Source organism: Nocardioides marinisabuli (assembly GCF_013466785.1).
Taxonomy (GTDB): Bacteria; Actinomycetota; Actinomycetes; order Propionibacteriales; family Nocardioidaceae; genus Nocardioides; species Nocardioides marinisabuli.
Map to the genome: position 1 here is coordinate 3,105,894 of NZ_CP059163.1, position 902,761 is coordinate 4,008,654.

Sequence of the window (902,761 nt, forward strand, 5' to 3'; positions counted from 1 at the left end):
GGAGGTCCTGGCCCTGCTCGAGCTGCGCCAGCAGGCGCTGTCGGGCCGCTGGGACGTCGTGGTCGTCGACTGCGCGCCCACCGCCGAGACGCTGCGGCTGCTGGCCCTGCCGGAGGCGCTGGGCTGGTACATGCAGCGCGTCTTCCCCGCCGAGCGGCGCATCATCAAGGCCCTCAAGCCGGTCCTCACCCGCAGCGTGGGGGTGCCGATGCCCGGCGACAACGTCTTCGACGCCATCGAGCGGCTGCACGCCGAGCTCGACGAGGTCCGCACCCTGCTCTCGGGGCCCGAGGCGAGCGTGCGCGTGGTGCTGACCCCCGAGAAGGTCGTGCTCGCCGAGGCCCGGCGCAGCTGGACCCACCTGTCCCTCTTCGGCTACCGCGTCGACGGCGTGGTCGCCAACCGGGTCTTCCCCGCCGCCGAGGGCGACGACTGGCGCGCGGGCTGGGTGGCCGCGCAGGCGGGCGTGCTCGAGGAGGTCGACCAGTCCTTCGCCGGGCTGCCGGTCTGGCGCTCGGAGTACCGGCCCGAGGAGCCCGTCGGCGTCGAGGCGCTGCGCCGCCTCGCCGAGCAGGTGTACGCCGGCACCGACCCGCTGGCCGTGCCCACGGGCCAGGGCCCCTTCAGCGTCGAGCGCACCGTCGGCGGCGCCGTGCTGCGCCTGGCCCTGCCGCTGGTCAGCCGCGCCGAGGTCGACCTGGCCCGCAACGGCGACGAGCTGGTGCTCACCGTGGGGTCCTACCGCCGGCTGCTGACCCTGCCCGCCGGCCTCGCGCGGCTGCGGGTCGCGGGCGCCCGGGTGGTGGCGGGCGGCCTCCAGGTGCGCTTCGTCGAGCCCGACCAGCCGGGCCAGCCCACCCAGCCGGCCCAGCCGGCCGCGCCCACGGGCGACGTACGACGGGAGGCGGCGCGGTGAGCGGCGAGCAGCCCCCCGGCGGCCCCGAGGACGTCGGCTCCCTGGCCGAGGAGGCCGCGAAGCTCTTCGGCGCGCTCACCGACTGGGCCCAGGACCAGGCCGGCGACCACCTCGGCGACCTGGGCGACCTGGGCGACCTGGGCGACCTCGGCGCCGCCGGCGCGCGCGCCGCGCAGGGCGACCTGGACGACCTCGGTGCCCACCTCGCCGGGCTGGCCGGCCACGCCGTCGACGCGGCCGCGCAGGTGCGGGCCCACCTCGGCGAGGCGCTCGACGACAACCTCGCCACCGGTGCGCCGGAGTGCCGCTGGTGCCCGGTGTGCCGCGGCGTGCACGCGGTGCGCCAGGTCAGCCCCGAGGTCCGCGCCCACCTGGGGGCGGCGGCCTCGTCGCTGGTGCAGGCGGCCGCCGCGATGATGGCGACCACGCCTCCGTCGGGCCGCGGACGCGACGTGGAGACGATCGACCTCGACGAGGATTGGCCCGACGACGAGCCCGCGTCCGAGACTTCTCCGGACCCGTCCGACACCCAGCCCGACCCCGGAGACCCCACATGAGCCTGACCTGCGGCATCGACATCGGTGGCACCAAGATCGCCGGCGGCGTCGTCGACGAGCAGGGCACCATCCTCGAGGAGCTGCGGGTGGTGTCGCCGGCCAGCTCGGAGGAGGCCATCGAGGACGCCGTCGCCGGACTGGTCCACGAGCTGGGCTCGCGCCACGACGTGAGCGCCGTCGGCGTCGGCGCCGCGGGGTACGTCGACCGCTCCCGCTCGGTGGTCATGTTCGCCCCCAACATCGCCTGGCGCGACGTCGCGATGCGCGCCGACCTCGAGCGTCGCGTCGACCTGCCGGTCGTGATCGAGAACGACGCCAACGCGGCCGCGTGGGGCGAGTTCCGCTTCGGGGCCGGCCACGACGTCGAGGACCTCCTGCTGGTCACCGTCGGCACCGGCGTCGGCGGCGGCATCGTCCTCGACGGCGCGCTGCACCGCGGCGCCTTCGGCGTCGGCGCCGAGATCGGCCACATGCGCGTGGTCCCGCACGGCATCCTCTGCGGTTGCGGCAACCGCGGCTGCTTCGAGCAGTACGCCTCCGGCTCGGCGCTGGTGCGCGAGGCCCGCGCCGCGGCGTCGGGCGGCTCGCTGCTGGCCCGCGGCGTCCTCGACCTGGCCGGCGGCGACCCCGAGGCCATCACCGGGCCCCTCATCACCGAGGCCGCTCGCGCCGGCGACCCCTTCGCGATCGAGCAGCTCGCCGAGCTCGGCCGCTGGCTGGGCGAGGGCATCGCCTCGCTCACCGCCGTGCTCGACCCGGCCGCCGTGGTCATCGGCGGCGGCGTCAGCGAGGCCGGCGACCTGCTGCTCAACCCGATCCGCGCCGCCTTCGCCGCCCAGCTCACCGGGCGCGGGCACCGCCCCACCCTCGAGATCCGCAAGGCCCGCCTGGGCAACCGCGCCGGGCTGATCGGCGCCGCCGACCTCGCCCGCCTCTGAGCGGGCACACGTCGCCGTGACGCTCACGCCGGCCGGGTCGGGTGCGCTGCGCCCCGTCGTCATCGGGGTCGACGTCGGGGGCACCAAGGTGATGGCCGCCGAGGTCGCCATCGACGGCACCGTCACCCGGGTGGCGCGCCGCGCCACCCCCGGACGACGCGTCGACGTCGCGCTGCTCGAGGACGCCCTGAGCGAGGCCGTGCTCGAGGTCGCCGACGGACGCCGGGTCGCCGGTGTCGGCCTGGCCGCGGCCGGGTTCGTCGACGCCGCGGGGGAGCGGGTCGCCTTCGCCCCGCACCTGCCCTGGCGCGGCCACCAGGTCCGGGCCCGGCTCACCGACCGGTGGGGCGTGCCGGTCTTCCTCGACAACGACGCCAACTGCGCCGCGCGGGCCGAGTCGGCGCACGGCTCGGCGCTGGGCGCGGCCGACGCGCTCGTGCTGACCCTCGGCACCGGCATCGGTGGTGCCCTCGTGGTCGGCGGCGCGCTGCACCGCGGCCGCAACGGGATGGCCGGCGAGTTCGGGCACACCAGGGTCGTGCCCGATGGGCGCGACTGCGAGTGTGGCGGGCACGGCTGCTGGGAGCAGTACTGCAGCGGCAACGCCCTGGTGCGCGCCGCCCGCGCCGCGATGGCAGCCGACGGCCCGTTGGCCTCGGCCTGCGCCGGCGACCCGGCCGCGGTCACCGGGCCGATGGTCACCGACGCCGCGCACGCGGGCGACCCGGCCGCGCTGGCGGCGTACGCCGAGATCGGGGAGTGGCTCGGCATCGTGCCGCCAACCTCGTCGCCTGCTTCGACCCCAGCGTGGTGGTGGTCGGCGGCGGGGTGTCGGCCGCGGGCGACCTGCTGCTCGAGCCCGCCCGCGGCCCTGGGCCGCTCGCTGGTGGGGGCGCCGCACCGCGTGGTCCCACCGCTGCTGCGGGCCCGCTACGGCCCCGAGGCCGGTGTGGTCGGCGCCGCCGACCTGGTGCGCGAGGGCCTGGGCCGCCACGCGCGACCGCGCGCCTGAGCCCGGCGTACGGCGCCGCGGGCGCGCCGCCCGGCGCCCCGGTCAGATGCGGGAGCCGTCGTCCCAGGGGTCGCGGGGCTCGTGGGGCATCTGGCGCACCAGGTAGACGAACCCACCCACGAACCAGGCCACCATCAGCCAGCCCACCCAGCGCGGCAGGTCGATGCCGACCAGCAGCGAGACCAGCAGCACCACGGGCGCGCCGAAGACGCCGATCCAGGCGATCCCGCGGTCGGGCGCGGGCACCGGGAGCGGGCCGGGGTCGGGCGGCACGAAGCGGTCCTCGTCGTCGACCGGCGGGGTCGGCTCCGGGGTCGGCTCCGGGGTGGGCTCGGCGGCGGCGCCCGGCTCGGGTCGCGCGGGGCGGACCAGGTCCTCGTCGGGGCCCTCGGCACCCTCAGGGCTCTCGGGGCGTGCGCGCTCGTCGTGGCCGGGAGCGGGCTCGCCGTCGTCGAGATCGGCGCGCTCGCCGAAGTTCTCGACGATGGCGCGCCAGGCCTCGTCGTCGTCCTCGCGGTGCACACTGCGAGCGTAGGTGGTGGCCCTCAGTCCGAGGTCACCCGGGCGACGAAGGCGGCCGACTCCTCGATGAGCAGCGGCAGGTCGTTGTCGAGGGTCGCCACGTGGTAGCTCTCCTCGAGCCGCAGCACGCTCACGTCGCGCGAGGAGACCCGCGAGGTGATCAGGGGCTCGGAGGACTCGTCGACCACGTGGTCGACGCTCGAGCGGGCGTAGAGCAGGGGAGCGGTGACCTGGGGCAGGTCGGCGACCAGGCCGGGCCACGCCTGCATCATCGAGTGCACCGCCTTGAGCGGGGTGCGGGTGTAGCCGTGCTCGGAGACGCCGGGCTTCTTGATGTCGTCGGCGATGCCGGGGAACGAGGCCACCACGTGCTTGAGCACCGGCAGCAGCTTGACGTCGAGGCGCTTGCTGGAGACCGCGGGGTTGACCACGACCACCCCGGCCACCTCGGTCGCCGAGGCGGTGTCGGCGGCCAGGCGCAGCACCAGCGCGCCCCCCATCGACAGCCCGGCCAGCACGACCCGGTCGCAGCGCTCGACGAGCCGGCGGTGCGCCTCGCGCAGCTCGGCGTACCAGTCGTCCCAGCGGTAGGTGTTGAGGTCCTGCCAGGTGGTGCCGTGCCCGGGCAGGCGCGGCACCTCGACGGCGTACCCCTTCTCGGCCAGGGCCTCGGCCCACGGGCGCATCGAGGCCGGCTGGCCGGTGAAGCCGTGGCTGAGCAGCACGCCGACCCGGCGCCCGCCGGTCAGGTCGGGCCGCGGGTCGGTGGCGAACGGGGAGGCCAGCGGGTGCACGGGCGGTGCCGACGCATCAGTCATGCGCGAGATCATGCCCTAGGCTGAGCGCGCGCCGCAGGAGGCTCCTGCGGCGGTCGTCGGTTCGCGGTCGGGAGGCTGTCTCGGTGTTCTACTGGTTCCTGAAGTGGGTGGCTCTCGGCCCGCTCCTGCGCATCGTCTTCCGCCCCCAGGTCGAGGGCTGCGAGCACGTGCCCGACGAGGGCCCGGCGATCCTGGCCAGCAACCACCTCTCCTACGCCGACTGGCTGTTCATGCCGCTCACGCTCTCGCGTCGGGTGACCTTCGTGGCCAAGGCCGAGTACTTCACCGGCACCGGGCTCAAGGGCTGGCTGCAGAAGACCTTCTTCTCCGGCTCGGGCCAGGTGCCCATCGACCGGGCCGGCGCCGACGCCGCGGCCGGTGCGCTGCTGTCGGCCAAGCGGGTGCTGGGCGAGGGCGGCCTCTTCGGCATCTACCCCGAGGGCACCCGCTCCCACGACGGCAGGCTCTACCGCGGCAAGACCGGCGTCGCGCGGCTCGCGCTCGAGACCGGTGTGCCGGTCGTGCCGGTCGCCGTCGTCGGCACCGACGTGGTGGCCCCGCCGGGCAAGAAGTTCGGCACCTTCACCCGCCCCGTGGTCCGCTTCGGCAAGCCGCTGGACTTCTCGCGCTACGAGGGTCTCGAGAACGACCGCTACATCCTGCGCTCGATCACCGACGAGATCATGTACGAGATCATGCGCCTCTCCGGCCAGGAGTACGTCGACATGTACGCGACCCGGGCCAAGGAGGAGTCGAAGAAGGCGGACGCCGCCGCCGCCAAGGCAACCGAGCAGAAGAAGGCGTCCTGACCCGCCTCGCCGAGGCTTTCCGGGGGGCCACCGACCCCGCCGCCGTCGCCGTGGAGGACCGCCTCCTCCAGGCGCTGGCCTGGCTGCGCTGGGTGGTGCTGGCCAACGCGGTGGTGCTCAACGTCTACCGCTACGACAACTTCGAGCGGCCGCTGCTGGGCATGGGCGTGGTCGCGGTGCTGGTGCTGTGGACGCTGCTGGCCGGGCACTGGTACGCCGACCACGCCCGCCGCGGCTGGCCGCTGCTGGTCGCCGACCTGGCGGTCGCGGTCGCGGCCATGGTGGCCACCCCGCTGGTCAAGGGCGCCGACTTCAACGCCTCGGTGCCCGGCTTCTGGGTGATGGCGGCGCTGCTGGCCTGGGCCGCGCACCTGCGCTGGCAGGGCGGGCTGGTCGCGGCGGTGGTGCTGGCCGGCACCGACCTGGCCGTGCGCCAGGACGTCAGCCAGTCGGTCTACGGCAACGTCTTCCTGCTGCTCATCGGCGGCCCGATCGTGGGCTACCTGGCCGCCTCGCTGCAGCAGATGGCCACCGAGCGCGACCGCGCCGAGCGAGCGGCCGCGGCCGCCGCCGAGCGCACCCGCCTGGCCCGCGCGGTCCACGACGGGGTGCTGCAGGTGCTGGCGCGCTGGTGCAGCGCCGCGGCCACGAGCTCGGCGAGCAGGGCGAGGAGCTGGCCCGGCTGGCGGCGAGCAGGAGAGCGTGCTGCGCGGGCTGATCCGCACCCAGGACGCGGTGGGCCGGTCCCCGGCGCCGTCCCCGGTGCGCCGGGGGCAGCGGGTGCGGCGCGCGTGGTCGACCTGGCCGCCGAGCTGACGCTGCTGGGCGCCGTCCGGGCGTCGAGGTCGTGGTGCCGGCCGGACCGGTGCGCCTCGAGTCCGCCGCTGCACCGAGCTGGCCGCGGCGGTCGCTGCCTGCCTCGACAACGTGCAGCGGCACGTGCCGCCGGGTGACGACGGCGCGCCGCCCCGGGCGTGGTCCTGCTCGAGGACCTGCCCGACCGGGTCGAGGTGTCGGTGCGCGACGAGGGCCCGGGCATCCCCGAGGGCCGCCTCGAGCAGGCCGAGGCCGAGGGCCGGATGGGCGTCAGCGGCTCGGTGCGCGGGCGCCTGCACGACCTCGGCGGCAGCGCCACGCTGACCACCGGCTCCTTCGGCACCGAGTGGGAGCTGGTGGTGCCGCGATGACCATCCACGACTCGCACCCCTTCGCCGACCCCGACCCCGACCCCGTACGCCGGCTGCGCGGGCGGCTCGGCGGCGCCGTCACCCTGTGGGCCGCGGGCGAAGGAGCGCTGCGCGACGGGCTCACGGTCACCTCGCTGATGCTGGCCCACGGCGAGCGGCCCAGCCTGCTGGCGCTGCTCGACCCCGACGCCGACCTGACCGGCACCCTGCTGGACACCGGGCGCGCGGCGGTCTCGCTGCTGGCCTGGGAGCACCGCTACCTCGCCGACGCCTTCGCCGGCACCGCACCCGCGCCGGGCGGGCCCTTCCGGCTGACCGACTTCGAGCAGACCGACTGGGGCCCGCGGCCGGTCTCGGCACCCACCTGGGCCGGTGTCGAGGTGGAGGACCAGCGCCAGGTCGGCTGGTCGCTGGAGGTGACCTGCCGGCTGGCGCACGTCGTGGTCGGCGAGGACGACGGGCCCGGTGGGGCGCTGGGCCACCGCCGGGGGCGCTACCTGCGCCTCGGTGTGCCCGACGACACGACGACCTGAGCGCGGCATAGGGTCGGCGCCATGAGCGCCGTCACACCTCCCGCCACCGCCGCGCTGCGCGTGATGGTGGTCGACGACCACCCGATGTGGCGCGACGCGGTGGAGCGCGACCTCGCCGCGGCCGGGCACCACGTCGTGGCGGTCGCCGCCACGGGCGACGAGGCGTTGGCACGGTTCCCGGCCGCCCGGCCCCAGGTGGTCGTCCTCGACCTGCAGATCCCCGGGCCCAGCGGCGTCGAGGTCACCGCCGGGGTGCTGGCGGTCGACCCGTCGGCGCGGGTGCTGATCCTCTCGGCCTCCGGCGAGCAGGCCGACGTGCTGGCCGCGGTCAAGGCGGGCGCCACCGGCTACCTGGTCAAGTCGGCCTCGAAGGCCGAGCTGCTCGCCGCTGTCGCGGCGGTCGCCGTCGGCGACCCCGTCTTCACCCCGGGCCTGGCCGGGCTGGTGCTGGGGGAGTACCGCCGGCTCTCCGACACCCCCGACGACGACCCGGGCGCCGGGCACCCCGAGCTCACCGAGCGCGAGACCGAGGTCCTGCGGATGGTCGCCAAGGGCTGGTCCTACAAGCAGATCGCCGAGCGCCTGGTGCTCTCGCACCGCACGGTGCAGAACCACGTGCAGAACACGCTGCGCAAGCTGCAGATGCACAACCGCGTCGAGCTGACCCGGTGGGCGATCGAGCGCGGCCTCGACGATGAGTGAGGAGGCCGACGCGCCGTCGCTCCTCGACCTGGCCGAGGACCTCTACGGGCTGCCGCTGGGCGAGTTCACCGCCTCGCGCGACGCCCTGGTCAAGCAGCACCGCGGCAGCGCCCTGGCCCGCGACCTCAAGGCCCTGCGCAAGCCGACCACCGCCGCGTGGGTCGTCGACCTGCTGGTGCGCCACGAGACCGAGCAGGTCGAGCAGGTGCTCTCGGTCGGGGCCGCGCTGCGCGAGGCCCAGGCCTCGATGTCGGCCGACGAGCTGCGCACGCTGACCAAGCAGCGCCGCCAGCTCACCGCCGCCGTCACCACCACCGCCCGCGGACTGGCCCGCGAGCACGGGCTGCGCGTCACCGAGGCCGTCGCCGAGCAGGTGCAGGCCACCCTGACCGCGGCCATGGTCGACGCCGACTGCGCCCGCGCCGTGCGCAGCGGGCTGCTCGTGGCGCCGCTCGAGACCACCGGCGTCGACGACGTCGACGTGGCCGCGGCGCTGGCGCTGCCGCAGGCGCTCGGCTTCGAGGCCCGCGCCGCCGCCCCCGCCGAGGCGCCCCCGCGGCCCGAGCTGCACGTCGTACCCGACCCGGAGGCGCAGGAGCGCGCCCGGGCCGAGGCCGAGGAGGCGCTCGAGGCGGCCGACGAGGAGCTGGCCCGGGCTCGCGAGGCCCGCGAGGAGGCCGGCGCGCGGGTCGAGGAGCTCGAGGCCCGCGGCCTGCAGGTGCAGTCGGAGATCGACGAGCTGCGCCGGCGCCTGGCCGAGCTGGAATCGACCAGCGAGGACGTCGACGACGAGCTGGGGGAGGCCGAGGACGAGCGTGACGAGGCCCAGGCCGCCCTCGAGGAGGCCGAGGCCGAGCGCGACCGCGCCGCCCGGGCCCTCACCCAGGCCTCCCGCTGACCCGGCGCAAATCTCACGCTGACCCGGCGCAAACCTCCCACCGACCCGGCGCGAATCTCGCGCTGACCCGGCGCAAACTTCCCACCGACCCGGCGCGGACCCGCCCGGGTTCTGCTTCGGGCGGGCGCGACCGGGTCAAGCGGAGGAGCCAGCCGGGTCGACGAGAGATTCGGGCCGGGTGAGTGGAAGATCTGCGCCGGGTCAGCGCGAGATATGCGCCGGGTCAGCGCGAGATATGCGCCGGGTCAGGGTGGGGCCTGGTCACAGGAGGGCCCAGCCCTTGGAGCGCTCGACCGCCTCGCGCCAGCGGGCGTGCTCGGCGTCGGCGCGCTCGCGGTCGCCGCGGGGGGAGAAGCTGCGGTCGAGCTGCCAGGTCTCGCGCAGGTCGTCGGTGGAGCTCCAGACACCGGTGCCCAGGCCCGCGAGGAAGGCGGCGCCGAGCGCGGTGGTCTCCGACAGCCGGGGGCGCTGCACCTCGAGGCCGAGCTGGTCGGCCTGGACCTGGCAGAGCAGGTCGTTGGCGCAGGCCCCGCCGTCGACGCGCAGGGAGGTGCGGGCCGGAACGGTGCCGTGCATCGTCTCGAGCACGTCGCGCACCTCGAAGGCGATCGCCTCGAGGGTGGCGCGCACGATGTGGGCGCGGGTGGTGCCGCGGGTCAGGCCGTGGATGGTGCCGCGGGCGTGCGGGTCCCAGTCGGGGGCGCCCAGGCCGGTCAGGGCCGGCACGAACACAACCCCCTCGGAGCTGTCGACGGTCGCCGCGATCGCCTCGGTCTCGGCGGCCGAGCCGATGATCTGCAGGCCGTCGCGCAGCCACTGCACCGCAGCTCCCGTGACGAAGACGGCGCCCTCGAGCGCGAAGGTGTCGGTGCCGTCGGGGGAGCGCCACGCGGCGGTGGTGAGCAGGCCGGCGTCGGAGCGCACCAGCTCGCCGCCGGTGTTGGTGAGGATGAACGAGCCGGTGCCGTAGGTGCACTTGGCGTCGCCGACGTCGAAGCAGGTCTGGCCGAAGAGCGCCGCCTGCTGGTCGCCGGCGATGCCGGCCACCGGGAGCGAGAGGCCCAGGAACGAGCGCGGGTCGGTGGTCGCGACCTCGCCCCAGCTGGGCACGATCTCGGGCAGCGCGTCCACCGGCACCCCGAAGAGCGCGCACAGCTCGGCCGACCAGTCGCCGGTGGTGAGGTCATAGAGCAGCGTGCGGCTGGCGTTGGAGACGTCGGTGACGTGCTCGAGGCCGCGGGTCATCCGCGCGACCAGGTAGGAGTCGACGGTGCCGACGGCGTACCGGCCCTCCTCGACCAGCGCCCAGGTGCGCGGCTCGTGCTCGGCCAGCCAGGCCAGCTTGGTGCCGGAGAAGTAGGGGTCCAGCCGCAGCCCGGTCAGCTCGGCGACCCGCGGCTCGTGGCCCTGCTCGCGCAGCCGCACGCAGATCTCGGCCGTACGCCGGTCCTGCCAGACGATGGCGCGCCGCGGGGAGCCCAGGGTCTCGCGGTCCCACAGCAGCACCGTCTCGCGCTGGTTGGTGATCCCGATCGAGGTCAGCTCGGCGGCGTCGACCTGGCCCAGCACCGCGCGCACCGACTCCAGGGTCGCCTGCCAGATCTCCTCCGGCGCGTGCTCGACCCACCCGGGGTGCGGGAAGTGCTGGGCGAACTCCTGGTAGCCGCGGGCCCGGACCTGGCCCGAGGCGTCGACGACGACCGCGGTGACGCCGGTGGTGCCGGCGTCGATCGCCAGGACACAGCTCACGCGGAGGCCTCGTCGGTGCCCCCGCGCACCACGGCCAGGACCCGCCGGTCGATCCAGGACAGGTCGGGCGCCACCCGCATCTCGTAGTTCTCGGTGCCGACCCACGCGTGGAAGTCGCGGTGGCCGCCCTCGGCGGCGAACCGCTCGAGCTCGGCCTCGAGCTCGGGGGTGACGGCCACCTTCTCCTCCTCGGTGGAGGCGGTCAGGTAGAGCTCGTTGAGGTCGAGCAGGCGGGCGAGCTCGACCACCGGGTCGGCGTGGTCGTCGACGCGCAGGTCGACCTCGATGTCGTCGAGACCGCCGTACCCGGCCTCGTCGCGCACCACCAGCAGCGCCGCCGACTGGCGACCGCGGCGGTCGCCGCCGGCCCGGTCGCCGGCATGCAGCGCGGCCAGCAGCCGGGTGCCGAGCGGGGCTCCCGGGTCGGAGCCGAGGAACGCGGTCTCCATCGCCTCGAGGACCTCCTCGCCGGCGAGCACGTTGCCCTGCAGCGCGTAGCCGTCGCCGCTGCGCCCACCCGCCCAGTCCAGGCACAGGGGGCCGGTGAAGGTGGCGGCGCCGCCGTCGACGTCGACGATGCCGACCTGGCGGTGGTCGCGGCCCTCGTCCTCCTCGAGCAGCCGGTCGAGGGCGACCGCGGCGGTGGCGCCCTCGTCGAGGTGCGAGAGCGCCAGGCCCTTGAAGGCGACGTTGGCGTCGGCCTGGGTGGCGATGGCGCCGACCTGGGCCACCGCGGCGGGCACGGCGCTGCCGACGGCCAGGAACTTCGAGGCCACCGCCACCCCCCAGGACTCACCGTCGGCGGAGCGGGCCACGATCGAGAAGGTCATGCCGGGACTGTAGCGATCCGGGGACGGGTCGACGCCCGAGCCACCGCACTGTGAGGATGCTCCGCGTGCCGCACACGACCACCTGGGCCGAGCGCCTGGGCTGGCCCTCTCTCGGGGACCACCGCCGCTTCGTCACCGCGATCGCCATCGACGCGGTCGGCAGCGGCGTCTTCATGCCCGTCTCGGTGCTGTACTTCCTGGCCACCACGTCGCTGGGGCTGGTCGAGGTCGGTGCGGCGCTGTCGCTCTCGGCGCTCCTGGCGCTGCCGGTCGGGCCGCTGCTGGGCGGTGTCGTCGACCGCTTCGGCGCCAAGGTCGTGCTGCTGGCCGGCAACGCGCTGCAGGGTGTCGGCTTCCTGGCCTACCTGCTGACCGAGTCGTCACCGCGGTCGTCGTGTGGACCGTCGTGGTGACCCTGGGGCGCACCGCCTTCTGGGGCTCCTACGGCACCATCGTGGCCGCCATCTCCCGGCCGGGGGAGCGGGAGCGCTGGTTCGGCTTCCTGGGGCGCGCTGCGCAACGTCGGCTTCGCGCTCGGCGGGCTCGCGGCCGGGCTCGCCATCACCATCGGCACCCCGTCGGCGTACGCCGCCATCGTGGTCGTCAACGCGGCGTCGTACGCCGTGGCCTTCCTGCTGCTGCTCTCGGTGCCGGCCACGGCCTCGAGCGGCCACCGCCCCGAGCCCGGCTCATGGGCCACGGTGCTGCGCGACCGGCCCTACCGGCTGCTGGTGCTGGGCCAGCTGTGCTTCGCGATGTCGATGATGGTGCTCAACGTGGTGCTGCCGGTCTACGCCACGACGGTGCTGGGGCTGCCCGGCTGGGTCACCGGCACCGTCTTCACGCTCAACACGGTGCTGGTCGGACTGGGCCAGGGGCTGGTGGTGCGCGCGATGACGGGCGCGCGCCGCTGGCGGGTGCTGCTGCTCGCCCACGCCACCTTCGCGGCGGCGTACGCCGTCATGGCGCTGGCCGGTGCGCTCCCGGTCGCCCTCGCGGTGGTCGCGCTGCTGCTCGGCTCGGTCGTCTACACCGCCGGCGAGCTCCTCGGCGGGCCGGTGCACGGCGCCCTGTCGGCCGAGGCGGCGCCCGAGCACCTGCGCGGTCGCTACCTCTCGCTGGTGCAGCTGGCCTGGGGCGTGGCGGGCGCGGTCGCGCCGGTGACCTTCGCGTGGCTGCTCGACCGAGGCGTGTGGCCGATCTGGGCGGCGCTGGGTGCGATCGCCCTCGCGGGCGGCCTGGTCGCGCTGCGGCTGGGCCGGTGATGCCGCTGGCCACCGACCGGGTCAGCACCCGCTCCGAGGTGCTGGCGGTCTGAGCGGCCGCGCCGGTCAGCGCGCCGCCGGCCGGCGTCGTACGACGAGCAGGGCGGCGGCGCCGAGCGCCAGCAGCCCGGCCAGCGCCAGCACGCCCGGGACGGCGCCCCACGCGCCGAGGCCGACGAGCGGGGCGGGCAGCCGCGGGGCGGTCTCGACGGCCACCGCGGTCTCGTGGACCGTGCTGCCCCCGCCCCCGGTGCAGGTCACCTCGACCGTCGCCGAGGCCGGTTCGAAGGAGGCGGTGCCGGTCCAGTCGCCGGGGCTGCCGCCCTCGCGCCGGTAGGAGGCGTCGAGCGGCGCCATCGGCAGGTCCCGGCCCGTGGTCGTGTCGACCGCCGAGCAGTCCGGCGTCGCGTCGGGCTCGTAGGTCCACAGCACCGCCGTGCGGTCGTCGGCCAGCCGTACGTCGTGGGGTCGCCCGTCGGCCGGGACGAACGACGCCTCGTCCCAGCGGTAGCCATCGAGGTGGGACGCGGCGAGGCCGGCCCAGGAGGCGGCGGCGGCGAGCAGCAGGGCCACGCCGGAGGCGAGCAGGCGGACGGTCATGGCGCGCATGCTCGCACGCCGCCGGAGGTGATGGCCGTGCGACGCGCTCGCGACTAGGGTCGAGGTCATGCGAGTGGGAGTGCTGACCGGAGGCGGGGACTGCCCTGGCCTCAACGCCGTCATCCGTGCCGTGGTGCGCCGTGGGGTGCGCGACCACGGCTTCGAGCTGATCGGCTACCGCGACGGCTGGAAGGGCCCCCTCGAGGGGCTGAGCTTCCCGCTGGGCATCGAGCAGTGCCGCGGCATCCTGCCGCGCGGCGGCACCATCCTCGGCTCCTCGCGCACCAACCCGTTCGCGATCGACGACGGGGTGGAGCGGATCCGCGCCAACCTGGCCGCCGACGGGGTCGACGCCCTGGTCGCGATCGGCGGCGAGGACACCCTCGGCGTGGCCACCAAGCTGGCCGAGGCGGGCGTCTCGGTCGTCGGGGTCCCCAAGACCATCGACAACGACCTGTCGGGCACCGACTTCACCTTCGGCTTCGACACGGCCGTCAACATCGCCACCGACGCGATCGACCGGCTGCACACCACCGCCGAGTCGCACCACCGGGTGCTGGTGGTGGAGGTGATGGGCCGCCACGCCGGCTGGATCGCCCTGCACGCCGGCATGGCCGGCGGCGCCAGCGCCATCCTGATCCCCGAGCAGCCCTTCGACATCGACGCCGTCTGCGACCACGTGCAGACCCGCTTCGAGAGCGAGTACGCCCCGATCATCGTGGTCTCCGAGGGCGCGGTGCCCAAGGACGGCGGCGACATGACGCTCTCCTCGGGGGAGAAGGACTCGTTCGGCCACGTGCGCCTGGGGGGCATCGGCGACCGGCTGGCCAGCGAGATCGAGCACCGCACCGGCAAGGAGGCGCGGGCGGTCGTGCTGGGCCACATCCAGCGCGGCGGCACCCCCACCGCCTTCGACCGGTGGCTGGCCACCCGCTTCGGGCTGCAGGCCGCCGACGCGGTCGCCGACGGCGACTTCGGCACGATGATGGCGCTGCGCGGCACCCGCATCGACCGGGTCCCCCTGATCGAGGGCACCGGCGAGCTCAAGACCGTCAGCCCCGCCGAGTACGCCGAGGCCGAGGTCTTCTTCGGCTGAGGTCCCCGCGCCCGCAGGTTTGGCCGGGGCGCCGCGGGGCAGGACTCCTCCCAGCACCACGACCCGGGAGGCAGCATGGCCACGCAGAGCACCACCCGCCCCGACCCGGCGGAGCAGCGTGACGAGGGGGCGGGGGGCGAGCTCAAGCGGGCCATCGGCCCGCGGCTGCTGCTGTTCTTCATCGTCGGCGACATCATCGGCGCCGGCGTCTTCGCGATCACCGGCGACGTGGCCGGCGAGGTCGGGGGCGTGGCCTGGGTGCCGTTCCTGGTCGCCTTCGCCGTGGCCGCCCTGACCGCGCTGTCCTACCTCGAGCTGGTGACCAAGCACCCGCAGGCCGCCGGGGCCGCGCTGTTCGTGCACAAGGCGTTCAACGTGCACTTCCTGACCTTCCTGGTGGCTTTCGCGGTGGTCTGCTCGGGCATCACCAGCGCCTCGACGTCCTCGGGCCTGGTCGCCTCCAACCTGCTCCTCGGCCTCGACGGCCTCGTCGGCGGCGTACCCACCGGCGACACCGCGACCCTGCTCGTCGCGCTCGGCTTCATGGTGCTGCTCGCGCTCGTCAACCTGCGTGGCGTCGGCGAGAGCGTGCGGTTCAACGTGGTGCTGACCTCGGTCGTGGTGCTCGCGCTCGGCGTCATCATCGCCATCGGCTTCTGGGCGATGGCCACCGACGGCGACGTGGGCCGGGTCGTGGTCTTCGAGTCGCCGGGCGACAAGAACGTCTTCGCGGCCATCACCATCGCCACCACGGTGGCGTTCTTCGCGATGGTCGGCTTCGAGGACTCCGTGAACATGGTCGAGGAGGTCGAGGACCCGGGCCGGACCTTCCCCCGCATCATGCTCACCGGCCTGGGCGTCTGCGCGGTGATCTACGTGCTCGTCGCGATCACCGTGGTCGTGGTGATCCCGCCGGGCGACATCACCGACCCGGTCAACCCCGAGGCCGGCATCCTGCTCGACGTGGTGCGGGTCGGTGCGCCGGGCCTGCCGATCGACGACATCTTCCCGTTCCTGACCGTCTTCGCGGTCGCCAACACCGCTCTGATCAACATGCTGATGGCCAGTCGGCTGATCTACGGCATGGGCAAGCAGGACGTGCTGCCGCGCTCGCTGTCGGCGGTGCTGCCGGGGCGCCGCTCCCCGTGGGCCGCGATCCTCTTCACCACCGCCATGGCGCTGGGCCTGATCACCTTCGTGCGGCTGCGCTCCGACAGCGACGTCGTGGTGGCGCTGGCCGGCACCACCGGGCTGCTGCTGCTGGTCGTCTTCACGGTCGTCAACATCGCCTGCCTGGTGCTGCGCCGCGACACCCGCACCGAGCCGGTCTTCCGCGCCCCGACCTGGGTGCCGTACGTCGGTGCCGCGACCGCCGCCTTCCTCGTCGGGCCGTGGGCGCGCAACGAGGACGACCACATCCAGTACTCCATCGCCGGGGTGCTGCTGCTCATCGGCGTCGGCCTGTGGGTGCTGACCTGGGCCACCAACCGGGGGGTGCGGGCCAAGCGCACCGGCTTCCGTGACATCGACCACCTCGAGGGTCTGTGAGCGTCCCACGCCCGAGCCGCGAATCGGAGGGGCGCCCCGCACGGACGTAGTCTGGTCGGGTGAGCGCCATCCCCGATCTCGAGAGCCTGCACGCCCGCGGAGCAGCCCAGCAGCCGTCGTACCCCGACCGTGCTGCCGTCGACGCCGCCGTCACCAAGCTGCGCACGATGCCGCCGCTGGTCTTCGCCGGTGAGTGCGACGACCTGACCGACAAGATCGCCGCGGTCACCCGCGGCGAGGCGTTCCTGCTGCAGGGCGGCGACTGCGCCGAGACCTTCGCCGGCGTCACGGCCGACAACGTGCGCAACAAGCTGCGCGTGCTGCTGCAGATGGCGGTCGTGCTGACGTACGCCGGCTCGGTGCCGGTGGTCAAGGTCGGCCGGCTGGCCGGGCAGTACGCCAAGCCGCGCTCCTCCGACAACGAGACCCGCACCGTCGACGGCGAGGCCGTCACGCTGCCGGCCTACCGCGGTGACGCGGTCAACGGCTTCGAGTTCACCGAGGCCTCGCGGGTGCCCGACCCGCAGCGCCTCGTCGACGTCTACAACGCCTCGGCCGCCACCCTCAACCTGGTGCGCGCCTTCGTGACCGGCGGCTACGCCGACCTGCGCCAGGTGCACACCTGGAACACCGACTTCGTGCGCTCGAGCCCCATCGGCCAGCGCTACGAGTCGATGGCCGCCGACATCGAGCGCGCGCTGACCTTCATGAAGGCCATCGGCGCCGACCCCGACGAGTTCCACCGCGTCGACTTCCACTCCAGCCACGAGGCGCTGGTGCTGGAGTACGAGCACGCGATGACCCGCATCGACTCGCGCACCGAGGCGCCGTACGACGTCTCGGGGCACTTCGTGTGGATCGGCGAGCGCACCCGCCAGCTCGACGGCGCCCACGTCGAGCTGCTGAGCAAGATCCGCAACCCCATCGGTGTGAAGCTCGGCCCGACCACCACCGCCGACGACGCGATCGCGCTGGCCGCCAGGCTCAACCCCGACAACACGCCCGGGCGCCTGACCTTCATCACCCGCTTCGGTGCGGGCAAGATCCGCGACGGCCTGCCCGACCTGGTCGAGAAGGTCACCGCCGCGGGCCTGCAGGTCGCCTGGGTCTGCGACCCGATGCACGGCAACACCTTCGAGGCCTCCTCGGGCTACAAGACCCGCAAGTTCGAGGACGTCATCGACGAGCTGCAGGGCTTCTTCGACGTCCACCGCGCGCTGGGCACCTGGCCCGGCGGCATCCACATCGAGCTCACCGGCGACGACGTCACCGAGTGCGTCGGTGGTGGCGAGGAGCTGGCCGAGATCGACCTCGGCAACCGCTACGAGTCGGTCTGCGACCCGCGCCTGAACCGGGTGCAGTCGCTGGAGACCGCCTTCCTCGTCGCGGAGATGCTCAAGAAGGCCTGAGGCAGCAGCCCGTCAGCCCGCGAGCCGGCGCTACTTCCTCGCCGAGTCGGCGCCAGTTCCGGAACTGGCGCCGACTCGCGCGTGAACTGGCGCCGGCTCGGCGTGTGCGCCGACCCGGCCGGTTCGAACCGGCCGGGTCGCGGGTGTGAGGATGCCGGGGTGATCGACCTGCGCTCCGACACCCTGACCCAGCCCACCGAGTCGATGCGTGCCGCCATGGCGCGCGCCGAGGTCGGCGACGACGTGTACGGCGAGGACCCGACCGTCCTCGACCTCGAGGAGCACGTCGCGGGGCTGCTGGGCCACGAGGCGGCGCTCTTCACCCCCACCGGGTCGATGGCCAACGTGCTCGCGGTGCGGGCCCTGGTCGAGCCCGGTGAGGAGGTGCTGTGCGAGGCCTCCGCCCACATCGCGCGCGCCGAGCTCGGCGCCCACGGCGCGATCTCGGGGGTCACGATGCGCACCTGGCTGCACCCGCGCGGCCAGCTCGACCTCGACGTCGTCGGCGGCATGCTCGCCCCCGACATGGGGCCGTTCTTCGTCCGCACGGCCGCGGTCTCGGTCGAGAACACCCACAACTTCGCGGGCGGCACGGTGCTGCCGATCGGCGACCTGCGCGACCTGCGCGAGCTCGCCGACGGCGCCGGCATCGCGGTGCACGTCGACGGCGCGCGGCTCTGGAACGCGCACGTGGCGACCGGCACGCCACTGGCGGAGTACGGCGCGGTCGCCGACACCATGGCGGTCTGCCTCTCCAAGGGCCTCGGGGCCCCGGTGGGCTCGCTGATGGTCGGCAGCGCCGACGCGATCAGCGCGGCGCGGGTGCGCCGCAAGCGGATGGGCGGCGGGATGCGGCAGGTCGGCATCCTGGCCGCCGCCGGCCGGCACGCCCTCGACCACCACCTCGACCGCCTCGCCGACGACCACGAGCACGCCCGCCTGCTGGCGGAGGCCTGCGGGGTCGACCCGGCCGGCGTGGACACCAACATCGTGGTGGTGCCCCACGACGACGCACCGGGCTACGTCGCACGCGCGGCCGAGGCCGGTGTGCGCGTGGCGGCCGTGGGGCCGCGCACGGTGCGCCTGGTCACCCACCTCGGCGTCGACCGCGCGGCCGCCGAGCGGGCCGCGGCCGTGCTGGCCCGCCTCTGAGCCAGCCGACCGGCAGGAGCCGTCACATCAGGTCGTGCTCGAAGGCGAACGCCGCTGCGGCGGTCCGGGAGTGCACGTCGAGCTTGGTGAAGATGTTGCTCAGGTGCCGGGCCACGGTCTTCTCGCTGAGCACCAGCTCGTCGGCTATCTGCGCGTTGCTGCGCCCGGCGGCCACCAGCCGCAGCACCTGCGCCTCGCGCCCGGTCAGCCCGGCGGGCAGCACCTCGGGAGCCATCAGGCGCCCCACCTGGGCCAGGTCCGGCGCGGCCCCCAGGGCGGCGAAGGTGCGGCGGGCAGCCTCCAGCTCGACACGTGCCGAGTCGTGGTCGCCCATCGAGCGCAGGGCCCGGGCCAGCTGCACGCGCACCCGCGCGACCTCGTGGGGGCCGTCGAGGGCGACCCAGGCGGCGTACGCCTTGCGCAGGTAGGGGAGCGCGCCGGCCGGGTCGCCGACGGCGAGCTCGACCGCACCGTGCGCGGCCGCGGCCGTGGCCAGCAGCCCGGCGCAGCCGAACTCCGCGGCCAGGCGGTCCAGGTCGTCGACCAGGTCGCGGGCGGCGCCCTGGTCGTCGCAGGCGAGGAGCACGTCGACGGCCGGGCCGAGCAGGCGCGCCCGCTGCACGGGTCCGGCCGCCTCGGTGAGCAGTCGGCCCACCGCCGCCCGTGCGGCGCCCGTCCGACCGCGCGCCACCCAGAGCAGGGCGAGCCCGGGCTGCGGCTCGTAGCCGTGGTCGGAGGCCCGGTCGAAGGCGGCCTCGGCGTCGGCGTGCTGACCGAGCAGCCGCAGCACCTCGCCCCTCTCGTACGACGCCAGCCCCACCGCGTCGAGGGCGTGCACCTGGCGGTAGCGCCGCTCCGCGTCCGCGAACTCCGCGAGGGCACCGGGCCAGTCCCCGTGCAGGCGCAGCAGCTGGCCACGGTGCACGGCGCACTGCCCGGTGAAGGCCAGCAGGTCCGGCTGCCGGGCGCACCAGCGTTCGAGTGCGGCTGTCCACTCCGCGACGCGGGCCAGGTCGCCGACCTCCTGGCAGCCCTCGATGGCGGTGCAGTAGACGTGGCCGGCGATCACGGGCGAGGTCTCCCCGGCCACCACCCGGACCATCGACTCGTCCAGCAGCGCCAGCCCGGCGGGCACCCGCCCGGCGTACATCGCGAACCGTCCGCGCGCGCAGGTGGCCATGGCGACCAGGTCGGTGTCGTGGTGTCCTCGTCCCACGGCCGCCGCACGGTCGGCGCACGCGCCCGCCTCGTCGAACGCTCCGGCGCCGAGCGCGCGGAACATCCGCAGCATCGCCACCCAGCCGTGCTCGACCGCGTCGTCGTCGAGCGTGTCGAGGAGCTCCTCGACACGCGCGGCCCACCCTGCGGACAGCGCCGGCTGGCTGTGGGCGGCGGTGGTCATCGCCAACCGGAAGGCGCAGTGGACGGCCCGGGGGAGCTCCCCGCCCTCGAGGGACCGCGCGAAGGCGTCCTGCAGCGCCGCCACCGCCTCGGTGTGGCGCCCGAGCAGCTCGGCCGCGGTGGCGAGGTCGGCGAGGTCCTGCACCGACAGCGTGCCCGGTGCCGAGGCCACCCAGCCCGCGTGGGCGGCGGCCCAGTCGCCGCGCTCGAAGCCGGCCCGGGCCCGCTCGAGCTCGCCGACGCCCATCGCAGGAACCTCCCCGGGCAGCGTACGGCGGCTCAGGCCGCGGTCGCGAGCCCCGCGCGGTCCCGGTGCCTCTCGGCCACCCGGGCGGCGACGAACCCGGCGTCCCGGTCGGCGCCGGCCAGCAGCATCGAGGTGAAGGAGTACTGGAAGGCCAGGCCGCAGAAGAAGAGCCCGGGGGCGTCGGTGGCCACCCCGCGCAGCTCGCGGGGCCAGCCGTCGTCGCCGACGACCGACAGGTGGATCCAGTCGAAGCCCTGCCGGAACCCGGTGGCCCAGACGACGGTCGCCACGTCCCGGGGGGTGCCGTCGACGACCGGTCTCCCGTCCTGGACCGACTCCACCCGTGAGGTCACCCGCTCCACGCCGCGCGCGGCCAGGTCGGCGCGCTTGACCCGGAGCATCGGGCCGCCGTGGTGACGCAGGTGCGGCATCATCCGGCGCCCGACCGGGGTCCGACGGTTGAGCACGTGCTTCCACACCAGCATCAGCACGGGGAACAGCAGCCGCATCCTGCGGGACTCCAGCCGGGGCGGGATCTGCCCGCAGTCGCGTCCGGCCAGGATCGTGGGGTGGCTCTCGGCGGCCTCGTAGGCGATGTCTGTGCCGGAGTGGCCGGCCCCGACCACCAGCACGGGCCCCTCGCGCAGCTGCCCGGGGCGGCGGTACTCGCTGGAGTGCAGCTGCAGGATCCCGGGGTCGAGCTGCGCGGCGATGCCGGGCCGGTACGGCGCCCGCCCGAACGTGCCCGTGGCCACCACCACGCTGCGGCAGCGGTAGGTGCCCGCGTCGGTGCGCACGGCGTACCCGTCGCCGTCGGGGTCGACGGCGAGGACCCGGGTGCGCAGCCGGACCGGGAGGTCGAGGTGCCGGGCGTAGGAGGCCAGGTAGTCGGCCACCTGGTCCTTGTCGGGGTAGGACCACGGCGGGGCCGGGAACGCCATCCCCGGCAGTGCGTCGTAGCGGGCCGGGGAGTAGAGGCGCAGCGAGTCCCACTGGCGGCGCCACTGGTCCCCGATGTGCTCGGCGGCGTCGAGGACCACGAGGTCGATCCCTCGGCGCCGCAGGTGGTAGGCGGTCGCCAGGCCCGACTGGCCGGCGCCGACGACGACGACGTCGGTGGACGTCTCGGAGGTGCTGTCGCGGAGGGTGTCGCTCATGACTGCTCCAGGTGGGTGAGGGTGGCCCCCACGCTAGGAGCCGCCCGCCCTCCCACGCGTCGGTCGCAGCACCCATCCTCCGCGGCGGGGGTGGGTGTTCCTACCCACCGCCGGCCGCGTCCGCGACGATCCCCTCGAGCACCACGTCGCTGATCGCGGTGGTGTCGCGGGCGGCCGGCCCCGAGCCGGGCTCGGTGACCGACTCGATGCGCAGCCGCACGGTGTCGGTGGTGACCGCACCGACGTCGAGGACCTGCGGGTCGCGGGTCTCGTCGAGCTCCTGGCGCACCGGTGGCGCGTCGCCGAGCAGCCAGGTGACCGCGGTGACCCGCCGCCCGCCGGCGTAGAGGTCGTAGGTGGTCCCCTCCGAGACCGACGTCTTGGCGTAGCCGTTGACCAGCCCGACGGTGGTGAGCGTGACCTCCTGGTCGAGGCGCAGCACCAGCTCGGTGCCGACCGCGGCGCCGGGCACCCGCCACGCGGTGCTCGGGTCGTCGTCGAGCAGGTTCGCGGCGGCGTACGTCGTCGTCTCGCCGGTGGCGATGTCGACGCTGTCGTCGTCCTGGGCGGGCGCCGAGGCCTCGGCCAGGTCGAGCAGCGGCCGCGGCTCGCCCGACGCCGCCGACCCCTCGGTGGCGGGGGAGCCGGTGCCCTGGTCGCGGCTCCCGAGCCACGCACCCCCGGCCACGCAGACCAGGGCGAGCAGGAGGAGGGCCAGCAACCACCCGAGCCCCCGCCGGCGGCGCGGCCGCTGCACCGGTGCCGCGGGGGCAGACGGCACAGGCGACAGGTCGGTCTCGGTCGGCTGCACCCAGGCGTCCTGCGCTGCGGCTGCCTCGGGGGCGGGTCGGGGGTCCGCGTCGACGTAGAGCGGGTAGCGGGCCGGACCCGGGCGCCCGCCCACGGCCGGTGGCGCCGCCACCTCGGGGGCGTCGGGCCGTGGCTGGCCACAGCTCGTGCAGTAGCGGCCGACGTCGACCAGTGGTGCCCCGCAGGCGGCGCAGTGCGCGGTCACGTCCCTCCCGGCGCCGGCCCTGGGCCCCTCCCCGGTCGGCCGGTCCAGCCTAGCGAGGTGGTCCAGACCGGTCGGTGCCGGTCGCGAGGGCCGGGACGGGGCTCAGGCGGTGCGGATCCGCTCGCCGGCGTCGACCCGGCCCAGCACCGGGGGCAGTCGTCGTACGGCGGCCGCGAGCTCGCGCAGCTCGGTGCCCAGCAGCGCCTGCGGGCCGTCGCACAGCGCCGACTCCGGGTCGGGGTGCACGTCGACGATGATGCCGTCGGCCCCGGCGGCGATCGAGGCCCGCGACAACGGCACGACCAGGTCCTTGCGGCCGGCGGCGTGCGAGGGGTCGGTGATCACCGGCAGGTGGCTGGTGGCCTGCACGACCGGCACCGCGGAGACGTCGAGGGTGTTGCGTGTGGCGGGCTCGAAGGTGCGGATGCCGCGCTCGCACAGCACGATGTCGAGGTTGCCGCGCTGGGCGACGTACTCGGCGGCCATCAGCCACTCCTCGACGGTCGCGGTCATGCCGCGCTTGAGCAGCACCGGTCGGCCGGCGTCGCCGACCGCCTGCAGCAGGCCGAAGTTGGCCATGTTGCGGGTGCCGACCTGCAGCATGTCGGCGTGCTCGGCGACCACCGCGACGTCGCGGGCGTCGACGACCTCGGTCACCACCGGCAGCCCCGTGGCCCGGCCCACGTCGACCAGGATCTCGAGGCCGCGCAGGCCCAGCCCCTGGAAGGCGTACGGCGAGGTGCGCGGCTTGAAGGCCCCGCCGCGCAGGATCGTGGCCCCCGCGGAGGCCGCCATCTGCGCGGCCTCGAGGGTCTGCGCCGCGGTCTCGACCGCGCAGGGCCCGGCCATGAACGTGAAGGTGTCGGGGCCGATCGGCACCTGTCGTCCCGGCGGGCCGACCCAGACGGTCGAGCGGTCGGGGTGGTGCTGGCGGCTGACGAGCTTGTAGGGGTCGGAGATGCGGTGCACGTCGGCGACCCCGCGCATGGTGCGCAGGTTGAGGTGGTGGAAGGAGTCGATGTCCCCGACCAGCCCGATGATCGTGCGCACCACGCCCTTGCTGACGAAGGCCTCGCCACCGACGCCCTCGACCCGCGCGACGACGTGGGCCACGTCCTCGTCGGTGGCGTCGGGGGACATGACGACGACCATGCGAGGAGACTAGGCGGCGCTCGTCACACCACCGGGGGCTTCCCAGCTGGCGAGACCCCCGCTCACACCGCCAGGTGGGTGACCTGGCCCTCGATGGGTCCGTCGTCGGGGTCGGGCCGCGGCCCGGGCGGGTGCTGGCTGCGCGGCGGGCGCAGCTCGACGACGAGCATCGCGGTCAGCACCATCAACCCGCCGCCGACCATCCGCGCCGTGGTCGCCTCGCCGCCGAGCCAGACCGCGAAGGTGGCGGCGAAGACCGGCTCCATGCTCATGATCAGCGCGGTGCGCGTGGGCGGCAGGTGCGCCTGCGCCCAGGTCTGGGCGAGCATCGCCAGCGCCCCGGCGACCAGCGCCATGTAGACCACCGACGCCCAGTCGGCGCCGGTGCTCGGCAGCACGATCCCGTCGGGGGCGGTGGCCAGCGTGCAGACCAGCGCGATCACGCCGATCTGCACGATCGACATGCCCAGCGCCTGGCGCGCGTCCGACCACGCGCCGAGGCCGACGATGTGCAGGGCGTAGAGGATCGCGGAGACGAAGGTGATCGCCTCGCCGTAGCCGACCGACAGCCCGTCGAGGCTGAGCACCGCCAGGCCCGCGGTCGCCAGCGCCACCGCGGCCCAGGTCGTCGCCCCGATCCGGCTGCGCAGCAGCACCGCGGCCAGCAGCGGGGTGAGCACGACGTACATGCCGGTGATGAAGCCCGAGACGCTGGCCGGGGTGTGCGCCAGGCCGGCGGTCTGCAGGATCTGGGCCAGGCCGTAGACCAGGCCGAGCACGACGGCGTGGCGCCGCGACTCGCGGCTCAGCCGCGACAGCGCGCGCGGGGCCACCACGACCATCGCCACGGTGGCCACGGCGAAGCGGACCGCGAGGAAGTCGAGGGTCGGCACCCGCTCGAGCAGGTCCTTGATGAGGAAGAAGGTGCTGCCCCAGCTCGCCGTCATCGCCAGCAGCGCGATGGTGGCCAGCGCCGAGGTGCGGCGCGAGGTCGCCGGCAGGGTGGTCGTCACGCGACGGAGCCGTGGGCCTCGGCGCGCAGCCGCTTGAGCAGCGCGATGTCGGGGTTGTCGTCGTCGCGCGAGCCGGGGGTCTCGAGCACGAAGGGCACGCCCTCGGTCGCGGGGTGGGCGAAGAGCTCGCCGAAGGCGGCGGCACCGATGTGGCCCTCGCCGATCCGCTCGTGGCGGTCCTTGAAGGCGCCCCGCACGTCCTTGGAGTCGTTGGCGTGCACCAGCCGCAGCCGCCCCGGGCCGCCGATCTCGACGATCCGCTCGAGGGTCGCGGCCGCGCCGCCCGGCTCGTCGAGCGGGGCGCCGGCGGCGAAGACGTGGCAGGTGTCGAGGCAGATGCCGGCGCGCGGGTGGTGCTCGAGCACGTCGAGGTAGGCCGCCAGGTCCTCCACGCCGGCGCACAGCGAGCGGCCCTGGCCCGCGGTCGGCTCGAGCAGCAGCCACGGGCCGTCGTCGCCGAGCGCCTCGAGCAGCGGCAGCAGGCCCTCGCGCACCTGGCGCAGCGCGGCCGCGTGGCGCTCGGCCGCACCGGCCGGGTCGCCCTGCGGGTCGACGTACGAGCCGGTGTGGACCACGACGCCCTCGGCGCCGGTCTCGGCGGCGCGGCGCAGGTTGTGGGCCACGACGGCGACGCTGTTCTCGTAGGTCTTCTGCGTCGGGGAGCCGAGGTTGACCAGGTAGGGGGAGTGGATGAACGTGCGTATCCCGCGCTCCGCGGTCGCGGCGCGGAAGGCCTCGTCGTCGGCCGGTCGGCCGGGGCTCAGCGCCCACCCGCGCGGGTTGCCGACGAAGACCTGGAGGGTCTCGCAGCCCAGCCGCTCGGCGTCGACCAGGGCCCCGGCCGCCAGGCCCTTGCCGACCAGGACGTGGGTGCCGATCGGGTTGCGCTGCGCGACGTCGTGGGTGCTCACGCGAGCACGCTAGGGAGCCGCTGGCGCGGGCAGCCAATCCGCGGGTCTGTGGCGGCCCTCACGCGGAGGTCGCCGTCGCCTCCCAGTCGTCGGGCGGAGGCCGCCACGAGCGACGGTGCGCGACGGCCACGGCCTGCAGCTGCGAGCTGACGCCGAGCTTGACGAGGATCGCGCGCACCTGGGCACGGACCGTGGAGGGCCGCACCCGCCGGCGCGCGGCGATCTCGCCGACGGAGTGGCCGGCCACCAGGTGGGCCAGCACCTGCGACTCGCCCGGGCTCAGCAGGCGCAGTCCCTGCACCTCGCGGCGGCGCTCGGGTGCGCGGACGGCGTCGCGGCGGCGGGCCGCGTCGCGATCGGCCGGCGACATCAGGTCCTCTCCGGCCGCGGCGCGTCGCAGCGCGGCGAGGATGTCGGCCAGGCCCATCGTCTTCGGCAGCACCGCGAGCGCCCCCTGGGCGACCGCACGGTCGTGGCGGGCGGGGTCCTCGATGCCGGTCACGACCAGGACCCTGGCGCCGGCCCGGCACAGGGCGGCGACGAGGTCGGCGCCGTCGACACCGCCGCCGAGGTCGAGGGCGAGCAGCACGAGCCGGGGCCCGCCACCGCAGGCCGCAGCCACGAGCTCGTCGAGGCCGTCGGGGTCCTGGAGGTCGCCCCACTCGCTGTCCGCGACGTCGACGGGGTCCACCTCGAAGCCCTCGGCGCGCAGCACCACCTCGAGCCCGTCGACCAGCAGCCGGTGACGCTCGATGATGCTGATGCGCGGGCGAGGAGCAGGACTGGACGGGCTCGGCGGCGCGGTGGCCGGGTCATGGCGGTGGGTCCTCATGGCGTACCTCGGTGCGGCTGGTCGGCGCGGCCCCGAGCAACCGTGGCCGTCGATCCTGCCGCATCCGAGCGGCCTCCGCCATGGCACGTGCGGGTCATGACGTCGCTCGGTCCCGGAGGTCCGTCGGCACCCGCTCGCCCCCGGCCGGCTGCCGTTCGCGGTGCGCAGGGTGGGGAGCCGGGACGTCGCGTGGCGCCGCCGGCAGGGTGGCCAGGAAGCAGCACCCGGGTCCGGATGCCTCCAGGCGCAGGTCGCCGCCCAGCTCGCGCAGCAGCTGTCGCGAGACGTACAGGCCCAGGCCGGTGCTGAGGTGGTGGCCGCCGTGCGTGCCGCGCTCGAAGACCGACGCCGCCAGCCCGGGACGCATGCCGGGGCCGTCGTCACGCACCCTGAGCTCGAGCCGGTCACCGACCACCGCGCTGGTGATCTCGACCGCGGCTCCCGGGGCGTGCCGCATCGCGTTGACCAGCAGGTTGCCCAGCACCGTGGCCAGGTCGCCCCGCGACCCGTGCGCGCGCCCGTGGACCCCGTCGGTGCGCACCCGCAGGCCGGCGACCTGGCGGGTCAGCGCCACGTCGCGGACCACCTCGCGCACGTCGAAGTCGACCGTCCCGGCGCCGTCCGGTGCCGGCGGCGCGGGCTCGCGCAGGCGGATCAGCTGCTCGAGGTGGTCGACCTCGCGCAGCGCCGCCGCCTGGAGCCGGTGGGCCAGGCTGCGGTCGAGCTGCTCGTCGTAGCGCTCGAGGGTCGAGAGGGCCGACCGCAGCGCCCCCAGCGCGCTGCGGGCGTCGTGCTCGACCTCCTCGGCCCGCGCCTCGTGCTGGGCGCGGACCCGGGCGGCGTCGACCAGGGCCGCCTCGAGGACCGCGCGGTGCCCGTCGACCACGCGCCCGGCGGCGCGCCACTCCAGGAGCCCGACGACCAGGACCAGCAGCAGTGCGGAGACGGCGACGGCCGGGTCGCTGAGCCGGGGCTCGCGCTCCAGGGCCAGGGGCAGCAGCCCCACCGGGACCACCACGGCGACCGCGGCCCCCGCGGCGGCGAGCAGGGCGTGCGGGTCGCGCCACGGACCCCGCCGCGCCGGTCCCGCTGCACCCCCGCCCGGGCCGCGTCCGGCGTGCCTCGTCGTGCGTTCTCGACCTCGAACCATGGTGGGTCCCCCCCTGGTGCCGCCCTCCCCTGGGCACGGACCCCGGTGTCCGTCCCTCGATCGTCCTACCCGATCGGCCGCGGCGACATAGCCCGCACTGCCCACCCGGGCTGGTCAGAAGTGACTACGCGCCCGCTCGGACGAGGACGCTCAGACGAGGAAGAGGGTGATGGTCGAGCCCTTCGGCACCAGCTCGCCCGCCCCGGGGTCGGTGCGGAAGACGTAGCCCAGCCCCAGGTAGTCGGAGATGTTCTCGACCTGCACCACGAAGCCCAGCGACTCCAGCTGCGCCCGGGCCGCGTCGACCCCCTGGGCCCGCACGCCGGGCACCTCCACCAGCTCGGGCCCCTTCGACACGGTCAGGGTGACGGTGTCGCCCTTGAAGAGGGTGCCGCCCGTGGGCTCCTGGGCGACGACGTCACCGGCGGCGACGTCGTCGGAGAAGACGTCCTCGTTGCGCTGCACCACCAGGCCCTTGCGCTCCAGCGTGCGCTGCGCCTCGTCGGCCGGCTCACCGACCCAGTCGCCCACGTTGACCGGCTTGCGCCCCTTGCTGACCACGAGGTCGACCGCGGCGCCCGGACGCAGCTCCTTGCCGGGGCCCGGGGTGCTGCGCACGACCTGGTCGTCGGGCACGGTCTCGGAGAACCGTTCCTTGACCCGGCCGACCTCCAGCTCGACCTCGGCCAGCGCGGAGCGCGCCTCCTCGAGGGTGCGCCCGGCCAGCTCGGGCACCGGGTACTGCTCGATGCCCAGGCTGAGCACGATGGTGACCTCGTCGCCCTCCAGGGCGCGGCTGCCGGCGCCGGGCTCGGCGGTGACGACCCGACCCTCGGGCACCCGGTTGCTGTAGACGGCCTCGCCGAGGACGACCTCGAACCCGGCGTCCTCCAGCTCGGCGACCGCCGAGGCGCGCCCCTGCTCCAGCACGCTGGGCACGGTCGAGTAGCGCGCCCAGCCGTACCACCAGGCGCCGATCCCGAGGGTGGTGGCGAGCAGCACCGCGAGCAGCACCGCGACCGGGCCCCTCCAGCGGCGACGGCGGGCGGGGCCGGCGGGTCGGGCAGGGCTGACGGCGGACGCGGGTGCGTCCGGCTGCGGCCCCCGCGGGTCGGGCAGGCCGGGCAGGCCGGGCAGTGCAGCGGCGCGCACCGGGGAGTCGGGCGCCGAGACCGTGCGCAGCATCGAGGTGGGCTCGTGGTCGCCGGTGGCGCCCGGGTCCACGCCGGGCCCGGGGGGCCGGGCCGGCCCCGGTTCCTCGACGACGATCTCGCCGGTGTCGGGGTGCAGCAGCAGCGGGGCCAGGTCCTGGGTGAGCTCGGGGTCCTCGCGCACGCCCTCGGCCAGCGCGTGCGCCACCCGGTGCACGTGGTGCAGCAGCACCCCGGCGTCGGCCGGGCGCAGCCCGCGGTCGCGGGAGGTGGCGCGGGCGACCAGCGCGTCGACGTACCCCGGGAGCGAGGGGACCAGCCGCGAGGGGGGCGCCACGTCCTCGTGCACGTGCTTGTAGGCCACCTGGATCGGGCTCTCGCCCTCGTGCGGCTTCGCGCCGGTGAGGAGCTCGTAGAGCAGCACCCCGACGGCGTAGACGTCGGCGCGCGCGTCGCTGATGCCCTCGGAGACCAGCTCGGGGGCCAGGTAGGAGACGGTGCCGATGAGCACGCCGCCGGTCGCGGTGTGCTGGGTGTCGGTCCCGACCGCCTTGGCCAGCCCGAAGTCGGCGACCTTGACCCGCCCGTCGTCGGCGATCAGCACGTTCTCGGGCTTCACGTCGCGGTGCACGATGCCTGAGCGGTGCGCCGCGGCCAGGGCGGAGACCACCGGCTCGACCAGCGCGAGCGCCCGCGACGGCGACATCGGGGCCTCCTTGGCGATCACGTCGCGCAGGGTGTGCCCGGGGACCAGCTCCATCGCCAGGAAGACGGTGCCCTGGTCGTCGCCCTGGTCGAAGACCGCGACGACGTTGGGGTGCGAGAGCCGGGCCGCGGCGCGGGCCTCGCGCACGAAGCGGGCCGCGAACTCCTCGTCGTCGCCGAGCCCGACGTGCATCACCTTGACGGCCACGACGCGGTCGAGCCGCAGGTCGGTGGCCTCGTAGACGCTGGCCATCCCGCCGCGCGCGATGCGCGGCCCGATGCGGTAGCGACCGTCGAGGACGCGGCCGGTCACGGGGTCGGCGAGGCCACCGGACGTGCCCTGTCGGGCAGGCCGGGCGACCTCGTGCGGCTGCCGGTCTGTCGGCACAGCGACCTCCTGCGTGGCCGGACGGGGAAGGTTCCGGCGGAGCCCATCGTAGGCGGGCGGACCCGCCGGGACGGGCACCGACGGCCCGCAGGCGGGTCGGGGCGGCGTACGCCCCACCCTCACGGTTGGGCGGGCCTGGTGCGGGGTGGGAGCATGGAGCCATGAGCGAGACTTCCCTGGCAGGGCACGACCTGGCCGTCCTGGTCGACGACTGGATCGACTGGGCCGAGGCCGCGAGCCGGCTCGAGGTCAGCGTCGGCAAGGTCCGCACGATGATCCGCACCCACGAGCTGGCCGCCGCCGTGCCGGTGCCCGGCGAGGGGCAGAAGATCCCGGCCCTGTTCATCGACGACGAGCTGCGCCTGCCCGTCAAGGGCCTGCCGGGGCTGCTGACCGTCCTGCACGACGGTCGCTACGACGACCGCGAGTGCATCGCCTGGCTCTTCCTCGACCTCGGCCTCCCGGGGCGCCCGATCGACGCGCTGCGCGAGAACCGTGGCTCCGAGGTCAAGCGCCGCGCCCAGGCCATGGCCCTGTAGGACCTCCCGGGGGGTCGTCGTGGTCTACCGCATCTCTCCCGAGAACGTCCGGCCGCCGCGGGGCGGCCCCTCCGGCGCGCTCGCGATCGTCGTGGTGATCGGCCTCGCGCTCGGCATCTGGCTGCTGGCCGGGCGCGACCCCGGCAGCTCGACCTTCAGCAGCGTCGACGACCCCGGCCGCAGCGACGCCCGCGCACCCGACGACCCCGTCAGCGGACTGCCCTACGTGGCCCCCATCGACCTGCCGGCCCGGGTCGCCGAGGTGCTGCGCGACGTCGACGCCGGGGGAGAGCTGCCCGCCGGCGTCTCCCGGCGGCCCTTCCTCAACGGCGCGGGCCTCCTGCCGGTCCAGCGCACCACCGGCTACTACAGCCAGTACGCCCTCGGCGCCGGCTCGCTGCTGGTGGCCGGCGCGGGCGGCGAGCGCTACTACAGCGACGACGACGGCGCGTCGTTCTCACGCATCGGTCCCTGAACCGGACGCGTCGAGCGAGGACAGCCGCTCGTGCAGGTGCCTGGACTCCGCGCCCGCGGGGCACCACGCCAGGGCGTCGAGATAGGCGGCGCGCGCCTGGTCCACGTGCCCGCCGCGGCGCAGCAGCTCCGCCCGCGCCGTCGCGACCCGGTGGTGTCCGGGGAGCCGTTCGTCGAGGCCCTTCAGCAGGGCCAGCCCCGCCATGGGCCCCGAGAGCTCGGCCAGCGCGACCGCTCGGTTCAGCCGCACGAGCGGGGACCCCGTCAGCTGCTCCAGGCGCAGGTAGGCGGCCGTGATCGTGCGCCAGTCGGTGTCGCCGGCACTGGGTGCGAGTGCGTGGCAGGCGGCGATGACGGCCTGCAGACGCAGCTCCTCGCCGTAGCCGGTGGTGGGCGGGAGCCGGGCCAGGCGCTCGACCGCGGCATCGATCTCCTGCCGGTGCCACCGCGACCGGTCCTGGTCGGCCAGCAGCACGAGCCGGCCTTGCTCATCGGTGCGCGCGTCGCGGCGAGAGTGCTGGAGCAGCAGCAGTGCGGACAGGCTGGTCAGGACCCGGCGGTCGTCGGGCACGATCCGCTCCGCCAGGAGCGCGAGCCGCACGGCCTCGCCGGCGTCGCGTGCCCGTACGACCTCGACGCCGCCCGGGGCGTACCCGGTGGTGAAGGCGAGGTAGATGGCGCGGGCGGCTCCCACCACCCGTTGCGGCCAGGCGGCCGGGTCGGGGACGGCGAACGGGATGCCGGAGCCGGCGAGGCGCTTCTTGGCGCGGGTCAGCCTGGCCGCCATGGTCGGGCCAGGGACCAGGAACAGTCGCGCGATGGTCTCGGTCGGCACGCCCATCACGAACCGCAACGCCAGGGCGGGTCGTACCTCCGGAGCCAGCGCGGGGTGGGTGCACATGAAGATCAGCGCCAGGCGGTCGTCGACGTCCTGGCCGAGCTGGGCGCCCCCCGGACCGTGCGCCTGCTCGTGGACCGGCTCGTGCACCGGGGTGCCCGGCTGCCCACCCGGTCGTCCGCCCGGCTGGGCACCGGGGGCGACCAGGTGGGCTCGGTCCCGAGCCACGGCCTCCCGGCGCAGGCTGTCCACGACCCGGCGGTCGGCGGCGGTACGCAGCCAGCCCGCCGGGTTCGCGGGCACTCCCCGGTCGGGCCAGACCTGCGCAGCCTGGGCGAACGCCTCGGCCAGCGCGTCCTCGACCAGGTCGGGGCGTCGGTGACGTCGCAGCAGTCCGGCCAGCAGGTTCCCCCAGTCGTCCTGCATCGTCTGTGCCAGGGCGACCGCCGCGGCGTCCCCCGACTCACTCGTACTCGACAACCGGCCTGATCTCCATGTCGTAGGGGGGCAGGAGACGCAGCAGCTCGACGAGCGTGTCCAGGTCGGGGGCCTCCACGACGTAGAACCCACCCAGGCCCTCGAGCACCTCGGCGTACGGGCCCTCCGTGAGCGTCGTGGTGCCGTCCGCCCCGGTGCGCACGACGGTGGCGGTGTCCGGCCCGTCCAGCGCTTCTCCTGACACCACCGACACCTCCGGGTGCGCCGTGCAGGCGGCGTCGAACTCGCCGAACCGGGCCATCGCGGCACCCTGTTCCTCGGGCGTCATCGTCGGCCAGGGCTTCTGGGGACCGTCGCCGACCAGCAGGACCATGTACTTCATCGTCGCTCCTCTTCTCCGTCGTGTGGCCTCGTGCCACTCAACCCTCTGTCGTCCGGCTCCCGTCGAGATCGACAGCTCGAGCGAGATCCTGGGCGAGATCTTGCGCGAGGAACAGTGCAGCGGGAGGTAAAGCTGCGCGCCACGGGCCCACCGATCGCCTCGTGGCCGGCACCGACGGCGCGACCGGCCGGTGTCCGCAGCGTCCCGACGGGGCTGGCGGGCCGTGCTCAGACGAGACGCTGGGTCGCGGCCGTGGCGAGCTCGGTCAGCACGGTGCGCGCTGCGGGGTCGAGGCCGCTGCGGTCGAGCGAGTGCGTGGCGCGCTCGGTCAGTGCGGTGATGACCTCCTCGACCTGTTCCCGGGCGCCGGAGGTCGTGAAGATCGTGCGCAGCCGCTCCACCTGCTCGTCGTCGAGGGGGCGGCCCAGGGCACGGTCGAGCAGGGCGGCGTCGTCGTCGGAGGCGGAGTCGAGGGCCAGCGCGACCAGCACGGTGCGCTTGCCCTCGACCAGGTCGTCGCCGGCGGGCTTGCCGGTGGTCGCGGGGTCGCCGAAGACGCCGAGCAGGTCGTCGCGCAGCTGGAAGGCCTCACCCAGGGGCAGGCCGAAGGCGCTGAGCTGCTCCATCGTGGCCGGGTCGGCCCCGGCGAGGGCGGCGCCGACCTGCAGCGGCCGCTCGATGGAGTACTTCGCCGACTTGTAGCGCAGCACCGTCATGGCGGCGTCGACGTCGGCGCGCCCACGCGCCTGCACCGAGACGTCGAGGAACTGCCCGGCGATCACCTCGGTGCGGCACAGGTCGAGCACCTCGAGGGCCGCCACGACCCGCTGCACCGGCAGGCCGCAGCCGCGCAGCAGCTCATCGGACCAGGAGAGCAGCAGGTCGCCGAGCAGGATGGCCGCGGCGGCGCCGTACTGCTCGGGGTCGCCGCGCCAGGCGTCGGCGCGGTGCTCGCGCTCGAAGACGCGGTGGGTGGCCGGGCGACCCCGCCGGGTGTCGGAGGCGTCCATCAGGTCGTCGTGCACCAGCGCGCTGGCGTGCAGCAGCTCCAGGGCGGCACAGGCCCGCACCAGGGCCTGCTCGTCGACGGGGGCCGCCACCGCGAGGTGGCCCCACCAGCAGAAGGCCGCCCGCAGCCGCTTGCCGCCCGAGATCATCGCGCGGGCCTCGGCGAGCAGCCGCTCGGCGTCGGGGCCGAGCGGGGCCAGGCGGTCGGCCTGCCGGTCGAGGAACTGGTCCAGGGCCGCCTGGACCTGGTCGCGGAAGCCGTCGGCGTCCCAGTCGGAGGCAGGCGTCGGGGCTGGGGTCTCGCTCACCGGATCACAGTAGGAGACGTACCCACAACTGGCGCCGTTGGGTGGACGCCCACCCCCGGGTGGCCCGGGCGTCCTTAGAATCGTGGCCATGACCATCGGCCGTGGGCGCGCGCTCACCGACCTCATCGCAGCCGGCGAGCGCTCGTTCTCGTTCGAGTTCTTCCCGCCCAAGGACGAGGCCGGCGAGACCCAGCTGTGGGACGCCGTGCGCGCCCTCGAGCCCTACCGCCCCACCTTCGTCTCGGTGACGTACGGCGCCGGCGGCAGCAGCCGCGGCACCACGGTGCGCCTGACCGGGCGGATCGCGCGCGAGACCTCGATGCTGCCGATGGCCCACCTGACCTGCGTGGGCCACACCCGCGGCGAGCTCGAGCAGATCCTCGACGAGTACGCCGCCGCCGGCGTGCACCACGTGATGGCGCTGCGCGGCGACCCCGAGGCCGGCCCCCGCGCCGAGTGGACCTCCACCGAGGGCGGCCTCGACCACGCCGACGAGCTGGTCGAGCTGGTCGCCGCTCGCCGCGAGTTCCGCATCGGCGTGGCCGCCTTCCCCGAGCGGCACCCCTCGTCGGCCTCGCTCGAGCAGGACGCCGACGTGCTGGCCGCCAAGGCCCGGGCGGGCGCGGAGTTCGCGGTCACCCAGATGTTCTTCCGCGCCTCCGACTACTTCTCGCTGGTCGAGCGGGTGCGGGCGCGCGGCGTCGACCTGCCGATCCTGCCGGGCATCATGCCGATCCTGAACCTGCAGGCGATCCGCCGCCAGGGCGAGCTGATCGGCACCGACGTGCCCGCCGACGTGGTCGAGCGGATCAGCGCCCACGAGGGCGACCCGGTCTCGATGCGCGCCGAGGGCATCACCCAGGCCGCCGAGCTGTGCCAGGAGCTGCTCGACGGGGGAGCGCCGGGGCTGCACTTCTACACCCTGAACAGGTCGAAGGCCACGCGCGAGATCTTCGAGAAGCTCGACGTCACGCCCTGACGGGCGGGTCGGGTCAGGCGGGCCCGACGCGCTGGGCCACCAGGGCCGCCGAGAGCCCCACGAAGGGCAGCCCCGCGCCCGGGGTCGCGTGCGCGCCGGCGGCGTACACGCCGGGCACGGGCGTGTCGGGGCCGAGCCGGCGGCGCACCGTCGAGCGGCCCTGCCACAGCACGCCCAGGGGGGAGCCGCCCCACGCCTCGACGAGGTCGCGGGGCGAGCGGTCGACCCGGGTGACGACCTGGGCGCGCACGTCGATGCGGTGCCGGGCCAGCGCGAGCAGCACGTCCTCGGCCAGGCGGCCACGCCCCTGCACCGTCCACGCGGCGCCGCCCTCGGGCGCGCTGCCGCCGGTGCGCACCACCAGGCCTGGGTCGCCGTGCAGGACCAGCTCGTGGGGCACCTCCGGCAGGTCGCCGACGAGCCCGACGTGGCAGACCACCGGTGGGATGGCCGGCATCGTGCGCTTGACGAGCTCGGCGAGCGCCGGCAGGCGGCGCGGGTCGATGGCGCAGACGACCACCTCGGCGTCGACCTCGCCGGCGTCGGTCCTGACCGCGACGGCGCGCCCGCCGCGCACGACCACGTCGTGCACGCTCGTGCCCAGGCGCACGTCGACGCCGCGGGTGCTCATCCGCCCGGCCAGCACCTCACCCACCTTCGCCATCCCGCCCGGCACGGTCCAGGAGCCGAAGCGCTGCTCGAGGTAGGCCACCAGACCCATCCAGGCCGGCACGTCGCGGGGGGCGTGGCCGTCGGCGACGAAGGGGTGCGCGGCCACGTCGCGCAGCCGGTCGTCCTTGAGCGTGCGGCGCAGGCGCCGCTGCAGGCTCTCGCGGGAGTCGAGGCGCTCGCGCAGGTCACGGGGCAGGGCGGTGCGGTCCCAGGGCTCCTCGAGGTAGCCGCGGCGCAGCACCTCCCAGTCCTCGGTGTAGGCCGCGACGTGGTCGAGCCAGCGCTGCCCCTCGCCGGGGGACAGCTCCTCCACGGCCCGCCGCTGCGCCGAGCGCGACCCGCCGGGCAGGGCGAGCTCGGAGCCGTCGACGAAGCGGTGCGTGCGCACGGTCTCCAGCGGCACCAGCTCCAGCTCGCGCTCCAGCGGCCGGCCGGTCTTGCGGAACAGGTCGCGCAGCACCGCCGGCAGCAGGGTCGAGGTCGGCCCGGCGTCCCACCGGTAGCCGTCGGCCTCGACCGAGCCCAGGGCGCCGCCCAGGGCGTCGCCGCGCTCGAGGAGGGTGACGTCGTGGCCGGTCTTGGCCAGGCGGGCGGCCGTGGCGAGGCCGGCGTACCCGCCCCCGACCACCACGACCCGCGCCACGCGCACACCCTAGGGGGTCGTGCTCCTAGGCGGGGCTCTCGACGTCGACCACCTCGGCGCCGGTGAGCTCGAGGAGCTCGCCGAAGGAGGTGGAGAAGACCGCCGCGGGGTGGCCCGCTGCCGCCCACACGACCTCGTGGCGCGCCAGCCACTCGTCGAGGTACGTCGGCACCGGCGCGGGGTGGGCGAGCGGGGAGACCCCGCCGATCACCTGCCCGGTGTGCTCACGCACGAAGTCCGGGCTGGCGCGCGCGAGGCGCTCGACCCCGATGCGCCCGGCCACGGCGCGCACGTCGACCCGGTGCGCGCCCGAGGTGAGCACCAGCACCGGTGTGCCGCCGGCGTCGAAGAGCAGGCTGTTGGCGATCGCGCCCACCTCGCAGCCGAGGGCCTCGGCGGCCAGTGCCGCGGTGTGCACGGCGTCGGGGAGGACCACGACCTTGCCCCGGCCGCCGCGGCGGACCAGCTCGGCACGGAAGGCCGCGATGCCCGGGTGCTCGGTGCTCATGGCTGCGACCCTAGAGTTCGCTCCGAGATCGTGCACGGGAGATCACGCACGAGATCAGGCTCCAGAACACGCACGAGACCACCCACGAGAGGGCCGTCATGGACGACCGGCTGGAACGACCGCGCGCACTGAGGCTGTGCCTGCAGCTGCACCTGGTCCTGCTGGCGCTGGGCACGCTGACCGTCGTGCTGACCGCCGTGCTGCGCGACGACCTGGTGCTCAACTGGGCGCGGGGGCACCGCTCGGCCGGCGAGATCCTCGAGCGGCAGGGGCTGGACTACCTGATCGAGGAGCAGCCGATCGCGGTCCCGCAGTTCTTCCCGGTCGCGGCGGTGCTGTTCGTGGTGATGGCGATGCTCATCGGGGTGCTGATGGTCTTCTTCCGCAACGGCCACCACTGGGCGCGGGTCTGCCTGGCGGTGCTGGTGGTGATGACGGCGGTCGCCACCCTCAGCGGCATCCGGGTCGAGCCGCCGCAGGTCTTCGTGGTGCTCAGCTACCTCTCGCTGGTCGTCGAGGTCGCGATCCTCGTCACGATGTTCCACCCCGACACCGACCGCTACCTCAGCGCCACCCGCGAGCGGATCGCCGCCTCCTGAGGCTCTCCCCGGCCCCGTCCACAAGGGTCCGTCACGACCCTTGACCCACTGTCGGTGGGGGCGTGTACCTTGGGACCAAGTTCGAACACAGATTCGAACACGCTCCCGGCGGGGGCGACCTCGACCCCGCCCCCGTCGGGGGTTCCAGGCGGACCTGGCGCCCCGGCGCCGGAGAGGTGGCAGTGGTGGAGCTGATGCGACGGTACGACGAGCCCGTCGAGGTCCGGTGCGGCGTGCTGGCCGGCACCGAGACGACGGTCCCCGAGCAGTTCCTGTGGCGCGGACGGCTCTGGAAGGTCCGCTCGGTGCTCGAGCACTGGGTGGAGACCGGCGAGTGGTGGCGCCACGCCGGGGTGCGTGCGGTGCTCGGCTCCGAGGAGCCGGCCGACGCCTCCACCGCCGAGCGGCCCGCCCGGCCCCGCCCGCTGGAGGAGCTGCTCGCCGAGCGCGCGGTCTGGCGGGTGGAGGCCGGCCGGGGTGCCGCGGTGCGCGGCGCCGAGGACACCGGCGGGGTCTTCGACCTGGCCCTCGACGTCGACGGCGGGCGCTGGCAGCTCGTCGGCTGCGCGGACTGAGGGTGGTGGCCACGATGGCGCGCACCCGCACCCGCACCCCTGCCGCGGTCCCCGCACCGCACCCGCAGGCCCTCCCGGCGACCACGCACTCCTACCTGGCCCGCGCCGCCGAGTCGTTGAGCGAGGCGATGGCCACGCCCGAGGTCCCGGCCCGCTACGCCTGCGCCCACGTCTCGGCGCTGCGCTCGGCGGCCGCCCTGCTCTCGGCGCGCGCCCGCCCGGCCGGGCCGCGGCGCCGCCCCCAGAAGAACGCCTGGGTGCTGCTGGCCGAGGTCGCCCCCGAGCTGGGCGAGTGGGCCACGTTCTTCTCCGCGGGCGCGGCCAAGCGCGCGGCCGCCGAGGCCGGCTCGACCCGCGCCGTCACCGAGCGCGAGGCCGACGACCTGGTCCGCGACGCCGACCGGTTCCTGGCCGTGGTCGAGCAGTGCCTCGGGCTCGTGCCGCACCCGCCGGTCCAGGAGCGCATCGCGCGCGCCGGGTGAGGCAGGCTGCTCCCATGGCACTCTCGCCCGCCCTGCGCCCACCGCGGCTCGCTGCCGTCCTCCTCGTCGGGGTCCTCGGGGTGCTCCCGTCCTGCGCGGGCGCCGACGACGCGGCGCAGCCGGGGGAGGGCGGGACCGCGCGCAGCACCCTGCTCGGCTCCGGCTCGGAGGCCGCGAGCCAGGCGCTGGAGGGGGCGGTCAGTGTCGCGCAGGCGCTGACGATGCCCGACGGTGCGTCGTTGCGGGTCCGCGGCCACCTGGTCGGCCAGCCCACCGCGCCGGGCGCCGTGGTGCGCGGCTCCTTCCCCGACGACCTGGCGCTCGCGGTGGCCGACGACCCGCAGGAGCGCGACCCCTCCCGGATGCTGCTGGTGCAGCTCCCCGAGGAGCTGCGCGGCACCTGGGGGCTGGCCTCCCACCCCGCGCTGCTGGGCGCGGAGGTGGTGCTGGACGGCGAGCGGGCGGCGTACTTCTCGGCGCCGGGGCTCAAGCGGGTGACCGCGGTCGCGCTGGTCGACGCGGCGGCGCCGAGCGGTCCCGGCGCGCCGGCCCTGACGGACCTGCCGACCGACCTGCCGGCCGAGCTGGTCGGCTACTACGCCGACGCGGAGGGTCGCACCGGCGAGGACCTCGCCCGGGCGCTGCACGAGATCATCTCCACCGACGTCGACCGGCTGCGCTACGACGAGCTGTGGGAGGCCCTGCGCGACACCGACGCCGACCCCGACGCCCCCGGCCGGGTGATCGAGCTCTACACCGGCGACAGCGTGCCGGGCGAGGCCAACGGTGGCGATCCCGACGAGTGGAACCGCGAGCACGTGTGGCCGCAGAGCCGCGGCGGCTTCGGCACCAGCGCCGGGCCGGGCACCGACCTGCACCACGTCCGCCCGGCCGACGTGAGCGTCAACGCCGACCGCTCCAGCCTCGACTTCGACGACGGCGGCAGCCCCCAGGGCGAGGCCGACGACACCTACCGCGACGCCGACTCCTGGGAGCCGCGCGACGCGGTGAAGGGCGACGTGGCCCGGATGGTGCTCTACATGGCGGTGCGCTACGAGGGTGGCGACGGGTACGCCGACCTCGAGGTCTCCGAGGAGGTGGGCCGGCGCGACCTCGACGCGCTGGGCTACCTGGGTCGGCTCTCCACGCTGCTGCGCTGGCACGAGCAGGACCCGCCCGACGCCTTCGAGCGCGCCCGCAACGACGCGATCCACGAGACCTGGCAGGGCAACCGCAACCCCTTCGTCGACCGGCCGGAGTGGGTCTCCGCGATCTGGTGAGGGTGGGTTGGCGCACGCGGCGCGACGGGGTTAGGCTGGTGCCTCCTCGAACATGAGTTCGAGAGATTCTTCGTCAGGGTCGAGCCGACGCGAGAGGTGGTCCGACCCGTGCCCGACCCGTTCCCGCACCTGCACGTCGCCTCGGGCTACTCCCTGCAGCACGGCGCCTCGCTGCCGCACCTGCTGGTGCAGCGCGCCGCCGACCACGGCATGGACCTGCTGGCGCTCACCGACCGCGACGGCACCTACGGGGCGGTGAAGTTCGCCAAGGCGTGCCTGCAGGCCGGGATCAGCCCGGTGCTCGGGGTCGACCTGGCCTACCGGCCGGGCAGCCCCGGGGCGCCGGCGCCCGTGCCGGGGCGCGGGCGCACCCCGGTGCGGGGCGGCGCCTTCCGCGACCCGCGGCTGCCGCGGGTCACCCTGCTGGCCCACGCCGCCGGGCCCGGCGGCGGACGGGGCGGCTGGGCCGCGCTGTGCCGGGTGCTCTCGACCACCCACCTCGCCGGCGAGCGCGGCACCCCGGTCCTGGACCCCGAGGCCCCCGAGGTCGCGGCGCTGCTCGCCTCCGGCGACCTGGTCGTGCTGCTCGGCCCGGCCTCCGAGGTCGGGGCCGCCGCGGCCCAGCGCCGCCGCGACCACGCCCGCGCCGCCCTGGAGCGCTGGAGCGCCCTGGTGCCCCGCGAGAACCTGCAGGTCGAGGTGGTCTCGCACCGCCTGGCCGGCGACGGCCCCGGCTCGACCCGGCACGCCGCCCGGATGCTCGCGCTGGCCCAGGAGGTCGGTGCGGGGTCGGTGCTGACCAACGCCGTGCGCTACGCCGACCGCAGCGACGCCGCCACCGTCGACGTGCTCGACGCCGCCCGGCGCCTGGTCGCCCTCGACCGTCGCCACGTCGACCGCGGCAACGCCGAGGGGCACTTGAAGTCCGGGCCCCAGATGCGCGAGGTGGCCCACGAGGTCGTGGCCCGCGCCGGCGCCGGCACCGGGCGCGAGGCGCTGCGCCTGCTGGCGCGCACCCGCACCCTGGCGGAGCGCTGCGCGCTCGACCCGCGCGCCGACCTGGGCCTGGGGGAGGTGCACTTCCCCGAGTTCAGCCTCTCCACCGACCACCCCAGCGCCGACGTCGCGCTGCGCGCGCGCTGCGAGGGCGCCATCGGCGACCGCTACGGCAGCGGCGGGCTGGCGGTGGTGTGGAAGCGGCTCGAGGACGAGCTCGCGGTGATCGGCGAGCTCGGCTACGCCTCGTACTTCCTGACCGTCGGCGACGTCACCGACCTGATCAAGCAGATGGGCGTGCGGGTCGCCGCGCGCGGCTCGGGGGCCGGCAGCCTGGTCAACTACCTGCTCGGCATCTCCGGGGTCGACCCGATCCGCCACCAGCTGCTGATGGAGCGCTTCCTCTCCCCGCTGCGCCAGGCGCTGCCCGACATCGACGTCGACGTCGAGTCCGACCGGCGCACCGAGGTCTACGAGCGCATCCTCGACCGCTACGGCGGCGAGCGGTGCGTGTGCGTCTCGATGATGGACACCTACCGGGTGCGCCACGCCGTGCGCGACGTCGGCGCCGCGCTCGGGATGCCCCCGGCCGAGACCGACGCCATCGCCAAGGCCTTCCCCCACGTCCGGGCCCGCGACGCCCGCGCCGCGCTGGCCGAGCTGCCCGAGCTGCGCGCCAGCGGGCTGGGCGAGGCCCGCCTCGACCTGATGTTCCAGCTCGTCGAGCGCCTCGACGGGCTGCCGCGCCACGTCGCGGTGCACCCCTGCGGGGTGCTGCTCTCCGACGCGACCCTGCTCGACCGCACCCCCGTGGAGGCATCGTACGCCGGCTTCCCGATGAGCCAGTTCGACAAGGACGACGTCGAGGACCTCGGCCTGCTCAAGCTCGACGTGCTCGGCATCCGGATGCAGTCGGCGATGGCGCACGCCCTCACCGAGGTCGAGCGCGTCGAGGGGGTGCGCATCGACCTCGAGGACAACCAGCAGGTGCCCTTCGACGACCCCGCGACCTACCGGATGATCTCCGCGGCCCGCACCCTCGGGGTCTTCCAGATCGAGTCGCCGGGCCAGCGAGAGCTGGTCGGCAAGTCCGGCATCGAGACCTTCGAGGACATCATCACCGACATCTCGCTCTTCCGGCCCGGGCCGGTCAAGAGCGACATGATCACGCCCTACCTCGAGGTCAAGCACGGCTGGCGCGAGCCGCGCTACCTCCACGACGACCTGCGCCCGATCCTGGCCCCGACCCGCGGCGTGGTGGTCTTCCACGAGCAGGTCATCGAGATCATCGGCTGCTTCACCGGCATCTCCTACGCCGAGGCCGACGAGAAGCGCCGGGCCCTCGGCGACGCGGAGGGGATGGCCGAGACCCGGGCCTGGTTCTTCCCGCGCGCCCTGGGTCGCGGCTACCCGCTCGGCGTGGTCGAGGAGGTGTGGGGCGTCCTGGAGGCCTTCGCCTCCTTCGGCTTCTGCAAGGCCCACGCGGCCGCGTTCGCGCTGCCGACCTACCAGTCGGCCTGGCTCAAGGCGCACTGGCCGGCGCACTTCCTGTCCGGGGTGCTGACCCACGACCCGGGGATGTACCCCAAGCGGCTGATCCTCGAGGACGCCCGCCGCCTCGGCGTGGCGGTGCTCGGCCTCGACGTCAACGCCTCCGAGCGGGCCTACGTCGTCGAGCGGGTCGAGCCCACCGGCGCCCACCCCGGCCCCGACGTCCCCGACGGGCGGCCGTGGGGCATCCGGCTGGCGCTGGCCGAGGTCAAGGGCATCAGCGAGGTCGAGGTCTCGCGCATCGTCGCGGCCCGGCCCTTCCACTCCCTTCCCGACTTCTGGCAGCGCGCCCGGGTCTCGCGCCCGGTGGTCGAGCGGCTGGTGCTGGCCGGTGCCTTCGACAGCACCTACGGGATCGGGTCGGCCGCCGGCAGCGACGTACGACGTCGCGGGGTGCTGACCCGCCGCGACCTGCTGCTGCAGGTCGCCGAGCTCGACCGGCAGGGCCGCGCGCTCGAGCGGGCCTCGCGCGGACGCGGCCTGGCGGCCCGCAAGTCCTGGAGCGGGGCCACCACGCGCGCCCGCCAGGTCGCCGACGCCGCGGCCGCGCGCAACAGCACCGACCTCTCGGTGCGCGAGGGCGCAGGCGGGGGAGAGCGTCGCCGAGGCCGACCGGCGCCGCGACCGGCGACCCGGCGACCAGGCCGAGGACTACCGCGACGACCGGGGGGCGCCGGTGCGCGAGGGCGTGTGGGGGCGCTCGCAGGCCCAGGCCCGCACCGCCCCGCCGCCGCCCCCGGTCGACTCGGTCCAGCTGAGCCTCGACCTCGGCGACGCGCCGGGGGAGGGCGGGGTCTCGGGGCTGCCCGAGATGACCGGCGAGGAGCAGATGCGCGCCGAGCTCGAGATCCTCGGCCTCGACGCCAGCCGCCACGTCGTCGACACCTACGGCCCCTTCCTCGACGCGCTCGGGGTGACCCGCAGCGAGCAGCTGCTCGCCCAGCGCAGCAAGGCCGAGCTGCTGGTGGCCGGGGTCAAGGTCGCCACCCAGACCCCACCGATCCGCTCGGGGCGCCGGGTGGTCTTCCTGACCCTCGACGACGGCACCGGCCCGGTCGACGCCACCTTCTTCGAGGACGCCCAGGGCCCCTACGCCGCCACCGTCTTCCACTCCTGGCTGCTCGTCGTGCGCGGCGAGCTGCGCCGCACCGGCCACCGCGGCGTCTCGCTGCGCGCCACCGGCTGCTGGGAGCTGCCGGTCCTGCACCAGCAGTGGCGCAGCGGCGGCATCGAGGCGGTGCGCGAGCAGATGGCGGTGGTGCCCCAGGGGTTCGGCGGCGTCGGCGTCGAGCTCGCCGGGCAGGGCGCGGCCGAGAGCCGGGCCCCGCGCCCGGTCATGGCCCGCCCCGACGGCCCGGGCGCCGCGGGCGGGATGGGTCGGCGCCGGGTGCTGGTGCACTCCAGCGGCTTCAGGCTCTCGCCGTACGCCGACATCAAGCCGGCCGGCGAGGAGACCCGCGACGTGGCGCGCAAGCTGTGGCACCGCAGCTCGGGGAGCCCGGGATGAACGGCGTGCCCGTGGCCCTAGGGTGGGTCCCATGTCCGCCAGCGAGCGCCCCAGCGACCGACCCAGCGAACGTCTCGCCGAGCGTCCCAGCGAGCGCCGGGCAGCAGCCCGCACCGCCGTGGTGTGGGACGCCCTGCGCCCGCTGCTCGAGCAGTCCGGGCCCCTCGACGTCCTCGACATCGGCGGCGGCACCGGCGGCTTCGCCGTGCGGGTGGCCGAGCTCGGGCACCGCGTCACCGTCGTCGACCCCAGCCCCGACGCCCTCGCCTCGCTCGGGCGCCGCGCCCGCGAGCGCGGCGTCGAGGTGGCCGGCCTGCAGGGCGAGGTCTCGAGCCTGCTCGACGTCGCCGGCGCCGACAGCGCCGACCTGGTGCTGTGCCACGGCGTGCTCGAGCACGTCGGCGACCCCGCCACCGCCCTCGGGGTGCTGCGCGAGGCCGTGCGCGACGGCGGCACCCTCAGCCTCCTGGTCGCCCAGCGCCACGCGGCGGTGCTGGCGCGCGCCATGGCCGGGCACTTCGGCCAGGCCCTCGCGCTCCTCGAGCCCACCGTCGACCCCGGTCGCGCCGGGCACCGCTACACCAGCGACGAGCTCGTCGCGCTGCTGGCCACCGCCGACCTGCACGTCGAGCAGGTCCACGGCGTCCGGGTCTTCGCCGACCTGGTCCCCGGCACCCTGCTCGACCTCGAGCCCGGTTCCACCGCCGCCCTCGTCGAGCTCGAGAAGGCGGTCGCCACGCGTCCCGAGTACCTCCCGCTCGCCACGCAGCTGCACGTGCTCGCCCGCTGACGCCGAGTCGGCGCTACTTCACGTTCCCCCGCTTCGCTCCTCCCGTGAAGTAGCGCCGACTCGGCTCCTTCTCACGTGCTGTGGTGGAGGATCGGCGTGACCTCCGCTGGCGCTTCGGTCACGCCGATCCTCCACATCGACATGGACGCCTTCTACGCCTCCGTGGCGGTGCGGGAGCGGCCCGAGCTGTGGGACGTGCCGGTCATCGTGGGCGGCGGGTACCGCGGCGTGGTGCTCTCGGCCAACTACCTGGCCCGCGAGCACGGCGTCCGCTCCGGCATGCCCGCCACCCGGGCCCGGCGGCTGTGCCCCCAGGCCGTGGTGGTGCCGCCCGACCACGAGCTCTTCGGCAGCGTCTCGACCGCCGTGGTCGAGACCTTCCGCCGGGTCACGCCGCTGGTCGAGGTGGTCTCCCTCGACGAGGCCTTCCTCGACGTCAGCGGGTCCGTGCGCCGCCTGGGCCCGCCCGCCGAGATCGCCGAGCAGGTGCGCGCCACCATCCACGACGAGCAGGCGATCACCTGCTCGGTCGGGGTGGCGGCCACCGTCTCGGTGGCCAAGCTGGCCAGCAGGCGCGCCAAGCCCGACGGCGTGGTGGTGGTGCCGCCCGAGGAGATCACCACCTTCCTGCACCCGCTCGACGTCGGCGAGCTCTACGGGGTGGGGGAGAAGACCCGCGCGATGCTGCACCGCCTGGGCCTGGTCACCGTCGGCGACGTCGCGCACACGCCGGTGCGCACCCTGCAGCGCGCGGTCGGCGACCACCTCGGGCGCCACCTGCACGAGCTGGCGTGGGGCGACGACCGGCGCGAGGTCGTGGCCCGCACCACCGGCGCCTTCGGGCTCGGCGGCGGCGAGCCCGACCGGTCGATGGGCGCGCAGGAGACCTTCGGGCGCGACGTCGACGACCGGGCGGTGGTGCTGCGCGAGCTGCTGCGCCTGACCAGCACCGTCACCGGGCGGATGCGCGTGGCCGGCGTCGCCGGGCGCACCGTGACGCTGACGGTGCGCTTCGCCGACTTCACCACCATCACCCGCTCGCGCACGATGAGCGAGGCCACCGACGTCACCCAGGAGGTCTACCGCACCGCCACCGCCCTGTACGACGCCCTGGGGCTGCAGCGGGCCCGGCTGCGGCTGGTGGGGGTCCGGGTCGAGGGGCTCGCGCCCCGCGAGAGCGTGCACCACCAGCACGTGCTGGGCGAGCGCGAGCACGGCTGGTCGGAGGCCGACCGGGCCGTCGACCGGGCGACGCGCCGCTTCGGCTCGGCCGCGGTACGACCGGCCAGCCTGCTCTCCTGAGCGCTCCGAGAGGCCATCGTCACCCAATTTGCATGAGCCGCCTACCGTGACGGCGAGGGCCTGCCTAGACTTGACCCGCCGACATCGCCGCGATGTGACGGTGCGTGTGTGACCCCTTGGAGGAACGGTGCCACTCTCGGAAGAGGAGCTGCGACTGCTCGAGCAGATGGAGCGTGCCCTCTCCGAGGAGGATCCGAAGTTCGCCTCCACCCTGCGCGGCACGTCGCTGCGCCGGGTCGCGCGTCGTCGCGCCATGCTCGCCGGGGCGGTCTTCGCCCTCGGCATCGTCGTCCTGATGACCGGTGCGATCTCGCAGATCTGGGCGATCGGCATCGTCGGCTTCGTCGTGATGCTCGGCTCGGCCACCTTCGGGCTCAACGCCCTGCGCAACCAGGCGCAGGCCGGCCCCGCCGCCGAGACCGGCGCGCCGCACGCCGACCAGGGCTCCCGGGCCTTCACCGTCATCGACGGCGGGCGCCGCACCCGTTCGCGCCAGCGCCGCAGCGGCGCCGGTGGCGCCGGGTTCATGGACCGCATGGAGGAGCGCTGGCGCCGCCGCCGCGAGGAGAACGGCGGCTTCTGACCCGACCCGGCCGGTTCGAACGAGCCGGCTCGCGACGGGCTGCGCTCAGGGGCGCAGCAGCTCCAGGTCGCGCCCCCAGGCGTCGATGACCGGTCCCAGCACGGGCCGGGGTCGCCGGGCGTCGTGGGCCCGGCAGCGCGAGTCGACCTCGGCGAACGTCGTCCGGAGGGCGTCGGGGTCCCCGTCGAGGGTGCCGGTGACGAGCCCGAGCAGCTCGTCCGCGTCCCACCCCGGCAGCGGGTGCGTGCGCAGCTCCCACGGCAGGTACTTGTGGTACGGCCGGACCCGGCCGGCCAGGGAGAAGACGACGTCGAGCAGCCAGGGCAGTGACTCCGCCGCGTCGAGGCGCCGCTCGAGGCCGCGCCCGTCACGGTCGTTCTTGAGCGCGCGGTAGGCGTAGTTCAACCACCCGTCGAGCCGGTCGTGCTCGAGGAGGACGGACTCGGCCTCGGCGACGTCCACGACGGCCTGCCGGCGGACCGCGGCGCCCACCCGTCCGGCGCTGCGGTCCATCAGCACCGGGGCCCAGGCGAAGGACCACCGGGAGTACCACCACTGCGTCCCGAAGACCGGCACCTCCTCGAGCTCGGCCACCGAGACCGGGATCTCGTCGACGGTCTCGGAGCGGCGCGTGGTGCGTCGGCGCGCACCCTCGTCGGTGAGGACGACGTAGACGTCGACGTCGGAGCGGGGCGTGGTCATCCCGCGAGCCGCGGAGCCGGTGAGGACCATCGCCACGAGGTCGTCCCCGTGCTCCGCCAGGTTGCGCTCCGCGACCTCGGCGAGCAGGCGCCGGTGCTCCGGGGACACGTGGTCGGGGAGGCTGAGGGCCGGGCGGGGTGCGGTCACCGTCCGCACTGTCCACGAACGGCCATCCCTGCGGCAACGGGTTTGCGCGCGCGACCCGGCCGGTTCGAACCGGCCGGGTCGGGGTCAGCCGACGTGGTCGACGACCCCGCCGCGGTAGCCCAGCGACTCCGTGTCGGGCCCCGCCGCCGCGCTCGTACGACGCGTGGGCCGCAGCAGGGTGCGGGGCAGCCAGGTGGCGCGGCGCCGGGCCCGGGGCGTGGTGCCGTCGAAGAGGGCCTGGACCACCCGCTGGCCGTCGTCGTGGCGGTGCGCCGGGTCGGCGGCGCCGGCGGGGGCGTAGCGCAGCCGCTCGAGGTCGGCCACCAGCCGGTGCAGCGAGGCGACGGCCTCGGGTGCCTGCCCGGCACCGTGGCCGGGGCGCAGGCGGTCGTCGAGCGGGCTGCCGAGGTGGCCCACGAGACCGGCGCCGGTCTCGCGGGGCGAACGGCCCCCGGCGTAGGGCAGCCCGAGGTCGCGGGCGGTGTCGCGCAGCTCGTCCCAGATCTCCTCGGGCCCGGCCGCCAGACGGTGCTCGCGGCGGCGACGTCGCAGCGCGCCGGGCGCGAGCGCCAGGCCGACCAGCGCGAGCGCGCCGAGCAGCACACCGAGCAGGGTGCCCCAGGGGAACCCGCCGTCCGTGCTGCCGGCCGCGGCACCGGTCTCGGGGTCCAGCTCCTCCTCGGGGGCGGCGCTGGGCTCGCCGTTGCGGTCGGGCAGCTGGTCCTCGGCGCGCCCGCTCGGGCCGCTGGGCTCGGGCTGCTCGAGGTCGACGGCCTCGCGGGTGTAGGACGGCACGGCCCCGGCCCGCGCGGGGGGAGTGGGCTCGAAGCGGACCCAGCCCGAACCGGCGATGAAGAGCTCGGGCCAGGCGTGCAGGTCGTCGGAGGAGTACTCGTAGACGCCGTCGGCGATCCGCTGGGGCGTCAGGAACCCGACCGCGACGCGGGCGGGGATGCCGAGCTGGCGGGCCATGACGGCCATCGCGCTGGCGAACTGCTCGCAGTAGCCGGTGCGGGCGTAGTCGCCCTCGGTGCTCAGGAACTCCTCGAGCTCGTCGGTGCCGTTGCCGGGCGGCACGTTGCGCAGCGAGTACTCGAACTCCTGGCGGAACCAGTCCTGCAGCGCCACGGCCTTCTGGAACCGGGTCGGGGCGCTCGCGGTGACCTGGTTGGCCAGCTGGCGGATCAGCGGCGGCATGCCGTCGGGCAGGTCGGTGTAGGACGCCGAGACCATGCCGACCGAGGACGGGGCGTCGGCGAGCTCCTGCGCCGAGAGGTCGAGGTCGACGCCGGTCATCGACCACCGGGTGCCGGTGAGGTCGAGGTCGGTGTCGCCGGCGAGGAAGTCCATCGTCGACTCGTCGTAGCGCCAGTCGCCCTCGGCCTCGACCCGGCTGACCGGTGCGAAGGTCGGCAGCCAGCGCGACGAGAACGTCTCGTAGGCCTCGATGCTGTAGTCGAGGGTGCGGCGCGGCACCGACTGGCTGACCCCGGTCAGGCTGGGCATCTCGCCGTCGGGACGGTTCTCGAGGGGGATCTCCCGGTCACCGGGGCTCCACTCGTTCTCGGAGAAGCGGTTGAGCACCGAGATCCGCAGGTACTCGGGCTCCACCTGCTCGCTGCGCACGGCCAGCAGCGGGGTGTCCTCGGGTCGGTTGAGGTCGCGCACCAGGTCGGTCATCGGGTTGTCGACGCTGATCTCGGTGTCGCCGCCCGGTCCGCGCCCGATGTCGAGCAGGTGCACGTCGAGGGTCGGGACCGCCAGCGGCACCACCACGGCCAGCGCGGTCGCGACGCCGCCCACGGCGAGCGCGTTGACCCGCACGGTCGCGGTGTGCACGCCCAGGCCCGACGGCTCGGCCAACGGAGCGGTGAGGTCGTCGTTGCCGAGGCTGCGCCCCCAGCGCGCCACCTGCTCGCTCTCCTGGAGGTAGAGCATCGCGACGAAGCCGAGGGCGGAGAGGGCGAAGACCCACCACGTCAGGTCGGTGGCCAGCAGGCTGACCGGCACGCTGTAGACGGCCAGCAGCGGCAGGCCGGCCAGGGGCACCCGGCGCAGCCCGCAGGCCAGCAGGTCGACCAGCACCAGGCAGGCCAGCCCGCCGGCGAGCAGCAGCGGCTCGACCGCGGCCTCCGCGGTCGGCACGGGCGAGGCGTAGACGACGGCGCCCTCGCGCGCGTCGGCCAGCGCCACCAGCAGCGCGTCCCACGTCGCCCCGACGGGCAGCGGCGAGCCGACGACGACCCAGCTCAGCGCCATCGCGCCGCTGAGCAGCTGCAGCAGCAGCACCGAGAGCGCACCGAGGCGCGACCAGCGCCCCACGGCACCGACGGCGGCCACCAGCAGGGCGAGGCCGAGCAGGGGGGAGAGGAACAACGAGGGCGCGTCGGTGAAGCCGCGCCACGACAGGATGCAGATCCACGTCGTCAGCGCCGCCACGGTGGAGAGGGTCAGGCCGGCGCCCGGGCTGCTGCGCGTCCGCGAGGTCATCGCCCCACCTCCGTCGTACGCCGCTCGGGCGCGGCGCGCCGGGCACCGGACCGGGCGCCGGCCCCGAGCTCCTGCCAGCGCGCCTCGAGCCGGTCGCGCGGGCCGAGGGTGGTGACCCGCCAGCCCTGCTGGGCCAGCAGCCCGGTCGCCGGGGCGGTGCTGGCGCCGGTGGCGCCGACCCAGGCCTCCACGTCGAGGGCCAGCGCGAGCGCGCTGCCCTGGTGGGACTGCATGCGGCGCAGCACCGGGGCGTCGTGCTGCTGGACGGCGCCGAGCACGGCGACGACCAGGCCGCCGTGGCCGGCCTCGCCCAGCCAGGCGGTGTCGAGGCGGGGCGCCGGGGTCGGGCGCAGCACGGCCAGCGACTCCAGCAGGGGGGCCGTGCTCGGCTCGGCGCCCCGCTCGTGCCAGCCGCTCGAGCGGTCCTCGCCGGCCGCGGTCACCAGCCGTACGGCGAACCCGCGCCGGGTCAGGTGCACCGCCACCGACGCCGCGGCGCTGACGGCGGTCTCGAGCGAGGAGGCGATGCCCTCGCCGCGGTGGGCGACCTCGCGGTTGTCGAGGAAGACGGTGGCGCGGGAGTGCCAGGGCTGCTCCTCGCGGCGCACCATCAGCTCGCCGACCCGCGCCGAGCTCGGCCAGTGCACCCGGCGCAGGTCGTCGCCGCGGCGGTACTCGCGCACCGTGACGTCCTCGGCGCTGCCGGTGGCGAAGGCGCGGGGGCGGTTGTCGCCGGAGCCGCTCTCGGAGCCGCCGAGCGGGATCGCCGGCAGCGCGACGGTGCGGGGGGTGACGGTGAGCGCGGAGGTGGTGCGGAAGGCCCGGCCGAGCTCGACGAGGCCGAAGGGGTCGCTGACGCGCACCGACATCGGGCCGACCTCGAAGCGGCCGCGCACGTCGGAGCGCACCTGGTAGCCGACCTGGCGCTGCCAGCCGTGGCCGATGCCCTCGAGCACGAAGCGGGGACGGGTGCCCAGCACGTAGGGCACGTGGTCCTCGAGCAGCAGCACGCCGCTGGGCGTGCGGCCCTCGTTGCTCAGCGAGAGCGTCACGCGGGCCTGCTGCCCGGCGGTGACCAGCGGCGGGGAGACCGTGCGCACCAGCGCCAGGCGGTAGCGGCTGCGACCCAGCACCAGCGCGGTGACCAGGGGCAGGGCCAGCACCAGCACGCCGACGCGGGTCAGCGCGGGCTGCCCGAGCAGGACGGCGCAGACCACGGCGGTGACCCCGGCGGCCACGAACGCGCGCCCGCGCACGGTCAGCCCGGCCAGCGCCTCCCTCACGACGTCCTCCCCACGACCGCGGCCTCAGCCGCGGGTGCCGTCGGGCACCGGCACGGCGGCGACGAGGCGCTCCAGGATCTCGTCGGTGCCGCGCCCGTTCATCGAGGCCTCGACGCTGGGCAGCAGCCGGTGGGTCAGCACCCGGGGCGCCAGGGCGCGCACGTCGTCGGGCAGCACGTAGTCGCGACCGTGCAGCGCGGCGTACGCCTTGGCGGCGCGCACCAGGTGCAGGGTCGCGCGCGGCGAGGCGCCCAGCACCAGCTCGTCGGTACGCCGCGTGGCCGAGGTGAGCGCGACGGTGTAGCGCTGCACGGCCTCGGCGACGTAGACCTGGCCCACGATGGCGGTGAGCTTGCGGATCTCGGCGGCGTCCGTGACGTGCTCGAGGTCGTCGAGCGGGTTGCCGCCGGTGTGGCCGGCGATCATCGCCAGCTCGGCGGCCTCGACGGGGTAGCCCATCGAGGTGCGCACCATGAAGCGGTCGCGCTGCGCCTCGGGCAGCGTGTAGGTGCCCTCCATCTCCACCGGGTTCTGGGTGGCGATGACCATGAAGGGCGTCTCGAGCTGGTAGGTCGCGTTGTCGACGGTGACCTGGCGCTCCTCCATGCACTCCAGCAGCGCCGACTGGGTCTTGGGGGAGGCGCGGTTGATCTCGTCGCCGACCACGATGTTGGCGAAGACGCCGCCGGGGCGGAACTCGAACTGGCGGGTGTCCTGGTTGAAGACCGACACGCCGGTCACGTCGGAGGGCAGCAGGTCGGGCGTGAACTGGATGCGTCGCACGGTCGAGTCGATCGAGCGGGCCAGCGCCTTGCTGAGCATCGTCTTGCCGACGCCGGGCACGTCCTCGATCAACAGGTGCCCCTCGGCGAGCAGCACCACGAGCGCCGAGCTGACGACCTCGGGCTTGCCCTCGATGACGCGCTCCACGTTGGTGCGCACGCGCTCCATCACGCGCGCCAGCGTCTCGAGGTCGGCGCCTCCAGCTGTCGGAGATCCCACGAGCGGTCCCTTCCAGGTCGTGCCGGTGCCCGGCAGTGGGTTTCCACCGTATGCCGTCGCGGCAACACCGCGCCCCCACAGGTGCGGGCCAGGTGCGGGCCGGTGGTGGGGAGGGTCCAGCGGCGCGGGGGAGCGGAGGGGGTGGAAGGGGGCGGAATGTGGTTGACGGTGGAGCGTTGTGGAGTAGAGTGGTGGAAAGTGGAGCAAGTGACCGTCCCGGGGCTTGTCGACGTGGAGGTGCGATGTGTTCTTCATGGGCACCTACACCCCCAAGGTCGACGAGAAGGGACGCCTCTTCCTCCCGGCCAAGTTCAGGGACGCACTGTCGGAGGGGCTCGTGATCACGCAAGGACAGGAGAACTGCCTGACCGTGTGGCCCGAGGCGACGTTCATGGCCGAGGCACGGCGGGCCCAGGAGACCCCGATGACCAACAAGGACGCGCGCGACTACCGGCGCGTGCTGTTCGCGGGGGCCGAGCAGGGCACGCCCGACAAGCAGGGGCGCATCGGCATCTCGCCGATCCTGCGCGCCAGCGCCGGCATCGAGCGCGACGTGGTCGTGGCCGGCGTCGGTGACCGGGTCGAGATCTGGAACCCCCAGCGCTGGGCGGAGTACTCCGCCGGCGCCCAGGCCAAGTTCGCCGAGCTCGACGAGACACCCCCGCTCTGACCAGCACCACCTCGCTCCACCCCGCACCACCACAACAGGACAGCGATCCGCAGGGCCCGGTCTCGGCCCGCTCCCCACCTCGTCTTCTGGGACACCTTCCCCGGCCCCAGACGGCACCCGGCTCTGTAGCACCTTCCCCGGTTCCAGAGCCCCACGAAGCACCGGCGAGCGGGCAGGGACCAGACCCTGCGGATCCCCCACCACCACTCCCAGCACCAGCCACGCAGCAATCTCCCGATGGGGTCGAGACCATGAGCAGCACCCAGGTCGACGGACTGACCGGCGGCGCCCCCGGCGCCCGACCGGCCCCCGGCGCCCCCGCGCCCCGGGTGCGCCACCAGGCCCAGGACGCGCTGCGGCTGATGGCCTTCTCGGCGGCGATGTCGCTCAGTGCCGCGGTCGCCTTCACGCTCCTGACGAGCCTGGGCCGCTGACGTGGCCGGCCCCTCGCACGTCCCGGTGCTCCTCGACCGGGTCGTGGCACTGCTCGCTCCCGCGCTCGACCACCCGGGCGCCGTGCTCGTCGACTGCACCCTGGGTCTCGGCGGCCACTCCGAGGCGGTCCTCGAGCGCCTCCCGCAGGCCAGCGTCATCGGCATCGACCGCGACCCGGCCGCCCTCGAGCTGGCTGGTCGGCGGTTGGCGGCGTACGGCGACCGGTTCCGCGGCGTGCACGCGGTCTACGACGAGATCCCCGAGGTGCTCGACGAGCTCGGCCTCGACCACGTCGACGCGGTGCTCTTCGACCTCGGCGTCTCCTCGATGCAGCTCGACGTGCGCGAGCGCGGCTTCGCCTACGCCGAGGACGCCCCCCTCGACATGCGGATGGGCAGCACCGGCCCCACCGCCGCCGACGTGCTCAACACCTACTCAGCGGCCGAGCTGACCCGGGTCCTGCGCGACTACGGCGAGGAGAAGTTCGCCCGCAAGATCGCCGGGGCCATCGTGCGCCGCCGCGAGAGCGAGCCCTTCACCACCTCGGCCGCGCTGGTCGAGCTGCTGTACGCCGAGATCCCGGCGCCCGCGCGCCGCACCGGCGGCCACCCGGCCAAGCGGACCTTCCAGGCGCTGCGCATGGAGGTCAACGACGAGCTCGCGGTGCTGCGCCGCGCGGTGCCGGCGGCCATCGAGGCCATCGGGGTCGGCGGCCGGGTGGTGGTCGAGTCCTACCACTCGTTGGAGGACCGGCTGGTCAAGCAGGCCTTCACCGCCGCCACCCGCTCGGAGGTCCCCGTCGACCTGCCGTTCGTGCCGGAGGGCAGCGAGCCCGCCCTGCGCCTGGTCACCCGCGGCTCCGAGAAGGCCGACGCGGCCGAGATCGAGGCCAACCCGCGCGCCGCCTCGGTGCGCCTGCGCGCCGTCGAACGCGTGCGACCCACCACTGACACCACCACCGGAAGGGGAGCAGCCCGATGAGCAGTCTCTACAGCCCGCAGGGCACGGCCCGGAGCCGGGTGCCGCGCATCGCCGGCGCCGCGGTCGAGCGCGCCCGCCTCAGCGTGGTGCCGGTCGCGCGCACCCGCGCGGCCAGGGTCCCGTTCGTCAGCCTGGTGACCGTGCTGCTGCTCGGTGGCGTCGTGGGCCTGCTGCTCTTCAACACCTCCATGCAGCAGTCGGCCTTCGCCGCCACCTCGCTCGAGCAGCGCGCCACCGTGCTCTCGGCCCGCCAGGAGGCGCTGGCCACCAAGCTCGAGCGGCTGCGCGACCCGCAGGAGATCGCGCGCAAGGCCCAGCGGATGGGCATGCAGGTGCCGGCCGCACCGCTCTTCCTCGACCTCTCCGACGGCTCGGTCTCCGGCGACGCCAGCGGCGCCACCCTCGGTGCCCGCGTCGCGCTCGACCCGCTGCCCCCGCGCGGCCCTCCGAGCTCGACCCGCCGGCCACGGTGGTGACCCCGCCCGAGGGCGTGCTGGCCGACCCGCGTGGCGGCGGCTCCGGCGGCGGCGACGGGAGTAGGAACGAGCAGGACGAGAAGAAGCAGACCAAGGCCGAGAAGAAGGCCGAGAAGAAGGCTGAGAAGAAGGCTGAGCGCAAGGCCGAGAAGGCCGAGAAGAAGGCCGAGCGCAAGGCGAAGAAGAACGAGTCCGACCGCGGCTGAGCCGCGACCCGCCCCACCGACCCCCGCACCGCACCCAGGGAGGAGCCCTCGTGCCCACCACGCGCCCGACGCCGAGCAGCGAGGTCGCCGCTCGCCGCGGCCAGCCGCACTTCCGACTGCGCGTCGGGTTCGTGCTGATCGCGATGGTCCTCTCGGTCTTCGCCGGGCGCCTGGTGCAGCTGCAGGGCATCGACCCCAAGGCGTACGCCGAGATGGCGGCGGCCGAGGGCGTCGACGAGATGGTGCTGCCGGCCGAGCGGGGCGCGATCCTCGACCGCAACGGCGAGCCCCTGGCCGAGTCGGCCGACGGGCTGATGGTGGTGGCCGACCCGGCGCTGGTGAACACCGACGACGAGGGCCGCGAGGTCGACCGGGCCCCGGAGGTCGCGAAGTTCCTCTCCAACAAGCTCGACGTCGACTACTTCACGATCCTGCAGCGGCTGCGCACCGAGAGCCGCTTCCAGTACGTCGCCCGCGGCGTGCCGGCGGCCACCGCGACCAAGGTCGTCGACCGCGCCGAGGAGCTCGGCTTCTCGGGGCTGTCGACGTGGCGCGACCCGGTGCGCGAGTACCCGGCCGACGACGTGGCCGCCAACCTGGTCGGCTTCCTGGGCACCCCGCTCGCCGACGGCACCCCCCAGCCGCTCGCGGGCTTCGAGCGCACCTTCGACGAGCTCCTCTCCGGCACCGACGGCTCGGCGCGCTACTCGGTGGCGGCCGGCAACAAGCTGCCGCTGGGTGAGAGCACTGTCGTCGAGGCGCAGGACGGCGAGGACCTGACGCTGACCATCGACCGCGAGCTGCAGTGGTACGCCCAGCGCGTGGTGCGCCAGACGGTGCAGCAGTCGCGCGGCGACTCCGGCCTCGCGGTGGTGATGGACTCGCGCACCGGTGAGGTGCTGGCGCTGGCCGACCACCCGACGTTCGACGCCAACGCGCCGCTGGCCTCCGACGAGGCCGACCTGGGGTCGCGGGCGATGAGCGACGTCTACGAGCCTGGCTCGGTCTCGAAGGTGCTGACCATGGCCGGCCTGCTCGACGCCGGCAAGGTCACCCCGCGCACCCGCCTGACGGTGCCGGGCTCGCTGGCCCGCCAGGACCGCACCATCGGCGACTGGTTCCCGCACGACACGATCCGGCTGACGCTGGCCGGGGTGCTGGCCAAGTCCTCCAACATCGGCACCGTGCTGGCCTCCGACAAGTTCGAGGACGGCCAGATGCGCCGCTACCTCGCCGCCTTCGGGCTCGGCTCCGCGACCGGGGCGGGGGTGCGCGGCGAGTCGGCCGGGATCCTTCCCGACCCCTCGCTGTGGACCAGCCAGGCCCAGGACCGCATCGCCTTCGGCCAGTCGGTCTCGGTCAACGCCCTGCAGATGGCCGCTGCGATCAACACCGTGGCCAACGGCGGGGTGCGCATCGACCCCAGCCTGGTGCGCGGCAGCGCCACCACCGACGCCGGCGAGCAGGTCGGCACCGACCAGGCCACCACGACCCAGGTCATCAGCGCCGAGGCCGCCCGCAAGACCGCGCTGATGATGGAGCGGGTGGTCGACCCCGAGGCCGGTGTCGCCCCGGGCGCGCAGGTCCCCGGCTACCGGGTCGCGGGCAAGACCGGCACCGCCCAGCGGGTCGGCGAGGAGTGCCGCTGCTACGACGGCACCTTCACCGTCTCCTTCGCCGGCTTCGCCCCCGCCGACGACCCGCGCTTCACCGTCTACGTCGTGGTGCAGAACCCGCGCAACGGCGGCGGCGGCGGCTCGGTCGCCGGCCCGGCGTTCGCCAAGATCACCGGCTACGCGCTGCGCCGCTACGCCGTGCCCCCCACCGGCACCCCCGCCTCGGACCTCCCCGTCGAGTGGTGACCCGGCGCAAATGTCTCGCTGACCCGGCGCAATTCTCACGCTGACCCGGCGCAGATGTCGCGCCGACCCGGCGCGAATGTCGCGCTGACCCGGCGCGGATCTCGCGCTGCTAGCCTCCCGCCATGCCTCGCCCCGACGTCCCCCGACCCGCCCCGTCGACCCGCCGCGGACCCCCCTGGCCGAGCTGGCCGGGTGGGCGCGCCACGCGCTGGCGATGGTCGAGCACCGCGGCGACGACCCGGTCGTCACCGGCATCAGCCTCAGCAGCCAGCGGGTGCGCCCCGGCGACCTGTACGCCGCCCTGCCGGGCGCCCGCGCGCACGGCGCCGACTTCGCCGCCGAGGCGCTCGAGGCCGGGGCCGTGGCGGTGCTGACCGACCCGGCCGGCGCCGAGAAGGTGCCCGCGGGGGTGCCGCTGCTGGTGACCGACGACCCGCGCCGGATCCTGGGCCGCCTCTCGGCCAGGGTCTACGGCGACCCCGCCCGAGCGGCTCACGATGATCGGGGTCACCGGCACCCAGGGCAAGACCACCACCACCCGGCTGCTGGAGGGCGGGCTGCACGAGGCCGGGCTGGTGGGCGCGGTGATCGGCACCGTGGGCACCCGCGTGGCGGGCCGGGACGTGCCGACCACGCTGACCACGCCCGAGGCCCCCGACCTGCACGGGCTGTTCGCCGCCATGGTCGAGCAGGGCGTCGACGTCTGCGCGATGGAGGTCTCCAGCCACGCCCTGGTGCTCGGGCGGGTCGACGGGGTCGTCTTCGACGTGGCGGTCTTCCTCAACCTCGGGGCGCGACCACCTCGACTTCCACGACACCGTGGAGGAGTACTACGCGGCCAAGGCCTCGCTGTTCACCCCCGAGCGCGCGCGCCGGGCCCTGGTCAACGTCGACGACGAGCACGGCCGGCGCCTGACCGGCGAGACCGGGCTGCCGGTGGCGACGTTCTCGACCGAGGGCCGCGAGGCCACCTGGGGCGTCGTCGACGTCGACGCCTCGCCCAGCCGCTCCGACTTCCGGGTGCTGGGCCCGGGCGACCGGGCCTTCGCCGGCGGGGTGCCGCTGGCGGGCGGCTTCAACGTCTCCAACGCCCTCGCGGCGGTGGCCGCGGTGGGCGAGGCCAGCCCCGGCGACGTCGACCCGGTCGACGTCGCCGCCCAGGTGGCCGCCGGCATCAGCGCGCTGCCGGGCGTGCCCGGGCGCCTCGAGAGCGTGGTGGCGGGCCAGGACTTCGAGGTGGTCGTGGACTACGCCCACAAGCCCGACGCGGTCGAGGCGGCGCTGGGCGCGCTGCGCCCGCTGACCACCGGTCGGCTGGTGCTGGTCATCGGCGCCGGCGGGGACCGCGACACCGGCAAGCGCCCGGTGATGGGGGAGATCGGCGCCCGGCTGGCCGACGTGCTCGTCGTGACCGACGACAACCCGCGCTCCGAGGACCCGGCGGCCATCCGCGCGGCGGTGCTGGCCGGCGCCGCGCAGGTGCCGGGGGACCAGCGCGCCGAGGTGCTCGAGGTCGCCGGGCGGCGCGAGGCGATCGCCGAGGCGCTGCGCCGCGTCGGCACCGGCGACATCGTGCTGGTCGCCGGCAAGGGCCACGAGACCGGCCAGGTCGTCGACGGCGTGGTGCACCCCTTCGACGACCGCGAGGTGGCCGCCGAGCTGCTGCGCGAGCGCGCCGGTGAACGGGCGGGCGAGCGGGCCGCGGAGGACGCCGGCGGGGCGTGATGATCGACACCCGCCCGGCGAGGCGTGGTCGAGCCGTCCGCCGGCATGGGCCAAGATGAACGGTGCCGGTGAGCCGGCCCGGTCGGTGACGCACGTCGTCGGCGAGGCGATCTGCGAGCGGAACGAGGTGCAACGGCGGTGAGGGCGATCCTGCTGGGCGGAGGCCTGGCCCTGCTGATCTCGCTGATCGGCACCCGCTTCGCGATCAGGCAGTTCACGCAGTGGGGCTACGGCCAGGAGGTCCGCGACGACGGGCCCACCACCCACCACGTCAAGCGCGGCACCCCGACCATGGGCGGCGTCGCCATCATCGGCGCCACCGTGCTCGGCTACTTCGGGGCCAAGCTGATCACGCTGTCGGCGCCCACCGCCTCGGCGCTGCTCCTGCTGCTGCTCTTCGTCGGCATCGGCGCCGTCGGCTTCCTCGACGACTTCATCAAGATCTACAAGCAGCGCAGCCTCGGCCTGCGCAGCAAGGCCAAGATCGTCGGCCAGACCGTCGTCGGCCTGACGTTCGGCATCCTGGCGCTGAGCCCGATGCTGGAGGACGACCGCGGCCAGCGGCCGGCGTCGTTCTCGCTGTCCTTCATCCGCGACCTCGACAGCTTCGTGCTGCCCGCGGCCGCGGTGGTGGCACTGATCCTGGTGATGGTCATCGCCACCAGCAACGCCACCAACCTCACCGACGGCGCCGACGGCCTGCTGACCGGCTGCAGCATGATGGTCTTCGGCGCCTACACGATCGTGAACATCTGGCAGAACAACCAGTGGTGCGGCCAGTCCGACATCACCTACGGCAAGTGCTACGAGGTGCGCGACCCGCTCGACCTGGCGATCGTGGCCGCCGCCATCACCGGCGCCTGCTTCGGCTTCCTGTGGTGGAACGCCTCGCCGGCCCAGATCTTCATGGGCGACACCGGCTCGCTGGCGCTCGGCGCCGCGCTCGCCGGCCTGGCGGTGCTGACCCGCACCGAGCTGCTGCTGGTGATCGTCGGTGGCGTCTTCGTCATGGAGACGGTCTCGGTGATGCTGCAGGTCTCCTGGTTCAAGCTCAGCCGACGCCTCACCGGCTCGCCCAAGCGGCTCTTCCGGATGGCCCCGATCCACCACACCTTCGACATGGCCTGGGGCGAGGTCACGATGGTGATCCGGTTCTGGATCCTCACCGGCCTGTGCGTCGCCGGCGGCCTGGGCATCTTCTACGCCGAGTGGGTGGCGGGCACGTGAGCGCACCGCGCGGGCTCGACGGGCTCGACCAGACCAGCTCCTGGGACGGCGTGCGCGCCGTGGTCGCCGGCTTCGGCGTCTCCGGCTTCGCCGCCGCCGACAACCTCAACCACCTCGGTGCCTCGGTGACCGCCCTCGACGAGTCGGCGACCGGCAAGGAGGAGAAGGCCGAGCTGCTCGAGGTGCTCGGCGCGACCATCCGCCTCGGCGAGGGCGCCACGGCCACGCTGCCCGACGACGTCGACGTGCTGGTCACCTCGCCCGGCTGGCGCCCCGACGCGCCGCTGCTGGCCCAGGCCCGCGAGCGCGGCGTGCCGGTCTGGGGCGAGGTCGAGCTCGCCTGGCGGCTGCGCCACCCCGAGCACGCCGCCCCGTGGCTGGCCGTGACCGGCACCAACGGCAAGACCACCACCGTGCAGATGCTCGAGACCATCCTGCGCACCGCCGGGCTGCGCACCGTCGCGGCCGGCAACGTCGGGCTGCCGATCGTCGAGGCGGTGATGGACCCGACGCCGTACGACGTGCTGGCCGTCGAGCTGTCCAGCTTCCAGCTGCACTACACGAGCTCGATGAGCGCCGAGTCGGCCGCCGTGCTCAACATCGCCGAGGACCACCTCGACTGGTACGCCTCGATGGCCGAGTACGCCGCCGACAAGGGTCGCGTCTACGAGCACGTCCAGCGCGCGTGCGTCTACAACGTCGACGACCCGCAGACCGAGGCGCTGGTGCGCGAGGCCGACGTGGTCGAGGGTGCCCGCGCCATCGGCTTCACCCTCGGCATGCCCGGGGTGGGGATGCTCGGCCTGGTCGAGGACATCCTGGTCGACCGCGCCTTCATCGAGCAGCGCTCCGACTCGGCCGCCGAGCTGGTCACCGTCTCCGAGCTGGCCAGCAGCGCGCCGCACTACGTCGCCAACGCACTGGCCGCCGCCGCGCTGGCGCGCGCCCACGGCGTCTCCCAGCAGGCGGTGCGCGACGGGCTGCGCTCCTTCCGCCCCGACGGGCACCGCATCGCCGAGGTGGCCCGCCACCGCGACGTGACCTGGGTCGACGACTCCAAGGCCACCAACCCGCACGCCGCCCTGGCCTCGCTGCGCGCCTACGACAGCGTCGTGTGGGTGGCCGGCGGGCTGGCCAAGGGCGCGCGGTTCGAGGAGCTGGTGGCCGCCGTGCGCGACCGGCTGCGCGCCGTGGTACTGCTGGGGCGCGACCGCGCGGTGATCGCGGAGGCACTTGCGCGACACGCACCGGATGTACCCGTGATCGAAGTTGAGGCGCACGAGACTGGTGTGACTGACGATGAGCACGGGCCGATGGGTCGTGTCGTCGAGGCCGCCGCCGGTCTCGCCCAGCCGGGCGACACCGTGCTGCTGGCCCCGGGATGCGCCTCGCAGGACATGTTCACCGACTACGGCGCTCGCGGCGACGCGTTCGCCGCCGCCGTACGGGCCCGCACCGGACCCCAGGAGTAGCACCCGCAGGACCAGGAGAGGGGCCGAGGTGACCACAGCAGTCCCGGACGACATGGGGCTCCCTCGGCGGCTCGGTCACCTGCGCGCCTCGGTGGCCAGCGCCCGCGAGGCCTTCGACCGGCCGCTGACCTCCTACTACCTGCTGGTCGGCGCCTCGGCGCTGCTGCTGACCATCGGCCTGGTGATGGTGCTCTCGGCCTCGAGCGTGTGGTCGTTCAAGGTCTACGACGGCGACTCCTACGCCGTGGTGCGCCGCCAGCTGATGTGGCTCTCGCTCGGCCTGCCGGCGGCCTTCATCGCCAGCCGGATGTCGCTGCGCTGGGTGCGCGCGCTGGCCTACCCGGCCTACCTGTTCTCCCTGGTGCTGCTGCTGGCCACGGCCTTCGTCGGCACCACCGTCAACGGCAACCAGAACTGGCTCGGCGTCGGCTCGCTGGCGATCCAGCCCTCCGAGGTCGCCAAGCTGGCGCTGGTGCTGTGGGCCGCGCACATCTACGCCAACAAGGAGCGGCGCCTGCACAGCCTGCACCAGCTGGTGGTGCCGGTGGTGCCGGGCCTGCTGCTCGCGACCCTGCTCGTCGTGGCCGGGCGCGACCTGGGCACCGCGCTGATCTTCTTCGCGATCCTGCTCGGCATGCTCTGGGTCGTCGGGGCCCCGGCCCGGCTGTTCTGGCTGGCGATCTCGCTGGTCAGCGTCGCCGCGATCGGCCTGGCCGCCACCGACACCGAGCGCGTCGCGCGGATCACCAACTTCGCCGACCCCTTCCAGGACTACCTCGACACCGGCTGGCAGCCCGCCCACGGGCTCTACGCCCTGTCCTCGGGCGGCTGGTTCGGCCAGGGCATCGGCGCCAGCCAGCAGAAGTGGGGCGACCTGCCCGAGGCCCACACCGACTACATCTTCGCGGTGCTGGGCGAGGAGCTCGGGCTCGTCGGCACCCTGCTGGTCGTCGCGCTGTTCCTGACCATCGCCCTCGCGGCGCTGCGGGTGGCCCGCCACACCCAGGAGCCCTTCGTGCGCTACGCGAGCTTCGGCATCGTCGTGTGGCTGGTGGGCCAGATGATCATCAACGTCGGCATGGTGCTGGCGCTGCTGCCGGTCATCGGCATCCCGCTGCCGCTGATCTCGTACGGCGGCTCCTCGCTGCTGCCCTCGCTGGTCGCGCTCGGCCTGCTGATCGGCTTCGCGCGCCACGAGCCCGAGGCCGCCCGCGCCCTGGCCGCGCGCCGCCGCGGCCGCGCGGCGGGCGTCGCGGCCGGTGCCTCGCACAGCAGCCACAGCGCCTAGATTGACCCTGATGCGCATCCTGCTCGCCGGCGGCGGCACCGCCGGCCACACCTCGCCCCTGCTCGCCACCGCCGACGCCCTGCGGCGGCTCGACCCGTCGGTCGAGATCACCTGCCTGGGCACCCCGCGCGGCCTCGAGAACACCGTCGTGCCCGCCGCCGGCTACCCCCTCGAGCTGGTGCCGCCGGTGCCGCTGCCGCGCAAGCCCGGCGCCGACCTGCTGCGCGTGCCCGGCCGCATCCGCGACGCCGTGCGCCAGACCCACGCCGTGCTCGACCGGGTCGACCCGCAGGTCGTCGTCGGCTACGGCGGCTACGTCTCGGTGCCGGCCTACCTGGCCGCGCGCAAGCGCGGCCTCCCGGTCGTGGTGCACGAGCAGAACGCGCTGCCCGGGCTCGGCAACAAGCTCGGCGCCCGCGTCGCCGCCCGGCGCGGCGGACGCGTCGCCGTGAGCTTCCCCGACACCCCGCTGCCCGGCGCCGAGTACGTCGGCCTGCCGATCCGTCGGATGATCTCCACCCTCGACCGCGACGCCCTGCGCGCCGAGGCCCGCGCGTTCTTCGGCCTCGACGCCGACCGGCCCACCCTGGTGGTCACCGGCGGCTCCCAGGGGGCGCGCCGGCTCAACCAGGCCGTCTCGGGCGCCGCCCGCCAGCTCGGCGAGGCCGGGGTGCAGGTGCTGCACGTCGTGGGGCCCAAGGGCGAGGCCGACCCCGCCGCGACGACCGCGACCGGCACGCCGTACGTCGTGGAGCACTTCGTGGACCGCATGGACTACGCGCTGGCCGCCGCCGACCTGATGATCTGCCGCAGCGGTGCCAACAGCGTCGTGGAGGCCGCGGCCACCGGGGTGCCGGCGGTCTTCGTGCCGCTGCCGATCGGCAACGGCGAGCAGGAGCTCAACGCCCGGCCCGTCGTCGACGCCGGGGGAGCGCTGCTGGTGCGCGACGAGGAGCTGACCACCGACTGGGTCGTGGCCAACGTGGCGCCGCTGGCCACCGACGCCGCCCGACTGGCCACGATGAGCGCCGCCGCGCGCCACCTGGTGCCGCGCGACGCCGACGAGGCCCTGGCCCGCATCGTGCTCGAGACCGGGGGAGCGGCCCGATGAGGCTGCCGGTCCCCGAGGTCGTGCCCGGCGTGGCCGAGCTGGGTCGGGTCCACTTCGTCGGCATCGGCGGCGCCGGGCTGTCGGCGATCGCGCGCATCATGGCCGCGCGCGGCGTCGAGGTCACCGGCAGCGACGACCACGACACCCCGTTCCTGCCCTCGCTGCGCGAGCTCGGCGTCACCTGCCACCTCGGCTACGACCCCGCCCACCTCGGCGACCTCGGCCCCGGCGACAGCGTCGTGGTCACCACCGCGGCGCGCGAGGACAACCCCGAGGTGCTCGAGGCGCGCCCGCCGCGGCCTGCGGCTGCTGCCCCCGCTCGGCCGGGCTCGCCTCGGTGATGGCCGACCGGCGCGTGCTGGCCGTCGCCGGCACCCACGGCAAGACCACCACGACCTCGCTGCTCACCGTCGCCCTGCTCGCCTGCGACGCCGACCCGACGTACGCCGTCGGCGGGGTGCTCTCGGCGACCGGGCGCAACGCCGACGCCGGGGCCGGCGACCTCTTCGTCGCCGAGGCCGACGAGAGCGACGGCGCCTTCCTGGTCTACCGCCCGCACGCCGCCATCGTGACCAACGTCGGGGCCGACCACCTCGACACCTGGGGCACCGAGGAGGCCTACCGGGCCGCGTTCGCCGAGTTCGTCGGCACCATCGACGCCGACGGGTTCCTGGTGGCCTGCGTCGACGACCCCGGCGCGGAGGCGCTGCGCCCCCTGGCCGCCGCCCGCGGGCTCGAGCTCGTCGGGGTCGGCGAGGGTGAGCACGCCGACCTGCGCGCCGTCGACGTCGTCCTCGAGGGCACCACCTCCTCCTTCACCGTCGTCGACCGGGGCCACGAGCTGGGCCGGGTGCGCCTGGCGATCCCCGGGCGCCACTACGTGCTCGACGCGCTCGCCGCCCTGGGCGTCGGGCTGCGGCTCGGACTGCCCTTCGAGGGGCTGCGCACCGGGCTCGAGGGCTTCGGCGGCACCGGGCGGCGCATGGAGTCCAAGGGCGAGGCCGGCGGGGTGCGGGTCTACGACTCCTACGCCCACCAGCCCATCGAGATCGCCGGCGACCTCGAGGCCGCCCGCTCGGTGGCGGGGGAGGGGCGCGTCGTCGTGGCCTTCCAGCCCCACCTGGTCTCGCGCACCCGCCTCTTCGGCGCCGGCATGGGCGCCGCGCTGGGCGCGGCCGACGAGGTCGTCGTGTGCGACGTCTACCTGGCCCGCGAGGACGCCGACCCCGCCGTCACCGCGCCCTGGTCGCCGACCACGTGCCGCTGGCGCCCGAGCGGGTCGCCTTCGTGCCCGACCTCGACGACGTGCCCGCCGCCCTGGTGGCCCGGCGCGCCCCGGCGACCTGGTGCTGACCCTGGCGCCGGCAGCATCACCGAGGTCGGCCCGCGCGTGCTGGCGCTGCTGCGGGAGGGGTCCGGTGGCTGAGCCCGCCGTGGCGTCCTCCCGGCGGCGCTTCGTGCGCCGGCAGTGGGAGCGGCGCTGGGTGCGGCTGCGCTACGTGGTCGTCGGCGTGCTGGCCCTCGCGCTGCTCGGGGTCGCGGTGTGGTCGGTCTGGTTCTCCTCGCTGCTGGCCGTCGAGCGGGTCGAGGTCGTCGGCTCCGAGGTCCTCACCGAGCAGGAGGTCCGCGAGGCCGCCTCGGTGCCCGTGGGCGACCCGGTGGCCCGCATCGACCTCGACGCCGTCCGGGCGCGGGTCGAGGCGCTGGCGGTGGTCCGCTCCGCCGACGTGACGCGGGCCTGGCCCGACGGGGTGCGGGTCGAGGTGGTGGAGCGCGTCGCCGTCGCGGTGGTGCGCATCGGCTCGACCCTGCGCGGCATGGACGCCGACGGCGTCGTCTTCCGCGACTACGAGGACACCCCCACCGACCTGCCCCGCGTCGACGCCCTGACCGGCGTGACCAGCGAGGCGCTGCGCGAGGGCGCCGCCGTGGTCTCGGCCCTGCCCGAGGGGCTCGCCGCCGACGTCGACCACGTCGAGGTCGGCACCGTCGACCAGATCCGCCTGCTGCTGCGCGACGGCCGCGAGGTGGTGTGGGGCAGCGCCTCCGACTCCGAGCAGAAGGCCCGGGTGCTGGAGATCCTGCTCGAGCAGGACGGCCGGGTGCTCGACGTCTCCGTCCCGGCCACCCCCACCACCCGCAGCTGACCCGTCGCAGATCTCGCGCCGACCCGTCACGAATCTCGCGCCGACCCGGCCCGAATCTCGCGCCGACCCGCCCGGACCGGCGTACGCCGCCGCGGTGTGAGTGGGCGCACGCAGATCGGTGCAGAAATCAGTGCGGCGCGCGGTGTGTCGGCGCGGTGCGGCCGAGCGGGCTGCCTACTGTCGTGACCACGACGAGGTTGACATAACTATAACCCTCTACCTGAGGGTCAGAGTTGAGAAACACGCCGACCGGTCGTCCCAGACTCCGCAACACCCGGCAACACCCAGCAGCACCCAACCAACCGAAGTACTCAGCGAGAGGCGAGCCGCCGTGGCAGCAGCACAGAACTACCTGGCCATCATCAAGGTCGTGGGCATCGGTGGTGGTGGTGTCAACGCCGTCAACCGGATGATCGAGGTCGGTCTGAAGGGCGTCGAGTTCATCGCCATCAACACCGACGCGCAGGCGCTGCTGATGAGCGACGCCGACGTCAAGCTCGACATCGGCCGCGAGCTCACCCGCGGCCTCGGTGCCGGCGCCAACCCCGAGGTCGGGGCGCGCGCCGCCGAGGACCACGCCGACGAGATCGAGGAGGTGATCAAGGGCGCCGACATGGTCTTCGTGACCGCCGGCGAGGGCGGCGGCACCGGCACCGGCGGTGCCCCGGTCGTCGCGCGCATCGCCCGCTCGCTCGGTGCGCTGACCATCGGTGTGGTCACCCGCCCGTTCGCCTTCGAGGGTCGTCGCCGCGCCAACTCCGCCGAGGAGGGCATCGCCGGGCTCCGCGAGGAGGTCGACACCCTGATCGTGATCCCCAACGACCGGCTGCTCTCGATCAGCGACCGCAACGTCTCGGTCCTCGACGCCTTCAAGCAGGCCGACCAGGTGCTGCTGCAGGGTGTCTCGGGCATCACCGACCTGATCACCACCCCCGGCCTGATCAACCTCGACTTCGCCGACGTGAAGTCCGTGATGGCCAACGCCGGCTCGGCCCTGATGGGCATCGGCTCGGCCCGGGGCGAGGACCGCTCGGTCGCGGCCGCCGAGATGGCGGTCAGCTCGCCGCTGCTCGAGGCCAGCATCGACGGCGCCCACGGCGTCCTGCTCTCGATCGCCGGTGGCTCCGACCTCGGCCTGTTCGAGATCAACGAGGCGGCCGCGCTGGTCGCCCAGGCCGTGCACGCCGAGGCCAACATCATCTTCGGTGCCACCATCGACGACGCCCTGGGCGACGAGGTGCGCGTCACCGTCATCGCCGCCGGCTTCGACGGGGGTACGCCGAAGCGCCGCGACGAGGGCACCGTCCTGCGCCGCGAGCCGCGCGAGCAGCAGAGCCAGGACGAGACGCGCGAGGCGGTGCGTGCCGCGGCCAACCGTCGCGAGGAGCCCGCCCGGGTCGAGGCCGGCGCCCGCCAGGGATCATCCCAGGGGTCCCAGGGCTTCCAGGGCTCGCAGGGTTCCCAGGGCTCCCAGGGTGAGCGGCCCTCGGTCACGCCCCAGCAGACCTTCCACCCCTCCACCCCGGCGGCCCCGCAGGCCCCCAAGCCGGCTCCGCGCCAGGTCCAGTTCGACGACGACGACCTCGACGTGCCCGACTTCTTGAAGTGAGCCCCTGCCCTGTTCAGCTTCCGTGACCACCGTGAGGGCGACGTCCGTGTCGACGTCGCCTTCACCGACTCCACCGTCGACCTGCAGGGCCTGCGGCCCGGCTTCGTCGACGAGCTGCCCCGGGTCGAGGAGGCCTGCGGCGTCCGCTTCGCGCGGATGAACCAGGTGCACGGCGACGAGGTGCTCCTGGTTGACGAGCCCGGCCCCGCCCCGACGGAGCAGGTGCCGACCGCCGACGCCCTCGTCACCGCCACGGTGGGCCTGGGCCTGATGGTCCGGGTGGCCGACTGCCTGCCGGTGCTGCTGGCCGACACCGGCTCCGGTGTGGTCGGCGCCGTGCACGCGGGCCGTGCGGGCGTCGCGCTGGGCGTGGTGACCCGGGCGGTGGAGCGGATGCGCGAGCAGGGCGCCGGCGAGCTGCACGCGTGGGTCGGACCCCACGTGTGCGGACGCTGCTACGAGGTGCCCGAGCAGATGCGTGAGGAGGTGGCGGCCGTGGTCCCGCAGACCTGGGCCGAGACGAGCTGGGGCACACCCGCCCTCGACCTCGGTGCGGGCGTGCGTGCCCAGCTCTCCGCGCTGGGCGTCGGCCTCACCGAGGTGGGCCGCTGCACCCTGGAGGACCCGGCGCTGCACTCGCACCGCCGCGACGCCGCCGCCTCCGGGCGGATGGCCGGGCTGGTGTGGACCTCGTGAACCGGCGCGAGGAGCTGGAGGCGGGGCTCGCGGCCGTGCGGGCGCGGATCGAGGCGGCCCGCTCGGGCGCCGGGCGCGACGGCCCCCACGACCCAGGGGTCGGCCTCGTCGTGGTGACCAAGTTCTTCCCCGCCTCCGACGTGCGCCTGCTGGCCGACCTCGGGGTCCGTGACGTCGGCGAGAACCGGCACCAGGAGGCCGAGGCCAAGGCCGCCGAGTGCGCCGACCTCGACCTGGTGTGGCACTACATCGGGGCGCTGCAGAGCAACAAGGCGACCGCCGTCGCCCGCTACGCCGACGTCGTGGAGTCCCTGGACCGCCCCAAGCTGGTGCGCGGCCTCGACCGCGGCGCCGCCGAGCGCGGCCGACCCCTCGACGTGCTGGTGCAGGTCAGCCTCGACCCGCCCGGCAGCCAGCACCGCGCCGGCGCCGCGCCCGACGACGTACCCGCGCTGGCCGAGGCCGTGGAGGCGGCCGAGCACCTGCGCCTGCGCGGGCTGATGGCCGTCGCACCCCTCGGCGAGGAGCCCGCAGCGGCCTTCGCCCGGCTGGCCGCGGTGCGCGAGCGCCTGCTGGCCGACCACCCCCGAGCAGACCGGCTCTCCGCCGGGATGAGCGGCGACCTCGACGAGGCCGTCGCCGCCGGCGCGACACACGTGCGCGTCGGCTCCGCAATCCTCGGTTCGAGGCCTGCGGTCCGTTAAGTTCAGACCACCAGGCGTCCGTCACCGGACGCTTCAGATCCGGAGGGCACCACCATGAGCGGCGCGATGCGCAGGATCGGCGAGTACCTCGGCCTCGTCGAGGACACCGGCCGGTACGACGGCGACCACGGCGAGTACGACCCCAGCGACGACTACACCGCCGAGACCCGTCCCGTGGCCGCCCCCGGCCCGTCCCGACACGAGCGTGCGCGCGAGCAGCGCCCCGCACCCGTGGCCGACCTCGCCGAGCGCCGTCGTCCGGCGCCCGGCCCGACCGGAGTGGTGGCCGAGCTGTCCCGCATCACGACCCTGCACCCGAGCACCTACAACGAGGCCCGCACCGTGGGGGAGAACTTCCGCGAGGGCGTGCCGGTGATCATGAACCTCTCGGAGATGGACGACGCCGACGCCAAGCGCCTCGTCGACTTCGCCGCTGGTCTGGTCTTTGCCACGCGTGGCACCATCGAGCGCGTCACCAACAAGGTCTTCCTGCTCTCGCCCGCCAACGTCACCGTGGCGGCCGAGGACAAGGAGCGCATGGCAGAGAACGGCTTCTTCAACCAGAGCTGAGGCTCGCGTGACCCGACCCGGGGCGCGGTCCCGGGTCACTGAACAGGAGACAGACCGACGTGCAGGTCGCCGGTTCGATCATCTACATCATCTTGACGATCTTCTGGATCTTCTTGTGGATCCGTTTCGTCGTCGACTGGGTGATGGTCTTCGCGCGCGACTGGTCGCCGCGGGGTCCGGTGCTGGTGGTGCTCGAGGCCGTCTACTCGGTCACCGACCCGCCGATCAAGGCGCTGCGCCGCGTCGTGCCGCCGCTGCGGCTGGGCAGCATCGCCCTGGACCTCAGCTTCCTGATCGTCTTCATCAGCGTGTGGATCCTGCGCAGCGTCGTCGCGAGCACGCTGCTGTGAGCCGGGGGAGAACCCGGCTGTCACACCTGCCCCACTGATGAGGCTATTGTTCGATCCGACAGGTCGAGGACGCAGTCGGGTCCTCGGGACAACCACGACTACGAATGGGTGAGGTCATGCCGTTGACGCCCGAGGACGTGAGCAACAAGCGCTTCACTCCGGTCCGTCTCCGCGAGGGGTACGACATGGGGGAGGTCGACCAGTTCCTTGACGAGGTCGAGGCCGAGCTCGCTCGTCTGACCAAGGAGAACGAGGACCTGCGCGCCCGGCTCGCGTCGGCCCAGACCGGTGGCGACACCGGCCAGCAGCCCGCCGTGGCCGCTGCGCCGACGCCGGCTCCCGAGAAGGCCCCGGAGAAGGCTCCCGAGCCGACCCCGGCGCCCGAGCCCACCCCGGCCCCGGTCGCGGCTGCCGCCTCGAGCCCGGTCGAGACGATCCGCGTCGAGACGGTGCCGCAGGCCTCCAACGCGGCCGCCCGCCTGCTCGAGATCGCCACGCGCAACGCCGACGAGCTCGTCGACGAGGCCAAGAACGACGCCGACAAGATTATCGGCGAGGCCCGCACCAAGGCCGAGCGTCTCGAAGCCGAGTCGAAGTCGAAGGCCGACCGCCTCGAGTCCGACGCCCGCACCCGTGCCCAGATGCTCGACTCCGAGACCGCCGAGCGCCGCCAGCAGATGTTCGGCGACCTCGAGCGCGAGCGCGACAAGCTCAGCAGCGAGGTCGAGAACCTCCGCTCGTTCGAGCGCGAGTACCGCTCGCGGCTCAAGAGCTACTTCACCCAGCAGCTCGAGGCGCTCGCCGGTTCCGGCGACTCGGGCTCGGAGGAGAGCCCGCAGCCCAAGCGGTTGCGCTCGATCCTCGGCGAGGACGAGGGCTGAACCAGCCCTCCCCACAGCAGCACCACGACGCGGTCGACCCCGATGGGGTCGGCCGTGTCGTGCGTCCTCCCCGGTGTGGCGGTTTTGAGGGGTGGGGTGCAGGGGCTACTCTCCGTGCCACCGCGGTGGTCCGGGAGGCGGACCACGGCAACTGACGGGTCCCCGCAGGGGGCGCCGGAGGGAGGCGGGCTCGATGGCTCGTGGCACACGCGCGCTCGCCGGCCAGGCGGTGACGGCGGCACGCCGGGCCCTGGGCCTCCAGCCGGGGGACACGGGCGACGACCCGGCCCCCGTCGAGCAGCCCGCGCCGGCGACGAGGTCGACCTCGGCCACGAAGAGGACCGCCGCCAAGAAGTCGGCCCCGGCCGCGAAGAAGACCGCGGCCAAGAAGACCGCGGCGAAGAAGACCGCCGCCAAGAAGACCGCGGCGAAGAAGACCGCTGCCACGAAGACCCAGCAGCCCCGCACCACCACCCCGACGGCCCCGGAGAAGAAGGCAGCGCCCGTGACGACCTCACCTGCGAAGAAGACGGCGACCAAGAAGGCCGCCCCGAAGAAGAGCGCTGCGAAGGCCCCGGCCGACTCGCTGGTCGTCAAGGCCGACGAGGAGGCCTGGACCCCCGCCGAGCTCGACGAGCTCATGGCCGAGCTCCACGAGCAGCGCGACCACAGCGCGACGGTGGTCGAGGAGATGGAGGCCGAGCTCGACGGGCTGATGCGCGACTCCGGTGACGGCGCGGGCCAGGACCAGGCCGACGTCGGTGCGACGAGCTTCGAGCGCGACCACGAGATGAGCGTGCTCAACAGCGAGCGCGACAAGCTCGCCCAGATCGACCGGGCCCTCGCCCGGATCGCCGACGGCAGCTACGGGCAGTGCGAGTCGTGCTCCCAGCCGATCGGCAAGTTGCGGCTGATGGCCTTCCCCCGTGCCACACTGTGCATGCCATGCAAGCAGCGCGAGGAGCGGCGATAGACCCGGCCGCAGCACCCGAGGACCGACCGACCCGACGACGTACGTGGGCGGTCTTCGCCCTGGTCGCCCTCACGGGCTACGCGCTCGACCTGAGCACCAAGGTGCTGGCGGTCAGCCGCCTCGAGGGCGAGCCCGACGTCCCGGTCGTCGGTGACCTGCTGGTCCTGCGCCTGGTGAAGAACCCGGGTGCGGCCTTCAGCACCGGCACCGAGTACACCGTGGTGCTCAGCACGCTCTCGATCGTCGCCGCCGTCGTCGTGGCCTACCTCAGCATCCGCCTGCGCAGCCGGTTGTGGGCGCTGGGCCTGGGCCTGCTGATGGCCGGTGTCCTCGGCAACCTGACCGACCGCCTGTTCCGCGAGCCGGGGCCCATGCGCGGGCACGTCATCGACTTCCTGATGCTGCCGAACTGGCCGGTCTTCAACGTGGCCGACATGGCCATCAACGGCGCCGCGGCGCTGATCCTGGTGCAGGCCTTCCGCGGCGTGCGCCTCGACGGCACCCGTGACCGCGACCACGAGCCGGGCCCCGCACCCGGCGACGAGCAGGAGGAGGGGCGAGCATGACCCAGGTGTCCGACGAGCGTGCCCTCACCGTCCCCGACGCCCTGGCCGGTGAGCGGGTCGACGCCGCCATGGCGAGGCTGTTCGGCCTCTCGCGCAGCCGTGCGGCCGAGCTGGTGGCCCAGGGCCACGTGCTGCTCGACGGCAGCGTGCCCAGCAAGAGCGACCGGGTGCTGCCCGGCTCGCTGCTGGAGGTCTCCATCCCCAGCGCCGTCGACCCGCTCGAGGTGCGCCCCGAGATCGTCGAGGGGATCAAGATCATCCACGACGACGACTCCATCGTCGTGATCGACAAGCCGGTCGGCGTCGCCGTGCACCCCTCGCCGGGCTGGAGCGGCCCGACCGTGGTCGGCCACCTGGCCGGCGCCGGTTTCCGGATCGCCACCAGCGGCGCCTCCGAGCGCCAGGGCATCGTGCAGCGCCTCGACGTCGGCACCTCCGGCGTGATGGTGATCTGCAAGTCCGAGCACGCCTACTCGGTGCTCAAGAACGCCTTCCGGCACCGCACGGTCGACAAGACCTACCACGCGGTCGTGCAGGGCCACCCCGACCCGCTCGAGGGCACGATCGACGCCCCCATCGGGCGCCACCCCAAGGCGGACTACAAGTTCGCGGTGATGGCCGACGGCCGCGCCTCGGTCACCCACTACGAGACCCTCGAGGCGCACCGCTTCGCGAGCCTGCTCGAGGTGCACCTGGAGACCGGGCGCACCCACCAGATCCGGGTGCACATGAGTGCGCTCAAGCACCCCTGCGTGGGTGACCTGACCTACGGCGCCGACCCGGTGCTGGCCAAGCGGTTCGGGGTCGAGCGGCAGTGGCTGCACGCGGTGCGCCTGGGCTTCGAGCACCCCGACACCGGCAAGCAGGTCCAGTACGAGTCGTCGTACCCCGACGACCTGGCGCGCGCCCTCGACACGATCCGCGATGCCCACTGACGCCTCGGCCGACCTGTGGCTGCGCCCGGCCGAGCCGGGGGAGGGCGCGGCCCTCGCCGCGGTGCACCTCGCGGCCCGCCGAGCGGCGCCGATGCCGGAGCCGGTGCACGACCCCGCCGACGTCACCCGGTGGCTCTCGGGCCGCCTGGAGAGCGACGAGGTCTGGGTCGCCGACCTCGCCGGCCACGGGGTGGTCGGCTACGCCCGGCTGACGCCCGGCTGGCTCGACGACCTGTACGTCGCCCCGGTCGCCGCCCGACGCGGTGTGGGCAGCGCGCTGCTCGACCTGGTGAAGTCGCGGCTGCCCGAGGGCTTCTGCCTGTGGGTCTTCGCCTCCAACGCCCCGGCGCGGGCCTTCTACGCCCGCCACGGCCTCGTCGAGCTCGAGGCCACCGACGGCTCGGCCAACGAGGAGGGCGCTCCCGATGTACGCATGGCCTGGCCCGGCGCGGACCCGCTGCGGTTCCTGCGCGGGCTGGTGGACGACGTCGACGCCCAGCTCGGTGACCTGCTCGCCCGCCGTGCCGCGCTGACCCGCGCCATCCAGCCCTTCAAGGGCTCCACGCGCCGCGACCCCGGCCGCGAGCGTGCCGTCGCCGAGGCCCTCGCGGCCCGCGCGCCGGAGCTGGGCGCCGAGCGCCTGGAGCGGATCGCGCACGTCATCATCACCGAGTCCCTCGAGGCGGCGGCCGAGCGACCCTGACGGCCCCGGTTGTCGGTGCGCCCTGGCACCCTGACGGAGTCGGTCGCGTAGGCTGACGTCCTTCCCCCAGGATCGACGTCCGACCCCGGTGCCCAGCGCTGGTCGCGGTCGATGCTGCCCGCCCGCACCGATCCCGAAGGGACGCATTCCGCGACCATGGCGACCTCGTCGGACTCCTTCGTGCACCTGCACGTGCACACCGAGTACTCCATGCTCGACGGCGCTGCCCGCCTCGGCGCGCTGACCGAGCGCGCAGCCGAGCTCGGCATGCCCGCCATCGCGATGACCGACCACGGCAACGTGTTCGGCGCCTACGAGTTCTACTCCAAGGCCAAGGCCGCCGGCGTCAAGCCGATCATCGGCATCGAGGCCTACTTCGCCCCCAACATCTCGCGCTTCGAGCGCAAGGGCGTCAACTTCTACGGCGGCGGCCCCGACGACGTGTCGAACCGCGGCGCCTACACGCACATGACGCTGCTCTCGGAGTCGACCGAGGGCATGCACAACCTCTTCCGGCTCTCCACCGGGGCGTGGCGCGACGGGTTCTTCAAGCACCCCCGCATGGACCGCGAGCTGCTCTCCCAGCATGGCAAGGGGATCATCGGCACCACCGGCTGCCCCTCGGGCGAGATCCAGGTGCACCTGCGCCACGGCAACTACGCCGCCGCCCGCCAGGCGGCCGGCGACTTCCAGGAGATCCTCGGCAAGGAGAACTACTTCCTCGAGCTGATGGACCACGGCCTCGACATCGAGAACCGGGTGCGCGACGGCCTGCTCGAGCTCGGGCGCGACCTCAAGATCCCGCTGCTGGCCACCAACGACTCGCACTACGTCATGCGCGAGGACGCCAAGAGCCAGGAGCACCTGCTGTGCATCAACTCCGGCTCGACGATGGACATCCCGGCCGGTGACGGCCCCGGTCAGCGCTTCGCCTTCTCCGGCGACGGCTACTACATCAAGTCCGCCGAGGAGATGCGGGCGCTGTGGGCCGACCGGTACCAGCTGCGCGAGGCCTGCGACAACACGCTGCTGATCGCCGAGCGCTGCGACGTGGAGTTCTCCGAGGGCGTGGGCAAGTACATGCCCAAGTTCCCCTGCCCGCCGGGGGAGAACGAGGACTCCTGGCTGGTCAAGGAGGTCGAGCGCGGGCTGCAGTTCCGCTACCCGAACGGCATCCCCGACGAGGTCCGCAAGCAGGCCGAGTTCGAGCTCGGCGTGATCACCCAGATGGGCTTCCCCGGCTACTTCCTCGTCGTCGCCGACTTCATCAACTGGGCCAAGAACAACGGCATCCGCGTCGGGCCGGGTCGCGGCTCGGGCGCGGGCTCGATGGTCGCCTACGCGCTGCGCATCACCGACCTCGACCCGCTGGTCCACGGCCTGATCTTCGAGCGGTTCCTCAACCCCGACCGCGTCTCGATGCCCGACTTCGACATCGACTTCGACGAGCGTCGGCGCAGCGAGGTGATCCGCTACGTCACCGAGAAGTACGGCGACGACCGGGTCTCCTACATCGTCACCTACGGCACCATCAAGGCAAAGCAGGCCGTCAAGGACTCCTCGCGCATCCTGGGCTACCCCTTCGCGATGGGCGACCGGATCACCAAGGCGATGCCCGCGGCGGTGATGGGCAAGGACGTGCCGCTGCAGCAGATCTTCGACCCCGAGCACGCCCGCTACGGCGAGGGCGGGGAGTTCCGCCAGCTCTACGACTCCGACAACGACGTGCAGAAGGTCGTCGACACCGCCATCGGCATCGAGGGCCTCAAGCGGCAGTGGGGCGTGCACGCGGCCGGCGTGATCATGTCCAGCGAGCCGCTCGAGGACGTCATCCCGCTGCTCAAGCGGCCCGCCGACGGCGCAATGATCACCCAGTTCGACTACCCCACCTGTGAGGGCCTCGGCCTGATCAAGATGGACTTCCTGGGTCTGCGCAACCTCACCGTCCTCGACGACGCGATCAAGAACATCGAGGCCAACCGGGGCGAGACCGTCGTGCTCGAGGACCTCGAGCTGACCGACGAGAACACCTACGCGCTGCTCCAGCGCGGCGACACCCTGGGTGTCTTCCAGCTCGACGGCGGCCCCATGCGCGCGCTGCTGCGCTCGATGCGCCCCGACACCTTCGAGGACATCTCCGCGGTCGGCGCGCTCTACCGGCCCGGCCCGATGGGCGCCGACTCGCACAACAAGTACGCGCGCCGCAAGACCGGTCGCGAGCCGGTGGAGCCGATCCACCCCGAGCTGGCCGAGGCGCTCGAGGACGTGCTGGGCGAGACCTACGGCCTGATCGTCTACCAGGAGCAGGTGATGGCGATCGCCCAGAAGCTCGCGGGCTACACGCTGGGCCAGGCCGACATCCTGCGGCGCGCGATGGGCAAGAAGAAGAAGGCCGAGCTGGACAAGCAGTTCGCGGGCTTCTCGGGCGGCATGAAGGAGCGCGGCTTCTCCGACGCCGCCATCAAGACCCTGTGGGAGGTCCTGCTCCCGTTCTCCGACTACGCCTTCAACAAGGCGCACTCCGCGGCGTACGGCGTGGTGTCCTACTGGACCGCCTACCTCAAGGCCAACTACCCGGCCGAGTACATGGCCGCGCTGCTGACCTCGGTGAAGGACGACAAGGACAAGTCGGCGATCTACCTCAACGAGTGCCGGCGGATGAAGATCCAGGTGCTGCCGCCCGACGTCAACGAGTCGGCGGCCAACTTCACCCCCGTCGGCAACGACGTGCGCTTCGGGCTCACCGCGGTCCGCAACGTCGGCGCCAACGTCGTCGACGGGATCGTGGCCGGCCGGGAGGAGAAGGGCCGCTACACCGACTTCAACGACTTCATGGACAAGGTCCCGGCGCTGGTGTGCAACAAGCGCGTCATCGAGTCGCTGATCAAGGCCGGCGCCTTCGACGAGATGAAGCACCGGCGCCGAGCGCTGGTGGCGATCCACGAGACCGCGGTCGACCAGTACGTCGACATCAAGCGCAACGAGGCGATCGGCCAGGACTCGCTCTTCGGCGGGATGGACGACGACGCCGGCGGCTCCTTCGGGATCTCGGTGACGGTGCCCGACATCGACGAGTGGGACAAGACCACGCTGCTGGCCCACGAGCGCGACATGCTGGGTCTCTACGTCTCCGACCACCCGCTGCTCGGGCTCGAGCACGTGCTGGCCAACGGCTCCGACTGCACCATCGGCCAGCTGATGCTCGACGAGGACCGCACCGACGGCTCGCCCATCACCATCAGCGGCCTGGTCACCTCGGTGCAGCGCAAGATCACCAAGCGCGGCGACGCGTGGGCGATGATCACGCTCGAGGACCTCGACGGCGGCATCGACGTGCTGCTGTTCCCCAGCGCCTACCAGCTCGCCTCCACGCTGCTGGTCGAGGACGCCATCCTCACCGTCAAGGGCCGCCTCTCGCGCAGCAAGGACCAGCCCGAGATCCACGGCCAGGAGGTCTCGGTCCCCGACATCTCCGACGGCCCCTCGGGCCCCGTCGTCATCTCCATGCCCTCCACGCGCTGCACCGGTCCGGTCGTCGAGCAGCTCAAGGACGTGCTGGGCACCCACCCTGGGATGACCGAAGTACGGTTGCGCCTGATGACACGCGAGGCGACGAAGGTGATGAGGCTCGACGACCGGCTGCGGGTGACCCCGACGCCGGCGCTGTTCGCCGACCTCAAGGCGCTCCTGGGTCCCGGATGCCTGACCAGCTGACCCACTCGTCCTCCGCGCACCCCTACCCGTTCGGTGGCCACGCCGCGCAGCCGCACGCCGACGACGTACGCCGGCCGCGGCCGGGGCTGCGCTCGAGCCTGCTCCAGTCGCTGGCTGTCGTCGTGGTCTTCGTGCTCGTCGGCGCGGCCCTGGGGTGGGTCTGGGAGCGCTGGTGGGAGCCCTCGACGGGCACCGTCTTCCGCAAGGAGTGGTTCCCCGTCGACGCCGAGGGGCGCTACGACCTCGACGCGCTGCGCAACGAGTTCGCCGGCACCGCCCAGTACGTCGTGCTCGCGCTCGGCGGGGGAGTGGTCCTCGGGGTGCTGGCCAGCCTGCTGCTGGCCGGGCGTGAGTTGCTGGCCCTGCTCGTGGTGGGTCTGGCCTCGGTGCTCGCGGCGCTGGTGATGTGGCAGGTCGGCGTCGCGCTGGGCCCGGCCGACCCCCAGGAGCTCGCCGCGACCGCCGGCCGCGGCGCGACCCTGCCCAGCGACCTGAGCCTCGACAGCCTCGGCGCGCTGCTGGCCTGGCCGCTGGCCGCGCTGGCGGGCACCGGCAGCGTGTACCTGCTGCTGCCGAGCCTGCACCCCCGCAGCCCGCGGTAGCCACCTCGGCGCACCACGCCCGCGCGGTAAAGTGCCGGCCGTGGACCAGACCCCCCAGCAGCGCCCCGACGACGCCCCGCAGCCCGAGCTCCTCGAGTCGGGCGGAGGCGGACCGATCACCCCCGAGGCGCGCGCCGGGCGGCGTCGCGCCGGCGTGGTGGCCGGGCTCGGTGTGCTGGGCCTCGGGCTCGTCGGCGGAGCAGCCTTCGGCGCCTACTGGTACCTCGCGGACGGCGCCCAGGCGGCCGAGGCGTTCCCGGCCGACTCGGTCGGCTACGTCGGGCTGACCCTCGACCCCAGCGGCCAGCAGAAGCTGGCCGCGCTCGAGACCCTCCAGGAGCTCCCGACCCTCGCCGAGGAGCTCGACCTGGAGGGCCCGGTCGACGAGATCGACGTCAAGCGCAGCATCGCCGAGGCGGTGCTGGCCGACGCGCCCTGCGACATCGACTACGCCGGCGACGTCGAGCCGTGGCTGGGCGAGCGGTTCGGGGTCGCGGCGGTGCCGGCGGGCGAGGCGCTGCCCTCGATGGTCTTCGCCGTCGAAGTCACCGACGCCGAGGCCGCCGACGCGGGCCTGCGGGCGCTGCTCTCCTGCGACGGCGGTGACGCCGAGAGCCTCGCCGGCTGGGTCGTGGAGGGCGACTGGATGGTGGTCGCCGAGACGCCCGAGATCGCCGAGGACGTCGTCGACGCCGCGGCCGAGGGGTCCCTGGCCGACGACGACGACTTCCAGCGCTGGACCGGCGAGGCCGGCGACGAGGGCGTGCTGACGGCGTACGCCGCGCCCGAGGCGCTGGGCGTGCTGGCCGACCTGGGCAGCGAGTTCTTCGGTGGTGAGCTCCCCGGCGCCGACGAGCTGGTCGAGCTCGACGACGCCGTCGAGGACTTCGAGGGCATGGCGGCGGTGCTGCGCTTCGGCGAGGGCAGCGTCGAGGTGGAGGCCGCGGGCGCGGCCGGTGACCAGACCGACGTGCTGGGTGGGGGAGCGGGCGAGCTGGTGAGCGGTCTGCCCGACGACACCGCCCTGGCCGCTGCGGCCGGGCTCGTCGAGGGCTGGACCGAGGGGCTCGAGGAGGAGACCGCGTCGCTGCCCTTCGACGTCGAGGCGCTGCTCGGCGACGTCGCGGCCCTGGCCGTGGGCCCCGACCTCGACCCCGACGCCCTGCTCGGGGCGTTCTTCGCCGGTGACCTGAGCCGGGTCCCCGTCGCGCTGGTCACCGGTGGCGAGCTGGGCGACGCCGAGCAGGCGCTCGCCGAGGCCGGCCCGCTGGCCGCCTCGCTCGAGGCGCGCCAGGCCGGCGACCGGGTGCTGGTGGGCCCGACCGGTGCGTGGCTCGACGCGGTGGAGGCGGGCGGCACGCTCGGCGACACCGACCTCTTCAGCGCGGTCGTCCCCGACGTCGACGGCGCCCAGTCGGTGTTCTTCCTCGACCTCGGCGTGGTGGCCGACCTGGTCGGCGACGAGGTGGCTGCCAGCGGCACGGGCGACGACGACGTCCTCGCCGACCTGCAGCAGCTGGGTGCCGTGGGCGCCAGCGCCCGGGTCGACGGCGACGTCGCCCGCGCCGTCCTGCGCCTGACCCTCCGCTGACCCGTCGCGAATCTCACCCTGACCCGTCGCGAATCTCGCGCTGACCCGGCCCGAACTTCCCGTTGACCCGGCCAGGACCGACGTACCCGGCGGGGACTGCAGGTATGAGCCGGGTCGGCGCGACATATGAGCCGGGTCGGCGCGAGATATGGGCCTGGTCGGCGCGAGATATGCGCCGGGTCAGCGGGCGATGGGGGCGGTGGTGGCGCCGGTGACCGAGACGAGGTCGGCGGGGGTCAGCTCAAGGTCGAAGCCGCGCCGGCCGCCGGAGACCAGCACGGTGGGGTGCTCCAGCGCCGAGACGTCGACGACGGTGGGGTGCGGCCGCTTCTGGCCGAGGGGGGAGATGCCGCCGACCACGTAGCCGGTGGCCCGCTCGGCGGCGGCCGGGTCCGCCATCGCGGCCCGGCCGGCCCCCAGCGCCCGCGCCAGTGCCTTGAGGTCGAGCTGGCCGGCCACCGGCACGACCGCGACCGCCAGGCGTCCGTCGACCTCGGCCACCAGGGTCTTCAGCACCCGTGCGGGGTCGATGCCCAGCACCTGCGCCGCCTCCAGCCCGTACGACGTCGCGCGCGGGTCGTGCTCGTAGGGGTGCGGGGTGAAGCCGACGCCGGCCCGGCCCAGGGCGAGGGTCGCCTGGGTGGCGGGGGAGCGGTCGCGGGAGCGGCGCGCCACGAGCCGGCCTAGTTGGGCGACCAGCGCGTGCGCGCCACGTCGGTCGCCGGCAGCGAGGGGATGACGTTCATCGCCCGCAGCTCGGTCTGCAGCAGGTCGGTGACCAGCAGCAGCCGCTCGGTTGTGTCGTCGGCCTCGAGCAGCGCCTGCCGCTCGGGCATCGGCAGCGGCGCGCAGGCCGCCAGCGTCCACGACAGGTACGTCGGGTCGCGGGGCAGCGCGCCGGAGTAGGGGTCGGCGCGCAGCTCGGCCAGCGCGGCACGGTAGGCGGTGAAGACGCCGCGGGCGCGCTCGACGACGTGGTCCTCGACGACCCCCTCGGGCTCGGGCCGGTCCTCGACGTGGCCGACGGGGAAGAGGCCGGTGGTGTCGAGGCGCTCCAGGGCGATGCGCTCGAGGCCGACGGCGACGCAGGAGAAGGTGCCGTCGTCGTGCGGCTCCACCTCGGTGAGCAGCACCTTGACCCCGATCCGGTAGAGCGACTGGGCCCCGTGGTCGCCCACCTCGTAGCCCTCGCGGATGCCGACGGTGCCGAAGAGCCGCTGGGTGGGGTCCTCCACGCGCAGCAGGTGGTGCACCAGCGCGCGGTAGCGGTCCTCGAAGACGATGAGCGGCACGCTGACGCCCGGGAACAGCACCGAGCCCAGCGGGAACATCGGCAACGTGTCGCTCACACCCCCAACCTAGCGGTGGGGCGGCGAGGCGTGTGCTGTCCACCACCCGCTGCCGGCTGGGTGCGCGGGCCCGGCGCTCGTAGACTCGAGGGCATGATCCGCCGCATCGACCTGCGCAGCGCCGCCACCGGCCGCTCGGCCACCGAGCCGTTCGACTACCGCACGGCCCTGCCCCGCGCCGACTTCGACATCGAGGCGGCGGTCCCGGCGGTGCATGCGATCACCGAGGCGGTGCGCACCCGCGGCCTGGAGGCGATCCAGGAGATGTCGGCGAAGTTCGACGGCGTGGAGCGCGAGGACGTGCGCGTGGCCCCCGAGGCGATGCGCCGCGCCCTCGAGGAGCTCGACCCGGCCATCCGTGCCGGGCTCGAGGAGTCGATCGAGCGCCTGCGCCGCACCTGCGAGAACGAGCTGGAGCGCGACGCGGTGACGGACCTGGGCCCCGGTGCCCGCGTGACGCACCGCAAGGTGCCGATCGACCGGGTCGGGCTCTACGTGCCCGGCGGCCTCGCGCCGCTGGTCTCCAGCGTGCTGATGAACGTGGTGCCCGCCCAGACCGCCGGCGTGCGCTCGCTGGCGCTGGCCTCCCCGCCGCAGAAGGACTTCGGCGGCGAGGTGCACCCCACGATCCTCGCGGCCTGCGCGATGCTCGGCGTCGAGGAGGTGTACGCCGTCGGCGGCGCCCAGGCGATCGCGATGTTCGCCTACGGGGTCGGCCCCTGCGAGCGCGTCGACATGGTGACCGGCCCGGGCAACATCTACGTCGTCACCGCCAAGCGGCTGCTCAAGGGCGTCGTGGGCATCGACTCGGAGGCCGGCCCCACCGAGATCGCGATCCTGGCCGACGAGACCGCGGAGGCGGCGTACGTCGCGGCCGACTTGATCAGCCAGGCCGAGCACGACCCGCTGGCCGCCAGCGTGCTGGTGACCACGTCGGAGAGCCTGGCCGACGAGGTCGACGCCGAGCTCGACAAGCAGGTCTCGGTGACCAAGCACGTCGAGCGCATCCGCACCAGCCTCACCGGCCGCCAGTCGGGCACCGTGCTGGTCGACGACCTCGAGCAGGGGCTCGAGGTGGTCAACGCCTACGCCGCCGAGCACCTCGAGATCCACACCGCCGACGCCGCGGGCGACGCCGCCCGGGTGCGCAACGCGGGCGCGATCTTCGTGGGTCCGCACGCCCCGGTGAGCCTGGGCGACTACTGCGCCGGCTCCAACCACGTGCTGCCCAGCGGCGGCTGCGCCTGCCACTCCTCGGGCCTGTCGGTGCGCGCGTTCACCAAGTCGGTGCACGTCGTGGACTACTCGCGCGAGGGCCTGGCCGACGTGGCCGACCACGTGGTCACGCTCGCCGAGGCCGAGGACCTGCCCGGTCACGGCGCCGCCGTGCGCGTGCGCTTCGAGCGGTAGGGCGGCGACATGGTCTTCCCCCCGCTCCGCGAGGAGCTGCAGGGGCTGGCGCCGTACGGCGCGCCCCAGGTCTCCCTCGAGCGCGCCCCGGTGCAGCTCAACACCAACGAGAACCCCTACGGCCCGTCGCCGGCCTGCGCCGACGACGTCGCCGAGTCGGTGCGCCGCGCCGCGACGACGCTGAACCGCTACCCCGACCGCGAGCACGTCGAGCTGCGCGCTGCCCTGGCGGCGTACCTCACGCGCGACACCGAGCCGACCCGCGGCTTCGCCATCGACCCGGCGCAGGTGTGGGCGGCCAACGGCTCCAACGAGGTGATGCTGCAGCTGCTGCAGGCCTTCGGGGGCCCGGGGCGGCGCGCGCTGAGCTTCGCGCCGACGTACTCGATGTACCCCGAGTACGCCCGCGACACCTCGACCGAGTGGGTGCAGGGGCGCCGTGAGGACGACTTCACCCTCGACCTCGACGCGGCCCGCGCGCTGGTGCTCGAGCAGCGCCCGAGCGTCATCCTGCTGCCCAGCCCCAACAACCCCACCGGCACCGCCCTGGCGCCCGAGGCGGTGGGGGTGCTCTGCGAGGCGGCGGCCTCCTACGAGCCGTGCGGCCTGGTGGTCATCGACGAGGCGTACGGCGAGTTCCGGCGCGCCGGCACCCCGAGCGCGCTCGAGCTGCTGCCCGAGCACCGCAACCTCGTGGTGACCCGCACGATGAGCAAGGCGTTCGCGCTGGCCGGGGCCCGGCTGGGCTACCTGGCCGCCGACCCGGCGATCTGCGACGCGATCCGGGTGGTGCGCCTGCCCTACCACCTCTCCGCGGTGACGCAGGCGGTCGCGCTGGCCGCGCTGCGCCACGCCCCCGAGCTGCTCGGCAAGGTCGACGACCTGCGCGCCGAGCGCGACCGCACCGTCGAGTCGCTGCGCGCCAAGGGCCTCACGGTCGCCGACAGCGACGCCAACTTCGTGCTGTTCGGCACCTTCGCCGACCGGCACGACACCTGGCAGCGGCTGCTCGACCGGGGCGTGCTGGTGCGCGAGACCGGCCCCGAGGGGTGGCTGCGCGTCTCCGTCGGCACCCCGGAGGAGATGATGGCCTTCGACACCGCCCTGGACGACGTGCTGGCCCACGAGCCGGCCCCGGGGACCCGCAACGAGGAAGTGAGCACGCGATGAGCCGCACCGCACGCATCGAGCGCCGGACCAGCGAGTCCAAGGTGCTCGTCGAGGTCGACCTCGACGGGTCGGGCCGCCACGACATCTCCACCGGCGTCGGCTTCTACGACCACATGCTCACCGCCTTCGCGCGCCACGCGCTGGTCGACCTGACCGTGCAGGTCGACGGCGACGTGCACATCGACGCCCACCACACCGTCGAGGACGCCGCGATCGCGCTGGGCCAGGCGCTGCGCGAGGCGCTGGGCGACAAGGTCGGCGTACGCCGCTTCGGCGACGCGACCGTGCCCCTCGACGAGGCGCTGGTCCAGGCCGTCGTCGACGTGTCGGGCCGGCCCTACTGCGTGCACACCGGCGAGCCCGAGGGCCAGCAGTACGTCTCGCTCGGCGGCAGCGGCGTGGGCTACCTCGGGTCGCTGACTCGCCACGTCTTCGAGACCATCGCCTTCCACGCCCACCTCGCGCTGCACGTGCGGGTGCTGGCCGGCCGCGAGCCGCACCACATCGTGGAGACGCAGTTCAAGGCGTTCGCCCGGGCCTTCCGCGACGCGGTCGCGATCGACCCGCGCGAGAGCGGCATCCCCTCGACGAAGGGCGCGCTGTGAGCGATCGCCCGACGGTGGCGGTCCTCGACTACGGCTCGGGCAACCTGCGCTCGGTGGTGCGCGCCGTCGAGCGCGCCGGCGCCGAGGTCGAGCTGACCTCCGACTTCGACACCTGCCTGGCCGCCGACGGCCTGCTGGTGCCCGGGGTGGGGGCGTACGCCGCCTGCATGGCCGGCCTGCGCGAGGTCAAGGGCGAGCGGATCATCGGCCGCCGGCTGGCCGGCGGCCGCCCGGTGCTGGGCATCTGCGTGGGCATGCAGGTGCTCTTCGAGCGCGGCATCGAGCACGGCGTCGAGACCGAGGGCTGCGACGAGTGGCCCGGGCTGGTCGAGCGGCTGCAGGCGCCGGTGGTGCCGCACATGGGCTGGAACACCGTCGAGGCGCCCGAGGGCTCCGCGATGTTCGCGGGCGTCGAGGGGGAGCGGTTCTACTTCGTGCACTCCTACGGCGTGCGCGACTGGAGCCTGGTCACCAACGACCGCACCCGCGCGCCCCTGGTCACCTGGGCCGAGACCGGCCCCGCGGACGCCGGCGGCGACCGGTTCGTGGCCGCGGTCGAGAACGGTCCGCTGTGGGCCACCCAGTTCCACCCCGAGAAGTCGGGCGACGCCGGCGCGGCGCTGCTGCGCAACTGGGTCGCCACGCTGCGGCGCTGAGCCCACCGACCGGAGACGAGCGAGGATGAGCAAGGAGCGGGCGCGCCGGCGCGAGGAGCGGCTGCGCGAGCAGGCGGTGCTGACCGCGGCGCGCGCGGCCGAGGCCGAGCGCCGCGAGCGGCGGGCGGCGCGCCGCCGGGCGCTGGCCTCCTGGCTGCCCGAGCGCTCCTCGCGCACCGGTCGTCCCTCGGGCGTCATCGCCGAGCGCGAGCGCCGTCAGCGCACCACCACCGTGGTGCTGCTCGTGGTCCTCAACGTCCTGGTCGCGATGCTCACCGACGGCTGGGCCTGGCCCGCCCTCTCGCTCGTCGTCTCCGCCCTGGCCGCCCCCGTCCTGCACACCCTGCTGTTCCGCCGCTGAGGCGGCCCCACCACCGGAAGGTCCCATGAGCGACTACCTGCAGCTCCTCCCCGCCGTCGACATCACCGAGGGGCGCGCCGTCCAGCTCGCCCAGGGCGTCGCCGGCTCCGAGCGCGTGTACGGCGACCCGGTCGCCGCCGCGCGCCGCTGGCAGGACGCCGGGGCCGAGTGGCTGCACCTGGTCGACCTCGACGCGGCCTTCGGCCGCGGCACCAACCGCGAGCTGCAGGCCGAGATCGTCGGCGCCCTCGACATCGACGTCGAGATGTCGGGCGGCATCCGCGACGACGAGTCGCTGGCCGCCGCGCTGGCCACCGGCTGCCGCCGCGTCAACATCGGCACCGCCGCGCTGGAGCAGCCGGAGTGGTGCGCGAAGGTGATCGCCGAGCACGGCGACCGGATCGCGATCGGTCTCGACGTGCGCGGGCGCACCCTCGCGGCACGCGGCTGGACCCGCGACGGCGGCGACCTCTACGACGTCCTGGCCCGCCTGGACGCCGAGGGCTGCGCGCGCTACGTGGTCACCGACGTCAACAAGGACGGGATGCTCCAGGGCCCCAACCTGCAGCTGCTGCGCGACGTCTGCGCGGTCACCGACCGCCCGGTCATCGCCTCGGGCGGAGTCACCGAGCTCGCCGACATCGAGGCGCTGATGGCGCTGGTCCCCGAGGGCGTCGAGGGCGCGATCGCCGGCACCGCGCTCTACGAGGGCCGCTTCACCCTCGAGGACGCGCTGGCCCTCACCAAGGGCGCCTCGTGAGCCTCGCGGTCCGCGTCATCCCCTGCCTCGACGTCGACGGCGGCCGGGTGGTCAAGGGCGTGAACTTCGAGGGCCTGCGCGACGCCGGCGACCCCGTCGAGCTGGCCAAGCTCTACGACGCCGAGGGCGCCGACGAGCTGACCTTCCTCGACATCTCCGCCTCCCACGAGGGCCGCGCGACCACGATGGAGATCGTCTCGGCGACCGCCGAGCAGGTCTTCATCCCGCTGACCGTGGGCGGTGGCGTCCGCTCGGTCGCCGACGTCGACCGGCTGCTGCGCGCGGGCGCCGACAAGATCGCGGTCAACACCGCCGCGATCCGCCGTCCCGAGCTGGTCGCCGAGATCGCCGACCGCTTCGGCAACCAGGTGCTGGTGCTCTCGGTCGACGCCCGGCGCGCCGCCGGCACCGACTCCGGCTTCGAGGTCACCACCCACGGTGGCCGCACCTCCTCCGGTCTCGACGCCGTCGAGTGGTCCCACCGGGCGGCCGGTCTGGGGGCGGGGGAGATCCTGCTCAACGCCATGGACGCCGACGGCACCCGCGACGGCTTCGACCTCGAGCTGATCGAGGCGGTGCGCCGCGAGGTCACCATCCCGGTGATCGCCTCGGGCGGGGCCGGGGCGCCCGAGCACTTCGCGCCCGCGGTCGACGCCGGCGCCGACGCCGTGCTGGCCGCCTCGGTCTTCCACTTCGGCACCCTGACCGTGGGCCAGGTCAAGGACGCGCTGGCGCAGGGCGGCCACCCGGTCCGCTGAGCGGGTTCCGCGCACACGTACCCGGGGTACGGCATGATGGACGCCGTGACCGATGACACCACCCCCGACGGGGACGGCAGCACGCCGCCCTGGGGCTGGTCGGCGGTCCGTGAGCGCCCCACCGGGGAGCAGCCCCAGCGGGTGCTGCCCTCCGTGGTCGGCGCCGAGATGACCGCGGGCCTCGGGCCCCCGGTGGTGCCCGGCCCCGCGCCCGGCGTCGAGGGCGCCGCGGTGCGTCGCGACCGGCGTACGACGTGGGGCCTGCGGGTCGCCGGGCTGGCGTTCCTCGCGCTCGCCGGGGGTGGCCTGCTCAGCACCGACATCGGGGCCGGGCTGCGTGACGACGTGCTCGCCCAGCTGCCCGACCTGCTGGTGCCCGGGTCCGGCTCCGAGCCCGACGAGCCGACGGACGGCCTCGAGGCGGAGCCCGCGCCCGCGGAGGCCGCCGACGCGCCGCAGCCGCAGCCGGCCGCGGTGGTGCCGGGCACGCTGCTGACGCCCTCGGTGCCCTCGTCCGGCCCGTCGACCGACCCGGGCGCCGAGGGGCCCGGGACGCCCGACCCGCCGGTCGACCCGCCCACCGAGCCGCCGGTCGACCCGGGGCCGCCGTCGCCGCCGCCGACCCGGCCCGGCACCGTCTCGAGCCTGCTCGACCCGGTCGTGTCGGGTGTGGCCGGCCTGGCCGACGACGTGACAGGTGGCACGACCGACCCGGTGATGGGCGTCGTGGTGCCGGCGACCGACGGCATCACCGACGTGCTCGACGGGGTGGTCGACCCGGTGCTCGACCTGCTGGGCGGCGTGGCTACAGGTCGCTGACGACCACGTCGAGCTGGGTGCCCCGCGGGCCGGGCTCGCCGACCTCGGTGTGCCAGCCCAGGTCGCGCAGCGCCTCGGCCAGCCGGGCGGGGGTGCGCGGGTGGGCGCCGTCCTCGAGCAGCGCACGCACCAACCGGCCCTTGGTGGCCTTGTTGAAGTGGCTGACGACCTTCCGGGTGCCGCCGACCTCGTGCAGCACCCGCACCGTGGCCACGCGCGCGGCCAGGTCGGGCGTGGGCCGCCAGAAGGCGGCGTACGTGCTGGAGCGCAGGTCGACCAGGAGCCCGCCCCCCAGGGCGTCGGTGACGGCCTCGCCGAGCACCTCGCGCCAGGCGCCCGCGACCGGGCCCAGGCCGGGCAGGGTGGTGCCGCCGGAGAGCCGGTAGGCGGGGATGCGGTCGCCGGGGCGCACCAGGCCGAAGACGCTGGAGGTCACCGCCAGGCGGGCGGTGGCGCGGCGCCGGGCGGCGGGGCTGAGGGTCGTCACGTCGAGCGCGTCGTAGACCACGCCGGCGTACACCGCGTCGGCGCGGGCCGTGGGGTTGGTGCGCAGCTCCCGGTCGAGGTCGACCAGGTCGAGCTGGGTGCTGCCGACGTCGAGGACCCGCGCGGCCTCCTGCGGGTCGCCGGAGCACAGGTCGACCAGGGCGTCGAGCACCCGCTCGCGGGTCGGGGTGAGCGTGGGGAACGACAAGGTGGCCAGGTCGAGCGGCTTGCCGCGGCGGGGAGCGGTCTTGCCCTCGCTGGGGGGCAGCAGGATCAGCATGGTGGTCGTTATGGTGCCTGCATGCCCAGCAACCGCGTGCTCCGGGTCCGTTCCCACGACGACGGCGTCGCCGCGCACCGCCTGCGCGACGGTGTCGAACGACTGCGCGAGGAGCTGGGGGTCACCCCCGACTTCCCGCCCGAGGTCGAGGAGGCCGCGGCGCGCGCGGCCGCGGCGCCCCGCCTGCCCGACCTCGACCGCACCGACCTGCCGATGCTGACCATCGACCCCGAGGGCGCGCGCGACCTCGACCAGGCGATGCACATCGAGCGCGACGGCGACGGGTACGTCGTGCACTACGCCATCGCCGACGTGGCCGCCTTCGTCACCGCCGGCGACCCGGTCGACCTCGAGGCCAACCGGCGCGGCGAGACGCTCTACGCCCCGGACTCGAAGGTGCCGCTGCACCCGCCGGTGCTCAGCGAGGACGCCGCCTCGCTGCTGGCCGGGCAGGTCCGGCCCGCGCTGCTGTGGACCATCCGGCTCGACGCCGAGGGGGAGGGCACCGACGTCACCGTCGAGCGGGCGCTGGTGCGCTCCACCGCCCAGCTGACCTACGAGCAGGCGCAGGCCGCCCTCGACGACGGGTCCGCGCCCGAGACCCTCCGGCTGCTGGCCGAGGTGGGGCCGCTGCGCCTGCTCCGCGAGGCCGCGCGCGGCGGGGTGTCGCTGCCGCTGCCCGAGCAGGAGGTCGACGTCGAGGGCGAGCACTGGCGCCTGACCTTCCGCGAGCGGCTGCCCATGGAGGACTGGAACGCCCAGATCTCGCTGCTCACCGGCTACGGCGCCGCCGACCTGATGGTCTACGCCCGCGTCGGGCTGCTGCGCACGCTGCCGCCGGCCGACCCGCGCGACGTGCAGCGGCTGCACCGCACCGCCCGTGCGCTCGGCATCGAGTGGCCCGCCGAGATGCTCTACCCCGACTTCATCCGCACCCTCGACCCGCGCGTGCCCGCCCACGCCGCGATGGTCGACGCCAGCACCCGACTGCTGCGCGGCAGCGGGTACGTCGGCTTCGACGGCGAGCTGCCCGAGCAGCCGCTGCACGCGGCCCTGGCCGCCGAGTACGCCCACGTCACCGCGCCCCTGCGTCGCCTCGGCGACCGCTACGCCGGCGAGATCTGCCTGGCCCTGTGCGCCGGCACCGAGGTCCCCGGCTGGGTACTCGAGGCGCTGCCCGGGCTGCCCGAGACGCTGCGCGAGTCCGCGCGGCGCGCGGGTGCGTACGAGCGCGGGGTGCTCGACCTGGTCGAGGCCGGTGTCCTCGAGGACCGCGTCGGTGAGGAGTTCGCCGGGGTCGTCGTCGACGTCGACGAGAAGGAGCCGACCCGCGGCTCCGTGGTCGTGCAGTCGCCCGCCGTCGAGGGCCGGCTCACCAGCGACGGTGCCGAGCTGCCGCTGGGCACCGACGTGCGCGTGCGGCTGGTCGTGGCCGACGTACAGGCCCGGAAGGTGGCGTTCGAGCTGGTCGCGGAGGCCTGAGCGCCGCCCGCCCGGTCGTGGCCCGGGTGGTGGCTTGGGTCGTGGTCCGGGTCGTGGTCCGGGTCGTGGCTTGGGTCGTGGTCTGTGGACGCGGTATGGCGCGTCCGTGGGCACACGACCCGGACCACGACTCCGACCACGACCCGGACCACGACCCCCTTCAGCTCGGGTGGTCCGCGAAGTCGCGCAGCGCGCGCCCGGGGTCGGCCCAGGCGGCGCGGAAGCCGGCGTGCAGCGGCAGGTCGTCGACCTCGTCGACCGGCACCCACCGGTGCCCGTCGGACTCCGCCAGGTCGCGCACAGCGAGGTCGCGCGGGGCGCGGGCCAGCAGCGTCTCGTAGCTCCACCCGCCGCAGGTGGCGACGTACGACCCGGTGACCCTGACGACGGCGGGGTCGATGCCGAGCTCCTCCTCGGCCTCGCGCAGCGCCGCAGCCTCGGCCGACTCGCCCCGCTCGCGGGCGCCGCCGGGGATCGACCAGGTGCCGCCCTGGTGGGCCCACCGGGCGCGCAGCTGCAGGAGCACCGCGCCGTCGGCCGCGACCAGCAGGCCGGCCGCGCCGCGCGGGCCCCAGTGGTGGTGGCCCCGCGCGCACCTGGCCCAGCTCATGGGTTCATCGTGCCGGGTGGGCGGTGAGCTCCTGGGCGAGCCGGTCGGGGTCGGCGACGGTGAGCGTCACCCCGGGGTGCACGATCCGGCCGGTCGGGTCGATGCCCTTGACCGGGGTGCCGAGCTCCAGGCACACGGCGGCCTCGCCGTTGGTGGCGAAGGTGACGCCCTTGTCGCTGAACGACAGGTGCGGGGGACCGACGGTCTTGAGGTAGGCGAAGCCACCGCTGCGCTGCACGCCGGTGATGTTGGCGACCGGGGTGCGCAGCCGCCACAGCCCGAAGCGCACCCGCAGCTCCGGTGCCGCGGCCTCCGGGTCGTCGAGCTCGACCCACGCGGTGCGCGGGGTGATCCCGAGGGCCAGCGCGGGCAGCCGGTACGTCGGGGCGAAGGTGAACTCGTGTCGGGTGACCATGTGGCCATCACACCAGCCGGCGGCCCCCTGGCCCACGCCCGGGCGGGGGAGCGGGCGGGACCTTGGCCCGGACCCGACGGGACGTGCGCCCCTGGTGGGTCGCGGCGGGCCGGCCCCCTCAGCGCAGCAGCACGTCGCCGAGCGCGCGCCGGGGGCTGGGCGCAAGCGGGTCGCGGGAGGTCTCCTGCCACCCGACCCGGACCAGCAGCTGGGGGTGCAGGGAGGTGGCCAGCACCTCGTGCCGGAGCGCGTGCCGGGTCGGCGGGGCCTCCACGACGTGGCTGAGGGGGACCAGCGACAGCAGCTCGCTGGTAGCGCTCAACCACAGCCTGCTCAGGGCCTCGCCCGTGACCAGGTGGTCGAGCGGCTCGTCGGTGGGGGTGGCCAGCACCAGGACCCCGTCGGCCCGCTCGATGCCGCCCGGGTCGAGCACCGGCTCGTCGTCGAAGCGTGTCGCGGGGCCTTCGAGCGCCTCCTCGGGCACCCCGTCGGCACCGCCGCGACCGGTCCAGGCGCGCTGCTCCCCCCACCGGGCGGGGTCGCCGGCCAGGCCCGCCCGCGCCTCCTCGACCAGCTCCTCCAGCCGGTGCCGCTGGTGGGGGTCGGTGACGGCGGCGACGGTGCAGCCCTGGCGGGAGGCGAGTGACGCCAGGTGGTCCAGGCGCTGCTCGGGCACCGGCCACGAGGTGAAGCGGCGGCGGTCGGTGACGCGGGCCGCGACCGCCTCCAGGTCGCGGGCGCTGTCCTCCAGGTCCCGGCGGTGGGCCTCCTCGCTCCGGCCCTGCCCCTCCGGGTCGGTGGTGCCCAGGACGACCCGGGCCAGCAGCGTCGAGCGCGGGCCCTCGGGCAGGCGGGTCACGGTGCAGGAGCGTCCCTGCCCCCGGGCCGCCACCTGCAGGTGGTGCAGGGCGGCGCCGCAGCTGATCAGCATGTTGCGCCCGTCGGGGTCGGAGGCGGGCAGCAGCCGCGAGGGGTCGGCGTACAGCTCGACGAAGGGGCCGTCGACGCGCCAGAGCCACGGCTGGGTGTTGTGCACGCTCGGGGCGCGGCAGGCCGTCTCGAGCAGGCGCCGCTCGTGAGGGGCGAGCCCGGCATGCTCCGTCGACTGCGCCGTCGGTTGCGCCGTCGACAGGCTGCGTACGACGTCGCTGCGGCTCACCACCCCGACGAGCAGGCCGTCGGGGTCCACGACCGGCAGGATCGGCACGGACACGGAGGTCAGCAGGTCCACGGCCGTGGCCAGGTCGGTCTCGGGCCCGACGCTGGCCCGCAGCGGTTCCATGACGTCGGCGACCAGGGCGGGCGCCCCGCCGGCGCCGGTGGGCCGGTCGGTGTGCGGCACCCGCCCGCGGATCACGTCGGCCTCGCTGAGCAGGCCCTCGAGCCGGCCGGCGTCGTCGACGACCGGCAGCGCGGTGATGCCGTGCTCCACGAGCACCCGCAGGGCCTCGGTGACGGCCACGTCGCCCCGGGTGGTCACGGGTGGGATGGTCATGAGCTCAGCGACGTGCATGGTCGGCTCCTTCGTCGATCGGTCCGGGGCGGGCGAGCAGCACGGGGCAGGCCGCCCACGGCAGCACCGCCCGCGCCACGGGACCCAGGAAGGTCGCGTGCTCGCCGTGCCGCCGGCGCCGGCCCAGCACGAGCAGGTCGGCCGTGGCCGCCGCCTCGAGCAGCTGCGAGGCGGGGTGGCCGGAGGTCACGTCGACCTCGACGTCGCAGGCGTCCCCGCCGGCCTCGTCGAGCGCTGCCAGTGCCCGGCGCCGCAGGACGTCGTCGCTCTCCGTGGGGTCGGGGGCCAGCGACCCGGGCCGGCACACCAGCACCCGCAGCGCGGCGCGCTGCAGGCGGGCCCGGCGTACCGCCTCGGTGAGGGCCCGGTGGTCGTGCCCGTCCGGGGTCAGGCCCACGTCCACCACGCCGTGGCTCGACGAGGTCCACGACGGGGGCACCACGCAGACCGGGAGGTCGAGGCGCCCGGCCAGCTGCGCCGAGACCGAGCTGGTGGAGTGCCACGAGGTGCTGCTGCGCCGCCCGGTCACCACGAGGCGGGCGTCGTGGCACGCCTCGGGCAGGGCCGCGCCGGGGTCGCCCACGACCTGCTGCTCCTCGATGCCCACCCGGTCACCGACCTCGTCGCGGCAGGCGGCCGCCGCGAGGCGCAGCGCCTCGCGGCCCTGCGCGAGGGCCGGGTCGTGCGGCGCCACGTGCAGCAGCCGCACGGTGGCGCCGGTGCGAGCGGCCTCCCGGGCGCCCCACCGGGCGGCGGAGCCGGGGTCGGAGCCGCCGACGGCCACCACGACGCCGGCGCCGGTCGTGGCGTCCGGCCGGACCGGGGAGCTCGTGGGGGAGCCCGAGGGCGAGTTCATCCACCCACGGTGCCGCGCCGGCGCCGGGCGCCGGCAGGGCCCGAGGTCTGCGCACGGAGGGACGGAGGTCCTGACCCGTCCGGGTCGTGGTCCGCTCGCCGAGCCGGCCGGTTCGAACGGGCCGGCTCGGTGTGCCCGGCCCGGGTGCGGACGGGCTGGCCTGTAGGCCGGGTTCTGTCCCCGGGCCTCTCGGACCGGGGGGCGACCATCCATCTAGGCCCACCGTTGCCGGTGGGCTCCAGCGGTCTACCCGCGTGCTCGGGCGGGCCGCCCTCGAGCGCACGCGCGCCACCACGAGTGGTGGCTTCTTGACCTTGCTCCAGGTGGGGTTTGCCTAGCCGTCCGGGTCGCCCCGGACGCTGGTGGTCTCTTACTCCACCGTTTCACCCTTGCCCCGCCCGGCCGGAGCCGGTCGTGGCGGTCTGTTCTCTGTGGCACTGTCCCGCAGGTTGCCCCGGGTGGGTGTTACCCACCACCTCGCCCTGTGGAGCCCGGACCTTCCTCGGCGCACCTCGAGAGGTACGACGCGGTCGCCCGGCCAGCCCGTCCGCGTGACCAGGGTAGCGGAACACCGCGCCGGCCCGGCTTGTTGCACCACCATGAGCGAGGAGTCCCCGATCCAGGCCCCGCCGCTGCTCTTCCCCGGGCAGTGGGCGCCCGAGTCCGCCTACCGCACCGCCTACGACCTGCTGGCCCGCAACGCCCCGTCGCAGGCGCTCGACGTCCTCGAGCCGGCGCTGGAGCGCGAGCCCGGCAACCGCGGGCTGCGCTCGCTGCGCGCCTGGGCCTTCCTGGCCCGCGCCCAGCTGCAGCGCGCCGAGGACGACCTGCGCCTGCTGGTCGAGGAGCGCCCGGACGACGTGTGGGCCTGCCACGCGCTCGGGCGCAGCCTCGAGCGCCAGAGCCGGTACGCCGAGGCGCTGGGCTTCCTGCGCCTGGCCGCGGTGATGAGCGACGACTACGACCACCAGGCCGACGTGCTGCGCGTGCAGCGCCGCCTGGCCGACAGCCAGCACTGAGCCGCGCTCAGGGGTTCGTCAGCACCTCGGCGCCGTCGGCGGTCACCAGCAGCGTGTGCTCGAACTGCGCCGAGCGGCGCAGGTCGGCGGTCACGACGGTCCAGCCGTCGTCCCACATCTCCCACTCGTGGGTGCCCAGGTTGAGCATCGGCTCGATCGTGAAGGTCATCCCGACCTCGATCAGGTCGTCGTGCTGCGGGTCGTCGTAGTGCGGCACGATCAGCCCGGAGTGGAAGTGCGTGCCGATGCCGTGGCCGGTGAACTCGCGCACCACGCCGTAGCCGTGCCGCTTCGCGAAGGACTCGATGACCCGGCCGATGACGTTGATCCGGCGCCCCGGCTTGACCGCCCTGATGCCGCGCTCGAGCGCCTCGCGGGTGCGCTCGACCAGCAGCCGCGACTCCTCGTCGACGTCGCCGGCGAGGAAGGTGGCGTTGGTGTCGCCGTGCACGCCGTCGAGGTAGGCGGTGATGTCGATGTTGACGATGTCGCCGTCCTCGACGACCCGGCTGTCGGGGATGCCGTGGCACACCACCTCGTTGACGCTGGAGCACAGCGACTTGGGGAAGCCGCGGTAGCCCAGGGTGGAGGGGTAGGCGCCGTGGTCGCAGAGGAACTCGTGGCCGATCCGGTCGAGCTCGTCGGTGGTGACGCCGGGCGCGACGTGGCGACCGACCTCCTCGCGGGCCTGCGCGGCGAGCCGGCCGGCGACCCGCATCTTCTCGATGGTCTCGGCGTCCTTGACCTCGGGCCCGGTGTACGGCGCCGGCGCGTCGCGGTCGACGTACTCGGGCCGCACGACGTGGGCGGGCACGGGTCGGCGGGGGGAGAGGGTCGCGGGCGCCACGGGAGTCACGTCGAGCGAGTCTAGGCGGCGTCGCGAGGCGTTAGTGTCGGGGCATGAGCGAAGGCGGCAACCCCGACCAGTACTGGTTCTGCGTCAAGCACCACCGGGTCGAGACGGTCGACGACCTGTGTCCCGGCAAGCACCGGATGGGCCCCTACGACTCGCGCGAGGCCGCGGCCAACGCGCTCGAGATCGCCCAGGCGCGCAACGAGGAGTGGGACGAGGAGGACGAGCGCTGGGACGAAGCCGGCCTCGAGGACTGAGCCGGAGAGGACCGAGCACGCCGATGGCACGTCGACGGACCCGCCCTGCCCCGCGCCCCGACGCGGCCGACCCGTGGCCCTTCGTGGGCATGGTCGGGATGGCCACGACCTTCTTCCTGTACGCCGCCAGCGCCCCCTTCACGCCCTGGTGGGTGCAGGCGCTGATGCTGCTGTGGTGGGCCTTCTGCCTGCTGGTGGCCTCGGCCTGGTTCACCCTGCACCCGCGCTGGGTGCCGTGGGTGGCGGTGGTCTCCGCGGTGACCTGGTTCCTCGTGGTGGTCCCCGGCGGGATCTGGCTCGACTGGGACTGATCCCCGCGTGCGCCGACCCGTCACCCAGGACTCGCTGACTGGTCGATGGTGCGGGAGTGACCGGTCGATGGTGCAGAAGTGACCGCTCGGCTCACTCCTGCTCGGCCTGCGGGACGGGGTGCACCTCGAGGCGGGTGATCCGGTGCCCCTCGACCCGCACCACGACCAGCTCGGCGTCGGCCAGCCGCACCCGGTCGCCGACGTGGGCGACCCGGCCCAGCTGGTGCAGCACCAGGCCGGCCGCGGTCTCGTAGGGACCGTCGGGGAGCACCAGGCCGGTCGCGGCACCGAAGTCCTCGATGCTCAGCCCCGCGTCGAGCGCGGGGTCGGCCCCGGCGGTGCCGGCCCGCGCCGCGGTGAGCGGCACGTCGTACTCGTCGTGGATCTCCCCGACGAGCTCCTCCACGAGGTCCTCGAGGGTGACGATGCCGTCGGTGCCGCCGTACTCGTCGACGACCACGGCGATGTGGGTGCGGTGGTCGCGCAGCCACGTCAGCGTCGGCAGCACCTTGTTGGTGCCGGGCAGGAAGACGATCTCGCGGGCCAGCGAGGAGACCCGCGCCTGCGGGTCGGCGCCCAGCAGGTCGCGCACGTGCAGGAAGCCGCGCACGTCGTCGGGGCCGCGGCCCACCACCGGGTAGCGCGAGAACGGGTGGGCCAGCACCGTGGCGAGCGCCTCCTCGATGCGGGCCGCGGCAGGCAGCACCACCACGTCGCCGCGCGGCCGCATCACCTCGCGCAGGGTGCGGTCGCCGGCGTCGAAGACGTCGACGAGGATCTGCCGCTCCGCGGGCTCCAGGCCCTCGTGCTGGTCGACGAGGTAGCGCAGCTCCTCGTCGGACATCTCCTCGGACGCGGCGTGCGGGTCGCCGCCGAGCAGCCGCACCACCGCGTTCGTCGAGGCCGACAGGAACCACACGACCGGTCGCATCAGCGTGGCGAAGCGGTCGAGGGGCGGGCCCACCAGCAGCGCCACCCCCGCGCTGCGCTGCAGCGCCATCCGCTTGGGCACCAGCTCGCCCAGCACCAGCGAGGCGTAGGCGATCGCCAGGGTCAGCGCGATCAGCGAGACCGTGTCGGCCGCCCCCGTCGGCAGCCCCAGCGCCACCAGCGCGGGCGCGAAGTCGGGCGCGAGCGTGGAGGCGCCGTACGCCGCGGAGAAGAAGCCGGCGACCGTGACGCCGATCTGCACCGCGGCCAGGAACCGGTTGGGGTCGCGCGCGACCGCGGCCACGCGGGCGCCGCGCCCGCCCTTGCGCTCGAGCTGGTCGAGCTGCGACTCGCGCAGCGAGACCAGCGCGATCTCGGTGCCGGCGAAGACACCCCCTACCACGACGAAGAGCAGCACGAGGCCGAGGTTGAGCAGGGTCTGGGTGTCCAACGGGGCTCCTGGTCGAGGTGGTCGGCCAGCATCGGGCACCCGGTTGAGGGGAACCTGAGAAGGCCCCCCCGGGCGCCCGGCGCCGGTCAGAAGGTGTGCTCGGGCCCGGGGAAGGTGCCGCCCTTGACGTCCTCGGCGTAGGCGCGGGCGCCCTCGAGCAGCACGCTGTGCACGTCGGCGTACTGCTTGACGAAGCGCGCCATCCGCCCGGTGCGCAGCCCGAAGGCGTCCTGCCAGACCAGCACCTGGCCGTCGCAGCCGGCCCCGGCGCCGATGCCGATGGTGGGGATGTCGAGCTCACGGCTGATCTGGGCCGCCACGTCGCCGGGCACCATCTCCATCACCACCGCGAAGGCGCCGGCCTCCTGCACCGCCTGCGCGTCGCGGCGCACCCGCTCGGCCGCCTCGCCGCGGCCCTGCACCCGGTAGCCGCCCAGGGTGTGCTCGGACTGCGGGGTGAAGCCGATGTGGGCCATCACCGGGATGCCACCGCGGGTGAGCTTCTCGATCACCGGCACCATCTCGACGCCGCCCTCGAGCTTCACGCAGTGCGCGCCGGCCTCCTTCATGAACCGCACCGCGGTGAGGTAGCCCTGCTCGGGCGAGGCCTGGTAGCTGCCGAAGGGCAGGTCGCCCACGACCATCGCGCGGCGCGCCGCGCCGGCGACCGCGCGGGTCAGCGGCAGCAGCTCGTCGACGGTGACCGGCAGGCTGGTCTCGTTGCCGAGCACGTTGTTGGAGGCGGAGTCGCCGACCAGCAGCAGGTCGATGCCGGCCTCGTCGAAGGTGGCGGCGGTGAACATGTCGTACGCCGTCAGCATCGTGATCTTGTCGCCGCGCTCCTTCATCTCGCGCAGGTGGTGGGTGCGCACCCGCTTGACGGGGGCCTGCGCGGCGGAGGCGGGCGCGGGGGTGCCGCTGCCGTAGGGGGCGGTCTCTTCGCTCATGGCCGAGCTCCTCGTGGTGCATCTCGCGGCTCCCTGCTGGAGTCCACGGACTGCCCCCAGGCTAGGCCCGGGGGCACGCCGGGGCCGATGTGGTGCTGCTCACGCGCCGCGCCGCGGCGGCGGCGCGGCGACGGCGTACGCCGCAGGGGTGAGCGGGCGGCGCCGGTCTGGGCGTCCGGGCCGGGCGCGGGTTAGGTTGCGCCCATGCGCGTCCTGGTCTCCGGCGGTGCCGGCTACATCGGTTCTCACACGGTCCTCGCCCTCGTCGAGGCCGGTCACGACATCCTGGTCGTCGACGATTTCTCCAACGCCAAGCCCACCGTGGTGGGCCGGCTGGAGGCGCTGTCGGGGCGCCACATCCCCGTGCACGCCTTCGACCTCACCGACGTCGACAAGACCGCGCACCTCTTCGCGACCGAGGAGATCGACGCGGTCATCCACTTCGCGGGCTACAAGGCCGTCGGCGAGAGCGTGGCCAAGCCGCTGGACTACTACGAGAACAACCTCGGCTCGACCTTCTCGCTGGTGCGCGCGATGCAGCGCCACGGCGTGCACAAGCTGGTCTTCTCCTCCAGCGCCACCGTCTACGGCACCGACCAGGCCGGCGCCACCGAGGACCGCCCCACCTTCGCGACCAACCCCTACGGCTGGACCAAGGTGATGCAGGAGCAGATCCTCTCCGACATCGCCGCCGCCGACCCCGAGTCGCGCTTCGCGCTGCTGCGCTACTTCAACCCCGTCGGCGCGCACCCCTCCGGCACGATCGGCGAGGACCCCAGCGACGTGCCCAACAACCTGATGCCCTACATCGCCCAGGTGGCGGTGGGCCGGCGCGAGAAGCTGCAGGTCTTCGGCGACGACTACGACACCGTCGACGGCACCGGGGTGCGTGACTACATCCATGTCGAGGACCTCGCCGCCGGCCACGTCGCCGCGCTCGAGGCCCTCGGGCGCACCACCGAGCCGGTCAGCACCTGGAACCTCGGCTCGGGGCGCGGCACCAGCGTGCTCGAGCTGCTGCACGCCTTCGAGCGCGCCGTGGGCCGCGAGCTGCCGTACGAGGTCGTGGCGCGGCGCGCCGGCGACGTGGCGGCGTCGTACGCCGACCCCTCGAAGGCCAACGCCGAGCTCGGGTGGCGCACCGTCAGGACCGTCGACGAGATGTGCGCCGACACCTGGCGCTGGCAGTCGCAGAACCCCGACGGCTACCCCGACTGAGCCCTCCCGCCGGCCGGCGGGCCCGGCCCGCCGGGACCACCCGGCTGGTCGTCCCGGCCGGGCCGGGCGGCTGACACACTGCGTGCCGTGGACTTCTACAACGCCTACGCGCACGGATTCGCCCGGGTCGCGGCCTGCACGCTGCCGGTGGCGATCGCCGACCCCGCCACCAACGCCGAGCGGGTGCTCGAGCAGGCCCGGCTCTGCCACGACGACGGGGTCGCGGTCGCGGTCTTCCCCGAGCTGTGCCTCTCCGGCTACTCGATCGAGGACCTGCTGCTGCAGGACGTGCTGCTCGACGCCGTCGACGAGGCCGTCGCCACGGTGGTCGCCGGCTCCGCCGAGCTGACCCCGGTGCTGGTGGTCGGGGCGCCGCTGGTCGTCGACGGCCGGGTGCTCAACTGCGCGGTCGTGGTGCACCGCGGCGAGGTGCTCGGCGTGTCGCCGAAGTCGTACCTGCCGACCTACCGCGAGTTCTACGAGCGCCGGCACTTCGCGCCCGGCGACGACCGCCGCGGCGGCACCGTCACCGTGGCGGGCCGCTCGGTGCCGTTCGGGCCCGACCTGCTCTTCGACGCCGTGGACGTGCCGGGGCTGGTGCTGCACGTCGAGGTCTGCGAGGACATGTGGGTGCCGGTGCCGCCGTCGGCCGAGGCCGCCCTGGCGGGGGCCACGGTGCTGGCCAACCTCTCGGGCAGCCCGATCACAGTGGCCCGCGCCGAGGACCGGCGGCTGCTGGTGCGCTCGGCCTCGCACCGCTGCAACGCGGCGTACGTCTATGCGGCCGCCGGCCAGGGCGAGTCGTCGACCGACCTGTCGTGGGACGGGCAGACGATGATCTACGAGGTCGGCGAGGTGCTGGCCGAGGGGGAGCGGTTCGTCGACGGCGCCCACCACGTCGTCGCCGACGTCGACCTCGACCACCTGCGCCAGGAGCGGCTGCGGATGGGCACCTTCGACGACAACCGGCGCACCCACGCCGAGCGCAGCGCCGGCTTCCGCACCGTGCGCTTCGAGCTGGCGCCGCCCTCGGGCGACCTCGGGCTGCGGAGGAAGGTCGACCGCTTCCCGTTCGTGCCCGACGACCCCGAGCGGCTCGCGCTGGACTGCTACGAGGCCTACAACATCCAGGTCTACGGCCTCGAGCAGCGGATGCTGGCGATGAGCAGCGAGCGCTGGCAGCCCAAGGTCGTCATCGGGGTCAGCGGCGGCCTCGACTCCACCCACGCGCTGATCGTCGCCGCGAAGGCGATGGACCGCGCCGGCCGCCCGCGCAGCGACATCCTCGCCTTCACGATGCCCGGCTTCGCGACCGGCAGCGAGACCAAGGACTACGCCACCCGGCTGTGCGGGTCGCTGGGGGTCTCGTTCGAGGAGATCGACATCCGCCCGGCCGCCGAGCAGATGCTCGACGACCTCGACCACCCCTACTCCGAGGGCGAGCAGGTCTACGACGTCACCTTCGAGAACGTCCAGGCGGGGCTGCGCTACGACTACCTCTTCCGCCTGGCCAACCACCGCGGCGGCCTGGTCGTCGGCACCGGTGACCTCTCCGAGCTGGCGCTGGGCTGGTGCACGTACGGCGTCGGCGACCAGATGTCGCACTACAACGTCAACGCCGGGGTGCCCAAGACGCTGGTGCAGCACCTGATCCGCTGGGTCGCGGACAGCGAGCAGTTCGAGGCCGAGACCAACGACGTGCTGCGCGAGATCCTCGAGCTCGAGATCACCCCCGAGCTGATCCCGGCCACCGAGGACGAGCCCGAGCAGCGCACCGAGGACACCGTCGGGCCCTACTCGCTGCAGGACTTCACGCTCTACCACGTGCTGCGACGTGGCTACCGGCCCAGCAAGATCGCGTTCCTGGCCTGGCACGCGTGGCGCGACGCGGAGGCAGGAGAGTGGCCGCCGGGCTTCCCCGAGGACAAGCGCGGCGCCTACGACCTGGCCACGATCCGCGGGTGGCTCGAGGTGTTCGTGCGGCGCTTCTTCGCCAGCCAGTTCAAGCGCTCCGCGCTGCCGAACGGCCCGAAGGTCAGCGCTGGCGGCACGATGTCGCCCCGCGGTGACTGGCGGATGCCCTCCGACGCCGCCCCCACCGCCTGGCTGGCCGAGATCGAGGCGAACGTCCCCCGCACCTGACCCGGCGCAGATCTCGCACTGACCCGGCGCAAATGTCGCACCGACCCGGCGCAAATGTCGCGGCGACCCGGCCAGGATCTCCCGGGTCCGGGCCGGGTGCAGGTCGGCGCCGGGTCGGCGAGAGATATGCGCCGGGTGGGCGCGAAGTATGCGCCGGGTCGGCGCGAGGTTTGGGCCTGGTCAGCGGCGGCGTACGGCGGCCTTGGCGCGCTCGGCCGCGGAGATGGCGGTCGCCTTGGCGCGGTCGGCGCCGGGGCGGGTGCCGGGGGCGGTGGGGGTGAGCCCGGCGCGGCGCAGGTAGGAGTTGGCGCGCAGCACCCGGGCCTCGTCGGCGAGGGCGCGGCTGCGCCAGGTGACCGACAGCGAGATCGACAGCGCCGGGCCGTTGACGACCTTGTGCTGGGTGTACGGCGGCACGTAGATGCCGTCGCCGGGCTGCAGGTGGTGCTCGACCGGCTCCTGGACGTCGTGGTCGAGGTTGCGGTGCCCGCCACCCACCAGGCGCTCGGCCTCGTCGGCGCGGGCCTCGGGGCTGGCCCAGCGGCCGGTGACCATCGTCTTGGTGCCCTGCACCTGCAGCAGCACGTTGTGCTCGGGGTCGATGTGCGAGGGGGTCATCGAGCCGGGCGCGGAGAGGAAGACGAACCCCTCGCGGTGGTAGGCCCGCCCCGGCCCGGAGACCAGGTCCTCGATCTCGTCGAGGCAGGAGTCGAGCAGCGCGCTGTAGCGCGGGTCCTGCTCGACGTTCTTGACCACGCACCACGCGCCGTTGGTCTCCAGGCCCAGGATCATCTCGCGCAGCTCGAGGTCGAGGGTGGGGGCGCGGCCGTCGGCGACGACGTCGGGCAGTGCGCCGACGTTGTGCTCGATGCTGTCGGCGGGCAGCGAGACCGCGAGGTCGGCCAGCGCCTCGAGGGTCAGCAGGTCGTGCGAGCGCAGTGCGTGGGTCACCTCCTGCGGCTCGCCGGTCTCGCCGGCGGTGCGCAGGGCGCGCACGGACTGCTCGTCGAGGTGCAGCAGGTCGCTCATGGGTGGTCCTCTCGTGGGGCGGGTGGGCGGCGGTGGCGGCGCACGGCCGCGGCGGTCCTGGTGGTGGTCTGCGCCCAGCGCACCGCCGGCGCGCCGCGACGCGGGCCGAGGCCGACGGCCAGGGTGACCAGGGTCCGGTCGTCGCCGTGCAGGCGTCGGGCCATCGGGTGGTCGGGGGCCGCGCAGGTGTCGACGAGCGAGGCGCCCGAGGCGTGGAAGAGCGAGAGCTGGTCGAGGTAGAGCAGCAGCCCGGGGGAGCGCGCGGCGTGCTGCTCGTCGTAGGCGATCTTGAAGGTGAACTGGGTCGCGCCGTCGCGCAGCACCACCGCCATCGCGGCGGCCCCGCCCGTCCGGCCGCGCAGGGCCAGCAGCTCCAGGCGCCCCTCGGCGGCCAGCGCGCGGCAGGCCTCGAGGAAGAACGCCCGCTCGGCGGGTCGCGCGGCCATCGCGCCGCCGTCGGCGCCCTTCCAGCCGGAGGCCTCGAGGGCCAGGAACTGCGCGAGCGCGGCCTCGAGGTCCGACGGCGAGGCGCCGTCGGCGAGGTCGACCAGCGCCAGCCCGCCGCCGAGGTCCTCCTCGAGCCGTCGGCGCACCCGGCGCAGCTCCTTGCGCCGCCGGCCGCTCAGGCGCCGCTCGGCGTAGTCGTCGCGCTCGCGGCGGTGGGTGACCGGACGGGTCTGCTCCTCCAGGCGCCGGGTCAGCAGCCCCGACGCAGCGGCGGCCGACTCCACCTCGCGCACCACGTCGAGGTCGGTGTGGGGCAGCAGGAACCAGGCGTCGCCGGCGGTCGCAACCGCTGCGAGCGCCGCCCGCCAGCCCCGCTGGTCGAGCGTGGGGGAGACGAGCGGCGTACCCAGGAAGTGGTGGGTGTGCGCCCAGGCGACGCTCGCCCGCACCGGTGTTCGCCGCACCCGCTGGTGCGCGGCCACGGGGAGGAGCAGGTCGAGGCGCCCGGGCGCCCCCACGGTCAGCAGGCGTACGTCGTCGCCCCCCGCCAGGTGGCGCAGCGCGGGCAGCAGCACCGCGGGGCCGAGGAAGGGGTTGGCGTGGCGGGCCGAGGCGGCGAGCCGGCCCCAGGCCGCGACGACGGCGGGGTCGCCGACCAGGTCGTGCGGGGCCAGCAGCGTGGCAGCCGAGCGCTCCGCGCCGGAGGGCGCGGCGTGGTCGACGGTGGCGCTCACGGGGCTCCTGGTCGCTGTCGACGGCGGGCGGGCGCGGGAGCCGCACGGGCGCGCGGGCGCGCGCCGACCCCCGCAGGTCTGGTGCCCGCGGGGAGCGGCGGCAAACCACGACGCAGGCGCCGCGACAGGTGGTCCAGACCAGCAGTGGCGGCGCGACGTCGTGCAACCGCGCGCCGCCGCCGGGCGTAGAGCAGACGACCATCCACCCGCAGCACCCACCGCCCGCAGGAGGCACCCCGTGCGTCGCTCCACCCTCGCCACCCTGGCGACCCTCACCACCGTCACCGCCGGCCTCACCGCCGGCCTCACCAGCGGCGTCGCCGCCGGCACCCAGGCCGGCAGCCGGTCCGACCCCCAGGCCGGCACCACCCGCGTCGTGCTCCCCATGGACGACTGCCGCGGCTGCCGCGTGCAGGTCTACTCCGGCCTCGCCACCGACGACCCGGCCGAGCCGCGGCTGTGGGCCTCGCTGGAGAAGCGGGTGCGCGACGGCAGGGTCGCCTTCGCGGTGCCGCACTCGCGCACCCCCGGCATGCAGGTCGTGGTCCGCGCCCCCTGGGAGGGCCACACCGGCTACGACACCTCGGTCGTCTTCCGCTACGCCGGCCTGGGTGCGGGCGAGCGGGTCGACACCGACGTCGCGCGCACCAAGAACCGGGCCAGCGGCTGCTTCGAGGGCACCTCGCGCGACAAGGTCACCCTGCCCGTCGTCGTACGACGCGTGCAGGTGCCGGGCGTGCACGGCCCGGTGGCCGGCACCCTGGCGCACCTGGAGACCACGACGCCGTGGCTCTCGCCGATGCGCCGCGCCCACGAGGGGGTCCTCGGCTCGCAGGACGTCACCGTGTGCCGGTGAGACCCGGGTGAGACCCTCCGACCGGCCGGGGGCGCCCACCACTAGGCTCTGGCCATGGGCAAGCAGGAAGACTTCGTTCTCCGCGCTCTCGAGGAGCGCGACGTCCGGTTCGTGCGGTTGTGGTTCACCGACGTGCTGGGGTCGTTGAAGTCGGTGGCGGTCGCCCCGGCCGAGCTCGAGAACGCCTTCGACGAGGGCATCGGGTTCGACGGCTCCGCGATCGAGGGCTTCGCGCGGGTCTTCGAGGCCGACATGCTGGCCAAGCCCGACCCGTCGACGTTCCAGATCCTGCCGTGGCGCGAGGAGGGCCCCTCGACGGCGCGGATGTTCTGCGACATCGAGATGCCCGACGGCACCCCGTCGTACGCCGACCCCCGCCACGTGCTCAAGCGCACCCTGGGCAAGGCCGCCGAGCAGGGCTTCTCCTTCTACACCCACCCCGAGATCGAGTTCTACCTCTTCAAGGGCCTGCCGGGCGCCGGTGACGAGCCGGTGCCGGTCGACCGCACCGGCTACTTCGACCACACCGCGCAGTCCGAGGGCGCCGACTTCCGCCGCGAGGCGATCACGATGCTCGAGCAGATGGGCATCTCGGTGGAGTTCAGCCACCACGAGGCCGGCCCGGGCCAGCAGGAGATCGACCTGCGCTACGCCGACGCGCTGACCACGGCCGACAACATCATGACCTTCCGCACCGTGATCCGGGAGGTGGCGCTGAGCCAGGGCATCTGGGCCAGCTTCATGCCCAAGCCGTTCACCACCCACCCCGGCTCGGGCATGCACACCCACCTGAGCCTCTTCGAGGGCGACGAGAACGCCTTCTACGAGGCCGGCGCGCAGTACCAGCTCTCCACCACCGGGCGCCGCTTCATCGCCGGCGTCCTGCACCACGCCCCGGAGATCTCCGTGGTCACCAACCAGTGGGTCAACTCCTACAAGCGGATGATGTTCGGCGGCGAGGCGCCCTCCTACATCTGCTGGGGCCACAACAACCGCTCGGCGATGATCCGGGTGCCGATGTACAAGCCGCTCAAGGGCCAGTCGACGCGTGTCGAGCTGCGCACCATCGACGCCGCCTGCAACCCCTACCTCGCCTACGCCGCGGTCCTGGCCGCGGGCATGAAGGGCATCGAGGAGGGCTACGAGCTGCCCCGCGAGGCCGAGGACGACGTGTGGTCGCTGACCGAGCGCGAGCGCACCAGCCTCGGCATCAAGCCGCTGCCCAAGAACCTCAACGACGCGATCAGCGTCGCCGAGGACTCCGAGCTGCTGGCCGAGACCCTGGGCGAGCAGGTCTTCGACTTCTTCCTGCGCAACAAGCGCGCCGAGTGGGACGAGTACCGCGGCCAGGTCTCGGCCTTCGAGCGCGACCGCATGCTGCCGGTCCTCTGAGCGTGCCCCGCGTGGCCCGGGTGCTGGTGGTCCAGCACGAGGACGACTGCCCGCCGGCCCTGGTCGGCGGGTGGCTGGCCGAGGCCGGGTGCGAGCTCGACGTGCGCCGGCCCTACGCCGGCTACGCGCTGCCCGGCGACCCCGCGGCGTACGACGCGCTGCTGGTGCTGGGCGGCTCGATGGGCGCCGAGGAGGAGTCCGCGCACGCCTGGCTGGCCCCGACCAAGCAGCTGCTGCGCGACGCGGTGGGCGCCGAGGTGCCGACCCTGGGCATCTGCCTGGGCCACCAGCTGCTCGCCTCGGCGCTGGGTGGTCGGGTCGAGGTCAACCCGCGCGGTCGCACGGTCGGGCTGGTGCCGGTCGAGTGGAGCGACGCAGCCGCCGACGACCCGCTGGTGGGGGCCCTGGCCACCCCGCGGCGCGGGGTGCACTGGAACAACGACGTGGTCACCGTGCTGCCGCCGGGGGCGCTGCTGCTGGCCAGCACGCCCCAGGGCGACGCCGAGGTGGTGCGCCACGCGCCGGCTGCCTGGGGCGTGCAGCTGCACCCCGAGGTCGACGCCGCCGTGGTGGCCCGCTGGGCGGCCTCCGACGACAAGCCCGCGCCCGGCGTCGACACCGCGGCCGAGGTCGCCCGCGTCGACGCGGCCCGTCCCGAGCTCGACGAGGCCTGGCGCCCCCTCGCGCTGTCCTTCGCGCGGCTGGCCGGGGAGCGAGCGCTCCGGTGAGCCGGGTGGCGACCACCAAGGGCCAGCTCCTGCGGCTCGGCTTCAGCGACGCCGAGGGGTCGCTGGAGCGGCTCGGGGAGGTCGGTGCCGCCGCCGACGAGCTGTTGCCGCTGCTGGCGCGCACCGCCGACCCCGACCACGCCGTCGCCGGTCTGGTGCGGCTCCTGGAGGCCCTGCCCGAGGGGCCCGGCGGGGCCGAGGAGCTGCTCGAGCGGCTGCTGGCCGACGAGGGCACCGCCAGCCGGCTGCTCGCGGTGCTGGGGGCCAGCGAGGCGCTCAGCGACCACCTGGTGCGCCACCCCGACCAGTGGCGCGAGCTCGACGACGACACGCTCGAGTGCAGCCGCCCGGCGGCGTACGCCGTGCGCGAGGCGATGCTGCGCGCGGTCGGGGCCGACCCGGGCGAGCCCGCGCCGGTCGCCGAGGGCGACGACGCGGCGCTGGTCGACGTGCTGCGCGTGGAGTACCGCCGGGTGCTGCTGCGCCTGGCCGCGCGCGACCTGGCCCACGGGGTCGGCGTCGACGACGTGGCCGCCGAGCTCTCCGACCTCGCGGCCGCGACCCTGGAGGCGGGGCTGGCCATCGCGCGCCAGCGGCTGGGGGAGAAGGCCGACCTGGCGCGGCTGGCGGTCGTGGCGATGGGCAAGTGCGGCGCCCACGAGCTCAACTACGTCTCCGACGTCGACGTCATCTTCGTCTACGAGCCGGCCGACGGCGCCGACGACCACGCCGCCAACCGGGCGGCCTCCCAGCTGGCCGCCCACCTGATGCGGATCTGCTCCGAGCCGACCGGCGAGGGCGAGATCTGGCCCGTCGACGCCAACCTGCGCCCCGAGGGCAAGTCGGGCCCGCTGGTGCGCACCCTGGCCAGCCACCAGGGCTACTACGAGAAGTGGGCCAAGACCTGGGAGTTCCAGGCGCTGCTCAAGGCCCGCCCGGTGGCCGGCGACGCCGAGCTGGGCCGCGAGTACGTCGACATGGTCGCGCCGATGGTCTGGAGCGCCGCGGAGCGCGACGGGTTCGTCGAGGACACCCAGGCGATGCGCCGCCGCGTGCTCGACCACATCCCCAGCAAGGAGGCCGAGCGCCAGCTCAAGCTCGGAGCCGGCGGGCTGCGCGACGTCGAGTTCGCCGTCCAGCTGCTGCAGATGGTGCACGGGCGCGCCGACGAGACGATCCGCGCCCCCACGACCCTCAGCGCCCTGGCCGACCTGACCCGCGGCGGCTACATCGGCCGCGAGGACGGCGAGCAGCTGCACGACGCCTACGCGTTCCTGCGCACCCTCGAGCACCGCATGCAGCTGCACCGGCTGCGGCGCACCCACGTGATCCCCGACGACCCCGACGCGCTGCGCCGGCTGGGGCGCAGCATGGGCCACCTCAAGAACGCCGTCGACGGGCTGCACAAGGAGCTCGAGCACCACCGCCGCGAGGTGCGCCGGCTGCACCAGAAGCTCTTCTACCGCCCGCTGCTGGCCGCGGTGGCCCAGCTGCCCGGCGACCAGGCCCGGCTCTCGGCCGACGCCGCGCGCGACCGCCTCGCCGCGCTGGGGTACGCCGACCCGCGCGCCGCGCTGCGCCACCTCGAGGCGCTGACCAGCGGCGTGACCCGCTCGGCCAACATCCAGCGCACGCTGCTGCCGGTGCTGCTGGAGTGGTTCGCCGACGGGCCCGACCCCGACGCCGGGCTCTTCGGCTTCCGACGCATCTCCGAGGCGCTCGGGGAGACCCCGTGGTACCTCACCACGCTGCGCGACGAGGGCCAGGTCGCCCAGCGTCTCGCGCGGGTGCTCTCCACCTCGCGCTACGCCACCAGCCTGCTCGAGCGCGAGCCGCAGGGGGTGCGGATGCTCGGGCAGTCGCTGGCCCCGCTGGACGCCGAGTCGCTGACCGCCGAGATGCGGGCGGCCGCGGCGCGCCGCGACGACGTCGAGAAGGCGGTGCGGGCGGTGCGGGCGGTGCGCCGGCGCGAGCTGTTCCGCATCGCCTCCGGCGACCTGCTCGGGCTCACCGACGTCGAGGACGTCGGGGCCGGGCTGTCCCGGCTCACCGACGCCACCCTCGAGGTGACCCTCGAGGTCGTGGGGGAGTCGGTGCGCCGCTCGAAGGGCCTGGAGCAGGCGCCGACCCGGATGGCGATGGTGGCGATGGGGCGCTACGGCGGCTTCGAGCTGTCCTACGGCTCCGACGCCGACGTGCTGTTCGTCCACGAGCCCGTCGGCGGGGCCGACGGCCACGAGGCGGCGACGTACGCCCAGGCGGTGGCCAACGAGCTGCGCCGGCTGCTCGCGCTGCCCGGCTCCGACCCGGCGCTGCTGGTCGACGCCGACCTGCGCCCCGAGGGCAAGCAGGGCGCGCTGGTGCGCACCCTCGACTCGTACGCCGCCTACTACGAGAAGTGGTCGGTGGTGTGGGAGGCGCAGGCGCTGCTGCGCGCCGACGCCGTCGTCGGCGACCTCGACCTGCGCCGGCGCTTCGAGGACCTCATCGACCCGCTGCGCTACCCCGAGCGGGGCATCGGCGACGACGACGTGATCGAGGTGCGCCGCATCAAGGCCCGCGTCGACCAGGAGCGGCTGCCGCGCGGGGCCGACCGCAAGACCCATCTCAAGCTGGGCCGCGGCGGCCTGGCCGACATCGAGTGGACCGTGCAGCTGCTGCAGCTGCGCTACGCCGGGCAGGTGCCCGGCCTGCGCACCTCGCGGACCCTGCCGGCGCTGGCGGCCGCCGAGGAGGCGGGTCTGCTGGCCAGCGAGGACGCCTCGCTGCTGGCCCAGGCCTGGCGGCGCGTCAGCCGCACCCGCAACGCGGTGACGCTGGTGCGCGGCACCCCCAGCGACCAGCTCCCCTCCGACCTGCGCGAGCGGGCGGCGGTGGCGGCGATCCTGGGCTACCCCGAGGGCACCTCCGAGCAGATGGTCGACGACCACCTGCGGATGACCCGGCTGGCGCACGCCGTCGTCGAGCGGGTCTTCTGGGAGTAGGCACCGCTCCGGGACCTTCGTCCACGCCTGGGTGGGACCTTCGTCCGTGGAGGCGCGGGCGCGGTCGTGGCCATGCTGGTGGTGGCCACGCTGGCGGACCAGGGTGGCGACGGTCTGTCGGGACGGCGAGGTGAGGACGATGCACGCAGCGGTCGGGGACCGGTTGGTCGTGCACAGCGCGCACGTGGGGGCCAAGGAGCGCGAGGGTGTGGTGGTGGAGGTGCGCCACGACGACGGCTCGCCGCCGTACCTGGTGCGGTGGTCCGACACCAACCACGAGTCGCTGGTCTACCCCGGACCGGACGCCGAGGTGCGCCACCAGGAGCACCCGCACGCCTCGTGAGGCCGGCCCTCGGCGGCTCCCGCGCCGGGTGGTCGACCCCGGCGGGCGGGCGCCCTAGGGTGTCGTGATGAGCGCACTCCAGGACAAGGCCACGCACCTGCTCGGGCTGCACCGCGACCCGACGCTGCTCACCGTCGTCAACGTGTGGGACGTGATCAGCGCCCGCGTCGTCGCCGACGGGATCGGCACCACCGCGCTGGCCACGGCCAGCCACTCGATCGCCGCCTCCTACGGCTACGAGGACGGCGAGCACATCCCGGTGGACCTGATGATCGAGGCGTGCGGCCGCATCGCCGCGGCCACCGACCTGCCGGTCAGCGCCGACCTCGAGGCCGGCTACGGCCACCCCGTCGAGACCGTGCGCAAGGCGATCGGGGTCGGCATCGTCGGCGCCAACCTCGAGGACCAGATGCGCCCCCTCGTCGACGCCGCCACGATGATGGAGGACGTGATGGCCGCCGCCGACGACGAGGGCATCGACTTCGTGCTCAACGCCCGCACCGACGCCTTCCTGCGCGCCGGCGACCGCGACCGCGGGGCGGTGCTCGGCGACGCGATCGAGCGCGGGAAGGCCTTCCTGGACGTCGGCGCGCCGGCCGTGTTCGTGCCGGGCAGGCTGAGCGAGGAGGAGGTCGTCGCCCTCGTCGACGCCTTCGGCCCCCAGCGCCTGACCATGATCGGCGTGCCCGGCAACCCCTCCCTCGACCGCCTCGAGGAGCTCGGCGTCGCCCGTGTCTCCTACGGTCCGATGCCCCAGCGCGTCGCCCTCACCGCCCTCCAGGAGCTGGTCGAGGAGGTGCACCGCGGCGGCGGTGTCCCCGCCTCCATGCGCCCCCTGAACTGACGCGACCCGGCTGGTTCGAACGGGCCGGCTCGCGAGCTGGCGTGAGTTCCTGCGCGAGCCGTCGTGAGTTCCTCCGCGAGCCGTCGTGAGTTCCTGGTGTGTGCGGCGTACGGCGTGGTGGGTGTGGAGCCGGCTGGTTCGAACGGGCCGGGTCGCGGGAAGTGGCGCCGGCTCGGCGGGGAAGTGGTGCCGGGTCGGGGTCGGCTGTGGCGCGAGCCGTCGTGAGTTCCTGCGCGAGCCGTCGTGAGTTCCTGGTGTGTGCGGCGTACGGCGTGGTGGGTGTCGGGTCGGCTGGTTCAAACGGGCCGGGTCGCGGGAAGTAGCGCCGGGTCGGTGGGGAAGTGGCGCCGGCTCGGTGGGGAAGTGGCGCCGGGTCGGTGGGGAAGTGGCGCCGGGTGGGTGGGGAAGTGGCGCCGGGTGGGTGGGGAAGTGGGGTCGGGTGGGGGGTCTTGCGGATTGCTTGAGGCAACGTCGGGTCTTTGCCGGGTGGTGGCTTGAGGTGGGGGGCGCAGAGTTCTGCTCATCACCCCGACCGGCCCGCTGGCCGGCTCCAGACAAGGACTCCCCTCATGGCCTCGAACACCTCCTCCCGCAAGTCCCTGACCCGCGTTGCTGCCTCGGTGGCCCTGGTCGCCGGTGCGACCGCGGTCGCTGGTCTGGGCACGTTCGGTTCGTTCACGTCCTCGACCGACGCCGCCGAGGTGGTGTCCTCGGGTGAGACGAAGATCGAGCTGGCCGGCCAGGGCGCGCAGGGCCTGGACGTGGCGGCGGTGAACCTGGTCCCCGGTGACACCGTGGAGCGTGCGGTGCAGCTGACCCGGGCCGGGACCACCGAGGGCTTCGGGTCGGTGGCGCTGAGCACGACCTCGGCGGCCGCGACCCCCTCGATCCTGACCACGAACGCCAAGGACGGTCTGCAGCTGAGCATCGACCAGTGCGCCACCCCGTGGGTCAAGGCCGCCGACTCCAAGCGGATGACCTGCGCCGGGCCGGTGACCTCGGTGCTGTCCTCGGTGCCGGTGATCGCCGCGAACCGCGACCTGGCCAAGGTCACCGAGACCCTCAACGGCGAGACCAAGGTCTCCAACCTGCGCATCACCCTGGCCCTGCCCCAGGCCGCGAACAACGACTTCCAGCTCAAGACCGACACCGTGAAGTTCGTCTTCGACGCCACCCAGCGCGCCGCCGAGGCCCGCTGACCCGGGCCACCACCCGAGCTCCTCCCGGGCCGGGGCGCCGACATCCGGCCCGGGGGGACACCACAGCCAGGTTCCGTGCTCGCACGGGGCCTGGCTCTGTCATCATGCGCTCGTGCGCCGCCAGGAACCGCCGGGGACCGACCCCGCGCTGCTGCTCCTGCGCGGCGCGCTGCTGTCTGCGGTCACGCTCTTCCTGGGGGTCGCCGGCCACGTGACCGGCGGTGGCCTACTGCCGGGGATCTCGGCGCTCGCCGTGCTGGTCGTCGCCACGACCGCGTCGAGCCTGGCGCTCCTGGTCCGGCCCGCCAGCACCACCCGGCTCGTCACCCTCCTGGTCGCCGGCCAGGGACTGGTGCACCTCGTGCTCAGCCTCGCCGGCGGCCACCACGGCGAGACCGGGGCCAGCGCTGCGCCGCCCGGCCTCGTCACCGCGCCGTCCTCGGCGCTGCCGAGCGTCGAGGGCCGTCGTACCGGCTCGTTGATGGACTCCTACGTCGACCACGTGCCCGCCGGCCACGACCTCGCGCTCGGCCTGCCCCTCGGCGGCCTGCTCGACGACCTGGCCGCGCACGCGCCGATGATGGTGGCCCACATGGCCGCCGCCGCGCTCGTCGGCCTCTGGCTGGCGGTGGGGGAGCGGGCCCTGTGGACCCTGGTCGCGCTCGCCTGCCGCGCGGTCGCGGCCCGGCTCGGTGACCTCGTCGGCCTCCTGGTGCCGCGACCGGTGGCCCGCGCCGCTCGCGTGCGTCGTACGCCGCTGCCGCCCCGGCCGCGGTTCCACCGGGTGCTCGCCCGGGCCCTGGCCCGGCGCGGACCGCCCCGCTCCTCGCCTGACCCGACGCGGTCAGGAGACGACGTCCCCGCCCGACCGGTCCCGTCCGGTCGGGCCGTCCTGCGCGCACCCAGGGTGCGCGCTGTCCCGAGGAGCACCCGCATGACCGATGTCCACGCGCCCGAGCGCGACCCCGCACGACCTGAGCAGCAGCGCCGTCCGGCCCGCGCGACCGGCCTGTTCCGCGCCGCCTGGCGCTGGCACTTCTTCGCCAGCTTCCTGGTCGCCCCCGTCCTGCTGCTGCTGGCCGGCACGGGGCTGATCTACCTGTTCCGCTTCCAGCTCGAGCCGCTGCTGCACGCCGACCTGATGCGGGTCGAGGTGCCGGCCGACGCCCAGGCGGCGGCCACCACCAAGACCTGGGAGACCCAGTTGGAGGCGGTGCGGGCGTCGTACCCCGACGCCGCGGTCGTCTCGATGACCGAGCCGGCCGAGGCCGACCACAGCAGCCGCTTCTCGATGTCGCTCGACGACGGCAGCACCCGCGACGCCTACGTCGACCCCTACACCGGCGAGGTGCTCGGGGCGCTCGACCCCGACACGACACTCTCGGGGGTCGCGGTGCGCCTGCACGGCGAGCTGATGACGGGCAGCCTCGGCGACCTGGTCATCGAGCTGGCCGCCTGCTGGGCGGTGGTGATGGCGCTGACCGGCTACTACCTGGTGGTCAAGGGGCGCAAGGCCCGGCGCCGCTCCCGGGAGAAGGGCCAGCCGGGGTCCCGGCTGCGCTCGCGGCACGCGAGCGTCGGCCTGGTCGCCGGGGTCGGGCTGCTCTTCCTGCTCGTCTCGGGGCTGCCGTGGACCGGCTTCTGGGGCGCGAAGGTGCAGGAGCTGGCCACCGACCGGGGCACGTCGCTGTGGTCGACCGACCCGGGAGCGGTCTCCGAGCCGACCTCGCGCCTCGACGAGTCGCTGCCGCACAGCCACGCCACCGACGTCCCGTGGGCGCTGGGCGGCTCGGAGGTCCCGACCTCGACCGGGGACGGTGAGGGCTCGGTCGCGAACCTCGACACCGCTGTCGTCCAGGCCGACCGCGAGGGGCTTCGCCACCCCTTCACGGTCGCGCTCCCAGCCGCCGACCCGAGCGAGCCGGGGGTCTACTCGGTGATCGGCTACGCCTTCGACGCGCCGTCCGACGAGCGCACCCTGCACGTCGACCGGTACGACGGCGAGGTGGTCGCGGCGTACGGCTACGACGACTACCCGGCGCTGGCGAAGGTCGTCTCGCAGGGCATCGGGCTGCACGAGGGCCGCAGCCTGGGCCTGGTGTCCTTCTGGGGCGCGGCGGCGATGTGCCTGGCGGTGGTCTTCACGAGCGTGACCGGGCCCTTGATGTGGTGGCGCCGTCGCCCGCGCGGCGCCGCCGCGCTGGGCGCGCCGCGGGGGCGGATGCCGCTCAGGGCCACGCCGGCGCTGCTGGTCGGTGTCGTGGCCCTCGGGGTGCTGCTGCCGCTCTTCGGGCTCTCGCTGCTCGCCGTCCTGGTCCTCGACCAGGTGGTCCTGCGACGGGTCCCGGCGCTGTCGCAGTGGTTCGCCACGAGCTGAGGGGCCGCGTCTTGCGAGTTCCTTGAGGCAACGTCGGGGTTCTCCCGACGGGTGGCTTGAGGTGAGGGGAGCAGAGTTCTGCTCATCGGTCGGACCGGTTCGCCGGCCCGGCCACGTGTGGCCGCCGCGGAGGGAGCGGCGGCCGCACGGCACCACCTCCCTCACCCACCGCCCGCCCCACCACTTGCAGGAGCCGGATCGATGAGCAGCCCCGCCGTCCCCCTGGTCGTCGGTCGCCACCGCGCCACCGGCCCCACGGTGCGCGTTCCCGCTCCGCACCGCGGCGCCACGTCGGGTGTCACCCGCGGCGCCCGGCCCCGGCCCCGGCGCCGCAGCGGCCCGTACGTCGTACGGCGCGGGTGCTGCGCGGCCTCGGCCGGGTCGTGACCTCCCTGCTGGTCGTCGTCGCCCTGGCCTTCTTCCTGTTCTTCGCCGTCGGCCCGCACGTGCTGGGCTACCGCACCGCCACCATGCTCACCGGGTCGATGGAGCCCGGCATCATGGTCGGCGACGTCGTCGTGACCGCCGAGCGGCCCGCCGCCGACGTCGAGGTCGGCGACGTGATCACCTACCACATCCCGGTCGAGGACCACCGCGTCGAGACGCACCGCGTCACCGAGGTCATCCGCGGCGACGACGGCTCGGTCGCCGTCCGCACCAAGGGTGACAACAACCCCAACGTCGACCCCTGGCTCGCGACCCTCGAGGGCGACAGCGTGTGGGAGGTGCAGGCCGTCATCCCCCAGGTCGGCTCGGTCATCCGCGCCCTGCGCACCCCGGTGGTCAACGACGTCATCCTGTACGGCGCCCTGGGCGCCGTCCTCCTCCTCGGCCTGGGCCGCATCTGGTCCAGCGACGACGAGGACGAGCCCGCCGGCGAGGCCTGAGCGGCATCCGCCGAACGCCCACGACACAGCACCGCCCGGGACCGACCAGGTCCCGGGCGGTGCTGTCTGTCGTGACCCGGTGGGCTCCCGCGCGAGTCGGCGTCGTGAGCCGCGAGCCGGCTGGTTCGAACGGGCCGGCTCGCGGGAAGTGGCGCCGGCTCGGTGGGGAACTGGCGCCGGGTCGGGGTCGGCCGTCCCGCGAGTCGTCGTGAGTTCCTGCGCGAGCTGTCGTGAGTTCCTGGTGTGTGCGGCGTACGGCGTGGGGGGTGTCGGGTCGGCTGGTTCAAACGGGCCGGGTCGCGGGAAGTAGCGCCGGGTCGGTGGGGAAGTGGCGCCGGCTCGGTGGGGAAGTGGCGCCGGGTCGGTGGGGAAGTGGCGCCGGGTGGGTGGGGAAGTGGCGCCGGGTGGGTGGGGAAGTGGGGTCGGGTCGGGGTGTCTTGTGGGTGGGTGGGGGGTCTTGCGGATTGCTTGAGGCAACGTCGGGACTTTGCCGGGTGGTGGCTTGAGGTGGGGGGCGCAGAGTTCTGCTCATCACCCCGACCGGCCCGCTGGCCGGCTCCAGACAAGGACTCCCCTCATGGCCTCGAACACCTCCTCCCGCAAGTCCCTGACCCGCGTCGCTGCCTCGGTGGCCCTGGTCGCCGGTGCGACCGCGGTCGCTGGTCTGGGCACGTTCGGTTCGTTCACGTCCTCGACCGACGCCGCCGAGGCGGTCTCCTCGGGCGAGACGAAGATCGAGCTGGCCGGCCAGGGCGCGCAGGGCCTGGACGTGGCGGCGGTGAACCTGGTTCCCGGTGACACCGTGGAGCGTGCGGTGCAGCTGACCCGGGCCGGGACCACCGAGGGCTTCGGGTCGGTGGCGCTGAGCACGACCTCGGCGGCCGCGGCCCCCTCGATCCTGACCACGAACGCCAAGGACGGTCTGCAGCTGAGCATCGACCAGTGCGCCACCCCGTGGGTCAAGGCCGCCGACTCCAAGCGGATGACCTGCGCCGGGCCGGTGACCTCGGTGCTGTCCTCGGTGCCGGTCATCGCTGCGAACCGCGACCTGGCCAAGGTCACCGAGACCCTCAACGGCGAGACCAAGGTCTCCAACCTGCGCATCACCCTGGCCCTGCCCCAGGCCGCGAACAACGACTTCCAGCTCAAGACCGACACCGTGAAGTTCGTCTTCGACGCCACCCAGCGCGCCGCCGAGGCCCGCTGACCCCCAGCGCCCGGCCCAGGGGGGACACCAGGGCCGAGCAGCGTGTGGCCGCCGCGGAGGGAGCGGCGGCCACACGACACCTCCCACGTCCTCACCCCAGCACCCAGAACCCAGCCAGCGACCGCCGAAGGAGCCCCACCGATGAGCATCCTCGACGCCGCTGTGATCACCCAGCTGGGCACCGACCTCGGTGACCCCGCCTTCGTGCAGCGCCTCGTCGGGACCTACCGACAGATGCTCCCCGGCCGGGTCGAGCGGGTCGTCGCAGCCCTCGAGGCCGACGACCACGACGACCTGATGGACGCCGTGCTCAGCCTGCGCACCTCCGCCACCACGATGGGCGCCACCGCCCTCGCGTCACTGGCCGGCGACGTCGAGCAGCACGTGCGCCTCGCCGACACCGTCGCGGCCCGTCGCGCCGTACGACGCCTGCCCGGCACCGCGCGGCAGACCTGCCAGGCCCTGGCACTCACCGCCAGCTGACCGCCCGCCGCCGACGCCCCTTGCGTCTTCCTTGAGCAAACCCACCGCCTGGGCGCGGCCTTCCCTGCGCCCGGCTTGAAGCCGCGGCGGCAGAGTTCCTCCCACCAGCCCCCCGCCTCTCGCCTGGAGCCACCTCATGACCCGCCCCGGATCGCACCGCCGCCCCAGCCCCCGCCGCCGCGCCACCCGCGCCCGCAGCGGCGCCGGCAGCCGGCTCGCGGCCTCGGTGGCGCTGGTGGCCGGAGCGGCGGCGGTCGCCGGCCTCGGCACGTACGGCTCCTTCACCTCCACGACCTCCGCGACCGAGTCGGTCTCAGCGGGTCGGATCGTGCTCGGGCTGGCCGACCAGAACCAGGGCCTGGCCGTCGCCGCGAGCGGCATGCTCCCGGGCGACACCGCCCAGCGCGCCGTCCAGCTCACCCGCGCGTCGGGCAGCGAGGCCTTCGGGTCGATCACGCTCAGCGTGAGCGGCGGTGGGGTGCTGGCGAGCGACGCCAACGGGCTCAAGCTCACCGTCGACCAGTGCACCGTGCCCTGGGTCAAGTCCGGCACCGGCTCAGCCGCTTCGGCGATGACCTGCTCGGGCACCAGCACCACGGTCCTGAGCCAGCGTGCCGTCACGATGACGGGTCAGGTGCTGCCGGCAGGTGTGCTGAGCGCCCTCAACGGCACCGGTGCCTCCGCCAACCTGCGGCTCACCCTGACGCTGCCGAGCGAGGCCGGCAACAACCTCCAGGGCGCCAGCGGCACCCTCAATCTCACCTTCGACGCGACCCAGCGCGCCGCCGAGGCACGCTGAGCGTGAGGCCGTCGGCCTAGGCGGGCAACGTCTCCATCCGGTAGCCGACGCCCCGCACCGTGCGGATCAGCTTGAGGCCCTTCTGGCCGTTCTCGATCTTGCGGCGCAGGTTGCCGACGTGCACCTCGACCAGGTGCGTGTCGGTGGCCCAGTCGGTGCCCCAGACCGAGCGCAGCAGCGCCTCGCGGGTCCAGACCCGCGCGGGGGTGCGCATCAGCTCGGTGAGCAGGTCGAACTCGGTGCGGGTGAGCGTGAGCTCGGTGTCGCCGTGGAAGGCCCGGCGCCCGTCGACGTCGACGCGCAGCACGCCGTGCTCGAGCAGCTCGTGGTCGGGCAGCGCCGGCGCGGGGGCGGGGGGAGGCTCAGGGGGTGTCGCCCCGTCGACGGGGTCGCCCGGCGCGGCGAGCGCAGGTGCGGCGAGCCCGCGCGGCTCGACCCGGCGCGGACGGCGGAACAGCGCGTTCACGCGGGCCTTGAGCTCGCGCACCGAGAACGGCTTGGTCAGGAAGTCGTCGGCGCCGGTCTCGAGCCCCAGCAGCCGGTCGATCTCGTCGTCGCGCCCGGTGATCATCACGACGTAGGCGTCGGTGAGCTCGCGCAGGCGCCGGCAGGTCTCGATGCCGTCGATGCCGGGCAGGCCCAGGTCGAGGGTGATCAGGTCGGGCTCCTGCGCCCGCACCACCTCGATCGCCTTGGGCCCCGAGTCGACCGCGGTCACCGCGAAGCCCTGCGTGCCGAGGGTGAACTCGATCAGCGAGCGGATGTCCTCGTCGTCCTCGACGACCAGGGCTCGGCGCTCGGGGGCGTCCTGGGTCATGGCGCGTTCCTCCTGGGCTTCGAGCCGTGGGGGCGGCTCGACGGGCTTGCGGAAACCTTGCGGTCAAGCACGTCGGGGCTTGAGCCGGTGACGACAGAGTAGGACCTGTTCCGGTGCACACCCGACAAGTACCCGACAGGAGAGCAGATATGTCCGCGTTCGACCGCGTACGGCGCGTCGTCACGGTGCTGCTCGTGGCCGCCACCCTGCTGGTGGCGCCCCAGGTCGCCCACGCGGGGTTCTCGCGGACCGTCGGGGGCTCGATGGAGGTGTCCACGGGGACGGTGCCGCAACCGAACGTGACGGGGACCTGGCAGTGCAGCAGGTCCCTGGCCGGGGGCGAGGGCCCGCGCATCACGATCACGGCGACCGCCACGCCGTCCGCGGGCCTCGCAGCCGGCGTGCCCACCTACGGGTGGACGCTGAGCGCGACCGGCGTCGCGACGGTCACGGCGACCGGCCCGGTGGTGCTGCTCGACGCCACGCGGGTGGCGAAGGAGGACACCACCTGGACGCTGGCGACGACGCTTCGTCCGCCGGGCTCGACCTGGACCAGCGCTGCGACGGTGCGGACCCTGACCTGCGACAAGAACGGCAACGGCGGCGGGGTCCTCTGACGCTGACCCTGACCCTGGCTCTGACCCTGGCTCCGACGCAGCCCGCGCCCGAGATGCGGGCTGCGTGAGTGGAGGCTGGGCCCGAGGCCCAGTCGTCCTTTACCCAGCCACCGCGAGGGGTCAAACCTCCGGCATGATGCACGGGTGGCCCGCACCCTGCTCGACCTGCTCTACGACGAGGCGCCGCGCGAGGAGTTCGACCGCCTCGTCGAGGCGGGCGGCGACGACCCCGAGACCCGGCGTGCGTACGACGTCGCGCTGCGCCTGCGCGAGCTGATCGCGCGCCAGCGCTCCCGCGAGGCCGAGCTCTCGGCCCTCTACGACACCGCCGGCGACCTCACCGCGATCCGCGACGTCGACACCATCCTGGCCGCGATCGTGCGGCGCGCGCGCCAGCTGCTCAAGGCCGACATGACCTACCTGTCCCTCAACGACGAGGCGGAGGGGGCCTCGTTCATGAAGGTCACCGACGGTGCCCTGTCGGCCGAGTTCCGCACCCTGCGTCTCCCGCTGGGCACCGGTCTGCTGGGCCTGGTCGCCCAGACCGGCGCCCCCTACTTCACCTCCGACTACCAGCACGACGAGCGCTTCGTGCACCGCCGCTTCGTCGACGACGCGGTGGGGAACGAGGGCATCCGGGCGATCCTGGGGGTGCCGCTGGTGCTCGAGGGCCGGGTGATCGGGGCGCTGATGGCCACCCACCGCACGGTGCGCCCGTTCCCGCCCGAGGAGGTCTCGCTGCTGACCTCGTTCGCCGCCCACGCCTCGGTCGCGCTCGAGAACGCGCGGCTCTTCGCCGACCTCGACGAGGCCAACACCCGGCTGCGCGAGCAGGCCGACGCGGTCGAGGAGGCGGCCCGCGTGCACGACCAGCTCACCGGTCTGCTGCTGCACCGCAGCAGCCTCGCCGAGGTCGTCGCCGTGCTCGGGGAGGTGCTCGGCGGCGGCCGGGTCGCGGTGCTCGACGCCGACGGCCACGTGCTGGCCGGTGACCCCGCTCCGGGGCCGGGGCCCAGCCGCGCCGCCCTCGCCGAGGCGGTCGCCTCGGGGCACTCGGTGGCGGTGGCCGGCGGCTACCTGGCGCCGGCGCTGGCCGGTCAGGAGCACCTGGCCACGGTGCTGGTGCACGGCGGCCCCGACCTCGACCGGGCCGGGCGCCGCACCCTGGAGCGCGGCGCGATCGTCGCCGGGCTGGTGCTGCTCTTCGCCCGGTCCGTCGACGAGGCCGAGGAGCGCCTGGGCGGCGCCCTGCTCACCGACCTGCTCGAGGGCAGCGACGCCGACCCGGCCCGTCTGCGCCAGCGCGCGCGGGGCCAGCGGCTGCGCCTCGACGCCGGCTGCGTGGTGACGGTGGCCGAGGTGCCAGCGGGGGAGCGGCACCGCGCGGTGCGCGCCGCGGCGCGCCTGGCCCGCGCGGTCGACGGGCTGGCCGTGGAGCACCGGGGCCGCCCGGTGCTGCTGGTGCCCGCCCACGACGACCCGCTGACCACCGGGCAGCGGCTGCGCGCCGCCCTGGCCGAGACCTGCGGCGAGCCGGTCACGCTGGGGGTCGCGGCGGGCCCGGCGCACCCCACCGACGGCGCCCTGCCGGCGGCGTACGACGAGGCGCGCCGCTGCCTCGAGGCGCTCCTGGCCCTGGGCCGCACGGGGGAGTGCGCCGACCCGGCCGCCCTGGGGGTGACCCGGCTGCTGCTCGGCACCAGCGGACCCGGCGACCTGGAGGACTTCGTGACCCGCTCCCTGGGCCCGGTCCTCGAGCACGACCAGCGTCGCGGCACCGAGCTGGTGGCCACCCTGGAGGCCTGGTTCGCCGAGGGCGGGCGGTCGCGGGCCACCGCCGAGCGGCTGCACGTGCACCCCAACACCGTCGCCCAGCGCCTCGACCGCGTCACCGACCTCCTGGGGCCGCGCTGGCGCGAGCCCGACGCGGCTCTCGACCTGCAGCTGGCGCTCCGGGTCGCCCGCCTGCGCTCGCCGCAGGACCAGGACTGAGCCCGCCGGGCCCCACACCCACCGCTGTGTGCGTCAGGCACACCCTGGCCGCAGCACGGTGGGTGACCCGCACATGGTCCGGCGGGCCCGGTCGTCCTACCGTGTCGCCATGAGCTCTGTGACCGCCACCACGCCCGCGCCCCTGGAGGGCCGCCGCGCCCTCGTCACCGGCGGCGCCGGCGGCATCGGCGCCGCCGTCGTCGAGGCCCTCGCCGCCCAGGGCGCCCACGTCGTGGTGGTCGACCGCGACGAGGACGCCGCCGCCAAGGTCGCCGCCCGCGTCGGCGGCAGCGCCGTCGGCGTCGACCTGACCGACCCCGCGGCCATCGACGGCCTCGACCTCGACGTCGACATCCTGGTCAACAACGCCGGCGTCCAGCACGTCGCGCCCGTGCACGAGCTCGACCCCGCCAAGTTCCAGCAGGTCCACGACCTGATGCTGCGGGCCCCCTTCCTGCTGGCCCGCCGCGCCCTGCCCGGCATGTACGAGCGCGGCTGGGGCCGGCTGGTGCACGTCTCCAGCGTCCACGGCCTGCGCGCCTCGGCCTACAAGTCGGCCTACGTCTCGGCCAAGCACGGCCTCGAGGGCTTGTCGAAGGTCCTCGCCGTCGAGGGCGCCGGCAAGGGCGTCACCTCCAACACCGTGTGCCCCGGCTACGTGCGCACGCCCCTCGTCGAGGGCCAGATCGCCGACCAGGCGCGGGTGCACGACCTGCCCGAGGACCGGGTCGTCGACGAGGTCCTGCTGGCCCGCACCCCCGTCAAGCGCCTCGTCGAGCCCGAGGAGGTCGCCGGCCTGGTGACCTGGCTGTGCGGCCCGCACGCCGCCTCGGTCACCGGCACCTCCCACGTCATGGACGGCGGGTGGACGGCGACGTGAGCCGCCCCGCGCCCGTACCCTGGCTCCGCCCCTCCAACCAGACAGGTCGGTGAACAGCAGATGATCGACAAGACGTTCGGGTCGGCGGCGGAGGCCGTCGCCGACATCGCCTCCGGCTCCACGCTCGTGGTCGGTGGCTTCGGCCTCTGCGGCATCCCCTCGGTGCTGATCCAGGCCGTCCTCGAGGCCGGCACCGACGAGCTCGAGCTGGTCTCGAACAACGCCGGTGTCGACGACTGGGGCCTGGGGCTCCTGCTCGGCGCCGGGCGCGTGCGCCGCATGGTCGCCTCCTACGTGGGGGAGAACAAGGAGTTCGCCCGCCAGTACCTCTCGGGCGAGCTCGAGGTCGAGCTGACCCCGCAGGGCACGCTCGCCGAGCGGATGCGGGCCGGGGGAGCGGGCATCGGTGCGTTCTTCACCCGCACCGGCGTCGGCACCCAGGTCGCCGAGGGCGGGCTGCCCTGGCGCTACGCCGCCGACGGCAGCGTCGCGATCGCCTCGCCGGCCAAGCAGACCCAGGTCCTGCCCACCCCCGACGGCCCGCAGGAGCACGTGCTCGAGCACGCGATCCACGCCGACTTCGGGCTGGTGCGCGCCTGGAAGGGCGACCGGCACGGCAACCTCGTCTACAAGGACGCGGCGCGCAACTTCAACCCGCCGGCCGCCATGTGCGGGCGCACCACCATCGCCGAGGTCGAGCACCTCGTCGAGCCCGGCGAGATCGACCCGGCCGACGTGCACACCCCCGGCGTGTTCGTGCAGCGGGTGGTCGAGCTGACCCCCGAGCAGGCCGCCGACAAGCGGATCGAGAAGCGCACCGTGAAGGAGGCCAGCTGATGGGCTGGAGCAGGGACGACATGGCCGCGCGTGCCGCGGCCGAGCTGGAGGACGGCTCCTACGTCAACCTCGGGATCGGGCTGCCCACCAAGGTGCCCGACCACGTGCCCGACGGCGTCGAGCTGGTGCTGCAGTCGGAGAACGGGATCCTGGGCGTCGGGCCCTACCCGGTGGCCGGCACCGAGGACCCCGACCTGATCAACGCCGGCAAGGAGACCGTCACGCTGCGCCGCGGGGCGTCGTACTTCGACTCCGCCACGTCGTTCGCGATGATCCGCGGCGGCAAGGTCGACGCCGCGATCCTGGGCGGCATGCAGGTCGCCGGCAACGGCGACCTGGCCAACTGGATGGTGCCCGGCGCGATGGTCAAGGGCATGGGCGGCGCGATGGACCTGGTGCACGGCGCCCGCCGGGTCATCGTGCTGATGGAGCACACCGCCCGCGACGGCTCGGCCAAGCTGGTGCGCGAGTGCTCGCTGCCGCTGACCGGCAAGGCCGTGGTGCACCGGGTCATCACCGACCTCGGCGTTCTCGACGTGACCGGCACCGGCTTCCGGCTCGTCGAGCTCGCGCCCGGCGTGAGCGAGGACGAGGTGCGCGAGCACACCGACGCCGACCTCGAGGTCGCGCTGGGCTGAGCCCGCCCACGAGGTGAGACGGCTCAGCAGCGGTGGGGCCACGCCCAGGCGTCGCCGCTGGGCAGGCTCCGCCGCGCAGGCACCCGGTTCTGCTCGGGTAGGCCCAGGGGTCGGCGGTGACCCAGCAACCGTCCGGCGCCCGCGCCCGGTTGCTGACGCACCGCCCACCCGGGTCGCTGGGGAAGTGGCGCCGGCTCGCTGGGGAAGTGGCGCCGGGTCGCTGAGGAAGTGGCGCCGGGTCGCTGAGGAAGTGGCGCCGGCTCGCTGAGGAAGTGGCGCCGGCTCGCGGTCGGATCCTCGGCTCGGGTCAGTGGCGACGCTCGGCGATGAACGCCAGACGGCGCAGCGTCTCGGTGTTGCGCCAGGCCAGCGGCAGGTCGCGCAGCGGCTTGGGCACCAGCCTGCCGGGGCCGCTGCGGGCGTCCTCCTCGATGGTGACCCGGGTGCGGGTGCCGCCGTCGAGCGGCTCGAGGCGCAGCGTCACGCCGGCCTCGCCGCTGGGCCACGCCTTGGCGTGCACCCGCAGCAGCTCCACGGGGCGGCACTCCACGACCTCGGTCTCGTCGTCCAGCAGCAGCGGCCAGCTGCCCACCGAGTGGTGCAGGCGGGCGCCCACGGCGGGCCAGTCGTCGTCGACCTCGCGCATCCGCGAGGCGCCCACCACCCACAGCGGGTAGAGCCAGCCGTCGGCCAGCACCGCCCACACGTCGTGCGGCGTCGCGGAGATCTCTCTGGTGTTGGTGCTCACGAGACCTATCGTGACCACCATGGTGGCTGCGCAAACCGACCGCGGGGGTGAGCACCCCGCCGACCGGCACGACCTGATCCGGGTGCAGGGGGCGCGGGTCAACAACCTGCGCGACATCGACGTCGAGGTGCCCAAGCGGCGGCTGACGGTCTTCACCGGCGTGTCCGGGTCGGGCAAGAGCTCGCTGGTGCACGGCACCATCGCCGCGGAGTCGCAGCGGATGATCAACGAGACCTACAGCGCCTTCCTCCAGGGCTTCATGCCGAGCCTGGCGCGCCCCGACGTCGACGTCCTCGAGGGGCTCACCACCGCGATCGTCGTCGACCAGGAGCGGATGGGTGCCAACCCGCGCTCGACGGTCGGCACCGTCACCGACGCCAACGCCATGCTGCGCATCCTCTTCAGCCGCATCGGCGAGCCGCACGTCGGCCCGCCGACCGCCTTCGCGTTCAACGTCCCCACCCGCACCGCCAGCGGTGTGATGAAGACGCAGAAGGGCGGGAGCGAGCAGCGCACCGTGGTCCGCGAGGCGGTCTACCAGGGCGGCATGTGCCCGCGCTGCGACGGCACCGGGCGGGTCAGCGACATCGACCTGACCGCGCTGTACGACGACTCCCGCTCGCTGGCCGAGGGCGCCCTGACGGTGCCCGGCTTCAGCATGGACGGCTGGTACGGCCGGATCTTCAGCGGGGCGGGCCTGCCGATGGACAAGCCGATCGCCAGGTTCAGCGACGAGGAGCTCGACACGCTCCTGCACGCGCCGCCGACCAAGATCAAGGTCGACGGGGTCAACCTCACGTTCGAGGGGCTCATCCCCAAGATCCAGAAGTCGATGCTCTCCAAGGACCGCGAGGCGCTGCAGCCCCACGTGCGCCGCTTCGTGGAGCGCGCCGCCACCCAGCAGACCTGCCCGGAGTGCGGCGGCACCCGGCTGCGCCGCGAGGCGCTGTCGTCGCGGATCCGCGGCCGCAACATCGCCGAGCTCTGCGCGATGCAGATCAGCGACCTGGCCACGTGGCTGCGCGACCTCGACGAGCCCGGCGTCGCGCCGCTCGTCGGCAGCCTGCGCCACCTCGTCGACTCCTTCGAGGAGATCGGGCTGGGCTACCTCTCCCTCGACCGCCCCTCCGGGACCCTGTCGGGCGGGGAGGCCCAGCGCACCAAGATGATCCGCCACCTCGGCTCGTCGCTGACCGACGTCACCTACGTCTTCGACGAGCCGACGATCGGCCTGCACGCCCACGACGTCGAACGGATGAACCGGCTGCTGCTGCGCCTGCGCGACAAGGGCAACACGGTGCTGGTCGTCGAGCACAAGCCCGAGGCGATCGTGGTCGCCGACCACGTCGTCGACCTGGGGCCCGGTGCCGGCTCGCAGGGCGGCACCATCTGCTTCGAGGGCAGCGTCGAGGGGCTGCGGTCCAGCGGCACCGTCACCGGGCGCCACCTCGACGACCGGGCCCGGCTCAAGGACACCGTGCGGACCGCGACCGGCGTCATAGAGGTGCGCGGGGCCGCGACCCACAACCTGCGCGACGTCGACGTCGACATCCCGCTCGGGGTGCTGTGCGTGGTCACCGGGGTGGCGGGCTCCGGCAAGACCTCGCTGGTGCACGGCTCGGTCGCGGTGCGCGACGACGTGGTGGTCGTCGACCAGGGCCCGATCAGCGGGTCGCGGCGCAGCAACCCGGCGACGTACACGGGCCTGCTCGACCCGGTCCGCAAGGCTTTCGCCAAGGCCAACGGCGTCAAGCCGGCGCTGTTCAGCTCCAACTCCGAGGGGGCGTGCGGGGCCTGCAACGGCGCCGGGGTGATCTACACCGAGCTCGGCATCATGGAGACCGTCGAGTCCACCTGCGAGGAGTGCGAGGGCCGCCGCTTCGACCGCGCGGTGCTCGAGCACACCCTGGGCGGCCGCGACATCGCCGAGGTCCTGGCGATGTCGGTCGACGAGGCGGCCGGCTTCTTCGCCGAGGGGCCGGCGCGCACCCCGGCGGCGCTCGCCGTGCTCCAGCGCCTGGTCGACGTCGGGCTCGGCTACGTGCGCCTGGGCCAGCCGCTCCCCACGCTCTCGGGCGGCGAGCGGCAGCGCCTCAAGCTCGCGACCCACCTCAAGGACAGCAGCGGCGTGCTGGTGCTCGACGAGCCCACCAGCGGCCTGCACCTGGCCGACGTCGAGCAGCTGCTGGCGCTGCTCGACCGGCTCGTCGACGACGGGCGCTCGGTCGTGGTCGTCGAGCACCACCAGGCCGTGATGGCCCACGCCGACTGGATCGTCGACCTCGGGCCCGGGGCCGGTCACGACGGCGGCCGGGTCGTCTTCGAGGGCACCCCCGCCCAGCTGGTCGCCGACGCCGGCACGCTCACCGGCCGGCACCTCGCGGCGTACGTCGGCGGCGAGCCGGCGCGCCGCTGACCAGCCAGAACCCTTCCTGAGGGTGGTGGTCGGGCCCCGGTGCCCGGTGGCTTGATGGGCAGCGGGCGCGGTCCCACGCAGCAGCGGACCGCAACCGGACACGGGGGACCGCACCCACGGCCCGGCGGCAGCACGCCTGTCGCCGGGTCGAGTGCGGTGCCGGGCCGCCACCAGGGCAGGATCGCCCCCGTGGGCACCCTGGTCGTCGTCGCGCTCGCGGCCGTGGCGATCTTCGCGCTGGCAGCCCTGGCCCAGGCCGCCAGCGGCTTCGGCTCGGCGCTGGTCGCGGTGCCCCTGCTCAGCTTCGTCGTCGGCCCCGGCGACGCACTCGTGGCCGCGACCCTCGCCGGGCTGGTCCTCACCGGCGGCGCCTGGCGCCGCGAGCACGGCCACACCGACGCGCCCGTCGTACGACGGCTGACCGTGGCGGGGGCCCTGGGGATGCCGGCCGGGCTGGCGGTGCTGCTGCTGGCCTCCGAGCGGGTGCTGACCACGGTGATCGCGGTGGTGCTGCTGCTCACCGTCGCGCTGCTGGCCGCGGGGGTGCGGCTGCCGACCGGCCGCCGGGCCCAGTGGGGCGCAGGCGCGACCAGCGGCGCGCTGCTGACCTCGACGGGCATGAACGGCCCACCGCTGGTGCTGGTGCTGCGCGACGAGTCTCCGCACCGCTTCCGGGCCACCCTGCAGGCCACCTTCTGCCTGCAGGACGCGGTCGCGGTGGTGGCCTTCGTGGCGCTGGGACAGGTCGGGGCGCCGGTGCTGGTGGCCGCCGGGGCCGGGGTGCTCGGGATGCCGCTGGGCTGGCGGCTGGGCGACGCGGTCTTCCAGCGGCTCTCGCCGCAGCGGTTCCGGGTGCTGGTGCTGGCCGGTCTGGTCGTCACGGGCGTCGTGGCCCTCGCCAAGGCGCTGGCCTGACCGCGAGCCGGCGCCAGTTCCGCGCCGAGCCGGCGCGAGTTCCGCGCCGAGCCGGCGCGAGTTCCGCGCCGAGCCGGCGCGAGTTCCTCGCCGAGCCGGCGCCAGTTCCGGACGTCGGCTCCGTGCCCGGACCCGTCGTCGTCTAGGTTCCGGGGTGTGAGCGCACAGGCCCCCTCCGCCGTCATCCTCGTCCGAGCCGAGAGGTTCGTCCCCAACCCCGCGACCGCGGCCGACAACGCCTTCCAGGCCGACGTGCCGTCGGGGCAGAGCGACGCCGAGACCTCCGCGGCGGCGCTGGCTGAGATGGACGCGGTCGCCGAGACGCTGCGCGAGGCCGGGGTGCGCGTGCACGTCTTCGCCGACAGCGACCACACCCGCCCCGACAGCGTCTTCCCCAACAACTGGCTCTCCACCCACGCCGGCGGCCAGGTCGCGGTCTACCCGATGTACGCCTCCAACCGGCGCCACGAGCGACGCTCCGACGTCCTGGAGATGCTCAAGTCGTCGTACCGCGTGCAGACGATCGTCGACTACTCCGGGCTCGAGCCCGACGGCATCTTCCTCGAGGGCACCGGCGCGATGGTGCTCGACCACGTCTCGCGGGTCGCCTACACCGCGGTCTCGCACCGCGCCGACACCCACGTGCTCGAGCGGTTCTGCACCGACTTCGGCTACGAGCCGATGGCCTTCGACGCCTTCGACTCCGCCGGCGTGCCGGTCTACCACACCAACGTGATGGCCTGCATCGGCACCGACGTGGCCCTCTTCGCCCTCGAGATGATCCCCGACGAGGTGCGCCGCGAGGCGGTGCGCGAGCGGCTGACGGTCAACGGGCGCCGGGTCGTGGAGCTGACCGAGGAGCAGGTGCGTGAGTTCGCCGGCAACGCCGTCGAGCTGTGCGGCCGCACGCCGGACGGCCGGCGCCGCTACATCATGGTGATGTCGGCGCGGGCCCGGCGCAGCCTGCGCCCCGACCAGGTGGCGGCCATCGAGGAGTCGTGCGAGATCGTCGCGGTCGAGATCCCGACGATCGAGCTGGCCGGCGGCTCGGTGCGCTGCATGATCGCGGGGGTCCACCTCGACCGCCGGCGCCCCGGCCTCGAGCCCGAGCGCACCCCGGCGGTCGAGGCGATCGACGAGGACCCGCACACCCCCGACGGCCGCGACGTGGCCGGCGACGACTGATCAGCCGGTGATGGCGTCGACGGCGCGCCCGGCAGCGGCCAGCGCCCCCTCGACGTGCCCGGCGTACGACGTCGCGGTCTCGGTCGAGGCCCAGTGCAGGCGGCCGTCCAGCGCCGGCGCGCTCAACAGCGGGTGGCCGTAGCGGGAGCGGTCGGCCGGCCGTGCGGCCGCGTCGGCCGGGCTGGTCCACCGCTCGCGGCTCCAGTCGGCGATGGTGAGGCTGCGGGGCTCGGCGCCGCGCGGGCCGAAGAGACGCCCGAGCTGGGCCCGCACCTGCGCCTCGGCGTCGGGACCCAGCAGCGCCGCGGGGGCGAACCCGAAGATCGCCGCGGGGTCGCCACCGGGGCCGGACAGGTCGTGCACCTCCTGGAGCGGCCCGAGCCGGCTGGCCGCGGCGCCGGCCAGCCCGGCGTGGCGCCAGAACGGCTCGTCGTAGACGGCCACGACCTTCGCGACCTGGCCCATCCACACCGGCACCGTCGCCGCGAGGCGCGCCACCGCCCCGGGCAGGTCGGGCAGGTCCACGGTGTCGACGGCGACAGACGGGGGCAGCGCGAGCACCACGTGGCGGGCCCGCCACCTCCGGCCGCGCGCGCCCACCTCGAGCCGGCCCCCGGCGCCCACGACGACGCGGTCGACGGGGTGCTCGAGCAGCAGGCTGCCGGCCGGCAGCCGACGGGCCAGGGCGTCGGTGAGGCCGGCCGCACCGCCGGCGTAGCGGTGCGCGGGCACGTCGATGAGGTTGCCGGGGTGGCGCAGCACCCCGCCCAGGTCCTCCACGACCGTGTCGCCGGCCAGGTGCTGGGCGTACGTCGCCACGCCGAGGCGCCGGGCCAGCGTCAGCACGCGCGCCTCGCCGTCCCAGCCCCACGAGGCCCCCAGGTCCAGGCCCTCGGGCGTGCTCAGCAGCCGGCCACCGGTGCGGGAGCGGGCCTCGAGGACCACCACGTCGGACCCGGCGCCGGCCAGGGCCTCGGCGGCGGCCAGCCCGCTGATGCCCGCTCCGACCACCACGACGTCGGTCTCCTGCGCCTCGCTCACCCCGTGAGTCTCCCCGGGCCGGGCGGACGGCCCCGGGCCGGGGCTGGCCGCAGATGCCCCGGATGGGGCATGGCCGGGCGGTGCCTCCGGGCGTAGCGTGCGGTCATGGACGGCGCAGCACCCGTCGTGCTCGGCCCCGAGGACGGCGACATCTCACCCGAGGGCCGGGTCCGGGACCGCTTCCTGCTGGAGGCGCACCAGACCGGCGGCCACTTCGCGCTCGTGGAGCACCGCTTCGAGCCGCACTCGCTCGCCGCGCCGATGCACCGGCACTCCCGCGAGGACGAGTACACCTACGTCGTGCGGGGCCGGATCGGCGCGATCACCGACGGCCGCGAGGTGCTCGCCGAGACCGGCGACCTGGTGCACAAGCCGCGCGGGCAGTGGCACACGTTCTGGAACCCCGGCGACGAGGAGGCGCGCGTCCTCGAGCTGATCTCGCCGGGCGGCTTCGAGCAGCTCTTCCGCTGGATGATGACCCACCCGGTCGAGGACCCCGCCGAGCTGGCGGTCGAGGCGGCGTCGTACGGCGCGGAGGTCGACATGGAGGCGACCGTGCGGCTGCTGCAGGAGCACGCGGGCGAGTTCGACTTCTGAGGACGACCAGGCACCTGGGGAGGACGGGCGTGGAGGAGCTGGACGCGGGGGAGTGCTGGCGGCTGCTGGGCGAGGCCGCGGTCGGCCGGCTGGCGTGGTGCGAGGCCGACGGGCCGGTGCTGATCCCGGTCAACCACGCCGTGGCCGACGGCGTCCTGCTGCTGCGCACCGCCCCCTGGACCTCGTTGGTGACCCACGTCGACGACAGCCCGGTCGCCTACGAGGTCGACGGCAGCGACCCGGGGACCCGCACCGGCTGGAGCGTTCTGGTGCGCGGGCGCGCCGAGGTGTCGTACGCCGCCGACCGCCACGCGAGCGACTCGCACGCCCCCGATCCTTGGCCCGACCCGTGGCCCGACCGCTCGCACGCCGCCCTGGTGCGCATCCACCCCGACGAGGTCGCCGGGCGCCGCCTCACCCGCTGACCCGGCCCATATCTCTCGCTGACCCGGCCCAAACTTCGCACCGACCCGGCGCGTACCCGCGCCCCGGCACCCTGCCGGATCCGCCCGGGCCCCCTCTCTGGGATGCTTGCCCGTCGTGTGCGCAGGCTAGAGCGGGCCGAAGCGGGGCCGGGGCAGGTCGAGGAGGACGAGGCAGTGAGCGAGATCGCGAGCGAGCTCGCCCGGGTCAAGGGCGCCTTCTCCCAGCCCACGCTGACCCTGCTGCACCAGCGCCAGGCGCCGGTGGTCATCACGATCTTCCGGGCCGTCTTCGGCCGCGACAACCGGCCGGTGCCCACCGCCCGGCTGCACGCGCAGGTCGAGGAGCAGCTCGCCCAGATCCGCCAGGCCGGCGAGGTCGAGGTGCCCAACGGCAGCGTGCGCGACCTGTGCCACCGCTGGATGCGCGGGCAGTGGCTGGTGCGCTCGCTCGACGAGCGCGGCCAGGAGGTCTACACGCTGACCTCGCACGCCCAGCAGGCGCTCCAGCTGGTCAAGAACCTCACCCGCGACCGCGCGACGCTCAGCGAGCACCGCATCGCCACCCTCCTGGGCACGGTGCGCCGCTTCAACGCCGAGGCCAACCCCGACCGCACCGCGCGCGTCAGCATCCTCAACGGCGAGATCGCGCGGTTGCAGGCCGAGCGCGACCGGCTCGTCGACGGCGCCGAGATGCCCAGCCCGACCGAGGACTACATGCTCGAGGGCTTCACCGAGCTGCTCTCGCTGGTCTCGGCGCTGCCCAGCGACTTCGCGCGCGTCGAGGAGCGCTTCACCCAGATCCGAGGCGAGATCCTGGCCGCCTTCCGGGCCGAGGACCGCCCGGCCGGCGAGGTGATCGACGACTACCTGGCCCGCGCCGACGCGCTGATGACCGCCACCCAGGAGGGCCGGGCCTTCGAGGGCGCCTTCGCCCTGCTGCGCGACGACGCGCTGGTCACCCGGCTGCGCGAGGACCTGGGCGCGCTGCTCGACCACCCTCTCTCCGAGCGGCTGCTGGGGGAGGCCGAGCGCGCCGAGCTGCGCGGCACGGTCCGCCTGGTCCGCGAGGGCCTCGACCGGGTGCTCTCGCAGCGCTCGCGGGTCACCGCGACCCTCAAGGAGTACATCGTCTCCCACGACGCCGTGCGCGACCGCCAGCTCGAGCAGACGCTGCGCCAGGTCGAGTCCGAGCTGATGACCTGGATGGCGTCGACCGGGCCGCGCGCCACCCACGACGTGCCCCTGCTGCCGGCCCGGGTCACCCTCGACCACCTGCGCGAGCGCTTCCACGACCCGGCCGACGACGTGCTGCCCGACCGCATCACCACCGCCGACCCCGACGACGCGCCCCCGGTCTCGCTCGACGAGCTGCTCGCCCAGGGCGGCCCGCAGCTCTCGGTGCTGCGCGGGCGCCTCGACGAGGCGCTGGCCGACCTGGTGCCGGCGGGCTCGCTGGGCGAGGTCTTCGACTCCCTCGCCCCCGCCCTGCGCCGGCCGGTGGAGATCTTCGGCCTGCTGCACCTGGCCGCCGACCGCGGCTGGCTCAGCGACGAGGGCCTCGAGGCGTACGCCGCCGTGCGCCCCGACGGCTCGACGCGCACGTTCACGGTGCCGCGCACCCCGCTGCCCGACCCCGACCTCGAGAGCGAGCACCACCGATGAGCACCTACCTCGAGCACGACCCGGGCGACGTCGAGGCGCTGGGCGAGGAGGACCTCGAGGCAGGCTCGGTCTCCCTCTTCGAGGGTGACGAGGGCGGTCTCGACCTCGGCCAGCGCCACGCCCTGGTGACCCTGCTCAAGCAGCGCTTCATCTCGGCCCGCACCCACCCGCGCGACTGGGCGGTGCTGGTGGAGCACGAGCGGCTGCTGCGCTCGCGCCTCAACGACCTGTTCCTCGACCTGGCCGTCGACCGCTCCCGCGAGGTGGCCTGGAAGCGCCAGGCGATCTCCGAGACCGGCAGCCGCTTCCCGACGCTGCTCTACGACGCCGCCTGGTCGCGCGAGGAGACGCTGGTGCTGATCCACCTGCGCGACCGGCTGCGCAGCGGCCTGGCCGGCGGCGAGACCCGGGTGCACGTGGACCGCGAGGACGTCGTCGACTACGTCGCCAGCTTCCGCCCCGCCCACGCCACCGACGAGTCCGGTGACGAGAAGCGGGCCCGCAACGCGGTGGCCAGCATCGTCAAGGCGGGCCTGCTGATCGGCGCGGTCGGCGACGACCGCTACGAGGTCAGCGAGGCCGTCGAGCCGCTGCTGCCGCTCGAGGTGCTCCAGCAGCTGCTCGAGTCGCTGCAGCGCGCCAACAGCGGCGAGCAGGCCGCCGACGACGAGACCCCCGACTCCGACCTCTTCGAGCCCGACGCCCCGAGCAACGCCACCACCGGAGGCCAGTGAGCATGTCCATCGACGAGACCGAGCAGCTCGACGAGAGCACCGGTGGCCTGTTCGAGCACCAGCTGGTCGCCACCCCCGGCGACGACACGATGCAGTGGCGGGCCGGGCTGCTGCAGATGGTCAACTGGGGCGGCTTCGCCGGCCTGACCACGGTGCCGCTGGGCGGCGACGCGACGATGATCTCGGGTGCCTCCGGCGTCGGGAAGTCCACCATCCTCGACGCCTACACCGCGCTGATGATGCCCTCGGACACCAAGTTCAACGGTGCCTCCAACGACGCGGTCAGCGGCCGCGCGCGCGGCGTGGGCCAGCGCAACCTGCTGTCCTACCTGCGCGGCGCCGTCGACGTGGTCGACGACCCGCGCACCGGCCGGCCGGTCGAGAAGCTGCTGCGCGGGCGCGGCGTCGACACCTGGGGCGCGGTCGCGATGACGTTCGTCAACGACCGCGGCGGCTCCTTCACCGCGCTGCGCACCTACTACGTGCCGCGTCGCGCGACCCGCTCCAGCGAGGTCCAGATGCAGCTGGTCAGCCACGAGGGGCCGCTCGACCTGGCCTCCCTCGAGGTCGCGGTCGCGGAGCGCTTCCACGCCAACACCCTCAAGAAGCTCTACCCCGGGGTGCGGGTGCACCGCACCTACGCCGAGTACGCCGAGGTGCTGCACGCCCGGCTCGGCATCGGGGCCGGTGGCGACGGCGCCAAGGCGCTGCGGCTGCTGGCGCGCATCCAGGCGGGCAACCAGGTGCGCAGCGTCGACGAGCTCTACAAGGACATGGTGCTCGAGCGCCCCGCGACGTACGCCGCCGCCGACCGCGCCATCGAGCACTTCGACGACCTCGACGCCGCGCACGCCGCGATGCGCACCGAGGAGGAGAAGCTGGCGCTCCTCGAGCCGGTCACCGGCCTGCAGGAGCGCCGCGTGGCCGCGGCGCACCGGCTCGCGCAGCTGGACTCCTACGGCGTCACCGCGCCGGGCGACACCCCGCTGCGGCTGTGGCTGCTGCGCACCCACCGGCGCCTGATCGAGGCCGCCGTCGAGCGCAACCGCGACGAGCGGGCCGCCACCTCCGAGGCGCTGGCCGGCGCCCGGTCGGCCGAGGCCGCGCTGGTCGCGGACTTCGAGGCCGCCAAGGACGCCCACCGCGACGCCGGTGGGGGAGACCTCCAGGCGCTGGCCGCGCAGGTCGAGCACGAGCGGGCCATCCGCGAGGAGCGGGCCGCGCGGCTGGCCGAGCTCGAGGAGCGGGTCTACCCGCTGGTCGGGCAGGACGACGCGCCCGACCTCGACTCGGCCCTCGACTCGGCCGAGGGCTTCGCGGCGCTGCAGCTGCACGCGCGCAAGCAGCTCGCCGCCGGCGACGACGCCCGTGCCCGGCTGCGCGCCGAGCGTGACGAGGTGCGCGACCAGCTGGTGCCGCTGAAGGAGGAGCAGGCCGCGCTGCGGCGCGAGCGGGCCTCGCTCGAGAGCCGCGCCGGCCGGGTGCCGTCGTACCTGCACGAGCTGCGCGCCGAGGTCGCCCGGGCCGCGGGCATGTCGCCCGAGGAGCTGCCCTACGTCGCCGAGCTGCTCGACGTGGCGCCCGAGGAGTCGCGCTGGCGCACCGCCATCGAGACCGTGCTGGGCGGCACCGCCCGCACGATGCTGGTGCCCCTCGACCGGCTCGCGCACTTCTCCTCGGCGATCGACGGGCTGCGCCTGCGCACCCGCTTCACCTTCCAGGGCGTCGAGCTCGACCTGCCCGGCACCGGCCCCTCCGACCCCGAGCGGGTCGCGGGCAAGCTGCTTTTCAAGGACTCGCCGTTCTCGGGCTGGGTGCAGCAGCACGTCGCCGAGCCGTCCCGCAACGCCTACTGCGTGGAGACCGCGGCGGGGCTCGACGGCCCCGGCTTCCGGGTCACCGAGGCCGGGCAGACCCGCAACGGCCGCCGCGGCGCCCACGGCCGCGGCGAGCAGCGCAGCATCATCGGCTTCTCCGGCGAGGAGGCCGTCGAGGAGGTCGACGCTCAGCTGGCCCGCCTCGAGCGGCGGATGCTCGAGGTCGACGACCGGCTCGCCGCGCTCGACCGCCGCGCCGGTGTGCTCGAGCAGCAGCGCTCGGCGTACGACGCCGTGGCGATGGTGCGCCACGACGACGTCGACGTGACCGGCTGCGACCGGCGCATCGCCGAGCTCGAGCAGCGCCGCGAGGCGATCCTGACCGCCGACGACCGGTTGCAGGTGCTGCAGGAGCAGATCGACGACCTGACCGCTCGCCTCGACACCACCCGCCAGCAGCGCTTCGCCCTCGAGCAGCAGCAGCGGGCGCTGGGCTCGCGGCACGGCGAGCTCGTCGAGGCCGAGGACCACGTCAACGACCGCCTCGACGCCACCCCGCGGCCCGAGGGCCCGGGCAGGACCGGGCTCACCGACGAGCAGGAGGTCGCGCTGGGCGCCGAGCTCGCCGCGGCCGCCGCCCCCGCCGACCCCGACGACCTCGACCGGTTCGCCGAGAACGCCAAGCGGCTCGAGGCCCGCCTGCACGCCGCCGTCGCCGACGCGACCGCCGAGGTGCAGCGGGTCGAGGACGACCTGGCGGCCGTGTTCCGCCAGTACAAGTCGCGCTGGGACTCGCCCAATCTCGGCGCCACCGCCGACTCCTACCCCGACTACGAGCGCATCCTCGAGGAGATCCGGGGCAAGGGCCTGGCCGACCGCCGCTCGGAGTGGCGGCGACGCCTGACCGAGTGGAGCGGGCAGGACCTCGTGCCGCTGGTGGGTGCGATGGCCGCCTCGGTCGAGGAGATCGAGGACCGGCTGGTGCCGATCAACGCGATCCTGCGCCGGCTGGAGTTCGGCGGCGCCGGCGACCGGCTGCGGATCAAGCTGCGACGCCTCTCGCCGGTGCACGTGCAGTCCTTTATGAAGGACCTGCGGGCGCTGTCGGCGGGCAGCGGGTCCACGGCCCCGCTCGAGGAGGCCGACCTCGAGCGCCGCTTCGCCGAGCTGAGCCGCTTCATGGAGCAGCTGCGCCCGCAGGCCCCCGGCGGGGCCCCCACCGACCGCGACCGGCTGCTCGACGTACGCCGCCACGTGGAGGTCAGCGCCGAGCGCTACGACCACCTCAGCGGCGAGCTGCGCGCGACGTACCGGACGCTGGGGGAGAAGAGCGGCGGCGAGAGCCAGGAGCTGGTGGCCTTCATCGTCGGCTCCGCGCTGCGCTTCCGCCTCGGTGACGAGATGCGCTCGCGGCCGCGCTTCGCGCCGGTCTTCCTCGACGAGGGCTTCGTCAAGGCCGACTCGGAGTTCGCGGGAAGGGCGGTGCGGGCCTGGAAGGGCCTGGGCTTCCAGCTGGTGATCGGCGTGCCGCTCGACAAGGTCACGGGTCTCGAGCCGCACATGGACGAGCTGCTCGCGATCACCAAGAACGCGACCACGCACCAGGCGTGGATCACCCCGATCACCGACGCCGCCGCAGCGCAGGGGAGCGCCGCGAGCGACGCCTGAGGCCCCGGTCCGCCGCCGGCAGGGCCGCGCGCGGCCTCAGTCGGCCATCGTGACGACCGACAGCGGGAGGCCCTCGATGGCGTGGGCCGACCCGGAGGTCCGCCAACCCTCGGGCAGCAGGTCGCCGCACACGTGGTGGCCGCTGTTGCTGGACAGGATGCGGCCGTCGTCGTTGACCACGGCGAGCCGGGCCCGCGCGGCGCACAGCGGGGGGAGCAGCAGCTGCTCGGCGCGAGGCACGGCGATGTCGGCGCCGACGACGCCGGCGAACCGGCCGCCGGTCGTGATCGGGGTGGTGAAGGTGAGGGTGTACTCCTCGGTGCACAGGTAGTCGACGTAGGGGCCGGTCACGTGCGGGTGGCCCGAGTCGCGCGGCACGACGTACCAGGGGAGCGACTCGTAGTCGTAGAAACCGATGCCCTGCGGCTCCGAGTGCGTGACCAGCCGCTGGACCCGTCCCTCGGCGTCGGCCGCGAACCACTCCAACCAGTAGGCGGCGTCCTCGAGCAGGCCGACGGCCGCGACGAAGCCGGCGCCCTGCACCGGGTGCGCCGGGTCGCCGAGGACCGGCTGCACCAGCCGCTCGACGGCACCGAGGTGGCTGCGGCGCGGGGTCGCCTCGGTCTCGAGGGCGGTGGTGAGCTCGGCGGCGACGCGACCGGTCAGCTCGAAGGCGTGCCGGGCGAGGTCCTGGACGGCGGCGCGCACCTGGGCGAGCTCGGCGGCGGAGGGCTGCTGGGTCATGGGCGGTGCTCCCGGAGTCGGTAGTCGATCAGGCGCGCGGTCGAGTCGGCGACCCGCCCCTCGGCGGCCTCGCGGGCCGCCGGGGGGTCGCGGCGCTCGATCGCGGAGACGACGGCACGGCAGCTGTCGACGAGCTGGGCGTGGCTGGTGTCGTCGCCGAGGGCGATCCACAGCAGGGTGCCGAACTCCGCCTGCAGCCGCACCTCCTCGTGGTAGAGCCCCGGGGACTGCGAGGCGGCCGCCATCTCGATGTGGAACTGCGCGTCGGCGCGGCGCCGGGCGTCGGGGGTCTCGGCGCTGGCCAGGACCTCCGCGACCCGGCTCAGCCGGTCGACGTCCTCGCTGCTCGAGCGCCGGGCGGCGAGGGCTGCGCTCGCGCCGCTGATCGCGGCGTACACGTCACCGAGGTCGCGCAGCTCGCTGAGCGCGAAGCCGTCGAGCCGTCGTCGGGCGAGCTGGACGATGCCGTCCTCGGGGGTCCGGACGAAGCTGCCGCCCCCGCGCCCCCTCCGCGTCTCGATCAGCCCCTCGCCGCGCAGCACCGAGAGGGCCTCGCGGACCGTGACGGTCGAGACCCCGAAGATGCTGGCGAGGTCGGTCTCCCCGGGCAGCTGCTCGGCGTCGGGGAGGAGCCCCAGGGCGATGGCGTCGGTGAGCCGGCGCACGACGAGCGCGGAGCGGCTCATCGACTCCAGCGGCGAGAAGACCGCCGCCGACGCACGCCCGTAGAACGGCACCGCCACGTCGAGCACTCCCTCTCGTGTTTCCGCCCGATGACAATTCGGGTCCATCCTGCCCGAACCCTTGTAACTATGAACTATGAAGTCATATGTTTCGAGAACTCCACGGCGTTCGACGAAAGGCAGCTGCGATGACCGTCCCCACCAGCGCTCCCGCGGAGGTGCGGTCCGCAGCCGGCACGCAGCCCGCGATCTCGCTGCGCGGCCTGCGCAAGACCTTCGGTGAGGTCGCCGCCGTCGACGGGGTCGACCTCGACATCGACGACGGCGAGTTCTTCTCGATGCTCGGTCCGTCGGGCTCGGGCAAGACCACGGTGCTGCGCCTGATCGCGGGCTTCGAGTCCGTCACGGCCGGGACGGTGGAGCTCGACGGCGTCGACGTGACCCGGGCGGCGCCCTTCGAGCGCGAGGTCCACACGGTCTTCCAGGACTACGCGCTCTTCCCGCACATGAGCGTGCTCGACAACGTCGCCTACGGCCTGCGGGTGCGCAAGATGGGCAAGCGCGACCGACGGGAGCGGGCCCGGCAGGCGCTGGAGACCGTGCGGCTCGACCACCTCGGCGACCGCAGCCCGGCCCAGCTGTCGGGGGGCCAGCGCCAGCGCGTCGCCCTCGCCCGGGCCGTGGTCCTGCAGCCGCGGGTGCTGCTGCTCGACGAGCCGCTCGGCGCCCTCGACCTGAAGCTGCGCGAGCAGATGCAGGTCGAGCTCAAGCAGCTGCAGCGCGACCTCGGCATCACCTTCGTCTTCGTCACCCACGACCAGGAGGAGGCCCTGACGCTGAGCGACCGGATCGCGGTCTTCGACCAGGGCCGGATCCAGCAGCTGGGCACGCCGCGCGAGATCTACGAGCACCCCACGTCGGCGTACGTCGCGGGCTTCGTCGGGACCACCAACCTGCTCGACCCGGAGACCTCGCAGCGCCTCCTCGGGGTGCGTGGTGACCACGCCGTGCGACCCGAGCGGCTGCACCTCTCGCCCGTGGGCGAGCACACCGACGTCTCCGCCGACGAGGTCCGCCTCGAGGCCGCGGTGGTCGAGAGCATCTACCTCGGGACCGGGCACCGCGTGCACCTGCGCACCGAGGAGGGTCTCGAGCTCGTCGTCCTCGAGCAGGCCGCCGGAGCGCTCGACACCCGCGGCCACCGGGGCGACACCGTGACCGTGCGGTTCGCCCGCGCCGACGTCGTGCCCCTCTCCACGTCCACCTGACCCCGACTTCCCCGACCTCCACCGCTGCGACCACGCAGCGGAGCCCCACCCCACCCCCTCACAGAGAGCGACACCCCACATGAACTCCCACTTCCGACGCGGCCGTCTCGCCGCGACCTGTCTGTCCCTCATGGCGGTCACGGTCCTGACCGCCTGCGGTGCCGGTGACGACGACAAGACGACCGAGGCGGTCGAGGAGCTCGGCGAGATGGAGGGGCAGGTCTCCATCCTGGCCTGGCCGGGCTACGTCGAGGACGGGAGCAACGATCCCGACGTCGACTGGGTCTCGGCCTTCGAGGAGGAGACCGGGTGCCAGGTCACCAGCAAGGTCTACGGCACCTCCGACGAGGCGCTGAACCTCGCCAAGTCCGGTGAGTACGACGTCATCGCGGCCTCGGGCGACCTGTCGCTGCGCCTCATCAGCTCCGGCGAGGCGCAGGAGGTCAACACCGACCTGGTGCCCAACTACGACCAGGTCTTCGACTTCCTCAAGGACAGCGAGTGGAACACCCTCGACGGGGTCAACTACGGGGTCCCGCACGGCTACGGCGCCAACCTGCTCATGTACAACGAGAAGAGCTTCGACACCGCCCCGACCTCGTGGGGGGCCGTCTTCGAGGAGGAGGAGCTCGAGCGCAACGCGGGCAAGGTGACCGCCTACGACTCGCCGATCTACATCGCCGACGCCGCGCTGTACCTGATGAAGACCCAGCCCGAGCTGGGGATCGAGAACCCCTACGCGCTCGACCAGGAGCAGCTCGACGCCTCGGTGGAGCTGCTCAAGCAGCAGCGTGAGTACGTCGGGGAGTACTGGTCGGACTACCTCAAGGAGATCCAGGCCTTCGAGACCGGCGACTCGGTGGTCGGCACCACGTGGCAGGTCATCAAGAACAACATCTCGAACAAGGACGTCGCCGTCACGCTGCCCGAGGAGGGCGCCACCGCCTGGAACGACACCTGGATGCTGTCCTCGCAGGCCGAGAACCCGAACTGCTCCTACGCCTGGATGGACTACATCCTCAGCCCCGAGGCCAACGCCCAGGCGACCGAGTACTTCGGGGAGGCGCCGAACAGCCCGGCCGCCTGCGAGGAGACGACCAACCCCGAGCACTGCGACATCTTCCACGCCGGTGACGAGGAGTACGCCGAGCAGCTGTGGTTCTGGCGCACGCCGATCAAGGACTGCCTCGACGGCCGCGACGTCGAGTGCACCGACTACGCCGACTGGACCCAGGCCTGGACGGAGATCAAGGGCTGAGCATGGCCGCCACCTCCCACGTCACCGAGACCGGTCCCGGCCGGGCCGCCGACCCCGCGCTGCGGGCGTCGGCGGCCCGGCCGGGCTCCCGGCTCCTGCACCGTCGCCCCTGGCTGCGCCTGGCGCTGCTGCTCTCGGCCCCGCTCGCGTGGATGCTGCTGGTCTACGTGCTGGCACTGGCGGCGCTGCTGATCACCTCGCTCTGGTCGGTGGACAGCCTGACCAGCGAGATCGACCGGTCGTGGACGTTGGAGAACTTCCGGACGCTGGTGGAGAACGAGGTCTACCGCAACGTCACCCTCCGCACCCTGGGCGTGGCCCTGGCGGTCACGGTCGTCGACGTCACGATCGCGCTGCCCATCGCCTTCTACATGGCCAAGGTCGCGACACCGCGGGTGCGCAACATGCTCGTCGTCGCCGTGCTCACCCCGCTGTGGGCCAGCTACCTGGTCAAGGCCTTCTCCTGGCGCGTGGTGCTGTCCGAGGGCGGGCTGGCCGAGTGGAGCGGCATCGGCTCGCCGGGCTACGGGCTGACCGCCGTCGTGATCACCCAGTCCTACATCTGGCTGCCCTACGTCATCCTCCCGGTCTTCGCCGCCCTCGACCGGGTGCCCGACTCCATGCTCGAGGCGGCGGGGGACCTCGGTGCCCCCACCGGGATGGTCCTGCGCACGATCGTGCTGCCGCTGCTCGTGCCGGGCATCGTGGCCGGGGCCATCTTCAGCTTCTCGCTGACCATGGGCGACTACATCACCGTCAACATCGTGGGCGGGGCCAGCCAGATGCTCGGCAACCTCGTCTTCGTCAACGCGGGCGCCGCCAACAACCTGCCCCTCGCGGCCGCCATCGCGATGATCCCCATCGTGGTGACGCTGGTCCTGCTGGCTGCCATCCGCCGCACGGGTGCCCTGGAGAACCTCTGATGAACCTGAGCCTCGCCGCCCGCCGCACCCTCGCCGGGGTCACCGTGGGCGTCCTCGCCCTGATCTACCTGCCGCTGTTCGTGGTGCTGGTGAACTCGGTGAACCCGAGCCAGACCATGACCTGGCCGCCGAGCGGGGTGACCTTCGAGTGGTGGCGTCGTGCGGGCCAGAGCGCCGGGGCGCGCGAGGCGCTGCTGACCAGCGTGCAGGTGGCGCTCATCGCGACGGCCATCGCCCTGGTGCTCGGCACCCTGCTGGCCATGGCGCTGCAGCGCTACTCCTTCTTCGGCAAGCACTCCGTCAACCTGCTGGTGATCCTGCCGATCGCCCTCCCGGGCGTGGTGACGGGCATCGCGCTCAACAACGGCTTCCGGGGGATCCTCGGCATCGACCTGTCGCTGTGGACCATCGTGGTCGCGCACGCCACCTTCTGCATCGTCACCGTCTTCAACAACGTGCAGGCCCGCCTGCGCCGGTTGGGCACCAGCCTCGAGGAGGCCTCCGCCGACCTCGGCGCCGGCGTCTTCACCACCTTCCGCCTGGTGACGCTGCCGCAGATGCGCTCGGCGCTGCTCGCCGGCGGGATGCTCGCCTTCGCCCTGAGCTTCGACGAGATCATCGTGACCACGTTCACCGCCGGCGGCGGCGCCAACACCCTGCCGATCTGGATCCTCAACAACATGTTCCGGCCCAACCAGGCGCCGGTGGTCAACGTCGTGGCCGTGGTCCTGATCGTGGTCTCCATCGTCCCTGTCTGGTTCGCCCAGCGGCTGTCGAACGACGTCGACCCCAGCCGCTGACCCCACCGTCGACCCCACCGTCGCCCCCACACCGCACCGTCCCCGAGGAGAGAGCCATGATCGAGTACGCCGTCCGCAACCCCGCCACCGGTGAGCTGGTGGAGACCTTCGAGGCAGCCACCGACAGCGAGGTCGCGGCCGCGGTCGACGCCGCTGCCGCGGCGTACGCGTCGTGGGGGAGGGCCTCCACGGTGGCCGACCGGACGGCACTGCTGCACCGGGTGGCGACGCTGCACCGCGAGCGCCGCGACGAGCTGGCGCGGACCATGATCGAGGAGATGGGCAAGCCGCAGGCCGACGCCGACGGCGAGGTGGACTTCGCCGCCGACATCTACGACTACTACGCCACCCACGCTGCGGACTTCCTCGAGGACGAGGTGATCGAGCTGGGCGCCGGCGAGGGCACCGCCCTGGTGCGCCGCGGGCCCGTCGGGGTGCTGCTCGGGATCATGCCGTGGAACTTCCCGGCCTACCAGGTCGCCCGCTTCGTCGCCCCCAACCTCGCCCTGGGCAACACCATCGTGCTCAAGCACGCACCCCAGTGCCCGCGCTCGGCCGCGCTGCTGCAGCAGGTCTTCCGCGACGCCGGCTTCCCCGACGGCGCCTACGTCAACGTGTACGCCACCCACGAGCAGGTGGAGGGGATCATCGCCGACCCGCGGGTCCAGGGCGTCTCCTTGACCGGCTCCGAGCGGGCCGGTGCGGCGGTCGCGGAGCTCGCCGGCCGGCACCTGAAGAAGGTGGTCCTCGAGCTCGGGGGCTCCGACCCGTTCGTGGTGCTCGGCTCCGCCGACCTCGATGCCACCGTCGAGGCCGCGGTGGCGGCCCGGCTGGAGAACACCGGCCAGGCGTGCAACGCCGGCAAGCGGTTCATCGTGGTCGACGAGCTCTACGACGACTTCGTCGCCCGCTTCGGCGAGGCGCTGCTCGCGGCCTCGCCCGACGCGCCGCTGTCCTCCGAGACCGCCGCGGAGCGCCTGGCCCAGCAGGTGGGCGCCGCGGTTGACGGCGGTGCCGTCCTGTCGAGCGCCGGCGAGCGCGCCGGGGCGTTCCACCCGGCGGGGGTCCTCACCGAGGTGGCCCCCGACAACCCGGCGTACCGGGAGGAGCTCTTCGGCCCGGTGGCGATGGTCTTCCGGGCCGCCGACGAGGACGACGCGGTCCGCCTGGCCAACGACACCCCGTACGGGCTGGGCTCCTACGTGTTCTCCGACGACCCGGACCAGGCGCAGCGGGTCGCGGACCGGATCGAGGCGGGCATGGTCTTCGTCAACGGGGTCGGGCTCGACGCCGCCGAGCTGCCGTTCGGTGGCGTGAAGCGGTCCGGGTTCGGACGCGAGCTGGGTCGCTACGGCATGGAGGAGTTCGTCAACAAGAAGCTGATCCGCACCGTGGGCTGAGCGCGGTGTGGCCGGGCGGCCCGGCGGGCATGCTCGACGCATGACCTCCGGCGACGCCCCGCCCGTCCACACCACCGCGTTCGTGCTCTCGGGCGGCGGCAGCCTGGGCGCGGTCCAGGTCGGGATGCTCCAGGCGCTGGCCGCCGCCGGGATCGAGCCGGACCTGCTGATCGGCACCTCGGCCGGTGGTCTCAACGCCACCTGGGTGGGTGCGCGGGGCACGTCGCCGCAGTCCCTGGACGAGCTGGCCCGGGTGTGGACCGGGCTGCACCGGCGCGACGTCTTCCCGTTCCGGCCGCTGCAGGTGCTCGGGGCGCTGCTGGGGCGACGTCGCGGACTGTTCCCCGGCGAGGCGCTGGGCGACCTGGTCGAGGAGCGGGCCGGCATCCAGGACCTCGGCCAGGCACGGATCCCCGTGCACCTGCTGGCCACCGACCTGCTGACCGGCTCCGACGTGCTGCTCTCGTCGGGCCCGGTGCGCGCGGCGGCCCGCGCCACGGCCGCGATCCCGGGGGTGCTGCCCCCGGTGCACCTCGACGGCCGGTGGCTCGTCGACGGGGCCATCGCCACCCGGGCCGGGGTCTCGCACGCGGTCGAGCTCGGCGCCACCCGCGTGGTGGTGCTGCCGGCCGGGGTGCCCTGCGCGATCGACGAGCCGCCACGCTCGGCGATCGGGATGGCCGTGCACGCGCTGTCGCTGCTGATCGAGCAGCAGCTCGTGATCGAGGTGTCCCAGCCGGTCGAGGGCGTGGACGTCGGGCTGCTGCCGCCCCCGTGCCCGCTCTCGGTCTCGCCCGGCGACTTCAGCCGCGCGGCCGAGCTCATCGAGCACGGTCACGCCGACGCCGCCGCCTGGATCGCCGACGGAGGCCTGGAGCGGCCCGACCCGGCCCGCTACCTCGCGCCCCACCGCCATGCCCACGACGTGCACCGCAGGCGCTGAGCGCGGCCGGGCTCAGTCCTCCGGCAGGTCGGCGAAGGCCTGCTTCATGTCCCGGTACCACCCCAGCGAGCGCTTGGGGTGGCGCCAGCGTGACTTCATCTCGTCGCGTGCCGGCTGGTGGCTGGCGTCGCCCGCCTTCTCGGCCTCCTTGAGGTGCCGGTCCTGGGCGTTGATCACGTCGTCGGCGCTCTCGCCGTGGTGGGCCAGGTCGCAGGGTCCGCCCAGCTGGTGGCAGGTCATGGTCTTCATCTCGGTCCTCTCGTGGTGGGGTGGCGGCGCGAGGTCCGCGCCAGCACGGTCGGGTCGGCCCGGAAGTCGATGCGCTGCACCAGGCCGTCGACGACCGTGAAGTCGAAGAGCACGCGGGCCGTGCCGCGGTCGTACCAGGCGGCGCCGGGTCGTCCGTCGACGAGCACCGGCAGCGCGGCCCGGGCCGCGCCGTCGAAGAACGCCGCCACCTCCCGGCGCCCGGCGATCCGCGCGGGCGTGCCGATGCCGACGGCCGCCTCGTCACCGACGACGACGGCGTCGGGGGCCAGCAGTGCCAGCAGCCGGGTGAGGTCACCGCCCCGGGCGGCGCCCATGAAGGCGTCGACGACCTCCCAGTCGGCCAGCGCGTCCTCGGGTGCGGGCTGGGCCACCTTCGCCCGGGCCCGGGAGGCCAGCTTGCGAGCGGCGGCCGGCGTGGTGCCCAGCGTCGCCGCCACGGTCTCGAAGGGGAAGCCGAAGCTGTCGTGCAGCACGAAGGCCACGCGCTCGCGGGGGCTGAGCCGGTCCAGCACGACCTGCAGGGCGACCCCGACCGTCTCGGCCAGGGCGACCTCGTCGGCCGGGTCCGCGGGCGGGTCGCCCCGACCGCCGCCCCGACCGTCCACGAGGTCGTCCGACCCGAGGTCGGCGTGCGGCAGCGGCGTGCGCGCTCGCAGGCGGTCGAGGCACAGGCGGCCGGTCACGGTCGTCAGCCAGCCGGCGAGGTTCTCGATCTCCGCGTCGGTGCGGTGCAGCCGCAGCCAGGCCTGCTGCACGACGTCCTCGGCCTCGCCCGGGTCGCCGAGCACCCTGGTCGCCACGGCCACCAGGCGTGGGCGTTCGGCCTCGAACTGCTCGGTCCGGTCCACGGCCCCCACCCTCTCATCGACGTTCCTCTCCCTCCTGACGTCCGGCGGCCCCGGGTTGTGACGGTCGCGGGCGCGGGGCGCGGCACTAGGGTGACCGCGTGGATCTGGGAGCGGTGCTGGGACGGGCCTTCGGGGGCGGGGCGAGCGGGGTGCCCGACGACGCGACGGCGACGAAGATCCTCGACGCGGCGGTCGCGGCCTGCGCCGCACAGGGGATCGGGGCGGTGACGATCGACGGGGTCGCGCGGCGTGCGGGGGTCAACCGGGTCACGGTCTACCGGCGCTTCGGTGACCGTGACGCGCTGCTCCAGGCGATGACGCTGCGCGAGGGCGAGCAGATGGCGCAGGGGATCCTCTCCGCGCTGGAGGGGTTCGACGACCCGGTCGAGCAGCTGGTCGAGGGCTTCGCGGCCGCGCTGCGGCTGGCCGAGGCGCACCCGGTGATCCGGCGCACCGCCGAGCACGAGCCGCAGGACCTCATCGCGGCCGGCCTCGCCGACGACGCGGCGCTGCTGAGGATGGGCAGCGCCTTCGCCGCGGCCGGCGTACGACGCCTGCAGGCCGACGGTCGCGCCACCCACCTCGACGCGGACGCGGTGGGGGAGACGATGGCGCGGCTCTTCGCCTCCTTCGTGCTGCTGCCGGCGCAGCACGCCATCGACGTGCGCACCCAGGAGGGGGCGCGGGCCTACGCGCGCCGCACGCTGGTGCCGTTGCTGCTCGGGTGAGCGCGCCGCACCCTTGACCTGATGTAACACTTGCGTCACTCTGTGTTGCATGACGCGCATCGAGCACCAGCCCCTCGACCACGGCATCTTCGGCCCCGGTTCGGTGACCTGGAAGGTCTACCGCTGCCCGACCTCGATGACGGTCGGCTTCGCCCGCACCGCGCTGACCGAGATGTTCGACCCCCTGGTCGTGGCCTCGGTGGCCGGCACCGGCTCGCTGCGCGAGCGGGCCTCCGACCGCTACGACCGCACCCTGGAGTACGCCGGCGCGCTGGTGCTGGGCGACAGCGCCACGGCCGCGCGGATGGCCGACACGTTGATGCGCATCCACTCGCGGGTGGGCGGCACCGACCCGGTGACCGGCCAGGACTACGACCCCAACGACCCTGCCGGCCAGCTGTGGATCCACCTGACCCAGTGGCAGTCGGTGCTGCACGTCTACGAGCGCTTCGGCCCCGGCCCGCTGAGCGAGGAGGAGGAGCGCCAGTACTGGGCCGAGTGCGCGATCGCCGCGAAGTTCCAGACCATCGACCCCGCCGACGTCCCGCGCGACCGCGCCGAGATGCGCGCTTATTACGAGCGGGTGCGCCCGCACCTGGTCGTCAGCGACGTCGCCGTCGAGCACGCGCTGCTGGTCCTCGAGGGCGGCAACCTCGCCAGCCGGCTGCCGGGGCGCCTGCGGGTGCTCAGCCCGCTGGTCCACCGGGTGCTGCGCCGGGCCACGATCGCCACGCTGCCGCGCTGGATGCGGGAGGCGATCGGGACCCGCCAGGGCCCCGTCGTCGACGCCCTGGTCACCGCCGTCGTCCGCCCGGCCCTGCGGCTCGCGGCCCGGCGGCCGCAGGCGCTGGCCCGGGTGCTCGCCGAGTCCTCACCCCGGGCCTACCCGGTGCTGGCCCCCGCAGTGCTCGACATCGAGCCCGAGCGTGCCGAGACCGTGACGGTCGAGGAGGCGTTCCGGCGCCTGGGGCGGCCGATGCCGCGCGAGCAGCACCTGGGCCGTGTCTAGGGCCCGTCGGGGCCTGCCGCCTCCGGCAGCGTCTCGGGTGCCCCGAGCCACGGCAGGAGCGCGACCAGGCTGACCAGGGCGGTGGTCGCCAGCGCCCACCCGAAGCCGGCCTGGTCGGCGATCACCCCGACCAGGATCGGCCCGACGATCGCTCCCGAGTCCTGCGCCATCTGGAAGGCCGCCAGCACCTTGCCCCCGCCGCGCTCGTTGCCGACGACGTCGGCCACGGCCGCCTGCTGCCCGGGGTTCACCAGGCCGGCGCCGAGCCCGGAGACGGCGGAGAGCACCAGCAGCACCACCAGGTCGTCGGCCAGGCCGAGGAGGCCGAAGCCCAGCGCGGTCACCGCGAGCCCGGAGATCACCAGCGGTCGCCGGCCCAGGCTGTCGGCGACCCGGCCGGCGACCTGCAGGCTCAGCGCGGTGCCGACGGCGGCGACGCCGAGGGCCGCCCCGGCGACCCAGGGCCGGTCGTGGACGGTGATCGCGAACTGGGGGAGCACCGCCACCCGCACCCCGAAGTTGCACCAGCCGTTGGCGAAGCCCGAGGCCAGCGCCGCGCGGTAGGCAGGGTGGGCCATCGCCTCGCGCACCGGCATCGGCGGGCGCTGCGGCTGGTCGGCGGCGGGCCGCAGCCGGGCCCCGCTGAGCCGGGTGCCGACCACGACGACGGCGACGACCAGCGCGCCGGCGTACACCACGAAGGGCACGCGCAGCCCGAGCGAGGCCAGCAGTCCGCCGAGCACCGGGCCGAGCATGCCGCCGACCAGGAACGCGCTGGCGTACGCCGACGACACCCGGCCACGGATGCTGGGCGGTGCGAGGCGCACCAGCAGCGCCATCGCCGAGACGGTGAACATGGTCGAGCCGAGCCCGCCCAGCCCGCGGAAGACCAGCAGCTGCCAGTAGGACTGGGCGAAGGCGGTCGCGAGCGACGACGCGGCGACCACCAGCAGGCCCGTCAGGTAGACCGGGCGCTCGCCCAGCCGCGAGACCAGCGCGCCGCCGGCCGGGGCGAAGACCAGCCGGAAGAACGCGAACGCCGAGACGACCACCGACGCGGCTGCCACGCCGACGTCGAAGGTGCGCGCGTACGCCGGCAGCACCGGCGCGATCAGGCCGAAGCCGATCGCGATCACGAACGCTGCACCGATCAGCACCCAGATCTCGCTGGGGATCGGTGGGCGTGCGCCGCCCCGCGGGCGTCGTGCTGTCCTCATGCGTCCTGCGCCCCGTGCTCCACGCGCAGACCCTACGCAGCCCGTTCGCACGGGGACGGGGCAGTGGTGCCGCCTAGGCTGGTCGGTGCCCACCGAGGACGGAGCACGACACCGAGGAGGAGAGCGTGTTCGAGCTGGTGCTGACCATCGTGGTGCTGCTGGGCGTGGCCCTGGCGATCCTGCTGTTCGAGCGGCCCCGGGCGCGGCGCATCGAGCGCGACCTGCGCGACCAGGCCGCCGAGCGCCGTGGGCCGGGCCCCGAGGCGGAGGCGGGGCCCGATGACCCGCCGGACCGTCACTGACGGGCTCGGTCGTCCAGCGTCGTGCAGCGTCGTCCAGCGCCCGTCAGCGTCGCGCGACGTAGTAGGCGTTGATGAAGTCCGTGGGGACGGACTCCACCCGGACGTCGGTGAACCCGGCCTCCGCGAGCATCTGCTGGGCCAGCTGGGTGCCCCACACGGTGCCCAGCCCGTCGCCGCCCAGCGCCAGGGAGACCGGCATGCAGTGCATCGTGGAGACGGCGTAGAGGAACGGCGCCCACGGGATCTCGACGTTGTCGTCGACGTCGCTCGAGGCGCGGATGTCGACCATCAGGAAGACCCCGTCGGGGGCGAGGTGCTCGGCGACCTGGCGCAGCACCCGGCCGGGGTGGGCCTGGTCGTGGACGGCGTCGAAGGCGGTGACCGCGTCGAACGTCCCGGTGCCGCTGAGGTCGGCGACGTCGCGCACCTCGAAGTGCGCGTTGGTCAGCCCCCAGGACGCCGCCTCCGCGCGGCCGACCGCGACCGCGTCGGTGGAGAAGTCGTAGCCGACGACCTCGCTGTCGGGGAACGCCCGGGCGATCAGGTTGACGGCGTGTCCCTGGCCGCAGCCGATGTCGGCCACGCGGATGCCGGACTCCAGGCGCTCGGTCAGCCCGGGCACCAGGGGCAGGATCGTGTCGACGAGGGAGGCGTCGTTGGTCTGCGCGCTCTGCTCGGCCATCAGCTGGTGGAACCGGTGGTAGGACTCGTAGCCGACCCCGCCGCCGTGGACGAAGCTGCCGACCACGGCGTCCTCGACCTGGGCGAGCAGCGGGATGAACTGCATGAGGGAAGCCATGTTGTGCGGTCCCGCGGCCCGGGTGAGCAGTGCGGCCTGCTCGAGGGGGAGACGGTAGGTGTCCGCGGCCGGGTCGTGCTCGACGATCCCCGCGGTGGTCATCGCGCCGAGCCACTCGCGCACGTAGCGCTCGTGCAGGCCGGCGGCCTCGGCGACCCGACCGCTCGTCGAGGCCGGCAGCGACGCCATCGTGTCGAAGAGGCCCGTGCGGTGCCCGAGGCTCAGCATGAGCGCGGTGGCGCCTGCCGTCAGCGTGGCGAACAGCTCGCCCGCGACCGCCTCGACGCGGTCGGCATCGGGCTGCGTGCTCCCCGGCGCGGTCGTCGTGCCGGTCTCCATCCTTCTCACCCTCCTCGTGTCACTGTCACCTCCTTCGCAGGCTAGGCAGCCAGGACGAGGCCGCGCATCGACCAGGTGGTGTAGCCCGGGCGTCCGGACCCGGTCGTCACCCGCGGTCGGGCTCCACCGACACGACGTCCCACTGCAGCGCCCGGGTCGGGCGGACGGCCCGGCAGGTCAGGCGAGCCTCCGGGCGGCGGGTGCTGTCCACGACCACGCGCACCCGCGACGGGAGCGGGGGCCGCCCGGCGACGTCGACGGTCCAGCGGCCCGCGTCGAAGGTGCCGACCTGCTCGACCAGACGAGGAGCCGGGGCCCCGACCGGGGCCGGGCCCCACCTCTCGAGCACGGTGCCGAGCGCCACCTGCTCGGCGGGGTGCAGGCCGGCGACGCCGCGCAGCCGGGTCGCGTCGACCCGCCCGGCGAGGTGCGACCCGACGGTGGTGACGGCCTCGTCGGGGCCCAGGCCGCCGTAGCAGGCGAGGTCGGGGAGCAGCAGCAGGTTGGGGGCGAAGCGGTCGCCCCCCACGTGGCTGCACTCGTACGTCGCCTCGGGCCACCGCTCGGCCAGCGCCCGCGCGACCGGGCGACCCTTGACCGCGCAGCACAGGTCGTGGCCCCCGTGGGTGCAGACCAGGAGCAGGGGAGCGTCGTACGTCTCGCCGGCATCCGGGCGCAGGCTGACCAGCAGGTCCTCGGGCCGCTGCCAGAGCCCGGTGCGCAGACCACCGGCGTCGCACCGGTACCAGCGCCGCGGCCCGGTCAGCCGGTCCGCGGCGCCGTCGCGGCCGTGGCGTCGGATGAAGAGGGTGCGCAGCTGCGGGTGCCCCAGCTCCTGCAGCAGCGGGGTGGGCAGGTCGGCGCCGAAGGGGGCGGTGACCGGCCACGGCCCGGGGTGCTCGACCAGCAGCCAGTCGTGCTGCGGGGGCGCGGTCCCGAGCATCGGGTCGTGGCGTGCCGCGGCCTCGTCGGAGCAACGGCTCGTCATCCGGCGACGACCAGTCCCGCCTCGACCAGTCGACGGGCGCGGTCGAGGCCCAGGTCCGCGGCGGTGACGGCCCCACCGGCCAGGAGCCTCTCCAGCGCGGCGTCGGGCACGCCAGCCACGGGCACGCTGCCGGCGCGGGTGGTCAGGGTTCCTTGCACGAGGGTGGCCTCGAGGTGGGCACGCAGCCGCACCGCGGTGTCGTCGGTCAGCGACGTGGCCAGCGCGTGCTGGGCGAGGGGGCCGACGGGGGCCGCGCGCTGGGCGTCGCGGCGCCGCGAGCGCAGCCGCTCGGCGACCTCGTCGGGATCGATCGACTCGAGCGCGTCGCGCAGCCGCTTGCCGACCAGGTCGAGGTCGAGCTCCTCGCCGGTCAGCGAGGTGCCCAGCCCCAGGGAGGCGCGTGCCTCCTCGTCGTCGCCGAGCCGCTGCAGGGCCAGGGCCACGAGCTCCTCCGCGACGGCGTACCTGGTCCAGCTGTGCACGCCGAGGGTGAGGTGGACGGTGACGCCGCCCAGCGCGGTGGCCGAGTGCAGGTAGCCGCGGGGCAGGTAGAGGACGTCGCCCGGCTCGAGGACGGCCTCGATGACCGGCTCCCGCTCGGCAGCGCGTCGTACGGCGTCGCGATGGTCGGTCCACGGCTGGTCGCGCAGCGGCGAGGGCAGCACCGGCGCGTGGATCGACCACTTCTTGCGCCCCGCGACCTGCAGCACGAAGACGTCGTGCACGTCGTAGTGGTCGTCGAAGCCCTGGTTCTGCGGTGGCGTGACGTAGGCGTTGGCCTGCACCGGGTGGCCGAAGTCGGCGGCCAGCTGCTGGCAGAAGTCGATGACCGGCGGCCAGACCCGGTGCAGCCCCTGCAGGACGAGGGTGGCGCCGGCGGCGAAGAGCGCGCTCAGCTTGTCGTCGCTGACCTGGTCGGCGATGCCGGCGCCCAGGCCACCGGGTGCGGTGAAGGCGCCGTGGGGGAGCGTCGAACCGGCCTTGGCGACCCGCAGGAACGGGGTGCGCAGGCCGCGCTCGGAGACCAGCTCGTCGACCGCCCGCTCGGTGAGCAGGTCGTCGAAGCCGGCCGCTCCCGCCGCCACCTTGGCGGTGTGGCGCAGCAGCGGCTCGCGGGCCCACGACGCCTCGGCGAACCGGTCGACGTCACCGACCAGGCGGGCCAGTGCCGGACGGGCGGGGACGGCAGGCCCCGCGGTGGGGGGCCTGCCGTCCTGGGGCTGGTGCGACATCAGGCGGAGCTGTCCGCCCCACCGTCGGCGCCGCCGTCCTGGACGCCCGGGGTGCCGTCGGCGCCACCGTCGGCGGGACCCTCGGCCCCACCGTCCGCGCCCCCGTCCTGGACGCCCGGGGTGCCCTCGGCGCCGCCGTCAGCGGGGCCCTCGGCACCCGAGTCGGCACCGCCGTCGGCGCCGCCGTCGTGCACGCCCGGGGTGCCCTCGGCACCGCCGTCGGCCGGGCCCTCGGTCTCGGACTGGCTCATGTCGTCTCCCTTGCACGTCAGGGCCGCGCGGGCCCGGTCACGCGGCGCCGGTCGACGCCGTCCCCTCGTGTATAGCCAGTTCCGCGACCGGTGCCCACCCCCCGAGGGTGGCGGTCCCGATCAGCCGGCTCCGGCAGGGGCGCGGACCCACGCCCCCCGGGACAGGACGCCGGTGACGGCGAGCCCGTCGTCGAGGACGACGGCGTCCGCGGGCGCACCCACGCGGAGGCCGGCCTCGGGCAGGTGCAGCGCCCTCGACGGGACGATGGAGGTCTGCCGCACGGCGGCGAGCAGGGCCGTGTCGAGGTCCGGGCCGGCCTGCGACACCGCGAAGCGGAACAGGGCGTCCATCGTGGCGGTGCTGCCGGCGAGCGTGTCGCTGCCGACCAGCCGGGCGGCTCCCTCGACGACGTGCACCGCGAGACCACCCAGCTCGTAGGCACCGTCCGGCATGCCGGAGGCCGCCATGGCGTCGGTGACGAGGGAGACGCGGTCGCTGCCGGCTCGGCCCAGCACCTCGCGGTAGAGCGCGGGGTGCAGGTGGATGCCGTCGGTGATCAGCTCGACCGTCACCCTGTCGTCCTCGAGCAGGGCGAGGACCGGGCCCGGCTCCCGGTGGTGCACCGGGCGCATCGCGTTGAAGAGATGGGTCGCGACGGTGGCACCGGCCGCGACGGCGAGGCGGGTCTGGTCGTAGGTGGCCTCGGTGTGCCCCACCGCGGCCACGGCGCCGGCGTCGACGACCTGCCTGATGGCGGCCGTGGCGCCGTCCAGCTCCGGGGCGAGGGTGACCATGCGGATGGTCCCGCGCCCGGCGGCCAGCAGCGCGGCGAGCTCGTCGGGGTCGGGGTCGCGCAGGGCCGACGGCTCGTGCGCACCACATCGCTGCGGCGACAACCACGGCCCCTCGAGGTGGACCCCGCGGACGAGCCCGTCCTCCACGTGCCCGGCGAGCCTGTCGACCTGACGCAGCAGCGCCTCCGGCGGAGCAGCCACCAACGACGCGACCATCGAGGTGGTGCCGTGGTGGCGGTGCAGGTCGGCGGCCGCACGTGTCGCCTCGCGCGTGGCGTCGGAGAAGGCCCCGCCACCACCGCCGTGCACGTGGGTGTCGACGAACCCGGGGACGACGGTCACGTCGCTGAGCGGGGTGTCCGCCGCCCGGGGTGGGAGGCCGGCGCCGAGGGCGACGACCCGGTGGTCGGCGACCTCGACCCACCCGGGCCGCAGGACCTGCTCCCCGGTGACGATGCAGTCGGCGGAGATCATCTGGGGAGCCCGTGTCACAGTCCCTGCCACCCCGGTTTGGCCGCGTACGTCTCCCGGTAGTAGCCGGCCATCCGGAGGTGGCTGGCGGCCCCGTCGTCGAGCAGCACGCTCACGTGCGGGTGGTGCTGCAGGACCGTGGCCGGCCACGACGCGCTGACCGCCCCCTCGGCTAGCTCGTGCACGGCCCGGGCCTTCTCCTCCCCGGTGGCGATGAGCACGATGTGCCGTGCGGCCATGATCGTGCCCAACCCCTGGGTGAGGCAGTGGGTGGGCACCGCGTCGAGGTCGCCGCCGAAGAACCGCGCGTTGTCGAGCCTGGTCTGCCGGGTCAGGGTCTTGATCCTGGTGCGCGAGGCCAGCGACGATCCCGGCTCGTTGAAACCGATGTGCCCGTCGGTGCCGATCCCGAGGATCTGCAGGTCCACCCCGCCCGCCTCGGCCATCGCCTCCTCGTAGGCCGCGCAGGCCGCCGGGACGTCCTCGGCCAGGCCGTCCGGCCCGTGCACGGCATCGCGGGCGATGTCCACGCGTGAGGTGAACTCGCGGTCGATGACGTTGCGGTACCGCTCCGGGTGCTCGGCGCCCAGGCCGACGTACTCGTCGAGGGTGAACCCCCGCGCCTCGGCGAGGCTCAGCTCGCCCCGCGCACAGCGGGCTGCGACCTCGTCGTAGAGCGACAGCGGTGACGAGCCGGTCGCCAGCCCGAGCACGGCGGCGGGCTTCTCGTGGAGGAGCGCGGCGATGGTGTCGGCCGCGAGTCGTGCGATCGCCCCGGGGTCGTCGAGGATCACGATCTCCATGGTCGGTGCGTCCTTTCGCGGTGGGTGGTCTCGGTCGATGGGCTGCGTGTCGTCGGTCGTGGGGACCTCACACGCGTGAGCGCTCGTCCGACGTGGGGTTCGAGGCCAGCGGCGCGTCACCGGCGTGGCGCAGCGAGAGCAGCCCGCCGACGACCAGGGTGACGACCACCCCGACCAGCGGGTACCACTGCCAGGCCACGATCACCTGCGGGACACCGTCGACGGCGAGCACCCACTTCTCCAGCACGAACATGGTCGTGGTCGTGGCGGCGGCGCAGACGAAGGCGACGTTCGCGTCCGCGGCCCGGGCGCGCTTGTTGACGATGCCGAGGGCAAAGGCGCCCAGCAGGGCGCCGTAGGTGATGCCCGCGATCCCCAGCGCCAGGACGACGATGCTCCCCGAGTCGCTGGTGAAGAAGGCGGCCGGGGCGATGAACGCCAGGCCCCAGCCGACCGTGGCCCAGCGGCCGACGCGCAGACCCTCCTCGTCGGTCATCGGGGTCTTGCGGATCAGCGCGTAGGCGTCGGTGACGGTCGAGGAGGACAGCGCGCTGAGCGACGACGACAGGGTGCTCATCGCGGCGGCGAGGATGCCGGCCAGCAGCAGGCCCGACACGCCGGCCGGGAGCCCCTCGATGATGAACTTGGGGAACACCTCGTCGTTGCGGGTCAGGCCCAGCTCCTCGGGGCTCTGCTGCCCGAAGTAGCCCCAGAGCGCCAGCCCCACGACGAGGAACACCGCGAACTGCAGGAGCACCACGACACCCGAGAAGACGACGGCCTTCTGGGCGTCGACCTTGGTGCGGCAGGTGAGCAGGCGCTGGACGATGATCTGGTCGGCTCCGTGGGAGGCCATGGCGAAGATCGCGCCGCCGATCAGCGACGGGACGAGGGTCGAGGCGTCCGTGATCGGGTTGCCCTGGAGCACGAGGAGCTGGAGCTTGTCGGCGCTGGCGGCCTCACCGATCCAGCCCCATCCGATGTCGCTGGTGATGACGATGATGGACAGCAGTCCGCCGACGACGTAGAGCCCCATCTGGGCGACGTCCACCCACACCACCGCGCGGATGCCGCCGATGAACGTGTAGACGATGGTGACGACGGCGAGGCCGACGATGATCGTGAAGTAGCTGAGGTCGACGCCGATCCCCGCGAAGATCAGCTTCAGCGGGATCGCAGCGGCCAGCACCCGGATGCCGTCGGCCAGCAGGCGGGTGAACATGAAGGTGACACCCGCCGTCGACTGGGTGCTCCTGCCGAACCGCTGGCCGAGGTAGGCGTAGGCGGTGACCATCTCGCCGTTGTAGTAGCGCGGCAGCATCAGGGCCGCGACCACGATGCGTCCGAGCAGGTAGCCGACGGCGACCTGGAGGAACGAGATGTTGCCGACGAAGCTCATGACCGGGATGCCGACGACGGTCAGCGCGCTGGTCTCGGTGGCGACCACCGAGAGGCACACCGCCCACCAGGGCAGGTCGCGCCCGCCGAGGAAGTAGTCGTTGAGTCCCGTCTGCCTGCCACTGAGCCTGAGGCCGAGGAAGGCGGTCGCGACGAGGTAGATGACGATGACCGCCAGGTCCAGGGGTTGCAGCATCACAGTTCTCCTTCGGTGGGTGCCTGGGGCACGGGGGTGTTCTTCGGTCGGAGGCGTTCGGGTGGTGCGACTCGCGGCTCGGGCAGGCGGAGCAGCTGGTGCCCGGGAGTGATCCGGCCGGCGACGGTGCCCCGCGAGGCGCCGGTGCAGCTGGGCAGGGTCGCGGGGAGCCCGTGCCAGCTCAGCCAGCCGACGAGCGCCATCAGGACCGCTTCCTTGGCGTCGCCCGGCAGGCCCAGGCTCGTCGTGTCCTCCAGCACGACGCCGTCGTCCAGGCTCCGTGCCAGCTCGGCCATGAGCACCGGGTTGCGGGTGCCGCCACCAGAGGCGACCACGCGTGCCACCGCGTGCCGGCGGCACTCGGCCGCCACGGTCTCGGCGCTCAGCCGGGTCAGCGTGGCGACCACGTCGTTCGCGGCGAGGTCGGGTCGGGTGGACAGCGCCCGGTCGAGGTACCCGGCGTGGAAGAGCTCCTTGCCGGTCGACTTGGGGGCCGGCTGCCGGTAGTAGGGCTCGTCGAGCAGCTGGGCGAGCAGCTCGGTGTCGACCTCGCCGGCGGCTGCCATCGCGCCGCCCCGGTCGAATCCCCTCGGGTCGCCGGAGATGCGTCGGGCCATGACGTCGATCAGCGCGTTGGCGGGGCCGGTGTCGTAGGCCAGCGGGTCGGCGCCGGGTGCCACCACCGTGAGGTTCGCGATCCCGCCCAGGTTCAGCGCCGCCGTCACCTCCGCGGGGTCGGCGAGCAGCAGGTGGTCGAGCATGCTGGCGAGCGGGGCGCCCTGGCCGCCGGCGGCCACGTCACGGGCCCGGACGTCGGAGAGGACGGGGCACCCGGTCCGTTCGGCTATCCAGGCCGGTTGACCGATCTGCAGCGTGGCCCGCACCTCGCCCCCGGCGAGGAGGTGCTGCACGGTCTGGCCGTGCGAGACCACGAGGTCGCAGTCGACACGGGTCTCTGCGAGGACCTGCCCGATGGCCTCGGCGCTGAGGATGCCGAGGCGGCTGTCGACGTCGGCGACCAGGCTCAGTGGGACCGGTCCCGGCTCCAGGAGGCGGAGCAGGTCCCGACCGAGGTCGTCGGGGAACGCCACCTCGCGGTGGTCGAGCAGCTCCATCGTGAGCTCGTCGCCGGGGGCGTCGTCCGGGGTCGTGAAGTCCACGAGAGCGACGTCCAGCGCGTCGGCCGAGGTCCCCGTCATCAGTCCGGCGACGATCATGGCTGCTCCTCGAGGAGACGTCCGAGGTGCCCGCCGGTCGCGGTGAGGCGGGCGGCGGCCTCGACCGCCGGCACCTGCAGCAGCAGAGCCGCGATCGCGGTCTTGGCGTGCCCGTCGGCGTCCGCCAGCACCCGCCGGGCCTCGTCCGCGTCGACGCCGGTGGCCTCGCAGACGATGCGCACGGTGCGGGCGCGCAGCTTCTCGTTGGTGGCGACGACGTCGACCATCAGCGTGCCGTGCACCTTCCCGAGCTGGACCATGGCGATGGTGGAGAGCATGTTCAGGACGCGCTTCTGGGCCGTCCCGGCGTTGAGACGGGTGGAGCCGGTGACGAACTCGGGTCCCGTCAACGTCTCGATCGGCAGGTCGACGGCCGCGGCGAGGGCCGTCCTCGGGTTGTTGGTGACGCAGACGGTGGCCGCACCCGCCGCGCGCGCCGCCTCGATCGCCCCCAGCACGTAGGGGGTGCGTCCCGACGCGCTGATCCCTACCACCACGTCGCCTGCGTCGATCTCCGCGCGGCGTACGTCGGCGGCGCCGGCCTCGGCGTCGTCCTCGGCGCCCTCGACGGCCTGGGTGAGGGCGACGTCCCCGCCCGCGATCACGGCATGCACGACGTCGGGGCCGACCCCGAAGGTGGGCAGGCACTCGGCGGCGTCGAGGACCGCCAGGCGCCCGGGGGTCCCGGCTCCGAGGTACACCATCCGTCCACCGGCGCCCAGCCGGGCGACCACGGCGTCCAGGGCCGCCGTGATCTGGTCGGCCGCGGCGTCGACGGCGTCCGAGACCCGTCGGTCGCACTCGAGCTGGGCGGCCACCAGCTCACCGGTGCCCAGGCGCTCCAGGTGGACGCCGGGGCGCGAGGCCTCGGTGTCGAGGGCGGCGAGCTCGTGGCCCAGCCGTGCTTCGGCGGTCATCGGACGTCTCCTTGTGGGTGGCGGTCGGGGAGGAGCTGGTGGTGCGGGAGGTCGGGCCGCAGTGCCATCAGGTGGCCGCCGGCCAGGGCGTCGCCCTCGGCCGGCTGCCGGGTGGACCCGGGCAGCAGCGACTCCAGGTGGTGGTCGAGGGGGTCGGTGAGCACAGCACCGGCGTGCAGCAGCCCACCCGTGGTGGCCAGGACGACCGGGGGGCCGAGCCGCGCTCCGAGAGCGGCGGCGGCCACCGAGCCGGCGAGCTGCTCGGCGGCCTCCTCGCAGATGTCGCGGGCTGCGGGGTCGCCCTCCCGCGCGGCGTCGAAGACGTCGCGGGCGAAGGAGGCGACCAGTCGCGCCGGGTTGGCCGAGCCCTGGACGAGCCCGGGGATCCGGCGCGCCTGGCCCCACCGGGCCTCGGCCCTGGCCAGCAGGGCCTCGCTGCCGCCGCGACCGTCGTGGCGCCGCAGCGCCTGGTCGAGGCCGGCTCGACCGATGGCGTACCCGCTCCCGGCGTCGCCCAGCAGGTATCCCCAGCCGTCCACGAGGTGGAACCGGCCCTCCGCGGAGAGGGCGAGCACACTGACCCCGGTGCCGGCCGCCAGCACCACCCCCGCCCGTCCGGCGAGCGCCCCGGCGTGCGAGGTGATCGCGTCGCTGGTCAGGACGACCCGGGCGCCGGGGTACCGCTGGGCCAGGCTGGTCCGCAGCCGCGGGGCGTGCTCGACGGCGCTCAGCATCCCGGCCAGGCCGGCCACGACCGTCTCCACGGGACGCGTGGCCTCCGGAGGCGTCTCCAGCGTGGCCTCGGCCTCGGCCATCCGGGCCAGCGCCTGCTCCACCCCGGCCGGGTCGGCGAGGCCCGAGGGGCCGGGACCCTCACCGCGCGCGACGCAGGACCCGTCGACCCAGAGACCGACCCGGCAGCCGGTCTTGCCGGCGTCGAAGACGAGGACGGTGGACATCAGGGAGTCGTCCCGCGAGCGGGCTCGGCGACCTGCGGCACCGAGAGCTCGGTCCGGATCTGGTAGCGGTCGCCGCGGTAGATCGACCGGACGAACTCGACCACGGCCCCCTCAGCGGTCCAGGAGGTCCGCTCGAAGAGCAGAGCCGGCGAGTGCAGCGGCACCCCGAGCTTGTCGGACTCCTCCTCGTCGGTGACCGTGGGCTCGATCGTCTGGACGCCGCGAGCGATCGTCACGTCGTAGCGGGTGCGCAGCATGTCGTAGTAGGAGGCGTTCTCGAGGTCCTCCGGGCTCAGCCCGGGGACCGTCCCCTCCGGGATGTACAGCGCCTCGATCGACATCGGCTCGTCGTCGGCGAGCCGGAGGCGGGTGACGTGGACGACGTCGGCGGCCGGCGAGACCTCGAGCCGCCGGCCGATCCTCGCCCCTGCGGCGCGTCGCTCGAAGGACAGGATCGCCGACCCCGGGCGCAGCCCGCGAGCCCGCATGTCCTCGGTGAAGGACGTCGCCGACAGTGCGGTGTCGAGCTTCGGGCCGACGGCGAAGACGCCGGCACCCGGGCGGCGTCGCACCACTCCGCTGGCGACCAGCTCGTCGGTGGCGCGGCGCAGGGTCATCCGGGAGACCCCCAGCTCGCGGACCAGGACACGCTCGGGAGGCAGCTGCTCGCCGGGAGCCATGGTGTCGAGGCGGTCCAGCAGCTGGTCGCGGATGGCGTGGTACTTGGTCACCGGGTCATTCAGTCATGACACCGCGCCAGAAACAAGACCATTGGACTAGAAATTTGGACCAATGAGAGGACGAATCGAGGCCAATCGTCGAGCGACGGACGACCTGCCTCCCGGTCGTCACCGCGCGACGTGCCTCGCCGACGGTCACGGGTCGCGCAGGCCGGTCCCCTCCGGGGGTGGGTCCGGGAGCGTCGGACCGCCGGGACAAGGTCTTTGCAAGGTCGCCCGGTGAGCGTGGGGCCATGTCTTCGTCCCCAGGTCTCCGGGCGCCGCTGGCGGCGCGTCTCCGCACGGCGCTGGTGGCGACCGCGGTCACCGCCTGCGCCGTCGCCTCGGGCACGCTCGGCGCCGGCCCGTCCGGTCCACCAGGCCCGTCCGGTGCCTCCGGCGAGGTCGTGGAGGGCGCGCTCCGCTCCGACGTGCGCGGCGTGGCGCTCCCGAGTGCGGGCAGCCCGGTCGTCCTGCCCGCCGGGAAGGTCGCCGGGAGCGGCGTGACCAGGCCGGTGCGAGGGGTCGGCGCCGCCGGGGGAGAGGGCGTCGGCAGCATCCCGCCGGTCGCCCTCCTGGCCTACCAGCGTGCCGACACCGTGCTGGCCGAGGCCGCCCCGGAGTGCGGCGTGCCCTGGAGCCTCCTCGCAGCGGTGGGCCGGGTCGAGTCCGACCACGGCCGGCTCGGGGGCGCCGAGCTCGACGAGGACGGGGTCTCGCGGCCGGCGGTCGTGGGTACGGCGCTCGACGGCACCGGGGGGACGTCCGTCGTCCGCGACACCGACGCCGGCCAGGTCGACGGCGACGCGGTCTGGGACAGGGCGGTGGGGCCGATGCAGCTGCTCCCGTCCACCTGGAGCGTCGTGGCGGTCGACGGGGACGCCGACGGCGAGCGGTCCCCGGACGACATCGACGACGCGGCCCTCGCCGCGGCGGTGTTCCTCTGCTCCGACAGGTCCGGGCTCGACTCGCGGGACGACGTGCGAGCGGCTCTGCTGCGCTACAACCGCTCCCGCGACTACGTCTTGCTCGTGATGTCCTTCGCCCGTGGGTATGCCGCCAGCGCGGCTCCGGAGCCGTTCGCCCCCTCCCCGACGGTCCGCGCGCTCGCCACGCCCCCGGCGAGCAGCGAGCCCCGAGCCGGTGACGACCCGGGGGTTCCCGGCCGGGGGCCTCGGCGGGACGGCTCCGCGAGCGACTCCGGCGCAGGGGTCCGAGCTGGTGCGGCCCCCGCACCAGCGGGTCCCGTCGAGGACGGGGGTGCGCCCGGGACGCCAGGACCGAGTGCGGCTCCCAGCTCGTCCGCGACCGCGTCCCCGACCGCGCAGGAGACGGCCCCGGGAGCAGCGCCGCCCTCGAGCGCCGGACCAGCGCCGGAGACCGGGGCGCCGCCGCCGGGGACCGCCACGCCTGCACCGGAGACCGGGGCGCCGCCGGAGACCGCGACGCCGGAGCCGTCGGCGACCCCGGAACCGGAGCCTGCGCCGTCGCCCCAGGTGGTCGAGGGGCTGTGGACCGAGTGCGCTGCGGGTCGGTGCCTCGACGGTCAGCCGCTCGTCCTGGGCATCCCCGACCCGGTCTGCGAGATCAACGACTACGACGGTGACGGGGTCGCCGAGCCGACCTCGGGCGAGCTCGACGGGCTCGCCGGCCAGACGGTGGCGCTCACGGTGCTCCCGGACCCGGCGGGGTGGCTGGTCCTCGAGATCCGCGGGCTGACCTGGATCTCCAGCACCGCCCCGCAGCCGACCGTGTCAGGCTGCAGCCCGGTGCCCTGAGCGCGGAGCGCTCAGAAGGAGTGCGGGCCGAACCGGCCCCAGGCCACGACGGCCGCCAGGACCAGCAGCACCCCGTTGACGACCACCGCCTGGTTCTCCTTGCGGCGTGCGTGCGTGATGGCGGCACCGACCATCAGCAGCGCCAGGCCGGTGGCGGCGAGGGGGACCAGCACGGTAGCCACGTCGAGGACCGCGGGGACGACCAGCCCGACCGCCGCCAGCACCTCGAGGGCGCCGATCGCCTTGATCGCGCCGGCGGGGAGGTTCTCCACCGCTTCCATGCCGGACGTCGTGAGCTGGTCCTTGGGCTGGGCGAGCTTCTTGGCACCGGCGGCCAGGAACACCAGGGCGAGGGCGACGGCGATGATCCACAGGACGATGTTCATGTGACTTCCTTGCATTGACTTAAAGGTTGAAGCAATACTAGGAGCCATGACTTCAAGGTGCAATTCATGCCCGCGACGGCACCCCGCCACCGACCGTGGTCGGTAGTCTCGGGCCGTGGACGACGAGACCCCCTGGTTGACGGCGGAGGAGCAGGACGCCTGGCGGGCGCTCGTGGGGGTGCTGGCCAGGCTGCCGCACGCGCTGGACTCCCAGCTGTCGCGCGACGCCGGCCTGCGGCACTTCGACTACGGGGTGCTCTCGCGCCTGTCGGAGGCGCCGGCCAGGACGTTGCGGATGGGCGAGCTCGCCGGGGCCGCGGAGGGGTCGCTGCCGCGGCTGTCGCAGGTGGTGGCCCGGCTCGAGAAGCGGGGCCTGGTCCGGCGCACCCCGGATCCGGCCGACGGGCGCTACACCCTGGCGACCCTGACGGACCAGGGGTGGGAGGCGGTGGTGGCGGCCGCTCCCGGCCACGTCGCCGAGGTGCGCCGCCTCGTCTTCGACGCCCTGGAGCCGGCCATGGTCGCGCAGGTCGCCGAGATCGGCAGCCGCATCCTGCAGCGCGTCGACCCCCAGAACCGGAGCGTGTGAGGGTCGTCCTCGCGCCGAGCCAGGAGCCGGGTGCCCTCAGGCCGGGTCGAGGGGGACCAGCTCGCCGGCCGTGCGTACGCCGCCCCAGCGGCGTACCTCGCCGGGCAGGTCGAGGTGCTCGACCGGTGCGGCGTTCTCGTAGACGCCCCACTCGGCCCTCGGCAGCATCCACATGACCTCGAACTCGTTGCCGTCGGGGTCGGCGGCGTAGACGCTCTTGGTCGCGCCGTGGCTCGACTCACCGCTCAGCGCACCCAGCTCGGCCAGGGTCAGGCGCGCCGCCTCGAGGTCCTCGATCGTGTCGACCTGCCAGGCCAGGTGGTAGAGCCCGAGTGCGCCACGGGGCCGGGGTGACTGGGCGCCGACCCCGAAGAGCCCGAGGTCGTGGTGGTTGCCCGAGCGGGGTAGGCGCAGGAAGGCGGCGCGCGCTCGTGGCTCGCGGGCAACGACCTCCATGTCGAAGGCGGCCCGGTAGAAGTCGACGCTGCGCTCCAGGTCGGCGACGAAGAGCACGGCGTGGTTCAGGCGGACGGCGCTGACGGTCATGACGCGCTCCCTCGTAAGTGATTGTTCTTTCAATCATAACCCCCCGTGAACCGCTCCCGCGGGTCAGTCCTCGCAGGTGAACCCGCAGCAGCGGTGCGCCAGCAACCGGAAGTGGTCGACGGATGGTTGCTGGCCCACCGCTGACCCCGGGCATGCGACGAGGGCCCCGGCGCAGCCGGGGCCCTCGTCCTCGAACGATGCGTTCGAGCTCTACGTGCACACGTGACTAGATGTCGTAGTACTGGTGCCCTTGTGGCGCTGACCTGCGAAAACGCGCCTACACGAGCGCGGTGGGGTGCATCTGGTACGCACAGGATCGAGAACAAATTGCTCACGTCACATCGTGCGGGCACGTGACGTTGAGTGCTTCTTGCAAGTGAAGATGGGCAGGTGTGCCGTCTTGGGCCGCGCGCGGTCAGTGGAGCGCGGATCGTCCTGCATTGACCTGACCAACGCGACCGTGTGCATCTCGTCGGCACCCTCGTAAGCGAGCACCGAATTCATGTGGTCGTGTCGCGGATCACGGGGTACGCCAAGGAGATTCGCTCGCGCCCAGGGCGGTCCGTGACGTCCGGCAGATGTCGATCCGCCCACACGCTGAGCGTCTGAGGCTCCCCTCCCGCCAAAGCAACCGGCCGTCGCCGTAGCACGCCACGGGCTGCAGGCGGGCATACCTGCGGCCATCGATACTGGAAGTGATCTTTTCAGAAGGTCATACGGTGGCCGTGATTCCTCGGTCGACGACGAGCGCCCCGCATGTCATGTAGGACGAGGCCGGATACGCAAGAGGCAAGAGCGCCGCGTCCAGCTCGTCCTGTTCGCCGAAGCGGTTAAGGACGCTCGAGTGGCAACCATCCTGCGCATTCCGCGCCATGGGCCTGTGCTTTACCAAGCGCTGGAAGACCCGGGCGCCAGTCGGGGGATTGCTGGCGCCCGGGTCGACGGGGGACGCTCCGAGCGTCGGGGGGAGATGCTGGTCAGGTGGGCTGTCCGGCGAGGCCGTAGGCCTCTGCAGGGTCGGCGTTGGGAATCTGCATCTCGAAGGTGTCGGTCACGACGGTGTAGTCGAAGTAGCCCATCCGGGCGATCGGCTTGATGCGGGGGATGTCGAGCCTGCCGTCGGGTGTCAGCACGTTGTCATCGATGTGGATCCGTTCGACCTTGGCGAAGACGATGTCGATGGTGCCGACGTTGGAGTCACCGGTCATGCGGTGGGTGGAGAGGTAGCGGCACTCGAAGTGCACCGGGCTCTCGGCCACGAGAGGGATCGGCGCGAGCTCGGCGTATCCCTTGGTAACCCCGCAGCGGTCGAACTCGCTTTCGTGCGGGGGCAGTGCCATGGCGCTGATGTTGACTGCTTCGCGCAGGTCCCAGGTGGCCATGTTCCAGACGAACCAGCCGGTCTGTTCGGCGTTGAGGACCGTGTCCTTGCGTCGGCCGTCGGGGTACTGGTTCGCGGAAAACATCACCATCGGGGGGTCGAAGGTGAGGTTCTGCCACTGGCTGTACGGGGCGAGGTTCTCCACGCCGTCGGGGGAGACGCTGGAGAGCCAGCCGATGGGACGCGGGACGGTGCAGCTCTTGAACGGGGAGAAGGGCAGCGGGCTCTTCTCGGTGGCGGGGTCAAACTTCATGGTGGAGGTCCTTGCTGGGTAGAAGTCGCGGTCAACGCTGGTCGGCGCGTCTGTCAGCGCTGGGTGGCGAGGACGCGGCGTGCGGCGATCTCGTTGCGGACGCGGCCGGAGAAGGCGTAGTAGAGGCCGCCGGCGACGACGAGGCCGAGGAGCCAGGAGATCTCTGCGCCGCCCATCCAGTCGGCGATGGGGCCGACGTAGAAGGTGCTGTTCATGAAGGGGATCTGGATGAGCACGCCGACGGCGTAGGCGAGCATGGCGCCCTTGTTGAAGCGGCCGTAGATGCCGTCGGGGTTGAAGAGTGCGTCGACGTCGTACTGCTCCTTGCGGACCAGGTAGTAGTCGACGAGGTTGATCGCCGACCACGGGGTCATGAAGTAGAGCAGGAAGAGCAGGAAGTCGGTGAAGGAGGCGAGGAAGTTGTCGGTTGCGGCGAGCGCAATGGCCAGGGCGGCTGCGGAGATCAGGGCAATGTAGATGACGCGGTGGCGTGGCTCGATGCGGGACTGGCGTGTGAGGCTGGTGACGATGGTGGCCACGGACATGTAGCCGCCGTAGGAGCTGAGCGTGTTCCCGGTGAGCTTGCCGCAGATGACGGCGAGCAGCACGACGACGGAGAACGCCCCGCCGAGGTCGGCCAGGAAGCCGACCTGGTTGCCGAGGAAGCCGACCCCACCCAGGGCGGCCGCGAGAGCGCCCAGGATCATCGCGGCCGAGGCGCCGACGACGCTGCCGAGGAAGGTCCAGCCGATGGTGGCGGACTTGGGGGTGTCCTCGGGCAGGTAGCGGGAGTAGTCGGCGATGTAGGGGCCGAAGGTCAGCTGCCAGGAGGCTGCCAGTGAGATGCCGAGGATGAAGGGTGCGGCCGCGAACGTGGTGTCGGACAGCGCGTCCCCGGTGGCGGGCTCGGTGAGCATCTTGATGAACAGGCCGGTGAAGACGACTCCGCTGAGCACGGCCGCGACGTGCGAGAACCGGTGGATGTGGCGGTAGCCGAAGATCGCGAGCGCGGTGGACATCAGGGCGAACAGCACCGAGCCGACCTCGGGGGAGATGTGCAACAGACGTGACATCGCCTGACCGCCGAGGACCAGGCCGGTGGCGTAGAACCCGAGGAAGATCATCAGCGCCAGGACGAGGGGAAGGATCGCGCCGAAGTAGCCGAACTGGGCGCGGCTCTGGATCATCTGCGGCACCCCGAGGCGGGGCCCCTGGGCGGAGTGCAGCGCGGTGAAGAATCCACCCACCACGTTGCCGAGGAGGATCGCCGGGATCGCCCACAGCGCGGTGTTGCCCAGGATGACGAACAGGGCTCCCGTCACCACGGCGGTGATGGAGGTGTTGGCGGCGAACCACACGAAGAGCAGGCTGCGGGGGGAGCCGTGGCGCTCGGCGAGGGGGATGTGGTCGATGGAGCGTTGTTCGATGGTCGAGGTCGTAGCCATGTCGGCTCCCTAGTGGTGGGCGTTCACGGTCGCATGAGCGCGGGAGTGTGAGCGGCGTCTCAGTGGTAGGCTCCGTATGCAACCAGTATATTGGCTGCATATCAAGGGTCGATAGAAAAATTTCGCCGTTGTCCTCAGTTGGGATCGCGGAGGCTGGTGGCCGGACACCTAGGATTCGGCAGAACGAAGGAGGCCGGGCAATGACCGAGATCGGCAAGGCAGCGCAGGCCTACCGAGACATCGAGCGCATGGTGGTGTTCGGCCAGATCGAGCCGGGCTCCCTGGTGTCCGAGTCGTTCCTTATGGAGCAGACGGGGTTGGGGCGCACGCCGGTGCGGGAGGCGTTGCAGCGGCTCTCGCGCAACCGGATGGTGGAGATCCACCCGAACAAGGGCGTACTCATCCCTTCCACGTCGGTGGAGGCGCAGCTGCGGATGCTGGAGCTTCGACGTGTGCTCGAGGCGCTCGCCGTGCGTCTGGCGTGCGAGCGGGCCGTTCCCGCCGATCGCGTCGGGATGGAGGAGATGGTGGAGCGCCTCGAGCACGGGGGTTTCGACCTCAAGGGCTACGCGGAAACCGTGCGCGGCACTCATGACCTGATCGTGGCGGGAGCTCATAACGAGTACCTCGCGGACGCGATGGCACCCCTCCAAGGCCTGTCTCGGCGGTTCTGGTTCACCCACGTCACCGACGTGGACACCGAGATCAAGGCCGGCGCAACCCTCCATGTGGCCATCTTGAGGGCGATCCTCGGACGCGATCCGGACGCCGCCGAAGCGGCCGCCTTGGATCTGAACGACTACCTGGTCGATTTCGCCTACGGCACGCTCAGTCCCCGGGGCAGGCGCCGGTGAGGGGGGGGCAGCCGTGCTCGGCGCGGACTGGTCGGCACGATAGGAGCACGCGTGGCGCAGGTTCCTGCGGGAGCTCACACGTTGAAGCTCTTGACCTAGTTGGCGCAGCAGGTCACGCCCGTGGCGGCGTCCATGTCCCGCGACCTGGCGTTGCCGCGCTCGGGCACCTATCACCTGCTCGACACCATGATCGACGCCGGTTACGTGACGCACTACCCAGATCAGCGGTCTACGGTCTGGGGCTCTCGGCCTACGAGCTCGCTAGCGGTTACATGCGTCAGGAGTCCGTTCAGCGTCTTGCTCGCCGACCACTGGCGGACCCTGCCGACCGCAGTGGGCACAGCGCCCATCTGTCGGTCCTCCATGGGCGCGAGATCGTGTACGTCATCGAGGAGCGCGCGCGGGGCGGGTACGGCTTATCACCGTTGTCGGGGCCAGGCTTCCCGCACACACGACGGCCTCGGGCCGCGCCATGCTGGCAGAGCTGCCACCGGCGCAGGTGCGGGCGCTGTACCCGAGTGCAAAGGACCTGCTTGGCAGTGCGCTGTCAGGCCCGCGGACACCGATCGAGCTGCGACGAGCGCTGAGCGACGTACGAAGCGCTGGTGTCGCCAGCGACGAGGGGGAGGTCACTCCGGGCCAGGCATCCCTGGCCCGCGACGGCCAACCGATCACGGCGCAGCTCACGGAGGAGCCGTCCCGCACCGCGGTCGCCGAGCAGAAGCTGGGCATGCGGCGACCGGCCGTACCCGTCCTGGTCACCGAGAACGTCCTCGACGACGTTATCCCGTATGCCGTGGGACGAGGGGTCGCCGAGCGTTGGTGGGACCGGGGCGCGACGGTGAGGTTGGCGACCAACACTGCTCCGACCCGCGTCGGCGGGGCGTTGCTGCTTTCCCGAGTCGTTCGCCTTCCTCGAGGCCCGCTTCGCCGGACTGCCCGCGATCAACAGCTGCTGGCGGATCTGAGCCAAATGCCCCCGCAGTTCGAGATGACGGGAGCGCTGAAGCGGGATTGCCGGGGGACGACGTATCCGAGGTCTCGACTGTCTGCCGATCCAGATCACCTCATCCCGACGCCGAGTCGGCCTCATAGCCGAGCTCAGATCCGTCGACGACGTACCAGCCCGTGCGGTCGGTGTCCTCCGCCGAGAACTGCCTCGTCGAGGTAGAACTGCCTCGTCGAGGTCGCTCTTGCGAGCGAGGAGGGGTAGAAGCCGTTGTCGTTGTCGACCCGGTGGACGAGAGTCGCGGGACCATGCAGGCAAGGGCGCGCCTGTCATCGGCTCCCGGCTGCGGCCAGCATGAGCCAGGTGTCGACGACGGTGTCGGGGGTGAGTGACATCGACGCGATGCCCTGGTTGAGCAGCCACGCGGCGAGGTCAGGGTGGTCGCTAGGGCCTTGGCCGCAGATGCCGACGTACTTGTCGGCGTCGCGGCACGCCTTGATGGCGCGTTCGAGCATGAACAATACGGCGGGGTCGCGCTCGTCGAAGGAGCCTGCGACGAGCGCTGAGTCGCGGTCGAGGCCGAGCGTCAGCTGGGTCATGTCGTTGGAGCCTATGGAGAAGCCGTCGAAGCGCTCGAGGAACTGCTCGGCCAGGATGGCGTTGGAGGGGACCTCGCACATCATGATGACCTGGAGGTCGTTCTCGCCGCGGACCAGGCCGTGCTGGGCGAGCAGGGAGATGACGCCGTCGGCCTCGGCGAGGGTGCGCACGAACGGGATCATGATCTTGACGTTGGTCAGGCCCATGTCGTCGCGCACGAACTTCAGTGCTTCGGCTTCCATGGCGAAGCAGTCCGCGAAGTCCTCCGACAGGTACCGCGAGGCGCCGCGGTAGCCGATCATCGGGTTCTCCTCGTCGGGCTCGTAGAGCTCGCCGCCGGTGAGGTTGGCGTACTCGTTGGACTTGAAGTCGCTCATGCGGACGATGACCGGTTCGGGGGCGAAGGCTGCGGCGAGCATCGAGACGCCTTCGGCGACCCGTTGCACGAAGTAGTCGCGGGGGCTCGGGTAGGCCTTGATGGTCGTGGCGATCTGGGAGCGCAGGGGCTCGTCAAGGGTCGTGTGGTCGAGCAGGGCCTTGGGGTGGATGCCGATCTGTCGGTTGATGATGAACTCCAGCCGGGCGAGGCCGACGCCGGCGTGGGGGAGCCGTGCGAAGGCGAATGCCTGCTCGGGGGTGCCGACGTTCATCATGATCTTGGTGGGGATGCCGGGCATGGAGGCCAGCTCGGTCTCCTCGACGGTGAAGTCGAGCCGGCCGTCGTAGACCAGCCCGGTGTCGCCCTCGGCGCAGGAGACGGTGACCTCGCGTCCGTCGGCGAGCTCGCGGGTGGCGTCGCCGGTGCCGACGACGGCGGGGATGCCGAGTTCGCGGGCGATGATCGCGGCGTGGCAGGTGCGTCCGCCGCGGTTGGTGATGATCGCGGAGGCCCGCTTCATGATGGGCTCCCAGTCGGGGTCGGTCATGTCGGCCACGAGGACCTCGCCGGGGTTGAAGTCGTGCATCTGGTCGATCGAGGTCATGACACGTACGGCGCCGGCACCGATCTTCTGGCCGATGGCGCGGCCTTCGACGACCACCGTGCCCGTGTCGGTCATCCGGAACCGCTGCTGCTTCCCGGCTCGCGACATCACGGTCTCGGGGCGGGCCTGGAGGATGTAGAGCTGTCCGTCGAGGCCGTCCTTGCCCCACTCGATGTCCATCGGACGGCCGTAGTGCTCCTCGATGGTGAGCGCGTGCCGGGCGAGCTCCTCCACCTCGGCGTCGGTGAGGCTGAGCAGTCCGCGTTCGGTCGGGTCGGTGTCGATGAAGGCGGTGGTCCTGCCGACCGAGGGGTCGTCGGTGTAGACCATCTTGGTGGCCTTCGACCCGACTCCGCGCTTGAGGATCGCGGGACGTCCGGCGCGCAGGGCCGGCTTGTGGACGTAGAACTCGTCGGGGTTGACCGCGCCCTGGACGACGGCCTCGCCGAGTCCGTAGGAGGAGGTCACGAACACCGCGTCGTCGAAGCCGGACTCGGTGTCCATCGTGAACATCACCCCCGACGCCCCGATGTCCGAGCGCACCATCTGCTGCACGCCTGCCGAGACCGCGACGCTGTCGTGTTCGAAGTCGTGGTGCACGCGATACGTGATGGCCCGGTCGTTGTAGAGGGAGGCGAAGACCTCGCGGATCGCCTGGAGCACGCTGTCGATGCCGGTGATGTTGAGGAAGGTCTCCTGCTGGCCGGCGAAGGAGGCGTCGGGGAGGTCCTCGGCGGTGGCGCTGGAGCGTACGGCGAACGAGACGTCGTCGCGCCCGTTCACCAATCTCTCGTACGCGGCACGGATGTCGGCCTCGAGGTCCTCGGGGAACGGCCGGTTGGCGACGGACTCGCGCAGGGACTTGCCGACGCGGGCGAGCTGTTGGGTGTCGTCGATGTCGAGACCCTTGAGGGCGTGGGAGATCTCCTCGGCCAGGCCGGTGTCGCCGATGAAGCGTCGGAATGCGTCGGCGGTGGTGGCGAATCCGTCGGGGACGTTGACGCCCAGCGAGGCGAGGTTGCTGACCATCTCGCCCAGGGAGGAGTTCTTGCCGCCGACCTGTTCGAGGTCGCCCAGGCCGAGCTCGGCGAAGGGGCGGACGTGGGGGGACTCGCTCATGGACGGCTCCTCGGGGTGGACCTGCGTGGGGCAGGGGAGTGCGGGGGACGGGCGACGGAGGGGGGTATCGAGTTCATCGTCTTGAGTCGCTGCAGGATGATGGTCGAGATCTCCTCCACCGACTTGGTCGAGGAGTCGACGACCGGCAGGCCGTGGCGCTGGAACATCTCGGCGGTGCGGCGCAGCTCGAAGCTGCACTGGTCGAGGGAGGCGTAAACCGAGTCGGGGCGACGTTCCTGACGGACCGCGGCGAGCCGCTGGGGTGTGGTGATCAGGCCGAAGCACCGCTCGCGCAGGCGTCGGACAGGTCGGGGCAGCTCGGTGTGGTCGAGGTCGTCCTCGACGATCGGGTAGTTGGCCACGAACAGGCCGTGCTGCAGGGCGAGGTACATCGAGGTGGGGGTCTTGCCGCAGCGTGAGGGTGCCACCAAGATCACGTCGGCCTCCTCCAGGCCGCGCACCCTCTGGCCGTCGTCGTGCTCGATGGTGTACTCGATGGCCTGCATCCGGCTGTTGTAGCGCTGGATGTCCCCGACGCCGTGCAGTCGAGCGGGCAGTCGTACTCCGCGGGTCGCCAGTATCGACTCCACCGACCGCATGTGCAGGTCGAAGAAGTCGATGACCGGGCAGCGGGTGCGCCGCAGCTCCAGACGCACCTCGTCGCTTGCGGCGGTGGTGAACACCAGTGGGGTGCGGGGGCTCTCGTCCAGGGCGCGATCGAGGCGGGCCACGACGTCACGAGCCTCTTGGACGGTGGAGATGAACGGGATCACGGTCCGGTCGAAGCGCAGGTCGGGGAACTGGATCAGCAGCGCGTTGCCCATGGTCTCCGCGCTGATGCCCGTGCTGTCCGAGAGGAAGAACACCGGCACCACGGCGCTCGCCGACCCGTGGTGCGCCTCCTCGCGCGTCATCACGCCGGCGGCAGGGGATGGTCGGTGCTGACAAGCAGGACGTGCAGGGTCCGGGGTCCGTGCACGCCCTCGACCCGCTCCAGCTCGATGTCACTGGTGGCCGAGGGGCCGCTGATCCACGTCAGGGGCCGGCCGGCGTCGACGGCGTGGCGAAGCGGCGCGATTGACTCGGGCACGTCGCCGACGAGCTGCGACTCGCGCACGACGCACACGTGCACGTCGGGCACCAGCGAGAGCGCGCGGCGGCCCTGGTCGGGGCCGTGGTCGAGCACGATGGTGCCGGTGACGGCGATGCCCACCGCGGCGGCGGTGACAACCGCGTCGAAATGGTCCAGTTCGTCGGGGGACAGGTCTCCGTCGTCGGCTACCACCTCCGCGCCGTCGAGGGCGGCTACCCACTCGCGCGGCAGCCCGGGCGGTACGACGACGCGTGTGGCTCGGGTCAGAGTTGCGGCCACAGCCGCAGTGATGCCTTCGGGATTGACCCGCTCGACGACGGCACGGTAGTCCTCGACGCGTTCGACGAAGGTCGCCGCGATGTCGGGGAGCGGGGTGGTGGCGCCGTACTCGCGCTGGGGTGGCGGTATCCGGTCGGCGCCCTCCAAGGCGGCGGCGATCCGGGTGAGCATGTCATCTCGGGTGCTCATCGGGGGTCTCCCTTCTCGCGCTTCCACCAGGATCGGAAGGACTCGGCGGGAGGTGTTGGTGCGTCGCGGGCGTCGCTCCAGGCCGAGAGTGGCCCGGGGAGGCGTCCGATGGTGTCCTTCTTGCCGAGGGCCCGGCCGCTCAGCTCGGCGCCCTTCTGGGCCTTCTCCCAGCGGCGGTGGTCGGAGAACATCCAGGCGGCTCCCTTCATGGCGATCTGCTCGCCCGAGGGGATGCCGCCGCGGTGCTCGTCGACCACGCGGGTGCGCAGGTGCACGAGGAGCTCGGGGATCTCGATGTTGACGGGGCAGACGTCGCCGCAGGCGCCGCACAGTGACGAGGCGTAGGGCAGTGACTGGTCCACGTCGCTGGTGGTGCCACGTAGCTGGGGGTTGAGGATGGCGCCGATGGGTCCGGGATAGACCGAGCCGTAGGCGTGGCCACCGACGCGTTGGTAGACTGGGCAGACGTTGAGGCAGGCCGAGCAGCGGATGCAGCGCAGGGCCTGTCGGCCGACCTGGTCGGCCAGCGCGTCGGTGCGTCCGTTGTCGAGCAGCACCACGTGCACGTCCTGGGGGCCGTCGCCGGGGGTGATGCCGGTCCAGGTGGAGGTGTAGGGGTTCATCCGCTCGCCGGTGGAGCTGCGGGGCAGGAGCTGCATGAACACCTCGAGGTCCTCCAGCGTCGGCAGTACCTTCTCGATGCCGACGACGCTGATCAGGGTCTCGGGCAGGGTGAGGCACATGCGGCCGTTGCCCTCCGACTCGACGACCACGAGGGTCCCGGTCTCGGCGATCGCGAAGTTCGCCCCCGAGATGGCGACCTTGGCGCGCAGGAACTTCTCGCGCAGGTGCACCCGCGCGGCCTCGGCGAGCTCGCGGGGGTTGGAGGTGAGCCCGGTGGGGGGCGGGGTGCCGACCTGGCCCATCTCGCGGAGGAAGATCTCGCGGATCTCGGCTCGGTTGCGGTGGATGGCCGGGACCAGGATGTGGCTGGGCTTGTCGTGCCCGAGCTGGACGATGAGCTCGGCGAGGTCGGTCTCCCAGGCGTTGATGCCAGCCACTTCGAGGGCCTCGTTGAGGCCGATCTCCTGGGTCGCCATGGACTTGACCTTGACGACCTCCTCCGCGCCCGTGGCCCTCACCAGTGAGGTGACGATGCGGTTGGCCTCCTCGGCGTCGGCCGCCCAATGCACGGTGGCGCCGGCTTGGGTGAGGGACTCCTCGAGCTGGACCAGGTAGGTGTCGAGGTGGGACAGGACGTTGTCCTTGATCGCCGCTCCCGCCTGGCGGAGCTCGTCCCAGTTGTTGAGCTCGTCGACGACCCCGGCCCGCTTGCGGCGGATGGTGCCGGTCGCGTGCTGCAGGTTGCGGCGCTGCTGGGAGTTGCCCAGCGCCTCCTTGGCCGCGGTCTGGAACTTCGGCATCCCGATGAACGTGCCGCTCATGCCGTCACCTCCTCCTCAGTGGGCCGGTCGGTGGGCTGGTTGGTGGGGTTGTCGCCTGCTGTGCCGAGCTCGTTCTCGGCGGCGAAGTCGCGTTCGGTGGAGGCGAGTACCTCGGCCAGGTGCATGACCCGGATGCCGGAGCGTTGCCGGGTGAGGAGACCGCCGATGTGCGCCAGGCAGCTGTTGTCGCCGGCGACCAGCACCTCGGCGTGGGTCTCGCGCACGTGCTGTGCCTTGTCGGCGCCCATGGCCACCGAGGTGTCGGCGTTCTTCATCGCGAAGGTGCCGCCGAACCCGCAGCACTCCTCGGCCTCGGGCAGGTCGACGAGGTCGATGCCGCGGACCTCCCGCAGCAGCTGTAGCGGTTTGTCGGCCACCCGCAGCATCCGCAGGGAGTGACAGGTGGGGTGGTAGGTGACGCGGTGCGGGAAGGTTGCGCCGACGTCGGTCACGCCCAGCACGTCGACGAGCAGCTCGCTGAACTCATATACCTTGCGGGCAGTCGTGGTGGCCTGGTCGGCGAGCGCCGGTTGTCCGCACCCCCGGGCCACGGTGGCGTGCTGGTGCCGGACGCTGCCGACGCAGGAGCCGGAGGGAGCGACGACGGCGTCGTACTCGCTGAAGACGTCGGCGAAGCGTTCCACCAGCGGCAGGGCCTCGCGGGCGTAGCCGGTGTTGGTGAACATCTGCCCGCAGCACGTCTGCTCCAACGGGAACTCCACGGTGACCCCGAGGCGCTCGAGGACGGTGACAACCGCCTTGGGCGTCTCGGGCCACATCGTGTCGTTGAAGCAGGTCGCGAAGAGCGCCACACGCATGCCGTGGCCGGGAAGCGAGGTCATCTGGGTCACACCATCCAGGAGAGCACGGTGGACTGCAGCCCGACCAGCAGGCACAAGGCCAGCAGCAGCCCGAGGCTCCAGAAGATGAGCTTGCGGAAGATGTCGGACTCCCGCCCGGCCAGGCCGACCGCCGCAGCGGCGATGGTGAGGTTCTGGGGACTGATCATCTTGCCGACCACGCCGCCGGAGGTGTTGGCGGCCACCATCAGAGTCGGGTCGAGGCCGGCCTTCTCCGCCGCGCTCTGCTGCAAGGTCGCAAAGAGCGCGTTGGCGCTGGTGTCGGAGCCGGTCACCGCGGTGCCCAGCCATCCCAGGATGGGGGAGAGGAACGCGAACGCGGCACCGGTGCCGGCGATCCAGTGGCCCATCGTCTGGGTCTGGCCCGACAAGTTCATCACATAGGCCAGCGCCAGCACGGAGGCAACCGTGAGGAACGCGAAGCGGAGCGTCTTGACAGTCTCGAGGAACGTGGTGGCGATACGTGCGACCTTCACGCCCTGCACCAGCCCGACGATGAGCGCGGAGATGACGAGCAGGGTGCCGGGGGAGGAGAGCCACTGCCACTTATAGACGGTGGAGGCCGACTCGACGGCTCCGTGCAGACCGGGCCACTCGACCAATCGGTCGGTCACGGCCAGGAAGTCGGTGACCGGGGGGACGAGCTTGGCGGTGGAGAAGACCGCGATGACCAAGAGGTAGGGGAACAGCGCCATCGTGATGCGACCGGGCGTGAGGAGAGCGGCACGCTGCGCGACCTGGTCGATCTCCTTCTTCGCCTGGACCGCGACGTTCCCGTCGCCGCCGAGCCCGCTGGCCTCAGCGTCGTCTGCACGCATGCTCGTCAGCCGCTCCGCGGCCTCGGTCGACCCCTTGGGCTGCCACACGCGGAGCATCGCCACCGCGGCGGCCAGTCCGGCGAGCGAGGCGATGATGTCAGTGAGCTCGACGGAGATGAAGTTGGAACTGACGAACTGGGCGAGACCGAAGACTGCGCCCACGGCCAAAGCCAACGGCCAGACCTCGCGAACGCCGCGACGACCGTCAGCCACGAAGACGAGAATGAGCGGAACGAACAGGGCGAGGAACGGCGTCTGGCGGCCGACGATGGCGCCGATGTCCTCGTACGGGATCCCGGTCAGGGTGCCGGCGGTGATGATCGGGATGGCCATCGCGCCGAAAGCCACCGGTGCGGTGTTGGCGAGCAGGACGACCATCGCGGCGCGCAGCGCGGGGAAGCCAACCGCGACCAGCATGACGCCGGAGATGGCGGCGGGGGCACCGAAGCCGGCCAACGCCTCCAGCAGGCCGCCGAAGCAGAAGGCGATGATGATTGCCTGGATGCGCGGGTCGTCGGAGATCAGGTGAAAGGTGGCGCGGAGATCCTCGAATTTCCCGCTCACGACCGTGAGCTGGTGCAGGAATAGGGCGCCCAGGACGATCCACATGATCGGGAAGAGACCGAAGACAGCACCCTCGGAGGCCGAGAGCAGAGCCAAATCCACCGGCATGCCGTACGCCACCACGGCCACCGCTACGGCCACCGCGACCGAAGCGAGGGCGGCGAAGTGGGCCTTCCATCGCAGCCAACCCAAGGTGACGAAGATCGTCATGAGCGGGAGCGCAGCCACGAGCGACGACCAAGCGAGGCTGTCTCCGATCGGGGCGAGATCGGGCACATACATGGGAACCTCCACAGGGCGATCAGTCGAAGATACTGGCCACGGTCGACCTCTGTGTGGTCTGACCATAGAGAGGACTGTAGAGTGACGTCCATCACCCGTCAAGAGTGGAAGGTCGCCGATGAGCGAGCGCGCATCGTTTGAGAACGTCCCGGGCAGCGATCAGGGGTCGTGGCAACCCATCGCCCGCAGTCGCTCACATGAATTGGTTGTGGACCAGATCGAGGAGCAGATCCTCGCGGGGACGCTGCGGGTGGGTGACCGGCTGCCGGGCGAGCGAGACCTGGCCAGCCACCTGCAGGTCAGCAGAGCCGCCGTGCGTGAGGCCATCCGCAGCCTGGAGGCCCAAGGGGTGGTGCGGTCGGCGGTCGGATCGGGCAAGGACTCCGGCACCCTCGTGTCAGCGATGCCCAGCGAAGCCCTCACCCGCCTGCTGCGGCTGCACGTTGCCCTGGCCAACTTCCCCATGGACGACGTCGTCGATGCCCGCGTCATGCTGGAACGCTCCAGCGCCACCCTAGCCGCGCACAACGCGGCTCCAGCGAATCTCCACGCTATGCGTGAGGCGCTGAACGGAATGGATAGTCCCGGCGTCGATCAAGAGACGTTCAACGACCTTGACACGGCATTCCACGTCGCGATCGCCGAGGCCAGTGGAAACCGACTGGTGGCGGACATGACCATCGCGCTGCGCGACTCCATGCGGCGCCCCATCCTGCAGGCGCTGCATGCGCTCGGTCCGGACTGGGAGGGGGTCGCCGATCAGCTGCGCGCCGACCACCGCGCCATCTACGCCGCCATCGAAAGCGGGCAAGGCGAGACCGCGGCCGAACTCGTCGACCAGCACATCCGGTCCGCCCGTGCCGCGCTGCCCATTGCGGGCACGGCCGGAGCGGTCCACTCGCCAACGCCGACGCACAGTCGCCGACCACGGTCCTGAGTTCGCTGTCCAAGAAATGTCCAGTGGGCCAGCGGGCATAGAGTGCGTAGCGATGCGGGGTTGGCGTGGGTGGTGGACCGGCCGGCCGCGAAAGTAGCCGTCGCTGTGCGGGTCTTCCACCGGGATCCGACGCCCAGCAAACCGTTGACCCAGGGCAGGCTCGCCAACCAGGTTCGCGGATTTCAGCGGCGACTGTGCATCGTCCACATCAGGTTTGCGTCGACGGTCCGACGGACCCTATTGACTCAGTCGAGTTCCGCGGCGGCCTGATCCTTGGCTTCGGTGAACCGCTGCCCGAGGTCGCTGAGCTGTTGGTTGGTCGCTGCGTCAGCGAATGCCGGGAGGATCTGTTCCTCCTCTTCCTCCACGTGGTGCCGTACCTCGCCGATCATCGCGGCGAAGAGTCCGTCCACGCCAGGGGCCTCCGATCCGCCGCCAGCAGTTCCTTGAGCGTCTCCTCGACGTGCTGGTGCTCGGCGAGCCCGTCATCGACGTCGGATCCTTCAGTCGGCACCAAACGCTTGATCGCGAAGTAGACGACCTGCTCCTCGGCTTTCGAGTGTGGGATGAGCAGCCGCGTGAACCGCCCTGGGTTGGTTGGAGTCTCCATCGTTTGGAAACGAGGATGGACTCATGCCCAAGGACACCACCCCAGGGAAGCCGACCACGCGTCGCTACAGCCCTGAGGAGAAGGCCGCTGCAGTGCGGATGGTCAGGACCCTGCGTGCCGAGCTCGGCACCGAGCACGGCACGGTCCAGCGCGTCGCCTCTCAACTCGGCTACGGCACCGAGTCGGTGCGCTCGTGGGTGCGCCAGGCCGATATCGACGAGGGCCACGTGCCCGGCGTGAGCACGAGCGACGCGGCGAGGATGAAGGCCCTGGAGCAGGAGGTTCGTGAGCTCAAGCGGGCCAACGAAATTCTGAAGCGGGCAGCCAGTTTCTTCGGGGCGGAGCTCGACCGCCAGCACAAGAGGTAGCCGCGTTCATCGACGCCAACCGCGACGATGTCGTCGCGGGCCGGCGGCTGGGGGTCGAGCGCATCTGCAGCGTGCTGCAGGTGGCCCCGAGCAGCTACTACGAGTTCAAGAACCGCCAGCCCTCGACGCGCTCGCAGCGCGATGAGGTCATGGGCCCGGTGGTGCGCCAGCTGTGGGAGGACAACTTCCGCGTCTACGGCGCACGCAAGGTCTGGAAGGCCGCCCGACGCGCCGGTCACGACCTCGGCCGCGACCAGGTCGCTCGGCTGATGCGCACTGCTGGCATCGAGGGGGTCCGGCGCACCAAACGGGTCCGCACCACCAAGCCCGAAGCCGGCGTGCCCCGCCACCCCGACCTGGTGGGCCGCGACTTCACCGCCACGGCCCCCAACCAGTTGTGGGTCACCGACCTGACGTTCGTGCCGACCTGGGCCGGGATCGCCTACGTCTGCTTCATCATCGACGCCTACTCGAGGATGATCGTGGGGTGGCGGGTCGCCTCGCATATGCGCACCACGATGGTCCTCGACGCCATCGAGATGGCCCGGTGGTCACGCGGCACGACCCTGACCGGGTTGCGGTGTCACAGCGATGCCGGCAGTCAATTCACATCGATTCGATACGGCGAACGCCTCGCCGAGATCGGCGCGGTCCCCTCGATCGGCACCGTCGGCGACTCCTACGACAACGCGCTGGCCGAGACCGTGAACGGCTACTACAAGGCCGAGCTGATCCGCGGCCCTGCACGCGAGGGGCGCCCCTGGAAGACGGTCGAGGACGTCGAGTTCGCGACCCTGTCCTGGGTCCACTGGCACAACCATGACCGCCTGCACGGCTACCTCAACGACGTCCCTCCCACAGAGTTCGAAGAGACGTTCTACGCTCAGACACGGACCGACCAACCCCTGGTCGAAATCCAATAGCCCGAGCCTCCATCAGACCCAGGGCGATTCACACACGCCGTGGCAGGCGGTGCGGTGCTGGTCAACATCATCAGGCCGTGGGGTGCACTGGGTACGCACAGCAGCGAAAAACGGCGCCTGACGCTGGAAGACGTCGGAAGACGTTTTCGCAGGTCAGGCGCCGTTTCAGGCACCTATCCGCAGGTCAGCGAGACCCAGGGATCAGATGTCGTAGTACTGACTGACTGACCCATGCTGACCTGCGCAAACGTCGAGGTTGGCCGGCTGTTTGTACCGGATGTGTAACAGGCTACCGCGTTGCTCTGGGCGTCCCCGGATGAGTGGGAGCGCCTAGATTGATCTAGATGTCAGCCGCTTTCTAGATCGGCTGAACGTCGCCAGCCCGGGGAGTCGCGCAGATCAATGAGAGCCATCCGTGCGCCGAGCGCTGATCCAGGTGAACTGCTGCTCGGAGCCGCCGGGGGTGCGGTGGATCCGCGTTTCGGCATGGGTAAAGGTGAAGGCACGCGCGACGAGGGCGGCGAGGTCCTCGGCGGAGTGGCGGGCCGTCGGCAGGCCCGAGCAGGACGTGGGTCCGTCGGGGCCGAATGTGGCCAGGACCAGCAGGCCGCCGAGGGAAATGGTGCGGGCGGCCAGGTCGACGTACGCCGCTTGGTTGGCCGGCTCGGTGAGGAAGTGGAGTACGGCTCTGTCGTGCCAGGCGTCGTAGGTGCGCGAGGGTTCCCAAGACAGGACGTCGCTGACGACGTAGGCGACCCGCCCTTCCGCGGAGCCGAGCCGTTCGCGCGTCACTGCGAGCGCTTCGCGGGAGATGCCGAGCACGGTGATGTCCTCGCGACCGTCGGCGGGGAGCGCGTCGGGGAGCCGGGACGCGCCGGCTCCGATGTCGATCACCGAGCCGGCCTGTTGGCGCAGGAGCTCAACGGAGTGGGTTGGCGTCTCTTCGAACCACGACACCTGTCGAGGTCGCGCGACGCGAAGACAGCATCCCAGTGGTGAGAGCCGTCGTCGCTCATCGGAAGGCGCACCCGCTGCTGACGCCGAGCCGGCGGAAGATGACGGCCGCGGGGCAGAAGCCGGTGATGGACGACTGGAGCAGGTTGAGCCCGACGAAGGCGGTCAGCAGCAGCCACCACGGTGATACGAGGGCCACCAGCAGGACGCTGAGCAGGGTCATGGTGCCGGCGAGGAGGAGAACGGCGCGGTCGAGGTTCATGCCTTGCCTCCGAAGATGCGGCTGAAGAACCCGGTTCCGGCCTCGCGGGGGTGGCCGGCGCACCGGTCGGCGCGTGGGACGCGGGCGAGGACCTGGTCGACGTGCTGGCCGCAGCCGGCCCAGGTGGTCTTGCCACACTTCTTGCAGGTGACTGCTCGGCACATGGTGGGGGCTCCTTCGGTTCGAGGTGATCGTGCAGAAAAAGTGAAGGTGACGCGAGGTGTGGTCCGGACACCCGCGGGGGACGGGCGCCCGGACCACGTGCCGCGGCTTAGGGGGCACGCCGCGGCGGTCGAGGGGTGATCAGCCGTGCGAGAACGTGATGGTCGGCAGCACCTTGCGCAGCCAGGCCGGCGACCACCATGCCGCCTTGCCGGTGAGGCGCAGCATGACCGGCAGCAGCACGAGCCGCACGAGGAAGGCGTCGAGGAGGACGGCGACGCCGAGCACGATGCCCATCTCCTTGGGCGGCAGGGGGCCGGAGAGCGCGAAGGTGAAGAACACCGCGACCATAACCGCGCCAGCGGCGAAGATGACCCGTCCTGAGTGGGCCAGCGAGCCAACCATCGCGTCCTTCGGGTCTCCGGAGTGCTCGTAGTGCTCCTTGGCCGATGCCAGCAGGAACACCGTGTAGTCCATCGCGATCGCGAAGATCATCGCGAAGAAGAACACCGGAGCCCACGCGTCAAGGAAACCTTGGCTCTCGAAGCCGAAGAACTCGGCGCCGAAGCCCTCCTGGAAGATCAGCCGTGCCACGCCGAAGGCCGCAGCCGTCGACAGCAGGCTGGCCAGCGTCCCGAGCAAGGAGATCAGTGGAGCCTGGAGCGCGACCAGCAACAGCAGGAACCCGAGCACCAGGACCACGGCGATCACCAGCGGCGTGGACTCGTCGAGCTGGGCCTTGAGGTCGAGGTTCTCCACCGCCGCGCCTCCGACCAGCGCGCTCGGCGGCAGGTCGGCGCGCAGCCGGTCGACGGTGTCGTTGAGGGCGGGGTCGGAGGGGTCGACGGTCGGCACGGCCTGGATGAGGACCAGCCCGCTGTCGTCGGCTGCCGGCATGGCCGGCATCGCTCCGGCGATGCCGGAGTCGGAGGAAAGCACGGTGCTCGCGGCCTCGGCGTCGGAGGCCTTCATCACGATCTGCAGCGTGCCGGGTGCACCTTCACCGAACGACTCCTGCACCAGGTCGTAGCCGATCCGGGCGCTGGCGTCCTCGGGCAGGACCTTGATGGAGGGCATAGCGGTCTTGAGGCCGATGACCGGTGCGGCGAGCGCGAGCAGCACGATGAGCGCGCCCAGGCCCCAGACGACGGGGCGCTTCCAGAGTCGCTCGCCCCACGCGGCGAACTTCGGGGAGCGGTGCTCCCCGGTCTTGACCCAGGGCAGGGACAGCTTGTTGATCTTGTGGTCGAGCTTGAACAGCACCAGCGGCAGCAGGGTGAGTGTGGCGGCCAGGACGAAGACGACCGAGAGCATGATCCCGCCGGCCATCGAGCGGAACGAGGGCGAGGGCACGAGCATCACGGCTGAGAGCGAGATCAGGACGGTGGCGCCGGAGAGCAGGACGGCCTTGCCGGCGGTGTCCATGGTCTCGGCGATGGCCTGCTTGGCGGAGTTGCCCGAGCCCATGCGGGAGGCGCGGTAGCGGACGACGAGGAAAAGCGCGTAGTCGATGCCGAGCGCGAGGGCGAACATCATCGCGAAGTTCATCGCCCAGATGGAGACCGGGACGAGCTCATTGATGAGGACAAGCGAACCTGCGGAGGCGACCAGTCCTGCGAGAGTCAGGATCAGGGGGAGGCCGGCGGCGACCAGAGCGCCGAAAGCGAGCACCAGGATCGCCATGGTGACGGGCCAGGAGACCATCTCGGACTTCAGCATCGCCTCAAGGTTGGCCTCGTTGAAGTCCGACCAGAGCAGCGAGGAGCCGGTCGGGTTGACCTGGATGCCCTCGACGGAAAGGTCCTGGAGGTCGCCCTTGAGGTCGGTGGCGACACGGACCATCTCGTTGGTGTCGGCACCCGCGCCCGCGAGGATGATCGCGGTGCTGCCGTCCTGGCTGAGGGTCGCGCCGGGCATCGGCTGGATCACGTCAGCGATGCGTGGTTCGGCTTCGAGCATCCGGGTGACCTGGGCGATGACCTCGGCGCCGGGACCCTCGGTAACGGGTCCGTCGGTGGAGTGCACGACGACCTGGATGGCCGAGGAGGCGTTGCCGCCGAAGCTCTCCTGGGCGAGCTCGCGTGCGGCGACGGACTCCGATCCGTCGGCCTGCCAGCCGGCGCCGGACAGGTTGTGCTCGACCTGGGGGGCGAAGGCGCCCAGGCCGACGATCAGCAGCAGCCAGACGCCGGTGACGAGCTTGGCGTGGTCGGTGACCCACAGGCCGAGGCGGCCGAGGGGGCCTGGGCGGAAGCCGGGAGTGAAGTCGGGGGAGGCGCCCTTCGATCGGGCGGGGGTAGTGCTCATGAGTGTTCCGTTCGATGAGGGTTGAGCGGTGGGTGTGATCAGAGAAGGGCGGGGACCGCGCGGGCTGCCGTGTAGACGGCGACGCCGAGGACCAGGACGGCGAAGGCGGCCTGGAGGCGGTTGGTGCCGACACGGTCGGCGAGGCGTGCCCCTACAACGGCTGCTGCCGCCGACGTCGCGGTGAGGACGGCGACGGACGTCCAGTCCGGCGCGGCGTTAGAGCCGGCCCGGACGGCCAGCGCTGCGGCGCTGGTGATGGTGATGACCACCAGTGACGTGCCGGCGGCGTACTCCATCGGCAGCGCGAGGGCGAGCAGGAGGGCGGGAACGACGAGGAAGCCGCCGCCCACGCCCAGGAAGCCGGTCAGTGCCCCGACGACGGTCGCGGTCACCAGCACCTTGAGCGCCCGGGGGCACTGGCAGGCGAAGGTCGGGCTGAACGTGATGATCGGGTCGTCCAGGGTGGGCCGCGCGACGTGCCGAGGGTCGTCTCCGCGACGGTGACGTAGCTGGCGCCAGGCCAGCATCCCGCCGACCAGCAGCATCAAGGCGGCGAAGGCGGCCAACAGGATGTCCTCGGGGACCCGGGTGGACGCCTCCGCTCCCGCCACCGCCCCGCCGATCGCGACCAGGCCGAAGACCAGGCCGCGGCCGAGCAGCACGTTGCCGGCGCGGTGTGCGGCGATCGCCCCGAACAGGGAGGTGACGCCGACGACCACCAGCGACCCGGTCGTCGCCTGGGAGGCGGACTGATCGAGCAGGTACACCAGCACCGGCACCGCCAGGATCGAGCCGCCGCCACCGAGTGCCCCCAGGGACAAGCCGATGAAGACGCCGGCGGCGACGGCGAGGAGCAGTGTCATCTCAGGCGTCGGGCCCGTCGGCACCGTCGGTGGTGTCGCCCTCGGGGCTCACCAGGTGCAGGCCGACCTTCTCGGCGTTCTCGAAGGAGTCGTCGACCGCGACCGGGGTGCGGCCGGCGGCGGCGACGAACGAGGCGGCGACCGAGGCGCGGTAACCGCTGGCACAGTGCACCCACACCTCACCGTCGGGCACATCACCGACGCGGAGGGGCAGCTCGTGGATGGGGATGTTGATCGCCCCGGCGATCGCTGCGCCCTCGTACTCGTCGGCGCGGCGCACGTCGAGCACGACGACGTCGCGGTGGTGTCGCACCTGCGCCAGGTCGGCGAAGGTGGCGGTGGGGAAGGTGCCGAGGTCGCCGTCGGTCCAGTCCTTCGGTCCGCCGGTGGCTTGGGCTGCGGGCCGGTCGATGCCGATCCTGACCAGCTCGCGCTGGGCGGTGGCTACGTCCTCGGCGGTCTCGCCGAGCAGGGTCACGGCGGTGCCCCACTCGATCAGCCAGCCCAGGTAGGTCGAGAAGGCGCCGTCGAGTCCGAAGTTGAAGGTTCCGGGGGCGTGCCCGGCGGCGAAGGCCTTGCGGTTGCGCAGGTCCACTACCCACTCGCCCGCCTCGATCCGGCGTCGCAGCTCGGTTGCGTCGGCCTCCTGCACCGGGGAGAGGTCGGGCGCGGAGGGGCCAGCGGCGTTGGCGGGTCCCATGTGCACGTAGTACGCCGGCCAGGCGCCGAGACCCTCTAGCAGCTCGCGGACGTAGGTTTCCTCGTCTTGGGTCAGGACCGGGTTCGAGCGTTTCTCGTCGCCGATCGTGGAGGCGGTGGCGTCGGACTGGGTGGCCGAGCAGAAGGACCCGAACCCGTGGGTCGGGTAGACCTCGGCCTCGTCGGGCAGCTGCTGGGCGAGCTTGTGTGCCGATGCGTGCTGGTGGCGCACCAGGGCGTCGGTGTGCTCCTCGCCGAGCAGGTCGGGTCGTCCGGTGGCGCCGTAAAGCAGCGAGCCGCCGGTGAACACGGCGTACGGCTCCTCGCCGTCAGGGCCGTCGACCGAGAGCGCGTAGGACAGGTGGGTGAAGGTGTGGCCGGGGGTGGCGATGGCGCGGACGCGCATCCGGTCGCCGACCTCGACGACCTCGCCGTCGGTGATCGGGGTGCGGTCGAAGGACACCTCGTCCTCGCCGTTGACCAAGTAGGCCGCTCCGGTTGTTTGCGCGAGCGCCAGGCCGCCGGTGACGTAGTCGTTGTGGATGTGGGTTTCGAAGACGTGGGTCAGTTGGACGCCGTCGGCCTCGAGCACCTCCACTACCCGGTCGATGTCGCGCTGCGGGTCGATCACGAGGGCGACCGCGCCGTCGTGAACCACGTAGGTGCGGTCTCCGAGCGAGGGGGTCTCAAGGGTGCGTACGGTCAGCCCCTCGGCTGGGTGCTGCTGCGTCTCCTCGGTCGCCGAGGCTGGCGCGGGTGTCTCGGTGGTGGTGTCGTCGGTCATGTTCGCCTCACTTCTCGATCGGTCGCCCGGAGCGGATCCAGGCGCTGGTCCCGCCGGCGACGTTGATCGCGTCGAAGCCGTTGGCGGTCAGGACGTCGGCCATCGCGCTGCTGCGGTTGCCCGAGGCGCACACCACGTGCACCGGTCGGTTCGGGTCGATCTCGCCCAGACGGGCGGTCAGCTGACCCATCGGGATGTTGGTCGCACCGGGCACGTGCCCCTCGCGGAACTCCGCAGGCTCACGGACGTCGACGACAGGCGCGCCCTGGTCGAGCGCTGCAGCGAGCTGGTCGACGGTGGTCTCACGCATAGATGGACTCCTTCGTTGGCTTGTCGATCTGCACAACATAACCCCCGGGGGGGTTATGCCCCGGACGTTAACACATCCCCCAGGGGGGTTGTATAGTTGTGGATGCAGGCCAACCACGGACCTCGTGATCGGTACCCGGGAGGGAATGACCTATGACGCAGTACACGCTCAAGACCACGGTGCGTCGGCCCTACGACGAGACGGTCGAGGCGGTGCGTGCCGAGCTCTCGGCCGCGGGATTCGGCATCCTCACCGAGATCGACCTGAAGGCCACGTTGAAGGCGAAGCTCGACGTCGACGTCGCACCCCAGGTGATCCTGGGGGCCTGCCGTCCCGAGCTGGCCCACCAGGCGCTGCAGGCGGAACCCTCGATCGCCGCGTTGCTGCCCTGCAACGTCGTCGTCCGCGCCGTCGACGACACCACCACCATCGTCGAGGCCTTCGATGCCGACGCCATGATGTCCTTCGCTGCTGATGACCGGGCCGGCGACACCCTCCGCACCGTCGCGACCCACGCAAGACAGCGGCTGACCGCGGCGCTAGCCGCACTGGAGAACAACTGATGGACCTCGAACCCACCGAGATCAAGGCGATCATCACCCGCATGAAGCGCGCCAACGGCCACCTCGCCAGCGTGATCCGCATGATGGAGGAGGGGTCGGACTGCGAGTCCGTCCTCACGCAGCTGGCCGCCGTCAACAAGGCGCTCTCCCGCGCCGGCTACGCCATCGTCGCCACCGGTCTGCAGCAGTGCCTCAACGAGTCCGACGAGGGTCTCGACGACGTGGACGTGAAGAAGATGGAGAAGCTCTTCCTCGCCCTTGCCTGAGACGGTCCACCCGGAGCGCTGGGGTGCTATCGGGAGCGCAGCTCCTCGTCGATCCGCTCGTGTGTCGGGGTAGACGCCGGGCCGTCGCTCCTCGAGCTGCCGCGTCGTCGGCGCCAGGCCACCACCAGTGCCGCAAGCAGGATGACTGCGGGCAACAGCCAGTCCGGCGCCGCGGCGGCCCACTTCGCGACTGCCTGCTGGGCGGTGAACTCCAGGTCGACGGTGTCGCCGATGCCGAAGGCCCCGGTGATGCCGGCGGTGCCGTCATAGCGGAGGAACACCACGCCGATGATCACGAAGAGGACTCCGGCGGCGGCAGATGTCGTGTGGACGCGCAGCGGCCCGCAGGTCAGGGTGCGCCCGCGCAGCCAGCGGCGGCGGCCGAGATCGAAACGATCCCAGATGGCGGCGAGCACCAGCAATGGTGCCGCCATCCCGAGTGCGTAGACCGCGAGGAGGGCTCCGCCTCGCCACGGCGAGCTCTGGGTGGCGGCAACTGTCAGAATGGCGCCAAGCACCGGACCGGAGCAGAAGCCCGCAAGACCGTAGACCGCCCCCAGGATCAGGGTCGAGACCCATCCCTCGCTCCCGCGAGTGGCAGACCAGGTCTGAAGGCGGCTAGCGAACGGCAGCGCGAAGCCCTTACCGACCAGCTGCAGGAGGCCCAGTCCGATGATGGTCCAGCCGGCGACCGCGATCAGTAGCGGTCGGTGGCCGTAGATCAGTCGCGACGCGGCTGCCGCGCCCGTGCCGAGCGGGACCAGGGTGATCAGCAGGCCGACGTAGAAGACCAGCGTCCTAGTCACCAGCGCGCGCTTGGTGGCGAACGCGTAGGCGAAGAACGACGGCAGCAGCAGTGCGCTGCACGGTGAGAGGAGCGCGAGGACCCCGGCGGCGAACGCCGCGACGACGCCGATCTCGATCATCCGGCAGCGGCTTCCTCGATGATGTCCTCGAACACTTGGGTCGGCTGGGCGCCGATGACCGGGACACCGTTGATCAGGAACGACGGGGTCCCCGTGATGCCCAGCGCCTGGCCCTCCTGGAAGTCGGCGTCCACCTGCTCCGCCGTCGCCTGGGACTTCATGTCCGCACGGAACTGCTGCACGTCCAGGCCGAGCTCCTCGGCGACTACCTCGACGTACTTCTGGTCCAGGTTGCCGCTGTTCGGGGGCAGCTGGTCGGCGTACATCGCGTCGTGGAACTCCCAGAACGCCCCTTGTGCGCCGGCCGCGCGACCGGCCAGGGCGGCGGTCGTCGACTCCGACCCGAGGTAGGGGAAGTCGCGCCACTCGATCCGCAGGGTGCCATCGGCGACGTACTTTTCCTCAAGGGCCGGGGCGGTGTCGCGAGCCCACTTGCCGCAGAACGGGCACTGAAAGTCGGAGTAGGCGATGAGGACGACGGGGGCGTCGACGTCGCCCTTTGCCATCGGGTCGTCGGCCTGGCGTCGTGCCAGAGAGTCACCGCTCGTGCTCGACTGCTGCGAGTCTGTTGAGGACTCGACTGATCCGTCGGCTTCGTCCTCGCCGGAGAACGCGCCGGCGAGCGCTGCGATCAGCGCGACGGCGGCAGCGAGCGCGACGATTACCGGCAGGATGGGGCTCTTGCGGGCGGGATGCGACTCAGGCATGAACTTCCTTCAGATCGGTGGGACAGGAGATCTCGCCGAGCAGACGTCGCCGTAGCGCCCAGGCGAGGACAGCGACCGCGGCAACTTGCAGCAGCGGCTGAATGGGCTCGAACCAGGTCATCGCTCCCGCGCTGCCGAGAGCGAGGAGCACGAGCTTGTTGCATACCGGGCAGCCGACGGCGAAGTACGTCAGCGCGCTGCCTATCCATCCACCGCGCCGGGCCCGGCGGTCATCGCCAATACGTGCCGGGGCCACCACATAGGACCCAACCAGCAGTCCGGCCAGGACCGAGGAGAGAACGAGGGAGGGCCAGGCCCACCACGTAGGAGGAACCTCACGGCCGAAGATCGGTGTGTCGACCAGGTCGGTTGGAATCGCCACGACAAAGACGAACGCGGCACTAGCAGCGAGTGCCGTCAGCCATCGCCGAGCAGGCCAGAGGCGTAGCGCCGATATCACGCGCCGACCTCCACCGGGAGCGCGTGAGTACGCCACTCCAGCATCCCGTCCTCCAAGCGGCGGGCGTGGATCCCTTCAGTCGCCAGCAACCGGACTGCATCGTGCGCAAGCACGCAATAGGCGCCCCGACAGTAGGTGATCACGTTGCCGGCGGACCGCAGTTCGGCCACAGCGTTAGTCAGCTCCCCGAACGGGAGGCTGCGGGCGCCCGGGATATGGCCCGCGGCGTACTCCTCCGACGGCCGGACGTCTAGCACCGCGGCTTGGCCACCCTCGAGTAGTTCGAGCAGCTCTTGCCGAGTCACGATGTCGACCTCACCTGAGCCTGGAACGCCAAGGTAGGCCGCCAACGCCTGCTCCACATCGGCCGACCGCGTCCGTGCGACGGTCAGCATTGCGCCGTACAGCGCCACCACGTCATCGCCCGCCAGTCGGTAATAGACGCGCGTACCGTCCCTACGCGTCCGCACCAGGTTCGAGGACTTCAACACCTGGAGGTGAGCCGACACCGTGCTGACCCCCATGTCGGCTGCACGGGCCAAGCCCTCGACCGTACGCTCCCCTTGAGCGAGCAGGTCCACCAACTCGAGGCGCTTGGGGCTACCGAACGCCTTACCGACCACTGCCAGCTCGGCAAACAACCCGTCCTTCGCGTCGCTCATCCAATCCTCCAAAGATCATTGGAGGAGGAGCGTAGCGGACGCTGGCTCGCCTCAATGCGGGCACCCCGACCAGCCGCCCGTAGCCGATCTCCGCGAGTGCGAGCACGAAGATGATGGAGGGTCGTGCGACGCGCCCCTGCTAGCCCTCCGGCTTTGCTCGCTCGCAACGAGGCAGTGACGCAACGAGGACCCCGGCGACGCCGGGGCCCTCGTTCGTCGAGCGGTGAGTTCGAGCAATACCTAAGAAGTGACTACAGGTCGTAGTAGTGACTGACTGACCCATGCTGACCTGCGCAAACTCTAGGAGAACTTGGCTATTTGTGCCACGCTTGTAACGGAGGGCGGTTTCTTCTCGGGCGGCGCCGGGTTGGCGTCGTCATCGATGGTTGCACCCCGAGGCGCGAATCTAGTTCGAACAGGGTGTCCGCCATCAGAAGGCGGCACCTACGTAGCGTTCGATCAGTTCTCGCTCGGTGGTGGGGTCGTCCACGGGCCAAGTGATCATGCTGAGTACGACTCGAATGAGCCATTCGGCGCCGAGATCGTGTTCTTCGCCGAGGTCCATCAGAGACGCAGCGAGACGGTTCAGCATTTCGGAGTGGGTGAAGTAGGTGTCGTCGAAAGCCGGGGGTGACTTGACGAACTCAGCCAGGGTGCGGTCGCTGCGAATCGCTTGGACTCCGGCAAGGATCGACTCGATGACCAGTTGTTTGCCCTGCATCCCGCGAGTCTGCGTTCGCACCTGTTCGACCACGGTAGTCGCGGCTAGGCCTACCAGTGTGTCCACAAGGCTGCGCTTGTTGCCCACGAACCGGTAGACGGTCGCGCGTGAGCACCCTGCTCTGCGGGCGACCTCTTCCAAGCTGAACGTCTTGGGACCGCGCTCGCGCAGGACGTCGCTGCCGGCTGCGTAGATGCGTTCCAGGGCGGCTTCCCTTCGACTGCCAGGAATGAGCCATGCGTCGGAATCTGGCATTTTGTACCCTGACGTTACTGAGCGATTTAGTCTCACGGTGAGACGATTGTAAGGCTAGCGAAGACCCCGGTCCCGGGCGGCCTGGTGGCCTCCAAGAGGCGGCGCGCTTGGTCTGAGACGGCCTCCCGATGACTCGTCCCCGCCAGGCGTCTCAGTCATTCAAGAGGCCTTGTGGGTGCACGTCTCCGCGGTTGAGGATTGCTCCTGAGACGGAGGATCGTGATGACAACCCGCACACGCACAGACGGTGCCCCTGACCTGTTCAAGGTGGTCGGCACTGCAGCATGGCTGAACTTCGAGGGTGCCGCGCGCACCGTGATCCGCGGCCGTCGCGGCTGGGTGGGGGCGGTCAATACCGACTACGATCCCTTGGATCCACGGACGGCGGCCCAGCCGCATGCGGCGTATCGACGCCTTCATGAGACGGGGCGGGTGCACTACAACCCGCGTCGGGCCATGTGGGTCCTCTCGCGCCTCGACGACGTCCGCGCCACACTGAGAGCCACCGACAAGGTGACCAGCAGTCAGGGGGTCACCCGGTTACGGATCCAGGCGCCGCTCGTCGTCCTCACTGACGGCGAGGAGCACGCCCGGCTACGCAAGCAGATACAGCCCATGTTCACCACAGGTGCGATGGCCTCCTGGCGCGCGATGGCGGAGAAGCTGGCCTCCGAGATGGTCGACGAACTCGTGCGTGCTCCCGGCTCGGACGTGATGACGACACTGGCCACTCCGCTACCGATGAGCCTGATCGCTCACATCATGGGTGTCTCCGATGGCGACTTCGACGACTTCCGCCGATGGTCGGAGACGACGGTGCGCATCATGGACGCGAATGCGACGCCGCTGGGCATCCGGCACGCACGAGATGCCGCGACAGGCCTGGCGTCCCTGCGGCGGTACTTCACCGAGCAGTTCGACGCTGGGAGGATTCGGGAGTCTGACTCGGCTCTCGGTCGACTCATGAACCACAGTGAGAACGGTGCTCTCACCGGCAACGACCTGTTCATGATCGCGATGCTGCTCCTCGTGGCTGGTAACGAGACCACGACGAACCTGCTGGGCGGGATGTTCGAGACGTTTGCTCGCAATCCGGAGGAGTACGACCGCGTTCGACAGGATCCTGGTCTGGTCCCGATGGCGATCGAGGAACACCTGCGGTTCTCCAGCCCCATCCAGAATCTGTACCGCTACACGCGCGCTGACTACGACATCGCCGGTGTCACCATCCCGCGAGGGTCCAGGGTGTTGCTGTCCTTCGGTGCTGCGAATCGGGACCCCGAGGCGTTCGAGGAGCCCGACACCTATCGGGCTGACCGCAACCCCAGGATGCACGTCGGGTTCGGGCACGGCGCACACCTGTGCGTCGGAGCACCGCTCGCTCGGATGGAGGCCCATGTCGTGCTCACCGAGCTCCTCGGTCGCGTCTCGAGGATCGAGCTGTCCGGTGACCCGACATGGTCGACCAACAGCTCGTTGCGCGGGCCCACCAGACTCCCCGTTCGACTGGTCACCACGTGATGCGCCTCGCCTGTCGCCGCTTCGCGGATAGCCCGCTCCGGTCGTAGACGTGGCGCCGAGTGCGCCGAGCTAAGGGCGGCCGCTCCCGCTCAGGACGGCCGACCCCCCTGGTCCGAGGCGCCCCACGTTGCGGAACTCGCTCGGCGACTGCCCGGTCCAGCGCTTGAAGGCGTGGGAGAAGTTCCCAGGATCGCCATAGCCGAGATCGACCGCGATCTGACTGATCGTCAGGGAGTGGTCGAGAAGCAGCACGATGGCTCTCTCGCGCAGCAGGGACTGTCGGACCTGACGGAATGTCGTGCCCTCGTCCTCGAGCCGTCTCTTCATGGTGCTGGTGGAGACGTCGAGGAGTGCGGCGATGTCCCGGCTGCTCGACCGTCCTGGGTCCTGCTCGAGCAGTCGTCGCACCCGCTCCGTCACGCTGGTGGCACTGGTACTGCGGTCGAGCATGCGGCGCAGCTCGGCGATGGCCAAGCCGTAGGCGACCGGGTCCGGGAACCGGCAGCGGACACGAAGGGCCTCGGCCGGCACGTCGATGAAGGACGTGTGCGCGTCGAAGTCCAACCGTTCGCTCATCAGGTCGGTGCGAGTCTCCACAACTCCGGGGGCAGGCCATGCCAGCTGCAACGTCACCCCTGGTAGCGGGCCGGCCAGCAGGTCGAGTAGTCGAAGCAGCGCCGCACCACCGTAGGTGATGACCAGGCAGTCGAGATCGGGATCGCCGGTCTGACCGCTCAGCCCCACTGTCAAGCCGTGCTCGCCCGGGTGGAAGTGAGGGCGAAGAGCGCCGGAGATCACGGGCAGATACCCCAGCAACTGGAAGATCTCGTCCACCGAGCCAGCGCTGACCAAGGGCAGGCTCAGCGGGCCGAACGAGGTCAGCTGGGCCTTCTCGGCGAAAGCGAGCCCGAGGTAGGTAGCACCGTCGGGGTCGAGGTCCGGGTAGACCTCGCGGAACCATCGGATGGGCACTTGCCGGTCGCGCTGTACCAGCTCGACCTCCGAAGTGCCCTGGAGTTCGATGATCCGACGGAAGTGCGCGACGGCGCTGGGCTCAAGCGCGTCGCTGTTGAGGAGCTGGACGAACGCCAGCGGAGGCACGCCGGGTTCGGGAACTCTCACTGCACCTCCTGAGCCGAAATCACAATATATTGACGTAGGTGACCATAGCCACAGCCTGACGGGGAGACACAGGATTGAGGGCCGGTCTACCAAGGAGTTTCTTCATGTCCGTTGTCACCTTCATCTCCCACGACGGGGAGAAGCACGAGACACCGCTGGAAGAGGGTGTCTCGCTGATGCAGGTCGCCGTCGACAACATGGTTCCTGGAATCGACGGGGACTGCGGCGGCGAAGCCGCCTGCGGTACGTGCCACGTGGTCGTCGAGGACGGATGGATCGACCAGGTCGGCCGTTCGGGTCCCGTGGAGGAAGAGATGCTCGCCATGAACCCCGAGCGCGAGCCGAATTCCCGGTTGTCGTGCCAGATGCGGTTGAGCGACAGCCTGGACGGCCTCGTCGTCCGGCTCCCCGAGTTCCAGCTGTGACTGTCGAGAGGAACATCGCACCATGACGACCCTGACCACCGTGACCGACGCCATGACCGAGCGAGCTCAGTCCATCGTCCCCATGAGCATGCAGATCCGCGGGGCGCACCTGTACGACCGGGCGCGTCGCTTCGTGACCCGTACCAACGGGCAGAAGATCTTCGTCGAGAAGCCGATCCCCCCCGTGGAGGAGGTTGCCCTGGTCGACATCGACCTGAGCAACCCGTTCCTCTATCGGCAGGGCAAGTGGCAGTCGTACTTCGAGCGGGTGCGCAACGAGGCTCCCGTCCACTTCCAGGCCAACAGCCCGTTCGGTCCCTTCTGGTCGGTCACCCGCCACGCTGACATCATCGCGGTCGACAAGGACCATGAGACGTTCTCGGCTGAGCCGTTCATCATCATCGGCGAGCCGCCGCGGTTCATGGATGTCGCCATGTTCATCGCCATGGACCCGCCCAAGCACGACCGGCAGCGCGCCGCCGTCCAGGGCGTCGTGGCTCCGAAGAACCTGCGCGAGATGGAGAGCCTGATCCGCTCGCGGGTCCAAGAGGTGCTGGACGACCTCCCGATCGGTGAGCCCTTCAACTGGGTCGACCGCGTCTCCATCGAGCTGACTGCGCGGATGTTGGCGACACTGCTGGACTTCCCCTACGAGCAGCGCCGCAAGCTCGTCGAGTGGTCGGACCTGGCCAGCTCCATGGAGCAGGCCAACGGCGGCCCCTCGGACAACGACGAGGTGTTCCGCGGATTCGTCGACGCAGCGCAGGGGCTGAGTGCTCTGTGGCGCGACAAGGAGGCGCGGCTGGCGGGGGGAGAAGAGCCTGGCTTCGACCTGATCACGATGCTGCAGCGCAACGAGGACACCAAGGACCTCATCGATCGTCCCATGGAGTTCCTGGGCAACCTCGTCCTGCTCATCGTGGGTGGCAACGACACGACGCGGAACTCCATGAGCGGTGGGATCCTCGCCATGAACCGGTTCCCGGACCAGTTCGAGAAGCTCAAGGCCAACCCGGACCTCATCCCCAATGCGGTCTCGGAGATCATCCGGTGGCAGACACCTCTGGCCTACATGCGGCGGGTCGCCAAGAAGGACACGGTGCTCAACGGACAGTTCATCCGCAAGGGCGACAAGGTCGTCATGTGGTACGCCTCGGGCAACCGTGACGAGCGAGTCTTCGACCGGCCCGACGACCTGATCATCGACCGCAGCAACGCACGCAACCACATCTCCTTCGGCTTCGGAGTCCACCGCTGCATGGGCAACCGGCTGGCGGAGATGCAGCTCAAGATCCTCTGGGAGGAGCTGCTGCCGCGCTTCGAGAAGATCGAGGTCGTCGAAGAGCCTGAGTACGTCCAGTCCAACTTCGTGCGCGGCATCAGCAGGCTGATGGTCACCCTGACGCCGAAGACCCAGGCGTGACCGAGGGGAGGGCGCTGGTCGTTGGCGCCAGCCACGCCGGTGTCCAGGTGGCCGCCGGCCTGCGGCAGCAGGGCTGGTCAGGAGAGGTCGTCGTGGTCGGCGACGAGCCAGCGCTGCCCTACCACCGTCCTCCCCTCTCCAAGGCCTACCTCGCCGGCACGAGCAGCCTGCAAGACCTCGCTCTGCGCAAGGCGGAGTTCTACGCCAAGCACGACATCCGCCTGGTGCAGTCGACGGTCACGCAGGTCGATCGTGCCGCGCAGCAGGTGGGGCTGAACGACGGCACCACGATGGGCTACACCCATCTCGCCCTGTGCACGGGTGGCCGGGTGCGCACCCTGGACGTGTCCGGTATCGACCTGCCCGGGGTGTTCTACCTTCGGACCTTCGCAGACGTCGAGTCGATCCGGGCCTTGGCGGCTTCCGGCAGCCACGCCGTCATCGTGGGCGGCGGGTACGTCGGCTTGGAGACAGCCGCGTCCCTGCGCGCTCTCGGCCTGGACGTGACAGTCCTGGAGGCCGCCGAGCGCGTGCTCGAGCGGGTCACAGCACCCGAGGTCTCGGCGTTCTACGAGCGGGTCCACCGCGACGCCGGCGTCGTGATCCGGACGGGCGCCCAGGTCAGCGCCATGGCCGGCGACCAACGCGTGCGTGAGGTGGTCCTGCGGGGTGGTGAGCGGATCCCGGCCGATCTCGTCGTCGTCGGGGTGGGCTTGGTTCCCAACACCGAGCTGGCAGCCGAGGCTGGCCTGTACGTCGAGAACGGGATCGTGATCGACGACCTGGCTCGCACCAGCGACCCCCGCATTGTCGCCGCCGGCGACTGTGCCAGTCACCGGATGGCTCGCTACGACCGCCTCGTGAGGTTGGAGTCCGTGCCCAGCGCCGGGGAGCAGGCGAAGACGGCCGCCGCGACACTGTGCGGCAAGGAGAGGCCGATCGCAGCGCTGCCTTGGTTCTGGTCCGACCAGTACGACCTCAAGCTGCAGATCGCGGGGTTGAATCTCGGCTACGACGAGCTTGTGCTGAGCGGCGACCCCTCTCGAGATCGCGACTTCACCTGCTACTACCTCCAGCAGGGACGGCTACTGGCCGCGGACTGCGTGAACCGACCGCGGGACTTCCTGAAGGCCAAGCAGCTGATCAGCCAGGGCCTCGGGGTCGACCGAGCCCAGCTCGAATCTGCCGCGGCCGCATCCTGACGACCCCTGTCCCCCGTCTTCCGGGTCCACCCGACGCGCTGGCCGACCGGCCGCGTCCCTGCCCCCGAACAGCTTCGATACCCAAGGAACCCCCATGCAGAGCACCATGATGAACGTCCCCCTCACCACCGCCGCTATCCTGCGGCACGGTTCGCGCGTGCACCCCACGGCCCGTGTCCGGACGATGCAGCCGGACGGCTCGGTCAAGGTCGGCACCTTCGCGGACGTCGCTCGCCGCTCGGCGCAGCTGGCTCACGCCCTGCGCGACTGCGGCGTCACGGGCGACGAGCGGGTGGCGACCCTGATGTGGAACAACCAGGAGCACGTCGAGGCGTACTGTGCAGTGCCCTCGATGGGCGCGGTCCTGCACACTCTCAATCCCCGCTTGACCCCTGAGCAGCTGATCTACATCGCCAACCATGCCGACGACCGGGTGGTCATCGTCGACGGCACGCTGGCTCCCCTTCTGGGGGCGGTCCTGCCGCACCTCGCCGGAGTGCGCACGGTCGTGGTGACGGGCGCCGTCGACCTGGCGCCACTGCAGCGTGAGGGCCTCAACGTGGTGGCCTACGAGGAGTTCATCGCCGGCCGGCCGGAGACGTTCGACTGGCCGGAGCTCGACGAGTTCTCGGCCGCGGCCATGTGCTACACCTCTGGCACGACGGGCAACCCCAAGGGCGTTGCCTACAGCCACCGCTCGACGTACCTGCACTCGATGGCGGCATGTGCCGCCGACGGGCTGAGTGTTACCGGTGACGACGCGATCCTGGCAATCGTCCCGATGTTCCACGCCAACGCCTGGGGTCTGGTCTACGCAGCGCTGATCGCTGGAGCGGATCTGGTCATGCCTGACAGGTTCCTCCAGGCGGAGCCGTTGGTCCGCCTCATCGCCAGCGAGCGCCCCACGATCGCCGGCGCGGTGCCGACGATCTGGAACGACGTGCTCCACTACCTCGAGGCCAACCCCGGGTCTGACATCTCCTCGCTGGGGCTGGTGGCGTGCGGGGGGTCGGCTGTGCCGCTGCACCTGATGCAGATCTTCCAGGAGAAGTACGGCGTGCAGATCGTGCAGGCATGGGGGATGACCGAGACCTCGCCGCTGGCTGCCATCGCCCGGCCTCCGGCGTCGGTGAGCGAAGAGGAGCACTGGACGCTGCGCGCCTCCCAGGGCAGGCCCGTCGCGGGCGTCGAGCTGCGGCTGGTGGACGACGAGGGCAACGAGGTACCGCACGACGGTGAGTCGGTCGGGGAGATCCAGGTGCGCGGTCCGTGGATCACCGGGGCGTACGTCGGCGGTGAGGAGACGGACAAGTTCGACAACGGGTGGCTGCGGACCGGGGACGTCGGTCGCATGGACGATCGCAGCTTCATCACCCTGACCGACCGCACCAAGGACGTCATCAAGTCAGGCGGGGAGTGGATCTCGTCGGTGGAGCTCGAGCTGCTGCTCGCCGGTCACCCCGCCGTGCTGGAGGCAACAGTCATCGGTGTGCCGGACGAGAAGTGGCAGGAGCGCCCTCTCGCGGTGATCGTGACGCGGGAGGGCGCCGACGTGACCCCCTCGCAGCTGAGGGACTTCCTGGACGGCAAGGTGGCCAAGTGGTGGCTGCCCGAGCGGTGGTGCTTCGTGCCCGAGGTCCCCAAGACCTCGGTTGGTAAGTTCGACAAGAAGGTGCTCCGTGCCCAGCACGCAGCCGGCGCCCTCACGGTCGTGGATATCTGAACTGCACCCCCTTGGCGGCGAGATCTACGCGAACGTGAATGCGCGGGCGGCCGTCCCCACTCACGCAGCAAGGGTCTCGGCGACAGATCAGGGCGCTAGCACTGCCGTCAACACCAAGCAGCCACGACCACGGTCTGCCCCGGGTCTACTCATCGCTGCTGTCCTGGAGGCCGCGTGAGTGAAGCCCATGAGCGCAGGCACCCCGGAGGGCCATGACTCGGTTGGCCGTGACGATAATCCCGGTCACGGCGCCAACTGCCCATTGTGGCTCAGTTCCAAGTGGCGCAAGGCGAGGGCCACCTCGCTGCTCGTCGGCCCCAGATCGCGGCCGAGGAGGGTGGTCGCCTTCTGGAGCCGGTAGCGAATGGTGTTGCGGTGCACTGAGAGTTCAGCTGCCGTCCGATCGATGCTGCCGCCCAGAGCCAGATACCTCGCGACGGTCTTCCGGAGGCTGACCTCATGGACCGCATGGCCGGCCAAGTTGCCTAGTGTGCGCCGCATGAAGTCGTCCACCTCCTCGTTGCATCCGAGGAGCACGAGGGCTTCGTGATGAGCGTGGAGGAAGACGCCCCGCTTGTCGGGATGCACGATGTCCAGTGTCCTCCGAGCCAGTTGATGAGAGGACGCGAAACCAGCCAGCCCAGGTCTACTCGGCCCTACAAGGACACGCAGATCGCCAACAGGGCTGTTGGACAGCGTCAGCTCCGCGTCGGGGGTCAGCTGTCGACTGGTCGAAGTCCACATCCAGGCCTGACGGCCGCCCGGACGCACTACCAGCGGCGGCCGCAGCCCCGCCTCCGCCGCCAGATGTCGGCACGATTCCTCGAGCGACTCGACAGCATCCTGCTCCTCGCCGGCTGCCAGGATGAAGGCAGTGTGGTACCCCGTCATGGGATATCCCCCCAGCTCGGCAGAGAGTCGCCGGATGTCCAGCGCCTCTCCGTCCAGCACCCGTGACACCGTTTCCATCCAGCGCGCGTTCTGCCCGATCTCAATGCGACGGCGCGCCTCGTGGTAGATCCGACTGGTCTCGTTGATGGAGCGATCGATCCAGTCGGACGCTCGCTCCCACAGGAAAATCAGCAGTTCTGTCCGCTCGGATCGGGCATCGTCGATCTCGGCGATCAGATCTGTGACATAGCCCCACGTGCTCTGCTGTGCGATGCGGTATACGCGATTGAGGGTCTCGAGCGGGAGCGACGTCTGTGCCGATTCGCGCGCGATGTGTACGGCGGTAGGAACCAGGACGAAGGCCGTTTGCGGCTGCGTCAGTTGGTCGAGGAAGCCGGTCCAGTGTTCGCGGATCGCTGCTTCGATCCCCTCGGGCAGGCCGGGTCGGGAAGCCAGTTCCGGGACCTCCTCCAGGATCGTGTAGGCGGTGCGCTCCACCCAAGCCTCAACCTGGCTGGCGCTCGACTCTTCGAGGACAAAGAGTGTCACCCATTCCTCGACCCACGGCAGTGGACGTGTCGGCATCTGGCTCCTGTGGTCGAGTCGACGGCTTAAGAACCGCCATGATTGTGCAAAGATACAAGAACTAGTCGCGCGTTGGGCATCATTGACGAGACATACGCCCCGCCCTCTCTGTGTAATCGCGGTCACATCGTGAATCGGAAGGGTGAGCGCATGGGGATGCGGGGTGGACCTGCCGCGACAGAAGCGTCGCCGAGGGCTGTTCGAGTGTTACCAGTTCAGCGGGGGTGTTGTTCGGTGGGCTTACATCAGTCGCCCCACGGTCTCGACGACCCTTCGTGGGCTGAGAGCATCCCGGGCCGCGTCGCACGATGGTGACGGCGACTACCCCCCGGGACGCGGTCCAGCGGCCCGGACCGTCCGGCTTGACGCCGAGCTCGCGAAAGATGGCCAACGAGGCCATGAGTTCGAGCGTGTTCGTCCAGGCGCTGAGCACGTTCGGCGACTTCTATTCGTTCACCGGCAATGTCTTCAAGCAGATGTTCACCCGTCGCTTCCAGTTCCGCGAGTTCGTCTCCCAGGCATGGTTCCTCACGACCGTCTCCTTCGCGCCGGCCATCCTGGTCGCCATCCCCTTCTGCGTCGTGATCATCTTCCAGGTCAACCAGTTGCTGATCCAGATCGGCGCCGTCGACCTGGCTGGAGCGGGCGCGGCCGTGGCGGTGGTCCGTGAGATCGGACCCATCGTGAGTGTTCTGGTGGTGGCCGGCGCCGGTGCCACCGCGATCTGCGCCGACCTCGGCTCGCGCAAGATCCGGGACGAGATCGATGCCATGGTGACCCTCGGCATCGATCCCATCCAGCGACTCGTCGTTCCGCGCGTCCTTGCCTCCATGCTGGTCGGCGTCGCGCTGAACGGAGTGGTGACCGTCGTCGGCATCGTGGGGGGCTACATCTTCTCGGTTGTCCTCCAGGGAGCCACGCCCGGTCTGTACGTCTCCGACCTGACCCTGCTCGTCGGTCTCGCGGACTTCATCACCTCCGAGATCAAGGCCGCTGTCTTCGGCATGTTGGCCGGTCTGACCGCGTGCTACCTCGGGCTGAATGCCAAGGGCGGCCCCAAGGGCGTTGGAGACGCCGTCAACCAGACCGTCGTCTTCGCCTTCATGCTGCTGTTCGCCGCCAACAGCGTGATCAGCGCCATCTTCCTCCAGATCAAGTTGGGAGCCTGACATGGCGGTCCACGCCACCACGCCGCGTCCGAGGCAGCGAGCGCTGCGCCTGGGCCACGTGGCGAGTCGACCGGCCCAGGGGCTTCGAAATCTTGGCGACCAGCTCGGCTTCCACACCTCGGCCTATCGTGCGATGCCGCGCGCGATCCGAAGCTACCCCAAGGAGATCATCCGGCTGCTCGCCGAGGTGTCCCTCGGCTCGGGTGCCCTGGCCCTGATCGGCGGCACCGTGCTGGTCATCGGCTTCCTGACGGCCGCATCCGGAATCGAGGTGGGGCTGCAGGCCTACACCTCTTTCGACAACATCGGGGTCTCCGCGCTGTCGGGCTTCTTCTCGGCGTACTTCAACACCCGTGAGGTCGCCCCCATCATCTCCGGCATCGCGCTCACCGCCACGGTCGGCGCCGGTTTCACCGCCCAGATCGGAGCGATGCGGGTCAGCGAGGAGATCGACGCGATCGAGGTCATGGCTGTGCCTCCCATCCCGTACCTCGTCACCACCCGCATCATCGCCGGCTTGATCGCCGTCGTGCCGTTGTTCACGATCGCCCTGATGTCCTGCTGGCTGGCCACCGAGCTCGTGGTGACGGTCGGTTACGGCCAGGCGTCCGGCACCTACGAGCACTACTTCGACACCTTCCTCGTGCCCACTGACCTCTTCCTGGCCGGCATCAAGGTCCTGATCATGGCGCTGGTCATCGTGTCCGTGTGCTGCTTCCACGGGTTCCGTGCCAGTGGAGGGCCGGCTGGAGTGGGTCAGGCGGTGGGGCGGGCGGTCCGCTCTGCGCTGATCGCCACCATGTTCGTCGACCTGATCTTCGCGCTCGCCGTCTGGGGCGGGCCGTCGGTCCACATCGCGGGGTGAAGACCATGGTGCAAGCTCGAGGGATCGACCGGCAGTTCCTGTCCGGCCTGACCATCATCGTCCTGCTGGCGGCGGTCGTCGTGGGAACGCTCATGCAGTACAACGGGGTCTTCCGGCCCAGCGTCGACGTCGTGGTCGAGGCGGACCGCGCTGGGATCACCATGGCGCCGGGGGCGCCGGTGAAGCTGTACGGCGTCGAGGTCGGCGCCGTGAGCGACGTCGATATCGACGGCGACCGTGCCGAGATCACCCTCGAGCTGGAGCCGGACCAGGCCGACTCCGTGCCACGCGACGTCACCGCGCAACTCGTGCCGCCGACCGCATTCGGTGCCAAGTACGTCCAGCTGACTGTCCCGGAGGGAGCGAGCTCGGAGTCGATCGAAGCCGGCGACGTCATCCCGGCGAGCGCCACCACGGTGGAAGTGGACGAGGCATTCACCAATCTCAGCGCCGTCCTCGAGGCTGCACGCCCAGCCCAGGTCAGCGAAGCCTTGAGCGCTGTGGCGGGGACTGTGGACCAGCGTGGTGAGATGCTGGGAGAGCTCATCACCCTGACCGATAACTACTTGACGTCCTTCAATCCCTCGCTCCCGGCCCTCAGCGAGGACCTGCGGCGCCTCGACGACGTGGCCGCGGTGTACGACCTGGCCCGGGACGATCTCATCACCACCTTCGATGGTGCGGCCACGACGTTGGAGACGGTGGTCGAGCAGCAGGCGTCGCTGCGCGCCCTGGAGCTGAGCCTCACCTCCTTCAGCAGCGAGGGCGATGCCCTGTTGAGGGACAGCGGTCAGGGACTCAGCACCTCCTTGCGGTTGCTCGATCCCGTGACCCGGTCACTGGCCCGGTACTCCCCGGAGCTGCCGTGTCTCATCGAGGGCCTGGCCCAGGGCAACGAGCTCGCGGAGCTCGCGGTGGGAGGCACCAATCCGGGCATCACCACCTTCACCCACGTGGTCCGCGGTCGGGAGCCCTACCAGTACTCGTCCGACCTCAAGCTGCTGGGCGAGAACCGGGGTCCCAACTGCTTCGGCCTGCCGTACGTGACGCCGGAGGAGGCGTCGCTCACCTATGAGCCGACCTTCGCGACCGGGGTGAATCCGTTCACACAGTCATCCGAGGGAGCCCCTGGCTCCGCCGACGTGCTCGATATTTTGGGAATAGGGGGTCGCTGACGTGGCGACGAGTCCAGTGCGAGCCAGGGAGCGGGCCGATCTGCTCAGGCTCGTCTCCTTCCTGGTGGTCGCCGCGCTCGTGACGTTCTGGGTGGGTGCCGTGACCAGCGAGTACCGCTCCGGGGGAGCGGCGCCTTACCGAGCCGCCTTCGCCGACGTGTCGGGTCTTCGTCAGGGAGACCAGGTCCGGGCCGCGGGCGTCAGGGTTGGCGAGGTGACGGACATCGACGTCCGGCCGGACAGCACGGTGGTCGTCTCCTTCGAAGTCGATGACGCCCTCGTCCTCGACGAATCGACCACGGCCACGATCGAGTACCGCAACCTCATCGGCGACCGGATCGTTCAGCTGGCCACGACCGGCGGAGCCAGTGCGGCCGAGCTGTCACCGGGAGGAATGATCTCGATCTCCAACACCGCCTCAGCGCTCGACCTCGACACCCTGCTCAACGGATTCAAGCCGCTGTTCGCCGGCCTCAACCCCGCCCAGGTCAACGATTTGTCGCAGCAGCTGGTGCAGGTGCTGCAGGGTCAGGAATCGGCCGTCGAGACGTTGACGACCCGCGTCGGCTCGTTCACCTCCGCGATCGCCCAGCGCGAGCAGCTGATCACCCAGGTGATCGGCAACCTGAACGAAGTCCTGGAGACCGTGGATGGGCGTCGCGACGAGCTCGGGCAGGTGATCGACGCGCTCGACATCGTGCTGACCCGCTTCGACGAGCAGGACACCGAGATCCTGATCGCGGCCGACAAGATCGATCGATTCGCCCGTGAGGCATCGGGACTGCTCGCCCGAGCCCGCGGCGACCTCACTCCCGACCTGCGTGCGCTGACGGTGGCGGCGCGCGGTCTGAACCTGGAGAAGGAGGAGCTGGTCGCCGTGCTGCAACAGCTTCCCCGTCACTATCGCAAGCTGCAGAACGCCGGTTCCTACGGCAACTTCTTCAACTTCTTCCTGTGCGGTGTCCGGGTCCAGACCGACGTCGTGGCCGGTGCCCCGGTCCTGACGCCCTGGATCAACTCCGATGCCGAGAGGTGCCAGGCATGAATGGCTTGCTTCGTGGTCGTGCTCGCCGCGGACTTGTGGGCACGGTGGTGATCGTGCTGGTGGTCCTGGCCAGCCTCAACTTGAACCGGTTGCCCCTGGTGGGCAACAGCGACGTCATCCATGCCCGGTTCGCTGAGGCGGGCGGTCTGCGCGGGGGGGACTCGGTGATGGTCTCCGGAGCCGAGGTCGGCAAGGTGCGCGACGTCGTGCTCGAGGGCGGCGTCGTCGAGGCTGACCTGGTCCTCACCGACGCCGATGTCGAGCTCGGCGACCTGACCGAGGCCCGCATCGTCACCACCACGCTCCTGGGGCGTGCGGCGGTCGAGCTCGTGCCCGCCGGAGACGGGGCACTCGAGGCGGGGGACACGATCCCCGTCGAGCGCACCGATGCGCCCTACAGCATCACCAGCGCTCTCAATCGGCTCACCACCGAGAGCGGGGAGATCGACAAGGCCGCCCTCCAGCGCGCCATCGACCAGGCCTCGGGCGTCCTCGAGGGTTCGCGGGACTCCGTCGGCCCCGCCCTACGCGGCATCACCGACATCTCCCGTGCGATCGCTGCCAACGACGAGCAGCTGGCCACCTTGTTGGATCGTGCCACTCGGGTCACCGACGTCCTGGCCGATCGCGACCAGGAGATCGCGTCACTGCTGACCGCGGGTGAATCGCTCTTCGCCGAGCTGGACGCGCGTCAGCGTGTCATCGAAGCGCTGCTGGAGAGTGCCCAGATGCTCGCGGATCAGCTGCAGGGCGTCCTGGAGGAGAACACCCAGGTCATCGGTCCCGCGCTGAGGCAGCTCAACAGCATCGTCGAGGTCCTGAACCGCAACCGCAAGGCGATCCAGGACACCCTGGTCGGTCTGCGGGGCTACGCCACTGCGTTCGGCGACGCCGCGTCGACCGGTCCGTGGTTCGACGCCTACATCCAGAACCTCACCGACCCTGCCACCTTGGCGCCCATCCTGTCTGGAATCCTGCCGTGACCGACATCTCCAAACGCGGCCTCGTGCGCCGCCTCGCCGTCCTCCTCGTCCTGGGCCTGCTCGTGGTATCGACCGCGACGCTCATCCGTGGCGGTGACACGACGATCAACGCGACCTTCACCAGTGCCGAGGGGCTCTACGTCGGAGACGACGTACGAGTGCTGGGCGTCCCAGTGGGCACCGTCAGCCAGATCACCCCGTCGGAGACGGGTGTCGAGGTGGAGCTCATCATCGAGGATGACCAGCCGATCCCGGCCGACGCACGGGCGGCCATTGTCTCGCCCAGTCTGGTCAGTGGGCGGTTCGTCCAGCTGGAACCCGCCTACGTCGGGGGCCCGCAGCTGTCGGACGGTGCTGAGATCAGCGTTGAACGCACCGCGGTCCCCGTCACCTTCGACGACGTCAAGCAGCAGCTGACCGACCTGACCGGCGCACTCGGACCCCAGGAAGGTGCCGATCGCGGCGCCCTGGGGCGTGCTGTCGTCGCGCTGGACGGGAGCCTGGCGAATGGCAACGCCCTGGAGCTGCGACGAGCCATCGCGGGGCTGCGAAACGCTACCGCGGCCCTGTCTGACCCCAGCTCCGACCTCTTCACCACCGTGGCTAACCTCGACACTTTCACACGTGCCCTGGCAGTGAACGACCAGGCCGTGCGTGGGTTCGCCGAAGAGATCGACGCCGTAGGTGAGGTCCTCGAGCGCAACCGGTTGACGCTGACCGCGGTGCTACGCGATCTTTCGGCGACGCTGCGGACCACGCGCGACTTCCTCGACACCAACCGAGCGGGCATCTCGACCGCGGTCCGCCGGGTGAACCTGCTCTCGGCAGCCCTGGCCGACCGCTCGGACGCGCTGGCGGGGTCCCTCCACCTCGGCACCAACGCGCTCATCAACCTGGCGAACATCGTCGAAGGATCCGCGCTGAAGGGGCGCGCCACCCTCAGCGCGCTGGACAGCCTTCCGCAGCTGCTGTGCGGGGCGATCCTGGGTGCGGGGGGCACCGCAGCTCAGTGTGACAAGGTGCTCAGTCCGATTCTCGAGGCTCTGGGTCTGGAGAGCTTGGACCAGGGCCTGGTCCCGGGCATCAACGTGGGCGAGCCTGGTGACGGTGACGACGTCCCGATCCCCGGGCTGGCGGGCGTCGAGATCGACCTCTTGCAGACCCTCGGAAGTCTGCTCACCGGCACCAACGGAGGCACGCCATGACGACCCGCTCCATGCTCAGGCGACGAGGCGCACACATGCGGCTGACCGCCGCCGGTACGCTGCTCGCCTGCCTGGCCACGGGATGCTCGCTCCAGCCGAACGAGAACACCTTGCCCGGCCAGGTGGCCACCGGGTCCGACGGCTACGGGGTCACCGTGCGCTTCGAGGCCGTGGAGAATCTCGTCCCGAACTCCCAGGTGCTCCTGGACGACGTCGTCGTGGGAACGGTGACGGCCATCAGGGTGGATGACTGGCACGCCGTGGCCGACCTCCGGCTCTTGGACTCGGTCCCGATCAGCGACCGGGCCAGGTTCACCATCGGACAGAAGACGCTGTTGGGCGCGCAGTACGTCGACATCGACTCCCCGCCCGTCGATGCCGCCGCCTCGCCCGTGGGACTGCTCGGTGACGGGGACGAGGTGCCCTTGTCTCGCACGGGCCAGGCTCCGGGCACCGAGCAGGTCCTCGCCGGCGTAGCCCTGCTGCTCAACAACGGCGGCCTCTCGCAGATCAGCACCATCACCAGCGAGCTGACCACGGCGCTGGACGAGCGGCAGCTGGACGCCCGCGACCTCGTCACGCGGTCCAACGAGCTGTTGACAGTGCTCGATGACACCAAGGGAGAGATCATCAACACGCTGGAGTCGCTCGAGAGCCTGAGTCGGGGCCTTGCCGACGACCGCGAGGTCATCGCGCGGGCCATCGACGAGGTGGGTCCGGGTCTGGAGGCGTTGGAGCAGGAGCGGGCGCGTCTGGTGGACGCCGTCACCACCTCGGGGCGAGCCAGCACGAGAGCTGTCGGTGTGATCCAGGCCAGCCAGGAGGCGATCCTGGCCAACCTCGACTCCCTGGGGCCCATCCTCAGTCAGCTCGGCAAGACGGCGACCCGACTCCCCGAGGCGCTCAAGATCGCGATCACGGTCCCCTTCCCGGCCATGACCACGGAGAAGACGCTTCGAGGCGACTACTCCAATCTCTTCGCCACGATCGACGTCAGCGCCCAGAGCCTCGCCGACCTGCTGCTCGGCACTGGTCAGCTCCCGTCCCTCCAGTCAGGGGATCCGTTGACTGACCCCCTGCAGCAGTCTGGAGGCAACGGCAACAGTGGTCAGGGAGGCCCGCGCGCCGAGGACGCCGAGGGGGGCAGCGGGTCGGGCGCCGACGGGAAGCCCCCCGTTGAACCGGACGATGGCCGCGGCGAGGGCGACGGGGCCTGCCTGCTCGGACTCCTGGGTGACTGCTGATGATCCTGACGACCCTGATCAAGCGACAGCTCCGGATCTTCGCGGTCCTCACGCTCGTGGCGCTGTTCTTCGCCGTGGTGGTCTACGCCCGCGTGCCGGCCCTGCTAGGTGTCGGCGTGTACGAGGTGCGCGCCGAATACGCTGACGCCAGCGGGCTCTACCCGAAGGCCATCGTCACCTATCGAGGCGTCCAGGTCGGCGAAGTGGCTGACCTCGAGGTGGGGGACGGCGGCGCGGTGGCTGACCTGCGCATCGACGACGAGCATGACATCCCGGCCACCGTGGTCGCGGAGCTCCACAGCACCTCCGCCATCGGGGAGCAGTACGTCGACCTGGTGCCCGCGCCCGGGGAGGACGCCGGGGAGGACTCCGCCTCGTTGGGGGAGGGAGATGTGATCCCGGTGGAGCGGACCGTAGAGATGCCCCAGATCACTCCGGTGCTGGAGTCCGTCAACGACCTCCTCGCGTCCGTGCCCCGCGCGCGGACCCGTCGCGTGCTCGACCAGGTCGACCAGGGTCTGGCCGGGAGCGGTCCCGACCTGGCCGGCACGATCGAGAACGCCGACAGCCTCCTCCGCACCGCGCAGGATCGACTGGCTGTCACGACGTCCCTCATCAGGACTGCCCAGCCGGTCCTGGGTACCCAGCAAGCCCTGCGGGGGACCACCCTCAGCTATGCCCAGTCCCTCGCGGCCTTCACCAGCGAGCTCGCTGGGCGGGATCGTGACCTCCGCGCCCTGCTGTCGCAGGGGCCGGCCGGGCTGCGAGCCGCCACCGAGCTGGTGAACGACCTCCAGCCGACGCTCCCTCTGCTGGTCACCAACCTCACGACCAACGCTGAGGTGCTCAACACCTACCTGCCGCAGATCCAGGAGGGTCTGGTGTACTACCCGGTGACCGTCGCGCGGCTGCAGTCCGCCATCAACCCGCGCGCAGAGTTCGGTGACGTCAACCTCGACCTGCGCGCCAACGTGAACAACCCGCCGGCCTGCTCACAGGGCTACCTGGCGGCGTCGGAACGTCGCGATCCCTCGGTCGCGCAGTTCCGTGACGTCGACCTCCTGGCCCACTGCACGGTGCCCGAGGCGGACCCCAAGTCCGTGCGCGGGGCCCGGTTGCTGCCCTGCCCCCAGGGAGGCGGGCGCGGACCCCTGCCCTCCTCGTGCGGCTTGGACTTCGGGAAGGGGGTCTGGCCGGAGGGCGCCGGCCCTTCGGGCCGACGTGACCTGAGCCGCGGCGTGACCGTCGGTGGCGACGCCTCCATGGAGCTGCCGGCCGAGCAGGGATGGCAGGCGCTCGTCCTCGGCCCGGTGAGCGTGCGATGACTGAAGAGCGGGACGGTTCGGAGCTCACGCCCTCAGCAGACTCCAGGCCTCGCGGGCGGCGCACCGCCATCGTGAGGACCTTACTGAGCGCAGTCCTGGTCGCCGCGCTCGCACTCGCGGTCGAGCGGGGCCTCGCCTGGCGTGACGCTGAGCGGCGCGAGCAGGCGCGCGCCGATGTGGTGGAGGCAGCCGGGGACGAGGTGGTGGGTCTGATCACCATCAGTGCTCGTACGACGGACGAGGATCTCGAGGAGCTGATCGAGGGGGCCACAGCGACTTTCCAGGACGACCTGCGTGAGCAGGCCGACCGCCTGCGTCAGGAGGTCGTGGAGAACGAGGTGGAGGCGACCGGCGAGGTCGTCTCGGCCGGCGTGGTGAGTCTGGAGGACGAGGAGGCCACGGTGATCGTGGCGGCGCGTGGCACGGTTGACAACCGCAGTGCTCGGCAACCCGAGCCGCGGAGTTACCGCCTCGAGGTGGAGCTGCAGCGCGTCGAGGACTCGTGGTTGGTCTCGGCATTGAGGTTCGTCGCATGACCTCGCGCGCACATACGAGGGATGCCCCCTCACTGTCCCTCGCCCCGGGTGCCGGCCGCCCGCCGCGTCGTCGAGTGGAGCTGCTTCTCGTGGTGCTGGCTGTGGTGGTCGCGACCGCAGCGGGCGCGGCCGCCTGGCGCGTCGACCAGCTTGAGGACCGCGACTCCGCCGCCCGTGACGCTGTGGCCGCCGTCCGCGAGCGCGTGCCGCTGCTGCTGAGCTATCGCTACGCCACGCTCGAGGAGGACCTTGACACGGCGTTGGACCAGACGACCGGTGCCTTCACCGACGAGTACGGCGACCTCATCGACGAGGTCGTGCGCACCGCGGCGACGCAGCGTCGGATCATCACCGAGGCGAACGTCAACGCTGCTGGGGTCGTCTCGGTCGACAGCGACGAGGAGGTCGTGGTGCTCGTCTTCCTGACCCAGTCCACCACGAGCCGAAGCTCGCCCGATCCAGTCGTCAGCGGAAGCAGGGTCGAAGTCACCATGCGTCGGGTGGGCTCCGCCTGGTTGGTCGCAGGACTCGACACCCGATGACGGTGGCCACTCCGGTGGTCCTCACCACCACCGAAACGATGGGAGAACGCTGACATGGGCGTGGAGATCAAGGTCGAGCACCTGAGCAAGTCTTTCGGCAAGCAGCTGATCTGGGGGGATGTCTCGCTGACGATCCCGGCTGGGGAGATCAGCGTGATGCTGGGTCCCTCCGGCACCGGCAAGTCGGTGCTGCTCAAGACCATCATCGGGCTGCTGAAGCCCGACCAGGGCTCGATCATCATCGAGGGCACCGACCTGGCCACGTGCTCGGAGAAGGAGCTTTACGAGATCCGCAAGCTGTTCGGGGTGCTGTTCCAGGACGGTGCGATGTTCGGCTCGATGAACCTCTACGACAACATCGCCTTCCCGCTGCGTGAGCACACCAAGAAGTCGGAGTCGGAGATCCGCGCCATCGTGATGGAGAAGCTGGACCTGACCGGTCTGCTGGGGACCGAGGACAAGCTGCCCGGCGAGATCTCCGGCGGCATGCGCAAGCGTGCCGGCCTGGCCCGAGCGCTGGTGCTGGACCCCGAGATCGTGCTCTTCGACGAGCCCGACTCCGGCCTCGACCCGGTCCGCACAGCGTTCCTGAACCAGCTGATCATCGACCTCAACGCCCAGATCGACGCCACGTTCCTCATCGTCACCCACGACATCAACACCGCGCGCACCGTGCCCGACAACATCGGCCTGCTCTACCACAAGCACCTGGCGATGTTCGGCCCGCGCGAGATGCTGCTGGCCTCGGAGGAGCCGGTGGTGCGCCAGTTCCTCAACGCCCAGCGCGTCGGCCCGATCGGCATGTCGGAGGAGAAGGACGCCGACGAGCTGGCGGCCGAGGTCGGCCAGGAGCTGCCGCCGTTGCCGCCGATCCCGATGCAACTCGAGCCCTCCAACGGCATCCCCCGGCGCTCCCAGCGCGAGCCGGGCGCCTGGTGCCGCGAGCACGGCGTGACCCCCCCGCCGGGCTCCTTCGACAGCGAGGTGGCGACGGCCTCAGACCCTCGCACTCCAGCGGAGGCCACTCGACGCACCAGCGGTCGACCTACGCCCGCCGTCGTCTGACGGCACAGCAACCAGGCCTCTCCAGACACCGTCACCAACCTAGAGGAATGCTCATGAATGCCCCTTCGGTCTCCACCCTGGAGATCCGCCGCCCCGCCGACGGCCGTGCACTCCGATCGATTCCGATCGTCGACGGCGACCGCGTGCGCTCCGCGGCCCTGGAACTGCGTGAGGCACAGGTCGCGTGGCACGACATCGGTCCCGCGGCGCGCGCCTCGTGGCTTCGCAAGTGGCGCGGATGGATCCTCGACCACACCGACGAGCTCACCGACCTGCTCGTCGAAGAGACCGGCAAGGTCCGCCCGGATGCCCTGGTGGAGACGACCGGCTCGTGCGAGTTCATCTCCTTCTACGCCGATCATGCAAAGGAGTTCCTCGCCCCTGAACGAGTCGGGGCAGGGGGGTTGCTCAGCCTCCCGAAGCGATTGACCCGCAGTTATCGACCCTACCCGTTGGTCGGACTGATCATCCCGTGGAACTTCCCGATCACTCTGTTCCTGATGGACGCAGCGCCCGCGCTCGCAGCAGGGTGTGCGGTGCTCACCAAGTCCTCGGAGATGACCCCGCTGACCTGCGCGCGCGTCATCGAGGGGTGGCAGGAGATCGGGGCCCCGCCGGTCCTGCGACACGTCGCCGGGGCGGGGGAGACCGGTGAAGCCGTCGTAGAGGCCGTCGACTTCGTCCAGTTCACCGGCTCGACGTCGACCGGCCGCCGGGTGGCGACGCGTTGCGCCGAGCTGCTCAAGCCGGTCAGCCTGGAGCTGGGAGGCAAGGACGCAGCCATCGTGCTCGAGGACGCCGACCTGGATCGGGCCGCACACGGGATCGTCTGGGGCGGGATCTTCAACTCCGGTCAGGTATGCATCTCGGTCGAGCGGGTCTACGTAGTGGACGAGGTCTACGACCGGTTCGTCGAGAAGGTGTCCGCGGCGCTCGAATCGTTGAAGCAGGGGTCTCGGGCCCGCGACGACGTCGGTGCCATGGTGACCCTCGGGCAGGTCGACACGGTCGAGCGGCACGTACGGGAGGCCGAGCAGTCCGGCGCACGCGTGCTCGTGGGCGGGGCGAGGGGCAAGGACGGGAACTTCTTCGCTCCCACGCTCCTCGTCGACGTCGATCACAGCATGACGTGCATGACCGAGGAGACCTTCGGGCCGACGCTGCCTGTCATGCGAGTCTCCGACGAGGCCGAGGCCGTAGCCCTGGCCAACGATTCCGAGTACGGGCTCTCGGCGACCGTGTGGACACGTGACGTCGCCCGCGGCCGCCGTATCGCCGCCCTGCTCGAGGTCGGCGCGGTCAACATCAACGACGTCTTCAGCAACCTCTTCGCTGTGGAGCTACCCCACAGTGGCTGGAAGTCCTCGGGCCTGGGAGCACGCCTCGGCGGCGCGCAGGGTCTGCGCAAGTACTGCCGGGTCCAGGCCATCACCGAGCCGAGGTTCCCGCTGACCACCAAGGAACTCACCTGGTACCCGTACTCCGCACGGCGTACGGCAATCGCCGCCCGAGTGCTGCGCCTGGCCGCCGGCCGTGGTCTGCGCCAGCGACTCGGCCTTTGAAAGGAACAGCAGCCATGACGACAACGAACGCGCGACGAGTGGTCGCCATCACCGGGGGTGCCCGGGGAATCGGCTACCACACCGCAGAAGAGCTCATCCGGCGCGGACACCGGGTGGCTATCGGCGACATCGACGAGCGCCAGCTCAAGGTGGCCGCTGAGGAGCTGGGCCTCGACGTCGCGGTGCGTCTTGATGTGACCGACCCGGCGTCCATCGAATCGTTCCTCGACGTGACCGAGGAGGCGCTGGGGTCCGTCGACGTCCTCATCAACAACGCGGGAGTCATGCCGACGGGTCACGTGCACGAGGAAGCCGACGAGGTCACTCGTCGGCAGGTGGAGATCAACGTGCTGGGAGTCATCTTCGGTACCAAGATCGCCTTGCAGCGGATGCTGCCCCGGCGCCACGGCCACATCATCAATACTGCCTCATTGGCCGGGGAGCTCCCGGTCCCGGGGCTCGCGACCTACTGCGGCACCAAGTTCGCAGTCATCGGGTTCACAGAGGCCGCCCGGCAGGAGTACCGCAGGTCGGGCATCACGCTGTCCACGGTGCGTCCGACCTTCACCAACACTGAGCTGGTCTCGGGGACGAGCGGGGCGAAGGGCATGCGCAACGCGGAGCCGCAGGAGATCGCGCGCGCTACCGCAGACCTCATCGAACGCCCGCGACCTTTCGTGCGAGTCACACGTGTTGCGGGGACGATGGTGGCGGCGATGAAGTTCGTCCCTGAGCGGATCGCGACCCAGCTCGGGACGATGCTCGGAACCGACACGGTCTTCCTCGACCGCGTGGACACCGCGGCGCGTCAGGCCTACGTGGAGCGGGTCGGTCGCAGCTGATGCCACCGGCGTAATCTCGCGCCACGGAGCCATCCGGGACGACCGCGAGCGGCGTGAGCCGCTCGCGGTCGTGTTCGTATGCTGCCCTGGGCTCACGCCGGGTGCTCACGCTCGTTACTGGTCGCGCTCGTCGACGGACGCTTCGGGGTGGGGCAAGGCCGGCCGCTCCGGCTCGATGGCGGAGAGCCGCTGGTAGTCGGCGCCCAGCGGGGGACGTGGGTCCGACTGGCCCTTGTTGGGCCACAAGGAGGCGGCCCGCTCGGCCTGCGCGGTGATCGTCAGCGAGGGGTTGACGCCCAGGTTCGCCGAGATGCTGGAGCCGTCGACGACGAAGATCCCGTCGTGGCCGTAGAGGCGGTGGTAGGGGTCGATGACCCCCGTGTCCGGGGTGTCCCCGATGGCGCACCCGCCGATGAAGTGAGCGGTCATCGGGATGTTGGCGATCTCCCCCGTGGATCCGCCGGCCACGCCGTTGATCTTTTCGGCGACGCGACGGGTGGCCTCGTTGCCCACGGGGATCCAGGTGGGGTTGGGTGCTCCGTGGCCGGGTCCCGAGGTGATCGTGTGGCGACCGAGGAGGTTCCTCTTCGACCGCACCGTGATGGAGTTGTCCAGCGTCTGCATCACCAGCAGGATCACCGTCCGCTCCGACCACCGTCGTGGACTGAACCAGGTCAGGTGCGAGGGCTGGGTGGCGATCGTTCGCAGCCAGCGCCACCACCGGGGGCCGCGGCCGTCCCCATCGGTGAGGGCGGTCTGAAGCAGGGACATGGCATTGCTGCCTTTGCCGTAGCGAACCGGCTCGATGTGGGTGAACTCATCGGGGTGGATCGAGGATGTGATGGCCACGCCACGCGTGAAGTCGCTGGATGGATCGCGGGACTTCGCCCCGAGGATTGATTCGGAGTTGGTGCGGGTCAGCGTGCCTAGCCGGTCGGAGATGTTCGGCAGGGAGCCAGTGGCCTTGAGTCGGTGGAGCAGCTTTTGGGTGTTGTAGGTGCCCGCTGCGAAGACGACCTGGTTGGCCGTGAATGACTGCCGGTTGCGGCGCCGGCGCACGGACCTGCCGGTGCGGACGGCGTCGACGACGTACCCGCTTCCCCTGCGCGGGCGCACGTCGACCACGGTGGTCAGGGGATGTAGTTCAGCCCCGAGCTTCTCCGCGAAGTACAGGTAGTTCTTGTCCAGGGTGTTCTTCGCCCCGACCCGGCACCCGGTCATGCACGACCCGCACTGGGTGCAGCCGGTGCGGCGCGGCCCCGCCCCGCCGAAGAACGGGTCGGGCACCTCTTTGCCGGGCTCTCCGAAGAAGACGCCGACGGGGGTGAGCGTGAAGGTGTGCTCCACACCCATGTCGCGCGCGACCTCGCGTAGCACCTCGTCCGAAGGCGTCACGTGGGGGTTCTGCGTGACACCCAGCATCTGCCGTGCCGTCCGGTAGTGCGGATCCAGCTCGGCGTGCCAGTCGGTGATATGCGCCCACTGTGGATCGTTGAAGAACGGGGCAGGGGGTTGGTAAAGGGTGTTCGCGTAGTTGAGCGACCCTCCACCGACCCCGGCGCCCGCCAAGATGACGACGTCGCGCAGCAGGTGGATACGCTGAATGCCGAAGCAGCCGAGCCGTGGCGCCCAGATGAACCGACGGGTGTCCCAAGACGAGGCGGGCAGGTCGTCGGTGTCGTAGCGCTTGCCCGCTTCGAGCACCCCGACGCGGTATCCCTTCTCCGCCAAACGCATGGCGGTTACCGAGCCGCCGAAGCCGGAGCCGATGATCAGCACGTCGTAGTGGGTCGAGGTCATGGGATGTGGAACCTTTTCGTGAGGGGGCGACATGAGCGGCGCACGAGAGCGGAAGGTCCGCCGATCTGACGGATCTGCGTGCAGTCAGGCAGTTGCTTCCGCCTACGAGAGCAGAGTGAAGCCGAAGGGATCGGGCAGCAAGCGCCGACGGCTGCAAGACCCATGTGGGTCACCCCCGACGCGGGGAGCGGCGACGCGGATGGCACACCCGGTAGAAGAAGTCGACTCGCTGGTTCATGTCACTCCTTTCAGACGATGACTGTCGAGGCTGTCACGCCGGCGGAGTCGGCGTCTTGTGCTCTCGTCCAACGCTGAGGCCCCCGGCGGGGCTCGGCGCACAACACCCGGCCCGCCGGCTCCCGCTCCGGCGGTGCCGCCGGAGCGGGGCCAGTCCTCACAGGGACCGGCTGATGATCTCCTTCATGATCTCGGAGGTGCCGGCGTAGATCTGCGAGACGCGCATGTCGGCCCAGATGCGGGCGATCGGGTACTCGTTCATGTACCCGTAGCCGCCGTGCAGCTGGAGGCAGGTGTCGGCGACGCGCTGCGCCCGCTCCGAGCACCACAGCTTCACCATGGCAGCGGTGGGGATGTCCAGACCCCCGGCGAGGTGGAGCTGGATGCACTCGTCGACGAAGGACCGTGCGACGCGAGCCTCGGTGGCAACTTCCGCCATCTTGAACTTGGTGTTCTGGAACCCCCAGATCGGCCGACCGAAGGCGCTCCGGTCATGCACGTAGGTCATCGTCTCGGCCAGGCAGAACTCCATGGCGGCGACGTTCGAGACCCCTACGAGCAGCCGCTCCTGGGGGAGCTGCTGCATGAGCTGTAGGAAGCCCTGGCCCTCGGTGAGGCCAAGCAGGTTGGTGACCGGGACACGAACGTTGTCGAAGAAGAGCTCCGAGGTGTCCTGTCCCTTCATCCCGATCTTGTCCAGCACCCGACCGCGGGAGAAACCCTCCGCGCTGGTGGGGACGAGCATCAGCGAGATACCGGCGGCGCGGTCGTCGGGATCGGTCTTGACCACGGTGAGCACCAGGTCGGCCTGCGAGCCGTTGGTGATGAAGGTCTTTGAGCCGCTGACAAGGTAGTCGTCACCCTCGCGCACCGCCTTGGTCTTGATGTTCTGCAGGTCCGAGCCGGTCCCGGGCTCGGTCATCGCGATCGCTCCGACGACCTCGCCGGACGCCATCTTGGGCAGCCAGTGCTGTTTCTGCTCCTCGGTGCCGTATGCGAGCAGGTAGTGGGCGACGATCCCGTTGTGCAGGGACGCTCCCCAAGAGCTGTCGCCGACCCGTGCCTGCTCCTCGATCAAGATGGCCTCGTGGGCGAAGGTGCCACCGCCGCCGCCGTACTCCTCGGGGATCGACAGGCAGAGCAGACCGACGTCACCAGCGCTGTTCCACAGTTGCCTGTCGACGTGCTTGTCGGCGATGAAGGTCTCGATGTGTGGCTTGATCTCCTTCTCGCAGAACGTGCGTGCAAGGTCACGGACGTCGTCGAGGTCGTCGTCCATCCAGGGGGAGCGGCGAGTGATCACGGGGAGCCTCCAGCGAATCGGGTACAGGATGTACCCATTCGACCATGGCGATGGTGCTGGGTACAAGGTGTCCCATTGACGCAGCCCGACCTGGTCAGGTCCGGCCCCTCGGCGCCCCCGGGCGTAGGCTGCGGTCTGTGGTCGAGGTAGGGCGATGGGTGGATTCGACGGTGCGGCGCCGGTCTTCCCGCGATGATGAGGTCCGCGACCGCCGGCGGCGTCACGTGGCCAACGCTGCTCTGCAGGTCGTCGACGAGACGGGCGCGGACGCGGGCACGGCACTGATCGCCGAGCGGGCTGGGATCCCGAGGCCGCACGTCTACCGCTACTTCGCCAGCCGCGAGGACCTCGATAACGAGGTGGCCCGCCTCGCCGCGCAGGACCTCATCCAGCGGGTCCGCCCGCACCTGGCTCGGCGGGGAACGCCCGGACAGGTCGTCGAGGGGCTGGTGCGCGCCTGCGCGACCTGGGCCGACGCCCACCCTCATCTCTACCGCTTCCTGGCGGCTCGGGGGCAGAGCCGGACCCTGCATCGCGCTCGGATGGGTCGTTCGCGTCTGCTGGACGAGATCGCCGTAGCGGCACGAGGGTACACCAAATCGGGGGACGAGTTGTTCCCTGAGGGCATCTTGGTTGGCGTGATGGGCATGGTCGACGCCACGGTCATCTGGTGGCTCGACCAGCGCGACGAGACCCTGGACGTGATGGTGCGTCGTCTCTCGCGCCACGTCACCCTGGTGCTCCAGGACGCCCTGGCCTCCCACGGCATCCACCTCGACCCGACAGTCGAGTTGGAGCCTTTCATCGGCGAGTGAGCTCCTAGCGCTTTGCGGAACTGCCCTGCTCGAAGTGCTCGACGTCCACGGTGACGAACGTCGCGTGCGCCGTCGCCACCTGCCGGCCGTCTTCGTCGGTGGCCGCAGCATCCACGTGGAGCCGCCGTCCCGTCCGGTCTCGGACATAGGCTGTGAACCCGTAGTCCAGCCCCAGCAGCACCGGACGGAGGTACTCCACGGTCAACGACCTGGTCACGGCGAGTTCGCCGACGCGGTAGAGGAGAAACCCGAACAGGTCGTCGAAGGCGGCGGCGACCAGGCCGCCGTGAGTGATCCCCGGTGCTCCCTCCTGGCGATCGTCGAAGCGGTGCACCGCGCTCACGCCGTGCTCGGTGGCGTCGACCTCTAGGGCGAGTCCGGCGGGATTGTCCTTGCCGCATCCCGCGCAGGTGGGGGAGTGCGAGGGCAGGCGGCCCACCGCCGTCGGCGCGGGCCGCGACATGGACCGGATCCATGCATCCAGCGTCGACGCAGTGCCGCCGTCGAGACGCATCTCTCGGTCCGGGGTAGGGGGCTCGGTGTCGTAGTCGCCTACCAGCGCATCACTCATCGGGGGCTCCTCGGGCTCCAGGACCACAGTGGCATCGAAACATTCTTGCATGTTTGTCCGCACGAGCGACGTAACGGCCATCAATGTCTACAATGGCTGAGATGCGAACGACCTTGGCCGTCCAGCGCCGCCCGATCCCTCATGACCGACGTGGCCTCGCCTGGTGGCTGGCGGTGGCGGTCTGCAAGCCAATCCTGGTGGTGCTGCGTCGCCCGGACTGGCGCGGGGTCGCGGGCATCCCCCGGGTGGGCGGAGCGGTGCTGGCCGCCAACCACATCTCGCACCTCGACCCGTTGCTGGTCGCGGAGATGGTGCTGGCCGAGGGGCGCGTGCCGCGGTTCCTGGCCAAGGCCAGCCTCTTCAGCGGGCCGGTCGTGGGCAAGTGGTTCCGTGCTGCCGGCCACGTCGAGGTCGACCGCGTCGCGGGACGCGCGGGGTACGACAACGCTGTGAGCGCGGCACGCGACGGGCGACTCCTCCTGGTGTACCCCGAGGGTTCCATCACCAAGCGGGAGGACGGTCTGCCGATGACGATGAAGTCGGGGGCGGTGCGGATCGCTCTGGAGGCATCGGTACCGCTCGTGCCGGTGGCTCAGTGGGGGGCGCAGGAGATCCTGCCCGCCTACAGTGGGCAGGTGCGCTGGGGGTGGCGGCGGCGGGTGAGCGTGCTCGTCGGACCGCCGATCCCGCTGGACGACCTGCGGGACCTGGAGCCTGCCCGTGCCATCGAGGTGGGTCGTCGACGGCTCGAGGACACCCTCTCCGCGATGGTGTGCGAGCTGAGCGGAGCCGACACGCTGCCGCAGTGAGTTGGGCCTTCACGCCCGGAAGCGGGGATCCTGGGGGCGCGGGGTGTCGGAGCCACGCACCATGGCGGGACCGTAGGTCTCCAGCAGCGTTGCCATGAGGTCGTCGAACGGCAGGTCCACGAACATGCCCCGTTCGCGGACGTACTCCATGTGACGTCGGCCGGCGCCGTCGGCTGCATGGAGCAACGCGTCCTGCGATCCGTCGAACTCCAACGGGGGTACTCCGAAGCGACGGCACAGCTCGGAGTTGAAGGCCGGCGACCCCTTGCGCCACTGGCCGTCGACGTACACCGCGCTCCACCCGTGGAACACGAACAGATCCGTGCCCATCAACTCCAGCAGCGCGGCGCTGTTGAGGTGGTTGCGAACGTCGGAGAATCCGAGCACTGAGGGGATCCCCGCAGCGCGCAGACTCGCGGTGAGCAGTACCGCCTTGGGCACACACCACGTGGGGCCACCGTCGAGGATCGCGCTGGCCTGGTAGTCAGGGGGTTCGGCGGTGACGCTGTAGGGGTCGTAGCGGAGCCGGTCCCGGACCGCAGTGAACAGCAGTCCCGTCCGTTCTCGCGGGTCCCGGATGCCACCCACGACGGACTCGGTGAAGTCCCGGACGTCAGGGTGGTCGCTGTCGACGAACCGGCTCGGGGCCAGGGCCTGCCGAGGATCGAGCTCGCCCCTCATCAGGTGGGGGTCCCGAGGTTCTGGCGCGCCCCCGCGATCTCAAGGGCGGTGACGAGGTCCCGCTCGAGGGAGGGGAGTGCGGCGGCCGAGCGAGCTGCCTGCTCCACCCGTCCTCGTGCTGGGCCGTCCTGGCGGGCCAGCGATGCGACCAGGGACCATGTCTCCGCGCACAGGTGCGCGGCGGCGGCAACCTCGTTCGCCCGCGCGTCCCCGGTCAGGCGCGCGATGTCGCCGGCGCCGCTGGACAGCAGTCGGCGAAACAGCCCGCCGCCGGTGCCGGCCTTCTCGACGAAGGCGCTGAGTCCTTGGAGGACCAGGTCCAGGATGTCGTCGGGGAAGACCTCCGGCCATTTTGCGAGGTCCTCGGCGAAGAGGTCGACGGCGGCCAGCCCGGTGGCCCCGACCGCCGAATCCCTCCCGGTGACGATAGAGCTGCCGGTGGAGGTGGTCATCGCCTCCGCCGCCTGGGCGAACGCCGTCTGCGCGATCTCGGCCAGGTCGGGCAGCCGGTCGGGCCAGGCGATGTCGAAGTAGGTGTGACGCGTCGGGACCGGGAACCCCTGGGAGGAGCGGGCTCGGGCCAGTGCCGAGTAGGGCACGAGCTGCACCTCGTCCCGGTCGTTGTCGACGACGTGCGCGACCTGCTGCTCGTCGTCGTAACCGATGACGACGATGTCGTGGCGACTCATCTGCAGGCGTACGCGGAGGTAGGGAAGCTCCGCGATGTCGGCCCACACCAAGGCGGGACGGCCCTCGCGCACGGCGTCGCGCACCCACGCCCAGCCCTCCTGTGGGTCATCCGTCGCATGCACGGAGACCTCGGCGCCCAGTCGCGTCGGGAGGTCCGTCTCCAAGTCGCCTCCCCGCCCGACGAGGTACACCGGTGGCATGAGTGCCGCGTCCCTGACGTACGCGAGATCCAAGGCGCCGCTCAGGGCAAAGACGAGGCCCTCGGCTGGGGGGCCGTCCCACCCCAGTCCGGCCCATTCCAGGAGGTCCCGCATGGCCCCCGAGCCGCAGTGCCCGCCGCGTCGGTGCGGGTACTCGACCACTTCGGTGTTGCTCGAGTTGACCATGAGGCTTCCTTCTGGAGACAACTAGTGACTTTTGTTCAAACCTAAGTCACCGCGCTGAGAATGTCATCACCGCGGTTCGGCTGACGCGTGTCCGCAGTCGGACAATGTCGATACTCTGTCCACCATGTCGTCCCCCTCCATGCGAGAGCGCTACCGCGAGCACGTCCGTGCAGCGGTGCTGGAGACTGCCCATGACCTGATCGCTGAGCGGGGCTGGGAGCGGGTGCGCATGGGCGAGATCGCCGAGGCGGTCGGCGTCTCGCGGGCACTGCTGTACAAGGAGTTCGGCGACAAGCCCGGTTTGGGAGAAGCCGTCGTCCTGAGGGAGGCGGCGCGATTCATCGAGGGCATCGAGAGCGTGCTCGCGCAGCACGGCTCCGACGCTTCAAGCGGCCTCGCGGCGTCGGTGGGCTTCGTGCTGGAGGAGGCCGAGAACAGTCCCTTGCTTAGAGCGGTCCTGATCTCCAACCGCGATTCCCCACCACCCGCCACGGGCATCCTCCCCCTCCTCACCACGTCGGCGCAGCTGTTGGAGCTCGCTTCCGGCTCCCTGGCCCGATGGCTCACCTCCCACGTGGCCGGTTTGCGGGCGGATGAGGTGTCCGACGCCGCCGAAGCCCTGGTGCGGCTCACCGTGAGCCACCTCGCCCTACCGACCAGGTCCCGGGCGGACACCGCCCGGAAGATCACTGAGGTGGGACTCAGGTGCCTCGGGCTTCCCATCACGCCGAAGCAGGGAATCGCGACGTGACGGTTGCTCAGGTTGCGGGATCGCCGGCGACCCCGAGGACCAGTAGTTGGTCAATGGCACGGTCGCGCCCAGGGGTGGCCCGGGGACTCGCTGCTGCCGCGGTTTCGCCGAGTGCGCGGCTGAGGCTGTTCTCCGGTGGTGCGGTGGCCCGCCAGCAGTCCCTCGGGGATCAGCTCTGCAAGTGAATCGCCTGGGTCTGGTAGAGGTTCTGGGGTGCCCCTCGGATCTGTCGTGATTGAGAGCCATGGCAGCGCCCAGGCGCACCACGACAAGCCTCGGGAAGCGCGCTACCGGGATGGCGGTCGATGCGCGGATGAGCCCGGTTATCAGGCTCTTATTACCTGAGGTGGGGGCTGGCGAGTCCGCCCCCGATCAGCAGCATCCGAAGGCGGTAGCTCTCGCGGTTGCGGAACCCGCGGGCGACGCGGTGGAGCTCGATGAGGCCGTTCATGGCTTCGGTGCCGCCGTTGTTCGAGCGGGCGGTGTCGAAGTAGGCCAGGAACGCCTGCCGCCAGCGCTTCAACGTGCGGCCCAGGCGGGCGATCTCGGGGATCGGGCAGGACGCGAACGTGGCGAGGACCTTCTCGGCGATCTTGCGGCCCTCGGCGGTGTTGGGGTGGCGGTAGGCCGAGCGGAGCTGCTAGGCGCACGACGCAACGTAGACGACCAGGTGTTCCTCGAGGCGGGCGGCGATCGCGTTCTCGAACCTGGTCCATTGCTTGTCGGTGAGCTTCTCCGCACCGGCGCGTAGGAGCTTCTGGATGCCGTAGAGCGGGTCGCCCTTGCGGCCACGGTGGCCGAGGGTCTCCTGCTGGACCCGGCGGCGGCACTCATCGACCGCGGCGGTGCCGAGCTTGACGACATGGAAGGCGTCGAGGACTGCGACGGCGTCCTCGAGCTGGTCATCGATCGCGCTCTTGTAGCCCTGGAACGGGTCCAGGGCCGCGATCTTCACACCGGCGCGGAACCCCTGACCGCGCTCAGCGAGCCAGTCGGCGTAAGCCTTCCCGGATCGTCCCGGGACGAGGCGAGGAGCCGGGCGCGGACGCGTCCGTGCTGGTCACGGCTCAGGTCGACCATCCCGGTCAGCTCCTTCGGCCCACGTCCACCCTGGTCGACGGGCTTGGTCGAGACGTGGTGCCAGATGTGCTCATCGACGCCCAAGACCTCGACGTTGTCGAACCTGGTCGGGTCGGCGGCCATCTGTTCGAGCAGGGGCTTGATCGAGCGCCACACCGTGCGCCACGAGGTGCCCAACTGGCGGGCGAGACCAGCCACCGAGGCGTGCTCGCGACGGATCTGAGCGATCGGCCACCAGCACGCCCGCACCGTGAGCAGCGCCCGCGGCCGGGCCAACCCGTCGTGCTGCTCGCTCCACCCGCCGGCCCTGCACTTCGGCTCAACGCAGCGCCAGGTCCGCTTGCGCCACACAAGTCGCACCGGGCGGCCGAAGGAGGGCACGTCGACCAGGCGGACCTCGCGCCGGCCATGGCTCGCGGCGATCACACCGCACGCGTGGCAGCCCGCCGGTGCGGGGTCGGACTCGACCACCACGCGTAGATGACGCAGCTGCTCGGTGACCTCGATGACGTGGAACCCCTCCAGGCCCACGAGGAGATCGCAGCGCTGTGAAGTGCCCCCGGTTCCCCGGACTACTGGGGTTGGGTGGATCTGATCATGCAGCGGTCTCGCTTGGGGGTCCAGCAGGCGTCCTCAATGCGTGCTGGGTCTCGTAGTCGGCGGGGCTGAGGTAGCCGAGCGTCGAGTGACGCCGGCGCGGGTTGTAGAAGCCGTGACGAAGCTGAAGATCGCGTTCGCCAGGACTTCACGGGTCGGCCAGGTCGGGCGGTCGAGCAGCTCGGTCTGCAGGGTCGCGAAGAAGCTCTCGGCCACGGAGTTGACGCCCCTATAGGTCAAGACTTCGGTGGGGTGCCTGCGTCGTGACGCTCTGGCGGGCGCGGTGGTCGGTCAGGACGGCTTGGTAGACCTCGCGGGCGAGGTAGCGCTTGAGGCAGCGGATGATGTCGCGTTTGGACAGGCCCTCGGCTGTGGGTCGGGCGACATAGTCGATGGTCGGCTGGTGGAACCTCATCCTGACGATGACGGCTCGGTAGAGCGCCGCGTTCGCCTCTCGGTGGCCAGCTCGTGAAAGCCGGTGGCGGTTCGTCATCCCCGATGAGGCTGGGACGGGGCTGGTGCCGCAGAGCTTGGCGAACGCGGCCTCTGAGCGGACGCGTTCGGGGTTGTCGCCGAAGACAATGAGCACCTCGGCTGCGGTGTCAGCGCCGATGCCCAGCCCTTCACGCAGCGTGGGTGCGTGGGCACGGGTGAGGTCGTCGAGGATCGCGTCGTGACCACGGATCTCAGCGTCCAGTGCCTGGTGACGCTTCGCCAGCGTCCGCAGCGCGTGCTTGGCGCTCGCGGTCGGGGAGGTGACCGCACCCGGACGTAGCGAGGCGCAGCGGTCGATGAGCACCTTGTCGGAGGTACCGGCCAGGTGCTCGCGCAGTTCCGCGGGAACGGTCACGATGAGCGCCTTGAGCGTGATGATCGCGCTGGTGCGTGCTTTGCGTGCGGTGTCGCGGGCGATCTTGATCTGCCGGATCATCTCCGCAGTGCCGTCAGCCGACTTCGGGATCGCCGTGGCCTGCCCGCCGAGCACTGCCCGTGCGGCGGCCTCGGCGTCGAGGGTGTCGCTTTTGCCGTTGCTGCGCCGGCTGCGGCGATCGCCGCGGTTGACTTCGATGACGCGGTGGCCGGTGCGGCGCAGGAAGCTGGCTAGACCCACGCCGTAGCTGCCGGTGCCCTCGACGCCGTAGGCCAGAACTCGACCGTTGCCGGCCAGTGAGGCGGCCCAGGCCTCGAGTTGCGCGTAGCCCTCGCGGTTGGCCGCGACGTGCTGAGCGCCCAGTCGGGAGCCGAGGTGGTCCAAAGCGACGGCGACGTGGGCGTACTTGTGGGTGTCGACGCCGATGATGACCTGCCGGCTGGCTACCTGCTCGGCGGGTTCGACGGTCATGCTGGTCATGGCTGCCCTTCCTGATGGCTGGGTTGTCGATGCCAGCTGGTCGGGCGGGTAGGACAGGACTGTGATGGGTCAGGTTTGGCGATCAGGCCCCTATTCGGTCACCGCACTCCCGGCCAGCCGGTGTGTGCGTTGATCGCCACCTGGCCGGCGCCGACAGATCAACGCCAAGGCACCACGGCCAGTCGTAAGCAAGGGTCAGGCCCCGACCAGGCAGCCCCTGATTCTGCTCACAGTCGAAACAGTCGCCGATCGTGCCCATCGATCCGAGCAACCCTGCTTCGCGCAGCCGGTGACCGAAGGCCCAGCTGGTGTAGGTCGACCCGTGGTCGCTGTGATGGACCGCCCCGGCCGGTGGGCGACGGTTCCAGATCGCCATCTGCAACGCATCGACCACCAGCTCGGAGCGGATGTGGTCCGCGATCGACCAGCCCACGACGCGGCGGCTGAAGCAGTCGATGACGACCGCGAAGTACAACCACCCCTCACCTGTGCGGTGCTGGGTCACGTCGGCGACGTAGAGCCTGTCTGGGGCATCGGGGCGGAAGTTCCGCTCGACCAGGTCCTCCGATGGTGTCGCGGCCTGATCGCGGCGGGTGCAGCCCCGCAGCCTGCGTCGGTGCACGCCCTGCAGGCCGGTGGAGCGCATCAGTCGCTCGACACGGCCGTGGCTGACCTCCAGACGCCGGCCCATGGTCAGCTCGGCATGTACCCGGCGGTGGCCGTAGGTGCCGTAGGAGGCGGCGTGCACGTCGTGGATCGCGGCCATCAGGTAGGCCTGCTCGAGGTCACGACGGCTCGCTCGGCGCCGCGCCCATTCGTAGTAGCCCGAGGTCGAGACGTTCAGCACCCGGCAGGTCACCGCGACCGGAACACCGTCCGCGGCAAGCTCCTGGACTACCGGGAACACTATTTTGGGAGCACGTTCTCCCGAGCGAAGTAGGCACTGGCCCGCTTCAAGATCTCGATCTCCATCTCGAGCACCCGCTTGTCACGGCGCAGCTGGACCAGCTCGGCCCGCTCATCAGAGGTCAGGCCGTCTTGGACGCCGTCGTCGATGTCGGCCTGCTTCATCCAGCGACGCAGACCGGACTCGGCAATGCCGAGATCCTTCGCGATCTGAGCGATCGGCTTCTCACGCAGCCGCGCCAGCTCGAATGCTCGACGACGGAACTCAGGACTCTTCGGTGCAGGCACAGAGACTCCTCTCGGGCGACCATCGTCGCCTCACTCAAGGTGTCCGGGCTAGCGGGGGCACTTCACTGGCAGTAGGACGGATCTGGACACGAACGCGCGCGATCGCACGCCGTAGGCTGCGACATCGTCGAGGCCTTCCGGTTCGGTTGCTTGGTCGCACCAAACTTTGGAAGGTCTCGACCCATGGTCAAGTCCCTGGGCGTGGTGTACGAAACGAATCCTTCGTCGGGCGTGTCGTTAGGCGCTGATGGCGACCTCCTTGTTGATCGGTGATTCGTCGGCAGGGTTGGTGATCAGGCTCATCCGGGAGCGGGCGAGGACGTCGAGTCCGAGGTAGCGGCGACCTTCGGCCCATTCGTCGTGCTGCTCGGCCAGGACGGCGCCGACGAGTCGGATGATGGCGTTGCGGTCGGGGAAGATGCCTACGACGTCGGTGCGCCGCCGGATCTCGCGGTTGAGCCTCTCGTTGGGGTTGTTCGACCAGATCTGTCGCCAGATCTCCTTCGGGAAGCCGGTGAAGGCCAGGATCTCGTCGCGGGCACTGTCGAGGTGCTCGAGGACTGCGGGCAGCGAGGTGACGAGCTCGGAGTCGAGGAGCTTGTCGAACTGCGCGTGGACCGCGACAGCGTCGGGCTGGTCGTAGACGCTGTGCAGCATCGCCTTCACCCCGGGCCACGCCGACTTCGGGCACACCGCCATCAGGTTCGCGGCGTAATGCGTACGGCACCGCTGCCAGCCCGCCCCGGGCAACGTGGCGTCGATGGCCTCAACGAGCCCGGCGTGGGCATCTGAGGTGACCAGTGCGACGCCGGACAGGCCGCGGGCGACGAGGTCGCGGAAGAACCCCAGCCAGCCGGCGTGGGTCTCACCGGTCGCGACCTGGATCCCGAGGATCTCGCGGTGTCCATCGGCGTTGACGCCGGTGGCGACCATGACCGAGACGTTCCTGACCCGGCCGCCTTCACGCACTTTCATGGTCAGGGCGTCGGCAGCGACGAATGTGTACGGACCCTGATCGAGGGGTCGAGTGCGGAAGTCCTCGACGTGAGCGTCGAGATCGGCGGCCATCACCGAGACCTGCGACTTCGACAGACCGGTGATGCCGAGCGACTGCACGAGCTTGTCCATCCGCCGCGTCGAGACGCCCAGGAGGTAGCAGGTCGCCACCACGCTCGTCAGGGCCGCCTCGGCGCGACGTCGTCGCTCGAGGAGCCACTCAGGGAAGTACGTCCCCGTGCGCAGCTTGGGGATCGCGACATCGATGGTGCCGACGCGGGTGTCGAGGTCGCGGTGGCGGTAGCCGTTGCGAGAGTTGACCCGCTCGGGCGCACGAGAGCCGTAGGCGGCTCCGCACACCGCGTCGGCCTCGGCACCGAGCAGCGAGTTGATGAACGTTGCGAGGAGCTCGCGCATCAGGTCCGGGGACGCCTGGGCGAGTTGCTCGTGGAGGAACTCGCCCGGGTCGAGCGTCTTGATCAGGGCAGGGTCGACCTGGTTGATACTGGATGAAGCGGTCATCGTGATGGCTCCGTTCGAGAGTGCTGTGAGAGGTTCACTCGAAGGATTCACCCGGTGGCCGCGCCTACGTTGGAGGCACGCGCTCACTCAGGTCGTCGTACACCACTCTGCTGGACTCCGCTCGACCCCCATCTCCGGGTCAGCTCAGCGGCGCGTGTCGCCTACCCCCACCGCAAGTACCAAGGGCCCCATTTCCTACACGACCACAGCGACTTCCGAGGGCTAGTGGTGCGCGTCGTAAGTTCCTGAACGGTTTGTGATCTGAAATCATGGCGGGGTGGCGAACCACCCTGCTCCTGCCCTGGCCCTGCGTGATGGCGATCGTGAAGAACTCGATGCGTGGCTGCGGTCGAGGTCGGTCTCAGCGGGACTGGCGAAGCGGGCTCGGATGATCCTGCTGGCCGCAGATGGGGTCGCCAATCAGGAGATCGCCGACCGTGTGGGCGCCTCGCGCACCACGGTCATCGAGTGGCGCGGGCGATATGAGGAACGAGGGTTGGCCGGGCTCGGCGACAAGGAGCGCTCGGGCCGGCCGCGGGAGCTGGATCACCGCAAGATCGTGGCCGAGACTCTGATGCCGCCGCCGAAGAAGCTCGGGGTGACGCACTGGTCGAGCCGGCTGTTGGCGGATCGGTTGAAGGTCTCGGCTACGGCGATCCAGCGGGCCTGGAAGGCTTACGGGGTCAAGCCGTGGAAGGCGGAGTCGTTCCGGTTCTCCACCGACCCCGAGCTGGTCGGGAAGGTCACCGACATCTGCGGGCTCTACCTGGGCACCAACGAGGACGTCCCCGCTAACGCGATCGTGCTCAGCGTCGATGAGAAGTCCCAGATCCAGGCACTGGACCGCACCGTGCCGATCCTGCCGATGCAGGAAGGCCGCATCGAGCGGCGCTCACACGACTACTACCGCCACGGCACCACCACCCTGTTCGCTGCTCTCGAGATCGCCACCGGCCAGGTCACCGCGGCGCTCAAGCCCAAGCATCGCCATCAGGAGTTCCTCGCTTTCCTGCGCCAGCTCGAGCGGACCTACCGCCACGCTGTCGACGAGGAGACCGGGGAGCCGGTCGAGCTGCACCTGGTGATGGACAACTACGCCGCTCACAAGCACAAGAACGTCCGCGACTGGTTGGCTGACCATCCCCGCTTCAGGGTCCACTTCACCCCAACCCACGCCTCCTGGATGAACCTGGTCGAGGTCTGGTTCGGGCTGGTCGAGCGCCAAGCCGTCCGACGCGGGGTCTTCAAGTCCGTGCCCGACCTCAACGCCAAGCTCCGCGCCTACATCGAGGGCTGGAACAAGCGCGCCCACCCGTTCGTGTGGACCAAGACCGCCGACGAGATCCTCAAGAAGGCCAACCGTCCAACAACTTCAAATCCGCGCCACTAGTCTCCAACACACGCCGAGCAGCTAGGCCTTGCGTCCCTACGTCGTCCCTACGTGCGTCACCATCGATCGGAGGACACTCGGCATGACTTGCAACGGCGCCACGGACTCTGGTCACGACAAGGCGGGGCGTGCTCTCCGGGACCACGGCCACGAACTCGGGCGCGGTCGAGGGCATGGCGCCGGCGCCCCGCTCCTTCGTGATCCGCTTGGCGGAGGTCAGCAGCAGTAGATCGGTGCGCCGCGCCGTTGTCAGGTGAACTGCTGGTCGGCGCCGCCGGGAGTGCAGTGCATCGCGTCTCCGCACGGGCCAAAGGGGAAGGCGGGCGCGAAGGAGACGGCGAGGCCGTCGGCCAAGTGACGGGCCGTTGGCTGGCCCGAGAAAGACGGGGTCCCGTCGGGGCCGAACGTGGCCGGGACAAGTAGGCCACCGGGGGAGAGGGCGCGGGGCACTGCCAGAGCCTGCTGCCAGCGCCAGCAGATGGCATTGTCCGCGGTCCGTTACCTAGCAACGGCTTTCGGCACGGTGTCTGGCGCGCTAGAAGTGCGAAGGCGAGGACTGCTCCACCTAGATGTTCTGACCACGGACGTTAGGTACGGCGGGTCGGCTGGACCATGACGAAGACCTCCGGGTGAGGTGTGGAGCTACCACAGCAACCACATCCACCACGGAGGTCTTCATGACCCACGCTAACGCCACCCTCACCCCAGCCGGGCGACTGCGTCTGGCCCAGCTCGTCGTCGACCACGACTGGACCTACGCCCGTGCCGCCGAACGGTTCTCCGTCAGCATCACCACCGCCCGCCGCTGGGCCCTGCGTTACCGCGAATCCGGCAGGGCCGGCATGGTCGACCGGTCCTCACGACCGCACCGCTGCCCAAACCAGCTGCCCCGACGAACCGAGCGTCGGATCGTGAGCCTGCGAGTCACCCGGCGCTGGGGACCGGCCCGGATCGCCTACCACCTCGGGCAGAACCCCTCGACCGTCCACCAGGTCCTGCGCCGCTACGGCTGCCCACGGCTGAAGTGGACCGACCCCGCCACCGGCACCCGGATCAAGACCTCCTCGCGGGACAAGCGACGCTACGAGCACGCCGCACCGGGCGATCTGGTCCACGTCGACATCAAGAAGCTCGGCAAGATCCCCGACGGCGGCGGCTGGCGCGTCCACGGCCGCGGATCAGCCCAAGACCGCAGCGCCGGCGCCACACGCGACCGGGCCGCCCGCTCCGGTGCCACACCCTCGCGCGGCTACGTCTACCTCCACCACGCCGTAGACGACCACTCCCGGCTGGCCTACTCCGAGATCCTCACCGACGAACGCAAGGAGACCGCCGCAGGGTTCTGGCAACGCGCCCGCGCCTACTTCGCCGAGCACGGCATCGCGGTCAGCGCCGTCTTGACCGACAACGGCTCCTGCTACCGATCACGGCTCTGGGCCGCGACCCTGGGCCAGGACGTCAAACACCGCCGCACCCGCCCCTACCGGCCCCAGACCAACGGCAAGGTCGAACGCTTCAACCGCACCCTGCTCGAGGAATGGGCCTACGCCTGCGCCTACACCTCAGAAGCCGACCGCGCGTCCGCCTACCCGGAGTGGCTCCATCACTACAATCACCACCGCGGCCACACCAGCCTCAAAGGCAAGTCACCCATCGACCGCGTGCCCAACCTCCCCGGGCAGAACACCTAGAGCGCATACATGCATGTATGTATGTACAGTGTTCAACATGACCGCTGGCATGCAGGATCGACAGGTTCGGGCGGTCGCAACCCGCCGGCTGCTGCTGGACACCACGGTGGCTTGCTTGGCGGAGCTGGGGTACGCGGGGACCACTGGCCCTGCCGTGGCCGAGCGAGCTGGCTTGTCGCGAGGCGCTCAGCTCCACCACTTCGGCACGCGAGACCAGATGGTCGTGGCGGCGGTCGAGCATTTGGCTCAGCAACGTCTCACGCATGTTCAAGACAGTCTCGAGCTATGGATCGGAGACAGTCTGGCCCCCTCGGCTCAACCGACCAGAGCGGCAGCGCTGGCGGCCCTGGAGCTCCTCGCTGAGGCGTTGTCCGGGCCGCTGTACGGAGCCACGTTGGAGTTATGGGCCGCGGCACGCACCGACGAGGACCTTCGACGCCAGCTGGTTCCGGCGGAGGAGCGGGTGCACGCCGAGCTTCGGGAGGTATGTCGCGTCTGGATCACCACGGATCCGGTTCTGATCCAGTTGACGCTGGATCTCCTGTTAGGTCGAGGAGTGAGCGGGATGCTCGTCCCGCACCCTTCTAAGTGGCAGCGTGATGTCCTCGAACGCTGGATCGACACTGTCATGGCAGGCGGGGTAGCGGGATGAGTCGATTTGACGACCTGATCGCGACGTTTGCAGAGAAGTTCCGTCCTCCTGACGACGGGGCTCGCCTTGCCTCACACCACGCCAACTGTCTGGGCTGCGGTGAGGACAATCCGCATGGTCACCATCTCGAGGTGCGACGTGCGGGGGACGGCGTGGTCGCTGCGCACGCCTTCGACCGCCGGCACGAGGGCGCGCCGGGGATCGCTCATGGTGGGGCGTTGGCGACGGTCATCGACGACCTCTATGGATTCCTCCAGTACTTAGTTGGCGGCCCGGCGGTGACTCGACGCCTCGAGATCGAGTACCTGCAGCCTGTCCTCTTGGACGTCACCTATCGGTTGGAAGCCCACCTCACCGGTCGCGATGGGCGTCGACTTCAGGTTGAAGCCACCATCACCGACCCGGAGGGGCAGAGGGTGCTCACCTCGACCGCCATGTTCGTGCTCGTTGACGTCGCCCACTTCGCTGCTGCGTACGCACGGACCCTGGAGAGCGCCATCACCAAGACCGCCGAGGAGACCGGCGGTCCGAGAGGCGTTGAGAGAGAGCCGAGGCCGTGATCGTTCAGCGAGCAGAGGTTGACTGCTACCGATCACCGTCCGACACGCAGGCTCGGATGCGAAAGACGGCTTCATGACTACTAGTCATGCCGCCGCACAGGTGTCGCCCTACCCGCATCGGATCGGTGGGCACTGTGGGTCCGGCGCTCTGCGAGACCTGCTGGAGTGGGCCGGACTCGGATGGGACGGCCCTCCCAGCGAAGGTCTGGTGTTCGCTCTCGGCGGCGCGCTCGGTCTCTCCTATGTGCGCTCGGTAGGCCTTTTCCCACCCCTGTACCTGGTTGGCCGTGGCGGAGAGCTCGAGCTGGATCTGCCTCGGGCAGTGCCCCGCGGGGTGGTGGGCTTTGAGGTGATCCTCGGTGCCTACATGTCGCTGCTCTCGATGGCGGCGACGGGCTCAGTATCGCTGGTCTTGTAGAGCTTGGCCATGGAGCCCTCGGAGAGATAGTGGCGGTCGCCGGCGATCCACTCGTCGTGCATGTCGATCAGCACCGCGCCGACCAAGCGGATGACCGCGGCGGCATTGGGGAAGATCCCCACGACACGGCTACGGCGCTTGATCTCCTTGTTGATCCGCTCGAGCGGGTTGGTCGACCAGATCTTGCGCCAGTGCTCGCGCGGGAGGCCGGTGAAGGCGAGGACCTCGGCCTTCGCGCCGTCCATCAGCGGACCGAGCTTGGGGAACCGGGTAGCGAGCTCGTCACGGGTCTTGTCCCACGCCGCGTCGACATCCTCAGGGGTCGGTTGGGCGAAGATCATCCGGAACGCCGCGGCCACGTAGTCGGCCTGCCCCTTGGGCACGTGGGCGAGCAGATTGCGGGCGAAGTGGACCCGGCATCGTTGGTGCGCGACACCCTGGAAGGCCCGCTTCAACGCCTTGACCAGGCCTGCGTGCTGGTCGCTGATCACGAGTTTCACGCCGGTCAGGCCGCGCTGCTTGAGCGACAGCAGGAAGGCGCGCCAGAAGACCTCGTCCTCGCTGTCGCCGACGTCGAGGCCGAGGATCTCGCGTTCACCGGTGGCGGTGACACCCGTGGCCACGACCACGGCCATCGAGACGACCTGTCCGCCCTTGCCGGGGGCGTTGCGGACGTGGAGATAGGTCGCGTCCAGGTAGACGTAGGGGAACTCGACGTGGTCCAGGGCACGGGTGCGGAACGCGCCGACGGTCTCGTCCAGCCCCGCGCAGATCCGCGAGACCTCAGACTTCGAGACCCCGGTGCCGCCCATCGCTTCGACGAGGTCATCGACGCTGCGCGTGGAGATCCCCTGGACGTAGGCCTCCATCACCACCGCGTACAGCGCCTGGTCGATGCGACGGCGGGGCTCGAGGATGATCGGGAAGAACGACCCCTTGCGCAGCTTGGGGATCCGCAGTTCGACGTCGCCGGCCTTCGTGGTCAGCATCCGCGGTCGGTGACCGTTGCGCTCGGTCACACGCTCCTCGGTGCGCTCATAAGGCGCAGCACCGATGCGTTCGGCTGCCTCGAGCTCGATGAGCTCCTGCAACGCGACACGGACTGACTCACGGACCAGGTCGACGCCCTCACCGGCGCGGAACGCCTCGAGCAGCTCGGACAGGGCAGACTGGGGTAAGGCCATCGGTGTGGTCTCCTTCAGTGCGATTCTTGGTCGTTTCACACCGAAGATCCCGCCGGTGGCCGCCTACGTCACGCAGCCCCGCCGCTGACCCTCAAAACCCCACCACTCCACGGGACGTACCTGCGAGCCAGGTCTTGAACACCTTCTTGGACCGGCCCTCGACCATGTCCAACAACCGTGCTGGACCGGTGCCGGCGCGCACCGCGGTCAGGTCGATGACCACGGTGACGTACTTGTCGCCGCGCCTGGTGTGGCGCCACACGTGCTCATCGACCCCGATCGCGGTGACACCGTCGTAGCGGTGCTCGCCTTCGATCAGCACGCGTCTGCCTTCGGCCAGGACGGCGTTGTTGGCGGTGCCCCACGCGACCGCGAGGGCCTCGGCGACGCGGCTCATGGACAGGTGACCGACCACGATCGCCTCTAGTGCCCACCGCAGCCCGCGGCGCGAGAGCTTCGCCCGGGGCTCGGCAGCACGGCTGGTGTCTTGACGCCACACGCGACCGCATCCGGTGCAGCGGTAGCGGCGCACGGTGATGCGCAGCGTGGTGGGGCGCCACCCGAACGGCTCGTGGGCCAGCTCGCGGGTCACGGTGTCGCGCGGACGGCCTTCGGCTCCGCAGCGACGGCACCACCGTTCCAGGGAGCCTTCGGGTTCGACGACCTTGCAGGCCAGGACCGCCCGCTTCGGTTCGAGGCGTTGTCCGGTCACCACCAGCCCTAGCTCATCGAGGCGGCAGAAGGTCGTCAGATCAGCGCAGGCGAAGGCGCCCGCACGGGTAGCGTCGTGCACGTCGAGGTCTTTCGGGTGGCTGGCGTAGGAACCGCCATCTTCGAAAGACCTCGACCTCTATCCCGGCATCGACGCGCCGACCCCAGCCGCGTCGTCCGCTACACCCTCATCTGCGAAGAGCCACTAACCGGGCCGGAAAGTCCAGGTTGTCCGCTGGGTGAAGGGTCTGTTCCCTCCGGCAGATGAGGTCGACGCGCATCACGGGGTGGCGAAGAGATCGCAGCCTCTTGCTCCGCGGCCTTCTCCGCGCAGCGGATCCTGGAGCGCGAACCCGGCCGAAGCACGACGCACCTTTGGCGGTCTGTTCTCCATCAGCCTGGGATCTTGATGTCCTATCGGTCAGTGACTCCGGCCTGCTCGTCGAGCATGGTCAGGAGCTTGTCGCCCTCGATGTCGAGGTCCGGCAGTAGCCGGTCGAGCCAGGGGGGAAGCCACCATGCTCTGTCGTCGAAGACGGCCATGAGCGCCGGTACGAGGGTCAACCGGACGATGAATGCGTCGATCAGGATGCCGGCGGCGAGTGCGAAGCCGACCTGCTTGATCATGATGTCGTGGCTGAAGATGAAGCCGGAGAACACCGCGACCATGATGATGGCGGCTGCGACGACGACCCGGCTGGCGTGGTCGAAGCCGTGGACGACGCTTGGTCGCGCTGCCTGGCCGTGGATGTGTGCCTCGCGCATCGAGGAGACCAGGAAGACCTCGTAGTCCATGGCGAGTCCGTAGAGGATGCCGGTCACGATGATCGGCATGAAGCTCATGAGCGGACCGCCGGTGTCGAAGCCGAAGAGTTCGCTGACCCAGCCCCACTGGAAGACTGCGGTGGTGGCACCGAAGGTGGCCAGGATGCTGAGCAGGAAGCCGGCTGTGGCCTTGATCGGGACGACCACCGAGCGGAAAACGACCATCAGAATCAGGACGGAAAGCACGATGATGATGCCGAGGTAGAGCGGAAGCACGCTGGCGATCTTGTCGGACATGTCGATTCCGATGGCGGTGAAGCCGGTCACGCCCAACTGCACCTGGTTGTCCTGGGCGATCGCGCTGTCGCGCTCGCGAAGTGACTTCACGAGGTCGCTGGTCGCCTCGTCGCTGGGGCCTGAGGTGGGGATGATGCTGAACACGGCGAGGTCGCCGGCCTCGTTGATGCCGACGGGGGTGGCCAGCACGATGTCGTCTCGGTCCTGGAACCCAGTGATCAGTTTCGCGGTCAGCTCGGGGGTGACACGTCCTGCGGTGCCGGTGGGCTCTGCGGTGACTAGGAGGGGGCCGTTGAATCCCTCACCGAAGCCTTGGGAGACGGCCTCGTAGCTCTGCCGAGCGGCGGTGTCCTGGTTCGCGGTCGCGCCGGAGGGGATGCCCAGGTTCATGCTGGCTGCGGGGATCGCCATCACGCCCAGGATCGCGACCACGCCGGCGATGACGGGCCACCTGAACCTGATCACAGTCTTCACCCAGTGGTCGGCGACGCTGTGCGACTCCGCGTCCTCCTTGGCGCGGCGCCGGCCTCGGGCCTTGTCCGAGCAGATCCGCTCCCCGACTAGGCCTAGCAGCGCGGGCAGCAGGCTGAGGGCGATGAGCACTGCCAGGGCCACCGTGGACGCAGCGACCAGGGCCATAGTCGACAACGTCGCGATGCCGATGACGGTCAGGGCGGTCAGCGCGATGAGGACGGTCAGGCCGGCGAAGAACACGGCGCTGCCCGCAGTGCCGACTGCTCTGCCGGCTGCCTCCCGGGCGGTGAGCCCTCGGTCGAGGATCAGCCGTCGCTGCCGGTTGACGACGAAGAGCGCGTAATCGATGCCGACCGCGAGGCCGACCATGAGACCCAGGACGGGGGTGGCGGAGTTCATCTCGAAGACCGTCGAGAGCGCGTAGGCGCCACCCACGCCGATTCCGACCCCGACGAGCGCTGTGATCAGGGGCAGGCCGGCCGCGATCAGGGAACCCAGGGTGAGCACCAGCACGAGGGCAGCGACGGCGAGACCGATCACCTCGCCGATGCCGACGGGGATCTCGAGTGCCTTGAGCGAGTCGCTCGGGAGAACGGTGATCCCCGTTCCCTGCTCGGCGCGCTCTACCACCTCGACCACCGAGGAGACGTCGTCATCGGTCAACGAGGTCGAGGCGACCGTGAACTGGAACTGGAACAAGGCGACCTGTCCGTCCGAGGACACCAGCACGCCAGGCACTGGGGCCCCGTCCACCACGAGCGGCTGATACGGAGGCGCCTGCTGGTCCGACCCGGCTTGGGGATCGACCGGTGCATTCTTTCGCGGAGTGTCCGCTGGGTCCTCTTCAGCGCCACCCAGCGCGGCGTCGAGGGGGTTGACGACCTTCTCGAGGTCGTAGACGTCGCTGACGGTGCCGCTGATGACCGCGAGTCGCTTTGGAGTGTCCAGGCGCTCACCGTCCGGTGCAGTGAAGACCACGCTGGCCTGACCCCCCGAGGCCTCAGGGAGCTCATCGGCCACGCGGTCGAGCACGGTCTGGGCCTGGGTGCCCTCGATCTTCATCTCGGAGCTGACGCTCACGCCGTTGATTGCCACGGCACCGACGACCGCGGCGAGGACCGCGACCCAGCCCGCGATGAAGAGCCACGGCCTGCCGAACGCGGTTTGTCCGAGCCGGTACAAGATGGTGGACATGGGTCGGGTTCTCCTTGGGGGCGAGAAGCGGCGGGCGTCTAGAGGCCGTGGCGCAGGTAGTCGAAGGTGAGGTCGAGGAACGAGCTGTAGTCCATCGACGTAGGGGTGGCGTCGCTCTCGCCGTCCAGGTGCACGTCGAGAGTTCCTTCCAGGGCAGCCATGACAGCGCCGTACACGGCGCCGAACAGCAGAGGTACGTAGACGGCGGGGTACCGGTCCCCGGCTGTCGACCCCAAGAGTTCCTGGGCAGTGTGGCGCATGCGTTGCTGAACGCCTAGGACGTAGGGCTCCAGGGTCGGGTACTCCCGCGCCATCGCCATCAGCTCGCGCATCCTCACCAACGTGTCCGCAGTGAGCTGATCCTTCATGACGGCCAGGAGGGCATCGAGCAACGGCAGATCCGCGGGCAGGCCGGCCAGGATCGCGCTGGCGTCCTCGACACCACCGAACGCGACTGACGCGACTGCCTCCTCCTTGCAGGAGAAGTGGTTCGCAAACGTGCGACGCGAGTAGCCAGCACGCTGCACGAGATCCGCGGTGACGAACCCGAACAGCCCGCGCTCACGGGTCAGCTCGAAGGCGGCTTGGGCGAGCGCCCGTCCCGTCGCCTCGCGCTTGAGGTCCCGCAACCCACGATCCATGCCCTGAGTATGACGCCTGTTGCCCAATAAGCAACATTGCCTATTGAGCAGTTAGATACCCATTGTTGCCGCTGGCCCAGCAGTTGTCCGTCGAGGGCAGGCCGGTAGCGTGACGCCACATATGGTCGCCGATCGCCCTCGGCGCCGGTGTTGTCAATGAGTGGCCATGGACTACGGGAGCTCGTATGGGTGCTGGTGGTGAAGTGGTCAGTGCGGACAGCGGAAGCCAGTTCGCTGATGCGGTGCTGGCTCTGCTCGCGGTCGCGCGGCGGACCAGGGGACGCCTGCAGCCGCTCTGCGAAGACGTCACCGTGCCGCAGTTGGTCTTGCTGGATGCTGTGCAGATCTGCGGCCTTGAGGGCATCGGCGCCATTTCGACGTACACGCTGTTGAGCCAGCCGACGGTGACCCAACAGGCGGCCAGCCTGGAAAGCGCAGGTCTGCTGCGCCGCATCCCGGCTGAGGACGACCGCCGACGGCGGGTGCTGACGCTCACCGAACGAGGCCAGTCCGGCTGCGATGGCCATGGCAGCCCAGTCGTTACGAGCGGTGGCCAGCACGGCGTGGGCAATGACGTCGGTGGGCGGGTCCCCCGCCATCTCGTCTATGACTTTGCGTACGCCCGAGTAGATCCGGGAGGCGTGCCGCCAGGCTTCGATGACGGCCTCCCTGCGGTCTTCAGGGTCGTCGACGAGGCCGCGTTCTAGGGATGCCACGAGACGGGTGTGCCAGCGGAGCAGGAGCGCGTTCGCGAGGTCCTCCACATTGTTGAAGTAGGTGTCGGTGCCTTCGATGTTGGTGGGGATTTGCCCATCGTTTCGGGTGAGGATGGCCTCGATCAGATTGTGGAGGACTGTTGCGCGGCTCGGCTTGGGTCGGTCCTTCGCGGGTACTCTTTCGTGGGACTGGATGGTGAGTGGCTGACCTACTGAATGGGTAGCGATGCGAACCCGCGGATCGGGCCTGAGCGGAGTCGGACCGCGGAGTCGATGTCGACATCCCAGTCACGGCGGCGGGTGAGGAGTGCTCGCAGAGCGATGCGTGCTTCGAGGCGGGCCAGGGATGCGCCGAGGCAGAAGTGGATGCCGCGCCCGAACGCGACTTGTCGTTCGGGGCCACGGTGGATGTCGAAGTGGTCTGCGTCGGGGAACGCGTGGTCGTCGCGGTTGGCTGAGCCGAAGAGCAGCAGCGCGGTGTCGCCGGCTGCCATAGCCTGCCCGTGCAGATCGACCTGTCGGGTCAGGGTGCGTGCCAGGCCCTGGACCGGTGAGTCGTAGCGAAGCAGCTCTTCGACGGCTGCTGGCACGAGTTCGGGCTCGTCGGCCAGAGCGCGTCGGTCCTCAGGGTGTTGGGCGAGGATGACAGCGCTGTTGGACAGCAGGTTGGTCGTCGTTTCGTGCCCGGCGACGAGCAGCAGCAGGCAGAAGCCGAGAAGTTCTTCCTCGGTGAGGTGCTCGCCGTCCACCTCGGCTTGGACGAGCGCTGTCATGAGGTCGTCTTGGGGGTGCGCGCGTCGGTCAGCGAGGAATGCGGAGAAGTACTCGTAGAGGGCTGCAGCGGCGTCCAGCCCGGCGCCGAATTCGCCTCGCACCGGGTTGGACTGGATCAGGGTGGTGGACCAGGTCCGAAAGCGGTCGCGGTCTTCACGCGGCACGCCGAGCATGTCGGCGATCACGATCGCGGGCAGAGGTCCGGAGAACTCGGAGACGAAGTCCCAGGTGCCGGTCTCGGGGGTTGTGGCGAGGAGGTCGTCGACAAGGGTCTGGATGTGTCCTTCGAGCCCTGCGATGCGACGCGGGGTGAAGGCCTTGCTGACGAGTTGGCGCAGCTGCGTGTGCCGGGGTGGGTCGCTCATGATGAGCATGGGCAGGAACAGCTCGGTCATGTCCACGCCGGGTGGGGTGGGGAAGATGCCGGACGCCGAGGAGTACGTCGTTGGGTCGGCCAGGGCCGCCGAGACGTCTTCGTGCCTGCTGAGCACCCAGGTGCTTGCCTCCGGCGACCAGTGCGCCGGGGCGTGATCGCGAAGCTGCCGATAGACGGGGTAGGGATCCTCCATCACTGTGGGGTCGAACGGGCTGTAGGTGAGCTGCTGGCTAGTCATGACTTCTCTCTGGTCATCGGGTTCACGGGTGCCTGGGAGGTGTTGGGGCTGGCTCTACGGCTGCCGGTGCGTGGGCCGGCCGGGGGTGTGGCCACCAGCTGCCCTCCTCGAACAGCGCGGCGCAAGCCGGGACGACGAGAGTGCGCACGACGAACGTGTCGAGAAGGAGCCCGGCCGCGACAGCGAAGCCGGTCTGGGCGAGCGCATCGACCGGTGAGAACAGCAGTCCCGGCCCGATCGTCTCGACTCACTGAACACAACCGATCGTCTAGATCACTGGTTTGTACTTCCAGTACAACATACGATGTGCACGACGTCGATACCGCACGGCCGCACCGGCGGGCGGCAGAGAACAGAGGTGCGTGATGAGGAAGCTGCCGGCGAAGCTGGCCAGCCAGTTGTACGGCGCGGCCGAGCTGATCGCGGAGCGCGGTCTGGACGGCACCAAGATCGAAGACATCGCCGAGGCCACCGGCATCCCGAAGGCCACGATCTACTACCACCTCGACGGCAAGAACGCCGTGCTGGAGTTTCTCCTCAGCGACCTGCTGGACATGATCGCCGGCGCCGTCGGCGTTGCCGTCTTGAGCGCCGAGGATGCGCGGACTCGACTCGAGGCCGCTGTCGTGGCGCAGCTGGGGGTAATGCTCGAGCACCCGTTCCTGTGTCGGGCACTGGTCGGCGACCTTGGGCGCGCGACTCGGCTGCCCGAGCTGGCGCTGGCATTGCGGGCTGCGTTCTACGAACCGATCGAGCAGTTGTTGGCCGACGGCGTGGCTGATGGGTCGCTACGCCAGGTCCCCAACCCGGGCGCCGTGGCCTTGAGCGTCTTCGGTGCCATCACGGTCGCCGGCCTCACTGCGGCGGTGGAGGGGCCATCTGACGACCCGTCCGCAGACGCAGTGCGCTTGTCTGCGTCGATCAGCGAGTTGATCTTCGACGGCCTGGCGACGCGTCCCCGTCGCGCTGACGACAAGCCCCAGTGACCAACCGGAGTGATCTCCGCACGTTATCGACAGCGGAAGCGGCTTCCGTGCGCTCCGGCCGGAAGGGCTTTCCAGGCAATGACCGGGCCTTCGTGCAGGACAGGTGCGGGCGCGCATGCTGGTCGGAGGACTTGTCCATGCGAGTCGCGGAGGCGACCAGGTCAAACCGAGCTACGAGCACCGAGCCGAGTCGCATATAGTAGGCGTATCGCGGCGCCGGGCGTTCGTTCGGGCCGAGGTGCTTCAGGATCCGGCCGGTCGAGTCAGCTGTGCGCAGCGTGATGGGCACCCGTCCGTCGAGTTGGGTGGCGTTCCAGTTCATCTTGGAGAGAGTGGAGTCCAGCAGAGTGGTGTACGACGACCTGAGTGAGCGCGTGCCTCCAACGTAGGCGCGGCCACCGGGTGAATCCTTCGAGTGAACCTCTCACAGCACTCTCGAACGGAGCCATCACGATGACCGCTTCATCCAGTATCAACCAGGTCGACCCTGCCCTGATCAAGACGCTCGACCCGGGCGAGTTCCTCCACGAGCAACTCGCCCAGGCGTCCCCGGACCTGATGCGCGAGCTCCTCGCAACGTTCGTCAACTCGCTGCTCGGTGCCGAGGCCGACGCGGTGTGCGGAGCCGCCTACGGCTCTCGTGCGCCCGAGCGGGTCAACTCTCGCAACGGCTACCGCCACCGCGACCTCGACACCCGCGTCGGCACCATCGATGTCGCGATCCCCAAGCTGCGCACGGGGACGTACTTCCCTGAGTGGCTCCTCGAGCGACGACGTCGCGCCGAGGCGGCCCTGACGAGCGTGGTGGCGACCTGCTACCTCCTGGGCGTCTCGACGCGGCGGATGGACAAGCTCGTGCAGTCGCTCGGCATCACCGGTCTGTCGAAGTCGCAGGTCTCGGTGATGGCCGCCGATCTCGACGCTCACGTCGAGGACTTCCGCACTCGACCCCTCGATCAGGGTCCGTACACATTCGTCGCTGCCGACGCCCTGACCATGAAAGTGCGTGAAGGCGGCCGGGTCAGGAACGTCTCGGTCATGGTCGCCACCGGCGTCAACGCCGATGGACACCGCGAGATCCTCGGGATCCAGGTCGCGACCGGTGAGACCCACGCCGGCTGGCTGGGGTTCTTCCGCGACCTCGTCGCCCGCGGCCTGTCCGGCGTCGCACTGGTCACCTCAGATGCCCACGCCGGGGGCTCGTTGAGGCCATCGACGCCACGTTGCCCGGGGCGGGCTGGCAGCGGTGCCGTACGCATTACGCCGCGAACCTGATGGCGGTGTGCCCGAAGTCGGCGTGGCCCGGGGTGAAGGCGATGCTGCACAGCGTCTACGACCAGCCCGACGCTGTCGCGGTCCACGCGCAGTTCGACAAGCTCCTCGACTCCGAGCTCGTCACCTCGCTGCCCGCAGTCCTCGAGCACCTCGACAGTGCCCGCGACGAGATCCTGGCCTTCACCGGCTTCCCGAAGGAGATCTGGCGACAGATCTGGTCGAACAACCCCAACGAGAGGCTCAACCGCGAGATCCGGCGGCGCACCGACGTCGTAGGCATCTTCCCCGACCGCAACGCCATCATCCGACTCGTCGGCGCCGTCCTGGCCGAGCAGCACGACGAATGGGCCGAAGGTCGCCGCTACCTCGGACTCGACGTCCTCGCCCGCTCCCGGATGAGCCTGATCACCAACCCTGCCGACGAATCACCGATCAACAAGGAGGTCGCCATCAGCGCCTAACGACACGCCCGACGAAGGATTCGTTTCGTACACCACGCCCAGGGACTTGACCGTCCGACGGCGGCATGGGAGCGATCACGTCGGCGGAAACGATGTGGCAGCAAGATGACTCGGGCATCGCGGCGGTGGTTGCCCAACTGTGCGATGCCAGGCTGGTGGCTCGGGCAACCGACCCGGGCCGCGACCTACCCGAAGAGTCCCCTGAGGACCGTGTGGCAGGAGATGGCGCTACCCAAACTGGTACCGGATTTGTAACAGACGAGCGGCTACCAACAGCAAACGCCGCCGAACGACCGAAAGGTCGTTCGGCGGCGTTTGTGCAGGTCAGCGCCTGTTCTTTGCGGTCGTTCGGCGTTCCTGAATGACCGCAGCCGGAGGCCCGGTTAGATGTCGTAGTACAGCTCGAACTCGTGCGGGTGCGGGCGGGCCTGCACCGGCGCGATCTCGTTGGTGCGCTTGTAGTCGATCCAGGTCTCGATCAGGTCGGGCGTGAAGACGTTGCCGGCCGTCAGGAACTCGTGGTCGGCCTCGAGGGAGTCGAGGACGGCGTTGAGCGAGGTCGGGACCTGGTCGATGTCGGCCATCTCGTCCGGCGGGAGCTCGTAGATGTCCTTGTCGACCGGGGCGGGCGGCTCGATCTTGTTCTTGATGCCGTCGAGGCCGGCGAGCAGCAGCGCCGAGAAGGCGAGGTAGGGGTTCGCCGACGGGTCGGGGCAGCGGAACTCGACGCGCTTGGCCTTCGGGTTCGAGCCGGTGATCGGGATGCGCACGCAGGCCGAGCGGTTGCGCTGGGAGTAGACCAGCGAGATCGGGGCCTCGAAGCCGGGGACCAGGCGGTGGTAGGAGTTCACCGTCGGGTTGGTGAAGGCCAGCAGCGACGGGGCGTGCTTGAGCATGCCGCCGATGTAGTAGCGCGCCATGTCGGACAGGCCGCCGTACCCGGTCTCGTCGTAGAACAGGGGCTCGCCCTCGTTCCAGATCGACTGGTGCACGTGCATGCCCGAGCCGTTGTCGCCGAAGATCGGCTTGGGCATGAAGGTCGCGGTCTTGCCGTTGCGCCAGGCCGTGTTCTTGATGATGTACTTGAACTTCATCACGTCGTCGGCGGCCTTGAGCAGCTCGTCGAAGCGGTAGTTGATCTCCGCCTGGCCGGCGGTGCCGACCTCGTGGTGGGCGCGCTCGACCTGCAGGCCGGCCCGCTCGAGCTCGATGACCATCTCGTCGCGCAGCTCGCCGAAGTGGTCGGTGGGGGCGACGGGGAAGTAGCCGCCCTTGTACTTGACCTTGTAGCCGCGGTTGTCGTTCTCGAACGCGTCACCGGTGTTCCAGGCGCCGGCCGAGGAGTTGATCTCGTAGAACCCGGCGTTGGCCTTGGTCTCGAAGCGCACGTTGTCGAAGACGTAGAACTCGGCCTCGGGGGCGAAGAACGCCTGGTCGCCGATGCCGGTGGTGGCCATGTAGGCCATCGCCTTGCGGGCGATGTTGCGCGGGTCGCGCGAGTAGGCCTCGCCCGAGATCGGGTCGTGGATGAAGAAGTTCACGACCAGCGTCTTCGCGGCCCGGAAGGGGTCGATGTAGGCCGTGGTCGGGTCCGGGAACAGCGACATGTCGGACTCGTGGATGGCCTGGAAGCCACGGATGGACGAGCCGTCGAAGCCGAGGCCGTCGTCGAAGACCGACTGGTCGAAGGACGACACCGGGACCGTGAAGTGCTGCATGACGCCGGGCAGGTCGCAGAAGCGCACGTCGACCATCTCGACGCCCTCGTCCTTGATGTACTTGAGCAGCTCCTCGCTGTTCTGGAACATTCGTCCTCCTTGGCCGTCCCCGTCGGACGACCGGCAGATCTGAGAGTGGACACCCGCGGCGACGATGCCTCGGACGATGCGCTCACCCTACGAGTGAGGCAGTTTCCAGACCGTATCGGACGTGTTTCCCCCATGTAACAGACGTCCAAGTCTCCCGCCCGGTCCGAGCCGCGGCACCGGTCTCTAGGCTGGGCGGGTGAGCCCCACCAGCGCGCCGAGCGTCGAGACCGCCTCCTGGACCCGCCGCGTCGTCGCCCTCGTCGTCGACTGGGCCGCCTGCACGCTCGCGGTCACCCTCTTCACCCCGGTGTACGGCGCCGACGCCGACCCGGCGTCCGGCTTCTACGTGCTCGGCGTCTTCGTGCTCGAGTCGGCGCTGTTCACCGCGCTGCTCGGCGGCTCCTTCGGCAAGATCGTGACCCGCCTGCGGGTGGTGCGCTCGTACGGCGACCCGCGGCCCCCGGCGCTGCTGCCCGCGCTGGCCCGCCAGCTGCTGGTGGCCCTGGTCGTCCCGCCCCTGGTCTTCCGCCCCGACGGCCGGGGCCTGCACGACCTCGCCGCCGGCACCTCCACCGTCACGATCGAGACGTTTCGCCGCCTGGCCGGACGGTGAGACTCTGGGGACAGCACCCCCTCCGAGAGGCACACCATGAAGCGCACCCCGACCTGGCGGCGTACCGCTGCCGCCGCCGTCCTCCCGCTGGCCCTCACCGGCCTGGCCGCCTGCGGCGGTGACGACGAGGCGGAGAACGCCGAGGACACCAGCGCGTCGGCGCAGATCGAGGACGAGGCCGACGAGGAGGCCGGCGAGGAGGTCGGCGACCTCGTGGCGGGGGAGACGGTGCCCAACCAGGAGTTCGTCGACCTGATGACCTCCTCCTTCGAGGACTCCACCACCGCCCGCACCACCATGACCTCCGAGACCGCCGGCGTGGAGGTCAGGGCCGAGGGGGTCGTCGACTACACCAGCGGCACGCCGGCGGTGCAGATGACGATGACCAGCGCCGAGATGGGCGACGAGCCGATCGAGATGATCATGGTCGACAACGTGATCTACATGCAGGTGCCCGACCTGGGCGGCAAGTACCTGTCGATGGACCTCGACGAGCCGGGCAACCCGCTGGGCCCGATGATGACCGACTCGATGGACCCCTCGAAGCAGGCCGAGATGATGGAGGCCGGGCTCGAGAGCGTCACCTTCGTCGGTGAGGAGGACGTCGACGGCGAGTCGATGGAGCGCTACACCGCCGTGGTCGACCCGAGCGCCACGCTCCGCGACATGGAGGGCCTCGAGGACCTCCCGCAGGACATGCTGCCCGAGGAGATGTCGTACGACGTGTGGTTCGACGACGAGGGCCACATGCGGAGGATGGTCGTCGAGATGGGCGACCTCGGCGCCACCGACATGCGCATGGACGACTGGGGCACCGAGGTCGACATCGAGGCGCCGCCGGCCAAGCAGGTCACCACGATGAAGGACATGATGGGCGGCTCGAGCCAGATGGGCTGAGCCCGTCGGGGCGACCCGAGGACGACGAAGGGCGGCGAGGTCGATGACCTCGCCGCCCTTCGCTGCGTCTTGCTGGTGCTGCCGGCGTCGTACGACGCTCAGCGCCCGCGCATGTTCTGGCGCATGCCCTTCATGCTGGTCGGCACCGGGCCCTTGGGCAGCGGCACCGCGGGGCGGCTGGCGTCGAGCGCCTTGAGCCGGGCACGGATGTCGGTGATGTCGGCGGGGCGGACCTCGCGCTTCATCTTGCGCAGCTTCTTCATCAGCTGCGGCAGCGGCACCTGGCCCTCCTCGCGGCCCACGACGATCTCGTGGACGGGGGTCTCGGCGACGACCCGCTCGTGCTTGCGCCGCTCACCGGCCATCAGCGCGCGCAGCCGCGAGCCGTTGCCCTCGCCGACCAGGATGATGCCCGGAGGGCCCACGACGCGGTGCACGACGTCCTGCTGGCGGTTGAAGGCCACGGCGGTCTCGGTGTGCCAGCCGCGCTTGAGCATGTTGAGCGAGGCCGCGGCGGCGCCGGGCTGGCCCTCCATCTGGCTGTACGCCGAGGCCTGGGCGCGGCGGCTGAAGAGGATCAGCGCGCCCAGGGTGCCGAAGAGGATGCCGCCGATGACGGAGAGCACCCACTCGATCGCGCCGCTGCCCGGCAGGATCTTGAAGACCAGGAAGCCGAGGGCGCCGGTGACGAGGAACGTCAGCAGGAGCCACAGCCCGATGCGCGGGTCGGTCCTCTTGGTGATCCGGTAGGTCTCGGCGAACTGCTGGCGGCGGTTCATCGACGACGCGTCGGTCTGCTTGGCCATGCGGAAGCGTGCCTCACTCGGGTCGGCCCGGGGACGTCCCGCGGGCGGGGTTCAGACGGCGGCGCCCTCTCGCGCCTCCATCGCCTGACGGTACAGGCGCCCGGCCCGGTACGACGAACGGACCAGCGGTCCGGACATGACGCCGGAGAACCCGATCTCGTCGGCCTCGTCCTTGAGCTCGACGAACTCCTCGGGCTTGACCCACCGCTCGACGGGGTGGTGGCGGGCCGAGGGGCGCAGGTACTGGGTGATCGTGATGAGCTCGCAGCCGGCCTCGTGCAGGTCGCGCAGGGCCTGGCTGACCTCCTCGCGGGTCTCGCCCATGCCCAGGATCAGGTTCGACTTGGTGACCAGGCCGAAGTCGCGGGCCTGGGTGATGACGTCGAGGGAGCGCTCGTAGCGGAACGCGGGACGGATGCGCTTGAAGATCCGCGGCACCGTCTCGACGTTGTGGGCCAGCACCTCGGGACGGCTCTCGAAGACCTCCTGGAGGAGGTCGGGCTTGCCGTTGAAGTCGGGGATCAGGTTCTCGACGCCGGTCTCGGGGTTGAGCTCGTGGATCACCTTGACGGTCTCGGCGTAGAGCCAGGCACCGCCGTCGGGCAGGTCGTCGCGCGCGACCCCGGTGATGGTGGCGTAGCGCAGCTGCATCTTCTGCACCGACTCAGCGACCCGGCGCGGCTCGTCGCGGTCGAGCGGCTGGGGCTTGCCGGTGTCGATCTGGCAGAAGTCGCAGCGCCGGGTGCACTGGTCGCCGCCGATGAGGAAGGTGGCCTCGCGGTCCTCCCAGCACTCGAAGATGTTGGGGCAGCCGGCCTCCTGGCACACGGTGTGCAGGCCCTCGCCCTTGACGAGGTTCTGCAGCTCCTTGTACGCCGGGCCCATCTTGGCGCGGGTCTTGATCCACTCCGGCTTGCGCTCGATGGGGGTCTCGGCGTTGCGGACCTCGAGTCGGAGGAGCTTGCGGCCTTCGGGTGCAGGTGCCTCAGTCACGCGCTCGACTCTACGCCGCCGCCCCAGCAGCGGCCGAGTCGGCGTGCGCTCGGGGCACCCGGCGCTCAGGGCACGTCGCGGCGGCGGTAGGAGACCAGCGAGACCACGCCGGCGCCGAGCAGCAGCACGCCCAGGTAGGCGCCGCCGTCGGTGGCGGTCAGGACCCGCTCCCCGTCGCACTCGAGGCCCCGGCCGCCCCGGCGCGAGAAGCACTCCTCGGGCAGGCTGCTCTCGTCGTAGTAGCGCAGCTCGTTGGTCACGAACGCCACCAGGTTGAGCTGCGGCTGCCAGCGCTCGGTGCTGCCGCCGCCGCTGCCGAGCAGGCCGATCAGGGTGCCGCCCAGCACCGAGACCGCGAACAGCACGCCGATCGTGGCGACGGTGCTGCGGAAGAGCATGGTGAGGGCGTAGCCGCCCAGCGCGGCGGCCGCCGCGAGCACGGTGCCGCGGGCGACCAGCTCGAAGCCGTCGCCGACGACGCCCTCGCCGACGGGGAGGCCGCGGGACCCTGCGAGCGCCCACAGGCCCGCCCAGTACGCGGCGAGCACGACGCCGGCGACCAGCAGCCCGGTGAGCGTGACGACGACGGCCTTCGCGGCCCACACCCGGGAGCGGCGTGGCTCGAAGAGCAGCTGGTTGCTCATCGACCCCGAGCTCCAGTCGTGGCCCACGAAGGTGGTGCCCACCAGCAGCATCAGCAGGCTCACGACGGCGACCACGCCGAGCACCGAGCCCTCGCGGGTCTCGGCGTCGAGGCGCAGCGTCGGGCGGCCGCCGTACCACTCGAGGACCTGGGCGCGGCAGGCCTGCTCGACCAGCGCCGTGTCGGTGGAGGCGGGCGCGGGGTAGAGGTAGTTGCCGGGGTCGCGCCCGCAGCGGCGCACCTCCTTGGCGGCGTACCGCTCGGAGAGGAGTCGCTCCTGCTCGGCCTCGGAGACCGGTCGGGTGTCCCAGGCGGTGGCCGCGAGGACCAGCGCCGGCACCCCGACCGCGGCGACGAGCAGCAGCACGACCGCGCGGCGCCAGCGCAGCCGGGTGGCCTCGACCGCGACCAGCGCCCTCATGCCGCACCGCCCGTGGTGGCCTGCCCCAGCGTGTCGTCGGCGGTCAGCTCGAGGAAGTAGCTCTCGAGGTCCTGGCGCTGGGCGGAGAGCCCGGCCAACCAGATCCCGGCCTCACCCAGCAGCCGGGTCACCTCCGCCGGGGCCTCGGTGTCGACCAGCAGGGAGTGCTCGTCGGGGCCGGGGCGGGTGGTGTGGCCGGCCGCGTCGAGCAGCCGCCGCGCCTCGCCGGGCGAGGCCACGTCGACGCGGTACGCCGACCCGCCGGCCAGCAGGTCGGCCACGGTGCCCGAGGCCAGCAGCCGGCCGTTGCCGATGATGGTGGCCGAGGTGCAGACCTGCTGGACCTCGGCGAGGATGTGCGAGGAGAGCAGCACCGTGACGCCGCGCTCACCCAGGTCGCGGATGGTGTCGCGGATCTCGCGGATGCCCGCCGGGTCGAGACCGTTGGTCGGCTCGTCGAGGATCAGCAGCGCCGGGTCCTTGAGCAGCGTCGCGGCGATCGCCAGGCGCTGCTTCATGCCCAACGAGTAGGCGCGGAACCGGTCGCCGTCGCGGCCGGTGAGCCCGACGGTCTCGATGGCCTCGTCGACGCGGGCATCGGGCCCGCCGATGGAGCGGGAGAGCAGCAGCAGGTTCTGCCGAGCCGTGAGGTTGGGCGAGAACTTCGGCGACTCCACCACCGCTCCCACCCGTCCGATGACGGCCGGCAGCTCGTCGGGCACCGGGCGCCCGAAGAGACGCATGGTGCCGCTGGTGGCGGCCGCCAGGCCCAGCAGCATCCGGATGGTGGTGGTCTTGCCCGAGCCGTTGGGGCCCAGGAAGCCGTGCACGCCACCGGCCGGCACCGCCAGGTCCAGGCCCTGCACCGCCACGCGGGTCTGCCCCTTGCGGGTGCGGAACTCCTTGCGCAGCGCGGTGGTCTCGATGATCAGGTCGTGCCGGGTGTCGACGACCCCGAGGTCGCTCGTGGTGCTCACCAGCGGAGCGTGGCAGAGCCTCGTCCCTTTACCCGGGCGACGCGCCGGACCGGCTCAGCCGCCGGGGGTGACCAGCTCGATGCGCGGAGCGCGGCCCGGCTCGGGGCGCGGCTCGTAGTCGGGGGTGGCGGTGTAGTCGCCCCAGGCGAGCATCTCGGTGAGGTGGTCCTGCAGCACCGGCAGGGCCTCCTGGACGCCGACGCGGCGGCCGGTCTCGAGGCTCAGGGTCGTGACCCCGGCGTCGGCGATCCCGCAGGGCACGAAGCGGTCGTACCAGCCCAGGTCGACGTCGCAGTTGAGGGAGATGCCGTGCATGGTCACGCCCCGGCTGACCCGGATGCCGATCGCGCCGATCTTGCGCTCGCCGGCCCGCTCGTCGGCGCGCAGCCAGGCGCCGCTGCGGCCCGGGACGCGGGCGGTCTCGACCCCGAAGTGCGCGCAGGTGGCGATCATCGCCTCCTCCATGCGGCGTACGAAGTCGACGACCTTGACGTGGTCGGGCAGCGCGACGATCGGGTAGGCCACCAGCTGGCCGGGGCCGTGGAAGGTGATCTTGCCGCCGCGGTCGACGTCGATGACGGGCGCGCCGCCGGGGTCGAGGGGACGCTCGTGGGCGTCGGTGCGCTTGCCGGCGGTGTAGGTCGGCGGGTGCTCGAGGAGCAGCACGGTGCCGGGCCGCTCGCCGGCCACGACCTGCGCGTGCACCTCGCGCTGGAGCTCCCAGGCGGCCAGGTAGTCGACCGCGTCGGGCCCCAGCCCGGCCACCTCGAACTGCACGCTCTCCTGCTCGCTCATGCCGGCGAGCCTACGCCTGTGGACAGCGTTGTTGGCCGCGGGCTCGGCCGGGTAGGAGGTGGGGCATGGGTCCCCTCGCCGCGCTCGTCCGCGCCTGCTCGCCGCTGCTGCTGACCGTCGTCCTCGTCGGCGTCGGCACCGCTCCCGCCGCCGCGGTGCCGGGTGGCCCGGAGGTCCGGGCGGTCCCGACCCGGGGAGCGGCACGCGCGCTCGGTGCTGGCCGCGTGGGACGAGCAGCGGGCCGCCGCCTGGGGCAGCGGTGACGGCGCCGCCCTCGCCCGGCTCTACGTCGCGGGCTCGGGGGCCGGCCGGCGGGACCGGCAGATGCTGGCGGCCTGGAGCGGGCGGGGCCTGCGGGTGCGCGGGATGGCCACCCACGTGCTGGCGCTCGACGTGGTCGAGCGGCGCCCGGCGTACCGGCCGAGGCTGCTGCGGTTGCGGGTCACCGACCGGCTGGTGGGCGCGGTGGCCGTCGGCGGCGGCGTACGACGGGTGCTGCCGACGGACCGGGCGACGACCCGGTCGGTGGTGCTGCGGCGCAGCGGGGGAGCGTGGCGGGTGGAGTCGGTGCGGCTGCTGGGCTGGTGAGGGCTGGTGAGGGCTGGTGGACGCCCTCAGTCGCGGGCCGCGAGACCGGAGGACACGACCGCCGCGACGTCGGGGTCCTGGAAGCCGTAGCCGACCTCCCGCAGCGCCGCGGGGCTGACGTTGAGCGAGCCCAGCAGCTCGGGGGCCATCTTGCCCGCGGCGACCCGCAGCAGCGGTGCCGGCACGGTCGCGAAACTGGGCCGGCTCAGCGCCGAGGCCAGGGTCTCGGTGAACTCGGCGTTGGTCGGCGTCGTCTCGCAGCACAGGTTGAACGGCCCCGAAGCGCTCTCGTGCTCGGCCAGGTGCACCACGGCGCCGATCCAGTCGCGCAGCGAGATCATCGCCATGTGCTGGCGCCCGCTGCCCAGCCGGCCGCCCAGGCCGAGCTTGAAGAGCGGCACGAGCTGCTTGAGGGGAGGGCTGCGCCGGTCCATCACCGGGGAGGTGCGCAGCACGCAGACCCGCGAGCCCGCGGCGGCCGCGGGCTCGGTGACCTCCTGCCACTCGCGGCTGACCTGGGTCAGCAGCGCGTCGCCGCGGCTGTCGGAGGCCTCGGTCAGCGGCTGGTCGCCGTGGTCGCCGTAGAACGCGATCCCGTTGCCGGCCAGGAACGCCGGCGGCTCGTCGGCCCCGGCGATCACCTCGGCGAGCAGCCGGGTGGTGCGCACCCGGCTCTCACGCACCTCGCGCGCCCACTTCTGCGAGTGCACGTTGCCGATCAGCGGCGCGCCCGCCAGGTTGACCACCACGTCGGCGCCGGCGACCAGGTCGCGGTCGACCACGCCGGCGTACGGGTCCCAGGTCGACGCGTCGGGCTTCTCGCTGGGACTGCGCACCAGGCGGGTGACGCGGTGCCCGCGCTCGCGCAGCGCGGCGGTGAGGTGGGTGCCGAGGAAGCCGGACGACCCGGCCATGACCACATGCAGGCTCATGCCCCGAGCCTGCCACGCCTCGTCGCCACCCACCCTCACCCGGCCCAAACTTCCCACCGACCCGGCCCATACTTCCCACCGACCCGGCCCGAACTTCCCACCGACCCGGCCGAAACTTCCCACCGACCCGGCCCAAACTTCCCGCTGACCCGGCCCGAACTTCCCGCCGACCCGGCCCGAACCTGCCGTCCGGAGGTTCGGGCCGGCTCGACGCGAGATTCGAGCCGGGTCGGGGTGAAGTCTGGGCCTGGTCAGCGTGAGATCTGCGCCGGGTCAGCCGGCGAGGTGGCGCCAGCGGGGGGCCAGCTGCGACCAGGGCCCGCTGGCGGCCACGGTGCCGTCGACCAGCACCACGACCCGGTCGGCGCGGGCCAGGGCGGCGGTCTTGGAGGTGGCGCCGACGACGGTGGTGCCGCGCTCGCGCAGCGACTCCCACAGCTCGACCTCGGTGGCCGCGTCGAGCGCCGAGGACACGTCGTCGGCCAGCAGCAGCTCGGAGTCGCAGGCCAGCGCCCGCGCCAGCGCGACGCGCTGCACCTGCCCGCCCGAGAGGCGTACGCCGCGGTGCCCGACCAGCGAGTCGGGCCCACCGGCCTCCTCGACGTCGCGGCCCAGGCGGGCGGCCGCGATGGCGGGCTCGACCTGCCGGTCGGGGTGGTCGAGCCGGATGTTGTCGCGGAACGTGCCCGACAGCACCCGGGGCACCTGCGCCACGTGGGCGACCCGGCCGGGTCGCAGCTCGGTCTCGGGGTCGTCGAGCAGCCGGTCGTTCCAGCGCACCTCGCCGCGGGTGCTGACCAGCCCGGCCAGCGCCGCGAGGAGGCTGGACTTGCCGGAGCCGACCTGACCGAGCAGCAGCACCAGCTCGCCCCGCTCGACGCGCAGGTCGATGTCGTGGGCGCCGACGGTGCCGTCGTCGTGCACCGCGGTGAGCCCGCGCACCTCCAGGGTGCGCAGCTCTCGCGGCCGCCGCGGCGGGGGCGGGGGAGACGCCGGCGACCAGGTCGACGCCCGGCGGCTCGGCCATCAGGTCGCCGCCGCCGGCCAGGCGGCTGGTCTCGTGCATCCAGGCGCGGGTGCCCGGGGCCTCGGTGACCACCGAGCCGGCCACCCGGCCGAACCAGTCGAAGCCGGCGACGGCGTTGGCGACCAGCAGCGCGGTGGCCAGCCCCCAGCCCTCGGCGACGTAGACGCCCCACGCGGCGACCACGCCGAGCTGGACCATCACGATCGGGACGCCGTCGAGCAGCGCCTGCACCCGGTGCTCGCGCACCGCGGCCTCGACGCGCCCGGAGTCGACCTCGCGCAGGTGCTGGTGGACCGCCGGGGTGGCGGCGGCGAGCTTGACGGTGCGCACCGACTCCAGCGCCGAGACCAGCGAGCGGCCGAAGCGCGCCCGGGCGGCCGACGACGCGGCGGCGGAGCGACCGGCGACCCGGCGCCCAGCGAGGAGGCCAGCGCCGAGGCGACCATACGGTCAGCAGCACCCCGCCGGCCAGCAGGCTGCGGGCGAGCGCCGCGGTCAGCGCCACGATGATCAGCCCGTTGACCAGGTCGACCCAGCGGTCGGCGTAGCGCGCGAGCCGGTCGGCGTCCATGGCGCGGGCCACCACCTCGCCCGGCGGCGTGCGGGTCAGCCGTCGCTGCTCGGTCTGGCCCTGCAGCACCGCCGCGCGCACGCGCAGCATCACCGCGACCCACCAGCGTGGGTAGACCTTGAAGGCCAGGGCCAGCAGCAGCGGCGCGACCATCAGCGAGGCCACCAGCGCCACCACCAGCCCGAGCGGGCGACCGCCCTGCTGCAGGTCGGTGACCAGCAGCCCCCAGACCCACCCGGTGACCGCGCCGAAGGCACCGGTCAGCGCCGAGACCGTGAAGAGCCCGGCGCCGACGAGGCCCCAGCGCGGCTCCACCAGCAGCGCGTTCCAGATGGTGCGGCTCAGGCTGGGCAGCGGTCGCAGGGTGGGCGCCTCCGGCGCCTGGCCCGTACGCCGCGCGCTGCCGATGTCGGCGTCGCGTGCGGCCTGGTGGGCCGCGGCGTGGCTGTCGTCGAGGTCGTGCTCGTGCGCCTGCTCGGTGGCCGAGGCCTCGAGCAGGTCGCGGAACGCGCCGGGCTCGCGGGCCAGCACGGCCCGGGGGCCCTGCTGCACGACCCGGCCGGCCTCGAGGACCGCCACCTGGGAGGCACGCTCGGTGGTGCCGAGGCGGTGGGCCACCAGCAGGCCGGTGCGACCGGTCAGCAGCCGGTCGGCGGCCCGCACCACCCGGGCCTCGGTGACCGGGTCCATCCGGGCGGTGGCCTCGTCGAGCACCACCACCCGCACGTCGCGCACCAGCAGCCGCGCGAAGGCGACCAGCTGCTCCTCGCCGGCGGACAGGGTGGTGCCCCCGGGGCCCAGCGGGGTGTCGAGCCCCTGGGGCAGCCCGGCGACCCAGCTCTCCAGCCCGAGCTCGGTGACCGCGGCCTCGACGTCGGCGCGCGAGCCGTGCGCGAAGAGGGCGATGTTCTCGGCGAGGGTGCCGGCCAGGATCTCGGTGCGCTGGGTGACCACGCCGACGGCGCTGCGCAGCGCCTGCAGGTCGAGCTCGAGCACGTCGCGCCCGCCGAGCAGCACGCTGCCGGGCTCGGGGTCCACGGCGCGCGAGACCAGCGAGGCGAGCGTCGACTTGCCGGAGCCGGTGCGGCCCACGAGCGCGCAGGTGGTGCCGGCGGGCACGGTGAGCTCGACGCCCTGCAGGGCGAACGGGCCGGTGCCGTAGGAGAAGTGCAGGTCGCGCAGGTGCAGGTCGAGCGGGCCCGGCGCCAGCGCCGCGCCGCCGGTGGGCTCGGCCTCGGCCCCGAGCAGCTGGCGCAGGCGCAGCACCGCGCCGTAGCCGGCCTGCAGGTCGGGCAGGTGCCGGGCGAGCTGGTCGACCTGGCCCACGAAGGTGGTGGTGACTAGGAACAGCGTGACCAGCGCGGCGGTGCTGAGCCGGTCGTCGAGCACCAGGGCGACGCCGACGACGGCGGTGCCGGCGAGCATGGCGTGCAGCAGCGTGCCGGTGCGGCGACCGACCTGGCTCTCCAGCGTGAGGACCTCGGCGAAGCGGGCGTGCACGGTCGCGGCGAGCTCGGTGCAGCGGCGTACGAGGTGGGCTTGGCCCAGCGTGGTGCGCAGGTCGTCGCGGGCGGCGATGCCCTCCTCCATCGCGGCCGCGTGGTCGGTCCAGGCCATCTCCTCGACGACCTTGCGCTCGGAGATCTGCGGCAGCAGCGGGCGCACCACCGCGACGGCGGCGACCCCGGCGAGCGGGAACAGGATGAACGCCGGCCACCAGGTCAGGCCGGCGACCAGCCACAGCGGCCCCGAGGCCAGCAGCGTGCGGATCGCCATCCACACGCTCTGGCGCAGCAGCGAGCCGACCTCGTGGGTGTCGTCGTCGACCCGGTCGAGCACCTCGCCGACCGCCTGCTCGTCGAGCGCGGCCAGCGGCTGCAGCATCGCGGCGTCGAGCAGGTCGGCGCGCAGGCGGCCCTCGGCCCGGTCGGTGACCCCGGCCCAGATGGTGCGCCCCACCGAGTCCAGCACCGCCGCGCCGACCACGCAGAGCGCCAGCAGCCACACCAGGGGGACCGTGGCCTCCTCCGCGAGCCGGCCGGCGACGGCCGAGCCGACCGCCGTGCCGACGGCGCCGAGCAGGGAGCCGAGCAGCGCGAGCACCGCCCACGGGCTGCGCATCCGGCGCCAGTCGACGGGTCGTCGCTGGGCCGGCGGGCTGGTGGGCGGAGGGGTCTGGGTAGGCGCGGGGTGGGCGCCGAGATCGGTCACAGTCACGGTGCCCCCGACGGTATGCCCTGACCGGCCCGGGGCGCCTCTCAATTTCAGGGCACCGCCCGTCTGCGACGAGAGCCGTCCGGGGCCGCTGGGACGCACCACGCCCCGCCCGGGTGGCCCGGGCGGGGCGTGGTGGGTGCTGCTGGGTCGTGCTGGGGAGCGGTGCTCAGACCTCGAACTGGCCGCTCTCGAGGCGCTGCTTGACCTCCTGCAGGAACCGGCCGGCGTCGGCGCCGTCAACCAGGCGGTGGTCGTAGGTCAGCGCCAGGTAGACCATGTGGCGCACCGCGATGGTCTCGCCCAGGTTGGGGTCGTCGATGACGACCGGGCGCTTGACCACGGCACCGGGGCCCAGGATCGCGACCTGCGGCTGGTTGATCACGGGGGTGTCGAAGAGCGCCCCCACGCTGCCGAGGTTGGTGATCGTGAAGGTGCCGCCCGACAGCTCGTCGGGGCCGATCTTGTTGGTGCGGGTGCGCTCGGCCACGTCGCCGATCTTGCGGGCCAGGCCCGAGATCGACAGGTCGCCGGCGTCCTTGACCACCGGGGTGATCAGGCCCTTCTCGGTGTCCACCGCGAACGCGAGGTTCTCGCGGTCGTAGTAGGTGACCTCACCGGCCTCGGTGTCGATCGTGGCGTTCAGCGAGGGGTGCTGCTTGAGCGCGTCGACCGTCGCCTTGGCGAAGAACGGCAGGTAGGACAGCTTGACGCCCTCACGGGCCAGGAAGTCGGCCTTCTTGGCGTCGCGCAGACGGGCGATGTTGGTGACATCGACCTCGATGACCTGCGTGAGCTGGGCCGAGACCTGCAGCGACTCGACCATGCGCGAGGCGATGATCTTGCGCAGCCGCGAGAGCTTCTCGGTCTTGCCGCGCAGCGGCGAGGGGCTCGAGGGCGCCGGGGCGCCGCCCGAGGACGCCGCCGGGGCGGCGGGGGCCGACGAGGCGGCCGGGGCGACCGGCTCCTCCTTGGCCTTCGCGGCCTCGAGCACGTCCTGCTTGCGGATGCGCCCGCCGACACCGGTGCCGGTGACGTCGTTGAGGTCGACGCCGTGCTGGCCGGCCAGCTTGCGCACCAGCGGGGTCACGTAGCCGGGACCGTCGCCGGAGCTGCTCGAGGAGCTGCTCGAGGAGCTGCTGGTGGAGGAGTCGGGCTTCTCCTGCTCCTTGGTCGGCTCGGGCGCCTTCTCCTGGGCCGGCTTCGCCTCCTGCTTCGGCTCGGGCTTCTTCTCCGGCTCGGGCTCCGGCTCGGGCTCGGGCTCGGGCTCCGGCTCGGGCTCCGGCTCGGAGTCGCCGCCGGCGGACCCGTCGCCGATGACGGCGAGCTCGGCGCCGATCTCGACGGTCTCGTCCTCGGAGACCTTCACCTCGAGCAGCGTGCCGGCCACGGGGGAGGGGATCTCGGTGTCGACCTTGTCGGTGGAGATCTCCAGCAGCGGCTCGTCGACGGCGACCTCGTCACCGACCTGCTTGAGCCAGCGGGTCACGGTGCCCTCGGTGACCGACTCGCCCAGCTCGGGCAGGGTCACCGTGGTGCCGCTGCCGCCGGACCCCGACCCCTTGGTGGCGGCGGCCGGCTTCTCGGTCTCCTCGAGCGGCTTGTCGTCGGACTTGGCCGACTCGGGGGTCTCGTCGCCGGGGGGCAGGTCGCCGGTCTCCTCGGCGACCTCCTCCTCCTGCTCGGCCTTCTTCTCGGCCTCGTCGTCGTCGGCGGGCTCCGCCTCGGGCGTGGCGGTGTCGTTGCCGGAGTCGCCGGCCGACTCGCCCTCGTCGCCGATCACGGCCAGGAGCGCGCCCACCTCGACGGTGTCGTCCTCCTCGGCCTTGATCTCGAGCAGCGTGCCCGCGACCGGGCTGGGGATCTCGGTGTCGACCTTGTCGGTGGAGATCTCCAGCAGCGGCTCGTCGACGGCGACCGTGTCGCCGACCTGCTTCAGCCAGCGCGTGACGGTGCCCTCGGTGACGGACTCACCCAGTTCCGGGAGGTTGACTTCGGTGGCCAATGCAGTTCCTTCGCTCGCGGTCTTCGATGGGGTGCTCGGTGTGGCGGGGTGGTGCGGGTGTGGCGGGGTGTGCCGGGCTCCAGGCTAGGAGGCGGTCACGAGTGCGCGTGCAGCGCCTTGCCGGCCAGGGCGAGGTGCGCCTCGCCGAGAGCCTCGTTCTGGGTGGGGTGGGCGTGCACCAGCGGGGCGACGTCCTCGGCGTGGGCCTCCCAGCCGTAGATCAGCTGTGCCTCGCCGATCAGCTCGCCGACCCGGTCGCCGACCATGTGCACTCCCACGACGGGCCCGTCGGTGACGCGCACCAGCTTGACGAAACCCTGGGTCTTGAGGATCTGGCTCTTGCCGTTGCCGCCCAGGTCGTAGGTCAGCGTCTCCACGGCGTCCTCGCCGTACGTCGAGCGCGCGGTGGCCTCGTCGAGACCGACCGAGGCGACCTCGGGGTGGGAGTAGGTGACGCGGGGGATGCCGGCCTCGTCGATGGGCGCGGGGTCGAGCCCGGCGATGTCCTCGGCGACGAAGATGCCCTGCTGGAAGCCGCGGTGGGCCAGCTGGAGCCCGGGGACGATGTCGCCGACGGCGTACACGCCCTCGAGGTTGGTGCGGCAGCGCTCGTCGGTGCGCACGAAGCCGCGCTCCATCTCGACGCCCTGCTCGTCGTAGCCCAGGCCGTCGGTGACGGGGTTGCGACCGACGGCGACGAGCAGCAGCTCGGCCTCGATGGTCTCGCCGCCCTCGACGGTCACGACCACGCCGTGGTCGGTGGTCTTCACGCTCTCGAAGGGGGTGCCGGTGCGGGCCTTGATGCCGCGCTTCTTGAAGGTGCGCTCGAGCACCTTGGAGGAGGCCTCGTCCTCGGCGGCCACCAGCCGGGGCAGCGCCTCGACGATGGTGACCTCGGCGCCGAAGGAGCGCCACACGCTGGCGAACTCGCAGCCGATGACGCCGCCGCCGAGCACCACGACCGAGGACGGCACGCGCTCGAGGCGCAGCGCGTGCTCGGAGGTGAGGACGCGCTCGCCGTCGACCTCGAGGCCGGGCAGCGAGCGGGAGTAGGAGCCGGTGGCCAGCACGACGTGGCGACCGGTGTAGGCGGTGCCGTCGACGGTGACCTCGCGCGGCCCGGTGAGGCGGCCCTCGCCGGCGACCACGGTCACGCCACGGCCCTTGACCAGGCCGGTGAGGCCCTTGAAGAGCCGCGAGACGACGCCGTCCTTGTAGGAGTTCACCCCGGCCATGTCGATGCCCTCGAGCGTGGCGCGCACGCCGAACTGCTCGGAGTCACGCGCCGAGTCGGCGACCTCCGCGGCGTGCAGCAGCGCCTTGGTGGGGATGCAGCCCACGTGCAGGCAGGTGCCGCCGAGGTCGCCCTTCTCCACCAGTGCGACCCGCATGCCGAGCTGGGCGGCGCGCAGCGCGCACGCGTACCCCCCCGAGCCAGCGCCGAGAATGAGTACGTCGAAGTCGGTGTCGGCCACCGTGGTCCTTCCGTGGGTGATCCATGTCTCGGGGCTCATCCTTGCACTTCCCCCGGACGTGTCCACACCGACCTTCGGGTGGCCGGTGCGGGGTCTCTTGGCAGACTGGTGCCCATGGGACTCATGGACCGCTTCCGCCGGGGCTCGAAGCAGCGCATGCGCAAGCCCGCGCGCGACGCCGCGCGCACCGGCTCGACGAGGGTGCGCGCCTCCGACGCCGTCGACCGCGAGCACCTCAGCTCGTGGGTCTCCGAGCGCCGCGGTGTCGAGGGGTTCGTCGAGCCCCGCACCGCGGTCAGCGACGTGACGCTGCTGCTGGTCGCCCACGACGGTGAGTGGACCCGGCGCCGGGTGCCCTCGATCGACTGGGCGCACGACTTCTGCAACCGCTTCCAGGTGCCGTCGTACGACGCCGGGCTGGTGGGCATCCCGCAGCGGATGCGCGACTACAACAGCCGGGTGAAGAAGCAGGGCCGGCAGGACCCGTAGGTCCCGCCGGCCCCGCTGGCCCCCGCTGGCGCCCCGTGGTGGTGGGGAGCGCTCAGGCCAGGCCGCGCGCCAGGTCGACGAGGGTCGACACCGCGAAGCCGGTGCCGCCGTTGGTCAGGTGGCCGTCGGGGCCGCCGGCGTTGAACGACGGGCCGGCGATGTCGAGGTGCGCCCAGGGGCGCCCGTCGGTGAACTCGCGCAGGAACGCGCCGGCGAAGAGCCCGCCGCCCCAGCGCACCCAGTCGTGCTGGGCGAGGTCGGCGATCTTGCTGGAGGTGACGCGCTGCTTCATCTCCTCGGGGATCGGCATCGCCCAGATCGGCTCACCGGCGCTGGCGCCGGCCTCGACGACCTTGGCCACGACCTCCTCGGAGCCCATCACGCCGGCCATCTTGTTGCCGAGCGCGACGACCATGGCACCGGTGAGCGTGGCGACGTCGACGATCAGGTCGGGCTCGGTCTCGACGGCGCGCACCAGCGCGTCACCGAGCACGAGACGACCCTCGGCGTCGGTGTTGAGCACCTCGACGGTCTTGCCGCCGTACATGCTCAGGATGTCGCCGGGCCGGGTCGCGTCGCCGGAGACCATGTTCTCGGCCATCGGCGCGAAGCAGGAGACCTTGACCGGCAGGCCGAGCTCGGCGATGGCGAAGGTGGCCTGGATGACCGCGGCGGCGCCGGCCATGTCGGACTTCATCTCGTGCATGCCCTGCGCGGGCTTGATCGACAGGCCGCCGGAGTCGAAGGTGATGCCCTTGCCGACCAGGGCCAGGTGGGTCGTCGCGCCCTTGGGCGTGTAGCTGATCTCGACCAGGCGCGGCGGGGCGGAGGAGCCGACGCCGACGCCGAGGATGCCGCCGCAGCCGAGCTCGGCGAGCTCGACCTCGTCGAGGACGCGCAGCGTGATCTTGGGGGCGCCGCGGCCCTTGCCGAGCTCCTTGGCGCGCGCCTGCGCGGCCTCGGCGAACGCTGGCGGGCGCAGGTCGCCCGGGGGAGTGTTGACCCAGTCGCGGGTGGCCGCGACCGCCCGGGTGACGACCTGGGCCTCCTCGAGGGCGGCGACGACCTGCTTGTCGCGTGCGGCGCTGCTCAGCAGCACCACCTCGCCGGCGGTGGTGGCGTCCTTGGCGGTGTCCTGCTTGTACGTCGTGAACGTGTAGGCGCCGAGCGCCCAGCCCTCGGCCACGGCCCGCACGTCGGCGGCGGTCTCGGCCGGCAGCGCGAGCGCGACGTCGGCGGCGTTGGTCACGGCCCGGGAGGCGGCACCGGCGGCGCGGCGCAGGTCGGCGGGCTGGGGGTCCTTGCCGAGGCCCACGAGCACCAGCAGCGGTGCGCCGATCGTGCCCGAGGTGGGCACCCGGGTGACCTCGCCGACGGAGCCCTTGACGTCGAGGGAGGCCAGCAGCGGGCGCAGCTTGCGGCCGTAGGCCCTGGCGACGTCCTCGGCGCCGGCGGCGAGCTCGAGGACCGGGCCGTCCTCCTTGCTCGCGCGGCGGCCGGTCGGCTCGCTCTGCACGACACCGACGACGACGGCGTCGGTCTTGGTCTTGGCGGGGCTGGCACTGCTCAAGGTAAACGAGGTCACCGCGCCACACTAACCATGGCACCGCCACCCCGCGGCGCGACCCACGTCACCCCCGGTGGGGCTGCCGCGGCTGGGGTAGGTTCGCGCCATGGCCGACCTGCTGACCTCGCCGCTGCACGACCGTCACCTGGCGCTGGGGGCCAAGACCGCCCCGTTCGGCGGCTGGGAGATGCCGCTGGAGTACCCCACGGGCGTCGTGGCCGAGCACACCGCGGTCCGCTCGGGCGTGGGCGTCTTCGACGTCAGCCACCTCGGCAAGGCCGAGGTCACCGGCCCCGGCGCGGCGGCGTACGTCAACGCCTGCCTGACCAACGACCTCGACCGCATCGGCCCCGGCCAGGCGCAGTACACGCTGTGCTGCGACGACGAGACCGGCGGCGTGGTCGACGACCTGATCGTCTACCGCTACTCCGACGAGCGGGTGCTGCTGGTGCCCAACGCCGCGAACACCGCCGAGGTCGTGCGCCGCCTGGCCGCCACCGCCCCCGCGGGTGTCGAGGTCGTCGACCGGCACCGCGACCTGGCCGTGCTGGCCGTCCAGGGCCCCCTCAGCGACGAGGTGATGACCGCGATGGGGCTGCCGGTCGACCACGACTACATGAGCTTCGTGGAGGCGACGTACGCCGACGCCACCGTGGTGGTGTGCCGCACCGGCTACACCGGCGAGCGCGGCTACGAGCTGCTGGTGCCCAACGAGGCCGCGGGCGCGGTGTGGGACGCGCTGCTCGCGGCCGGCGCCGAGCACGGCGTCGCCCCGTGCGGGCTGGGCGCGCGCGACACCCTGCGCACCGAGATGGGCTACCCGCTGCACGGGCAGGACATCTCCCTCGACGTCACGCCGGTGCAGGCGCGGATGGCCTGGGCGGTCGGCTGGGACAAGCCGGCCTTCTGGGGCAAGGACGTGCTGGTGCGCGAGCGCGCCGAGAAGCCCAAGCGGGTGCTGCGCGGCATCGTGGCCACCGGCCGGGGCATCCCGCGACCGGGCATGAGCGTCTCGCTGAGCGCCGACGTGCTGGTCGGCGAGGTCACCTCGGGCACCTTCAGCCCCACGCTGCGCAAGGGGGTCGGGCTGGCCCTGGTGGCCGCGACCGTGCACCCCGAGGCGGAGGTCGGGGTCGACATCCGCGGCCGCCGCGAGATCTTCCAGCTCACCAAGCCCCCGTTCGTCGACCCGTCGGTGAAGGAGTCCTGATGAACCTGCCCGAGCAGCCCCCCACCTTCCGCCCGCCCTCGCCCAGCGAGCGCCCCTGGTGGTGGCGTCTCGAGGACGCCGCCGGCAACGAGGTGGCCGTCGAGGGCGAGCTGGCCGACCAGCGCTTCACCAGCCAGGCCGACGCCGAGTCGTGGGTGGGCGAGGCCTTCGCCGACCTGGCCGACGAGGGTGTCGACGCGGTGGTCCTCTTCGAGCTCGAGCGCCGGGTCTACGGCCCGATGTCGCTGCATCCCTGACCCGCCTGGCCCACCCTCCCTCCCCGTGCGCGCCGTCGACGAGCAGGACTTCGCGGCGTACGTCGCCGCGAGACGCACCGCGCTGGTGCAGGCGGTGGCGGTGCTGGGCAGCCCACCGGGCCACGCCGCCGCGCTGACCGACCGGGCGCTGGCGCGCGCCGGGCGCGAGTGGCACGACCTGCGGGAGGGGCCGGGCCCCGACCTCGAGGTGTGGCGGCTGGTCCTGGAGGAGCGGGCCCGCGACCGCACCCCCTGGTGGCGCCAGGAGCCGACGCCGCTCGCGCCGCTGCTCGACCGGCTCGAGCCCGACCGGCGCACCTGCGTGGTGCTGTCGGCGGTGGCCGGGCTGGCCGACGAGGAGGTGGCCGCTCTCTCGGGCTGCTGGCTCAGCCCCGGTGACCCCGCGACGCCCGGCCTCGAGCAGGAGGCCCGCGAGCTGGCGGCAGGAGTGGAGGTGGTCGGGCGGCCGGCCGCCGACATCGCGGCGCAACGCCCGGCCCGGCGGGTGCCGCGCGGGCTCGTGGCGCTGCTGGCGGTCCTCGCGGTGCTGGTGGCCGTGGGCACGTGGCGCGCAGGTGGGCCCGACGGGGCGCCCGACGGGGCGCCGGGGGACGAGGCCCTGGGCCCGGCGCAGGTGCGCGAGCTGGTCACCTCGGTGCCGCTGCCGTGGTCGGCGGCCGGCGACCTGGTGATCGGCGACCGGGCGCTGCGGGTGCCGGGGGTGCGCCGGCTGGTGGGCCTCGGCAGCCGGCTCGACGTGGTCGTCTACGGCGACTCCGAGGGACGGGTGGTGCGCGCCGAGGCCACCGGTGAACGGCTGCTGCTGGGGCGCTCGGCCCCCGGGGCGACGCTCGTCGGGGAGCGGGAGCGCGGCTGGGTGGCCTGGGTCGAGGCGCCGAGCGGCGACCTGGTCGTCGTCGACACCGCCGACGGAGCCGAGCTGGGCCGGCGCCCCCTGGTGCCGCTCGGGCCGGGCGACGAGCCGCCGGCCGGCGTCGGGCCGCTCTCGCTGGAGGGCCCGACCCTGCACTACGTCGACGGCGCCGGGTCGCACGAGTGGCGCCCGCTCGACGACCCGAGCGGTGAGCAGGTCCCGGCCGCGGGCCCCGCGACGCTGCTCGACGTCGACGGGCTGACCACGGTGGTGCAGAGCAGCCCGACCACCATCACCTTCGACGGTCCCTTCGGGCCGGCCGTCACCCGGCGTGGGGTGGGCGCCCACCTCTCCCCGGGTGGCGGCTACGTGCTGACCCGGGTGGGGCCGGGCGGCACGGCGCCGGTGCGGGTCTACGACACCGACGACGGGCGGCGCGGCCGGCCGGGGTGCGTGGCGGCGAGGTCGCGCTGGACGCCGTCTTCAGCACCACCGGCGCGATCACCTACGTCGTCGGCGACGGCACCCAGGTGCCGGGGGCGGGCGAGTTCCGTCGGCTCTCGGAGGCGCGCGGCTGGCTGCTGCGCACCTGCTTCACCGGCTCGGGCTCCTGCACCGACCACGTGCGGGTCTCCAGCGCCGACGGCGAGCCGGTGCTGGCCCGCTGAGGCACCCGGCCGCAGGCTCCCGGTTCCGCCGCTGTCCAGAGTCGGCCTAGGGTCGGGGCCGTGCGGATGAGCCAGGTCGACGTGTTCAGCACCGAGCCGCTGCTCGGCAACCCGGTCGCGGTCGTCCACGACGCCGACGACCTGACCACCGAGCAGATGGCGGCCTTCGCGCGCTGGACCAACCTCTCGGAGACCACGTTCCTGCTGCGGCCCACGCTGCCCGGCGCCGACTACCGGTTGCGGATCTTCACCCCCGGCGAGGAGCTGCCCTTCGCCGGCCACCCCACCCTCGGCTCCGCCCACGCCTGGCTCGAGGCCGGAGGGCGGCCCCGGGGCGAGCGGGTCGTGCAGGAGTGCGGCGCCGGTCTCGTCGCCGTACGCCGCGACGGGGAGCGCCTGGCCTTCGCCGCGCCGCCGCTGGTGCGCTCGGGCCCCGTCGACGAGGCCGACCTGGCCCGGGTGCGTCGCGCGCTGGGGGTCGCGCCCGACGAGGTCGTGGCCTCCGCCTGGGTCGACAACGGCCCGGGCTGGGTGGCGGTGCTGCTGCGCGACGCCGACGCGGTGCTGGGCCTGCGCCCGGACTGGTCGGCCTTCGACGACCTCGAGATCGGCGTCGTGGGCGCCCACGCGCCGGGCTCGGAGACGGCGCTCGAGGTGCGTGCCTTCTGCCCCGGCATCGGCGTGCCCGAGGACCCGGTCACCGGCAGCCTCAACGCCGGCCTGGCCCAGTGGCTGCTGGGGGAGCGGGTGCTGGGCGAGCGCCTCGCGTCGTCGTACGTCGCCGCGCAGGGCACCGCGATCGGCCGCCGCGGCCGCGTGCACGTCGACCGCGTGGGTGACGGCGACGACGACGAGGTCTGGGTGGGCGGCGCGACCCGCACCACCATCACCGGCGAGCTCGACCTGCGGCGCTAGGGTCGAGGCGTGCAGGCCTACCTCGACCTCCTCCGCCGCATCCTCGACGAGGGTGTCGAGAAGTCCGACCGCACCGGCACCGGGACGCTCAGCGTCTTCGGCCACCAGATGCGCTTCGACCTGCGTGCGGGCTTCCCGCTGGTGACGACGAAGAAGGTGCACACCCGCTCGGTCTTCGGCGAGCTGCTGTGGTTCCTGCGCGGCGACACGAACGTGGCGTGGCTGCAGGAGCGCGGCATCAGCATCTGGGACGAGTGGGCCGACGAGAACGGCGACCTCGGCCCGGTCTACGGCCACCAGTGGCGCTCGTGGCCCACGCCCGACGGACGCCACGTCGACCAGCTGGCGCAGGTCGTGGAGCAGATCCGCACCAACCCCGACTCGCGGCGCCACATCGTCTCGGCCTGGAACGTCGCCGACGTCGACGACATGGCGCTGCCGCCGTGCCACACGCTCTTCCAGTTCTACGTCGCGCCCTCGCCCGACGGCGGGCCCGGCCGGCTCTCGTGCCAGCTCTACCAGCGCTCGGCCGACACCTTCCTCGGCGTGCCGTTCAACATCGCCTCCTACGCGCTGCTCACGCACATGGTCGCCCAGGTGACCGGCCTCGAGGTCGGCGACTTCGTGCACACCCTCGGCGACGCGCACCTCTACACCAACCACCTCGAGCAGGCGCGGCTGCAGCTGACCCGTGAACCGCGGGCCCTGCCGACGCTGCGCCTGGACCCCACGGTCACCGCGCTCGACGCCTTCGAGCTCGAGCACATCGCCGTCGAGGGCTACGACCCGCACCCGGTCATCAAGGCACCGATCGCCGTATGACGCACCCCTCCCTGCGGCCCGGCCAGCGGGTGGTGCTGGTGGCGGCGTACGGCCGCAACCGCGTCATCGGCGCCGACGGCGACATCCCCTGGCGGATCCCGGAGGACTTCGCGCACTTCAAGCGCGAGACGCTCGGCCACACGCTGGTGATGGGCCGACGCACCTGGGACTCCATCGGCCGGCCGCTGCCGGGACGCACCACCGTGGTGCTGACCCGCGACCCCGGCTTCGACCCCGGCTTCGAGGGCGTGCGTGTCGTGCGCAGCCTCGACGAGGCGCTCGAGGTCGCGGCCGGCCTGCCCGGCGACGTGGTGGTCGCCGGGGGAGGGGAGGTCTACCGCCTGGCCCTGCCCCTGGCCACCCACCAGGTCCTCACCGAGGTCGACCTGGAGCCCGCGGGCGACGCGACCTACCCCGAATTCGACGCCGAGCAGTGGGTCGAGACCCGTCGCGAGCCCCGCCCCGACCTCGGTCTCGACTGGGTCTGGTGGGAGCGCCGGTGAGGCGCATCGGCCTGATCGGCGGGATGAGCTGGGAGTCGACGGCCGAGTACTACCGGCTGCTCAACACCCTGGTGGCCCAGCGCCTCGGCGGGCTGCACTCCGCCGACCTGCTGCTGGCCTCGGTCGACTTCGCGGTGGTCGAGCAGATGCAGTCGCAGGGGCGTTGGGACGACGCGGCGGCGCTGCTGGTCCGCGAGGCGCGGGTGCTCGAGGCCGGCGGCGCCGACTTCCTGGTGCTGTGCACCAACACGATGCACAAGCTCGCCGACCGGGTGCAGGCGGCCGTGGGCATCGACCTGCTGCACCTCGCCGACGCCACGGCCGAGGCGGTCGTGGCGTCGGGCGTGCGCCGGGTCGGGCTGCTCGGCACCCGCTTCACGATGGAGCAGGACTTCTACACCGACCGGCTGCGCGGGCACGGGCTCGACGTCGTGGTGCCGGGCGCCGACGACCGTCGGCTCGTCGACACCGTCATCTACGACGAGCTGTGCCGCGGCGTCGTGCGTGAGCAGTCACGGCGCGAGTACGAGCGGGTGGTCGCCGCGCTGGTCGACGAGGGCTGCGCGGCCGTGGTGCTGGGCTGCACCGAGATCGAGCTGCTGCTCGACCCGTCGGAGCGCCCCGCTGGCGCGCCGCTCTTCGCGACCACCCGGCTGCACTGCGAGGCCGCCGTCGACCGGGCCCTGGCCCCATGACTGCGGAGTGCATCGTCGTCGCAGCGGTCGCCTTCGTGCGCGACGGGCAGGTGCTCACCGTGCGCAAGCGCGGCACCACGCGCTTCATGCTCGTCGGCGGCAAGCCCGAGCCCGGCGAGTCGGCGTACGACGCCGCGGTGCGCGAGACCCGTGAGGAGGTGGGGCTCGACGTCGGCGGCCCCGGCGCGCTCTCCCCGCTCGGCGTCTACCTGGCCCCGGCCGCCAACGAGCCGGGTCGCGAGCTGCACTCGACGGTCTTCACCGCCTCCCTGCCGGGGGAGCCCCGAGCCGCCGCCGAGATCGCCGAGCTGCGCTGGATGTCGCTGGACGGCGAGGGTCACGACGACTTGGCGCCCATGCTGGAGCACCACGTGCTGCCGGCCCTGCGCGCCCTGGAGGCGTCCGCGACCGCCGTCCGCACCCACCCCTCCTCCTGAGTTCGTCGATCGGTCGACCAACGGCTCGCCGCGTTGTTCAACCGATCGACGAATCGGTGATGCGGGGTGCGAGACAGCGGATGACAAGCACGCTTGACAGGCTCGGTGCGAGTCAAGCACCCTTGACAGGTGCAGAACACCGTCCGGTCCCTGCGCGTGCAGCGGGGGCTCTCCCAGGGCGACCTGGGTGCGGCCCTGGCGGTCTCGCGCCAGACCATCAACTCGATCGAGACCGGTCGGTACCTGCCGTCGCTGCCGCTGGCGATGGCACTGGCCCGGTACTTCGAGACCACCGTGGAGGAGATGTTCGATGACGAGGAATGACACCGTCCGCACGCGCCGCTCGGGCGCACGCTGGCTGGTCCCGGTGGTCGCGGCCCTGATCGGCCTGGCCTACCTCGTGGCCGGGCTCGTCGCGGGTGACGAGGTCTTCGGGATCGGCGGGCTCGTGCTGATGCTCGGGCTGGGGGGCGTGCTGCTGCTGCTCAGCGGGCGCAGCGAGACGATCGCCGGTCTGCTCGACCGCCGCGACGAGCGCATCAACAAGCTCGACGCCGACGCCAGCCTCTTCTCCGGCATGACGCTGGTCGCCGCGGTGCTGGTGATGTTCGTGGTCGAGATCGCACGCGGGCAGGACGGTGCGCCGTACTACCAGCTCGGCGCACTGGCAGGGGTCTCCTACGTGGTGGCGCTGGTGCACCAACGCCTGCGCGGCTGACGAGGGCCGGTCGCCGACCTGGCAGGCTGGGGGCCATGGAGCTGCGCATCTTCACCGAGCCCCAGCAGGGCGCCACCTACGACGACCTGCTGCGGGTGGCCCAGGAGGCGGAACGACTCGGGTTCGGGGCGTTCTTCCGCTCCGACCACTACCTGGGCATGGGCACGCCGGGCCTGCCCGGACCCAGCGACGCCTGGATCACGCTGGCCGGGCTGGCCCGGGAGACCAGCACCATCCGCCTGGGCACGATGATGACCAGCGCCACCTTCCGCCACCCCGGGCCGCTCGCCATCTCGGTCGCCAACGTCGACCAGATGAGCGGTGGGCGCGTCGAGCTCGGCCTGGGAGCCGGGTGGTTCGAGGCCGAGCACCAGAAGTACGCCATCCCCTTCCCGCCGCTGGGGGAGCGCTTCGACCGGTTCGAGGAGCAGCTCGCGGTCGTGACCGGGCTGTGGTCCACCGAGGGCGGGTTCACCTACGAGGGGCGCCACCACTCGGTGCTCGACTCGCCCGGCCTGCCCAAGCCGGTCCAGCGCGACGGGCACCGCGGTGGCCCGCCGGTGCTGATCGGCGGGCGCGGCCACCGACGCACGCCGGCCCTCGCGGCGGCGTACGCCGACGAGTTCAATCTGCCGTTCGTGCCCTTCGAGGAGGGGCTGGCCCAGCACGACCGGGTGCGGGCGGCCTGCGAGGCGATCGACCGCGACCCGGGGTCGCTGGTGTACTCCGCGGCCCTCGTGCTGTGCGTCGGCGAGACCGACGCCGAGGTGGCGCGCCGCGCCGCGGCCATCGGTCGTGAGCCCGACGAGCTGCGGGCGAACGGGCTGGCCGGCACGGTGGAGGAGGTCGTCGACACGATCGGGCGCTACCGCGACTCCGGGCAGTCCCGCCTCTACCTGCAGACCCTCGACCTGGGAGACCTCGACCACCTGCGCCTGGTCGCCGAGCAGGTCGTGCCGCTCGCTGGTTGAGGAGGCGCGCAGCGACCCTCTCGAAACCAGCGATAACCTGCTCCCATGACCTCGACCCCCGCGCCGACCCCCGCGCCGTTCGGCCGAGTCCTCACCGCGATGGCCACCGCGTTCCACGCCGACGGGAGCGTCGACCTCGACGCCACGGCGCGCATCGCCGTCCACCTCGTCGAGCACGGCAACGACGGGGTCGTCGTCTCCGGCACCACCGGCGAGTCGCCGACCACGACGGTCGCCGAGGACGGACGGATCCTCGCCGCGGTCAAGGACGCCGTGGGCGACCGCGCGGTCGTCATCGCCGGGGTCGGCACCAACGCCACCGCCCACTCGATCGAGCTAGCCCAGCAGGCCGAGAAGATCGGCGTCGACGGGATGCTGCTGGTCACCCCCTACTACAACAAGCCCGGCCCGGCCGGCGTCCTGCACCACTTCCGCAGCGTCTCGCAGGCCGCCGACCTGCCGGTGATGCTGTACGACGTGCCCGGCCGCACCGGCACCACCATCGACATGGCGACCTACGAGGAGGCCATCACCTGGCCCACCGTGGTCGCGGTCAAGGACGCCGTGGGTGACCTGGTGCGCGCGGTGCGCCTGGGCCAGCTGGGCTACGCCGTCTACTCCGGTGACGACGAGGCCAACCTCGGCTTCCTGGCGCACGGTGCCGTCGGCTTCGTCAGCGTCGTGGGCCACGTCGCCGGGCGCGAGCTGCGCGCCATGGCCGACGCCCACGCGGCCGGCGACAACGCCGGTGCCCTCGAGATCTTCACGCGGCTGCTCCCCGCGATCGACGCCGTGATGGGCGTCGCCAACTACGGAGCCACCACCGCCAAGGCCGCGCTGCAGCTGCTGGGCGTGCTCGAGAACCGCAACGTCCGCGCGCCCCTGGTGGCGCTCGACGACGACGAGGTCGCGGCGCTGCGCGTCGGTCTCGTGGCGGCCGGGCTCCTGCCGGCCAGTGCGACCGAGGCCTGACGCACCGGACAGGACCTGCATGTCTCACCCCCACCCCGAGCTCTCCGCACCCCCCGCACTGGCCGACGACGGCCTGCGGGTCATCCCCTTCGGGGGACTCGGCGAGGTCGGGCGCAACATGACCGCCTTCGAGCACCGCGGGCGCCTGCTCATCGTCGACTGCGGGGTGCTGTTCCCCGAGGACCACCAGCCCGGCGTCGACCTGATCCTGCCCGACTGGTCCTCGATCCGGGACCGGCTCGACGACGTCGAGGCCCTGGTGCTCACCCACGGGCACGAGGACCACATCGGCGCGACGCCGTACCTGCTGCGCGAGCGCGGCGACATCCCGCTGGTCGGCTCCGAGCTGACCCTGGCGCTGCTCGGCTCCAAGCTGCGCGAGCACCGGCTGCGCGAGACCGTGCACCACGTCGTCACCGAGGGCGACCGGATCACCTTCGGACCCTTCGAGCTCGAGTTCGTGGCGGTCAACCACTCCATCCCCGACGCGCTGGCCGTGGCGATCCGCACCAGCGCCGGGATGGTGCTGCACACCGGCGACTTCAAGATGGACCAGCTGCCCCTCGACGGTCGCATCACCGACCTGCGCGCCTTCGCGCGGCTGGGGGAGGAGGGCGTCGACCTCTTCCTCACCGACTCCACCAACGCCGAGACCCCCGGGTTCACCCCCACCGAGAAGGCCATCACCCCGGTCATCGACCAGGTCTTCCGCGAGTCCGAGCAGCGGATCATCGTGGCCTGCTTCGCCTCCCACATCCACCGGGTCCAGCAGGTCCTCGACGCGGCGTACGCCCACGAGCGCCAGGTGGCGTGGGTGGGGCGCTCGATGGTGCGCAACATGGGCATCGCCCGCGACCTGGGCTACCTCAAGGTGCCGCCCAACACGGTGGTGGAGGCCAAGCAGCTCGCGCAGCTGCCGGCCGAGCACCAGGTGCTGATCTCCACCGGCTCGCAGGGCGAGCCGATGAGCGCGTTGAGCCGCATCGCCCAGCGCAACCACCACATCGTGCACATCGAGGAGGGCGACACCGTCCTGCTCGCCTCCAGCCTGATCCCCGGCAACGAGAACGCGGTCTACCGCGTCATCAACGGCCTGGCCCGCTGGGGCGCGCGGGTCGTGCACAAGGGCAACGCGATGGTCCACGTCAGCGGCCACGCCTCGGCCGGCGAGCTCCTCTACTGCTACAACATCGTCAAGCCGCGCAACGTGCTCCCGGTGCACGGCGAGATCCGGCACATGCAGGCCAACGCCGCCCTGGCCCGGATGACCGGCGTCCCCCACGTGGTGATCGCCGAGGACGGCGTCGTGGTCGATCTCGTCGACGGGGTCGCCGAGATCGTGGGCAAGGTCGACTGCGGCTACGTCTACGTCGACGGTTCCTCGGTCGGCGACGTCACCGAGTCGGACCTCAAGGACCGCCGCATCCTCGGTGAGGAGGGCTTCATCTCCGTCATCGTGGTGATGGACTCGGTCACCGGCAAGGTCGCCAGCGGCCCCGAGATCCACGCCCGCGGCAACGCCATCGAGACCGCCAGCTTCGAGGAGGTCAAGCCCGCCATCATCGAGGCCCTCGACCTCGCCGTGGCCGAGGGCAACACCGACACCTACCAGCTGCAGCAGACGGTGCGCCGGGTGATCGGGCGCTGGGTCTCCGGCACCCACCGCCGCCGCCCGATGATCATCCCGGTGGTCATCGAGTCCTGAGGGCGGCCGCGGCTCGGGGTGGTCGCGGGAGTTTCATCGGGTCCCCGATGAAGGTGGCGGCACCCGGCTGAAGTTTCAGCCAGGTAGCGCGAGTTCCATCGGGTACCCGATGAAACTCCCGCAGCGCACAACCCTCAAGCGACACGTGAGGGTGGGACGGGTGTTAATCCCTGGGACGGGAGAGGCGTTCGCCTAGGGTGGCCAGCATGGCGACCCGTACGTCTTCCCCGCCGGGGTCGCGGAGCACGAGCACGTCCACGAACGGGTCCTCGACCCGGTCCGGCAGCTCAGGCACCCGACCTCGGAGTACCTCCACCACCAGCGCTGCGCGCGCGAGCTCGACCGGCAAGCGCCCGTCGACCTCCAAGCGCACCCCGACCAAGAAGAGCAGCACGGCCAAGCGGCCGGCCCCGCGCGCGGTGCGCAGCGGGCCCAGCCCGGTGCTGCTGACGCTCGGCGCGATCGCGCGCGGCATCGGTGCCGTGTGGCTCGCCGTCGCGCACGCGATCGGTGCGGTCGCCCGGGGGATCGGGCGCAGCGCCCGCGACCTCGACCCCGAGCACCGCCGCGACGGCGCCGGTCTGCTGCTGCTGGCGCTGGCGGTCGTGACGGCCGGTGCGGTGTGGTTCCAGATCCAGAGCCCGGTCACCGACCCGGTGCGCACCGCCGTGGCCGGCTCGGTCGGCAAGCTCGGCTGGTTCGTGCCGATGGCGCTGGTGTGGGTCGGGTGGCGCACGATGCGCGACCCGGTCAGCAACGGCCCCGCCGGCCGGCAGGTCATCGGGTGGACCGCGCTCGCCTTCGGCCTGCTCGGCATCGTGCACATCGCCAACGACAGCCCCCAGCCGGTCGCCGGCGACGCGACCCCGCTGCAGGCCGGCGGGGGAGCCGTGGGCTACGTCGTCTCCTCGCTGCTGCTCGACCTGCTCCGCTCGACGTACGTCGTCGTGCCGCTGCTGCTGATGCTCGTGGCCTTCGGCGTGCTGGTGGTCACCGCCACCCCCGTCTACCAGGTCCCCGACAAGCTGGCCGCCCTGCGCGACCAGGCCCTGGGCCGCCACCTCGACGAGGACGACCGGGCCCCGGGCGGGCGCGCTCGCCGGGGCGACGACGAGATCGACCCCGACATGGGCGACCCGGCGTACGACACCCCGGTGCTCAGCGACCGCGAGATCGACAAGCGCAAGCGCAAGCGGGAGCGCGACGCCCTCGACGTGGCCCTGGACGAGGACCTCACCGTCGAGCAGCAGGCCGCGCGCGGCGAGCGCGAGGACAGCAGCGTCGGCGTCGACATCTTCGCCCCGGCACCGCCCCCGGTCGTCGCCGAGCCCGCGGCCGCGAAGGAGGAGCTCGAGCCACCGCCGCACTCGCCGCTGCCCCCGCGCGTGGAGCAGCTCTCGCTCTCGGGCGACATCACCTACTCGCTGCCCGCCAACGAGGTCCTCAAGCCCGGCTCGGTGCACAAGGCCCGATCGAAGGCCAGCGACGACGTCGTCGAGCGGCTCACCGGGGTGATGGACGAGTTCGGCATCGACGCCCAGGTGACCGGCTACACCCGCGGACCGACCGTGACCCGCTACGAGGTCGAGCTCGGCGCCGGCATCAAGGTCGAGAAGGTCACCGCGCTCAGCAAGAACATCGCGTACGCCGTCGCCTCGGCCGACGTGCGGATCCTCAGCCCGATCCCCGGCAAGTCCGCGATCGGCATCGAGATCCCCAACATCGACAAGGAGATCGTCAGCCTCGGCGACGTGCTGCGCTCGGGCGCCGCGCGCGGCGACCACCACCCGATGGTCTGCGGCCTGGGCAAGGACGTCGAGGGCGGCTTCGTGGTCGCGAACCTCGCGAAGATGCCGCACCTGCTGGTCGCCGGTGCCACCGGCTCGGGCAAGTCGAGCTTCATCAACTCGATGATCACCTCGATCCTGATGCGCTCCACGCCCGACGAGGTGCGGATGATCATGGTCGACCCCAAGCGGGTCGAGCTGAACGCCTACGAGGGCGTGCCGCACCTGATCACCCCGATCATCACCAACCCCAAGAAGGCCGCCGAGGCGCTGGCCTGGGTCGTGCGCGAGATGGACATGCGCTACGACGACCTGGCCAACTTCGGCTTCCGCCACATCGACGACTTCAACAAGGCGGTGCGCGCCGGCAAGGTCGAGGTGCCCCCGGGCAGCGAGCGCGAGCTCTCGCCCTACCCCTACCTGCTGGTCATCGTCGACGAGCTCGCCGACCTGATGATGGTCGCCCCGCGCGACGTCGAGGACGCGGTCGTGCGGATCACCCAGCTGGCCCGCGCGGCCGGCATCCACCTGGTGCTGGCCACCCAGCGCCCCAGCGTCGACGTGGTCACCGGCCTGATCAAGGCCAACGTGCCCAGCCGGCTGGCCTTCGCCACCTCCAGCCTCTCCGACAGCCGGGTCATCCTCGACCAGCCGGGTGCGGAGAAGCTGGTCGGGCAGGGTGACGGGCTGTTCCTGCCGATGGGCGCCTCCAAGGCGGTGCGCGTGCAGGGCTCGTGGGTCACCGAGGCCGAGATCGCCCAGGTCGTCCAGCACTGCAAGACCCAGCTGGAGCCGACCTACCGCGAGGACGTCACCGCCCCGGCGGCCGCCAAGCGCGACCTGGACGACGACATCGGCGACGACATGGACCTGGTCATCCAGGCCATCGAGCTGGTCGTCTCCACCCAGTTCGGCTCCACCTCGATGCTGCAGCGCAAGCTCCGTGTGGGCTTCGCCAAGGCCGGTCGCCTCATGGACATCATGGAGTCCCGTGGCGTGGTCGGTCCCTCCGAGGGCTCGAAGGCACGTGACGTGCTGATCAAGCCCGATGAAGTCGACGGACTGATCGCGATCCTGCAGGGGGAGATGTGAGCGAGCACCAGATGGACCCGACCCGCACCGACGAGGCCACCACCGAGGAGACCAGCGGTCCCACCGTCGTCGAGGTGCGCCGCGACGTGCGCGTGGCCGCCCCGCTCGGCGTGGTCGCCGCGCTGGTGGCGGCGGCGTACGTCGCCCGCGTCGCCGGCGGCGGCAGCCCCCTGGACTGGGCGCTGCTCACGCTGGTGGGCGCGATCGCCGCGGTGCACCTGGCCACCCTGGCTGACAGTCGGGCGCCGCTCTTCGTGGCCGACGAGCACGGGGTGCGGCTGCGCCGCGGACGCACCTGGCACGGCCTGCCCTGGACGGACATCGACGCGGTCGAGGTGCTGCCGCGCCGCAGCTGGTGGCGCGACGGGTCGCTCGACGTGCTCGCCGGCGAGGACGAGCCGCGCAGCGTGCCCCTGGCGATGTCGACGACCGTGACCGGCGTGACCGAGGGCTCCGACCTGGTCGCCGCGCTCGACGAGCTGGCCGGCGGCGCGACCGAGGTCGCCCAGATCGAGGGCTACGAGTACGTCGACGAGGACGAGTGGGCCGCCACCCGCGCCGACGTCGAGCCGGAGTCAGAGGTCGTCGACGTCGACGACCAGGTCGCTCTCGAGGCCGACGTGAAGGACGCGACCGAGGTGGTCGCCGACGAGGAGACCGAGCCGGCGCGCCACCACCTGCCCGACCCGCGGCCGCTGCTGGCCCACGCCATCGAGCGGGTCGCCTCCGGCCTGCCCGACCGGTTCCGCCCCGGTGCCAGCCCCGCTGGGGTCCCGGCCGCCGGTACGGCCACCGGGAGCGAGCCGGCGCAGGCGCCGGCGGCGTCGTACGCCAGCGCCACCCCCGCGCCCCTGCGCGACCCGGTGACCGCGGTGCGGGCCGAGATCCGCAGCGACGTGACCGTGGCCCGCGACGACCAGGACCAGACCCAGGTCTTCGGGGCCAACGCGCTGCGCCTGGACGCCCACGCGAGCGACGACACCGCGCTGCGGCTGCCCGAGGCCCGTGAGCTGCGCCGCCCGGGCAGCGTCTCGCTGGTCGAGGACACCGTGCAGTGGAGCCAGCGCGACGGGCGCGTGCGCCCGATCGCCACGGAGGGCTCGGCCGTCGAGCCGATCGTGCTCGACGACCTGGGCGAGCCGGCCGCCGACCCGGTCGTCGGCCCCGAGCTGGCCGCAGCGCGCACCCGGCTGGGGCTCACCGTCGACCAGCTGGCCGACCGCACCCGCATCCGGCCGCACGTGATCGAGTCGATCGAGGTCGACGACTTCGCGCCCTGCGGCGGCGACTTCTACGCCCGCGGCCACCTGCGCACGCTGGCCCGCGTGCTCGGCATCGACGCCACCCCGCTGCTGGCGCACTACGACGAGCGGTACGCCGACGCCCCGATCAACCCGCGCCGCGTCTTCGAGGCCGAGCTCGGCTCGGGCGGCGCGATCCGCGCCACCCGCGGCGGCCCGAACTGGTCGGTGCTGATCGCCGCGGTGATGGCGCTGGTGCTGGCCTGGTCGGTCGCGCGCCTGATCACCGACAGCCCGGTCGAGCTGCGCGACCCCGTGCCGCAGCTGTCGACGGCGGGCTCGACGAGCGCCGGCGACCCGGTGCCCGTGGTGCTCACCGCGGCGGGCGGCGGCGCCGAGGTCGTCGTGCGTGACGGCGTCAACGAACTGGTCTACAAGGGCGCCCTGTCCTTCGGCGAGACCAAGGTGCTGACCAAGGTCTCGCAGCCGGTGCGCGTGCAGTCCAGCGACGGCTCGCTCGAGGTCAGCGTCGACGGCGTCGACCAGGGGGCGCTGGGCAGCACCGGCCAGGAGGCGCAGAACACGTTCGTCGCCGGTCGGTGAGCGCTGGTTCGCGCCGCTGGGCGCCCGGCCGCCATACTCGAGGCAGCCATGAGCACCCAGACACCAGCCGCCCCTGACCAGACCGCCGCCACCGACCACGCAGGCCCCGACCTGCTGTCGGTGGCGATGGTGACCCTCGGGTGCGCACGCAACGAGGTCGACTCCGAGGAGCTCGCCGGCCGGCTCGAGGCCGGCGGGTTCCGGCTGGTCGACGACGCCGCCGAGGCCGACACGGTCGTGGTCAACACCTGCGGCTTCGTCGAGGCGGCCAAGAAGGACTCCGTCGACACCCTGCTCCAGGCCGCCGACCTCAAGACCGAGCACGGCGGCAGGGCGCAGGCCGTGGTGGCCGTGGGCTGCCTGGCCGAGCGCTACGGCAAGGACCTGGCCGAGTCGCTGCCCGAGGCCGACGCGGTGCTCGGCTTCGACGACTACCCCGAGATCGCGGCGCGGCTGCGCTCGATCGTGGCGGGGGAGACCCACCAGGCGCACACGCCCCAGGACCGGCGCCGGCTGCTGCCGATCAGCCCGGTCGACCGCGCGGCCACCGAGCTGGCCGTGCCCGGCCACGGCGACGTCACCACGGTCGGCCAGGGCGGTCCCGCGACCGGTCCGCGCGCCGTACGCCGCCGGCTCGACTCGGGCCCGATGGCACCGCTCAAGCTGGCCTCGGGCTGCGACCGGCGCTGCTCGTTCTGCGCCATCCCGGCCTTCCGCGGCTCGTTCGTCTCGCGGCGGCCCGCCGACGTGCTGGCCGAGGGCCGGTGGCTGGGCACCCAGGGGGTGCGCGAGCTGTTCCTGGTCTCGGAGAACTCCACGTCCTACGGCAAGGACCTCGGCGACCTGCGCCTGCTCGAGACGATGCTGCCCGAGCTGGCGGCGATCGAGGGCGTCGACCGGGTGCGGGTCTCCTACCTGCAGCCCGCCGAGACCAGGCCCGGGCTGATCGAGGCGATCGCCACCACGCCCGGCGTGGTGCCCTACTTCGACCTCTCCTTCCAGCACGCCAGCAACGCGGTGCTGCGCCGGATGCGTCGCTTCGGCGACCCCGAGAGCTTCCTGGGCCTGCTCGAGCAGGTCCGCTCCTTCGCCCCGCTGGCCGGGGTGCGCTCCAACGTGATCGTCGGCTTCCCCGGGGAGAGCGAGGACGACCTCGAGACGCTGTGCGACTTCCTGGTCGCCGCGCGGATGGACGTCACCGGCGTCTTCGGCTACTCCGACGAGGACGGCACCGAGGCGGCCCGCCTCGACGGCAAGCTCGACGAGGACGAGGTGCGCGCGCGCACCGAGCACGTCACCGCCCTGGTCGAGCAGCTCAACGCCGAGCGCGCCGAGGAGCGCATCGGCGAGCGCGTCGAGGTGCTCGTCGAGGGCCTCGTCGACGAGGACGGCGACCCGCTGGTCGCCGGCCGCGCCGCCCACCAGGGTCCCGAGGTCGACGGCACCACCTACCTGCCCGACTCCACCGGGCTGCGCATCGGCGACCTGGTGCCGGCCCTGGTGACCGGTACCGACGGCGTCGACCTGATCGCGGAGGAGATCCGATGACCGAGCCCACCAGCGAGCAGGCGGCGCCCCCCAGCAACTGGAACCTGCCCAACGCGCTGACCACGCTGCGCATCGTGATGGTGCCGTTCTTCGGCGCCGCGCTCCTGGTCGACGGGGGCGACTCCGCCACCTGGCGCACCGTGGCCTACGTGATCTTCGCGCTGGCGATGATCACCGACAAGATCGACGGCGACATCGCCCGGGCCCGCAACCTGGTCACCGACTTCGGCAAGATCGCCGACCCCATCGCCGACAAGGCCATCACCGGCATGGCGCTGATCGGCCTCGCGATCGTCGGTGACATCTGGTGGTGGGTGGCCATCGTCGTGCTGCTGCGCGAGTGGAGCGTCACCCTGATGCGCCTCTCGATCGCCAAGCGGGTCGTGCTGGCCGCCAAGGACCTCGGCAAGTGGAAGACCACGGTGCAGGCGCTGGCGCTCGGTGGCCTGACCCTGCCGCTGCGCGACCCCGACCTGCCCTCGGCCCTCGAGGTGCCCGGCGAGGTGCTCTTCTACGTCGCCCAGGTGCTGCTGGCCGTGGCCGTGGCGCTGACCCTGTGGTCGGGCTGGGAGTTCTTCCGCGACGTGTGGAAGCAGCGCCACACGTTGCGCGGCCCCCGCGCCTGAGAGGGCTCTTTGCCCGCCAGGGCCATGGTGAGAACTGTCGATCCTGACCGGTCGATTTGGCACTGGTTGACCGGATTGCGCCAAAGCACGCCCTGGACACGTGTGGTTCATGTGGCGGTCGTGATTCTGCGAGCCCAGGGGGATACCTTGCGCTCGTCGTATCCGGTAAACCGTAAGGACCCTCACACGTGTCGTCTCGCACATGGGCAGGGCGGGCCACCCGCCCCCTCGCTGCTGGGCTCGGGCTCGGCCTCGCGGCCAGCGCCCTGACCCTCACCACCTCCACGGCGGCCTACGCCGCCGACTCCGTCACCATCACGCTGCTGAACATCAACGACTTCCACGGTCGCATCGACGCCAACACCACCAAGTTCGCCACGACGATCGAGCAGATCCGTGCCGAGCAGGGCGAGGCGAACACCCTCTTCCTCTCCGCCGGCGACAACATCGGTGCGTCGGTCTTCGCCTCGAACGTCCAGGACGACGAGCCGACGATCGAGGTCCTCAACGTCCTCGAGCTCGCCTCCTCCGCCGTGGGCAACCACGAGTTCGACAAGGGCTTCGACGACCTCACCGGTCGGGTGGGCGCGCTCGCCGACTGGAACTACCTCGGCGCCAACGTCTACGCCGAGGGCACCCAGACCCCTGCCATGCGCGAGTACGACACGTTCGAGGTCGACGGGGTCACGGTCGGTGTCATCGGCGCCGTCACCCAGGAGACGCCGACCCTGGTCAGCGCCAGCGGCGTGGCCGGGCTCGAGTTCGGCGACCCCGTCGAGGCCGTCAACCGGGTGGCCGAGCAGCTCTCCGACGGCGACGAGACCAACGGCGAGGCCGACGTGATCGTGGCCGAGTTCCACGAGGGCGCCGGCGCCGGCATCCCCGACGGCTCCTCGCTCGAGGAGGAGGTCGCGGCCGGCGGTGCGTTCGCCGACATCGTGAACGAGACCGACGCCGAGGTCGACGCCATCTTCACCGGGCACACCCACAAGCAGTACGCCTGGGACGCCCCCGTCCCCGGTGAGGCCGGCACCCGCCCGATCGTCCAGACCGGTTCGTACGGCGAGAACATCGGCCAGATCGACCTGAGCGTCGACCCCGCGACCGGCGACGTCACGGCCTCGACGGGCACCAACGTGGCCCGTGCCGCCGAGGAGGACCTGTCGTTCCCGCGGGTCGCCGAGGTCAAGGAGATCACCGACGCGGCCCTCGCGTTCGCCGCCGAGGTCGGCAACCAGCCGGTCGGCCAGATCACCGACGACATCACCACCGCCTTCGGCGGCGGGTCCTACGTCGACGGTGAGTGGACCGGCGGCGGGCGCGACAACCGTGCCGAGGAGTCGGCCATGTCGCACCTGGTCGCCCAGGCGCTGCTCGACGGGCTGCCGTTCGGTGAGCCGGACATCGGCCTGACCAACCCCGGTGGCCTGCGCGCGGACTTCCGCTTCGCCGGCAACACTGCCGAGAACCCGCAGAACACCGACGGTGTCGTCACCTTCGCCGAGGCGAACTCGGTGCTGCCGTTCGGCAACACCATCGTCACCGCGGAGCTCAGCGGCGCCGACCTGATCACGATCTTCGACCAGCAGTGGCAGACCGCCGAGACCCCGGAGGACCCGGCTCCGAGCCGTCCCTACCTGGCGCTCGGCGCCTCCGAGAACGTCGACGTGGTCGCCGACCCCACCGCGGAGACCGGCGAGCACATCCTGTCCCTGAAGATCGACGGCGAGGAGGTCGACCCTGAGGCGACGTACTCGGTGGCGACCTTCAACTTCCTGGCCGAAGGCAACGACAACTTCCGCGCCTTCCGCAACGCCGAGGTCACCGACTCGGGAATCAGCGACGCCGAGCTCTTCCGCGACTACATCGCCGACAGCTCGCCGATCAGCCCCGACCACGACCAGCGCCAGATGCTCGTCGACACCGACGAGAGCGGCGTCAACGCCGGTGCCACCGAGACCATCGAGGTGTCCAAGCTCGGTCTCACGTCCCTCGGGTCGCCCGAGGACTCCTCGGTGACCGTGACGGGTGGCGGCGCCGAGCTCGGCACCTTCCCGGTCACCGACCGCAGCGCCAGCATCGTCGTCGACGTCCCCGTCGAGCTCGCCGGGGACTCGATCACCCTGACCAGCGAGCAGGGCGTCACCGCGGAGCTCCCCGTCGTCAAGGCCCAGCCGACGCTCAAGCTCAAGCGCAAGCCCGGCAAGGTCGTGGCCCGCAAGACCAAGATCAAGGTCATCAGCCGGGTCCTCGTCGGTGACGAGGCCGCCGACGGTCGCGTCCGGGTCCGCGTCCCGGGCGGCCAGACGTTCGCCGGCCGCCTCAACGACAACGGTCGCGTGGTCATCAAGGTCACCAAGACCTTCGGCCAGCCCGGCAGCAAGAAGGTCGTCGTGACCTACCTCGGTGACGACACCACGGAGTCGGTGGCGCAGAACCTGCGCTTCACGGTCCGCAAGTAGCTCGGTCGGGGGCCCGTCGCCACACCGGCGGCGGGCCCCTCGTCCATCCCCCCGGCGGCTTGACGCCGCCCCTCCCTCCTCGGAAGGCTTCTCCATGCCCATCTCCACCCGGGCCGGCCGTCGGCTGGCACCGCTGCTCGCCGGTTCGCTGGGCCTCGCCGCCCTCGCCACCGGCGTCGGCACCGCACCGGCGTACGCCGTCAGCACCGGCCTCGTGATCAGCGAGGTCTACGGCGGCGGCGGCAACTCCGGCGCCTCCTACACCCACGACTTCATCGAGCTCTTCAACCCCACCGACGAGGCGATCTCGGTCGACGGCTGGTCGGTCCAGTACCGCTCGGCCTCGAGCACCAGCACCGCGCAGACGACACCGCTGACCGGCTCGGTACCGGCCGGTGAGCACTACCTCGTCCGGGGTGCCGGTGGCAGCACCGGCGCTGAGCTGCCGGCCCCTCAGGCCTCCGGGTCCCTCAACCTCTCCGCGACCAACGGGCAGGTCTTCCTCGTCGACTCGACCGCTGGCCTGACTCCCGCCGACGTCCCTGCCGGCAGCGTGGCCGGTAGCCAGGCCTTCGTCGACATGGTCGGCTACGGCACCGCCAACGTGTTCGAGACGACTGCCGCCCCGTCGCCGGGTGGCAACGTCGCTTCCTTGAGCCGCGGCGACGAGACGTCGGACACGGACGTCAACTCCGCCGACTTCTCGGTGACGCAGTCCCCGACCCCCAGCGCCGCGACCGCGGAGCCCGAGCCGGAGCCGGAGCCGACCGCGGTCTCGATCCCCGAGATCCAGGGCGACGGCGCGACCTCGCCGCTCGACGGCGACGCCGTCACCACCACCGGCGTCGTGACCGCGGCCCCGCAGTACCTCTACGGCTTCTACGTGCAGGACCCCGAGGGCGACGGCGACGCCGCCACCTCCGACGCCGTGTTCGTGTACTACCCGCAGGGCTCGGGCAGCATCACCGTCGAGCCCGGCGACCACGTCGAGGTCACCGGTGAGGTCGACGAGTACGCCGGCCAGACCCAGGTGGTCTCCTCCGCCGCCGGCACCGTCGAGCTCACCGAGGCGGCCGGCCCCGTGGAGGCGTACGCCGGTGAGTGGCCGGCCACCGACGCGGCCAAGGAGTCGCTGGAGGGGATGCTCTTCAGCCCGCAGGGCGAGTTCACCGTCACCAACACCTACTCGACCAACCAGTACGGCGAGGTCGGCCTCGCGGTCGGCGACAAGCCGCTGATCCAGCCCACCGAGGTCGCCGACGCCCAGGACACGGACGCGATCGCCGCGGTCGAGGCCGACAACGACGCGCGCGCCATCACCCTGGACGACGCCTCGAGCACCACCTACACCAGCAACAGCTCGCTCACGCCGCCGTACGTCTCCAACGAGGCGCCCGTGCGCGTCGGGGCGTCGGCGACGTTCACCGAGGACGTGATCCTCACCCAGGGCGGCTCGCCGAGCTCGCCGACGTACCGCTTCCAGCCGCTGGTCACCGTCAGCGGCCCGGACTACACCGCCACCTCGCCGGCGACGTTCGAGAACACCCGCACCGAGGCCCCCGACGCCGAGCAGCTCGCGGCCGACGGCACCCCGGACCTCAAGGTCGCCTCGTTCAACGTCCTGAACTACTTCACGACCCTGGGCGACGCCGACGACGACAACGTCGGCGACGACGGCTGCACGTCGTACAACGACCGGGACGGCGACGGCACCACCGTGCGCGGCGGCTGCGACCTGCGCGGCGCCTGGGACCCCCAGGACCTCGCGCGCCAGCAGGAGAAGATCGTCGCGGCGATCAACGCCCTCGACGCCGACGTCGTGGGCCTGATGGAGATCGAGAACTCGGCCGCGCTGGGCGAGGAGGCCGACGAGGCCACCCAGACCCTGGTCGACGCCCTCAACGCCGACGCCGGCGAGGGCACCTGGGCGGCCAACCCGTCCTCCGACGAGCTGCCCGCCGCCAGCGAGCAGGACGTCATCACCAACGCCCTGATCTACAAGCCGACCGCCGTCGAGCGCGTCGGCGAGGCCCGGGCCCTGGGCGACCAGAGCGCGAGCGGGCAGGCCTTCGGCAACGCCCGCGAGCCGATCGGCCAGGTCTTCGCGCCGGTCGGCGGCGGCGAGGACGTCCTCGTCGTGGTCAACCACTTCAAGTCCAAGGGCTCCGGCACCGATGACGGCACCGGCCAGGGCAACGCCAACCCCGACCGCGTCGCGCAGGCGACGGCGCTCGAGGAGTGGGTGCCCACGGTCCAGGACGAGACCGGCACCGAGGCCGTGCTGCTCGTGGGCGACTTCAACTCCTACTCGATGGAGGACCCGATGCAGGTCCTCTACGAGGGCGGCTACACCAACGTCCAGGAGCTGTCGCCGGTGCAGGAGTGGTCCTACTCCTTCAGCGGTCTGTCGGGCTCGCTCGACCACGTGCTCGCCAACGACGCGGCGCTCGAGCTGGTCACCGGCACCGACATCTGGAACATCAACTCGGGCGAGTCGATCGCGCTGGAGTACAGCCGCTTCAACATCCACGGCACCGACTTCCACGCCCCGGGGCCCTTCCGCTCCAGCGACCACGACCCGGTCGTGGTCGGTCTCGACGCCACGGCCGACGCCCCCGAGCTGCTCGACGCCGACATCGCCGTGAAGGTGGCGCCCAAGCGTCCGCGCGCCGGTCAGCACCGGGCCACCTTCAAGGTCGTCGTCACCGCCGAGGGCGCGACCCCCGGTGGCCGGGTCGTGGTCGACCTGCCCGGCAAGCAGGACCTCGTCGGCGAGCTCAACGCCGCCGGCAAGGTCGTGCTGAAGATGGTCAAGCCCTTCGGCAACGCGGGGGAGAAGACGGTGGTCGTCAGCTACGCCGGTGACGACTCGGTGGCACCCGCCGACCTCACCACCGCCCTCGAGGTCCGCGAGGCGAAGAAGAACAAGAAGAAGTAGCAGCACTCCGCGTCACCCACGACCCGCCCGGGCCTCCTGGGCGGGTCGTGGTGCGTCCGGCCCCAGCCGGCCGAGCAGTCACTTCTGAACCACCGAGCGGTCAGTTTGGAACCCTCGACCGGTCACTTCCGCGCTCTCGAAAAAGTTTTCGATCCGCCTGTGGAAAACGGGGTTTGACCTGGTGCTTTGTCGGTGGACCCTGAGATACTTCACTCATGTCCACCACCGCCGCGCACCCCGTCGGGAGTGCTGTCGCGCGGGCCCATGCGCTCCTCGACGAGGCGGCCGGGGTGCAGTTGTGGTCGATGAGCCAGAGCGAGACCGCGCAGGCGTTGGTGGAGGCCTCGCGGCTCCAGGCACGGCTGGCCGCAGTGCAGTCCCGGCTGCTGGAGCACGCCGAGACCGTCGCGGTGCACGAGCGCAACGCCTCCGCGTCGTTGGCGGTGTGGCACTCCAACGTCACCAGGACCACCAAGCGGGAGTCGTTCCGCCAGGTACGCCTCGCCGAAGGGCTCGCCCGACACGTGCTGGTGCGCGAGGCGCTCGGGTCTGGGGACCTGATCGCGGAGCAGGCCTCGGTGATCTGTACGTCGCTGGATGCGCTGCCCGACGACCTCGAGGCGTCGATCCTCGAGCAGGCCACGACAGCGCTGGTCGAGTTCGCGCGGGTGCACGACGCGAAGGCGCTGCGGGTGCTCGGGCGTCGGATCCTCGACGTCGTCGCACCCGAGGTCGGTGAGGCGTGGGAGGCCGAGCTGCTGGACCGTGAGGAGCGCGAGGCGGAGAAGTCGTCGGTGTTCCGGATGCGTGAGGACGGCCACGGCCGCATCAAAGGCTCCTTCACCGTCCCAACCCTCGTGGGGCAGATGCTCGAGAAAGCCCTGATGGCGTTCGCCGCCCCCAAACACCAGATCGCCAACCGGGCAAGCACGGACGAGGTGTCGGAGCCGGTACGCCGGCCGACCGCGCGGCGGCTGGGGGATGCGTTTGTCGAGCTCATCGAACGACTCGACCCCAAGCGACTGCCCCGCGCTGGTGGGGTCAACGCGACCGTGGTCGTCACCATGACCCTCGCCTCGTTGCAGGGTGGGCTGGCGGCGGCTGCGCTGGACACCGGCGGCCGGATCAGCGCCGGGGCCGCGCGCCGGTTGGCGTGCGAGGCCGGCATCGTCCCCGTCGTCCTCGACGGGGAGAGCAAACCCCTCGATGTGGGTCGGGCGAAGCGGTTCTTCACCAAGACCCAGCGGATCGCGATGGGGATCCGCGACGGCGGCTGCACCGCCAGGGGCTGCGACGCCCCACCCGCGATGTGCCACGCCCACCACGACGACCCCTGGGCCCACCACGGCCTCACCGACCTGGCCCGCGGCCGCCTGCTGTGCCCGTACCACCACCGGCGCATCCACGACCCGGACTACGAGACCAGCATCGGCGCCGACAACCAGGTCACCTTCCACCACCGCACCTAGACCCCGCTCTTCCCTGCGCGAACACCCAGGACGGCGTACGCCCCGAGCCGTCCGGTTCAAACGAGCCGACTCGGCGTACCGCCGTGGGTCGAGCGACCGTCGAAACCCGGTGACCCCACTGCGTACAGCGAGGTCCGCGCGGTTCTTGCGGGGTCTCGGCGACGCGCGTCGCTGGCGCTCCTTGCTGCTCGACCAACGGGGCGATGTATGCCCCCCCGCCGCGAGTCGGCCGGTTCGAACGAGCCGACTCGGCGCTCGACTAGCTGCTCGACCACGGAGCGACGTACGACGTGAGCGGGCGCCGGCTCGTCCGGGGGAGGCGTCAGCCGGCGCCGTGGCGGGCGAGCGCGAAGGCGGCCTGGGTGAGGGTCAGGTGGCTGAAGGCCTGGGGGAAGTTGCCGACCATGCGCCCGGTGGCGGGGTCGTACTCCTCGGCGTAGAGCCCGACGTCGTTGGCCAGGCCGACCAGGCGGTCGTAGAGGGCGGTGGCGTCGTCGAGGCGACCTGCGGCGGCGTACGCCTCGACCAGCCAGAAGGAGCAGGCCAGGAACGGGTGCTCGTCGCCGTCGAGGCCGTCGACCCCTGAGCTCGTGCGGTAGCGCAGCACCAGGCCGTCGCGCAGCAGGTCCTCCTCGACCGCCTTGATCGTGCCGAGCATCCGCGGGTCGTCGCCGTCGACGAGCCCGAAGGAGGCGAGCACGAGCAGCGAGGCGTCGACCTCGTCGGTGTCGTAGTGCTGGGTGAAGGTGCCGCGCTCCTCGTCGTAGCCGCGGGTCAGGACCTGCTCGCGCACCTCGTCGCGCAGTCGCCGCCACTCCTCGACCGGCCCCTCGAGACCGTGCTCCTCGACCGCGCGCACGGCCCGGTCGAAGGCCACCCACACCAACGCCTTGGAGTGGGTGAAGTGCTGCAGGTCGCCGCGCATCTCCCAGATGCCGCAGTCGGGCTCGTCCCAGTTCTCGGCCAGGCTCGAGAGCAGGGCCTTCTGCAGCTCCCACGCGTTCGCGTCGGGCTCGTCCATCACCTGGCGGACCTTCTCGAGGGCGTCCATCACCTCGCCGATCACGTCGTGCTGCAGCTGGTCGACGGCACCGTTGCCGATGCGCACGGGCAGCGAGTCCTCGTAGCCCGGCAGGTGTTCGAGCTCGTGCTCGACCAGGCGCCGCGACCCGTCGACGGCGTACATCACCTGCAGGTCGTGCGGGTCGCCGGCCACCGCGCGCAGCAGCCAGTCACGCCACAGCATCGCCTCGTCGGTGTAGCCGGCCTCGAGCAGCGAGCCCAGGGTCAGTGCCGCGTCGCGCAGCCAGCAGTAGCGGTAGTCCCAGTTGCGCGAGCCGCCGAAGGTCTCGGGCAGCGACGTCGTCGGCGCAGCCACGATGCCACCGGTCGCCTCGTGGGTCATCAGCCGCAGGGTCAGCAGCGAGCGCTTGACCGCCTCGGGGTGACGCAGGTCGGTGCGGCACAACCGGGCCCAGTCCTCGTCCTTGTCGATCGTCTCGCGGATGCGGTCCTCGAGGTCGCCGAGCTCGTCGAGTCGGCTGTGCGAGGGCACCCAGGTCATCGAGTACGTCAGCTCGTCGCCGGCCTCGACGTCGAACTCGTCGTTGTGCGTGTGGTCGCGCGCCTCGGGCATCCGGGGGCCGCGCAGGACCAGCCGGTCGGGTCCCGCGACCGCGGTGATGACCTTCTCGCCGCCGATCTCCTCGCGGCGCACCCACGGGGTCACCTCGCCGTACTCCATCCGGACCCGCCACTGCAGGCACAGCCGCACCGTGCCCTCCACGCCGCGGATGCGGCGCACCAGGTCGGCGCGCCCGTCGCCGCGCGGCATCAGGTCGGTCAGGGTCACCGTGCCGGTCTCGGTGCGGAAGGTCGTCTCGAGCACCGACGACGCGGACAGGTAGCGGCGGCTGGTCTCATAGTCGCCCTCCGGCTCGATCTGCCAGTGCCCGTGCTCCTCGGTGCCGAGCAGGGCCGCCATGCATGCGGCGGAGTCGAAGCGGGGCAGGCACAACCAGTCGATCGATCCGTTGCTGCCGACCAGGGCGGCGGTGCGCCGGTCGCCGATGAGGGCGTAGTCCTCGATGCGCAGAGCCATGCCGTGACACTACGTGTGCCACGCTCACCTGCATGGACGAAGAGCACGACCGGGCGGAGCGCCCAGCGGCGGCGCTGCACGCCGTCCTGCGCTCGCGCGGGGAGACGCTGGCGACCGCCGAGTCGCTAACGGGCGGGCTGCTCGCCGGGCTCCTCACCGACGTGCCCGGCGCCTCCGCGACGTACGTCGGCGGCCTGGTCACCTACGCCACCGAGCTCAAGCAGGGGCTGCTCGGTGTGCCCGCCGAGCTGGTCGCGGAGCACGGCGTCGTGTCGGCGCCCTGCGCGGAGGCGATGGCCGGGGGAGCGCTCGCGGCGACCGGTGCGACGTGGGCGCTGAGCACCACCGGGGTCGCGGGCCCCGACCTCCAGGAGGGGCACCCGGCCGGCACGGTCTTCGTCGGGGTCGCGGGGCCGGGGGTGCTCCGGTCGGTGCGCCTGCAGCTCGACGGCGGGCGCGCCGAGGTGCGCCGCGACTCCTGTGCGGCAGCGGTGTCGGTGCTCACCGACATCCTGGAAGGGTGTGGCGGGGAAGAACGGGTGCTCCGCTAGTGTTGGCCCCCACGAACGCCGGACCTCCGAGGTCGGGCACTCGCAGTCAGGAGATCCGCATGGTGCTGTTTCGTCGGTTGCTCGGCGACGTGCTCCGCGCGCAGCGCGTCGAGCGCGGGATGACCCTGCGCGAGGTCTCGGCGCAGGCGCGCGTCAGCCTCGGCTACATCTCCGAGATCGAGCGCGGCCAGAAGGAGGCCTCCTCCGAGCTCCTGGCCTCGCTGTGCGGCGCGCTCGACGTGCCGTTGTCGTCGGTGCTGCGCTCGGTCTCCGACGCGGTGGCCCTCGAGGAGGCGCTGAGCGCCGCCACGCCGATCGTGCCGCGCCCCGCCGCCGCGAGTGCCGCCGCCGGCCGTTCCCGCGACGACGTCGTCGCCTCCGCCGCCTGAGCAGGCGGGTCCTCCGGCGCCCCGTCGCGGCGCCACGGTAAAAACTGGCCGGCTCGACGCCGGATCGGTGCGATCTCCCACCTGGTCACGCGTGACCGGGTGGACTGGTGCCTCGTTGTCGGACCGGCGGCTCCTCGGGGTCGTCGCTGCGAGCGCGTCGCCGGGCGCGCCGCTGACGAGAGGACTCCATGCGTCGTCGTTCCATGACCCTGCCCTGCGTGCTGACGGCGGGGGCGCTGGCCCTCGGGGTCGGCGCCGCCCAGCCGCCGGCCTCCGCCTCACCGGGGTCAGGGATGTCAGGGGCCTCGCACTCCGCGTCCGTCGTCTCGACGGTCGTCGTCGCCGGTGGGCTCTTCGAGGAGCTGACGGGCTTCGCCCTGCCCGAGGGCGTGGACGCCCCCGTGCGCGTGCGCCCCGAGGAGTTCAGCGCCTACGACGTCGACGTCGCCGCGCTCGGGGCCCGGCTGGCCCAGGCGCCCTCCCCGCGCGCCGCGCGCCGCGGTGCCGAGCCGCTGGTCGTCCGGCTGCCCGACCCCGACGGCACCACCCGGGCCTTCGAGGTGGTCGAGGACCCGGTCCTGCAGAGCGGCCTCCAGGCGGCCCACCCCGAGATCCGCACCTTCGCCGGCCGTCAGTCCGACGACCCGACCCGCACGGTGCGCCTCGACGTCACGCCGATGGGCGTGCACGCCTCGGTGCGCGGCCTGGCCGGTCGCGACACCTGGTACCTCGACCCCGTGGTGACCGCTCCCGGCACCACCGAGCACCTGAGCTACCACCGCTCGGCCCTGCCCGAGACCCCGCACCTCGAGGAGTCACCGTTCGTCGAGTCCCTGCTCGAGGACACCGCTGTGGCGCCCACGGCCGCCGCCCAGGCGCGCACCGAGCCCGGTGCGGCGGTCACCCGGCGCACCTACGCCCTGGCCCTCGTCACCGACCCGGCGTACGCCGCCTACTTCGGCGCCGACGGGCAGCCGGGCGACCCGCAGGTGGTGCTGGCCGAGAAGGCCACGCTGATGAACCGGGTCAACCAGATCTACAACGACGACATGGCCATCCACCTCGAGATGGTCGAGGGCAGCGAGGACCTCAACCTCGACACCGCCGCCAAGGCCACCGAGCCCGACGGGCCGTGCGGCGAGAGCGCCTGCTTCGACCCGGCCGACCTCGACCCCGAGACCGGCGGCTGCACCGGCACCCTGCTCGACCGCAACATCTTCGTCACCGGCCAGATCATCGGGGCCGACCGCTTCGACATCGGCCACATCATGCTCGGCATCAACGGGGGCGGCGTGGCCTACCTCGGCGTGGTGGGCGAGCAGCTCAAGGCCGGCGGCTGCACCGGGCTGCCGTTCCCCGAGGGCGACTTCATGGCCGTCGACTACGTGGCCCACGAGATGGGTCACCAGTTCGCCGGCAACCACACCTTCGACGGCGCCGAGGGCGCCTGCTCGGGGCTCAACCGCAACCAGGGCACCTCGGTCGAGCCGGGCTCGGGCTCGTCGGTGATGGCCTACGCCGGCATCTGCGACACCGACGACCTCCAGCCGCACACCGACCCCTACTTCTCCCAGCGCACCATCGACGAGTTCACCGCCCACGTCACCGCCGCCCCCAGCAGCTACAGCGAGGAGCAGACGCTCACCTTCGACGGCTTCGACACCAACGGCGACACCGTCAACCTGCGCTACCAGGGCCGGGTGGCCTCGATCGTGCGCGGCACCGCCTCCTACAACGTCCTCAACGTGACCCAGCAGATGCGCACCCTGACGGGCGCCAACGTGAGCGTCGCGGGCTACGACGGCAGCGCGCTGAGCCTCAACGACGGCGGCTTCACGGTGCGGTGGCCCGACGCCACCGACCACCCCCGCATCGTCGTCACCGACGTGAGCGACGCCGGCGGCGACCCGCTGTCGGCGTACGTCGGCGTGCCGGTCGAGGGCGGCCCCGCGACCAACCAGGGCTCCACGACCAACGTCACCACCAACCACGCCCCGACGGTGACCGCGCCGGCCGACCGGACGATCCCGGTCCGCACGCCCTTCACCCTCACCGGCTCGGCCACCGACGTCGACGGCGACGAGCTGCTCCACCTGTGGGAGCAGAACGACACGGGTGGCACCACCGGCACCGCGCTGACCAGCAGCGGCCGCACCTCCGGCCCGCTGTTCCGGGTGTTCGGCACCTCCGCCGACGTGTCGCTGGAGGAGTCGCTGGAGTACGAGTCGCCGGGCCAGAACCTGGCCACGACCAGCCCCTCGCGCACCTTCCCCGACCTGGCCCAGGTCGTCGCCGGCACCACCAACGCCGCCACCGGGTCGTGCCCCGCGGTCACCGGTGACGTGGTCGAGCCGGCGGTCCTGGACTGCTACTCCGAGCTGCTGCCCACCGCCGCGCGCACGATGCGCTTCCGGCTGACGGCGCGCGACCAGTTCCCGACCGGCGGCGGCACCCAGTACGACGACGTCGTGCTCACCGTGGGCTCCGCCGGCCCCCTCCAGGTCGCCTCCCAGCCGGCCGACGTGGTCGGCGGCAGCACCGGCACCGTCACCTGGGCCGTCAACGGCACCGACGCGGCCGCCTACGCACCCCAGGTGCGGATCAGCCTGTCCACCGACGGCGGCCTGACCTTCCCCACGGTGCTCGCCCAGAGCACCGCCAACGACGGCAGCCACCAGGTCACCTGGCCCCAGGAGCGCACCGAGCGCGCCCGGGTGCGGGTCGAGGCGGTCGACAACTACTTCTTCGACGTCGACGACGCCGACTTCGCCATCGAGCCGTCGCTGGAGCTGAGCGCCTCCTCGAGCGCCGTGGAGGTCCAGTACAGCGACTCCCTCGACGCCCCCGTCGAGGTGCGGCTCAGCGCCGCCCGCACCGACGGCGACCAGCTCGCGCTCGACGTCACCGGGCTCGCCGGCCTGGGCGCGACCCTGGTCTCGGCCAGCGCTGACGGCGTCCGGCCCGGCACGGCCCGCTTCGAGGTCGACGGCCCGGTCACCGGGCCCGTCGGCGAGCAGGCCGTCACCCTGACCGCCACCGCCGGCACGGCGCCGGGGGCCGAGCAGGTCACCGCGCCGCTGCAGGTCACGGTCCTGCCCGAGGACGCGACCGTCGCCTACACCGGGCCCACCACCGTGCGGGCCACCCAGGACCCCCAGCCGGTCGCCCTCAGCGCGACCGTGGCGCAGGCCGCCGACGGCGAGCCCGGGGACCTGGGCCTGGCCCGGGTGGCCTTCGTCGACCGCGACAACGGCGAGGTGCTGTGCACCGACACCCCCGACGCCTCGGGCGCCGCGGCGTGCGGCGCGCTGCTCGACGTCGACGGGGCCGCCACGTCGTACACGGTGGGCACCACGCTCGTGGACCGCTTCGCCCGCGACGAGCGCTCCGACGACGCGGTCGTCACGCTCCTCACCGAGGACGCCGCCGCGCCCGGCACCACCATCAGCAGCGGCCCGGGCGAGGGCTCCTTCCCCCGCACGGACACCGTCACCTTCGAGCTCTCCTCCGACACCGTGGGGGTCACCTACGACTGCACCCTCGACGGGGTGGGGGTCGACTGCGCCGACGGCGAGGTCACGCTCGACGGCCTGACCCAGGGCACCCACCGCTTCAGCGCCGCCGCCCGCGGCGAGGGCGGGGCCACCGACCCGACGCCGGCGACCCGGACCTTCGGGACCCCGTTCTCGGCCGACCGCCTAACCGAGGAGACCGACGGCTGGACGCTGCGCCGCGGCGGGCGCTACTACGACAAGCGGTTCCTGCGCACCGACCGGCGCGCCGAGGTGCTCGGTCTCGACGTGACCCGCGCGACCTCGATCGTGCTGGTGGCCACCAAGGCCCCCGACCACGGCCGGGTCCGGGTGTTCCTCGACGGCCAGAAGCTCAAGAAGGCCAACCTGGCGCGCTCGCGGACCAGGAACGGTGCGGTGGTGAAGGTCGTCGAGAGCAGCAGCCCGCTCACCGGTCGCCTCACGATCAAGACCCTGCGCAACCGCACGGTCAAGATCGAGGGCGTCGGCGTCATCAGCGCGGCGCCGGCCCGCCCGGTCCGCGACGCGGGGGTGTGACCGGCTCGGGCTGGCAGCGCGGGCACCAGTAGATCGCGCGCTCGCGTCCGGGTGGGCCCTGGCGGTCCACCCGGATCGAGGTCGCGCAGCGCCGGCAGGGGGACCGCTCGCGCCGGTAGACCCAGGTGCGCTCGCGCTCCCGCAGGTCACCGGTGGTCGACTGGACGGCCCGCTCCTTGTTGAGCTGGAGCATCTGGCGGCCCCGGCGCACCGCGCGCGCCAGGTCGGGCACGTCGCCGACCGGCAGCCGCGGGTGCAGCCCGGAGACGAAGCACAGCTCGGCGACGTACATGTTGCCGAGCCCCGCGAGCCTGGTCTGGTCGCGCAGCGCGTCGCCGACCTCGCGCTCGGGCTCCTCGCGCAGCCGGCGCAGCGCCTCCTCCTCGTCCCAGTCGGGACCCAGGAGGTCGGGGCCCAGGTGGCCCACCACCTCGTGCTCGTCGGCGGTCGGCAGCAGCTCGACCACGCCCAGGGAGAAGCCGACGGTGGTCACGGTGTCGTCGCCGAGGACCGCCCGCGCCTGGTAGGCGGGGCGCGGCCAGCGCCGACCGGGCGCCAGGGCGCGCCACGCGCCCTCCATCTTCAGGTGGGTGTGCAGCGTCAGCGGGGGACCGACGGGCGGGTGCAGCCGGGTCAGCAGGTGCTTGCCGCGCGAGACGGTGCCCTCGACCCGCGAGCCCACCAGGTCGGCGGTCGCGTGCTGGGGGACCCGCAGCTCGGCGACGGTCAGCACGTGGCCGGCCAGCGCCCGGTCGAGCAGCCGGGCGGCCCGGTAGACGGTGTCGCCCTCAGGCACGACCGCTCCTGAGCCGCAGCCCGCGCGGGGTGGAGACGAAGCCGGCGGAGGTCAGCGCCTCGCGCAGCGGGGTGTCACCCCGGCCGAGGAGCTGCTCGCCGTCGGCCTTCTCGACGGTGAGGCGGCCCAGCGCCCCGCGACGACGGCCTCGGCCAGGGCGGCGGTGGCCGGGCCGAGCAGCGCGGGCTCCTCGCTCCAGGTCAGCAGCGTGCGCCCGCCGCGCTCGACGTAGAGCACCAGGCGCCCGTCGACCAGCACCACCATCGCCCCCGCCTTGCGGCCGGGCCGGTGGCCGCTCTCGGACTCCTCCGCGCGGGCCAGCCCAGCGCCGCGCCGTAGGGGTTGGCGGGGTCGGTGGCCGCCAGTGCGATCGCCACCGGCTCCTGCTCGGCCCCCGGGAGCGCGCCGGTCTCGGCGCCCACGGCCCCGTCGGCGAAGGTGCGCAGCCGGTCGACCGCGCCGGCGGTGCCGAACTGGGCGGCGCCCAACCTGTCGACGAAGTACCCGCGCCGACAGCGACCGGTGTCCTCGAAGGCCGAGAGCACCTTGTAGACGGCCGCGAAGCCGCCCGGCACCCGCTCGCTCACCACGGCCCCGCGGGTCACGACCCCGTGGCGGTCGAGCAGCCGCTCGGCGACGGCGTGGGCGCGCCTGGTCGGGTCGGGGTCGACGCCTGGCAGCAGCGACCACCGCCCGGCGGTCTCCGGCGGGCCGGTGCGCGCCGTCGCGAGCCGGGCCCCGGCCCCGGTGGTCGAGGCCATCCGCGGCGAGCCCATGCGGGCGCGCGGCGGGGGACGCCGGGTGCGGTGGCTGGCGGTGCCGGTGCGGGTCAGGGCGCGCAGCGGCGTGAGCGTGTCGTTGCTGACCCGGCCGGCCCACACGAGCTCCCACAGCGCGGCCGACAACGCCTGGTCGGTGACCTCCACCCCGGCCCCGCGCACCGCGTCGGCGAGCTGGCGGAAGAAGTAGGCGCCGCCGCCGGCCAGCGCGTCGAGCACCGCCTGGCCGGCCTCGGAGTGCTCGGGCGCCTGCGGCTCGGGCAGCGTCAGGTCGGCGGAGTCGGCCAGGTGCAGCGAGACCCAGCCGTCGGAGCCCGGCAGCGTGCCGTGGCCGGCCCACACCACCTCGCCCGAGGCGGTCAGCTCGTCGAGGTACGACGTCTCGTAGTCGCGGACCCGGGCGGCGAGCACCAGCGGCTCGAGCGCCGAGGCCGGGACCGGGCAGCCGGCCAGCTGGTCGATGGCCGACAGGACGCCGTCGACCCCGCGCAGCCCGCCGCGGGCACCGCCCGCCCGACCGCCCGCGGAGGGCGCGGCGGCCCAGACGTGCTGCCAGGCCCCGAGGAAGCGACCGAGCGCGTCGGGCTCGACCGGCTCGACCTCCTTGCGCAGCCGCGCCAGCGACCGGCGGCGCAGCTTGCGCAGCACCTCGGCGTCGCACCACTCGGTGCCCGCGCCGGAGGGGCGGAACTCGCCGTCGAGCACCCGCCCCTGGGAGGCCAGGCGCTGCAGGGTCTGGCGCACCACGGCCGAGCCCAGGCCCAGACGCGCGGCCACGTCGTCGACGGTGAACGGCCCGTGCGTGCGGGCGTGGCGCGAGACCAGGTCGCCGATCGGGTCGTCGACGGGGTCGGTGAACGCGTCGGGGGTGCCCGGCGGCACCGGCACCCCGAGCCCGTCGCGCAGGCGCCCGACGTCCTCGATGGCGCTCCAGCGCTCGGTGCCGCCCATCCGCAGCGCGACCACGCGCCGGGCGGCGACCAGCTCGGCGGCCCATGCGTCGACGTCGGCGTCGGGCACCGAGCGGGCCACCACCTCCTCGCGCGAGAGCGGGCCGAGCAGGCGCAGCAGGTCGGCCAGGCCCTCGGCGCTGCGGGCGCGTCGCTCGTCGGTGAGGCGCTGCAGCTCGGCCTCGACCTCCTCGAGCACCGCCGGGTCGAGCAGCTCGCGCAGCTCGGCGCGCCCGAGCAGCTCGGCGAGCAGGCCCTGGTCGAGCGCGAGCGCGGCGGCCCGGCGCTCGGCGATGGGGGAGTCGCCCTCGTAGACGAACTGGGCCACGTAGCCGAAGAGCAGGCTGCGGGCGAACGGCGAGGGGGCGTGGGTGGTCACGTCGGCGACCTGGACCTCGCGGCGGTCGACGCGGCGCATCAGGCCGATGAGGCTCGGCAGGTCGTAGACGTCCTGCAGCACCTCGCGCACCGCTTCGAGCACGATCGGGAACGAGGGGTAGCGCGAGGCCACCTCGAGCAGCGCCGCCGAGCGCTGGCGCTGCTGCCACAGCGGCGAGCGGCGCCCGGGGTCGCGGCGCGGCAGCAGCAGGGCCCGGGCCGCGCACTCGCGGAAGCGCGAGGCGAACAGGGCCGACCCGCCGACCTCCTGGGTGACCAGGTCGTCGATCTCGTCGGGCTCGAAGACGAACACCTCGGCGCCCGGGGGCTCGGCGTCGGTGTCGGGGATGCGGATCACGATGCCGTCGTCGGAGGCCACCGCCTGGCCGTCGACGCCGAGCCGCTCGCGCAGGCGGGCGTTGATGGCCAGCGCCCAGGGTGCGTGCACGGGGGTGCCGTAGGGGGAGTGCAGCACCAGTCGCCAGTCGCCGAGCTCGTCGCGGAAGCGCTCGACGAGCAGGGTGGTGTCGGTGGGCAGCAGGTTGGTGGCCTCGAGCTGCTCGTGCAGGTAGGTGACCAGGTTGCCGGCGGCGTAGTCGTCGAGCCCGTTGGCCCGGGCGCGCGCCTCCGCCTTGGCCCGCGGCATCGAGCCGAGCTCGCGGGTGAAGGCGCCGATCGCCTCGCCGAGCTCGGCGGGTCGACCGAGGCTGTCGCCCTTCCAGAAGGGCAGGCGCCCCGGGATGCCGGGCGCCGGGGTGACCAGCACCCGGTCGTGGGTGATGTCCTCGATGCGCCAGCTGGTCGCGCCGAGCGCGAAGACGTCGCCGACGCGCGACTCGTAGACCATCTCCTCGTCGAGCTCGCCGACGCGGCGCCCGGGCCCCTCGCCACCGACGAGGAAGACCCCGAAGAGCCCCCGGTCGGGGATGGTGCCGCCGCTGGTGACCGCGAGCCGCTGCGCCCCCGGACGGCCGGTCAGCTCGCCGGTGACCCGGTCCCACACGATGCGCGGGCGCAGCTCGGCGAACTCGTCGCTGGGGTAGCGCCCCGCCAGCAGGTCGAGCACGCCGTCGTACGCCGAGCGCGGCAGCCCCGCGAAGGACGCGGAGCGCTTGAACAGCTCGAAGAGCTCGTCGACGCCCCACGGCTCGAGCGCGGTGGCGGCGACCACCTGCTGGGCCAGCACGTCGAGCGGGTTGGTCGGCACCCGCAGCGACTCGATCGCGCCGGCGCGCATCCGCTCGACCGCCACCGCGGTCTGGGCCAGGTCGCCGCGGTGCTTGGGGAACAGCACGCCGCGGGAGACCTCGCCGACCTGGTGGCCGGCCCGGCCGACCCGCTGCAGCGCGCTGGCGACGCTGGGCGGCGACTCGATCTGCACCACGAGGTCGACGGCGCCCATGTCGATGCCGAGCTCGAGGCTGCTGGTCGCGACCACGGCGGGCAGCCGGCCGCGCTTGAGGTCGTCCTCGATCAGCGCCCGCTGCTCCTTGGAGACCGAGCCGTGGTGGGACTTGGCGATCACCGGAGCGCCCTCGGCGGTGGTGTCGACCGTCTTGTCGCCGGGCGCGGGCTCCACCCCGGCCCGCTCGGCCGCGATCTCGTTGAGCCGTGCGGTCAGCCGCTCGGAGAGCCGCCGCGAGTTGGCGAAGACGATGGTCGAGCTGTGCTGCTCGATCAGGTCGACGACCCGCTCCTCGACGTGCGGCCAGATGCTCGAGACCCGCTCGCCTGCGCTCTCGTCGTCGCCGTCGGCGGAGTCGTCGAAGGCGCCGCCGGGGCTGGTCATGTCCTCGACCGGCACCACGACCGTGAGGTCCCACTGCTTCTCGCTGGGGGGCGAGACGACCTCGACCGGCGCGGTGCCGCCGAGGTAGCGCGCGACCTCCTCGACCGGGCGCACCGTGGCGGAGAGCCCGATGCGCTGGGCGGGCCGCTCGAGCAGCGCGTCGAGCCGCTCGAGGGAGACACCCAGGTGGGCCCCGCGCTTGGTGCCGGCCACGGCGTGCACCTCGTCGACGATGACCGTCTGCACACCGCGCAGCGCCTCACGGGCCTGCGAGGTCAGCATCAGGAACAGCGACTCGGGGGTGGTGATCATGACGTCGGGCGGCGCGGTGACCATCTTGCGCCGGTCGGCGGCGCTGGTGTCGCCCGAGCGCACCCCGACCCGCACCTCGGGCAGCTCGGTGCCCAGGCGCGAGGCGGTGTGGCGGATGCCGGTCAGCGGCGCGCGCAGGTTGCGCTCGACGTCGACGGCCAGTGCCTTGAGCGGGGAGACGTAGAGCACCCGGCAGCGCTGCTGCTTGTCCTCGGGCGGCGGGTCGGTGAGCAGCCGGTCGATGGACCACAGGAAGGCGCTGAGCGTCTTGCCCGAGCCGGTCGGGGCGACGACCAGGGCGTGGCGCCCGGCCCCGATCGCCTCCCACGCCCCCTCCTGGGCCGGCGTGGGCTCGGCGAACGCGGCCGCGAACCAGGTGCGGGTGGGCTCGCTGAAGCGCTCCAGCGCGCGGTGGGGGGCGACGACGTCGGGCACCCGCCAAGTCTGGCCCACGCCACCGACAACCGGGCCCACCCTCAGGGCCCACCCGTCGGGGCCCTCAGCCCAGGTGCAGCTTCATCCCGTCGTGCGAGGCGACGTAGCCCAGCCGCTCGTAGACCCGGCGCGCACCGGCGCGGGAGCGGTCGGTGGTCAGCTGCACCATGCCCGCGCCGTGGCTGCGGGCGTAGCCGGTGACCCACTCGAGCAGCTGGGTGCCCAGCCCCAGGTGGCGCACCGCCGACGCGACGCGCACGGCCTCGACCTGCAGGCGCAGCGTGGCGCCGCGCGAGAGCCCCGGCAGCATCGTCAGGTGCACCGTGGCCACGACCTCGTCCTGGGGCGAGCGCACGGCGACGAGCAGGTGGTCGGGGGAGCGGTCGATGCGCGCGAAGGCCCGCAGGTACGGCTCGAGGTCGGCGTGCTCGCGCTCCCGGCCCAGCTCGTCGTCGGCCAGCAGCGCCACCAGGGCCGGCACGTCGGCGCGCCGCGCGCGGGTGACGGCGTACGCCGTGCCGTCGACGTGGAGGGTCGCCAGGCGGGAGGCGTCGTCGGTGATGCCCATCAGTCGGTCTCCTCGGGGGTGCGGTCCACCCGCGCGAACCTAGTCGCTCGGGGCCGCGGTGTCTGTCCGGGCCGGTCGGCTGGTTGTGCCTAGAGTGACGGCGTGAGCGACCTCCCGCCCGACCGCACCGCCGTCGCGGACCCGATGATCGAGGCCCGCGGCCTGCGCAAGAGCTTCGACGGGTTCGAGGCCGTGCGCGGCATCGACGTCGACGTGCGGCGTGGGGAGGCCTTCGGCTTCCTGGGCCCCAACGGGGCGGGGAAGTCCTCGACGATGCGGATGGTCGCGGCCGTCTCGCCCGTCACCAGCGGGCGGCTGCGGATCCTGGGCCTCGACCCCGCGGTCGACGGCCCCGCGATCCGGGCCCGGATCGGGGTCTGCCCCCAGGAGGACACCCTCGACACCGAGCTCTCGGTGCGCGACAACCTCTACGTCTACGGGCGCTACTTCGGGATGGGGCGCCGCGAGGTGCGCGAGCGCGTCGCCGAGCTGCTCGACTTCGTGCAGCTCTCCGACAAGGCCGATGCCCGGGTCGAGGGCCTGTCCGGCGGCATGAAGCGCCGCCTGACGATCGCCCGCTCGCTGGTGAACTCGCCCGAGCTGCTGCTCCTCGACGAGCCCACCACCGGGCTCGACCCGCAGGCGCGCCACGTGGTGTGGGAGCGGCTCTTCCGGCTCAAGCAGCAGGGGGTGACCCTGGTCCTGACCACGCACTACATGGACGAGGCCGAGCAGCTCACCGACCGGCTGGTGGTGATGGACAAGGGCCTCGTGGTCGCCGAGGGGTCGCCGCTGCAGCTGATCCGGGAGCACTCGACCCGCGAGGTCGCCGAGCTGCGCTTCGGTGTCGCCGAGCCCGGGGCGGGCCACGAGCGGCTCGTCGAGCGGGTCGCCGACCTCGCCGAGCGGGTGGAGGTGCTGCCCGACCGGCTGCTGCTCTACACCGGCGACGGCGAGGAGACCCTGGCCAAGGTGCACGAGCGCGGGCTGGAGCCGGTGGCCACGCTCGTGCGGCGCGCCTCGCTGGAGGACGTGTTCCTGCGCCTGACCGGACGGACGCTGGTCGAGTGACGAGCAGCGCACCGACCGGCACCCTGGACGGCGCCCTGCGGCTGGTCGACTACTGGGCCACCGTCTACCGCCGCACCTGGCGCGGCAGCATCGTGACGTCGTTCGTCACACCGTTGCTCTACGTGCTGGCGATGGGCGTCCTGCTGGGCGGCTTCGTCGAGGCCGACGCCGAGGTGCTGGAGGGCGCGACGACGTACCTGGCCTTCGTGGTGCCGGGCATGGTGGCGGCGACCACGATGACCACGGTGGTGGGCGAGGTGACCTACCCGGTGATGGCGATGGTGAAGTGGAACAAGACCTACTACTCCATGACCGCCACCCCGCTCGCCGTGCCCGACATCGTGCTGGCCCACCTGGGCTTCGTGGCCTTCCGCGTCACCGTCACCGCGGCGGTCTTCCTGGCCGTCACCGCGCCCTTCGGGGTCTACGAGTCGCTGCCCGGGGTGCTGGCCGCGCTGGTGGTGCAGGTGCTGCTCGGGATGGCCTTCGCGGCCCCGGTCTACGCGTTCGCCGCCGGGCTGCGCGACGAGACCGCCTTCGCGCTGGTCTTCCGGCTCGGGATGATCCCGATGTTCCTCTTCTCCGGCGCCTTCTTCCCCGTCGCCAACCTCGACGCGCCCCTCGAGGCGCTGGCGCGCGCCACGCCGCTGTGGCACGGCGTCGACCTGACCCGGATGCTGGTGCTGGGCGTGCCCGACTGGTCGATGGTGCTCGTGCACGTGGGCTACCTGCTCGCCCTCGTGGCGCTCGGCTGGTGGTGGGCCCTGCGGCGCCTGACCCGGAGGCTCGCCCAGTGATGGTGACCGCGAGCACCGGGCTCATCCTGCAGCGCAACTTCCTGGCCTACCGGAGGGTCTGGTGGATCTTCGCCACCGGCTTCCTCGAGCCGGTGCTCTACCTGTTCTCGATCGGCGTCGGCGTCGGCGCGCTGATCAGCGGCTTCGAGGTCGGCGGCCGCGAGATCGCGTACGCCGAGTTCGTCGCCCCCGGCATGCTCGCGGCCTCGGCGATGAACGGCGCGGTGCTCGACTCGACGTTCAACTTCTTCTTCAAGCTCAAGTACTCCAAGCTCTTCGACCAGATGCTCGCCACCCCGCTGACCACCAGCGACATCGCCCGCGGCGAGCTGGCGTGGTCGCTGCTGCGCGGCGGCCTCTACTCGCTGGGCTTCCTGCTGGTGATGCTGGCGATGGGGCTGGTCTCGTCGTGGTGGGCGGTGCTGGTGCTGCCGGCGGCGCTGCTCATCGGGCTGGCGTTCGGGGCCGTGGCCATGGCCCTGACCACCTTCATGCGCTCGTGGCAGGACTTCGAGCTGGTGACCCTGACGACGCTGCCGATGTTCCTGTTCTCGGCGACCTTCTTCCCGGTCACGACCTACCCGGGCGCGCTGCGCTGGGTGGTGGAGGCGACGCCTCTCTACCGGGGCGTGGTGCTGTGCCGCGAGCTCACCACCGGTGCCGTCTCGTGGGACTCCGCGGTCTCGGTGGTCTACCTGGTCGCGATGGGCCTGGTCGGCCTGGTGGTCGCCCGCCGGCGGCTCGACTCGCTCCTGCTGACCTGAGCCACGCACAATGAGCCCGTGAGGCACACGGAGTTCTGGGCACGGCTCGACGAGGCGCTGGGCAGGGAGTCGGCGGGCTCGTGGGCCGAGCTGTTCGTGCTCCAGGAGCTGGGCAGCCGCACCACCCGGCAGGCGCTCGACGCGGGCGTCCCGCCCAAGCAGGTCTGGGCCGCGGTCTGGCGCGCCCTCGAGCTGCCCGAGCGCTACCGGTGACCGGGGTCGTCCCGCAGTCGTCCTCGACGGCGGCCGCGCAGCGCCGCACGGTCGCGACCCTGGTGCTGACCCAGGCCGTCGGCGCGGTCGGCATCACCATCGGCATCGCCACCGCCTCGCTGCTGGCGCGCGACATCTCCGGCAGCGAGGGGCAGGCCGGCCTCGCGCAGACCTTCCAGGTGCTGGGCGCGGCGCTGGCGTCGTACGTGCTGGCGCGGGTGATGGCGGTGCGCGGGCGCCGCCCGGGCCTGACGACCGGCTACCTGCTGGGGGCCACCGGGGCGGTCCTCGCCGTGGTCGCCGGCAGCATCGGCTCGATGCTGCTGCTCCTGGTCGGCGCGGTGCTGCTGGGCTCGACCACGGCGGCCAACAACGCCGCCAGGTACGCCGCCACCGACCTCGCCGAGCCCGCCCAGCGCGGCCGGGCCCTCGCGGTCGTGGTGTGGGCGACCACCATCGGCGCGGTCGCCGGGCCCAACCTGACCGGCCCGGCGGCGGCGCTGGCGCGCTGGCTGGGCCTCCCCGAGCTGACCGGCCCGTTCGCGCTGGGCAGCGTGGGGATGCTGCTGGCCGCCGCCGTGGTCAGCACCTTCCTGCGCCCCGACCCGCTGCTGCTGGCCCGCGAGGTCGCCGGCACCGCCGGGCAGGTGCCGGCCGGCACCTCCTGGAGCCGCGTGGAGGCCGCGGTGCGCGAGCGCCCGGTCCTGCTGGCCGCGGTCGTGGCGCTCGCGGGCGCGCACGCCGCGATGGTCGCGGTGATGGTGATGACGCCGCTGCACATGGAGCACGGTGGGGCCGAGCTGCGGGTGATCGGTGTCGTCATCAGCGTGCACGTGCTGGGCATGTTCGCCTTCGCGCCGCTGGTGGGCTGGCTCGCCGACACCGCCGGTCGCCCGGTCACCCTGGGCGCCGGGGGAGTCGTCCTCGTCGTCGCGCTGGTGCTCTCGGCCGCCGCCCCCGAGGGGTCCTCGCCGCAGATCTTCGGGGGGCTCTTCCTGCTCGGGCTGGGCTGGTCGTTCGCCACCGTCGCGGCCTCGACGCTGATCGCCGACCACGCGCCCCTCGAGGCGCGCGCCGACGTGCAAGGCTCCGCCGACCTGGTGATGAACCTGGTGGCCGCCGCCGGCGGCGGCCTGGCCGGGGTGGTGGTCGCGCTGGCGGGCTACCCCGCGCTGTCGCTCGCCTCCGTCGTGCTGGCGCTGGCCGTCCTCGGCGCCGGGGTCGCCGCGCACCGCCTCACCCCCGTGGCGGGCCCGGGCGCCCTGCCGGACCTGACAGAGTGAGCGCCATGAACGAGACGCGTGCTGACGTCGCCGTGATCGGCGGCACCGGCTTCTACTCCTTCCTCGAGGACCCCGAGACCGTCCGGGTCGAGACGCCGTACGGCGACCCCTCGGCGCCGGTCTCGATCGGCACGGTCGCCGGTCGACGGGTGGCCTTCCTGCCCCGCCACGGCACCGCCCACGAGTACGCGCCGCACACCATCCCCTACCGCGCGAACCTGTGGGCGCTGCGCTCGCTGGGCGTGCGCCAGGTGCTGGCCCCCTGCGCCGTCGGCGGGCTGCGCGACGAGGTCGCCCCCGGCGACGTGGTGGTGCCCGACCAGATGGTCGACCGGACCTACCGCCGGGTGCCGTCGTACGTCGAGGGCGGCGCGGTGCACCTGCCCTTCGGCGACCCCTACTGCGACCGCCTGGCCGGCGCGGTGACCGGCGCGGCCGACGACGTGCGCCACGGCGGCACGATGGTCATCGTCGAGGGCCCCCGCTTCTCCACCCGCGCCGAGTCGCGCCACTACGCCGACCAGGGCTGGTCGCTGATCAACATGACCGGGCACCCCGAGGCGGCGCTGGCCCGCGAGATGCTGCAGTGCTACACCCCGATCGCGCTGGTCACCGACATGGACGCGGGGGCCGAGAGCGGCGAGGGGGTCGGCCAGGCCGAGGTCTTCGCGCGGTTCAAGGCCAACCTCGAGCGGCTCACCGGCCTGCTCACCGCCGCCATCGAGGCGCTGCCCGACCCCGAGGGCTGCTCCTGCTCGACCTGGGCGGACGACATGGAGCTCACCTACCAGGTGCCCGGGCTGTGAAGGTCCTGCTGACCGGTTCGGCCGGCTTCATCGGCGGCGCGGTCGCCGAGCGGCTCGAGGCCGACGGCGACGAGGTGGTGCGCGTCGACCTGATGCTCGACAAGGCGCACGGCGCCAGCGCCGCACCCGAGGGCACCCACCAGCTCGACGTGCGCGACGCCGACGGCTGGGGCGACCTGCTGCACGGCGTCGACGTCGTGTGCCACCAGGCGGCGATGGTCGGCGCCGGCGTCACGGTCGCCGACCTGCCGCTCTACGCCGGCCACAACGACCTCGGCACCGCCATGCTGCTCGCGGCGATGCACGAGGCAGGGGTGCACCGGCTGGTGCAGGCCTCGAGCATGGTCGTCTACGGCGAGGGCCGCTACACCTGCCCCGAGCACGGCGAGCAGGTGCCGGCCACCCGCCCCCGCGAGGCGCTCGAGGCCGGCCGCTTCGAGAACCCCTGCCCGGTGTGCGGCGAGCCGCTGGGCTGGGCGCTGGTCGACGAGGACGCCCGGCTCGAGCCGCGGTCGAGCTACGCCGCCAGCAAGGTCGCCCAGGAGCACTACGCCATCGCCTGGGTGCGCCAGGCCGGCGCCGCCGCGGTGTCGCTGCGCTACCACAACGTCTACGGCCCGCGGATGCCCCGCGACACGCCGTACTCCGGGGTGGCGGCGATGTTCCGCTCCTCGCTCGAGCGCGGCGAGGCGCCCCAGGTCTTCGAGGACGGACGCCAGGTGCGCGACTTCGTGCACGTCGACGACGTGGCCCGGGCCAACGTGGCGGCGCTGCACGCGGTCCGCGAGGCGCCCGAGGGGCACCACCGGGCCTACAACGTGGCCTCGGGCCACCCGGTCGGCATCCGCGACGTCGCGGCCCTCGTCGCGCGTGGCACCGGCAGCGACATCGAGCCCGAGGTGACCGGCGGCTACCGCCTCGGCGACGTGCGGCACGTCGTGGCCTCGCCCCAGCGGGCCACCGACGAGCTCGGCTTCACCGCGAGCGTGCACCCCGACGAGGGGCTGCCCGCCTTCGCCACCGCGCCGCTGCGCGACTGAGGGGAGGCCCGAGGGGGGGCACCGGGCCTCCTCACCAGGACGTGTAGAGCAGGTGCTGGACCACCAGCGCCCAGCCCACCTGCAGCCCCAGGCCCCAGCGCCGCCAGGCGCCGGGCAGCAGGGCCGCGGCGATGGTCAGCCACGGCATGAACGGCAGCCAGATCCGCTCGACCTCCGACTTGCTCATCCGCGACAGGTCGGCGACCGCGACCGCGACCACCGCCCCGAGCACCAGCACGGCCACGGTGCGGGTGCCCGGCCCCAGCGCGTCGTCGCGCAGCAGCCGCGCCCGGGCGCCGGCGTGGGCCAGCGCGGCGCCCACCAGCGGTCCGGCGCTGACCGCGAGCGCGGCCAGGTTGCCCCACATCCAGTACCAGGCCGGCCGGTCGCCGGCGATGCCGTCCCAGTAGCGCTCGGTGAGCACCGGGTAGGCCTCCCACCACGCGAAGCCGGCCGCGGCCATCGCCAGCACCGGCACCAGCGCGGCGAGCACGGCCACGGGCAGCGGGCGCCACGAGCGGGCCGCGACGAGGACCGCGAGGGCGACCGCGCCCATCAGCCCCATGCCGTAGGAGAGCAGCACGCTGCAGCCCAGCACGAGGCCGGCGGCCGCCGACCAGCCGATCCAGGCCCGGCCGCCGGCCACCGCCCCGCGGGCCAGCAGGGCGAGCCCGGCCGCGGTGATGGCGGTGAAGACGGCGTCGGCCGAGACGGCCATGAAGACGGCCGTGGGGGAGAGGACCAGGAAGGGGGCCGCGCGGCGTGCCAGCGCCTCCGCGTCGAGGGTGCGCAGCAGCGCCAGCACCGACAGCGCCGTCGTGGCGCCCACGAGCGTGACCACCATGCCGGCGGCGAAGGAGCCGCCCAGGCCCACGCGCACCAGCCCGACGAAGAACAGCAGCGCCAGCGGCGGGTGGCCGGCCGCCTGCGTGGGCCAGTTGTCGGGGTGGCTGTAGGGGATCCGGTCGACGTAGGTGCGCAGCATCTCCGGCACGTCGTCGACCTCGCGGGCGCTGGGCAGGTACTCCGAGGAGTGGTCGAGCACCCGGGCGACACCCTCGGTGCCGTCGACGAACGCGAGCGAGAGCATCCACGCCAGCGCGACGGCGTACGACGCCACGAGCAGCCGGCCCCACGACGCCGTCGCGGCGAAGCGGGGGAACCAGCCCAGCCCGACGACGGCGACCAGGACGGCCGGGGCGGTGCCGGGGCCGAGCAGCTTGGGGTCCCAGAAGCCGTGCAGCGGCGGTGAGGCCCACGGGTGCGCCGAACGGCTCGCCCGGCTCCAGGTCTCCCAGTCGAGCAGGACCGGCAGCGCGAAGGCCGCCACGACCAGCACCAGCGTCAGCACGAGCCCCGTGGAGGCGGCGCGGGAGCGCTGGGCGGGCTCGGTGGCTCGGGTGGGCATGCCCAGACCCTAGAGGCGCGGCCACGAGGGGGGTGGGACGCGCCCGTCTAGGCTCCCAGCCATGCCCCTCGCCGACCTCGTCCTGCCCTGCCGCGACGAGGCGCCCGCCCTCGAGGCGCTGCTGCCCCGCGTGCCGTCCGAGTTCGCGGTCGTCGTCGTCGACAACGGCTCGCGCGACGCGACCGCCGAGGTCGCCGCGCGGCTGGGGGCCACGGTGGTGCACGAGAGTGTGCCGGGCTACGGCGCCGCGGTCCACGCCGGCCTGCTCGCCGCCACCCACGACTACGTCGCGTTCATGGACGGCGACGGCAGCTTCGACCCCGACGAGCTGCTGGTGCTGCTCGACGACGTGGTCTCCGGTCGGGCCGACGTCGCGGTGGGGCGGCGCCGACCGGTCACCCGGGGGGTGTGGCCCTGGCACGCGCGGATGGGCAACGCTCTGATCGTCGCCTGGCTGAGACGGAGGATCACGATGGACGCGCACGACATCGCCCCCATGCGGGTCGCCCGCCGGCAGGCGCTGCTCGACCTCGGCGTCGAGGACCGTCGCTTCGGCTACCCCGTCGAGCTGCTGCAGAAGCTCACGCTGGCCGGCTGGCGCGTCAGCGAGCACGACGTCGCCTACCACCCCCGCGCCGAGGGCACCCGCTCGAAGGTCTCCGGCTCGGTCAAGGGGACCCTGCGCACCGCCCGCGACTTCTGGCGGGTGCTCTCGTGACCGGCGGGGCGCCGCTGCGGGTCCTGGTCGTCGCCAAGGCCCCGGTCGCGGGTCGCGTCAAGACCCGCCTCGGTGCCGACGTGGGCGACGACGTGGCCGCCGAGGTCGCCGCCGCCTGCCTGCTCGACACCCTCGAGGCGGCCAGCGCCGCCGTCGGCGCCGAGCACTGCCACCTCAGCCTCGCCGGCGACCTAACGGGGGCCGTGCGCGGCGAGGAGATCCTCGCCGCCACCCGCGGATGGCGCACCACCGCCCAGGTCGGCGACGGCTTCGACGAGCGCCTCGCCCACGCGCACGCCGCGGTGGCCGCCAGCGGACCCGGCCCGGTGGTCCAGGTGGGCATGGACACCCCCCAGGTCACCGCCGGGCTGCTGCTAGACGCTGCCGCACCGCTCGCCACGCACGACGCCGTGCTCGGGCCCGCCGACGACGGCGGCTGGTGGGTGCTCGCCCTGCGCGACCCGGCCGCCGCCAGCGTGCTGGCCGGCGTCGAGATGTCCACCCCGACGACGTACGACGACACGCGGGCGGCGCTGGAGGGCGCCGGGCTGTCCGTGGGCGGCACCCGGGTGCTGCGCGACGTCGACACGGTCGACGACGCCGAGGCCGTGCTGGGCGAGATCGCCCCCGGCAGCCGGTTCGCCGGCGCGTGGCGGGGGCTGGTGGCGCCGTGAGCGTGCGCGACGAGCCCTTCACCAGCGTCTTCGCGATGGCGCTGCAGGGCACGCCCTGCCGGGTGGTGGGCCTCGACGGCGGGCCCTCCGACCTGCCGATGGGCGAGTGGACCCGGGAGGCCGACGCCGACGACCTGGCCCTCCTCGCCCTGTGCCAGGGCCCCACCCTCGACATCGGCTGCGGGCCCGGTCGGATGGCCGCGGCCCTGGCGCGCCTGGGCCACGCCGTGCTCGGCATCGACGTGGTGCCCGAGGCCGTCGAGCAGACCAGGCGTCGCGGGGCGCTGGCCATGCTGCGCGACCTCTACGACGACCTCCCCGGCGAGGGGCGGTGGCACACGGCCCTGCTGGCCGACGGCAACGTCGGCATCGGTGGCGACCCGGTGGCGCTGCTGCGCCGGGCGGGCGCGCTGCTCGGCCCCGGTGGCCGCGTCGTGGTCGAGGTGGCGGCGCCCGGGGTGGCGCTGAGCACCCGGTGGGTCAGCCTCGAGACCGGCGAGGCGCGCAGCCGACCGTTCCTGTGGTCGGTGCTCGGCGTCGACGACGTCCACGACGTCGCCGCGCAGGCAGGCCTGCGGGTCGAGTCGTGCCGGTCGGTCGGCAGCGGGCGGCGCTGGGCCGCGGTGCTGCAGGCCGACCGATGACCCCGCCGCGGCTGCCGAGCCCGGCGGCACTGCCCGACGAGACGTCGTTCTCCTCGCGGCTGCGCAGCGCAGCGGTCTCGGCGCGGGTGGGCACCGTGCTCGGCGTCTGCTTCGCCGTGGCCTTCCTCACCGGCCTGGTCAGCCACTACGCGCAGAACCCGTCCCAGCCGGTGCCCTTCCCGACCAGCCCGGCCTGGGGCTACCGCCTCACCCAGGGCCTGCACGTCATCAGCGGCACCGCCGCGGTGCCGCTGCTGCTGGTCAAGCTCTGGACCGTCTACCCGCTCCTGCTGGCCCGGCCCTCGCTGCGGCTGCGGCGCCTGGTCGTCGAGCTCGCCGAGCGCCTGTCCATCCTGCTGCTCGTGGGGGCCGCGCTCTTCCTGCTCGTCACCGGGCTGCAGAACGTCAGCCACTGGTACCCCTGGGCCTTCTCCTTCCGCTCCACCCACTACGCGATGGCCTGGATCGCCATCGGGGCCCTGGTGCTGCACGTCGCGGTGAAGCTGCCGGTCATCCGGCACGCGCTGGGCCACGACGTCGACGACACCACCCACGACCGCAGCGAGCACGGCGACCACGAGGGCCGGTTGAGCCGCCGCGGGCTGCTGCGTGCGACCTGGGTGGCCACCGGGGCGGTGGTCCTGGCCACGGCGGGCTCGACCGTGCCGTGGCTGCGCCGGGTCTCGGTCCTGGCCGTCCGCTCGGGCGAGGGCCCGCAGGGCGTGCCCGTCAACAAGACCGCGGAGGACGCGGGCGTCACCGACCTGGCGCGCGACCCCGGCTACCGCCTCGAGGTCGTCAACGGCGCGCGCAGCGTGTCGCTGACCCGCGAGGACCTGCTGGCCCTGCCGCAGCGCAGCGAGGAGCTGCCGATCGCGTGCGTCGAGGGCTGGAGCGCCTCGGGCACCTGGAGCGGGGTGCGCCTGCGCGACCTGCTCGACCTGGTCGAGGCGCCCCCGGGCTCCGAGGTCGTGCTCCGCTCGCTGCAGGAGTCCGGGCCCTTCCGGGTGACGCTGCTGCCGGCCAACTTCGCCGACGACGACCGCACCCTGGTCGCGCTGGGGCTGGCGGGGGAGGAGCTCGACATCGACCACGGCTACCCGGCCCGGCTGATCGCCCCCAACCGTCCCGGGGTGCTCCAGACCAAGTGGCTGGGCACGATCGAGGTGCGCACGTGAGCGGGGTGCGCGCGGTGGGCCCGGGGCGCCTGGTGCTCGGTGCCCTCGGTGCTGCCGTGACGGCGTACGGCGCCTGGCTGCTGTGGTCGCGCCGCGAACCGGCCGACGTGCTCGACGCGGCCGTGTGGGCCGGCGGCGCGGTGCTGGTGCACGACGTGCTGCTGGCGGCGGTGCTCGTGGTGGCAGGCTTCGTGCTGGCCCGCCTGGTGCCGCGCGTCGCGCGGGGGCCGGTGGCGGCCGGGGGCGTGGTGCTGGGCAGCCTGACGCTGGTGGCGGTGCCGGTGCTGGGCGGGTTCGGGCGGCGCACCGACCCGACCAACGAGACCCTGCTCGACCGCGACTACGTCGCCGGCTGGCTGGTGCTCGCGGGGCTGGTGGTGCTCGTGGTGCTGCTGGTGGTGGCGGCCCGCGTGCTGGTGACCCGGCGCACGCGACGCGGCGGCGACACGCCGACCTGACGTCCCACCTCGAACAGGTGTTCGGCATACTGTGGTCGTACAGGTGGCGTGTGGGACACCGTTCTCCACAGGCCCGGGTCGACAGGTCCGGGCTTGTCGGTGGGCCCCTCTAGCGTCGGCCACGACGACAGACAACTGGAACGACCGCGGTGCCGCAGGCGCCGCCCACGGACGGAGACATCATGGCTGGTGCAGACCGCGACAAGGCGCTCGACGCCGCACTGCTCAACATCGAGAAGCAGTTCGGCAAGGGGTCGGTGATGCGCCTCGGTGACGAGACGCGCGCCCCCCTCGAGGTGATCCCGACGGGCTCGATCGCCCTCGACGTGGCCCTGGGCCTCGGTGGCCTGCCGCGCGGGCGCGTGGTGGAGATCTACGGCCCGGAGTCCTCGGGCAAGACGACGGTCGCCCTGCACGCGGTGGCCAACGCCCAGCGTGCCGGCGGCATCGTGGCCTTCATCGACGCCGAGCACGCCCTCGACCCCGAGTACGCCAAGAACCTCGGTGTCGACACCGACGCCCTGCTGGTCTCCCAGCCCGACTCCGGTGAGCAGGCGCTCGAGATCGCCGACATGCTGATCCGCTCGGGCGCGCTCGACCTGATCGTCATCGACTCGGTCGCGGCGCTGGTGCCCCGCGCCGAGATCGAGGGCGAGATGGGCGACAGCCACGTCGGCCTCCAGGCCCGCCTGATGAGCCAGGCGCTGCGCAAGATGACCGGTGCCCTCAACAACTCCGGCACCACCGCGATCTTCATCAACCAGCTGCGCGAGAAGATCGGCGTGATGTTCGGCTCGCCCGAGACCACCACCGGTGGTCGCGCGCTGAAGTTCTACTCCTCGGTGCGCCTCGACGTGCGCCGCATCGAGACGCTCAAGGACGGCCAGGACATGGTCGGCAACCGCACCCGCTGCAAGGTCGTCAAGAACAAGGTCGCGCCGCCCTTCAAGCAGGCCGAGTTCGACATCATGTACGGCAAGGGCATCAGCCGCGAGGGCGGCCTGATCGACGTCGGCGTCGAGGCGGGCCTCGTGCGCAAGGCCGGTGCCTGGTACACCTACGACGGCGACCAGCTGGGCCAGGGCAAGGAGAACGCGCGGACCTTCCTGCGCGACAACCCCGACCTGGCCAACGAGCTGGAGAAGAAGATCCTCGAGAAGCTGGGCGTCGGCCCGCAGGTCGACGCCGAGGCGCCCGCCGAGGCCGACCCGGTGGGCGTCGACGACTTCTGAGCCGGAGGCACGACGACGTGGGTGACCTGCGCGAGGACCGTCCGCCGCCCGACTGGGCGGGGGACGTGTCCCTCGGCGTGGACGCCTGGACCCAGCGCGAGGAGCCGGCGGGCCCACCACCGGCGGTGCCGGCCGACCCGGCCGCCGACGGCCCGGAGGCCGACCCCGAGTCGGTCGCGCGCACCATCCTGCTCGACCAGCTGACCGGGCGGGCGCGCAGCCGCAAGGAGCTGGCCGACAAGCTGGCCGCCAAGCTGGTGCCCGAGGAGATCGCGACCCGGCTGCTCGACCGCTTCGAGGAGGTCGGGCTCGTCGACGACGAGGCCTTCGCCCGGGCCTGGGTCGCCGCGCGCGGGCCGGGGGAGCACGCGACGGGTCGGCGGCTGGCGCCGCGGGCCCTGGCCCAGGAGCTGCGCCGCAAGGGTGTCGACGACGCCCTGGTCAAGGAGGTGCTCGAGGACGTCGACCCCGACGACGAGGAGCAGTCGGCGCGGGTCCTGGTGCGCAAGAAGCTGCGCTCGGTGGCCCGGGTCGACGACACCACCGCGACCCGACGCCTGGTGGGGATGCTGGCCCGCAAGGGCTACGGCTCCTCGCTGGCCTTCTGCGTGGTGCGCGAGGAGCTCGCCGGGCGCGAGCGCCCCGACGAGCAGCAGCCGGACCAGCCGGAGGAGTGAGACGGCAGGTGGCAGGATGCCCCGCGTGATCGCCGAGCACCTGCGCCTGTCCCCGGGCCCCGTCGACCTGACCGCGCTGCCCACCGACGCCACCCCCGGCTTCGACGGCGGCAAGTCCGAGGGCAAGGAGGCGCTCGAGGAGCTGGGCTCCGAGCTCAGCGACCTGCAGGAGCGCCTCTACGCCGAGGGCCGCAGCGGCGGCACCCGCAGCGTGCTGCTGGTGCTGCAGGGCATGGACACCTCGGGCAAGGGCGGGGTGGTGCGCCACACCGTGGCGCTCGTGGACCCCCAGGGCATCGAGGTCACCGCCTTCGGCCCGCCGACCGAGGAGGAGCTGGCCCACGACTTCCTGTGGCGGGTGCGACGGGCGCTGCCGGCCCCGGGCCGCATCGGCGTCTTCGACCGCTCCCACTACGAGGACGTGCTGGTGGCCAAGGTGCGCGGGCTCGTGGAGGCCGACGAGGTCGAGCGGCGCTACGACGCCATCAACGAGCTCGAGGCCGAGCTGCTCGCCCAGGGCACCCCGGTGCTCAAGTGCTTCCTGCACATCTCGCCCGACGAGCAGCGCGAGCGCCTGCTCAAGCGTCTCGACCGGCCCGACAAGCACTGGAAGTTCGACCCGGTCGACATCGACGACCGCCAGCTCTGGCCGCAGTACCGCGCCGCCTACGAGACGGCGCTGGAGCGCACCAACACCGAGGTCGCGCCCTGGTACGTCGTCCCGGCCGACAAGAAGTGGTACCGCAACCTCGCCGTCGGGCTGCTGCTGCGCGACACGCTGGTGCACCTGGGCCCGACCTGGCCCGACGCCGACGTCGACGTCGAGGCCCAGCGCCGGCGGCTGCTCGACGAGGAGCCGGTGAGGTGAGCGGGCTGTCGCGGGTGGCGGTCTCGCGCTACGTCACGCCCCTGCGGGAGGGCGGCAGCCTGCCGGGCATCGTGGAGGCCGAGGACCTGGGCACCTACGTGTGCAAGTTCCGCGGGGCCGGTCAGGGCCTGCGGGTGCTGGTCGCCGAGGTGGTCGTCGCCGAGCTCGCCCGCCGGGTCGGGCTGCGCACCCCGCGACTCGTGGTGCTCGACCTCGACGAGGAGCTGGCCCGCTACGAGGCCGACGAGGAGGTCCAGGACCTGCTGCGGGCCAGCGTCGGGGCCAACCTGGGTGTCGACTTCCTGCCCGGCTCGTTCGGCTTCGACGGCACCCTGCCCTCGGGGTCCGGGCCCGACGAGGCCGCCCGCGTGCTGTGGCTCGACGCCTTCACCGCCAACGTCGACCGGTCCTGGCGCAACCCCAACCTGCTGGTCTGGCACGACGACCTGTGGGTCATCGACCACGGCGCGTCCCTCTACTTCCACCACGGCTGGCCCGGCGGCAGCCTCGAGCGCGCCGGTGCCGCCGAGCGCTTCGCCCAGCAGCCCTGGAACGTCGACGACCACGTGCTGCACGAGCACCTCGACCGTCTCGCCGCGGTCGACGAGGCGGTGCGCGCCGAGCTCGGCGCCGACGACCTGCCCGAGGTGCTCGCGCAGGTGCCCGACGAGTGGCTCGAGCCGGTGCCGGGCGCGCGGACGCCGGCCGAGGTGCGCGCGGCGTACGTCGAGCTGCTCACCGCCCGGCTCGCGACGCGTGCCTGGCTGCCGACCGCGGTGGGGGGCGCCCGATGAGCCCGACCGGCCCCGTCGCCTACCAGTACGTCACGCTGCGCTGCGTGCCGCGCGTGGACCGCGAGGAGTTCCTCAACGTCGGCGTCGTCGTCTACGCCCAGGCCCACGACTACCTCGACGCGGCCTGGCACGTCGACCGCGAGCGCCTGGCCGCGCTCGACCCCGGTCTCGACCTCGACCGGGTGTGCGAGGCGCTCGAGACCGTGCGCGGGGTCTGCGCCGGTGACGCCGCGGCGGGCGCGGCGGCCGGCCACCCGCTGAGCCAGCGCTTCGGGTTCCTCAAGGCGCCCCGCAGCACCGTGCTCCAGCCGGGGCCGGTGCACGGTGGCCTGACCCGCGACCCGGCCCGCCAGCTGGAGCACCTGCTGGAGCGGCTGGTCCGCTGAGCTGCGCCCCGCCGCGAGGCACGGGTCAGCGGTGAGCCGGCCACCGTTCGGTCGTCGAGAACGGTTGCCGGCTCACCGCCGGCGCTCAGACCGGGACGAGCTCGACCGCGCCCACGGCGTAGCGCGCCAGCACCGTGCGGGCGATCTCGGGGTGGGCGCCCAGCGGCTCGGAGACCGCGATCGCGCCCGCCTCGAGCGACAGCTCGGCGGCGCGGTCGGGCAGGAAGCCGGGGGCCAGGAAGAGCGAGGCGACGGCGATGTGGCGTCGGCCCTGGGCGCGGAAGGCACGCACTGCCTCGCCGGCGGCCGGCGGGGCGGCCGAGGCGAACGCCGCGGTCACCGGCAGCTTGTGGTGCGCGCCCCACAGCCGGGCCATCCGGGCGACGCTCTGGTTGGCCAGCGCGTCGCTGGAGCCCGCGGCCGCCAGCACCAGGGCGTCGAGCTCGCGCACCCGGGAGCGCTTGAGCGCCTCGCGCATCCGCACGTCGAGGACCTCGAGGAAGGAGCTCTCCAGGCCCAGCACCTTGGTGGCGCGGATCCGCAGGTGCGGGTGCCGCGCGGTCGCGGCCTCGATGACGGCCGGCACGTCGACCGTGGCGTGGTGGGCCTCGGTGAGCAGCAGCGGGACGACCACGATCTCGTCGTGGCCGGCGCGCACCAGCTTGTCGACGACGGTCTGGAAGGAGGGCTTGGCCAGCTCGAGGAAGGCCTTCTCGATGCGCAGGTCGGGGCGCGAGGCCCGGACCTCGTCGACGAGGGCGCCGATCGTCGCGGCGGAGCGGGGGTCGCGGCTGCCGTGGGCCAGGGCCACCAGGGCGGGAGCGGTCATGCGAGGGACCTCCTCGGGTCGGTCGTGCGGTGCTGGAGCGCGGGGTGGCGGGGGGTCATACGTGGATCCCGCACTCGGTCTTGGTGGTGCCGGCCCACCGGCCGCTGCGGGCGTCGTCGCCGGGGGCGACGCGCCGCGTGCAGGGCCAGCAGCCGATCGAGGGGTAGCCGTCGTGGACCAGCGGGTTGACCAGCACGCCGTTCTCGGCGATGTAGGTCTCGACCTGCTCGTCGGACCAGCGGGCGATGGGGGAGACCTTGACCTTCTGCTTGCGCGCGTCCCAGCCGATGACCGGGGCGATCACGCGGTCGTGGGTCTCGGCGCGGCGCAGCCCCGTGGCCCAGGCGTCGTACGACGCGAGCGTGCGGCGCAGCGGCTCGACCTTGCGCATCGCGCAGCAGCGGTCGGGGTCGGTGCGGAAGAGGTCGGCGCCGTGCTCGGCGTCCTGCTCGGCGACGCTGAGCTCGGGGTGCACGGTGCGCACGGTGACGTCGAGGGTGGCCTCGACGGCGTCGCGGGTGCCGATGGTCTCGACGAAGTGGTAGCCGGTGTCGAGGAAGACCACGTCGATGCCGGGCACGACCTTGGAGGCGAGGTGCGCCAGCACCGCGTCCCCCATCGAGGAGGTGATCGCGAAGCGGTCGCCGAAGGTGGCCGCGGCCCACTCGATGATCGTCTCGGCCGGGGCCAGCTCGAGCTCGGCCCCCCAGTGCGACACGATCTCGCGCAGCTGCTCGGGGCTGCGGCCCTCGGTGCTGGTGGCGCGGTTGGCCCGCGCGGCACGGGTGGCGGCGGTGCTCACGAGGGGCCGCCGTCGACGAGCGACTCCGGGCGCAGCTGGCCGATCATCTTGAGCGAGAAGGCGCGCAGGCAGGAGCGGCAGGCCCACTGCCCGTGCGGGGAGCTCACGGTGCCGTCGGCGTCGACCACCTCGTGCGGGCGCAGGTCGTCGTCGCCGCAGTAGGGGCACTGGTAGGGCACCGCGCGCTCGCTCATGCGGGCACCTCGGGGGCGTCCCCGCGCAGCCTGGCCTCGTCGGCGCGCGCCACCCAGTCGGCGAACGGCTCGGTGGGGCCGGTGCGGTCGAGGAGGTAGTGCGAGACGACGTTGACGACGTAGTCGCCGAGCCCGGCGCTGGTGACCTTGTGGGCGCGCAGCTTGCGCCCGAAGTTGGCGCCCAGCCCGGTGGCGCCGCCCAGGTGCACCTGGAAGCCCTCCACCTGGGCGCCCTCGTGGGTGACCAGCTGGCCCTTGAGCCCGATGTCGGCGACCTGGGTGCGCGCGCAGGCGTTGGGGCAGCCGTTGACGTTGATGCTGATCGGCACGTCGAGGTCGGGCAGGCGCTGCTCGAGCTCAGCGACCAGGTCGCGGGCGCGGTTCTTGGTGTCGACGATGGCCAGCTTGCAGAACTCGATGCCGGTGCAGGCCATCGTGTTCTGGCGCCAGCCCGACGGGCGCGCCGAGAGCCCGATGGCGTCGAGCCGGGCCACGAGGTCCTCGATCCGGGCCGGGTCGGCGCCCAGCAGCACGATCTTCTGGTAGGCCGTGAGACGGGCGCCGGCGAGCCCGAACTCCTCGATGACGTCGGCGAGCTCGACCAGCGTGGTGCCGGAGATGCGGCCCACGACCGGGGCCACGCCGACGTACTTGAGCCCGTCGACCTGGTCGTGCACGCCGATGTGGTCGCGGTGGGCCCGCGGGGTCTGCGGCGACTCGCAGTCGACGAGGCGGCGGTGCAGGTACTCGTTCTCGAGGACCTCGCGGAACTTCTCGACGCCCCAGTCGGAGACCAGGAACTTCAGCCGGGCCCGCGAGCGCAGCCGGCGGTAGCCGTAGTCGCGGAAGACCGCGGCGACGCCGGCCCACGCGTCGGCGACCTCGTCGAGCGGGATCCACACGCCCAGCTTCTGGGCCAGCATCGGGTTGGTCGACAGGCCGCCGCCGACCCACAGGTCGAAGCCGGGGCCGTGCTCGGGGTGCACGGTCCCGACGAAGGAGATGTCGTTGGTCTCGGGGGAGACGTCGTGCGAGGGGTGCCCGGTCAGGGCGGTCTTGAACTTGCGCGGCAGGTTCGCGTACTCGGGGTCGCCGATGTAGCGGCGGTTGATCTCGGCCAGGGCCGAGGTGCCGTCGATGATCTCGTCGGCGGCCACGCCGGCCAGCGGCGAGCCGAGGAAGGGACGGGGCGAGTCGCCGCAGGCCTCCAGCGTGCTGAGCCCGGCGGCCTCGAGCCGCTCCCAGATCTGCGGCACGTCCTCGATGCGGATCCAGTGGTACTGGATGTTCTGGCGGTCGGTGACGTCGGCGGTGTCGCGGGCGAAGTCGACGCCCACGCTGCCCAGCGCCCGCACGGCCTCGGCGCCCAGCAGGGTGCCGTCGGTGCGCACCCGCATCATGAAGAAGCGGGCGTCGAGCTCCTCCTCGGACAACGTCGCGGTCTTGCCGCCGTCGAACCCGGGGGCGCGCTGGGTGTAGAGGCCCATCCAGCGGAACCGGCCGCGCAGGTCGGCGGGGTCGATCGAGTCGAAGCCGCGGCGCGAGTAGGTGTGCAGGATGCGGGCCCGCACGTTGAGCGGGTTGTCGTCCTTCTTGGCCTGCTCGTTCTTGTTGAGCGGCTCGCGGTAGCCCAGGGCCCACTGGCCCTCGCCGCGCTTGGGCCGCGGGCGAGCAGGAGAGGCCGGGGGAGTGAGGAGCTCGGTCATCAGGTTGTCCTTCGGGAGCGGGGTGCGCGGCCGACGTGGGGGCTGCGCGGGAGTGGGGCGGCTCAGGAAGGTCGACACATGGCGCTGCGGGTGCGCCCGAGGTCCACGTGGCGGCGGACCACCAGGTAGATGTGGGTCTCGGCGAGGCTCATGGCAGACAGTCTCAACTTCTGGACCCTGGTCTCACAAGACGAAATCTCATGCAGTGAGATGGCGATCCCGACATCTGGACTCCACGCCCGGCGGTTGCGCTCAACGGGCGCCCGACTGCGGCGCAGGTCACACTGCCGGGACCGCCGTACGCCGCCGGGCCGCGAGCCCGCGCCCCGCGCGCTGCGTAGGCTGTGGGCCATGACCGACGACCTGTCCCGCCTGTCCAGCAGCGCCTACTCCCAGGCACTCGAGGTCATCGCCTCGGTGGAGCCGCGGATCGCCGAGGCGACCCGCGCCGAGCTCGCCGACCAGCGTGCCTCGCTCAAGCTCATCGCCAGCGAGAACTACGCCTCGCCGGCCGTGCTGATGACGATGGGCACCTGGTTCAGCGACAAGTACGCCGAGGGCACCGTCGGCCACCGGTTCTACGCCGGCTGCCAGAACGTCGACACCGTCGAGTCGATCGCCGCCGAGCACGCCCGGGAGCTCTTCGGTGCCGAGTACGCCTACGTGCAGCCGCACTCGGGCATCGACGCCAACCTGGTCGCCTTCTGGTCGATCCTGGCGCACCGCGTCGAGGGCCCGTGGCTGGAGAAGGCCCAGGCCAAGAATGTCAACGAGCTCACCGACGCCGACTGGGAGGAGCTGCGCCGCGAGCTGGGCAACCAGCGCCTGCTCGGCATGAGCCTCGACGCCGGGGGCCACCTGACGCACGGCTTCCGCCCCAACATCAGCGGCAAGATGTTCCACCAGCAGCAGTACGGCACCGACCCCGGGACCGGGCTGCTCGACTACGACAAGGTCGCGGCCAAGGCGCGCGAGTTCAAGCCCCTGGTGCTGGTGGCCGGCTACTCCGCCTACCCCCGCCGGGTCGACTTCGCGAAGATGCGCGAGATCGCCGACGAGGTCGGCGCGACGCTGATGGTCGACATGGCCCACTTCGCCGGCCTGGTGGCCGGCAAGGTGTTCACCGGCGACGAGGACCCCGTCCCGCACGCCCACATCGTCACCTCGACCACCCACAAGTCGCTGCGCGGCCCGCGCGGCGGCATCGTGCTGGCCACCGAGGAGTACGCCCCCAGCGTCGACCGCGGCTGCCCGATGGTGCTCGGCGGCCCGCTCTCGCACGTGATGGCCGCCAAGGCCGTCGCCTTCGCCGAGGCCCGCCAGGACTCCTTCCGGGGCTACGCCCAGCAGGTCGCCGACAACGCCAAGTCGCTGGCCGAGGGGTTCCTGACCCGCGGCACCGACCTGGTCACCGGCGGCACCGACAACCACCTGGTGCTGGTCGACGTCAGCAAGTACGGCCTCACCGGCCGCCAGGCCGAGTCGGCGCTGCTCGAGGCCGGCGTGGTCACCAACCGCAACTCGGTGCCCGCCGACCCCAACGGCGCCTGGTACACCTCGGGCATCCGCCTGGGCACCCCGGCGCTGACCACCCGCGGCTTCGGCCACGACGAGTTCGACGCCGTCGCCGACCTGATCGTCGAGGTGCTCTCGAACACCCAGCCCGGCACCACCAAGGCCGGCGGGCAGTCCAAGGCGTCGTACGTGCTCGCCGACGGTGTCGCAGACAAGGTCAAGGCACGCTCGGCCGAGATGCTCGACAAGCACCCGCTCTACCCGGGCCTCGAGCTGAGCTGACCCGAGCTGACCCGGGCTGACCCGGGCTGACCACCCCGGCCCCGGGCTCAGCCCAGGGTCGGGGTGGTGCGCTCCACGACCGCGCGCAGGTCGCCGCCGTCGAGCGCACCCAGCACGCCGTCGTACGACGGGCTGAGCCGGGAGGCGCAGAAGATGTCGGCCACCTCGGGCGGGGCGAAGCGCACCAGCAGCGAGCCCTGCAGCACCGCGGCCATCCGCGAGGCCAGGCGGCGTGCGCCCCGCTCCATCGCCTCCGGCTCGCCCATCAGTGAGCCGATCAGGGCCAGGGTGTCCTCGATGGCGCGGTCGAGGCGCGCGTCGCCGCCCCGGGCCCGGCCGACCTCGGTGATCCAGGCGTCGAGCACCTCGGGCTCGCGGCCCAGGGCGCGCAGGACGTCGAGGGCGTTGACGTTGCCGGAGCCCTCCCACACCGAGTTCAGCGGCGCCTCGCGGTAGAGCAGCGGCATCACCGACTCCTCGACGTAGCCGTTGCCGCCCAGGCACTCGAGGGCCTCGGCGACCATCATCGGGGTGCGCTTGCAGACCCAGAACTTCGCCAGCGGCAGCGCGATGCGCCGCAGCGCCGCCTCGTGCGGGTCGGCCAGGCCGTCGACGGCCGAGGCCAGGCGCAGCGCCAGGGCGGTGGCGGCCTCCGACTCCACGGCCAGGTCGGCCACGACGTTCTGCATCAGCGGCTTGTCCACCAGCCGCGAACCGAAGGCCGAGCGGTGGGTCACGTGCCAGGAGGCCTCCGAGACCGCGCGGCGCATCAGCGAGGCCGATCCGAGGACGCAGTCGAGGCGGGTGGCGGCCACCATCTCGATGATGGTGCGCACGCCGCGGCCCTCGTCACCGAGGCGCACCGCGACCGTGCCGTCCATCTCCAGCTCGGAGGAGGCGTTGGAGCGGTTGCCGAGCTTGTCCTTGAGGCGCACCACGTCGAGCTGGTTGCGGGTGCCGTCGGGCAGCACCCGCGGCACCACGAAGCAGGTGACCCCGCCGTCGGTCTGGGCCAGCACCAGGAAGACGTCGTTCATCGGCGCCGAGGTGAACCACTTGTGCCCGTGCAGCGTGTAGGTGCCGTCGAGGCCGCCCGAGGGCTGCGCCCGCGTCACGTTCGCGCGCACGTCGGAGCCGCCCTGCTTCTCGGTCATGCCCATGCCCGCCAGCGCCCCGAGCTTGTCGCTGGGGTTGCGCACGCCCGGGTCGTAGCGGCGCGAGGCCAGCAGCGGGGTCCACTCCTTGGCGATCGCCTCGTCGGCGCGCAGCGCCGGCACCGCGGCGTACGTCATCGAGATCGGGCAGCCGTGGCCCGGCTCGGTGTGCGACCACGCCATGAAGCCGGCGGCGCGGCGCAGGTGGGCGTGCTGGGCGCCCTCGGCCTGCTCCTCCCACGGGGTGGCGGCCAGGCCGTGGCCCACGGCGCGCTCCATCAGCCAGTGCCACGAGGGGTGGAAGGCGACCTCGTCGATGCGGTGGCCGTAGCGGTCGTAGGGGACCAGCTCGGGGTGGTGCTCGTTGGCGAGCTGGCCGTGCTCGCGGGCCTCGGCCGACCCGGCCTCGGCGCCCAGACCCACGATGCTGTCGAGCGTCTCCTGGGTGCCGTGGCGCAGCACGCCCTCGGTGAGGGCGGCGTCGGCGGTGACCACGTTGTGGCCGGTGAGCGGGGGAGCCTGGTTGGTCACGACGCGCAGGTCCGCGCGCGCGCTGCTGGAGGTCTGCATGCGGATACCGTAGGCGCATGGCCTCGCAGACCGGTGGGACCTTCCAGCTGCGCGAGGCGCTCGAGGCCCGGGCACGACGGGTCGCCCACCTCGTGTGGCGTCTGGTGGTCACCACCGCCGGCGCCTGCCTGCGCTACCGGGTCACCGGTCTGGCGGCGGAGGCGGCCTTCTTCGCGGTGCTCTCGGTGCCGCCCCTCATCTTCGCCCTGGCCGGCGGCGTCGGCTACGTCTCCGACCAGTTCACGCCCGCGCAGGTCGAGGACGTGCGCCGGGCGATCCTCGAGGTCTCCTCGCGGCTGCTCACCGAGCGCGCCGTCGAGGACGTCATCGCCAAGACCATCGACGACGTCCTGGAGGGCGGCCGCTTCGACGTCATCTCGCTCGGCTTCGTGCTCGCGCTGTGGTCGGGCTCGCGGGCGCTCAACGTCTTCGTCGACACCATCACCGTGATGCACGGCCTGGGCGGGCACCGGGGGATCGTGAAGACCCGGGCGCTGTCCTTCGTGCTCTACGTGCTGGCGATGCTCACCGGCGTCATCTCGCTGCCGCTGGTGGTGGCGGGGCCGACCATGGTGCGCCAGGTGCTGCCCAACCGCGTCGACGTGCTGATGGCCTTCTACTGGCCGGTGGTGGTGGCGGTGTGCATCTGCTTCCTGGCCACGCTCTACCACCTCTCGGTGCCGGTGCGGACCAACTGGAGCTTCAACCTGCCCGGGGCCACCTTCTCGCTGCTGGCCTGGATCGGCGGCTCGTACCTGCTGCGCTGGGTGCTGACCGTCACCGCGGCCGAGTCGCGCTCGATCTACGGTCCGCTGGCGGCCCCGATCGCGGTGCTGCTGTGGCTCTACCTGCTGGCGCTGGCGGTGCTGATCGGCGCGGCCGTCAACGCCGCCTTCGACACCGTCTTCCCGCAGTCGGCGACCACGCGCGCCCGCCTCGAGCTGGTCCAGCGGCTGCGGGCCCGCATGTCGCGGGACCGCCTCGCACCGCTGGAGGAACCCGTCGAGTAGGTTCGCCCGTGTGACCGAGCAGCCCCGTGACCCCACCGAGGGCCGCGAGCGGGGGACCATCTCCCTGCCCGAGCCGGTCCGCTCGCCGTGGTTCGAGCTGTCGCGACGACTCCTGGCGGCGCTCGCGATCCTCGTGGGCACCGTCCTGCTGGTCTACCTCGACCGCAAGGGCTACCGCGACGGCACCGGTCCCGACCCCGGCATCAGCCTGATCGACGCGATCTACTACACGACCGTCACCCTGAGCACGACCGGCTACGGCGACATCTCGCCGGTCACCGACTCGGCGAGGCTGATCAACGCCTTCGTCATCACCCCCGCCCGCATCGCCTTCCTGGTCCTGCTGATCGGCACGACCATCGAGGTGCTGGCATCGCAGGGCCGCGAGATGTTCCGCGTCGCCCGTTGGAGGAACAAGATGGACCACCACGTCGTCGTCATCGGCTACGGCACCAAGGGCCGCAGCGCGGTGCAGACCCTGCTCAACAACGGTCTGCAGCGCGAGGCGATCGTCGTCGTCGACCCCAGCGAGGTGGCGATGCAGGACGCGCACGCCGACGGGCTGGCCGTCGTCTCGGGCGACGCCACGCGCCGCGGGGTGCTGCGCCGCGCCGGCGTCGCCGACGCCGAGCAGGTCATCATCACCACCGACCGGGACGACTCCAACGTGCTGGCCACCCTGACGGTGCGCCAGCTCAACCCCGACGCCTACATCGTCACCGCGGTCCGCGAGCACGAGAACTCCCCGCTGATGCGCCAGTCCGGCGCCGACTCGGTGATCACCTCCTCCGACGCGGTGGGGCGCCTGCTGGGCCTCTCCAGCGTCTCCCCGACGCTCGGCACCGTGATGGAGGACCTGCTCAGCTACGGCGACGGGCTCGAGGTGGCCGAGCGCGAGCTGCTCGTCAGCGAGGTCGGCCGCCAGCCGCAGTCGCTGCCCGACCAGGTGATCTCGGTCGTGCGCGACGAGAAGGTCTACCGCTACTTCGACCCGGTGGTCAGCCAGCTGGCCCGCGGCGACCGCCTGATCGTCGTGCGCCCGGCCAAGGAGCTGCCGTGGGCACCGCGCCCGGGCACCCACAACGAGGACGCCGCCACCGACGCGGAGTGAGGCCTCAGCAGGTGGGGACGCGGTCCCAGGAGAAGTAGGTGAACCGCTTGGAGCCGTGGTGGGTGCGCATCTTGACCCGCACCTTCTGCTTGGCCAGGTCACCGGTGCTGCTGAAGCGGGCGAACACCTTGCGCTTGCCGGCCGCGGCCCAGCCGCTGTGCGCCGCCGCCGTCCAGAAGGGAGCGGTCGAGGCGTCCTTGACCCAGACCTCCACGCGGCGCTCGGAGGTGCGGTGCTTGTTGTTCATCCGCACCAGCAGGTGGGAGTAGCCCTCGGCCGTCGCCGGTCGGCAGGCCTGGAGCTTGGCGCGCTTGTAGGTCTTCATCGTCGACCAGCTCTTGCCGCCGGCGGCGACCCGGTCGATCTCCCGGGTGCGGTCGTCGGGGGCGTCGTCGGAGGTCGCCAGGCTCGGCACGACCAGCACGGCCGCGACCAGCAGCGCCACCGCGACGGGGGCCAGCCAGGTGACCGCACGGGTCGGGTGGGGTGTGCTCGGCACGGGTGTTCCTCCGCTGATCGGGTCTGTCGGCTCGGTCGGCTCGGGGCAGGACGCCACCGACGGTATCGGACCGGTCGCGCGGTCCACGGACCGCCCCGAGGGTCGAACGCACGTTCGATCTTGTGGGAGGATCGGGGGATGGCCGGCGGGATGAACAAGCGGGGGAGCGGGGTGCCGCTCGGGGAGCGCCGACGCAGCGACCGCGCCGCTCCCGCGGCCGCCCCCGCGCGGCGTACGCCGACCTCGCCCTGCCCGGCGCGGCACTGCTGGGTGGGCGACCCGCTCGACGAGGAGGGCGAGAAGCGGCCCGGGCTGCTGCTGGAGTGGCGGCAGAGCCCCGACGGCTGGCAGGGCCTGGTCGTCTACGCGGCCCGGGTGCGGCCGGGCTCGTGGGGCCTGGTGCAGGAGTGGCTCCCGGGCTCGAGCCTCACCCCGTTGTGAGCCTCAGTGGCGCCGGCCGCGCCGGCACGTCGGCACGTCGCTCCAGCGCAGCGAGCGCGCGGGGCTCACGTCGTGGCGGGTGCGCAGGCGGACCCGGAACCGCTGGGTGACCAGTCGGCCGGTGGTCGAGACGTGCGCGAGCGGGGCGGCTCGGCCGGCGCGCACCCACGGGGTGCGGCTGTCGCCGCTCCAGGGCAGCGAGTAGGCCCGGTCCTTGAAGGTGACCTCGGCGCGCCGCAGCCGCTTGTCGTGGGCGTTGCGCAGGCGCAGCACGAGGCGACGGAACGCGCCGTCACGCGGCGGTCGGCAGCCCTCGAGGATCGCGCGCCGGTACGTCGTCAGCTCGGCCCAGCCGCGGTCGTGCCGCGCCTTGGCGCGGACGGGTGCCATCGAGGTCGCCATCGAGGTCGCCATTGCGGTCCCTGGGAGTGCCGGGGCGGGGGCCGCCATTGCGGTCGGTGCTGCCGGCGCGAGGCTGAGCGCCACCGCGGCGGCGGTGGTGGCGAGGGTGGTGCGGAGCGCGGTGGACCTGGGCATCCCCGCAATGTAGTGCGTGGTGTGACTCAAGTGACGCATGTGACTGGCGCGGTGCAGCTGTGTCGGCCTCGATGGCCGACGGGCCACGAGCGCTGACCCGTCTCCGGCGGGGACGCGCCGGAGACGGCCGGGTGAGCGCCTCGGACCGCTACCACCAGGGGGGACTGTGGTGGCGGCGTCGGCACCGATCCTCACCCGTCGGTGCCGTCCCGCGCAGGGAGTTCTCCACCTCGACGGCAAAATCCAGGGAGCTGTCCAGACGGCCTCGCGGCTCGCCAACGTGCACCGGGGCCGGCGCCCACCCTGTGGGCAGCCAGGGCCCGCCGTACGCCTCTGACAACTCCCTCTCGGTTAGGGAGAAGCCCTTGTGGTCGAACATTTGTTCGAGTAAAATCGGGTCATGGACCAGCCCAGCCACGAGCAGCTCTCCGAGGTCGACGACCTCGACGCTGACCGGCTGCTCGAGGTGGCCCGCGAGGCCGAGGTCGAGGTACGTCGCGCCGAGCGCCGCCGGTTGCGGCTGGTGCTGCGCTGGTGCGACCTGCACCCCGCTCTCGACGACTCCCAGCGGCTCTCGTGGGGCGAGCAGGACCGGGTCTGGGACTGCGATGCCTGGATCGGTGGCGAGGGGGTCCCGGCGGTGGCGGAGTTCACCGCCGAGCCGTTGGCGGCGGTGATGCGGATGTCACCGGCCGCGACCACCTCGCTGATGGGCGAGGCGCTCGAGCTGCGGCACCGGCTGCCCAGGATCCACGCCCGGGTGGAGTCCCTCGACGTCGCGCTGTGGCGCGCGCGTCGGGTCGCGAAGGCCACCCAAGGCCTCTCGGTCGAGGCCGCCGCGCACGTCGATGCGGTCCTGGCACCCCTCGTGGACTCCGTGGGCCCCACCCGCATCGACCGCGCGGTCGCCGAGGCGGCCGCCCTGTACGACCCCGAGACCCTCACCGACGCCGAGGAGCACGCCCGGGTCCACGAGTGGGGCATCACGCTGCGCCACCACCGCGCCGGTGAGGGCCGCCAGTGGGCCGGGACGTCCTGGCTCGCGATCACCGGCGACACCCCGACCCTGCAGCGCCTGCACGACCTGATCACCGACACCACCGCCCCACCCGCAGACCCCGACGCAAACCCCGACAGTCAGCGCGACCTCGGCGTACGCCAGATCCGGGCCCTGGCCGAGGTCCTCGACGGCCTCGGCGCACCCCGCCCCCGGGTACGGCTGGCCATCGACATCACCACCGACGACCTCACCGGCGACCTCACCGGCCACAGCGCCCAGGTCGGGCGGGTGCTCGGGCTGGGCCCCGCCACCCTCGCCACGATCCGCGACTGGCTGGCCGGGGCCTCGGTCACCGTGCTGCCGGTCCTCGACATGGCCCGCACCGACGCCATCGACGCCCACGACCCGCCCCGGTGGATGCGCGACCTGGTCACCCGCCGCGACACCCACTGCGTGCACCCCTTCTGCGACACCCCCGCCACCCGCTGCGACCTCGACCACATCACCGCCTACATCCCCATGGACGAAGGCGGCCCACCCGGCCAGACCCACCCAGCCAACCTGGCACCCCTGTGCAGGCACCACCACCGCAACAAGACCCACGGCCACTGGACCTACCACCGCACCAACCACGGCGACTACCTCTGGCACGACCAGCACGGACACACCTACGCCGTCACCCGCCAAGGCACCCTCGAGCTCGAGACCCGCTGACCGCTGCCGGTGGTAGGGGTGTCTCAGTGCCCGGCGGTGGTCGTCAGCAGCACGACGCTGTCCTCGCTGGCGGCGACGCTGTGCGCCGCAGCAGGGACGACGGCGTGGTCGCCCGTGCGCAGCCGCACCGTCTCGTCGGAGGTCACCAGGTCGACGGTGCCGTGCACGACCTGGAGGGTGGCCTCGCCGGTGTGGCGGTGCTCGTCGAGCCCGTGCCCGGCCGCGAGGGCGATGAGGGTCTGGTGCAGGGCGTAGCCCTGACCGCCGTGGACGGTGACGCTGCTGCGTCCGGCGGTCGCGCCGGCGGCTCTGCTGAGGTGCTCGTGGCCCAGTCGGACGAGGGAGACGGCTTCCATGCCACCAGTCTCGGACGGCCTCGCCTCGAGGGGCTCGGGTCGGAGGGCACCGGGTGGCGGGACCAAGGTCCAGGAACAGCAGACCCAGCTCGTGTCAGGGACTGCTCCAGCCGGGGTGCCAGGGGCTCGCCATCATCCCGGGTGCTGGGCCCGTCCCGAAGCGTTGTACCTGCTCGGACGGAGGCTGTGAAGACCGTCCTTCTGTGCCTCGTCCACTGACGTCGCCCTCCTCGGCGCAGCTGACCTCTACGAGGGGAGGCGGTCAGGGATGCTGCCTGCCTGAAGGTGAGGTGCGCGCGACCTCGAACCGTCTAGTAGGCCTTGACCAGCTTGCCCGGCAGGGCCTTGGCGCCAACTTGCGCCGCCGACTTGTTCCCGTTCCTGGCTGTGACGAGTGCTCCCTTGCCGTTGGCCCACCAGTGATCACTGGGCAGAGCCACCTTGGCCGCACCGTTCCACTCACCCTGCTGCACTGCGCCCTTGAACGTGATGACGTTGACGCGTTTGCCCTTGAGCCAACAGACGCCCGAGTCCTTGTTGAGCTCGCCGCCCCCGTTGCCGGAGAACTTCTTGCATCCGATGTGCTTTGCCACGCTGCGTGCGGAGTCGCCGTAGTAGTTCGCGTGATGAGCCTGCGCGACGCCGTTCGTGCTGGCGACGATGGAGGTGGTGAAGATGAGTGAGGCCCCCAAGGTGGCCATGCGGCTACGCGTCATAAACGTACGGTAAAGCCTGAGGGGTCGACGACGTGCTTTCGCTGAGTGGACCGCCGGCGTGATCGTGCGTGGCCTTGATGTGACCTCGAGGGTGTGGGTCAGCTGGCACAGGAAAAGCAGAAGGCCGGCATCCCGAAGGAGACCGGCCTCTGTGTGGAACTGGTGGGCGATACTGGGTTTGAACCAGTGACCTCTTCCGTGTCAAGGAAGCGCGCTACCGCTGCGCCAATCGCCCGAGGTGGAGACGGGATTTGAACCCGTGTAGACGGATTTGCAGTCCGTTGCCTCGCCTCTCGGCCACTCCACCACGGAGGTCTAACCAAGAGAGAGACCTCTCCGAGCGGACGACGAGGCTCGAACTCGCGACCTCAACCTTGGCAAGGTTGCGCTCTACCAACTGAGCTACGTCCGCTTGCCGCCTGGGGTTTCCCCCGGGCTGCGACAGGAACATTAGCCCAACCCCCAGGACGTGCCAAATCCGGGTGTCGGCGGCGTGGCGAGCCGGCCAACAACGCCCGTGGAGCGGGCTTCTGCTCCCTGCAGGGGCGCCTACAGTGGCTCTTGTGCGCGCCTGGGTGAACGGACATCAGCTCGCTGACCCCCACCAGCCGGTGGTGCAGGTCAGCGACCACGGCTTCACGGTGGGGGACGGGGTGTTCGAGGCCGTCAAGGTCGTCGACGGCCGGCCCTTCGCCCTCGACCGCCACCTGGCGCGCCTGCGGGTGAGCGCTCTCGGGCTCGGGCTGCCGGCCCCCGACGACGCGCTGGTGCGCCAGGGGATCGCGGCCGTGCTGGAGGGCGAGCCGCTGCCGCTGGGTCGCCTGCGCATCACGGTCACCGGGGGCCCCGGACCGCTCGGGTCCGGCCGCGGCGACGCCGAGCCCACGGTCGCGGTCGTCCTGGTGCCCCTCGAGGAGGCCGCACCGGCCGCCCGGGTCGCCACGGTGCCCTGGCCCCGCAACGAGCGGGGGGCGCTCGCCGGGCTCAAGACGACGTCGTACGCCGAGAACGTGGTGGCGCTCGCGGAGGCGAAGCGGCGCGGGGCCGACGAGGCGGTCTTCGCGAACCTGGCCGGACACCTGTGCGAGGGCACCGGGTCCAACGTCTTCTACGCCGTCGGCGGCGAGCTGCGCACCCCCACGCTGGCCAGCGGCTGCCTGGCCGGTGTCACCCGGGCGCTGGTCATCGAGTGGGTGGGCGCCCGCGAGGTCGACGAGCCGATCGAGGTCCTCGCCGAGGCCGAGGAGGTCTTCCTGGCCTCCACGACCCGCGACGTCCAGCCCGTCTCCCACTGGGACGGGCGCGACCTGGGCGCGCCGGGACCGCTGACGCTGGCGGCCGCGGCGACCTGGCGCAGGCGCGAGCCGGAGCTGCTCGACCCGGATGTGAGTGCCTCGCCCGGCATGCGCTAAAGTCTGCGACCGCACCCCCGGGTGCATCCGGCGGAGCGATCCGTCGGGCAGAAGGGCGATTGGCGCAGTGGTAGCGCGCTTCGTTCACACCGAAGAGGTCACTGGTTCGAACCCAGTATCGCCCACCTCAACACGATCCCCTCCGACCTCGTCGGAGGGGATCGTCTGTTCTGTGGCCCTGCTCGTCCACCACGCTGGACTCGCCGGCGACTCACCGAACCTGCATGATGCGTCCGTGGGAATCGAGCTGCTCCCCCTGGCCCAGGGGCCGGCGCGGCCCGAGGACACGCTGGTCCACGAGCTGGCCGACGTGCTGAGGGACTGCGTCGACGGCGGGGCCAGCGTCGGGTTCGGGCGTCCTCTCGCCCTCGACCGGGCGCTCGACTGGTGGCGTACGTCGCTGTGCGCACCCGCGACCCGGACCTGGGTGGCTCGCGGGGGAGCGGGCCGCATCGAGGGGTGCGTGCAGCTCTCGCTCGCCGGGCAGGACAACGCCCGGCACCGTGCCGAGGTGGCCAAGCTGCTGGTGCACCGCAGGAGCCGCGGCTCCGGGCACGCCGCGGCGCTGATGGGCGCCCTGGAGCAGCACGCCCGGCACGTGGGGCGGACCCGGTTGCTGCTCGACACCCAGACCGGCAGCGTCGCCGAGCGCGTCTACGAGCGCTGGGGGTGGGTCCGGGTCGGGGTCGTGCCGGACTACGCCGCGGACCCCGACGGGGTGCTCGCGCCGACGACGTTCATGACCAAGGACCTGCGCTGAGAGGCGTGGGTCCGGTGCCGCGCGACGCGGGCCGGATTCACGCCGCCGACGTACGATGGCACCACATCACTCACGGATGGGTGATCTCATGTGGTGGTTGTTCTGGCTGGTGACAGCGGTAGTCCTCGGCGTGGCCGAGTTCTCCACGCTGACGCTGGTCTTCGGCCTCCTGGCGGGCTCGGCCCTCGTCGCCGCCGTCGTGGCCGGGCTCGGGGCGTCGTTCCCCCTGCAGCTCCTGGCCTTCGCCGCCACCGGCGGAGTCGGGCTCGTCGCGCTGCGCCCGGTCGCCAAGCGGCAGCTGACCCGGCCCCCGCCCACCCGTGACGGCAGCGACGCCCTGGTGGGCCGGTCGGCGTACGTGACCCGCGAGGTCAGCGCGACCGGGGGACTGGTGCACCTCTCGGGGGAGGACTGGTCGGCGCGCGCCTACGACGAGGACCTGGTCATCCCGGCAGGGGTCCGCGTCGACGTCCTCCAGATCGAGGGCGCCACCGCCCTCGTGCACCCGCGCGACCCACTGCCCGACCCACTGCCGGAGCCGCTGCCGGAACCCGAGCACAGAGAAGAGTGAGACCGATGGACCTGCTGATCCCGATCGCCGTCCTTGCCGCCCTCGTCGCCTTCGTGGTGGCGTCGTCGATCCGCATCGTCCCGCAGGCCCGGCGCTACAACATCGAGAGGTTCGGCCGCTACCAGCGGACCCTGCAACCGGGTCTGAACCTGCTCATCCCGATGGTCGACCGGGTCAACACCAAGCTCGACGTGCGCGAGCACGTCTACTCCTCCGACCCCAAGCCGGTGATCACCGAGGACAACCTGGTCGTGGCCATCGACACGGTCCTCTACTACCAGATCACCGACCCGCGGGCGGCGGCGTACGAGGTGGCCGACTACCTGCAGGCCATCGACCACCTCACGGTCACCACGCTGCGCAACCTGATCGGGTCGATGGACCTCGAGAGCACGCTCACCTCCCGCGAGACCATCAACTCGCGGCTGCGCGAGGTGCTCGACGAGGCCACCGGGCGCTGGGGGATCCGCGTCAACCGGGTGGAGATCAAGGCCATCGACCCGCCGAGCGGCATCAAGGAGGCGATGGAGAAGCAGATGCGCGCCGAGCGCGACAAGCGCGCGCTGATCCTGCACGCCGAGGGCGAGCGCCAGTCGCTGATCCTCACCGCCGAGGGCCGTCAGCAGGCCAAGATCCTCGAGGCCGACGGCGAGGCGCAGGCCCTGGAGCGGGTCTTCCGGGCCGTGCACGAGAACCAGGCCGACCCGCAGGTGCTGGCCTACAAGTACCTCGAGATGCTGCCCCGCCTCGCCGAGAACGGCAACGGCTGGTTCGTGATCCCGGGCGAGCTCACCGAGGCGGTCAAGACCGTCACCTCCGCCTTCGCCGCCGACCACGCCCGGGAGCAGCGCGAGGTCGAGCCCCGACCCGAGCCCGGTGTCGAGCAGGTCCAGACCCGACGGGCGGGCTGAGGGGCGGGTCGAGGGCAGGGTCGAGGGCTGGGCAGCTCATCGCCGGCCGGTGACCAGGTAGGCGCGCATGGTTGCGGTCACCGGACCGGCGCCCAGCAGCTCCTCGGTGACCGCGGCGACCTCGTCGGTCAACCCGGTCAGGTCACCGCGCTCCTCCAGCGCCACCCGCAGGGGGCTGCCGGTGCACACGCCCAGCGCGACGTCGCGTGCCGAGCCAGCGGTCCCGCTGAGCTCGACCGGCTCGACGCTCACCGACCGCAGCCCCGCTGCGCACGCGTCGGCCTCGATCTGACCGGGGTCGTGGTAGCCGTGGGGCACCCGCACCACGAAGGTCGGCGGGTCGTCCAGGACCCGCTCCAGGGCGGTGACGACGGCGTGGGCGAAGGGGTGGGTCTCGACGGAGTCCCAGGTCGTCAGCAGCGCGGTGCCCCCGGGCACGAGGACGCGGACCACCTCGGCCAGGGCGCCGACCCGGTCCGGGAAGAACATCACGCCGAAGGAGCAGACCACCGCGTCGAAGCGACCGTCCTCGAAGGGCAGCGACAGCGCGTCGGCCTGCTGCCAGCTGGCCCCCGGCACCCGGCTCGCCCCGAGCGCCACCATCGCGGGGTTCAGGTCGGTGGCCACGACCTCTGCCCCGGGCAGCGCCGCGACCAGCGCACCGGTCACCCGACCGGTGCCGGCCGCGAGCTCGAGCACCCGGCGCGGGGCGAGCGGCACCAGCGCGGCGGCGAGGTACTCGCCGTACGGCGCGAAGAAGACCGGGCCGAGGTGCCGGTCGTAGGCGGCCGGCATGTCGGCCACCCACGTGCTGTCGGCGTCGGGGGCCACCCTCGAGACAGTAGTCCCGGCGAGGGCCGCTGGGAACGGGCGCGCAGCGTCGAGAGACCGGTGCGCGCCCACCGAGGTCTCCGAGCACCCACCACCTGCCGTCTACCGTGACGAGATGACCTTGCACCACGTACGACGCGGCACGGGCGCGCCGCTGCTCCTCGTCCACGGGCTCGGCGCGGGCTGGCGCTCGTGGGAGCCGATCATCGACGCGTTGGCGGCCGAGCGCGAGGTGATCGCGGTGGACCTGCCCGGCTTCGGCCAGAGCCCGCCCCTCGCCGCGCTGTCCATCGCCAAGCTCGCCGACGCCGTCGCCGACTTCATCGAGGAGCAGGGGCTCGGCGAGGTCGCGACGACGGGACAGTCGATGGGCGCGCGGATCGTGCTCGAGCTGTCTCGCCGCGGCGTCGGGGGTGACACCGTGGCCCTCGACCCGGGCGGCTTCTGGACCGATCGCGAGCTGGCGCTCTTCGGCGCCACGCTGCGGCCCTCGATCGCCCTGGTCCGCGCCCTGCGCGGGGCGCTGCCCTCCCTGCTCGCCACCCGCGTCGGCCGGACCGCCTTCCTGGCGCAGCTCTCCGCGCGGCCCTGGGCGTTGGACGCCGACACCGTGCTGCCCGACGTGCTGGGGCTGGCCGACGCCCCGTCGACCGACGCGGCCCTGGACGCCCTCACCAAGGGACCCAAGCAGGAGGGCGCGCCCGCGGGGACCGTCCCCGGCCTGGTCACGATCGGCTGGGGCCGCCGCGACCGGGTCACCCTGCCGCGTCAGGCCGAGCGCGCCGTCCGTGCCTTCCCCGACGCCGAGCTGCACTGGTTCGAGAAGTGCGGGCACTTCCCGCAGTGGGACGCGCCCGACGAGGCGGTCCGGCTGATCCTCGACCGCACCTCCTGAGGGTCCCGGCCCAGCGCGCCCGCGCCCTCGCGCCGGGAGTCGCAGAAACCGATGCGTCGATCGCCTCCCGTGCTGGATACGATCGCGCGGTCAGCCCACCCGGGCCCCACCACGAACGGAGCACCCCGTGTCCGACCTCAAGATCACCCTCGTCCACGCCGGTGAGCGTGAGGTGCGGGAGGTCACGACGGGCACCAAGGCGTGGGAGCTCTTCGCCGACGACCCGGCCGTGATCGTGGCCCGCGTGGGCGGTGAGTTGAAGGACCTGGCCCACGAGCTGTCCGACGGCGACGAGGTCGAGGGCGTGCTCATCGACAGCCCCGACGGCCGCGACGTGCTGCGCCACTCGACCGCGCACGTGCTGGCCCAGGCCGTCCAGGACCTCTTCCCCGACGCCCGGCTCGGCATCGGCCCGCCGGTCGTCGACGGGTTCTACTACGACTTCGACGTCGAGACCCCCTTCGTGCCCGAGGACCTGGCCAAGATCGAGACGCGGATGCGCAAGATCATCAAGGAGGGCCAGAAGTTCTCGCGTCGCGTCACCACCGACGCCGACGCCCTCGCCGAGCTGGCCCACGAGCCCTACAAGGTCGAGCTCATCGGGCTCAAGGGCTCGGGCAACGCCGAGGAGGCCGCCGAGGGCGCCTCCGCCGAGGTCGGCGCCGGCGAGCTGACGATCTACGACAACCTCGACCGCAAGGGCGAGACCGCCTGGTCCGACCTGTGCCGCGGCCCCCACCTGCCCACCACCAAGCGCATCCCGGCCTTCAAGCTGATGCGCTCCGCGGCGGCGTACTGGCGCGGCGACGAGAAGAACAAGCAGCTGCAGCGCATCTACGGCACCGCGTGGGAGTCCAAGGAGGCCCTCGAGGAGCACCTGCACCGCATCGAGGAGGCCGAGCGGCGCGACCACCGCAAGCTCGGGCGCGACCTCGACCTCTTCAGCTTCCCCGACGAGATCGGCTCCGGCCTGCCCGTCTTCCACCCCAAGGGCGGGGTGATCAAGCGGGAGATGGAGGACTACGTCCGCCGCCGGCACATCGAGGAGGGGTTCGAGTACGTCGGCACCCCGCACATCGCCAAGGAGGGGCTCTTCCACACCTCCGGGCACCTGCCCTACTACGGCGAGGGGATGTTCCCCGCGCTCGACGTCGACGGCATGGACTACCGCCTCAAGGCGATGAACTGCCCGATGCACAACCTCATCTACCGCTCGCGGCAGCGCTCCTACCGCGAGCTGCCGCTGCGGCTCTTCGAGTTCGGCAGCGTCTACCGCCACGAGAAGTCCGGCGTCGTGCACGGGCTGACCCGGGTGCGCGGCTTCGCCCAGGACGACTCGCACTCCTACGTCACCGCCGAGCAGGCGCCCGACGAGATCCGCCACCTGCTCGACTTCGTGCTCGGGCTGCTGCGCGACTTCGGGCTCGACGACTTCTACCTCGAGCTGTCGACCCGCGACGCCTCGAAGGACAAGTTCATCGGCTCCGACGAGGACTGGGAGGTCGCGACCAAGGTGCTCGAGGACGTCTGCGTCGGCACCGGCCTCGAGCTGGTCCCCGACCCGGGCGGCGCGGCGTACTACGGCCCCAAGGTCTCGGTGCAGGCGCGCGACGCCATCGGCCGCACCTGGCAGATGTCGACGATCCAGTACGACTTCAACCAGCCCTCGGCCGAGCGGTTCGCGCTCGAGTACGTCGCCCCCGACGGCAGCCGCCAGCAGCCGGTGATGATCCACTCCGCCAAGTTCGGCTCCATCGAGCGGTTCATGGGCGTGCTCGTCGAGCACTACGCCGGCGCCTTCCCTCCGTGGCTGGCCCCGGTGCAGGTGCAGGCGATCCCGATCGCGGAGCGGCACGCCGACTACCTGCACGACGTGGCGAGGCGGATGAAGCCGCTGGGCCTGCGGGTCGAGGTCGACGACTCCGACGACCGGATGCAGAAGAAGATCCGCAACGCGCAGCTGCAGAAGGTGCCGTTCATGATGATCGCCGGCGACGACGACATCGCCGCCGGGGCCGTCTCGTTCCGCTACCGCGACGGCCGCCAGGACAACGGGGTGCCGCTCGAGGAGGCCATCGAGCGGGTGCGCGCCGCCGTGGAGTCGCGCGAGCAGGTCTGAGCCGGTGAGGCGCGCGCCCCGCACCGCGGCGGGTCTGGCCCCGGGACTCCTCCTGGGGCTGGTCCTCGCCGCCTGCGGCGGCGTCGCCGAGCCGCCCGCCGACCCGGCGCCCGACGCGCGGCCCGAGCGCTCGCAGCCGGCCGAGGAGCTGACGGTCCCCGACGTCCCCGACGACCTCGAGGAGCAGGCCGAGCGTGCCGCCATGTCCGACCTGGCTGCGCTGGCCGAGCAGAAGGCCGCCGAGCTCCCGCCCGGGCTGCGGGCCCCCGTCGAGGGCGGCGACATCAGCTGGCCGCAGTGCCCGCGCGGCCAGGGCATCCCCGAGCGGCGCACCCTGGGGCTGCCGATGCCGCTCGACTCGGCCCGCTTCGTGGTGATGGGCCTGACCAACGGCCCGGCCTTCTTCCCCAACCCCTGCCTGGCCGACCAGGTCGCCTGGGTGCGCGAGCGCGGCCTGCTCGCCGGCGCCTACGCGGTGGCCAGCTACCCCGACGCCGAGACCCTCGAGGAGCTCGGCGGGCGCGGGCCCTACCCGACCGACGACCCCGACGACCCGTACGCCGCCCAGCGCAACGTCGGCTACCAGCAGGCGCTCTTCAACATCACCACGATGCGCGACGCCGGGCTCCCGGCGCCGTTGATCTGGATCGACGTCGAGCCGGTGCGCGACTGGGAGTGGACCGACGACCTGGCCGCCAACGCCGCCGTCGTCGAGGGCCTGCGCAACGGCCTGGTCGAGAAGGGCTACCGGATCGGCATCTACTCCACCGCATACCTGTGGAGCCAGGCCGTCGGCGACCTGACGCTGGGCGACGTGCCCGAGTGGCGGGCCGCCGGGCCGACCTCGCGCGCCGAGGCGCTGCGCCGCTGCGGGGCGTCGTACGTCGTGCAGGGCGGCAGCGCGGCCATCGGCCAGTGGGTCGAGGACGACCGCGACCTCAACGTGACCTGCCCGGGCACCGACACGGAGGCGCCGACCTGGTTCCACGCCTTCTGAGGGTCGCCCCGAGGGGCGTCTGCGACATCGTGTCGCGCTAACTATTTACACCGACACGGTGTCTCACTAACCTCGGAGCATGACCGTTCTCCGAAGCGACGCCACCCCCACCTACGAGCAGCGGCTGCGCACCCTCTCCGAGGCCTCGGTCCACCAGCACTTCGACGCCTTCCTCGACATCGACTGGGACGCCCCCGAGAACACCGTCGACCCCGAGGACCCCCGCTGGGTGCTGCCCAGCCACGACGTGATGGGGCGCACCGAGTGGTACCGCTCGCTGCCGCTGGAGCACCAGGTGCGGATCGGGCTCTACCACCAGGCCCGGATCACCAAGGTCGGCCTGCAGTTCGAGCAGATCCTCATCAGCGGCCTGATGAACTACGCCTTCAGCCGCCCCAACGGCTCCGCGGAGTTCCGCTACGCGACCCACGAGGCGACCGAGGAGTGCCACCACACGCAGATGTTCCAGGAGTTCGTGAACCGCACCGGCGTGGACGCGCGGGGCGGCTCCCGGTTCTTCCGGGCGATGGCGCCCGTCCTGCCGCTCGCCGCGCGCTGGGTGCCCTTCGGCTTCTTCTTCGGGGTGCTGGCCGGCGAGGAGCCGATCGACCACGTGCAGAAGTCGGTGCTGCGCGCCGGCGACGACATGCACCCGCTGCTGCGCCGCATCATGCAGATCCACGTCGCCGAGGAGGCCCGCCACATCGGCTTCGCCCACCAGTACCTCCAGCACAACGCCGAGCGCCTCTCCCGCGTCGAGCGGGGGGTCATCTCGGTCGCGGTGCCCGTGCTGATGAAGTGGCTGTGCAACGAGATCCTCGTGCCGAGCCGCAGCGTGCGCCGCGAGCTGGCGATCCCCGACGACGTGGCCGCGGAGGTCTACTGGGACTCCCCGGAGTCGCAGAAGTTCCTGCGCGACCTCTTCGGCGACGTGCGGATGCTCGCCGACGAGACCGGGATGCGCCGCAACCGGGTCGCCCGCTGGCTGTGGCGGCGCATGGACATCGACGGCCGCCCCTCGCGCTTCCGCGGCGAGCCTGCCTCCGCCGCGGCCTGAACGGGGAGCACCGTGCCCTACGTCGTCACCCGCTCCTGCTGCGCCGACGCCTCGTGCGTGGTGGCGTGCCCGGTCAACTGCATCCACCCGGCGCCGGGGGAGCCCGGCTTCGCGACCGCCGAGATGCTGTACGTCGACCCCGACGGGTGTGTCGACTGCGGAGCGTGCGCCACGGCCTGCCCGGTCGACGCGATCAAGCCGCACACCGCGCTCGGTGACGACGAGCTGGCCTACCTCGACATCAACGCCGGCTACTTCGACGTCTTCCCGCACCCCGACCGCACCCCCGTGGCGGTGGTGCCGCCGCAGCGACGCCTGCGCCAGCCGCGCCCCGTGCGGGTCGCGGTGGTCGGGGCCGGCCCCGCCGGTCTGTACGCCGCCGACGAGCTGCTCAAGCACCCCGAAGTCAGCGTCGACGTGCTCGAGCGGCTGCCGACGCCGTACGGCCTGGTGCGCGCCGGCGTGGCGCCGGACCACCAGGACACCAAGCGGGCCCAGCAGCTGTTCGCGCAGATCGAGACCGAGCGGGGCTTCCGCTACCGCCTGGGCGTCGACGTCGGGCGCGACGTGAGCGCGGCCGAGCTGCAGGAGCGCTACGACGCCGTGGTGTGGAGCGTCGGGGCGGCGACCGACCGGTCCCTGGGCCTGCCGGGGGAGCAGCTGCCGGGCTCGCTCTCGGCGACCGAGCTCGTGGGTTGGTACAACGGGCACCCCGACCACCAGGACCACGCCGTCGACCTGTCGGCCACGGGCGCCCGCGCGGTCGTCGTCGGCAACGGCAACGTTGCCCTCGACGTGGCCCGGGTGCTCACCACCGACCCCGACGTGCTGCGCACCACCGACGTCGCCGGTCTGGCCTGGGCCGCGCTGGCCGGCAGCGCGGTGCGCGAGGTCGTGGTGCTGGGCCGCCGCAGCGCCGCCCACGCGGCGTACACCCTGCCCGAGCTGCTGGGCCTGGCCGCGCTGGCCGAGGCGGGCCGCCTGAACGTCGTGGTCGACGACGGGGGAGCCGGGCTGGGCGACGACCGGCGGGCCGAGGTGCTCGCGCGCCTGGCCGCGCGGGAGCCCGACCCGTCGCTGCGCACCGTCGTGCTGCGCTTCTGCGCCGCCCCCGTGCGGCTGCTTGGCGAGGAGCGGGTCACCGGCCTCGAGGTGGTGCGCACCGACGCCGACGCGCGCCCGACCGGGCAGAGCGAGGTGGTCGCGACCGGGCTGGTGCTGCGCTCGATCGGCTACCGCTGCGAGCCGGTGCCGGGCCTGCCGTTCGACGAGACCAGCGGCACCGTGCCCCACGACGGCGGCCGGGTCGTCCCCGGCACCTACGTCGCCGGCTGGCTCAAGCGCGGTCCCTCCGGCTTCATCGGCACCAACAAGACTTGCTCGGCCGAGACCGTCGCGTCGCTGCTCGACGACCTCGACGCCGGGCTCGTCCCCCCGCCCGCCGTCGACGCCGAGGGGCCCGACGGCCTGTCCGCCCTGCTCGCCGCGCGCGGGGTGGTCGAGCTCGACCGGGACGACTGGCGCGCCATCGACGCCGAGGAGCGGCGCCGCGGTGCCGCGACCGGGAGGGTGCGCGCCAAGATCGTCGAGCGCGAGGAGCTGCTGCGCGTCGCCCTCGAGGCCCGCGGTGCCGACGGGTACGCTCCGGCCCGGAAGGCGGGCGACGGCGAGAGGGGGGCACGATGGCGGACGACCCGACGTCGCGCCCCGACGGCCGCCAGGCCCGCTGGGACCGGCACAACCAGGAGCGCCGCCAGCGCATCCTCGACGCAGCGCTGAGCGTCGTCGAGGCCGGTGAGCCGGGCGCCGAGGTGCACGTGCAGCAGATCGCCGACGAGGCGGGGCTGAGCCGCACCGTGGTCTACCGCCACTTCGCCGACCGCGCCGACCTCGACCGGGCCGTGCAGGCCGAGATCGTCGACGCGCTCTACGCCCAGCTGCTGCCCGAGGTGACCCTCGAGGGCACCATCCCGCAGATCGTCGAGCGGATCGTGGCGACGTACGTCAGCTGGGCGGTCGCCCACCCCGCGCTGCACCGCCTGGCCGAGCAGGACTCCTCGACCAACGGCCCGGGCCCCCTGACCCACGGCATCGAGCGGATCGCGCTGGCGGTCTCCGAGCTGATCACCACCGCGCTCGAGCTGCTCGACGTCGAGCTCGACGAGGAGGTCCGGCCCGCGGTCGACCCGCTGGTCTTCGGTCTCGTCGGCGCGGTCTTCAGCGCCGTACGTCGCTGGATGGCGCGCGAGGAGCGGGAGCCGTCGGCCGAGCTCATGGTCTCCCTGGTCACCGACTCGGTCTGGTACCTGGTCAAGGGGCACGCGCGCATGCTCGGGGTGCACCTCGAGCACGACCAGGAGATCCAGGCGCTGCTCGCACAGCCGCGGGCGGCGCGCCGGGGCTGACCCCCCGCGAGGTCCCCAGAAGAGGGCATCCCGCGACCCTTGCCGCCCCCGGTGCCCGGGAGGAGAGTCGGAGGGGAGCGGCCGTGCCGCTGGGGCGCGCTCGCGGAGGAGGGAGCACGTCATGCACGCACGATCCACGACCATCACCGGAGACCCGGGGGCCGTCGACGCCACCGTCGAGTTCGTCCGCGACGAGGTGATGCCGATGCTGACCGGGATGGACGGCTGCGTCGGGATGTCCCTGGTCGCCGACCGCGACCTGGGCAGGATCATCGCCACCAGCTCGTGGCGCGACCTCGAGGCCCTGCACGCCAGCGACCAGGCGCTGGGCCCGATGCGTGCCGAGGGCGGCAAGATCCTCGGCGGCAGCCCGCACGTGGAGGAGTGGGAGGTGGCGGTGATGCACCGCGACCACCCCACCGCGCCGGGGGCCTGGTGCCGCATCACCTGGGCCCGCCCCGGCGACCTCGACATGCTGGTCGGTGCCTGGAAGGAGCAGATGCTGCCGCGCATCGAGGCGATGCCGGGGTTCGCCGGCGCGAGCCTGATGACCCACGAGGAGTCCCGGCGGGCCTGCGGCACCGTCGCCTTCGACTCCCGCGAGTCGATGCTGGAGACCCGGGAGGACGCCGCCCGGCTGCGTGAGCACGCCGTGATCCACCTCGACACCGAGATCCTCGACCTGGCCGAGATGAGCCTGGAGATCGCCCACCTGCGGGTCCCCGAGCTGGTCTGAGGCGACGCTCCTAGGATCGGTGGGTGACTGACGAGACCCTGCGCCAGGACGGCATCGGCCACCCCGACGACCTCGACCGGCTGTGGACCCCGCACCGGATGGCCTACATCCGTGGCGAGAACAAGCCGGCCGACGGCTCGTCGGGGGAGTGCCCCTTCTGCCGGGTGCCACGTCTCGACGACGCCGAGGGCCTGGTGGTCCGGCGCGGCGAGCTGGCGTTCGTGCTGCTCAACCTCTACCCCTACGCGCCCGGGCACCTCATGGTCTGCCCCTACCGCCACATCGCCGACTACACCGAGACCACCGACGAGGAGGCCGCCGAGATCGCCGACCTGACGCGCGCGGCGATGCGCACCGTGCGTGCCACGTCGGGCGCCGGCGGCTTCAACATCGGGATGAACCAGGGCCACGTCGCGGGCGCCGGCATCGCCGCCCACCTGCACCAGCACGTCGTACCGCGCTGGCCCGGGGACCAGAACTTCATGCCGATCATCGGGCGCACCAAGACGCTGCCCGAGCTGCTGGGCCAGACCCGTGACCTGCTGGCGCAGGCCTGGGCCTGACCCTCAGGCGGTCGCGAGCACCCGGTGCGGGTGGGCCGGGGAGCGGTCCTGGAAGGCGAGGATGGCCGGGTTCACCACCTGGCCGTCCCGGATCTCGATGGCTCGCGAGATGGTCTCGTCCGCGTCCCACCCGTCGGGCCCCGAGAGCACCGTGCGCAGGAACGGGGTGAGCGCCTGGCTGTTCTCCCAGGTCGCCGACTCCCACAGGTAGGACGGGCTGTGGTCGACCGCGTAGTAGGTGACGTGGTCGCCGACCTCGAACGTGGGCGACTCGAAGCTCGTCGGCCGCGCCCAGTCGAACCCCATGCCCTCGTCGCAGGAGACGTCGACGACGACGCTGCCGCGGCGGAAGGCGCCCAGGTCCGACTCCGTCAGGTACATCCACGGCGCTGCGGGGTCCTGCAGGGTGCAGTTGACCGTGATGTCCCGCTCGGCCAGGAAGTCCGCCAGCGGTTCGCGACCCCTCTCGGTGATCACGCCCAACGACGGGTCCTGACCGTCCGGGTCGAGGTGACGGATCTGGACGGAGTGGATCGGGGACCCCACCGCTGCGACGTCCCGGCTCGTCAGCACCGTCACGTCGTGCACCCCGAGCGCGTTCAGGGCGGTGACCGCGCCCCGGGCGGTCGCCCCGAAGCCGATGACCGTGGCCGACAGGCGGCGTCCGTAGAGGCCGGTGCGCCCGACCAGCCGGAGGGCGTGGACCACGGAGCAGTAGCCCGCGAGCTCGTTGTTCTTGTGGAAGACGTGCAGCCCCACGCCCCCGGTGCGGGTCCAGTGGTTCATGGCCTCGAAGGCGATGAGGGTGAGGCCGCGGTCGATGGCCACCTGCGTCAGCTCCGGGTCCTGCACGCAGTGGGGCCAGCCCCACAGCACGCCTCCGGGGCGCAGCGCGCGCACGTCGGCGATCTGCGGCTTGGGCAGCAGCACCACGTCGGACGTGGCCAGGATCTCCGCCCGAGGTGCCAGGGCGGCCACGAGGTCGACGAGCTCGGTGTCGGGGACGCCGAAGCGCTCGCCGTACCCGGTCTCCAGCGTGATGCGCTCGCGCAGGTCTGCGTCGAGCCCGGCGATGAGCATCGGGTGCAGGGGCAGGCGGAGCTCGTTCTCCTTGGCCGAACCGGCCACGACGCCGAGCGTGAGGAGGGGCGCAGGGCCCGTCATCGGCGCCTGTCGGTCGGCTTCACGATCGGGTCGGCGATGGTCGAGGAGGGCTTGTCCCGCTTCTCGGCCCGCTTCTCCTTGATCGACTTGGTGGACTTGGGGGACTTGCCGTGCCGCGGCGACTTGTCGCTCATGTGCGGACTCCCTGATGGCGGGCCTGGATGGCCCGATCCCTCGACTGTACGCCTGTTCCGGCGCACCCGACGCCACGCCGCGACGCAGGACCGATAGCCTTCGCCCACCATGTTGGACAGGTTCAAAGGCTTTTGGCAGGGCGTCGTGCTCGCCCCCTTCGTCACGCTCTTCATCAGGCTGGGCATCAGCCCCGACGCGGTGACCCTCGTCGGCACCCTCGGGGTGGCCGCGGGCGCGCTCATCTTCTTCCCCCAGGGCGAGCTGCTGATCGGTGTCCTCTTCATCACCGCCTTCGTCTTCAGCGACCTCGTCGACGGCCAGATGGCACGCCGGCTGGGCCGCTCCTCGAAGTTCGGCGCGTTCTGGGACTCCACGCTCGACCGGATCGGCGACGGCGCCGTCTTCGGCGGCCTGGTCCTCTACTTCGCCGGCCCCGGCGACTCGATGCTCTACCTCTCGCTGTCGCTCTACTGCGTGGTGATGGGCTCGGTCACCTCCTACGCCCGGGCCCGCGCCGAGTCGCTGGGCATGGACGCCAAGGGCGGGATCGCCGAGCGCGCCGACCGGCTGGTGCTGATCCTGGTCGCCACCGGCCTGGGTGCGATCTTCGGCGTGCCGGTGCTGATGTACGCCGCCCTGTGGATCCTCGCCGTGGCCAACACCGCGACCGTGGTCTACCGGGTCGACAAGGTGCGCAAGCAGGCCGTGGCGGCCGACGCCGCCGCGGGTGCCCAGGGCCCGACGCAGAATCGGTCGGCTGGGTAAACGCCCGTAGAATCGGGGGTATGACGCAGACGCCCCAGCAGCCCACCAGCGACCAGCCCACGACCGGCACCGACCGGGTCAAGCGCGGCATGGCCGAGATGCTGAAGGGCGGCGTGATCATGGACGTCGTGACCGCCGAGCAGGCGAAGATCGCCGAGGACGCCGGAGCCGTCGCGGTGATGGCCCTCGAGCGCGTGCCCGCCGACATCCGGGCCCAGGGCGGCGTCTCGCGCGCCTCCGACCCCGACATGATCGACTCGATCATCGAGGCCGTCTCGATCCCGGTCATGGCCAAGGCCCGCATCGGCCACTTCGTCGAGGCGCAGGTGCTGCAGAGCCTCGGTGTCGACTACGTCGACGAGTCCGAGGTGCTCACCCCGGCCGACTACGCCAACCACATCGACAAGTGGCAGTTCACCGTGCCCTTCGTCTGCGGTGCGACCAACCTCGGCGAGGCGCTGCGCCGCATCACCGAGGGCGCGGCGATGATCCGCTCCAAGGGCGAGGCCGGCACCGGCGACGTGTCCAACGCCGTCACCCACATGCGCACCATCCTCGGCGAGATCCGCCGGCTCTCGGCGATGTCGAAGGACGAGCTCTACGTCGCCGCCAAGGAGCTGCAGGCGCCGTACGAGCTGGTGGCCGAGGTCGCCGAGCGCGGCAGCCTGCCCGTCGTCCTCTTCACCGCCGGCGGCATCGCCACCCCCGCGGACGCCGCGATGATGATGCAGCTCGGCGCCGACGGCGTCTTCGTCGGCTCGGGCATCTTCAAGTCGGGCAACCCCGCCCAGCGCGCCGAGGCGATCGTCAAGGCCACCACCTTCCACGACGACCCGGCGATGGTCGCCAAGGTCTCGCGCGGCCTGGGCGAGGCGATGGTCGGCCTCAACGTCGACGAGATCCCCGCTCCGCACCGCCTCTCCGAGCGCGGCTGGTGACCCGGCCCGAATCTCCCGCTGACCCGGCGCAGATCTCGCGCTGACCCGGCGCAGATCTCGCGCTGAGCCGGCACAGATCTCTCCTCGACCGGTCGGTGGTGCGCCACCGACCGGTCGGTGGGTCATTTGTGACTGCTCGATGGTGCAGAAGTGACCGCTCGGCCCTCACCTGAGCTCGGGGCAGTCCAGCTGTTCGCGGTCGGCGGCGCCCAGGGCGTCGTAGTCGCCGACCAGGTCGAGGACCCGGTCCCGGGCGTCGAGGTAGGCGCGGAAGTCGTACTGGTCCTGGGCCCACCACAGCTGCGGCTCGCCGCCGTTGTCGATGGTGTACTCGCCCGACGGCTCACCCATCTGCTCCACCACGGAAGCGCGGTCGGCGCCCACCTCGAGGTCGCACCACACGCGCACCCAGCGCTGCGGGGCGTCGGGGAGCGCCCCCTCGGTGGCCTCGACGCGTGACTCGGTGCTCAGCACCCGCCACTGCGCACGGTGGTAGACCAGCTGCGCCGTCTCCGACCCGCCCTCGAAGCGGGCGGCGACCGTCGCCTTCTCGCCCGTGTCCTGGGTGGTCTCGACCTCGACCGGGACGACCTCGCGCAGCGGGTCCTCCCACAGCAGCGCGACGAACCCCGTGCACGGGTCACCGAGCTCGGCGCGGTCGAGCAGGATCGCCTCGTAGCGCAGCGCGATCGTCAGCTCCGGGTGGTGCCGCTCGCACGCCGCCTCCGCGTCCTGCGACTCGAGCGCCGCGAGCCAGGCCAGGTACGCCGCCTGCGGCTCGTCGGCGGCCTCGACCGCCGGCCCGGAGCCGGTCGGGCTGGTCGAGCCGGTCGAGGTGCTGCTCATGAGGCCACGTGGCTCGTCCTGGGACGAGGTGCCGTCGTCGCCGCAGGCGCCGGTGAGCAGTACCGCCACGGCGAGGACGCCGGTCAACCGGGAGCTGGGCATGGGTCCACTCTGCCACCGGCCCCGGACCGGTGGGGGAGGGTCCCTAGACTCCGCCCGTGCCCGCTGCGAACCCACCCACGATCGGCGTCCTGGCCCTCCAGGGCGACGTGCGCGAGCACGTCGCCGCTCTCGAGCTGCTCGGCTGCGCGACGCTGCGCGTACGCCGCCCCGAGGAGCTCGCGGCCTGCGACGCCCTGGTGCTGCCCGGGGGCGAGAGCACCACGATGGCGCGGCTGGCCCGCACCTTCGGGCTCATGGAGCCGCTGCGCGAGGCGGTCGCCGCCGGGCTGCCGGTGCTCGGCACCTGCGCCGGGATGATCCTGCTCGCCGACCGGGTCGTCGACGGCGCGGAGGGCCAGGAGACCCTCGGCGGCATCGACATGACGGTGCGGCGCAACGCCTTCGGGCGCCAGGTCGCCTCCTTCGAGGGACCGGTCGAGATGGCCGGGCTCGACGAGCCGGTGCACGGCGTCTTCATCCGCGCCCCCTGGGTCGAGGAGGTCGGCCCCGGGGTCGAGGTGCTCGCCCGTGTCGACCACGGCGAGGCCGCAGGTAGGATCGTCGCGGTCCGTGAGGGCCACCTGATGGCGACGTCGTTCCACCCCGAGGTGGGGGGCGACTCCCGGGTCCACCAGCTGCTCGTGGACCTGGTGCGGCCACGCAGCAGAGCCGAGTAGACGGGAAGACGCATGTCTGGACACTCCAAGTGGGCGACCACCAAGCACAAGAAGGCGATCGTCGACGCCAAGCGCGGCAAGATGTTCGCCAAGCTCGTCAAGAACGTCGAGGTCGCGGCCCGGATGGGCGGCGGTGACCCCACCGGCAACCCCACGCTCTACGACGCGATCCAGAAGGCCAAGAAGTCCTCGGTCCCCAACGACAACATCGACCGCGCGGTCAAGCGCGGCTCCGGCGCCGAGACCGGCGGCGCCGATTACCAGACGATCATGTACGAGGGCTACGGCCCCAGCGGCGTCGCGATGCTCATCGAGTGCCTCACCGACAACAAGAACCGGGCCGCTATGGAGGTCCGCACCGCGATGACCCGCAACGGCGGCTCGCTGGCCGACCCGGGCTCGGTCTCGTTCCTCTTCCACCGCAAGGGCGTCGTCGTGGTGGCCAAGGACCAGGAGGGCCGCACCGTCGCCGAGGACGACCTGCTCGAGGCCACCCTCGACGCCGGCGCCGAGGACGTCAACGACCTGGGGGAGTCCTTCGAGGTCGTCTCCGAGGCCACCGACCTGGTCGCCGTGCGCACCGCCCTGCAGGCCGCCGGCATCGACTACGACTCCGCCGAGGCGCAGTTCGTGCCCGACATGCAGGTGGCCCTCGACAAGGACGGCGCCGCCAAGATGTTCCGCCTCGTCGACGTCCTCGAGGACCTCGACGACGTGCAGAACCTCTACGCCAACTTCGACGTCCCCGACGTCGTGATGGCCGAGCTCGAGGACTCCGAGGACTGAGCACCCGGCCGAAGGCCGCGCGCCCCCGCGTGTCGTACGACGAGCGGCCGGGCCGGTCGCGTACCGTCGAGCCGTGCGAACAGACGTTCGACGGAGAGGTGGACCGATGCGCGTGCTGGGGATCGACCCCGGGCTGACCCGCTGCGGGATGGGCGTGGTCGACGGCTCGGTCGGGCGTCCGCTGAGCCTGGTCGACGTCAACGTGCTGCGCACCAGCAGCGACCTGCCGGTGGCCCAGCGGCTGGTGACCATCGAGAAGGGTGTCGAGGCCTGGATCGAGGAGCACCGGCCCGACGCGGTGGCCGTCGAGCGGGTCTTCGCCCGCTCCGACGTCTCGACCGTGATGGGCACCGCCCAGGCCAGCGGCATCGCCATGGTGGTCGCCGCACGCCGGGGGCTGCCGATCGCGCTGCACACCCCCAGCGAGGTCAAGGCCGCCGTCTCCGGCAGCGGCCGGGCCACCAAGCAGCAGGTGGGGGCGATGGTGACCCGCATCCTGCGCCTCGACGCCCCGCCCAAGCCCGCCGACGCCGCCGATGCGCTGGCGCTGGCCATCACCCACATCTGGCGCGGCGGCGCCCAGGCCCGCCTCGAGCAGGCCGTGGCCCGCCAGACCCGAGCCGTCCCTGCCCGCGCCGTCCCCGCCCGCGCCGTCCCCAGGAGGACCCCGTGATCGCCTACGTCCGAGGCCCCGTGGCCGCGGTGACCCTCAACAGCGCCGTGCTCGAGGTCGGCGGCGTCGGCCTCGAGCTGATGTGCACCCCCGGCACCCTGGCCACGCTCTCGCCCAAGATCGGCACCGGCCAGCAGGCCACCCTGCCGACCTCGATGGTGGTGCGCGAGGAGTCGCTGACCCTCTTCGGCTTCCTCGACGACGACGAGAAGGCCTGCTTCGAGCTGCTGCAGACCGCCTCCGGGGTGGGGCCCAAGCTGGCGCAGGCGATGCTCGCGGTGCTCGCCCCCGACGACCTGCGCCGCGCCGTGGGCGCCGAGGACGTCAAGACCCTGACCCGGGTGCCCGGCATCGGCCAGAAGGGCGCCCAGCGGATCATCCTCGAGCTCAAGGACCGCCTCGGTGCGCCGGTCGGCACTCGCGGGACCGCGGCCCCGGCGGCCAGCGCCGAGCCCTGGCGCGACCAGGTCCACCAGGGCCTCGTCGGGCTCGGCTGGTCGGCCAAGGACGCCGACCGCGCGGTCGACGAGGTGGCGCCCGAGGCGGGGCAGAGCCCCGACGTCGCGACCCTGCTGCGCTCGGCCCTGCGCATGCTCTCGAAGGCCTGATCGCTCGTGCACGAGGACCCCTACGACGAGTACGCCGCCGCGGAGGAGAGCCACCTGCGCTCCCTGACCGTGGCCGAGGCCGACGGCGACGAGCGCGCCGTCGAGGCGGCGCTGCGCCCGCGCACCCTCGACGAGGTCGTGGGCCAGCAGCGGGTGCGCGACCAGCTCGGGCTGGTGCTGGAGGCCGCGCGGATGCGCGAGCGCGCCCCCGACCACGTGCTGCTCTCGGGCCCTCCGGGCCTGGGCAAGACGACCCTGGCGATGATCATCGCCCACGAGATGAGCGTGCCGCTGCGCCTGACCAGCGGCCCGGCCATCACCCACGCCGGCGACCTGGCGGCGATCCTGTCGGGGCTCAACGAGGGCGACGTGCTCTTCATCGACGAGATCCACCGGATGTCGCGCCCCGCCGAGGAGATGCTCTACATGGCGATGGAGGACTTCCGGGTCGACGTCGTCATCGGCAAGGGCCCCGGCGCCACTGCCATCCCGCTCGAGATCCCGCCCTTCACCCTCGTCGGCGCCACCACCCGCGCCGGGCTGCTGCCGGGTCCGCTGCGCGACCGCTTCGGCTTCACCGCGCAGCTGGAGTTCTACGAGCCCCGCGACCTCGACACGATCGTGCACCGCTCGGCGGGGCTGCTCGGCGTCGAGCTGACAAGCGAGGGCTCGGCCCAGATCGCGTCCCGCTCCCGCGGCACCCCGCGCATCGCCAACCGGCTGCTGCGCCGGGTGCGCGACTACGCCCAGGTGCGCGCCGGGGGCGTGGTGACCCTCGAGGTCGCCGAGGCCGCGCTCGACCTGTACGAGGTCGACGCGCTGGGCCTCGACCGGCTCGACCGCGGGGTCATCGACGTGCTGTGCCGACGCTTCGGCGGCGGTCCCGTCGGGGTCTCCACCCTGGCGGTCGCCGTGGGCGAGGAGCGCGAGACCGTCGAGGAGGTCGCCGAGCCGTTCCTCGTGCGCATCGGCTTCCTGGCCCGTACGCCGCGTGGCCGGGTGGCCACCCCGGCCGCCTGGACCCACCTGGGCCTGGCCCCGCCGGCGGGCGGCGAGGAGACCCTCTTCGGCTCCGACGCCGACTGAGCGGCGCCCGGCAGGGCGGCGATGCCGTGGGCCACACCCCCGCGGCTACACTTTCGCGCGGCCGTCCCCGGGCCCGAGCCCGGCGGTCACCCCTGTCGTCGTACGTGGAGAGGTCCTTCGTGGAGGCCATCGCCCCCTTCCTGCCCCTGCTGGGCATCGCGTTCGTGTTCTGGCTGCTGATCATCCGTCCGCAGTCACGGCGCAACCGCGAGCTCATCTCGATGCAGCAGTCCATCGCCGTGGGTGACGAGGTCATGCTGACCTCGGGCATCCAGGGCACCGTGCGCGGCCTCGCCGACGACACCTTCGAGCTCGAGGTCAGCCCCGGCGTGGTGCTGCGCGTCGCGCGCGGCGCCGTCGGCCGCATCGTCTCCCGCGTCGACGAGCCGGCCGACCCCGCCGGTCCCGAGGAGCTCTGAGGTGGCCCGACGCCCCTCCAACCCCGGGCGCACCCTGGTCGCCTTCTTCGCCTCGGTCGCCGTGCTCTTCGGCCTGGTGGCCCTGGCCGGCAGCTGGACGCCCCAGCTCGGCCTGGACCTGCAGGGCGGCACCAGCATCACGCTGCGCGCCGAGGGCGACCCGACCGACGAGTCGCTCGAGGAGGCCCGCAAGATCATCGACGACCGCGTCAACGGCTCGGGCGTCGCCGAGGCCGAGGTGACCACGCAGGGCGGCAAGGACATCGTGGTGGAGGTCCCCGGCGAGAACCGCCGCGACCTGCTCGACACCGTCCAGCGCACCGCCCAGCTGCGCTTCCGCCTGGTGGCCTGCTCGCAGGTCGACGGACGCTGCCAGAGCACCACCGGGCTGCCCGAGCAGATCATCCCCGAGGCGCCCACCACGAACGGCGGCGGCAACGGGGCCGACGGCTCGAACGGGTCCGACGGCTCCGAGGGCACCGACCAGCAGCAGGGCAACAACCGCCCCGCACTCGGCTTCGGCGTCAAGGCCGGCGGCGAGGGCGAGCAGCCCACCGAGGAGCCGACCGAGGAGCCCACCCAGCAGGGCGGCACCAAGAAGAACAACCAGGCCGACGTCTACGAGCAGTGCGTCACCGCCGCCGCCGACGACCCGCTGACCGACGAGCCGCTGCAGTGGGTCGACCAGCCCACCTCCGAGTGCGTCGCGGCCTTCGCGCAGTACCAGTGCCCCGCCGACGGCTCCGGCTCGCCGATGGCCGACGACCCCGAGACCCCGTTGGTGACCTGCGACGAGGACGGCGTGGCCTACCTGCTCTCGCCGGCCATGATCGAGGGCACCGAGCTCTCCGACGCCTCGTCGGCGATCCCGCAGGGCCAGGTCGCCTACGCCGTGCTGCTGTCCTTCGACGGTGGCGGCACCCGCACCTTCGCCGAGATCTCGCGCTCGCTCTTCGGCACCGAGAAGCAGTTCGCGATCGTGCTCGACGGCCAGGTGCTGTCCGCGCCGACCATGGACGGCGTCATCGTCGACGGCAACGCCCAGATCACCGGCGACTTCAACGAGGAGCGCGCCGCCAGCCTGGCCACCAGCCTGAAGTTCGGCGCGTTGCCGATCGCCTTCGAGGACGACCCGCTGACCCAGGTCGTGGGCCCCACCCTCGCCGGTGACCAGCTCTCCGCGGGCCTGCTGGCCGGCGGCATCGGCCTGGGCGTCGTGATGCTCTACTGCCTGCTCTACTACCGCGGGCTGGGCACCGTCGTCATCGCCTCGCTGGTGGTGGCCGGCGCCATCACCTACGGGATGGTGCTGCTGCTCAGCGAGACCGCCGGCTTCACGCTCACCCTGCCCGGCATCGCCGGGCTGATCGTGGCCGTCGGCATCACCGCCGACTCCTTCATCGTGCTCTTCGAGCGGATCCGCGACGAGATGCGCGACGGCAAGTCGATGCGGGTGGCCGTCGAGTCGGGCTGGAAGCGGGCCCGCAACACCGCGGTGGCCGCCGACGTCGTCTCGATCCTCGCCGCAGTGATCCTCTACATCTTCGCGGCCGGCGTCGTGAAGGGCTTCGCGTTCGCGCTGGGCCTGACCACGATCATCGACCTGGTGGTGTTCTTCTTCTTCACCAAGCCGGCCGTCTCGTGGCTGGCCCGCTTCCCGTTCTTCCACAGCGGTCACAAGCTCTCGGGCCTCAACCCCGAGACGCTCGGTGTCGACCGCGTCCCGGCAGGAGGGACCGCCTGATGGGCCGGTACTCACGACTCGGCAACGACCTCTACACCGGCAGGCGCTCCGTCGACTTCGTCGGCAAGAAGTGGCTCTGGTACGCCATCTCCGCGGTGCTGGTCGCCGTGGCGGTGCTCGGCCTCAGCGTGCGCGGCCTCGACCTCGGCATCGAGTTCACCGGCGGCACGCAGTACCGCGTCAGCCTCGGCACCGAGGCGACCCAGGAGCAGGCCGACGACCTGCGCTCGACCGTCGCCGACACCGGCGTCGAGGGCGCTGCCTCGCCCGTGGTCAGCACCCTGGGCGAGGACTCGCTGCTCGTCCAGACCGGCCAGCTCTCCCAGGAGGAGAGCACCGAGGTCGCCCGCGCGATCGTCGAGGCCACCGGCATCGACGCCGCCGCCGACCTCTCGCAGGAGGACATCGGGGCCAGCTGGGGCGCCGACGTGGCCCGCTCCTCGCTGATCGGTCTCGCGGTCTTCCTCTTCTTCGTGGTGCTCTTCATCTGGGCGTACTTCCGCGAGTGGAAGATGTCGGTGGCGGCGCTGGTCGCGCTGGCCCACGACGTGGTGATCACCGTCGGCGTCTACGCGCTCTCGGGCTTCGAGGTCACGCCCGCGACCGTCACCGGTCTGCTGACGATCCTGGCGTTCTCGCTCTACGACACCGTCGTGGTCTTCGACAAGGTCCGCGAGAACACCGCCGGGCTCGGCCGGGGCGGCACGACGTACGCCGCCGCCGCCAACCTGGCGGTCAACCAGACCCTGGTGCGCTCGATCAACACCTCGCTGGTCGCGCTGCTGCCCGTCGGGGCGATCCTCTACGTCGGCGCGATCCAGCTGGGTGCCAGCTCGCTGCAGGACCTGGCGCTCGCGCTGTTCGTCGGCATGGCCGCCGGCACCTACTCCTCGGTCTTCATCGCCACCCCGTTCCTGGTGGACCTGAAGGCGGGGGAGACCGAAGTCGTGATGGCCGAGCGCCGCGCCAAGGCGCGCGCCCGCCAGGGCGACCGGTACGCCGCGGTGCCGGGCTACTCCGAGGGCATGGCCGTCACCGACGAGTCGGGCACCCGACCCGCCCCGGGCGCCCCCGGCGCCCCGGTGCCGGCGACGGTGCCGGCCGAGCCGCGCACCGCGCCGCCGCGCGCCCAGGAGCCGATGGGCCGGGGCCGCACCCTGCCCCAGGCCCGTGGCGAGGTGCGCCGCAGCGGCGCCGCCGGGCGCCAGCAACCGAGCCGCCAGACCCGCTCGAAGCGCGGCAAGAAGTGAGCCTCGACGCGGCCCGCGAGGCGCTGGGCCGGCTGGTGCGCGACGTGCCCGACTACCCCGAGCCCGGGGTGGTCTTCAAGGACATCACGCCGCTGCTGGCCGACCACGACGGCCTCGCGGCCGTGGTGGCCGGGCTCGCGCACGCGGGCCGCGACGCCGACGGCCGCCCGGTCGTCGACGTGGTGGTGGGCATGGAGGCGCGCGGCTTCATCCTCGGCGCCCCGGTGGCGCTGGCCCTGGGCGCCGGCTTCGTGCCGGTGCGCAAGGCCGGCAAGCTGCCCCGCGAGACCCACGCGGTCTCCTACGACCTCGAGTACGGCTCGGCCACGCTGGAGATGCACACCGACGGTGTGCGCGCCGGCCACCGGGTGCTGCTGGTCGACGACGTGCTGGCCACCGGCGGCACGGCCCGCGCCACCGTCGACCTGGTCGAGCGCTGCGGCGCCGAGGTGGTGGGGGTCGCGGTGCTGATGGACCTGGCGTTCCTGCCCTGGCGCGAGGCGCTCGGCGAGGTCGCCGTCACGACGTTGATGAGCGTCGGCGCCGACGCCCCCGAGACCGAGTCCTAGACTGAGTGACGTGAGCCAGGACCGACCCGCCCCGACGCCCGAGGCGGGGTCGGAGCGCGCCCACGACGCCGTACCGGCCTCCGCTCGCAGCATGCGCGCCCGCCTGGCCCGGATGGGCCACCGCGGGCAGGGCGCCAACCCGGTCCTGGAGCCGCTGTTCCGCGCCGTGCGCGCCAACCACCCCAAGGCCGACCTGGCCCTGCTGGAGCGTGCCTACGTCACCGCCGAGCGGCTGCACGGCACCCAGATGCGCAAGAGCGGCGACCCCTACATCACGCACCCGCTGGCGGTCACCACGATCCTGGCCGGCATCGGCATGACCGAGCCGACCCTGGCGGCCGCGCTGCTGCACGACACCGTCGAGGACACGCCGTACACGCTCGAGGAGCTGACGGCCGACTTCGGCGAGGAGGTGGCGCTGCTGGTCGACGGGGTGACCAAGCTCGACAAGGTCGTCTACGGCGACTCCGCGCAGGCCGAGACGATCCGCAAGATGATCGTCGCGATGTCGCGCGACATCCGGGTGCTGGTCATCAAGCTCGCCGACCGGCTGCACAACATGCGCACCCTGCGGTTCGTGCCGCAGAAGAGCCAGGAGCGCACGGCGCGCGAGACCCTCGACATCTACGCCCCGCTGGCCCACCGGCTGGGCATGAACACCATCAAGTGGGAGCTGGAGGACCTCGCGTTCGCCACCCTGCACCCCAAGATCTACGACGAGATCGTGCGGATGGTCGCCGAGCGGGCGCCCTCGCGCGAGCAGTTCATGGCCCAGGTCATCAGCCAGGTCGAGACCGACCTGCGCGAGGCACGGATCAAGGCCAAGGTCACCGGCCGGCCCAAGCACTACTACTCGATCTACCAGAAGATGATCGTGGGCGGTCGGGAGTTCTCCGACATCTACGACCTGGTCGGCATCCGGGTGCTGGTCGAGGAGGACCGCGACTGCTACGCGGTGCTCGGCATCCTGCACTCGCGGTGGAACCCGGTCCTGGGCCGGTTCAAGGACTACGTCGCGATGCCGAAGTTCAACATGTACCAGTCGCTGCACACCACGGTGATGGGCCCGCAGGGCAAGCCGGTGGAGATGCAGATCCGCACCTTCGCCCAGCACCGCCGCGCCGAGTACGGCGTCGCCGCGCACTGGAAGTACAAGGAGAACGGCCGCACCGGCGTCGACACCGAGAAGCGCGCCGACCTCGACGACATGTCGTGGGTGCGCCAGCTGCTCGACTGGCAGAGCGAGGTCGAGGACCCGGGGGAGTTCCTGGAGTCGCTGCGCTTCGAGATCAACCGCGCCGAGACCTACGTCTTCACCCCGCGCGGCGACGTGATCGCGCTGCCCTCGGGCTCGACCCCGGTCGACTTCGCCTACGCCGTGCACACCGAGGTCGGCCACCACACCATCGGCGCCCGCGTCAACGGGCGCCTGGTGCCGCTGGAGTCGAAGCTCGAGAACGGCGACGTGATCGAGGTCTTCACCTCCAAGTCGGTCAACGCCGGCCCCTCGCGCGACTGGCTGGGCTTCGTGAAGTCCCCGCGCGCCCGCTCCAAGATCCGCCAGTGGTTCACCAAGGAGCGCCGCGAGGAGGCGATCGAGCAGGGCAAGGAGCAGATCGCCAAGCTCATGCGCAAGGAGGGCCTGCCCCTCAAGCGGCTGCTCTCCCACGAGTCGCTCACCCTGGCCGCCGAGCACTTCAAGATCGCCGACGTCACCGCGCTCTACGCCGCGGTGGGGGAGAACAACCTCTCGGCGCAGGCCGTGGTCAAGCAGGTGCTCGACCTGCACGGCGGCGCGCAGGGTGCCGAGGAGGACCTCGCCGAGGCCGTCACCATCACCGGCCGGCGCGCGCACCGTCGTACGTCGGGCGGCGGCGACGCCGGCGTGGTCGTCAAGGGCGCCTCGGACCTGTGGGTCAAGCTGGCCAAGTGCTGCACACCGGTGCCGCCCGACCCGATCCTGGGATTCGTGACCAAGGGCGGCGGGGTCTCGGTGCACCGCCAGGACTGCACCAACGCCCGCTCGCTGCAGTCCCAGCCCGAGAAGCTCCTCGAGGTCGAGTGGGCGCCCACCACCACCTCGACCTTCCTGGTCAACATCCAGGTCGAGGCGCTCGACCGGGCCCGGCTGCTTTCCGACATCACCATGGCGCTCTCCGACGCCCACGTGAACATCCTCTCGGCGCAGCTGGCCACCAGCCGCGACCGGGTGGCCAAGAGCCGCTTCACCTTCGAGATGGCCGAGACCAAGCACCTCGACACCGTGCTGCGCGCCGTGAGAGGCGTCCCCGGCGTCTTCGACGCCTACCGCGTCACCCAGTAGCGCCCGCGCACCGTCGGTCGAGCAGCGAGGAGCGCCAGCGACGAGCGTCGTCGAGACCCGGTGACGTGCCCGGTTGCAGTACGCCGTGGAGTCACGGGGTCTCGGCGACGCTCGAACCTTCGGCCCTCGCTGCTCGACCAACGGGGAGGGCGCTCGCTGCTCGACCTGCGGCGGTGGTGCGCCGAGCCGGCTGGTTCGAACGGGCCAGCTCGTGGGTCGTTGGTCGAGCAGTGAGGAGCGCCAGCGACGAGCGTCGTCGAGGCCCGGTGACGTGCCCGGTTGCGGTACGCCGTGGAGTCACGGGGTCTCGGCGACGCTCGAGCCTTCAGCCCTCGCTGCTCGACCAACGGGGCGGGTCCTCGCTGCTCGACCAACGGGGCCCGCCCTCGCTGCTCGACCAACGGGCGAGCCCGGTGGTGCGACCTACGGGGTGCTCAGCTCCCGTACTCGGCGGAGGCGCGGCGCGCCATCTCGAGGAAGGCGTGGCGCGAGGCGAGGTTCTCCTCGAGCTCGGCGACCTTTTTGTCGTTGCCGGCCGCACGCGCCTTCTCCAGGTCGGCCTCGACGTCGTCGATCGCGGCCTGGAGCTTGGCGACCATGTCGTCGGCACGGGCCGACTTCTCGGGGTCGGAGCGGCGCCACTGCTCGTCCTCGTGGCCGCGGATGGTCTGCTCGACCTTGCGGATGCGGGCCTCGAGCTCCTTCATCCGCGAGCGGGGGACCTTGCCGGCCGCGTCCCAGCGGTCGGCGATGTCGCGGAAGGCGCGCTTGGCGGCCTCGATGTCGCCGCTCTCCTCGAGGGCCGGCAGCAGGGCCTCGGCCTCGACGAGCAGGGCGTCCTTGACGACGGCGTTGGCGGCGAACTCCTCGTCGAGCGCGGCGTTGGCGGCGTCGCGGGCACCGAAGAACCGGTCCTGCGCGCCCCGGAACCGCTTCCACAGCTTGTCGTCGATGTCCTTGGGGGCCGGGCCGGCGGCCTTCCAGTCGCGCATGAGGTCGCGGTAGCGGCCCGCGGTGGGGCCCCAGTCGGTGGAGTCGGCGAGGGCCTCGGCCTCGGCGGCCAGGCGCTCCTTGACCGCCTTGGCGCCCTCGCGCTGCTCGCTGAGCTGGGCGAAGTGGGCCTTGCGGCGGCGGGTGTAGCCGGTGCGGGCGGTGGAGAAGCGGCGCCACAGCGCGTCGTCGGAGGCGCGGTCGATGCGCGGGATCGCCTTCCACTGCTCCAGCAGGTCGCGCAGCCGGTTGGCGCCGTGGCGCCAGTCGTCGCCCTCAGCGAGCTTCTCGGCCTGGGCGACCAGCTTCTCCTTGGCCTCGCGGGCCTCGGCGTTGCGCTTCTCCTTCTCGGCACGACGCGCGTCGCGCTGCGTGGCCAGGATCGGCGCGAGCGCGTCGAGGCGCGCCTCGAGGCCGGCGAGGTCGCCGACGGCGTTGGCGTCGTGGACCTGGGCGCGCACGGTGCGCACCGACTCGGCCGCCTCCTCGGGCGACATGACCCCGGAGTTCACCCGCTTCTCGAGCAGCTCGACCTCGAAGGCCAGCGCTGCGAAGCGCTCGGTGAAGAAGGCGAGTGCCTCCTCGGGCGTGCCGGCGGGGTAGGACCCCACCGACCTCTCGCCGTCGGCGGTCCTGACGTAGACGGTCCCGTCGTCGGCGACGCGTCCCCACTGGTGGCTCGTCACAAAGATTCCCTGTGTCCTCGGTGCCCCGGTGCGAGAGGCAGGTGCAGATGTGAGGTCACATGCTAGTGGCGACGTCTGGGTTCGGCTCCGGGCGCCCCGGTCGATAGTGTGGCGCCGTGTTCATCGCCGGCTTCCCCGCAGGTCCCTGGGGCACCAACTGCTACGTCGTCGCCACCGGAGCGGGCTCCGAGTGCGTGGTGGTCGACCCCGGCAAGGACGCCGCCCAGGGCGTCGCCGAGGTGGTGCGCGAGCACCGCCTCAAGCCCGTCTCGGTGCTGGTCACCCACGGTCACGTCGACCACATGTGGTGCGTGGCCCCGGTCGCCGGCAGCTACGACGCCACGGCCTACATCCATCCCGCCGACCGGCACCTGCTGACCGACCCGATGGCCGGCATGTCGCGCGAGACCACCCAGATGCTGCTGGGCGGCTCCTACGAGTGGGCCGAGCCCGACGACGTGCGCGAGCTCTCCGACAGCCAGGAGCTCGAGCTGGCCGGGCTGCGCTTCGTGGTCGACCACGCGCCCGGGCACACCGAGGGCTCGGTCACCTTCCGCACGCCGTACGACGCCCAGGACGTCTCCGAGGTGATGTTCTCTGGCGACCTGCTCTTCGCGGGCTCGATCGGGCGCACCGACCTGCCGGGAGGCGACCACCCCACGATGCTGCGCAGCCTGGCCGCCAAGGTGCTGCCGCTGGCCGACGACATCGTGGTGCTGCCGGGCCACGGCGAGCAGACCTCCATCGGTCGCGAGCGCGCGACCAACCCGTACCTCCAGGACCTCTGAGGACCCATGAGCGCCAAGATCCGCCCGCTGAGCGGGTTCCCCGAGCTGCTGCCCGCGCAGCGCGTCGTCGAGCAGCAGGTCGTCGACACCCTGCGCCAGACCTTCGAGCTGCACGGCTTCGCCGGCATCGAGACCCGCGCCGTCGAGCCGCTCGACCAGCTGCTGCGCAAGGGTGACACCTCCAAGGAGGTCTACCTGCTGCGCCGGCTGCAGGAGGAGTCGCCGGAGGGCCACGCCGGCCTCGGCCTGCACTTCGACCTGACGGTGCCCTTCGCCCGCTACGTCCTGGAGAACGCGGGCCGGCTGGAGTTCCCCTTCCGGCGCTACCAGATCCAGAAGGTCTGGCGCGGCGAGCGGCCGCAGGAGGGCAGGTTCCGCGAGTTCACCCAGGCCGACATCGACATCGTCGGTCGCGACACGCTGGCCTTCCACCACGACGTCGAGGTGACGCGGGTGATGCTCGACGCCCTCTCGCGCATCGACCTCCTGCCCAGCCTGCGCCTGCAGGTCAACAACCGCAAGCTCATCCAGGGCTTCTACGCCGGGCTCGGCATCGCCGACACCGACGAGGTGATGCGCCTGGTCGACAAGCTCGACAAGCTGCCGGTCGAGCAGGTCCGCGCGCTGCTGGTCGACGAGGCCGGCGCGAGCGACGCCCAGGCCGAGCAGGTGCTGGCCCTGGCCACGATCCGCAGCGCCGACGCCTCCTTCGTCGACCGGGTGCGCGCGCTGGGCGTGGAGCACCCGCTGCTCGACGAGGGCCTCACCGAGCTCGCCGCCCTGGTGGCCGGCTGCGCCGACCTGGTCGACGACCGGGTCCGCATCGAGGCCGACCTGTCGATCGCCCGCGGGCTCGACTACTACACCGGCACCGTCTTCGAGACCCGCCTCGACGGCTACGAGTCGCTGGGCTCGATCTGCTCGGGCGGCCGGTACGACGCCCTGGCCAGCGACGGCCGCACCACCTACCCCGGCGTCGGCATCTCGCTGGGGCTGAGCCGGCTGGTGGTCACGCTGCTGGCCCGCACCGGGATGACCGCCGACCGCGCGGTGCCCAGCGCCGTGCTGGTCGCGGTCAACGACGAGGACAGCAGGTCCGAGTCCGACGCCATCGCCACCGCGCTGCGCGCCCACGGCGTGCCCTGCGAGGTGGCGGCCAGCGCCGCGAAGTTCGGCAAGCAGATCCGCTACGCCGAGCGCCGCGGCATCCCCTACGTCTGGTTCACCGGCGAGGCCGGTCACCAGGTCAAGGACATCCGCACGGGGGAGCAGGTGGCCGCTGACCCGGACACCTGGGCCCCGCCCCACGACGACCTCCGACCGAAGGTCGTCTCCCGCACAGATCAGGAGCAGAAGCAGTGATCCGCACCCATGACGCCGGCGCCCTCCGCGCCGAGCACGTCGGCCAGACCGTCACCCTCGCCGGGTGGGTGGCCCGGCGGCGCGATCACGGCGGGGTCGCCTTCCTCGACCTTCGCGAGGCCAGCGGTGTCGTCCAGGTCGTCGTGCGCGACGAGGCCGTGGCCCACCAGCTGCGCAACGAGTTCTGCATCAAGGTCACCGGTGAGGTCGGCCTGCGCCCCGAGGGCAACGCCAACGCCAACCTGCCGACCGGCGAGATCGAGGTCGTCACGACCGACCTCGAGGTGCTCAGCACCGCCGCACCGCTGCCGTTCCCGATCGACGAGCACGTCGAGGTGGGGGAGGAGGTGCGGCTCAAGCACCGCTACCTCGACCTGCGCCGCTCGGGCCCGGCCCACGCGCTGCGCCTGCGCAGCAAGGTCAACAAGGCCGCCCGCGACGTGCTGGACCGCCACGACTTCGTCGAGGTCGAGACCCCGACCCTGACCCGCAGCACCCCCGAGGGCGCCCGCGACTTCCTGGTGCCGGCCCGCCTGCACCCGGGCAGCTGGTACGCCCTGCCGCAGAGCCCCCAGCTGTTCAAGCAGCTGCTGATGGTCGGCGGCATGGAGCGCTACTACCAGATCGCGCGCTGCTACCGCGACGAGGACTTCCGCGCCGACCGCCAGCCCGAGTTCACCCAGCTCGACATCGAGATGTCCTTCGTGGAGCAGGAGGACGTCATCGAGCTGATGGAGGACGTGCTCTCGGCGATGTGGGCGCTCATCGACGTCGAGATCCCGCGCCCGATCCCGCGGATGACCTACGCCGACGCCATGGCCCGCTTCGGCTCCGACAAGCCCGACCTGCGGATGGGCCAGGAGCTCGTCGAGTGCACCGCCTACTTCGCCGAGACCCCGTTCCGGGTCTTCCAGGCCGAGTACGTCGGCGCGGTCGTGATGCCCGGTGGCGCCTCGCAGCCGCGCAAGCAGCTCGACGCGTGGCAGGAGTGGGCCAAGCAGCGCGGCGCGCGCGGGCTGGCCTACGTGCTGGTGGGCGAGGACGGCACGCTCGGCGGCCCGGTCGCCAAGAACCTCAGCGACGCCGAGAAGGAGGGCCTGGCGGCCCACGTGGGCGCCGAGCCGGGCGACTGCGTCTTCTTCGCGGCCGGTGCCACCAAGCCCAGCCGGGCCCTGCTGGGCGCTGCACGGCTGGAGATCGGCCGCCGCTGCGGGCTGATCGACGAGTCGGCCTTCGCCTTCACCTGGGTCGTCGACGCCCCGCTCTTCGAGCCGGCCAGCGACGCGGTCGCCAGCGGCGACGTCGCCGTGGGCGCCGGCGCGTGGACCGCGGTCCACCACGCCTTCACCAGCCCCCAGCCGGAGTTCATGGACTCCTTGGAGTCCGACCCCGGCGCGGCGCTGGCCTTCGCCTACGACATCGTCTGCAACGGCAGCGAGCTCGGCGGCGGGTCGATCCGTATCCACCGCGAGGACGTGCAGAAGCGCGTCTTCTCCGTGATGGGCATCGGCGAGGAGGAGGCGGCCGAGAAGTTCGGCTTCCTGCTCGACGCGTTCAAGTACGGCGCGCCGCCGCACGGCGGCATCGCCGTGGGCATGGACCGGATCTGCGCGATCCTGGCCGGGGCCGACTCCATCCGCGACGTCATCGCCTTCCCCAAGTCCGGTGGCGGCTTCGACCCGCTGACGGCCGCACCCGCGCCGATCACGCCCGAGCAGCGCGCCGAGGCCGGCGTCGACGCCGAGCCCGAGCCCGAGGACGAGGAGTCGGAGGCGGGGGAGCCCGCCACCGCGCAGGCCTGAGCCTCCTAGGACAACTCCTTGACGACCCCCCTGCGCCACGGGCGCAGGGGGGTCGCTGCGTCTCGAGGCCCGAGACCAGATCGTTACTCCCGAGTGACCGACGACGCGTCGCGGGTCACATAGAGTCTCGCTCGGCGCGCAGCGAGCGCGCGCCGGGAGACCCCCGGCGAACCAACCAGATGGGGTGAGCATGTCGTCGGCACAGACCGCCGGACCCGAGACGCTGGGTCACATGAGCGACGAGCCCCCGGGCAAGGACCCGAGCACCAAGAAGGCGAAGTCGATCACCGGCAAGTCGCCGATGCGGATCGCGATGGGTCGCCTGATGCGCGACAAGATCGCGGTCGTCTGCCTGGCCACGGTGCTCTTCTTCGTGCTGATCGCGATCTTCTCGGGCGTGCTGCAGCGGCTCTTCGGTGTCGACACCGAGACCGTGCTGTCCGCGCAGTTCCTCGACCTCGACGGCGTCCCGCGCCCCGAGTACGGCCCGCCCTACGGCGCCTTCACGATGGAGCACCCCTTCGGCATCGCGCCCCGCACCGCGACCGACAACCTGGCCTACTGGCTCGAGGGTGCGCGCAACTCGCTCCAGATCGCCACCCTGGCCACCATCGTGGCCACGGTCGTGGGCATCACGCTCGGCCTGCTGGCCGGCTTCCTGGGCGGCGTCGTCGACAAGGTGATCTCGTTCATCACCGACTTCTTCCTCACCCTGCCCTTCCTGCTGGCCGCGCTGACCATCGCGCCGATCGTCAGCGAGCGCTTCCGCGACAACCCCAACTACGTGACCATCCAGGTCGCCCAGCTGGTGATGGTGCTGGCCTTCTTCGGCTGGATGGGCCTGGCGCGACTGATCCGCGGCGAGGTGCTCTCGCTGCGCGAGCGCGAGTTCATCCAGGCCGCCCGGGTGCTGGGCATGCCCACCCGCCGGGTGCTGCTGCGCGAGCTGATGCCCAACCTGGCGGCGCCGATCGTGGTCAGCACCTCGCTGATGCTGCCGGCCTTCGTCTCCGCCGAGGCGGGCCTGGCCTTCCTGGGCATCGGCATCACCTCGCGCCCGTCGTGGGGCCAGACGCTGACCCAGGCGACCAGCTTCTTCAACGACTACTCCCTCTACCTGTGGCAGCCGCTCCTCGGCATCGTGGCGCTCGTGCTGGCACTCAACCTCTTGGGCGACGCGGTTCGTGACGCGCTCGACCCGAAGACCCGTCGCTGACGGGGCTCGACGTGGCGCGAATCCTCCTCGCGTCTCGATCCAAGTAACAAGAAAGGCTGGACCATGAGACGGACCAAGCCGCTGGCGGTTGTCGCCGGCGCTGCGCTGTTGACCCTTGCCGCGTGTGGTGGCTCGGGCGACGGTGGCGAGACCAACGCGGGCGAGCGCGAGTTCGACAACGCCGCGGAGACCATCGACAAGGACCCCGAGGCCCAGGGCCCGGCCGAGGACATCGAGGGCGCCACCGCTGGTGGCACCATCACCGTCTTCCTGCCCGGCGACCCCGGCCCGGACGACCTCGACCCCACCAACGGCTGGTCGGTCACCGGAAACTCGATCCAGCAGGCGCTCACCAGCCGCTCGCTGACGCAGTACAAGCGTGACCCCGAGTCGACCACCGGCGAGATGATCCTGGTCCCCGACCTGGCCGTCGACCTCGGTCAGCCCAACGAGGACTTCACCGAGTGGACCTTCGAGATCCGCGACGACGCCACCTGGGAGGACGGCTCCCCGATCACCGCGGAGGAGGTCGCCTGGGGCATCACCCGGTCGATGGACTCCGAGCAGTTCCCGTCGGGTCCCGGCACCGAGTACTCGCAGCAGTACTTCCTGGGTGCGGGCGAGTACGAGGGCCCCTACACCAGCAAGAACGCTGACTGGGAGGGTGTCGAGTTCGACAACGACGCCTCGACCGTCACCATCAAGATGGCCAAGACCTTCCCCGACATGGACTACTGGGGCGCCTTCATGGCGATGGGCCCGGCTCCGCTGGGCAAGGAGAGCCAGCCCCCGGCCTACGGTCAGAACATCAAGTCGAACGGCCCCTACAAGGTCGACTCGTTCCGCCCCGGCGACGAGCTGGTGCTGGTCAAGAACGACCAGTGGAACCCCGAGTCCGACCCGGCGCGCCACCAGTACGCCGACAAGTGGGTCTTCAAGTTCAACGCCGACGGCGACCAGACCGACCAGATCATGCTCAGCGACAACACCGAGTCGCAGACCGCGCTGTCCACGCAGCTCGGCTCGAGCAGCTACACCGACGGCTCCGAGGTCCTCGGCGACCGCCTGGTGCAGCAGTCCTCGCAGTGCACCAGCTTCCTGTACCCCGACTACGAGTCGACGGACCTGAACTGGCGCAAGGCTGTCGCCTACGCGATCCCCTACGAGTCGGTCTGGCAGGCCGGCGGCGAGGTGCCGGGCGTGACCCGCGTCCCCGCCAACTCGATCATGCCCCCGGGCATGTCGGGCAAGAGCGACTACTTCGTCGACGGTGAGCAGTTCACCTACGACCCGGAGAAGGCCAAGGAGCTCCTCGCGGAGTCCGACACGCCCGCCGAGATCTCGATGATCTTCTACGAAGCCGACCCGCTGGCCGTTGCCTCGCAGCAGCAGCTGGAGAAGGGCTTCGAGGAGGCCGGCTTCACGGTCAAGGCGACCGGTGTCCAGGAGTCCCCGTACTCCACCTGGACCAACCCGGACGACAAGCTCAACAAGAGCCTGAACCTGCGTGGCGTCAACTGGTGCTCGGACTGGCCCTCGGGCCTGACCATGGTCCCGCCGCTGACCCGCACGGGCGCGACCTACAACACCGGTTTCTTCTCCGAGCAGTCGATGGACGACCGCATGGACGAGATCCCGACCCTGCCCCTCGAGGAGCAGGCCGAGGCCTGGGGCGAGCTCGACGAGACCATGTCGACCGAGTTCTTCCCGATCATCCCCACCGCGTTCCGCAACGACCTCTACGCGTTCGGTTCCAAGATCGGCAACCCCACCGGTGACGGCTCGATCGGTGCCCCGAACTACAAGGACCTCTACGTGATGCAGTGATCGACCCCGTCGATCAGCACCACGTGAGCCCTTCGGTTCACCGCACCACCAGCTAGTGCACGATCAATAGCACGACTGCGGCGGGGACCCCCGAGAACCGGGGGTCCCCGTCGCCCCGCACGACCTCCCCACGGAAGAGAGATCCTCGATGTTCGCCTATGTCGTCAAACGGCTCCTGGCCGGCGTGCTGGTGCTGTTCCTGGTGTCCATGTCGATCTTCCTGCTCTTCTGGTACGGGCCCAACGAGCCCGCCCGGGTCATGTGCGACACCAAGACCTCCAACCGCTGCAACGCCGAGCGCCTCGACCGCTTCACCGAGGAGCTGGGCTACAACAACGCCTGGTACGCCGAGTACGGCGAGTACGTCAAGGGTGTCTTCGTCGGGCGCGACATCACCGTCGCGGCCCAGACCACCCGCTGCGACGCCCCCTGCTTCGGGCTGTCCTACAAGAACGGCCAGCCGGTCTGGGAGGACATGAAGTCCCGCCTGCCGGCCACCTTCTCCGTCGCCGTCGGCGGCGCGACCCTCTACCTGCTGCTCGGCGTACCCATCGGGGTGGCGGCCGCGCGAAGACGCGGCACCGTGCAGGACAAGGCCCTGGTCTCCAGCTTCCTGTTCCTCAGCTCGGTGCCCTACTACCTGTTCGCCCTGCTGACCTGGCTGTACTTCTCACTGAAGTGGGAGGTACCCCTCATCGGCAACACCGGCTACGTGCCACTGACCGAGTCACCCACGGCCTGGTTCGGTGGTCTCGCGCTGGCGTGGATCTGCCTGGGCATCTTCGGCTGCACCCAGTACACCCGCTACGCCCGCGGCGCGATGGTCGAGGCGCTGAGCGAGGACTACATCCGCACCGCCAAGGCCAAGGGCCTGCCGACCCGCACGGTCGTCTACAAGCACGGCCTGCGCGCCGCACTGGTGCCGATCGTGACCATCTTCGGCATCGACTTCGGCACCCTGCTGGCCGGCACCATCTTCACCGAGCGCATCTTCGACATCGAGGGCATCGGCCTGTGGAGTCTGCGCGCCGTCGGGCAGCGCGACCTGCCGATCGTCTCGGCCACCGCGCTGTTCAGCGCCGTGATCCTGATCCTGGCCAACCTGATCGTCGACCTCGTCTACTCCATCCTCGACCCGAGAGTGAGGCTCTCGTGAGCGCCACCGACCCGTTCCTCGTCGTGGAGGACCTCACGGTCCGGTTCCCGACCGAGGACGGCCTCGTCACCGCCGTGCAGGACCTGAGCTACTCGGTCGAGAAGGGCAAGACCCTCGGCATCGTGGGTGAGTCGGGCTCGGGCAAGTCGGTCTCCTCGATGGCCGTCCTGGGCCTGCACGACGCTCGCACCGCCCGCATCACCGGCTCGATCCGGGTCGACGGCCAGGAGGTCGTGGGCCTGAACGAGTCCGGTCTGCGCAAGCTGCGCGGTCGCCAGGTCGCGATGATCTTCCAGGACGCCCTGGCCGCGCTGCACCCCTTCTACAAGATCGGCGGCCAGCTCGCCGAGGCCTACCTGGTGCACCACCCCAAGGCCACCAAGCGCGAGGCGCGCCGCAAGGCCATCGAGATGCTCGACCGCGTCGGCATCCCGCAGCCCGACCGCCGCGTCGACGACTTCCCGCACCAGTTCTCGGGCGGCATGCGCCAGCGCGCCATGATCGCCATGGGCCTGATCAACGACCCGTCGCTGCTGATCGCCGACGAGCCGACCACCGCGCTCGACGTGACGGTGCAGGCGCAGATCCTCGACCTGCTGCAGGACCTGCAGAGCGAGTTCGACTCCGCGGTCATCATCATCACCCACGACCTCGGCGTCATCGCCGAGATGGCCGACGACGTGCTGGTCATGTACGCCGGTCGCGGCGTGGAGTACGGCACCGGCAAGGAGATCCTGACCCGGCCGCAGATGCCCTACACCTGGGGCCTGCTCTCCTCGGTGCCCGACGTCACCGGCGACACCGACTCCAAGCTGATCCCGATCCCCGGCAACCCGCCGAGCCTGCTGAACCCGCCGACCGGGTGCGCCTTCCACCCCCGGTGCGTGCACTCCGACAAGGTCGAGGGCGACCTGTGCGCCACGACGATGCCGGCCTTCGAGCAGGGTGGCTCGAACCCCCGACACCTCAAGCGCTGCCACCTGCGCGACCCCGAGGCGATCTACGAGCGCGAGGTCCTGCCCGTCATCGCCCCCGAGCTGCTCGAGGAGAGCTGATGTCGAACATCAACCTGGACACCGACCCCGAGCGCAACCCCGAGAACCCGGAGGCCAAGCACGCCCCCGAGCTGGCCAAGCCCGACGACGTCTCGCACCTGAGCTTCGCCGAGATCGCCGCGCAGGGCCACGGCGCCACCAAGCTCGACCCCGACGCCCCCGCGGTGCTCTCGGTCGACGACCTCAAGATGTACTTCCCGGTGAAGTCCTCGGGCGTCGTGCGCCGCACCATCGGGCACGTGCAGGCCGTCGACGGCATCAGCTTCGAGGTGCCCCAGGGCGGCTCGCTGGGCCTGGTGGGGGAGTCGGGCTGCGGCAAGTCGACCACCGGTCGGCTGATCACGCGCCTCTACGAGCCCACCGGCGGCGCGATGTACTTCGGCGAGGACCGCACCGACCTGGCGAAGCTGTCGAACCGGGCCATGAAGCCGCTGCGCCGCGACGTGCAGATGATCTTCCAGGACCCCTACACCTCGCTGAACCCGCGCCACACCGTCGGCGCGATCGTCGGTGCGCCGCTCTCGGTGCACAACGTGGTGCCGAAGAACAAGATCAAGGACCGGGTCAAGGAGCTGCTCGAGGTCGTCGGCCTCAACCCCGAGCACTACAACCGCTACCCCAACGAGTTCTCCGGCGGTCAGCGCCAGCGCATCGGCATCGCCCGGGCGCTGACCCTGAACCCCAAGCTGCTGGTGGCCGACGAGCCGGTCTCGGCGCTCGACGTGTCGATCCAGGCGCAGGTGATCAACCTGCTCCAGGAGCTGCAGGCCGAGATGGGCATCGCGTTCCTCTTCATCGCCCACGACCTCGCGATCGTGCGGCACTTCTGCCCCGAGGTCGCGGTGATGTACCTGGGCAAGATCGTGGAGATCGCCGACCGCGAGACCATCTACGGCTCGGCGCACCACCCCTACACCCAGGCGCTGCTCTCGGCCGTGCCCGACGTCAAGCAGGCCGCGGTCGGCGGGCGTCGTGAGCGGATCCGGCTCGAGGGCGACGTGCCCAGCCCGATCAACCCGCCCTCGGGCTGCCGCTTCCGCACCCGCTGCCACCTGGCCCAGGACATCTGCGCCAAGGTCGAGCCGCCGCTGCTGCAGATCGGCCCGCGCCACAAGGTGGCCTGCCACTTCGCCGGTGAGCTGGGCGACGCCCCGCGCACCCCGGTCACCTCGGGCCTGCTGGGCGTCGACGGGCAGGGCAGCCCCGACCCCTCGGTGACCCCCGAGGAGCTCGCCACCGGCCCGGGCTACGAGAAGCGCTGGTTCGACGTGAAGTCCAGGCAGATGGTCTCGGCCTGAGCACCGGCTCCTAGGCTGTCGGGGTGGACGCACTGTTCGACGCCCCGACAGCCGGCTCTGGCGGCCCCGGCCGCTCCGGCGGCGGCTCCCTGGCCGCGACCTCGCACGCCTCGGCGCCGCTGGCGGTGCGGATGCGTCCGCGCACCCTCGACGAGCTGGTCGGGCAGTCGCAGCTGCGCGAGCCCGGCTCGCCGCTGCACCAGCTGATCGAGGACCAGCGCTCGTTGTCGCTGCTGCTGTGGGGCCCGCCCGGCACCGGCAAGACCACGATCGCCTCGATCCTGAGCCAGCAGACCGACCGGCGCTTCGTCGAGGTCTCCGCGGTCTCGGCAGGGGTCAAGGAGGTGCGCGCCGCCATCGACAGCGCGCGGGCCGAGCTGGTGGCCACCGGCCACGAGACGGTGCTCTTCGTCGACGAGGTGCACCGCTTCAGCAAGGCCCAGCAGGACGCCCTGCTGCCCGGGGTCGAGAACCGCTGGGTCACGCTGGTGGCGGCCACCACCGAGAACCCCTTCTTCTCGGTCATCTCGCCGCTGCTCTCGCGCAGCCTGCTGCTGCGCCTGGAGTCGCTCAGCGACGCCGACGTGCGCGCCGTCATCGACCAGGCTCTGGTCGACGAGCGGGGGCTGGCGGGGGAGTACACCCTGGCCGAGGACGCCGCCGAGCACCTGGTGCGGCTCGCGGGCGGCGACGCCCGCCGCAGCCTGACCTACCTCGAGGCGGCCGCCGGGGCGGCCCGCGCCCGCGGGCGCGACCGAGGTGGACCTGGCCACCGCCGAGACCGCCGTCGACCGGGCCGCGGTGCGCTACGACCGCCAGGGCGACCAGCACTACGACGTCACCAGCGCCTTCATCAAGTCGGTGCGCGGCTCCGACGCCGACGCCGCCATGCACTACCTGACCCGGATGATGGAGGCCGGCGAGGACCCGCGCTTCATCGCCCGGCGCCTGGTGGTGCTGGCCAGCGAGGACATCGGCCTCGCCGACCCCACCGCGCTGACCACGGCGGTGGCGGCCGCGCAGGCCGTGCAGCTGATCGGGATGCCGGAGGCGAAGTTCAACCTCGCGCACGCCACCATCGCGCTGGCCGTGGCCCCCAAGTCCAACGCCGTCACCACGGCGCTGGCCGAGGCGTCGGGCGACGTGCGCGCCGGCAAGGTCGGCCCGGTGCCGGCCCACCTGCGCGACGCGCACTACGCCGGCGCCAAGGACCTCGGCCACGGCAGGAGCTACACCTACAGCCACGACGAGCCCTACGGCGTCGCCGAGCAGCAGTACGCGCCCGACGTCGTCGCGGACGCCACCTACTACCGCCCCAAGGAGATCGGCGCGGAGGCCGCGATCAAGGAGCGGTGGGAGCGAGTTCGTCGCATCATCCGCGGACGGTAGGGTCGGGCCCCATGACCGAGCAGTGGAGCGTGCCCGCCTGGGCGCTCGTCGCGACCACCGTCGCCGTGCTCCTGCTGGGCGCGCTGGCCGCGACCGCGCTCGTGGCCGTGGGCCGCGCCCGGCGCCGCGCCGCCGCCGAGATCGACGCCGTGCGCGCCAGCGCCGAGGAGCTGCTGGGCCGTGTCGAGGAGGTCGAGCAGCGCCTCGCGCGCCAGCACCGGCGCGAGGAGCTCGACGCCCACGAGTACGTCATCACCCACGTCGGCGAGCACGACGACACCGAGGTCGACGAGCCGGACGCCCCCACGGTGCCCGCCCCGCTCTTCGCCGACCTGGTGCTGCGCGAGAGCGCCGTGCAGGCCGCCTCGCTGGCCCACGGCCTGCGCCGGGCGCTGGCGCCCGAGACCCGCCACCGCATCCGCTTCGAGATGCGCCGCGAGGTCAAGCGGGCCCGCAAGCAGCGCCGCGCCGACCTGCGGGCGGCGCGCCGCGACTGGGCGGCCCGTGGCCGTGCCGACCAGGCGGAGCCGGCCGCATGAGCCGCGGGCTCTGGTTCGTGGCCGGAGCCGGCGCCGGGGTCTACGCGATGGTGCGTGGTCGCCGTGCCGCCGAGGCCCTGAGCGCCGACGGCCTGCGCGACCGCGCCGGGGCCCTGGCCCTGGGCGCCCGGATGTTCCGCGACGAGGTCGCGCAGGGGCGCGCCGAGGCCGAGGACCAGCTGCGCCAGCGGCTCGCGGCCGCGCGGCCACGCGAGATCGACAGTCCCCACCCCACCGAACGCACGACAGAACAGGAAGGCACCAGCTGATGGAGACCGCGGAGATCCGGCGCAGGTTCGTGGCGCACTTCGAGCGTCACGGTCACACGGTGGTCCCGTCGGCCTCGCTGCTGCTCGACGACCCCAACCTGCTGTTCGTCAACGCCGGCATGGTGCCGTTCAAGCCCTACTTCCTGGGCCAGGAGACCCCGCAGTGGGACCGCGCGACCAGCGTGCAGAAGTGCGTGCGCACCCTCGACATCGAGGAGGTCGGCAAGACCACGCGCCACGGCACCTTCTTCCAGATGTGCGGCAACTTCTCCTTCGGCGACTACTTCAAGGAGGGGGCGATCCGCTTCGCCTGGAGCCTGGTCACCGGCTCGGTGGAGGACGGCGGCTTCGGCTTCGACCCCGAAAAGATCTGGGTCACCGTGCTGCCCAGCGACGACGAGGCCAAGCAGCTGTGGCACGAAGTGGCGGGCCTGCCCTTCGAGCGCATCCAGGAGCGCGGCCTCGAGGACAACTACTGGAACATGGGCGTGCCGGGCCCCGGCGGCCCCTGCTCGGAGATCTACGTCGACCGCGGGCCCGAGTACGGCCCCGACGGCGGTCCCAACGCCGACGAGGACCGGTTCCTGGAGATCTGGAACCTCGTCTTCATGCAGGAGTCGCTGAGCCAGGTGCGCTCGAAGGCCGACTTCGACGTCGAGGGCCCGCTGCCGGCCAAGAACATCGACACCGGCATGGGCCTGGAGCGGGTGGCCTACCTGCTGCAGGGCAAGGAGAACCTCTACGAGATCGACGAGGTCTTCCCGGTCATCGAGCGCGCCGCCGAGCTGAGCGGCAAGAAGTACGGCGCCGACCCGGCCGACGACGTGCGCTTCCGGGTCGTGGCCGACCACGTGCGCAGCGCGCTGATGCTCATCAGCGACGGCGTCACCCCCGGCAACGAGGCCCGGGGCTACGTGCTGCGCCGGCTGCTGCGCCGCGCGATCCGCTCGATGCGCCTGCTCGGCTACGACGGCCCGGCGCTGCCCGAGCTGCTGCCGGTCAGCCGCGACCGGATGAAGCTGTCCTACCCCGAGGTCGAGACCGGCTTCGACCGGATCAGCCGGGTCGCCTACGCCGAGGAGGAGGCGTTCGCCAAGACGCTGCTCGCCGGCACCCAGCTCTTCGACCGCGCCGCCGAGGAGGTGCGCAGCACCGGGCAGGGCCGCCTCTCCGGCGCCCAGGCCTTCACGCTGCACGACACCTACGGCTTCCCCATCGACCTGACCCTCGAGATGGCCTCCGAGGCCGGCCTCGGCGTCGACGAGGAGGGCTTCCGCGGGCTGATGGCCGAGCAGCGCGAGCGCGCCAAGGCCGACGCGAAGGCCAAGAAGGGCCAGCACGCCGACACCGGCGTCTACCGCGGCATCCTCGACGCCCACGGCCCGACCGACTGGCTGGCCTACGAGACCCTCGAGACCGAGTCGCGCGTCCTCGCGGTGCTCTCCGGCGGCGCCGGGGTGCCGGCGCTGGGCGCCGGCCAGGTCGGCGAGGTCGTCCTCGACCGGACCCCGTTCTACGCCGAGTCGGGCGGCCAGGCCGCCGACGCCGGTGTGCTGGTCGCCGACGGTGCGCGCCTGGAGGTGCTCGACGTCCAGCGCCCCGTGCGCGGGCTGGTCGTGCACCAGGTGCGCGTGCTCGAGGGCGAGCTGGTGGCCGACGCCGTGCTGCACGCCCAGGTCGACCCCGAGTGGCGCACCGGCGCCCGCCAGGCGCACTCGGGCACCCACGTGGTGCACGCCGCGCTGCGCGAGGTGCTCGGCCCCTCGGCGCTGCAGTCGGGCTCCTACAACCGGCCCGGCTACCTGCGCCTGGACTTCGGCTGGACCAGCGCGCTGAGCCCCGAGCAGGTGCGCGACATCGAGCAGGTCTCCAACCAGGCGCTGCGCGCCGACCTGCCCGTGGGCTGGCAGTACATGACGCTCGGCGAGGCCAAGGACTGGGGCGCGATCGCGCTCTTCGGCGAGACCTACGACGACTCCAAGGTGCGCGTCGTCGAGATCGGCGGCCCCTGGTCGCGCGAGCTGTGCGGCGGCACCCACGTCGAGCACTCCTCGCAGATCGGCACCGTCGTGGTGACCGGCGAGTCGTCGGTGGGCTCGGGCAACCGGCGCATCGAGGCCTTCACCGGCGTCGAGGGCTTCGCCTACCTGGCCCGCGAGCGCGACGTCGTGGCCCAGCTGACCGGGCTGCTCAAGACCCAGCCCGACGACCTGGTGCCCCGGGTCGCCGACCTGGTCGAGCGCCTGCGCGCGGCCGAGAAGGAGGCCGAGAAGGCACGGCTGGCCCAGCTGCTCTCCGGCGGCGCCGCGCTGGCCGCGGGCGCCCAGGACGTCGCGGGCGTGGCCGTGGTCGCGCACCGGGTCGACGGTGCCGGCGGCGGCGACGTGCGCACCCTGGCCACCGACGTGCGCGGCCGGCTGCCGCAGGGCCGCCCCGGTGTGGTGGTCGTCGTCGGCGCGCTCGACGGCAAGGTCTCGGTGGTCGCGGCGACCAACGAGGAGGCCCGCGCCCGCGGGCTCAGCGCCAACGACCTCGTCCGGGCCGTCGGCCCGTTCGTGGGCGGCAAGGGCGGCGGCAAGGCCGACGTGGCGCAGGGCGGCGGCACCGACACCTCGCGCCTCGACGAGGCGCTGGCCGCCGTCGGCACCGAGGTCGCCCGCGCGGTGGGGGCCTGAGCGGGTGCGCCACGGCGTACGGCTGGGCCTCGACCCGGGTGATGCCCGGATCGGGGTCGCGCGCAGCGACCCCACGGGCTTCCTGGCCACGCCGCTGGAGACCGTGCGCCGCGGCGGGGGAGACCTCAAGCGGCTGCAGGCGATCGTGGGTGAGATCGCCGAGGACTCCGAGGTGCTCGAGGTGGTCGTCGGCCTGCCCCGCTCGCTGAAGGGCGGCGAGGGCCCGGCGGCGGCCAAGGTGCGCGACTTCGCGGCCTCGCTGGCCCGCAGGCTCGACCCCGTGCCGGTGCGCCTGGTCGACGAGCGGCTCACCACCGTGTCGGCCGAGGCTATGCTGCGCGACCGAGGACGCAAGGGCAGCAACCGACGTGCGGTGGTGGACATGGCCGCGGCCGTGGTGATCCTCCAGCACGCACTGGACACCGAACGCGCCACGGGCACCGCTCCGGGCGAGATCGTCGAGGAGCAGAGATGAGCGAGCAGCACCCCACGGAGGAGTCGGTCCTGCCGGCCGAACCGGAGTACGTGCCCGGTGGCTCGCGCCGTCGCAAGCGCAGCCGGCTGCCCGGCTGCCTGGCGGTGCTGGTCGCGCTCGCCCTCATCGGCGGCGGCGTCTGGTTCGCCGGCAGCAAGGTCACCGACTTCGTCTCCGACCGCTTCTCCTCCGCCCCCGACTACGACGGCCCCGGCCGCGGCCGGGCGCTCGTCGAGGTCAGCAGCGGCGACTCCGCCGCCGCGATCTGCCGGAGCCTGAGGGAGCAGGACGTCGTCGCCTCCGTCGACTCCTGCATCGCCGCCGCCCAGGCCAACAGCGAGTCGGCCGGCATCCAGGTCGGCTTCTACGAGCTGCAGAAGGAGATGGCCTCCGCCGACGCCATCGACGTGCTCGTCGACCCGGCCAACCTGCTGACCAGCTCGGTGACGGTGCCCGAGGGCCTCAACGTCGACCAGGTCGTCGAGGTGCTCGCGAAGGGCACCGACTTCGGCGCCGGCCGCTTCCGCAACGTGCTGGAGCAGCCCGAGAAGATCGGGCTGCCCGACTATGCCGACGGCAACCCCGAGGGCTACCTGTTCCCCTCCACCTACGCCTTCGGGCCCAAGGACAAGCCCGCCGACATGATCTCGGCGATGGTCGACCGCTGGGAGCAGGCCGCCGAGGAGGCGGGTCTCGAGGCGGCTGCCGAGGAGCTGGGCTACACCCCGCACGAGCTGATGACGGTGGCCAGCCTGGTCGAGGCCGAGGGCCGGGGCGACGACATGCCCAAGGTCGCGCGGGTGATCTACAACCGGCTCGAGAACCCCGAGAACGGGGTGACCAACGGGCTGCTGCAGATCGACGCGGCCGTCAACTACGCCCTGGACAAGTCGCCCATCGCCCGGCTCACGCTCGACGAGATCGACTCGGTCGCCGACTCGCCGTACAACACCTACACCCAGCAGGGGCTCCCGCCGGGTCCGATCGAGGCGCCCGGGGACGCTGCCATCGCGGCGGCGGCCAACCCCGACGAGGGGCCCTGGCTGTTCTACGTCACGGTCAACCTCGAGACCGGCGAGACCAAGTTCACCGAGTCCTACGACGAGTTCCTCGGCTTCCGCCGCGAGCTCGACGAGTACTGCGCCACCCAGTCGGACCGCTGCTGAGCACGGCGGTGGCTCCTGTGCGCTGTGCCGTGCTCGGCGACCCCGTCGACCACTCGCTGTCCCCGGTGCTGCACCGCGCGGCGTACGACGCGCTGGGCCTGGCGGGCTGGACCTACGAGGCGGTGCGGGTGCCCGGCGGCACCCTCGCCGAGCTGCTGCGCGGCCTGGACTCCTCGTGGCGCGGGCTGTCGCTGACCATGCCCCTCAAGCGCGAGCTGCTCGGCCTGGCCGGCGAGGTCACCGCGCGGGCCCGGCTGGCCGGGGCCGCCAACACGCTGGTGCTCGGCCCCGACGTCGCCCCCGGCGGCCTGGCCGACAACACCGACCTGCCCGGCGCCGCGGCCGCGGTGCGGGAGCGCTGGTCGGGCGGCGTCGACGACGTGGTCGTGCTCGGCGGCGGCGCCACCGCCGCCTCCACCGCGCTGGCCCTGGTCGACGAGGGCGCCACCCGGGTGCGGGTGCTGGCCCGCTCACCCCAGCGCGCCGCCGAGACCGTCGACGCCGTGCGGGCGCACCCGTCGGCGCCGCAGGTCGAGGCGCTGGCGCTGCCGACCCTCCCGGTGCGGGCCGACGTCGTGGTCTCCACGGTGCCGGTCGCGGCCCAGACCCCCGAGCTCGTCGCCCTGCTCGAGGCGCCCGTGCTCTTCGAGGTGCTCTACGACCCCTGGCCCACCCCGCTGGCCCGCACCGCCGCGGAGCGCGGGGCCGTGCTCGTCGGCGGCCTCGACCTGCTGGTCCACCAGGCGGCGCTCCAGGTCGCGCTCTTCACCGGGCAGGACGCACCGCTGGAGGTGATGCGCGCGGCCGGCGAGCGCGCGCTGGTCGCGCGGGCACGGGGCTGACGTGGAGCCGCTGGTCGCGCTCCTCGCGGTCGCCGTGGCCGCGGCCGGCGGTGCGCTGGGGCCGGCCGTGCTGCGCCGGCTGCCCGACCCGCCGCCCGACGACCACCCGGCCGACGAGCCCGCGCCGCCGGCGTACGCCGCCCTCGCCGACGCGCCCCGCCTGGGTGCCGGGCTGGCGGCGGTCTCGGCGACGGTCGTGGCGCTGGCCGCGCTGGTGCTGGGCACCGGCTGGGTGCTGGCCTACGTCGTCCTGGCCACCCCGGTGTGCGTGCTCCTGGCCCACGTCGACTCCCGCACCCGGCTGCTGCCCAAGCGGGTCGTGCTGCCGGCCACCGGGGCGCTGGTGCTGCTGGCGCTGGGGGAGTGGGCGGTCACGGGCGAGGCCGGCGAGGTGCTGCGCGCCGGGGTCGCGATGGTCGCGCTGCGCTCCTTCTACTGGTTCCTGTGGTTCGTGAACTCCGCCGGGATGGGCTTCGGCGACGTGCGCCTGGCCGCCCTGCTGGGCCTGGTGCTGGGGCGCGCCGGGGCCGCCGAGGTGCTCGTCGGCGCCTACGCGGCGTTCCTGGTGCTGGCGCTGCCGGCGCTGGTGGTGGCGCTCGTGCGCCGCGACCGGTCGCGGCTGCGCCAGGCCAAGCCGTTCGGCCCGGCCATGATCGCGGGTGCACTGGTTGGACTGCTGGCAGGACCCGTCCTGCTGCCGTGAAAGACTGGGGCCATGCTGCGTTGGCTCACCGCGGGCGAGTCCCACGGCCCCTCTCTTGTCGCGATCCTGGAAGGGCTCCCCGCCCACGTCCAGGTCACCTCCGACGACGTCGCCGAGTCCCTGGCCCGGCGCCGCCTCGGCTACGGGCGCGGGGCCCGGATGAAGTTCGAGCAGGACGAGGTCACCTTCACCGGCGGCGTGCGCCACGGGCGCACGCAGGGCGGACCGGTCGCGATCATCGTCGGCAACACCGAGTGGCCCAAGTGGGAGAAGGTGATGTCGGCCGACCCGGTCGACCAGGACGAGCTCGACGCGCTGGCCCGCAACGCGGCCCTCACCCGGCCCCGCCCCGGCCACGCCGACCTGGCCGGCATGCAGAAGTACGACTTCGAGGAGGCCCGCCCGGTCCTCGAGCGCGCCTCGGCCCGCGAGACCGCCGCCCGCGTCGCCCTGGGCCGGGTCGCCACCAACTTCCTCGAGCAGGCCTGCGGCGCCGGCGTGGTCTCCCACGTCGTCGAGCTCGGCGGCGTGCGCGCCCCCGACGGCTCGTGGCCGGCTGACGCCTCGGCGGCCACCGTCAAGGCGCTGGACGACGACCCGGTGCGCTGCCTGGACCCCGGCACCTCCCAGGCCATGGTCGAGCGCATCGACGCCGCCCACAAGGACGGCGACACCCTCGGCGGCGTCGTCGAGGTCGTCGTCCACGGCCTGCCGCCCGGCCTCGGGTCGCACGTGCACTGGGACCGCCGCCTCGACTCGCGGCTGGCCGGCGCCCTGATGGGCATCCAGGCCATCAAGGGCGTCGAGGTCGGCGACGGGTTCGCGCTCGCCGCGACCCCGGGCTCGCTCGCCCACGACGAGATCGTCCCCGGCCCCGACGGCATCCGGCGCACCAGCGGACGCGCCGGCGGCACCGAGGGCGGGATGACCACCGGCGAGGCCCTGCGCGTGCGCGCAGCGATGAAGCCGATCGCGACCGTGCCCCGGGCGCTGCGCACCGTCGACGTCGCCACCGGCGAGGAGGCCGTGGCCCACCACCAGCGCTCCGACGTGTGCGCCGTGCCGGCCGCCGGCATCGTCGCCGAGGCGATGGTCGCGCTCGTCGTCGCCGACGCGCTCCTGGAGAAGTTCGGCGGCGACTCGGTCGCCGAGACCCGCCGCAACGTCGAGGGCTACCTGCAGGCGCTGAGGTACCGGTGAGCGCTCCCCGGGTGGTCCTCGTGGGCCCGATGGGCGCCGGCAAGACCACCGTGGCGACCCTGCTGGCCGGTCGCTGGGGCGTCGCCGTGCGCGACACCGACCACGACGTCGAGGCCACCGCCGGGCGCGAGATCTCCGAGATCTTCGTCGACGACGGCGAGGCGGCCTTCCGCGAGCTCGAGCGGGCCGCGGTCGCGACCGCGCTGGCCGAGCACGACGGCGTGCTCGCCCTGGGCGGGGGAGCGGTGCTCGACCCCGCCACCCGTGAGCTGCTCGCCGGACACACCGTGGTCTTCCTGAGCGTCGGGCTCAGCGACGCCGTCAAGCGCGTCGGGCTCGGCGTCGGCCGCCCGCTGCTGCTGGGCAACGTGCGGGCGCGCATCAAGGCGCTGCTCGACGAGCGCACCCCGGTCTACGAGCAGGTCGCCACCCACACGGTCAGCACCGACGCCCGCAGCCCCGAGGACGTCGCCGACGAGATCGACGCCCTGCTCGAGGCGGCGCAGCGATGAGCACGCCGGCCCCGCCGAGCACCCTGCACGTCGGCGGCGCGTCGCCGTACGACGTCGTGGTCGGCCACGGCGTCGCCGACCGGCTGCTCGGCCTGCTGGGGGAGGCCCCCCGCCGCGTCGCGGTGGTGCTCACGCCGAGCCTGCGCGAGCTGGCCGGGCCCGTCCTCGAGGCGCTGCGCAGCGCCTACGACGTCACCGAGCTGGTGGTGCCCGACGGCGAGGCCGCCAAGACCGCCGAGACCGCCGCCGGCTGCTGGGAGCAGCTGGGCGCGGCCGGCTTCACCCGCTCCGACGCCGTGGTCACCTTCGGCGGCGGCGCGACCACCGACCTCGGCGGCTTCGTGGCCGCCACCTGGCTGCGCGGGGTGCGGGTCGTGCACGTGCCGACCACGCTGCTGGCGATGGTCGACGCGGCGGTGGGCGGCAAGACCGGCGTCAACACCGCCGCCGGCAAGAACCTGGTCGGCTCCTTCCACGAGCCGGCCGGCGTGCTCTGCGACCTGTCGCTGCTCGAGACGCTGCCGCGCGTCGACCTGGTGGCCGGCCTCGGCGAGGTCGTCAAGTGCGGCTTCATCGCCGACGAGCGGATCCTCGAGCTCGTGGAGGGCACCCCTCCCGAGGAGCTGCTGGCCCCCGGCTCGCCGGTGCTGCGCGAGCTCGTCGAGCGCTCGGTGCAGGTCAAGGTCGACGTCGTCGTCGCCGACCTGCGCGAGACCGGCGGCGCCGGGGGGCACCCCGGGCGCGAGGCGCTCAACTACGGCCACACCATGGCCCACGCCATCGAGCGGGCCGAGGGCTACACGATGCGCCACGGCGAGGCCGTGGCCATCGGCTGCGTCTTCGTCGCCGAGCTGGCCCGCCGCGCCGGCCGCCTCGACGACGCCACCGCCGACCGGCACCGCAGCGCCTTCGCCCGGGTGGGGCTGCCGGTGGGCTACGCCGGCGCCGACTACGACACCCTGCGCGCGGCGATGGCCGTGGACAAGAAGTCGCGCGGCGACCAGCTGCGCTTCGTGGTGCTCGAGGAGGTCGGGCGGCCCGTCGTGCTCGCCGGGCCCGAGGAGTCCCACCTGCGCGGCGCCTACGAGACGATGAGGGGAGCGGCCTCGTGAGGGTGCTCGTGCTCAACGGTCCCAACCTGGGCCGGCTCGGCCGCCGCCAGCCCGAGATCTACGGCACCACGACGTACGCCGAGCTCGCGGAGCGCTGCGTGGCCTGGGGCGCCGAGCGCGGCCTCGAGGTCGAGGTGCGCCAGACCAACCACGAGGGGGTGCTGGTCGACTGGCTCAACACCGCCGCCGACGAGGAGACCCCCGTGGTGCTCAACGCCGCGGCCTGGACCCACTACTCCTACGCCGTGCACGACGCCTGCGCCCAGCTGGTGGCGCCGCTGGTGGAGGTGCACCTCTCCGACCCGCGCACGCGGCCCGAGGAGTTCCGCCACCACTCGGTGGTCACCCCGCACGCCGTCGAGGTCGTCGCCGGGCACGGTGTCGAGGGCTACCGGATGGCCCTCGACGTGCTCGCGACCCGCCCCGGCCCGTAGACTGCCACGCTGTTGATCCGACCCCTCGACGACAAGGCTGACGTACGCGCATGGCATCGACCAACGACCTGAAGAACGGCATGGTTCTCTCCATCGACAACGGGCTGTGGTCCGTCGTGGAGTTCCAGCACGTCAAGCCGGGCAAGGGCCCCGCCTTCGTGCGGACCAAGCTGAAGAACGTCGAGTCCAACAAGACCGTCGACAAGACCTTCAACGCCGGCACCAAGGTCGAGACCGCCACGGTCGACCGCCGCACCATGCAGTACCTCTACAACGACGGCACGTCGTACGTCTTCATGGACATCAGCACCTACGACCAGCTCGAGATCGCGCCGGAGATCGTCGGCGACGCCGCCAACTTCCTGCTCGAGAACAACGAGGCCATCGTGGCCACCAACGAGGGCCGGGTGCTCTTCATCGAGCTGCCGCCCTCGGTCGAGCTCGAGATCACCTTCACCGAGCCCGGCCTCGCCGGCGACTCGGCGACGGGTCGCACCAAGCCCGCGACCCTCGAGACCGGGCACGAGATCCAGGTCCCGCTCTTCATCAACCAGAACGAGAAGGTCAAGGTCGACACCCGCGACTCCTCGTACCTGGGCCGCGTCAAGTCGTGACCGCCTGATGTCGGCACGGACCAAGGCGCGCAAGCGCGCCCTCGACGTCCTGTTCTCCAGCGAGCTGCGCGACGAGACCCCGCTCGAGGCCCTCGAGCGGGTGCTCGCCGACGGCGAGCGCCCCACCACCGAGTACACCGTCACGCTGGTGCGCGGGGTGGCCGAGCACCAGGCCCAGATCGACGAGCTGCTCTCGTCGTACTCGCAGGACTGGACGCTGTCGCGGATGCCCGCGGTGGACCGCAACGTGCTGCGCCTGGGAGTCTTCGAGCTGCTGCACGTCGACGACGTGCCCGACGCCGTCGCGGTCTCCGAGGCGATGGCCCTGGTGCGCGAGCTGTCGACCGACGAGTCGCCGCAGTTCGTCAACGGGGTCCTGGGCACCATCCAGCGCAACAAGCCGAGCATCCTCGGCGCCTGAGCCCGGCCCCCGGCCCAGGGGGGTGACCCGGCACCACCGGGGGTGGGGTCCATGCTGGTCGCATGAGCGAGCAGCAGAGCACGGACGTTGACCTCGTCGTCGTCGGGCTCGGGCCCGGCGCCGAGTCGCTGGCCACCGGGGCCGCCGCGGCCGGCCTGCGGGTCGTCGCGGTCGACAAGCACCTGGTGGGCGGCGAGTGCCCCTACTACGGCTGCGTGCCGTCGAAGATGATGCTGCGCGCCGCCGACAGCCTGGCCGAGGCCCGCCGCGTCTCGCAGCTCTCGGGCGAGGCGCAGGTCGTGCCGTCCTGGGCGCCGGTGGCCCGGCGCATCTCCGAGGAGGCCACCAGCGGCTGGGACGACCAGATCGCGGTGCAGCGCCTCGAGGACGCCGGCGTCACCTTCCACCACGGCGTCGGGCGCCTCGACGGCCCCGGTCGCGTGGTCGTCACCCTGCCCGACGGCGCCACCCGCGCCTACGAGGCGGCCCGCGGGGTCGTGCTCAACCCCGGCACCCGCCCCGCCGAGCTGCCGATCGAGGGTCTCGCCGGCACGCCGTACTGGACCAACCGCGAGGCGGTGCAGGCCACCGAGCTGCCCGGCTCGCTGATCGTCGTCGGCGGCGGCCCGATCGGCGCCGAGATGGCCCAGGTCTTCCAGCGCTTCGGGGTGCGCGTCACCCTGCTCGAGGCCGGCCCACGCATCCTGGGCCCCGACGAGCCCGAGGCCGCGCAGGTCCTCGAGGAGGTCTTCGTCGAGGAGGGCATGCGCGTGATGACCGGGGTGGAGATCACCTCGGTGAGCCACGCCGACGGCGGCTTCGAGATCACGCTCGGCTCCGGCGACACGCTGCGCGCCGACAAGCTGCTGCTCGCAGCGGGCCGCACCCCCAACCTCGACGACATCGGCCTCGAGACCGTCGGTCTCGACCCGCAGGCCCGCACCGTCGAGGTCGACGAGCACCTGCGCGCCGGCGAGCGGCTCTGGGTGATCGGCGACGTCACCGGCAAGGGCGCCTTCACCCACGTGGCGATGTACCAGTCGGCGATCGCGCTGCGCGACATCACCGGCCAGGACGGGCCGCCCGCGCAGTACCACGCGGTGCCGCACACCACCTTCACCGATCCCGAGGTCGGCGGGGTCGGCCTGACCGAGGAGCAGGCGCGCGAGGCCGGGCTGCGGGTGCGCGTCGGCACCGCCCCGATGGAGTCGTCCTCCCGCGGCTGGCTGCACGGCCCCGGCGGCCGGGGGCTGGTCAAGGTCGTCGAGGACGCCGACCGCGGCGTCCTGGTCGGCGCCACCGCGATGGGACCCTCCGGCGGCGAGGTGCTCGGCTTCCTGGCCGTCGCCGTGCACGCCGAGGTGCCCGTCGAGACCCTGCAGCAGATGATCTACGCCTACCCGACCTTCCACCGCACCATCGAGACCGCCCTCGGCGCTCTGGAGGAGACCCGATGAACCGCTCCGCGTCCGACCTCGGCCACCAGGCCGAGGACCACCGCTGGGTCGACCACGCGGCGCGAGCCGGCATGGTCGCCTACGGCGTCGTCAACCTGCTCATCGCCTGGCTGGCCCTCCAGCTGGCCTTCGGCGACCGCGAGGGCAGCACCTCCAGCAGCGGCGCGATGTCGCAGCTGGCCCAGCAGCCCTTCGGCAAGGTCCTGGTCTGGCTGGTGGCGGTCGGGATGCTGCTGCTGGTCGGCTGGCGCGCCATCGAGGCCGCCTTCGGCCACGACGACGAGGACGGCGCCAAGCGCACCGCCAAGCGGGTCTTCTCGGGCGGCAAGGCCCTCATCTACCTGGCCATCGCGATCTCCGCGATCCGGGTGGCCACCGGGTCCAGCGGCGGCGGGGGCGGCGGCACCGACTCCACGACCAAGAAGCTGATGGACCTGCCGGCCGGCCAGACCCTGGTCTTCCTCGTCGGCGCCGGCATCGTCGGCTACGGCATCTTCCAGATCTACCACGCCTGGAGCGGCAACTTCCGCGACAACCTGACCGCCGAGGGCGAGCGCGGCGGCTCCGGCACGGCGTACGTCGCCTTCGGCACCGCCGGCTACACCGCCAAGGGCATCGCCATCGGCATCGTCGGCTCGCTGTTCCTGTACGCCGCGTGGACGCACTCGGCGAAGAAGTCCGGCGGCCTCGACGTGGCCCTGCAGAAGGTGCTCCAGCAGCCCTTCGGCCCGTTCCTGCTCGGCGTCCTGGCCCTGGGCATCGGCGCCTACGGGCTGTTCTGCTTCGCGCGAGCCCGGCACCTGTCGCGGTGAGCAGCACCCACCGCGTCGTCGACGTCGTCGTCCTCGGCGTCGGCTCCGGGGGCGAGCACGTCGCCCGCAAGCTGGCCGCGGCCGGGCTGCGGGTCGCGGCCGTCGACTCCCGGCTGGTCGGCGGCGAGTGCCCGTTCTACGGCTGCACGCCCTCCAAGCTGCTCATCCGCGCGGCCGACGCCCTGGCCGAGGCGCGGCGCGCCGACGACCTCGGCGGCCGGGTCGAGGTGCGCGCCTCCCTCGGGCCCGCCGCACAGCGGATCCGCGAGGCCACCCACGACTGGCACGACGACGACCACGCCGGCACCCTGGAGGAGGCCGGGGTGCGCGTCGTGCGCGGCCACGGCCGCCTGGCCGGCCCCGGGGTCGTCGAGGTCGACACCCCCGGCGGGCTGAGCCGGCTCACCGCCACCCGCGGCGTGGTGCTGAACACCGGCACCGAGCCGACCGTGCCCGACGTCGAGGGCCTCGCCGGGACGCCGTACTGGACCAACCGCGAGGTGCTGACCGTCTCGGAGGCGCCGGCCTCGCTGGCGCTGGTCGGCGGCGGTCCGATCGGCGTCGAGATCGCCCAGGCGCTGCACCGCTTCGGCACCGAGGTCACGATCGTCGAGGCCGGCCCGCGGCTGCTGGGCTCGGAGGAGCCCGAGGCCGGCGACCTGCTGGCCCAGGTGCTGCGCGAGGAGGGCGTCGACGTGCGCACCGGCGCCGACCTGACCCGGGTCGAGCACGACGGCGAGCGCTTCCACCTGCACGTCGACGGCGAGCAGGTCGTCGTCGAGAGGCTCCTGGTGGCGGCCGGCCGCGCCGAGAACCTGGGCGACGTGGGGCTCGACACGGTGGGCCTGGACCCCGCCGCCGACCACGTCGAGGTCGACGAGCGGATGCGCGCCGGCGAGCGGCTGTGGGCGGTCGGCGACATCACCGGCAAGGGCCCGTGGACCCACGTCTCGCTCTACCAGGGCGAGCTGGTCGTGCGCGACGTGCTGGGCGACGACGAGGGGCCGTGGGCCGACTACCGCGCGGTGAGCCGGGTGACCTTCACCGACCCCGAGGTCGGCGCGGTCGGGCTGACCGAGGCCCAGGCGCGCGAGCAGGGCATCGACGTGGTCGTCGGCACCGCCGACCTCGCGCGCGGGCCCCGCGGGTGGATCCACCAGGCGCAGGGGCTCGTCAAGGTCGTCGCCGACCGCGAGCGCGGGGTCGTGGTCGGCGCGACCACGATGGCGCCGTACGGCGGGGAGGTGCTGGGGCTGCTGAGCACCGCGGTGCACGCGCAGGTGCCGGTCGCGGTGCTGCGCACGATGCACTTCGCCTACCCGACCTTCCACCGCACCATCGAGGTGGCGCTCAAGGAGACCGGTCTGTAGCTGGTGTGACCGGGGCACCATCGGGGAAGGAACCCCTCAGCACCCCCATGGCTGAGGAGGAAGCATGACCCAGGGGCACTTCCAGGGCCGTTCGGACACGAGCGACCGGCTCTACACCCGCGAGGAGCTCGACCGGTTCGCCGCCGGGGTCGGCGACCCGCTGACCGACCCCCTGGGACCGCCGCCCAGCTGGACGCCTGAGGAGGTGTCGGAGGCGACCCGGGAGGTACCGGTCGTGGCGCCCGCGGCGCCCCCGGCGCCCGCGGCACCCGCGGCACCCGCCCGCGCGGAGGAGCCGCGCCGCTTCATGACCGCGACCGACTTCCTCGACCGGCGCGCCGAGGAGACCGGCCAGGGCCCCGCGACGTGGGGCTGGCGCGGCGTGCTCAACCGGATGGGCGCCCGGCTGCCGATGGGCCCGGCCGAGCAGACCCACGAGCAGCAGCGCTCGGTGATCCAGCGCGACTTCGACGGCCCGCGCACCATCGCCTTCATCAACCCCAAGGGCGGCGCCGCCAAGACCACGGGGGTGCTGGCGGCCGGCTACACCTTCGGCACCGTGCGCGGCGGCGGCGTGGTCGCCTGGGACAACAACGAGACCCGCGGCACCCTGGGCATCCGGGGCACCCGCAGCACCCACCGCAACACCACCCGCGAGCTGCTGGAGGACCTGGGCCGCTTCAGCGACGTCTACCAGTCGCGCATCGGCGACCTGGGGGCGTTCGTGCGCTCGCAGGGCGACGCGCACTTCGACGTGCTGGCCTCCGACGAGCGCCCCGACGTCACCGGCATGATCCACGCCGACGACTTCGCGGCCGTGCACGCGCTGCTCGAGCGCTTCTACCGCATCATCCTGGTCGACACCGGCAACAACATGCGCGCCGAGAACTGGCTGGCCAGCGCCGAGCAGGCCGACCTGCTGGTGGTCACCAGCACGGTGCGCGAGGACACCGGCTACTCGGGGCTGTGGATGCTCGACGCGCTGCAGGACGCCGGGCACACCGACCTCAAGCACAAGTGCGTCACGGTGCTCTCCGACCCCTCGCCGAAGGTCGACGACAAGCTCGCGGCCGACCTGGTCGACGTCTACGAGCAGCGCACCCGCGCGGTCTACCGGGTGCCCTACGACCCGGCCCTGGTCGCCGGGTCGGTGGTCCCGTACGCCGAGCTCTCGGCCGCCACGCGCCGCTCCTGGCTGGCGGCGTGCGCCGGGATGGCCGAGTCGCTCTGAGCGAGCCGTCGCGGGCCGGGAACAACGGCACGCACCGCGGTGCTGGGCCTGGCATGCGAGCAGTCGTCTACAGCCAGACCGGTCCCTCCTCCGTGCTCTCCGTCGAGGAGCGCCCGCTGCCCGAGCCCGGGCCGGGCGAGGTGCGGGTGCGCGTCGTGCGCGCCGGGGTCAACCCGACGGACTGGAAGTTCCGCGCCACCGCCATGAACGGCCCCTGGGACGAGGTGGTCCCGGGCCAGGACGCCGCCGGCGTCGTCGACGCCGTCGGTGAGGGCGTCGAGGGCTTCGACGTCGGCGACCGGGTCTGGACGATCCTGGCCCAGTGGGCCCGCCCCGGCGGCACCGCCGCGGAGCACACCGTGCTGCCCACGGCCTGCGTGGTCCCGCTGCCCGACGAGGCGTCGTACGACCTGGGTGCCTCGCTGGGCGTGCCCGCCGTGACGGCGCACCGCGCGCTGACCGCCGGCGAGGGCGCCTCGCGCCTGGCCCCCGGCACCCTCGCGGGCAGCACCGTGCTGGTCGCCGGCGGTGCCGGCGCGGTCGGCAACGCCGCGATCCAGCTGGCCGTGTGGGCCGGGGCCACCGTGGTCACCACCATCAGCAGCGACGAGAAGGCCGACCTGGCGCGCGCCGCGGGCGCCCACCACGTCGTGAACTACCGCACCGACGACGCCGCCGCCCGCATCAAGGAGATCGCCCCGCAGGGCGTCGACCTGGTCGTCGAGGTGGCGCTGGCCGAGAACCTCGCGCTCGACGTCGAGGTGCTGCGCAACCGCGGCACCGTGGCCTACTACGCCGACAACGGCGGCGCCGAGGCGACCCTGCCGGTGCGGGCGAGCTTCGCCAAGAACCTGCGCCTGCAGGGCCTGCTGCTCTACACCCTGGGCGAGGACCTGCTGGCCGCCGCCGCCGAGGACGTCAGCGCCGCCGTGGCGGCCGGGGCCCTGCGCGTCGGCGCCGAGGTCGGGGTGCCGCTGCACCACTACCCGCTTGAGGAGACCGCCGCCGCCCACGACGCCGTCGAGGCCGGCGCGGTCGGCAAGGTGCTCATCGACGTCGCGACCGACTGAGCCGACGACTGAGCAGGCTCAGTCGGTCTTCGCCGCGCCCCAGCCGTGCCAGCGGTCGATGCGCATCCACGCGCTGGTGCGCGGCGACTCGCGGTCGGGGTAGTCGCGCCCGCCGTAGTGCTGCGAGAGCCGGTCGATGTCGACCAGTCCCTCGTCGGGCTGGATCTCGACGACCTCGCCGATCAGCGTCACGTGGGTGTACCAGCTGTCCGCGTCGAGCACCGAGAGGCTCAGGCGGGGGTCGCGGCGCAGGTGCCCCAGGCGCACCCGGGTGTCGTCCATGTTGACCAGCACCGTGCCGGCGCGCGGGCCCTCGGTCTCCAGCAGGTACCAGGTGGGCACCGTGACGGGCGTGCCGTCCTTGCGCAGCGTCGCCACGACGCTCGGGTTGGGTCGACGCAGCAGGTCGACGACGTCGTCGGGAAGGGGAGCAGTGGACATGTTTCCAGCCTAGGCGAGCCCCGACCCGCGTAGGCTCCGGCTCGTGCTGCACGAACGCGACCGGACCGGTTGGTCGGACTCGTCGGCACGTGACGTCCTGCAGCTGATGGTCGAGTCGGTCGCGGAGCTGGTCGGCTTCCGGGTCGCGGCGCTCTCGGTGGTCCTCGACGGCCAGCTCGTCACCACGGCGTACACCGGCCCGGTCGAGAAGGATGAGGACGCCTGGGCCAGCGACCCGGTCTCGGTGCTCGATCAGGTCCTGGCGGTCGCCGAGCCGCGCGGGCGGCTGCACTTCATCGACGGCGAGGCCACCGGCGGCGACCTCGCCGGGCACTGGGTGGTCACCCTCGAGGAGCAGGGCGAGGGCCCCGACGCCTGGCACCCCTACGACGGCCTGATCGGGGTGCTGCGCGACGACGACGGGACCCCGGTGGGCGTCCTCTCGGTCGACCAGCCGGTCTCCGGGCGCCGTCCCGACGAGGCCCAGACCCGGCTGCTGGAGCGCTACGCCGCGCAGGCCGAGCGTGCGGTGCTGACCACCCTGGAGCGCGAGGCGCTGCTGCAGCGCGTCGAGCACGCCGAGCGCGCCCGCAGCCTGGTGCGCAGCGCGGCCCTGGGCAGCCACGGGTCCCTCGACGAGGTCGTCGAGAGCACCCACGCACCCCTGGTGGAGGGGTTCGCCGCGACCGCCTCGTGGGTGCAGGTGGGCCGGGGCGACGACGCCGAGGGGTGGACGGCCGAGGACCGGGCGCGGCTGCGGGACGGCAGCGTGGTGACGCTGCCGCCGGTGGTGCCGGCCGTGGCGCGCCGGCTCGCGCCGCTGCTGTGGGCGCGCCAGGAGGTGCTGGTGCTGGACCCCACCCTCGACGGCGCCCTGCCCGAGCACCTCCTCGACGCCCTGGACCTGCCCGAGGAAGTGGTGCGGGAGGCAGGGGAGGGCCTGTCGTGGCTCGGCCCGGCCCGGCTGCTGGGTGTGCCGCTGGGTGCCGGCACCGAGTCCGTGGGCTTCCTGATGCTGACCCGCCGCAGCCAGGACCCGGCCTGGTCGCCGGCCGAGACGGCCGCTGCGCTCGAGCTGGGCCACGACCTCGGATCGGCGCTGACGACGGTCTGGGCCCTCGAGCGGGAGCGCCGGGTGGTCCACGAGCTGCAGGAGCTGGCCGAGGAGCGGGCCCGGCTGGTGGCCACCCTGACCCACGAGCTCCGCACGCCGCTGACCGTGGTGGCCGGCAACCTGGAGATGCTGGAGGACCTCGGGCTGCGGCCGGAGGCCGAGCGCCACCACACCGCCCTGGCCCGCGGCACCGCGCGGATGCAGCAGATCGTCGACGACATGCTGCTGCTGGCCCGGGTCAGCGACCCCACCCACCCGCTGCTGGCCGTCGACGTCGACGTCACCACCGTCGTGGCGGGCATCGAGGCCCTCATCGCCCCCACGGCGCGTGCCGAGGGCCTGCGGCTCGAGGTCGACGTCGAGGGCGAGGACCTGGTCGTGGCCGGCGACCCCGACGAGGTCGACCGGGCGCTGGGCAACCTGGTCAGCAACGCGGTCAAGTACACCGCCGCGGGCGGCACGGTGCGCGTGGGCGCGCACCGCGAGGGCGACCTGGTGGTGCTCGAGGTCGGCGACGACGGCATCGGCATCAGCGACGACGACCAGCGCCGGCTCTTCCGGGCCTTCTACCGCAGCAGCAACCCGGCCGCGCTGCGCCAGCCCGGCACCGGGTTGGGCCTGGTGACGGTGGCCCACATCGCCGAGCGCCACGGCGGCAGCGTGGGCGTCAGCTCGGTGCTCGGCGAGGGGACGGTCTTCACGCTCCGGCTGCCGGCGGCCCACTGCTAGGGTGCTCCCGATCGACATCCTTTAACGAGCCGTCCCGTGAGGCGGAGAAGGAGGTCCGGCCACGTGAGTGCGCCTCCCGAGACCACCGACGAGGGCCGCGTGGTCCTCGATGCCCGTGACATCGCCCGGGCGCTGACCCGCATCTCCCACGAGATCCTCGAGCGCAACAAGGGCTCCGAGGACCTCGTGCTGCTGGGAATCCCGACCCGCGGTGTGGGCCTGGCCCGGCGCGTCGCCGACCGGATCGCGGCCACCGAGGGCGTCCAGGTGCCGGTCGGCTCCCTCGACATCACCCTCTACCGCGACGACCTGCGCAAGCAGCCGGCGCGCGGCCCGCAGCACACCGAGGTGCCGCCCGGCGGCATCGACGGGCGCACCGTGGTGCTCGTCGACGACGTCCTCTACAGCGGCCGCACCGTGCGTGCGGCGCTCGACGCGATGCGCGACCTGGGCCGCCCCGACGTGGTGCGCCTGGCGGTGCTGGTCGACCGCGGCCACCGCGAGCTGCCGATCCGCGCCGACCACGTCGGCAAGAACCTGCCGAGCGCGCGCACCGAGCGGGTCATGGTCCGCCTCGAGGAGTACGACGGCCACGACGAGGTGCGCATCGCCGGCAGCGGTCCCGACGGGGGGAGCCAGGCGTGAGGAAGCACCTGCTCTCCATCGACGACCTCTCCGTCGACGACATGGACACGATCTTCGCCACCGCCGCCGAGATGCACGACGTGCAGCGCCGCGAGGTCAAGAAGCTGCCCGCGCTGCGCGGGCGCACGATCATCAACCTGTTCTTCGAGGACTCCACCCGGACCCGCTCGAGCTTCGAGATCGCCGGCAAGTGGCTCTCGGCCGACACCATCAACATCACCGGCAAGGGCAGCTCGGCCTCCAAGGGCGAGAGCCTGCGCGACACTGTGCTGACCATCACCGCCATGGGCGTCGACGCCCTGGTGATGCGCCACGCCGCCAGCGGCTCGGCGCTCCAGGTCTCCCAGTGGGTCGACGCCAGCGTCATCAACGCCGGCGACGGCACCCACGAGCACCCCTCGCAGGCGCTGCTCGACGCCTACACGCTGCGCCGCACCCTCGGCACGCTCGAGGGCAAGCGGGTGCTGCTGGTCGGCGACCTCACCCACAGCCGGGTCTTCCGCTCCAACGTCAAGTGCCTGACCCGCCTGGGCGCCGAGGTCACGGTCGTCGCGCCGCCCACGCTGATGCCCAGCGGCGTCGACACCTGGTCGCGCGAGGCCGGCTTCGCGACGTCGTACGACCTCGACGAGGCGCTGCCGAAGGCCGACGCGGTGATGATGCTGCGGGTGCAGCGCGAGCGGATGAGCGGCGGGTTCTTCCCCAGCGCGCGGGAGTACACCGTGGGCTACGGGCTGACCCGCGACCGCCTGGCGGTGCTCGGCCCCGACGTCCCGATCTGCCACCCCGGCCCGATGAACCGGGGCCTCGAGATCGCCGCCGACGCCGCGGACGCCGCGCAGTCGCTGGTGCTCGACCAGGTCTCCTCGGGGCTGGCCGTGCGGATGTCGATCCTCTACCACCTGCTGGCCGGCGAAGGAGCCTGATGATGACCGAGCAGACCCCGGGCACGATCCTCCTGCGGGGCGCCTCGCTGCTGGGCGAGCGCAGCGCCGACGTGCTGGTCGTCGACGGCGTCATCGCCGAGATCGGCAGCCTCTCGGCCGAGGGCGCCCGCGTCGTCGACGCCGACGGGCTGGTGGCCCTGCCGGGCCTCGTCGACCTGCACACCCACCTGCGCGAGCCGGGCCGCGAGGACGCCGAGACGGTCGTGACCGGCTCGCGCGCCGCTGCGATGGGCGGCTTCACCGCGGTGCTGGCGATGGCCAACACCTCGCCGGTCACCGACACCGCCGAGGCCGCCGAGCGGGTCCACGACCTGGGCCTGGCCGCGGGCCTGGTCGACGTGCAGCCCGTCGGCGCCGTCACCAAGGGGCTCGGCGGCGAGGAGCTCGCCGAGCTCGGGCTGATGGCCCGCTCGCGGGCCCGGGTGCGGGTCTTCTCCGACGACGGCCGCTGCGTGGCCGACCCGCGCGTGATGCGCCGCGCGCTGGAGTACGTCAAGGCGTTCGGCGGGGTCGTCAGCCAGCACTCCCAGGACCCCGACCTCGCCGGGCCGCAGTCGTGCTGCCACGAGGGCGAGCTCTCCGGGCGGCTGGGCCTGCCCGGCTGGCCCGGCGTCGCCGAGGAGGTCATCGTCGCGCGCGACGTGATGCTCGCGCGCCACACCGGCTCGCGGGTGCACGTCGCGCACGCCTCGACCGCCGGCACCGTCGAGGTGCTGCGCTGGGCGAAGTCGCAGGGGATCGCCGTCACCGCCGAGGTGACCCCCCACCACCTGCTGCTGACCACCGACCTGCTCAGCGGCTACGACCCGACGTACAAGGTCAACCCGCCGCTGCGCCCGGCCGAGGACGTCGAGGCGCTGCGCGCCGCGCTGGCCGACGGCACGATCGACGCGGTGGCCACCGACCACGCCCCGCACGCGCGCCACGACAAGGAGCACGCGTTCGTCGACGCGGCCTTCGGGATGCTCGGGCTCGAGACCGCGCTGCCGGTGGTGGCCTCGGTGATGGTGGAGAGCGGACTGATGACGTGGGCCGACGTGGCCCGGGTGATGTCGACGACGCCGGCGGCGATCGCCGGGCTCGAGGGCCACGGTCGAGGCCTCGAGGTCGGCGCGCCGGCCAACATCGTGCTGGTCGACCCCTCGGCCGACCTGACCGTCGACCGCGACGCCTCGGTCTCGCTCTCGCGCAACAACCCGTGGCACGGGCGCACCTTCGGTGCCGCCGTGCGCCACACGCTGCTGCGCGGGCGGCCGACGGTGCTCGACGGGTCGCTGGTCTGAGCGGTGCCGACCTGAGCGGCGCCCTGCAGCGGCTGCTCGCCGACCCTCCGGACCTGCCGGTCGTCGGCGGGCTCGACGCCCTGCGCGCCGCGCTCGCCGAGCGGGGCAGCGCGGTCGTGCAGGCCCCGCCGGGCACCGGCAAGACCACGATGGTGCCGCCGGCGGTGGCGGCGCTCTGCGAGGGCCGGGTCGTGGTGACCCAGCCGCGCCGCATCGCGGCACGGGCTGCGGCGCGCAGGCTCGCGTCGCTGCTCGGCGAGCCGGTCGGGCAGACGGTCGGCTACGCGGTGCGCGGCGAGCGGCGCACGTCGGCGGCGACCCGCATCGAGGTCGTCACCACCGGCCTGCTGCTGCGGCGGCTGCAGCGCGACCCCGAGCTGCCCGGCGTGGGGGCGGTGGTGCTCGACGAGGTCCACGAGCGCGGCCTCGACGCCGACCTGGCGCTGGCGCTGCTGGTCGACGTGCGCGCGGTGCTGCGCGAGGACCTGCTGCTGGTGGCGATGTCGGCGACCGTCGAGGCGGGCCGCACGGCGGCGCTGCTGGGGGAGCGGCCGGTGCCGGTCGTCGACGTGCCGGGGGCCCTGCACCCGGTCGAGCGGCGCTGGGCGCCGCTGCCGCCGGGGGTGCAGCGCCTCGACGACCGGGGCGTCACCCCGGCCTTCCTCGACCACGTCGCGGCCACGACGAGGGTGGCCCTCGGCGAGGGCTCGGGGGACGTGCTGGTCTTCGTGCCTGGCGTGGCCGAGGTCGACGGCGTCGTTCGCCGCCTGGCCGGGGTCGAGGCCGACGTGCGGCCGCTGCACGGCCGGCTGGGCGGGGAGCAGCCAGGACCTGGCGCTGGGTCCCGGGCCGCGGCGCCGGGTCGTGGTCTCGACCGCGGTCGCGGAGTCGTCGCTGACGGTGCCGGGGTGCGCTCGGTCGTCGACGCCGGGCTCTCGCGGGAGCCGCGCACCGACCACCGGCGCGGCCTGGGTGGGCTGGTCACCGTGCGGGTGTCGCGGGCGGGCGCCGAGCAGCGGGCCGGTCGCGCGGGGCGAGAGGGCCCGGGGCGGGTGCACCCGTGCTGGTCGGAGGCCGAGCACGCCCACCTGCCCGCGCACCCCGAGCCCGAGATCGCGGTCGCCGACCTGACCGGGCTGGCGCTGGAGCTGGCGGTGTGGGGGAGCCCCGACGGTGCGGGCCTGGCCCTGATGGACCCGCCACCGGCACCGGCGCTGGCGACGGCGCGCGCCACCCTCACCGACCTCGGCGCGGTGGACGCCGCCGGCCAGGTCACCGACCGCGGCCGCGCGATCGCCGGGGTGCCGGTCGACCCGCGGCTGGCCCGCGCCCTGCTCGACGGGGCCGCGCTGGTCGGGGCGAAGCGGGCCGCGGAGGTGGTGGCGATGCTCTCGGAGGACGTGCGCCCGCCCGGCGGCGACCTGGTCGCGGGGCTGCGCTCGCTGCGCCGCGGCGGACCCGGCTCAGGACCGTGGCGCGCTGCCGTGCAGCGGCTGTCGGGGTACGTCGAGGAACCGCGCTCACCGGCCGAGCGGCTCACCGACGACCTGGCGGTGGGTCTCGTGGTGGCCCTGGCGCACCCCGACCGGGTGGCGCGCCGCCGCCCCGGCGGGACGGCGTACCTGATGGTGGGCGGGACGGGCGCGACCCTGCCGCGCGGGGAGTCGGCGCCGGGGCTGGAGTGGCTGGCGGTGGCCGACGTCGACCGGCGGGCGGGGGAGCGGGAGGCACGGGTGCGCTCGGCGGCCCCGATCGACGCCGACCTGGCGCTGGAGGCCGCGGCCGCCCGGTGGGGCGAGGACGACGAGGTGACCTGGCGCGAGGGCCGGGTGGTGGCGCGCAGGGTGACCCGGCTGGGCGCGATCGAGCTGGCGTCGTCACCCCTGGCTGAGCCGCCGGTGGAGGCGGTCGGGGCGGCCGTGCGCGAGGGGCTGCGGCGCGACGGGCTCGACGCGCTGCCCTGGAAGGAGTCGGCGCGCGAGCTGCGGGCGCGGCTGGCGTTCCTGCACGCGGCGGTGGGGGAGCCGTGGCCCGACGTGGGTGACGAGGCGCTGCTGGCGGGCGTGGACAGCTGGCTCGACCTGTCGCGGGTGCGCTCGGGGCGTGACCTGGCGAGGCTGGACGTCGTCTCGGGGCTGCGCGGGCTGCTGCCCTGGCCCGAGGCGGCCCGGCTCGACGAGCTGGCGCCCGAGCGGGTCGTCGTACCCAGCGGGTCGGCGGTGCGGGTCGACTACGCCGACCCCGGGCAGCCGGTGCTGGCGGTGAAGCTGCAGGAGGTCTTCGGGTGGGCGGCGACGCCGCGGCTGGCCGACGGCCGGGTGCCGCTGCTGCTGCACCTGCTCTCCCCGGCGCGACGCCCGCTGGCGGTGACCGCCGACCTGGCGTCGTTCTGGGAGTCGGCCTACCCGGCCGTGCGGGGCGAGATGCGGGGGCGCTACCCGAGGCACCCGTGGCCCGAGGACCCGTGGAGCGCGCCGGCGACAGCGAGGACGAAGCGGCGCGACAGCACCTAGGGTGGCGCCATGATCTCGGTGCTGCTGCTGGCCTTCTCGGGGCCGAACGACCCGCCTGCCAAGTGCTTCCGCACGAACGAGTTCGGCGACCTGCCGACCTGCACGTACAGCGGGGGTGAGTGGGTGCGCAGCTACCCGTCCTCGGGGTTCGGCCCGGGGCCCGGCGGGGGCGGCGGCTTCGAGGGCGTCTTCGTGCTGTTCTTCGTGGTCGCGCTCGTCGCTGGCGTGGCCGGCACGGTCTGGAAGGTCTCGACGGCCCGGCGGATGGCGCGGGAGTCGGGGATGAGCGAGCGCGACGCCACGGCGATGTCGCTGCTGAGCGACGACGGCTTCGAGGCGACGTACCTGGCCTCGAACCTGCGGGGGCGCCCGACGACGCCGATCCCGGCGGCGACCCCGGGTCGCTCCACCGCCGACCGGTTGCGCGAGCTCGACAAGCTGCGCGCCGAGGGCCTGGTCAGCGACGAGGAGCACGAGACCGCGCGGCGGTCGATCCTCGAGGAGCTGTGAGGTTCAGCGCGCGCGGTAGGTGAGGTGGCCGCCGGTCACCTGGGTGCCGCGGCGCAGCCCGTCGCGGTAGGACAGCTCGATGCCGCGGACCTCGACGACGCCGGGCTGCGCGGCCTGCACGCGGATGACGAGCTCCTGGTAGGGCTCGCCCCCGCCGACGACGAGGCGGGTGCCGTCGGTGACCCGCTCGAACGTGGAGCAGACGTCGGTGGGCGCCGTGCGCTGGCTGCCGACCCCGACGGCGCCCTGGCCCGGGTCCACCTCGCAGAGGTAGACCTCGAGGTCGGCGTCGGCGGTGTTCTTAGCGACCACCGGGGTGGCCGAGCGCAGCTCGAGCTCGCGGCGCTCCGCGTCGAGAGGTGGGCTGACGAGCCCGGCGTAGTAGGAGGTGCCGACCTCCTCACGGGCGGTGGACAGGGAGTAGCCGCCGGCGTCGCCGAAGACGTCGGGGTGGGTGACCCACCAGGCTGCACCGCCGGCGCCGAGCGCCAGGGCCAGGCCGACCGCCGTCCAGCGGAACCGGTGGCTGGTCGTGCTCTCCATGTGACCTCCTGGGTCAGCGGGCGCGGTGGGTGAGGTAGCCGCCGGTCAGCTCGGTGCCGCGTCGCAGGCCGTCGCGGTAGGACACCTCGGCGCCCTTGACCTTGACCACACCACGTCGGGTGGTGCGCACCTCGAGGACGAGCTGTTGGTGGGGGGAGCCCTTGCCGGTGAGGAACCGGGTGCCCTCGGTGACGGGCTCGAAGGTGCTGCAGGTCTTGGTCGGCGGCACTCGCTGGGCCATGACGCTGCCGAACCGGGCGTCGGGGTCGATCTCGCAGAGGTAGACGGTGAGCTCGGCATCGGCGGTGTTGGCGCGGACGACCGGTCTGACCGATCGCAGCTCGAGGTCGCGACGCTCGTCGTGCAGCGAGGTGGTGACGATCCCGAAGTACATGGTGCGCCCGCTGTCACGCTCGGAACGGAAGCCGTAGCCGCCCACGTCGTCGAACACGTCGGGGTGCGTGGCCCACCAGCCGGCGCTGCCGACGCCGATGAGCAGCGCTGTGACCAGCGCGAGCGGCCAGGCGCGGCGGCGTACCCAGTGCAGGGTGGTGCTCCCCATGGTTCCTCCCGAGATGAGGGTGGGCGCAGCGTAGCCCGACGGCTCAGGCGGTGAGGACCCAGTGGCCGGGCCACTGCTCGACCCAGGTGGGTTGGGGTGGGAGGAGGCCGGGTGGGTCGGGGGCGCGGGAGTGGGTGGTCTGGCCGGCGGGTGAGGTGATCTCGACGTCGTGGGGGTCGAGGTCGTAGTGGTGCAGCACTTTGTGGTGCCAGCCGGGTTCTTCCTTGAGCTGGTTGCAGGCTGCGCAGAGGCCTTGGCCGTTGAGGGTGCTGGTGGGGCCGCCGGCGTGGTCGGGGGTGATGTGGTCGTGGTGGCGGATGGGGGCGTTGCACCACGGGGTGCGGCAGGTGCGGTCGCGCAGGGTGATGAACTGGCGCAGCAGTCCGTCGAAGGTCCGGCTGGTGGATTCCATGGCGACGAGCTGGTCGGTGTCGGCGAAGAGGCGGCGTACCCGGGTGCCCATTTCGGGGGCGCAGGCCAGGAGGTTGCGGGCCACGGAGGCGGGGATGGGTCCGCCGGCGCCGCCGTACATGGGCACGACCTCGGCCGGCTCGTCGGCGTCGGAGCCGTCGCCGAGGAGTGCTTCGGCGGAGATCACGATGTTGAGGGCGATGGGGGTGTGGGTGGCGGTGATCTGGCCGGTCAGGCGGGCCACGAACAGGTCGGCGATGATCTGGGCGTGGGTGCGGTCCTCGTCGGGTTGGGCCTTGAGCTGGGTGGCGCGTTGGTGCAGGGACTGCATGACCGCGGCCGCTTGGACATCGGAGATGACGGCGGTGATCTGGGCGGTGCCGTCCTCGCGCCGTTGGTAGGTGAGGTGGCGGTTGCGGTGGGCGCGTTCGCGGCGCCGGGCTGCGGCGTGGTCGTCGAGGCGGATCGCGATCCGCTGCGCGGCGAGTCGTAGCGCCCGATCCCCCAGGGGTGCGCCGGTGGCGAGGAGCTCACCCAGGGCGGTGTCGAAGGCGGGACGCAGCGCGGAGTGGACGTGGTCGGCCTCGGTGGCGAGGATCTCGGCGCGGTGCTCGTTGATCAGCCCGTCATCGAGCGCGGCGAGCACGTGGGGCAGGTCATCGACCAGGGTGCAGGCCATCGCGCGCAGCCGGGCACCGCGGTGTGGTGACTCGTGGCGTGCGAGCGCGACCTGCGCACCCACCGACCGATCACTGGCGTCGGCCTGGAGGTCGTCGAGGTGCGCGGTCAACCTGGCCTGGCGAGCCGCCAGGTGCGCTTTCAGCGACTCCAGCTCCTCCAGCATCGCGACACACTCACCCGCGGTGGCGGGGAGGGCGTCGCTCGAGGTCATGTCCTCGACCCTAGACGCGACCACCGACAACGACGTCCGACCGAGCCCGGCTCTCCACACACCGGGCGCTGCGGTCACTTCGCCGCGTTGCCCCGCCTCGGGTACATGCACGAAGAGCCCCGGCCGCGCGTGCGGTCGGGGCTCTTCGGGGTGGAATCAGGAGACGCGGACGTTCTCCGCCTGGGGGCCCTTGGGCCCCTGAGCGAGGTCGAACTCGACCTTTTGGTTCTCGTCGAGCGACTTGTAACCGCCGGACTGGATGGCCGAGAAGTGAACGAACACGTCCTCGCCGCCCCCGTCCTGCGCGATGAAACCGAAGCCCTTGTCGGCGTTGAACCACTTGACAGTTCCCTGAGCCATGATCTGTTCCTTTGCTCGGTACCGAGAGCAATGTGCTCTCAAGCCGCTGAAGACATCCACCTGTGCTGATGTCCAGCGAACCGAAAACCAGGAGTGCAAGATACGAGCCGCGACATCTTGCGCGGCCAGGACGGCTCGCAGAGCCATCCCTTCAACAGGACCCACCATAGGGCATCGGTCGCGAGTCCTGGGTGTTGGCGAAAACTTGTGCAAGCCAGGCGAATGTCCTCGCGCTGCTTCACTCGCACCAAACCGCCGTCTGCTGGCGACGGAGGAGCCTCGGGCTCTAGACGTGGGGCGCGCCGGCTGTCGCTGTTCGCGCCGAGATCACCAAGCGTATCTGGCTTTACGTCCGAGGTGCGGCTCCCCATCTGCAGGTGGGATCACCGTGTAACCAGCGTCGCGGAGCTCGGCGGCCGCCACTGACGCCATCGCACGGACCGCGGCGCGGGTCTGAATCGCGCGCCATTCCGCCCGTCTCTCGTCGACGGCGTCCTGCCAACCGTCAAGGCTGTCGAACCCGCACTCGGTTATGACGAACTGAACGACATCCTCGAGGTCAGGACGAAAGCGAGCGCCTCCCGTAGGCAAGTGGAGAGCGGACATGTCGTGCGAGCGCCCATGGCCAGTACGGGTAAGCAGATGACTGAGGGTGCCCCGTTCAGCATGCACCTGGATGTGTGAGTGTGGAGCCGTGCGAGAGTCATAGTTGTACTCGAACCGAAAAAGCGGCGACCGGTCACGGGTAGACACGATCCACAGCTTCGAGGTGTCGACGGCAAGGTACTTCCGGGTGCTGTCGGACCGGCATGAGTAGTTGATCCGCAACCAGGCGAGCGGCGTGCCGTCCACGTGGAGGGGGACGCCGCCCTGCTCACCCGTTTGACCGTCCGGTCGGATTCTGACCTTCCCTCCAACCACGCTCACTCGCATACTTGGCGCGTCCGGAAGGCATTGCGTGAGGAGTGTCCCGATCTTGTCGCTGAAGCTCCGTGCTTGATCCTCCAGCGAGGCGTCGGCGTCACTCACCGAGGAGGTATCCCAGTTCCTCAACCTCGGCCCAAGCTGACCACTCTTCGCCCACCAGCTCACCGGACGCTGCTCGTTCGGCAAGCTCCTCCGCCGACAGTCCGACGGCATTAAGGATCGCATCACGCTGTCGCTGAACTTCTTCCCGAGTCGGGTGATCGATGGTGGTCATGGCAAAACCGTAGACCGGAGGACCGACAGACCCCAGCAAGCATGGCTAGACCGAAGAGCACTACTTCGCGACGCGTCATCTTGTGACGGCGTCTGAAGGCAGCTCGTCGGCACTTGCCTGCCTCTATCCGCCGCTTATGTGGGCGTGGGCGTTGGCGTTGGCGTGGGCGTTGGCGCTCGCTCGTAGGCTGTCGAACACCCGCGGCACGGTCTACGGTGACCGGGTGCCCCCGACCGCAAGACGACGGCTCCGGGAAGCGTTCGCAACCGGGAGCGGGGCTGCGCGCTGGGGAGCGCTGGCGCTCCTCGTGCGACCGCTCTACATCGCGACCGAGTACGTCGTCGCGGCGGCGACGACGGGTGGCTACAGCTTCGTCTCCGACTCGGTCAGCCGGCTCGGGGAGGTCGGCTGCACGGCGGCGTACTGCTCACCGCGCCATGAACTGATGAACGGCTCGTTCATCGTCTTCGGGGTCCTGCTGGCCGTCGGCGCGCTGCTGCTGCGTCGGTCGCTGGGGCCGTGGGTCACCGGGCTGCTCGTGATCTCCGGGTTGAGCTCGGTAGCGACGGGACTGGCGCCTCTCGACCAGGACGCCACCTTGCACGCGATCGCCGCGACGCCGCTGTTCGTGACGCAGCCGGTCGCGCTCGTAGTCCTGGGTGCGCGACTGCGTGGTGTCCGGCCGCGCATGGCCGGGGCGCTGTTGGTCGCGGGGGTGGTCACGGCGTCGGCCGCCGCGGCGTTCGTGCTGTCCGGTGACGGCTCCGCGGCGGGTGCCCTCGAGCGGCTGGCCCTGTGGCCGGTGCTGATCGGGTTGGCTGCGTTCGCTTGGACGCAGCTCGCTTCCGACGGCCGCTCGACGGAGCAGTCCTCGAGCATCGATGGTGGCGCCCTCACGACCAGGTAGTGCGTAGCAGCGGGTTGGCTTACGTGAGCCGGCCGCTCATCGCGGCCACCAGCGCGGTCCGCACCACCACGTGTGGGGGAGGGGGCAGGTCGGCCAGCCCGAACCACGCGACCTCGTCGTGCTCGTCCGGCGCCTGGTTGGTCGGCGTGCCATCCCAGCGCGAGACCAGCCAGGCGCTCAGCAGCACCGGGTCGTCCGCGGGGCCGACGCGCACCCGAGCCAGATGAGTCGCCGAGTCCGTCGCGATGTGGACGCCGAGCTCCTCGTGCAGCTCGCGTGACAGCGCCTCGAGCTCGGACTCGCCGGCCTCGATGACGCCGCCGGGCAGGTCCCAGAGTCCGGCGCGCGCCTGCTTGTCCGGGCGTCGGTGCCCGAGGAGGACCCGGCCGTCAGCGACCAGCGCACCGACGACGACCCGGAGCACGCGGCTCAGCCAGTGGCTGCGGTGGGCTCCACGGCCGAGCGGGAGCCGACGTACGGCTCCAGCTGGGGCGCGGCGGACATCAGCAGGCCGCGTCGCCACAGCCGGTGCACGACGACGCCGGCGACCACGGCGCCGATCGATCCGAGGGCCAGGTCACCGAGGGTGTCGGCGTAGGCGTGCCGCTTCTCGGAGGACTTGCTGATGAAGGCGAAGTACTCCGCGATCTCCCACCCGACGGCGGCGGTGACGCCGAAGGCCAGCGACCGCTCGACGACCGCGGCGAGGGTCGAGCTGTGCCGCATGGTCAGCAGGATGATGGCCGCGGTGATCAGCCCGGTGTTCATGAAGTGCATCAGGTCGTCGAACCAGACGACCGAGTCGTAGAGGTCGAGCCGGTTGCCGAGGGTGTCGGTGAAGCACGTGGAGGTGATCAGCAGGTCGGCCACCCACGGGAACGACGCCCGCTCGCGCCAGAACACCCACCACACCAGCGGCACCGTGAACGCGAGCATCGGGTAGGCGGCCGCGCGCAGTCCGGCGGCCTTGTCCTCGACGTTGCCCAGGTCGGGGTAGAGCAGCGACATCACGAGGAGCATCACCAGGCCCGCCTTGGCGGTCACGTCGAGCGCCGCCACCAGCGGCGGGGTGTCATGGCGCAGGGCGTTGCTCTCGATCATCGGGCGCCACGGTATGCCACCGCCGCGCCACGACCGATTGCGCGTGGGCGAGCCGACCCTGTCCCGGGCCCGGCTCCGGATAGCGTCCGGGGGTGGCCAGCTCCCGCCGTTCCCGACCCCGCCGCCGCGGCGCAGCCCCGCGGCCACTGCCGGTCGCCGGGCCGGGGGAGCGGCTTTGGGTGCTCGACGTGCCGTACGGCACCCAGGTCGACGGCGCCTCCTGGCACCCCGCCGTCAAGACCCACCTGTACGTCGGGCGCGCGCTGCCCGCGCACCTCACGCCGTACGCCCCGGGCCCGCACACGCTCGGCCGCTTCATCGAGAACACCCTCAACCCCGACGACCCGACCCCCCACCCCGACCCGGACGACACTCTCGAGCCCCGACGGCTCCAGTTCGAGGCCGCCGACGCGATCGCCGAGCGCGCCGCGGCCGGCGGGCGGCAGTTCCTGCTCGCCGACGAGCCCGGCGTGGGCAAGACGATCTCGGCGGTCCTCGGCGCCAGCGCGGTCGGCGACCTGCGCGGGGCCCAGCGGGTGCTCGTCGTCGCCGACCGGCCCGCGGCCATCACCATCGGCCACTGGTGCCGCACCATCACCGCGCTCGGCGACAGCGGCCTCGAGTGGGTGGTGATCACCTGGGACCGCCTCGAGAAGGTCAAGGACCACACCTGGGACGTGATCATCGCCGACGAGGCCCACGCCCTGCGCCGCACCACGACCAAGCGGTGGAAGCACTGGGCCAGGATCTCCAGCCACGCCAAGCCCCACGACAAGGCCCCCTTCGTCATCGCCACCACCGCGACGCCCGGCCACACGCCGTTGGAGCTGCCCTACCTCGCCCCCGCCTACGCCCAGGTGCTGGGTGAGCCGATGAAGGAGTGGACCTCCGCCACCCAGCCCGGGCCGGCCTTCGCCTCCGCGCTCGAGCGCCACGGCGTCGGCGTCGAGCAGGGCCGCTACGGCGCGACCTGGACCTCCGACCCGGGCCGCCGGGCCGCCGACCTCAAGCTCGTGCGCGGCTGGCTGGCCGACGAGCGGCCCCCGGCGATGCTCCACCGCGCCGCCCCGTGGGGGCCGGTGCCCATCTCCGGCATGCCGGTGACGCTCACCCCGGCCGAGCGGGCGGCGTACGAGGCCGAGTGGGGTGAGTTCTGCCGCGAGATGGACATCGCCCGCCGCGGCCGCAACACCGCCAAGGGCCGGGCCGCGCTGCTGCGCTTCCGGCAGAAGGCCGGCCTGGTCCGCGTCGACTCCACCGTCGACTGGATCGTCCAGCAGGTCCAGGCGGGGCGGCAGGTCGCCTGCTCGGTCGAGTTCGTCGCCACCGCCGCCGACCCGATCACCGACCGGCTGCGCGACGCCGGCATCGAGGTCGCCACCATCTACGGCCGCGACCGCTTCGACCCCGAGGCCGAGCGGCTGCGCTTCCAGACCGGCCAGGCGAAGGTCTGCGTCTTCACCACCGTCGCCTCGATCAGCCTGCACGCCGGCGAGAGCCTCGCCGACGGCCGCCAGGCCAGCACCGAGCCCCGCGTCGGCGTCTTCCACCAGGCCCGCTTCTCCGGCATCGCCGGACGCCAGGTCACCGGTCGCACCCACCGCGACCACCAGGTCTCGCCCTGGCACATCGCCTACGCCGAGGGCACCGTCGAGGAGGAGGTCGGCAAGGTGATGGTCGAGCGGATCGCCGCCGCCTCCGACACGGTCGGCAGCGACACCACCGGTCTCGCCGACCTCGCCGAGCTGCTCGGCGCCGACTGGCTGCCGGCCGCGGCGCTGACCGAGGACGCCTGAGGAGCGGAAGAAGACGACCGGGTCGCTGGTTGTCGAGACATGAAGAAGATCGGCTTCCTGTCCTTCGGCCACTGGAACCCCTCGCCGCAGTCGCAGACGCGCTCGGCCTCCGACGTGCTGCTCCAGTCCATCGACCTCGCGGTCGCCGCCGAGGAGCTCGGGGCCGACGGTGCCTACTTCCGGGTGCACCACTTCGCCCGCCAGCTCGCCTCGCCGTTCCCGCTGCTCGCGGCTGCGGGCGCCCGCACGAGCCGCATCGAGCTCGGCACCGGCGTGATCGACATGCGCTACGAGAACCCGCTCTACATGGCCGAGGACGCCGGCGCCGCCGATCTGATCTCCAGCGGCCGGCTCCAGCTCGGCATCAGCCGTGGCTCACCGGAGCAGGTCGTCGACGGCTTCAAGCACTTCGGGTACGACCCCGGCGAGGGCGACGACCACGCCCAGATGGCCCGCGACCACACCGCGCGGTTCCTCCGGGCCATCAGCGGCGAGCGGTTCGCCGAGCCCCACCCACGCCCGATGTTCCCCAACCCGCCCGGCCTGCTCGGCATCGAGCCGCAGTCACCGGGCCTGCGCGAACGGATCTGGTGGGGTGCCGGGACCCGCGCCACCGCCGTGTGGACGGGGGAGCAGGGCATGAACCTGATGAGCTCGACGCTGCTCACCGAGGACACCGGCGTGCCGTTCCACCAGCTCCAGGCCGAGCAGATCCGGATGTTCCGGGACGCGTGGAGCGAGGCCGGGCACCAGCGCGAGCCGCGGGTGTCGGTGAGCCGCAGCATCTTCCCCATCGTCAACGGCACCGACCGGGCGTACTTCGGCGCCGAGGCGGGCAGCCGCGACCAGGTCGGCCACATCGACGGTGGCCTGGCCCGGTTCGGCAAGTCGTACGCCGGCGAGCCCGACCAGCTCGTCCGCGAGCTCGCCGAGGACGAGGCGGTCGCGGCCGCCGACACCCTGCTGCTGACGGTGCCCAACCAGCTCGGCGTCGACTACAACGCGCACCTGCTCGACAGCGTGGTCAGGTACGTCGCCCCCGAGCTGGGCTGGCGCTGAGGCGCCCGCCGACGTCGCTCGACAGGTGGGCTGGGGCCCCGTGATTGCTGCTCTGAGAAGCGGGTCGTGGTCCGGGTCGCGGCCTGGGTCGTGTGCCTGCTGACGCGCCAGGCCGCGGCCATGGGCCACGACCTGAGCCACGACCTGAGCCACGACCCGGGCGGCCTCGCCAGCCCGGCGGGCGCCGCCCGACGCACGGACACGTGGTCGGCGGGAGCGTCGTGCGCTGCTAGGCTCAGCGCGCTGATCACATCCTTTAACGATCCGTCCTGTGAGGCGGAGAAGGAGGTACGGCGTGCCCGTGCATGCCCCTGCCCCGGCGATCCTCGTGCTCGAGGACGGCCGCACCTTCCACGGCGAGGCGTACGGCGCCCCCGGGGAGACCTTCGGCGAAGCCGTCTTCAACACCGGCATGACCGGCTACCAGGAGACGCTCACCGACCCGTCCTACCACCGCCAGGTGGTGGTGATGACCGCCCCGCACGTCGGCAACACCGGCGTCAACGACGAGGACCCCGAGTCGCGCCGCATCTGGGTCTCCGGGTACGTCGTGCGCGACCCCGCCCGGGTGCCCAGCAACTGGCGCTCGGTGCGCTCCCTCGACGAGGAGCTGCGCCAGCAGGGCGTCGTGGGCATCAGCGGGGTCGACACCCGCGCCCTGACCCGCCACCTGCGTGAGCGCGGCGCGATGCGCGTGGGCATCTCCACCACCGAGACCGACCCCGCGGCGCTGCTCGCCCGGGTGCAGGCCTCGGGCGAGATGGCCGGCACCGAGCTGGCCAGCGAGGTCTCGACCACCGAGGCCTACGTGGTGCCCGCCCACGGCGAGAAGCGCTTCACCGTCGCCGCCCTCGACCTGGGCATCAAGACGATGACGCCGCACCGGATGGCCGAGCGCGGCGTCGAGGTGCACGTGCTGCCCGCCACCGCGACCCTCGACGACGTGCTCGCCGTGCAGCCCGACGGCCTCTTCTACTCCAACGGCCCCGGCGACCCGGCCGCCACGACCCACCAGGTCGAGGTCCTCCAGGGCGCCCTCGAGCGCGGGGTGCCCTACTTCGGCATCTGCTTCGGCAACCAGCTCTTCGGCCGCGCGCTGGGCTTCGGCACCTACAAGCTCACCTACGGCCACCGCGGCCTCAACCAGCCGGTGATCGACCGCACCACCGGCAAGGTCGAGGTCACCGCCCACAACCACGGCTTCGCCGTCGACGCGCCGCTCGACGGGCCCACCACCACGGCGTACGGCGAGGCCAGCGTCAGCCACGTCTGCCTCAACGACGACGTCGTGGAGGGCCTCGAGCTGCGCGGCGCCGATGGGGAGCTCAAGGGCTTCTCCGTGCAGTACCACCCCGAGGCCGCCGCGGGCCCGCACGACGCGGCGTACCTCTTCGACCGGTTCACGACTCTCATGGAGGGCAGGGCCTGATGCCCAAGCGCGAGGACATCAAGAGCGTCATGGTGATCGGGTCCGGCCCGATCGTCATCGGCCAGGCCTGCGAGTTCGACTACTCCGGCACCCAGGCGTGCCGGGTGCTCAAGGACGAGGGCCTGCGGGTCATCCTGGTCAACTCCAACCCGGCCACGATCATGACCGACCCCGAGTTCGCCGACGCGACGTACGTCGAGCCGATCACGCCGGAGTTCGTCGAGAAGGTGATCGCCAAGGAGCGCCCCGACGCGCTGCTGGCCACCCTCGGCGGGCAGACCGCGCTCAACGCCGCGATGGCGCTGGACGCGGCCGGCGTGCTCGAGAAGTACGGCGTGGAGCTGATCGGTGCCTCCATCGAGGCCATCGACCGCGGCGAGAACCGCCAGGTCTTCAAGAAGATCGTCGAGGACCTCGGCGGCGAGTCGGCCCGCTCGGCGATCTGCCACTCGATGGACGACTGCCTCGGCGCGGTCGGGGACCTGGGCTACCCGGTCGTCGTGCGCCCCTCCTTCACCATGGGCGGTGCCGGCTCGGGCATGGCCTACGACGAGACCGACCTGCGCCGCATCGCCGGCGCCGGCCTGGCCGCGAGCCCCACCACCGAGGTGCTCCTCGAGGAGTCGATCCTCGGCTGGAAGGAGTACGAGCTCGAGGTCATGCGCGACACCGCCGACAACGTGGTGATCATCTGCTCCATCGAGAACCTCGACCCGATGGGCGTGCACACCGGCGACTCGATCACCGTCGCCCCGGCGATGACGCTGACCGACCGCGAGTACCAGCACATGCGCGACATGGCGATCGGCATCATCCGCGAGGTCGGCGTCGACACCGGCGGCTGCAACATCCAGTACGCCGTCAACCCGCGCGACGGGCGCCTGGTCGTCATCGAGATGAACCCGCGGGTCAGCCGCTCCAGCGCGCTGGCCTCGAAGGCGACCGGCTACCCGATCGCCAAGATCGCGGCGAAGGTGGCCATCGGCTACACCCTCGACGAGATCCCCAACGACATCACCCTGCGCGCCGACGGCTCCAGCACCCCGGCAGCCTTCGAGCCGACCCTCGACTACGTCGTGGTCAAGGTGCCCCGCTTCGCCTTCGAGAAGTTCCCCGGCGCGGACCCGACCCTGACCACCCACATGAAGTCGGTGGGCGAGGCGATGGCGATCGGCCGCAACTTCACCGAGGCGCTGCAGAAGGCGCTGCGCAGCCTGGAGTCGAAGGACGCCGTCTTCGACTGGGAGAAGGACGAGGTCGACCTCGACAAGCCGGCCCTGCTCGAGGCCGTGCGCACCCCCCACGACGGCCGGCTGCGCAAGGTGATGGACGCGATCCGCGCCGGCGCCAGCCCCGAGGAGGTCTTCGAGGCCACCGGCATCGACCCGTGGTTCGTCGACCAGCTCACCCTGATCAACGAGATCGCCGTCGAGGTGACCGCGGCCCCCGAGCTGACCCCGACGCTGCTGCGCAAGGCCAAGCGGCACGGCTTCTCCGACCACCAGATCGGCAAGATCCGCGGGATGAGCGCCGACGTGGTGCGGGGGGTGCGCCACGCGCTGGGCATCCGCCCGGTCTACAAGACCGTCGACACCTGCGCCGCCGAGTTCGCCGCGGCCACGCCGTACCACTACTCCTCCTACGACGAGGAGAGCGAGGTGCTGCCGCGCGAGCGGCAGGCGGTGATCATCCTCGGCTCCGGGCCCAACCGGATCGGCCAGGGCATCGAGTTCGACTACTCGTGCGTGCACGCCTCGCTGGCGCTCTCCGAGGCCGGCTACGAGACCGTGATGGTCAACTGCAACCCCGAGACCGTCTCCACCGACTACGACACCTCCGACCGGCTCTACTTCGAGCCGCTCACCCTCGAGGACGTCCTGGAGGTGGTGCACGCCGAGATGGCCGCCGGCCCCGTCGCCGGCGTCATCTGCCAGCTCGGCGGGCAGACCCCGCTGGGCCTGGCCCAGGGCCTGGCGCGCAACGGCGTCCCGATCGTCGGCACCAGCCCAGACGCCATCGACCTGGCCGAGGAGCGCGGCGCCTTCGGCCGCGTGCTCGCCGAGGCGGGCCTGGTCGCGCCCAAGCACGGCACCGCGACGTCGTACGTCGAGGCGCAGCGCATCGCCGCCGCGATCGGCTACCCGGTGCTGGTGCGCCCCTCCTACGTGCTCGGCGGGCGCGGCATGGAGATCGTCTACGGCGACGAGTCGCTCGAGGCCTACCTCGAGAAGTACGTCGCGGCCGGGCTGATCAGCCGGGAGGCGCCGGTGCTGGTCGACCGCTTCCTCGACGACGCCGTCGAGATCGACGTCGACGCCATCTTCGACGGCGAGGAGCTCTTCCTCGGTGGCGTGATGGAGCACATCGAGGAGGCCGGCATCCACTCCGGCGACTCCTCCTGCGCGCTGCCGCCGATCACCCTGGGCGAGCTCGAGATCGGGCGCATCCGCGAGGCCACCGAGGCGATCGCGCGCGGCGTGGGGGTGCGCGGGCTGCTCAACATCCAGTTCGCGCTCGGCTCCGACATCCTCTACGTGCTCGAGGCCAACCCGCGCGCCAGCCGCACGGTGCCGTTCGTCTCCAAGGCCACCGCGACGCCGCTGGCCAAGGCCGCGGCCCGGGTGATGCTCGGCGAGAGCGTCGCCGACCTGCGCAGGGCGGGGCTGCTGCCGGTCACCGGCGACGGCGGCACGCTGCCGGCCGACCAGCCGATCGCGGTCAAGGAGGCGGTGATGCCCTTCAACCGGTTCCGCACCCCCGACGGCGCCCAGGTCGACACCGTGCTCGGCCCCGAGATGAAGTCCACCGGCGAGGTGATGGGCTTCGACCGCGACTTCGGCACCGCCTTCGCCAAGGGCCAGGCCGCCGCCTTCGGGCCGCTGCCGACCTCCGGCAAGGTCTTCGTCTCGATGGCCAACCGCGACAAGCGCTCGATGATCTTCCCGGTCAAGGTGCTCGCCGACATGGGTTTCGAGATCCTCGCGACCCAGGGCACGGCCGAGGTGCTGCGCCGCAACGGCGTGGCCGCCACGGTCGTGCGCAAGCACTACGAGGGCCCCGGCCCGGCCGGCGAGAAGACCACCGTGCAGCTGATCCACGACGGCGAGATCCAGCTGATCGTCAACACGCCGTACGGCGCCGGCGGCGGCGGGCACGCCCGTCTCGACGGCTACGAGATCCGCACCGCGGCGGTGATGGCCAACGTGCCGTGCCTGACCACGGTGCAGGGCCTCGGGGCGGCGGTGCAGGGCATCGAGGCGATGCGCCGCGGCGACATCGGGGTGCGCTCGCTGCAGGACTGGGCCCGCCGCTCGTGAGCCCCGTGAGCCCGTACCGGGTGCTCTTCGACCGGGTCGCGACCCGCGTCGACCCCGAGCGCGCCCACCACGCGGGCTTCCGCGCGGTGCGGGCCGGGGCGCCGGTGCTGGGTCTGCGGGGGCTGCCGGGGCGGCCGGTGCAGGCGCTGGGCACCACCTTCCCCAACGTGCTCGGGATGGCGGCCGGCTTCGACAAGAACGCGGTCGGCATCGACGCGCTGGGGGCGCTCGGCTTCGGCCACGTCGAGGTCGGCACCGTCACCGGGCTGGCCCAGCCCGGCAACCCGCAGCCGCGGCTCTTCCGGCTCGTCGAGGACCGTGCGGTGCTCAACCGGATGGGCTTCAACAACGACGGTGCCGAGGTGGTCGCGGCCCGGCTCGCCCAGCGCGCCCGCCGCCGCGGCGACCGGCCGGGGCCGGTGCTGGGGGTCAACATCGGCAAGTCGAAGGTGGTGCCCGAGGACGACCAGGCCGCGGTCGAGGCCGACTACGAGACCAGCGCCCGGCTGCTGTCGCCGTACGCCGACTACCTCGTGGTCAACGTGTCCTCGCCCAACACCCCGGGGCTGCGCTCCCTGCAGGCCGTGGAGCGGCTCGAGCCGCTGCTGGCCCACGTGCGCCGCACCGCCGACGCCGCGACCGGTGGGCGCCGGGTGCCGCTGCTGGTCAAGATCGCCCCCGACCTCGCCGAGGCTGACATCGACGCGGTCGCCGACCTGGCCGTGGCGGGCCGGCGCGACGGGGTGCTCGACGGCCTCATCGCCACGAACACCACGATCTCGCGCGAGGGCCTGCGCACCCCGGCCGCCGACGTCGAGGCGCTCGGGGCCGGCGGCCTCTCCGGGCGCCCGCTCACCGCCCGCTCCACCGAGGTGGTGCGCCGGCTGCGCCAGCGGGTCGGCCCCGGGCTGACCCTGGTCGGCGTGGGCGGCATCAGCACCGTCCAGGACGCCCGCGACCGCCTCGCAGCCGGGGCCGACCTGCTGCAGGCCTACACGGCGTTCGTCTACGAGGGGCCCGGGTGGCCGCGCCGCCTGGTCACGGGCGCCCAGGCATGAGGGACCAGGCGTGAGCGTGCCCGTCCACGTGGTCGCGGAGGTGCTGGCCAGCAAGCGCATCGGCGCCTTCCAGCACCTGACGCTGGTCGCGCCGGGGGTGGGGGAGCGCTTCCGGCCCGGCACGTTCCTGGCCGCCTCGGTCGGCTCGCCCGGCGACCCCGCCGGCCGCAGCCACCTGGGCCGCCGGGCGCTGTGGATCCACCAGGTCCGCCCGCTGGCGGGTACGCCGCCACCGTGCAGGTCGTCGTCGAGCCCGTGGGGCCCGGCACCCGGTGGCTGGCCGGCCTCGAGCGCGGCGACCGCCTCGAGGTGACCGGACCCCTGGGCCGGCCCTTCGCGCTGCCCAAGGAGCCGGTGCCCACCGTCCTGGTCGGCGAGGGGTACGCCGCCGCCGCCCCGCTCTTCACCCTCGCCGAGCGGCTGCGCGAGCGCGACTGCCCGGTGACGCTGGTGCTCGGCGCCGTCGACGAGGGGCACCTGCTCAACGCCCTCGAGGCCCGGCGCACCGCCCGCGCGGTCACCGTCGTGACCCGCGACGGCTCGGTCGGCGCCCGAGGCGGGGTCGTCGACGTCATCGACGACGTGCTGCGCCGCGCCGGCGCCGACGTCGTCTACGCCGCCGGCCCGGTGGCCACGCTGCACGCGGTGGCCCGGGCCGCGGAGGCTCACGGTGCCTGGAGCCAGACCGCGCTGGAGCAGCCGCTGACCTGTGCCACCGGGCTCTGCCAGGGCTGCCCGGTGCCGGTGGTCGGCGAGGACGGCGTGGCCCGCACCGCCGCGCCTGCGCCGACGGGCCGGTGCTGCGCGGCGACCGGGTGCGCTGGGACGACCTCGTCGCCGCCGGGAGCCCGTCGTGACGCTGCTCGCCGGGCTGCGCCTGGCCTCCCCGGTGCTGGTCGCTCGCCGGCTGCGGCGGCACGGCGCGAGCTCGCGGCGTACGGGCCGCTGGAGGCGCTGGGCGCCTTCACCACCCGCACCGTCACCCTGGACGCCCGCGCCGGGGGAGCGCTGCCGCGCCTGGTGGAGACGCCCTCGGGGCTGCTGCACGCCACCGGCCTGCCCAACCCCGGCGTCGACGGGTTCCTGGCCACCGAGCTGCCGTGGCTGCTGCAGCAGCGGGCCCGCGTCGTGGTCTCGGTGGCCGCGCGCAGCCTCGCCGAGCTCGCCGAGCTGGCCCGCCGGCTCGGGACCGCCCCCGGCGTCAGCGCCGTGGAGGTCAACCTCTCGCCGCCCGACACCGGGCCGGAGGGCGACCTGATGACCGCGCGCGAGCCGTTCCAGGTCGGGGCCGCGGTCGCCGCCGTCGAGCGCGACTGCCCCGCGGCGTGCCGGTGCTGGCCAAGCTGCGCCCCGACGCGGTGCGCGTGGTCGAGGCGGCCCGGGCCGCGGTCGACGCCGGCGCCGAGGCGCTGGTGGTCGGCCAGGCGCTGCCGGGCGCGATGCCCGACGGTCGTGACGCCGGGCTCAGCGGGCCCGCGGTCGGTCCGCTGGCGCTGCGCTGCCTCACCGAGGTGCTGGCCGCGCTCGACGTGCCCGTCGTGGCCGGTGGCGGCATCACCACCGTCGCCGACGTGCGGGCCCGCCTCGCCGCCGGGGCCGTCGCCGTGCAGGTCGGCGCCGCGCTGCTGCACGACCCCACCACCGCCGCGCGGCTGGTCGCCGCGCTGAGCCCCGACGCGACGAGCGAGGAGACACCGTCATGACCAGCACCTTCGGGAGCCGTCTGCACGCCGCCATGGCCGAGCGGGGGCGCCTGTGCGTCGGCATCGACCCGCACGCCTCCCTGCTGCACGAGTGGGGCCTCGACGACGACGTCGCCGGCCTCGAGCGCTTCGCGCTGTCGGTGGTCGAGGCGGTCGCCCCGGTCGCCTCGGTCGTCAAGCCGCAGTCGGCGTTCTACGAGCGATTCGGCAGCCGGGGCGTGGCGGTGCTCGAGCGCGTCGTCGCCGAGTCGCGCGCGGCCGGCGCGCTGGTGCTGCTCGACGTCAAGCGCGGCGACATCGGCTCCACCTCGCAGGCCTACGCCGACGCCTACCTCGACCCGGCCTCCCCGCTGGCCTGCGACGCGGTGACCGTCAGCCCCTACCTCGGCCTGGGCTCCCTGGACCCCTTCGTGGAGACCGCGCGCCGCCACGACGGGGGCGTCTTCGTGCTGGCCCTGACCTCCAACAAGGAGGGCCCCGAGGTGCAGCACGCCGTCGGGGCCGACGGTGTGCGGGTGGCCGACCGGGTCCTGGACCACCTGCGCGCCCTCAACGCCGGCGCCGAGCCGCTGGGCTCCTTCGGCGCGGTGGTGGGCGCCACCATCACCCAGCCCGAGGACGGCCCCGCCTTCGACCTGGCCTTCGGCGGGCCGGTGCTGGCGCCCGGGTTCGGCGCCCAGGGCGGCACCGTCGCCGACGTGCGCCGCATCTTCGGGGCCTCGGCCGCCCACGTGCTGGCCAGCTCCTCGCGCGACGTGCTGCGCCTGGGCCCCGACCGGGTCGCGATGCGCGACGCGGTGCGGGCCACCAACGACGAGCTGGCGGCGCTCGGGTGAGGCCGCGCGTCGGCGCCCTCGGCACCGCCGGGCTCGCGCTCCTGCTCACGGGGTCGCTGTCGGCCTGCGCCGAGGACCGCTTCGAGGCCTACTGCGAGCGCGTCGAGGAGCACCGGGTGGCGCTGACCGAGGCCGTCGCCGCGGGCGGGTCCGACGCGCTGCTGGGCGTGCTGCCGCGCCTGCAGGAGCTGCGCGACGAGGCGCCGCGCGACATCGCCGACGAGTGGCAGCAGGTCGTGGGGCGGCTCGAGGCGCTCGAGCGGGCGCTCGAGGACGCCGGTGTCGACCCGGCCTCCTACGACCGCGAGGCGCCGCCGGAGGACCTCGACGACCAGCAGCGCGCCGCGATCGACGGAGCGGCGCGCGAGCTGGTGCGCCCGACCACCGTCGCGGCCCTCCAGGCGGTCGAGACCCAGGTGCGCGACGTGTGCGGCACCCCTCTGTACCAGTGAGCCCCGCGACGCCCGCCTGGGCCCGTGGCGTTGCCGCCCGCTGAGAAGTCTGACTAGATTGGCCCCTCCTTGCACCGCTCCCGCACCGACACGAGGACCGAGACGACGTGGCACTCCCACCGCTGACACCCGAACAACGCCAGGCGGCCCTCGACAAGGCAGCCGCGTCCCGTCGGGAGCGGGCCGAGGTGAAGAACCGCCTGAAGAACTCCGGGGCCTCGATCGTCGACGTCCTCGCCGAGGGCGCGACCAACGAGGTCATCGGCAAGATGCGGGTCGTCGACCTGCTGCAGTCGATGCCCGGCCTGGGCAAGGTGCGCGCCAAGCAGATGATGGAGCGCATCGGGATCGCCGAGAGCCGCCGCGTGCGCGGCCTGGGCACCAAGCAGGTCGCCGCCCTCGAGAAGGAGTTCAGCTCCCGAGAGGCCCGGTGAACCCCCCGGAGCCCGCGCGTCGTACCCGTCTGGTCGTGCTGGCCGGCCCCACCGCGGTCGGCAAGGGCACGGTCGCTGCCGCCGTGCGCGACCTGCACCCCGACGTGTGGATCTCGGTGTCGGCCACCACCCGCGCCCCGCGCCCCGGTGAGGTCGACGGCGTGCACTACCGCTTCGTCGACGACGCCGAGTTCGACCGGCTCGTCGAGGCCGGCGAGATGCTCGAGTGGGCGGTCGTGCACGGCGCGGCGCGCTACGGCACCCCGCGCGGGCCCGTCGAGGAGGCCCTGGGCGCCGGACGCCCCTCGATGCTCGAGATCGACCTGCAGGGCGCGCGCCAGGTGCGGGCCACGATGCCCGACGCGCTGTTCGTCTTCCTCAAGCCGCCCTCGTGGGAGGAGCTGGTGCGCCGGCTGGTCGGTCGCGGCACCGAGACCGCCGAGCAGCGCGAGCGCCGCCTGCTCACCGCGCGCGAGGAGCTGGCCGCCGAGCCGGAGTTCGACGTGACCATCGTCAACCACGAAGTTCACGCCGCGGCCCACGACTTGGTAACCTTGATGATGCTCGACCCGAGCGCCAACCCCAACGATCTGTGAGGCCTTCTTGTCTGCCCCGAACATCGACGCCGTGGGAGTCACCAACCCCTCGATCGACGACCTGCTGACGAAGACCGACAGCAAGTACAAGCTCGTGCTGTACAGCGCCAAGCGCGCGCGCCAGATCAACGCCTACTACTCCCAGCTCGGCGAGGGCCTGCTGGAGTACGTCGGCCCCCTCGTGGAGACCCACGTGCAGGAGAAGCCCCTCTCGATCGCGCTGCGCGAGATCAACGAGGACCTGCTGACCTGTGAGGACGTCGACCCCGCGGAGCTCGCCGCCGAGGAGGCCGCCGCCAAGGCCGCTGCCGCCGACGCCGCCGCGTTCAGCCAGGGCGAGTGAGCTGAGCACCCACTCCGACATGCAGGCCGCTTCCCCGACGGGGGAGCGGCCCGCTGCCGTTCCGGGGCCGCGCGTGGTCCTCGGGGTCGCCGGCGGGATCGCGGCGTACAAGGCCTGCGAGCTGCTGCGCCGCCTCAGCGAGTCGGGCCACGACGTCACCGTCGTCCCGACCGCGGCCGCGCTGCGCTTCGTCGGCGCCCCCACCTGGTCGGCCCTGTCGGGCAAGCCCGTCAGCGACGAGGTGTGGAGCGACGTGCACGAGGTCCCGCACGTGCGCATCGGGCAGCAGGCCGACCTGGTCGTGGTGGCCCCGGCCACCGCCGACCTGATGGCCAAGGCCGCCCACGGGCTGGCCGACGACCTGCTGACCAACACGCTGCTGACCGCCCGCTGCCCCGTCGTGCTGGCCCCGGCGATGCACACCGAGATGTGGGAGCACCCCGCCACCCGCGCCAACGTCGCGACGCTGCGCGAGCGCGGGGTGCTGGTGCTGGAGCCCGCCGAGGGCCGCCTGACCGGCGCCGACACCGGCAAGGGGCGGCTGCCCGAGCCGTCGGAGATCTTCGAGGCCTGCCGCGAGGTGCTGGTCGGGGGCGCGCGCCGCGACCTCGCCGGGCGCCACGTCGTGGTCTCGGCCGGCGGCACCCGCGAGCCGCTCGACCCGGTGCGCTACCTGGGCAACCGGTCCTCGGGGCGCCAGGGCTACGCGCTGGCCCGCGCCGCGCTGGCCCGTGGGGCCGAGGTCACCCTGGTCAGCGCCAACGCCACCCTGCCCGACCCCGCCGGGGTCAAGGTGCTGCACGTCGAGACCACCGCCGAGCTGCGCGAGGCCGTCGTGGGCGCGGCGCCCGGCGCCGACGCGGTCGTGATGGCCGCCGCGCCGGCGGACTTCCGCCCCGTCGACGTCAGCGCCGCCAAGATCAAGAAGCGCGAGGACGGCTCGGCCGCCCCCGTCGAGCTGGTGCAGAACCCCGACGTGCTGCTCGAGATCAGCCAGGACCGCGCGCGGCCCGGCCAGGTCGTGGTCGGCTTCGCCGCCGAGACCGGCGACGAGAGCGGCGGGGTCCTCGACCACGCCCGCGCCAAGCTGGCCCGCAAGGGCTGCGACCTGCTCGTCGTCAACGACGTCAGCGGGGGAGCGGTCTTCGGCAGCGAGGACAACCAGGGCATGATCCTGAGCGCCGACGGCGAGGCCGTCGACGTACCCCTGGGCTCGAAGTCGCAGCTGGCGCACGCGATCTGGGACCAGGTCACCATCCGGATGAGGGACTGAGCAGTCCCACCCGGTAGAAATGACACGCCCAGCCGATGACCGGTTGGGGTACCGCACACGAGGAGCCGAGATGTCCGGACGCCTGTTCACCTCCGAGTCGGTGACCGAGGGTCACCCCGACAAGATCGCCGACCAGATCAGCGACGCCGTCCTCGACGAGATGCTGCGCCAGGACCCGCACAGCCGGGTGGCCGTGGAGACCCTGCTGACCACCGGCCTGGTCGTCGTGGCCGGCGAGGTCGCGACCACCGGCTACGTCGACATCAAGTCGATCGTGCGCCAGCGCATCCTCGACATCGGCTACGACCACTCCGACAAGGGCTTCGACGGCACCACCTGCGGCGTGATGGTCGCCATCGGCGGCCAGTCGGGCGACATCGCCCAGGGCGTCGACACCGGCTACGAGTCGCGCCTGGAGTCCTCGGTCGACGCGATGGACAAGCAGGGCGCCGGCGACCAGGGCCTGATGTTCGGCTACGCCTGCGACGACACCCCCGAGCTGATGCCGCTGCCGATCAAGATCGCGCAGACGCTCTCGGAGAAGCTCTCGGCGGTGCGCAAGGACGGCACGCTGGCCTACCTGCGCCCCGACGGCAAGACCCAGGTCACCGTCGAGTACGACGAGGACAACAAGCCGGTGCGCATCGACACCGTCGTGCTCTCGACCCAGCACGCCGAGGACGTCGACCTCGAGACGATGCTCCAGCCCGACATCAAGAAGCACGTCATCGACCCGGTGCTGGCCTCCTTCGACATCCCCAGCGAGGGCTACCGCCTGCTGGTCAACCCCACCGGGCGCTTCGTGGTCGGCGGCCCGATGGGCGACGCCGGCCTGACCGGCCGCAAGATCATCGTCGACACCTACGGCGGCATGGCCCGCCACGGCGGCGGCGCCTTCTCGGGCAAGGACCCCTCGAAGGTCGACCGCTCCGCGGCCTACGCGATGCGCTGGGTGGCCAAGAACGTCGTCGCCGCGGGCCTGGCCCGCCGCTGCGAGGTCCAGGTCGCCTACGCCATCGGCAAGGCCCAGCCCGTCGGTGTCTTCGTCGAGACCTTCGGCACCGGCACCGTGGCCGACGACGTCATCCAGAAGGCCGTCCTCGACGTCTTCGACCTGCGCCCCGCCGCGATCATCGACGCCCTCGACCTGCTGCGCCCGATCTACGCCCAGAGCGCCGCCTACGGCCACTTCGGCCGCGAGCTGCCCGACTTCACCTGGGAGCGCACCGACCGTGCCGACGCGCTGAAGGCGGCCGTCGGCGCCTGAGGCCGCCTGTGCATGAGTCCCCGGTCGACCGGGGACTCATGCACTTGTCAGGGGTTGCAACACCTGACAAGTGAGCGACTCGCCCGTCCAGCACGGCGCTCGGTGCTGCCCGCTCCGGCGTCGGCGGCGGCTGCTAGACAACACCCATGCCCGCCCGCCCCGAGGATGCCCAGCCCGAGCTGCTGCCCGGGCTGGTGCGCGCCACCCTCAAGGAGTCGCAGGCCAAGGCCCGGGCCACCCGGGAGCGCAAGGCGGCGCAGGCCGAGACCGCTGCCGAGCTGCCGGTGGCGCGGGTGCTGGTCGACGTGCCGCTGGCCCACCTCGACCGGCCCTTCGACTTCTCGGTGCCGGCCTCGATGGCCGACGACGCGGTGCCGGGGGCGCGGGTCAAGGTGCGCTTCGCCGGCAAGGAGACCGACGGCTTCCTGGTCGAGCGGGCCGCGACCAGCGAGCACACCGGCGCCCTGCTGCCGCTGCGCCGGGTGGTCAGCGCCGAACCGGTACTCACCCCCGAGGTGGCCGCGCTCACCGCGGCCGTCGCCGAGCGGTACGCCGGCAGCCGCGCCGACGTGCTGCGCCTCGCGGTGCCGCCGCGGCACGCCACCACCGAGAAGGCCGAGGTGGCCACGCCGCCGCCGGCGCCGGCGCACCCGCTCGACGACGCCCGGGCCGCGTGGGCCGAGCATGCCCACGCCGCGGCCTGGTTGGGCCACCTGCGCGACGGCGGCGCCCCGCGGGCGGTGTGGAACCCGCCGCCGGGCGCCGACTGGCCGCTGATCGTGGCCCACGCCGCGCTCAGCGCCCCGGGGGGCGTGGTGGTGTGCCTGCCCGACGGCAAGGACGTCGAGCGGGTCGACGCCGCGCTGACCTCGCTGGCCGGCGAGCGGCCCGAGCACGCCGTGCTCACCGCCGACCTCGGCCCCGCTGCGCGCTACCGCTCCTTCCTGCAGCTGGCCCGCGGCCACCGCCGCATCGCCGTCGGCACCCGGGCCGCGGCCTTCGCCCCGGTCGCCGACCTGTCCCTGGTGGTGGTCTGGGACGACGGCGACGACCTGCACGCCGAGCCGCGCGCCCCCTACTGCCACACCCGCGAGACCCTGCTGCTGCGCGCCGAGCTGGCCGGGGCGGCCGCCCTGGTCGGTGGCTTCGCCCGCAGCGTCGAGGCCGACCACCTGCTGCGCAGCGGCTGGGCCCACGAGCTCGTCGCCCCGCGCGAGCGGGTGCGGGCCGCAGCCCGGGTCGAGGTCGCCGGGGCCACCGACTTCGACCTCGTGCGCGACCCCGGGCCCGCACCAGCCGGCTGCCACGCCAGGTCCTCGACCTGCTGCGCTCGGCCCTGCCCGAGGGCCCGGTGCTGGTGCAGAACCCGCGCCAGGGCTACGTCGCGTCCCTGGCCTGCGAGCGCTGCCGCACCCCGGCGCGCTGCACGACGTGCTCCGGCCCGCTGCGCCTGCCCTCGCCGACCACCCCGCCCTCGTGCCGCTGGTGCGGCACCGAGGCGGCCACCTGGGCCTGCTCCGAGTGCGGCCACCGCGGCCTGCGGGCGCCGGTCCTGGGCGAGGCGCGCACCGCCGAGGAGCTCGGTCGCGCGTTCCCGTCGGTGCGGGTGCGCACCTCCGCGCGCGACGGCGTGCTGGCCCGGGTCGACGCGGAGCCCGCGATAGTGGTCGCGACCCCCGGCGCCGAGCCCGTGGCCGAGGGCGGGTACGCCGCCGTGGTGCTGCTCGACGCCTGGCTGCTGCTGGCGCGCCCCGACCTGCGCACCGACGAGGAGGCGCTGCGCCGCTGGGCCAACGCCGTCGGTCTGGTGCGGCCCGGTGGCCGGGCGATGGTGGTCGCCGACGCCGCCCTGGCCCCGGTGCAGGCGCTGGTGCGCTGGGACATGGGCGGCTTCGCCGCCCGGGAGGCCGACAGCCGGGCCGAGGCCCACCTGCCGCCGGCCTCGCGGCTGGCCACCATCACCGGCGAGCCGGGCGCCGTCGACGACGCACTGGTGCTGCTCGAGGTGCCCGAGCCCGCCGAGGTGCTGGGCCCGGTCGAGCTTCCCGACGACGAGGGCCGCAGCCGGGTGGTGGTGCGGGTGCCGCGGGTCCAGGGGCACGCGCTGTCGCGCGCCCTGGGCGACCTGCAGCGGATGCGCTCCTCGCGCAAGCTCGACCCGGTGCGGATCCAGGTCGACCCGCCGAGCCTGTGACCCGGCCCGGGCTCCTAGGATGCTGGCCATGCCCACCCAGCCGATCCGCCTGTTCGGCGACCCCGTCCTGCGCAAGCCGGCCGTCGAGGTCGTCGACTTCGACCGCGAGCTGCGCAGGCTCGTCGAGGACCTGACCGACACCATGCGCGAGGCCCCGGGCTCGGGCCTGGCCGCACCCCAGATCGGGGTCGGGCTGCGGGTCTTCACCTGGTGGGTCGACGGCGAGCTGGGCCACCTGGTCAACCCCGTGCTCGACCTGTCGGAGGAGGAGCAGGACGGCCCCGAGGGCTGCCTGTCGCTGCCCGACCTGGTCTTCGACACCAAGCGCGCCCTGCGCGTGGTCGCCAAGGGCCAGGACATGCACGGCGAACCGGTGACGATCGAGGGCTCCGAGCTGCTCGCCCGCGCCATCCAGCACGAGACCGACCACCTCGACGGCATCCTCTTCATCGACCGGCTCGACACCGCGGCCCGCAAGGCCGCGATGCGCGAGATCCGCGAGTCGGAGTGGTTCGGCCTCGAGAAGCCCACCGTCAAGCTCAGCCCGCACGCCACGCGCGGGCTGGGCCTGTGAGGAGAGAGACCACCTGATGCGCGTCGTCTTCGCCGGCACCCCCGAGGTCGCCCTGCCCGCCCTGGACGCGATCGTCGCCTCCGACCACGAGCTGGTCGGGGTCGTCACCCGTCCCGACGCTCCGGCCGGGCGCGGCCGCAGGCTCGTGGCCAGCCCCGTGGCGCAGCGCGCCGAGGAGCTCGGTGTCCCCGTCCTCAAGCCCGAGCACCCCCGCGAGCCGGAGTTCCAGGAGGCGCTGCGGGCCCTGCGGCCCGACTGCTGCCCCGTCGTGGCGTACGGCGCCCTGCTGCCGCAGTCGGCGCTCGACATCCCCGAGCACGGCTGGGTCAACCTGCACTTCTCGTGCCTGCCGGCCTGGCGCGGCGCCGCCCCGGTGCAGCACTCCATCTGGGCCGGCGACGAGGTCACCGGCGCCACCACCTTCCGCATCGTCAAGGCCATGGACGCCGGCCCCACCTTCGGTGTGATGACCGAGCGCATCCGCGAGCACGACACCGCCGGCGACCTGCTGACCCGCCTCGCCGAGGGCGGGGCCGGCCTGCTGGTGCAGACCCTCGACGGCATCGAGGACGGCTCCCTGGTGGCACGCGAGCAGCCCGAGGACGGCGTCTCGATGGCGCCCAAGATCCTCGTCGACGACGCGCGCGTCGACTGGAGCGAGCCGGCCGTGGCCGTCGACCGGCGGATCCGCGCCTGCACGCCGTTCCCCGGCGCCTGGTCGCTCTTCGAGGGCGAGCGGATCAAGATCGGCCCCGTCACCCTCGTCGAGGGCAGCCTGCCCGCGGGCGAGATCGCGGTCGGCAAGAACGACGTGGTCGTGGGCACCGGCACCCAGGCGGTGCGGCTCGGCGACGTCAAGGCGTTCGGCAAGAAGCAGATGGCGGCGGCCGACTGGGCGCGCGGCGCCCGGCTGACCAGCGGCACGCGTCTCGGCGACTGACGTGGGGCGCTCCCGGGTCGACCCGGCCCGCACGGTCGCCTTCGAGGTGCTCAAGGCGGTGCGCGTCCACGACGCCTACACCAACCTGGTGCTGCCCTCGCTGCTGCGCAAGCACCGGCTGACCGGGCGCGACGCGGCCTTCGCGACCGAGCTGGCCTCGGGCACGCTGCGCCGGCTGGCGACGTACGACGCGGTGCTCGACGCGTGCACCGACCGCCCGCTGCGCAAGGTCGAGGCCAAGGTGCTCGACGCGCTGCGCCTGGGCGCCCACCAGCTGCTGGCGATGCGGGTGCCGCAGCACGCCGCGATCGCCACCACCGTCGACCTGGTGCGCTCCGAGGTCGGCCCCGGCGCCGGCGGCTTCGCCAACGCGGTGCTGCGCAAGGTCTCGCAGCGCGACCTCGAGGCCTGGTTCGCCGAGCTGGCGCCCGCGCGCGACGCCGACCCGGTCGGCCACGACGCGCTGGTGCACAGCCATCCCGCGTGGGTCGTGGAGGCGCTGGGAGCGGCGCTGGAGGGCGTCGGTGCCGGTGACGAGGTGGCCGACCTGTTGGCCGCCGACAACGTCGCGCCCGCCGTGACCCTGGTGGCGCGCCCCGGGCGCAGCAACCGCGAGGAGCTGCCCGGCGAGCCCACGCCGTACTCGCCGCACGGCGTGGTGCTCGGCTCCGGGGACCCCGGCCAGGTGCCGGCGGTGGCCGAGGGCCGAGCGGGCGTGCAGGACGAGGGCTCCCAGCTCGTCGCGGTCGCCCTCGCCGACGCCCCGCTCGAAGGCCGCGACGAGCACTGGCTCGACCTGTGCGCCGGCCCCGGCGGCAAGAGCGCCCTGCTGGCCGCGCTGGCCGCCGGCCGCGGCGCCGACCTCCTGGCCGTGGAGCGCCAGCCGCACCGCGCCGAGCTGGTCCGCCGCGCGCTCGCCGGCGCCGACGGCGTACGCGGCGTGGTCACCGCCGACGGCACCCGTCCGCCGCTGGAGCCGGGGTCGTTCGACCGGGTGCTGGTCGACGCGCCCTGCACCGGTCTCGGGGCGCTGCGACGCCGCCCGGAGTCGCGGTGGCGGCGCAGCCCCGACGACCTCACCGTCCTCGTCGACCTGCAGCGCCGGCTGCTGGCCTCGGCCCTGGACCTGGTGCGGCCCGGGGGAGTGGTGCTCTACGCCACCTGCTCCCCGGTGCTGGCCGAGACCCGGGACGTCGTGGCCGCGACCCTCGAGCAGCAGCCCGGCGCGCAGCTGGTCGACCTGGCGCCCCAGCACGTCCAGGTGCCCACCAGCGCCGGACCGCTGCCCGGCACCGTGCAGCTGTGGCCGCACCGGCACCGCACCGACGCGATGTTCATGGCGGTGCTGCGCCGCGCGGGTGAGCCCGCCGGCGACTAGTCTCGCGGCCATGGCCTCCTCCTCGCCCGCCGTCGAGATCGAGGTCGACGACAAGGTCGTGCGGGTCAGCAACCCCGAACGGGTCTACTTCCCCGAGACCGGCGCCACCAAGCTCGACCTCGTCGAGTACTACCTGGCCGTCGGCCCCGGCATCGTCAACGCGCTGTGGGAGCGCCCGTGCATGCTGCACCGCTTCCCGAAGGGGCTGGCGGGCCCCAAGGTGCACCAGAAGCGGCTGCCGAAGGGCGCGCCCGACTGGGTGGAGACCGTCGAGCTGCACTTCCCGCGCTGGGACCGCACCGCCGACGAGCTGTGCGTGACCGGGCTGGCGCCGGTGATCTGGGCGGTGCAGATGTCGACGGTGGAGTTCCACCCCTGGAACAGCCGCCGCGGCGACACCGAGAAGCCCGACGAGTGGCGCATCGACCTCGACCCCGGCCCGGAGTGCGACTACGCCACCGTGCAGCGCGTCGCGCACGTGGTGCACGAGGTGCTCGACGAGCTGGGCGCGGTCGGGTTCCCCAAGACCAGCGGCAGCAAGGGCCTGCACGTCTACGTGCGCGTCCCGCCCGCGCACGGCTTCACCGAGGTGCGCCGCGCGGCCCTGGCCTTCGCGCGCGAGGTCGAGCGGCGCAGCGACGAGGTCACCACCACCTGGTGGACCAAGGACCGCGACCCGGCGGCGGTCTTCGTCGACTACAACCAGAACGCCCGCGACCACACGATCGCGGCGGCGTACTCGGTGCGCGGGCTGCCCGACGCGCGCGTCTCCACACCGCTGCGCTGGGACGAGGTCGACGACGCGGACCCGCGCGACCTCACCATCGCGACCGTGCCGCAGCGCTTCGCCGAGCTCGGTGACCTGCACGAGGCGATCGACGAGCACCCCTTCGACATCGCCCCGCTGCTGGAGTGGGCCGACCGCGACGACCTGCCCGTCGACGACGACTGACGCGGTTTCACCCCCAGGGGTTGATCGGGGCGGCCCCGCGCGGGGCAGAGAGGGGGAGTGAGTGCCTCCCGGAAGACCGCCGCCGCCCGCCCCGCCCTCGACCGGGTGCGCCGCACCGCCAGCGAGGTGTTCGGCCGCGACGAGCTGCGGCCCGGGCAGGCCGAGGCCTCGACCTCGCTGCTCGAGGGCCACGACGTGCTGCTCATCGCCCCGACCGGAGCCGGGAAGTCACTGACCTACCAGGTGCCCGGGCTGCTGCTCGACGGTTTCTGCGTGGTCGTCTCACCCCTGATCGCGCTGCAGCAGGACCAGGTCGGCGGGCTGCTCGAGGCGGGGGTGCGCGCCGCGCGGCTCAGCTCGGCGGAGACCGGCAAGGAGCGCGAGGAGGTGCTGGTGGCGGTCGAGGAGGGCGAGCTGGACTTCGTCTTCCTCTCGCCCGAGCAGCTGGCCGTCGACGAGGTGCGGCACCGGCTCGCGGCCGCCCGCCCTGGCCTGGTCGCCGTCGACGAGGCGCACTGCGTGTCCGCCTGGGGCCACGACTTCCGTCCCGACTTCTTCCGGCTCGGCGAGCTCATCGACGACCTCGGCGAACGCCCGGCCCGGCCGCGGGTGGTCGCGATGACCGCCACCGCCGCGCCGCCGGTGCGCGAGGACATCACCGAGCGGCTGCACCTGCGCGAGCCCCGCACCGTGGTCACCGACTTCGCCCGCGAGAACCTGTCCTTCCGGGTCGTCCCGGTCGCCGACGCCGCCGCCCAGCAGGGCGCGGTGCTCGAGGCCGCCGAGGCGCCCGGCTGCGGCATCGTCTACTGCCGCACCCGCCCGGCCACCGAGGAGTACGCCGAGCTGCTGGCTGCCCGCGGGCGCCGGGTGGCGGCGTACCACGCGGGGCTCTCGCAACGACGCCGCGCCGAGACCCACGAGGCGTTCCTCGCCGGGGATCTCGACGTCGTCGTCGCCACCTCGGCCTTCGGGATGGGCATCGACAAGCCCGACGTGCGGTGGGTGGTGCACGCGCAGGCCCCCGAGTCGCCCGACACCTACTACCAGGAGGCCGGCCGCGCCGGTCGTGACGGCGAGGAGGCGCTGGCCACGCTGGTGCACCGGCCCGAGGACCACGCGCTGGGCCGGTTCTTCGCGCCCTCGGTCCCCAAGCGGGGAGAGGTGCGCCGGGTGCTGGCGCTCGACGTCGACCTCGACGTCGCCACCGCCTCGGAGGAGACCGGGCTGAGCCGCCGCAAGATCCAGCGGATCCGCAACCTGGCCGGCCTGGCCGCCGAGACCGGGCGTGGTGAGGGCGCCGAAGCGGTGATCGAGTTCGCCGAGGCGCACCGCAGCCTGGAGAAGTCGCGGGTCGAGATGATGCGCGCGTACGCCGAGACCTCGCGCTGCCGCGAGGAGCAGCTGCTGGCCTACCTCGGCGCCTCGCTCGACGAGCGCTGCGGGCGCTGCGACACCTGCCTCGACGGTCGCGCGGACGTCGACGAGGCGCCCGCGGACTCGCCGTACGAGCTGCAGCAGCGGGTGGTGCACCCCGAGTTCGGCACCGGGGTCGTCAGCGACCTCGAGGCCGACCGGCTCACCGTGCTCTTCGACGAGGTCGGCTACCGGACCCTGGCGCTGGCGCTGGTGGAGCAGGAGGAGCTGCTGACGCCGGCGGGCTGAGGCGACACCATGGAGGCCCGACCACAGACCGGAGCCCACCGTGAGCCTCGCCGCCGACCTCTCCTACGAGTTCCGCCCCGCCAACCCCGTGCAGCGGGCCCTGCAGGCCCTGGTGGCCTCGCGTCCCGGCGCCTGGGTCTTCGCGCGCACCCTGCCGCACCTCGACTCTCTGGTGCTGCGGCTCTCCGGCGGGCGGCACACCGTGCCCGGGCTGCTGGCCGGGCTGCCGGTGGTGCAGGTGACCACCACCGGGCGGCGCTCGGGGCTGCCCCGCCGCACGCACCTGATCGGCATCCCGTACGGCGACACCCTCGCGCTGCTCGGCACCAACTTCGGCCAGCACGACACCCCGGCGTGGGTGCACAACCTCGAGGCCGATCCGCGCGCCGTCGTCGCCTACCGCGGCGCGCAGGTCGACGTGGTGGCCCGCCCGGCCGACGAGGAGGAGGCCGAGCAGGTGCTGCGGCGCTCCGAGGAGCTCTACGTCGGCTACCGGCGCTACCAGTCGCGGCTGGGCCACCGGCGCCTGCGGGTCTTCGTGCTGGAGCGGGCCGCCGGTTGAGCGGGGCGGTCTGAGAGGATGCGGCCTCGTGGGCATCCAGATCACTCCGAGCATCCTCAACGCCGACTTCGCGAACCTCGGGGCGGAGGTGGCCCGCATCCCCAGCGCCGACTTCGTGCACGTCGACGTGATGGACAACCACTTCGTGCCGAACCTGACCTTCGGCCCGACCATGGTCGAGGCGATCGCGCGCTCGACCGACACCCCGCTCGACGCGCACCTGATGATCAACGACCCCGACCGGCACGCCCCGACGTACGTCGAGGCGGGCTGCGCGTCGGTCACCTTCCACGTCGAGGCCGCCGCGGCGCCGGTGCGGCTGGCCCGGGAGATCCGCTCGGCGGGCGGCCGGGCCAGCATGGCGCTGAAGCCCGCGACGCCGGTGGAGCCCTACGAGGACCTGCTGCCCGAGCTCGACATGCTGCTGCTGATGACCGTCGAGCCCGGCTTCGGCGGCCAGAAGTTCCTCGACCTGGTGCTGCCCAAGATCCGCCGGGCCCGTGCGCTGATGGACAAGCACGGCGTCGAGACCTGGCTGCAGGTCGACGGCGGCGTCTCGCTCGAGACGATCGAGCGGTGCGCCGAGGCCGGTGCTGACGTCTTCGTGGCCGGTTCGGCCGTCTACTCCGCCGACGACCCCGACGCGATGGTCGAGAAGCTGCGGGCCGCGGCCGCCGACGCCGCGCCCTGATCCGTCCCGTGTGGTGGGTCTCACTCCCGGGCGGCCGACGGCGTGTGGGAGACTGCCATGGACGAGTGAACATTGCTCGCGTGCTCTGGGGTCGGTGAAAATCCGAGCCGGCGGTGACTGGCCGAGAGGCCGGAAGTCCGCGACCCGGTCACCGCCAGTGACCGGTTGACCAGGTGTGAGTCCTGGACCGACGGTCAAAGTCCGGATGGGAAGTGCACGCACAGCAGGCTCATCCGCCGACGCTCCGCGCGCGGCGAGGGTCCGCAGTCAGCCCCGGGGTCCGCGACGGACCGAGAAGGGCGGCGGACATGGCCGGCACCAGCAGCCACGAGCACGACGCGATGCGTCGCGCGCTCGTGCTGGCTGCGGGCCCCGACGCGCCCCTCCACCCCAACCCGCGGGTCGGCTGCGTGCTCCTGGCCCCCGACGGCCGCGTGGTCGCCGAGGGCGCCCACCGCGGCGCCGGCACCCCGCACGCCGAGGTCGACGCCCTGTCCCGTGCCGGCGCCGAGGCGCGCGGCGCCACCGCCGTGGTCACCCTCGAGCCCTGCAACCACACCGGGCGCACCGGCCCGTGCGCCGAGGCCCTCGTCGCCGCCGGCGTACGCCGCGTGGTGCTGGCCCAGCGCGACCCCAACCCGCTCGCCGCGGGCGGGGCCGCGACCCTGCGCGCCGCCGGCATCGAGGTGGCGACGGGGCTGCTGGAGGCCGAGGCCCGTGAGCTGAACCGGGTCTGGACCTTCGCCGTCGAGCACGGGCGTCCCTTCGTGACCTGGAAGCTGGCCACGACCATCGACGGGCGCAGCGCCGCGGCCGACGGGACCAGCCGCTGGGTCAGCGGCACCGCCTCGCGCCGCGACACCCACCGGCTGCGGGCGCTGGCCGACACGATGCTGGTCGGCACCGGCACAGTCGCGGTCGACGACCCGCTGCTGACCGTGCGCGACGCCGAGGACCGTCCCCTGGCGCGCCAGCCGCTGCGCGTGGTGATGGGGGAGCGCGACCTCGACCCGGCGGCCCGGGTGCTCGCCCCCGTCGACGGGATCGCGTCCCCGAGCCTGCACCTGCGCACCCGCGACCCGCACGAGGCGCTGGCCGAGCTGGCCGCCCGCGAGCGTCGCCACGTGTTCCTCGAGGGCGGCCCGACGCTGGCCGCCGCCTTCGTGGCCGCCGGACTGGTCGACGAGGTCGTCGCCTACGTCGCCCCGTTCCTGCTCGGCGCCGGTCGCAGCGCGGTCGCCGACCTCGGTATCACCACCATCACCGACGCCTGGCGCCCCGAGGTGCTCGACGTCGCCGTCCTGGAGCCGGTCGTGGCGGGCGAGCAGCCCGACGTCCGGTTCACGCTCGTGCCACCCGTCCGCACCCCCGCAGCAGGAGACGCCTGATGTTCACCGGCATCGTCGAGGAGCTCGGCACGGTCGCCGCGATCGACGACCTCACCGACGCCATCCGACTCACCATCACCGCCAGCGAGGTGCTCGAGGGCACCGGGCTCGGCGACTCGATCGCCGTCAACGGCTGCTGCCTGACCGTCGTCTCCACCGACGGGGCGGCCTGGACCGCCGACGTGATGAAGGAGTCGCTCGACAAGACCTCGCTGGGTGGCCTGCGCGCCGGCGACCCGGTCAACCTCGAGCGCGCCGTCACCGCCGAGAAGCGCCTGGGCGGCCACATCGTGCAGGGCCACGTCGACGGTGTCGGCGAGGTGCTGCGCCGCGAGCCCAGCGAGCACTGGGAGGTCGTCGAGATCTCCCTGCCGCCGGCGCTGGCGCGCTACCTGGTCGACAAGGGCTCGATCACCGTCGACGGCGTCAGCCTCACCGTCGTGGAGGCCGGGCCCGCCAGCTTCACCATCAGCCTCATCCCCGAGACCCTCGCCCGCACCACCCTGGGCCGCCGCGAGCCCGGCGCCCGGGTCAACCTCGAGGTCGACATCCTCGCCAAGCACGTCGAGAAGCTGCTGGCAGCACAGCTGTCCAGCGGCCAGCAGAAGGAGCAGGACGCATGACCGAGCAGAACCCCACGCTGCAGCGCATCCGCCTCGACAGCGTCGAGCGCGCGGTCGCCGACATCGCCGCCGGCAAGGCGGTCGTGGTCGTCGACGACGAGGACCGCGAGAACGAGGGCGACATCATCTTCGCCGCCTCCAAGGCGACCCCCGAGCTGATGGCCTTCACCATCCGCCACTCCAGCGGCGTGATCTGCGTGCCGATGCCCGCCGACATGCTCGACCGGCTCGAGATCCCGCTGATGACCCCGCACAACAAGGACAAGCTGCGCACGGCGTACACGATCTCGGTCGACGCCCGCGACGGCGTCTCCACCGGCATCTCGGCCGCCGACCGGGCGCACACCGCGCGGGTGCTGGCCGACTCCGCGACCGAGCCGTGGGAGATCACCCGGCCCGGCCACGTCTTCCCGCTGCGCTACCGCGAGGGCGGCGTGCTGGTGCGCCGCGGCCACACCGAGGCCGCGGTCGACCTGGCCCGCCTCGCCGGGCTGACCCCGGCCGGCGTGCTGGTCGAGGTCGTCAACGACGACGGCACCATGAAGCGCGCCGTCGAGCTGCGCGAGTTCGCCGACGAGCACGGCCTGGCGATGATCTCGATCGAGGACCTGGTGCGCTACCGCCGCCGCCACGAGACGCTCGTGGAGCGCGCCGCGGTCACCCGGCTGCCCACCCGCCACGGCGACTTCACCGCCTACGGCTACCGGATCACCGTCGACGGCTCCGAGCACGTCGCCCTGGTGCACGGCGACCCCGCCGACCTGGCCACCGACGAGCCGGTGCTGACCCGGGTGCACTCGGAGTGCCTGACCGGCGACGTGCTCGGCTCCGACCGCTGCGACTGCGGCCCCCAGCTCGACGAGGCGCTGGAGCGGGTCGTGGCCGAGGGCCGCGGCGTCGTGGTCTACCTGCGCGGCCACGAGGGCCGCGGCATCGGCCTGCTCGGCAAGCTGCAGGCCTACCAGCTCCAGGACGGCGGCCGCGACACCGTCGACGCGAACCTCGACCTGGGCCTGCCCGCCGACGCGCGCCACTACGGCACCGCCACCCAGATCCTGCGCGACCTCGGGGTGCGCTCGGTGCGGTTGATGACCAACAACCCCGACAAGGTCAGCAGCCTCGAGGACTTCGGGGTGCCGGTGGCCGAGCGGGTGCCGCTCACCCCGCACCCCAACGACCACAACCTGGCCTACCTGCTGACCAAGCGCGACCGGATGGGCCACGTGCTGCCCGACCTCGTCGACGCCGCTGTCGACCCAGCCGTCGACCCCGCTGTCGACCCCGTTGTCGACCCTGCCACGAACGGAGCCGTCTGATGAGCGGACACGGAGCCCCCACCGCCGAGCCCGTCGACTGCAGCGACCTGCGCGTCGCCGTCGTCGCGGCGTCCTGGCACACCGAGGTCATGGACGGGCTGCTCGCCGGTGCGCAGCGCGCCGCCGACGACTTCTCGGTGCGCGACCTCGAGGTCGTGCGGGTGCCCGGCACCTTCGAGCTGCCGGTCGTCGCCTCGGCGCTGGCCGAGCAGGGCTACGACGCCGTCATCGCCCTGGGCGTCGTCATCCGCGGCGGGACCCCGCACTTCGACTACGTCTGCAACGCCGCCACCGACGGCCTGGGCCGGGTCGCGCTCGACCACACCGTGCCCGTCGGCTTCGGTGTGCTGACCTGCGACGACGACCAGCAGGCGCTCGACCGCGCCGGGCTGCAGGGCTCGAAGGAGGACAAGGGCTACGAGGCCACCTCCGCCGCCCTGCACACCGCGCGCACCTTGCGCTCGCTGCGCGGCTGAGGCCCCCTCTCCCGCCCGCCAGTTCCGTGCGCCCGGCGGGAGATTCATCGGGTGCCCGATGGAACTCGCGCCGGGACCATGAAGCTTCGTGGTCCCGGCGCCAGTTTCGTACGGCCGGCCCCGTGCTGCCAGGTGCGTACAGCCGGGCTCTGACAGGCCGGCCCCATGAGTGCGGGACTGACGGGACTGCTCGTGGCCGCCACTGTCGCCCTCGCCGTGCTCGGCTGGCTGGTGGCCGAGAGCGCGCTGGGCCGCGGTGCCGACCGGGCGCAGGCGCGGCCCACCCCTGCCGAGCGCTGGCAGCGTCGTACGCCGCTGCGCACCGCGGGGCTGGTCTCGCTCGGCCTGGGGGTGGGGGCGGGCGCGCTGGGCGCGGCCGCCCTGGCCTCGGACGGTGCCGACCGCGGGGGAGGCCTCGACCTCGTCGGGCTGGCCGTGGCGCTGGTGCTGGTCGGCCTCAGCCTGCTGGCGACGTGGTGGCGGCTGGCCGGCCGGCGCCGCTGACCCGCTCGTCGGCCAGCAGCGCGTAGGCGTAGGAGTCGAGCCACCCCAGCTCGCGGTGCAGCGACTCGGCCACCAGGTGCGCCTCGCGGCGCATCCCGACCCGCTCCATCAGCCGCCACGACGGCTCGTTGGCCGCGAAGCAGCCGGCGGTGACCCGGCGCAGGCCCAGGCCGCGGGGTGCGGGGGAGAGACACAGGTCGAGCAGCGCCGCCACGGCCTCGGTGCCCAGCCCGCGCCCGCCGTACGCCGGGTCGAGCACCCAGCCGAGCTCGGCCTGCACGCCGGCCGCGGCTGCCGCCACGTCGCTCTGCGCCCAGCCGTCCGCCACCCGCACCATCAGGTCGCCGACCAGGCGGCCCCGGTGCTCCACGACAAGCGTCCTGGCCAGGCGTTCGGGGCGGCCGAACCAGGTGGTGAACGCGGCCAGGTCACCCTGGCCGCCGCCCAGCCAGCGGCTCACCCCGGGCGCGTGGCGGTAGGCCCACACGGCCTCCACGTCGCCGGCCAGTGCGGGCCGCAGCAGCAGCCGGGGCGTGCGGTGCGGCCAGGTCAGACGGGTCAGGGGAGCGGGAGGGGGAGAGGCAAGAGGTGCGGCGTCCACGGGGCCATGGTGTCGTGCAGGTCTCGTTCGCGCGATGCGATATCGGGCGCCGGCACCCCACCGCCTAGGCTTGCGCCTCGTGAAGACGTTCGAGGAGCTGTGGACCGAGCTGGCCGAGAAGGCCCGGACCCGTCCCGAGGGGTCGGGCACCGTGCGAGAGCTCGACGCGGGGGTCCATGCGATCGGCAAGAAGCTGGTCGAGGAGGCCGCCGAGTCCTGGATGGCCGCCGAGCACGAGGGCAAGGAGCGCGCGGCCGAGGAGATCAGCCAGCTGCTCTACCACGTGCAGGTCCTGATGCTCGGGCTCGGTCTCGAGCTCGACGACGTCTACACCCACCTCTGAGAGGCACCCCCATGTCGTTGTTGCGAGTAGCGGTCCCCAACAAGGGGTCGCTGTCCGTCTCCGCCTCCGAGATCCTCAAGGAGAGCGGCTACCGCCAGCGTGAGGACTCCAAGCAGCTCACGCTCACCGACGCCGACAACGGCGTCGAGTTCTTCTACCTGCGCCCCCGCGACATCGCCCTGTACGTCGGCGAGGGCACCCTCGACGTCGGCATCACCGGGCGCGACCTCCTGCGCGACTCCGGGGCGAAGGCCGAGGAGGCGCTCGAGCTCGGCTTCGGCCGCAGCCGCTTCCGCTTCGCGGGCCGCCCCGGCCGGTTCAGCGAGCTCGAGGACCTCGCCGGCGCGCGGATCGCCACGTCGTACACCGGCGTGGTGCGCACCTTCCTCGAGGAGCGTGGCATCGACGCGAGCGTCACCCGCCTCGACGGCGCGGTCGAGACCAGCATCCAGCTCGGGGTCGCCGACGCGATCGCCGACGTCGTGGAGACCGGCAGCACGCTGCGCCAGGCGGGGCTCGAGGTCTTCGGCGAGACGATCCTGGAGTCCGAGGCGGTGCTGATCACCCGCTCCGGCGACGTGCCCGAGGGCTTCGAGTCCCTCAAGCGCCGCATCGAGGGCGTCCTGGTGGCCCGCAGCTACGTGATGATGGACTACGACATCCCGACCGACCAGGTCGCCGACGCGGTGCGGCTGACCCCCGGCATCGAGAGCCCGACCGTGGCGCCGCTGCATCGCGAGGGCTGGTCCGCCGTGCGGGCGATGGTCCCGCGCTCGGGCGCCCAGCGCCTGATGGACCAGCTGTGGCAGATCGGGGCCCGCGGCATCCTGCTCACCGACATCCATGCCTGCCGCCTCTGAGCCCGGGGCGCCGGCCCTCCCGGTGACCTACCGCCCCCTGGGCCCCCGCATCGTCGGCATCGGCCTGGGCCTGGGGCTGCTCGTGGTCTTCGCAGCCGCCTGGATCAGCTTCGGGCCCGACGTGCGGGCGCGCTTCACGTTCTTCCAGCGCAGCACCCTGGTCTTCCTGGGGGTGCTCGGCTTCGGCGCGATCTTCGCGCTGGTGCGCTCGCGCGTGGACGCCGAGCGGGAGCGGCTCGTGATCGTCAACGGCTTCCGGCGCCGCGAGCTGGCCTGGGAGCAGGTCGTGAGCGTGCGGCTGCCGCCGGGGGCGCCCTGGGCGACCCTCGACCTCAGCGACGGCACCACCGTCTCGGCGATGGGCATCCAGGGCTCCGACGGCGCCCGCGCCCAGCAGGCCGTCCAGCAGCTGCGCGCCATCGCGGCCGACCCGCCGCACTGACCCCTCGGTCGGCCGCTCAGTCGACTGCGCGGATGCCCCAGGAGCCGGAGTGCTCGTCGCCGGGGCTGCCCGCGGGGGCCAGCACCACCAGGTCGGTGCCCGAGCGCAGCGCGTCGGGCGGCGCCGTCATCGGCTCGACCGCCAACGACCGGCGGGCGCTGGGCCCGGCGTCGTCGGCGGTGTAGAGCTGCAGGTGGGTCCAGGCCGGGTCGACCCACAGGCTCACGCCCTCGCCGGTGCGCGGGTCGCGCAGCGTCGTGGTCGCCCGCCCCCACTCGTCGCGCTCGAGGTCGGTGAAGGCGGTGTCGAGCACGGTCGAGCGCAGCGGCCGCGAGACCCGGAAGTCCAGCTCCCCGCCCTCGACGGGGGCCGAGCCCACCGGTCGCAGGCGCTCGTCGGTGATCAGGGAGGTCGCCGCCGGCAGGGTCAGCTCGAGGCCGTCCACCGGCCCGTCGCCCACGCACAGGTAGGGGTGCGCGCCGGCGGCGTACGGCGCCGGCTCGCCCGACATGTTGGTCGCGGTCATCGTCACCGTCAGCCCGTCGGCCGACAGGTCGTGCACCACGTGCAGGTCCAGGGTCCACGGCCACCCCGACCGCGCCATCAACCGGTAGGTCAGCGAGACCGAGTGGGGGGTGTGCTCCTCGAGGCTCCAGGCCGCCCAGCGCACCAGCCCGTGGGTGGCGTTGCGGGTCTCGTGGTCGGTCAGCGGCAGGCTCAGCGACCGGCCGCCGAACTCGAAGCGGCCCTCGCCGAGCCGGTTGGGCCACGGCACCAGCAGCTGGCCGCGCCCGCCCCAGGAGCGCTCCTCGGGGCCGAAGCCGTCGACGAGCGGGCGGCCGGCGTACGACAGCTCGCGCAGCGCGGCGCCGCTCTCGGTGACGACCGCGCGGTAGCCGCCTGCGGCGATCTCGAACTGGTCACCGCTCGGAGCAAGCATGGGCGTCACCCTAGTGGCTGGGCCGCCTGGGCCGCCTCGCTCCCGGGTACGACGGTGCGGGGCGCGTGGCGACCGGTGCCGTCGACCAGGATGTCGGCGCGACCCCGGGTGCCCTGGCGCTCGAAGTGGTGCGCCTCGGCCTCTGCCCAGGCCTCCCAGTGCGGCGCGAAGGAGTCGCCGTCGCGCTCGAGCCCGCGGCGGCGGCGCACCTCGGTGGGGGCGTCGACCCAGACCAGCACGGTGGTCAGCGGGGTGAGGCGCGCCGATCCCGCCCCGACGCCCTCGAGGACCAGCAGCGGCACCGGGGCCACCGTCACGTCCTCACCGGGCGCCCCGGCCTCCCAGTCGTAGCGGGTGTAGCTGCCCGCGGCGTCCCGGTCGAGCGGGCTGAGCAGCTGCTCGAGCTGGTCGGGCACCCGGGGCAGGCCGTCCCAGCCCTCGTACATGTCGTCGAGGTGCACCACCCGGGTCTCGATGGTGGCGGCGTCGGCGACGGCCTCGGCCAGCGTCGACTTGCCGGCGCCGGAGGGGCCGTCGATGCAGACCAGCAGACCGCTGCCACCGAGGGTCGCGGGCCGGCTGGTCGCCAGGTCCAGGACCAGGCGGGCCACCTCAGAAGGCGAGACCGAGGCCACGGTAGGTCTCCACCTCCTCGACGAAGCGGTCCCCGGAGAGCAGGTGGACCGTGCGCGCGTGCTCGAAGAGCTCGCCCGACTTGGCGTGGCGGAACCAGACCAGGTCGCCGATCGCGAGCATCGGGGCCGACGGGCCGACCAGCGGGGTCTGCACCTCGCCGGCGCCCTCGAGCCCGGTCAGGCGCAGGCCGGGCGGGGCCCACGGGGTCGGCAGCCGGTCGGCGCCGGCCGCGCCCGAGGCGACCAGGCCGCCGCCGTGGACGGTCGCGACGTCGGGGGAGGGGCGCCGGGTCACCGGCAGCCCGAAGAAGGCGGCGGGTCGCGGCTCGAAGGAGCGGTAGTGGTCGAACAGCGTCGGCACCAGCAGCCCCGAGCCGGCCGCGACCTCGGTGACGACCGGGTCGGCGGCGCTGGCCTCGACCGACCCGGAGCCGCCGGCGTTCCACAGCTCGAGGCCGTCGGGGCCGACGAGGTCGACCAGCGCGTCGCGCACCGCCCGGCGCCGCTCGCCGAGCTGGGCCACCGACGCGGACTTGAGCCGGCGCACCGCCAGCGAGCGGGCCCGGGCGGTGGGCACGTCGTCGGGCACCCCGGCGACCTGGCCCTCGTAGGTCATCGCCCCGACGAGGGTGAAGCCGGGGCGGGCCACGACCTCGCGGGCCAGGGCGAGCACGCCGGCGGCGTCGCGCAGCGGCGAGCGCTTGGGGCCCACGTGGCGCCCGCCGACCTGCAGGCCGGCGTCGACGTCGATGGCGACCCGCACCGGCACCGCTCGCGAGGAGCGCACCGAGTCGACGACGTCGAGGTGGGCCACGTCGTCGACCATCAGCGTGACCCGGGCCGCGGCGCGGGGCGAGACCACCAGCTCGCCCAGGGCGGCCCGGTCGACGGTGGGGTAGGCCACCAGCAGGTCGTCGGCGACCTCGTGCTCCTCCAGCCACAGCGCCTCGGCCAGGGTGTAGGCCAGCACGCCGTGGAAGCCGTCGCGGGCCAGGGCGCGGCGCATCAGCGCCGGCACCCGCACCGACTTCGAGGCCAGGCGCAGCGGCGTGCCGCCGGCGCGGCGCTCGAGGTCGGCGGCGTTGGCGTCGACGGCGTCGAGGTCGACCACCAGCAGCGGCGTCGACGGGGGAGCAGCCAGCCCGCGCACCGCGGCGTCCAGCCGCGCCCAGAGCCGGCTGCGCGCCGCTGCGCTGCCCGGGTCGCCCGGGCCGGTGCCGCGACCCATCAGGAGATGCCGCGCTTGCGCAGCAGGGCCTCGATGTCGGCCAGGTCGTCGTCGATGGCGGGCTTGCCCTTGCCCGCCCGGTCGACCTGCGGGGGTGCCTCGCCGCTCGGCGGTGCGACCTCGCGCCGGCGCGGTGCCCGGCGGGACAGCAGGCCCGCGGCGACCATCAGCAGCACCGAGGTGCCGGCCAGGGCCGCGCCGATCCACACGACCGGGCTCAGCACCAGGCCGAAGGCCCAGTCGCCGACCGCGTCGACGATGCGGGTGAACATCTCCAGCGTCCCGGTCAGGTACGCCGCCGGCACCAGCAGCGTCAGCGCCGCGGCGCGCAGCGCGGTCACCGCCCCGCGGCTGCGCCAGGCCCAGACCGTGACGAGACCGCCCACGACGGTCAGGGTGATCGCGAGCGCGGTCCAGGCGGCCTCGTCCATGCCTCCAGCCTGTCACAGGACGCCAGCACGCGCCCGCTGGTGCGGCCCCGGGACGGGCCGGGGATGATGGGGACGTGGACGACCAGCACCAGCGCCTGCTCGCGGGCCCGGGCTTCCCCGGCGACACCGGTGGGGCCGAGCCGGCGCTCGCCGCCGCGCTGGCGGCGTACGACGCCGCCCCGCGCGACCCCGACACCTACCTGGCCTGCCTCGACGCGCTGCGCACCGCGCGCCTGCTGGTGCCGGTGGTGGCGCTGCTCGGCGAGGTCGAGATCGACGAGCACGGCCTGGCCCACGACAAGACCAGCGACATGGCCGCGGTGCTGCTCACCGGCGCCGACGGCCGCACCGCCCTGCTCTCCTTCACCGGCACCGAGGCGATGACCGCCTGGGACCCGCAGGCACGCCCGGTGCCGGTCACCGCGCCGTACGCCGCCCAGGCCGCGGTGCAGGAGGGTGCAGCGGCGCTGCTCGTCGACGTGGCCGGCCCCGCGCGGCTGGTGGTGCAGGGCGGCGACCTCGAGGCGCTCGGGGCCGGGTGGCGCCCGGTGCGGCTCGGCACGGGCATCGGCTGGCTGCGACCCGGCGAGGGCTGAGCCCGACGGGGTTTGGGCGCACGGCGCGGTCTCGGCTAGAGTCTGGTCTCGACCGACCGGTTCGTCATGCGCTCGCGAGGGTGCACGTCGCGCCGGTCCTCAAGCGGAGGCCAGGCACGATCGTCTCCCACCCGCATCGACCGCCAGCACCACAGGTCGTCGGGTCCGGTCCCGGGAGCGCACCCGTGCACTCCCGTAGATGTGGAACCCCGCGTAGGGGGGACGTGTCGCGACTGGCTTCCGCTGCTTGCAAGCGGAAGCCTTTGTTCATTTCCGGCCCTCTTCCACGGCCGGGACGGCACAAGGACCTCCGAGGACATCCCCACCAGGAGGACACATCAGCACCGAGCTTCGAATCAACGACCGGATCCGCGTCCAGGAGGTCCGCCTCGTTGGCCCCAGCGGCGAGACCGTCGGCATCGTTCCCACCGCCGACGCGCTGCGCCTTGCCCAGGAGGCTGACCTCGACCTCGTCGAGATCGCCCCGATGGCCCGCCCCCCGGTCTGCAAGCTCATGGACTACGGGAAGTTCAAGTACGAGAACGCCCAGAAGGCCCGCGAGGCGCGGCGCAACCAGACGAACGTGATCATCAAGGAGATGAAGCTTCGTCCCAAGATCGACTCGCACGACTACGAGACCAAGAAGGGTCACGTGGTCCGGTTCCTCAACGCCGGCGACAAGGTCAAGATCACGATCATGTTCCGCGGCCGCGAGCAGCACCGCCCCGAGCTGGGCTTCCGGCTGCTGCAGAAGCTGGCCGAGGACGTCACCGAGCTCGGCTTCGTGGAGTCCTCGCCCAAGCAGGACGGCCGCAACATGACCATGGTCCTGGGCCCGCACAAGAAGAAGGCCGAGGCCAAGGTCGAGCACAAGGCCGCCAAGGAGGCCAAGGCCGCCGAGCGCGCCGCCGAGGAGGCCGAGGAGCGCGCCGAGCGCACCGAGCGCAACGCCGGTCGCCAGGCAGCCCCCAAGAAGGAGCGCGGTCGCTCCGAGAACCTCGATCCCGAGATCGAGGCCTGAGCGCCGCCCGGGACCCGTCCGGGTCCCGCCCCGAACTGCCGCAGCACGCAACGAGAGAGAGACACAGATGCCCAAGAACAAGAGCCACTCCGGCGCCGGCAAGCGCTTCCGCGTGACCGGCTCCGGCAAGATCCTTCGCGAGAAGGCCGGCAAGCGCCACAACCTCGAGAAGAAGCCCTCGAAGGTCACGCGCCGCATGACCGGCACCGTCGAGGTGGCCAAGGCCGACACCGCGCGCGCCAAGAAGATGCTCGGCATCTGAGCCTCGCCCACCCGTCAACCACCGGGCCGGCGACACGGCCCTGACGTCGACCACACCGGTCGGCAGAGCACCAAGGAGACACCATGGCACGCGTCAAGCGCGCAGTGAACGCCCAGAAGAAGCGTCGTACCACCCTCGAGCGGGCCAGCGGCTACCGCGGCCAGCGCTCGCGCCTGTACCGCAAGGCCAAGGAGCAGGTCACCCACTCCCTGGTCTACAACTACAACGACCGGCGCAAGAACAAGGGCAACTTCCGCAAGCTGTGGATCCAGCGGATCAACGCTGCGGCCCGTGCCCAGGGCATGACCTACAACCGCTTCATCCAGGGCCTCAACCTGGCCGGCGTCGAGGTCGACCGCAAGATCCTGGCCGACCTGGCCGTCAACGACATCGCGGCGTTCAACGTCCTGGTCGAGACCGCCAAGAACGCCCTGCCCGAGGACGTCAACGCGCCCAAGGCGGAGGCCTCGGCCTGACCACCTCCTGGGGCCCCTCGGGCCCCTCGGCTCCCCTCGTCGCGGGCAACGCCCGCGTCAAGGACGCACGCAGGCTCAGCCGCCGCTCGGTCCGTTCCGAGCGGCGGCTGTTCCTCGCTGACGGCCCCAAGGCGGTCGAGGGCGCCCTCGAGGTGCCCGGGCTGCTGGTCGAGGTCTTCGCGACCCCGGCGGCCACCGAGCGGTACGCCGAGCTGGCCCGCGCCGCGCAGGAGTCCGGCGCCGCCTGGACCCCGGTCGAGGAGCGGGCGCTGGCCTCGCTCAGCGACGCCGTCAGCCCCGCCGGGCTGGTCGGGGTGTGCCGCTTCCTCGACACCGACCTCGCGTCGGTGCTCGCCACGGGTCCGCGCCTGGTCGCGGTCTGCGCCGACGTGCGCGACCCCGGCAAACGCCGGCACCGTGATCCGCTGCGCCGACGCCGCCGGCGCCGACGCGGTCGTGCTGGCCGGCAGCTCGGTCGACGCCTACAACCCAAGACGGTGCGGGCCTCGGTCGGCTCGCTGTTCCACCTGCCCGTCGTCGTCGCCCCCGACGCCGCGGCCGCGGTGCGCGAGCTGCAGGGCGCCGGCCTGGCCGTCCTGGCCGCTGACGGCGCCGGTGAGCGCGACCTCTACGGCACCGCCCCGCTGGAGGGGCCCGTGGCCTGGCTCTTCGGCAACGAGGCCTGGGGCCTGCCCGACGAGCTGGCGGCACTGGCCGACCACCGGGTCTCGATCCCGATCCACGGTCGCGCCGAGAGCCTCAACCTCTCCACCGCGGCGGCGCTGTGCCTCTACGAGACCGCCCGCACCCAGCGTCGTACCTGACCGGACGCACTGTCCGCGGGGTCAGGGCTCTCCTAGGGTGGGGCCATGTCTCCTCACCCGGCCCGGGCCGTGCTCGACGACCTGCCCGACGGCGTGGTCCTCGCCGGCGGCGACGGGCTGGTGCGCCTGGTCTCGGCGCCGGCCGCGCGGATGCTCGGCATCGATGCCGACGAGGCCCCCGGGCGCCCGCTGCCCGACGTCCTGCGGCTCCAGGACCGTGAGGGCGCGTCGTGGTGCGCCTGCAACACGCCGTACGAGGGCCTGGCGACCCGCACCGCCGTCCCCGAGCAGCCGTGGCTGCTGCCCGACGGCAGCGAGGTGCTCGTCGCCGCCCGCATCCACCGCACCTCGCTGCGCGACCCGGTCGACCGGGTCGCGGTCACCCTGCGCTCGGGCCGCGGCCGGGCCCGCCTCGACCGCGAGCGCTCCGACCTGGTCGCCACCGTGGCCCACGAGCTGCGCTCCCCGCTGACCGGTGTGAAGGGGTTCGTGCAGGCGCTGCTGAACCGGTGGGACAAGCTCAACGACGACCAGAAGAAGCTGATGCTGACCACCGTCAGCTCCGACTCCGACCGGTTGAGCCGGCTCATCGCCGAGCTCCTCGACGTCGCCCGCATCGACACCGGCCGCCTCCAGCTCTACCCCCGGCCCACCGACGTCGCCACGATCGTGGGCCGGGTGGTGACCTCGGTGCAGGCCGCGACCTCGCGCCCGGTGGTCCTCGAGGAGCCCGGCGACCTGCCCGACGTGCTCGCCGACCCCGACAAGCTGTCCCAGGTGGTGACCAACCTGGTCGAGAACGCGGTGCGCCACGGCGACGGCACCGTGCGGGTGCACCTCGAGGCCGTGGCGCCCGGCGGCGCCGAGGCGGGGGTCGCGGTGCGGGTCACCGTCGACGACGAGGGCGAGGGCATCCCCGAGGAGCTGCGGCGGCGCGTGTTCACCAAGTTCTGGAAGAGCGGCGCGCGCGGCGGCTCCGGCCTGGGCATGTACATCGTGGGTGGGCTGACCCGCGCCCACGGCGGCTCGGTGACGATCGCCGACGCACCCGGCGGGGGAGCGCGGGTGCAGGTGACCTGGCCGGTCGGTCCCGAGGCCTGAGTCGGGCGCGGTCGTCCGTAGACTGCGCCCGAGCTACCAGCGAGAGGCAGTGATGTCGGGCCCGAACACCGATTACGACCCCGTCGAGGTCACCCCGCTCCAGGCGGAGGAGGTCGAGGCGTCGCGCGACGCCGCGATCGCCGCGATCGAGCAGGCGAGCGACCTCGAGTCGCTCAAGCAGGTGCGCCTCGAGCACGCCGGCGACCGCTCACCCCTGGCGCTGGCGAACCGCGAGATCGGCGCCCTGCCCCCGCAGGCACGCAAGGAGGCCGGGCAGCGCATCGGCAAGGCGCGCAAGGACGTCGGCACCGCGCTCGCCGCGCGGCAGGTCGTGCTCGAGGCCGAGCACGAGGAGCGGATGCTCGTCGAGGAGACCGTCGACGTCACGCTGCCCACCGACCGGCGCCGCGCCGGCGGCCGGCACCCGCTGACCCTGCAGTCCGAGCTGATCGCCGACCTGTTCGTGGCCATGGGCTGGGAGGTCGCCGAGGGTCCCGTCGTCGAGGCGGAGTGGCTCAACTTCGACGCCCTCAACCTGGGCCCCGACCACCCGGCGCGCACCATGCAGGACACCTTCTGGACCGAGCCGGCCGACCACCACGTCGTGCTGCGCACCCAGACCTCGCCGGTGCAGGCGCGCACCATGCTCGCACGCCCCCGATCTACGTGGTCTGCCCGGGCCGGGTCTTCCGCACCGACGAGTACGACGCCACGCACAGCCCGATGTTCCCACCAGGTCGAGGGCCTCGTGGTCGACGAGGGCATCACCATGGCGCACCTCAAGGGCACCCTCGACCACTTCGCCGGGCAGCTCTTCGGCGACGGCATCGACACCCGCTTCCGCCCGTCGTACTTCCCCTTCACCGAGCCGTCGGCCGAGGTCGACGTGCGCTGCTTCGTGTGCCGCGGCGTCGACGCCGAGTCCTGCCGCACCTGCCGCGGTGAGGGCTGGATCGAGTGGGGCGGCTGCGGCGTGGTCAACCCGCGCGTCCTGACCGCCTGCGGCGTCGACCCCGAGGTCTACAGCGGCTTCGCGTTCGGCATGGGCATCGACCGCTCGTTCATGTTCCGCCACGGCCTGGAGGACCTGCGACCGCTCTTCGAGGGCGACGTCCGCTTCAGCGCCGCGTTCGGAACCGAGATCTGAGGAATCATGAAGGCACCCGTCTCCTGGATCCGTGAGCACGTCGACCTGCCCGCCGAGGTGGGCACCGAGGAGCTCACCGACCGACTGACCATGCTCGGGCTCAAGCTCGAGGCGATCGAGCGCCCCGGTGAGGAGATCACCGGCCCCCTGGTGGTGGGCCGCGTGCTCACCATGGAGCCCGAGCCGCAGAAGAACGGCAAGACCATCAACTGGTGCACCGTCGACGTGGGCGAGGCCAACGGCTCCGGCGAGCCCCAGGGCATCGTCTGCGGCGCCCACAACTTCGCGCCCGGCGACCTCGTCGTCGCCGTGCTGCCCGGGGGAGTGCTGCCGGGCGGGTTCGCGATCAGCGCCCGCAAGACCTACGGCCACGTCTCGGCCGGGATGATCTGCTCGGCCGCCGAGCTGGGCCTCGGCACCGACCACGACGGCATCATCGTGCTCCCGCCCGACGCCGGGGAGCCGGGCCAGGACGTGCGCCCGCTGCTCGGCTTCGACGAGGAGATCATCGAGTTCGAGATCAACCCCGACCGGGCCTACGCCCTGTCGCTGCGCGGCATCGCCCGCGAGGCCGCGCTCGGCTTCGACGCGCCGTTCCGCGACCCGGTCGAGCGCGACCTGCCCCCGGCCGACGACGCCGGCCACCCCGTCGAGGTCGACGACCCCGAGGGCTGCCCCGTCTTCGTCGCGCGCACCGTCAGCGGCTTCGACCCGACCGCCGAGACCCCCGCCTTCATCGCCGACCGGCTGCGGATGGCCGGCATGCGCCCGATCTCGCTGGCCGTCGACATCACCAACTACGTGATGCTCGAGACCGGTCGACCGATCCACGGCTACGACCTCGACAAGGTGCAGGGCACCGTGCGGGTGCGCCGGGCCCGCGAGGGCGAGCGGCTCACCACCCTCGACGGCACCCGGCGCGACCTGACCCCCGAGGACCTCGTCGTCACCGACGACTCCGGGGTCATCGGCCTGGGCGGCGTGATGGGCGGCGAGGCCACCGAGATGTCCGCGACCACCACCCGCGTCCTGGTCGAGGCCGCCCACTGGGAGCCGGTCGCGATGTTCCGCACCGGCAAGCGCCACAAGATCTCCTCCGAGGCCGGCAAGCGCAACGAGCGCGGCGCCGACCCGACCACCTGCGAGCCGGCGGCCGACCGCGTGGTCGAGCTGCTGACGACGTACGGCGGGGCGACGGCGGAGCCCGGCGTCACCGTCGTCGGCGCCCCTCGCCCCCGCGAGGCGGTGCGCCTCGACGCGGGCCTGGCCCGCCGGGTCAGCGGCATGCCGATCGACGACGAGACCGCCGTCGCGCACCTGCGTGCCGTGGGCTGCGACGTCGTCGAGGACGGCGACGCCCTCGCCGTCACCCCGCCACCGTGGCGCCCCGACCTGACCGACGCCCAGGACTTCTCCGAGGAGGTCGTGCGGGTCGTCGGCTACGACAAGGTGCCCTCGGTGCTCCCGACGCCCCCGTCGGGGCGCGGCCTGACCCGTGAGCAGCGCCTGCGCCGACGCGTCGGTCGCACCATGGCCGGCCAGGGCTTCGTCGAGGTGCTCACCTTCCCCTTCATCGGGGTCGAGGAGCTCGACCTGCTCGGTCTCGACGCCGACGACGACCGGCGCAGCCTGCTGCGGCTGAGCAACCCGCTCAGCGCCGAGGCGCCGTACATGACCAGCACGCTGCTGCCCGGTCTGCTGCGCGCCGCCGCCAAGAACGTCGGGCACGGCACCACCTCGTTCGCGCTGTTCGAGAGCGCCCCGGTCACCGCGCCCCGCGGCAGCGGCCCGGCCCCGATCCTGCCCGTCGACCGGCGCCCGACCGACGCCGAGCTCGAGGAGCTCGAGAAGGCGCTGCCGGCCCAGCCGACCCACCTCGGCCTGGTCGCCGTCGGCGAGGCCGACGCCTCCGGCTGGTGGGGCACCGGTCGCCACGTCGACTGGTCGGACGCCGTCGAGGCCGTCCGTGGCGTGGGCGACGCGCTGGGCCTTCCGCTGCAGACCCGCTCGACCGCCCTGGCGCCCTGGCACCCCGGCCGCTGCGCCGAGCTGGTCGTCGACGGCGTCGTCGTCGTCACGCCGGCGAGCTGCACCCGCGGGTCTGCGCCGCCTTCGGGCTGCCGCCGCGCTCGGTGGCCGCCGAGGTCGACCTCGACCTGCTGCTGGAGCGCGCGGTCGACCTGCGCCCGGCCCCGGTCTTCTCGACCTACCCGGTGGCCAAGGAGGACGTCGCCCTGGTCGTCGACGCCTCGGTCCCGGCCGGGGACGTCGAGGCGGCGCTGCGCGAGGGGGCCGGCGAGCTGCTCGAGTCGGTGCGCCTCTTCGACGTCTACGCCGGCGACCAGGTCGGCGAGGGCCGCAAGTCGCTGGCCTTCGCGCTGCGGCTGCGCGCCCACGACCGCACCTCTCGTCGAGGGCGAGGCCGCGGCCGCCCGCGACGCCGCCGTCGCGCTGGCCGCCGAGCGCACCGGGGCCACCCAGCGCTGACCCACCCGCGCTGACCCGTCCCAAATCTCGCGCTGACCCGTCCCAGATCTCACGTCGACCCGGCTGAGATCGACCCGCCGTCGAACTCGGCCGGGTCACTGCGAGATTCGGGCCGGGTCAGCGCGAAGTTTGGGCCGGGTCGGCGCGAAGTATGGGCCTGGTCAGGTGAGGGGCTGGTCCACGACCGCGGCGAAGCGGGCGTGCACGTCGGGGTCGCCGGAGACGTCGGGGCCGGCGGCCGGGTCGTCTCGGTCGGTACGCCGCCACAGCCAGGTGAGCAGGAGGGTGGCGGGCCCGGCGACCACCGCGTCCGGGGCCCGGCCGGGGTCGGCGACCACGCCGATGTCGGTCTCGTCGTACGACGTGGCGGTGCGCGGGTCGGTGCCGGTGAAGCGGCCCAGCTCGACCCAGACCCGGTCGCCGGTGTCGGTGCAGTCGACCCGCACGTGCTGGCCCGCGCCGTCGAAGCGGCCCCAGGGCGGGGTGCCGCCGAACATCACGTCGAGCGCCTCGAGCACCCCGTCCGCGGCCAGTTCAGGGTCGATGGGGCTCGCCCGACCGGCGGTCTGCTCGGCGTCGACGCGGTGCACCAGCGCCTCGAGCGCCTGGCGGCGGTAGGTGAAGCCGACCGTCTGCTCGCTCGACCAGGTCCAGGCCGGGTCGGCGGGGTCGGCGCTCCGCAGCTGCGCGAGCAGGGCGGCGCTGTGCTGGTCGAAGGCCGCGAGCAGCGCGTCGTACGACGCCGGGCGCTCGGGCCCGGGCGCGTCCTCGACGGGCGCCGAGGGCCGCGTCCGCACCACCTCGGCCCAGAACCACTGCACCTCGGCGAGGTGCCACAGCAGGTCGGCGGCCGACCAGTCCGGGCAGCCGGGCACCCGCGCGTCCGCAGGGGTGGTGGCGAGCACCTCGCGGAAGCGGGTTGACTCACGTTGCAGGTGAGCCAAGTAGTCAAGGGGTGCGAGTGCCATGCCCGCGAACCTAGGCCGCGCCGCCGCCGTCGGCCAGCTGTTTCCCGCCGCACCCGACCCCCACTTGCACATGAACATGCAGGTCTGCGTATAGTCATGCATATGGCGAGAGTGCGAGTGGCCGTGGCCGGAGCGAGCGGGTACGCCGGGGGTGAAGTCCTGCGGCTGCTGCTGGCCCACCCCGAGGTCGAGATCGGTGCGCTGACCGGCGCGTCCAACGCCGGGCAGCCCCTGGGCGCCCTGCAGCCGCACCTGGTGCCACTGGCCGACCGGGTGCTCGAGCCCACCACGATCGAGGTCCTCAGCGGCCACGACGTCGTCTTCCTCGCCCTGCCCCACGGCCAGTCCGGCGAGGTCGCGGCCCAGCTCGGCGACGACACCGTCGTCATCGACTGCGGCGCCGACTTCCGCCTGCGCGACGCGGGGGAGTGGGAGAAGTTCTACGGCGGCGAGCACGCCGGCACCTGGCCCTACGGGATGCCCGAGCTGCCCGGCCAGCGCGACGTGCTGCGCGGCGCGCGCCGGATCGCCGTCCCCGGCTGCTACCCGACCGTCTCGACGCTCAGCCTGGCGCCGGCCGTGGCCGCCGGGCTCGTCGAGCCGCGGGTCTCGGTGGTCGCCGCCAGCGGCACCAGCGGCGCCGGCAAGGCCGCCAAGGCCCACCTGCTGGGCTCCGAGATCATGGGCAACGCCAGCGCGTACGGCGTCGGCGGCACCCACCGCCACACCCCCGAGATCACCCAGAACCTCTCCGCGCTGGTCGAGGGCACCGTGGCGGTCAGCTTCACCCCGCTGCTGGTCCCGATGCCGCGCGGCATCCTGGCCACCTGCTCGGCCGACCTCGTCGGCGAGGTGAGCGCCGAGCAGGCCCACGAGGTGTACGCCGAGGCCTACGCCGACGAGCCGTTCGTGCACCTGCTGCCCGCCGGGCAGTGGCCCCAGACCAAGTCGGTGACCGGTTCCAACGCCGTGCACCTGCAGGTGACCGTCGACGAGACCGCCGGGCGCCTGGTCGCCGTCGGCGCCGTCGACAACCTCGCCAAGGGCACCGGCGGCGCCGCCGTCCAGTGCATGAACCTCGCGCTCGGCCTCGACGAGGGCACGGGCCTGACCACGATCGGACTGGCACCCTGATGAGCATCACCACCCCCCAGGGCTTCACCGCCGCGGGCGTCCCCGCCGGCCTGAAGTCGACCGGCGCCAAGGACGTCGCGCTGGTCGTCAACCACGGCCCGCGCTTCGACTCCGCGTCGGTCTTCACCGCCAACCGCTGCAAGGCCAACCCGATCCTGTGGAGCCAGGAGGTCGTCAAGGACGGCACCGTCAAGGCGGTCGTCCTCAACTCCGGCGGCGCCAACTGCTACACCGGCCCCGAGGGCTTCCAGACCACGCACGCCGTGGCGGAGCGGGTCGCCGAGCACGTCGGCATCGGCGCCGGCGACGTGGTCGTCTGCTCGACCGGCCTGATCGGGCTCACCAACGACCGCGAGCAGGTGCTCGCCGGCGTCGACGCGGCGTACGGCGCCCTGTCGCCCGAGGGCGGCAACGACGCGGCCGAGGCGATCATGACCACCGACTCGGTGAGCAAGCAGGTCGTGGTCGAGGGCGCCGGCTGGAGCATCGGCGGCATGGCCAAGGGCGCCGGCATGCTCGCGCCCCAGCTGGCCACGATGCTCGTGGTGATCACCACCGACGCCGTGGTGCCCGCGGACGAGCTCGACACCGCGCTGCGCGCCGCGACCCGGGTCTCCTTCGACCGGCTCGACTCCGACGGCTGCATGTCGACCAACGACACGGTGACCGTGCTGGCCAGCGGCGCCAGCGGCATCACGCCCAGCCCCGACGACTTCGCCGCGGCGCTGACCCAGGTCTGCACCGACCTGGCCATGCAGCTGCTCAAGGACGCCGAGGGCGCCGACCACGAGATCGCGATCACCACGCTCAACGCCGCCACCGAGGACGAGGCCGTGGAGGTGGGCCGCAGCGTGGCCCGCTCCAACCTCTTCAAGGCCGCGATCTTCGGCAACGACCCCAACTGGGGGCGCGTGCTGGCCAGCATCGGCACCACCGACGCCACCTTCGACCCCGCCGACCTCGACGTCGCCATGAACGGCGTCTGGGTCTGCCGGCAGTCCACCCCCCACGCCGACCCCGAGAGCGTCGACCTGACGCCGCGCGAGGTCAGCGTGACGATCGACCTGAAGTCCGGGTCCGAGCGGGCGACCGTCTGGACCAACGACCTGACCCACGCCTACGTCCACGAGAACAGCGCCTACTCCTCATGAGCACTCCTGCGAACGACCCCGACCAGATGATCCGTAGCGAGGTCCCGCCCGCCGACCCCGACAAGGCGGAGATCCTCTCCGACGCCCTGCCGTGGCTCAAGCGCTACCACGGCAAGGTCGTGGTGGTGAAGTACGGCGGCAACGCGATGACCGACGACACGCTCAAGCAGGCCTTCGCCGAGGACATCGCGTTCCTGCGCTTCGCCGGCTTCCGGCCCGTCGTCGTGCACGGCGGCGGCCCGCAGATCTCGGCGATGCTCGACAAGCTCGACATCAAGTCCGAGTTCCGCGGCGGGCTGCGGGTGACCACGCCCGAGGCGATGGACGTCGTGCGCATGGTGCTCGTCGGCAAGGTCCAGCGCGAGCTGGTCGGGCTGATCAACGAGCACGGCCCGCTGGCCGTCGGCCTGTCCGGCGAGGACGCCGGGCTCTTCACCGCCGAGCCCGCCAACACCATCGTCGACGGCGAGGAGGTCGACCTCGGCCTGGTCGGCGAGGTCGCCAAGGTGCGCCCCGAGGCGGTGCGCGACCTGATCGAGGCCGGCCGCATCCCGGTGGTCTCCAGCGTCGCCCCGGACGTCGACGGCCTGGTGCACAACGTCAACGCCGACACCGCCGCCGCGGCGCTCGCGGTCGCCCTGGGCGCCGAGAAGCTCCTGGTCCTGACCGACGTCGAGGGACTGTTCCGCGACTGGCCCGACAGCGACGACGTGATCTACGAGATCAGCCCCGAGGCGCTCGCCGACATGATGCCGAGCCTGGCCAGCGGGATGGTGCCCAAGATGGAGGCCTGCCGCAAGGCGGTCGCCGAGGGCGTCCCGCGCGCCACCGTGGTCGACGGCCGCGAGAAGCACGCCGTGCTGCTGGAGCTCTTCACCAACGAGGGCGTGGGCACCCAGGTGCTGCCCGGCGTGGAGACGAAGGTGCGCAAGGCGCGGTCGAAGGCGGTGCGCAAGTGAGCACCTCCTCCAACCAGGGCCTGGGGGAGCGCTACTCCCAGGCGCTGATGAACACCTTTGGGCCGCCCAAGCTGGCGCTGGTGCGCGGCGAGGGCGCCCACGTGTGGGACGCCGACGGCAAGGAGTACGTCGACCTGCTCGGCGGGATCGCGGTCAACACGCTCGGCCACGCCCACCCGGCGCTGGTCGCCGCGGTCACCGAGCAGATGTCGACGCTGGGCCACATCTCCAACTTCTTCACCTCCGGCCCGCAGGTCGAGCTCGCCGAGACGCTGCTGCGCCTCGTCGGCGCCGGCCCGGGCAAGGTCTTCCTGGCCAACTCCGGCGCCGAGGCCAACGAGGCGGCCTTCAAGCTGACCCGGCGCACCGGTCGCACCCACGTCGTCGTCGCCGAGGGCGGCTTCCACGGGCGCACCATGGGCGCGCTCGCGCTGACCTCGAAGGCCGCCTACCGCGAGCCGTTCGAGCCGCTGCCCGGTCACGTCACCTTCGTGCCGTACGGCGACGCCGACGCGCTGCGCGAGGCCGTCACCGACGCCACCGCGGCCATCCTCCTCGAGCCCATCCAGGGCGAGGCGGGCGTCGTCCCGGCCCCGGAGGGCTACCTGCAGGCGGCCCGGGCGCTGGCCGACGAGTCCGGCGCGCTGCTGTGGCTCGACGAGGTGCAGACCGGCATGGGCCGCACCGGCGAGTGGTTCGCCCACGCCGGCCAGGTCGTCCCCGACGTGCTGACCCTGGCCAAGGGCCTGGGCGGCGGCTACCCGATCGGGGCCGTGGTCGGTCTCGGCCGGGCCGCCGACCTGCTCGAGCCCGGCAACCACGGCACCACCTTCGGCGGGAGCCCGGTGGCCTGCGCCGCCGCGCTGGCCGTCATCCGCACCGTGGAGTCCGAGGGGCTCCTCGAGCACGCCCGCCGCGCCGGCGAGCGCCTGCGCGAGGGGCTGGCGGCCGACCCGCGGGTCACCGAGGTGCGCGGCCACGGACTGCTGATCGGCCTCGACCTGGTCAGCGACACCGCGGGCGCGGTCGTCGACGCGGCCCAGGAGGCCGGCTACATCGTCAACATGCCGACGCCGAACCGGATCCGCCTGGCCCCGCCGCTGGTGCTCACCGACGCCGACGTCGAGGGGTTCCTGGCCGCCTGGCCGGCGATCCTCGACAAGGCCGGCACCTGATGGCGCGCCACTTCCTGCGCGACGACGACCTCACCCCCGACGAGCAGGCCCGGGTCCTGGACCTGGCGGCGGCGATGAAGCGGGCGCCGTACGACGCCAAGCCGCTCGCGGGCCCGCAGTCGGTCGCGATGATCTTCGACAAGCCGACGCTGCGCACCCAGACCTCCTTCGGCGCCGGCATCGCCGAGCTCGGCGGCAACCCGATGCTGGTCGAGGGCAAGCTGGCCGGCATCGGGATCCGCGAGTCGGTGGAGGACGTCGCCCGGGTGCTGGGCCGCCAGGTCTCGGTCGTGGTCTGGCGCACCTTCCACCAGTCCGACCTCGAGCTGATGGCCGCGCACGCCGGCGTGCCGGTGGTCAACGCGCTGACCGACGACTTCCACCCCTGCCAGCTGATCGCCGACCTGCTCACCGTGCGTGAGCAGCGCGGTCGGCTCGCCGGCCTGAGCGTCGCCTTCGTCGGCGACGCCGCCTGCAACATGGGCAACTCCTGGCTGCTGGCAGGCGCCACCGCCGGCATGCACGTGCGGGTCAGCGCCCCCGAGGGCTTCATGCCGCGCACCGAGATGCTGGAGCGGGCCGCCGAGATCGGGTCCGTCACCGGCGGCTCCGCCACCGCCGAGCCCGACCCCGTCAAGGCGGTCAGCGGGGCCGACGTCGTGGTCACCGACACCTGGATCTCGATGGGCAAGGAGAGCGAGGAGCAGGCGCGCGAGGCGGTCTTCGCCGACTGGTCGCTGACCACCGAGCTGCTCGCCCACGCCGCCCCCGACGCCGTCGTGCTGCACTGCCTGCCGGCCTACCGGGGCAAGGAGATCGCCGCCGAGGTGCTCGAGGGTCCGCAGAGCGCGGTCTGGGACGAGGCCGAGAACCGCCGGCACGCGCAGAAGGCGGTGCTGGCCTTCCTGCTCGCCGACGGTGGGCAGCCCGCGGTCGGAGGTGTCACGTGACCGAGTTCGCGATGCGCCCCACCACCAAGAACGCGCGCCACCAGCGCATCGTCGAGCTGGTGAGCACCCACGAGGTGCACTCCCAGGGCGAGCTGGCGCTGCTGCTCGCCGAGAGCGGCGTGCGGGTCACCCAGGCCACGCTCTCGCGCGACCTCGTCGAGCTCGAGGCCGTCAAGGTCCGCGCCGCCTCCGGTGCCCTGGTCTACGCGGTGCCCGCCGAGGGCGGCGACCGCCGACCGGTCGCCCCGACCGACTCCTCGGCCGGGCGTGCGCGCCTGGCCCGGCTGTGCGCCGAGCTGCTCGTCAGCGCCGACGCCACGGCCAACCTCGTGGTCCTGCGCACGCCCCCGGGGGCCGCGCAGTTCCTCGGCTCGGCCTTCGACAAGGCCGAGTTCCCCGACGTCCTGGGCACCATCGCCGGCGACGACACCGTCCTGGTCATCGGTCGCGAGCCGACCGGGGGAGACGCCCTCGCGCGCCGCTTCCTCGAGATGGCCGACCACCCGACGTACGACCCGACCTTCACCACCCCCCAGATCGAGGAGCACCCATGAGCAAGGTCCTGACCACGCTGCCCAAGGGGGAGCGCGTGGGCATCGCGTTCTCCGGAGGTCTTGACACCTCCGTCGCCGTCGCGTGGATGCGCGACAAGGGCGCGGTCCCGTGCACCTACACCGCCGACATCGGCCAGTACGACGAGCCCGACATCTCCGGCGTCCCCGGCCGGGCCAAGGAGTACGGCGCCGAGATCGCCCGTGCCGTCGACTGCCGCACCCAGCTGGTCGAGGAGGGCTTCGCCGCGATCGCCTGCGGCGCCTTCCACATCCGCTCGGGCGGGCGCACCTACTTCAACACCACGCCGCTGGGCCGCGCGGTCACCGGCACGATGCTGGTGCGCGCCATGCACGAGGACGGCGTCGACATCTGGGGCGACGGCTCGACCTTCAAGGGCAACGACATCGAGCGGTTCTACCGGTACGGGCTGCTGGCCAACCCAGACCTGCGCATCTACAAGCCCTGGCTCGACGCCGACTTCGTCCACGAGCTCGGCGGGCGCGACGAGATGAGCCAGTGGCTCACCGAGCACGGCCTGCCCTACCGCGACTCCAAGGAGAAGGCCTACTCCACCGACGCCAACATCTGGGGCGCCACCCACGAGGCCAAGACCCTCGAGCACCTCGACACCTCCCTCGAGGTGGTCGAGCCGATCATGGGCGTGAAGTTCTGGGACCCCGAGGTGGAGATCCCCACCGAGGACGTCACCATCAGCTACGAGGCCGGCCGCCCGGTCGCCATCAACGGGGTGCGCTTCGACGACCCGGTCGCGCTGGTGCACGAGGCGAACGCCATCGGTGGTCGCCACGGCCTGGGCATGTCCGACCAGATCGAGAACCGCATCATCGAGGCGAAGTCGCGCGGCATCTACGAGGCGCCGGGCATGGCGCTGCTGTGGATCGCCTACGAGCGGCTGCTCAACGCGATCCACAACGAGGACACGATCGCCTCCTTCCACAACGACGGCCGCCGCCTGGGCCGGCTGATGTACGAGGGCCGCTGGCTCGACCCGCAGGCGCTGATGATCCGCGAGGCGATGCAGCGCTGGGTGGCCTCGCTGGTCACCGGTGAGGTGGTGCTGCGGCTGCGCCGGGGCGAGGACTACACGATCGTCTCCACCGACGGCCCGTCGTTCTCCTACCACCCCGACAAGCTGTCGATGGAGCGCACCGAGAACGCCGCGTTCGGCCCGCTCGACCGGATCGGGCAGCTCACGATGCGCAACCTCGACATCGCCGACAGCCGCGCCAAGCTCGAGCTGTACGCCGACCAGCCGCTCGACCAGGGCCAGGTGCTGGTCGAGAACGGCACGCTCTACGGCGAGATCGAGCCCGGCGGCTACGACCGGATCACCCAGAACCCGCGCTCGGCCGACGAGATCGACGACGAGGCGCTCGACGCCGCCGCGATGGAGTCCGGCACCGACTGATGGGTGCTTGCTGATGGACCCCGTGCTCCGCGCGACCGCCCGGGTGCTCCCGGTCAGCCCGGTGGGCGAGTGCCTGCTGCTGCTCGACCAGGACCCCGGGCGGCCGGGGGAGCTGCGCTGGGGCACCATCGGCGGCGCGCTCGACCCGGGGGAGGACCACGTCGCCGCCGCCCTGCGCGAGCTGCGCGAGGAGACCGGCGTGGTGGTCCCCGCGCAGGCGCTGGTGGGTCCCTTCCACCGCGACCGGCGCCACTTCACCTACGACGGCCGGGCGTTCATCGGCGACTCGACCTTCTTCGCGCTGCACCTGGAGCGCGAGGTCTCGATCACCTTCGAGCACCTCGAGCCGGGGGAGGTCGGCAACGTCATGGAGGCCCGGTGGTGGACGCCGCAGGGCGTCGCCGCCGACGGGCGGCTCGTGGCCCCCGACCTGCCTGAGATCATGAGCGCCGCGATCGACGCGGCGAGAGGAGCAGCACCAGCATGACGAAGCAGGATGCGACCAACACCGGCAAGCTCTGGGGTGGCCGCTTCGCCGGGGGCCCCTCGCCGGAGCTCGAGGCGCTCTCGCGCTCGACGCACTTCGACTGGCGGCTCACGCCCTACGACCTGGCCGGGTCGCGGGCCCACGCCAACGCGCTGCACCGCGCCGGGCTGCTCACCGACGCCGACCACGCCGAGCTGCTGCGCGGCCTCGGGGTGCTGGGGGAGCGGTACGCCGCCGGCGACCTGCGCCCCGACCCCTCCGACGAGGACGTCCACGGTGCGCTCGAGCGGCTGCTGCTCGAGGAGGTCGGCCCCGACGTGGGCGGTCGACTGCGGGCCGGGCGCTCGCGCAACGACCAGATCGCGACGCTCTTCAAGGTCTTCCTGCGCGACCACGCCCGGGTCGTGGCCGGCCAGGTCCTCGACCTGGTCGACGCGCTGGCCCAGCAGGCCCGCACGCACCTGGGCGACGGCGGCACGGAGCCGACGATCATGCCCGGGCGCACGCACCTGCAGCACGCCCAGCCGGTGCTGCTGTCCCACCACCTGATGGCGCACGCCTGGCCGCTGCTGCGCGACGTCGACCGGCTGGCCGACTGGGACGCGCGCGTGGCCGGCGACTCGCCGTACGGCTCGGGTGCGCTGGCGGGGCAGAGCCTGGGCCTCGACCCGACCCTCGTGGCCGCCGAGCTCGGGTTCACCGGCTCCAGCGCCAACTCCATCGACGGCACGTCGGCGCGTGACTTCGTGGCCGAGCTGGCCTTCGTCGCCGCCCAGGTCGGCATCGACGTGAGCCGGCTGGCCGAGGAGGTCATCCTGTGGGCCACCAAGGAGTTCGGGTTCGTGACGCTGCACGACTCCTGGTCGACCGGGTCGAGCATCATGCCGCAGAAGAAGAACCCCGACATCGCCGAGCTGGCACGCGGCAAGGCGGGGCGCCTGGTCGGCAACCTGACCGGCCTGATGGCCACCCTCAAGGCGCTGCCGCTGGCCTACAACCGCGACCTGCAGGAGGACAAGGAGCCGGTCTTCGACTCCGTCTACACCCTCGAGGTGCTGCTCCCGGCCTTCACCGGCATGGTCGCCACGCTCGAGTTCGACGCCGAGCGCACCGGTGAGCTGGCCCCCCAGGGGTTCTCCCTGGCCACCGACGTCGCCGAGTGGCTGGTGCGCCAGAACGTGCCGTTCCGCATCGCCCACGAGGTCGCCGGTGCGTGCGTACGCCGCTGCGAGGAGCTCGGCATCGAGCTGAACGAGCTCACCGACGAGCAGTTCGAGGAGATCTCGCCGGCCCTGACGCCGCAGGTGCGCGAGGTCCTCACCGCGCCGGGCTCGGTGGCCTCGCGCGACGGTCGGGGCGGCACCGCCCCGGTGCGGGTGCGCGAGCAGCTCGACGAGCTGGTGGCCCGGGCGGGCGTCCTGCGTGGCCGCCTCGCCTGAGCAGCCTGGGCCGGCAGGGCTGCTGCCGCTCCTGGACGGTGCCCCGGAGGAGGTCGCACCGCGGCTCCTCGGTGCCGTCCTCCGCCACGGCGAGGTCGCGCTGCGGCTGACCGAGGTCGAGGCGTACGCCGGTGAGGACGACCCCGGCTCGCACGCCTACCGCGGCCCGACCCCGCGCACCGAGGTGATGTTCGGCCCGGCTGGGCGGCTCTACACCTACTTCAGCTACGGCATGCACGTGTGCGCCAACGTGGTGGTGGGCCACGAGGGCCGGGCAGCGGCCGTGCTGCTGCGCGCCGGCGAGGTGGTCGAGGGCCACGACGTCGCCCGGGCCCGGCGCCCCCGCTCCAGCGAGCGCGACCTGACCAGGGGACCGGCCCGCCTGTGCCAGGCCCTGGCGATCACGCTCGAGCACGGGGGCAGCGACCTGGTGGCCGGGCCGGTCACCCTGGAGCCGGGGCCGGCGCCCGAGCACTGGGAGAGCGGACCGCGGGTAGGTCTCCGCGGCGCACCCGAGCGCCCCTGGCGGTTCTGGCTGCCGGGGGAGCCGAGCGTGTCGACCTACCGGCCGGCGGCAGCGCGACCGGCTCCGTCGACGGGGCCCGGAGGCCGCCGCTAGGGGGTTGCGACCACCCGATTTTGGCGTCCGTCCACCCGTGTGTAATGTTCCTTCTCGCCGGAGCACGCAGCTCCACTCGCGGCCCAGAGGGTCGAAACCGAGTGGCTGAGGCATGTCCCGGCAAAGAAACACCGAGAAGGACGAAGACCAGCTCCCCGGAGTTGACTCGGACAGGCCGGATCGGTAAGTTTCTGCAGGTTGCCCCGCCGCTGGTGCTGAGAGGTGCTGGGACGGTGTGCGTCTGATTCTTGAGAACTCAACAGTGTGTCATAGTCGACGAATTAGTTTGTTATGCCCCGTCGATCATGGATGTCTTCGGACTGATGTGGTTGATGGTTTCTTTGGTAAGACGATAATTCTGACAATTGTCAGTTTTGTTCTCTTGTCAGGCATCTCTTTTTCCGCATCCTGCTCTTTTGGGTGGGTGTGGTGTTGTTTTTCAACGGAGAGTTTGATCCTGGCTCAGGACGAACGCTGGCGGCGTGCTTAACACATGCAAGTCGAGCGGTAAGGCCCTTCGGGGTACACGAGCGGCGAACGGGTGAGTAACACGTGAGTAATCTGCCCCTCACTTCGGGATAAGCCTCGGAAACGGGGTCTAATACCGGATATGACCGCTTCTCGCATGAGATGGTGGTGGAAAGTTTTTTCGGTGGGGGATGTGCTCGCGGCCTATCAGCTTGTTGGTGGGGTAATGGCCTACCAAGGCTTCGACGGGTAGCCGGCCTGAGAGGGTGACCGGCCACACTGGGACTGAGACACGGCCCAGACTCCTACGGGAGGCAGCAGTGGGGAATATTGGACAATGGGCGGAAGCCTGATCCAGCAACGCCGCGTGAGGGATGACGGCCTTCGGGTTGTAAACCTCTTTCAGTAGGGACGAAGCGCAAGTGACGGTACCTACAGAAGAAGCACCGGCCAACTACGTGCCAGCAGCCGCGGTAATACGTAGGGTGCGAGCGTTGTCCGGAATTATTGGGCGTAAAGGGCTCGTAGGCGGTTTGTCGCGTCGGGAGTGAAAACACCGGGCTTAACTCGGTGCTTGCTTTCGATACGGGCAGACTAGAGGTATTCAGGGGAGAACGGAATTCCTGGTGTAGCGGTGAAATGCGCAGATATCAGGAGGAACACCGGTGGCGAAGGCGGTTCTCTGGGAATGACCTGACGCTGAGGAGCGAAAGTGTGGGGAGCGAACAGGATTAGATACCCTGGTAGTCCACACCGTAAACGTTGGGCGCTAGGTGTGGGGTCCATTCCACGGATTCCGTGCCGCAGCTAACGCATTAAGCGCCCCGCCTGGGGAGTACGGCCGCAAGGCTAAAACTCAAAGGAATTGACGGGGGCCCGCACAAGCGGCGGAGCATGCGGATTAATTCGATGCAACGCGAAGAACCTTACCTGGGTTTGACATACACCGGAAAGCTGTAGAGATACGGCCCCTTTTAGTCGGTGTACAGGTGGTGCATGGCTGTCGTCAGCTCGTGTCGTGAGATGTTGGGTTAAGTCCCGCAACGAGCGCAACCCTCGTCCTATGTTGCCAGCACGTCCTTCGGGATGGTGGGGACTCATAGGAGACTGCCGGGGTCAACTCGGAGGAAGGTGGGGATGACGTCAAGTCATCATGCCCCTTATGTCCAGGGCTTCACGCATGCTACAATGGCCGGTACAAAGGGCTGCGATCCCGTGAGGGGGAGCGAATCCCAAAAAGCCGGTCTCAGTTCGGATTGGGGTCTGCAACTCGACCCCATGAAGTCGGAGTCGCTAGTAATCGCAGATCAGCAACGCTGCGGTGAATACGTTCCCGGGCCTTGTACACACCGCCCGTCACGTCACGAAAGTCGGCAACACCCGAAGCCGGTGGCCTAACCCCTTGTGGGAGGGAGCCGTCGAAGGTGGGGCTGGCGATTGGGACGAAGTCGTAACAAGGTAGCCGTACCGGAAGGTGCGGCTGGATCACCTCCTTTCTAAGGAGCACACGCCCCGATACCAGACGACTGTTCTGGTACGCATGGTGGTGTTCACTAGTGGAATCGTCGATGATGTCTCCGTTCCTGGTGGGCGGGGTCTTCTCAGTACTACCCGTATGCACGCTCTGCTGAGCGTGTGTGGGGGTGTGGAACCTGGAGATCTCTGCTGGTCGGGTCGGGGTTGGCACACTGTTGAGCTTTGAGGGATCAGGTGACTGGTTGCTCGTTGCCTCCTGGTATCCCAGGTCCACCGGATGGTGGGGTTGGGGGCTTGGTGGGCTGGTTGTTTGTGAATTGGATAGTGGACGCGAGCATCTGACGCGATCAATGTGCCTGCCTCTTGTGTGGGGTGGGTGTGGTTGGTCGTGTCTTTCTAGATGTGTAATTAATCTAGTCTTTGTAGTTTTTGTTGAGTGTTTGTGAGACAAGCTATGAAGGGCACATGGTGGATGCCTTGGCATCAAGAGCCGATGAAGGACGTAGGAGCCTGCGATAAGCCCTGGGGAGTTGGCAACCAAGCTGTGATCCGGGGGTGTCCGAATGGGGAAACCCAGCTGGAGTCATGTCCAGTTACCCGCGCCTGAATATATAGGGTGTGTGGAGGGAACGTGGGGAAGTGAAACATCTCAGTACCCACAGGAAGAGAAAACAATAGTGATTCCGAGAGTAGTGGCGAGCGAAATCGGATGAGGCCAAACCACGTACATGTGATACCCGGCAGGGGTTGTGTATGTGGGGTTGTGGGATCGCATGGGTGGGTCTGCCGGCCTACCACACAGTAAGAAATCGTCTGTGAAGTTGAAGTCCGCTGGAAAGTGGCGCCGTAGAGGGTGATAGCCCCGTAAGTGTAAGCAGTCGACTGTGATGCGACATCCCAAGTAACACGGAACCCCTGAAATTCCGTGTGAATCTGGCGGGACCACCCGTTAAGCCTAAATACTCCTTGATGAACGATAGCGGACAAGTACCGTGAGGGAAAGGTGAAAAGTACCCCTGGCGGGGAGTGAAATAGTACCTGAAACCGTGTGCCTACAATCCGTCGGAGCCTTACTCATCCTTGTGGTGATGGGGTGACGGCGTGCCTTTTGAAGAATGAGCCTGCGAGTTTGCGTTGTGTTGCGAGGTTAACCCGTGTGGGGAAGCCGTAGCGAAAGCGAGTCCGAATAGGGCGTCTGAGTAGCACGATCAAGACCCGAAGCGAAGTGATCTATCCATGGGCAGGTTGAAGCGCGGGTAAGACCGCGTGGAGGACCGAACCCACTTAGGTTGAAAACTGAGGGGATGACCTGTGGATAGGGGTGAAAGGCCAATCAAACTTCGTGATAGCTGGTTCTCCCCGAAATGCATTTAGGTGCAGCGTTGCGTGTTTCTTGCCGGAGGTAGAGCACTGGATAGCCGATGGGCCCGACCAGGTTACTGACGTTAACCAAACTCCGAATGCCGGTAAGTGAGAGCGCAGCAGTGAGACTGCGGGGGATAAGCTCCGTAGTCGAGAGGGAAACAGCCCAGACCATCAGCTAAGGCCCCTAAGCGGTGACTAAGTGGAAAAGGATGTGGAGTCGCACTGACAACCAGGAGGTTGGCTTGGAAGCAGCCACCCTTGAAAGAGTGCGTAATAGCTCACTGGTCAAGTGATTCCGCGCCGACAATGTAGCGGGGCTCAAGTCATCCGCCGAAGCTATGGCATTCACATAAGCCCAGCACCCACTTGATGGGTGTTCAGGTGTGTGGATGGGTAGGGGAGCGTCGTGTCGCGAGTGAAGCGCCGGAGTGATCCAGGTGTGGATGCGACACGAGTGAGAATGCAGGCATGAGTAGCGAATCACGTGTGAGAAACACGTGCGCCGAATGATCAAGGGTTCCAGGGTCAAGCTAATCTGCCCTGGGTAAGTCGGGACCTAAGGCGAGGCCGACAGGCGTAGTCGATGGACAACGGGTTGATATTCCCGTACCGGCAAAGTAGCGCCCATGACGAACCCGGTGATGCTAACCATCTGAAACTCAGCCGACCGGACCCTTCGGGGCGAGGCGGTTGAGCGTAGCGTGGGACCCGAACTGGTAGTAGTCAAGCGATGGGGTGACGCAGGAAGGTAGTCCAACCGTACCGATGGTTGTGTACGGCTAAGCATGTAGGGCGAGATCTAGGCAAATCCGGATCTCTGACTTTGATGTCGGGCTTGAGATGTGATGGGGACCCCGTTGGGGGGAAGTGGATGATCCTATGCTGTCGAGAAAAACCTCTAGCGAGCTATGCGCCGCCCGTACCCCAAACCGACTCAGGTGATCAGGTAGAGAATACTAAGGCGATCGAGCGAACCACGGTTAAGGAACTCGGCAAAATGCCCCCGTAACTTCGGGAGAAGGGGGGCCCGGAACGTGAACACCCTTGCGGTGGGAGCGGGAAGGGCCGCAGAGACCAGGCCCAAGCGACTGTTTACTAAAAACACAGGTCCGTGCGAAGTTGTAAGACGATGTATACGGACTGACTCCTGCCCGGTGCTGGAAGGTTAAGAGGACCTGTTAGAGCAGCAATGTTCGAAGCGGAGAATTTAAGCCCCAGTAAACGGCGGTGGTAACTATAACCATCCTAAGGTAGCGAAATTCCTTGTCGGGTAAGTTCCGACCTGCACGAATGGAGTAACGACTTGGGCGCTGTCTCAACCGTGGACTCGGCGAAATTGCACTACGAGTAAAGATGCTCGTTACGCGCGGCAGGACGGAAAGACCCCGGGACCTTTACTATAGTTTGGTATTGGTGTTTGGTTCGGCTTGTGTAGGATAGGTGGGAGACTGTGAAGCATTCACGCCAGTGAGTGTGGAGTCATCGTTGAAATACCACTCTGGTCGTACTAGATGTCTAACCTAGGTCCGTTATCCGGATCAGGGACAGTGCCTGATGGGTAGTTTAACTGGGGCGGTTGCCTCCTAAAGAGTAACGGAGGCGCTCAAAGGTTCCCTCAGCCTGGTTGGCAATCAGGTGGCGAGTGTAAGTGCACAAGGGAGCTTGACTGTGAGACAGACATGTCGAGCAGGGACGAAAGTCGGAACTAGTGATCCGGCGTCGGCATGTGGAAGCGACGTCGCTCAACGGATAAAAGGTACCCCGGGGATAACAGGCTGATCTTCCCCAAGAGTCCATATCGACGGGATGGTTTGGCACCTCGATGTCGGCTCGTCGCATCCTGGGGCTGGAGTAGGTCCCAAGGGTTGGGCTGTTCGCCCATTAAAGCGGCACGCGAGCTGGGTTTAGAACGTCGTGAGACAGTTCGGTCCCTATCCGCCGCGCGCGCAGGAAACTTGAGAAAGGCTGTCCCTAGTACGAGAGGACCGGGATGGACGAACCTCTGGTGTGCCAGTTGTCCCGCCAGGGGCACGGCTGGTTAGCTACGTTCGGAAGTGATAACCGCTGAATGCATCTAAGCGGGAAGCACGTTTCAAGATGAGGTTTCCCACCGGGTCAACCGGGTAAGGCCCCCAGCAGAACACTGGGTTGATAGGCCGGAGGTGTACAGCAGCAATGCCTAGCCGACCGGTACTAATAGGCCGAGGGCTTGTCCCACAACCACTCAGCTGAACCTGCAAAGGCTGTTCGCGTCCACGAATCCAACACACACAACACACGTGTCATCACATGTGAATAATGGCTTGGCACACACACCACCCAGTGATCATCTACCTGGGGTGTGTGCCGCAAGAGTTACGGCGGCCATAGCGAAAGGGAAACACCCGGTCCCATCCCGAACCCGGAAGTTAAGCCTTTCAGCGCCGATGGTACTGCAACCGAGAGGTTGTGGGAGAGTAGGACGCCGCCGGACAATTCTTCGCAGCAGCCCCACCGCACCGCGGTGGGGCTGCTGTCATTTGCGTGGCGTCTTCTTCTGCGGTTGGGGTCTGATCAACCAGCTGCGAGCCGTCCGCTCATGGCTCCTCTGCGTCAAGACACGCGTGGCACCGGCGCGCTAGGCTGCGTGGTGACGGGCCCCGGAGTGGCTTGTCCGAAGAGCCGGTGTTGAGGTTGTGAGCCGGTCGCGCTGGAGTCAGAGTCGCTACCTCGTTGCCCTCCCGGGCCCGTCACCTCAGCAGCCGTCGATGCTCTAACGGCGTCGTCGAGCATGGTGCGGTAGACGATGTTCGACAGCCGTCGTTTGAGTGCTCGCGTCGCTTCCATCGAGGTCTTGCCCTCGGGTCTGCGGCGGTCGTAGTAGGCGCGGCCTTCGGTGTCGTTGCGCAGCTGGACGGTGGCCATGATGTGCAGGACCCGGTTGATCTGCCGGTTGCCGGCTCGCGACAGTCGGTGCCGGACGTTGTCGCCGGAGGAGGCGTCGATGGGGGCGGTGCCGTTCCAGGACGCGAAGTGGTCGCGGTTGGGGAACCGGGTGATGTCACCGACTTCGACCAGCAGTCGGGCTGCGCTGGAGGGTCCGATGCCGTGCAGGTCCAGCAGGCTGGTGCCTGTCGCAGCGACGAGTTCCTTCAGCTCCTTGTCCGCGGCCTTCCTGCGGGCGTAGACCCGCTCGAGATCAGCGACCAGCTCGGCCGCGACGCGGCGTCGGGTCTTGCCCGCGACGTCGCGGGGACGGACCGTGGCTAAGAGTGCCTTGGCCTGGGCCGCGGACAGGCTCTTCTTCGCACCACCGGGGATCAGCTCGAGCAGCAGCTGGTGAAGCTGGGAGATCATCCGCGTGTGGTCCTCGCCCAGCGAGCTGCGGCGGTCGACCAGGAGTCGGAGCACCGCGAGCTGCTCGTCGTTGACCACCGGCCGTAGCCCCGCCATCCGGGTACCGACCAGTGCGACGCAGTGGGCGTCGGTGGCGTCGGTCTTGCGCCCCTGTCCGGTCGAGTAAACCCTGGCCCGTGCTGACAGCTTCGGTGGGACGTCGATGACCTGCTCGCCAGCAGCAAGCAGCCGCATGGCGACGTGGCGTCCGATGCCGTTGCAGCCCTCGATGGCCCAGACCCGGTCCGACCACCGGCTCGCGTACTCGAGCATCGCCTTGAAGCCGGCGACGTCGGTGCCGAACCGGCCACCGCCCAACACCTGCTCATCGGCAGCCATGACCTCGATGGTCACCGATCTCTTGTGCGGATCCATCCCGATCACGACCCGCTCGCCGCTGTCCGTCATGCCTTGTCCTCCTGCCTCGATCACCCAGTGGTTGTCGAGTCGGGAGGGCAACGCTGCTTCGAGCTGTGCAAACCCCTCTTGAGCCTCTCCTGACCCTGGCGACGCCCGGGCCGCGCAGGCCAAATGAGAGCCACACGACCAGCGTGGGCAGCCGATGTGAGAGCGACAACCCGGACGTCTGAAGCGAGCCTCGCCAGGCACCGGTTCTGAGGTCAATGGAACAAGCAGCCGATGAGCGGTCGTCCGGCAGAGCGGCATGGCATCCTGCGCGGGTGACCGCCCAGGACGCTTTGAAGGCCGCGCTTCGCGACCACCTTGGACCCGCTGCGCGCCTTTACGGCTACAAGGGGTCACAACCGAACTGGCGCAAGTCCTCGACCGACGGTGACTGGGCCGTTGTCAACGTTCAGTCTTCGTCCTTCAGCAGCGCCGAGCACCTGCGATGCGTTGTGAACCTCGCTTTCGCCCCGGAGCCGTGGTTGAGGTGGGAGGCGGAGAGGCTCGACGCAGGCTTGCCCAAGTCCGTCAATGAGTCACTCGGGCTGTACAGAGAACGACTTCACCCGGAAGGAACTCCAGAAGGCACCGACGGCTGGTGGGATGTCACAGACGGCCATTCGGCCCGCGGTGCGGTTGCGGACATGATCGTGCAACTCGACCGGTCCGGTTGGCCGGTGCTGGAGCGCATGTTCTCTCGCGAGGCAATGGTGGCCCGTGTGCGGGACGGAGACCTCGGCATGATGAAGCGCTCCAACTACGGAGTCTTCTTCGCCCGCGCCGAGGCCCTCCTACTCATGGATGCTGGACCGTCTGAAGAGCTGGATTCGCAACTCGACTTCGCGCTCAGAAACGTCATGCCGACACAGCGTGACCACGCCGAGCGCTTCGATGCATGGGTTCGTGCGGAGTCAGCCAAGGCGTGACCCGAACCGCCCGCTCGTGCCGCGTAGCGTGCGCTCGAAGACGCACGCTTCTGCCGCGAGGTGGCCGGACGGTGAGCGACGTGGTCAACACCAACTCGACGCGCGGGCCTCGTGGCTGAGGCATCGTGGCTCAGCGTCCCCACGGAGCCCGGCGCCACTCATGCATGACTCACGTTCGATGCCTCGGTGGACGCATGAACAATCGACGCGAGGTTAGGGGGACGCGGAATCCGCTGAAGGCGTATGACACGCTGATCGGGCCATGGATCTTCTGGTCGTCTACGCCATGCCGTGCGCTCTCGCGGCCTTGTCCCTCTTCACGAGGTCTCGCTGGTGGCCGGGTCTAGTAGCTGCAGATCACCCGTTGAAGTTTCTGGAAGCGCGATACGTATCGGCCCTGCCGACATTCGCGCTGTCGGCGGCGTGTTTCGCGGCAGCTGCGCTGGCCGCGTCTCTGTCGGATCGATGGTGGCTCGGCAGCCTTGTCGCGTGCTACGTGCTCCTCGGTTGCGCCGGGCTCGCGATGTTCCTGGCCCTGCGTCGACTCCTGCGACCCGTGTGAGATGGGGCCCGCCCGTCGGCCCGGTCTTGCTTCGTCACATCCGCATCTGCCGCTGGTGGTGCGCGGCTCTGCCGATGTGCGTCGGTCGCGATAGCGTCCCCGAGTGCCTCCCTGCTTCGACGTATACGTCTGGGTGCGAACAGAAGACCGTCCCGCTGCGCTCCGCCGCTTCATCGACCGCTACGTCGGTACAGAGCAACCACGGGAGCCGCACTTCGCTCCGTTCATGCGCACGTTCGTCGCTTGCGCCCCCGAGCCGGGAGACGCTGAGGCACTGGCCGAGTTGCGGCGCGACGACCTCGCACCGGATGGCGCCCTCTCGCTCTACCTACTGAGCAAGACCCATGAGGAAGCCATTGTCACTCTGACCGGAGAGGGTGACTTGGTGCTGGGTCTAGGAATTGACGACCCCTTGAACGGAACGAACCTAGAGCAAGAGGCTGCCGCGCTGATGGCGCAACTACGCCAGGAGTTCGCGGCTGCCGCAGGACTCGGCGGCGTTGAACTAGCCCCACCTCAGTCGGAAGCCGAGTGGCGCGAGGAGGGGCTTGTCCTGCTCCGCGAGGGCAACGTTTAGCGCACGCTCATGCCCCGTAGGGTGCGCCCGCGGCCATCCGGTTCTGCCGCTGCTGGCACGAACGTGCCGAGGAGCGGATGTTCGCCGTATGGCGACGGTGCTCAAAGATCGCGCGGCACCCGTGAAACCATGAGGACGTGGCTGGCACCGACATCTCGCATCGACGCTTGTGGAACCCGATGCTTGCTGGCATCGGCTACCTTCTCGCCGCGAGCACCTATGTAGGGCTTCTGCTGGCGGGCGCTAGCGTCGGGCTCGCTCTGGTCATCGTCTGCCCCTCGTTTGTCGCCATCTATCTCGTGTTGACACACCTTGTAGATCCGCTTCCGTCGCAGGCCCCCCAGTACCGACTGCGCCACGCCATCGTCCTGGGCTGGGCGACGGTGGCGACCGTGCTGGCAGTCGTTGTCACCATCTAGGGCCCTCATCGTCGATGACCTCGACTACCGCCCCCTGCTGTCGCTCCCGAACCTCCAGAAGGTGCGCGTCATGGAGACGCGAGGGATGACGCCATCCAGAGAGGAACTGGTCAAGCGACTCCCATGGGAGGCATCACCAACCGACCGCTCCTGCCGCGTAGTGCGCGCCTCACCGCGCGCGCATCTCCCGCGAGTGGTGCGCGGTCTTGCCGATGAGCGCCCGCCTCGCTGAGCCCTGTGCCGCCCCAGAGAGTGTGGAGTCTTGGATCAACCTGCTTCATCGCAGACTCCACACTTTTCCGATCCTGCCGGGGAACGGACGCAGACTGGGTCAGCGGAGCCCACCATGGCTACGGCTTCAGTTCTCGTCGTTCGGACCAGTGCGCGGCGGCGTGCGCTGATCTGCCGCGACACGTGCGCCCGCGGCCAGCCTGATCTGGCGCGATCCGCGCTTGGCCATCACACCTCGACAGCAGAGGGGGGGCGTCCACCACTCTGCCGTGCGCTTGCCGGCGCAGTAGCTGTCGGCATAGCCGGGGGTGCCGGGACGGCAGTACGACGACTGCGCCAGGGTCGTGCTCAGCACCACGGCCAGCACCGACAGCGACAGCAGCAGCGCCCCCGCAGCCGCGAGTTTCAGCGGTCGACGCCGCCCGCGCGCCCGCACCAGCACGGCCACCCCGGTCGCGGCCAGCGCCCACTGGGCCAGCCCGCCGGCGTTGATCCAGCGCCCGGTCGCCGCGCAGGGCGGGCAGCCAGCGGGGGAGCAGCTGTAGCTGTTGGTGCAGTCGGTCATGGTCGCGAAGCCCACTGCGAACCACCCGGCGGTGCCCAGCACGATCGACGTCGCGACGGCGAGCAGGACGAGGGCTGTGGCCGCCACCCGGCCTGCGGTCCGCCCCGGGGAGCTGTGATCATGGTCCATGGGACGAGCCTGGGCCTCGCCCCGTCGTGCCGCATCCGTACGCGTGCTCAGACCTGCCTCGCGTGCCGGCCCCGGTGGTTCTCCACAGATCCGTTCCGGTGCCCCCACGCGGGGTCGGTGCCCGCCAGGATGGTGGTCAGGAGGTGGTGCGGATGCCCACGGTGGAGACGGTGCAGGACACGGACCCGGTCAACGAGGTGCGCCTGCAGGGGAGGCTGGCCCAGGACCCCCAGCTGCGCGAGCTGCCCAGCGGAGACCGGCTGTGGACCTTCCGGGTCGTGGTCGGTCGCCCGCCTCGGCCGGCTGCGGCCGAGGGACGCGGCCCGCGCGGGTCGGTGGACGCGATCGAGTGCGCGGCGTGGGACGCCCGGGTGCGCCGCAGCGTGGAGCGCTGGCACGCCGGTGACGTCGTGGCGGTGGAGGGCGCGGTGCGACGGCGCTTCTTCCGCAGCCCGGCCGGCACCGCCTCCCGGGTGGAGGTCGAGGTCAGGTCGGGTCGCCGGATCCGTCGCGCACCGGCCGCATGAGCACACCGACGCTCGGCTTGGGCTGGAAGGACGTGGCCTTCTCGGGCAGCAGGCGGCCGGCGCGCAGGACCGTCATCACCTCGTCCAGCTCGAGCGCCGGCAGCAGGACCGCGGTGCCCGACCCGGCGTCCGCGCCCGCGAGCGCCTGCTCCGCGGTGTGCAGGTGGTCGGTGCCGGTCTCCGGACGTCCTTGCTCCCGCAGGGCGGGCAGCAGGTCGTGGTGGAGCAGCTCGACCGGCAACCGGTCCTCCGGCACGCGCACCCAGGCGGCCTCGCGGGAGTCGGCGAGCACCAGCACCTGGCGGTCCAGGGCGTTCAGCGCCGCGCCGCGGCCGCCGGTGCGCACGCACAGCCCGGCGTCGCGGGCCAGGGCGACCAGGTCGGCGACCTGGACGCCGCGCAGCAGCCGGTGGATCGCGCCCAGGAAGAGCGGGGTGTCGTCGTGGTCGACCAGCATGGCCAGCCCCCGGCCCCAGGGCCCCTCGGCCCCGTGCTCGGCGCAGAGCCGCAGGTAGGCGGCATAGCGGTGGTGACCGTCGGCGATCAACGCCTGGGTGCCCGCGAGGGACTCGTCGAGCTCCCGGGTCGTGCTCGGGTCGGTGACCGCCCACGCCCGGTGCTCCTGACCGGTCGGGTCGTCGATCTCGACGTCGGGCTCGGCGGCCACGACCCGCTCGACCAGCGCCCGCAGGCGCGGGGTGGCCCGGTGGGCGAGCAGGATCGCTGCCGGCTGCAGCTGCATCTCGGCCATCCGACGCTCGAGCTCGTCGACCTGCGCGGGGAGGACCCGTTCGTGCGGCAGCACCGCGGGGGCGGTGCCGGGGACGGCCGGCCGGGTCAGGTCGAGCGCCCCGACGATCCCGCGCACGGTCATGCCGCGAGCGGTGTACTCGTGCACCCACACCGCCGGGCTCGTCTCCTCGACGGCCAGGCCCTCGCGCAGCCAGCCGGCCAGCCGTCCGGGGACGCGGTCGTGCGGGTGGGCGAAGGCCCTGGCCCCGGCCGCCGTCCCGACCCGGTTGGCCGCCAGGTGCAGCGCCCGGAAGGGGTGCAGCCTCACGGGTCCGGCGAGGGCGGGCGGGCAGACCACAGCGCTCTCGTCCATCGGTGCATCGTAGGGTGCGCTCGGACCGACCACGGGAAGGGGACACACGTGCTGCGTGGGACACGCGAGGCGCTGACCGGCTGCCACGACCTCGCGATGCTCGACCTCGACGGGGTCGTGTACGTCGACGGGGAGGCCGTGCCGCAGGCGGCGGAGGCCATCGCGGCCGCCCGCGAGCAGCAGATGCGGGTCGCCTTCATCACCAACAACGCCTCCCGCACCCCCGCCACCGTCTCCGCACACCTGCGCCGGATCGGTGTGCACGCCGACGACGCCGACGTGGTCACCTCGGCCCAGGCCGCCGCCCGGGTGCTGGCGGAGCGCCTCGGCGAGGGTGCCCGGGTCGTGGTGCTGGGCGCCGACGGGCTGCTGGAGTCGGTGCGCGCCGTGGGTCTCGAGCCGGTCGGGGTCGAGGACGACGCCGACGCGGTGGTCACCGGCTACGGCCCCGACGTGCTGTGGCGCGACGTGATGCGCGCCGCCGTGCGGATCCGCGAGGGCCTGTGGTGGGTGGCCAGCAACACCGACCAGTCCATCCCGACGTCGTACGGCGTCGCGCCCGGCCACGGTGTGCTGGTGGAGACGCTCCAGCGCTTCAGCGGCGTCGAGCCCGTGGTCGCCGGCAAGCCCGCCCGGCCGCTGCTCGACGAGACCGTGCGCCGCGTCGGGGGCGAGCGGCCGCTCATGGTGGGGGACCGCCTCGACACCGACATCGAGGGTGCGGTCGGCACCGGCATCGAGGCGCTCCTGGTGCTCACCGGGGTCACTGACCTGCCGACCCTGCTGGCCGCCCGCGAGCAGGAGCGGCCCACCTACCTGCACCCCGACCTGCGCGGCCTCCTCGAGCCGCACCCCGAGGTCGTCGCCGACGGTGGCGTCGCGCGCTGCGGGGGCTGGAGCGCCCACGTCGAGGACGGCCGCCTGCAGGTCAGCGGCGAGGGCGGCGAGGCCGACTGGTGGCGCGCGGTCGCGGTCGCCGGCTGGGCGCACCTCGACCGCACCGGGCGGCCCGTGGAGACCGGCGACCTGGTCGGCCCCCCGAGCGCGGTCGCGCGGTAGCCTCGCCGGCATGGACGAGCACCACCCCGCGGCACCGGAGGGGCCCCGCACCGGCGTCGCCGCCGTCGACGCGGTGACGGCCTCCGTCGAGGAGCTGGCGACCCGCCCGGTCGGCGAGCACGCCGCCGTCTTCGAGGCCGCGCACGACGCACTGCGCCGCGCCCTCGACAGCGACCCCGACGCGGCCCCGACGTCCGCGCACGAGGGCTGAGCCGGTGCCCCCTCGTCGTCTGCGCCTCGACGCGGAGCTGGTCCGCCGCGGGCTGGCCCGCTCGCGCGAGCACGCCTCCGAGCTGGTGGCCCAGGGCCGGGTGAAGGTCTCCGGCGCCGTCGCCTCGAAGCCGGCGACCGGGGTGACCACCGACGTGGCGCTCGTGGTCACCGAGGTCGAGGGCGTGCCCGACTTCGTGTCCCGCGGCGGGCACAAGCTCAGCGGTGCGCTGGCGGCGTTCGGCCCGCACGGTTTTACGGTCGAGGGCCGCCGCTGCCTCGACGCCGGCGCGTCGACCGGCGGGTTCACCGACGTGCTGCTGCGCCACGGCGCGGCCGAGGTGGTCGCCGTCGACGTCGGCTACGGCCAGCTGGCCTGGTCCCTGCGCCAGGACGAGCGGGTGCGCGTGCACGACCGCACCAACATCCGCGAGCTGACCCCCGAGCTGGTCGGCGGCCCGGTCGACGTCGTGGTCGGCGACCTGTCCTTCATCTCCCTGGTCCTGGTGCTCGACGCCGTGCTGTCGGTGTGCGCCGACGACGCGGACCTGGCCCTGATGGTCAAGCCCCAGTTCGAGGTCGGCAAGGACCGCGTCGGCAAGGGTGGGGTCGTGCGCGACCTCGACCTGCGCGCCGAGGCCGTCAACACCGTCGCCGCCGCGGCGGCCCAGCGGGGCTGGGGCGCGGTGATGGCCACCACCAGCCAGCTGCCCGGCCCGTCGGGCAACGTCGAGTTCTTCCTGTGGCTGCGCCGCGGCCCCGCCCGCGTCGACGCCGACGACCTGGCCCGCCTCGTGCGGGGCGAGGACCCGGTGGGGGACCCGGGTGAGAGGGTGGAGGAGTGAGCCAGCCCCCCGTGCGACCGTCGTCTGCCCCCGTCGACGGCGACCGCCCCGCGCGCCGGGTGCTGATGCTGACCCACACCGGCCGCGACGAGGCCCGCAGCGTGGCCCACGAGGTCGCCGGCGCCCTGGCCGGCCACGGCATCGTGGTGCGGATGATCGCCCGCGAGGCCGACGACCTCGGCGTCGCCGGTGACGTCGAGACCACCCAGACCGAGGCCGGGGCCAGCGACGACTGCGAGCTGACGCTGGTCATCGGCGGCGACGGCACGATCCTGCGCGCCGCCGAGATCGCCCGCGAGGCGGGCACCCCGGTGCTGGGGGTCAACCTGGGCCACGTGGGCTTCCTGGCCGAGGCCGAGCACGACGACGTCGCCTCGGTCATCGACGCCGTGGTGGCCCGCCGCTACAGCGTCGAGGACCGGATGAGCATCGACGTGCAGGTGCTGCGCGACGGCGAGGTGGTGACCTCCACCTTCGCGCTCAACGAGGCCAGCGTCGAGAAGGCCGCGCGCGAGCGGATGATCGAGGTGGTCGTCGAGGTCGACGGCCGCCCGCTCTCGCGCTGGGGCTGCGACGGGGTCGTGTGCGCCACCCCGACCGGCTCCACCGCCTACAACTTCTCCGCCGGCGGCCCGGTCGTGTGGCCCGGCGTCGAGGCGCTGCTGATGGTGCCGATCAGCGCGCACGCGCTCTTCGCGCGGCCGCTGGTGGTCGCGCCGACCTCCGTCCTGGCCGTCGAGGTGCTCGCGCGCACCGACTCCGCCGGGGTGCTGTGGTGCGACGGGCGGCGCGCGGTCGACCTGCCCCCGGGCGCCCGCATCGAGGTGCGTCGCGGCGAGCGGCCGGTCCGCCTGGCCCGGCTGCACCAGGCACCCTTCACCGACCGGCTGGTCGCCAAGTTCGGGCTGCCCGTCGAGGGCTGGCGCGGCTCGGCGGAGCGACGGCGCAGGGGGCAGGACGCATGATCGAGGAGATCCGGATCAGCTCGCTGGGCGTCATCGACGCCTCCACGCTCGAGCTCGGCCCCGGCCTGACCGTCATCACCGGTGAGACCGGTGCGGGCAAGACGATGATCGTCACCGCGCTGGGGCTGCTCCTGGGCGGACGCAGCGACAGCGGCGCCGTGCGCCTGGGCGCCCGCAGCGCCCGGGTCGAGGGCGTCGTCGCGGCCGCCGACCTGCCCGGGCTGGTCGCCGCGGTCGAGGAGGTCGGCGGCGAGGTCGAGGACCAGCGCGTCGTGCTGGCCCGCAACGTCTCGGCCGAGGGCCGCTCCCGCGCCTTCGTCGGCGGCGCCGGCGTCCCCGTCTCGGGGCTGGCCGCGGTGGCCGAGCCCCTGGTCGCCGTGCACGGGCAGTCCGACCAGCACCGGCTGCTGCAGGCCCGCGCCCAGCGTGGCGCCCTCGACCGCTTCGGCGGGGCGCCGCTGGCCGACCTGCTCGCCCGGTGGACGGGGCTCTTCGACCGGCTGCGCGAGGTCGAGGGCGAGCTGGACGACGTGGTCGCCCACGCCCGCGAACGCGTCCGCGAGGCGGACCTGCTGCGCTTCGGGCTCGGCGAGGTCGAGGCCGTCGCGCCCGAGCCGGGCGAGGAGGAGCAGCTGGCCGCCGAGGAGACCCGGCTCGGCTTCGCCGACACCCTGCGCACCGCGGCCGAGCAGGCGCGCGAGGCGCTCTCCAGCGAGGACGGCGCGCCGGACGCGCTGGCCACCACCTCCGCCGCCCGCACCGCCCTCGAGGCGGTGCGCGAGCACGACGCCGAAGCCGGGGCGCTGGCCGACCGGCTCGCCGAGGTCATCTACCTGCTCTCCGACGTCGCCGCCGACGTGGCCGGCTACGCCAGCCGCATCGACGTCGACCCGGCCCGGCTCGCCGGGGTCTCGGAGCGCCGGGCCGCGCTGACCGCGCTGACCCGCAAGTACGGCGACACCGTCGAGGAGGTGCTCGCCTGGGCGGAGCAGTCCGCGGCGCGGCTCCTCGAGCTCGACGGCACCGACGAGCGGATCGAGCAGCTGCGCGCCGAGCAGGTCCGCCTGCGCGAGGAGCTCTCCGCCACCGCCGAGCAGCTCACCGCCGCGCGCTCGGAGGCCGCCGAGCGGCTGGCCACCGAGGTCACCGCCGAGCTCGGGCTGCTCGCGATGCCGCACGCGCGGCTCACCATCGCCGTGCACCAGCACGAGACCGGTGCCCCGGCCGAGGGCGAGCTGCCCACCGGTGCCCCGCTGCGGGTCGGGGGGCGCTGGCTGCGCTACGCCCGCTCGGGCGTCGACGAGGTCGAGATGCTGCTGGCCGCCAACACCGGCAGCGAGCCCAGGCCCCTGCACAAGGGCGCGTCGGGCGGTGAGCTGTCGCGGGTGATGCTGGCCCTCGAGGTCGCGCTCGCCGGCACCAGCCCGGTGCCGACCTTCGTCTTCGACGAGGTCGACGCCGGGGTCGGCGGCGCCGCCGCCGTCGAGGTCGGCCGCCGCCTCGCCCAGCTCGCGCGCTCCGCGCAGGTGCTGGTGGTGACCCACCTGCCGCAGGTCGCGGCGTACGCCGACCGGCACGTGGTGGTGCGCAAGTCCAGCGACGGCAGCGTCACCAGCTCGGGCCTGACCCTGCTCGACGACGACGCCCGCGAGGTCGAGCTGTCGCGGATGATGGCCGGTCTCGCCGGCTCCGACACCGCGGTCGCCCACGCCCGCGAGCTGCTCGAGGTCGCCCAGCCGGCCCGCGCGCTGGCCTGAGACCCGGGTCACACGGGCGGGCGGCGACACGGCGCCCGCCTTCGACGCAGCGACCCGTCTCGGTGCGACAGTGGAGCGATATGAAGCTCTCGGTCCGCCGTCGCCCGGCCCCCGTCCTGCCCGGCCTCACCGCCACCGCCCGCGTGGAGCGCCGCCCACGCACGCTGCTGTCGCGGCTGCGTCCCGGCGACGTCGCGGTCGTCGACCACAGCGACCTCGACCGCGCCACGGCCCAGTCGCTGGTCGACGCCGGCGTCGTGGCCGTGGTCAACGCGGCCCCGATGATGTCGGGGCGCTACCCGGCGCAGGGCCCCGGCCTGCTGGCCCAGCACGGCGTGCTGCTGCTCGACCGGGTCGGTGCGGCCGCCGGCGGTGTCGAGGACGGCAGCAGCGTGCGGTTGCACGAGTCGGCGCTCCACCTCGACGACGGCCGGGTGCTCGAGGGGCGCCTGCTGGCGCTGACCGACCTGGAGGAGGAGACCGAGCGGGCCCGGCTGGGGCTGGCCTCCCAGCTCGAGACGCTGACCCACAACGCCGCCGAGCTGCTGCGCCGCGAGGAGGAGCTGCTCCTGCACGGGCGCGGCCTGCCCGCCCTGGCCACCCGCTTCGAGGGACGCGCCGCCGTGGTGGCGGTGGAGGGTCCCGAGCTGGCCGCTGAGCTGGCGCTGGTGACGCCCTACGTGCGCGAGCAGCACCCGGTCGTGATCGCGGTGCACCAGGCCGCCGACCGCCTCGCGGCCGCCGGCCTGCAGCCCGACGTGGTCGTCGTCGACGGGCGCAGCGACCTGGACCCGCCCCGGCCGCGACCCTGACCGCCGCCGCCGACGTGGTGGTCGTCGTCGCCCCCGGCGACGGGCACGCCACCACCGCTGCGGTCGAGCGGGTCGGGGTGCGCGCAGCGACCCTGAGCACCACCGCGACCGCCGAGGACGCGGCCCTGCTGCTGGCCAAGGCCGGCGAGGCCAGCCCCGTGGTCGGGGTCGGCCTGCACGCCGACCTCGAGGACTTCCTCGACCGCGACCGCGGTGGCGTCGCCAGCACCTACCTGACCCGCCTGGCCCTCGGCCCCCGCCTCGTCGACGCGACGGCGGTCCCGCTGCTCTACTCCGGTCGCGTGCGGCCCCGCCACCTCTACGTCGTGATGCTGGCCGGGCTCGTCGCGCTGCTGTGCGCCCTGGCCGTCACCCCGGTGGGCCAGGAGTGGGCCGCGTGGTGGGGCGAGCGCCTCGCCGGCTGGGCCGACCGTGCCGGCTCCCTGACCGACCGACTCACCGATCTCTGAGGTAGCACCGTGATCACCTACCGCCACCACGTCGTCTCGCTCGTCGCCGTCTTCCTCGCCCTCGCGGTCGGGGTGGTCCTCGGCGGCGGACCGCTCGCCGACGCCGACGACGGCGCGGGCGACGAGACCCCCGCCAGCGCCGCCGCCCCGCAGACGTCCCTCGGCGACTACGCCGACACCTTCGCCGCCACCACCGCCGGTGCCCTGCTCGACGGGGGGCTGGAGGGACGCTCGGTGGCCCTGGTCGCCACGGGAGGCCCCGACGACGAGGTGCTCGGCGCGCTCACCGCCCACGTCGAGCAGGCCGGGGGAGAGGTCGCGGCCCGCTACGAGCTCCTCGACCGGCTGGTGGGCGGGTCCTCGACCTCGCTGGTCGACACCCTCGGCAGCCGCCTGGTCGACGAGGTCGACGACGGCGCCATCGACCCCGACGCGCCGGCGTACGACCGGCTCGGGCAGCTGCTGGGGCTCGCGCTCGCGACCTCGGCGCCCGAGGGCACCCCCGCGGGCGGCAACGCCCGCACCGTGCGCCAGGGGCTCGCGGGAGCCGACCTGCTCAGCACCAGCGACCCCGACGCCGACCGCGCCCCGCTGGTGCTGCTGGTGCTCGGTGACGACACCGACCCCGACGTGCTCTCCGGGCTGGTCTCGGGGCTGGCCACCGTGGCCGGCGGGACCGTCGTGGCCGCGGGCTCCACCTCGGCGCGAGAGGGCACCCTGGCCGCGCTGCGCGAGGACGGCACACCCGGGGGCGTGCTCAGCGTGGACGGCGTGGAGACGCCCGCCGGCCAGGTCACCGCGGCCCTCGCGCTGCTCGCCGCGACCGGCGGCGCCGGGGGCGACTACGGCCCGGCCGGCGAGGACGGTGCGGTCCCCGTCACCTGAGCGCGAGTCGGGTTCGGAACCGGCCCCCGGCTGAAGTAGGGTGGAGTTCCGTGAGGAACTCAGGCCCGACCAAGCACGTGTTCGTGACCGGAGGCGTCGCCTCCTCGCTCGGGAAGGGACTCACGGCCTCCAGCCTGGGTCGGCTGCTGCGCTCGCGCGGCCTCCGGGTGACGATGCAGAAGCTCGACCCGTACCTCAACGTCGACCCCGGGACGATGAACCCGTTCCAGCACGGCGAGGTCTTCGTGACCGACGACGGCGCCGAGACCGACCTCGACATCGGCCACTACGAGCGCTTCCTCGACACCGACCTGTCGCAGATCGCGAACGTGACCACCGGGCAGGTCTACTCGCAGGTCATCGCCAAGGAGCGCCGCGGCGACTACCTCGGCGACACCGTGCAGGTGATCCCGCACATCACCAACGAGATCAAGGACCGGGTCCTCGCGATGGGCGGCGAGGACATCGACGTCGTGATCACCGAGGTCGGCGGCACCGTCGGCGACATCGAGTCGCTGCCGTTCCTCGAGGCCGCCCGCCAGGTGCGCCACGACGTCGGGCGCGACAACTGCTTCTTCATCCACGTCTCGCTGGTGCCCTACATCGGCCCCTCCGGCGAGCTGAAGACCAAGCCCACCCAGCACTCGGTCGCCGCCCTGCGCCAGGTCGGCATCCAGCCCGACGCCATCGTGTGCCGCGCCGACCGCGAGCTGCCGGCCTCGATCAAGAGCAAGATCGCGCTGATGTGCGACGTCGACGACGAGGCCGTCGTCACCGCCGCCGACGCGCCCTCCATCTACGACATCCCCAAGGTGCTGCACCGCGAGGGCCTCGACGCCTACCTGGTGCGCCGCCTCGACCTGCCCTTCCGCGACGTCGACTGGACGCTGTGGGACGACCTCCTCGAGCGGGTCCACCACCCCGAGGAGGAGGTCACGATCGGCCTGGTCGGCAAGTACGTCGACCTGCCCGACGCCTACCTCTCGGTCGCCGAGGCGCTGCGCGCCGGCGGCTTCGCGCACAGCGCCAAGGTCAACCTGCGCTGGATCGCCTCCGACGAGTGCGCCACCCCCGCCGGCGCCGCCAAGCACCTCCAGGACGTCGACGCCGTCTGCGTGCCGGGCGGCTTCGGCATCCGCGGGCTCGAGGGCAAGCTCGGCGCCCTGACCTACACGCGCACCCACGGCATCCCCACCCTCGGGCTGTGCCTGGGCCTGCAGTGCATGGTCATCGAGTACTCCCGCGAGGTGCTCGGCCTGGAGAAGGCCGGCTCGACCGAGTTCGACCCGCAGACCCCCGAGCCGGTCATCGCCACGATGGCCGAGCAGGTCGACATCGTCGACGGGGAGGGCGACCTCGGCGGCACGATGCGCCTGGGCCTCTACCCGGCCGCCCTCAAGGAGGGCTCGGTCGTGCGCGCGGCCTACGGCCAGGCCGAGGTGCACGAGCGGCACCGGCACCGCTACGAGGTCAACAACGCCTACCGCGACGACCTGGAGTCGGCCGGCCTGGTCTTCTCGGGCACCTCGCCCGACAACAACCTCGTCGAGTTCGTCGAGCTGCCGCGCGACGTGCACCCCTTCTACGTCTCCACCCAGGCGCACCCGGAGTACCGCTCGCGGCCTACCCGCCCGCACCCGCTCTTCGCTGGGCTGGTCGGCGCGGCGATCACCCGCCAGCGCGAGCTGCGCTTCCCGATCGACGAGAAGGGCCTGCGCCGCAAGCCCGCCGACGACTGACGTCGGTGCCCACCGGTAGCGTCGCGTCCATGGACCACCCGCCGCTGCGAGACGTCCCCACCACGTGGCCGGTGACGGCCTCGGCCGACCTGCACCGCGACGGCTGGGTGGTCGCGCTGCGCGAGGACCACGTCCGGCGCCCCGACCACCCCGACGAGGAGCCGTTCCGGCGTGTGGTCCTCGAGCACCCGGGTGCCGCGGTGGTGCTGGCCGTCGACGAGCAGGAGCGGGTGCTGTGCCTGTGGCAGTACCGCCACGCCGCGGCGCACCGCTTCGTGGAGATCCCTGCGGGGCTGATGGACGGCGACGACGAGGACCCCATCGAGGTGGCGCGGCGCGAGCTGGCCGAGGAGGCCGGGCTGGCGGCGGGGGAGTGGACGCACCTGGTCTCGACCTACGCCTCGCCGGGCATCTCGGCCGAGCTGGCCCACATCTACCTGGCGCGCGACCTGACCGAGGTCGGGCGCGGCGACTTCGAGCCCCAGCACGAGGAGGCCGAGATGGAGGCCGCCTGGGTGCCCTTCGACGACCTGCGCACCGGGGTGCTCGAGGGTCGACTTTGTGACGCACCTCTCGTCATCGCGATACTGGTCGCGCACGCCCGCGGACTCGCGGGGACCGCTCGGCACGACGGGGTGCCGGGACCCGTGCAGGAAGAAGGAGCAGGCAGATGAAGGTCGGCGTCCCCAAGGAAGTCAAGAACCACGAGTACCGGGTGGCCATCACGCCCCTGGGCGTCAACGAGCTGGTCGCGGCCGGCCACCAGGTGGTGATCGAGAAGAACGCCGGGCTCGGCTCCCAGGTCACCGACGACGAGTACGTCGCCGCCGGTGCCGAGATCCTGCCCGACGCCGACGCCGTGTGGGGCAGCGCCGACATGATCTTGAAGGTCAAGGAGCCGGTCGCCGAGGAGTACCACCGGATGCGCGAGGGGCAGGTGCTCTTCACCTACCTGCACCTGGCCGCCGACAAGCCCCTGACCGAGGAGCTGCTCCAGCGCAAGGTCACCGCGATCGCCTACGAGACCGTGCAGCTCGACAACGGCGCGCTGCCGCTGCTCTACCCGATGTCGGAGGTCGCCGGCTGCCTGGCGCCCCAGGTCGGCGCCCACTCGCTGCTCAAGGCCCAGGGCGGGCGCGGCGTGCTGCTCGGCGGCGTCGGCGGCGTGGCGAACGCCAAGGTCGTCATCATCGGAGCCGGCGTCTCGGGCCAGAACGCCGCCAACATCGCGCTGGGCATGGGCGCCGACGTCACCCTGCTCGACACCGACCTCGAGAAGCTGCGGATGTCGTTCTGGCGCTACAACAACAAGGTGCACGGGCTGGCCTCCTCCAAGCTCGCCATCGAGCAGCACGTCACCGAGGCCGACATGGTCATCGGTGCGGTGCTGATCCCCGGCGCCGCGGCCCCCAAGCTGGTCTCCAACGAGCTGGTCTCGCGGATGAAGCCCGGTTCGGTCCTCGTCGACATCGCCGTCGACCAGGGCGGCTGCTTCGAGGACACCCGGGCCACCACGCACGCCGACCCGACCTTCCAGGTGCACGACTCGGTGTTCTACTGCGTGGCCAACATGCCGGGCGCCGTGCCGACCACCTCGACGTACGCCCTGACCAACGCGACGATGCCGTACGCCGTCGCGCTGGCCAACAAGGGCTGGCGCCAGGCGCTGGTCGACGACCGCTCCCTGGCCAAGGGCCTGAACACCCACGACGGCCAGCTGACCAACGAGCCCGTGGGCGCGGCGACCGGCATCGACGCGGTGGGCCTGGAGCAGGTGCTCTCCTGAGCGTGCCCGCCCTCGACGCCCGCACCGCGGCCCCCGCCGACGCGCTGGGGGCCGCGGTGCGCACCTACCTCGACCACCTCTCGGTCGAGCGGGGGCTGGCGGCCAACACCCTGGCCTCGTACCGGCGCGACCTGCGCCGCTACCTGGCCCACCTCGCGGCGCAGGGCGTGCAGCGGCTCGACGACGTGACCGAGGCCGGCGTGGGTGCCTTCCTGGTGCACCTGCGCGAGGGCGACGCCGACCACCCGCCGCTGAGCGCCACCTCGGCGGCGCGCACCGTGGTGGCGGTGCGCGGCTTCCACCGCTTCGCCGTCGCCGACGGGCTCGCCGAGACCGACCCGGCCCGGGAGGTCAAGCCGCCCACGCCGGCCAAGCGGCTGCCCAAGGCGCTGCCGCTGGCCGACGTCGAGGCGATCCTCGAGGCCGCCGGCGCCCCCGGCACCACGCTGGCCCTGCGCGACCGGGCGCTGCTGGAGGTGCTCTACGGCACCGGCGCCCGGATCTCCGAGGCGGTCGGGCTCGACGTCGACGACCTCGACCTGGCCACCGACGAGGCAGCACCCCTCGAGGGCACCGTGCTGCTGCGCGGCAAGGGCGGCAAGCAGCGCATCGTGCCGGTCGGCTCCTACGCCCTGGAGGCGGTCCAGGCCTACCTGGTGCGCGCCCGCCCCGAGCTCGCCGGGCTCGGTGGGCCGGGCGGCACCGGGGGTGCGCTCTTCCTCAACGCCCGGGGCGGACGCCTCTCGCGCCAGTCGGCCTGGACCGTGCTGACCCGGGCCGCCGAGCGCGCCGGGGTGACCCGCGACGTCTCGCCCCACACGCTGCGCCACTCGTTCGCCACCCACCTGCTCGACGGTGGCGCCGACGTGCGCGTCGTGCAGGAGCTGCTGGGCCACGCGTCCGTGACCACCACCCAGGTCTACACCCTGGTGACCGTCGACAACCTGCGCGAGGTCTTCGCGACCGCGCACCCGAGAGCCAGAGGCTGATGACCCAGCAGGACACCCAGCAAGAGACCCAGCAGGACCCCCGCACCACCGAGGGGGCCGACCGGCTGCAGGGCTTCGACTGGCCACGGGTCGGCGCCGACGCCGACGCCGTCTACGACGCGGTGGCGGCGTACGCCGCGAGCAAGGGCCTGGCGCTCTACCCGCACCAGGACGAGGCGGTGCTCGAGCTGCTGGCCGGCAGCAACGTGGTGCTGGCGACACCGACCGGGTCGGGCAAGTCGCTGGTCGCCCTGGCCGCGCACGCCACCGCGCTGGCCGACGACCGGGTCTCGTTCTACACCGCGCCCATCAAGGCGCTGGTCAGCGAGAAGTTCTTCGACCTGTGCACGGTCTTCGGCGCCGACAACGTCGGGATGCTGACCGGTGACGCCGCGGTCAACGCCGACGCCCCCATCATCTGCTGCACCGCGGAGGTGCTGGCCAACCTCGCGCTGCGCGAGGGTCGCGCCGCCGACGTGGGGCTGGTGGTGATGGACGAGTTCCACTACTACGGCGAGCCCGACCGCGGCTGGGCCTGGCAGGTACCGCTCCTCGAGCTGCCGCAGGCGCAGTTCCTGCTGATGTCGGCCACCCTGGGCGACGTCAGCGCGCTGGGAGCCGACCTGACGCGCCGCAACGGGCGCGAGACGGCGGTCGTCGACGACGCCGAGCGCCCGGTCCCGCTGTCGTTCAGCTGGTCGCTCGACCCGCTGCCCGAGCGGCTCGAGGAGATCGTGACCACCGGGCAGGCGCCCGTCTACGTCGTGCACTTCACCCAGGCCGCTGCCGTCGAGCACTCCACCTCGCTGCTCAACGCCGGCTGGATCCCCAAGCCGGAGGGGATGAGCGAGCGGCTGGCCGGCACCCGCTTCGGCGCCGGCTTCGGCAAGACCCTGGCCAAGATGCTCAAGCGCGGGGTGGGCGTGCACCACGCCGGGATGCTGCCGCGCTACCGGCGCCTGGTCGAGCAGCTGGCCCAGTCGGGCGAGCTCTCGGTCATCTGCGGCACCGACACCCTCGGGGTCGGCATCAACGTGCCGATCCGCACCGTGCTCTTCACCGGCCTGGCCAAGTTCGACGGCACCCGCCAACGGGTGCTGCGCACCCGCGAGTTCCTGCAGATCGCCGGTCGGGCCGGTCGAGCCGGCTTCGACACCGCGGGCTACGTGGTCGTCCAGGCGCCCGAGCACACCATCGAGAACGAGAAGGCCAAGGCCAAGGCCGCGGCCAAGAACGCCGCGATGAGCGAGGAGAAGCAGGCCAAGCGCAAGTCGAAGGCGCAGCTGAGGAAGCCGCCCGAGGGTACCGTGGTGTGGACCGAGCAGACCTTCGACAAGCTGGTGGCCGGGGAGCCCGAGCCCCTGGCCTCACGGATGAAGGTCGACAACTCGATGATCCTCAACGTGGTCTCCCGCGAGGAGGACGCCTTCGCGGTGCTGCGGCGGCTGCTCACCGACAACCACGAGGAGCCGCGCCAGCAGCGCCGCCTGGCCCGCCGGGCCCTGCGCCTGGCGCGCTCGCTGGTGGCCTCGGGGGTGCTGGTGCGCCTCGACGAGCTCGACGAGCACGGGCGCCGCTACCGGCTGACCCACGACCTGCCGCCCGACTTCGCGCTCAACCAGCCGCTGGCCCACTTCGCGCTCGAGGCCCTCGACGTGCTCACCCCGCCCGAGGAGTCCGACCCGGTGACCCACGCGCTCGACGTGGTCTCGGTCGTCGAGGCGGTGCTCGACTCCCCGCGCCAGATCCTGATGGCCCAGCAGTGGGCCGCGCGCGGCGAGGCCGTCAACGAGCTGAAGGCCGACGGGGTCGAGTACGAGGAGCGGATGGCGCTGCTCGAGGAGATCACCTGGCCCCAGCCGCTCGCCGAGCTGCTGGGCGCGGCGTACGAGCTCTACCGCGGCGCGCACCCCTGGCTGCCCGAGGACGCCCTGGACCCCAAGTCGGTGGTGCGCCAGATGTACGAGCAGGGGATGAGCTTCACCGACCTCGTCGGGCGCTACCAGCTGGCCCGCTCCGAGGGCCTGGTGCTGCGCTACCTCACCGACGCCTACCGCACGCTGCGCCAGAGCGTGCCCGAGCAGCACCGCTCCGAGGAGCTCGAGGCGCTGGTCGACTGGCTCGGCGAGACCGTGCGCCAGACCGACTCCTCGCTGCTCGACGAGTGGGAGGCGCTGACCGACCCGGCGGCCGCACTGGCACGCCTGGGCGACGAGCTGACCCACCACGCGCCGCCCCCGCCACCGCGACCGCTCTCGCAGCAGGGGCGCTCGTTCGAGGTGATGGTGCGCAACGCGATGTTCCGGCGCGTCGAGCTGGTCGCGCGCGACGACCTCGACGGCCTGATGGCCCTCGAGCGGGCCGCGGCCGACCGCACCGACCCGGCCCGCGAGGTCGTGGTGGGACGCTCGGCCTGGGACTCCGCCATCGAGGAGTACTACGCCGAGCACGACCGCGTCGACCTCGGCCCCGACGCCCGCGGGCCCCGCCTGCTGGTGACGACCGCCGCGACCGGCGTACCGGCCGGCCTGGACGACGACGCTGCCCCGGCCCGGCTGCTCCAGGTGCGCCAGACCGTGCACGACCCCGAGGGCCACCACGACTGGGTGATCGACGCCGTGGCCGACCTCGACGCCACCGACGAGCTGGGCGAGCTGGTGATGCCGACCGTGGCGTTCCACCGGCTCGGCTGAGGGGGTCGCCGTGAGCCGCATGATCAGACCGCCCAGCTCGGTGCTGCTGCTGGTGGGGCGCGAGGACTTCGCCCCGCCGACCTCCTTCGGGGGCGCGCCCTGCGTCGCGACCAGCGACTGCGTCGCGGTCGCCGTGCGCAGCGTCGACGACGGCCCGACCCTGGCCGAGCTCACCGACGACGCGTCGCGCGACGGGCTCGCGGACCTGGTGCGGCTGGGCTCGTTCGAGATCGAGTCCGAGGGACTGCTGGTGCTGCGCGACATCTACAGCAGGGAGTACGAGACCGTGGGCGTCGAGGCGGGCAGGGTGCGGGTCGACGTGCTGGGCGACGACGACTCCGAGCCGGGCCACGTGGTGCTCGTGGTCGGCGGTGCGCCCCCAGGGGTGAGACGCCCCGACCTACGATCGCCGGCATGAGCGATGCGGTCGTGACCCACCAGCCCGAGCAGCAGCGCTACGTCGCCTCCCTCGACGGGGTCGAGGCCGGCGTGGCGCAGTACGAGCTCGCCGACGACCCGGCCCGGGTCGTGTTCACCCACACCGTGGTCGGCGACGAGTTCGGCGGCGACGGGGTCGGCTCGGCCCTGGCCCGCGAGGCCCTCGACGACGTGCGCGCAGCGGGGGAGCGGTCGGTGGTGGCGCAGTGCTCCTTCATCGCCGGCTGGATCGAGAAGCACCCGGAGTACGAGGACCTCCTCGTCCGCTGAGCGTCAACAGCCGTCCACAGATTGCTCCACAGGCGGTGGATCGCCTGTGCAGACACGCGGGGGCCCATGCACAGATCGGCTCCTGGTCGCGCGGGTCCCCACGAACCTGTCGAACACGCTTGTGGGTGACCAGGGGCGGTCCTAGGCTCGCCCGCAACCCGGACCTGGTCGCCTGAGCCGACAGGGCGTCGTGCCGTCGCGAGCGGGGCCGGTGGAGGAGCAGCAGATGAGCGATGGTGGGATGTCCCCGGGGACCGGAGCAGGTCACGGCGGCACCAGTGCACCCGCGGTGCCACCGCTGGTCCGGACCCCGACCCAGCCGCCCGCCCCCGATCCCGGAGACGATCTGTCCGTGAGCGACCCCCTGCCCTTCGAGCGCCCGGCGCGCCGGGACGCCGGCACCTCGGTCCTCGGCCCCACCGGCCGGCCGATGCCGGACTTCCCCGAGCCCCGCCCGGTCACCGAGCACGGCAAGGCCCGGGTCGTGGCGATGTGCAACCAGAAGGGCGGCGTCGGCAAGACGACGACGACCATCAACCTGGGCGCCTCGCTCGCCGAGTACGGCCGCAAGGTGCTGCTGGTCGACTTCGACCCCCAGGGCTCGCTGTCGGTCGGCCTCGGGCTGAACCCGCACGAGATGGACCTGTCGGTCTACAACCTGCTGATGGAGCGCGACGTCACCCTCGACGACGTCGTCGTGCCCTCGGGCGTGCCCGGGATGGACCTGCTGCCCTCCAACATCGACCTCTCGGCCGCCGAGGTGCAGCTGGTGCACGAGGTGGCCCGCGAGCAGACGCTGCAGCGCGTCCTCGCCCCAGCGCTCGAGCAGTACGACGTCGTGCTGATCGACTGCCAGCCCTCGCTGGGCCTGCTCACCGTCAACGCCCTCACCGCCTCCCACGGCGTCATCGTGCCCCTGGAGTGCGAGTACTTCGCCCTGCGCGGTGTCGCGCTGCTCAAGACCACCATCGACAAGGTCCGTGAGCGGCTCAACCCCGGCCTCGAGATCGACGGCGTGCTCGGCACCATGTTCGACGGGCGCACGCTGCACTCGCGCGAGGTCATGGACCGCCTGGTCCAGGCGTGGGGCGACAAGGTCTTCCACACCGTCATCCGCCGCACGGTGAAGTTCTCCGACTCGACCGTGGCCGGCGAGCCGATCACCAGCTACGCCTCGTCCTCGGCCGGCGCCGAGTCCTACCGGCAGCTGTCGCGGGAGGTGCTGGGCCGTTGGCTCGACGAGTGAGCATGCCGACGGCGGACGACCTGTTCCGCCCCACGGCACCGAGCGGGACGAGGCAGCGCGACGAGACCGGGCAGCGCGACGACGCGGCAGCGCAGCCGGCACCGGCCCCGCCCGCCGCGCCGGCGAGGCCCGCGCGGCCCAGCGGCCGGGTGCGCCACGACGAGAAGATGACCGTCTACATCACCTCCGAGGAGCTGCTGGCGGTCGAGCAGGCCCGGCTGTCGCTGCGCAGCGGCCACGGGCTGGCCGTCGACCGCGGCCGCCTGGTGCGTGAGGCGCTGGCGCTGGCGCTGGCCGACCTCGAGGCGCACGGCGAGGACAGCGCGCTCGTACGCCGTCTCACCGAGGGGTGAGCGTGGCCGCCGGCTCGGGCGTGGAGGCCGAGGAGGGCTCCGCGAGCCCGGCCTTCGCGGTGCGGCTCGACAACTTCGAGGGTCCCTTCGACCTGCTGCTCAACCTGATCGCCAAGCACAAGCTCGACATCACCGAGGTCTCGCTCTCCAAGGTCACCGACGAGTTCATCGCCCACGTCAAGGCGCTGCGCACCGCGCCGGTGCCTGCCTCGGGCACCGGGCGTGACGCCGCCCTCGATCTCGAGCAGACCACGTCGTTCCTGCTGGTGGCCTCGACGCTGCTCGACCTCAAGGCCGCACGCCTGCTGCCTCAGGGCGACGTCGAGGACGAGGAGGACCTGGCGCTGCTCGAGGCCCGCGACCTGCTCTTCGCCCGGCTCATCCAGTACCGCGCCTACAAGCAGGTCGCGGCCGTGGTCGAGCAGCGCCTGCTCGACGAGGCGCGCCGCTACCCCCGCGCGGTGGGCCTGGAGGAGCGGTTCGCCTCGCTGCTGCCCGAGGTGCTGATCGGCATCGGCCTGGAGCAGTTCGCAGCGTTGGCCGCCAGGGCGATGGCGCCCAAGCCGGTCGTCGAGGTCTCGCTGCAGCACATCCACGCCGCCCGGGTCTCGGTGCGCGAGCAGGCCGCGATCGTGGTGGAGCGGCTGCGTCGCGCCGGCACCACCACCTTCGCCGCGCTGTGCCGCGACTCCCCGGACACGCTGACCACCGTGGCCCGCTTCCTCTCGCTGCTGGAGCTCTTCCGCGAGGGGGTCCTGGTCTTCGACCAGGTCACCCCGCTCGGTGTGCTGACCCTGCGCTGGACCGGGGACGACGACACCGAGGCCGAGGCCCTGGTCACCGACGAGTTCGAGGGCGCCCCGCCCGCTCCCACCGACACCCCCGAGGAGGGCCTCGCGTGAGCGACACCCTGATCGACCCGCCCGCCGACGGGCCCACCGAACGGCCGCTGCCGCTGCGCCCGGCGCTGGAGGCCGTGCTGATGGTCGCCGACCAGCCGCTCGACTCGGTGGCCCTGGCCACCGCGGTCGGGCACCCCGTCGAGGACGTCGTGGCCGCCCTGCAGACCCTGGCCGAGCAGTACGACGAGCAGGACCGGGGCTTCGAGCTGCGCCACGTCGCGGGCGGCTGGCGCTACTACACCCGCGAGGCCTACGCGCCCGCGGTGGAGAAGTTCGTGCTGGAGGGCCAGCAGGCCCGGCTGACCCAGGCCGCGCTCGAGACGCTGGCCGTGGTGGCCTACCAGCAGCCGGTCTCGCGGGCCCGGGTCTCGGCGGTGCGCGGCGTGAACGTCGACGGCGTGATGCGCACCCTGCTGACCCGCGGCCTGGTCGAGGAGGCCGGCCAGGACGTCGGCACCGGCGCCCACCTCTACCGCACCACCGGCTACTTCCTGGAGCGGATCGGGGTCAGCTCGCTCGACGAGCTGCCCGAGCTGGCGCCGTACCTGCCGGACATGGAGGATCTGGAGGACGAGCTCGAGCGCGTCGGCGGGTTCCAGACCCGCCCTGACGAGCAGCCCGGTGACCAGCCGGGCGCCGCCACCCCGACCGAGGAGACCCCGTGACCCGCCCCCCGCACGACCGCCCCGCCCCCCTCGGCGAGGACGACGGCCGCGAGATCCCGCTCGACGACGAGGGCCAGGTGCGGCTGCAGAAGCTGCTCGCCCAGTCGGGTGTCGCCTCGCGGCGCAAGTGCGAGGAGCTGATGCTCGACGGGCTGGTCGAGGTCGACGGTGAGGTGGTGACCCGCCTGGGCACCAAGGTCGACCCGCGCACCGCCGTGGTGCGCGTCGAGGGCCACCGGCTGCCGCCGATGAGCCCCCACGTCTACCTGGTGCTCAACAAGCCCCGCGGGGTGGTCTCGACCATGTCGGACCCCGAGGGACGCCGCACCCTGGGCGACGTGGTGGCCGACCGCCCCGAGCGGCTCTTCCACGTGGGGCGGCTCGACACCGACACCTCCGGGCTGATCCTGCTCACCAACGACGGCGACTTCGCCCACCGCATGGCCCACCCGTCGTACGAGGTCGACAAGACCTACGTCGCGGAGGTCGAGGGCCAGGTGCACCGCGGCACCATCAAGAAGCTGCTGGCCGGGGTCGAGCTCGAGGACGGGCCGGTGACGGTGAGCAGGGCCCGCCTGGTCGAGGGCAGCCACGGCCGCACCGACCGCGAGCGCAGCATCGTCGAGCTGGTCATCCACGAGGGGCGCAACCGGATCGTGCGGCGCCTGCTCGACCACGTCGGGCACCCGGTGCGCCGCCTGACCCGCACCGAGCTGGGCCCGGTGCGCCTGGGCGGCCTGGCGCCGGGGGAGATGCGTGAGCTGACCCGCACCGAGCTGGGCAGCCTGCTGGACAGGGCGCAGCTGTGAGCGCGCGGCCCCGATAGCCTGGCCCCTGGCCGGCAGCAGCCGGCCCCAGGGCACGACGAGGCAGATGGAGGAGCAGACGTGGCGGTGCGAGCGGTCCGGGGCGCGACCCAGCTCGAGGAGGACTCGCGAGACCACATGCTCGAGCGGGTCGCGGAGATGGTGCTCGACGTGATGGCCTCCAACGGGCTCGAGGTCGACGACTTCATCTCGGTGATCTTCACCGCGACCTCCGACCTGGTCGCGGAGTTCCCGGCGTACGCCGCCCGGCGCCTGGGCTTCGGCGAGGTGCCGCTGATCTGCGCGCGCGAGCTCGAGATCGAGCGCTCGATGCCGCGGGTGGTGCGGATGATGGCGCACGTGGAGACCGACCTGCCGCGCTCCGACATCACGCACAGCTACCTGCACGGCGCCGCGGCGCTGCGCAGCGACCTGACCCGCGTGCGCTCGGTCCCCGACACCGATGCCTGAGGCCGGCACCGGGTCCCTGGTGGGCCCGGTCGAGGTGGTCGGCACCGGCCTGGTCGGCACCTCGGTGGCCCTGGCCTGCGCCCGCGCCGGGATCGAGGTGCTGCTCAGCGACCACAACGACGAGCACGTGCGCACCGCCAGCGGCCTGGGAGCCGGGCGGGTGCGGCGCGCCGACGACCGGCCGCAGCTGGTGGTCGTCGCGGTGCCGCCCGACGTGCTGGGCCCGGTCATCACCGCGGCGCTGACGGCCTCGGAGGCGGTCGTCACCGACGTCGGCAGCATCAAGGCGCGCCCGCTGGCGCAGGTGCTCGAGCACCCCGAGGCGGCGGCGCACGCCGCCCGCTACGTGGGCAGCCACCCGATGGCCGGCAGCGAGCACTCCGGGCCGCTGGCGGCGAGCCCGACCCTCTTCGAGGGCCGGCCGTGGGCGATCACCCCGCACCGCGACGCCGACGTGGCGGCCGTGGAGCTGGTGGAGGACCTGGTGCGCCTGGTCGGGGCGGTGCCGGCGTGGCTGACCCCCGAGGAGCACGACCGGGCGGTGGCGCGGATCTCGCACGTGCCGCACCTGGTCTCCTCGCTGGTGGCGGGCCGGCTGGCCGGTGCCCCCGACAACCACCTCTCGCTCTCGGGGCAGGGGGTGCGCGACGTGACCCGGGTCGCGGCCGGCGACCCGCGGCTCTACGGCCAGATCGTGGCCGGCAACGCGCCCGCCGTGGGCGAGCTGCTGCGCGAGCTGCGCCGCGACCTCGACGCGATGATCGAGGCGATCGCCGGCGACGAGCGCGCGGCCCTCGAGCAGCTGCTGGAGACCGGCGTGGCGGGCACCCGGGCGATCCCCGGCAAGCACGGCGCCCCCGCGACGGCCATGGTCTCGGTCTTCGTCACGGTGCCCGACCACCCCGGCGAGCTGGCCCGGCTGCTGGCCGACGCGGTGGCCAGCGAGGTCAACGTGGAGGACATCCGCATCGACCACGACACCAGCCGTCCCACCGGTCTCGTCGAGCTCGTGGTGGCCGAGCAGAGCGGGGAACGGCTGCTGGTGTCGCTGGAATCCCGCGGCTGGGTGACGCACCGGTAGGCTGCGGGCCCGTGAGCACCAAGCCCTCCGACCCCGACCCGACGCGCACGACCGGCATCGTGGTGGCCGTCGACGGCACCTCCGGCTCCGGGAAGTCCAGCACCTGCCGCGGCGTGGCCGTCCGGCTGGGGCTGCGCTACCTCGACACCGGGGCGATGTACCGCGCGATGACCTGGTGGATGCTCGAGCAGGGCGTCGACGTGCACGACCCGGCCGCGGTCGCCGCCCGCAGCGGCGAACCGGTCATCGACTCCGGCACCGACCCGGCCGGCCCGACCATCCACGTGGACGGCCACGACGTCGGCGCCGCGATCCGCACCGAGCAGGTCACCGGCTCGGTCTCGCCGGTCTCCACGGTGCCCGAGGTGCGCACCCGCCTGGTCGAGCTGCAGCGCGCCGAGATCGCCGCGGCGCTCGAGGGCGCCGGCATCGTCGTCGAGGGCCGTGACATCGGCTCGGTGGTCGCCCCCGAGGCGCCGGTCAAGCTCTACCTGACCGCCGACCCCGCCGCGCGGCGCGGCGGCGCGCGGCGGAGGAGGGCGGCACCGACGTGGCCGCCGTCGAGAAGTCGCTGCGCGGGCGCGACGAGATCGACTCCGGGCGGGCGGTCTCGCCGCTCACGATGGCCGAGGGCGCGGTGCACCTCGACACCACGCCGTACACGCTCGAGGAGGTCGTCGACCTGGTCGTCGGTCTCGTCGAGGCGGTGGAGGCGCACGCGTGAGCGCCGCGCAGGCGCCCCGCTCGCGCAGCACGCACCACGACCTGCCGCGCACCGCCGAGGTGCCGCACCCGCCCCGGCTGATGCTCCACGGGCTGCGACCGCTGGCCCGCTGGCTGATCCGGCGGCGCTACCGGGTCGAGGTGCTGGGCGCCGAGCACGTGCCCGCGCAGGGCCCGGTGGTGCTGGCGGCCAACCACATCGGCGTCATCGACGGCCCGCTGCTGGCGATCTACGCGCCGCGGCCGGTGCACGCGCTGACCAAGTCGGAGATGTTCGCCGGGCGGCTGGGGCGTTTCCTGCACTACTCCGGCCAGGTGCCGCTCGACCGGTTCCGCACCGACGTGGCCGCGGCCCGCAGCTGCCTGCGGGTGCTGCGCGACGACGGCGTGATCGGGATCTTCCCCGAGGGACGACGCGGCCCCGGGGACCTGCAGCGATTCCACCGCGGGACGGCGTACTTCGCGCTGGCGGCGGGCGCGACGGTGGTGCCGGTCTCGTTCCTGGGCACCCGTGAGCCCGGCGGGCGCAGCAGCTCGCTGCCGGCCCGGGGCGCGCCGATGCACGTCGTCTTCGGTCGACCCGTCACCATCGACTCCGTGGCCTTCCCGCGCACGAAGGAACAAGTGGAGGCCACCTCACAGTTGTTGTGGGAGCACATGACGCGCGAGCTGGACGCCGCGCTGGCCCTCACGGGCCGCGAGCTGCCGGGCCCCCTGCCCGCAGGAGACCTCGAACCCGACCCCGCCACCGGGGTCACCGATCTAGGAGCACCATGACCGAGCACGCCGACGACACCCCCACCGAGGGCCCGCTCGTCGACGGCCCCCTGCCCGTCCTGGCCATCATCGGCCGGCCCAACGTGGGCAAGTCGACGCTGGTGAACCGGTTCATCGGCCGGCGCGAGGCGGTCGTCGAGGACGTCCCCGGCGTCACCCGTGACCGCGTGTCGTACGACGCGCACTGGAACGGCCGGGCCTTCACCGTCGTCGACACCGGCGGCTGGGACCCCGACGCGCGTGGCCTGGCCGAGCGGATCGCGGCCCAGGCCGAGATCGCCATCTCGCTGGCCGACGCGGTGCTCTTCGTGGTCGACGCGACCGTCGGCATCACCGACGCCGACGAGGCCGTGGTGCGGATCCTGCGCAAGTCGGGCAAGCCCGTCGTGCTGGCGGCCAACAAGGTCGACGACGAGCGCACCGAGGCCGAGGCCTACGGGCTGTGGAACCTCGGTCTCGGCGAGCCGTTCGTGGTCTCGGCGCTGCACGGGCGCGGGTCGGGCGACCTGCTCGACGCCGTGCTGGCCGCGCTGCCCGAGCCGCCGCCCGAGCGTGACGCCGAGGTCGGCGGGCCGCGCCGCATCGCGATCGTCGGCAAGCCCAACGTCGGCAAGTCTTCTCTGCTCAACCGGTTGGCGGGGGAGGAGCGCGTGGTCGTCGACAACGTCGCCGGCACCACCGTCGACCCGGTCGACGAGCTGATCTCGCTCGGCGGGCGCGACTGGCGCTTCATCGACACCGCGGGCATCCGCAAGCGGGTCAAGGAGGCCTCGGGCCACGAGTACTACGCCTCCCTGCGCACCTCGATCGCCATCGACCGCGCCGAGGTGGCGGTGCTGGTGCTCGACGCCGGCCTGTCGATCTCCGAGCAGGACGTGCGGATCCTCCAGACGGTCCGTGAGGCCGGCCGTGCGCTGGTCATCGCCTTCAACAAGTGGGACCTCGTCGACGAGGAGCGCCGCCACTACCTCGAGCGCGAGATCGAGCGCGAGCTGGTGCAGGTGCAGTGGGCCCCGCGCATCAACGTCACCGCCCGCACCGGCTGGCACGTCGACCGGCTCGTGCCGGCGCTCGACAAGGCGCTGGACGGCTGGGAGACCCGCGTGCCGACCGGTGCGCTCAACGCGTTCCTGGGACGCCTGGTCGCCGAGCACCCGCACCCGGTGCGCAGCGGCAAGCAGCCCAAGATCCTCTTCGGCACCCAGCCCTCGACGGCCCCGCCGACCTTCGTGCTGTTCACCTCGGGCAAGCTCGACGACGGCTACGAGCGCTACATCGAGCGGCGCCTGCGCGAGGAGTTCGGCTTCGTCGGCACCCCGATCGTGATCAACCAGCGGGTGCGCGAGAAGCGCAAGCGCTGAGCGACCGACCCGCCCGGGGTGCCGATGCCGGACCTCGGGTGGGGCTGTTGTAGTGTTCACGCGTCGCGAGGCGCTGCAGTGCAGCGGATCGCGCAGTTCGGGCTGTGGCGCAGCTTGGTAGCGCACTTGACTGGGGGTCAAGGGGTCGCAGGTTCAAATCCTGTCAGCCCGACCGAACGAGAACGGCGTCTGAGTGGCGGAACCGCCACCCGGGCGCCGTTCTCTCGTCAGCCAGGCCGCACCGGCGCTGCCGAACGGCTGGCGTCCGGGTGAGCGCTGCACCTAGGTCGAGCGGACCGCCCCTGAGGCTCGGCGTCGTTGTCGGTGGTCGCGTCTAGGGTCGAAGACATGACCTCGAGCGACGCCCTCCCCGCCACCGCGGGTGAGTGTGTCGCGATGCTGGAGGAGCTCGAGTCCATCAAGGCCCACCTCGCCGCACGCCAGGTGCGGTTGACCGCGCACCTCGACGACCTCCAGGCCGACGCCAGTGACCGGTCGGTGGGTGCGCAGGTCGCGCTCGCACGCCACGAGTCACCGCACCGCGGTGCCCGGCTGCGCGCGATGGCCTGCACCCTGGTCGACGACCTGCCCCACGTCCTCGCCGCCCTCGATGACGGGCTGATCAACGAGCACCGTGCCGAGATCCTCGCCACCGAGGCCGACCACGTCCACTCCGCGCTGCGCCCCGCCTTCGACACCGCCCTCGGTGACCTCCTCGCCACCGGCGCACCCCTGGGGGACCGGGCGCTACGCCTCGCCGCGCAGCGGATCGCGATCCGCCTCGACGACCACGCCGCAGCCCGGCGCCGCGAACGCGCCCACCGCAACCGCCACCTCACCTACCAGCGACGCGAGGACGGCACCGCCCAGATCACCGCGATCATCTCCGATGTCCAGGCCGCCGCGGTCATGCAGTCCCTGCACCAACGCGCCACCCAGCTCAAGGCCCAACCCGACGAGGACCGCACCCACTCCCAGATCATCGCCGACCTGTTCGTGGCCCGCCTGACCGGCCAGATCACCGCCACCCACACCCCCATCGCCCTCAACATCGTGATCTCCGCCGAAGCACTCCTCGGCGACGGCTCCGACGCCGACGAGCCGGCCGAGGTCGTCCCCATGTACGGCGGCGCCGGCGGACCCATCCCCGCCTCCGTGGCCCGCAACCTCCTCACCTGCGCCCCCGAGATGGGCACCCGGGTACGCCGCCTCTTCGCCGACACCGACCAGCTCGTCGCCATGGAATCCACCAGCCGGACCTTCGACGGGCTGCTGCGCCAGTTCATCACCCTGCGCGACCGCACCTGCCGCACCCCGTGGTGCAACGCCCCCATCCGCCACCACGACCACATCACCCCCGACCACGCCGGCGGCCCCACCAGCACCCTCAACGGCCAAGGCCTCTGCGCAGCCTGCAACCAGCTCAAGGAAGAACCCGGCTGGCACCACAAAGTGCTGCACCACTACGACCTCGACCCCCACGACGTCGAGATCACCTCACCCGCCGGCCAGACCACCCACTCCCGCGCCCCCGACCCACCCGGGCTCATCCCACCCCAACCCACCTGGGTCCTGGAATCACCAGGCCACTGGGTCCTCACCGCATGAACCCGTCCGGGGGCGACGGCTGACCGTCGCGCGATCCCGCCGACAGGACCAGGTCCACCGGCCGGGCGCGGACCCCGCGGCCCCGGATCGAAGGGTCGTCTCACGGTCTCTGCAACTTACTTGCCTGCTGTCCAGTAAGTAAGTACGGTGAGCGTGGTCACTCCGTGTGACCGCGACCACTACCGGAGCCCGAGCAGACAGGACCGCAATGACTGACGACCCAGGGGACGTGATCCTCACCGAGCGCAGGCTCGACGGACAGGCGCTGTTGATCACCATCAACCGGGAGCACCGCCGCAACGCGTTCGACGGAGCGACCGCGCGGGCCCTCGAAGCCGTCATCGACGAGTACGACGCAGACGACTCGCTGCGAGTCGCCGTCATCACCGGCGCGGGTCCGACCTTCTCGGCCGGTCAGGACCTGAAGGCCGCCGCTGTCGGTGACATGGGCGCGAGCGAGCGTCGTGGTGGCTTCGGAGTGATGGGCCAGCCGCCGGCGAAGCCGCTCATCGCCGCGGTCGAGGGGGACGCCCTCGCCGGCGGGATGGAGCTGTGCCTGGCGTGCGACCTGGTCGTCGCCACCGAGGCGACGCGCATGGGCATCCCGGAGGCGGCCAAGGCGCTGGTCGCGATCGGCGGTGGGCTGTTCCGGCTGCCCCGCAAGATCCCCTTCAACGTCGCCATGGAGCTCGCGCTGACCGGCAAGCCGCTGCCTGCCTCGGAGTTCCACCGGATGGGACTGGTCAACCGGCTCGTGCCGGTCGGTCAGGCGGTCGAGGCCGCCCTCGAGCTCGCGGCGGACATCGTCGCTGCCGGGCCCGTGGCCGTGCGGGCCAGCAAGGCGATCGTCCGGCACAGCTTCGAGTGGGCTGACGAGGACGCCTGGCACAAGCAGATGGAGTTCGCGCAGGCGGTGCTCGACTCCGAGGACAAGAACGAAGGAATCAGCGCGTTCATCGAGAAGCGCGCCCCCCAATGGAAAGGCCGCTGACATGCTGACCGACCCCACCCTGACCAGCTCGATGCTCGACGGCAAGGTCGCCATCGTGACCGGTGCCGGCAACGGCATCGGCCGCGCGACGGCCGAGGCGCTCGCCGCCAACGGTGCTCGTGTCGTCGTCGTCGACATCGACGCGGACCTGGCGAAGGAGGTGGCCGCCGAGATCGGGAACGGCGCCACCACGTTCGCCGCCGACCTGACCGACCCTGCCGTGCCCGACGAGCTCGTCGCGCAGGCCGCCAGCGGGGGCGGCATCGACATCATCGTCAACAGCGCGGGCTACTTCTGGGACGCCCCGATCCACCGCATGACCGACGAGCAGTTCCAGGCGATGCTCGACATCCACCTGCTGGTGCCGTTCCGGATCCTGCGCGCCGCGGCGCCGTACTTCCGCGACGCCGGGCGAGCGGAGGCGAAGGAGGGCGTGACCCGGCACCGCAAGGTCGTCAACGTGACCTCCCTCGCCGCGAGCTTCGGCAACCCCGGTGCCGGCAACTACGCGGCCGCGAAGGCGGGCCTCGTCGGCCTCACCAAGACGTTGGCCGCCGAGTGGGGCCCCTCCAACGTCAACGTCAACGCCGTGGCGTTCGGCGTGATCCAGACCCGGTTCGGTGCACCCCAGTCCGCGCAGCAGAAGATCACCGTCGACGGTCGCGAGATCCCCATCGGCGTCCCCGACAAGACGCTGCGCGCCATGGGGTTCGACCCCGAGGAGGAGCGCGACCTGTTCGCGCCGAGGCCGGTCCAGGGCTCCCTGCTCGGGCGGACCGGAACCATCCAGGAAGCCGCCGACTCGATCCTCTGGCTCGCTTCCCCCCTGTCCGACTTCGTGACCGGCCAGGTCATCCCTGTCAGCGGCGGTTCCCGCGGCGGACTCTCCTGAGAACGAGGAGCACCACATGTCTATCGAACTGACCCCGTCCCCGGCCTACGCCCCGCGCGACGACCTGGACGCCATCGCCGCCCACGAGGGTGAGCGCACCCTCACGTGGCGGGAGTGGAACCGACAGGCCGACCGCCTCGCCTCCTCGCTCGCACGCCGCGGGGTGCAGGCCGGCGACCGGGTGGCGGTGCGCCTGCACACGCGCCTGGAGTGGCTGGTCATCTCCCTGGCACTGTCCAAGCTCGACGCGGCGATCGTCGCCGTCAACTACCGGCTCTCGCCGCCGGAAGCCCTCTACATCGCCAGCGACTGCGAGGTCACCGCGGCCATCATCGACGACGTCGACCCGTCCGAGCTCGTCGACGCCTGGGCCGACCTGGGGCTGAAGGTCGTGGTCTCGGTCGACGTCGACTCGCCCGGCACCGAGCTGCTCTCCGACCTGATCGAGGCCGGCGCCGAGGAGGACCGCCCGGCGCTCCGCCTGGCCAAGATCGTCATCTACTCCTCGGGGACCACCGGCGCACCCAAGGGCGCTCCGATGGGCGAGTACATCAACGAGGTCGACGACGCCGTCCGTCTCGAGTACGCCATGTCGGTGATGTTCGACGGCGCGGCCGGCGGCCCGGGTGGTGCGACCCTCATCAACCTCCCGATGCACCACGGAGCCGGACCCTCCTACTCGGAGTTCGCCCTGGCGACCGGCAACCAGGTCGTCTTCCAGCGCCGCTTCGACGCCGAGGACGTCCTGCGCCTGATCGAGCGTCACCGGATCACCAACTGGATCGCGGTGCCGACGATGCTGCAGCGGGTGCTGCGACTGCCCGCCGGTGTCCTGGCGCAGTACGACCTGGACTCGCTGCGCTTCATCCTCGGCGGGGCGGCGCCCTTCAGCAGCGAGCTGAAGCAGGACGCGGCACGTCTCTTCGGTGACGTGATCTTCGAGATCTACGGCGCCACCGAGGCAGGGATGATCGCCGGCGCCACCCCGGAGCTGCTGAGCCGGAAGCCGACCGCCACGGGTGTGCCCTTCCGCCACGTCGAGGTGCAGATCCTCGACGAGGCGGGGAACGTCCTGGGCCCGGGCCAGACCGGCGAGATCACCGTCCGGACCCCCAACATCATCCCCGGCTACATCGGCAGGGGACCGCTCGGCCCGGACAAGCTCACCGAGCACGGCTTCTACCGCACGGGCGACGTGGGACACCTCGACGAGGACGGGGTGCTCTTCATCTACGACCGGCTCTCGGACATGATCATCGCCGGTGGCGTGAACATCTACCCGGCCGAGAGCGAGGCCGTGATCGGGACGCATCCCTCGGTCGCGCACGTCGCGGTGATCGGCGTCCCCGATCCCGACCACGGGGAGCAGCCCCTGGCCTTCGTGCAGACGGTCCCCGGGGCGAGCCTGACCACCGACGAGGTCCTCGCCTTCTGCGAGGGCAAGCTCGCGAAGTACAAGTGGCCGCGCGCGGTCGAGTTCGTCGACGAGCTCCCGATGAACTCGATGGGCAAGGTCCTCAAGCGGGTGCTCCGCGAGCGCGGGGCCAGCACATCAGGGGTCTCGGCATGAGCCCGACGGCGGCCGAACCGAGCCTGTACGAGGTCGACGACGACGGCGCCCCGACGCTGTTCGGGCTGCGCGACTCCAGCGGAGCGGTCTCCTACCCGTTCCAGGAGCACGGCTCCGAGTCCACCGGCGACCACGGCGACAGCGTGGAGCGGGTGGCCCTGGCCGGCACCGGCACCGTCACCTCCGTGGTCCAGGTCAACGTCCACCCCGACCCGTCGGTCGAGACGCCGTACCGGCTCGCGTCGATCGTCCTCGACGAGGGGCCGCTCGTCCGTTCGGTGGTCACCGGCGAGGCGGAGGTCGCGATCGGGGACCGCGTGCGTGCGGTGACCGTCGGTCGCGAGGAGGCCGCGGGCCCCGTCGCCGAGCTCCGCTTCGCCCGCATGCACGAGGAGAACGCCTGATGGGGAAGAAGACCCTGCGCGACCACCGACCGGTCTACGTCGCAGGCGTCGGCTGGCACCCCTACCAGAAGCCGAGCCGCACGCCGTACGTGCAGCTCGGACTCACGGCGGTGCGCGAGGCGCTCGGCGACTCCGGTCTCGAGTGGCGCCACGTCGACAGCGCCTACACCGCGACCGCCATGCTCGGGATGGCCGCGGGACGCCCCCTGTACAAGCACCTCGGGGCGACGGGGCTGCCCATGGTCCAGGTCGAGAACGCCTCCGCCTCCGGGTCGACGGCCTTCCGGCTGGCCTGCCACGACGTCGCCGCGGGCACGAGCGACGTGTCGGTGGTGCTGGGCGTCGACAAGATGACCGGTCCCGGCCGGGTGCCCAGCCCCACCAGGGTGCCGAGCCTGGCCGAGAAGTACGTGCCCCCGATGGCGCACTTCGCTCTCCTGGCCGCGGAGTACATGCACACCTACGGTGCGACACCCGAGCAGCTGGCCGCGGTCGCGGTGAAGAACTACCAGAACGCGGCGCTCAACCCGAACGCCCAGCGCCCCCGGGCCCGCACCCTCGAGGAGGTGCTGGCCGGACCGGCGCTGGCCGGGGACCTGACGAGGCTCCAGTGCTGTCCCGTGGGTGAGGGAGCGGCCGCGGTGGTCGTCGTCTCCGAGGACGCCATCGACGAGCTGGGGCTCGACCGCGCCCGCTGCGTGCGCGTGGTGGCCTCGGTGCTGAGGAGCGAGGAGCTCTACGGAGCGAAGAGCTTCGACGCCGAGCTCACGCGGGTGACCACCGAGCTGGCCTACGAGCAGGCCGGGGTGGGTCCCGACGACCTGGACCTCGTGGAGCTGCACGACGCGTTCACGATCGAGGAGCTGCAGTACGTCGAGGCGATGGGTCTGGTCGGCGAGGGCAAGGCTGCGGCCGCGCTCGAGGCCGGCCACTTCGACCGCGGCGGGCGCGTCGCGGTCAGCACCTCGGGCGGCCTGCTCGGGTCGGGACACCCGATCGGTCCGACCGGGGTCGGTCAGGTCGGCGAGATCACCATGCAGATCCGCGGCGAGGCCGGGGCGCGCCAGCACGAAGGGGCGCGCACGGGCCTGGCCCACATGGTGGGTCTGGGCGCGGTCTGCGCCGTCCACATCCTCCAGGCGTCGGAGCCGCAGGCATGAAGCGCGACCTCTACGAGCAGGAGCACGAGGACTTCCGCGCCAGCGCCGCCGGCTTCGTCCGCACGGCGGTCGCACCCCACTGGGAGCAGTGGGAGGAGGATGGGATCATCGACCGCGCCGCCTGGACGGCGGCCGGTCGGCTCGGGCTGCTCGGGGTGGCCGTCCCCGAGGAGCTGGGCGGCGGCGGGGTCGCCGACTTCCGCTACCGGACGGTCCTGATCGAGGAGCTGTGCGCGATCGGCGCCAACTCCTTCAACGCGAGCCTCAGCGTCCAGGACGACCTGGTCATGCCCTACCTGGTGGACCTCGGCACCGACGAGCAGCGCACGACGTGGTTGCCGCAGCTGTGCCGCGGGGAGGCGATCGGCGCCCTGGCGCTGACCGAGCCGGGCGCTGGCAGCGACCTGCGGGGGATCCGCACCACCGCACGCCGCTCCGGGAGCGGGTGGAGGCTGGACGGCGCGAAGACGTTCATCACGAACGGCTACCTGGCGGACGTGGTCGTGGTGCTGGCTCGGGTCGAGCCGGCCGTCGACGCCGGTGCCTACGCGCTCTTCGTCGTGCCCGCCGATCGGCCGGGCTTCGGGCGCGGCAGGAAGCTGGACAAGCTGGGACTGCGGGCGAACGACACGGCCGAGCTGGTCTTCGACGATGTGGCGCTGCGAGACGAGGACCTGCTCGGGATCGAGGGCCGTGGTCTTGCGCACGTCATGGAGCGGCTTCCCCGCGAGCGCATGTCGATCGCGGCGACCTCGGCAGCAGCATCGGCCGCCGCCCTGGACTGGACCCGGAGGTACTGCTTCGAGAGGTCGGCGTTCGGGCGGCCCATCGGCGACTTCCAGGCGACCCGGTTCACCCTGGCGGAGATCGAGACCGACGTGGACGCCGCCACGTCGCTGCTCGACCGCGCGATCGGCCTGCTCGACGCCGGGGAGCTCACCGCTGTCGACGCCGCGAAGGTCAAGTACTGGATCAGCGACCTCCACCAGCGGGTCGTCGACCGGTGCCTGCAGCTGCACGGCGGCTACGGGTACATGCGTGAGTACCCGATCGCCCGCTCCTACGCGGACGCGCGCATCCAGCCCATCTACGGCGGGACGAACGAGATCATGAAGGACATCATCGGTCGCGACATCGCCGCCCGCGCGGCGAGCCGGTGACGCCGTGAGCAGACCGGCGGGGACCCGGGGGAGCGAGGTCACCTTCGACGGCGAGGTCGGACGGCTCGCCGGCCAGCTGTGGCTGACGTCGGACGCCGGCAGGCCGCTGGTGGTCCTCGCGCACGGAGGCGGACAGACCCGGCACTCCTGGCGACGCACCGCCGAGCGTCTGGCCGACGGGGGCTCCACGGTCGTGACCTTCGACGCGCGCGGCCACGGCGACAGCGACTGGTCGAGCGACGGCCGCTACGAGTTCGAGGACCTGGCTGTCGACGTGGCACACGTGGTGAGGCAGGCGCGCCTCAGGACGGGTCGGGACCGGGTGGTCCTCGTGGGCGCCTCGATGGGCGGAGCGTCGAGCATGATGGCGCTCGCGGCGGACCCGGACCTCGCCGACGCGCTCGTCCTCGTCGACGTGACACCCAAGGTCGAGGTCGCCGGCATCGAGCGGATCCACCGGTTCGTCACGGCGGCCCCCGACGGCTTCGAGGACCTCGAGGCCGTCGGCCGGGCCGTCTCGGCGTACAACCCGCACCGCAAGAACCCCGGCAACCTGGACGGGTTGCGCAAGAACCTGCGCCGGCGGGACAACGGTCGCTGGTACTGGCACTGGGACCCGGCCTTCTTCTCCAGTCGACCCGGCGCGACGCCCCAGGACCTGCAGGAGCCGCTGGAGCGAGCCGCCGGCCGCATCACCCGTCCGACGCTGCTGGTGCGCGGGACGGCGTCCGACATCGCCACCGAGGACGGGGTCGGCCTCCTGCGGACCCTGATCCCCCAGGCACGGGTCGCGGACGTGGCGGGTGCCGGTCACATGGTGACCGGCGACGACAACGACGTCTTCGCGGCCTCGCTCGAGGAGTTCCTGGTCGAGCTGTGACCCGGCAGCAGACTGCCGGGCGCCTCCACCGCCACCGAGCCCCCCGCCACCACCGGCGGGGGGCTCGGTGGCGGCAGGGGACCACGGGGCTGCCTCGGGAGGCTGCTGCCGGTCGGCGCCGGCTACGGGACCGACAGGGCCGCGGAGTCGCCCTCGTCGGCCAGGACCGTGTTGGGAGCCAGGTCGGACCGGGTCTCCGAGGGGCGGATGAGCATGGCCGTGACGGTGACGAGCCCGGTGCAGATGGCGATGAAGAGCCAGATGCCGTTGTAGTTGGTGCCTTGGGGCACCGCGGTCTGGGGGATGAAGGACGACGTCAGGATGGCCGAGACGATCGCCGGCCCGAGTGCGCCCAGTCCGGTCGCCACGACGCGTGCCCCACCGGCGACCATGCCCTCCTCGCCGGGGCGGGAGGCTCGCATGTAGGCGGCGGCCGCTGCGGTCACCATCAGCAGGTAGGAGAACGCCCACACGACCATGATGAGCAGGTAGTCCGTCCGTGACGGCGTCTCGTCCAGCGTGAACCAGATGAAGCCGATGGTCGAGATCACGCCGCCGAGGACCGCGGTGTCGCGCAGGCCGAGGCGCGTGAGCAGGGGGCGCAGGGTCAGGCCGCCGAAGCCGATGATGATGCCGAGCGGCAGGAAGTACAGACCGATCGAGAACGAGGTCATGCCGAAGCCGTACCCGACCACCTCAGGGGTGGCCATGTACTGGCTGGCGGTCAGGACGAAGCTGCCTGCCAGGAAGGAGCCGAACGCGGCCACGACACAGGCGGGCCACACCTCGCGGCGCCCGAGCACGCGCAGGTCGATGATCGGGTTGGGTGCCCGCAGCTCCCACGCGACCCAGAGCAGCAGCCCGGCGACGCCGAGGACGAGCAGTGCGACGACACGGCCGGACGTCCACTCCCAACGGTTGCCCTGGCTGAGCCCGAGCGTGAGCGCGGTGAGCGCGGCGACGAGCAGGCCGGCGCCGACGTAGTCGATCGACGAGACGACCCGCGTGCTGACCTCGGGCAGCAGCCACAGCAGGACGAACCCGAGGACGGCGAGGGCGGCGATGATCGCCAGGACCGTCTGCGCCGTGCCGCCGACCTTGATGACGAACCCGCCGAGCAGGAACGAGACGACCAGTCCGGCGCCGATGACGGCGGTCATGAAGCCCGCGGCGAAGTCGACGCTGTCGTTGCTGTCGCTGAAGCTGCGCATGTAGGCGTAGAGCAGCGGGAGGCAGGCTGCGCCGACAGCGGTCATGGCGCGCCCGATGATCAGCAGCGTGGCGCCGTCGGCCAGGGCGGCGAGCACCGCACCCGTGGCAGCGATGCCGGACGAGATGAGCATGACCCGCCGGATGCCGAAGAGGTCGCCGACCCGAGCCAGGATCGGGATCGTCCCCGCTCCGACGAGACCCATCACCGCCAGCGTCCAGGTCAGCTGGACGGGGCTGAGCCCGTAGTGCACCACCAGGTCGGCCAGGATCGGGATCAGGGCGAACGCCTCCGCGTCGAGCGTGAAGATCAGCAGGGTCGCCACCGCGAGGATCACCGCCTTGTTCGGTGCCGCCGGGCGGGGTGGGTGCCCCTCCGCCTTCGCCAGGGGAGTGTGAGATGAGTTCACGACGTCTCTTTCCAGTCTCGAGGTGACGCGTCGTGCGCTGGGACGCGGACGCGACCGTGACCTGTGTCACGAGGTGCGCGTGACGCTAACCACAAGTTGGCTGGATGACAAGTAACTTGTCCAGGACTGGTCGCGGGGCTGCCCGCCGTCCAGGGGAGCGCCCCGGTCCCAGGCGGACCGCGACGAGCGGGCCGCTCCGGCCGGGAGGGGTGGTGCGGCCTATAGTCCCGCCATGTCCCCGAGTCCGAACGGCGTCGCGCGCCGCAGCCAGGCCGACAGGACCGCGGAGTCCCGCGAGAAGCTCGTCAGCGCCGCCATCGAGCTGCTCGGGACCCGCGGGTACGCGAAGACCACGATGTCGGAGATCGGCCGGGTGGCGCAGCTGAGCCGAGGGCTCGTCTCGCACCACTTCGGTACCAAGGACCAGTGCATGGTCGAGGTGGTCCGCAGCATCCAGGAACGACTGCGGGGGGCCCTGACGGCCATCCCCGACCTGCACGGGATCGAGGTGCTCGACTACTTCGTCGACCAGTACCTGAGCGGCGGACGTGACTACACGAACCTGTCGCGCGCCATGTACGTCATCATCGTCGAGTCCACGACCTCGACGCCGGAGCTGCGCGAGGCCGTCGCCGCGAACAACGCGCTGTTCCGGTCCCTGGTGGCCGGCTGGGTGCGCGAGGGCGTCGAGGCCGGGGACTTCGACCTGCGCGGCTACACGGCCGAGGATGCCGGCAGGATGGTGGAGGCGCTGCTCCGAGGAGTCCTGGTCCAGCACCTGGCCGACCCGGACACGATGGATCTCGAGCGCAGTGGCGAGCTCGCCAAGCGTCTCATCCGGGAGATGTTCGTGCTGCCCGGCGCCTGAGGCGCTGCCCCCCCCGTCAAGGACCTTCGCCCCTTCCGCCGTTCGGCTGCCGCCTGTGGGGTGGGAGCAGTACGGACTGGTGAGGCCGACGGACGAGGAGCTCGCCATGGGTGACGCCCTGGGCCTCCGGCGACTGTGGTGGTCGGTGGTGGCGCGACCGGTCGAGGGGCTCGCGAGCGCCGGGCACAGCGGTGCGCCGCTGCGCACCGGGTTGGCGGCCCTCGCGCTCGTCCTGGGCACCTACACGCTGATCCTGCTGGTGTTCCTGCTGCGCGACTACCCCGCCGCAGCCCCGTCCGTCCTGCCGCTCACGGCGGAGGAGCAGTACGCCTACCAGATCTGGTACCAGGGCCGCTGTTCCTGGCCATGACCGCCGCTCTCGCCTGGCTGCTGGCAGGGGTCTCCGACCGGAGCGGATCGGAGGCGGCCGGCTTCCCCGGGGTGTTCGCGCAGGTCAGCCTGGCCACGACGGTCCCCTTCGCGCTCACCACCATGCTGGTGGAGGCGGTGGTGGCCGTGATCGTGCTGGTCGGCCTGGTGACGCCCGACGAGGCGCTCGGCTGGTTGACCGGCGAGGGCGCCGGCTTCGCTGCGGCCTACCAGCTCGCAGGGGTGCTGTGGGTGGTCGCCCTGCTGGCCGTCGTCGCGCGGCTCGCGACGGGAGCGCGCTGGCACCTCGCGGCGGTGCTGGGCCTGCTGCTCGCTGCGGCGTACGGCCTGCCGATAGGCCTCCTCATCCGGTGACAGCGCCTCGGTGCAGGCGTAACGTCGATGGGTGCCCGCTCCGGGCGGGGTGGGCTCTGGAGAGGGGAGGAGACATGTTCATCCAGGTCATCCAGGGGCGGTGCAACGATCCAGGTCGACTGCGCCAGCTCACGGAGGAGTGGACCGAGACCCTGGGGCCGAGCGCCGAGGGCTGGCTCGGCGGGACCTACGGGGTCACCGACGACGGGGAGGCCGTCGCGGTCGTGCGCTTCGAGTCGCGCGAGGCTGCGGAGCGCAACTCGGCACGGCCCGAACAGGGCGAGTGGTGGCAGCGCATGCAGGGCTGCATCGACGGCGAGGTCAGCGTCCACGACTGCGACGACGCGATGCTGTTCCTGGACGGGGGTTCCGACGACGCCGGCTTCGTCCAGGTCATCCAGGGACGCATCGACGACCCAGAGCGGCTGCGGCACGTCATGGAGCGGCCGATGGACGCCCTGCACGAGGCGCGCCCGGACATCATCGGCGGGACGCTGGCCATCGAGCCCGACGGCTGGTTCGTCGAGACCGTGTGCTTCCGCACCGAGGAGGAGGCCCGGGCCGGCGAGCAGCAGGACCTGCCGCCCGAGCTGGGGGACTTCGCCGAGGCGATGGCGCACGTGCGCGACACGAGGTACCTCGACCTGCACCGGCCCTGGTTCGCCAGCGCGCGTTGATCCAGGGGAGGACGAGGAGCCTCAGGCGCCGACCGGCGCGAGCCAGCGGGGGACCCGGGCCCGGTAGGCGTCGTACTCGGCGCCGAACTTCGCGCTGAGGGCCGCCTCCTCGGCGGCGATCTGCAGCCGGTCGACGACGGTCACGAACGCAGCGACCGGCAGCAGCGCCACCGGCGAACGGCGGGCGAGGGCGTGGCCGACCAGCATGCCCGTGAGGCCGACATACATGGGGTTGCGGGTGCGGGAGAAGGGGCCGTCGGTGACCAGGACGCTCGCCTGCTCGGGGTGGAACGGCAGCTCGGTGGTGCCGTGCCGGTGGAACAGCCTGGTGGCCGACATCGCCACGCCGAGCGAACCGGCCGCCACGCCGCCACCCAGCAGCCCGGACCACCGGGTCGGCCTCCGGCTGCGGGCCAGCAGGGCCTGGGCCGTGACGGCCGCGGCGGCGTACGCCGGCGGGGGGATCCTCGTGCTCAGGTCCATCGGTCGATGCTGGCACGGTCCCGTGCACCGGGCAACGGGGGCGGTACGACGTCTCGTCTGTGAAGGTGGAGGCATGGACACCACCAGCCCCCGCACCCACCAGGAGTCGATCGAGATCGACGCGTCGCCGCCGGCGGTCTACGACCTCGTCTCCGACATCACCCGCACCGGCGAGTGGAGCCCCGTCTGCGCGACGTGCTGGTGGGACGACGAGTCGCAGGCCGGTCAGGTCGGGGCCTGGTTCACCGGCCGCAACGAGCTGCCGCACCGCACCTGGGAGACCCGGTCGCGGGTGGTCGCGGCCGAGCGTGGGCGCGAGTTCGCGTGGGTCGTGGGCGACGGGTTCGTGCGGTGGGGCTTCACCATGGAGCCGTCCGGCGAGGGCACGAGGCTCACCGAGTTGTGGGAGTTCCTGCCCGGCGGGATCGCCATGTTCGAGGAGAAGTTCGGCGACGACGCCGCTGCCCAGATCGACGACCGCACCCAGCAGGCGCTCGACGGCATCCCGCGCACGCTGGCGGCCATCAAGCGGATCGCCGGCGGCAGCTGACACTCACGGCGGCAGTGTGCCCTGCGGCACATCCACCCCCGGCGGGGAATGAACCGCGCGAGGACCGGGTTCGGCCACCCGTGCGCAGAGGGACGACCGAGGGTGAGCTGCTGACGCGGCGGCTCTTCATCGACCTCCAGCGCGCGCAGAGCGCCCCCTGTCGCAGCTGAGCCCGACCCCCACTCCTCGGTCCCAGCCGACGGCGCACGCCGGTCGGCCGCTGCGAAAGGCACCACCCCATGAGCTCCGCCCTGCCCACCTCTGCACCACCCACCACGCCCGCCTCGCCCCCCGCCCGCCGCCTGCGGATGCCCTCCTTCGGCGTCCAGGTCCTGATCGGGCTCGTCCTCGGCGTCGTCCTGGGCCTGGTGGCCCGCTCGATGGGCCCCGACGGCGTCTCGGCCGCCGGCGAGGTCGACCCCAACTGGCTGACCGAGACCCTGACCACGGTCGGCAGCACCTTCGTCACCCTGCTCAAGGCGGTCGTGCCGGCACTGGTGTTCCTGGCCATCGTGGCCTCGATCGCCAACCTGCGCGACGTCGCCGGCGCCGCCCGGCTGGCCTGGAAGACGCTGGCCTGGTTCGCCGGCACGGCGCTGATCGCCGTGTCCATCGGCATCGTCCTGGGCCTGGTGCTGCAGCCGGGCTCGCGCACCAGCGTCTCCGAGCAAGCCGCGTCGGCGCCGTCGACCAGCGGCTCGTGGCTCGACTTCCTCAACGGCCTGGTGCCCTCCAACGTCCTGGGCCTCCAGGCCGCCGCCGGTGACGACGGCAGCGTCGCGCTGTCCTTCAACGTGCTGCAGATCCTCGTCGTGGCCATCGCGGTCGGCATCGCCACCCTCAAGGTCGGCGACGCGGCCGAGCCGTTCCTGGTCGTGGTCCGCTCGGCGCTGGCCGTGGTGCAGAAGGTGCTCTGGTGGATCATCCTGCTGGCGCCGGTCGCCACGGTCGGGCTGCTGGGCAAGGCGGTCGCGACGTACGGCTGGGACGCGCTGGGCTCGCTGGGCGTCTTCACCGGTGCGGTGTACGCCGGCCTGCTGCTGGTGCTGCTGGTCGTCTACCCGGTGCTGCTGGCCGTCAACGGCCTCTCGGTGCGCCAGTTCTTCTCCGGCGCCTGGCCGGCCATCTCGCTGGCCTTCGTCTCCCGCTCCTCCGTCGGCACGATGCCCGTCACGGAGTCGGTGACCGAGCGCAACCTGGGCGTGCCGCGCGCCTACTCCTCCTTCGCGGTGCCGCTGGGCGCGACCACCAAGATGGACGGCTGCGCCTCGATCTACCCGGCGATCTCCGCGATCTTCGTGGCCCAGTTCTTCGGCGTCGACCTCGCGGTGACCGACTACCTGCTGATCGTGCTGGTCTCGGTCATCGGCTCGGCCGCCACGGCCGGCGTCACCGGCGCCACCGTGATGCTGACGCTGACCCTCTCGACGCTCGGGCTGCCCCTCGAGGGCGTGGGCCTGCTGCTGGCGATCGACCCGATCCTCGACATGGGCCGCACCGCGGTCAACGTCACCGGGCAGGCGCTGGTGCCGACCCTGGTCGCGCAGCGCGAGGGCATCCTCGACCGCGCGACGTACGACGCCCCGCGCGAGGGCGGCTGGGTGCAGGAGAGCCCGGCGCCCGCTCCGGTGCTCCGCACCCCGGTGGGCGCCGACGCCTGAGGGCACCCGCGCCGGGGGGTGTGGCGGTGCGGGGCGGGGTGGCAGAGTCGAAGGGTGATCCCCGCCGCGCTGCTCCTCGTCCTGCTGCTGCTCGGGGCCGCGGTCGGGTTCGCGGTTGGCCGCTCGGCCGCCCCGCCCGGCCCCGACCTCTCCGGCGCCCTGCGTCGTCGTGACGCCTTCATCGAGCACCTGCGCGAGGTCGCCTGGCAGGACCGCGACGTCGCCCCGGAGCTGTCGACGGTGCTGCTCGACGACATCCGCAGGTTCACCGCCGACCCGGACGGGTGGGAGCAGGGCCCCGGGCGCCTGGGCTGACCCGCCGCGGAAGCGCGGAAGCGCGGCGCGGGCCGTGCGATGGGTGCATGCTGCTGGCATGACGAATCCCAGAGCGCGCGCCACCCGTCCCTCCGCCCTCCTCGCGGCAGCCCTCCTGGGCCTCCCGCTGGCGCTGGGCGCCTGCTCCGGCGGCGACGTCGAGGCCTACTGCGAGGAGCTCGCGGGCTCCCGCGACCAGTTCGAGGCCATCGACAGCGGCGAGGCGGGCAGCTTCGCCGAGCTCATCGACGTCTTCGAGCAGCTCGGCGACGCGGCCCCCGACGAGGTCAGCGAGCAGTGGGCCACCCTCAACGAGGGCACCGCCGAGCTCGAGGACCGGCTCGACGAGGCCGGTCTCAGCGTCGAGGACCTCGACGCCATGGTCAGCGGCGACGCGGAGGCCGACATGGACCTCGAGAAGCTCGAGGAGGTCGGCGCCGCCCTCGAGGGCTTCGGCGGCGAGGAGTTCGAGACCGCCGCCGACGAGATCGCCGAGCACGCCAAGACGGAGTGCGACATCGACCTCGAGGGCTGAGCGCCTACCCGGCGTACCGGTCGCTCGGGACGACCACCGCCCGCCCCGACACGGTGCCGTGCGCCAGGTCGCGGTAGGCCTGCGCGGCGTCAGCCAGCGTGTAGAGGGTCGACTCCGAGCGGAGCAGACCGCGCGCGCCGAGGTCGAGCACCTCGACCAGCTCGCGACGGTTGCCCCAGTAGGTGGTCTGCACGCTGGCCTCGTAGGCGATCCCGAAGAAGGAGACCGGCAGCGTGCCCCCGCCGAGGCCCACGATCGTCAGGTCGCCCAGCTGGCGCACGCAGGCCGCGCCCGCGGCCAGGGTGTCGTCGGAGCCCACCATGTCGAGCACCACGTCGGCGCCGCGGCCGTGGCTGGCCTCGCGGACCTGGTCGACCAGGTCGGCACCGGGTGGGAGGGCCAGGTCGGCCCCGCAGGCGAGCGCCAGGTCGCGCGCGGAGCCGCGAGGGTCGACGGCGATCACCGTGGCGGCCGTGGTGGCCTTGAGGACCTGCACGCACAGGTGGCCCAGCCCACCGATGCCGATGACGACCGCGGTGGAGGTGGGGCCGAGCTTGGCCTGCGAGCGTCGTACGGCGTGGTAGGGCGTGAGGCCGGCGTCGGTGAGGGGTGCGGCCCCGAGCGGGTCGAGCCCGTCGGGCAGCGGGACGAGGTGCCGCGCGGCCGGCACCAGCAGGAACTCCGCCATCCCGCCGTCGAGGCCCAGCCCCCCGCCACCACCGGGCACGGGGGCCAGGTCGGGCCGATCGCAGTAGGTCTCGAGCCCGTCGAGGCAGCGCTGGCAGGTGCCGCAGCCCCACGCACCGACGACGGCGACCGGCTGGCCGGGCTCCAGCCCCCGCACCCCCGCACCGAGGGTGTGCACCCAGCCGGCGTTCTCGTGGCCCAGCGTGAAGGGCGGGCCCCAGGGCAGGGCGCCGGCGTCGAACTCGTGCATCAGGTGCAGGTCGGAGTGGCAGGCGCCCGCGGCGCCCACCTGCACCAGCACCTCGCCGGGACCAGGCTCGGGCACCTCCACCTCCTCGAGCTCCGCCTCGCTCCTCCATGCCTTCAGCCGTAGCGCCTGCATCGCGACCCCTCCTGTGTGTGCGTGCCGAGCCTTCCCGCTCCACGGTGCGTGCACGCCGGCACGTGGGGCAGGGGCCTCGGGTCCCCACGGGGCGGACCTTGGTCCCTAGGAAGCAGCGGGGAGGTCCACGAGAGTGGGAGCAGACCCGGGGCCCGCCGGCCCCGGGCGCCACACCGACACGGAGGCCCCAGATGAGCCAGCCCGATCCCGGACCCGTCGTCCTCGCCGTCGGCGACCAGCCGGCCGACGCCGCCATGACCTTCGCCGTCGCCGAGGCCCAGCGGCTGGGGTGCGGGGTGCACGTGGTGCACGTCGTCCACTCGCTGCCGCAGGGGCCCGAGCTGGTGCTGGTGCAGTCGGTCGACGTCGAGGCGGTCGGGCGCCAGAGCCTGCGCGACGCCCTGGAGAGGTGCCGCGAGCTCGCGGGGGAGGGCACCCGGGTCACCGGCAGGCTGATGATCGGGACGGTCGTGCACGAGCTCGTCGCGGCCGTGGAGGACCTCGACGAACCGCGCGTCGTGGTGCTCCAGCACCGCGACCTCTCGCGCGTGCGCCGCCTCGTCTCGCGCTCGACGACGCGCGGGCTGGCGGCGCGGCTGCGGGTGCCGCTGGTCTCGGTGCCGGCCGGCTGGACCGGTCCGCCGCAGACTCCGGGGGGAGCCGTCGTGACCGCCGGGGTGGACTCGCCCGAGCGCTCGGACGCGGTGCTGGTCGCCGCCGTCGGTGCCGCTCGCGCCCACGGCGCCCGGCTCGAGCTGCTGCACTCCTGGGGGTTGCCCGGCTTCTACGACGACCCCGCCCTGGCACGCACCCACGGCGAGGGCGTCGGGCGCCAGGAGGCCCAGGAGATCCGGGAGCGGCTCGACGCCCTGGCCGGCGAGGGGGCGCTCGACCTGGACGGGGTGGAGGTCTCGGTGGAGGCCTACGAGGAGCCCACGGCCGAGCGGCTCGTGGACGCCAGCCGCACCTCCTGCCTGCTGGTCCTCGGCAAGCACGACCCGCTGGTGCCGATGGGCTCCCACCTGGGTCCGGTGACCGGGGCCGTGCTGCACGAGGCGGCCTGCCCGGTGCTCCTGGTCGAGCCCCACCGCCGCGGCTGAGAGACGCCCACCCATCGAGCCTGCCGAACCTGCACCGACAACGGAGGACCCCATGGACGACACCGATCCGCACCCCGTCGTGGTCGCGGTCAGCAGCGACGTCGGCGAGGCCGCCCTCGCCTTCGCCGCGGACGAGGCGGCCCGGGCCGGCTGCGGGGTGCACCTCGTGCACGTCGCCCCGGCCTTCGTGCACGGCCCCGACAGCATCCTGGTCACCTCGCCCGAGGTGCAGGAGCGAGGACGTCGGGCGCTGAACCAGTCCCTCGACCACGCCCGGGCCGTCCTGCGGCCCGGCACCACCCTGACCTCCGAGATGGCCGTCGGCTCCGTGGTCGAGTCGCTGCGCGACGCGACCCAGGACGCCCGCATGGTCGTCGTGCAGCACCGCGACCTGTCGCGGGTACGCCGGGTCGTGTCGCGGTCGGTGACCAACGGGCTCGGCGCCCAGAGCCGGGTGCCGGTCGTCTCGGTCCCCTCCACGTGGAGCCCGCAGCGTCCGCCCGGCCACGAGCCGCGGGTCACCGTCGGGGTCGACGTGCCGGTGCGCTCCGAGGGCGTCCTGCGCTGGGCGGTCGCGGCGGCGCGGAGCCGCGGTGCCACCCTGCACGCGCTGCACGCCTGGAAGCTCGCGGGGATCTACGAGGACGTGGTGGTGGCCAGGGCGCAGGCCGAGGAGTGGGCCGACCGGGCGGCCGCCGACGTACGGGCCGCGATGACGCAGATGGGCGAGGAGGCGGCCGGCGTCCCGCTCAGCATCGAGACCTGCCACGGCTCGCCCGCCGACGCGCTGGTCGAGGCGAGCGGCGGCTCGGACCTGCTGGTGATCGGCCGCCACGACCCCCTGGTGCCGCTGGGCTCCCACCTCGGACCGGTCGCGCGGGGCGTGCTGCACGACGCCCGGTGCCCGGTGCTGCTCGTCGACCCCCAAGGCCCGGGGGTGCCGGGACGCGGCTGGTGGATCCCTGGCGGGACGTGACGAACCCGGGCAAGGTGGGGTCATGAGCGACCTCGACTTCTCCGACCTGCGGGCCATGTTCATCAACTGCACGCTCAAGCGCAGCCCCGACGTCAGCCACACCGGCGGGCTGATCGAGGCCAGCGCCGACGTGATGCGCAAGCACGGCGTCGAGGTGGAGGTGCTGCGCGCCGTCGACCACGACATCGCCACCGGCGTCTACCCCGACATGACCGAGCACGGCTGGGCGAGCGACGAGTGGCCCGAGATCTGGCCCCGGGTGCTGGCCAGCGACATCCTGGTCATCGGCGGGCCGATCTGGCTGGGCGACAACTCGAGCGTCACCAAGCGGGTCATCGAGCGGCTCTACGCCCAGAGCGGGATGCTCAACGACCAGGGCCAGTCGATCTTCTACGGCCGCGTGGGCGGCTGCCTGATCACCGGCAACGAGGACGGGATCAAGCACTGCGCCCAGAACGTCCTCTACTCCCTGGGCCACCTCGGCTACACGATCCCGCCGCAGGCCGACGCCGGGTGGATCGGCGAGGCCGGCCCGGGCCCGTCGTACCTCGACGAGGGCAGCGGGGGACCGGAGAACGACTTCACCAACCGCAACACCGCCTTCATGACCTGGAACCTGCTGCACACCGCCCGGCTGCTCAAGCAGTCCGGCGGCGTGCCCGCCCACGGCAACCAGCGACCGGCGTGGGACGACGGCGCCCGGTTCGACTACGAGAACCCCGAGTACCGCTGAGCGCCCCGCCCCGCCGTCGGGGGTCGCTGGCTAGGGTGCAGCGGTGACCCGCTCCGAGAAGTTCACCTTCCCCGGCTCCGCCGGCCACGACCTCGCCGGTCGCCTCGACCTGCCCGAGGCGCAGCCGCGGGCGCTGGCGCTGTTCGCCCACTGCTTCACCTGCTCCAAGGACGTGGTGGCGGCCTCGCGCATCAGCCGGCGCCTGGTCGAGCGCGGCTACGGGGTGCTGCGCTTCGACTTCACCGGGCTGGGTGGCAGCGACGGCGAGTTCGCCAACACCGACTTCACCTCCAACGTCGAGGACCTCGTCGCCGCCGCGACCGCGCTCGAGCAGCGGCACGCGGCACCCTCGCTGCTGGTGGGGCACAGCCTGGGCGGGGCAGCGGTCGTCGCGGCGGCGCCGAGGATCGAGTCGGTGGCGGCGGTCGCGACGATCGGCGCCCCCTTCGACCCCGGTCACGTGGCCGAGCTCTTCGACGACGACACCCGGGCACGCATCGAGAGCGAGGGGCGCGCCGAGGTGCTGCTGGCGGGCCGCCGGTTCACCATCGGGGCCCAGCTGCTCGAGGACGTCGCCGCCCAGCAGCTCGAGTCGGCGCTCGGCAGCCTCGAGCGGGCGCTCCTGGTGCTGCACGCCCCCGGCGACCAGCAGGTCGGCATCGACAATGCGCGCCTGCTCTACGAGGCCGCCCGCCACCCCAAGAGCTTCGTGACGCTCGACGGGGCCGACCACCTGCTCACCCACCGCCGCGACGCCGAGTACGTCGCCGACGTGCTGTCGGTGTGGGCGGGTCGCTACCTGCCCGAGTCGGCGCCCGCCACCGCCGAGGAGCCCGACGGGGCCGACGGGGCCGGGCTGGGCGCCGGCACCGTGCTGGTCGAGGAGGAGCCGGACCGCCGGCTCGCCCAGTCCGTCCAGGCCGGGCGCCACACCTGGCACGCTGACGAGCCCGTCGGCGTCGGCGACGACACCGGGCCCACGCCCTACGACCTGCTGCTCTCGGCGCTGGGCACCTGCACCTCCATGACGCTGCGCATGTACGCCGAGCGCAAGCGGCTGGCGCTCGAGCACGTCTCGGTCCGCCTGTCCCACCGGCGCCACCACCCCGACGACTGCGCCGCCGCCGGCCACGACGGTGACGGGCCCTGCCGGGTCGAGGCGATCCACCGGGAGATCACCCTGGTCGGCGACCTCGACGAGGCCGAGCGCGAGCGGCTGCTCGAGATCGCGGACCGCTGCCCGGTGCACCGGACCCTCACCGCCGAGATGCGGATCACCAGCGCTCTGACGCAGAAGGCTTAACTTCGCAAGAGTTAACCCATATGCTGAACACATGGGGCTGCTGGTGACGCTGATCGGGGACATGGTCGGCTCACGCGCCCTGCCCGACCGCGCCGGCGTGCAGCGCCGGCTGGCCGCGGTGCTCGACGAGGTGACCGGGCTGCTCGACCCGGCCCAACGCCTCGAGACCACCGTGGGCGACGAGTTCCAGGGGGCCTTCGGCGACGTCGGCACCGCCACCCTGGCCGCGCTGATGGTGCGCCTGGCGCTGCTGCCCGAGGTCGACGTGCGCTGCGGGCTGGGGGAGGGCGAGGTCGTCGTCCACGACCCGACCAGCACGCCGCTGCTGCAGGACGGGCCCGGCTGGTGGGCGGCCCGGGCTGCGCTGGAGGAGCTGGCCCGCCCCAGGCGCTCGGCCGCCCGCACCTGGTTCGAGGGCCCCGACCCCGGCGCCGCGGCCCGCGTCAACGCCTTCCTGCTCGCGCGCGACGCGCTCGTCGACCGCCTCGGCGAGCGCGGGCTGCGGCTGCTCGCCGCCTCCCTGCGCGGCTCGACCCAGGCCGACATCGCCGCCGCCGAGGGCATCTCCCGGTCGGCGGTCAGCCAGCAGTTCTCGCGCGGTGTCGGCGCGGTGCGCGATGCTCAGGCACTGATCTCCCCGCCCCGGGGCGACGGGGAGGACGACACGTGAGCCTGGCCCTGCTCGGCACCTGGCTCGCCGCTGTGGGTGCCGGCGACCTCGTGCGTGCGTCGTACGACGTCGTCTCGCCGCGGCGCGCCGCCGCCTGCGTCGGCGCGGCCCTGGTGGTGCTGCTCTGCGGCCTGGTCCTCCTCGACCTCGAGGCCGCGCGCCTGGTGCTGCTCCTGCTGCTGCTCGGGTCGCTGCAGGCGGTGTGGCTGCTGGGCTCGGCGCTGGCGGTCGGTCCCGACCGGACCGGCCCCTGGCGCGGGCGCGCCCGCTCCCTGGCGCTGCTGGCACTCGGCGGTGGCACCGTGGCGGCCGTGCTCGGCGCCGCGCTGCTGAGCGCCGAGCCGGTGCTGCCCGCTCGGCTGGGCGACACCGTGCTGGCCCGCTGGCCGGCCTCCGACGTGGTCGTCGCGACCGGGGTGGTGCTGGCCCAGCTCGCCAGCGCCAACGTCGTGGTCCGCCTCGTGCTCGACGCGGTGGGGGTGCCGGCCACCTCCAACGAGAAGCAGCTCAAGGGCGGGCGCGTGCTGGGCCCGATGGAGCGGCTCTTCATCGTCGGGCTGGGTGCCGTCGGCGAGCTGACCGCGGCGGCGCTGGTGATCGCGGCCAAGGGCCTGCTGCGCTTCCCCGAGCTGCAGCGCGCCCAGCAGCAGCTGCCGCCCGACGGGCCCAGCGACGTCACCGAGTACTTCCTCGTCGGCAGCTTCGCCAGCTGGCTCGTCGCCCTCGGCGGCGCGGCGCTCATCCACCTCGCCTGACTCTTCCCCCCGCTACCCCCCGCCACCCCGGCCACCACCACACCCAGGAGCCCCCGTGCCCGACCTCGCCGACCCGCTCGTCCTGCCCAGCGGCCTGCGCCTGCCCAACCGGCTGGTCAAGGCCGCCATGACCGAGAACCTGGCCGACGCGCGCAACCAGCCCACGCCCGCCCACGAGCGGCTCTACCGCCGCTGGGCCGAGGGCGGTGCGGGGCTGCTGGTGACCGGCAACCTGATGGTCGACCGGCGCTTCCTCGAGCGCAGCCGCAACATCGTCGCCGACGCCCACCTCGACGTGTCGCGGCTGGCCGCCCTGCGCGAGGCCGCCCGGGGCGTCCCCGTGCTCGCGCAGCTGAGCCACCCCGGTCGCCAGACCAACCGCTTCGTCTCCCGCGAGCCGGTCGCGCCCAGCGAGGGCGCGGCGGTCGCGATGATGGGGCTGTTCCGGCGCCCCCGCGCCCTGAGCGCCGCCGAGGTCGAGGACGTGCTGGCCGGGTTCGGGGCCGCGGCGGCACGCTGCGAGGAGGCCGGGCTCGACGGCGTGCAGGTGCACGCGGCCCACGGCTACCTGCTCGCGCAGTTCCTCTCGCCCCACGTCAACCGCCGCACCGACCGGTGGGGCGGGGACGTCGCGGGCCGGGCCGCGGCGCTGCTGGGGGCCGTGCGCGCCGTGCGGGAGCGCACCGGGGACGGCTTCACGGTGGCGGTCAAGCTGAACTCCTCCGACTTCCGCCACGGCGGGTTCACCGAGGACGACGCCGAGCAGGTCGTGCGCCTGCTGGTGGCCGAGGGAGTCGACCTCGTGGAGGTCTCGGGCGGCACCTACGAGAACCCGGCGCTCTTCGGTGTCGGCGCCGATGGCCAGTCCGGCGGCCAGCCCGGTGGCACCTCGGTGAAGGAGGCCTACTTCGCAGCCTTCGCTGCGAGGGCCCGCGCCGCCGCCGACGGCGTGCCCATCATGCTGACCGGCGGCATCCGGACCCGGGCGGCGATGCAGGCGCTGCTCGAGTCGGGCGCCGTCGACCTGATCGGCCTCGGGCGTCCGCTGGCCATCGACCCCGAGCTGCCGGCCAAGCTGCTGGCCGGCGCGCCCGGGGGCGAGCTGCCGGCCTACCGGCTGCCGACCGTGGCGGGGGTGGCGGGGGAGTCGGAGTGGTACGAGACCCAGCTGCGCCGCATCGGGGCGGGCCGCGACGTCGACCCGGGGCTCAGCGCGGTGCGCGCCGCCTCGGGCTTCGTCACCGGGGAGGCCGTGCGCGGCCTGCGGGAGCGCCGCCGCCGCCTCGAGCTGGCGGCGGCGCCCCCGATCGAGCAGGGTCGCGCCTAGTAGACCCGGCGGCGGGTGCCGCCGATCGGGACGAGGTTGAGCACCAGACCGACGACCAGCAGGATCGCGCCGATCGTGGTCAGGATCGAGATGCTGGCCAGCAGCCCGATCAGCAGCAGCACGAGTCCGAGGATGATCATGGGTTCTCCTTGAGGTGGGGCGAGTAGGCGGACCTCACCGGAACCAGACCTGCTCGCAGCCGGTGCACTCGAAGACGCGCACGCTCGCGCCGTCCTCGAACTCGACGCCACGCAACCCCCACTCGTGCTCGTGCACGGCTGGGGCGACGGGGATCGTCGAGCTCATGGCTGCTCCTGGTCGGGTCGATGCGCCGGGAGGGTCCCGGCGCCGGTGGTCCACCCCGGGTCATGGCCCCGCCGCACGCCGTCCAAACCTGTGGACCACCAGGACGGTCCTGAAGGGTGAGCGGGCCCGGGCCTGGCATGCTGCGTCCATGGCCCACCTCGAGCTGCCGCGCGCGACACCGTTCGGGGACCTGGTCCTCGACGTCCACACCTGGGGACCCGAGGACGGCGAGCCCGTCGTGCTGCTGCACGGCTTCCCGCAGAGCGCCGCGAGCTGGGGCCCGGTCGCCGAGCACCTGGCCGGCACCGGGCTGCGGCTGCTCGCCCCCGACCAGCGCGGCTACTCACCCCGGGCCCGGCCCGACGAGGTCGGGGCCTACGCGATCGAGGAGCTGGCCGGCGACGTGCTGGCGCTGGTCGACTCGCTGGGCCGGGACCGGGTGCACCTGGTCGGGCACGACTGGGGCGCGTCGGTCGCGTGGTGGCTGGCCGGGCACCACCCCGAGCGGCTGCACACGCTCACCGCCCTGTCCGTGCCGCACCTGGCGGCCTTCGGCCGCGCGCTCGTCGAGGACCCCGAGCAGCGCGAGCGCTCGGCGTACCTCAAGGTCTTCCGGCGCCCGGGGGAGGCCGAGGAGTCGCTGCTCGCCGACGGCGAGGCCGGGCTGCGGGCGGTCTACGCGGGCCGGGTGCCGGCCGAGGCGGTCGAGCGCGACGTCGCCCTGATGCGCGAGGGCGCGCTGGGCCCCGCGCTGGGCTGGTACCGCGCCATGACCGACATGTCGACGCTGCCCGACGTGCGGGTGCCGACCACCTTCGTGTGGGGCGAGGAGGACCAGGCCACCGCGGCGGCGGCGGCGCACGCCTGCGGCGACCACGTCGACGCCGACTACCGCTTCGTGGCGCTCGAGGGCATCTCGCACTGGTCCCTCGACGAGGTGCCCGAGGCGGTCGCCGCGGAGATCCGGCGCCGGATCGACCGCGCCGGAGCGTGAGCGCCGCGGTCGAGGTCCGTGCCATGCGGCGCGAGGAGCTGGCGGAGGCCGCCGACCTCCTGGCCGGCGCCTTCGCCGAGGGCACCAACCTCTCCTCGTTCGTGCCGCGGGCCCGTCGTCACGAGCGGCTGAGGCGCTTCTTCACCGTCGCCGGCGAGATCGACCACCTGCCCCACGGGGTCGCCGAGGTGGCGGTGGGCCGACGGGGCGGCGACGAGCGGCTCCTGGCGGTGGCGTGGTGGCACCCGCCCTCGCCCACGGGACCCGACCGGGCGCCGGTGCCGCGGTCGTGGCGGGAGCTGTCCACCGCGCTGGCCGTCTTCGGCGTACGGCGCCTGCCTGCGGCCGCCCGCTCGCGCGCCGCCTCGCGCCGGGCGCGCCCCGCTGAACCGCACTGGCACCTGGCCTACCTGGCCTCGCGGGCCGAGCCCGACGCCCGGGGCGCGGCCACCGCGCTGCTGGAGCACCGGCTGGTGCTCGCCGACGCCGAGGGCGTCGGCTCCCACCTGGAGTCGTCCTCCACCAGCACGATCGGCTTCTACGAGCGCCTGGGGTGGCGGGTCACCGCGCCGGTGCGCGGACCGGGCGGTCGCAGCACGACCGCCATGTGGCGCCCGGCCGGCGGGGCGTCCCGGTGAGCGAGGGGCAGCAGACGCAGGTCGAGATCGTGGCCACCGACCGCCCGGGCGCCCACCTGGTGCGGGTCGGCGGGCGCGACCAGTCGCTGGTCGACCTCGAGGACCCCCGCCACCTCGCCTTCGACTACGTGCGGCGCATCGCCGACGTCGTCGACGACCACGCCCCGGCGGGCGCGGCCCTGCGGGTCCTGCACGTCGGCGGGGCCGGGTTGACGCTGCCGCGCTACGTCGCCGCCACCCGGCCCGGCTCGTGGCAGGTCGTGCTCGAGCCCGACGTCGCGCTGACCGAGCGGGTGCGCGCCGAGCTGCCGCTGCCGCGCCGCAGCGGGATCCGGGTGCGCGGCGACGACGGCCGCACCGGGCTCGCGGCGGTGCGCGACGACGCGGTCGACCTGGTGGTCGTCGACGCGTTCGTCGACGGCGAGGTGCCGGACGACCTGGTGACGCTCGAGGCGGCCGGCGAGCTGGCCCGGGTGCTGGGCGCCGGCGGGCTGGCCCTGGTCAACGTCAGCGACCGCGCGCCGTTCCCGCTCACCCGGGACCTGGTCGCGGCCCTGCGCGAGCACCTCCCGCACGTGCTGGTGGCCGCCGAGCCGGCCACCCTGCGCGCCCGCCGCGCCGGCAACCTGCTGGTGGTCGCCGGCGCCGAGGCGGTGCCGCGCGAGGCCCTGGCGGCCCGGGCCCGCAGCGCCGGCGCGCCGTACCGGGTGCTCGACGACGTCGCGGTGGCCAGCTCCTTCGGGGGCGGACGGGTGCGCCGCGACCCGGCGGCTCGGGGCGGGAGCTCCTGACCGCTACACTCAGCGGCGATCTGGCCCGCATCTGCAAAGGACCCTGAACACCCCCGATGGACGGCTCCCAAAGTCGCCCGCTCTCCTCGTGCCCGCCGCGGTCTGACCACCGTGCTGCGCCCGCCCCCGGAGAGCGCCTGTGACCGCCACCCTGCTGCTCCTCGCAGCCCTGTTCCTCGTGATCGCCTGCGGCGTCTTCGTCGCCGCCGAGTTCGCGCTCGTGACCGTCGACCGCACCAAGGTCGAGCAGGCCGCCGCCGATGGTGACGCCGCCGCCGTCGGGGTGCAGAGCGCGCTGCGCTCGCTGTCGACCCAGCTCTCCGGGGCCCAGGTCGGCATCACCCTGACCAACCTCGGCATCGGCTTCCTCGCCGAGCCCGCGATCGCCGACCTCATCGACGAGCCGCTCGGCGCGGCCGGCGTGCCCGACGGCGCGGTGACGCCGGTGGCGCTGGCCTTCGCGCTGAGCGTGAGCACCGTCGTGACCATGCTCTTCGGCGAGCTGGTGCCCAAGAACCTGGCCATCGCGCTGCCGCTGGCCACCGCCCGGGCCACCCAGGGCCCGATGCGGTTCTTCACGGCCGTCAACAAGGGCCCGATCCGCATCCTCAACGGCGCCGCCAACGCGCTCGTGCGCCGCCTGGGCGTCGAGCCCCAGGAGGAGCTGCGCTCGGCGCGCAGCTCGACCGAGCTCGCCTCGCTGATCGCGCGCTCGGCCGACGAGGGCACCCTCGACGCCGACACCGCCGAGCTGATGGAGCGCTCGGTGGAGTTCGCGACCCGCACCGCCGGCGAGATCATGACCCCTCGGGTGCGCACCCGCTCGCTCGAGCTCAACGACCGGGCCGCGGCCGTCATCGAGCTGACCCGCCAGTCGGGCCACTCCCGCTTCCCGGTGCTCGACGACGACGACATCGTCGTGGGCACCGTGCACGTCAAGAACGCCGTGGCGCTGCCGGTCCACGAGCGCGCCACCACCAAGGTCAAGCACCTGATGGCCAAGCCGATCGTGGTGCCCGACTCGCTGCGCCTGGACCCCCTGCTCCAGCTGCTGCGCGAGGACGGCTTCCAGATGGCCGTCGTGCTCGACGAGTACGGCGGCCACGCGGGCATCGTCACCCTCGAGGACGTCGTGGAGGAGATCGTGGGCGACATCGCCGACGAGCACGACCGGCTCGGCTCCCGGGCCCGCCAGCGCCGCGACGGCAGCTGGGTGCTCTCCGGCCTGCTGCGCCCCGACGAGGTCGAGGACATCACCGGCATCGAGCTGCCCGAGGACGAGGCCTACGACACGATCGCCGGCCTGGTGCTCCAGGTCCTCGGCAAGGTGCCGGTGGCCGGTGACCTCGCCGAGGTCCCCGTGCCCGACCGGTCCGACCCCGACGAGCCGCGCGAGCGGCTGGCGGTGCTGAGCGTCGAGCACATGGACGGCCTGCGCGTCGACCGGCTCACGCTGCGCCTGCTCGAGGGCGACCCGACCGAGGAGGACGAGGATGAGTGACCTCACCGGCGTGCTGATCGCCATCGGCCTGCTGGCCTTCAACGCCTTCTTCGTCGGCGCCGAGTTCGCGCTGATCTCGGCGCGCCGCAGCCAGATCGAGCCCCGGGCCCAGGCCGGCTCGCGGGTCGCGCGGACCACGCTGCACGCCATGGAGAACGTCTCGCTGATGATGGCCGGCGCCCAGCTCGGCATCACCATCTGCTCGGTGGGCCTGGGTGCCGTCGGCGAGCCCGCCGTCGCCCACCTCATCGAGCCGCTCTTCGAGGCGGCCGGGGTGCCGGAGGCGCTGCTGCACCCGATCGCCTTCGTCATCGCGCTGACCGTCGTGGTCTTCCTGCACGTGGTGCTCGGCGAGATGGTGCCCAAGAACATCGCCATCGCCGGCCCGGAGCGCTCGGCGCTGGTCCTGGGCCCGCCGCTGCTCTTCGTGGTGACGCTGCTGCGCCCGGTGATCGTCGCGCTCAACGCCATCGCCAACGCCACCCTGCGCCTGCTGCGGGTCGAGCCCAAGGACGAGATCAGCTCGGCCTTCACCCGCGAGGAGGTCGCCGCGCTGGTCGAGGAGTCCCGCGGCGAGGGGCTGATCGAGGCCGACGAGTACGACCGCCTCGCCGGCGCCCTCGGCTTCACCGAGAAGGACGTCACCTCCGTGCTGATGCCCGCCGAGACCCTCACCACCGTGCGCCGCGGCTCGACCCCGGCGGAGGTCGAGGCGCTCTGCGCGGCCACCGGGTTCAGCCGCTTCCCGGTCGAGGCCGACGACGGCGAGCTCGTGGGCTACCTGCACATCAAGGACGTGCTGGAGCCCGACGAGGAGCGCCGCACGCGCCCCCTCGAGGACAAGTGGATCCGTCCCTTCGCCCCGGTCACGCCCGACGACGCCCTGCACGACGCCCTCGAGCAGCTGCAGCGGCGCGGGGCGCACATGGCCCGGGTGGTCACCACCGAGGGCACCACCCTGGGCCTGGCCACCCTCGAGGACGTGCTCGAGGAGCTCGTCGGCGAGATCCGCGACGCGGCGCACCACGACGACGGCGCGGTGGCTGACGCCGGTGCGTGAGGTCCTCGTCTAGGGTGTGCTCGCCGGGCCGGACGGGCCCGGCGTGACGAGGACGCGACCGACGAGCCCAGACGGTGGAGTGCAGACAGCTGTGGTGGACGACGCTGAGCGCAGCAGCCGGGTCTGGACGCTCCCGAACGCGCTGAGCGCCCTGCGCCTGGCCGGGGTGCCGGTCTTCCTGTGGCTGGTCCTGGGCCCCGAGGCCGACGGCTGGGCCCTGGCGCTGCTCGTGGTCTCCGGCATCACCGACTTCCTCGACGGCTGGCTGGCCCGCCGCTGGGGGCAGACCTCGGTGCTCGGCCAGGTGCTCGACCCGGTCGCCGACCGGCTCTACATCCTGGCCGTGGTCGTCGGGCTCGCGCTGCGCGACGTCATCCCCTGGTGGATGGCCGTCTCGCTGCCGCTGGGCGACGCCCTGATGTGGGGGCTGGTCCCGCTGCTGCGCACCCGCGGCTACAGCTCCCTGCCGGTGCACTTCCTGGGCAAGGCCGCCACCTTCAACCTGCTCTACGCCTTCCCGCTGCTGCTGCTGGGCGACGGCGAGGGGGCCGTCGCCACGCTCGCGCAGGTCTTCGGCTGGTCCTTCGCGCTGTGGGGCATCGGCCTCTACTGGTGGGCGGGGGTCCTGTACGCCTGGCAGGTCAGGCGGCTGCTGGCCACCACCGAGCGCCGGAGCACCACCCGTGCCTGACGAGCGCGGGGCCAGCGAGACCGCGGGGTCCAGCGGGTCCGCCGAGGCCACCGAGGCCCGGGACGCACTGCCGCCCCGCGTGACGATGCCCCTGCTCACGCTCATCACCCAGCAGTCGATGGACGAGGACTACCTCCACGTCGCGGAGCGACGCGGGCGCGGCCAGCTGCCCTCCTCGCGCTCCCGCCCGCACCGCACCGCCGCCGTCGTGGTCGCGGCCTTCGGCGTCCTGGTCACCACCGCGGCGGTGCAGACCGCCCAGGACGCCGACGTGGACCGCGCCGGGCGGGCGACCCTGGTCGAGCGGATCAACGACCGGCGCGCCACCGTCTCCGACCTCCAGGACCGCATCGTCGAGCTGCGCGAGCAGAACGAGCTGGCCACCGCCAACGTCGCCCGCCTCACCGAGACCGCCGTGGAGGCGCAGAGCCGGCTGCGGCGCCTCCAGGCCAACACCGGCTACCTCGCGGTCCAGGGCGAGGGCGTGCGGATCACCCTCGAGAACCCGGCCGTCGGCGACAACCTGATCCGCGACATCGACCTGCAGAAGGCCGCCAACGCCCTGTGGCTCGCCGGCGCCGAGGCCGTGGCCGTCAACGGCCAGCGGCTTACCGCGCTCAGCGCGATCCGCAACTCCGGGGTGGTCGTCAACGTCAACTCGATGCCGATCGCCCCGCCGTACGTCGTGACGGCCATCGGTGACAGCCGCAGCCTGCTGGCCCGCTTCCAGGAGAGCGCCAGCGGGAGCGCGCTGATCAACGTCGCGCAGGCCCTCGGCTTCGGCTACACCCAGGAGACGCTGACCTCCGTGAGGCTGCCCGCGGCCCGACGTCGTACGCTCCTGTCGGCCGAACCACTGACGGCCGACGAGCCGCGCGCAGAGAACGAGGAGGGTCCCCGATGATCGCCGCCCTCGGTCTGCTGCTGGGCATCGTGCTCGGCCTGGTCCTCCAGCCCGACGTGCCCGTCTCGATGGAGCCTTACCTGCCGATCGCGGTCGTCGCCGCGCTGGACGCCGTCTTCGGCGGCCTGCGCGCCTACCTCGACGGCATCTTCGACGACAAGGTCTTCGTGATCTCGTTCGTCAGCAACGTCGTGATCGCGGCGGCCATCGTGTGGATGGGTGACAAGCTGGGCGTGGGCAACCAGCTGACCACCGGCGTCATCGTGGTGCTGGGCATCCGGATCTTCTCCAACGCCGCCGCCATCCGGCGACACCTCTTCCATGCCTGACCTCGACGACCGCACCCGCTCGGACGTGCCGGAGTCGGGGCGCAACCGGCTGCTCCGGGCGCTGCGCACCCCCAGCCGCAACCAGGTGGTCGTGGCGGTGCTGCTGGCGCTGGTCGCCTTCGCGGCGGTGGTGCAGGTGCGCTCGACCGAGGCCGACGACACCTACGCCGGCTACCGCGACGAGGACCTGATCGCGGTGCTCGACGGCCTGGCCGGCACCAGCCAGCGCGCCCGCGCCGAGATCGAGCGGCTCGAGTCCACCCGCGACCAGCTGGCCTCCGACAGCGCCGACCAGCGCACGGCCCTGCAGCAGGCGCAGTCGGAGGCCGACACGCTCGCGATCCTCGCGGGGCTGGTGCCGGTGCGCGGGCCCGGGGTGCGGATCACGATCAGCGAGGTCACCGCCCCGGTCAACGCCGACACCGTGGTCGACATGGTCCAGAGCCTGCGCGTGGCCGGGGCCGAGGCCATCCAGGTCAACGGCCAGGTGCGCCTGGTCGCGCAGAGCGCCTTCACCGACGTCGTCGGCGGGCTCGAGGTCGACGGGCAGGTGCTCGCCGCGCCGTACGTCTTCGACGTCATCGGGCCGCCGTCGGCGCTGACCAACGCGATGACCATCCTGGAGGGCCCCCGCGTGGACCTGCAGGACGAGGGCGCCGAGGTCGAGATCACCGAGCTGGCCTCGATCGACATCGAGGCCGTGGCCGACCCCGTCGAGCCGGACTTCGCCCGCCCCCAGGACGCGCAGTAGCCTGCGCGCACCGCCAGCCAGAGGAGACGCCATGTACCCCGACGACCTGTCCTACACCAGCGAGCACGAGTGGGTGCGCAGCCCCGGCGAGCACGAGGGGTCGGTGCGCATCGGCATCACCCAGTACGCCCAGGACGCCCTCGGTGACATCGTCTACGTGTCGCTGCCCGAGATCGGCGAGGCCCTCGAGGCCGGCAGCACCTGCGGCGAGCTCGAGTCGACCAAGTCGGTCAGCGACATCTACGCGCCGCTCAGCGGCGAGGTCGTGGCCCGCAACGAGTCGCTCGACGCCACCCCCGAGCTGGTCAACAACGACCCCTACGGCGGTGGCTGGCTCTTCGAGGTCGTGCCCGCCGACGCCGGTGCCCTCGACTCGCTGATGGACGCCGCGGCGTACGAGGCCTCGCTCGAGGGATGAGCCGCCCCGGTCCGGCTTGCCCGGCCCCGTCGGACTGGTAGGTTCGGGCCAACCTTCACCCTCCAGCCGGTGGTGAGGGTTGGCGCCCGTCGTACAGGAGGAGACAGCGATGCCGTTCTGCACCGCGTGTGGCAGGAAGAACCCCGACGACGCACGGTTCTGCTCCCAGTGCGGCACCCGCCTGGTGAGCGCCGACGCCCCGCAGGGCGAGCAGGCCGTCGGCGAGGGCCCGGGGGAGTCGACCGCGACCATCTCCCTGCAGGCCGGCGCCATGAGCGCCTCCGGCACCGGCGAGGGCAGCCGGATCGAGACCTCCGACCGCCAGCTCACCGCCGTCGACGCCGCGGCCGTCGACGCGCTGCCGGCCGGCCACGCGCTGCTGGTGGTGCAGAAGGGCCCCGGCTCGGGCAGCAGGTTCCTGCTCGACGCCGACGTGGTCACCGCCGGTCGCCACCCCGACAGCGAGATCTTCCTCGACGACGTCACCGTCTCGCGCCGCCACGCGGAGTTCCACCGCAGCGGCTCGAGCTTCAGCGTCAGCGACGCCGGCAGCCTCAACGGCACCTACGTCAACCGCGACCGCATCGACCGGGTGCGGCTCAGCGACGGTGACGAGGTCCAGATCGGCAAGTACCGGCTGGTCTTCTTCTCGGGGCACGAGGGCGGCTGAGCCGTGGTCCCCGGTCCGGTCCCGGTCGACACGGCCACAGGCGGCTCGCGCGCCCGGATGAACATCGGGCAGGTCCTCGACCTGCTGCGACCCGACTTCCCGCAGGTCACGATCCCCAAGATCCGCTTCCTCGAGGACAAGGGGCTGATCAAGCCCGAGCGCACGCCCGCGGGCTACCGCAAGTTCTCCGAGGGCGACGTGGAGCGGCTGCGCTACGTGCTGCGGATGCAGCGCGACCACTACCTGCCGCTGAAGGTCATCGGTGAGCACCTCGACGCCATCGACCGCGGCCTGGAGCCGCCGCCCATCGAACCGGTGGTGCCGACCGTGCCGTCGGTGGCGCTGGCCGCCGACGGCCTGCCCAGCGCGGCGTCGTTCGCGCGGCGCGACGACCTGCGCCTCTCGCGGCGCGAGCTGGTCAAGGTCGCCGAGATCACCGAGGAGCTGCTCGACCAGCTCGAGCAGTTCGGGCTGCTGAGCGCGCGCCCGGGCACCGGTCACTACGACACCGACGCGCTGGTCATCGCGCGCACCGCCCGCGAGCTCGCCGACTTCGGCTTCGAGCCGCGCCACCTGCGCGCCTTCAAGACCGCCGCCGACCGCGAGGTCGGCCTGGTGCAGCAGGTGGTCGCACCGATGGAGCGCGGTCGCGACGCGGGCGCGAAGGGGCGTGCCGCCGAGGCCGTCACCGAGATCGCGGCGCTCTCGGTGCGCCTGCACGCCACGCTGGTCAAGGCCGGCCTGCGCTGAGCCCCTCCCGCGGAACCCGGGCCCCGCGCGGGCTCATCACCTGCGGCGTAAGGTGATCATGTGCGCGAAGTCGATGTCATGGGAGTCCGGGTCGAGATGCCCTCGAACCAGCCGATCGTGCTGCTGCGCGAGGTGACGGGGGAGCGCTACCTCCCGATCTGGATCGGGGCGGTGGAGGCGACCGCGATCGCCTTCGCCCAGCAGGGGGTGACCCCGCCACGCCCCCTGACCCACGACCTGCTCAAGGACGTGCTGGAGGCCACCGGCAACGAGCTGGTCGAGGTCCGCATCACCGACGTGCGCGACGGGGTCTTCTACGCCACCCTCGTGCTCGGCTCCGGCACCGAGGTCAGCGCCCGGCCCTCCGACTCGATCGCGCTGGCGCTGCGCACCGGCACCCGCATCGTGTGCTCCGAGGAGGTCCTCGACGAGGCCGGGCTCGCCGTGCCCGCCGAGCAGGAGGACGAGGTCGAGAAGTTCCGCGAGTTCCTCGACCACGTCACGCCCGAGGACTTCGACGCTCCCCAGGAGTGAGTCCGGTTGGCTCACCCTCAACCTCAGGTTGAGGGTTGCGACACGCCGCGGGAGTCTTTGACCCCGGTCTCCGGGAGGCATACCTTGAAGTCGTCTTCGTTGTAACTCCACCGTTGTGGTTGCCCCGGCACCGCATCTCCTTCCCCGGGGGTTACGCCCAAAGCGGAGTAGACCCACGGAGGACCGCGTGAACGAGCACGAGCAGGAGCTGCGGACGAACCGCGACGCCGCCGCTGCGGCTGAGGCCGCCGACGAGCAGGGACTCCTCTTCACCGACGACGTGTCGCCGCTGCCCAGCGACACCGGCTACCGCGGGCCCACGGCCTGCAACGCCGCCGGCATCACCTACCGCCAGCTCGACTACTGGGCCCGCACCGGGCTGGTCGAGCCCACCGTGCGCGGCGCCAAGGGCTCGGGCTCGCAGCGGCTCTACTCCTTCCGCGACATCCTGATCCTCAAGGTGATCAAGCGCCTGCTCGACGCCGGCATCTCGCTGCAGCAGATCCGCACCGCGGTCCAGCACCTGCGCGAGCGCGGCACCGACGACCTGACCCGCGTCACCCTGATGAGCGACGGCGCCTCGGTCTACGAGTGCACCAGCAACGACGAGGTCATCGACCTGCTCCAGGGCGGGCAGGGCGTCTTCGGCATCGCCATCGGCGGTGTCTGGCGCGAGATCGAGGGGACGCTGGCCGAGCTGCCCAGCGAGCGCACCGCGGCCGACGACGAGTCCACGGGCGGGGCCGGCGACGAGCTGGCGGCACGACGCGCCGCGCGCAGCGCCGGCTGACCCACGCACCTGCCCGGGGCCCGGGGTAGTAGATTGGGGCCCGCTGACCATCCCGTGCGGGAGAGTCCCCGGAGCCGGCCACCACGGCGGCGTACCGGGGCGCCGAAGGGGCAATTCCTCCCCGGAACCTCTCAGGCGCCAGGACCGCGCGGGCCAGGCAACTCTGGAGCGCGCTGCGCGTGACAGAGGGGGAGGCGCCCGGACGACCACTCCCGAGGAGCCCGCCACCGTGTCAGACCGCCCCACGCTCACCCAGCTCGACTCCGCGTCGCCCTTCGTCGACCGTCACGTGGGCCTGCGCCCCGACGACGTCACCACGATGCTCGACCGGCTCGGCTTCGGCTCCCTCGACGCGCTGATGGACGCCGCCGTGCCCGGCGGCATCCGCCAGGCCGGCGAGCTGGCGCTGCCGCCGGCCCTGAGCGAGGCCGAGACCGCCCGCGAGCTGCGTGCCCTGGCTGCCGCCAACCGGCCGGCCGAGGCGATGATCGGGCTGGGCTACCACGCCACGACCACCCCGCCGGTGGTGCGGCGCAACGTGCTGGAGGACCCCTCCTGGTACACCGCCTACACGCCGTACCAGCCCGAGATCTCCCAGGGCCGCCTCGAGGCGCTCATCAACTTCCAGACGGTGGTCGGCGACCTCACCGGCCTGCCCACCGCCAACGCCTCGCTGCTCGACGAGGGCACCGCGGCGGCCGAGGCGATGACCCTGGTGCGCCGCGGGAACCGCAAGGCCAGCGGCCCCTTCGTCGTCGACGCCGACGCCCTGCCCCAGACCATCGACGTGGTGCGCACCCGGGCCGAGGGGCTGGGCATCGACGTGGTGGTCGCCGACCTGTCCTCCGGGCTCCCCGACGGCGAGCTCTGCGGCGTCCTGGTGCAGTACCCCGGCGCGTCGGGCCGGGTGCTCGACCCCCGCCCGCTCATCGAGGAGACCCACGCGCGGGGCGCCCTGGCCGTGGTGGCCGCCGACCTGCTGGCCCTGACCCTGCTGGAGTCGCCCGGCTCGATGGGCGCCGACGTGGTCGTCGGCTCCTCGCAGCGCTTCGGTGTGCCGCTGTTCTACGGCGGCCCGCACGCCGGCTTCATGTCGGTCGCGCAGGGCCTCGAGCGGCACCTGCCCGGCCGCCTGGTCGGGGTCTCCGTCGACGCCGAGGGACGCCCGGCCTACCGCCTGGCCCTGCAGACCCGCGAGCAGCACATCCGCCGCGACAAGGCGACCTCCAACATCTGCACCGCGCAGGTGCTGCTGGCCGTCGTCGCCTCGATGTACGCCGTCTACCACGGTCCCGAGGGGCTGCGGGCGATCGCGACCCGCACCCACCGCTACGCCGCGGTGCTGGCGGCCGCGCTGGGCGAGGCCGGCCACCCGGTCGCCCACGACGAGTTCTTCGACACCCTCACCGTGCCGGTGCCCGGACGAGCCGCCGACGTGGTCGAGGCCGCCCGCGAGCTGGGGCTGCACCTGCGCCTGACCGACGCCGACACCGTGGGCATCTCCACCTCCGAGACCACGACGGTCTCCACCCTGGTGCGCGTGCTGCAGGCCTTCGCCCGCGGCACCGACGGCACCGGGGTGACGGCACCGGCCATCGACGACGCGGCGGTCGAGGCCCTCGACCGCACCACCGACGACGCACTGCCGCAGGCGCTGCTGCGCACCACCGACTACCTGACCCACGAGGTCTTCTCGCTGCACCGCAGCGAGACCCAGATGCTGCGCTACCTGCGCCGCCTCTCGGCACGCGACTACGCCCTCGACCGCGGCATGATCCCGCTGGGCTCGTGCACGATGAAGCTCAACGCCACCACCGAGATGGAGCCGGTCTCGCTGCCGGGCTTCGCCGACCTGCACCCCTTCGCCCCGGCCGAGGACGCCGAGGGCTACCGCGAGCTGGTCGGACAGCTGGAGGAGTGGCTCGCCGAGGTCACCGGCTACGACCGGGTCTCCATCCAGCCCAACGCCGGCTCCCAGGGCGAGCTGGCCGGGCTGCTGGCGATCCGCGGCTACCACCGCGCCCACGGCGACACCGGGCGCGACGTGTGCCTGATCCCGAGCTCGGCCCACGGCACCAACGCTGCCTCGGCCGTGATGGCGGGGATGCGGGTGGTGGTCGTCAAGGCCGGGGCCGACGGCTCCGTCGACCTCGACGACCTGCGCGCGCAGTGCGAGAAGCACGCCGACGACCTGGCCGCCATCATGGTCACCTACCCCTCCACGCACGGGGCCTACGAGGAGTCCATCACCGAGCTGTGCCGGGTGGTGCACGAGCACGGCGGCCAGGTCTACGTCGACGGCGCCAACCTCAACGCCCTGCTCGGCTACGCCAAGCCCGGTGAGTTCGGCGGCGACGTCTCGCACCTCAACCTCCACAAGACCTTCTGCATCCCGCACGGCGGGGGCGGCCCCGGCGTCGGCCCGGTCGCGGTGCGCGCCCACCTCGCGCCCTACCTGCCCTCGCACGCGCTGCACCCCGAGGCCGGGAAGCGCGAGGGGATCGGCCCGATCTCCGCGGCGCCGTACGGCTCGGCGGGCATCCTGCCGATCTCGTGGGCCTACGTGCGGATGATGGGCGCCGAGGGCCTGACCCGGGCCACCGCCTCGGCGGTGCTCTCGGCCAACTACGTCGCGGCGCGCCTGGGCGAGCACTTCCCGGTGCTCTACCGCGGCCACAGCGACCTGGTCGCCCACGAGTGCATCCTCGACGTGCGCGGCCTGACCAAGGACACCGGCGTCAGCGTCGACGACGTCGCCAAGCGGCTGGTCGACTACGGCTTCCACGCCCCGACCATGTCGTTCCCCGTCGCCGGCACGCTCATGGTGGAGCCGACCGAGTCGGAGGACCTGGCCGAGATCGACCGGTTCTGCGAGGCGATGATCGCCATCAAGGGCGAGATCGACCGCGTGGCCGCGGGGGAGTGGAGCCCGGAGCGCTCGCCGCTGCGGGGCGCTCCGCACACCGCCCGCTGCCTGGTGGGCGAGTGGGACCGCGACTACGACCGCGAGCTCGGTGTCTTCCCCACCGGGGTCGACCCCGACAAGTACTGGCCGCCGGTGGCCCGCATCGACCAGGCCTACGGCGACCGCAACCTGGTCTGCGCCTGCCCTCCGCTGGAGGCCTTCGCCGAGTAGCGGGCCGCCCGCCTCACGCCGGGGTGCGGGTGACCTGCAGGTCGTAGGCGAAGCCGGTGCAGTCGAGGCTGGTGCCTCGTCCGCGCCACACCAGCGCGAGGTCGGTGTCGAGCCCGCGGTGCACGCCGTCGACGACGACGTGCTCACCGGCGTCGTCGTACTCCTCGTGCACGGTGGAGCGCTGGCCGTTGCGGGCCACGGTGCCGCTCAGCCGGGCGGTGCGCCCGTCGAGGTCGAGCCGGGCCCGGACGCGTCCGTCGCGCACGAACCGGCGCTCGCGGGTGGTCGCGGCGCTCACCTCGCGCGGGCCGTCGCCGACCTGCACGACGACCTCGTTGAGGAGACCGCGGTTCTCGTAGACGGTGGCGATGACGGGGCGGCGCAGCCAGCTGCCGGTGCACTCCAGCACCCGGCCGACCTCGTGGGTCGTGGTGCCGGCGCCGGGGTCCTCGGCGTGGGCGCCCGGCGCGACGCCCGCGAGGGCGCCGGTCAGGGCCAGGCCGGTGGCGCCGAGCACGAGCGCGGCGCGGGTGGTCGGGACGGGGTGGGTGGTCGCTCGCATGGTGGTGCACTCCTCGCTGTGGTGTCCCGCCGGGTCGGCGGGTTCTCAGCGTGGGTACGCACGGGGGCCCGGGTCGGTTGCACGCCCACCCCACCTGCTTCCGCAGCGGGTCACATGGCCTGCGACACGCTCGACATGTTGAAGTCCGGCACCCGCAGCGCCGGGGTGACGGTGCGGCTGAAGTAGTCGTCGCCCCACTCCCGGCTGAAGCTCGGCTCGCTCGCCGACGCGGCCGAGAAGCGGCGCAGCAGGTCGACCGGGCTCTCGTTGAAGCGGAAGTTGTTGACCAGGCCGGTGACCTCGCCGTCCTCGACGAGGTAGACGCCGTCGCGGGTGAGGCCGGTCAGCAGCAGGGACTGGGGGTCGACCTCCCGGATGTACCACAGGCAGGTCAGCAGCAGGCCCCGCTCGGTGCTCGCGACCAGGTCGTCGACGCGGCCGGCACCGCCGTCGACGTCGAGCACCAGGTTGTCGACGTACGGCGTGACCGGCTGGTCGGTGAGCCGCGCCGAGTGCCGGGTCTGGCCCAGGGCCTCGAGCCGGCCGTCACGGATCCAGTCGGTGCGGCCCAGGGCGAGACCGTTGTCGAAGACCGAGGTGTCGTTGGACGACGAGCCGGCGGTCACGAAGGGCGCGCACTCCAGCCCCGGGTGCAGCGGGTCGGAGAAGAGGTGCACCCCCGCGGCCGCCACCTGCTCACCGATCCGCGTGCCGCCCCCGCGGCCGCTGAAGACCGACTGCCCCTCGTGGGCCACCCGGGCCCCCGCGGACCAGTAGGCCGAGATCATCAGGTCCGCCACCGACGACGGCGGCAGGATGGTGTCGTAGCGCCCCGCGGGCAGCTCGTGGCGACCCCGGGCGCCCCAGGCGAGCCGGCGGGCCACCGCGGCGTCCATCTCCAGCGCGTCCACGTCGCCGAAGTCACGGGTGGCCCCGCCGACCCAGGCGCTCTGGGTCAGGGCAGCGTCCTTGCCGGTGCAGCCGTAGTGACCGGTGGGCTGGACGTGGCGCAGCCGCAGCCCGGTCGTCGAGCCCAGGTAGGTGGTGGTGACCTCGTGGTTGACGAAGCCGTAGAGCACCCGGCCCTCGGCGCCCGCGCGGCCGAACGCCTCGCCGAGCGCCGGGGCGAAGGCGTCGTAGGTGTGGATGTCGGTGGGCACCGCCGCGTCCTCCCAGTCGGGGGAGACCCGCTCGGGCACCAGGTCGGCGGCGTCCTCGGCCGGCTCGGCGGCCCGAGCCGCGGCGTCGGCCGCCCGCACGAGCTCGGTGACCTGTGCCTGGGTGGTCGCCGTCGAGGAGACGGTGCCGGTGGCGGTGCCGCCCGGGCCGCGCACGAAGGAGACCACGCTGACGTGCACCCGGTGCATCACGCCGTTGGTGGTCAGCGTGTTGCCGGCCCAGCGCAGGTTGGCGCTCGTGGTGTCGCGCACGACGACCACGCAGTCGTCGGCGACGCTGGCCGCCAGGCCCTGCTCGACCAGCGACTGCGGGGTGGTGACGTGGGGGGCGTGGCTCGGGGAGGTCATCAGCGACCCGCCTCCTCGGTGGTGTTCAGGATCCGCACGTCGCGGAAGAGCGAGGTCGGGCAGCCGTGGCTGACCGAGGCGACCTGGCCCGGCTGGGCCTTGCCGCAGTTGAAGGCGCCGCCCACGACGTAGGTCTGCGGACCGCCGACCGCCTCGAGCGAGCCCCAGAACTCGGTCGTCGTGGCCTGGTAGGCGACGTCGCGCACCTGGCCGGCCAGCTCGCCGTCCACGATGCGGTAGAACCGCTGACCGGTGAACTGGAAGTTGAAGCGCTGCATGTCGATCGACCACGACCGGTCACCGACGACGTAGATGCCGCGCTCGACGCGGCCGATCAGCTCGTCGGTCCCCGGCCCGTCGGGGTCGGGCCGCAGGGAGACGTTGGCCATCCGCTGGATCGGCACGTGGCCGGGGGAGTCGGCGTACGCACAGCCGTTGGAGCGGCCGCGCGGGTGCTCGGGCCCGGCCAGCTCGGGCTTCATCGCGGCCATCGAGCGGTCGAGCTGGTAGCCGACCAGCACACCGTCGGAGACGATGTCCCACTCCTGGGCGGCGACGCCCTCGTCGTCGTAGCCGGTGGTCGCCAACCCGTGCACCGAGGTGCGGTCGCCGGTGACGTTCATCGCCGGTGAGCCGTAGCGCAGGGTGCCGAGCTGGTCGTAGGTGGCGAACGACGTGCCGGCGTAGTTGGCCTCGTAGCCCAGGGCCCGGTCGAGCTCGGTGGCGTGGCCGATGGACTCGTGGATGGTCAGCCAGAGGTTGGAGGGGTGCACGACCAGGTCGTAGCGGCCCGCCTCGACGCCGGGCGCGGCGAGCTTCTCGGCCAACAGATCGGGCACCTCGGCGACCTCGGCGTCGAAGTCCCAGGCCACCTGGGGCGAGCCCGTGACGTACTCCCAGCCGCGCCCCACCGGGGGCGCGAGGGAGGCCATCGAGTCGAAGACGTCGCCGTGGGAGCCCATCGCCTCGAAGCCGGGCTGCAGCCGGACCCGCTGCTGGGTGGTGCGGGTGCCGTGCAGGTCCGCGTAGTACTTGTTCTCGCGCACGGCGCTGAGGAAGGCCGAGGCGTGCTCGACCGCGGCGTGCTCGCGCAGCCGGCGGGTCCACTCGACCAGGACCGCCGCCTTCTCGGCCGTCGGCACCTCGACCGGGTCGACCTCGTAGTCGGAGACCCAGGTGACGTCGTCGTGGACCGGCTCGGGGGCCACCTCGACCGGCGTGCTCGTCATCGTGGCGGCGACCTCGGCGACGGCGACGGCCCGCTCGGCGACGCTGCGCGCCTCCGGCTCGGTCAGCACGACGCCGGACGCGAAGCCCCAGGCGCCCCGGTGGACGACACGGACGGCGAAGCCGACGTCGACGGAGTCGTCGGCGGCCTGGAGCACCCCGTCGCGGGCGGTGAGGTCCTGGTAGCGCACCCGCTCGAAGCGGAAGTCGGCGTGGCTGACGCCGAGCTCCGCGGCGCGGGCCAGGGCCACCTCGCCGAGGCGGCGGTGCGGCAGGGCCTGGAAGGTCGCGTCGAGGCTGGGCCGGCTCATGGGCGTGAACCTAGCCGATCGCGGCGCCCGCGACCGCCAGCGTCGAGCCGCTGCGCGACTTGCGGACCCGCAGCTGGGTGGGGATCCGGTCGCGCATCTCGGCGACGTGGCTGACCACGCCCACGACCCTGCCGCCCTCGCGCAGCGAGTCGAGCACGTCCATGACGTCCTCGAGGGTGTCGGCGTCGAGGGAGCCGAAGCCCTCGTCGACGAAGAGCGTGTCGAGCTCGGCCCCGCCCGCCTCGGCGGTGATGACGTCGGCCAGCCCCAGGGCCAGGGCCAGCGAGACCACGAACGTCTCGCCGCCCGACAGCGTCGCCGGGTCCCGCGCCTCGCCCGACCAGTCGTCGCGCACCCGCAGGCTCAGCCCGCCGCGGGTCTCGCCCGCACCCCGCTGGGCGGTGTGCTCGAGGCTGTAGCGGTGCTCCGACATCCGGGTCAGGCGCTCGTTGGCCGCGGCCACCACCTGGGAGAGCCGGTAGGCCAGGACGTAGGCGGACAGGCGCATCTGGAGGTGGTTGTCGCTCGAGCGACCCTCGACGAAGGTGCCGAGCCGGGTGGCCAGGGCCAGGTCGCGACGCAACGGCGCCCAGGCGCGCAGCCGCTCGGCGAGGTCGAGGGTGAGCCCGCCGAGCCGGTCGCGGCGGGCCGCGAGGGTGGCCACCTCGGCGCCGACCTCCTCGACGCGCCGCCGCGCGCGGGCGTGGGCCTCGTGCCGGGCCGCGACGGCCGCCGCCGCGTCGGGCTCGCCCTCCGGCTCCGGGGGTAGGGCCTCGAGGCGGGCGGCGACGTCGGCGAGGACCTGCTCGACCCGGTCGAGGCGGCGCTGGTGGTCGGCGGTGCGCTGCTCCAGCGCCCGCAGCCCCGCCTCGTCGACGTACGCCGCCTCGGCGGCGCCGGTGTCGGCGAAGTCGTGCTGGGCCGCGGCGTCGTCGGCCGCCCGGGTCGCCTCGAGCGCCGCCTGCTCGGTGGAGGCGAGCGCCTCGAGGGCCGAGACGAGGTCGTCGGCGGCCGCGGCCCGGGCGCGGTGGTGCTCCAGGAGGGCCTCGAGCTGCCGGGCGAGGTGGTCGGTGTCGGGGTCGGTGTCGGTGTCGGGGTCGGGCTCGCCGTGCTCGTCGCACAGGTCGTGGTCGGCGGCTGCGAGCGCCGCGGCGACGTCGGCGCGGGTGGCCTCCAGCTCGTGGCGCAGGGCCGCGGCGCCGGCCTGGTGCCCGGTGCAGGCGGCGACCAGCGCGGTGTGCTGCTGGGCGGTGGTGGCGAGGGTCGCCTCGAGCTGGTCGAGCCGCTCGGTGGCCGCGGCCTGCTCGGTCGCGGCGGCCTGGGCACGCGCGAGGTCGGCCCGCAGCTGCTCGGACTGCTCGGCCAGCTCCTCGCGCGTCGTGCCGCCGGTGCGCTCGCGAGCGACCTCGAGGCGCGTGAGGAGGTCACGGTGCCGGGTGTCGAGCAGGTGCTCGTGGCTCTTGGCGTCGTCGAGGGCGCGCTGGGCGGCGCGCTCGGACCCGGCGTCGGCGGCGCCGGGCGCGGCGACCGCCTTGGTGGGGTGCTCGTCGGAGCCGCACACCGGGCAGCACCCACCCACGACCAGGGCACCGGCCAGCTCGGCGGCCATCGACTCGATGCGTGCCTCGCGCACGGCCAGGAGGTGCTCGTGGGCGGCCGCGGCGCGCTCGCGGGCCTCGAGCCACTCGCTGCGGGCCTGTGCGGCCACGGCGACGAGGTGCTCGACCTCGTCGTGGGCGGCCGTGCGGGCGAGCACGACGTCGAGGCGCTCGCGCAGTCCGGGGGCCCGCTCCGCCCGGTCGCGCAGCGAGGCCAGCGCCTCGCGGGCGGCGTGCACCTCGCCGGGCAGCCGGTGGAGGTCCACCTCGAGCTCCTCGACCCGGTGGGCGTCGCGGGTCTGCTGCCGGAGCAGGTCCTCGAGCCGGGCGCCGGTCTCGTGCAGGCGGCGCAGCCGCGGTCGCAGGGTCTCGAGGGTGGTGACGGCGGCGCGAGCCTCCCGGTGGGTCGCCGCCAGGGCCGCGGGGTCGTCGAGCGGGTGGTCGGCGCCCAGCACGCCGGCCGCCGTCGCTGCGGCCGACCCGGCGTGGGCCCGGGCCTCCTCGACCCGGGCGCGGGCCCGTCGGGCCAGCCCGCCCAGGGGGACGACGGCGGCGGCTCGTCGTGCCCGGTCCAGCCGCTCGAGGTCGTGGGTGTGCCGGTCGCTCGCAGCCACGAGGGTGTCGTGCTCGACGAGCGCCTCCCGGTGGCGCTCGCGCAGCGCGGCGCGCTCGCGGGCGACCCCGAGGTCGTGGGCGGCGCGACGCTCCACGTCAGCGAGCTGCTCGAGCTCCTGGCGACGTGCGGACAGCGCCGTGCTGGTGGTGCCGGCCAGGTCGTCGGCCCACACCTGGAGGCTGCCGTCGTCGGCCAGCAGGCCCAGGTCGGGGGGCTCGGCGGCGGCTGCCGCGTCGGCCCCCGGTGCGACGGTGCCGGGCAGGTCGGCGCGGGCCGCCTCGCTGATCCGGCTGGCCAGGTCGGCGACCTGCTCCTCCACCTCCTGGGAGTCCCGGCGCAGGCGGGTGCGCCGCTCCTTGAGCCAGGCCTCGACCTGCTCGAACCGGCCGGTCCGGAAGAGCTGCTGGAGCAGGCGGTGCCGCTCGTCGGAGCGGGCACGCAGGAACGCCTGGAAGCGACCCTGCGGCAGGAGCGCGACCTGGGTGAACTGCACGAGGTTCATCCCGAGCAGCTCGCCCATGAGGTGGCCGGTCTCGTCGAGGCGGGTCGAGAGGGTCTCCCACCCGCCGTCGCGACGCTCGGAGACGACGACGTGGGCGGGCTCGGTGGTGGTGCCGGTGCCGCGCTTCTTGGCTCGTTCCCACGCCGGTGAGCGCACCAGGCGGAAGCGGCGCCCCGACAGGGTCAGCTCGAGCTCGACCCGGGGCGCCACCCCGGGGGCGGCCTGGTCGCAGCGCAGCCGCTTGGCCCCGGCCCGGTCGCCGGGCACGTCGCCGTACAGGGCGAAGCACACCGCGTCGAGCACGCTGGTCTTCCCGGCGCCGGTGGGCCCGGTGAGCAGGAAGAGCCCGCTCTCGGAGAGCCGGTCGAGGTCGACCTCGACGGTGTCGGGGAACGGGCCGAAGGCGGTGATCTCGAGGCGGTGCAGGCGCATCAGCCGACCCCCCGCTCGACGGTCCGCTCGACGGGGTCGGCGGTGGAGTCCTCGCAGCACGAGTCGACGGCCTCGCGCAGCAGCGCGGCCTCGTCGTCGCTGGGGGCGGTGCCGCGCACGGTGCGCACGAACTCGGCGACGACGTCGTGGTCGCTGCGCCCGGCGCTGGGTCGGGCCGGCAGCGCACCCAGCCCGGGCACCCGGCCCTCGAAGGTGAGCACCATGGTGTGCGGGAAGCGGCGGCGCAGCCGGTCCATGGCCTGGACCGGGCGGTCGGCGTCGGTGAGGCTCGCCTGCACCCACGAGCCCTCGTGGCGCTCGAGCGCCGGGTCGCCCAGCAGCTCCTCGAGCGTGCCGCGCAGCCGGGCCAGCGGGCGGGGCACCGGGGCCTCGACGAACTCGGTGGAGCGCACGCCGTCGGGGCCCAGGTCGACCAGCCACGACCCCTTGCGGTGGTCGGCCTCGGAGAAGGAGTAGGCCAGCGGCGAGCCCGAGTAGCGGACGGTCTCGGTGAGCACGTGGCGCCCGTGCAGGTGGCCCAGGGCGGTGTAGTCGACGCCCTCGAACAGCGAGGTGGGCACCAGCGAGACGCCGCCGACGCTGATGTCGCGCTCGGAGTCGCTGGCCTGGAGCGCGTCGCCCGAGCCACCGACGAAGGCGTGCGCCAGCACGACGGACCGGGCGCCCGGGCGTGCGGCCAGGTCGAGGCGCACCCGGCGCATCGCCTCGCCGAGGGCGGCGGCGTGCGACCGGGCCCCCAGGCCCCACGGCTCGCGGACCGCGTCGGGGTCGAGGTAGGGCAGCGCGTGCACCACCACCTCGCCGTGCTCGTCGCCCAGCACCACCGGGGTGCCGACGCCCGCCGGGTCGGTGCGCAGGTGCACCCCGGCCGAGTCGATGAGCCGCGCGCTGAAGCCCAGCCGGCGGGCGGAGTCGTGGTTGCCGCTGCTGATCACGACCCGGGCCCGTGAGGCCGCCAGGCGTGCCAGGGTGTCGTCGGCCAGCCGGACGGCGTCGACCTGCGGCAGCGCCCGGTCGTAGACGTCGCCGGCGACCACCACGAGGTCGACCCGCTCGGCCTCGACGACCTCGAGCAGGTGGTCGAGGTAGGTGGCCTGGTGGGTGAGCATCCCCTCACGGTGGAAGGACCGGCCCAGGTGCCAGTCGGAGGTGTGGAGGATGCGCATGGCACTGACGCTAGGAGGGGCCACCGACAACGAGGTGGTCCCACGCCGGGGGTGCGCTGGCAGGCTGGTCACATGACAGGTCGGGTGGCGCAGCAGCAGGTCGTCGTGGTGGGTGCCGGGATCAGCGGGGTGGCGTGCGCCCGGGAGCTGCACGAGGCCGGGGTCGCGGTGCGCCTGCTCGACCGCGGGCGCCGCCTCGGCGGACGGATGGCCAGCCGCCGCTTCGAGGGCAGGCCCGCCGACATCGGGGCGTCGTACCTGACCGTGGAGGACGACGACTTCGCGGCCGTGGTCGAGGGGTGGCGCGAGCGCGGCCTGGCGCAGCCGTGGACCGACACGTTCGGCGTGCTGGCCCCCGGGGAGGAGCCGGAGGTGACGTCGGGTCCGCTGCGCTGGGGCACCCCGGGCGGGATCCGCAGCCTGGTGGAGTCCCTGGCCGAGGGGCTCGACGTGGTGCCGGGCCGCGAGGTGGCGCGCGCAGGGCGCTCGGCGACGGGCGGCCTCGAGGTCGACGGCGAGCCCGCCGCGGCGGTCGTGCTGGCGATGCCCGACCCACAGGCGGCCCGGCTGCTCGACCCGGGCGCCCACGCCGACGTGCACGCCGCGCTCGACGTCGACTTCGAGCCCGTGCTGGCGCTCACCGCGACGTACGCCGCGCGGTGCTGGCGCGACCTGCCGCACGGCGCCTTCGTCAACGACGACCCCGACCTGTCGTGGATCGCCGACGACGGTCGGCGCCGTGGCGACGACGCCCCGGTCCTGGTCGCGCACTCGACGCCGCGGCTCGCCGCCCGGCACCTCGACGACCCGGCCGGCGCCGGACCCGCCCTGGTGGCCGCGCTGGGCCGGCTGGTGGGGGCCGGGCAGGAGCCGGGCCACGCCCACGTGCACCGGTGGAGCATGGCCCGCCCGACGCGCGGGCGCGAGCACGCGACGTACCTGCTCGGCGAGGACCTGCTGGGCGTCTGCGGCGACGCCTGGTCGGCGCGGCCGCGGGTCGAGGGCGCCTGGCTGAGCGGTCGCGACCTGGGTCGCGCGCTGGTGCGCCGCCTGGGCTGAGGCTCCCCGACACGCCCGGCGCAGACCTTGTCTTGAACCATTCCAGACAAGTGGGGCATACTCGCTGCCATGACGACCAGCGACGCCGCGCCACTCTCCGAGGACGTGCCTGCCGGCACGGGCGCCGGCACCTTCGAGGCGATGCTGCGTGCCGCCTCGTTGCGCGTGACCCGACCCCGGGTCGCCGTGCTGACGGCCGTGCAGGAGCGTCCGCACAGCGACACCGACACGATCCTGCGCAGCGTGCGGGCCGACCTCGGCGAGGTCTCCCACCAGGCGGTCTACGACGTGCTGCGCGCGCTCACCACCGCCGGGCTGGTGCGACGCATCCAGCCCGCGGGGTCGGTGGCGCGCTACGAGACCCGGGTGGGCGACAACCACCACCACCTCGTGTGCCGCGGCTGCGCGGCGATCGTCGACGTCGCCTGCGCCGTCGGCGAGGCGCCGTGCCTCACCGCCAGCGACCACCACGGCTTCGCGGTCGACGAGGCCGAGGTCGTCTACTGGGGCACCTGCCCCGACTGCACCACCGCAGGACCCTGAACCACCGCCAGATCAACGCAACACATGTCAGAGCGCGCACCCGTACGGAAAGGCAGTCAATGACCAACGAGCAGCAGGGGTGCCCCGTGAGCGGCGCCGCCCAGGAGAGCGCCACCCAGAAGCACGGCGGCACCGAGAGCGAGAACCCCGGCATCCCGGGCCCCACGCCCCGTGAGGGCGTGACCCCCCGCACCAACATGGACTGGTGGCCCAACCGGCTCGACCTGTCCCCGCTGCGCGTGCACTCCTCGAAGGGCGACCCGCTGGGCGCCGACTTCGACTACAACCAGGCCCTCGAGCAGCTCGACGTCGACGCCCTCAAGGCCGACGTCGTCGACGTGCTGCGCACCTCGCAGGACTGGTGGCCGGCCGACTTCGGCCACTACGGCGGTCTGATGATCCGCCTGAGCTGGCACGCCGCCGGCACCTACCGCCTCTTCGACGGTCGCGGCGGGGCGGGCCAGGGCATGCAGCGCTACGCGCCCCTCAACTCCTGGCCCGACAACGCCAACCTCGACAAGGCCCGTCGCCTCCTCTGGCCGGTCAAGCAGAAGTACGGCCAGAAGATCTCGTGGGCCGACCTGCTCGTGCTCGCCGGCAACGTGGCGCTCGAGGACATGGGCTTCGAGACCTTCGGCTTCGCCTTCGGCCGCGCCGACGTGTGGGAGCCCGAGGAGGTCTTCTGGGGTGCCGAGGACGAGTGGCTGGCCGACGGCCGCTACACCGGCGACGGCACCATGGTCGAGGACCTCGGCGCCACCGAGATGGGCCTGATCTACGTCAACCCCGAGGGCCCGCAGGGCGAGCCCGACCCGCTCAAGGCCGCCCACTACATCCGCGAGACCTTCGGCCGGATGGCGATGAACGACGAGGAGACCGTCGCCCTCATCGCCGGTGGCCACACCTTCGGCAAGACCCACGGCGCGGCCGTGGCCGACGACCACGTCGGCCCCGAGCCCGAGGCGGCCGAGATCACCGAGCAGGGCTTCGGCTGGACCAGCGGGTACGGCAGCGGCAAGGGCGCCGACGCCATCACCTCCGGCCTCGAGGTCACCTGGACGCCCACCCCCACCCAGTGGGGCAACGGCTTCTTCGACATGCTCTTCGGCCACGAGTGGGAGCTCGTCAAGAGCCCCGGCGGGGCCTGGCAGTGGGAGGCCAAGGACGCCGAGGCGATCATCCCCGGCCCGACCGAGGACTCGCCCAAGCGCAAGCCCACGATGCTGACCACGGACCTGTCGCTGCGCATGGACCCGGCGTACGAGAAGATCTCGCGCCGCTTCCACGAGAACCTCGACGAGTTCGCCGACGCCTTCGCCCGCGCCTGGTACAAGCTGCTGCACCGCGACATGGGCCCGATCGAGCGGCTGCGCGGCCCCTGGGTCCCCGAGGCGCAGCTGTGGCAGGACCCCGTGCCGGCCGTCGACCACGAGCTCGTGGACGACTCCGACGTGGCCTCGCTCAAGGCGACGCTGCTCGACTCGGGCCTGAGCCCGCAGCGCCTGGTCGCGACCGCCTGGGCCTCCGCCTCGTCGTTCCGCAAGACCGACCTGCGCGGTGGCGCCAACGGCGCACGGATCCGCCTGGCTCCGCAGAAGGACTGGGCGGCCAACGAGCCCGAGGAGCTGGCCACCGCGCTGGCGACCCTCGAGCGCGTGCAGCAGGAGTTCAACGACGCCCAGTCGGGCGGCAAGCGGATCTCGCTGGCCGACCTGATCGTGCTGGGCGGCGTCGCGGCCGTCGAGCAGGCCGCCCGCGAGGGTGGCGTCGAGGTCGAGGTGCCGTTCCGTCCCGGGCGCACCGACGCCAGCGCCGAGCAGACCGACGCCGACTCGTTCCGCTTCCTCGAGCCCCGCGCCGACGCCTTCCGCGGCTACCTGCGCGACGGCGAGAAGATCCCGGCCGAGGCGCTCATGGTCGACCGGGCGTACATGCTCGACCTGACCGCTCCCGAGCTGACCGTGCTGCTCGGCGGCATGCGCAGCCTGGGCGCCACGGTCGGCGGCTCGCGCCACGGGGTCCTGACCGACCGCCCGGGCGTCCTCTCGACCGACTTCTTCGTCAACCTGCTCACGCCCGGCAACAAGGTGCGGGCCTCCCAGGACGACGAGAACGTCTACGAGATCGCCGACGCCGCCGGCCAGACCCGCTGGACCGCCACCGGCGCCGACCTGGTCTTCGGCTCCAACTCCGAGCTGCGCGCCCTCGCCGAGGTCTACGCCAGCGACGACGCGAAGGAGAAGTTCGTCCACGACTTCGTCGCGGCCTGGGACAAGGTCATGGAGGCCGACCGCTTCGACCGCTGAGGCACCGCACCACCTGCAGCAGCCGGACCCCCGTCGCCGTGAGGCGGCGGGGGTCCTGTCCGTGCAGCCCGGTGCCTGCGACCGGCGGGGCTCAGCAGTAGCGCACGGCGCGCTGGCCGCGCACGAAGCCCCAGAGCGCGAGGCCGTGCTCGGCGGCCAGGCGGGCCGAGAGCGAGGTGGGTGCGCCGACGGCGACCAGGGAGCCGACCCCGGCCGAGACCGCCTTCTGCACCAGCTCGAAGCCGGCGCGACCCGAGACCACCAGGCAGGCCTCGGCGGGCGACGCGCCGGCCAGCAGCCGGGCACCGGTCACCTTGTCGACGGCGTTGTGGCGCCCGACGTCCTCGCGGACCACGAGCAGCTCGCCCTCGGCGGTCGCCAGGCCGGCGGCGTGCACGCCACCGGTGCGGTCGAAGACCCGCTGCGACTCCCGCAGCCGGTCGGGCAGGCGGCGTACGACGTCGGGCGGGGGCAGCGCGCCGGTCCAGGGGACGTCGGCGGTCACCGACAGGGCGTCGGCCACGCTGTCGGCGCCGCACACCCCGCAGGCCGAGGAGCCCGCGGAGAGCCCGTCGTGGCGCTGCCCGGGCTCGCGGGCGGGCGGTGCGTCGAGGGCGACCGTCACCACGTTGAGCTCCTGCTCGCGGGTCAGGTCGGCGTCGGTGCAGTAGGCCACGCCCGACAGCCCGGCGCCGGGGGAGAGGAGCCCCTCGTGGCGCACCCAGCCCGCGGCCAGCTCGAAGTCGTGGCCGGGGGTGCGCATGGTGACCCACACCCGCCGGGCCGGTGCGCCCGGCCAGACCAGGCGCACCTCCAGCGGCTCCTCGGTGGCCAGCCGGTCCTCGTGGTGACGGACCTCGTCGCCCACGTGCTCGGTGACGCGGGTGCGGACCGTCGGGCCCGGCCGCCGGGCCAGCCCGGTCACGTCTGCCCCGTCACGTCACTGCCCTGCGAAGGCTCGTCGGACCGCGAGCCGGTGCTCGAGCTCGTCGGTGGTGTCGACGACGCGGCGGCGCAGCGAGGAATCGAGGTCGGGCCGCGCGATGAGGGCCCGCGCCCGTTCGAGCGTCGCGTCGTCGAGGCTGGTGAGCGGGAAGAACGCCTCGGCCACGTCGGCCAGCACCCAGCCGCTGTGCACCTCGGCGGTGCGGGGCAGCTCGTCGAAGTAGCGGGCGACGTACGGCGCCAGCAGCTCGTCCTGCCCGGCCCGCCACATGCCCTCGCCGGCAGCCTCGAGCTCGTAGTTCGGGGCCGTCGTCTCGCCGGTGAAGCGCTCCCAGGCCCAGGCCTTCGCCTCGGCGGTCGGCATCGAGGCGATCGCGCGGGTGTGCTCGACGCGGGAGACGGCGGTCGGCTCGGCCTCCAGGTGGGCGTCGAGGTCGTCGCGGTCGACGGCGCCGAGCACCGCCAGCCGCACCAGCACCCGCCAGCGCAGCGCCAGGTCGAGCTCGACCCCGGCGGGCAGGTCGCGGCCCATCAGCCACCCCTCGAGCAGGTCGGTGGCGGCGCACGAGGAGACCGCGGCCTGGTAGGCCGCGAGCTGCAGCGTCGAGCCGGGCTCGGCCGCCTGCGCGGCCGCGAGCGAGGCGGTGTGCACCCGCGCCGCGGCGGTCCCGGGGTCGGCGGCCAGCGGCACCACCTTCGCCAGCACCCAGCCCAGCGTGTACTGCAGCGCCGCGTCCTGGTCCTCGGCGGGCAGCCACGCCTCGAGCAGGTCGAGGACGGCCTCGGGCGCCACGCGGGCGTGGTGGTAGGCGCTGCGCACCGAGTTCCACATCCCCGCGCGCAGCAGCGGGTCGCCGGTGGAGGCGACCAGCCCGGGCAGCAGCGCCGTGGTCACCGCGTCGGGCTCGGTGACCGCCCAGGTGTCCTCGAAGGGGTCGAGGAGCACCGCGGCCCCCGCCGGCGCGTCGTACGACGTCTCGGCGGCGTCGACGACCAGCTCGTCGACCTGCCACCCGGCGTCGCCGGGGGAGCGGGTCGCCACGCGCAGCGTGTGGGCCCGGTCGGCGGGGTGCCCGGTCGGCGGGGTGCGCAGCAGGCGCCCGGCCCCCCGGTCGAGCACGATCCGGTCGGGGCCGGCGGTGACCAGCCAGTTGTCGGCGAAGGCGCCCAGGTCGACGGCCCCGGCGCGGGTCCAGCTGGCCAGCAGGTCGTGCATCGTCGCGTTGCCGTAGAAGTGGCCCTGGAGGTGGTCGCGCACCCCGGCCAGGAACACCTCGTCGCCCATGGTCGCGTTGAGCTGCTTGAGGATGCTGGAGCCCTTGGCGTAGGAGATGCCGTCGAAGTTCTGCAGCGCCGCGGTCGCGTCGTCCTCGCCGTTGCCGGCGACGGGGTGGGTGCTGGGCCGCTGGTCGGCGAGCAGCCCCCACTGGCGCCGGGCGTAGGCGTCCTGCACCCACGCGTCGTCGTACTCGGTCACGTCGGCGGTGACCCGGTTGCCCATGTACTCGGCGAAGGACTCGTTGAGCCACAGGTCGTCCCACCACAGCGGGGTGGTGATGTTGCCGAACCACTGGTGGGCCATCTCGTGGGCCACGGTGCTGGCGCGCTGGATGCGCTGCCCGCGGGTGACCTTGCTGGTGAAGACGAGCGGGTCGCGGAAGGTGACGCAGCCCGGGTTCTCCATGGCACCCGCGTTGAACTCGGGCACGAAGGCCTGGTGGTAGTCGCCGAAGGGGTAGCGGATGCCGAAGAGCCGGTGCAGCTCGTCGAAGCACTGGCGGGTCAGCGTCAGCAGCTCGTCGGCGTCGGCCTCGAGCTCGGCGGCGATCGACTGGCGGCACGAGAGCCCGAGCGGGATGCCGTCGTGCTCGTCGCGCACCAGGTGGTAGGGCCCGGCCACGAGGGTGACGAAGTACGTCGACAGGGGCTTGCTGGTCTCGAGCTCCCAGACGCCGGGCTCGGGGTTGGTGCCGGGGGCGTTGCCGACCACGACCCAGTCCTCGGGGGCGCGCACGTGGAAGGTGTAGGGCGCCTTGAGGTCGGGCTGGTCGAAGCAGGCGAAGATGCTGGGCGCGGCGTCCATGAAGGACATGCCGTAGACGTAGTGGCGGCCGTCGGCGGGGTCGACCGAGCGGTGCAGGCCCTCGCCGTCGTTGCGGAAGGCCATCACGGCCTCGACCACCAGCTGGTTGGGGCCCTCGACGGTCTCGAGCGGCACCCGGCCGCGCTGGAGCAGGTCGACGTCGACGGGACGGCCGTTGAGGCGGATGCTGCGCACCGCGCGCGGCTTGAGGTCCAGGAAGGTCCGGCCGCCGCGGGAGACGAAGTCGAGACGGGTCGTGGAGTCGAAGGTCTCCTCCGAGGAGGCCAGGTCGAGCGTCACGTCGTACGACGTCACTTCGAGCAGCTCGGCGCGCGCGAGCGCCTCGCTGCGCTGGAGTCCACGGGCGGCGGTGGCGGGGTGCTGGTGGGTCACCAGCACACCTTAGGCGCGCCCCGGCCGCGACCGCGGTAACGGTTCGGGGTGCATCGCGGGGCGGCGGCAACCAAATCGGGGGCGGCGGCGTCAACATGAGCGAGGGGCGTCCTGTTCGCCCCCACCTCACGGGAGGAACCACACGCGATGAAGCGTTCATCCAGCACGCGCCAGGGAAAGGCCCTGGCGTCCACCACCGCCGCGCTCGGACTGATGATCTCGGGGCTCGCCCTCTCCTCCGGGCCCGCTCAGTCCGCGCCGGCGCCCGACTGCGCCACCCCGGTCGACGTCTCGACGTTGGCCGAGGGTGACACCCTGACCGCGCTCAGCGTGGTCCGCGGCACCACGCCGCAGGCGTTCACCGGCACGGTGATCGGCGTGATCGACGACGGCATCGCCGTCGGTCTCGACATGCTCGTCGTCGACTTCGAGGACCCCGACGCCGGGTCCGCGATGTCGCGGGCCGGTGGGATCTGGCAAGGCATGTCGGGCTCGCCGGTCTACGTCGGCGACCCCGCCGACGGCAACCTCGTCGGCGCCATCGCCTACGGGCTCTCCTGGGGCCCCTCGCCGATCGCCGGCGTCACCCCCTTCAGCGAGATGGACGACTACCTCGACACCGCCGCTCCGCGCCGGGTGCGCGTCGACGGCACCGAGGCGCGCGACATCGCCCGCAGCTCGGGCTCCACGCGTGCGCAGGTCGAGGAGGGCTTCTCCCAGCTGCGGCTGCCCGTCGGGGTGTCCGGCATCGCCGGTAGCCGCCTGCAGCAGGCCCGCGAGGCCGCGGTCGAGCGCAAGGCCCGCTACTTCCGCAGCGACGAGATGAGCGCCGTGCGGGGCGGGCGCGACGACGCCTCCCGCGCCGGCGTGGACGACCTGGTCGCCGGCGGCAACATGGGTGCCTCGTTCTCCTACGGCGACATCACCTACGCCGGCGTCGGCACCGTCACCTCCGTGTGCGGCGGCGAGGTCGTCGGCTTCGGGCACCCGATGGGCTTCCTGGGCGAGACCACCCTGGGCCTGCACCCGGCCGACGCGCTGTTCGTGCAGCCCGAGTCGCTGGGGGCGCCGTTCAAGGTCGCCAACATCAGCCCTGCGGTGGGCACCGTCACCGACGACCGGCTGGCCGGCATCACCGGCACGTTCGGCGCCCTGCCCGAGGCGATGACGGTGACCTCCGCGGTGCAGTACGGCGCCCGCGAGCGCACCGGCGCCAGCGACGCCTACGTCTCGGAGTGGGCCGCCGAGGTCACCTTCGCCCAGCACGTGGCCAACCACGACCGGGTCATCGACGGCATCATCGGCGGCACCGACTCGCTGCAGATGCTGGTGCGGGGCACCGACGAGGACGGCGCGCCGTTCACCATCGACATGTCCGACGTCTTCGTCGACACCCGGGACGTCACCTTCGCCCCGGTCTGGGACATCGGCGACATCGTGTGGGCCCTGTCGAACATCCCCGACGCCGACGTCGACTCGGTCGACCTCGACTCGGTGGTCACCGACGAGACCGGCACCCTGCGGGTCACCGGCCTGGAGCAGAAGCGCGGCGGTGAGTGGGTCAAGGTCAGCAACCGCCGGCGCGGCGTCGTGGCCCAGGCCGGGCGCACGCTGCGCGTGCGCGCGGTCCTCAAGGCCGACGACGACTCGATCAGCTACGCGCCCCTCACCACCCCCATCGCCAAGAACGCCCGCTCGGGCTACCTCAGCGTGATGGGCGGCGCGTGGTCGTGGACGAATCTCTACCGGGCCAAGTCGGTCGCCGACGTGGTCGAGGCCGTCGAGTCCTCGCCGCGCAACGACGACGTCGTCTTCGACCTGCGGCTGCGCCGCAACGGCGGCCGGCTCGAGCAGCTGGCCGGTCCGCAGAGCACCGTCGTCGAGGGGCAGAAGAGCTTCTCGGTGCAGGTCACGGGCTCGGGCGGCGCGCGCGGGTGCCGCGGCTGCTGAGCAGCACCTGAGCAACGCCCGGGCAGCAACAGGACAGCAGGGCGGGGCGGGACCACTGGTCCCGCCCCGCCGTTCCTATGCTGGCGACATGTCAGCAGGGGAGTGCGCGCGCGAGGACCGGGACCGGCTGCTGGAGACGGTGCGGACCTCCGTCATCGGCGAGGACCAGGTGATGGCCACGCCGTACGGGCCGCGCCGGGTCACCTACGCCGACTACACCGCCTCCGGCCGGGCCCTGTCGTTCATCGAGGACTTCGTGCGCGAGCAGGTGCTGCCGGCCTACGCCAACACCCACACCGAGTCCTCCGGCACCGGCCTGCAGACCACCCGGCTGCGCGAGGAGGCCCGCGAGACGATCCGCGCGGCGTGCGGCGGCGACGAGTCGACGGTGGTGCTCTTCGCCGGCTCCGGGAGCACCGGTGCCATCGCCAAGCTGATCGGGGTCCTGGGCCTGCGGGTGCCCTCGGTGCTCGACGACGCCCACCACCTCACCGACCGGATCGCGCCCGAGCAGCGCCCCGTCGTGTTCGTCGGGCCCTACGAGCACCACTCCAACGAGGTGCCGTGGCGCGAGACCATCGCCGACGTCGTCGTGATCCCCGAGGACGCCGACGGCCACATCGACCAGGCCTGCCTGCGCGAGCGCCTCGAGGAGCACGCCGACCGGCCGCTGCTGATCGGGTCGTTCTCGGCGGCCAGCAACGTGACCGGCATCCTCTCCGACACCGCCGGCATCGCGGAGGTGCTCCACGAGCACGGCGCGCTGTCGCTGTGGGACTTCGCCGCGGCGGCGCCGTACGTCGACATCGAGATGGGCGCGCTCGCCGGGCGCCCGCTGTCCTACAAGGACGCCGTCTTCATCTCCCCCCACAAGTTCATCGGCGGCCCGTCGACACCCGGTGTGCTGGTGGCGCGCCGCGAGCTGTTCGGCAACCGGGTGCCCGACGTGCCCGGGGGCGGGACCGTGGCCTACGTGAACGACGACGACCACCGCTACCTCGCCGACCCCACGCACCGCGAGGAGGGCGGCACCCCGGCCATCATCGAGTCGATCCGCGCGGGCCTGGTCTTCGGTCTCAAGCAGGCCGTGGGCACCGACACGATCCGTGAGCAGGAGGAGCGCCACCTCTCCCGCGCGGTGGGCGCCTGGCGCGACGAGCCGGCGCTGGAGCTGCTCGGCAGCCTCGACGCCCAGCGGCTCTCGATCGTCTCGTTCGTGGTGCGCTCGCCCTCGGGGCGCTACCTGCACCACAACTACGTGGTCGCGCTGCTCAACGACCTCTTCGGCATCCAGTCGCGCGGCGGCTGCTCGTGCGCCGGCCCCTACGGGCACCGCCTGCTGGGCATCGACCTCGAGCGCTCTCACGAGTTCGAGCGCGAGATCGCCGGCGGGTGCGAGGGCATCAAGCCCGGCTGGGTGCGCATCAACTTCAACTACTTCGTCTCCGACACGGTCGTCGACTACCTGGTCGAGGCGGTGCGCATGGTCGCCCGCGACGGCTGGCGGCTGCTGGGCGACTACCGCTTCGAGGTCGCCACCGGTCTGTGGCGCCACCGCGACGGCCTCGTCGAGCCGCCCCTCTCGCTGCGCCAGGTCTCGTACGCCGGCGGGGTGCCGCACATGCCGCAGCACCGCGAGCGCGGGGGAGAGGAGCTGCTGGCCGAGCACCTGCGCGACGCGCGCGAGGTGCTCGCCGCCGAGCGCGACCTCCCGGACCTCACCGACCACCCGGGGCAGGTCTCCGCCGACTTCGAGCACCTGCGCTGGTTCGACCTGCCGCCGGAGTGCCTGGCCTGAACGTCGGCCGAGCGGTCACTTCTGAACCGCCCACCGGTCACATGTGAACCGCCCACCGGTCAGGTCCGGACCGTCCCACCACCCCCGGCGTACCCCCGGCGTACGTCGTCGCGGTGGGTACGCCGCCGACCCGCCGGGGGTTCGTAGCTGACTGCTCGGTGGGTCAAAAGCGACCGCTCGATGGTTCAAAAGTGACCGCTCGGCCGTCAGAGGCGCACGACCATCTTGCCGGTGTTGGCGCCGGAGAGCAGGCCGAGGAAGGCGTCCACGGTGCTGTCGAGACCCTCGGTGACGGTCTCCCGCGCGACCAGCTCGCCGTCGGCGACCCACTGGCCGGCGCGGCGGTAGAACTCGCCGGCGGCCTCGGCGTGGTCGCTGACGATGAAGCCGCGCAGCGTCAGGCGCTTCTGCACCAGCATCATCATGTTGCGCGGGCCGCTGGGGGCCTCGGTGGCGTTGTAGCTGGCGATCGCGCCGCAGGCCGCCACGCGGCCGAAGTCGGCCATGGCGCCGATGGCGGCCTCGAGGTGGTCGCCGCCCACGTTGTCGAAGTACACGTCGATGGGGCCGTGCTCGCGCAGCTGCTTGTGCACCGGGCCGTCGTGGTAGTCGAAGGCGGCGTCGAAGCCGAGCTCCTCGGTCAGCCAGCGGACCTTCTCGGGGGTGCCGGCCGAGCCGATGACCTTCGAGGCGCCCAGGTGGCGGGCCATCTGGCCGGCCAGCGAGCCGACGGCCCCGGCCGCGCCGGAGACGAAGACGACGTCGCCCTCCGCCATCTGCGCGACCCGGGTCAGGCCGACGTACGCCGTCAGGCCCGGCATGCCGAGGACGCCGAGGTAGGCGGAGGCCGGGATCGCGGACGTGTCGACCTTGCGCGCCGCCGAGGCGGGCAGCACGGCGTGCTCGCGCCAGCCGGCCATGTGCAGCACGGTGTCACCGACCGACAGCGACTCGTCGTTGCTCTCGACCACCTCGCCGACGGCGCCGCCCTCCATGGGCGCGTCGAGGGCGTACGGCGGCACGTAGGACTTGGTGTCGTTCATCCGGCCGCGCATGTAGGGGTCGACGGAGAGGAAGGTGTTGCGCACCAGGACCTCGCCGGCGCCGGGGGCGGGCAGCTCGGTCTCGACGGTGCGGAAGTCGGTGGGCACCGGCTCCCCGTGCGGGCGGGCGGTCAGCTGGATCTGTCGGGTGGGGGTGCTCATGTCCCCGATCCTGCCAGGGCGCCGGGCGGGCCCGGGTCGCGCCGGGGGGTGCGTGAGATCACAGCGTCGGCAAAGGCGGGCCCATGTGTAGCGACCGCTACAGTGTAAGCGTCGTCAAAGAGGATGACTCATGACCGGATCGGTCATGGAACCGCACCACGAGACCTGGTCCGAGATGGGCCGAGAGGGATGAGAATCATGAGCACGCAGCTGGACCTGGCCAACGGCATCGCCGCCGGACGGCGCCGCCCGGACCAGGAGCACGCACTGCTGCGCAACGTCGAGCTGGCCGTCGAGGCCCAGCGCCCCAAGCGGCTGACCCGCCGCCTGCTCGGTCGCTGAGCGACCACCTCGCAGGATGACAAGAGCCCCGGACCAGTCGGTCCGGGGCTCTCGTGACGTTCGGGGCTCTGGGGCTACTGCTGCAGGCCCAGGGCGAACTCGACCTTGCCGGTCGGGTCGACGGCGGCGTCGAGCACCTTGTCGTCGAGCATGACCGCGGCCGACTCGTCGAGGTAGATGGTCGCGCCGGACTGCTCGACGACCTGGTCGCCGGGCTGGCCGGCGTCAGCGGCCGTGACGGCGAAGCTGGGGTCGGTCTCGGACTCCGAGGTGATGCGGAGCCCGGCGGTGTCGGGGAGGCCGTCCTGGGACGCGATCTCCTTGACGATGGTGGTGGCGTTCTCGGTGAGGGTGAGCATGTGGACTCGCTTTCCTCAGGTGGGGTGCAGAAGTCCTCCACACAACCCGACACGTCGCCGAGCTTCAAGTCGGCGGCGATCCCGGGCGTGTCGGTCGTGGGAGGGTGGGGCCATGAGCGACGACGAACCCCGCACCAGCCCCCAGACCGGTCCCGAGACCGGCCCCGAGACCCTGCGCAGCGTCGACCTGGTCAAGATCGGGCCCGAGCGGTTCAAGGCCACCAACGGTCGCGGGGGCGTGCTGCCCATCGGGCACGGCGACGACCCCGACTTCACGCCTGTCGAGCTGATGCTGGCCGCCGTGGCCGGCTGCGGCGCCATCGACCTGACGCTGGTGACCGGCAAGCGCGCCGAGCCGACGGCCTTCGCCGCGCACGCCGAGGGCCACAAGATCCGTGACGAGGGCGGCAACCGGGTCACCGGCATCACCGTCACGTTCGAGATCGAGTTCCCCGAGGGGCCCGAGGGTGACGCCGCGCGCGCCGTCGTGCCGCGCACGGTGCAGCAGGTCCAGGACCGGCTGTGCACCGTGGGCCGCACGATCACCGTGGGCGACCAGGTGCGCTACCGCACCGCCGACCAGGACTGAGCGCGTCCGGGCCCGGGGCCGCCCGGCCTCAGCCGACGGTGACGCCCTCGATGTCGACGGCCGTGTTGGGGGCGCCGTCGCCGGGGCCGTTGCTGTCGTCGGCGCCGTCGGCGGCGGCCTGGGCCACGGCCTTCACCCCGGCGGCGTCGACGGTGCCGAAGACGGTGTACTGGGCCGGCAGCGGGGTGTCCTCGTAGACGATGAAGAACTGCGAGCCGCCCGAGTCGGGGTACGGCGTCTTGGCCATCGCCAGCGTGCCCGCGGGGTAGGTCTCCTCGCCGCTGAGCTCGTCGGGGATCGTGTAGCCGGGGCCGCCGGTGCCGGTGGCGGTCGGGTCGCCGCACTGGAGCACGAAGATGCCCTGGGTGGTGAGGCGGTGGCAGGTGGTGCCGGCGAAGTAATCCTGCTCGGCCAGGGAGACGAAGGAGCCGACCGTGCACGGGGTGCTGGCGGCGTCGAGGGTGGCCTCGAGGTCGCCGATGCTGGTCGCCATCGTCACCTGGATCTCGCCCTCGACGGTCGGGTCGGCGGGCGGGAGGTCGACGTCCTTGGAGGGGTTGCCGTCCTCGACGTAGGCGCACTCGCCCTCGGCGGCGGGGCCGAACGAGCCGGTGTCGCCGGCCTCGCCCGAGGAGGCCTCGGGGCTCTGGCCGCTCTCGGTGGTGGGGGAGTCGGAGGCGGACGAGTCGTTCTCGGAGCCGCACGCGGCGAGGGCGCCGACGCAGGCCAGGACGGCCATGGTGGCGAGGGGTCGGGTCAGCATGGCGTGCATCGTAGGTGAGGCGTCTGAGCGGGACCTGAGCGACCCGTTGCGACCCGTTGCGACCCGGTGGGCCCGGGGGCGCTCAGGAGTTCAGGCCCCGGGCGGTCACCGGCCACGGTCGCAGCCCGCCGGCCTCCTCGACCCAGAGCTCGTCGGCGAGGTTCACCGCGGCGCAGGCGTGGTTGGGCACCACGTCGAGCTGCTCACCCAGCCGCGGGGCGCGTCCGGGCCCGGCGTCGACGACGGCGTGGTGCTCCGAGAGGGACAGGATGCGCGCGTCGGGGCGGTGCATCAGGCGACCGAAGCCGCTGGCGTACGACGCCCGGTCGGCCCCCAGCACCTTGCTGCCGGTGTCGAGCACGACCCGGCCGCCGGCGACGCTGACCACCGTGGCGCGCGCGGTCAGGGCGATGTCGTCGGGGCTGCAGGTGCCGAGCTCCCACTGCTGGGCGTCGCCGAAGACGTAGACGCCGGGGCGCAGCTCGACCTCGGCGGTGTCGTCGTCGTCGCCGTAGGCCCGCGGGCCCGACAGGCTGGCGGCGAGCGTGGGGGTGGAGCCGCCCGAGACGACGCGCACGGGCAGGCCGGTGGCCTCCACCGAGCGCCGCGCCACCCGCAGCGAGTGCGCCTCGGCGGCGGCGACCTCGGCGACCGCCCCGGGTGCGTAGCCGTGCCCGGGGAAGGTGAAGACCCCGCGCACCGGCAGTCCCGCGCGGCGCGCGGCCTGCGCGACCACGCCGGCCAGCTCGGGGGCGACACCCGTGCGGTGGTGCCCGGAGTCGATCTCGACGAGCACCTCGATGCCGGTGCCGCCCAGGCGGCGCCCGGTGTTGGCGGCGCCCTGCGCCGAGTCGACGCCGACCGCCACCCGGGCGATCTCGGCGAGGTCGCGCAGCCGGGCCGCACGGTCGTCGTCGACCCAGACCGGGTAGGCGATGAAGACGTCGGTGCACCCGAGCCGCGCGAAGGCCTCGGCCTCGCCGACCGTGGCCACGGTGATCCCGCGCGCCCCGGAGACCAGCTGGAGGCGGGCGATCTCGATGCTCTTGTGGGTCTTCACGTGCGGGCGCAGGGCCACCCGCGCGGCCGCCGCGTGGTCGGCGGCGCGGCGTACGTTGTGGCGCAGCCGGTCGAGGTCCACACGCAGGTGCGGGGTCGGCACGGGCATGCCCGCAGCCTAGGTCGCGGCGGTTCTCACTCGGCGCCGGGGGTGACGCCCGGCCGGGCGGTGTGGTGGGGCAGCCCGTGGGTGCGCCGGTCCTCCTTCATCTCCGCCTCGTAGAGGTGGCGGCGGCCCCCGACGAGCTCGTCGCGCGCCTGCTTCTCGAGGCGCTTGAAGTCGGCGTAGTAGCCGTCGTCGTACTCCTCCATGACCTGGAAGGTCCAGCGGCCGTCCAGCACGTTGCGCCCCACCAGCTCACGGTCGATGAGGTCGGCCAGCTCGGTGTGCCCGGCCTCGCGCAGCTGCTCGACGCCCTCGCCGAGGGTCAGGTCGGCGGTGCCGGAGAGGCGGTGGAAGGTGTAGAGGTGCCCGCGCGCGATCTCGATCGCCTCGAGCGCCTCCGAGACCTTGCCCAGCGCCTCGACGGTCTTGTCGTCGGTGCCGTCGGGGCGCTGGTGCTCGGCGTCGGGGCGGTCGCTCACCGCAGGACCTGGCCGGCGTCGGCCGAGCCGTTGGCCTCGATCTCGTGGGTCAGGGCGGAGACCTGGTCGTCGCTGAGCTGCACGCCGGCCTCGGCGAGGCCCTCGCGCAGGTTGGCCTCCACGGTGCCCTCGGGGGCGCTCTCCTGGTAGCTGTTGACGCGGTCGACGACGGCCTGGACGGCGGTGACCTGCTCGGACGTGAGGTTGTTGTCGCTCATGACCGTGAACGTACGTCGCGCGGACGCGCCGCCCACCACCCTGCAGGGGGGTCCGGCCGAGAGGTCCGGCTGCGAGGTCCGGCTGCGAGGTCCGGTTGGGGGCCGCGACCTACCGTGGAGGCCATGAGGCCCGCAGCCGGTGCGTCGCGGCGTGCGCCGGCGCCGGTGGTGCTGGCGGTGCTGGCCGGCGCGCTGCTGGGCGCCGCCGGCTGCGCGGGCCCCGCCGACCCCGAGCCTGCGGCGACCCCCGACGCGACCCCCGCGGCCACCCCCGAGACGACCCCCGCGGCCACCCCGGAGGCAAGGCTGGAACCCGCGGCGACGTTGGAGCCCGAGGAGCCCGTGCTCGCCTCCGACGGGCGACCGGTGCGCGCCGCCCTGTCGATCCCGCGGCTGGGCATCACCGACCTGGCCGTCCTGCCCTACCGCGGCGTCACCGACGACGCCCCCGGCAGCCGGATCCAGGACGGCGGGGTCGCGGCGAGCCCCCACGGTCCCGGCGGCGGGGTGGGCCCGGGCGGGGTGGGCAGCTTCCAGGTCACCGGGCACCGGCTCTCGGCGGGCGGGGTCTTCCGCGAGCTGCCCTCGCTGGTGCGTGGCGACCGGGTGCACGTCGAGGCCCTCGGCACCCGCTACGTCTACGAGATCACCGGCACCCGCACGACCTCCTTCCGCTCGGCCCGCTCGCTGCGCGAGCAGCGCGCGGCGGTGCCGGGGCGCCCGGGGGTCGAGCCCACCCAGGCGATGATCGTGCTGTCAACCTGCCGCACCCTGGAGGACCACGCCGAGGGCAACTACTGGTCCGACCGGTTCGGCAACCCCGAGCACCGCATCGACAAGATCGGTGTGCTGCGCCGGATCGTGCCCGCCGGCGGTTGAGGACTCCCGGCCCCGGGGCCCGCCTGCTCAGCGGAAGGCGGCGTACCCGGCCCGGAAGGCCTCGAAGGACCCGGGACTGCTCCAGATCCGCCAGTCGGCCTCCTTGTCGAAGTGGAACCAGGTCAGCCCGCGCACCGCGGGGGTGCGGTCGAGCCAGGCCCACATGTCGCGCAGCCAGGCGCCCTTGTCGCCACCCTGCTCGGCGCTGCCGACCTCGCCGATGAAGAACGGGCGCGAGGTGAAGGCGGAGATCTCGGCGAGGCCGGGGCCGAAGACCTGCTCGGCGCTCTGCCAGCTCGACCACGACTGGGTGGTGCCCCAGTTGTAGCCGTCGAGGCCGACGCGGTCCACCACGTCGTCGCCGGGGTAGAGGCCGGCCAGCGGCACCGAGCCGTGGAAGGGCACGTTGGGGGCCCAGAACCACGAGACGTTGGTGACGCGCTGGGCGCGGAAGACCTTGACGACGTGGCGCCAGGCGGCGCGGTAGTCACCGGCCTCGTTGCCGTTGACGCCCTCGGCCCAGGGGTACCAGGAGCCGTTCATCTCGTGGGCCATCCGGATCACCAGTGGGGCGCCGTACGAGCGCACCTGGCGCGCCCAGCGCTTGAGGTAGGCGTCGTGGGCGCCGGCGGCGATCCGGTCGAGCGCGTACGCCGGCTGCGTGGTGCCGGCCGCGGGGTCCCACGGCTCCCAGGTCAGCTCGGGCACCGCCCCGGCCGCGGCGATCCGGGCGGCGTCGGCGGCCGGGAAGTCGGGCACGGTGGCCCAGGCCGCGTAGAAGGTGACCTGCTCGGGGCGACGGCCCAGGGCGTTGCCGAGGTCCTCGTACTCGCGCAGGTCGGTGGGCGCACCGGGCACCGCCACCCCGAGCAGGCGCTCGGTGGGCTGGGGAGCGGCGGCGGCGCGCGCCGGGGCCTTGCGCGGGCGGGCCGCGTCGGCGGGCGCCGAGAGCAGCAGGATGCCGAGCGAGGCCACGGCCAGGGCGACGACCGCGGTGCCGGCGCGGCTGAGGCGGGAGCGGTCGGGACGACGGGAGAGCTCGGACATCGGGGATCCTCGGGGGTGGATCGTGGACGTCGCCGTGGGGCGGCGCGTCGTGGCGGGGGACCACGACGGACACCATGGTGGGGCCTTGAGGTGACCTTGCGCTCACCTTGCAGAAAACTTTAGTAAGCGGTGCGTCACAGATCCGCGCGCAGCACCTGGCGCACCACCGGCTCGAAGGCGTCGGTGAGGGCGGCGTAGCCCGCCTCGTTGGGGTGGAAGAAGTCGGCGGCCAGCTTGCCGCGCCACGAGTCGGGTCCGTCGGTGCGCAGGTCGACGACCCGCAGGTGCCCGCGGCGCGCCGCCTCGTCGAGGTGGCGGTTGGCCAGCCTGGCCGCGGCCCGGGGCTGGGGGAGCGTGGTGACCACGCTGCCGCGCGGCAGCCGCGAGACGAGCTCGGCCATGGCGTCGGGCAGCCGGGTGCGGTGCCGGGCGCCGCTGAAGAGGTCGTTGGAGCCGACCATCACCGTGATTAGGTCGGGCAGGGGCGAGAGCGCGGCCGGCAGCGCCGCCCAGGCCGGCAGCTGCTGGTCGACGACGTCGGGCACCGCGCGCCGGTGGCCGACAGGTTCACCACCTGCAGGTCCGCGCCCGCCGGCCCGAGCCGGCCGAGGAGCTGGTCAACCCAGCCCCGGTCGGGGCCCTCGGCGCCGATCGCCTGCGACATCGAGTCGCCGAGCACCACCCAGCGCCGCCCCGGCGCCAACGCCGCCTCGCGGGAGCGCGCGTGCCAGGCGTCGGCGTACGGCTCGGCCTGCCGGCGCACCCGGGCGACACCCGGCACCACGACGCCCAGGGCCCGCACGGTGCGGCCGGGTGGTCGGCCGGTGCGGTTGGCGTAGGCGGGCGGTCGGCTCATGTGACGATCATGGCCGACACCCCCACGAGAGGTCGCCATGGTGACGCTGCACCTGCTGGTCCACCCCGAGGCGACCCACGTCGTCGAGGGCCTGGTCGGCGGTTGGTACGACGCCGCGCTCACCGCGCGCGGAGAGGCGCAGGCAGCGGCCGCGGCCGCCGCGCTCGCGACCGCCCTGGCGCCGGCGCTCGAGGCGGGCGAGCGGGTCGCGGTCGTCTCCTCGGACCTGCGGCGCTGTCGACGCACCGCCGAGGCGGTGACGGCCGCCCTGGCCTGCGTCGCCGGTCGCGCGCCGGCGGTCGCCCTCGACGCCGGCCTCCGCGAGCAGTCCTACGGCGAGGCCGAGGGTCACCCGGTCGGCACCCACCCGTGGCGCCCGCCGGGCCCCGGTGACGACGCGCTGCACCACCACGACGGCGTTCCCGGCTCCGAGACGCGTGCGCAGGTGGTGGGCCGGGTGCACGCCGCGGTGAAGCGCCACCTGGCCGCGGCTCCCGAGCACCTGGTGGTGGTCACCCACGGGGGAGCCGCGACCTACGTGGTGACGGCCTGGCTGGGGCTGCCGCTCGAGGTGGTGGGCCGGGTGCGCTTCGCGACGCCGCCGGGCAGCATCACCACGCTGCGCGAGGACCCGGCGACCGGCGACCGGCGCGTCGAGGTGCTCGGCGACGTGCGGCACCTCGACGCGCCCTGAGGCGTGGGCCTCAGCGTTGCTGGCGGGCCCGCCACCGCTCGATGTCGACGCCCGCCCGGTCGGCGGCCCGTCGGGCCCGGCGGCTGTCGAGGTCGGGTGCGTGCACCACGGCGGGCTCGATGCCGGCGTCGAGGTCGGCGTACGGCCGCTGGCTGCGGGCGATCTCGGCGGCCGGGACCCGGCGCTCCCCGGTGGGCCGGGCGGTCCCGGCGGGCACCTGGGCCTCGACGGCGGGCAGGTACCCCTGGGCGTGGCCCGGGACGTTGGGGTGGTAGCTCTCGACGACCGGGTAGGACAGGCCGTTGAGCCACTCGGTGTCGGCGCACACCGCGTGGCCGACGAAGCGGCTGGTCGGGTCGGCGAAGCCGAGGCCCTGGGCCGAGGCCTGCTCGCGCAGCCGCTGGTTGAGGAGGTCGGCGGTCGCGTTGAGCTGGGCGCGCTCGGAGGCGGAGAAGAAGGTGAGCGCGTTGCAGTCCTCGTCGCCGAAGACGCGCGGGTAGCCGGCGACCACCACGCGCGCCTGCGGTGCACGGGTGCGGATCTGGGAGTAGAGCGTGGACAGCCGCCCGGGCAGGGTGGTGTTGATGAAGCTGCGCGCCCCGTCGACGGCCTTCGTGCAGCTGGCCATCCACCACGGCGTGGCACAGGTGGTCAGCACGTCGGCGAACCCGGCGTCGTTGCCGCCCACCGAGATGGTGACGTAGGCGGTCGAGGCGCTGAGCGCGCCGAGCTGGGCCGCGGTCACGTCGGCCACCACCGCGCCCGAGCACGCGCGCAGGTCGAGCGAGTAGCCGCGACGGGCCGCCAGCAGGCTGGGGTAGGCCCTGGTCGAGCGCAGGCAGTCGGTGCCGTCGGCGACGTAGGAGCGGGTTCCGGTGCCTGAGGAGTAGGAGTCCCCGAGGGCGACGTACGACGGCCCGGCCTGGTCGGCGGAGACGGCCGGGGTCGTGGGACCCGCGGGGGAGAGCAGGGCGCCGAGGACGGCGAGGGGCAGGGCGGCGCGCCGGAGGGCGCGGCCGGTGGGACGAGCAGCCACGTGAGACTTCCGATCCGAGACAGGGTCACCCCGATGTGACCCGGGTCACCCATAGGTACCACACGGGGTATCGAGGGCCGGGTCGCGCGCAGGGCCGAGCCGGACCCGGGTGGGTGACAGGGGGGCCGCCCGCTGCGATGCTGGGCCGCCCGTGCGGCACCGGTCCGTGCGTGGGAGGGGAGCGGCGTGGGCTACGCGGAGGCGCTGGACGCGCTGGTGGAGGCGGCACCACCCGGCTCGGGGGTGCGTTCGCTGCTGCGCCCGTGTGCGGCCGGGCTGGTCAGCGAGGACACCGAGCGCACCGGCGTCCTGCGCCGGCGTACGCCGGTGGCGCCGCCCGTGACCGGCTCCTACGTCGGGGGGCACCCCTTCCTGCCCGACGACGCCGAGTGGCCCCGCGACCCGGACGAGTGGCCGATGCACTTCGTGCTGCAGGTGGCCTTCGCCGACGTGCCCGCCCTGCCGGGCTTTCCGCGCGAGGGGCTGCTGCAGATGTTCGTGCGTGACGACTCGACCCACGGGCTCACCTTCGACGACACCGCCGGGACCCGCGGTCTGCTGTGCCGCTGGTACGACGCCGCCGCGCTGGCGCGACCGGTCGAGGTGACCTCCACGACGCCGGTCTTCACCAGCGACGACTCACCGCTGGCCGACCCGCAGCACCCGGTGGCGCTGGAGTTCACGTCCATCTGGTCGCTGCCGCTGGGCTGGGAGAACCTGGCCGACGACGTGGCGGCCGCCCCGGAGGCGTTCGCCGCGCTCGAGGAGCTGCTCGAGACCCGCGAGGACCTCGTCGAGGCGCTCGAGCAGGCCGTGGCCGAGCACGGTCGGTGGAGCGGGGTCCACGTCGGCGGCTGGCCGTCGTTCGTGCAGGGCGCCCCCGACGTGCCGGCGTACGGCTCCTCGCAGCTGCTGGTCGGCATGGCCGGCGGGCTCTTCGAGTGGGGCGACGTCGGCAACGCCCACCTCTTCGGCGACCCCGAGGCCCTGGCCGCGGGTGACGTCTCGCGGCTGTGGTGGGAGTGGGCGAGCTGAGGGTCCCGCTCGTCCGCAGCCCCGCGGAGCAGGCCGAGGACGAGGCGTTCCTGCGCCTGTACGGCGAGTGGGCGCCGCTGACGCCGGGCGAGATGGCCGCCGAGATGGCCGGCTTCGACCGGCCGTGGTGGGTGGTCGGCGGCTGGGCGGTGGAGGCCGCGACCGGGTTCCGGCGCGAGCACGAGGACCTCGACGTCTCGATCCTGGCCTGCGACGTGCCGGCCCTCGTCGAGCACCTGCGCGGGCGCTGGCACGTCTGGAACAACGCAGGCGGGGTGCTGCGGCCGCTGGGGGAGCGGTGGACCGACGTCGAGGACCCCGCCAGCCAGCTGTGGCTGCGCGCGAGCGCGGCGGACCCGTGGGTGGTCGACGTGCCCCTGACACCGGACCGCGACGGGCGCTGGACCCACAAGTTCCTGCCCGGTGAGGACGCCCGGGTCGAGGACGTGACGTGGCTGGCCGACGACGGCATCCGCTACCTGGCGCCCGAGATCGTGCTGTCCTACAAGGCCCGGCTCGGGCGGGCCAAGGACGACCCCGACCTGGAGGCGTGCCTGCCGGTGCTCACGTCCGCGAAGCGGGTGTGGCTGTGGCGGGCGGTCGAGCAGACCGCGCCGGGCCACCCGTGGCTGGATCGTCTCCAGCAGCCCTAGGTGTTCTCCCCTTGGAGGTTGGGTACGCGGTCTGCGGTTGTTCTGCCGGCCAGTGAGGTGTTGCGTCGGTGGTGATTGCAGGTGTGGAGGAAGCCGGGGAAGGCTGCAGCAGTCCCTTGTGACTCGGAGAGGTAGGGCTGGGCGTTGGCATTCCTCGACATGGTGCGGTCGAACCGTTCGACTTTGCCGTTGACGGAGCCCCGCGGGGTGGTGGGCTTTGAGGTGGTCCTCGGTGCCCTACTCGCCGCTCTGGATGGCGACGCGCGGACCGGTATCCATGCCGGTGTGAGCAGCGCCATGGATTCTTTTGAGAGGTAGCGGCGGTCGCCAGCGATCCACCCGTCGTGCATGTCGATCAGTACCGCGCCGACGAGCCTGATCACAGCAGCGCGTTGGGAAGATCCTCACGACCCGGCTGCGGCGCTTTATCTCCTCGTTGACCCGCTCGAGCGGGTTGGTCAACGAGATCTTGCGCCAGTGCGCCTTCGGGAAGCCGGTGAAAGCGAGCCCTTCGGCCTTGGCCTGGTCCATCAGCGGCCCGACCGTCGGGAACGAGGCAGCGAGCTGGTCGCGGACCTCGTCCCAAGCGTCGCTGACCGCCTCGGGATCGGGTTGGGCGAAGATCGTCCGGAAGATCGCGGCGACCATGTCGGCGTGGGTCTTGGGCGCGCGGGCGAGCAGCTTGCGGGCGAAATGGACCCGGCACCGTTGGTGCGCAGAATGCTGGGAGGACCGCATCAACGCGGCCACGAGACCAGAGTGCTGATCGGCGATCACCAGCTGCACCCCGCCCAGGCCTCGCTGCCTGAGGGTGAGCAGGAACGCGAGACCCAGCACCTCGCGGCTGCCGTCGGCGGCGATCCCGGTGGCCACCACGACCGCCATCGACACAACCTGGCCGCCCTTGTCGGGCTTGTTGCGCACATGGAGGTAGGTGACGTCGAGGTAGACGTACAGAAACGGCGCGTGGTTCAGGGGTCGGGTGTGGAGGCGCCGACGGGCTGATCGAGGTCCTCGGAGATCCGGGAAACCTCGGACTTGGAGATCCCGGAGTCTGCGCCTAGCGCGACCACGAGGTCGTCGACACTGCGTGTGCTGACGCCGTGGACCTAGGCCTCCATCACGACCGCGTACAGCGACTGATCGATCCGGCGACGGGACTCAAGGATGGCGGAAATACGAGCCCTTGCCGAGCTGGGGGATCTTCAGCTCGATGTCGCCGGCCTTGGTGGCCAGCAGCTTAGGGCGGGTACCGTTGCGTATCGGTGACACGCTCGCCGGTGCGCTCGTAACGCTCCGCGCCGATTACGCCCGCGGCCTCGAAGTCGACGAGCTCTTGGAGCACGGTGCGCACCGACTCGCGAATCAGGTCGACACCATCGCCGGTGCGGAACGCCTCGAGCCGCTCGGGCCAGGGCTGTGTCGCGTGCGGGGTTCGGTGGGGGCTCCATCAGACTCGGCACGCGACACTGTTCACGTTGTTGGTGATGAGGCGCATCGCCCCTGAGGCTGCCCGGAGCAAGGCCAAGACGAACCTAAATTGAGCCGAGCGCGCCTGCTACGGCAAGCGGCAGGACCCGCCTGTGCCCGAGGTGCCGCCTCCCCGCGCGTGAAGCGAGCCCCGTCGCCCTGATTGTGGCGGGTCGATCGCGCGTGCTCCCCTGGGGCGCAGGCTCTTGGCAGAGTGCTCTGCGTCCTTTCAAGACCCCCGGTTCGGTGGCTCTGACCGGGGGTCTTGTCGTGTGTGGTGGGGGCACGGTGGGTGAGGCCCGGCGGGTGGGGGCACCGCCCGGCTCCGGCACAGGGCGCTCGAGTGAGGAGTCGGCCCCCGCTGCAGGAACCTGCGCGCCTCAGGAGCAGGACATGAGTCGCTGCCACGGGTCGGGCTGGACCTGCTCGCCCGCGGAGGAGCAGGTGGACTGCGCGGACTTCAGGTCGCTCAGGGTCGTCTGGTCCCGGGTGCCCAGGGTGGAGGTGGAACCCATCCTCCCGGCTGGCGCGGGAGCGGTCCGGGGATACCGGTAGAACTCCCACGAGGGGAAACGGTCGGCCGTGAGGTTCACGTTGAAGGTCGGACCGGCGGCACGCAGCCGTACGGTCGCGTTGATGCGCCCGAAGTCCTTGGGGTTCCAGCCCTCCCAGGAGTTGATGGCCGACACGCTGAGAAGCAGGTCTTCGCCCGACCTGGCCACGGACACGTAATTCACCTTGGACTCGTCGCTGTCGCTGATGCTCGAGGCGTTCGGGACGACTTCGATGGGGAAGGCGTTATGGCAGACCAGGTTTGTGCTGTTCCAGACGAACGTGAAGCCGACGGCGCAGGAGCGGTGGACATAGATCCCGATCTCCCCGGTGGCGGTGTCCCAGGCGACTCCGACCTTGGAGGAGGCGTACGGGTTGTCATCGAAGCTGCGGTGGTCACCGATGGCATCATCAAAGCTGCTCTTGTTGGCAATGAACCCGCGTGAGACGACGATGCCGCGGTCCGTGCCGGGCGCGACCTGTGTTGTGAGCATCCGGTCGCCGTCGTCGGCCACCCTGTCGAAGTAGCGATTGCGGGCAAGCAGGTGGTTGTAGTTGTTCTGGTAAGGCAGCACCCAAGGCGGTGCGGTCTGGTCGGGTCCCTCGCCGCCATAGCGGGAGGCGACGACAATGTAGTAGCGGCAGAACTCCGTGACGTACTCCTGCGTCCAGGTGGTCTTGCTGCCGAGATTCCACTGCACCAGTTGGTAGGCCGACCTCCCGGGGGGCAGAGGCCCACACTCGTTGGCTGCGACGGAGTAGACGTGGTAATCGTCGGCCCCGGCCACCGGATCCCATTGCAGCGTCACCGTGTACGGGCGGTCGGGATTGGCGGTGGCGCGGAGGTTCGGGACGACATCGAGCGGGGCCGCGGTCGCTGATCCGGCGGGGGACCGGGTGCTGGCGTAGGTTCCCCGCTCCGTCTTTACAGCGAAGGCGATCGTGTGTCCGGCGGGGACCATCTTCTCCGTCCAGGAATCCGCACCGACGGGGTACGGGTACGCCTTGAAGCTCTCGCCGAGCGTGACGTCGCGGCTGTAGAGCGTGTAGCCACCCGCGCCGAACACGTGCGGCCAGGACACGACGAGCTTGCGACCGCTGCGAGCGACGGACACGGTTTCCGGAGCCGCAGGGGTGAGGTCCGCGGGCAGACTGGACGGCACCGCTCCGTAGTAGTTGCCGACGCCAAAGTCGCCGCGCAGCCGGTCGGCGAACGCCTTGGCGATGACCGCCTCGCCGCGCACGTTGGGATGGAGTCCGTCGTAGCTGTCGATCGACTGGTCGTACGCCGAGGCGAGATTCACCAGTTGAACGGGCGAGGTGCTCGTGGACAGGCTCGACAGGGCGCTTGGCAGCAGCGAGTTGTACTGCAAGATCTTCTCGGGGAGGGCCGGCTGGCTCGCCAGCGCGCTCCGCTGCGGGACGTTGGCGACCAGGATCCGGATGTTCGGCTTGGCGGCGCGGGCGTTCTTGATCAACTCCCGCAGGCTCGACACGGTCCCCGCGGGATCGCTGACTCCCCACGCGAGGTCGTTGAAGCCGAGTTCGACGAGCAGGTAGTCCGGCGTGTAGGTCGACACGTTGGAGGCGATCTCCCACTTCGCCTGAGCCATCTGCCAGCCCCACTGAGCCAGGTGCTGGCTGTCTGAGAAGGAGACCCCGGGGCGGTAGGCGCCGGTGTGTACCGGTGCTGGAGAGACGTCCGGCCAGCCCGCCGGATAGGCGGCCGGCAGCTTCGTGGTGCCCGTCCAGGGGCCGACGAACTCTGAGGTCACCCCAGAGTTCGTCAGGTGCTTCTTGAGCCGATACCGCCACGTGTAGTCGCCCTCGAGGCCCTGACTGATCGAATCGCCGACGACCATGATGCGCGGCGCTGAGAGCGAGACGGGCACGATGCGGTCGGCGACGACCGGTCGTACTAGGCCCGACGCAGCGAACAGCGCGAGCAGCGCGACGAGCAGCGGGAGGCGGGTGAGGAAGCGGGCGACGACGAGACGCACCATCAGGGACTCCCGAGACTGAAGTGGATGACCGGAGTCGGAGCATAGAGCCTCTTGAGGCAAAGGGGACAGACCTCGCCGACGACGGCGTCCTGACTCGGCCCGAGGCGCCCGGATTTACGTTTCCGGAGGACGGGTTGGGGTCGCAGATCTGAGTTGTACTGACCGGGTTGAACCAGTCGAAGCAATACTTTGCACCCACAAGCAGGTGTTGCGACGACCGGTTAATTTCGCCCTGGGCGCCGCGGTCTGAGTGCAGGATCGTGCCGACCGGAGTGGCTCGGCCACCTGCCGTGGGCCGGCACGGTCCGCGTCCGGTGCTGGGGCGACATCGACACGCACGGGTACGCCAGCCTTGCACGGGTACGTAGGGCGGCTCCGTATACCGAGAGCGTCCTGATGGACCTCGACACGCTGCTGACGCACCGGAAGTTCTGCGCCAGCGCGCCGAAGCAGGCCACCGGCGAGCTGACCGAGCTCACCGTCGACGAGGCCCGCCTTTGTGAGGGGCTGTGGGCCCGAAGGCCTCTTGGTGAGTGATGGTTGCTGTGGTAGCTCCACACCTCACCGGAAGCCTTCACCCATGTCCGGACGCCGCGCCTTTCCTAACCTCCGTGGTCAGCACACCTGCGTCTGCGTCGACACGACGTGCTCGAGGAGGTCGAGGGTGTCCTGACCCCGGTGACCGGCGTCGTCGTACAGCCCGGGCGAGCCCGGCCGTTCCCGCACGCGCAGCGCCTCCCTGGCCACCCGGTGCCAGCGGACGTCGAGGTGGGCCAGGACGTGCCGGCCCGCGCCGCTCTTGGAGGTGAGCTCTCCTCGGGTCAGCAGGTGGTGCAGCCTGGCGCAGCCCAGCACCGTCCAGGCGACCGCGTCGTCCTGCGTGCCCACCGCTACCGGTCCCTCCGCGGTCAGCTGCTCGAGCAGGGAGCGCCAGTAGGTGTCGAGGTTGTCGCGGGTGAAGCGGGCCAGCTGCGCCGGGTCGGTCCGCACCGTGGGCAGGTGGCCCCGGACGACCACGGGTCGCTGGGCCAGCTCGTGCCACGTCACGGGGTTGATGTCGGTGCCTCCGCCCGGCGAGAAGACGCCCTGGTACTGGACCGGCCGGGGCCCCAGGGTCGTGGGATCGGCGGTCAGGTCGTCGGTGGTGCAGTGGAAGCCGTCGTACGCAGGGGCAGGGTGTCGTGCCGAGGTCGCCCGGTGCGCCTCCTCGAGGAGGTCGAGCTCCGCACCTCGCGGCAGCTCGTGCCACACGCTGACGAAGTCGACGTCGCTGCCGGCGAAGAACTCGCCCCAGCCCAGCGAGCCGTGCAGGAACAGCCCGACGAGGCGGCCTGGGAGCCGCCCGTCGACCTCGTGCAGGTAGGTCTGGGTGAGGTCCGCGACGGGGCGGGGGAGAGGGGCCACGACAGCAAAGGTAGGCACTCGCGGTGCCTCGCCGTGCCACCTAGGGTGCTGGGCATGGCCTCTCGTGTCGCCAACATCTGCGTCGACGCCCACGACCCCGTAGCCCAGGCTCGCTGGTGGGAGCAGGTCCTCGACGACTTCCACGTCGTGCCCGACGGCGCCTGGGGCGACGACGAGGCGGAGCTGCGCGGCCCCGGTGGTCGATGGCTGGAGTTCCTGCGCGTACCGGAGTCCAAGACCGTCAAGAACCGGATGCACCTGTGCCTGCGCCCGGTCGGGACGACGTGCGACGCCGAGGTCGAGCGCATCGTCGCGCTGGGGGCCAGCGTCGTCGACGACCGTCGGGGGATGGCCGACGGCGGCTGGGTGGTGCTGGGCGACCCCGAGGGCAACGAGTTCTGCGTGCTGTCCACCAGCGCCGAGGACGCCGGCATCAGCCAGGCGTAGGGCTGGGCTGGCATGGACAAGGTCGACCTCAAGCGCACGATCGCCACCTACCGGGCACCCCGGGGCCGGTTCGAGGTGGTCGACGTGGCGACGGCGACGTACCTGGCGGTCGACGGGCACGGCGACCCCAACACCTCGGCCGACTTCACCGGCGCGGTCGCGGCGCTCTACCCGGTGGCCTACCGGACCAAGTTCGCCAGCAAGCGCGACCTCGGCCGCGACTACGTCGTGCCACCGCTCGAGGGCCTGTGGTGGGCCGACGACATGGCGTCGTTCACGTCGAGGCGGGACAAGGCTCGGTGGCACTGGACCCTGCTGCTCGTGCTGCCGGACTGGATCGACGAGGCGCTCGTCGACGCTGCGTTGCAGCAGGTCGGCGCGGGGGACCGGCCGGAGCGCCTCGACGACGTGCGCCTCGAGACGCTGAGCGAGGGGCGGTGCGTGCAGACGCTGCACGTCGGACCGTTCGACGAGGAGGCGGAGGTGCTGGAGCGGATGCACGCCGACATCGCCGAGCGCGGCCTGCGGATGACGGGCAGGCACCACGAGATCTACCTGAGCGACCGGCGACGGACGGCGCCCGAGAGGCAGCGCACCATCCTGCGACAGCCCGTCCGCCCCGCCTGACTACTCGGGGACCGCGGTCTCGATGCAGTGACGTGCTCGGTCGACCAGGTCGTCGATCTCGAGGCCGTACGTCGGCCCGTCCGTGCCGGCGTACGCCGTCAGGTGGCCGGTGGCGCGCTCGAGCAGGCGCTGGGCGCCGGTGGGGTTGCCGCGCCGGGCGTGCGTGAGGCCGACGCAGAGCTGGGCCAGGCCCTGCCACAGCGGCCGCTCGGCCTCGGGGCAGTCCTTCCAGCGGGCCTCGAGGACCTCGTGCGCGGAGAACGGTCGACCGACGTCGAGTAGCCCACGCGCGGCGGCGAGCGTCTCGAGCGGCGGCAGCGGGTCCTCCGAGACCGGCTCGACGCCGACGGTGTCGTAGGGCAGCGGTCGTCCGAGGGCATCGCGGGGCCGAGCCTGTCGAGCTCGCCCGTCGTCGTCGCGGTCGCGTCCGGTCGAGGTCATCTGTCGACCCTAGCCGTCGGGGACGGGCGCCCGGAGAGCCAATCGCGCAGCGCGTGGTAGACCGGCTTCGGCTGCATCGTGGTGCTCATGATCCCGTAGCCGCCCTGGTGGTCGTCAGTGCCCGGCTCCGCGCGCGCCGCGTAGAGGAACACCTTCTCGACGAAGGGGTAGCGCCGTGCCGTCTCCGTCAGGGCCGCCACCGTGTGGGCAGCCTGGTCGGCCTCCGTCACGCCCTTGGCCCAGGCGGGCTCGGAGCCCGTGTTGGGGTGCGAGGACCATCCGAGCTCGGTCAGCCACAGCGGGGACTCCACGCGGTAGCGCTGCATGAGATCGTGGACGGCGCCGAGGTGGGCGAACTGCCAGGGGTGCGTGCCGTCGCCGTCGAGCGGACCGGTGTCCGCGGGCACCTGGTACGGGTGGGTGGCCATGACGTCGAAGTGCCCGGTGGCCCCGGCGCGGTAGGTGCGCTCGATCCACTCGACGTCGTTGTGCATCGTGCCGCCGTAGACGACCTGGACGCCGTCGGCGCCCGACCGGGCCCGGGTGGCCTCGTACGCCGCCCGCAGCAGGTCGGTGTAGGTCTCCGGGGTCGCCCCGGCCAGGAAGTCGGCGGAGTTGGGCTCGTTCCAGACCTCCCAGGCCTGCACCTTGCCCGCCCAACGCTCTGCCGCCCACCCGAACGCCTCGCCGTAGTCACGGGCATCGCGGGGCGCGGAGCGCTCACCGGCGCTGGGAACCGCCCACGCGGGGGTCAGCCACAGCGTGCCGAGCACCCTCAGCCCCCGTGCGTGCGCCATCGAGACGACCCGGTCGACGAGCCGAGGTCCCCAGGCGTCTGGGTCGATGGGGCCGGGGGAGCCCTGGAGCATCGCCCACGAGACGTCGAGCCGCACCCACGTGGCGCGCATCTCGACCAGCCGGTCCAGCAGTGCCGCCCGGTCGTCGTCGGTGTAGTGGTCCCACGTGCCGTGGAACTGGACCCCGACTTCCAATGGCGTCAGGTGTCGGGCGGCGTCCATGGCGGCCACGGTAGCCAGGCTCGATGCAGGGGAGGTCGTGTGCCCGGGCGTTGGGTCTGCAACAGCCACCCAGTTCCACGTTACTTGACATAATGTAAGTTATCGGCGATCCAGTGAAAGCACCGAGAAGTGGTTAAAGGAGGTGGACCCACTGGTCGAATCGCTGTCGCAGCACTTGCGGTGTGATGTGTGGCCGGCCGACACCGCTGTAGTTCTCTGCCCAGCCTTCGACGCTCGTGGCCGCCAGCGCGGCGGCCTGCAGGTCCCAGGCACCCACATCACGACAAGTGTGCTGTGTTTGCCGTTCGTACTCGGCAAGGAACACGTCGGCGGCCTCCACAGACCCCAGCAGCACCAGGTCCTGACGGCACCACGCCAGGTCGACGCCACGCGGTGCTTGCCTGGCGCCTGACCAGTCCACCACTCCGGTCAGCGTGTCGCCCACCCACAGTGTGTTGCCGCTCCAGAAGTCGTAGTGCGTGAGAACCAGCTCGCTCGTGTCCAAGGACACCCACTCGGAGCGTGCACGGTCTGCAAGGTCCGAGTTCCCGGCAGGCGGCGCCCCTGGAGCCTTCCGGAGAGTCTCAGCCTTCTGTGTGTGGATGCGTGCCAGCGCGCGCGCCAGCTCGACCGCCAGCAGCTCCAAGGGAAGGCTAGGTGCCGGCGGACCGCCTGGCCGGTACAGGCTGACGAGGACGGGCTGCACCCGATCCAGGTCGTGCTCGACCAGGACCGGCACCAGGTCCCCCAGCGCCTCGAGCCTGGCCGACACCTCGACCTCGCGTGCCGGTGCTGCGTCGCCGGGCGGGAACATGCGAACGACGTACGGCGTCCCTGCCTCGTCGACGGTCAAGACCGTGACGGCGTGCTGACCGCCGCCGAGTCGCCGAACGGGCGTCAGTGCCCGCCCGAGAAGCATCTCCGCCTCAAGGGCCACCACCTGATCGGTGCGCTCCGGCTCCATCAGCCGGCCTCGCGGAAGGCGTCGCCGACAAGTCCGGGCACGACGCGGGAGGCATCGACGTCAGCGGCCACGGTGACGTCGTCGGCGAACCCCTTGGACGCCAGCTCGCGCCCGCCGACACAGTCGCGCATCGTCGCTGCGAGCTGGCCGACCGTCGACGTCCACAGCGCGGCGGCCGCACGTGCCTCAGGGCTCATCTCGTCGTCGTACCCGAGCTCCGACAGGACGCTCAGCACCGCGCCGGCGCCCAGGTGGTCCTCCAGAGCAGGTCGCAGCGAGTCGTCCTGGTGCCATCTCTCCCCTGCGGCGACCACCGTGACCGACCGGCCTGCGGTGATCTCGTGAGCCAGGCGTCGGCCCACTGCGCTCGCGTTGCGCAGGCAGCCGATCAGCACCTGGGTCCCGGCGCCCTGCAGCGCAGCCGAGATGGTCGATCCGTTCGGCGAGGGCAGCACCAGTCTCGGCACCGGCTCGCAGGTCAGCAGCCCGGCCGGCGACAGGGACGGCGCCGGTACGCCGTCGCCACGGGCGGCCTCGAGGCGACCGACCGCGAGCGTGGCGTCCTGCTGCTCGGCGTACGCCGCGGCGCGGGCGTCCTTCCAGGCGAACGGCAGCACGTGCATCCCGCGTTCGACGGCGATCGTCACCGACGTCGAGAAGCTCAGCACATCGACGACGACGCTCACGTCGGCGGACGCGGCGGCAGCGCCCACGGGACCCCAGTCGAGACGGACGGCATGGTCGCGCTGACCGAAGATCTCGTCCACGACCGCACCCTAACCGGGACTCCCCCGGGCCGATCGGCAGCTGCGGAAAGTTCTCGAAAATGTTTTCGACGAGGGCCCTCTGAGCAGGCCGGACTGTCGGTGCTGGCTGCTTGGATGAAGTCATGAGCACGACGACCCGGCACCCCCTCGCCGAGGCCGTCGCGCGTGTGCACTCGGCCCTCGACCAGGTGGCCGAGACACCCACCTGGTCGCTGAGCCAGTCGGGCACGGCCGACCTGCTGACCGACCTCGCGCGGGCCCAGTCGCGGTTCGCCGAGCTGCAGGCGCGCGTGCTCGCGCACGCCGACACGGTGGCCGTCCAGGAGCGCTCGGCAGCCCCGTCGGTCGCGGTCTGGTTGGCCAACGCCACGATCACGACCAAGCGTGACGCCGTGCGTCAGACCCGCTTCGCCGCCGCACTGAGCCGGTACGACGTGCTGCGGGGAGCCCTGGGCGCCGGCGACCTCAACCTCGAGCAGGCCCAGGTCGTGGCCCGGGCGCTCGACGAGCTGCCCGACGACCTCGACGCCGGGGTCCTCGCCCAGGCCGAAGCGGCCCTGGTCGGCCTCGCCCGCGTCCACGACGCCAAGGCGCTGCGCGTGCTGGGCCGCCGCATCCTCGACGTCGTCGCCCCCGAGGTCGGCGAGGCGTGGGAGGCCGAGAAGCTGGCCGAGGAGGAGCGCGAAGCCGATCGCACCGCGTCCTTCCGGATGCGCGACCAGGGAGACGGCCGCACCCGCGGCAGCTTCACGATCCCGACCCTCGCGGCGGAGATGCTGCAGAAGGTGCTGATCGCCTACGCCTCCCCGCGTCGCGACGACCGGTCCGGGGCCGACGCGGCCGACGCGGCAGACGCAGGCGACACCGAGCAGGTGCGCAAGCCCTCCCGGTCGCGGTGGGGCCGGGCGTTCGTCGAGCTCGTCGAACGCCTCGACCCGCGCGACCTGCCCCGCAGCGGCGGCGTCAACGCTGCGGTGGTCGTCACCATGACCACCGCGACCCTCGGCGGCGCACTCGCCGCCGCGACCCTCGACACCGGTTCCCGCATCTCCGCCGGGACCGCTCGTCGGCTGGCCTGCCAGGCAGGGCTGCTGCCGGCGGTGCTGGGTGGCGACAGCGAGATCCTCGACCTGGGCCGCACGCGGCGGTTCTTCTCCGGTCCCCAGCGCATCGCCATGACCGTCCGTGACGGCGGCTGCACGGCGCTCGGCTGCGACGCACCGGCCGGCATGTGCGACGCCCACCACGAGGACTTGTGGTCCCACGACGGGCTGACCGACCTGGGGCGAGGTCGGTTGCTCTGCGGTCACCACCACCGTCGCGCCCACGACCCCGCCTACGAGACCAGGGTCGTCGAGCGCAACCAGGTCGAGTTCCACCGTCGGACCTAGACCGACCTCTACCGTCACGGCATGGCCGTTGACCGCTCCTTCATCCGGGTGAAGGCGATGCTGCTCGCGCCCGATGGCGCAGGCACTGCGCACGCCGTCAGCCTGAATCCGCCCACCACCGAGAACCCCCTGGGCTACCACCGCCTGATCGGTGGCAGCGTCGAGCTCGGCGAGACGCACAGGCATGCCATCCGCCGCGAGGTGCGTGAGGAGCTGGGAGCCGACGTCCACGACCTCGAGCTGCTCGAGGTCGTGGAGAACATCTTCGTCATCGACGGCGTGGTCGGGCACGAGGTCGTCTTCGTGCACACCGGACGGCTCGATCCCCTGCCGGCCACGACCGGCGCCACACTGATGGAGAGCGACGGCAGCGTCGTCCCGGTGGTGTGGCGGTCACTGGACGACGAGACCGAACCACTGCCCCTCTATCCCGGCGTCGCGGGCGGGTGGGGCGCCCGCCTACGCCGTCGCCTGCGCTGACCGGCCCGCTCGGTGCCACGCCATCAGCTGGCGCACTGCCAGCGCGCCTGCCTGCCACGCCAGGTAGGACGGCGTGGCGACCACCACGGCGACACCGAGCGTGAGCAGCCACGGCGTACCGCCGTCGACACCGGCGAAGATCCACGCCCACAGCGCGACCGCGGCCACCCAGGGAGCGATCCAGACGACCGCTTCAAGTCGCCGGACGAGGCCGTCGCGCGCGTACGCCGCCGCCAGGAACGCGCTCGCCGACACCACGTAGATCGACGCCAGGGCTGCCAGCGGCCACGTGAGCACGGCGAGGGCGGCGAGGAAGACGGCGCCTGACACGAGGTTGCCCAGCAGGATCGGACGGTCCATCACCCGTCGCTCCCCCGCAGCCGCCCGGCCAGCCGCCGTCGTGCGTCGGGGCCGACGCCCGCCGCGTCCAGGTAGCCGACCACGTCGAAGGTGGCGCACCACTCCCGCAGGGCCGGGCGCCGGTCGGCGAGGGCGTGGTCGAGCTCGTCGGCCTCCCAGGCCTCGTCGGGCAGGTCGGGTGTCCACTGTCCGCTGCTCGTGTCGTAGGCCAGGGTGTGGCCGCGGTGCTCGGCCGCGCCGCGGAACCCACGCTCGTAGTTGGCGACGACGCCCTCGACGTCCACGCCGGCCAGGACCAGCAGCAGCGAGCCGACCATGCCGGTGCGGTCGCGGCCGCCCGCGCAGTGCAGCAGCACTCCCCCGTCGGCCTCGGCGACCGCGAGCACGGCCCGGGCGATCTTGTCGGGGTAGCGCTCCAGATTGGGGGTCCACGACCTTGGATGGTCGAGCCACGGCCCGCACTCTGTCAGGAACTCCTCGTCGTAGGGATCCTCGGTCGGCGCGTGCACCACCTCGACGTCCTCGGGCGCCACGGCCTGCTCCCGCTCGACCGCGTTGCGCAGGTCGACGACGCGGCGCAGGCCCGCAGCCCGGGCGTCCGCCCAGCCCTGGTCGGTGATCTCGTCGGGCGCACCCGAGGCCCACACCACGCCGTGCGCCGTGCGTCCGCCGCCCGTCAGCGGGAGACCGCCGAGGTCGGCCAGGTTGCGCGCACCCTCCCAGCCCGGCGCGCTCGGTGTCGTGCTCACGACGGACCGTCCAGCAGCCCGGTGGCCGCGAACGCGCGGGCGTAGATCTCGCGGACGACCTTCTCCTTGCGGGCGTTGTACTGCATCGAGTGCTCCCCCGCCGCTCGCGCCGCCTCGGCGGCCTCGCGCTTGGCGCGGGCGTAGAGATCACGCTCGTCGGGGTTGCCGCGCAGCCAGTCGCGGAAGATCCGGTGCTTGACCGGCTCCGGCGCGTCGGGGCCGAAGACGTGCAGGTGGCAGCGCGGGTGGGTGTGGCGCAGCACCCGGTGCTCGAACCACCACGGCTCGCGCACCCGCAGCTCGAAGCCGTGCGCCTCCAGCGCCGGCACGTACGCCGCCTCGTCGGCGGCGTCGGCGACCACCAGGTCGATGTCGATGACCGGCTTGGCGGCCAGCCCCGGCACCGACGTCGAGCCGATGTGCTGCAGGTCCAGGACCCGCCACCCGAGGGCCTGGCGCACCCGGCCGGCGAGGTCGTCGAACCAGCCGGACCAGCGCTCGTCGGGCTCCTCGACGTGCACCTCGCGGGCGGGTCCGGCACCGGGCACGTACATGGTGGAACCGGGCGGCACGGGCGGGTCGTGGAAGGTCACGATGTCGTGGCGCGAGGGCATCCTCGGAGAGTAGGCGACCGAGCGCCAGCGAACGTGAGCGACATCATGTGGTCGCCGGGTTGGGTTGCCCTGCTATGGGCCCCACACTGGTACATGCAGGCACCTGGTGGAGCCTGCGGACACTGAACCCGATCACACCCAAGGAGGTGCGCATGACCACCATCATGACCCTGTTCCGTCGCTTCGACTCCGAGATCCTCGAGGCGTTCGTGCCGTGGCACCAGCGCACCTGGGACCGCACCGGTCGCTGATCCACGGATGTGAGACGCACGGCCCCCGACGCACACAGCGTCGGGGGCCGTCGTGCGTCCGGACCCCGGGGGTCGTGTCGTGGTCTCAGCCGGCGCCGAGGAAGGTGCGCAGGGCCGAGACGAAGGCCTCGGGCTTCTCCGAGTGCACCCAGTGCCCGGCGCCCTTGATCGTCACCTGCACCGTGCGCGGGAAGAGCCGCTCCATCTCCTGCTCGGCGTCGGCGGTGACGTAGCCGGAGCGCTCGCCGGCCATCCACAGCACCGGGTGGTCGAAGGTCGACTCGACGTGGGGGAAGTCGCCGATGGCGGCCAGCTCGTCGCGCAGCAGCCCGAGGTTGGCCTGCCATGCGAAGCCGTCGCTGCTGGAGCGCAGGTTCTGCAGCAGGAAGCCGCGCACCCGCTCGTCGGGGATCGCCTCGGCCAGCGCCTCGTCGGCGTCGCTGCGGCGCGCGAGGCCCGAGAGCTCCAGGGTGGCCAGGCTGCCGAGCAGGTGCTCGAACTCCCCCGCCCCCTCGCTGGGCGCCGGGGAGATGTCGACGACCACGAGCCGCTCGACCAGCTCGGGGTGGCGCAGCGCCAGCAGCATCGCGACCTTGCCGCCCATCGAGTGGCCCACCACGTGCACCGGGCCGTCGGCCGCGAACGACCCGGTCAGGTGCTCGGCGACCCGGTCGGCGGTCTCGGCGTACGAGAACGTCTCGGTCCACTGGGAGCGGCCGTGGTTGGGCAGGTCGACCAGGAGGCTGCGGAAGTCGGGGGCCAGCGCCTTGGCGATCTGGGCGAAGTTGCGGCCCTGGCCGAAGAGGCCGTGCAGGAACACCACCCGCGCCCCCGCCTCGCCGACCTCGGTGCTGTGGATGGCGGCCTTCGTCTCGCTCACGCGCCCAGGCTAGGGGCCCGGGTCGTCAGCGCTGCGGCCGGTCAGCCGCGCGAGGCCTCGATGGCGATGGACAGCAGCTCGGCGGCCGCCTCGGCCAGCCGCTCCTCGCCCCGCCAGACGCAGGTCAGCGGGCGGCCCAGGTCGAGCTCGGTGGGCACCGCGACGAGCCGGCCCAGCTCGAGCTCGGCGCGCACCGACATGCCCGAGACCACCCCGGGGCCGACGCCGGCGGCCGCGGCCCCGACCAGGGCGGCGGTCGAGGTCGCCTCCAGCGCCACCTCGGGGTCCGAGCCCAGGGCGGCGTCGAAGGTGCTGCGGGTGCCGCTGCCGCTCTCGCGCAGCACCCAGCGCGCCCCTCGCAGCTCGGCGCGCGTCAGCGGCGTACGCCGTCGTGCCCACGAGTGCCCCGGCGCCACGACGACGACCAGGCGGTCGTGACCGACCCCGGCGCGAGCCAACCCGGCCGGGAGCCGGGCCGACTCGATGAAGCCGATGTCGGCCTCCCCGGCCCGCACCGCGTCGGCCACCGTGTCGCTGTTGACGACCTTGAGCACCGGCTGGACCTCGGGTCGGCGCTGGTGCAGCTCACCGAGCCAGCGCGGCAGCAGGTACTCCGCCACGGTCAGGCTCGCCGCCACGGTGACGCCGGCGCTGCGCCGGCCGGTGAGGGCACCCATCGAGGCCCGCATCGTGTCGGCCGCGTGCAGCACCCCCCGCGCCCACGAGACCACCGCCTCGCCGTCGGTGGTCATCCGCGACCCACGGGCCGAGCGGTGCACGACCGCGAGGCGCCAGCGGCTCTCGAACTCGCGCACCCGGGCGCTGGCCGCGGGCTGGGAGATGCCCCGCTGGGTGGCGGCGGCGCTGAGGCTGCCGGTCTCGGAGACGGCGACGAGCAGCCGCAGCGTCTCGAGGTCGAGGTCCGGGGTCATGATCCCAGCCTATGCCCAGCCATAGGCACAGGTGATGACCCGCTCGGTCCTGCCCCCTACTCCCCTGCGGTCGAGGCGCGCATCGTGGACGCGTGACGACGACTCATCCCGGCCACCTCGGCCACCCCACCCGCCCGGCCAGGACAGCCCTGGCAGCCCGCGCCGTCGTGCCGCTGGCGGCCGCCCTCGCGGCCGTCGGGGTCAGCAGCCGCCTGCCGCTGCTGGGTCCGCTGCTGGTGGCGCTGCTCATCGGCGCCCTGGTGGCCAACACGCGCCTCGGCTCCCACCGGCTGCTCGACGGGCACGCCGCGCTGACCCGGCTGCTCCTGCGGCTGGGGGTGGTGGTCCTCGGCCTGCGCCTGCCGCTGGCCGACATCGTCTCGATCGGCGTGAGCGGCGTCGTGGTCGTGGTGGTCACGGTGGGCGCCACCTTCTCGTTCACCCGGTGGGCGGGGGCCCGGATGGGTCTCGACCGCGGGTTCGTCACCCTGCTCGCAGCCGGGTTCTCGATCTGCGGCGCCGCCGCGATCGCGGCCGTCGACGACGCCGTGCGGGCCCGGGAGAAGGACGTCGCGCACGCGGTGGCGCTGGTGACCGTCTTCGGCACGGCCATGATCGTCCTGGTGCCCTGGGCCGGTGCCCGCCTGGGCCTCACCACCGAGCAGGCGGCCGTGTGGGCGGGCGCCAGCATCCACGAGGTGGCCCAGGTGGTGGCCGCGGCCTCGGTGGTCGGCAGCGGTGCGGTCGCGGTGGCCATGACGGTCAAGCTGGGGCGGGTCGCGCTGCTCGCCCCGACCTACCTGGTCGCGGCCCGCGGCAGCGGCGCCGGGGGTGGCGTGGGGGTCGCGCTGGTGCCCTGGTTCCTGGTCGGCTTCGTGGCCATGGTGGCGCTGCGCTCGACCGGTCTGCTGCCGGCGCCCGTGCTCGCCGGGGCCGAGCACGTCACCACGCTGCTGCTGGCCGCCGGCATGTTCGGCCTGGGCCTGGGGATGAGGTTGCGCGAGCTGTGGCCGATCCCCCGGCAGCGGCTGCTGCTCGCCACCGTCTCGACGACCGTCGCCGCCGGGACGTCCTTGGGCCTCGTGCTCGCCCTCGGCTGAGGCGGCAGCACCCCGGTCCCGGCTCGGGTAGTCCGTTCGGGCCATGCCCCCATCCCCCGTCCTGGGGATATCGCATCCTTGGTTGGGGACACGCGGCGCGTTCGCCCGTCAGCGCGTCCTCGCGTGTCTACCTTCGTGGTGTGGACCGGGAGCCAGGGGTGGCTCCCTGGAGGTCCGTTCACCAGGAGCAGCACCATGTGGGACACCGTCCAGCACGACCAGCCCGGCAGCATCCACCTCTCGCACGACCGGCCCTGCCAGCGCTGCGGGCACGGCATGCACGTCTACCTCGCCTGCGACAGCGGCTGCGACTGCCAGCCGCTCGCGGCGCCGCAGCGCCTCGTCGACGCCTGACTCAGACGTCGACCGCGGCCACCCGCCGCCAGAGCGGCCGGTCGTGGTCGCCGTCGACGACCACCCCGGTCGACCAGGTCAGCCGCAACCCCTCGGGGCGGACCTCGAGGGTGGCCAGCAGGTTGTCGAACCACGGGCCGTGGGTCATCCGCCAGTGCAGCGGCGACGGCGGCACCCGGCGCCCGAGCAGCCGCCCGACCGGCCGGGCCCGGCCGCGCGAGGCCAGGCGCACGCCGGCCCGGACGACGTGCGGCAGCGGGTTGCGGATCGGCGAGCAGACCGCCTGCAGGATCCGGCTGGCGGCGCTCGGCCCGCCCGCCGGCTGGGCCTCGATCAGGTAGCTGTGGTGGACGTCGCCGGAGAGGAACGTGATCGTGCTCGGCGCCCGGCCCCGCCGCCCGGTGGCCACGTCCCGCACGATGCCCCCGACCTGGGCGAAGCCCTCCTGGTAGGCCGCCCAGTGCTCGATGTCGAGCACCCGGCGCACCCACTCCCCCACGACCGCGCCCGGCCGGCCGAGCAGCCCGCCGGCGACGGCCTCGACAGCTGCTTCGACGTGGTGCAGCCCCGGCGAGAGCAGGAAGGGCAGCGAGGTGCCGACCAGCAGGTGGTCGACGTCGCCGCGCAGCTGGTCGTCGAGCCAGGCCATCTCGTCGTCATCGATCATCGAGCGGCGCTCGTCCTCGAGCACCCGCGCGGCCCGGGAGTCGACGACGACCAGGCGCGCCTGGGTGTCGAAGTCGCGGGCGAAGCTCCACCGGAACGACGTGGGCTCCTTGTCGGCCCGCTCGACGACCGCGTCGATCTCGTCGCTGAGGTCGAGCTCGTCGGGGCCCTCGTGGGCCGCGACGCGCTGCCACAACCGGTCCTCGGCGCGGCCCCGGGCGTCGAGGTTGCCCAGGTGCTGGTGCACCCAGTACGCCGCGAGCCCGCCGACGATCCGGTCGCGCCACCAGTCGGTGGCCCACATGTCACGGCGCCAGCTGGCGCTGGTGTTCCAGTCGTCGCGGATGTCGTGGTCGTCGAAGATCATCGCGCTCGGCAGGGTCGAGAGCAGCCAGCGGTTGGCCGGGTCGCTCCACGCCAGCCGGTAGATCTCGGCGTACTCCTCGTAGTCCTGCAGCTCCCAGCCCGGCGGTTGCGCGGGGTCGCGGCGCGCGGCGATGAAGTCGCGCATCGCCTCGCTGGTCTCGTCGGCGTAGACCTGGTCGCCGAGCAGCAGCAGCAGGTCGGGCACCGTCTCGTCCCCGGTGCCGGTGAGCCCGGCCAGGTGCAGGGCGTAGGTGCGCAGCGCGTCGACCCCGAACTGCGCGTGGGTGGCCTCGTCGTGCGGGACGCTGACCCGGCAGGACCCGAAGGCCAGCCGCAGCGGCCGGCCCGGCTCGAGGGTGCGGATCGTGGAGGGAGGGTACGGCGAGCCCGCCTCGGGCCAGACCTGCTCGCCGTCGACCTCGACGGTGTACGGCGTCGTGCTGCCCGGCTCGAGGCCGCCGACCTCGACGAGCGCGTAGTGGTGCCCGTGCACGGCGAACGTGCGCGCACTGCCCGAGCGGTCCCCCGCCCGGACCGCCACCACGCCGGCCGACACCGTCTCGACCCACACGGTGGCCGAGTCGGTGTCGCCGTGGCGCAGCAGCGGCCCGAGCAGCAGGCTCACGGCTCCAGGAGCACCTTGATCGCGCGTCGCTCGTCCATCGCCTGGTAGCCCTCGGCGACCTTGTCCATCGGCAGGGTCAGGTCGAAGACCTTGCCGGGCTCGATGCTGCCGTCGAGGACCAGGCCGAGCAGGTGGGGCAGGTACTCGCGCACCGGGGCCATGCCCCCGGCGAGGCCCACGTTCTTCTGGAACATCCGGCGCACCGGCAGCTCGACGCCGTGGGGCACGCCCACGAAGCCGACGGTCGCGCCGGGGCGGGCGACCGCGAACGCGGTGCCCATCGCCTGGTCGGTGCCCACGCACTCGAGCACGGCGTCGGCGCCGATGCCCTCGGTGATCTCCTTGATCGCCGCGGCGCCCTCCTTGCCGCGCTCGGCGACGACGTGGGTGGCGCCGAAGGCGCGCCCGATCGCCTGGCGGGGCTCGTGGCGCGACATCAGCACGACCTTCTCGGAGCCCATCTGGGCCGCGGCCAGCACGCCGCACAGGCCGACCGCGCCGTCGCCGACGACCACGGTGGTGCCGCCGGGGCGCACCTGCGCGGCCACGGCCGCGTGCCACCCGGTGGGCATCACGTCGGAGAGCGCCATCAGGTGCGGCACCAGCGCCTTGTCGGGGCCCTGCTCGCCCACGTCGGGGACGACGACGAGCGTTCCGTCGGCCTGCACGACGCGGGCGTACTCGCCCTGGCCGCTGCTGGTCATGCCGAGGTTGACGCAGGCCGACTGCATGCCGGCGCGGCAGTGGGCGCAGGTGTTGTCGCAGTGGTCGAAGGGGACGACGACGAAGTCGCCTACCTTGACCTGGCGCACGTCGTCGCCGACCGCCTCGACGACGCCGATGCACTCGTGGCCGATGGTGTCGCCGGCGGTGATGTCGTTCTCGCCGCGGTAGGGCCACAGGTCGGAGCCGCAGATGCACGCGCTGGTCACGCGCACGATGGCGTCGGTGGGCTGCTGGATCGTGGGGTCGGGCACGTCGAGGGAGAAGCGGATGTCACGGGTGCCGTGGATGGTGGTGGCTCGCATGCCCCGAGCATGGCATCCGTCACCCCCGCCCGCCTCCCCCGGCGTGGCGACCTCGCGGCGGTGTGACGCTATCTCACATGTGAGTTACCGTCGTCAGCATGAGTGACGACGCACGCAGCAGCGAGGGTTCCGAGGGCTACAAGGGCCGTATCGGCAACCTGATCCGCGACGCCCGCAAGCACCGTGGCCTGACCCAGCACCAGCTGGCCGAGCTGCTGGCGACCAGCCAGAGCGCCATCAACCGCATCGAGAAGGGCCACCAGAACCTCTCGCTCGAGATGCTGGCCCGCATCGGCGCCGCCCTCGACTCCGAGATCGTCGCCCTCGGTGCCGGCCCCACCCACCTGCGCATCCAGGGCCCCACCACCCTGTCCGGCTCGATCGAGGTCAAGACCTCCAAGAACGCCGGTGTCGCGCTGCTGTGCGCCTCGCTGCTCAACCGGGGCCGCACCACGCTGCGCAAGGTCGCGCGGATCGAGGAGGTCAACCGCCTGCTCGAGGTCCTGGGCAGCCTGGGCGTGCAGACCCGCTGGCTCAACGAGGACAACGACCTCGAGATCATCCCGCCCAAGGAGCTGCGCCTCGACGCGATCGACGAGGCCGCCGCCCGCCGTACCCGCTCGGTGATCATGTTCCTGGGCCCGCTGCTGCACCGCGCCGAGACCTTCGACCTGCCCTACGCCGGCGGCTGCAACCTCGGCGAGCGCACCGTCGAGCCGCACATGTCGGCGCTGCGCCCCTTCGGCCTCGAGGTGAAGGCGACCGAGGGCAGCTACCACGCGGTCGTCGACCGGGCCGTCGAGCCGGTGCGTCCGATCGTGCTGACCGAGCGCGGCGACACCGTCACCGAGAACGCGCTGATGGCCGCGGCGCTGCACCCGGGCACCACCGTGATCCGCAACGCCTCGTCCAACTACATGGTCCAGGACCTGTGCTTCTACCTGCAGCGCCTCGGCGTGCAGGTCGAGGGCGTGGGCTCCACGACGCTGACCGTCACCGGGCGCACCGAGATCGACGTCGACATCGACTACGCCCCCTCCGAGGACCCGATCGAGGCGATGTCGCTGCTGGCGGCCGCCATCGTCACCGGTTCCACGATCACCATCCAGCGGGTCCCCATCGAGTTCCTCGAGATCGAGCTGGCGACCCTGGAGGAGATGGGCTTCGGCTACGACCGCTCCGAGGAGTACGTCGCCCGCAACGGCCGCACCCGCCTGGTCGACATCACCACCCGGCCCTCGGCGCTCAAGGCACCCCTCGACAAGATCCACCCGATGCCGTTCCCGGGCCTCAACATCGACAACCTGCCGTTCTTCGCGGTGATCGCCGCGGTGGCGCAGGGCCAGACGCTGCTGCACGACTGGGTCTACGAGAACCGGGCGATCTACCTGACCGAGCTGACCAAGCTCGGCGCCCAGGTCAAGCTGCTCGACCCGCACCGGGTGATGATCGAGGGGCCCACGCACTTCTCCGGCACCGAGATCGTCTGCCCGCCGGCGCTGCGCCCGGCCGTGGTGATCCTGCTGGCGATGCTGGCCTCGAAGGGCACCAGCGTGCTGCGCTCGACGTACGTCATCCACCGCGGCTACGAGGACCTGGCCGAGCGGCTCAACGAGCTCGGCGCCAACATCGAGACCTTCCGCGACATCTGAGGCCCGGGGCGGGTGATACTGCTCCGGTGACCTCTGCGGCGACTCCCCCGACCACGGGCTTCGCCTACCTGGACCGGGTGCTCGACCCACCCGGGTCGGTGCTCGCGCTCGCGCACCGCGGCGGTGCCTTCCACCCCGAGATCGAGGGGCTGGAGAACACCGTCGCGGCCTTCGAGCACGCGGTGGCGCTCGGCTACGCCTACCTCGAGACCGACGTCCACGTCACCCGGGACGGGGTGCTGCTGGCCTTCCACGACAGCGTGCTCGACCGGGTCACCGACCGCAGCGGCGCGATCGCCGACCTGACCCTGGAGCAGGTGCGCGAGGCCAGCGTGGGTGGCCGCGAGCAGGTGCCGACGCTCGCCGAGCTCTTCGAGCGCTTCGAGCACGCGCGCTTCAACATCGACATCAAGTCCGAGGGCGCGGTCGCGGCGCTGGCCGACTTCGTCTCGGCGCACGACGCCTGGGACCGGGTGCTGGTCGGCTCCTTCTCGCCGCGCCGGCTCGCCACCTTCCGCCGGCTGACCCGGGGCCGGGTGCCGACCTCGGCCCACCCGTGGGAGGTGCTGGCCTTCCGGCTGCTGCCCAGCGCCCGGCTCGCCCGCGCCCTGACCCGCGGCCGGGTCGCGGCGCTCCAGGTCCCGCACCGGCGCCGGCTGCCGGTCGTGCGCGGGCGCTCGGTGCGCGTGGTGACGCCCGGCCTCGTGCGCCGCGCGCACGCGGCGGGCACCCACGTGCACGTGTGGACGATCGACGAGCCCGCGGAGATGCAGCACCTCCTCGAGCTGGGCGTGGACGGTCTCTTCACCGACCGCACCGACGTGCTGCGCGCCGTGCTCACCGAGCGCGGCCAATGGGAGGGAACCCGAGATGACGTCTGAGAGCACCGCGTCCACGACGCCCGCCGCGGGGGCGCGTCCCCCGTCGGGAGGGCGGCCCCGCTTCGGCTGGCCGGTCTACGCGTGGGGGCTGTGGGACTGGGGGTCGGCGGCCTTCAACGCCGTCATCACCACGTTCGTCTTCAGCGTCTACATCACCTCCGACTCCTTCGGGCCCGACGCCGACACCAACCTGGGCTGGGCACTGGCCGGGGCCGGGCTGCTGGTCGCGCTCTTCGCCCCGATCACCGGCCAGCGCGCCGACCGCTCGGGGCGCCGCGGCTTCTGGCTGGCGGTCAACACCATGCTGGTGGTGGCGGTCTCGGCCGCGCTGTTCCTGGTCGAGCCGTCCGAGGAGTACCTCTGGCTCGGTCTGGTGCTGCTGGCCAGCGGCAACATCTTCTTCGAGTTCGCCTCGGTCAACTACAACGCGATGCTCAACGAGATCTCGACGGCCAGCACCATCGGCCGGGTCTCGGGGCTCGGCTGGGGCCTGGGCTACATCGGCGGCATCGTGCTGCTGCTCGTCGTCTACTTCGGCCTGATCAGCCCCGACGTCGGGCTCTTCGGCATCACCAGCGAGAACGGCATGGACGTGCGGGTCACCATGCTCGTGTGCGCCGTGTGGACCCTGGTCTTCTCGCTGCCGGTGCTCATCACCCTGCGCGACGACAAGGCGCAGCGCACCCCGCGCGGCCCGCGGGTGGGCATCGTGGCCTCCTACCGCCACCTCTTCGCGATGGTCGGCGACCTGTGGCGCACCGACCGCAACACCGTGCGCTTCCTGCTGGCCTCGGCGGTCTTCCGCGACGGCCTGGCGGGCGTGTTCACCTTCGGCGGAGTGCTCGCGGCCGGCACCTTCGGCTTCTCGGCCGGCGGCGTGATCATCTTCGGCGTCGCCGCCAACGTGGTGGCCGGGCTGGCCACCATCGGCTTCGGGGTGCTCGACGACCGGATCGGGCCCAAGCGCGTCATCGTCTTCTCGCTGGTCTGCATGATCGGCGCGGGGCTGGCGGTCTTCGCCCTCAACGCCGGCGGCAGCACCATCTTCTGGACCTTCGGGCTGCTGCTCGCGGTCTTCGTCGGCCCCGCCCAGAGCGCCTCGCGCACCTTCCTGGCGCGGCTGATCCCCGAGGGCCACGAGGGCCAGGTCTTCGGCCTCTACGCCACCACCGGGCGGGCGGTGAGCTTCCTGGCCCCGGCGGCCTGGTCGATCTCGATCGCCGTCGGCGCCGCCGTGACCGGGGTCACCGACAACGACGACGCGCAGTACTGGGGCATTCTCGGCATCCTGCTGGTGCTGCTGGTGGGCCTGCTCCTGCTGCTGCCGGTGCGCTCGGGCGTGCGCGAGGACTCCGCGCTCGTGCAGCCCTCCTAGCGGCGCTCGTCAGGGGTCTCACCCCCCGCGGCGATTGCCGGAATCTTTGCGTCCTCGCTACCGTTGAACACTTCGAGAGCGCGACTGCGAGCGCACGAGGACGACAGGACTGGAGGTGCCTCATGGCAGAGCGCACGCTACGAGGAGCACGGCTCGGAGGCCAGAGCTTCGAGGACGAACGCGGCATCGAGTTCGCGGCGCGCCAGCAGGTGGGCTACCGCTGCCCGCAGGCGCACGAGTTCGAGATCACGATGTCGGTCGAGGCCGAGGTCCCGGCGGTGTGGGAGTGCCCGCGCTGCGGCGCCGAGGCCGAGAGCACCTCGGGGATCGAGCGCGAGGTGAAGGCGGAGAAGCCCGTGCGCACGCACTGGGACATGCTGCTGGAGCGCCGCTCGGAGAAGGAGCTCGAAGAGATCCTCAAGGAGCGCCTCGACCTGCTGCGCGGCGGCCAGATCGGCCCCGCCCACCTGCACAAGGCGAACGCGAAGAAGCGCGCCGCGCGCACCTGAGCCGGCTGTGAGCTAGTCGGAGGGGTCCTCGGACCCGTCCACCACGTCGCCCCGGACCACCGGCCCCGAGCCCGGTCCGGGGCGTCGTGCGTCCCCGGGGTGGGTGCCGTGCCCGCTGCCGGGTCGGCTGCCGGGGCGGGGGAACCCGACCGGCACCAGCCGCGCGGCCACCGCCCGGGTCAGCAGCCCGCGGAAGAGCGGGCGGGTCACGGGCAGCACGAGCAGCAGGCCGAGCGCGTCGGTGACGAAGCCCGGGGTCAGCAGCAGCGTGCCGCCGACCAGCACCAGTCCCCCGTCGGCGAGCTCCTTGGCCGGGACGCCGCCGCGCGCCAGCGTGTCGGTCAGGGCCCGCCAGGCCCGCGCGCCCTCGCGTCGTACGACGACCGCGCCGACGACGCTGTCGAGCACCAGCAGCAGGATGGTCCAGCCCGCGCCGATGACCTGGCCGACCTGGATGACCATGTAGAGCTCGAGCAGCGGGAGCCCGACGAAGAGCACGAGCAGCACCCAGCCCAGCCCTCCTCGTCGACGCGGGCCTGCTGCGGGGTGGCTCATCGGGATCCTCCGTGGGTGCCGTGGGTGTCGTGGGTGTCGTGGGTGGTGCTGCTCTGCGGGGTCGGGCGGCGGCGCAGCAGCCGGAGCGCCTGCTCGCGGCGCTCGGTGAGGCCCCAGGCGGTGATCCGCTTGAGCGACTCGACGGCGACCGCGCCGCTCATCTTCGAGTCACCGCGCACCCGCTCGACGAACTCGATGGGTACCTCGCGCACCAGCAGCCCGGCGCGCAGCGTGCGCACGACCAGGTCGGTCTGGAAGACGTAGCCGGTCGAGCGCACCGAGGCGAGGTCGATCCGCTCGAGGGTGGAGCGGCGGAAGAGGCGGTAGCCGGCCGTCGCGTCGCGCACCTGCACCCCGAGCAGGGCCCGCACGTAGAGGTTGCCGCCGCGCGAGAGCGCCTCGCGGCGTCGCGGCCAGTTCACCACCGAGCCGCCCGGCACCCAGCGCGACCCGATCACGAGGTCGGCGGGCGCGGCGGGGTCGTCGAGCGCCTCCAGCAGCCGGTGCAGCTGCTCGGGCTGGTGGGAGCCGTCGGCGTCCATCTCCCCGATGACCTCGTAGCCCTCCTCGAGGGCCCTTGCGAAGCCGGCCCGGTAGGCCGCGCCCAGCCCCTCTTTGGCGGTGCGGTGCAGCACACCGACGCGCGGGTCGGCCGCGGCGAGCTGGTCAGCGATCCGGCCGGTGCCGTCGGGCGAGCCGTCGTCGACGACGAGCACGTCGATGCCGGGCTGTGCAGCGTGCAGCCGCCCCACCACCCAGGCCAGGTTCTCGGCCTCGTCGTAGGTCGGCACGACCATGACCACGCGGGCCCCGGTCTCGGCGCGGCTCACGGCTGCTCCGCCATCGCGTCGGCTCCTCGTCGTGGCGGCGGGGTGGCGCCGCCGTCGTGGGTGGGTCGACCGTCCCCGGCCGCGCTGCGTCGCAGGCGGCGGGTCCGGCGCGCGCGACTGTACGGGAGCAGGGAGGCGGTCAGGGTCAGGAGCGTCAGACCCACCGCGACCTGCCACGGGAACCGGTCCATCCGCACCGCCGGGGTGAGCCCCTCGTGCAGCGCCAGCTCCTCGACCAGCACCTCGGTCTCCTGGATGCCGGCGGTCGCGACGACCTCGCCGTCGGCGCCGATCACGCCGGTGACGCCGTTGGTGGAGGCCACGACCGTGGCGCGGCCGGTCTCCAGGGCGCGCAGCCGGGTCATCGCGAACTGCTGGTCGACCTGGTCGGAGAAGATGAAGGTGGCGTTGGAGGTCTGCACCGTGAGCAGCTCGGCGCCGCGGCCGACCTGGTCGTAGATCGCGTCCTCGTAGGCGACGTCGAAGCAGATCGCCCCGGCGACCTCGGTGCCGGCGATGCTCAACGGCTCCTTGCCGGTGCCGACCAGCATGTCGCGCTGGATGCGGGCCAGGTCGCCGAAGGCCAGCTCGAGGGGGGTGCCGCGGAACGGGATGAACTCGCCGTAGGCGACCGGGTGGCGCTTGGTGTAGCGCTCCCCCGCCCCCGTCACCGGGTCCCACACGATGCCCTGGTTGAGCACCGCCCCCGGAGGTCCGTCGACCAGGGCACCGACCAGGACCGGCACGCCGATGGCCTCGGTGGCCCGCAGGATGCCGGCGTTCGTGCCGGCGTCGCGGAACGGGTCGGTGGCCGTGGAGTTCTCGGGCCACACGACGAAGTCGGGCGCCGGGGCACGCCCCGCGGCGACGTCGTCGGCGAGGTCGACCGTGGCCTGCACGTGGTTCTCGGTGACCTGGCGGAAGTCGTAGAGGATGTCGTTGCCGGGCCCCGGCACGTCGCCCTGGACCACCGCCACCGTCACCGAGCCGGTGGCGGGACTGCTCCAGGGCAGCGCCACCGCCGCGCCGACCGCCGCGACGACCGCCGCCAGCGTGCCCAGGGCGACCAGACGCGTGCGGCCGGACGAGACCAGCACCGCAGCGAGCGCCGCGCCGGCGAGCGCGAGCAGGAAGGTGACCCCGGCCATGCCGACGTACGGCAGCGTGGCGGCGACCGGGGTGTCGACCACGGCGAAGCCCAGTCGGCCCCAGGGCATCCCGCTGAAGGGCCAGCCGCTGCGCCACACCTCCATGGAGACCCACGCGGTGCCGACCCACAGCGGCCACGCCGGCAGCCGGGTCAGCAGCGCCACGGCGCTGCCGAGCAGGCCGTAGAAGAGCGCCTGGACGGCCGAGAGCCCGAGCCAGGCGGCCAGGGCGACGGTCGTCATCCAGTAGATGTGCACGTAGTAGAACCCGACCCCGAAGGCCAGGCCGACGGCGAAGGCGCGGCGCAGGCCCAGGCCGCGGGTCAGCAGCGTGTGCGCGGCGACCGCCAGCGGCACGAGCACCGGGACGAGGACGGGCACGGCGAACGGCTCGTAGGCCATCGCCAGGAGCACGCCGGCGAGCAGGGCGAGGACCAGGCGCTGGGGCACGGGCCCAGGCTACGGGGCGGACCGACGGGGTGCAGAGGGGCGGGAGGATCCGCCGGCGCCTTCGGTCCAGCCCGGTGCACGACCGGCTGCCGTGGCGGGCTGTTGTCTAGGGGGCTGGGGATCCTCCCGCGCCCGCTCCCGCGGGGCGGACCGACCTCCGCGAACAGTGTCGGACAGGTGTTTGGCACCCCACCCTCCGACACGGCCACTCGGACGTCGGTCCGCTCGCCACGACCTGCACGAGCGGACGGCTCACACTGGCCCGGGGCGCCGAGGAGTGTCAAGAAGCCCCTGACCTGCACAGACGATTAAAACCGCAGGTCAGCACGGGTGTGCTCCGAGGCCGAAAGGGCCGGGAAATCTAGACCGGTGGCGGCGTGTCGCCCCCGACACGCCGGGCGTCGGCGCCGAGCAGCCGCAGCGCCAGCACGGCGTACTGGTCGGCGAGGTCGGGGAGGGCGACCGGCCCGGCCGGGTCGAACCAGCGGGCGACGCCGCTGCACATCTCCAGCAGCGCCCGCCGCGCGACCGCGGCGGACTCCACGGAGAACGCGCCGGTGGCCAGCCCCTGGTCGATGACCTGCTGCCAGGCGCCCTCGTAGCGGTCCCGCAGGGCGACCACCTCGCGGCGGCGCTCGGGCGACAGCGCGTGCACCTCGTCGTCGACCACCCGGGTCTCGAGCGGACGCTCGGCGTGGCTGGTGACGTGCAGGCGCACCAGGGCGCCCAACCGCGCCGTCGCGCCGGCGTGGTGGGCGAGGACGTCGTCGGCGGCCGCGACGAGCCGCTCGAGGCTGGCGCGCATCAGCTCGACCAGCAGGTCCTCCTTGGTGCCCATGTAGTGGTAGAGCGTGGCGCTGGACAGCCCGGCGTGCTCGGCCAGCTGGCGGATGCCGGTGCCGTGGAAGCCGCGCTCGGCGAAGAGCTCGAGCGCCGCGCGGCGCACGCGCTCGCCGGTGGGGGTCATGGGCCTATGCTATCGGTCGATCGATCGATCGAACGGCCACGCCCCGCGTGGCCCCGGAGCAGGGAGGACGCCGGTGCAGCCGGTCGAGTACCACCACGACAGTGCCGCGGGCCAGGGCGTGGCCACCATCCACCTCAACCGCCCCGAGCGGCTCAACGCCGTCGACGAGGCGCTGACCCGGGGCCTCGCTGCCGCGCTCGAGCGCGCGCTTGCCGAGGGGGCGCGCGCGGTGGTGCTGGCCGGGCGGGGGCGTGCCTTCTGCGCCGGCCACGACCTCAAGGCCGAGCCCCCGACCGAGACGCCGCTGCAGACGCGTGAGCGCCTGGAGGAGATCCAGGACGTCACCCGCCTGGTGCGCCGCTTCCCCGGCCCGGTGGTCGCCGCGGTGCACGGCTACGCGCTGGGTGCCGGGTGCGAGTTCGCGCTGGCCTGCGACGTGGTGGTCGCCGCCGAGGACGCCGCCTTCGGGTTCCCCGAGGTCTCGGTGGGCCTCTCGGTCACCGGTGGGGTCTCCCGGCTGCTGCCGGTGCTGGTCGGCTGGGCGCGGGCCAAGGAGCTGCTGCTGCTGGGAGAGCGGGTCTCGGGCGCCGAGGCCGCCGCGATGGGCCTGGTGGCCCGCGCGGTGCCGGCCGGCACCCACGAGGAGGTCGCGCTCGACCTGGCGCGGCGGATGGCCCAGCGCCCCGCCCTCGCGCTCTCGCTGGCCAAGAAGGTGCTCGACGGCGGTCTCGACTCCACGATGGAGGAGGCGATGGGCCGCGAGGTCGAGCACGCCGTGCTCACCTCGCTCTCAGGCGAGGGCGAGGCGCCGCGCGAGGGGTTCGGCCGTGGCTGAGACGCTGGTCGAGCACCTCGACGAAGCAGCCGGCCGGCACCCCGACCGGCCGGCGTGGACCTTCGACCTGGGCGCCGACGACCGCACCACCTGGTCCTTCGCCGAGGTGGCCGGGGCCAGTGCGGCGTACGCCGCCGCCCTCGCGGCCCGCGGCGTGGGCGCGGGCGACCGGGTGGGCGTGATGACCGGCAACAGCGCCGACTCGCCGTTGCTGTGGCTCGCGCTGCAGCGGCTCGGGGCCGCCAGCGTGCCGCTCAACGTGCGCTACCGCCACGACGACCTGGGGCACGTGCTCGCCGACTCCGGTGCCCGGCTGGTCGTCGCCGCCGAGGAGCACCACGACCTGGTGCGCAGCGCCGTCGACCTGACCGGCGGCGTCGAGGTGCTCTCGCCGGCCGACCTGCAGGCGCACCGCGACCCGGCGCCGTCGTCGATCGCCGGCCGCGTCGACCCCGACGCGGTGGTCAACGTGCAGTACACCTCCGGCACCACGGGCCGGCCCAAGGGCTGCCTGCTCACGCACCGCTACTGGACCACCCTCGGCGGCTCGATGGTCACGGAGTTCCCCCACCTCGGCCCCGACGACGTGATGCTCACCGCCCAGCCCTTCCACTACGTCGACCCGCAGTGGAACGTGGCGGCGGCACTGATGGCGGGGGCGCACCTGGTGGTGCTCGACGGCTTCCACCCCTCGACCTTCTGGGCGAAGGTGCGTGAGCACGACGTCACCTACTTCTACTGCCTGGCCTCGATGCCGACCCTGCTGCTGCGGATGCCGCCCGACCCGCACGAGCGCGACCACCGGGTGCGCGCGGTGCAGTGCTCGGCGATCCCGCCCGCCCTGCACGCCCAGCTCGAGGCCCGCTGGGGCGTCGGCTGGTACGAGGCGTTCGGGATGACCGAGACCGGGGCCGACATCCGCGTCGGCGCCGAGGAGCACGCCGCCCTCGTCGGCACCGGGTGCCTGGGCCGGCCGGCCGCGCACCGCGAGGTGCGCCTCGACGAGCAGGGCCAGCTGTGGCTGCGCGGGCCCGGGATGATGCTGGGCTACCTCGGCCTCGACTCCCCCTTCGACGCCGAGGGCTGGTTCCCCACCGGCGACCTGGCCCGCCTCGACGACCACGGCCGCGTCTACCTGACCGGCCGGCTCAAGGACATGATCCGCCGCAGCGGCGAGAACATCGCCGCGGTCGAGGTCGAGGAGGTGCTGCTCGCGCACCCGGCCGTGCGCCTGGCCGGCGTCGTGGGCGTGCCCGACGACGTGCGCGGCGAGGAGGTGATGGCCTTCGTCGTCGCTCCCGGCGCCGACGAGCACGAGCTGGCGCGCTGGTGCGAGGAGCGGCTGGCGCCCTTCAAGGTGCCCAGCCGCTGGGCGCTGCGCGAGGAGCTGCCGCTGACGGCCTCCCACCGCGTCGAGAAGGCGGTGCTGCGCGCCGAGGCGGCCCGCACCGCCGCGCCGGCACCCCGGGGAGGCTCCCGGTGAAGGCCGACCTGCTGCTGACCAACGCCCGGGTGCGCACCCTCGAGGGCCCCGGTCGCGACCGGGTGGCCCGCAGCGTCGCGATCTGGCGCGACCGGGTCGTTGCGGTCGACGACGACGTCGCGGCCCACCGGGTCCTCGACCTCGACGGTGCCGTCGTCGTGCCGGGCTTCCACGACGCCCACAACCACATGGCCTGGTTCGGGCAGTCCCTCACCGAGCTCGACCTGCGCCTGCCCTCCCTCGAGGCCCTGTACGACGCCGTGGCCGAGCGGGCGCGCGACCTCCCGCCCGACGCGTGGGTCGTTGGCGCGGGCTACGACGAGAACAAGATCGGCGCCCACCCCGAGCGCGACGCCCTCGACCGCGCCGCCGGTGGGCGGCGGGTGTGGCTGCGCCACACCTCCGGTCACATGTGCGTGGTCAACAGCGCCCTGCTGGCCGATCTGGGGCTCTCGGAGGCCGCCGTCGAGGTGCCGGGCGGGCGGGTCGTCGTCGACGCCGCTGGGCGTCCCACCGGGCTGCTGCAGGAGCAGGCCCAGCACCTGGTCAACGACCTGGTGCTGCCCTACCCGGTGGCCGGGCTGGTCGAGGCGATCGAGCGGGCCGGGCAGGTCTACCTGAGCCAGGGGCTGACCTCGGTGGTCGAGGCCGGCGTCGGCGGGGGCTGGATCGGCCGCAGCCCGGTGGAGGTGGCGGCCTACCAGGAGGCGCGCGCGCAGGGGCGGCTGCCGCTGCGGGTCGAGCTGATGGTGGCTGCCGACGCGCTGCGCCCGCTGGAGGGGCACGCCGACGACGACCTGGGCCTGGGCCTCGACCTGGGCATCCGCACCGGGCTGGGCGACGACCGGCTCCGGCTGGGACCGGTGAAGATCTTCTCGGACGGCTCGCTGATCGGGCACACCTGCGCGCTCACCGACGAGTTCGCCGACACACCGGGCGAGAAGGGCTACCTGCAGGACGACGCCGACGCGCTGCGCGATCGGATCCTGGGCGCGCACCGCTCGGGCTGGCGGGTGGCCGCGCACGCGATCGGCGACGCGGCCATCGACCTGGTGCTCGACGCCTACGAGGAGGCGCAGCGGCGCTGGCCGCGGCCCGACGTGCGGCACCGCATCGAGCACTTCGGGGTCTCGCGGCCGGACCAGGTCGCCCGGGCCGCCGCCCTGGGGGTGGTGCCGGTGCCGCAGGGCCGGTTCGTGGGTGAGATCGGCGACGGCATGCTGCGCGCGCTCGGGGCCGAGCGCGCCTCCTGGATCTACCGCTACCGCTCGCTGCTCGACGCGGGGATCGTGGCGCCGGGCAGCTCCGACCGGCCCGTGGTCGACGGCACTCCCCTGCTGGGCATCCACGACATGGTCAACCGGCGCACCGACTCGGGCCGCGAGTGCGGTCCCGAGGAGGCGATCACCGGCCTGGAGGCCCTCACGGCCTACACGCTGGGCTCGGCGCACGCCTCGCACCAGGAGCACGACCGGGGCACGATCGCGCCGGGGAAGCTGGCCGACCTGGCCGTCCTCGACGACGACCCCGCGACGGTGTCCCCCCGGGTGATCCGCGACCTCACCGTCCTGCGTACCGTCCTGGGAGGAGAGGTGGTGTGGGAAGCATGATCATGCAGACCCAGGAGGACCACCCACTGGTGGAGGCCGCCGCACTGGCGGCCGACCAGCTGGCGCTGGTGCGAGAGATCTACGACGAGGCGTTCCCGGCCGACCTGCGGGTCCCCTTCGGCGACCTGTTGGCCGACCGGCTGCTGGTGCGCCTGGACCCCGACGGCCGGCCCGAGGGCCTGGCGGTGGTGCGCGCGCTGGGCACGACCGGCTGGACGTTCCTGCGCTACTACGCGGTGGGCGCGCGCGGCGGCGGCACGGGCTCGGCGATGCTCGACCAGCTGGCCACGCTGCTGGCCCGCGAGGGCGGTGCGCTGCTCGTGTGGGACGTCGAGGACCCCGACGAGCCCGGCCTGGACGCCGAGCACGTCGAGGAGCACCGGCGGCGCATCCGCTTCTACGAGCGCAACGCCGGCGAGCTCCTGCCGGTCGTCGACTACCGGCCCCCGCACGACGGCGACCTGGCCGGCCACGCCCCCCCGATGCGGCTGATGTGCCGCACGCTGGGTGCCTGGGTGCGCCCGCCGGTGGCCGACATCGTGCGGGTGGCCTACGAGCACCGCTACGGGCTGGCCGGCGACCACCCCGTCGTACGACGGACCCTGGAGGCGAGCGCGCTGCCCTGAGGGTCGACGGAGGTCGACGAAAGATCTTCCGGCGTTTCGTTCGACAGGCCGCAGATCCTTCTGGCATCGTTGCTCCCATGAGCATCGAGACCTCCATCGCGTCCCTGGTCGAGGACGCCACCGGGCAGCCCTACCCCTACCGGCGCGCCGAGCTGGTCGAGCCCGACTGGACCCGCTTCCCCGGGTGGCGCGACGTCACCGCGGAGGAGTGGGCCTCGGTGCAGTGGCAGCGCGCGCACTGCGTCAAGAACGTGCGCCAGCTGCGCGAGCTGATGGGCGACCTCGTCGACGAGCGGTTCTACGCCGACCTCGAGCGCGACCAGGCCGAGCGCGCGACCATGTCGATGCTGGTGCCGCCGCAGATGATGAACACGATGGTGCCGCACGTGGAGCCGGCGGGCCCGGGGTCGCTCACCGAGGCGTTCTACGCCGACCCGGTGCGCCACTACATGCTGCCGGTCTTCTCCGACCGCCGCACCGACTGGGCCTCGCACCCCCACGCCACCCGCGACTCGCTGCACGAGCACGACATGTGGGCCACCGAGGGCCTGACCCACCGCTACCCCACCAAGGTGCTCGCCGAGCTGCTCCCGACCTGCCCGCAGTACTGCGGGCACTGCACGCGCATGGACCTGGTCGGCAACTCCACCCCGACGATCGAGAAGCTGAAGTTCGCCGGCAAGCCGAACGACCGCATCGGGGACATGCTCGACTACCTGCGCCGCACGCCGTCGGTGCGCGACGTGGTGGTCTCCGGCGGCGACGTGGCGAACATGCCGTGGCCCCGCCTCGAGGCCTTCCTGACCTCGGTGCTGGAGATCGAGAACGTGCGCGACATCCGCCTGGCCACCAAGGCCCTGGTCGGCCTGCCCCAGCACTGGCTGCAGCCCGACGTGGTCGAGGGGATGAGCCGGGTGGCCGGCACGGCCCGCGCCCGCGGGGTGTCCCTGGCCATCCACACCCACGCCAACCACGCCCAGTCCGTCACTCCCCTGGTGGCCGAGGCCTCGCGCGCGATGCTCGACGCCGGTGTGCGCGACGTGCGCAACCAGGGCGTGCTGCTCAACGGCGTCAACGCCGACCCGCACGCGCTGCTCGACCTGTGCTTCTCGCTGCTCGACGGCGCGCAGATCATGCCCTACTACTTCTACATGTGCGACATGATCCCGTTCTCGGAGCACTGGCGGGTCTCGGTCGCCGACGCCCAGCGCCTCCAGCACCACATCATGGGCTACCTGCCGGGCTTCGCGACGCCGCGCATCGTCTGCGACGTCCCGTTCGTCGGCAAGCGCTGGGTGCACCAGCTCGCCGACTACGACACCGAGCGCGGCATCTCCTACTGGACCAAGAACTACCGCACCTCCATCGAGGCCGACGACGCCCAGGCGCTCTCGCGCACCTACGAGTACTACGACCCGATCCACACGCTGCCCGAGGCCGGCCAGCGCTGGTGGGCCGAGCACGGCCGTCTCGACGAGTCGGCGCTCAAGGCCGCCGAGGTGGCCGAGGCGTCGCGTCGTACGGCGGCGCTGCAGGCCTGGTGATCAAGGCCTGGTGGCCGCGTGGGACGGGCCGGGCTCAGCCCGGCTCGTCCTCGACGGTCCCGGTGACCGGGCGGTTCTCGTAGTACGTCGTCAGCACGATGGTGGTGCGGGTCGAGACGTTCGCGGCCGCCCGCACCCGGGCCAGCAGGTCCTCCAGCGCCGCCGGGGAGGTGCAGCGCACCAGCAGCACGTAGGACTCCTCCCCCGCCACCGACCAGCACGACTCGATCTCCTCGATGTGCTCCAGGCGCGCGGCGCAGTCGTCGGGCTGCGAGGGGTCGATGGGGCGGATCGAGATGAACGCGGCCAGCGGCACGCCGATCTCGGCGTGGTTGATGGTCGCGCCGTAGCCCTGGATCAGGTCCCGCTGCTCGAGCCGCTTGACCCGCTGGTGCACCGCGGAGGTCGACAGGCCGGTCGCCCTGCCCAGGTCGGTGAAGGACATCCGGCCGTCGCGGGCCAGCAACGACAAGATCTTGCGGTCGGTGGGCTCCACGGCAGGCTGGTTCACGGCGTCAGCCTAGACCTCGTCCCGCGGCTGCGTCCGGCCGCCGGGGCTGCAAGACTGCGCGAGTGACCCAGCAGCCCGGCCGCCTGATGCTCCTCGACACCGCCTCGATGTACTTCCGTGCCTTCTTCGGGGTGCCCGAGATCCTCGCCCCCGACGGCACCACGCCGGTCAACGCCGTGCGCGGGCTCCTGGACTTCATCACCCGCCTGGTCGACGAGTACCAGCCCAGCGACCTGGTCTGCTGCTGGGACGACGACTGGCGCCCGCAGTGGCGCGTCGACCTGGTGCCGACCTACAAGGCGCACCGGGTCGAGGAGGAGGTCGAGACCTCTCCCGACGTCGAGGAGGTGCCGGACCCGCTCCAGGTGCAGATCCCGATCATCCGCGACGTGCTGGCCGCCTACGGCATCAAGGTCGTCGGTGCCCCCGAGGCCGAGGCCGACGACGTGATCGGCACCCTCGCCACCGGTGCCGGCCAGCCGGTCGACATCGTCACCGGCGACCGTGACCTGTTCCAGCTCGTCGACGACGAGGCCGACGTGCGGGTGCTCTACATCGCGCGCGGGGTGGGCAGGCACGAGCGGGTCGACAACGCGTGGGTGCGCGCCAAGTACGACGTCGACGCTGCGCAGTACGCGGACTTCTCGACCATGCGCGGCGACGCCTCCGACGGCCTGCCCGGGGTCAAGGGCGTCGGCGAGAAGACCGCCGCGACGCTGCTGGCCCGCCACGGCGACATGGCCGGCATCATCGCCGCCGCCGAGGACCCGGACTCGGGGATGGGCCCGGGGCCGCGGGCCAAGATCAAGGCGGCGGTCGACTACCTGGCCGTGGCGCCCGAGGTCGTCGCCGTGCGGCGCACCCTCGACCTCGACCGCACCGGCTTCGCCCTGCCCCGCTCCCCCGCCGACCCCGACCGGCTCGCCGAGCTGGCGGCCCGGTGGGGTCTGGAGAGCCCCGTCGAGCGCCTGAACGCGGTGCTGGCCACCCTCTGACCGCCGCCCGGGGCGAGCTAGCTACTCCTCGGTGACGCCGGAGTAGGCCACGACGCCGCGGCGCATCGAGCCGATGGCCTCCCGGGCGGTACGCCGCACCGGTGAGTCACCGGCGGCGTCGGCGACCTGGCCGGCGAGGTCGAGGAGCTGCTTCATCCAGCGCACGAAGTCGCCGGCGGCCAGCTCGCTCTCCCCGAGCACGTCGTCGAGGTCGTCGCCCTCGCACCAGCGGTAGGCGATCCAGGCGAAGCCCAGGTCGGGCTGGCGCAGGTAGTCGAGCTTGTGCTCCTTCTCGAGCCGGTCGAGGTCCCCCCACAGCCGGATCATCGAGCCGATGGCCTCCTTGGTGGCCCCGCCGGGCACCCGCGGCGACGAGGCGTCGTCGGGGCGCCGGGCCTCGAAGACCAGCGTCGACAGCGCGGCCGCCAGCCCCGACGGAGTGAGGCTGTCCCACACGCCCAGGCGCAGCGACTCCGCCGCGACCAGGTCCATGTCGGAGTAGAGCCGGCGCAGGTGCATGCCCTGCTCGGTGACCACCGCGTCGGCGCCCTCGTCGCTGAGGTAGCCCAGCGCGGTCAGCACCTCGCAGACCCGGTCGAACTGCCGGGCCACGGTGTTGGTGCGCTGCTCGACGCGCCGCTCGAGGGTGCGGGCGTCGCGCTCGAGCTTGAAGTGCCGCTCGGCCCAGCGCGAGTGGTCCTCGCGGTCGGGGCACTCGTGGCAGGGGTGGGTCTTGAGCCGCCGGCGCAGCTCGGAGACCTCGCTCTCCCAGGCGCTGGGCTCCCCGCTGTGCGCCCGACCCGCCGCCTTGGCGCCCTTGGGGCCCTGGCGCAGGTGACGCGGCGGCAGGTCGCGCGTGCGCATCCGCAGCTGGGCGGCGAGGTCGCGGCGCATCTGCGGGTTGCGGGCGTTGAACGAGCGCGAGATCTTCAGCCGGGTCAGGGCCTGGACCGGCTCGGGGAAGTCGATCATCGCCAGGCGGCGCGACTGCTTCTCCAGGGTGACGACCAGCGGCCGCGGCCCCTCGGGCGACCAGCCCGGGTCGACCACGACGGCGTACCCGGCGAACTTGCCGGTGGGCACCTCGATCACGTCGCCGGGCTTGAGCAGCCGCAGCGACTCGATCGCCTCGGCGCGCCGGTCGTCCCGGCGGGCCTTGCTGGCGCCCTTCTCGACGTCGCTGATGCGGCGGCGCAGCCCGGCGTACTCCATGAAGTCGCCGAGGTGGCACTGCGCGGCCTCGGCGTAGCCCTCGAGCGCGTCCTCGCTCTTGCGCAGCTGGCGGGCGAGCCCGACGACGGCCTTGTCGGCCTGGAACTGCGCGAAGGACTGCTCCAGCAGCTCGCGCGCGGTGTGCCGCCCGAACTGGTGGACCAGGTTGACGGCCATGTTGTACGACGGGCGGAACGACGAGCGGAGCGGGTAGGTGCGCGTCGAGGCCAGCCCCGCCAGCTCGCGCGGGTTCATGCCGGGCTGCCACAGCACGACCCCGTGTCCCTCGGTGTCGAGGCCGCGGCGACCGGCGCGACCGGTCAGCTGGGTGTACTCGCCGGGGGTGATGTCGGCGTGCGTCTCGCCGTTCCACTTCGAGAGCTTCTCGATGACCACGGTGCGCGCGGGCATGTTGATGCCCAGCGCGAGGGTCTCGGTGGCGAAGACGACCTTGCACAGGCCGCGCTCGTAGAGCTCCTCGACGCACTGCTTGAAGGCCGGCAGCATGCCGGCGTGGTGGGCGGCGACGCCGCGGGTGAGGCCGTCGAGGAAGTCGTGGTAGCCCAGGACGTGCAGGTCCTCGGCCGACAGGTGCGAGCACGCGTTCTCGACGTAGGCGAAGATCTCGTCGCGCTCCTCCGGCTTGGTCAGCCGGATCCCCGCGTTGAGGCACTGGGTGACCGCCGCGTCGCAGCCCACGCGGCTGAAGATGAAGACGATCGCGGGCAGCAGGCCCTCGCGGTCGAGGCGGTCGATGACGTCGGCACGGCTGGGGATCCAGACCTTGCGCCCGTTGCCGACCTGCTTCGCGCCCTGGGCCGGGCCCTTGCGCCCCGGCTGGGAGCGCCCGCGCGGCGAGCGGCGGTCCTTGAGCCGCGAGGCGGCCCAGTCGTCCCGGGCGACCTTGAGGAGGTCGTCGTTGACCGGGGCACCCTCCTTGACGAAGCCGGCGGCGGCGTCGACGTCGGAGGAGGCGAAGAGGTCGAGCAGACGACGCCCGACCATCACGTGCTGGAACAGCGGCACCGGCCGCTTCTCCTCCACGATGGTGGTGGTCTCGCCGCGGACGGTCTCGAGCCACTCGCCGAACTCCTCGGCGTTGGAGACGGTCGCGGACAGCGAGACCAGCGCCACCGACTCGGGCAGGTGGATGATGACCTCCTCCCAGACCGCGCCGCGGGAGCGGTCGGCGAGGTAGTGCACCTCGTCCATCACCACGAAGCCCAGGCCCATCAGGGTCGAGGAGCTCGCGTAGAGCATGTTGCGCAGCACCTCGGTGGTCATCACCACGACCGGTGCCTCGCCGTTGACGGTGTTGTCACCGGTCAGCAGGCCCACCTGGTCGGCGCCGTAGCGGTCGACCAGGTCGTGGTACTTCTGGTTCGACAGCGCCTTGATCGGGGTGGTGTAGAACGCCTTGCGCCCCGTGGCCAGAGCCAGGTGGATGGCGAACTCCCCCACGATCGTCTTGCCCGAGCCGGTCGGGGCGGCCACCAGCACGCCGCGCCCCTCCTCGATCTCGCGGCAGGCCTGCACCTGGAACTCGTCGAGGGGGAAGGAGTAGAGGTCCCGGAAGTCCTTGAGCACCGGGTGCTCGCGGGTACGCCGGAACTGCGCGTACCGCTCCGACGGGGACAGCTCGTCGGTCGTCATGGCCCCCAACCTACGTGAGGCCGCGAACCCGACCGTCAGCCCCGCCCCGTCAGCCCAGCACGTGCAGCGCGGCCGGCACGGCCTCGATCTCCAGCGGCAGCGCACCGAAGCGCTCGCCGTCGGCGTACGCCACGATCCCGGGCGCGCTGACCCGCACCCGCCGCACCCGGTGGTGCTCGTAGGCGGGGTGGGAGGCGACGGTGCCGGAGAACAACCGGGGATAGGTGCGCACCAGTGCCGGCTTGCTCATCGGCCGGATCACCACCACGTCCAGCAGCCCGTCGTCGAGCAGGGCGCCCTCGGTGATGCGCAGGCCCCCGCCGAAGGAGGGCCCGTTGCCGACCGAGACCATCATCGCCTCGAGCTCGACCGTGGTGCCGTCGAGCTCGAGCACGTACGGCAGCGGGGTGAAGGTGCGCAGCTCGGAGACCGTGGCCAGGTTGTAGCGCATCTGGCCGCGGGGCCAGGTCATCGTGTTGGCCCGCTCGTTGACCACCGCGTCGAAGCCGGCGCACAGCACCGTGACGAACCAGCGCGAGCCGCTGCGGGCCAGGTCGACCGGGTGGCTGAGCCCGCCCAGGACCGCCGCTGCGACGCGGTCGGCGGCCTGCGCGGGGTCGCGTCGGGGCAGGTCGAGGTAGCGGGCGACGTCGTTGCCGGTGCCGGCGGGCACCAGTCCCAGCGGGGTGCGGGTGCCGGCGAGCACCTGCGTGGCCAGGTGCACCAGCCCGTCGCCACCGACGACGACGAGCGCCTCGACCCCGGCGGCCACCGCCTCGGCCGCCAGGTCGGCGGCCTCCGCTGCGTCGCGGCCCTGCAGGTCGCGCACGGACAGCCCGGCGGCCCGCAGCCGCGGCAGCGCGGCGGCCCGGGCCCGGGCGCCACGTCCCCGGCCCGCGGTGGGGTTGGTCAGCAGCGCGACCTCGCGCATGCTCAGCCGCGTCCGGGGCCGGCGTCGCGGCCGATGCGCAGCAGCACCGAGTAGTGCTCGGGCGAGGCGCCGACGGCCTTGGCGAGGCGGCTGAGCGCGTCGAGGGCCAGGTCGGCGTCGACGGCGGTGCCGGGCACCGCCAGGGTCAGCGGCGAGACCTCGTCGGCCAGCAGCAGCACCTGGCCGTGGCGCCAGGCGAGGTGGGCCCGGGAGCGGGACTGGTCGTCGAGGACCGGGCGCGGGTAGGCCTCGTCCACCGCCAGCAGGTCGCAGGGGTGCTGCTCCTGCTCCCCGTCGCCCGCCAGCAGGCCGCTGACCCGGTGACCGGTGCGCAGCCCGGACCCCGCGCTCCAGGTGACGTCGTGCTCGCCGAGCCACTCGGGCAGGTCGAAGGGGTCGACCTCGCTCAGCGCGCCGGGCGCGTGGTCGGGGGCGCTCACAGGGGCGAGGCCTCGTCGGGCGAGAGCCCGGCGTTGATCTTGCGCTTGGCACGACGGCGGTCGTTGAAGCGGGCGATGATCTCGGCGACGAAGAACAGCAGCACCATCGGCACCGCCATGAAGGTCATGGTGAAGGGGTCGGCCGAGGGCGTCGCGACGGCGGCGAAGATGAAGATGCCGATGACCACCCAGGGCCGGTGCTTGCCGAGGCTGGCGCCGGAGACGACGCCGGCGAGGTTGAGCAGCACCACGAAGACCGGGATCTCGAAGGCGATGCCGAAGACCAGCAGGGTGCGGGTGAAGAACTGCAGGTATTCCGAGAACTCGACGATGTTGACGATGCCCTCGGGGTTGAAGCCGATCAGGATCTCCAGGCCCTTGGGCAGCGTGAGGTAGCCGAGCATGATGCCGCCGAGGAACAGCGGACCGGCGATGGCGGCGAAGACCCGCGTCCACTTGCGCTCGTGGGGGTGCAGGCCCGGCAGGATGAACGCCCAGATCTGGTAGAGCCACACGGGGCTGGTGGCCACCAGCGCGGCGAAGCCGCAGAGCTTGAGGTAGAGCAGCAGACCGCCGCCCGCGCCGCTGGTCGAGGGGAAGGTGACCTCGTCACCGAGCTTCTCCCGGGCGCTGTTGTAGGGCCCGAGCACCAGGTCGAAGAGCTGGTCGAAGAAGAACAGCGCGACCGCGACGGCCAGGACCAGGGTCAGGGCGACCTTGAGGACCCTGGCCCGCAGCTCGCGCAGGTGGTCCGACAGCGCCATCCGCCCGTCGGCTCCGACAGGGTGCATCGGCTTGCCGATGAAGAGCTTGGCGATCCCGGAGATGGTCGACACGAGGGCAGGGGCGTATCAGGCGGCGGCGCTGGGTGGGTCCGGCTGCTCAGCCGTGGTGCTTGTCGGCGGAGGGCGAGGTGCTGCCCTCGGGCGCGGCCTCGGTGGTGCGGGCCGGCGGCAGCTCGGTGGGCGTGGGGTCCGGGGTCACCGTGGCCTGCGCGTCCTTGGCGTCGTCGTCCTTGTCGTCGTCGCGCAGACCCTTGGTCTCGGACTTGAAGATGCGCAGCGCCTGACCCGTGCCACGGGCGAGCTCAGGCAGCTTGGCGGCACCGAACACGATGATGACGATGGCCAGGATGACCAGCCACTCAGCACCCTGGGGCATTCCGATCATGGGGGTCATGGAGCTTCACTACCTTCTGTTGTCTGGGCATCGCACGCGGACGGCTCGGCCGGCGGGCGCGAACGTCTTCATGCTACGTGAGTTGTTCGTAGAGACCGAGCGTCCGGGTTGCCTCGGCGAGGAACGAGTCGGTGAACTCTTCGGGGCGCACCAGGCGGGCGTGCGGGGCCAGGCGCAGCAGCAGCCGGGTCAGCCAGCGCTCGTCGGCGACCAGGAGGTCGACCTCCCAGGCGGCGTCGGGCCCCTCCCCCAGGGCGCGGACCTCCTCGACGGGGTAGTAGTCGACGACCCAGCGCGCCGGGGCGGCGAGCCGCAGCGTGGCCACCGTGGTGCTGCTGGAGCGCGCGAAGAGCCCCTCGGACAGGTCGCGCGGCGGCTCGGGGTCGGTGGTGGTCGCGGAGTCGAGGACCTCGGCGGAGCTGATCCGGTCGAGGCGGAACAGCCGCGGCGCCTCGGCGCTGTGGCAGTAGGCGTCGAGGTAGCTCCAGCCCTGGCCGGTCACGACGCCCCGCGGGTCCACCACGCGCTCGGACTCCTCGTCGCGCGCGGGCACGAAGTAGGTCAGGCGCACCTGCCGGCCGGCCGTGGTGGCCTCCTGGAGGCGCCGGGCCAGCAGGGCGGTGTCGACGTCGGCACCGTCGCGGCCCGGGTCGATGCGCGCGGAGACGGCCTCGGCGGCGGCCGCCTCGAGCTTGGCCAGGGCCCGGTCGACGACCTGGCGGGTGTCGGGGCTGGCCCCGTTGCGCAGCGCGCGCAGCGCCACCACGACGGCGCTGGCCTCCGTGGGGGTCAGCCGCATGGGGCGGGAGAGGTAGTCGGCGTTGGAGATGCGGATGACCCCGTCGCCGCCCGGGTCCTCGAGCGCGTCGAGGTCGACGTCGATCAGGTCGTCGGGGTAGCCGCCGGGGAGCCCGCACATGAGCAGGACCTTGAGGTCCTTGAGCAGCTGCTGGGGGCTGACCCCCAGGGCCGCGGCGGCCTCGTCGAGCCGCACCGACTCGCGGGCGTGCAGGTAGGGCACCAGGGTCAGCAGGCGCGCGACCTGGTCCTTGGCGCCCGAGGCCGGGGGCCGGGCGGTGGGCTCGCTCACGACGCCTCCCCCGCGCGTGCCTCGAGGGTCGTGCGCAGCCGCGAGACGACCTCGGCGCGCAGGCTCGTGGGCTCCTCGACGACCACGGCGCTGCCGTGGCCCAGCACCTCGTCGGCCAGGCCCAGCGCGCTGCGGGTCAGCACCACGCGGTCCCAGGTGGTGGCGTCGTCGGGCCCCACGACGTCGGTCTCGATGCTCTCCGCGCCGCGGCGCAGCAGGTGGCCGGCGCCGCGGCGCACCAGCAGCACCGCCTGCTCGGGCGCCGGGGTGGGTGCCAGGCGGCGGGTCAGGGCCTGCAGGTCGGTGCCCGGCGGCACGTCGTACGCCGCCGCCGGACCGGTGCGCCGGGCCTGGCCCTGCACACGCGAGAGCCGGAAGACCCGCTCCTCGCCCCGGTCGGTGTCGAGACCCACGACGTACCAGCGCCCGGCGTGGCGCGCCACGCCCCATGGCTGCAGGTGCCGGGTGGTGACCTCGGTGGAGGAGGCGGTGCGGTAGTCGAACTCGACCGCGCACCGCTCCTGGGTGGCCTCCCAGAAGACTTCGAAGGAGGGCTCGTCGGCGCTGAGCCGGGGCTCGACGATGTCAAGGGCGCTCACGTCGACCTCGACGCCGGCCGCGGTCAGCTTGCGCACGGCGTCGGTGGTGGCCTCGGCCAGCCGGGCGTGCTGCCAGACCCGGGTCGCCAGGCCGATCACGGCGGCCTCGTCGGCCTCGAGCTCGATCGCGGGCAGCCCCAGCTGCTCGGGCTGGATGCGGTAGCCGGGCTCGTCGTCGAAGTAGGCGTCCATGTGGCCCACCTCGATCGGGACGCCGAGGCTGCGCAGCTCCTCCTTGTCGCGCTCGAACATCTTCTCGAACGCCTCGTCGGTGGAGCCCGGGTAGAGGATCGAGCGGATCCGCTGCTTGGGCACGAAGTGCCGCTGCACGAGCAGCATGATGAGCAGGTTCATCAACCGCTCGCTCTTGCGGACCGCCGCCATGCCACCCCTCCTCGTGCTCTCGTCCGTGCCTGCTGGGTCCCCGACCTGCTACTGCGCGGCGGGGCTCTCGGTGTCGCCGGGCGCGCTGGGCTCCTCGGAGACCGCCGGGCTGGGGGCCTGGGGCTCCTCCTCGCCGAGCTCGGCCTCGGCCTCCTCCTGCGCGGCCTGCTCGGCCTCGTCGGCCGCTGCCGGACGGGGTGCCACGCCGAGGATGTCGACTAGGAAGTAGATCGTGTCGGTGCCCTTGATCTTGGCCGACTCGTTGCCCTCGGCGCCGTAGCCCAGCTCAGGCGGGATGGCCAGCCACACGCGGCTGCCGACGGTCTGGCCCGACAGTCCCTGGATCCAGCCGTCGACGAAGCCGCCCTGGCCCAGGACGCCCACGATCGGGGTGTCGCCGAAGCTGCTGTCGAAGGGCTTGGGCTTGGCGTAGACCGAGCCGAGGTAGTCGACCATCACCGAGTCGCCCTTGCGCACGACGGGCCCGCCGCCCTCGACGACGGTCTCGACCTGCAGCTCACCGGTGGGCTTGGGGATGCCCTTGAAGAGCATCGACTCCGGCAGCCCGTCGTCGTCGAGGACCAGGTCGGGGGCGATGCCCTCGCCCTCCTCGGCGTAGGGCACGTCGACCGGGGTCGGGCCCATCACGTCCATGACCAGCAGCAGCGGGTCCTTATTGTTGATGTTGAGCGCGGCGTTGCCGACCTCGCCGAACAGCTCGGAGGACTCGAAGCCCACCGCGACGCGGTCGCCGACGCTGCGACCCGACAGCGCCTCGGAGAAGACCTCGGGCAGCTCCCCCGAGCCCAGGTCGAGCACCTCGGGCGCGGCGTCGGCGTAGGTGCTGAGGGCGGTCGACTCGTCGAAGCCGTTGCTGAGCAGGTACTGCACCAGCACCGGCGAGTCGTCCTCGAGCTCGACGCCGTCGCCCTCCTCGAGGACCTCGACCTCGATGCCACCGGTCGCGTCGACGTCCTCGGTCCACTCGACCTGGGGCTCCTCCCCGACCTCGCCGGTGACCTCCACCGAGGAGACCACGCTGCGCACGTCGTCGGAACCGTCCGACCCGCAGGCCGCCAGGGCCGGGATCAGCAGGGCAGGTACGAGGAGGGCCGTGGGCCGTCCGGGGCGTCGCAACACCGGCAACATCCTTCACATCACGAGACTCGGAGGTGGTCACCTGCGCCTGCGCCGGTGACCCCGAGCACCTTATCGGCCCGGCCCAGGCCCCCCTCCCCTGGCCCGCCGGGGCGCGTCGGGCTACATGCCCTCGATCAGGCGCTGGACCCGGTCGTCGTAGGCCTTGAACGGGTCCTTGCACAGCACGGTGCGCTGGGCCTGGTCGTTGAGCTTGAGGTGCACCCAGTCGACGGTGAAGTCGCGGCGCCGCTCCTGGGCGCGGCGGATGAACTCGCCGCGCAGCCGCGCGCGGGTGGTCTGCGGGGGCACCGACTTGGCCTCGAAGACCTTCAGGTCGGTGGTCACGCGCGCGACCTGGCCGCGCTTCTCGAGCAGGTAGTAGAGACCGCGGCCGCGGTGGATGTCGTGGTAGGCCAGGTCGAGCTGGGCGACGCGGGCGTGACCCAGCGGCAGGCCGTGCTTGGCGCGGTAGGCCTCGATCAGCTTCCACTTGATGACCCAGTCGATCTCGCGGTCCACCAGGCCGAGGTCGTCGGACTCGACGGCCTTGATGGTGCGCTCCCACAGGTCGAGGGCCTGCTCGATGACCGGGGTGCTGATCTGGCGCCGGTCGACGAAGTCGCGGGCCTTGGCGAGGTACTCGCCCTGGATCTCCAGGGCGCTGGCCTCCCGGCCGTTGGCCAGGCGCACCTTGCGCCGACCGGTGGTGTCGTGGGCGATCTCGCGGATGGCGCGGATCGGGTTCTCCATCGTGAGGTCGCGCATCACCACGCCCTCCTCGATCATCCGCAGCACCAGGTCGCAGCTGGCGACCTTGAGCATCGTGGTGGTCTCCGACATGTTGGAGTCACCCACGATGACGTGCAGGCGCCGGTACTTCTCGGCGTCGGCGTGCGGCTCGTCGCGGGTGTTGATGATCGGTCGCGACCGGGTGGTGGCGCTGCTGACGCCCTCCCAGATGTGCTCGGCGCGCTGCGAGACCGAGTACGACGCGCCCCGCGGGGTCTGGGTGACCTTGCCGGCCCCCACGATGATTTGGCGGGTGACCAGGAACGGGATCAGGATGTCGGCCAGCCGCGAGAACTCGCCGGCCCGGCCGACCAGGTAGTTCTCGTGGCACCCGTAGGAGTTGCCGGCGGAGTCGGTGTTGTTCTTGAACAGGTAGATCTCACCGGCGATGCCCTCGTCGTGCAGGCGCTGCTCGGCGTCGAGGAGCAGCCCCTCGAGGACCCGCTCACCTGCCTTGTCGTGGGTGACCAGCTCGGTGATGTCGTCGCACTCGGGCGTCGCGTACTCCGGGTGGCTGCCGACGTCGAGGTAGAGCCGGGCCCCGTTGCGCAGGAACACGTTGCTGCTGCGGCCCCAGCTGACGACCTTGCGGAACAGGTAGCGCGCCACCTCGTCGGGGCTGAGCCGTCGCTGCCCCTTGAACGTGCACGTGACGCCGTACTCGTTCTCGATCCCGAAGATCCGACGGTCCATGTGTGAACACTACGACCACCTTGGTCGTCGTGGGGGGACCTCCGGGACTCAGGGGGCGACGGGCGGCTCGTCCCCGTCCCCCGGTGCCGGGGCGGCCGGGGCGGTCGGGGCGGCAGGGGCGGCCGGGCGGGCGAGCACCGTCTGGATCCGCGAGGGGCTCAGCCGGCTGAACTTGCGGGGCTGGGTGCGGGTGCGGTCGAGCACCGCGACCTCGAGGTCCTCGGCCGCGATGGAGCGGTCCTCGGTCTCGTTGTGGCCCAGGGCCGCCACCGCCAGCGCCAGGGCGCTGTCGAGGTCGGCGTCGGGACGGTAGTGCTGCTGGAGGTAGCCCGCCACCGACTCGGCCGCGCCGCCCATGACGGCGTACTGGTGCTCGTCGGCGACCTGGCCGTCGTAGGTCAGCCGGTAGAGCTGGTCCTCGGCGCTGCTGCGGCCGATCTCGGCGACGAAGAGCTCGACCTCGTAGGGCTTCTCCCCGCCGCTGGAGAAGATGGTGCCGAGCGTCTGGGCGTAGGCGTTGGCCAGGCCGCGCCCGGTGACGTCGCGCCGGTCGTAGGCGTAGCCGCGCATGTCGGCGAGCCGGACGCCTGCGATGCGCAGGTTCTCGAACTCGTTGTAGCGGCCCACGGCAGCGAAGGCGATGCGGTCGTAGATCTCGGAGACCTTGTGCAGGGCCTGCGAGGGGTTCTCGGAGGCGAAGAGGATGCCGTCGGCGTACTGGACCGCGACGACCGAGCGGCCCCGGGCGATGCCCTTGCGCGCGAAGTCGGCCCGGTCCTTCATCAGCTGCTCGGGCGAGACGTAGAAGGGAGCGCTCATCGGCTCAGGCACCTCCGGTCAGCGGGGCGTGGGGTCCGTCGGGCCGGCCCATCCGGCCGGCGATGACGCGTTCGGAGACCTCCGCGACGCGCTCCTCCTCGACCGTGCGACCGCCCTCGGCGGTGATCAGGTGCACCATCGGGAAGATCCGCCGCGCCACGTCGGGGCCACCGGTGGCGGAGTCGTCGTCGGCGGCGTCGTAGAGCGCCTGGACCGCCAGGGTCACCACGTCGTCCTCGTCGAGGTCGGGGCGGTAGAGCTTCTTCAGGGCGCCGCGCGCGAAGAGCGAGCCGGAGCCCACGGCGTGGTAGCCGGTCTCCTCGTAGCGCCCGCCGGTGACGTCGTAGCTGAAGATGCGACCGGCCGCGACGTCGACGTCGTAGCCGACGAAGAGCGGCACCACGGCCAGGCCCTGCATGGCCATCCCCAGGTTGCCGCGGATCAGTGCCGAGAGCCGGTTGGCCTTGCCGTCCATCGACAGCCGGGCGCCCTCGATCTTCTCGTAGTGCTCCAGCTCGGTCTGGAACAGCCGCACCAGCTCGACGGCCAGGCCCGCGGTGCCGGCGATGCCGGCGGCGGAGTACTCGTCGGTGGCGAAGACCTTCTCGATGTCGCGCGAGGCGATGATGTTGCCCATCGTGGCCCGGCGGTCACCGGCCAGCAGCACGCCGCCGGGGTACGTCGCGGCCACGATCGTGGTGCCGTGCGGGGCCAGCTCACCGGCCTGGCCGGGCGGCAGCGAGCGGCGCCCGGGCAGCAGCTCGGGCGACTGGGAGGCCAGGAAGTCGGCGAAGGATGAGGTGCCGGGCTGCAGGTAGGCGGCCGGCAGACGGGGGTCCCCCACGCTCACTGGCCGCCCTTCTGGATGAAGGACTTCACGAAGTCCTCGGCGTTGGACTCGAGCACGTCGTCGATCTCGTCGAGGATGTCGTCGATGTCGTTGTCGAGCGCCTCCTTGCGCTCGGCGACATCGGTCTCCGGGGCGGTCTCGACCGTCTCCTCGGTCTCCGTCGACTTGCGCGGCTGCTTCTGCTCCTGGGCCATGCTCCGACCCTAGCCGAGCGTGCCGACTCCGCACGCGGGTCCTCGCCCTGCGACACGCCGCGACGGGTCAGCGGGTCAGCGCGGTGAAGAGCTCCTCGGCGCTGGTGCAGCGGTCCATGAGCTCGCCGACGTGGGCCCGGCTGCCACGCAGCGGGTCGATCGTCGGCACCCGCTGCAGCGACTCGCGCCCGGGCAGGTCGAAGATCACGGAGTCCCACGAGGCAGCGGCCACCGCGTCGGGGAACTTCTCCAGGCAGCGGCCGCGGAAGTAGGCCCGGGTGTCGGTCGGGGGGTCGTGCATGGCGTCCTCGACCGAGGCGTCGTCGAGCAGCCGCTCGATGCGCCCCGCGCCGACGAGGCGCTGGTAGAGGCCCTTCTCGGGGCGGATGTCGCTGTACTGGTAGTCGATCAGCTGGAGCTTGGCGTCGTCCCAGGCCAGACCGTCGCGGTCGCGGTACTGCTCGAGGAGCTTGAGCTTGGCGACCCAGTCGAGCTCGCCGGCCAGCGACATCGGGTCGCGCTCGAGCCGGTCGAGCACCGACTCCCAGCGGGCCAGGACGTCGAGGGTCTGGGCGTCCGCGTCGGCGCCGAGGCGGTCCTCGACGTACTTGCGGGCCAGGTCGAGGTACTCCAGCTGCAGCTGGACGGCCGTCAGGCGGCGTCCGTCGCGCAGGGTGAGCAGGTGGCCCAGGCCCGGGTCGTGGGAGACGGCCCGCAACGCGGCCACCGGCCCCTCCAGGCTCAGGTCGGGGCCGATGAAGCGGTCCTCGATCATCGCCAGCACCAGCGCGGTGGTGCCGACCTTGAGGTAGGTCGAGACCTCCGCCAGGTTGGCGTCGCCGATGATGACGTGCAGGCGCCGGTACTTCTCGGGGTCGGCGTGCGGCTCGTCGCGGGTGTTGATGATCGGGCGCTTGAGCGTCGTCTCCAGGCCGACCTCGACCTCGAAGAAGTCGGCGCGCTGGCTGATCTGGTAGCCGTGCTCGCGCCCGTCGGCCCCGATGCCCACCCGGCCGGCCCCGCAGACGACCTGGCGGCTGACGAAGAACGGGGTCAGGTGGTGCACGATGTCGGCGAACGGGGTGGAGCGGCGCATCAGGTAGTTCTCGTGGGCGCCGTAGGAGGCGCCCTTCCCGTCGGTGTTGTTCTTGTAGAGCACGATCGGCCCGCCCCCGGGCAGCTGGCCGGCACGACGGGCCGCGTCGAGCATCACCTGCTCGCCCGCCTTGTCCCAGCGCACCACGTCGAGCGGGGTGGTGACCTCGGGGGTGGCGAACTCGGGGTGCGCGTGGTCGACGTAGAGCCGCGCACCGTTGGTGAGGATGACGTTGGCCAGGCCGAGGTCCTCGTCGGTGAGCTGCGAGAGGTCGGCCACCTGGCGCGCCATGTCGAAGCCGCGCGCGTCGCGCAGCGGCGTCTCCTCCTCGAAGTCCCAGCGGGCCCGCCGGGCCCGGACCGTGGCGCTGGCGTAGGCGTTGACGACCTGCGACGAGGCCACCATCGGGTTCGCGTTGGGCTGTCCGGGCACGGAGATGCCGTACTCGACCTCGGTGCCCATCACCCGTCTCACACTCATGCCACGAGCCTACGCGGCCACGCCCCGCCGTAGGCTCGCCGCATGAGCCTGTGGGAGGAGCGCGTCCTGCCGCGCCTGGTCGACCGCGTGCTGTCGACCGGGCCGGTGCAGCAGCTGCGGGCCGCCACCTGCACCGGCCTGCACGGCCGGGTGCTCGAGATCGGCTTCGGGTCCGGGCTGAACCTCCCGCACCTGCCTGCGGCGGTCACCTCGCTGGAGGCCGTCGAGCCCTCCGACCTCGCCTGGGGCCTCTCGCAGCAGCGCCGCGACGAGGCGGGCGTCCCGGTGCGCCGGGTGGGTCTCGACGGCCAGCGCCTCGACGCACCCGACGCGGCGTACGACGCCGTGCTGTGCACCTTCAGCCTGTGCACGATCCCCGACGCCGAGCTGGCCGTGCGCGAGGTGCACCGGGTGCTGCGCCCCGGTGGCCGTCTGCACCTGCTCGAGCACGGCCGCTCCCCCGACGACCGGGTGCGCGCCTGGCAGCACCGTCTCGAGCCCCTCCAGCGCCGGGTCGCGGGCGGGTGCCACCTGACCCGGGACCCGCTCCGGCTGGTGGCCGACGCCGGCCTGCACCTCGAGGAGAACGAGGAGCGCTACCTCCCCGGCCCGGCCCTGGCCCGGCCGTGGGGCTACGGCTACCGCGCCGTGGCCACCCGCCCCGCCTGACCGGCGCCAGCCGACCAGTCACTTCCGCACCACCGAGCAGTCACTTTCGCACCGAACCGGGTGCACAAGTGACTGGTCGATGGTGAAAAAGTGACTGCTCGTGGTTGCGGCTCAGAGGTACTGGCCGGTGTTGGCGACGGTGTCGATGGAACGACCGGGCTCGGTGCCCTGCTTGCCGGTGATCAGGGTGCGGATGAAGACGATCCGCTCGCCCTTCTTGCCCGAGATCCGCGCCCAGTCGTCGGGGTTGGTGGTGTTGGGCAGGTCCTCGTTCTCCTTGAACTCGTCGACGCAGGCCTGCAGCAGGTGGCTGACGCGCAGGCCGCGCTGCTCGTGGTCGAGGAGGTCCTTGATCGCCATCTTCTTGGCCCGGTCGACGATGTTCTGCAGCATCGCGCCGGAGTTGAAGTCCTTGAAGTAGAGGACCTCCTTGTCGCCGTTGGCGTAGGTCACCTCGAGGAAGCGGTTCTCCTCGGTCTCGGCGTACATGCGCTCGACCGTGGCCCGGATCATCGCGTCGACGCAGGCCTGGCGGTCCCCGCCGAACTCGCTGACGTCGTCGCTGTGCAGCGGCAGGCTGGCGGTGAGGTACTTGCTGATGATGTCGCGCGCCGACTCGGCGTCCGGGCGCTCGATCTTGATCTTCACGTCGAGCCGGCCGGGGCGCAGGATCGCCGGGTCGATCATGTCCTCGCGGTTGGAGGCACCGATGACCAGCACGTTCTCGAGCAGCTCGACGCCGTCGATCTCGCTCAGCAGCTGCGGGACGATGGTGTTCTCGACGTCGGAGGACACCCCGCTGCCGCGGGTGCGGAACAGCGAGTCCATCTCGTCGAAGAACACGATGACCGGGGTGCCGCTGCTGGCCTTCTCCCGCGCCCGCTGGAAGACCAGGCGGATGTGGCGCTCGGTCTCACCGACGTACTTGTTGAGCAGCTCGGGGCCCTTGATGTTGAGGAAGTACGACTTGCCCTCGGCACCGGTCTTGGCGGCCACCTTCTTGGCCAGCGAGTTGGCCACGGCCTTGGCGATCAGCGTCTTGCCGCAGCCCGGGGGGCCGTAGAGCAGCACGCCCTTGGGCGGCTTGAGCTCGTGCTCCTTGAACAGCTCGGGGTAGAGGTAGGGCAGCTCGACCGCGTCCTGGATCGCCTCGATCTGGCCGGTGAGGCCACCGATCGACTCGTAGGCGATGTCGGGGACCTCCTCGAGCACGAGCTCCTCGACCTCGGACTTCGGGACCTTCTCGTAGACGTAGCCCGCACGGCTGTCGAGCAGCAGCGAGTCGCCGGCGCGGATCGTGTCGCCGCGCAGCGGCTCGGCTAGGCGCACGACGCGCTCCTCGTCGGCGTTGGCGATGATCAGGGCCCGCTCGCCGTCGGCGAGCAGCTCCTTGAACATCACGACCTCGCCGACCTGCTCGAAGTCGAGGGCCGCGACGACGTTCATCGCCTCGTTGAGCATGACCTCCTGGCCGCGGGTCAGGGCGTCGAGGTCGACGCCCGGGCTCACCGTGACGCGCAGCTTGCGCCCGCCGGTGAAGACGTCGACCGAGTCGTCGTCGTTGCGGGCCAGGAAGGTGCCGAAGCCGGCCGGCGGCTGGGCCAGCCGGTCGACCTCCTCCTTGAGCTTGGTGATCTGGTCGCGGGCCTCGCGCAGCGTCTGGGCCAGCCGCTCGTTCTGCGAGGTCACGGCGGCCAGCGAGCGCTGGGCGTCGCTGAGGCGCATCTCCAGGCCCCGGGACGACCCGGGGCTCTCGCCGAGACGGCGGCGCAGGTCGGAGACCTCGGCCTCCAGGAAGCGCACCTGGTCCAGCAGCTCTTCCGGGCTGCGACCGGACGGGCGGGAACGACCCGTGCTCGAGTTGCCATCGGACGTCGACATCAGCGCACCTCCTGTGTGGAACTCGACCCTACCCGCGACGCTGCATCAGGGAAGAGGCTCGCCGGGAGGCGGCGCAGATTTGCCGGGCCGGGCCGCGGGGGCCCGGCCGGTGTCTCAGTCCTCGGGCGCGGGCTCCACCGGCAGCCCCGGCGGACGCGGGCCGGAGTAGTCGGGCCCGTAGGCGCCGGGAGCCGGGCGACGGGTCTTGCGCAGCGGCTTCTGGCCGGGGGCCAGGCGGCGGGCGGTGACCAGGAAGGCGGTGTGGCCGATCATCTTGTGGCCCGGACGCACCGCGAGGCCCTCGACGTGCCAGTCGCGCACGAGGCTCTCCCACGGCTGCGGCTCGGTGAAGCCGCCGTGGGCGCGCACCGTCTCCACGAAGCGGGAGAGCTGGGTGGTGGTGGCCACGTAGGCGCACACGATGCCGCCGGGCACCAGGGCACCGGCCGCGGCGTCGAGGCACTCCCAGGGGGCGAGCATGTCGAGGATGATGCGGTCGCAGCGCTCGCCCGAGGTCGGCAGCGCCTCGGCGAGGTCGCCCAGGGTGAGCTCCCAGGCGGGGTGGGTCTGGTCGGCCGGGGCGCCGAAGAACTGATTGACGTTGCGGCGGGCGACGTCGGCGAACTCCTCGCGGCGCTCGAACGACGACACCCGGCCCCAGGGGCCCACCGCGCGCAGCAGCGAGCAGGTCAGGGCGCCGGAGCCGACGCCGGCCTCGACGACGCGCGCGCCGGGGAAGATGTCGGCCATCGCGACGATCTGGGCGGCGTCCTTGGGGTAGACGACCGCGGCGCCGCGCGGCATCGAGACCACGAACTCCGAGAGCAGCGGACGGAAGACCAGGTACTCCCCGCCGGCCGAGCTGGCCAGCGTGAAGCCCTCCTCGCGCCCGATCAGGTCGTCGTGCTCGAGGTGGCCCTTGTTGGAGAAGAAGCGCTTGCCGGCGACCAGCTCGAAGTTGTGCTTGCGGCCCTTGCTGTCGGTCAGGCGCACCCACTCCCCCTCGCGCAGCGGGCCGCGGTGCACCCCCGACCAGGCCTCCGCCGGCACGTCCGGGTACGCCGCACCCGTCTGCTGCTCGGCCCCGGCCGGCTGGTCGGCGTCGGTCGTCGGGGCGTCGTCCACGGTCGGGTTCTGCTGCTCAGGCACGGCCGAACCCTAGGCCGCGGCCCCGGCTCAGCGCGATTCGCGAAAGGCCCGGTCGACGTCGTCGGTGGCCAGCACACCGTAGACGGAGCCGTCGGGCTGGACCAGGAGGTACTCGGCGGCCGGGGTGGAGGTGATGGCGCGCACCAGCTCCTCGCCGGTGATCCCCACCGGCAGGCGCAGGCCCGCCTCGAGGCTGCGGGCCACGCTGGAGGTCGGCACCCACGGCCGCCGCTCCAGCGGGGTGGCCAGCAGCGCCGCCTCGCTGACAAGACCGACGGGCTCGCCCGTGGGCCCCTCGGTGACGATGCCGCCGGCCTGGGCGTCGTTGGCTCGGCGCACCGCCTCGGCGAGCGGCAGCTCGGCCGGCACGCTGAGGGTGCGCCGGGCGAGGTCGCGCGCGACCAGGGACGGCAGCCGCGCCCGCAGCCGGGCCGAGGTCATCGCGGCGCTGGCGCCGCTCCACAGGAACATCGCGATGACCAGGACGAGCACGAAGTCGAGCAGGTCGGGCGGGTCGCCGGTGACCTGCTCCTGCACCAGCGGCCAGACGAGCACGGCGACGGCCGTCGCCCGCCCGCCCCAGCCGGCGACCAGGGTGCCGCGGTGGGGGTTGCCCGTGGCGCCCCACACGACCGACTTCAGGACCCGGCCGCCGTCGAGCGGCAGGCCCGGCACCAGGTTGAGCACCCCGACCAGCAGGTTCGCCACGACCAGGCCCTCGACGGCCAGCAGCAGCAGGCCCTCCGGGGTGACCGGGCGCAGCGCGAGCGCGGCCAGCCCGACCGCGATGGAGGTGAGCGGGCCGACGACCGCGATCGCGAACTCCTCGCGCGGGCGGCGCGCCTCCCCCTCGATCGCGGTCATCCCGCCGAGGAAGTGCAGCGTGATCGAGGAGATGGTGAAGCCGAAGCGCCGGGCCACGACCGCGTGGGAGGCCTCGTGCAGCAGCACGGAGCCGTAGAGCAGCACCGCGAACGCCGCGCCGGCGACGTACTTCAGCGCACCGAGGCCCGGCTGGACCTGGTCGACCACCGGTGCGACCAGCACCGCGATGAGCCCCGCGACCAGGAACCAGGAGGTCGAGACGAGCACGTCGCTGCCGGCGATGGTGCCGACCTTGAGGGTTCCCGGCGGACGTGGCGACGAGCCGGGCTCGGACGGGCTCGAGGACATTCCTCGAGGCTATCCGACCCCCGTGCGACGCCTTCTGCGCGCCCTGTCGGAGGCGGCGCCTAGGGTCGCGCCATGAGCCAGACGTCCCCCGGGCCCGCCCCCTCGCCGGTCCCGTCACCGGCCGAGCGGGTCTCGACGCCCGTCGACGGCGTCGAGGTCGTCGGGGCCCTCTCGCCCAGCCGGGCCGGCGACTTCGTGACCTGTCCGCTGCTCTACCGCTTCCGCACCGTCGACCGTCTCCCCGAGCCGCCGTCGGCCGACGCGACGCGCGGCACCCTGGTCCACAAGGTGCTCGAGGACCTCTTCGACCTGCCGGCCGCCGAGCGCACACCGCAGCGTGCCGCCGCGATGCTCGAGCCCACCTGGGAGGCGCTGGTGGAGGCCGAGCCCGGGCTGGCCGAGCTGTTCGCTCCCCCGGAGCACGGCGGGCCGCCGCTCGACCTCGCGCACTGGCTGGCCTCGTGCCGCACCGTGCTCGAGCGGTGGTTCACGCTCGAGGACCCCACCCGCCTCGAGCCCGCCGAGCGGGAGCTGTACGTCGAGACGGTGCTCGGGTCGCGGCTGCTGCTGCGCGGCTTCGTCGACCGGCTCGACGTGGCCCCCGACGGGGCCCTGCGGGTCGTCGACTACAAGACGGGTCGCTCCCCCGCGGTCGGCTTCGAGCAGCGGGCGCTGTTCCAGATGAAGTTCTACGCCCTGGTGCTCTGGCGGACCCGGGGCGTGGTGCCGTCGCTGCTGCAGCTGGTCTACCTGGGCAACGGCGAGATCGTGCGCTACCGCCCCGACGAGGACGACCTGCTGGCCACCGAGCGGCGCGTCGAGGCGATCTGGGCGGCCATCAGCACCGCCCGCGAGAGCGGCGAGTGGCTGCCCAACCGGGGGCGGCCGTGCGACTGGTGCGCTCACAAGGCGATCTGCCCCGCCTGGGGCGGCACCCCGCCGCCGCTACCGGAGCCGGCCCAGGAGAAGACGCAGGCGTCCTGAGTCGGTTCAGAGCTCCTGGCGCTGGGCCCACACCGCGGCCTGGGTGCGGTCGACGACCCCGATGCGCGAGAACGCGGAGGTCAGGTGGGCCTTGACGGTCCGCTCGCTGATCTCGAGCCGGCGCGCGATCTGCTTGTTGGCCAGGCCGTCGCGCACCAGGCGCAGGACCTCGACCTCGCGCGCGGTGAGCTGCGGGCGTGACGTGGCCGACCGGGCCCCGAGCAGCGCCCGGGCGGCCTTGGGGTGGATCGGCGACTCGCCGCGCGCGACGGCGCGGATGCCGGACAGCACGTCGTCGGGGTCGGCGTCCTTGAGCAGGTAGCCCACGGCGCCCGCGTCGAGGGCGTCGATGATGCGCTCGGCGTCGGAGAAGCTGGTGAGCACCAGCACGTCGACCCCCGGCATCTCCGAGCACACGCGCCGGGTGGCGGTGACCCCGTCGACCCCGGGCATCTGCAGGTCCATCAGCACCACGTCGGGCCGGACCTCGCGCACCACCTCGACGGCACCGTCGCCGTCCCCGGCCTGACCGACGACGCTGATGTCCTGCGTGGAGGCCAGCAGCTGCGCCAGCCCCGCGCGGATCACCGCGTGGTCGTCGACCAGCACGACCCGGATCGGCACCGGGCCGCCCGGCGCGCTCACCGGCGCACCTCGAGCCGCACGGTCGTGCCCTCGCCCGGCGCGGAGCGCACCTCGAGGCGACCGCCGGCGTCAGTCACCAGGCTGCGCAGGCCGGTGAGCCCGAAGTGCTCGGGGCCGCGGCTGCAGTCCTGGTCGAAGCCGATGCCGTCGTCGACGACCTCGAGGAGGCTCCCGTCCCGGTGCCCCCGCACGGTGACGGCGAGGGTGGAGGCCTCGGCGTGCCGCACCGTGTTGCGCACCGCCTCCTGGGTCACCCGCCACAGCATGGTGACCTCGGCCCCCGGCGCGTCCTCGACGTCCTCGACGCTGAGCGAGGCGGTGATCCCGGCCGCGCTGACCGGGGCGAGCAGGTCGGCGATCGCCGAGGCCAGCCCCTTGCCGTGCAGGTCGGGGGGGTGGATCTCGGCCAGCAGCGAGCGCAGCGAGCGCAGGCCGTCGCGCAACGAGTCGCCGGCGCTGGTCAGCCGGGCGCGCGCCTCACCGGGCACCTGGGGGTCGCGCGCCACCGCGGAGAGCGAGAAGGCGGTGCCCGCGAGGTCCTGCACGACGCCGTCGTGCAGGTCACGCGCGATCCGGCGACGCTCGGCGTCGGAGGCCGACATCGCCGCCTCCAGCAGCCGCTCCCGCTCGCGGCCGGCGCGCCGTACCTGCATGGTCAGCAGCCCCAGCATCACCGCCGAGACCAGCGAGAGCAGCACCAGCGGGCCCAGGGTGATCCAGCGGAAGGAGCCGAAGATCTCGCTGCGGCTGGCCTCGAGCCCGTCGAGGGCCCAGTAGGCCACGAAGAGCACCGGCTCCCCGCTCGGCGTCTCGATCCGGGTGTAGATCTTGACCAGCCCCTCCTCGTCGCCGTTGCGGTCGAGGCTGCGGGCGGACGTCGGGTCGGCCAGCTCCGAGCCGGTGCCGCCCTCCTCGAGGACACGGCGCTGGGCGGTGCTGAGGGAGTAGCGCTCGCGGCTGACGACCGGCAGCACCTCCGGGTCGTCCTGGCTGTAGATCAGGGTGCCGTCGGTGGCGAAGAGGTCGACGCTCTCGACGTCGCGCGCCTGGAGCAGGTTCGGCGCCTTGCGGAAGAACTTGTCGTAGGCGCCCGGCTTGCCGGTGACCAGGCCGTTGCCGACGTACGGTTCGGCCGTGGTCTGCGCCAGCAGCTCGCTGACCGACTCGGCCTGGGCCCGCGCGGCGTCGGTGGCCGCGTCGTCGGCGATGACGTTGGTGGCCACGAAGATCGCCCCGACCAGCACCGCGCTCACGGCCACGAACAGGAAGACCGGGCTGCGCACCCAGGTCGTGCGGCTCGAGCCGATCGTGCTCACCCGTTGAAGGTCACGTCGCCGCGACAGACCTCGTCGCTGTCCTTGTTGCCGGCCCGGAAGGTGATCTCGTCGGGACCGCTGAAGTCGAGCATGGAACGGCTGATCCGGAAGGAGCGGTCGGCGTCGCGCGCGGTCACGGTGCCCTTGGCCGACACGTCGTCGTTGTGCTTGAGCTTCCAGCGCCACTCGTCGGTGTCGTCGCTGAAGACGGCGGCGATCACGGTGAGGCTGCCGTTCTCCTCCTGCTGCACCTTGAGCTTCCAGGTGCTGCTCGGCGACTCCTTGCAGGGCCCCTCGGCGACGACGTTGGCCTTCTTGGCCTGCGCGGGCGCCGGGGACACCAGGGCAGCCGCCGCGACGGCCACCGCCGCGGGCAGCGCGAGGCGGGCGGCCCACCCGCGGGAGGTGCTGCGCTCGGGGTGGCTCATGGTCGCCTTCAGGGTCTGCGGGCCGCGTCGACGCGGCGCTCGGGTGGGTCGTCACAGGATCGCACGCACAGTGACCGGACGACCAGGGAAACCCGGTTGGAACCTCGGTCCCGGCCGTGCTCGGCACCGCCACCACCCGACCGCTGGGCGGTCGGGCGCCGCTCGTCCAGGGTGGGACGTGGTGGCGCTGTCGAGCACGGCCGGTACGGCGGGTCAGGTGCCCTGGTCCCGTCGTTCCGAGTGGTCCCAGACTGCTCCCGCGGGGGTGCGGGCCGCCATCGTCCGCTGGTACTAGTACCCCCGGCGCACAGGAGGGCAGGGACCAGGGTCAGGGCAGCAGCATGGCGGCCAGGTCCTGCGGCGCCAGGCCCTCCAGGGTGGGGCGCAGCACCCGGCGCGGCCCCTCGAGGACCGGCACGTGGTTCTCGACCACCAGCACGGTGCAGCCGGCGGCCGCGGCGGACTTGGCGCCGGTGTTGGAGTCCTCGATCGCCACGCAGTCGGCCGGGTCCACCCCGAGGGCGGCGGCGGCGGTCAGGTAGGGCTCGGGGTGCGGCTTGCCCATCTCGACCTTGTCGCCGGTGACGATCACCCGGAACGTCTCGGGCGGCAGGTGCGCGAGGATCGGCGCGACGAAGCGCTCGTAGGACATCGTCACCAGCGCGCACGGGATGCCCGCCTCGACGGCCGCCAGCAGCAGCTCACGCGCACCGGGCACCCACGGCACCGCCTGCTCGACGCGGGCGACGACCCCGTCGAGGAGCTCCTCGACGATCTGCTCGGGGGTCCGGTCGATGCCCATGTGCTCGCGGATGTAGCGCCCCGAGGCGAGCAGGTCGTTGCCGACCAGGTCGAGGGCCTGGGCGCGGGTCCAGGTGCCGCCGTACCGCTCGGCGAGCGCGAACTCGGTCTCGATCCAGTAGGGCTCGGTGTCGACCAGGGTGCCGTCCATGTCCCACAGCAGGGCTGCGGGCCGGTGGGTCGCACGGTCGGAGCCGGTGCCGGGCACGCTCAGTCCTCCGGGTCGTAGCCGAGGTTGGGCGAGAGCCAGCGCTCGGCCTCGGCGAGGGTCCAGCCCTTGCGCTCGGCGTAGGCCTCGACCTGGTCCCGGGCCAGCCGGCCCACGACGAAGTACTGCGACTGGGGGTGGCTGAAGTACCACCCCGACACCGAGGCGCCGGGCCACATCGCCATCGACTCGGTCAGCGAGATGCCGGTGCTGGCCTCGACGTCGAGCAGCTCCCACAGGGTGAGCTTCTCGGTGTGGTCGGGGCACGCCGGGTAGCCGGGAGCGGGGCGGATGCCTTGGTAGCGCTCGGCGATGAGGTCCTCGTTGCTCAGCCGCTCCTCGGGCTGGTGGCCCCAGAAGTCGGTGCGGACCCGCTCGTGCAGCCGCTCGGCGAAGGCCTCGGCGAGCCGGTCGGCCAGCGACTCCAGCAGGATCGCGTTGTAGTCGTCGTTGGCGGCCTTGAACGCCTCGACCCGCTCGGGCAGCCCGATGCCGGCGGTGACCGCGAAGGCGCCCACGTGATCGGCCAGACCGGTCCCGACCGGCGCGACGAAGTCGCCGAGCGACTTGTTCGGCACGCCGTCGCGGTGCTGGCCCTGCTGGCGCAGGTGGTGCAGGCGGCTGCGCTCGGAGGTGCGCTCGTCGTCGGCGTAGACGATGGTGTCGTCGCCCTCGGCGGCCGCGGGGAAGAACCCGAACACACCGCGGGCGGTGATCCACTTCTCGGCGATGACCCGGTCGAGCATCTCCTGGGCGTCGTCGTAGAGACGACGCGCGGCCTCGCCGGTGGCGGGGTTGTTGAGGATGTCGGGGAAGCGCCCCTTCATCTCCCAGGCGTTGAAGAACGGCTGCCAGTCGATGTAGTCGCGCAGCTCGGCCAGGTCGTAGTCGTCGAGCACGTGGGTGCCCGGAGTGCGCGGCGCGGGCGGCTGGTAGCCGCTCCAGTCGATCGGCGTGGCGTTGGCCCGCGCGTCGGCGTACGACAGCTTGGGCCGGTCGGTCTTGTGCGAGTGCCGCTCGCGCAGCGAGTCGTAGTCGGCCTTGAGGTCGGCCAGCAGCGGCGCGCGCCGCTCGGCGTGCAGCAGCGCCGCGGCCGTGGGCACCGAGCGCGAGGCGTCCTTGACCCACACGACCGGGCCGTCGTAGCGGGGGTCGACCTTGACCGCGGTGTGCGCGCGTGAGGTGGTGGCGCCACCGATGAGCAGCGGGATCTCGAGGCCCTGGCGCTGCATCTCGGTGGCCATCGTGACCATCTCGTCGAGCGAGGGGGTGATCAGGCCGGAGAGCCCGATGATGTCGGCGCCGACCTCGCGGGCGGTGTCAAGGATTTTCTGGGCCGGCACCATCACGCCGAGGTCGATGACCTCGAAGTTGTTGCACTGCAGCACCACGCCGACGATGTTCTTGCCGATGTCGTGGACGTCGCCCTTGACGGTGGCCATCACGATGGTGCCGTTGGTGTCCTTGGCGGTGGCGTACTCGGGGTTGTCGACCTTCTCCTGCTCGATGAACGGGATCAGGTGGGCCACGGCCTTCTTCATCACCCGCGCCGACTTCACCACCTGCGGCAGGAACATCTTGCCGGCCCCGAACAGGTCGCCGACGACGTCCATGCCGTCCATCAGCGGGCCCTCGATGACCTCGATGGGCCGCCCGCCGCGGGCCGCGATCTCGAGGCGCAGCTCCTCGGCGTCGGCCTCGGCGTAGGTGTCGATGCCCTTGACCAGCGCGTGCGTGATCCGCTCGCCGACCGGCAGGGCGCGCCACTCCTCGGTGGCGGCCTCCTTGGCCTCCCCGACCCGGTTGTGCTCCTCGGCGATCTCCAGGAGCCGCTCGGCGGCGTCGGGGCGCCGGTTGAGCACGACGTCCTCGATGCGCTCGCGCAGCTCGGGCTCGACCTGGTCGTAGACCACCAGGGCGCCGGCGTTGACGATGCCCATGTCGAGGCCGGCCCGGATGGCGTGGAAGAGGAAGACCGCGTGGATCGCCTCGCGCACCGGGTTGTTGCCGCGGAAGGAGAAGCTGACGTTGGAGATGCCGCCGGAGACCTTGGCGCCCGGCAGGTTCGCCTTGATCCAGCGGGTGGCCTCGATGAAGTCCTGGCCGTAGGAGGCGTGCTCCTCGATGCCCGTGGCGACCGCGAAGACGTTGGGGTCGAAGATGATGTCCTCGGCCGGGAAGCCGACCTCGTCGACCAGGATCCGGTAGGCGCGCTCGCAGATCGCCTGGCGGCGCAGCAGGTTGTCGGCCTGGCCGTCCTCGTCGAAGGCCATCACCACCGCGGCGGCGCCGTACTTGCGGCACAGGCGGGCGTGGGCGACGAACGCCTCCTTGCCCTCCTTGAGCGAGATCGAGTTGACGATCGGCTTGCCCTGCACGTTCTTGAGCCCGGCCTCGATCACCTCGAACTTCGAGGAGTCGACCATCACCGGCACCCGGCTGATGTCGGGCTCGCTGGCGATGAGCTTGGTGAAGCGGTCCATGGCCGCGACGCCGTCGATCATGCCCTCGTCCATGTTGACGTCGATGACCTGGGCGCCGTTCTCGACCTGCTGGGCCGCGACGCTCAGGGCGGTGTCGTAGTCGCCGTCCTTGATGAGCTTGCGGAAGCGTGCGGAGCCGGTGATGTTGGTGCGCTCGCCGACGTTGACGAAGAGGCTGTCGGCGTCGATGGTGAACGGCTCGAGCCCCGAGAGGCGCATCGCCGGGGGCACCTCGGCGGGCCGGCGCGGCTGCTGCTCGCGCACCGCGTCGGCGATCGCGGCGATGTGGGCGGGGGTGGTGCCGCAGCAGCCGCCGACGATGTTGACGAAGCCGGCCTCGGCGAACTCGCCGACGACCGCGGCGGTCTCGGCCGCGGCCTCGTCGTACTCGCCGAAGGCGTTGGGCAGCCCGGCGTTGGGGTAGACCGAGACGAACGTGTCGGCGACCCGGGAGATCTCGGCGACGTAGGGCCGCATCTCGCGGGCGCCGAGGGCGCAGTTGAGGCCGACGGCGAGCGGACGGGCGTGGCGCACCGAGTTCCAGAACGCCTCGGTGGTCTGGCCCGACAGGGTGCGACCGGAGGCGTCGGTGATGGTGCCGGAGATGATCAGCGGCCAGCGGCGGCCGAGCTCCTCGAAGAGGGACTCGACGGCGAAGATGGCGGCCTTCGCGTTGAGGGTGTCGAAGATCGTCTCGATGATCAGCAGGTCGCTGCCGCCGTCGACCAGGCCGAGCGCTGCGGTGCGGTACGCCGCCACCAGCGCGTCGAAGCTGATGTTGCGGGCCCCCGGGTCGTTGACGTCGGGGGAGATGGAGGCGGTGCGCGTGGTGGGGCCCAGGGCGCCGGCGACGTAGCGGGGCCGCTCGGGGGTGGCCACCGTGTCGGCCGCGCGCCGGGCCAGGCGGGCCGACTCGAGGTTGAGCTCGTAGGCCAGCGCCTCGAGGCCGTAGTCGGCCAGCGAGACCGAGTTGGCGTTGAACGTGTTGGTCTCGATCAGGTCGGCGCCGGACTCGAGGTACTCGCGGTGGATCGACTCGATGATGTCGGGCCGGGTCAGGGTGAGCAGGTCGTTGTTGCCGACCAGGTCGCTGGGCCAGTCGGCGAAGCGCTCGCCGCGGTAGCCGGCCTCGTCGGGCCGGTCGCGCTGGATGGCGGTGCCCATCGCGCCGTCGATGACCAGGATCCTGCGGCCCAGGGCCGCACGCAGCTCGTCGGTGGCGTCGTCGCGCCACTCCCCCGGCCCCACGGGCTCCATGGGGGTCTCGCTGCTGCTCCGGCTCACACGATCTCCTCTCGTGGGGCACCGGCGGCGCCCCGAGCGGGTCCGGCCAGCCTAGGAGGGTGTCCGAAGGCTGGACAGGGTGTTCGAATGGTGACACCGCCGCGCGCGGCGGGCGAAATCCCCGGGGAGGTGAACCGGCGGGTGACTACGCTGGGTCGGTGATCGAGATCGAGGACGCCCCGGACCTGGTCGACCCCATCGTCATCGCAGCCTTCGAGGGCTGGAACGACGCCGCGGACGCCGCCTCCTCGGTCGTGGACCACCTGATGCTCGCCTGGGGCGCACGGGTGGTCGGCTCGGTGGATCCCGAGGACTTCTACGACTTCCAGGTCAACCGCCCGGTCGTGGGCAGCGACGAGCTGGGCCACCGCCGCATCACCTGGCCCACCACCCAGATCGCGGTGGCCTCTCCCCCCGACCTGGGCCGCGACATCATCCTGGTCCGGGGCATCGAGCCCAACATCCGCTGGCGCCAGTTCTGCGCAGAGCTCCTGGCCGCCGTGGACGAGCTCGGCGGCGAGCTCGTCGTCACCCTGGGGGCCCTGCTGGCCGACACCCCGCACACCCGGCCCATCCCGGTCACCGGCACCGCCACCGAGCCCGAGCTGGTCGACCGGCTCAAGCTCGAGCAGTCGACGTACGAGGGGCCGACCGGGATCGTCGGGGTCTTCCAGGACGCCTGCGTGCGCGTCGACATGCCGGCGGTCTCCTACTGGGCCGCGGTGCCGCACTACGTCGCCCAGCCGCCCTGCCCCAAGGCCACCCTGGCGCTGATCGGCCAGATCGAGGACCTGCTGGAGATCTCCATCCCGCTGGGCGAGCTGCCCGAGGAGGCCCGCGCCTGGGAGCGCGGCGTCGACGAGCTGGCCGAGGACGACGAGGACGTCGCCGACTACGTGCGGGCCCTCGAGGAGACCCGCGACACCACCGACCTGCCCGAGGCCTCCGGCGAGGCCATCGCGCGGGAGTTCGAGCGCTACCTCAAGCGGCGCCAGGGCGACGACTGAGCCGACCCGACCGCCCCGAGGTCAGAGCGACAGGCCGAGCGCGGCGTCGAGGACCTGGTGGACCGCGAGCGCGGCGTGCGGGTCGGAAGCGTCGGCCAGCCCGTCGGTGCCCAGGGTGGCGCTCGCCCACGCGTCGACGGCGGCCACCGCGGTGGCGGCGTCGAGGTCGTCGGCGCACGCCGCCAGGACGGCCTCGACCACAGGCGCCGCAGGTGCGCCGGCGCCCAGGGAGAGGGCCCGGCGCCAGGTGGCGAGCATGTCGACGCTGGCCAGCAGGTCGGCGTCGGTCCACTCCCAGTCGGCGCGGTAGTGGTGGCGCAGCAGCGTCAGCCGGATGGCCATCGGGTCGACGTCGGCGTGGCGCAGCGCCGAGACGAAGACCAGGTTGCCCTTCGACTTCGACATCTTCTCGCCGTCGTAGGCGACCATCCCGGCGTGCACGTAGACCTGCGCGAAGCGGCTGCCAGGCTCGGCGACCTGGGCGTGCCCGGCGCACATCTCGTGGTGGGGGAAGACCAGGTCGCTGCCGCCGGCCTGCACGTCGAAGTCGCTGCCGAGGTGCTCCATCGCGATCGCCGTGCACTCGACGTGCCAGCCGGGCCTGCCGGGGCCGAAGGGGCTGGGCCACGACGGCTCGCCGGGGCGCTCACCGCGCCAGACCAGGCAGTCCAGCGGGTCCTTCTTGCCGGCCCGGTCGGGGTCGCCGCCGCGCTCGGGGAAGATCCGCAGCATCGCCTCGCGGTCGAGGCCGGACTCCTCGCCGAAGGCGGGGTCGGCGTGCACCGAGAAGTACCAGTCGTCCTCGACCCGGTAGACCGCCCCGGCGTCGCGGAGCCGCTCGATCAGGTCGATCACCAGCGGGATCGACTCGACGGCGCCGATGTAGGCCTGCGGCGGGAGCACCCGCAGCGCCTGCATGTCCTGGCGGAAGAGCTCGGTCTCACGCTCGGCCAGGGCCACCCAGTCGACGCCGACCTTGGTGGCCCGCTCGAGCAGCGGGTCGTCGACGTCGGTCACGTTCTGCACGAAGGTGACGTCGTGACCGGCGTTGCGCCAGGCCCGGTGGAGCAGGTCGACGCCGACGTACGTCGCCGCGTGGCCCATGTGGGTCGCGTCGTAGGGCGTGATGCCGCAGGCGTAGAGGCGGGCGGCGCCCTCGGGCACCACCTCGCGCCGGGCCCCGCTCGGGGTGTCGTGCAGCGAGACGACCGGTCCGCTCACGGGGAGGGTGGGCATCTCCGGGGCAGACCAGGCACGCATGGGTGGAGCCTAGAGGGTGGGCCTCAGAACGGCGGCCACGGGATCGCCGGGCCGCCCGCGTCGGGAGCGGGCATGGCCCCGCGGGCCAGCAGCCGGTCGCAGCGGCGCACCAGGTGCTCGATCTCCGCGTCCCCGAGCAGCGGCGCCAGGGCCGCACCGAGCTCGCCGCCCACAGCGGCCCGCACCCGCTCGACCGCGGCCCGGTCGTGCTCCTCGAGCGGGCGCCCGAGCCAGCCCCACAGGACGGTGCGCAGCTTGGGCTCGGTGTGGAAGGCGATGCCGTGGTCGACGCCGTAGCGCCGCCCGTCGGGCATCGCGAGCACGTGCCCGCCCTTGCGGTCGGCGTTGTTGAGCAGCACGTCGAGCACCGCCATCGATCGCAGGGCGGCCGTGTCCTCGTGGACCAGCGAGACCAGCCGGTCGTCGGCGTCGTAGCCGTCGAAGACGTGCAGGTAGCCCTCGGGCGCCGTGCCGGCCGGCACCAGGGTGACCGCCTCGACGTCGGGGTCGGGCTCCTGCCACTCCTGGACCATCCCGGGCCCGTGCGGCCCCTCGCGCAGCCAGGTGCGCGGCACCAGCACCGGCTCGCCGGGGCCGGCGAACGCCTGCGCCACGACGTACGCCGCGACCTCGCGGTGCGCCAGGACCGCGCCGGGGAAGTCCCACAGGGGCCGCTCGCCGGCGATCGGCTTGTAGACGACCTGCAGCTCGCCGATCGTGCCGAGGAAGGTCGCGTTGGAGGCCGGCAGGATCCGTCCCTGCAGCTCCAGCTCGTCCTCGACGAGGTCGCGGGTGCCCGTCATGGCGTCGCTCAGGGCTCGCGCCTGCGGAAGCCGTTGGCGCGCACGCAGAGGTGGCCGTCGGGGTCGATCGGGTTGCCGCAGAAGGGACAGCTGGGCCGCCCGGCCTCCAGGACCTGCTCGGTGCGCTGCACGAAGGCGCGCGCGGCGCCGGCCTCGAGGCGGACCAGCAGCACCTCGTCGGGCTCAGGCTCCTCGAAGTCCTGGTCGACCTGCTCGGGCGAGACCACCGCGGCCTCGGTGTAGGGGAAGACCTCGATGACGATCCGCTCGTCGTCGGGGTCCCACGACAGGGTCATCGTGCCGGCGCGGAACTCCTCGTCGATGGGCTGCTCCAGCGGCTCGGTGTCCTGCAGGCCCAGCGGCGCCACGGCGGGGATCACCGCGGTCGAGGTCTCCGAGCTCATCACCTCGTCGAGCAGCTCGTCGACGCGCTCGGCCAGGGCGGCCACCTGCTGCTTCTCCAGCGCGACGCTGATGACGCGGGTGCCGCTGCGGGCCTGGAGGAAGAAGGTGCGGGACCCGGGCTCGCCGACGGTGCCGGTCACGAAGCGCTCCGGCGGGTCGAATGCGTGGACGACTGGCATGCGACTCAGCCTAGGGGCGCCGTGGGACGACCCGACCCACCCGGTGGTGCGGCGGCCTCGCGGTCGGCCCCCTCCGGTCCGGCCCCGCCGCCCACGGGCGCGTCGCCGGCCGCCTCGGCGTCCCCAGGGGCGTCGGGGGCGGGGGCCAGCCACGACAGGTCCCCGGCGTGGGTGTTGCTGGCCAGGACGTAGGGCCGCTGCTCGGTGTAGCGCACGATCGAGACCGACGCCGGGTCGACGCCGATGCGCTGGAAGAGGTCGAGGTGCAGCCCCAGGGCGTCGGCCAGCACCGACTTGATGATGTCGCCGTGGCTGACCACGGCCCACACCGCGCCCGGACCGTGCTCGGACTCGACCTGCGCGTCGAGGCGGCGTACGGCGTGCACGGCGCGCGCCTGCATGCCGGCCATCGTCTCCCCGCCGGGGAAGGTCACGGCCGAGGGCTGGCTCTGCACCGTGCGCCACAGCGCCTCGCCGGCCAGCTCCTTGAGGGCGCGCCCCTGCCAGTCGCCGTAGTCGCACTCGGTGACGCCGTCCTCGGTGCGCACCGGGGGCGGCGCCTGCTGGTGGGCCAGCACCGCCTCGGCCGTCTGGCCGCAGCGCAGCATCGGGCTGGTCACCACCGCGGCCAGCGGGACCCCGGCCAGGCGCTCCCCGGCACGCTGCGCCTGCGCGCGGCCGGTCTCGTCGAGCTCGACGCCGGGGCTGCGACCGGCGAGGACGCCGGTGGCGTTGGCGGTCGTGCGTCCGTGCCGGATCAGCACCATCGTGGCCATGCCGGGGACTGTAGCCGGGCGCCCCCACCCGTCCGGGGCACTAGCGTGGCCCCGTGATCGTCGACGCCGCCGTCTACCACGACGGCACCCGGACCCCGGTGGACTGCGAGAACGCCGACTACGCGGCCCTGCGGGCCCACGCCGGTGAGCGGGGCGGCTTCGTGTGGGTGGGGCTGCACGAGCCCGACCCCGACGAGCTCGCCTCGGTCGGCGCGGCCTTCGACCTGCACCAGCTGGCCCTGGAGGACGCGGTCAAGGCCCACCAGCGGCCGAAGCTCGAGCGCTACGAGCACGGCCTCTTCCTGGTCCTCAAGACGCTCTGGTACGTCGACGAGGACGACGCCGTGGAGACCGGGGAGGTCAGCCTCTTCGTCGGTGCGGACTTCGTGGTCAGCGTCCGCCACGGCCAGGGCCTCGAGCTCAGCCCCGCACGCACGTTCCTGGAGACCAGCGAGCAGGTGCTCACCCACGGCCCGTCCTCGGTGGTCTACGCGGTGTGCGACCGGGTGGTCGACGGCTACCTCAGCGTGGTCGACGAGCTGCAGGTCGACGTCGACGAGGTCGAGGAGTCGGTCCTCTCCCCCGCCCGCACCAACGACTCGGTGCGCATCTACACGCTCAAGCGCGAGATCGCGGAGGTGCGCCGTGCGGTCCAGCCGTTGCGCGACCCGCTGCAGCGCTTCACCGAGGGCAGCGTCCACGGCGTGGACACCGAGGCCGGCCCGTTCTTCCGCGACGTGCTCGACCACCTGCACCGCGCCGCCGAGCTCGTCGACAACCTCGACGCGCTGCTCTCCACGGCCTTCGACGTGCACGTCGCGCGCATCCAGCTGCAGCAGAACGACGACATGCGCAAGATCTCGGCGGGTGCGGCGCTGGTGGTGGTCCCGACCCTGATCGCCGGGGTCTACGGCATGAACTTCGACCACATGCCCGAGCTGGGCTGGAGCCTGGGCTACCCGTTCGCGCTGGTGCTGATGGTCGCGGCCTCGGCCCTGCTGTGGTGGCAGTTCCGGCGCTCCGGCTGGTGGTGACCCGCCGCGGTGCGGGGTGAGCGCCTCAGGCGGTCCGCACCGCCCGGATGATCTTGCGGCGCAGCACCACCCGACGGGTGCCGTCGGCGGTGATGTTGACCCGGTCGAGCTCCCAGCCGCCGTGCTCGGCGCGCTCGACGAGGAGCTTGGTGACGACGTTGCGGCTGAACTCGCGGGAGAACGAGACCCGGTCGAACTCCCACTCGACGCCTCGACGCACGGGTCGCAGCGGGGTGCGGCTCATGGTGCCTCCTCGGGTGGGACGGTGGTGCGGGAGACAGTCTGGCCGACCGCCTCAAGCCCGCTCAGTCGGCCGAGACGTCGTCGAGCGCGGCGGTGATCTCGGCCGGCAGCACGACGTCCTCGCTCTCCAGGGCGCTGGCCAGCTGGGCGGCGGTGCGCGCCCCGACCACGGGCGCGGTCACGCCGGGCCGGTCGCGCACCCAGGCGAGGGCGACCTGGAGCGGGCTGAGGTCGAGGCCGTCGGCGGCGCGCACCACCGCCTCCACCACGCTGGCCGAGCGCTCGTCGAGGTAGGCCTCGACGAAGGAGGAGAACTGCGAGGTCGCGGCGCGCGAGTCGGCCGGGGTGCCGGTGCGGTACTTGCCGGTCAGCACCCCGCGGCCCAGCGGCGACCAGGCCAGCACCCCGAGGCCGGTGGCCTCGGCGGCGGGCAGCACCTCGTGCTCGATGCCGCGGTTGAGCAGCGAGTACTCGACCTGGGTGGAGGCCAGGACGGTGCGCCCGGGCACGGCGCGCTGCCAGGTGGCGGCCTGGGCGCTCTGCCAGCCGGAGTAGTTGGAGATGCCGACGTAGGAGGCCCGACCGCTGCTGACGGCCAGGTCGAGGGCCGACAGCGTCTCCTCCAGCGGCACGCCGTCGTGCCAGGTGTGCACCTGCCACAGGTCGACGTGGTCGACCCCGAGGCGGCGCAGGGAGGCGTCGAGGGTGCTCAGCAGCCGTCCGCGCGAGGTGTCGACGCGCAGCCGGCCCTTGTGCAGGCCCAGGCCGGCCTTGGTGGCCAGCACGACGTCGTCGCGGGGCACCACGTCCCCGATCAACGAGCCGAGCAGCTCCTCGGAGTGCCCGTCGGCGTACGCCGCGGCGGTGTCGACGAGCGTGCCGCCGGCCTCGACGAAGGAGACCAGCTGGTCGCGGGCCTCGTGCTCGTCGGTGTCACGGCCCCATGTCATCGTGCCCAGGCCGAGTCGGGAGACGCGGAGCCCGGTCGCGCCCAGTGAGCGTTGCTGCATGGCCACAACCTAGCGGCGCCCGACGCGTGAGTCGGCGTCGGCTCGCCCGAGGGCGTCTCCTAGGCTGACCCGCGTGCTGGACCTCCTCAAGGCTGTCGTGCTGGGCCTCATCCAAGGGCTCACCGAGTTCCTCCCGATCTCCAGCAGCGCCCACCTGCGGATCTTTCCCGAGCTCTTCGGGTGGGGCGACCCGGGCGCGGCGTTCACCGCGGTGGTGCAGATCGGCACCGAGCTGGCGGTGCTCATCTACTTCCGCCACGACATCTGGCGCATCGCCTCGACGTGGCTGCGCTCGCTGGTGCAGCCCGAGTGGCGCGGCCACGTCGACGCCCGGATGGGCTGGTACATCATCGTCGGCTCGCTGCCGATCGTGGTGCTGGGCATCGCGCTCAAGGACGTCATCGAGCAGGACTTCCGCAGCCTGTGGATCATCGGCACCACGCTCATCGTGCTCGGCCTCGTGCTGGGCATCGCCGACAAGTTCGGCCGCAACGACCGCGCCATCAAGAAGATGGGGCTGCGCGACGCGCTGCTGATGGGCCTGGCGCAGGCGGCCGCGCTCGTGCCGGGCGTCTCGCGCTCCGGCGCCACCATCTCGATGGGCCGGTTCCTGGGCTTCGAGCGGGCGGCCGCGACCCGGTTCGCGTTCCTCCTGGCGATCCCGGCCGTCGTCGGCGCCGGGCTCTTCCAGCTCTCCGAGATCCCCGGCGGTGACAACGCCTACGGCTGGGGGCCCACCCTGGTGGGCACGGTCGTCTCCTTCATCGTCGGGTACGCCGCCATCGCGTGGCTGCTGCGCTACGTCAGCACCAACTCCTACACGCCGTTCGTGATCTACCGGGTGCTGCTCGGCAGCGCGGTCCTGGTGCTGCTGGGCGCCGGCGTGCTGACCGCCTGACGGCCGGTCGGGGGCGGGCGGTGGCTCAGCAACCGTCCCTGGTGGGAGTTCGGTTGCCAGCTCACCGCCGGCCCGGAGGACCTTGCGGGCTCAGACGTCGTCGAGGAACGTGTCGAAGACGCGGGCACCGAACTCGAGCGCGTCGACCGGCACCCGCTCGTCGACACCGTGGAACAGCGCGGTGAAGTCGAGGTCGGCGGGCAGGCGCAGCGGGGCGAAACCGTAGGAGCGCATCCCGAGCTTGCGGAAGTGCTTGGCGTCGGTGCCGCCGCTCATCAGGTACGGCGCCACGATGCCCCCGGGGTCCTCGCTGAGGATCGAGCGGTTCATGGCGCGCACCAGGTCGCCGTCGTACGGCGTCTCCCAGGGCTGCTGGTGGGAGAGGTGCTCGATCTCGACACCCTCGCCGACGAGCTCGGCCAAGGTGGCGAAGAACTCGTCCTCGAACCCGGGCAGGAAGCGGCCGTCGACGTGCGCGGTGGCCTCGGTGGGGATGACGTTCACCTTGTAGCCGGCCTGCAGCATGGTCGGGTTGGTGGTGTTGGAGATGACCGCGCCGAGCATGCGTGCCGCGCCGCCGAACTCCTCGATCAGGTCCGGTGCGTTCTCGGGGGTGGCCTGCACCCCGGCGAGGTCGCCGACGCTGGCCAGCAGCACCTCCATCGTGGGGGTCAGCCGCACCGGCCAGTCGTGGGCGCCGATGCGCGCCACGGCGGCGGTCAGCCGCGAGACCGCGTTGTCGGTGTTGAGCATCGAGCCGTGCCCGGCGCGACCGCGGGCGGTCAGGCGCATCCAGGCCATCCCCTTCTCGGCGGCCTCGACCAGGTACATCCGGCGACCACGCACCGTCACCGAGAAGCCGCCGACCTCGCCGACGGCCTCGGTCACGCCCTCGAAGAGCTCGGGGTGGTCGCGCACGAGGATCTCGGCCCCCTTGTGGCCGCCGGCCTCCTCGTCGGCGGTGAAGCACAGCACGATCGGCCGCGAGGGGATCCGTCCGGCCCGCTGGCGGGCGCGCACGACGCTGAGCAGCATCGCGTCGAAGTCCTTCATGTCGACCGCTCCGCGACCCCAGACGTAGCCGTCCTGCACCTCGCCGGAGAACGGGTGCACCTGCCAGTCCTCGGCCGCGGCCGGCACGACGTCGAGGTGGCCGTGCAGCAGCAGTGCGTCGCCCTCGGTGCCGCCCCAGCGCGCGACCACGCTGGTGCGCCCCGGCTCGGACTCGAAGAGCTGCGAGGCGATGCCGACCTCGTCGAGCAGCGCCGCGACGTGCTCGGCGGCCTTGCGCTCCCCCGGCCCCTCCTGGTCGCCGTAGTTGGAGGTGTCGATGCGGATCAGGTCCCGACAGATCTCCACCACCTCCGCAGCAGGGTCGTAGCCGCGCGGTGCGTCGGTCTGCGGGCTGCTCTCCGGGCGGGGGTCCTCGGCGGGGGTCGACATGGCTCCAGCATGGCACCGCGACGGTGGCTGTCCACCCCGTGACGGGTGGGGCGCGAGGGACGCCGGGCCCCTGGGGACCCCTGGGGACACGGCGTACGCTGGGCCGACGGGGCCGATGCGAGGTTTCGGCCCCTGCTTTGTTACTGTTCCACCGCACTCGTCCGGGTGGCGGAATAGGCAGACGCGCTAGCTTGAGGTGCTAGTGCCCGTATTAGGGCGTGGGGGTTCAAGTCCCCCCTCGGACACTGGAAGGGCCCCGGCTCCACGGGGCCTTTTCTTCATTTTGCAACTCCCTGGTCAGGCTTGCTGGCCAAGGTCCCTGGCCAGGGGTCGTTCGCCCCTGGCCCCGGCCGGGACGCGCGGGCACGGTGGACGGATGAGCCCGGAACCCGACAGCCGCACGAAGGCCGAGCAGGCGATGGCCGACCTGACCAACGTCCTGACCCGGACCACCGACCACCGGGTCCTCAACGTCCAGTGCCGTCACGCCCACCACCTCGCGGCCGTCTACGACACCCGGGCCGGGCTGGTCTACCAGGCCCCGACAGGGCCGCACGCCCACGGCTCCAAGGACTTCGTCGACACCGCGCACGACGGTGGTGGCCCGGGGCACACCTTCACCGACCTGCTCGAGCCCGGTCCCCTGGTCGTCGACGAGGTACCGGCCTGGTGCGACTGCGGGCACTGGTCGCTCTCGCGCCAGGACCTCCTGGCCCGCACCCGCGACGGGGGCGGCACGGTCCACCTCCCCTGAGCCGAGCGGCGTACCCCGGCACCGCCCGGGTCGTTGAGCCCCACGTGCCCCGCTCACGCCTGCTCGCCCTGCTCACCGTCCCTGCGCTGCTGGGCCTGGGCGCGACCGCGCCCGCCACCGCGAGCGCCGACGACCCCGCACCCGGCTCCCCCGCCTACGTGCAGCGCGACCTCCAGAACGTCGCCGACGCCTACGGCCGGATCCAGGGCGAGGGCGGCCAGCTGCGCAACCCCGCCTACCTGCCGGCCCTCGTCACGCAGAGCAGCCTGACCAGCGTCGCGCAGCTGCTGACCCAGGTCGCCGAACCGACCCGCCCCGCGCTCACCGCCGGCAACCTGGTGCCCGGCTGGGACGTCGGCAACCCGCTGCGCGCCTCCTGGTCGGAGACCCGGGGTAGCTCGCAGCGCGTCGCGTTCACCAACCGGTACGGCGCCCTGCTGCGCGGCACCGTGTGGGCGCCCGCCGAGCGCGCCCGCGACCCCTACACCGGCCGCCGCCTGCGTGGCCCGTTCCCCGGCGTGGTGATCACCCCGGGTTCGGTGCAGGGCTCCGAGAGCATGTACGAGTGGCTCGGCCAGGACCTGGCCGAGCGCGGCTACGTCGTGCTGAGCTACGACGTGCAGGGCCAGGGCGGCAGCGAGACGTTCCCGCACCCCGAGGGGTCGGTGTTCCCGTTCTGCGACCCCACCGCCGACCCCCTCCCCGGGGAGGTGACCGGCGAGATGACCGGCTGCCCGGGCGTCCCGTTCCAGCAGCAGGCCAACTTCGAGGTGGGCACCCGCGACGCGCTGTCCTTCCTGCTCTCCACCCCGCGGCGGCCCTACGCCAACCCCGGCAGCGAGGGTGCTCGCGTGGACGCCGCCAACCCCTTCCACCGGCTGCTGGACCGCCGGCGCGACCGACGCCCCTTCACCCCCGGTCGCGACCGCAGGATCGCGGTCATCGGCCACTCGCTCGGGGCCGCGGCGGTCTCGCAGGTGCAGGCCGTGGACCGGCGGGTGGCCACCGTGGTGGCCCTCGACAAGCTCGGCTCCACCTCCGGCGACGACGAGGTGACCCCGGTGGTGCCGGCGCTCGGGATCCAGTCGGAGTACGGCTTCGCCGTCTCCCCGTGGCTGCTCTCGGGCGGCAGCTCGATCTCCCCCCAGCCGTCTCCCGAGGGGCCCGACCCGGCCCGCGAGCGGGCGACCGGCTGGGACGCCTGGGACGCGGCGGGCGTCGACTCGATGATGCTGGTCCCCCGTGCCTCGACCCACCTGGAGTACACCGACATCCCGCTGGTGCTGCCGGCCAGCCGGTGGGGCCAGGCGCTGACCAGCGTCACCGTGCAGCGCTGGCTGGACCGCTACCTCAAGCACCGGGGCGGACCGAGGGCGCTGCTGCGTCCGCGCGTCGACTACCTCGAGCCCACCGGCGGCGGCACCTGGACGCCGGTGCGGCTGCGGCGCGACGAGCACCTCAGCTTCTACTACTGCTCCGCCTACCGGCTCGACGCCGCCCGGCGCACCTTGCGCGACGACGACCTGACCGACCTCGGCTGCTGAGCCTGCCGGATCTGCTGGGTCTGCTGGGTCTGCTGGGTCACGCCGAGGCGCCCTCGGCCACCGCCAGCCGCAGCGCCCGCAGGTAGCCGGCGAACCCGTCGGGGGCCCGGCCCCGCTCGCGCGCCGACGTGACGACCGGGCGGCCCTGGCGCACCGTGGAGACTCCCCGCTCCAGCAGCGCCCGGACCAGGGCGACGTCCTCGCCGGTGCTGAGGTCGCCGAAGCCGCCGACCTCGAGGTACGCCGACAGGCGGACGCCGAGGTTGGCGCCGTGCACGTGCAGGTGGCCGCTGCGGTGCCGCTCGTGCCAGGCGGCCAGGACCGGTGCGTCCAGCCCGTCGGGGTCGGGCAGCACGGGCCCGACCAGCAGGTCGTGGCCGCCCTCGGCGGCGGCCAGGTGGTCGGCCAGCCAGGAGGTCGGCACCTGGGTGTCGGCGTCGGTCGTGGCCACCCAGACCCGGTCGGGCCGGGCCGGCAGGCCCCGGGCGGCCGCCTCGACGCCCAGGGCGCGCGCCGTACCGACGCACCGTGCGGCCGTGGTGACGACCCGCACGCCGTGGGTCGCGGCCACCTCGGCGCTGGCGTCGGTGCAGGCGTCGAGCACCACCACGACCTCCAGGCGCGGCGCGAGCGCTGTCCCGGCGCGCAGCGCCTCGGCCGACGCGGCCACCGAGGCCAGGCAGGCACCCAGCACCTCCTGCTCGTCGTGGACGGGGACGACCACCACGAACGACTCGACGCCGCTCACGCGGTCGGGTCCGGCATCCGGCTGGGAGGCCCGAGCAGCAGCAGCTCGACGTCGCGGTCCTGGTACTGCGCGAGCCGGCTCCACCCGGGCAGGGCCTCGAACGCGCGGTGCACGGCGGCACCGTCGAGCGGCCACCCCTGCACCGGGTGCCGCCAGTGGGCCAGCAGCACCACACCGTCCCGGGTCAGCCCGTTGGCGACCTGCCGGACCAGGGAGTCGAGGTCGACGGGGCTCAGGAAGTAGCCGACCTCGCTGACCACCACGACGTCGTACCGACCGTCCGGCCAGTCCTCGGGCAGCAGCCGCTGCTGCACCTCGACGTGCGGCAGGTCGTCGTTGCGTCGCCGGGCCGCGGCGACCGCGGCCGGGCTGGAGTCGACGGCGAGCACCTCCTCGCAGCGCCCGGCCAGCTCCCGGGTCAGCACGCCGGTCGAGCACCCGACCTCGAGCACGCGGCCGTGGCGCCGGTCGGGCAGCATCGCCAGCGCGAGGGCGCGCTTGCGCTCCTCGTACCAGCGGGTGTCGGCGCCCCAGGGCTCCTCCACCTCGCGGTGCAGGGCGTCGAGCGTCTCGTCGCGGGCGGGGGCCTCGACGAAGACCTCCTGCTCGCCCAGGAAGTGCGCGAGCATGCCGGTCAGCAGCAGGGTCTCGTCGCCGGGCGCCTCCGAGAGCGGGCGGACCTGCGTGGTGTGGCAGTGCACCGCCTCGCGCTTGGCCGTGCACGCGGCCGGGTCGAGCGGCAGCCGACGCAGGTCGACCCACGGGGCGTCCTGCGGCTGTGCGCGGTGCCAGAACCAGATCGGGTACTCCAGCAGCCGGGCCCCGGTACGCCGGGCGGCCGCGGCACAGATCCGGCCCGCCGCGTCGTGGTCGGGGTGCCCGTCGTGGCGCCAGGGCCCCACGAGCAGGGTGCGGCTGCCGTCGCCGATCAGCGTCGCGAGGCGCTCGGTCCAGCGGGCCTCGTCGTCGGCGACGGCCCCGTCTGCCGAGCCCCAGCAGGTCAGCGCCACCTGCTCGGCGGCCCCGCCGAGCGCGAGCACCGCCGCGCGCGACTCCTCCAGACGGAGCTCGGCCAGGCGCTCCCTCGAGTGCGTGGGCGAGGCGGGGTGGCTGCGCTCCCCGGCGGTCAGGAGCACCACCTCGATCTCAGGACGCTGCTCGTCGGGCAGGACCAGCAGCCGCGTCATCAGGCCGGCGGCGCCCAGGGACTCGTCGTCGGGGTGGGCGGCCACGACCACGACCCGCTCGAGCCGACGCCCGTCGCGGGCGCTGAGCTCGAGCAGCGGCAGCGCGGACCACCGCCGGTCCTCGTGCCAGGCGCTCGCCGGGGTGCCCGGCGAGTCGTGCCGGAAGGCCGCCGTCACCGCGACCACCAGGCTCCGTGCTCGTCGCTGCCGCGCCCCAGCGCGGCCAGGTCGCGCTCGGCGTGGTGCTGGCGCAGGTAGAGGCGCAGGTCGGCCAACCCGGCGGCGTACGCCGCGTCGCCGACCTGGGGCCCGGGACCCAGGGCGTGCTCGCAGGAGGCCAGCACCCCCTCGGCCGCCGCGGCCACCACCGAGCGCACCCGGGTGGCCAGCGCAGCGGCCTCGTGGCCGGACACGGTGCCGGCGTCGACCAGCGCGGCGGCCTCGGCCAGCGTCGCCCGGGCCGCGGTGAGGTGCTGGTCGACCAGGCCGAGGTGCAGGTGCCCCACCTGGTCGAGCGGACGGCCGGCGGGCCGCGCGAGGCGGCGGGCCAGCCCCACCGCGCCGCCGTACCAGACGGCGGCGACGCCGATGCCTCCCCAGGCGAAGCCGTCGCGGCGCAGGTACCAACCGGGGCCGCCGACCGCCGTGGCGCCGGCGCCGTCGACCTCGATGGCGGTGCTGACGATGTCGGGGAGCCCCCGCGGCACCCAGGAGCCGTCGGCGCCGGCGGTCCGCACGCCCGGGCCGCGCAGGTCGAGGGCGAAGAGGCCGCGCGTCTCGTCGTCGACCCAGGCCGTGACGAGCGCGTGGCTCAGGTGCGCGGCCAGCGAGCACCACGGCTTGGTGCCCTCCAGCACCCAACCCTCGCCCGCGGGGCGGGCGGTCAGGCGCGCCCCCGGGCCCTCGGCGGCGAAGACCCCCCAGGTGCTGCCCGTCGGGGCGCCGGAGCCGGCCTCGTCGAGGATCGCCAGGGCGTCGAGGTGGGGCTCGACGGCGCGCGCGAGCTGGAGGTCGTGGGCCCCCAGGGTGGCGAGGAGCTCCCACAGGCCGCGGGTCGCGCCGCCGGCCGGGCGTGGGGCCGCAGGTCCGAGCGCGGCCGCGAGCTCGAGGTGGCCGACGAGGTCACCGCGCTTGAGGGTGCCGAGCGCGTCGCGCACGCGCTGCTGCCACGGCTCGTGCGGGGCGACGGCGTGCGGGGCCAGCGGCACCCAGGGGTCCATGCAGTGCTCTCCTCGTCGTGCCGGACGTGCGCCGCCGGCCCGGCCCGGTCGGGAACAGCTGCGTAAGTGCTCCGTACGGGCGCCGGGCCCGCGACACCTGTCTCTTGACCCTAGACCGGCAGCGTCAAACGTCCTGGCGCGTCTTTCACCCTTAGGAGTGGAGGAGGTCCCGCCGCTAGTCTCGTGCGGTGCCTGTTCCCTTCCGCGTCGGCTTCGTCACCGGCGCCACCCCCGACAAGTGGGCGCGCACCTGGCGCGACCGCTCGCGCGACCCCCTCGAGCTCGTGCGCGTGGAGGAGGACCAGCAGGAGCGGCTGGTTCGCTCCGGTGAGGTCGACGTGGTGCTGGCCCGGCTGCCCGTCGACCGCGACGGTCTGCACTGCATCAAGCTCTACGAGGAGCGCGTGGTCGCGGTCGTCGGCCACGAGCACGTCGCGACCGTCGTCGAGGAGGTCGGCACCGAGGACCTGGCCGACGAGCAGCTCGTCGCGCCGCACGTCTCCGGCTGGACGCCCCGCGCCCCGCAGCTCGACTGGCCGCCGATGAGCATCAAGGAGGCCGTCGAGACGGTGGCCGCCGGCACCGGGGTGCTGCTGGTGCCGATGTCGGTCGCCCGGCTCCACCAGCGCAAGGACGTCACCTACCGCCCCGTGCACGACCTCGAGGGCACCACGGTGGGCCTGGTGTGGCGCACCGACAACGAGGACCCGCGGGTGCAGACCTTCATCGGCATCGTGCGCGGGCGCACCGCGAACTCCTCGCGGGGCTGACCACCCCTCCAGCACCCCACCAAGCCCCCACCAACGGCTACCAGGAGGTCGCCAGCGGGCGGCCCTCGGTGTAGCCGGCGGCCGACTGCACGCCCACCACGGCGCGCTCGTGCAGCTCCTCCAGCGACGAGGCGCCCGCGTAGGTGCAGGCCGAGCGCACCCCCGAGCAGATCTCGTCGACCAGGTCCTCGACCCCGGGGCGCTGCGGGTCGAGGTACATCCGCGAGGACGAGATGCCCTCCTCGTAGAGACCCTTGCGGGCTCGGTCGTACGCCGACTCCCCCGACGTCCGGTTCGCGACGGCGCGCGCCGAGGCCATGCCGAAGGACACCTTGTAGGAGCGGCCGCCGTCCTCGACCAGGTCGCCCGGCGACTCGTGGGTGCCCGCGAACCACGAGCCGATCATCACGCTCGAGGCGCCGGCGGCCAGGGCCAGGGCGACGTCGCGAGGGTGGCGCACCCCGCCGTCGGCCCACACGTGCCCGCCGGCCTCGCGGGCGGTCGCGGCGCACTCCAGGACCGCCGAGAACTGGGGGCGCCCGACGCCGGTCATCATCCGGGTCGTGCACATCGCACCCGGCCCGACACCGACCTTGACGATGTCGGCGCCGGCGGCGAGCAGGGCCCGGGTGCCGCCCGCGTCGACGACGTTGCCGGCCACGACCGGGACCTGCGGGTCGAGCGCGCGGACGGCGCGCAGCGCCTCGATCATCCGGTCCTGGTGGCCGTGGGCGGTGTCGACCACCAGGGTGTCGACGCCGGCGGAGAGCAGGTGCTCGGCCTTGGCGCCGACGTCGCCGTTGACGCCGACGGCGGCCGCGACGCGCAGCCCGCCCCGCTCGTCGACCGCCGGGGTGTAGAGGGTGGCCCGCAGGGCCCCGGCCCGGGTCAGGACCCCGGTGAGGGTGCCGTCGGGCGCCACCGCCACCGCGAGCGGCGCCCGCGCGGCGTCGATCGCGTCGAAGGCGGTGCGCGGGTCGGTGTCGTCGCTGATCGTCACCGGCGTGCGGGTCATGACCTGGTGCACCTGGGCGAACCGGTCGACGTCGGTGCAGTCCTGCACCGACACCACCCCGACCGGCCGGCCCTCGTCGACCACGACGGCGGCCCGGTGGGCCCGCTTGGGCATCAGGGAGAGGGCCTCGGCGACCGTCTGGTGCGGTGCGAGCTCGATCGGGGTGTCGAGGACCAGGTGCCGGCTCTTGACGAACGCCACCACCTCCTTGACCACGGGGGCGGGGATGTCCTGCGGCACCACGACCATGCCGCCGCGGCGCGCGACGGTCTCGGCCATCCGGCGCCCGGCGATCGCGGTCATGTTGGCCACCACGACCGGGATGGTCGCGCCGGTGCCGTCGCTGGTCGCGAGGTCGACGTCGTAGCGGCTGGCCACCGAGGAGTGCCCCGGCACCATGAACACGTCGTCGTAGGTCAGCTCGTGCGGCGGGGCCGCGTCGTTGAGGAAGCGCACGGTGGCGACCCTACGGCGCCGCGCCGGGCGGTGAGTCAGCAACCGTTCTGGCTCCCGGTCGCGGGAGAGGCGGACGGACCTCGTCGTTCAGCTCGGTTGTTCCCCCGGCTGGCCGCCCAGAGCTCCTAGCGCCAACCGGTGCCTCCCGCAGCCCACGCGCTGCACTCAGCCGTACGAAGGAGCCGATGACGGGAACGAGCAGCAGCGGCCGCGGCAGGTGAGGGGATCAAGAACGGCCCTGGCCGGGGTGGCCACGCGCTATCGCGTCCCTGACTGCTTCCGTCGCCCCAGCTCACGAGCTGCCCGGACGGAGTACCAGCCCAGCATGGGCAGAACGACAACGGACGCCGCAAGAGCGTTGGCCAAGGGTGAGGCCACCCGTCCTGCCGCGAAGAAGATGAAGATGCTCGCCGGAACGACGAGCAATCCCCACCTGGGGGGTTGCGACTCGGTGTCGTTCTTCTCGATCGCCACCAACATCCCGCCCACCAGTCCACTCGCGTAGAAGAACGCAGGAAGAGCGAGTGCCACGAGGGTCAGCACCTTTCCCCACAGCGCCCAGGCCGCTATGGCAGCGATCGGCAGGGCAACCAGGGGCGGAGCAGCAAAGACCCGTCGGCGAAGCAGCTTCTCATCCACCTGAGACAGGTTCATCTGTTCCTTCGCATCGGACTGCTGGTGTCGAGACATGCCGCTGTCGTGCTGAAGCATCGGGGCATGCATTCGCCTGTCCGCAGTGGCGCGAGCGAAGCGGCAGATCAGCGCGCGCCGACGCGCAGGCTACGTGGCGACCATCGTCGGCGGCACCATGGTCGCCCGCAGCTACGTCCGGGGCCGCGCACGTCAATGGCCACGAGCGTGACGCGTCCTGGCTGGGGAGACCGAACGGCGCTGACCTCGCCGGATCGAGCGGGCGCGACGCACGAGGTCCAGTCGGTCCTCCAGGCTCAGAGGGTGCGGCCGAACATCTGCGCGGTCTCCCGCGCGGTCGGCGCGCCCGCGTCCGGGTCGGCGCCGAGGGCGACCAGGGCCTCCACTACCGCCTGCTCGTCCTTGAAGACGGCCCCGGCCAGCGGCGACTGGCCGCGGTCGTTGAGGGCGTCGACGTCAGCACCGCGCTCGGCCAGGCCCCGCACGACCGCCGCGTGGCCGTGGTACGCCGCGAGCATCAGCAGGGTGTTGCCCTGCGCGTCGGTGAGGTCGACCGGCACGCCTGCGTCGACGTAGGCCAGCAGACGTTGCGCGTGCCCCAGCCGGGCCAGGTCCAGGAGCTGGTGGGCCAGTACGGCCAGGTCGTCGTGGCTCGCGTCCTCGTTCACGACACGATCCTCGCAGTCCGGGTGGGTCGCGGCCTGCGTAGGGTCGTGCCATGACCTGGCTCTCCCCCGGTGACCCCGACGATCTCCGCGCACGGCTCCGCCGCGAATTCGAGTCGGCGTTCGGGTCGGCCCCCGACGTGCTCGGCCGTGCCCCCGGGCGGGTCAACCTGATGGGCGAGCACACCGACTACAACGCGGGGCTCGTGCTGCCCGTCGCGCTGCCCCACGCCACCTGGGCCGCGGTGCGTCGCCGCGACGACGACGTCGTGCGGATCCGCAGCCGGCAGCAGGAGCACGGCTGGGAGGGCACCGTGGCCGGGTGCGCACCCGGCGGGCCGCAGGGCTGGGCGGCGTACGCCGCCGGCGTGCTGTGGGCCCTCGGCACCGGCGCCGCGGAGGGTGTGGAGCCGCTCTCCGTACCGGGCGTCGACCTGCTGCTCGACTCCACCGTGCCGGTCGGCGCCGGACTCTCCAGCTCGGCGGCCCTCGAGTGCGCCGTCGCCGCGGCTGTCGTGGCGGCCCTTGGCCTCGACCTCGACACCCACCGTCCCGGCGTCGTCGCGGCGGCGATCCGGGCCGAGACCGAGGTGGTCGGCGCGCCCACTGGGGGCATGGACCAGACCGTGGCGATGCTCGCCGAGGCGGGTGCGGCGCTGCTGGTCGACTTCGCCGACGGCTCCTCGCGTCCGGTCGACCTGGGGCTGGCGGCCAGCGGGCTGCGGCTGCTGGTCACCGACACCCGGGTCTCCCACGCGCTGGTCGACGGCGGCTACGGCGAGCGCCGGGCCGACTGCGAGGAGGCCGCCCGCCGCCTGGGGGTCGCGTCGCTGCGCGAGGCGACCCCTGCCCGGGCCGAGGAGCTGGACGACGACCGGCTGCGGCGACGCGCGCGCCACATCACCACCGAGATCGAGCGCGTGCGCCGCACCGTCGAAGCGTTCGCCGACGACGACCACGCGGCGCTCGGGCGGCTCCTCCTGGCCTCGCACGTCTCGATGCGTGACGACTTCGAGATCTCCTGCCCCGAGCTCGACGCCGCCGTGGAGACCGCGGTGGAGGCCGGGGCCGTGGGTGCCCGGATGACCGGTGGCGGGTTCGGTGGCTCCGCCGTGGCCCTGGTGCCGGCCGAGCGGGTCGAGGCGGTGGCCCGCGCCATCGACCTCCGGTTCGTGCGCGACGGCTTCGCCGCGCCGGCCCACCTGCTGGCCGAGCCCGGGCCGGGCGCGTCGGTCCGGCGCGTGGGCGACTAGGTCGAGGAGATCCCGATCCGGCCCTCGCGGAACGCCTCGACGAACAGCGCGTGGTCGGCGCGCACCCGCTCGGCGTACGTGGTGGCGAAGTCGGTGACCCAGGCGACGAGCTCGTCGCGCCGCTCCCCCACGCTGGCGACCACGGCCTCCTCGACCTGGAAGTCGACCAGGTCCTGGTCGCTGTCCTCGTCGGAGGCGCAGTGCACCTTGGCGGTGGCGCGGCCCAGCAGCTCGACCACCTCGGCCATCTGCTCGGGCTCGGTGATGCCCGACCAGTCGAGGTCGACCTCGTACGGCGAGACCTCGGCGACGACGTAGCCGACACCGTCGATGGCGGCGTAGCCCAGCAGCGGGTCGGTGTGCACCTGCAGGGCGCGCTGGCTGACCGCGGTGCGGTGCCCCTCGTGCTCGAAGTAGTCGTCGACCTCGGTCGTGTCGACGAAGCGGCTCACGGCCGGCACGTTGGCCTGCTTCATGGACAGCACGACGTCGTTGTCGAGGGCCTGGCTGTGGCCCTCGATCAGCAGGTTGTAGGCCGGCAGCCCGGCGCTGCCGATGCCGAAGCCGGACTTGCCGACGACGTCGTGGAGGTCGTAGAAGACGTCGCGCGGCGAGCGGCGCTCGTCGGGGATCGTCTCGAGGTAGTCGCGGTAGGCCTGCACCACCTTCTCGTGCTCGGCGTCGCCGAGCCGGCGCACGCTGGGGTCGTCGCGGAAGGTCCGGTGCTCGCCGTCCCCGCGCGTGGTGTTGGCCGCCAGCAGGTCCGTGCGGCGCTGCTCGCGGGCCTCCAGCAGCACGTCGTGGACAGGACCCGAGGTGTTGTGCAGGTAGAGCGCGAAGTCGTCGGCGGCCTCGACGTAGTGGTCCACCTGGTCGAGGTAGGCCCGCAGGTAGCGCTCGACCAGGTCGCGCACGTCCTGCTCGGGCAGCGCCTTCTGCCAGCCCACGAGCGCCAGCGACGCGGCGAAGCGCTGCAGGTCCCAGGTGAAGCGGCCCAGGTAGGCCTCGTCGAAGTCGTTGACGTCGAAGACGAAGCGGCCGTCGGAGTTGAGGTAGGTGCCGAAGTTCTCGACGTGCAGGTCGCCGTGGATCCAGATCCGTCCGCTGCGCTCGTCGGCGAAGTCCTCGCTCCAGACCTGCGAGCCCGCCGACCCGCCGGTGGCCCCGGTGACGTCGGCGTAGAACAGGCAGGCCGTGCCGCGGTAGAACGAGTGCGGGTCGGCCGCCATCTTGCGGTACTTGCCGCGGAAGGCGGCGGGGTCGGCCTCCATCAGGTCGGCGAAGGCGGCGCCGAGCACCTCGATGATCGTGTCGGTGCGGTCCTGGTCGTCCATGCCGGCCACTGTGCCAGCGGCGCGGCCCGCGCAGGCCACCCGTCCGAGCTACCTGCTGCGCTTGGCCGAGCAACCCGGTTGAGTACCCGGGCCCAGCGCAGATGCGTACGCCGACGGGTCCGCCGTCCCCGGGCGCCGGGCGAGGGTGGACCCATGAGCCAACCCACCCAGAACAAGACCACCAGCGCCTTCTACGCCCAGGCCGGCATCTCCTTCGGCCTGGCCCTGCTCGCCATGGTCGTCGCGGTGCTGTACCTGCCCGTCGACCCCTGGATGCGCGCCTTCCTGGCCCTCGGCACCCTCTACCTGACCACCTCGGCCTTCACCCTGGCCAAGTGCGTGCGCGACGCCCAGGAGACCTCCTCGGTCGTCAGCCGGCTCGACCAGGCGCGCGTCGACAAGATCCTGGCCGACCACGACCCCTTCCGCTCCGTCTCCTGAGGCGTGCTTGACTGCCCGGGCACCCGATCGACGTCGACGAGAGGACCTGCCCATGAGCTCCACCGACGAGCAGCGCACCAGCACGATCGCCACCGCCGGGGAGGTCGGACGCCGCGTCCTCGGCACGCTGCACAGCGGCCTGCGTCTCGGCGGGCGGGCCCTGGAGCGGGTGCGGCCGTGGGTCGAGCGGGGCCTCTCGCTCTCCCCGGGCACCCGGGCGGACCGGCCGGCTGAGCGCTCGTCCGAGCACCCGGTGGCGCCCGCCACGCCCGAGGTGACGCCGGCCGACGTGGCGGCCCGGGTCGCGCCCCGCCCCGAGGTGGGCTCGGCCGCCGCCGAGCCCCGTACGCCGCGCTCGGCGCCGGGTGACCGGCTCCCCCCGCGGCGCCCCGGCCCGGCCCCGGAGCCGGTGCGGCCCGCCGACTCCTGAGCCGCGCTCACCCCTGGGTGCGGGGCCACCGTCCGCACCGGGTGGTTCACTCTGGGGGTCACGCCGCGGCCACTCGGTCGCCGGCACCCCATCCCCAGGAGGACACCCCCGTGCCCACCCCGCTCTCCAAGATCCCCGTGGTCGGCCCCGTCGCCGAGGTGGCGACCGACCTCGCCGTCGGCGTCGCCAAGCTCCCCGCCGCCGCTGCGGACAAGGCAGCCACCCAGGTGCGCTCCGGCGTCACCCTGGGGCGGCTCGCCGTCGAGGGCACCGCACGCAGCCTGGTAGGCAAGGTGACCGGCCGCTCCGGCGCGCCCGAGGCGCCGGCCAAGGCGCCCACGCCGGCGCCCGCCCCGGCAGCCCCGGTCACCGAGACGAGCACCGAGCCGAGCACCGAGCCGGTCACCGACATCGACGCCGGTGCCGCCGACGTCGAGGTCGACGCGACCCCGGCCGACGTCGCGGCGTTCGCCGGCAAGAAGAGCCCGGCCAGGAAGACGGCGGCGAAGAAGGCGGCTCCCAAGAAGGCAGCGGCCAAGAAGGCAGCGGCCAAGAAGCCGGCGCCGACGAAGACCGCCGACCAGGTCCCGCTCAAGTCCGAGCCGACCCCGTCCTCGGCGGCCCCGCCGGAGCCCGAGGGCCCCGAGCAGCTCGAGCTGCCCGCCGACGCGGGCACCGAGCCGCTGGTCGACACCGCGACCGCCAAGCAGGTCGCCTCGGAGTCCGAGACCCTGCAGCAGGCCAGCGACAGCTGAGCCACGACCACGACGAACGGCCCGGGACCCACCACGGTGGGTCCCGGGCCGTCGTACGTCGCCGGACTACTTCAGCTCGGCGCTGCTGAGCCCCAGCACCCGCCGCGCGACGATCAGCTGCTGGATCTGCTGGGTGCCCTCGAAGATGTCGAGGATCTTGGAGTCGCGCGACCACTTCTCGAGCAGCTCGACCTCGCTGTAGCCCAGGGTGCCGGCCAGCTCGACGCAGGAGAGGGTGATGTCGGAGCCGACGCGCCCGGCCTTCGCCTTGGCCATCGAGGCCTCCAGCGAGTTCGGCTCGCGGTTGTCGGCCATCCAGGCCGCCTGCAGCGTCAGCAGGCGGGCGGCCTCCCAGTCGGCCTCCATCTGCAGGAACTTCGCTGCGGCGGCCGACTGGGTCAGCGCGGGACGGTCGTAGTCGATGACCACCCCGGCCTGCTCGAGCAGGTCCCGGGTCAGGTCGAGCGAGGCCTTGGCGCAGCCGATGGCCATCGCGGCCACGAGCGGGCGGGTGTTGTCGAAGGTCGCCATCGCGCCGGCGAAGCCCTGCTTGACGTCGACCTCCGGGGAGCCGAGCAGGTTCTCCTTCGGCACCCGGCAGTCCTCGAAGATGATCGTGGCGGTGTCGGAGGCCTTGATGCCGAGCTTGTGCTCGAGCCGGTCGACGCGCATGCCCGGCGTGCCCTTGGGCACCACGAACGACTTGATCGCCGCGCGACCCAGGTCGCGGTCGAGGGTGGCCCACACGACGATGGCGTCGGCGCGGTCGCCGCTGGTGACGTAGATCTTCTCGCCGTTGATGACGTACTCGTCGCCGTCGAGGACCGCGGTGGTCGAGATGTTGGCGGAGTCCGAGCCGGTGCCCGGCTCGGTGATCGCCATCCCGGCCCACACGCCGTCGAAGCGCTCGGCCTGCTCGTCGTCGGCCACCGAGGCGATGGCGGAGTTGCCCAGCCCCTGGCGCGGCATCGAGAGCAGCAGGCCGACGTCGCCCCAGCACATCTCGGCGATCGAGAGCACCGAGGCGAGGTTGGCGCCGTTCTTCGAGCCCGCCTGCTTCTCCTCGGGCTTCTCGTCGCGGCGTACGCCGGCGGCGCCGGCACCCTCCGCGGCCCCGGACTCCGAGAGCCCGTCGATCATCGAGGCGAGCATGTCGAGCTCGGTGGGGTAGGCGTGCTCGGCCTTGTCGTACTTGCGCGAGATGGGCCGCAGCATGTTCATCGCGACCTGGTGGGCCTGGTCGCGCAGCGGGCGGAACTTCTTGGGGTCGTCCAGATTGATCATGGTGTGGTTGCCCTCAGACGAGGACGGCTCCTTCCATCACGCCGACGGCCCGCAGGTCGCGGTACCACCGCTCGACCGGGTGCTCCTTGACGAAGCCGTGGCCACCGAGCAGCTGGACGCCGTCGAGGCCGATCCGCATGCCCTTCTCGGCGCACAGCCGGCGCGCCAGCGCGACCTCGCGGGAGAAGTCCTTGCCCGCGGCGGCGCGGCCGGCGGCCTTGTAGGTCAGCAGGCGCATGGCCTGCAGCTCGATCGCGATGTCGGCGACCATGAACGCCACCGACTGGCGGTGCGCCACGGGCTCGCCGAAGGCGTGGCGCTCCTTGACGTAGGGGGTCACGTAGTCGAGCACCGACTGGCCGGTGCCGACCGCGAGGGCGCACCACGCCAGGCGCGAGAGCCGCACGCACTCGGCGTACGTCGAGCCGTCGGTCTCGCCGAGGACCGCGTCGGCGGGCAGGGTGACGCCCTCGAGGCGCAGGCGGGCCATCGAGGCGGCCCGCACGCCCATGCCGGGGTCGGACTCGACGCTCAGGCCGGGGGTCGAGGACTCCACCAGGAACAGCACCGGGCTGCCCTCGAGCTCGGCGCCCACGACGAAGAGCTCGGCCTCGGCGGCGCGCACGACGGCGCTCTTGAGCCCGTCGAGGACGAAGCCGTCGGGCGTGCGCCGCGCGGTGGTGCTGGGCGAGAGGGCGTCGAAGAGGACGGCGGGCTCGCTGATCGCCAGCGCGGCCGCCGGCACCTCGTCGCCGGTGAAGGCGGGCAGGTAGGTCTGCTGCTGGGCCTCGGTGCCCCACAGGCCCAGGGCGGTGGCGACCGCACCCGGGGCGAGGGCGGCCACGGCCAGGCCCATGTCGCCGCGGGAGAGCGCCTCGGCGACCAGGGTGCCGGCGACGGCCGAGCGCTCCTCGGAGATGCCGCCGAGCGACTCGGGCACGCCGAGGATCGGCAGCCCGATGTCGAGGCTGGCCTTGAGGACGGGCTCGGGGGCGGCGCACGCCTCGTCGGCCTCCGCGGCGGCGGGGCGCACCACCTCGGCGGCGTACTCGCCCACGACGTCGACGAGCATCTGCTCGTCCTCGCTGGGCGTCAGGTCGAAGACGCCCTTCGGCGCCGCAGCCGGCACCCGGACGCCGGCCTTCTGCCGGCTGCCCGCGCGGGTGAAGGCACGGTTGGCGCTGGTGGCGGCCTGGAAGCCGGTGCGGGTGACGGTGAAGACCGCCTGCTCGGCCTGCTTGCGCAGGCCCACGCGGTCGAGGAGGTCGCTCTGGGCGAGCTTGCCGAGGGCGGCCACGGCGTAGCCGATGGGGTCGCGCACCTCGGTGTCCGCCAGCCCGTGCCTTCCCCCGGGGCGCAGCCGCGCCGGGAGGCTCTTGGTCAGGTCCATGACGTCAATGTAACTGTGAGTTACACATTGCGCTACAGGTGGGTGCGTGGTCCGGGTCACAGCGCAGCGTTGGTTTAGCGGGCGCCGTGGGGCTCTCCTAGGATCGCGGGCATGCCCGCACCGCCAGAGCAGCCCGAGCACGCGCCGTACGGCCCCCTCCCCGAGGGCGGCACGGTCCGCCCGATCACCCGCTGGGGCACCCCGGTCATGCACCGCCCCCAGGAGCCGGTCACGACGTACGACGACGAGCTGCGCGCCCTGGTCGCCGACATGGTCGCCACCATGTACGCCGCCGACGGGGTCGGCCTGGCCGCCTGCCAGATCGGCGTCGACCGGGCCGTCTTCGTCTTCGACTGCCCCGACGAGTCGGGCGAGCGCACCGTCGGCGTGGTCTGCAACCCCGAGCTCGAGCTCCCGGAGGGCAAGGAGCGCCACCTCGACGACTCCGACGAGGGCTGCCTGTCCTACCCCGGCGCCTTTGTGCCCTGCGCCCGCCCCGACACCGCGACCGTGCACGGCACCGGGCTCGACGGCGAGCCGGTCACCTTCACCGGCGACGGCCTGCTGGCCCGCTGCCTGCAGCACGAGACCGACCACACCCGCGGCACGGTCTTCGGCGACCGCCTGGCCACCAAGCAGCGCAAGAAGCTCGCCAAGGAGCACGACCGAGCCGTCGAGGAGTACCCGGAGGGCTGGCCCGCCGAGTGAGGGTCTACTGGCCGGGTGCATGAGTCCCCGGTCAGCCGGGGATTCATGCACTTAGTGGGTGTTGCAACACCTGACAAGTGCATGAGTCACCGGTCGGCCGGGGACTCATGCAGGGCCGCTAAGCACCCCTCGCCGGGAAGGCGGTCCCGCCGTCGGCGGCCAGCGCCTCGGCGACCACGCGCAGGTGCTCCTCGCGCAGGTCGTCGGGCAGCGGCGGCAGCACGTCGTCCCAGAACGCCAGCATCGCGCCGCGGCCCTGCATCATCCCGGCGGGGCGGGCCAGCGCCCACAGGTGGAAGTGCTCCGAGCCGTCGCCCCAGCGCGCCAGGTGGGTGCGGGCCACGCCCGGCACCGCCTTGACCGCGTTGCTCACCCGTTGCAGCAGCGGGCCCAGGGTGGCGAGCAGCTCGAGCGGCGCGTCCTCGAGCAGCACGTGCTCACGCGGGGCGATCCCGCCCACGAACGGCAGCCCGAAGGGCACGAACCCCGAGCGCACCTGCCACAGGTCGTCGTGCCAGATGGTGTGCTCCGACGGCTGGCAGTGACCGCACTCGCTGCGGTCGGCCTCGCCCGCCCGCGGCGCCTCGGGCACCAGCATCGGCTCCAACGGGCGCAGCGTGACCTCCTCGAAGCAGGAGAGACGGTCCTCGACCAGTGGACGGCCCGGGAGCCGCTCGCCGATCGGGAGGGTGCGGTGGTAGGCGGAGTCGGCGGGTCGTTGGTCCATGGGGCGAAAGTAGCGAATACTCTCCGAGCGTGCTTTACCTTTCTCGGGTCACCGCCGGCGCCGCACTGACCGCCCTCGCCCTGTCGGGCTGCACGGCTCAGGGAGACGGCTCGCCCGCCGCGGCACCGACCGCCACCGTCACGGTGACCACCACGCCCGCCCCCAGCCCGGACGACGGCGACGTCCAGGACGCGATCACGATCGAGTCGATGTCCAGCGGCACCACCTGCTACGACCGTCCCTACCCCGACCTCGCGTGGCTCGACGTCACCTACGAGGTCCTGCGCGACGTCGAGCACCTGGACTTCTCGTTGGTCGACAGCGACGGGGTCCGGTCGATCGGTCCGGCGATCGACCTCCCACCCACCAACTTCGGCGGCACCATCGCCTTCGGCGGCGAGTACGCCTGGTCCGACCGCGCGGAGCTGCGCGAGCAGAGCCAGGTCTCCTGGGCGGGTCGCAACCGCGTCGACTTCTACTCCGCCACCGAGGGGCGGACCGGCCTGCTGATGTTCCACCTGCGCTTCGACGACGACGTGCTCGCCGGCGAGCGGACCGCCGAGATCGGCACCGTCCGGGCCACGTGGTCGGGCGAGGACGGGCCTGAGGGGCAGGTCGAGGTCCCGGTCGAGCAGGCCGTCTCGTTCAGGCCCGCCGACTGCCGGTGACCTCGGCGAGATGGACACCAAGCGCGGGGTCCACGTCCCGCGATCGGGCAGCCGCTGCAGGCGCCACCTCCCCGAGCACCCGGTCAGCCCACCGTCGGGCTAGGAGCCCTGGATGAGCCCCAAGGCGTCCGCGTGCCGCAGAACGTCGGCGTGGAGAGGTTCCTCCTCGGCGAGGTAGTCCGCCGCAGCGCTGGGTCGAAGGGTCAGCACCTCCACGATGTCCTCCCCGTCCAGCGGATTCGAGGGCGGCCCGGTGACCCGTACGCGTCCGACTGCGTATCCCCAGAACGTGCGGGGGTGGGCGAAGTGGGCGCGATAGGGCTCCGCCAGCTCGCTGTCCGCCCGGTGCGAGGAGAAGTGGACCAGGTCTCCCGACAGGACGGCCCCTGCCTCCTCCATCAGCTCCCTCTCGGCCAGGTCGCGGAGGGACTCACCGAGCTCCCGCGTTCCTCCCGGCAGGAATCGCCCACCCTGCGCGTCTCGGCACACCACGACCTCCGCCCGATCGGTCACTGCAACGACGTGGAGGCGAGTGGTGAGGTCCTCGGGCGCCGCCCCTTCGACGTACGAGGTGCGAGCGGCCGCGTAGTCCACGTACGCATCCTGGAACAGCCGAGGAAAGCGCTCGGACCAGTCGGTGGCGCGGGTGTTCACGCGCCCCAGCATGTCAGTCGCCTCCCCTGCCATGCACTCCTCGGGACACGCCCAGTCAACGCCGCGCGGTGACGTAGCAGGCCACCGCGGAGGCGGCGGCGACGTTGAGGGAGTCGATGCCCTCGTGCATCGGGATGACCGCGCGCCGGTCTGCGCTGTCCTGCCAGCGCTCCGAGAGCCCGTGCCCCTCCGAGCCCAGCACCAGCGCGACCTTGTCGAGCCCGGCGACGGCCTCCTCGACCGGTACGGCGTCGTCGGCGAGGGTGAGCGCGACCGTCGTGAAGCCGCGCTCCGAGAGCGAGGGCAGCGCGTCGCGCCACCCGGGCAGGCGGGTCCACGGCAGCGTGAAGACCGCGCCCATCGAGACCTTGATGGCGCGGCGGTAGAGCGGGTCGGCGCAGCGGGGCGCCAGCAGCGCGGCGTCGAAGCCGAGCGCGGCGCCGCTGCGCAGGATCGCGCCCACGTTGGTGTGGTCGACGATGTCCTCGAGCACCAGCACCGAGCGCGCCCCCTCGAGGACGGCGTCGACCGGTGGGAGCGGGCGGCGCTCGAGGGAGGCGAGGGCGCCGCGGTGCACGTGGAAGCCCGTCACCTGCTCGGCGAGGTCCTCGCTCAGCACGAAGCAGGGCGCCTCGGAGCGCTCGAGCACGTCGGCGAGCCCGTCGAGCCAGCGCGGGGCCATCAGGAACGAGCGGGCGGCGTACCCGGACTCGACGGCGCGGCGCACCACCTTCTCGCCCTCGGCCAGGAACAGCCCGTGCTCGGCCTCGAGGTCCTTGCGCAGCTGTACGTCGCGCAGGTCGCGGTAGTCGCGCAGCCGCGGGTCGTCCGGGTCGCTGACCTCCACCAGCTGCGCCACGTCACTCCTCCGCGAAGTCGCCCGGCCGCACCGTCACCGGCTCGGCGTAGTGGCCCGGTCGGGCCACGGCGACCACGTCGCCGACGACGATGATCGCAGGCGCCCGGACCCCCTGCTCGACGATGTCGTGCGCGAGGTCGCCGAGGGTGCTCAGCACCGTGTGCTCCTCGGGCATCGTGCCCTCGACGATGACCGCCACCGGGGTGGAGGGGCGCCGACCACCGGCGATCAGCGTCTCGGCGATCACGGGGGCGTTCTGCACCGCCATCAGCAGCACCACGGTGCCGCGCATCCGCGCCAGCGCCTCCCAGTCGACCAGCGACTGCGGGTGACCGGGGGGCACGTGACCGGTCACGACGGTGAACTCGTGGGCGACGCCGCGGTGGGTCACCGGGATCCCCACACCGGCGGGCACCGAGATCGCCGACGTCAGCCCGGGGACGACGCTGACCGGGACCCCGGCGGCCCGGCAGGCCAGGATCTCCTCGAAGCCGCGACCGAAGACGAAGTTGTCGCCCCCCTTGAAGCGCACCACCCGCTTGCCCTCGAGCGCCCGCTCGACGATGACCTCGTTGATCGACTCCTGGCTGGCCTGGCGCCCCCGCGGCAGCTTGGCGACGTCGACCAGCTCGACGTGGGCCGGCAGCTCGTCGAGCAGCTCGCGAGGAGCCAGCCGGTCGGCCACCACGACGTCGGCGCTGGCCAGGGCGTGCCGGGCGGCGACCGTCGCCAGCTCGGGGTCGCCGGGCCCGCCCCCGACGAGCACCACCCCGGCGGTGCGGTGGTGGGCGTCGCGCACGGTGAGCCGCCCGTCGCGGAGCGCGGTCATCACCTCGTCGCGCACGGCCGCGGAGCGGCGGGGCTCGCGGTTGGCGAGCACCGCGACGGTCACACCGTCGTGGCGCCCGACCGCGGGCGTCCAGGCGCTGGCCTCGCGGGCGTCGTCGGCACGCGTGCAGAAGACCCGCTGCGCCTCCGCCTCGGCCAGCACCGCCGCGTTGACCTCGGCGTCGTCGGTGGCCGCGACGACGTACCACGCGCCATCGACGTCGGTGGGCTCGAAGCGGCGCCGCACCCAGGTGAGCTCGGCGCCCATGCCCTCCAGGGCCGGGGTGACGTCGGGGGCGACGACGACCACGTCGGCGCCGGCGGCGATCAGGGCCGGCACCCGGCGCTGCGCGACCTGTCCCCCGCCCACGACCAGGACCCGCCGTCCGGCGAGGCGCAGGCCGACCGGGTACGGCGGGGGCTCGTGCGCGGTCGCGGCGGTGGTGGGGTCCTCGGGGAGAGCAGCCATGGGCCCATGCTCCCCGGGCGCACCCCCGGGCGGCGCCACTGCCCGGGTGGTGGTCACGGTCCGAGACGTTGGCTACGTTCGGCTACATGAGCAACCTCGAGCGCCCCGTGGCCCCGAACCCCTACGACCTCCTGCCCCCGGTGCCGTCCTTCACGGTGACCAGCACCGACGTCAGCGAGGGTGCGCCCCTCGACGCGGCCCAGGTCGGCGACGGCGGGGACTCCTCGCCGCAGCTCTCGTGGAGCGGCGCTCCCGAGGGCACCAAGAGCTTCACCGTGACCTGCTTCGACCCCGACGCGCCCACCCCCAGCGGGTTCTGGCACTGGGTGCTCGTCGACCTGCCGGCCGACACCACCGAGCTGCCCGCCGGCATCGGCGCCGAGGGTGCCGACCTGCCGGGCCAGGCCTTCATGTGCCGCAACGACCTGGGCGCCAAGGCGTTCGCCGGGGCCGCCCCGCCGCCCGGCGACCAGGTGCACCGCTACTTCTTCGTGGTGCACGCCGTCACCGAGGAGAGCCTCGGCGTGGACTCCGACGCCAGCCCGGCCGTCGTCTCGTTCAACCTGGCCTTCAAGACCGCTGGCCGCGCGGTGCTGCACGGCACCTACCAGCACTGACGCGGCACTGGACGCTGGCCGAAGGACGTCAGCCCGTCGGGTCCGCGCCTGCGCGGCGCAGCAGCTCCTCGAAGGGCGTGGGCTCGGCCAGCTCGGCCTCGAGGCTGCGCTCGCGCGGCCGCCGGTGCCCGGCGCCCGGGTTCAGCGCGGCGGCCAGCTCGGCGGCGGCCCGCTCCACCCGGGCCTCCAGACCGGCGTCGCCGAAGTCGTCGGTGGCCGCGAAGACCCCGGAGGGCAGCACGGTCGCCCGCAGGTGGGTGAAGAGCGGACGCAGCGCGTGGTCGAGCACCATCGAGTGCCGGGCCGTGCCTCCGGTGGCGGCCACGAGCACCGGCGTCCCGTCGAGTGCGTCGCGCTCCAGCACGTCCACGAAGGTCTTGAAGAGCCCGCTGTACGACGCCGCGTAGACCGGTGTGACCGCGATCAGCGCGTCGGCGGCGCGCACCGCCTCCAGGGCGGCGGCCAGCTCCGCACCGGCGAAGCCGGTGACGAGCCGGTCGGCCAACGGGTGCGCGAGGCGGCGCAGCTCGACCACCTCGACGTCGACAGGGGCCTCGAGCCGGCCCACGACCGCGGAGATGAGCCGGTCGGCCAGCAGCCGGGTCGACGACGGGTCCGACAGGCCGGCGCTGAGGACCACCAGCCGGGTCATGCCGTGACCTCCTGCCGCTGCCGCGCCGCGAGCATCCCGGCGTGGGTCGGGGCGTCGGGCACGTGTGCAGGTCGCCCCTCGGCGAAGCCCGCACGCAGGTCGGGGAGGATCTCGCCGAGCAGGTCGAGCTGCTCGAGCACGGTCTTCAACGGCAGGCCCGCGTGGTCGATGAGGAACAGCTGGCGCTGGTAGTCGCCCACGTGCTCGCGGAAGCCCAGGGTGCGCTCCAGCACCTGCTGCGGCGAGCCGACCGTCAGCGGGGTCTGCGAGGTGAAGTCCTCCAGCGACGGGCCGTGGCCGTAGACCGGGGCGTTGTCGAAGTAGGGCCGGAACTCGCGCACCGCCGCCTGGCTGTCCCTGCGCATGAAGAACTGCCCGCCCAGCCCGACGTAGGCCTGGTCGGCGCGGCCGTGCCCGTAGTGCTCGAAGCGGTCCCGGTAGAGCCGCACCATCCGGGCCGCGTGCTCGGACGGCCAGAAGATGTGGTTGTGGAAGAAGCCGTCGCCGTAGTACGCCGCCTGCTCGGCGATCTCGGGGCTGCGGATGGAGCCGTGCCAGACGAAGGGCGCCACGCCGTCGAGCGGACGCGGGGTCGCGGTGAAGCCCTGCAGGGGCGTGCGGAAGCGTCCCTGCCAGTCGACGACGTCCTCGCGCCAGAGCCGGTGCAGCAGCGCGTAGTTCTCGACGGCGAGGTTGATGCCCTCGCGGATGTCCTTGCCGAACCAGGGGTAGACCGGGCCGGTGTTGCCGCGGCCCATCATCAGGTCGACGCGACCGCCGGTGAGGTGCTGGAGCGTGGCGTAGTCCTCGGCGATGCGCACCGGGTCCGTGGTGGTGATCAGCGTCGTGGATGTCGAGAGCACGATGCGCTCGGTCTGCGCGCCGATCCAGGCCAGCGTCGTCGTCGGCGAGGAGGCTACGAACGGCGGGTTGTGGTGCTGGCCGACCGCGACGACGTCGAGGCCGACCTCCTCGGCCTTGCGCGCGATCGCGACCTGCGCGCGGATCCGCTCCTGCTCGGTCGGGGTCCGGCCGGTGGTCGGGTCGGGCGTCACGTCGCCGACGCTGAAGATCCCGAGCTGCATGCTGCTCACGCTCCCCTGTAGTTGAATCTCGAACTGTCGATCCAACGGCGGCGGGGGCCCGCTTGTTCCCGGCTCAGGCGGGCCGGTCGACCGGCTCGGCGACCACGACCACGTTGCTGCGGTAGCCCGAGCCGTCCCAGTCCTCGCAGGTGAGCACCACCAGGCGCCCGGGGACCTCCTGGCTGAAGAGCCGCCCCGCGTCGCGCGCGATGCGGCCCTTGTCGTAGACCCGCACCGTGCTGACGGCGTAGACGAGGTCGGCCCCCTCGGATCGCACGGTCATCCGGTCCCCGGCCTCGAGCGTCTCCAGGTCGTCGAGGGCCCCGCCGCCGGTGTGCACGGTGTGGCCGACCACGAGAGCACTGCCGGTCTCGGCCCCCGGGCGCGCCCCGTCCGACCACCAGCCCAGCTGTTGCGGGTCCCGCGGCGGCACCAGCACCCGCCCCGGGGCCTCGATGCCGCGCACAGGCGCGTCGACGCCGAGCTCGGGGATGCGCAGGCGGTCGGGGTCGGCCAGCGTCGCCTCGGCGTACGTCGCCTCCTCGGTGGTGTCCACCCCGGCCGCGGCAGCCTCCTCCGCGGAGCTCGCGGCGGGCGTGGGCGCAGACCCTGCCCGTCCGGGCCCCGCGCCCGGCCGCTGCGTCACCACCACCGCGAGGACGGCGAGCAGCACCAGCGAGCCGACCGCGACGAGGGCGAGCACCAGGCGGCGCTGGCGGTGGTCCAGGGTCAGCGAGGGCACGCACCCAGGGTGCCCGAGGACTCCCCCGCCCACACCTCCACCCCGTCGCCGGCGTGGATCCGTGCCGGGTCGGCGCGAGATCTGTGCCGGGTCGGCGCGAGATCTGTGCCGGGTCAGCGCGAGATCTGCGCCGGGTCGGGGAGGCGGTGCAGGACGAGCACGGCGCGGTCGTCGTCGCCCCGCGACACCCGGCGCAGCACGCGGCGCGGCAGCCCGTCGAGGCCCGAGGAGGCGGTGAGGTCGCTGGCGGTCGTGCGCAGCCACTCGACCCCGTCGTCGATGTCCTCGCCCGGGCGCTCCACGACCCCGTCGGTGTAGAACATGAGCGCGTCGCCGGGGCAGAGCCGGCCGCGGCTGGGCTCGACCTCGGCCTGGGCCGTGACCCCCAGGGCGGTGCCGCGGGCGGTGTCGACGCGCCAGGAGCCCCCCTCGCGCCGCAGCACCGGCGGGTGCCCGGCGCTGAGCACCTCGTAGGCACCGGTGCGCAGCTCGACGACCACGTGCACGGCGGTGGCGAACGCCTCGTCGGACTCCTGGCGCAGCAGGAAGTCGTTGGCGGCCTCCATCAGGCGCCCGGGCGGCACGGCGCCCAGCAGCCCGCCCAGGGCGCCCGCGAACTGCAGGGCGGCGGTCCCGGCCGCCACTCCCTTCCCGACGACGTCGACCAGGATCATCTCCAGGCGGTGGGCCTGCTCGTCGAGGCGGGCGACCAGGAAGTCGCCGGCGTAGCCGACGGAGTCGGCGGCCAGCATGGCGCTCTCGCTGCGCCAGCCCTCGGGCAGCGGCGGCACCGTCCCCTGGCGCTGGAGGCGGTCGCGCAGGTCGGAGAGGACGGTCTCGCCCAGCAGGGTGGGCAGGCCGCTGCGCTGCCGGCTCGACTGCAGCAGCACCAGCGCCGAGGCGACCACCAGCGACACCGTGGCCGAGATCCGCGACGACTCGAGCTCGCCCGGGCCCAGCGCGTCGGAGACGGCGACGCCGATCGTCCCGACCAGCGCCCACGAGACCAGCAGCAGGAGCGGGCGGTAGCGCAGCAGCAGCATGCCGGCCAGCAGCCACACGAAGACCACACCGACCGGCGCCACCCCGTAGCTGAGCGTCTGGACCGCCAGCGTGGCCGTCAGCAGGCCCAGCAGCACCACCGCCACGTAGCGCTGGCTGGCCGGGCTGCCCGAGCGCCACCCGTCGACGCGGTCCTGCACGTGGCGCGCGACCACCGTCCACGCACGCGCCGGCCTCGAGGTCACCGGCCGAAGACTAGGTGGTGCGACGGGGCCGGGGAGCCGACACCCCGAAGGGGTGACTTTTCTTGACTGGCTCCAGACAAGAGGGCAGGGTGGCGACGGTAGCGACAGCGACGTCCGCACGCCCCCAGGAGGGACCCTGATGACCCAGACCCACGGCTCGACCGCCGGCAACGGCGCCCCCGCACCCAGCGACCGCAACAGCCTCACCGTCGGCCCCGACGGCCCGATCCTGCTGCACGACCACCACTTCATCGAGCAGATGGCGCACTTCAACCGCGAGCGGGTGCCCGAGCGCAACGTGCACGCCAAGGGCTCCGGTGCGTTCGGCACGCTCGAGATCACCGGCGACATCTCGCAGTACACCAAGGCGGCCGTGCTGCAGCCCGGCGCGAAGACCGACATGCTCGCCCGGTTCTCGACCGTCGCCGGCGAGATGGGCTCCCCCGACACCTGGCGCGACCCGCGCGGGTTCTCGCTGAAGTTCTACACCTCCGAGGGCAACTGGGACCTCGTCGGCAACAACACCCCGGTCTTCTTCGTGCGCGACACGATGAAGTTCCCGCACTTCATCCGCAGCCAGAAGCGCCGCGGCGCCAACGGGCTGCGCGACAACGACATGCAGTGGGACTTCTGGACCCTCAACCCCGAGTCGGCCCACCAGGTCACCTGGCTGATGGGCGACCGGGGCATCCCCAAGACCTGGCGCCACATGAACGGCTACGGCAGCCACACCTACATGCTCTACAACGAGGCCGGGGAGAAGTCGTGGGTGAAGTTCCACTTCATCTCCGACCAGGGCGTGGAGTGCCTGACCCAGGAGGACGCCAACCGCATCGCGGGCGAGGACTCCGACTTCCACCGCCGCGACCTCTTCGACTCCATCGAGGCCGGGGACCACCCCAGCTGGACCCTCAAGGTGCAGGTGATGCCCTACGAGGACGCCAAGACCTACCGCTTCAACCCCTTCGACCTGACGAAGGTGTGGCCGCACGGCGACTACCCGCTCATCGAGGTGGGGAAGATGACGTTGCACACGAACCCCGAGAACCACTTCGCGCAGATCGAGCAGGCCGCCTTCGAGCCGTCCGCGATCGTGCCGGGCATCGGGTTCTCCCCCGACAAGATGCTGCTGGGGCGGGTCTTCGCGTACGCCGACACCCACCGCTACCGCATCGGCCCCAACTACCAGCAGCTGCCGGTCAACCGGCACCGCGTCGAGGGCGCCTACACCTACCAGTTTGACGGCCCGATGGCCTACGACCACACCGGTGACCGCTCGAAGTACGCCCCGAACTCCTACGGCGACCCGTTCTCCGACCTGACCGGGCCCGCCGAGGACGGCTGGGAGACCGACGGCGACATGGTGCGCGAGGCCTACACGCTGCGTCCCGAGGACGACGACTTCGGCCAGGCCCGCACGATGGTCAACGAGGTCTGGGACGACGCCGCGCGCGAGCGCTTCGTCTCCAACGTCGCCGGGCACCTCGCCGGCGGCGTGAGCGACGAGGTCCTGGAGCGGGCCTTCGAGTACTGGCGCAACGTCGACGAGCAGATCGGCAAGCGCATCGAGGACGCGGTGCGTGCCGGGCAGCACGGCGACCCCGCGCCGCACCCCACCGAGGCGCTCGAGACCGTCTGAGCCACGGCCGCTCCGGCACGGGGCGCCGCTCTCGTTAGAGTGGCGCCCCGTGCGAGCCAAGGAGCCGGTGCTGGTCAGTGCCCACCGCTGCGGGGCCGGTGGTGACCGTGGGCTCGAGAACACCCGGGTCGCGCTCGAGAACGCCCTCGACCTCGCGGTCGACTTCGTCGAGTTCGACGTCCAGCGCTGCGCCGACGGCACCCTCGTGCTCTTCCACGACGACTGGATGTGGGTCGGGGACCGCCGGGTCCCGCTCGCCGCGCTCTCCTTCGAGGAGTTCGCCTCCCGGGCGCCCCACTTCCTGCGCTACGAGGAGGTGCTGGAGGCGCTCGCCGGGGTGACCAGGGCCCACATCGACCTCAAGTTCACCTCCCCCGACAGCCTGTACGCCGAGGCCGCGGCCACCTGGGAGGTCCAGGCGGCCCGGCGCGCGGTGCAGGTGCTCGGCGCCGACCAGGTCATCGTGACGACCCTGGAGGACAAGGCGGTGCGCGCGGTGCGCGACTGGTCGGACCAGGAGGGCCACGACCTGCTCGTCGGCCTCTCACTGGGCCGCAGCGTGCGCGGGCTCCCCTGGCACCGCCAGGTCCGCGTGCGGGTCTCCGAGCTGCTGCCGCGGCTGCGCTACACCGAGTCGCGCGCCAACCTGGTCGTGGCCAAGCACACCCTGGCGCGGCTCGGCGTCGCCGCCTTCGCCCGCCGCCGGGGCCTGCCCCTGCTGGTGTGGACCGTGGACACCGAGGACTCGCTTCGCTACTGGATGCGACCGGGCCGGGCCTGGCTGGTGACCAGCAACGAGCCCGCCCTGGCCCTGACCGCTCGCGACGGGTTCCCCCGCCACCGCAGCGGTCGTCCCCCGAGACCGCCGCGCACCCGTCGTCGTCCCGCCTGACACACTGCCGCCATGTCGCCCGACCACGACGGCACCGTCACCGACGTGCTGGGTGAGCCCTGGCTCGCCGAGACCATCGACCTCGGGGAGGACCACGAGGGCCCGCTGGTGGCCACCCTGGTCAGCCACCGCTCCCCCCGGCCCTCGGGGCGGGCCGTGCTCTACGTGCACGGCTTCGCCGACTACTTCTTCCAGACCGGCTTCGCCCAGTGGTGGCTCGAGCGCGGCTACGACTTCTACGCCCTCGACCTGCGCAAGTACGGCCGCTCGATCCGCCCCGGCCAGACCCCGACGTACGTCACCGACCTCGCCGAGTACGACGCCGAGCTCGAGATCGCCTGGCAGCGCATCACCGAGCGTGACCGCCACGACCGCGTGGTCGTGGCGGCGCACTCCACCGGTGGTCTCGTCACCTCGCTGTGGCTCGACCGGCAGCGGCCCGCCGAGCTGGCCGGGCTGGTGCTCAACTCGCCGTGGCTCGACCTGCAGGGCAGCCTGCTGCTGCGCACCGTGGGCACCGCGGTGATCAAGCAGCTGGGGGCCCGCCAGCCGATGCGCGAGATCCGCCGCGACGTCTCCGGCCTCTACGGCCGCAGCCTGCACCGCGACCACGGCGGCGAGTGGGACTTCGACCTGTCCTGGAAGCCCCTGGAGTCCTTCGCGGTGTACGTCGGCTGGTTGCGGGCGGTGCGCACCGGGCACGCCCGCCTGCAGCGCGGCCTCGACGTGCCGGCGCCGGTGCTGGTGCTCTCCTCCGACCGCTCCACGGTGCCCACCGAGATGGGCGACGACGTGCACACCGCCGACATCGTGCTCGAGGTGCCGCAGATCCGCCGCTGGGCCACCGCCCTGGGTGCGCACGTCACCTACGTGGCGGTGCCGGGGGCTCGCCACGACGTGGTGCTCTCGCGGCCCGAGGCCCGTGAGCGCGCCTACGCCGAGATCGAGCGCTGGCACCGCGCCTACGTCGAGGGCGACCCGACGGCGCCCGCCTAGCCCAGGACCAGCACCACGAAGGCGGTCAGGCCGACCACCACGATGACCGCGCGCAGCAGCAGCGGGGGGAGCCGTCGTCCCACGTGCGCGCCGATCTGGCCACCCACCACGGCCCCGACCGCGATCACCGCGACGATGGTCCAGTCGATGGAGGCCACGGCCACGAAGACGACCGCGGCGACCCCGTTGACGATGGCGGCGAGCACGTTCTTGACGGCGTTGAGGCGCTGCAGGTCGTCGGCCACGCCGATGCCGAGCACGCCCATCAGCAGCACGCCCTGGGCGGCGCCGAAGTACCCGCCGTAGACACCGGTGCCCAGCACCGCGGGCCACACCCACCCGGCCCCGTCGCGCGCCGCCACGCCGGCGGCGTCCCGTGCGGCACGCCGGGCGGCCACCCGGCGCGCGACGCTGGGCTGGACCACGACCAGCACGACACCGAGCAGCACGAGCGCCGGCACGATCGTGGCGAACGCGTCCTCGGGGAGCACCAGGAGCAGCACGGCGCCCACGGTGCCGCCCAGGAACGAGGCGGCGCCCAGGCGCAGCACCCGGTCACGCTGCCCGGCCAGCTCGCGGCGGTAGCCCCAGACGGCCGAGAGGGACCCGGGGACCAGCCCCACGTTGTTGGAGACGTTGGCCGTCACCGGCGGCACGCCGAAGGCCAGCAGCGTGGGGAACGTGATGAGGGTGCCCGACCCCACGACGGCGTTGATGGAACCGGCCGCGACCCCGGCGAGCAGGATCACGGCCGTCTCGAGCAGCCCCATCTAGGCGGTGGTCACTCGGCGTCACCCTGGGGACGCTCGGTGGACTCGGCGCGCGCCCGCCCCGGGTTGGCGGCCTTGGCCGCCTCCTCGATCGCGGCCTGGACGGCGGCGTTGCTCGACCCGCTGGTCCCACCGGTCTCGGGGACCTTCGGCTCGCTGGGGCCCATGTCGACGCGCTTGAGCGGCCCCTCGACCTCCTGCGGAATCCCCTTGAGGTCGTTCATCGTCGAGCCGAGGCCCTCGAGGGCCTTGCCGATCTCGCTGGGCACGATCCAGACCTTGTTGGCGTCGCCCTCGGCGATCTTCGGCATCATCTGCAGGTACTGGTAGGCCAGCAGCGACTGGTCGGGCTGGCCGTCGTGGATGGCCTGGAAGACCGTCTGGATGGCCTGGCCCTCGCCCTGGGCGCGCAGGATCTGCGACTCGCGGTCGGCCTGGGCGCGCAGGATCTGCGACTCGCGGTCGCCCTCGGCGGTCAGGATGGCCGACTGCTTCTGGCCCTCGGCGGTCAGGATGGCCGACTGGCGCTCGCCCTCGGCGGTGAGGATCAGCGCACGCTTGTCGCGGTCGGCGCGCATCTGCTTCTCCATCGAGTCCTTGATCGACGGCGGCGGGTCGATGCCCTTGAGCTCGACCCGGTTGACCCGGATGCCCCACTTGCCGGTGGCCTCGTCGAGGACCCCGCGCAGGCGGGTGTTGATCTCGTCGCGGCTGGTCAGCGTCTCCTCGAGGTCCATCCCGCCGACGATGTTGCGCAGCGTCGTCATCGTCAGCTGCTCGACGGCCTGGATGTAGTTGGCGATCTCGTAGGTCGCCGCCACGGGGTCGGTGACCTGGAAGTAGATGACGGTGTCGATCGAGACCACGAGGTTGTCCTCGGTGATGACCGGCTGCGGCGGGAAGCTGACGACCTGCTCACGCATGTCGATGACGTAGCGCACCTTGTCGATGAACGGCACCACGATGTTCAGGCCCGGGGAGAGCGTGTTCTTGTACTTGCCGAAGCGCTCGACGATCGCCGCGCGCGCCTGCGGCACGATCCGGATCGTCTTGGCGAGCACCACCGCGATGAACAGGAACAGCACCGCGGCCACGATGAGAAGGGCGAGACCCATGGGTTCTCCTCGGAGGTTGGGACGTGCGGACGGTCGTGCTGGGCGTGCTGGGTGCGGTCAGGCCTCGAGCCTGGGCACCGGGTGGACGTAGGCGGTGGCGCCCCGGATCTGCAGCACCTCGACGGTCTCACCGGGCTCGATGGTGGTCATCGTGTCGTACGGCGCCGCGGTCCACTCCTCGCCGGCCAGGCGGACCCGGCCCACGTCGGTGGCGCTGATGCGCATCGTGACCTGGCCCTGGGTGCCCAGGAGCCGGTCGTGGCCCAGGGTCAGCTCGGGGCCGCCGTGCAGGCGGGTGATCAGCCGGGGCCGCAGCAGGGTCAGCGTCGCCAGCGACGCGGCCGAGGCGGCCAGCAGCTGCAGGGCCAGCGGCAGGTCGAAGGCGCCCGCGACGGCGCCGGTCAGGGCACCGACCGCGAGCATCATGAAGATGAGGTCGAGGCTGAACATCTCGACGACACCCAGGGCGGCGGCGAGCCCGAGCCAACCGACCCAGCTGTTGTCGCTCCACCAGTCCATGACCTCACCCTACCCAGGGCGCGGTGCCGGGTCTTTACCTGCCGCGGCTCAGTGGGCGCGGGTGCGACGACGCGCCGCCCAGCGCCCGTCCTCGTGGGTCAGGCTCAGCGGCATCCCGAAGGTCGCCGAGAGTGCCGACTCGGTCAGCACCTGGTCGAGCAGGCCCGCCTCGACGACCCGGCCCTCGCGCAGCAGCAGGGCGTGGGTGAACCCGGGCGGGATCTCCTCGACGTGGTGGGAGACCAGCACCGTGGCCGGCGAGTCGGGGTCGTAGGCCAGCATCGACAAGGTGGCGACCAGGTCCTCGCGCCCGCCCAGGTCGAGCCCGGCGGCGGGCTCGTCGAGCAGCAGCAGCTCGGGGTCGGTCATCAGCGACCGGCAGATCTGCACCCGCTTGCGCTCGCCCTCCGACAGGGTGCCGAAGGTGCGGTCGGCCAGGTGCAGCGCCCCGAGCTCGCGCAGCAGCGCGTCGGCGCGCTCGTGGTCGAGCGGGTCGTACTCCTCCTGCCAGCGCCCCACGACGGCGTACGACGCGGAGACGACGAGGTCGCGCACGGTCTCGTGGCGCGGGATCCGCTCGGCGAGGGCGGCGCTGGTCAGGCCGATGCGCGGGCGCAGCTCGAAGACGTCGACGGTGCCGAGGACCTCCTCGAGCACCGCGGCCACCCCGTCGGTGGGGTGGATCTGGGCCGAGGCGAGCTGGAGCAGGGTGGTCTTGCCGGCGCCGTTGGGCCCGAGCACCACCCACCGCTCGTCCTCCTCCACGGTCCAGCTGACCCGGTCGAGCAGGGTGGCTGCGCCCCGTCGGACGGAGACGTCGGCGAACTCGAGGACTGCTGCCATGGCGTCACCCTAACCACCGGCGTACCCTCAGCCGCCGTGACCTCACCCCTGCCCGCCGCCGCCCGCCTCGCCTGGTGGGGCACCGCCTGGTTGCGCGGGCACGTGGTGGCCGACCTCGTGGTCGACGCGGTGGTCGACGACCAGGCCACGCACGCGGTCGCGGGCCTGGGCTCCCTGGGGCTGGGCGGCGACGCGACCGAGACGCTGCTGGGCGGGCTGGGGCGCCTGCGCGTCGAGGGCGCCGACACCATCGGCGCGGCCTTCGGTGTCGAGGGCGACCCCGTCGGGCTGGGCGGTCCCCCGGTCTTCAACGCCGCCGCCCTCGAGGCCGGCGAGGCCGTGGTGGTGACCGGGGCCGGCATGCGTGCCACCCCGGCGCCCCGGGGGCCGTGGGTCTGGTGCCGGTCGTCGTCGGCGCGGCGACCACCTGGGTGGCCGAGCCGGCCGCGCGCCGCCAGCTGCCCGACGTCGGCGAGGCCGACCGGGCGCTGCGCGCGGCGCTGCCGGCCACCGCCGACCTGCTGGCCCGGCTCGAGGTGGCGCGCTGGCGGCCCGAGGTCGCCGACCGGCTGATGGACCTGCGCCACCGCGAGGCGCTCGACGCCCCGCCCGGCGTCCCGGCCCGCTGCGTCGAGCTCGCTGCCCGGGGGCTGCAGGCGCTGGAGATCACCGACCTGGCGCTCGAGGACGACGGCGGCGCTATCAGCGCCGCCGAGGCCGACGCGCGCGCCCAGGCGCTGCGGCCGCTGGCCCGCGCCGGTCGACGGGCCCTGGTGGCGGCCTGCTCGCCCGAGGTCTGGCCGCCCTCCTGAGAGCCCGGTGTGTGACGTAAAGAACGCATGACGGAACATGTGCGTCATGCGCAAGAGCTCGTGGTGGCGTTTCCTCGTCGCCGTCCTGGTCCTGATCGGTGCCGCCCTGCTGACCCTGGGCTCGACGCCCAAGCTCGGCCTGGACCTCTCCGGAGGCACCCAGATCACCCTGGAGGCCAGCTCGACCGACACGGTCGAGGCCAACGCCGAGAACACCGACCGGGCCGTGGAGGTGCTGCGCGGGCGCGTCGACGCCCTCGGCGTCACCGAGCCGACCCTCGTGCGCTCGGGCGAGAACCGCATCCTCATCGAGCTCCCCGGCGTCGAGGACCCGCGCGAGGCCGCCGAGGTCGTCGGCCGGACCGCGCGCCTGACCTTCCACCCGGTGCTCGGCACCGACCCCAGCATCGTCGGCGACACCGGTGACGAGCCCGAGGAGGGCTCGCAGCAGCCCGACACCGACAAGCAGGGCCGCTTCGCCACCACCGACGAGGACGGCGGGCCCCTCGTGCTCGGCCCGGCCCAGCTCGAGGGCGACGACGTCTCGAGCGCCACCGCCGGCATCCAGGAGCAGGGTGTGCAGTGGGTGGTCGACGTCGAGTTCGCCAGCAAGGGCCAGGACGCCTGGGCCTCGCTGACCGGCGACGCCGCCTGCTTCCAGCAGGGCGACCCCCAGCGCCGCATCGCGATCGTCCTCGACAGCGAGGTCATCAGCTCCCCGCAGGTCCAGGACTCCACCTGCGACGTGGGCCAGCTCGGCGGGCGCACCCAGATCAGCGGCAGCTTCACCGAGGCCTCGGCCCAGAACCTCGCCCTGCTCATCGAGGGTGGCGCCCTGCCGCTGCCGGTCGAGATCATCTCCCAGCAGGTCGTCGGCCCCACGCTGGGCGACGAGGCCATCGACGCCTCGTTCAAGGCCGGCCTGATCGGCCTGCTGCTGACCGGCCTCTTCATCACCTTCGCCTACCGGCTCTCCGGCTTCCTCGCAGTGGTCGCGCTGGGCTGCTACGCCCTCATCTCGTACGCCATCCTGGTCGCGCTCGGCGCCACCCTCACCCTGCCCGGCCTCGCCGGCTTCGTGCTCGCCATCGGCATGGCGATCGACGCCAACGTGCTGGTCTTCGAGCGCGCCAAGGAGGAGAGCTCCGAGCAGGGGGCACCGCCGGCGCGCGCGATCTCGACGGGCTTCTCGAAGGCCTGGTCGGCCATCCTCGACTCCAACGTCACCACCCTGCTCGCCGGTGGCCTGCTGTTCTTCCTGGCCACCGGCCCGGTCCGCGGCTTCGGCGTGACCCTCACGATCGGTGTCATCGCCTCGATGTTCTCGGCGATGGTCATCAGCCGGGTCCTGGTCGAGTTCGCCGCCTCCCGCAAGGTCGTGCGCCGCCGCCCGGCGCTGACCGGGTTCGCGAAGACCGGCAAGGTCCACGACGTCCTGCTCGAGAAGAACCCCGACATCATGGGGCGCTCGCGGATCTGGCTGGCCGTCTCCGCCGCCGTGGTCGTCGCGGCGCTGGCCGGGATCGGGCTCAACGGCCTCAACCTCGGCGTCGAGTTCACCGGCGGGCGGGTGCTCGACTTCACCACCACGACCGCCGCGACCGCCGGCGACGTCGAGACGGTGCGCTCCGACCTCGGCGACGAGGGCTTCGACGACGCCGTCGTGCAGACCTCCGGCGACGGCGACCTGGTGGTCAAGGTCGGCGACGTCGACAACGACCAGGCCCAGCTGATCCGCGACACCGTCACCGCCGCCGTCCCGGGCTCCGACCTCGAGTCCGACTCGCTGATCGGGCCGTCCCTCGGCGACGAGCTGCGCAACAAGGCCCTGATCGCCCTCGGCATCGCCCTGGCCGCCCAGATGCTCTACCTCGCGCTGCGCTTCCGCTGGGTCTTCGGCGCCTCGGCCGCCATCGCCATGCTCCACGACGTCTCGATCGTCATCGGTGTCTTCGCCTGGCTCGGCCGGCCCGTCGACGGGGTCTTCCTCGCCGCGATCCTCACCGTCATCGGCCTGAGCGTCAACGACACCGTCGTCGTCTTCGACCGGGTGCGCGAGAAGTGGCGCGGCACCCGTGAGGGCGGCGAGACCTTCTCCGACTCGTGCAACGAGGCGGTGCTGGCCACCGTCCCCCGCACGATCAACACCGGTCTCGGCACGATGTTCATCCTGGGCGCCCTGTTCGTGCTCGGCGGCGACTCGCTGACCGACTTCGCGCTCGCACTGCTCATCGGCCTGGTCGTCGGCACCTACTCCTCGGTCTTCACCGCCACCCCGCTGGCGGTGCTGATGCACCGGGTCTGGCCGGTTGAGCCACGCGAGCCCCGGGCCAAGCGCGTCGAGCGCACGCCCGACGACAGCGGCGCGGTCGTCTGAGCCCCGCTGCGGGGCCTCAGCGCAGCCGCGCCAGGTAGCCGCCGGCGACCCTCAGGTCGCGCACCCGGCGCTCCCAGGTGATCCCGACCACGAGCAGCAGGGCGCCCGCCGCCGCGAGCAGCACCCACTGCGGCGTGGCGGCGGCGTACGGCGCCAGCTCGCGCAGCACCACCAGCGCGCCGGCGACCCCGCCGACGAGCAGCGGCGCCTGCCAGCCCAGCCGGGTCCCGCCCAGCACCAGGACCAAGCAGCCCGTGCCCAGCAGCAGCGCCCGCCACGACACCGGGTCCTGGGCCAGCACCCACAGCAGGCTGGGCACGACGGCCAGCAGCAGCCCCGGCAGCAGGGTCTCCACCGATCCGCGCCCGGGCGTGCGACGCAGCGCCAGCAGCCCCACCACGAGCAGCGCCAGGGCGCTGGGGGCGGTGTAGGGCTCGGGCGCCTCGACCCCGATGTCGGCCAGCTGCACCCAGGTCGCAGCGGCGAGCAGCAGCCCGCCCGCCCAGGCGACCCGGCGGCGACGGGCGTCGGTGAGGGCCCGAGCCACGAGCAGGGCACCGACCAGGGTCAGGTGCAGCGACAGCGACACCGACAGGTCGTCGGCGGCGAGCACGCCGGCGACGGCCGGCCACGGCGCGACCAGCACCGTGGCGACGTCGACGTCGGCACGACGTACCAGCAGGGCCAGCCCGCCCACGACCACCAGGGTCGCCGCACCGCGCTGGGCGACGTCGAGGCCGACCACGCTCCCGAGCGCCCAGAGGGCCGCCACGAGCGCCACGGGCAGCGCGGCCCACACCTCCGTGGCGGCGGCTCCCCCGGCGCGCACGACCCGGGAGCCGAGGGCGAGGGTGAGCAGACCGGCGGTCACGGCCGCCAGCGCCGCGCTCGGCAGGGCCAGCAGCGCCGTCAGCGCAGCGACCGCGAGGCCGACCCCGGCCGCCGACCGGGGCGCGAGCGCCACCGTCGCCCCCGACACGAGCGCCACCGGCACCACCAGCGCCGCCAGCGGCGCGTCGAGCAGCGCGGCGCTGGCCAGGACCGAGACGACCACCGCCAGGCCGGTCACGGTGACGCCCGCGCGCCGCCACGGCTCCCGCGGCGCGACCAGCGCCAGCACGACCAGGGCCAGGAGCGCGAGCGCGAGCACCGCCGGGACGAGCAGCAACGGGTCCCACGCCGTGCCGAGACCGTGCAGGCGCACGCCCACGGAGGCCGAGTAGGGGTCCCCCACGCTCAGCAGCGCGTCGAGGGCGGCCGTGTGCATCGAGAGGACCGGGCCGAGCACCGGCGCTGCGAAGGCCAGGGCGGCCCCGACCGGCACCACGCGGGCCCGGACCGGCAGGCGCGGCGGCCCCAGCACCAGCGCGAGCGCCACCAGGCTCCAGGCGGCCACGACCGCGCCGGTGGCGACCAGGACGGCGTCAGCGCCCTCGTCGAGGGCCGGCATCACGACGACCAGGCTGACCAGGGCCAGCGCCACGACGGCCGGCACGACCGCGGCCCGGTGCCGGCGTACGTCGCCGGCGAGCAGCGGCAGCAGTGCGAGGACGGCGACCAGCAGCCACGTCGCGCCTCCCTCGGCCCACAGCCCGCGCAGGCTCAGGTCGTCGGTGGTGTCGACGACCGAGACCGCCAGGAGCACCCACCAGGCCAGCACTCCCCCGACCGCGGCCGCCGCCCGCAGGACCGTCAGGCGCAGCCGGGCCCCGAGCAGCACCAGCACGCCGGACCCGAGCACGCCGCCGACCCAGGCGCCGGCGCCTCCCCCGGCTCCGTCGTCGACCAGGGCGGCCATGGCTCCCGCGACCACCAGCAGCGCCGGGGCCGGGACCAGCTGGGGCACGACGGGGCGGGCCCGGGCCAGCAGCAGGTGCAGCGCCGAGAGCGCCAGCCCGGCCGCCGCGAGCGCCGACCCGAGCACGACGCCCGACCCGGCGCTGCCCGGCTCGGGCACCCAACCCGACTCGGCGGCCCCGAGCACGTCGAGGACCACCAGCCCGAGCGCGACCGCGGCGACGGCCTCGGCGGCCGTCGCCAGGTCGTGGCGCCGGAGCAGCAGCGAGCCACCGCCCGCCGAGAGCGTCAGCACGAGCAGCACGGCGGTGCGGCCGGCGACCCCGAGCGACGACCAGGCCACCGCGAGGAAGACCACGGCGGCGACCAGCAGGCAGGCGGCGCCGAGCGCGAGCAGCAGCTGGGGCACGGTGGCCTGGCTGAGCCCGCGGCGGCGCGACGCGGGGGCGGGCTCGGGCGCAGGCCCGGGGCCGGCGGCCGGGGCGCCGGGCACCGCCGACGCGCGCAGCCGCCCGAGCAGCTCGTCGGCGCGCCGCAGCGTCGCCAGCAGCTCGTCGGCGAGCGGGTCGCGCAGCGGCAGGCCGCAGCGGGGGCACGAGACCGGGTCCTGCGGCAGCACCGCCCCGCAGTCGGGGCACAGGTCGGGGCGGGCGTAGGAGGACATGCATCCAGCACACCGCCCCGGGGCGGGCCGCCACCAGGGTCGAAGGACTCAGCTGCCTGGGTACGGGTGCTCAACCCCGGGCCGGGCGGCGCTAGCCTCGTCCTGCGATGAACCAGCCATCCCCGCCGCCCGAGGGCGCACGCCCCGAGACGCTCCTGATCACCCTGACCGGCCGCGACCGCCCCGGCGTCACCTCCGCGGTGTTCGCGACCCTGGCCCGCGCCGGGGTCGAGGTGGTCGACCTCGAGCAGATCCGGCTGCGCCGCCGGCTCATCCTCGGTGTCCTGGTGACGGTCCCCGAGGACGCGGCGGGCCTGCAGCGCGCGGTCGAGGAGACCGCCGCCGAGCTCGACATGAGCGTCGAGGTCGAGGCCGGCACCGGCGACACCCGGCCCCCCGCCCGCGGCGGCTCCCACGTGACCGTGCTCGGCACGCCGCTCAGCGCCTCGGCCATGGCGGCCGTGGCCGGGCGGATCGCGGAGGCCGGCGCCAACATCGACCGCATCGAGCGGATGGCCCGCTACCCCGTCACCGCCTTCGACCTGCACGTCTCGGGGGCCGAGCCCGAGCGGCTGCGCGAGCTGCTGGCCCTCGAGGCCGCCAGCCAGGGCATCGACGTGGCCGTGCAGCCCGCCAACCTGCTGCGCCGCGGGATGCGCCTGATCGTGATGGACGTCGACTCCACCCTCATCCAGGGCGAGGTCATCGAGATGATCGCCGCGCACGCCGGCTGCGAGGCCGAGGTCGCCGAGGTCACCGAGCGCGCCATGCGCGGCGAGCTGGACTTCGAGGAGTCCCTGCGCTCACGGGTCGCCCTGCTCGAGGGGGTGCCCGCCAGCGCCCTGCACGAGGTGTACGACGCCATCCAGCTGGCCCCCGGCGCCCGCACGATGGTGCGGACCCTGCGCCGGTTGGGCTACCGCTTCGCCATCGTCTCGGGCGGCTTCACCCAGATCACCGACCGGCTCGCCACCGACCTGGGCATCCACTTCGCCCGGGCCAACGAGCTCGAGATCGTCGACGGGCGCCTGACCGGTCGCATCGTCGGCGAGGTCGTCGACCGCGCCGGCAAGGCCAGGGCGCTGCGCGAGTTCGCCGCCGAGATCGGCGTCGACGTGGCCTCGACCATCGCCATCGGCGACGGCGCCAACGACCTCGACATGCTGGCCGCCGCCGGTCTCGGCATCGCCTACAACGCCAAGCCGATGGTGCGCGACGCCGCCGACACCTCGGTCAACGTGCCCTACCTCGACGCGATCATCTACCTGATGGGCATCAGCCGCGAGGAGGTGGAGGCCGCCGACCGTGCGGTCGGCATCACCACCCCGGCACCGCCGGTCTGAGCCGGGCGGCCCGTGGCTCAGCCGCGGGCGACGTGGTGGGCCAGCACGGTCGCCGACTCCGGGGCGAGGTCGGCCCAGCTGGTGCCCACCGCGAAGACCGTGAGCGCCGAGGTCGGGTAGCCGCCCAGCAGCGCGGTGACGGCCCCGGGGTCGCCGTCGCCGTCGTCGAGCAGGTGCGCCAGGGACCCGATGGTCGGGTTGTGCCCCACCACGACCAGCGTGCCGACCTCGGCGGGCACCAGCCGCACCAGGTCCAGCGCCGCGTCGGTGCCGGCCTCGTAGAGACCGCGGTCGAGGTCGGGCGCCAGCGACCAGCCGGCCCCCGCGCACAGGTGCTCCCAGGTCTGCGCGGTGCGCACCGCCGAGGACACCAGCGCGTGGTCGGGCTCGACGCCCTGCTCGGCCAGCCACCGGCCGCCCGCCTCGGCGTCGCGTCGCCCGCGGGGGCTCAGCTCGCGGGCGGCGTCGGTCGCGGCCGCGTCCACGGCCTGGGCGTGCCGGGCCAGGACCAGGCGTCGGGGGGCGTTCTCGCTGCTCACCCATCCACCCTGCCAGCCCCCTGCTCACCGATCCAGCACCGCCGTGCCGCGGCACCTGCGGGGTGAGGAGCGTCATGCCCTAGCGTGTCGCCATGCCCAGAGGTCCCCTGATGATCATCGGCGGCGCGGAGGACAAGCTGCGCCGCCGCACCGTCCTGCAGGACTTCGTCACCGCCAGCGGTGATCGCGAGGCCCGCATCGTCGTCATCCCCACCGCCTCCTCGATCGGCGAGGAGATCATGGCGGTCTACGACGCCCTGTTCCGCAAGCTGGGCGCACCCCAGGTCGCCTGCGTCGACCCCGCCTCCCGCGAGGAGGCCCACGACGAGGCGCTGGTCGCCCTGCTCGACGACGCCACCGGCGTCTTCATGACCGGCGGCAACCAGCTCAAGCTCTCGGGCCTGCTCAACGGCACGCCGGTCGGCGACGCGATCGTGCGGGCCCACCACCGCGGAGCGGTCGTGGCCGGCACCTCGGCCGGCGCCAGCATCCAGTCCAGCCACATGGTGGCCTTCGGCTCCGGCGGGGCGACGCCCAAGCAGCGGATGACCCAGGTGGCCGCCGGCCTGGGCCTGGTGTCGTCGTCGGTGATCGACCAGCACTTCGAGCAGCGCAACCGCTACGGGCGGCTGCTGATGATCGTGGCCCAGAGCCCCCAGCTGCTGGGCATCGGCGTCGACGAGGACACCGCCGCCACCGTCACCCACGAGGTGGACGAGGAGACCGGCGAGGAGCGCGAGCTGCTGCGGGTCTCCGGTCGCGGCGCCGTGACCGTCATGGACGGCTCCCGGATGATCACCAACGCCTTCGAGGCCAAGCGCTCGGCACCGCTGCTGGCCAGCGGCGTCGTGCTGCACGTGCTGCCGGCCGGGGCGACGTACGACCTGACGGCGCGCGAGCTGCTGCCCGGCGAGACCGAGGTGGCCCCCGAGGACGCCGCCGAGCTCGAGGAGTTCGGCAAGGACCTGCGCCGGATGGCGCGCGACATCGCCGCCTCCGACGCCTCGCCCACCGTCCTCAAGCGCCGCATGGCGCGCCTGCGCAAGCTCCGCTCGGCGGAGCAGTCGCCCCTCGACGAGCAGCCCGTGACCACCCCCGAGAACGGAGCGAACCGATGACCGAGCGCCCCACCCCCGACCTGAGCATCGTCGAGACCCGGGTCTACCGCGGAGCCAACATCTGGTCCTACGACCGGGCCATCCACCTGGTGGTCGACCTGGGCGTGCTGGAGAAGTTCCCGACCAGCACCCTGCCCGGCTTCACCGACCACCTGGTCGCGATGCTGCCGGGGCTGCGCGAGCACTCGTGCTCGCGCGGCAAGCGCGGCGGGTTCGTCGAGCGCCTGCACGAGGGCACCTGGCTGGGCCACGTGGCCGAGCACTGCGCGCTCGCGCTGCAGCAGGTCGTGGGCCACGACGTACGACGCGGCAAGACCCGCCAGGTCAAGGGCCGCGAGGGCGTCTACAACGTGATCTTCGGGTACGCCGACGAGCAGGTCGGCCTCGCCGCCGGCCGGCTGGCCGTGCGCCTGGTCAACCACCTGGTCGAGGCCGACCCCGACTTCGACTGGGACGTCGAGCTCGAGGAGTTCATCCGCCGCGCCCAGCGCACGGCGTTCGGCCCCTCGACCCAGGCCATCATCGACGAGGCCGTCTCGCGCGACATCCCCTGGATCCGGCTCAACCAGTACTCGCTGGTCCAGCTGGGCCAGGGCGTCCACGCCCAGCGGATCCGGGCCACGATGACCTCGCAGACCTCCTCGATCGCCGTCGACATCGCCTCCGACAAGGACCTCACCACCTCGCTGCTCTCGGCCGCCGGGCTGCCGGTGCCCAAGCAGGAGTCGGTGCGCACCGTCGAGGGCTGCGTGCGCGCGGCCGAGCGGATCGGCTACCCGGTCGTGGTCAAGCCGCTCGACGGCAACCACGGGCGCGGTGTCTGCCTGGACCTCCAGGACGAGAAGGAGGTCCGTGAGGCCTTCGAGGTGGCGCGCGAGCAGTCGCGCCGCGGCTACGTCATCGTCGAGTCCTTCGTCGTCGGCAAGGACTACCGCTGCCTGATCATCGACGGCAAGGTCGCCGCGATCGCCGAGCGGGTGCCCGCCTCCGTGGTCGGCGACGGCTCCTCCACCGTCGAGCAGCTGGTCGACACCGCCAACGCCGACCCGCGCCGCGGCGTGGGCCACGAGAAGGTGCTGACCCGCATCAAGGTCGACGACGCGGCCGTCGAGCTGGTGCGCGAGCAGGGCTTCGCGATGTCCGACGTGCCGCCCGAGGGCACCACCGTGCGCCTGGCGCTGACCGGCAACATGTCGACCGGCGGCATCTCCATCGACCGCACCTTCGAGGCGCACCCCGAGAACGTCGAGATCGCCGAGGAGGCCGCCCGCATGGTCGGCCTCGACATCGCCGGCATCGACTTCATCTGCCCCGACATCACCGAGCCGGTGCGCGAGACCGGCGGTGCGATCTGCGAGGTCAACGCGGCCCCCGGCTTCCGGATGCACACGCACCCGACCATCGGCGAGCCGCAGTTCATCGCCAAGCCCGTCGTCGACATGCTCTTCCCGCCGGGCGCCAAGTCGCGGATCCCGATCGTGGCCGTCACCGGCACCAACGGCAAGACGACCACCTCGCGGATGATCAGCCACATCTTCAAGGGCATGGGCCGCAAGGTCGGCATGACCTCCACCGACGGCGTGGTCATCGACGAGCGCCTGGTGATCCGGGCCGACGCCTCCGGGCCCCGCTCGGCCCGGATGGTCCTGCAGAACCCGCGCGTCGACACGGCCGTCTTCGAGGTGGCCCGCGGCGGCATCCTGCGCGAGGGCCTGGGCTACGAGCGCAACGACGTGGCCGTGGTCCTCAACGTCGCCCCCGACCACCTGGGGCTGCGCGGCATCGACACCGTCGAGCAGCTCGCCGACGTCAAGGCGGTGCTGGTCGAGGCGGTCCCGCGCGACGGGCACGCCGTGCTCAACGCCGACGACCCGCTGGTGCGCAACATGCGGCGCCGCTGCTCGGGCCAGGTGGTGTGGTTCTCCATGGACGAGCCGGGCACCGAGACCCGCGACATGATCGACGCCCACTGCCGCCGCGGCGGCAAGGCGCTGGTGCTCAACCCCTCCGAGCGCGGCGAGATGATCGTGGTCAAGCACGGCCCGCGCGAGATGCAGCTGGCCTGGACCCACCTGCTGCCGGCGACCTTCGGCGGCAAGGCGCGGATGAACGTGCAGAACGCGCTCGCGGCCGCCGCCGCGGCGTTCGCCTCGGGCGCCCCGCTGCACGACATCCGCCAGGGCCTGCGCTCGTTCTCGACGAACTACTACCTCTCCCCCGGTCGTCTCAACGAGATCGAGGTCAACGGCGTCAACGTCATCATCGACTACTGCCACAACGCCCCCGGGATGCGGATGCTCGGCGACTTCGTCGACCGCGTCGGCGACTCCCTCGAGGGCTCCCACGACCTGGCCCGCCCCTCCCGCATCGGCGTCATCGCCACCGCGGGCGACCGGCGCGACCAGGACATGCGCGAGCTCGGCGAGGTCGCCGCGCAGCACTTCGACGTCGTGGTCGTGCGCGAGGACGAGGCGCTGCGCAAGCGCCAGCGCGGCGAGACCGCGGCGCTGGTGCTCGAGGGGGTGCGCTCGGCGATGGCCGCCGGGGCGCGCTGCAAGCAGGTCGAGCAGATCCTCGAGGAGAACGACGCGGTGCGCCACGCCATGTCGCGCGCCAACCGCGGCGACCTCGTGGTCCTGTGCGTCGACCGGCACGCGGCGGTGATGACCGAGCTCGAGAACTGGTCGCCGCAGGCCCAGGCCGGCGCCGGCTTCTCCGACGACTCCCCCCTCGCCGACCCCGACTACGTCGCCACCCCCCACCCCGAGGCCTGACGGCCGAGCAGTCACTTTTGAACCACCGACCAGTCACTTTCGACCCCGCCCCTGCGGCGCGGTGACCGGTCGGTGGTTCAGGACTGACTGGTGGAAGGTTCAGAAGTGACCGCTCGGCCGTCGGCCGCTACCGCTCGACGGTGAGCTCGCCGTCGGCGAAGCGGCGGCGCAGGACCTTCTTGTCGAACTTGCCCACCGAGGTGCGGGGCACCTCGTCGATGAAGGTCCAGGCGTCGGGCAGCTGCCAGGCGGCGAAGTCGCGGGCCAGGTGCGCGCGCAGCTCCTCGGCGCTGACGCTGGCGCCCTCGCGGACCACGACGGAGGCGAGGGGGCGCTCCTGCCACTTCTCGTCGGGGATGGCGACCACGGCCGCCTCCAGCACGGCGTCGTGACCCATCAGCGCGTTCTCCAGGTCGACCGAGGAGATCCACTCGCCGCCCGACTTGATGACGTCCTTGGCCCGGTCGGTCAGCGTGATGTAGCCCCGCTCGTCGAGGTGCCCGACGTCGCCGGTGCGCAGCCAGCCGTCGTGGAACTTGGCCTCGGCCTCCTCGCGCTCGGCCTCCTCGGGCCGGTAGTAGGCCCCGGTCACCCAGGGTCCGCGCACCTCGAGCTCGCCGACGCTGGCGCCGTCACGGGGCAGGACGCTGCCGTCGTCGCCGACGATCCGCGCCGAGACCCCGCACGCCAGCCGGCCCTGGGTGCCCCGGTAGCGCCACTGCTCCTCCTCCGAGCAGCCGACCGGCGGCAGCCCGGTCGAGGCCACCGGGGAGGTCTCGGTCATCCCCCACGCCTGACGCACCACGATGCCGTGGCGCTCCTGCAGGGCCTGCTGGAGCGAGATCGGCACCGCCGAGCCGCCGCAGAGGACCAGGCGCAGCGAGTCCAGCCGGGCCTCCGGGTGGTCGTCGAGGTGGTGCAGCACGTCGTTCCACACGGTCGGCACGCCCCCGGACACCGTGGGCCGGCTCTCGCGCACGAAGCGGACCAGCGGCTCGGCCTGCAGCCACCGGTCGGGCATGCACAGCGACGCGCCGCTCATCATCGCCGAGTAGGGCAGCCCCCAGGCGTTGGCGTGGAACATCGGCACGATCGGCAGCACCCGGTCCTCGAAGGAGAGCCCCGAGATGTTGCCGCCGCAGACCGCCAGCGAGTGCAGGTACGCCGAGCGGTGGCTGTAGACGACGCCCTTGGGGTTGCCGGTGGTGCCGGAGGTGTAGCACATCGCCGCGGCGTCGCGCTCGTCCACGTCGGGCCAGTCGAAGCCCGGCGACGCGGCGGCCAGCAGGTCCTCGTAGAGGTGCACCTGCTTGCCGCTCGCGCGCAGGGAGTCGAGGTCGGCGTCGCCGGCGTCGGGTCCGGCGACCACGACGTGCTCGACGGTCGTCATCTCCCCCAGCCGGGGCGCGAGCAGCCCCACCAGCGAGTCGTCGACGATGACGACGTGGTCCTCCGCGTGGTTGGCGACGTAGACCAGCTGCTCGGGGAAGAGCCGGATGTTGAGCGTGTGCAGCACCGCGCCCATCGACGGCACCGCCAGGTAGGCCTCGAGGTGCTCGACGTTGTTCCACTGGAAGGTCGCGACCCGCTGGTCGGCGTCGACGCCCAGGCCCCGCAGCGCCGAGGCCAGGCGCGCGGTGCGCTCGTCCAGGGCGCCGTACGACGTGGTGCGGCTGCCGTCGGGCGTCGCGGTGACGACCTCCCCGTCGGGGTGGACGTCGACGACGTGGCGGCGGATGGCGCCGATGGTGAGCTGGTCGTCCTGCATGGTGCTGCGCATGGCGGGTCCTCCGAGGGGGTGCGCTGGGCCGGTGTGCTGTGCGTCACGATCCTGCCACCGGCACCCGAGCGGCTCACCCGGCGCGCGCGGCCCGCACCTTCGCCGCCAGCGTCTCGGCGGTGTCGGGGACTCCCCCGGCCTCGGCGATCCACTCGTAGACGCCCTCGCGGTCGGCGTGGCACATCAGCCCCACGACCTCCCCGGGCAGCGCCTGGCCGACCAGGGCCGAGAGCACCCCCACCTCCGTCGGGTACGCCGGCACGGCGGTGACGCCGACCCGCTCGGCGCCGGCGCGCATCAGGCCCTCGAGCTCCTCGGGGGTGCGGCCGCGGAAGTACTTCTCCTTGTGACCGATGGCCACGACGTCGGCGTCACGCGCCGCGATCTCGCCGATCTTCTCGATCAGCTCCTCGGAGCGGTCGCCGACGACCCCCATCCCGAGCAGCACCCGGGCACCCTCGGGGCGGACGCCGTGCAGGATCTCGAACATCGCCTCGAGGCCGGCCTCGTTGTGGGCCAGGTCCATCACGACGGTGACCTCGCCGTCGGAGACCGGCACGGTGAAGCAGTTCATCCGGCCCGGGTTGTGCTCGGCGTCGGGCAGGAACGAGCGCAGGCCGGCGATGACGACCTCGCGGGGGATCCCGACCGCCAGCGCGGCGGAGGCCGCGGCCAGGGCGTTCTCGACGTTGTAGTGGCTCAGCCCGGCCAGGGTCATCGGCACGTCGACCAGCTCGAGCAGCGGGTCGGGGTCGGCGTCGGGCTCCAGGACGCACAGCCAGCCGTCGATGACGGTGGTGGCGCGGCCGCCGTCGGCGAGCACCTCCCGCACGGCGGGCGAGTCGGGGTCGCGGGAGAACACCCACACCTGCGACTTGACCACCCAGCGCATCGAGAGCACCCGCGGGTCGTCGGCGTTGAGCACCGCCCAGCCCTCGGGCGCGGTGATCCGGGGCACCACGGCCTTGACCTCGGCGAGCTGGTCGAGGGTGTCGATGCCGTGCAGCCCCAGGTGGTCGGCCGAGACGTTGGTGACGACCGAGACGTCGTTGCGGGTCAGCCCGATGCCCTTGAGCAGGATCCCGCCCCGGGCGGTCTCGGTGACCGCCAGCTCGACCTCCTCGTGGGCCAGCACGCGGCCGGCGCCGCTGGGCCCCGAGTAGTCACCGGGCTCGACGAGCACCCCGTCGACGTACACGCCGTCGGTGTTGGACCAGCCGACGACCTTGCCCCACTCGCGGCCGATGTGGGCGACCATCCGCGAGGTGGTGGTCTTGCCGTTGGTGCCGGTGACCGCCACGACGGGCACCCGCGGCTCCAGGGTCGTCGGGGCGTCGCCGGGCTCACTGGTGGCGACGGTCTCGGCCGCGACCGAGACGGCCGCCGAGAGCCGGTCGGTGCTGACGCCGTCGTCGCCGGGCACCAGGGTGTCGAGCACCGACGCGACCGCGCGCCCCATCGCGCGGGCCCGCTCGCGGTGGGCCCACGGGTAGGCGACGACGACCTGGTGGGCGTCGTTGGTGGGGCGCACCGCACGGCCAGCGAGGAGGTGCCGGACTCCTGGGCCACGGCCCGCACCAGCCGCGCCACGGCACGCAGCGCGAAGCGCTGGCGGAAGCCGGACTCCGGCTCGCCGGGGCGGGCGCCCTCCAGCCCGATGCGCTCGGCGAGCACCAGGGCGACGTCGACCGGCGCGGTGGCCAAGGCCCCGACGTCGAGGGTCAGCTTCACCGCCGCCCGGGGGAAGTAGAGGTTGGGACCCTCGAGCACCCGCAGCTCGACCAGCGCGTGCGTGGTGGGGGCGACGTCCTGACCGGCTCCTGGTGCGCTCACCGGCGCGACGCTACCGGCTCGCGCGCTCAGGCGCCCATCGCGTGGAAGCCGCCGTCGACGTGGACGATCTCGCCGGTGGTGGCGGGGAAGAAGTCGGAGAGCAGCGCGCAGACCGCCTTGGCCGTCGGCCCCTGGTCGGTGTTGTCCCAACCGAGCGGCGAGCGGGTGGCCCACATCGAGTCGAGCTCCTCGAAGCCGGGGATCGCCTTGGCCGCCAGGGTCTTCAGCGGCCCGGCCGAGACCAGGTTGACCCGGATGCCCTCGGGTCCCAGGTCGCGGGCCAGGTAGCGCGAGGTCGACTCGAGCGCGGCCTTCGCCACGCCCATCCAGTCGTAGGCCGGCCAGGCGACGGTGGCGTCGAAGGTCAGCCCGACCACCGAGCCGCCGTCGGCCATCAGCGGGCGGCAGGCGGTGGTCAGCGACTTCAGCGAGTACGCCGAGACCTGCACCGCCTGCGCGACGTCGTCCCAGGGGCCCTCGAGGAACTTGCCGCCCAGCAGCGTCTCGGGGTTGCCGAAGGCGATCGAGTGCACGACGCCGTCGAGCCCGTCGACGTGCTCGCCCACCAGCTCGGGCAGCCGCGCCAGGTGCTCGTCGTCGGTGACGTCGAGCTCGATGACCGGCGGCTCGACCGGCAGCCGCTTGGCGATGCGCCGGGTGATGCCGAGGGCCCGGCCGAAGTTCGAGATGAGCACGGTCGCGCCCTGCTCCTGGGCGACCTTCGCGGTCGCGAAGCCGATGGAGGAGTCCATCGTCACCCCGGCCACCAGGATCCGCTTGCCGTCGAGAATGCCCATCGTCTGCTCCTTGGGTGAGGTGGGGTCCTGCTGGGGGTGGGTCTCAGTGACCCATGCCGAGGCCGCCGTCGACCGGGATCACGGCGCCGGTGACGTACGCCGCCGCGGGCCCGGCGAGCCACAGCACGGTGCCGGCGACCTCCTCGGCCGCGCCGAGGCGTCCGAGCGGGATGCGCGCGGCGTACTCGGCCTGCTGCTCGGCGGGCAGCGAGGCGGTCATGTCGGTCTCGATGAAGCCGGGGGCCACCACGTTGGTGGTGATGGAGCGCGAGCCGAGCTCGCGGGCCAGCGACCGGGCGACGCCGACCAGGCCGGCCTTGGAGGCGGCGTAGTTGACCTGCCCCGGGGAGCCGAGCATCGCGACCACCGAGGAGATCAGGATGATGCGGCCGCGCCGCAGGCGCAGCATGCCCTTGCTGGCGCGCTTGGCCAGCCGGAACGACCCGGTCAGGTTGGTGTCGATGACCGAGGACCAGTCGTCCTCGCTCATCCGCAGCAGCAGGGTGTCGGCGGTGATGCCGGCGTTGGCGACCAGCACCTCGACCGGGCCGTGGGCGGCCTCCACCTCGGCGAAGGCCGCCTCGACGGCGGCGGGGTCGGTCACGTCGCAGCGCACGTCGAGGGCGCCCTCGGGGGCGCCGCCGCTGCGGGTGGTGACCGCGACCTTGTCACCCTGGGCCAGGAAGGCCTCGGCGATGGCGCGGCCGATGCCGCGGTTGCCGCCCGTGACCAGCACGGAACGGGGCTCGGACGTCGTGTCAGGCGTGGTCGGCTGGGTGCTCTGGCTCACGCTCGACGACGCTAGTGATTACCCGCGCGTACCAGAAACCACGCGCGGGTCGTCACGTCGTGGGCCGCAGGAGGATCAGTCGTCCTCGAGGCGGAAGCCGACCTTGAGACCGACCTGGAAGTGCTCGACCGCGCCGTCCTTAACCTGGCCCCGGACCTGGGTGACCTCGAACCAGTCGAGGTGGCGCAGGGTGCGCGAGGCGCGCTCGACGCCGTTGCGGATGGCGGCGTCGATGCCCTCGGGAGAGGTGCCGACGATCTCGGAGATGCGATAAGTGCGATTGGTCATATGGGGAGCCTAGTCCTGCCGACGTACGCTCGAGGTCATGGCCAGGCAGAGAGCACGCGACGACGATGCTGTGCGGATCACGACGGCGGCGGTGAGCCACGAGGAGGACCTCCGCAAGCGCCAGAAGCGCTACCTGCTGTCGATGACGCTGCGCTCGGCGTGCTTCGTCGGGGCCGGCGTCGCCGGGCTCGCCGGGATCTCGTGGTTGTGGCCGATCCTCATCGTGGGTGCGCTCGTGCTGCCCTACATCGCGGTGGTCCTGGCCAACGCCCAGGCCAACCGGGTCGACGGCTTCCAGCTGCGCAGCGGCGCCTTCGGGGTCCCCGAGCTGGAGTCCGCGGGCTCCGCCCAGCGCGCCGGGCTGGGTGGACGATGAGCGAGAGCGACTCCTGCTCGGCCAAGGGCTGCACCCAGCCGGCCGTGCACGCCCTGCTGTGGCGCAACCCCAGGATCCACACCCCCGAGCGCCGCAAGGCCTGGCTGGCCTGCCCCGAGCACCGCGAGTCGCTCGGCACGTTCCTGGGCTCGCGAGGTTTCCTCATCGAGGTCGTCGAGCACCACGCGGGCGCCGACCACACCGTCTGAGGCCACCCCCGGCCTGGCCGCCGGGTGCCGGGTCAGCCGCCGATCGCCGACATCGGACGGTCGGGCTGCAGGAACGTCGGGTCGTCGATGCCGTGCCCGGCGGCCTTGCCGCGCATCGCCACGACCCAGCGCTGGGCGAGCTCCTCGTCGCTGGCCCCCTCGCGCAGCGCGGCGCGCAGGTCGGACTCGGAGCGGGCGAAGAGGCAGTTGCGCACCTGGCCGTCGGCCGTCAGCCGCACCCGGTCGCAGTCGCCGCAGAACGGGCGGGTGACCGAGGCGATCACGCCGACGGTGCCGGGGCCGCCGTCGACGGTGAACAGCTCGGCGGGCGCGCTGCCCCGCGGCTCCTCGGCCGGGGTGAGGGTGAAGGCCTCCGCGAGGCTGGTGAAGATCTCGTCGGCGGTGATCATGCCCTCGCGGCTCCAGCCGTGCTGGGCGTCGAGGGGCATCTGCTCGATGAAGCGCAGCTCGTAGCCGCGCTCGAGGCACCACGCCAGGAGCTCCGGTGCCTGGTCCTCGTTCTCGCCGCGCAGCAGCACCGCGTTGACCTTCACCGGCCCCAGCCCGGCCGCCTGCGCGGCCTCCAGGCCCGCCACCACGTCGTGGAAGCGGTCGCGGCGGGTGATGCGGTGGAAGGTGTCGGCGCGGGCGGTGTCGAGGCTGACGTTGACCCGGTCGAGGCCGGCCTGCTTGAGCGCCCCCGCGTTGCGGGAGAGCCCGAGCGCGTTGGTGGTGACCGAGATGTCGAGGTCGGGGCCCAGCTCGCGGGTGCGGTGCACGATGTCGACGAGCCCGCGACGCACCAGCGGCTCTCCGCCGGTGAAGCGGACCTCGTCGATGCCGAGGTGGCGCACGCCGACGCCGATCAGGCGCACCACCTCGTCGTCGGTGAGCACCGAGTCGTCGGGCAGCCAGTCGAGGCCCTCCGCCGGCATGCAGTAGCTGCAGCGCAGGTTGCAGCGGTCGGTGAGCGACACCCGGAGGTCTGTCGCCACCCGGCCGTAGCGGTCCTCGAGAAGAAGTGGCTCCATGTGAGGAAGCATACGGGCGAGGCGGGCACCAGGACGGGGCTCGCCACGCTCCGGCGGATAACCTCGAGACGTGCGCTCGTTCCGGTTCATGCTCTCGCGTCGCTGGCTGCTCTTCGGGCTCGCCGTGGTGGTCCTCGCCGCCGGCGCCTGGTGGCTCGGCCAGTGGCAGTTCGACCGCCTCGAGCAGCGCAAGGCCGACAACGCGGTGGTGCTGGCCAACGAGGAGCAGGACCCCGCCCCCGTCGACGAGGTCCTCTCCCCCGGCGGCGACGTCGATCCCGACGACGAGTGGCGGGTGGTCACCGCGACCGGCACCTACGCCCCCGAGGACACCGTGATCGTGCGCTACCGCACCCGGGACGGCGCCTCGGGCGTCGACGTGGTCGTCCCCCTCGTGACCTCCTCGGGCACCACGCTGCTCGTCGACCGCGGCTGGCTGGCCACCCGCGCCGCCGGCACCACCCGGCCCGACGACGTCCCGCAGCCGCCCGCCGGCGAGGTCGAGATCTCCGGCTGGGTGCGCGCCGACGGCAGCGGCGACTCCACCGCCGTCAGCGACCTGTCCACCCGGGCGGTGAGCAGCGAACGCATCGGCGAGGCCATCGAGCGCGAGGTGTACGGCGGCTTCGTCGACCTGCGCTCCGAGGACCCGGAGCCCGCGACCGCCCTCGAGCCCGTCGAGATGCCCGAGCTCGACAACGGCCCGCACTTCTTCTACGGCCTGCAGTGGTGGTTCTTCGGCCTGCTCGCCGTGGGCGGGTTCTTCTACCTGGCCTGGGACGAGCGCCGCGGCCCCCGGCGCCGGCGTACGACGTCGTCGGAGGACGAGCCGACGCAGGACGTCATGCGCCGGGCGGAGACGGACGTCCCGACCGCATGACGTCCCGGCGTCAGCCGCGGGCGGAGACGTCGTCGACGAACTGGGTGCGGTAGAGGTCGGCGTAGAGACCGCCCTCGGCCAGCAGCTCGGCGTGGGTGCCGGACTGGACGATGCGGCCCTCGTCGAGCACCAGGATCAGGTCGGCGTTGCGCACCGTGCTGAGCCGGTGGGCGATGACGAGCGAGGTGCGGCCCTCCAGGGCGGCGTCGAGGGCGCGCTGCACGGCGGCCTCGGACTCGCTGTCGAGGTGGGCGGTGGCCTCGTCGAGGACCACGATGCCCGGTGACTTCAGCAGCAGCCGCGCGATCGCGAGCCGCTGGCGCTCACCGCCCGAGAGCCGGTAGCCGCGGTCGCCGACGACGGTGTCGAGCCCGTCGGGCAGGCGCCGGACGGTCTCGGCGATCTGGGCCGCCTCGAGGCTCGACCAGATCTCGCCGTCGTCGGCGCCGGGACGGGCGTAGAGCATGTTGGCGCGGATGGTGTCGTGGAAGAGGTGCGCGTCCTGGGTGACGTAGCCGACCGCGTCCTCGAGGGACTGCAGGCTGACCTCGCGCACGTCGTGGCCGCCGACGCGCACCGTGCCCGAGGTGGCGTCGTACAGCCGCGCCACGAGGTGCGTGACGGTGGTCTTGCCGGCACCCGACGGCCCGACCAGCGCGACCATCCGGCCGACGTCGGCGGTGAAGGAGACGTCGTGCAGCACCGGGCCGCTGGCGCCGGCCTCGGGCCGCGCCACGCCCTCGAGGGAGGGCAGGGAGAGCTCGGCGGCGCTCGGGTAGGTGAACCCGACCCGGTCGAACTCCAGCCGCGCCGCGGAACGCGGCAGCACCACCGCGTCGTCCTTCTCCACGATGAGGGAGGGCAGGTCGAGCACCTCGAAGACCCGCTCGAAGCTCACCACCGCCGTCATCACGTCGATGCGGACGTTGGAGAGACCCTGCAGGGGGCCGAGGAGGCGCAGCAGCAGGGTCGCCAGGGCCAGCAGGGTGCCGATGGTGAGCGTGTCGCTGATGACCAGCTGACCGCCCACGCCGTAGACCAGCGCGGTGGCCAGCGCGGGCACCAGGACCATCGTGGCGCCGAAGATGCGGGTGATCAGGCTGATCCGCACCCCCAGGTCGCGGACCTTGGCGGCCTTGGTGCGGAACAGCGCGTCCTCGTCGTCGCGACGGCCGAAGAGCTTGAGCAGCATCGCGCCGCCCACGTTGAACCGCTCGGTCATGTTGTTGCCGAGGTCGGCGTTGCCGTCCATCTGCTCGCGGGTCAGCCCGGCCAGCCGGTTGCTGACGAAGCGGGAGGCCAGGAAGAGCAGCGGGAAGAGGGCGACGCACAGCAGCGTCACCTGCCAGCTCAACGCCAGCATCGTGACGCCGACGACGACCGCGGCGATCGAGTTCGAGACGGTGCTGGACAGCGTCGAGGTGAAGGCCCGCTGGGCGCCGATGACGTCGTTGTTGAGCCGGCTGACCAGGGCGCCGGTCTGGGTGCGGGTGAAGAAGGCCATCGACTGGCGCTGCACGTGGGCGAAGACCTGGGAGCGCAGGTCGAAGATCAGGCTCTCCCCGATGCGCGAGGAGAGCCAGCCGGCCAGCACGCTGAGCACCGCGTTGAAGACGGCGAAGCCGGCCATCGCCAGCGCGAGCAGCGTGACGAGGCCGCGATCGCCCGCCAGGATGCCGTCGTCGACGATCTTCTGGACCAGCAACGGGGTGACGACGACCAGCGACGCGTCGATGACGGTGAGCACCAGGAACACCGAGATCAGGCCCCGGTGGGGCCGGGCGAAGCCGACCACCCGGCGCACCGTCTGGCGCGAGAGCCGGTTGTTGACCACGCTGCGGTCCGACCTCAGGTGGCGCCAGGCCATGCCGGCCCCCATCATCCCCGACACGTCGCGCTCCTCACTGGCCCGTCGCCGGACCCACTCACTGCTGCATCGTGCTCGCGACCTCGCGGAACCGTCGGCCCTGCGCCTCCCGCTCGAGGCGGCGCTGGTCCTCCAGCGACGACGCGGCCGCCGTCTGCACCAGCGCCTTGGTCTCACGCACCGCCCCGGGCATCGGGGCGGTCAGGGAGCCGGCGAGGTGGGCGACGGTCGCAGCGAGCTGGTCGGTCGGCACCACGGTGAGGGCGATGCCGATGCGCACCGCCTCCTCGGCACCGACCATGCGTGCCGTGGCACAGATCTCCAGTGCCCTGGAGTACCCAACCGCCTCGACCAGGGGCTTTGTTCCCGTCAGGTCGGGGACCAGGCCCAGCGCCGTCTCCTTCATGCACAGCTGGGCGTCGTCGGTGAGCACCCGCAGGTCGCAGGAGAGCGCCAGCTGGAAGCCGGCGCCGACCGCGTAGCCCTGCACCGCGGCGATGGAGACGAACGAGGGGTCGCGCAGCCAGGTGAAGCCGCGCTGGTAGTCGTCGATCGTCGCCGACATCTCCTCCTCGCTGCGGCTGAGCAGGTCGGCCACCGATTCCACGCCCTCGGTCGAGGAGGTCGGGTCGAGCATCGCGCGGTCGAGGCCGGCCGAGAAGCTGGTGCCGGCGCCGCGCACCACCACGACGCGCACGTCGTCGTCGGCGACCAGCCGCTCGCCGATCGTGGTGAGGGCGCGCCACATCGCCGGGGTCTGCGCGTTGCGCACCTCGGGACGGTCGAGGGTGACGGTCGCGACCGCCCCCTCCACCTCGACGACCAGACCGACCGCGGCGAGCTCTTCAGGAGTCATGCCCGGAGTCTAGGAACCGGCACCGACACCGGCCCCGGCGGCCTCAGGCCAGCGAGACCAGGTCGGCGTACCCCTCGTTCCACAGGTCCTCGTCACCGTCCGGCAGCAGCAGCACCCGGTCGGGCTCGAGGGCGCGCACCGCGCCCTCGTCGTGGGTGACCAGGATGATCGCGCCCTCGTAGGTGCGGATCGCGGCCAGCACCTCCTCGCGGGAGGCCGGGTCGAGGTTGTTGGTGGGCTCGTCGAGCAGCAGCACGTTGGCGCTGGAGACCACCAGCGAGGCCAGCGCGAGCCGGGTCTTCTCGCCACCGGAGAGCACCTGGGCGGACTTGTGGGCGTCGTCGCCGGAGAAGAGGAACGAGCCCAGCACCGAGCGGGCCTCGACGTCGGTCAGCTGGGGCGCCGCGGACTGCATGTTCTCCAGCACCGTGCGCGAGGTGTCGAGCGTCTCGTGCTCCTGGGCGTAGTAGCCGACCTTCAGGCCGTGGCCGGGCACGACCTCGCCGGTGTCGGGCTGGTCGACGCCGGCCAGGATGCGCAGCATCGTGGTCTTGCCGGCGCCGTTGAGGCCGAGGATGACGACGCGGGAGCCCTTGTCGATGGCCAGGTCGACGCCGGTGAAGACCTCGAGCGAGCCGTAGGTCTTCGACAGCTCGCGCGCGGTGATCGGGGTCTTGCCGCACGGCGCCGGGGCGGGGAACTTGATGCGGGCGACCTTGTCGGCCGCGCGCTCGCCCTCGAGCCCGGCCATCATCTTCTCGGCCCGCTTGAGCATCGACTGCGCCGCCTGGGCCTTGGAGGCCTTCGCGCGCATCTTGTTGGCCTGGTCGGTGAGGGTCTTGGCCTTGTTCTCGGCGTTCATCCGCTCACGCCGACGACGTACCTCGTCGGTCTCGCGCTGGGTCAGGTAGTTCTTCCACCCCATGTTGTAGACGTCCATGGCGGTGCGGTTGGCGTCGAGGTGCATCACCTTGTTGACGGTGGCCTCGAGCAGCTCGTTGTCGTGGGAGATCACGATGAAGCCGCCCTTGTGGGCCTTGAGGAACTCGCGCAGCCACACGATCGAGTCGGCGTCGAGGTGGTTGGTCGGCTCGTCGAGGATCAGGATCTCGGCGCCGGAGAAGAGGATGCGGGCCAGCTCGACACGGCGGCGCTGGCCGCCCGAGAGCGTCTTGAGCTGCTGGCCCAGGATCCGGTCGGGGATGCCGAGGCTGGCCGCGATCGTGGCGGCCTCGGACTCCGCGGCGTAGCCGCCGCCCGCGTGCATCTCGTCGTCGGCGCGGCTGTAGCGGCGCATCGCCTTCTCGCGCACGGCCGCGTCGTCGGAGCCCATCTGCTCCTCGGCCGCACGCAGGCGGCGTACGACGTCGTCGAGCCCGCGCGCGGAGAGGATCCGGTCGCGGGCCAGGACCTCGGGGTCACCGGTGCGCGGGTCCTGCGGCAGGTAGCCGATCTCGCCGCTCCTGGTCACCGAGCCGCCGGCGGGCAGCGCCTCGCCGGAGAGGATCTTGGTGAGGGTGGTCTTGCCGGCGCCGTTGCGACCGACCAGGCCGACCTTGTCGCCCGCGGCCACGCGGAAGCTCACGTCCTCCATCAGGAGACGCGCGCCGGCACGGACTTCGAGCTGATGAGCGGTGATCATAGGAGCCCAATCGTAGGAGTCGGTAGCCTCAGCCACCGATTCGCCGCCACCGCGGCGCAGGCCGCCCAGGAGGCACGACGTGAGGTTCAACCCCAAGGCCCGCCTCGACACCCGACGCACGCGTGACGTGGGTCGCAGCAGCGGCGGCGGCCGCTCGCGCGGCGGCCTCCCGTCCTCGGGGAGGCGCGGCGGCTCGTCGCTGCCGATCCCCGGCGGCGTGGCCGGTGGCGGCGGCGTGGTGGCGGTCATCATCGCCGTCGGCTTCTTCGTCGTCACCCAGCTGATGGGCGGCGGCTCCGGCCTCGACCCCTCGGGCGGCAGCCTCGACGCCTCGCGCTTCGAGGACACCGACCGGTACGCCGCCTGCGAGACCGGTGAGGACGCCAACGAGTCGACCGACTGCGCCCGGGTCGCGGTCGAGAACAGCCTGTACGACTACTGGGGCGACACGCTCGGCTCCGACTTCCGGCCCGCCGACTCGCTGGTGACCTTCTCGGGCCAGGTCGGCACCGGCTGCGGGGCCGCGAGCTCGGCCGTCGGCCCGTTCTACTGCCCCGCCGACGACACGATCTACCTCGACAGCGGCTTCTTCGACGAGGTGCTCGAGCGCCAGCTCGGCGGGCCCGACGGCGGTTTCGTCGAGGCTTACGTGCTGGCCCACGAGTACGGCCACCACGTCCAGAACGTGCTGGGCACGATGGGCCGGGTCCGCACCCAGCAGGGCGCCTCCTCCGACGCGGTGCGCCTGGAGCTGCAGGCCGACTGCTACGCCGGCATGTGGGCGCGCGGCGCCACGGCCACCGAGGACTCCTCGGGCACCGCGCTCTTCAGCGAGCTCACCGACCAGGACATCACGCTCGCGCTCGAGGCCGCCGCCAGCGTCGGCGACGACCGCATCCAGCAGCAGACCCAGGGCCAGGTCGACGAGGAGTCGTGGACCCACGGCTCCGCCGCGCAGCGCCAGCGCTGGTTCCGCGTCGGCTTCGACGGCGGCGACCTCACCGACTGCGACACCTTCGCCGCCCGCTCCCTCTGAGCTCGGCTCAACCGTCGAGGAGCGCCTCGATCAGGGGGAACTGGCGCTGGAGCGCCCGCAGGTGGGGAGCGACGGCGGGGTGGCGGAACTTGCCGGCCAGCGCGCCCTCTCCCCCGGCGACCCGCGACAAGGCCCACTCGGCGCGGCTGAGCGCGGTGTAGACGGCGGTGACCCGGGCCCCGAGCGCGACCTGGTCGGCGGTGGCCGCCCCGTCGGGCAGGCCGAGCAGGTAGGCGTCGAGCAGCGGCTCGAAGTCCTCGCGGGCGGCGAGCAGGTAGTAGCCCAGGTCCGCGCCGACGGCGGCGGTGCCCAGGCAGGACCAGTCGATGGCCACCACGTCGTCACCCTCGCGCCCCGGGAGGTTGCCCGGGGTCGGGTCGCCGTGCTGGAGCACCTGCGGCAGGGCGTCGACGCGGTCGAGGAACGCCGATCGCCGGGTCCACAGGTGCTCGGCGACGTCGGCGACGGTGGTGCGCGCCAGGGTCGGCCACCCGCCCCGGTGCGCCGTACGACGCAACCGGTCGCGCAGCTGGTCGCGCGCGAGCCACCCGACGTCGGGGACCGGGGTGCCGGCGAAGCGGCCCAGGGCGTGGGCGGCGAAGAGCCCGTTCACGGCGGCGTCCTCGACCCAGTCCTCGGTGAGGGTGATGCCCTCGACGTCCTCCTCGACGAAGGAGCGCACCGGGGGCCGCAGCCCCCGGGTGCGGGCGAGCACGCCCGAGGTCACCACGTCGGCGGCGCGGCGCCAGTAGGCGAAGTGGTGGGGGTCGGACAGCTCGGCGGGGTCGTGCTCGCCGGGGGCGGCCAGGCGCTTCACCGCCACGGGCTGCTCGCCCAGGCTGGTGCGCCAGACCCCGATCGTGGACATGCCGGCCCCACCAGGGAGCGGATGCCAGTCCGGGTCGGGCTGCCACGTCGGGGCCACGGACGCGACGCTAGCCGATGTCGCGGCGCTGGAAGGCCAACTGGCCCGACGCGCCGAGCGCGAGCGCCAGCGCCACCACCACCGCCGCCGCGCCCAGCGACGGGTCCTCGGCCGGGACCAGCGGCAGGTGGTCGAACGGCGAGAACCACCGCACCCAGCGCGGCAGCCCGAGCAGCTCGCCGAAGAACATCACCACCACGGCCACCACCAGCGGCCCCCAGGCCAGGGCGGTACGGCGCGGGGCCACCCCGTGCACCAGCCGGGCCAGCGCCGCCAGGAGCAGCACCCCGGGGGCGTACTGCAGCTGCGGCCCGACGAACGCGACGACCTGGCCGGCGTCGGCGCTGACGAAGGCGTAGCCCAGCCCCAGGCCGAGCCCTCCGACGACCATGACCAGCGCCGTGCCGAGCAGCGTCACGAGGGTCCACGACAGCAGCCAGCGGCCCCGCCCCAGCGGGGTGGCGAGCACCAGCTCGGCGAGCCCCGACTCCTCCTCGCCGCGTGGTCGCAGGGTCGAGGAGGTGGCGAAGCCGGTGGCCAGCAGCGCCATCATCACCAGCATCGTGGCGAAGAACCCGTCGACGAGGTCGAGCCCGCCCTGCGCCATCAGGTCGCGGCCCAGGTCGGAGTCCCCGACCAGGTCCTCCACCGAGGTGCCCAGGGCGCCGTACGCGACACCGGTCAGGCCCACGCCCACGGTCCAGCCGACGACGCCGGCGCGCTGCAGGCGCCACGCGAGGCCGACCGGGCCGCTGAGGGCCCGGCCGGCGCGCGGCGGGCCGGGACGGCTGGCCACGAGGCCGGCACCGATGTCGCGGCGCAGCAGGAGCGCCGCGGCGAGCGCCAGGTTGATCCCGGCGGCGGCGACCAGCAGCAGCGCGGGCCACCAGCGCAGGCCCGAGAAGGCGTGCATGGCCTGGTACCAGCCGATCGGGGTCAGCCACGACAGCGCCGGCACCGAGACGTCGCCCACGGCCCGCAGCGCGTACGCCACCGCCACGACCGCCCCGGCGATGCCGCGCGCCGCGCGGGTGCTGGCCACGAGCTGGGCCGCGACCAGGGTGGTGCCGGTGAAGCAGAGCCCGCACAGCGCCAGGCCCACGCCGAGCGCGACCGAGTCGGCCACCGCGAGCGGGTAGGTCACCAGCGACAGGGTGACCAGCGCCCCGGAGACGAGGCAGAGGACGACCGAGGTGAGCACCGCGGCCGCCGGAGGTGCGAAGCGGCCCACGACGCCGGAGCGCACGAGGTCGTCGTGGCCGGACTCCTCCTCGGCGCGGGTGTGGCGGGTGACGACGACCATGACGACGAGACCGAGCAGCACCGCACCGAACGCGGTGGCCTGCCAGGTGACCTGCCCGCCGACGGTGTCGAGGGCGCGCGCCGGGCCGGCGAGGGCGATCATCGCGTCGTTGCGCTCCATCGCCGCGGCCATCCGGGCCAGCTCGCCCTCGCTGGTGTAGAGCCGGTCGACCGACCAGGCCTGGGCCCAGTAGAGGACGGCGAGCGCCACGCCCCAGCCGAGCACGAGCCAGCGGTCGCGCCGCAGGGCCTGGGTCCACAGGACCCAGGTGCCGGTGAAGGGGCCGTCGGTGCTCACACCCGGTCCCCGTAGTGGCGCAGGAAGAGCTGCTCGAGCGTCGGCGGCTGGGTCGTCAGGGCCTCGACGCCGGCGTCGAGGAGCAGCCGCAGGGCTGGCTCGAGCGCGTCGGGGTCGGCCTCGAAGGTCACCCGGTCGCCGTCGACGACCAGGTCGTGGACGCCCTCGAGGGCGTCGAGGCCGGCGACGGGGCCGCGGAGCTGGGCAGCGACCGCGGTGCGGCTCAGGTGACGCATCTGGGCCAGGGTGCCGGTCTCGACGAGACGCCCCTCGTTGATGATGCTGACGCGGTCGCACATCTGCTCGACCTCGCCGAGGACGTGGCTGGAGAGCAGCACGCTCCCCCCGCCGTCGCGGAAGTCGGCCACGCAGTCACGGAACTGGGCCTCCATCAGCGGGTCGAGGCCGGAGGTGGGCTCGTCGAGCAGGAGCAGCTCGACGTCGGCGGCCAGCGCGGCGACCAGGGCCACCTTCTGCCGGTTGCCCTTGGAGTAGGAGCGCGCCTTCTTGGTCGGGTCGAGGGCGAAGCGCTCCACGAGCTCGTCGCGCCGGCGTACGTCGAGGCCGCCGCGCAGGCGCCCGAGCAGGTCGATCGCCTCTCCCCCGGTCAGCGTGGGCCACAGCGCGACGTCGCCCGGCACGTAGGCCAGCCGCCGGTGCAGCGCGGCGGCGTCGCGCCAGGGGTCGCCGCCCAGGAGGCGCAGGTGGCCCGCGTCGGCGCGCAGCAGCCCCAGGAGCACCCGGATGGTGGTCGACTTGCCCGAGCCGTTGGGGCCGAGGAAGCCGTGCACCTCCCCGGCACTGACCTGCAGGTCGAGGCCGTCGAGGGCGCGTGCGCGCCCGAACGTCTTGACCAGCTGACGGACCTCGATGACGTCGGGGCGCACCTGTCGACCATAGACCCGATCGGCGGCCCCGGGCGGGCTGTGCCTCAGGCGTTGTGCACGTCGACCCGCACCGAGAGCGCGTCGGCGACGCCCTGCTCGAGCACGCTGCGGCGCGGGTCGGGCAGGGCGAGCCAGGGGTCGACCGGGCTGAGCCCGGCCAGCCGCCGGTCGGCGAACACCTCGTCGACGGCGCCGCGGTCGCCGCCGACCACGAGCGGGCCCCGCAGGCCCTCGAGGATGCGGGCGGCGTGGTCGGCGGCGGCCTCGTAGGCCTGTCGCGCCTGGTTGTCGCGGCGTCGCGCGAACCGCTGCTGGCTCTGGCCTCCGGCCTTGGTGCGGCCCTGCACGTGGCGCTGCCCGGTCTTCGACTCCCCCATGGTCGTGCCGCTCATCCGGGCGACGGCGAAGCCGCCCTTGCGCACCAGCAGCACCCCCCAGTCGTCGGGGGCAGCCGTCTCCGCCGCCCGCGCCAGACCCGCCGCGTCGGGCGCGGCGTCGTACGCCGTGGCGAGCGGGAGGCGCGCGGTGAAGCTGGACCCGTCGGCCGCGAGGCCGGTCAGGGCACCCTCGACGACCGTCAGGGTGGTGTCCCCGTGGCGCGCCTCGAAGTTGTGGATCCACCGCTCGACGCGGGCGGCGGGGACGAGGACCTCGGGCATGGCTCGACCGTATCCCTCACGTGCCACTGCTCAGGCGGCGTAGTCGATGTCGAGGGTCCAGTCGGGCTGGTAGATCTCGAAGGTCGAGCGGGGTCGGCTGGGTGGGGGTGGTGGTGGGCCGGGTGGGGTCAGGGTGCGGGTGCCGGTGTGGTCGACGAGGTAGGTGTGGTCGTGGGCGTCGCGCCACAGGTAGATGCCGGGGAAGGGTTGTCGGACCTGCCAGTCGCCGTGGGTCTTGACCCGGTGGTGGGTCGGGGTGAGTGGGCCGTAGTTGCCGACCTGGCTGGGCCCGCCGCGTGCATGGGGGTCGGTGTGGTCGGTCTGCATGGTGCGGCTGGTGCAGGCGCCCCAGGGGAAGCAGTCGGCCGGGGTCATCAGCTGCACCGCGCGGCGGTGTCGGGCCGGGATCTCGTAGGCATCGACCGGGCTCTGGTCGGCCAGGTCGATGACGGGGCGCACCACGAACCGCGCGAAGCGCCCCAGCACCCCGCGCAGCCAGGACTCGGTGACCGGGCCGTGGCCCTCCACGCGCGCGACCCGGTCCAGCTCCTCGCCCTCGGCGTTGACGTCGCACCCACCGGCCGCGGTACCGCCGCCGTGCAGGTGCACGAACAGGGTCACGTCGGGCATCAGGTCGCGCAGGTCCACACCGGCCTCCCCGGCCCGTGCGGCCGCGGCCGGGTCGGCCAGCAGCGCCACCGCGTGCACCCGCAGGTCATCCACGCTCCCGGAACTGTCCGGGTCGTCCCCGGTCTCGTCGGGCTGGGTGGCGCGCAGGCGGCGCGCGAGCTCGGTGACCGCGCCGTCGAGGGCCTCGATGACCGGGAGCGGGGCGCGGATGAGGAAGCTGGCCATCCCGTTCTCGCTGGTCCCGATCCGCTTGGCGAAGCGAGCTCTGGCGCGGCGTTCCTCGGCCTCGCGGGCCCGCGCCGGCGCCGCCGCGGCGACCTTGCCCTCGACCAGTGCCGCGAACCTGCTCCACGGGAGCCGGCCGTCCGCGGACTCGGCGACCTCGCCGTCGACCCAGGCCGCCTCGGCCTTCGACAGGTGACGGGTCTTGTCGGCCACGTGGATGGCGTAGGAGTCGCGGACCTCCAGGGCCTGCACCCGTGACCACAGCAACGGCAGGCGGAGCCGCAGATCGAGCGCCGCGGCCATCAACCGCCGCCCCGCATAGGTGGTCCGTCCGATCGCGGCACCGAACGTCGCGGCCGCGAACTCGGTGACCTCCGGGGTGCCGTCCCCGCCGTAGGCACGCGCCTGCTCCCGGCCCGCCTTGACCGCCGCACGGGAGCTGAGCCGCTGCTTAGGGTGCGCAATCGCCCACTCGTAGGCCAGCACCAACAGCTCCACCCCAGCCCGCTGCTGCGCCCGCGCGCACGCCGCCGCCCGGTCGAGGATCTGCTCCTCCACCATGTCGCTCACCGGGGCCGCGCTGCTCATGCCTTCACCCAAGCACTCGGCACCGACAGTCCCGACACACCCCACCTGACCTGCACGGATGTGTGCTCGTGACCACCTCGGGACGGACGGACTCGATCCGTGACGCTGCTGCTTCCGGAGCCGCTCCGGCAGGCTGAGCCCACCGATCTCGCAACGGGGAAGCGTGCATCCTCGCGCGCACGCGGCTCGGCGATACCGGGCGGTGCGTCTGCAACTGTTCTGACAGCTGGATCGGTTGCCGGCTCACCGCTGGCCCTCGTCCGGCAAGGTCAGCGGTGCATCAGCAACCGGATCCAGGACGCGAATGGTTGCTGGGCCACCGCCCACACCGCTTGCGCACTTCGGCATTGCGAGTGCGTAGGGACCGCAGGGCACAGACCGGCCCGCGGGGCGTGGGCGCACCCAGTCGGAGGCGCAAGGTCCTCGGACGGGGATGCCCGACGAGGAACCTTCACGTCCTGGCGATCCTCGCGACGACCGGCGGTGCGCCGGCCACCTCCTGCCTCAGCAGGTCGGTTGCCGACGCACCGCCACCCCGAAGGACGTTCAGCCACCCACCACGGGGCCGTCGTCGGTCTCGTCGACCGCGTGCCCGTCGAAGTACGACGCGATCGCCTCGGCCTCGGTCTCGACGGTGGAGCTGTCGACCAGGTCGCCGGCCTGGGCGGTCAGCACCTCCGTCCAGGCGTCGAGGACCTCCTGGGCGGAGCCGTCGTCGAAGAGCTCGGCCTGCAGGTCCTCGACAGCGGCGTCGTACAGGGCGGCGAACCCGTCGTCGGCCAGGAAGCGCTCCGAGAGGATGTTGGAACCCATGCCTCCCTCGCCACCACCCGGGCCGCCCTCGGGGCGCTCGCCGTCGGCCGGAGCCACGAGGCCCTCCGGACGCTCCCCACCCAGGGGCGGACCGGCGCCCTCGGGCAGCTCGGCGCCTTCCGGCAGCTCGGCGCCGTCCGGCAGCTCGGCGCCCTCGGGCAGCTCGCCCGGTACGCCGCCGCCACGGCCGCCACCGACCCCGCCGGCACCGCCGCCCCCGTTGGTCTGGCCGAAGGCGAGGTTGTGGTCCCACGCGACGACGGTCATCTGCCCGGCCTCGGCGTCCCAGCGCAGGAACGAGTTGTTGCCGGGGCCGGCGATGTCGTCGAAGTTGCCCACCAGGTCCTCGAAGGCCAGGTACGTCGCGAAGGCGTCGACGTCGAGACGCTCGGCCAGCCCCTCGGCGAACTCCTCGTCGGAGGACTCCTCGAGCCACTGCAGGAACTCGGTGAGCGGCGCGTAGTCCTCGGTGCCGGCCTCGATGTCGAAGACGTCCTCGTAGGCGGCGGCGTCGTCACCGCGGTAGGAGTAGTCCCCACCTGCCTCGGCCTTGTAGAGCGTGCCGTCGGTCCCGAAGGTGGCCTCGTCCCACCGGTCGTCGAGGTCCTGCACCATCAGCCGCAGGCTCGACTCGCTGTCGTTGGCCGAGAAGCTGATGCTGGCGGCCTCCTCGCTGGCCAGGCCTGCCTCCTCAAGCAGCTCGAGCGCGACCGCCTCGTTGAGCGCGGTCTCGCTGGTGTTCGAGCGGACGACGAAGCGCTCCCAGCCGTCGAGGCTCTGGCCGTCGACGAACTTGTCGAGGTCGATGAGCCACGGCAGGTCGACCGCGTCGGCGTCGGCGTCGACCCCGCGCAGCGAGCTGTTGCCCTTGAGACGGATCCCGGCGTCGCTGAAGGTCTGGCCGTCGATCGTCACGTCGGCGGTGAGCCACTCCTTCTCGCTGCTCTCCTGGTAGGTCGCCAGCATCTCGGCGTACTCGTCCTCGTCGATGTCGAGCTCGACCTCGTGCACGCTGGTGGAGTCCCAGACGCTGCCCTCGGCGCTGGTGGCGGAGGTCGCGGCACTGGTGACGCTGCAGGCGCTCAGTGCGCCGACGCCCAAGGCCAACGCCGCCAGGGTGGCGGCGCCGCGGCGTCGTACGGCGCGGGTGAAGGGGGTCGTGGGTCTCATGCGGACTCCTGTCCGTGGCTGTAGGTGAGGTGGGGCTGGAGGTGGCGGGTGCTGACCCGGTGCCACCGGTGGGCGGGCAGGCCGGGGTGCAGCAGCGCCAGGCCGGTCGCGTACTTGGAGATCCGCTCGGGACGGTGCCCCTGGGTCCACAGCGTCCGGTCGACGCCGCTCCGGGCGCCCGGCGACTTGGTCTCCACGACCGCCAGGCCCGCTACCCGCGCCGTGCCGGCGCCCTCGGGCAGCGACCAGGCGAGGTCGACGTCGATGGTGACCCGTGAGCCGGAGCCCGGGAGCCAGAGCGTGGTGCGCACGTAGGTGGTGCGCAGGGTCGGGCGCAGCGTGGCCACGTCGACGTGCTCGAGGCCGGCGCCGTCGAGCTCGGCGCCGACGAAGGCGCCGTCGTGGCGCGAGAGCGCAGGGTGGGCGCCCGCGACCGGGGCGACGTCGCGGGGCACGCGTGCCTTCACCGTCGCGCCCCTCGCCCCGCGGGTCTTGACCTCGGTGAAGGCCACCCCGGTGTCGAGGTAGTGGCGGGCGCGGATCTTGAACCGGTGCCGACGGCCACGTGCCGCCCGCCAGTAGGCCTCCAGCTCGGGGGTGTCGAGGTACGTCGAGTCGTAGCGGTGGCGCCGGCGTCCCTCGATCTCGAGCACCCGCAGACCGGGGTCGAGCGCCTCGAGCGCCACCAGGAGGTCGGGCAGCGAGGCTGCGGGCACGACGTACTTGCGGTCGGTGCGCGTCATCAGGGCGGCGTCCTGGGCCAGCTCCTCCAGCGACGTCGCGGCGAGCAGGTCGATGCGCGCCAGCGGGTCGCCCAGTGTCGCGAGGGGCTCGATGGTGGCGGTCATGCGTCCACCGCCGTCCGGCCCAGCGTCGCCTCGGACCGCCCCTGGTCGGTGGCGGGCCGCACGCTGCTCCAGCGCACGTCGACCAGGGTGGTGTCGTTGACCAGGTCGACCTTGTGGACCGCGACCTTGCGCACCTCGCCGCCCACGGTGCTGCCGAGGACTGCGCGCAGGGTCGCCTCGTCGGTGTAGGCCCCGTCGAGCAGCACCAGCTGCTGCTGGTCGCGGGCGAAGAGCTGCGGGCTGTCGGCCGCGGCGATCACGGCCACCAGGCAGGCCATCAGCAGCAGCGTGAGGGGCAGGTCGAGCGAGCCCAGGCCGCCGAGGAGACCCAGGGCGAGGGCTGCGAAGTAGTAGGCCACCTCGTGCTGGCCGAGCTCGAGGGAGCGGAGCCGGATGATCGACAGCACCCCGAACAGCCCCAGGCCCAGCCCCAGCGTGGCGTCGCTGTTGACCAGGGCCGTGGTGACGGCCAGGACACCGACGTTGACGCCGAGGAAGGCCACCAGCAGGTCCCGGCGGCGGTGGCGGGGGTAGTAGACCGCGAAGCAGAGCACGCCGATCGCGGCCAGGTCGGCCAGGGAGAGGTAGAGGGCGTTCACGTGGAGTCCTTACGTCGTTCAGCAGGTGTTGGTGAACCAGAGGTTGCCGCGCCAACCGACGAGCCGGCTGCGACCCACCTGGCAGCCTCCTGTGAGTGCTCGAGGGGGTGCGCGCGCCGCCGTGGAGGTGCACCATCGGGACCAGCGACCGACGAGGGGACGGGTGAGGAGCATGGACGAGCGGCGACGACGGTGGACGGCGACCGAGGTGCGCGAGGCCGACCTGGCGCACTGGCGGCAGGTCCTGGGACGGCTCAAGGCGCGCTTCCGCACCGGCGACTTCGCGACCGGCCTGGCGCTGGTCAACAGGATCGGTGAGGCTGCCGAGGCCGCCGACCACCACCCCGACGTGACCCTGACCTACACCGACGTCGTCGTGACCCTCGTCAGCCACGACGTCGGCGGCCTGACGGTGCGCGACGTCGACCTGGCGCGCACGATCAGCGCTGACGCAGCGGAGCTCGGGGTCGAGGCCGACCTCCGCGGCCTCACCCAGGTCGAGCTCGGCCTCGACACCGCCGACGGCGCGCCGCTCGCGCCCTTCTACGCCGCCCTGCTGGGCAGCGAGGTCGTCGACGGCGAGCCGGTCGACCCCACCGGGCAGGCCCCCACGGTGTGGTGGCAGACCCCGGAGGAGGGCGACGAGGAGCACGCGCTGCCCGCGCAGTCCTTCGAGCAGCGCTGGCACCTCGACGTGTGGGTCCCCCACGACGAGGCGCCCCGGAGGCTCCAGGCGGTCCTCGACGCCGGCGGCCGGCTGGTCAGCGACAGCGCGGCGCCGGCCTACTGGGTCGTGGAGGACGCCGACGGCAACCGCGCGTGCCTCTGCACCCCCGAGGGCCGCTGAGGCGCCACCCGCGCCGCCTCAGGCGTCGAGGTGCACGATGCGGTGCAGGCCCGGGCCCTCGAGCCGCGGGAGCGCCGCGGCGTAGCGGCCCGTCGTGAGCAGGAGCAGGGTGGCCAGGTCGCCCTCGACCCGTGGACCCGACCCGAGCACGACCGGCGCGTCGGTCGCCGCCAGGCTCACCTTCGACAACCGTCTGCGGGCCCAGAACGGCCACCCCATCCGCCAGGCGCGCAGCAGCGCGTCGGCGCCGGCGTTGGGCGGGACCGGGTGGTCGATGCCGAGCGGCACGGCGATGTCCTGGCTGTGCACGAGAGCGTCGAGCAGCAGGTTCTCGGCGTTCGTCCGCGACGGCATCGCCCGCGACCCCGCCGTGGCGCGCAGCACGTCGACGATCTCCTGGGTGGGCCGCCGCGACCAGGCGATCGCCACGTCGCGCCCGAAGCTCCACAGGTGGCCCCGCGCGCGCACCAGCCCGGTGACCACCGCCCACGTGGTCGGCTCGCCCGCCGGGGTCATCGCGACGTGGCCGGCGACCTCCCGCACCCGCCACTGCGAGCACAACGACTGCGCCTCCCACTCCTCCGGCTCCAGGGCCTCGAGCAGGTCGGCGAGGTCGAGACGAGCGCGCGCGATGTGCTCCCAGCGACGCTCGGCGTCGCTGCGACGCCCCGGTGAGAGATCCACGGCGACCTCCTCCTCGACCCGGTCTCGGTAGCGGGCGGTGGGCACGGCCTCAGTCGAGGCAGAACTCGTTGCCCTCGATGTCACGCATCACCAGGCACGACTCGTCGTACCCGTCGGCCCGGACCAGGTGCACCCGCACGTCGAGGTGCAGCCGGTTCTTGACCTCCTTGCCCTCCGGCACCCGCTGGAAGAACAGCCGGGGGCCGGTCCCGTCGGGGTCCTCGCAGGCGGACGCGCTGCCGCGCCGCTCGGGCTCCGCGCAGTCGGAGGTCACCTGGACCTGCTTGACGCCGCTCATCGGGTCAGGCGCTCTCCCAGACCCCGACGAGGTTGCCCTCGGTGTCGGTGAAGTAGCCGGTGAACCCCATGTCGCCCACGGGGGTCCGGTCGGTGACCTTCGTGCCGCCGGCCTCCTCGGCCGCGCGCAGCGCCTCGTCGACGCTGGCCACGTCGATGACGATGCCGGGGCCCTTGCCCGGGAACTCGTCGCTGCGCTGGAACATGCCGCCGTTGATGAAGCCCGGCTCCGTCGGCCCGGTCTCCGGGTCGCTGGGGCCCGTGGACACCATCGTGTAGTCCATCTCCGGGATCGGCATCATCTGCCACCCGAAGACCTTCTCGTAGAAGCCCCGCGCCCGGTCCCCGTCGTCGAACGGGATCTCGAAGTGCATCACCTTGCCGCTCATGCTGCCTCCCTGCTCGGACCACGTGTGGACCTCCCAGCAGACTCCTCGCGGCAGCCGGGGTCAAGGGACCCTGGACCCTTTCAGTCGCCGGCGTAGACGACCCGGAAGCGCTCGAGGACGAGCAGCATCTGCGGGTCGAACCCGTGGGCGGCGTGCTCGGCGAAGAACCGCTCGTGGGCGGCGCGCCAGTGCTCCAGCGACCGGTCGCCCTCGCCCTCGAGGTGGGCGTGCTCGGCGTCGACCTGGTCGAAGGCCACCACGCGCACGTCGGTCGTCTCGACCAGCGCACGCGGGTGCCCGTCGCCGTCGAGCACGATGCCCAGGGTGCCGGGCTGCGGCAGCGGCTCGTCCTCGAGCTCGTAGTCGGCGTGCGAGCTCGCGGTGGCCGTCTTGGTGCCGGCCAGCACCAGCGCCAGCAGCTCGTCGGCCTCCTGCTTGGTGGCACCGAACGCCCACGCCGGCGGCGGCACCATCTCCAGCGTCGTCGGGCCGAAGTACGACGGTGCGGTGTTCATCTTGGCGTGGAAGCGGGCCAGGTCCCAGAACGACTCGACCGGCCCGCGCCCGGTGAGGGCGGAGCCGGTCGTGTCGGTGCTCGGGTCGGTCATGGACCCAGCCTACGTCTGAGGAGGTCTCAGACGTTGAAGCCCAGGGCGCGCAGCTGCTCGCGGCCGTCGGGGGTGATCTTGTCGGGGCCCCACGGCGGCATCCAGACCCAGTTGATGGCCACGTCGTTGACCAGACCCTCGAGCGCCTGCTCGGTCTGGTCGGTGATGACGTCGGTCAGCGGGCAGGCCGCGGAGGTCAGCGTCATGTCGACGACGAGGTTGGTGTCCTCGTCGACGTGCAGCCCGTAGACCAGGCCGAGGTCGACGACGTTGATGCCGAGCTCGGGGTCGACGACGTCCTTCATCGCCTCCTCGACGTCCTCGATGCTCACCGAGGCGCCGGGGGCGGCGGTGCCGGTCGGGCCGGTGCCGGCCTGCGGGACCTCGGGCAGGTCGCCGTGGTCGACGCTCTGGTCGACGGTCGAAGTGTCAGGTGCAGTGGTCTCAGCCACGGGATTCCTCCAGAGATCGGGCGGTGGCGTCCTTCCAGGCCATCCACGACAGTAGCGCGCACTTCACGCGCGCAGGGAACTTGGCGACGCCCGCGAAGGCGATGCCGTCCTCGAGCACCTCCTCGTCGGGCTCCACGGTGCCCTTGCCCTGCATCAGGGTCAGGAACTCCTCGTGGATGCTCATCGCCTCGCCGACCGGCTTGCCGATCACGAGATCGGCCATCACCGAGGTGGAGGCCTGCGAGATCGAGCAGCCCACGGAGTCGTAGGACACGTCCTGCACGACGCCGTCGGCGAGGTGGACCCGCAGGGTGATCTCGTCACCGCAGGTCGGGTTCACGTGGTGGACCTCGGCCTCGAAGGGCTCACGCAGGCCCTTGTGGTGCGGGTTCTTGTAGTGGTCCAGGATGATCTCCTGGTACAGCGAGTCGAGCTCGGCGCTCATGGTGCTCCTCCCCTCAGTCCAGCTTGAAGTACGAACGGGTGTAGTTCAGGGCCTCGACCAGCGCGTCGATCTCGGCGGGCGTCGTGTAGAGGTACGACGACATCCGCGTGGAGCTCTGCACGCCGAAGCGGGCGTGCGCCGGGCGGGCGCAGTGGTGACCGGCCCGCACCGCGACACCGCGCACGTCGAGGACCTGCGAGACGTCGTGCGGGTGCAGCCCCTCGATCTCGAACGAGACCGCTCCCCCGCGCTGGGTGGCGTCGAGCGGCCCCAGGACGCGCAGCCCCTTGACACTCTGCATGCCCTCGAGGGCGTAGCGGGTGATCGCCTGCTCGTGGGCGTGCACGGCCTCCATGCCGACCGCCGCGAGGTAGTCGACGGCGGCGCCGAGGCCCACGGCCTCGACGATCGGCGGCGTACCGGCCTCGAACTTGTGCGGGATGCCGGCGTACGTCGACCCCTCCATCCGCACGGTCTCGATCATCTCGCCGCCACCCAGGAACGGCGGCAGCTCCTCGAGCACCTCGCGCCGGCCCCACAGGACGCCGATGCCGGTGGGCCCCACGACCTTGTGGCCGGTGAAGACCATCAGGTCGGGCCGCTCCTCCTCGGGCATCGCCGCGAGGTCGATCGGCAGCTGCGGGGCCGCCTGCGAGGCGTCGACCACGACCAGCGCACCCACCTCGTGGGCACGCCGCGCGATCTGGGCGATCGGGTTGATCGTGCCGAGCATGTTGGACACCCAGGTCAACGTGACGACCTTGGTGCGCTCGGTGATCAGCTCGTCGACCTGCGAGAGGTCGAGGTGGCCCTCGTCGGTGAAGGTGAACCAGCGCAGCTCGGCGCCGGTGCGCTCGGTGAGCATCTGCCACGGCACGATGTTGGAGTGGTGCTCCATCTCGGTCGTGACGACGACGTCGCCCGGCCCGACCTGCCGCGGGCCGGCCCACAGCAGCGTGTTGGCGGCCAGGTTGAGCGCCTCGGTGGCGTTCTTGGTGAAGATCACCTCGTCGCGGCTCGGCGCCCCGATGAAGGCCGCCACCTTGTCGCGCCCGGCCTCGAACGCCTCCGACGACTCCGCGCCGAGCTGGTGCATGGCGCGCGCGACGTTGGCGTTGTGGTGCTCGAGGTGGTCGACCATCGCGTCGATGACGCACTGCGGCTTCTGCGAGGTGTTCGCCGAGTCCAGGTAGACCAGCGGCCGACCGTCGGCGAGGGTGCGCTCGAGGATCGGGAAGTCCTTGCGGATCACCTCGAGGTCGGGCAGGAGGCCGTCCATCGCTCTCTCCTTCGGTCGGTGCTGGTCGTGGGCTGGTCGTGGGCTGGTCGTGGGGTGCTGCGGGGTCCGGTGAGGTGCTCAGACCTTGGCGGGCAGGTACTTGTCGTAGCCCTCGGCCTCGAGCTGCTCGGCGAGCTCGGGCCCGCCCTGCTCGGCGACCTTGCCGTCGACGAAGACGTGCACGTAGTCGGGCTCGATGTAGCGCAGGATGCGGGTGTAGTGGGTGATCAGCAGGACACCCTTGCCCTCGCCCCCGCGGAAGCGGTTGACGCCGTCGGAGACGACCTTCAGCGCGTCGATGTCGAGCCCGGAGTCGGTCTCGTCGAGGATCGCGACCTTCGGGTCGAGCAGCTCGAGCTGGGCGATCTCGTGGCGCTTCTTCTCACCACCGGAGAAGCCCTCGTTGACCGAGCGCTGGGTGAAGCTGGCGTCGAGGTTCATCCGCGACATCGCGGCGTTGACGTCCTTGACCCAGGTGCGCAGCTTGGGGGCCTCGCCGTCCACGGCGGTCTTGGCGGTGCGCATGAAGTTCGACACCGAGACGCCGGGGACCTCGACGGGGTACTGCATCGCCAGGAAGAGGCCGGCGCGGGCGCGCTCGTCGACCGACATGGCCAGCACGTCCTCGCCGTCGAGGGTCACGGTGCCGCCGGTGACGTCGTACTTGGGGTGGCCGGCGATCGAGTAGGCCAGCGTCGACTTGCCGGAGCCGTTGGGCCCCATGATCGCGTGCGTCTCGCCGTCCTTGATGGTCAGCGTGACGCCCTTGAGGATCTCCTTGGGGCCGTCGTCGGTGCTGACGGAGACCTTGAGGTCCTTGATCTCGAGGGTGCTCATGTGTGTGTCTCTCTTTCTGGGTGGAGAAGTCTCAGGAGGGGGTCACGCCGTTGAGCGTGCTGGCCACGTCGACGTACACGTCGCCGTCACGGACCTCCACGGGGAAGGTCGAGACCGGCTCGGTGGCCGGGAGGCCGGTGGGCTTGCCGGTGCGCAGGTCGAAGCACGAGCCGTGCAGCCAGCACTCGATGACCCCGCCGGCGACCTCGCCCTCGCTGAGGGCGACGGCCGCGTGCGAGCAGAGGTCCTGCAGGGCGTGCACGTCGTCACCGTCGCGGGCCACGACCACGGCGACGTCGTCGACCGTCACGGCGAGGCCCTCGTCGGCGGGCACCTCGTCGAGCCGGCAGGCGCGCTGGAGGCTCATGCGGTGGCCGGCCGGTAGCCCTTGAGCACGTTCTTCGCGAGCTCCTCCTCCACGGTGGCGGTGATCTGCTCCTCGAGGAACGGCACCCCCACCTTGCGGATCAGGTCGTTGAAGAAGCCGTGCAGGACGAGGCGGCGTGCCTCCTCGTCGGAGACGCCGCGGCTGCGCAGGTAGAACAGCTGCTCGTCGTCGAAGCGCGCGGTGGCCGAGGCGTGCCCGGCACCCTCGATCTCGCCGGTCTCGATCTCGAGGTTGGGCACCGAGTCGGCCTGGCAGCCGTCGGTGAGCACCAGGTTGCGGTTCTCCTCGTAGGTCTCGATCCCCTCGGCGACGGGGCGGATCAGCACGTTGCCGATCCAGACCGTGTGGGCTCCCTGGCCCTGCAGCGCGCCCTTGTAGAGGACGTTCGACTTGGTCTTGGGAGCAGTGTGGTCGGCGAAGAGCCGGTGCTCGAGGTGCTGGCCCTCGTCGGCGAAGTACAGGCCGAGGAGCTCGGCCTCGCCGCCGGGACCGTCGTACTCGACGTTGGCGTGCAGGCGCACCAGGTCGCCGCCGAAGCTGATCGAGGTGTGGCGCACCGAGGCGTCCCGCCCGACCCGGATGGCGTCGCGGCCCAGGTGCACCGCGTCGTCGTCCCAGTCCTGCAGGGTCAGCACGTTGACCTGGGCGCCGTCGCCGACGATCACCGAGGTGGTCGCGCTGTAGCGGGCGGAACCGGTGTGCACCAGCACGACCGTGGCCTTGCTGTGGGCGCCGAAGCGCAGCACGTGGTGGCCCCAGACGACGTCGTCGACGGACTCGCCGTGCAGGCGCAGCACGACCGGCTCCTCGACCTCGAGGTCGGCGGGCACGTCGAGCAGCAGCGCCGAGGCCGCGTTGGCCACGGCGAGCGCCGAGGGCCGGTCGTTGGGCGCCAGCTCACCGAGCTGGCGCGCCGAGGCGGCGTCGGTCTCGCTGAGGGTCACCCCCGCCGGGATCTCGGTGGTCCAGGTCAGCGACGACGAGGAGGCCTCGCCGTCGAGGAGGCCACGCAGCCGCTTGAGCGGCGTGAAGCGCCACACCTCCTCGCGCCCGGTGGGCACCGGGTGGTCGGCCAGGTCGTAGGAGGGCGGCGGGTTCAGGTGCGAGTTCACCCGGTCGACCTCGAGGGCGGAGGCCACGCTCTCGCGGGCGGCATCAGTCACGGTCACAGTCAGTGATTGCTTTCTTGGTGCGGTGGTGGGCGAGGACGACGGCGGCGCTCAGCCGACCGCGCCCTCCATCTGCAGCTCGATGAGGCGGTTGAGCTCGAGGGCGTACTCCATCGGCAGCTCCTTGGCGATCGGCTCGACGAAGCCGCGCACGATCATCGCCATCGCCTCGTCCTCCTCCATGCCGCGCGACATGAGGTAGAAGAGCTGGTCGTCGGAGACCTTCGAGACGCTGGCCTCGTGGCCCATCGACACGTCGTCCTCGCGGATGTCGACGTAGGGGTAGGTGTCGGAGCGGCTGATCTGGTCGACCAGCAGCGCGTCGCACAGCACGTTGGACTTCGAGCCGTGCGCACCCTCGTTGACCTGGATCAGGCCGCGGTACGACGTGCGCCCACCGCCGCGGGCCACCGACTTGCTCAGGATCGAGCTGGAGGTGTGCGGGGCGGCGTGCACCATCTTGGCGCCGGCGTCCTGGTGCTGGCCCTCGCCGGCGAAGGCGATGGACAGGGTCTCGCCCTTGGCGTGCTCGCCCATCAGGTAGATGGCGGGGTACTTCATCGTCACCTTGGAGCCGATGTTGCCATCGACCCACTCCATGGTCGCGCCGGCCTCGCAGGTCGCGCGCTTGGTGACGAGGTTGTAGACGTTGTTCGACCAGTTCTGGATGGTCGTGTAGCGGCAGCGACCGCCCTTCTTGACGATGATCTCCACGACCGCGGAGTGCAGCGAGTCGGAGGAGTAGATCGGGGCGGTGCAGCCCTCGACGTAGTGCACGTAGGCGCCCTCGTCGACGATGATCAGCGTGCGCTCGAACTGGCCCATGTTCTCGGTGTTGATCCGGAAGTAGGCCTGCAGCGGGATGTCGACGTGCACGCCCGGCGGCACGTAGATGAACGAGCCGCCCGACCACACCGAGGTGTTGAGCGCGGAGAACTTGTTGTCACCGACGGGGATGACGGTGCCGAAGTACTCCTTGAACAGCTCGGGCTGCTCCTTGAGCGCGGTGTCGGTGTCCAGGAAGAGCACGCCCTGCTCCTCGAGGTCCTCGCGGATCGAGTGGTAGACGACCTCCGACTCGTACTGGGCCGCGACGCCGGAGACCAGGCGCTGCTTCTCGGCCTCGGGGATGCCGAGCTTGTCGTAGGTGTTCTTGATGTCCTCGGGCAGGTCGTCCCAGGTGGCGGCCTGCTTCTCCGAGGAGCGCACGAAGTACTTGATGTTGTCGAAGTCGATGCCCGACAGGTCCGAGCCCCAGGTGGGCATGGGCTTGCGGTCGAAGAGCTTCAGGCCCTTCAGGCGCAGGTCGAGCATCCACTGCGGCTCGGACTTCTTGGCCGAGATGTCGCGCACGACGGCCTCGTTGAGGCCGCGGGTGGCGTTGGCGCCCGCGTCGTCGGAGTCGGCCCAGCCGAACTCGTAGCGACCGATGCCCTGGAGCTCGGGGTTGAGTTCTTCGATCGAGGTCATGAGGTGACCGACTCCTTCTCGTTGCGGGTCGTGGGACGGGTGGTGCGCCGGCTCGTGGCCGGCAGGTCGGGGATGCAGGTGGTGCAGACGCCGTCGCCGTGGGCGATCGTCGCCAGTCGCTGCACGTGGTGGTCGAGGACGCGGCTGATCGCCGCGGTCTCGGCCTCGCACAGCTGGGGGAACTCGTGGGCCACGTGGGAGACCGGGCAGTGCTGCTGGCACAGCTGCTCCCCCGCGCTCAGCGCCCCGGGACCGTGCCCGGGCAGCTGGCGCACCGTGGCGGCGTACCCCTCCTCGGAGAAGAGCTGGGCCAGCACCTCGGCCTTGCTCAGGTCGGGGTTCTCGGCCGCGGTGGCCTCGAAGCGGTCCTCGATGAAGGCCATCCGCCGGTCGGCGAAGGCGCGCACGGCGTCCTCGCCCCCGGTCTCGGCCAGGAACCGCAGCGCCTGGACCGCGAGGTCGTCGTACTGCTGGTCGAAGCCCTCGCGCCCGCGCTCGGTGAGCGCGAACTCCTTGGCCGGACGACCCCGTCCGCGGGCGCCGGCGGTGCGGTGCTCGCGGGGCTCCACCGCGCCCTCCTCGACCAGCTGGTCGAGGTGACGGCGCACGGCTGCCGGGGTCAGGTCGAGACGCTCGGCGAGAGCCGCTGCGGTGGAGGGGCCGTCGACCAGGATCGAGCGCGCGACGCGCTGGCGCGTCGGCTCGTCGGTCGTCCGGTTGAATTCCACAACATCAGTGTGCCGTTAATGCTCGGAGCCGTTCAAGCAAGGGCAGCCTTACCCGCTCACGGGCAGTGACGTGCGTCTCAACCAGGCCAGACCGAGGAACGGCAGCACCAGCGGCAGGAAGGCGTAGCCCTGGCCGAAGTGCGACCAGACGGTCTTGTCGGGGAACAGGTCGGGCGCCGTGTAGGTCAGCACCCCCACGGCCAGCACGCCGACGGCCTCGACCGAGCAGGCCACCAGCCCCACCAGGCGCGCGCGGGGCGTGCTGCGCAGGAGGCTGGCGGTGGCCACCAGGTAGATGACGGCCGCCAGCAGCGAGAGCGAGTAGGCCAGCGGGGCCTCCTCGGGCTGCCCGAGCAGCTGGACGGTCGAGCGCCCGGTCGCGGCGAGGCCCAGGACGCCGTACACGGCGACGAGCACGCGGCCCGGCCCGCTGGCCAGGTGCGAGGCGGACTCAGGCACCGGCGCCGGTCCACAGCGAGTCGAGGCGCACCTGCATGGCCGCCACGGTCATCAGCGCGACCAGCAGCACGACGTTGCCCCAGCGGCTGCGCTCCACGAGCGCCAGCGCGGCGCCGACGGGCACCACCAGCAGAGCGGTGAGCAGGTAGGCCACGAAGGTGGGCCCGGCGACGTCGGCGTCGGTGCGGGCCAGCGCGACCAGCCCGACGACCACCTGCACCAGCAGCGCCACCACCAGCGCGCCGAGCAGCAGGAAGTAGGGATCGCTGGGCGGCGACTGGTCGCGCACCACCATCACCACGGTGGCCACGACGGCGACCCCGGTCAGCGCCAGCACCAGTGCCATGAGCCACACGTTCACGCCGGCCAGCCTAGGGCCGCCCCGGAGGGCTCCGGTCGCCTCCCTACACTTCGGGGGTGCCACCGACCCCCGCGCGCGACGCCGCGCGCCCCGACGACGCCCCGGCAGTGGCGATCGACGGACTGGTGATGAGGTACGCCGACAAGACCGCCGTCGACGGGCTGTCGATGCAGGTCGCGCGCGGCTCGATCACCGCGGTGCTGGGCCCCAACGGAGCCGGCAAGACCACCACGCTGGAGACCTGCGAGGGCTACCGGCGACCGCAGGAGGGCCGGGTGCGGGTGCTGGGCCTCGACCCCGTCCGCGACCGGCGCGAGCTGCTGCCGCGCATCGGCGTGATGCTGCAGGGCGGCGGCGCGTGGAGCGGGGTCCGGGCCGAGGAGATGCTGCGCCACGTCGCGGCGCTGCACGCCCACCCCGTCGACCACGACCTGCTCGTCGAGCGGCTCGGTCTCGCCGAGTGCGGACGCACCCCCTACCGCCGGCTCTCCGGCGGGCAGCAGCAGCGGCTCGGCCTGGCCATGGCGCTGGTGGGCCGCCCCGAGATCGTCTTCGTCGACGAGCCGACCGCGGGCATGGACCCTCAGGCCCGGCGCACGACGTGGGAGCTGCTCGAGGAGCTGCGCGGCGACGGTGTGACCGTCGTGCTCACCACGCACTACATGGACGAGGCCGAGCGGCTCGCCGACACCGTCCACATCATCGACCACGGCCGGCTCATCGCCTCCGGCTCACCGCTGGAGCTGACCCGCGGCGGCAGCGTCTCGACGATCCGCCTGGTGGTGACGAGGCCGTTCCCGCCGGGTGCGCCCGAGTCGCTCACCGAGGCGCTCGGCCCCGGCACCAGCGTCACCCTGCTCGACTCGCTCAGCCTGCTCGTCACCGGCCCGGCCGACGCCTCCACCCTGGCGCGGGTCTCGCGCTGGTGCGAGGAGCAGGGGGTCCTGCCCGAGTCGCTGACGCTCGGCACCCGCAGCCTCGAGGACGTCTTCCTCCAGCTGACCGGCCGCGAGCTCGAGGAGCACCCGTCGTGAGCACCCCTACGAGCGGCACCTTCACCCCCAGGCCCGGTGGCGCGCCGCTGCACCGCCAGGTGCTGGCCCAGGCACGGATGGAGGCGCGGCTGATGCTGCGCAACGGCGAGCAGCTGCTGCTGGCCGTCGTCATCCCGGTGATCGTGCTCGTCGGCGCCGTCGCCGGCTCCGAACGGATCGGCCTCGAGCTCGACGGCCGCCCGGTGGACGTCTTCACCCCCGGCGTGCTGGCGCTGGCCGTCATGTCGACGGCGTTCACCTCGCTGGCCATCGCGACCGGCTTCGAGCGTCGCTACGGCGTCATCAAGCGTCTCGGCTCCTCTCCCCTGCCCCGCACCGGCCTGCTGGCCGGCAAGGTCCTCGCCCTGCTGCTCGTCGAGCTGCTCCAGCTCGTCGTCGTGGGCGGCGTGGCGCTGCTGCTCGGCTGGTCGCCCGAGGCCGCGCCCGCCGCGCTCGGGGGCGCGCTCGCGACCGCGGCGCTCGGCACCGCGGCCTTCGCCGCGCTGGGCCTCTTCGTGGCCGGCGTGCTGCGCGCCGAGGCGACGCTGGCCGCCGCCAACCTCGTCTACCTGCTGCTGATGGCCGGCGGGGCCGTCGTGCTGCCGGCGACGGCGTACGGCGGGTTCGGCGAGGTGGTGCGCTGGCTGCCCTCGGGCGCCCTGGGCGGCGGGATGCGCAGCGCCCTGATCGACGGCCAGGTGGCGCTCCTGCCCCTGGCGGTGCTCGCGGGGTGGGCGGCCCTGGGCACCGTGCTGACCGCCCGCACCTTCAAGTGGGAGTGAGGACCGTGCCCGACGTGCACACCACCCGTCTGCGCCAGGCCCGCTGGGCCGGCTGGGCCTCCGTGGTCGCCAACATCGGCATCGTGGTCACCGGTGGCGCGGTGCGCCTGACCGGCTCGGGGCTCGGCTGCCCGACCTGGCCGCGCTGCACCGACGAGTCGTTCACCCCCCACGGGGAGCTCGAGTTCCACTCGGCCATCGAGTTCGGCAACCGGCTGCTCACCTTCGTCCTCGTCGCCGTGGCCGTGCTGCTCTTCGTCGCGGCCCTGCGCACCCGGCGCCGCGAGCTGGTGCGGATCTCGGTCGTGCTCGGCCTGGGCATCCCCATGCAGGCGGTCATCGGCGGGATCACCGTCCTCACCGACCTGAACTCGTGGATCGTCTCGCTCCACCTGCTGCTCTCGCTGCTGCTCGTCGCGATCTCCGTGCGCTTCCTGCAGGTCCTCGACCGGCCCGTGCCCCCCGCCCGGGGCCCGGGCGTCGCCCTGGCCTGGGGCGTGGTCGCCGCCGCCTGGGTGGTCTTCTACCTCGGCACCGTCGTCACCGGGGCCGGCCCGCACGCCGGCGACGCGAACACCGACCGCAACGGTCTCGACCCCGCCCAGTGGAGCCAGCTGCACGCCGACGCCGTCTTCCTGCTGCTCGGCCTGACCATCGGCCTGGTCGTGACCCTGCTGGTCCAGGGCGCCCCCCGCAAGGCGGTCCAGGCCGCCCTGGTGCTGCTCGGCGTCGAGCTCGCCCAGGGCGTGATCGGCTTCGTGCAGTACTTCACCGACCTGCCGGTCCTGCTGGTCGGCCTCCACCTCCTCGGCGCGGCGGTCCTCTCCGCCAGCGTCACCTGGACCCTCCTGCGCGTCCGCCACCCCTAGCCCCACCGCCGTCGGAGCAGCGAGGGCGTCACCGTTGGTCGAGCAGCGAGGGCGTCACCGTTGGTCGAGCAGCGAGGGCGTCACCGTTGGTCGAGCAGCGAGGGCCGAAGGCTCGAGCGTCGCCGAGACCCCGCAACCCCACGACGTACGGCGAGCACGAGCCGACCCGTTCACACCAGCCGGCTCGGCGCACCACCGCCGTTGGTCGAGCAGCGAGGGCCGAAGGCTCGAGCGTCGCCGAGACCCCGCAACCCCACGACGTACGGCGAGCACGGACCTCACCGGGTCTCTACGACGCTCGTCGCTGGCGCTCCTCCCTGCTCGACCGACGACCGCCGCGACCCGGCCGGTTCGAGCCGGCCGGCTCGGCGCCCGAGGGCGTCAGCCCAGGAGCAGGGGGTCGAGCGCGACGGCGACGAAGAGCAGCGAGAGGTAGAGGTTCGAGGAGTGGAAGAGGCGCATCGGCTGGATCGTGGCCAGGTCGTCCGCGGTCTTGGTGCGGCCCCACATGCGGTGCGCCTCGACCAGGAAGACGGCGCCCAGGACCGCGGCCACGACCGGGTAGACCGGGCCGGTGCCGGCGACGGGCCACAGCAGGAGCGAGGTGGCGACCATCACCCACGAGTAGAGGACGATCTGGCGACCCACCTCGCGCGCCGGCGCCACCACGGGCAGCATCGGGACGTCGACGTTGGCGTAGTCCTCGCGGTAGCGCAGCGCCAGGGCCCAGGTGTGCGGGGGCGTCCAGAAGAAGACGACCATGAAGAGCACCACGGGCGTCCAGGCCAGCTCACCGGTGACAGCGGTCCAGCCGATCAGGGCCGGGAAGCAGCCGGCGAGGCCGCCCCACACGATGTTCTGGGTCGTGCGGCGCTTGAGCACCATCGTGTAGCCGAACACGTAGAAGGCCTCCGCCGCCACGGCCAGCAGCGCCGAGAGCGGGTTGACCCACACGTAGAGGACGACCACCGACAGCACGCCCAGCACCAGGCCGAAGACCAGCGCCGCGCGGGCGCTGACGATGTGGCGGGGCAGGGCGCGGCGCCTGGTGCGGCGCATCTGCTCGTCGATGTCGCGGTCGTAGACGCAGTTGAACACCGAGGCCGAGCCGGCCGAGAACGTGCCGCCCACGACGGTGGCCACCACCAAGCCCAGCGGCGGCACGCCACGGGCGGCGAAGAACATCACCGGCACCGTGGTCAGCAGCAGCAGCTCGATGACCCGCGGCTTCGTCAGGCCGACGTACGCCGCCACCACGTCCCGGAACCGTGCGGGTCCGGGCCCGCCACTCGCCGTCGCGTCGTCGTGCAGGGCGTCAGCGGCCGACTGGCCGGCGTGGGTCACGAAGGGTCCTCGATGTGCAGACGGGTGAGGTGGGGAGGTGCGGATGAGAGTCTACTGCCCGTCATCGGTAGGCTCGGAATCGCCTGGGCCCGGGCTCTGTTGCACCCCGTGGCACCTGAAAACGACTGTAGTTCCCCATCGGAAGGAACCCCGTGACCTCTCCCGCCTCCCTCGAGTGGACCGACACCGACCAGCTCGCGGTGGACACCGCCCGCGTGCTGGCCATGGACTCGGTCGAGAAGGCCGGCAACGGGCACCCCGGCACGGCGATGAGCCTGGCGCCGGCGGCGTACCTGCTGTTCCAGAAGGTGATGCGCCACAACCCCGCCGACCCCGACTGGGCCGGTCGCGACCGGTTCGTGCTGTCGGCCGGGCACAGCTCCATCACCCTCTACACGCAGCTCTTCCTCGGCGGCTGGGGCCTGGAGATCGAGGACCTCCAGGCGCTGCGCCAGTGGGGCTCCAAGACCCCGGGCCACCCCGAGCACGGCCACACCGCCGGCGTCGAGACCACCACCGGCCCGCTGGGCCAGGGCGTCGCCAACGCCGTGGGCATGGCGATGGCCGCCCGCCGCGAGCGCGGGCTGCTCGACCCCGCCGCCGGTGACGGCCCCTCGCTCTTCGACCACCGCGTCTTCGCCATCTGCAGCGACGGCGACATCGAGGAGGGCGTGAGCGCCGAGGCCTCCGCCCTCGCCGGCGTGCAGAACCTCGGCAACCTCACGGTGATCTACGACGCCAACCAGATCTCGATCGAGGACGACACCGACATCGCCCTGGCCGAGGACGTCGCGGCCCGCTACGAGGCCTACGGCTGGCACGTCCAGACCGTCGACTGGACCAACGGCGGCGACGAGTACGTCGAGGACGTCCACGAGCTGCACGCTGCGATCGAGGCCGCCGACGCGGTCACCGACCGCCCCAGCTTCATCGTCCTCAAGACGATCATCGCCTGGCCCGCCCCCAACGCCCAGAACACCGGCGCCTCCCACGGCTCGGCGCTCGGCGCCGACGAGGTCGCGGCCACCAAGGAGGTCCTGGGCTTCGACCCCGAGAAGACCTTCGAGCTCAAGGACGGCGTCCTCGAGCACACCCGGGCCGCCGTCGAGCGCGGCAAGGCCGCGCAGGCCGCCTGGGACGACGAGTTCGCCCGCTGGGCCGCTGACAACGCCGAGGGCGCAGCCGCCTTCGAGCGGATGCGCACCCGCACCCTGCCCGAGGGCTGGGACGCCGACCTGCCGTCGTTCCCCGCCGGCAAGGACGTCGCCACCCGCAAGGCCTCCGGCGCCGTCATCAACGCGATCGCTGCGAAGGTGCCCGAGCTGTGGGGCGGCTCGGCCGACCTCGCCGGCTCCAACAACACCACCATCGAGGACGCGCCCTCCTTCATCCCGGCCGAGCGCTCGACCGACTCCTGGAAGGGCGACCCGTACGCCGGCCGCGTGCTGCACTTCGGCATCCGCGAGCACGCGATGGGCTCGATCATGAACGGCATCGCCCTGCACGGCGGCACCCGCGTCTTCGGCGGCACGTTCCTGACCTTCTCCGACTACATGCGCCCCGCGGTGCGCCTGGCCGCGCTGATGGGTCTGCCGGTCACCTACGTGTGGACCCACGACTCCATCGGTCTCGGTGAGGACGGCCCGACGCACCAGCCGGTCGAGCACGTCGCCGCGCTGCGCGCGATCCCGGGCCTCGACGTCGTCCGCCCGGCCGACGCCAACGAGGTCACGGCCGCCTGGGCGCACATCATGCGCACCACCGACCGGCCCGCCGGGCTGGCGCTCTCGCGCCAGAACCTCCCGGTCTTCCCCCGCGGCGAGGACGGCTACGCCGACACCTCCGAGGTCCACCGCGGCGGCTACGTGCTCATCGACGCCGAGGGCGGCGAGCCCGACGTGATCCTGGTGGGCACCGGCTCCGAGGTGCAGCTGGCCGTCGAGGCCCGCGCCATGCTGGCCGAGCAGGGCGTCCGCGCCCGCGTCGTGTCGATGCCGTGCCGCGAGTGGTTCGACGCGCAGGACGACTCCTACCGCCAGCGCGTGCTGCCCGCGACCGTCAAGGCCCGTGTGGCCGTCGAGGCCGGCATCGCCATGGGCTGGCGCGACGTCGTCGGCGACCAGGGCCGGATCGTGTCCATCGAGACCTACGGCGCCTCGGCCGAGTACTCCCGCATCTACACCGAGTACGGCATCACGGCCCAGGCCGTCGCCGACGCGGCCCGGGACTCCCTGGCCGCCGCGGCCGGCTGAGCCCGACGTCGTACGCACCCCAGACCAGCACCCGCACCAGGAGGAACCATGAGTGAGAACCTGAAGGCCCTGTCCGACGCCGGTGTGTCCATCTGGCTCGACGACCTGTCGCGCGAGCGGATCGAGACCGGCAACCTCGCCGAGCTCGTCGCCGCCAAGCACGTCGTCGGCGTCACCACCAACCCGACGATCTTCGCCGGCGCCATCGCCGACGGCGAGCGCTACAACGAGCAGCTGCGCCAGCTGGTCGCCGACGGCAAGGGCGTCGACGAGGTGATCTTCGAGCTCACCACCGAGGACGTCCGCAACGCCTGCGACGTGCTCGAGCCGGTGACCCGCTCGACCGCGCACGACGGCAAGGTCTCGATCGAGGTCGAGCCCGACCTGGCCAACGACACCGAGGGCACCATGGCCTCGGCGCGTGCGCTGTGGAAGGCCGTGGACCGCCCCAACGTGCTGATCAAGATCCCGGCGACCCTCGAGGGTCTGCCGGCCATCACGACGGCGATCTCGGAGGGCATCAGCGTCAACGTCACGCTGATCTTCGGCATCACCCGCTACCAGGACGTGATGGACGCCTACCTCTCCGGCCTGGAGAAGGCGCACGAGGCCGGCGTCGACCTGTCGACGATCGACTCGGTGGCCTCCTTCTTCGTCTCGCGCGTCGACTCCGAGGTCGACGCCCGCCTGGAGAAGATCGGCACCGACGAGGCGCTCGAGCTGCGCGGCAAGGCCGCGGTGGCCAACGCCCGCCTCGCCTACGCGGCGTACGAGGAGGTCATGGCCTCCGACCGCTGGAAGCGGCTGGCCGAGGCGGGCGCCAACCCGCAGCGGCCGCTGTGGGCCTCGACGGGCGTCAAGAACCCCGACTACTCCGACACCATGTACGTCACCGACCTCGTGGTCGCCGACACCGTCAACACGATGCCGGAGAAGACGCTCGAGGCCGTCGCCGACCACGGCGACGTCCAGGGCGACAAGGTGACCGGCACCGGCGACGAGGCCGGTGCGCTGATCGAGCGCATCCGTGAGGTCGGCGTCGACTGGAACGAGGTCATCGAGGTCCTCGAGACCGAGGGCGTCGACAAGTTCAAGAAGTCCTGGACCGAGCTCGTCGAGACCGTGCAGGGTCAGATGGAGAAGGCCGGGGCATGAGCTCGACGGCGTCCCACGACCCGCGCTCGACGGATGCCTGGGCCCGCCTGGCGGCGCACGCCACCGGGTTCGACCCGGACCTGCGGGCGTGGTTCGCCGACGACCCCGAGCGGGCCGGCCGGCTGACGCACGCGCTGGCCGACCTGCACGTCGACCTGTCGAAGAACCTCGTCGACGAGACGGTGCTCGAGCAGCTGCTCGCCCTCGCCGAGCAGACCGGCGTCGCGGAGCGGCGCGACGCGATGCTGGCCGGGGAGCGGGTCAACGTCACCGAGGACCGCGCGGTGCTGCACACGGCGCTGCGCCTGCCTCGCGACGCACAGCTGGTCGTCGACGGCCAGGACGTCGTCGCCGACGTCCACGAGGTGCTCGACCGGGTGTACGCCTTCGCCGAGAAGGTGCGCTCCGGCGAGTGGGTGGGTGCGACCGGTGAGCCGGTGCGCACCGTGGTCAACATCGGCATCGGCGGGTCCGACCTGGGTCCGGTGATGGCGTACGAGGCGCTCAAGCCCTACGTGCACGAGCGCGTCGAGTGCCGCTTCATCAGCAACATCGACCCCAGCGACGCCGCGCTCACCCTCGAGGGGCTCGACCCGGCCACCACGCTGTTCGTCGTGTCCAGCAAGACCTTCGGCACCCTCGAGACCCTCACCAACGCCCGGCTGTGCAAGGCCTGGCTGCTCGAGGGCCTGGGTGACGACGTCGACGCCTCCGACGCCGTGGCCCGCCACTTCGTCGCCGTCTCGACCGCGCTCGACAAGGTCGCCGACTTCGGCATCGACCCCGACAACGCCTTCGGGTTCTGGGACTGGGTCGGCGGTCGCTACTCGCTCGACTCCGCCATCGGCACCTCGCTCGCGGTCGCGATCGGACCCGAGCGGTTCGCCGAGCTGCTGGCGGGCATGCACGCGGTCGACGAGCACTTCCGCACCGCCGAGCCGGCCGCCAACGTCCCGCTCCTGATGGGGCTGCTGAACATCTGGTACACCAGCTTCCTCGGCGCCGAGACCCACGCCGTGCTGCCCTACGCCCAGCTGCTGCACCGCTTCCCGGCGTACCTGCAGCAGCTGACGATGGAGTCCAACGGCAAGGGGGTGCGCTGGGACGGCACCCCGGTCACGACCGGCACCGGTGAGGTGTTCTGGGGCGAGCCCGGCACCAACGGCCAGCACGCCTTCTACCAGCTCATCCACCAGGGCACCCGGCTGGTGCCGGCCGACTTCATCGCGGTCGCGACGCCCGCCCACCCGCTGCGCGACGGGGAGCAGGACGTCCACGAGCTGTTCCTGGCCAACTTCTTCGCCCAGACCCGCGCGCTGGCCTTCGGCAAGACCGCCGACGAGGTGCGAGCCGAGGGCACCGAGGAGTCGGTGGTGCCGGCCCGCGTCTTCGACGGCAACCGGCCGACCACCTCGATCATGGCCCCGGCGCTGACGCCCTCGGTGCTGGGCCAGCTGGTCGCGCTCTACGAGCACATCACCTTCACCCAGGGCGTGGTGTGGGGCATCGACAGCTTCGACCAGTGGGGCGTCGAGCTGGGCAAGCAGCTGGCCCAGGAGGTCGGCCCCGCCGTCGCCGGCGACGCCGACGCACTGGCCGGGCAGGACCCCTCCACCCGCTCGTTGATCGAGTACTACCGCGCCCACCGGCGCACGGACGGAGCCGGATGACCACCGAAGCGCTGATCGAGGTCCACGACGACGCGGCGGCCCTGGCGACCGCGGTGGCCGGCGAGCTGCTGGCGCGCCTGGCCGACGCCCAGAGCGCCGACCGGGTGCCGCACGTCGTGCTGACCGGCGGCACCATCGCCGACGCCGTGCACGCCGAGCTGGCGCGGCTCGGCGCCGCCAGCGACGTCGACTGGACGCGCGTGGCGCTGTGGTGGGGCGACGAGCGGTTCGTGGCCGCCGGCTCCGAGGACCGCAACGCCGGCCAGGCGCGTGCAGCGTTCATCGACGCCCTCGGCGTACCGGCCGAGCACGTGCACGAGGTCCCCTCCACCGACGACGTCGCGACCGCCGAGGAGGCCGCCGAGCGGTACGCCGACGCGCTGGCCGAGCACGGTGCCGACGGCTTCGAGGTGCTGATGCTCGGCGTGGGCCCCGACGGGCACGTCGCCTCGCTGTTCCCCGGCTTCCCCCAGCTCGACGAGCAGGAGCGGTCGGTCGTCGCGGTGCACGACTCCCCCAAGCCGCCGCCCGACCGGGTCACCCTGACCTTCCCGACCCTGGCCCGGGCCCGCAGCACCTGGTTCCTGGTCAGCGGCGAGGGCAAGGCCGAGGCCGTCGCCCGCGCCCTCTCCCCCGCCGCCACGCCCGCGGAGACCCCCGCCAGCGTGCCCCGGGGCCGCGAGGAGACCACCTGGTTCCTCGACCGCCCCGCCGCCTCCCACCTCTGACCCGACCCGGCGCCACTTCCCCGCCGACCCGGCGCCACTTCCCCGCCGAGCCGGCGCCAGTTCCTCGCCGAGTCGGCGGCAGTTCCCTCGGTTGTCCACAGCTCACCGCCACCCATGTCTGGGCCAGGGCCGCGCGGGCACAACGGGTGCATGGATCTCACTCATGCCCTCATGCTCGGTCAGCTGCCCAGCGACTTCCCGCTCCCGCTGGACCGACCGTTCACCCACCAGACCGCCCGAGAGGTCGGGCTGCGACCGAACCAGCTCACTGCCCTCGTCACCGCAGGCGCCCTGAGTCGCCCGCTCCGTGGCGTGTACGTCGCTGCGACCACGCCCGACTCGACGTGCCTGCGGTTGGCCTGCTTGCGGCTCGTGATCCCGGCCGACTCCGTGGTGTGCGACCGCCACGCCGGGTGGCTGCACGGTGCCGAGATGGTGCTGGCACCGGGTGAGCACTTGCAGGTGATGCCGCTGACGATCTTCCGCAGGCGCGGGCACGGTCGGCTGCGCAACGGACTGGTCGATGGTGGCGAACGCAGCCTTCTAGCCTCCGACGTGGTCGAGATGGAGGGGGTGAAGGTCACGTCCCCGCTGCGGACGGCGCTCGACCTCGGGCGCGTGAGATGGCCCGAGCGGGCTATCGCGGGACTCGACGCCATGCTCCGGCTCGGTGCCTTCGAGCGGGACGAGCTGCTGGCGCACGTACACCGGTTCACCGGCGCCCGATGGGTCCGCACCCTGCGCGCGGTGGCTCCGCTGGCCGACGGGCGCTCCGAGTCGCCAGGCGAGTCGGTGCTACGTCTGCGACTCGTCGAGCGACGCATCCCGGTCGAGCCACAGGTGGAGGTCTGGGAGGCTGGACGATTCGTGGCGCGGCTCGACCTCGCGGACCCCGACAGCCGCTTCGGCGCTGAGTACGACGGCGAGGAGTGGCACTCCTCCCCCGAGCAGCGCGCGCACGACCGGGCTCGGCGTACTGACGCGGACGAGCAGGGCTGGACGATCGCCGTCTTCCGCAGGGAGAACGTCTTCGGACCCTTGGCCGACGTGGACCGGCTCGCTGCCCAGGCCTATGCAAGAGCCAGGTCGCGCCAAGGCCTGCCGACGTGAACCAGCGCCGGCTCGGCGAGGAAGTGGCGCCGGGTCGGCGAGGAAGTGGCGCCGGCTCGGCGAGGAACTGGCGCCGGGTCGGTCAGAAGATGAGGTCGCCGGACTTGCGGCGGCTGCGCAGCAGCTTGAGGGCCTCGGTGAGGATCTCGGCGGCCTCCTCGTCGGAGCGCCGCTCCTTCACGTAGGCCAGGTGGGTCTTGTAGGGCTCGATCTTGGGCGCCGGGGGCGGGTTGTCGGCGTCCATGCTGGCCGGCAGTCCGCACTTGGGGCAGTCCCACGACTCCGGGGCCTGGGCCTCGACGGAGAACGCGACGACCGAGCGGTGCTCGCGGGCGCAGAAGTAGGTCACCGTCTGGCGGGGGGCGGCCTGGCCGCGCTCCGCCTCACCCATCGGTCCGGCACCGACCCGGCTGCCCCGGATCGCGCTTCCTCCACCAGCCACGAGCTCTCCTTCAACGACGGTCGAACAGGGACGGACGGATCAGTAGGCGAGCAGGAGCCCCATCGAGATGACGGTGGCGAACCAGATCACGCCGATGCCGACCGTGAGCCGGTCGAGGTTGCGCTCCGCGATCGAGGAGCCGCCGAGCGAGCTCGACACGCCGCCACCGAACATGTCGAGCGAGCTCGACACGGCGCCACCGAACATGTCGGAGAGACCGCCGCCTCGACCCTTGTGCAGCAGCACGAGCAGGATCATCAGGGAGCTGGTGAGGACGAGGATGATGGTGAGGAACGTTTCCACGGTCGCGAAGCCTACGTCACGTCGCCGCGGGTCACAGGACCGGCATGTCGTAGAACCGGCAGATGCCGCCGAACTCCTCGGCCTGCAGGCTCGCACCGCCCACCAGCGCGCCGTCGACGTCGTCCTTGGCCATGATGCCGGCCACGTTGGCCGCCTTGACCGAGCCGCCGTAGAGCACGCGCACGCCGTCGGCGGCCGCGTCGCCGTGCGAGCCCCGCACGTGCTCGCGGATCGCCGCGCAGACCTCCTGCGCGTCGTCGGGCGTGGCCACCTCGCCGGTGCCGATCGCCCAGACCGGCTCGTAGGCCACGACCAGGCCGGCGACCTGCTCGGGCGTGAACCCGGCGAGCGAGCCCTCGACCTGGGCCAGGCAGTACGCCACGTGCTCGCCGGCCTGGCGGGTCTCGAGGCCCTCGCCGATGCACACGATGGGCGTCATGCCGGCACCCAGGGCCCGGTGCGCCTTGGCGTTGACGACCTGGTCGGTCTCGCCGTGGTGCTCACGGCGCTCGGAGTGCCCGACGACCACGTAGGAGCAGCCGAGCTTGGCCAGCATCGAGGCCGAGATCTCGCCGGTGTAGGCGCCCGACTCGTGCACCGAGACGTCCTGCGCGCCGTAGCGCACCGGCAGCCGGTCGCCGTCGACGAGCGTCTGCACCGAGCGCAGGTCGGTGAAGGGCGGTACGACGACCACCTCGGCCTTGGCGTGGTCGTGCTTCTTGTCCTTGAGCACCCAGGCGAGCTTCTGGACCAGGACCACCGCCTCCTGGTGGTTCAGGTTCATCTTCCAGTTGCCCGCCATCAGCGGGGTGCGCCCGGGGGCGGGGGTGGTGCGGGCCATGTGGGTCAGTCCTCCAGGACGTCGATGCCGGGCAGGTCCTTGCCCTCGAGGTACTCGAGGGAGGCCCCACCACCGGTGGAGATGTGGCCGAACGCGGCCTCGTCGAAGCCGAGCGCGCGGACGGCGGCCGCGGAGTCGCCGCCGCCGACGACCGTCAGGCCGTCCACACCGGTCAGCGCCTGCGCGACGGCGCGGGTGCCGTCGGAGAAGGCCGGGACCTCGAAGACGCCCATCGGACCGTTCCAGAACACGGTGCGTGCGTCGGCCAGGGCGGCCGCGAAGTCGGCGCCGGCCGCAGGACCGATGTCGAGCCCCAGGCAGTCCGCGGGGATCTGGGTCGCCGGCACCACGCGCGGCTCGGGCGAGCGGTCGCCCGAGGGGAACGCCGTGTCGACCACGACGTCGCCGGGCAGCAGGATCTGCACGCCGGAGGCCTCCGCGCGCTCGAGGTAGGCCCGGCAGGTGTCGAGCTGGTCCTCCTCGAGCAGGCTCTTGCCGACCTCGTGGCCCTGGGCCTTGAGGAAGGTGAAGACCATGCCGCCGCCGATGAGCAGCTTGTCGGCCTTGCCGAGCAGGTTGTCGATGACACCGAGCTTGTCGGAGACCTTCGAGCCGCCCAGGACGACCACGTAGGGCCGCTCCGGGGTCTCGGTCAGCCGGCGCAGCACCTCGATCTCGGTGGCCACCAACCCGCCCATGGCGTGCGGCAGCCGCTGGGCGACGTCGTAGACCGAGGCCTGCTTGCGGTGCACGACGCCGAAGCCGTCGGAGACGAACACGTCGGCCAGCTCGGCGAGCCGGTCGGCGAAGCCGCCGCGCTCGGCGTCGTCCTTGCTGGTCTCGGCCGCGTCGAAGCGCACGTTCTCGAGCACCGCGACCTGGCCGTCCTCCAGCGCCGCGACGGTCTCGTGGGCCGACTCGCCGACGGTGTCGCGGGCGAAGGCCACGTCACGCTCCAGCACCTCGCCCAGCCGGGCCGCCACCGGCGCCAGCGAGTACGCCGGGTCCGGGGCACCCTGGGGCCGCCCGAGGTGGGCGGTGACCACCACCCGCGCCCCGGCGTCGGCCAGGGCGCGGATGGTGGGCACGCTGGCCCGGATGCGTCCGTCGTCGGTGATGACGCGCGCGTCGGCGGCACCCTCGAGGGGGACGTTGAGGTCGGAGCGGACCAGGACGCGCTTGCCGGCGACCCCCTGGGCGAGCAGCTGGTCGAGATCGGTGTGCGAGGCCACCGTCAGAGCGTCTCGCCGATGTAGCCGATGAGGTCGACGAGGCGGTTGGAGTAGCCCCACTCGTTGTCGTACCAGCCGACGACCTTGACCTGGTTGCCGATGACCTTGGTCAGCGGCGCGTCGAAGATGCACGACGCCGGGTCGGTGACGATGTCGGAGGACACCAGCGGGTCGGTGGAGTAGCGCAGGAAGCGGCCGTCGGCGGCCTTCTCGATCACGGCGTTGACCTCCTCGACGGTGGTCTCGCGACCGGCCTCGAAGGTCAGGTCGGTGGCCGAGCCGGTGGGCACGGGCACGCGCAGGGCGTAGCCGTCGAGCTTGCCCTTGAGCTCGGGCAGGACCAGGCCGATGGCCTTGGCCGCACCGGTCGAGGTGGGCACCACGTTGAGGGCGGCGGCGCGGGCGCGGCGCGGGTCCTTGTGGATGTTGTCCTGCAGGTTCTGGTCGGCGGTGTAGGCGTGCACCGTCGTCATCAGGCCCTTGACGATGCCGAACTCGTCGTTGAGGGCCTTGGCCATCGGCGCGAGGCAGTTGGTGGTGCACGAGGCGTTCGAGATCACCGTGTGCTGCGCGGGGTCGTACAGCTCGTGGTTGACGCCCATCACGACGGTGATGTCCTCGTTGGAGGCGGGCGCGGAGATGATGACCTTCTTGGCGCCGCCGGCGTCGACGTGGGCGCGGGCCTTGGTCGCGTCGGTGAAGAAGCCGGTCGACTCGACGACGACGTCGACGCCGAGGTCGCTCCAGCGCAGGTTGGCGGGGTCGCGCTCGGCGAAGGTCTTGACGACCTGGTCGCCCACGCGGATCTCGTCCTCGGTCGCGGAGACGTCGGCGTCGAGGCGCCCGAGGATCGAGTCGAACTTGAGCAGGTGCGCCAGCGAGGCGTTGTCGGTCAGGTCGTTGACGCCGACGATCTCGATGTCGGCGCCGGAGGCGCGCACGGCGCGGAAGAAGTTGCGGCCGATCCGGCCGAACCCGTTGATACCTACTCGAACGGTCACTGCTGCTCCTGCTCTGTGGCTGACGGCCCGCCCCGGGACCGGAGCGGCGTGCAGCCCGACCCTATCGCCACCGTCGGCGAGGTCGCAGCCCCGTCCCGGCGTACGTCCCGGTAACCGGGTGCCGCAGCCGTGCCGGACCGGGCCTCAGCCCTCCTCGGCCATCATCTCCGGGGTCAACGAGGACTCCGTGTCGGGGATGCCGAGGTCCTCGGCGCGCTTGTCGGCCATCGCCAGCAGCCGCCGGATGCGCCCGGCGATGGCGTCCTTGGTGAGCACCGGCTCGTGCAGCTGCCCGAGCTCCTCGAGGGAGGCCTGCTTGTGCTCCAGGCGCAGGGTGCCGGCGAGCTTGAGGTGGTCGGGCACCTCGTCGCCGAGGATCTCCATGGCCCGCTCGACCCGGGCACCGGCCGCGACGGCCGCGCGCGCCGAGCGGCGCAGGTTGGCGTCGTCGAAGTTGGCGAGACGGTTGGCGGTGGCCCGCACCTCGCGCCGCATCCGGCGCTCCTCCCAGGCCATCAGCGACTCGTGGGCACCGAGCCGGGTGAGCAGCTGGCCGATGGCGTCGCCGTCGCGGATGACGACCCGGTCAACCCCGCGCACCTCGCGGGCCTTGGCCTGGATGCCGAGGCGTCGCGCCACGCCCACCAGGGCCAGGGCCGCCTCGGAGCCGGGGCAGGTGACCTCGAGCGAGGAGGACCGGCCGGGCTCGGTGAGCGAGCCGTGGGCCAGGAACGCGCCCCGCCAGGCGGCCACCGAGTCGCAGCCGCCGCCGGCGACGACCGCGGGCGGCAGCCCGCGCACCGGCCGGCCGCGCTGGTCGAGCAGCCCGGTCTGGCGGGCCAGCGACTCGCCGTCCTTGACCACGCGCACGATGTAGCGGCTGCCCTTGCGGATGCCGTTGCCCTGCACCATCACCACGTCGGACTGGGCCCCGTAGACCTCTGAGACGTCGCGGCGCAGGCGCCGGGCCGCGGCACCGGTGTCGAGCTCTGCCTCCACCACGATGCGGCCGCTGACGATGTGCAGCCCCCCGGCGAAGCGCAGCATCGAGGCCACCTCGGCCTTGCGGCAGCACGTCTTCGTGATCTGGGTGGAGGCGAGCTCCGCCTTCACCTGTGCCGTCATCGCCATGCCGCTGATCCTGCCACGATCACGGTCGCGCCACGAGGTCGGCGTCGGGGCCGGCCTCCTGTCCCAGCATGATCTGCTCGTACGCCGCTGCCAGCTTGGCCGGGTCGTGGCGCGGGGTGCCGTCGTCGGAGGCCACGTCGGCGACGACGAGCCGCGCCCCAGCGGCACCCACGACCTCGCGCAGGTGCTCGTGCTCCGCGGGGTCCATCCGGGTGTCGGCGAGGACGGTGTGCACGGCCAGCTCGGGGGCGTGCTCGACGAGCACGGCGAGGTGGTCGGCGGGCCCGAACCCCCCGGTCTCCCCCGGCTGCTCCTCGAGGTTGAGCACGACCACGGCGCGCGCCTCGGTCTCGACCAGGGCCCGCCGCAGGTCGGGCACCAGCAGGTGCGGGATCACCGAGCTGAACCACGAGCCGGGGCCCAGCACCACCCAGTCGGCGTCGGCCACGGCCTGCAGCGCCTCGGGGCAGGCCAGCGGGGCGTCGGGCTCGAGGTCGACGCGGGTGATCACCCCGTCGGTGGTGGCGACCTCGACCTGCCCGCGGACCAGGGTGAGCCCGTCGGGGTCGGCGGGGTCGGTGCCGCGCACCTGCGCGGTGATGTCGAGCGGGGTCAGGGCCATCGGGAGCACCCTGCCGGTGGAGCCGAGGAGGCGGCCGACCAGGTCGAGGGCCTGCACGTGGTCGCCGAGCTGCTCCCACAGGGCCACGATCAGCAGGTTGCCGACCACGTGGCCGTTCATCTCGCCCTCGCCGGCGAAGCGGTGCTGCAGCACCCGTTCCCAGGTGCCGCCCCACTCGTCGAGACCGCACAGGGCCGCCAGCGCCATCCGCAGGTCACCGGGCGGCAGCACGCCGAACTCGCCGCGCAGCCGGCCGGACGAACCGCCGTTGTCGGCGACCGTGACCACCGCGGTCAGGTCGTCGACCACCACCTCGTCGACCAGGCGCCGCAGCGCACGCAGCGAGGCGTGCAGGCCGTGCCCGCCGCCGAGGGCCACCACCGACTGGGCCCGGTCGGTGGGTCGGGAGGGCGTCACGCGGCGCTCACTCGCGGCCCAGGTCACGGTGGGTGGCCGTGGCCCGCAGCCCGAGGTCGACGAGGCGCTGGGTGATCTCCTCGGTCATCGCGACGCTGCGGTGCTTGCCGCCGGTGCAGCCGATGGCGACCCGCATGAAGCGCTTGCCCTCGCGCAGGTAGCCCTCGGCCACCCCGGTCAGGACCGGCAGGTAGCCGTCGAGGAACTCCGCGGCGCCGGGCTGCGAGAGCACGTAGTCGGAGACCTCCTGGTCGCGCCCGGTGTGGGGGCGCAGCTCGGGGATCCAGTGCGGGTTGGGCAGGAAGCGCATGTCGGCGAGGTAGTCGGCGTCGACGGGTATGCCGTACTTGAACCCGAAGCTCACGACCCGGATGCGCAGGTCGGTCGACTCCGGGGACCCGAAGGCCTCCCGGATGCGCGCGGTGAGCTGGTGCACGTTGAGCGCCGAGGTGTCGATGACCAGGTCGGCCTCGCCACGCAGGTCGGCCAGCACGACCCGCTCCCGCTCGAGACCGTCGAGGAGCCGGCCGCTGCCCTGCAGGGGGTGCGGGCGCCGGGCGGCCTCCTGGCGGCGCACCAAGACGTCGTCGGTGGCCTCCAGGAAGACCAGCGTGGCGCGGCGGCCGGTGGCCTGCTGGGCCAGGTTCGCCTGCAGCGAGCCGAAGAAGGAGCCCGAGCGCACGTCGACGACCACCGCGATCGGCTGCCCGGCGCCCTGGCTCTCGTCGACCAGCCGGACGACGTCGCGCAGCAGGCTGGGCGGCAGGTTGTCGACGACGTAGTAGCCGAGGTCCTCCAGCTCCTTGGCCGCGGTGCTGCGCCCGGCGCCGGTCATCCCGGTGACCACGACGAGCGGTCCGGTGGTCGGTTGCTGCTGGGTCATGCTTCCTCGATCTCTCCCGTGGCGGTGTTCACCGAAACGATGACCGGAGCAGTCTCCCCGGAGCCGCCCTCGGGGGCGACCGCGGCCTTGATCGAGGCGGCCGTGCGCGCACCGATGCCCGGCACCTGCGAGATCTCCTCCACGGTTGCGGCGCGCAGCTTCTTCAACGAGCCGAAGTGCGTCAGCAGCGTCTTGCGCCGCACCTCGCCCAGGCCCGGCACGTCGTCCAGGACGCTCTCGACCATCGTCTTCGAGCGCCGGCTGCGGTGGTGGGTGATGGCGAAGCGGTGCGCCTCGTCGCGGATGCGCTGGAGCAGGTAGAGACCCTCGGACGACCGGGCCAGGATGACCGGGTCCTCCTGGCCGGGCACCCACACCTCCTCGAGCCGCTTGGCCAGCCCGCAGACGGGTACGTCGTCGATGCCGAGCTCGTCGAGCGCGCGCACGGCGGCGGCGACCTGCGGCGGGCCGCCGTCGACGACCACCAGGCCCGGGGAGTAGGCGAACTTGCGGGGGCGGCCGGTCTCGGGGTCCACGAGCATCGGCCCGTCCTGGCCCTCGACGGTCTGGGAGCGGGCCTGCTCGTCGAGCAGGCGGCGGAAGCGCCGCGTGATCACCTCGTGCATCGAGGCGACGTCGTTCTGGCCGTCGACGCCCTTGATGACGAACTTGCGGTACTCGCCCTTGCGGGCCAGCCCGTCCTCGAAGACCACCATCGAGGCCACCACCTCGGTGCCCTGGAGGTTCGAGACGTCGTAGCACTCGATGCGCAGCGGCACGTCGTCGAGCTCGAGCGCCTCCTGGATCTCCTCCAGGGCCCGGTTGCGCGTGGTCAGGTCGCTGGCGCGCTTGGTCTTGTGCAGCACCAGCGCCTGGGCGGCGTTGGAGGCCACGGTCTCCTGGAGCGTCTTCTTGTCACCGCGCTGGGGCACCCGGATCTGCACCCGCGAGCCGCGCAGCTCGCTGAGCAGCTCCTCGAAGGTCGCGTGGTCGGTAGGCAGCGCCGGCACCAGGATCTCGCGCGGGATCGACTCGGAGTCGCCCGCGTAGAGCTGCAGCAGGAAGTGCTCGACGAGCTCGGCGGTGCCGCCCTCCTCGACCCGGTCGGCGACCCAGCCGCGCTGGCCGCGGATCCGCCCGCCGCGCACGTAGAAGATCTGCACCGCGACCTCGAGCGGGTCCTCGGCCAGCGCGATCACGTCGGCGTCGGCACCGTCGCCCAGCACCACCGCCTGCTTCTCCAGGGCCCGCTGCATCGCGCCGAGGTCGTCGCGCAGCCGGGCGGCCTTCTCGAAGTCCATGGCCTCGGAGGCGGCGTACATCTGCTTCTCGATGCGGCGCAGGAACGGCCGCGTCTGCCCGCCCATGAAGTCGCAGAAGTCGTCGACGATCTCGCGGTGCTCCTCGGCGCTGACCTGCCCCACGCAGGGCGCGGAGCACTTGTCGATGTAGCCGAGCAGGCAGGGCCGCCCGATCTGGGCGGAGCGCTTGAAGACGCCGTTGCTGCACGAGCGCATCGGGAAGACCCGCAGCAGGATGTCGACGGTCTCGCGGATCGCCCAGGCGTGGCTGTAGGGGCCGAAGTAGCGGGTGCCCTTGCGCTTGGCGCCCCGCCCGACCATCACCCGGGGGAACTCCTCCCCCACGGTCACCGCGAGCCACGGGTAGGACTTGTCGTCGCGGTACTTGACGTTGAAGCGCGGGTCGTACTCCTTGATCCAGGAGTACTCCAGCTGCAGCGCCTCGACCTCGGTGTTGACCACGGTCCACTCGACGCTGGCCGCCGTGGTGACCATCGTGGCGGTGCGCTGGTGCAGGTGGGCGATGTCCTGGAAGTACGACGACAGCCGGGCCCGCAAGTTCTTGGCCTTGCCGACGTAGACCACGCGGCCCTTGGCGTCGCGGAAGCGGTAGACCCCGGGACCGGTCGGGATCGAGCCCGGCTCGGGCCGGTAGGACTGCGGGCCGCGGGCACTGCGTGCGGCTGGTCGGGCGGGTCGGTCGGGCACCGCCCCAGCCTACGAGCCGCCGGGGACGGCCCGGCGCTCAGGCCAGGGTGATCGAGTCGCCGTCGACGGTGATGGGCAGCTCGTTCAACGGGCTGTCGGCAGGACCGTCGGTCGGCTCGCCGGTGGCCACGTCGAAGACCGAGCCGTGGCAGGGGCAGCGGATGCCGTCGGCGCTGATGCTCTCGAGCGCGCAGCCCTGGTGGGTGCAGATGTTGGCGTAGGCCTTGAACTCGCCCTCGCTCGGCTGGGTCACCACGACCTTCTCCTCGGCGAGGATCACCCCGCTGCCGACCGGGACGGCGTCGGTGGTGGTCAGCGGGGTCCCCGCCTCGACCCCCGCGCTGGTCTCGGTGTCGGTGGCCGCGGCGTCGTCGTCGCTCCCGCCGCAGGCGGCCAGGAGCGGCAGCCCCAGGCCCACCCCGGCTGCTCCGCCCAGGGCGTGGCGGCGGCTGATCGGGCTCGAGGATGCTCGCTGGCTCATGGCCTCAGCCTAGGCAGGCGGCGAGCACCCTGCACACCCCCACATGGGGCACCTACTTCTTGGCGGTCGGCTTCCTCGTCTTCTTCGCGGGCGTACGCCGGGTGGTCGCCGCGCGCTCGTTGGCGGCGCGCGCCGCGGCCTGGCGCCGGGTGGCGCGCACCGGGGCGGGCGCCTCGTCGGCGGCCAGCATCCCGGCGGGCTGCTCGGCCTCCTTGCCCTCCAGCAGCGGGGCCAGGTAGCGGCCCGTGTGGCTCTCGGGCACCGCAGCCACCTGCTCGGGGGTGCCCTCGGCGACCACGAGCCCGCCGCGGGAGCCGCCCTCGGGACCCATGTCGACCAGCCAGTCGGCGGTTTTGATGACGTCGAGGTTGTGCTCGATGACCAGCACCGTGTTGCCGGAGTCGACCAGGCGGCCCAGCACCAGCAGCAGCTTGCGGATGTCCTCGAAGTGCAGCCCGGTGGTGGGCTCGTCGAGCACGTAGACGGTGCGGCCGGTGGAGCGCTTCTGCAGCTCGGCGGAGAGCTTGACGCGCTGCGCCTCGCCGCCCGAGAGGGTCGTGGCCGGCTGCCCGAGGCGGACGTAGCCGAGGCCCACCTCGACCAGCGTGGTCAGGTGCCGCGAGATCGCGGGCACCGCGGCGAAGAAGTCGACGGCCTCCTCGATCGGCATGTCGAGGACCTCGGCGATGGTCTTGCCCTTGTAGTGCACCTCGAGCGTCTCGCGGTTGTAGCGCGCGCCGTGGCAGACCTCGCACGGCACGTAGACGTCGGGCAGGAAGTTCATCTCGATCTTGAGCGTGCCGTCGCCCGAGCAGGCCTCGCAGCGCCCGCCCTTGACGTTGAAGGAGAACCGGCCCTGGAGGTAGCCGCGCATCTTGGCCTCGGGCGTGGCCGCGAAGAGCTTGCGCACGTGGTCGAAGACACCGGTGTAGGTCGCGGGGTTCGAGCGCGGGGTGCGCCCGATGGGCGACTGGTCGACGTGGATCACCTTGTCGACGTGCTCGGTGCCGGTGATCGCGCGGTGGCGCCCGGGCAGGGAGCGGGCGTTGTAGATCTGCTTGGCCAGCGAGGTGTAGAGGATGTCGTTGACCAGGGTCGACTTGCCCGAGCCGGAGACGCCGGTGACGGCCACGAAGAGCCCGAGCGGGAACGAGACGTCGACGTCGGCCAGGTTGTGCTCGCGCGCCCCCAGGACCTTGAGCTCGCGGCCCTTGGTGCGCGGGCGGCGCACGGCGGGCACCGGGATCTCGCGTCGGCCCGAGAGGTACTGCCCGGTCATCGAGTCGGGGTGGTCGTAGAGGTCCTGCACGGTGCCGCTGTGCACGACCTGGCCGCCGTGCTCGCCGGCGCCGGGACCGATGTCGACGACCCAGTCGGCGACCTTGATCGTGTCCTCGTCGTGCTCGACGACGATCAGGGTGTTGCCGAGGTCCTTGAGCCGCAGCAGCGTCTCGATGAGGCGCTGGTTGTCGCGCTGGTGCAGGCCGATGGAGGGCTCGTCGAGCACGTAGAGCACCCCGACCAGGCCGGCGCCGATCTGGGTGGCCAGGCGGATGCGCTGCGCCTCGCCGCCCGACAGCGAGCCCGAGGGCCGGTCGAGGGAGAGGTAGTCGAGACCGACGTCGAGCAGGAACTGCAGGCGCTCGTGGATCTCCTTGAGCACCCGCTCGCCGATCTGGCGCTCGCGGCTGGTCATGTCGAGCTCGCTGAGGAACTGCGAGGCCTCGTTGATGGGCAGCGCGCAGACCTCGGCGATGCCGGCGCGGCGCGGCTCGCCGTCGGCGACCGAGGTCAGCGTCACCGAGCGCGAGACCGACTTGAGGCGCGAGCCGTCGCAGGTGGGGCAGGGCACCTCGCGCATGAAGCTCTCGAAGCGCTCGCGGCTGGTGTCGGACTCCGCCTCGCGGTGGCGGCGCTCGACGTAGGAGCGCACGCCCTCGAAGGCCGCGTCGTAGGCGCGCTCGCGCCCGTAGCGGTTGCGGGTGACGACGTGGACCTTGCGGGAGTGGCCGTCCAGGATCGCCTTGCGCGCGGAGGCGGTCAGCTCCTCCCAGGGCGTGTTGAGGTCGAAGCCGAGCTCGCCGCCGAGGGCGCCGAGCAGGCGCAGGAAGTAGTCGGAGACGTGGGCGTGGCTCCACGGCTGGATCGCGCCCTCCCCCAGCGTCGCGGCCGGGTTGGGCACCACCAGCTCGCCGTCGACCTCCATGCGGGTGCCCAGGCCGGTGCAGGCCGGGCAGGCGCCAAAGGGCGAGTTGAAGGAGAAGGAGCGCGGCTCGAGCTCGTCGACGTCGATGGGGTGCTCGTTGGGGCAGGCCATCTTCTCGCTGAAGCGCAGCTCGCGGTGCTCGTCGTCGGCCGGGAGGTCGACGAAGTCGAAGACCACGAGCCCGCCGGCGAGCCCGAGGGCGGTCTCGACCGAGTCGGTGAGGCGGCGCTTGCTCGACTCCTTGACCGAGAGCCGGTCGACGACGACCTCGATCGTGTGCTTCTTCTGCTTGTCGAGGGTCGGCGGCGCGTCGAGGGTGTGCGTCTCGCCGTTGACCCGGGCCCGCGAGAACCCCTGGGTCTGCAGCTGGGAGAACAGGTCGACGTACTCGCCCTTGCGCCCGCGGATGACCGGCGCCAGCACCTGGAACCGACGCCCCTCCTCGAGGGCCAGCACCCGGTCGACGATCTGCTGCGGCGTCTGCCGCTCGATGGGGGCACCGCAGGTGGGGCAGTGCGGGCGGCCGGCCCGCGCGTAGAGCAGCCGCAGGTAGTCGTAGACCTCGGTGATGGTGCCGACCGTCGAGCGCGGGTTCTTCGAGGTCGACTTCTGGTCGATCGAGACCGCGGGCGAGAGCCCCTCGATGAAGTCGACGTCGGGCTTGTCCATCTGGCCCAGGAACTGGCGGGCGTACGCCGACAGCGACTCGACGTAGCGACGCTGGCCCTCGGCGAAGATGGTGTCGAACGCCAAGGACGACTTGCCCGAGCCGGACAGGCCCGTGAAGACGATCAGGGAGTCCCGGGGCAGGTCGATCGAGACGTCCTTGAGGTTGTGCTCCCGGGCACCCCGGATGATGAGCTGGTCCTGCACGAAGTCTCCCTGGTCGATCGAACACGCGTTCGCGATGGTACGGCGGCGCCGCTGCGGACGCACGTTGTCGTCACGCTGTCGCCACACTGCCACCCGCCACCGACAACGGTGCCAGCGCGACGGCCTGCGACCCACACCCGGCCGGTGCGCCGTTCGTCACGCCCGCCGCGGCATGCTGGGCCCATGACCTACCGAGGAGACGTCCGGCCCGGCAGCGACCCGCAGGTGCGCGAGCTGGCCCACCTGAGCATCACCAAGGTCGCGGTCGACCCGGAGATGTCGAACAACTGCTACCTGCTGCGCTGCCGCGAGACCGGTGAGCAGCTGCTGGTCGACGCCGCGGCCGAGCCCGACACGCTGCTCCCGCTCGTGGGCGGTGCCGGGCTGGCCTGCGTGGTCACCACCCACCAGCACTGGGACCACCACCGCGCCCTCGCGCCCGTGGTGGCGGCGACCGGGGCCGCCGTGCTCGTCGGGGAGCCCGACGCCGACGCCGTCACGGAGCAGACCGGCGTCGAGGTCACCCGCCGGCTGGCGCACGGCGACACCGTGGAGGTCGGGCGGTGCCGCCTCGAGGTCCTGGCGATCGCCGGGCACACCCCCGGCTCGGTGGCGCTGAGGTACGACGACCCGGAGGGGCAGCCCCACCTGTTCACCGGCGACTCGCTCTTCCCGGGCGGGGTGGGCGCGACGTTCGGCGACGAGGCGGCCTTCCGCCAGCTCGTCGACGAGGTGGAGCACAAGATCTTCGCCACGCTGCCCGACGAGACCTGGTTCTACCCCGGGCACGGGGACGACTCGACGATCGGGGCGGAGCGCCCGCACCTCGCGCAGTGGCGCGAGCGCGGCTGGTGACGCCTTAGGCGGCGTAGCCGTCGCGCCCGTCGGTGCCGAGGATGTCGCGGATGTCGCCGTAGGGCCACGACCCCGGGTCGGTGACCGGCGGCAGTGCGCGTCGGGCGGGCTCGGCCGGGCCGCCCAGCGGGGTGCGCGGACCGACGGAGGGGGCCGCGGGCCGGCTCGGCGGCGCCACGGCGGCCGAGGTGCCCAGCACCGTGCGGGTCGGCTCGGCACCCGAGCGGGTCAGCCCGTTGAGCGCGGCGAAGACCTCGAGCTCGGCGAGGTCGGGCACGGTGCCGTGCGCAAGGTGGGCGATGAGCTCCTCGTGGGACAGGTCGGCCGCCACCACGACGGCGAGGGTGTGCACGCCGCGCTGCTGGATCCACATCCACATCGTCAGCGGGCGGATCCCGCGGCTGCGGGCCTTCGCCGAGAGCAGGCGGATCTCCTCCTCGGGCAGCTCGTGGGCACGCATCAGCGTCTCGATGTCACCGAGGTTGACCCGCTGCGGGTGGCGCTCGACGTAGCGCAGCCGCCGGTTGCGCTCGCGGGAGCGCTGGCGCTCGCCCACCGGGCCCGACGCGAGGGCGGCGGCGCAGCAGACGAGGAGCACGGCGAGGAGCACGGCGGGGGTGACCATGAGGGTCTCCAGGGGAGTCGGTGGCGGGTGCGGACACCCATCTCAACGACCCCTGTTCCCCCGCGACACCTGTTGCCAACCATTTGAACTTCTGGTCTAGACCGGAGCGTGGGCCCTCGCGGGCCTGGGAGCGCTGTTACCGTCCCGTGGATTTCACGTTGCCGCGTCGTGCAGCACCCGGTGCGGCCCGGCGGCGGGACGGCTCAGTGGTACGTCGCCCGGACGGCGTCGGCGGCCGGCAGCGACTGGCAGGCCAGCCGGATGCCGTCGGCCAGGTCCTCGGCGTCGAGGACGTCGTTGTGCCTCATCGTGACCTCGCCCTCCAGCAGCCTGACCGCGCACGCCGAGCACTCCCCCTCGCGGCACGAGAACGGGGCGGGCACGCCCTTGGCCTCGAGGTGCTCGAGCATCGTGGTGCCGCGCTGCCAGTCGTCGAAGGAGTGGGTGGTGCCGTCGAGCTCCACCTCCAGGCTCGCGGGGCCGACCTCGGGGCCGGCCTCGGGGCCGGTGTCGGTCACCTCGACGACCACGGCCTCCCCGAAGGGGTTGCCCCCGAGCGAGACGAACTTCTCCTGGTGCCGACGGGCCCGCGGGAAGTCGAGGTCGCGCAGCGCGGCCACGGTGGCCTTCATGAAGGGCGCCGGACCGCACACGAAGGCGTCGCGGTCGACGTGCTCGGCGGCGAAGGCCCGCAGCTGCGCCTGGTCCGGCAGCCCCTGCACCGACTCCAGCCAGTGCACGACGTGCAGCCGCTCGGGGTGCTCGGCGGCCAGCCGGCGCAGCTCGGCGGCGAAGATCACCGAGCGCTCGTCGCGGTTGGCGTAGAACAGCACGATGCGTCCGGTGCCACGGGCCAGCGCGGTGCGCAGGATCGACATCACCGGCGTGACGCCGCTGCCGCCCGCGAAGAGCAGCAGGTCGGCGTCGAGCGAGGCGGGGGTGAAGATGCCGCTCGGGGCCAGCGACCGGATGGTCGAGCCCGGGCGCAGGTGGTCGCAGATCCAGTTGGAGGCGTAGCCGTCGACGGTGCGCTTGACCGTCACGGTCAGCGGGCCGTCGTCGTGGGGGCTCGAGGAGAGCGAGTAGCAGCGGGCCGCGACACCGGTCTGGTCCGAGGGGACGGCCAGGGTCAGGAACTGCCCCGGGCGGTAGCGGAAGTGCTCCTCGGCGCCCTCGGGGACCCGGAACGAGATGGAGCGGGCGTCGGCGGTCTCCTCTACCACCTCGACGACCTCGAGCTCGAAGATGTCGGTGTCCACGGCCTCAGTATCCGTCCTCGGCCCCGACGGGGACCGCTCCGTCCCGCACAGCGGCCTCGATGCTCGCGACCAGCCGCCCGCAGCCCTGCTGGAGACCGCGACCGGAGGGGTCGGACGGGCGTCCCGACAGCTCGGGGCACCGCTCGCGGGCCGCGGTGCTCCACTGGATCGAGGTGTGGTGCTCGCTGTTCTTCTTGACCCCGACCTCGGCCCCGCAGCCCAGGCACGCGACGGTGCTGAGCCGGGCCTGGGTGTAGAGCCGCTGGTCCTCCAGCGTCTCGGCGCTGGTGGGCACGAACGAGGCCATCAGGTGCCCGTCATGACGCTCGAGTCCCGGGTGGCCGCGGCCGCGTCGTCGGCCTTGCGCCGCTCGAGGTTCGCGGCCACCTCCTGCTGCCAGTACTCGTTGGCCTTCGTGGTGTCGACCTCGAACTCGAAGCGCTCGGTCATGTCGGGGCGCACGTCGGCGACGTCGACGTAGAACTGCTCGTACCAGCGGCGCAGCTGGTAGACCGGCCCGTCCTCCTCGCAGAGCAGCGGGTTCTGCACCGGCACCTTGTTCTTCCAGATGGCCACGTCCTGGAGGAAGCCGCTGCCGAACATGTCGGCGTACTTGGCGGCGATGAACTGCGCGGTGGCCTCGTCGAGACCCTCGGGCTTCTTGACGGTGATGCCGTACTGCAGCGTGAACGAGTCGGGCCCGGTCGGGATGTGGCAGTTGATCAGCACCACCTCGGTGCGGAAGCCCTTGTAGTCCACGTCGAGCCAGTTGATCATGTACGACGGCCCGTAGTAGGTGGCCTCCGACCTCAGGAAGAGGTCCTCGTCGCCGTAGCCGCCGCTGACGTCGGGGCGCCCCTTGGACTCCATGTACTGCGTGGCGCGGGGCCCCTCGAAGACGTTGCGGAAGCTCGTCGGGAAGGACAGGTGCACGTAGTAGAAGTGCGCCATGTCGACCACGTTGTCGATCAGCTCGCGGCAGTTGGACCCCTCGATCGGCACCACCTCCCACGACCAGCCGGTGTACTCGTCGGTGCCGACGCCGGGCAGCTCGGGCGGCAGCAGGTCGTGGTCGGGCGCGGAGCCCTCGGGGTCGTGCCAGATCAGCAGCTGGTCGTTGCGCACGACGGTGGCGTAGGTCTGGGTGCGGGCACGCAGCGGCACCCGCCGCGCGTACGGGATCGACTTGCAGCGCCCGTCGCCGCCCCAGCGCCAGTCGTGGAACGGGCAGGCGATCTCGTCACCCTTCACGCTGCCCTGCGACAGGTCGCCGCCCATGTGGCGGCAGTAGGAGTCGAGGACGTTGAGGCCGCCCTGCGAGTCCTGCCAGACGACCAGCTGACCGCCGAAGCCGGCGACGCTGTGCGGCCTGCCGTCGGCGAAGGTGCTCGCCAGGCCCAGGCAGTGCCAGCCCCGCGCGTAGCGCTCCGGCGCGGTCCCCGCGTCGAGGAGGCGGGGCGTGCTGCTCGTCGTGCCGCTCATGGTGGATCTCCCAGTCGTGCCGGTGGACCAAAACGAGAACAGGTTATAGTTTTCTGACGTGTGGCGCCAGCCACACGCGCCGAGCGCGGCCCCGTACGACCGCCTCGATCCCCCGAGCAGACCCGGAGTCCACCATGCACCTGGCCCTCGAGCCCGAGCAGCTCGCCCTCCGGGAGGAGCTGCGCGAGTACTTCCACGCCCTGGTCACCCCCGAGGTGCGCGCCGGCCTGTCGGCGGCCACCGGGGAGTTCGGCGAGGCCGGTGTCTACAAGGACGTCATCCGCCGGCTCGGCAGCGACGGCTGGCTGGGCATCGGCTGGCCCACCGAGTACGGCGGGCAGGCCCGCTCGATGCTCGACCAGCTCATCTTCACCGACGTCGCGGCCGACTACGGCGTGCCCATCCCCTACCTGACGCTCAACACGGTCGGGCCCACGATCATGCGCTACGGCACCGAGGAGCAGAAGGAGTACTTCCTGCCCCGCATCCTGGCCGGTGAGCTGCACTTCTCCATCGGCTACTCCGAGCCCGGCTCGGGCACCGACCTCGCCTCGCTGCGCACCCGCGCGGTGCGGGAGGGCGACGAGTTCGTGATCAACGGCCAGAAGATGTGGACCTCGCTGGTCCAGTACGCCGACTGGCTGTGGCTGGCCTGCCGCACCGACCCCGACCTCCCGCGGCACAAGGGCCTGTCGATGATCCTGGTGCCGGCCGACTCCCCCGGCTTCTCCTACACCCCGGTGCACACGGTCGCCGGGGTCGGCACCAGCGCCACCTACTACGAGGACGTGCGGGTGCCGGTCGGCAACCTGGTGGGCGAGCTCAACGGCGGCTGGTCGCTGATGACCAACCAGCTCAACCACGAGCGGGTTGCACTGACGTCGTCGGCCCCGCTGACCCAGTCGTTGGCGCAGGTGCGCCGATGGGCGCAGGAGACCAAGAACCCCGACGGCCAGCGGGTGATCGACACCGAGTGGGTGCAGGTCGCGCTCGGTCGCGCGCACGCCCGCATCGAGATGCTGACCCTGCTGAACTGGAAGCTGGCCTCCGACGCCGACCGGGGCGTCGACCTCTCGCCCGCCGAGGCCTCGGCCACCAAGATCTACGGCTCCGAGCTGGCCACCGAGGTCTACCGCTCCCTGATGGAGGTGGTCGGGCCGCAGGCCGGCCTCGCCGCCGGCTCCGAGGGCGCGGTGCTCGCCGGGCGGCTCGAGCGCTACCACCGCTCCGCCCTGGTGATGACCTTCGGCGGCGGCACCAACGAGATCCAACGAGACATCATCGGCTACGTGGGCCTGGGCCTGCCGGCAGCGAAGAGGTGACCAGGATGGACTTCACGTTCTCCCCCGAGCAGGACGAGGCGGCCGAGCTCGCCGCACGCATCCTGGCCGACCGGACCGGCACCGAGCGGCTGCGCGCCGTCGAGGCCGCGGGCGACCGCTTCGACCGCGAGCTGTGGGCCGAGCTCGGCTCCGCGGGCCTGCTGTCGCTGGCGGTCCCCGAGGCCCACGGCGGCGCGGGGCTCGGCCTCGTCGAGCTGTGCCGGGTGCTGGTCGAGGTGGGCCGTCGCGTCGCGCCGGTGCCGCTGGCCGTGCACGGCGCCGCGGCCCTGCTGCTGGCCGAGCACGCCGGCGCCGACCAGCAGGCCCGCTGGCTCCCCGCGGCGGGTGGGGGCACCGTCGTGCTCACTGCCGCGGTCGCCGAGGAGCGCAGCCACCTGCCGTCCCGCCCGGTCGTCGCCGCCGAGCCGCACGCCGACGGGTGGGTGCTCAGCGGCACCAAGGTGCTGGTGCGCGCCGGCGCCGCCGCCGCGGCGTACCTGGTCAGCGCGAGCACGCCGGAGGGCGTGGGCGTGTTCCTCGTGGAGGCGGGGGCGCCGGGACTGGGGATGGCGACCGGGCGCACCAGCGACGGCGACACCGTGGCGCGTCTCGACCTCGGACGCACGCCCGCCGAGCCGGTCGGGGCCCCCGGCGACGCCACGGCTGCCCGGCTCGGCCACCTGCTGACCGTCTGCACCGCCGCCGAGCTCCTCGGGGTGACCCAGGAGGCGCTGCAGCTCACCGCCGGCTACGCGCGCACCCGTGAGCAGTTCGGGCGTCCGATCGGCACCTTCCAGGCCGTCTCGCAGCGCCTGGCCGACGGCTACATCGACGTGCTGGGCCAGCGGCTGGTGCTCTGGTCGGCGGTGTGGCGGCTGGCCGAGGGCCTGCCCGCCGACACCGAGGTCGCCGTGGCCAAGCTCTGGGCGGCCGACGCCGCGCACCGCCTGGCGCACACCACCGTGCACGTCCACGGTGGTGTCGGCATCGACCTCGACGGCGAGGCGCACCGCTACTTCACGACCGCCAAGCGGTTCGAGTTCGCCTTCGGCAGCGCCACCGAGCAGGCGCTCGAGATCGGGCGCCGCCTGGCCGCCGAGCCCGCTTGAGGGCCGGCACCCGGGCTCAGCGGGAGGCGAGGTAGCGCAGGCTCGAGAGCAGGTCGACCGTGCCGTGCTTGATCCGCTTGCGCTCGTCCTCGTCGAACTCGCGCGCGGTCTCCTGCACGGCCTTCTCCCCGTCCTTGCGGTCGGCGCCCGCAGCGCGCAGCAGCGCCACCTGACCGCTGACCTGGGGCGCAGCCATCGAGGTGCCCGCCCACCGGGCGAAGCCGCGCGAGGGCACCGGCCCGCGGACCCGGCTGCCGGGCGCCGCCACGTCGACCCAGTCGCCCCAGTTGGCGAACTTCGAGACCGAGTCCTTGCCGACCGAGACCGACGTCACGCTCAGCACCTTGTCCAGCTCCGCGGGATAGGCCTTGCGGTCCTGGGCCGAGTTGCCGGCTGCCGCCACGACCTCGACACCGTGCGCGTGCGCGTGCTCGATGGCCTCGTCGACCAGGTCGGACTCGACCCGGCCGGAGGTGCCGAGGCTGAGGTTGACGACGTCGACGCCGAGCTCGGTGGCGTCCCAGATCGCCTGCGCGACCAGGTAGATGCTGCCGGCGCCGTCGCTGTCGAGGACCCGCATCGGGACGATCGTGACGTCGGGGGCGACGAGCAGCACCATGCCGGCGACGAAGGTGCCGTGGCCGTAGGCCTCGTCCACGACACCGTTCTGGTTGCCGTCGAGGCCACGCGCACGGTCGACCGGACGGCTGTCGTCGTCGACGTAGTCGTAGCCGTCCCGCAGGTGCCCGCGCAGGACGGGGTGGCTCCGGGCGACGCCCGTGTCGAGCACCGCGACCCGCACCCCCTGGCCCGTGCTGATCCGGTGGACCCGCTTGAGCTTGAACTGCTTGGCCAGCGGCTGGCGCAGGAACGCCTTGCTTTTCTTGCCGATCTTCCTCGGCGTCCCCTGCGGCCAGCTGTGGTAGTGGCCGTCGGCCAGGACGGTGCGGACGTCGGGCTCGGCGAAGACGACCCCGTCGTGCTTCTCGATGTCCTTGGCCAGCTCCGCGGCGTCCTTCTCGTCGTCGTCGCCGTCCCACGCCTCGGGGTCGGTGGGGCGGTAGAGGTAGACCTGGCGCGACGCCAGCACGTCGTCGTGCAGGACGACGGGGAAGTCGCGCTCCACGTCCTGGGCGGTGTAGCCGCTGGCCGGGTCGAGCTTCACCACGATGTCGGTGCCGCGCCCGTCGCGCTCGTCGTCGCGCCGGTCCCCCGACGAGGGGGAAGGCACGGCCAGCAGGGCCCCCGCCAGGACGGCGGCGGCGACGGCTCTCAGGGACGTGGTCTTCATCAGGACTCCTCGGTCTGCAGGTCGAGCTCGGCGATGATCGTCATCTCCCCGTTGCTCACCCTCAGCTCCGTGGCGCCTCGCGGCGCCAGCACGCTGAAGCGGCCGACGGCGTCGGCGTCGACCGACAGCGTCGCCCGGTCGGGGCAGAGGACCTCCGCTGTGAAGATCGGGGAACCGGTGTCGTGGCTGAGGAGGACCTGGCCGCGCAGGTCGACCTGGTCGGCGTCCTCGTCGACCCGGGCCTCGACCATCAGGTCGGCCAGCTCGCAGCGGTAGACGAGGTGGCGCGCCGGCCCCGGCATGGTCGCCGCAGCGCCTCGGGTGGCCAGGCCCAGCTGGTGGCGGTGGCTGTCGAAGACGAGCGAGGCGACCACCTCGAGGAGCTGGGAGACCCGCGAGGACGGCGCGCGGTGCCACTGCTGGAAGGACTGGCGCAGTCGTTGGCGCAGCACCGGGGGCGGTTCGACCAGGGGCATCACCTGACCGGCCGCGAGCACCTCTCGGACGAAGTCCGCCTCGGCGCGGAAGTCGGGGTCGGACCCCGCCAGCCGGGCCGCGTGCTCCGCGTCCTGGGCCGACAGGCGCCCCTCCACCCAGTCGGCGGCCAGCGCGCGCGGGGGGCGGGGCTCCGAGGCGTTCACGACGCCTCCGCCACGAGCTGGCGCAGCCGGGAGAGACACCGTCCGCGCAGCGGGCCGATGCCACCGATGGAGCGCCCCATCTCGCGGGCGACCTGGGCGTAGGTGGGCCGACGCACGTCGAGGTAGAGCGCCGTGAGGAGCTCTCGGCACGGGCTCCCGAGCTGGTCGAGCGCCGTGTGCAGCACGCTGAGCTGCTCCCAGTCGAGCAGCCCTCCGCCGTCGACGAGCCCGTCGGGGTCGAGCGACTGCGGCTGGGCCGCGGGACGCTCGCGGTTGCGCCGCTCCCTGACCCGCCAGGCCTGGCGTCGGGTCACGGTGACCAGCCACCCCACCAGGCGCTCGTCGTCCTTGACCGAGTCCTGTGACTCGAGCAGGGCCAGGAAGGTCGACTGGGCGACGTCGACGGCGTCCTCGGGGTCCAGGCCGCTACGCAGGGCCACGCTGTACACCAGCCGCTGGTGCCGGTCGATGAGGACGTCCCACGACTCGGTGTGGCCGGCGCGGATGCGGCGCAGCAGGTCGGCGTCGGACAGCGGCGCACGACCGTCGGCGTACGACGGCCCGGTGGGCGACGACGAGTGCTGTGGCATCGGCAGGCTGGTTCCATGTGTCGGCGGTCACGACACCCAGTCAACGAGCCTCACCCGCGCGAGGTCACCGGTGGACTAGACCGCTGCCTCCGTCGGATCAAGGAGTCGCTGCGCCGACACCGCGCGCGCCCTGGTCGGGCCCACGACCAGCGCGAAGGCGCCCCAGAAGTAGGGGTGCAGCCCGCCCGCCACGGCGTCGCGCTGCGCGGCCCTGAGCGCCTCGTCGGCGGGCGTCCCCGACGCGAGCGCGCGGTGCAGGGCCGCCATCACCTCCGCGGTCGTCGCGTCCGCCACGTGCCACTGGCAGACCACCACGCCCGCCGCCCCCGCCGCCAGGAAGGCCCAGGCCAGGCCGACCGGCTCGCGCTGGCTGGCATGGGTGCCCGACTGGCAGGCGCTGAGCACCACCAGGGCACCGTCGAGGTCGAGCTGGACGACCTCGGCCGAGGGCAGCCAACGGTCGTGCAGCCGCAGCCGGGAGAAGAGCGGGTCCTGCGGCTGGTGCAGCCCGTGGCAGGCCACGTGCACCACGTCGGCGCCGGCCACGGAGGCGGACAGCGCCGCCACCGTGGCCTCCGGGCCCGCCAGGAGGACAGCACCGGGGTGGCAGCCGGCGACGGCCCGCGCCTCCTGCTCGACCAGGGGCGCGTCCTCGTCGGGCACGCCGGCGACCACCGCCCGCGCGGCCCTCGGGAGGGCCGGGGCGGCCCCGTCCGCGTCCAGCAGGCTCGGGGCCTGGGTGATCGTCCACCGTTCGAGGAGGTGGGCCTGCCCGTCGTGCAGGGCAGCGAACGGCACGGTCCCCATCTCCCCGTCCGGCACCACGCACAACCGGGGCCCCAGGCCGACGAGCAGGTCGGCGACCGGCTCGATGAGCAGGTCGTGGAGGTCGCGCAGCGTGGCCCGGGCCGACCCGACCAGGGGCCGGGCGCCGGAGGCGAGGTGCGCCGAGGCGATCGCGGCACGGCTCCACTGGTCGTCGAGGTCGTCGAGCAGGCGGCCCAGGCGGCCCACGACCCCGGGCAGCCGCCGCGCCTCGACCCGGTCGGGCCGGTGCACGAAGGCCAGCAGGTCGTCGCCCGAGACGTGGTAGGCCAGCGTCGGCACCAGCACGTCCCGGCGTCCCGCCCGGCGCTCGCGCACGCCCGGTCCGGCGGCCCCGCCCAGGTGGCGCGTGCGCAGGCTGCTGACCCGCCGTTCGAGGTCGCGGGTCCGGGTCGGCGTCGCGGGCGGGGCCTGCTCCTCGGCGAGGTACTGCGCCTGCAGCTCGGCGTACGCCTCACCCAGGTCGCGGCCCGCCGCCGACAGGACCGGTCCCCGGCCCGCGGCTCGGGCGAGCAGGTCGGCGAGCGTGCGCGCCCGGACGTCGTCGGCCACGTGGCTGGCCGCGGCGACGTCCCCCGGTCCGCCACGCTCGAGCAGCACCTCGACCAGCTCGCCGTGCGCCTGCGAGCGGTGCATGCGGAACGCCGTCAGCAACGCGTAGTCGGGCAGCGACCCGGCCGCGCGCTCGAGCGCGGCCAGGGCCCGCACCAGGTGGTCGGCGGCCAGGTCCAGCTCACCGCGGGAGCGCAGCACCCTGGCCGTGCGCAGCTCGTGCTCGTAGCTGAGCTCGGGCAGGTCGAGGCCGGCCACCAGCGCGGCCACCGCCCCCAGGCGCTCCTCGGCCTCGGCCGGGTCGGTGGCCAGGTCCGCCCGCAGCAGCCGTGCGCTCACCAGCGGCACCTGCCAGCCCCCCGCCTCCAGCAAGGCGACCGCCTCGTCCGCCGCCTCGCGCGCCTCGTCCTCCGCGCCCAGCCCCGCCAGGCCCTGCGCACGCGCCAGCGCCACCCTGGCCAGGTGCTGGCGGTCGTCGACCTCGGCGAAGAGCGCCCCGGCCCGCTGCAGCTCCTCGAGCGCCGACCCGCACCGGTGCTCCGCGAGGTCGCACAGCGACACCAGGAAGCGCGCGCGTGCCTCGTCGTGGCGCAGCCCCGACCCGGCGGCCTGGGTCGCCGCCGAGCCGGCGGCCTCGCGCGCCTCGTCCCACAGCCCGACGGCCAGGTGGGTCTGGGCCAGCGCGAGCCGCAACCGCACGGCCTCGGTGAGGGCCCCCAGCCGCTCCAGGCTGCCTCGGGCCTCCTCCAGCAGCCGCAGGGCCTCGCCGACCTGCCCGAGCTGGCGGTGCGCCTGGGCGGCGTCGCCCCGGCACTGCGCGGCGAACGCGGGGTCGTCGGCCCGCTCGAAGATCTCGATCGCCCTGTCGAAGGCCGCCAGCGCCTCGACCGGACGGCCCAGCGCGAGCAGCTCGAGCCCGGTGTTGGCCAGGGGCAGCGCGGTCTCGTCGTGCCGGCCCAGGGCGGCGTACTCGTCCGCGGCTCGGGCGTAGGCCTCGAGCGCCTCGGTGTGCCTGCCGACCAGCCCGTAGGCGACCCCCAGGTTCTTCACGGCGTGGGCCCGCACGTAGCGGGCCTCCTGCCCGTCGTCCGCGGGACCCGCCGTGCCCAGCTCGGCGAGGGCGGCCGACAGCCGCTCGCCCACCTCGATGGCCTCGTGGTGGCGCCCCAGGTCGTCGAGGACGTGCATGCGCCCCAGGTCGGTGCGCAGGGCGGCCAGGGTGTGCCCGGCCTCGCTCCACCACCGCCGAGCGTCGGCGATGAGCGCCAGGGCGGCGTCGAGCTCTCCGCGCTCGGTCATGATCTGGGCCCGCACGTACCTGGCCCGGGCCAGGCGGCTGCGGTCGGCGGCGCGCTCGGCGCGACGGTCGGCCCACACGGCGAGGCGCTCGGCCCGGCGGGGGTGGCGGTGCACCAGGCCCCCCGCGCGGTCCAGGACCGCGTCGAGCAGGCGGGGCTCGTCGTCTGCGGTCGGCTCCGGCACGCTCCGAAGGTACGCGAGAGCAGCCCGCGACGGGCCCGCACGGAGGTATCATCAGGTGTCCCCGCGGTTCCCGGAGAAATCTGTCCCGGCCCGGATCAAAGTGGCCTCTCGGCGACACCGCCCGCGTGCGAGTACACGCCTTCGGCCCCTCGCAACAGTCTTGCGATCGACCTCGTGGCTCGGCAGTGTCGGGGTCGACGGCAGAGAATCCCCCCTCTCGACGGCCGTCACCCTGGCGGCGGTCGGCCACCCCCCTCCCCCCCGAGAAGAGCCGACCGCCCCAAGGGGCTCCACGGGACCCCGGCCGGGACCCTTGACCCTCGTGTGACGTGCGACATATGTTGACACGCGTCAACTAGAACGTGTTCCACCAAGGGGGACCTGTGGCCGAGAACATCCAGCAGCTGCTGCGCGAGCGGGTCGAGGACGACTCCACCGCGCTCGTGCACGGCGACCGGTCCTGGACCTGGCGCGAGCACCTCGCGGAGGCCTCTGCCGAGGCGTCGGCGCTCGTGGCCGCCCTCGACCCCCAGCGCCCGGCCCACGTCGGCACCCTGCTCGACAACGGCCCCCAGATGCTGCGGGCGATGGCCGGCGCGGGCCTCGGCGGCTACGTGCTGTGCGGCATCAACACCACCCGCCGCGGCGAGTCGCTCGCCGCCGACGTACGACGCGCGGACTGCCAGGTCCTGCTCACCGACGAGGCCCACCTGCCGCTGCTGGCCGGCCTCGACCTCGGCGGCGCCCGGGTCGTCGACGTCGACTCCCAGGAGTGGGCCGACGAGGTCGCGGCCGCGGGCCCGCTGGTGCCGCACCGCGAGGTGGGCGCCATGGACACGATGATGATGATCTTCACCAGCGGCACCAGCGGCGACCCGAAGGCCGTGCAGGTGCCCCACATCCTGCCGGTCTTCTCGGGCCTCGACCTGGTCGGCCGCTTCTCGCTGGGCCCCGACGACGTCTGCTACCTGGCGATGCCGCTCTTCCACTCCAACGCGGTGGCGGCCGGCTGGGCGGTCGCGCTGACCTGCGGCGCGACCATGGTGCCGACGACGTTCTCGGCCTCGCGCTTCCTCGACGACGTGCGCAAGCACGGCGTGACCTACATGAACTACGTCGGCAAGCCCCTGGCCTACGTGCTGGCCACCGCCGAGCGCGACGACGACGCCGACAACCCGCTGCGGGCGGCGTTCGGCAACGAGGCCAGCGACCGCGACATCGAGGAGTTCGCGCGGCGCTTCGACTGCCGCGTGGTCGACGGCTTCGGCTCCACCGAGCTGGCCATCATCATCCAGCGCGAGGACGGCACCCCGCCCGGGTCGGTCGGCAGGGGCGCGGACGGCGTGGCGATCTACGACAGCGAGAGCGTCACCGAGTGCGCCGTGGCGGTCTTCGACGAGCACGGCGCTCTCACCAACGCCGACGAGGCGGTGGGCGAGCTGGTCAACACCCAGGGCCGCGGCTACTTCTCCGGCTACTACAACGACCCCGACGCCGACGACGAGCGGATGCGCCACGGCATGTACTGGTCGGGCGACCTGGCCTACCGCGACGCGGACGGGTGGATCTACCTCGCCGGGCGCACCGCCGACTGGATGCGCGTGGACGGCGAGAACCTGGCCGCCGGTCCGATCGAGCGCATCCTGCAGCGGCTCCCCGGGCTCAGCCGGATCGCGGTGTACGCCGTCCCGGACGAGCGCGTGGGTGACCAGGTGATGGCTGCGGTCGTGCTCGAGGACGAGGCGAGGCTGACCCCGCAGGAGCTCGAGGCGTTCCTCGCCGCGCAGCCCGACCTCTCCCCCAAGGCCTGGCCCCGCTACGTGCGGATCAACGACGACCTGCCCTCCACGGCCACCAACAAGGTCCTCAAGCGCGAGCTGGTCGCCCAGGGCGTCAGCGCCGGCGGCGGCACGCTCTGGACCCGCGAGGAGCGCGGGCGCTCGTACGCCTGACCCGGCACGCAGCGAGCCCCGCCCCGGACGTCCGGGGCGGGGCTCGTCGCACGTGCGGTGGCCGCCTCAGCCGCGCACCTTCTCCAGCGAGGCCACGGCCTCCTCGAACCCGGCGACGAGCTCGGCCACCACGTCGGCGACCGGTCGCACCTCGTTCATCCGGCCCACGACCTGGCCCACCGGCATCGCGACGACGTCGGGGTCGCCCGAGGCGTTGATGCGGTTGTGGGCGTCGGAGACCAGCAGGTTCTGCAACGGCATCGGCAGCGGCGCGGGGGCGCCCTCAGCGGCCCACGCCTCGGTCCACCTGGTCTTGAGCAGGCGCGCCGGCTTGCCGGTGTAGACCCGGCTGCGCACGGTGTCGCTCGAGGTGGCGCGCAGGAAGGCCGTCTCCCACCCGGCGCTGCCGGCCAGCGAGCGGTACTCCTCGGTGCCGAGCCAGATCGAGCCGGTCCACACGCCCTGGGCGCCCAGCGCCAGGGACGCGGCGACCTGGCGGCCCGAGCCGATGCCGCCGGCGCCGAGGACCGGGACGTCGGGACCGACGGCGTCGACGATGTCGGGGGTCAGCACCATGCTGGCGATCTCGCCGGTGTGCCCGCCGGCCTCGTAGCCCTGGGCGACGATGATGTCGACGCCGTTGGCGACGTGGCTCAGCGCGTGCTTGGCGGCGCCGGCCAGGGCGGCGACGGCGACCCCGTGCTCGTGGCACTTCTCGATCACGTCGACCGGCGGCGAGCCGAGCGCGTTCGCGATCAGCACCGGGCGGTGCGCCAGCGCGATGTCGAGGTGCGAGCGGGCCACCGAGTGCAGCCAGCCCAGCACGCCCTCGCGGCCCTCGCCCTCGGGAAGCGGCGGCACCCCGAGCCTGAGCAGCGTCTCGTCGACGAAGCGGCGGTGCTCCTCGGGGATCATCGCGCCCAGGTCGACCGAGGAGCCCTCCGTGGGCACCTTCATCGGCATCACGATGTCGACGCCGTACGGCTTGCCGTCGGTGTTCTCGTCGAGCCAGGTCAAGGTGCGCTCGAGCTCGGCGGGGTCGTTGAACCGCACGCAGCCCAGGACCCCCAGCCCGCCGGCGCGCGAGACCGCCGCGGCGACGTGCTCGGAGGGGGTGAAGGCGAAGATCGGGTGCTCGATGCCGAAGCGGTCGCAGAGGGGGGTGCGCACGGGGTCTCTCCTGGTGGGGGGTGGGCCGTGCTCAGACGGCGGCGGCGCTGGCGTCGGTGATCATCTTCTTGGCCGCGACGTACTGCGCCTTGCCGGTGGCGTTGCGCGGCACCCGGTCGACGATGGTGAGGTGCCGGGGCAGCTTGTAGCCGCTGAGCTGGTCGCGCAGGTGCTCGCGCAGGTCGTCGAGCTCGAGCGTGGTGCCCTCGCGCAGCTCGCACACGGCGGCCACCGCCTGCCCGTAGGTCTCGTCGGGGATGCCGACCACCAGCACGTCGTAGACCGCCGGGTGGCCCTTGATGGCCATCTCGACCTCCTCGGGGAAGACCTTCTCGCCGCCGGTGTTGACGCAGTTCGAGCCGCGGCCCAGCAGCGTGATCCGGTTGTCGGTCTCGATGCGGGCGAAGTCACCGGGCACCGAGTAGCGCTCACCGTCGATCTCGATGAAGGTCGCGGCCGACTTCTCGGGGTCCTTGTAGTAGCCGACGGGCACCGAGCCGCCGCGGCCCAGGCGTCCGGTGCGACCCACGTCCTCGGTCATGGACAGGAAGCGGCCGTCCTCACCGATGACCACGCTGCGCGGGCCCAGGCCGATGACCGGGCCGTCGGTGCTGATGTGCTCCTTGTCCTGCATGCCCATGCCCTGGAAGCCGGTCTCGGACGCGCCCACGGAGTCGGTGAAGATCGCGTCGGGGAAGGCCTGGAGCCAGCGCTGCTTGATGGGGTGGCTGAAGATCGCGGCGCTGCTGGAGATCGCGAACAGGCTCGAGGCGTCGTACGGCGTGCCGGTCGCCGCCTTGCGCTCGAACTCCTCGATGAGCGGGCGCGCCATCGCGTCCCCGGTCATGAAGATCAGCTGCACCTTGTCGCGCTCGACGACCTCCCAGGTGCGCTGCGCGTCGAACTTGGGCTCGAGCACCGTGAGGTGGCCGGCGAAGAGGTGCATCAGCAGGCCCGCCTGGGCGCCGCCGTGCATCAGGGGGCTGAGCGGGAAGGTGACCATGCGCGGGTCGGTGGCCTGCTTGGACTGGTCGTACTCGTCGAGGTCGGCGCCGGTGTAGAAGTCGATGCCGCCGCCGAGCACCCGCCAGAAGTCCTCGTGGCGCCACATCACGCCCTTGGGGAAGCCGGTGGTGCCGCCGGTGTAGATGATGTGCAGGTCGTCGGCGCTGCGCTCGGCGAAGTCGCGCTCGGCGCTCGCCCCGGCCACCGCGTCCTCGAGCGTGGTGCCGCCGAAGGAGGTCAGGTCGCTGTCGTCGTCGGGGTCGCTCACGTCGCGGATCGCCACGAAGGTGGTGAGTCGCTCGTGGTGCGGCGCGCAGGCCGCGACCAGGGGCGCGTAGGTGCGCTCGTGCACGAGGGCGACGAGGTCGGCGTTGTCGAAGAGGTAGTTGAGCTCGCTCTCGACGTAGCGGTAGTTGACGTTGATGCTGACGGCGCGGATCTTGAGGATCGCCAGGATCGCCACCACGTGGTCGATCGAGTTCTTGGCGTAGACACCGACGTGCTGGCCGGGCTCGACGCCCCGGTCCTGCAGGTGGTGGGCCAGGCGGTTGGCCCGGGCCTCCAGCTCGGCGTAGGTCACCACCTCGTCACCGAGCTTGAGGGCGGGGTTGGTGGGGACGACGTCGACGGCGTGCTCGAAGAGGTCAGCTATGTTCTTGGCCACATCGGGAGACTAGAACACGTTCTGGTTCTTGGCTAGGCTCTCGCGGCATGACGACCCCGAGCGACGCCACCTCCCCCGTCGACGCGCCCCGCGAGGAGCCGCACTGCCTCGTCGAGCAGGTGGGTCACACGCTCGTGGTGACCATGAACCGGCCGGCCCGGCGCAACGCCCTGTCGGGGCAGATGCTGCGGATCATGGAGGACGCCTGGGACCGGGTGAACGGCGACGACGACATCCGGGTCTGCATCCTGACCGGGGCCGGCGGCTACTTCTGCGCCGGCATGGACCTCCAGGCCGCCGACGACAAGCCGCCCTCGGAGAGCTTCGAGTCCGGGGAGTTCGACCCGACGGTGATCAAGGGCCTGCTCAAGGGCTTCCGCCTGACCAAGCCGCTCGTCGCGGCCGTGGAGGGACCGGCCATCGCGGGCGGCACCGAGATCCTGCAGGGCACCGACATCCGGGTGGCGGGCGAGTCGGCGAGGTTCGGTGTGGCCGAGGCGCGCTGGTCGCTCTACCCGATGGGCGGCTCGGCGGTGCGGCTCCCGCGGCAGGTCCCCTACACGGTGGCGGCCGAGCTGCTGCTGACCGGACGCACCCTCGGCGCCGCCGAGGCCAAGGCCCTGGGGCTCGTCGGGCACGTCGTCCCCGACGGCCAGGCACTGGCCAAGGCCCACGAGCTGGCCGACATGGTGGCCGCCAACGGCCCGCTGGCCGTCCAGGCGATCCTCAGGACGATGCGCGACTCCGAGGGCCGGCACGAGGAGGACTGCTGGGCCGCCGACGCCGCGGTGGGGGCCGCGGTGTTCTCGTCCGAGGACGCCAAGGAGGGCCCGCGGGCCTTCCTCGAGAAGCGCAAGCCGGTCTTCCGCGGGCGCTGACCCTCCGGGGCGCTGGGCGGGTCAGCCCACCGCGCGGTCGCCGGTCCAGAACCGGGCGCGCAGCGCCTTCTTGTCCGGCTTGCCCAGCCCGGTCAGCGGCAGCGCGTCGACGGCGACCACCTGCTTGGGCGCCTGCACCGAGCCCTTGCGCTGCCTGACCATCTCCTGGATCTCGCCGACCACCTCGTCGGTCAGCTCGCGGCCCTCGCGCAGCACCACGATCGCGGTGACGGCCTCGCCGTACTTCTCGTGCGGCGTGCCGATGACGCCGACCTGGGCGACGGCGGGGTGCTCGGCCACGACGTCCTCGACCTCGCGCGGGAAGACGTTGAAGCCACCCGTGACGATCATGTCCTTCGTGCGGTCGACGATGTACCAGAACCCGTCCTCGTCCTCGCGCGCCACGTCGCCGGTGTGCATCCACCCGTCGCGGAAGGTCTCCGCGGTCACCTCCGGCAGCTTCCAGTAGCCGCCCGACAGCAGCGGTCCGGCCACGCAGATCTCGCCGGGCTCCCCGACGGGCACGGGACGGCCGTCGTCGCCCAGCAGCGCTGTGCGCAGCATGGCCGCCGGGCGGCCGCAGGAGGACAGCCGGGCGTCGTTGCCGGAGGCGACCGCCTCGGCGTGGTCCTCCCTGGACAGGTAGGTGATGACCATGGGGGCCTCGGACTGCCCGTAGTACTGGGCGAAGATCGGGCCGAAGCGCTCGACGGCCTCCTTGAGGCGCACCGGGTTGATCGCCGAGGCGCCGTAGTAGACAGTCTCGAGCGACGACAGGTCGCGGGTGCGGCTGTCGGGGTGGTCCATCAGCGCGTAGAGCATCGAGGGCACCAGCATCGTGGCGGTGATCCTCTCCTCCTCGATCACCCGCAGCACCTCGGCCGGGTCGAACCTGGTCAGGACGTGCAGCTCGCCGCCCTTGATCACGGTGGGTGCGAAGAACGCCGCGCCCGCGTGCGACAACGGGGTGCACATGAGGAACTTCGGGTTCGTCGGCCACTCCCACTCCGAGAGCTGGACCGCGGTCATCGTCGAGAACGACTGGGCGAGGCCGATGACGCCCTTGGGCTTGCCGGTGGTGCCGCCGGTGTAGGTGATCGAGGTGATGTGGTCGGGCGGGAGCAGCACCGCCTCGAGCGGCTTCGGCTCGAACTCCGCGGCGGCGGCGACGAGGTCCTTGCCGACGTGGGCGAGCTGGTCGGGGACCGGCCCGATGGTGAGGACCTGCTCGAGGCCGGGGCACTTCTCGAGCAGCCCGGCGGCACGGTCGGCGAAGACCGGGTCGACGACCAGCACCGAGATCTCGGCGTCGTCGATGACGTAGGCGTGGTCGTCCAACGAGCCGAGCGGGTGCAGCGACGTACGCCGGTAGCCCTGCGTCTGCCCGGCGCCCAGGATGAACAGCACCTCGGGTCGGTTCAGGGCCAGCAGGGCCCCCGCCGTCCCACGACCCGCGCCCAGGGACTCGAACGCCTGGGCGTACTGGCTGATCCGGGCGGCGGTCTCGCCGCCGGTCAGCACGGTCTCGCCCAGGTGCATCACGGGCTTGGTGCGGTGCCGCCGGAGGGCGGCGACCATCAGGTGGCCGTTGTGGGTGCCGGTGCGCAGGTCGGTGTCGCTCATGGCGCTGAGACTAGAACGTGTTTCAGTTCCGCACCAGTGGCCCGCCCCCGGCGTCGCCGACCCGGCCCGTTCGAACCGGCCGGCTCGGCGAGGGGCTCAGGCGAGGAGGTCGGCGATGGAGCGGACCTCCTCGGGGGTGCCGAGGGAGAGCATCAGCGTCGTCACGCCGGTCTCCTCCCACTGCGCGACCCGTTCCCTGACCTCGCCGGCGGTGCCGATGATGTGCATGTCGTCGACCAGCTCGTCGGGGACCAGCGCCGTGGCCTGGTCCTTCTTGCCGGCCAGGTAGAGCTCCTGGACCTCGGCGGCCAGCGACTCGTAGCCCATCCGCACGAAGACCTGGTTGTGGAAGTTCGCCTCCTTGGCGCCCATCCCGCCCATGTAGAGCGCCACGACCGGCTTCATGGCGTCGACCACGCGCTGCTTCTCGTCGGCGTCGGCGACGACCTGGAGGTGGCAGGTCGCCGCGATCTCGAAGGTCTCCCGGGTGCGCCGGGCCCCCTCCCGGGCGAAGCCCTCGTCGAGCCAGTCCTGGTACATGCCGGCGGACCTGGGCGTGTAGAAGATGGGGATCCAGCCGTCGGCGATCTCGGCGGTCTGCGCCACGTTCTTGGGCCCCTCGGCGCCGAGCCAGATCGGGATGTCGGCGCGCAGCGGGTGGGTGATCGACTTGAGCGGCTTGCCCAGGCCGACCGAGCCCTCGCCGGTGTAGGGCAGCGGGTGGTGGGGTCCCGCGTTGGTCACCGGGCCCTCGCGGCGCAGCACCTGGCGGATGATGTCGACGACCTCGCGGGTGCGCGCCAACGGCTTGGCGAAGGGCTCGCCGTACCAGCCCTCGACCACCTGGGGGCCGCTGACGCCCATCCCGAGCACCACCCGACCGCCGCTGAGGTGGTCGAGGGTAAGCGCGTGCATGGCGATGGAGGCGGGGCTGCGCCCCGACATCTGCACGATCGAGGTGCCCAGGCGCACGGTGCTCGTCTCCCGACCCCACCACGCCAGCGGCGTGAAGGCGTCGGAGCCCCAGGCCTCGGCGGTGAAGATCGAGTCGAAGCCCGACTCGTCGGCAGCGCGGACGATCTCGGCGTGGTGGGTGGGGGGCTGTGCGCCCCAGTAGCCCAGCTGCAGTCCCAACTTCATGGTCCACACCCTGCCAGACCCCTTGCCCTGAAGATAGAACGTGTTCTACTTTCATGCCATGTCGCGCACCCTGTCTGCCCCGGTCACCGTCGCCTTCGACTACACCCGGTCGACCGGACCGGTGCTGGGCCGGTTCCTGACCGGCCTGCGCGACGGGGTGCTCGTCGCCGCCCGCACCAGCGACGGCGAGGTCGTGGTGCCGCCACCGGAGTACGACCCGGTCACCCACGCCGCCACGACCGACTTCGTCGAGGTCTCCCCCACCGGCACCGTCACCAGCTGGACGTGGGTCCCCGAGCCGGTGGCCGCCCAGCCGCTGGAGCGGCCCTTCGCCTTCGCGCTGGTGCTCCTGGACGGGGCCACCCAGCCGTTCCTGCACGCCCTCGACGTGGCCTCCCCCGCCGACGCGACCACCGGGATGCGCGTGCAGGTGCGCTGGCGCCCCGAGCGGGTCGGCGCGATCACCGACATCGAGTGCTTCGAGCCCGCAGCCGGCGGCGCGCCGCCCGTGGACCGGCCGCACAGCACGCTCGACCCGGTGACCGGAGTCGTCACCCCCGTCGCCCTCGACTACACCTATGCCGCCTCGCCCGAGGAGTCCGCCTTCTACCGCGGTCTCGCCGAGGGGCGCATCGTCGGCCAGCGCTGCCCTGCCTGCGCCAAGGTCTACGTGCCGCCGCGCAGCGCCTGCCCGGCCGACGGGACGCCCACCACCGACGAGGTCGAGCTCGCCCACACCGGCACCGTGACGACCTTCTGCATCGTCAACGTGCCCTTCCTGGGCCAGCGGATCACGCCGCCCTACGTCTCGGCGTACGTGCTCCTCGACGGCGCCGACATCGCCTTCCTGCACCTGATCCTCGACATCCCGGCCGAGGAGGTCCGGATGGGGATGCGCGTCGAGGCGGTCTGGAAGCCGCGCGAGGAGTGGGGCACGACCATCGAGAACATCAGCCACTTCCGCCCCACCGGGGAGCCGGACGCGGCGTACGACACCTACAGCCAGCACCTCTGAGCCCGAAAGAGAGACGCACACGATGAGAGACGTCGCCGTCGTCGGGTTCGCCCAGCGGCAGATGCAGGACTTCGACGGGTCACCCACCTGCGTGGAGCTGCTCGTGCCGCTCTTCGCGGAGTGCTACGAGCAGACCGGCTGGAGCCGGCGCGACATCGGCTTCTGGTGCTCGGGCTCCTCCGACTACCTGGCCGGGCGCTCCTTCTCGTTCGTCCAGGCCGTCGACGCGATCGGCGTGATCCCGCCGGTCAACGAGTCGCACGTCGAGATGGACCTGGCCTGGGCGATGTACGAGGCCTGGCTCAAGATCCAGACCGGCGAGGTCGACACCGCGCTGGTCTACGCCTTCGGCAAGAGCTCGGCCGGCGTCCTGCGGCGCACCCTGGCCCTGCAGCTCGACCCGTACACGATGACCCCGCTGTGGCCCGACACCGTGTCGCTGGCCGGCCTGCAGGCCCGCGCCGGCATCGACGCCGGGCTCTGGGACGAGACGGCGATGGCCGAGGTGGCCCACCGCTCGCTGACCGACGCCGAGAAGAACGAGTACGCCGTGCGCAAGGGCGGCTCCTCGGTCTCCGCCCTCCTCTCCCGCCCCCTGTACGCCGACCCGTTGCGCAAGCACGACTGCGCACCGGTCACCGACGGCGCGGCCGCGATCGTGCTGGCCGCGGGCGACCGGGCCCGCGAGGTGCGCGACCGGCCGGCCTGGCTCACGGGCATCTCCCACCACGTCGACCCGATGAGCATGGGCACCCGCGACCTCACCCGCTCGCCCTCGACGGCCCGTTCCGGCGCCGCGCTCGACCTGACCGGCGTCGACACCGCCGAGCTGCACGCCCCCTTCAGCCACCAGGAGCTGGTGCTGCGCCGCGAGCTCGGCCTGGGCGACGACGTGCGCGTGAACCCCTCGGGCGGTGCCCTGACCAGCAACCCGATGTTCTCGGCCGGCGGCATCCGCGTCGGCGAGGCCGCACGGCGGGTCTGGGCCGGCGAGTCGGACAAGGCGCTCGCCCACGCCACCAGCGGCCCCGCGCTGCAGCAGAACCTCGTGTGCACCCTGGAAGGACAGCGATGAGCAAGCAGCCCGCCGCCGTGATCGGGGTGGGCCAGACCCACCACCGTGCCAAGCGCGACGACGTGTCGATGGCCGGCCTGTGCCGCGAGGCGATGGACCGGGCGCTCGAGGACGCCGGACTGACCCTCGACGAGATCGACGCGATCGTCGTCGGCAAGGCCCCCGACCTCTTCGAGGGCGTGATGATGCCCGAGCTGTTCCTGGCCGAGGCGCTCGGCGCCGCCGGCAAGCCACTGCTGCGGGTGCACACCGCCGGGTCGGTCGGTGGGTCGACCGCGATCGTGGCCGCCTCGCTGGTGCAGTCGGGGGTGCACAAGAAGGTGCTCACCGTCGCCTACGAGAAGCAGTCGGAGTCGAACGCCATGTGGGCGCTCTCGGTGCCGGTGCCCTTCAACATGCCCGTGCACGCCGGCGCCGGGGGCTACTTCGCACCCCACGTCCGCTCCTACATCCGCCGCTCGGGAGCCCCCGGGCACATCGGCGCGGTCGTGGCGGCCAAGGACCGCACCAACGCGCTGCGCAACCCCTACGCCCACCTGCACAACGAGGGCACCACCGTGGAGTCGGTGCTGGCCTCGCAGATGCTGTGGGACCCGATCCGCTACGACGAGACCTGCCCCTCCTCCGACGGCGCCTGCGCCCTGGTGATCGCCGACGAGGACGTCGCGGCCGCGTCGCCGAACCCGGCCTGGATCCACGGCACCGTGATGCGCTCGGAGGCCACCACCGCCGCCGAGCGCGACCAGGTCAACCCCCAGGCCAGCCGCGACGCGGCCGCCCACCTGTGGAAGCAGGCCGGCATCACCTCCCCCATCGACGAGATCGACGCGGCCGAGATCTACGTGCCGTTCAGCTGGTTCGAGCCGATGTGGCTGGAGTCGCTGGGCTTCGCCGAGGAGGGCACCGGCTGGAAGCTGACCGAGGCCGGCGAGACCGCCATGGACGGCCGGCTGCCGGTGAACTGCTCGGGCGGCGTGCTGTCGTCGAACCCCATCGGGGCCTCCGGCATGCTGCGCTTCGGCGAGGCCGCGCTGCAGGTGCGCGGCGCCGCCGGGGAGCACCAGGTCGACGGGGCCCGCAAGGCCCTGGGCCACGCCTACGGCGGCGGCTCGCAGTTCTTCGCGATGTGGGTCGTGGGAGCCGACAAGCCCAGCACCTGAGGGGACGGTGCCGGGCCGTAGGCTCGGCGCATGATCGAGCTGCGCACGCCCACCCAGATCGAGCAGATGCGGCCCGCGGGCCGCTTCGTCGCCGACGTCATCACCCGACTCTCCGAGGTCGCCGACGTCGGGGTGAACCTGCTCGAGCTCGACGCGGTCGCCCACGAGATGATCCGCGAGCGCGGCGCGGAGTCGTGCTACATCGACTACCACCCCTCGTTCGGCGCCTCGCCCTTCGGCAAGGTGCTGTGCACCTCGGTCAACGACGCCGTGCTGCACGGCCTGCCGCACGACTACACCCTGGCCGACGGCGACCTGCTCAGCGTCGACTTCGCCGCCAGCGTCGACGGCTGGGTCTCCGACTCGGCGCTCTCGCTGGTCGTCGGTACGCCGCGGCCCGAGGACCTGCGCCTCATCGAGGTCACCGACCGGGCGCTGGCCGCCGGCATCGCGGCCGCCCAGGTCGGCAACCGCATCGGCGACATCTCGGCCGCCATCGGCGAGGTGGCGCGCGGCGAGGGCCTGAAGGTCAACCTGCAGTTCGGCGGGCACGGGGTCGGGCGGACGATGCACGGCGACCCGCACGTGGCCAACGACGGCCGCCCGGGGCGCGGCTTCAAGCTCAAGCCCGGCCTGGTCATCGCGATCGAGCCGTGGTTCGTGCACACCACCGACGAGATCTACACCGACGCCGACGGGTGGACCATCCGCAGCGCCGACGGCGCCCGTGGCGCCCACATGGAGCACACCATCGCCGTCACCGACGACGGCCCCCTGGTGCTGACCGCCCGCGACTGAGCCCGTCAGCGGTAGGCGACGGCGAGCTCCTTGATGCCGTTGATCCAGCTGTGCCGCAGCCGGCGAGCGGGCTCGACCCTGCGGATGCCCGACGCGTGGTCGGCGAGCGCCTCGAAGATCACCCGGACCTCGAGGCGGGCCAGGTTCGCCCCGATGCAGTAGTGGGCGCCGTGACCACCGAACGACACGTGCGGGTTGGGGTCGCGGGTGATGTCGAAGGTGAAGGGGTCCTCGAAGACGTCCTCGTCGAAGTTGGCGCTGGCGTAGAACAGCCCGACGCGCTGGCCCTGACGCACGGTGACGTCGCCGACCTCCACGTCGCGCAGCGCCGTGCGCTGGAAGACGCTGACGGGGGTGGCCCAGCGGATCACCTCCTCGATCATCGTCGCGGGCCGCTCGCGGCACCACAGCTCCCACTGCTCGGGGTGGTCGAGGAAGGCCGACATGCCGTGCGTGATCGCGTTGCGGGTGGTCTCGTTGCCGGCGACGGTGAGCAGGATGACGAAGTACCCGAACTCGTCGTCGGTCAGGCCGCGCCCGTCCTTCTCGGCGCTGAGCAGCTTGGTGATGAGGTCGTCGCGCGGCTGCTCGCGGCGCTCGGCCGCGAGCCCCATGGCGTAGCCGAGGATCTCGGCGGCGGCGACGTCGGGCTCCCCGTGGTAGTCGGGGTCGTCGGAGGCGAGCATCTCGTTGGACCAGTCGAAGAGCTTGCGGCGGTCCTCCTGCGGCACCCCGATCAGGTCGGCGATGGCCTGCAGCGGCAGCTCCGAGGCGATCTCCTCGACGAACTCGCCGCTGCCGCGCTCGACAGCGTCGCGCACGATCTGGTGGGCGCGTTGCTCCATGATCTCCTCGAGCGCGGCGATCGAGCGGGGGGTGAAGCCGCGGGAGATGATCTGGCGCGTCGCGGTGTGGTCGGGCGCGTCCTGGTTGATCAGGATGACGCGCTGCAGCTCGATCTGCTCGCGCTGCATCCCCTCCGCGAAGCGGATGATCGCCCCGTTCTCGGAGGCCGAGAAGTCCTTGCTGTTCTTCGAGACCGCCGACACGTCGGTGTGGCGCGACAGCGCCCAGTAGCCGGTGCCGGACTCGGTCGACATGCCGTCGCGCGAGGACTGCGGCTGCTCGACCCAGTGCACCGGCTCCTGGGCGCGCAGCGCACGGAACTGCTCGTGCGGCACGCCCTCCCAGATCAGGTCGGGGTCGGTGGGGTCGAAGCTCTCGGGCACCACGCTGCTGCTCATCGGTAGGCCACCTGCAGGTCCTTGACGCCGTTGACCCAGCCGCTGCGCAGCCGGTTGGGCTCCCCCCGTTGCTCGATGCGCAGCCCCCGGTCGGCGATGGCGTTGAAGATCAGGTCGACCTCCATGCGCGCCAGGTTGGCCCCGATGCAGTAGTGCGCACCGTGGCCGCCGAAGGCCTGGTGCGGGTTGGGGTCACGGGTGATGTCGAAGGTGAAGGGGTCCTCGAAGACGTCCTCGTCGAAGTTGGCGCTGGCGTAGAGCAGCCCGACCCGCGCCCCCTGGGGCACCAGCACTCCCCCGACCTCGACCTCGCGCAGGGCGGTGCGCTGGAACGCGGTGATCGGCGTGGCCCAGCGGATGATCTCGTCGGTGGCGGTGCGCGGGCGCTGCTCGCGGAACAGCTCCCACTGCGCGGGGTCGGCCATGTAGGCGTGCTGGCCCCAGGTGATCGCGTTGCGCGTGGTCTCGTTGCCGGCCACGGCCAGCAGGATCATGAAGAAGCCGAACTCGTCGTCGGTGAGGCCACGGCCGTCGACGTCGGCGCTGATGAGCCTGGTCACGATGTCCTCGCGCGGGTGCCGGCGGCGGTCGTCGGCCAGCGCCATCGAGTAGGCGAGGATCTCGGCGAAGGCCACCATCTGGTCGCCCTCGACCTCCGGGTCGTCGTACGACATCAGCTGGTTGGACCACTCGAAGAGCCGGCCGCGGTCCTCCTGCGGCACGCCGAGCAGGTCGGCGATGGCCTGGAGCGGGAGCTCGGCGGCGACGTCCTCGACGAAGTTGCCCTCGCCCTTCTCGACGGCGTCGTCGATGATCTTCTCCGCGCGCGCCTTGAGGCTGTCGTGCAGCGCGTTGATCGCGCGCGGGGTGAAGGCGCGCGAGACGATCTGGCGCAGCTTGGTGTGGTCGGGCGCGTCATTGTTGATGAGCAGGAAGCTCGAGCCCTCGACCTCGTCGCGGGTCATCTCGGGGCCCATCCGGATGATGACGCCGTTCTCGCGGGTGGAGAAGTCGGTCTGGTTCTTCGAGACCGCCGCCACGTCGGCGTGCCGGCTGATGGCCCAGTAGCCCTCGTGATCGGGGAAGCCGGCCCGGGCCTGCGGCTCCTGCGGCACGAACGAGACCGGCGCGGTGCGGCGCATCCGCAGCATCTCGTCGTGCGGCACCCGGACCGCCATGGTGTCGGGGTCGGTGGGGTCGAAGACCGTCTCACGGGCGTCGAGCTGGGTCACTGGCGATTCTCCATCGGTGGCGACGAGTGGAACGTGTTCTAGTGAGAGAGGTTACATACCGGCAGTACGGGGCGGTAGCCGTCTGACGAGATTTGTTTGTCTAGATTGAGAACGTGTTCTAGTTTGCTTCCATGGGCACCCCAGTGATCGTCGACGCCGTCCGCACCCCCCTCGGCAAGCGCAACGGCTGGCTGGCCGGCGTGCACCCCGCGCAGCTGCTCGGCTTCGTGCAGCGCCAGGTGATCGAGCGCGCCGGCATCGACGCCGACCTCGTCGAGCAGGTCGTCGGCGGCTGCGTCACCCAGGCCGGCGAGCAGTCCAACGACATGGTGCGCCGTGCCTGGCTGCACGCCGGGCTGCCGCAGCACACCGGCGGCACCGCCATCGACGCCCAGTGCGGGTCGGGCCAGCAGTCGGCCCACCTGGTCGCCGACATGGTCGCCGCCGGGACCATCGACGTCGGCATCGCCTGCGGCGTCGAGGCGATGTCGCGCATCCCGCTCGGCGCCAACGTGCCCGCCGGGCTCGGCGACCCGCGCCCGGCCGACTGGACCATCGACATGCCCAACCAGTTCGAGGCCGCCGACCGGATCGCCCGCCACCGCGGCCTGACCCGCGCCGACCTCGAGGCCTTCGGCCTGGCCAGCCAGCAGAAGGCCCGCGTCGCGGTCGACGAGGGACGCTTCAAGCGCGAGATCGCGGCGTACGACGCGCCGGTGCTGGGCGAGGACGGCTCCCCCACCGGCGAGACCCGTCTGGTCGACACCGACCAGGGGCTGCGCGAGACGACGCTCGAGGGGCTCGCCGGGCTGCGCACCGTGCTGCCCGACGGCCTGCACACCGCCGGCACCTCCTCGCAGATCTCCGACGGCGCCTCGGCGGTGCTGATCATGGACGAGGCGAAGGCGCGCGACCTCGGTCTGCGCCCCCGCGCCCGGATCGTGACCCACTGCCTGGTCGGCTCCGACCCCTACTTCCACCTCGACGGGCCCATCGACGCCACCCAGCGGGTCCTGGACCGCACCGGCATGGCGATCAGCGACATCGACCTCTTCGAGGTCAACGAGGCCTTCGCCTCCGTCGTGCTCTCCTGGGCCGGCCAGCACCGCGTCGACCTCGACCGCGTCAACGTCAACGGCGGCGCCATCGCCCTGGGCCACCCCGTCGGCTCCACCGGCACCCGCCTGATCACCACCGCCCTGCACGAGCTCGAGCGCCGCGAGCTCTCCACCGCCCTGGTCTCCATGTGCGCCGGCGGCGCCATGGCCACCGGCACCCTCCTCGAGCTGATCTGAGCGTGGCCGGGCGAAGTTCCATCGGGTACCCGATGGAACTGGCGCTGCCTGGCTGAACCTTTGGTCAGGTGGCGCCAGTTCCGGACGAGGTCGCGGCGCCGGGGCTACTGCGTTCTCCACAGGGACCCGGGTGCCCGGGTGCGGCGAGCCCCGATCCGGGTGAGGGTCTCAGCATGCTGCCTCACCTCATCGACGACCTCGGGGTCGTCCTGCGCCGGGACCTGGTCGCTGCCGGCATCGACGACAACGCCATCGCCCGGCGCTGCCGCGGCGGCGAGCTGACCCGGCTGCGCCAGGGCGTCTACGCCACCACCACGGCGTACGCCGCTGCCGACGCCGCCGCCCGCCACCTGATGCTCTGCCGCGGGGTGATGCGCCTCTACGGCCCCGACGTGGCCCTGTCCCACACGAGCGCGGCCCTCGCCTACGGGGCGCCGGCCTGGCGGGTGCCCCTCGACCTCGCGCACGTGACGGGGCTGGAGACGCCAGGGACCCGCACCCAGGCGCGCGTACGCCACCACGAGGGCGTCTGCCGAGTGTCGGACATCTCGCGTCGTGACCGTCACTGGATCACCGCTCCGACCCGGACGGCGCTCGACGCGGCCGCCGTGCTGGCCCGCGACCCCGCCGTCTGCGTGCTCGACTGGTTCCTGCAGGCCGGGCTGACCACGCTTCAGGAGTGCCGGTCGATGCTGCTGGTGCGGCGTGAGTGGTCGGACCACCTCGACCTGACGCTCAAGCTCGACCACGCACGCGAGGGCTCCCAGAGCGTCGCCGAGTCACGCTGCCACCTGCTCTTCGACGACCACGGGCTCCCCCGGCCGACCCAGCAGCTCGAGGTCCGGGACGAGCGGGGGTGGCTGCTCGGCATCGTCGACTTCGCCTGGCCCGAGCACCGGCTGGTGGTCGAGTTCGACGGCAAGGAGAAGTACCACCGCCACCGCCGCGACGGCGAGAGCATCGAGCAGATGGTGATGCGGGAGAAGGACCGCGAGGACCGGATCCGCGCCGTGACCGGGTGGACGGTGATCCGGATCTCCTGGGCCGACCTGGAGGACCCCCGCTTGCTGATCGCTCGCCTGCGCCGTCACCTCGCCGCGGCGGCCTGAGGGACACGGAACTGGCGGCACCGGCACGAACCTTTGGTCAGGCGGCGCGAGTTCCATCGGGTACCCGATGAAACTCCCTCGGGAGCAGCCTCAGCCGGGGCGGTAGCCGGAGGGGACGGCCCAGCTGCCGCCGGCGGAGCGCAGCTGCTCGTAGATGTCGTACTCGGGGGCGTAGTGCTCGAGCAGGCGGGTGCGCATGGTGTCGGAGAGGGCGGCGGTGGCGGTGGAGGTGGACCAGTTCTTGGTGACCAGGTCGACCTGCTGGCCCAGCCGCTGGGCGATCCAGGACTGCCACACGTCGGCGGCCTCGAGGGCGAAGATGCGGTCCACGCCGATGGTGAGGTCGTCGTCGAGGGCCACGAAGCGGGCCTGGCGGCCGGTGATGCCGCCGGGGGCGCCGTCGATGTGGGCGGCGACGAAGTCGTCGAAACTGGTCTCGCCGGTCCACTTGCCGTCGGCCTTGTCCTTGAGCGCCGGGCGCTGGCGGTAGCGCCACCACGACTCCAGCCACGAGACCGGCTCGCGGAAGAGGGTGACGAGCTCGTAGTCGCTGCGCTCGTAGCCCGCGCCCTGCAGCACCGGGACCATGCGGTGGGTGAAGGTGCGGCAGTTCATGTGCTTGAGGCGCGGGTTGACCCGCATCAGGATCTCGGCGTGCCCCTTGAGCGTGGTGACCAGCGTCGTCGAGGCGCACTTGGGCATCGAGAGCATCACGAACCCGTGGGCAGGCAGAGCGATCACGTGCCCGAACCTACCGTTCACCCGCCCGACCGGAACCGGACGCCCCCGCATGCGTTGATACGACCATGTGCGACGACCACCATGCGCCCCACCACGCGCCCCACCGCGAGCTGACCACCCCCGACGAGGCCACCCGCGCCCGCCTGACCCGCCGCAGCACCCTGGGCGCGGCGGGCGCCGGCCTGCTGATGGCCGGCGCGGCGGGGACCCTGACCGGCGCGGCCGCCGCAGCGGGCAGCCCGGCCTCGCGCACCGGCGCCTCGCGCACCTCGCGGCTGACCCGCGGCACCCACCTGCTGCACGCCGACCTGCACAACCACACCCTGCTCAGCGACGGCGACGGCGACCCCGCCGACGCCTTCGACTCGATGCGCGAGGCCGGCCTCGACGTCGCCGCCCTCACCGACCACGCGACGCTCTCGGACAACCTGCTCGGCGACGTGCTCACCGACCTGCTGCCCCCGGAGTACACCCAGGTCGCCGGGCTGACCCCGCGCGGTTGGCGCGCGACCGGCTCGTACGCCGACGCCGCGGACGTCGACGGCGCGTTCACCGCGATCCGGGGCTTCGAGTGGTCCGAGCCGCTGATCGGCCACGTCAACGTCTGGTTCAGCGAGCACTACACCGACGTACTGCAGGCGGGACTGATGCAGCCGCTGCTGTCGTGGCTGCGCCGCGAGCCGGGCCTGGTGCTCGACGGCGGCGCCGGCGCGCTGGCCGGCTTCAACCACCCCGGCCGCGAGCCGGGCCGCTTCCAGGAGTTCGTCTACGACGAGCGGGTGCGCGACCAGGTCGTGGGCCTGGAGATGTTCAACCGGCGCGACGACTACCTCTTCGAGGGCTTCGCCGACGGGCGGGACTCGCCGCTGTGCGTGTGCCTCAACAACGGCTGGCGCACCGGCATCACCGGGGTCACCGACGAGCACGGCACCGACTGGGGCTTCCCCGAGGGCAAGGGCCGCACGGGGCTGTGGGTGCGCGACCACAGCCGCCAGGGCGTCAAGCGCGCGATGCGCCAGCGCCGCTTCTTCGCCACCCGCACTTCCGGCCTGCGCCTCGACGCCACCGCCGCCACCCGCCAGGGCGCCCCGGTGCGGATGGGCTCGGTCGTCACCCTGCCCCGCCGCGGCCGTACGACGCTGACGCTGCGGCTGGACCTGGCGCGCGACCGGTCGTGGCGCGGGCGCCCCCTGGCCGCCCAGGTGCTGCGCCCCGGCACCGACGCCCCGGAGGTGGTCGAGGTCGTCGACTTCGAGGTCGGCCCGGTGCTGGAGGTCAAGTTCAAGGTCGACGTGGCCGACGGCGACTGGCTGCTGGTGCGCGTCTCCGACCCGGCCGAGCCCAACGCGACGCCGGGCCCCGAGGGCCACCCGTGCAACGACCTGGGCATCGCCTACACGAGCCCGTGGTGGCTGGAGACCCGCTGAGGACCGCCGCAGACCGCTGAGAGGTCAGTCGGGTGCGGTGGTGCGGTACTGGCCGCGGAAGAACAGCAGCGGGTCGGCGTCCTCGGGCCCGACCTGCAGGTCGAGGGCGCGGCCGATCACCACGTAGTGGTCGCCGGCCTCGTGCACCGCGTGCACGGTGCAGTCGACGTGGGCCAGGGTGCCGCTGAGCACCGGCGAGCCGGTGTGGCGCGAGGGGGTCCAGTCGACGCCGGCGAACTTGTCGACGCCGCGGCTGGCCATCTGGTTGGACAGCCCCGCCTGGTCGGCGGCCAGCACGTTGACGCAGAAGCGGCCGGCGCGCTGGATCAGCGGCCAGGCCCGCGAGCTCTTGGCGGGCACGAACATCACCAGCGGGGGGTCGAGGGAGACGCTGGAGAAGGACTGGCAGGTCATCCCGACCGGCTCGTCGCCGCTCATCGTGGTCACGACCGTCACGCCGGAGCCGAACTGGCTCAGCACGTCGCGGAAGCGACGCGCGGCGGCGGCCGCGGCCGGGGCGTCGGCGGCCACGGCCACCTCGTCGCCGGGCCCGAGGTGCAGGTCGTAGACCGAGTCGCCGAGCCAGGACTCGATCAGCTCGGGGCTGGGCCAGGTCTCCCGGGCGTCAGCGCTCATCCCCTCGGGGATCTGGGGGTGCTCCGACATGACCTCGACCTTAGACATCACTGCCCACCCGAGAAGTCGTGCCCCCAGTAGGAGACGGCCGTCGACTCCCGCGCGACCCACCGCGCGTCGTCGACCTGCAGCCCGTCGGTGCCGAACTCGATGTCGAACCCGCCCGGCGAGCGGACGTAGAAGGAGACCATCTCGTCGTTCATGTGGCGGCCCAGGGTCGCCGACAACGGGGCCCCGTGCTTGCGCACCCGCTCCAGGGCGCGGCCCACGTCGTCGAGCTCCTCGACCTCGAGCATGATGTGCACGCAGCGGGCCGGGTTCGGCATCGGCAGGAAGGCCAGCGAGTGGTGGCGCGGGTTGACGCCCAGGAAGCGCAGCCACACCTTCGAGCCGGGCTCCTTGCCGACGAACTCGCCGGGCATGCTCATCGAGTCGCGCAGCCGGAAGCCGAGCACCTCGGAGTAGAAGCGCAGCGCCTCGACGTCGTCGTCGACGGGCACCACGATGTGGCCCATCCCCTGGTCGCCGGTCACGAAGCGGGCGCCGTACGGCGTCACGACGGGGCGCGACTCGTAGGTGATGCCGTGGAAGAGCTCGAAGACGTTGCCGAAGGGGTCCTCGAAGCGCACCAGCTCCTGGACGCGGCGCTCGTCGAGCTCCTCGGCGGTGCCCTCCTCGTAGGCGACCCCGGCCTCCTTGAGGTGCTCGCGCGCGGCCTGCAGCGCCCGGTGGTCGGCGACCTCCCAGCCGGTGCAGGCCAGCTGGTCGACGTCGGCGGGCACCACCACGAGCCGCGCCGAGACCGCGTCGATGCGGAAGTAGAGGTGGTCGGGGTGCGGGCCGCGCCCCTCGGCCAGGCCGAGGACCTTGGTGGCGAAGTGGCGCCACTGCTCGGGGTCGGTGCTGGCCACGCGCACGTAGCCCATGGAACGGATGTCGATGCTCACGGGCGGGCCCTCTCGTGGTGGCGGGCGAGGAAGGCGGTGGCCACCTCGCGGAACTCCTCGGCGGCCTCGATCTGGGCCCAGTGACCGCAGTTCGGGAAGACGTGCAGGCTGGCGCGCGGGATCAGCTTGAGCGCGACCATCGCCCCGTCGAGCGGGTTGACGCGGTCCTCGCGGCCCCAGGTCAGCAGGGTGTGCTTGCGCAGCCGGTGCGCCTCGCGCCAGAGCATGCCGTCCTCGGCGGTCTCGGGGTTCCAGAAGGACATCCCCATCGAGCGCATCGCCTCCTGCGCCCCGGGGGCGGTGGCGTCGGCGTACCGGGCGGCGACCAGCTCGTCGGTGACCAGCGACTGGTCGACGACCATGGTCGAGATGAAGGCGCGCAGCCGCTCGGGCGTCGGGTCGCCCCCGAACTCCATCAGCCGCTGCACCCCCTCGGTCGGGTCGGCGTGGAAGAGGTTGAGCGACAGCCCGCCCGGGCCCATCAGCACCAGCCGGCCGACCCGGTCGGGGTACGACAGCGCGAGCCGCATCGCGGTGCCGCCGCCGAGGCTGTTGCCCAGCAGGTGCACCCGCTCGATGCCCAGCTCGTCGAGCAGCGCCACGACCGCGTCGGCGGCGAAGCGGTAGTAGTTGCCCACCACCGGCGGCTTGTCGGAGCCGCCGAAGCCGGGCTGGTCGACCAGGATCGTGCGGAACGACTCGGCGAAGCCGGGCAGCGCCGGGCCGAAGTTCGACCACGACGAGGCGCCCGGCCCGCCGCCGTGCAGCATCACCAGCGGCAGCCCGGCGCCCACGTCGGTGGGCGACCCCGCCTCGTAGTAGCGCAGGGTGAGCTTGCCCGCGGCGTCGGTGGCGACGGTGGCCTCGTGCCGGACGGAGTCGGGGGTCACGTCAGTACATCCCCGGGTCGACCTTGTGGCCGAACTCGTGGGCGCCGAACATCTGCAGCGCCCGCTCGGGGTCGTTCGCGGCGTGCACCCGCCCGGCGTGGGCGTCGCGCCAGGCGCGCTGCAGGTAGGTGCCCTGGGTCAGCGCCCGGCCGCCGGAGGCCTCGAAGAGCTCGTCGATGGCGTCGATGGCGCGCTGGGAGCCGATGACCTGGTCGCGGCGCACCTTCAGGCGCAGCCGCAGCGGGATCTGCTCGCCCCTGGCCACGTGGGCCTGCTCCTCGCGGATGTTGCCCACCAGCAGCGCCCAGGCGGCGTCGATCTCGCTGGAGGCACGGGCGATGCGCACCATCGCGAAGGGGTCCTTCGAGGCCTTCTCCCCCAGGTACGCCGCCCGGCTGCGCTGCTGCTGCATCTCGACGTGCTCGGCGTAGGCGCCCATCGCCATCCCGATGATCGGGGTGGTGATGGTGCCGGTGAAGATCGAGTGGAAGGGCAGCTTGTAGAGGTCGCTGGTGTTCTGCGCCTGGCCCGGCCCGCGGCAGGAGCCGGTCTCGCCCATCGAGAGGGTGAAGGCCTCGGGCACGAACACGTCCTCGACGACGATGTCGTTGGAGCCGGTGCCGGCGAGCCCGACCATGTGCCACACGTCGTTGATGGCGTAGTCCGAGCGCGGGACCATGAACGTCTTGAAGTCGACGACGTTGCCGTCGCCGTCGAAGACCAGGCCGCCGAGCAGCACCCAGCTGCAGTGGTCGGCGCCGGAGGAGAAGCTCCACTTGCCCGAGAGCCGGTAGCCGCCCTCGGTGACCACGGCCTTGCCGGTGGGTGCGTAGGAGGAGGAGAGCCGGGTGCTGGTGTCCTCGCCCCACACCGCCTGCTGCGCCTCGTCGGCGAACAGCGCGACCTGCCAGGGGTGCACGCCCACGACGCTGCTCACCCAGCCGGTGGAGCCGCAGGCCGAGGCGATGTCGCGCACCGCGGTGTAGAAGTCGACCGGGTCGGCCTCGTGGCCGTCGAAGCGGCGCGGCTGCAGGAGCTTGAAGAAGCCGGTCTCCTCCAGCTCCTTGATGTTGGCGTCGGGCACCACCCGGAGACGCTCGGCCTCGTCTGCGCGCTCCCGGAGGCCCGGGAGCAGGTCGCGCACGCCGTCGAGAACAGCCTGGGTCATCGCAATCTCCTGTCGGTGGAACGTGTTCCATCAAGACTAGAACACGTTCTAGTTAGGGACAAGTAACCGACCCTCACCCGTTCGCGGCCGCCTTGTCGGCCTCGGCGCGCAGCATCAGCGCGATGTCGACGAGCTGGTCCTCCTGGCCCCCGATCAGCTTGCGCCGGCCGGCCTCGAGCAGGATCTTGGCGCCGGAGACGTCGTAGCGCTCGGCGGCGTTCCCGGCGTGCTTGAGGAAGCTGGAGTAGACGCCGGCGTAGCCCATCATCAGCGTCATCCGGTCGAGGCGGCACTCCTCGGGCATCGCCGGGCGGATCACGTCCTCGGAGGCGTCGACGACCTGCAGGAAGTCGACCCCGGTGCGCCACCCGAGCTTGTCGCAGACCCCGATGAAGGCCTCCAGGGGCGTGTTCCCCGCGCCCGCGCCGAAGCGGCGCACCGACCCGTCGATCTGGGTGGCGCCGGCCCGAGCGGCGATGACGGTGTTGGCGACGCCCAGCCCGAGGTTCTCGTGGCCGTGGAAGCCCACGTCGGCGACGTCGCCGATCTCGGCGACCACCGCCGAGACCCGGTCCGCGGTCTGCTCCATCACCAGCGCGCCGGCCGAGTCGACGACGTACACGCACTGGCAGCCGGCCTCGACCATGACCCGCGCCTGGCGGGCCAGCACCTCCGGCGGCTGGGTGTGGCTCATCATCAGGAAGCCGACGGTCTCGAGGCCGAGCTCGCGGGCCAGCCCGAAGTGCTGGATCGAGGTGTCGGCCTCGGTGCAGTGCGTGGCGATCCGGCAGATCTGACCGCCGTTGTCCTGCGCGGCGCGGATGTCGTCCTTGGTGCCCACGCCCGGCAGCATCAGGAACGCGATCCGGGCCCGCACGGCCGTCTCGGCGGCGGTGCGGATCAGCTCCTGCTCGGGGGTGTGCGAGAAGCCGTAGTTGAACGACGAACCGCCCAGGCCGTCGCCGTGGGTCACCTCGATCACCGGCACGCCGGAGGCGTCGAGCGCGGCCACGATGTCGCGCACCTCGGTGGTGGTGAACTGGTGGCGCTTGTGGTGCGAGCCGTCGCGCAGGCAGGTGTCGGTCAGCCGCAGGTCGAGGTCGCCGCCGTGGCGCCCGCTCCAGGTGCGGGACAGGTCGTCGATGCCGGTCGAGTGGTTCATCGGGTCGCTCCCAGGGCCAGGGCCTGCATCGATCGGGCGATGGTGTCGCCGACGCGGGCCGCGGCGGCGGTCATGATGTCGAGGTTGCCGGCGTAGGGCGGCAGGTAGTCGCCGGCGCCCTCGACCTCGACGAAGACCGAGACCTTGAGCTGGCCCTGCGTGGCCGGCGAGGGCTCGTCGAGCTGCGGCTCCTGGAGGAGCCGGTAGCCCGGCACGTACTCCTGCACCGCCTTCTCCATCGCGGTCACCGAGGTCAGGATCGCGTCGCGGTCGGCCTCGGGCGGGACCGCGCAGTAGATCGTGTCGCGCATGATCATCGGCGGCTCGGCGGGGTTGAGGATGATGATGGCCTTGCCGCGCGCGGCCCCGCCGATGCTCTCGACCCCGGCCGCGGTCGTGCGGGTGAACTCGTCGATGTTGGCCCGGGTGCCGGGGCCGGCCGACATCGAGGAGACCGAGGCGACGATCTCGGCGTACGACACCCCACCGACGTCCTGCACGGCCCGCGAGACCGCGGCGACCATCGGGATGGTGGCCTGGCCGCCGCAGGTGATCATGTTGACGTTGGGCGCCTCGGCGTGGGCCTCGCCGTTGACCGGCGGGATGACCGCGGGACCGACGGCCGCGGGCGTCAGGTCGACGGCGCGGATGCCGGCCGCCTCGTAGCGCGGGGCGTACTCGCGGTGCACGTGGGCCGAGGTCGCCTCGAAGACCAGGTCGGGCAGCTCGTCCTGCGCCAGCAGCCAGTCGACGCCCTCGTGGGAGGCCTCGAGGCCGCGCTCGGCGGCCAGGCGCAGGCCCTCGGACGCCGGGTCGACGCCGATCATCCAGCGGGGCTCGACGTGCTCGCTGCGCAGCAGCTTGTACATCAGGTCGGTGCCGATGTTGCCGGGCCCGACGATGGCGGCGGTCAGCTTCTGGTTGCTCACGGGCGCCATGCTAGAACCTGTTACAGTTTTGCGCCATGACGGGTACGCCGCGCGCTCCTCGAGCCGCCTCCAGCAGCACCAACGGCAGCACCACCGGCACCATCACTGCCACCGACCCCCTGCCCACCGAGGTCGACGTCGTCGTCGTGGGCGCCGGCGGCGCCGGGATGACCGCCGCGCTGGCCGCCGGTGCCGCCGGGCACGACACCCTCCTGGTCGAGAAGAGCGGCTACTTCGGCGGCTCGACCGCCCGCTCCGGCGGAGGCGTGTGGATCCCCGGCAACTACGCGCTGCGCGAGGCCGGCCAGGTCGACCCCGACGACCACGAGCAGGCGATGGCCTACCTCCAGGCGATCGTGGGCGACGCGGTGCCGCTGGAGCGCCGCGAGACCTATCTGCGCCGCGGCCCCGAGGTGCTGGACTTCCTGCGCGAGCGCACCCCCCTGCGCTTCGCGTGGGTGCCCGGCTACAGCGACTACCTGCCCGAGCAGCCGGGCGGGCGGGCGGCGGGGCGCAGCTGCGAGCCGGTGCCGCTCGACGCCTCGTTCCTGGGCGAGGAGCTCGAGCGGCTGCACCCGCCGTACACCAAGGCGCCGGCCAACATGATCGTCACCCAGGCCGACTTCCGGAAGATCAGCCTGGGCATGCGCACCTGGCGCGGCCCGGCCACGATGCTGCGGGTGCTGGTGAAGCGGGTCGTCGCCGGCCTGCGCGGGCGCCGGATGTACGCGATGGGCAACGCCATCGTCATCGGCCTGCGCCAGGGTCTCGTCGAGGCCGGCGTGCCGGTCGCCTACGACACCGCGCTCGACGAGCTGGTGCTCGAGGACGGTCGCGTCGTGGGCATCCGGGTCACCCGCGACGGACAGCGCCACGAGATCCGCGCGCGCCGCGGCGTGGTGCTGGGCAGCGGTGGCTTCGAGCGCAACCTGGAGCTGCGCGAGAAGTACCAGCCGCAGCCGACCTCGGTCGAGTGGACCACCGGGTCGCAGTTCAACACCGGCGCCGGGCTGCTGGCCGGCATCGCCGCCGGCGCGCAGACCGACCTGCTCGAAGACTCCTGGTGGGGCCCCACGATCCCGCTGCCGGGGCGGCCGTGGTTCTGCCTGGCCGAGCGCAACCTGCCCGGCTCGATCATCGTCAACGGCGACGGGCGCCGCTTCATGAACGAGGCCCTGCCCTACGTCGAGGCCGTCCACGAGATCTACGCCGGCGAGGCCACCGGCGTGCAGCACGTGCCGGCCTGGATGGTCATCGACCAGCGCTACCGCAACCGCTACCTCTTCGCCGGGCTCGGCCCGCGCCAGCCCTTCCCCGGGCGCTGGTACAAGGAGGGCGTGATCAGGAAGGCCGACTCGCTCGAGGGCCTGGCCGAGCAGATCGGGGTGCCCGCCGCCCACCTGACCGCGACCGTGGAGCGGTTCAACGGCTTCGCCGCCACGGGTGTCGACGAGGACTTCCACCGCGGCGACTCCGCCTACGACAAGTACTACTCGGACCCGAGGGTCACGCCGAACCCGTCGCTGCACCGCATCGACCAGGGGCCGTTCTACGCCGTCAAGATCGTGCCCGGCGACCTCGGCACCAAGGGCGGGCTGGTCACCGACGAGACCGCCCGGGTGCTGCGCCCCGACGGCTCGGTGATCGAGGGGCTCTACGCCGCGGGCAACGTTTCGTCGGCGGTGATGGGCCGCACCTACGCGGGCCCCGGTGCCACCATCGGACCCGCCCTCACCTTCGGCTACCTCGCCGTCGAGCACCTGACCGGGCAGGAGGCCCACTGATGCCCATCGACCCCGACCTCGCGATCGGCGCCGACCTCGGCGCCCGCACCTTCTCCTGGGACCCCAGCGACGTGCTGCTCTACCACCTCGGCATCGGCGCGGGCTGGCGCCCCGGCGACCAGGTCGACGAGGCGGCGCTGCGCTGGACCCTCGACGGCCCCGGCCTGCAGGTGCTGCCGTCCTTCGGCGTGGTCGCGCCCACCTTCCACGAGACCGACCCGCCGCCGCTCGACCTGCCCGGCTGCGACATCGACCTCGCCCAGGTGGTGCACGGCTCGCAGTCGATCACCGTGCACGCCCCGCTGCCCCCGTCGGGCTCGGCGAGCGTGTCGACGCGGATCAGCGACGTGTGGGACAAGGGCAGGGCGGCCGTCATCTGGCAGGAGGCCACCGCCACCACCGACGACGGCACCGCCCTGTGGACCACCCGCTCGTCGATCTTCGTGCGCGGCGAGGGCGGCTGGGGCGGCGAGCGCGGCACGTCGGCGACCGTCGAGCTGCCCGACCGGGCGCCCGACACCGAGACGTCGTACGCCGTCACCCCGCAGCAGGCGCTGCTCTACCGGCTCTGCGGCGACCGCAACCCGCTGCACGCCGACCCCGCCTTCGCGCAGGCCGCCGGCTTCCCCGCTCCGATCCTGCACGGGCTGTGCTCGTACGGCATCGTGCTGCGCGAGCTGACCGAGCAGCTGCTCGACGGCGACGCCGCCGCGGTCGGCGGGTTCACCGCCCGCTTCGCGGGGGTGGTCTTCCCCGGGGAGACGATCGGGGTGCGGGGCTGGCGCGAGGGTGACCGGGTCGTCGCCTCGGCCACGGTCGTCGGTGGTGGGCGCGACGGCTCGCCGGTGCTGGCCGACTGCGTCCTCGACCTCGCCTGAGGTCGCGCACCGGCCACGTCGTTGGTCGAGCAGCGACGAGCGCCAGCGAGGAGTGGAGCCCCCGTTGGTCGAGCAGCGACGAGCGCCAGCGAGGAGCGTCGCCGAGACCCGGTGAGCGCCGCGCCCGCCGTACGCCGGGTGATTGCGGGGTTTCGAGACGGTTGCTGCGCAGCCTCCTCAACCAACGATGTCGTTGTTCGAGCAGCGACGAGCGCCAGCGAGGAGCGTCGCCGAGACCCGGTGAGCGCCGCGCCCGCCGTACGTCGGGTGGGCCGGGGGTCTCGCGACCGTTGCTGCGCAACCTCCTCAACCAACGCCCGTCGGTCTGAGCCGCCGCGAGGGCGCCGGTCAGCGAGCGTCGAGCTGCTCGCGGACCCACCGCACCGTCGGCGCCGTGCGCACGGTCCCGCGCGAGAACACCGTCGGCACGGTCGCGTCGCCGCCGTTGACGCTGCGCACGCGCGCGAGGGCGTCGGGGTCGCTGGAGATGTCGACCCAGACGACGCGCCTGCCGGTCAGCAGCAGGCCCAGGCGCAGCTTGAGGCAGTGGTGGCAGCCCGGTCGCCAGTAGACGACCGGCAACCGCTCCTCGCGCCCCCGCTTGCGCCCGGCCGCGTCGCCCGGCGAGCTGGGGAACAGCAGCGGAGAGAGCAGGAACGCCAGCACGATCATCACCAGCGCGCCGACCACCGAGCCGACGCCCGGGTCGCTGCCGAGCATCACCCCGGCCGCCACCAGCAGCGCGGCCGAGCCGCCCCAGCGGCCCATCAGGGCTGCCCGCCCAGCACGTAGAGGCGCTGGCTGGTCTCGCCCAGCGCCGCCCGCGGGCCGCGCACGAACCTCTCCACGTCGACCAGGCCGGCCGCCTCGACGGCCGCCACGACCTCGGCCGGGTCGTGCTGCACGAACCCGAGGCCGCCCTCCCCGAGGTCGACGTCGAACCAGCTGTCCAGGCGGCGCACCTCGTGGCCGGCCTGAAGGGCGACCAGCAGCACTCCCCCGGGCGCCAGCGGGCGGGCCAGCGCGGCCAGCGCGTCGGGCAGCTCGGAGCCGGCGAGGTGGGTCAGCGAGTGCCAGGCCAGCACCGCGCCCCAGCCGGCGGCGGACTCCGGGCGCATCAGACGGCGCAGGTCGCCGGTCTCGTAGCGGACCCCAGGGTGCCGCTCGCGCGCCTGGGCGACCATCTCGGGGGTCAGGTCCAGGCCGCGGGCGTCGGCCCCCAGACCCGCCAGGTGGGCGGTCACGTGGCCCGGCCCGCAGCCCGCGTCGACGACCGGCAGCCCGTCGGCGGCCCGCACGACCCGCTCGAGCAGCCAGCGCTCGAACGGCAGGTCGTCGAGCTCACCGGCGAAGCGCTCGGCGTAGGGCCCGGCCACGGCGGCGTACGCCGCGCGGACCCGCTCGTCGCGGCGCTCCGGGCCGTCGGCCAACGGGCTCTCCCGGTCGACCGGGGCAGCCGCCGCGGGGGCCGGCTCGGCCTCGGCGGGCCCCAGCAGGTGCACCCACCGGTGGTCCTGCTCGCGGGGGCGGCGCTCGAGCTGGCGGACCAGCGGCTCCTCGCGCGCGGCGAGCCGGGCCAGGCAGGCGGCCACCTCGTCGCGGTCGGCGAAGGTGTGCAGCCGCTCGGTGCGGGTGCGCAGCTCGCCCGGCGACTGCGCCCCGCGCAGCAGCAGCACGGTGAGCAGCGCCCGCTCGTCGTCGCCCAGGCCCAGCACCTCGTCGAGGGCCTGGTGGTACTTCAGGGTGCGGCGCCCGGTGTCGGACCACACGATCCGCAGCAGGCCGCGCTCCTTGAGCGCGTGGGCGGTCTGCTTGACCTGCTCCTCGTCCAGGTCGGTGACCGGGTCGCGGCTGCTGGACTGGTTGCAGGCGGTGCGCAGGGCGCCGAGCGTCATCGGGTACGAGGCCGGGACGGTCACCTGCTTCTCCAGCAGGGCGCCGAGGACACGCTGCTGGGTCGCGTCGAGTGGCTGGTCGAGCATGCGCCCAACCTACGTGGCGCGCGGGCCGCGCCGCGGGCGACTCACAGGTCGTGCACCTCGCCGGCGTCGGGGTCCCAGTGCCGCAGCCCGCCCAGGCGCAGCTCGAGGTCGGCGTCGACACCGGCCAGCGCCTCCAGCGCCCGCGGCATGTCGCCCGGCTCCAGGCGGCGCGCCAGCGTCACGTGCGGCACCCAGCCCAGGTGGCGCCGCTCCGGGACCTGCACGCGCACCGCGAGCACGCGGCGTACGACGTCGTCGGCGAGCTGGACGGGCCGCGCCAGGGTGACCCGGCCCTCGCCCAGCAGGAGCACGCCGCCGACCAGCGCGGTGACCGGCAGCAGCGGGGCGAGCCGGGCCCGGGCCACGTCGAAGGCGGCGTCGGGCAGCTGCTCGGCCTCCACGACGCTGACGTGCGGGGCGTTGGTGCTGCCACGGTGGTCGAGCTGCGAGGGCAGGCCCGCGTCGCGCAGCGCCTGCCACTGGGCGCGCACCGCCTCCTGCCCGGCGTCGTCGGGGACCAGCTCGAAGGAGTGCAGGCGCGGCATCCGCCCATCCTGCCCCGGCACCCCCGTGCCACGATCACCCGCATGGCCTGGTTCGTGCTCGTGATCTCCGGTGTCCTCGAAGCGGTGTGGGCCACGGCCCTGGGCCGGTCCGACGGGCTGAGCCGACCGGTGCCGTCGGTCGTCTTCGGCGTCGCGGTGGTGCTCAGCATGCTCGGCCTGGCGCAGGCGATGCGCACCCTGCCGGTCGGCACGGCGTACGCCGTGTGGGTCGGCATCGGCGCGTCGCTGACGGTCGCCTACGCGATGGTCACCGGCGACGAGCCCGCCGACCTGGCGCGCGTCGCGCTGCTGGTGGGCCTGGTCGGCTGCATCGTGGGCCTCAAGCTCGTCAGCTGAGCCACCGAGCGGCGCGCCGGCTGTGGACAGCCTTCGTCGCGGGCTCCATCCGGTCGTAGAGGTTGGCGATCATCCGCGAGCGCGGGTTGCCGGCGAAGACCGCGTGGTGGTCGCGCACGAAGGTCCAGTAGAGCGCGTCCCAGTCGGCCTCCCAGTCGCCGCGCGGCAGGTCGCTCATCTTGCGCAGGTAGTTGGACCCCGACACGTACGGCTTGGTGGTGACCGCCTCGCCGGAGGCGAACTGGCTCATCGCGTGGACGTTAGGGACCATCACCGCGCCTAGACATCGCACAGCAGCATCCGTGCTTGGCGGTCACAGGATCAGCCACCAGCGGTCGTTGGTGCTGATGACGATCGACTGCGCGTTGCCACGTCGACTTAGCGTCAACGAGTTAAGGTCCAGAGCGTCGATGCCTCGTGACAGGTCGATCTAGGAGCAGGATGAAGAATTTTGATACCCGGGCGTACAGCATCTCGGACTTCGCGGAATGGAACGCGGCTGGTCGTCTGATCCTGGATCCCAAATTTCAGCGCAGGTCAGTTTGGACTCGCCAAGCGAAGTCGTATCTTATAGACACCGTTTTGCGGGGCAAGCCAATGCCCAAAGTCTTAATCACACAGTCCCTGATTGATGGAAAGAATGTGCGTACCGTTGTTGACGGTCAACAACGGCTGCGCGCCATTCTTGAGTACTTGGATGGCAGTTTTACCGTCTTAAGGGGTCACAACTCCCAGCATGCGGGCCTCCTGTACGAAGAACTTCCCCCAGAAGTGCAGCAATCGGTATGGCAGTACGAGATTGGCGTTGACGTTTTATTCGAAACAGAACTAAGCGAACTGCTGGATACTTTCGCTCGATTGAACACCTACTCGGTAAAACTGAACGCAACAGAACTCTTGAACGCAACCTACTTAGGTGCGTTCAAAACGACGGCTCATACTCTGGGACACCGATACGCTGAGTACTGGATCGATGCAAAAGTACTAACCGTTTCCCAAGTCGCTCGCATGGCGGAGGTCGAGCTCTCAGCCGACCTACTCGGGGCACTCCTGGATGGGGTTTCCCCGAAGAAGCAGATCCCCGCACACTATAAGCGATACGACGGGGATGCCTCCGAGGCAGAAGTCAACGCCCAGGCTGAAGCCTTTGACGATGTGATGCGCTTCATCGGCGAGGTATACGACCCGCAGGATCTAGCAAATACGAACTTCAGAAGAATTCACCTGTTCTACTCCATGTTCATCTCAGTCGCTAACATGCTCCTGCAGCGTCCGAGCCTTGTCACGAAGCCGATCGCCCCTATGCGGCCACGTGATGTGCGGATTGTCCTGGACGACATATCCGCAGAATTCGATGCGTTTGCTGCGGGCGACGTAGACGGGGTCTTCGATGGGATGGACAGGTTCGTCGAAGCTTCACGACGGGCGACTACCGATGAAGACAAGCGACTTTTCCGATCGGAGTTCATCTCTGCTCGCCTGTCCTCTATCAAGGCATGAGCCCGACCGCTCAATCCACATGGGAGGACTTCTCCGCGCAGCTCTCGACGTGCCGGGAACTGAGGGCAAAGGTACTCGACACTGACATTCCCGATCAGGGGCTGCACCTGGTCTATGAGTCCATACTCATGCGCGCATTCCGAACTCTAGAAACGAGCCTTGAAAAGACCTTTGTAGCTTACATGCTCGGGGAATATACATTGGCGGGGCACGAGGTTCCTAGCTGTCTGAGTGCACGAGATAGGTCTCACGCGAACGTAGTCCTTCTCGGGGCAGGTAACAAGTGGGTCGACTGGACCGATGCCACTGCAGTACGAGCGCGCTCACTAGTGTTCTTCGGCGAGGAAAATCCGATTGGTTTAAGCTTGGCGAGTTTTTCTCAACAAATGGGCTGGATGCGAAGCCTGAGAAATCATGTCGCGCACGACAGCGTCGAGAGCAAGGGTAAGTATCTACGCACTTTGACCACCATGCTCACTGTCGCTCCCATTTCCGCGCCGTCGGTTGGCGAGTTCCTTGCCTCGCGCCCTAGCTGTTCTGACCACGGACGTTAGGTACGGCGGGTCGGCTGGACCATGACGAAGACCTCCGGGTGAGGTGTGGAGCTACCACAGCAACCACATCCACCACGGAGGTCTTCATGACCCACGCTAACGCCACCCTCACCCCAGCCGGGCGACTGCGTCTGGCCCAGCTCGTCGTCGACCACGACTGGACCTACGCCCGTGCCGCCGAACGGTTCTCCGTCAGCATCACCACCGCCCGCCGCTGGGCCCTGCGTTACCGCGAATCCGGCAGGGCCGGCATGGTCGACCGGTCCTCACGACCGCACCGCTGCCCAAACCAGCTGCCCCGACGAACCGAGCGTCGGATCGTGAGCCTGCGAGTCACCCGGCGCTGGGGACCGGCCCGGATCGCCTACCACCTCGGGCAGAACCCCTCGACCGTCCACCAGGTCCTGCGCCGCTACGGCTGCCCACGGCTGAAGTGGACCGACCCCGCCACCGGCACCCGGATCAAGACCTCCTCGCGGGACAAGCGACGCTACGAGCACGCCGCACCGGGCGATCTGGTCCACGTCGACATCAAGAAGCTCGGCAAGATCCCCGACGGCGGCGGCTGGCGCGTCCACGGCCGCGGATCAGCCCAAGACCGCAGCGCCGGCGCCACACGCGACCGGGCCGCCCGCTCCGGTGCCACACCCTCGCGCGGCTACGTCTACCTCCACCACGCCGTAGACGACCACTCCCGGCTGGCCTACTCCGAGATCCTCACCGACGAACGCAAGGAGACCGCCGCAGGGTTCTGGCAACGCGCCCGCGCCTACTTCGCCGAGCACGGCATCGCGGTCAGCGCCGTCTTGACCGACAACGGCTCCTGCTACCGATCACGGCTCTGGGCCGCGACCCTGGGCCAGGACGTCAAACACCGCCGCACCCGCCCCTACCGGCCCCAGACCAACGGCAAGGTCGAACGCTTCAACCGCACCCTGCTCGAGGAATGGGCCTACGCCTGCGCCTACACCTCAGAAGCCGACCGCGCGTCCGCCTACCCGGAGTGGCTCCATCACTACAATCACCACCGCGGCCACACCAGCCTCAAAGGCAAGTCACCCATCGACCGCGTGCCCAACCTCCCCGGGCAGAACACCTAGCAAGGGTGCCTTGAAGCAGCGCGAAGTGCTGTCGTATTTCTTGGATCGATCTGAATCTTTGATGAAAGAGGCCCTTGAGTACGTTGAGCCGTCAGCAAATTCGACCAGCCTGGCTTAGGTGCGAATTCTCGTAAGCACAGCCGAACGAAGGCGAAACGCCTACGGCCAGGACGTCTCACCGTCGCAAAGTACTCGCCCCTTGCGTCGAGAACTTCAGACGCCGCCCGACGTACGCGCATTGGTCGGGGTCCTCCGACGCCGCGTGCCCACCCAGTGCTTCTCGCAGCACTGAGTCGCGATGTCGCTACCAGGGTCGCCCATGGGGGTACATGTCAGCGAACTCTCTCTTGAGGACTCGAGTGCACGCACTCGCCGCTCGTACAGCGCGCGAGAAATCAGCGATCTCCCGACCAAGATCCAACTCGTCTGGAACCCAGACCAAGGACGTCCTCGGGGCGCAGCGCGTAGCCCCCGTCGGCCAGCGCCGCGGTCAGGTCGCGGCTGAGCCAGTCGTCCACGACGTCGTACGCCGTCACCTGCTGCGGCGCGAGCCGCTCGACGAGCGTGGCGAGCGCCCGCCGGCTGGTGGTGCGCCCGTCGGTGTCGACCTGCTCGACGGTGAAGCCCGCCTCGTGCAGCCGGTCCGCGAACCGGCGCATGCTGGCCCGGTGCAGGACCAGCTTGTGGGTGTGGAAGCGGTACTGCCGGAAGAGCAGGTCGTGCTCGACCAGCACGAAGACGGTGCCGCTCGGCGCCTCGAGGTGCTCGACGAAGAGCTGGTGCGGCAGCACCAGCCGCACGTGCGCGGTCGACGGCATGACCCGACCCTAGGCAGGCGGCTCGGGCTGGTCCCTCACCCGCGGGGTCAGCCGGCCCAGGTCATCGCCACGACCGTGCCGACCAGCAGGATCTCCAGGACCAGGACCAGCAGGGCGACGCTGGCCAGGGTGCTGGCGCACGTGGACGGCTCGCGCGCGGCGGCGGAGCCCGGGCGGCCGGAACCCGCGCCCACCCAGGCGAGACCGAGCAGCGTGGCCACCGGGACCGCCAGGAGGACCGACACGCGCGGCACGATCGACGACAGCCACCACCAGCCCGCACCCGGGCCATCGGCGAAGGCCGCGACGACCCATGGCAGCTGCGCGAGGACGACGAAGCCCGCCAGCACCCAGGTCGCGACCACCAGGACGCGTCGCAGGTCGTGCTGCAGCTGGGCGGGCCGCTCCCCGTCCTCGACGGGGAAGCGGTGGTCGGGCTGGACGGGACCGGGCATGTGCCCACCCTAGGTGCGCCGTCGCCCCTAGAGTCGGCGCATGACGCAGCCCGACCGGCCGGACTGGCCCGGCTCCTGGACCCCCGGCTCGCACACCCTCGACGGGGTCACCCACGCGACGTACCGCCGCGGCACCGGCCCCGGCGTGGTCGTGGTGCACGAGATCCCCGGCCTGACCGCCGAGGTGGTCGGCTTCGCCGACGAGCTCGTCGACGCCGGCTACACCGTGGTGCTGCCGCACCTCTTCGGTGAGGCCGGCCGCCCGATGAGCGTGGGGCAGGTCGCGAAGGTCCTGCCCCGGGTGTGCATCAGCCGCGAGTTCACCGTCATGGCCACCGGGGAGACCTCACCGGTCGTCGCCTGGCTCCGCGACCTCGCCCGCACCCTGCACGACGAGCTCGGCGGCCCCGGCGTCGGCGCGCTCGGAATGTGCCTGACCGGCGGGTTCGCCCTCGCCATGGCCGTCGACACCTCGGTCGCCGCCCCGGTGCTGTGCCAGCCGTCGCTGCCGTTCGCCGTCGGTCGTCGCCGCTCCGCCGACCTGGGCCTCTCCCCCGCCGACCTCGACGCCGTCAAGCGGCGCGGCTGCAGCGTGCTGGGCCTGCAGTTCGAGAAGGACCCCACCACCGGGACCCGCTTCGACACCCTCGACCGCGAGCTCGGCGACGCGTTCCTCCGCGTCGACCTGCCCGGCCGGGGCCACTCGACCGTCACCGTGCACCGCCGCCAGGAGGCGGTCGACCGGGTGCTCGGCTTCTTCGAGGAAGTCCTCGGCGCCTAGCCCGCGCGGAGTGGTCACTGACGACACCGCCGACGCTCGCCGCGACGTCATCTGTGACCACTCCGCGGTGGGGACAGGCGGCACACCCACGTGCGGGCGCTGCTCGGCTTCTTCGAGGAGGTCCTCGGCGCCTAGCCGGTCGCTCGGCGCAGGACCCGCCGCAGGTGCTGCTCGAGCCGCTGGCACTCGTCGTGCGCCGTCACCCAGGCGCTCCGCCCCGGCGGCGGCAGGAAGCCGACCACGTCCATGACGTCGAAGTACGGCTGCGGCTCGGCCCCGGTCCGCGCGACGTACGCCGCGGCGAAGGCGTCGGCACGGTCGCTGCCGTGGCGGACGGCGATGTTGGTGCAGCAGTGCGCGACGTCGAGCCACACCGGTCCGACGGACGTCTCCACCCAGTCCACGACCCCGGTCACCCTCCCCCGTGACCACAGCACGTTGCGGTGGTGGAAGTCGCGGTGGACCAGCCGCGGCTCGTGCGCGGGGGGCTCGGTGCGCAGCAGGTCGAACGCGCCCTCCCAGACACCCCGGTCGCAGGCCCACGCCGGGACGACGTGCTTCGCCTCCCACGCCCAGGACTCGTAGGCCCGCAGCCCGGGGAGGGGCGGGACGTCGTGGACCGCGGCCAGCACCCGGGCCAGCTCGTCCAGCGACTCGTCGTCCACGCGGTCGACGTCGACCGCCCCGGGGACGAGCGTCATCAGGTGGGCCGGGACGCCGCAGGCCGCCCCGTCGGCGTCGAGGGCCAGGGAGCGCGGCGCCGGCACAGCGGAGCCCACCAACGCCTGCTGCACCTCGCTCTCGCGGGTGGTCAGGCCGGCGCCGTGGCTGCGCCAGGGCTCCCGGTCCATCAGCCGCAGGACGACGTCTCGGTGGGACTGCGTCGACAGCGCCAGCATCGTCGACGTCCAGCCGCCGACCAATTCCCGTGAACCCGTGACCTGCGAGGTCCGTCGCGCCGCCCAGTCGAGCGCGGGTCCGCCATCCATGCGATCGATGCTAATCGGGCCGTAGTTGCCGACAGTCCAACCTTCTGGCCGGCCCCCGCCGCCTGGTGACTGGGCTGAGCACACTCGCGGCCGTCGCCCGGACGGTTATGGCAGGCAAGTCCGACCCGCTAATTCGTGCTTCAGGCGTCCAACGCTGCTTCCGGAGCAGATGAGCCAGATCAGCCATCTCGGTAAAACCGCACCCTCCGAGTCCTCGGGATTCGGCGTCGTCTGTCGGTCGTCGCCTTTACGATCCCGCCCATGGAATTGGTGGTCCTTCTCGCCCTGCTGGCGATCTACCCGACGTACCTCGTCATCCGGAACATCCTCAAGGAGCGGTACTTCGCGAGCGAGGAGTTCCAGGCGCACAAGGCCGAAGTCGCCGCCATGGTGGCGGAGCACAACGAGGTCACCAACTACACCGCGGAGATCCGCAACTCGGGGTCGTTCCAACTCGGGGCGTCAGCGACGGGTCGTCAGGCAGGGCTGGCCTCGTTCGAAAACACCAGCAACTGGAACTACCGCCGAGACCGCAACGTCGCCAACTACGCCGCGCCGAACGTCCACAACTGCTCGCTACAGGTCGTCCGCAACGCCAGCGCCGACCCGCTGAAGTACCTCATGAAGTACTTCAACATCAAGGCGACCGAGGACAACCTGACTGAGGTCGAGAGCCTCGGCGAGAGCATCGCCAGCCTGGAGAACGCAGTGTCGAACCTCGCGAAGCGCGAGGAAGAGATCGCGGTCTCTATCGACCCGCCTCCCTTCATCCTCAAGCACTACCTCCACGAGTTCATGGAGCGTGTCGGCGTCGAGCTGTCGCCGATCAGCGTGCCCTACCCCGTCTATGCCTTCGAGTACGTGAGTGCCGGTGGGAACAGCTCGCAGCGCGCGACAATCACTCTGGACACCCGGACGATCGATGCCCTGGTCGAGACCCTCTCCACGAAGATTCGCTGGCGAAAGAGTGCCGCTGGACAGCGGGCCCTGATGACCGCGCGGCTGAGGACGCACATCAAGACCCGGGACAACTACACGTGCCAGCAGTGCTCCATCTCCGTCTACGACGAGCCCCACCTGCTGTTGGAGGTGGACCACATCGTCCCCGTCTCCCGGGGAGGCCTGTCCGCCGAGGAAAACCTGCAGACGCTGTGCTGGCGCTGCAACCGCACGAAGTCGAACAAGCTCCCGGCGTGACGCTGCTGCGTTCTAATGCGGACCACCGATGTTCATCGCCAACTACCCAAGGGCAGGTTCGTGATCTTGGACGGGACCGCGCGTTGCTGCCGGCGCTGCGCTATCCACCACCAGCTACGACGCAACGTAGCGCTGAATGAGCCGCACGGATAACTTTGCTTCACCCCCTATAGGCGGCGCCGAAGAGCGTCTCGGACTCGTCGACCCCGTCGAGCGCGACCGCGTCGCCGAGTCGTACCACGCCGCCCTCGAGCACCCGGCAGACCGACCCGCCGCGCCGGCGCAGGGCGGCCTGCGCCCCGACCCCGATGGTGTCGTCGAGCAGCTTGCAGGGCGCGGCGACCCGCACGACCTCCAGCACGACCGGCCCGACGCGGATGATGCTGCCGGGCGCCTGGGGCACCACGCCGTCGGAGACGGTGATGTTGCGCCGGGTTAGCGCGGCCGGCACCTCCGCGCCGAAGACCTCGGTGGCCTCGTCGAGCGACTGCTGGCTCTGGATCGTGACCTGGCGGTGCCGGGCTCCGTGGTAGCGGTCACCGACGATCCCCCGCGCGGTCTCGACCTCGACCTGCTCGGAGGGACGCATCGGGAGCCGTCGGCCCTTGGCGGTGTGGAGCAGCGAGACGGTCGGCACCCGACGAGCCTAGGCCGACAGCACCAGCCCGCTGGTCGGCACACCGGTGCCGGCGGTGACCAGCACGTGCGAGGACGAGGCGGCCTCGACCTGGTTGACCGCGGTGCCGCGCACCTGGCGCACCGCCTCGGCGATGCCGTTCATCCCGTGCAGGTAGGCCTCGCCGAGCTGCCCGCCGTGCGTGTTGAGCGGCAGCCGTCCCCCGATCTCGATCGCCCCGTCGGCCACGAACCCCGGCGCCTCGCCGCGACCGCAGAAGCCGAGCTCCTCCAGCTGCATCAGCACGTACGGCGTGAAGTGGTCGTAGAGGATCGCCATCGGCATGTCGTCGGGCCGCAGCCCCGACTGGCGCCACAGCTCGCGGCCGACCACGCCCATCTCGGGGATGCCGATGTCGTCGCGGTAGTAGGAGGTCATCACGAACTGGTCGCGCCCGCTGCCCTGCGCCGCGGCCGTGACGTACGCCGGCTTCTGCGCGAGGTCGCGCGCCCGCTCGGCCGAGACGACCACGAGCGCCTGCCCGCCGTCGGACTCCTGGCAGCAGTCGAGCAGGTGCAGCGGGTCGACGATCATCCGCGAGGCCTGGTGGTCCTCCAGCGTGATCGGGCGGCCGTGGAAGAAGGCGTGCGGGTTGGTCGCCGCGTGCCGGCGGTCGGCGACCGCCACCCGGCCGAAGTCCTCGGAGGTGGCGCCGTACTCGTGCATGTAGCGGCGTGCCTGCATCGCGACCGTGGCCGCGGGGGTGCCCAGGCCCATCGGGTAGGACCAGGCGTTGTCGAGCCCGTTGGTGTTGACCTGGGTGTTGGCGGCCACCGAGACCTGGCCGAAGCGGGCGCCGGAGCGCTCGTTGAAGGCGCGGTAGCAGACCACCACGTCGGCGACACCCGTCGCGACGGCCATCGCGGCCTGCTGCACGGTGGCGCAGGCGGCCCCGCCGCCGTAGCTGATCCGGCTGAAGAAGCGCAGCTCGCCGATGCCGAGCTCGCGGGCCACCGCGATCTCGCTGTTGGAGTCCATCGTGAACGTCGTCAGCCCGTCGACGTCGCCCATCGTGAGCCCGGCGTCCTCGACGGCGGCCCGCACCGCCTCGACCGCCAGCTGCAGCTCCGAGCGCCCGGACTCCTTGGAGAACTCGGTGGCGCCGATGCCCGCGATCGCGGCCCTCCCGGACAGCGAGCGGCTCACGCGGCCTCCTCCCCCACGGCCACGCGCACGGTGCCGATGACGTGGTCGCCCAGCGACACCGCCCCGGTCACCCGCAGCTCCGCGACCCCGTCGGCGACCCCGACGACCTCCCCGTTGAAGCGCAGCGTGTCGTAGGGGTAGGCCGGCGCACCCAGCCGGATCGAGATCCCGCGCACGTCGACGTGGTGGCCGAGGTGGTCGGTGACGTAGCGCTCGACCAGCCCGGTCGAGGTCAGGATGTTGAGGAAGATGTCCTTCGACCCGGCCGCCTGCGCGACGTCCCGGTCGTGGTGGACGTCCTGGAAGTCCCGGGTGGCCAGCGCGGTGCTCACCACCAGCGTGGGCGTGATCGGCAGGGTCCACTCCGGCAGCACCGCACCGGGGGTCAGGGTGGTCATGCGCGCCTCCAGGTCGGCAGGGTCAGGTCGTCGTCGACGCGGCGCAGCTCGACCTGCACGGGCATCCCGATCTCGACCTCGTCGTCGGCCACGTCGACGAGCTCGCCGAGCATCCGCGGCCCCTCCTCGAGCTCGACGAGCGCGATCAGGATCGGCAGCTCCTTGCCGGGCACCGGCGGGTGCCGGTGCACGACGTAGGAGAAGACGGTGCCGCGCCCCGAGACGACCACGTGGCCGCGGTCCAGCGCGAGGCACTCCGGGCACGACGGCCCGGGCGGGTGCCGCAGCGTCCCGCAGGCGTTGCAGGTCTGCACCCGCAGCTCGCCCGCAGCGGTGCCCTCCCAGAAGAAGGCGGTGTCGCGGTTCTGCTGCGGCCGCAGCACGGCGCTCGTCGAGGAGCTCACGAGGCACCGCCCGGCACGAACTTCAGCACCCGGAAGAGCATCGAGGCCACCGCCTCCGACTCGCCGCCGTCGTGGTCGACGTACCAGGTCGAGCGCGAGGTCACGAAGTAGCCCACGCCCATGCCGGTGCGCTTGGGCCCGAGCACCGAGTCGAGCGCGGTCGTCACCCGCACCCGCTCCCCCACCCGCAGCGTGCGGTGGTAGGTCTGGCCGGAGTTCGTGCCGAGCACCGCGGTGAAGCCGGCGTCGGTGAGCACGCCCATCATCGCGTGCAGCGGGTCGTCGTCGCCGGCCCGGCCGCCCTGGCCGTACATCGTCCACACCTGGGCCATGGACGGCGGCGCCTCGCCCTCGCGCCAGCGCGGGTTGTCGTTGCCCATCGCCTCGACCCAGTTGTTGATCGTCGGCTGGTTGACCGGGTCGCGCGCCCACCGCTGCGCCGCCTCGCCCCAGCCACGGATCCGCTCGGCCTCGGCCAGCACCCGCTCGTGGACCTCGGGGGCCACCCCGTGCAGCTCCTGCACCTCCGCGCTCATCGCGGCACCCGCGGCAGGCCCAGCCCAAAGAGGGCGATCAGCTCACGCTGGACCTCCTGCACCCCGCCACCGAAGGTGAGCACGAGGTTGCGCTTGGCCTGGGCGTCCAGGTACTCCAGCAGCGCGCGGGTCGCGGGCTCGGCGGGGTCGCCGTGCCGGTGCACGAGCCCGACCAGGTCGGCGGCCAGGTGCTGGACCTGGTCGGCGGCGAAGACCTTCGACGACGACGCGTCGCCGACCGAGACCTCGCCGTGCTCGCCGGCCCGGGCGACGTCCCAGTTGAGCAGCTCGTTGACCCGGAAGGCGGCGGTCACCCGACCCATCACGTCGACGACGTCGGGCCGGTCGAGCACCCCCTGTGCGGCCGCCCACCGGGCCACCCGGTCGCGCAGCCCCTCGATGCGCCCGGCCGGGCCGAGCATCACCCGCTCGTGGTTGAGCTGGGTGGTGATCAGCCGCCAGCCCTGGTTCTCCTCACCGACCAGCATGTCGACGGGCACCCGCACGTCGTTGAAGTACGTCGCGTTGACGTGGTGGGAGCCGTCGGCGGTGATGATCGGCGTCCAGGAGTAGCCCGGGTCGGTGGTGTCGACGATGAGGATCGAGATGCCCTGGTGCTGGGGCGCGTCGGGGTCGGTGCGCACCGCGAGCCACAGGTAGTCGGCCTGGTGGCCGCCGGTGGTCCACAGCTTCTGGCCGTTGACGACGTAGTGGTCGCCCTCGCGCCTGGCGGTGGTGCGCAGCGAGGCCAGGTCGGTGCCGGCGTCGGGCTCGGAGTAGCCGATCGCGAAGTGCACGTCGCCGCGCAGGATGCGCTCGAGGAACATCTCCTTCTGCTTCGGGGTGCCGTAGCGGATCAGGGTCGGGCCGACGGTCTGCAACGTCACCGCGGGCAGGTGCACGTCGGCCCACTGCGCCTCGTTGGCGAAGATCGTCTGCTCGACCTCCCCGAGGCCGCGCCCGCCGTACTCGGTGGGCCAGCCGATGCCCATCCACCCGTCCTGGCCCATCCGGCGCACGGTGCGCTGGTAGGTCTCGCCGTGCCGGTCGACGCCCATCTCGCGGTGCTCGTCCTCGCCGGCCAGCGAGGTGAAGTAGGCACGCACCTCGGCCTTGAGCTCGCGCTGGGCCGTGGTGAGCTCGAGGTTCTTGGCCGCGGCCGACTCGACCGGCACGTCCCCGGGGAGCGTGTCGAGGTCGTGGGCCAGGTCGGTGATCCACGAGAAGTAGCGGTGCAGCGGATAGGTCTCGTCGACGCCGGTGCCGCCGTGCAGGTGGTGGCAGGTGCGCAGCGCCGCCGGCCCCTGGGCGCACACCCAGTACGCCGCCACGGCGAGGTCGTCGCCCGCGTCGAGGCCCGCGCCGACCCGCCAGGCGGCGTTGCGGGCCGCGAGCTCGGTGGTGCGCGCGGCGACGTAGACGTCGGCCGCCTGCATCGCGACGGCCTGGAACTGCGCGAGCGCGCGCCCGAACTGGCGGCGCTCCTTGACGTGGGCCGCGGTCAGGTCGCGGGCGCCGGCGAGGACGCCGGCGGCGGTGAGGCACCGGCCGGCGGTCGCGTGGGCGAGCAGCGTCTCGGCAGCACCGTCCTCGAGCAGCTCGGCGGGGGCGAGGTCGAGCACGACGGTGTGCCGGGCGATCCGGCTCGACGACGGCGACTCCTCCAGCCGCACCCCGGGGCCGGCCGGTCGACCAGCGCGACCACGGTCCGCTCGCCGTCGCGGGCGGTGACCAGCAGGCGGGCGGCGTCGAGGGCGTGGGTGACCGCGATCTTGCGCCCGCTCACCGCCCCGTCGGCGTACGTCGTGGTGGGCGGGTCCCCGGGTCGTGCCCCGCGCTCGCGCAGCGCGGGGCTGAGCACGACCTCACCGGCGGCCACGCCGGGCAGCCACTCCTTGCGCTGGGCGTCGGTGCCGTGCCCGACCAGGGTCGGCACCGCGCAGGCCAGGGTCTCCCACACCGGGAGTCGGACCGCCCGGGCCCCGGTCTCGTGCAGCAGCACCCCGACCTCGGCCAGCCCCAGCCCCTCGCCCCCGTGCGCCTCGGGCACCGGCAGGCCCAGCAGGCCGGCAGCGGCCAGGTCGGCCCAGGTGGCGTCGCGGTCGAGGGCCTCGCGCACCACCGCGCGCACCGCCTCCACCGACTCCCGGTGCTCCTCGACGTCGTACCCGTCCTGCGCCACGGCCCGGCCTCCACTCTCTGCATACACGTGATCCGTCAAAGAACTGTAACGTGTTCTACCTCAAGCGCCAGTGCTGCACCAGCACGACCGGCGCGCCGAACCGAAGGCGCAGGAGCATCCCGTTGCGAGTCCCGCACCCCCGACACCTGCTCACCTCCTCGACGTACATGCCGTTCGTGCAGGTGCCGCCGGGGCGGGTCGTCGAGCTGCCCGGGCGCGGCAGCACGTTCGTGACCGACACCCCCGGCCCGTCGCCGCAGGCGCAGACCGTGGTGCTGCTGCACGCCCTGGGGTGCACCGGGCTGCTCACCTGGTTCCCCTCGATCCCCCGACTGGCGGAGCGCTACCGGGTCGTGACGCTCGACCAGCGCTGGCACGGACAGGGGATCCGCAGCGAGAGGTTCTCGCTGCGCGACTGCGCCGACGACGTGGCGGCCCTCCTCGACGTGCTCGGCGTGGAGCGGGCCCTGGTCGCGGGCTACTCGATGGGCGGCGTGGTCGCCCAGCGGGTCTGGCGCCAGCAGCCGGACCGGGTGGCGGGCCTGGTCCTGGCGGCCACCAGCGACCGCTTCCAGCTGACCGTGGCCGAGCGGGCGTTCTTCACCGGGATGGGGGTCTCCATGCTCGGCACGCGCGGCATCGCACGGTCCCGGGTGGCCACCCGCGCGGCCCGCTCGACCGCCAGGGCGCTGGACGTCGACGCCTCCGACATCCAGGCGTGGGCCCTGCGCGAGTTCCGCAGCACCAGCCCGTGGGCGGTGGCGGAGGCGCTCACCGCGCTCGGGCGCCACCACTCCCGCCCGTGGCTGGGGCGCGTCGACGCGCCGACCGCCGTCGTGGTGACCACCCGCGACCGGGTCATCCCGCCGGCTCGTCAGCTCGCGCTGGCCCGCGCGGTGCCGGGCGCCACCGTGCACGACATCGAGGCGGGCCACGCCGCCTGCGTGCTGGAGGCCGAGGTGTTCGTGCCGGCCGTCGTGGAGGCGGCCGCCACCGTCACCGCGCGGGTGCGGTGACGCCGGGGCCGTCCACGAGCCCCGCCAGCTCGTCGAGGGCCGCCGGGAAGCGCTGCACCAGGTCGTCGACGTCGGGCATCGACTCGCGGCAGGCGATCACCCCGACGTGCAGCTCGCCCGCGTTCGACATCACCGTGATGTTGAGCCCGGCACCGTGGAAGACCGGCCCCAGGGGGTAGAGCGCCTCGATGCGGGCGCCCACGAAGTACAGCGGGACGGGCGGGCCCGGCACGTTGGAGATCACCAGGTTGTGCACCACCGGGTGCTTCTCGGCCAGCCGCAGACCGGCGTAGGCGCGCACGGCGAGACCGAAGGTGCGGGGCGCGGCGAACTCGGCCCAGTCCTGCAGCGAGTCGGCGCTGATCGCGTTGTGGTGGTCCTTGGCGTGCCGGTTGCGCACGGCGAGGTCGCGCACCCGCTCGAGGGGGTCCTCGATGTCGGTGCCCAGGCGGGTGAAGAGCGCGGAGACCTTGTTGGCGCCGTCGGAGCGCCGCGAGGAGCTGCGCACCGAGACCGGCACGGTGGCCAGCAGAGAGTCGGTGGGCAGCTCGCCGCGGTCCAGCAGGTAGGAGCGCAGCGCGCCGCCGGCCACGGCCAGCACCACGTCGTTGACGGTCGTGCCGGTCGCCCTCTTGACCGCCCGCACCTGCTCGAGGTCCATGTCGGCGAGACCGATGCTGCGGTGCGAGGTGATGGTGCCGTTGAACGAGGTCCGCGGGGCCGTCAGCGGGGCGGCCATCGCCGTGCCGTTGCGGGCCCGGCCCACGGTCCTGGTCACCAGGGTGGCCGAGGGGCTGACCAGCCGGGCGAGCTGCAGCGGGCGGGTGGCGGTGCTGAGCACCCCGCGCCCCAGCAGCTCGGCCGGACCGGGCTCGCGCCCGTGCGTCGCCCGGGGGGCCGGGGCCAGGGGCGCGTCGGTGGCCGAGAGCGCGCACAGGTGGGAGATCAGGTTGGCGCCCGAGACCCCGTCGACCGTCGCGTGGTGCATCTTGCTCAGCACCACGACCTTGTCGCCCTCGTACCCCTCGATGACCCACATCTCCCACAGCGGCCGGGAGCGGTCGAGCGGCAGGCCCGCCAGGTGACCGGCGAGCTCGGTGAGCTCGCGGTAGCCGCCGGGCGTGGGCAGGGCGAGCCGGTGCACGTGCCGCTCGATGTCGAAGGACCTGTCGCGCACCCACACCGGGTGGTCGAGGCCCAGCGGCACGCGGCGCAGGCGGCGGGTGAAGGCCGGCACGTCGCGCACGTGGCCCTCGATCCCCGCCCGCAGGCGCTCGAAGCCGTAGCCGCCCGGCATCGTGGAGACGTCGAGCACCAGCAGCCCGCAGACGTGCATCAGCTGCGCCGGGGTCTCGAGGTACAAGAAGCTGGCATCGAGGCCCGACAACCGGTCCATGGAGCGCCTTCCGTAGGAATGAAACGTGTTCTAGTTTTGCACAGGTCCGTGGATTCCGCACACCCGCCGCGGCGGCTCCCCCGCCGCCCTAGAGTGCGCGCCATGGCCTTCCTCCGACGCCAGGTCGTGACCGCTGCCCTCGTGGCCAACGCCGTGCGCCCCGTGCCGGGCTACCGCACGGCCCTGCTCTCGTTCTTCCCCAGCTGGCTGGTCGGCGAGCTCGCCCCGCACGTGCTGGCCGCCACCGTGGCCGACGCCGCCGCCCACGCGACGGGCCCCCGCCGTGACGCCCGGGGCCTGGCCCTGGCCGCCGCCAGCTCGGCGGGCCTGGCCTACCTCCTCGACCAGAGCCGGCGGGTGCGCCGGGTGGCCGAGGAGTCGTTGACCGAGGCGCTCGGGGCCGACTACGAGGACGGACTGGAGACGCGGCCGAGCCCGGCCGACCTGGCCCTGCCGTGGCGCCGGCTGGTCTACCCGTTCCGGATGCGCGAGCCGCGGGTGCGGGTGGAGCGCGACATCGCCTACGACGACGCGCTCGGGCGCCGGGGCATGCTCGACGTCTACCGGCCCGTCGACTCCCCGCCCGAGGGCGCCCCCGTGCTCCTCCAGGTGCACGGCGGCGGCTGGACCATCGGCCGCAAGGACCAGCAGGGCATCCCGCTGATGCAGCACCTGGCGGCCAAGGGCTGGGTGTGCGTGGCGGTCAACTACCGCCTGGCCCCGCGCGACCGCTGGCCGGCCCAGATCGAGGACGTCAAGAAGACGATCGCCTGGGTGCGCGAGCACATCAGCGCCTACGGCGGCGACCCCGGCTACATCGCCATCACCGGCGGCTCCGCGGGGGGCCACCTCGCCGCGCTCGCGGCGCTGACGCCGCACCGGCGCGAGTGGCAGCCCGGGTTCGAGGACGCCGACACCAGCGTGCAGGTCGCGGTGCCGCACTACGGGATCTACGACTTCGCCGGCTCGACCGGGGTGCGTGCCGCCGAGCTGATGCGCGACCGGTTCCTGGGCCCGCGCGTCCTGGGCCGCCGCTGGGCCGAGGACCCGGAGGTCTTCGAGGACGCCTCCCCCATCCTCCAGGTCACCGACCGGGCCCCCGACATGTTCGTCCTGCACGGCCGGCACGACTCGCTCGCGCCGGTGGAGCAGGCGCGGCTCTTCGTCGAGCGCCTGCGCAGCACCTCGCGCCGCTCGGTCGTGTACGCCGAGCTGCCGGGCGCCCAGCACGCCTTCGACGTCTTCCCCTCGATCCGCAGCGCGCACGTCGTGCGGGCCATCGACCGCTACCTGCACTGGCACTGGCACACCCACCGCAGCGCCCGGGCCGGCGCCGCGACCTAGTCCCCCCGGGCGGTCTGCTCGCCGATGGCGCGGTGCTCCAGCGCCACGGCCAGGCGCCCGGCCCGGGCGAGGGTGGCGTCGAGGTGGTCGAGGGGCGCGAGCACCGCGCGGCGCTCCTCGTCGTCGAGGGAGGAGCGCTCGAGGCGGCCCTGGGCCAGGTGCACGCCGAGCTGCAGGGCGGTCAGCGCGTTGTTGAGGTCGTGCACCAGCGCCCGGGTGTCGGGCACCTCGCCCGGTGCGTCCTCGACGGTCGCCGCACCCGCCGCGTCGGGCGGCTCGGCGATCCAGCGGTAGCCCGCCCCGCTCTCGGTGGCGACGTAGGTGGGGCGCTCGGCGGGGTCACCGAGCTTGGCGCGCAGCGACCGGACGTGGGTGCGCAGGGCCGCGCGGGACTCCTCGCCCCGCCCCTCCTCCCACACCCGGGCCAGCAGCCAGCGGTGGGTGAGCAACCGGCCGGGGTGGGCCGCGAGCTCCTCGAGCAGGCGCCACTCCGTGGGGGTGAGGTGCACGGGGTCGCCGTCGACGACCACCGTCCGCGCACCCAGGTCGACCACGAGCCGGCCCAGGTCGAGCACCGCCGGCCGCGCTCCGGCCGGGTCGCCCTCGGCGGCGCCGCTGCGCCGCAGGAGGGCCCGCAGGCGCGCACCCAGCTCCTCGACGCCGAAGGGCTTGTCGAGGTAGTCGTCGGCCCCGGCCTCGAGGGCCTGCACCTTGCGCGACTCCTCGGTGGAGCCCGAGAGGATCAGCACCGGCACCGTCGAGAGACCCCGGAAGCGCCGGACCACGTCGAGGCCGTGGGCGTCGGGGAGGCCGAGGTCGAGCACCACGGCGTCGGGTCGTGCCGTGGTCAGCAGGTCCAGCCCGCCCCGGGCGTCGGGCGCCACCACCACCTCGAAGCCCACCCGCCCCAGCGCGCCGCGCAGGGCCTGGCGCAGCGCGGGGTCGTCGTCGACCACGAGGACCTTCGCCATGTCCCGAGCCTAGTGCCGCGCCTGGACGATCCTCACGCTTTCCTCACACCGTCGGCACCGTTCCACACGCCGCCCCGACGCCGCCGGGGCCACGGTGGGGGGACAGCCCGGGAGCCGCTCGGGGCGAGGGAGGACGACATGGCGACGATCCTGGTCGTGGACGACGACGAAGACATCCGCGAGCTCGTCGAGCTCGCGCTGACCACCGAGGGCCACGATGTCGCCACCAGTCCCGACGGCGCCCGAGCGCTGGACCACCTCGAGCAGCAGCCCGTCGACCTGGCGATCGTCGACGTGAGCATGCCGGTGCTCGGCGGGATCGGGTTCACCGCGTCGCTGCGCAGCATGGAGCGGCGCTCGCACGGCCGCCGGCCGCGCACCACCGTGGTGCTCCTCTCGGCCCTGACCGCCCCGGAGGACATCGACGCGGGCCTCGCGGCCGGCGCCGACGGCTACCTGCCCAAGCCCTTCCGCGTCGCGGACCTGACCCGCGTCGTCCAGCTGCACCTGGACCGCCGTGGCCCCTCCGTCGACCCGCTGCAGGCCGAGGACTGCTGCGAGGCGCAGGGCAGCCGGTGACGCCGCACCCGGTCCTGACGCGCGACTCACCGGCACCGGGTCCACCACCCGCGGCACGCTGGAACCATGATGGGCCGGTGACCACCCCCACCGCCGAGGCCCCGCGCCGCGTGCCGGTGGCCGCGGCGGCCGGGCTGCTGGGCCTGGTCTTCGTCCTCGGCGTGGTCTCGGTGCGCTTCGCGGTGCCGGGCACGGAGGTCGCCGCCTGGTGGCCCGCCTCCGGCGTCGGCGCCGGCCTGCTGCTGCTGCACGACCGGCGGCACTGGCCGCTGCTGCTGGGCCTGCTGGTGCCGCTGTCGGCCGCGGCCAACGCCGTCGGCGGCCGCCCGGTCCCGCTCTCCCTGGTCTACGGCGTCGTCAACGCCGCCGAGGTGCTGGTCTTCTGCGTGGCGCTGGGTGGGCTGCGGGCCCGCCCCTCCCTGGTGACCGGTGAGGACTTCCGCCGGCTGCTGGTCGTGGGCCTCGCGACCGGGCTCGGCATCGGCGCGGTCGCGGGTGTGGTCGTGGCCGTGATGACCGACGGCGACCCGTGGAGCACCGCGCGCAGCGTGGCCGCCTCCCACTCGGCCGCGCTGCTGGCGGTGGTGCCGGTCTTCCTGCGCTCCACCCCCGCTCCCGGCCTCCTCGAGCGTCGATCCGCCGCGGTGGTGGCGCAGCTGGCGCTCACCGCGGCCCTCTCGGCGGTCGTCTTCGCCCCGGGCCAGGAGCTGCCGCTGACGTTCCTGGTGGTCCCGCTCGTCGTGTGGGGTGCCGCGGTCCTGCCGGTGCGCTGGCTGACCTGGCAGATCCTGGTCATCAGCACCGGGGTGACCCTGATGACGGCCGAGGCGGGCGGGCCCTTCGGCGCGCCCGAGAGCATCGACGCCCAGGCGCGCGGGGCCATGGTCCAGCTCTTCATCGTCACCATGGCCGTCGTCGCGCTCCCCCTGGCGATCGCGGTGCAGCAGCGCCGCACCGCCCTGGAGGAGGCGCGCGCCGCCGCGTCGGCGCTGCGCCGCGAGCGCGAGCTGACCTCGGCGGTGCTCGACTCCGCGACCGGCACCGCGATCATCGGCACCGACCCCGAGGGGGTCGTCACCTACGTCAACCCGGGGGCCGAGGACCTGCTGGGCCGGCCCGCGGCCGCGCTGGTGGGCTCGCCGCTGACCTCGATCTACGACCCGGAGGCCCTGCGCGCGCGCCGTGAGCCGGGCGTCAGCGACCTCGGCACCGTGATGCGCTCGGTCGTCGACGGCAGCCCCGGTCGCCAGGACTGGTGCTGGGTGCGCGGCGACGGCAGCCAGGTCACCGTCAGCGTGGCCACCACGGTCCTGCAGGGCGACGACGCGGCGCCCGCCGGCTACCTCGCGGTCGCCCACGACGTCTCCGAGCGCCGCGCCGCCGAGCGCACCCTGCGCGCCGCCCTGGACCGCGAGCAGCTGGCGGTGGAGCGGCTCGAGGAGCTCGACCGCGAGAAGTCGGAGTTCGTCTCCTCGGTCAGCCACGAGCTGCGCACCCCGATGACCAGCGTCCTGGGCTTCACCCAGCTCCTCGGCACCGGCGCGGGCGGCCCCCTGACCGACCGGCAGCGCGACATGGTCGCGCGCATCGACCGCAGCGGGCACCGGCTGCTGGGCCTCATCGAGAACATCCTGTCGCTCTCGCGGGTCGAGTCGGCCCGCGACGAGGTCACCGTCGAGCCCTGCGACCTGCGCGAGGTGGTCGCCGCCGCGCTCTCCGAGACCGAGGCGCTCCTGGCGTCGCGCGACCTGACCCTGCGCACCGACGTGCCGGACGAGCCCGTCGTGGTGAACGGCGAGCGCGACCAGCTGGAGCGCGTGCTGATGAACCTGGTCTCCAACGCCGTGAAGTTCACCGGCGACGGCGGGAGCGTCGACGTCACCCTGACCGGCTCCCCCGGCACCGCCGTGCTGCGGGTCAGCGACACCGGCGTCGGCATCCCCGCCTCGGAGCAGGAGCGGCTCTTCGAGTCCTTCTTCCGGGCGAGCACGGCGGTCAGCACCGGGGTCCAGGGCACCGGGCTCGGCCTGACGATCGTGCGCACGATCGTCGAGGGCCACGGCGGCACCGTCGACGTCACCTCCGAGGAGGGCCGGGGCACCACCTTCGAGGTCCGGCTGCCGACCGCCTGAGCGGTGGAGGCCTCAGCCCAGCAGGGCCGAGACCCGGCCCAGCAGCTCCTCGGTGTCGAAGGGCTTGAGCACGTACTCCGTGGCTCCCGCCGCCAGGCCCGCCTGCTCGTCCGCGGCGCGCGAGCGCGCGGTGAGCATCACGATCGGCACCTGGGCGGTGAGCGGGTGCCCCCGCAGCGCGGCCGCGACGTCGAGGCCGTCGAGCTCCCCGGGCAGCGCGCCGTCCAGCAGCACCAGGTCGGGCGCGGTGCCCGTGCCCGTGGCCAGTGCCAGGGCGCCGGCACCGTCGGTGCAGGCCCACACGGTGTGGCCCGCGTCCTCGAGGAGCATCTGGAGCAGGGCGTGGACGTCGACGTCGTCCTCCACCACCAGGATGCGAGCCACGAGTCCCCCTCCGTTGCCGGTTCGTCCTGGACTTTACCCGGGTGGCCACCCTCAGCGGGGCAGTCCCAGGATCCGTTCTGCGGCGACGTTGCGCAGCACCTGCGTCGTCCCACCCGCGATCGAGAGGCAGCGGGTGCTGAGCATCTCGCGGACGTCCTCGCCCACCTGCCGCAGCGCCGGGTCGTCGTCGCCGGGCAGGTACGCCGCCACCGCGGCCTCCTGCAGGTCCACCACGAGCTCGGCGGCGTCCTGGCGGTTGCGCACGCCGAGCAGCTTGGCGACGCTCGACTCCGCCCCCGGCCCCTGGCTCGCCAGCGAGCGCAGCGTCGAGCGCACCCCGAGCAGCGTGCAGACCGTGGACAGGGCCACCGAGCGGCCGACCGCCGCCCGCTGCGCCGACCCCAGGTCGCCGGTGGCGGCCAGCTCGACCGCCCTCTCCGTGGAGGTCGCCAACCGGCTGCCGGCCATCGCCACCCGCTCGTTGGCCAGGGTCGTGCGCGCCAGCCGCCACCCGTCGCCGGGCTCGGCGACCACGCAGTCGTCGGGCACCAGGACGTCGTCCAGGAAGACCTCGTTGAACAGCGCCTCGCCGGTGATCTCGCGCAACGGGCGCACGTCGATGCCCTCCGAGCCGCGCATGTCGACCAGGAAGTAGGTGATGCCGCGGTGCTGCGGCACGTCGGGATCGGTGCGGGCCAGGCAGATCGCCCAGTCGGCACGGTCAGCCAGCGACGTCCAGACCTTCTGCCCGGTCAGCCGCCACCCGCCGTCGACCTTCACCGCTCGGGTGCGCAGCGAGGCCAGGTCGGAGCCGGCGCCGGGCTCGGAGAAGAGCTGGCACCACACGATCTCCCCGCGCAGCGAGGGCAGCACGAACCGTTCGCGCTGCGCCTGGCTGCCGTGCTGCACGATCGTGGGCAGCGCCCACCCGGCGATGACGATGTCGGGGCGCTCGACACCGGCCTCGGCGAGCTCCTCGTCGATGACGACCTGCTCCACGGCACCGGCCCCCCGCCCGTACGGCGCCGGCCAGTGCGGGGTCAGCAGCCCGGTGTCGACCAGCGCGCCGCGGCGCTGCTCGGGCGGGAGGGCGGCCACGCCGGCCACGTCGGCGCGCACCCCCGGCCGCAGCTCCGCGTCGCGTCCCTGGAGGTCCAGCCGCACCCGCCGGCGCACGCCCCGCACGGCCGCGTCGACCAGCCGCTGGGCAGCGTCGTCGCCGCGACCCAGGAGTCCCCGCAGGGCCAGCGCCCGGCGCAGGTAGAGGTGCGCGTCGTGCTCGAAGGTGAAGCCGATGCCACCGAGCACCTGGATGCAGGACTTCGCGACCTCGACGGCACCGTCGAAGCAGGTGGCCTCGGCGACGTCGGCGGCGAAGACCCACTGGCCGTCGTCGCCGTCCGCCGCGGCCGCGGCCACGTCCCAGGCGGCGGCGGTGACGGCCTCGGCCGTCTCGAGCATCTCGGCGCAGAGGTGCTTGACGGCCTGGAAGCTGCCGATCGGCCGCCCGAACTGCTCGCGGACCTTCGCGTGGGCCACGGCCGTCTCCAGGCACCAGCGGGCCAGTCCGGCCGCCTCGGCCGCCGCGTAGGTCACCGCGCAGCGACGCAGGGCAGCCGCGCCGGTGCCCTCGAGCCGGGTGGCGCCAGCAGTGTCGGCGGTGTCGACGGCGCGGACCCTGGCGAAGCGCCTGCTCAGGTCGAGCCCGGTCGCCGGCCAGGCGTCCACGGCGGCGCGGTCGACGAGCACCAGGCCGTCGTCGTCGGCGAGGAGCACCCGGGTCGCGGTGGGTGCGTCCCACAGCACGCCGTCGAGCACGACGGAGACGACCTCGTCGCCGACCGGGCCGGCCGCGAGGTGCGCGGCGACCACGGGTCCCAGCAGCGGACCGGGCACCAGCGCGTGGGCGCAGGCCTCGAGGGCGACCGCCACGTCGAGCGCGCCACCGCCGCCACCGCCGAGCTCCTCGGCGACCCCGATCGCCGGGACCCCCATGTCGACCAGCGCCTTCCAGGCCGGCTCGAAGCCGGCCGAGGCGTCCTGCTCGGCGGCCCGGGCGAGACCCGGACCGTCCAGGCCCGCTGCCCACGAGCGCAGGCTGGCCGCCAGCTCGGCGTGCTCCTCGGAGATCCCGATCGACATGCAGTGCCCTCCAGAACTAGAACGTGTTCCAACTCTATAGGCTGAGCGGCGTGAGCGACGACTGGTTGTCCCATGCCCTGGCCGCGAAGGGCTTCATGCCCGAGGACGAGGGCGCGCTGCTGCACCGCCGCGCCCTGGAGCGGCTGGCCCACGGCCCGGTGCTCGAGGTCGGCACCTACTGCGGCAAGTCGGCGGTCTACCTCGGTGCCGCCGCCCGGGCGGTCGGCGGCGACCAGGCGGTCGTCTTCAGCGTCGACCACCACCGCGGCTCGGAGGAGAACCAGGCCGGGTGGGAGCACCACGACCCGGAGGTCGTCGACGGCGAGGTGGGCCTGATGGAGACCCTGCCCTTCGCGCGCCGCACCCTGCACGACGCCGGGCTCAGCGACCACGTGGTGCTGGTCGTGGGTCGCTCCACGACCGTCAGCCGGCACTGGGCCACGCCGCTCTCGCTGCTGTTCATCGACGGCGGGCACGCCGAGGAGCACGCCCAGGCCGACTACACCGGCTGGGCGCACCACCTCGTGAGCGGGGGCCTGCTGGTGATCCACGACGTCTTCGCCGACCCCGCGGACGGCGGCCAGGCGCCGTACCACGTGCACCAGCGGGCGCTGGCCTCCGGCGCCTTCGAGGAGGTCGAGGCGCTGGGGTCGATGCGGGTGCTGCGGCGGGTCTCAGGCGCGGCGGGAGAACCCGTCGGCTGAGGCCGGCTCGTCCGAGCACCCGCACTCCAGGCCGATCTCGGCGAAGTGCGGGGCCAGCGACGTGCCGCGCATGATGCCCGAGCCGGGCGTCGCGTGGCCGTGGGTCTCCCCCAGCGCGTCGACCGCCAGCAGCACCGCGGCGGCGGTGTAGGTCGTCCACTCCGGCGGCCAGTTGACGTTGACCGGCTCGGTCGCGGTCGCCTCGTCGCCGTAGACCCAGCCGGTCCAGTACTTCCCGTCCTCGGTGCGCAGGTGCTGCATGTCGCCGAGCAGCGCCAGGGCCCGGCGGCTCTCGCCGAGGGAGTCGAGCGCCATCACCAGCTCGCAGGTCTCGGCGCCGGTGACCCAGGGGTTGGTGTCGACGCAGAGGATGCCCAGGCCGGGGCGCACGAAGTCGTCCCAGCGGCTGTCGATGAGCGCCAGCCCCTCGTCGCCGCGCACGGCCCCGCCCAGCACCGGGTAGTACCAGTCCATCGAGTAGGTGGACTTGTCCAGGAACAGGTCGCGGTGGCGGCGCACGGCGTGGCCGAGCCGGCCGCCGGCCAGCTCCCACTCCGGCTGCGGGTCGTCGAGCAGGTCGGCCAGGGCCACGCCCGCGCGCAGCGACTGGTAGATGCTCGAGGAGCCGGCCAGGAGGGCGCCCTGCTCCTCGGGGGTCCAGTTGATGCCGCCGAAGGCCAGCTGCTGGCCCACCACCCAGTCGAGGCCGGCGCGCACCGAGGGCCAGAACCGCTGCACGAAGCCGAGGTCGCGTCGCACCAGCCAGTGGTGCCAGATCCCGACGGCCAGGTAGGCCGACATGTTGACCTCGCCGCGCGGGTCCTCGACCTCGCCGGCCACGATCTTCATCGGCCACGAGCCGTCGGCGCGCTGCATGGTGGGCACCCAGTCGTAGGCGGCCTCGGCCGCCTCGACCTCGCCCCCGACCAGCAGCGCCATCGCGGCCTCGACGTGGTTCCAGATGTCGGTGTGCTCGGCCGTCGTCCACGGGATCGACCCGCACGGCTCCTGCATGTCGGCGATCGAGCGCGCGGTCTGCGCGACCTGCTGGGCGCTCAGCACCCCGTCGACGTACGGCAGGCGGGCCAGCTCGGCGTCGGCGACGCGGTCCTCAGGCCGCACGCGGGTCGCTCACGGGCTTGGTGAAGTAGAGGACCATGCTCTTGCCGATCAGCGGGTCGAGGACCCGGCCGGCCAGGCGCAGGGCGCGCGGCTGCTTCATGATCTCCCACACCAGCAGGCGGTGGTAGGCCTTGACGGCCGGGTGCTCGTCGTTGGTGACGCCGACCGCGCACTTGATCCACCAGTACGGCGCGTGCAGGCCGTGCGCGTAGTCCTTGCCGTCGAAGGTGAGCCCGGCGTTCTGCAGCTTGCCGATCAGCTCCTTGTCGGAGTAGATGCGGATGTGGCCGTAGGGCACGTTGTGGTAGTCGTCGCTGAGCTTCCAGTTCACGATCTCGGGGAACCAGCGCGGCACCGAGACCGCCATGGTGCCGCCCGGGCGCAGCACGCGCGCGAGCTCCTCGATGGCCTGGATGTCGGCGGGGATGTGCTCGAGCACCTCGGCCGCGACGACCCGGTCGAACTCGCCGTCGGCGAAGGGCAGCGAGAGCGCGTCGCCCTCCTTGACGTCGGCCTCGGCGCCGTCGGGCACCTCGCCCGCCTCGCGCATGGCCACGAAGAGCTCGCGCACCCCGGCCAGCTCGTCGGCGTCCATGTCGAAGGCGATCACGTCGCCGCCGCGACGGTAGGCCTCGAAGGCGTGGCGCCCGCCACCGGCGCCCATGTCGAGCACGCGGTCACCGGGGCGCAGCCCCAGGCGGTCGAAGTCAACGGTGAGCACTGGTGCCCCACTTTCTGGTCCCCCGGCCCTTGCGGCCGGTGCCGGTCATCGGTCCTGTGGCGTGCCACGAGGCGATCACGTCCTCGTACGCCGCGGCGACGGTGGCGGCCACCGCCCGCCAGCTGAACATCTCCTCGACGCGCCGGCGACCGGCGCGCCCCATCTCCGCGCGGCGCTCGGGGTCGTCGAGCAGCGCGGCGAGGGCCGCGGTCAGCTCGCCGACGTCGCCGGGGGTCACCAGGTCGGCGCAGAGCCCGTCGGGGCCCACGACCTCGGGGATGGCCCCGGCCCGCGAGACGATGAGGGGCGTCGCGCAGGCCATCAGCTCGGCGGTCGGCAGCGAGAACCCCTCGTAGAGCGAGGGCACGCACGCGATCTCGGCCGAGCCCATCAGCTCCACGAGCTCGGCGTCGCTCACGCCGTGCACGAAGCGCACGGAGTCGCCGATCGAGAGCCGGTCGATGAGCTTCTCGGTGCGCCCGCCCGGCTGCGGCTTGGTGACCAGCACGAGCTCGACGTCGCGCTCGGTGCGCAGCTTGGCGAAGGCCTCGAGCAGGGTGGCGATGCCCTTCATCGGCGCGTCGGCGCTGGCCATCGCGAGGATGCGCCCCGGCACGCGTGGCTTGCTGGGCGGGACGAACCCGTCGTCCACTCCCAGCAGGATCACCTGCATGCGGGCGGGGTCGACGCCGAAGTCGCGGGCGATGTCGCGCTTGGAGGTCTCGGAGGGGGTCATCAGCGCCCGGGCCGAGCGCGCCACCCGGCCCTGCATCCGCAGGAAGCCGTACCAGCGGCGCAGGGTGAGCTTGCGGTAGGGGTTGCGGGTCTGGGCCAGGTCGATGCGCCGGTCGAAGGTGATCGGGTGGTGCAGCGTGGTGATCAGCGGCATCGTCTGCTCGACGTCGAGCATGCCGTAGCCCAGCACCTGGTTGTCGTGGGCGACGTCGAACTCGTCGGCCCGCTCGCGCAGCAGCCGCGCGACCCGCGTGCTGAAGGTCTTGGGCTCGGGGAAGCCGGCCGCGCACATGGTCGCGAACTCCTCCACGTCGACCCGGTCGCGGAACTCGCGCAGCCTGGGCACCCGGAACGGGTCGGGCTCGCGGTAGAGGTCGAGGCTCGGCACCTTGGTCAACCGCACGCCCTCGTCGAGCTCGGGGTAGGGCTGGCCGGAGAAGACCTCGACCTCGTGGCCCAGCGCGACCAGCTCACGGCTGAGGTGGCGGATGTAGATGCCCTGGCCGCCGCAGTGCGGCTTGGATCGGTAGGACAGCATCGCGATCCGCATGCCTGGCTCCTCTGGTCGGTACGGCCGTCGGGGCCGGTCGGGGGTCTCGGCCACCCGCGCCCGCCTCACCCCTGCGGGCCGGTGGAGCCAAGTGGAACGTGTTCTATCATGTCACGACTCGTCGGTAGCCTAGTCGCCCGCCCCGGACCCGTACCGTGGCACCCGTCGATTTCCAGCCCTCGAACCAGCAAGGGGTCACGCGTGACCGTCAGCAACTCCCTCTCCAGCGACGAGCTCGGCTCGGCCGCCCAGCGCGAGCGCCGCAAGCGCATCCTCGACGCGACCATCGCGCTGGCCTCGGGGGGCGGCTTCGACGCGGTGCAGATGCGCTCGGTGGCCGACCAGGCCGAGGTGGCCCTGGGCACGCTGTACCGCTACTTCCCCTCCAAGATCCACCTGCTGGTCTCGGCGCTGGGTCGCGAGTTCGAGCGCGCCGAGGCGCAGTTCGCCCAGCGCGAGATCCCGGGCGACACGCCCGCGGAGCGGGTCGTCAACGTGCTCAAGACCACCAGCCGCGGGGTGCGCGGCGACGCGCACCTCACCGAGGCGCTCACCCGTGCCTTCATGTTCGCCGACGCCTCGGTGCGCACCGAGATCGACCACGTGGGCATGCTGATGACACGCATGCTGATCCGCGCGATGGACCCGGACCGCGACCCCGCCACCGACGAGATCAGCGAGGCCGACATCGCCATCGCCCAGGTGATCGGCGACGTGTGGCTCTCCGCCCTGGTCGGGTGGGTCACCGGTCGCGCCACCGTGGCCGAGACCAGCCAGAAGATCGAGGTCGCGGTCGGGCTGCTGCTGCGCGACTGACTAGCGCACGGCGGCGGCCGTGGACCCGCCCAGGTCCATCACCGGCAGCCCCAGCTTGCGGTGGTCCCAGCTGCGCACCCGGTCGGCGTCGAGGCGCACGACCACCCGGTTCTTGGCCATCACCTCGACGAACGGGCGCATCTCCTCGGTGTACGGCGCGTTGTAGCGCTCGAAGACGTTGACGCAGACGTCCCAGACCAGCTGCTCGTCCTCGAGCACCACGCCCGTGCCCTCCAGCGCGACCCCGCGCAGCTGGTCGTAGGTGTGGCCGTTCTCGACGAGGAAGCTCATCCGCGGGTCGCGGCGCAGGTTGACGACCTTCTGCGACTTGGCCTTGGTCTCGAGGTAGACGTGGCCGTCGAGCCAGGCGTACCACATCGCGACCAGGTGCACGGCCCCGTCCTTGCCGATCGTGGCGACCGTCGAGCTGCGCTGCTCGGTCAGGAACGCATCGACCTCGGCCTCGTCCATCTGGACCTGACCGCGCTGGTTGGCCATCTGCTGCTCATCCTCCGAAGGCGTGGGTGGCGCTGACGCCGCCGTCGACGGCGATCTCCGCGCCGTTGACGTACGTCGACTCGTCGCTGGCAAGGTACACGTAGAGCGGCGCGACGTCGGCGGGGTGTCCCACGCGGCGCATCGGCACCTTCGCGGCGCCGTACTCCATCGCGGCGTCGCCGCCGTGCTGGCGCGTCATCGGGGTGTCGATCATGCCCGGGTGCACCGAGTTGACCCGGATGCCGTGCGGTCCGAGCTCGTGGGAGGCGCCCTTGGTCATGCCCCGGATCGCGAACTTGGTCGCGCCGTAGGCCACCACGCCCGCCATGCCGCCGAGGCCCTCGGTCGAGCTGGCGTTGATGATCGAGCCGCCACCGTTCTTGCGCATGGTGCGCGCGACGGCCTTCATGCCCAGGAAGCAGCCGAGCTGGTTGACCCGGAACATCAGCTCGAGGTCGGCGACGTCCTGGCGCTCGACCTGCCCGAAGCGCAGCACCCCGGCGTTGTTGGCCAGCACCGAGACCGGCCCCCACTGCTCGGAGGTCTCGGCGACCAGGGACGTCCAGGAGTCCTCGTCGCTGACGTCGTGGTGGGCGAAGCGCGCCATGCCCGGGTGCGAGGCCTCGAGCTCGGCGGCCAGCGCGGCCCCCTCGTCGGCGGCGACGTCGGCGATGACCGTGCGTGCGCCCTCGGCCACGAAGGCGCGGCAGATGCCGGCCCCCTGGCCCATCGCGCCGCCGGTCACGATGGCGACCTTGCCGGCCAGCCGTCCCTCGGTGCTGCTGCTCACAGGGTCATCCTCATGATCGAGTCGGCGGCGAAGCCGGTGGCGGGGTCGCGCTCGGCGAAGAACCCGCCCAGCTGCTGGTCGAGCTCCTCGGCGGTCCAGGTCGGCCCGGTGGTGTCGAAGCGCTGCTCGACGACGGGGGCGGCCACCACGGCGACCATCCCGCCGTACACGACCAGCACCTGGCCGGTGATCCGCTCGGCCGCCGGCGAGGCCAGGTAGGCCACCACGGGGGCGACGTGGTCGGGCGAGTAGGGGTCGACGGCGTCGCCCGAGGTGTCCTCGCCGAAGACCTCGGCGGTCATGGCGGTGCGGGCCCGCGGGCAGATCGCGTTAGCGCGCACCCCCGAGGAGCCCAACGCGCGCGCGGTGGCCACGGTCAGGTTGGCGATGCCGGCCTTGGCGGCGCCGTAGTTGGCCTGTCCGGGCGGGCCGGAGAGGAAGGCCTCGGAGGCGGTGTTGACGATGCTGCCGTAGACCGGGCCGCCCTGCTGCTTGGCCTGGGCGCGCCAGTGGGCCGCGGCGTTGCGCGAGAGCAGGAAGTGCCCGCGCAGGTGCACCCGCACCACCGCGTCGAACTCCTCGTCGCTCATGTTGAAGAGCATCCGGTCGCGGGTCATGCCCGCGTTGTTGACCACGACGTCGAGGCGGCCGTGGCCCTCGACCGCGGCCGCCAGCATGGCGTCGGCGGTGGACCGCTCGGCCACGTCGCCCTCGACGACCAGCACCCGGCGCCCCAGCGCCTTGACCTCGTCGGCGACGCGGTCGGCCGCGCCCGGCAGGTCGTTGACCACGAGGTCGGCGCCCGCGGCCGCGAGGGCCAGCGCCTCGGCCCGGCCCAGGCCGGCCCCTGCGCCGGTCACGACCGCGACGCGGCCCTCCAGGGAGGTGCTCACTCAGTCCTCCAGCCGGATCGCGGCGCGCGGGCAGGCCGCCACGGCGCGCTCGACGTCGGCGCGGTTCTCGTCGGTCGTCTGCTCGGTCTTGAGCTGCAGGTAGTCGTCGTCGTCGAGCTCGAAGACCTGCGGGGCCATCGCCTCGCACAGCGCGTTCGACTCGCACAGGTCGAAGTCGACCTTGATCGTGCTCATGGATCAGCTCCCTTCACTGGAGTGGCCCGGGAACACCTTGGCCCCGGGGTCGATGGCGACGGTGGCGTTGTTGACGGCCGTGGCCGCCTCGCCGAAGCCGACGGCGATGAGACGCACCTTGCCGGGGTGCTCGGTGATGTCGCCCGCGGCGAAGACCCGCGGCAGGTTGGTGCGCATGGAGGGGTCCACGACCACGTGACGCTTGTCGACCTCGATCCCCCACTGCTGGATCGGCCCCAGGTCGGCCACGAACCCCAGCGCCGCCACCACCGCCTGGCACGGCAGCACCGTGGTCTCCTCGCCCTGGCGCAGCTCGACCTCGCCGAGCGGGCCGTCGGGGTCGCCCGGGGCGGCGCGCAGCGCGACCACCTCGGCCTCGGTGACCAGGCGCACCGAGGAGGCCCGCACCTGGGCCACGGTGCGCTCGTGGGCACGGAACTGCCCCCGGCGGTGCACCAGCGTCACGGAGCGGGCGACCGGCTCGAGGTGCACCGCCCAGTCGAAGGCGGAGTCGCCGCCGCCGACGATGACCACGTCCTTGTCGGCGTACGGCTCGAAGCGGGGCACGAAGAACTCCAGGCCACGGCCCAGCCACCCCTCCCCGGCCGGCAGCGGGCGCGGGGTGAACCTGCCGATGCCGGCGGTGACCAGGACAGCGCCGGCGGAGACGGTCGTGCCGTCGTCGAGGCCGACCCGCACGCCGTCGTCGCCGTGGTCGAGGCTCAGCGCGGTGCGGCCCAGCAGGTACGTCGGGTCGGCACTGGCGGCCTGCTCCACCAGCCCGGCGACCAGGTCGCGCCCCTTGACCGCGGGGAACCCCGCCACATCGAGGATGAGCTTCTCCGGGTACATCGCGGTGACCTGGCCGCCCAGCTCGGGCAGGGAGTCGACGACGGCGACCCGGTGGCCGCGGAAGCCGGCGTAGTAGGCCGCGAACAGCCCGGTCGGCCCGGCACCGACGACCAGGACGTCGCACTCGACGTGCTCGGGGTCGGCACCGGTCCGGGAGGTCACGGCTAAACCATAACGTGTTCTAGTTTCGCCGTCACCCGGTGTCAGGTGCTGGTCGGGAAGGGCTCGTGCTCGCTGGCCCGCAGCACCTCGAACGGCTCGGCGTAGCGCGCGTGCGGCAGCTGGCGCGCCCAGTAGCGCGCGGTGGCCACCACCAGGTCGGGTGCCAGGTAGTGCCGCTCGGCCTGGGAGCGGTAGTGCGCCAGCAGCTCGACCTTCTCCTCGATGGTCTCCCGCACCGGCACGAACTTGGTCGGGGCGAACTCGTTGCGCGAGGACGGCGACTGGTAGCAGTACAGCTGCGGCACGCGGCGCGCGGCGATGACCGTCGCCTCGTGCACGGCGCGGTGGTCCTGGTGGTGGTCGTGCTTGGAGTGCACGTAGACGGTGGTGGGCCGGGCGTGCGCGATCGCGGCCTCGACCAGGCTGATGGTGTCGTGGGAGTCGCCGATGCGGGTGTCGGGCAGGTCGCCCATCAGCAGCTCGGCCGACAACGCCATCGCGGCGCCGGCGGCCTCGCGCCGTCGCTGCTCGGTCCGGCCGCCCACGGCTCCGCGGCTCAGGGTGAGCACCGTGATCGCGTGCCCGAGCCGGCGGTGGCGCAGCAGGGTCGCGCCGCAGCCGATCTCGATGTCGTCGGGGTGGGCGCCCACGGCCAGCACCCGCTCCTCCGCACCCTGGGGTCGGGGCCCGAGCAGCTCGAGCGCGGTGCCCGGCTCCGCCGGGTCGACGACCTCGGTCAGGCCCGCTCGCATGGCGCGCAGCAGCCCCGCCCCGTCGGCACCGGACCCGGCCAGCACGACCACGCGGGTCTGCGGGCAGACCCGGCGCACCTCCTCCACGAGCCGCAGGGTCGGGTCGTCGAGGAGCGCGGGGTCGACCATCAGCATCGAGGGCGCGCCGGAGACGTCGACGAGGTCGAGCGTCTCGGCGGGCTCCAGCAGGACCGGCAGGTGACCGGCGTCGCCCAGCGCCTCGAGGAGCTCGGCGACCGGGCCGGTGGTCCACACCACGACCAGCCGCTCGGGCGCGACGGCCTCCCGCACCAGGCCCGGGTGGAGGTCGGAGATCGGCCCGCTCACCGAGCGGGGTCGAGCTGGTACGAGCTGCCACCCACCGTGCTGATCAGGTCGCGGCCCGCGGCGTTGCGCAGCTTGCGACGCAGCCCGGCGACCTGCACGTCGACGACGAAGTCGGACTCGATGAGCTCGCCCGACCACACCTCGGCCGCCAGCGCCTCGCGCGCCCAGGGCTGCCCCGGGCGGGTGGCCAGCGTCGCGAGGAGGTCGAGCTCGGGCGGGGTCAGGGGCAGCGGCACGCCGTCCAGGGTGGCGAACTTCTGCTCGCGCGAGACCACCAGCCCGCCCTCGAGCCGCAGCGGCGCCGAGGGAGACGGCGCGGCGGGCAGCGAGCCGACCCGCGGGCGCCGCAGCAGGGCGGCGGCCCGCGCCTTGAGCTCGCGCGGGGAGAAGGGCTTGACCAGGTACTCGTCGGCGCCCACCTCGAGGCCCACGAGCCGCTCCACCTCGGTGTCGCGACCGGTGATCATCACCACGTAGGCGTCGGTGAAGGTGCGCAGCTCGCGGCACACCTCGGTGCCGTCGGCGTCGGGCAGCGTGAGGTCGAGGGTGACCAGGTCGGGCGCCCACTCACGAGCGGTGCTGACCGCGTCGCGGCCGGTGCCGACCGCCCGGGTCTCGAGGCCCAGGCCCTCGAGCACCATCACGACGAGGTCGCGGACGTCGGGGTCGTCGTCGACCACGAGCGCGCGGTGCTCGCTCACGCGGTTCCTCTCGTCGGGGGGGCGGGGGGAGGCGCCGTCCCGGCGCCGGTGCCAACCCTAGCCTTCCGGCTCCTCACCCGGCAGCGGCACCCGGGCCTCCCAGCGCGCCCTGCGCTCGTCGTCGCTCTGCTCCCACCAGGGCGTCCCACGCTCCCCCAGCGCCACCTTCGCGGCTGCACGCCGGCGCGCGAGCGCGCCTCCTCGTCGGTGCCGCGGGTGCGGCGCACGTCGCGCCGCCAGGCCATCAGGGCCTTCTGCAGCTCCTCGCGCCGCTCCTGGGGCAGGTCCGGGTCGGTCGCGCGCCACCGCCGGCCGTCGATGACGACGTACCGGCCGTCGGGGGTGTGCTCGACGTCCCTGCCGCTGCCCGTGCCGCTCATGGGCTCAGCCTCGCGCCTGCAGCGCGGCACGGTCCATCACCCGTCGGGCGCGCAGCCGGTAGCGGTAGACCTGCACCAGACCCAGGGTCCACAGCACGTACTGGGTGCTCATCGCCCAGCGGAACGCCCCGGGCGTGTAGTCGGAGCCGCCGCCGGGGGTGCGCCAGTCGAGCACCAGGCCGATGGCCACCACCAGCACCAGGCTCGCCGAGAAGCCGCCCACGTTGATGATGCCGGTCGAGCTGGCCATCCGCTCCGGCGGGTTCGCGGTGCGCCCGACGTCGAAGCCGATCATCGAGGCCGGCCCGCCGACCCCGACCACCAGCGCGAGCACCACCAGCAGCCCCAGCGGGGCCGGCCCGGGCCAGACGAGCACGAGCGTCCAGGTCGCCACGATGGCCACGACCACCGCGATCACCATCGAGGAGCGGTGCCAGGGGTGCAGGCCGATGAGCCACCCCAGCACCGGGCCGCTGACGATCACCGCCACCACCACCAGGGTCAGCAGCAGCCCGGCCTCGCCCGGCGTGCGCCCCTCGCCGCGCACGAAGAACGGGTAGCCCCAGAGCAACGTCAGCGTCGTCGCGCTGAACTGGGTGGAGAAGTGCATCCAGAAGCCCAGCCGGGTGCCGGGGTGCGACCACGAGGCGCGCAGGCTGGCGAGCACCCGGGCCGGCGACATCAGCTCGCCCCGGGTGTGGCGGCGACCCGGCGCGTCGGCGACCACCACGAGGGCCACCAGGGTCAGGACCGCCCCGGTGGTCGCGGTGACCAGGTAGGCGGTCGTCCAGCCCCAGGAGCCCAGCGCCCAGGTCATCGGCACCGCGGCCGCGATCGCGCCGGTCTGGCCGATCGTGCCGGTCAGCTGGGTGAAGAACGGCACGCGGCGCACCGGGAACCAGGTGGCCAGCAGGCGCAGCACGCAGATGAACGTCATCGCGTCGCCCATGCCGACGAAGAAGCGGGCCACCAGCGCGACGGGGTAGGAGTCGGCGAAGGCGAACGCGGTCTGGGCCGCCGACAGCAGCACCGCCCCGCTCAGCAGCACGCTGCGCGGCCCGTAGCGGTCGACGAGCAGGCCCACGGGCACCTGCATGCCGGCGTACACCAGCAGCTGGAGCATCGTGAACGTCGCCAGCTGGGAGGCTGAGATGTCGAAGCGCTCGGTGGCCACCAGGCCGGCCACGGCCAGCGAGGAGCGGTGGAACACGGCGAGCAGGTAGAGCGACAGGGCGACGGCCCAGACCAGGACGGCCCGGGACGCCACTCGCTCACCGGGACTCCGCACCCGGTCATTGTCCGCCCCACCCCGCCGGCGCGGCGTCCACCCCTAGGGTGTCGGGCATGAGGAGCCGGTTCTCACGCGACCCCAGGCCCGACGGGTTCCTGGGGCCGCAGCCCTCCGCGGTGCTGCTGGTCACCCAGGTGCTCGCCGTGATCGCCTACCCGTTCCTGGACACCAGCACCGCCGGGCGCGCCGTGCTCGGCGTCGCCCAGATCGCGGTGGTGGGCGCGGCCCTCGCAGCGGTGCGGCGCACCCCCGCGCTGACCTGGGTCGCCCTGCTCGTCGGGCTGCCCGCCGCCGGCTTCACGGTGGTCGAGGCCCTGACCACCGGCATCGACTGGGTCGTGCTGGTCTCGGCGCTGCTGCACGCGCCGTTCTACTTCTACGTGTCCTACTCGATGGTGCGCTACCTCTTCCACGACGACAAGGTGACCCGGGACGAGCTCTACGCCACCGGCGCCGCCTTCACGGTGGTCGCCTGGGGCTTCGCCTACGTCTACGCCGCCGTGGCCGTCCTGTCGCCCGACTCGTTCTCGGGCGGCTCCGCCTCCGACGGGCAGACCTGGTTCGAGCTGCTCTACCTGTCGTTCTCGGTGCTCACCAGCGTCGGGCTCTCCGACGTGGTGCCGATGGGCTCGCACGCCCGATCGTTCGTGGCGGTCGAGATGGTCGTGGGCGTGCTCTACGTCGCCCTGGTCATCTCGCGCCTGGTCGGGCTGACGGTGAGCCGGCAGGCGATGAAGGCCGCCGACCGCGACTAGCGGTCACTTGGTCGCCTCCATCATCTGGCGCAGCTCCTTCTTCAGCTCGTCGACCTCGTCGCGCAGCCGGGCCGCGAGCTCGAACTGCAGCTCCGCGGCGGCCTCGCGCATCTGGTCGGTGAGGTCCTGGATGAGCTGGGCCAGGTCGGCGCTGGGCATCCCGGCCAGGTCCTTGGCGTGCTGGCCGGCGTCCTTGCCGGTCAGCGCCGGGACCGGCTGCTTGGCCTTGACCCCGCCGGCACGACCCTTGGCCGCGGTGCCGGCCCAGGTCTCGAGGAGCGCCTGGGTGTTCTCGTCCTCGCGCGCCAGCATCTCGGTGATGTCGGCGATCTTCTTGCGCAGCGGCATCGGGTCGACGCCGTGGGCGGTGTTGTAGGCGATCTGCTTGTCGCGGCGCCGGTTGGTCTCCTCGATCGCCGACTCCATGGAGGGGGTGATCTTGTCGGCGTACATGTGCACCTGGCCCGACACGTTGCGGGCCGCGCGGCCGATCGTCTGGATCAGCGACTTGTCGGAGCGCAGGAAGCCCTCCTTGTCGGCGTCGAGGATCGCGACCAGCGAGACCTCGGGCAGGTCGAGGCCCTCGCGCAGCAGGTTGATGCCGACGAGCACGTCGTACTGGCCCAGCCGCAGGTCGCGCAGCAGCTCGATGCGCTTGAGGGTGTCGACCTCGCTGTGCAGGTAGCGGGTGCGGATGCCGGCGTCGAGGAGGTAGTCGGTGAGGTCCTCGGACATCTTCTTGGTCAGCGTGGTGACCAGCACCCGCTCGTTCTTCTGGGTGCGCTCCTTGATCTCGTGGATCAGGTCGTCGATCTGGCCCTTGGTCGGCTTGACGACCACCTCGGGGTCGATCAGGCCGGTGGGCCGGATGATCTGCTCGACCACGTGCGGCGGCGTCGAGCCGCCCACCTTGTCGAGCTCGTAGTCGCCGGGGGTCGCGGAGAGGTAGATGGTCTGCCCGATGCGCTCGAGGAACTCCTCCCACTTCAGCGGCCGGTTGTCCATGGCGCTGGGCAGCCGGAAGCCGTGGTCGACCAGGTTGCGCTTGCGGGACATGTCGCCCTCGTACATGCCGCCGATCTGCGGGACCGCCACGTGCGACTCGTCGACCACGAGCATGTAGTCCTCGGGGAAGTAGTCGAGCAGGCAGTTGGGCGCCGAGCCACGGGCCCGCCCGTCCATGTGCATCGAGTAGTTCTCGATGCCCGAGCAGGAGCCGACCTGCCGCATCATCTCGATGTCGTACGTCGTGCGCATCCGCAGGCGCTGGGCCTCGAGCAGCTTGCCCTGCTTCTCGAAGCTCGCCAGCTGCTCCTCCAGCTCGAGCTCGATGCCGCGGATCGCCCGCTCCATCCGCTCCGGGCCGGCGACGTAGTGGGTGGCGGGGAAGACGTAGAGCTCGGTGTCCTCGGTGATCACCTCGCCGGTGACCGCGTGCAGCGTCATCAGCCGCTCGATCTCGTCGCCGAAGAACTCGATGCGCACCGCGTGCTCCTCGTAGACCGGGAAGATCTCGAGGGTGTCGCCGCGCACCCGGAAGGTGCCACGGGTGAAGGACATGTCGTTGCGCGTGTACTGGATCTCCACCAGCTGGCGCAGGATCGAGTCGCGGTCGCGCTCCTCCCCCACGCGCAGGCGCAGCATCCGGTCGACGTACTCCTGCGGGGTGCCGAGGCCGTAGATGCAGGAGACGGTGCTGACCACGATCACGTCACGGCGCGTGAGCAGCGAGTTGGTCGCCGAGTGGCGCAGCCGCTCGACCTCCTCGTTGATGGAGGAGTCCTTCTCGATGTAGGTGTCGGTCTGGGGGACGTAGGCCTCGGGCTGGTAGTAGTCGTAGTAGGAGACGAAGTACTCGACCGCGTTGTCGGGGAAGAGCTGGCGCAGCTCGTTGGCGAACTGCGCGGCCAGCGTCTTGTTGGGCTGGAGCACCAGCAGCGGGCGCTGCACCTGCTCGGCGACCCAGGCCACGGTCGCCGTCTTGCCGGTGCCGGTAGCGCCCAGGAGCACGACGTCCTGCTCCCCCCCGTTGATCCGCTTGGCGATCTCGGCGATGGCGGCCGGCTGGTCGCCCGCAGGCTGGTAGTCGGAGACGACCTTGAAGGGGGCGACGCGGCGCTCGAGATCGGTGACAGGACGCATGCCCCGAGCCTAGACACGCCCACCGACACCCGCACGGTCCAGGCCGCGGCGAACCGCCGCCAGGACTACGCCGGGCCTGACCGATCGGTCACTTCTGCCCCAGATCCTCCATCCGTGCTCACGCGTCACGCTGGTGCGTGCCTAGGATTCGGGCGGGGGACGGCCGACGCGCCACGGCATGGCCAGGCGACTCCTTCGAGACATGGGGACTGACACAGCAATGACACACCTGGTGGACGAGTCGCGCACCCGTCGCGCCCGCACGGCGGCGAGCCTGGGCCTGCTGGAGGCCGAGCGCAACGCCCGCGTGGACCGCATCACCGCCCTCGCGGCCCGGGTCTTCGGCGTGGAGCTGACGACCGTGACGGTCCTGGACGGCGACCGCGCCACCTTCCCCATCAGCCAGGGTCTGGAGCCCGGCACGACCATGCCGCGCAGCGAGGTCTTCTGCGACCTGACCCAGCGCCTCGGCGAGCCGATGTACGTCGAGGACGCCTCGGCCGACCCGCGCTTCGCCGACTGGCCGATCGTCACCGACGCCGGCATCCGCTTCTACGCCGGCCACCCCCTGCGCGACCACCTCGGCACCGTCGTGGCGACCCTGTGCCTGCTCGACAGCACCCCGCGACGCCTGGGCGCCGACGAGAAGGAGCTGCTCTCCGAGCTCGCCGGCCTCACCGAGACCGAGATGGTCTCCTCGACCGAGATGCGCCTGGCCCAGGAGGCCCAGGCCTCGCTGCTGCCCCAGGGCGTGCTCGAGGTCGACGGCTGGCGGGTCGAGGGCGCCTGCGTGCCGGCGGCGGCCGTGGGCGGCGACTTCTACGACTACCGCGCCACCGGGCGCAGCGCGGTGCTCCGGCTGGCCGACGTGATGGGCAAGGGGACGCCCGCGGCGCTGATCGCCGCCGGGGTGCGTGCGGCCCTGCGGGGCACCGAGGCCGCGGCCGCGGCGGGCGTCGACCTGGGCGTCACCGTGACCCGCACGGCGCGCACCCTCGACGACGACCTGGGGCGCACCGAGTCGTTCGTGACCCTCTTCGAGGCCGTCATCGACCTCGACGACGGCGAGGTGCGCTACGTCGACGCCGGCTGCGGGCTGGCCCTGGTGGTGCGCAACGACGGCCGCGTCGAGTCCCTGCGCAGCAGCGACGGCCCCATCGGCGTCTGGCCCGACGACCACTGGACCGAGCACCGCACCACCCTCGCCCCGGGTGAGCGCCTCGTGGTCGTCAGCGACGGCGTCCTCGACCTCGTGGGCGAGGGCCCTGACGTGGTCGAGCGCATCGCCGAGCTCGTCCTCGACCGCGACGCCGTGCACCGGCTCCCCGAGGTCGTGCGCGAGTCCGACACCACCTCGGCCGTCGACGACGTCACCGTCGTGGTCGCCACCCGGCCCGCGGCAGCGGGTGCGGCATGAGCCGGCGGCTGCTGCTGATCCGGGTCATCGTCGTCGTCACGGCGCTGACCGGCCTCAACTACATCACCTGGCGCTGGCTGTTCTCGATCAACTTCGACGCCTGGTACATCGCCTTCCCGCTGATCCTCGCCGAGACCTACTCGCTCATCGACTCGCTGCTCTTCGGCTTCGGCATCTGGCGGCTCAAGGAGCGCCCCGCGCCTCCCCCGCCGCCCGACGGGCTCACCGTCGACGTCCTCATCACCACCTACAACGAGCCCGTCGACCTGGTCATGACCACCGCGCTGGCCGCCAAGGCGATCCGCTACCCGCACCAGACCTGGATCCTCGACGACGGCAACCGCCCCGAGATGCGCGCCGCGGCCGAGGAGCACGGCATCGGCTGGATCTCGCGCTCCGAGGAGTGGGCCGGGATGCCCCGTCACGCCAAGGCAGGCAACCTCAACAACGCGCTGGTGCAGACCGACGGCGAGTTCCTCCTCATCCTCGACGCCGACCAGGTGCCGACCCCGGAGATGCTCGACGCGACGCTGGGCTACTTCGACGACCCCGAGATGGGGCTGGTCCAGACCCCGCAGTTCTTCGTCAACGTGCCCGAGAGCGACCCGCTCGGCAGCCAGGCGCCGCTGTTCTACGGCCCGATCCAGCAGAGCAAGGACGGCTGGAACTCCGCGTTCTTCTGCGGCTCCAACGCCGTGATCCGGCGCGAGGCGCTGGTCCAGATCGGCGTCGCCAGGTACGCCGGCGAGATCGCCCTGCGGGTCTACCAGACGCTGTACTACGCCACCGGCGTGCTGAAGAAGGCGCGCAAGCAGGTCCCCGCCGAGGAGACCGCGACCCGCGAGGCGCTGCTCGAGGTCGAGGCGCTGGTCCGGGGGGCGCGCAAGGAGCTGGCCGACGGCGAGGCGCTCTTCGACGTCACCTACCGCTTCCAGCGCAGCGTCGACGAGGTGCGTCGCCGGATGGTCGACGCGGACCTCAGCGGGCTGCAGGCCGACCTGGCCGAGATCGCGGCCCTGGGCGCCGCCGAGGGCGACCAGGACTTCTCCCTCGACGACAACCAGGAGGCCCTGGCCCGGCTGGCCGAGCGCGACTGGTCGCCGATGGGAGCCATCGAGTCGGTCACCGCGCTGGTCGACGCGGTCGACGTCGACCGCGGCGGCGAGGCCCAGGCGGTGATGCCGATGGCGACCATCTCGGTCACCGAGGACATGGCCACCTGCATGCGCATGCACGGCCTGGGCTGGAAGTCGGCCTACCACGACACCCCGCTGGCCTTCGGCCTCGCACCCGAGGACCTCAAGACGATGCTCACCCAGCGGCTGCGCTGGGCCCAGGGCACGATGCAGGTGATGTTCCGGGAGAACCCGCTGACCCAGAAGCGGCTGTCGTGGCCGCAGCGGCTCATGTACTTCTCCACGATGTGGAGCTACCTCTCGGGCTTCGCGGCCATCGTCTACCTCGCCGCGCCCGTGCTCTTCCTGGTCTTCGGCGTGCTGCCGGTGCAGGCCCTGAGCAGCGACTTCTTCCTGCGCCTGATCCCCTTCCTGGTCATCAACCAGCTGCTCTTCATCGTCGTCTCCGACGGCAGACCGACCTGGCGGGGCATGCAGTACTCCCTGGCGCTCTTCCCGACCTGGATCCGCGCCTTCACCTCCGCCTTCGGCAACGTCTTCATGGGGCGCAGCCTCGACTTCGCGGTCACGCCGAAGGAGAAGCAGGACCCCACGGGGCCGGCGTACCACCTGATCAAGCCGCAGCTGTTCGCGATCGGGGCCCTGCTCCTGGCCGTGGTCATCGGCACGGTGCGGATGATCACGGGCGACGCCGAGGTGCTGCCGACCCTGTTCAACTTCGTCTGGGTGGGTCTCGACCTGGCCCTGATCTCCGTGATCGTCCAAGCCGCGCGCTACCGGGGCTTCGAACCCGGTAGTGCCACGTCCCTGCCCGCGACGGCCCAGGCCGCGCTGCGCAACCGAGAGGAAGCCTCATGATCGAGTTCGACGTCCGCACGCTGGACACCGGGGTCGGGGTCGTCACCCCCCGCGGACGCCTCAACATGGTCGCGGCACGCCAGTTCAAGACCATCCTGGGCGAGCTCGTCGCCGGCGGGACCCACCGGATCGTGGTCGACCTGGCCGAGACCGACTTCATCGACTCCTCGGGCCTCGGCGCCCTCATCGGCGGGGTCAAGCAGACCCGCCAGCAGGGCGGCGACCTGCGCATCGCGCGCCCCACCGAGAGCGTCATGGGCGTCCTGGAGCTGACCAACCTGGCCCGGGTCCTGCGCCCGCGCGACGCGGTCGACACGGCGTTCGATGACTGACCGGCTGCTGCCCGGCCTGGAGGCCGTGCTGCAGTCCGAGGTCCCCACCACCCTCGAGGGCGTCGACGCGGTGCACGACCTGCTGGCAGCCTTCTGGGAGCAGGAACCCGAGGTGCCCGACCTGTGCCGGATGCGCGTGGAGACCGCGGTCGTCGAGGTGGTCGCCAACATCGTCGAGCACGCCTTCGCCGCCGACCAGACCAGCGGGGCCGACGGCCAGCACCGACGGCTGACCATCGCCGTGGGCCGCGAGGACGCCAGCATCGTGGTGGCCTGCCGCGACAACGGCCTGCCCGCCGCCATCGACCTGAGCGACGTGACCATGCCCGACGACGACGCGGAGTCCGGGCGCGGCCTGGCCATGGCGATCCAGGTCCTCGACGAGCTGCGCTACGAGCACCGCGAGGGCCGCAACTTCTGGAGGCTCACGTGCACGATGTGACCCGCACCGGCCACCGACCCCTGGGGGCGTCCGGACTGGCGGCAGGCCTGCTCGCCGCCTCGCTGGCGCTCGTCCCCCCGACGGCGCACGCGGCGGACGGGCCCACGGACCTGCCCGAGGCGGGCACGGCCTGGTTCGGCGCCGAGCTCGACTGGGACGGCGACTCCCCCAGCCGCTACACCGACCGCCTCGGCACCGACGTCTCGCTGCTCGCCCGGCCCGTGGCCTACCCCCTCACCGAGGGCTCGCGCGCGGCGCTGGGCGACCTGGCGCGCACCTCCGCCGAGCAGGGCGCGATGAGCGTGGTCGACCTGCAGCCCGCGGCGGCCCTCGACGACCTCGACACCGAGGACGCCGAGGAGCTCGTCGAGGAGCTCGACGAGCTCGGCGCCGAGCACGGCAGCCGGTTCCTGCTGCGCTTCGCGCCCGAGATGAACGGCACCTGGACCCCCTGGGGCCAGCAGCCGACGGCGTACGTCGCCGCCTTCCGCCAGCTCGCCGACGTGGTCCACGACGAGGCCGACGCGGCGTGGACCGTCTGGGCGCCGGCGTACGGCGCCGGCTACCCCTTCGGCGGCGCCATCAACGGGGTGCGCCGCGGCAGCACCGTCACCAGCGCAGCGACCGCACGCGACGCCGAGCGCCTCGACAGCAACGGTGACGGCGAGCTGGGCACCGGCGACGACCCCTACGGGCCCTACTACCCCGGCGACGCCGCGGTCGACTGGGTCGGCCTGAGCATGCTGCGCTACGGGGTCGACCAGCGCTTCGGCGCCAACCTCGAGCCCACCGCCGACGAGCTGCAGGCGAGGCTCGACGAGGAGTTCGGCTACGCCTCGCCCACCGGCCGGCGCAGCTTCTACGCACGCTTCGCCGGCGGCCGTGACCAGCCGATGATGCTGAGCACCGGGGCGCTCTTCAACCCCGCAGGCACGGGGGCCAGCGAGCGCGACGTGAAGCGGGCCTGGCTGCAGCGGGTGGCCAACGCCGTGCGCTTCCGCCCCCGGCTGCAGGCGGTGGTCTGGCTCGAGGACGCCCGCTACGAGCCCGAGGTCGGCGGTCAGGTCCGCTGGGGTCTGACCCCCACCCGCGAGCTGGCCGCCACCAACGGCCGCATCCTCGAGCGCGGGCCCTTCGACCTGGGACCGGCGGTCACGCCGCCGGAGGACGACGACCGACCGTCCGCGCGAGGCGGGTCCGGGGGCGACGACGCGTCGCAGGACGCAGCGGACGACGAGGCAGGACGCTCCCTGCTGGAGCGGGCCGAGGAGACCACCGGCGTCCCCGTCGAGGGCGCGGCGTCGTTGCTGGGCGCCGTGGCGCTGCTCCTCGGGGTCGGTCTGGCGCTGCGCGCGCGCCGACGCCGGATGCGTCCGCCCTGGCTGTGAGGCCCGGAGCGTGGGGCCCGGGTGGTCCAGTCCACCCCGGGTCCGCACCACTGGAACGAGAGTGATCTTTAACTTTCTCTTCCACAACGTGAACATCAGTCATATATTCGGCGCACGCTCCCTCCCCCTCCCCCGAGGAGTTCCACGTGCGCTTCGCCGTTCGGCTGCTCTGCCTGTCCCTCATCGCCTTCACGCTCACCTTCGCGGCCTCGTCGCCGGTGGCCGCCCACGAGGAGCGTGAGTCCCAGTTCCCCGCCGGCGACGGCACGGTCCCGACCAAGCGGTCGCTCGCGCAGGCGGCGGACGTGATCGTGGTCTGCAAGGCGGACTCCCGCAAACGCATCAAGAAGCTGCCCGGCAAGAAGCTGCGCGCCTTCAACCTCAAGCTGCTCAAGCAGTGCGAGCACCGGCACATGCAGGCGGCCGTGGACGCGGTGAAGAAGCAGCGCACCAACATCTACGTGCTGCCCGGCCTCTACCGCGAGCAGCCGAGCTGGGACAAGCCCTGCATGGACGCGTACGAGGGGGGCATCGTCGAGTACGACTTCATCGTCTCCTGCGGCGAGGTGGTCAACCTGGTCACGATCGCCGGCGACGACCCTGACGACCCGGACATCAAGTGCGACAACCAGCTGTGCGACCTGCAGATGATCGGCACCGGCGCGAGCCCCCGCGACGTCACCCTCAGGGGCGGCTACCGCGAGGACGGCGACTGGATCAAGCACAACGGCATCAAGGCCGACCGCGCCGACGGCTTCTACCTCTCCAACATGCGGGCCATGCTCTTCCGCGAGAACGCCTTCTACGTCCACGAGACCGACGGCTACGTGCTCGACCGCTTCGAGGGCTCGCACAACGACCTCTACGGCGTGCTGACCTTCACCTCCGACCACGGGGTCATCTCCAACTGCAACGCCCACCACAACGGCGACTCGGGCGTCTACCCGGGCTCCGCGGCGGACGTGAACTCCACCAGCAGGAACACCGGTCCGCTGAACCGCTGGGCCACCGAGGTCGTCAACTGCAACCTGCACCACAACGCGCTCGGCATGTCGGGCACCGCCGGCAACTCGCTCTACGTCCACAACAACCGGATCCACCACAACGGGCTCGGCTTCATCGTGGAGTCGATCCTCGGCGGCCACCCGGGCATGCCCCAGGACCACGGCTGGTTCGAGGACAACAAGATCTACAGCAACAACGAGAACTACTACGAGAAGTACGTCCAGGGCGAGGACGCCCCGTGCCAGTCCCGGGTCGCGCGCGAGGTGGGCCACCACAAGGGCGTCGTGTGCCCCGCCTTCGGCTTCCCCGTCGGCACCGGCGGCATCATCGTGGGCAACCACAACTTCATCAACTCCAACCAGGTCTGGGACAACTGGCGCCAGGGCTTCATGCTCTTCTGGGTCCCGCCGGCCCTCCTGCGCGGCGACTACAACCCGCTGCACCAGCAGGACAACTCCAACCACAACGCCTTCACCAAGAACGAGCTCGGCTACTCGCCGAAGGGCAAGGTCCTGCCCAACGGCATCGACTTCTACTGGGACGAGGCCGGCGACGGGAACTGCTGGCAGGACAACCTGACCGCCCCGGGCAAGGAGGTCACGCACAACTACGCCATCGACCTCCCCGACTGCGGCAACCCCTCGCAGTGGCCCATCGGCAACCTGATCAAGACCACCCAGCTGATCCCGTGCGCGACGTACGACCGCCGCTCCGAGCCCGACCCGGCCGGCTGCGACTGGCTCGACACCCCCGAGAAGCCCTCCTCCGACTCCGGTTCCGCGGGCTCCCGGGCCAGCGAGCAGCCGGGCGACGGGCCCGGCGCGCCGGCGGCGCTCCTGGCGGTCACCCTGGTGGGCACCCTGGGCATCCGCCTGGCCAGCGCTCGCCGTCAGCGGGCCAAGGCCGACCAGTGAGCCTGCAGACCGCACCCCGGGTCGAGCGCGCCCCGGTCGCGCTCGACCTCGGTCGCGGTCCCGGCCCCGGCACCGCGACCGGGGCCGGGCCGGGGGCCCGTCGGGGTCGACGTCGGCTGCTCGCCGCGGCGCTCGGCACGGCCGCGACGCTCGCGGTCGGCTGGGCGCTGGCACCCCACCTCGTCACCCTGGACTCCCCCGAGGTGGCGCTCGACCCCACCGCCGGCCTCTTCGTCGACGGCTACGGCGACACCGGCACCTACGCCCTGCACTACCGCTACGGCCAGGAGGTCGAGCTCACGGTGCCGCTCAGCAACGCCTCGGCGGTGCCGTGGCGGGTCACCGACGTCGAGCTGGTCGAGCCGACCTACCCGCTCCTGGAGCCCGTGGGGGGCACCGTCGAGCCGGTGACGCTCGCGCCGTACGGCGACGGCGAGGTCAGCCTGGTCTTCGAGTACGCCAACTGCCGCTACTACCACGAGCGCGCCAACAACTCCTACGAGCAGGTGCGGGTCTCCGGCACGGTGCTGGGCCGGGAGACCTCCGTGCTGGTGGACCTCGCGGTGCCCCTGGTGGTGCACAGCCAGGTCATCCTCAACTGCCCCGAGCGGACCCTCGTCCGGGGCGACGACGTACGGAGCTGACAGGCCTGCAGGGACCTCGTGCGGCCGGGTACTACCGTGTGGGCGTGATCCACAGCCACGAACCCCTGGCCGCACGGGTGCTGCGGGTCGTGCGGCGCACGCTGCTGACCATCGTGGGCGTGCAGCTGGCGCTCGCGGTGGGCATGTCGGTGGTCGACTCCTACCGCCGGCGCGGCAAGAAGCCCAAGCCGTTCCCCACCACGCCGCCGCGCACCGTGGAGATCGGCGGGGGCACGCTGACGACCTACACCTACGGCAGCGACCTCTACCCCGACATGCTCGCGGCCATCGAGGGCGCCCAGCGCCAAGTCTTCTTCGAGACCTACATCTGGAAGGGCGACGCGACCGGCGAGCGGTTCAAGAAGGCGCTCGCCGACGCGGCGGCCCGCGGCGTCGACGTCTACTGCATCTACGACGGCTTCGCCAACCTCGTGGTCTCCCCCGTCTTCAAGCACTTCCCGCGCTCGATGAAGGTGCTGCGCTACCCGGTGTACGCCGCCGGCCTGCGCTTCTTCGACCTGCGCCGCTACGGGCGCGACCACCGCAAGATCCTGGTGGTCGACGGCGAGGTCGGCTTCGTGGGCGGGTTCAACATCGGCGACCCCTACGAGAAGGAGTGGCGCGACACCCACGTGCGGGTCACCGGGCCCGGGGTGTGGGACCTCCAGCGCGCCTTCGCCGACTTCTGGAACCTCAACCGGCGCCGCCGCCTCGGCCACAGCGCGCGGCCGCTGCTGCTGGAGACCGCCTCGTCGTGGGAGTCGCGCATCCGCTTCCAGCGCAACGTGCCGCGGCTGTGGATGTTCCCGATCCGCTCGATGTACCTCGAGGCCATCAACCGGGCCAGCCGCAACATCTGGCTGACCACGGCCTACTTCCTGCCCGACCCCGACTTCGTCGACGCCCTCAAGGACGCCGCGCGCCGCGGCGTCGACGTACGCCTGCTGGTGCCGCTGAAGTCGAACCACATCGTGGCCGACTGGATCTCGCGCGGGTACTTCTCCCACCTGCTCGAGGCCGGGGTGCGGATCTTCCGCTACCGCGACGCGATGGTGCACGCCAAGACCGCGACGGTCGACGGCACCTGGACCACCGTGGGCACCGCCAACATCGACCGGCTCAGCCTCAGCGGCAACTACGAGATCAACGTGGAAGCCATCGACACCGGCTTCGCCCGGACCATGGAGGAGATCTTCACCGTCGACGAGTCGAACTGCCTGGAGCTGACGATCGGCGAGTGGGAGGCGCGCGACCTGCACCGCAAGTTCACCGAGTTCGTGCTGGCCCCGCTGCGCCCCCTCCTCTGACCAGGCCCACTTCACGCTGACCCGTCCCAAATCTCACGCCCACCCGTCCCAAATCTCGCGCTGACCCGGCGCGAACTGTCACTCGACCGCGCAGGGGATGTCGAGCACGGCGAGGAGCTGCAGCGCCTTGGCCTTGTCCCCCTTGACCCTGAGCTGACCCTTGAGCACCCCGGTGACCGGCTTGAGGTGGCCGGTCGCCAGGCGCAGGAAGTCGTGCGCCTCGCAGGTGATGGTCGCGTCGCGGCGCTCGGGCACCTCGGTGTCGGCCAGGCCGGGGCCCACGGTGCGGCAGGTCCCGCCGGCGACGTGGACGACGTACCGCTCGGTCTCGCCGTCGTCGCGGCCGGTGAGCCGGAAGCCGACCGTCAGGTCGCAGCGGGCGGCCTTGCGGGCGTCGAGGAAGGACGGCAGCCGGGTGAAGACCTCCTCGAGCACGACGGCACGGAAGCCACCGGCCATCACGGCGCGCAGGTGCGAGGTGGGGACGCCGACGAGCGCGCACGCCACGGCGACCGGGTCGAGGGCGCGCGGGTCGACGGCGACGGGGTCGGCCTCGGTGCCGGGGACGACGAACACCCCACCGAGTGCCAGTGCCATCTCGGCGTCGCCCTCGACCGCCAGCCGACCGCTCAGCAGGTCGAGGCCGGCGTTGGCGATGCCGCCGAGGAGGTCGGCCAGGTGGCTCGCCGGCAGCCGGAGGACGACGTCGACCGGTGCGTCGGGCTCGGGCAGCACCTCGACCACGCCACCGGCGAGCGTGGCCGCGACCCGGGTGACGACGTCGCCGTCGTGGGTGAGGTCGAAGCGCACGCTGCCCCGCAGCGCCGCGAGCCGGTCGGGCAGGGCGTGCTCGGGCAGGCGCTCCACCAGCGCGACCGCCGCGGCCCGGTCCAGCGGCGCCGATCCTGGTGTCTGCGTCACAGTGTCACAGTAACCACGCCCGCAGCCGCTCGTCGCCGGTTCAGGCCGGGTCGGCGCGAGATATGGGACGGGTCGGCGCGAGATTTGCGACGGGTCGGCGCGAGGTGTGGGCCTGGTCAGGGGCCGGTGACGCGGGCGGGGAGGTGGGTGCGGGGCGACATCCGGGCCCCGTGGCGGGGTCGGTGCAGCCCGGCCAGCCCGATCAGCGTCGGCACCCGGCCGCGCTGCGGGCGCCAGGGCTCGAGGTAGTCGGCCATCTCCTCGTCGGTGAAGGGGGTGCCGGTCAGCGCCCACCCGACGTCCTTGGCCACGTGGTAGTCCCCGAAGGAGACCGCGTCGGGGTCGCCGAAGGCACGCTGGCGCACCTCGGCGCAGGTCCACACACCGATGCCGGGCAGGCTGCTGAGGCGGCGCTCGGCCTCCTCGGGCGGCAGCGCGGCGGTGCGCTCGAGCGACTCGGCGACCCGGGCCGCGGTGACGATGGTGCGCGAGCGGGCCGGGTCGATGTGCATCTTGAGCCACTCCCACGACGGCACCGTGCGCAGCTGGGCCGGTGTCGGCTGGACCCACAGCCGCAGGTCGGCGCCCGGCCCGGGCGCCCGCTCGCCGCGACGGTGCACGAGCATCCGGAACCCGGCGAAGGCCTCCTGGCCGGTCACCTTCTGCTCGATGATCGAGGGCACCAGCGACTCCATGACCAGCCCGGTGCGCCCGAGGCGGGCGTGCGGGTGGCGGCGCCGGGCCTCCACGAGCACCGGGTGACGGGGCTCGAAGGCGCTCCAGTCGTCGTCGGCGCCGAGCAGCGCCGGCACGGCGTCGAGCATCCACTCCGCGCCGCTCCCCCAGGCCCGGGCGTGCACCTCGCCGGCGCCGGGCCGCGCCTCGAGCGAGAGCGTCGCCGGCCCCTCCGGCGTACGCACGCCGCGCCAGATCCGCCCCGCCTCGTCGACCCGGTACGTCGGGTCGCCGCGACCGCGGCGCTGCTGCCCGGCGACCGAGGCGACCTGGCAGGGCCAGTCGGGTCGCCAGGTGCGGCTGCGGGGTTCCGGGCTCACCGGCCCGACGGTACGGGATGTAACACGTTCTAGTTCTGGGTAGTCTCCCGGCATGGTCCTGCAGATCCACGACGAGCACCGCGTGCGCACCCTGACCCTCGACCGGCCCGAGGCGCTCAACGCCTTCGACGAGGCGCTCTACGACGCCACCGCCGACGCGCTGCTGGCCGCCGCCGAGGACCCCGAGGTCGCGGTGGTGCTGCTGACCGGGGCCGGGCGCGCCTTCAGCGCGGGCACCGACCTGCGCGAGATGCAGCTGATCGCCACCGACCCCGCCTTCGAGCGCGGGCGGCACGGGTTCCCTGGGCTGCTCGACGCGCTCGTCGCCTTCCCCAAGCCGCTGGTCGTCGCGGTCAACGGCATCGGGCTGGGCATCGGGGCGACGGTCCTGGGCTTCGCCGACCTGGCGTTCATGTCGAGCACGGCGCGGCTGCAGTGCCCCTTCACCGCGCTCGGTGTGGCGCCCGAGGCGGCCTCCTCGTACCTGCTCCCCCGGCTGATGGGCCACCAGGCCGCGGCCTGGATGCTGCTGTCGTCGGAGTGGATCAGCGCCGACGACGCGCTGGCCGCGGGTCTCGTGTGGCGCGTCTGCGAGCCCGACGACCTGCTGCCGCAGGCGCGGGCCCACGCCGAGGCCCTGGCGCGGCGCCCGGTGGTGTCGCTGGTGGCGGTCAAACAGGCGATGACGGCTCCGTTGCGCGCCGGGATCGACGCTGCGCGCGGGCGCGAGAACGCCGCCTTCGCCGAGCTGATGGGCGGCCCGGCCAACCTGGAGGCCCTGGCCGCCTTCGCTGGTCGGCGCCAGCCTGTTCAATAGCCGGCATGCTGCTCGCCGACGTCGTCACCACCTCCCAGGCCGTCGCCGCCACCCGCTCGCGCAAGGACAAGGTCGCCGCACTGGCCGACCTGCTGGGCCGCACCGGTCCCGCCGAGGCCGAGACGGTCGCGGCGTACCTCGGCGGCACGCTGCGGCAGCGGCGTACGGGGCTGGGCTGGAAGTCGCTGGGCGACCTGCCCGAGCCCGCCGTCTCCCCCTCCCTCGAGGTGCTGGAGGTCCACGAGCACTTCGAGGCGGTCGCGGCGCTGGCCGGTCCGGGGTCGGCCGGCGCCCGGGCGGCGGCGGTGCAGAGCCTCTTCGGGCGGGCCACCGCCGAGGAGCAGCGGTGGCTGCGCGGGGTGGTCACCGGCGAGCTGCGCCAGGGCGCCCTCGACGCGCTGGTGCAGGAGGCGGTCGCGCGGGCCGCCGACGTGCCGCTGCCCCTCGTACGCCGCGCCGCGATGCTGTCGGGCTCGACGGTCGCGGTGGTCGTGGCGGCGCTGACCGAGGGCGAGGAGGCGCTCCGCGCGATCGGGCTGGAGGTGATGCGCCCGGTGCTGCCGATGCTGGCGGGCTCGGCCACCGACGTGGCGGCGGCGATGGCCAAGGCACGGGGCGTGGCCGAGGCGGGCGGCGAGGTCGTCGTCGACACCAAGCTCGACGGCATCCGGGTCCAGGTCCACCGCGACGGCGACGCGGTGCGCGTGGCCACGCGCAGCCTCGAGGACATCACCGCCCGTCTCCCCGAGGTCGTCGAGGTGGCGCGCGCGCTGCCGGCCAGCCGCTTCGTGCTCGACGGGGAGGCGCTCGCGCTCGACGACGCCGGTCGGCCGCGCCCCTTCCAGGAGACCTCGTCGCGCACCGCCCAGTCGGCGGGCGTGCAGGTCACTCCGTTCTTCTTCGACGTGCTCCACGTCGACGGCACCGACCTGCTCGACGCCCCCGGCCGCGAGCGCCTCGACGCGCTGCACGCGCTGGTGCCCGAGCAGCACCGGGTGGCCGGTCTGCGCACCGCCGACACCGCCGCGGCCGAGGCGTTCCTCGCCGAGGCGCTGGCGGCCGGCCACGAGGGCGTGGTGGTCAAGAGCCTGGAGGCGCCGTACGCCGCCGGGCGCCGCGGGTCGGGCTGGGTCAAGGTCAAGCCCGTGCACACCCTCGACCTGGTCGTCCTGGCCGTGGAGTGGGGTTCGGGCCGGCGGCGCGGCAAGCTCTCCAACCTGCACCTGGGTGCGCGCGACCCCGAGGGCGGGTTCGTGATGCTGGGCAAGACCTTCAAGGGGATGACCGACGAGATGCTCGACTGGCAGACCGAGCGGTTCCTCGCCCTGGAGACGCACCGCGAGGGCCATGTCGTGCACGTGCGGCCCGAGCAGGTGGTCGAGATCGCGATCGACGGGGTGCAGCGATCGACGCGCTACCCCGGCGGCGTCGCGCTCAGGTTCGCCAGGGTGGTCCGCTACCGCGACGACAAGACCGCTGCCGAGGCCGACCCCGTGGAGAGCGTGCAAGCCCGGTTGTCAGGAGCCTGACCGCGCGAGCGTCCGCTCGTGCTCGCGGCACCCGCACGGCGCCGATGCACAGCGCTGTCACGGCGAATCCAGCTGAGAACACGACACCCCACGCAAGAGGCGCGAACAGCAACGCGATCGGTGCCGCCAGGATCAAGCTCAGGATGTAGCCAGTCTCCAGCGCCGAGGGCGGGGGGCGGTCGGCAGCAGCGCCAGCGCAGCCACTTCGACTCCGAGGCCGATGAGGGTGCCGTGCGGGAAGTATCCGAACGCGGCTGTGGACGTCACGGCGACCAGGAGCGTGCAGGCCAACAGCGTCCACCACCAGGGCGGGAAGTGCCTGGACCTGGCGGAGATCGCCGCTGGGATGGCGGCGAGCGGGATCGCGAGCAACACGAAGATCTCGGCACCCCACAGGCTGTGCCACGGATCGGGAGCGCCCTCTGCCAGGTAGCTGGTCACGGACACCGGGGCGCCCAGGAGGAACAAGACCCCCACGAGGCCGGGCAGCCTGCCGTAGCCGAGCAGCGGCCAACCGATCAGGAGCCATGCAGGAACCAGCAGCACTCCTGCCCAGGCGTACAGCTCGAGCCCGCCGGCGCCGTCGAGCTCCCGCACCAAGCCGTAGACGGGCAGACTCTCGGCCGAGAGCGCCCACGTCGGTGCATCCTGTCCGTCCCAGGCGACCAGCTGCGGGGGAAGCAGGAACAGCGCCCAGGCTGCTCCTGTCACCGCCGAGACCGTCGCCCAGGGGCGGCGTCGTCCCGCCGGGAGGGACTGTCCCTGCTGGCGCTGCGAGGCCGATCGGCCCTCAGCCGAGGGCGTCAAGATCGTTGCGCAGGTCGATGAGAGCTGCGACGCAGAGGACCGCGAGGCCGGCCCGCAGGAACCAGGCTGGCCAGGGGCTGAGGAGGAGGGCGCGACCGGTGTCGTAGCCGCGCAGCGAGCGGAGCGCGGTGAAACCCGCCGCCAGCGCAAGGGTCACCGGGAGCAGGAGGACCCATGGGGCGAGCCCGATCGCCATGAGCCAGCTGGGCGGACGCCAGCGTTCGAGGGCGCGTTCTCCGAGGACGTGCAGCAGTGCGACGTAGACGGCTGGGAGAGCGATGAAGAGACCCGCGGCGAGCCACAACGGCTCCAGGAGCCGGAAGTCCACTCCGTCCGTGTGGACCACGATGGCCCCGACCACGACGGCGGGACCGAGCGAGACCGTCAGGAGGCGGAACCAGGAGGGCCCGATGATCAGGCCGCGGACGACGACGTAGAACCCGGCACCGATCACTCCGAGCTGCAACCCGGCCAGCATCAGCTGAGCGGAGCCCGACAGGGTCACCTGACCCATCATGAAGCCGTCGTCGCTGGTCACTCCGGTGGCGTCGGGGTTGAGGGCGGCGAGCAGGAACATCGCGAGTCGTCCGACCACCCCGACGACGAACGCACCGCAGGCTCCGCCCACCACCGTGAGCACGGACAGGGTTCTGGCGGCGCCGAGCAGGTCGTCGCGCCACGGCGTTCGTGGTGTCCCGGCTAGCGCTGCACTCGTCATTCGGCCCTCCCAGATCGCCATGGTGGAGGACGATCACTGGCGCAGCCATGCCCCGAACTAGTCATTGCACCCCAGCGACGTCGAGCAGGCCTACGAGTCCTTCGACCTCCTCGACAGGCTCATCGGCTGACCCCGGCGCGCGGCCACGGTCAGCCGAGGACGCCGGCGAAGTCGAGCAGGAACAGCCCGGCGAAGCCGGCCAGGTAGACGAGCCCGGCGTACGACAGGTAGCGCAGGCCGGGGCTGAGCGAGCCCTCCCCGCGGACCAGGCTGAAGTTGAGCCAGGCGAAGACGGGGGCGGTGAGGAAGGCGCTGATCATCGCGAAGGTGAGCATGGTGGCCAGCGAGGCGCTCATCGCGACGACGATGACCAGCCCGACGCCGGTGATGCCGCTGACCCACAGGTTGAGCGAGCCACGGCTGAACTCGGTCTCGCCGCGCAGGAGGCGCAGCGACTCCGCGCACGCCCGGGCGTAGCCGTCGATGACGGTGATGACCGTGCCGTACATGCAGGCGAAGGCGATCGCCGCCATGAGCGGCACCGCCCACTGCCCGATGGCCGTGCCGTACATCTGCAGCAGCTGGTCGACGTACGCCCCGCCCTGGCTGGCGACCTCGACACCGGAGCCGTACTGCACGAGCGCGCCGAGGGAGAGGAAGAACAGGGCGAGCACGGCCGAGGTGGCGTAGCCGACGTTGAAGTCGAAGAGCACGTCCTTGGCGCGGCTGGGGTGCAGCTTCTGCTTGGCCTGGATCCACAGCGAGTTCAGCGCGCTGATCTCGATCGGCGCCGGCATCCAGCCCATCAGCGCCACCAGGAAGGGCAGCGTCGCCCAGGTCCACGGCGTCGGCTCCACGAAGCCGGCGACCCGCTCCGAGCCGGCCGAGGCCGCCATGAAAGTGGCCGTGATGGTGGCCAGGGTCAGCGTGACGATGATGACCTTCGTGACCGCGTCGAGGGCCCGGTAGTGGCCCGCGACCAGCAGCAGCCACGCCGAGGCCATCATCGCCGTGGCCAGCGCCGGGATGCCGGGAGCCCAGGCGTCGGGGAGCATGAAGCCGAGGATCACCGCCCCCAGCAGGCCGACCCCCGCGGTGGAGATCACCGAGCTGACCGTGGCCAGCACGAAGAACACCCACAGGTACCCGCGACCCTTGCGTGCGTACCCCTCGACGAGCGACCGGCCGCTCTCGACTGTGTACTGCGGGCCGAAGCGGAAGAAGGGGTACTTCAGCAGGTTGGCCAGGACGATGACGAAGGCCAGCTGCCAGCCGAAGCGGGCGCCGGCCTGGGTCGAGGAGATCAGGTGGGAGCCACCGATCGCCGCCGAGGCCATCAGGATGCCGGGCCCGAGCGCAGCCAGCCTGGCGGCCCAGACACCGGTCTCGCGCTGCTCTCCCGAGGTCGCAGGGCGCTCTGCCGTCTTTGCCATTGGCCGAAGTTAGCACCGGGCGGCCGGCGCGCTAGCCGGCGAGCCTGACCACGCCGCTGCGCACCTCCCGCCAGCGTCGCGCGAGGGTCCTCGGGCGGCTGTGGCGCAGCAACCACCAGGCGGTGCGGAGCGGGTGGCCCCGGTAGTGCCGCTCGTCCTTGATGAGCCGCGAGAAGAGCTCGAGGTGAGCCCTCGAGCGACTGATGCCCTGGCGATCGTCGAGCTCCTGCAACCGCGAGCGGACCTGCTCGTACGACAGTCCCCCCGCCTCCTCCGCCAGCCGTCGTCGTGCCGCTGCGTACTCATGCAGCCCGTCGGTGGACAGGTCGTCCTTGTTGCGGAGGTCGTCCCGCATGGACTCCTCCCAGTCCTCGTGGGCACGACGCACCCGTGCGAGAAGCTCCTCCGTCACCGGCAACGGTCGCCACGAGGCATCGCGTTGTTCTCCGCGCTGGGGCGCCCGCCCCCTCCCTGGCCGGGGACGGCGCGGGAGGCGGCGTGCCTCGTAGCGCTGCTGCGCCTCGACCAGGGTCTCGCCGTTCGGCCCGCTGAGCTCCCACGGCTCCGTCCCTTCGTCCTCCCACAAGCACACCGGGCACAGCTCGTAGGACGCGCGGCGCGGCAGCGTCTTGTGCCCGCAGCAGGGACAGGGATGCATGACGCCGGAGTCTGCCGCGTCCGCAATCTGCCGACCATCGTCGCAGGTCAGCGCGCTGCGGCGGCGATGTCGGTGCTCAGTGCTTGAGTAGGTGCATGCTGACCGAGACGGACCTCGCGGGCGGGCCGGTCCGGGTCGATGACCTGGACCGGAGCTCGGTGCTGTGGCTCGCCGAGCAGGCCAAGGCACGCGAGGCCGCGGCGGCCCTGGCGGTGCTGCACGCGGCGATCCGATGGTGCGAGACCAACCCCGTCGAGGACCCGAAGTGGGCGGCGGGGTTCGGGGAGGTCGGTGCTGACCTGGACTGCCCGGAGAGGATCGGTGGTGACGGACGTCCGTTGGTCGCTGCGTTCTCCGCCGAACCGCTGGCCGTGGCGATGGCGATCTCCACCACCTCCGCCCTGACACTGATGGCCGACGCGCTCGAGCTGGCGCACCGGTTGCCGCGGGTGATGGCCAGGGTAGAGGCCCTGGAGGTGCCGGTGTGGCGTGCGCGCAGCATCGCCCAGGCCACCAGCGGCCTCTCACCCGACGCAGCCGCCTACGTCGACGCCGAGATCGCCGCCCGCGCGCACCGGGTCGGGCCCGTGGTGCTGGCCCGGCTCGTCGAGACCGCTCGGGCCCGCTACGACACCGACGCCCACGAGGAGGCCGAGGAGGCCGCGCGAGAGTCCTGGGACGTGACCCTGACCCACGGCGACGGCCGCGACCAGCGGTGGTTGGGGACCTCGTGGATGCAGATCACCGGCGACAGCGCCACCCTGGCCGACCTGCAGGACCTGGTCGGTCGTGTCGCCCACGACCTGCTCGCCACCCACCCCGACCTGTCCCTGCCCCGGCGCAGGGTGCTGGCGCTGCAGGTCATCGTCGACCGGGCCCGCGCCCACGGTGACGCTCCCGCCCCCGGACGGCCCTACAAGGCCTACGTGCACCTCACCGCGACCCTCGAGGGCGACATCGCACCCCTGGGACGGGTGGAGGACCTCGGGCCCGCTACCAGTGCCCTGATCCGCGACTGGCTCTCTGGCTCCCGGGTCACCGTGACGCCGGTCCTCGATCCCGACCGCGGCGACCCCGTCGACGCCCACGACCCACCGGAGTGGATGCGCGAGCAGGTCATCCACCGCGACCAGCACTGCGTCTTCCCCGACTGTCGCCGCCCAGCCCGACGCTGCGACCTCGACCACATCGACCCCTACGACCCGCTCGGTCCGCCCGGCCAGACACGGCCCGAGAACCTCGCCCCCTTGTGCAGGCGACATCACCGCGCGAAGACCACCACCGACCCCACCCGGCAGTGGCGCTACCGACGGACGGCCCACGGCCACTACACCTGGACCGGACCCGAGGAACAACGGCTGGTCGTCGTGCCAGGCGTCGGCACCTACTCACCGGCCTAGCCGAAGCACGCGCCGCTACTGCGACGCGGCCTTCGGCTGACAGGCCAAGGCGTCGACGCTGGTCGTGTACACGTCCTCGATGCTGTCGTAATAGGTCCACGCGCGCGTCGCCGGGTCCGCCACGCAGAACGAGAGCGCCGGGACGCCCCGTACGTCGGGGTAGGTCCCGTAGTTCTGCACGACGTTGTCGCCGGAGAAGGAGAAGTCGGAGCCCTCGACCAGCCGCATGAGCGCCGCATGGTTGCGCGGGTAGCGCTGCGAGTCGGCGTACTCGTCCTCCAGGAGCGCCGTCAGCGCGGCGGCGTCGTCGCTCGTGGCGACCTCGGCCGAGGTCGTCTCTTCGCTCTTCGGGGCGGCCGCCTGGGTCGGGGCCGGCTCGTCCGAGCCGCACCCCGCCAGCACGGCGACGACCAGGACGGCGGCAGGGAGCAGGAGAGGCGTGTGCACGTGCCGATCATGCCCAACCCCGGTCAAGCCACACGCGTCACACTCGTGCAACTCCCAGTTGCACGAGTCGTACACTCACCCCCATGAGCACCCGCACCCCCGAGACCGACGGTCGCAGGTCGGCCGCAGCGGCTCGCCGCCGCGCCCGCGAGGCCGAGATCCTGGCCGCCACGAGGGCGCTCTTCGACGAGCGCGGGGTGCGCGACGCACAGATCGAGGACATCGCCCGGGCGGTGGGCATCAACCGCGCGATCGTCTACCGGCACTTCACCGGCAAGGAGGAGCTCTTCGCGCTCACCCTCGTCGGCTACCTCGACGAGCTGCGGCTCGACCTCGAGCAGGCCGCGGCCGGCGGCAAGGCCCCGGCCCAACGGCTGGGCGACATCGTGGGCGCCTTCGTGGACTACTCGCTCGAGCACCCGGCGTTCGTCGACACCGCCCAGGCGCTGATGCGCCGCTCGGGGCCCGAGCTGCTCGACGAGATCTCCGAGAGCGCGCTCTTCCGCCTCGGCCGCGCCATCTCGGGCGCGCTGGGCATCCTCTCGGGCGCGCTCGAGGACGGCGTCGAGAGCGGCGACTTCACCGTCACCGACCCCACCCTCCTGGCCAACACGCTCTACGCCAGCGGCCTCGGGGCGCTGCAGCTCGCCCGGGTCGGCATCCTGGTCAAGGAGGCCGCCCCGGGCGTGCCCACGGTCGGTGAGATCTCCGCGGCGCAGGTGCGCGAGTACCTCGTCGCCTCGGCCCTCGCGCTGGCCACCCTCAGGTGAGGGTGGCCGCGGCGTGGCTCAGGGAGCCTCGAGGATCGCGGTGACGCCCTGGCCGCCGGCCGCGCAGATGCTGATCAGGCCGCGGCCCGAGCCCCTCTGGTGCAGCAGCTTGGCCAGGTTGGCGATGATCCGCCCACCGGTGGCCGCGAACGGGTGACCGGCGGCCAGCGACGAGCCGCTGACGTTGAGCTTGTCGCGGTCGATCGAGCCCAGCGGGGCGTCGAGGCCCAGGCGCTCCTTGCAGAAGACCGGGTCCTCCCACGCCTTGAGCGTCGAGAGCACCTGCGAGGCGAACGCCTCGTGGATCTCGTAGAAGGCGAAGTCCTGCAGCGACAGGTCGTTGCGCTCCAGCATCCGCGGCACGGCGTACGCCGGCGCCATCAGCAGGCCCTCGCCACCGTGCACGTAGTCGACCGCAGCGGTCTCGGAGTCGACGAAGAACGCGCGCACCTCGAGCCCGTGCTCCTTGGCCCACTCCTCCGTGGCCAGCAGCACCACCGAGGCGCCGTCGGTCAGGGGGGTCGAGTTGCCGGCGGTCATCGTGGCGGCCTCGCCCTTGCCGAAGACCGGCTTGAGCTTGGCGAGCTTCTCGCTCGAGGAGTCGGCACGCAGGTTGTTGTCGCGCTCCAGCCCGCGGAACGGGGTGACCAGGTCGTCCTGGAAGCCGCTGTCGTACGCCGCCGCCAGGTGCTGGTGCGACGCGGCCGCGAGCTCGTCCTGCGCCTCGCGGGTGATCTGCCACTCCAGCGCGGTCAGCGCGGCGTGGTCGCCCATCGACAGCCCGGTGCGGGGCTCGCCGTTCTTGGGCAGGTCGAGCCCGATGTCGCCCGGGCGGATCGAGCCGAGCGCGGCCAGGCGCGACTTGGTGTCGCGCGCGGCGTTGACCTTCATGAGCTTCTTGCGCAGCTTGTCGCTGATCGCGACCGGCGCGTCGGAGGTGGTGTCGGTGCCGCCGGCGATGCCGGCCTCGATCTGGCCCAGGGCGATCTTGTTGGCGACCTGGATCGCGGCCTGCAGACCGGTGCCGCAGGCCTCCTGGATGTCGGTGGCCGGGGTCTCGGGCGCGAGCGCCGAGCCCAGCACCGCCTCGCGGGCCAGGTTGAAGTCGCGGGAGTGCTTGAGCACCGCACCGGCCACGACCTCGCCCAGGCGCTCGCCCTCGAGGCCGTAGCGGGCCACGAGGCCGTCGATCGCGGCGGTGAGCAGGTCCTGGTTGGAGACGTCCGCGTAGGCGGAGTTCGACCGGGCGAAGGGGGTGCGGTTGCCGCCGATGACGGCAACGCGACGCGTAGAGGTAGCCATGGCCCCATCCTTGCGCGCGCAGCCCCGCGGGGAGAAGGGTGTGAGGGGCACGTCACGAAAAGTGGACTCCAAGTTACACGTCTAGTTACATGATCATCAGCCGCACCCGTACTCACTGGAGGAACAGACCCGCATGAGCGACAAGTACCAGAGCTTCAGCCAGTCGCCGATCGGCAAGCTGCTGGTCAAGAACCTCGGCCTGCCCGCCCCGATGGCGCTCGAGCGCTACACCGCCGGCGCCCCGCTGGTCGAGGGCACCGTCGTCACCGGCGGCACCGGCCGCCTCGCCGAGTCGCTGCCGGGTCTGCTCGACACCCTGGGCGTCGCGAGCACCGACGTGCCCGACGAGACCTCGACGTACAAGGGCCTGGTCTTCGACGCCACCGGCCTGACCTCCGCCGAGCAGCTCTCGGCCCTGCGCGACTTCTTCACCCCCCTCATGCGCCGCCTGGCCACCTGCCCGCGCGTGGTCGTGCTCGGCACCCCGCCCGAGCAGGTCAGCGGCTCCGAGCGCGTCGCCCAGCGCGCCCTCGAGGGCTTCACCCGCAGCCTCGGCAAGGAGATCGGGCGCGGCGGCACCGTCCAGCTCGTGTACGTCGCCGAGGGCGCCGAGGCCGCGACCACCAGCACCCTGGGCTTCCTGCTCTCCCCCAAGTCCGCCTACGTCTCCGGCCAGGTCGTGCGCATCGGCGCCACCGGCACCACCGAGGCCGGCACCGTCGACGACCTGCTGCGCCCGCTCCAGGGCAAGGTCGCCCTGGTGACCGGCGCCAGCCGCGGCATCGGCGAGCAGATCGCCCGCGTGCTGCACCGCGACGGTGCCACCGTGGTGGGTGTCGACGTGCCGCAGGCCGCCAGCGAGCTGCAGTCGCTGATGAAGGAGCTCGACGGCGACTGGCTGACCCTCGACATCACCGGCAAGGACGCCCCGCAGCGCATCGCCCACCACCTCGCCGAGAAGCACGGCGGCGTCGACGTCGTGGTGCACAACGCCGGCATCACCCGCGACAAGAAGCTCGCCAACATGGGCGAGGACCGCTGGGACTCCGTCATCGCGGTCAACCTCACCGCCCCCGAGCGGATCAGCCGCGAGCTCCTCGACCAGGGCGTCGTCAACGCCGGCGGCTCGATCATCGGCGTGGCCTCGATCGCCGGGATCGCCGGCAACGTGGGCCAGACCAACTACGCCACCTCCAAGGCCGGCGTCATCGGCCTGGTCGACTCGCTCAAGGACGAGCTGCGCGACGGCATCACCGTCAACGCCGTCGCCCCCGGCTTCATCGTCACCCAGATGACCGCCGCGGTGCCGTTCGCGACCCGCGAGGTCGGCCAGCGCCTCAACGCGATGGCCCAGGGCGGACTGCCGGTCGACGTCGCCGAGACGATCGCCTGGTACGCCTCCCCCGGCTCGACGGCCGTCAACGGCAACGTCGTGCGGGTCTGCGGCCAGATGATGCTGGGCGCCTGATGGCCAGCCCCCAGGTCGAGCGCGCGGCCCGCACCCACGACGGCAGCGCCGGCGTCGGGACCCTGCTGCGCGCCGCCCTGCCCAGCATCCCCGTCGTCGGGTCGCTGCCCGGCGTGCGCAAGGCGAGCCCCGACGGCTTCGAGGGCCTCGCCGTGACGCGGCCCCCGGTCGTCGTCGAGCGCCCCCACGTCGAGGCGTACGGCGACCTGTGCGGCTTCCCGCGCAAGGACGTCGCGCCGCTGACCTACCCGCACATGCTCGCCTTCGGGCTGCACATGGCGATGATGACCGACACCGCCTTCCCGGCCCCGGCCATCGGCACCGTGCACATCGCCAACACCATCATCCGCCACCGCCACGTGGTGGTGGGCGAGCAGGTCGCCGTCGCCGCCCGCGTCGGCCCCTCGCGCCCGCACGCCAAGGGCACCGTCTTCGACTTCGTCACCGAGGTCCGCGACGGCACCGGCGAGCTGGTCTGGGAGAGCTCCTCGGCCTACCTGCGCCGCGGTCGCGGCGACGCCGCCGCCCCGGAGGGCACGGTCCTCCCCGACGCCCCGGCCACCGGCGCGACCTGGTCGCTGCCCGGCGACCTGGGCCGCCGCTACGCGGGCGTCTCGGGCGACCACAACCCGATCCACCTCTACCCGCTGACCGCGAAGGCGCTGGGCTTCCCGCGCCAGATCGCGCACGGCATGTGGAGCCTGGCGCGGTGCGTGGCGGCGCTCGAGAACCGGCTGCCCGAGGCGGTCACGGTCGAGGTGGCCTTCAAGAAGCCGATCCTGCTGCCCGGCAAGGTCGCCTTCGGCTCGCGGCCCACCGACGACGGCTACGCCTTCTCGCTGAGCGACCCGCGCAGCGGTGCCCCGCACCTCGCCGGCGTCAGCCGACCCGCCTGAGCGTCAGCGCGGCCGGCCGAAGACGGTGCGTGCGGTGGTGGCGCGCGCCGCGGTCGGCTGCGCGGCCCGGCGCTCCGAGAAGGTCGCGGTGGCCGGGTCCCAGACCCCGACGTCGGTGACCCGGTTGCCGTCCCAGTCGCCGGTCACCGGCAGGTCACCGGGCTCGCCGAACTGCACCTGCGCGGTCCACACGACGCCCTCGGCGTCGACGCGGCGCAGCGTGAAGGTCGCCGTCGACTGGTCGAAGGTCCCCAGGTCGGTGCGTCCGTCGCCGTCCCAGTCGCCAGTGACGGCCAGTTCGGAGGACGCGCCGAGCGGCACGCTCGTCGTCGACCCGTCGGCGGCGCGCAGGTGGAAGGCCGCCTCGCCCGGGCGGCGTACGCCGACCTCGTAGCGGCCGTCGCCGTCCCAGTCGCCGGCCACCGGCTGGTCACCGGCGGCCCCGAAGGCGATGCGGGTGCGACCGCTCGCCAGCTTGAGGGCGAAGGTCGCGGTGGCGGGGGTGAAGACGCCGATGTTGGCCACCCCGTTGCCGTCCCAGTCGCCGAGGACCGGCTCGTCGGTGGCGGTGCCGAAGCGGCGCACCTTGGGCGCCTTGCCGGGGCGCAGCACCTGGAACTGCGAGCGGGCCTCGCGCCGGTAGACCACCAGCTCGGCCGGCGCCCCGCCGATCATGTTGGCCGCCAGCGGGACGTCGACGCAGTTGGTCGAGCGCTGCGTCGAGCCGTAGACGAACTCCGCGCCGCCGAACCACGCGGTCTGCACCGAGCCAGAGGCCCGCTGCTCGTAGTGCAGGTGCGCCCCGGTGGAGTTGCCGGTCGACCCGACCGTGCCCAGCTGGGCGGCCTGGTCGAGGCGCTGGCCGACCGCGACCGTGACGGCGTTGAGGTGGGCGTAGAGCGTCGACTCGCCCCCGCCGTGGTCGACGACGACGTAGTGGCCGTAGCCCTTGGTGCTGGTCGCGTTGGCGGTGGTCACCGTCCCGGGGGCCGAGGCCACCACGGGGTCGTCGACGTCGTCGGCCCGGTTCCAGTCGATCGACCTCGTGCTCGGGCTGTGGTTGCTGCGGGTGGTGCCAGTCCACTCCTGCCCGCAGGGGAAGGGCATCTCGTGGTCGGCGCCGGGGGCGGCGTGCGCGGGGGTCGCGAGCACCACCAGCGCCGGCGCGAGCAGGGCCGCGGGCAGGACCGTGAGCAGGGGCAGACGCATGATCGGGGTCCCTCGGGGGCGGGGGGCGGTCCGGTCACACGCTCCTCAGGAGCGCTCAACCGCCACATTGGTCACAAAAGTAACCATGTGTCGGCGTGTCTGTCACGAACTACATCGCTGTAATGCTATTGGCGAGGGCGGATGAGGCCCTCCTGGGCCACCGTCGCCACCAGCGTGCCGTCGCGGGTGAAGACCCGACCGAGGGCCAGTCCGCGCCCTCCTCGGGCGGCCGGCGAGACCTGGTCGTAGAGCCACCACTCGTCGGCCCGGAAGGGCTGGTGGAACCAGATCGTGTGGTCCAGCGAGGCCATCTGCACCTGCTCGGGCGTGACCGGGTGGGCGGACAGCGTGGCGCCCAGCAGGCTGATGTCGCTGGCGTAGGTGAAGGCCGCCAGGTGGGCGGTCGGGTCGTCGCCCAGGTCGCCGTCGACCCGCAGCCACAGCCGCGACCGCGACGGGTGCTCCGGGTCCTCGGGCAGACCCCGGCCCGAGCTGCCGACCCAGCGCGCGCCCAGCGCGGCCCACTCCTTGGCCAGCGCCTCCGCCTCAGGCGTCCCGGCGCGGCGCATCATCTCGACCATGTCGACCGCGTCCTCGGGGTCGACGACGTCGGGCATCAGGTCCTGGTGCTCCAGACCGTCCTCGGGCACCTGGAAGTTGGCGGTGAGGTAGTAGATCGGCCGGCCGTGCTGGCGCGCGGCCACCCGACGGGTCAGGAACGAGCGGCCGTCGCGGATCCGCTCGACGTCGTAGACGATCGGCACCTGCGGATCGCCGGGCAGCAGGAAGTAGGAGTGCATCGAGTGCACGACGTACGCCGGGTCGACGGTGTGGATGCCGGCGCACAGGGCCTGTGCCGCCACCTGGCCGCCGAAGACCCGCGGCCGGGTGGTGCGGGCCTGACGGCCGCGGTAGAGGTCGGTGTCGATGGTCTCGAGGTCGAAGAGCGCGACCAGCTCCTCGAGGGAGGTCTCCTCGCTCATCACCGACCCCCCGCCGGGCGCATCCTGCGGATCAGCGCCTCCTGGGCCACCGAGGCGACCAGCACCCCGTCGCGGTCGAAGATCCGGGCGTTGACCAGGCCGCGCCCGCCGGTGGCGACCGGGGAGTGCTGGTCGAAGAGCCACCAGTCGTCGGCGCGGAAGGGCCGGTGGAACCACACCGAGTGGTCGAGCGAGGCGACCATCACCTCGCGGGTCCCGATCGAGATGCCCTGGGGCGAGAGCGCTGCGCCCATGATCGTGGCGTCGGAGGCGTAGGTGAAGGCGGCCGCGTGGAGCAGCGGGTCGTCGGGCAGTGCGTCGTTGACCCGCATCCACATCTGCTGGCGCCCCGGGTGGTCCTCGTCGGTGGGCAGCAGGTCGTGGGAGGAGCCGACGTAGCGGAAGTCGAGCACGTCCCACTCGGTGAAGGAGCCGTCGGCGCCGCGGATCTTGTCGTTGACCGCCAGCGCCTCCTCGGGCGCCGGCACCTGCGGCATCCGGTCCTGGTGCTCGTAGCCGTCCTCGGGGCGCTGGAGGTCGACGGTCATCACGTAGATGGGCCGGCCGTGCTGGCGGGCCAGCACCCGTCGCGTGGCGAAGGAGCGGCCGTCGCGCAGCCGCTCGACGTCGTAGACGATCGGCGCGCCCGTGTCACCGGGCTGGAGGAAGTAGGAGTGCAGCGAGTGCACGGCGTAGTCGCCCTCGACGGTGCGGTCGGCCGCGACCAACGACTGCGCGGCGACCTGGCCGCCGAAGACGCGGGGCAGGATCGAGGCCTGCTGGCTGCCGCGGAAGAGGTTGTCGTCGATCGTCTCCAGGTCGAGCAGCTCGAGCAGCTCGGCGGTGGTGCGGGGCATCTCAGTCCTGGTCCTCGGCGTCGGGGTTCTCGAGGCCGGCGAGGAACTGCTCGAACTCGTGGCCGAGCTGGTCACCGGTGGGCAGCGGCTGGTCCCGGGCCAGCAGGTTGTCCCCGGACTCCTCGGCCCGCTCGAAGGCGTCGTACTGGCGCTCGAGCGCGGCGACCACGTCACCGACCTCCTCGTTGGCCTCGAGGTAGCTGGAGATCTCGGCCTCGCGGTCCTCGGCCTCGGCGCGCAGCCCGGAGAGGTCGACGGTGAGCCGGCCGGCGAGCTCGACCTGCTCGAGCAGCACCGCGGCGGCCTTCGGGTAGTCGAGCTGGGCCAGGTAGTGCGGGATGTGCGCGACGAAGCCCTGGGCGTCGTGGCCCCACTCCCCCAGGCGCACCTCGAGCAGCGCCTGCGCACTGGCCGGCACCCGCAGCTCGCCGCGCCACGGGCTCGCGCCCAGCAGCAGCTCGGAGTTGTTCGCGTGGTGCGTCACCGCGATCGGGCGGGTGTGCGGCACCGCCATCGGCACCGACCCCATGCTGATCACCCGGGTCACGCCGAAGCGCTCGACGACCTCGCGCACCGCGCGGCAGAAGCCCTCCCAGCGGTTGTCGGGCTCGGCGCCGTTGAGCAGCAGGTACGGCGTGCCGCCGCTGTCGCGCAGCAGCCGCACCACCAGCCGGGGCGCGTCGTAGGAGTCGTAGCGGTCGACCACGAAGGAGATCGCGGGGCGTCGCGCGCGGTAGTCGTGGAGCCGGTCGACGTCGAAGGTCGCCACCACCCGCCCCGCGCCGTCGTCGGTGCCGGCGACGTCGGCCAGGTGCTGGGCGGCGCGCGCGGCCGCGTTGCCGGCGTCGAGGAACCCGTCGAGCACCACCACCATGGTCAGCGTGGACTCCTCGGAGGCGTCGATCTCGGCCACCTCGTCGACGATGTGCACCAAGCGGGTCTCGCTCACGGGTCTCCTCGTGTCAGCTGTGGTCGTGCGGTCGTGGGGCCCGGGGCGAACCGGCCACGCCGCCACGATATTCCCTGCCCACCCCGGGGGGACGGGCCGTCCGGGCACAGTTGGTTACCGAGGGGTAACCTAGGCGCGACCGACACCCACCACACCAGCCCCACCCAGGAGAACCGGTGCCCCGACAGCTACGAGAGGTCGTCTTCGTCGACGGCGTGCGCACCCCCTTCGGCAAGGCCAAGGGACAGTACGCCGAGACGCGGGCCGACGACCTCGTCATCAAGTGCATCCGCGAGCTGATGCGCCGCAACCCCTCGCTGCCGCCCGAGCGCGTCGACGAGGTCGCGGTCGCGGCCACCACCCAGATCGGCGACCAGGGCCTGACCATCGGCCGCACCGCCGCGCTGCTCTCGGGCCTGCCGCAGAGCGTGCCCGGCTTCGCCATCGACCGCATGTGCGCCGGCGCCATGACCGCGGTCACCACCACCGCCTCGGGCATCGCCTTCGGCTCCTACGACGTCGCGATCGCCGGCGGCGTGGAGCACATGGGCCGCCACCCGATGGGCGAGGGCGTCGACCCCAACCCGCGCATCATGTCCGAGCGCGTGGTCGACCCCGACGCGCTGGTGATGGGCAAGACCGCCGAGAACCTGCACGACCGCTACCCCACGATCACCAAGGAGCGTGTCGACGCCTACGCCGTGCGCTCCCAGCAGAAGACCGCGGCGGCGTACGACGCCGGCACCATCCAGCAGGACCTGGTGCCGGTCGCGACCCGCTCGGCCGACGAGGGCTGGGGCCTGGCGCTCAGCGACGAGCCGATGCGTCCCGCCACCACCATGGAGTCGCTGGGCTCGCTGAAGACGCCCTTCCGCGCCCACGGCAAGGTGACCGCCGGCAACGCCGCGGGCATCAACGACGGCGCGACCGCCGCGCTGCTCGCCGACGAGGAGACCGCGCGCGAGCTGGGCCTGCCGGTGCGGATGCGTCTGGTGGCCTACTCCTTCATGGGCGTCGAGCCCGAGGTGATGGGCGCCGGCCCGATCCCGGCGACCGAGAAGGCGCTCAAGCAGGCCGGCCTCACCATCGACGACATCCAGGCCTTCGAGGTCAACGAGGCCTTCGCCGTGCAGGTGCTGGCCTTCCTGGAGCACTTCGGCATCGCCGACGACGACACCCGGGTCAACCCCTACGGCGGCGCGATCGCGATGGGCCACCCGCTGGCCTCGTCGGGCGTGCGCCTGATGACCCAGCTGGCCCGCCAGTTCGAGGAGCGCCCCGAGGTCCGCTACGGCCTGACCACCATGTGCATCGGCATCGGCATGGGCGGCACCGTGATCTGGGAGAACCCGCACTACACCGGAGAGGCAGCCTGATGAGCGACCTGACCACCCTGCTGGCCCGGGCCGAGGAGATCAGCTCCGACGCCGAGCGCGTCACCCAGGCCCACCTGCGCAAGGTCACCCTGCCCCGCGGGGCCGGCGTGATGGGCCTGATCACCCTCGACAACGGCGAGGACCACACCAAGCCCAACACCTTCGGCCCGCGGGGGCTGATCGCGCTCAACACCGCGATCGACGCCGCCCTGGCCGACGACGAGGTCACCTCGATCGGCGTGACGGGCAAGCCGTTCATCCTGGCCGCCGGCGCCGACCTGACCAGCATCGCCTCGAGCGGCGCCGCCGGCGTGCGCGTCGTGGCAGAGCTGGGCCACGCGGTCTTCCGCAAGCTGCAGGACGGCGGCAAGACCTCCTTCGGCCTGGTCAACGGCCTCGCGCTGGGCGGCGGCCTGGAGGTCGCGCTGCACTGCGACTACCGCACCGTGATGGACTCGGCGCCGGCCCTGGGCCTGCCCGAGGTCATGCTCGGCCTGGTCCCCGGCTGGGGCGGCGCCTACCTGGTGCCGAACCTCGTCGGCGCCGACGCTGCGGTGACGCTGGTCCTCGAGAACCCCCTCAACAACGGCAAGACCCTCACCGGCCAGCAGGGCTTCGAGCTCGGCCTGGCCGACGCGGTCTTCTCGGGCGCCGACTTCCTCGAGCAGTCGCTGCTCTGGGCGGCCGACGTGCTCAACGGCGACGTGCTCGTCGAGCGCCCCGAGGTCGACCGCGGCGAGGCGTGGGACGCCGCTGTCTCGCGCGCCGCCACCGTGGTGCGGGCCCGCACCGGCGGGGCCAGCCCGGCCGCCCAGCGCGCCGTCGAGCTGATCTCGGCCGCGCGCAGCGCGAGCCGCGACGAGGGCTTCGCCGCCGAGGACCAGGCGCTCGAGGACCTCTCCCAGACCCCCGAGCTGCTCGCCAGCCTCTACGCCTTCGACCTGGTGCAGAAGCGCGCCAAGCGCCCCGTCGGCGCCCCGGACCGCTCGCTGGCCCGCCCGGTCACCAAGGTCGGCATCGTCGGTGCCGGCCTGATGGCCAGCCAGATGGCGATGCTCTTCGTGCGCCGCCTCGAGGTGCCGGTCGTGCTGACCGACCTCGACCAGGACCGCGTCGACAAGGGCGTGGCCTACGTGCACGCCGAGATCGACAAGCTGCTCGCCAAGGGCCGCATCGGCCAGGACAAGGCGAACCGCCACAAGGCCCTGGTCACCGGCGCGGTCGAGAAGGCGGAGGTCTTCGGCGACGCCGACTTCGTCATCGAGGCCGTCTTCGAGGAGATGTCGGTCAAGAAGTCGGTCTTCGCCGACGTCGAGAAGGTCGTCTCGCCGACCTGCGTGCTGGCCACCAACACCTCCTCGCTGTCGATCTCCGAGATGGCCGCCGACCTCGAGCACCCCGAGCGGGTCGTCGGCTTCCACTTCTTCAACCCGGTCGCGGTGATGCCGCTGCTCGAGATCGTGCAGGGCTCGGCCACCGACGACGCCACGCTGGCGACCGCGTTCGCCACCGGCAAGGCGCTGAAGAAGACCACGATCCTGGTCCAGGACAGCCCCTCCTTCATCGTCAACCGCCTGCTGGGCCGCTTCATGAGCGAGGTCAGCCGGGTCGTCGACGAGGGCACCCCGATCCAGACCGTGGACGGCTCGTTCGCCGGCGTCGCCCCGATGCCGCCGTTCACCCTGATCGCCCTGGTCGGCCCGGCCATCGCGCTGCACAACACCGAGACCCTGGCGGCGGCCTTCCCCGACCGCTTCTACGTCTCGCCGGCCCTCGAGCGGGTCGTCGCGGCGCGCAAGGGTGCCTACTTCGCCCCCGACGGCAGCCTCGACCCCGAGGTCGAGGCTCTCCTCGAGACCCCCGCCGACCCGGTCGTGCTCTTGCCCGAGCAGGTGCGCACCCAGGTGCTCAGCGGGCTCGCCGAGGAGGCGCGCCTGATGCTCGACGAGGGTGTCGTGGCCGGTCCCGAGGACCTCGACCTGGCGATGATCACCGGCGCCGGGTTCTCGTTCTGGAACGGCGGGCTGACGATGCTCCTCGAGCGCGAGGGCCTCGGCTCGTTCCACTGATCCACCCGCAGCACCCGCACCACCCGGGCCGCCCGGCTCAGTCGTCGTACGTCGCGACCATGAGCCGGGCGGCCCGCTGCGCGAGCTGGTCCTCCCCCAGGCCCACCAGCCGCCGCAGCGCCGCCTCGTCGCCGGCGCCGTCGAGCAGCACCCACAGCACCTGCTCCCCGAAGCTGGCGGCCAGGTGCTCGGCCGCCCACCACGACAGCCCGTAGTGGGCGGTCGAGCCGTCGGCGTTGAAGGTCGCGTCCTCGGGCATCCGCACCCGGCCGGCCGCGAGGTCGTCGCGGACCGCGACCAGCGCGACCTCGGGCAGCGCCCGGTCCTCGGGCGCCAGCGGGCGCACCGACACCCACTCGGCGACGCCCTCGGCCAACCAGACCGGGGCGTCGTCGTCGCGCGCCCCGACGGCCACGTGGGTCACCTCGTGGCGCAGCAGGCGGTCGCGGGTGCGCCCCTGCGCGGAGGTGCGCTCGGCGCCGGCGGAGGCCAGGACCCGCGGGTTCAGCACGATCCGGGTCGAGGCCAGCCCCGAGTCGGGGTCGCGGGGGTCGGCGGCCACCGGCACCGCGACGGCGTCGAGCGCGGCCGCGTCGCCACCGGGCAGGTCGGCCACCGAGGCCAGGGCGGCCGTGGTCGACAGCGCGTAGAGGACACCTGGTTGCTCCAGTCGAAGGGCACCACGGCGCTGACGTCGCCGACCGCGCGCTGGGCGGCGTCGAGCAGGCCGGGGGCGGCCGCCACGCTGGCGTCGTCGAAGACCCCGAGCACCCCGGCGACCTCGCGCACCTGCACCGGGCCGCGGTCCCAGGGCTGGGGCACGACCCGGTTCCGCTCCTCCCACGCCTCGTCGGTCACCGAGGCCAGGCGCAGCCGCTGCCGCTTCCCGCCGCCGGGCTCGAAGAGGTAGCGGTCCCGCGCCACCACCGGGGTCTCGTCGTAGCCGCGCAGCTGCAGGTGCACCTCCACCACGACCCAGTAGGAGTCCTCGACGCGCAGCAGGTCGGCGGGGTCGAAGCGGTAGTCGACGACCTCCAGCGGCAGCTGCGCGAGGTTGTCGAAGTACTGCGCCTGCTCGGCCCGGAACGCCGGGCGCCCCGTGGCCAGCGCCCGGTCGAAGCGGCCCCGGTCCTGGCGGCGTACGCCGGCGGCGCGCAGGTCGAGCGTGCGCTGCACGGCCGCGACCACCCGGCGCGGGGCGGGCTGCGCCGAGGTCGTCTGGCCGCCTGTGGGCTCGCCGTCGCCGGCGAGCAGCGTGCACGACGACAGGACCAGGGACAGGACCAGCGACCCTGCCAGCCCGGCCAGCCCCGTCAGCAGTGCCTGCGGCCCCCTCCCGAGGGGCCCGAGCGCTTCTCCCTCCCCGGTGCGCTCAGCGGGGCCGTTCAACGGGTTGCTCGTGCTCGAGGGGAGAACCCGCCGACATCGCCTCGACGATGCCGCGCGCCAGCGACTGCGGGCTCAGCCCGATGCGCTCGAGGATGACCGCGCGCTTGGCGTGGTCGAGGAACTCCTGGGGCACACCGTGCAGGCGCACCGGCGTGGTGACGCCGGCGGCGTTGAGGGCCTGCAGCAGGCTCGCGCCGCAGCCACCCTGCACGCCGTTGTCCTCGATGCTGACGACCAGCTCGTGGTCGCGGGCCAGCTCGATGAGCGCCGGGTCGACCGGCTTGACCCAGCGCGGGTCGACGACGGTGACGCCGATGCCCTGCGCGACCAGCCGGTCGGCGACCTCGACGGCGGTGGTCGCCATCGAGCCGACCGCCACGACCAGCACGTCGCGGGCCCCGCTGCGCACCAGCACGTCGCAGCCGCCGGCCCGGTCGACGGCCTCGATGTCGGCGGGCGGCGGGCCCTTGGGGAAGCGCACCACGGTGGGGGCGTCGTCGACCGCGACGGCCTCGTCGAGCAGCTCGCGCAGCCGGGTGGCGTCGCGCGGCGCGGCCAGGCGCAGCCGGGGCACCACCTGGAGCACCGACATGTCCCACATGCCGTTGTGGCTGGCGCCGTCGTCGCCGGTGACGCCCGAGCGGTCGAGCACGAAGGTGACCCCGCAGCGGTGCAGCGCGACGTCCATCAGCACCTGGTCGAAGGCGCGGTTGAGGAAGGTGGCGTAGACCGCGACCACCGGGTGCAGCCCGCCCATCGCGAGGCCGGCCGCGGAGGTCGCCGCGTGCTGCTCGGCGATGCCGACGTCGAAGGTGCGGTCGGGGAAGTGCGCCTGGAACTTGTCGAGGCCCACCGGGTGCATCATCGCGGCGGTGATGGCCACGACGTCCTTGCGGCGGTGGCCGATCTCGACCATGTCGTCGGCGAAGTGGTCGGTCCAGATCCGGCCGCGGGCCTTCTCCTCGCCCGACTCGATGTCGAAGGGCTGCGGGGAGTGGAACTGGTCGGCCTCGTGGCGCTCCGCGGCGTCGTACCCGAAGCCCTTGCGGGTCAGGGCGTGCACGATGACGGGCGCGCCGTACTTCTTGGCCTGCGTCAGCGCGGTCTCCATCGCGGCCCGGTCGTGGCCGTCGACGGGACCGACGTACTTGAGCCCGAGGTCCTCGAAGAGGCCCTGGGGGGCCAGCGCGTCCTTGAGGCCCTTCTTCATCGCGTGCAGGGCGTCGTAGGCCGCGGAGCCGACGCCGGGCACCGCGTTGAGGCGCCGCTTGACCATGTCGAGGACGGTCTCGTAGCGCGGGTCGGTGCGCAGCGAGGTGAGCGCGGTGGCCAGCCCGCCCACGGTCGGGGTGTAGGAGCGCCCGTTGTCGTTGACCACGATGACCAGGCGGCTGCTCTGGGCGACCGCGATGTTGTTGAGCGCCTCCCAGGCCATGCCGCCGGTCAGCGCGCCGTCGCCGATGACCGCGACCACGTGGCGGTCCTCGCCGCGGATCGCGTAGGCCTTGGCCAGGCCGTCGGCGTAGCTCAGCGCGGTCGAGGCGTGGGAGTTCTCCACGATGTCGTGCTCGGACTCGGCCTGGCTCGGGTAGCCCGACAGGCCGCCCTCCTGGCGCAGCGTGTCGAAGTCGCCGGCACGCCCGGTGAGCATCTTGTGCACGTAGCCCTGGTGACCGGTGTCGAGGACGATCCGGTCGCGCGGGGACTCGAAGACCCGGTGGATGGCCATCGTCAGCTCGACCACGCCGAGGTTGGGGCCCAGGTGGCCGCCCACCTTCGACGTCGAGCGCACGAGCAGGTCGCGGATCTCGCTCGCGAGCGTCTCGAGCTGGGCCTCGTCGAGGCTGCGGAGGTCACGCGGTCCCGAGATGGTCTCGAGGATCGACATGGGGCTCCTTGCTGCCGGGGGTGCTGGGTGTGCGGGTGGTGCTGGGTGGGCCAGTCTAGAGGTCGGTCCTCAGCGACGCAGAACCGCGACGGCGGGTTCGAGCAGGCTGCCGATCCACACCTGGCCGTCGTGCTCGCGCACGCCCGTGGCCATGTGGAAGCCCTCGGCCGGGAGGTCGAGGTCGTGGACCAGCCGCCCGGTGTCGTCGTAGGCCTGGACGCGGCAGGTGCGCTTCGGCTTGGGCTGCAGGCGCTGGGGGATCCGCGTCACCTGGCGACGCACCCAGGGCGGGGACTGCTGGAGCCGCTCGACGACCGGGTCGCGGGGGCTCGCGATCGCGACCCAGACCAGCCCGTCGCTGCCGCGGGCGATGTTGTCGGGGTAGCCGGGCAGTTCGTCGACCAGCAGGTCGCGGCTGCCGGCGCGCGCACCGGTGATCCAGTGCCGCACCAGGGTCGCGGCCCCGGTCTCGGCGACCACGACGAAGGACTCGTCGGCGGCGAGCGCGACACCGTTGGCGAAGGCGAGGCCCTCGAGGACGACGCTCACGGTGCCGTCGGGGTCGAGGCGCAGCAGCCGCCCGGTGCGGGTGTCCTGGACGAAGTCGTCCTTCCACCGGTCGATGGAGTAGCGGGTCGAGGAGTCGCTGAACCACACCGTGCCGTCGGAGGCGATCGCGGCGTTGTTGCAGAAGACCATCGCGCGGCCGCCGACCTCGTGGACCACCTGCTCGACCCCGCCGGTGTCGAGGTCGACGCGCAGCAGGCCGCGCTGGGCGTCGCAGACCAGCAGCCGGCCGTCGGGGTGCAGCTCGAGGCCCAGCGGGCGTCCGCCGGTGTGGGCGACCCGGTCGATGCGGCGCCCGTCGTGGGAGAGCCGGAAGATCGCGCCGTCCTCGGTGCCCGAGAGCACCGACCCCTCGTGGGGGCCGTCGGGCACCACCACGACGTCCTCGGCCCCGTGGCCGGGCAGCGGGTGGATCTCGAGTCGGTGGGAGGAGGGTGAGGTCACAGCGTCAGCCTGTCGTAGATGGGCGAGGCGAGGAAGAGGGGCAGCAGGAGGCGTCCCGAGACGGTCAGGTCCTTCTCCAGGACGGCCCGGGGCGCCACGAAGACCATCTGGCGGCCCTCGCCGCAGACGATGTCGTCGTCGCCGAGGTCGACGGCGCCCGCGTAGAGGTGCACGGTGTCGTCACCGCCGCAGGCGGGGCTGTGGAAGGTCCACTCCCCCGCGCTCTCGAGCCCGCCGGCCAGGTGGACGCCGGTCTCCTCGGCGAGCTCGCGGTAGGCCGCCTGCTCGGGGGTCTCCCCCGGCTCGATCGAGCCGCCCGGCAGGCCCCACTTCTCGGGGTCGATGACCGGGTGCTCGTCGCGCTCCTGCATCAGCAGCCAACCCCGACGGTCGACGAGGGCGATGCTGGAGAACCGGTGCACCCGCCCACCCTAGGTGGGGCTCGTCACAGACGGGCGATGAAGCGCCGACCTCGCAGCGCCTCCTCGACCAGCCCGACCGCGCGTCGTACGCCGGCGAGCCGGGCGTCCTCGATCAGCCAGGTCTGCACCGCCGCCTCGACGACCTCGGGCGTCGCCACGTCGCGCAGCTCGCTGCGCGCCTCGCTCAACCCCCGCCGCGCCGCGGCCTGGCCGGCCTCGACGTGCAGCACCGCGAACCGCGCCAGCACCACCACGTGCTTGCGCAGCCCCGGGTAGCCGCGGAAGTCGGGCGGGCACAGGTCGAGCAGCCAGCTGGCTGCGGTGGCCTCCCAGTCGGGCGCGTCGGGCGGACGCACCTCGGCCGGCCAACCAGGAGGAGCGACGTGGGTGGGCATGACCCCATGCTACTCGAACACCCGTTCGACATCTACCGCCACCGCAGGTTGAGCAGCGAGGGCCCGCCGTTGGTTGAGCAGCGAGGGCCGAAGGCTCGAGCGTCGCCGAAACCCCGTGAGTCCATGGCGTACGGCGAGCGCGGTTCTCACCAGGTCTCGGCGACGCTCCTCGCTGGCGCTCGTCACTGCTCGACCAGCGGAGCCTCAGGCGGAGGCGAGGAAGCTGAAGCGGACCTCGCGGTCGGGGTTGTCGACGTTGAGGTCGACCAGGCAGATGCTCTGCCAGGTGCCGAGCGCGAGGCGGCCGTCGAGCACCGGCACGGTCGCGTACGGCGGCACCAGCGCCGGCATCACGTGGGAGCGCCCGTGGCCCGGGGTGCCGTGGCGGTGCTGCCAGCGGTCGTCGGCGGGCAGCAGGTCGCCGAGCGCGGCGATGAGGTCGTCGTCGCTGCCGGCGCCGGTCTCGAGGATCGCGATGCCGGCGGTGGCGTGCGGCACGAAGACGTGCAGCAGCCCGTCGCCGCGACCGGCGCACCATTGCTCGGCCTGGCGCGTCAGGTCGACGACGACGTCGCGGCCGCCGGTGTGCACGTGCTGGGTCTCGGAGTCCATCTCGTTCACCTCTCCAACCAGGCCGTGAAGGCCGTGGGCTCGTAGGGACGGCCGAGGAAGTCCTCGACCAGGTCGGCGGCGTCCTTGCTGCCGCCGGCTGCCAGCACCCGGTCGCGGTAGCGCAGCGCCACCTCGGGCGCGAACAGGTCGCGGGTGTCGAAGGCCGAGAACAGGTCCTTCGCGATCACCAGGCTCCACATGTAGGTGTAGTACGCCGAGGTGTAGCCGCCCAGGTGGCCGAAGCCGCAGTGGAAGTGCGAGCCCGGCAGGGCGGCCCACACGGCGTACTGCTCGGAGAGCTCGAGCGAGCGCGCGGTGAGGTCGGCGGGCAGCTCGGCGTGGAAGCGGTAGGACACCGAGGCGTAGTACATCTGGGTGCGGGCGCGGACGCCCTTGCCGAACTCCTCGGCGGCGCGCATCTGGTCGACCAGCTCGGCCGGGATGGCGCGGCCCTCCTCGTCGGTGGCGAAGCCGGCCAGGACGCCGGCGTCCCAGGCCCACTCCTCGAGCATCTGGCTGGGCGCCTCGACGAAGTCCCACTCGGTGGCGACCCCGGAGAAGCGCACCCACTCGTGGCGCCCGGCGAGCACGTGGTGCAGCAGGTGGCCGAACTCGTGGAAGAGCGTGACGACCTCGGAGTGCTCCATCAACCCGCGCCCGAAGTTGCACACCAGCACGCCCTCGGGCAGCTGGCGCCCGGCGACCCCGCTGACGAGGTCGAACTGGGCGGCGTGGTTGTACTTGCCGGCGCGGGGGTGCAGGTCGAGGTAGATCCGCCCGAGCTGCTCGCCGCCCGCCAGTGCGACGTCGTACGCCGCCACCTCGTCGTGCCAGGTCGGTGCGTCGTCGACGGGGGTCCAGGTGAGCCCGAAGAGCCGGCCGGTGACGTCGAGGAGGCCCTGCCGCACCCGGGTGAAGTCGAAGTAGCGGCGCACCTGCTGGGCGTCGACGTCGTAGCGCTCGCGGCGCACGGCCTCGGTGTAGAAGCGGGCGCCGGAGACGTCGAGGCGCTCGAGCCCGGGGTGGTCGAGGCGGGCCCGCTCGAGCAGGACCGCGGCGTCGCGCTCGGCCGCGGCGGTGGCGTCGTGGGTGATGCGGTCGATGAACTCGGCGATCGCCGGCCCGGTGCCGATCATCTTGACCTCGGCGTCGTAGTCGGGCCAGCCGTCGTAGCCGAGCAGGCGGGCGCGCTCGTCGCGCACCGCCAGCAGCTCGCGCAGCACCTCGTCGTTCTCGGGCCAGGCGAGGTCGAGGAACGCACCCATCACGGTGCGCCGGGCGTCGGCGTCGGTGGAGAACGTGAGGAACGGGTGGGTGTCGGGGTAGTCGGTGGTGATCGCGACCGTGCCGTCGGCGTCGACCGGGTGTGCCTCGACGTAGTCGGCGGGCAGCCCGTCGAGGGCGGTGGCGGACACCCGGGTGGTGCGCGCACCGTCGCGGATGTGGCGGCCGAAGGCCTGCGCCAGGTCGTCCTCGCGCTCCCCCAGCACCCGCAGCCGCTCGCGGGTCTCGTCGTCGCGGTCGACCCCGGCGCGGCGGAAGCCGCGCAGCGCGTCGTCGAGCACCCGCAGGGCACCAGCGTCGAGGCCCTCGCGGGGCACCGTGTCGAGACGTGCGAAGACCTCGGTGTCGAGCATCAGCGCGGTGCGGAAGCGGTTGGCGTCCTGCTCGGCGCTCTCGGCCGCCTCGCGCAGGGCCGGGTCGGGGTGCACCTGGCTCAGCAGCGAGGACGCCGCGAAGGCGTTGGCGAGCGCCACGTGCAGGTCGTTCCACAGCACCAGCGCGCCGGCCTCGCCGGGCTCGAGGGCCCGCAGGGCGTCGGCGGTGCGGGCGGCCTCGGCGAGCGGCACGGCGGTCCGCGCCTCGAGGAGGGAGGACCAGCCGGCGGTGTCGTCGGCAGGCGGCAGGGCGAGGGGGCTCAGGGTCACGTCGGCAGGCTACCCACGCCCGCCCCCTGACCGCCGTCGGCGTCGGGCACCCCGCCCGCGCAGCTGGCGAACGGTTCGGGTGCGGTCTCCCCGGCGCCGAAGGCGTCGATGAAGAGCGGCAGCCGCGGGTCGTCGGCGCCGGTCAGGGCGAGCTGTCGGCCCCACACCGTCACCACGACCGGGGCCTCGAGGCCCTCCCAGGGCGTCAGGATGCCGTTGTCGGGCAGCAGCGCCTCGAGCCGTCGTACGTCGTCGGCCGAGGTGTCCGGGCCGTACGCCAGGAGGACCGTGCCGTGCTCGAGGTCGTGCACGACGTTCTCCGCACGGACCTGGGTGTCGTAGGCGCCGCAGTCGAGCCAGCGGTCGGCGTGCGGGCCCCCGACCGGCGGCTCCTGCTCGTAGTCGACGTCGCCGTCGACGTGCGTGGTCGGCAGGTCGTCGTAGACCCGGACCTGGTCGAGGGTGCGGTCGACGGGCTCGGCGAGCAGGCGGGGCACCACGGCGGCGGCCGCCACGACCAGGGCCGCGAGCACCAGCGTGGCCACGAGCGCCACCACCGGCGCGCGGTCGGCGCGCCCGGGCTCAGCGGCCTCGACGGGCTCCGGCTCGACCTCGACGGGCTCGGGCTCGCTCACGAGTCGAGCAGCCGCTCGACCCGCTCCACCTTGGCGGTGAGCTGGCCGTCCCAGCCGGGTCGGATGTCGGCCTTGATCACCAGCCCGACGCGCGGGGACACCTCGGCCACCACGTCGACGGCCTTCTTGACCACCGCCATCACCTCGTCCCACTCGCCCTCGACGTTGGTGAACATCGAGTTCAGCTCGTAGGGCAGGCCGGACTCCTTGACGACCCGTACGGCGGCGGCGACCGCCTCCGAGACGCTGCCGGTCTCGTCGGCGGAGGTGGGCGAGATGCTGAAGGCCACGATCATGGGGCGAACGGTAGCCGTCAGCGCCTCACGGCCTCGGCCCCCTCCGGGGGCAGCAGCTCCCGCAGCCGCGCCATCGCGTCGCGCGACTGCGACTTCACGGTGCCCACCGCGATGCCCAGCGCCTGGGCGGTCTGCGCCTCGGTGAGGTCGTCGAAGTAGCGCAGCACCACCACGGCGCGCTGGCGCGGCGCCAGCTGCAGCAGCGCCGCGCGGACCGCGGCCCGGTCCGTCTGGTCGGCGCCGCCCTGCTCCTGCTCGGGCACGTGCTCCGTGCTCACCTCCCGCCAGCGTCGGCGCCGCCAGCGGCTGATCGACTCCCGAGCCAGCACCTTGCGCACGTAGGGCTCGGGGTCGTGGGCGATCTTGGCCCAGTGCGGCATCGCCTTGACCAGCGCCAGCTGCACCAGGTCCTCGGCGTCGGCGTGCTGGCCGGTCAGCAGGTACGCCGTGCGCAGCAGCGCCTGGCGGCGGGCGGCGACGTACTGCTCGAACTGGGCGCGCGCCTGGGCGTCACGGTCGGACACGGGACCTCCAGCGACGCAGGGCGACACCCACGATCAGCACCAGGCCCGCCGACAGCCCGACGAGGAGTCGTGGGTCGAGAGGTCGCGGGGGCGCTGGGTGGGAGGCGAACGGCTCGTCGAGGAGGCCGACCGCCAGCTCGCCACGGAAGTTCCCGGGACCGGGCAGGTCGACCACCGTCTCCGACTCCCCCGTCGTCACGTCGACGCGCTGGAGGTCGGTGTGCAGCTCGTCCGGGGCGTAGCGCTCGGCGAGCACGTGCTGGGCGTCGAGCCAGGCCAGCACGGCGAAGGTGTCGGCGCCGGGGACCGGGCTGCTCTCCGCGGTCTCCTGCGGTCCGACCAGGCGGACGACGCTGATCCCGTTGGGGCTGGGGTTTCCCCTGGGATAGGCCGCCCTCTGCCCTGTCCGGTCCAGGGCAGCCACCTCGGCCATCAGGCGCCCCGGCAGCGGCAGCCTGGTCACGGCTCCCGTCTCGACGTCCCAGCGCACCATGCCGTCGTCGAGCTGGACCAGCAAGGCCCCTCGCCCGTTGCTGGTCTCGACCGCGCCGGCCTCGACGTTCGCCAGCGTCGGCTCCTCCTCGACGTCGGGCTCCCAGGTCATCAGGCCGTCAGACGGGGTCGACCCGCCCTGCTTGCGCGCCGGGGCGTCGTCGCCGACGTACTCCTGGCCGTAGGACAGCACCAGCGTGTCGCTGTCGGACCAGATCAGCTCGTCCGGGGCCAGCCCGTGCTCCGTGGACACGTCGTGGCGCACCGTCGCCCCTGTGACCGTGTCGTGGACCGCCACCCCGGTGGCCGGCAGGTATTGACCTCCGGCCGTCTGCGGCGTGCCCTGGGTCGCGCCGGTGACCCAGTAGGCCACGTGCACACCGTCCGGCGACAGGGCGTGGTCCCGGCGCGCGTCGTCCGGCAGGTCGAGGAAGCGGTACTCGCCCGTGGCTGCGGAGACACCGACCACCGCCTCCTCCGCACCGGTCCAGCCGCCTCGTTCGGCGGGTAGCAGCGCCGCGAGCTGGCCCAGCGGCCCCTCGTCATCGGTGCCGGGCAGCCACCGGCTCGGCTCCCAGATGGTGTCCGGCAGCGCCGGCCGCGCTCCGGGGGCGGCCGGCTCGATGCCGTCGTCGGCGCGCACCCACCCGAGCCCACCGATCAGTGCCAGCGCGAGCACCGTCGCGCCCACCACCACGGCAGTGCCCAGGCGACGGCGGCGGTGGTAGCCGCGGGCGACGTCCCACAGCCCGGGGTCGGGCAGGGCGGGTGGGGCGTCCTGGGCCAGGTCGGCCAGCCGGTCGTGCAGGGTGCTCATCGGTCCTCCTCGGGGTCCTCACCCTCACCTACGTCACGAGCACAGCGCTTGGAGGGGTCAGGTGAGGCTGCGGACCAGGAGGACCAGGGCCGAGGAGGCGCAGACGACGAGCACCACGGCCCGCACGCGGGCCTCGGGCAGGCGCGGGCGCAGCACCCGCCCGAGCACCGCGCCCACGCCCAGCACCGGGGCGAGCAGCAGCGCGAGCAGGAGCGTGTGGAGGTCGAGCTGGCCGGCGAGCCCGAGCCCGGCCAGCGAGAGGGCCGCGCCGACCATGAAGTAGACGGCCAGGGTGGTGCGGATCGTGCGGGGCGGCTGGTGCTGGTAGAGCAGCGCCAGCGGCGGCCCTCCGATGGAGGTGGCGGTGCCGGTGACCCCCGAGACCGCGCCCGCCACCACGAGCGAGGTGCGGGTCAGCGGGACCACCACGGTGCGCCAGGTCAGCGCGACCGCGACCAGCACCATCGCGCCGACCGCGACCCCGAGCAGGCGCGGCTCCAGCGTGGTGACCGCGACGACGCCGACGGCGGTGCCGGCGATGCGCGAGGGCAGCGACCAGCCCAGGCCGTGCCAGTCGATGTCCTCGCGCTCGTTGGCCAGCGTGAGGAAGGGCAGCGCGAAGGCCAGCCACAGCATCAGCTCGGGCATCAGCCGCGGCTCGACGAGGGTGATGACCGGCGCGCTGACGAGCCCGAGCCCCAGGCCCACCAACGACTGCACGGTGGCCCCGGCCAGGAGGGCCAGGGCCACCGTGAGCAGCGCAGGTGCGGTCAGACCGAGCAGGATCAGCCCCGGCGCAGGTTGCGCAGGACGTACTGCATGATGCCGCCGTTGCGGTAGTAGTTCGCCTCGCCCGGGGTGTCGATGCGGACCACGGCGTCGAACTCGACGTCGTCGGCCTTCACCTTCACCGTGCGCGGCGTGGTGCCGTCGTTGAGCTCGGTGACCCCGGTGATCGAGAAGGTCTCCTCGCCGGACAGGCCCAGCGACTCGGCGCTCTCGCCCTCGGGGAACTGCAGGGGCAGCACGCCCATGCCGATCAGGTTGGAGCGGTGGATGCGCTCGTAGGACTCGGCGATGACGGCCTTGACGCCCAGCAGCGCGGTGCCCTTGGCGGCCCAGTCGCGCGAGGAGCCGGAGCCGTACTCCTTGCCGGCCAGGACGACCAGCGGGGTGCCGGCGGCGATGTACTTCTCGGAGGCCTCGAAGACGGTCGTCACCTCGCCGTCGCCGGCCAGGTCCTTGGTGAAACCGCCCTCGGTGCCCGGCGCGAGCTGGTTGCGCAGGCGGATGTTGGCGAAGGTGCCGCGGATCATGACCTCGTGGTTGCCGCGGCGCGAGCCGTAGGAGTTGAAGTCACGCTGCTGCACGCCGTGCTCGGCGAGGTACTTGCCCGCCGGGCTGTCCTTCTTGATCGCACCGGCCGGCGAGATGTGGTCGGTGGTGACCGAGTCGCCGAGCTTGAGGAGCACGCGGGCACCCTCGATGTCGGTGACGGCCTCCGGCTCGTCGGGCATCCCGTCGAAGTAGGGAGGCTTCCGGACGTAGGTGGAGTCCTCGTCCCACTCGAAGGTCTTGCCCTCGGGGGTGGGCAGCGAGCGCCACTGCTCGTCGCCCGCGAAGACGTCGGAGTAGCCGTCGTCGAACATGTCGGAGGTGATCGCCGAGGCGACGACCTCCTCGATGTCGGCGGCCGAGGGCCAGATGTCCTTCATGAAGACGTCGTTGCCGTCGGTGTCCTGGCCCAGCGGGTCGTTGAACAGGTCGAGGTCCATCGAGCCGGCGAGCGCGTAGGCGACCACCAGCGGCGGGGAGGCCAGGTAGTTCATCTTGACGTCGGGGTTGATGCGGCCCTCGAAGTTGCGGTTGCCCGAGAGCACCGAGACGACGGCGAGGTCGCCCTCGTTGACGGCCGCGGAGACCTCGGGGATGAGCGGGCCCGAGTTGCCGATGCAGGTGGTGCAGCCGTAGCCGACGAGGTTGAAGCCGAGCTTGTCGAGGTACGGCGTGAGGCCGGCCTTCTCGTAGTAGTCCGAGACGACCTTCGAGCCGGGGGCCAGGGTGGTCTTGACCCAGGGCTTGCGCTGCAGGCCCTTCTCGACGGCGTTCTTGGCCAGCAGCGCCGCGCCGATCATCACCGAGGGGTTCGAGGTGTTGGTGCACGAGGTGATCGCCGCGATCGCGACGGCGCCGTGGTCGAGCTCGAACTCGGTGCCGTCCTCGAGGGTGACGTGAACCGGGTTGCTGGGACGACCACCGTCGGCGGGAGCCGCGGAGAGGTAGTTCTTCGGCGCCGCCGCCTCGCCGCCGCCGTTGGAGGTGGCGGGGTCGGAGGCCGGGAAGGTCTCCTCGACGGACTCGTCGTAGCCGTTGGTGTCCTGGTGCTCGTGGTCGACGTAGTCGGCCAGCGCGCCGCGGAAGCCCTGCTTGGCCTCGGAGAGCGAGACGCGGTCCTGGGGGCGCTTGGGCCCGGCCAGCGACGGCACGACGGTGGCCAGGTCGAGCTCGAGCTTCTCGGAGTAGCGCGGCTCGGCCGAGGGGTCGTGCCAGAGGCCCTGCTCCTTGGCGTAGGCCTCGACCAGCGCGAGCTGCTCGGGGCTGCGCCCGGTGAGCTCGAGGTACTTGGTGGTCTCCTCGTCGATCGGGAAGACCGCGATGGTCGAGCCGAACTCGGGGCTCATGTTGCCGATCGTGGCGCGGTTGGCCAGCGGCAGCGCGGAGACGCCGGGGCCGTAGAACTCGACGAACTTGCCGACGACGCCGTGCTTGCGCAGCATCTCGGTGATGGTGAGCACCAGGTCGGTGGCGGTGGCGCCCTCGGGCAGGTCGCCGTTGAGCTTGAAGCCGACCACGCGCGGGATCAGCATGGAGACCGGCTGGCCGAGCATCGCGGCCTCGGCCTCGATGCCGCCGACGCCCCAGCCGACCACGCCGATGCCGTTGACCATCGTGGTGTGGGAGTCGGTGCCGACGCAGGTGTCGGGGTAGGCCAGCAGCTCACCGTCGACCTCGCGGGTGAAGACGGTGCGGGCCAGGTGCTCGATGTTGACCTGGTGCACGATGCCGGTGCCCGGCGGGACGACCTTGAAGTCGTCGAAGGCGCCCTGGCCCCACCGCAGGAACTGGTAGCGCTCGCGGTTGCGCTCGTACTCGATCTCGACGTTGCGCTCGAAGGCCTCGGGGGTGCCGAAGACGTCGGCGATGACGGAGTGGTCGATGACCATCTCGGCCGGCGCGAGCGGGTTGATCTTGGTCGGGTCGCCGCCCAGGTCGGCCATCGCCTCACGCATGGTGGCGAGGTCGACGACGCAGGGCACGCCGGTGAAGTCCTGCATGATCACGCGCGCCGGCGTGAACTGGATCTCCTGCGACGGGTCGGCGTCGGCGTCCCAGCCGGCGATCGCCTTGATGTCGTCGGCGGTGATGTCGGAGCCGTCCTCGGTGCGCAGGAGGTTCTCCAGCAGCACCTTCAGGCTGAAGGGGAGGCTGTCGACGTCGAGGCCCTCACCCTTGACCGCGTCGAGGCGGAAGATCTCGTACGACGTGCCGTCCACGTCCAGGGTGCTCTTGGCACCGAAGCTGTCCTTGCTTGCCACTGACCAACATCTCCTCTGTCGCGTCTGCGATGACGGGCGCTGCTTGCGCCTCATCTTGCCGCCGGGCCGGTGGGACAGGAAAGGAAGGCAACCCTTACCGTCCACGTCGCGACGACCACATCTCTTGACGTCAAGATACATGACGTCGAGGAGTTCTTTCCACCCTCCTGCCCAGGGTGGGTCGCATGTCTTGCCGCCGGACCCCGTTGCACCGCGGAGGGATGCGTCAGTTGCGGTTCAAGCCCCAGGTGCGGGTCATCAGCGCAGACTTGAAGTGCGACTCCGCTGCGTCCACTTCCGAGGGCGGGGTGGACGGTCCGAACACCCTGAGGATGCTGAACACGAAGTGCCGAGCGTGATCCTCCGCCGCGCCGTCGAGCGTCGTGCCGGCTTCTCTCGCCGCCTTCGCGAGCTCCCGCAGTGCGACGTTGCCTCCGTGCCCGTTCTTCGCGTAGGCCGACCAGCGACCTATCAGCCGCTCCGCTCCGTCAGCCTTGCCGACGTACTGCTTGCCCGTGGAGCTGTCGGTGATGAGATAGATGCCCTGCACTTCGGACAGTGCGGCTCGCCAAGCGGCGTATCTCGAGTCGCCGACGAGCTCCTCGAGCTCGTGCCACCGCAGCAGGACGCGGTCGAAGCCGGGGAACTCGATTGCATCGCGGTCAGCGATCTCGAGGACCGGCAGCGTCGCCGCACTCGGCCCCCAGCGGTACCAGCTGCGCGGGCTCGTCCAGTCGACCACCAGCCGGTCCTCGAGCGAGCGAAGGAAGTCCACCCGACGGAGGTCCCAGAATCGGTTCGTCTCGGTCTTCTCCTCGAGCTGTTCACCGTGGTTCTCGTAGACGCCGAACAGCCGGGATCGACTCTTTCCGTCGGCGACCAGGATGACCCAGTAGCGGGGCGGTTCGGCCGGGAACTTCCTCGTCGAGATGTCCTGGGACCGGGTGTAGTCATGGAGGCGCCCCTCGGTGACATCCTCCGGGCCCTGGAGCCCGACGTGACCCGACGGCTTGAACGCATGACGGATCACCAGGATGTCGTCGAGACCGATCGGCGGAGCGTGGTCCGCACCCACGGCTGCCAGGACGTGCCCGAGGGTGAGCGGAAGAGCCGCGCTCCGGGCAGTCTCGACCGCGTCCCCGGCCGAGGGTTCCCCACGCTCTTCCTCTCCCACCGCTGTCGGCGGAAGGTCCCAGGCAGTCGCCGCGGGGTGCCGTCGGATGGCGTCCAGCACGGCATCCCAGTCCCGTGCCATGGGACTGACACCATCCATGTGGTGCTCGCGCTGGCGGTAGAAGGCCCACGCGCGAAGGAGATCGACACCGCACCAGTCCGGTACGCGCCCAGTCGCCTCGTACTCGCGCATCGCCGGCTGCAGGAGCCGGCGAAGCGCGTCGGACCCACTACTACCCCCGGCGAACCGCTCGTAGCCGTTGTACTCCAGTGCCCACCTGGTCTCCGCCTCGTTCACCATGGGCAGATGATTGCACCGGGCACCTCAGGTCAGCCTTCCCTCTCCAGCACCGCCACGCACTCGACGTGGTGCGTCATCGGGAACACTTGAATGGCACTGAGCGTGAGCGCGACTGTTTGCGACTGGCTGACCACATCGGAGCGAACTGGCCCCTGACCTGCGACGATGCCGCTAGTGCGCTCTGACGTCGTCAGAACGTTCGTTGCGGCAGGCTGCGAATCAAACCGAGCCCAATCCGAGCCCTCCGGCCATCGGGCGCCGACAGTCGCAAACGACAGCATCTTCAGATCTCCCCCGAGCGCGGGCCTCAAGGACCGGCCCATCACCGCCGACGGGATGCGGCCGCGGCCGGAGACGACAATGTCGTTCGCTAAAGCCCTGCACGTACATCAACGGGCGGGCGACGCTGGCACGAGCGCAGGCGCCGCTTCAAGGCCGCGTACGGCGAGGTCGCCGACCGTCTCCTCCGAAAGACCGACCTAGGCAGTCGCGCGGCAGCGGTAGGTCCACTCGGTTCATAGATCCGATATGAGGGCGTTTCGAGGGCTTGACGCGGGTGAAGTCGCGGGCGCGAGACTCATCGCCCGTACAGCAGTCAATCAATCAGCCTGTCGAGGAGCTCGAAGGTCTCGTACGGCTGGTCGATGTCTCCGAAGTGGCCGTCGTCTCGGACTATCTGGGTGCCGCCGAGCCGTTCGAACATGGCGCGCCCCTGCCTGTCGTCGCAGCCGTACGGGTCCCTGCGGGAGTTGATGACGTAGAGGTCGCGGACATTTGCCCGCATCGCAGCCCAGTCGTAGGAGTCCTGCAGCACAGGTTCATCCTCAGAGTTGGGCTGGGTGCAGTAGCCCGCGACCAGGATGGCTTGATCCACCTTCGTGTCGATGTGCTCCAGGATCGCGAGCAATAGCGCTGCACCGCCTGAGTGTCCGACAAGGACGGTGCTCGCGTCGAACGTGTGATTGGCCAAGACCTTCGGCAGAAAGGTGGTGATGGATTCAACGTTGAGTCCGGGATAGTGCGGCGCCTCGACGGTGTACCCACGTTCGACCAGCCGCCTTCGCAGCCAAGGGAGCCACACGACGTCGGGGCGCGCGCCGGTCCCGTGAAAGATGATCGCCTTCCGGTCCACGCGTGTTCCTCTCGCAGTTCTGGCGCACACCTCGTTCCGAACCCCCTGGAGCCGCGGAGGGCGGCTTGGCAGTGTGCTGCTCCTGGCGGCTGTGGGCCATGGCCGAGCACGGTGCCACCGTTACGCAGAGGGTCAGAATCCGTGGCGCACCTTCCATTATGGCTAGCGGGGGCCGAGGCCGGTCCGACCGTCAAGGCACTCGCGAGCGGCGTCGAGATGGCCGAGATGGCGGGCAGTCTCCTCGATCATGTGCAGAGCGATGTGGCGCAGATCTGCGAACTCATCATCCAACGTGTCGCTGTATCGCCCCACGAGCTTCGCGTCCAGGGGGGTGGTCGCCAGCACCGCGTTGCTTTGCTCGCACTGGTCGAGATAGAAGTCGAATACCTCTGCAATCGGATGCGTCGAGGTAAGTTGTCTCTCGTCGTCATTGAGCCATGGCACCTCTGCCACAGATCCGGTGGCTACCCTCTGAAACCAGTGGCGCTCGGCGTAGCCGAGGTGCTTGATGAGTCCCAGTGGTGTCCACCCGGACGGCAGGATCGAAGTCCGCAACTGATCGTCGCTGAGCCCCTCCAGGATCGCGACCGCGCTGGCGCGCTGAGCGTCGAGAAAGTGCCGCAAGGCAACTGCCTCCGCGGTGGTTCTGTTCCTGCTCTCCATTCTGGTCCCTTCACTGGGGGTGCAGGTGTTTGATGACCGCGCACCAGACGGGCACGCCCCGGAACCTCGAGATGCGTGGGCGTTGGTCAGCGGCCCCTCCCTGGCAAGTCCGGGAGGCGGCAACGGTGCAGCTGCGAAGTCGGCTAGTTGGTGCCGACCTAGTTCAACCCGTAACCAGTCCTCCGCTGTGGACCGGACGCACTTCGACACCACCGCCCTGGCCGATGACCGGGTTTGTTCGCGCCACCGCGAGCGCGGCGTCCAGGTCAGGCGCTTCAAGGATGTAGACGCCAGCTACCACGTGCTGAGCATCGACGTACGGGCCGTCGCTGATCCCAGCCTCGCGAACCGCTTTGGCCTTCTCCCGTGGGGTGAAGGCCCAGGCTGCCGTCATCACGGCACCAGAGCGCAGTGCGTCCGCGTGTGCGTCGCAGGCAGCGACCTCCTCCGACGTCTCTGCTGTGGCGTCCGGCGCGTGTGCGGAGTCCTTGCTGTAGATCAGCACGGCGTACTGAGCCATGATCGTTCCCTTCGTTGTTGGACTGCGGTGCGTCAGGTGTCTTCAGGGTTGGGCTGCAGCAGGTCGACGTCGAGTCGCGCCATGGCATCGAGCACCTCGTCGAGTCGGCGTTGCAGGTACATGCGAGCGTCGGCAGTGCGTGCTGCGGCCAGCGCCTCTCGGTAGGCGTCCGCGGCGGGGAGGTTGGCTCCGGATCGGCGAAGGAGGTCGGCGCGGATGGCAGGAACCTCGGGTGCTTCCCTGACATGGCGGTGCTCGTCGATGGCCTCCTCGAGCGCGACGAGGCCGGCCTCGGGTCCATCTCGCATGCCGACGGCCACTGTCCGATTCATCGCCACGACCGGCGATGCGGTGGCGCTCAGCAGTGCGTCATACCAAGCAACGATCGCAACCCAGTCAACCGCCTGCGGTGTCTGCGCCGTGCTGTGCACGGCTGCGATCTCCGCCTGGACCCGGTAGGGACCGACCGAGCCTTCGCCGGTGCCCGCGCAGGTTGCTTCACGTGCGAGCTGCAATGCTTCGAGTCCGGCCGCGATCAGCGGGCGGTCCCAGCGTGTGCGGTCCTGCTCGTCGAGCGGGATGAGCGCGCCCGTCGAGGTCAACCTGGCGGGTCGCCGTGCATGCTGCAGGAGGAGCAGCGCCCGAAGGGCTTGCGCCTCGTCGTGCTCAGGTAGCAGCCAGGTGGCCAGCTGTGCCAGCGCGATGGCCTCGTCGGCCAGCTCGTCCCGCAAGCCGGCGCCTTCGGTGGCGGAGTACCCCTCTGTGAAGACGAGATAGATGACGGCCAGTACGGAAGCGACCCGATCGGCGACCTCGTCGGTCGGCGGCACGGCCAGAACTAGCCCCGAAGACGAGATCTGCTTGCGCGCCCGGAGCAGGCGCTGGCTTAATGCCGATTCCTTGACCAGGAGCAGCCTGGCGATCTCCCGGGTGGTCAGGCCGCTGACTGTCCTCAGGGTCAACGCTACGCGGTCGGGCAACGTCAGGTCCGGATGGCAGCACGTGAACAGCAACCGCAACCGGTCATCGGCATACCCACTGCCGGCGTCGGCAGTCGTGGGGGCCGGTTCCGTCAGGGCGACCTCCTGGAGGGCTCTCGACTCAGAGTTCCTACGGCGCAGCACGTCCACGGCGCGCCGCCGCGCGACCGACGTCAACCACGCCCCTGGGTTGTCGGGAACGCCATCGCGCGGCCAGGTCAGCAGCGCCCGTTCGGTAGCGTCCTGCGCACAGTCCTCGGCGAGATCCCAGTCACCCGTGACCCGAAGCAGGCCGGCGACGATGCGAGGCCACTCGGTTCGCACCACGCTATCTAGGGGCGAGGGCGGCGAGGAGCTCATGCTCGGGCCTCCCCCTCGTCTTCGAACGGCCACATCGCCCTAAGCTCGATCGCACCGGCGTGCGCCAACGCGTGACCGGACGCGATCTCGACCGCCTGCTGTGCCGAGTCGCACTCCAGCACGTCGAAGCCGGCGACCAGCTCACTTGTCTCGGTGAAAGGCCCCTGCGTCACCAGCAGCTCACCACCTCGGACACGCACGGTCATGGCCTCCGCAGCGGGACGTAGCCGGTCCCCCAGCACGTAGGACCCGCTCTCGTTCGCGGCCTTCCACCACTGCTCCACGTCCGGGGCGCCGTCACGGTCAGCCTGCGTGGGCGGCGCCGGTGAGTCAGTAGTATCTCGGCAAACCAGCATCAGGTATCTCATGCGCTTCCTCTTTCCAACGGGTAACGGAGCGAACCGGTCACAACGACAAACTCAAACATCGATCACAGTCACGACGAACTGCACAGGGGCGATCCGACAAGTTGGCTGCCGCAGTCTTCCTGGATCGTCCCGACTTCTCGCCCCCGGCCTGGCTGTCCGACGTGCACGCTCATGCCGATGTCCGGATGCGGGCGCCTGTCAGGACACCGGGTCGGCCAGCGGGTCGGTAAGGGTGTCGAGGTCGAGGACTCGTAGGGTGCCGGGATCCCGCCGCGCCGCCAGAGACCAGATCGTCGTGTTGTGGTCGGTGTTCGGCAACCGAACTTCAGCCTCGCCTGCGACGTGGAAGTGCCCGTGCGCCACCAGTCGTGGCTGTACGCCCAGCACGGCCCGAGTGACCTTCTCGATGCCGTCGTCGGCGTAGGCCAGGATCTCGTCGGGCCAGCCCATGGGGTTGCTGGCCATGATGTCGGCGACTGTCGCAGTGCAGTAGGGCAGGGCGGGACTGTCGTGGGTGAGCATGACGTCCGCATAGCCGCCAGCGATCGTTGCCTGCACGTGTTCCTCACGGAGCGCCTCAGAGGGCCACCAATCGACTCCCTCAGTCAGCAGACCCCGGTTCACTGACGGCGCACTCCCCAGGGCAACGAACGAGCGGCCACCCAACTGCCAACGGAACCCTCGGGGCAGCATCTTCACGTGATGGCGCACGGCTATCGGGCGCAATGTGCCGTCCTCGTTCTGCCATCTCGCGTCCGCCCATAGGGCATCGAGGAGCGCCCAGTTCTCGTGGTTTCCGGTAATGCACAACAGTTCGATCTCGTACTCAGCGCACATCGACTCGATGGCGTCGAGATAGCCCTCTGGGTCCGGGCCATACCCAAACCGAAGGTCACCCAACTGGCAGGCCACAGCGATGTCGCCCCGCTCGCCCAGCAGCCTGAGACAGTCGACCGCAGCCTCGCGTTCGCCCTCTAAGTCGCCGATCAGCCCCAGCATCATGGCCGAGATGATGCCAGCGCACCATGCGACCTGTTGTCACGGACGGGTCTGCTGCACGGATAGGTGATATCTGTCTGTGGCGGCAAGGGGTGCCGTGGAGGATGTATGTCGCGCCGTTTCACTTGTTCCCGTGAGAAAGCTCTTTCACCGCAGCGGCGCGCAATGGTTCGCAGGCTCCAGCAGCGCTACGCATTCCGTGTGGCTGGTCATCGGAAAGAGGTCGAAGGCCCGCAACGCCTTCAGCTCGTACCCCCGCTCGGCCAGCAGCCCCAGGTCCCGCGCGAGCGCTGCGGGGTCGCAGGCCACGTAGGCGATCCGGCGCGGCGACCGGGCCACCACGGCGTCGACGACGGCCCGTTTGGCGCCCTCACGGGGCGGGTCGAGCACCACCAGGTCGAACGGCTCGTCGTACGACGACGCGAGCACCTCGGCGACGTCGCCGCAGGCGGTCTCGACGCGGGCCGGGGCGCCGGCGAGGTTGGTGCGCGCGTGCAGGCTCGCGGTGCGGTCGCCCTCGACGGCCACGACCTCGCCCTCGGGGCCGACCGCGTCGGCGAGGAAGCGCGCGAAGAGGCCGACACCGGCGTAGAGGTCGAGCACCCGCTCCCCCGCGGCCGGCTCCAGCATCTCCAGGACGGTGCTCACGAGCGTGGCGGGCGCCCCGGGGTGCACCTGCCAGAAGCCGTCGGCGGCCACGGCGAAGCGGTGCTCCCCCGCGCCGAGGGCGACCTGCTCCTCCACCGATCCCGGAGCCGGCTCGCGGGCGTCGGGGTGGGCGATGCGGCAGTCGTCGACCGCGACGGTCGCGCGCGAGCGGTGCTTGCGCATCCCGCGGCGTCCGTCCCCGAGGTCGACGTACGAGACCCGGGTGCGCCAGCGCAGTCCGGCGAGCTGCTCGGGCAGGTCGCCGGCGACCGCCTCGACCTCGACGTCGCTCTCGATCTTGGCCAGCCGGGCGAGCTGCTCGCGCACCACGGCGGTCTTGAGCGCGCGCTGGTGGGGCAGCGAGACGTGCTGGAAGTCGCAGCCGCCGCAGAGCCCGGGGCCGGCGAAGGGGCACGGCGGCGTGACCCGCTCGGGCGAGGCCTCGAGCACCTCGACCGCGTCGGCGCGCCAGAACGTGTCGCCGTCGGTGCCCTCGGTGATCTGGAGGACCACCCGCTCTCCCGGCAGGGCGTGGCGCACGAAGACCACCCGCAGCGGGGCGTCGGGGGCGGTGCTGCTGGGCACCCGGGCCACGCAGTGGCCGCCGTGCGCGACCGGTCCGACCTCGACCTCGAAGCGCTCGCCGACCCGGGAGCGGCCGCGCTGGCGCCGGGCGCGCGGGTGGCGGCTCACCGGCGCGACCCCCGCTTGCCGCGCGGGTCGACCCGGCCGCTGCGCAGGTCGCCGGGGCGCACCCGGAACTCGTCGCGGGCCTCCCGCTCGCGCGCGATCTGCGACGACTGGAGCTGGTAGGGCACCGAGGTGACCATGACCCCGGGGGTGAAGAGCAGGCGGCCCTTGAGCCGCAGCGCGGTCTGGTTGTGCAGCAGCTGCTCCCACCAGCGCCCGACGACGTACTCGGGGATGTAGACGGCGACGACGCCGCGCGGGTTGGCGCGCCGGATCTCGGTGGCGTACTCCACCACCGGGCGCACCAGCTCGCGGTAGGGCGAGTGCAGCACCTTGAGCGGCACGTCCATCCGGCGCTCGTCCCACTCCTCCATGAGGCGGGCGGTGGCGACGCTGTCGGTGGCCACGTAGACGCCCTCGAGGGTGTTGGGCCGGCTGGCCTGCGCGAAGGCCAGCGCCCGCAGCGTGGGCTTGTGCAGCTTGGAGACCAGCACGATCGCGTGCACCCGGGTGGGCAGCACCCGGTCCTCCTCGTCGGCGGCGAGCTCGGCGGCCACCCGCTCGTAGTGCTGGTGGATGCCGCGCATGAGCACGAAGAAGATGCCCATCGCCAGGATGGTGATCCAGGCGCCGGCCAGGAACTTGGTGATGAGCACAATGACCAGCACGACGGCGGTGAAGGCCAGGCCGATCGTGTTGATGAGTCGCGAGCGCTGCATCCGGTGCCGCGCCCCCGGGTCGGTCTCGCTCTGCAGCTCGCGCGTCCAGTGCCGGATCATGCCGAGCTGCGAGAGGTTGAAGGAGACGAAGACACCCACGATGTAGAGCTGGATGAGCCGGGTGGGCTCGGCGTCGAAGAGCCAGATCAGGGCGATCGCCATGCCGGCGAGGAAGACGATGCCGTTGGAGTAGGCCAGCCGGTCGCCGCGCGAGCCGAGCGCCCGGGGGGCCAGGCCGTCCTGGGCCAGGATCGAGCCGAGCACCGGGAAGCCGTTGAACGCCGTGTTGGCCGCCAGCACCAGGATGATGCCGGTGACGGTGACGGTGAAGTAGAAGCCCGGCGGGAAGCCGTTGAAGACCGACTCGGCGATCTGCGAGATCACCGTGTGCTGGTCGTAGTCCTCGGGCAGCGGCGCGCCGCCGCGCGAGAGCCGGTCGAACTCGTCGGGGTCGACCAGGCGCACGCCGATCTCGCGGGCCAGCACGATGACGCTGATCATCATCGCGATCGCGATCGCGCCCAGCAGCGCCAGGGTCGTGGCAGCGTTGCGGCTCTTGGGGCGTCGGAAGGCGGGCACCCCGTTGGAGATCGCCTCGACACCGGTCAGCGCCGCCGCGCCCGAGGAGAAGGCCCGGGCCAGCAGGAGCATCAGGCCGATCGTCGTCAGCGGCTCCTCGAAGCCGCTGGCCGGCGTGATCGTGATGTCGGCGCTCTCGGCGGCCAGCAGGTCGTCGTTCCACCACTGCCACAGGCCCCAGCCGACCATCACGCCCATCGCGACCATGAAGGCGTACGTCGGCACCGCGAAGAACGCCCCCGACTCGCGGATGCCGCGCAGGTTCATCGCCATCAGCAGCAGCACCAGCCCGCAGGCGAAGGTGGCCTCGTGCCCGCTCAGCGCCGGCACCGCGGACGCGGCGTACTGCGCGCCCGCCGAGATCGAGACCGCCACCGTGAGCACGTAGTCGACCAGCAGCGCGCTGGCCACCGTCGTACCGGCGGTGACCCCGAGGTTGACCTTGGCCACCTCGTAGTCGCCACCGCCGGAGGGGTAGGCGTGCACGGTCTGGCGGTAGGAGGCGATCACCGCGGCCATCACGACCGCGACCGCCAGCGCGACCTTCCACGACCACACGTACGCCGACGCGCCGGCCAGCGAGAGCATGATGAAGACCTCGTCGGGCGCGTAGGCCACCGACGACAGCGCGTCGGAGGCGAACACGGGCAGCGCGATGCGCTTGGGGAGCAGCGTCTCCCCCAGCTGGGAGCTGCGCAGCTTGCGCCCCAGGAGGATCCGCTTGGAGACGTCTCCGACACTCACGAGCGGGAAGGCTACGGCACCGGCGCCCCCGAGCGGCCCTTGCGGCTACCGTGGCCTCGTGCACGTTGTGATCATGGGCTGCGGCCGGGTGGGTTCGACCCTGGCCAACAGCCTCGAGGACCGGAACCACACGGTGTCGATCATCGACAGCGAGCCCGACGCGTTCCGACGCCTCGGGCCCGCCTTCAACGGCGACAAGGTCGCCGGGATCGGCTTCGACCAGCAGGTCATGGAGAAGGCCGGCATCCGCCGCGCCGACGCCTTCGCGGCCGTCTCGAGCGGCGACAACTCCAACATCATCGCCGCCCGGGTCGCGCGCGAGACCTTCGGCATCCAGCAGGTCGTGGCGCGCATCTACGACCCGGGTCGCGCCGAGGTCTACCAGCGCCTGGGCATCACCACGGTCGCCACCGTGAAGTGGACCGCCGACCAGGTGCTGCGCCGCATCCTGCCCGCCGGCGCCGAGCCCGACTTCCGCGACCCCAGCGGGACCATCCGCGTCGACCACATCACCGTGCCCGAGGTCTGGATCGGCAGCCGCACCATCGACCTGCAGGTCCAGAGCCGCAGCCGCATCGCCTGGATCGACCGGCTCGGCGAGGGCATGCTGCCGGTGCGCGAGACCGTCCTGCAGGAGGGCGACATGCTGCACCTGGTGATCCGCGAGGAGAACGCGGCGCACACCTACGAACGGCTCGAGAACGGCCCGGAGGAGAACTGATGCGCGTCGCCATCGCCGGAGCGGGCGCCGTGGGCCGCTCGATCGCCCGTGAGCTGATCACGAACGGCCACGAGGTCCTGCTCATCGACAAGAACGCAGCCTCCATCAAGCCCGAGCGCGTCCCCGACGCCGAGTGGCTGCTGGCCGACTGCTGCGAGATGTCCTCGCTGACCGAGGCGCGCCTGGAGCGCTGCGACGTGCTGATCTCGGCCACCGGCGACGACAAGGCCAACCTGGTCGCCTCGCTGCTGGCCAAGACCGAGTTCGGCGTGCCGCGCACCGTCGGGCGCGTGAACCACCCCAACAACGAGTGGCTCTTCAGCGAGGCCTGGGGCGTCGACGTCAACGTCTCGACGCCGCGCATCATGTCGGCGCTGGTCGAGGAGGCCGTCAGCGTCGGCGACCTGGTGCGGCTCTTCACCTTCCGCCAGGGCAAGGCCAACCTGGTCGAGATGACGCTGCCCGAGGACTCGCCGTACGTCGGCAAGCCCAGCGGGCTGATCCCGCTGCCCGAGAACTGCGCGCTGGTCACCATCCTGCGCGACGGGCAGGTCTACGTGCCGACGCCCGAGCAGCCGGTGGAGTCGGGCGACGAGCTGCTCCTCGTGGTGCCGGCCGAGAAGGAGGACGAGCTCGAGCGGCTGCTCGCGCCCTCCACCCACGGCGGCTAGTCGCGCGGGACGGCCTCGACGGGCGTGTGGTTGCGGCTCAGCACCCACATCATCGTGGCCAGCGCCGCGAGCTGCAGCGGCCAGCCGAGCACGATCTTCAGCACGCCGAGGACCGCGATCGCGGTCTCGGCGGCGATCGCCTCCGACCACCCGCCGAGCCAGATCGGGCCCTGCACGACCACGCGCAGCACGCAGGGCGCGGCCAGCAGCCAGGTCAGGGTGCTGGTCAGGCGCACCACCTGCTTGTCGGAGTGCCAGGCGGTGGCGTCGCCGGTGACGCTGCCGACCATGAACCCCACCAGCGGCCAGCCGACCAGCACGGTCAGCGACAGGACCACGGCGTACCCGCCGTTGTAGAGGATGCCGGGCAGGAAGTAGGCCAGCGCCTGCTCGTCCTCGCTGCCGCCCCGGCGCGCGGCCATGGTGACGAAGAACCAGCCGATGCCGATGCCGAAGAGCGCGTTGACGGCGAACTGCACCGTCGAGCGCTGCACCAGGCGCACCACGAGCGCGAGCACCGCGGCCGCGACGCTGACGACCAGCGCCGTCTGCAGCTGCTTGGTGCTGAGCCAGACCACCGTGAACAGCAGCGTGGGCACGGCCGCCTCGACCATGCCCCGGCGCCCGCCGAGGGCCCTGGCGAGCTGGCTGCGGACGACCGACTCGACGGTCTCGACGTCGGCGGTGCTCACGGGATCAGCTCGTAGCGCGGGTTGAAGATGACGCGGACGCCGTCCTGGGTGCCGATGCGGCCCTCGACCGCCATCGCCACGCCCGGGTTGATGCCAGCGATGCGGCGCCGGCCCAGCCACACGACCGTGATCGACCCGGACCCGTCGAAGAGCTCGGCCTCCAGCGCCGGCACCCCACCGCGCGGGCGCAGCGTGACGGTGCGCAGCGTGCCGCGCAGACGCACCATCGAGCGGTCGGCCGCATCGGCGATGCAGTCGTTGCCCGGCTCGGTGTAGGTGCGGCGCAGGTCGCGCGCCTCCTGGTCCGAGCTGTTGGCCCAGCGGCTGATGCTGCGGCGCAGGCGGCTCTTCTCGGGCATGGTCCCTCAGTCGTGGTCGTGGCCGAAGTGCGGGTCCTCGGTGGTGCGCCCGCGCGCGTCCTTGGTGCCGGGAGGCACCGCCGGGCCGACGCGGCGCGCACCCTCGGGCATGACCAGGTCGAGCGCCTCGCCGACCGGCATGGCGCCCTGGCCGCGCTCCACACCGACCTGGGTCAGCGCGCTGAGCCAGGGCTCGGCGATGTCGGTGCCCCGCGCCGGGGCCCCGATCAGGGTGGCGCGCAGCATCCAGCGGTTGCCGTTGACGCCCACGATGCGCGAGAGCTGCTTGCCGGTGCGCCCGTCGGGCATCGTGCGGGTCAGCTCGCAGAGCAGCTCGGTGCCGTAGCGGCCCTCCTGCTCGGTCGCGGTGCCGCCGCGCTGGACCATGTCGGCCGCGATCTGCGGGCGCACGTCGCCCCACAGGTCGCCGCCGCGGGGGGCGGCGAAGGCGCGCAGCTCGAGCGCACCGTCGGCGCCCGCGAGGAGGACGGCCTGGATCTGCTCGGTGGCCTCGTCGACCTGGAGCCGCAGCTCGAGGCCCTCGGGGGCCACGACCAGCAGCGAGCCGAGGTCGATGCGCTGCAGGCCCTCGGGCACCTCCGGCAGGTCAGCCGCGTCGAAGGGGCCCTCGGGGGCGGCCTCCGGCGTCTCCTTCGATGCCTCGTCGGCCCCGGCGGGCTCGGTGGCGTCGGACTTGCGGCGGAACTTCACGGGCGGGGCTCCTCGGGTGTCTGGGCGGATCGGGCGGGTCCACGACCTCAGGACGAGGCGAACCCACCAGTCGAACCGTATCCCCCGTCACCTCGCAGCGACGAAGGCAGCGCCGCCACCTCCACGAAGCGCGCGCGCTCGACCCGCTGCACGACCAGCTGCGCCACCCGGTCGCCACGACGCAGCTCGACCGGCTCGCGCGGGTCGAGGTTGACCAGCAGGACCTTGACCTCCCCCCGGTAGCCCGCATCGACGGTGCCGGGGGTGTTGACGATCGAGACCCCGTGCCGAGCGGCCAGCCCGGAGCGCGGGTGCACCAGCGCGACGTACCCGGCGGGGAGGGCGATCGCGATGCCGGTCGGCACCAGGGCCCGCTCCCCCGGCTCGAGGCGCACGTCGACCGTGGTGAGCAGGTCGGCCCCCGCGTCGCCGGGGTGGGCGTACGACGGCAGCGGCAGGTCGGCGTCGAGGCGCACCACCTGCACCGGCAGCTCGGGCGGCAGGGAGTCATCCACGACCGGGACCCTAGGTCATCGCCCCGCCCGCCCGGGTGGAAGAATCGCGGTGTGGACGCGACCTCTGACTACCGCGAGCGACTCTCCGTGCCGCTGCGCTGGTGGGTGCAGGGCACGATGCTGGTCGCCAGCCTGTGGCTGGCGGTCGTCGTGGCCGTCCCCGAGCCGCTGGCCTGGGCGATCACCGGCGTGGCGGTGGCCCTGATGGCCGCGCTCCTGCTCGCCTACGGCTCCCCGGTCATCAGCCTCTCCGACGGGGTGCTGCGCGCCGGGCGCGCCCGCATCGACGTGCGCCACCTCGGCGCCGCCGAGGCGCTCGACCCGGAGGCCGCCCGCCGCGCGGCCGGCGTCGAGGCCGACGCCCGCGCCTTCCTGCTGCTGCGCCCCTACCGCAAGCGCTCGGTGCGGGTGGTGGTCGAGGACCCGGCCGACCCGACTCCCTACTGGCTGCTCAGCAGCCGCCGCCCCGAGGCCCTGGTGGCCGCCCTCGAGGCCGCCTCCCCACGGGTGGCCCCGCCCTCCGGGAGCAGTGGGTAGGGTCACGGCCATGGCATCCGGTGACAGCTCCAAGGTCTGGTCCCTCATGTCGCTCGGCTCCTCGGTGGGGGCGGCGATCGTGGCACGCAAGGCGCTCGAGGCGTCCTGGAAGACGGCGGCGCGCCGCAAGCCCCCGGCCAACCCAGCCGACCCCGACATCGACTGGTGGGAGGCCGTGACCTGGGCCCTCACCACCGGCGCGGTCGCCTCGCTGGCGCGGATGCTGGCGCAGCGCCGGGCCGCGGAGTACTACGCGCGCTCCACCGGCCACCTGCCCCCGCCGCTGGTCAAGGACGGCCAGTAGCCGCCGCACCCCCGATCAGCCCGACCAGCCCCGACGACGCCGAAGGCCCGGTCCCCCCTCGAGGGGGGCCGGGCCTTCGCAGGTCTCGCGCGCGTGGGTCAGACGCAGTCGCGGCAGATCATCTTCTTCTCGTCGGCCAGCTGCGAGCGGTGGTGCACCAGGAAGCAGCTCATGCAGGTGAACTCGTCCTCCTGCTTGGGCTTCACCTCCACCGCCAGCTCCTCGTGCGACAGGTCGGCGCCGGGGAGCTCGAAGGACTCAGCGGCCTCGGTCTCGTCCTCGTCGACCTTGCCGGAGTTCTTGTCGTGGCGGCGAGCCTTGAGCTCCTCGATGCTCTCCTCGGACTGGTCTTCCTCGTTCTTGCGCGGTGCGTCGTAGTCGGTGGCCATCGTCGCCTCACTCCCCTCGTGGTCTCGTGTGACTGTGTGTGTCGTCGGGCGCAGATTGTGCACCATGGACGCCGACCTGGATACACCGGCCGGTCGGCGCAGGCGAGAACAGCAGATGACACATCCGTTATTCCCCCGATGTGGGGTAGGCGGCGTAGCCCGCCTCGAGCACCAGCGAACGGAACTCCTCGAAGGAGCCCGCGGGGGCGCACAGCAGCAGGTCACGCCCGCTGGCCCCGGTCATCAGCTCGGTGCGGGCGCCGGCCCCGCGCGCCACCAGGGCGCCGGCGGCGTGGTCCCACAGGTGCACGCCCTCCTCGACGTAGGCGTCGAGGCTGCCCTCGGCCACCCCGCACAGGTCGAGCGCGCAGGAGCCGAGCCGGCGGATGTCGCGCACCCGCGGCAGCAGGTGCGTCAGCGAGCGCGCCTGCCGCTCGCGCACCTCGCTGTCGTAGGAGAACCCCGTCGCCACCAGCGTCTGCGACAGCGGCACCACCCGGCGTACGCCGATCGGCCGGCCGTCGCGGGTCGCGACCGGGCCCTGCGGCCCGACGTGGGCGGCGTACTCGACACCGGTGGCGACGTTGAGCACCACCCCGGCGACCACCTCGGGGCCCTGCGGGCCCTCGACCTCGGCTGCGACGGAGACGGCGTACTGGGGCAGGCCGTAGAGGAAGTTCACGGTGCCGTCGATGGGGTCGACGACCCAGCGCACCCCGGAGGTGCCGACGACGTCGTCGCCCTCCTCGCCCAGCACGGCGTCGTCGGGCCGGGCCTCGAGCAGCAGCCGGCGCACCAGCTCCTCGCTGGCGCGGTCGGTCTCGGTGACCACGTCGACCGCGCTGCTCTTGGTGTCGGCGACCTCGACCCCGCCCCGCCGCTGCTCGCGGACCAGCGCGGCGGCCGAGCGCGCCACCGCGACCGCGAGGTCGCGCAGCTCCTGCGGCGCGGGTGCGCTCACGCCCCGCGACCGCACAGCGCCGGGCGCTCGGCGCGCGGGTTGGCGCAGCAGCCGACCGGGCAGGCGTCCCACATCGGCCCGGTGTCGCCGACGGCGGCGCGGGCGACCTCCTCGCCGCGCTCGACGGTGGCCCGCTCGACCAGCAGGTCGCGCACGGTGGCCACGAAGCGCGCGTCGGTGCCGGCGGTCGCCGCGCGGCGCACCGGCAGGCCGATCCGCTCGGCGGTCTCGACGGCCTCGGTGTCGAGGTCGTAGATGACCTCCATGTGGTCGGAGACGAAGCCCACGGGCACCATCACCGCGGCCGGCACGCCCTGGTCGCGCAGCGCCTCGAGGTGGTCGTTGATGTCGGGCTCCAGCCACGGGACGTGCGGCGCGCCGCTGCGCGAGCAGAAGACCAGGTCGTGCTCGTGGGTGGTGCCGGTCTCGGCGGCCACCCGCTCGGTGACGACCCGGGCCACGTCGCGGTGCTGGGCGACGTAGGCGCCACCGCCCTCGTAGGTCGCCTCCGGGTCGCCGCTGCTCTCGTTCATGGCGGTCGGGATCGAGTGGGTCACGAAGACCAGGCGAGCACCCTCGCGCACGTCGTCGGGCAGGTCGGCCAGGGCCGCCAGGGTCGCGTCGACGTTGGGCTCCACGAAGCCCGGGTGGTTGAAGTAGTGGCGCAGCTTGTCGAGGTGCACCGGCGAGCCCTCGACCCCGCCGGGCAGCGCGTCCACGGCGTCGTAGAGGTTCTCGCGGTACTGCCGGCACGACGACCACGACGAGTAGGCGCTGGTGACGAAGCACGCGGCGCGGGTGACGCCGTCGTCGGCCATCTGCTGCAGCGTCCCGGTCAGGTAGGGGTCCCAGTTGCGGTTGCCCCAGTAGACCGGCAGGTCGATGCCGTGCTCGGCGAGGTCGGCCTCGATGGCCGCCTTCAGCTCGCGGCACTGGTCGTTGATCGGCGAGCGGCCGCCGAAAAGGTGGTAGTGCTGGCCCACCTCCACCAGCCGCTCGCGCGGGATGCCCCGGCCCCGGGTCACGTTCTCGAGGAACGGCACCACGTCGTCGGGCCCCTCCGGGCCGCCGAAGGAAACGAGCAGGAGAGCGTCGTAGGGACGCACGTCGGGAGTCGCCATGCCGCCATCGTAGGGAGGACCCCTCTCACCCCCTCCAGGTGTCGTCGGCGAGGGATTCGCCGGCGGTGATCACCCGGGCTTACGCTCCGCTCGGATGTTCACGTCGTACGCCCGCGTGCTGGGTCGTCCCGGTGCCCTGCGGTTCAGCCTCACCGGGTTCTTCGCGCGCCTGCCGATCAGCATGGTCGGCCTGGGCATCGTGCTCCTCGTCGAGGCCTCGACCGGCTCCTACGGCCTGGCCGGGGCCGTCTCGGCGGCCTACATGCTGGCCAACGCGCTGCTGGCCATCGCCCAGGGCCGCCTGGTCGACCGGCTCGGCCAGGGCCGGGTGCTGGCCGTGGCCAGCGTCGTCTTCGGCCTCGCGCTGACCACGCTGATCTGGTCGGTGCGCGACGGGTGGCCGGTCGCGGCGACGTACGCCGCCGCGGCGCTGGCCGGCGCGACGCTGCCCCAGATCGGCTCGTGCGTGCGGGCGCGCTGGTCGCACGTGCTCGACGCGCCCGCCGACGTGCAGACCGCCTTCGCGCTCGAGGCCGTGGTCGACGAGGCGTGCTTCATCCTCGGCCCGATCCTGGTCACCGTGCTCGCCACCGCCGTGCACCCGGTGGCCGGCCTGGGCTCCGCGATGGTCTTCGGCACCCTGGGCGGGCTGCTCTTCGCCGCCCAGCGGCGCACCGAGCCGCCCACCCAGCCCCACGACCGCACCACCGGCCCCCGACCGCCGCTGCCGTGGCGCACGCTGGTGCCGCTGGCGGCCGTCTCGTTCATGCTCGGGGTGCTCTTCGGCGCCGCCGAGGTCACCACGATCGCCTTCGCCGACGAGCAGGGCAGCCCGGTGTGGGCGGGCGGCCTGCTCGCCCTGTGGGCGCTGGGCAGCCTGGTCTCGGGCGTGGTGACGGGCGCCGTCATCTGGCGGGCCGGCCCGGCCACCCGGCTGAAGTGGGGCGCGTTCGCGATGGCCGCGGCGATGGCCCCGCTGCCCTTCGTCGGGTCGTTGCCGCTGATGGGCCTGGTGCTGCTGGTCGGCGGGGCCGCGATCGCGCCGACGATGATCGCCACCATGTCGCTGACCGAGGCCACGATGCCCCGCAGCCGGCTCACCGAGGGCATGTCGGTGGTGCAGACCGGGCTGGTCGCCGGCGTCGCGCCCGGGGCGACGCTGTCGGGCCTGGTCGTCGACGCCTCGGGCGCCTCGACGGCCTACCTGGTCTCGCTCGGCGCCGGCCTGCTGGCCGTGCTGGCGGCCCAGACGCTCACTTCCGGTGCGGGTCGCGCAGGATCCTGATCCCCGCCCAGGCGGCGAGCGGCACGAGCACGAGCAGGGCGAGGACTGTCCAGAGCATGACGGCATCGTGCCACCGCGGCACGCGCTAGCGTCCCACCCATGTGGCAGAACTGGTCGGGCACCGAGACCACCCACCCGGTGCGGGTGGCCGAGCCGCGCGACGTGGACGACGTGGTCGGCCTCGTGCAGCGGGCGCGCGAGGAGCGCTCGACGCTGAAGATGGTCGGCACCGGCCACAGCTTCACCGGCATCGCCGCACCCGAGCACACGATGCTCAACCCCACCTCGATGAGCGGGGTGGTCGCGGTCGACCGGGAGGCGATGACGGTCACCGCCCTGGCCGGCACCCCCCTGCACGTGCTCAACGCGACCCTGGAGGGCCTGGGGCTGAGCCTGCACAACATGGGCGACATCGCCGAGCAGACCCTCGCGGGGGCCGTCTCGACCGGCACCCACGGCACCGGTGGCGTCGCCGCCGGGCTGGCCGCGCAGGTGGTGGGGCTCGAGATGGTCACCGGTACCGGCGAGGTGCTGCGCGCCGACGCCGAGCACCACCCCGACGTGCTCGCGGTGGCTCGGCTGGGGCTGGGCGCCCTGGGCGTCCTGACCACGCTCACCTTCGCCGTCGAGCCCCTCTTCGTGCTCGAGGCGCACGAGCGGCCGCTGGGCTGGGACGAGGCGCTGGGGTCCTTCGACGACCTCGTGGCCGCCCACCACCACGTCGACCTCTACTGGTTCCCCCACACCGACCGGGTGCAGGCCAAGTGCAACGACCGGCTCGACGTGCCGCTCGAGGAGGCCCGCCCGCTCCCCCGCTGGCGGCACCGCCTCGACGACGACCTGCTCCAGAACACCGCGTTCGGGGCGCTGACGGCGCTCTCGGCCCGGGTCCCGCGCCTCGTGCCGCCGATCAACCGGGCGAGCTCGACCATGCTCTCCGAGCGCACCTACAGCGACGTGGCGCACCGTGTCTTCACCGCGCGGCGCTCGGTCGTCTTCCGCGAGATGGAGTACGCCGTGCCGCGCGAGGCCGGCCTCGCCGCGCTGCGCGAGGCGCGGGCGGCGATCGAGGCCTCCGGGCTGCGGATCAGCTTCCCGGTCGAGGTGCGCACCGCCCCCGCCGACGACGTGCCGCTCTCGACCGCCTCGGGCCGCGACTCGACGTACCTGGCCTTCCACACCCACCGCTCGGTGCCGCACGAGGAGTACTTCGCGCTGCTCGAGCCGATCATGCGCGCCCACGACGGGCGCCCGCACTGGGGCAAGCTGCACTCCCGCACCGCCGACGACCTCGCGCCGGCCTACCCGCGCTTCGAGGAGTTCCTGGCGGTGCGCGAGCGGCTCGACCCCGACCGGGTCCTCACCAACGCCTACCTGCGCCGGGTGCTGGGCGACTGACCCGGGCGCTCAGACGCTGGCGGAGCCCCGGGGCAGGGGTGCCTGCCAGCCGCGCCACATCGCCAGCAGCCGCCACGCCAGGCAGACCGTGGCCCCGGTCAGCGCCGCCACGACGACCGGCAGCCCGCCGCGCTCCATCAGCACCGCCACCATCGCCCCGGCCAGCGCCGGGGTCGCGTAGAGCTCGCCGCGGAAGATGATCGGCACCCGGCCGGCGAGCACGTCGCGCACCATGCCCCCGCCGATGCCGGTGACCATCCCCAGCAGCGCGGCCGGCAGCGGGCCCAGCCCGTAGTCGACGGCCTTGAGGGCGCCCGCGACGCAGAAGAGCGCCAGGCCGAAGGCGTCGAAGACCGTCACCAGCCGCTCCATCCGGCCCAGCGTCGGGTGGTAGACGAAGGCCAGCAGCCCGGCCCCCACCGGCACCAGCAGGTAGCGCCAGTCGGCCAGCGCCGCGGGCGGCGTGGCGTCGATGAGGACGTCGCGCAGGAAGCCGCCGCCCAGGCCGGTGGTGCCCGCGAGCACCAGCACGGCGAAGAGGTCGAGCTCCTTGCGCACCGCGACCAGGGCCCCGGAGATCGCGAACACGAAGATGCCGATGAGGTCGAGGACGACCAGGGTGGGAGCGGGCTCGACAGGTGGCACCCGGCGAGGCTACCCACGACCCGCGCTGCGCAGGGCACGGCGTCCACGGTCGGGGCCCCCTGCTGGCGTAGGCTCAGCGCAGTTGTCGGCACGTCGCCGGCACCGGTGGACGAGGAGGTGGACCGGACATGGTGCACCTGACCCTCGCGGGGGTGAGCGAGGACGGGAAGCGCCTGCTCCTGGTCGACGACACCGGTGTCGAGCACGACCTCGACGTCGACGCCCGGCTCCGCGCCGCCCTGCGCGGCGATTCCTCACGACTCGGCCAGTTGGAGATGAAGATGGACAGCGTCCTGCGCCCTCGCGACATCCAGGCACGGATCCGGGCGGGCGAGACCCCCGAGGCCGTCGCCGACGCGGCCCAGACGAGCGTCGAGAAGATCATGCCGTACGCCGGCCCGGTGCTCGCCGAGCGCGAGCACGTCGCCCAGCGCGCCCAGCGCAGCTCGGTGCGCCGCACCGCCGGCGCCGACGGCGCCCGCACCCTGGGCGAGGCCGTCGAGGCCCACCTGCGCGCCGAGCACGTCGGCCCCGACGTGGTGACCTGGGACGCCTGGCGTCGCGAGGACGGCCGCTGGACCCTGAGCGCCGAGTTCGAGACCCGTCCGCGCAGCGGCCTGGCGCACTTCACCTACGACATGCCCGGCAACTACGTGCTGCTCGACGACGAGGACGCCCGCTGGCTGGTGGGCGAGGTCATCGCCACGGCCACGCTGCCCGCCCCGCTCGACGACCTCCAGCAGGCGCGGGCGCGTCGGCGGGTCTCCCTCGACGACGAGGAGCTGCCGCTGGGTGACGACGCGATCGGCATGGTCTCCCCCGAGCCGGAGCCGGAGCCTGAGCCTGAGCCCGCGCCGGAGCCGGTCGTGGAGCCGGAGCCCGCCGCGGAGGCGGCACCCGAGCCCGAGCCCGAGCCGCAGCCCGAGGCGCCGGTGCGCCGGCCGGTGCGCAAGAGCCGTGGGCGCGCCTCGGTGCCGAGCTGGGACGAGATCATGTTCGGCGGCGGCAAGCCGGAGTAGCAGCAGCTGGTCGCTGGGCCTCCCACCGGGGGGTCCTGACGAGTAGGGTCCGCCCATGTCCTACTTCGTGACCGGCGCCACGGGCTTCATCGGCCGATTCCTCGTGGAGGAGCTCCTCGACCACCGCGAGGGCGAGGTCTTCGTGCTGGTGCGCGAGAGCTCGCTGCCCCGCATGGAGGCCCTCATCCGGCACTGGGGCACCGACCGGGTGACCCCCGTGGTCGGCGACCTCGCCACCGAGGCGCTCGGCGTCGACCCGGCCTGGGTGGCCGAGCACCGGGGGCAGGTCGAGCACTTCTTCCACCTCGCCGCGATCTACGACATGACCGCCGACGACGCCACCAACGAGGCGATGAACGTCGGCGGCACCCGCCACGCGCTGGCCCTGGCCGGCGACCTCGACGTCGGCTGCTTCCACCAGGTCAGCTCGGTGGCCGCGGCCGGGGAGCTGCGCGGCACCTTCGACGAGACGATGTTCGACGAGGGCCAGCACCTGCCCTCGCCGTACCACCGCACCAAGTTCGAGTCCGAGCGCATCGTGCGCGAGGAGGGCAGCGTGCCGTGGCGGGTCTACCGGCCCTCCATCGTGGTCGGCGACTCCCAGACCGGCGCGATGGACAAGGTCGACGGGCCCTACTACTTCTTCGGGCTGATGAAGACCATGCGCGACGTGCTGCCGGCCTGGCTGCCGCTGGCCGGGGTCGACATGGGCGACACCAACGTGGTGCCGGTCGACTACGTCGCCCGCGCGATGGACCACCTCGCCCACCTGCCGGGCCGTGACGGGGAGGCCTTCCACCTGGTCAACCCCGAGCCGCAGCCCGTGGTGGAGATGATCAACGCCTTCTGCGCCGCGGCCGGCGCCCCGACCTTCGCCACCGGCCTCGACCGCGGCCTGACCCGTCGCCTGCCGCGCGCGGTCCAGCCCTCGGGGCTGCTCAACGCCGTGGGCAAGAACGGCGCGCTGCAGGCGGTGCTCGACCTGGTCACCAGCCGCGTCGGCGTCCCGGCCGAGGTGCTGGCGCACACGAGCTTCACCGCCGTCTTCGACTCCCGGCGCACCGAGCGGGCGCTGGCCGGCTCCGGGATCGCCGTGCCCGACCTCGAGTCCTACGCCCGCACGCTCTACTCCTACTGGGAGGAGCACCTCGACGAGACGACCGCCCGCGACCCGCGCATCCGCGCGGCGCTGCAGGGCAAGTACGTCGTCATCACCGGCGCCTCCTCCGGCATCGGCCAGGTCACCGCCCACAAGGTCGCCCAGGCCGGCGGCGTGCCGGTGCTGGTCGCGCGCGGCAAGGACAAGCTCGAGGAGGTGCGCGCCATGATCGAGGTGCGCGGCGGGCAGGCGCTGGTCTACCCGTGCGACCTCTCCGACCTCAAGGCGATCGACCGGCTGTGCGAGCAGCTGGCGAGCGAGCTGCCCTCGGTCGACTACGTGGTCAACAACGCGGGCCGCTCGATCCGTCGCTCGCTGCGCCTGTCCCACGACCGCTTCCACGACTTCGAGCGCACCATGCAGCTCAACTACTTCGGCGCGATCCGCCTGGTGATGGGGCTGCTGCCGACCATGCAGGAGCAGAAGCGCGGGCACGTAGTCAACGTCAGCTCGATCGGCGTCCAGACCAACCCGCCGCGGTTCTCGGCGTACGTCGCCTCGAAGTCGGCGCTCGACTCGTGGAGCAACGTGGTGGCCTCCGAGCTCGTCGGCGACGGCATCACCTTCACCGGCATCCACATGCCGCTGGTGCGCACCCCGATGATCGCGCCGACCAAGATCTACGACAAGTTCCCCACGATCTCACCGGCGCAGGCGGCCGACCTGGTGGTCGAGGCGATGGTCGGGCGGCCCCACGAGATCAACACGCTGCTGGGCAACGCCGGCGCGGTGATGCACACGCTGGCGCCCAAGCTGACCTTCCGGCTGCTCAACATGGCCTACCACGTCTTCCCCGACTCGGCCGCGGCCAAGGGCGAGGGCTCGGGCGGGACCCGCGAGAGCGAGCAGATCATGCTGGCCAAGATCTTCAAGGGCGTGCACTGGTAGGCACCCCTCGACGGGTCAGCCCCGCTCGACGGGCCGCTGCGGGTCGGCGCTCCACTCGCTCCACGAGCCGGGGTAGAGCGCCGCACGGATGCCGGCCAGCTCCATGGCCAGCACGTCGTGGCAGGCGGTGACGCCCGAGCCGCAGTACGCCGCGACGTCGGCGCCCGGCGCGACCCCCTCGGCGGCGTACAGCGCACGCAGCGTGGTGGCGTCGCGGAAGGTCCCGGCCGAGGTGAGATTGGTCGTCGTCGGCACGTTGACCGCGCCGGGCACGTGGCCCGCGACCGGGTCCATCGGCTCGACGTCGCCGCGGTAGCGCTCGGGGGCGCGGGCGTCGACCAGCACGTCGACGTCGAGGACGTCGCCGAGAGCCACCACGGGCATCTGCCCGGGTCGCGCCGTGAAGCCGCCGGGCGAGGGGTCGACCGGACCGGTCTCGACCGGGCCGCCGACGGCGAGCCACGCGGCCCAGCCGCCGTCGAGGACCCGCACGTTGCGGTGGCCGTGGTAGCGCAGCAGCCACCAGGCCCGGCTCGCGGCGAGCCCCGACCAGTCGTCGTACACGACCACGGGCCGGTCGTCGTCGACGCCGAGGCGGCGCATCGCGGCCTCGAAGTCCTCGGTGGTCGGCAGCGGGTGGCCGCCCGCCGCCGTCGGGGGTGGTCGCGGGCGGCGCGGCCAGGTCGGTGTCGAGGTCGACGTACGCCGCCCCGGGCAGGTGGCCCTCGGCGTGCTGGCCGGGCCCGGCGGGGCCACCGAGGCGGTAGCGGACGTCGAGGAGCGTCACGACGGGCGCGTGCGGGTCGTCGAGGAGGCCGCGGAGCACGGGGGCGCTGATGAGAGGACTGCTCATGGCGCCCATCGTGCCGCACGGGTCGGCTCGTGAGAGGATCGCGCCCCGTGGCCGAACTGCACTTCTTCACCGGGACCATGGACTCGGGCAAGAGCACCCTGGCGCTCCAGACGAACCACAACCACGCCGCACGCGGGCGGCAGGGGCGGATCTTCGTCACCCGCGACCGGGCCGGCCAGGGCCGCATCTCCAGCCGGCTCGGGCTGACCCACGAGGCGCTCGAGGTCGACGCCGACTTCGACTTCTGGCGCCACGTCGTCGACAGCCTCACCCAGGGCACCCGCATCGACTACGTGATCTGCGACGAGGCCCAGTTCTACACCCGCGACCAGGTCGACCAGCTGGCCAAGATCGTCGACGAGCTGCAGATCGACGTCTTCGCCTTCGGCATCCTCACCGACTTCCGCACCCAGCTGTTCCCGGGCTCGGGGCGCCTGGTCGAGCTCGCGGACCGGATGAACGTGCTGCAGGTCGAGGCGCTGTGCTGGTGCGGCAAGCGCGCCACCCACAACGCACGCACCGAGAACGGCGTGATGGTCACCGACGGCGAGGTGATCGTCGTCGGCGACGTCGAGGCCGCCGAGACCCCCACGCCCACCTCCGACGCCGACGCCGACGTGGCCTACGAGGTGCTCTGCCGCCAGCACCACCGCCGCCGGCTCACCGCCGCGCGCGCCAAGGCGGTCTCGCTGGCGCCCGAGCCGCTGCCCTTCGGCTGAGCCGTCCGGGACCAACGTCCCTCCCGCCCGGCGCGCCGGCGGGTGAGGGTGGGCAGATGGACCCCGAGATGCTCGCCCGTGTCAGGACCGGCCGCGGCTTCGTCGCCGCGCTCGACCAGAGCGGCGGCAGCACGCCGAAGGCGCTGCGGCTCTACGGCCTCGACGAGACGGCGTACGACGACGAGGCGACGATGTTCGACCTCGTGCACCGGATGCGCACCCGGATCATCACCAGCGCGGTCTTCGGCGGCGACCGCATCCTGGCCACCATCCTCTTCGAGCAGACGATGGACCGCGAGATCGAGGGCCGGGGCTCGGCGGAGTACCTGTGGCAGGAGAAGCAGGTGGTGCCGTTCCTCAAGATCGACAAGGGGCTCGAGGACGAGGCGCACGGGGCCAGGCTGATGCGGCCCATGCCGGGCCTCGACGAGGTCCTGGAGCGGGCCAAGGGGCACGGCGTCTTCGGCACCAAGATGCGCTCGGTGGTGCTGACCGACGACGCGGCGGGGGTCGAGGCGGTGGTGGCCCAGCAGCTCGCGGTCGCCCGGCAGGTCCTGGCCGCGGGGCTGGTGCCCATCATCGAGCCGGAGGTCGACATCGCGAGCCCGCGCAAGGCCGCCACCGACGAGATGGTCGACGCGACCCTGCTCGAGCACCTCGACGGCCTCGACGAGGGCCAGGACGTGGTGCTGAAGTTGACCCTGCCCGACCAGGACGGGCTGCACACCCGTCTGCTCGAGCACCCCCGTGTCCTGCGGGTGGCGGCCCTGTCCGGCGGCTACACCCGCGAGGAGGCGGTCGCCCGTCTCACCCGGAACCCCGGGGTCATCGCCAGCTTCTCGCGCGCGCTCACCGAGGGGCTGACCGCGCAGATGGACGACGCCGAGTTCGACGCCGCCCTCGACGCCTCGATCGCGGCGATCGCCGAGGCGTCATCCACCTGAGTGTCGCTCAGAGCTTGCTGAGGTGCTCCTCCATGCTGGCGGCGACCTTGTCGGCCAGCAGCTTGAGACCTGCAGGCATCAGCGGCTCGGCCAGCTTGGCGGCGCCCTGCGGGTCGAACTCGGCGTGGTAGGTCACCGACGTGCGCCCGTTGCGCTCCTCGAAGGTGATCGTGTCGAGCAGCTGGATCGACCCCGCGTCGCCCTTGAGCTGGAAGGTGTGTGGCGCCTCGTGCTGGGTGACCGTGTAGTCGACCTCCTGCTCGGAGCCGAGGAACTTCGAGACGTTGTGGTAGGTCGTCCCGACTCCCCCGTCGCCGCTGGTCCGCTCGGTGCTCACCGACGGCGGGTCCCACTCCTCGCTGTTGCGGAAGTCGCTGAGGTAGTCCCAGACCTTCTGGATCGGCTGGTCGACGGTGACGGTGCGCTCGACTGACGGCACGGTGTGCTCCCTTGGCTTCGTCGTGGTTGCTGTCCACCTTCTCGGTACCCACCCAGCCCCGACCCACGTCCACCCCCGCGGGTGACCACCTCCCCGGTCTCCCGCCGAGCCGGCGCCACTTCCCTCGGCGTACGCCGCCTCCGTTGGTCGAGCAGCAAGGAGCGCCAGCGACGCGCGTCGTCGAGACCCCGCCACCACCGCGCCGGCGCCACTTCCCCCGCCGTACGCCGCCCTCGTTGGTCGAGCAGCAGCAAGGAGCGCCAGCGACGCGCGTCGTCGAGACCCCGCCACCACCGAGCCGGCGCCACCTCCCCCGCCGTACGCCGCCCTCGTTGGTCGAGCAGCAAGGAGCGCCAGCGACGCGCGTCGTCGAGACCCCGCCACCACCGAGCCGACGCCACCTCCCCCGACCTACGCCGCCTCCGTTGGTCGAGCAGCAAGGAGCGCCAGCGACGCGCGTCGTCGAGACCCCGCAACCACCGAGCCGGCGCCACTTCCCCCGACGCACGCCGCCTCCGTTGGTCGAGCAGCAAGGAGCGCCAGCGACGCGCGTCGTCGAGACCCCGCAAGCACCGAACCGGCATCTCCCCACCGCAGGTCGTGGGGGTGCACCCAGGGCCTCCGCGACGACCTGCCATGACATTCCACAGACTCCGACAGACCCTTGACTCGAACACACGTTCGACTAGAATAGGAGCATGACCACCCAGGAGCTCGAGCGCTGCGACACCGCTGACGCGGTCCTCGCCTACGCCCGCTCCCAGCGTGCGGCCCGCGACGCCGCCGAGGTCGCGATGTACGAGGCCACCTGCACCTGGGCGGCCATGCACTCCACCCGCGACGAGGCCAAGGCCGCGGTCCTGCCCGGCACCGACATGCTCATCACCCTCGCCGGGCCCGGCGCACCCAAGGTCTCCGAGTTCGCGGTCATCGAGTACGGCACCGCCCTCGGGATGTCAGCCGATGCAGCCATCCGCTACGTCGCCCACGTCGTCGAGACCCGCTACCGACTCCCCCGCCTCCACACCGCGGTGGTCGCCGGTCGGGTGCCGGTGTGGCGGGCCCGCCGCATCGCCGAGGCCACCCTCGGCCTCCCCTACGAAGCCGCCGCCTGGGTCGACCACCACCTCGCCGGCGTCGCCGCCACCTGCTCCTACGCCGTCCTCGGGCGCCTCGTCGAGGAAGCCCTGTGCCGCTTCGACCCCGAGACCGCCGAGGACAAGCGCGCCATGGCCGCCGAGGACCGCCGCCTCGACATCCACCTGGCCTCCGCCACCAGCGGTGGGCAGTGCATCGACGGCACCGTCGACATCACCGGTTGCCTCGACCTGGCCGACGCCCTCGACCTCGACAACGCCGTCACCCGCGAGGCCCGCAACCTCGCGCTGGCCGGCTCCGACCAACCCCTCGACGTACGACGCAGCATGGCCCTGGGCATCCTCGCCCGCACCCAGACCACCCTCGACCTCACCGGCGACGACACCGGCGACGAGGACGCGCCTCGGGTGCCTGCACGGCAGGTCGTGCTCAACGTCCACCTGACCGACGTAGCCCTGGCCGGTATCGACCCCACCACCCTCAGGTCCAACAACCTCTCCGCCGGGCTGCACCTCGGGCGTATCGAGGAGACCCGCAGCTTCGTCACCGTCGACCAGGTCTGCGAATGGCTCCGCGTCCCCGACACCCACGTCACCTACCGCACCATCACCGGCAGCGGCGCAGACCCCGAGGCCTACGAGCACCCCTTCCGCCAGGTGCACGCCCCGGCGCGTCAGCAGATCACCGCCGACGACATCCGCGGCTTCGCCAGCAACCCCGACCTACGCCCCCACCCCCGCCGCCCGATCGACCTCGACGAGGACATCACCACCGACGGGTACACCCCCAGCGACCGGCTCGCCGAACAGACCCGACTCCGCCACCCCCGCTGCGTGTTCCCGCACTGCACCCGCCGCGCCCGCCGCCGCACCCCGGACGAGACCCACGCCGACCTCGACCACATCGAGGCCTACGACCCCCACGGCCCACCTGGCCAAACCACATCGGCCAACCTCGCCACCCTGTGCAGGCGACACCATCGAGCCAAGACCCACACCGCCTGGACCTACCGCCCCACACCCACCGGGTTCCTGTGGACCAGCCCGCAGCGCTACCAGTACCTCGTCGAACCCCAAGGCACCACCGACCTCGGCCAAGCCCCCAGACCACCGAGTCGGCCCGCGTAAACCAGCCGCCCCGACACCCCCGCCGCAGCACCACCGCGACGGGGGCACCGGCACGTCCGGCGACGGCTCAGCCGAAGTACGAGCGGCAGGCGTCCAGGCCGCGTACGTCGACGGGCTCGGGCGCCCCGGCCCAGCGCTCGCGGACCAGCCGGAGCCGGTCGGACAGAAGGGCTTCGTCGCCCCGCACGCCCCAGGAGACGCCGTCGGGCTCGTAGCCGAGCTGGCGCGAGACCCCCTGCGAGGCGTGGTTGTCGGGGAAGACCTCGCTGGTCGCCGAGCGCGCGCCCAGGTGGTCGAAGGCCAGGCTCAGCACGCCCGCCCGGGCCCGGGTGCCGATGCCCCGGCCGTGGTGAGCGAGCCCCAGCCAGGAGAAGGTGCTGACCTCGCCGAGGACGGCGAGGTCGCGGGCGCGCAGGGTGATCGACCCGACCGGCTCGCCGTCGGCGAAGACAGCAAGGCCGAGCCTCCAGTCGTACGGCTCCCACGAGGCGAGGGCGGACCAGTGCTCGCGCAGCACGAACCGGGCGCGGGCCTCGGGGCCACCCTCGGTCCACGGGGTCAGGAAGGGCCGCTCGTCCGGTCGGTGGACGCCGTCGCCCGCCAGACGGGCCAGGGCGGCGACCTCCTCGTCGCGAGGCAGGCGCAGGCTCAGGTCGCCGACCGTCACCTCGAGGCCGAAGATCGGCCACACGTCGGCGAGGCTCACTGCCCCACGCGGCTGTTCGTCACCCAGAGCGCGCCCTCGACGGGCACGGGGCCACGGTCGTCGTACGCGCTGGCGAGCACGGCGTCGATGGTGAGGCTGACCCCCGGCTCGTCGCCGCAGCCGAGCGTCTCGAAGCGCAGCGTGCCCTCGGAGCCGTCCAGGGTGCTGGTGGCCCGGTTGGCGCGCTGCGGAGCCGGCGGGTTGGCGCTGGGTGCAGGCACCAGCACCGAGACCTGGAAGGCCTCCCCGTCGGACCCCAGGGGGTAGTCGCGACCGGTCTCCACGCGGCTCGGGTCGACCGAGACCTCGAGCACGGCGGAGTCCACGGTGCCACCTTCGCGGGAGACCTCCCCCGACGTGACCAGCAGCCGCTCCCCGTCGGCACGACACGTGACCTCGGCGAGACCGAGCATGAACTCCGAGCTGTCCTCGGCGGTCACCACCACCGTGTTGGACCACAGCCTCTCGGGCGGCTCGTCCGCGACCCCGCACCCCGCGAGCCCGGCGAGACCGGCGACGCCCACCACGACGCGGCCGGTCCAGCGCCCGCCCGCGACCACCTGCACCGCTCAGTCCACCAGGACCGGGATGAGCATCTCGTCGGGCGTCAGCGACCCGTGCATGCCCACCAGCCGGGCCTCGTAGGCCCAGTCGACGCTCGAGACCACGGCGGCGTCCCCGCGGCAGGCCACCACGACGTCGCCGATGCGCGGACGCACCGCGGACGACACGTCACCGAACCAGCCCAGCGCGGTGGCGTCCTCACGGGTCAGCACCTCGGCCCTGTCGCCCAGCACGCCCCGCCAGGTGGCCACGACGTCGTCGACGGCCCCGCGCTGGCAGTAGAGCTGGCGGAAGCGGGCCTCGCCGCCGAAGAGCACCAGCCCGTCGCGCAGCTCGTGCACGGTGTCGACGTCGACCCGCGAGCCCGCCGGGGAGTCGACCATCCCGTGGTCGGCGACCACGACGAGACGCGTCGAGGGCGGCAGCGCCTCGCGCAGCTGCTCGGCCTCGTGGTCGATCATCGCCAGCTGCTGCAGCCACTCGGTCGAGGCGACGCCGTAGCGGTGCCCGGTCCAGTCGAGGTCGCCGTCGTAGAGGTAAGTCAGCGCGGGGGCGTGGTCGGAGGCCGCGACCGCCGCCGCGATCCGCTCGCCCACCATGTCGGCGCCCACGAACTCCGCACCGCGGTGCGCCGCCCGGGTCAGCCCGCTGGTGGCGAAGTCGCGCTTGTTGACCACGCTCACCGCCACCCCGCGCTCCCGCAGCCGCGAGAACACGGTCGGGTGCGGCTGCCACTCGGCCGGGTCGACGTCGGCCGGCCACGACAGGGCGTTGAGCAGCCGCTCGGTGCCCGGCACCCGTGAGGTGAAGCCGACGACACCGTGCGCGCCGGGCGGCAGGCCCGTGCCCAGCGACGTCAGGCTGGTCGCGGTGGTCGACGGCACGCCCGCCGTCGCCTGCGGCACCGCGCTGCGCAGCGAGGAGAGGTACGGCGCCACGTGGGCGTAGCGCTCCAGGAGCCGCGAGCCGAGCCCGTCGACGAGGAACACGACGTACGCCGGCGCCTCGGGCAGCGCCATCGCCTCGCTGACGCCGACACCGTCGAGGCGCACCCCCAGGGCGGCGCCGACGGCGGGCACCACGTCAGCCAGCGACCGGTCGCCGTACCCGGGCGCGAGGAACGTCACGGCGCCGAGGGCGCCTGGTGGGTGCGCGCGGAGAGCGACTCGGCGAAGCCCAGCAGGCCGGCGACGGCCTCCTTGCCGTCGGCGGCGGCCGAGACCCGCAGGGAGAAGTCGTCGGGGGCCAGGACGCCGGTGTAGCCGTGGTCGGCGTCGCACTCGGGGTCGCTGCAGCCGGCCGGCTCGAGGTCGACGCGGCTCACGCCGCCCCACCCGATCGTCATCACGGCCTCGGCCGGGTGGCCGGGCCCGGAGGTCGGGTTGGCGACCATCCGGGTCACCACGACCGAGCGGACCGCGCTGAGGCGGATCGACTCGGTGGAGGTGGAGGTGTAGGGCTCGGGCAGCAGGTCGTCGCCGGTGTGCTCGTCGGTGTGGGCCAGGACCAGGCGGGTCGGGGTGAGCACCACCACCGACAGGTGGCGGCGCACCTCGTCGTGCTCGAAGGTCGGCTCGTGGTGGACGAAGAACGAGACCACCTGCTCGCCGGCGACGGCGGACTGGACGCCCTCGCCGACCACCTCCGGGTAGTAGCCGGTGCGGTCGATCGCGGCGCGCAGCTCGCGCAGTCGGTCACGGTCGTCGGTGCGGGCGCGCATGATCAGAACTCGTAGCCGAAGGCGGTGACGTCGCGGGCGAAGGCCGCCTCGACGCGCCGCGCCATCTCGTCGGTGTACTCGCTGCGGTAGCGGGTGTCGCGCCCACCGAGCTCGGGGCCCTGCTTGTAGTCGGGGCGGGTGCGGTCGATGTTGACGCTCTTCAACGGCTCCCACGGGATGTCGAAGCGGGCCTGCACGGCGCGCAGGTCGGCCTCGAGGCTCTCCTGGCGCCCGATCATGTCGGCGCGACGGGTCTTGGTGGCCAGGTAGCGCCACTGGGGGGTCTGCAGCCGCGAGAACTCGTCGAGGCCCTTCATGATGAAGGACTCGAAGTCGGGGCAGGTCTCGGCGACCGAGCGGATGAACTGGTTCTTGCGGTCCAGGCGGCGCTCGCCGTCCTGCTCGGAGTCGCGGAAGCGCTCCACCATCCGGAACCACGACAGCATCCGGGCCCACGGGTTCCGCACGATGCCGAACGTCCAGTACGACGACAGCTCGGGCTCGGCGCGCAGGATCTGGCCCAGCGTGCCGTGCCGGTCGACGCCCTTGACCTGACGGGCGTCGGGCAGGACCTCCGTGAGCCGGTTGTGGATGGTCGACCCACCGGTCTTCTGCACGTGCACGAAGAGCAGGCGCGCGCTGTCAGAGATCACCATGGTCACGGAGCATACGGGTAGGGCGACCTCAGCTCGGAATGGTGTCGCCCGGCTGCGAGGGCATCCGCCGCACGAACCAGTCGGAGCGCGAGTCGGCGGCCGGCTCGACCCGGGCCGAGGCGTCGAGCACCGTCGATCCCGACGGCCCGGCGAGCACCAGCCCGAGCTCGAGCGCGGAGAGCTGCGGCATGTCGTTCTGCAGCTGCGAGACCCGGCTGATCAGGCGCTCGACCTCGCCGACGTCGACGACCTCGCTGCCCCGGTAGCCGAAGAGCATCGGGCTCGCCTTGACCTCGCGCACCATCGCCGCGGCGTCGCGCGCGCCCAGCGGCGGGATGCGGTAGGCGCGGTCGCCGAGCAGCTCGGTCAACGGCCCGGAGATGCCGAAGGAGACCACCGGCCCGAAGAGCGGGTCCTCGATGCTGGAGATGCTCACCGGCACGCCCGGGGGCGCGGTGCCCTGCACGAGGAAGGCGTCGGTGAGGTCCTCCTCGCCCACCAGCGCCGTCAGCGACGCCCAGGCGTCCTTCATCTGGTGGGCGCCGTCGATGTTGCGCCACACGTGGGCGAGGTCGGGGCGCTCGCGCAGGTGGTCGGCGGTGGCCTTGAGCACGACGTCCCAGCCCAGCTCGACGGCGGCCGCGGTGGCCTCGCCCAGGGTGCTCACGACCCGCGAGGGCCACAGGTCGATGTCGTAGGCGGCGAGCAGCGACCGCAGGTCCTCGCGGTTGAGCTCGGCGCCCTGGGGGTTCTCGGCCAGCACCCGGTTGACGATCCCGCGGGCGGTGTCCTCGTCGGCGCCCTCGGGGTCCAGCGGCGCACCGTCGGGGGTGCGCAGCCACACGGCGTACTCGACGACACGCGCCAGCGCCCGCACCGCCGCCTCGACGGCGGGGTACGACGGCACCGAGCCGCGCCCGGCGGTCGAGCCGGCCACGTCGGGCACCCGCAGCAGCTCGGGCACGCCCTCGACACCCAGGAAGGTCGAGACCAGCGGCTTGTCGGACTGCTCGCCGATGGCGGCCAGCACGTTGGCGACCTCCTCGCCGCTGACGTTGAGCGGCGGGGTGTAGACCGCGACGACCGAGTCGACGTCGGGGTCGTCGATGGCGGCGTCGAGGGCGTCCTCGAAGTCCTCGGCGGTCGCGTCGGCGCCCAGCGGCACCGACTTGTTGACCACCAGGCCGACCTCGGCGGCGGCGTCGGCGGCCAGCAGGCCCAGGGCGTCGGAGTTGCCGACGATCGCGACCCGGCGCCCGCGCGGCAGCGGCTGGTGGGCCACGAGCTGGGCGACGTCGAACATCTCGTCGAGGGTGCCGACCTGGATGATCCCGGCCTGGCGGAACATCGCGTCGACCGCGGCCGGCGGCGCGGCGATCTTGCGCACGGCGTGGCCCATCGGCACGCCCTGGGTGGTGCGCCCCGAGCGCACCGCGATGATCGGCTTGCGCAGCGAGACCCGTCGCGCGATCCGGGAGAACTTGCGCGGGTTGCCGATCGACTCGAGGTAGAGCAGCACGACCTCGGTGGAGTCGTCCTCCTCCCAGTACTGCAGCAGGTCGTTGCCCGAGACGTCGGCGCGGTTGCCGGCGCTGACGAAGGTCGACAGGCCCAGGCCACGGTTCTGGACCTTCTCGAGGATCGCCGAGCCGAGCGCGCCGGACTGGCAGAAGAACCCCGCCCGGCCGCGCGGCGGCATCACCGACGACAGCGAGGCGTTGATGGAGACGCCCGGGTCGGTGTTGATGACACCCAGGCAGTTGGGGCCGATCAGGCGCAGCCCGTAGGAGCGCGAGAGCCCCACGAGGCGCCGCTGGCGCTGGCGGCCCTCCTCGCCGGTCTCGGCGAAGCCGCTGGAGATCACCACCAGCCCGTGCACGCCCTTGGCCGCGCAGTCGAGCACGACGTCCTGCACCGCGTCGGCCGGCACCGCGACGATCGCGACGTCGACGGCGTCGGGGATCTCCCCCACGCTCTTGTACGCCGGCAGCCCCGACACCGCGCCGGCCGAGGGGTTGACGGCGTACACGCGCCCGGTGAAGTCGCCCATCACCAGGTTGCGCACCAGGGTCTGGCCGATCGTGTCCTGGCGGCGCGAGGCGCCGATGATCGCGACCGAGCGCGGGTTGAAGAACTTCTCGATCGAGGCGGCCTCGGCGCGGTGCTCGCGGTCCTGCATCACCCCGATCGCGGTGTCGGTGGCGTCGATGGGGAACTCGAGCTGGATGACGCCGTCCTCGAACTCGCTGGCCACCCGGTAGCCGGCGTCGCGGAAGGTCTGGATCATCCGGGAGTTGTCGGGCAGCACCTCGGCGGTGAACTTCTCCAGGCCCCGCTCGCGCCCGGCCTGGGCCAGGTGCTCGAGCAGCAGCTGGGCGATGCCGCGGCCCTGGTGCTGGTCCTCGACGAGGAAGGCGACCTCGGCCTCGCCGGCGCGCACCCGGTCGTAGCGGCCCACCGCGATCATCCGCTCGGCCAGCACCAGCACCAGCGCCACCCGGTCGTGGTGGTCGACCTGGGTGAAGCGCTGCACGTCGCGGTCGGAGAGCCGCGGCATCGGCGAGAAGAACCGGTAGTACTTCGAGCGGTCGGAGACCCGGCTGTAGAAGTCGACGAGCCGCTCGGCGTCGTCGGGGGTGATCGGGCGGATGTGGGCGGTGCGCCCGTCGCGCAGCAGGACGTCGGCCTGCCAGTGCCGGGGCGCGCCAGGTGCCGCGGGCTCGCTGGACGTGGGGATCTCGTCGTGCTGGGGGCCGCCGCTCACACCGGAGAATCTACCGAAGACCACCGACCGGCGTGCCCCGGCGCGAGGACGCGGACGCGACCGGGACAATGGCGCCCATGGCCAAGGGTTCCACCAAGCAGCCGCTGCCCGACGACTTCGAGGAGCACATCCTCGACATCGACGTCGGCGACGAGATGCGCAGCTCGTTCCTGGAGTACGCCTACTCCGTCATCTACTCCCGGGCGCTGCCCGACGCGCGCGACGGTCTCAAGCCCGTGCAGCGGCGGATCCTCTACACGATGAGCGAGATGCGGCTCTTCCCCGACCGCGGGCACGTCAAGAGCGCACGCGTCGTGGGTGAGGTGATGGGTCGCCTGCACCCGCACGGCGACTCCGCGATCTACGACGCCCTGGTGCGCACCGCCCAGTCGTGGTCGATGCGCCTGCCCTTCATCGACGGGCACGGCAACTTCGGCTCGCCCGACGACTCCCCCGCCGCCATGCGCTACACCGAGTGCCGGATGGCCCCGCCCGCCGTCGCGATGACCGCCTCCATCGAGGAGGACACGGTCGACTTCAAGCCCAACTACGACTCCCGCGAGACCGAGCCGACCGTGCTGCCGTCGGCGATCCCCAACCTCGTGGTCAACGGCACCACCGGCATCGCGGTCGGCATGGCCACCAACTGCGCGCCGCACAACCTCGTCGAGGTGGTCCAGGCGCTGCGCCACCTGATCATCCACCCCGGCGCCGGCCTCGACGACCTGATGCGCTTCATCCCCGGGCCCGACCTGCCCACCGGCGGCAAGATCGTGGGCCTCGACGGCGTCCGCGACGCCTACGAGTCGGGCCGCGGCACCTTCAAGATGCGCGCCACCGCACGCATCGAGACGATCGGGCGCCGCAAGGCCATCGTCGTCACCGAGATGCCGTACGGCGTGGGCACCGAGAAGATCGTCGAGCGGATCAAGACCCTGGTGCAGGGCAAGAAGATCTCCGGCATCGCCGACATCAAGGACCTCACCGACCGCGACCACGGCCTTCGCCTGGTCATCGAGGTCAAGAACGGCTTCGTGCCCGAGGCGCTGCTCGAGCAGCTCTACCGCCAGACCCCGCTCGAGGACTCCTTCGGCATCAACAACGTCGCCCTGGTCGACGGCCAGCCCCGCACCCTGGGCCTCAAGCAGATGCTCGAGGTCTTCCTGGGCCACCGCTACGACGTCGTACGCCGCCGCTCGCAGTTCCGGCGCACCAAGAAGGCCGAGCGGCTGCACCTGGTCGACGGCCTGCTGGTGGCGCTGCTCGACATCGACGAGGTCATCCAGGTGATCCGCACCAGCGACGACGCGAGCGCCGCCCGCGAGCGGCTGACCACCGTCTTCGAGCTCTCGGTGCTCCAGGCCGACTACATCCTCGAGATGCAGCTGCGCCGCCTGACCCGCTTCAGCCGCATCGAGCTGGAGAAGGAGCAGGAGCAGCTGCGCGGCGAGATCGAGGCCCTCGACGCGATCCTGGCCGACGACCAGCTGCTGCGCGAGGTCGTCTCCGACGAGCTGGCCGAGGTCGCCAAGACCTACGGCACCCCGCGCCGCACCGTGCTGCTCGAGTCGGCCGGCACCCCCGCCGCGGCCGCCGCGACCCCGCTGGAGGTCGCCGACGACCCCTGCTTCGCCTACCTCTCCTCCACCGGCCTGCTGGCGCGCTCCTCGAGCGCCGAGGCGCCCGGGGTCGGGGGCGGGCGCACCAACCACGACGTCGTGGTCTCCGCGGTCGCCACCACCGCGCGCGCCGAGGTCGGGGTGCTGACCAGCCAGGGACGCCTGCTGCGGCTCTCGGTGCTCGACCTGCCCACCATCCCGGCCTCGGCCAACGACCCCAACCTCCAGGGCGGGGTGCCGCTGAGCGAGGTGCTCCAGCTCGCCGGGGGCGAGCGGGCGCTGGCGCTGTGCACGCTGGCCGCCGACGGGCCCGGGCTCGCGCTCGGCACCCGCCAGGGCGTGGTGAAGCGGGTCAACCCCGAGGTGCTCAACCGCGACGACTGGGAGGTCATCGGCCTCAAGGACGGCGACGAGGTCGTCGGGGCGCTCGAGCTGGTCACCGGCGAGGAGTCGCTGTGCTTCGTCAGCACCGACGCCCAGCTGCTGCACTTCACCGCCGACGCCGTGCGGCCCCAGGGCCGCTCCGGCGGCGGCATCGCCGGCATCCGCCTCACCGAGGGCCAGTCGGTGCTCTGGTTCGGTGCGGTCGACCCCGCCGCCCCCGAGGGGGCCGTGCTGGTCACGGCCTCCGGGTCCTCGACCGCGCTGCCCGGCACCGAGGTCGGCGCGATCAAGGTGACCCCGTTCTCGGAGTACCCCGCCAAGGGCCGGGCCACCGGCGGGGTGCGCTGCCACCGCTTCCTCAAGGGCGAGGACGCCCTGGTGCTGGCGTGGGCCGGCACGGCGCCCGCACGGGCCGCCGCCGCCAGCGGCGCCCCGGTCGAGCTGCCGCCGGCCACCGGGCGGCGCGACGGCTCGGGCGTACCCGGCTCGCAGGCCGTCGCGGCCTGCGCCGGCCCCGTCGCGCTGCGGGTCCCGGCGAGCGCCGCTGACGTTCCTGCTGGCGTTCCGGGCGATGTGCAAGGCTGAGTGACATGCGTGCTCCCACCCTCGCGGCCCTGGCCGCGTCCGGCCTGATGGCCCTCGGCGGCCTCTCCGCCTGCAGCAGCGACGACTCCGCCCCGGCCGAGGACGCCCCCAGCGCCGAGGAGGTGCTCGCCGAGGCGAAGACGACCCTCGACGAGACCAGCGGGGTGCAGGTCCGCCTGGCCACCGACGACCTGCCCGAGGGCGTCGAGGGCCTGCTGGGCGCCGAGGGTGTCGGCACGCCCAGCCCGGCGGCCTTCGACGGGGTCATCACCGTGCGCTTCGCCGGCTTCGAGCCCGAGGTGCCCGTGGTCGGCGTCGACGACGTCGTCTACGCCCAGGTGCCGCTGACCACCGGGTGGTCGCAGATCGACCCGGCCGAGTACGGCGCCCCCGACCCCGCTGCCCTGCTCGGGCCCGAGGGCGGCTTCTCCTCGTTGCTGACCAGCACCGAGGAGGTCGAGGTCGGCGAGCAGGTGCGCGGCGGCACCGACAACCGCGACGTGCTGACCACCTACACCGGCACGATCTCGGGCGAGGTCGCGGCCACGATCATCCCCAGCGCCGAGGGCGACTTCGACGCGTCGTACTCGATCAGCGACGACGGCGAGCTGCGCTCGATGGTCCTGACCGGTGCCTTCTACGGCGACGGGGAGTCGATGACCTACACGATCGACTTCGACGACTACGGCTCCTCGCCGCAGATCACCGCACCCGAGTGAGCACGACCAGCGCCGCGGGAGGCACCGCCCGGGGCCCCCGGCTGCTGCTGGGCCTGGCCGCGGTGGCGGTGGCCTTCGCGGCCGCCGACACCTATGTCGTGGTGCTGGCGCTGGTCGACATGATGGCCGGGGTGGGGCTCTCGCCCGACCAGCTCCAGCGGGCCGCGCCGATCATCTCGGGCTTCCTGCTCGGCTACGTCGCCATGCTGCCGCTGATCGGGCGGATCGCCGACCTGCGCGGCCGGGTGCCGGTGCTGACCGCCTCGCTGGTGGTCTTCGCCGTCGGCTCCATCGTCACCGCGGCGGCGTACGACATGCCCTCGATGGTCGCCGGGCGCTTCCTGCAGGGCGTGGGCGGCGGCGGCCTGGTGCCGGCCACCCTGGCGCTGGTGGCCGACCTCTACCCGCGCGAGCGGCGTGGCGTGCCGCTCGGGCTGGTCTCGGCGGTCCAGGAGATCGGCAGCGTGGTCGGCCCTCTCTACGGCGCCGCCGTGCTCGCCTTCGCCGACTGGCGGGCGATCTTCCTCATCAACCTGGCGGTCGGGCTGGTGCTCGCCGCGGCCATCGCGGCGCTGGCGTCCCGGGGCGCCGGAGCCGGGCGGCCGCGGGCCGGCCGGCGCGGGCTGCCCGACCTGGTCGGGGTGGCGCTGCTGCTGCTCCTGCTGCTGGCCGGCGCGCTGGTGTTCCAGCCACCCGGGTCGCTGCGCGCCGACATCGACTACGGCCGGCTCTTCATCCCCTTCGTCGAGGGCGGCGGGCGCTGGCTGACCCCGGTCGGGGCGGCCACCGTGGTGCTCGCCATGCTCCTGGTCGCGCGCACCCTGACGGCCCGGCGCCCGCTGGTCGACCTGCGGGCGTGGGGCCGGTCGCTGCGCGAGGCCGACGTGACCGGGGCGAGCTACCTCGCGGTGGCGCTCGGCGGGGTGATCCTCGCCTTCGCGACCGCCGACCCCAAGGTCCAGGTCTTCTCCGACCAGGGCCGCTGGTACCTGCTGGGCGCCGCGGTCGCGACGGTGGCCTTCGTGGTGCACCTGCGCCGCGCCAGCGACCCCCTGCTGCCCCGCGGCGCCCTGGCGGCCCGCCCGGCCTGGGGCTCGGTCGTGGTCAGCTTCCTGATCGGTGCCGCGCTGATCGCGGCGCTGATCGACGTGCCGCTCTTCGCGCGCACCACGACGTACCAGGACTCCCAGCTGCTGGCGGCGCTGGTGCTGGTGCGCTTCCTGGTCGCGCTGCCGGTCGGCGCGGTCGTCGGCGGCTACCTGACCCGGGTGCTGCCCGCCGGGGTGATCACCGCCGTCGGCATGGTGATGGCCGCGGTCGGCTTCGTGATGATGTCGCGCTGGGGCGTCGACGCGCTGGAGAGCTGGACGGCCACGGTGCCGCTGGTGGTCGGCGGGCTGGGCTTCGGCCTCGCACTGGCGCCGGTCAACGCGGCCGTACTGGCCCACACCGCCGACGCCGTGCACGGGCTGGCCTCGGCGATGGTCGTGGTGGCCCGGATGGTCGGGATGCTGGTGGGCATCTCGGCGCTGACGACCATCGGGCTGCGCCGCTACTACGCCGAGCAGGCCGACATCCCGCCCATCCAGGACGTCTGCCCCGCCGGCACCACCCGCTGCGCGGAGTACTCCGACCTGCTGCGCGCCGCCGGCATCGCCCAGGAGCAGACGGTCTTCCTGGGCGCGGCCGGCTGCGCGGCGCTCGCGGCCGTGCTCGCGCTGGTGCTGCTGCGCGGCGCCGACACACGTGCCGCAGGTCACGGGCGAGACGCGGCGACCGGGGTGCCGCTCGTCGGCTAGGTTGCGGGCCATGGCCGACACGCACCCCACCTCCAACGCCGGCTTCGAGGACCTCCTCGAGGCCAACCGCAGCTTCGCCGAGTCGTTCGAGTACGCCGGTTTCGACGGCATCGCCAAGGCCGGCGTGGCGATCGTGACCTGCATGGACTCCCGCATCGACCCGCTGGGCATGCTCGGGCTCTCCGCCGGCGACGCCAAGATCTTCCGCAACCCCGGCGGCCGGGTCACCCCGCAGGCCCTCGAGGCGCTCGTGCTGGGCACCCACCTGCTCAACGTGCAGCGCATCCTGGTCATCCCGCACACCCGCTGCGCGATGGCCAGCGCCACCGAGGCCGAGCTGCACGAGCGGGTCACCGCCTCCGCCGGCACCGACTCGACCTGGCAGCCCTTCAACGTGGTCACCGACCAGCTCGCGACGCTGGCCGACGACGTCGCGAAGGTGCGCACCCACCCGCTGGTGCCCGAGAGCGTCGTGGTGGGCGGGTTCGTCTACGACGTCGACACCGGCCTGCTGACCCAGCACGCCTGAGCGGGGCTCAGCAGCCCCGGCGCGCCACCCCGGGCACGTCGACCGGCAGGCGCCCCGGGGCCCGCTCGCGCCCCAGGAGCACGTCCACGAGGGCCGACATCGCCCCCGAGGTCTCGCCGTACGTCGCGATCCGCACCGGGGCGCTGGAGCCGCCGAGCAGGTAGGGCCGGTCGGTGGCGACCACGACCCCGGTGTCGGGCGCGACTCCCCCGCTGAGCAGGTGCACCGGCGTGCCGTCGACGACCCGCACCGGCTCGGTGCGCCGCCAGCGGCGCAGCGCGGCCCGGTCCTTCTTCCTGCGCCCGGTGCTCTCCGGGCGCGGCGGCTTCTCGAAGCGCACCTCCCCCAGCGCCATCCCGGCCGACCGTGCCGCGGCGCGGAACGCCGCCACGGCCGCGTCGCCGCCCAGCGGCACCACCGCACCGCGCACGAGCGGTCCGCGGCAGGCCCCGGCCGCCACGGTCACCGCGGCGGCCGAGAGGCGGCGCGAGGCGGCCCGTCCGCTGCCGGGAGGGGCGGGGTCGCCGGTGCGGTGGTGCTCGAGCAGGGCGATGGTGCGCGCAGCGGCCTGGCGCAGCCGGTCGCGCCCCAGCCGCCCGTCGCGCACGGCGCGCACGATGGCGGCGCGGGTGGCAGCGGGGTCGGGCGGCATGAGCACCACGTCCCCGCCGGCGCGCAGCACCTGCACCGCCGGCGTACGACGCCCGCTCACGGCGGCCATGTCGAGCGCGTCGCTCATCACCACGCCCTCGAAGCCCAGCCGCTCGCGCAGCAGCCCGGTGACGACCGGGCGCGACAGGCTGGCCGGCACGCCCGGGTCGACGTCGGCCACGGCGATGTGACCGGTCATCACGGCGGGCAGCCCGGCCTCGACCGCGGCCCGGAAGGGGCGCAGGTCGGTGCGGGCCAGGGCCGCGACGGGGCGCCGCTGCACCGGCAGCGCGAGGTGGCTGTCGGTGGTCAGGGAGCCGTGCCCGGGGAAGTGCTTGACCACCGGCACGACGCCGGCGTCGCGGAAGCCACGGGCGGCGGCCACCACCTGGCGGGCCACCGCTGCCGGGTCGGAGCCGGCCGAGCGGCTGCCGATCACCGGGTCGCCGGGCCCGGTGGTGACGTCGGCGTCGGGGGCGAGGTCGACGTTGATCCCCAGCCCGCGCAGCTCGCGGCCGCTGGCGGCGTACGTGCGGCGGGTCAGGGCCGCGTCGCCCGCCGCGCCGGTCGACATGAACGCCGGGAAGCCGGTCGCCTGCCCGCGCACCCTCGCGACGGTGCCGCCCTCCTGGTCGACCGCGACCAGGAGCGGCCACGCCCGGTCGACGTCGCGCTGCAGGCCGCGGGTGGCGCGGCGCAGCTGGTCGGTGGAGGAGACGTTGTCGGCGAAGACCACGACCCCGCCCAGGTGCAGCCGCTGCACCAGCGCGGTCGGCGCCCCGGTGCCGCTCCACCGCGCCACGATGACCTGGCCGGCCAGCTCGGGCAGACTCAGCCGCGCCGTACGCCGCGCCGCGGTGTCGAGCTCGGCCCGGCTCGGGCCCCAGCCCGTGCGCAGCCCGAGTCGCTGCGAGGCGCTGCGCGGCTCGGGCGCCGGGGCGTCGGTGGTCGTGACGTCGCCGCCCCCGGCCGCTCCCCGCCGTCGGGCCCGTCGGGTGCACCCGTGCAGCCGGCAGCGAGCACGCCCAGCGCCAGCAGGGCGGCCGTGCGGCGACGCGGCGCGGGACGGGAGGAGGGCACGCCCCCATCGTCCCAGCAGGCCGGTGAGGCCCCGCGCTCAGGCGTCGAGCGCCTCCATGTCGACGTCGTAGGCGCCCTGGACGATGAACTCCTTGCGCGGCGCGACCTCGGAGCCCATCAGCAGCTCGAAGACCTGGCTGGCCACGTCGGCGTCGTCGACGGTGATGCGGCGCAGGGTGCGGCGGCGGGGGTCCATGGTGGTCTCGGCCAGCTGGTCGGCGTCCATCTCGCCCAGGCCCTTGTAGCGCTGCACCGGGTCCTTCCAGCGCACGTTCTTCTTCTTCAGCTCGGCGAGCTTCCGCTGCAGCTCGTCGTCGGAGTAGGTGTAGACGTACTTGTCCATGCCCTTCTTGGGGTTGGACAGCTCGATGCGGTGCAGCGGCGGCACGGCGGAGTAGACGCGCCCCTCGGTGATGAGCTCGGGCATGTACTTGAAGAACAGGGTGGCGAGCAGGCAGCGGATGTGGGCGCCGTCGGAGTCGGCGTCGGCCATGAAGATGATCCGGCCGTAGCGGCGTGCGTCGAGCTCGAAGGTGCGCCCCGAGCCGGCGCCCACGACCTGGATGATCGAGGCGCACTCGGCGTTCTTGAGCATGTCGCCGACGGAGGCCTTCTGGACGTTGAGGATCTTGCCGCGGATCGGCAGCAGCGCCTGGAAGGAGGAGTCGCGGGCGAGCTTGGCGGTGCCCAGGGCGGAGTCACCCTCGACGATGAACAGCTCGGTGCGCTCGTTGTCGTTGTCGCGGCAGTCGGCCAGCTTGGAGGGCAGCGCCGAGGACTCCAGGGCGTTCTTGCGGCGCTGGGTCTCCTTGTGCTGGCGCGCGGCCAGGCGGGTCTTGGCGGCGCCGACGACCTTCTCCATGACGAGCTTGGCCTGGGCCTTCTGCTCGCGCTTGGAGGAGGTCAGCCACTCCTTGAGCTCGCGGGCCACGACCTTGCGCACGACGGTGCGCGCGGCCGGCGTACCGAGGATCTCCTTGGTCTGGCCCTCGAACTGGGGCTCGGCCAGGCGCACGGTGACCACGCCGGTCAGCCCCTCGAGCACGTCGTCCTTGATGACGTCGGCGTCGTTGACCTTGAGCGCCTTGGTCTGGCGCATCACGTCGTTGAAGGTCTTGGTCAGCGCCTGCTCGAAGCCGCTGAGGTGGGTGCCTCCCTTGGGGGTGGCGATCACGTTGACGAAGGAGCGCATCTCGGTGTCGTAGCCGGTGCCCCAACGGATCGCGACGTCGACGACGAGCTCGCGCTCGATCTCCTGGGGCGTCATGTGGCCCTTGTCGTCGAGCAGCGGCACGGTCTCGGTGAAGGTGTCGCTGCCCTGCAGGCGCAGCACCGAGGTGACGGCCTCGTCGGGGGCCAGGAACTCGGTGAACTCCGAGATGCCGCCGTCGTGGCGGAACCTCTCCTCGACCGGCTCGTCGCCGCGCAGGTCGCGCAGCACCAGCTCGAGACCGGGCACGATGAAGGAGGTCTGGCGGGCGCGGGTGACCAGCTCGTCGTAGACGAAGGTCGCGTCCTTGGTGAAGATCTGGCGGTCGGGCCAGAAGCGGATGCGGGTGCCGGAGCGGCCCTTGGCCACCCGGCCGCCCTTGCGGGTCAGGCCCGAGCGGGGCTCGAAGGAGCCGCCGAGGCCCTCGCCGTCGAAGACGCCGGGCACGCCGCGCTGGAAGGACAGGCCCTGCACAGCCGGCGAGCGCTCGACGTCGATGTCCATGCGCGAGGACAGGGCGTTGACGACCGAGAGGCCCACGCCGTGCAGACCGCCGGTGGCGACGTACGAGCCGCCGCCGAACTTGCCGCCCGCGTGGAGCTTGGTGGCGACCACCTCGACGCCGGGCAGCCCGGTCTTGGGCTCCTTGTCGGTGGGGATGCCGCGACCGTCGTCGTGCACCTCGACCGAGCCGTCGGGGTGCAGCACGACCTCGACCCGGGTGGCCGACTCGGCCAGCGCCTCGTCGACGCCGTTGTCGATGATCTCCCACAGGCAGTGCATGAGCCCGCGGGTGTCGGTCGAGCCGATGTACATGCCCGGGCGCTTGCGCACCGCCTCGAGTCCTTCGAGGACGAGGAGGTGGGCGGCGTTGTAGGTGTTGTCGGCGATCGTGGGGCTCCTGGCAGGGCGTGCGTACGGCGGGTGCGCACCGCGACCCATCCGGGTACGGGTGCTGCTACGAATCTAGGTCACGACACGCCGGCGCCCCGAACAGGCTCGCCCGCAGGGGCACCGCTAGCGTGGAGAGACCCAGGAAGCACAGCAGCACGAGTGCCGACCACGTCACGATGTGGACACGATCGGGACGGGATTCTGAGATGACCCCCGCACCGCTAGGACCGGCAGTCACACTGGGAGAGCACGGACAGGCGGTCTCACCCGGATGGTCGGGTTGAGACCCTCGCAACAGGGGAACCAGAACTACAGCGGGAATCTTGGGTCCCCTCGATACGTTGAGCCAAGCACCGAGTGATCGAAGAAATGAGGCCGATGTGACCACCACAGTTGCCCCCAGCGCCCCGCTGACCGCAGTGGACCGCTGCGACCGTTGCGGAGCCCAGGCCTACCTCCGCGTAGAGCTGCAGAGCGGCGGAGAGCTGCTCTTCTGCGCGCACCACGCCCGCGAGCACGGCGACAAGCTCAAGGAGATCGCCTCCAACGTCGTGGACGAGACCCACAAGCTCACCTCCGACTCGCCGATGGCCGCCAAGGCGCCCGAGACCGAGTGAGCCCGATGGAGTGAGACCACTCCCCTAGCGCTTCACCAGCAGGCCCCCGGACCCAGGTCCGGGGGCCTGCTGCGCGTCGGGGGTCGAGACGGGCCGGGTACGACGAAGCGCCCGGGAGCCGTGGGGCTCCCGGGCGCTTCGTGGTGTCGAGCGGTGCGACTCAGTCGAGGTAGTCGCGCAGGACCTGCGAGCGCGACGGGTGGCGCAGCTTCGACATCGTCTTCGACTCGATCTGGCGGATCCGCTCGCGCGTCACGCCGTAGACCTTGCCGATCTCGTCGAGGGTCTTGGGCTGGCCGTCGGTGAGGCCGAAGCGCATCGAGACCACACCCGCCTCGCGCTCGGAGAGCGTGTCGAGGACCGCGTGGAGCTGCTCCTGCAGCAGGGTGAACGAGACCGCGTCGGCGGGCACGATCGCCTCGGAGTCCTCGATGAGGTCACCGAACTCGGAGTCGCCGTCCTCGCCCAGGGGCGTGTGCAGCGAGATCGGCTCGCGGCCGTACTTCTGGACCTCGATGACCTTCTCGGGGGTCATGTCGAGCTCCTTGGCGAGCTCCTCCGGGGTGGGCTCGCGCCCGAGGTCCTGGAGCATCTGGCGCTGCACGCGGGCCAGCTTGTTGATGACCTCGACCATGTGGACCGGGATGCGGATGGTGCGGGCCTGGTCGGCCATCGCGCGGGTGATCGCCTGACGGATCCACCAGGTGGCGTACGTCGAGAACTTGTAGCCCTTGGTGTAGTCGAACTTCTCGACCGCGCGGATCAGGCCGAGGTTGCCCTCCTGGATCAGGTCCAGGAAGAGCATGCCGCGACCGGTGTAGCGCTTGGCCAGCGAGACGACGAGTCGCAGGTTGGCCTCGAGCAGGTGGTTCTTGGCGCGGCGGCCGTCCTCGGAGATCCACTCGAGCTCCTCGAGGAGCTTGGGACCGATCCGGCCGCCCTTGGCCATCTTCTCCTCCGAGAAGAGGCCGGCCTCGATCCGCTTGGCGAGCTCGACCTCCATCTCGGCGTTGAGCAGCGGGACCTTGCCGATCTGCTTCAGGTAGTCCTTGACCGGGTCGGCGGTGGCACCGGCGACCATGACCTGCTGCTCCGGCTCACCGGAGTCGTCGGCGTCGGAGACGACGAAGGACGCGTCCTTCTCGTCCTCCTTGATGGTCGGGTCGTTCTTGACGTCCTTCTCGAACTGCTCGTCCGGGACGTCGGGCAGGATCTTCTTGCCGTCGGGGCCCACGACGGGCGTGGCCTCGACGACCGCCTCGACGGTCTCGACCGGCTCGGCGGCGGCCTTCTTCGCCGCCGTCTTCTTGGCGGGTGCAGCGGCCTTGGCGGGCGCTGCCGCCTTCTTCGCCGGCGCCTTCTTGGCCGCGCTGGCGGTGGTGGTCTTGCGCGTCGAGGTCGCGGCGACGGCGCGGGCGGAGCTCGCGGCGCCGATGTGCACCGAGATCCCCAGTCCGCTCAGGTGGGCGAGCAGCGCCTTGAGGTGCTTGGGCTCGATCGCCGCATCCTCGCTGGCCTGCCTCACCTCCTCAGGCGTCAGGCTCCCCGTGGGGGTGCCGAGCTCGATGAGGGCCACCACGGACGGATGGGCGAGCACCTCGGCTGGGATCTTGCGTGCGTTCGAGGACACGAACACCTCTCGTGTGCTGACGTGTGGGCGCGGCAAGGCCCGGAGTCGTCAAGAGCCGCAGTGGTCATTCTGCCACGGGGGTGGTGGCCGGTCCGCATCAGGGCGCCCGGGGCGCTCAGTCGGGCCTCAGGTCACGCTCAGGCTGCGCTCAGGAACCGGGCGACGACGTCGCCGCCTTGGCCGCCGCCTTCTTCTGCTTCTTGAAGTCGCGCACCTTCTGCAGCGAGGCGGTGTCGACGACGTCGGCCACCGACCGGTAGCCCTCCTGCGAGTAGTCCCCCACGACCTTCTCCCAGCCCTCGGGACGCACGTCGAGCTGCTTGGCGACCAGCGCCACGAAGATCTGGGCCTTCTGCTTGCCGAAGCCCGGCAGGGCCATCACCCGCTTGAGCAGGTCCTTGCCGTCGGCGGCCTCCAGCCACAGCCGCTCGGCGTGCCCGTCGTAGTCGTCGGTCACGATGCGCGCCAGGTCCTGCAGCCGGGCCGCCATCGACCCGGGGAAGCGGTGGATCGCCGGCGGCGTGGCGCACAGCGCGGCGAACTCCTCCGGGTCCGCGGCGGCGATCCGCGCCGGCTCCAGGCCGCCGAACCGCTCCAGCACCTTGGCCGGCCCCCGGAAGGCGTGCTCCATCGGGTACTGCTGGTCGAGCATCATGCCCACCAGCAGCGCGAACGGGTCGTCGGTGAGCACCTGGTCGGCGGCGTCGTCGCCGGTGATGTGGATCGCCATGCGGGTCATCCTCCCACCACGCCGGTGACCGGGGTCTCGACGCCGAGCCGGCCCGTTCGAACCGGCCGGGTCGGCGTTGACCCGCCGTTGGTTGAGCAGCGAGGGCCGAAGGCTCGAGCGTCGCCGAAACCCCCGTGAGCACACGGCGTACGGCGGGCGCGGTCCTCGCCGGGTCTCGACGACGTTCCTCGCTGGCGCTCGTCACTGCTCGACCAACGGAGGCCCCCGTTGGTTGAGCAGCGAGGGCCGAAGGCTCGAGCGTCGCCGAAACCCGGTGAGCCCACGACGTACGGCGGGCACGGTGCTTGCGGGGTCTCGACGACGCTCCTCGCTGGCGCTCGTCACTGCTCGACCAACGAGCACGTTGGTCGAGCAGCGAGGGCCGAAGGCTCGAGCGTCGCCGAAACCCCGTGAGCCCATGACGTACGGCGGGCACGGTGCTTGCGGGGTCTCGACGACGCTCCTCGCTGGCGCTCGTCACTGCTCGACCAACGGAGGCCCCCGTTGGTTGAGCAGCGAGGGCTGAAGGCTCGAGCGTCGCCGAAACCCCGTGAGCACATGGCGTACGGCGGGCACGGTGCTTGCGGGGTCTCGACGACGTTCCTCGCTGGCGCTCGTCACTGCTCGACCAACGGAGGCCGCCGTTGGTTGAGCAGCGAGGGCCGAAGGCTCGAGCGTCGTCGCAACCCCGTGAGCCCATGGCGTACGGCGGGCGCGGTTCTCGCGGGGTCTCGACGACGTTCCTCGCTGGCGCTCGTCACTGCTCGACCAACGGAGGCCGCCGTTGGTTGAGCAGCGAGGGCCGAAGGCTCGAGCGTCGTCGCAACCCCGTGAGCACACGGCGTACGGCGGGCACGGTTCTCGCGGGGTCTCGACGACGTTCCTCGCTGGCGCTCGTCACTGCTCGACCAACGAGCACGTTGGTCGAGCAGCGAGGGCCGAAGGCTCGAGCGACGTCGAAACCCCGTGAGCACATGGCGTACGGCGAGCGCGGTTCTCGCGGGGTCTCGACGACGTTCCTCGCTGGCGCTCGTCACTGCTCGACCAACGGAGGCCCCCGTTGGTTGAGCAGCGAGGGCCGAAGGCTCGAGCGTCGCCGAAACCCGGTGAGCCCACGACGTACAGCGAGCGCGGTCCTCGCGGGGTCTCGACGACGCTCCTCGCTGGCGCTCGTCACTGCTCGACCAACGCGGCGGTGGCCTCACCCGTTCGGCGGTGTGGGGGGTGGGCGGGACGGGTAGGCCGGGGCCGTGCAGTCATCAGAGATCCGAGCGGCCGCCGGGGGCGCTGCCGTCGTGGGTGTCGCGTTCGGCATGGCGCGCTACGCCTACGGGCTCACGCTCCCGGACATGCAGGCGGAGTTCGACCTGTCCGAGCAGCTGACGGGACTGGTGGCCAGTGCGACCTTCGTCGGCTACCTCGTGGGGCTGCTTGGGGTGCCGGTGCTGGTCGCCCGCCGCGGTCCTCGGGCCCCGACCTCAGTGGGTGGCGCCTGCGGCGTGCTGGGCTGTTCGCTGGTCGCGGTCTCCCCGACCCCCGCGGTGCTGGCGGTCGGGGCCGTGCTCGCCGGGAGCGCGGCGGGGTGGGTGTGGGCGCCGTACTCGGACGTGCTGCGGGCCGTCGCCGCGCCCCGGCACCGGCCGACGCTGCTGGCCGTGGTCACCACCGGGACCGGGGTGGGCCTCGTCGGCCTCGGTGCGCTGGGGCTGCTGGCCCCGTTCGTCTCGTGGCGCCTGACCTGGGCCGGGATCGCCGTCGCCGCCGCGGTGGCCGCGGTCCTCAACCTGCGGCTCGTGCCGGCCCTCCCGCCGCCGGAGCGCCAGGAGGGAGGCGGCCGGCTGCCGTGGGCACGGCTGCTCGTCCCGCTCCTCTACACCGTGGCGTACTTCGTGGCGGTGACGGTCTACTTCACCTACGCCAGCGACGCCGCCGAGGAGGCCGGCATGGCTGACTGGGCGCCGGCACTGGTCTTCGCGCTCATCGGTCTCGGTGGCCTGGTCGCCTTCTGGACCGGCCGGATGACGGCGCTGCTGGGCCCCACCGGGGTGGGCGCGGCCAGCCTCGGCGTCGTCGGCCTGGCGCTGGTCGGGCTCGGTCTCGCCCCGGGCGGGGCGCTGGTGCTGGCCTCGGCGCTCGTGCTCGGGGCCGGGTTCATGGTCGGGTCGTCGGTGCTGGCCATCTGGACCGCCGAGGCCTCCCCCGAGCGTCCCGGCACCGCCTTCACCGCAGCCCTGGTCGTCGGGGCGGTCACCTCGATCGTGACGCCCACGGTGACCGGCGCACTCGTGCCGGGCGCCGGGCTCGGCACCGTGCTGGTGCTGGCCGGTGGGCTGGCCGCGGCCTGTGCCGCGCTGCTCGCCGCGACGGGGCCGGCCCGGAGCGTGCTGGCCCGGGGGTGAGCGCGCAGGTCCTAGTCTGCTCGCATGCACCCCCACCACGCCGCCCGCACCCCGACGCGCGAGCAGGTCGTCGGTCGAGGCATCGACTGGATCGCCCGGTGGACCGTGCGCTGGCTGCTGGTCGCGCTGGGCGCGGTCGCGCTCGGCTGGCTGGTCGGCAAGGGCTGGTCGATCATCCTGCCGGTGGTCCTGGCGCTGATCCTGACCACCGTCCTGCAGCCGCCGGCCCGCTGGCTGGAGCGTCGTCTCCGGTTCCCGGCCGCGGTCGCGGCCCTGACGGTGATCCTGGTCGGGCTCGGCCTGGTGGGCGCCCTGGGCGTGACGATCGCGCCGTCGGTCGGCGAGCAGGCCGTCGAGCTGGCCGACTCGGCCTCGCTGGGCCTGGCCGAGGTGGAGCGGCTGGTCGCCGAGAGCTCGCTGCAGATCACCCAGACCCAGGTCGAGACCGCCGTCAGCGCCGCCCAGGACCGGCTGCAGTCCAGCGCCAGCAGCATCGCCTCGGGCGTGCTCGTCGGCGTCGGCGCCGTCACCTCGGCGCTGATCACCTTCATCCTGACCCTGGTGCTCTCGTTCTTCTTCCTCAAGGACGGGCCGCGCTTCCTGCCGTGGGTCCGCCGCCTCACCGGCGAGCGTGCCGGCCCCCACCTCGTCGAGGTCGGCGACCGCGCCTGGTCGACCCTGGGCGGGTTCGTGCGCACCCAGGCGCTCGTCGGGCTGATCGACGCCGTGCTGATCGGCATCGGGCTCGTCGTCGTCGGCGTGCCGCTGGCGGTCCCGCTGGCCGTGCTCACCTTCATCGCCGCCTTCGCCCCCATCGTCGGCGCGGTCGCCGTCGGGGCGCTGGCGGTGCTCGTGGCGCTGGTGGCCAACGGCTGGGTCTCGGCCCTCATCGTGCTGGCGATCGTGCTGGGCGTCCAGCAGCTCGAGGGCAACGTGCTGCTGCCCTGGCTCCAGGGACGCAGCCTGCGCCTGCACGCGGGCGTCGTGCTGCTGACCATCGTGCTGGGCTCGACCCTCTTCGGTGTCGCCGGCGCCTTCCTGGGTGTCCCCGCCGTGGCGGTGCTCGCGGTCGTGCTTCGCTACCTCGACGAGCAGGTGCAGGAACGCACCGGACCCCGTGAGGAGCCGCCGGGCAGCGAGGCGGAGGAGCCCCTCGAGCCGGACGCGCCGGACGAGCCGGTCGAGGACCCCCAGGACGCCTGAGACGACACGACGCCCGCCCCGCTGCTGCGCGGGGCGGGCGTCGTACGTCGTGGGGTGGCGGCTCAGGCGAGCGCGGCGGCCACCGCGGCGTAGTCGGGCTCCTGGGCGATCTCGGGCACGAGCTGGCTGTGCAGCACGGTGCCGTCGGTGTCGATGACCACCACGGCGCGGGCCAGCAGGCCCTCGAACTTGCCGTCGGTCAGCGCCACTCCGTAGTCGTGGCCGAACGAGGAGCGGAACGTCGAGGCGGCCACGACGTTCTCGATGCCCTCGGCACCGCAGAAGCGGGCCTGGGCGAAGGGCAGGTCCTGCGAGACGCAGATGACCTGCGTGTCGGCCAGGCCGGCCGCCATCTCGTTGAACTCGCGCACGCTGGCCGCGCAGACGCCGGTGTCGACGCTGGGGAAGATGTTCAGCACGGTGCGCTTGTCGGTGGGGCGGGTGACCTCGGTGGTGAGGTCGGTGCCGATCAGGTGGAAGTCGGGAGCGGTGCTGCCGATGGCGGGGAGGTCACCCACGAGCGTGACGGGGGTGCCTCCGAGTGCGGTGGTGGTCATGGGTGGTTTCTACCACCGCGCTCCACGCGCGCGCCCAGGTGTCCGCCGAGAGGTCAGGCCTTGACGGCCAGCACGGGGCAGGACGCGTCGAGCAGGATGCGCTGGGCGTTGGAGCCCAGGATCAGCTTGCCGACCGGCGAACGACGACGCAGCCCGATCACGAGCAGCTCGGCGTCGTTGTCGGAGGCCAGCCCGATCAGGTCCTCGGAGGGCTCGAAGCCGCGCACCAGCTGGCGCAGCTCGAAGTCGACGCCGGCGCCCTCGAGCTCGGCGCGCACCTCGTCCAGCTCGGTCTGCGTCCTGCTGGCCGCCTCGGAGTCGTACTCCTGGCCGCCGCGGTGGGAGGAGACGACCACGAGCCGCAGGCTGCGCAGCTTGGCCTCCTCGATCCCCCGCGCCAGCGCGGCGCGCCCCTCGGGCTTGTTCACGTAACCGACCACGACGGTGCCCATCGGTCCTCCTCGACCAGCTCGGTGCGCACGGCCGGTCCGACCGCGCTCCTGGCACGCTAGCCGATCGCGGCTCACCCCCGGCGCCTGTGGAGGAGCCGCGTCGGACAAGCCTGCGAGGCGGCAGGCTGGTCGACGTGCCTCCCACCCCGCCGCCGTCGCCCGCCGACGGCGAGGGCCTGCACGAGCCGCTGCCGCGCGAGCTGGAGCGCACGCTGCGGCTGGCGGTGCTGCGCCACGTGGAGTCCGAGCCCCGGCGCCGCCACCCGACGGTGGTGCACGTCGGGCTCCCCGACGACCACGAGAACGTCTTCGCCTGCGCCCCGGGCGACCCCGCCGACCTG

870 protein-coding genes, 6 tRNA genes, 3 rRNA genes, 1 other RNA gene, 18 pseudogenes and 2 riboswitches (2 of these 900 only partly in view) are annotated in these 902,761 nt (G+C 72.7%); of the genes and pseudogenes, 502 read left to right on the top strand and 396 right to left on the bottom strand.

Annotation, left to right across the window (positions count from 1 at the left end; all coding sequences use genetic code 11):
• The 4 genes in view from H0S66_RS14880 to H0S66_RS14895 are tightly spaced (at most 16 nt apart) and all read left to right on the top strand, a layout consistent with a single transcriptional unit that may run on beyond the window.
• Positions 1-916: the 3' portion of an ArsA family ATPase gene (locus H0S66_RS14880; protein ID WP_179616069.1), read on the top strand. It extends 323 nt beyond the left edge of the window; the window shows 916 of its 1,239 coding nt (coding positions 324-1,239); the start codon falls outside the window, past its left edge; its stop codon occupies positions 914-916.
• Positions 913-1,473 carry a hypothetical protein gene (locus H0S66_RS14885; protein ID WP_179616070.1) on the top strand — a complete coding sequence of 187 codons (561 nt, stop codon included), beginning with the start codon at positions 913-915 and terminating at the stop codon, positions 1,471-1,473. Before H0S66_RS14880 ends, H0S66_RS14885 begins: the two co-directional genes overlap by 4 nt.
• Positions 1,470-2,411, top strand: a complete 942-nt coding sequence (locus H0S66_RS14890) for an ROK family glucokinase (RefSeq protein ID WP_179616071.1) — start codon at positions 1,470-1,472, stop codon at positions 2,409-2,411. Before H0S66_RS14885 ends, H0S66_RS14890 begins: the two co-directional genes overlap by 4 nt.
• A gap of 16 nt (positions 2,412-2,427) precedes the next feature.
• A complete protein-coding gene (locus tag H0S66_RS14895; protein ID WP_180923643.1) occupies positions 2,428-3,423 on the top strand; it encodes an ROK family protein in 996 nt (331 codons plus the stop codon).
• A gap of 42 nt (positions 3,424-3,465) precedes the next feature.
• Here H0S66_RS14895 and H0S66_RS14900 read toward each other — a convergent pair whose 3' ends face one another.
• Positions 3,466-3,945, bottom strand: a complete 480-nt coding sequence (locus H0S66_RS14900) for a hypothetical protein (protein WP_179616072.1) — start codon at positions 3,943-3,945, stop codon at positions 3,466-3,468.
• Between the two features lie 23 nt (positions 3,946-3,968).
• Positions 3,969-4,763 (bottom strand): alpha/beta hydrolase, encoded by a 795-nt coding sequence (locus H0S66_RS14905; RefSeq protein ID WP_179616073.1) that lies wholly within the window; start codon positions 4,761-4,763, stop codon positions 3,969-3,971.
• Positions 4,764-4,846: 83 nt separating this feature from the next.
• On the opposite strand from H0S66_RS14905, the gene H0S66_RS14910 reads away from it, so the two are divergent.
• Genes H0S66_RS14910 through H0S66_RS14935 form a run of 6 tightly spaced genes read left to right on the top strand, consistent with a single transcriptional unit; the run spans position 4,847 to position 8,892 of the window.
• Positions 4,847-5,572, top strand: a complete 726-nt coding sequence (locus H0S66_RS14910) for a lysophospholipid acyltransferase family protein (RefSeq protein ID WP_179616074.1) — start codon at positions 4,847-4,849, stop codon at positions 5,570-5,572.
• 50 nt (positions 5,573-5,622) lie between these two features.
• The gene (locus tag H0S66_RS14915; protein ID WP_180923645.1) at positions 5,623-6,525 is read left to right on the top strand and encodes a DUF5931 domain-containing protein; all 903 of its coding nucleotides are present in this window, start codon (positions 5,623-5,625) and stop codon (positions 6,523-6,525) included.
• 21 nt (positions 6,526-6,546) lie between these two features.
• Positions 6,547-6,759 (top strand): sensor histidine kinase, encoded by a 213-nt coding sequence (locus tag H0S66_RS14920; protein ID WP_180923647.1) that lies wholly within the window; start codon positions 6,547-6,549, stop codon positions 6,757-6,759.
• The gene (locus H0S66_RS14925) at positions 6,756-7,292 is read left to right on the top strand and encodes a flavin reductase family protein (protein ID WP_179616075.1); all 537 of its coding nucleotides are present in this window, start codon (positions 6,756-6,758) and stop codon (positions 7,290-7,292) included. The genes H0S66_RS14920 and H0S66_RS14925 overlap by 4 nt, the downstream gene beginning before the upstream one ends.
• A gap of 21 nt (positions 7,293-7,313) precedes the next feature.
• Positions 7,314-7,994, top strand: coding sequence for a response regulator (locus tag H0S66_RS14930; RefSeq protein WP_218876339.1), 681 nt, complete (start codon positions 7,314-7,316; stop codon positions 7,992-7,994).
• On the top strand, positions 7,987-8,892 hold the full coding sequence (locus tag H0S66_RS14935; protein WP_179616076.1) for a hypothetical protein: 906 nt from the start codon (positions 7,987-7,989) through the stop codon (positions 8,890-8,892). The genes H0S66_RS14930 and H0S66_RS14935 overlap by 8 nt, the downstream gene beginning before the upstream one ends.
• Positions 8,893-9,153: 261 nt before the next feature.
• Here H0S66_RS14935 and glpK read toward each other — a convergent pair whose 3' ends face one another.
• Entirely contained in the window at positions 9,154-10,641 is a 1,488-nt protein-coding gene (gene glpK / locus H0S66_RS14940; protein ID WP_179616077.1) for a glycerol kinase GlpK, read from the bottom strand.
• Entirely contained in the window at positions 10,638-11,471 is an 834-nt protein-coding gene (locus tag H0S66_RS14945; protein WP_179616078.1) for a DUF1028 domain-containing protein, read from the bottom strand. The genes glpK and H0S66_RS14945 overlap by 4 nt, the downstream gene beginning before the upstream one ends.
• A 65-nt stretch (positions 11,472-11,536) precedes the next feature.
• Here H0S66_RS14945 and H0S66_RS14950 point away from each other — a divergent pair, with 65 nt between their 5' ends.
• Both H0S66_RS14950 and H0S66_RS14955 read left to right on the top strand, forming a co-directional pair.
• Positions 11,537-11,884, top strand: a complete 348-nt coding sequence (locus H0S66_RS14950; protein ID WP_180923649.1) for an MFS transporter — start codon at positions 11,537-11,539, stop codon at positions 11,882-11,884.
• A gap of 99 nt (positions 11,885-11,983) precedes the next feature.
• Positions 11,984-12,736, top strand: coding sequence for an MFS transporter (locus H0S66_RS14955; protein ID WP_338037255.1), 753 nt, complete (start codon positions 11,984-11,986; stop codon positions 12,734-12,736).
• A gap of 66 nt (positions 12,737-12,802) precedes the next feature.
• On the opposite strand, the gene H0S66_RS14960 is transcribed toward H0S66_RS14955, so the two are convergent.
• Positions 12,803-13,336: a hypothetical protein gene (locus H0S66_RS14960; protein WP_179616080.1), complete on the bottom strand. Its 534-nt coding sequence runs from the start codon at positions 13,334-13,336 to the stop codon at positions 12,803-12,805.
• 67 nt (positions 13,337-13,403) lie between these two features.
• Here H0S66_RS14960 and H0S66_RS14965 point away from each other — a divergent pair, with 67 nt between their 5' ends.
• The 4 genes from H0S66_RS14965 (at position 13,404) to H0S66_RS14980 (ending at position 18,541) form a co-directional block, all read left to right on the top strand.
• Entirely contained in the window at positions 13,404-14,432 is a 1,029-nt protein-coding gene (locus H0S66_RS14965; RefSeq protein WP_179616081.1) for a 6-phosphofructokinase, read from the top strand.
• Between the two features lie 75 nt (positions 14,433-14,507).
• Positions 14,508-15,980, top strand: a complete 1,473-nt coding sequence (locus H0S66_RS14970) for an APC family permease (RefSeq protein WP_179616082.1) — start codon at positions 14,508-14,510, stop codon at positions 15,978-15,980.
• A gap of 59 nt (positions 15,981-16,039) precedes the next feature.
• Complete coding sequence (locus H0S66_RS14975; RefSeq protein WP_179616083.1) at positions 16,040-17,389, top strand: class II 3-deoxy-7-phosphoheptulonate synthase; 1,350 nt, start codon at positions 16,040-16,042, stop codon at positions 17,387-17,389.
• Between the two features lie 159 nt (positions 17,390-17,548).
• On the top strand, positions 17,549-18,541 hold the full coding sequence (locus H0S66_RS14980) for a threonine aldolase family protein (RefSeq protein WP_179616084.1): 993 nt from the start codon (positions 17,549-17,551) through the stop codon (positions 18,539-18,541).
• 22 nt (positions 18,542-18,563) lie between these two features.
• Here the strand turns inward: H0S66_RS14980 and H0S66_RS14985 are convergent, their stop codons facing one another.
• The 10 genes and pseudogenes from H0S66_RS14985 to pknB form a co-directional block, all read right to left on the bottom strand.
• A complete protein-coding gene (locus tag H0S66_RS14985; RefSeq protein ID WP_179616085.1) occupies positions 18,564-20,189 on the bottom strand; it encodes a LuxR family transcriptional regulator in 1,626 nt (541 codons plus the stop codon).
• 32 nt (positions 20,190-20,221) lie between these two features.
• A complete protein-coding gene (locus H0S66_RS14990; protein WP_179616086.1) occupies positions 20,222-21,346 on the bottom strand; it encodes a flavin-containing monooxygenase in 1,125 nt (374 codons plus the stop codon).
• A 100-nt stretch (positions 21,347-21,446) separates the two neighbouring features.
• Positions 21,447-22,067: an NADase-type glycan-binding domain-containing protein gene (locus tag H0S66_RS14995; RefSeq protein ID WP_179616087.1), complete on the bottom strand. Its 621-nt coding sequence runs from the start codon at positions 22,065-22,067 to the stop codon at positions 21,447-21,449.
• Positions 22,068-22,463: 396 nt separating this feature from the next.
• Positions 22,464-23,513 (bottom strand): 3-deoxy-7-phosphoheptulonate synthase, encoded by a 1,050-nt coding sequence (gene aroF / locus H0S66_RS15000; RefSeq protein WP_179616088.1) that lies wholly within the window; start codon positions 23,511-23,513, stop codon positions 22,464-22,466.
• A 62-nt stretch (positions 23,514-23,575) separates the two neighbouring features.
• Positions 23,576-24,526: a DMT family transporter gene (locus tag H0S66_RS15005; protein WP_258016939.1), complete on the bottom strand. Its 951-nt coding sequence runs from the start codon at positions 24,524-24,526 to the stop codon at positions 23,576-23,578.
• Complete coding sequence (locus H0S66_RS15010) at positions 24,523-25,437, bottom strand: deoxyribonuclease IV (RefSeq protein ID WP_179616089.1); 915 nt, start codon at positions 25,435-25,437, stop codon at positions 24,523-24,525. The genes H0S66_RS15005 and H0S66_RS15010 overlap by 4 nt, the downstream gene beginning before the upstream one ends.
• 58 nt (positions 25,438-25,495) lie before the next feature.
• On the bottom strand, positions 25,496-26,269 hold the full coding sequence (locus H0S66_RS15015; RefSeq protein WP_179616090.1) for a helix-turn-helix transcriptional regulator: 774 nt from the start codon (positions 26,267-26,269) through the stop codon (positions 25,496-25,498).
• Positions 26,270-26,363: 94 nt separating this feature from the next.
• Positions 26,364-27,275, bottom strand: coding sequence for a sensor histidine kinase (locus H0S66_RS15020; protein WP_179616091.1), 912 nt, complete (start codon positions 27,273-27,275; stop codon positions 26,364-26,366).
• 294 nt (positions 27,276-27,569) lie between these two features.
• Positions 27,570-27,776, bottom strand: coding sequence for a PASTA domain-containing protein (locus H0S66_RS21080; protein WP_420846882.1), 207 nt, complete (start codon positions 27,774-27,776; stop codon positions 27,570-27,572).
• Between the two features lie 51 nt (positions 27,777-27,827).
• Positions 27,828-29,588: pseudogene (gene pknB / locus H0S66_RS15025) on the bottom strand (Stk1 family PASTA domain-containing Ser/Thr kinase); the annotation flags it as partial.
• 236 nt (positions 29,589-29,824) lie between these two features.
• Here pknB and H0S66_RS15030 point away from each other — a divergent pair.
• Positions 29,825-30,202 carry an Rv2175c family DNA-binding protein gene (locus H0S66_RS15030; RefSeq protein ID WP_179616092.1) on the top strand — a complete coding sequence of 126 codons (378 nt, stop codon included), beginning with the start codon at positions 29,825-29,827 and terminating at the stop codon, positions 30,200-30,202.
• A 19-nt stretch (positions 30,203-30,221) separates the two neighbouring features.
• Entirely contained in the window at positions 30,222-30,677 is a 456-nt protein-coding gene (locus H0S66_RS15035) for a hypothetical protein (protein WP_179616093.1), read from the top strand.
• Here the strand turns inward: H0S66_RS15035 and H0S66_RS15040 are convergent.
• The 3 genes from H0S66_RS15040 to H0S66_RS15050 all read right to left on the bottom strand — a co-directional run bounded on the left by H0S66_RS15040 (position 30,660) and on the right by H0S66_RS15050 (position 33,650).
• Positions 30,660-31,940, bottom strand: a complete 1,281-nt coding sequence (locus H0S66_RS15040; RefSeq protein WP_179616094.1) for an RNA polymerase sigma factor — start codon at positions 31,938-31,940, stop codon at positions 30,660-30,662. The genes H0S66_RS15035 and H0S66_RS15040 overlap by 18 nt on opposite strands.
• Positions 31,941-31,977: 37 nt before the next feature.
• Positions 31,978-32,334, bottom strand: coding sequence for a YciI family protein (locus tag H0S66_RS15045; protein WP_179616095.1), 357 nt, complete (start codon positions 32,332-32,334; stop codon positions 31,978-31,980).
• 227 nt (positions 32,335-32,561) lie between these two features.
• Positions 32,562-33,650, bottom strand: coding sequence for a polyprenyl synthetase family protein (locus H0S66_RS15050; protein WP_258016941.1), 1,089 nt, complete (start codon positions 33,648-33,650; stop codon positions 32,562-32,564).
• 88 nt (positions 33,651-33,738) lie between these two features.
• Here H0S66_RS15050 and metF point away from each other — a divergent pair, with 88 nt between their 5' ends.
• Positions 33,739-34,629, top strand: coding sequence for a methylenetetrahydrofolate reductase [NAD(P)H] (metF, locus tag H0S66_RS15055; RefSeq protein ID WP_179616096.1), 891 nt, complete (start codon positions 33,739-33,741; stop codon positions 34,627-34,629).
• 13 nt (positions 34,630-34,642) lie between these two features.
• Here metF and H0S66_RS15060 read toward each other — a convergent pair whose 3' ends face one another.
• Positions 34,643-35,944 carry a phytoene desaturase family protein gene (locus H0S66_RS15060; RefSeq protein ID WP_179616097.1) on the bottom strand — a complete coding sequence of 434 codons (1,302 nt, stop codon included), beginning with the start codon at positions 35,942-35,944 and terminating at the stop codon, positions 34,643-34,645.
• A 25-nt stretch (positions 35,945-35,969) separates the two neighbouring features.
• Complete coding sequence (locus tag H0S66_RS15065) at positions 35,970-36,452, bottom strand: YbaK/EbsC family protein (RefSeq protein WP_179616098.1); 483 nt, start codon at positions 36,450-36,452, stop codon at positions 35,970-35,972.
• A gap of 98 nt (positions 36,453-36,550) precedes the next feature.
• Between H0S66_RS15065 and H0S66_RS15070 the strand changes: the two genes are divergently transcribed.
• From H0S66_RS15070 to H0S66_RS15110, 9 genes and pseudogenes are all read left to right on the top strand, one after another.
• Entirely contained in the window at positions 36,551-37,051 is a 501-nt protein-coding gene (locus H0S66_RS15070) for a hypothetical protein (protein WP_179616099.1), read from the top strand.
• Between the two features lie 194 nt (positions 37,052-37,245).
• Complete coding sequence (locus H0S66_RS15075; RefSeq protein WP_179617442.1) at positions 37,246-37,626, top strand: DUF6504 family protein; 381 nt, start codon at positions 37,246-37,248, stop codon at positions 37,624-37,626.
• Between the two features lie 14 nt (positions 37,627-37,640).
• The gene (locus H0S66_RS15080) at positions 37,641-38,108 is read left to right on the top strand and encodes an SAV_6107 family HEPN domain-containing protein (protein WP_179616100.1); all 468 of its coding nucleotides are present in this window, start codon (positions 37,641-37,643) and stop codon (positions 38,106-38,108) included.
• 14 nt (positions 38,109-38,122) lie between these two features.
• On the top strand, positions 38,123-39,388 hold the full coding sequence (locus H0S66_RS15085) for an endonuclease (protein ID WP_179616101.1): 1,266 nt from the start codon (positions 38,123-38,125) through the stop codon (positions 39,386-39,388).
• 108 nt (positions 39,389-39,496) lie between these two features.
• Positions 39,497-42,223, top strand: a pseudogene (dnaE, locus tag H0S66_RS21085) (DNA polymerase III subunit alpha); the annotation flags it as partial.
• 388 nt (positions 42,224-42,611) lie between these two features.
• Positions 42,612-43,442, top strand: a complete 831-nt coding sequence (locus tag H0S66_RS15095; protein WP_219633580.1) for an OB-fold nucleic acid binding domain-containing protein — start codon at positions 42,612-42,614, stop codon at positions 43,440-43,442.
• A 31-nt stretch (positions 43,443-43,473) separates the two neighbouring features.
• Positions 43,474-44,232, top strand: a complete 759-nt coding sequence (locus H0S66_RS15100; RefSeq protein ID WP_179616103.1) for a methyltransferase — start codon at positions 43,474-43,476, stop codon at positions 44,230-44,232.
• Between the two features lie 96 nt (positions 44,233-44,328).
• A complete protein-coding gene (dinB, locus tag H0S66_RS15105; RefSeq protein WP_258016943.1) occupies positions 44,329-45,534 on the top strand; it encodes a DNA polymerase IV in 1,206 nt (401 codons plus the stop codon).
• Positions 45,535-45,661: 127 nt separating this feature from the next.
• Entirely contained in the window at positions 45,662-46,117 is a 456-nt protein-coding gene (locus H0S66_RS15110; RefSeq protein WP_179616104.1) for a DUF3040 domain-containing protein, read from the top strand.
• 45 nt (positions 46,118-46,162) lie between these two features.
• On the opposite strand, the gene H0S66_RS15115 is transcribed toward H0S66_RS15110, so the two are convergent.
• From H0S66_RS15115 to H0S66_RS15130, 4 genes are all read right to left on the bottom strand, one after another.
• A complete protein-coding gene (locus H0S66_RS15115; RefSeq protein WP_179616105.1) occupies positions 46,163-46,966 on the bottom strand; it encodes a nucleotidyltransferase domain-containing protein in 804 nt (267 codons plus the stop codon).
• An 84-nt stretch (positions 46,967-47,050) separates the two neighbouring features.
• Positions 47,051-49,456 (bottom strand): transglutaminase TgpA family protein, encoded by a 2,406-nt coding sequence (locus tag H0S66_RS15120; protein WP_179616106.1) that lies wholly within the window; start codon positions 49,454-49,456, stop codon positions 47,051-47,053.
• Positions 49,453-50,739 carry a DUF58 domain-containing protein gene (locus tag H0S66_RS15125; RefSeq protein WP_179616107.1) on the bottom strand — a complete coding sequence of 429 codons (1,287 nt, stop codon included), beginning with the start codon at positions 50,737-50,739 and terminating at the stop codon, positions 49,453-49,455. The genes H0S66_RS15120 and H0S66_RS15125 overlap by 4 nt, the downstream gene beginning before the upstream one ends.
• A gap of 24 nt (positions 50,740-50,763) precedes the next feature.
• The gene (locus H0S66_RS15130) at positions 50,764-51,690 is read right to left on the bottom strand and encodes an AAA family ATPase (RefSeq protein ID WP_179617444.1); all 927 of its coding nucleotides are present in this window, start codon (positions 51,688-51,690) and stop codon (positions 50,764-50,766) included.
• Between the two features lie 295 nt (positions 51,691-51,985).
• On the opposite strand from H0S66_RS15130, the gene mraZ reads away from it, so the two are divergent.
• From mraZ to H0S66_RS15260, 29 genes and pseudogenes are all read left to right on the top strand, one after another.
• The gene (gene mraZ / locus H0S66_RS15135; RefSeq protein WP_179616108.1) at positions 51,986-52,411 is read left to right on the top strand and encodes a division/cell wall cluster transcriptional repressor MraZ; all 426 of its coding nucleotides are present in this window, start codon (positions 51,986-51,988) and stop codon (positions 52,409-52,411) included.
• Between the two features lie 251 nt (positions 52,412-52,662).
• On the top strand, positions 52,663-52,845 hold the full coding sequence (locus tag H0S66_RS15140; RefSeq protein WP_179616109.1) for a hypothetical protein: 183 nt from the start codon (positions 52,663-52,665) through the stop codon (positions 52,843-52,845).
• A gap of 1 nt (position 52,846) precedes the next feature.
• The gene (rsmH, locus tag H0S66_RS15145) at positions 52,847-53,827 is read left to right on the top strand and encodes a 16S rRNA (cytosine(1402)-N(4))-methyltransferase RsmH (protein WP_179616110.1); all 981 of its coding nucleotides are present in this window, start codon (positions 52,847-52,849) and stop codon (positions 53,825-53,827) included.
• The gene (gene ftsL / locus H0S66_RS15150; protein WP_180923651.1) at positions 53,824-54,303 is read left to right on the top strand and encodes a cell division protein FtsL; all 480 of its coding nucleotides are present in this window, start codon (positions 53,824-53,826) and stop codon (positions 54,301-54,303) included. The genes rsmH and ftsL overlap by 4 nt, the downstream gene beginning before the upstream one ends.
• On the top strand, positions 54,300-54,509 hold the full coding sequence (locus tag H0S66_RS15155; protein ID WP_180923653.1) for a hypothetical protein: 210 nt from the start codon (positions 54,300-54,302) through the stop codon (positions 54,507-54,509). Before ftsL ends, H0S66_RS15155 begins: the two co-directional genes overlap by 4 nt.
• A 50-nt stretch (positions 54,510-54,559) precedes the next feature.
• Positions 54,560-56,371 carry a peptidoglycan D,D-transpeptidase FtsI family protein gene (locus H0S66_RS15160; RefSeq protein WP_258016944.1) on the top strand — a complete coding sequence of 604 codons (1,812 nt, stop codon included), beginning with the start codon at positions 54,560-54,562 and terminating at the stop codon, positions 56,369-56,371.
• A gap of 214 nt (positions 56,372-56,585) precedes the next feature.
• A pseudogene (locus tag H0S66_RS21130) lies at positions 56,586-56,783 on the top strand (Mur ligase domain-containing protein); the annotation flags it as partial.
• 85 nt (positions 56,784-56,868) lie between these two features.
• Positions 56,869-57,099: pseudogene (locus tag H0S66_RS21135) on the top strand (Mur ligase family protein); the annotation flags it as partial.
• A 91-nt stretch (positions 57,100-57,190) separates the two neighbouring features.
• A complete protein-coding gene (locus H0S66_RS21140; RefSeq protein WP_258016945.1) occupies positions 57,191-58,096 on the top strand; it encodes a Mur ligase family protein in 906 nt (301 codons plus the stop codon).
• 138 nt (positions 58,097-58,234) lie between these two features.
• The gene (gene mraY, locus H0S66_RS15170; protein WP_179616113.1) at positions 58,235-59,323 is read left to right on the top strand and encodes a phospho-N-acetylmuramoyl-pentapeptide-transferase; all 1,089 of its coding nucleotides are present in this window, start codon (positions 58,235-58,237) and stop codon (positions 59,321-59,323) included.
• Entirely contained in the window at positions 59,320-60,795 is a 1,476-nt protein-coding gene (gene murD / locus H0S66_RS15175; RefSeq protein WP_179616114.1) for a UDP-N-acetylmuramoyl-L-alanine--D-glutamate ligase, read from the top strand. The genes mraY and murD overlap by 4 nt, the downstream gene beginning before the upstream one ends.
• Positions 60,796-60,823: 28 nt before the next feature.
• Positions 60,824-62,083: a putative lipid II flippase FtsW gene (gene ftsW, locus H0S66_RS15180; protein WP_258016946.1), complete on the top strand. Its 1,260-nt coding sequence runs from the start codon at positions 60,824-60,826 to the stop codon at positions 62,081-62,083.
• 10 nt (positions 62,084-62,093) lie between these two features.
• Positions 62,094-63,194, top strand: coding sequence for an undecaprenyldiphospho-muramoylpentapeptide beta-N-acetylglucosaminyltransferase (gene murG / locus H0S66_RS15185; RefSeq protein ID WP_179616115.1), 1,101 nt, complete (start codon positions 62,094-62,096; stop codon positions 63,192-63,194).
• Complete coding sequence (locus H0S66_RS20645; RefSeq protein WP_258016947.1) at positions 63,191-63,535, top strand: Mur ligase domain-containing protein; 345 nt, start codon at positions 63,191-63,193, stop codon at positions 63,533-63,535. Before murG ends, H0S66_RS20645 begins: the two co-directional genes overlap by 4 nt.
• The gene (locus H0S66_RS15190; RefSeq protein WP_258016948.1) at positions 63,535-64,620 is read left to right on the top strand and encodes a UDP-N-acetylmuramate--L-alanine ligase; all 1,086 of its coding nucleotides are present in this window, start codon (positions 63,535-63,537) and stop codon (positions 64,618-64,620) included. The genes H0S66_RS20645 and H0S66_RS15190 overlap by 1 nt, the downstream gene beginning before the upstream one ends.
• Entirely contained in the window at positions 64,613-65,341 is a 729-nt protein-coding gene (locus H0S66_RS15195; RefSeq protein WP_179616117.1) for a cell division protein FtsQ/DivIB, read from the top strand. Before H0S66_RS15190 ends, H0S66_RS15195 begins: the two co-directional genes overlap by 8 nt.
• 331 nt (positions 65,342-65,672) lie before the next feature.
• Complete coding sequence (gene ftsZ / locus H0S66_RS15200; protein WP_179616118.1) at positions 65,673-66,950, top strand: cell division protein FtsZ; 1,278 nt, start codon at positions 65,673-65,675, stop codon at positions 66,948-66,950.
• A gap of 9 nt (positions 66,951-66,959) precedes the next feature.
• Positions 66,960-67,646, top strand: a complete 687-nt coding sequence (locus H0S66_RS15205; RefSeq protein WP_179617447.1) for a purine nucleoside phosphorylase YfiH/LACC1 family protein — start codon at positions 66,960-66,962, stop codon at positions 67,644-67,646.
• Positions 67,643-68,350, top strand: coding sequence for a YggS family pyridoxal phosphate-dependent enzyme (locus H0S66_RS15210; protein ID WP_179616119.1), 708 nt, complete (start codon positions 67,643-67,645; stop codon positions 68,348-68,350). The genes H0S66_RS15205 and H0S66_RS15210 overlap by 4 nt, the downstream gene beginning before the upstream one ends.
• Positions 68,351-68,404: 54 nt before the next feature.
• Positions 68,405-68,920: a cell division protein SepF gene (locus H0S66_RS15215; protein ID WP_179616120.1), complete on the top strand. Its 516-nt coding sequence runs from the start codon at positions 68,405-68,407 to the stop codon at positions 68,918-68,920.
• A 59-nt stretch (positions 68,921-68,979) separates the two neighbouring features.
• Positions 68,980-69,270: a YggT family protein gene (locus tag H0S66_RS15220; protein WP_179616121.1), complete on the top strand. Its 291-nt coding sequence runs from the start codon at positions 68,980-68,982 to the stop codon at positions 69,268-69,270.
• Positions 69,271-69,386: 116 nt separating this feature from the next.
• Positions 69,387-70,151 (top strand): DivIVA domain-containing protein, encoded by a 765-nt coding sequence (locus H0S66_RS15225; RefSeq protein WP_246305161.1) that lies wholly within the window; start codon positions 69,387-69,389, stop codon positions 70,149-70,151.
• Positions 70,152-70,344: 193 nt separating this feature from the next.
• Entirely contained in the window at positions 70,345-71,124 is a 780-nt protein-coding gene (locus tag H0S66_RS15230) for a TraR/DksA family transcriptional regulator (RefSeq protein WP_179616123.1), read from the top strand.
• Entirely contained in the window at positions 71,097-71,690 is a 594-nt protein-coding gene (gene lspA / locus H0S66_RS15235) for a signal peptidase II (RefSeq protein WP_179616124.1), read from the top strand. The genes H0S66_RS15230 and lspA overlap by 28 nt, the downstream gene beginning before the upstream one ends.
• A complete protein-coding gene (locus tag H0S66_RS15240) occupies positions 71,687-72,625 on the top strand; it encodes an RluA family pseudouridine synthase (RefSeq protein ID WP_179616125.1) in 939 nt (312 codons plus the stop codon). Before lspA ends, H0S66_RS15240 begins: the two co-directional genes overlap by 4 nt.
• Positions 72,615-73,328, top strand: coding sequence for a GNAT family N-acetyltransferase (locus H0S66_RS15245; RefSeq protein ID WP_179616126.1), 714 nt, complete (start codon positions 72,615-72,617; stop codon positions 73,326-73,328). The genes H0S66_RS15240 and H0S66_RS15245 overlap by 11 nt, the downstream gene beginning before the upstream one ends.
• 156 nt (positions 73,329-73,484) lie before the next feature.
• Entirely contained in the window at positions 73,485-77,042 is a 3,558-nt protein-coding gene (gene dnaE, locus H0S66_RS15250) for a DNA polymerase III subunit alpha (protein ID WP_179616127.1), read from the top strand.
• Positions 77,027-77,644 carry a hypothetical protein gene (locus tag H0S66_RS15255; protein ID WP_179616128.1) on the top strand — a complete coding sequence of 206 codons (618 nt, stop codon included), beginning with the start codon at positions 77,027-77,029 and terminating at the stop codon, positions 77,642-77,644. The genes dnaE (H0S66_RS15250) and H0S66_RS15255 overlap by 16 nt, the downstream gene beginning before the upstream one ends.
• A 40-nt stretch (positions 77,645-77,684) precedes the next feature.
• The gene (locus tag H0S66_RS15260) at positions 77,685-79,235 is read left to right on the top strand and encodes a DUF3352 domain-containing protein (RefSeq protein WP_179616129.1); all 1,551 of its coding nucleotides are present in this window, start codon (positions 77,685-77,687) and stop codon (positions 79,233-79,235) included.
• A 180-nt stretch (positions 79,236-79,415) separates the two neighbouring features.
• Here the strand turns inward: H0S66_RS15260 and ybaK are convergent, their stop codons facing one another.
• Positions 79,416-79,910 (bottom strand): Cys-tRNA(Pro) deacylase, encoded by a 495-nt coding sequence (gene ybaK, locus H0S66_RS15265; RefSeq protein WP_179616130.1) that lies wholly within the window; start codon positions 79,908-79,910, stop codon positions 79,416-79,418.
• A gap of 8 nt (positions 79,911-79,918) precedes the next feature.
• Positions 79,919-80,584, bottom strand: a complete 666-nt coding sequence (locus H0S66_RS15270) for an LON peptidase substrate-binding domain-containing protein (protein WP_179616131.1) — start codon at positions 80,582-80,584, stop codon at positions 79,919-79,921.
• A gap of 93 nt (positions 80,585-80,677) precedes the next feature.
• Between H0S66_RS15270 and hisD the strand changes: the two genes are divergently transcribed.
• From hisD to H0S66_RS15310, 8 genes are read left to right on the top strand one after another with little or no spacing between them, the layout of a single operon-like run.
• Positions 80,678-81,994, top strand: a complete 1,317-nt coding sequence (gene hisD / locus H0S66_RS15275) for a histidinol dehydrogenase (RefSeq protein ID WP_179616132.1) — start codon at positions 80,678-80,680, stop codon at positions 81,992-81,994.
• Between the two features lie 9 nt (positions 81,995-82,003).
• Positions 82,004-83,164, top strand: coding sequence for a histidinol-phosphate transaminase (locus H0S66_RS15280; protein ID WP_179616133.1), 1,161 nt, complete (start codon positions 82,004-82,006; stop codon positions 83,162-83,164).
• Positions 83,161-83,769, top strand: a complete 609-nt coding sequence (hisB, locus tag H0S66_RS15285; RefSeq protein WP_179616134.1) for an imidazoleglycerol-phosphate dehydratase HisB — start codon at positions 83,161-83,163, stop codon at positions 83,767-83,769. The genes H0S66_RS15280 and hisB overlap by 4 nt, the downstream gene beginning before the upstream one ends.
• The gene (hisH, locus tag H0S66_RS15290) at positions 83,766-84,425 is read left to right on the top strand and encodes an imidazole glycerol phosphate synthase subunit HisH (protein WP_179616135.1); all 660 of its coding nucleotides are present in this window, start codon (positions 83,766-83,768) and stop codon (positions 84,423-84,425) included. Before hisB ends, hisH begins: the two co-directional genes overlap by 4 nt.
• Positions 84,426-84,450: 25 nt before the next feature.
• The gene (locus H0S66_RS15295) at positions 84,451-84,786 is read left to right on the top strand and encodes a hypothetical protein (protein ID WP_179616136.1); all 336 of its coding nucleotides are present in this window, start codon (positions 84,451-84,453) and stop codon (positions 84,784-84,786) included.
• 25 nt (positions 84,787-84,811) lie between these two features.
• On the top strand, positions 84,812-85,546 hold the full coding sequence (gene priA, locus H0S66_RS15300; protein ID WP_179616137.1) for a bifunctional 1-(5-phosphoribosyl)-5-((5-phosphoribosylamino)methylideneamino)imidazole-4-carboxamide isomerase/phosphoribosylanthranilate isomerase PriA: 735 nt from the start codon (positions 84,812-84,814) through the stop codon (positions 85,544-85,546).
• The gene (gene hisF, locus H0S66_RS15305; protein WP_179616138.1) at positions 85,543-86,304 is read left to right on the top strand and encodes an imidazole glycerol phosphate synthase subunit HisF; all 762 of its coding nucleotides are present in this window, start codon (positions 85,543-85,545) and stop codon (positions 86,302-86,304) included. Before priA ends, hisF begins: the two co-directional genes overlap by 4 nt.
• 45 nt (positions 86,305-86,349) lie before the next feature.
• Positions 86,350-87,123 carry a hypothetical protein gene (locus H0S66_RS15310; protein ID WP_179616139.1) on the top strand — a complete coding sequence of 258 codons (774 nt, stop codon included), beginning with the start codon at positions 86,350-86,352 and terminating at the stop codon, positions 87,121-87,123.
• Here the strand turns inward: H0S66_RS15310 and yaaA are convergent.
• Complete coding sequence (gene yaaA, locus H0S66_RS15315; protein ID WP_179616140.1) at positions 87,110-87,889, bottom strand: peroxide stress protein YaaA; 780 nt, start codon at positions 87,887-87,889, stop codon at positions 87,110-87,112. The genes H0S66_RS15310 and yaaA overlap by 14 nt on opposite strands.
• 21 nt (positions 87,890-87,910) lie before the next feature.
• On the opposite strand from yaaA, the gene H0S66_RS15320 reads away from it, so the two are divergent.
• Positions 87,911-89,371: an RNB domain-containing ribonuclease gene (locus H0S66_RS15320; RefSeq protein ID WP_179616141.1), complete on the top strand. Its 1,461-nt coding sequence runs from the start codon at positions 87,911-87,913 to the stop codon at positions 89,369-89,371.
• Between the two features lie 160 nt (positions 89,372-89,531).
• On the opposite strand, the gene H0S66_RS15325 is transcribed toward H0S66_RS15320, so the two are convergent.
• The 5 genes from H0S66_RS15325 to rnpB all read right to left on the bottom strand — a co-directional run bounded on the left by H0S66_RS15325 (position 89,532) and on the right by rnpB (position 93,311).
• Positions 89,532-89,981 (bottom strand): NUDIX domain-containing protein, encoded by a 450-nt coding sequence (locus tag H0S66_RS15325; RefSeq protein ID WP_179616142.1) that lies wholly within the window; start codon positions 89,979-89,981, stop codon positions 89,532-89,534.
• 4 nt (positions 89,982-89,985) lie between these two features.
• A complete protein-coding gene (locus H0S66_RS15330) occupies positions 89,986-90,396 on the bottom strand; it encodes a hypothetical protein (RefSeq protein ID WP_179616143.1) in 411 nt (136 codons plus the stop codon).
• A gap of 118 nt (positions 90,397-90,514) precedes the next feature.
• On the bottom strand, positions 90,515-91,909 hold the full coding sequence (locus H0S66_RS15335) for an Acg family FMN-binding oxidoreductase (RefSeq protein WP_179616144.1): 1,395 nt from the start codon (positions 91,907-91,909) through the stop codon (positions 90,515-90,517).
• On the bottom strand, positions 91,896-92,765 hold the full coding sequence (locus H0S66_RS20790) for a universal stress protein (RefSeq protein ID WP_179616145.1): 870 nt from the start codon (positions 92,763-92,765) through the stop codon (positions 91,896-91,898). The genes H0S66_RS15335 and H0S66_RS20790 overlap by 14 nt, the downstream gene beginning before the upstream one ends.
• 147 nt (positions 92,766-92,912) lie before the next feature.
• Positions 92,913-93,311: RNase P RNA component class A (gene rnpB / locus H0S66_RS15345), an RNA gene on the bottom strand.
• Between the two features lie 53 nt (positions 93,312-93,364).
• On the opposite strand from rnpB, the gene H0S66_RS15350 reads away from it, so the two are divergent.
• A complete protein-coding gene (locus H0S66_RS15350; RefSeq protein ID WP_179616146.1) occupies positions 93,365-93,784 on the top strand; it encodes a tetratricopeptide repeat protein in 420 nt (139 codons plus the stop codon).
• 7 nt (positions 93,785-93,791) lie between these two features.
• Here the strand turns inward: H0S66_RS15350 and map (H0S66_RS15355) are convergent, their stop codons facing one another.
• Entirely contained in the window at positions 93,792-94,640 is an 849-nt protein-coding gene (gene map, locus H0S66_RS15355) for a type I methionyl aminopeptidase (RefSeq protein ID WP_179616147.1), read from the bottom strand.
• 44 nt (positions 94,641-94,684) lie between these two features.
• On the opposite strand from map (H0S66_RS15355), the gene H0S66_RS15360 reads away from it, so the two are divergent.
• Positions 94,685-94,894 carry a hypothetical protein gene (locus tag H0S66_RS15360; protein ID WP_179616148.1) on the top strand — a complete coding sequence of 70 codons (210 nt, stop codon included), beginning with the start codon at positions 94,685-94,687 and terminating at the stop codon, positions 94,892-94,894.
• A gap of 23 nt (positions 94,895-94,917) precedes the next feature.
• Complete coding sequence (locus H0S66_RS15365) at positions 94,918-95,205, top strand: hypothetical protein (protein WP_179616149.1); 288 nt, start codon at positions 94,918-94,920, stop codon at positions 95,203-95,205.
• Between the two features lie 91 nt (positions 95,206-95,296).
• Here H0S66_RS15365 and H0S66_RS15370 read toward each other — a convergent pair whose 3' ends face one another.
• Positions 95,297-96,586, bottom strand: a complete 1,290-nt coding sequence (locus H0S66_RS15370) for a hemolysin family protein (RefSeq protein WP_179616150.1) — start codon at positions 96,584-96,586, stop codon at positions 95,297-95,299.
• An 86-nt stretch (positions 96,587-96,672) separates the two neighbouring features.
• Positions 96,673-97,533 (bottom strand): 3-methyl-2-oxobutanoate hydroxymethyltransferase, encoded by an 861-nt coding sequence (panB, locus tag H0S66_RS15375; protein WP_179616151.1) that lies wholly within the window; start codon positions 97,531-97,533, stop codon positions 96,673-96,675.
• Positions 97,534-97,737: 204 nt separating this feature from the next.
• Between panB and galE the strand changes: the two genes are divergently transcribed.
• Together galE and H0S66_RS15385 are read left to right on the top strand one after the other, a co-directional pair.
• Entirely contained in the window at positions 97,738-98,751 is a 1,014-nt protein-coding gene (galE, locus tag H0S66_RS15380) for a UDP-glucose 4-epimerase GalE (protein WP_179616152.1), read from the top strand.
• 87 nt (positions 98,752-98,838) lie between these two features.
• Positions 98,839-100,893, top strand: coding sequence for an NAD(+) synthase (locus H0S66_RS15385; protein ID WP_179616153.1), 2,055 nt, complete (start codon positions 98,839-98,841; stop codon positions 100,891-100,893).
• A 180-nt stretch (positions 100,894-101,073) separates the two neighbouring features.
• Here H0S66_RS15385 and H0S66_RS15390 read toward each other — a convergent pair whose 3' ends face one another.
• Both H0S66_RS15390 and H0S66_RS15395 read right to left on the bottom strand, forming a co-directional pair.
• Positions 101,074-101,922 carry a JmjC domain-containing protein gene (locus H0S66_RS15390; RefSeq protein WP_179616154.1) on the bottom strand — a complete coding sequence of 283 codons (849 nt, stop codon included), beginning with the start codon at positions 101,920-101,922 and terminating at the stop codon, positions 101,074-101,076.
• Entirely contained in the window at positions 101,919-103,103 is a 1,185-nt protein-coding gene (locus H0S66_RS15395) for a GNAT family N-acetyltransferase (protein ID WP_179616155.1), read from the bottom strand. The genes H0S66_RS15390 and H0S66_RS15395 overlap by 4 nt, the downstream gene beginning before the upstream one ends.
• Before the next feature lie 238 nt (positions 103,104-103,341).
• Here H0S66_RS15395 and H0S66_RS15400 point away from each other — a divergent pair, with 238 nt between their 5' ends.
• From H0S66_RS15400 to H0S66_RS15460, 13 genes are all read left to right on the top strand, one after another.
• Positions 103,342-103,959, top strand: coding sequence for a hypothetical protein (locus H0S66_RS15400; protein WP_179616156.1), 618 nt, complete (start codon positions 103,342-103,344; stop codon positions 103,957-103,959).
• A gap of 54 nt (positions 103,960-104,013) precedes the next feature.
• Complete coding sequence (gene glnA, locus H0S66_RS15405; protein ID WP_179616157.1) at positions 104,014-105,351, top strand: type I glutamate--ammonia ligase; 1,338 nt, start codon at positions 104,014-104,016, stop codon at positions 105,349-105,351.
• 11 nt (positions 105,352-105,362) lie between these two features.
• Positions 105,363-106,079: a type 1 glutamine amidotransferase gene (locus H0S66_RS15410; protein WP_179616158.1), complete on the top strand. Its 717-nt coding sequence runs from the start codon at positions 105,363-105,365 to the stop codon at positions 106,077-106,079.
• A 5-nt stretch (positions 106,080-106,084) separates the two neighbouring features.
• A complete protein-coding gene (locus tag H0S66_RS15415; RefSeq protein WP_338037212.1) occupies positions 106,085-109,063 on the top strand; it encodes a bifunctional [glutamine synthetase] adenylyltransferase/[glutamine synthetase]-adenylyl-L-tyrosine phosphorylase in 2,979 nt (992 codons plus the stop codon).
• Between the two features lie 139 nt (positions 109,064-109,202).
• A complete protein-coding gene (locus tag H0S66_RS15420) occupies positions 109,203-109,406 on the top strand; it encodes a DUF1918 domain-containing protein (protein WP_179616160.1) in 204 nt (67 codons plus the stop codon).
• A gap of 67 nt (positions 109,407-109,473) precedes the next feature.
• The gene (locus H0S66_RS15425) at positions 109,474-110,250 is read left to right on the top strand and encodes an isocitrate lyase/PEP mutase family protein (RefSeq protein WP_179616161.1); all 777 of its coding nucleotides are present in this window, start codon (positions 109,474-109,476) and stop codon (positions 110,248-110,250) included.
• A gap of 569 nt (positions 110,251-110,819) precedes the next feature.
• Positions 110,820-111,449 carry a hypothetical protein gene (locus H0S66_RS15430; protein WP_179616162.1) on the top strand — a complete coding sequence of 210 codons (630 nt, stop codon included), beginning with the start codon at positions 110,820-110,822 and terminating at the stop codon, positions 111,447-111,449.
• A gap of 112 nt (positions 111,450-111,561) precedes the next feature.
• Positions 111,562-113,826 carry a PepSY-associated TM helix domain-containing protein gene (locus tag H0S66_RS20665; RefSeq protein ID WP_258016949.1) on the top strand — a complete coding sequence of 755 codons (2,265 nt, stop codon included), beginning with the start codon at positions 111,562-111,564 and terminating at the stop codon, positions 113,824-113,826.
• Between the two features lie 201 nt (positions 113,827-114,027).
• On the top strand, positions 114,028-114,213 hold the full coding sequence (locus tag H0S66_RS15440; protein WP_180923655.1) for a hypothetical protein: 186 nt from the start codon (positions 114,028-114,030) through the stop codon (positions 114,211-114,213).
• Complete coding sequence (locus H0S66_RS15445) at positions 114,210-114,713, top strand: signal peptidase I (protein ID WP_179617448.1); 504 nt, start codon at positions 114,210-114,212, stop codon at positions 114,711-114,713. Before H0S66_RS15440 ends, H0S66_RS15445 begins: the two co-directional genes overlap by 4 nt.
• Before the next feature lie 577 nt (positions 114,714-115,290).
• Positions 115,291-115,920 carry a hypothetical protein gene (locus H0S66_RS15450; RefSeq protein WP_179616165.1) on the top strand — a complete coding sequence of 210 codons (630 nt, stop codon included), beginning with the start codon at positions 115,291-115,293 and terminating at the stop codon, positions 115,918-115,920.
• Positions 115,921-116,061: 141 nt separating this feature from the next.
• Positions 116,062-116,403 carry an Hpt domain-containing protein gene (locus H0S66_RS15455; protein WP_179616166.1) on the top strand — a complete coding sequence of 114 codons (342 nt, stop codon included), beginning with the start codon at positions 116,062-116,064 and terminating at the stop codon, positions 116,401-116,403.
• Positions 116,404-116,539: 136 nt separating this feature from the next.
• Positions 116,540-117,202: a hypothetical protein gene (locus H0S66_RS15460; RefSeq protein WP_179616167.1), complete on the top strand. Its 663-nt coding sequence runs from the start codon at positions 116,540-116,542 to the stop codon at positions 117,200-117,202.
• Between the two features lie 16 nt (positions 117,203-117,218).
• Here the strand turns inward: H0S66_RS15460 and H0S66_RS15465 are convergent, their stop codons facing one another.
• Complete coding sequence (locus H0S66_RS15465) at positions 117,219-118,019, bottom strand: response regulator transcription factor (RefSeq protein WP_179616168.1); 801 nt, start codon at positions 118,017-118,019, stop codon at positions 117,219-117,221.
• A 149-nt stretch (positions 118,020-118,168) separates the two neighbouring features.
• On the opposite strand from H0S66_RS15465, the gene H0S66_RS15470 reads away from it, so the two are divergent.
• From H0S66_RS15470 to H0S66_RS15490, 5 genes are all read left to right on the top strand, one after another.
• Positions 118,169-118,636 (top strand): hypothetical protein, encoded by a 468-nt coding sequence (locus H0S66_RS15470; protein WP_179616169.1) that lies wholly within the window; start codon positions 118,169-118,171, stop codon positions 118,634-118,636.
• 144 nt (positions 118,637-118,780) lie between these two features.
• Complete coding sequence (locus H0S66_RS15475) at positions 118,781-120,628, top strand: helix-turn-helix domain-containing protein (protein WP_179616170.1); 1,848 nt, start codon at positions 118,781-118,783, stop codon at positions 120,626-120,628.
• 109 nt (positions 120,629-120,737) lie between these two features.
• Entirely contained in the window at positions 120,738-121,508 is a 771-nt protein-coding gene (locus H0S66_RS15480) for a 3-hydroxybutyrate dehydrogenase (protein ID WP_179616171.1), read from the top strand.
• Positions 121,509-121,571: 63 nt separating this feature from the next.
• Positions 121,572-122,345 carry a CoA transferase subunit A gene (locus H0S66_RS15485; RefSeq protein WP_179617449.1) on the top strand — a complete coding sequence of 258 codons (774 nt, stop codon included), beginning with the start codon at positions 121,572-121,574 and terminating at the stop codon, positions 122,343-122,345.
• The gene (locus H0S66_RS15490) at positions 122,345-122,983 is read left to right on the top strand and encodes a 3-oxoacid CoA-transferase subunit B (RefSeq protein ID WP_179616172.1); all 639 of its coding nucleotides are present in this window, start codon (positions 122,345-122,347) and stop codon (positions 122,981-122,983) included. The genes H0S66_RS15485 and H0S66_RS15490 overlap by 1 nt, the downstream gene beginning before the upstream one ends.
• A 307-nt stretch (positions 122,984-123,290) precedes the next feature.
• Here the strand turns inward: H0S66_RS15490 and H0S66_RS15495 are convergent, their stop codons facing one another.
• Positions 123,291-123,731 (bottom strand): SRPBCC family protein, encoded by a 441-nt coding sequence (locus tag H0S66_RS15495; protein ID WP_179616173.1) that lies wholly within the window; start codon positions 123,729-123,731, stop codon positions 123,291-123,293.
• A gap of 19 nt (positions 123,732-123,750) precedes the next feature.
• Between H0S66_RS15495 and H0S66_RS15500 the strand changes: the two genes are divergently transcribed.
• The 3 genes from H0S66_RS15500 (at position 123,751) to ctlX (ending at position 128,247) form a co-directional block, all read left to right on the top strand.
• Entirely contained in the window at positions 123,751-126,147 is a 2,397-nt protein-coding gene (locus H0S66_RS15500; RefSeq protein ID WP_179616174.1) for an ATP-binding cassette domain-containing protein, read from the top strand.
• Positions 126,148-126,336: 189 nt separating this feature from the next.
• Positions 126,337-127,062 carry a sulfite exporter TauE/SafE family protein gene (locus H0S66_RS15505; RefSeq protein ID WP_179616175.1) on the top strand — a complete coding sequence of 242 codons (726 nt, stop codon included), beginning with the start codon at positions 126,337-126,339 and terminating at the stop codon, positions 127,060-127,062.
• Between the two features lie 156 nt (positions 127,063-127,218).
• Positions 127,219-128,247, top strand: a complete 1,029-nt coding sequence (gene ctlX / locus H0S66_RS15510) for a citrulline utilization hydrolase CtlX (protein WP_179616176.1) — start codon at positions 127,219-127,221, stop codon at positions 128,245-128,247.
• Here the strand turns inward: ctlX and H0S66_RS15515 are convergent, their stop codons facing one another.
• On the bottom strand, positions 128,248-129,288 hold the full coding sequence (locus tag H0S66_RS15515; protein ID WP_179616177.1) for a flavin monoamine oxidase family protein: 1,041 nt from the start codon (positions 129,286-129,288) through the stop codon (positions 128,248-128,250).
• Positions 129,289-129,393: 105 nt separating this feature from the next.
• Between H0S66_RS15515 and H0S66_RS15520 the strand changes: the two genes are divergently transcribed.
• From H0S66_RS15520 to H0S66_RS15540, 5 genes are all read left to right on the top strand, one after another.
• Positions 129,394-129,885 (top strand): cupin domain-containing protein, encoded by a 492-nt coding sequence (locus H0S66_RS15520; RefSeq protein WP_179616178.1) that lies wholly within the window; start codon positions 129,394-129,396, stop codon positions 129,883-129,885.
• 29 nt (positions 129,886-129,914) lie between these two features.
• Positions 129,915-130,310 (top strand): pyridoxamine 5'-phosphate oxidase family protein, encoded by a 396-nt coding sequence (locus H0S66_RS15525; protein ID WP_179616179.1) that lies wholly within the window; start codon positions 129,915-129,917, stop codon positions 130,308-130,310.
• A gap of 174 nt (positions 130,311-130,484) precedes the next feature.
• Positions 130,485-131,972: a DUF3375 domain-containing protein gene (locus H0S66_RS15530; protein ID WP_179616180.1), complete on the top strand. Its 1,488-nt coding sequence runs from the start codon at positions 130,485-130,487 to the stop codon at positions 131,970-131,972.
• A complete protein-coding gene (locus H0S66_RS15535; protein ID WP_179616181.1) occupies positions 131,969-132,706 on the top strand; it encodes a DUF4194 domain-containing protein in 738 nt (245 codons plus the stop codon). Before H0S66_RS15530 ends, H0S66_RS15535 begins: the two co-directional genes overlap by 4 nt.
• A gap of 2 nt (positions 132,707-132,708) precedes the next feature.
• Positions 132,709-136,191, top strand: coding sequence for an ATP-binding protein (locus tag H0S66_RS15540; RefSeq protein WP_179616182.1), 3,483 nt, complete (start codon positions 132,709-132,711; stop codon positions 136,189-136,191).
• A gap of 36 nt (positions 136,192-136,227) precedes the next feature.
• Here the strand turns inward: H0S66_RS15540 and H0S66_RS15545 are convergent, their stop codons facing one another.
• Together H0S66_RS15545 and H0S66_RS15550 are read right to left on the bottom strand one after the other, a co-directional pair.
• Complete coding sequence (locus H0S66_RS15545; RefSeq protein WP_179616183.1) at positions 136,228-136,935, bottom strand: cache domain-containing protein; 708 nt, start codon at positions 136,933-136,935, stop codon at positions 136,228-136,230.
• Positions 136,932-137,687 carry a FadR/GntR family transcriptional regulator gene (locus H0S66_RS15550; protein WP_218876346.1) on the bottom strand — a complete coding sequence of 252 codons (756 nt, stop codon included), beginning with the start codon at positions 137,685-137,687 and terminating at the stop codon, positions 136,932-136,934. The genes H0S66_RS15545 and H0S66_RS15550 overlap by 4 nt, the downstream gene beginning before the upstream one ends.
• Positions 137,688-137,806: 119 nt before the next feature.
• On the opposite strand from H0S66_RS15550, the gene H0S66_RS15555 reads away from it, so the two are divergent.
• From H0S66_RS15555 to H0S66_RS15580, 6 genes are all read left to right on the top strand, one after another.
• Positions 137,807-138,886: an ABC transporter ATP-binding protein gene (locus H0S66_RS15555; RefSeq protein ID WP_179616185.1), complete on the top strand. Its 1,080-nt coding sequence runs from the start codon at positions 137,807-137,809 to the stop codon at positions 138,884-138,886.
• Positions 138,887-139,016: 130 nt separating this feature from the next.
• The gene (locus tag H0S66_RS15560; protein ID WP_246305163.1) at positions 139,017-140,144 is read left to right on the top strand and encodes an extracellular solute-binding protein; all 1,128 of its coding nucleotides are present in this window, start codon (positions 139,017-139,019) and stop codon (positions 140,142-140,144) included.
• A 2-nt stretch (positions 140,145-140,146) separates the two neighbouring features.
• Complete coding sequence (locus tag H0S66_RS15565; RefSeq protein WP_179616187.1) at positions 140,147-141,067, top strand: ABC transporter permease; 921 nt, start codon at positions 140,147-140,149, stop codon at positions 141,065-141,067.
• Positions 141,067-141,867 carry an ABC transporter permease gene (locus H0S66_RS15570; protein WP_179616188.1) on the top strand — a complete coding sequence of 267 codons (801 nt, stop codon included), beginning with the start codon at positions 141,067-141,069 and terminating at the stop codon, positions 141,865-141,867. The genes H0S66_RS15565 and H0S66_RS15570 overlap by 1 nt, the downstream gene beginning before the upstream one ends.
• A 56-nt stretch (positions 141,868-141,923) precedes the next feature.
• Positions 141,924-143,267, top strand: a complete 1,344-nt coding sequence (locus H0S66_RS15575) for an NAD-dependent succinate-semialdehyde dehydrogenase (protein WP_179616189.1) — start codon at positions 141,924-141,926, stop codon at positions 143,265-143,267.
• Between the two features lie 40 nt (positions 143,268-143,307).
• Positions 143,308-144,210: a patatin-like phospholipase family protein gene (locus tag H0S66_RS15580; protein ID WP_179616190.1), complete on the top strand. Its 903-nt coding sequence runs from the start codon at positions 143,308-143,310 to the stop codon at positions 144,208-144,210.
• Between the two features lie 12 nt (positions 144,211-144,222).
• Here H0S66_RS15580 and H0S66_RS15585 read toward each other — a convergent pair whose 3' ends face one another.
• Together H0S66_RS15585 and H0S66_RS15590 are read right to left on the bottom strand one after the other, a co-directional pair.
• The gene (locus H0S66_RS15585) at positions 144,223-144,459 is read right to left on the bottom strand and encodes a hypothetical protein (RefSeq protein WP_179616191.1); all 237 of its coding nucleotides are present in this window, start codon (positions 144,457-144,459) and stop codon (positions 144,223-144,225) included.
• Positions 144,456-145,328, bottom strand: a complete 873-nt coding sequence (locus H0S66_RS15590) for a sigma-70 family RNA polymerase sigma factor (protein ID WP_179616192.1) — start codon at positions 145,326-145,328, stop codon at positions 144,456-144,458. The genes H0S66_RS15585 and H0S66_RS15590 overlap by 4 nt, the downstream gene beginning before the upstream one ends.
• A 98-nt stretch (positions 145,329-145,426) precedes the next feature.
• Here H0S66_RS15590 and H0S66_RS15595 point away from each other — a divergent pair, with 98 nt between their 5' ends.
• On the top strand, positions 145,427-146,056 hold the full coding sequence (locus H0S66_RS15595) for a TetR/AcrR family transcriptional regulator (protein ID WP_179616193.1): 630 nt from the start codon (positions 145,427-145,429) through the stop codon (positions 146,054-146,056).
• A 49-nt stretch (positions 146,057-146,105) separates the two neighbouring features.
• Positions 146,106-147,065, top strand: coding sequence for an oxygenase MpaB family protein (locus tag H0S66_RS15600; RefSeq protein ID WP_179616194.1), 960 nt, complete (start codon positions 146,106-146,108; stop codon positions 147,063-147,065).
• Here the strand turns inward: H0S66_RS15600 and H0S66_RS15605 are convergent.
• Entirely contained in the window at positions 147,062-148,222 is a 1,161-nt protein-coding gene (locus H0S66_RS15605) for an MFS transporter (protein WP_218876347.1), read from the bottom strand. The genes H0S66_RS15600 and H0S66_RS15605 overlap by 4 nt on opposite strands.
• Before the next feature lie 185 nt (positions 148,223-148,407).
• On the opposite strand from H0S66_RS15605, the gene H0S66_RS15610 reads away from it, so the two are divergent.
• Positions 148,408-148,584 carry a hypothetical protein gene (locus H0S66_RS15610; RefSeq protein WP_179616196.1) on the top strand — a complete coding sequence of 59 codons (177 nt, stop codon included), beginning with the start codon at positions 148,408-148,410 and terminating at the stop codon, positions 148,582-148,584.
• Between the two features lie 43 nt (positions 148,585-148,627).
• Here H0S66_RS15610 and H0S66_RS15615 read toward each other — a convergent pair whose 3' ends face one another.
• The 11 genes from H0S66_RS15615 to H0S66_RS15665 form a co-directional block, all read right to left on the bottom strand.
• Positions 148,628-149,722: a class I SAM-dependent methyltransferase gene (locus H0S66_RS15615; RefSeq protein WP_179616197.1), complete on the bottom strand. Its 1,095-nt coding sequence runs from the start codon at positions 149,720-149,722 to the stop codon at positions 148,628-148,630.
• 106 nt (positions 149,723-149,828) lie between these two features.
• The gene (locus tag H0S66_RS15620; protein WP_179616198.1) at positions 149,829-150,710 is read right to left on the bottom strand and encodes a sucrase ferredoxin; all 882 of its coding nucleotides are present in this window, start codon (positions 150,708-150,710) and stop codon (positions 149,829-149,831) included.
• Positions 150,707-151,942, bottom strand: a complete 1,236-nt coding sequence (locus H0S66_RS15625) for a cupin domain-containing protein (protein WP_179616199.1) — start codon at positions 151,940-151,942, stop codon at positions 150,707-150,709. Before H0S66_RS15625 ends, H0S66_RS15620 begins: the two co-directional genes overlap by 4 nt.
• Positions 151,942-152,193, bottom strand: a complete 252-nt coding sequence (locus tag H0S66_RS15630) for a BatC protein (RefSeq protein ID WP_179616200.1) — start codon at positions 152,191-152,193, stop codon at positions 151,942-151,944. The genes H0S66_RS15625 and H0S66_RS15630 overlap by 1 nt, the downstream gene beginning before the upstream one ends.
• 120 nt (positions 152,194-152,313) lie before the next feature.
• Positions 152,314-153,462 (bottom strand): N-acetylglucosamine-6-phosphate deacetylase, encoded by a 1,149-nt coding sequence (gene nagA, locus H0S66_RS15635; protein WP_179616201.1) that lies wholly within the window; start codon positions 153,460-153,462, stop codon positions 152,314-152,316.
• 14 nt (positions 153,463-153,476) lie between these two features.
• Positions 153,477-154,262, bottom strand: a complete 786-nt coding sequence (nagB, locus tag H0S66_RS15640; protein WP_179616202.1) for a glucosamine-6-phosphate deaminase — start codon at positions 154,260-154,262, stop codon at positions 153,477-153,479.
• A 67-nt stretch (positions 154,263-154,329) separates the two neighbouring features.
• On the bottom strand, positions 154,330-155,856 hold the full coding sequence (locus H0S66_RS15645) for a sodium:solute symporter (RefSeq protein WP_218876348.1): 1,527 nt from the start codon (positions 155,854-155,856) through the stop codon (positions 154,330-154,332).
• On the bottom strand, positions 155,856-157,073 hold the full coding sequence (locus H0S66_RS15650; RefSeq protein WP_179616203.1) for an anhydro-N-acetylmuramic acid kinase: 1,218 nt from the start codon (positions 157,071-157,073) through the stop codon (positions 155,856-155,858). Before H0S66_RS15650 ends, H0S66_RS15645 begins: the two co-directional genes overlap by 1 nt.
• On the bottom strand, positions 157,070-157,990 hold the full coding sequence (gene murQ, locus H0S66_RS15655) for an N-acetylmuramic acid 6-phosphate etherase (RefSeq protein WP_179616204.1): 921 nt from the start codon (positions 157,988-157,990) through the stop codon (positions 157,070-157,072). Before murQ ends, H0S66_RS15650 begins: the two co-directional genes overlap by 4 nt.
• Positions 157,987-158,949: an N-acetylglucosamine kinase gene (locus H0S66_RS15660; protein ID WP_179616205.1), complete on the bottom strand. Its 963-nt coding sequence runs from the start codon at positions 158,947-158,949 to the stop codon at positions 157,987-157,989. The genes murQ and H0S66_RS15660 overlap by 4 nt, the downstream gene beginning before the upstream one ends.
• A complete protein-coding gene (locus tag H0S66_RS15665; RefSeq protein ID WP_179616206.1) occupies positions 158,949-159,680 on the bottom strand; it encodes a GntR family transcriptional regulator in 732 nt (243 codons plus the stop codon). The genes H0S66_RS15660 and H0S66_RS15665 overlap by 1 nt, the downstream gene beginning before the upstream one ends.
• A gap of 242 nt (positions 159,681-159,922) precedes the next feature.
• Between H0S66_RS15665 and H0S66_RS15670 the strand changes: the two genes are divergently transcribed.
• The gene (locus H0S66_RS15670; protein ID WP_179616207.1) at positions 159,923-161,446 is read left to right on the top strand and encodes a lysozyme family protein; all 1,524 of its coding nucleotides are present in this window, start codon (positions 159,923-159,925) and stop codon (positions 161,444-161,446) included.
• Positions 161,447-161,457: 11 nt separating this feature from the next.
• Here H0S66_RS15670 and H0S66_RS15675 read toward each other — a convergent pair whose 3' ends face one another.
• Positions 161,458-161,832: a DoxX family protein gene (locus H0S66_RS15675; RefSeq protein WP_179616208.1), complete on the bottom strand. Its 375-nt coding sequence runs from the start codon at positions 161,830-161,832 to the stop codon at positions 161,458-161,460.
• Between the two features lie 115 nt (positions 161,833-161,947).
• On the opposite strand from H0S66_RS15675, the gene H0S66_RS15680 reads away from it, so the two are divergent.
• On the top strand, positions 161,948-162,421 hold the full coding sequence (locus H0S66_RS15680) for a MarR family winged helix-turn-helix transcriptional regulator (RefSeq protein ID WP_179616209.1): 474 nt from the start codon (positions 161,948-161,950) through the stop codon (positions 162,419-162,421).
• A gap of 36 nt (positions 162,422-162,457) precedes the next feature.
• Here H0S66_RS15680 and H0S66_RS15685 read toward each other — a convergent pair whose 3' ends face one another.
• The 3 genes from H0S66_RS15685 to H0S66_RS15695 all read right to left on the bottom strand — a co-directional run bounded on the left by H0S66_RS15685 (position 162,458) and on the right by H0S66_RS15695 (position 166,046).
• Complete coding sequence (locus H0S66_RS15685; RefSeq protein ID WP_179616210.1) at positions 162,458-162,967, bottom strand: VOC family protein; 510 nt, start codon at positions 162,965-162,967, stop codon at positions 162,458-162,460.
• A 977-nt stretch (positions 162,968-163,944) separates the two neighbouring features.
• Positions 163,945-164,601: a flavin reductase family protein gene (locus H0S66_RS15690; protein WP_179616211.1), complete on the bottom strand. Its 657-nt coding sequence runs from the start codon at positions 164,599-164,601 to the stop codon at positions 163,945-163,947.
• Between the two features lie 53 nt (positions 164,602-164,654).
• A complete protein-coding gene (locus tag H0S66_RS15695; protein ID WP_179616212.1) occupies positions 164,655-166,046 on the bottom strand; it encodes a purine-cytosine permease family protein in 1,392 nt (463 codons plus the stop codon).
• Positions 166,047-166,246: 200 nt separating this feature from the next.
• Here H0S66_RS15695 and H0S66_RS15700 point away from each other — a divergent pair, with 200 nt between their 5' ends.
• Both H0S66_RS15700 and H0S66_RS21090 read left to right on the top strand, forming a co-directional pair.
• The gene (locus H0S66_RS15700; RefSeq protein ID WP_179616213.1) at positions 166,247-166,900 is read left to right on the top strand and encodes a GntR family transcriptional regulator; all 654 of its coding nucleotides are present in this window, start codon (positions 166,247-166,249) and stop codon (positions 166,898-166,900) included.
• Between the two features lie 418 nt (positions 166,901-167,318).
• Positions 167,319-168,071, top strand: a complete 753-nt coding sequence (locus tag H0S66_RS21090) for an IclR family transcriptional regulator domain-containing protein (protein WP_219633723.1) — start codon at positions 167,319-167,321, stop codon at positions 168,069-168,071.
• A gap of 107 nt (positions 168,072-168,178) precedes the next feature.
• On the opposite strand, the gene ppsA is transcribed toward H0S66_RS21090, so the two are convergent.
• Genes ppsA through H0S66_RS15735 form a run of 6 tightly spaced genes read right to left on the bottom strand, consistent with a single transcriptional unit; the run spans position 168,179 to position 176,009 of the window.
• Positions 168,179-170,551, bottom strand: coding sequence for a phosphoenolpyruvate synthase (ppsA, locus tag H0S66_RS15710; protein WP_179616214.1), 2,373 nt, complete (start codon positions 170,549-170,551; stop codon positions 168,179-168,181).
• Complete coding sequence (locus H0S66_RS15715; protein ID WP_179616215.1) at positions 170,548-171,465, bottom strand: pyruvate, water dikinase regulatory protein; 918 nt, start codon at positions 171,463-171,465, stop codon at positions 170,548-170,550. The genes ppsA and H0S66_RS15715 overlap by 4 nt, the downstream gene beginning before the upstream one ends.
• Entirely contained in the window at positions 171,465-172,112 is a 648-nt protein-coding gene (locus tag H0S66_RS15720; protein WP_179616216.1) for a LutC/YkgG family protein, read from the bottom strand. The genes H0S66_RS15715 and H0S66_RS15720 overlap by 1 nt, the downstream gene beginning before the upstream one ends.
• Positions 172,109-173,557 carry a LutB/LldF family L-lactate oxidation iron-sulfur protein gene (locus H0S66_RS15725; protein WP_218876349.1) on the bottom strand — a complete coding sequence of 483 codons (1,449 nt, stop codon included), beginning with the start codon at positions 173,555-173,557 and terminating at the stop codon, positions 172,109-172,111. Before H0S66_RS15725 ends, H0S66_RS15720 begins: the two co-directional genes overlap by 4 nt.
• Positions 173,554-174,399 (bottom strand): (Fe-S)-binding protein, encoded by an 846-nt coding sequence (locus H0S66_RS15730; protein WP_246305164.1) that lies wholly within the window; start codon positions 174,397-174,399, stop codon positions 173,554-173,556. The genes H0S66_RS15725 and H0S66_RS15730 overlap by 4 nt, the downstream gene beginning before the upstream one ends.
• A gap of 5 nt (positions 174,400-174,404) precedes the next feature.
• Positions 174,405-176,009 carry an L-lactate permease gene (locus H0S66_RS15735; RefSeq protein WP_420873729.1) on the bottom strand — a complete coding sequence of 535 codons (1,605 nt, stop codon included), beginning with the start codon at positions 176,007-176,009 and terminating at the stop codon, positions 174,405-174,407.
• Positions 176,010-176,199: 190 nt separating this feature from the next.
• On the opposite strand from H0S66_RS15735, the gene H0S66_RS15740 reads away from it, so the two are divergent.
• Positions 176,200-177,018 carry a FadR/GntR family transcriptional regulator gene (locus H0S66_RS15740; RefSeq protein WP_179616218.1) on the top strand — a complete coding sequence of 273 codons (819 nt, stop codon included), beginning with the start codon at positions 176,200-176,202 and terminating at the stop codon, positions 177,016-177,018.
• A 245-nt stretch (positions 177,019-177,263) separates the two neighbouring features.
• Here the strand turns inward: H0S66_RS15740 and H0S66_RS15745 are convergent, their stop codons facing one another.
• Both H0S66_RS15745 and H0S66_RS15750 read right to left on the bottom strand, forming a co-directional pair.
• The gene (locus H0S66_RS15745) at positions 177,264-177,431 is read right to left on the bottom strand and encodes a hypothetical protein (protein ID WP_179616219.1); all 168 of its coding nucleotides are present in this window, start codon (positions 177,429-177,431) and stop codon (positions 177,264-177,266) included.
• Entirely contained in the window at positions 177,407-177,628 is a 222-nt protein-coding gene (locus H0S66_RS15750) for a hypothetical protein (RefSeq protein ID WP_179616220.1), read from the bottom strand. Before H0S66_RS15750 ends, H0S66_RS15745 begins: the two co-directional genes overlap by 25 nt.
• A gap of 23 nt (positions 177,629-177,651) precedes the next feature.
• Here H0S66_RS15750 and H0S66_RS15755 point away from each other — a divergent pair.
• A protein-coding gene (locus H0S66_RS15755) for an IS3 family transposase (RefSeq protein WP_179616221.1) occupies positions 177,652-178,919 on the top strand; the annotation gives its coding sequence in 2 pieces (ribosomal slippage) (positions 177,652-177,955 and positions 177,955-178,919; 1,269 coding nt in all).
• Between the two features lie 399 nt (positions 178,920-179,318).
• Here the strand turns inward: H0S66_RS15755 and H0S66_RS15760 are convergent.
• The 7 genes from H0S66_RS15760 to H0S66_RS15790 all read right to left on the bottom strand — a co-directional run bounded on the left by H0S66_RS15760 (position 179,319) and on the right by H0S66_RS15790 (position 185,260).
• Complete coding sequence (locus tag H0S66_RS15760; protein WP_179616222.1) at positions 179,319-179,813, bottom strand: class I SAM-dependent methyltransferase; 495 nt, start codon at positions 179,811-179,813, stop codon at positions 179,319-179,321.
• Positions 179,814-179,931: 118 nt separating this feature from the next.
• Positions 179,932-180,135, bottom strand: a complete 204-nt coding sequence (locus H0S66_RS15765; protein WP_036490917.1) for a YgaP family membrane protein — start codon at positions 180,133-180,135, stop codon at positions 179,932-179,934.
• Entirely contained in the window at positions 180,132-180,299 is a 168-nt protein-coding gene (locus H0S66_RS15770) for a hypothetical protein (RefSeq protein WP_179616223.1), read from the bottom strand. The genes H0S66_RS15765 and H0S66_RS15770 overlap by 4 nt, the downstream gene beginning before the upstream one ends.
• A 139-nt stretch (positions 180,300-180,438) precedes the next feature.
• The gene (locus H0S66_RS15775) at positions 180,439-182,604 is read right to left on the bottom strand and encodes an MMPL family transporter (RefSeq protein WP_179616224.1); all 2,166 of its coding nucleotides are present in this window, start codon (positions 182,602-182,604) and stop codon (positions 180,439-180,441) included.
• A 38-nt stretch (positions 182,605-182,642) separates the two neighbouring features.
• Complete coding sequence (locus tag H0S66_RS15780; protein WP_179616225.1) at positions 182,643-183,467, bottom strand: sulfite exporter TauE/SafE family protein; 825 nt, start codon at positions 183,465-183,467, stop codon at positions 182,643-182,645.
• A gap of 1 nt (position 183,468) precedes the next feature.
• The gene (locus H0S66_RS15785; RefSeq protein WP_179616226.1) at positions 183,469-184,950 is read right to left on the bottom strand and encodes an MBL fold metallo-hydrolase; all 1,482 of its coding nucleotides are present in this window, start codon (positions 184,948-184,950) and stop codon (positions 183,469-183,471) included.
• A gap of 7 nt (positions 184,951-184,957) precedes the next feature.
• Entirely contained in the window at positions 184,958-185,260 is a 303-nt protein-coding gene (locus H0S66_RS15790; protein ID WP_179616227.1) for a rhodanese-like domain-containing protein, read from the bottom strand.
• 152 nt (positions 185,261-185,412) lie between these two features.
• Between H0S66_RS15790 and H0S66_RS15795 the strand changes: the two genes are divergently transcribed.
• Positions 185,413-185,823, top strand: coding sequence for a DUF302 domain-containing protein (locus H0S66_RS15795; protein ID WP_179616228.1), 411 nt, complete (start codon positions 185,413-185,415; stop codon positions 185,821-185,823).
• Positions 185,823-186,089, top strand: coding sequence for a metal-sensitive transcriptional regulator (locus tag H0S66_RS15800; protein WP_179616229.1), 267 nt, complete (start codon positions 185,823-185,825; stop codon positions 186,087-186,089). The genes H0S66_RS15795 and H0S66_RS15800 overlap by 1 nt, the downstream gene beginning before the upstream one ends.
• 26 nt (positions 186,090-186,115) lie before the next feature.
• On the opposite strand, the gene H0S66_RS15805 is transcribed toward H0S66_RS15800, so the two are convergent.
• From H0S66_RS15805 to H0S66_RS15825, 5 genes are all read right to left on the bottom strand, one after another.
• Entirely contained in the window at positions 186,116-187,015 is a 900-nt protein-coding gene (locus H0S66_RS15805; protein WP_179616230.1) for a cytochrome c biogenesis CcdA family protein, read from the bottom strand.
• The gene (locus H0S66_RS15810) at positions 187,012-187,722 is read right to left on the bottom strand and encodes a DsbA family protein (protein ID WP_179616231.1); all 711 of its coding nucleotides are present in this window, start codon (positions 187,720-187,722) and stop codon (positions 187,012-187,014) included. Before H0S66_RS15810 ends, H0S66_RS15805 begins: the two co-directional genes overlap by 4 nt.
• Positions 187,715-188,104 (bottom strand): hypothetical protein, encoded by a 390-nt coding sequence (locus H0S66_RS15815; protein WP_218876350.1) that lies wholly within the window; start codon positions 188,102-188,104, stop codon positions 187,715-187,717. Before H0S66_RS15815 ends, H0S66_RS15810 begins: the two co-directional genes overlap by 8 nt.
• Positions 188,105-188,178: 74 nt before the next feature.
• Positions 188,179-188,844, bottom strand: a complete 666-nt coding sequence (locus tag H0S66_RS15820; RefSeq protein WP_179616233.1) for an ArsR/SmtB family transcription factor — start codon at positions 188,842-188,844, stop codon at positions 188,179-188,181.
• A 430-nt stretch (positions 188,845-189,274) separates the two neighbouring features.
• Entirely contained in the window at positions 189,275-189,820 is a 546-nt protein-coding gene (locus H0S66_RS15825; RefSeq protein WP_166191367.1) for a TetR/AcrR family transcriptional regulator, read from the bottom strand.
• Positions 189,821-190,042: 222 nt separating this feature from the next.
• Between H0S66_RS15825 and H0S66_RS15830 the strand changes: the two genes are divergently transcribed.
• Entirely contained in the window at positions 190,043-191,341 is a 1,299-nt protein-coding gene (locus H0S66_RS15830; protein WP_166191369.1) for a cytochrome P450, read from the top strand.
• Positions 191,342-191,410: 69 nt separating this feature from the next.
• On the opposite strand, the gene H0S66_RS15835 is transcribed toward H0S66_RS15830, so the two are convergent.
• Entirely contained in the window at positions 191,411-192,463 is a 1,053-nt protein-coding gene (locus tag H0S66_RS15835) for a helix-turn-helix domain-containing protein (protein WP_166191371.1), read from the bottom strand.
• Positions 192,464-192,567: 104 nt separating this feature from the next.
• Between H0S66_RS15835 and H0S66_RS15840 the strand changes: the two genes are divergently transcribed.
• The 4 genes and pseudogenes from H0S66_RS15840 (at position 192,568) to H0S66_RS15855 (ending at position 197,236) form a co-directional block, all read left to right on the top strand.
• Complete coding sequence (locus tag H0S66_RS15840; RefSeq protein ID WP_179616234.1) at positions 192,568-192,888, top strand: 2Fe-2S iron-sulfur cluster-binding protein; 321 nt, start codon at positions 192,568-192,570, stop codon at positions 192,886-192,888.
• A 22-nt stretch (positions 192,889-192,910) separates the two neighbouring features.
• Positions 192,911-194,296 (top strand): annotated as a pseudogene (locus tag H0S66_RS15845) (cytochrome P450); the annotation flags it as partial.
• A gap of 11 nt (positions 194,297-194,307) precedes the next feature.
• Positions 194,308-195,513: an NAD(P)/FAD-dependent oxidoreductase gene (locus H0S66_RS15850; RefSeq protein WP_179616236.1), complete on the top strand. Its 1,206-nt coding sequence runs from the start codon at positions 194,308-194,310 to the stop codon at positions 195,511-195,513.
• 94 nt (positions 195,514-195,607) lie between these two features.
• Positions 195,608-197,236 carry a fatty acid--CoA ligase gene (locus H0S66_RS15855; RefSeq protein WP_179616237.1) on the top strand — a complete coding sequence of 543 codons (1,629 nt, stop codon included), beginning with the start codon at positions 195,608-195,610 and terminating at the stop codon, positions 197,234-197,236.
• Positions 197,237-197,479: 243 nt separating this feature from the next.
• Here H0S66_RS15855 and H0S66_RS15860 read toward each other — a convergent pair whose 3' ends face one another.
• Positions 197,480-198,676: a PucR family transcriptional regulator gene (locus tag H0S66_RS15860; protein ID WP_179616238.1), complete on the bottom strand. Its 1,197-nt coding sequence runs from the start codon at positions 198,674-198,676 to the stop codon at positions 197,480-197,482.
• Positions 198,677-199,095: 419 nt separating this feature from the next.
• Here H0S66_RS15860 and H0S66_RS15865 point away from each other — a divergent pair, with 419 nt between their 5' ends.
• From H0S66_RS15865 to H0S66_RS15925, 13 genes are all read left to right on the top strand, one after another.
• Positions 199,096-199,881, top strand: a complete 786-nt coding sequence (locus H0S66_RS15865; protein ID WP_179616239.1) for an MlaE family ABC transporter permease — start codon at positions 199,096-199,098, stop codon at positions 199,879-199,881.
• 1 nt (position 199,882) lies between these two features.
• Positions 199,883-200,746 (top strand): ABC transporter permease, encoded by an 864-nt coding sequence (locus H0S66_RS15870; protein WP_179616240.1) that lies wholly within the window; start codon positions 199,883-199,885, stop codon positions 200,744-200,746.
• A 5-nt stretch (positions 200,747-200,751) separates the two neighbouring features.
• A complete protein-coding gene (locus H0S66_RS15875; RefSeq protein WP_246305703.1) occupies positions 200,752-201,921 on the top strand; it encodes an MCE family protein in 1,170 nt (389 codons plus the stop codon).
• Between the two features lie 16 nt (positions 201,922-201,937).
• On the top strand, positions 201,938-202,966 hold the full coding sequence (locus H0S66_RS15880) for an MCE family protein (protein ID WP_179616242.1): 1,029 nt from the start codon (positions 201,938-201,940) through the stop codon (positions 202,964-202,966).
• Between the two features lie 53 nt (positions 202,967-203,019).
• The gene (locus H0S66_RS15885; protein ID WP_179616243.1) at positions 203,020-203,949 is read left to right on the top strand and encodes an MCE family protein; all 930 of its coding nucleotides are present in this window, start codon (positions 203,020-203,022) and stop codon (positions 203,947-203,949) included.
• Positions 203,946-205,154 carry an MCE family protein gene (locus H0S66_RS15890; protein WP_179616244.1) on the top strand — a complete coding sequence of 403 codons (1,209 nt, stop codon included), beginning with the start codon at positions 203,946-203,948 and terminating at the stop codon, positions 205,152-205,154. Before H0S66_RS15885 ends, H0S66_RS15890 begins: the two co-directional genes overlap by 4 nt.
• A gap of 35 nt (positions 205,155-205,189) precedes the next feature.
• A complete protein-coding gene (locus tag H0S66_RS15895) occupies positions 205,190-206,398 on the top strand; it encodes an MCE family protein (RefSeq protein WP_179616245.1) in 1,209 nt (402 codons plus the stop codon).
• The gene (locus H0S66_RS15900) at positions 206,398-207,723 is read left to right on the top strand and encodes an MCE family protein (protein WP_179616246.1); all 1,326 of its coding nucleotides are present in this window, start codon (positions 206,398-206,400) and stop codon (positions 207,721-207,723) included. Before H0S66_RS15895 ends, H0S66_RS15900 begins: the two co-directional genes overlap by 1 nt.
• A gap of 71 nt (positions 207,724-207,794) precedes the next feature.
• Complete coding sequence (locus H0S66_RS15905; protein ID WP_179616247.1) at positions 207,795-208,259, top strand: hypothetical protein; 465 nt, start codon at positions 207,795-207,797, stop codon at positions 208,257-208,259.
• A gap of 74 nt (positions 208,260-208,333) precedes the next feature.
• Positions 208,334-208,801: a hypothetical protein gene (locus tag H0S66_RS15910; protein WP_180923658.1), complete on the top strand. Its 468-nt coding sequence runs from the start codon at positions 208,334-208,336 to the stop codon at positions 208,799-208,801.
• A 54-nt stretch (positions 208,802-208,855) separates the two neighbouring features.
• Complete coding sequence (locus H0S66_RS15915; RefSeq protein ID WP_179616249.1) at positions 208,856-209,866, top strand: ABC transporter ATP-binding protein; 1,011 nt, start codon at positions 208,856-208,858, stop codon at positions 209,864-209,866.
• Positions 209,867-209,919: 53 nt separating this feature from the next.
• Positions 209,920-211,428 (top strand): aldehyde dehydrogenase family protein, encoded by a 1,509-nt coding sequence (locus H0S66_RS15920; protein WP_179616250.1) that lies wholly within the window; start codon positions 209,920-209,922, stop codon positions 211,426-211,428.
• A 14-nt stretch (positions 211,429-211,442) separates the two neighbouring features.
• Positions 211,443-212,270 carry an SDR family oxidoreductase gene (locus tag H0S66_RS15925; RefSeq protein ID WP_179616251.1) on the top strand — a complete coding sequence of 276 codons (828 nt, stop codon included), beginning with the start codon at positions 211,443-211,445 and terminating at the stop codon, positions 212,268-212,270.
• Positions 212,271-212,384: 114 nt separating this feature from the next.
• Here H0S66_RS15925 and H0S66_RS15930 read toward each other — a convergent pair whose 3' ends face one another.
• Both H0S66_RS15930 and H0S66_RS15935 read right to left on the bottom strand, forming a co-directional pair.
• Entirely contained in the window at positions 212,385-214,070 is a 1,686-nt protein-coding gene (locus H0S66_RS15930) for a GMC oxidoreductase (protein ID WP_179616252.1), read from the bottom strand.
• A gap of 394 nt (positions 214,071-214,464) precedes the next feature.
• Complete coding sequence (locus tag H0S66_RS15935; RefSeq protein WP_180923660.1) at positions 214,465-215,586, bottom strand: acyl-CoA dehydrogenase family protein; 1,122 nt, start codon at positions 215,584-215,586, stop codon at positions 214,465-214,467.
• A gap of 182 nt (positions 215,587-215,768) precedes the next feature.
• Here H0S66_RS15935 and H0S66_RS15940 point away from each other — a divergent pair, with 182 nt between their 5' ends.
• Positions 215,769-216,425, top strand: a complete 657-nt coding sequence (locus H0S66_RS15940) for a TetR/AcrR family transcriptional regulator (protein ID WP_258016951.1) — start codon at positions 215,769-215,771, stop codon at positions 216,423-216,425.
• Positions 216,426-216,429: 4 nt separating this feature from the next.
• Here H0S66_RS15940 and H0S66_RS15945 read toward each other — a convergent pair whose 3' ends face one another.
• Positions 216,430-216,996, bottom strand: coding sequence for a PaaI family thioesterase (locus H0S66_RS15945; RefSeq protein WP_179616254.1), 567 nt, complete (start codon positions 216,994-216,996; stop codon positions 216,430-216,432).
• Positions 216,997-217,097: 101 nt separating this feature from the next.
• On the opposite strand from H0S66_RS15945, the gene H0S66_RS15950 reads away from it, so the two are divergent.
• The gene (locus H0S66_RS15950; RefSeq protein ID WP_218876351.1) at positions 217,098-217,805 is read left to right on the top strand and encodes a lysophospholipid acyltransferase family protein; all 708 of its coding nucleotides are present in this window, start codon (positions 217,098-217,100) and stop codon (positions 217,803-217,805) included.
• A gap of 9 nt (positions 217,806-217,814) precedes the next feature.
• Here the strand turns inward: H0S66_RS15950 and H0S66_RS15955 are convergent, their stop codons facing one another.
• Positions 217,815-218,486 (bottom strand): transglutaminase-like domain-containing protein, encoded by a 672-nt coding sequence (locus H0S66_RS15955; RefSeq protein ID WP_179616255.1) that lies wholly within the window; start codon positions 218,484-218,486, stop codon positions 217,815-217,817.
• Positions 218,486-219,562, bottom strand: coding sequence for a BtrH N-terminal domain-containing protein (locus H0S66_RS15960; protein WP_179616256.1), 1,077 nt, complete (start codon positions 219,560-219,562; stop codon positions 218,486-218,488). Before H0S66_RS15960 ends, H0S66_RS15955 begins: the two co-directional genes overlap by 1 nt.
• A 124-nt stretch (positions 219,563-219,686) precedes the next feature.
• Between H0S66_RS15960 and H0S66_RS15965 the strand changes: the two genes are divergently transcribed.
• Entirely contained in the window at positions 219,687-220,313 is a 627-nt protein-coding gene (locus H0S66_RS15965) for a TetR/AcrR family transcriptional regulator (protein ID WP_246305165.1), read from the top strand.
• 337 nt (positions 220,314-220,650) lie between these two features.
• Here H0S66_RS15965 and H0S66_RS20670 read toward each other — a convergent pair.
• The 6 genes and pseudogenes from H0S66_RS20670 to H0S66_RS15990 all read right to left on the bottom strand — a co-directional run.
• Positions 220,651-221,280: pseudogene (locus H0S66_RS20670) on the bottom strand (ISL3 family transposase); the annotation flags it as partial.
• Positions 221,265-221,867 (bottom strand): hypothetical protein, encoded by a 603-nt coding sequence (locus H0S66_RS20155; RefSeq protein WP_219633582.1) that lies wholly within the window; start codon positions 221,865-221,867, stop codon positions 221,265-221,267. The pseudogene H0S66_RS20670 and the gene H0S66_RS20155, both read right to left, overlap by 16 nt.
• A 352-nt stretch (positions 221,868-222,219) precedes the next feature.
• On the bottom strand, positions 222,220-223,341 hold the full coding sequence (locus H0S66_RS15975; protein WP_179616257.1) for an IS110 family RNA-guided transposase: 1,122 nt from the start codon (positions 223,339-223,341) through the stop codon (positions 222,220-222,222).
• An 82-nt stretch (positions 223,342-223,423) separates the two neighbouring features.
• Positions 223,424-224,248: an IS3 family transposase gene (locus H0S66_RS15980; protein ID WP_179616258.1), complete on the bottom strand. Its 825-nt coding sequence runs from the start codon at positions 224,246-224,248 to the stop codon at positions 223,424-223,426.
• A complete protein-coding gene (locus H0S66_RS15985) occupies positions 224,248-224,535 on the bottom strand; it encodes a sigma factor-like helix-turn-helix DNA-binding protein (RefSeq protein WP_179616259.1) in 288 nt (95 codons plus the stop codon). The genes H0S66_RS15980 and H0S66_RS15985 overlap by 1 nt, the downstream gene beginning before the upstream one ends.
• A 237-nt stretch (positions 224,536-224,772) precedes the next feature.
• Complete coding sequence (locus H0S66_RS15990) at positions 224,773-226,053, bottom strand: IS256 family transposase (RefSeq protein ID WP_246305167.1); 1,281 nt, start codon at positions 226,051-226,053, stop codon at positions 224,773-224,775.
• 277 nt (positions 226,054-226,330) lie between these two features.
• Between H0S66_RS15990 and H0S66_RS15995 the strand changes: the two genes are divergently transcribed.
• From H0S66_RS15995 to H0S66_RS16015, 5 genes are all read left to right on the top strand, one after another.
• A complete protein-coding gene (locus H0S66_RS15995) occupies positions 226,331-227,443 on the top strand; it encodes an IS630 family transposase (RefSeq protein ID WP_420846875.1) in 1,113 nt (370 codons plus the stop codon).
• 677 nt (positions 227,444-228,120) lie between these two features.
• On the top strand, positions 228,121-229,134 hold the full coding sequence (locus H0S66_RS16000) for an IS481 family transposase (RefSeq protein ID WP_179532377.1): 1,014 nt from the start codon (positions 228,121-228,123) through the stop codon (positions 229,132-229,134).
• Positions 229,135-229,171: 37 nt separating this feature from the next.
• Positions 229,172-229,786 carry a TetR/AcrR family transcriptional regulator gene (locus H0S66_RS16005; RefSeq protein WP_179616260.1) on the top strand — a complete coding sequence of 205 codons (615 nt, stop codon included), beginning with the start codon at positions 229,172-229,174 and terminating at the stop codon, positions 229,784-229,786.
• On the top strand, positions 229,783-230,346 hold the full coding sequence (locus tag H0S66_RS16010) for a PaaI family thioesterase (protein WP_179616261.1): 564 nt from the start codon (positions 229,783-229,785) through the stop codon (positions 230,344-230,346). Before H0S66_RS16005 ends, H0S66_RS16010 begins: the two co-directional genes overlap by 4 nt.
• Before the next feature lie 73 nt (positions 230,347-230,419).
• Entirely contained in the window at positions 230,420-230,764 is a 345-nt protein-coding gene (locus H0S66_RS16015; protein ID WP_218876352.1) for a BtrH N-terminal domain-containing protein, read from the top strand.
• Here H0S66_RS16015 and H0S66_RS16020 read toward each other — a convergent pair.
• The 4 genes and pseudogenes from H0S66_RS16020 to H0S66_RS16035 form a co-directional block, all read right to left on the bottom strand.
• The gene (locus tag H0S66_RS16020; protein ID WP_179616262.1) at positions 230,710-231,948 is read right to left on the bottom strand and encodes an IS256 family transposase; all 1,239 of its coding nucleotides are present in this window, start codon (positions 231,946-231,948) and stop codon (positions 230,710-230,712) included. The two genes, H0S66_RS16015 and H0S66_RS16020, sit on opposite strands and share 55 nt — an antisense overlap.
• A gap of 121 nt (positions 231,949-232,069) precedes the next feature.
• A pseudogene (locus H0S66_RS16025) lies at positions 232,070-232,741 on the bottom strand (transposase); the annotation flags it as partial.
• 332 nt (positions 232,742-233,073) lie between these two features.
• Positions 233,074-235,389: an MMPL family transporter gene (locus H0S66_RS16030; protein ID WP_179616263.1), complete on the bottom strand. Its 2,316-nt coding sequence runs from the start codon at positions 235,387-235,389 to the stop codon at positions 233,074-233,076.
• Between the two features lie 38 nt (positions 235,390-235,427).
• Positions 235,428-236,030 carry a TetR/AcrR family transcriptional regulator gene (locus H0S66_RS16035; protein ID WP_179616264.1) on the bottom strand — a complete coding sequence of 201 codons (603 nt, stop codon included), beginning with the start codon at positions 236,028-236,030 and terminating at the stop codon, positions 235,428-235,430.
• Between the two features lie 242 nt (positions 236,031-236,272).
• Between H0S66_RS16035 and H0S66_RS16040 the strand changes: the two genes are divergently transcribed.
• Positions 236,273-236,737: a MarR family winged helix-turn-helix transcriptional regulator gene (locus tag H0S66_RS16040; RefSeq protein ID WP_179616265.1), complete on the top strand. Its 465-nt coding sequence runs from the start codon at positions 236,273-236,275 to the stop codon at positions 236,735-236,737.
• Between the two features lie 218 nt (positions 236,738-236,955).
• Here the strand turns inward: H0S66_RS16040 and H0S66_RS16045 are convergent, their stop codons facing one another.
• Complete coding sequence (locus H0S66_RS16045) at positions 236,956-238,134, bottom strand: cytochrome P450 (RefSeq protein ID WP_179616266.1); 1,179 nt, start codon at positions 238,132-238,134, stop codon at positions 236,956-236,958.
• A 22-nt stretch (positions 238,135-238,156) separates the two neighbouring features.
• The gene (locus tag H0S66_RS16050) at positions 238,157-238,372 is read right to left on the bottom strand and encodes an MMPL family transporter (protein ID WP_338037256.1); all 216 of its coding nucleotides are present in this window, start codon (positions 238,370-238,372) and stop codon (positions 238,157-238,159) included.
• A gap of 127 nt (positions 238,373-238,499) precedes the next feature.
• Between H0S66_RS16050 and H0S66_RS16055 the strand changes: the two genes are divergently transcribed.
• Complete coding sequence (locus H0S66_RS16055) at positions 238,500-239,120, top strand: TetR/AcrR family transcriptional regulator (RefSeq protein ID WP_166196716.1); 621 nt, start codon at positions 238,500-238,502, stop codon at positions 239,118-239,120.
• Positions 239,121-239,573: 453 nt separating this feature from the next.
• Positions 239,574-240,856 (top strand): annotated as a pseudogene (locus H0S66_RS16060) (IS256 family transposase).
• Positions 240,857-241,239: 383 nt separating this feature from the next.
• Here the strand turns inward: H0S66_RS16060 and glnA (H0S66_RS16065) are convergent.
• Complete coding sequence (gene glnA, locus H0S66_RS16065; RefSeq protein WP_179616267.1) at positions 241,240-242,664, bottom strand: type I glutamate--ammonia ligase; 1,425 nt, start codon at positions 242,662-242,664, stop codon at positions 241,240-241,242.
• A gap of 196 nt (positions 242,665-242,860) precedes the next feature.
• Here glnA (H0S66_RS16065) and H0S66_RS16070 point away from each other — a divergent pair, with 196 nt between their 5' ends.
• Both H0S66_RS16070 and H0S66_RS16075 read left to right on the top strand, forming a co-directional pair.
• A complete protein-coding gene (locus tag H0S66_RS16070; RefSeq protein ID WP_179616268.1) occupies positions 242,861-243,277 on the top strand; it encodes an RDD family protein in 417 nt (138 codons plus the stop codon).
• A gap of 36 nt (positions 243,278-243,313) precedes the next feature.
• A complete protein-coding gene (locus tag H0S66_RS16075; RefSeq protein ID WP_179616269.1) occupies positions 243,314-244,174 on the top strand; it encodes an SCO4651 family lipoprotein in 861 nt (286 codons plus the stop codon).
• A gap of 98 nt (positions 244,175-244,272) precedes the next feature.
• Here the strand turns inward: H0S66_RS16075 and H0S66_RS16080 are convergent, their stop codons facing one another.
• The 5 genes from H0S66_RS16080 to lipB all read right to left on the bottom strand — a co-directional run bounded on the left by H0S66_RS16080 (position 244,273) and on the right by lipB (position 248,809).
• Positions 244,273-244,980, bottom strand: coding sequence for a DUF4191 domain-containing protein (locus H0S66_RS16080; protein WP_179616270.1), 708 nt, complete (start codon positions 244,978-244,980; stop codon positions 244,273-244,275).
• Between the two features lie 51 nt (positions 244,981-245,031).
• Positions 245,032-245,973 (bottom strand): lipoyl synthase, encoded by a 942-nt coding sequence (gene lipA / locus H0S66_RS16085; RefSeq protein WP_179616271.1) that lies wholly within the window; start codon positions 245,971-245,973, stop codon positions 245,032-245,034.
• Between the two features lie 65 nt (positions 245,974-246,038).
• Positions 246,039-247,037, bottom strand: a complete 999-nt coding sequence (locus H0S66_RS16090; RefSeq protein WP_179616272.1) for a hypothetical protein — start codon at positions 247,035-247,037, stop codon at positions 246,039-246,041.
• Complete coding sequence (locus H0S66_RS16095) at positions 247,034-248,014, bottom strand: ABC transporter ATP-binding protein (protein ID WP_179616273.1); 981 nt, start codon at positions 248,012-248,014, stop codon at positions 247,034-247,036. The genes H0S66_RS16090 and H0S66_RS16095 overlap by 4 nt, the downstream gene beginning before the upstream one ends.
• 54 nt (positions 248,015-248,068) lie before the next feature.
• Positions 248,069-248,809 carry a lipoyl(octanoyl) transferase LipB gene (lipB, locus tag H0S66_RS16100; protein ID WP_179616274.1) on the bottom strand — a complete coding sequence of 247 codons (741 nt, stop codon included), beginning with the start codon at positions 248,807-248,809 and terminating at the stop codon, positions 248,069-248,071.
• 65 nt (positions 248,810-248,874) lie between these two features.
• Here lipB and H0S66_RS16105 point away from each other — a divergent pair, with 65 nt between their 5' ends.
• Complete coding sequence (locus H0S66_RS16105; protein WP_180923662.1) at positions 248,875-249,072, top strand: hypothetical protein; 198 nt, start codon at positions 248,875-248,877, stop codon at positions 249,070-249,072.
• Positions 249,023-249,397, top strand: a complete 375-nt coding sequence (locus tag H0S66_RS16110) for a hypothetical protein (protein ID WP_180923664.1) — start codon at positions 249,023-249,025, stop codon at positions 249,395-249,397. Before H0S66_RS16105 ends, H0S66_RS16110 begins: the two co-directional genes overlap by 50 nt.
• A gap of 26 nt (positions 249,398-249,423) precedes the next feature.
• On the opposite strand, the gene H0S66_RS16115 is transcribed toward H0S66_RS16110, so the two are convergent.
• From H0S66_RS16115 to lpdA, 5 genes and pseudogenes are all read right to left on the bottom strand, one after another.
• Positions 249,424-250,329 (bottom strand): TIGR01777 family oxidoreductase, encoded by a 906-nt coding sequence (locus H0S66_RS16115; RefSeq protein ID WP_179616276.1) that lies wholly within the window; start codon positions 250,327-250,329, stop codon positions 249,424-249,426.
• 273 nt (positions 250,330-250,602) lie between these two features.
• The gene (locus H0S66_RS20675; RefSeq protein WP_338037257.1) at positions 250,603-251,271 is read right to left on the bottom strand and encodes an ATP-binding cassette domain-containing protein; all 669 of its coding nucleotides are present in this window, start codon (positions 251,269-251,271) and stop codon (positions 250,603-250,605) included.
• A gap of 1,409 nt (positions 251,272-252,680) precedes the next feature.
• Positions 252,681-254,048, bottom strand: a pseudogene (locus H0S66_RS20680) (ATP-binding cassette domain-containing protein); the annotation flags it as partial.
• Positions 254,049-254,310: 262 nt separating this feature from the next.
• On the bottom strand, positions 254,311-256,146 hold the full coding sequence (gene sucB, locus H0S66_RS16125) for a 2-oxoglutarate dehydrogenase, E2 component, dihydrolipoamide succinyltransferase (protein WP_179616277.1): 1,836 nt from the start codon (positions 256,144-256,146) through the stop codon (positions 254,311-254,313).
• 95 nt (positions 256,147-256,241) lie between these two features.
• Positions 256,242-257,660, bottom strand: a complete 1,419-nt coding sequence (gene lpdA / locus H0S66_RS16130) for a dihydrolipoyl dehydrogenase (RefSeq protein ID WP_179616278.1) — start codon at positions 257,658-257,660, stop codon at positions 256,242-256,244.
• A 75-nt stretch (positions 257,661-257,735) separates the two neighbouring features.
• Between lpdA and H0S66_RS16135 the strand changes: the two genes are divergently transcribed.
• The gene (locus tag H0S66_RS16135; RefSeq protein WP_246305169.1) at positions 257,736-258,110 is read left to right on the top strand and encodes a hypothetical protein; all 375 of its coding nucleotides are present in this window, start codon (positions 257,736-257,738) and stop codon (positions 258,108-258,110) included.
• A 52-nt stretch (positions 258,111-258,162) separates the two neighbouring features.
• Here H0S66_RS16135 and H0S66_RS16140 read toward each other — a convergent pair whose 3' ends face one another.
• Entirely contained in the window at positions 258,163-259,695 is a 1,533-nt protein-coding gene (locus tag H0S66_RS16140) for a leucyl aminopeptidase (protein WP_179616279.1), read from the bottom strand.
• A gap of 88 nt (positions 259,696-259,783) precedes the next feature.
• Here H0S66_RS16140 and gcvT point away from each other — a divergent pair, with 88 nt between their 5' ends.
• From gcvT to H0S66_RS16205, 13 genes are all read left to right on the top strand, one after another.
• Positions 259,784-260,887: a glycine cleavage system aminomethyltransferase GcvT gene (gene gcvT / locus H0S66_RS16145; protein ID WP_179616280.1), complete on the top strand. Its 1,104-nt coding sequence runs from the start codon at positions 259,784-259,786 to the stop codon at positions 260,885-260,887.
• Positions 260,887-261,144: a hypothetical protein gene (locus H0S66_RS16150; protein WP_179616281.1), complete on the top strand. Its 258-nt coding sequence runs from the start codon at positions 260,887-260,889 to the stop codon at positions 261,142-261,144. The genes gcvT and H0S66_RS16150 overlap by 1 nt, the downstream gene beginning before the upstream one ends.
• Before the next feature lie 25 nt (positions 261,145-261,169).
• A complete protein-coding gene (locus H0S66_RS16155; protein WP_180923666.1) occupies positions 261,170-262,756 on the top strand; it encodes a hypothetical protein in 1,587 nt (528 codons plus the stop codon).
• Positions 262,753-263,601 carry a PhzF family phenazine biosynthesis protein gene (locus H0S66_RS16160; protein WP_179617461.1) on the top strand — a complete coding sequence of 283 codons (849 nt, stop codon included), beginning with the start codon at positions 262,753-262,755 and terminating at the stop codon, positions 263,599-263,601. Before H0S66_RS16155 ends, H0S66_RS16160 begins: the two co-directional genes overlap by 4 nt.
• Positions 263,602-263,610: 9 nt before the next feature.
• On the top strand, positions 263,611-264,423 hold the full coding sequence (locus tag H0S66_RS16165; protein WP_179616283.1) for a thymidylate synthase: 813 nt from the start codon (positions 263,611-263,613) through the stop codon (positions 264,421-264,423).
• Positions 264,420-264,926, top strand: coding sequence for a dihydrofolate reductase (locus tag H0S66_RS16170; protein WP_179616284.1), 507 nt, complete (start codon positions 264,420-264,422; stop codon positions 264,924-264,926). Before H0S66_RS16165 ends, H0S66_RS16170 begins: the two co-directional genes overlap by 4 nt.
• Complete coding sequence (locus H0S66_RS16175; RefSeq protein WP_179616285.1) at positions 264,923-265,621, top strand: aspartate/glutamate racemase family protein; 699 nt, start codon at positions 264,923-264,925, stop codon at positions 265,619-265,621. The genes H0S66_RS16170 and H0S66_RS16175 overlap by 4 nt, the downstream gene beginning before the upstream one ends.
• Positions 265,618-266,058, top strand: a complete 441-nt coding sequence (locus H0S66_RS16180; protein ID WP_179616286.1) for an NUDIX hydrolase — start codon at positions 265,618-265,620, stop codon at positions 266,056-266,058. The genes H0S66_RS16175 and H0S66_RS16180 overlap by 4 nt, the downstream gene beginning before the upstream one ends.
• 129 nt (positions 266,059-266,187) lie before the next feature.
• Positions 266,188-266,382, top strand: coding sequence for a helix-turn-helix transcriptional regulator (locus tag H0S66_RS16185; RefSeq protein WP_179616287.1), 195 nt, complete (start codon positions 266,188-266,190; stop codon positions 266,380-266,382).
• Complete coding sequence (locus H0S66_RS16190) at positions 266,369-266,776, top strand: hypothetical protein (RefSeq protein ID WP_179616288.1); 408 nt, start codon at positions 266,369-266,371, stop codon at positions 266,774-266,776. Before H0S66_RS16185 ends, H0S66_RS16190 begins: the two co-directional genes overlap by 14 nt.
• A gap of 35 nt (positions 266,777-266,811) precedes the next feature.
• Positions 266,812-267,747, top strand: coding sequence for an LLM class F420-dependent oxidoreductase (locus H0S66_RS16195; RefSeq protein WP_179616289.1), 936 nt, complete (start codon positions 266,812-266,814; stop codon positions 267,745-267,747).
• A 45-nt stretch (positions 267,748-267,792) separates the two neighbouring features.
• Positions 267,793-268,719 (top strand): 4-hydroxy-tetrahydrodipicolinate synthase, encoded by a 927-nt coding sequence (gene dapA, locus H0S66_RS16200; RefSeq protein ID WP_179616290.1) that lies wholly within the window; start codon positions 267,793-267,795, stop codon positions 268,717-268,719.
• Between the two features lie 19 nt (positions 268,720-268,738).
• Positions 268,739-270,424 carry a ribonuclease J gene (locus tag H0S66_RS16205; protein ID WP_179616291.1) on the top strand — a complete coding sequence of 562 codons (1,686 nt, stop codon included), beginning with the start codon at positions 268,739-268,741 and terminating at the stop codon, positions 270,422-270,424.
• Between the two features lie 163 nt (positions 270,425-270,587).
• Here H0S66_RS16205 and H0S66_RS20685 read toward each other — a convergent pair whose 3' ends face one another.
• The gene (locus H0S66_RS20685; RefSeq protein WP_246305170.1) at positions 270,588-270,899 is read right to left on the bottom strand and encodes a hypothetical protein; all 312 of its coding nucleotides are present in this window, start codon (positions 270,897-270,899) and stop codon (positions 270,588-270,590) included.
• Here H0S66_RS20685 and H0S66_RS16210 point away from each other — a divergent pair.
• The 7 genes from H0S66_RS16210 (at position 270,865) to H0S66_RS16240 (ending at position 284,190) form a co-directional block, all read left to right on the top strand.
• Entirely contained in the window at positions 270,865-273,303 is a 2,439-nt protein-coding gene (locus tag H0S66_RS16210) for a DNA translocase FtsK (protein ID WP_258016952.1), read from the top strand. The two genes, H0S66_RS20685 and H0S66_RS16210, sit on opposite strands and share 35 nt — an antisense overlap.
• The gene (locus H0S66_RS16215) at positions 273,300-275,147 is read left to right on the top strand and encodes a helix-turn-helix domain-containing protein (RefSeq protein WP_179616293.1); all 1,848 of its coding nucleotides are present in this window, start codon (positions 273,300-273,302) and stop codon (positions 275,145-275,147) included. The genes H0S66_RS16210 and H0S66_RS16215 overlap by 4 nt, the downstream gene beginning before the upstream one ends.
• A 48-nt stretch (positions 275,148-275,195) precedes the next feature.
• A complete protein-coding gene (gene rimO / locus H0S66_RS16220; RefSeq protein WP_179616294.1) occupies positions 275,196-276,695 on the top strand; it encodes a 30S ribosomal protein S12 methylthiotransferase RimO in 1,500 nt (499 codons plus the stop codon).
• Complete coding sequence (pgsA, locus tag H0S66_RS16225) at positions 276,692-277,321, top strand: CDP-diacylglycerol--glycerol-3-phosphate 3-phosphatidyltransferase (protein ID WP_179616295.1); 630 nt, start codon at positions 276,692-276,694, stop codon at positions 277,319-277,321. The genes rimO and pgsA (H0S66_RS16225) overlap by 4 nt, the downstream gene beginning before the upstream one ends.
• A 188-nt stretch (positions 277,322-277,509) precedes the next feature.
• Positions 277,510-279,783 (top strand): bifunctional metallophosphatase/5'-nucleotidase, encoded by a 2,274-nt coding sequence (locus H0S66_RS16230; protein ID WP_179616296.1) that lies wholly within the window; start codon positions 277,510-277,512, stop codon positions 279,781-279,783.
• Between the two features lie 94 nt (positions 279,784-279,877).
• A complete protein-coding gene (locus H0S66_RS16235) occupies positions 279,878-282,721 on the top strand; it encodes an ExeM/NucH family extracellular endonuclease (RefSeq protein ID WP_179616297.1) in 2,844 nt (947 codons plus the stop codon).
• 215 nt (positions 282,722-282,936) lie between these two features.
• Positions 282,937-284,190, top strand: coding sequence for an HNH endonuclease signature motif containing protein (locus H0S66_RS16240; RefSeq protein WP_179616298.1), 1,254 nt, complete (start codon positions 282,937-282,939; stop codon positions 284,188-284,190).
• 322 nt (positions 284,191-284,512) lie between these two features.
• Here H0S66_RS16240 and H0S66_RS16245 read toward each other — a convergent pair whose 3' ends face one another.
• The gene (locus H0S66_RS16245) at positions 284,513-286,291 is read right to left on the bottom strand and encodes a glycoside hydrolase family 15 protein (protein WP_179616299.1); all 1,779 of its coding nucleotides are present in this window, start codon (positions 286,289-286,291) and stop codon (positions 284,513-284,515) included.
• A gap of 32 nt (positions 286,292-286,323) precedes the next feature.
• Between H0S66_RS16245 and H0S66_RS16250 the strand changes: the two genes are divergently transcribed.
• The 3 genes from H0S66_RS16250 (at position 286,324) to H0S66_RS16260 (ending at position 291,301) form a co-directional block, all read left to right on the top strand.
• Positions 286,324-286,842: a CinA family protein gene (locus tag H0S66_RS16250; protein ID WP_179616300.1), complete on the top strand. Its 519-nt coding sequence runs from the start codon at positions 286,324-286,326 to the stop codon at positions 286,840-286,842.
• A gap of 53 nt (positions 286,843-286,895) precedes the next feature.
• Complete coding sequence (locus H0S66_RS16255; protein ID WP_430540744.1) at positions 286,896-287,231, top strand: helix-turn-helix domain-containing protein; 336 nt, start codon at positions 286,896-286,898, stop codon at positions 287,229-287,231.
• 188 nt (positions 287,232-287,419) lie between these two features.
• Positions 287,420-291,301, top strand: a complete 3,882-nt coding sequence (locus tag H0S66_RS16260; RefSeq protein WP_179616302.1) for a reprolysin-like metallopeptidase — start codon at positions 287,420-287,422, stop codon at positions 291,299-291,301.
• On the opposite strand, the gene H0S66_RS16265 is transcribed toward H0S66_RS16260, so the two are convergent.
• The 3 genes and pseudogenes from H0S66_RS16265 to H0S66_RS16275 all read right to left on the bottom strand — a co-directional run bounded on the left by H0S66_RS16265 (position 291,258) and on the right by H0S66_RS16275 (position 297,308).
• Positions 291,258-292,097 (bottom strand): DNA-formamidopyrimidine glycosylase family protein, encoded by an 840-nt coding sequence (locus H0S66_RS16265; protein ID WP_179616303.1) that lies wholly within the window; start codon positions 292,095-292,097, stop codon positions 291,258-291,260. The genes H0S66_RS16260 and H0S66_RS16265 overlap by 44 nt on opposite strands.
• Positions 292,090-296,740: pseudogene (locus H0S66_RS16270) on the bottom strand (ATP-dependent helicase). Before H0S66_RS16270 ends, H0S66_RS16265 begins: the two are co-directional and overlap by 8 nt.
• Before the next feature lie 64 nt (positions 296,741-296,804).
• The gene (locus H0S66_RS16275; protein ID WP_179616305.1) at positions 296,805-297,308 is read right to left on the bottom strand and encodes a GNAT family N-acetyltransferase; all 504 of its coding nucleotides are present in this window, start codon (positions 297,306-297,308) and stop codon (positions 296,805-296,807) included.
• 102 nt (positions 297,309-297,410) lie between these two features.
• On the opposite strand from H0S66_RS16275, the gene H0S66_RS16280 reads away from it, so the two are divergent.
• The 7 genes from H0S66_RS16280 to H0S66_RS16310 are packed head-to-tail and all read left to right on the top strand — an operon-like array spanning position 297,411 to position 303,282.
• Positions 297,411-298,379 (top strand): ABC transporter ATP-binding protein, encoded by a 969-nt coding sequence (locus H0S66_RS16280; RefSeq protein ID WP_476739293.1) that lies wholly within the window; start codon positions 297,411-297,413, stop codon positions 298,377-298,379.
• Positions 298,376-299,176 (top strand): ABC transporter permease, encoded by an 801-nt coding sequence (locus H0S66_RS16285; RefSeq protein WP_258016954.1) that lies wholly within the window; start codon positions 298,376-298,378, stop codon positions 299,174-299,176. Before H0S66_RS16280 ends, H0S66_RS16285 begins: the two co-directional genes overlap by 4 nt.
• Positions 299,176-299,940, top strand: a complete 765-nt coding sequence (locus H0S66_RS16290) for an ABC transporter permease (RefSeq protein ID WP_179616306.1) — start codon at positions 299,176-299,178, stop codon at positions 299,938-299,940. The genes H0S66_RS16285 and H0S66_RS16290 overlap by 1 nt, the downstream gene beginning before the upstream one ends.
• 18 nt (positions 299,941-299,958) lie before the next feature.
• Positions 299,959-300,153: a DUF3046 domain-containing protein gene (locus tag H0S66_RS16295; protein ID WP_179616307.1), complete on the top strand. Its 195-nt coding sequence runs from the start codon at positions 299,959-299,961 to the stop codon at positions 300,151-300,153.
• Entirely contained in the window at positions 300,150-301,436 is a 1,287-nt protein-coding gene (locus H0S66_RS16300) for an MFS transporter (RefSeq protein ID WP_179616308.1), read from the top strand. Before H0S66_RS16295 ends, H0S66_RS16300 begins: the two co-directional genes overlap by 4 nt.
• A 5-nt stretch (positions 301,437-301,441) precedes the next feature.
• Positions 301,442-302,242 carry an S-methyl-5'-thioadenosine phosphorylase gene (locus H0S66_RS16305; protein ID WP_179616309.1) on the top strand — a complete coding sequence of 267 codons (801 nt, stop codon included), beginning with the start codon at positions 301,442-301,444 and terminating at the stop codon, positions 302,240-302,242.
• Entirely contained in the window at positions 302,239-303,282 is a 1,044-nt protein-coding gene (locus H0S66_RS16310; protein WP_179616310.1) for an NAD-dependent epimerase/dehydratase family protein, read from the top strand. Before H0S66_RS16305 ends, H0S66_RS16310 begins: the two co-directional genes overlap by 4 nt.
• 31 nt (positions 303,283-303,313) lie before the next feature.
• Here H0S66_RS16310 and H0S66_RS16315 read toward each other — a convergent pair whose 3' ends face one another.
• On the bottom strand, positions 303,314-304,690 hold the full coding sequence (locus tag H0S66_RS16315) for a hypothetical protein (RefSeq protein WP_179616311.1): 1,377 nt from the start codon (positions 304,688-304,690) through the stop codon (positions 303,314-303,316).
• A 61-nt stretch (positions 304,691-304,751) separates the two neighbouring features.
• Here H0S66_RS16315 and H0S66_RS16320 point away from each other — a divergent pair, with 61 nt between their 5' ends.
• From H0S66_RS16320 to H0S66_RS16365, 10 genes are all read left to right on the top strand, one after another.
• Positions 304,752-305,408 carry a glycosyltransferase family 2 protein gene (locus tag H0S66_RS16320; RefSeq protein ID WP_179616312.1) on the top strand — a complete coding sequence of 219 codons (657 nt, stop codon included), beginning with the start codon at positions 304,752-304,754 and terminating at the stop codon, positions 305,406-305,408.
• Positions 305,405-306,082: a TIGR04282 family arsenosugar biosynthesis glycosyltransferase gene (locus H0S66_RS16325; protein WP_218876353.1), complete on the top strand. Its 678-nt coding sequence runs from the start codon at positions 305,405-305,407 to the stop codon at positions 306,080-306,082. The genes H0S66_RS16320 and H0S66_RS16325 overlap by 4 nt, the downstream gene beginning before the upstream one ends.
• The gene (locus H0S66_RS16330; RefSeq protein ID WP_258016955.1) at positions 306,079-306,726 is read left to right on the top strand and encodes a class I SAM-dependent methyltransferase; all 648 of its coding nucleotides are present in this window, start codon (positions 306,079-306,081) and stop codon (positions 306,724-306,726) included. Before H0S66_RS16325 ends, H0S66_RS16330 begins: the two co-directional genes overlap by 4 nt.
• The gene (locus H0S66_RS16335; protein ID WP_179616313.1) at positions 306,723-307,904 is read left to right on the top strand and encodes a molybdopterin-dependent oxidoreductase; all 1,182 of its coding nucleotides are present in this window, start codon (positions 306,723-306,725) and stop codon (positions 307,902-307,904) included. The genes H0S66_RS16330 and H0S66_RS16335 overlap by 4 nt, the downstream gene beginning before the upstream one ends.
• Positions 307,901-308,362 (top strand): hypothetical protein, encoded by a 462-nt coding sequence (locus H0S66_RS16340; protein ID WP_179616314.1) that lies wholly within the window; start codon positions 307,901-307,903, stop codon positions 308,360-308,362. Before H0S66_RS16335 ends, H0S66_RS16340 begins: the two co-directional genes overlap by 4 nt.
• A gap of 182 nt (positions 308,363-308,544) precedes the next feature.
• Positions 308,545-309,594 carry a recombinase RecA gene (recA, locus tag H0S66_RS16345; RefSeq protein ID WP_179616315.1) on the top strand — a complete coding sequence of 350 codons (1,050 nt, stop codon included), beginning with the start codon at positions 308,545-308,547 and terminating at the stop codon, positions 309,592-309,594.
• Positions 309,595-309,611: 17 nt separating this feature from the next.
• Positions 309,612-310,271, top strand: a complete 660-nt coding sequence (locus tag H0S66_RS16350) for a regulatory protein RecX (RefSeq protein ID WP_179616316.1) — start codon at positions 309,612-309,614, stop codon at positions 310,269-310,271.
• 16 nt (positions 310,272-310,287) lie between these two features.
• Complete coding sequence (locus H0S66_RS16355; RefSeq protein WP_179616317.1) at positions 310,288-311,139, top strand: polyphosphate kinase 2 family protein; 852 nt, start codon at positions 310,288-310,290, stop codon at positions 311,137-311,139.
• Complete coding sequence (locus tag H0S66_RS16360; RefSeq protein WP_258016956.1) at positions 311,136-311,933, top strand: HipA family kinase; 798 nt, start codon at positions 311,136-311,138, stop codon at positions 311,931-311,933. Before H0S66_RS16355 ends, H0S66_RS16360 begins: the two co-directional genes overlap by 4 nt.
• Positions 311,930-312,319, top strand: a complete 390-nt coding sequence (locus H0S66_RS16365; RefSeq protein ID WP_179616318.1) for a DUF3037 domain-containing protein — start codon at positions 311,930-311,932, stop codon at positions 312,317-312,319. The genes H0S66_RS16360 and H0S66_RS16365 overlap by 4 nt, the downstream gene beginning before the upstream one ends.
• An 85-nt stretch (positions 312,320-312,404) precedes the next feature.
• On the opposite strand, the gene H0S66_RS16370 is transcribed toward H0S66_RS16365, so the two are convergent.
• Genes H0S66_RS16370 through H0S66_RS16385 form a run of 4 tightly spaced genes read right to left on the bottom strand, consistent with a single transcriptional unit; the run spans position 312,405 to position 315,850 of the window.
• On the bottom strand, positions 312,405-313,148 hold the full coding sequence (locus tag H0S66_RS16370) for a sirohydrochlorin chelatase (RefSeq protein ID WP_179616319.1): 744 nt from the start codon (positions 313,146-313,148) through the stop codon (positions 312,405-312,407).
• A gap of 55 nt (positions 313,149-313,203) precedes the next feature.
• Positions 313,204-313,950: a phosphoadenylyl-sulfate reductase gene (locus H0S66_RS16375; RefSeq protein WP_179616320.1), complete on the bottom strand. Its 747-nt coding sequence runs from the start codon at positions 313,948-313,950 to the stop codon at positions 313,204-313,206.
• Positions 313,947-314,144: a hypothetical protein gene (locus H0S66_RS16380; protein ID WP_179616321.1), complete on the bottom strand. Its 198-nt coding sequence runs from the start codon at positions 314,142-314,144 to the stop codon at positions 313,947-313,949. The genes H0S66_RS16375 and H0S66_RS16380 overlap by 4 nt, the downstream gene beginning before the upstream one ends.
• Positions 314,141-315,850, bottom strand: a complete 1,710-nt coding sequence (locus tag H0S66_RS16385) for a nitrite/sulfite reductase (RefSeq protein WP_179616322.1) — start codon at positions 315,848-315,850, stop codon at positions 314,141-314,143. Before H0S66_RS16385 ends, H0S66_RS16380 begins: the two co-directional genes overlap by 4 nt.
• Positions 315,851-316,201: 351 nt before the next feature.
• Here H0S66_RS16385 and H0S66_RS16390 point away from each other — a divergent pair, with 351 nt between their 5' ends.
• Positions 316,202-317,647: a glycine hydroxymethyltransferase gene (locus tag H0S66_RS16390; RefSeq protein WP_179616323.1), complete on the top strand. Its 1,446-nt coding sequence runs from the start codon at positions 316,202-316,204 to the stop codon at positions 317,645-317,647.
• A 47-nt stretch (positions 317,648-317,694) separates the two neighbouring features.
• Here H0S66_RS16390 and H0S66_RS16395 read toward each other — a convergent pair whose 3' ends face one another.
• A complete protein-coding gene (locus H0S66_RS16395; protein ID WP_179616324.1) occupies positions 317,695-319,371 on the bottom strand; it encodes an acyl-CoA dehydrogenase family protein in 1,677 nt (558 codons plus the stop codon).
• Positions 319,372-319,388: 17 nt separating this feature from the next.
• Here H0S66_RS16395 and H0S66_RS16400 point away from each other — a divergent pair, with 17 nt between their 5' ends.
• Together H0S66_RS16400 and H0S66_RS16405 are read left to right on the top strand one after the other, a co-directional pair.
• On the top strand, positions 319,389-320,381 hold the full coding sequence (locus H0S66_RS16400; RefSeq protein WP_179616325.1) for a YihY/virulence factor BrkB family protein: 993 nt from the start codon (positions 319,389-319,391) through the stop codon (positions 320,379-320,381).
• Positions 320,382-320,391: 10 nt separating this feature from the next.
• A complete protein-coding gene (locus H0S66_RS16405; RefSeq protein WP_179616326.1) occupies positions 320,392-321,492 on the top strand; it encodes a potassium channel family protein in 1,101 nt (366 codons plus the stop codon).
• A gap of 4 nt (positions 321,493-321,496) precedes the next feature.
• On the opposite strand, the gene H0S66_RS16410 is transcribed toward H0S66_RS16405, so the two are convergent.
• Positions 321,497-321,991: a hypothetical protein gene (locus tag H0S66_RS16410; protein ID WP_179616327.1), complete on the bottom strand. Its 495-nt coding sequence runs from the start codon at positions 321,989-321,991 to the stop codon at positions 321,497-321,499.
• A gap of 138 nt (positions 321,992-322,129) precedes the next feature.
• Between H0S66_RS16410 and H0S66_RS16415 the strand changes: the two genes are divergently transcribed.
• The gene (locus H0S66_RS16415) at positions 322,130-322,432 is read left to right on the top strand and encodes a hypothetical protein (RefSeq protein ID WP_179616328.1); all 303 of its coding nucleotides are present in this window, start codon (positions 322,130-322,132) and stop codon (positions 322,430-322,432) included.
• A gap of 3 nt (positions 322,433-322,435) precedes the next feature.
• Here H0S66_RS16415 and H0S66_RS16420 read toward each other — a convergent pair whose 3' ends face one another.
• A complete protein-coding gene (locus H0S66_RS16420) occupies positions 322,436-322,846 on the bottom strand; it encodes a hypothetical protein (RefSeq protein WP_179616329.1) in 411 nt (136 codons plus the stop codon).
• A gap of 523 nt (positions 322,847-323,369) precedes the next feature.
• On the opposite strand from H0S66_RS16420, the gene H0S66_RS16425 reads away from it, so the two are divergent.
• Complete coding sequence (locus H0S66_RS16425) at positions 323,370-324,683, top strand: HNH endonuclease signature motif containing protein (protein WP_179616330.1); 1,314 nt, start codon at positions 323,370-323,372, stop codon at positions 324,681-324,683.
• A gap of 23 nt (positions 324,684-324,706) precedes the next feature.
• On the opposite strand, the gene H0S66_RS16430 is transcribed toward H0S66_RS16425, so the two are convergent.
• The 5 genes from H0S66_RS16430 to H0S66_RS16450 all read right to left on the bottom strand — a co-directional run bounded on the left by H0S66_RS16430 (position 324,707) and on the right by H0S66_RS16450 (position 326,167).
• Positions 324,707-325,039, bottom strand: a complete 333-nt coding sequence (locus H0S66_RS16430; RefSeq protein WP_179616331.1) for a cupin domain-containing protein — start codon at positions 325,037-325,039, stop codon at positions 324,707-324,709.
• 311 nt (positions 325,040-325,350) lie between these two features.
• Positions 325,351-325,755 (bottom strand): hypothetical protein, encoded by a 405-nt coding sequence (locus H0S66_RS16435; RefSeq protein WP_179616332.1) that lies wholly within the window; start codon positions 325,753-325,755, stop codon positions 325,351-325,353.
• 160 nt (positions 325,756-325,915) lie between these two features.
• A tRNA-Val gene (locus tag H0S66_RS16440) sits at positions 325,916-325,990 on the bottom strand.
• Position 325,991: 1 nt separating this feature from the next.
• Positions 325,992-326,062 (bottom strand) — tRNA-Cys (locus tag H0S66_RS16445).
• A 32-nt stretch (positions 326,063-326,094) separates the two neighbouring features.
• Positions 326,095-326,167, bottom strand: a tRNA-Gly gene (locus H0S66_RS16450).
• 151 nt (positions 326,168-326,318) lie between these two features.
• Here H0S66_RS16450 and H0S66_RS16455 point away from each other — a divergent pair.
• The 5 genes from H0S66_RS16455 to H0S66_RS16475 all read left to right on the top strand — a co-directional run bounded on the left by H0S66_RS16455 (position 326,319) and on the right by H0S66_RS16475 (position 329,409).
• Positions 326,319-327,167, top strand: a complete 849-nt coding sequence (locus H0S66_RS16455; protein ID WP_179616333.1) for an aminotransferase class IV — start codon at positions 326,319-326,321, stop codon at positions 327,165-327,167.
• A 53-nt stretch (positions 327,168-327,220) separates the two neighbouring features.
• Positions 327,221-327,292 (top strand) — tRNA-Val (locus H0S66_RS16460).
• Between the two features lie 110 nt (positions 327,293-327,402).
• Positions 327,403-327,927, top strand: coding sequence for a GNAT family N-acetyltransferase (locus H0S66_RS16465; protein ID WP_218876354.1), 525 nt, complete (start codon positions 327,403-327,405; stop codon positions 327,925-327,927).
• 76 nt (positions 327,928-328,003) lie between these two features.
• A complete protein-coding gene (locus H0S66_RS16470; protein ID WP_246305171.1) occupies positions 328,004-328,498 on the top strand; it encodes an NfeD family protein in 495 nt (164 codons plus the stop codon).
• Positions 328,499-328,503: 5 nt separating this feature from the next.
• Positions 328,504-329,409, top strand: coding sequence for an SPFH domain-containing protein (locus tag H0S66_RS16475; RefSeq protein WP_179616334.1), 906 nt, complete (start codon positions 328,504-328,506; stop codon positions 329,407-329,409).
• A gap of 36 nt (positions 329,410-329,445) precedes the next feature.
• On the opposite strand, the gene H0S66_RS16480 is transcribed toward H0S66_RS16475, so the two are convergent.
• Positions 329,446-330,240 (bottom strand): class I SAM-dependent methyltransferase, encoded by a 795-nt coding sequence (locus tag H0S66_RS16480; protein WP_218876355.1) that lies wholly within the window; start codon positions 330,238-330,240, stop codon positions 329,446-329,448.
• 115 nt (positions 330,241-330,355) lie between these two features.
• On the opposite strand from H0S66_RS16480, the gene H0S66_RS16485 reads away from it, so the two are divergent.
• The 8 genes from H0S66_RS16485 to H0S66_RS16520 all read left to right on the top strand — a co-directional run bounded on the left by H0S66_RS16485 (position 330,356) and on the right by H0S66_RS16520 (position 339,012).
• On the top strand, positions 330,356-331,135 hold the full coding sequence (locus tag H0S66_RS16485; protein WP_179616335.1) for an alpha/beta fold hydrolase: 780 nt from the start codon (positions 330,356-330,358) through the stop codon (positions 331,133-331,135).
• A 127-nt stretch (positions 331,136-331,262) separates the two neighbouring features.
• Positions 331,263-333,254, top strand: coding sequence for a threonine--tRNA ligase (gene thrS, locus H0S66_RS16490; protein WP_179616336.1), 1,992 nt, complete (start codon positions 331,263-331,265; stop codon positions 333,252-333,254).
• A 4-nt stretch (positions 333,255-333,258) separates the two neighbouring features.
• Entirely contained in the window at positions 333,259-334,251 is a 993-nt protein-coding gene (locus tag H0S66_RS16495; protein WP_258016957.1) for a glycoside hydrolase family 25 domain-containing protein, read from the top strand.
• A 79-nt stretch (positions 334,252-334,330) separates the two neighbouring features.
• Positions 334,331-335,308, top strand: a complete 978-nt coding sequence (locus H0S66_RS16500) for an AurF N-oxygenase family protein (RefSeq protein WP_179616337.1) — start codon at positions 334,331-334,333, stop codon at positions 335,306-335,308.
• A gap of 12 nt (positions 335,309-335,320) precedes the next feature.
• Positions 335,321-337,087 carry an FAD-dependent oxidoreductase gene (locus tag H0S66_RS16505; RefSeq protein WP_179616338.1) on the top strand — a complete coding sequence of 589 codons (1,767 nt, stop codon included), beginning with the start codon at positions 335,321-335,323 and terminating at the stop codon, positions 337,085-337,087.
• A complete protein-coding gene (locus H0S66_RS16510) occupies positions 336,991-337,713 on the top strand; it encodes a TetR/AcrR family transcriptional regulator (RefSeq protein ID WP_179616339.1) in 723 nt (240 codons plus the stop codon). Before H0S66_RS16505 ends, H0S66_RS16510 begins: the two co-directional genes overlap by 97 nt.
• Positions 337,714-337,834: 121 nt before the next feature.
• Entirely contained in the window at positions 337,835-338,449 is a 615-nt protein-coding gene (locus H0S66_RS16515; RefSeq protein WP_179616340.1) for an antibiotic biosynthesis monooxygenase, read from the top strand.
• 23 nt (positions 338,450-338,472) lie between these two features.
• The gene (locus H0S66_RS16520) at positions 338,473-339,012 is read left to right on the top strand and encodes an HIT family protein (protein WP_258016958.1); all 540 of its coding nucleotides are present in this window, start codon (positions 338,473-338,475) and stop codon (positions 339,010-339,012) included.
• A gap of 3 nt (positions 339,013-339,015) precedes the next feature.
• Here H0S66_RS16520 and H0S66_RS16525 read toward each other — a convergent pair whose 3' ends face one another.
• Positions 339,016-340,140, bottom strand: coding sequence for a N(5)-(carboxyethyl)ornithine synthase (locus H0S66_RS16525; protein WP_258016959.1), 1,125 nt, complete (start codon positions 340,138-340,140; stop codon positions 339,016-339,018).
• Between the two features lie 32 nt (positions 340,141-340,172).
• On the bottom strand, positions 340,173-340,310 hold the full coding sequence (locus tag H0S66_RS16530; protein WP_179616342.1) for a hypothetical protein: 138 nt from the start codon (positions 340,308-340,310) through the stop codon (positions 340,173-340,175).
• Between the two features lie 109 nt (positions 340,311-340,419).
• On the opposite strand from H0S66_RS16530, the gene pgsA (H0S66_RS16535) reads away from it, so the two are divergent.
• On the top strand, positions 340,420-341,076 hold the full coding sequence (pgsA, locus tag H0S66_RS16535) for a phosphatidylinositol phosphate synthase (protein ID WP_179616343.1): 657 nt from the start codon (positions 340,420-340,422) through the stop codon (positions 341,074-341,076).
• A 20-nt stretch (positions 341,077-341,096) separates the two neighbouring features.
• Positions 341,097-342,014, top strand: a complete 918-nt coding sequence (gene pdxS / locus H0S66_RS16540) for a pyridoxal 5'-phosphate synthase lyase subunit PdxS (protein WP_179616344.1) — start codon at positions 341,097-341,099, stop codon at positions 342,012-342,014.
• Positions 342,015-342,179: 165 nt separating this feature from the next.
• Here pdxS and H0S66_RS16545 read toward each other — a convergent pair whose 3' ends face one another.
• Entirely contained in the window at positions 342,180-342,962 is a 783-nt protein-coding gene (locus H0S66_RS16545) for a hypothetical protein (protein WP_179616345.1), read from the bottom strand.
• Between the two features lie 56 nt (positions 342,963-343,018).
• Between H0S66_RS16545 and pdxT the strand changes: the two genes are divergently transcribed.
• The 10 genes from pdxT (at position 343,019) to H0S66_RS16595 (ending at position 353,097) form a co-directional block, all read left to right on the top strand.
• Complete coding sequence (gene pdxT / locus H0S66_RS16550; RefSeq protein WP_179616346.1) at positions 343,019-343,639, top strand: pyridoxal 5'-phosphate synthase glutaminase subunit PdxT; 621 nt, start codon at positions 343,019-343,021, stop codon at positions 343,637-343,639.
• Positions 343,640-343,651: 12 nt separating this feature from the next.
• Entirely contained in the window at positions 343,652-344,425 is a 774-nt protein-coding gene (locus H0S66_RS16555; protein WP_179616347.1) for a YebC/PmpR family DNA-binding transcriptional regulator, read from the top strand.
• 115 nt (positions 344,426-344,540) lie between these two features.
• Positions 344,541-345,098, top strand: a complete 558-nt coding sequence (gene ruvC, locus H0S66_RS16560; RefSeq protein ID WP_218877213.1) for a crossover junction endodeoxyribonuclease RuvC — start codon at positions 344,541-344,543, stop codon at positions 345,096-345,098.
• A complete protein-coding gene (gene ruvA, locus H0S66_RS16565; protein ID WP_179616349.1) occupies positions 345,095-345,706 on the top strand; it encodes a Holliday junction branch migration protein RuvA in 612 nt (203 codons plus the stop codon). Before ruvC ends, ruvA begins: the two co-directional genes overlap by 4 nt.
• A 54-nt stretch (positions 345,707-345,760) precedes the next feature.
• Complete coding sequence (gene ruvB, locus H0S66_RS16570) at positions 345,761-346,792, top strand: Holliday junction branch migration DNA helicase RuvB (protein ID WP_218877215.1); 1,032 nt, start codon at positions 345,761-345,763, stop codon at positions 346,790-346,792.
• A 119-nt stretch (positions 346,793-346,911) separates the two neighbouring features.
• Complete coding sequence (yajC, locus tag H0S66_RS16575) at positions 346,912-347,211, top strand: preprotein translocase subunit YajC (protein WP_179616351.1); 300 nt, start codon at positions 346,912-346,914, stop codon at positions 347,209-347,211.
• Between the two features lies 1 nt (position 347,212).
• Complete coding sequence (secD, locus tag H0S66_RS16580) at positions 347,213-348,955, top strand: protein translocase subunit SecD (RefSeq protein ID WP_179616352.1); 1,743 nt, start codon at positions 347,213-347,215, stop codon at positions 348,953-348,955.
• Positions 348,955-350,205, top strand: a complete 1,251-nt coding sequence (gene secF / locus H0S66_RS16585) for a protein translocase subunit SecF (RefSeq protein ID WP_179616353.1) — start codon at positions 348,955-348,957, stop codon at positions 350,203-350,205. Before secD (H0S66_RS16580) ends, secF begins: the two co-directional genes overlap by 1 nt.
• Complete coding sequence (locus tag H0S66_RS16590) at positions 350,202-350,774, top strand: adenine phosphoribosyltransferase (protein ID WP_179616354.1); 573 nt, start codon at positions 350,202-350,204, stop codon at positions 350,772-350,774. The genes secF and H0S66_RS16590 overlap by 4 nt, the downstream gene beginning before the upstream one ends.
• Positions 350,775-350,865: 91 nt before the next feature.
• Complete coding sequence (locus tag H0S66_RS16595; RefSeq protein WP_179617472.1) at positions 350,866-353,097, top strand: RelA/SpoT family protein; 2,232 nt, start codon at positions 350,866-350,868, stop codon at positions 353,095-353,097.
• Positions 353,098-353,531: 434 nt separating this feature from the next.
• Here the strand turns inward: H0S66_RS16595 and H0S66_RS16600 are convergent, their stop codons facing one another.
• On the bottom strand, positions 353,532-354,773 hold the full coding sequence (locus H0S66_RS16600) for a DUF349 domain-containing protein (protein WP_179616355.1): 1,242 nt from the start codon (positions 354,771-354,773) through the stop codon (positions 353,532-353,534).
• Positions 354,774-354,889: 116 nt separating this feature from the next.
• Here H0S66_RS16600 and H0S66_RS16605 point away from each other — a divergent pair, with 116 nt between their 5' ends.
• The 28 genes and pseudogenes from H0S66_RS16605 to H0S66_RS16735 all read left to right on the top strand — a co-directional run bounded on the left by H0S66_RS16605 (position 354,890) and on the right by H0S66_RS16735 (position 383,568).
• Entirely contained in the window at positions 354,890-355,561 is a 672-nt protein-coding gene (locus tag H0S66_RS16605; protein WP_179616356.1) for an MBL fold metallo-hydrolase, read from the top strand.
• A 6-nt stretch (positions 355,562-355,567) separates the two neighbouring features.
• Positions 355,568-356,923 (top strand): histidine--tRNA ligase, encoded by a 1,356-nt coding sequence (gene hisS, locus H0S66_RS16610; RefSeq protein WP_179616357.1) that lies wholly within the window; start codon positions 355,568-355,570, stop codon positions 356,921-356,923.
• A complete protein-coding gene (gene aspS, locus H0S66_RS16615; protein ID WP_179616358.1) occupies positions 356,920-358,725 on the top strand; it encodes an aspartate--tRNA ligase in 1,806 nt (601 codons plus the stop codon). Before hisS ends, aspS begins: the two co-directional genes overlap by 4 nt.
• Before the next feature lie 232 nt (positions 358,726-358,957).
• A complete protein-coding gene (locus H0S66_RS16620) occupies positions 358,958-359,941 on the top strand; it encodes an ABC transporter permease (protein ID WP_179616359.1) in 984 nt (327 codons plus the stop codon).
• A gap of 63 nt (positions 359,942-360,004) precedes the next feature.
• Positions 360,005-361,768 (top strand): ABC transporter substrate-binding protein, encoded by a 1,764-nt coding sequence (locus tag H0S66_RS16625; RefSeq protein WP_179616360.1) that lies wholly within the window; start codon positions 360,005-360,007, stop codon positions 361,766-361,768.
• 148 nt (positions 361,769-361,916) lie between these two features.
• The gene (locus H0S66_RS16630) at positions 361,917-362,924 is read left to right on the top strand and encodes an ABC transporter permease (RefSeq protein WP_179616361.1); all 1,008 of its coding nucleotides are present in this window, start codon (positions 361,917-361,919) and stop codon (positions 362,922-362,924) included.
• The gene (locus H0S66_RS16635) at positions 362,921-363,979 is read left to right on the top strand and encodes an ABC transporter ATP-binding protein (protein WP_179616362.1); all 1,059 of its coding nucleotides are present in this window, start codon (positions 362,921-362,923) and stop codon (positions 363,977-363,979) included. Before H0S66_RS16630 ends, H0S66_RS16635 begins: the two co-directional genes overlap by 4 nt.
• 188 nt (positions 363,980-364,167) lie before the next feature.
• A complete protein-coding gene (locus H0S66_RS16640; RefSeq protein ID WP_179617473.1) occupies positions 364,168-365,277 on the top strand; it encodes an ABC transporter ATP-binding protein in 1,110 nt (369 codons plus the stop codon).
• 131 nt (positions 365,278-365,408) lie between these two features.
• A pseudogene (locus tag H0S66_RS20865) lies at positions 365,409-365,762 on the top strand (AAA family ATPase); the annotation flags it as partial.
• 274 nt (positions 365,763-366,036) lie between these two features.
• Positions 366,037-366,666 (top strand): AAA family ATPase, encoded by a 630-nt coding sequence (locus tag H0S66_RS20870; RefSeq protein WP_338037215.1) that lies wholly within the window; start codon positions 366,037-366,039, stop codon positions 366,664-366,666.
• A gap of 11 nt (positions 366,667-366,677) precedes the next feature.
• Positions 366,678-367,205 (top strand): hypothetical protein, encoded by a 528-nt coding sequence (locus tag H0S66_RS16650; protein ID WP_179616363.1) that lies wholly within the window; start codon positions 366,678-366,680, stop codon positions 367,203-367,205.
• Positions 367,202-367,474 carry a DUF6167 family protein gene (locus H0S66_RS16655; RefSeq protein ID WP_179616364.1) on the top strand — a complete coding sequence of 91 codons (273 nt, stop codon included), beginning with the start codon at positions 367,202-367,204 and terminating at the stop codon, positions 367,472-367,474. Before H0S66_RS16650 ends, H0S66_RS16655 begins: the two co-directional genes overlap by 4 nt.
• Complete coding sequence (gene alaS, locus H0S66_RS16660) at positions 367,474-370,149, top strand: alanine--tRNA ligase (RefSeq protein ID WP_179616365.1); 2,676 nt, start codon at positions 367,474-367,476, stop codon at positions 370,147-370,149. Before H0S66_RS16655 ends, alaS begins: the two co-directional genes overlap by 1 nt.
• A 4-nt stretch (positions 370,150-370,153) precedes the next feature.
• The gene (gene ruvX / locus H0S66_RS16665; protein WP_179616366.1) at positions 370,154-370,624 is read left to right on the top strand and encodes a Holliday junction resolvase RuvX; all 471 of its coding nucleotides are present in this window, start codon (positions 370,154-370,156) and stop codon (positions 370,622-370,624) included.
• Positions 370,621-371,790 carry an endolytic transglycosylase MltG gene (mltG, locus tag H0S66_RS16670; protein WP_179616367.1) on the top strand — a complete coding sequence of 390 codons (1,170 nt, stop codon included), beginning with the start codon at positions 370,621-370,623 and terminating at the stop codon, positions 371,788-371,790. The genes ruvX and mltG overlap by 4 nt, the downstream gene beginning before the upstream one ends.
• Positions 371,791-371,819: 29 nt before the next feature.
• Positions 371,820-372,632 carry a shikimate dehydrogenase gene (locus tag H0S66_RS16675; protein ID WP_258016960.1) on the top strand — a complete coding sequence of 271 codons (813 nt, stop codon included), beginning with the start codon at positions 371,820-371,822 and terminating at the stop codon, positions 372,630-372,632.
• Between the two features lies 1 nt (position 372,633).
• On the top strand, positions 372,634-373,335 hold the full coding sequence (locus tag H0S66_RS16680) for a prepilin peptidase (RefSeq protein ID WP_179616368.1): 702 nt from the start codon (positions 372,634-372,636) through the stop codon (positions 373,333-373,335).
• Positions 373,336-373,347: 12 nt separating this feature from the next.
• Entirely contained in the window at positions 373,348-374,535 is a 1,188-nt protein-coding gene (gene aroC / locus H0S66_RS16685) for a chorismate synthase (RefSeq protein ID WP_218876357.1), read from the top strand.
• Positions 374,536-374,564: 29 nt separating this feature from the next.
• The gene (locus tag H0S66_RS16690) at positions 374,565-375,047 is read left to right on the top strand and encodes a shikimate kinase (protein WP_179617477.1); all 483 of its coding nucleotides are present in this window, start codon (positions 374,565-374,567) and stop codon (positions 375,045-375,047) included.
• Positions 375,044-376,159 (top strand): 3-dehydroquinate synthase, encoded by a 1,116-nt coding sequence (aroB, locus tag H0S66_RS16695; RefSeq protein WP_179616369.1) that lies wholly within the window; start codon positions 375,044-375,046, stop codon positions 376,157-376,159. Before H0S66_RS16690 ends, aroB begins: the two co-directional genes overlap by 4 nt.
• On the top strand, positions 376,156-376,593 hold the full coding sequence (locus tag H0S66_RS16700; RefSeq protein WP_179616370.1) for a type II 3-dehydroquinate dehydratase: 438 nt from the start codon (positions 376,156-376,158) through the stop codon (positions 376,591-376,593). Before aroB ends, H0S66_RS16700 begins: the two co-directional genes overlap by 4 nt.
• 50 nt (positions 376,594-376,643) lie before the next feature.
• Positions 376,644-377,207, top strand: a complete 564-nt coding sequence (gene efp, locus H0S66_RS16705) for an elongation factor P (RefSeq protein WP_179616371.1) — start codon at positions 376,644-376,646, stop codon at positions 377,205-377,207.
• 7 nt (positions 377,208-377,214) lie between these two features.
• Positions 377,215-377,628: a transcription antitermination factor NusB gene (gene nusB, locus H0S66_RS16710; protein ID WP_179616372.1), complete on the top strand. Its 414-nt coding sequence runs from the start codon at positions 377,215-377,217 to the stop codon at positions 377,626-377,628.
• A 62-nt stretch (positions 377,629-377,690) separates the two neighbouring features.
• Positions 377,691-379,085: a dihydrolipoyl dehydrogenase family protein gene (locus H0S66_RS16715; protein WP_179616373.1), complete on the top strand. Its 1,395-nt coding sequence runs from the start codon at positions 377,691-377,693 to the stop codon at positions 379,083-379,085.
• Positions 379,082-379,897, top strand: a complete 816-nt coding sequence (locus tag H0S66_RS16720; RefSeq protein WP_179616374.1) for a DUF1206 domain-containing protein — start codon at positions 379,082-379,084, stop codon at positions 379,895-379,897. Before H0S66_RS16715 ends, H0S66_RS16720 begins: the two co-directional genes overlap by 4 nt.
• Positions 379,894-381,267, top strand: a complete 1,374-nt coding sequence (locus H0S66_RS16725; RefSeq protein ID WP_179616375.1) for a dihydrolipoyl dehydrogenase family protein — start codon at positions 379,894-379,896, stop codon at positions 381,265-381,267. Before H0S66_RS16720 ends, H0S66_RS16725 begins: the two co-directional genes overlap by 4 nt.
• Before the next feature lie 64 nt (positions 381,268-381,331).
• Entirely contained in the window at positions 381,332-382,498 is a 1,167-nt protein-coding gene (locus H0S66_RS16730; RefSeq protein ID WP_179616376.1) for a MinD/ParA family ATP-binding protein, read from the top strand.
• Positions 382,499-382,551: 53 nt separating this feature from the next.
• Positions 382,552-383,568: an NADPH:quinone reductase gene (locus tag H0S66_RS16735; protein WP_179616377.1), complete on the top strand. Its 1,017-nt coding sequence runs from the start codon at positions 382,552-382,554 to the stop codon at positions 383,566-383,568.
• 18 nt (positions 383,569-383,586) lie between these two features.
• Here the strand turns inward: H0S66_RS16735 and H0S66_RS16740 are convergent, their stop codons facing one another.
• The gene (locus H0S66_RS16740; protein ID WP_179616378.1) at positions 383,587-384,009 is read right to left on the bottom strand and encodes a PPOX class F420-dependent oxidoreductase; all 423 of its coding nucleotides are present in this window, start codon (positions 384,007-384,009) and stop codon (positions 383,587-383,589) included.
• 43 nt (positions 384,010-384,052) lie between these two features.
• Here H0S66_RS16740 and H0S66_RS16745 point away from each other — a divergent pair, with 43 nt between their 5' ends.
• From H0S66_RS16745 to H0S66_RS16770, 6 genes are all read left to right on the top strand, one after another.
• Positions 384,053-385,852 (top strand): sensor histidine kinase, encoded by a 1,800-nt coding sequence (locus H0S66_RS16745; protein ID WP_179616379.1) that lies wholly within the window; start codon positions 384,053-384,055, stop codon positions 385,850-385,852.
• Between the two features lie 63 nt (positions 385,853-385,915).
• Entirely contained in the window at positions 385,916-386,497 is a 582-nt protein-coding gene (pyrR, locus tag H0S66_RS16750; RefSeq protein ID WP_179616380.1) for a bifunctional pyr operon transcriptional regulator/uracil phosphoribosyltransferase PyrR, read from the top strand.
• Positions 386,494-387,423 carry an aspartate carbamoyltransferase catalytic subunit gene (locus H0S66_RS16755; RefSeq protein WP_179616381.1) on the top strand — a complete coding sequence of 310 codons (930 nt, stop codon included), beginning with the start codon at positions 386,494-386,496 and terminating at the stop codon, positions 387,421-387,423. The genes pyrR and H0S66_RS16755 overlap by 4 nt, the downstream gene beginning before the upstream one ends.
• A gap of 2 nt (positions 387,424-387,425) precedes the next feature.
• A complete protein-coding gene (locus tag H0S66_RS16760) occupies positions 387,426-388,727 on the top strand; it encodes a dihydroorotase (RefSeq protein WP_218876358.1) in 1,302 nt (433 codons plus the stop codon).
• On the top strand, positions 388,643-391,240 hold the full coding sequence (hrpB, locus tag H0S66_RS16765) for an ATP-dependent helicase HrpB (protein WP_258016961.1): 2,598 nt from the start codon (positions 388,643-388,645) through the stop codon (positions 391,238-391,240). The genes H0S66_RS16760 and hrpB overlap by 85 nt, the downstream gene beginning before the upstream one ends.
• Before the next feature lie 9 nt (positions 391,241-391,249).
• A complete protein-coding gene (locus H0S66_RS16770) occupies positions 391,250-391,750 on the top strand; it encodes an SHOCT domain-containing protein (protein ID WP_179616383.1) in 501 nt (166 codons plus the stop codon).
• A gap of 3 nt (positions 391,751-391,753) precedes the next feature.
• Here H0S66_RS16770 and H0S66_RS16775 read toward each other — a convergent pair whose 3' ends face one another.
• From H0S66_RS16775 to H0S66_RS16800, 6 genes are all read right to left on the bottom strand, one after another.
• Positions 391,754-392,293: a hypothetical protein gene (locus tag H0S66_RS16775; RefSeq protein ID WP_179616384.1), complete on the bottom strand. Its 540-nt coding sequence runs from the start codon at positions 392,291-392,293 to the stop codon at positions 391,754-391,756.
• A 13-nt stretch (positions 392,294-392,306) separates the two neighbouring features.
• Positions 392,307-392,855 (bottom strand): hypothetical protein, encoded by a 549-nt coding sequence (locus tag H0S66_RS16780; protein ID WP_179616385.1) that lies wholly within the window; start codon positions 392,853-392,855, stop codon positions 392,307-392,309.
• A 43-nt stretch (positions 392,856-392,898) separates the two neighbouring features.
• Positions 392,899-394,158 carry an HNH endonuclease gene (locus H0S66_RS16785; RefSeq protein ID WP_179616386.1) on the bottom strand — a complete coding sequence of 420 codons (1,260 nt, stop codon included), beginning with the start codon at positions 394,156-394,158 and terminating at the stop codon, positions 392,899-392,901.
• Positions 394,159-394,314: 156 nt separating this feature from the next.
• Positions 394,315-394,518: a cold-shock protein gene (locus H0S66_RS16790; protein ID WP_101523180.1), complete on the bottom strand. Its 204-nt coding sequence runs from the start codon at positions 394,516-394,518 to the stop codon at positions 394,315-394,317.
• Between the two features lie 327 nt (positions 394,519-394,845).
• Positions 394,846-395,547 (bottom strand): hypothetical protein, encoded by a 702-nt coding sequence (locus H0S66_RS16795; protein ID WP_179616387.1) that lies wholly within the window; start codon positions 395,545-395,547, stop codon positions 394,846-394,848.
• A complete protein-coding gene (locus H0S66_RS16800) occupies positions 395,540-395,719 on the bottom strand; it encodes a hypothetical protein (protein ID WP_179616388.1) in 180 nt (59 codons plus the stop codon). The genes H0S66_RS16795 and H0S66_RS16800 overlap by 8 nt, the downstream gene beginning before the upstream one ends.
• Positions 395,720-395,942: 223 nt before the next feature.
• Between H0S66_RS16800 and H0S66_RS16805 the strand changes: the two genes are divergently transcribed.
• Positions 395,943-396,626 (top strand): DUF998 domain-containing protein, encoded by a 684-nt coding sequence (locus H0S66_RS16805; RefSeq protein ID WP_179616389.1) that lies wholly within the window; start codon positions 395,943-395,945, stop codon positions 396,624-396,626.
• Between the two features lie 19 nt (positions 396,627-396,645).
• Here the strand turns inward: H0S66_RS16805 and H0S66_RS16810 are convergent, their stop codons facing one another.
• Positions 396,646-397,050 (bottom strand): NUDIX domain-containing protein, encoded by a 405-nt coding sequence (locus tag H0S66_RS16810; RefSeq protein ID WP_179616390.1) that lies wholly within the window; start codon positions 397,048-397,050, stop codon positions 396,646-396,648.
• A 5-nt stretch (positions 397,051-397,055) separates the two neighbouring features.
• Positions 397,056-397,727 (bottom strand): DUF2238 domain-containing protein, encoded by a 672-nt coding sequence (locus H0S66_RS16815; RefSeq protein ID WP_179616391.1) that lies wholly within the window; start codon positions 397,725-397,727, stop codon positions 397,056-397,058.
• A 179-nt stretch (positions 397,728-397,906) separates the two neighbouring features.
• On the opposite strand from H0S66_RS16815, the gene H0S66_RS16820 reads away from it, so the two are divergent.
• The 29 genes and pseudogenes from H0S66_RS16820 to H0S66_RS16950 all read left to right on the top strand — a co-directional run bounded on the left by H0S66_RS16820 (position 397,907) and on the right by H0S66_RS16950 (position 426,553).
• Positions 397,907-399,523 carry a DEAD/DEAH box helicase gene (locus tag H0S66_RS16820; protein ID WP_179616392.1) on the top strand — a complete coding sequence of 539 codons (1,617 nt, stop codon included), beginning with the start codon at positions 397,907-397,909 and terminating at the stop codon, positions 399,521-399,523.
• Positions 399,524-399,562: 39 nt separating this feature from the next.
• Positions 399,563-400,582 carry an LLM class flavin-dependent oxidoreductase gene (locus H0S66_RS16825; RefSeq protein ID WP_179616393.1) on the top strand — a complete coding sequence of 340 codons (1,020 nt, stop codon included), beginning with the start codon at positions 399,563-399,565 and terminating at the stop codon, positions 400,580-400,582.
• A 295-nt stretch (positions 400,583-400,877) separates the two neighbouring features.
• The gene (carA, locus tag H0S66_RS16830) at positions 400,878-402,011 is read left to right on the top strand and encodes a glutamine-hydrolyzing carbamoyl-phosphate synthase small subunit (protein ID WP_179616394.1); all 1,134 of its coding nucleotides are present in this window, start codon (positions 400,878-400,880) and stop codon (positions 402,009-402,011) included.
• Complete coding sequence (gene carB / locus H0S66_RS16835) at positions 402,011-405,328, top strand: carbamoyl-phosphate synthase large subunit (protein ID WP_179616395.1); 3,318 nt, start codon at positions 402,011-402,013, stop codon at positions 405,326-405,328. Before carA ends, carB begins: the two co-directional genes overlap by 1 nt.
• A 5-nt stretch (positions 405,329-405,333) precedes the next feature.
• Complete coding sequence (locus tag H0S66_RS16840; RefSeq protein ID WP_179616396.1) at positions 405,334-406,386, top strand: quinone-dependent dihydroorotate dehydrogenase; 1,053 nt, start codon at positions 405,334-405,336, stop codon at positions 406,384-406,386.
• 10 nt (positions 406,387-406,396) lie between these two features.
• Complete coding sequence (locus H0S66_RS16845) at positions 406,397-406,699, top strand: ferredoxin reductase domain-containing protein (protein ID WP_180923669.1); 303 nt, start codon at positions 406,397-406,399, stop codon at positions 406,697-406,699.
• 449 nt (positions 406,700-407,148) lie between these two features.
• Positions 407,149-407,571: pseudogene (locus H0S66_RS21095) on the top strand (hypothetical protein); the annotation flags it as partial.
• 140 nt (positions 407,572-407,711) lie between these two features.
• Positions 407,712-408,089, top strand: a complete 378-nt coding sequence (locus H0S66_RS20690; protein WP_258016962.1) for a nitronate monooxygenase — start codon at positions 407,712-407,714, stop codon at positions 408,087-408,089.
• A complete protein-coding gene (gene pyrF / locus H0S66_RS16855) occupies positions 408,086-408,925 on the top strand; it encodes an orotidine-5'-phosphate decarboxylase (protein WP_179616399.1) in 840 nt (279 codons plus the stop codon). The genes H0S66_RS20690 and pyrF overlap by 4 nt, the downstream gene beginning before the upstream one ends.
• Positions 408,922-409,377: a hypothetical protein gene (locus H0S66_RS16860; protein ID WP_179616400.1), complete on the top strand. Its 456-nt coding sequence runs from the start codon at positions 408,922-408,924 to the stop codon at positions 409,375-409,377. The genes pyrF and H0S66_RS16860 overlap by 4 nt, the downstream gene beginning before the upstream one ends.
• 107 nt (positions 409,378-409,484) lie before the next feature.
• Positions 409,485-409,811 carry an integration host factor, actinobacterial type gene (gene mihF / locus H0S66_RS16865; RefSeq protein WP_179616401.1) on the top strand — a complete coding sequence of 109 codons (327 nt, stop codon included), beginning with the start codon at positions 409,485-409,487 and terminating at the stop codon, positions 409,809-409,811.
• Complete coding sequence (gene gmk, locus H0S66_RS16870) at positions 409,808-410,407, top strand: guanylate kinase (protein ID WP_179616402.1); 600 nt, start codon at positions 409,808-409,810, stop codon at positions 410,405-410,407. Before mihF ends, gmk begins: the two co-directional genes overlap by 4 nt.
• 7 nt (positions 410,408-410,414) lie before the next feature.
• The gene (rpoZ, locus tag H0S66_RS16875) at positions 410,415-410,750 is read left to right on the top strand and encodes a DNA-directed RNA polymerase subunit omega (protein WP_179616403.1); all 336 of its coding nucleotides are present in this window, start codon (positions 410,415-410,417) and stop codon (positions 410,748-410,750) included.
• A gap of 19 nt (positions 410,751-410,769) precedes the next feature.
• Positions 410,770-412,023 (top strand): bifunctional phosphopantothenoylcysteine decarboxylase/phosphopantothenate--cysteine ligase CoaBC, encoded by a 1,254-nt coding sequence (gene coaBC, locus H0S66_RS16880; protein ID WP_179616404.1) that lies wholly within the window; start codon positions 410,770-410,772, stop codon positions 412,021-412,023.
• 70 nt (positions 412,024-412,093) lie between these two features.
• Positions 412,094-413,290, top strand: coding sequence for a methionine adenosyltransferase (metK, locus tag H0S66_RS16885; RefSeq protein WP_179616405.1), 1,197 nt, complete (start codon positions 412,094-412,096; stop codon positions 413,288-413,290).
• 146 nt (positions 413,291-413,436) lie between these two features.
• Positions 413,437-414,954, top strand: coding sequence for a primosomal protein N' family DNA-binding protein (locus H0S66_RS16890; RefSeq protein WP_338037216.1), 1,518 nt, complete (start codon positions 413,437-413,439; stop codon positions 414,952-414,954).
• A complete protein-coding gene (locus tag H0S66_RS20875) occupies positions 414,897-415,484 on the top strand; it encodes a hypothetical protein (protein WP_338037217.1) in 588 nt (195 codons plus the stop codon). The genes H0S66_RS16890 and H0S66_RS20875 overlap by 58 nt, the downstream gene beginning before the upstream one ends.
• A gap of 28 nt (positions 415,485-415,512) precedes the next feature.
• Positions 415,513-416,058, top strand: coding sequence for a peptide deformylase (gene def, locus H0S66_RS16895; RefSeq protein ID WP_179616407.1), 546 nt, complete (start codon positions 415,513-415,515; stop codon positions 416,056-416,058).
• A gap of 16 nt (positions 416,059-416,074) precedes the next feature.
• Positions 416,075-416,998, top strand: coding sequence for a methionyl-tRNA formyltransferase (gene fmt / locus H0S66_RS16900; protein WP_179616408.1), 924 nt, complete (start codon positions 416,075-416,077; stop codon positions 416,996-416,998).
• A 1-nt stretch (position 416,999) separates the two neighbouring features.
• Positions 417,000-418,376, top strand: a complete 1,377-nt coding sequence (locus H0S66_RS16905; protein WP_179616409.1) for an RsmB/NOP family class I SAM-dependent RNA methyltransferase — start codon at positions 417,000-417,002, stop codon at positions 418,374-418,376.
• Positions 418,377-418,386: 10 nt separating this feature from the next.
• Positions 418,387-419,328, top strand: coding sequence for a non-homologous end-joining DNA ligase (ligD, locus tag H0S66_RS16910; RefSeq protein ID WP_179616410.1), 942 nt, complete (start codon positions 418,387-418,389; stop codon positions 419,326-419,328).
• 57 nt (positions 419,329-419,385) lie between these two features.
• Positions 419,386-420,993: a RecQ family ATP-dependent DNA helicase gene (locus H0S66_RS16915; protein WP_179616411.1), complete on the top strand. Its 1,608-nt coding sequence runs from the start codon at positions 419,386-419,388 to the stop codon at positions 420,991-420,993.
• 40 nt (positions 420,994-421,033) lie between these two features.
• Positions 421,034-421,555, top strand: a complete 522-nt coding sequence (locus H0S66_RS16920) for a nitroreductase family deazaflavin-dependent oxidoreductase (protein ID WP_179616412.1) — start codon at positions 421,034-421,036, stop codon at positions 421,553-421,555.
• A 28-nt stretch (positions 421,556-421,583) separates the two neighbouring features.
• Positions 421,584-422,246: a ribulose-phosphate 3-epimerase gene (gene rpe, locus H0S66_RS16925; RefSeq protein WP_179616413.1), complete on the top strand. Its 663-nt coding sequence runs from the start codon at positions 421,584-421,586 to the stop codon at positions 422,244-422,246.
• 76 nt (positions 422,247-422,322) lie between these two features.
• A riboswitch (FMN riboswitch) is annotated at positions 422,323-422,468 on the top strand.
• Positions 422,469-422,554: 86 nt separating this feature from the next.
• Positions 422,555-423,634, top strand: a complete 1,080-nt coding sequence (gene ribD / locus H0S66_RS16930; protein WP_246305172.1) for a bifunctional diaminohydroxyphosphoribosylaminopyrimidine deaminase/5-amino-6-(5-phosphoribosylamino)uracil reductase RibD — start codon at positions 422,555-422,557, stop codon at positions 423,632-423,634.
• A complete protein-coding gene (locus H0S66_RS16935) occupies positions 423,634-424,257 on the top strand; it encodes a riboflavin synthase (RefSeq protein WP_179616414.1) in 624 nt (207 codons plus the stop codon). Before ribD ends, H0S66_RS16935 begins: the two co-directional genes overlap by 1 nt.
• On the top strand, positions 424,254-425,573 hold the full coding sequence (locus tag H0S66_RS16940) for a bifunctional 3,4-dihydroxy-2-butanone-4-phosphate synthase/GTP cyclohydrolase II (protein ID WP_246305173.1): 1,320 nt from the start codon (positions 424,254-424,256) through the stop codon (positions 425,571-425,573). The genes H0S66_RS16935 and H0S66_RS16940 overlap by 4 nt, the downstream gene beginning before the upstream one ends.
• On the top strand, positions 425,573-426,049 hold the full coding sequence (gene ribH, locus H0S66_RS16945; RefSeq protein WP_179616415.1) for a 6,7-dimethyl-8-ribityllumazine synthase: 477 nt from the start codon (positions 425,573-425,575) through the stop codon (positions 426,047-426,049). The genes H0S66_RS16940 and ribH overlap by 1 nt, the downstream gene beginning before the upstream one ends.
• A 165-nt stretch (positions 426,050-426,214) precedes the next feature.
• Positions 426,215-426,553 (top strand): hypothetical protein, encoded by a 339-nt coding sequence (locus H0S66_RS16950; protein ID WP_179616416.1) that lies wholly within the window; start codon positions 426,215-426,217, stop codon positions 426,551-426,553.
• Here the strand turns inward: H0S66_RS16950 and H0S66_RS16955 are convergent.
• Positions 426,507-427,154, bottom strand: a complete 648-nt coding sequence (locus H0S66_RS16955) for a GNAT family N-acetyltransferase (RefSeq protein WP_219633583.1) — start codon at positions 427,152-427,154, stop codon at positions 426,507-426,509. The genes H0S66_RS16950 and H0S66_RS16955 overlap by 47 nt on opposite strands.
• A 34-nt stretch (positions 427,155-427,188) precedes the next feature.
• Between H0S66_RS16955 and H0S66_RS16960 the strand changes: the two genes are divergently transcribed.
• The 3 genes from H0S66_RS16960 to H0S66_RS16970 are packed head-to-tail and all read left to right on the top strand — an operon-like array spanning position 427,189 to position 428,799.
• Positions 427,189-427,497, top strand: a complete 309-nt coding sequence (locus H0S66_RS16960; protein ID WP_218876359.1) for a phosphoribosyl-ATP diphosphatase — start codon at positions 427,189-427,191, stop codon at positions 427,495-427,497.
• Between the two features lie 11 nt (positions 427,498-427,508).
• Entirely contained in the window at positions 427,509-428,357 is an 849-nt protein-coding gene (hisG, locus tag H0S66_RS16965; RefSeq protein ID WP_179616418.1) for an ATP phosphoribosyltransferase, read from the top strand.
• Positions 428,341-428,799: a PH domain-containing protein gene (locus H0S66_RS16970; protein WP_179616419.1), complete on the top strand. Its 459-nt coding sequence runs from the start codon at positions 428,341-428,343 to the stop codon at positions 428,797-428,799. The genes hisG and H0S66_RS16970 overlap by 17 nt, the downstream gene beginning before the upstream one ends.
• 16 nt (positions 428,800-428,815) lie before the next feature.
• Here the strand turns inward: H0S66_RS16970 and H0S66_RS16975 are convergent, their stop codons facing one another.
• From H0S66_RS16975 to H0S66_RS16990, 4 genes are read right to left on the bottom strand one after another with little or no spacing between them, the layout of a single operon-like run.
• The gene (locus tag H0S66_RS16975; protein WP_179616420.1) at positions 428,816-429,739 is read right to left on the bottom strand and encodes an aldose 1-epimerase family protein; all 924 of its coding nucleotides are present in this window, start codon (positions 429,737-429,739) and stop codon (positions 428,816-428,818) included.
• Positions 429,740-429,744: 5 nt separating this feature from the next.
• Positions 429,745-430,350, bottom strand: coding sequence for a nucleoside/nucleotide kinase family protein (locus H0S66_RS16980; protein ID WP_179616421.1), 606 nt, complete (start codon positions 430,348-430,350; stop codon positions 429,745-429,747).
• Position 430,351: 1 nt separating this feature from the next.
• Positions 430,352-431,602, bottom strand: coding sequence for an amino acid deaminase/aldolase (locus tag H0S66_RS16985; protein ID WP_179616422.1), 1,251 nt, complete (start codon positions 431,600-431,602; stop codon positions 430,352-430,354).
• Positions 431,602-432,033, bottom strand: a complete 432-nt coding sequence (locus H0S66_RS16990; protein WP_218876360.1) for a hypothetical protein — start codon at positions 432,031-432,033, stop codon at positions 431,602-431,604. Before H0S66_RS16990 ends, H0S66_RS16985 begins: the two co-directional genes overlap by 1 nt.
• 74 nt (positions 432,034-432,107) lie before the next feature.
• Between H0S66_RS16990 and H0S66_RS16995 the strand changes: the two genes are divergently transcribed.
• The 8 genes and pseudogenes from H0S66_RS16995 (at position 432,108) to pheT (ending at position 439,947) form a co-directional block, all read left to right on the top strand.
• Positions 432,108-432,629, top strand: a complete 522-nt coding sequence (locus tag H0S66_RS16995; RefSeq protein ID WP_179616423.1) for an SseB family protein — start codon at positions 432,108-432,110, stop codon at positions 432,627-432,629.
• Positions 432,630-432,876: 247 nt separating this feature from the next.
• Positions 432,877-433,650, top strand: a complete 774-nt coding sequence (gene infC / locus H0S66_RS17000) for a translation initiation factor IF-3 (protein ID WP_179616424.1) — start codon at positions 432,877-432,879, stop codon at positions 433,648-433,650.
• Between the two features lie 67 nt (positions 433,651-433,717).
• A complete protein-coding gene (gene rpmI / locus H0S66_RS17005; RefSeq protein ID WP_179616425.1) occupies positions 433,718-433,912 on the top strand; it encodes a 50S ribosomal protein L35 in 195 nt (64 codons plus the stop codon).
• A gap of 83 nt (positions 433,913-433,995) precedes the next feature.
• A complete protein-coding gene (gene rplT, locus H0S66_RS17010; protein ID WP_179616426.1) occupies positions 433,996-434,388 on the top strand; it encodes a 50S ribosomal protein L20 in 393 nt (130 codons plus the stop codon).
• A 107-nt stretch (positions 434,389-434,495) separates the two neighbouring features.
• Complete coding sequence (locus tag H0S66_RS17015; RefSeq protein WP_420873738.1) at positions 434,496-435,212, top strand: TrmH family RNA methyltransferase; 717 nt, start codon at positions 434,496-434,498, stop codon at positions 435,210-435,212.
• Positions 435,213-435,257: 45 nt separating this feature from the next.
• The gene (locus H0S66_RS17020; protein WP_179616427.1) at positions 435,258-436,313 is read left to right on the top strand and encodes a sensor histidine kinase; all 1,056 of its coding nucleotides are present in this window, start codon (positions 435,258-435,260) and stop codon (positions 436,311-436,313) included.
• Between the two features lie 52 nt (positions 436,314-436,365).
• Positions 436,366-437,460: pseudogene (gene pheS, locus H0S66_RS17025) on the top strand (phenylalanine--tRNA ligase subunit alpha).
• Positions 437,461-437,466: 6 nt separating this feature from the next.
• A pseudogene (pheT, locus tag H0S66_RS17030) lies at positions 437,467-439,947 on the top strand (phenylalanine--tRNA ligase subunit beta).
• A gap of 161 nt (positions 439,948-440,108) precedes the next feature.
• Here pheT and H0S66_RS17035 read toward each other — a convergent pair.
• Positions 440,109-440,915 (bottom strand): maleylpyruvate isomerase family mycothiol-dependent enzyme, encoded by an 807-nt coding sequence (locus tag H0S66_RS17035; RefSeq protein WP_179616430.1) that lies wholly within the window; start codon positions 440,913-440,915, stop codon positions 440,109-440,111.
• Positions 440,916-441,011: 96 nt separating this feature from the next.
• Here H0S66_RS17035 and argC point away from each other — a divergent pair, with 96 nt between their 5' ends.
• The 13 genes from argC (at position 441,012) to rrf (ending at position 456,595) form a co-directional block, all read left to right on the top strand.
• Entirely contained in the window at positions 441,012-442,049 is a 1,038-nt protein-coding gene (gene argC / locus H0S66_RS17040; protein ID WP_179616431.1) for an N-acetyl-gamma-glutamyl-phosphate reductase, read from the top strand.
• Complete coding sequence (argJ, locus tag H0S66_RS17045) at positions 442,049-443,200, top strand: bifunctional glutamate N-acetyltransferase/amino-acid acetyltransferase ArgJ (protein ID WP_179616432.1); 1,152 nt, start codon at positions 442,049-442,051, stop codon at positions 443,198-443,200. The genes argC and argJ overlap by 1 nt, the downstream gene beginning before the upstream one ends.
• A 26-nt stretch (positions 443,201-443,226) precedes the next feature.
• Positions 443,227-444,159 (top strand): acetylglutamate kinase, encoded by a 933-nt coding sequence (gene argB, locus H0S66_RS17050; RefSeq protein ID WP_179617484.1) that lies wholly within the window; start codon positions 443,227-443,229, stop codon positions 444,157-444,159.
• 47 nt (positions 444,160-444,206) lie between these two features.
• Positions 444,207-445,334 (top strand): acetylornithine transaminase, encoded by a 1,128-nt coding sequence (locus H0S66_RS17055; RefSeq protein ID WP_179617483.1) that lies wholly within the window; start codon positions 444,207-444,209, stop codon positions 445,332-445,334.
• The gene (argF, locus tag H0S66_RS17060; protein ID WP_179616433.1) at positions 445,334-446,284 is read left to right on the top strand and encodes an ornithine carbamoyltransferase; all 951 of its coding nucleotides are present in this window, start codon (positions 445,334-445,336) and stop codon (positions 446,282-446,284) included. Before H0S66_RS17055 ends, argF begins: the two co-directional genes overlap by 1 nt.
• Positions 446,281-446,838 carry an arginine repressor gene (locus H0S66_RS17065; protein WP_430540715.1) on the top strand — a complete coding sequence of 186 codons (558 nt, stop codon included), beginning with the start codon at positions 446,281-446,283 and terminating at the stop codon, positions 446,836-446,838. The genes argF and H0S66_RS17065 overlap by 4 nt, the downstream gene beginning before the upstream one ends.
• Complete coding sequence (gene argG, locus H0S66_RS17070; protein ID WP_179616434.1) at positions 446,835-448,268, top strand: argininosuccinate synthase; 1,434 nt, start codon at positions 446,835-446,837, stop codon at positions 448,266-448,268. Before H0S66_RS17065 ends, argG begins: the two co-directional genes overlap by 4 nt.
• 13 nt (positions 448,269-448,281) lie before the next feature.
• Positions 448,282-448,755, top strand: coding sequence for an NUDIX hydrolase (locus tag H0S66_RS17075; RefSeq protein WP_179616435.1), 474 nt, complete (start codon positions 448,282-448,284; stop codon positions 448,753-448,755).
• Entirely contained in the window at positions 448,752-450,194 is a 1,443-nt protein-coding gene (gene argH, locus H0S66_RS17080; RefSeq protein WP_179616436.1) for an argininosuccinate lyase, read from the top strand. Before H0S66_RS17075 ends, argH begins: the two co-directional genes overlap by 4 nt.
• Complete coding sequence (locus H0S66_RS17085) at positions 450,178-450,813, top strand: DNA-3-methyladenine glycosylase (protein WP_420846877.1); 636 nt, start codon at positions 450,178-450,180, stop codon at positions 450,811-450,813. The genes argH and H0S66_RS17085 overlap by 17 nt, the downstream gene beginning before the upstream one ends.
• Before the next feature lie 439 nt (positions 450,814-451,252).
• Positions 451,253-452,777: ribosomal RNA gene (locus H0S66_RS17090) — 16S ribosomal RNA — on the top strand.
• A 425-nt stretch (positions 452,778-453,202) separates the two neighbouring features.
• A 23S ribosomal RNA gene (locus H0S66_RS17095) occupies positions 453,203-456,339 on the top strand.
• A 139-nt stretch (positions 456,340-456,478) separates the two neighbouring features.
• Positions 456,479-456,595 (top strand): 5S ribosomal RNA (rrf, locus tag H0S66_RS17100).
• The 16S, 23S and 5S rRNA genes sit together here, the layout of an rRNA operon.
• Before the next feature lie 119 nt (positions 456,596-456,714).
• On the opposite strand, the gene H0S66_RS17105 is transcribed toward rrf, so the two are convergent.
• Positions 456,715-457,905 (bottom strand): IS110 family RNA-guided transposase, encoded by a 1,191-nt coding sequence (locus H0S66_RS17105; RefSeq protein ID WP_179616437.1) that lies wholly within the window; start codon positions 457,903-457,905, stop codon positions 456,715-456,717.
• A gap of 272 nt (positions 457,906-458,177) precedes the next feature.
• Here H0S66_RS17105 and H0S66_RS17110 point away from each other — a divergent pair, with 272 nt between their 5' ends.
• The 3 genes from H0S66_RS17110 to H0S66_RS17120 all read left to right on the top strand — a co-directional run bounded on the left by H0S66_RS17110 (position 458,178) and on the right by H0S66_RS17120 (position 460,386).
• A complete protein-coding gene (locus tag H0S66_RS17110; protein WP_179616438.1) occupies positions 458,178-458,828 on the top strand; it encodes a DUF4304 domain-containing protein in 651 nt (216 codons plus the stop codon).
• A 788-nt stretch (positions 458,829-459,616) separates the two neighbouring features.
• Entirely contained in the window at positions 459,617-459,967 is a 351-nt protein-coding gene (locus H0S66_RS17115) for a hypothetical protein (protein ID WP_179616439.1), read from the top strand.
• 137 nt (positions 459,968-460,104) lie between these two features.
• A complete protein-coding gene (locus tag H0S66_RS17120) occupies positions 460,105-460,386 on the top strand; it encodes a hypothetical protein (RefSeq protein ID WP_179616440.1) in 282 nt (93 codons plus the stop codon).
• 358 nt (positions 460,387-460,744) lie between these two features.
• On the opposite strand, the gene H0S66_RS17125 is transcribed toward H0S66_RS17120, so the two are convergent.
• Positions 460,745-461,269, bottom strand: a complete 525-nt coding sequence (locus H0S66_RS17125) for a hypothetical protein (RefSeq protein WP_179616441.1) — start codon at positions 461,267-461,269, stop codon at positions 460,745-460,747.
• Positions 461,270-461,463: 194 nt separating this feature from the next.
• Here H0S66_RS17125 and H0S66_RS17130 point away from each other — a divergent pair, with 194 nt between their 5' ends.
• Positions 461,464-461,838: a single-stranded DNA-binding protein gene (locus H0S66_RS17130; protein WP_179616442.1), complete on the top strand. Its 375-nt coding sequence runs from the start codon at positions 461,464-461,466 to the stop codon at positions 461,836-461,838.
• On the opposite strand, the gene H0S66_RS17135 is transcribed toward H0S66_RS17130, so the two are convergent.
• Positions 461,798-462,943 (bottom strand): DUF1015 family protein, encoded by a 1,146-nt coding sequence (locus H0S66_RS17135; protein ID WP_179616443.1) that lies wholly within the window; start codon positions 462,941-462,943, stop codon positions 461,798-461,800. The genes H0S66_RS17130 and H0S66_RS17135 overlap by 41 nt on opposite strands.
• Before the next feature lie 48 nt (positions 462,944-462,991).
• Between H0S66_RS17135 and H0S66_RS17140 the strand changes: the two genes are divergently transcribed.
• The 34 genes and pseudogenes from H0S66_RS17140 to H0S66_RS17305 all read left to right on the top strand — a co-directional run bounded on the left by H0S66_RS17140 (position 462,992) and on the right by H0S66_RS17305 (position 494,911).
• The gene (locus H0S66_RS17140) at positions 462,992-464,002 is read left to right on the top strand and encodes an HAD-IIA family hydrolase (RefSeq protein ID WP_258016964.1); all 1,011 of its coding nucleotides are present in this window, start codon (positions 462,992-462,994) and stop codon (positions 464,000-464,002) included.
• A 10-nt stretch (positions 464,003-464,012) separates the two neighbouring features.
• Complete coding sequence (locus H0S66_RS17145) at positions 464,013-464,213, top strand: hypothetical protein (RefSeq protein WP_179616444.1); 201 nt, start codon at positions 464,013-464,015, stop codon at positions 464,211-464,213.
• 4 nt (positions 464,214-464,217) lie between these two features.
• Positions 464,218-465,057, top strand: coding sequence for a TlyA family RNA methyltransferase (locus tag H0S66_RS17150; protein ID WP_179616445.1), 840 nt, complete (start codon positions 464,218-464,220; stop codon positions 465,055-465,057).
• 65 nt (positions 465,058-465,122) lie between these two features.
• On the top strand, positions 465,123-466,022 hold the full coding sequence (locus H0S66_RS17155) for an NAD kinase (protein ID WP_179617488.1): 900 nt from the start codon (positions 465,123-465,125) through the stop codon (positions 466,020-466,022).
• A complete protein-coding gene (recN, locus tag H0S66_RS17160) occupies positions 466,019-467,779 on the top strand; it encodes a DNA repair protein RecN (protein ID WP_179616446.1) in 1,761 nt (586 codons plus the stop codon). Before H0S66_RS17155 ends, recN begins: the two co-directional genes overlap by 4 nt.
• Positions 467,780-467,859: 80 nt before the next feature.
• Entirely contained in the window at positions 467,860-468,591 is a 732-nt protein-coding gene (steA, locus tag H0S66_RS17165) for a putative cytokinetic ring protein SteA (protein WP_180923673.1), read from the top strand.
• A 14-nt stretch (positions 468,592-468,605) separates the two neighbouring features.
• Positions 468,606-469,061, top strand: coding sequence for a SteA domain-containing protein (locus H0S66_RS17170; RefSeq protein ID WP_180923675.1), 456 nt, complete (start codon positions 468,606-468,608; stop codon positions 469,059-469,061).
• Positions 469,062-469,070: 9 nt separating this feature from the next.
• Positions 469,071-469,946 carry a copper transporter gene (locus tag H0S66_RS17175; RefSeq protein ID WP_179616448.1) on the top strand — a complete coding sequence of 292 codons (876 nt, stop codon included), beginning with the start codon at positions 469,071-469,073 and terminating at the stop codon, positions 469,944-469,946.
• Positions 469,947-469,996: 50 nt separating this feature from the next.
• On the top strand, positions 469,997-471,685 hold the full coding sequence (locus tag H0S66_RS17180; RefSeq protein ID WP_179616449.1) for a CTP synthase: 1,689 nt from the start codon (positions 469,997-469,999) through the stop codon (positions 471,683-471,685).
• A 29-nt stretch (positions 471,686-471,714) separates the two neighbouring features.
• The gene (locus H0S66_RS17185) at positions 471,715-472,359 is read left to right on the top strand and encodes an NUDIX domain-containing protein (RefSeq protein ID WP_179616450.1); all 645 of its coding nucleotides are present in this window, start codon (positions 471,715-471,717) and stop codon (positions 472,357-472,359) included.
• Positions 472,356-473,471 carry an alanine dehydrogenase gene (gene ald, locus H0S66_RS17190; RefSeq protein WP_179616451.1) on the top strand — a complete coding sequence of 372 codons (1,116 nt, stop codon included), beginning with the start codon at positions 472,356-472,358 and terminating at the stop codon, positions 473,469-473,471. The genes H0S66_RS17185 and ald overlap by 4 nt, the downstream gene beginning before the upstream one ends.
• Before the next feature lie 2 nt (positions 473,472-473,473).
• Complete coding sequence (locus H0S66_RS17195; RefSeq protein WP_370463687.1) at positions 473,474-474,460, top strand: site-specific tyrosine recombinase XerD; 987 nt, start codon at positions 473,474-473,476, stop codon at positions 474,458-474,460.
• Positions 474,460-477,153, top strand: a complete 2,694-nt coding sequence (locus H0S66_RS17200) for a DEAD/DEAH box helicase (RefSeq protein ID WP_179616452.1) — start codon at positions 474,460-474,462, stop codon at positions 477,151-477,153. Before H0S66_RS17195 ends, H0S66_RS17200 begins: the two co-directional genes overlap by 1 nt.
• A gap of 10 nt (positions 477,154-477,163) precedes the next feature.
• A complete protein-coding gene (locus tag H0S66_RS17205; protein WP_179616453.1) occupies positions 477,164-477,571 on the top strand; it encodes a hypothetical protein in 408 nt (135 codons plus the stop codon).
• Positions 477,568-477,861 carry a GNAT family N-acetyltransferase gene (locus H0S66_RS17210; RefSeq protein ID WP_179616454.1) on the top strand — a complete coding sequence of 98 codons (294 nt, stop codon included), beginning with the start codon at positions 477,568-477,570 and terminating at the stop codon, positions 477,859-477,861. Before H0S66_RS17205 ends, H0S66_RS17210 begins: the two co-directional genes overlap by 4 nt.
• Before the next feature lie 346 nt (positions 477,862-478,207).
• Entirely contained in the window at positions 478,208-479,107 is a 900-nt protein-coding gene (locus H0S66_RS17215; RefSeq protein ID WP_430540751.1) for a ParA family protein, read from the top strand.
• On the top strand, positions 479,092-479,460 hold the full coding sequence (locus H0S66_RS17220) for a hypothetical protein (protein ID WP_218876361.1): 369 nt from the start codon (positions 479,092-479,094) through the stop codon (positions 479,458-479,460). Before H0S66_RS17215 ends, H0S66_RS17220 begins: the two co-directional genes overlap by 16 nt.
• Entirely contained in the window at positions 479,457-480,362 is a 906-nt protein-coding gene (locus tag H0S66_RS17225; RefSeq protein ID WP_179616456.1) for a segregation and condensation protein A, read from the top strand. Before H0S66_RS17220 ends, H0S66_RS17225 begins: the two co-directional genes overlap by 4 nt.
• An 80-nt stretch (positions 480,363-480,442) precedes the next feature.
• Positions 480,443-481,027: an SMC-Scp complex subunit ScpB gene (gene scpB, locus H0S66_RS17230; RefSeq protein WP_179617491.1), complete on the top strand. Its 585-nt coding sequence runs from the start codon at positions 480,443-480,445 to the stop codon at positions 481,025-481,027.
• Positions 481,028-481,080: 53 nt separating this feature from the next.
• A complete protein-coding gene (locus H0S66_RS17235) occupies positions 481,081-481,836 on the top strand; it encodes a pseudouridine synthase (protein ID WP_179617492.1) in 756 nt (251 codons plus the stop codon).
• A gap of 78 nt (positions 481,837-481,914) precedes the next feature.
• A complete protein-coding gene (aroH, locus tag H0S66_RS17240; RefSeq protein WP_179616457.1) occupies positions 481,915-482,304 on the top strand; it encodes a chorismate mutase in 390 nt (129 codons plus the stop codon).
• On the top strand, positions 482,297-483,385 hold the full coding sequence (locus H0S66_RS17245; RefSeq protein ID WP_179616458.1) for a prephenate dehydrogenase: 1,089 nt from the start codon (positions 482,297-482,299) through the stop codon (positions 483,383-483,385). Before aroH ends, H0S66_RS17245 begins: the two co-directional genes overlap by 8 nt.
• 113 nt (positions 483,386-483,498) lie before the next feature.
• Positions 483,499-484,109: pseudogene (gene cmk / locus H0S66_RS17250) on the top strand ((d)CMP kinase).
• Complete coding sequence (locus H0S66_RS17255) at positions 484,106-484,885, top strand: lysophospholipid acyltransferase family protein (protein WP_258016965.1); 780 nt, start codon at positions 484,106-484,108, stop codon at positions 484,883-484,885. Before cmk ends, H0S66_RS17255 begins: the two are co-directional and overlap by 4 nt.
• The gene (gene der, locus H0S66_RS17260; protein WP_179616459.1) at positions 484,882-486,246 is read left to right on the top strand and encodes a ribosome biogenesis GTPase Der; all 1,365 of its coding nucleotides are present in this window, start codon (positions 484,882-484,884) and stop codon (positions 486,244-486,246) included. The genes H0S66_RS17255 and der overlap by 4 nt, the downstream gene beginning before the upstream one ends.
• Positions 486,247-486,344: 98 nt before the next feature.
• Positions 486,345-486,418 (top strand) — tRNA-Pro (locus H0S66_RS17265).
• 176 nt (positions 486,419-486,594) lie between these two features.
• On the top strand, positions 486,595-487,854 hold the full coding sequence (locus H0S66_RS17270) for an HNH endonuclease (RefSeq protein WP_179616460.1): 1,260 nt from the start codon (positions 486,595-486,597) through the stop codon (positions 487,852-487,854).
• 229 nt (positions 487,855-488,083) lie between these two features.
• Positions 488,084-488,845, top strand: a complete 762-nt coding sequence (locus tag H0S66_RS17275) for a crotonase/enoyl-CoA hydratase family protein (RefSeq protein ID WP_258016966.1) — start codon at positions 488,084-488,086, stop codon at positions 488,843-488,845.
• A 1-nt stretch (position 488,846) separates the two neighbouring features.
• Positions 488,847-489,737, top strand: coding sequence for an SDR family NAD(P)-dependent oxidoreductase (locus H0S66_RS17280; protein WP_179616461.1), 891 nt, complete (start codon positions 488,847-488,849; stop codon positions 489,735-489,737).
• 16 nt (positions 489,738-489,753) lie between these two features.
• On the top strand, positions 489,754-491,307 hold the full coding sequence (locus H0S66_RS17285; RefSeq protein ID WP_179616462.1) for a class I adenylate-forming enzyme family protein: 1,554 nt from the start codon (positions 489,754-489,756) through the stop codon (positions 491,305-491,307).
• Positions 491,304-491,711 (top strand): Zn-ribbon domain-containing OB-fold protein, encoded by a 408-nt coding sequence (locus tag H0S66_RS17290; protein ID WP_179616463.1) that lies wholly within the window; start codon positions 491,304-491,306, stop codon positions 491,709-491,711. Before H0S66_RS17285 ends, H0S66_RS17290 begins: the two co-directional genes overlap by 4 nt.
• Entirely contained in the window at positions 491,711-492,871 is a 1,161-nt protein-coding gene (locus H0S66_RS17295) for a thiolase family protein (protein WP_179616464.1), read from the top strand. The genes H0S66_RS17290 and H0S66_RS17295 overlap by 1 nt, the downstream gene beginning before the upstream one ends.
• Complete coding sequence (locus H0S66_RS17300; RefSeq protein WP_179616465.1) at positions 492,868-494,031, top strand: acyl-CoA dehydrogenase family protein; 1,164 nt, start codon at positions 492,868-492,870, stop codon at positions 494,029-494,031. The genes H0S66_RS17295 and H0S66_RS17300 overlap by 4 nt, the downstream gene beginning before the upstream one ends.
• A gap of 4 nt (positions 494,032-494,035) precedes the next feature.
• Positions 494,036-494,911, top strand: coding sequence for an alpha/beta fold hydrolase (locus H0S66_RS17305; RefSeq protein ID WP_179616466.1), 876 nt, complete (start codon positions 494,036-494,038; stop codon positions 494,909-494,911).
• Positions 494,912-495,033: 122 nt separating this feature from the next.
• Here H0S66_RS17305 and H0S66_RS17310 read toward each other — a convergent pair whose 3' ends face one another.
• Entirely contained in the window at positions 495,034-496,446 is a 1,413-nt protein-coding gene (locus tag H0S66_RS17310) for an MFS transporter (protein ID WP_179616467.1), read from the bottom strand.
• Positions 496,447-496,762: 316 nt separating this feature from the next.
• On the opposite strand from H0S66_RS17310, the gene H0S66_RS17315 reads away from it, so the two are divergent.
• The 4 genes from H0S66_RS17315 to H0S66_RS17330 all read left to right on the top strand — a co-directional run bounded on the left by H0S66_RS17315 (position 496,763) and on the right by H0S66_RS17330 (position 498,819).
• Positions 496,763-497,398: a TetR/AcrR family transcriptional regulator gene (locus H0S66_RS17315; protein WP_179616468.1), complete on the top strand. Its 636-nt coding sequence runs from the start codon at positions 496,763-496,765 to the stop codon at positions 497,396-497,398.
• 106 nt (positions 497,399-497,504) lie between these two features.
• Entirely contained in the window at positions 497,505-497,768 is a 264-nt protein-coding gene (locus tag H0S66_RS17320; RefSeq protein ID WP_179616469.1) for a hypothetical protein, read from the top strand.
• Positions 497,765-498,142 (top strand): hypothetical protein, encoded by a 378-nt coding sequence (locus H0S66_RS17325; RefSeq protein ID WP_179616470.1) that lies wholly within the window; start codon positions 497,765-497,767, stop codon positions 498,140-498,142. The genes H0S66_RS17320 and H0S66_RS17325 overlap by 4 nt, the downstream gene beginning before the upstream one ends.
• Positions 498,143-498,216: 74 nt before the next feature.
• Positions 498,217-498,819, top strand: coding sequence for a hypothetical protein (locus H0S66_RS17330; protein ID WP_179616471.1), 603 nt, complete (start codon positions 498,217-498,219; stop codon positions 498,817-498,819).
• A 21-nt stretch (positions 498,820-498,840) separates the two neighbouring features.
• On the opposite strand, the gene H0S66_RS17335 is transcribed toward H0S66_RS17330, so the two are convergent.
• Entirely contained in the window at positions 498,841-499,302 is a 462-nt protein-coding gene (locus tag H0S66_RS17335; protein ID WP_179616472.1) for a methyltransferase family protein, read from the bottom strand.
• Between the two features lie 73 nt (positions 499,303-499,375).
• On the opposite strand from H0S66_RS17335, the gene H0S66_RS17340 reads away from it, so the two are divergent.
• The 4 genes from H0S66_RS17340 (at position 499,376) to H0S66_RS17355 (ending at position 502,363) form a co-directional block, all read left to right on the top strand.
• On the top strand, positions 499,376-499,852 hold the full coding sequence (locus tag H0S66_RS17340; protein ID WP_179616473.1) for an SRPBCC family protein: 477 nt from the start codon (positions 499,376-499,378) through the stop codon (positions 499,850-499,852).
• A gap of 239 nt (positions 499,853-500,091) precedes the next feature.
• On the top strand, positions 500,092-501,513 hold the full coding sequence (locus H0S66_RS17345; protein WP_179616474.1) for a dicarboxylate/amino acid:cation symporter: 1,422 nt from the start codon (positions 500,092-500,094) through the stop codon (positions 501,511-501,513).
• A 54-nt stretch (positions 501,514-501,567) separates the two neighbouring features.
• Positions 501,568-501,828 (top strand): hypothetical protein, encoded by a 261-nt coding sequence (locus tag H0S66_RS17350; protein WP_179616475.1) that lies wholly within the window; start codon positions 501,568-501,570, stop codon positions 501,826-501,828.
• Positions 501,829-501,886: 58 nt separating this feature from the next.
• The gene (locus tag H0S66_RS17355; RefSeq protein WP_179616476.1) at positions 501,887-502,363 is read left to right on the top strand and encodes a hypothetical protein; all 477 of its coding nucleotides are present in this window, start codon (positions 501,887-501,889) and stop codon (positions 502,361-502,363) included.
• Positions 502,364-502,367: 4 nt separating this feature from the next.
• Here H0S66_RS17355 and H0S66_RS17360 read toward each other — a convergent pair whose 3' ends face one another.
• Positions 502,368-503,375, bottom strand: coding sequence for an NAD(P)-dependent alcohol dehydrogenase (locus tag H0S66_RS17360; RefSeq protein ID WP_258016967.1), 1,008 nt, complete (start codon positions 503,373-503,375; stop codon positions 502,368-502,370).
• Positions 503,376-503,623: 248 nt separating this feature from the next.
• Here H0S66_RS17360 and H0S66_RS17365 point away from each other — a divergent pair, with 248 nt between their 5' ends.
• The 7 genes from H0S66_RS17365 to H0S66_RS17395 are packed head-to-tail and all read left to right on the top strand — an operon-like array spanning position 503,624 to position 510,296.
• The gene (locus H0S66_RS17365; RefSeq protein ID WP_179616478.1) at positions 503,624-504,532 is read left to right on the top strand and encodes a universal stress protein; all 909 of its coding nucleotides are present in this window, start codon (positions 503,624-503,626) and stop codon (positions 504,530-504,532) included.
• 52 nt (positions 504,533-504,584) lie between these two features.
• The gene (locus H0S66_RS17370; RefSeq protein WP_179616479.1) at positions 504,585-505,508 is read left to right on the top strand and encodes a universal stress protein; all 924 of its coding nucleotides are present in this window, start codon (positions 504,585-504,587) and stop codon (positions 505,506-505,508) included.
• Positions 505,509-505,530: 22 nt separating this feature from the next.
• On the top strand, positions 505,531-506,241 hold the full coding sequence (locus H0S66_RS17375; protein WP_179616480.1) for a flavodoxin family protein: 711 nt from the start codon (positions 505,531-505,533) through the stop codon (positions 506,239-506,241).
• Between the two features lie 43 nt (positions 506,242-506,284).
• Complete coding sequence (locus H0S66_RS17380; protein WP_179616481.1) at positions 506,285-507,544, top strand: bifunctional alpha/beta hydrolase/OsmC family protein; 1,260 nt, start codon at positions 506,285-506,287, stop codon at positions 507,542-507,544.
• A gap of 31 nt (positions 507,545-507,575) precedes the next feature.
• Positions 507,576-508,214, top strand: a complete 639-nt coding sequence (locus H0S66_RS17385; protein WP_218876362.1) for a SatD family protein — start codon at positions 507,576-507,578, stop codon at positions 508,212-508,214.
• On the top strand, positions 508,211-508,969 hold the full coding sequence (locus H0S66_RS17390) for a hypothetical protein (RefSeq protein WP_218876363.1): 759 nt from the start codon (positions 508,211-508,213) through the stop codon (positions 508,967-508,969). The genes H0S66_RS17385 and H0S66_RS17390 overlap by 4 nt, the downstream gene beginning before the upstream one ends.
• Positions 508,970-509,024: 55 nt before the next feature.
• Positions 509,025-510,296: an oxidoreductase gene (locus tag H0S66_RS17395; protein WP_179616482.1), complete on the top strand. Its 1,272-nt coding sequence runs from the start codon at positions 509,025-509,027 to the stop codon at positions 510,294-510,296.
• Here H0S66_RS17395 and H0S66_RS17400 read toward each other — a convergent pair.
• Positions 510,293-510,436: a hypothetical protein gene (locus H0S66_RS17400; RefSeq protein ID WP_179616483.1), complete on the bottom strand. Its 144-nt coding sequence runs from the start codon at positions 510,434-510,436 to the stop codon at positions 510,293-510,295. The genes H0S66_RS17395 and H0S66_RS17400 overlap by 4 nt on opposite strands.
• A 34-nt stretch (positions 510,437-510,470) precedes the next feature.
• On the bottom strand, positions 510,471-510,602 hold the full coding sequence (locus tag H0S66_RS20695) for a hypothetical protein (protein ID WP_258016968.1): 132 nt from the start codon (positions 510,600-510,602) through the stop codon (positions 510,471-510,473).
• Between the two features lie 148 nt (positions 510,603-510,750).
• Between H0S66_RS20695 and H0S66_RS17405 the strand changes: the two genes are divergently transcribed.
• The 15 genes from H0S66_RS17405 to gcvP all read left to right on the top strand — a co-directional run bounded on the left by H0S66_RS17405 (position 510,751) and on the right by gcvP (position 524,559).
• Positions 510,751-511,596, top strand: coding sequence for an alpha/beta fold hydrolase (locus H0S66_RS17405; protein WP_179616484.1), 846 nt, complete (start codon positions 510,751-510,753; stop codon positions 511,594-511,596).
• The gene (locus tag H0S66_RS17410) at positions 511,593-512,234 is read left to right on the top strand and encodes an N-acetyltransferase (protein WP_179616485.1); all 642 of its coding nucleotides are present in this window, start codon (positions 511,593-511,595) and stop codon (positions 512,232-512,234) included. Before H0S66_RS17405 ends, H0S66_RS17410 begins: the two co-directional genes overlap by 4 nt.
• The gene (locus H0S66_RS17415; RefSeq protein ID WP_179616486.1) at positions 512,231-513,025 is read left to right on the top strand and encodes a spermidine synthase; all 795 of its coding nucleotides are present in this window, start codon (positions 512,231-512,233) and stop codon (positions 513,023-513,025) included. Before H0S66_RS17410 ends, H0S66_RS17415 begins: the two co-directional genes overlap by 4 nt.
• 139 nt (positions 513,026-513,164) lie before the next feature.
• Positions 513,165-514,526, top strand: coding sequence for a hemolysin family protein (locus tag H0S66_RS17420; RefSeq protein ID WP_179616487.1), 1,362 nt, complete (start codon positions 513,165-513,167; stop codon positions 514,524-514,526).
• On the top strand, positions 514,519-515,586 hold the full coding sequence (locus tag H0S66_RS17425) for a hemolysin family protein (RefSeq protein ID WP_179616488.1): 1,068 nt from the start codon (positions 514,519-514,521) through the stop codon (positions 515,584-515,586). The genes H0S66_RS17420 and H0S66_RS17425 overlap by 8 nt, the downstream gene beginning before the upstream one ends.
• Positions 515,587-515,677: 91 nt before the next feature.
• Positions 515,678-516,277, top strand: a complete 600-nt coding sequence (gene clsA, locus H0S66_RS17430; RefSeq protein ID WP_180923677.1) for a cardiolipin synthase ClsA — start codon at positions 515,678-515,680, stop codon at positions 516,275-516,277.
• The gene (locus tag H0S66_RS17435) at positions 516,270-517,181 is read left to right on the top strand and encodes a DUF881 domain-containing protein (protein ID WP_179616490.1); all 912 of its coding nucleotides are present in this window, start codon (positions 516,270-516,272) and stop codon (positions 517,179-517,181) included. Before clsA ends, H0S66_RS17435 begins: the two co-directional genes overlap by 8 nt.
• Positions 517,178-517,510, top strand: coding sequence for a small basic family protein (locus tag H0S66_RS17440; RefSeq protein ID WP_179616491.1), 333 nt, complete (start codon positions 517,178-517,180; stop codon positions 517,508-517,510). The genes H0S66_RS17435 and H0S66_RS17440 overlap by 4 nt, the downstream gene beginning before the upstream one ends.
• Positions 517,503-518,261, top strand: coding sequence for a DUF881 domain-containing protein (locus tag H0S66_RS17445; RefSeq protein WP_218876364.1), 759 nt, complete (start codon positions 517,503-517,505; stop codon positions 518,259-518,261). The genes H0S66_RS17440 and H0S66_RS17445 overlap by 8 nt, the downstream gene beginning before the upstream one ends.
• A 31-nt stretch (positions 518,262-518,292) precedes the next feature.
• Positions 518,293-518,679: a glycine cleavage system protein GcvH gene (gene gcvH / locus H0S66_RS17450; RefSeq protein WP_179616492.1), complete on the top strand. Its 387-nt coding sequence runs from the start codon at positions 518,293-518,295 to the stop codon at positions 518,677-518,679.
• Positions 518,680-518,788: 109 nt separating this feature from the next.
• On the top strand, positions 518,789-519,349 hold the full coding sequence (locus H0S66_RS17455) for an FHA domain-containing protein (RefSeq protein WP_179616493.1): 561 nt from the start codon (positions 518,789-518,791) through the stop codon (positions 519,347-519,349).
• A 57-nt stretch (positions 519,350-519,406) separates the two neighbouring features.
• Positions 519,407-520,099 carry a transcriptional regulator FtsR gene (gene ftsR / locus H0S66_RS17460; RefSeq protein ID WP_179617499.1) on the top strand — a complete coding sequence of 231 codons (693 nt, stop codon included), beginning with the start codon at positions 519,407-519,409 and terminating at the stop codon, positions 520,097-520,099.
• Between the two features lie 60 nt (positions 520,100-520,159).
• Positions 520,160-520,633 carry a bifunctional nuclease family protein gene (locus tag H0S66_RS17465; protein ID WP_179616494.1) on the top strand — a complete coding sequence of 158 codons (474 nt, stop codon included), beginning with the start codon at positions 520,160-520,162 and terminating at the stop codon, positions 520,631-520,633.
• Between the two features lie 208 nt (positions 520,634-520,841).
• Positions 520,842-521,423: a MerR family transcriptional regulator gene (locus H0S66_RS17470; RefSeq protein ID WP_218877248.1), complete on the top strand. Its 582-nt coding sequence runs from the start codon at positions 520,842-520,844 to the stop codon at positions 521,421-521,423.
• 47 nt (positions 521,424-521,470) lie between these two features.
• Positions 521,471-521,580, top strand: a riboswitch (glycine riboswitch).
• 162 nt (positions 521,581-521,742) lie between these two features.
• Positions 521,743-524,559: an aminomethyl-transferring glycine dehydrogenase gene (gcvP, locus tag H0S66_RS17475; RefSeq protein ID WP_246305746.1), complete on the top strand. Its 2,817-nt coding sequence runs from the start codon at positions 521,743-521,745 to the stop codon at positions 524,557-524,559.
• A gap of 13 nt (positions 524,560-524,572) precedes the next feature.
• On the opposite strand, the gene H0S66_RS17480 is transcribed toward gcvP, so the two are convergent.
• The 5 genes from H0S66_RS17480 to H0S66_RS17500 form a co-directional block, all read right to left on the bottom strand.
• Positions 524,573-525,121, bottom strand: a complete 549-nt coding sequence (locus tag H0S66_RS17480) for a hypothetical protein (RefSeq protein WP_179616497.1) — start codon at positions 525,119-525,121, stop codon at positions 524,573-524,575.
• A 110-nt stretch (positions 525,122-525,231) separates the two neighbouring features.
• On the bottom strand, positions 525,232-526,647 hold the full coding sequence (locus tag H0S66_RS17485; RefSeq protein WP_179616498.1) for a metallopeptidase TldD-related protein: 1,416 nt from the start codon (positions 526,645-526,647) through the stop codon (positions 525,232-525,234).
• Positions 526,647-528,185, bottom strand: a complete 1,539-nt coding sequence (locus tag H0S66_RS17490; protein WP_179616499.1) for a TldD/PmbA family protein — start codon at positions 528,183-528,185, stop codon at positions 526,647-526,649. Before H0S66_RS17490 ends, H0S66_RS17485 begins: the two co-directional genes overlap by 1 nt.
• Before the next feature lie 10 nt (positions 528,186-528,195).
• Positions 528,196-531,333, bottom strand: a complete 3,138-nt coding sequence (locus H0S66_RS17495; protein ID WP_179616500.1) for an AAA family ATPase — start codon at positions 531,331-531,333, stop codon at positions 528,196-528,198.
• A complete protein-coding gene (locus tag H0S66_RS17500) occupies positions 531,333-532,520 on the bottom strand; it encodes an exonuclease SbcCD subunit D (protein ID WP_179616501.1) in 1,188 nt (395 codons plus the stop codon). Before H0S66_RS17500 ends, H0S66_RS17495 begins: the two co-directional genes overlap by 1 nt.
• Positions 532,521-532,592: 72 nt before the next feature.
• On the opposite strand from H0S66_RS17500, the gene H0S66_RS17505 reads away from it, so the two are divergent.
• The 3 genes from H0S66_RS17505 to katG all read left to right on the top strand — a co-directional run bounded on the left by H0S66_RS17505 (position 532,593) and on the right by katG (position 536,428).
• Positions 532,593-533,579, top strand: coding sequence for an NAD(P)/FAD-dependent oxidoreductase (locus tag H0S66_RS17505; RefSeq protein WP_179616502.1), 987 nt, complete (start codon positions 532,593-532,595; stop codon positions 533,577-533,579).
• Positions 533,580-533,720: 141 nt separating this feature from the next.
• On the top strand, positions 533,721-534,122 hold the full coding sequence (locus tag H0S66_RS17510) for a Fur family transcriptional regulator (RefSeq protein ID WP_218877250.1): 402 nt from the start codon (positions 533,721-533,723) through the stop codon (positions 534,120-534,122).
• Between the two features lie 59 nt (positions 534,123-534,181).
• Complete coding sequence (gene katG, locus H0S66_RS17515; RefSeq protein ID WP_179616504.1) at positions 534,182-536,428, top strand: catalase/peroxidase HPI; 2,247 nt, start codon at positions 534,182-534,184, stop codon at positions 536,426-536,428.
• Between the two features lie 91 nt (positions 536,429-536,519).
• On the opposite strand, the gene H0S66_RS17520 is transcribed toward katG, so the two are convergent.
• Both H0S66_RS17520 and pepN read right to left on the bottom strand, forming a co-directional pair.
• On the bottom strand, positions 536,520-537,353 hold the full coding sequence (locus H0S66_RS17520) for a formate dehydrogenase accessory sulfurtransferase FdhD (protein ID WP_258016971.1): 834 nt from the start codon (positions 537,351-537,353) through the stop codon (positions 536,520-536,522).
• 15 nt (positions 537,354-537,368) lie between these two features.
• Positions 537,369-539,849 carry an aminopeptidase N gene (gene pepN / locus H0S66_RS17525; protein WP_179616505.1) on the bottom strand — a complete coding sequence of 827 codons (2,481 nt, stop codon included), beginning with the start codon at positions 539,847-539,849 and terminating at the stop codon, positions 537,369-537,371.
• Positions 539,850-539,996: 147 nt separating this feature from the next.
• Here pepN and H0S66_RS17530 point away from each other — a divergent pair, with 147 nt between their 5' ends.
• Positions 539,997-541,799, top strand: a complete 1,803-nt coding sequence (locus H0S66_RS17530) for a hypothetical protein (RefSeq protein ID WP_179616506.1) — start codon at positions 539,997-539,999, stop codon at positions 541,797-541,799.
• Between the two features lie 88 nt (positions 541,800-541,887).
• Positions 541,888-543,597 (top strand): aminotransferase class V-fold PLP-dependent enzyme, encoded by a 1,710-nt coding sequence (locus tag H0S66_RS17535; protein ID WP_179616507.1) that lies wholly within the window; start codon positions 541,888-541,890, stop codon positions 543,595-543,597.
• 206 nt (positions 543,598-543,803) lie between these two features.
• Here H0S66_RS17535 and H0S66_RS17540 read toward each other — a convergent pair whose 3' ends face one another.
• Positions 543,804-544,802 carry an NADP-dependent oxidoreductase gene (locus tag H0S66_RS17540; RefSeq protein ID WP_179616508.1) on the bottom strand — a complete coding sequence of 333 codons (999 nt, stop codon included), beginning with the start codon at positions 544,800-544,802 and terminating at the stop codon, positions 543,804-543,806.
• A gap of 198 nt (positions 544,803-545,000) precedes the next feature.
• Here H0S66_RS17540 and H0S66_RS17545 point away from each other — a divergent pair, with 198 nt between their 5' ends.
• A complete protein-coding gene (locus H0S66_RS17545) occupies positions 545,001-545,144 on the top strand; it encodes a hypothetical protein (RefSeq protein WP_179616509.1) in 144 nt (47 codons plus the stop codon).
• A gap of 74 nt (positions 545,145-545,218) precedes the next feature.
• Here the strand turns inward: H0S66_RS17545 and H0S66_RS17550 are convergent, their stop codons facing one another.
• Positions 545,219-545,503: a Fe-S cluster assembly protein HesB gene (locus tag H0S66_RS17550; RefSeq protein WP_179616510.1), complete on the bottom strand. Its 285-nt coding sequence runs from the start codon at positions 545,501-545,503 to the stop codon at positions 545,219-545,221.
• A 112-nt stretch (positions 545,504-545,615) separates the two neighbouring features.
• Here H0S66_RS17550 and H0S66_RS17555 point away from each other — a divergent pair, with 112 nt between their 5' ends.
• A complete protein-coding gene (locus tag H0S66_RS17555; RefSeq protein WP_179616511.1) occupies positions 545,616-546,092 on the top strand; it encodes an OsmC family protein in 477 nt (158 codons plus the stop codon).
• A gap of 28 nt (positions 546,093-546,120) precedes the next feature.
• Here the strand turns inward: H0S66_RS17555 and H0S66_RS17560 are convergent, their stop codons facing one another.
• The 4 genes from H0S66_RS17560 to H0S66_RS17575 form a co-directional block, all read right to left on the bottom strand.
• Complete coding sequence (locus tag H0S66_RS17560) at positions 546,121-546,855, bottom strand: peptidylprolyl isomerase (RefSeq protein WP_179616512.1); 735 nt, start codon at positions 546,853-546,855, stop codon at positions 546,121-546,123.
• Between the two features lie 82 nt (positions 546,856-546,937).
• On the bottom strand, positions 546,938-548,023 hold the full coding sequence (locus tag H0S66_RS17565; RefSeq protein ID WP_179616513.1) for an alanine racemase: 1,086 nt from the start codon (positions 548,021-548,023) through the stop codon (positions 546,938-546,940).
• Between the two features lie 26 nt (positions 548,024-548,049).
• Positions 548,050-548,499 (bottom strand): hypothetical protein, encoded by a 450-nt coding sequence (locus H0S66_RS17570; RefSeq protein WP_179616514.1) that lies wholly within the window; start codon positions 548,497-548,499, stop codon positions 548,050-548,052.
• Entirely contained in the window at positions 548,496-548,717 is a 222-nt protein-coding gene (locus H0S66_RS17575; protein WP_179616515.1) for a hypothetical protein, read from the bottom strand. Before H0S66_RS17575 ends, H0S66_RS17570 begins: the two co-directional genes overlap by 4 nt.
• Positions 548,718-548,840: 123 nt before the next feature.
• On the opposite strand from H0S66_RS17575, the gene H0S66_RS17580 reads away from it, so the two are divergent.
• Positions 548,841-549,596 (top strand): sortase domain-containing protein, encoded by a 756-nt coding sequence (locus H0S66_RS17580; RefSeq protein ID WP_179616516.1) that lies wholly within the window; start codon positions 548,841-548,843, stop codon positions 549,594-549,596.
• A gap of 27 nt (positions 549,597-549,623) precedes the next feature.
• Here the strand turns inward: H0S66_RS17580 and H0S66_RS17585 are convergent, their stop codons facing one another.
• The 3 genes from H0S66_RS17585 to H0S66_RS20165 form a co-directional block, all read right to left on the bottom strand.
• Entirely contained in the window at positions 549,624-550,643 is a 1,020-nt protein-coding gene (locus tag H0S66_RS17585; RefSeq protein WP_179616517.1) for a glycoside hydrolase family 26 protein, read from the bottom strand.
• Between the two features lie 134 nt (positions 550,644-550,777).
• On the bottom strand, positions 550,778-551,188 hold the full coding sequence (locus tag H0S66_RS20160) for an SGNH/GDSL hydrolase family protein (protein ID WP_219633584.1): 411 nt from the start codon (positions 551,186-551,188) through the stop codon (positions 550,778-550,780).
• Positions 551,113-551,499: an SGNH/GDSL hydrolase family protein gene (locus tag H0S66_RS20165; RefSeq protein WP_219633585.1), complete on the bottom strand. Its 387-nt coding sequence runs from the start codon at positions 551,497-551,499 to the stop codon at positions 551,113-551,115. Before H0S66_RS20165 ends, H0S66_RS20160 begins: the two co-directional genes overlap by 76 nt.
• Before the next feature lie 37 nt (positions 551,500-551,536).
• Between H0S66_RS20165 and H0S66_RS17595 the strand changes: the two genes are divergently transcribed.
• Positions 551,537-552,193 (top strand): histidine phosphatase family protein, encoded by a 657-nt coding sequence (locus H0S66_RS17595; protein ID WP_179616519.1) that lies wholly within the window; start codon positions 551,537-551,539, stop codon positions 552,191-552,193.
• Positions 552,194-552,203: 10 nt separating this feature from the next.
• Here the strand turns inward: H0S66_RS17595 and H0S66_RS17600 are convergent, their stop codons facing one another.
• On the bottom strand, positions 552,204-553,229 hold the full coding sequence (locus H0S66_RS17600) for an SGNH/GDSL hydrolase family protein (RefSeq protein WP_258016972.1): 1,026 nt from the start codon (positions 553,227-553,229) through the stop codon (positions 552,204-552,206).
• A gap of 186 nt (positions 553,230-553,415) precedes the next feature.
• Here H0S66_RS17600 and H0S66_RS17605 point away from each other — a divergent pair, with 186 nt between their 5' ends.
• The gene (locus H0S66_RS17605; protein ID WP_179616520.1) at positions 553,416-554,264 is read left to right on the top strand and encodes a YwqG family protein; all 849 of its coding nucleotides are present in this window, start codon (positions 553,416-553,418) and stop codon (positions 554,262-554,264) included.
• Positions 554,252-554,917, top strand: coding sequence for a nucleotidyltransferase domain-containing protein (locus tag H0S66_RS17610; protein WP_179616521.1), 666 nt, complete (start codon positions 554,252-554,254; stop codon positions 554,915-554,917). Before H0S66_RS17605 ends, H0S66_RS17610 begins: the two co-directional genes overlap by 13 nt.
• 206 nt (positions 554,918-555,123) lie before the next feature.
• Here the strand turns inward: H0S66_RS17610 and H0S66_RS17615 are convergent.
• Both H0S66_RS17615 and H0S66_RS17620 read right to left on the bottom strand, forming a co-directional pair.
• Positions 555,124-556,322: pseudogene (locus H0S66_RS17615) on the bottom strand (IS256 family transposase); the annotation flags it as partial.
• 445 nt (positions 556,323-556,767) lie between these two features.
• Positions 556,768-558,942: a GDSL-type esterase/lipase family protein gene (locus H0S66_RS17620; RefSeq protein ID WP_179616522.1), complete on the bottom strand. Its 2,175-nt coding sequence runs from the start codon at positions 558,940-558,942 to the stop codon at positions 556,768-556,770.
• Between the two features lie 327 nt (positions 558,943-559,269).
• Here H0S66_RS17620 and H0S66_RS17625 point away from each other — a divergent pair, with 327 nt between their 5' ends.
• A complete protein-coding gene (locus H0S66_RS17625; RefSeq protein WP_258017231.1) occupies positions 559,270-559,479 on the top strand; it encodes a DUF2220 domain-containing protein in 210 nt (69 codons plus the stop codon).
• 78 nt (positions 559,480-559,557) lie between these two features.
• On the opposite strand, the gene H0S66_RS17630 is transcribed toward H0S66_RS17625, so the two are convergent.
• Entirely contained in the window at positions 559,558-560,346 is a 789-nt protein-coding gene (locus H0S66_RS17630) for a DNA polymerase subunit beta (protein WP_179616523.1), read from the bottom strand.
• A 54-nt stretch (positions 560,347-560,400) separates the two neighbouring features.
• On the opposite strand from H0S66_RS17630, the gene H0S66_RS17635 reads away from it, so the two are divergent.
• Together H0S66_RS17635 and H0S66_RS17640 are read left to right on the top strand one after the other, a co-directional pair.
• Entirely contained in the window at positions 560,401-560,793 is a 393-nt protein-coding gene (locus H0S66_RS17635) for a VOC family protein (RefSeq protein WP_179616524.1), read from the top strand.
• 12 nt (positions 560,794-560,805) lie between these two features.
• A complete protein-coding gene (locus tag H0S66_RS17640) occupies positions 560,806-561,420 on the top strand; it encodes a GyrI-like domain-containing protein (RefSeq protein ID WP_179616525.1) in 615 nt (204 codons plus the stop codon).
• On the opposite strand, the gene H0S66_RS17645 is transcribed toward H0S66_RS17640, so the two are convergent.
• From H0S66_RS17645 to H0S66_RS17660, 4 genes are all read right to left on the bottom strand, one after another.
• Positions 561,421-561,861 carry a DUF309 domain-containing protein gene (locus tag H0S66_RS17645; RefSeq protein WP_179616526.1) on the bottom strand — a complete coding sequence of 147 codons (441 nt, stop codon included), beginning with the start codon at positions 561,859-561,861 and terminating at the stop codon, positions 561,421-561,423. It lies immediately after the preceding gene.
• Positions 561,858-562,880: a glycoside hydrolase family 5 protein gene (locus H0S66_RS17650; protein ID WP_179616527.1), complete on the bottom strand. Its 1,023-nt coding sequence runs from the start codon at positions 562,878-562,880 to the stop codon at positions 561,858-561,860. The genes H0S66_RS17645 and H0S66_RS17650 overlap by 4 nt, the downstream gene beginning before the upstream one ends.
• A 133-nt stretch (positions 562,881-563,013) precedes the next feature.
• Complete coding sequence (locus tag H0S66_RS17655) at positions 563,014-563,844, bottom strand: phosphotransferase family protein (protein ID WP_218876365.1); 831 nt, start codon at positions 563,842-563,844, stop codon at positions 563,014-563,016.
• Entirely contained in the window at positions 563,844-564,611 is a 768-nt protein-coding gene (locus H0S66_RS17660) for a 2-phosphosulfolactate phosphatase (RefSeq protein ID WP_179616528.1), read from the bottom strand. The genes H0S66_RS17655 and H0S66_RS17660 overlap by 1 nt, the downstream gene beginning before the upstream one ends.
• A 122-nt stretch (positions 564,612-564,733) precedes the next feature.
• Here H0S66_RS17660 and H0S66_RS17665 point away from each other — a divergent pair, with 122 nt between their 5' ends.
• Both H0S66_RS17665 and H0S66_RS17670 read left to right on the top strand, forming a co-directional pair.
• Positions 564,734-566,002 carry an HNH endonuclease signature motif containing protein gene (locus H0S66_RS17665; RefSeq protein ID WP_179616529.1) on the top strand — a complete coding sequence of 423 codons (1,269 nt, stop codon included), beginning with the start codon at positions 564,734-564,736 and terminating at the stop codon, positions 566,000-566,002.
• Positions 566,003-566,059: 57 nt separating this feature from the next.
• Positions 566,060-566,482 (top strand): NUDIX domain-containing protein, encoded by a 423-nt coding sequence (locus tag H0S66_RS17670; protein ID WP_246305750.1) that lies wholly within the window; start codon positions 566,060-566,062, stop codon positions 566,480-566,482.
• Here H0S66_RS17670 and H0S66_RS17675 read toward each other — a convergent pair.
• The 5 genes from H0S66_RS17675 to H0S66_RS17695 form a co-directional block, all read right to left on the bottom strand.
• Positions 566,462-566,845, bottom strand: a complete 384-nt coding sequence (locus H0S66_RS17675) for a hypothetical protein (RefSeq protein WP_180923680.1) — start codon at positions 566,843-566,845, stop codon at positions 566,462-566,464. The genes H0S66_RS17670 and H0S66_RS17675 overlap by 21 nt on opposite strands.
• On the bottom strand, positions 566,842-567,591 hold the full coding sequence (locus H0S66_RS17680) for a tyrosine-protein phosphatase (RefSeq protein ID WP_179616532.1): 750 nt from the start codon (positions 567,589-567,591) through the stop codon (positions 566,842-566,844). The genes H0S66_RS17675 and H0S66_RS17680 overlap by 4 nt, the downstream gene beginning before the upstream one ends.
• Positions 567,588-568,205, bottom strand: a complete 618-nt coding sequence (locus H0S66_RS17685) for a GrpB family protein (RefSeq protein ID WP_179616533.1) — start codon at positions 568,203-568,205, stop codon at positions 567,588-567,590. Before H0S66_RS17685 ends, H0S66_RS17680 begins: the two co-directional genes overlap by 4 nt.
• Positions 568,206-568,541: 336 nt before the next feature.
• Positions 568,542-569,336, bottom strand: a complete 795-nt coding sequence (locus H0S66_RS17690; protein WP_179616534.1) for an alpha/beta fold hydrolase — start codon at positions 569,334-569,336, stop codon at positions 568,542-568,544.
• Between the two features lie 41 nt (positions 569,337-569,377).
• The gene (locus tag H0S66_RS17695; RefSeq protein WP_179616535.1) at positions 569,378-570,268 is read right to left on the bottom strand and encodes a LysR substrate-binding domain-containing protein; all 891 of its coding nucleotides are present in this window, start codon (positions 570,266-570,268) and stop codon (positions 569,378-569,380) included.
• Between the two features lie 92 nt (positions 570,269-570,360).
• Between H0S66_RS17695 and H0S66_RS17700 the strand changes: the two genes are divergently transcribed.
• Both H0S66_RS17700 and H0S66_RS17705 read left to right on the top strand, forming a co-directional pair.
• Positions 570,361-571,368, top strand: coding sequence for a YeiH family protein (locus H0S66_RS17700; protein WP_179616536.1), 1,008 nt, complete (start codon positions 570,361-570,363; stop codon positions 571,366-571,368).
• A 195-nt stretch (positions 571,369-571,563) separates the two neighbouring features.
• The gene (locus H0S66_RS17705; protein ID WP_179616537.1) at positions 571,564-571,722 is read left to right on the top strand and encodes a hypothetical protein; all 159 of its coding nucleotides are present in this window, start codon (positions 571,564-571,566) and stop codon (positions 571,720-571,722) included.
• A gap of 1 nt (position 571,723) precedes the next feature.
• Here the strand turns inward: H0S66_RS17705 and H0S66_RS17710 are convergent, their stop codons facing one another.
• Both H0S66_RS17710 and H0S66_RS17715 read right to left on the bottom strand, forming a co-directional pair.
• Complete coding sequence (locus H0S66_RS17710; protein WP_219633586.1) at positions 571,724-573,379, bottom strand: alkaline phosphatase D family protein; 1,656 nt, start codon at positions 573,377-573,379, stop codon at positions 571,724-571,726.
• Complete coding sequence (locus H0S66_RS17715; protein WP_179616538.1) at positions 573,376-574,407, bottom strand: zinc-dependent alcohol dehydrogenase family protein; 1,032 nt, start codon at positions 574,405-574,407, stop codon at positions 573,376-573,378. The genes H0S66_RS17710 and H0S66_RS17715 overlap by 4 nt, the downstream gene beginning before the upstream one ends.
• A gap of 98 nt (positions 574,408-574,505) precedes the next feature.
• On the opposite strand from H0S66_RS17715, the gene H0S66_RS17720 reads away from it, so the two are divergent.
• The 4 genes from H0S66_RS17720 (at position 574,506) to H0S66_RS17735 (ending at position 578,824) form a co-directional block, all read left to right on the top strand.
• A complete protein-coding gene (locus H0S66_RS17720; RefSeq protein WP_179616539.1) occupies positions 574,506-576,059 on the top strand; it encodes a helix-turn-helix domain-containing protein in 1,554 nt (517 codons plus the stop codon).
• A gap of 98 nt (positions 576,060-576,157) precedes the next feature.
• Positions 576,158-576,940, top strand: coding sequence for a glycerophosphodiester phosphodiesterase family protein (locus H0S66_RS17725; protein ID WP_179617505.1), 783 nt, complete (start codon positions 576,158-576,160; stop codon positions 576,938-576,940).
• Positions 576,930-578,315: an MFS transporter gene (locus tag H0S66_RS17730; RefSeq protein ID WP_179616540.1), complete on the top strand. Its 1,386-nt coding sequence runs from the start codon at positions 576,930-576,932 to the stop codon at positions 578,313-578,315. Before H0S66_RS17725 ends, H0S66_RS17730 begins: the two co-directional genes overlap by 11 nt.
• A 122-nt stretch (positions 578,316-578,437) precedes the next feature.
• Positions 578,438-578,824: an RNA polymerase-binding protein RbpA gene (locus H0S66_RS17735; RefSeq protein ID WP_179616541.1), complete on the top strand. Its 387-nt coding sequence runs from the start codon at positions 578,438-578,440 to the stop codon at positions 578,822-578,824.
• 12 nt (positions 578,825-578,836) lie between these two features.
• Here the strand turns inward: H0S66_RS17735 and H0S66_RS17740 are convergent, their stop codons facing one another.
• The 4 genes from H0S66_RS17740 to H0S66_RS17755 all read right to left on the bottom strand — a co-directional run bounded on the left by H0S66_RS17740 (position 578,837) and on the right by H0S66_RS17755 (position 582,774).
• On the bottom strand, positions 578,837-579,379 hold the full coding sequence (locus H0S66_RS17740; protein WP_179616542.1) for an FxsA family protein: 543 nt from the start codon (positions 579,377-579,379) through the stop codon (positions 578,837-578,839).
• Positions 579,376-580,209: a polyprenol monophosphomannose synthase gene (locus tag H0S66_RS17745; RefSeq protein ID WP_258016973.1), complete on the bottom strand. Its 834-nt coding sequence runs from the start codon at positions 580,207-580,209 to the stop codon at positions 579,376-579,378. The genes H0S66_RS17740 and H0S66_RS17745 overlap by 4 nt, the downstream gene beginning before the upstream one ends.
• Positions 580,206-581,807 carry an apolipoprotein N-acyltransferase gene (lnt, locus tag H0S66_RS17750; protein WP_219633587.1) on the bottom strand — a complete coding sequence of 534 codons (1,602 nt, stop codon included), beginning with the start codon at positions 581,805-581,807 and terminating at the stop codon, positions 580,206-580,208. The genes H0S66_RS17745 and lnt overlap by 4 nt, the downstream gene beginning before the upstream one ends.
• 361 nt (positions 581,808-582,168) lie before the next feature.
• Positions 582,169-582,774 (bottom strand): TetR/AcrR family transcriptional regulator, encoded by a 606-nt coding sequence (locus H0S66_RS17755; RefSeq protein WP_179616543.1) that lies wholly within the window; start codon positions 582,772-582,774, stop codon positions 582,169-582,171.
• Positions 582,775-582,847: 73 nt separating this feature from the next.
• Here H0S66_RS17755 and H0S66_RS17760 point away from each other — a divergent pair, with 73 nt between their 5' ends.
• The 5 genes from H0S66_RS17760 to H0S66_RS17780 all read left to right on the top strand — a co-directional run bounded on the left by H0S66_RS17760 (position 582,848) and on the right by H0S66_RS17780 (position 588,872).
• Complete coding sequence (locus H0S66_RS17760) at positions 582,848-583,609, top strand: enoyl-CoA hydratase/isomerase family protein (RefSeq protein WP_218876366.1); 762 nt, start codon at positions 582,848-582,850, stop codon at positions 583,607-583,609.
• The gene (locus H0S66_RS17765) at positions 583,602-585,092 is read left to right on the top strand and encodes an AMP-binding protein (RefSeq protein WP_179616545.1); all 1,491 of its coding nucleotides are present in this window, start codon (positions 583,602-583,604) and stop codon (positions 585,090-585,092) included. Before H0S66_RS17760 ends, H0S66_RS17765 begins: the two co-directional genes overlap by 8 nt.
• The gene (locus tag H0S66_RS17770; RefSeq protein ID WP_179616546.1) at positions 585,089-586,702 is read left to right on the top strand and encodes an amidohydrolase; all 1,614 of its coding nucleotides are present in this window, start codon (positions 585,089-585,091) and stop codon (positions 586,700-586,702) included. The genes H0S66_RS17765 and H0S66_RS17770 overlap by 4 nt, the downstream gene beginning before the upstream one ends.
• Positions 586,699-587,328 (top strand): hypothetical protein, encoded by a 630-nt coding sequence (locus H0S66_RS17775; protein WP_180923682.1) that lies wholly within the window; start codon positions 586,699-586,701, stop codon positions 587,326-587,328. Before H0S66_RS17770 ends, H0S66_RS17775 begins: the two co-directional genes overlap by 4 nt.
• A gap of 77 nt (positions 587,329-587,405) precedes the next feature.
• A complete protein-coding gene (locus H0S66_RS17780) occupies positions 587,406-588,872 on the top strand; it encodes a KamA family radical SAM protein (RefSeq protein WP_179616548.1) in 1,467 nt (488 codons plus the stop codon).
• A gap of 34 nt (positions 588,873-588,906) precedes the next feature.
• Here the strand turns inward: H0S66_RS17780 and H0S66_RS17785 are convergent, their stop codons facing one another.
• The gene (locus tag H0S66_RS17785; protein ID WP_179616549.1) at positions 588,907-589,383 is read right to left on the bottom strand and encodes an Lrp/AsnC family transcriptional regulator; all 477 of its coding nucleotides are present in this window, start codon (positions 589,381-589,383) and stop codon (positions 588,907-588,909) included.
• Positions 589,384-589,469: 86 nt separating this feature from the next.
• Here H0S66_RS17785 and H0S66_RS17790 point away from each other — a divergent pair, with 86 nt between their 5' ends.
• The gene (locus H0S66_RS17790) at positions 589,470-590,378 is read left to right on the top strand and encodes a 5'-3' exonuclease (RefSeq protein ID WP_179617508.1); all 909 of its coding nucleotides are present in this window, start codon (positions 589,470-589,472) and stop codon (positions 590,376-590,378) included.
• A gap of 21 nt (positions 590,379-590,399) precedes the next feature.
• Here H0S66_RS17790 and H0S66_RS17795 read toward each other — a convergent pair whose 3' ends face one another.
• The 13 genes from H0S66_RS17795 to dop form a co-directional block, all read right to left on the bottom strand.
• Entirely contained in the window at positions 590,400-593,243 is a 2,844-nt protein-coding gene (locus tag H0S66_RS17795; protein ID WP_179616550.1) for a DEAD/DEAH box helicase, read from the bottom strand.
• A gap of 49 nt (positions 593,244-593,292) precedes the next feature.
• Positions 593,293-594,174: a YegS/Rv2252/BmrU family lipid kinase gene (locus H0S66_RS17800; RefSeq protein WP_179616551.1), complete on the bottom strand. Its 882-nt coding sequence runs from the start codon at positions 594,172-594,174 to the stop codon at positions 593,293-593,295.
• A gap of 2 nt (positions 594,175-594,176) precedes the next feature.
• Entirely contained in the window at positions 594,177-594,614 is a 438-nt protein-coding gene (locus tag H0S66_RS17805) for a hypothetical protein (RefSeq protein WP_179616552.1), read from the bottom strand.
• A complete protein-coding gene (tatC, locus tag H0S66_RS17810) occupies positions 594,611-595,450 on the bottom strand; it encodes a twin-arginine translocase subunit TatC (protein ID WP_258016974.1) in 840 nt (279 codons plus the stop codon). Before tatC ends, H0S66_RS17805 begins: the two co-directional genes overlap by 4 nt.
• Before the next feature lie 46 nt (positions 595,451-595,496).
• Positions 595,497-595,793 (bottom strand): Sec-independent protein translocase subunit TatA, encoded by a 297-nt coding sequence (gene tatA / locus H0S66_RS17815; protein WP_179616553.1) that lies wholly within the window; start codon positions 595,791-595,793, stop codon positions 595,497-595,499.
• 73 nt (positions 595,794-595,866) lie between these two features.
• On the bottom strand, positions 595,867-596,883 hold the full coding sequence (locus H0S66_RS17820; protein ID WP_179616554.1) for a helix-turn-helix transcriptional regulator: 1,017 nt from the start codon (positions 596,881-596,883) through the stop codon (positions 595,867-595,869).
• The gene (locus H0S66_RS17825; protein WP_179616555.1) at positions 596,880-597,866 is read right to left on the bottom strand and encodes a helix-turn-helix transcriptional regulator; all 987 of its coding nucleotides are present in this window, start codon (positions 597,864-597,866) and stop codon (positions 596,880-596,882) included. The genes H0S66_RS17820 and H0S66_RS17825 overlap by 4 nt, the downstream gene beginning before the upstream one ends.
• A 48-nt stretch (positions 597,867-597,914) precedes the next feature.
• Positions 597,915-599,006: an FKBP-type peptidyl-prolyl cis-trans isomerase gene (locus H0S66_RS17830; RefSeq protein WP_179616556.1), complete on the bottom strand. Its 1,092-nt coding sequence runs from the start codon at positions 599,004-599,006 to the stop codon at positions 597,915-597,917.
• A gap of 120 nt (positions 599,007-599,126) precedes the next feature.
• On the bottom strand, positions 599,127-600,488 hold the full coding sequence (gene pafA / locus H0S66_RS17835) for a Pup--protein ligase (RefSeq protein WP_179616557.1): 1,362 nt from the start codon (positions 600,486-600,488) through the stop codon (positions 599,127-599,129).
• A gap of 48 nt (positions 600,489-600,536) precedes the next feature.
• A complete protein-coding gene (prcA, locus tag H0S66_RS17840; RefSeq protein ID WP_179616558.1) occupies positions 600,537-601,307 on the bottom strand; it encodes a proteasome subunit alpha in 771 nt (256 codons plus the stop codon).
• A gap of 4 nt (positions 601,308-601,311) precedes the next feature.
• Entirely contained in the window at positions 601,312-602,151 is an 840-nt protein-coding gene (prcB, locus tag H0S66_RS17845) for a proteasome subunit beta (protein ID WP_179617510.1), read from the bottom strand.
• Between the two features lie 2 nt (positions 602,152-602,153).
• The gene (locus H0S66_RS17850) at positions 602,154-602,351 is read right to left on the bottom strand and encodes a ubiquitin-like protein Pup (RefSeq protein WP_179616559.1); all 198 of its coding nucleotides are present in this window, start codon (positions 602,349-602,351) and stop codon (positions 602,154-602,156) included.
• A gap of 67 nt (positions 602,352-602,418) precedes the next feature.
• On the bottom strand, positions 602,419-603,927 hold the full coding sequence (dop, locus tag H0S66_RS17855; RefSeq protein WP_218876367.1) for a depupylase/deamidase Dop: 1,509 nt from the start codon (positions 603,925-603,927) through the stop codon (positions 602,419-602,421).
• Between the two features lie 42 nt (positions 603,928-603,969).
• On the opposite strand from dop, the gene H0S66_RS17860 reads away from it, so the two are divergent.
• Positions 603,970-604,596: a class I SAM-dependent methyltransferase gene (locus tag H0S66_RS17860; RefSeq protein ID WP_179616560.1), complete on the top strand. Its 627-nt coding sequence runs from the start codon at positions 603,970-603,972 to the stop codon at positions 604,594-604,596.
• Positions 604,597-604,707: 111 nt separating this feature from the next.
• Here the strand turns inward: H0S66_RS17860 and arc are convergent, their stop codons facing one another.
• From arc to H0S66_RS17875, 3 genes are all read right to left on the bottom strand, one after another.
• A complete protein-coding gene (gene arc, locus H0S66_RS17865) occupies positions 604,708-606,477 on the bottom strand; it encodes a proteasome ATPase (protein WP_179616561.1) in 1,770 nt (589 codons plus the stop codon).
• 114 nt (positions 606,478-606,591) lie between these two features.
• Entirely contained in the window at positions 606,592-607,503 is a 912-nt protein-coding gene (locus tag H0S66_RS17870) for a tRNA (adenine-N1)-methyltransferase (RefSeq protein WP_179617512.1), read from the bottom strand.
• A 150-nt stretch (positions 607,504-607,653) separates the two neighbouring features.
• Positions 607,654-608,799 (bottom strand): site-2 protease family protein, encoded by a 1,146-nt coding sequence (locus tag H0S66_RS17875; RefSeq protein WP_179616562.1) that lies wholly within the window; start codon positions 608,797-608,799, stop codon positions 607,654-607,656.
• 72 nt (positions 608,800-608,871) lie between these two features.
• On the opposite strand from H0S66_RS17875, the gene H0S66_RS17880 reads away from it, so the two are divergent.
• Positions 608,872-609,783: a RecB family exonuclease gene (locus H0S66_RS17880; protein ID WP_179616563.1), complete on the top strand. Its 912-nt coding sequence runs from the start codon at positions 608,872-608,874 to the stop codon at positions 609,781-609,783.
• Between the two features lie 6 nt (positions 609,784-609,789).
• Here H0S66_RS17880 and H0S66_RS17885 read toward each other — a convergent pair whose 3' ends face one another.
• The 5 genes from H0S66_RS17885 to metH all read right to left on the bottom strand — a co-directional run bounded on the left by H0S66_RS17885 (position 609,790) and on the right by metH (position 616,921).
• A complete protein-coding gene (locus tag H0S66_RS17885; RefSeq protein WP_258016975.1) occupies positions 609,790-610,428 on the bottom strand; it encodes a response regulator in 639 nt (212 codons plus the stop codon).
• Complete coding sequence (locus H0S66_RS17890) at positions 610,425-611,744, bottom strand: sensor histidine kinase (protein WP_179616564.1); 1,320 nt, start codon at positions 611,742-611,744, stop codon at positions 610,425-610,427. Before H0S66_RS17890 ends, H0S66_RS17885 begins: the two co-directional genes overlap by 4 nt.
• On the bottom strand, positions 611,741-612,172 hold the full coding sequence (locus H0S66_RS17895) for a hypothetical protein (RefSeq protein WP_179616565.1): 432 nt from the start codon (positions 612,170-612,172) through the stop codon (positions 611,741-611,743). The genes H0S66_RS17890 and H0S66_RS17895 overlap by 4 nt, the downstream gene beginning before the upstream one ends.
• A 328-nt stretch (positions 612,173-612,500) precedes the next feature.
• Positions 612,501-613,181: an HAD family hydrolase gene (locus H0S66_RS17900; protein ID WP_258016976.1), complete on the bottom strand. Its 681-nt coding sequence runs from the start codon at positions 613,179-613,181 to the stop codon at positions 612,501-612,503.
• A 2-nt stretch (positions 613,182-613,183) separates the two neighbouring features.
• A complete protein-coding gene (gene metH / locus H0S66_RS17905) occupies positions 613,184-616,921 on the bottom strand; it encodes a methionine synthase (protein ID WP_179617515.1) in 3,738 nt (1,245 codons plus the stop codon).
• A 185-nt stretch (positions 616,922-617,106) separates the two neighbouring features.
• Here metH and H0S66_RS17910 point away from each other — a divergent pair, with 185 nt between their 5' ends.
• On the top strand, positions 617,107-617,955 hold the full coding sequence (locus tag H0S66_RS17910; protein WP_179616566.1) for a PAC2 family protein: 849 nt from the start codon (positions 617,107-617,109) through the stop codon (positions 617,953-617,955).
• A gap of 21 nt (positions 617,956-617,976) precedes the next feature.
• Here the strand turns inward: H0S66_RS17910 and mshC are convergent, their stop codons facing one another.
• Genes mshC through H0S66_RS17930 form a run of 4 tightly spaced genes read right to left on the bottom strand, consistent with a single transcriptional unit; the run spans position 617,977 to position 621,378 of the window.
• Positions 617,977-619,215, bottom strand: a complete 1,239-nt coding sequence (gene mshC / locus H0S66_RS17915) for a cysteine--1-D-myo-inosityl 2-amino-2-deoxy-alpha-D-glucopyranoside ligase (RefSeq protein ID WP_179616567.1) — start codon at positions 619,213-619,215, stop codon at positions 617,977-617,979.
• A gap of 23 nt (positions 619,216-619,238) precedes the next feature.
• Positions 619,239-620,018 (bottom strand): SCO1664 family protein, encoded by a 780-nt coding sequence (locus H0S66_RS17920; protein WP_179616568.1) that lies wholly within the window; start codon positions 620,016-620,018, stop codon positions 619,239-619,241.
• Between the two features lie 8 nt (positions 620,019-620,026).
• Positions 620,027-620,602: a DUF3090 domain-containing protein gene (locus H0S66_RS17925; protein WP_179616569.1), complete on the bottom strand. Its 576-nt coding sequence runs from the start codon at positions 620,600-620,602 to the stop codon at positions 620,027-620,029.
• Positions 620,603-620,607: 5 nt separating this feature from the next.
• Positions 620,608-621,378, bottom strand: coding sequence for a histidine phosphatase family protein (locus H0S66_RS17930; protein WP_179616570.1), 771 nt, complete (start codon positions 621,376-621,378; stop codon positions 620,608-620,610).
• 53 nt (positions 621,379-621,431) lie between these two features.
• Between H0S66_RS17930 and H0S66_RS17935 the strand changes: the two genes are divergently transcribed.
• A complete protein-coding gene (locus tag H0S66_RS17935; RefSeq protein ID WP_179616571.1) occupies positions 621,432-622,412 on the top strand; it encodes a magnesium and cobalt transport protein CorA in 981 nt (326 codons plus the stop codon).
• Positions 622,413-622,437: 25 nt separating this feature from the next.
• On the opposite strand, the gene H0S66_RS17940 is transcribed toward H0S66_RS17935, so the two are convergent.
• Both H0S66_RS17940 and H0S66_RS17945 read right to left on the bottom strand, forming a co-directional pair.
• A complete protein-coding gene (locus H0S66_RS17940; protein ID WP_179616572.1) occupies positions 622,438-622,656 on the bottom strand; it encodes a DUF5703 family protein in 219 nt (72 codons plus the stop codon).
• Positions 622,657-622,717: 61 nt separating this feature from the next.
• The gene (locus H0S66_RS17945; RefSeq protein ID WP_179616573.1) at positions 622,718-623,665 is read right to left on the bottom strand and encodes an aldo/keto reductase; all 948 of its coding nucleotides are present in this window, start codon (positions 623,663-623,665) and stop codon (positions 622,718-622,720) included.
• 73 nt (positions 623,666-623,738) lie between these two features.
• Here H0S66_RS17945 and H0S66_RS17950 point away from each other — a divergent pair, with 73 nt between their 5' ends.
• On the top strand, positions 623,739-624,563 hold the full coding sequence (locus H0S66_RS17950; RefSeq protein WP_219633588.1) for an undecaprenyl-diphosphate phosphatase: 825 nt from the start codon (positions 623,739-623,741) through the stop codon (positions 624,561-624,563).
• 90 nt (positions 624,564-624,653) lie between these two features.
• Here the strand turns inward: H0S66_RS17950 and H0S66_RS17955 are convergent, their stop codons facing one another.
• On the bottom strand, positions 624,654-626,006 hold the full coding sequence (locus tag H0S66_RS17955; protein WP_179616574.1) for a M20/M25/M40 family metallo-hydrolase: 1,353 nt from the start codon (positions 626,004-626,006) through the stop codon (positions 624,654-624,656).
• Between the two features lie 159 nt (positions 626,007-626,165).
• On the opposite strand from H0S66_RS17955, the gene H0S66_RS17960 reads away from it, so the two are divergent.
• The 3 genes from H0S66_RS17960 to H0S66_RS17970 all read left to right on the top strand — a co-directional run bounded on the left by H0S66_RS17960 (position 626,166) and on the right by H0S66_RS17970 (position 628,304).
• Positions 626,166-626,251: transfer RNA gene (locus H0S66_RS17960), tRNA-Leu, on the top strand.
• 131 nt (positions 626,252-626,382) lie between these two features.
• On the top strand, positions 626,383-626,760 hold the full coding sequence (locus H0S66_RS17965) for a hypothetical protein (protein ID WP_218876368.1): 378 nt from the start codon (positions 626,383-626,385) through the stop codon (positions 626,758-626,760).
• Positions 626,761-626,804: 44 nt separating this feature from the next.
• Positions 626,805-628,304 (top strand): alpha/beta hydrolase family protein, encoded by a 1,500-nt coding sequence (locus H0S66_RS17970; protein ID WP_258016977.1) that lies wholly within the window; start codon positions 626,805-626,807, stop codon positions 628,302-628,304.
• A 37-nt stretch (positions 628,305-628,341) separates the two neighbouring features.
• Here H0S66_RS17970 and H0S66_RS17975 read toward each other — a convergent pair whose 3' ends face one another.
• Genes H0S66_RS17975 through H0S66_RS17985 form a run of 3 tightly spaced genes read right to left on the bottom strand, consistent with a single transcriptional unit; the run spans position 628,342 to position 631,459 of the window.
• Positions 628,342-629,052: a glycosyltransferase family 2 protein gene (locus H0S66_RS17975; protein ID WP_179616575.1), complete on the bottom strand. Its 711-nt coding sequence runs from the start codon at positions 629,050-629,052 to the stop codon at positions 628,342-628,344.
• Positions 629,049-630,425 carry a bifunctional PIG-L family deacetylase/class I SAM-dependent methyltransferase gene (locus tag H0S66_RS17980; protein ID WP_180923684.1) on the bottom strand — a complete coding sequence of 459 codons (1,377 nt, stop codon included), beginning with the start codon at positions 630,423-630,425 and terminating at the stop codon, positions 629,049-629,051. The genes H0S66_RS17975 and H0S66_RS17980 overlap by 4 nt, the downstream gene beginning before the upstream one ends.
• On the bottom strand, positions 630,413-631,459 hold the full coding sequence (locus H0S66_RS17985) for an acyl-CoA dehydrogenase family protein (RefSeq protein WP_179616577.1): 1,047 nt from the start codon (positions 631,457-631,459) through the stop codon (positions 630,413-630,415). Before H0S66_RS17985 ends, H0S66_RS17980 begins: the two co-directional genes overlap by 13 nt.
• A 188-nt stretch (positions 631,460-631,647) precedes the next feature.
• Between H0S66_RS17985 and H0S66_RS17990 the strand changes: the two genes are divergently transcribed.
• On the top strand, positions 631,648-632,229 hold the full coding sequence (locus H0S66_RS17990; RefSeq protein WP_179616578.1) for a LysR family substrate-binding domain-containing protein: 582 nt from the start codon (positions 631,648-631,650) through the stop codon (positions 632,227-632,229).
• Positions 632,230-632,266: 37 nt separating this feature from the next.
• Here the strand turns inward: H0S66_RS17990 and H0S66_RS17995 are convergent, their stop codons facing one another.
• The 3 genes from H0S66_RS17995 to H0S66_RS18005 all read right to left on the bottom strand — a co-directional run bounded on the left by H0S66_RS17995 (position 632,267) and on the right by H0S66_RS18005 (position 635,019).
• A complete protein-coding gene (locus tag H0S66_RS17995; RefSeq protein WP_179616579.1) occupies positions 632,267-633,700 on the bottom strand; it encodes a GuaB1 family IMP dehydrogenase-related protein in 1,434 nt (477 codons plus the stop codon).
• A 258-nt stretch (positions 633,701-633,958) separates the two neighbouring features.
• On the bottom strand, positions 633,959-634,411 hold the full coding sequence (locus H0S66_RS18000) for a hypothetical protein (RefSeq protein ID WP_179616580.1): 453 nt from the start codon (positions 634,409-634,411) through the stop codon (positions 633,959-633,961).
• A 236-nt stretch (positions 634,412-634,647) separates the two neighbouring features.
• The gene (locus H0S66_RS18005) at positions 634,648-635,019 is read right to left on the bottom strand and encodes an ankyrin repeat domain-containing protein (protein WP_179616581.1); all 372 of its coding nucleotides are present in this window, start codon (positions 635,017-635,019) and stop codon (positions 634,648-634,650) included.
• A gap of 50 nt (positions 635,020-635,069) precedes the next feature.
• On the opposite strand from H0S66_RS18005, the gene galK reads away from it, so the two are divergent.
• Positions 635,070-636,269 carry a galactokinase gene (gene galK / locus H0S66_RS18010; protein WP_179616582.1) on the top strand — a complete coding sequence of 400 codons (1,200 nt, stop codon included), beginning with the start codon at positions 635,070-635,072 and terminating at the stop codon, positions 636,267-636,269.
• Here galK and H0S66_RS18015 read toward each other — a convergent pair.
• The gene (locus H0S66_RS18015) at positions 636,266-637,603 is read right to left on the bottom strand and encodes a DUF2252 domain-containing protein (protein WP_179616583.1); all 1,338 of its coding nucleotides are present in this window, start codon (positions 637,601-637,603) and stop codon (positions 636,266-636,268) included. The genes galK and H0S66_RS18015 overlap by 4 nt on opposite strands.
• A gap of 153 nt (positions 637,604-637,756) precedes the next feature.
• Between H0S66_RS18015 and H0S66_RS18020 the strand changes: the two genes are divergently transcribed.
• The 3 genes from H0S66_RS18020 to H0S66_RS18030 all read left to right on the top strand — a co-directional run bounded on the left by H0S66_RS18020 (position 637,757) and on the right by H0S66_RS18030 (position 639,229).
• Positions 637,757-638,044, top strand: a complete 288-nt coding sequence (locus H0S66_RS18020; protein WP_179616584.1) for a YiaA/YiaB family inner membrane protein — start codon at positions 637,757-637,759, stop codon at positions 638,042-638,044.
• Positions 638,045-638,096: 52 nt separating this feature from the next.
• Positions 638,097-638,474, top strand: coding sequence for a hypothetical protein (locus tag H0S66_RS18025; RefSeq protein ID WP_179616585.1), 378 nt, complete (start codon positions 638,097-638,099; stop codon positions 638,472-638,474).
• A gap of 110 nt (positions 638,475-638,584) precedes the next feature.
• A complete protein-coding gene (locus H0S66_RS18030; protein WP_179616586.1) occupies positions 638,585-639,229 on the top strand; it encodes a hypothetical protein in 645 nt (214 codons plus the stop codon).
• A 66-nt stretch (positions 639,230-639,295) separates the two neighbouring features.
• On the opposite strand, the gene H0S66_RS18035 is transcribed toward H0S66_RS18030, so the two are convergent.
• Positions 639,296-640,513: an acyl-CoA dehydrogenase family protein gene (locus H0S66_RS18035; RefSeq protein ID WP_179616587.1), complete on the bottom strand. Its 1,218-nt coding sequence runs from the start codon at positions 640,511-640,513 to the stop codon at positions 639,296-639,298.
• A 13-nt stretch (positions 640,514-640,526) separates the two neighbouring features.
• A complete protein-coding gene (locus H0S66_RS18040; protein WP_179616588.1) occupies positions 640,527-641,903 on the bottom strand; it encodes an acyl-CoA dehydrogenase family protein in 1,377 nt (458 codons plus the stop codon).
• A gap of 111 nt (positions 641,904-642,014) precedes the next feature.
• On the opposite strand from H0S66_RS18040, the gene def (H0S66_RS18045) reads away from it, so the two are divergent.
• A complete protein-coding gene (gene def / locus H0S66_RS18045) occupies positions 642,015-642,611 on the top strand; it encodes a peptide deformylase (protein WP_179616589.1) in 597 nt (198 codons plus the stop codon).
• A 118-nt stretch (positions 642,612-642,729) separates the two neighbouring features.
• Here def (H0S66_RS18045) and H0S66_RS18050 read toward each other — a convergent pair whose 3' ends face one another.
• A complete protein-coding gene (locus H0S66_RS18050; protein ID WP_179616590.1) occupies positions 642,730-643,338 on the bottom strand; it encodes a hypothetical protein in 609 nt (202 codons plus the stop codon).
• 29 nt (positions 643,339-643,367) lie between these two features.
• On the opposite strand from H0S66_RS18050, the gene H0S66_RS18055 reads away from it, so the two are divergent.
• On the top strand, positions 643,368-644,006 hold the full coding sequence (locus H0S66_RS18055; RefSeq protein ID WP_179616591.1) for a hypothetical protein: 639 nt from the start codon (positions 643,368-643,370) through the stop codon (positions 644,004-644,006).
• 99 nt (positions 644,007-644,105) lie between these two features.
• On the opposite strand, the gene H0S66_RS18060 is transcribed toward H0S66_RS18055, so the two are convergent.
• The 3 genes from H0S66_RS18060 to cobA are packed head-to-tail and all read right to left on the bottom strand — an operon-like array spanning position 644,106 to position 646,816.
• On the bottom strand, positions 644,106-644,660 hold the full coding sequence (locus tag H0S66_RS18060; protein ID WP_179616592.1) for an NUDIX hydrolase: 555 nt from the start codon (positions 644,658-644,660) through the stop codon (positions 644,106-644,108).
• 55 nt (positions 644,661-644,715) lie between these two features.
• Positions 644,716-645,519, bottom strand: coding sequence for a TrmH family RNA methyltransferase (locus H0S66_RS18065; protein WP_179616593.1), 804 nt, complete (start codon positions 645,517-645,519; stop codon positions 644,716-644,718).
• Between the two features lies 1 nt (position 645,520).
• Complete coding sequence (cobA, locus tag H0S66_RS18070; RefSeq protein WP_179616594.1) at positions 645,521-646,816, bottom strand: uroporphyrinogen-III C-methyltransferase; 1,296 nt, start codon at positions 646,814-646,816, stop codon at positions 645,521-645,523.
• A gap of 86 nt (positions 646,817-646,902) precedes the next feature.
• On the opposite strand from cobA, the gene H0S66_RS18075 reads away from it, so the two are divergent.
• On the top strand, positions 646,903-647,433 hold the full coding sequence (locus H0S66_RS18075) for a YbhB/YbcL family Raf kinase inhibitor-like protein (protein WP_179616595.1): 531 nt from the start codon (positions 646,903-646,905) through the stop codon (positions 647,431-647,433).
• A 28-nt stretch (positions 647,434-647,461) separates the two neighbouring features.
• On the opposite strand, the gene H0S66_RS18080 is transcribed toward H0S66_RS18075, so the two are convergent.
• The 4 genes from H0S66_RS18080 to H0S66_RS18095 all read right to left on the bottom strand — a co-directional run bounded on the left by H0S66_RS18080 (position 647,462) and on the right by H0S66_RS18095 (position 651,159).
• The gene (locus H0S66_RS18080; RefSeq protein WP_179616596.1) at positions 647,462-648,085 is read right to left on the bottom strand and encodes a CE1759 family FMN reductase; all 624 of its coding nucleotides are present in this window, start codon (positions 648,083-648,085) and stop codon (positions 647,462-647,464) included.
• A complete protein-coding gene (locus H0S66_RS18085) occupies positions 648,082-649,170 on the bottom strand; it encodes an LLM class flavin-dependent oxidoreductase (protein ID WP_179617519.1) in 1,089 nt (362 codons plus the stop codon). The genes H0S66_RS18080 and H0S66_RS18085 overlap by 4 nt, the downstream gene beginning before the upstream one ends.
• Before the next feature lie 73 nt (positions 649,171-649,243).
• A complete protein-coding gene (locus tag H0S66_RS18090) occupies positions 649,244-649,912 on the bottom strand; it encodes a class F sortase (RefSeq protein ID WP_258016978.1) in 669 nt (222 codons plus the stop codon).
• A gap of 113 nt (positions 649,913-650,025) precedes the next feature.
• The gene (locus tag H0S66_RS18095) at positions 650,026-651,159 is read right to left on the bottom strand and encodes a PP2C family protein-serine/threonine phosphatase (RefSeq protein WP_179616597.1); all 1,134 of its coding nucleotides are present in this window, start codon (positions 651,157-651,159) and stop codon (positions 650,026-650,028) included.
• A gap of 139 nt (positions 651,160-651,298) precedes the next feature.
• On the opposite strand from H0S66_RS18095, the pseudogene H0S66_RS18100 reads away from it, so the two are divergent.
• The 3 genes and pseudogenes from H0S66_RS18100 to H0S66_RS18110 form a co-directional block, all read left to right on the top strand.
• A pseudogene (locus tag H0S66_RS18100) lies at positions 651,299-652,738 on the top strand (catalase); the annotation flags it as partial.
• A gap of 109 nt (positions 652,739-652,847) precedes the next feature.
• Positions 652,848-653,690 carry a glycerophosphodiester phosphodiesterase gene (locus tag H0S66_RS18105; protein WP_179616599.1) on the top strand — a complete coding sequence of 281 codons (843 nt, stop codon included), beginning with the start codon at positions 652,848-652,850 and terminating at the stop codon, positions 653,688-653,690.
• Between the two features lie 12 nt (positions 653,691-653,702).
• On the top strand, positions 653,703-654,686 hold the full coding sequence (locus H0S66_RS18110) for an alpha/beta hydrolase (RefSeq protein ID WP_179616600.1): 984 nt from the start codon (positions 653,703-653,705) through the stop codon (positions 654,684-654,686).
• Here H0S66_RS18110 and H0S66_RS18115 read toward each other — a convergent pair.
• The 4 genes from H0S66_RS18115 to H0S66_RS18130 are packed head-to-tail and all read right to left on the bottom strand — an operon-like array spanning position 654,683 to position 657,933.
• Positions 654,683-655,456, bottom strand: coding sequence for a sulfite exporter TauE/SafE family protein (locus H0S66_RS18115; RefSeq protein WP_179616601.1), 774 nt, complete (start codon positions 655,454-655,456; stop codon positions 654,683-654,685). The genes H0S66_RS18110 and H0S66_RS18115 overlap by 4 nt on opposite strands.
• An 11-nt stretch (positions 655,457-655,467) precedes the next feature.
• Complete coding sequence (locus H0S66_RS18120; RefSeq protein WP_179616602.1) at positions 655,468-656,571, bottom strand: SPFH domain-containing protein; 1,104 nt, start codon at positions 656,569-656,571, stop codon at positions 655,468-655,470.
• Positions 656,572-656,628: 57 nt separating this feature from the next.
• Positions 656,629-657,090, bottom strand: a complete 462-nt coding sequence (locus H0S66_RS18125; protein WP_179616603.1) for an NfeD family protein — start codon at positions 657,088-657,090, stop codon at positions 656,629-656,631.
• Positions 657,091-657,138: 48 nt separating this feature from the next.
• On the bottom strand, positions 657,139-657,933 hold the full coding sequence (locus H0S66_RS18130) for an ABC transporter ATP-binding protein (RefSeq protein WP_179616604.1): 795 nt from the start codon (positions 657,931-657,933) through the stop codon (positions 657,139-657,141).
• A gap of 36 nt (positions 657,934-657,969) precedes the next feature.
• Here H0S66_RS18130 and H0S66_RS18135 point away from each other — a divergent pair, with 36 nt between their 5' ends.
• From H0S66_RS18135 to secD (H0S66_RS18140), 3 genes are read left to right on the top strand one after another with little or no spacing between them, the layout of a single operon-like run.
• Positions 657,970-658,506, top strand: a complete 537-nt coding sequence (locus H0S66_RS18135; RefSeq protein WP_258016979.1) for a hypothetical protein — start codon at positions 657,970-657,972, stop codon at positions 658,504-658,506.
• Complete coding sequence (locus H0S66_RS20700; RefSeq protein WP_258016980.1) at positions 658,506-658,745, top strand: hypothetical protein; 240 nt, start codon at positions 658,506-658,508, stop codon at positions 658,743-658,745. Before H0S66_RS18135 ends, H0S66_RS20700 begins: the two co-directional genes overlap by 1 nt.
• A 46-nt stretch (positions 658,746-658,791) precedes the next feature.
• The gene (gene secD / locus H0S66_RS18140) at positions 658,792-661,122 is read left to right on the top strand and encodes a protein translocase subunit SecD (RefSeq protein WP_179616606.1); all 2,331 of its coding nucleotides are present in this window, start codon (positions 658,792-658,794) and stop codon (positions 661,120-661,122) included.
• A 16-nt stretch (positions 661,123-661,138) separates the two neighbouring features.
• Here secD (H0S66_RS18140) and H0S66_RS18145 read toward each other — a convergent pair whose 3' ends face one another.
• The gene (locus tag H0S66_RS18145) at positions 661,139-663,583 is read right to left on the bottom strand and encodes a zinc ribbon domain-containing protein (protein ID WP_179616607.1); all 2,445 of its coding nucleotides are present in this window, start codon (positions 663,581-663,583) and stop codon (positions 661,139-661,141) included.
• A gap of 107 nt (positions 663,584-663,690) precedes the next feature.
• Here H0S66_RS18145 and serB point away from each other — a divergent pair, with 107 nt between their 5' ends.
• Positions 663,691-664,926, top strand: a complete 1,236-nt coding sequence (gene serB, locus H0S66_RS18150) for a phosphoserine phosphatase SerB (RefSeq protein ID WP_179616608.1) — start codon at positions 663,691-663,693, stop codon at positions 664,924-664,926.
• A gap of 17 nt (positions 664,927-664,943) precedes the next feature.
• Here serB and H0S66_RS18155 read toward each other — a convergent pair whose 3' ends face one another.
• The gene (locus H0S66_RS18155) at positions 664,944-665,465 is read right to left on the bottom strand and encodes a SixA phosphatase family protein (protein ID WP_179616609.1); all 522 of its coding nucleotides are present in this window, start codon (positions 665,463-665,465) and stop codon (positions 664,944-664,946) included.
• A 92-nt stretch (positions 665,466-665,557) separates the two neighbouring features.
• Here H0S66_RS18155 and H0S66_RS18160 point away from each other — a divergent pair, with 92 nt between their 5' ends.
• Together H0S66_RS18160 and cphA are read left to right on the top strand one after the other, a co-directional pair.
• The gene (locus tag H0S66_RS18160) at positions 665,558-666,583 is read left to right on the top strand and encodes a cyanophycinase (RefSeq protein WP_179616610.1); all 1,026 of its coding nucleotides are present in this window, start codon (positions 665,558-665,560) and stop codon (positions 666,581-666,583) included.
• The gene (gene cphA, locus H0S66_RS18165; protein ID WP_179616611.1) at positions 666,580-669,357 is read left to right on the top strand and encodes a cyanophycin synthetase; all 2,778 of its coding nucleotides are present in this window, start codon (positions 666,580-666,582) and stop codon (positions 669,355-669,357) included. The genes H0S66_RS18160 and cphA overlap by 4 nt, the downstream gene beginning before the upstream one ends.
• Before the next feature lie 127 nt (positions 669,358-669,484).
• Here the strand turns inward: cphA and H0S66_RS18170 are convergent, their stop codons facing one another.
• From H0S66_RS18170 to H0S66_RS18190, 5 genes are all read right to left on the bottom strand, one after another.
• Positions 669,485-671,137 carry a fatty acid--CoA ligase gene (locus H0S66_RS18170; protein ID WP_179616612.1) on the bottom strand — a complete coding sequence of 551 codons (1,653 nt, stop codon included), beginning with the start codon at positions 671,135-671,137 and terminating at the stop codon, positions 669,485-669,487.
• 73 nt (positions 671,138-671,210) lie between these two features.
• A complete protein-coding gene (locus H0S66_RS18175; RefSeq protein WP_258016981.1) occupies positions 671,211-672,668 on the bottom strand; it encodes a Mur ligase family protein in 1,458 nt (485 codons plus the stop codon).
• 328 nt (positions 672,669-672,996) lie between these two features.
• Positions 672,997-673,767, bottom strand: coding sequence for an enoyl-ACP reductase FabI (gene fabI / locus H0S66_RS18180; protein ID WP_179616613.1), 771 nt, complete (start codon positions 673,765-673,767; stop codon positions 672,997-672,999).
• 43 nt (positions 673,768-673,810) lie between these two features.
• Positions 673,811-674,557 (bottom strand): 3-oxoacyl-ACP reductase FabG, encoded by a 747-nt coding sequence (fabG, locus tag H0S66_RS18185; RefSeq protein WP_179616614.1) that lies wholly within the window; start codon positions 674,555-674,557, stop codon positions 673,811-673,813.
• Between the two features lie 75 nt (positions 674,558-674,632).
• Positions 674,633-674,845, bottom strand: coding sequence for a dodecin (locus H0S66_RS18190; protein WP_179616615.1), 213 nt, complete (start codon positions 674,843-674,845; stop codon positions 674,633-674,635).
• Positions 674,846-674,882: 37 nt separating this feature from the next.
• Here H0S66_RS18190 and H0S66_RS18195 point away from each other — a divergent pair, with 37 nt between their 5' ends.
• Together H0S66_RS18195 and H0S66_RS18200 are read left to right on the top strand one after the other, a co-directional pair.
• Positions 674,883-675,221: a DUF3099 domain-containing protein gene (locus tag H0S66_RS18195; RefSeq protein ID WP_179616616.1), complete on the top strand. Its 339-nt coding sequence runs from the start codon at positions 674,883-674,885 to the stop codon at positions 675,219-675,221.
• Positions 675,218-675,430 (top strand): acetone carboxylase, encoded by a 213-nt coding sequence (locus H0S66_RS18200; RefSeq protein ID WP_179616617.1) that lies wholly within the window; start codon positions 675,218-675,220, stop codon positions 675,428-675,430. The genes H0S66_RS18195 and H0S66_RS18200 overlap by 4 nt, the downstream gene beginning before the upstream one ends.
• Positions 675,431-675,462: 32 nt before the next feature.
• Here H0S66_RS18200 and moaA read toward each other — a convergent pair whose 3' ends face one another.
• Positions 675,463-676,461, bottom strand: a complete 999-nt coding sequence (gene moaA, locus H0S66_RS18205) for a GTP 3',8-cyclase MoaA (protein WP_246305176.1) — start codon at positions 676,459-676,461, stop codon at positions 675,463-675,465.
• A gap of 70 nt (positions 676,462-676,531) precedes the next feature.
• Here moaA and H0S66_RS18210 point away from each other — a divergent pair, with 70 nt between their 5' ends.
• Positions 676,532-677,341, top strand: a complete 810-nt coding sequence (locus tag H0S66_RS18210) for an SURF1 family cytochrome oxidase biogenesis protein (protein WP_179616619.1) — start codon at positions 676,532-676,534, stop codon at positions 677,339-677,341.
• Positions 677,342-677,351: 10 nt separating this feature from the next.
• Here H0S66_RS18210 and H0S66_RS18215 read toward each other — a convergent pair whose 3' ends face one another.
• From H0S66_RS18215 to H0S66_RS18225, 3 genes are read right to left on the bottom strand one after another with little or no spacing between them, the layout of a single operon-like run.
• Complete coding sequence (locus H0S66_RS18215) at positions 677,352-679,223, bottom strand: ABC transporter ATP-binding protein (RefSeq protein WP_218877271.1); 1,872 nt, start codon at positions 679,221-679,223, stop codon at positions 677,352-677,354.
• Positions 679,224-679,266: 43 nt separating this feature from the next.
• Positions 679,267-680,064, bottom strand: coding sequence for an enoyl-CoA hydratase/isomerase family protein (locus H0S66_RS18220; protein ID WP_179616620.1), 798 nt, complete (start codon positions 680,062-680,064; stop codon positions 679,267-679,269).
• Between the two features lie 43 nt (positions 680,065-680,107).
• Entirely contained in the window at positions 680,108-681,706 is a 1,599-nt protein-coding gene (locus tag H0S66_RS18225) for an ABC-F family ATP-binding cassette domain-containing protein (protein WP_179616621.1), read from the bottom strand.
• A 79-nt stretch (positions 681,707-681,785) separates the two neighbouring features.
• On the opposite strand from H0S66_RS18225, the gene ypfJ reads away from it, so the two are divergent.
• Positions 681,786-682,742 carry a KPN_02809 family neutral zinc metallopeptidase gene (gene ypfJ, locus H0S66_RS18230; protein ID WP_179616622.1) on the top strand — a complete coding sequence of 319 codons (957 nt, stop codon included), beginning with the start codon at positions 681,786-681,788 and terminating at the stop codon, positions 682,740-682,742.
• A gap of 7 nt (positions 682,743-682,749) precedes the next feature.
• On the opposite strand, the gene H0S66_RS18235 is transcribed toward ypfJ, so the two are convergent.
• From H0S66_RS18235 to H0S66_RS18270, 8 genes are all read right to left on the bottom strand, one after another.
• Entirely contained in the window at positions 682,750-683,610 is an 861-nt protein-coding gene (locus tag H0S66_RS18235; RefSeq protein WP_179616623.1) for a phosphotransferase, read from the bottom strand.
• Positions 683,611-683,677: 67 nt separating this feature from the next.
• Complete coding sequence (locus H0S66_RS18240; RefSeq protein WP_179616624.1) at positions 683,678-685,267, bottom strand: ABC transporter permease; 1,590 nt, start codon at positions 685,265-685,267, stop codon at positions 683,678-683,680.
• Positions 685,264-686,154: an ABC transporter ATP-binding protein gene (locus H0S66_RS18245; protein ID WP_179616625.1), complete on the bottom strand. Its 891-nt coding sequence runs from the start codon at positions 686,152-686,154 to the stop codon at positions 685,264-685,266. The genes H0S66_RS18240 and H0S66_RS18245 overlap by 4 nt, the downstream gene beginning before the upstream one ends.
• A gap of 44 nt (positions 686,155-686,198) precedes the next feature.
• The gene (locus tag H0S66_RS18250; RefSeq protein ID WP_179616626.1) at positions 686,199-686,813 is read right to left on the bottom strand and encodes an acVLRF1 family peptidyl-tRNA hydrolase; all 615 of its coding nucleotides are present in this window, start codon (positions 686,811-686,813) and stop codon (positions 686,199-686,201) included.
• 30 nt (positions 686,814-686,843) lie between these two features.
• On the bottom strand, positions 686,844-688,256 hold the full coding sequence (locus tag H0S66_RS18255) for an HNH endonuclease signature motif containing protein (protein WP_179616627.1): 1,413 nt from the start codon (positions 688,254-688,256) through the stop codon (positions 686,844-686,846).
• Positions 688,257-688,802: 546 nt separating this feature from the next.
• The gene (locus H0S66_RS18260) at positions 688,803-690,239 is read right to left on the bottom strand and encodes a CotH kinase family protein (protein ID WP_179616628.1); all 1,437 of its coding nucleotides are present in this window, start codon (positions 690,237-690,239) and stop codon (positions 688,803-688,805) included.
• On the bottom strand, positions 690,236-691,087 hold the full coding sequence (locus H0S66_RS18265) for a polyphosphate polymerase domain-containing protein (protein WP_179616629.1): 852 nt from the start codon (positions 691,085-691,087) through the stop codon (positions 690,236-690,238). The genes H0S66_RS18260 and H0S66_RS18265 overlap by 4 nt, the downstream gene beginning before the upstream one ends.
• Complete coding sequence (locus H0S66_RS18270; RefSeq protein ID WP_179616630.1) at positions 691,084-691,686, bottom strand: DUF4956 domain-containing protein; 603 nt, start codon at positions 691,684-691,686, stop codon at positions 691,084-691,086. Before H0S66_RS18270 ends, H0S66_RS18265 begins: the two co-directional genes overlap by 4 nt.
• A gap of 172 nt (positions 691,687-691,858) precedes the next feature.
• Between H0S66_RS18270 and H0S66_RS18275 the strand changes: the two genes are divergently transcribed.
• A complete protein-coding gene (locus tag H0S66_RS18275; protein ID WP_179617523.1) occupies positions 691,859-692,533 on the top strand; it encodes a 4a-hydroxytetrahydrobiopterin dehydratase in 675 nt (224 codons plus the stop codon).
• A gap of 18 nt (positions 692,534-692,551) precedes the next feature.
• Here H0S66_RS18275 and H0S66_RS18280 read toward each other — a convergent pair whose 3' ends face one another.
• From H0S66_RS18280 to H0S66_RS18345, 14 genes are all read right to left on the bottom strand, one after another.
• Complete coding sequence (locus H0S66_RS18280; protein ID WP_218876369.1) at positions 692,552-693,262, bottom strand: maleylpyruvate isomerase family mycothiol-dependent enzyme; 711 nt, start codon at positions 693,260-693,262, stop codon at positions 692,552-692,554.
• A gap of 4 nt (positions 693,263-693,266) precedes the next feature.
• The gene (locus H0S66_RS18285) at positions 693,267-693,515 is read right to left on the bottom strand and encodes a VOC family protein (RefSeq protein WP_179616631.1); all 249 of its coding nucleotides are present in this window, start codon (positions 693,513-693,515) and stop codon (positions 693,267-693,269) included.
• 4 nt (positions 693,516-693,519) lie between these two features.
• On the bottom strand, positions 693,520-693,903 hold the full coding sequence (locus tag H0S66_RS18290; RefSeq protein WP_179616632.1) for a VOC family protein: 384 nt from the start codon (positions 693,901-693,903) through the stop codon (positions 693,520-693,522).
• Positions 693,904-693,983: 80 nt separating this feature from the next.
• Positions 693,984-694,511 carry an ASCH domain-containing protein gene (locus H0S66_RS18295; RefSeq protein WP_179616633.1) on the bottom strand — a complete coding sequence of 176 codons (528 nt, stop codon included), beginning with the start codon at positions 694,509-694,511 and terminating at the stop codon, positions 693,984-693,986.
• A gap of 26 nt (positions 694,512-694,537) precedes the next feature.
• Positions 694,538-694,903, bottom strand: a complete 366-nt coding sequence (locus H0S66_RS18300; RefSeq protein ID WP_218877274.1) for a metal-sulfur cluster assembly factor — start codon at positions 694,901-694,903, stop codon at positions 694,538-694,540.
• Between the two features lie 52 nt (positions 694,904-694,955).
• Positions 694,956-695,408: a Fe-S cluster assembly sulfur transfer protein SufU gene (gene sufU / locus H0S66_RS18305; protein WP_179616635.1), complete on the bottom strand. Its 453-nt coding sequence runs from the start codon at positions 695,406-695,408 to the stop codon at positions 694,956-694,958.
• Between the two features lie 13 nt (positions 695,409-695,421).
• A complete protein-coding gene (locus H0S66_RS18310) occupies positions 695,422-696,687 on the bottom strand; it encodes an aminotransferase class V-fold PLP-dependent enzyme (protein WP_179616636.1) in 1,266 nt (421 codons plus the stop codon).
• 78 nt (positions 696,688-696,765) lie between these two features.
• On the bottom strand, positions 696,766-697,524 hold the full coding sequence (sufC, locus tag H0S66_RS18315; RefSeq protein ID WP_179616637.1) for a Fe-S cluster assembly ATPase SufC: 759 nt from the start codon (positions 697,522-697,524) through the stop codon (positions 696,766-696,768).
• A gap of 31 nt (positions 697,525-697,555) precedes the next feature.
• Complete coding sequence (locus H0S66_RS18320) at positions 697,556-697,891, bottom strand: non-heme iron oxygenase ferredoxin subunit (protein WP_179616638.1); 336 nt, start codon at positions 697,889-697,891, stop codon at positions 697,556-697,558.
• Entirely contained in the window at positions 697,888-699,081 is a 1,194-nt protein-coding gene (gene sufD, locus H0S66_RS18325) for a Fe-S cluster assembly protein SufD (RefSeq protein ID WP_179616639.1), read from the bottom strand. Before sufD ends, H0S66_RS18320 begins: the two co-directional genes overlap by 4 nt.
• A 51-nt stretch (positions 699,082-699,132) precedes the next feature.
• Entirely contained in the window at positions 699,133-700,551 is a 1,419-nt protein-coding gene (sufB, locus tag H0S66_RS18330) for a Fe-S cluster assembly protein SufB (protein ID WP_179616640.1), read from the bottom strand.
• Positions 700,548-701,279, bottom strand: a complete 732-nt coding sequence (locus tag H0S66_RS18335; RefSeq protein ID WP_179616641.1) for a helix-turn-helix transcriptional regulator — start codon at positions 701,277-701,279, stop codon at positions 700,548-700,550. The genes sufB and H0S66_RS18335 overlap by 4 nt, the downstream gene beginning before the upstream one ends.
• A gap of 48 nt (positions 701,280-701,327) precedes the next feature.
• Positions 701,328-701,738 carry a hypothetical protein gene (locus H0S66_RS18340; RefSeq protein ID WP_179616642.1) on the bottom strand — a complete coding sequence of 137 codons (411 nt, stop codon included), beginning with the start codon at positions 701,736-701,738 and terminating at the stop codon, positions 701,328-701,330.
• Positions 701,731-702,099 carry a hypothetical protein gene (locus H0S66_RS18345; RefSeq protein ID WP_179616643.1) on the bottom strand — a complete coding sequence of 123 codons (369 nt, stop codon included), beginning with the start codon at positions 702,097-702,099 and terminating at the stop codon, positions 701,731-701,733. The genes H0S66_RS18340 and H0S66_RS18345 overlap by 8 nt, the downstream gene beginning before the upstream one ends.
• 56 nt (positions 702,100-702,155) lie before the next feature.
• Here H0S66_RS18345 and H0S66_RS18350 point away from each other — a divergent pair, with 56 nt between their 5' ends.
• From H0S66_RS18350 to H0S66_RS18360, 3 genes are read left to right on the top strand one after another with little or no spacing between them, the layout of a single operon-like run.
• The gene (locus H0S66_RS18350) at positions 702,156-703,133 is read left to right on the top strand and encodes an ABC transporter ATP-binding protein (RefSeq protein WP_258016982.1); all 978 of its coding nucleotides are present in this window, start codon (positions 702,156-702,158) and stop codon (positions 703,131-703,133) included.
• Positions 703,130-703,915, top strand: coding sequence for an ABC transporter permease (locus H0S66_RS18355; RefSeq protein WP_258016983.1), 786 nt, complete (start codon positions 703,130-703,132; stop codon positions 703,913-703,915). Before H0S66_RS18350 ends, H0S66_RS18355 begins: the two co-directional genes overlap by 4 nt.
• 14 nt (positions 703,916-703,929) lie before the next feature.
• Positions 703,930-704,784: a COX15/CtaA family protein gene (locus H0S66_RS18360; RefSeq protein WP_258016984.1), complete on the top strand. Its 855-nt coding sequence runs from the start codon at positions 703,930-703,932 to the stop codon at positions 704,782-704,784.
• Between the two features lie 381 nt (positions 704,785-705,165).
• Here the strand turns inward: H0S66_RS18360 and H0S66_RS18365 are convergent, their stop codons facing one another.
• Positions 705,166-706,095 (bottom strand): heme o synthase, encoded by a 930-nt coding sequence (locus H0S66_RS18365; RefSeq protein WP_179617527.1) that lies wholly within the window; start codon positions 706,093-706,095, stop codon positions 705,166-705,168.
• Between the two features lie 257 nt (positions 706,096-706,352).
• On the opposite strand from H0S66_RS18365, the gene tkt reads away from it, so the two are divergent.
• The 5 genes from tkt (at position 706,353) to H0S66_RS18390 (ending at position 713,043) form a co-directional block, all read left to right on the top strand.
• The gene (gene tkt / locus H0S66_RS18370; protein WP_218877279.1) at positions 706,353-708,380 is read left to right on the top strand and encodes a transketolase; all 2,028 of its coding nucleotides are present in this window, start codon (positions 706,353-706,355) and stop codon (positions 708,378-708,380) included.
• 48 nt (positions 708,381-708,428) lie between these two features.
• Complete coding sequence (gene tal, locus H0S66_RS18375; RefSeq protein WP_179616645.1) at positions 708,429-709,535, top strand: transaldolase; 1,107 nt, start codon at positions 708,429-708,431, stop codon at positions 709,533-709,535.
• On the top strand, positions 709,532-711,205 hold the full coding sequence (pgi, locus tag H0S66_RS18380; RefSeq protein ID WP_179616646.1) for a glucose-6-phosphate isomerase: 1,674 nt from the start codon (positions 709,532-709,534) through the stop codon (positions 711,203-711,205). Before tal ends, pgi begins: the two co-directional genes overlap by 4 nt.
• A complete protein-coding gene (pgl, locus tag H0S66_RS18385; protein WP_179616647.1) occupies positions 711,202-711,933 on the top strand; it encodes a 6-phosphogluconolactonase in 732 nt (243 codons plus the stop codon). The genes pgi and pgl overlap by 4 nt, the downstream gene beginning before the upstream one ends.
• 432 nt (positions 711,934-712,365) lie before the next feature.
• Positions 712,366-713,043, top strand: coding sequence for a hypothetical protein (locus H0S66_RS18390; RefSeq protein ID WP_258016985.1), 678 nt, complete (start codon positions 712,366-712,368; stop codon positions 713,041-713,043).
• Positions 713,044-713,125: 82 nt separating this feature from the next.
• Here H0S66_RS18390 and H0S66_RS18395 read toward each other — a convergent pair whose 3' ends face one another.
• The 11 genes from H0S66_RS18395 to uvrA form a co-directional block, all read right to left on the bottom strand.
• A complete protein-coding gene (locus H0S66_RS18395; protein ID WP_218877280.1) occupies positions 713,126-713,434 on the bottom strand; it encodes an RNA polymerase-binding protein RbpA in 309 nt (102 codons plus the stop codon).
• Between the two features lie 90 nt (positions 713,435-713,524).
• On the bottom strand, positions 713,525-713,788 hold the full coding sequence (gene secG / locus H0S66_RS18400; protein WP_180923686.1) for a preprotein translocase subunit SecG: 264 nt from the start codon (positions 713,786-713,788) through the stop codon (positions 713,525-713,527).
• 31 nt (positions 713,789-713,819) lie between these two features.
• On the bottom strand, positions 713,820-714,629 hold the full coding sequence (gene tpiA, locus H0S66_RS18405; protein ID WP_246305178.1) for a triose-phosphate isomerase: 810 nt from the start codon (positions 714,627-714,629) through the stop codon (positions 713,820-713,822).
• Positions 714,630-714,634: 5 nt separating this feature from the next.
• The gene (locus H0S66_RS18410; protein WP_179616651.1) at positions 714,635-715,861 is read right to left on the bottom strand and encodes a phosphoglycerate kinase; all 1,227 of its coding nucleotides are present in this window, start codon (positions 715,859-715,861) and stop codon (positions 714,635-714,637) included.
• Between the two features lie 2 nt (positions 715,862-715,863).
• Positions 715,864-716,862, bottom strand: coding sequence for a type I glyceraldehyde-3-phosphate dehydrogenase (gap, locus tag H0S66_RS18415; RefSeq protein ID WP_179616652.1), 999 nt, complete (start codon positions 716,860-716,862; stop codon positions 715,864-715,866).
• 144 nt (positions 716,863-717,006) lie between these two features.
• Positions 717,007-717,993: a DNA-binding protein WhiA gene (whiA, locus tag H0S66_RS18420; RefSeq protein ID WP_179616653.1), complete on the bottom strand. Its 987-nt coding sequence runs from the start codon at positions 717,991-717,993 to the stop codon at positions 717,007-717,009.
• 19 nt (positions 717,994-718,012) lie between these two features.
• Positions 718,013-719,032 carry a gluconeogenesis factor YvcK family protein gene (locus H0S66_RS18425; RefSeq protein ID WP_258016986.1) on the bottom strand — a complete coding sequence of 340 codons (1,020 nt, stop codon included), beginning with the start codon at positions 719,030-719,032 and terminating at the stop codon, positions 718,013-718,015.
• Positions 719,033-719,039: 7 nt separating this feature from the next.
• Positions 719,040-719,915 carry an RNase adapter RapZ gene (gene rapZ / locus H0S66_RS18430; protein ID WP_179616654.1) on the bottom strand — a complete coding sequence of 292 codons (876 nt, stop codon included), beginning with the start codon at positions 719,913-719,915 and terminating at the stop codon, positions 719,040-719,042.
• The gene (gene uvrC, locus H0S66_RS18435; RefSeq protein WP_179616655.1) at positions 719,912-721,924 is read right to left on the bottom strand and encodes an excinuclease ABC subunit UvrC; all 2,013 of its coding nucleotides are present in this window, start codon (positions 721,922-721,924) and stop codon (positions 719,912-719,914) included. Before uvrC ends, rapZ begins: the two co-directional genes overlap by 4 nt.
• Positions 721,925-721,961: 37 nt before the next feature.
• The gene (locus tag H0S66_RS18440) at positions 721,962-722,405 is read right to left on the bottom strand and encodes a Rieske (2Fe-2S) protein (protein ID WP_179616656.1); all 444 of its coding nucleotides are present in this window, start codon (positions 722,403-722,405) and stop codon (positions 721,962-721,964) included.
• Positions 722,406-722,457: 52 nt separating this feature from the next.
• Entirely contained in the window at positions 722,458-725,484 is a 3,027-nt protein-coding gene (gene uvrA / locus H0S66_RS18445; protein ID WP_179616657.1) for an excinuclease ABC subunit UvrA, read from the bottom strand.
• 183 nt (positions 725,485-725,667) lie between these two features.
• Between uvrA and H0S66_RS18450 the strand changes: the two genes are divergently transcribed.
• The gene (locus H0S66_RS18450) at positions 725,668-726,339 is read left to right on the top strand and encodes an MBL fold metallo-hydrolase (protein ID WP_179616658.1); all 672 of its coding nucleotides are present in this window, start codon (positions 725,668-725,670) and stop codon (positions 726,337-726,339) included.
• A gap of 4 nt (positions 726,340-726,343) precedes the next feature.
• Here the strand turns inward: H0S66_RS18450 and H0S66_RS18455 are convergent, their stop codons facing one another.
• The 4 genes from H0S66_RS18455 to H0S66_RS18470 form a co-directional block, all read right to left on the bottom strand.
• Entirely contained in the window at positions 726,344-726,964 is a 621-nt protein-coding gene (locus H0S66_RS18455; RefSeq protein ID WP_179616659.1) for a hypothetical protein, read from the bottom strand.
• 203 nt (positions 726,965-727,167) lie between these two features.
• A complete protein-coding gene (locus H0S66_RS18460; protein WP_179616660.1) occupies positions 727,168-728,223 on the bottom strand; it encodes a ferredoxin--NADP reductase in 1,056 nt (351 codons plus the stop codon).
• A gap of 4 nt (positions 728,224-728,227) precedes the next feature.
• Complete coding sequence (locus tag H0S66_RS18465; RefSeq protein ID WP_179616661.1) at positions 728,228-728,530, bottom strand: hypothetical protein; 303 nt, start codon at positions 728,528-728,530, stop codon at positions 728,228-728,230.
• Positions 728,530-729,705 (bottom strand): 3-ketosteroid-9-alpha-monooxygenase, oxygenase component, encoded by a 1,176-nt coding sequence (locus H0S66_RS18470; protein ID WP_179616662.1) that lies wholly within the window; start codon positions 729,703-729,705, stop codon positions 728,530-728,532. Before H0S66_RS18470 ends, H0S66_RS18465 begins: the two co-directional genes overlap by 1 nt.
• Before the next feature lie 134 nt (positions 729,706-729,839).
• On the opposite strand from H0S66_RS18470, the gene H0S66_RS18475 reads away from it, so the two are divergent.
• Positions 729,840-731,027, top strand: coding sequence for an acyl-CoA dehydrogenase family protein (locus tag H0S66_RS18475; protein ID WP_179616663.1), 1,188 nt, complete (start codon positions 729,840-729,842; stop codon positions 731,025-731,027).
• A 5-nt stretch (positions 731,028-731,032) separates the two neighbouring features.
• On the top strand, positions 731,033-732,136 hold the full coding sequence (locus H0S66_RS18480) for an acyl-CoA dehydrogenase family protein (protein WP_179616664.1): 1,104 nt from the start codon (positions 731,033-731,035) through the stop codon (positions 732,134-732,136).
• Positions 732,137-732,152: 16 nt separating this feature from the next.
• On the opposite strand, the gene H0S66_RS18485 is transcribed toward H0S66_RS18480, so the two are convergent.
• The 4 genes from H0S66_RS18485 to H0S66_RS18500 all read right to left on the bottom strand — a co-directional run bounded on the left by H0S66_RS18485 (position 732,153) and on the right by H0S66_RS18500 (position 737,517).
• Positions 732,153-733,427, bottom strand: a complete 1,275-nt coding sequence (locus H0S66_RS18485) for a S8 family peptidase (protein WP_179616665.1) — start codon at positions 733,425-733,427, stop codon at positions 732,153-732,155.
• Positions 733,427-734,068 carry a hypothetical protein gene (locus H0S66_RS18490; protein ID WP_179616666.1) on the bottom strand — a complete coding sequence of 214 codons (642 nt, stop codon included), beginning with the start codon at positions 734,066-734,068 and terminating at the stop codon, positions 733,427-733,429. The genes H0S66_RS18485 and H0S66_RS18490 overlap by 1 nt, the downstream gene beginning before the upstream one ends.
• Positions 734,065-734,658, bottom strand: coding sequence for an RNA polymerase sigma factor (locus H0S66_RS18495; protein ID WP_179616667.1), 594 nt, complete (start codon positions 734,656-734,658; stop codon positions 734,065-734,067). The genes H0S66_RS18490 and H0S66_RS18495 overlap by 4 nt, the downstream gene beginning before the upstream one ends.
• Before the next feature lie 75 nt (positions 734,659-734,733).
• Positions 734,734-737,517, bottom strand: coding sequence for a CHAT domain-containing tetratricopeptide repeat protein (locus H0S66_RS18500; RefSeq protein WP_179616668.1), 2,784 nt, complete (start codon positions 737,515-737,517; stop codon positions 734,734-734,736).
• 383 nt (positions 737,518-737,900) lie between these two features.
• Between H0S66_RS18500 and fadD1 the strand changes: the two genes are divergently transcribed.
• Positions 737,901-739,469: a fatty-acid--CoA ligase FadD1 gene (fadD1, locus tag H0S66_RS18505; protein WP_179616669.1), complete on the top strand. Its 1,569-nt coding sequence runs from the start codon at positions 737,901-737,903 to the stop codon at positions 739,467-739,469.
• A 66-nt stretch (positions 739,470-739,535) separates the two neighbouring features.
• Here fadD1 and H0S66_RS18510 read toward each other — a convergent pair whose 3' ends face one another.
• A complete protein-coding gene (locus tag H0S66_RS18510; protein WP_179616670.1) occupies positions 739,536-740,639 on the bottom strand; it encodes an NAD(P)H-dependent flavin oxidoreductase in 1,104 nt (367 codons plus the stop codon).
• 31 nt (positions 740,640-740,670) lie between these two features.
• Entirely contained in the window at positions 740,671-742,308 is a 1,638-nt protein-coding gene (locus tag H0S66_RS18515) for an acyl-CoA synthetase (protein ID WP_179616671.1), read from the bottom strand.
• Positions 742,309-742,355: 47 nt separating this feature from the next.
• Between H0S66_RS18515 and H0S66_RS18520 the strand changes: the two genes are divergently transcribed.
• Positions 742,356-743,186 carry a crotonase/enoyl-CoA hydratase family protein gene (locus tag H0S66_RS18520; protein ID WP_179616672.1) on the top strand — a complete coding sequence of 277 codons (831 nt, stop codon included), beginning with the start codon at positions 742,356-742,358 and terminating at the stop codon, positions 743,184-743,186.
• Between the two features lie 21 nt (positions 743,187-743,207).
• Here the strand turns inward: H0S66_RS18520 and fadD8 are convergent, their stop codons facing one another.
• Both fadD8 and H0S66_RS18530 read right to left on the bottom strand, forming a co-directional pair.
• Positions 743,208-744,809: a fatty-acid--CoA ligase FadD8 gene (gene fadD8, locus H0S66_RS18525; protein ID WP_179616673.1), complete on the bottom strand. Its 1,602-nt coding sequence runs from the start codon at positions 744,807-744,809 to the stop codon at positions 743,208-743,210.
• A gap of 96 nt (positions 744,810-744,905) precedes the next feature.
• Positions 744,906-745,949 carry an LLM class F420-dependent oxidoreductase gene (locus tag H0S66_RS18530; protein WP_179616674.1) on the bottom strand — a complete coding sequence of 348 codons (1,044 nt, stop codon included), beginning with the start codon at positions 745,947-745,949 and terminating at the stop codon, positions 744,906-744,908.
• Positions 745,950-746,007: 58 nt separating this feature from the next.
• Here H0S66_RS18530 and H0S66_RS18535 point away from each other — a divergent pair, with 58 nt between their 5' ends.
• The 4 genes from H0S66_RS18535 to map (H0S66_RS18550) are packed head-to-tail and all read left to right on the top strand — an operon-like array spanning position 746,008 to position 749,997.
• Positions 746,008-746,964 (top strand): Zn-ribbon domain-containing OB-fold protein, encoded by a 957-nt coding sequence (locus H0S66_RS18535; RefSeq protein WP_179616675.1) that lies wholly within the window; start codon positions 746,008-746,010, stop codon positions 746,962-746,964.
• 22 nt (positions 746,965-746,986) lie between these two features.
• Positions 746,987-748,039 (top strand): thiolase domain-containing protein, encoded by a 1,053-nt coding sequence (locus tag H0S66_RS18540; RefSeq protein ID WP_179616676.1) that lies wholly within the window; start codon positions 746,987-746,989, stop codon positions 748,037-748,039.
• On the top strand, positions 748,036-749,199 hold the full coding sequence (locus H0S66_RS18545) for a thiolase domain-containing protein (protein WP_179616677.1): 1,164 nt from the start codon (positions 748,036-748,038) through the stop codon (positions 749,197-749,199). Before H0S66_RS18540 ends, H0S66_RS18545 begins: the two co-directional genes overlap by 4 nt.
• Before the next feature lie 30 nt (positions 749,200-749,229).
• Complete coding sequence (gene map, locus H0S66_RS18550) at positions 749,230-749,997, top strand: type I methionyl aminopeptidase (protein ID WP_179616678.1); 768 nt, start codon at positions 749,230-749,232, stop codon at positions 749,995-749,997.
• Positions 749,998-750,002: 5 nt separating this feature from the next.
• On the opposite strand, the gene H0S66_RS18555 is transcribed toward map (H0S66_RS18550), so the two are convergent.
• Both H0S66_RS18555 and H0S66_RS18560 read right to left on the bottom strand, forming a co-directional pair.
• Positions 750,003-751,241, bottom strand: a complete 1,239-nt coding sequence (locus H0S66_RS18555) for a cytochrome P450 (RefSeq protein ID WP_179616679.1) — start codon at positions 751,239-751,241, stop codon at positions 750,003-750,005.
• A complete protein-coding gene (locus H0S66_RS18560; RefSeq protein WP_258016988.1) occupies positions 751,238-752,473 on the bottom strand; it encodes a cytochrome P450 in 1,236 nt (411 codons plus the stop codon). The genes H0S66_RS18555 and H0S66_RS18560 overlap by 4 nt, the downstream gene beginning before the upstream one ends.
• Positions 752,474-752,604: 131 nt before the next feature.
• On the opposite strand from H0S66_RS18560, the gene H0S66_RS18565 reads away from it, so the two are divergent.
• Positions 752,605-753,768 (top strand): steroid 3-ketoacyl-CoA thiolase, encoded by a 1,164-nt coding sequence (locus tag H0S66_RS18565; protein WP_179616680.1) that lies wholly within the window; start codon positions 752,605-752,607, stop codon positions 753,766-753,768.
• Between the two features lie 173 nt (positions 753,769-753,941).
• Positions 753,942-754,877 (top strand): type IV toxin-antitoxin system AbiEi family antitoxin domain-containing protein, encoded by a 936-nt coding sequence (locus H0S66_RS18570; protein ID WP_179616681.1) that lies wholly within the window; start codon positions 753,942-753,944, stop codon positions 754,875-754,877.
• A gap of 90 nt (positions 754,878-754,967) precedes the next feature.
• Here the strand turns inward: H0S66_RS18570 and H0S66_RS18575 are convergent, their stop codons facing one another.
• Complete coding sequence (locus H0S66_RS18575) at positions 754,968-755,618, bottom strand: hypothetical protein (protein WP_179616682.1); 651 nt, start codon at positions 755,616-755,618, stop codon at positions 754,968-754,970.
• Positions 755,619-755,683: 65 nt separating this feature from the next.
• On the opposite strand from H0S66_RS18575, the gene H0S66_RS18580 reads away from it, so the two are divergent.
• The gene (locus tag H0S66_RS18580; RefSeq protein WP_179616683.1) at positions 755,684-757,045 is read left to right on the top strand and encodes a CehA/McbA family metallohydrolase; all 1,362 of its coding nucleotides are present in this window, start codon (positions 755,684-755,686) and stop codon (positions 757,043-757,045) included.
• 24 nt (positions 757,046-757,069) lie between these two features.
• Here H0S66_RS18580 and H0S66_RS18585 read toward each other — a convergent pair whose 3' ends face one another.
• The 6 genes from H0S66_RS18585 to H0S66_RS18610 all read right to left on the bottom strand — a co-directional run bounded on the left by H0S66_RS18585 (position 757,070) and on the right by H0S66_RS18610 (position 762,777).
• The gene (locus H0S66_RS18585; RefSeq protein ID WP_246305179.1) at positions 757,070-757,711 is read right to left on the bottom strand and encodes a flavin reductase family protein; all 642 of its coding nucleotides are present in this window, start codon (positions 757,709-757,711) and stop codon (positions 757,070-757,072) included.
• Positions 757,712-757,728: 17 nt separating this feature from the next.
• Positions 757,729-758,628, bottom strand: coding sequence for an iron-dependent extradiol dioxygenase HsaC (gene hsaC, locus H0S66_RS18590; RefSeq protein ID WP_276529356.1), 900 nt, complete (start codon positions 758,626-758,628; stop codon positions 757,729-757,731).
• Positions 758,625-759,518, bottom strand: a complete 894-nt coding sequence (hsaD, locus tag H0S66_RS18595) for a 4,5:9,10-diseco-3-hydroxy-5,9,17-trioxoandrosta-1(10),2-diene-4-oate hydrolase (RefSeq protein WP_219633590.1) — start codon at positions 759,516-759,518, stop codon at positions 758,625-758,627. Before hsaD ends, hsaC begins: the two co-directional genes overlap by 4 nt.
• 1 nt (position 759,519) lies before the next feature.
• Positions 759,520-760,686: a 3-hydroxy-9,10-secoandrosta-1,3,5(10)-triene-9,17-dione monooxygenase oxygenase subunit gene (hsaA, locus tag H0S66_RS18600; protein ID WP_179616684.1), complete on the bottom strand. Its 1,167-nt coding sequence runs from the start codon at positions 760,684-760,686 to the stop codon at positions 759,520-759,522.
• Positions 760,687-760,759: 73 nt separating this feature from the next.
• Complete coding sequence (dmpG, locus tag H0S66_RS18605) at positions 760,760-761,848, bottom strand: 4-hydroxy-2-oxovalerate aldolase (RefSeq protein WP_179616685.1); 1,089 nt, start codon at positions 761,846-761,848, stop codon at positions 760,760-760,762.
• A complete protein-coding gene (locus tag H0S66_RS18610; protein ID WP_276529357.1) occupies positions 761,845-762,777 on the bottom strand; it encodes an acetaldehyde dehydrogenase (acetylating) in 933 nt (310 codons plus the stop codon). The genes dmpG and H0S66_RS18610 overlap by 4 nt, the downstream gene beginning before the upstream one ends.
• A gap of 35 nt (positions 762,778-762,812) precedes the next feature.
• On the opposite strand from H0S66_RS18610, the gene kstD reads away from it, so the two are divergent.
• Complete coding sequence (gene kstD, locus H0S66_RS18615; RefSeq protein ID WP_179616687.1) at positions 762,813-764,561, top strand: 3-oxosteroid 1-dehydrogenase; 1,749 nt, start codon at positions 762,813-762,815, stop codon at positions 764,559-764,561.
• A complete protein-coding gene (locus tag H0S66_RS18620; protein ID WP_179616688.1) occupies positions 764,561-765,439 on the top strand; it encodes a MaoC/PaaZ C-terminal domain-containing protein in 879 nt (292 codons plus the stop codon). The genes kstD and H0S66_RS18620 overlap by 1 nt, the downstream gene beginning before the upstream one ends.
• Before the next feature lie 348 nt (positions 765,440-765,787).
• On the opposite strand, the gene H0S66_RS18625 is transcribed toward H0S66_RS18620, so the two are convergent.
• Genes H0S66_RS18625 through H0S66_RS18635 form a run of 3 tightly spaced genes read right to left on the bottom strand, consistent with a single transcriptional unit; the run spans position 765,788 to position 767,966 of the window.
• Positions 765,788-766,207 (bottom strand): glutaredoxin domain-containing protein, encoded by a 420-nt coding sequence (locus H0S66_RS18625; protein WP_179616689.1) that lies wholly within the window; start codon positions 766,205-766,207, stop codon positions 765,788-765,790.
• The gene (locus tag H0S66_RS18630) at positions 766,207-767,421 is read right to left on the bottom strand and encodes a DUF480 domain-containing protein (protein ID WP_179616690.1); all 1,215 of its coding nucleotides are present in this window, start codon (positions 767,419-767,421) and stop codon (positions 766,207-766,209) included. The genes H0S66_RS18625 and H0S66_RS18630 overlap by 1 nt, the downstream gene beginning before the upstream one ends.
• A 41-nt stretch (positions 767,422-767,462) precedes the next feature.
• A complete protein-coding gene (locus H0S66_RS18635) occupies positions 767,463-767,966 on the bottom strand; it encodes a 2'-5' RNA ligase family protein (RefSeq protein WP_179616691.1) in 504 nt (167 codons plus the stop codon).
• A gap of 42 nt (positions 767,967-768,008) precedes the next feature.
• On the opposite strand from H0S66_RS18635, the gene H0S66_RS18640 reads away from it, so the two are divergent.
• Positions 768,009-768,323 carry a DMT family transporter gene (locus H0S66_RS18640; RefSeq protein ID WP_179616692.1) on the top strand — a complete coding sequence of 105 codons (315 nt, stop codon included), beginning with the start codon at positions 768,009-768,011 and terminating at the stop codon, positions 768,321-768,323.
• On the opposite strand, the gene H0S66_RS18645 is transcribed toward H0S66_RS18640, so the two are convergent.
• Positions 768,316-768,573 carry a hypothetical protein gene (locus tag H0S66_RS18645; protein ID WP_218876370.1) on the bottom strand — a complete coding sequence of 86 codons (258 nt, stop codon included), beginning with the start codon at positions 768,571-768,573 and terminating at the stop codon, positions 768,316-768,318. The two genes, H0S66_RS18640 and H0S66_RS18645, sit on opposite strands and share 8 nt — an antisense overlap.
• Positions 768,574-768,764: 191 nt before the next feature.
• Between H0S66_RS18645 and H0S66_RS18650 the strand changes: the two genes are divergently transcribed.
• Both H0S66_RS18650 and H0S66_RS18655 read left to right on the top strand, forming a co-directional pair.
• Complete coding sequence (locus H0S66_RS18650; protein ID WP_179616693.1) at positions 768,765-769,823, top strand: DUF262 domain-containing protein; 1,059 nt, start codon at positions 768,765-768,767, stop codon at positions 769,821-769,823.
• A gap of 640 nt (positions 769,824-770,463) precedes the next feature.
• Positions 770,464-771,477 carry an IS481 family transposase gene (locus H0S66_RS18655; RefSeq protein ID WP_179532377.1) on the top strand — a complete coding sequence of 338 codons (1,014 nt, stop codon included), beginning with the start codon at positions 770,464-770,466 and terminating at the stop codon, positions 771,475-771,477.
• Between the two features lie 395 nt (positions 771,478-771,872).
• Here the strand turns inward: H0S66_RS18655 and H0S66_RS18660 are convergent, their stop codons facing one another.
• Together H0S66_RS18660 and H0S66_RS18665 are read right to left on the bottom strand one after the other, a co-directional pair.
• Positions 771,873-772,295 carry a cryptochrome/photolyase family protein gene (locus H0S66_RS18660; RefSeq protein WP_179616694.1) on the bottom strand — a complete coding sequence of 141 codons (423 nt, stop codon included), beginning with the start codon at positions 772,293-772,295 and terminating at the stop codon, positions 771,873-771,875.
• A 47-nt stretch (positions 772,296-772,342) separates the two neighbouring features.
• Positions 772,343-772,750, bottom strand: a complete 408-nt coding sequence (locus tag H0S66_RS18665) for a hypothetical protein (protein ID WP_179616695.1) — start codon at positions 772,748-772,750, stop codon at positions 772,343-772,345.
• A gap of 40 nt (positions 772,751-772,790) precedes the next feature.
• Here H0S66_RS18665 and H0S66_RS18670 point away from each other — a divergent pair, with 40 nt between their 5' ends.
• Complete coding sequence (locus H0S66_RS18670; RefSeq protein WP_179616696.1) at positions 772,791-773,531, top strand: dienelactone hydrolase family protein; 741 nt, start codon at positions 772,791-772,793, stop codon at positions 773,529-773,531.
• Between the two features lie 131 nt (positions 773,532-773,662).
• Here H0S66_RS18670 and H0S66_RS18675 read toward each other — a convergent pair whose 3' ends face one another.
• Positions 773,663-774,520, bottom strand: a complete 858-nt coding sequence (locus H0S66_RS18675; RefSeq protein WP_179616697.1) for a phosphotransferase family protein — start codon at positions 774,518-774,520, stop codon at positions 773,663-773,665.
• 261 nt (positions 774,521-774,781) lie between these two features.
• Between H0S66_RS18675 and H0S66_RS18680 the strand changes: the two genes are divergently transcribed.
• Positions 774,782-775,717: an HNH endonuclease gene (locus H0S66_RS18680; protein ID WP_179616698.1), complete on the top strand. Its 936-nt coding sequence runs from the start codon at positions 774,782-774,784 to the stop codon at positions 775,715-775,717.
• A gap of 160 nt (positions 775,718-775,877) precedes the next feature.
• On the opposite strand, the gene H0S66_RS18685 is transcribed toward H0S66_RS18680, so the two are convergent.
• The 7 genes from H0S66_RS18685 to H0S66_RS20705 are packed head-to-tail and all read right to left on the bottom strand — an operon-like array spanning position 775,878 to position 781,059.
• Positions 775,878-776,354 (bottom strand): MOSC domain-containing protein, encoded by a 477-nt coding sequence (locus tag H0S66_RS18685; RefSeq protein ID WP_218876371.1) that lies wholly within the window; start codon positions 776,352-776,354, stop codon positions 775,878-775,880.
• Positions 776,355-776,363: 9 nt separating this feature from the next.
• Positions 776,364-777,539, bottom strand: a complete 1,176-nt coding sequence (locus H0S66_RS18690) for a lipid-transfer protein (RefSeq protein ID WP_179616699.1) — start codon at positions 777,537-777,539, stop codon at positions 776,364-776,366.
• On the bottom strand, positions 777,536-777,937 hold the full coding sequence (locus H0S66_RS18695; protein ID WP_179616700.1) for a MaoC/PaaZ C-terminal domain-containing protein: 402 nt from the start codon (positions 777,935-777,937) through the stop codon (positions 777,536-777,538). Before H0S66_RS18695 ends, H0S66_RS18690 begins: the two co-directional genes overlap by 4 nt.
• A complete protein-coding gene (locus H0S66_RS20170; RefSeq protein WP_219633591.1) occupies positions 777,934-778,341 on the bottom strand; it encodes a Zn-ribbon domain-containing OB-fold protein in 408 nt (135 codons plus the stop codon). Before H0S66_RS20170 ends, H0S66_RS18695 begins: the two co-directional genes overlap by 4 nt.
• Positions 778,338-778,877, bottom strand: coding sequence for an FAS1-like dehydratase domain-containing protein (locus H0S66_RS20175; RefSeq protein WP_218876372.1), 540 nt, complete (start codon positions 778,875-778,877; stop codon positions 778,338-778,340). Before H0S66_RS20175 ends, H0S66_RS20170 begins: the two co-directional genes overlap by 4 nt.
• Positions 778,874-780,475, bottom strand: a complete 1,602-nt coding sequence (locus H0S66_RS18705; protein ID WP_258017234.1) for an acyl-CoA dehydrogenase family protein — start codon at positions 780,473-780,475, stop codon at positions 778,874-778,876. The genes H0S66_RS20175 and H0S66_RS18705 overlap by 4 nt, the downstream gene beginning before the upstream one ends.
• Positions 780,379-781,059 (bottom strand): acyl-CoA dehydrogenase family protein, encoded by a 681-nt coding sequence (locus H0S66_RS20705; RefSeq protein WP_258016991.1) that lies wholly within the window; start codon positions 781,057-781,059, stop codon positions 780,379-780,381. Before H0S66_RS20705 ends, H0S66_RS18705 begins: the two co-directional genes overlap by 97 nt.
• A 122-nt stretch (positions 781,060-781,181) precedes the next feature.
• Here H0S66_RS20705 and H0S66_RS18710 point away from each other — a divergent pair, with 122 nt between their 5' ends.
• On the top strand, positions 781,182-782,075 hold the full coding sequence (locus H0S66_RS18710) for an alpha/beta fold hydrolase (RefSeq protein WP_246305180.1): 894 nt from the start codon (positions 781,182-781,184) through the stop codon (positions 782,073-782,075).
• Here the strand turns inward: H0S66_RS18710 and H0S66_RS18715 are convergent.
• Positions 782,056-783,471, bottom strand: a complete 1,416-nt coding sequence (locus H0S66_RS18715) for a WS/DGAT/MGAT family O-acyltransferase (protein ID WP_179616702.1) — start codon at positions 783,469-783,471, stop codon at positions 782,056-782,058. The genes H0S66_RS18710 and H0S66_RS18715 overlap by 20 nt on opposite strands.
• A 102-nt stretch (positions 783,472-783,573) precedes the next feature.
• Here H0S66_RS18715 and H0S66_RS18720 point away from each other — a divergent pair, with 102 nt between their 5' ends.
• On the top strand, positions 783,574-784,815 hold the full coding sequence (locus H0S66_RS18720; protein WP_179616703.1) for an alpha/beta hydrolase: 1,242 nt from the start codon (positions 783,574-783,576) through the stop codon (positions 784,813-784,815).
• Here the strand turns inward: H0S66_RS18720 and H0S66_RS18725 are convergent.
• Entirely contained in the window at positions 784,812-785,786 is a 975-nt protein-coding gene (locus tag H0S66_RS18725; RefSeq protein ID WP_179616704.1) for a response regulator transcription factor, read from the bottom strand. The two genes, H0S66_RS18720 and H0S66_RS18725, sit on opposite strands and share 4 nt — an antisense overlap.
• A gap of 138 nt (positions 785,787-785,924) precedes the next feature.
• On the opposite strand from H0S66_RS18725, the gene H0S66_RS18730 reads away from it, so the two are divergent.
• Entirely contained in the window at positions 785,925-786,365 is a 441-nt protein-coding gene (locus H0S66_RS18730; RefSeq protein WP_179616705.1) for a response regulator, read from the top strand.
• 77 nt (positions 786,366-786,442) lie between these two features.
• Complete coding sequence (locus tag H0S66_RS18735; RefSeq protein WP_179616706.1) at positions 786,443-788,497, top strand: sensor histidine kinase; 2,055 nt, start codon at positions 786,443-786,445, stop codon at positions 788,495-788,497.
• A 12-nt stretch (positions 788,498-788,509) separates the two neighbouring features.
• On the opposite strand, the gene H0S66_RS18740 is transcribed toward H0S66_RS18735, so the two are convergent.
• Complete coding sequence (locus H0S66_RS18740; protein WP_218876374.1) at positions 788,510-788,881, bottom strand: response regulator transcription factor; 372 nt, start codon at positions 788,879-788,881, stop codon at positions 788,510-788,512.
• A gap of 51 nt (positions 788,882-788,932) precedes the next feature.
• Positions 788,933-791,023 carry an acyl-CoA dehydrogenase family protein gene (locus H0S66_RS18745; RefSeq protein WP_179616707.1) on the bottom strand — a complete coding sequence of 697 codons (2,091 nt, stop codon included), beginning with the start codon at positions 791,021-791,023 and terminating at the stop codon, positions 788,933-788,935.
• A gap of 50 nt (positions 791,024-791,073) precedes the next feature.
• On the opposite strand from H0S66_RS18745, the gene H0S66_RS18750 reads away from it, so the two are divergent.
• Complete coding sequence (locus tag H0S66_RS18750; RefSeq protein ID WP_258016993.1) at positions 791,074-791,727, top strand: class I SAM-dependent methyltransferase; 654 nt, start codon at positions 791,074-791,076, stop codon at positions 791,725-791,727.
• On the opposite strand, the gene H0S66_RS18755 is transcribed toward H0S66_RS18750, so the two are convergent.
• The 3 genes from H0S66_RS18755 to H0S66_RS18765 are packed head-to-tail and all read right to left on the bottom strand — an operon-like array spanning position 791,698 to position 794,855.
• Positions 791,698-792,849, bottom strand: coding sequence for a prenyltransferase (locus H0S66_RS18755; RefSeq protein WP_258016994.1), 1,152 nt, complete (start codon positions 792,847-792,849; stop codon positions 791,698-791,700). The two genes, H0S66_RS18750 and H0S66_RS18755, sit on opposite strands and share 30 nt — an antisense overlap.
• The gene (locus H0S66_RS18760; RefSeq protein WP_179616708.1) at positions 792,839-793,570 is read right to left on the bottom strand and encodes a class I SAM-dependent methyltransferase; all 732 of its coding nucleotides are present in this window, start codon (positions 793,568-793,570) and stop codon (positions 792,839-792,841) included. Before H0S66_RS18760 ends, H0S66_RS18755 begins: the two co-directional genes overlap by 11 nt.
• A complete protein-coding gene (locus H0S66_RS18765) occupies positions 793,557-794,855 on the bottom strand; it encodes a glycosyltransferase family 4 protein (protein WP_179616709.1) in 1,299 nt (432 codons plus the stop codon). The genes H0S66_RS18760 and H0S66_RS18765 overlap by 14 nt, the downstream gene beginning before the upstream one ends.
• Positions 794,856-795,056: 201 nt before the next feature.
• Here H0S66_RS18765 and H0S66_RS18770 point away from each other — a divergent pair, with 201 nt between their 5' ends.
• Positions 795,057-795,671: a TetR family transcriptional regulator gene (locus H0S66_RS18770; RefSeq protein ID WP_258016995.1), complete on the top strand. Its 615-nt coding sequence runs from the start codon at positions 795,057-795,059 to the stop codon at positions 795,669-795,671.
• On the opposite strand, the gene H0S66_RS18775 is transcribed toward H0S66_RS18770, so the two are convergent.
• From H0S66_RS18775 to H0S66_RS18810, 8 genes are all read right to left on the bottom strand, one after another.
• Positions 795,672-796,169 carry a pyridoxamine 5'-phosphate oxidase family protein gene (locus tag H0S66_RS18775; protein WP_179616711.1) on the bottom strand — a complete coding sequence of 166 codons (498 nt, stop codon included), beginning with the start codon at positions 796,167-796,169 and terminating at the stop codon, positions 795,672-795,674.
• Positions 796,170-796,176: 7 nt separating this feature from the next.
• Positions 796,177-796,959 (bottom strand): SDR family NAD(P)-dependent oxidoreductase, encoded by a 783-nt coding sequence (locus H0S66_RS18780; RefSeq protein ID WP_258016996.1) that lies wholly within the window; start codon positions 796,957-796,959, stop codon positions 796,177-796,179.
• Positions 796,956-797,852 (bottom strand): 3-oxoacyl-ACP reductase, encoded by an 897-nt coding sequence (locus H0S66_RS18785; protein WP_179616712.1) that lies wholly within the window; start codon positions 797,850-797,852, stop codon positions 796,956-796,958. Before H0S66_RS18785 ends, H0S66_RS18780 begins: the two co-directional genes overlap by 4 nt.
• Entirely contained in the window at positions 797,853-798,047 is a 195-nt protein-coding gene (locus H0S66_RS18790; RefSeq protein ID WP_179616713.1) for a ferredoxin, read from the bottom strand. It abuts the gene before it with no gap.
• A 3-nt stretch (positions 798,048-798,050) separates the two neighbouring features.
• Positions 798,051-799,061: an NAD(P)/FAD-dependent oxidoreductase gene (locus H0S66_RS18795; RefSeq protein WP_179616714.1), complete on the bottom strand. Its 1,011-nt coding sequence runs from the start codon at positions 799,059-799,061 to the stop codon at positions 798,051-798,053.
• A gap of 41 nt (positions 799,062-799,102) precedes the next feature.
• Positions 799,103-800,140: a PIG-L deacetylase family protein gene (locus H0S66_RS18800; protein ID WP_179616715.1), complete on the bottom strand. Its 1,038-nt coding sequence runs from the start codon at positions 800,138-800,140 to the stop codon at positions 799,103-799,105.
• Complete coding sequence (locus tag H0S66_RS18805) at positions 800,137-800,841, bottom strand: response regulator transcription factor (protein ID WP_258016997.1); 705 nt, start codon at positions 800,839-800,841, stop codon at positions 800,137-800,139. The genes H0S66_RS18800 and H0S66_RS18805 overlap by 4 nt, the downstream gene beginning before the upstream one ends.
• 384 nt (positions 800,842-801,225) lie before the next feature.
• Positions 801,226-802,509: an MFS transporter gene (locus H0S66_RS18810; RefSeq protein ID WP_258016998.1), complete on the bottom strand. Its 1,284-nt coding sequence runs from the start codon at positions 802,507-802,509 to the stop codon at positions 801,226-801,228.
• Positions 802,510-802,565: 56 nt separating this feature from the next.
• Here H0S66_RS18810 and H0S66_RS18815 point away from each other — a divergent pair, with 56 nt between their 5' ends.
• Positions 802,566-803,267, top strand: coding sequence for a two pore domain potassium channel family protein (locus H0S66_RS18815; RefSeq protein ID WP_179616717.1), 702 nt, complete (start codon positions 802,566-802,568; stop codon positions 803,265-803,267).
• A 3-nt stretch (positions 803,268-803,270) separates the two neighbouring features.
• Here the strand turns inward: H0S66_RS18815 and uvrB are convergent, their stop codons facing one another.
• Positions 803,271-805,409, bottom strand: coding sequence for an excinuclease ABC subunit UvrB (uvrB, locus tag H0S66_RS18820; RefSeq protein ID WP_179616718.1), 2,139 nt, complete (start codon positions 805,407-805,409; stop codon positions 803,271-803,273).
• Between the two features lie 220 nt (positions 805,410-805,629).
• On the opposite strand from uvrB, the gene H0S66_RS18825 reads away from it, so the two are divergent.
• The 8 genes from H0S66_RS18825 to H0S66_RS18860 all read left to right on the top strand — a co-directional run bounded on the left by H0S66_RS18825 (position 805,630) and on the right by H0S66_RS18860 (position 814,852).
• Positions 805,630-806,826: a PP2C family protein-serine/threonine phosphatase gene (locus H0S66_RS18825; RefSeq protein ID WP_179616719.1), complete on the top strand. Its 1,197-nt coding sequence runs from the start codon at positions 805,630-805,632 to the stop codon at positions 806,824-806,826.
• Positions 806,823-808,820, top strand: a complete 1,998-nt coding sequence (locus tag H0S66_RS18830) for a glycosyltransferase family 2 protein (protein ID WP_179616720.1) — start codon at positions 806,823-806,825, stop codon at positions 808,818-808,820. The genes H0S66_RS18825 and H0S66_RS18830 overlap by 4 nt, the downstream gene beginning before the upstream one ends.
• Positions 808,817-809,152 (top strand): STAS domain-containing protein, encoded by a 336-nt coding sequence (locus H0S66_RS18835; protein ID WP_179616721.1) that lies wholly within the window; start codon positions 808,817-808,819, stop codon positions 809,150-809,152. Before H0S66_RS18830 ends, H0S66_RS18835 begins: the two co-directional genes overlap by 4 nt.
• Complete coding sequence (locus H0S66_RS18840) at positions 809,145-809,594, top strand: ATP-binding protein (protein ID WP_179616722.1); 450 nt, start codon at positions 809,145-809,147, stop codon at positions 809,592-809,594. Before H0S66_RS18835 ends, H0S66_RS18840 begins: the two co-directional genes overlap by 8 nt.
• Positions 809,582-810,982 carry a glycoside hydrolase family 26 protein gene (locus tag H0S66_RS18845; RefSeq protein WP_179616723.1) on the top strand — a complete coding sequence of 467 codons (1,401 nt, stop codon included), beginning with the start codon at positions 809,582-809,584 and terminating at the stop codon, positions 810,980-810,982. The genes H0S66_RS18840 and H0S66_RS18845 overlap by 13 nt, the downstream gene beginning before the upstream one ends.
• A 146-nt stretch (positions 810,983-811,128) precedes the next feature.
• Positions 811,129-812,901 carry a right-handed parallel beta-helix repeat-containing protein gene (locus H0S66_RS18850; RefSeq protein WP_179616724.1) on the top strand — a complete coding sequence of 591 codons (1,773 nt, stop codon included), beginning with the start codon at positions 811,129-811,131 and terminating at the stop codon, positions 812,899-812,901.
• A complete protein-coding gene (locus H0S66_RS18855; protein ID WP_179616725.1) occupies positions 812,898-813,545 on the top strand; it encodes a hypothetical protein in 648 nt (215 codons plus the stop codon). The genes H0S66_RS18850 and H0S66_RS18855 overlap by 4 nt, the downstream gene beginning before the upstream one ends.
• A gap of 44 nt (positions 813,546-813,589) precedes the next feature.
• Positions 813,590-814,852 (top strand): phospholipase D-like domain-containing protein, encoded by a 1,263-nt coding sequence (locus tag H0S66_RS18860; RefSeq protein WP_258016999.1) that lies wholly within the window; start codon positions 813,590-813,592, stop codon positions 814,850-814,852.
• A 78-nt stretch (positions 814,853-814,930) separates the two neighbouring features.
• On the opposite strand, the gene H0S66_RS18865 is transcribed toward H0S66_RS18860, so the two are convergent.
• Together H0S66_RS18865 and H0S66_RS18870 are read right to left on the bottom strand one after the other, a co-directional pair.
• Complete coding sequence (locus H0S66_RS18865) at positions 814,931-815,773, bottom strand: SCP2 sterol-binding domain-containing protein (protein WP_179616726.1); 843 nt, start codon at positions 815,771-815,773, stop codon at positions 814,931-814,933.
• Positions 815,774-815,889: 116 nt separating this feature from the next.
• On the bottom strand, positions 815,890-816,828 hold the full coding sequence (locus H0S66_RS18870; RefSeq protein ID WP_179616727.1) for a DNA-3-methyladenine glycosylase family protein: 939 nt from the start codon (positions 816,826-816,828) through the stop codon (positions 815,890-815,892).
• Positions 816,829-816,880: 52 nt separating this feature from the next.
• Here H0S66_RS18870 and H0S66_RS18875 point away from each other — a divergent pair, with 52 nt between their 5' ends.
• A complete protein-coding gene (locus H0S66_RS18875) occupies positions 816,881-817,645 on the top strand; it encodes an enoyl-CoA hydratase/isomerase family protein (protein WP_179616728.1) in 765 nt (254 codons plus the stop codon).
• Between the two features lie 5 nt (positions 817,646-817,650).
• The gene (locus H0S66_RS18880; RefSeq protein WP_179616729.1) at positions 817,651-819,174 is read left to right on the top strand and encodes an ATP-dependent DNA ligase; all 1,524 of its coding nucleotides are present in this window, start codon (positions 817,651-817,653) and stop codon (positions 819,172-819,174) included.
• Between the two features lie 138 nt (positions 819,175-819,312).
• Here the strand turns inward: H0S66_RS18880 and H0S66_RS18885 are convergent, their stop codons facing one another.
• The 5 genes and pseudogenes from H0S66_RS18885 to H0S66_RS21100 all read right to left on the bottom strand — a co-directional run.
• Positions 819,313-819,885, bottom strand: coding sequence for a hypothetical protein (locus H0S66_RS18885; protein ID WP_179616730.1), 573 nt, complete (start codon positions 819,883-819,885; stop codon positions 819,313-819,315).
• Positions 819,886-819,964: 79 nt separating this feature from the next.
• Positions 819,965-820,720 (bottom strand): hypothetical protein, encoded by a 756-nt coding sequence (locus tag H0S66_RS18890; RefSeq protein ID WP_179616731.1) that lies wholly within the window; start codon positions 820,718-820,720, stop codon positions 819,965-819,967.
• 128 nt (positions 820,721-820,848) lie between these two features.
• Positions 820,849-822,132: an NRAMP family divalent metal transporter gene (locus H0S66_RS18895; protein WP_218876375.1), complete on the bottom strand. Its 1,284-nt coding sequence runs from the start codon at positions 822,130-822,132 to the stop codon at positions 820,849-820,851.
• 31 nt (positions 822,133-822,163) lie between these two features.
• Positions 822,164-822,487, bottom strand: a complete 324-nt coding sequence (locus H0S66_RS20710; protein WP_246305181.1) for a hypothetical protein — start codon at positions 822,485-822,487, stop codon at positions 822,164-822,166.
• Positions 822,488-822,694: 207 nt separating this feature from the next.
• Positions 822,695-822,790 (bottom strand): annotated as a pseudogene (locus H0S66_RS21100) (CPCC family cysteine-rich protein); the annotation flags it as partial.
• Between the two features lie 95 nt (positions 822,791-822,885).
• Between H0S66_RS21100 and H0S66_RS18905 the strand changes: the two are divergent.
• Complete coding sequence (locus H0S66_RS18905; protein WP_179616733.1) at positions 822,886-824,190, top strand: HNH endonuclease signature motif containing protein; 1,305 nt, start codon at positions 822,886-822,888, stop codon at positions 824,188-824,190.
• 15 nt (positions 824,191-824,205) lie between these two features.
• Here H0S66_RS18905 and H0S66_RS18910 read toward each other — a convergent pair whose 3' ends face one another.
• Positions 824,206-824,637, bottom strand: coding sequence for a hypothetical protein (locus tag H0S66_RS18910; RefSeq protein WP_179616734.1), 432 nt, complete (start codon positions 824,635-824,637; stop codon positions 824,206-824,208).
• A gap of 83 nt (positions 824,638-824,720) precedes the next feature.
• On the opposite strand from H0S66_RS18910, the gene H0S66_RS18915 reads away from it, so the two are divergent.
• The gene (locus tag H0S66_RS18915) at positions 824,721-825,407 is read left to right on the top strand and encodes a TetR/AcrR family transcriptional regulator (RefSeq protein ID WP_179616735.1); all 687 of its coding nucleotides are present in this window, start codon (positions 824,721-824,723) and stop codon (positions 825,405-825,407) included.
• An 18-nt stretch (positions 825,408-825,425) separates the two neighbouring features.
• Here the strand turns inward: H0S66_RS18915 and H0S66_RS18920 are convergent, their stop codons facing one another.
• Positions 825,426-826,709 carry an acetyl-CoA C-acetyltransferase gene (locus H0S66_RS18920; protein ID WP_179616736.1) on the bottom strand — a complete coding sequence of 428 codons (1,284 nt, stop codon included), beginning with the start codon at positions 826,707-826,709 and terminating at the stop codon, positions 825,426-825,428.
• Positions 826,710-826,842: 133 nt separating this feature from the next.
• Between H0S66_RS18920 and H0S66_RS18925 the strand changes: the two genes are divergently transcribed.
• Both H0S66_RS18925 and H0S66_RS18930 read left to right on the top strand, forming a co-directional pair.
• The gene (locus H0S66_RS18925) at positions 826,843-828,177 is read left to right on the top strand and encodes a 3-oxoacyl-ACP reductase (RefSeq protein WP_179616737.1); all 1,335 of its coding nucleotides are present in this window, start codon (positions 826,843-826,845) and stop codon (positions 828,175-828,177) included.
• Positions 828,177-829,073: a MaoC/PaaZ C-terminal domain-containing protein gene (locus H0S66_RS18930; RefSeq protein ID WP_179616738.1), complete on the top strand. Its 897-nt coding sequence runs from the start codon at positions 828,177-828,179 to the stop codon at positions 829,071-829,073. The genes H0S66_RS18925 and H0S66_RS18930 overlap by 1 nt, the downstream gene beginning before the upstream one ends.
• A 3-nt stretch (positions 829,074-829,076) precedes the next feature.
• On the opposite strand, the gene H0S66_RS18935 is transcribed toward H0S66_RS18930, so the two are convergent.
• From H0S66_RS18935 to H0S66_RS18950, 4 genes are all read right to left on the bottom strand, one after another.
• The gene (locus H0S66_RS18935) at positions 829,077-830,282 is read right to left on the bottom strand and encodes a peptidoglycan DD-metalloendopeptidase family protein (protein WP_179616739.1); all 1,206 of its coding nucleotides are present in this window, start codon (positions 830,280-830,282) and stop codon (positions 829,077-829,079) included.
• Between the two features lie 125 nt (positions 830,283-830,407).
• Positions 830,408-831,265, bottom strand: coding sequence for an acyl-CoA thioesterase (locus tag H0S66_RS18940; RefSeq protein ID WP_179616740.1), 858 nt, complete (start codon positions 831,263-831,265; stop codon positions 830,408-830,410).
• The gene (locus tag H0S66_RS18945) at positions 831,265-832,122 is read right to left on the bottom strand and encodes an acyl-CoA thioesterase (protein ID WP_179616741.1); all 858 of its coding nucleotides are present in this window, start codon (positions 832,120-832,122) and stop codon (positions 831,265-831,267) included. The genes H0S66_RS18940 and H0S66_RS18945 overlap by 1 nt, the downstream gene beginning before the upstream one ends.
• Before the next feature lies 1 nt (position 832,123).
• Positions 832,124-833,071, bottom strand: a complete 948-nt coding sequence (locus H0S66_RS18950) for a proteasome assembly chaperone family protein (RefSeq protein WP_179616742.1) — start codon at positions 833,069-833,071, stop codon at positions 832,124-832,126.
• Positions 833,072-833,247: 176 nt separating this feature from the next.
• Between H0S66_RS18950 and H0S66_RS18955 the strand changes: the two genes are divergently transcribed.
• Both H0S66_RS18955 and H0S66_RS18960 read left to right on the top strand, forming a co-directional pair.
• Entirely contained in the window at positions 833,248-834,447 is a 1,200-nt protein-coding gene (locus H0S66_RS18955) for a thiolase family protein (RefSeq protein WP_179616743.1), read from the top strand.
• Entirely contained in the window at positions 834,447-836,516 is a 2,070-nt protein-coding gene (locus H0S66_RS18960; RefSeq protein ID WP_179616744.1) for a 3-hydroxyacyl-CoA dehydrogenase NAD-binding domain-containing protein, read from the top strand. The genes H0S66_RS18955 and H0S66_RS18960 overlap by 1 nt, the downstream gene beginning before the upstream one ends.
• A 37-nt stretch (positions 836,517-836,553) precedes the next feature.
• On the opposite strand, the gene H0S66_RS18965 is transcribed toward H0S66_RS18960, so the two are convergent.
• From H0S66_RS18965 to H0S66_RS19075, 23 genes are all read right to left on the bottom strand, one after another.
• Positions 836,554-837,132 carry a hypothetical protein gene (locus tag H0S66_RS18965; RefSeq protein ID WP_180923688.1) on the bottom strand — a complete coding sequence of 193 codons (579 nt, stop codon included), beginning with the start codon at positions 837,130-837,132 and terminating at the stop codon, positions 836,554-836,556.
• Entirely contained in the window at positions 837,021-837,905 is an 885-nt protein-coding gene (locus H0S66_RS18970) for a hypothetical protein (protein WP_180923690.1), read from the bottom strand. Before H0S66_RS18970 ends, H0S66_RS18965 begins: the two co-directional genes overlap by 112 nt.
• Positions 837,889-839,793 (bottom strand): 1-deoxy-D-xylulose-5-phosphate synthase, encoded by a 1,905-nt coding sequence (gene dxs, locus H0S66_RS18975; RefSeq protein WP_179616746.1) that lies wholly within the window; start codon positions 839,791-839,793, stop codon positions 837,889-837,891. Before dxs ends, H0S66_RS18970 begins: the two co-directional genes overlap by 17 nt.
• 69 nt (positions 839,794-839,862) lie before the next feature.
• A complete protein-coding gene (locus H0S66_RS18980; protein WP_179616747.1) occupies positions 839,863-840,804 on the bottom strand; it encodes an SMP-30/gluconolactonase/LRE family protein in 942 nt (313 codons plus the stop codon).
• Positions 840,801-841,226: an NUDIX domain-containing protein gene (locus H0S66_RS18985; protein ID WP_179616748.1), complete on the bottom strand. Its 426-nt coding sequence runs from the start codon at positions 841,224-841,226 to the stop codon at positions 840,801-840,803. The genes H0S66_RS18980 and H0S66_RS18985 overlap by 4 nt, the downstream gene beginning before the upstream one ends.
• Before the next feature lie 23 nt (positions 841,227-841,249).
• Positions 841,250-841,621: a hypothetical protein gene (locus tag H0S66_RS18990; RefSeq protein ID WP_179616749.1), complete on the bottom strand. Its 372-nt coding sequence runs from the start codon at positions 841,619-841,621 to the stop codon at positions 841,250-841,252.
• Positions 841,622-841,825: 204 nt separating this feature from the next.
• A complete protein-coding gene (locus tag H0S66_RS18995) occupies positions 841,826-842,233 on the bottom strand; it encodes a YjbQ family protein (RefSeq protein WP_179616750.1) in 408 nt (135 codons plus the stop codon).
• 5 nt (positions 842,234-842,238) lie between these two features.
• Entirely contained in the window at positions 842,239-844,161 is a 1,923-nt protein-coding gene (locus tag H0S66_RS19000) for a M3 family metallopeptidase (RefSeq protein ID WP_179616751.1), read from the bottom strand.
• Positions 844,158-844,796, bottom strand: a complete 639-nt coding sequence (locus tag H0S66_RS19005) for a DUF3105 domain-containing protein (RefSeq protein WP_179616752.1) — start codon at positions 844,794-844,796, stop codon at positions 844,158-844,160. The genes H0S66_RS19000 and H0S66_RS19005 overlap by 4 nt, the downstream gene beginning before the upstream one ends.
• Positions 844,793-845,092, bottom strand: coding sequence for an MTH1187 family thiamine-binding protein (locus H0S66_RS19010; protein WP_179616753.1), 300 nt, complete (start codon positions 845,090-845,092; stop codon positions 844,793-844,795). Before H0S66_RS19010 ends, H0S66_RS19005 begins: the two co-directional genes overlap by 4 nt.
• A 17-nt stretch (positions 845,093-845,109) precedes the next feature.
• On the bottom strand, positions 845,110-845,616 hold the full coding sequence (locus H0S66_RS19015; RefSeq protein WP_179616754.1) for a SigE family RNA polymerase sigma factor: 507 nt from the start codon (positions 845,614-845,616) through the stop codon (positions 845,110-845,112).
• The gene (locus H0S66_RS19020; protein ID WP_179616755.1) at positions 845,603-846,925 is read right to left on the bottom strand and encodes a hypothetical protein; all 1,323 of its coding nucleotides are present in this window, start codon (positions 846,923-846,925) and stop codon (positions 845,603-845,605) included. The genes H0S66_RS19015 and H0S66_RS19020 overlap by 14 nt, the downstream gene beginning before the upstream one ends.
• Positions 846,926-846,982: 57 nt before the next feature.
• The gene (locus H0S66_RS19025; RefSeq protein ID WP_258017000.1) at positions 846,983-847,675 is read right to left on the bottom strand and encodes a sulfite exporter TauE/SafE family protein; all 693 of its coding nucleotides are present in this window, start codon (positions 847,673-847,675) and stop codon (positions 846,983-846,985) included.
• 35 nt (positions 847,676-847,710) lie between these two features.
• Entirely contained in the window at positions 847,711-850,521 is a 2,811-nt protein-coding gene (locus H0S66_RS19030; protein ID WP_276529358.1) for an aconitate hydratase, read from the bottom strand.
• A gap of 226 nt (positions 850,522-850,747) precedes the next feature.
• Positions 850,748-851,995, bottom strand: a complete 1,248-nt coding sequence (locus H0S66_RS19035; protein ID WP_246305182.1) for a GIY-YIG nuclease family protein — start codon at positions 851,993-851,995, stop codon at positions 850,748-850,750.
• Positions 851,996-852,590: 595 nt separating this feature from the next.
• On the bottom strand, positions 852,591-853,127 hold the full coding sequence (locus tag H0S66_RS19040) for an RBBP9/YdeN family alpha/beta hydrolase (protein WP_179616757.1): 537 nt from the start codon (positions 853,125-853,127) through the stop codon (positions 852,591-852,593).
• A 162-nt stretch (positions 853,128-853,289) separates the two neighbouring features.
• Positions 853,290-853,790 carry a DinB family protein gene (locus H0S66_RS19045; RefSeq protein ID WP_179616758.1) on the bottom strand — a complete coding sequence of 167 codons (501 nt, stop codon included), beginning with the start codon at positions 853,788-853,790 and terminating at the stop codon, positions 853,290-853,292.
• A gap of 163 nt (positions 853,791-853,953) precedes the next feature.
• Complete coding sequence (locus H0S66_RS19050; RefSeq protein WP_179616759.1) at positions 853,954-854,310, bottom strand: YciI family protein; 357 nt, start codon at positions 854,308-854,310, stop codon at positions 853,954-853,956.
• Positions 854,311-854,342: 32 nt separating this feature from the next.
• A complete protein-coding gene (locus H0S66_RS19055) occupies positions 854,343-855,650 on the bottom strand; it encodes an RNA polymerase sigma factor (RefSeq protein WP_179616760.1) in 1,308 nt (435 codons plus the stop codon).
• Positions 855,647-856,018, bottom strand: coding sequence for a YciI family protein (locus H0S66_RS19060; RefSeq protein WP_179616761.1), 372 nt, complete (start codon positions 856,016-856,018; stop codon positions 855,647-855,649). The genes H0S66_RS19055 and H0S66_RS19060 overlap by 4 nt, the downstream gene beginning before the upstream one ends.
• A gap of 198 nt (positions 856,019-856,216) precedes the next feature.
• A complete protein-coding gene (locus H0S66_RS19065; RefSeq protein WP_179616762.1) occupies positions 856,217-857,020 on the bottom strand; it encodes a metallophosphoesterase in 804 nt (267 codons plus the stop codon).
• A 144-nt stretch (positions 857,021-857,164) separates the two neighbouring features.
• Positions 857,165-858,358: a class I SAM-dependent RNA methyltransferase gene (locus tag H0S66_RS19070; protein ID WP_179616763.1), complete on the bottom strand. Its 1,194-nt coding sequence runs from the start codon at positions 858,356-858,358 to the stop codon at positions 857,165-857,167.
• A complete protein-coding gene (locus tag H0S66_RS19075; protein ID WP_179616764.1) occupies positions 858,355-860,397 on the bottom strand; it encodes an APC family permease in 2,043 nt (680 codons plus the stop codon). Before H0S66_RS19075 ends, H0S66_RS19070 begins: the two co-directional genes overlap by 4 nt.
• A 73-nt stretch (positions 860,398-860,470) precedes the next feature.
• On the opposite strand from H0S66_RS19075, the gene H0S66_RS19080 reads away from it, so the two are divergent.
• Positions 860,471-861,118: a potassium channel family protein gene (locus tag H0S66_RS19080; RefSeq protein WP_218877304.1), complete on the top strand. Its 648-nt coding sequence runs from the start codon at positions 860,471-860,473 to the stop codon at positions 861,116-861,118.
• Complete coding sequence (locus tag H0S66_RS19085) at positions 861,118-861,789, top strand: potassium channel family protein (protein ID WP_179616766.1); 672 nt, start codon at positions 861,118-861,120, stop codon at positions 861,787-861,789. Before H0S66_RS19080 ends, H0S66_RS19085 begins: the two co-directional genes overlap by 1 nt.
• Here H0S66_RS19085 and H0S66_RS19090 read toward each other — a convergent pair.
• Genes H0S66_RS19090 through dut form a run of 4 tightly spaced genes read right to left on the bottom strand, consistent with a single transcriptional unit; the run spans position 861,786 to position 864,003 of the window.
• The gene (locus H0S66_RS19090) at positions 861,786-862,481 is read right to left on the bottom strand and encodes a DUF3159 domain-containing protein (RefSeq protein WP_258017001.1); all 696 of its coding nucleotides are present in this window, start codon (positions 862,479-862,481) and stop codon (positions 861,786-861,788) included. The genes H0S66_RS19085 and H0S66_RS19090 overlap by 4 nt on opposite strands.
• The gene (locus tag H0S66_RS19095) at positions 862,478-862,840 is read right to left on the bottom strand and encodes an OB-fold nucleic acid binding domain-containing protein (protein ID WP_179616767.1); all 363 of its coding nucleotides are present in this window, start codon (positions 862,838-862,840) and stop codon (positions 862,478-862,480) included. The genes H0S66_RS19090 and H0S66_RS19095 overlap by 4 nt, the downstream gene beginning before the upstream one ends.
• Before the next feature lie 6 nt (positions 862,841-862,846).
• Positions 862,847-863,551 (bottom strand): DUF3710 domain-containing protein, encoded by a 705-nt coding sequence (locus H0S66_RS19100; protein WP_179616768.1) that lies wholly within the window; start codon positions 863,549-863,551, stop codon positions 862,847-862,849.
• 47 nt (positions 863,552-863,598) lie between these two features.
• Positions 863,599-864,003 carry a dUTP diphosphatase gene (gene dut / locus H0S66_RS19105; protein WP_477529336.1) on the bottom strand — a complete coding sequence of 135 codons (405 nt, stop codon included), beginning with the start codon at positions 864,001-864,003 and terminating at the stop codon, positions 863,599-863,601.
• 114 nt (positions 864,004-864,117) lie between these two features.
• Between dut and H0S66_RS19110 the strand changes: the two genes are divergently transcribed.
• Entirely contained in the window at positions 864,118-864,603 is a 486-nt protein-coding gene (locus H0S66_RS19110) for a DUF3093 domain-containing protein (protein WP_179616769.1), read from the top strand.
• Positions 864,604-864,613: 10 nt separating this feature from the next.
• A complete protein-coding gene (locus H0S66_RS19115) occupies positions 864,614-864,907 on the top strand; it encodes a DUF4235 domain-containing protein (RefSeq protein WP_179616770.1) in 294 nt (97 codons plus the stop codon).
• A 98-nt stretch (positions 864,908-865,005) separates the two neighbouring features.
• Here the strand turns inward: H0S66_RS19115 and H0S66_RS19120 are convergent, their stop codons facing one another.
• From H0S66_RS19120 to H0S66_RS19130, 3 genes are all read right to left on the bottom strand, one after another.
• Positions 865,006-865,296, bottom strand: coding sequence for a DUF4193 domain-containing protein (locus H0S66_RS19120; RefSeq protein WP_179616771.1), 291 nt, complete (start codon positions 865,294-865,296; stop codon positions 865,006-865,008).
• Between the two features lie 127 nt (positions 865,297-865,423).
• Complete coding sequence (locus H0S66_RS19125; protein WP_179616772.1) at positions 865,424-866,257, bottom strand: inositol monophosphatase family protein; 834 nt, start codon at positions 866,255-866,257, stop codon at positions 865,424-865,426.
• Entirely contained in the window at positions 866,254-867,378 is a 1,125-nt protein-coding gene (locus tag H0S66_RS19130; protein ID WP_179616773.1) for a ferrochelatase, read from the bottom strand. The genes H0S66_RS19125 and H0S66_RS19130 overlap by 4 nt, the downstream gene beginning before the upstream one ends.
• Before the next feature lie 94 nt (positions 867,379-867,472).
• Here H0S66_RS19130 and H0S66_RS19135 point away from each other — a divergent pair, with 94 nt between their 5' ends.
• The gene (locus tag H0S66_RS19135) at positions 867,473-868,663 is read left to right on the top strand and encodes an MFS transporter (protein WP_179616774.1); all 1,191 of its coding nucleotides are present in this window, start codon (positions 867,473-867,475) and stop codon (positions 868,661-868,663) included.
• A gap of 99 nt (positions 868,664-868,762) precedes the next feature.
• Complete coding sequence (locus H0S66_RS19140; protein ID WP_179616775.1) at positions 868,763-870,061, top strand: D-arabinono-1,4-lactone oxidase; 1,299 nt, start codon at positions 868,763-868,765, stop codon at positions 870,059-870,061.
• 9 nt (positions 870,062-870,070) lie between these two features.
• Here the strand turns inward: H0S66_RS19140 and H0S66_RS19145 are convergent, their stop codons facing one another.
• Positions 870,071-870,706 carry a trimeric intracellular cation channel family protein gene (locus tag H0S66_RS19145; RefSeq protein WP_179616776.1) on the bottom strand — a complete coding sequence of 212 codons (636 nt, stop codon included), beginning with the start codon at positions 870,704-870,706 and terminating at the stop codon, positions 870,071-870,073.
• A 128-nt stretch (positions 870,707-870,834) separates the two neighbouring features.
• Between H0S66_RS19145 and sepH the strand changes: the two genes are divergently transcribed.
• Together sepH and H0S66_RS19155 are read left to right on the top strand one after the other, a co-directional pair.
• Positions 870,835-871,725, top strand: a complete 891-nt coding sequence (gene sepH, locus H0S66_RS19150; protein WP_179616777.1) for a septation protein SepH — start codon at positions 870,835-870,837, stop codon at positions 871,723-871,725.
• Between the two features lie 55 nt (positions 871,726-871,780).
• Positions 871,781-873,772, top strand: coding sequence for an SDR family oxidoreductase (locus H0S66_RS19155; protein WP_179616778.1), 1,992 nt, complete (start codon positions 871,781-871,783; stop codon positions 873,770-873,772).
• A gap of 15 nt (positions 873,773-873,787) precedes the next feature.
• On the opposite strand, the gene H0S66_RS19160 is transcribed toward H0S66_RS19155, so the two are convergent.
• Positions 873,788-874,375: a sulfurtransferase gene (locus tag H0S66_RS19160; RefSeq protein ID WP_258017002.1), complete on the bottom strand. Its 588-nt coding sequence runs from the start codon at positions 874,373-874,375 to the stop codon at positions 873,788-873,790.
• Positions 874,376-874,394: 19 nt separating this feature from the next.
• Between H0S66_RS19160 and H0S66_RS20715 the strand changes: the two genes are divergently transcribed.
• The 3 genes from H0S66_RS20715 to H0S66_RS19170 are packed head-to-tail and all read left to right on the top strand — an operon-like array spanning position 874,395 to position 876,288.
• Positions 874,395-874,658 (top strand): hypothetical protein, encoded by a 264-nt coding sequence (locus tag H0S66_RS20715; protein ID WP_258017003.1) that lies wholly within the window; start codon positions 874,395-874,397, stop codon positions 874,656-874,658.
• Positions 874,659-874,672: 14 nt separating this feature from the next.
• Complete coding sequence (locus H0S66_RS19165) at positions 874,673-875,344, top strand: thymidine kinase (protein WP_179616780.1); 672 nt, start codon at positions 874,673-874,675, stop codon at positions 875,342-875,344.
• Positions 875,345-875,400: 56 nt separating this feature from the next.
• Positions 875,401-876,288 carry a fructose bisphosphate aldolase gene (locus H0S66_RS19170; RefSeq protein ID WP_179616781.1) on the top strand — a complete coding sequence of 296 codons (888 nt, stop codon included), beginning with the start codon at positions 875,401-875,403 and terminating at the stop codon, positions 876,286-876,288.
• Between the two features lie 7 nt (positions 876,289-876,295).
• Here H0S66_RS19170 and H0S66_RS19175 read toward each other — a convergent pair whose 3' ends face one another.
• Positions 876,296-876,727, bottom strand: coding sequence for an SRPBCC family protein (locus H0S66_RS19175; RefSeq protein ID WP_179616782.1), 432 nt, complete (start codon positions 876,725-876,727; stop codon positions 876,296-876,298).
• A gap of 698 nt (positions 876,728-877,425) precedes the next feature.
• On the opposite strand from H0S66_RS19175, the gene H0S66_RS19180 reads away from it, so the two are divergent.
• The gene (locus H0S66_RS19180) at positions 877,426-878,952 is read left to right on the top strand and encodes an HNH endonuclease signature motif containing protein (protein ID WP_179616783.1); all 1,527 of its coding nucleotides are present in this window, start codon (positions 877,426-877,428) and stop codon (positions 878,950-878,952) included.
• 67 nt (positions 878,953-879,019) lie between these two features.
• Here the strand turns inward: H0S66_RS19180 and H0S66_RS19185 are convergent, their stop codons facing one another.
• Genes H0S66_RS19185 through H0S66_RS19210 form a run of 6 tightly spaced genes read right to left on the bottom strand, consistent with a single transcriptional unit; the run spans position 879,020 to position 885,362 of the window.
• Positions 879,020-879,658, bottom strand: a complete 639-nt coding sequence (locus H0S66_RS19185; RefSeq protein WP_179616784.1) for a GNAT family N-acetyltransferase — start codon at positions 879,656-879,658, stop codon at positions 879,020-879,022.
• Positions 879,655-880,224: a hypothetical protein gene (locus H0S66_RS19190; RefSeq protein WP_179616785.1), complete on the bottom strand. Its 570-nt coding sequence runs from the start codon at positions 880,222-880,224 to the stop codon at positions 879,655-879,657. The genes H0S66_RS19185 and H0S66_RS19190 overlap by 4 nt, the downstream gene beginning before the upstream one ends.
• 3 nt (positions 880,225-880,227) lie before the next feature.
• Positions 880,228-881,349, bottom strand: a complete 1,122-nt coding sequence (locus H0S66_RS19195) for an alkaline phosphatase family protein (protein WP_179616786.1) — start codon at positions 881,347-881,349, stop codon at positions 880,228-880,230.
• The gene (locus H0S66_RS19200) at positions 881,346-881,942 is read right to left on the bottom strand and encodes a DUF5998 family protein (RefSeq protein WP_179616787.1); all 597 of its coding nucleotides are present in this window, start codon (positions 881,940-881,942) and stop codon (positions 881,346-881,348) included. The genes H0S66_RS19195 and H0S66_RS19200 overlap by 4 nt, the downstream gene beginning before the upstream one ends.
• Before the next feature lie 2 nt (positions 881,943-881,944).
• On the bottom strand, positions 881,945-882,598 hold the full coding sequence (locus H0S66_RS19205) for a sulfotransferase family 2 domain-containing protein (RefSeq protein ID WP_179616788.1): 654 nt from the start codon (positions 882,596-882,598) through the stop codon (positions 881,945-881,947).
• 28 nt (positions 882,599-882,626) lie between these two features.
• Positions 882,627-885,362: a bifunctional acetate--CoA ligase family protein/GNAT family N-acetyltransferase gene (locus tag H0S66_RS19210; protein ID WP_306799028.1), complete on the bottom strand. Its 2,736-nt coding sequence runs from the start codon at positions 885,360-885,362 to the stop codon at positions 882,627-882,629.
• A 77-nt stretch (positions 885,363-885,439) separates the two neighbouring features.
• Here H0S66_RS19210 and H0S66_RS19215 point away from each other — a divergent pair, with 77 nt between their 5' ends.
• Genes H0S66_RS19215 through H0S66_RS19230 form a run of 4 tightly spaced genes read left to right on the top strand, consistent with a single transcriptional unit; the run spans position 885,440 to position 890,997 of the window.
• A complete protein-coding gene (locus H0S66_RS19215; RefSeq protein WP_179616789.1) occupies positions 885,440-887,950 on the top strand; it encodes a DNA gyrase/topoisomerase IV subunit A in 2,511 nt (836 codons plus the stop codon).
• Positions 887,951-887,955: 5 nt separating this feature from the next.
• A complete protein-coding gene (locus tag H0S66_RS19220; RefSeq protein WP_179616790.1) occupies positions 887,956-888,669 on the top strand; it encodes an LppX_LprAFG lipoprotein in 714 nt (237 codons plus the stop codon).
• The gene (locus H0S66_RS19225; protein WP_179616791.1) at positions 888,666-890,468 is read left to right on the top strand and encodes an MFS transporter; all 1,803 of its coding nucleotides are present in this window, start codon (positions 888,666-888,668) and stop codon (positions 890,466-890,468) included. Before H0S66_RS19220 ends, H0S66_RS19225 begins: the two co-directional genes overlap by 4 nt.
• Before the next feature lie 10 nt (positions 890,469-890,478).
• Entirely contained in the window at positions 890,479-890,997 is a 519-nt protein-coding gene (locus tag H0S66_RS19230; RefSeq protein ID WP_179616792.1) for a beta-class carbonic anhydrase, read from the top strand.
• 7 nt (positions 890,998-891,004) lie between these two features.
• On the opposite strand, the gene H0S66_RS19235 is transcribed toward H0S66_RS19230, so the two are convergent.
• A complete protein-coding gene (locus tag H0S66_RS19235; protein WP_219633592.1) occupies positions 891,005-892,450 on the bottom strand; it encodes a glycoside hydrolase family 3 protein in 1,446 nt (481 codons plus the stop codon).
• Positions 892,451-892,765: 315 nt separating this feature from the next.
• Complete coding sequence (locus H0S66_RS19240) at positions 892,766-894,880, bottom strand: DNA gyrase/topoisomerase IV subunit B (RefSeq protein ID WP_179616793.1); 2,115 nt, start codon at positions 894,878-894,880, stop codon at positions 892,766-892,768.
• Positions 894,881-895,212: 332 nt separating this feature from the next.
• Between H0S66_RS19240 and H0S66_RS19245 the strand changes: the two genes are divergently transcribed.
• On the top strand, positions 895,213-895,449 hold the full coding sequence (locus H0S66_RS19245; RefSeq protein ID WP_179616794.1) for a DUF7455 domain-containing protein: 237 nt from the start codon (positions 895,213-895,215) through the stop codon (positions 895,447-895,449).
• 160 nt (positions 895,450-895,609) lie between these two features.
• Here the strand turns inward: H0S66_RS19245 and H0S66_RS19250 are convergent, their stop codons facing one another.
• Positions 895,610-897,085, bottom strand: a complete 1,476-nt coding sequence (locus tag H0S66_RS19250) for an RNA polymerase sigma factor (protein ID WP_219633593.1) — start codon at positions 897,083-897,085, stop codon at positions 895,610-895,612.
• 142 nt (positions 897,086-897,227) lie between these two features.
• Positions 897,228-897,809: an HhH-GPD-type base excision DNA repair protein gene (locus tag H0S66_RS19255; RefSeq protein ID WP_179616795.1), complete on the bottom strand. Its 582-nt coding sequence runs from the start codon at positions 897,807-897,809 to the stop codon at positions 897,228-897,230.
• A gap of 1,250 nt (positions 897,810-899,059) precedes the next feature.
• On the opposite strand from H0S66_RS19255, the gene H0S66_RS19260 reads away from it, so the two are divergent.
• Together H0S66_RS19260 and H0S66_RS19265 are read left to right on the top strand one after the other, a co-directional pair.
• Complete coding sequence (locus tag H0S66_RS19260) at positions 899,060-900,208, top strand: MFS transporter (protein WP_179616796.1); 1,149 nt, start codon at positions 899,060-899,062, stop codon at positions 900,206-900,208.
• A 24-nt stretch (positions 900,209-900,232) separates the two neighbouring features.
• The gene (locus H0S66_RS19265; RefSeq protein WP_179616797.1) at positions 900,233-901,411 is read left to right on the top strand and encodes an AI-2E family transporter; all 1,179 of its coding nucleotides are present in this window, start codon (positions 900,233-900,235) and stop codon (positions 901,409-901,411) included.
• A 62-nt stretch (positions 901,412-901,473) separates the two neighbouring features.
• On the opposite strand, the gene tpx is transcribed toward H0S66_RS19265, so the two are convergent.
• On the bottom strand, positions 901,474-901,968 hold the full coding sequence (gene tpx, locus H0S66_RS19270; protein ID WP_179616798.1) for a thiol peroxidase: 495 nt from the start codon (positions 901,966-901,968) through the stop codon (positions 901,474-901,476).
• Between the two features lie 53 nt (positions 901,969-902,021).
• Positions 902,022-902,420, bottom strand: coding sequence for a universal stress protein (locus H0S66_RS19275; protein ID WP_179616799.1), 399 nt, complete (start codon positions 902,418-902,420; stop codon positions 902,022-902,024).
• Between the two features lie 134 nt (positions 902,421-902,554).
• Between H0S66_RS19275 and H0S66_RS19280 the strand changes: the two genes are divergently transcribed.
• Positions 902,555-902,761 carry the 5' portion of a hypothetical protein gene (locus tag H0S66_RS19280; RefSeq protein ID WP_258017004.1) on the top strand. The gene runs 243 nt beyond the window's last position, so the window shows 207 of its 450 coding nt (coding positions 1-207); its start codon is at positions 902,555-902,557; its stop codon lies beyond the right edge, outside the window.

Coding starts and splice junctions, on each gene's coding strand:
- H0S66_RS18790 (WP_179616713.1), bottom strand. CDS start 798,047: ATGAGCACGATCAAGGTCGACTTCGACCTGTGCGAGTCGAACGCGCTG.
- H0S66_RS15545 (WP_179616183.1), bottom strand. CDS start 136,935: ATGACCCAGCAGCCCTCCGCCGCCGAGCTCGCCCAGGTGCGCGCCGCC.
- sufB (WP_179616640.1), bottom strand. CDS start 700,551: ATGACCTCGATCGAAGAACTCAACCCCGAGCTCCAGGGCATCGGTCGC.
- H0S66_RS18040 (WP_179616588.1), bottom strand. CDS start 641,903: ATGGACCTGACCAAGAGCCTCCCGGCGCGGCTGCGCCCCGGGGGAAGG.
- H0S66_RS16735 (WP_179616377.1), top strand. CDS start 382,552: ATGCGAGCAGTCGTCTACAGCCAGACCGGTCCCTCCTCCGTGCTCTCC.
- H0S66_RS17640 (WP_179616525.1), top strand. CDS start 560,806: ATGGACAAGGTCGACCTCAAGCGCACGATCGCCACCTACCGGGCACCC.
- H0S66_RS17315 (WP_179616468.1), top strand. CDS start 496,763: ATGTCCCCGAGTCCGAACGGCGTCGCGCGCCGCAGCCAGGCCGACAGG.
- H0S66_RS15085 (WP_179616101.1), top strand. CDS start 38,123: ATGGCACTCTCGCCCGCCCTGCGCCCACCGCGGCTCGCTGCCGTCCTC.
- H0S66_RS20645 (WP_258016947.1), top strand. CDS start 63,191: ATGAGGCTGCCGGTCCCCGAGGTCGTGCCCGGCGTGGCCGAGCTGGGT.
- katG (WP_179616504.1), top strand. CDS start 534,182: ATGACCAACGAGCAGCAGGGGTGCCCCGTGAGCGGCGCCGCCCAGGAG.
- H0S66_RS15740 (WP_179616218.1), top strand. CDS start 176,200: ATGAGCGAGCGCGCATCGTTTGAGAACGTCCCGGGCAGCGATCAGGGG.
- H0S66_RS18000 (WP_179616580.1), bottom strand. CDS start 634,411: ATGCTTCAGCACGACAGCGGCATGTCTCGACACCAGCAGTCCGATGCG.
- H0S66_RS15065 (WP_179616098.1), bottom strand. CDS start 36,452: ATGAGCACCGAGCACCCGGGCATCGCGGCCTTCCGTGCCGAGCTGGTC.
- tal (WP_179616645.1), top strand. CDS start 708,429: ATGAGTGAGAACCTGAAGGCCCTGTCCGACGCCGGTGTGTCCATCTGG.
- H0S66_RS16990 (WP_218876360.1), bottom strand. CDS start 432,033: ATGGACGAGGCCGCCTGGACCGCGCTCGCGATCACCCTGACCGTCGTG.
- H0S66_RS18235 (WP_179616623.1), bottom strand. CDS start 683,610: ATGTCCACGATCGGGGTCTGGCGCACCAGCCTGGGCGAGCAGCCCGTG.
- H0S66_RS15920 (WP_179616250.1), top strand. CDS start 209,920: ATGAATGCCCCTTCGGTCTCCACCCTGGAGATCCGCCGCCCCGCCGAC.
- H0S66_RS18940 (WP_179616740.1), bottom strand. CDS start 831,265: ATGAGCGAGGAGACCTCCCTCGAGGAGCTGGTCGCGCTCTTCGACCTC.
- H0S66_RS18080 (WP_179616596.1), bottom strand. CDS start 648,085: ATGACCCGGCTGGTGGTCCTCAGCGCCGGCCTGTCGGACCCGTCGTCG.
- H0S66_RS18390 (WP_258016985.1), top strand. CDS start 712,366: ATGGTGCTGGCACCGGGTGAGCACTTGCAGGTGATGCCGCTGACGATC.
- pgl (WP_179616647.1), top strand. CDS start 711,202: ATGACCACCGAAGCGCTGATCGAGGTCCACGACGACGCGGCGGCCCTG.
- argG (WP_179616434.1), top strand. CDS start 446,835: ATGAGCAAGGTCCTGACCACGCTGCCCAAGGGGGAGCGCGTGGGCATC.
- H0S66_RS19215 (WP_179616789.1), top strand. CDS start 885,440: ATGGCCAAGGGTTCCACCAAGCAGCCGCTGCCCGACGACTTCGAGGAG.
- H0S66_RS15420 (WP_179616160.1), top strand. CDS start 109,203: ATGCACGCAGCGGTCGGGGACCGGTTGGTCGTGCACAGCGCGCACGTG.
- pgsA (WP_179616343.1), top strand. CDS start 340,420: ATGTTGGACAGGTTCAAAGGCTTTTGGCAGGGCGTCGTGCTCGCCCCC.
- galK (WP_179616582.1), top strand. CDS start 635,070: ATGACCTGGCTCTCCCCCGGTGACCCCGACGATCTCCGCGCACGGCTC.
- H0S66_RS16365 (WP_179616318.1), top strand. CDS start 311,930: ATGAGCCCGACCGGCCCCGTCGCCTACCAGTACGTCACGCTGCGCTGC.
- H0S66_RS15470 (WP_179616169.1), top strand. CDS start 118,169: ATGTCCGCGTTCGACCGCGTACGGCGCGTCGTCACGGTGCTGCTCGTG.
- H0S66_RS18220 (WP_179616620.1), bottom strand. CDS start 680,064: ATGACTCCTGAAGAGCTCGCCGCGGTCGGTCTGGTCGTCGAGGTGGAG.
- H0S66_RS18660 (WP_179616694.1), bottom strand. CDS start 772,295: ATGCCGTCGACCGCGCACGTGCGGCTGGTGCTGCCGCACCAGCTCTTC.
- dmpG (WP_179616685.1), bottom strand. CDS start 761,848: ATGAACCACTCGACCGGCATCGACGACCTGTCCCGCACCTGGAGCGGG.
- H0S66_RS17270 (WP_179616460.1), top strand. CDS start 486,595: ATGACCTCGAGCGACGCCCTCCCCGCCACCGCGGGTGAGTGTGTCGCG.
- H0S66_RS19220 (WP_179616790.1), top strand. CDS start 887,956: ATGCGTGCTCCCACCCTCGCGGCCCTGGCCGCGTCCGGCCTGATGGCC.
- H0S66_RS15725 (WP_218876349.1), bottom strand. CDS start 173,557: ATGAGCGGCACGTTCATCGGGATGCCGAAGTTCCAGACCGCGGCCAAG.
- H0S66_RS18730 (WP_179616705.1), top strand. CDS start 785,925: ATGGCGACGATCCTGGTCGTGGACGACGACGAAGACATCCGCGAGCTC.
- H0S66_RS15625 (WP_179616199.1), bottom strand. CDS start 151,942: ATGTCGCACCAGCCCCAGGACGGCAGGCCCCCCACCGCGGGGCCTGCC.
- H0S66_RS17440 (WP_179616491.1), top strand. CDS start 517,178: ATGATCGCCGCCCTCGGTCTGCTGCTGGGCATCGTGCTCGGCCTGGTC.
- H0S66_RS15690 (WP_179616211.1), bottom strand. CDS start 164,601: ATGAAGTTTGACCCCGCCACCGAGAAGAGCCCGCTGCCCTTCTCCCCG.
- H0S66_RS15570 (WP_179616188.1), top strand. CDS start 141,067: ATGAACCTGAGCCTCGCCGCCCGCCGCACCCTCGCCGGGGTCACCGTG.
- H0S66_RS17295 (WP_179616464.1), top strand. CDS start 491,711: ATGGGGAAGAAGACCCTGCGCGACCACCGACCGGTCTACGTCGCAGGC.
- H0S66_RS18765 (WP_179616709.1), bottom strand. CDS start 794,855: ATGCGGATCGCGATGCTGTCCTACCGATCCAAGCCGCACTGCGGCGGC.
- H0S66_RS17825 (WP_179616555.1), bottom strand. CDS start 597,866: ATGGCGGCGGTCCGCAAGAGCGAGCGGTTGATGAACCTGCTCATCATG.
- H0S66_RS18050 (WP_179616590.1), bottom strand. CDS start 643,338: ATGGACCAACGACCCGCCGACTCCGCCTACCACCGCACCCTCCCGATC.
- H0S66_RS17325 (WP_179616470.1), top strand. CDS start 497,765: ATGACCGCCGCTCTCGCCTGGCTGCTGGCAGGGGTCTCCGACCGGAGC.
- H0S66_RS19010 (WP_179616753.1), bottom strand. CDS start 845,092: ATGATCGTGGCCTTCAGCATCTCGCCCACCTCCGCCGACGAGACCGGC.
- H0S66_RS18930 (WP_179616738.1), top strand. CDS start 828,177: ATGGCCAGCCCCCAGGTCGAGCGCGCGGCCCGCACCCACGACGGCAGC.
- H0S66_RS18775 (WP_179616711.1), bottom strand. CDS start 796,169: ATGGCCAACCAGCGCGGTCAGGTCCAGATGGACGAGGCCGAGGTCGAT.
- H0S66_RS17895 (WP_179616565.1), bottom strand. CDS start 612,172: ATGAGCCACCCCGAGCGCAGCACCTCCCGCGGGTGGGCCGCCCGCCTC.
- H0S66_RS17455 (WP_179616493.1), top strand. CDS start 518,789: ATGCCGTTCTGCACCGCGTGTGGCAGGAAGAACCCCGACGACGCACGG.
- H0S66_RS19135 (WP_179616774.1), top strand. CDS start 867,473: ATGTTCACGTCGTACGCCCGCGTGCTGGGTCGTCCCGGTGCCCTGCGG.
- H0S66_RS18745 (WP_179616707.1), bottom strand. CDS start 791,023: ATGTCGATCGGGATCTCCGAGGAGCACGCCGAGCTGGCGGCCAGCCTG.
- H0S66_RS18875 (WP_179616728.1), top strand. CDS start 816,881: ATGGTCCTGCAGATCCACGACGAGCACCGCGTGCGCACCCTGACCCTC.
- argH (WP_179616436.1), top strand. CDS start 448,752: ATGACGAAGCAGGATGCGACCAACACCGGCAAGCTCTGGGGTGGCCGC.
- H0S66_RS15855 (WP_179616237.1), top strand. CDS start 195,608: ATGCAGAGCACCATGATGAACGTCCCCCTCACCACCGCCGCTATCCTG.
- H0S66_RS17780 (WP_179616548.1), top strand. CDS start 587,406: ATGAGCATCGAGACCTCCATCGCGTCCCTGGTCGAGGACGCCACCGGG.
- H0S66_RS14905 (WP_179616073.1), bottom strand. CDS start 4,763: ATGACTGATGCGTCGGCACCGCCCGTGCACCCGCTGGCCTCCCCGTTC.
- aroF (WP_179616088.1), bottom strand. CDS start 23,513: ATGGTCGTCGTCATGTCCCCCGACGCCACCGACGAGGACGTGGCCCAC.
- argJ (WP_179616432.1), top strand. CDS start 442,049: ATGAGCATCACCACCCCCCAGGGCTTCACCGCCGCGGGCGTCCCCGCC.
- H0S66_RS18535 (WP_179616675.1), top strand. CDS start 746,008: ATGTCGCGCACCCTGTCTGCCCCGGTCACCGTCGCCTTCGACTACACC.
- H0S66_RS16640 (WP_179617473.1), top strand. CDS start 364,168: ATGTACTTCCCGGTGAAGTCCTCGGGCGTCGTGCGCCGCACCATCGGG.
- H0S66_RS16080 (WP_179616270.1), bottom strand. CDS start 244,980: ATGGCCAAGCAGACCGACGCGTCGTCGATGAACCGCCGCCAGCAGTTC.
- H0S66_RS15215 (WP_179616120.1), top strand. CDS start 68,405: ATGAGCGGCGCGATGCGCAGGATCGGCGAGTACCTCGGCCTCGTCGAG.
- H0S66_RS15915 (WP_179616249.1), top strand. CDS start 208,856: ATGGGCGTGGAGATCAAGGTCGAGCACCTGAGCAAGTCTTTCGGCAAG.
- pdxS (WP_179616344.1), top strand. CDS start 341,097: ATGACGCAGACGCCCCAGCAGCCCACCAGCGACCAGCCCACGACCGGC.
- rapZ (WP_179616654.1), bottom strand. CDS start 719,915: ATGACCCAGCAGCAACCGACCACCGGACCGCTCGTCGTGGTCACCGGG.
- H0S66_RS16190 (WP_179616288.1), top strand. CDS start 266,369: ATGACGAGGAATGACACCGTCCGCACGCGCCGCTCGGGCGCACGCTGG.
- H0S66_RS16090 (WP_179616272.1), bottom strand. CDS start 247,037: ATGAGGGCGCTGGTCGCGGTCGAGGCCACCCGGCTGCGCTGGCGCCGC.
- H0S66_RS18945 (WP_179616741.1), bottom strand. CDS start 832,122: ATGCCCCGCACCACCGCCGAGCTGCTCGAGCTGCTCGACCTGGAGACG.
- H0S66_RS17535 (WP_179616507.1), top strand. CDS start 541,888: ATGTCAGCAGGGGAGTGCGCGCGCGAGGACCGGGACCGGCTGCTGGAG.
- H0S66_RS16475 (WP_179616334.1), top strand. CDS start 328,504: ATGGACCTGCTGATCCCGATCGCCGTCCTTGCCGCCCTCGTCGCCTTC.
- H0S66_RS15070 (WP_179616099.1), top strand. CDS start 36,551: ATGGACGACCGGCTGGAACGACCGCGCGCACTGAGGCTGTGCCTGCAG.
- H0S66_RS18200 (WP_179616617.1), top strand. CDS start 675,218: ATGAGCGAGAGCGACTCCTGCTCGGCCAAGGGCTGCACCCAGCCGGCC.
- H0S66_RS16785 (WP_179616386.1), bottom strand. CDS start 394,158: ATGACCTCGAGCGACGCCCTCCCCGCCACCGCGGGTGAGTGTGTCGCG.
- gcvT (WP_179616280.1), top strand. CDS start 259,784: ATGGCCGACCTGCTGACCTCGCCGCTGCACGACCGTCACCTGGCGCTG.
- pgsA (WP_179616295.1), top strand. CDS start 276,692: ATGACCGAGCCCACCAGCGAGCAGGCGGCGCCCCCCAGCAACTGGAAC.
- H0S66_RS16290 (WP_179616306.1), top strand. CDS start 299,176: ATGGTGACCGCGAGCACCGGGCTCATCCTGCAGCGCAACTTCCTGGCC.
- efp (WP_179616371.1), top strand. CDS start 376,644: ATGGCATCGACCAACGACCTGAAGAACGGCATGGTTCTCTCCATCGAC.
- H0S66_RS15775 (WP_179616224.1), bottom strand. CDS start 182,604: ATGAGCACTACCCCCGCCCGATCGAAGGGCGCCTCCCCCGACTTCACT.
- H0S66_RS17130 (WP_179616442.1), top strand. CDS start 461,464: ATGCCCACGGTGGAGACGGTGCAGGACACGGACCCGGTCAACGAGGTG.
- H0S66_RS15130 (WP_179617444.1), bottom strand. CDS start 51,690: ATGGAGCGCGTGCGCACCAACGTGGAGCGCGTCATCGAGGGCAAGCCC.
- H0S66_RS15455 (WP_179616166.1), top strand. CDS start 116,062: ATGAGCATCCTCGACGCCGCTGTGATCACCCAGCTGGGCACCGACCTC.
- H0S66_RS17705 (WP_179616537.1), top strand. CDS start 571,564: ATGTGGGACACCGTCCAGCACGACCAGCCCGGCAGCATCCACCTCTCG.
- map (WP_179616678.1), top strand. CDS start 749,230: ATGATCGAGCTGCGCACGCCCACCCAGATCGAGCAGATGCGGCCCGCG.
- H0S66_RS17555 (WP_179616511.1), top strand. CDS start 545,616: ATGAGCGACGACGAACCCCGCACCAGCCCCCAGACCGGTCCCGAGACC.
- H0S66_RS15730 (WP_246305164.1), bottom strand. CDS start 174,399: ATGACCTCGCTTCCCGGCCACGGCATGCGTGTGGCGCTCTTCGCGACC.
- H0S66_RS16235 (WP_179616297.1), top strand. CDS start 279,878: ATGCCCATCTCCACCCGGGCCGGCCGTCGGCTGGCACCGCTGCTCGCC.
- rimO (WP_179616294.1), top strand. CDS start 275,196: ATGAGCACCCAGACACCAGCCGCCCCTGACCAGACCGCCGCCACCGAC.
- argB (WP_179617484.1), top strand. CDS start 443,227: ATGATCCGTAGCGAGGTCCCGCCCGCCGACCCCGACAAGGCGGAGATC.
- H0S66_RS20790 (WP_179616145.1), bottom strand. CDS start 92,765: ATGAACTCGCCCTCGGGCTCCCCCACGAGCTCCCCGGTCCGGCCGGAC.
- H0S66_RS15930 (WP_179616252.1), bottom strand. CDS start 214,070: ATGACCTCGACCCACTACGACGTGCTGATCATCGGCTCCGGCTTCGGC.
- H0S66_RS18625 (WP_179616689.1), bottom strand. CDS start 766,207: ATGGGCCGCTGGGGCGGCTCGGCCGCGCTGCTGGTGGCGGCCGGGGTG.
- H0S66_RS15945 (WP_179616254.1), bottom strand. CDS start 216,996: ATGAGTGATGCGCTGGTAGGCGACTACGACACCGAGCCCCCTACCCCG.
- coaBC (WP_179616404.1), top strand. CDS start 410,770: ATGCAGGCCGCTTCCCCGACGGGGGAGCGGCCCGCTGCCGTTCCGGGG.
- H0S66_RS17425 (WP_179616488.1), top strand. CDS start 514,519: ATGAGTGACCTCACCGGCGTGCTGATCGCCATCGGCCTGCTGGCCTTC.
- H0S66_RS17280 (WP_179616461.1), top strand. CDS start 488,847: ATGCTGACCGACCCCACCCTGACCAGCTCGATGCTCGACGGCAAGGTC.
- lipB (WP_179616274.1), bottom strand. CDS start 248,809: ATGAGCGAGCAGGAGAGCGTGCAGTTCGAGGTGGCCGGGCTGGGGCCC.
- H0S66_RS19120 (WP_179616771.1), bottom strand. CDS start 865,296: ATGGCCACCGACTACGACGCACCGCGCAAGAACGAGGAAGACCAGTCC.
- H0S66_RS16775 (WP_179616384.1), bottom strand. CDS start 392,293: ATGGAGAGCACGACCAGCCACCGGTTCCGCTGGACGGCGGTCGGCCTG.
- H0S66_RS15440 (WP_180923655.1), top strand. CDS start 114,028: ATGAGCAGCCCCGCCGTCCCCCTGGTCGTCGGTCGCCACCGCGCCACC.
- H0S66_RS15325 (WP_179616142.1), bottom strand. CDS start 89,981: ATGAGCTGGGCCAGGTGCGCGCGGGGCCACCACCACTGGGGCCCGCGC.
- H0S66_RS18285 (WP_179616631.1), bottom strand. CDS start 693,515: ATGAGCGGCGTCAAGCAGGTCCAGGTGACCTCCGACTGCGCGGAGCCC.
- H0S66_RS15875 (WP_246305703.1), top strand. CDS start 200,752: ATGGTGCAAGCTCGAGGGATCGACCGGCAGTTCCTGTCCGGCCTGACC.
- H0S66_RS18215 (WP_218877271.1), bottom strand. CDS start 679,223: ATGATGGGGGCCGGCATGGCCTGGCGCCACCTGAGGTCGGACCGCAGC.
- H0S66_RS16055 (WP_166196716.1), top strand. CDS start 238,500: ATGAGGAAGCTGCCGGCGAAGCTGGCCAGCCAGTTGTACGGCGCGGCC.
- H0S66_RS17775 (WP_180923682.1), top strand. CDS start 586,699: ATGATCATGCAGACCCAGGAGGACCACCCACTGGTGGAGGCCGCCGCA.
- H0S66_RS17510 (WP_218877250.1), top strand. CDS start 533,721: ATGCTGCGTGCCGCCTCGTTGCGCGTGACCCGACCCCGGGTCGCCGTG.
- H0S66_RS20710 (WP_246305181.1), bottom strand. CDS start 822,487: ATGCGGGACGACCTCCGCAACAAGGACGACCTGTCCACCGACGGGCTG.
- H0S66_RS16030 (WP_179616263.1), bottom strand. CDS start 235,389: ATGTCCACCATCTTGTACCGGCTCGGACAAACCGCGTTCGGCAGGCCG.
- H0S66_RS15765 (WP_036490917.1), bottom strand. CDS start 180,135: ATGAACCTCGACCGCGCCGTTCTCCTCCTCGCCGGCACCATGACCCTG.
- H0S66_RS17200 (WP_179616452.1), top strand. CDS start 474,460: ATGACCCAGCAGGACACCCAGCAAGAGACCCAGCAGGACCCCCGCACC.
- H0S66_RS16385 (WP_179616322.1), bottom strand. CDS start 315,850: ATGACCGAGCTCCTCACTCCCCCGGCCTCTCCTGCTCGCCCGCGGCCC.
- H0S66_RS18465 (WP_179616661.1), bottom strand. CDS start 728,530: ATGGCCTCGTTCGTGCCCACCAGCGCCGAGACGCTGGAGGACCAGCGG.
- H0S66_RS18935 (WP_179616739.1), bottom strand. CDS start 830,282: ATGCGTCTGCCCCTGCTCACGGTCCTGCCCGCGGCCCTGCTCGCGCCG.
- moaA (WP_246305176.1), bottom strand. CDS start 676,461: ATGGAGCCACTTCTTCTCGAGGACCGCTACGGCCGGGTGGCGACAGAC.
- H0S66_RS15950 (WP_218876351.1), top strand. CDS start 217,098: ATGCGAACGACCTTGGCCGTCCAGCGCCGCCCGATCCCTCATGACCGA.
- H0S66_RS18260 (WP_179616628.1), bottom strand. CDS start 690,239: ATGAGACCCACGACCCCCTTCACCCGCGCCGTACGACGCCGCGGCGCC.
- nusB (WP_179616372.1), top strand. CDS start 377,215: ATGTCGGCACGGACCAAGGCGCGCAAGCGCGCCCTCGACGTCCTGTTC.
- H0S66_RS15955 (WP_179616255.1), bottom strand. CDS start 218,486: ATGAGGGGCGAGCTCGATCCTCGGCAGGCCCTGGCCCCGAGCCGGTTC.
- mshC (WP_179616567.1), bottom strand. CDS start 619,215: ATGCGTGCCTGGTCTGCCCCGGAGATGCCCACCCTCCCCGTGAGCGGA.
- H0S66_RS15465 (WP_179616168.1), bottom strand. CDS start 118,019: ATGACCCAGGACGCCCCCGAGCGCCGAGCCCTGGTCGTCGAGGACGAC.
- H0S66_RS18840 (WP_179616722.1), top strand. CDS start 809,145: ATGACTGACCGGCTGCTGCCCGGCCTGGAGGCCGTGCTGCAGTCCGAG.
- H0S66_RS15450 (WP_179616165.1), top strand. CDS start 115,291: ATGGCCTCGAACACCTCCTCCCGCAAGTCCCTGACCCGCGTCGCTGCC.
- H0S66_RS18170 (WP_179616612.1), bottom strand. CDS start 671,137: ATGCGCAGCACCATGCAGGACGACCAGCTCACCATCGGCGCCATCCGC.
- H0S66_RS16975 (WP_179616420.1), bottom strand. CDS start 429,739: ATGCTTGCTCCGAGCGGTGACCAGTTCGAGATCGCCGCAGGCGGCTAC.
- H0S66_RS14890 (WP_179616071.1), top strand. CDS start 1,470: ATGAGCCTGACCTGCGGCATCGACATCGGTGGCACCAAGATCGCCGGC.
- H0S66_RS15080 (WP_179616100.1), top strand. CDS start 37,641: ATGGCGCGCACCCGCACCCGCACCCCTGCCGCGGTCCCCGCACCGCAC.
- dapA (WP_179616290.1), top strand. CDS start 267,793: ATGACCTCGACCCCCGCGCCGACCCCCGCGCCGTTCGGCCGAGTCCTC.
- H0S66_RS15030 (WP_179616092.1), top strand. CDS start 29,825: ATGAGCGAGACTTCCCTGGCAGGGCACGACCTGGCCGTCCTGGTCGAC.
- H0S66_RS15750 (WP_179616220.1), bottom strand. CDS start 177,628: ATGGAGACTCCAACCAACCCAGGGCGGTTCACGCGGCTGCTCATCCCA.
- H0S66_RS18675 (WP_179616697.1), bottom strand. CDS start 774,520: ATGGATGGCGGACCCGCGCTCGACTGGGCGGCGCGACGGACCTCGCAG.
- H0S66_RS15620 (WP_179616198.1), bottom strand. CDS start 150,710: ATGACGAGCCGTTGCTCCGACGAGGCCGCGGCACGCCACGACCCGATG.
- H0S66_RS17210 (WP_179616454.1), top strand. CDS start 477,568: ATGAGCGATGCGGTCGTGACCCACCAGCCCGAGCAGCAGCGCTACGTC.
- H0S66_RS15480 (WP_179616171.1), top strand. CDS start 120,738: ATGAGCTCTGTGACCGCCACCACGCCCGCGCCCCTGGAGGGCCGCCGC.
- H0S66_RS17740 (WP_179616542.1), bottom strand. CDS start 579,379: ATGAGCCACCCCGCAGCAGGCCCGCGTCGACGAGGAGGGCTGGGCTGG.
- H0S66_RS15840 (WP_179616234.1), top strand. CDS start 192,568: ATGTCCGTTGTCACCTTCATCTCCCACGACGGGGAGAAGCACGAGACA.
- fadD8 (WP_179616673.1), bottom strand. CDS start 744,809: ATGAGCGACACCGACCTGCGCACCGGCACCCACAACGGCCACCTGATG.
- H0S66_RS17020 (WP_179616427.1), top strand. CDS start 435,258: ATGTCTCCTCACCCGGCCCGGGCCGTGCTCGACGACCTGCCCGACGGC.
- H0S66_RS15320 (WP_179616141.1), top strand. CDS start 87,911: ATGCCCAGCAACCGCGTGCTCCGGGTCCGTTCCCACGACGACGGCGTC.
- H0S66_RS15960 (WP_179616256.1), bottom strand. CDS start 219,562: ATGGTCAACTCGAGCAACACCGAAGTGGTCGAGTACCCGCACCGACGC.
- H0S66_RS14925 (WP_179616075.1), top strand. CDS start 6,756: ATGACCATCCACGACTCGCACCCCTTCGCCGACCCCGACCCCGACCCC.
- H0S66_RS15770 (WP_179616223.1), bottom strand. CDS start 180,299: ATGTGCCGAGCAGTCACCTGCAAGAAGTGTGGCAAGACCACCTGGGCC.
- H0S66_RS17185 (WP_179616450.1), top strand. CDS start 471,715: ATGGACCACCCGCCGCTGCGAGACGTCCCCACCACGTGGCCGGTGACG.
- H0S66_RS19130 (WP_179616773.1), bottom strand. CDS start 867,378: ATGGCGACTCCCGACGTGCGTCCCTACGACGCTCTCCTGCTCGTTTCC.
- H0S66_RS17715 (WP_179616538.1), bottom strand. CDS start 574,407: ATGCGAGCCACCACCATCCACGGCACCCGTGACATCCGCTTCTCCCTC.
- H0S66_RS17370 (WP_179616479.1), top strand. CDS start 504,585: ATGGACGACACCGATCCGCACCCCGTCGTGGTCGCGGTCAGCAGCGAC.
- H0S66_RS18520 (WP_179616672.1), top strand. CDS start 742,356: ATGACGACCCCGAGCGACGCCACCTCCCCCGTCGACGCGCCCCGCGAG.
- H0S66_RS17790 (WP_179617508.1), top strand. CDS start 589,470: ATGCTCCTCGACACCGCCTCGATGTACTTCCGTGCCTTCTTCGGGGTG.
- H0S66_RS17035 (WP_179616430.1), bottom strand. CDS start 440,915: ATGGCACTCGCACCCCTTGACTACTTGGCTCACCTGCAACGTGAGTCA.
- H0S66_RS16620 (WP_179616359.1), top strand. CDS start 358,958: ATGAGCGACGAGCCCCCGGGCAAGGACCCGAGCACCAAGAAGGCGAAG.
- H0S66_RS18825 (WP_179616719.1), top strand. CDS start 805,630: ATGACACACCTGGTGGACGAGTCGCGCACCCGTCGCGCCCGCACGGCG.
- der (WP_179616459.1), top strand. CDS start 484,882: ATGACCGAGCACGCCGACGACACCCCCACCGAGGGCCCGCTCGTCGAC.
- H0S66_RS18255 (WP_179616627.1), bottom strand. CDS start 688,256: ATGAGCAGCGCGGCCCCGGTGAGCGACATGGTGGAGGAGCAGATCCTC.
- H0S66_RS18025 (WP_179616585.1), top strand. CDS start 638,097: ATGAGCTCCACCGACGAGCAGCGCACCAGCACGATCGCCACCGCCGGG.
- H0S66_RS17695 (WP_179616535.1), bottom strand. CDS start 570,268: ATGACCCCGGACCTCGACCTCGAGACGCTGCGGCTGCTCGTCGCCGTC.
- H0S66_RS17495 (WP_179616500.1), bottom strand. CDS start 531,333: ATGCGCCTGCACCGCCTCGAGATCACCGCCTTCGGCCCGTTCCCCGAC.
- H0S66_RS15900 (WP_179616246.1), top strand. CDS start 206,398: ATGATCCTGACGACCCTGATCAAGCGACAGCTCCGGATCTTCGCGGTC.
- H0S66_RS19155 (WP_179616778.1), top strand. CDS start 871,781: ATGTCCTACTTCGTGACCGGCGCCACGGGCTTCATCGGCCGATTCCTC.
- H0S66_RS16395 (WP_179616324.1), bottom strand. CDS start 319,371: ATGCAGACCTCCAGCAGCGCGCGCGCGGACCTGCGCGTCGTGACCAAC.
- H0S66_RS20700 (WP_258016980.1), top strand. CDS start 658,506: ATGGACCTGCGCCACCGCGAGGCGCTCGACGCCCCGCCCGGCGTCCCG.
- H0S66_RS18020 (WP_179616584.1), top strand. CDS start 637,757: ATGAGCCAACCCACCCAGAACAAGACCACCAGCGCCTTCTACGCCCAG.
- metF (WP_179616096.1), top strand. CDS start 33,739: ATGACCATCGGCCGTGGGCGCGCGCTCACCGACCTCATCGCAGCCGGC.
- H0S66_RS15295 (WP_179616136.1), top strand. CDS start 84,451: ATGAGCAAGGAGCGGGCGCGCCGGCGCGAGGAGCGGCTGCGCGAGCAG.
- H0S66_RS17400 (WP_179616483.1), bottom strand. CDS start 510,436: ATGATCATCCTCGGACTCGTGCTGCTGCTGATCGGGCTGCTGGCCAGC.
- H0S66_RS17560 (WP_179616512.1), bottom strand. CDS start 546,855: ATGCTGACCCGACCCCTCGCCACCATGGCCGTCCTGGCCTGCGTCGGC.
- H0S66_RS15675 (WP_179616208.1), bottom strand. CDS start 161,832: ATGAACATCGTCCTGTGGATCATCGCCGTCGCCCTCGCCCTGGTGTTC.
- H0S66_RS15600 (WP_179616194.1), top strand. CDS start 146,106: ATGACGCGCATCGAGCACCAGCCCCTCGACCACGGCATCTTCGGCCCC.
- H0S66_RS18145 (WP_179616607.1), bottom strand. CDS start 663,583: ATGTCCTCCTACGCCCGCCCCGACCTGTGCCCCGACTGCGGGGCGGTG.
- H0S66_RS18015 (WP_179616583.1), bottom strand. CDS start 637,603: ATGGACGACCAGGACCGCACCGACACGATCATCGAGGTGCTCGGCGCC.
- H0S66_RS17875 (WP_179616562.1), bottom strand. CDS start 608,799: ATGTCCTCGAGCCCGTCCGAGCCCGGCTCGTCGCCACGTCCGCCGGGA.
- cphA (WP_179616611.1), top strand. CDS start 666,580: ATGACCGAGCGCCCCACCCCCGACCTGAGCATCGTCGAGACCCGGGTC.
- H0S66_RS16730 (WP_179616376.1), top strand. CDS start 381,332: ATGACCCAGGGGCACTTCCAGGGCCGTTCGGACACGAGCGACCGGCTC.
- H0S66_RS17795 (WP_179616550.1), bottom strand. CDS start 593,243: ATGACGACCGACGAGCTGTCCCCGTCGGAGCGGTACGCGCAGTTCCGG.
- H0S66_RS16825 (WP_179616393.1), top strand. CDS start 399,563: ATGAAGAAGATCGGCTTCCTGTCCTTCGGCCACTGGAACCCCTCGCCG.
- H0S66_RS19035 (WP_246305182.1), bottom strand. CDS start 851,995: ATGGTGAACGAGGCGGAGACCAGGTGGGCACTGGAGTACAACGGCTAC.
- lspA (WP_179616124.1), top strand. CDS start 71,097: ATGCAAGCAGCGCGAGGAGCGGCGATAGACCCGGCCGCAGCACCCGAG.
- mltG (WP_179616367.1), top strand. CDS start 370,621: ATGAGCGAGCAGCACCCCACGGAGGAGTCGGTCCTGCCGGCCGAACCG.
- H0S66_RS18640 (WP_179616692.1), top strand. CDS start 768,009: ATGGCCTGGTTCGTGCTCGTGATCTCCGGTGTCCTCGAAGCGGTGTGG.
- H0S66_RS16960 (WP_218876359.1), top strand. CDS start 427,189: ATGCGATATCGGGCGCCGGCACCCCACCGCCTAGGCTTGCGCCTCGTG.
- H0S66_RS19230 (WP_179616792.1), top strand. CDS start 890,479: ATGGCCGACACGCACCCCACCTCCAACGCCGGCTTCGAGGACCTCCTC.
- H0S66_RS18310 (WP_179616636.1), bottom strand. CDS start 696,687: ATGGACGGCCTCCTGCCCGACCTCGAGGTGATCCGCAAGGACTTCCCG.
- H0S66_RS15990 (WP_246305167.1), bottom strand. CDS start 226,053: ATGACCGCTTCATCCAGTATCAACCAGGTCGACCCTGCCCTGATCAAG.
- H0S66_RS15715 (WP_179616215.1), bottom strand. CDS start 171,465: ATGACGCGCGAGGAGGCGCACCACGGGTCGGCGAGCGCCGTGGTGCCG.
- H0S66_RS16815 (WP_179616391.1), bottom strand. CDS start 397,727: ATGATCGAGAGCAACGCCCTGCGCCATGACACCCCGCCGCTGGTGGCG.
- tpx (WP_179616798.1), bottom strand. CDS start 901,968: ATGACCACCACCGCACTCGGAGGCACCCCCGTCACGCTCGTGGGTGAC.
- H0S66_RS17345 (WP_179616474.1), top strand. CDS start 500,092: ATGAGCTCCGCCCTGCCCACCTCTGCACCACCCACCACGCCCGCCTCG.
- H0S66_RS18265 (WP_179616629.1), bottom strand. CDS start 691,087: ATGACCGCCACCATCGAGCCCCTCGCGACACTGGGCGACCCGCTGGCG.
- H0S66_RS16555 (WP_179616347.1), top strand. CDS start 343,652: ATGTCTGGACACTCCAAGTGGGCGACCACCAAGCACAAGAAGGCGATC.
- H0S66_RS16530 (WP_179616342.1), bottom strand. CDS start 340,310: ATGAGCGACAAGTCGCCGCGGCACGGCAAGTCCCCCAAGTCCACCAAG.
- H0S66_RS16115 (WP_179616276.1), bottom strand. CDS start 250,329: ATGAGCCTGCATGTGGTCATGGCCGGGTCGTCCGGCTTCCTCGGCACC.
- yaaA (WP_179616140.1), bottom strand. CDS start 87,889: ATGCTGATCCTGCTGCCCCCCAGCGAGGGCAAGACCGCTCCCCGCCGC.
- H0S66_RS16005 (WP_179616260.1), top strand. CDS start 229,172: ATGACCGCTGGCATGCAGGATCGACAGGTTCGGGCGGTCGCAACCCGC.
- priA (WP_179616137.1), top strand. CDS start 84,812: ATGAGCGACTACCTGCAGCTCCTCCCCGCCGTCGACATCACCGAGGGG.
- H0S66_RS16045 (WP_179616266.1), bottom strand. CDS start 238,134: ATGACTAGCCAGCAGCTCACCTACAGCCCGTTCGACCCCACAGTGATG.
- fmt (WP_179616408.1), top strand. CDS start 416,075: ATGCGCGTCGTCTTCGCCGGCACCCCCGAGGTCGCCCTGCCCGCCCTG.
- H0S66_RS18485 (WP_179616665.1), bottom strand. CDS start 733,427: ATGAAGACCACGTCCCTGAGAGCCGTCGCCGCCGCCGTCCTGGCGGGG.
- H0S66_RS17585 (WP_179616517.1), bottom strand. CDS start 550,643: ATGTCCGAGCTCTCCCGTCGTCCCGACCGCTCCCGCCTCAGCCGCGCC.
- H0S66_RS15255 (WP_179616128.1), top strand. CDS start 77,027: ATGCCTGACCAGCTGACCCACTCGTCCTCCGCGCACCCCTACCCGTTC.
- H0S66_RS15585 (WP_179616191.1), bottom strand. CDS start 144,459: ATGAAGACCATGACCTGCCACCAGCTGGGCGGACCCTGCGACCTGGCC.
- H0S66_RS16630 (WP_179616361.1), top strand. CDS start 361,917: ATGTTCGCCTATGTCGTCAAACGGCTCCTGGCCGGCGTGCTGGTGCTG.
- H0S66_RS19095 (WP_179616767.1), bottom strand. CDS start 862,840: ATGCCCGAGAAGAGCCGCCTGCGCCGCAGCATCAGCCGCTGGGCCAAC.
- H0S66_RS15720 (WP_179616216.1), bottom strand. CDS start 172,112: ATGAGCACCCGAGATGACATGCTCACCCGGATCGCCGCCGCCTTGGAG.
- H0S66_RS19180 (WP_179616783.1), top strand. CDS start 877,426: ATGACCACCCAGGAGCTCGAGCGCTGCGACACCGCTGACGCGGTCCTC.
- H0S66_RS15045 (WP_179616095.1), bottom strand. CDS start 32,334: ATGAAGTACATGGTCCTGCTGGTCGGCGACGGTCCCCAGAAGCCCTGG.
- H0S66_RS16380 (WP_179616321.1), bottom strand. CDS start 314,144: ATGAGCGAGCGCGCGGTGCCCTACCAGTGCCCCTACTGCGGCGACGAC.
- H0S66_RS17285 (WP_179616462.1), top strand. CDS start 489,754: ATGTCTATCGAACTGACCCCGTCCCCGGCCTACGCCCCGCGCGACGAC.
- H0S66_RS18680 (WP_179616698.1), top strand. CDS start 774,782: ATGGAATTGGTGGTCCTTCTCGCCCTGCTGGCGATCTACCCGACGTAC.
- H0S66_RS16500 (WP_179616337.1), top strand. CDS start 334,331: ATGACCGTTCTCCGAAGCGACGCCACCCCCACCTACGAGCAGCGGCTG.
- H0S66_RS16720 (WP_179616374.1), top strand. CDS start 379,082: ATGAACCGCTCCGCGTCCGACCTCGGCCACCAGGCCGAGGACCACCGC.
- H0S66_RS16515 (WP_179616340.1), top strand. CDS start 337,835: ATGCACGCACGATCCACGACCATCACCGGAGACCCGGGGGCCGTCGAC.
- H0S66_RS17485 (WP_179616498.1), bottom strand. CDS start 526,647: ATGACCTCCCCGAGCCACGCCCCCCACGTCACCACCCCGCAGTCGCTG.
- murG (WP_179616115.1), top strand. CDS start 62,094: ATGCGCATCCTGCTCGCCGGCGGCGGCACCGCCGGCCACACCTCGCCC.
- H0S66_RS18125 (WP_179616603.1), bottom strand. CDS start 657,090: ATGGACTGGTGGAGCGACAACAGCTGGGTCGGTTGGCTCGGGCTCGCC.
- H0S66_RS17730 (WP_179616540.1), top strand. CDS start 576,930: ATGACGTCTGAGAGCACCGCGTCCACGACGCCCGCCGCGGGGGCGCGT.
- H0S66_RS17665 (WP_179616529.1), top strand. CDS start 564,734: ATGAGCACGACGACCCGGCACCCCCTCGCCGAGGCCGTCGCGCGTGTG.
- scpB (WP_179617491.1), top strand. CDS start 480,443: ATGGTCGCCGACCAGCCGCTCGACTCGGTGGCCCTGGCCACCGCGGTC.
- H0S66_RS17850 (WP_179616559.1), bottom strand. CDS start 602,351: ATGGCCCAGGAGCAGAAGCAGCCGCGCAAGTCGACGGAGACCGAGGAG.
- H0S66_RS18695 (WP_179616700.1), bottom strand. CDS start 777,937: ATGACCACCCTGACCCCCGGTGCGGTGCTGCCGGAGTGGACCCTGCCG.
- H0S66_RS18295 (WP_179616633.1), bottom strand. CDS start 694,511: ATGACCGACCCGAGCACCGACACGACCGGCTCCGCCCTCACCGGGCGC.
- H0S66_RS15520 (WP_179616178.1), top strand. CDS start 129,394: ATGGACGGCGCAGCACCCGTCGTGCTCGGCCCCGAGGACGGCGACATC.
- H0S66_RS20685 (WP_246305170.1), bottom strand. CDS start 270,899: ATGCCGCGCGCGATCGCGCCGAGCGTCAGCAGCACCGGGCTGGGCCCG.
- H0S66_RS16160 (WP_179617461.1), top strand. CDS start 262,753: ATGAGCCAGGTCGACGTGTTCAGCACCGAGCCGCTGCTCGGCAACCCG.
- H0S66_RS15825 (WP_166191367.1), bottom strand. CDS start 189,820: ATGCCAGATTCCGACGCATGGCTCATTCCTGGCAGTCGAAGGGAAGCC.
- H0S66_RS19045 (WP_179616758.1), bottom strand. CDS start 853,790: ATGGAGAGCAGGAACAGAACCACCGCGGAGGCAGTTGCCTTGCGGCAC.
- glnA (WP_179616157.1), top strand. CDS start 104,014: ATGGGCAAGCAGGAAGACTTCGTTCTCCGCGCTCTCGAGGAGCGCGAC.
- H0S66_RS15830 (WP_166191369.1), top strand. CDS start 190,043: ATGACAACCCGCACACGCACAGACGGTGCCCCTGACCTGTTCAAGGTG.
- H0S66_RS15390 (WP_179616154.1), bottom strand. CDS start 101,922: ATGAGCGACCTGCTGCACCTCGACGAGCAGTCCGTGCGCGCCCTGCGC.
- H0S66_RS15780 (WP_179616225.1), bottom strand. CDS start 183,467: ATGACACTGCTCCTCGCCGTCGCCGCCGGCGTCTTCATCGGCTTGTCC.
- H0S66_RS17490 (WP_179616499.1), bottom strand. CDS start 528,185: ATGAGCCGGCCCAGCCTCGACGCGACCTTCCAGGCCCTGCCGCACCGC.
- H0S66_RS15660 (WP_179616205.1), bottom strand. CDS start 158,949: ATGTCCACCGTCCTCGTCTTCGACGCCGGCAAGACCGGCTGCCGGGTC.
- H0S66_RS16790 (WP_101523180.1), bottom strand. CDS start 394,518: ATGGCTCAGGGAACTGTCAAGTGGTTCAACGCCGACAAGGGCTTCGGT.
- H0S66_RS16770 (WP_179616383.1), top strand. CDS start 391,250: ATGATCTCGGTGCTGCTGCTGGCCTTCTCGGGGCCGAACGACCCGCCT.
- gcvH (WP_179616492.1), top strand. CDS start 518,293: ATGTACCCCGACGACCTGTCCTACACCAGCGAGCACGAGTGGGTGCGC.
- aroC (WP_218876357.1), top strand. CDS start 373,348: ATGCTGCGTTGGCTCACCGCGGGCGAGTCCCACGGCCCCTCTCTTGTC.
- dxs (WP_179616746.1), bottom strand. CDS start 839,793: ATGTCGATCCTCGAGACCATCTCGGGACCGCGTGACCTCCGCAGCCTC.
- H0S66_RS16150 (WP_179616281.1), top strand. CDS start 260,887: ATGAACCTGCCCGAGCAGCCCCCCACCTTCCGCCCGCCCTCGCCCAGC.
- hisS (WP_179616357.1), top strand. CDS start 355,568: ATGAGCGCCAAGATCCGCCCGCTGAGCGGGTTCCCCGAGCTGCTGCCC.
- hisB (WP_179616134.1), top strand. CDS start 83,161: ATGAGCCGCACCGCACGCATCGAGCGCCGGACCAGCGAGTCCAAGGTG.
- H0S66_RS15365 (WP_179616149.1), top strand. CDS start 94,918: ATGGCACGTCGACGGACCCGCCCTGCCCCGCGCCCCGACGCGGCCGAC.
- sufU (WP_179616635.1), bottom strand. CDS start 695,408: ATGAGCGCCGAGCTCGACTCGCTGTACCAGGAGATCATCCTGGACCAC.
- H0S66_RS17755 (WP_179616543.1), bottom strand. CDS start 582,774: ATGACCCCCACCGGCGAGCGCGTGCGCCGCGCGGCGCTCGAGCTCTTC.
- H0S66_RS15490 (WP_179616172.1), top strand. CDS start 122,345: ATGGGCTGGAGCAGGGACGACATGGCCGCGCGTGCCGCGGCCGAGCTG.
- H0S66_RS16545 (WP_179616345.1), bottom strand. CDS start 342,962: ATGCCCAGCTCCCGGTTGACCGGCGTCCTCGCCGTGGCGGTACTGCTC.
- H0S66_RS16430 (WP_179616331.1), bottom strand. CDS start 325,039: ATGGAAGCCGTCTCCCTCGTCCGACTGGGCCACGAGCACCTCAGCAGA.
- H0S66_RS15935 (WP_180923660.1), bottom strand. CDS start 215,586: ATGGACGACGACCTCGACGACGTCCGTGACCTTGCACGCACGTTCTGC.
- H0S66_RS17860 (WP_179616560.1), top strand. CDS start 603,970: ATGAGCCTGTGGGAGGAGCGCGTCCTGCCGCGCCTGGTCGACCGCGTG.
- H0S66_RS16760 (WP_218876358.1), top strand. CDS start 387,426: ATGACCGAGCAGACCCCGGGCACGATCCTCCTGCGGGGCGCCTCGCTG.
- tatA (WP_179616553.1), bottom strand. CDS start 595,793: ATGACCCCCATGATCGGAATGCCCCAGGGTGCTGAGTGGCTGGTCATC.
- glnA (WP_179616267.1), bottom strand. CDS start 242,664: ATGTTCCAGAACAGCGAGGAGCTGCTCAAGTACATCAAGGACGAGGGC.
- H0S66_RS15350 (WP_179616146.1), top strand. CDS start 93,365: ATGAGCGAGGAGTCCCCGATCCAGGCCCCGCCGCTGCTCTTCCCCGGG.
- H0S66_RS15535 (WP_179616181.1), top strand. CDS start 131,969: ATGAGCACCTACCTCGAGCACGACCCGGGCGACGTCGAGGCGCTGGGC.
- H0S66_RS16510 (WP_179616339.1), top strand. CDS start 336,991: ATGGCGGACGACCCGACGTCGCGCCCCGACGGCCGCCAGGCCCGCTGG.
- H0S66_RS18715 (WP_179616702.1), bottom strand. CDS start 783,471: ATGGACCGGTTGTCGGGCCTCGATGCCAGCTTCTTGTACCTCGAGACC.
- H0S66_RS18195 (WP_179616616.1), top strand. CDS start 674,883: ATGGCCAGGCAGAGAGCACGCGACGACGATGCTGTGCGGATCACGACG.
- rplT (WP_179616426.1), top strand. CDS start 433,996: ATGGCACGCGTCAAGCGCGCAGTGAACGCCCAGAAGAAGCGTCGTACC.
- H0S66_RS18895 (WP_218876375.1), bottom strand. CDS start 822,132: ATGGCAAAGACGGCAGAGCGCCCTGCGACCTCGGGAGAGCAGCGCGAG.
- H0S66_RS15140 (WP_179616109.1), top strand. CDS start 52,663: ATGAGCAGCACCCAGGTCGACGGACTGACCGGCGGCGCCCCCGGCGCC.
- H0S66_RS17300 (WP_179616465.1), top strand. CDS start 492,868: ATGAAGCGCGACCTCTACGAGCAGGAGCACGAGGACTTCCGCGCCAGC.
- H0S66_RS15650 (WP_179616203.1), bottom strand. CDS start 157,073: ATGATCGTCGCCGGACTGATGACGGGGACCTCGGCCGACGCGCTGGAC.
- H0S66_RS15015 (WP_179616090.1), bottom strand. CDS start 26,269: ATGAGGACCCACCGCCATGACCCGGCCACCGCGCCGCCGAGCCCGTCC.
- H0S66_RS16075 (WP_179616269.1), top strand. CDS start 243,314: ATGAAGCGCACCCCGACCTGGCGGCGTACCGCTGCCGCCGCCGTCCTC.
- H0S66_RS16690 (WP_179617477.1), top strand. CDS start 374,565: ATGGGCGCCGGCAAGACCACCGTGGCGACCCTGCTGGCCGGTCGCTGG.
- H0S66_RS17575 (WP_179616515.1), bottom strand. CDS start 548,717: ATGAGCGACAACAACCTCACGTCCGAGCAGGTCACCGCCGTCCAGGCC.
- recN (WP_179616446.1), top strand. CDS start 466,019: ATGATCGAGGAGATCCGGATCAGCTCGCTGGGCGTCATCGACGCCTCC.
- ribH (WP_179616415.1), top strand. CDS start 425,573: ATGAGCGGACACGGAGCCCCCACCGCCGAGCCCGTCGACTGCAGCGAC.
- H0S66_RS14965 (WP_179616081.1), top strand. CDS start 13,404: ATGCGAGTGGGAGTGCTGACCGGAGGCGGGGACTGCCCTGGCCTCAAC.
- dnaE (WP_179616127.1), top strand. CDS start 73,485: ATGGCGACCTCGTCGGACTCCTTCGTGCACCTGCACGTGCACACCGAG.
- H0S66_RS18035 (WP_179616587.1), bottom strand. CDS start 640,513: ATGATCAATCTGGACGACCCCAAGAAGTTCCGCCCGCTGCGCGACCAG.
- H0S66_RS15580 (WP_179616190.1), top strand. CDS start 143,308: ATGACCTCCGGCGACGCCCCGCCCGTCCACACCACCGCGTTCGTGCTC.
- H0S66_RS17645 (WP_179616526.1), bottom strand. CDS start 561,861: ATGACCTCGACCGGACGCGACCGCGACGACGACGGGCGAGCTCGACAG.
- H0S66_RS14990 (WP_179616086.1), bottom strand. CDS start 21,346: ATGAGCGACACCCTCCGCGACAGCACCTCCGAGACGTCCACCGACGTC.
- H0S66_RS19265 (WP_179616797.1), top strand. CDS start 900,233: ATGCACCCCCACCACGCCGCCCGCACCCCGACGCGCGAGCAGGTCGTC.
- H0S66_RS17500 (WP_179616501.1), bottom strand. CDS start 532,520: ATGCGCATCCTCCACACCTCCGACTGGCACCTGGGCCGGTCCTTCCAC.
- H0S66_RS18890 (WP_179616731.1), bottom strand. CDS start 820,720: ATGGCGATCTGGGAGGGCCGAATGACGAGTGCAGCGCTAGCCGGGACA.
- H0S66_RS17405 (WP_179616484.1), top strand. CDS start 510,751: ATGGCCCACCTCGAGCTGCCGCGCGCGACACCGTTCGGGGACCTGGTC.
- metK (WP_179616405.1), top strand. CDS start 412,094: ATGTCCGGACGCCTGTTCACCTCCGAGTCGGTGACCGAGGGTCACCCC.
- H0S66_RS17055 (WP_179617483.1), top strand. CDS start 444,207: ATGAACACCTTTGGGCCGCCCAAGCTGGCGCTGGTGCGCGGCGAGGGC.
- H0S66_RS14930 (WP_218876339.1), top strand. CDS start 7,314: ATGAGCGCCGTCACACCTCCCGCCACCGCCGCGCTGCGCGTGATGGTG.
- H0S66_RS17955 (WP_179616574.1), bottom strand. CDS start 626,006: ATGTCGACCCCCGCCGAGGACCCCCGCCCGGAGAGCAGCCCGCAGACC.
- H0S66_RS20695 (WP_258016968.1), bottom strand. CDS start 510,602: ATGAGCTCGACGATCCCCGTCGCCCCAGCCGTGCACGAGCACGAGTGG.
- H0S66_RS17920 (WP_179616568.1), bottom strand. CDS start 620,018: ATGACGGGCACCCGCGACCTCGTCGAGGACGAGCTGGAGCTGCAGGGA.
- cobA (WP_179616594.1), bottom strand. CDS start 646,816: ATGGCTGCTCTCCCCGAGGACCCCACCACCGCCGCGACCGCGCACGAG.
- H0S66_RS16400 (WP_179616325.1), top strand. CDS start 319,389: ATGGCCTCGCAGACCGGTGGGACCTTCCAGCTGCGCGAGGCGCTCGAG.
- argC (WP_179616431.1), top strand. CDS start 441,012: ATGCATATGGCGAGAGTGCGAGTGGCCGTGGCCGGAGCGAGCGGGTAC.
- H0S66_RS17530 (WP_179616506.1), top strand. CDS start 539,997: ATGAAGCGTTCATCCAGCACGCGCCAGGGAAAGGCCCTGGCGTCCACC.
- H0S66_RS17800 (WP_179616551.1), bottom strand. CDS start 594,174: ATGCGCGAGGTCGCGCTGCTGACCAACCCCACCGCGGGCCGGGGACGT.
- H0S66_RS15795 (WP_179616228.1), top strand. CDS start 185,413: ATGACGCAGTACACGCTCAAGACCACGGTGCGTCGGCCCTACGACGAG.
- H0S66_RS18475 (WP_179616663.1), top strand. CDS start 729,840: ATGCACCTGGCCCTCGAGCCCGAGCAGCTCGCCCTCCGGGAGGAGCTG.
- H0S66_RS18455 (WP_179616659.1), bottom strand. CDS start 726,964: ATGGTCACCCCCGCCGTGCTCCTCGCCGTGCTCCTCGTCTGCTGCGCC.
- H0S66_RS19160 (WP_258017002.1), bottom strand. CDS start 874,375: ATGCGCCGCCTCGGCGTCGACGACGACCGGCCCGTGGTCGTGTACGAC.
- H0S66_RS16935 (WP_179616414.1), top strand. CDS start 423,634: ATGTTCACCGGCATCGTCGAGGAGCTCGGCACGGTCGCCGCGATCGAC.
- H0S66_RS18495 (WP_179616667.1), bottom strand. CDS start 734,658: ATGCCACAGCACTCGTCGTCGCCCACCGGGCCGTCGTACGCCGACGGT.
- H0S66_RS16335 (WP_179616313.1), top strand. CDS start 306,723: ATGACCCCGCCGCGGCTGCCGAGCCCGGCGGCACTGCCCGACGAGACG.
- H0S66_RS15895 (WP_179616245.1), top strand. CDS start 205,190: ATGCGGCTGACCGCCGCCGGTACGCTGCTCGCCTGCCTGGCCACGGGA.
- H0S66_RS18725 (WP_179616704.1), bottom strand. CDS start 785,786: ATGGCGAAGGTCCTCGTGGTCGACGACGACCCCGCGCTGCGCCAGGCC.
- H0S66_RS18320 (WP_179616638.1), bottom strand. CDS start 697,891: ATGAGCCTCCAGCGCGCCTGCCGGCTCGACGAGGTGCCCGCCGACGAG.
- H0S66_RS15330 (WP_179616143.1), bottom strand. CDS start 90,396: ATGGTCACCCGACACGAGTTCACCTTCGCCCCGACGTACCGGCTGCCC.
- H0S66_RS14985 (WP_179616085.1), bottom strand. CDS start 20,189: ATGGGCGTCGGCGAGCTCGAGCGGGCCCGGGCCGGCTTCGAGCGCGGC.
- hisG (WP_179616418.1), top strand. CDS start 427,509: ATGTCGTTGTTGCGAGTAGCGGTCCCCAACAAGGGGTCGCTGTCCGTC.
- H0S66_RS16305 (WP_179616309.1), top strand. CDS start 301,442: ATGAACGAGACGCGTGCTGACGTCGCCGTGATCGGCGGCACCGGCTTC.
- H0S66_RS14945 (WP_179616078.1), bottom strand. CDS start 11,471: ATGACCTTCTCGATCGTGGCCCGCTCCGCCGACGGTGAGTCCTGGGGG.
- H0S66_RS17635 (WP_179616524.1), top strand. CDS start 560,401: ATGGCCTCTCGTGTCGCCAACATCTGCGTCGACGCCCACGACCCCGTA.
- H0S66_RS17945 (WP_179616573.1), bottom strand. CDS start 623,665: ATGCAGCAACGCTCACTGGGCGCGACCGGGCTCCGCGTCTCCCGACTC.
- H0S66_RS15430 (WP_179616162.1), top strand. CDS start 110,820: ATGGCCTCGAACACCTCCTCCCGCAAGTCCCTGACCCGCGTTGCTGCC.
- H0S66_RS17290 (WP_179616463.1), top strand. CDS start 491,304: ATGAGCCCGACGGCGGCCGAACCGAGCCTGTACGAGGTCGACGACGAC.
- H0S66_RS15225 (WP_246305161.1), top strand. CDS start 69,387: ATGCCGTTGACGCCCGAGGACGTGAGCAACAAGCGCTTCACTCCGGTC.
- H0S66_RS18630 (WP_179616690.1), bottom strand. CDS start 767,421: ATGCTCGACCAGCCACTCGACGCGACCCAGCAGCGTGTCCTCGGCGCC.
- H0S66_RS16655 (WP_179616364.1), top strand. CDS start 367,202: ATGAGCCGCGGGCTCTGGTTCGTGGCCGGAGCCGGCGCCGGGGTCTAC.
- sufC (WP_179616637.1), bottom strand. CDS start 697,524: ATGAGCACCCTCGAGATCAAGGACCTCAAGGTCTCCGTCAGCACCGAC.
- H0S66_RS19115 (WP_179616770.1), top strand. CDS start 864,614: ATGGCATCCGGTGACAGCTCCAAGGTCTGGTCCCTCATGTCGCTCGGC.
- H0S66_RS19060 (WP_179616761.1), bottom strand. CDS start 856,018: ATGAGATACCTGATGCTGGTTTGCCGAGATACTACTGACTCACCGGCG.
- sepH (WP_179616777.1), top strand. CDS start 870,835: ATGGTGCACCTGACCCTCGCGGGGGTGAGCGAGGACGGGAAGCGCCTG.
- H0S66_RS16970 (WP_179616419.1), top strand. CDS start 428,341: ATGCCTGCCGCCTCTGAGCCCGGGGCGCCGGCCCTCCCGGTGACCTAC.
- H0S66_RS20165 (WP_219633585.1), bottom strand. CDS start 551,499: ATGAGCCGACCGCCCGCCTACGCCAACCGCACCGGCCGACCACCCGGC.
- H0S66_RS15735 (WP_420873729.1), bottom strand. CDS start 176,009: ATGACGATCTTCGTCACCTTGGGTTGGCTGCGATGGAAGGCCCACTTC.
- H0S66_RS17115 (WP_179616439.1), top strand. CDS start 459,617: ATGCGCACGTTCGTCGCTTGCGCCCCCGAGCCGGGAGACGCTGAGGCA.
- H0S66_RS15560 (WP_246305163.1), top strand. CDS start 139,017: ATGGCGGTCACGGTCCTGACCGCCTGCGGTGCCGGTGACGACGACAAG.
- H0S66_RS19140 (WP_179616775.1), top strand. CDS start 868,763: ATGTGGCAGAACTGGTCGGGCACCGAGACCACCCACCCGGTGCGGGTG.
- H0S66_RS15615 (WP_179616197.1), bottom strand. CDS start 149,722: ATGGAGACCGGCACGACGACCGCGCCGGGGAGCACGCAGCCCGATGCC.
- H0S66_RS16370 (WP_179616319.1), bottom strand. CDS start 313,148: ATGACCGCTCCCGCCCTGGTGGCCCTGGCCCACGGCAGCCGCGACCCC.
- H0S66_RS15190 (WP_258016948.1), top strand. CDS start 63,535: ATGGCCGACCGGCGCGTGCTGGCCGTCGCCGGCACCCACGGCAAGACC.
- H0S66_RS19275 (WP_179616799.1), bottom strand. CDS start 902,420: ATGGGCACCGTCGTGGTCGGTTACGTGAACAAGCCCGAGGGGCGCGCC.
- H0S66_RS17930 (WP_179616570.1), bottom strand. CDS start 621,378: ATGGCCACGATGGTGCTGATCCGGCACGGACGCACGACCGCCAACGCC.
- H0S66_RS16240 (WP_179616298.1), top strand. CDS start 282,937: ATGTCCACCACCGCCGCGCACCCCGTCGGGAGTGCTGTCGCGCGGGCC.
- H0S66_RS18275 (WP_179617523.1), top strand. CDS start 691,859: ATGGACGAGCGGCGACGACGGTGGACGGCGACCGAGGTGCGCGAGGCC.
- H0S66_RS15645 (WP_218876348.1), bottom strand. CDS start 155,856: ATGCTGCAACCCCTGGACCTGGCGGTCATCGTCATCTACCTCGTCGCG.
- H0S66_RS17135 (WP_179616443.1), bottom strand. CDS start 462,943: ATGGACGAGAGCGCTGTGGTCTGCCCGCCCGCCCTCGCCGGACCCGTG.
- H0S66_RS18650 (WP_179616693.1), top strand. CDS start 768,765: ATGAAGAATTTTGATACCCGGGCGTACAGCATCTCGGACTTCGCGGAA.
- H0S66_RS15335 (WP_179616144.1), bottom strand. CDS start 91,909: ATGCACGTCGCTGAGCTCATGACCATCCCACCCGTGACCACCCGGGGC.
- H0S66_RS16800 (WP_179616388.1), bottom strand. CDS start 395,719: ATGACCACCATCGATCACCCGACTCGGGAAGAAGTTCAGCGACAGCGT.
- H0S66_RS16355 (WP_179616317.1), top strand. CDS start 310,288: ATGCCCCGCGTGATCGCCGAGCACCTGCGCCTGTCCCCGGGCCCCGTC.
- fabI (WP_179616613.1), bottom strand. CDS start 673,767: ATGGGCATTCTCGACGGCAAGCGGATCCTGGTGGCCGGGGTGACGATG.
- H0S66_RS19085 (WP_179616766.1), top strand. CDS start 861,118: ATGCGCGTCGCCATCGCCGGAGCGGGCGCCGTGGGCCGCTCGATCGCC.
- ald (WP_179616451.1), top strand. CDS start 472,356: ATGAAGGTCGGCGTCCCCAAGGAAGTCAAGAACCACGAGTACCGGGTG.
- H0S66_RS15695 (WP_179616212.1), bottom strand. CDS start 166,046: ATGGCTACGACCTCGACCATCGAACAACGCTCCATCGACCACATCCCC.
- H0S66_RS18655 (WP_179532377.1), top strand. CDS start 770,464: ATGACCCACGCTAACGCCACCCTCACCCCAGCCGGGCGACTGCGTCTG.
- H0S66_RS17965 (WP_218876368.1), top strand. CDS start 626,383: ATGAGCCCGGAACCCGACAGCCGCACGAAGGCCGAGCAGGCGATGGCC.
- H0S66_RS18670 (WP_179616696.1), top strand. CDS start 772,791: ATGACGCAGCCCGACCGGCCGGACTGGCCCGGCTCCTGGACCCCCGGC.
- H0S66_RS17925 (WP_179616569.1), bottom strand. CDS start 620,602: ATGCCAGTCGTCCACGCATTCGACCCGCCGGAGCGCTTCGTGACCGGC.
- secD (WP_179616606.1), top strand. CDS start 658,792: ATGCGCAAGAGCTCGTGGTGGCGTTTCCTCGTCGCCGTCCTGGTCCTG.
- H0S66_RS15700 (WP_179616213.1), top strand. CDS start 166,247: ATGACCGAGATCGGCAAGGCAGCGCAGGCCTACCGAGACATCGAGCGC.
- H0S66_RS16320 (WP_179616312.1), top strand. CDS start 304,752: ATGCCCCTCGCCGACCTCGTCCTGCCCTGCCGCGACGAGGCGCCCGCC.
- H0S66_RS16625 (WP_179616360.1), top strand. CDS start 360,005: ATGAGACGGACCAAGCCGCTGGCGGTTGTCGCCGGCGCTGCGCTGTTG.
- H0S66_RS15425 (WP_179616161.1), top strand. CDS start 109,474: ATGAGCGCACTCCAGGACAAGGCCACGCACCTGCTCGGGCTGCACCGC.
- H0S66_RS17545 (WP_179616509.1), top strand. CDS start 545,001: ATGAGCACGCAGCTGGACCTGGCCAACGGCATCGCCGCCGGACGGCGC.
- H0S66_RS18130 (WP_179616604.1), bottom strand. CDS start 657,933: ATGGCAGCAGTCCTCGAGTTCGCCGACGTCTCCGTCCGACGGGGCGCA.
- H0S66_RS17505 (WP_179616502.1), top strand. CDS start 532,593: ATGACAGGTCGGGTGGCGCAGCAGCAGGTCGTCGTGGTGGGTGCCGGG.
- H0S66_RS18225 (WP_179616621.1), bottom strand. CDS start 681,706: ATGATCACCGCTCATCAGCTCGAAGTCCGTGCCGGCGCGCGTCTCCTG.
- H0S66_RS15540 (WP_179616182.1), top strand. CDS start 132,709: ATGTCCATCGACGAGACCGAGCAGCTCGACGAGAGCACCGGTGGCCTG.
- H0S66_RS18450 (WP_179616658.1), top strand. CDS start 725,668: ATGACCTACCGAGGAGACGTCCGGCCCGGCAGCGACCCGCAGGTGCGC.
- H0S66_RS18555 (WP_179616679.1), bottom strand. CDS start 751,241: ATGAGCAGCAGCGTGGTGCCCGAGAGCTTCGACCCCACCGACCCCGAC.
- H0S66_RS17075 (WP_179616435.1), top strand. CDS start 448,282: ATGGACCCCGTGCTCCGCGCGACCGCCCGGGTGCTCCCGGTCAGCCCG.
- H0S66_RS17670 (WP_246305750.1), top strand. CDS start 566,060: ATGCTGCTCGCGCCCGATGGCGCAGGCACTGCGCACGCCGTCAGCCTG.
- kstD (WP_179616687.1), top strand. CDS start 762,813: ATGACGGGTACGCCGCGCGCTCCTCGAGCCGCCTCCAGCAGCACCAAC.
- H0S66_RS15785 (WP_179616226.1), bottom strand. CDS start 184,950: ATGACCGACGACACCACCACCGAGACACCCGCGCCAGCCTCGGCGACC.
- H0S66_RS19255 (WP_179616795.1), bottom strand. CDS start 897,809: ATGGCGATCCACATCACCGGCGACGACGCCGCCGACCAGGTGCTCACC.
- H0S66_RS17355 (WP_179616476.1), top strand. CDS start 501,887: ATGACGAATCCCAGAGCGCGCGCCACCCGTCCCTCCGCCCTCCTCGCG.
- H0S66_RS16390 (WP_179616323.1), top strand. CDS start 316,202: ATGACCGACGACCTGTCCCGCCTGTCCAGCAGCGCCTACTCCCAGGCA.
- H0S66_RS16420 (WP_179616329.1), bottom strand. CDS start 322,846: ATGGCGACCTCGATGGCGACCTCGATGGCACCCGTCCGCGCCAAGGCG.
- H0S66_RS18620 (WP_179616688.1), top strand. CDS start 764,561: ATGCCCATCGACCCCGACCTCGCGATCGGCGCCGACCTCGGCGCCCGC.
- H0S66_RS16105 (WP_180923662.1), top strand. CDS start 248,875: ATGGGTCCCCTCGCCGCGCTCGTCCGCGCCTGCTCGCCGCTGCTGCTG.
- H0S66_RS16000 (WP_179532377.1), top strand. CDS start 228,121: ATGACCCACGCTAACGCCACCCTCACCCCAGCCGGGCGACTGCGTCTG.
- H0S66_RS15790 (WP_179616227.1), bottom strand. CDS start 185,260: ATGCGTGAGACCACCGTCGACCAGCTCGCTGCAGCGCTCGACCAGGGC.
- H0S66_RS17940 (WP_179616572.1), bottom strand. CDS start 622,656: ATGAGCCGCACCCCGCTGCGACCCGTGCGTCGAGGCGTCGAGTGGGAG.
- carB (WP_179616395.1), top strand. CDS start 402,011: ATGCCCAAGCGCGAGGACATCAAGAGCGTCATGGTGATCGGGTCCGGC.
- hsaA (WP_179616684.1), bottom strand. CDS start 760,686: ATGACCCAGGCTGTTCTCGACGGCGTGCGCGACCTGCTCCCGGGCCTC.
- ftsL (WP_180923651.1), top strand. CDS start 53,824: ATGAGCAGTCTCTACAGCCCGCAGGGCACGGCCCGGAGCCGGGTGCCG.
- ligD (WP_179616410.1), top strand. CDS start 418,387: ATGGCCTCCTCCTCGCCCGCCGTCGAGATCGAGGTCGACGACAAGGTC.
- arc (WP_179616561.1), bottom strand. CDS start 606,477: ATGTCGACGTCCGATGGCAACTCGAGCACGGGTCGTTCCCGCCCGTCC.
- H0S66_RS18835 (WP_179616721.1), top strand. CDS start 808,817: ATGATCGAGTTCGACGTCCGCACGCTGGACACCGGGGTCGGGGTCGTC.
- def (WP_179616407.1), top strand. CDS start 415,513: ATGCCCACCCAGCCGATCCGCCTGTTCGGCGACCCCGTCCTGCGCAAG.
- argF (WP_179616433.1), top strand. CDS start 445,334: ATGGCGCGCCACTTCCTGCGCGACGACGACCTCACCCCCGACGAGCAG.
- H0S66_RS15800 (WP_179616229.1), top strand. CDS start 185,823: ATGGACCTCGAACCCACCGAGATCAAGGCGATCATCACCCGCATGAAG.
- H0S66_RS18665 (WP_179616695.1), bottom strand. CDS start 772,750: ATGCCCGGTCCCGTCCAGCCCGACCACCGCTTCCCCGTCGAGGACGGG.
- H0S66_RS16315 (WP_179616311.1), bottom strand. CDS start 304,690: ATGCCCACCCGAGCCACCGAGCCCGCCCAGCGCTCCCGCGCCGCCTCC.
- prcA (WP_179616558.1), bottom strand. CDS start 601,307: ATGAGCGCTCCCTTCTACGTCTCGCCCGAGCAGCTGATGAAGGACCGG.
- H0S66_RS16425 (WP_179616330.1), top strand. CDS start 323,370: ATGGACCAGCCCAGCCACGAGCAGCTCTCCGAGGTCGACGACCTCGAC.
- H0S66_RS17375 (WP_179616480.1), top strand. CDS start 505,531: ATGAGCGACCTCGACTTCTCCGACCTGCGGGCCATGTTCATCAACTGC.
- recA (WP_179616315.1), top strand. CDS start 308,545: ATGGCTGGTGCAGACCGCGACAAGGCGCTCGACGCCGCACTGCTCAAC.
- H0S66_RS16470 (WP_246305171.1), top strand. CDS start 328,004: ATGGGTGATCTCATGTGGTGGTTGTTCTGGCTGGTGACAGCGGTAGTC.
- H0S66_RS17650 (WP_179616527.1), bottom strand. CDS start 562,880: ATGGACGCCGCCCGACACCTGACGCCATTGGAAGTCGGGGTCCAGTTC.
- H0S66_RS18110 (WP_179616600.1), top strand. CDS start 653,703: ATGTCGCCCGACCACGACGGCACCGTCACCGACGTGCTGGGTGAGCCC.
- pyrF (WP_179616399.1), top strand. CDS start 408,086: ATGACCAGCACCTTCGGGAGCCGTCTGCACGCCGCCATGGCCGAGCGG.
- pgi (WP_179616646.1), top strand. CDS start 709,532: ATGAGCTCGACGGCGTCCCACGACCCGCGCTCGACGGATGCCTGGGCC.
- H0S66_RS16180 (WP_179616286.1), top strand. CDS start 265,618: ATGACTGCGGAGTGCATCGTCGTCGCAGCGGTCGCCTTCGTGCGCGAC.
- H0S66_RS17550 (WP_179616510.1), bottom strand. CDS start 545,503: ATGCTCACCCTCACCGAGAACGCCACCACCATCGTCAAGGAGATCGCG.
- H0S66_RS18815 (WP_179616717.1), top strand. CDS start 802,566: ATGAGGAGCCGGTTCTCACGCGACCCCAGGCCCGACGGGTTCCTGGGG.
- H0S66_RS16170 (WP_179616284.1), top strand. CDS start 264,420: ATGACGCACCCCTCCCTGCGGCCCGGCCAGCGGGTGGTGCTGGTGGCG.
- H0S66_RS15555 (WP_179616185.1), top strand. CDS start 137,807: ATGACCGTCCCCACCAGCGCTCCCGCGGAGGTGCGGTCCGCAGCCGGC.
- H0S66_RS18115 (WP_179616601.1), bottom strand. CDS start 655,456: ATGGGGCTGCTCGAGACGGCCGTGATCCTGCTCGCCGGGGTCGCGGCC.
- H0S66_RS16035 (WP_179616264.1), bottom strand. CDS start 236,030: ATGGATCGTGGGTTGCGGGACCTCAAGCGCGAGGCGACGGGACGGGCG.
- H0S66_RS15565 (WP_179616187.1), top strand. CDS start 140,147: ATGGCCGCCACCTCCCACGTCACCGAGACCGGTCCCGGCCGGGCCGCC.
- uvrB (WP_179616718.1), bottom strand. CDS start 805,409: ATGCGTCCTGTCACCGATCTCGAGCGCCGCGTCGCCCCCTTCAAGGTC.
- H0S66_RS17540 (WP_179616508.1), bottom strand. CDS start 544,802: ATGAGCACCCCCACCCGACAGATCCAGCTGACCGCCCGCCCGCACGGG.
- H0S66_RS17595 (WP_179616519.1), top strand. CDS start 551,537: ATGGTGACGCTGCACCTGCTGGTCCACCCCGAGGCGACCCACGTCGTC.
- H0S66_RS16650 (WP_179616363.1), top strand. CDS start 366,678: ATGACCGAGCAGTGGAGCGTGCCCGCCTGGGCGCTCGTCGCGACCACC.
- hisD (WP_179616132.1), top strand. CDS start 80,678: ATGATCCGCCGCATCGACCTGCGCAGCGCCGCCACCGGCCGCTCGGCC.
- secF (WP_179616353.1), top strand. CDS start 348,955: ATGGGCCGGTACTCACGACTCGGCAACGACCTCTACACCGGCAGGCGC.
- H0S66_RS16595 (WP_179617472.1), top strand. CDS start 350,866: ATGCGCGCCCGCCTGGCCCGGATGGGCCACCGCGGGCAGGGCGCCAAC.
- H0S66_RS18290 (WP_179616632.1), bottom strand. CDS start 693,903: ATGAGCGGCAAGGTGATGCACTTCGAGATCCCGTTCGACGACGGGGAC.
- H0S66_RS16415 (WP_179616328.1), top strand. CDS start 322,130: ATGGCCGGCGGGATGAACAAGCGGGGGAGCGGGGTGCCGCTCGGGGAG.
- H0S66_RS16740 (WP_179616378.1), bottom strand. CDS start 384,009: ATGTCCACTGCTCCCCTTCCCGACGACGTCGTCGACCTGCTGCGTCGA.
- H0S66_RS17445 (WP_218876364.1), top strand. CDS start 517,503: ATGCCTGACCTCGACGACCGCACCCGCTCGGACGTGCCGGAGTCGGGG.
- whiA (WP_179616653.1), bottom strand. CDS start 717,993: ATGGCGATGACGGCACAGGTGAAGGCGGAGCTCGCCTCCACCCAGATC.
- H0S66_RS18160 (WP_179616610.1), top strand. CDS start 665,558: ATGCCCAGAGGTCCCCTGATGATCATCGGCGGCGCGGAGGACAAGCTG.
- H0S66_RS17620 (WP_179616522.1), bottom strand. CDS start 558,942: ATGGTGCGTCTCGTCGTCGCCCGCTTCCTCACCCGCCTCCCGCTGCTC.
- H0S66_RS18720 (WP_179616703.1), top strand. CDS start 783,574: ATGGCCTTCCTCCGACGCCAGGTCGTGACCGCTGCCCTCGTGGCCAAC.
- H0S66_RS18530 (WP_179616674.1), bottom strand. CDS start 745,949: ATGAAGTTGGGACTGCAGCTGGGCTACTGGGGCGCACAGCCCCCCACC.
- H0S66_RS18395 (WP_218877280.1), bottom strand. CDS start 713,434: ATGGGTGAGGCGGAGCGCGGCCAGGCCGCCCCCCGCCAGACGGTGACC.
- H0S66_RS18075 (WP_179616595.1), top strand. CDS start 646,903: ATGAGCAACCTCGAGCGCCCCGTGGCCCCGAACCCCTACGACCTCCTG.
- H0S66_RS18580 (WP_179616683.1), top strand. CDS start 755,684: ATGTGCGACGACCACCATGCGCCCCACCACGCGCCCCACCGCGAGCTG.
- H0S66_RS16890 (WP_338037216.1), top strand. CDS start 413,437: ATGCCCGCCCGCCCCGAGGATGCCCAGCCCGAGCTGCTGCCCGGGCTG.
- H0S66_RS16015 (WP_218876352.1), top strand. CDS start 230,420: ATGACTACTAGTCATGCCGCCGCACAGGTGTCGCCCTACCCGCATCGG.
- H0S66_RS18990 (WP_179616749.1), bottom strand. CDS start 841,621: ATGCCCACCCACGTCGCTCCTCCTGGTTGGCCGGCCGAGGTGCGTCCG.
- def (WP_179616589.1), top strand. CDS start 642,015: ATGCCCGCACCGCCAGAGCAGCCCGAGCACGCGCCGTACGGCCCCCTC.
- H0S66_RS15925 (WP_179616251.1), top strand. CDS start 211,443: ATGACGACAACGAACGCGCGACGAGTGGTCGCCATCACCGGGGGTGCC.
- H0S66_RS18470 (WP_179616662.1), bottom strand. CDS start 729,705: ATGAGCGGCACGACGAGCAGCACGCCCCGCCTCCTCGACGCGGGGACC.
- ftsR (WP_179617499.1), top strand. CDS start 519,407: ATGAACATCGGGCAGGTCCTCGACCTGCTGCGACCCGACTTCCCGCAG.
- H0S66_RS16780 (WP_179616385.1), bottom strand. CDS start 392,855: ATGGGGAGCACCACCCTGCACTGGGTACGCCGCCGCGCCTGGCCGCTC.
- aroB (WP_179616369.1), top strand. CDS start 375,044: ATGAGCACGCCGGCCCCGCCGAGCACCCTGCACGTCGGCGGCGCGTCG.
- H0S66_RS18565 (WP_179616680.1), top strand. CDS start 752,605: ATGGGCACCCCAGTGATCGTCGACGCCGTCCGCACCCCCCTCGGCAAG.
- H0S66_RS18250 (WP_179616626.1), bottom strand. CDS start 686,813: ATGCCCGAGGTCCTCGTCCCCGCCGCCCGCGTCGAGCGGTGGATCCAC.
- H0S66_RS17330 (WP_179616471.1), top strand. CDS start 498,217: ATGTTCATCCAGGTCATCCAGGGGCGGTGCAACGATCCAGGTCGACTG.
- H0S66_RS18635 (WP_179616691.1), bottom strand. CDS start 767,966: ATGCCGCGCCTGCACTCCTTCGAGCTGGTCCCCGACGACGCCGGGCAG.
- H0S66_RS19240 (WP_179616793.1), bottom strand. CDS start 894,880: ATGGGTCGCGGTGCGCACCCGCCGTACGCACGCCCTGCCAGGAGCCCC.
- H0S66_RS16195 (WP_179616289.1), top strand. CDS start 266,812: ATGGAGCTGCGCATCTTCACCGAGCCCCAGCAGGGCGCCACCTACGAC.
- H0S66_RS16020 (WP_179616262.1), bottom strand. CDS start 231,948: ATGGCCTTACCCCAGTCTGCCCTGTCCGAGCTGCTCGAGGCGTTCCGC.
- H0S66_RS16435 (WP_179616332.1), bottom strand. CDS start 325,755: ATGACGCGTAGCCGCATGGCCACCTTGGGGGCCTCACTCATCTTCACC.
- H0S66_RS15670 (WP_179616207.1), top strand. CDS start 159,923: ATGTCTTCGTCCCCAGGTCTCCGGGCGCCGCTGGCGGCGCGTCTCCGC.
- H0S66_RS17880 (WP_179616563.1), top strand. CDS start 608,872: ATGAGCCAGACGTCCCCCGGGCCCGCCCCCTCGCCGGTCCCGTCACCG.
- H0S66_RS14960 (WP_179616080.1), bottom strand. CDS start 13,336: ATGACCGTCCGCCTGCTCGCCTCCGGCGTGGCCCTGCTGCTCGCCGCC.
- lpdA (WP_179616278.1), bottom strand. CDS start 257,660: ATGAGCCCCGAGACATGGATCACCCACGGAAGGACCACGGTGGCCGAC.
- H0S66_RS14935 (WP_179616076.1), top strand. CDS start 7,987: ATGAGTGAGGAGGCCGACGCGCCGTCGCTCCTCGACCTGGCCGAGGAC.
- H0S66_RS18570 (WP_179616681.1), top strand. CDS start 753,942: ATGCTGCCTCACCTCATCGACGACCTCGGGGTCGTCCTGCGCCGGGAC.
- H0S66_RS16985 (WP_179616422.1), bottom strand. CDS start 431,602: ATGGGTCGCGGCACCGGCCCGGGCGACCCGGGCAGCGCAGCGGCGCGC.
- H0S66_RS18545 (WP_179616677.1), top strand. CDS start 748,036: ATGAGCAAGCAGCCCGCCGCCGTGATCGGGGTGGGCCAGACCCACCAC.
- H0S66_RS17985 (WP_179616577.1), bottom strand. CDS start 631,459: ATGGACCCCTGGGTGCCGCTGGCCCCGCACGCCGTCGCCCCGCACGAG.
- H0S66_RS17685 (WP_179616533.1), bottom strand. CDS start 568,205: ATGCCCTCGCGCCACGACATCGTGACCTTCCACGACCCGCCCGTGCCG.
- H0S66_RS15575 (WP_179616189.1), top strand. CDS start 141,924: ATGATCGAGTACGCCGTCCGCAACCCCGCCACCGGTGAGCTGGTGGAG.
- H0S66_RS19055 (WP_179616760.1), bottom strand. CDS start 855,650: ATGAGCTCCTCGCCGCCCTCGCCCCTAGATAGCGTGGTGCGAACCGAG.
- metH (WP_179617515.1), bottom strand. CDS start 616,921: ATGGAGCCCGTGGGGCCGGGGGAGTGGCGCGACGACGCCACCGACGAG.
- H0S66_RS16950 (WP_179616416.1), top strand. CDS start 426,215: ATGAGTGCGGGACTGACGGGACTGCTCGTGGCCGCCACTGTCGCCCTC.
- H0S66_RS18960 (WP_179616744.1), top strand. CDS start 834,447: ATGAGCGACCTGACCACCCTGCTGGCCCGGGCCGAGGAGATCAGCTCC.
- H0S66_RS17365 (WP_179616478.1), top strand. CDS start 503,624: ATGAGCCAGCCCGATCCCGGACCCGTCGTCCTCGCCGTCGGCGACCAG.
- H0S66_RS18830 (WP_179616720.1), top strand. CDS start 806,823: ATGAGCCGGCGGCTGCTGCTGATCCGGGTCATCGTCGTCGTCACGGCG.
- H0S66_RS16245 (WP_179616299.1), bottom strand. CDS start 286,291: ATGGCTCTGCGCATCGAGGACTACGCCCTCATCGGCGACCGGCGCACC.
- H0S66_RS15360 (WP_179616148.1), top strand. CDS start 94,685: ATGAGCGAAGGCGGCAACCCCGACCAGTACTGGTTCTGCGTCAAGCAC.
- H0S66_RS15075 (WP_179617442.1), top strand. CDS start 37,246: ATGCGACGGTACGACGAGCCCGTCGAGGTCCGGTGCGGCGTGCTGGCC.
- H0S66_RS18915 (WP_179616735.1), top strand. CDS start 824,721: ATGAGCACCCGCACCCCCGAGACCGACGGTCGCAGGTCGGCCGCAGCG.
- H0S66_RS17385 (WP_218876362.1), top strand. CDS start 507,576: ATGGGGCTGCTGGTGACGCTGATCGGGGACATGGTCGGCTCACGCGCC.
- H0S66_RS15280 (WP_179616133.1), top strand. CDS start 82,004: ATGGTCTTCCCCCCGCTCCGCGAGGAGCTGCAGGGGCTGGCGCCGTAC.
- H0S66_RS16715 (WP_179616373.1), top strand. CDS start 377,691: ATGAGCGAGCAGCAGAGCACGGACGTTGACCTCGTCGTCGTCGGGCTC.
- H0S66_RS18540 (WP_179616676.1), top strand. CDS start 746,987: ATGAGAGACGTCGCCGTCGTCGGGTTCGCCCAGCGGCAGATGCAGGAC.
- H0S66_RS15685 (WP_179616210.1), bottom strand. CDS start 162,967: ATGACCGTCAGCGCCGTCCGCCTGAACCACGCCGTGCTCTTCGTCGCC.
- H0S66_RS15100 (WP_179616103.1), top strand. CDS start 43,474: ATGTCCGCCAGCGAGCGCCCCAGCGACCGACCCAGCGAACGTCTCGCC.
- H0S66_RS15630 (WP_179616200.1), bottom strand. CDS start 152,193: ATGAGCCAGTCCGAGACCGAGGGCCCGGCCGACGGCGGTGCCGAGGGC.
- H0S66_RS18925 (WP_179616737.1), top strand. CDS start 826,843: ATGAGCGACAAGTACCAGAGCTTCAGCCAGTCGCCGATCGGCAAGCTG.
- gcvP (WP_246305746.1), top strand. CDS start 521,743: ATGCTCGACCGGCTCGGCTTCGGCTCCCTCGACGCGCTGATGGACGCC.
- H0S66_RS17735 (WP_179616541.1), top strand. CDS start 578,438: ATGGCAGAGCGCACGCTACGAGGAGCACGGCTCGGAGGCCAGAGCTTC.
- H0S66_RS14970 (WP_179616082.1), top strand. CDS start 14,508: ATGGCCACGCAGAGCACCACCCGCCCCGACCCGGCGGAGCAGCGTGAC.
- H0S66_RS17480 (WP_179616497.1), bottom strand. CDS start 525,121: ATGCGAGCGACCACCCACCCCGTCCCGACCACCCGCGCCGCGCTCGTG.
- H0S66_RS15805 (WP_179616230.1), bottom strand. CDS start 187,015: ATGATCGAGATCGGCGTCGTCGCGGCGTTCGCCGCCGGGGTCCTCGCG.
- H0S66_RS16135 (WP_246305169.1), top strand. CDS start 257,736: ATGGGACTCATGGACCGCTTCCGCCGGGGCTCGAAGCAGCGCATGCGC.
- dop (WP_218876367.1), bottom strand. CDS start 603,927: ATGAGTGTGAGACGGGTGATGGGCACCGAGGTCGAGTACGGCATCTCC.
- steA (WP_180923673.1), top strand. CDS start 467,860: ATGAAGCTCTCGGTCCGCCGTCGCCCGGCCCCCGTCCTGCCCGGCCTC.
- H0S66_RS19080 (WP_218877304.1), top strand. CDS start 860,471: ATGGGCTGCGGCCGGGTGGGTTCGACCCTGGCCAACAGCCTCGAGGAC.
- H0S66_RS15865 (WP_179616239.1), top strand. CDS start 199,096: ATGGCCAACGAGGCCATGAGTTCGAGCGTGTTCGTCCAGGCGCTGAGC.
- nagA (WP_179616201.1), bottom strand. CDS start 153,462: ATGATCTCCGCCGACTGCATCGTCACCGGGGAGCAGGTCCTGCGGCCC.
- H0S66_RS17335 (WP_179616472.1), bottom strand. CDS start 499,302: ATGGACCTGAGCACGAGGATCCCCCCGCCGGCGTACGCCGCCGCGGCC.
- H0S66_RS16250 (WP_179616300.1), top strand. CDS start 286,324: ATGGACGAAGAGCACGACCGGGCGGAGCGCCCAGCGGCGGCGCTGCAC.
- H0S66_RS18880 (WP_179616729.1), top strand. CDS start 817,651: ATGCTGCTCGCCGACGTCGTCACCACCTCCCAGGCCGTCGCCGCCACC.
- H0S66_RS18440 (WP_179616656.1), bottom strand. CDS start 722,405: ATGAGCCAGCGAGCATCCTCGAGCCCGATCAGCCGCCGCCACGCCCTG.
- H0S66_RS20175 (WP_218876372.1), bottom strand. CDS start 778,877: ATGAGCGCGGAGGTGCAGGAGCTGCACGGGGTGGCCCCCGAGGTCCAC.
- H0S66_RS15245 (WP_179616126.1), top strand. CDS start 72,615: ATGCCCACTGACGCCTCGGCCGACCTGTGGCTGCGCCCGGCCGAGCCG.
- H0S66_RS17655 (WP_218876365.1), bottom strand. CDS start 563,844: ATGGAGCCGGAGCGCACCGATCAGGTGGTGGCCCTTGAGGCGGAGATG.
- pafA (WP_179616557.1), bottom strand. CDS start 600,488: ATGGACCGTCGGATCTTCGGGATCGAGAACGAGTACGGCGTCACGTGC.
- murQ (WP_179616204.1), bottom strand. CDS start 157,990: ATGACCGCCGAAGCACGGCTGGGCCACGAGCTCGCCGCCCTCGACACC.
- alaS (WP_179616365.1), top strand. CDS start 367,474: ATGGAGACCGCGGAGATCCGGCGCAGGTTCGTGGCGCACTTCGAGCGT.
- H0S66_RS17145 (WP_179616444.1), top strand. CDS start 464,013: ATGGACGAGCACCACCCCGCGGCACCGGAGGGGCCCCGCACCGGCGTC.
- H0S66_RS18905 (WP_179616733.1), top strand. CDS start 822,886: ATGCTGACCGAGACGGACCTCGCGGGCGGGCCGGTCCGGGTCGATGAC.
- H0S66_RS17340 (WP_179616473.1), top strand. CDS start 499,376: ATGGACACCACCAGCCCCCGCACCCACCAGGAGTCGATCGAGATCGAC.
- ppsA (WP_179616214.1), bottom strand. CDS start 170,551: ATGAGCGAGTCCCCCCACGTCCGCCCCTTCGCCGAGCTCGGCCTGGGC.
- H0S66_RS16940 (WP_246305173.1), top strand. CDS start 424,254: ATGACCGAGCAGAACCCCACGCTGCAGCGCATCCGCCTCGACAGCGTC.
- H0S66_RS17580 (WP_179616516.1), top strand. CDS start 548,841: ATGAGGCCCGCAGCCGGTGCGTCGCGGCGTGCGCCGGCGCCGGTGGTG.
- panB (WP_179616151.1), bottom strand. CDS start 97,533: ATGAGCGAAGAGACCGCCCCCTACGGCAGCGGCACCCCCGCGCCCGCC.
- H0S66_RS15870 (WP_179616240.1), top strand. CDS start 199,883: ATGGCGGTCCACGCCACCACGCCGCGTCCGAGGCAGCGAGCGCTGCGC.
- H0S66_RS17320 (WP_179616469.1), top strand. CDS start 497,505: ATGGGTGACGCCCTGGGCCTCCGGCGACTGTGGTGGTCGGTGGTGGCG.
- H0S66_RS18085 (WP_179617519.1), bottom strand. CDS start 649,170: ATGCAGCTCGGGATCTTCAGCGTCGGCGACGTGACGCCCGACCCGACC.
- H0S66_RS15975 (WP_179616257.1), bottom strand. CDS start 223,341: ATGACCAGCATGACCGTCGAACCCGCCGAGCAGGTAGCCAGCCGGCAG.
- H0S66_RS15240 (WP_179616125.1), top strand. CDS start 71,687: ATGACCCAGGTGTCCGACGAGCGTGCCCTCACCGTCCCCGACGCCCTG.
- tkt (WP_218877279.1), top strand. CDS start 706,353: ATGGACTCGGTCGAGAAGGCCGGCAACGGGCACCCCGGCACGGCGATG.
- H0S66_RS19050 (WP_179616759.1), bottom strand. CDS start 854,310: ATGGCTCAGTACGCCGTGCTGATCTACAGCAAGGACTCCGCACACGCG.
- H0S66_RS19065 (WP_179616762.1), bottom strand. CDS start 857,020: ATGATGCTGGGGCTGATCGGCGACTTAGAGGGCGAACGCGAGGCTGCG.
- H0S66_RS18480 (WP_179616664.1), top strand. CDS start 731,033: ATGGACTTCACGTTCTCCCCCGAGCAGGACGAGGCGGCCGAGCTCGCC.
- H0S66_RS15965 (WP_246305165.1), top strand. CDS start 219,687: ATGTCGTCCCCCTCCATGCGAGAGCGCTACCGCGAGCACGTCCGTGCA.
- H0S66_RS19170 (WP_179616781.1), top strand. CDS start 875,401: ATGGACCCCGAGATGCTCGCCCGTGTCAGGACCGGCCGCGGCTTCGTC.
- galE (WP_179616152.1), top strand. CDS start 97,738: ATGCGCGTCCTGGTCTCCGGCGGTGCCGGCTACATCGGTTCTCACACG.
- tpiA (WP_246305178.1), bottom strand. CDS start 714,629: ATGGCCCGCACCACCCCCGCCCCCGGGCGCACCCCGCTGATGGCGGGC.
- H0S66_RS16485 (WP_179616335.1), top strand. CDS start 330,356: ATGACCTTGCACCACGTACGACGCGGCACGGGCGCGCCGCTGCTCCTC.
- H0S66_RS16205 (WP_179616291.1), top strand. CDS start 268,739: ATGTCTCACCCCCACCCCGAGCTCTCCGCACCCCCCGCACTGGCCGAC.
- rpmI (WP_179616425.1), top strand. CDS start 433,718: ATGCCCAAGAACAAGAGCCACTCCGGCGCCGGCAAGCGCTTCCGCGTG.
- H0S66_RS19200 (WP_179616787.1), bottom strand. CDS start 881,942: ATGCGCGCCCGCACCGACGACCGTGACCGACTGCGCGAGCTGCGCGCC.
- H0S66_RS15460 (WP_179616167.1), top strand. CDS start 116,540: ATGACCCGCCCCGGATCGCACCGCCGCCCCAGCCCCCGCCGCCGCGCC.
- H0S66_RS15120 (WP_179616106.1), bottom strand. CDS start 49,456: ATGACCTCGCGGACGCGCAGCAGCCCGGGCGCCGGCCTGACCCTCTCC.
- H0S66_RS15500 (WP_179616174.1), top strand. CDS start 123,751: ATGGTGGCTGCGCAAACCGACCGCGGGGGTGAGCACCCCGCCGACCGG.
- nagB (WP_179616202.1), bottom strand. CDS start 154,262: ATGGAGATCGTGATCCTCGACGACCCCGGGGCGATCGCACGACTCGCG.
- H0S66_RS17105 (WP_179616437.1), bottom strand. CDS start 457,905: ATGACGGACAGCGGCGAGCGGGTCGTGATCGGGATGGATCCGCACAAG.
- serB (WP_179616608.1), top strand. CDS start 663,691: ATGAACCAGCCATCCCCGCCGCCCGAGGGCGCACGCCCCGAGACGCTC.
- H0S66_RS16260 (WP_179616302.1), top strand. CDS start 287,420: ATGCGTCGTCGTTCCATGACCCTGCCCTGCGTGCTGACGGCGGGGGCG.
- H0S66_RS15230 (WP_179616123.1), top strand. CDS start 70,345: ATGGCTCGTGGCACACGCGCGCTCGCCGGCCAGGCGGTGACGGCGGCA.
- ribD (WP_246305172.1), top strand. CDS start 422,555: ATGGCCGGCACCAGCAGCCACGAGCACGACGCGATGCGTCGCGCGCTC.
- H0S66_RS15810 (WP_179616231.1), bottom strand. CDS start 187,722: ATGCCTGAGTCGCATCCCGCCCGCAAGAGCCCCATCCTGCCGGTAATC.
- H0S66_RS17155 (WP_179617488.1), top strand. CDS start 465,123: ATGCTGACCCACACCGGCCGCGACGAGGCCCGCAGCGTGGCCCACGAG.
- H0S66_RS17565 (WP_179616513.1), bottom strand. CDS start 548,023: ATGCCCGTGCCGACCCCGCACCTGCGTGTGGACCTCGACCGGCTGCGC.
- H0S66_RS19020 (WP_179616755.1), bottom strand. CDS start 846,925: ATGAGCACCCTGCACGACCGGCTGGCCGACCTGGCCCAGGACGCCCCA.
- H0S66_RS18190 (WP_179616615.1), bottom strand. CDS start 674,845: ATGACCAATCGCACTTATCGCATCTCCGAGATCGTCGGCACCTCTCCC.
- H0S66_RS18585 (WP_246305179.1), bottom strand. CDS start 757,711: ATGTCGGAGCACCCCCAGATCCCCGAGGGGATGAGCGCTGACGCCCGG.
- H0S66_RS18645 (WP_218876370.1), bottom strand. CDS start 768,573: ATGAGCCAGTTCGCCTCCGGCGAGGCGGTCACCACCAAGCCGTACGTG.
- H0S66_RS17720 (WP_179616539.1), top strand. CDS start 574,506: ATGAGTGACGACGCACGCAGCAGCGAGGGTTCCGAGGGCTACAAGGGC.
- H0S66_RS18120 (WP_179616602.1), bottom strand. CDS start 656,571: ATGGGTCTCGCCCTTCTCATCGTGGCCGCGGTGCTGTTCCTGTTCATC.
- H0S66_RS16275 (WP_179616305.1), bottom strand. CDS start 297,308: ATGGGCATCACCGACGACGCCTCCCGCCTGGCGACCCTCCACGTCGAC.
- H0S66_RS18920 (WP_179616736.1), bottom strand. CDS start 826,709: ATGGCTACCTCTACGCGTCGCGTTGCCGTCATCGGCGGCAACCGCACC.
- H0S66_RS19205 (WP_179616788.1), bottom strand. CDS start 882,598: ATGGTGATCTCTGACAGCGCGCGCCTGCTCTTCGTGCACGTGCAGAAG.
- H0S66_RS16010 (WP_179616261.1), top strand. CDS start 229,783: ATGAGTCGATTTGACGACCTGATCGCGACGTTTGCAGAGAAGTTCCGT.
- H0S66_RS17245 (WP_179616458.1), top strand. CDS start 482,297: ATGCCTGAGGCCGGCACCGGGTCCCTGGTGGGCCCGGTCGAGGTGGTC.
- H0S66_RS18995 (WP_179616750.1), bottom strand. CDS start 842,233: ATGGACTCCGAGACCCAGCACGTGCACACCGGCGGCCGCGACGTCGTC.
- H0S66_RS15820 (WP_179616233.1), bottom strand. CDS start 188,844: ATGAGCGACGCGAAGGACGGGTTGTTTGCCGAGCTGGCAGTGGTCGGT.
- H0S66_RS15040 (WP_179616094.1), bottom strand. CDS start 31,940: ATGCAGGACGACTGGGGGAACCTGCTGGCCGGACTGCTGCGACGTCAC.